This window comes from Pseudomonas sp. R4-15, from assembly GCF_055768815.1.
Genome location: NZ_CM147293.1, coordinates 3,413,969 through 4,312,332 on the forward strand (window position 1 = coordinate 3,413,969; position 898,364 = coordinate 4,312,332).

Below are 898,364 nucleotides of genomic sequence, written 5' to 3' on the forward strand. Positions count from 1 at the left end.
TCGATCAGAGCATCCAGCTGCGCGGCAGTGCCCTTGCACTGCTCGGCGTAGCGGACGTGATGGGCCAGGACTTCAGCGCGACCGATGCCTGGGGCGATGAGCTGGTCAGCGGCTCGGGTTTCGGCGCCTTGCGCAGCAGCTCCGCCGGGATCGCTGGGGGCAGGCACTGCGGCGCTGCTGGCTCCGGTGGCTTCGTTCCACACGCGGACAAAGCCAGCAGTAAAGCCGCAAGCAGGCAAAGGTTGCGGCTGCGCATCGAGCGCCGCGCGGTACAGGTCGTTGACACGGGCAATCTCCCCGGTGAGTCGGTCGGTGGTTTTGCGGTAGAGGCGTTGTTGCTCGGCCAGGTCGGCCGCCAACTGGTCGTTGCGCGCTTGCTCGTCTTGCAGTTTTTTAGCGGCGGCTTTGGCACTCGCCTCGGCGGCGCGAGCGCGCTGCAGCTCCAACGCCAGGTGCTCGCCCTTGAGCTTCTCCAGTGCCGTGTCGCCTTTGGACTGGGCCGCTTCGTAGCCCTGCGCGTAGGCGTCGGATTTCCAGTGCTCGATGAGCTGATACCAGCCCACCAGAACCAGGATCAGCGCGGCTGCGGGAATGAGCTTGCGCAGGGTTGAAAGCCAGGTCACAGGCCAACCTCGCATAGTTCGCGCTCTGCGGCCCGCCGCTTCACCAGACCCGCCAGCTTGCGGCCTCCGGCATAGACCCAGCGGCTCAGCTCCGCGCAGGCTCCACGCACATCGCCTGCGTTGAGCTTGCGCAGCAGCGTCGAGGTAGCGAACTGGCCAGCGCCGACGTTGTAGACGAATGACCCCAAGGCAGCGCGGCGCGTGTCGGGCTGGGGCTCAATAGCCAGTGAGTCAACGGTTTCAATGGCCGCGCCCAGCTCACCGGCCAACAGCGCCTGGCACTCGGCGTCGGTCTTCGTCTGCCCGAGGTGAACGCCGGCAGTGGAGCCGTAACAGATAGTCGGGATGCCGACAGGGTCCAGGTACGCAAACAGGCTGCGCCCCTCGTAGAGACCGACCATGGGCACCGCCAGGGCCAACGCCCCAGCCAGTGCGCGCGTCTTAACGCCCATTCACGGCTCCCACGATGGCCTCGCGCAGACGCTTCAGGTAGCCATTACCAACGTCGGGAGCGCTCTTCTTATGGCGGGGAGGCTTCGGGCAAGCCGAGCGACGGGGAGCGGCCGGCGGTTTCCGCTTTGCCTGCTCGATGCGCTCACGGGTATGGCGCCGATACGCGGCTACCCGCTCGAAGGCGGTGCGCACATGCTCTTCAACCAGCGCTCGCATGTGCTCCGGGCAGACTTCCAGCAGGTACTTGCGGCGCTCGCGCGAAGGCTCGGCGAGGATCGCGGCCGCGTAGTCACGGGGGGAAACACAACGGCGGGAGGACATGGCAGGCTCCGGCGGTAAGGGAGCACTGACAGTAAGGGGAGGTAAAAGGGAGTAGGGACTAAAGCCTTTTACTGTAAGGCCCGCCAATGCGGCGGGTTTCAGACGAGGCGACTATTCAACGCGGGGGGAGCCTACCTGTAAAGCAATAGCCGCCTAAAACAGCGACGGCTGCAGTCGGCGGCGATGCAGTGCGCGCTGTTCGGCCAGGATCGAATAGACCTTCACAACAGTCAGACCATGCTCTGCGGCCAGTTCGTCGACGTTGCCACCGGTATGGCGTTCCCATATCGACCGATCACGCAGCGCGCGCTCCAGCACTACCCCTTTTGGCATGTAGAGCTGACGCCCTCCGGCGTATGCAGCCATCGCCCGAACGGTGATGAACGCCCGGTGCCGTGCCGTGTCCTGGTCGTCGCCCGCTCGGATGTTCGCGGCCTCGATGACCTCGACCAGGTCAGTCAACGCTGCCGGCCACTTCGCACGCACTTCAGGGGACAGCATGTGCTCTAGGGCGTCAGCTGGCACCTCGTCGCCGAACAGATCAGGCTCGTTCATTCGATCCTCCCGTGACGCCGTGCGTCGTAAACAAGGGCCGCAACAAGGCGGCTCAGTTGATCGGTATCGCACCACTCGACGCGCTCGATCTTGAACATGCGAGCGGCCATCGCATCGGCATAGGCCCACGGCCGCCCGGCCTCGGCCAGTTGCGCCTCGATCTTGCCGACCAGTGCCTGGCGTGCGTCCGCCGCCTTCGGCTTGGCACGACCCGCGCGCTTGGCCGCAGTCGGTTTCCAGCCCAGGCGCTCGAACTCTCTCAGCACCGCGCCGACCTGACGGGGGCTCAGCTCTTTGGCAGAGCGCACGCCCGCCACGCGGCCCAGCAGTGCGCGATAGGTTTCGTCATCCAGGCCCAACTGGGCCTTGGCGATGTGGATCTTGGCCAGGCTGCTCATACGGGGTTCCTCGGGTCCATGGCGGCAATGAAGGCGGCCGGATCACGCCGGGCGAGGCCCGCCAGGTAGCGAACCCCCAGGGTCAGCACTTCGTCGCACTCATCGAATCCGCCGACCGCCTGCATGACGGCCAGATCCTCACGGGTGCCCCGGTAGGTGGTCCACGCCATGACCTCTGCGCCGACGCGCGCGGCATGCGCAGCGCGGCGGGCACGCAGGGCCTGCTGGCGCTTGGCGTCCTGCTGGCGGATGCGGTCTGTTCTTGGTTTCTTGCTCATCTGTGGCTGCTCATCAGTACCGGACCACCACGCCCGGCAGACCGCCCATGGGGCGGTTTCGCTCAGGTCAGGGCGAGGGGTTCGGTCCCGCCGACACCATGATTCAGGCGCACGCCCTCGGCAGCAGACTGCCCAGCCCGTCGGTCGTTGTGGCTGCGCTCGCTCGGTCCGGTACCCACGTTGCGGTTACGCAACTCGGCCTTTTCCAGTTCCGGGTAGTGATGCCGCATGTATGCCTCGACGGCGGTAGAGGGGGCGGCATTGGCGAAGTCCATGACCTGGCGATATACCGAGCCGACCCAGGCTTCACAGAACATGTCGGCACGCTTGGTCTTGGTTGCGGTTTTGCAACGCTTCAGCTTGTCCGCGATGTAGTCGCGGCGTGCCTGCCGCACCTGCCGCAGCAACACCGTCATCGTGTAGCTGGCGACTTCTGCCAGCTCACCAACGAAGCACCATTCCCCGACGCCGGCAGTGAACAACGAGCGGCAGGAATAGGCCCTGGCACACGTGATTGCCAACGCGCCTTCCCATCGGGGCGGGGTGATTTTTGAGCCGCTGCGGGTGCTGTGCTCTTCTATATCAGCCAGCTCAATGGCCGACTCGTCGAGCTGATGTTTTTCCATCAAGGCTCGGGCCTGGCGCATCGCTGCGGCGGCCTCGTGCGGGTTATCGCTGGCCGCTAGGCGCAACAATTTCTTTATCTTCTCCAGGGCTTTGCTGTGGTCCATTTCGTCCTCGGCTGCTCATCAGTACCCAGCCACCACGCTGGGCAGACCAGGCCCCGGCGGGGCCTGGTTTCGCTTAGGGGTTCAGGGCGTCATCCAGGACCTTGGCCACCTGCAGCTTCACGGTGCGCTTGGCCGGGATCTCGATGGCGGCGCCCGTGGCAGGGTTGCGGCCAGTGCGGGCGGCACGACTGCTCGCCTTGAGCTTGCCGATGCCCGGCAGCGGCACGTCCTCGCCGCTCTTGAGGCCCCGGAGTGCCACGGCGGCGAACTCGCTCAATACGGCCTCGACCTGGGTTTTGCTGATAGGCGTGCCGCACACGCCGAGGTCGTTGGTGATGGTGTCGATCAGCGATTGCTTGGTGATGGTCACGGGTGTTGCTCCTTGCTCAGTGCAGGGTGGGTTTGGATTGATTGGCTGCCGCCCGGCACTTGGGGCACGGGCAGTTGCCGGCCTTTGCCGCCGCGCGAGCGGCAGCGGGGACTACGTCGGGCACCAGGCGCATCAACGCCTGCGCGACGAAGCCGGCGGTGCTTGGGGACGGCGTATCGCCGCCCAGGGCGACGGAGACCGTGCCGTCATCGTCGCGGATGGTGATCGTGTATTCGGACATGGGCACTCCTAGCGCTGGCGGGTGAATGTGATGTGGTAGTCGCGAGCAATCTGTCGGGCCTGCTTCTCGCTCACGCCAACCGCTCGGGCCGCAACGGCGGGCGAAGCGCCGAGCGCGGCCTGGACCATCAGTCGTGCCGCGAGTTGGTCGGCGCACGGCGCAGGCTTGCGGGGTCGCACCGGCTTGGCCGGGGCCTCGACGGTGGCCAACACAACGGCTTCGGGCTCGACTGGGGCCGGCTTCTCCGGCTCGGCCGGCGCCGTGTACAGGTGCGAATAGACCGGCGTGCGTCGCGGGTCGATGACGAACGACTCGGGTCGGTCGAGCATCTGAGCGCCGATCTGCTGGACCTCTCCACCGCGAGCCAGGAAGGCTTCGGTTGCGGCGGCGATGCGCTGGCTCTGCGCCTCCAACTCGGCCGAGCGCGTGGGTAGCGCGGATACGGTGCGAGGCGGCATGTCAGCCTTCCTCCTTCACTGCGCTCTGGCGTGACTCAGTAAATCGAGACGGGTACCAGTCGCAGACCTCATCAGCCGGGATATGCCCGTAAATCAGAGTGCAGCGGCGGCAATGCACGCAGTCAGAACAGGTCTTGCCTTCTGGCAGGTCCATTCCATCCTCGGAGAAATCGCCTCGCAGGTACGGTTTGCGTTCTTCGGTTATGGCCATCTCACACCCCCGCGATATCAAGGCCGATGGGCTCGAAGCGGTCGCTGTCGCCGACGCGCTCATAGATCCGCAGGTAGTTCTTGCTGCCGACGACCTGACAGGCCTCCCCCAGTGCCTTCATCGCCCGCTGCCAACGTTCGTCGACGATCTCCAGGCGGCGCAGGGCGAGCACGCGAGCGGTGCGGATCTCGCCCTGGGTATCGGTGCGGAAGGCGTCGTTGACCAGCGTGACCACTTCGGGGCGCGCGCCCTCGGTCCAGTCGCGCAGGCATTCGTCGATCAGCGCACGGGCGGCCTGCAGACGCTCGTCCAGGACGATGCTTTCCTGGACGGCCATCTGGATCTTGTAGCGCCCGTCAAAAGACAGCAGCGAGACGTTGCCTTTCTTGCCGCCGATCCGCGCGCCGTATTCCTCGAAGGACATTTCGATAAACGCCCGGATATCGCCGAACGCACTTTCGCGAAACTCACGCAGCTCGCTCGACAGTTCACTGGCGCGGTCCACCAGGGCGCGGACGAGTTGGTCGCGTTCGCGGTCGATGGGTTTGATCATGCTTTCGTGGATCAGGCGCCCCTGAGCGTCTGCCCAGAAGCCCGCCGGAATCTCCGGCGCATGTTGGGTTGCTTGTTGCATTTCGGTGCTCCGGTGAGTCAGTGGGCAGTTGCGTATTCGGCGGGCCGGGCGTAGCTGATCGGCTCGCGCCAGCTCAGCGTCACGCCGCGAAACTCGGCCTTGTAATGGGTGCTGCCAGCAGTCGCAGTCCGGCGGAAGCCCAGCAGCACGTCCTGGTCGCACAGGCGACGACCGTCGCCGGGCAGGATTTCCAGCGTGTTGGTCAGCGGGTAGAACTGCTGGATGCGCACGCCCATGGATTGGAGTGCCCGCGCGGCGTCGTTGAAGTCGCGCAGGCTGCACGCCAGCGCAGGGGTCAGCACTTTCAAGGGGCGTTCAGTGGAGCCGTGCATTGCTGTTCTCCTTGCGCTGGGCGCAGTCGGGGTTGGCCGGGCAGTGTTGGCAGGCACGCCAGTGCTGCATCGCCATCGGGTTGTGGGTAGGCGCGGGGCGTGCGCGGTAGGTTTGGCACTGCTCGACCGTGATCACCTCGTCGGTGGCTGCGCACTCGATGCGGCCCAGGGCGTCCATAACGCGGCGCTCGATGCCGCCAGTGCTGGGCGATGGGTAGCGGTTCTGCAGCACCAGGGTTACCGCCGTCCGGCTCATGCCGATGCGGGCCCCGGCTAAGGTGCGGTTGGACTGCTCGACCTCGCGGGCCAGCAGCGTGACGAACAGCGGCGGCTGCTCGCCCCAGGCGGTCAAATCGACACGGGCGTTCATAGATCGACCTCCGGCTCAGGCTGGCGATACACGACAGCACTAAGGTTCGGATCGAACACCTGGCCGAGCTGCTGGATGATGGGTGGCAACGGCCCGGTATTGGCGCCAGGCGCCAGCCGATAGCGCGCGTAATCTCCCTTGACGCCTGGCTTTCCCTGGCGAACCTTGACCACGTACCCGGCCTGGCGCAGCCAGTCCAGGTAGCTCGCCGCCGCGCGCCAGGTCACCACCAGGTCTGCGGTGCTTGCCATCTGTGCCAAACCGCGCACATCCACTTCGCCCACGATGCGCAGCGTGCGCCATAGGGCCTCTGCCGCCATGCCTCGGCGGCACGGGGAGCCGTCACGCTTGAGGCGCGGGGCGTCTGCCCCCACGTCTCGCAGCAACGGATAAACCGCCTTGCTGGCGCTGGGGCCTTTGCGCTCGACGTAGCCTCCGGCTATCAGCGCACGCAGGTAGTTATGCACCGTCTCATCTTCGACGTTCGACGCACGGGCCAGCGCGTAGATCGTGGCGCCCTCACGACGGGCTCGGAGGGCTTCCCATACACGCTGGCGCGGGGGCTTACCGCCGATGCGCTCAAGGTGCGCAGGCTTGCGACCGGAAGTCATTACTTGCCCCTCCGAGGTGGTTCGCCTGTGGTCCAGCCGCTCTTCCAGTTCGGCAGATCGATCTCAGTCATGCCCTTGGCCGTGCATTCGCTGTTGACCTTGTGCAGGTTCACCGCCACGCGCCGCAGGCACCCCTTTACAGTGCGCAGCAGGTCGGCCAATAGGTCATCGGCGAATTTCAGGTTGGGGTAACTGGTCACCGCCAGACGCTTCACGTCGCTCAGGCTGGCCTCTTGTGCGGGCACCCAGTCGAGCACTCGGTTATGCAGCCGCTCCAGTCGCATCATGCTGGTGGAGACGCCTTCCTCGCCGATGAGCACCAGCGTTCCCTGGCTGGCGTTATAGATATCGGTCAGCACGTTGGCCGCCGCTTTCTCCAGCAGGTACTGCACGTCATCGACGATCAGCGGGCGCCCACTGCGGCTGAGCTGTTCGGCGACCTGGTCGACCATCTCCGACAGCGTGCGGGCCGGCGTGATGGCCATCTCGCGCAGGATGGCGAGAAGGAAAGCTTTCTTGGTCCAGGTGTCGCGGCACTCGATGTAATAGCCGCGATGCTGGTTTGCCATGCACGCCGCTGCCACGCTCTTGCCGAAGCCGCTGGGGCCGTACATGACGACCAGGCCAGGCAAGTCCAGCGGGCGCCGCATGGCGCGATCCACCGCGCTGGACAGCAAGCCGACGTTCGTCAGCGGGATGATGTTGGAAACGCTCATAGGTGGTACTCCCCAGGTCACGCGCGGGCCTCAGCGGCCGCAAAGTTGTCGTACATACGCTGAATGGATTGGAAGCTAGGGTGGTTGGGATAGGTGGCGTGCCACGCCGCCTCTTCGTCTCCCAGGGCCTCGCCACGCTGCTTGCGCGCCTCAAGCTCCTGCCAGAATTCGTAGCGGGTCATATCGTTGTCGGGCACGGTGAAGGTGGGCGCCTGCTGCTCAAGGCGGGCGACGTAATCCTCAGCCTCGATCAGGCGCTGCTGCAGGTCGTAGTCCCCTGGGTGCGGTGCATCGACCAGGCGGATTTCCACCTTCTTGCCGGTGATGGTTTCGCCCTTGGTGCCCAGCCGCGCCAGTTGCCCCTTGATGCGCGCGTCGTCGTCTTTCTCCACCTTGGTCTTGAAGACCTGGCGCTTATTGCCGCCCAGCTTGGCTTCGCCGATGTGCTCACCGTCCAGCGTGAAGACACCCACGCTCTGGGCATCCCGGTAGCTCCAGGCCACACGCACCTGCTCGTCGTGCAGGGCCACCAGCTCCTGCAGGAAGTACACGCCGCCATTGATGCGAACCTCGCCGCGCTGCGTGTAACGCACCTCTTGCGGCCGGGTCAGTGCGGAAACCAGGTCGAACGAGGCCGTCATCGGCTCGAAGCCCTCGCTTAACGCATACGTCCAGGCTTCGTTCGGCGTCTGGTGGCGCATACGCCCAGTCTCTGGATCGCGGGCTTTCGGCAGGCCGCGGTGAGGCTGATCGTTGTAGGCATCCAGGGCAGCCGCCAGGCGCCGCCAGAACTCGAACAGCGTCGGAATGTTCTTCGGCTGCTGGCCGGCCTTGAGTTCCTTGCGGCTGATGCGATGCACGCGGGTGCTGACGTGCTTGTCCATGTCCGCGCCAATGTAGCTGTCGAACTCTTTGGCCAGGCGTACCAGAATCGTCCGGTGCGAACGCTCGATCACCCCGCGCGCCTGCGAGTTGTAGGGCAGCGCGTTGGTCATCCTGCCGCCCAGCCGGTCGATTACTTCGCGCACTCGGGCATTGTCGAAGCCTGAGCCGTTGTCCACGTAGAACTCGCGGAACATCCCGCAACGGCTGATGCCGCTGGTCAGCATGTCCAGGGTGGCCAAGGCCGACTCCGCCAGGTTGATGGCATACCCAACGATGCGACGTGTACGCCAATCCAGGCAGGTCGTAACTTCCGGGCGGAAGGCCTTGCCAGTGCGCGGGTCGATAACCTCGGCATCGAACTTGTGGCCGTCCGCCACCCACACGTCATTCGGCAGCAGGTGGCTGCTGTCCAGGCGGTTGAACGCCTGCAGCGCTTTCAGCTCTTGCGGGCTGCGCCGGCCACGCTCGCGGGCCTCGGGGCTGAGCTTTGCCAGCCAACGCCGCACGGCGTGGATGCTCGGCGCGCCGGGATACTCGACCAGGAACGCGGCATAGGCGGCCTCGATGCTGGGCTTCTGCGGCCGCTGGTAGTGCGTGAGGAAGACCGGGGCCCAGGCGGGCACGCTCATGTCCGGCTTGCGCCGGGCCGGCGCCAGGGCGACTTCGCCGTGCTTGCGGAAGTCGGCCAGCCACCGTTTAAGGGTGCGCTCGCTCAAGGTGCGGTCGGCGTTCTTGCGGTCGTTGGCGCGCTCGACGCGCTCGGCCAGGTACGGGCTCAGCTTCCCGTCGCGTGCAAGGCCGACCAGCGTCAGGATGGCGCGCTGCTGGCTGACGATCTGGCTCATCCGCTCGATCTCGCGAATGATCGACACGCGGGCGCTCATCACGTCGCGCTGGTCATCGTTCAAGCGTGATGCGGAAACGCCGTCACGCTGCGGCGAAATAAGCGTGTGAGGTGCGGTCGGCTTCGGCGCCTCGACAGGCTGCTCGGCCTGCACCAGGCGAGCGACCAGGGCGGCCTGGGTTTCAGCGGGGAGGACGGCGAAGGAGTACTCGACGGCTTTGGAGCCAAGGCGGCGCTGGCCTTCCCAGCCATCACGCTCCGCGATTTTGCGAATGCCCCGCTCAGTACCTACAAGCCCCGGAAGACCGGCCAGCTCTTGGGCGGTGAACCACTTACGCATGGTCACCACCTCTATATAGGCGGGGGCTCAGTTCTCGGGTAGCGTGATCGGCGCCAACCAAACCAACACCAACCGAGGAACCCCCAGTGACAGATGATGAAAACCAACTGGAATACGCACGGCAACTGGCGACCCTGCCGCCGATGGTCGCCGGCATGATTGAGTCCATGCGTGAGCAGATGTACGAGATGGAAACCGTCATGGCTTGGGCGCTCGCTCAGCTAGATCACCTGCCGGGCGTGCAGCCGCATCACGCACTTCGTTTCCTGAGCAGTCGGGCGAATTACCTGGAGCGCTCGCCAGGTGAGGGTTTTGACCTTTCCCCTGAGGATGCCCAGGCTCGCCTGGACAATGTAGAGAGGGTTGCTCTACTTGATCACTTGCGCGGCCAGCTAGAGGAGTGGTCGCGTTTTCAGGCTCAGAAGTCATAGCCGAGGTACTGGATTGGGTCAGCAAACCAGCGCGCTCAGCCACACGCCGTAGCTGCGAACTGCGGCGGCGTTGATCGAGGGCTTGCATGACCTCGTAAGAAGGCGCCGCCAGCTCTTCACTCTCGCGCTCGACCTCCGCCTCATAGGCGACCACCAACCCAGCCAGCAGACTAGCGGTGCCAAACGTCTGGCCCGCTGCCTGCCAAGCTGCACGAACGGTCTCATCGAAATCGACAGCAGCGCCTTCGTAGCCCGTGGCGGCTGCATGGGCATAGGCACTGGCAGCAGCGAGAAACTGCGTCGCGTCCCACTTCGCCAACAGGGCGAAACACAGAATCGGGCGCAGTTGATCCGCCCCGCACGCTGAACGTGCAGCACTAGCGGCCTGCTTAAAGGCCTCGTCCACGTCAGCAGGTATAACCTGCCCATCCCGCACCAGGTCTGCGTCGGTCATAGGATGAATGCCGCTATCATCCGGGCCAAACAGGCCGACCCACTCGTCACACCACAGGTGGTTCAGTGCCTCGCAGACACCGTCTATGGCCGGGGTGCGGTATTCAAAGGTGCAACGCTGCACGCGCCCACTGAGTGGCCCACGCACCAACAGTTTGGTGCCTTGCTTGAGTTCTTCCGGTTTCATGCTTCACCTCCCAGCCGCCGCTTAAGCTCACGGGCGCGACGGGCGGCCTCGTCCCGCGTCCGCTCCAGTCGGCCCAGCTCACCCAGCAGTGCATCGCGGCCATACGCTACGCGCCCGCCGCGTACCTCGACGATCCAGTTCGTCAGCAACTGATTGGCGCAAACCTCTTCAAGCAGGGCAGCGCGATAGAACGGCAGGTTGTGGTCGGTGCGGGCCGGGCTCGACCAGGCATCGAGCATCGCCTTCGAGACGTCATCACCCGAAAGGCGAGACATGCGTGCGGCCACTTCGTAGCGGTCCAGGTCGCTGGCTTTGAGCACCGCGCCCACAAGCTCGCTGATCTGGATCGAGTAGTTGCCCTGCCCCGGCACGGTGGCGACAGGGTGCGGGATGGCGAAAAGGTCAAAGGTGCGGTCGTCTTTTCCGTGACGCATGTTCAGTTCCCCTCAGCGGTTTTACGGTGCGAAACAGGAACGTAACGGCTATCCTTGGCCGCATTGCGCGGGAAGGTTTCCGCCCGATTCGGGCGCTGCCGACGCGGCGATCCATCAGCGTTCCAGCGCTCGGGCCAGAGCTGGGCCGGCTCAACGCAAAGGCGCTCGGCAATGGCGCGCTCGATACGCGGATAGCGCCCGTGCTTCACCGCCCGCACAGCGCGGTCGGTGATATCCAGCTGGCGAGCCAGTTCGGCCGGGGGGCAGCCATGGACGCGCAACTGGTACTTGATCCACTCCCAGCGGTCTGAAGGGTCGCTGGGCATTTCGGCGATGTTCATCGGTAACAACCATCTTGGCGGGTGGTTTTTTTAGGCCGTCTAACTGCCTGTTACGGATAAACATAGCTAACTAGAAAAGGAACATCAAGCTAAATAGCTAGTTCCGATTCTCTTTTTTGGTTGGTTTGTTTTGCTAAAGAGAAATAATCAATGAATTCAGGTGTTTACGAGGAATCGGAACGTACCCCACAGGAAGGGGCCGCCGTTCCTTATAGCCCTGATGCAATCGGAACGAGGATTGAAGCCCTTGCGTTGAAGGTAGGAGGCAAGCGAGACCTAGCTAATAAGTCAGGCATCCATGAAACTCAGCTGTACAAATACATCAAAGGCACAAACGCACCGAGCATCGCTGTAGCGGTGGCGTTGGCCCAAGCTGGGCAGGTGAGTTTGGATTGGTTGCTGATTGGGGCCGGGGCAGCAACGGCTAGCTCTGGCACGGCCACCGAAGGGGCTGACGACACGTATGCCTATGTCCCTCTGTACGATGCCCGCTGCAGCGCCGGCCACGGCGCCTGGAACGAGCGCGCCCGCGTCCTGGTGAACCTCTCGTTCACCCGCTACAGCCTGCGCAAGAAAGGGCTTACCCCGTCGGACCTCGCATGCCTGCGCGTGGATGGCGATTCGATGGAAGGGCTGCTGGACGACGGGGATACGGTCATGATCGACCAGTCCCGCAATCAGCTTGAGGGAGAGGCTGTCTACGTGGTGATGCTCGATGACCACCTGTACGCCAAGCGACTGCAACGGCAGTTCGATGGATCGGTGCTCATCATCAGCCACAACAAGGAGTACCAGCCGATGACGGTCCCGAAAGACCGGCTCGGCGAACTGGCCATCATCGGCCGCGTGGTCTGGGCCGGCGGCTGGATGATCTGACGGCGCCTATTGCAGGCAGTGCCAAATACCCCTGTCAAATCTCGCGGATTCGAAACCCACGAGCTTTGGCACTGCCAACGGCTCCGGCACTCACCACACCCCGCCGAAACCCGCGCCAGCCCTGGCCATCCCGCTTTAACCCACTTCAACGCAGGTTAACCCGCTTCGTTCTCCCCCTGTGCCAATACTCCCACTAGCTCACAAGTCGCTGATCATTTCTGGCGACAACGCGGCTCGCGAATGAAACGGCAACAGGCCCTAATGAAAGTCCCGGCTGCCCGGTGTTAATCCACCGAGCAGCGGGTTGAGGTCCTCCAGGCGACGGGCGATCAGGTGGCGTACGCCTTCGGCGCACTCCAGTCGCCCGTCCACCTGCAGCAGGCGCGCGCCGAGCAGTTCGCGCCGCTGTCGTTCGGCCAGGTCGTGCCAGACGACCACGTTGATCATGCCGAACTCATCTTCCAGAGTGACGAAGATCACTCCGCTGGCCGTACCGGGACGCTGACGTCCCCGCACCAGGCCGGCCACCCGCACCCGACTGCCATGCTCCAGCTCCAGCAGCTCCCGCGAGCTGCGGCAGCGCCGTACGCGCAGGGCGCCGCGCAGCAGGCGCAGTGGATGCGCCCCGAGGGTCAGGCCCAGGCTGGCGTAGTCCGCCAGCAGTTCCTCCTCCCGTACCGGTAACGGCAGGCTCACCGGGATTTCCCGTTCGGCCTCGGCGAAAAGGGGCAATTGCGGCTCGACCCCGGCCACCGCCCAGCGTGCGCGGTGGCGATGCCCCGCCAGCCCCCGCAAGGCACCGGCATCGGCCAGTTGCTCGCGGGCACGCACATCGAGCGCGGCACGCCGGCAGAGCGCGTCGAGGTCGGCGAAGCCAGCCGCCCCGCGCGCGCCCTCGATCCGCCGCCCGGCGGCTTCCGCGAGCCCCTTGACCAAGCGCAATCCGAGGCGGATCGCCGGCTGCTCGCGGCCGATGTCTTCCAGGCTGCAGTCCCAGTCGCTGTAGCGCACGTCCACCGGACGTACCTCGATGCCATGCCGGCGCACGTCCTGCAGTATCTGGTCGGGGCTGTAGAAACCCATCGGCCAACTGTTCACCAGGGCGCAGGCGAAAGCCGCCGGCTCGTGACACTTGAGCCAACTGCTGGCGTAGGTCAGCAGGGCGAAGCTGGCAGCGTGGGACTCGGGGAAACCGTAGTCGCCGAAGCCCTTGATCTGCTCGAAAATGCGCGCGATGAACGCATCCGTATAGCCACGCGCACTCATCCGCTCGTGCAATTTCGCACGGTGCGGTTCCAACCCGCCGCGGCGCTTCCAGGCAGCCATCGAGCGGCGCAGTTCGTCGGCCTCGCCGGCGCTGTACTCGGCGGCGACCATGGCAAGCTTCATCACCTGCTCCTGGAACAGCGGCACGCCGAGGGTCCGCTCGAGCACCGGAATCAGTTCGTCATGGGGATAGTCGACCGCCTCCTGCTCGTTGCGCCGACGCAGGTAGGGATGAACCATGTCGCCCTGGATCGGCCCCGGACGCACGATGGCGACCTGGATCACCAGGTCGTAGAAGCGCCGGGGCTTGAGTCGGGGCAACATGGCCATCTGCGCACGGGATTCGATCTGGAACACGCCGACGGTGTCGGCGCGGGAGATCATCTCGTAGGTGGCGGCGTCCTCCTGCGGCAGGCTGGCCAGGGTCCAGCGCCGCCCCCGGTAGCCCGCCACCAGGTCGAAACAGCGGCGCAACGCGCTGAGCATGCCCAGGGCGAGCACGTCGACCTTGAGCAGGCCGACCGCATCCAGGTCGTCCTTGTCCCACTGGATCACCGTGCGCGCCTCCATGCTGGCGTTCTCCACCGGTACCAGTTCGGTCAGCGGTCGTTCGGAAATCACGAAACCACCCGGGTGCTGCGAGAGGTGCCGGGGGAAGCCGATCAGCGCCTCGGCCAGTACCAGCAGGCGTTGCATCAGCGGGCTCTGCGGATCGAAACCGGCCTCTCGCAGGCGCTCGGGCGACGGCAGGCCGTGATGCCAGCCGCCGCAGCACTCGGACAACGCGCCGAGCTGTTCGGCGGGCAGCCCGAAGACCCGCCCCAGGTCACGCAGCGCGCCGGCGGCATGGTAGCTGCTGACCACCGCCGCGAGCGCCGCGCGGCCGCGCCCGTAGCGTTCGAAGAGGTACTGGATGACCTCTTCGCGGCGCTCGTGCTCGAAGTCCACGTCGATGTCCGGCGGTTCGTTGCGCTCCTTGGAGAGAAAGCGCTCGAACAGCAAATCGCTGTGCGTCGGGTCCAGCTCGGTGACACCCAGGGCGAAGCACACTGCCGAGTTGGCCGCCGAGCCGCGTCCCTGGCAGAGGATGTGCCGCTCGCGGGCGAAGCGCACCAGGTCGTACACGGTGAGGAAATAGCTGTCGTAGCCCAGCTCGCCGATCAGCTTCAGCTCATGCTCGATCGCGTTTCGCGCCTTGGCAGGCGGGCCGTTCGGCCAACGCCGCCGGGCGCCCTCCTCGACCTTGGCGCGCAACCAGCTGGCCGGTGTCTGGCCCATAGGCACCAGCTCGTGGGGATACTCGTAGCGCAGTTCGCCGAGGTCGAAGCGGCAACGGGCGGCGATACGCAGGCTCTCCTCCAGTAACGCGGAGGGATAGAGCGCTGCCAGCTCCTCCAACCGACGCAGATGGCGCTCGCCATTGGGAAACAGCCGATAGCCCGCCTCGGCCAGGCTGCAGTGATGACGGATGGCAGTCATGCAGTCCTGCAAGGCGCGCCGGCCGCGGGCATGCATGTGTACGTCGCCACTGGCCACCAGCGGCAGGTCCAATTGCTCGCCGAGCCGTTGCAACTCGAGCAGGCGCGCCGCGTCGTCCGCCCCCCTGTGCAGCTCCACCGCCAGCCACAATCGCCCAGGAAACTGCGTCTGCAGCCAACGCGCATGCTCCAGCTCCGGCCGCTCCTCCGGCAACCACAACGCCAGCAGGCCCGCGTTGGCGACGAAATCCTCGCGCAGGAGCCGGTAACTGCCCTTTTCCGCCCGGCGCCGGGCCAGGGTGATCAACCGGCATAGCGCCTGGTAACCGGCAAGGTCCTCCACCAGCAGGACGAGCTTCGGCCCATCCGCGAGTTGCAGCTCGCTGCCGACGATCAACGCCACACCCTGCTCCTTAGCCGCCTGCCAGGCGCGCACGATGCCCGCCAGGCTGACCTCGTCGGTGATCGCCAGCGCCTTGTAGCCCAGGCGTGCAGCGCGGGCGAACAGCTCTTCGGCGCTGGAGGCGCCCCGCTGAAAGCTGAAGTTGGACAGGCAGTGCAGCTCGGCGTAGGCGCTCATGCGAACCAGCCATGCAGGAACCAGGCGTCCGAGCCCGGCTGGCGAAAGGCCCAGGCCTGGCGTCCATCGCGGGTGAGCACGCGGTAGTAGTCACGGCGTACGTCATGCTCCCACCAGCCGGACTCGATGCGCTCGGGGCCGGTTAACACGCGCTCGACGAGCAACCCCGCCTGGGGCTCTGCAAGCAGCCAGCCCGGGCGTGGCGCCGAAGGCGGCGCCTGGTCACCGCCGCTTTGCAGGCGCCAAGCACACTCGGGGCGATGATCGGCATGCGCAGCCAGTGGCTGCACTGCCGCATCGCCCAGGCGTGCCCGCAGGCGCTCACGCAACTGCTCCCAGGAACGTCCCTGCGTCGGACGTTCGTCGAACAGGCCTTGCCGTTCGGGCACGAAAGCAGGCAGGTCCTCGGCGATCAACCTGAGCGCCAACACCGGTTCGGGGACCTGCAACTGCTCCAAGCGCCCCCGCGCCAGTTCGAAGAGCGCCGCCGCCTCGCGCTCGGCGCTGAGCAACCCCACGTCGATGCGGCTGTGGTCGGCATGTCGATGCTCCAGGTGCAGCGCAAAACGCTGCACGCCACAGTCACATCCGGCGAGAAAAGCCGCCAGATCGGCAGTCAGGCGGCGCAAAGGGAACAGCAGCGCCTGGTGCGACTGCACGTCGAAGTTCAGTTCCAGGCGAGCGTCGAAACGCGGCTCCGGCTGGTAGAACTCCAGCGCTTGCGTGCCTAGTCCATACAGCCGATCCAGATGCGCCAGGAACTGCGCAGGAAAGCGCCGCGCCAGCGCCGCACGCGGCAGCGCACGCACCTGGGCCAACTGCCGCAACCCCATGCGCCGCAGCGCCCGGGCCTGCTCGCTCGGCAACCCCAGGCGCTCCACCGGCAGCGCACCGAGCGCATCCGCCAAGCCGGCGTCATCCACCGCCAGGCCATCGTGGCAATTGGCGAGAATGCGCGCCGCCAGCGGATTGGGCGCCAGCACGATGCGCCGCTGAAAACCCAGCGCATCGAGTTCTTCACGCAGTTGCGCCTGCAGCCTCGGCCAGGGGCCGAACAGCCCCAGGCTGCTGTGGACTTCCATCAGCAGCGCGCACGGAAAATCCCGGCTGACCTGACCACTGAAGCGATAGGCCCAGGCCGCCAGGAAATCCTGCGATCGCTGCGTCACCTGGGCGTCATGCAGGACGCAGATGAAGTCGCCCGCCAGCGCGCGGGCTGCGCTCAACGCCATGCCGGGGCGCAAGCCGAGCGCGCGCGCGGCAGGGTTGAGCGCGCGCAACACACGGCGCTGCTCCGGCCCTTCCAACAAGGCGAATGGCGCCCGCGGATCATCGCGACCGCGCAGCACACCGTCGAGCGCCAGTTGTGGCAGCAGGATGCAGGCCCAGCGCACGACTCACCCCGCCCAGGCGATCGCTGCGGATGGCGGCAGGCCGCCACGGCACTTGAGCACGCGCAGCTGGGGCAATGGACGGGTTTCCAGTTGCAGACGCAACGCCGCGGGGGACGGGTTGCTCGCCGCCTGCCGCGGGCGAAAGATGAACCCCAAACTGCGCCCGTTTTCAGCCGCGACCTGCAGCCGACGCAGGGCACGGTCGTCGGCATTACGCGGCCAACACAGGACCGCCGCGCAGACGCCGGAGCGCAGACACTGCTCGGCCGCCCAGAGCACCTCGGTCCCTTGCGCGGCAACCAGCAGCAAACCGTCCAGGTCGACGCCAGCAGCTTGCCAGGCGCGTGGGTAAGGCAACTGTGGTGGCGCCACCAGAACCACCCGCGCACCGCTACGCGTCAATCGCGCCAGGGTGGGCCAGAGCAGGCGCAACTCGCCGCTGCCTTCCTCGCCCAGGAGGATTTCACTCAGTGCGGACTCGGGCCAGCCGCCCGCAGGCAAGCCGGCATCCAGCGCGGCATGTCCGGTAGGCTGCTGCGCAACAGGCTCGCCTGCCTGGGAGCCACGCCAGAGACGTCGTTGGTCGATCAAGGAATCCAGGGCGATCACGCTCATGGATGAAAGCCTCCTGGCGGCGAATGCGACGCCCTGGTAACGAATATACTGTATGGATGAACAGTATATTGTTAGCGGCAGGACATCGCTATCCCTCCTTGTCGGAAGAGCCTCGTCAATTTCGTTAGCAGGCTTTCTTTATTCGCGAGCATGGAGGAAGATGTCGGACAACTGTCCGCCCTTCTGTCCTGATCTCCATGACCGCGCCTTCGCCAGTCCAGCCGCCTCTGCTGCAGATCTTCTCCATCGTCAGCTTCACGTTCGTTGCCTTTCTCTGCATAGGCATGCCCCTCGCCGTACTGCCCAGCTACGTTCACGACGATCTGGCCTACGGCTCGGTGATTGCAGGGCTGGTGATCAGTTCCCAGTACCTCTCCACGCTGTTGACTCGACCGCTCGCCGGCAGTCTCTCCGACCGCCTTGGCGGTAAGCAGTCGGTCCTGCGCGGATTGCTCGGTTGCAGCCTGAGCGGCGTGCTGACACTGGCCTCGATTCTCCTGCAGGCACTCCCCACGACGAGCCTGTTGTTGTTGCTCGCAGGACGCATCGTGCTGGGCGTCTCGCAAGGGCTGGTCGGCACCGGCGCGCTGAGCTGGGGCATCGGTCGTTTCGGCCCCGAAAGCACCGCCAAGGTCATTTCCTGGAACGGTATCGCCGCTTATGGCGCGGTCGCCGTTGGCGCCCCGGTAGGCATGGCGCTGGTCGGCTTCGCAGGAATCTGGAGCATGGCCGTCTTCATCATACTGATCGGCCTGTTGGCTTTTGCTGTGGCGCGCAAGCAAGAGGGCGCACCGCTCTTCGCTGGCAAGCGCATGCCTTTTCTCAGCGTGCTGTGGCAGGTGCTGCCCAATGGCACGGGCCTGGCCCTGGGCACGCTCGGTTTCGGCACCCTCGGCACCTTCGTCACCCTCTACTTCAATAGCCTTGGCTGGAGCGGCGCGGCGTGGTGCCTGAGCGCTTTCGGTGCCGCCTTCATCGTCGCACGCATGCTGTTCTCGGGCACCATCAAGCGCCTGGGCGGCTACCACGTGGCACTTGCCTGCCTCGTGGTGGAAACCATCGGCTTGCTGCTGATCTGGCTGGCCGGCGCCCCTTGGGTAGCCGTGCTTGGCGCCGCGCTCACCGGCTTCGGCCTGTCGCTGGTTTACCCTGCCTTGGGCGTCGAGGTAGTCGCCAACATCCAACCCAACAGCCGCGCCGCCGCCCTGGGGGCCTATTCGGTGTTCTTCGACCTGTCACTGGGCATCGCCGGCCCGCTGATGGGCGCCATCGCCAATGCCTTCGGCTTCTCCAGCATCTTCTTCTGCGCCGCCCTGGCCAGCTTCGCCGGCTTGCTGCTGGTGGTGTATCTGCAGCGCAGGCCAAGAAAGGTGGTTAGGGGGTGATTCGAAGACAGAAGCCATGAGAGCTTGGCAATGAGCTCATGCCAAGCGACGGAGTAGTCAGAGAAGATAGAAAAACTCAGCACCGCATAGAATCCAGAAAAAAGAATAGGCAAGGATTACGATTACCAAGTGCCATCGAAGGCATGGGCGAGGTAATGGTTATGCAGCATGCAATATACTATTGCCACTCCCCATCTCACTTCTTCGAGTTTGAAATGCCTAATTTGCGCAACCTAAAGCATTGTCTTTGTCGCATTTAAGAATTGAGGATAGCGGCGATAAGTCTCCAGACGCCTCTCTACTGCACTCAATATCTATTTCCTTGCTTGCGCCCTCCGCTGAAGAAACAATAACTCCAGAGCGCTCTACCGGAGTTTCTTCCATGTCGTAATCTTTGTAGATCTCATATCTATAACCGCCCCTGACAAAACTCACTCTAAAATAGTTAGCCCCGTACCGAAAGTAATGATTGAATCTAAAAGGCTCAAAGTAATTTTCTGACGAGGCAGTCTGAGTCAGCTCTGGATTATTTATACGCCCAAAAAAATAGGTAAGAGATGACGGACTGCCATTTACCTCCATAGCACAGAGGCTAATTAATTTAGATCTTTTTGTTTTGCAGGAGAAATAAATTTTCTCTCCGTCGGGGCAGGCTGCCTCAGTAGCCAAATGGCTTTCACCATAAGCAGAATGACTTATAATGATTGCAGCAAAACTAGCGGTGACCATTAAGTGATTCATAGCTTTCTCTCATTCTTATGTCGTAGCCTTCTTGTGCCGGCCCGTTGTAAGCTAGTGCAAATTGCAACCAGTCTCTTCCCCGAATAGCGGTTAAGAGGCGTCTATCAGACTTAATGAAATTTACGAATGCTTTAAGGTGATTTTTCTCCGAAAAATCGACAGGGTCAGTGTCATTGAATTCAGCTTGCGAGCTTCGCGCTCACTTACTCCGCAGACTTTCTGTTTTCCGCATGCCTGGAGTTTGAATCGCCCCTAGTTTCGTAGAGACCTCCAAGCCTCATAATGACGCCCATTAGGAGGTCCATGCGCTTGCCCTCCACCCTAGCATGGTGGCGCTAAAGCTCACCGGCTGAAAGCCGGTGGTTTTAACCTCTCGATGGAAAATAAATTTATTACACTTTATTTGCGATTTTTGTCTGCGGGCCTTACCTGTTGGCACATTCGAGAGTGTCCTTGCACTGAACCCACCCCTTAATGTCGCCCTTTTTCTTGTTGTGGAACGCAATTTCCAGCCAACCTGCTTTCTGGCCAAGTACTAGAACTTCGTCGTCAGCTATCAAATATTTTGAGGTTTTGTCGGCAACGTTGGCTTGATCATGTAAGTATGTTTTGCGTAGTACGCGGGTAGTGATACGACTCCGCTCGAACCAAGCTTTATATTGTGCAGAAGCTAGCCTGCCTTTGATGGCTGCCTCGAATTTGTAAGGATAGTCGTATATAAGTTTTCCGCTAGTAGGTGATGACAGAACGTCTCCTCCCTCACCGAAGTATGCGCTGATGCGCTCGTTCCGTTCATATCTCTGAGAGTCTAGGCGCTTGTATACCAGCGTTGTAAAGTAATCCGAACCGTAACTGATACCGGTATCGGAGTATAGTGTTACCCTGTGAATGACGAAGAGTTCTGCCTTACCGTCGAAATCCGAGTCTGCCAAGAAGGCGCTATCCACTCCCCCTGGATCTCCAAGATAAGGTAGTTCCGCGAACTGCGTTTCGATGCCAGTATCACATTCCTGCTCTACTATTATTATTGGGAAAATATTTCCACCCGGGTCAACTGGTGTTTCTGATTTTTTGAACCGTATTGCAGTACGATCACCCAGCAAAATCGGGTTGTATATATCTTCTGCGATTTTCTCAGCACACGACGAGCTGCCGGCGTAGGATGTATTAGTTGCAAAGGTAATAAAAAAAACGCACAGCAATCTATTGATTTCATTCATGCGGAGCAATCTCCGTACAATTCAATGAAGGCCTTGGTGATCTCGCGCTTAAACTGTTTCCTTTCGGCGAGCCCTTTTGTTCCTCCATTAATTATTCCTGTGATTTTTTCTACGGCATCTTCTTCGCTCAGACTAGCATCTTCTGCGTGAATTTTCAGATTGTTAGTTTTCCAAAACCAAAGCCCTGTTTCGACAATTACTGCTAAGTCACTTTCTACCAGTGCAGGCTCAGCAGCAATAGGCCTCCCTATTTCCAAGGCACACAAGCGATAATTTGAATAATGCGTAAGATGTAGCAAGCCGCGGCCTCGGTAATCATTTTCTGGATATTCTTTGTTGCCAAAGCAATGCTGACCATACCCTGCATCATTTTTCAGAAGATGATCTTCTATATATTTAAGTTTTTCCGCGTGCGTGGCGAAGGTTAGACCTTTACGGGTGAAGCCGTTGTTGATTGCCGTGGGCGCCATATTATATAGGCTTTGTGCCGTATAGCTAGAGTAATAGAGTGACTCACGGAATGCAGTAAATCGCTTTGTTTCGTGCTTGGCCTGTGCGAGCAGATGGGTTACTTGGGCGCAGGAAGTTATTTCGTATTTATTAAATAGCCTATGGGTGTGCAGGATAAAGCCTTGGATAAAATCATCTGCTGTACTGCCTGGGCATATCTTTTTCATCAGATCATAAGTTACGGAAATACTCTTATTGCATTTCGAGCATATATTTTTTTCTGCTTTCGCAAAGTTAACAGAAAACATAAGAGGGTGGACGTGCCAAGCTTCCCCATCCGAACTGCCCCCTTGCTTACCCGCCAAACCTCCCCACCAACTCAACTGCTCAATACGCGCCTTTTCGCTTTCCCAATTCTGGTTCGGGTCAACATACGGGATATGGCCCATCAGAGGATCAAGTTCATCCCATTTATCAGCCTTCCAGAACCACTCACTTTCATAGTGCGTAATCAGTTGCGCAATGGATTGGGCATGCCAGGGTTTGGCCAATGCCTTCGGTTTCTCCAGCATCTTCTTCTGCGCCGCCCTGGCCAGCTTCGCCGGCTTGTTGCTGGTGGTGTATCTGCAGCGCAGGCCGAGGAAGGTGGTTAAGGGGTGAGTGGAAAGCCGAAGCGATTCACTGTGGCTGCAACTGGAAGATGGGAAGACGTCGACCGTTTCGAGTGATCAAGCCTCAGTTCGGTTACACCAAGGTACGCTTCCGAGGGCGAAACCTTGCCGCCACGATCGGCCATGGCAAACCAGTATTTGATTTCACGTTGGTCGGACTTTTTTATTCGCGATAGAGGCTTTCATAAAAATAGCTGAGTGCGCCATATAATTATATAGATGCTGTTCTATCAGATATACATACGACGCCATATTCACTCCAAGTCAAGCAGGCTTCCCCGCACGGTATTCGGAATGCAGGCTATATAAGTCAAGTACTTAGATTTTTTTTTGACTAAGACGCCATGCCTTGGCTCCTGCACGACTGCCACTCTATTAATCGTTGACATAACCTCGTATGTATACTCACCGCTCGAGAAAGTTACGGAATTCGAGATCTCCCCCCCATGTATATTACCTATGGAAATATCTATGTAAGATATCGGCTGGACCAACTTAAGCTCTGGAGGGTAACCGCTCCTACCAAATGAATACGTCACCATATCTCCGTCCTTATACACCTCAATACTCTTATTGTTTTCTGTTTTGCACATGAAGACTGCGACATGACTTTCCGAAGCATTTGCCACTAACGAAAAGCACAAGACCAAGACAAAAAATATACGAGTCACTCTATAGCTCCAGAGTATAAAAAATTAACTGCCTTAGAGAGAATAAATAATTCTTAGGCGAGGAGGCATCAAAAAATAAGTCATTTCACTCGAAAACCTTTGCGTTCCACAACTTATCAAAATTAGCCCTTCTTTCTGGGTAGGTATTGGTGTCCCTGTTGACGATTTCAGTTATAGAGTCTATGACTTTTACCTCGGCACCCTTATCTGCAAGCTCATATAGTTTCTTTGACACCCAGAAGTTTGCCGCGGATCTAGTAGCATATTTCATCGTTAGTAATAATTCAGGGTTTTCTACAAAATTCACATTGTCGGCTGGCCAATTATCTATCAGGCGACTATGCCAGCTTGTTAAAACCTCATAATTATATCTTCCGGTTAGCTGCTTTAAGCCTCTCCCCCTGTATCGCCAACCATCTCCGGTGGCATAGTCACCATTGCCGAGATCAGCCCTTCCTCCATATGCTCCATTAGCAATAGCTTCAAAATCGCTACGGGTCATTCTGCTACCATCTGCTTTTATTCCGCGCAGAGTCTCATACCCATGCTGCCTAGCCATTTCAGGGTTCCTCCTAAAATACCTAAACATTTGAATTAGCGAGTCCGCCCTATAGACAAACCCCTCTTCAATACTTAGCTGAGGCCCAGTCTCCTGTAGTATTTGAGCAAAAAAATGGGCTCGCCTTAATGGAGTATCTAGTTTATAAAGAGAAACATGTTCATTTAGCTCATGTGCAATTTCAAGTAAATCACTGTTTCTGCCGGAGCGCAAATCCGGGTAGATCGACTTCATTATTTCAAATGTAAACCTAAAGCAACTTTCACCTTGAAATTTGCCAGCCAAGCCTACCCCCTGAAGATGCCACGCTTTTTCATCCCTGCTAATCCCGTGTTGTCCCGCCAGCTCACTCCACCAGCTCAGCTTTTCGATCCTCTGTTTCTCGACCTCCCAAACTAGATTCTTCTGCCCAGGCTCCTCCTCCAGCAACGGATCGAGTTCATCCCACTTGGCTTTATTCCAGAACCACTCGCTTTCGTAGCGAGTGATCAACTGGCCTAACGCCTGTGCCTGCCATGGCTTTTCCAGTGCGGTACGAATTTCATGGCTGGTCAGAACACCGTCGTTGTCGGTGTCGATCATGTCGTAGAGCTTCGCCACGGCCAGGATCGGGCCACCGTCGGTCTTGTCAATCTGTGCGCGGTAGTTCTGCTTTTCGGCATGACTCAGCATGCCCCTGGCATCGAAGGCGTAGGCGAGTTTCTCCAGAGGCGTGCCTGTGTCCTCGATGCACTGGAACCCCTCCCACTCCCAGGGGCTGTGGCGTGTGGTGATCGGTTCCTGTTCGAGCAGCCAGCCACTGATCGGCTTGCCGGCCTCGTCGGCAAGCAGCCCCTCCAGGTACCACCAACGCAGCGTCGTGGGCGTCGAATTACCTGCCACTACGCTTTCCACTGCGATCTTGCTCGTGGAAGGCAGGCTATCCAGTAGCGACTGGGGAATGATCAGGTCGACGCCGACGGTGATACCGGCATCTGCCGCCTTCGGCGGATTCTCGCTGGAGATATCCTCACGATGGGGGATCAGTCGGCTGGCGCCCTTGTAGACCTTGAGCAAGGTTTTCTGACTATCCGGCAAGCGGGCAGCCCAGGCGCGACTCCGCGCGAGAAAGGCCGGTACGTCGTCGCAGCTGAACAGCTCCAGATGAACCAGCGGATGCGGCGCTCCCGTGTGATTCTGGTAGGTGCCAGGATGGCCGATTAGGTCACCCGCCTTGATCGGAAATCCAGCACCCAGCACCACGACGCCATCTTTTTCCGGCGGCTCTGCTGAGCGTGCCTTCAGGTACTTGAACGCCACGTAGCCCGGCAGGTTGCCCTCGTCATCCGCCGTGAGCTCAGGACTGGCGGTGCCGCTGAGAATGCCGGTCAGCTTGCGAAAATCTCCCTCTCCGGGCGCCAGGGTCACTTCGGCCCCCTTGGAGAGTTCGGAGAGCTTTTCCGATGCCGCACTTGGCCCCGAACGAACGTTCAGCCCCTGAGTTCGGGTGTTGACGATATAGGTCCCGCGTCCCCAGAACGCTGGGCGCGGTAGATCGGCCTGGTCTTGATAGCCCTGCCAATCCTGCAGGTGCATGTACAGGCTGTAGAGCGTCAGGCTAGGCGGTGTCTGCCCCTCGTCCGGCGAGCCGTCGGCCTTGGTTAGCCAGGGTGCCTGGAGACGATGCTTGACCAGCACGAAGCCGGTGGAGAATGGCGCCCTGGTCAATCGGGGTGCCTCCGCGAGGTACTCACTGAGCGGATAGCGCTCGTCGATCCGATAGGCGATCACCTCGCCATCGGCAAGGCAACGCACACTCGTTTGATCGAACAGCGATGCGGTGCCCTCATCGAAGTGCAGGCCCCCATGCCACAAGCCATTTTCACCGACGGGATAGTAGCCACCCTTGGCCTTGGCCATTTGGGTAAGTAGCTGCAGAGCATTACTCGCGCCTTTCGCGGGAAACGGATAGGCCCAGTTGATCGGTTGATTGTCAGCCATGAAGGAAATCCTGTTCCTTGCCAGCCATCGATCCCAATGGCCAGACGTGTCTGGTATCAGCAGGAAAAATTGAGGGTGCGCCTGAGCTTGCCGAGATAACTCCGGTCCCCAGCCAGCGCGGCCGCCAGCAGGTCGCCCGCCAGGTCGCGGTCGGCCAGGCCTGGCGCCAGAGGCCTGAGGATGGCGATGCCAGTACCCTTGCCTGGGGAGCCGCCGGCATTGAGTTTGGCCAGGGGGCCGACCAGGGTGATGCCGCCCGGGTCGAGCTTGATGAAGCTGCCGCCGGCCTGCAGGGTCAGTTCGATGTCGGCTTCGATGACCATCTTCTGTCCGGCCTTGAGGTGGATCTCGCGACCGGCTCGGGTGAGTTGGGATCTGCCCAGCTTGATGTGCTGGGCATTGGCGATGGTCAGGTGATCGTCGGCGCGCAGCTCCACCTTGCGGTCGGCGTGGGTGATGCGGTGCTCCTCGGCTTCGAGTTCGGTGTAGCTGTTGGCTTCGACGCGGTCGTGACGCTGGTGGCCGACGCGGATCTTCTGGTCGTGCTCGATGTTCTCGTCCCAGTCGCGCTGGGCGTGCAGGTAGATCTGTTCGGCGCCCTTGCGATCCTCGATGCGCAGCTCGTTGTAGCCGCCTCCGCCGGGTGAGCTGAGGGTCTTGAACACGCTACGGGTGCGGTTGGCCGGCAGCTCGTAGGGCACCTGGTTCTCGGCATGGTAGAGGCAGCCGGTGACCAGCGGCTGGTCGGGGTCGCCTTCGAGGAAACTGACCAGCACTTCCATGCCGATGCGCGGGATGGCGATACCGCCGTAGCGATCGCCGGCCCAACTGCTGGAAACGCGCAGCCAGCAACTGGTGTTGTCGTCGGCCTGGCCCTCGCGGTCCCAGTGGAATTGCACCTTGATGCGGCCGTATTCGTCGCAGTGGATTTCCTCGCCTTCGGGGCCGGTGACGACGGCGCTTTGGGCGCCGAGCAGGCGCGGTTTGGGGTGGTTGGGTGTGGGGCGGTAGGGGAGGGTCCAGGGGAAAGCGGTGAAGTGGTTGCGGTAGCCCTGGGTGAAGTCTGTGGGTTGTCGATCCCCCTCTCCCGCGAGGGGCGAGGGAGAAAAGCTGATCGATTCTTCCAGTACCTGTGGTTGCTTGCCTTCGTGGTGGATTTTGCCGAGTAGCCAGAGGTCGTTGCAGTCCTGCCGTGGGTGTTCGGCGAGGGGCAGTAGGTGGCCGCTGCGCAGGCTGGGTTGGTCGCTGCGGCCCTGGGCCTGGAGGCGGTCGTGGCGGTGGCTTTCCAGGTGCAGGCGGGCGAGCTGGCGGCCGCGTTCGCGGTCGCTGAAGTGGCCGGGGAAGGCGTAGTCCTCCAGGCCCTGTTCATCCTCGCTGACGGTGGTTTCCAGGCGCAGGCGCGGTTTCTCGAAGTCGTAGTCGCGGCGGCTGACGCTGGCGGTGCGCACGGCGGCGCTCAGGGAGAAGCGCTCGATCACCGCCTCCTCGGCCTGCATGCCGCTGCCGGGGTGGTAGCGCGTTTGCCCGAGGCGCGGAAACACCGTCTGGTCGTCGCCGAACACCAGCAGGTGGCCGTCGGGTGAATGCCGGAAGTGATAGTGGATGCCTTCCTCCTCGCACAGGCGCTGGAGGAAGTGCAGGTCGCTCTCGGCGTACTGGGTGCAGTAGACGCGCGCGGGATGTTCGCCACCCAGCTCGAAGCGGTAGTCGCCAAGGCCATGCTCGTCGAGCAGTCGGGTGATGATCTGCGGCACGCTCAGGTGCTGGAAGATGCGCGCGTTGCGCCGCCAGCCCAGCCAGGCCAGTTGCGGGCGCAGTTGCAGGTGATAGCGGGTCAGGCGGCGGCCGGAGTCGCCCTGGGTGAAGGCGTGAACCCAGCCATGGATACCCTGTTCGGCGCCCAGTTGCAGGTAGGCCGGCTGCTGCAGGAAGTCTTCCAGGGGCAGTGCCGGGTTCTCGCTGACCAGTTGCAGATCGAAGGCGAAGGGCTCGGAAAGCGCCTCGTGGCCGCTGAAGGCGAGCACCTGCAGGTCATGGGCAAGGCCGGGCAGTTCGAGGGAGAAATGCGGCTGGTTGGCGGGGGCGAGCATCCGTTGCTCCTCGGCGATCTGCGGAAAACGCCGAGGGTGCCAGATGCCTCGCCGAGGAACCGTGAACGGCTACACCTCGGCGTCGATCCAATCAACGCGATCAGCGTTGCGCGGCGTCCTCCTGCAGCTCGGCGGCATCCCAGCCGCCACCTAGGGCAGCGATCAGTTGCACGCTGGCGGTCAGACGGCTGCCCAGCAGAGTCAGGTTGCTGCGTTCGTTGGACAGCGCCGTGGCCTGCAGATTGACCACATCGTTGTAGTCGATGATGCCGGCGCGGTACTGGTTCTCGATCATCCGCAGGGCATCGCGCGCCGATTCCAGCGCCTCCTGCTGGATGCCCGACTCCTGTTGCAACACGCGCAGTTGCACCAGGTAGTCCTCTACCTCACGGAAGCCATCCAGCACGGTCTGCCGGTAGCTCGCCACGGTCTGGTCGTAGGCGGCCTCGCTGCGCGCCCGTTCGGCGCTGCGCGCGCCGCCATCGAAGAGTGTCAGCGCCAGGGAAGGTCCGAGCGACCAAAAGCGGTTGGGCAGGTCGAACAGCTGCGAAAAACTGTCGTTGCGATAGCCGCCATTGGCGCTGATCGACAGGTCCGGATACCAGGCAGCCTCGGCGACCCCGATCTGCGCGTTCGCCGCGGCCACCTGGCGCTCGGCGGAGGCGATGTCCGGACGCCGCTCGAGCAATGCCGAGGGCAGGCTCGAAGGCACCTGCGGCAGCGTCGGCACACCGTCTCGCGGAGCGATGGAGAATTGCGCCGGCGGCACGCCGATGAGCACGGCGATGGCGTGCTCGAGTTGCGCACGCTGCCAATCCAGATCCACCGACTGCGCCTGGGTGCTGCGCAACTGAGTACGCGCCTGGGCGACGTCCGAACGCGGCACGATGCCGGCGCGGTACTGGTTTTCGGTCAGCTTGAGCGAGCGCTGGTAGGCCTGCACCGTGGCATCGAGCAGGCGCTTCTGCTCATCCATCACCCGCAGTTGCAGGTAGTTCTGCACCAGTTCGGACTGCAGGCTCAGGCGCACTGCGGCAAGATCGGCGAGGCTCGCCTCGGCCGTCGCGCGCTCGGATTCCAGTCCACGCCGCAAGCGCCCCCAGAGGTCGGGCTCCCAACTCACGCCGAGGGTCGCCTCGTAGCTTTCGGAAACACCACTACCGCCGCTGGAATTGAACACCGCACCGCTGCCATCGGTGAAGGTGCTGCTCTCCCCTCCGCGCCCCGAACGCGTCACCCCGACGCCCGTGGACAGCGTCGGCCAGAAGCTCGCACGGGCACTGCGTACCAGCGCCCGTGCCTGTCGGTATTGCGCCTCGGATGCGGCCAGGCTCTGGTTGGAAACCACCAGGCGCTCGACCAGTCCATCGAGTTGCGCATCGCCATAGAGCGTCCACCAGTCCTCGCGCAGACGCGTGTCGGCAGGCTCCGCATTCTTCCAGCCCTGCCCCTGCCGATAGGCGTCGGGTACCTGTAGATCCGGCCGCTGGTAGTCCGGGCCGAGGGTGCAGCCGGCCAGCGCCAGCGAGAGCAGCACGGCACCACCGCGGATCGGGAAACGGAAAGGTCGAGGCTTCATAGCGGAGTATCCAGGGCAGCATCGGTACGCACGCCACGCCAGCGATTGACGCGGTGGCGCAGGCGGTCGAGGGATAAATAGACCACCGGAGTGGTGTAGAGGGTCAGCAACTGGCTCAGCACCAGGCCACCGACGATCGCCAGGCCCAGCGGCTGGCGCATCTCGGCGCCTTCCGCGCTGCCGAGCATCAACGGCAGCGCGCCGAGGATCGCCGCCAGGGTGGTCATCAGGATCGGCCGGAAGCGCAGCAGGCAGGCCTCGCGGATCGCCCGTCGCGGTTCGACGCCGTCCTGCCGCTCGATCTGCAGGGCCAGGTCGATCATCAGGATGGCGTTCTTCTTCACCACGCCGATCAGCAGGAACAGCCCGAGCAGCGAGATCAGGCTGAACTGCCCGCCCGTGGCGATGATCGCCAACAAGGCGCCGACCCCGGCCGACGGCAGCGTGGAGAGGATCGTCAGCGGATGCACGTAGCTCTCGTAGAGAATGCCGAGAATGATGTACACCACCAGCAAGGCGCCGAGGATCATCAAGGGCTGCCCGGCCATCGCCTGCTGCAACTGCCCGCCGGTGCCGCCGAGCAGTCCCTGCACCTCGGTGGGCAGGTTGACCCGCGAGATGGCGCTCTGGATCGCCGCATTGGCCTCCGCGTCCGAATAGCCCTCGGCCACCGAGTAGCCGATGCTCTCGGCGGCGAACTGGCCCTGGTGGCTGACCCGGTCTTCCTCCAGGCTGCGCTCCCAATGGGCGATGGTCGACAGCGGCACGCGATTGCCGTCCTCGGTGATGACCTTGATCTGCTCCAGCGCCTCGGGGCTCTGCGCGTAGCGCGGGTCGATCTCCATCACCACCGAGTACTGGTTGAGGCGGTCGTAGATGGTGGAGATCTGCCGCTGACTGAAGGCATTGTTGAGCACGCTGGTGACCATCGACATGTCGATACCCAGGCGCTTGGCCGCATCGCGATCGAGCACCAGGCGGATCTGCTGGGCGCCCTCGCCTTCGCTGGCATCGATATCGGTCAGTTGCGGCAACGCGCGCAGAGCCTCGCGTACTGGCGGCAACCAGCGCCGCAGCAAATCGAGATCGTCCGACAGCAGCACGTATTCGTTGGCACTGCTGCGCCCCTGGCGGCCACCGAACTGCAAGTCCTGGTCAGGCATCAGGAACAATCGCCCGCCGGGGACCTTGGGCACCTCGTGACGCAGCCGCGCGACCACCGCCTCGGCGGAGATGCGCCGCTCGGCGATGGGTTTCAGGCGCACGATCATCATCGCGTTGTTGATACCACTGTTGCCGCCGATGAAACCGGCGACGCTCTCCACCGCCGGATCGGCGAGCAGCGCCTTGCGATAGATCTCCATCTTCGGCTGCATGACCTGGAAGGACAGACCGTCGTCGCCGCGGGCGAAGCCGATCAACTGGCCGGTGTCCTGCTGCGGCATGAAGGTCTTGGGCACCGCCACGTAGAGGTAGAGGTTCAGCCCGATGGTCGCCAGCAACGACAGCAGCATCAGCTTGGGATGTCCCAGCGCCCAGTCCAGACTGCGCCGATAGCCGGACAGCACACGCCCCTGCAGGCGCTCGCCCGCACGCCCGACGCGGCCCTGCTCGCGCGGCGACTCAGCCTTCAGCCAGCGCGCGCAGAGCATCGGCGTGAGCGTCAGCGAGACCAGCAGGGAAATCAGGATCGCCGCCGCCAGGGTGATCGAGAACTCGCGGAACAGCTTCTCGACGATGCCGCCCATGAACAGGATCGAGAGGAACACCGCGACCAGCGAGAGGTTCATCGACAACAACGTGAAGCCTACTTCCCGCGAGCCCTTGAGGGCCGCGGCCAACGGCTTCTCGCCGGCTTCGATATGCCGCGCGATGTTCTCCAGCACGACGATGGCATCGTCCACCACCAACCCGGTGGCGATGATCAGCGCCATCAGCGACAGGTTGTTCAACGAGAAGCCCCACAGGTACATCACCGCGAAGGTCCCGACCAGCGACACCGGCACCGCCAGTGCCGGAATCAGCGCCGCGCGCCAGCGCCCGAGGAACGCATAGACCACCAGGATCACCAGCGCCACGGCGATCAGCAGGGTGCGCTCGGCCTCGTGCAGGGTCGCGCGGATCACCGGCGTGCGGTCCATCGCCACCGCCAGGTCGACGCTCGCCGGGATGACCGCCTGCAACGCCGGCAACTGGGCACGAATATCGGCGATGGTCTCGATGATGTTGGCGCCGGCCTGGCGGTTGATCACCAGCAACACCGCCTGCTGATCGTTGTAGAAACCGGCGTTGTAGCGGTCTTCCACCCCGTCGCTGACCTGCGCCACGTCGGACAACCGCAGGGCCGCGCCGTCCTGGTAGCGGATGATAAGCGGGCGATAGTCCGCGGCCATCTCCAACTGGTCATTGGCGGCCACCTGCCAGCGACGCTGGGCATCCTCAACCGCCCCCTTGGGCCGTTTGACGTTAGCCTGGGCGATGCGCTGGCGAACGTCGTCCAAGGCCACGCCGTACTGGTCGAGCAGGCGCGGCTGCAGGGCGATGCGCACCGCCGGCAGCGAGCTGCCACCCACCTGCACCTCGCCGACTCCGGAGACCTGCGCGAGCTTCTGCGCCAGCACCGTGGAGGCCACGTCGTAGAGCTGCCCCTTGGACAACACCGGGCTGGTCAGGGAAAGCACCATGATCGGTGCCTGGGACGGATTCACCTTGCGGTAGGTGGGCATGCTGCGCATCCCCGACGGCAACAGGTTGCGCGCCTTGTTGATCGCCGCCTGCACCTCTCGGGCGGCGGCATCGATGTCCCGATCGATGTCGAAGAGGATGATGATCCGCGTGTTGCCCTGGCTGCTGCGGCTGGTCATCTCGCTGATCCCGGCGATGGTGCCGAGTGCGCGCTCCAGCGGCGTCGCCACGCTGGACGCCATCACCTGCGGGCTGGCGCCGGGCAGCGAAGCGGTGACGGTGATCGCCGGGAAATCCATCTTCGGCAGCGGCGCCACCGGTAGCAGGCCGAAGCTCAACCCGCCGAGCAGCAGGATCGCCACCGACAGCAGCAGCGTCGCCACGGGCCGCTTGATGAACGGTGCGGAGAGGTTCATCGACGCCCTCGCCCGCCGCTCACGCCTGGGCCTGCGCGTGCGTGCCCCGGCGCCGCAGACGCAACGCCAGGCGATCGAAGTACAGGTAGATGACCGGCGTGGTGAACAGCGTCAGTACCTGGCTGACCAGCAGGCCGCCGACCATCACCAGCCCCAGCGGCTGGCGCAGTTCGGCGCCGGAGCCGCTGGCGAGCATCAGCGGCACCGCGCCGAACAAGGCTGCCAGGGTGGTCATCAGGATCGGCCGGAAACGCAACAGCGCCGCCTGGTAGATCGCCTGCTCCGGAGACATGCCCTGATGCCGTTCGGCCTCCAGGGCGAAGTCGATCATCATGATCGCGTTCTTCTTGACGATGCCGATCAGCAGGATGATGCCGATGATCGCAATCAGCCCCAGGTCATTGCCGGACAGCAGCAGCGCCAGCAACGCACCGACGCCCGCCGAGGGCAGCGTGGAAAGAATCGTGATGGGATGGATATAGCTCTCGTAGAGCACGCCGAGCACGATGTACATGGTCACCACCGCGGCGAGGATCAGCCACAGCGTCGACGACAGCGAGGCCCGGAAGGCCGCCGCGGCGCCCTGGAACTCGCTGGTGATGGCCGGCGGAAGACCGATCTGCTGCTCCACCGACTCGATCACGTCCACCGCCTGGCCGAGGGACACCCCCGGCGCCAGGTTGAAGGACACCATGGCTGCCGGGAACTGCCCGATGTGGTTGACCAGCAACGCCGCGGCGCGTTGTTCCACCTTGGCCAGCGAGGACAGCGGCACCTGCGAGCCATCCGCGGCGGCGACATGGATGTCGCGCAGCGCCTGCGGCCCGACACGGTCGGCGTCGGCGCTTTCCAGCACCACCCGGTACTGGCTGGCCTGGGTGAAGATAGTCGATATCTGCCGCTGGCCGAAGGCGTCGTAGAGCGCGTCGTCGATCGCCGAGACACTGATGCCCAGCCGTCCGGCGAGATCGCGGTCGATATCCAGGTAGACCTGCAAGCCACGCTCCTGCAGGTCGCTGGTGACGTCCACCAGCTCCGGCCGTTGCGCCAGCGCCTGCACCAGGCGCGGCGTCCAGCTCTCCAACTGGTCGTAGTCGGGGGATTCCAGACTGAACTGGAACTGGGTGCGCGAGACCCGATCCTCGATGGTCAGGTCCTGCACCGGCTGCAGGTACAGCGAGATGCCGGGAACCTGCGCCAGCTTCGGTCGCAGCCGCTCGATCACCTCGCTGGCGGTGAGCGCGCGCTCGCCATGGGGCTTGAGGTTGATCAGCATGCGCCCGCTGTTGAGCGTGGCGTTGTCGCCATCCACGCCGATGTAGGACGACAGGCTGGCCACCGCCGGATCGGCCAGCACCACCTGCGCCAGGCGCTGCTGACGCTCGCTCATGGCGGCGAAGGAAATGCTCTGCGGCGCCTCGGAAATGCCCTGGATGATGCCGGTGTCCTGCACCGGGAAGAACCCCTTGGGCACCACCAGGTAAAGCAGCACCGTCAGGCCCAGGGTGGCGATGGCCACCAGCAGGGTGAGGAACTGATGGCGCAGCACCCACGACAGGCCCGTGGCGTAGCGCGCGATCATGCCGTCGATGAACGCACCTGCATCTCGGTAGAAACGCCCCTGCTCCTCTTCGGACTCACGGCGCAGCAGGCGCGCGCACATCATCGGCGTCAGCGTCAGCGAGATCACCAGCGAGATCAGGATCGCCACCGCCAGGGTGATGGCGAACTCGCGGAACAGCCGGCCCACCACATCGGCCATGAACAGCAGCGGGATCAGCACGGCGATCAGCGAGAAGGTCAGCGAAACCAGCGTGAAGCCGATCTGCCGCGCGCCCTTGAGCGCCGCGTTGAGCGGTGTCTCGCCCTCCTCCAGGTGCCGCGCGATGTTCTCCAGCATGACGATGGCATCGTCCACCACGAAGCCGGTGGCGATGGTCAGCGCCATCAGCGTCAGGTTGTTGATCGAGAAGCCGGCCAGGTACATCACGCCGAAGGTGCCGATCAACGACAGCGGTACGGCGATCGACGGAATGACCGTCGCCGCCAGCTTGCGCAGGAACAGGAAGGTCACCAGCACCACCAGGCAGATCGCCAGGAGCAGTTCGTGCTGCACGTCGGTGACGGCCGCGCGAATGGTCTGGGTACGGTCGCTAAGCACCTTCACGTCCACCGTCGCCGGCAGGCTGGCGGTGATCTGCGGCAGTAGCGCCTTGATCCGGTCGACCACCTCGATGACGTTGGCGCCGGGTTGGCGCTGGATGTTCAGCAGCACCGCCTGATTCTGGTCGGCCCAGGCGGCGAGGCGATCGTTCTCGGCACCGTCGAGCAATTGCGCGACGTCCTTCAGGCGCAGCGCCGCGCCGTTCTCGTAGGCGAGGATCAACTCGCCGTATTCCTGCGCCGAACGTAGCTGGTCGTTGGCGTCGAGCTGGGAAACCCGCGTCGGACCGTCGAAGTTGCCCTTGGGCTGGTTGACGTTGGACGCGCTGATCAGCGAGCGCACGTCGGACAGGTTCAGGCCATGCGCCGCCAACGCCTGCGGGTTGACGCGAATGCGCACCGCCGGGCGCTGCCCGCCCGCCAGGCTGACCAGACCGACGCCGCTGATCTGCGCGAGCTTCTGCGCCATGCGCGTGTCGACCAGGTCGTTGACCTGCGGCAGCGGCAGGCTCGGCGACGTGATCGCCAGGGTCATCACCGGGGTGTCCGCCGGGTTGACCTTGTTGTACACCGGCGGTGCCGGCAGATCGCTGGGCAGCAGGTTGTTCGCCGCGTTGATCGCCGCCTGCACTTCCTGCTCGGCGACGTCCAGGGAGATGTCCAGGCCGAAGCGCAGGGTGATCACCGAGGCGCCACCGGAGCTGGAGGAAGACATCTGCGTGAGCCCCGGCATCTGCCCGAACTGGCGCTCCAGCGGCGCGGTCACCGCGCTGGTCATCACCTCCGGGCTGGCGCCGGGATACAGCGTCATCACGCGGATGGTCGGATAGTCGACCTCCGGCAGCGCGGAGACCGGCAACAGGCGATAGGCGATGACCCCGGCCAGGAAGATCGCCACCATCAGCAAGGTGGTGGCGACCGGCCGCAGGATGAACGGCCTCGACAGGCTCATGCGCCTTCCGCGCCTTCCGCCTTCTCGCTACCGCGCACCGGCGCGGTAGCCGGCGCGGCACTGCCCGGCTCGCCCTCGATGACCTCGACCTTGGCCCCTTCGCGCAGGCGGTCGGTGCCTTCCACCACGACCCGATCACCAGGCTCCAGGCCGCTTTCGACCACGTTGCGCGCGCCATCGCCCGGCCCCACCTGGACGTTGCGCAGGGTCACCTTGTCGCGGCCCTGCAGCAGATAGACGAAGGTCCCGCGCGAACCGAACTGCAGCGCATCGGCCGACATGGTCGGCACCTGCGTCAGGGTATCGACACGCAGGCGCACGTTGACGAAAGCGTTCGGGAACAGCGTTTCATCGGCGTTGGCAAAGTCCGCCTTGAGTTTCAGGGTGCCGGTGGCGGTGTCGATCTGGTTGTCGATGCTGGCCAGCGTGCCGGTGGCCAGCAACTGGCTCTCGTCGCGGTTCCAAGCCTGCACCTGGAGCTTTTCACCGGCCCGGTAGCGCTGCAGCACGGCGCCCACATCGACCTCGGGCACGGTGAACACCACGGCGATCGGGCTGGTCTGGGTGATGCTCACCAGCGGCGTGGCATCGCCGCTGCCGACCAGGTTGCCGACGTCCACCTGGCGCAACCCCAGGCGCCCGCCAATGGGCGCACGCACTTCGCTGAACTGCAGGTCCAGGCGCGCCTGGTCCACCGCCGCCTGGCTGGCGGCGATGGTGCCACGGTACTGGTTGACCAGCGCCTGCTGGGTGTCGAGGGTTTGCTTGGCGATGGAGTCCTCGGCGTACAGTCCCTGGTAGCGTTTGAGGTCGATTTCCGCGTTGCGCAGTTGCGCGCGGTTCTGCTGCAGGTCGCCCTCGGCCTGTTGCAGCGCCACGCGGAACGGCCGCTGATCGAGCACGGCCAGCACCGCATCCTTCTTCACCCGCTGACCTTCGGCGAAGCGCACTTCGGCCAATTGCCCATCGACGCGCGGCACCACGTTGACCGTGTTGTAGGCGGTCACCGTGCCCAGCGCCTTGAGCTCCACGGGGAAATCGCCGCGCTCGACGGCCGCCACACGCACCGGTACCGCCTCGGCACCGAACATGCCCGCCGCGCCAGCGGGGTTCGTCGACTTCGAGGCGTGGGGCCAGAACCACCAGGCCAGGAGCACGATCAGGACGAGCAGCAACGGCACTACCCACCAGCGGCGGCGGGAAGATGGGGAAGGAGTGGCTTGGGGCATGACGGGACCGCTATTCGGAGGAGCCTGCAAGATAGAGGCTCGCAGCGCTCAAGCAAAGCCCCTTTACCGGACGTTTACGGCTCTAGGGGCTGCTGACCTTTCGTTCGCGAACCCTTCAGGCCGATGCCTGCTTTGCCGCGATACGGCGTTGCTCGTCTTGGACTTACCCCGGTAAGCCCTGCGACTCGCGCGATCTCCAGGGATGGAGTGAATGCCGCAAGCCCGTCGGCAACGGGCGCGGCCTTGTCTCGCGGCAAAACAGGCATCGGCGAAAGGTCAACAGCCCCTAGACAGACGCCGAAACAAATCAGCCCAGCAGCACGACGCATCCACGACACCCGGCCCACCGTTATCTACGGCGGGCCGGGTAGACCCTACTCGACGTGGTGCGCCAGGTCGCTGAGCTCGCGATCGGCTACCGCGTACATCGCATAGTCGGCCTGGCCGGCGCTGCGCAGCTCGCCGAGCATGTTGCGCCAGCGCTGGACCGGCACCTCGCAACGCTGCATCCAGTGCGCGATGCGCTCGCCCAGATCCACTCCCTCGCTGCGCAACACCGCAATGGTCAGTGCGCGCTGCTGGGCATCCAGGTCGTCGCGGAAGGCCTCGCGGGCCAGCGCCTCCCAGCCATTGCGCACCGGTAGCGCGCTGATCTGCTGCAGGTACCAGCCCAGCTCCAGCGCCTCGCCGACGGCGAACCAGGCGCGCGCCACCTCGGCGGCTTCGAAGCCGGTGAGGTCGGCGGCCTCGACGATCGGCAGCAGCGTGTACAGGTGCGAGGTGCCGGCGACCATCCGTGCCAGCAACTCCGGCACGCCGGCTTCGACATATTCGGCATGTCGCGCCTGCCAGGCATCGCGGGCCTCGCCCTCGATCAGCTCGTCGAGCCTCAATCCCAGCGCGGCGACCCGTGGGCCGAACTCGGTGACCTCGCGGGCGGCATCCAGCGCCTCGCGGCGACTACGCAGGAACCAGCGCGTGGAGCGCCGCCCCAGGCGCATCAGTTCCTCCATCAGTGCCAGCTGCAGCTCGGCCGGTACGGCGTGATCGAGCAGTTCGATCTGGCGGAACCAGTGCGGCAAGTGATAGAGGTCGCGCACCACCACGTACGCGGTGACCACCGCACCGGTGCTCACCCCGGCGGACTGGCGCAGGCGCTGCACGAAGGTGATGCCCATGTGGTTGACCAGGTCGTTGGCCAACTGGGTGGCGACGATCTCGCGACGCAGACGGTGCCCCGCCATGCGCTCGCCGAAACGCTCGCGCAGGGTCGGCGGGAAGGCGCGCTGCATGTCGCGCATCAGGTAATCGTCGTCCACCGCGGACGAGTCGATCAGCGCCTCGTTGAGGTCGATCTTGCTATAGGACACCAGCACCGCCAATTCCGGCCGCGTCAGGCTCTGGCCATGGGCATCGCGCTCGCCCAGGGACTCGTCGCTGGGCAGGAACTCCAGCGCACGATCGAGCTTGCCACGCGCCTCCAGTTCGCCGATCAGCCGACGGTATTCGCCAACGCGCTCGCGCGCACGGCGCTCGGCCAGGGACAGCGCCTGGGTCTGTTTGTAGTTGTTGGCCAGCACCAGCTCGCCGACCTCGTCGGTCATCTGCGCCAGCAACTGGTTGCGCTGCTTGCCGGTCATGTCGCCACCACTGACCAGGCCATCGAGGAGAATCTTGATGTTCACCTCATGGTCGGAGCAGTCCACGCCACCGGCGTTGTCGATGAAGTCGGTGTTGCAGGCGCCGCCAGCCAGGCAGTACTCGATACGCCCGCGCTGGGTCATGCCCAGGTTGCCGCCCTCGCCCACCACCTTGGCGCGCAAGTCGCGACCGTCCACCCGCAGGCCGTCGTTGGCCTTGTCGCCGACCTGCTCGTGCGCTTCGTCGCTGGCCTTGACGTAGGTGCCGATACCGCCGTTCCAGAGCAGGTCCACCGGCGCCTTGAGCAAGGCGTGGATCAGCTCGTTAGGCGCCATGCGCTCGGCGTCGATGGCGAAGCGCTCGCGCATCTGCGGCGTGATGGCGATGCTCTTCGCGCTGCGCGGGAACACCCCGCCGCCCGCGGAGATCAGGCTGGCGTCGTAATCTGCCCAGGACGAACGCGGCAAGGCGAACAGACGCTGGCGCTCGGCGAAGCTGGCCGCCGCATCGGGATTGGGGTCGATGAAGATGTGCTGGTGGTTGAAGGCGGCCACCATGCGCAGGCTCTGGGACATCAGCAGGCCGTTGCCGAAGACGTCGCCGGCCATGTCGCCGATGCCCAGCACCGTGACCGGGTCCTTCTGCACGTCGATGCCGCGCTCTCGGAAGTGCCGCTGCACCGAGACCCAGGCGCCCTTCGCGGTGATGCCCATGACCTTGTGGTCGTAGCCGGCCGAACCGCCGGAGGCGAAGGCATCGCCGAGCCAGAAGCGGTAGTCGGCGGCGATGCCGTTGGCGATGTCGGAGAAGGTCGCGGTGCCTTTGTCCGCGGCCACCACCAGGTAGGGGTCGTCACCGTCGTAGCGCACCACCGCTGGCGGCGGCGCGACTTCGCCGTCGACCAGGTTGTCGGTGATGTCGAGCAGGCCGCTGATGAAGATGCGGTAGCAGGCGATGGCCTCGGCCTGGACCTCGTCGCGCGAGCCATTGGGCAGGCGCCGCGGCACGAAGCCGCCCTTGGCGCCGACCGGCACGATCACCGCATTCTTCACCTGCTGCGCCTTGACCAGGCCGAGCACCTCGGTGCGGTAGTCCTCCTCGCGGTCGGACCAACGCAAACCGCCACGCGCCACGCGCCCGGCGCGCAGGTGCACGCCCTCCACGCGCGGCGAATAGACGAAGATCTCGAACAGCGGCACCGGCCGCGGCAGCTCGGGAATTGCCCGCGGGTCGAACTTGAAGCTGAAGTAACCTTTGGCCTGGCCGTCTTCCGCAGGCTGGTAGAAGTTGGTGCGCAGAGTGGCCTTGATCAGCGCCAGGTAGCGTCGCAGGATGCGGTCCTCGTTGAGCACCGCGACCTCGTCCAGAGCACCGAGGATCGCCTGTTCCAGGCGCGCCTGCTTGTCCGCCAGGTCTTCCGCGGAGAGCTTGCGCGCCAGGTAGAAGCGCGTACGGAACAGCCGCGCCAGCTCGCGGGCGATGTGCGGATGCGCGTTGAGGGTGGCGGCGATGTAGCCCAGGTCGAAGCCGATGCGAATCTGCTTGAGGTAGCGGGCGAAGGCACGCAGCAAGGCGGCGTCGCGCCAGGACAGTCCCGCATTGAGCACCAGGCGGTTGAAGGCGTCGTTCTCCGCCGCGCCGCCCATGATGTTCACGAAAGCATCCTGCAGCGTCTCGTTGAGCTGCTGGATGTCCACCTCCAGCCCTTCCGCATAGGTGAAGGCGAAATCGTGGATCCAGAATTGCCGGCCATCACGATGGCGTACGCGGTAGGGAAACTCACCGAGCACGCGCAGGCCCAGGTTTTCCAGGATCGGCAACACATCCGACAGCGGCAGCGGCTGGTCGGCATGGTAGAGCTTGCAATGCAGCAGCCGGCCTTCCTCGGCCAGCGGCTGGTAGAAGCGCATCACCAACGGCCGCTGCGCGGACAGCGACAGCAGGTGCTGCAGGTCGACCACCGCCGAGTGCGCGGCGAAACGCTCGCGATAGCCGGCGGGGAAGCCTTTCGGGAAGTCCGCCAGCAATTCGGTGCCCTGGGCCTCGCCGAAGCTTTCCAGCAACTGCGCGGCAAAGTCGTCCTGCCAGGAGCGGCAGGCCTGCACCACTTCCTGTTCGAGCTGCTGCAACGGCGGCAGCCCGTGTTCGCCCAGGTCCACCCGCAGGATGAACTGCACGCGGGTCAGCACCGACTCGGAGAAATAGGTCCAGAACTCGCAGTCCTCGGCCTGCAGACGCTCCATCAGCACCTGCTGGATGCGCAGGCGCACCTCGGTGGAATAGATGTCACGGGGCACGTAGGCCAGCGCATAGACGAAGCGCCGGTACGGATCGGTGCGCAGGAACAGCCGCACCACGTTGCGCTCCTGCAGCTGGACGATGGCCATGGCGGTGGCGAACAGCTCGTCCACCGGCGTCTGGAACAGATCATCGCGGGGCAGCACCTGGAGCACCTGACCCAGTTCCTTGCCCAGGTGCGCGCTGTGCTCGAAGCCCGCACGGCGACGGATTTCCGCGACCTTGCCGGCAACGAAGGGAATGCGGTCGACGCTCTGGTTGTAGACGTGGGCGGTGTACAGCCCGAGGAAGCGCATCTCGCGCAGCACCCGGCCGTTCTCATCCACCTCACGCAACGAGACGAGGTCCGGATAGGCCGGCCGATGCACCCGGCTGGGGGTCGCCGCCTTGGCGAAGGACAGCAGCAGCGGCTGGCGCAGGTAGTCCAGCGCCGCGCCGGAGACCTGCGGCCCCTGGCCATCGCCGAACTCCCCGCGCAGACGCCGCGAAAGCCCCAGCAGGCTATCGGCCACGTAGGCCATGTGCGCGCCCTCGGGGCCTTCCTCGACGCGGAATTCCTCGTAGCCGAGGAAGGTGAAATGGTCGTCCAGCAGCCAGTCGATGAAACGCGCCGCCGCCTGCGGTTCCGCCTGGTCGGCGCCGCCGGCCAGCGCCGGCCGACTACCCAGCCAGTCGCGCAACTCGAGGGCCTTGGCCTGCATGGCGTCGAACTCACCGACCGCCAGGCGCACCTCTTCCAGCACATCGTAGAGCGCGCCCTCGAGCGCCTTCAGTTCAGCGGCACTGGAGCAACGGTCGATCTCCAGGAAGATCAGCGATTCATTGCTCGCCTGGTCCTCGCACACGCCCTTGGGCAGCAATTCCTGACGACGCCCACTGGCATCGCGGCGCACGCACAGCACGCTGTTCTGCAGCGCGTGGATCGCGTGCCCCTGGCGCTTGAGCTCGACGCGCAGCGAGTCGACGAGGAACGGCAGGTCCGGGTGCAGCACCTGCACTGCGGTATGCGGCGACTGCCAGCCGTGCTTCTCGTAATCGGGGTTGAACACGCGCACTTTCGGCTGGCCATCGAACTCGGCGAGCAACCGCCAGCTGGACAGCGTGCAGCCCACCAGGTCGAGCAGGCGCCGCTGCTGCAGCTCCTCCACCGACACGATGGCGAAGAACTGCTCGGCGAAGCGCATCACCTGCGGCAGTTCGCCCTCAGGCAGCACCCCGGCCAACGCCCGCTGCAGTTGCTCGAAGAATTCGGCCTTGCTGGCCGCACTGAAAAACGCCATGCCTCTACTCCCGATTATCATCGCCGGATCGGCCCTCACCACGCGAACGCGGCCCTCAAGTGACAGACGCAGGCGCGCGGGGTTCGACAAACAGCTTAGCCATTGAGGCAGGATGCACGCCTATGGTGCAGCGACAATTTCGTTCAGGGAAAGCCGCGAGCGGCCAGCGGCCGCACGCGCTCGCCCGTCGAAATCAAGCGCCCTTCATAGCCTGGGGCAGCAGCAGCACGATCTGCGGGAAGAAGGTGAGCAGCACGGCGGCCAGCACCAGCAGCAGGAAAAAGGGGAACGCCGCCCGGGCCACCGCCGCCAGGTTGCGCCCGGTGAGGTTCTGAATGACGAACAGGTTGAAGCCCACCGGCGGGGTGATCTGCGCCATCTCCACCACCAGGATGACGAAGATGCCGAACCACAGCAGGTCGATCCCTGCCGCCCTCACCGCAGGCAGGATCACCGCGGTGGTCAGCAGGATGATCGAGATGCCATCGAGGAAGCAGCCCAGCAGGATGAAGAACAGCGTCAGCGCCAGCAGCAGCGCATAGGGTGAGAACTGCCGCGCGACGATCCAGTCGGCCAGGGCCGAGGGCAAGCCGGTGAAGCCCATCGCCGAGGTCAGGTAGGCCGCGCCGAGCAGGATGAAGAAGATCATGCACGAGGTGCATACCGCGCCCATCAGGCTGGCCATGAAGGTCTCGCGGTTGAGCGCGCCAGAGAACAGGGCGATCAACAACGCGCCGAGCACACCCACCGCCGCCGCCTCGGTGGCGGTGGCGATGCCGCCGTAGATCGAGCCGATCACCGCCGCGATCAAGCCCAGGACGGGGATCAGCAACCGAGCACGTGCGAGCTTCTCGCGCAACGGCAGCGCCTCCCCCTCCTCCGGCAACTGATCGCGATGCAGGCGCGCCCAGAGCATCAGGTAGCCGCAGAACAGTGCCAGCAGCAACAGCCCCGGCAGGACGCCGGCGATGAACAGCCGGGAGATGGACACCTGCGCCGCTACCCCGTAGACGATCATCATGATCGATGGCGGGATCAATAGGCCCAAGGTGCCTGCGCCGGCCAGCGAGCCCATCGCGATCTTCTCCGGATAGCCCCGTGCGCTGAGCTCCGGCAGGGAGATACGTCCGATGGTGGCGGTGGTCGCCGCCGACGAGCCGCTGACCGCGGCGAACAGCCCACAGCCGAACACGTTGACGTGCAGCAGGCGCCCGGGCAGACCGCGCATCCACGGCGAGAGCCCGTTGAACATGTCTTCCGAGAGGCGCGTGCGGTAGAGAATTTCGCCCATCCAGATGAACAGCGGCAACGCGGTCAGGGTCCAGCTGGCGCTGCTGGACCAACTGGTGGAGGCGAGGATCGAGCCCGCGGGCGCGCCGCCGAACACCTCCATGCCCAGGATACCGACGCCCAGCAGCGCCAGCGCCACCCAGACGCCAGCACCGAGCAAGGCGAAAAGCGCTATCAGCAGGGTCAGGGTAATGATCGAATAGTCCAAGGTTCAGTCTCGCAGCGGGACGGGCGCAGGAGCGCCGGAGGATGGATCGGGTACGCGGATCACTCGCTGAGCACGGTCTCGCCGTTCGAGCGCTCGCAGGGTCGTCCGAGGCATACCAGCAGCAGACGCTCGAACATCGCCACGGCGAAGATCGCGGTCCCCAGCACCATCGGCAACTGCGGCAGCCACATCGGGATGGGCAGCAAGCCGCTGGAGACGTCATGGAACTGGTAGGACTCGAGCACGAACCGCGCACTGTAGTAGGCCAAGTACACGGCGATGCCCAGGCCGATCAGGCAGGCCAGGATGTCCAGCGCACGCCGCACGGCCGGCGGCAACAGGCGCGCCACCAGCTCGACGCGAATATGCGCGCCACGCTGCAGCGCATAAGGCAGTGCGAGAAAGCCCGAGGCGGCCATGGCATAGGCGGCGAACTCGTCCGCCGCCGGCACCATGGCACCGAACTGCCGCGCGACGATCTGCGCCAGCACCAGCACGGCGATGGCGACCAGGCAAAGCCCGGCAAGCCACCCGGACAGGGTGTAAAGCTTGTTCAGAGGGGTCATCGCTGGCTCCGGAAAAAGGCAGTCCCCTGGCCCACGCCGGGGGACGGCGGATCAGTTGCGGTAGGTGTCGAGAATCTTCTGGCCGTCGGCACCGGCGCGGTCGAGCCATTCCTTGGTCATCGTCTCGCCGATTTCATCGAGGCCTTTCTCGACATCCGCCGGCGCATGATCGGCGACCTGCATACCGTGGTCGGCGAGCGTCTTGATCAACTCGCCGGTCTTTTCCTCGGCGACCTTCCAACCCTCGGCCTCGGCCTTCCCGGCGGCGGCCAGCAGTGCATCCTGGGTGGCCTGCGGCAAACGGGCGAAGGCTCGTGCGTTGACGATCACGAAGTTCTTCGGAATGAACGCCTTCACATCGTAGTAGTAGCTGGAAAAGTCCCAGGCCTGGGTATCGACGCCGGTGGTCGGCGACGTCAGCATCCCGGAGATCATCCCGGTGCTGAAGGCCTGCGGCACTTCGCCGGTCTGGATGACGGTGGGCACCGCGCCCATGAGTTCCACCATGCGCGAGGTGGCCGGGTTATAGGCACGGAATTTCATGCCCTTGAAGTCGGCCATCTGGCTGATCGGGGTCTTGGTGAAGATGCTCTGCGGAGACCACGGCACCGCGTAGAGCAGCTTGAGGCCCTGCTTGTCCAGGCGCTCCTCCACCGCCGGCCGGCTGGCTTCCCAGAGCGCCTTGGCCTGGGTGTAGTTACGTGCCAGGAAGGGCACGCTGTCGACCTCGAAGATCGGATCTTCGTTACCCAGCACAGACATCAGTACGTCACCCAGCTGGATTTGCCCGGTCTGCACCGCGCGCTTCACTTCCGGGCGCTTGAACAGCATCGAGTTGGTATGGACGCGAATCTGCAGTTCTCCGGCGGAAGCCTGTTCGACCTCCTGCGCGAAGGACTTGGCAACCTCGGTGATCGGGTTGCCGTCGGGCTGCTCTACGCTCATGTTCCAGCGCTCTGCAGCCTGTGCGGCGAGGCAACCCAGGCCCAGCACGCAGGCCAGTGCGGTACGGGCGAAACGCGAAGCGGTGACTGTCATCGAACTCTCTCCTGATCGTTGCGTTGCGGCAGATCGAGGCCGCCATGGGGGTGCCCTGGCGAGTCTCGGCGCAGGCCTCGGTGCTGTCCAACTAGAAAAATCAGGGGGCTGATGATCGAAAATCATTATGAGACAAAAGGAGGCGATAGCCTCCCGCACGCACCAAGCCAGCGCATTTTTCAGGCGATTTTCTGTATGCCGGTGCTGGGCTGACGCGCAAAAAGCTCCGCACCCACCTGCTCCGAGTAGGCCTCAAGCGCCTCGCAGGCCAGCCCGACGATCTCCTCGTTGAGCTCCAGACCCACGCCACTGCGCCAGGTCGCCACCACCGGCAACGCAGGCGGCTCGGGTACGTCCCTGAGGATGCTCAACGCCCCCTGGCGCAGTTCGTCGCCGACCAGCGCCGGGGGCATTGCGCCGATGCCGAAGCCATCGCGAACCAGGCGCGTCATCGCCGCGATGGAGTTCACGCAACTGACGCGCGGCGAGCACACGTTGCCGGCGTGTAGCAGGTTGAGGATGTCCTGATGGGGTCGCGAGTTCTTCGAGAAGGTGATCAGCCGCTCCCGTGCCATCTCCCCGATGGAGGCGTAGGGACGGTCGTAGATCGAGCCGGTGGAGACGATCCAGCTCACCGGGAAGGCGGCCAGTTCGACATTGCGCACGCTGTCGCCATTGACCATGTCGGTCTGGAAGATGACGTCCAGGTAACCCTTCTGCAGTTGCTCGGTGAGATTGCGCGCGGTGTCCGCGTTGAGCTCGATCTCCACGTTGGGGTAACGCTCCATGATGCGTGTCACGAAAGGACTCAGCCAGGTGTGGATCACCGTATCCATCGCCCCCACCCGAACCCGTCCATGCACGCTGCCGGTATCGCTGATGGACTGCTTCATCGCATGCATGGTTTCCATCATGCGCTCGGCGTATTCGAGAACCTTCTGGCCTTCCGGCGTCAGCGAAACGCCCTTGGAATCACGCAGGAACAGCCGTGTACCGAGTTCGTCCTCCAGCGCCGCGATGCGGCTGGAAATCGAGGCCTGGGTACTGAACAGCTTCTCCGCGGTGAGGCGAAAGCTCTTCAGCCGAGCCACCCAGACGAAGGTTTCGATAAATCTCAGGTTCATGCCGCCAGCCTCGTGCAAACCATAGGATCAATGGCGCAACACGCAGCGCCTCGAGGGGAGTCTGCAAAGCAAGTTCCAGACCGGGACTCCAGCGCACGGATATCGCGTTTTCCTATCGCACCTCGCAATTTTTTCTCGTTGGACGGTTTGCAGCAGCCCTCCAAAGAATGAATGAAGCTCTCTCGCCCCAGCCCTATGGGCGCCGGAGCCCACAACAAAAATCTCTCGAATCGCGCTCTGCCAAGCAGCCGCCGACCTGGCGCCTGCGCGCTCCCGACCTGGAGAACGACCCCATGATGTCCCCCAACCGCTTAGCGGCCCTGCTGATGTTCAGCGGCTCCCTGCCGACCCTTGCCCATGCCGACTTCATCGGCGACAGCAAGGCCAGCCTGGAGCTGCGCAATTTCTACTTCAACCGAGACTTCCGCCAGAGTGGCGCCCGCGACAAGGCCGAAGAGTGGGCGCAAGGCTTCCTGCTGCGCATGGAGTCCGGCTACACCGAAGGCACCGTCGGCTTCGGTCTCGACGCGATGGGCCTGGTCGGACTGAAACTGGATTCCGGTGACGGCACCGCCGGCAGCGGCTTGCTTCCGGCCGACGGCAGCGGAGGTTCGCAGGATGAGTACAGCAAGCTGGCGTTGACCGCCAAGGCGAAGGTGTCCAACAGCGTGCTGAAGGTCGGCGCCCTGCAATTCCGCAGTCCGATCGTCTCGGCGAACGACTCGCGCCTGCTACCGCAGCTGTTTCGCGGCGCGCTGCTCAACGTGCAGGAAATCGACAACCTGACCCTGCAGGGCGGGCGCATCGACCGCATCAAGGCGAACAGTTCCAGTGACTACGTCGACCTGTCCGGCAACCGCATCGGCGGCAGCAGCGACCAGTTCACCTTCGCTGGCGGTGACTACAAGTTCACCCCGCAGCTGAGTGCCGGTCTGCATTACGGCGAGCTGCAAGACATCTACCAGCAGTACTACGCGACCCTGGTACACACGCTGCCGTTGGCCGAGGGCCAGTCGCTGAAAACCGACCTGCGCTATGCCAGCAGCCGGGAGGACGGCAACTTCCGTGACCTCGACAACCGGGCCTTCGGCGCCATGCTCACCTACCGCATCGGCAGCCACGCCTTCGGCGCCGCCTACCAGCGCATGAGCGGCGACGATCCGTTCCCCTACATCGCCAACAGCGACCCGTACTTGGTGAACTTCGTGCAGATCCGTGACTTCGCCAACATCGACGAGCGCTCCTGGCAGGTCCGCTACGACTACGACTTCAGCACGCTGGGCATGCCCGGCCTGACCTTCATGACGCGCTATATCTCCGGTGACAACGTCGAGACCGGCGGCGCCAACGGCGGCACCGAATGGGAACGCGACATGGACATCGCCTACGTGTTCCAGGGCGGCCCGTTGAAGAACTTCGGCGTGAAATGGCGCAACGCCACGGTGCGCTCCAACTTCAGCGACGACCTCGACGAGAACCGCCTGATCCTCACCTACGCCCTGCCGCTCTGGTAGCGCGGCCACGCGTCTCCCGCCCACGGGAGGCGCGCATCGGTTTTTTCTATCTCCGCCCGCCGGTTTAATTAGTTGGACGCTGCACGAGCATGCGCACACCATGTGCCGCATGCTGCGCGGAGCCGATTCCGCCGTCCCGAAACAACGACTGCGGCCCGTCCGCAGGAGGCCTTGCGTGAACAGCCTGCTTCTCAACTGCGACATCGGCGAGAGCTTCGGCGCCTGGACCATGGGTCTGGATGCCGAGGTCATGCCCTACATCGACTGCGCCAACATCGCCTGCGGCTTCCACGCCTCGGACCCGTGCACCATGCGCAAGACGGTCACCCTGGCCGTCGAGCACGGCGTGCGAATCGGCGCGCACACCGCCTACCAGGACCTGGTCGGTTTCGGCCGGCGCTCGATGGATTGCACACCGCAGGAAGTCGAAGACCTGATGCTCTATCAGATCGGCGCACTGGAAGCGCTGTGCCGCAGCCAGGGCACCCGCGTCAGCTACGTCAAACCCCACGGCGCGCTGTACCAGGACATGATGCGCAAGCCAGCCATCCTGCGTGCGGTGATGAGCGCGGTTGCCAAGTACGACAGTGCCCTGCCGCTGATGTTGATGAGCACCCGCGACAACAGCCAGGCCCAGGCACTGGGTAACGAAGCCGGCCTCACGCTGTGGTTCGAAGCCTTCGCCGACCGCGCCTATGACGCCGCCGGCTTCCTCGTCGCGCGCAGCCAGACCGGCGCGGTGCACCACGACGCCACCACCATCGTCGCCCAAGCTGTCACCCTGGCCCGCGGCGAGGACCTGCGCGCCAGCGACGGCAGCGCCCTACCGCTGCGCGCCCAGACGCTCTGCGTGCACGGCGACAACGCAGGCTCCGTGGCCGCGGTGAAGCGCATCCGCGAGGCCTTCGACGCCTTGGCCAACGCATGAGGGCGCCCGTTCCACGGCTGGAAATCGCCGGTATCGACAGCCTGATCCTGAGGCTCTTCGAGGGTATCGACGAGGCCAACATGCCCTGGCTACTGGCCGCCGACCAGCGCCTGCGCGCGGTGTTCGGCGAAGCCCTGATCGACCTGGTGCCGTCCTACACCACACTGTTGCTGCACTATGACCTCGAACGCCTGGATGCCGCGCAAGTGCGCACACTGGTCGCCGAGGCCTTCAGCGACCTGCAACCGGCCGCCGCTGGCAGCGGTCGCCTGCATCGCCTGCCGACCTGGTACGACCCCAGCGTCGGCCCGGAGCTGGCCCTGCTGTCGCAGCGCAGCGGCTACTCGGTGGCCGAGGTCATCACGCGCCACGCCGGGCGCGAATACCAGGTGTTCGCCCTCGGCTTCGCTCCCGGCTTCGGCTTCATGGGGCTGGTCGAGGAAGCCCTCGCCGCGCCGCGCCTGAACACCCCTCGGCAACGCATCGCCACCGGTAGCGTCGGCATCGCCGAACGCCAGACCGCCATCTATCCGGCCGTGTCTCCGGGCGGCTGGAACCTGCTCGGACGCACCCCGGTGCGCCTGTTCGGCGCCGACATCGAGGGGTACAGCCTGCTGCAACCCGGCGACCGGGTTCGCTTCGAGCCCATCGACCATGCCGAATTCATCCGCCTCGGCGGCGACGACACGCCCCTGGAGCCCCTCGTATGAGTTCTCTGGCCGGACTGCGCGTGCTACGCAGTAGCCCCTTCGTTCAATTGCAGGACGGCGGCCGCTTCGGTGTACGCCACCTCGGCGTAACCCAGAGCGGCGCACTCGACTGGATCGCCCAGCGTTGGGCCAACTGGCTGCTGGGCAACCCATTGCAGGCGCCGGTCCTGGAAATTCTCCTGGGTGGCCTGCAACTCGAATGCGCCGGCGACAGCACCCTCGCCCTCGCCGGCGCGGACCTCGGTGCCACGCTCGATGGCGAGCCCCTGGCGCCGTGGAAATCCTTTCGGGTGCGCGCCGGGCAACGTCTGGCGTTCGTCCAGCCACGCCAGGGCGCCCGCGCCTACCTCGCAGTACCCGGCGGCTTCGCGGTAGCACAGGTGCTCGGCAGCTGCGCCGGCGTCGTCCGCGAGGGGCTAGGCGGCCTGCATGGCGACGGCAACGGCCTCGTCGAGGGCAACCTACTGCACTGGCACGGCGAGCCGCCAGCACCGCGCGAACTGCCGGCCAGCCGGATTCCGCAGTACACCGCCACGCCGCGCCTGGAACTGGTACTCGGTGCGCAACACGGCGAGTTCAGCGGGCAGAGCCTGTTCGACCTGTTCAACCGCGAGTGGACCCTGGACCAGCGCGCCGACCGCATGGGCGTACGCCTGCTCGGCGAGCCGCTGCATTACCTGGGGCAGCCACTGGTGTCCGAGGGCATTCCCCTGGGCGCCATGCAAGTGCCGCCGGACGGCCAACCGATCGTATTGCTCAACGACCGCCAGACCATCGGCGGCTATCCGCGCCTGGGTGCGCTGACGCCGGAAGCCGTCGCCCGACTCGGCCAATGCCTGCCCGGCGAAAAGCTGCGCCTGGCCCCGGTGCTGCAAGAGCGCGCACAGCGCCGACAACGGGAACTGCTAGGTCAGTGGTCGGGCTGATATCGTCATACAATTGCGAGGGCCTGCTGCCGTTTTATTCGCGAGCCACGTTGTCGCCACAAATGGCCTGCGGGCCGGTGCCTGTTTTGGCACGATACGGCGTTGCTCATCTTGGACTTCCCCCCGATAAGCCCCACGACTCGCGCCGTGTCGTGCCAAAACAGGTACCGGCGCGGCCGTGAATAAAACGGCAGCAGGCCCTAGAGCCCACGCAGCGTCTGGTTTACTCTGCGCTCCCGGACCGTTCGGGTCTGCCAATAACAACAAACGAAGGATCGATCATGCAGTTCTTTCTTTCCTGGAAACAGAAGTTCCTGCTGCTGGGCTGCATCGCGCTGCTCAGCCTGGCATTGATGACCGCTGCATCGATCTGGAGCAATGCGCAGATTGGCGGTGCCATGCAGGCCCAACAGGCCGCCACCAACTACCGCAACCTCTCGCTCAACCTGCTCAACGGCTGGCTGACCCTGGAGCAATCGCGCAACGGCCTGAACAGCGCCTCGCGCGAGGCGTTCAGCGAACGCCAGCAGCGTTTGCAGGCCTATCTCGAGCAACTGGTGCCGCGTGCCCAGGGGCTGGGAGACCCCGAGGTGCTCCGCTCCGCGCAGTCCATCACCGAGCAACTTCAGGTGGGCCTGGCCCTGCAGGAGCAGTGGCTGAAACTGCGCGAGCAGTTCGGCCTGGCGCCCGACCAGGGCCAGCGCAAGATCATTTCCGCCGCGGCGCAGAAGCTCGAACAGATCAACATCAGTTTGATCCAGCCCACCATCGCACAGGCGCTACGCGCCCAGCGCGATTACCTGGCGAACTTCGATCCGGAGCAGGCCAAGCAGGCCCGGGAAGCCATCAAGACGCTACAGGCGACCCTCGCGGGGCTGGAATGGGAAGAAACCGCCATCGGCAAGTCGGCCACCGAGTATTCCCGCGCCTTCGACGACATCGACGCGCTGGTGTTGCAGCTACGCGACGTCGAAACCCGTCTGAAGGAGGCCTCGCAGCAAGTACAGCAACAGATCGAAGCGCAGAACGAACTGCTCGGCAACGGCATCCTCGCACGCACCGCGCAGCAGGCCGATCAGGCACGGCAGTCGAGCCTGGTGCTGCTTGGCATCACCTTCGTCATCGTCTCGATAGTGCTGCTGAGCATGCTCTGGCGCGTCTCCCAGCAGTTGATGCTGCAACTGGGCCGGGTCGGCGAATTGCTCACCCAGGTGGCCGCCGGCAACCTCTCGCGTACCCTTGAGGAAGGGCGAAACCCGCGGGACGAATTCAACCAGTTGGGCCAGACCTCAAACCGCATGATCGAGGGCATTTCCACCGTGGTTGCCCAGGTTCTGCAGGGCAATCGCCATCTGGGCGAACTGCGCGACTACCTTAACGAAGCCATGCGCCGCCTGGAGCAGAACAGCGCCCAGGTGGAGTCGCAGACCGAGCAGGCGGCTTCCGCTTCCCGACAGATCTCACTGACGGTCAACGAGATCGCCCAGCGTACCTCCGAAGTCGGCGAAGCCACGCGCTCGGCGGTGGAGTCGGCGCGCCAGGGCTCGCGGGTGATCGATGCCAGCGTGACAAGCATGCGCAACCTCTCCGGCACCATCCAGGCGACCCACGAGCAGGTTTCCCTGCTGAGTCAGTCGAGCACGCGCGTCAGCGGCATCATCGATGTGATCAACAGCCTCGCCGACCAGACCAACCTGCTGGCGCTCAACGCCGCCATCGAGGCCGCGCGCGCCGGCGAAGCCGGACGCGGCTTCTCGGTGGTCGCCGACGAAGTGCGCTCGCTGGCGCAGAAGACCGTCGCCGCGACCACCGACATCGCCCACATCGTCGGCGAGTTCCAGCAACAAACGCGGCAGATGGACACGCTGATGGAGCGCGGCCTGAACCTCGCCGGGGACAGCGAGAACCATGCGGGACAGGTCGCCGAGGCCATCGGCGTCATCACCCAGTCCATGGAACAGCTCAACGACGAGATGAACCGCGTGGTGGTCGCCGTCGAGGAAATCTCCACCACCACCCTGGATATCGCCGGCAAGATGGACGACATCAACCATCACACCGAAGAGACCCGCCAACTGCGCCAGACGCTCGACGAGCACGCACGCAGTCTGTCGACCCAGGTCGCCGCGCTGGAAACCTCGACCAGCCAGTTCCGTCTGGCCTGAGACGCGACGCCCCCCGCGTCCGTCATCGGCGGCGCGGGGGGCGTTTCTTAGCACGCGCTACGCGCAAATTGGGCGAGTACGTCCGGCCTTGCCCGTCTCGCCCAGGCCGCCCCTTCGGCGGCGTCCTCCAGAGGCTGGATCGTTCAACCCAGGCTCCAGGGCGGCGATCGCCGCACCGGCTCGAGTCGGCCGGCCCACCGCCAAACATGGTCGAGACTTCGGCCTTCGATTAACATGGCCTGCCCGCGGCCGCGCCGCCCCAACGATGCCTAGTCCATGCCCCATCGCGAAGAACTGCTCAGCCTCAGGCAGTACCTGGGCAGCCACATCCTCGGCCAGGAACGCCTGCTGGACCGGCTGATGATCGCCCTGCTCGCCGACGGCCACCTGCTCGTCGAGGGTGCCCCGGGGCTGGCCAAGACCCGCGCCATCAAGGACCTCGCCGAAGGTCTGGAGGCGCAGTTCCATCGCATCCAGTTCACCCCCGACCTGTTGCCCGCAGACATCACCGGCACCGAGATCTACCGCCCGGAGACTGGCAGCTTCGTCTTCCAGCAAGGCCCGATCTTCCACAACCTGGTGCTCGCCGACGAGATCAACCGGGCGCCGGCCAAGGTGCAATCGGCACTGCTCGAGGCCATGGCCGAGCGCCAGGTCAGTGTCGGCCGCTCCACCTACGACCTGCCGCCCCTGTTCCTGGTGATGGCGACGCAGAACCCGATCGAGCAGGAAGGCACTTATCCATTGCCCGAAGCCCAGCTCGACCGTTTTCTGCTGCACGTGAAGATCGGCTTCCCCGAGGCCTCGGTGGAACGGCGCATCCTCCAGCAGGCGCGCGGCGAAGCGCTCAATGGCGAAGCGCATCCCGAACGACGCGTCAGCCAGCAGTCGATCTTCGCCGCGCGCAAGCAGGTGCTCGGCCAGCACATGGCCGACTCACTGGAGGAATACCTGGTGCAGTTGGTCATGGCCACGCGCTACCCGTCGCGCTTCGACGCCGAACTCGGCGAGTGGATCGCCTACGGTGCCAGCCCCCGCGGCAGCATCGGCCTCGATCGCTGCGCCCGCGCACATGCCTGGCTGGCGGGGCGCGACTTCGTCAGCCCCGAGGATATCCAGGCCGTGGTGTTCGACGTGCTGCGCCATCGCATCGTGCTGTCCTTCGAGGCGGAAGCCGCCGGTATAGACCAGGATCGGGTGATCCAGCGCATCCTCGACGTGGTGGCGGTGGGCTGATGGAGCGCCCCGGGCGGGACGTCGCCGGCGCCTACGTGGAACTGGCAGACCTGCTGGAGATGCGTCACCACGTGCACGAGGTGCCGTTGTTCAGCGCCGACCAGCGCCGTAGCCCACTGCTCGGCCTGCACCGTTCGCGGCTGCGCGGCCGCGGCATCGACTTCGACCAGGTGCGCATCTACCAGCCCGGTGACGACGTGCGCACCATCGACTGGCGCGTTACCGCGCGAACCCAAGAGCCCCACACCAAGCTCTTCCACGAAGAACGCGAGCGCCCGGTCTACCTGCTCGTCGAGCAGAGCCGCGGGCTGTTCCTCGGCAGCGGCGAATGCTTCAAGTCGGTGCTCGCCGCACGACTGGCTGCCCTGCTCGGCTGGGCTGCGCTGGCGCACAACGACCGCGTCGGCGGGCTGGTCTTCGGCAGCGGCGAGCATCATGAGGTCAAGCCCCGTCGCAGCAAGCAGAGCCTGCTGCAGTTGCTCGGTCGGCTGGTCCACTGCAATGCCCGCCTGGACGCCTTCACTCCGCCGTCGCCCCAGGCAACCAGCCTGGCCTTGCGTCGGGTCCGCGAGGTGTTGCGCCCGGGCAGCCTGCTGCTGGCGATCTGCGACGAACGCGGCCTGGACGACGAGGCCGAGCGGCATCTGGCGTTGCTCGCGCGTCATTGCGACCTGCTGCTGTTGCCGATCAGCGACCCGCTGGAACACGACCTGCCCAGTGCCGGCCTGCTGCGCCTGGGCGACGGCCTCCGGGTGCTGGAAATCGACAGCGACGATCCCGAACTGCGCCAGCGCTATCGCGAACAGGCTGCCGAGCGCCGCCAGCGCTGGGAGCGCCTGGCGCAACGCCTGGGGGTGGCGCTGCTGGCACTGAGCAGTGGTCGTGGATTGATCGAGCAATTGCGCGAACAACTGCAGGGCACGCCGTCGGGAGCCGCGCGATGAGTGCGCTGGAGGGCCTGCGTCCGCCCATCGAACCCGCGCCGCCAGGCGGGTGGCCACCGGCGCCGGGCTGGTGGTTGCTCGGTGTGCTCCTGCTGCTGCTCATCGCGCTGCTGGTATGGCGCTGGCGGGCGCGCACGCCCGCGACCAACGCGCCTGCCGAGGAAGACGGCCTGGAGCCGATGCGGCAGATCGCCCTGCTCGAACTGCAACGCCTGCCGCGGCCGCTCGAGGGCAACCAGGCCGGCCCCTGGCTGCAGCAACTCAACGCCCTGCTGCGCCGCCTGTGCCTGGCGCGCTATCCCCAGGACAACTGCCAGACGCTGAGCGGGCGCGCCTGGCTGGCCTACCTGGACAACCGCTGCCCGGCCGCCGGACTGACGCGCTGGATGGTGCTCGTCGAGGGCGTCTACCGCCCTGACTGCCGGCTCGACGACAAGGCCATCGACGGGCTGGCCCAGGCCGTAGCGACCTGGATTCGCAAGCATGCCTGAGTTCGCCTGGCCGTGGATCTGGCTGCTGTTGCCGCTGCCCTGGCTGCTGCGCGCAATATTGCCCGCCGCGAGCGACGGCAGCGCCGTGCTGCAGGTGGCCTTCCTCGATGAATTGCAAAGCCTCGCCGGACGCCGCGCGCGGCGCCTGAGCCTGGGTGACTGGCGGCGCCAGTGGCCCTACTTGCTGGTCTGGCTGCTGCTGCTCTGCGCGGCGGCGCGCCCGGAGCGTCTCGGCGAACCCTTGCCGTTGCCGGCCAGCGGACGCGACCTGCTGCTGGCAGTGGATGTCTCCGGTTCCATGGACAGCGAGGACATGCAGTGGGAGGGCCAGCCGATCAGCCGCATGGCGCTGGTCAAGCGCATCTTCGGCCCCTTCATCGAAGAGCGCCAAGGCGATCGCATCGGCCTGATCCTGTTCGGCAGCCAGGCCTACCTGCAATCGCCACTGACCTTCGACCTGCACACCGTCCGCACCTGGCTCGACGAGGCGCGTGTCGGCATCGCCGGACAGGACACCGCGATCGGCGACGCCATTGGCCTGGCGCTCAAGCGCCTGACCCAACAACCGGCGAAGAGCCTGGTGCTGGTGCTGATCACCGATGGCGCCAACACCGGTGGGCAACTCAGCCCCAGGGTCGCGGCACGGCTGGCCGCCGAGAGCGGCGTGACGCTGTACACCCTGGGCATCGGCGCCGATCCCGGTAACGCCGGCATCGGGGGGCTTTTCGGCTCCGCCAACCGGCTCGACGAGACCAGCCTGCGGCGCCTCGCCGAAACCACCGGCGGCGAGTACTTCCGTGCCCGCGACCAGGCCGATCTGGAAGTCATCGAGACCACCCTCGATCGCCTGCAGCCGGTACGCCGGCAAACCGGCCGAGCACGCGAAGCGCAGCCGCTCTACCCCTGGCCACTGGCGGCGGCCCTGCTGCTGCTCGGCGCACTGCGTCTGCGCCAGGAGCGGCGCCGATGACGACCCTCTGGCTGTTCCAGCGTCCCGCCTGGTTGCTGCTGCTGCCGCTGCTCGGCCTGCTGCTATGGCAATGGTCGCGACGCCGGCAACGCGGCGGACGTTGGGAAACGCTGCTGCCCGCGCGCTACCACGCCCTGCTGTTGCATGGCGGCGGCGACCCCGCCCGGCGCGGCGGCTTACTGGCCCTGGGCCTCGGTGGCCTGCTGGCGATACTCGCCCTGGCCGGCCCCGGCTGGCCGCAGACCCGACCGCTGGCCGCCGACAACGACCCGCCACTGGTGGCGATCCTCGAAGTCACTCCGCGCATGCTGGCCGGCGATGCAGCGCCCAATCGCCTGGAGCAGGCCAAGCGCAAGCTGCGCGACCTGCTGGAACGGCGCAGCGGCTACACGGCGGTGGTGGTGTATGCCGGCAGTGCCCACGTGCTGGTGCCGCTGTCCAACGACCTGGCCACCACGCTCAACCTGCTCGACGCCCTGCGCCCGTCGATCATGCCCCGTGCCGGACAGCGCGCTGACCTGGCCGTGAAGCGCGCGATCGCCCTGCTGCGCCAGGCCCAGCAAGGCGGCGGGCAAGTGCTGCTGATCACCGCCGGACTCGACGCCGAAGAGCGCGCTGGCATCGCCACCGTCCCGGACATCGAGCGCCTCGGCCTGCGCGTGCTCGGCGTAGGCAGCGAACAGGGCGCGCCGATCCCCCGCGAGGATGGCAGCTTCGTACGCGATGCCAATGGCGCCATCGAGCTGCCGCGCCTGGATTCGGGCAGCCTGCGCCGCTTCGCCCTGGAGATCGGCGGCCGCTACGCCCGCGCCGCGGTGGATGACGCCGACCTCGCCGCACTCAATCTCACCGGCGCGTCGCGCAGTGGCGGCGCCCACGAGGAGCAGCGCCGCGGCTGGGTCGATCAAGGTCATTGGCTGCTTCTGCCGCTCCTGCTGCTGGCCGCCTGCGCCGCGCGGCGCGGCTGGCTGTTCGCCTTGCTGCTGTGCGTCTGGCTGCCGCCGCCGGCACAGGCGATGAGCTTCGAGGACCTCTGGCTGCGCGCCGACCAGCAGGGCCTGAGATTGCTCCAGGAGCAGCGCCCGCAAGCCGCCGCGCAACGCTTCAGTGATCCGCGCTGGCGGGCCCTGGCGCTCTACCGCAGCGGGGACTATGCCGCCGCGGCGCAGCTCTACGCCCAGGGCGAAAGCGCCGTGGATCGCTACAACCAAGGTACCGCGCTGGCCCGCGCCGGAGACCTCGCGGCGGCCCGCCAGGCACTGCGCGAAGCCCTGCAGTTGGACCCCGAACTGGAGGACGCCCGGACCAACCTGGCGCTGGTGGAAGCGCAGCTTGCCCAGCAGGCCAGCGCCGCGCCACAGTCCCCCGATCCGTCGCAGGCCGACGATCAAGGCATCGCCGCCCCCGACAGCACGAACGCCACGCCTGCCGACGGCAGTGGCGATGCCCTTTCCCGCGAGCTCGACGCGGAAAATGAGCAGGCCCTGGAGCAGTGGCTGCGCCAGGTCCCCGACGATCCCGCCGAACTGCTGCGCCGCAAGTTCTGGTACGAAAGACAGCAGCAGGAGTCTGCACCATGATCCGCGCGTTATTCCTGGCCCTGTTGCTGTGTGCCGGCCAGGCCGGCGCCGCCAGCCTGGTCGCCAGTCTCGACCGTGACCGCCTCGACTGGGGCGACCCGTTCGAACTGACCCTGAGCAGCGACGACGCCACGCTGTTCGGCCGCCCGGACCTCAGTCCGCTGGATGCCGACTTCGAGGTACTCGCCACACGCCAGTTCAATCGTCTCGCCGAAGGCGCCCAGAACCCGGCGGGCAGCCGCTGGGTCGTGACCCTCAAACCGCGTCGCAGCGGGTTCCTGGTGATTCCCCCGGTGCAGTTGGGTGAGGCGCGCAGCCAGCCGCTGACCCTCCACGTCGCACAGGCGGGCAAGGAAGCCGGCGAGCGGCGCCTTGGGCCGGTATTCATCGACGCCACCCTGGATCGCGAACAGGTCTACGTTCAGGCCCAGGCGGTGCTCACCCTGCGCATCTACCACTCGGTGCCGCTCTACGACGACAGCAGCCTGGCCCCCCTGGAGGTCGAGGACGCGCGGGTGATCCCGCTGGGCAGCGCGCAGGTCTACGAGAAGGAAATCGCAGGCGTACGCCACGGCGTGATCGAACGCCACTACGCGATCTACCCGCAGCACAGCGGCGATCTGCTGATTCCGGGGCAGGTCTTCAGCGCCACCGCGGTGGACGACAGCAGCGCGGGCGAAGGCGGCCCGGCCAGCCGCGCCGAGCGCATGATTCGGGTGCGCTCGCCGGACATTCCGCTGCGCGTACAGCCGCGCCCTGCCAGCTATCCCGCCGATGCCACCTGGCTGCCTGCGCGCTCGCTGAGCCTGGAGGATAGCTGGACGCCGGACGCTGCCGAGGTACGCGTCGGCGACTCCCTCACGCGGACCCTCACGCTGCATGCCGCGGGCCTGCCCGGGGCCCAGTTGCAACTGCCCGAGGCCACGCCCAGTGGCGACCTGCGGCGCTACCCGGAACCGGCCAGGGTCACTGACAGCGTGCAGGAAGACGGTGTGGTCGGCAGCCTGGAGCAAAGCCAGGCACTGCTCGCCGCCGGTGCCGGACGCATCGAAGTGCCCGCGCAGCGCCTGGCCTGGTGGAACACCGAACTCGAGCGGGTGGAATATGCCGAGTTGCCGGCACGCAGCATCCAGGTGCAGGCCAACCCCGGCCTGGCGCCGGTCCCCGCGGCAAACTCCGGCGCGCCCACCGCGTCCACGCCAGCGCTGCGGGACCCGCGCCTGTGGCCGTGGCAACTGGCCTGCGCGCTGCTCGGCTGCACCACCCTGCTCGGCTTCGGCCTGTATTGCCGGGCGCGCCGCCGGGCGCCGACGGTCACCGTACGCAGCAGCGATCCACGCCTGCTCGACGAGGTCCAGCGTAGCTGCCAGGCCGGCGAGCCCCAGGCCACCCGCCAGGCACTGGACGCCTGGGCCCGCCAACAGCCGGAGACCCTGGCGCAGATGGCGGCCCGTCACGCGCCGCTGTCCCAGGCCCTGGATGAACTCAACGGCGCACTCTACGCCAGCGAAGCGGATCTCCGCTGGCAGGGCGAGGACCTCTGGAAGGCGCTGCGCAGCCTGCCGGACAACGACGCCGTGGAGCGTCACGAAGGCCCGCTGCCACCGCTGTACCCGGGCTGATCCGCAGGCTCGCGCGTGCAGGCGCCCGTCGAGGCCTGGCCCGACACCCATCGGGCCGAGCGGCGCTCAAAAAAAACCGCCCATGGCGGGCGGTCGAAGGAGTGTGACCGGTAGCAGTCAGCGGGCCTCTGGCAGCCCCTCGGAGAGCGGCTGCTCCTGCAGGGGGACGGGCTCACCGTCGAGTTCGGCATGCAGGGCTTTTTCGTCGAGTTGCTTGCACCACTTGGCCACGACCAGGGTGGCGACGCCGTTACCGACCAGGTTGGTCAACGCGCGCGCTTCGGACATGAAGCGGTCGATACCGAGGATCAGCGCCAGCCCCGCCACCGGCAGGTGGCCAACGGCGGAAAGCGTGGCGGCGAGCACGATGAAGCCGCTGCCGGTGACGCCGGCGGCGCCCTTGGACGCGATCAGCAGCACGATCAGCAAGGTGATCTGGTGGCTGATGTCCATCGGCGTGTCGGTGGCCTGGGCGATGAACACCGCGGCCATGGTCAGGTAGATGGACGTACCGTCGAGGTTGAACGAGTAGCCGGTGGGAATCACCAGGCCCACCACCGACTTGTCGGCACCCAGCTTCTCCATCTTGGTGATCATGCGCGGCAGGGCCGACTCGGACGACGAGGTGCCGAGCACGATGAGCAGTTCCTCGCGGATGTACTTGATGAACTTCACCACGCTGAAGCCGTGGGCGCGGGCGATGCTGCCCAGCACCACCAGCACGAACAGCACGCAGGTGATGTAGAAGCAGAGCATCAGTTGGCCCAATTGCACCAGGCTGCCGACGCCGTACTTGCCGATGGTGAAGGCCATGGCCCCGAAGGCACCGATGGGCGCGACCTTCATGATCACGTTGATGATGTTGAAGAAGATCTGCGCGGTGTGCTCGATGAACAGGAACACCGGACGGCCACGATCGCCCAGGCGCTGCAGGGCGTAGCCGAACAGCACGGAGAAGAACAGCACCTGCAGGATATCGCCGCTGGCGAAGGCGCCGATCACCGTGGCGGGAATCACGTTGAGCAGGAAGTCGACGGTACTCTGCTTGGCGCCAGCGGCGGCATAGGCGGCGATACCGGAGGTATCCAGCGAGTTGGGATCGACGTGCATGCCGGCGCCCGGCTGCATCAGGTTGACCACCGCCAGGCCGATGAGCAAGGCGATGCTGGAAACGATTTCGAAGTACAGCAGCGCGATGCCGCCGGTCTTGCCGACCGACTTCATGTTCTGCATACCGGCGATGCCGGTGACCACGGTGCAGAAGATGATCGGCGCGATGACCATCTTGATCAGTTTGACGAAACCGTCACCCAGCGGCTTCATCGCCGCGCCGGTGTCGGGGTAGAAATGGCCGAGGAAAATGCCCAGGGCGATGGCCACTAAAACTTGCAGGTAAAGGCTCTTGTAAAGCGTTCGACGGAACATGGCAGGGATTCATCCAGGACTGTGCGACAAGGAAACGCTTGTGCTTGTAGCCCGGCTCGACCGGGCGAGGGACGCATTTGCAGCCCCCATGCCAAGTCGTAACAATTCATGAAAACCCATTATTTACAGTAACTTGAAAATAAAAACGGCACCCTTTGGGGTGCCGTTCGGGCGAGAAACCGCCGCGTAGCTGGCGGGGTCTCGCCAACCTCACTCCGTAGCGGAACGCGGCGGCTTCACCAGGAAGCGCGCCAGCGCCGGCAACAGCCAGATGGCGCCGAACATGTTCCAGAGGAACATGAAGGTCAGCATCAGGCCCATGTCCGCCTGGAACTTGATTGCCGAGAAGATCCAGGTCGCGACGCCGATGGCCAGGCACACGCCGGTGAACAGCACCGCCTTGCCGGTGGAGCGCAGCGTTCGGTAGTAGGCCTCCTGCAGCGGCAGCCCTTCGCGCAGGTAGCTCTCCAGGCGGCTGTAGATGTAGATGCCGTAGTCCACGCCGATGCCCACGCCGAGGGCGATCACCGGCAGGGTCGCAACCTTCACGCCGATGCCGAGGAAGGCCATCAGCGCGTTGCCCAGCACCGAGGTCAGCACCAGCGGCAGGATCACGCAAAGCGTTGCCGCCAGCGAGCGGAAGGTCAGCAGGCACATGACGGTGACCGCCGCGTAGACGGCGATCAGCATGGTCGTCTCGGAGGCATCGATGACCTCGTTGGTCGCCGCCTCGATGCCGGCATTGCCCGCCGCCAGGCGAAACTCCAGGCCTTCCTCGTCATGCTCGGCGGCGAACGCCTTGGCCTCGGCGACGACGTGCTGCAGCGTTTCGGCCTTGTGGTCCTCGAGGAACACCAGCACCGGCGCCACGGAACAATCCGCGTTGTAGAGCCCCTCGGCGCGGGCGATGGAGTTGTTCAGCACGTCCTGGTTGCGCGACAGCGTCTCCCACTTCAAGCTGCCCTCGTTCATGCCCTTGATGACCTGCCGCGAGACGCTGACCATGGACACCGCCGACTGTACGCCGGGGGTGTTCTCCATGCGCCACATCAACGCGTCCATCGCCGCCAGGGCGCGGTGGCTGGAGCACTGCTCGGTGCCGCTGCGCACGATCACCACCAGCACGTCGGAGCTGGTCGAGTAGTGGTCGATGACGAAGTCGTTGTCCAGGTTGTAGCGCGAGTCCGGGCGTAGCTCCGGCGCGCCCTGGTCGAGGTCGCCGATCTTCAGGTTCTGCCCGTACCACAGCCCGCCGAGCAGCGCGAGCAGCGCGATGCCCAGCGACAGTGGCGCCACCCGCGGGCTGGCGAATGCGGCAATGGCGCGCCACAGCGGATGCTCTCGGGCCGCGGACTCCCGTGCCAGGCTCGCCGCGCGCGGACTGATGCCGATGTAGGAGATGGTCACCGGCAGCAGGATCAGGTTGGTGAGGATGATCACCGCCACCCCCAGCGATGCGCCGATCGCCAGTTCGCGGATCACGCCGATGTCGATCAGCAGCAAGGTGGTGAAGCCCACCGCATCGGAGAGCAAGGCCACCAGGCCGGGAATGAACAGTTGACGGAACGCCATGCGCGCGGCGCTCAGCGCATCCGGCGCCTCCCCCGAGGCCATGGCGATGCCGTTGATCTTCTGCACGCCGTGGGAGATGCCGATGGCGAACACCAGGAAGGGCACCAGCATCGAGTACGGGTCCAGCCCGTAGCCCAGGGTGTGCAATAGGCCAAGCTGCCAGACGACCGCCACCAGCGTGGTGCTCACCACCGCCACGGTGCTACGCAGACAACGGGTGAACCAGAACAGCAGGGCCAGCGTGATGATGATCGCCACGGCGAAGAACAGCGCAACGCCGAAGAGCCCATCGATCAGATCGCCGACCTTCTTGGCGAAGCCGACGATGTGTACCCGTACGTTGGGGTTCTGTGCCTGGTACTTGTCGCGGATCTTCTCTTCCAGCTGGTGGGAAAAGGCCTGGTAGTCGAGCCGTTGCAGACGCCCCGGGTCCTCGGGATCGGGATAGGCCTCGAGCAACGGTACCTCGACGATGCTGGAGCGAAAGTCGTTGGCGACCAGACGCCCGACCTGGCCGGACTTGAGTACGTTGCCGCGTAGCTCGGCGAGACTCTGCGCGGAGCCGTCGTAGGTCTGCGGGATCACCTCGCCACCGGCGAAGCCTTCCTCGGTGACCTCGGTCCAGCGCACGCTGGGGCTCCACAGTGACTTCAGCCCGGCACGATCCACGCCCGGCAGGTAGAACACCTCGTCATGGATCTGCCGCAGCGTCTCCATGTATTCGCGACTGAAGATGTCACCGTCCACCGCCGCTACCGCGATGCGTACGGTATTACCAAGGTTGGCCAGGTCGTCGCGATGCTCGAGCATCGTCTGGATGTAGGGGTGTTGCAACGGGATCATCTTCTCGAAACTGGTCTGCGGGCGGACCTGCAGCGCCTGGTAGAAGAGGAACAGGCTGATCAGCGCGCAAAGCAGGATCACCAGCGGACGGTGACCGAAGACCAGGCGTTCGAGCAGCGAGGCGGGGTTTTGCCGGTGCGAACTCATGGGGGCTTCCTTGTTCGAGTTATTGGCCCAGGTCGGCGCCGCTGTCGGTCGCCAGGTGAATGCCGCCCTGCCCGACGAGGATCAGGTCACCCTCGTCGTTGCCGACGGCGGCGGACAGCGACAGTCGGTCGGCGCGGCTGTAGAGGCTGAACTGGCGGCCGTCGCGGCTGCGCAGCACGCTGCCGGCATGGCCGACCACGACCATCGAACCATCGGCCAGACGCGCGCCGCCGGCCAGGCCGGACTCCAGTGCCTGGCCCTGGGCGTCCTGCAACGGCAGCCGCTGCCAGCTGGCGCCCGCATCGTCGGAACGGAATAGGTGGCCGCGCAGGCCGAACACCAGCACGCCCCCCTGGCCGTCGCCGAGCACGCCGAACAGCGAGCCCTCGTAGGGCGAGTCCAGACGCTGCCAGCTGTCGCCGCCATCCTCGGAGCGGAAGATCACGCCCATCTCGCCGACCACGAAGAGTCCGGCGCCCGGTGCCTCGGCGAGCGCGTTGAGGTGGTAGCCGTCCTCGTTGTCCAGTTCGCCGCCGATGTCCTCCCAGTGCGCGCCGCCATCGTCGCTGCGCAACAGCGCGCCATAGGCGCCCACCGCAAAGCCACGGTGGGCGTCGGCGAACCAGACGTCGAGCAGCGGCGCCTCGCGCTCGCGGTCCTCGAACTGCAGCGTCCAGCTGGCGCCGCCATCGTGGCTGACGAGGATCTGCGCATCGTGGCCGACCGCCCAGCCGGTCTGCGCATCGATGAAATAGACGGCGGTGAGCATCTGCCGCGTCGGTACCCGGGCCTGGGTCCAACTGGCGCCCTGGTCGTCCGAATAGAGCACGTGCCCGCGGTCACCCACCGCGACCAGGCGCGGACCGGCGCGGACGACGTCGAGCAACAGGCGGTGTTCGGCAAGTGGTGATGCGATGGCCTCGGCCGGCTGCGTGGCAGCGCCGACGGAGAAACTGGCGAGGGCGCCGCAGAGCGCCAGGGCGAGCGACCCGGCGCACAGGCGCAGGCGCTCGGCAAGAGTCCATGACATGGACCGTCCCCCTTGTTCTTGTTATGGGTAGGACGAATGTACGGGCGCCTGCGCCAGGCTGACAATCGGCGCCACGTTATCTTTTGTTAAGCGCCCTCGTGCGAGGCCTCCGCCCTCGCCGACGCCGCCCTGCCCCGCTGCGCCGCTTCGGCACGCGCGCGCCAGGCGCTGTCGTGGATCAGTTCGGGGGTCAGCTCGGCGAGGCTGGAGCATCCCAGCAGCCCGACGGTGCGATCCAGTTCACTGCGCAGGATGTCGATGGCATGGCTCGCTCCCGGCCCCTTGCCGGCGGCCAGGCCGTAGAGTCCGGCGCGGCCGATGAGGACACCGTCGGCGCCCAGCAGCAAGGCCTTGGCAATGTCGCTGCCACGGCGAAAACCGCCGTCGAGGAACAGTTGCAGACGCCCCCCGACGCGCTGGGCGATCTCCGGCAGGGTGTCCATCGCCGAGACGGCGCCGTCGAGCTGGCGACCGCCGTGATTGGACAGCACCAGCCCGTCCACGCCATAGCGCAGCGCCAGCTCGGCGTCGTGCGGGTGCAGCAGGCCCTTGACGATCAGCTTGCCGGGCCAAAGGTCACGCAGCCAGGCGATGTCCTCCCAGGCCAGGGTCGGATCGAGTTCGGCGGCCAGGGCACTGGCCGCACCCTTGACGCTGTCCTGCCCGGGCGCCAGCAGGTCGCCGAGGTTCTTGAAGCGCGGCACCCCATGGGGCACCAGCACGTCCCAGATCCAGCCCGGATGCAAGGCGGTGTCCAGACGGTTGCGCAGGTCCAGTTGCAATGGCCGCACGTAGTTGCGTCGGTCCCACTCGCGGTTGCCGAAAATGGCGCTGTCGGTGGTCACCATGATGGCTTCCAGGCCCAGCGCCAGGCAGCGCTGCACCAGCCGCGCGACGTGCTCGCGGGTACGGTAGAGATAGAGCTGCATCCAGGCGCGCACGCCGGGCACCGCGGCGATGTCCTCGATGGACACGGTGGAGGCGTTGCTCAGCACGAAGGGAATACCGGCACGCGCGGCGGCCTCGGCCAGGCGCAGGTCGCCCTGGTGGGTGAGCAGCCCGTTGAAGCCGGTGGGGCCGATCATGAACGGCAGCCGGGAGGGCACGCCGAAGAAGTCGCGCCGCAGGTCTCGCGCGCCCACCGCGCGCAAGGTGCGCGGCTGCAGGGTGATGGATTCGAACACGCTACGGTTGCGACGCAGGGTGACCTCGTCGTCCGCGCCACCCTCCACGTACTCGAAGGAAAAGTTCGGTAGCCGGCGGCGCGCCATCTGCCGCAGCTCGTCGATGTTCTGCGCGCGGCGATAGTCGCGGCCGGGGTACAAGCGTCTGCTGATCATCTGTAGCTCGATCTATGAGCGGCGGCCTGGGGGCATTTCGCTCATGGCCGCGCCGGTAGGCGTTTCAGCACGAGGGAGCATGGCTCGTCGCGTGCTGAAGCGCAGGGTCCCTCATCGCGCCCAGGCGACGACCTTCTGCCGCTGCTCGCCGAGGCCGGCGATGGACAGGCGCATCTCGTCGCCGGCGGCCAGGAAGCACGGCGGCTGCATGCCGGCACCGACGCCCGGCGGCGTGCCGGTGCAGATCAGGTCGCCCGGTTCCAGGGTCATGAACTGGCTGATGTAGGAGACGATCTCCTCGACGCCGAAGATCATGGTGCGGGTGCTGCCCTGCTGGCGTACCTCGCCATTCACCGACAACTGAAGATCGAGGTCGCGCAGGTCGCCGAGCTCTTCGGGGGTCACCAGCCAGGGACCGATCGGCGCGAAGGTGTCGCAGCCCTTGCCCTTGTCCCAGGTGCCGCCGCGCTCGAGCTGGTAGGCCCGCTCGGAGACGTCGTTGACGATGCAATAGCCGGCGACGTGCGCCAGCGCCTGGTCCTGCTCGACATAGCGGGCACGGGTACCGATGACGATGCCCAGTTCGACTTCCCAATCGGTCTTCTGCGAATCGCGCGGCAGCATCACGTCGTCGAAGGGACCGTTGATCGCCGACGTGGCCTTGGTGAACAGCACCGGCTCGCTGGGCACCGGCAGGCCGGACTCCTTGGCGTGGTCGGCATAGTTCAGGCCCACGCAGATGATCTTGCCGATGCCGCCCCAGGGCGTGCCCAGGCGCGGCTCGCCGGCGACCGCCGGCAGGCCGGCGGGGTCCAGCGCGGCGAGCTCGGCCAGACTAGCGGCGGAGAGGGTCGCGCCGGTGATGTCCGGCAGCACCGCGGAGAGGTCGCGCAGGGTGCCCTGGGCGTCCAGCAGCGCGGGTTTTTCCTGGCCGCGGGGGCCGTAGCGCAGCAGTTTCATGCGTCTTGCTCCTTGCAGGCGCGCACGCGCACGCCATTGATCTCACCCAGCACGTCGAACAGGTGCGGGACGTATTTCTCGCCGTGGCCCAGGCTCATGGCGAGCAGGAAGGTCTGGTACACCGACTCGGCAACGATACCCGTCGAAGGCGAGCTTTTCGCCAACTGGGTGTAGTAGCGCATGTCCTTCTCGCAGTTGGCGATGGCGAAGCGCTGGCCCGAGTCATCGCCCGAGAGGACGAATGGGATGATACGGTCGAAGGTGCGACTGTGGCCGCCGCTCAAACTGCAGATATCGGCGAACGCGCCCAGGTCGATGCCGTTCTTCGCCGCGGCGGTGAACGCCTCGGCAAGAATCGCCGCGTTGCCCTGGGCGATGAAGTTGTGGATCACCTTGGCCTTGTGCCCGGAACCCACCGGCCCCAGGTGGTGCAGGGTCTCGGAGAAGCGCTCGAGGATCGGCCGGACCTTGGCCAGGACCGCCGCATCGCCGCCGGCGAGCACGTTCAGGCGCCCTTCCGCCGCTTCTTTCGGCGTGCGGTTGACCGGCGTGTCCAGGTACGCGGCGCCGGTGGCCTCGACCGCGGCGGCAATGCCCGCGGTCAGGCCCGGGTCACCCGTGCTGCAGTCGACGACGATCTTCCCCGCACCCAGCCCGGCGAGCAGCCCCGCCTCGCCGGCGAGCACCTGCTGCACCTCTTTCGAGCCCGGCAGGCAGAGCAGCACGACATCCACCGCCCGCGCCAGCTCGGCGGCCGAGGTAGCCTCGCGAGCGCCCTCGGCGACCAGCGCCTCGACCGGCTGGCGATTGCGGTTGGCCAGGACCTGCAGCGGATAACCCGCGCGCAGGATGTGTCCGGCCATGGCCCGTCCCATGAGGCCCAGGCCAATGAAGCCGACGTTCAAATCAGACATGGAATGCTCCTGCTTTGCGCGGCGCGACCGGCAGCCGCCGGCCGCGCTCGCGGATCACTGTGCGTCGCGCACCTTCTGGATCTCGGCCATCACTTCGCCGACCAGTTCGGGGCCGTATTCCTGGGTGAAACGCTCGGTCACCGGCTTGAGGTGCTCACGCATGCGCGCGATTTCCTCGGGGGCGACGTCGTTGACCTGCATCCCGGCATCGGTCAGCGCCTTGCGCGAGGTCACGTCCATTTCGCGGGAGACCTTGCGCTCGTAGGCCTGGGCCTCCAGCGAGGCCTCACGCACGATCTTGCGCTCGCTGTCGTTGAGCTCGTCCCAGGTCTTCTTGCTGAACACCGCGACCAGCGGGTCGTAGAAGTGGCCGGTGAGCGACTCGTACTTCTGTACCTCGTAGAACTTCGAAGTCTCCACGGCTGCCAGCGGGTTTTCCTGGCCATCCACGGTGCCGGTCTCCAGCGCGGTATAGAGCTCGGTGAAGGACATCGGCACCGGGTTGGCACCGAGCGCCTTGAAGGTCTCGATGGCGGTGGGGATCTGCTGCACGCGGATCTTCAGGCCCTGCAGGTCCTCGAGCTTGGTGATCGGCCGCACGTTATTGGAAACGTGGCGGAAACCGTGGTCCCAGTAACCCAGGCCGATCAGCCCGTGGGGCGGCAGGCGGTCGAGCAGCTTCTGCCCGACGGGGCCGTCGAGCACGGCATCCACTTCCTGGGAGCTCTGGAACAGGAACGGCATGCCGTACAGACCGAAGCCCTTCTCGATGCCGGTCAGCAGGCCGGGGGTGACCAGGGTCATGTCCACGGTGCCGCCCTGCAGCGAGGAGATCACTTGGGTATCGCCGCCCAGGGTGCCGCTGGCGAAGACCATGACCTTCATCTTGCCGTCGCTCTTCTCCTTCACCAGGTCGGCGAACTTCTGCGCACCGAGCCCATGCGGGTGATTCTTGGCCTGCACGAAGGCGATCTTGAAGTTGTGACGGTTGATCTCTTCGGCATGGCTGGCAGCGGAGAACAGCAGCGTGGAGCAAAGTAGCGCGGTCAGGGCTTTTGGAATTATTTTCATGACGTTTCCTCTTGTCGTGTTTGCCTTTTCGGCATCTTTCGAAGGGCCTCGCGCCCCTCTATCTCGCGCCGTCCGCCACGGCGAACGGCAGAATCGGATCAGCCGCTGATCCAGGCGGCCGGAACCAGCAACAGGTCGGGGAAGGCCAACAGCAGGCCGATCACCACCAGCTCGGCGAGCAGGAACGGCAGCACGCCCTTGACCGTGGCGATGAAGTCGATGCGCGAGACCCCGGCCACCACGTTGAGCACCAGCCCCACGGGCGGCGTGATCAGGCCGACGGCACAGGTCATCACGAAGATCACGCCGAAGTAGATCGGGTCGATGCCCGCCTCTACCGCGACCGGCAACATCACCGGGGCGAGGATCAGGATGATCGGCGACATGTCCATCGCCATGCCGATCAGCACGATGATCACCACGATCAGCAGCATCAGCAGGCGCGGGCTGTCCATCAGCGGCTCCATCAGCGCGATGACTTCGCTGGGCAGGTCGGCGACGGTGATCACCCAGGCGGCGACCATCGCCGAGGCGACCAGGAACATCACCATCGAGGTGGTGGTGACGGCATTGAGCAGCACACCGTAGAGGTCGCGGATGCGCAGCTCGCGATAGACGAACAGCGACACGCAGAGGGCATAGACCGCGGCGATCACACCCGCCTCGGTGGGCGTGAAGACCCCGGCCTTCAGGCCGACCAGGATGATCACCGGGAGGATCAGCGCCCAGATGCCGTCGAGCAGCGCGTGCGCCACTTCACGGCGCGAGGCGCGCGGGGTCAGTTCGATGGTTTCCTTGCGCGACACCAGGTACCAGGAGAAGCACAGCGCCACGCCCATCATCACCCCCGGCGCGATGCCGGCGAGGAACAGCTTGGTGATCGACAGGTTGCCGGCCACACCGAAGAGGATCAGGCCGATCGACGGCGGAATCACCGGCGCGATGATCCCGGCCGAAGCCACCAGCCCCGCCGAGGTCGCACGATCGTGGCCAACCTTGACCATCATCGGCACCAGCAGCGCGGCCAGCGCCGCGGCATCCGCCGCCGCCGAGCCGGACAGGCTGGCGAGCAGGCAGGCGGCGAGAATGGTCACGTAGCCCAGGCCGCCACGGATGTGCCCCACCAGGGCCACGGCCAGGTTGACGATGCGCTTGGACAAACCGCCGGCGTTCATCAACTCACCGGCAAGCATGAAGAATGGCACGGCCATCAGCGGGAAGCTGTCGGCACCGTTGATCAGGTTCTGCGCGATGATCTGGGCGTCGAACAGATCGAGGTAGTACATCATCGCGATGCCGCAGAGGATCAGCGAGAAGGCGATCGGCACGCCAATGGCCATGGCGCCGATCAGCGAGCAGACGAATATGGCGATGATGACCATCGTTTCACTCCGGATTGTTCTTGTCGTTCGTGCGAGCGGATTCAGAGGTGCGTTTCGAAACGCCGCGAATGCTCGTGGATGTCGCGCTGGGTGAGCAGGCGGCCGATCTCGTAGAGATGGATGAGTGCGGCGGAGGCACCGAACACCACGCCCGAGCCGTAGAACCAACCCATCGAGAAGCCGGTGACCGGCGACGGGAAGCTCAGGTTGATCTGCATCTGCACCCAACTGCCCTTCAGGAACAGCAGCGAGCAGGCGAGCATCAGCCCCTGCGCGACAATCAGGCAGAAGCGCTCGCCCAGGCGTGGCAGGTGGCTGACCAGCAGGTCGACGCCCATGTGCCCCCGTTCACGCAGCACGACGATGCCGCCGAGGAAGGTCAGCCAGACGAAGGCCCAGCGCGAGAGCTCTTCGGACACCGTGATGCCCTGGTTGAAGCCGTAGCGCAGCACCACGTTGCCGAACACCAGCACGACCATGGTCACCAGGCAGAACACCGCGAGAATCTTGAGCAGGAGGAAGTAGCCATCGACGAGCCGGCGCATCAGAGAATCTCCCCAACGGACGGCCGCAGGAACGGCAGGGTGCAGCGGATGTAGCTGGGCATACGAGGTGACCTTCGCCTGTTGTTCTTGTGGACTGGCGGTCAGCGCCATTGGCAGCGACCTTAGCACCGACAAACATTGCGTGCAATGTTCATTTTTGCCAAGATCGTCGCACCACCCTCCGTAGAACAACAAAACCGGGAACAGCCTCCATGCAACTCATCACCAGCAATCAGTCAGTGGTCGTGCTCAGCGACGCCGACGCCGTCGCGGTGGCCCGCCGGGCCATCGCCGCGGGCAGCGAGATCGCCGAGATCGGCGTCAGCGCGCGCCAGGAAATTCCCAGCGGCCACAAGATCGCCCGCCGCGACATTCCCGCCGGCAGCGCCGTGCTCAAGTATGGCCAGGTCATCGGCGTCGCCACCCGCGACATTCAGGCCGGCGAGCACGTGCACGTGCATAACGTCGAGATGCCGGCCAGCCATGCCAGCGATGCCCTCCCCCCGCCGATCGCGCGGACGCCGGTATTACCGCCCGAACAACGCCGACGCTTCCTCGGCTACCGCCGCGCCGACGGTCGCGTGGGCACGCGCAACTACATCGCCATCCTCTCCACGGTGAACTGCTCGGCGACCGTCTCGCGTGCCGTGGCCGGGCACTTCAAGAACTCCGAGCTGCTGAGCTCGCTGAACATCGACGGCGTGGTGGCCCTCACCCACGGCGGTGGCTGTGCGATCAACACCGAGTCCGAGGGCTTCAAGTTCCTCGAACGCAGCATCTGGGGCTACGCGCGCAACCCGAACATCGCCGGCGCGCTGATCATCGGCCTGGGTTGCGAGACCAACCAGATTTCCTCGCTGCTGAAGAAACACGCCCTGGAAGAAACCGAGACGTTTCGCGTGTTCAACATCCAGAACGCCGGTGGCACGCGCAAGAGCATCGAGAAGGCCATCGAGCAGGTGGAATCCGTGGCGCGCGCCATTGGCCGCCTGGAGCGTACCGAGGAAAGCGTCGAGCACATCATGCTGGGCCTGGAATGCGGCGGATCCGACGGCTACTCGGGAATTACCGCCAACCCCGCGCTGGGCCACGCGGCCGACCTGCTGGTGCGTAACGGCGGAACCGCGATCCTCAGCGAAACGCCGGAAATCTATGGTGCCGAGCACCTGCTGATCCAGCGCGCGATCAGCCACGAGGTGGCCGAGAAGCTCCTCGAACGCCTGCGCTGGTGGGAGCACTACACCGCGATCAACGGCGCCGAACTGAACAACAACCCCTCACCGGGGAACAAGGCCGGCGGCCTCACCACCATCCTCGAGAAATCCCTGGGCGCCGCGGCCAAGGGGGGCTCGACCTCGCTCAATGCGGTCTACGAATACGGCGAGCCGATCGAGGAAAAGGGTTTCGTGTTCATGGACAGTCCTGGCTACGACCCGGTCTCGGTGACCGGTCAGATCGCCTCCGGGGCGACCCTGATTTGCTTCACCACCGGGCGCGGTTCGGTGTCCGGCTTCAAGCCGGCGCCGTGCATCAAGCTCGCCACCAACAGCGAGATGTACCAACGCCTGCAGGAAGACATGGATATCAACTGCGGGGGGATCGTCGACGGCCAGGAAACGGTCGCCCAGGCGGGCGAGCGGATTTTCGAGGCCATCATCGAGATCGCCTCCGGCTCTCCCTCGAAGAGCGAAGGCTACGACTATGGCGACAACGAGTTCGTCCCCTGGCCGGTGGGCGCGGTGACCTGAATCCAGTCCTCGGAAGGGTGGCGCCCCGAGTGGGGCGCCAAGCGTTATCGCCGGTCTTCAGCCGGCGCGCCTTTCGGCGTCGACCAGACGCGGGTAGGTGCGTTCCTCGGCCAGGGAGCCATCGACCTTATGGATCTTCACCGAGGCGGTCTTGTCTTCCATGAACTTGCTGACGATCTTCAGCAACTCGGCCTTGCTCCCCGACATCCGTGCCGGACGTTCGGCGCCTTCCTTGACGAGCACCCATCCCCTGGCGGCTTTCTTGACGTGGTAGTTGTCCATCGCTGGTCCTCCCGGCGGATCGGAATGGACATCGATACGAACTGCCAGAAACGACCTAGGGCAGCGCACCGATGGTTATCCGGTAGAACAACCAGGCGCGGCCAAGGTTTCAGCGACTCGACAAGGTGTCATCCCAGAGACGGGCTCAGGCTTTGCCACGAACGCAGTGCCGGGCGGGGGGCGAGGATTGGAAAGAGGGAGCCTTCCTTGGCTCAGTCGCTGATCTGCTGGATGTCGAGCAGCACCCAGGGCTCGTAGCCGGCCTTGCGCGCGGCTTTCTCGGCTTCCATCTGGGCAACCAGGCGAACGATCGAACTGGAACGATGGGTGAATCGCTCGGGCGCGCCACTACCGTTCTTGCGTACGCTGAGTTCGACCAGGGTGTAGGTAGCGGGATGTTTCTTGCGAGGCGTCGGCTCCGGCGCGACGGTACCCAGGCCCAGAGCCTGGCGCATTTCGGCCTCGAGTTGCGGATCTTCTTTCAACGGCGGTCCAGGTAGGAGGTATGAGGAGGGGGTATCCTAAGCCAAGCGACCCGACGCAGGAAGCGCATTGCAGCCACCCATAACGACGAAGGGCCGCGATGCGGCCCTTCGTTACTCGCGGTTCAGACTGTCACTTGAGCCAGCCGGCAACGCGATCGGGGTTGTCCTGCACCCACTTTTTCGCGGCATCGGCGGGCTTCGCGCCCTCTTCCACCGCGAGCATTACCGAACCGACTTCCTCCGGTCCCCAGGAGTAGTTCTTCAGGAACGCCCAGACTTCGGGTGCCTTGGCTTCCAGGCCAGGGTTGGCGATGTTGTCGACGTGCTCGGCTTCACCGTAGATACCTTTCGGATCTTCGAGGAAGCGCAGCTTCCACTTGGCAAACATCCAGTGCGGAATCCAACCGGTGACGGCAATGGCGCGGTTGCTGTTGATCGCACGGGCGAGCTCGGCGGTCATCGCACTGCCGGAGCTGGCCTGCAGTTTGTAGTCCAGACCGTATTCCTTGATCGCTTCTTCGGTCTTGAGCATCACACCGGCGCCGGCGTCGATGCCAACGATGCGGCCGCGGAAGGCGTCCTTCTCGCCAGCAAGGTCGGCGATGCTCTTGGCCTTGACGTACTCGGGCACGATCAGGCCGATCTTGGCATCGTTGTAGTTGGCGCCGAGGTCGACGACTTCGTCCTTCATCTTCTCGTAGTAGGCACCATGGGTGACAGGCAGCCAGGCGGAGAGCATCGCGTCGAGCTGCCCCTTCGCCACGCCCTGCCACATGATCCCGGTCGCCACCGGCATCAGCTCGACCGGATAGCCGAGTTTCTCGCGAATCACCTCGGCTGCCACGTGGGTGGTCGCCACGCTGTCCGCCCAGCCGTCCACGTAGCCGATCTTCAGTGTCGGCTTGTCCGCCGCCATCGCCGAGCCCATGCCGAAGGCAAGCAACAGCCCGGCGCCCATTCCCATCAAGCGTCGCATGTTCATCTTCATCGATCCCCCGAAACATTCGCCTGCCAGCGCCGGTTCGGCGCACTCTCCGCCCGTGGACGGTGCCAGCGTCTTGCCAGCCCCTTGATGATCCCTACTCGGGACAGGGGGAACCCCGCTGCATACGACCTCCAGGCAACGCTTTGCGACATCACCATGCCAGGGACGACAGCGGCCTTCGGCGACCTGATCGGGCCAATCAATCGAGCCGATGCAGGCGCTCGATTTCCCCGGGGCGCGGGATACCCCTACATTAAGCGCATGCGAATGATTCTCAGGAGAATCGACATGCTCAAGACCGTCACCTTCACCGTCATGCATTTCTGCATCGCCTTCACCGTGGCCTACCTGCTGACCGGAAGCGTCACCGTCGGCGGACTGGTGGCGATCGTCGAGCCGCTGTGCAATGCCTTCGGTTTCCACCTCCACGAGAAAATCTGGAAACGTGTGGAGCAACGCCGCGAACGCGAGCTCCTGCCTGCCTGAGGCGCCCGCGCCACGCCGCTGAAACACTGTGATGCGAAGCTCCTGCTTGTCCAGGCGCCCTCAGGAATGGCACTTTGCGCGAACCGCCGTTGTCTGAGTTTCCGGCTCCCCCGCCTTGCATGAAGGATCAAGCATGCTCCGCATTCCATTGATGACGCTGCTCTGCGGCCTGCTGCTGGGCGCCTCGGCGCAGGCCGCCGATCTCGCCCCGCAGGACTACGGCTTCCCCCTGCACGACCCGTTCGAAGCGACCATCGCGACCACACCGCCGCAGTTGCGTCCGGAACTCCCGGACGACGGCAGCATCACTCAGCGCGACTATGGTCTGCTACTGCGGCCCGAGCGCGAATACCGCCTGCCGGACAACTTCTGGGCGGTGAAGAAGCTGCACTACCGCCTGGCCTGGCAGGATCATGAAGCGCCGCTGGTGTTCATCATCGCCGGCACCGGGTCGAACTACCGCAACAGCACCATGGAGTATCTGAAGAAACTCTATTGGCAGGCCGGTTACCACGTCGTGCAGCTGTCCTCACCGACCAGCTACGACTTCATGGCCTCCGCCTCGCGCTGGGCGACGCCCGGCTTGACCAGCGAGGACGCGGACGATCTCTATCGAGTCATGCAGGCGGTGCGCGCCAACCATCCCGACCTGCCGGTTAGCGACTATTACCTGGTCGGCTACAGCCTGGGCGGACTGCACGCCGCGTTCGTCAGCAAGCTGGATGAGGAACGCCGCGCGTTCAACTTCAAGCGCGTGCTGATGCTCAACCCGCCCGTGAACCTGTACACCTCGATCACCAACCTCGACCGCCTGGTACAAACCCAGGTCAAGGGTGTGGACAGCACCACCACCTTCTATGAGCTGATGCTGCAGAAGCTCACCCGCTACTTCCAGGATCGCGGCTATCTCGATCTCAACGAGGCGATGCTCTATGACTTCCAGCGCTCCCCAGAGCGCCTGAGCGACGAGCAGATGGCCATGCTGATCGGCACATCCTTCCGCTTTTCCGCGGCGGATATCGCCTTCACTTCCGACCTGATCAACCGCCGCGGCCTGATCATCCCACCGGGCACGCCCATTGGCGAAGGCACCAGCCTGACGCCCTACTTCAAGCGAGCGATGCGTTGCGACTTCGACTGCTACATGAACCAGCAGTTGATCCCGCTATGGCATCGCCTGCATGGCGAGGGCAGCTTCTCGCAGATGGTCTACCAACTGAGCCTGACGTCGCTGCAGGAGTATCTGCACGACAGTCCGCGCATTCGCGTCATGCATAACGCCGACGATCTCATCCTCGGCCCCGGCGACCTGACCTTCCTGCGTCAGACCCTGGGCGATCGACTGACCGTCTACCCCTATGGCGGGCACTGTGGAAACCTGAACTATCGGGTCAACGCCCAGGCCATGCTCGACGCTCTGAAGGACTAGAACATGCGCATTCATTCTCCCCGCTCCGCCTTCCTTCGTCGGCCGGCCTCGCTGTTGTGCCTGGCCCTGGCCCTGGGCACGCCGCTGGCGCAGGCCCAGCAACCTGCCGAAACGCCGCTGGGCAACGACGAGGGCTTCACCCAGCCGCTGGAAAAGCTGCGCTTCAATCCAGGCCTGAACCAGCACGAGTTCGAACGCGCCACCTTCGAGGCCCTGGAGGTCTACGACCCCTGGGAAGGTTTCAACCGACGCATGTACCACTTCAACTATCGCCTCGACGAGTGGGTCATGCTGCCGGTGGTGCATGGCTACGAATACGTCACACCGCGCGTAGTGCGCACGGGGGTCAGCAACTTCTTCAGCAACCTTGGGGAAGTCTCCACCCTGGTCAACAGCCTGCTGCAGCTCAAGGGCAAGCGCGCCATGAACGCCACGGCGCGCATTCTCTTCAACACCACCTTCGGCGTGCTCGGCCTATGGGACCCGGCGACCCGCATGGGTCTGCCCAAGCAGAGCGAGGACTTCGGCCAGACTCTCGGCCACTACGGCCTGGGCGCCGGCCCCTACCTCATCCTGCCGGTACTCGGGCCCTCCAGCCTGCGCGATGCCGGTGGACGCCTCGCCGACTTCGGCCTGGAGCGGGAGATCAACTTCCTCAACTACACCGACCTCAGCGAAGACCACCCTGAGTTGATGGTGCTGCGCGCGGTCAACGCCCGCTACGTCACCAACTTCCGCTATGGTCAGCTCAATTCGCCGTTCGAGTACGAGAAGGTGCGCTACGTGTACCGCCGCGCGCGGCAGCTGCAGGTAGAGCAATAAACATCGATCAGACCGATAGGTTTGAGAGAAAATTAGCGCCCATCCATCGATTCAACCTCAATAGAATGAGGTCATTCCAGATGAGGAGAATCGACATGAGCGCACGCACCCTGCTCGACGTACAGACCGGACGCCCCACCTCCGACGGGGCCGGCGTCACCCTTACCCGGGTGTTCGGCGGCCCTGCCCCGGAGCGCTTCGATCCATTCCTGATGCTCGACGAGTTCGGCTCGGACGACCCGGACCAGTACATCGCCGGCTTCCCGCCACACCCGCACCGCGGCTTCGAGACCATCACCTACATGCTCGCCGGGCGCATGCGCCACGAAGACCACATGGGCAACGTCGGCCTTCTCGAAGATGGCGGCGTGCAGTGGATGACTGCCGCCCGTGGCGTGATCCACAGCGAGATGCCGCAGCAGAAGGAAGGTCTGATGCGTGGCTTCCAGCTGTGGTTGAACCTGCCAGCCAAGTCCAAGCTCGATGCCCCGGACTATCGCGACTATGCACCCGACGAAATACCGCGCCTGAGCACCGCTGGCGGGGTGCAGGTCAAGGTCATCGCCGGACGCTTCGAGGACGGCCAGGTGAGCCAGGACGGCGCCGTGCAGCGGCCGGTTACCGTCCCGCAACTCTATGACCTGCAATTGCCCGCCGGCAGCCAGGTCAGCCCACGGATCGCCGATGGACAACGCCTACTGCTGTACGTCTACGAAGGGGAAATCACCCTGGAGGATGGCAGCCACGGGCACAAAGGGCAGCTGTTGCGCTTCGGCGACCAGGGCTCGCTAAGCATCGCCAGTACGACGGGCGCCAGCGTATTGCTGGTCGCCGGTACACCGCTGCGCGAGCCCATCGTCCAGTACGGTCCGTTCGTCATGAACAGCCGCGAGGAAATCGAACAGGCGCTACGTGATTACCGTGATGGAACCCTAACGCCGGTATAGCGAAGGCTCGCCCGCCGGACGCGACTTGAAGCGCCGGTGGGCCCACAGGTATTGCTCGGGCAAGGCGCCAACCACCATTTCGACCCAGGCGTTGATGCGCCGGCAATCGGCCTCTTCGCTCTCGCCGGGGAAGTCTTCCAACGGCGGGTGCAGCACCATCCGGTAGCCGGAGCCATCCGCCAGGCGCTGCTGGGTGAAGGGCACGACACGCGCGCGCCCGAGCCGAGCGAACTTGCTGGTGGCGGTGACCGTCGCCGCGGGAATACCGAACAGCGGAACGAACAGGCTCTGCTTGGCACCGTAATCCTGGTCGGGTGCGTACCAGATGGCGCGCCCGGCGCGCAGCACCTTGAGCATGGCACGCACGTCCTCGCGTTCGATGGCCGTGGCATCCGCGTTGTGCCGCTCGCGTCCGCGCCGCTGCACGAAGTCGAAGACCGGGTTCTTGTGCTCGCGATACATGCCGTCGATGGTGCGTTGCTGCCCCAGCAGCGCCGCGCCGATCTCCAGGGTGGTGAAATGCAGGGACATGAGGATCACGCCCTGTCCTTCGGCCTGCACGGCATCCAGATGCTCCAGTCCCTCGATGTGCGCCAACTTGGCCAGGCGCGCGCGCGGCCACCACCAACTCATCGCCATTTCGAAGAAGGCGATACCGGTCGAAGCGAAGTTCTCCCTCAGCAGGCGTTCGCGCTCGTTGACCGACAGTTGCGGAAAACAGAGCTCGAGGTTGCGCCGAGCGATGCGGCGGCGCGAGCCGGCGGCGCGATACATCAGCGCACCCAGTGCGCGCCCCAGCCCCAGCAGCCAGGTGTACGGCAGTTGCACCAGCAACCAGAGCGCCCCCAGGCCCAGCCACAGAGGCCAGAAACGCGGATGCAGGAAGTAGCGGTGAAAACGCGGGCGGTCCATGAGCGGTCCATGAGGATCGGGGCCCGATAGTGTAAAGCAAGGCGTCGGCATCCGTCCGGCACGCTTGCCGCTGCCAGTCGATCCGTTTATAAGTCCACGCCATTCTCCGCAATGGGCCGATCCATGAGCCAAGCCGACCTCCTCGACCAGGACCCCGCCTTTCAGCTCAAAGGCAGCATGCTCGCCATTACCGTGATGGAACTGGCACACAATGACCTGGAGCGCCTGGAGCGCCAACTCGAAGCCAAGGTGGCGCAAGCCCCGGCTTTTTTCAGTAATACGCCACTGGTGCTGGCGCTGGACAAGCTGCGCGGCGGCGAGGGAACCCTCGACCTGGCGCAACTGATGCAGGTCTGCCGCCGGCACGGGCTGCGTACCCTGGCGGTCCGCGCCAGCCGCGCCGAAGACATCGCGGCCGCCGAAGCACTCGACCTTCCCGTCCTGCCGCCCTCCGGTGCCCGTGAACGCCCCATCGACCCTGCGCCGGCTCCGGCCGCCGCCGCCGCGCCGAAGGAAAGCGCAGCGCCCGCGCCGGCGGAACCGGTGGTGCAACCGACCCGCATCGTCACCACGCCGGTGCGCGGCGGCCAGCAGATCTATGCCGCTGGTGGCGACCTGGTGGTGTTGGCCGCCGTCAGTCCGGGTGCGGAACTTCTCGCCGATGGCAACATCCATGTCTACGCCCCGCTGCGCGGACGGGCACTGGCCGGCGTGAAGGGCGATGCCAAGGCGCGCATCTTCTGCCAGCAGATGGCTGCCGAAATGCTTTCGGTGGCGGGTCGCTACAAGGTCGCCGAGGACCTGCGACGCGATCCCGCATGGGGCTGCGCCGTGCAGGTTTCGCTGGCTGGCGACGTGTTGAACATCAAACGGCTTTAACGGATACTGCCGCGAATTTTCAAGGCCTGCAGGCCGCCGCGTACGGCTCTGGGCCGCTATCAAAACGCTATCTGAAGGCGTCCCGTCCGTGCTGTCGGATGCCGATCTTTATTTCTTTGGGGTGAATCATCTTGGCCAAGATCCTCGTAGTCACATCCGGCAAAGGCGGCGTCGGCAAGACCACCACCAGCGCCGCCCTCGGTACCGGCCTCGCCCTGCGCGGGCACAAGACCGTCATCGTCGACTTCGACGTCGGCCTGCGGAACCTCGACCTGATCATGGGCTGCGAACGCCGCGTGGTGTACGACTTCGTCAACGTCATCAACGGTGAGGCCAGCCTTGGCCAGGCACTGATCAAGGACAAGCGCCTGGAAAACCTCTACGTGCTTGCCGCGAGCCAGACCCGCGACAAGGACGCGCTGACCCTGGAAGGCGTGGGCAAGGTCATCGATGAACTCGCACAAACCTTCGAATACGTGATCTGCGACTCCCCTGCCGGCATCGAAAAAGGCGCGCACCTGGCCATGTACTTCGCCGACGAGGCGATCGTGGTCACCAACCCTGAAGTCTCCTCGGTGCGTGACTCGGACCGTATGCTCGGCCTGCTGGCCAGCAAGTCCCGACGCGCCGAGAACGGCCAGGACGCGATCAAGGAGCATCTGCTGCTCACCCGCTACAACCCTGAGCGCGTGTCCAAGGGCGAGATGCTCGGCGTCGAAGACGTCGAGGAAATCCTCTCCATCCGCCTGCTCGGCGTGATCCCCGAATCCCAGGCGGTGCTCAAGGCGTCCAACCAGGGTATCCCGGTGATCCTCGATGACCAGAGCGATGCGGGCCAAGCCTACAGCGATGCGGTCGACCGCCTGCTCGGCAAGGACGTCGCGCACCGCTTCCTCGACGTGAAAAAGCAGGGCTTCCTGCAACGCCTGTTCGGAGGTCGCGAATGAATATTTTTGAGTTCTTCCGCGAGCGCAAGAAGACCACGCCGGCTTCCATCGCGAAAGAGCGTCTACAGATCATCGTTGCCCACGAACGTGGCCAGCGCACCCAGCCCGACTACCTGCCCGCCCTGCAGAAGGAGCTGGTGGAAGTCATCCGCAAGTACGTGAACATCGAGCAGGACCAGGTCCAGGTCGCTCTCGAGGACCAGGGCGGATGCTCGATCCTCGAGCTCAACGTCACGCTGCCGGATCGCTGAGCGCCCTACCGAGCCCATGCGGCGGCCGATTGGCCGCCGTTGTTTTTTCCAGCCCCAGAACGCCCCATGCCGCTTTCGCAGATCGAATTCATCCACGTGGACGACGCCCTGTTGGTCCTCTCCAAGCCGACGCTGCTGCTCTCGGTACCCGGCCGCGCCGAGGACAACCGCGACTGCCTGGTGACCCGCCTGCAGGAGAATGGCTATCCCGAGGCGCGCATCGTCCATCGCCTGGACTGGGAGACCTCGGGGCTGATCGTCCTCGCGCGGGATGCCGACAGCCATCGCGAACTCTCCCGGCAATTCCACGATCGCGAGACGGAGAAGGCCTACACCGCCCTGTGCTGGGGAGAACCGGAAACCGACAGCGGACGTATCGAACTGCCGCTGCGCTACGATCCACCGACCAAACCGCGGCATGTGGTGGACCACGAGCAAGGCAAGCACGCGCTGACCTTCTGGCGCGTGCTGGAACGCCACGGCGATCACGCCCGGGTCGAGCTGACCCCGGTCACCGGCCGCTCGCACCAACTACGCGTACACATGCTCTCCATCGGCCATCCGCTGCTGGGCGACGGCCTGTACGCCAATCCCGAAGCGCTCGCCCTACGTCCACGCCTGTGCCTGCACGCCAGCATGCTCGCGCTCACCCACCCGCTCAGCGGCGAGCGTCTGCGCTTCACCAGCCCGGCGCCCTTCTGAGCGGCGATTGGAACTGCGGGCGATCCCCCGGGTGCGCTAGACTGGCGCCATTGCTGTAGTGGAGCCCCCCATGCGTGACGAGTTGAACCAGGGCCTGATCGATTTCCTCGGGTCCTCCCCCACCCCTTTCCACGCCACCCGCAGCCTGGCGCTGCGCCTGGAAGCGGCAGGTTACCAGCCGCTGGACGAACGCGAACCCTGGCGCCTGGACGCCGGCGGCCGCTACTACGTGACCCGTAACGACTCCTCGCTGATCGCCTTCCGTCTCGGCCGCCGCCCGCTCGCCGAGGCGGGTCTGCGGTTGGTCGGCGCGCATACCGACAGCCCCTGTCTGCGCGTCAAACCGCATCCCGAGATCCAGCGCCAGGGATTTCTGCAGCTAGGCGTGGAAGTCTACGGCGGCGCGCTGCTGGCGCCCTGGTTCGACCGCGACCTGTCGCTGGCCGGTCGTGTGACCTACCGCACCGCGGGCCGCGTAGAAAGCCAACTGATCGACTTCCGCGCGCCTATCGCGGTGATCCCCAATCTGGCCATCCACCTCAATCGCGAAGCCAATCAGGGCTGGGCGATCAACGCGCAGAACGAACTGCCTCCGATCCTCGCGCAGCTACCCGGCGATGAGCCCGTGGACTTCCGCGGCCTGCTCGCCGAGCAGTTGGCTGCGGAGCACGGCCTCGCCGCCGACAGCGTGCTGGACTTCGAGCTGTCGTTCTACGACACCCAGCCGGCGGCACGCATCGGCCTGCACGGCGACTTCATCGCCGGTGCCCGCCTGGATAATCTGCTCTCGTGCTATGCCGGCCTTAGCGCGCTGCTCGGTGGCGATGGCGAAGAGAGCTGCCTGCTGGTCTGCACTGACCACGAGGAAGTCGGTTCCGCCTCCTGCTGCGGCGCCGATGGTCCGCTGCTCGAGGATGTGCTGCAACGCCTGCTGCCCAACCCTGAGGATCGCGTGCGCTGCGTGCAACGCTCGTTGCTGGTTTCCGCCGACAACGCCCACGCCGTACACCCCAACTACGCGAGCAAGCACGACAGCAATCACGGCCCCAAGCTCAACGCCGGACCGGTGATCAAGATCAACAGCAACCAGCGCTACGCCACCAGCAGCGAGACGGCCGGATTCTTCCGCCATCTGTGCCTGGAGAACGAGGTGCCGGTGCAGAGTTTCGTGACCCGCAGCGACATGGGTTGCGGCTCGACCATCGGACCGATCACCGCCAGTCGTGTCGGTGTCCGCACCGTCGATATCGGCCTGCCGACCTTCGCCATGCATTCGATCCGCGAGCTGGCCGGCAGCCATGACCTGGCGCACCTGGTGAAGGTGCTGGCAGCGTTCTATGCCAGCCATGACCTGCCCTGATACGAGGAGCCGCTCTTGATCGAGCACATTCGCAACAGCCTCGAAGAGGCCCAGCGCGCGCTGGCCGCTTTTCTCGCCAACGAACGCAACCTGCGCGACATCGAGCAGGCCGGCGAGTTGCTGGTCGCCAGCTTCCGCCAGCGCGGCCGTGCGTTCTCCTGCGGCAACGGCGGCTCCATGTGCGATGCGATGCACTTCGCCGAGGAGCTCACCGGCCGCTACCGCAAGAATCGCCCCGGCATCGCCGCCGTCTCGATCAGCGATCCGAGCCACATCAGTTGCGTGGCCAACGACTTCGGCTACGAGTACATCTTCTCGCGCTACGTCGAGTCCCATGGCCGTGAAGGCGACGTACTGCTGGCCATCAGTACCAGCGGCAAGAGCCCCAATGTGATGCGCGCCGCCGAAGCGGCGCGAGCACTGGGCATGAAGGTCATCGCCCTCACCGGTAAAGCCGGCTCGCCGCTGCAGGCGCTGGCGGACGTGTGCATCAGCGCGCCGGGAGGCGATTTCGCCGACCGCACCCAGGAGTTGCACATCAAGGTCATCCATATCCTCATGGAGCTGGTCGAGCGGCAGCTGTCGCCGGAAAACTACGCCTGAGGCCCTAAGGCACCTCCACGCAGACGTGGATGGCGTCCTGGCGCCAGTACTCGATATCACAGTCGATGATCCGATCATGCTGGTCGCGATTGATCCGCACGATGCGTAGCGCCGGGCTACCGTTGGCGACATTGAGCGCCAGCGCGGCTTCTGCGGTAAGTACGCAGGGCAGCATGTCGAAGCGTACGCGGCCATAGCGGATGCCGTATTCGCTGGCGTACAACTCGGTCAGCGAGTGATTCAGGTCGAACTCCAGCAGCCCGGGAAAATACGCCGGGTTGAGGTAGTGCTCGACATACAGCACCAGTCGTTCGTCGACCCGCCGTGCGCGACGAATCTGCATCACCTGGGACAGGGCCGCCAGCTCCAGACGCTGGCAGATCTGCGCGCTGGCCGGCATCAACCTCGCTGACAGCACCTGAGTCTGCGGCCGCCTTCCTTGGGCCAGGACCATCGCATCGAAGTGACTGCGCACCAGCGGGTTGTAGTCGATTCGCTGCGGAGAGACGAACCAACCGCGCCGCTCCTCCCGGTAGATCAGCCCTTGGGCCTCCAGTTGCCCCAATGCCTCGCGCAGGGTGATGCGGGTGGTATCGAAGACCTCGCTCAGGCGCCGCTCGGCGGCGAGTCGGCTACCCGGCGCGAGCAGGCCGCAGGCGATCTGTTCCTGCAAGGCTTCGCAGATGGCAGTCACTGCGCGCATGGGCGTGTTTCGCATCAAGATGAACCCTCTGGTCTAGTCCAGCACCATTGCGGCGCAGAAAACAGCAAGAACTCGACGTCGCAGGCTAGCCATCGGAGATGACGCCTGGATGACACGCAGGACTGCATGCCCCGTGCCATGCGGCTTTTGCACGCTGCCACGAGGGCTTTTCCGTCCTGCTGGCGGAGATTGGACATCAAACTGTCACCTCGCCTCGCTAGCTTGGCCTGGGTCTTGCTGACCTAGACCAGATTTCCACGAGCACATGAGGAGCTTGGAATGAAACGCCTGCTACTGGCTTCATTGATGGGATCGGCCATTGCCCTGGGCAACACCGCACTGGCTCAGACGGATGTCGCAGCGCTGGAGAAATCTGCGCGCGCCGAAGGTGAGGTGAACAGCGTCGGTATGCCCGACAGCTGGGCCAACTGGAAGGACACCTGGAAGGACCTGGGGGAAAAATACGGTCTCAAGCACATGGACACCGACATGAGCTCGGCCCAGGAGATCGCCAAGTTCGCCGCGGAAAAGGACAACGCCAGCGCAGATATCGGCGACGTGGGCGCCGCCTTCGGACCGATTGCCGTGCAGCAGGGCGTGACCCAGCCCTACAAACCGTCGACCTGGGAACAGATTCCCGCCTGGGCGAAGGATGCCGACGGCCACTGGATGCTCGCCTACACCGGCTCCATTGCGTTCATCGTCAACAAGCAACTGGTCAAGGACGTTCCCACCTCCTGGGCCGACCTGCGCAAGGGCAGCTACAAGGTCGCCATTGGTGACGTCAGCGCGGCCGCCCAGGCGGTCAATGGGGTGCTCGCGGCGGCCATCGCCAATGGCGGCGACGAGAAGAACATCCAGCCCGGCCTGGACTTCTTCGCCGATATCGCCGAGCAGGGGCGCCTGTCGCTGTCCAACCCGACCATCCAGACGCTGGAGCGTGGGGAAGTCGAGGTCGGTATCGTCTGGGACTTCAACGGCCTGAACTATCGCCAGCAGATCGACCCTTCCCGCTTCGAGGTGTTGATCCCGTCCGACGGCTCGGTGATCTCCGGCTACACGACCATCATCAACAAGTACGCCAAGCATCCCAACGCCGCCAAGCTGGCACGCGAGTACATTCTCAGCGACGCGGGGCAGATCAACCTGGCCCGCGGCTTCGCCCGGCCGATTCGTGCCGAGCACCTGAGCCTGCCCGAGGACGTGAAGTCCATGCTGCTGCCCAACGAGCAGTACGCCAAGGTCAAGCCCATCGAGGACGCCAAGGCGTGGGAGGCGACCTCCAAGGCGCTTCCGCAACAATGGCAGGAAAACGTCATCATCAACATGTGACGCACCAGGCGGGAGTGCGCTGCACTCCCGCCGGTACGCTTTGGAGCGAGCATGTCCCGCAAAGTCGTACTGGTAGTGCTCGATGGGCTCGCCGCCCCGGTGGCGCAGCACGCAATGGGCCACCTGATCGCCTGGTGCGAAGCGGGCCGCGCAGCGCGTTATCAGTTGGAGTGCGCCCTGCCGGCGGTCTCCCGTCCGCTCTATGAATGCATCCTGAGCGGCGTCGAGCCCATCGATAGCGGCATCGTGCACAACGGCATTTCACGCCTGTCGCGGGAGCGCAGCCTGTTCCACCTGGCACGCGAAGCCGGCAAGACTACCGCCGCCGCGGCTTATCACTGGGTCAGCGAGTTGTACAACCGCAGTCCTTTCGAGGCGGTGCGCGACCGCCACACCCATGCCCCGGAACTGCCGATTCAGTACGGCCACTTCTACTACGAAGACCACTATCCGGACTCTCACCTGTTCGTCGATGCGGAGAGCTTGCGTCGACGCCACGCGCCAGACCTGCTGCTGGTGCATCCAATGAATATCGACGATGCCGGGCATCGCCATGGCATCGATTCCGCGCAGTACCGCAATGCCGCGCGACGTGCCGACCTGCTGCTGGCCGATCACCTGCAAGACTGGCTGGACGACGGCTACCAGGTACTGGTGACGGCCGACCACGGGATGAATGCGGACCGCTCGCATAACGGCATTCTGCCCGAGGAGCGGCAGGTGCCCCTGTTCGTCATCGGCGACGCCTTCAGCCTGGACGTCCAGGCGCGACCACGGCAACGGGAGCTGTGCGGCACCTGCTGCGAGCTCCTGGGCATTGCCCATGAGAAACCCTTCTGCCGGGAGTTGCTGGCATGAACGATAGCCACCGCCAATCACGGCCGAGGCAGTGGCCCGCCCTGCTCTGCCTGCTGCCTTTCCTGGTGTTCTTCGCCGCCTTCCAGGTCGCCCCACTGGTCTGGGTAGCCGTGCATAGCCTGGACGTCGGCGGGCAATGGAGCCTGGGTAACTTTACCAAGGTGTTCTCCTCACGTTTCTATCGCCAGGCCATCCAGCACAGCCTGGAGGTAGCCTGGTGGTCGAGCCTGCTGGGGCTGGCGATTGCCCTGGTCGGCAGCTATTCGCTGCGCCAGGTCGACTCCCGGCTACGCGACTTCGTCGCTGCCTTCGCCAACATGACGAGCAACTTCGCCGGTGTGCCCCTGGCCTTCGCCTTCGTCATCCTGCTCGGATTCAACGGTGCGCTGACGCTGCTGTTGCGCCAGGCCGGCCTGCTGGAGGACTTCAATCTCTACTCCAAGGGCGGACTGATCGTCATCTACACCTACTTCCAGATTCCACTCGGCGTCCTGCTGCTGTACCCGGCCTTCGATGCCCTGCGCGAAGACTGGCGGGAATCCGCAGCCCTGCTGGGTGCGGGTAACTGGCACTACTGGCGACACATTGGCCTGCCGGTGCTGATGCCGGCGATCATCGGGACCTTCGTGATCCTGCTGGCCAATGCGCTTGGCGCCTACGCAACGGTCTACGCATTGACCACCGGCAACTTCAACATCATGCCGATACGCATTGCCTCGCTGGTCTCGGGAGACATCAATCTGGATCCGAACCTTGGCGGCGCACTGGCCATGGTGCTGGTCGGCATGATGGTGGTCATCACCCTGGTCCACCAATGGATCCTGCGCAGGAGCTATCAACATGCGGCCCGCTGAGCGCCTCTATCACCGCTGCGTGGTATGGGTGCTGTTCCTCGTACTGCTCACCCCGCTGGCGGCCACCCTGCTCTACTCGCTGGCTACCAGTTGGTCGGCCAGCGTTCTGCCCGACGGCCTGACCCTCGACTGGTACCTGCAACTGTGGAGCGAGCCTCGCTTCCTGCAGGCCTTTGCCCAGTCATTGCTGGTGTGCTTTGCCGCACTGGCGCTTTCGTTGCTGCTCATCCTGCCGCTGATATTCGTGGTGCATTACTACTTCCCACGGCTCGACGCCGTGATGAACATTCTGATCCTGCTGCCGTTCGCCATCCCGCCCGTGGTGTCTTCGGTGGGACTGCTGCAGATCTATGGCTCGGGCCCGCTGGCGATGGTTGGAACGCCCTGGATCCTGATCGGCTGCTACTTCACCATCGCGTTGCCGTTCATGTACCGCGCCCTGGGTAACAATCTGCAAGCCATCAACCTGCGTGATCTGATGGATGCGGCGCAGATGCTCGGTGCCAGCGTTCCACGCGCAGCACTGTGCGTGCTGCTGCCGAACCTGCGCAAAGGATTGATGGTGTCGGTGTTTCTCTCCTTCAGCTTCCTCTTCGGGGAGTTCGTCTTCGCCAACCTGCTGGTCGGAACGCGCTACGAAACACTGCAGGTCTACCTCTTCACCTTGCGCAATGGCAGCGGCCATCTGAGCAGCGCGCTGGTGGTCTCCTACTTCTTCTTCGTGCTGGTTTTCACCTGGCTCGCCAATCGGCTCAACCGAGATCCGATCGCCGTCGTCATCCATGAGGATTCCCAATGAGTTACCTCAGCATCCAAGGGCTGCACAAGAGCTACGGCGCCACCCAGGTGTTCAGCGATATCGACTGCGAGATCGAGCGTGGTGAATTCATCACCCTGCTCGGGCCGTCCGGCTGCGGAAAATCCACTCTGCTGCGCTGCATTGCAGGACTAACCAGCGTCGACGGCGGCCAGATCCTTCTCGAGGGCGAACCCTTGCTTCCGTTGGCGCCGCAGAAACGCGGCATTGGCATGGTCTTCCAGAGCTATGCCCTTTTTCCCAACATGAGCGTGGCGCAAAACGTCGGCTTCGGCTTGCGGATGCAAAAGGTCGCCGCAGGCGAGCTGTCCAAGCGCGTCGATGAAGCCCTGCAACTGGTAGAACTGGAAGGCTACGCCAGTCGCTACCCTTCGCAACTCTCCGGCGGACAATGCCAGCGCGTTGCTCTCGCCCGCTCTCTGGTCACGCGGCCACGCCTGCTGCTGCTCGACGAGCCGCTCTCGGCTCTCGACGCCCGCATTCGCAAGCACCTGCGCGAACAGATCCGGCGTATCCAGCAGGAGCTGCAACTGACCACGCTCTTCGTGACCCACGACCAGGAGGAGGCACTGACGCTTTCCGACCGAATCTTCCTGATGAACGCGGGGCGGATCGTGCAGAGCGGTGACGCGGAAACCCTCTACACCGCTCCGGCGGACGCCTTCGCTGCAGGCTTCGTCGGCAATTACAACCTACTCGATGCCGAGAGCGCCGGGCGCTTGCTGCAACGCTTCTTCTCCGGCCAGGTCGCCATACGTCCAGAGGCCATACGCATCACCGAACAAGGCATTCCGGGTGAAATAAAGAGCCATAGCCTGCTCGGCAATGTCGTCCGCTATCGGGTTGAGGCACTGGGCATCGAGTTGCTGGTGGATGCGTTGAATCGCTCACCCGCTGAGCTTTTGCCACGCGGCCAGCGTGTGGCACTGGAGATCGATCCCGCAGCACTGTGCGAGGTAGCCTGATGGCATTGGCGCTGTTCGACCTGGACGACACGTTGATAGAAGGTGACTGCGCCGTCCTCTGGAGCCACGAGATGGCGGAACTGGGCTGGGTCGAGCCGGAGACCTTCCTGCGCAAGGACCGGGAACTGATGGCCGAGTACGCCTCAGGTCGCCTGGCGATGGAAGACTACATGGCCTTCAGCCTGGAACCCCTGGCCGGCCGGTCCCTGCAGCACGTGAAGGAGGCTGTCGCCTCCTTCGTCGAGCGGCGGATAGCCGGACGGATACGAAACAAAGCGCGCGAATGCGTCGACACCCATCGTCAACGGGGTGATCGGCTGCTCGCAATCTCCGCATCGGCTAACTTCCTGGTGGAGCCCATAGTGGCGTTGCTCGGCATCCACGAAGCGCTCGCGATAGAGGTGGAACTGGCGGATGGTCAACTCACGGGAAGGTCCAGCGGCGTATTGACCTACCGCGAAGGCAAGGTCACCCGCCTTCGGGAGTGGCTGCTACGGGAACATCTCGATCTGGAGGGCGCGCACTTCTACTCGGACTCACGCAATGACCTGCCCTTACTGAAGCAGGTGCCCCATCCTCACCCGGTGAATCCAGATCCTCACCTACGCGCTCATGCCGAGCAGCAACGCTGGGAGATTCTGGACTGGAGCTAGGCGAGGGCCACTGAAGCCCTAGCGCACGCTATAGCCACGCCCGCTTAGGCAGGCAGCCATTGCCCGCTGATAACGCTGTGGCCCTTCACCACCCGCAAAGCGTGATGCGGCGGGATCGTAACCAGACTGCTCCACGGCCCAGCGATGGCATTGATAGCGATCGAAGTCCTGTCTCGTCTGATCCTGACCTTGCATCGGATAGGCCATCAACTCGCCGGTATCAGCTACCGTCTCGTAAGGAGATGTCACGACCTCATATTGAGCCTCACGGGGACTCCACAGGTAATAAGTCCCGGCAGCCAAGTAGTAGGTGGTTCCAGCAATCCAGAGGCGCTCGGCATAGGGCGGCAAAACGCGGACACGCAATCCTGGCGGCACAGAGGTAACGGCATAACCGCCACCCCGCGGGACGTACCAATAACCGTCCGAGAAGTAGTAATAGCTGCCCCGATGGAAGATTCGCTGATAGCCAGGGGGAAGATGAGCCACGGGCCAATCAGGTCGATAACTCCCAGGCCGCTCATGGCTCAACGGGTAATGCTCGGGCTGCCAGTTGCGACTGGGTCTCGTGATCTGAGGGGCAGGAGGCCGAATGACAGAAGCTCCCCACCCGCTGCCTACGGCGCCCTGAGGTGCCCGCCCCGGCCCCGGATTATGCGATGGCCGGCCTTGGTAGTGCGATGCGCCCCTGTCAGGAGGGCTAGCTGGCCGGGCAGCAGACGCCGGAGGTGGAGAATGGATTGCCCCAGGGGATACCGAGTCCAAACCCCGAGCATATCCATTCCCCCCGTAGAGACAGAGAATCGACAGCGTGGCGTAAGCCACAGACTTCAACGAAGCGGGCATTGCAGTCACCAACCTTCAGGCACGACAGCGAACGTTCGCGCGAGTTCAGCTTGGACCACGATCAAGAAAGAATGTCGCACGAAGGATGCAAAATGAGAACGACCAAATTTTCTGCCGCCCAAAAAGACCAAACCCCAGCCTGATAGCTCAGGCTGGGGTTTGGCGGGATAGAAGCTTGACGATGACCTACTCTCACATGGAGAAGCTCCACACTACCATCGGCGATATGTCGTTTCACTACTGAGTTCGGGATGGGATCAGGTGGTTCCAACACTCTATGGTCGTCAAGCAATGGGGTTGGGGTATCGTGGTTTAGACGCGACCCCAAAACGGGTTTGTGATAGTGCTTTTTTGCGAATTCATGCGTGAACTTTCGGTTCACATCGACTTCACCACCACCCTCTGCAGCTAGGCCACAGATTGTTTGGGTGTTATATGGTCAAGCCTCACGGGCAATTAGTACAGGTTAGCTCAACGCCTCACAACGCTTACACACCCTGCCTATCAACGTCGTAGTCTCCGACGGCCCTTTAGGGAGCTCGAGGCTCCAGTGAGATCTCATCTTGAGGCAAGTTTCCCGCTTAGATGCTTTCAGCGGTTATCTCTTCCGAACATAGCTACCCGGCAATGCCACTGGCGTGACAACCGGAACACCAGAGGTTCGTCCAACCCGGTCCTCTCGTACTAAGGTCAGCCCCTCTCAAATCTCAAACGTCCACGGCAGATAGGGACCGAACTGTCTCACGACGTTCTAAACCCAGCTCGCGTACCACTTTAAATGGCGAACAGCCATACCCTTGGGACCGGCTTCAGCCCCAGGATGTGATGAGCCGACATCGAGGTGCCAAACACCGCCGTCGATATGAACTCTTGGGCGGTATCAGCCTGTTATCCCCGGAGTACCTTTTATCCGTTGAGCGATGGCCCTTCCATACAGAACCACCGGATCACTAAGACCTACTTTCGTACCTGCTCGACGTGTCTGTCTCGCAGTCAAGCGCGCTTTTGCCTTTATACTCTGCGACCGATTTCCGACCGGTCTGAGCGCACCTTCGTACTCCTCCGTTACTCTTTAGGAGGAGACCGCCCCAGTCAAACTGCCCACCATACACTGTCCTCGCTCCGGATAACGGAGCAGAGTTAGAACCTCAAGCATGCCAGGGTGGTATTTCAAGGATGGCTCCACGCAGACTAGCGTCCACGTTTCAAAGCCTCCCACCTATCCTACACAAGCAGGCTCAAAGTCCAGTGCAAAGCTACAGTAAAGGTTCACGGGGTCTTTCCGTCTAGCCGCGGATACACTGCATCTTCACAGCGATTTCAATTTCACTGAGTCTCGGGTGGAGACAGCGCCGCCATCGTTACGCCATTCGTGCAGGTCGGAACTTACCCGACAAGGAATTTCGCTACCTTAGGACCGTTATAGTTACGGCCGCCGTTTACCGGGGCTTCGATCAAGAGCTTCGCTTGCGCTAACCCCATCAATTAACCTTCCGGCACCGGGCAGGCGTCACACCCTATACGTCCACTTTCGTGTTTGCAGAGTGCTGTGTTTTTAATAAACAGTCGCAGCGGCCTGGTATCTTCGACCGGCATGAGCTTACGGGGTAAACCCTTCACCCTCACCGGCGCACCTTCTCCCGAAGTTACGGTGCCATTTTGCCTAGTTCCTTCACCCGAGTTCTCTCAAGCGCCTTGGTATTCTCTACCCGACCACCTGTGTCGGTTTGGGGTACGGTTCCTAGTTACCTGAAGCTTAGAGGCTTTTCCTGGAAGCAGGGCATCAACCACTTCGCGCTCTAAAGAGCACTCGTCATCAGTTCTCGGCCTTAAGATCCCGGATTTACCTAAGATCTCAGCCTACTACCTTAAACACGGACAACCAACGCCGTGCTGGCCTAGCCTTCTCCGTCCCCCCATCGCAGTAACTAGAAGTACGGGAATATTGACCCGTTTCCCATCGACTACGCATTTCTGCCTCGCCTTAGGGGCCGACTCACCCTGCGTCGATTAACGTTGCGCAGGAACCCTTGGTCTTTCGGCGTGGGTGTTTTTCACACCCATTGTCGTTACTCATGTCAGCATTCGCACTTCTGATACCTCCAGCAAGCTTCTCAACTCACCTTCACAGGCTTACAGAACGCTCCTCTACCGCTCATCCAGAGGATGAACCCGTAGCTTCGGTACCTGGTTTGAGCCCCGTTACATCTTCCGCGCAGGCCGACTCGACTAGTGAGCTATTACGCTTTCTTTAAAGGATGGCTGCTTCTAAGCCAACCTCCTAGCTGTCTGAGCCTTCCCACATCGTTTCCCACTTAACCAGGATTTTGGGACCTTAGCTGACGGTCTGGGTTGTTTCCCTTTTCACGACGGACGTTAGCACCCGCCGTGTGTCTCCCGTGCTCGCACTTGCCGGTATTCGGAGTTTGCATCGGTTTGGTAAGTCGGGATGACCCCCTAGCCGAAACAGTGCTCTACCCCCAGCAGTGATACACGAGGCGCTACCTAAATAGCTTTCGAGGAGAACCAGCTATCTCCGAGCTTGATTAGCCTTTCACTCCGATCCACAAGTCATCCGCTACCTTTTCAACGGGAGTCGGTTCGGTCCTCCAGTCAGTGTTACCTAACCTTCAACCTGCTCATGGATAGATCGCCCGGTTTCGGGTCTATACCCAGCGACTAAACGCCCTATTAAGACTCGCTTTCGCTACGCCTCCCCTATACGGTTAAGCTCGCCACTGAATATAAGTCGCTGACCCATTATACAAAAGGTACGCAGTCACCTAACAAAGTAGGCTCCCACTGCTTGTACGCATACGGTTTCAGGTTCTATTTCACTCCCCTCTCCGGGGTTCTTTTCGCCTTTCCCTCACGGTACTGGTTCACTATCGGTCAGTCAGTAGTATTTAGCCTTGGAGGATGGTCCCCCCATCTTCAGACAACGTTTCACGTGCGCCGTCCTACTCGTTTTCACTTCAAGGACCCTTTCGTCTACGGGGCTATCACCCACTATGGCCGCACTTTCCAGAGCGTTCGACTAAAATCCAAGAAGCTTAAGGGCTGGTCCCCGTTCGCTCGCCACTACTAAGGGAATCTCGGTTGATTTCTTTTCCTCAGGGTACTTAGATGTTTCAGTTCCCCTGGTTCGCCTCTTACACCTATGTATTCAGTGTAAGATACCGATCTTATGATCGGTGGGTTTCCCCATTCAGATATCTCCGGATCAAAGTCTGTTTGCCGACTCCCCGAAGCTTTTCGCAGGCTACCACGTCTTTCATCGCCTCTGACTGCCAAGGCATCCACCGTATGCGCTTCTTCACTTGACCATATAACCCCAAGCAATCTGCCTCTCGGCACGCTCGGTATGGCGGTGAAGACGACATTCGCCGAAAATTCGCGCTTGAACTCGCAAATTTTACCTTGAGCTGTTCGATTGCAGTGAAAACAATCAAACAGTCACTTCTATCACAAACCCGAATTTTTAAAGAACAGTTCTGGCGCAAAGTCCAGAACTCAACACCCTTCCCTCTTCAGGAAAAGCGCTCAGTTCTGAGCTTTCGAAGCAATCGTGGTAAATGGTGGAGCCAAGGAGGATCGAACTCCTGACCTCCTGCGTGCAAAGCAGGCGCTCTCCCAGCTGAGCTATGGCCCCATCGATTGGTGGGTCTGGGCAGATTCGAACTGCCGACCTCACCCTTATCAGGGGTGCGCTCTAACCAACTGAGCTACAGACCCAATCGTTTACCGCTCGGGTCTATCAACCCAATCGCTTCTTCGTCAGTGAATCAAGCAATTCGTGTGGGTGCTTATGGCAAGGGAGATCTGTCGATTAAGGAGGTGATCCAGCCGCAGGTTCCCCTACGGCTACCTTGTTACGACTTCACCCCAGTCATGAATCACTCCGTGGTAACCGTCCCCCCGAAGGTTAGACTAGCTACTTCTGGAGCAACCCACTCCCATGGTGTGACGGGCGGTGTGTACAAGGCCCGGGAACGTATTCACCGTGACATTCTGATTCACGATTACTAGCGATTCCGACTTCACGCAGTCGAGTTGCAGACTGCGATCCGGACTACGATCGGTTTTATGGGATTGGCTCCACCTCGCGGCTTGGCAACCCTTTGTACCGACCATTGTAGCACGTGTGTAGCCCTGGCCGTAAGGGCCATGATGACTTGACGTCATCCCCACCTTCCTCCGGTTTGTCACCGGCAGTCTCCTTAGAGTGCCCACCATAACGTGCTGGTAACTAAGGACAAGGGTTGCGCTCGTTACGGGACTTAACCCAACATCTCACGACACGAGCTGACGACAGCCATGCAGCACCTGTGTCTGAGCTCCCGAAGGCACCAATCCATCTCTGGAAAGTTCTCAGCATGTCAAGGCCAGGTAAGGTTCTTCGCGTTGCTTCGAATTAAACCACATGCTCCACCGCTTGTGCGGGCCCCCGTCAATTCATTTGAGTTTTAACCTTGCGGCCGTACTCCCCAGGCGGTCGACTTAATGCGTTAGCTGCGCCACTAAAGTCTCAAGGACCCCAACGGCTAGTCGACATCGTTTACGGCGTGGACTACCAGGGTATCTAATCCTGTTTGCTCCCCACGCTTTCGCACCTCAGCGTCAGTGTTGGTCCAGGTGGTCGCCTTCGCCACTGGTGTTCCTTCCTATATCTACGCATTTCACCGCTACACAGGAAATTCCACCACCCTCTACCACACTCTAGTCAGCCAGTTTTGGAGGCAGTTCCCAGGTTGAGCCCGGGGATTTCACCTTCAACTTAACAAACCGCCTACGCGCGCTTTACGCCCAGTAATTCCGATTAACGCTTGCACCCTTCGTATTACCGCGGCTGCTGGCACGAAGTTAGCCGGTGCTTATTCTGTTGGTAACGTCAAAATTGCAGAGTATTAATCTACAACCCTTCCTCCCAACTTAAAGTGCTTTACAATCCGAAGACCTTCTTCACACACGCGGCATGGCTGGATCAGGCTTTCGCCCATTGTCCAATATTCCCCACTGCTGCCTCCCGTAGGAGTCTGGACCGTGTCTCAGTTCCAGTGTGACTGATCATCCTCTCAGACCAGTTACGGATCGTCGCCTAGGTGAGCCATTACCTCACCTACTAGCTAATCCGACCTAGGCTCATCTGATAGCGTGAGGTCCGAAGATCCCCCACTTTCTCCCGTAGGACGTATGCAGTATTAGCGTTCCTTTCGGAACGTTATCCCCCACTACCAGGCAGATTCCTAGGCATTACTCACCCGTCCGCCGCTGAATCCAGGAGCAAGCTCCCTTCATCCGCTCGACTTGCATGTGTTAGGCCTGCCGCCAGCGTTCAATCTGAGCCATGATCAAACTCTTCAGTTCAATACTGATCGGGTTTTGAGAAAACCCTAAACTTGGCTCAGCAATCGCAAAAAACTCTCGAATTCACGAGTGTTGCTTGTGATGCTGATAATCTTGCGATCTCAGTCTTAATCCACAAGCACCCACACGAATTGCTTGATTCAACTTGTTAAAGAGCGTTTCGGTCAGGCTTTCGTCTCAACCGAGGCCGCGCATTCTACAGCAGCCTTTCAATCTGTCAAGCAACTTTTCGAAAATTTCTTTTCTACTCAACCGCTTGGCGCTTACCGTGTTCGGAGAACCTCGTTAAGCGGGAGGCGAATTTTACAGCGAGCAATCTCGCTGTCAACTCCTTTTTCCTCCTCCTTCCAGCGCTTCGAGCCTGACGGCAGCACCGCCATTCTCGCACCTTCTTCACCGCTAACCCCTTGATTCTCAAGGCCTTTTCGGTGACGACTGCGCCGGAAGTGGTGCGCATTCTATAGCCTTTCCAATTCCGGTCAAGCGCTTTTTGGAGTTTTTTTACTGACGCATGCCCCGACCACTGACCAACAGGCGGATGCACACCAGATAGAGCGCGATCGCGGCGACGATCATGAATACCAGCGCGGTGGCAATGTCGATGTCCGACACGCCCAGGATGCCGTATCGGAACGCATTGATCATGTGCAGGATCGGGTTGATCAACGAGACCTTCTGCCAGAACTCCGGCAGCAGATGGACCGAATAGAAGACGCCCCCCAGGTAGGTAAGCGGCGTCAGCACGAAGTTGGGGACGATGGAGATATCGTCGAAATTGCGCGCGAACACCGCGTTGACGAAGCCACCCAGCGCAAAGATCGTCGCAGCCAGCACCACCACCACCAGCGTCACGCCCATGTGGTGCATGCTCAGATCGGTGAAGAACAGCGCCAGCACGCTGACGATGGCCGCCACCGCCAGACCACGCAGTACGCCCCCCAGGACAAAGCCGACAAGAATGGTGTGCGGGGACACCGGCGAGACCAGCAGTTCCTCCACCGAACGATGGAACTTGGCACCGAAGAAACTCGATACCACGTTCCCATAGGCGTTGGTGATCACCGACATCATGATCAGACCAGGGACGATGTACTGCATGTAGCTGAAGCCATCCATCTCGCCGACTCTCGACCCGATCAACCGGCCGAAGATGACGAAGTACAGCACCATGGTGATGGCTGGCGGCAGCAACGTCTGCGGCCAGATACGCAGGAAGCGTCGGACTTCCCGATAGACGATGGTATTCAGCGCGACCAGGTTGTTGCGCAATTCGCCACTCATGCGAGGTCCTCGTGTTTCTGGACCAGGGACACGAAGAGCTCCTCCAGTCGGTTGGTCTTGTTGCGCAGGCTCGCCACCTCGATCTGCTGCTGCGCCAATTGCGCGAACAGATCGGTCACACCCTGGCTTTTCTCCACCTGCACTTCCAGCGTCTGGGCGTCGACCAGCCTCGCCGGATATCCCTCGAGATGTGGCGGCACCAACTGAGCGTCACGCAGATCCAGCAGGAAGGTTTCCACGTGCAATTGCTTGAGCAACTCACGCATGCTGGTGTTCTGGACGATGCGTCCCTGGTCGATGATGCCGATGTTGCGGCACAGCTGTTCGGCCTCCTCCAGGTAGTGGGTCGTGAGGATGATGGTGATCCCCTCGCGATTAAGCTCCTGCAGGAAAGTCCACATGGATCGCCGCAGCTCGATGTCCACGCCAGCGGTAGGCTCATCCAGGATCAGCAGCCGCGGCTGATGTACCAGGGCCCTGGCAATCATCAGCCGGCGCTTCATGCCGCCGGAAAGCATGCGCGAAGGCACGTTGCGCTTCTCCCACAAGCCCAGCTGTGTCAGGTAGCGCTCAGCGCGCTCCTTGGCGATGCGAGCGGGAATCCCATAGTAACCCGCCTGGGTGACGACGATGTCGAAGGTCTTCTCGAACTGATTGAAGTTGAATTCCTGGGGCACGACGCCAAGACAGCGCTTGAGCGCCGCAGGATTGCGATCCAGGTCATTGCCGAAGACTTGAACCTGTCCGCCGCTCTTGTTGACCAGGGTGGAAAGGATGCCAATGGTGGTGGATTTGCCGGCCCCGTTGGGGCCCAGCAGGGCAAAGAAGTCGCCTTCGGCAACGTCCAGGTCGATGCCCTTGAGGGCCTGGAAGCCGTTGCCGTAGGTCTTGGTTAGCTGCCGGATGGACAGTGCAGAGCTCATGGAATACGTCTCGAATCAATAGGCGCTGCAACGTCACGATGCACGAGGCGGGGACTGCAGCGAAGCGACCGGTGTCCGGTTCGAAGGAGAAGGCTTGCGCCCTGACCTGATCAGATGGGGACACCCGCCGCCGATTGCAAGCCTCAGGTCAAAGGGGTCGCCACGACCCGTGCATAACCCGGACGCGTCAGCAAACGCGCATACCAATCCTCGAGGCGCGGTAACGCGGGGCGCTCGATCGGCAAACCGAACCAACTGTGTAGAAAGCAGCCCAGCGGGATGTCGCCCATGCCGAAGGTCTCGCCGCTGAACCAGGGTTGGTTGGCCAGGGCGTCCTCGAGAATCGGCATCAATGCCTCGCAGGCGAACCGCGCAGACTCTATGGCCTGGAGATCACGTTCAGGCTCGGGCGTGCGCACCAATCCCCAGAACAGCGGCTTGAAGACGGGGAACAACGTCGAACTGCACCAATCCATCCAGCGATCAGCACTCGCCCTGACCTGAGGGTCGACAGGCCACAGCACCCCTGCCCCGTACTGCGCGGCCAGGTAGCGAACGATCGAATTGGACTCCCAGAGCACGAAATCGCCGTCTTCGAGCAAAGGCACCAAACCGTTGGGATTCAACCCACGATAGCGCGGCTCATTGACCACGCCAAAAGCCCCACCGGCGTCAACGCGACGATACTCAAGTCCCAGCTCTTCCGCGCACCAGAGCACTTTCTTGACGTTAGTGGAGTTGCTACGTCCCCAGATGGTCAGCATGACGCCCTTCCCGCTCAAGCCCATGAAGCCTTCTATTCTATTGATGAGTCCACTCTACCGCGAGCTACATACTCGACGAACTCCCTCAGGAGGGGGCGGTCACTATCCACGAAGCGGCGCGTTACGTAGGCGCTCTCGAATCTAGGTGCACCCGGACTACACGCGGGCACCATCACGGAGGATTTTGCATGTTACTTGCCTGGTTGATCGTCCTCGTCCTCGGCCTTGCCGTTCTCGCGCATCTGCGCGTCCCGGCCTGGCCGAGCATCGCTATCGTCGCGGTCTATTTGCTGGCCATGGGTGCCAGTGACGACGCCCCTGACTGGCTGATGGTGATCCTGTGGGTATTGTGGCTCGCCCCGGTAGTCGTACTGGCACTTCCCAGCCTACGCCGCCAGCGAGTCACCGGCCCACTGTTCGCCTGGTTCCGCAAGGTCTTGCCGCCCATGTCGAATACCGAGCGCGAAGCCATCGATGCCGGCACCGTTTGGTGGGACGGAGAACTCTTTTCCGGGAAGCCGGACTGGCAGCAACTGCTCGACTACCCCGCTCCGCGCCTGACCGAAGAAGAACAGGCCTTTATCGACGGGCCGACGGAAACGCTGTGCGCAATGGTCAGCGACTGGGACATCGGCCAACGCATGGACCTGCCTGCCGAGGCCTGGGACTACATAAAGGAGCAAGGCTTCTTCGCCTTGATCATCCCCAAGGAGTACGGAGGCAAGGGCTTCTCCGCCTACGCCCACTCCCAGGTTGTGATGAAGCTCGCGACACGCAGCGGTGACCTCGCCTCGACCGTGATGGTGCCCAACTCGCTCGGCCCCGCCGAACTACTGCTGCACTACGGCACCGACGAGCAGCGCCAGCAGTACCTGCCCAGCCTCGCCCGCGGCGAGGACATTCCCTGCTTCGCCCTCACCGGGCCTCACGCCGGCTCGGATGCCGGGGCGATGACCGACACCGGCATCATCTGCAAGGGCGAATGGGAAGGTCGCGAAGTGCTCGGCCTGCGCCTGACCTGGGAGAAGCGCTATATCACCCTGGGTCCGGTAGCCACCCTCCTCGGCCTCGCTTTCAAGACCTACGACCCGGAACACCTGCTCGGCGACGACGTCGACCTGGGTATCAGCCTGGCGCTGATTCCCACTCGTACTCCCGGCGTTGAGATCGGTCGGCGCCACGTTCCGCTCGGGGCAGCCTTCATGAACGGGCCGAACTCGGGCAAGGACGTCTTCGTGCCGCTCGAATTCATCATCGGCGGACAGGAAATGATCGGCAAAGGCTGGATGATGCTGATGAACTGCCTGTCCGTGGGCCGCTCCATCTCGTTGCCTGCGGTAGGCACCAGCGCCGCCAAGGCCACCAGCTACGTCTGCGGCCGTTATGCACAGGTGCGCGAGCAGTTCGGCGTACCGCTGACGGCCTTCGAGGGCATCCAGGAAGCCCTCGCGCAGATCGGCGGCAACGCCTGGCTGCTCGATGCCGGGCGTGTGCTGACGGCCAACGCAGTGGACCTGGGCGAAAAACCCTCGGTGCTCTCGGCAATCCTCAAGTATCACCTCACCGAGCGCGGACGTGCCTGTATTGCCCACGCCATGGACATCCACGGCGGCAAGGGCATCATCATGGGGCCCAATAACTATCTGGGACGCTCCTGGCAAGGTGCGCCGATCTTCATCACCGTCGAGGGGGCGAACATCCTCTCGCGCAACCTGATGATCTTCGGCCAGGGTGCCATCCGTTGCCATCCCTTCGTTCTCGAAGAGATGGCCCTCGCCCACGAGGAAGACCAGGACGCCGCACTGGCCAAGTTCGACAAGCTGCTGCTCAGCCATGTCGGCTTCGCCCTGGGCAACGCGGGCAGCACGCTGGTGCTCGGCCTCACCGGCGCACGCCTTGGCAAGGCGCCGGGGCGCGGCCTGGTGCGCAGCTACTTCCTTTCCCTGGACCGTCTGGCGGCTGCCTTCGCCATGCTCGCGGATCTTTCGATGATGCTGCTGGGAGGCGAACTGAAACGCCGTGAGCGACTTTCTGCTCGCCTCGGCGACGTGCTCAGCTACCTCTATCTCGGTTCGGCAGCACTCAAGCGCTACCACGATCTAGGCTACCCGGAAGACCAGGAAGTACTGCTGCGCTGGTCCCTGGAAGAATGCCTGGGCAAAGCGGAAGATGCCCTCCAGGAAATCCTGCGTAACTTCCCCAACCGCGTACTTGGCTGCCTGTTGCACCTCGTAGTATTCCCCCTCGGGCGCCGTCACAGCGGCCCGAGCGATGCACTGGATGCCGAGGTTGCGGCCCTGCTTTCACGTCCGCTGGAAGATCCGGCACTGCAGCAGTTGCTCGACGGCTGCTATCGCCCGAATGCCGAGGGCGACCCGGTTGCCGCACTGGAGACCGCCTATGCGCTCCTGGCCGGAACCAGCGACATCGCGAAGAAACTGCACAAGGCCATTCGCCACGGCCAATGCCAAGCGGCGCCCGGGCAGAATCCCATCGATGCCGGCCTCGCCTGCGGCGTATTGCAGGCGGACGAGGCCGAGCGCCTGCATGCTGCCGAGCGTGCCCGGCGCAAGGTGATCGACGTGGATGATTTCTCCAAGGAAGAGTTGCAGCTTGGAGAGGGCCGGATTCGCTAGCGGCGAGCAAACGACAACCCGGCGGCAGGTCTCTATACTGCCGCCCTCGCAACGAACGGACAGCTCATGAGCACGACCTATATCAACCACAACCTGGCACTCCTGGCTCATCTGCGCGGCATTCTCATCGCGCTTGGCGAGGCCGAGCAGGTTCCCGACGCCAGCCACGAAGCCTTTCTGGAGCGTTTTGACGAGCTTCTGAAGGCCATGCCCAACGTCCCCGAGGACCGCCACCTGGGACAGGAATTGATCTGCCAGGTCTTCCACCGCTATCCGCAGGTGGCCCACCTGGTGCCTCGCGACCTGCTGTGGTTTTTCGGCGGTGACTGCCTGCACTACATGCCCGATGATGAAATCGACATCTACCAGGCGCTGGACGAAAAGCGCCACGAAGCCGAAATCAGCGGCTCGGCCTTCGACTGGAACCTGGAGCGTCAATTGCTGACGCTTCCGGAAGAAGGCAGCAAGCACTGAAGACTGCGCGGGCCGGCACGTTCGGTCCGCTTAGAGAAAAATCGAACACAAACGAAAACGCCGCTCTTAGGAGCGGCGTTTTCGTTTAATTTGGAGCGGGAAACGAGACTCGAACTCGCGACCCCGACCTTGGCAAGGTCGTGCTCTACCAACTGAGCTATTCCCGCACGTCCTGGACGCCCGGCCTTTCGGCCTGACCGCGATCATCGGCGGACACTCGATGACGCGTGAAACTGGAGCGGGAAACGAGACTCGAACTCGCGACCCCGACCTTGGCAAGGTCGTGCTCTACCAACTGAGCTATTCCCGCAATGGCGTCCCCTAGGGGACTCGAACCCCTGTTACCGCCGTGAAAGGGCGGTGTCCTAGGCCACTAGACGAAGGGGACGCGGCCCGGAACTTACAACAGATTTTCCGGCTTCCGAGCATTTGGCAGCGGAAGTGGCGCGCATTCTAGGGAGCCCCGGGGAGGTCGTCAACCCTCCCGGAAAAAATATTTCAAATCAACGACTTCATTCCTTTATAGGTATCGCGCCGGACGGCGTGTGGAGACAGTCACACCGTCATGATGGTTTTTCCATTGCGCCTGGGGCACACTCGCATCTGCTCAGTACCCAGAAGACTCAGCGCCATGTCGCCAGTCGTGATCACAGTCCTAGTTGTCGGCGGAATCATCACCCTTCTGGTCATCGCCCTCTTCAACCAGATGTTGGAGAACGCGAAGATCGAGAAGGCGCGTTTGCGCGCCGAACTCAGCGACCGCATCAACAAGGTCGGAGACATCTCCGAGACCTTCCCGGGGCAGTACATGTCCCCTGAGCTGAAACTGCTGCTAGCGCACCTTGAACTCAAGCTGGTGCGGCAACTCATTCCGCTGGAAAAGCGCAATCAGGAACTGGTCGAGCGCAGCAAGCTGCTCGAACAGATGCTTGCCCAAGGCACGGAGCTGCCCGTCGCCAACCCACCGCTGCCGGTGACGAACGAAGCCCGTGCCAAGGACATGCGCGCCCATCTCGAAGGCCTCAACGCACAGTTGATTCGCGCGCGCGACGATGGGCAGTTGGCGCCGGCCGATGTCGTCCCCTGGCTGCAGATGCTGCGCCAATGGTTGGTACATGCACACCTGGACCTGTTCGACTATCTCGCACGCCAGCAACTGCAGCAAAAGCAGCCACGCCAGGCCAAGCTCGCCGTCGAGCGCGCCCTGCAGTACCTGCGCAAGCAGAAGGACGTAACACCCTACGCGGAGCGTCAACAACAATTCGCGCAGCGACTCGAGCAACTCGAGGAGCTGATACTCAACGAGCAGAACCAACCGCAGCCGGACGAAGCCAACGAACTGGCGGCGGGCCTCGAGGGCGAATCCGAGGAATGGAAGAAGCGCAGCCTTTACGACTGAGCCTCCCGGCCGCACCTACGCGACAACCTTGCCATTGATGGCGCGACTCCCAGCAGGTATGAAGTCCCTTCGCGCGAATGCCGCGACAGCGTCGTCCGGGCGAACCGAAAATAACAAAAGAGGACCAATCGATGAGCCTGACCGTCTACGGTGCCCCGCTCTCTCCCTTCGTACGCAAGCTGCGTGTCTGCCTTATAGAGAAGGGGCTCGAGCATGACCTCCAGATCGTCAACCCCGGCACCCACACCGAGGATTATCTGGAGTTGAGCCCGCTGGGCCGGATCCCAGCCCTGCGCGACGGCGATCTCACGCTGGCGGACTCCAGCGTCATCTGCCAATACCTCGAAGAGCAGTACGCCGAAACACCGGCCCTGTATGGCAGCACCGTGGAGCAGCGCGCGCGCATCCGCTGGCTGGAGAAGTACGCGGATTACGAACTGGCCCCGCTGTGCACCTTCACGGTCTTCCGCCAGCGCATCCTCTATCCGTTGATAGGTAAGCCCTGTGACGAAGAGGCCATCCAGCGCGCCCTGGAGGAGAAGCTTCCGCGGCATTTCGATTACCTGGAGAAGACCCTGGAGGGCTGCGGCTACTTCGTCGACTGTGCGCCGAGCATGGCCGACCTGGCCTTCGCGACCCAACTGGTGAACATGCGCCATGGCGGAGAATCCCTCGATGTACGCCGCTGGCCTGGGCTGTCCGCGCTGTTCGAACGCATCCTGGCCCGCGCCAGCCTGCAGAGCATCCTTCCGGACGAAGCACGCATGCTGGAAAAGCTGAAGGCAAAAGCCGCAGCAAACTGAGCAGAATTCATGCACACCGTTGCGACGGGCCGCGGGCGCCAGGCTTTGCTATCATCGCGCCCCGTTTTTCGTCCACGTCGCCCGGTACCCCCGCATGTCCGATCGAGCCAGCCGCCTCGCCGCCCTCCAGCACGCCCTCAAGGAACGCATCCTGATCCTCGATGGTGGCATGGGCACCATGATCCAGAGCTACAAGCTCCAGGAAGAGGACTACCGTGGCGAGCGCTTCGCCGACTGGCCGAGTGACGTCAAGGGCAACAACGACCTGCTGCTGCTGACCCAGCCGAAGATCATCGCCGAGATCGAGAAGGGCTACCTGGATGCCGGCGCCGACATCCTCGAGACCAACACCTTCAACGCCACCCAGGTGTCCCAGGCCGACTACGGCATGGAAGCGCTGGTCTATGAACTCAACGTCGCCGGCGCCCGCGTCGCCCGTGAAGTGGCCGATGCCAAGACCCTGGAAACCCCGGACCGCCCGCGCTTCGTCGCCGGCGTCCTCGGCCCGACCAGCCGCACCTGCTCGATCTCCCCGGACGTCAACGACCCCGGCTACCGCAACGTCACCTTCGACGAACTGGTGGAGAACTACACCGAGGCCACCCGTGGCCTGATCGAGGGCGGCGCCGACCTGATCCTGATCGAGACCATCTTCGACACCCTCAACGCCAAGGCGGCGATCTTCGCCGTGCAGCAGGTGTTCGAGGAAGACAGCGTCGAACTGCCGATCATGATCTCCGGCACCATCACCGACGCCTCCGGCCGCACCCTCTCCGGGCAGACCACCGAAGCCTTCTGGAACTCGGTGCGCCACGCCAAGCCGATTTCCGTCGGCCTGAACTGCGCCCTGGGCGCCAAGGAGCTGCGTCCGTACCTCGCGGAGCTGTCGGCCAAGGCCGACACCCAGGTGTCCGCGCACCCCAACGCCGGCCTGCCGAACGCCTTCGGCGAGTACGACGAAACGCCGGACCAGATGGCTGAAGTCATCGAAGAGTTCGCCGCCAGCGGCCTGCTCAACATCATCGGCGGCTGCTGCGGCACCACCCCGGCGCACATCCAGGCGATCGCCCAGGCCGTGGCCAAGTACGCGCCGCGCGTCGTCCCGGACATCCCCAAGGCCTGCCGCCTGTCGGGCCTGGAGCCGTTCACCATCGACCGCAGCTCGCTGTTCGTGAACGTCGGTGAACGCACCAACATCACCGGCTCGGCCAAGTTCGCCCGGCTGATCCGCGAAGAGAACTACACCGAAGCGCTGGAAGTCGCCCTGCAGCAGGTGGAAGCCGGCGCCCAGGTCATCGACATCAACATGGACGAAGGGATGCTCGACTCCCAGGCCGCCATGGTGAAGTTCCTCAACCTGATTGCCGGCGAGCCGGACATCTCCCGCGTCCCGATCATGATCGACTCCTCCAAGTGGGAAGTCATCGAAGCGGGCCTGAAATGCATTCAGGGCAAGGGCATCGTCAACTCGATCTCCATGAAGGAAGGCGTCGAGGCGTTCAAGCATCACGCCAACCTGTGCAAGCGCTACGGCGCCGCCGTGGTGGTGATGGCCTTCGACGAGGTCGGTCAGGCCGACACCGCCGCGCGGAAACGCGAGATCTGCCAGCGCAGCTACGACATTCTGGTGAATGAAGTCGGCTTCGCCCCCGAAGACATCATCTTCGACCCGAACATCTTCGCCGTCGCCACCGGCATCGAGGAACACAACAACTACGCGGTGGACTTCATCGAGGCCTGCGCCTACATCCGCGACCACCTGCCCTACGCACTGAGCTCGGGCGGCGTGTCCAACGTGTCCTTCTCGTTCCGCGGCAACAACCCGGTGCGCGAGGCGATCCACTCGGTCTTCCTCTACCACGCGATCAAGAACGGCCTGAGCATGGGCATCGTCAACGCCGGCCAGCTGGAGATCTACGACGAGATACCCGCCGAGCTGCGCGAGAAGGTCGAAGACGTGGTGCTCAACCGCAACCCGGACGCCACCGAAGCGTTGCTGGCCATCGCCGAAAACTACCGCGGCGGCGGCGCGGCCAAGGAAGTGGAAAACGAAGAATGGCGCGCGCTGCCGGTGGCCAAGCGCCTCGAACACGCGCTGGTGAAAGGCATCACCGCCTTCATCGTCGAAGACACCGAGGAATGCCGCCAGCAGTGCGCGCGGCCCATCGAAGTCATCGAAGGCCCGCTGATGAGCGGCATGAACATCGTTGGCGACCTGTTCGGCTCGGGCAAGATGTTCCTCCCGCAGGTGGTCAAGTCCGCCCGCGTGATGAAGCAGGCGGTCGCCCACCTGATCCCCTTCATCGAAGCGGAAAAAGGCGACAAGCCCGAAGCCAAGGGCAAGATCCTCATGGCCACGGTGAAAGGCGATGTCCACGACATCGGCAAGAACATCGTCGGCGTGGTGCTCGGCTGTAACGGCTACGACATCGTCGACCTCGGCGTGATGGTGCCGGCCGAGAAGATCCTGCAGACCGCCATCGCCGAGAAGTGCGACATCATCGGCCTGTCCGGGCTGATCACCCCATCGCTCGACGAAATGGTCCACCTCGCCAAGGAAATGCAGCGCCAGGACTTCCACCTGCCGCTGATGATCGGCGGCGCCACCACCTCCAAGGCGCACACCGCGGTGAAGATCGAGCCGCAGTACCGCAACGACGCCGTGGTCTACGTCACCGACGCCTCACGCGCCGTCGGCGTGGCCACCAGCCTGCTGTCCAAGGAGCTCAAGGCCGACTTCGTCGCCCGCACCCGCGAAGACTACGCGGTGGTCCGCGAGCGCACCGCCAACCGCAGTGCGCGCACCGAGCGCCTGCCCTACGCCCAGGCGGTGGCGAACAAGCCGTCCTTCGACTGGAGCGACTACCAGGCGCCCGCGCCCAGCTTCACCGGCGTGCGCGTGCTGGATGACATCGACCTTGCGACCCTCGCCGAATACATCGACTGGACGCCCTTCTTCATCTCCTGGGACCTGGCCGGCAAGTACCCGCGCATCCTCACCGACGAAGTGGTCGGCGAAGCCGCCACCGCGCTGTTCAACGACGCCCAGGCGATGCTCAAGAAGCTGATCGACGAGAAGCTGATCGGCGCCAAAGCCGTGGTCGGCTTCTGGCCGGCCAACCAGGTCAACGACGACGACCTGCAGGTCTACGGCGAAGACGGCCAGCCGCTGGCCACCCTGCACCACCTGCGCCAACAGACCATCAAGCCCGACGGCAAGCCGAACCTGTCCCTGGCCGACTTCGTCGCACCGAAGGACAGCGGCGTGCGCGACTACGTCGGCGGCTTCATCACCACCGCCGGCATCGGCGCCGAGGAGCTGGCCAAGGCCTACGAGGCCAAGGGCGACGACTACAACGCGATCATGGTCAAGGCCCTCGCCGACCGCCTCGCCGAAGCCTGCGCCGAGTGGCTGCACGAGCGCGTGCGCAAGGAACTGTGGGGTTACGCGGCGGACGAGACGCTGGACAACGAAGCGCTGATCCGCGAGCAGTACAAGGGCATCCGCCCGGCGCCGGGCTACCCGGCCTGCCCGGATCACACCGAGAAGGCCACCCTGTTCAAGCTGCTCGACCCCGAGGCCGAGTTCCACAAGCCCGGCCAGAGCGGCGTGTTCCTCACCGAGCACTACGCGATGTTCCCGGCCGCGGCGGTCTCCGGCTGGTACTTCGCCCACCCCGAAGCGCAGTACTTCGCCGTCGGCAAGATCGACCGCGACCAGGTGGAGAGCTACACCGCCCGCAAGGGCCAGGAACAGGCCGTCACCGAACGCTGGCTGGCACCCAACCTGGGCTACGACGCCTGACCCACGGGCGGGCGCCGCGCGCCCGCCCGCTCCCCCGGAGCTTCCATGACCCCGCTCGAAATCGTCGCCGCCGCGCTCGGCGTCGTCTCCGTCTGGCTTACCGTGCGCCAGAACCCGCTGTGCTGGCCGGTCGGGCTGGTCATGGTGCTGCTCTACGCCTGGTTCTTCGCTGGCGCCCACCTCTACTCGCTGGTGCTGCTGCACGCGGTGTTCGCCGCCATGCAGATCTACGGCTGGTGGCAATGGCGCCAGGGCCTGGATGAGAGCGGCCAGCGCCCGGTGAGCAGCACCAGCCTGCTTGAAGTCGGCCTCGGCCTCCCGCTAGCCGCCGTCATCGGCGTCGCACTCGGCGCCGCCATGGGCCACTTCACCGACGCCGCCTATCCCTGGATCGACGCGCAGCTCACCGCCTTCAGCCTGCTCGCGCAGTTGTGGATGGCCCTCAAGCGCTGGCAGTGCTGGCTGCTGTGGATCGTCATCGACGTGCTCTACACCGCGTTCTTCGCCTTCCAGGGCTTTGCCTTGACCGCCGCGCTCTACGCCGTGTTCACCGTGCTGGCAGTGCTCGGCCTGCGCGAATGGCGCGCCGCCCGCGCATGAAAGTGGTGGTGCTCACCGGCCCCGAATCCGCCGGCAAAACCTGGCTCGCCGAGCGTCTGCAACAGCGCTTTGGCGGCGTCATCGTCGGCGAATACGTGCGCCACTTCATCGACCAGGAGCAGCGTGACACCTGCTACGCCGACATTCCCGCCATCGCCCGCGGCCAACTCGCCTGGGAAGACGCCGCCCGCGCCACCCAACCCGAGCTGCTGATCCTCGACACCCACCTGCTCAGCAACATCCTCTGGAGCCGCACCCTGTTCGGCGACAGCCCCGCCTGGCTGGACGACGAACTGCGCGCCCGCCACTACGACCTGCAGTTGCTGCTCTCCCCCGAAGGCGTCGAATGGCAGGCCGACGGCCAACGCTGCCAACCCGACCTCGCCGACCGCCAGGTCTTCCACGCCGCCTGCCGCCAATGGCTGCAACACCACGCCACGCACTGGCAGAACATCGAAGGCGACTGGGACAACCGCGAACGCCAGGCCCTGGAAGCCGTCGCGCAGTTGCTCGAACAGCGCTGATCCACTGCGTCGAGATACCGCCTTGTCCTTCGAGGCTCGCGACAGGATGGAGCGGCACGCCTAGTCGACGCGCTCCTCATTCAACTTGCCGGCCGCATTTCCATTGATGTACGGCACCGCCCCTATCCCGCAGCGCAGTGGAAGATCGACCGCAATCTGGCTCGCCAATGAGGCGACAGCAAAAGTCCTGCATCACCGGGCTACGGAACATCGTCTTGGAGTAACGGATTCAGTGGCAAACGCTCCGCGCCATTCCCACTCGCAAAGAAGCGCCATGAAGCCAACGAAAATGGCCAGTTGCCTTCCCTTTATCCTGCCCGCTGGATTAATCTCCTTCGCAACAGGAAAGACAAAGGCGAACACGGACGTGCCTTCCCTCCTCTCCACCCCACCCGGTCGATCTGCGTCAGCGATCCAGCGGGCTGCGCACCGCGTAGCCACCGCGATTGAGTACATGCGTGTAAATCATCGTCGTCTTCACGTCGGCGTGGCCAAGCAGCTCTTGCACGGTGCGAATATCCTGGCCGCCTTCCAGCAGATGGGTCGCGAAGCAGTGCCTCAACGTATGCGGCGTGGCGGGCTTGTCGATCGAAGCCTCCGCTACCGCCCGCTTGAACGCCCGCTGCACTCGCTTTTCATCCAGATGATGGCGGCGACTGACCCCGGAACGGGGATCGATGGACAGCCCCGCCGCGGGAAACACGTACTGCCAGCCCCACTCCCGGGGCGCATTGGGATACTTGCGGGCCAACGCGAACGGCAGGTACACCTCCCCCAGGCCTTGAGCCAGATCCGCACGATGCCTCGCACGCACCTGCTCCAGATGCAACTGCAGGTGCGAAACCAGACTATCGGGCAGCAGGGTGACGCGGTCCTTCATACCCTTGCCGTCCCTGACCAGGATTTCCCTACGGGCAAAATCCACATCCTTGACCCGCAGGCGAACCGCTTCCATCAACCGCAACCCCGAGCCATAGAGCAGGTTCGCCACCAGTGCGATCTCGCCATCGAAACAACCCAGCAAGCGCCGAGTTTCCTCCACGGACAAAACGACCGGCAAGCGCTCCGGCCTTTTCGCCCGCACCACGTCGTCCAACCAAGGCAAAGGCATTCTCAGCACCTGCTTGTACAGGAACAACAGCCCTGCCAGCGCCTGGTTCTGTGTGGAAGCCGAAACGCTTTGCGACACAGCCAAATGGGAAAGAAACTGCTCGACCTCAGAGGCGCCCATCTCTTCGGGATGGCGCATCCGGTGAAAACGAATGAACGCCCGAACCCAATAGACGTAAGCGGCTTCGGTGCGAATGGAATAATGACGAATACGGATCTGCTCACGAAGCCGATCCAGCAATCTGGGCTTGCCGTCCATGGTGCATAACACTCCTTGTACCGGGGAGATAACCTCCCAAAGCCTAGCGGGGCGTGGGTTCGCATGGAATCGGCAAGGGAATGTTACACACCATTTGGTGCGTTTGTTCACACCAGATGGTGTCGAATAGTAGTTAGGCAATTCACTCCACAAGGAAAATCAATCATGAGTGACTGGGAAGATATGTGCGGCTGGCTGGGCATTTCCAACGACGAGTTTGCTGCCGACAAAGTTATCAACCTTAACTCACGCACCAATACCGAAGTTCTCGGTTGGAAACGTCATGTGCAGAAGAATACTTTTGACAACTTTCAAGATGCAATTGCCTGGGCAAAAGAAAACCCTGGCAAAGCAATAAAAAGAGCTCCCGCAGGAAACGGCTTTATTGAGACCTAGAAAGACAGAAAACACGCAAGCAGACTTATGATCCTAGTCCCACTTAGACAAGATCAAACTTATTACTAACAAAGACCCTAAAAAGCCAAGGAATCACACATGAGCAATGTTTATAATTTCCACCTAAGAATATACGCACTGAAATTAGAGGTGAACATATTTCCGAGGCTGCGCGTAATTTAATCCGCGAAATACTGGTAGATTTAAAAGAACACAACCCAAACTCTTGGGACAAGAATTTTTGCGAAGACATGTTGGTTCACAGAAGGAAAATCTCTAAAAAACAAAGCGAACACTTGGAAAGGGTACTTGACGATGCTCTGCTAAAAATCGAATACCTGGGAAAAAGGGGACAGATTTATTTTTGGGGCTGTGCTTGGCCTGAATAAATAAATCTGTCCCCTTTTCCCTAAGGAGCTGGAACAAAAGGAGTCATATTTATACCATCAACACTGGCGGGTCAGAGATAGAGATTTGGGATTTAATACAGATAAACCGAGTAAAGAAGATCCAGATATCAACGAGCTGAATTCGGGTATAGTTTATGAACGCCGGTATGGTATGAGTTGGGTGTCAGGTTTTGGTGAGTCATGGGACGATGTGCCAACAGACACATAACAATCGGCTGCACCGGACAAATTTCCGCTGGCACCTTTTCCGCACAGCTACGCTGGCAAAAAAGTTGCCAGCTCCAATTTGCTCGGTGAGCCGGGCGTTAGGTCTCACATTCTGCGAGCTTCCAAATGGACCACAAGATTCAGCCCGATCGCATAACAAAGCCAATTCAGTTGCTTGGAGCATGGCTGGCGGGTCTCCTTGCAATTGACTCCTGCTTTCTAATTGCGGCGGCAAGGTTGCCTGTCGCCTCATGGGAGGCCCAGGCGCTGACTGTCGCTGCAATCGCAAACGTTCCGCTATTTCTTCTCGCAGTTTTTCTACTGCAAACGAAGTTTCGTCCAGAGCTTCAAGAGGATCTTTACTACTCTTCGTATATAAGCCAGAAGACCAACTCCCCGGTTCCGGTTTCGAAAGAGGATGCAGCTACCATTGCACTTCAGCAACGCCTAGAGCGAATCGAGTCAAAAATCCCATCTGCCGCCGGCCAGCAGGTTAACGTTGATTCCGCAGACCTCCAGAACCTGAAGTTTGGAATCAATTTCCACCTGAAAGACAAAGACCTGATAGCCAAGCGGCTTGGGCAGTCTGGGATAGTGAGCTATTCCACATTTGGTGCAGATGAACCTCCAAGGGCACGCAATGTAGGTCTTTCGTACGGAATACCCGGTGACGTTCAGCGTAGTGTCTTACGACTAGCGGCTGAACTCGGGTTCAATTCCTTCAACTACATTGAACCGTTCGAAGAAATAAATGAAAACGTACTATTTGGTTCTTACGGAACGGGCGAATATGAACTCACTCCAGTTGAGACCTAACCTCTCATTCCACCGGACATGCGCGAAAAGCAGCGCAGGCCGGTGAATTCAAACGTTATACCTAAAGCAGGCAGCCTCATGAACGTCGAGTTTAACTTGCTATCCAATGCAGCTGACTCTATCGAGAGCGCAATTGAATTAATTGCCTGGGGTAACGAAAAGGTTGAAGCCAGCAGGCTTAAACAATCTGCCCAGTCAATAGCCCACGGCATTGAGTTGCTACTCAAAGAGCGCCTGCGGCGAGTACACCCAGCGCTTTTATGGGAAAATGTTGACAAGTATCCGAGCCTAAACGCTAGAACTGTCAATTCTGAAGGAGCTCTAACTCGTCTCATTAATATTGCAGGTCTGAGCTTCCCCAAAGAAGATATTGAGCTAATTCGCTCTCTTAGAGCGACCCGCAATGCTATAGAGCATTATTCATGGAAAACTACAAAAAATGAGGCAAACCGCATTGTAGGGCAGGCACTAGCTTTTGCCTTAGACTTCAGCAGCAAGCAACTGAAACACTCATTTTTTGGCTACCATAATCGCAAGGACGACACATTCGTGAACCGCCCCGGCTTTTGTGGAGGCCGTTTCGTTTAAGTCAGGCCGCCATGGCCTGACTTGCTTGTTGCTGGTGGAAGTTTGCCTCAGCCTCCGCGGGCGGGATATATCCGATTGAGCTCAGCAGGCGTTGGTGGTTGTACCAGTGCACCCATTTCAAAGTCGCCATCTCAACAGCTTCGCGGCTCTTCCATGATTGACGGTAAATCAGCTCGGCCTTGTACAGCCCGTTGATGGTTTCGGCCAAGGCGTTGTCGTAGCTATCGCCCTTGCTGCCAACTGAGGGCTCAATGCCGGCCTCTGCCAGCCGCTCGGTGTAGCGAATAGAGACGTACTGGCTGCCACGGTCGCTATGATGGATCAGGCTCCCCGTGCGATGTGGCTGGCGGGCATACAGGGCTTGCTCCAGGGCATCCAGTACGAAGTCGGTCTTCATGCTGGTACTGACTCGCCAGCCGACGATGCGCCGCGCAAAGACATCAATCACGAAGGCCACATACAGCCAGCCCTGCCAGGTCGAGACATACGTGAAGTCCGACACCCACAGCTGATTTGGGCGGTCGGCATGGAACTGGCGTTGCACACGATCCAGCGGGCAGAGCGACTTGTCGCCGGCCACCGTTGTGCGCAGGATCTGGCCGCGCCTTATGCCCTGTAATCCAGCCAGACGCATCAATCGCTCTACCGTGCATCTGGCAGCCTCGATGCCTTCTCGCCGCAGCTGCTTCCAGACCTTCACCACGCCATAGCACTGCATGTTGTCGTCCCATACGCGCTGGATTTCCAAGATCAATGCGTCATCGCGTCGAGCACGGCAGCAGCGCAGTGCCGGGTTGCGCTGCTGCGCCGCATGCTTGCGGTAACCGGACGGGGCGATCCGCAAGACACGGCAGATCGACTCGACCCCGAGACGGTCACGATGCTGATCGACAAAGGCCCTCAGGACTTGGTGCGGCGGTCGAGCTCCGCCTGGGCAAAATACGCACTGGCCAGGCGCAGAATCTCGTTGGCTTTTCGCAGCTCGCGATTTTCGCGCTCCAGGGCTTTGATGCGTTCACGCTCTTCAGTGGTCGGCCCAGGACGTTGGCCGGCGTCGGTCTGATGGCGACGAATCCAGCCATGCAGGGTTTGTGCGGCGCAGCCAATCTTCGGCGCTATGGCTTCAATGGCAGCCCACTCGGAGGGGTAGTCGTTCAGGTGCTCCAGAACCATGCGTACGGCACGTTCACGGACTTCAGGGGAGTAGGTCGTGGTCTTTCTCATGGCCTCATCTTCTCAAGAGTTGAGGCCTCCACGAAACCCAGGGCAGTTCATTCGACACATTACTTTCAAGCAATAGTGCCTTTGCCACGGCTATCAGAGAGCGTGAAGAATTTAACTTTTCCGAAAACGCACAAGTTACTAGCGCATGCAGTTTTTGTCGTTCAGTTGCACTCGACAAAACAGGAGCGTGCAGTATTTGCGGCCACTGGGAATACAGAAGCCCGATCGAAGAGTGGTCTGACGACGCACCATTCTAGTAGGTATAACAAATGGTTCAAATCGCTCGCTTCGCTCACTGGGACCGGCTAAAGCCGGCCCCTTAACCAAACGTTATACGCAAACAAGATCGGAGCACCGATGGGCCAGGTAAAAATTATCGGGGAGATTGAGGGCTTTGATCGCGTCCTCTATGACTCAACAGCCAAGTGGGAAGGCTTTTGCCTGTCAGTTATCGAAGACGGTAAAGCGGAGTTTCAAATATCAACTGACGGAATAGATACCATTGAACAAATATCCGACACAATTAAATCCGCACGCGAGCAGGTCGAGCGCTTCATACTAGCCGTTGAATGGGCATTTGGGCACGAACTGAGTTACAAGATCCACATTATTGAAACGCCACCCTTCAACTCTGAGGCAGGACTTTTTGAACTCAGAGATAGCTTGAGCATCTTGGACTATGCCGCGCTTGAAATAACACCCAAAGGCGCTCCAGCAGCTCTCCCGCAAATTCCTCTAGAAGCAAAACGATTGATCCAAATTTGGACTGAGTTGACGAAGCTTAGTGACTATGTCGAAGAACAGCTTCGGAGACAATACTTAATAATTGAAGAGCTATGGCAGGAGTACAATCAGGTTCTTGATGCACACCAAAGGGCAGAGAAAAGAAACATTAAATTAATTAGAGACTTTGTCTCTCACGCAAGCTGTTGCAATGTCGATGTGGTTTCTTTAGTTGAGCGTGACTTGCCTTCAGCAGTCGAGATAACATCCAACGCAAAGTGTGTTCGATTTAAGAGAACGATAGAGCATAGAAATTACATATCCAGATTTGAAGCAAGGTCAAGAGAGATTGCTAGAGCCTTGGCAGATGCCAAAATACGGCAACTTGGCGTCATTTCAGGCGTATAACAACTGGTTCAAACCGCTCGCTACGCTCACTCGGGACCGGCTAAAGCCGGCCCCTTAACCAAACGTTATGCACCAAGGAGTAGTCTGTGGCTTCCCGTCAAGACATAGAAAACTTTTTCTATGAAATTGCCCCAAAAGTCATGATGGGGTTAGATGACTCAGGCACACCAACAAGCGAAATACTAAAAATTCATCTAATGACTGAAGTAATCCTCGAGGAAATAATCAGAAAGGTTCTCGGCATTAATGCTGACGCGACTCTCGAAGAAGAGCTTCGCTATAAACAGAAGCTTGCAATATGCGCAAAACTCAAGCTTGAAGATCTATCACCAGCGTTGCATACAAACGCCGCTGGATCACTAAAAAAACTTAATAAAATACGTAACGATGCAGCCCACGATATAAATTTCGAGGTGTCTGCTGAAAATATTGAGAGGCTTTTTGTTGGCGATATCGGAAAAAACAGAAACGATAACGTCCGCAATGGTGGTGTCGACATAAAGCTCAGCAGTTACAAAGCTGCTATCTACATCCATATGCTCAACCATCAGGCTTGAGCGCATAACAATGAACAAAAAGGGGACAGACTTATTTTTGGGGCTGTGCTTGGCCTGAATAAATAAATCTGCCCCCTTTTCCCCGCGAAATCATACTAAAAGCGTTGCCTTGTACTGTGCGCAACAGAACTTGAAGGTTCGCTGTAATTCCATTCATCCTGCAGCAATTCTGACGCCCATGTGGGAACCGATGCTCGGCAGTGGGCCTGAGCGTGAGGCAAATATGGCCCTGTTCGTCAGAGATACACCGCTAAGGCGTTTCGGTTCGCCCGATGAAGTAGCCTGTGTTGCTGTCATGTTAGCTTCCGATGAAGCTGGCTATTTGACCGGAGCGGAGATAAATATTGACGGTGGCATTCTTGCGGGTTCAGCCGGAGTACCTGCGCAATGATGTCTAAGCAAACGCAGCACTCGCGTCCTTACTGTCGCCGGCACGCCAATCCGCTGTGCGACTCGTTATCCGAGTGCTTTGCGTTATGTGCCATGCTGTGTGAGTATCCGCTCTAAGCACCTTGAACTTGAGGTTGGAATATAGTGAGCAAAATCAAAGGTCATTGCCGTTGTGGGCGGGTCGCATTCGAGGTCACCGAAAAGCCCGTGATCACGATGGCTTGTCACTGCACAGGGTGCCAGCAAATGACGTCAAGCGCGTTTAGCCTGAGTTCGCTATTTTCAAGCGCTGCCTTTTCGGTCACGGCGGGAACGCCTGTCATCGGGGGACTGCATGGGAGTACGCGCCACTTCTTCTGCGGGCATTGCATGAGTTGGTTATTTACACGCCCGGAGGGAATGGATGACTTTGTAAATGTACGCTCAACGATGTTAGAGGACTCTCGAAGCTACAAGCCTTTCATCGAAACTTATACAGATGAAAAACTAGCATGGGCCACCACCAGTGCAAAGCATAGCTTCAGCAAGTTTCCGCCCGAGGAAAAACTCCCGGAATTACTCCGAGAATACGCTCAAGAGCGAGGATGAGCATAACGTCACAGAATACCACCATTCAGCACATAACAAATAACTGCAGCGGACGCTCTGGCAGCTATCGTAACCCAGCGAGGCACTTTCAAGAGCGAGGTATTCGCGTTGCTAGTGGTCTTCCACGTTTACTTTAATTTTGTCGACCTAGATTCTCATATCGTTAGCAACGCGGAAGCCTTTACGTGCTAAAGCTCGGCCTTTAGCCAGCCTCCATGGCTCACAAGGCAAGTGGCTTCAGAAATAAGCTTATTCATATTGAATTTACGCTATCATGCACGACCTTCCACCCCGTAGCCACCCATGCTTATACCTACAAAAACACTTCCCGCCTCCGATATATCTTGCTCAAACTGCAAAGCGTGCTGCTGCCGTCTTGAGGTCATGCTTATCTCGGATACTGGCGTACCGGAAGAATTCATCGCACGTGACCCGTATGGCGGTGAAACCATGAAGCGATTAGAGGATGGCTGGTGTGCGGCTGTAGATAGAGACACGTTCATGTGCCAAATCTATGAAAATCGCCCGTGGATATGCCGCGAATTCGAAATGGGCTCCGATGAGTGTCTGGACGAGCGGATCGAGTTTATATAAACAGTGCGCCGGCGTTGCTATTGTTCGACGACTCCCTTCCTTACCGAGATCAACGCCATGGACAACACCCCCAGCCCCGCCTTCCAAACCTTTCTGCAAGAGGCCCCAGCCCATGCCCACGCCTGGTTCGGCGCGGTACAGGGACTGGAGCAGGCCTGCGCGCTGGACGGCAAGACGCAGGCCCTGGCCTATCTGGCGGTTCTTTCGGTGCTGGGGCTCGACAGTGGCATTCCCTTTCATGTTGGACTGGCGAAGGAAGCGGGTGCGAGTCGGGAAGAAGTGATCAGCGCCGTGCTGCTCGGGCTGCCGGCGGCGGGTAACCGGGTGGTCGGTGCGTTGCCCGTCGCGCTGAAGGCCTTCGATGGCGCTTGATAGCGTGTGGGCAGGGCACGCATTACCCAACGGCAACTTCAGCACTCAGCCAGGACCTCCATGATCCGTCCAATCGTCGCAGCCCTCCTCCTCAGCGAGCTACTCATCGGCACGGCTCACGCCGGGTCGCCCCGGCAAGCAACCTGCGGCACGGCGAACACCGAGACCGAGATGTATCAGTGCTTCAACGATCAGTTGCAGACGACGCAGGCGCGCATGCAGGCGGCGTATAAGTCGCTCATCGAGCGATACAAGCAGAATGGGACGTCACCGGGGCGCGACATCGAATCCCAGGACCGCTATCTGGAGGCCTCCCAGGCCGCCTGGATCGAGTATCGCGACAAGAGCTGCGACTTCGAGACCTATGAGTCCATTACCGGCACGGGTTTCGGGACGATATACACGGCCTGTCTGCTGGAGAAGACCCAAGCACGGGCCGAGTATCTGCAGCAGCAGGTCGATCAGCCCTGAGCGGCTCGGTCCCTTCGCTACACTCAGCGCCAATCCTCGCAACGGCCGACGTCATCACGCCATGTCCCTGAAGCGCTTCATCGCCACCGTCGTCGTGTTCTGGCTACCCGCGGCTTGCTTCGCCGAGGCGGCGGATCTGGCACCTGTCGAAACGGCGATCCATGACGTGGAGAAACGACTCTCCGCCCAGGTCGGCGTGGCCATTCTGGATACGGGCTCGGACGCACTCTGGAGCTACCAGGGCGAGCGCCGCTTTGCCATGGCCAGCACCTTCAAGACGCTCGCCTGCGCGAGGCTGCTGAAGAACGCCGAGCACGACGCCGCCTTGCTGGACACTAAAGTGCCGGTGCGCCGCGAGGCGCTGGTGAGCTATTCCCCGGTGATCGAGCGCTATGTCGACCAGTCCGTCAGCCTGCGCCAGGCCTGCACGGCGACGATGCAACTGAGCGACAACACGGCCGCGAATCTGGTGCTGGCAGCCGTTGGCGGCCCCGCCGCGGTCACCGCCTTCCTGCGTGAGCAAGGCGATGCCGTGACCCGACTCGACCGCAACGAGCCCCAGGTGAACGAAGCGCACCCCGGCGATCCACGGGACACCACCACGCCCGAGGCCATGACCCGCACCCTGCAGCGCCTGCTGTTCGGCCCCGCGCTGTCGCTGGACAGCCGTCAGCAGTTGCTGCAGTGGATGCGCGACAACCAGGTCAGCGGCAGCCTGCTGCGTTCGGTGCTGCCCAGCGGCTGGCAGATCGCCGACCGCTCGGGCGCCGGCGGCTTCGGCGCGCGCGGGATCACCGCCGTGCTCTGGCAGGATTCGCGCGCACCGCTGATCGTCTGCCTCTACCTCGGCCAGACCGAGGCCACGCTCGCCGAGCGTGACCTGGCCATCGCCGAAATCGGCCGGGCGATCTTCGCCGCCTACGCGTCCACTGCGCCCTGAGCGAGCAGCCGTTCGCGGCTCGGCGCGAAGCGCGACACCGCCGCCAGCAGCGCCTGCAACGAGGCACGCAACAGGTTGCCATCGCTACCGGCGCCGAAGCGTGAACCGGGCTGCCCCGGCCAGCTGACTTCCACCAGCGCCAGCGCACTGGCCTCGCTGCCGCCGCCCAGGCTGTGCTCCTGGTAGTCATCGATACGCAGGGGTAGATCGAGCGCAGCCACGGCGGCGGCCAGCGGGCCGTTGCCCTCACCCCGCAGGCTCATGCGCCGGCCGGCGACTTCCACGTCCAGCTCGATCAGTTGCCGCTCGCCTTCGTCGTGCAGGCGATGGCTGCAGTAGACCAACTCGCCGCCCGCCCGTGCCGGCGCCAGGTAGGTCTGCTGGTAGAGCTGCCAGAGTTCGGCGCTGGACAGCTCGGTCTCGCTGCTGTCCGCCTGCTTCTGCACGAGGGCGCTGAATTCCACCTGCTGACGGCGCGGCATCTGCACGCCGTGGTCGCGCTGCAGCAGGTAGGCGATGCCGCCTTTGCCGGACTGGCTGTTGACCCGCACGATGCTGTCGTAGGTGCGACCCAGGTCCTGCGGATCGATCGGCAGGTACGGCACCTGCCACAGGCCGTTCGGGTCCTGCGCGGCGAAGCCCTTGGCGATGGCGTCCTGGTGCGAGCCGGAGAACGCGGTGAATACCAGGTCGCCGACGTAGGGATGGCGGGGATGGATCGGCAGGCCGGTGCAGGCCTCGGCCACCCGCGCCACGCCGGCGATATCGGAGAAGTCCAGGCCGGGGTAGATGCCCTGGGTGTAGAGGTTCAGCGCCAGGGTCACCAGATCCAGGTTGCCGCTGCGCTCGCCGTTGCCGAACAGGCAGCCCTCGACCCGCTGCGCACCGGCCAGCAGCGCCTGCTCGGCGCAGGCCACGCCGGTGCCACGGTCGTTGTGCGGATGCACCGACAGCACCACGTGCTCGCGCCGCGCCAGGCGCCGGTGCATCCACTCGATCTGGTCGGCGAAGACATTGGCGGTGCTGACCTCGACGGTGGTCGGCAGGTTGATGATGATCTCCCGTCCGGGTCCGGCGTCCCAGGCCGCGATGGCGGCGTTGCAGATGCGCAGTGACACCTCCAGCTCGGCCATGCAGAAGGTCTCCGGCGAGTATTGCAGCACCCACTCGGTCTGCGGGTGTGCGGCGGTCTGCGCCTTGAGTAAGTGGATATGCCGCACCACCAGCGCCTCGACCTCGTCCACCGAGAGCTTGAACACGACGTCGCGCCAGACCGGCGCGATGGCGTTGTACAGATGCACGATCACCCGCCGCGCGCCGGCCACGGCCTGCACGGTCTGCGCGATGAGGTCTTCACGCAGTTGGGTCATCACCATCGGCGTGACGTCGTCGGGGATGCCGCCCTCATCGATCAGTTGGCGGATGATGTCGAAGTCGGTGCGTGAGGCGGCGGGAAAGCCCACCTCGATTTCCTTGAAGCCCAGGCGCACCAGCTCGCCGAACAGGCGCAGCTTGCGCTCACGATTCATCGGCTCGAACAGCGCCTGGTTGCCGTCGCGCAGGTCGGTGGAAAGCCAGGTGGGCGCCTGTTGCAACCGCTGCTGCGGCCAGCGGCGGTCAGGCAGGTCGACGGAAGGAAACGCGCGGTACTTGGTGTGCGGATTGCTCAGCATGGGAACGCCTCGATGGGAACAGGTAAAACCTGATCTCCCCTGCCTGCGCGGCAGGCTGTTCGAGGCCGGGATCGGGGGGAGATCAGCGGCGCGTGGCGATCACGCACCGGATCGGACCCCGGCCTGGGCTCAGGGCTAGTAGCAGGTTGGCAAGGATGGACATGGCAGCGTCTCCCGAAATGAGAGGCCAGCTTAGCGGGACGAAATCCGACCACCTCACGCTAAATGGACGATCCCTGTCGCAAAATGGACAATCCGTGGGCACGTCGCTAGCCTGTCTCGCTTCCCCCTCCTCAGCCGCTCCCTATGGTCGATCACACCGCGTTGCCCTACGAATCCCTGGCCATGCCGGTCACCGGCGTGGCCATCGACTACCCCAGCGGCCACCAGATTGCCGCGCACAGCCACCCACGCGCGCAACTGATCTACGCCATCGAGGGCGTGCTGGTGGTGGATACCCCGGCCGGCCGCTGGGTGACGCCGCCCACGCGCGGCGTGTGGCTGCAGGCCGGCTGCGAGCACGCCTTGCACATGCGCGGCGTGACCCGCGTGCGCAGCCTGTTCGTCAACCCCGACGCGGCGCCGGGACTGCCCGCGGGCAACTGCGTGATCGACGTCAGTCCTCTGCTGCGCGAGCTGATCCAGGCCGCCACCCTGGTCCCGGCGCAGTACACCAGCGATAGCCGCGACGGTCGCCTGATGCGTCTTCTGCTGGATGAGCTGAGCAGCCTTGCGGTACTCCCGCTGCACCTGCCCTGGCCGGACGATCCGCGCATCGCCCGGGTCTGCCAGAGCCTGGCGGACAATCCGGCGCAGAGCGAGCCAGCCGAGCACTGGGCGGCGCAGTTGGCGATGAGCAGCAAGACCTTCCACCGCCACTTCCAAAGCAGCACCGGCATCACCTTCGGCCGCTGGCGCCAGCAGGCGCGTCTACTGCTTTCCCTGGAGGCCCTGGCGCAGGGCCTGTCGGTGCTGGAAGTCGCGCTACAACACGGCTACGACAGCCAGAGCGCCTTCGCCGCCGCCTTCCGCCGTCAGTTCGGTGTGACGCCTTCAATGTTCTATCGAGACAGCGGGATATCTACCGCACCGCCGGCCAACCGAACCTCGAATTAACGCAACGCTACCCTTTCCACCCGCGTCCAGATAAGCTCCCCGCGCCCGGCGCCGGGCAAGGAAAATCCCGGCCCGAGATCCCGCTCAACCCGCGTCCCTCGACAACCGGTATGAGCGCTCAAGCGCCAGGTGCTCAAGGGTCAAAAGGAGCGCACCTGCTCTCCTGCTCGGCCACATTCGCCCACGAAGGGTATTTCGACACCAGGAAGGTCGTTGCAATGAAATTCGCCGCAGTCTTCGCAGCCAGTGCTGCAATTCTCCTCACCGGTTGCGCATCGGTCGACATGGCTCCCCAGGCCGAATCCGTCAAAGCCAAGGAATTCGCCGCCCCGACCCAGGGGAATGCCGGTATCTACATCTACCGCAACAGCTTCGTGGGCAAAGCCCTCAAGAAGGACATCTGGGTAGATGGCAAATGCATCGGTGAGAGCGCGCCGGACGTGTTCTTCTACACCGAGGTGGAGGGAGAGAAGATCCATACCGTGGAAACAGAGTCGGAATTCTCGCCCAATAAACTGGAAATGATGTTCAAACCTGGCAATACCTACTTCATCCGTCAATTCATCAAGATGGGCGTACTCTCCGGTGGCGCAGACCTCGAGCAGGTCTCCCCCGAACAGGGCAAGGCAGACATCGCCGCACTGTCCCTGGCCAAGACCGGCAACTGCAGCTCCGCGCGCTAAACACGAAGCTGCCTGCTCCCGCGCCAGCCGCGGGAGCTTTGCCACGATCCAGTACGGCCGTGGCAGCAGAGAATGAGGGCCGGGTTTATTTATCAGCGCATGACGGCCTGAGAAACAGCTCTGCTGCGAACGCCTCAACCCGCCTCCCCGCCCACCCGGTGAATGTCCAACCCTGCCCGTCCCACCGCCAACTCCGGCCGCAAGGTCAATTGCGGAATCAGGTAGTCCCCGCCGTTCTGTCGGCGAAAGGCGATCGGGGCGTCCGTCCACAGACCATCGAGCCGTCGCTCCAGGTCACGACAGGCTGTCGTGAAACCGGCGGTGTCGACCTTGCTGGTGCGATAGATCGCGAACGGCGGCAGTACCTCGAAGCCGGGGTAGAAGAGGATGCCGTGCTGGATGGGGAAGAGGATGTCATCCAGCGCACCGTTGATGCCCCGCGCACTGTAATGCGAGGCCCAGCCACCCATGCTGACCATCAGCATCGCGCGCTTGCCGACCAGGCGTCCTTCGCCGTAGCGATCGCCCCAGTGCGTGTCGGAATGCTCGCCCACGCCATAGGCGAAGCCGCAGGCATAGACCCGGTCGACCCAGCCCTTGAGGATCGCCGGCAGGCCGAACCACCACAGCGGGAATTGCAGGATCAGCGCATCGGCCCAGAGCAGTTTGTCCTGCTCGGTGGCGATATCCGCAGCCTGGGTGCCGTTGGCCAGCGCCAGCCGCGAGGACTCGGAGGGATCGAAGCGCTCGGCCGACACCGCGCTGCTGTCAGCGGCATCGAGCACCGCCTTGAACCCCATCGCATAGAGGTCCGAGACCTGCACGCGGTGCCCCTGCTGCTCCAGGTGGCGGACCGCATGGTCCTTGAGTGCGCCGTTGAGCGAGCGTGGTTCGGGGTGGGCATAGACGATCAGGACATTCATGGCAGAGCTCCATTGGGAATGGGCCTCATGATGCTGCTAGGCTCTCTCATTGCAGAAATGAATATCTTGAATCCCAGGTATACCGATGCATGATTCCTTGCGACGCCTCGACCTGAACCTGCTGGTCACCCTCGATGCGCTGCTCGCCGAGCACAACGTGACCCGCGCGGCGCAGCGCCTGCATCTGGCGCAACCCACGGTGAGCGTGCAGCTGGCCCGCCTGCGTGATGCCTTGGGTGACCCACTGTTGCTGCCCGGCCCACGGGGCATGCGCCCCACCGCCCGTGCCGAAGCGCTGCGCGCGCCGTTGCGCCGGGCGTTAGAGGCACTGCACCAGGCGCTGGCCGAGGAGGAACGCTTCGAACCGGCGCAGGCGCAACACACCTGGCGCGTCGCCGCGACCGACTACACCGAGACGACGGTGCTGCTGCCCAGCGTTGCTCGCCTGCGCCGCGAGGCGCCCGCCACACGCCTGGCAGTGATCGACCTGACACCACCTGACCTGCTGCGCCAGGCCGAAGCCGGCGAGCTGGACCTGGCCTTCCACATCGCCAGCGACGCGCCACCCGGTCTGCGCCAGCGCAGCCTGTTCAGCGAACGCTACGTGCTGGCGGGACGCGCCGATCATCCGGCGCTGCAGCGGCCCCTCACCCTCGATGCGTTCTGCGCGCTGGAACACGTCATCGTCTCGCCCGACGGCGGCGGCTTCAGCGGGCCGACCGACGCCGCGCTGGAGCAGCGCGGCCTGAAGCGTCGCGTGGTGCTCTCCGTCCCGCGTTTCAGCAGTCTGCCGGCCCTACTGGCGGCCAGCGATCTGGTGGCGATGCTGCCGCAGCGCCCGGTGCTGGAAAACCCCTCATTGAAAACCGTCGAGCCGCCCCTGCCCGTCAAGGGCTTCGAGATGCTCATGCTGTGGCCCGAGCGCGTGCATCGCGATCCTGCTCACCGCTGGCTACGGGAGGTGATCGCCGCCAGTCTTGCGGCGCCCGACGTTTAAGCGGTCTCAGGTTCGCGCTACCCTTCCCGACGCGCCTTAGCATGGCGCGACCGCAGGCCTACAGGAGGACACCCCATGAAAGCCATGACCCTCACCGCTCCCGGCGGTTTCGAGCGCATCACCCTCAGCGAACTGCCCGACCCGGGCCAGCCCGGCCCCGGAGAAATCCGCGTGGAGATCCAGGCCAGCTCGCTGAACTACCACGACCTGCTGGTCGCCAGCGGCCTGGCGCCGAACGAGGACGGGCGCATCCTGATGTCCGACGGCGCCGGTGTAGTCGAGGCGGTGGGCGAAGGTGTCAGCGAATTCGCCGTGGGCGATGCGGTGGTCTCGGTGTTCTTCCCCAACTGGTCGGCCGGTCTGCCCTTCGACGGCGTCGGCCACTTCGGCCACACCCCCGGCGACGGCGTGCAGGGCATGGCCGCCGAGTACGTGGTACGTCCAACCGCGGCCTTCACCCTGGCGCCGAAAGGCTGGAGTCCCGCTGAAAGCGCGACCATCACCACCGCCGCGCTGACCGCCTGGCGCGCGCTGGTGGTGGATGGTCAGCTCAAGGCCGGTGAAACCGTGCTGACCCTGGGCACCGGTGGCGTATCCATCGCCGCCCTGCAGTTGGCCAAGGCCATGGGCGCGCGGGTGATCGTGACGTCGTCCTCGGACGAGAAGCTGGAACGCGTGAAGGCCCTGGGCGCCGACGCCGGCATCAACTACAAGACGCATCCCGATTGGGCGCAGCAGGTTCTGTCGCTGACCGACGGCCAGGGCGTCGACCACGTCGTCGAGCTGGGCGGCCCCGGCACCCTGGCGCAATCCATCGAGACGGTGAAAGTCGGCGGCCACATCGCTCTGATCGGCGTGCTCACCGGCTTCCAGGGTGACGTGCCGACTGCCACGCTGATGCGCAAGCAGGCACGCCTGCAGGGGCTGATCGTCGCCAGCCGCAGGGACCAGCAGGACTTCGTCGCGGCGCTCGAGCAGACCGGCATCCGTCCGGTGATCGATCGCACCTTCACCTTCGGCGAGCTGGCCGCCGCCTTCGAATACCAGAAGAACGCCCAACACTTCGGCAAGATCTGCCTGGCCTGGTAACAGCGGCATGGGGCGCTCAGCGAACCGACGCGCTACCGCGGGGCGGCGTCATGTTCGGGGGGCTGCTCAACGCACGCAATACGCCACGCCGCGCTCACTCCGCCAAGCGCGACCGGGCGCCCGTGCGGGCGCGGTACTGTCCGGGCGTTTCGCCGATCACCGCCTTGAAGTCGTGGATGCAATGCGCCTGGTCGGCGTACCCGGCCGCGAGCGCTACGTCCAGTAGCGAGGCGTTCTGCTGCAACTGCAGGCGTACCCAGGCGACGCGTTGAATGCGGGCGTACTGCTTCGGTGTGAGCCCCACCTGATGACGAAACTGCCGCTCCAGTTGGCGCTGCCCCAAGGGCACCTCGCGCAGCAGCTCGGCGATTCGCCCTCGCCCCTGACTCAGGCGGATTTCACCCAACAACTGCTGCACCGGCGAGCGTCCCGGGCTGCTCGCCGCCAACCGCCGCAGCAACACGGCTTCCAGCAGCGCCTGCTGCTCGACTTCGACAAGCGGCTCCAGAATCTCCGCCAGCGATGCGAACTCCGTCTGAGGCAGATCGACATTGAAGCCGCTGAGGGTATCCAGTCCTGTTCCCAGGAAGAACGCGCCGGCGCCCGCTTGAAAGCGCACCCCCATCAGTCGCGAGGAGCGATTCAACCGTAGCTGGCTGCTGCTCAACTGCGGCCCTGCGACCAGCAGCGACTGGCCGACCTGCAGGCCGTCGAGCCATAGCGGCTGAGCGAAATTGAACAACAACCCGCTGGCGCCATCCGGATGCAGCCGCTGCGCATCGAGCGAATCCGCCGCCACCTCCAGCCACCAGAAGTGCTGCACGTACGGACGCAACGCCGCGCAGGGCAAGCGACTTTTGAATCCGGACAAGTGGGGCTTATGCAGCGCTGCGCTGGCCACCGGGGCACCTCGCGAAAGATGTCGAATTTCTACAATAGCGCGTTCCGACGCCCCAGTAGGCTGGCTCCATCATTCACAGAGGAGTCACCGCAATGCGCATGAACTACCGTCAAGCTGCACCCAAGGCCTACGAGGCCATGCTCGCCTTGGAGAACTACCTGGTGCGCCAGGCCAGCCAGGAGGATGGCATCGACAAGCCGCTGATGGAGCTGGTGAAGATTCGCGTCTCGCAGCTCAACGGCTGCGCCTTCTGCCTGGACATGCACACCCAGGACGCTCGCGCCCTCGGCGAGACCGAGCAGCGCCTCTACACCCTCAGCGCCTGGCATGAAACGCCCTTCTTCAGCCCCCGTGAACGCGCCGCGCTGGCCTGGGCCGAGGCCAACACGCTGCTGACCCAGGGCGGCGTCAGCCAGGCGCTGTTCGAGCAGACCCGCGAGCACTTCAGCGAAGCGCAGTTGACCAATCTGACCCTGGCCGTCGCCGCGATCAACGCCTGGAACCGCTTCGGTGTGTCCTTCGCCCCCGTCCCCGGCAGCTACCAGCCGGCGTAGCTATCTTCCTGCGTGTCCATCTGTCAGGCTCCGCGAGTCCGAAAACAAGGAGAATGGCGGATGGACGAGACCCTCGATGGACTGCTGCAAGAGCTCGAGCGCTTCGGCGAAGAGAACGACGCGCAGATCAGCGAGCGCCCGCGGCGCATGCTCAACATCACCCGCGATACCGGCGAATTCCTCGCGGTACTGGTGCGTGCCAGCAGTGCCCGCCGGATTCTCGAGATCGGCACCTCCAACGGTTATTCCACGCTCTGGCTCGCCGCCGCCAGCCGCGCGCTGCAGGGCCAGGTCGTCACCCTGGAACGCTCGGCCTGGAAGCTGCAACTGGCGCGGGAGAACTTCGCCCGAGGCGGCCTGGCCGACGTCATCCAGGCCATCGAAGGCGATGCCGGCGATTACCTCGCCCAGGCAGCGGATGCTTCCTGCGACCTGATTTTCCTCGACTCCCAGCGCAGGGAGTACCTGGCCTGGTGGCCGCAGCTCAAGCGCCTGCTACCCCGCGGCGGGCTGCTGGTGGTGGACAATGCCCTCTCCCACGCCGAGGAGATGGCCGAGTTCACCGCCCAGGTGCGTGCGGACGCGGCCTTCGACTGCTGCCTGGTGCCCGTGGGCAAGGGCGAGTTTCTCGCCACCCGGCGATAGCCAGGCGCCGCCAGTCCGTGGACAATACGCGGCGGCGCGCAGCGCTGACTCTTTGCCCCTCACCGGAATGCACGAAACAGATGAGCGAACGCTACCTGCTGGACGACCTGGAAACCGCCGACATGCTGGAGATCGACGGCCTGCACGCCAGCGAATTCACCCTCGACGAGGCCCTGCTGGACGAAGCCGATGCCGCCGCGGAAGCGGGCGAACCCTTCGGCAGCACGACGATGGTACTGCACATCCAGGCCCTCGACGGCTCGCAGAAGCAGCAATGGGCCTTCAGCTACAACGCGCTGATGGAAGCCGAGTACCTCGGTGAGGAAAAAGGCTGGCGCGTGGACGACGAGCACAACATCCGCTGCTTCTCCGCTGTCGCTGCGGAAGGCGACGACGAGTGATGTGCGGCGGACGGCAGCCGCCGTCCGCCAGCACTCAGGCTCAGAGCACGGCCAGCGCTGCGGCGTAGTCCGGCTCGGAGCCGATTTCCGCGACCAGCTCACTGTGCAACACCTTGTCCTGGGCGTCGAGCACCACCACGGCACGCGCCGCCAGGCCGACCATCGGCCCGCTGGCGATCGCCACACCGTAGTTCTTGAGGAACTCGGCGCCGCGCAGGGTCGACAGGTTGACCACGTTCTCCAGCCCTTCCGCCCCGCAGAAGCGCGCCTGGGCGAACGGCAGGTCCGCGGAAATGCAGATCACCACGGTATCCACCAGATTGGCGGCTTCGGCATTGAAGCGGCGCACCGAGGTCGCGCAGGTCGGCGTATCGACGCTGGGGAAGATGTTCAGCACCTTGCGCTTGCCGGCGAAGTCGGCGAGCGTCTTGTCCGACAGGTCCGCCGCCACCAGACTGAACGCGGGCGCCTGCTGGCCCTTGGCGGGCAACTCGCCAGCCACGTCGATCGGGGTTCCACGCCGGGTCACTTGAGCCATGAGGATGAATCCTTCTTCTGTTGAAAGAGCGCGCAGTGTATGCCGGCCAGGCCGCCGTCGCATCAGTCGCGACGGCGGCGGGTTTCACCTCAGCCGGCTCAGCGCGCCTGGAAATAGTCGCGGGTGAGCTTGACCAGCACCGGGCTCAGCGCCAACAGCGCGATCAGGTTGGGGATCGCCATCAGCCCGTTGAGGGTGTCGGCGAGCAACCAGGCGAAGTCCAGTTGGGCGATGGCGCCGAAGGGCACCGCGAGCACGAACACCAGGCGGAACGGCAGGATCGCCCGGGTACCGACCAGGTATTCCCAGCAACGCTCGCCGTAGTAGCTCCAGCCCAGTACGGTGGTGAAGGCAAAGACCACCAGCGCCAGGGTCAGGATCGAACCGCCGATACCCGGCATCGCCGACTCGAAGGCCGCCGCCGAGAGGGCCGCGCCGCTCTCGCCACTGGTCCACACGCCCGAGCAGATGATCGCAAGGCCGGTCATGGTGCAGATCACCAGGGTGTCGATGAAGGTTCCGAGCATGCCGATCATCCCCGAGCGCACCGCGCTGTTGGTGGTCCCGGCTGCCTGGGCGATACCGGCAGTCCCTAGCCCGGCTTCGTTGGAGAAGATGCCGCGCGCCACGCCGAAGCGAATCGCCGCCATCACCGCCGCGCCGGCGAAGCCGCCGGTGGCCGCGATCGGGCTGAAGGCATGGTCGAAGATCAGGCCGAAAGCCGCGGGAATCTGGGCGGCGTTGACCACCAGCACCACGATGGCGGCGATGATGTAGGCCACGCACATGAACGGCACCAGCGCAGCGGCGACCACGCCGATGCGGCGAATGCCACCGAGGATCACCATCCCCACCAGAACCATCGAGAGCACGCCGGTCAACCACAGCGGCACGCCGAAGCTGGCCTGCAGTGCCTGCGCCATGCTGTTGACCTGCACCATGTTACCGATACCGAAACCCGCCAGACCGCCGAACAGTGCGAACAGCGTGGCCAGCCACATCCACTTGCCACCCAGGCCGTTCTTGATCGCGTACATCGGGCCGCCGACATGTTCGCCGCGCTCGTCCTTCTCACGGTAATGCACGGCGAGGGTCACCTCGGCGTACTTGGTGGCCATGCCCACCAGTGCGGTGCACCACATCCAGAACAGCGCACCGGGACCACCGAGGAAGATCGCTGTGGCGACGCCCGCGATATTGCCGGTACCGACGGTCGCGGCCAGGCAGGTCATCAGCGCCTGGAAAGGGCTGATTTCGCCGGACTCGTCGGAGTTCTTGCTGCGCCCGCCCCACATCAGCGCGAAGCCGGTGGGAATGCGGAGCAGAGGCATGAATTTGAGAGCAATCATGAGGAACAGGCCGGTGCCGAGGATCAACACCATGATCGGCGGGCCCCACACCAGACCATTGATCTGGTTGACCAGGTTGGTAACTGATTCCATCCGTAACTCCTTGTTTTATAGAGAACGCGAGCGTGTTCCAGAGCACCGCAAGGCGCCCGACGCATCGCAAGGCGGGCATCCTAGCACGCGCACGACGGCGTTCGGATGCGCGGAGTTTTGTTGCTGGACGAGGCAGCGCTGCGGGAGGAGCGTGGTTTCCGGGATGCCTGCTAAAGCCTGAAGGGATCCCCCTCTCCCCAACCCCTCTCCCACGAGGGGCGAGGGGCTATTGGGGTGGGGCTTGGCCTTTTCGCTCCCCTCGCCACCCGGGCGCTAACAGGCGCGGCTTGGCTTTTCGCTCCCCTCGCGCCTCGTGGGAGAGGGGCTGGGGGAGAGGGGGCGCCGCGCCGCCAGGCGTCAGAAATCGCGACGGTAGAACAGGTCCAGCGAGCTCGCCAACCCGCTCGCGGCCTCCAGGAACAGGCGCCGGGTCAGTTCATAGCGCAGGCCGATGGTCGTCGCGGGCTCGAAAACGCCAACGCCATAACGCAGGCTCAGTCGATCGGTGAGGCTTCCGCTGGCGACCACGCTGGTGCTGTTGCCCGAGCCTTCGGTATCCAGCTGGAAGTTCTCGATGCCGAGATTCTGCGCCAGCCCGGCGGTGATCCGCGAACTACCGGCCAGGCCAAGCCCCAGGGCGGCCTGCGCCAGCAGGTTGCTGTCGCCGCTGTCTCCGCCGAGTGGGCGCCCGAGGACGAGGTAGGACAGCGCTTGCTCCTGGCTCATCGCCGGTTCGGAGAACACTTCGGTACTCGGCGCCACCACGCTGCCGGACAGGCGCAGCCCCGCGGTCACGTCGTCGACCACGCGCACCGCCTCGACATCCAGGTACGGCTGCGAGATCAAGCCGGTGAACAATAGCCGCGCCCGGCGGATGGTCAGGCGCTGGCCGTAGGCTCGGTAGCGGCCCTTGTTCAGGTTCAGCTCGCCCTGTGTCTCCAGGTTGTCGCCGATGTGTACCTGACCGGCGATCTCCGCGGTCAGGCCGAAGCCGGAGAAGGTCAGTTTCTGCTCGCCGACGACCACGTCGATGTCCATCGCCATCGTCAACCCCGCCGGAGCATCGCCCTGCTCCTCGCCGACGATGACCGTGTCCTGGGAGACCTTCACGGTCGACGCCGGCAGTTGGCGCACGATGATGCTGCCGCGCGGCACACGAACCGTGCCCGCCACGGTGAGCGCTCCACCGCGCATGCTGACGCGCAAATCCGGCGCCACTTCGAGCTCGGCGTAGGGTTCGACGTCCACCGGCAACTGGTGCCCGGTGATGCTCAGGTCGACGTCCAGGCCATCGGCCCAGTCGATGGCGCCGCCCAGGCTGCCACGGCCCTGTTCACCACTCTTCCAGCCCCCCTCGAGCTGCACCCGCTGTCCGAGGATGTTGGCTTGCAACTGCAGGTCTTCGAAGCGCGTCGGCAGATCGCCGCCGGCAATCAGACCCTCGGAGAGGCGTACCTGCCCGCGGACCTGCGGCGCCTGTAGCGTGCCAGAAAGCGTGCCGTCGCCGTTCAGCGAGCCCTGCAGTTCCTCGACCATCGGCAGGAACGGACGCGCCGCCTGAAGTTGCAGACCACTGAGCTGGAAGCGTCCGTCGAGCGGCTTGTCGTCCTGGCGGGGGTCGATGTTGGCCTGCAGTTGCAATTGTCCCAGGCGATCGCCATCGAAGCGGGCATCGAGGGTCACGCGCTGCGGCCGCAGTTGCATGTCGAGGGCCAACGCGCGGTAGTCGAAGTCGACCCAGTCGGCGCCGTCGTGCATGCGCAACTGCCCGCTCCCCGCGTCCACCCGCACGCTGCCCGTGGGACCGGCCGCCGGCAGATCGAGCGACAGGTCGGCATTCAACTGGCCCTCCCAGCGCAGGTCATCCGGAAGCAACTGCGCCAGGCTCTGCAAGGGGAAGTCACGCAACCGGTAGCGCAGTCGAGGCTCGGGGGCAAGGATCTGGTCGTCCCCGCACAGACTGGCCTCGCCATTCACCCAGCAGTGCGCGGCGAACTCGATGCGGCCGTCGGCGCGCCGGGTGAGACGCGCCGCATTCTGCAGACGCCAATCCTGGCCGTAACCCGCCAGATGCGCCCGCTGCAGTTGGCCATTCCAGCGCCAACCGCCGGCATCGCTGGCGAGATCGCCGCCCAGCGCCAGTTCGGCGGTCGCGGTGGGGCCCTCCAGATTCAGGCTAGCCTGCTGACGATGCGCATCCCCCGAGCCCTGCACACGCAGGAGGCCCAGCGCCAGCTCGCCCTGGGCGAGCCCATCGCCCCGCAGGTCCAGCGTGCCTTGCTGCGCGGCGTCCAGGTTGGCGTCGAGGGACAGGCTCTGCACCCGGGTTTCGGCGAACGCCAGTGAGCTGCCCTTCAGCGCCAGGCGGCCCTGGGGCGCTTTCAGGTTGCCGGCCAGCGACAGGTCGCCGCTGATCGCGCCACGCAGGCCCGGCCAGAGCTGGTCGAGGCGCCGCAAGGCGATGTCGAGCTGTCCCGTCAGTGCATCATTCAGCCCCGCGCTGCCCTGCACGCGGTTGTCGCCCAACTGCACGTCGAGGCGCTGCAGGGTCCAGGCTTCCCCTGCCCCACTGGCGCTGATCGCCAGTTGCGCAGGCTGGCGGCGCAACTGGCCTTGCAGGCCGACCTCGGCAGTGGCTTGGAGCTGCCCGTCACGCAGACTGCCTTCGCTCTGCAAAGGGCCGCTCAGGCGTCCCGGCAACTCGGCGAGCCAGTAGGAAGGATCGAACTGGCTCACCTGCAGTTGCGTCTTCCAGTTCAGCGCATCGGCGAAGCCCAGGCCGAGCTGGCCCTCGACGCTACCCTGCCCCGCTACCAGTTTGAGCGACGGCAGATGCACTTCCGCCAGGTCGCCGCTGACCGGGCTGGAAAGCTGGAAGCGCCCTGCCGGGCCGTCCAGGGTCGAGGCGAAATTACCCAGATAGCGTCCGTCGCGGTACTGCAATTGGGCCTGCATCTGGCGTAACTGCACCGGTATCGAGTCCAGCGGATAGAGGCGCTGCCAGGGGAAATCCTGCCAGTCCAGTTGCAGGTCGGCGGAAAGCCCGTCGCTCCAGTCGGCGGTGCCTACCAGACCGACCCGATGCTCAGCGTCGGCACGCAACTCGAGTCCTTCGAGTCGCGCCCCACGGGTATCGGCGTGGCCGGAGAGATTCAGCGCGATCGGCCCCTCGGCGGCAGCCAGGGCGCCTTGGCCCGCCAGGGTGAACCCCTCGGCGAGATCGCCTTCGGCGCTCAGGCGCAGGCGCTGCACGGTGAGCGTGTCCGGCAGGCTGGCGGCGGCCTTGAACTCGCGGGTCTCGATCACCAGGCTCGCCGGCAGATCCTCGCTCAGGGGTTCCAACCAGCCACGCAGGGTGGCCTGCAGGTAGCCCGCGCTACCGGCGGCGAGGGTAACGCGGCGCTTCAATTCGCCCGCCACTTCAAGTTCCACCGCCCAGGGCTGGGCATCCGGCGCCGGCAACTCCACCTCGCCCGTCAGCGACAGTGGCCAGTCGCCTTGCGGCGACAACCGGCCGTGCAGGTTGGCGCGCAGGTCATCGCGCTGCACCTGCAAGGCATCGAGTTGCAGGCCTTGTGCATTCCAGTGGGCCACCAGGTTCAGCGCGGTCAGTTCCTCGGCGCCGTTGAAGAGGATGCGCCCCACGGAAACCTCGCCCAGCTCCAGGCCGAGCGGCAGGTCCAGGTCCGGCAGGCTGAAGGGCGCCGGGTCTTCGTCGGCGGGCGCTTCGCTGGGCGGCAGTTGCAGAAGCACCTCTCCAGCGCGCAGACGATCGATGCACAGCGTGCCGCGCAGCAGGCAGGCGGGACGCCAGGCGAACATCGGTGCGTCGACCTGCACCAGACGCTCGCCCGACTGCCATCGCAAGTGCTCGGCCTGCCAGGCGCCGCCGAGACGTCCGCTGAAGCCTTCCACTTCGAGTCCGGGCACCTGCTCCAACAACCAGCGGCTGCCCGCCTGGCTCGCCAGCAACCCCGTGACCAGCGCCCCCAACAGCAGGAGCAGCGCCAGCACGCCGAGCACGGTTCTCAACAGGACGCGCTTCATAGCTCCGGCCCCATGGAGAAGTGCAGGCGGATACCCCCTTCGCCGTCCAGCGGATGGGCCAGGTCGACACGCAGCGGCCCCACTGGCGAGACCCAGCGCAAGCCGAAACCGACGCCGGTTTTCAGCGAAGGCAGCTCCAGGTCGCTGAACGCGTTGCCCTGATCCACGAACGCCGCCACACGCCAGCGAGCGGCGAAGCTGTACTGGTATTCCAGGCTGCCAGCGACCATGTAGCGTCCGCCGATACGGTCGCCGTCGGAGTTGGTCGGCGACAGCGTCTGGTAGTCGTAGCCACGCACGCTCTGGTCACCGCCGGCGAAGAAGCGCAGCGAGGGCGGCACGGCCTTGTATTCGTTGGTGAAGTTCATCCCCAACTGCCCACGGGCCAGGAAGCGATGCCGCTCGGCAAGGGTGATCAGGCCCTTGGCCATGGCTTCGCTGTGCAAGAGATCGGCGTCCGAAAGCAGCCCGTCCTTGGCTACCTGACTCTGCACGCGCAGGCGATAGCCACGGCTGGGGTCCAGGCGGTTGTCGCTGTTGAGGTAGTTGAATTCGATGCCGGGCATGGTCAGCGTGGCCAGCCCCGAGTCGTCGCCCAGGCGGTATTCCTCGCGGAGCCATTTGACCGAATACACCCGCTGCCAGCCGTTCTCCAGGCGCCGATGCCACTCCGGCCCCACGGTGATCAGCTTGCTCAGGCTGTCGGTATCGGCCAGTTCCTCGTACTGGTAGCCGCCGGCGATGCGCAGCTTGTCGTTGAGCGGGTCCTCGCCCGGCATGTCGTACCACAGGCCGACGTTCTGCCGTGGCGCGGAAAGCTCCATCTCGGCACCGTAGCTGTGGCCCTGGGGGTTGACCCAATGGCGGGTCCATTCGGCGCGCCCACGCGGGCCGACGTCGGTCGAGTAACCCAGGCCCAGGCCCATGGTGCGCGGCTTGCGGGTAGTGAGGCGGACCTCCACCGGAATCGCCTGCTCCCTGGCACTGGCGGGCGCGGCATCGACCCGCACACCCTGGAAGTAGCCACTGCTCTGCAGGGCCTGGTAGAGGCGATTGATCAACTCGCTGTCGTAGGGCGCGCCCTCGGCGAACGGCACCATGCGCCGTAGCAGATCGTCGTCGAAGGGCGTATTGCCGCTGAAGTTGACGTGCCCCAGCCGATAGCGCGGGCCGCTCTGGTAGATCAGCGTGATATCGGCGGCATTCTCCTCGGGGTCCACCAACAACTGGCTCTGGGTGAAGTGTCCGGCGAAGAAGCCATAGCGCGCGGCCTGATTCTCGATCAGCGTCTTGGCATCCTCATAGACGCCATGGTTGAGCACCGTCCCCGGACGCAGCAGCCGTGCATCCGGCACGCGAAACGCCGCGAGCTGGTTCGCCGGACCGTCGATACGGATTTGTACCTTGCGCAAACGCACGGGCTCGCCTGACTCGACCTGCAACCGCAGGGTGGGCGGTTCGTCGTCGCTCAGATGCGCGTCGATCTGCGCGTGGTAGTACCCCAGCGCCTCGGCGGCCCGCCGAGCCTGCTCCCGAACGCCACGCAAGCGCCGTTCGAGGGTCTCGCGAGACAAACCCTCCAGTTCCCCCACATGCCCCTCGATGTTGTTCGAGAGGGCCGAATTCGACGGCTTTACCTGCACACGCAATTGATTGTCGGCCATGGCCGCCGCGCTGCAACACAGCGCAACCAGCGACCAGCCGATCTTGTAGGCTCGCTTCATAGGACCGGATGCTAACACGCCGAATGCGACATTCTGGAAGGGTCAGACCTCTCCGCATGACCGTTCGGTCATCCCGCCAGGCCGCTTTGCAGAGCCATCGGCGCATGGGCGTGGACGAACAGGCGCTCGCGCAAGGGCCCCAATGCGATCTCGGCGACCTCACGGTAACCCTGGCGCATATAGAAGTCCTCAAGGGCAAGGTTGGCGCTGTCGAGTACCACCCCGCGGGAACCACCCTCCTCCGCACACCAGCGGTGTACGGCCTGGAACAGTTGCTCGCCCAGGTGACGCCCCTGCTCCAGGGGATGTACCGCAAGCAGCGTGATGTGATGGTGCGGTCCCTCCGGCAGGCTGGCGAGAATCGCCTGCTGATAGGCGATGAAGCGCCGCGTGCCGCGCAGGCCGACCCGCGCCAGCATGCGCAGCCGCCAAGGCCAGCTTTCGGTGAATTCCAGCCGGCGCACCGGAGGCTGCAGCAGCGCGACGCCGACCAGACTGTCGTCGCGGAACAAGCCCAGCGTCGGCAGTTCGTCGGCGAGGTGCCGAGCCACGATTTCCCGCAGGGTGGCACGCACCCGCTGCTCGTAATCGGGGCGCTCTGCCTCGAGCACATAGACCCACGCCGGATCACGCCGATAGGCGTGGTAGAGCAACGAGCGAACCTCGCCGGCGAAGCCGCCGTCGAGCATGAGCACCTGGCAGTCATTGCACGGATCGCTGGCGGACATGCTGCACCCCCTAATTGGTGTTATTGGTCTTGGATGCGCCTGTACTGCAAGCTAGCAGCCCATCCGGCGGGCCGCCAGCCGAGGCGCGGCCCTTGCACAGGAGCCGCGCGCTGCCTAGCATCGCCCTCTTTGGTCTCGGACAGTTTTTTCCCGATGAAGATCGTCTCCTTCAACATCAACGGCCTGCGCGCTCGTCCACACCAGCTCGCGGCGCTGATCGAGCGTCACCAGCCCGACGTCATCGGCCTGCAGGAAACCAAGGTTGCCGACGAGCAATTCCCCTTCGAGGAGGTCCGTGCGCTGGGCTACGAGGTGCATTACCACGGGCAGAAAGGCCACTACGGCGTGGCGCTGCTCTCGCGCCGGGCACCTCTGGAAGTGATCAAGGGCTTTCCCTGGGATGGTGAAGACTCCCAACGCCGCTGGATCGGCGGGGTTTTCGAGGACGCCGACGGCCAGCCGCTGTACCTGTACAACGGCTATTTCCCCCAGGGCGAGAGCCGTGACCATCCCATCAAATTCCCCGCCAAGACGCGCTTCTACGCGGACCTGCAGCGCCTGCTGGAAGAGCGCCACACACCCGAACAGCGCGTGGTGGTGATGGGCGACTTCAACATCTCGCCCGAGGATTGCGATATCGGCATCGGCGCGGATAACGCCAAGCGCTGGCTGCGCACCGGCAAGTGCAGCTTCCTGCCCGAGGAGCGCGCCTGGTTCGCCAAGCTGCGCGAATGGGGCATGGTCGACAGTTTCCGCCGTCTGCATCCGGACGTGGCCGATCGTTTCAGCTGGTTCGACTACCGCAGCCGCGGCTTCGAGGATGATCCACGGCGCGGGCTGCGCATCGACCTGATCATGACGTCACCCGGGCTGATACCGCGCCTGAAAGCGGCGGACATCGACTACGACCTGCGCGGAATGGAAAAGCCTTCCGACCACGCGCCGATCTGGCTCGAACTCGACTGAGCGCGAGCGGCAAGGGCGCCTCGTGCAGGCGTCCCTTCTCGGCAGATTGGCAGACTTCAGCTGGCCAGACGGGTGCGTCCGCGACCTTTGCTGGCAGCCACGGCGCTGCTCTCCAGGGCGACGGCCAGTTCACGGCGCAGGGCACTGATCAGCCATTGCATGCTCACCGGAGCACTGAGTTGCGGGGACGGCACCAGCCGCTGCGCCTGCAGCCCGTCCTTCTCCAGTTGCACCAGCGTGCTGCCATCGGCGCGCGCGGTCAGCGACACTTCATGTTCGGGGAAAGCAGCGCGCAGGGCGGGAAGGGAAATGTCCATGTTAGGGCTCCTGGTTGGATAGTCGGGTCGCCGTGAGATAGCAATCGGCGTGCCAGCCCATCCATCCCGGATTGACCGCATCCTGCGGGGTGCCCCGTCCTGAAGCGGCTGGCAAGATGCATGAAAGCAGGCAATTGTTTCATGCATCTTGCAAACCACGGCCGCTCTGCGCAGACCGACCAGCGGTCATTCGCCGTCGAGCAATTCCCCGGCAGGACCGATCTCGGCGAGCTTGTTCAATGCCGCTTCCGCCGCGGCATCAGCCTCGGACGCCAGCGCGAAGCGCCGACCATAGGCGACGTGATGAAAAAGCGGACGCTCGCCCGAACCGCGCCGCTTCACCGCGATCACCGCCTCGAAGCCACCGGACACCGGCAATGCCGAGGAAATCGCTTCGTGGTTCAGGAAATGCCTCTGAGCCATGGCTAACACCTCTCTACGGGAATCTACTCTTGCGACAGCGCATCGCATCGCCGATTCCCGAGCCAGACACAAAGAAGCCCGCACTTGGGCGGGCTTCTTTGAACCTGGAGGGCCTTAGTCGTTGCTGGCGATGCCGAGCAACTGCAGCAGGCTGATGAACAGGTTGTAGATGGACACGTAGAGGCTGATGGTAGCCATGATGTAGTTGGTTTCACCGCCATGGATGATGGCGCTGGTCTGGTAGAGGATGCAGGCCGAGGCGAACAGCACGAAGCCGGCGCTGATGGCCAACTGCAGGCCGGTGATGTGGAAGAAGAAGCTCGCCAGCACCGCGCCGAGCAGCACGAAGCAGCCCACGGTGATGAAACCGGAGAGGAAGCTCATGTCCTTGCGAGTGGTCAGCACGTAGGCGGACAGGCCGAAGAACACCAGGGCGGTCATCGCGAAGGCGGAGGCGATCACCTCACCGCCGTTGGGCATGCCCAGGTACAGGTTGAGGATCGGCCCGAGGGTATAGCCCATGAAGCCGGTCAAGGCGAACGTGCTCAACAAACCCCAACCCGAGTTGCGCAGCTTCACGGTCAGGAAGAACAGGCCGTAGAAGCCGATCAGCACCACGAAGACATTCGGGTAGGCCACGCGCATCTGCTGCGAGACGTAGGCGACCAGCCCGCTGAAGGCGAGTGTCATGGCCAACAGCGTGTAGGTGTTGCGCAGGACCTTGCTGATCGCGACCTCGCCGAGCCCGGTCCGGTCCATCTGATATTGCTGTTCACGCATGGCGGCGTTCTCCTCTGAGGATGATGGCCAAGTATTTGGGGTCGAGCATAACAGAGGTCAAGCCCCTGCCCAGCCACAGAGTTTGACAGTGTATTGCGATCCGGTAGTATTGCCGCCCGCACTGCGGAGGTGTGGCCGAGAGGTTTAAGGCAGCGGTCTTGAAAACCGCCGAAGGGGAGACTCTTCCGTGAGTTCGAATCTCACCGCCTCCGCCATCTTTTGCGCTGTCGCCTCGCCGACAGCCCGCGCGTCCCCTTCTCCAGTACCGGCGACAACCGTTGTCGCTCAGGCGGCCATGCGACCTTTTCCCGCAGCACGACCATCGGCCAGCTAGGTTTCCGCCGCGGCTTTTTGCTATCGTGCCCAGGTTTCCGGAACGGTAGCCACGCGGTATGCGCCGTTGCAACGAGGTGTCGATTGATTAAGGTCCTGGTGGTAGACGACCACGATCTGGTGCGTACGGGCATTACCCGTATGCTCGAGGACGTTGAAGGTCTGAAGGTGGTTGGCCAGGCCGACTCCGGCGAACTCGCCCTGCGCAAGGCGCGCGAACTCAAGCCGGACGTAGTGCTGATGGACATCCGCATGCCCGGCATCGGTGGCCTCGAGGCCACCCGCAAGCTGCAGCGCAGCCAGCCGGACAGCCGCGTGATCGCGGTCACCGCCTGCGAGGACGATCCCTTCCCCACGCGCCTGATGCAGGCCGGCGCGGCCGGCTACCTGACCAAGGGCGCTGGACTGGAGGAAATGGTCAAGGCGATCCGCCAGGTGTTCGCCGGGCAACGCTACATCAGCCCGAACATCGCCCAGCAGATGGCGCTCAAGGCCGTGCAGCCGCAAAGCGATTCACCCTTCGACCTGCTTTCCGAACGGGAAATGCAGATCGCCCTGATGATCGCCGGCTGCGAAAAGGTCCAGAGCATCTCCGACAAGCTCTGCCTGTCGCCCAAGACGGTGAACACCTACCGTTACCGCATCTTCGAGAAACTGCAGATAGACAGTGACGTGGAGCTGGCCCTGCTGGCCGTGCGTCACCGCATGATCGATACCAACGCCTGATGTCCAGCTTCGACCCCAACGCCTTTCTCGCCGGCTGCAGCGGGCGCCCCGGTGTCTATCGGATGTTCGACGCCGAGGCCAAGCTGCTCTACGTGGGCAAGGCGAAGAACCTCAAGAAGCGCCTGGCGAGCTATTTCCGCAAGACCGGCCTGGCGCCGAAGACGGCCGCGCTGGTGGCACGCATCGCCCAGGTGGAAACCACCATCACGGCCAACGAGACCGAAGCCCTGCTGCTCGAGCAGACGCTGATCAAGCAGTGGCGGCCGCCTTACAACATCCTGCTGCGCGACGACAAATCCTACCCGTACGTCTACCTCTCCGATGATGAGTTCCCGCGTCTGGGCATCCATCGCGGCAGCAAGAAGGCCAAGGGCCGCTACTTCGGTCCCTACCCCAGCGCCGGGGCGATCCGCGAGAGCCTGGCACTGCTGCAGAAAGCCTTCCAGGTGCGCCAGTGCGAGGACAGCTACTACCGCAACCGCACCCGCCCCTGCCTGCAATACCAGATCAAGCGCTGCAAGGGCCCCTGCGTGAACCTGGTGGACGCCAGCGAGTACGCCCAGGACGTGCGCCACTCGACGATGTTCCTGGAAGGGCGCAGCAACGCCCTGGCCGAGGAACTCTCGGCCAGCATGGAGCAAGCCGCGCAGAACCTCGACTTCGAGCGGGCCGCGGAGTTGCGCGACCAGATGGCACTGCTGCGCCGCGTGCAGGACCAGCAGAGCATGGAAGGCGGTAACGGCGACGTCGACGTGGTGGCCGCGGTGACCAATCCCGGCGGCGCCTGCGTACAGCTGATCAGTGTGCGCGGTGGGCGTGTGCTGGGCAGCAAGAACTTCTTCCCGCAGACCGGTATCGAGGAAGACACCGCGGCCGTGCTCTACGCCTTCCTCGCTCAGCACTACCTGAGCGCAAGCGAGCGCGATCTGCCCGACGAGGTCATCGTCAACGTGCTGCACGAGGACTTCCCGACGCTGCTCGACGCCATCGCCGAGGTGCGCGGGCGGGCGCCGAGCATTTCCCAGCGCGTTCGCGGCACGCGGGCGCGCTGGCAGGCGCTGGCCGTGACCAACGCCGAGCAGGCGCTCGGCGCGCGCCTGGCCAACCGCCAGCACCTGCGCGCACGCTTCGAGGCCCTTGCCGAGGCGCTGGGCCTGGCCGAGGTGCCGCAGCGCCTGGAATGCTTCGACATCAGCCATTCCAGCGGCGAGGCCACCGTCGCCTCCTGCGTGGTGTTCGGCCCCGAAGGCCCGCTCAAGTCTGACTATCGCCGCTACAACATCGAAGGCGTTACCGCCGGAGACGACTACGCCGCCATGCACCAGGCCCTGACCCGGCGCCTGTCACGCGCCAAGGACGGCGAAGGCAAGGTCCCCGATGTGCTGCTGGTGGACGGCGGCAAGGGACAACTGGCGATGGCGCAGGACGTCATCCAGGAACTCGCGGTGCCGGGCATCACCCTGCTCGGCGTCGCCAAGGGCGTGACCCGCAAGCCCGGCTTCGAGACGCTCTACCTCAATGACGCCTCCCAGGAGTTCACCTTGCCGGGGCACGACCCGGGGCTGCACCTGATCCAGCAGATCCGCGACGAAGCCCACCGTTTCGCCATCACCGGGCACCGCGCACGGCGGGGCAAGGCGCGGCGCGTCTCGTCATTGGAGGACGTGGCCGGCGTAGGACCCAAGCGGCGCCGGGAACTGCTCAAGCACTTCGGCGGTCTGCAAGAACTGGCGCGCGCCAGTGCCGAGGAAATCGCCAAGGCTCCAGGCATCAGCAAAAAGCTCGCCGAGTCGATTTATGCCACTTTGCACAGTGAGTAGAATGAGCGCAGTGCCTGCTGAAATGATGTGCCAATGAACATCCCCAATCTGCTGACCGTGCTGCGCGTTGCGCTGATCCCGGTCTTCATCGCGCTTTTTTACCTGCCATTCGGATGGAGTTACTGGGCTGCCAGCGCGGTATTCGCGATTGCCGCGATCACCGACTGGTTCGACGGTTACCTCGCCCGCCGCCTGGAACAGAGCACCCCCTTCGGCGCCTTCCTCGACCCAGTGGCGGACAAGCTGATGGTCGCCGTAGCGCTGGTGCTGCTGGTGGAGGAACACCACAACCTGTGGTTGACCCTGCCGGCGATGATCATCATCGGCCGCGAGATCGTGATTTCAGCGCTACGCGAGTGGATGGCAGAGCTGGGCGCCCGTGCGCAAGTCGCCGTATCACGCTGGGGCAAGTGGAAGACCGCCGCGCAAATGCTGGCGTTGGTGATCCTGCTGGCCAACCCCCCGCAGTTCAGCGCGGCGGTGATCGTCGGCTATTTGCTGTTGATCCTGGCCGCCGTTCTGACGCTATGGTCGATGCTGCAGTACCTTCGCGCCGCCCTGCCCCATCTGTCGACCACTGCCGAGAAGAAATAAGGCTTTTTCAATCAAAGGCTTGACGGGACACGGGAAATCCATAGAATGGCGCCCGTCACCAAGCGGGAATAGCTCAGTTGGTAGAGCACGACCTTGCCAAGGTCGGGGTCGCGAGTTCGAGTCTCGTTTCCCGCTCCAGTTCGTAAAGACGCCGCAGATTGCGGCGTCTTTTTTGAGGCCGGGTGGCAGAGTGGTCATGCAGCGGATTGCAAATCCGTGTACGCCGGTTCGATTCCGACCTCGGCCTCCACTATTGAAAACCCCGAAGGCTCCGGCTTTCGGGGTTTTTTCTTGCCCGCAAGAAAGTGGCCGGTTTCCGCAACTATGGCGGCGGTTCCCGCAACACCTCCCTCCGAGGCGCTTCGCAACCCCGTCCATTTGAGCAGGTGACGAACGGTAATTCAGCCCATTGCATTAAATGCCTAGGCGTTTATACTGAGACCCATGGAAGGCAATCAAGCCGACCGCTACTCCCCGGATCACTGGGGACAGGAGACCAAAATGATCTTTTTCAAAGCAGCCATTTACAAACAGAACAAACTTCAGGAAATCATCGAATCAATCAGCATCGAAGATGCCGAAAAGCTGTTGATCGAGGGTCCTGCCAAGGGGCTGCAAATCAATGTTGGGGCATTCTTGCCCGACGGTCGCCACCTACAGGGATTTTACGAAGAGATGGGCGCTACGATCTATGCCCAGCCGTTTTGTGCCCGCACTGCGCCGAACAAGGATGAGGACGAAATCGCTGACGCGGTCTCTACGCTGCACAGCATCATTCCCCAGTACCGCGCAAACCAGGCGTACATCAGCGCGCCCCTTCCGTAACCCGCAACAGGAAGCCCCGGCCATCCGGGGCTGATCAGGAGGATCATCCATGGCCGATGTGATTTTCAGAGTGGCCTGCTATTCGCAAGTCATGTCCGCACACAGCGCGGCCAGTCTTGTGCAGGGGATTTTCTCGACCATCAATCGCGCCAGACTCCCGATGCAAATTGACATACAGATCGGCATCGTCACGAAGACAGGCCGCTTGGAATGGGGCGATCTCGCTCTAGTTCCTGGCCTTGGTCGCTGGCGCGGCCTGCCGGTCTCCAAAATCGTCAGGAGTCGAGATCAGTTGTGGAATGACATGCTCAAGGCCTCAAGGGCCTGGGCGGGCCAGGAGCAACTATGCGAGATGCTATCGGGATTTGTTGCGGAGCCCGGGCGACCGAAAATCGTAGGCTCTGCGCGGCCGCCAACAATCACGTCTTGGCGTTACACCAACGGCGAGTGGATCCGCGAGGAAAGCTTCGCCCTTAGCCATCAGCCACATGAGCCAGAGAAATCATAATGCCCACGTACCGCGTGCTACTTGACGGGCAGATCATCACAGAAACCACGCACGAGAGCGCGGCATGGGCAACCTACCGTGCCACGCTCCGGCGTGGCGATCTGCGCGAGCAGCGGCCTCTGGTAGAGATTGAGCGCGAGGGCGAGGAACTGCATAGCGCGCTGTGCGATGGCAGAGCCTCAGCAATCGATATCGGCCCTACCTCGACACCGAATACCGTGCTGAAAACGCTGATGGCAGGCGGGCTGCACGATTCTGACATTCGCCTGGCAGCTCAGGTCATGGGCTACCCAGTGTCCAACAGCCGCATCCAGGGATGGCTGGCCGGCCCCGGCAATCGCCGACACCAGGTCATGACCCTCGACGAGCTGGCAGTGATCGTCGCAGGGCTACAACAGAGGCACACCGAATGATGACACTCGAGCAATTCGACGCGCTCGCCAAACTGACCCGGATGCAGGACGGCCCGCGCTACCAGTGCGCTCGGCTCATGCTCGTTGAGGGCCTGAGCGGGACCGAGGCGGCGCGCCAGGTCGGCACGACGCCACAGAACGCGAGCCAGGCCCTGAAATCCTGCCGCGCAAACCTCGAACTCGCCCGCATCGCAGCGGGCCTAACCCCAGGGATGGACGAATGATCGAGATCAGGAACAACGGCCAGGATCTGGCCGGTACGAACTACTGGGATACCACGCATGCTGCAGCGGGCTACGCGTTCGCGAGTTGGAACGCCGGCGCACTGCGCCTACTGCTACCCCCTGCCCTGCTGCGAGATCTACCGGACATGCAGACGGGGCGTCTGGCGGTCGTCACGCGCGGACGGCTGCAGGGGCGTGACGCCCTCGAGATCATGTTCGACGACGACAGCGACGAGCCCTACACCCTGCACATCGTCGCCGAACAGTGCGACCGCCTCGTGCCGCCCGAACAACACGGCATGCCAATCGTCGTTACGGCCTGGGGCCCAGCAGGACTGCTACACACCTGGCGCGGGAAATACCGAGTCGGCCAGGCGCTACCGGACATGAGCCCATGGGTTGAGCACTGACCGACGAGCGGTATTTCTCGCTCTTGAATTAAACGCCTAGGCGTTTATAATTGAATCCATCGAGAGGCACAAAGCCTCTCACCACTCCCCGGATAGCTGGGGACAGGAGACCGAAATGAGCAAGTACACCGCATACAATCTGACCCACAACGAAGGCGGCGAAGGTTTCAACCCCTACGCAGCAGAAGATATCGCGCAGGCTGAAGCCAAGGTCGAAGCACGCATCCAGCACATCATCGCGAATATCGCCCGATACAAGGCTGCCTGGGCCGCTGCAGTAGCCAAACACAGCGTTAATGGCCAGCTCCCCACCAAATCGCTGGCGAAAGTCGAAGCCGAGGCAGGTGTTACTCACCTCGAAATCCAGCTCGTCAAGAGCCGCATGGCCTAAGAGGTGCCCATGAACACAGTCCAGAATGCCATCCGCGAACATGGTGCAGAAGTCGTCTACAAAGCAGCATGCGCCGCGATGGAGGGCGACTACGCCCGACTGTCAGAGCTCGGCATCAGCGCTAAATCTCTGGGCGAGGCGTTCGGTGTACAGACCTCAGCTTACAAAGCGATGGGCCCTGGGGCTCGTGCGCGCGAGCAGATGGCCGTGAATGCTGGCCTCATGAAGATAGAGCGGTGAGACGCCAACTTGTGCTAGCGACACACCTCATTCGCCGCCAGTAGCTCGCGCTCGTAGCCAATCCGCTGCCGGCGCTCGGCGAGCAGGGCACGAACTTTGACCTCGAGGCTGTCGCTCGCGCGCAGGCCGGCTGCGGCCCAGGGTGGGACGGGGACCGGGGCGGTTTTGCAGGGCACGGGCACCGGGACTTCGACGCGGACGGTGCGCACCTCGGGTTCGGGTGGCTGCCCGGCGCAGGCGGACAGGGCCAGGGCGGCGGCGAGAATCAGCGCGATGCGGATCATAGGCCCAGCTCCCGGTCGATGATGGCGTTTGCCGCGGCTGCCGGGTCGCCTCCGGTGCGCTCTTGCTGGAGGCGGTTGGCGGCCTGGTAGTCGGCTTGAGCGTCCGCGCGTGCCTGCTGCTGGGCCTGCTGGGCTTCGGCCTGGCGGCGCTGCTGCTCGGCGGCGAGTTGGGCGATGGCGGCATTCTGCTGTTCGGCCAGCTCGAGCAGGCTGTCGCGCGCCGCGGTGCATTGGCCTACACGCTCCAGCGCTGCGTCACGCTCTGCTGCCACGTCGGCGAGATCAGACTGAGCGGAACGGACGCGCAGCTCCTGGGCGCCGAGCAGCACCAGGGCGGCAATCACTGCCCAGGCCCAGACCGGCAGCAGTGCGGCGAAGCGGGTCAGTAGGGCGCTCATGCCAGCACCTCGACGGCCCTGGCCCGCAGGGCGAGGCGATCATCAAGGCCGTTCGTGCCGCCGTTGATACGCAGAGTGATTCCCTTGAAATCATCGCGGTCGGCCAGCTCGTTGAGGCCGCGGTGGTGCCAGTACCAGGCGGCAGCCATGGCGGCGTGCTCCGGCTGCTCGAGCAGCTCGGGTCGATCGAGCAACGGCAGGCCCAGCGCCTCGCCGGTGGCTGCGTAGTTGGCGCGGCCAGTGGTCTGGATCGCCCCGCGACCACGGAAGCGCCAGCCGTCGCCGCTCGACTCGGGACCGTTTCCGTTGCGGCCGGCGTATGCGTTGTTCGCGATCGCCTCAGGGCGCCGCGCCAGGCGCTGCGCCAGGGCATTGGGCGCGCCGTCCGATCCGCGATAGCGGCTCGGCCAGGTACGCGCCAGGCCCTCGGCGCTGTAGTTGAGGTTCTCGACCAGCCGCGTGAGCTGTGAAGACTCGTGCCCGATCTGCGCCAGGAACGCTGCTTGCCTGGCCCGGGTGTCGATGCGGTACCGGTCCATAGCTGCATTGAGCGCAGAAACAAAAACGCCCGCGACATGGCGGGCGTTCGGGAGTATCTGCAGCAGCTGCTGCTCGGTGATGGGCATGTGGGCTCCTGAAACGAAAAAGCCCGGCGCGGGGCCGGGCTGGTGGGTATTGATGAGGAATGATCTAGGCGATCAACGGATCGCCACCATCAGTTGGCACTTGGTCCAGTGGTTTCTCAGGATAGGATTACCCTCGTAGTAGCTGTCAGGGACATCCCGTGTCACGCTGCCGATCGTCAACTCGTTCCCCGCAGAATTGAACGAAACGCTCAGGCTGAAAAACCGTCGTAAGCTATTCGCTTGGATGCTCGAGAATCCGAAAAGCGGATTAAGCGCTACAAAGTACTTTCGACTTAGGGTTGGAGGCGGGAGAGATACCTGAATTGCCGGACCGTCTCGCACTACTGTTATCGGAATACACGCGATCAGCTGAAGTCCAAGATTAAGGCTGGAAAAAACGTTCCTCACCCTCAATCCAAATCCACCGGTATCAAGCACTAGACTAGAGTTTCTCACCGCTACGAAATACTCAAGGTCCTGCCCCGTCGTCTGGCCATCACTCAATACTGTTCGTGGATAGAAATAGTCACCTGCCGGGTAATACTGCGGCCCGAAGTTGCCGCCGGGGAATGCACCAGGATAGGGGAAGTCACGCGAAACAAACTGCCCCGCCACCGTAGGGCGGGCGAAGATAAGGTTCGTTTTATCCCCTGCACCGGTGAAGTTCACTTTCTCACCGCTGGCAGCTGTTCCCTCCTGGATGATCGAGTAGTTCGCGTACTGGCTATCGATCTGGATTTGGTTGTTGCCGTTGCGTGCCCTGAATCCTCTAGACATGTTTAGTACCGGAATATCGACAATGTGGCGGATTGAGCGGTTGGCCAGGTGTTGGTCAGCGCCAGGCCACCGCTGACCAGTTCTGCTGCTACCAGGTAGTTGTCCGAGTAGACGACCCAGGTGTCATCATCCTCGAGCCCGTCGACCACCACGCTCGCAGTTCCTGACGCTGGCACGGAAACCGTGACGATCGAATGCAGCCGGGTCAGGCGGGTGGTCAAATCGACAATCACCACACCCGCCCGCTTTACCCGCAATCCATAGGTCATGACAGGTCCCCCACCTCAACCTCTGCATCGCCGGTGGCGTCACGTACACGCAGCCCTTTACTGTCGAGGGTCACAGACCCATCGCCGGTAACCCCGCGCAGCGAGAACTCGCCAGTATTGAAGTCGAGCACGATCAACGGATCGCCATCAGGGTCGGTTGCCTCGGACTCCAGCCGCATCCCGACGATCAGCTCACGGATGAACGCCTGCCCGATCACCGCCGAGTTGATGAACACCTGCCCGCCCTCGACCACGAACGGATAGATCAGCTCGCCGCTCACTTCGTCGATGATCGCGAAGCGCTGGGCGAACGCGAGGATGGCGGACTCCTGTTCTTCGCCCTCCACGCCCACGGTCAACCCCGCCATGACGTTGCGGCCGCCCACCGTCGTCTGCGCCTTGATCGAAACTAGCGCCGAGAGCTGCCCGTCGAGGTCGGCTTTCGCCTGCTGCAGGACCTCGACAGCGGCCTGGGCGTCCTCAGTCGCTGCTTGCAGCTGCTGCAACAGTTCAGCCAGAGCGCCGGTTTCATCGGCGCGGACCTGCGCTTCCTGGTCGATGAGGGCCCGGTTCTCGCCCGACTCGACCACCAGCTGCTCGACGCGCCGGGCAGTACCCTGCCCGACCTGCCGCACTTCGGTGATCTGCGCTTCGGTACTGCCGTCGCGAGCGCGGAGGAACTGCGCTTCCAGGGCCTGCTCGGCTGACGTCTGCTGCAGGGTATTGATCTCTGTTTCCTGCTCGCCCGCGGTGGTCTCCAGCGTTTCCGCGCGCTGGGCCAGCTCGACCGTGGCCTGCTCGGTCGTTGCGATGCGACTGCCCTGCTGCGCGACCTCGTCGTCCAGGTCCTCTAGTTGCTGGCCCTGGGACTCGGTCACGTCCTCCAGCGACTGGGTGGTGACCTCCAGGGCGCTGGTCCGAGTGGCGATCCCGTCTGCCGTCTGCGCCAGATCGGTGATGGCGCTCTCGGTCTCGCCAATACGCGTTGCGAGTTGCTGAGATACGGTCGCCTGTTCGTCGGTCGTTTCCTGTAGTTGGCTGATGGCGCTTTCGTTGTCGCCAGCACGGGTCTCCACGGCGACCATACGGCTCGCCTGGTCGGCTTGTACCTCGCGGATCTCGGTGATGTTGGATTCCGCCTCAGCGCTACGCACTCGCAGTTGCTCGACCTCGCGAGCCGTGCCCTGCCCGACCTGCCGAACCTCGGTGATCTGCGACTCCGTATCGCCCTGTGTAGCGCGCAGCAGCAGCTGCTCAAGCGCCAGGTCGTCGGTGGTCTGCTGCAGTGCGCTGATCTGCGCGCCCTGCTGTTCGCCCAATTGCGCCCGTTCCTCCGCCTCGGCGATAAGATCGTCCGCTATCTGCTGGGCCTGGCTCGTGCGCTCCTGCACCTCCTGCGCCAACGCCTGCCCGAGTTGCTGCACGTCCTCGGTCAGTTCAGCCACTGCCTCGCCGGCACTGGCGCCCGCCTGGATCTGCTCGCGGAGCGTTTCCGTCAACGCCATGCTGCCGATGGTGCCGCCGAAGTACTCGTCGTACACGGCCTGGTCGGCGCTGCTCTGGCCGTCTACCCAGTCCGTCCACTCACCGACGTTGCCGGTGCGGTCGACGAGGCGTGCGCGGAACCAGCGGCGCCAGCCGGCGGCAACACCGGGCAGCACCAGGGTGCTGCCGGGGTACGCCACGTCGGCGAGGGTCTGCGCGTCGGCCTCGGCCTGGGTGGTGGAGAGCTGCAGTTCGGTGCGCAGCGTGTCCTCAGCGCCCTCCGGGAATGCCCAGTCGAGGGTGATCTGCAGCGGCCCCGGGGTGGCTGTCAGCGCCACCGGTACCGGCGGCGCGCTGGTCTTGCCGGCGAGCACGGTGGTGTCGCTGGTACGCCACTGGGACGCGACCTCGAACACCCCCACCGCGCGCACGCGGGCGACGTAGGTGCCGGCGTAGATGCCCTCCACGTCGACACCCAGGATCGAGCTGCGCGGCAGCCGTACCCAGTTGCCGGAGTCTTTGCGCCACTCGACGTCATAGCCGATGGCGCCGGCGACCGCCTCCCAGGTGATGGTCATTGTGGTGACGGCCAGGCCCTGGTCGGTGGCAACACTCTGCGCCAGCGTCACGCTCGACGGCCGCTCGATAAGGCCGGTCGGCAGCGTGCTGATCGGGCGCGTCTCCAGGCGCGCGCCGGAGTCGATCGCGTCGAACTTGCTCGGCTCGTATTGCAGCGCCGTGACCTCGAACACGCCCTTCTCCGGCCGCGTCACGTTCATCACGCGATACAGCGGCACGGCCAGGTCGTCAGCATCCAGGGCCCAGACCAGTTCCGGCTCGGGCGTTTCGCTATAGTCACTGGTCACGGTCACCGCTCGGCCCTCGACCGACAGCGCGGTGCGCCCCTCGGCCTGGCCACTGGGCAGGTTGAGGATCAGGCGATCGCCCGCCTTGGCCTGGGTGTCACGGTCCAGCGTCACGGTGCGTCCGTCGACGGCGCTGATGCGCCCGCCGATCTCGCGACCGGCCACCAGCGAGTTGGCGATCGGGATCACGTAGCCCGGCAGCGGCACCACGCCCTCGACGCTGGTACGGAACGTTACCGTGGCATCCTGGCTGTTGGTCAGCAGCACCCACTTGCCGCGGCGCTGAGCCTCGCTCGCGCGGGTGCAGCCGATCGCGCTGATCTCCACTGGCTTGTCGCCGTAGCGGCGCTGCAAGCGCTTGTCGGTCACGGGCACGACGTCGGTGTCGTAGTTGTTCGCCGGGTTGTCATAACTCACGAGGGCGCGGCTGTAGCGGCTGGCAACGCTGGCAGAGCCGCGGGTGAACTGGCCGTCGATGACGTTGGCGCGGGTGAACACGTAGTCGAAGTCCGCCTCGCGCGGGATGTCCGCCTGCACCTTGAGCTGGCCCTGGGCCCAGTAGGTCATGCCGCGGTAGATCGCCGAGATATCGCGCAGCAACTGCCAGGCGTCCGACCGGCTCTGCAGGTTCAGGTTGCAGGTATGGCGCGGCTCGGTGCCGCCCTGGCCATCGCTGACCATTCCGTCGCACCACTGGGCGATGCGGTACAGCTCCCACTTGTCGACCATCCAGGGCTTGATGCGCCTGCCCACGCCGAAACGGTCGTTAGTCGAAACGTCGTAGGTGTGCCAGGCCGGGTTATCGGTCCAGGCCTCTTTCATCGAGCCATCCCACACGCCGCTATAGGTGCGGGTGCGCGGGTCATAGTTGCTCGGCACCTGCACACGGCGCGCGTCACACTCCACCGTCACCGCTGGCACGTTGCTGAACTGCTCGGCGCTGAACTCGACGTAGAGCAGCGCAGTGTTGGGATAGGAGAGCTTGGCGTCGATCACCTCGGCCAGTCCGGCGATCAGCATCGTGTCCGCGTAGCGGGCGCTGTTCTGGTTTGCCGTCAGCCGGCGCACACGGATCTGCCAGCCGCTTTCGGCCGCCGGCAGGTCAATGCGGCGAGAGCGTTCGTAGCGGGTCGTGGTCTTGCCGTCGACGGACTCAGCGAGCACTTCCTGGTAGGGGCCGCCATCGGTCGACAGGTCCACGGCGTACTCGATGACGTAGCCCTTCACGTTGCCGCTGGTGTCCTGCTGCTGCAGTGCGGGCCAGGCCAGGCGCAGGCGCACCGCCGAGAGCTCGGTGTTGCTGATCGCGCGCACCCAGGGCGTGCCGCTGCGCAGTTCGAGGTTGAGCGAGATGTCGTTCTCGATGCTCGGCAGGCCGGGGATGTAGTCCTGATCGACACTGCCCGGCCGCCATTCCCAGTCCACGCCCTCGAACTGCAGGTTGCCGTCCGCATCGGCGAGCGGCGTGTTGTCCAGATAGATGTCCTGCGCCGTCGGCGTGCCATCGAACTCGCCCTCGCCCACGGCGATCAGCAGCTTGGTTTTCGCGATGCTCTGCAGGCTATCCGGCGCCTCGGTCGGCGCCTTGGCCTTGCTGCCACCGCCCTTCTCCCCGGCGATATCGATGTCGAGCACTGCGCCCATGTGTTTCTCCCAGGCAAAAAGAAGCCCGCTGAAGCGGGCTGTTGGTGTCGCGTGCCGGTCAGACCTTGTCCTCGGCATAGATCCCTGCGCTGATGATCGCGCCGCCCCAGCGACGGCGGCCGTAGCAGATCGGCACCGGGTTACCGCTGGCGGTGGTGTTCTTCGCCGAGCCGAAGGCGTAGCTCGGCAGGTTCTCCGGGGCTGCGGACTGCTTGAGGCCTGTGGTTTGCGGGCTGAGCATTTGCACGACGCCGCCGGCGGTCATGGCGATACCGGCGCTGACCATCATCGGCCCGGCCGCCGGAAAGATCGGGGTCAGCATGATGCCAGCGACGATGAGGGCGACACCGACGATGGTCTGGATGATGCCGCCGTTTTTCCGGCCACGCATAACCGGTGCGATGCGGATCTCTTCGCGTCCGCCCATCCCCAGCTCAGCTTCCGAGATGTTGCGTTTGCCCCGGAATACGGCGAACTCCATGCCGCGGAGGTGCGCGTTGGCCAGGAATCGCTCCAGGCCGGGGATCTGCACGCACAGCGCCTTGATCGCTTCGGCCGTGGAATTGACGAGCAGCCGATACTCGCGTCCGAACTGGCGCAGCGCGCCGTAGAGCCGGATGGTGGTCATCGGGGTGTACTCAAGAACTGATGCGGCCATGGTTTTCTCCGGGTATAAAAAAACCGCCCGAAGGCGGTCTGTTGTCTGTATGCGCCGGCATCAGCGGCAGGTTCGCACGGCCTCGATAACGCTGCCTCTGCCCCAGGTCATCCCCGGCATTCGCACGTAGAGGCTCGCATTCGAACCATTCGGGGTGGTCACGATGTCCAGAACCTCGTTGGTCTGCCCCATGCTGGGAACGGCCGAGATGATCCGGAAACCGCTCGGCGTCTCGTTCATGGTCGTGGCGACGTTGTGCTCCTGCCAGCGCGGCAGCACGCACAGCGCGAACTCCTTCGCGGGCTTCGAGCTATCCAACGTCAGTTGAGGGCTGCCCGCGAGCAGATCACCCGGAGTGCTGCAGCCCGAAATCAAGCCGCACAGCAGGACAATCGCGGCAGAGAATCGCCTGATGGCCATCACTTTTTGCCTCCCTGAAAAACCCCGAGCCTAGCAGAAGCCCTGGTGCCGTAGCACCAGTCGGGTGCGGGTCCACCAGGGGCCGCCGAACACGATGATCTCCGAGCGGCGGCTGTGCAGGTGGTGCAGCAGGAAGGGGCCGGCGCCCCAGACCTGGCTCGCTTCGCCGGGGAGCGAGGCGTCTGCGCCGAGGTAGATGCCCGCGTGGTTCGGGTGGGCGGTGCGGCCCACACTCATGACGATCAGGTCGCCGCGCTGGGGCTGCTGCACCTGCACGAAACCGGCCTCGGCGAACTGATCCTCGTAGAGGCTGGGGCCGGCGGCGTTTTCCCACCAGCCGTCCGTGCGCGCATAGCGCGGGAACTCCAGGCCCCGCTCGCGCTGGTACCAGTCGGCGCAAACCTGCCAGCAGTCCTGCACGCCGTGGACGAACGACCGGCCCAGCAGCGGCACCTGCGCCAGCGGCTCGACGCAGCGCCAGTCGTTTTCCGGCCAACTCAGGATGTACCAGGGCAGGCCGGAGGCGTTGCACATGGCCACGTCCGCCGCGCTCGGGCGGCAGGTTGCATCCGGGTGGCTGTGGACCACGGCGAGCACCGTGCCGGCGTCCTCGATCGCGGCGTACTCCTCCGGCGCGATGCGGAATTCCTCGCCGGGTTCGGCGGCGGTGTTGCTGCAGGGGCGGTATTCCTGGGTGCCGTCGATATCGACGATCAGCCCGCAACACTCGCGCGGGTATTCGGCCGCGGCGTGCTCACGCACGGCGGCAAGGATGTGCTCGAGCATGATCAACTCCGCGCGATGATGGAGACGGCGGGAAAGCCACCGAAGGGCAACTGGCTGGTGGCGCCGAAGCGCGGCTCGCACCCCGTGCCCAGGCAACCGTCACACTCGTCGAGCTCGGGGTCGTCAGTCGGGTTGCCGTCGATGTCGACGTAGGGGCCGGTGTAGCCGCAGTTCGGGCCGCGATAGCCGCCGGTCATGGCCCAGTGGCAGAGCGTGGTCATCTGCCGGCCCACCTGCTCGCCGCCCACATCGCCGGGGCTCGCCAGTTCCCAGGTGACGGTCTGGTCGTTGTCCCCGGTCTTCTGGTCGAGGTACCAGATCTCGATGATCTCCTGCGTCGGGTCCGCCTCGTCGTTGCCGCCTTCGAAATTGGCGGCGTCGAGGAAGCGCTTCATGGTGCAGTGGATGGTCAGTTGGAACTGCAGCATGTCCTCGAACGCGAGGCAGAGCGCGGTGATGCGCCCGGAGACGTTGCCGGCGGTGAATTTCGGCCGCACCTCGCGGCCCTCGCCGTTGGTCTCGATGCCCTCGATCTGCACCGGCCACGCGGCGTATTCCTGGCCCTGCCACCAGATGCTCTTCGGCGGCAACTGATCGGCATCGGCGCCAGCGGCGCGCAGTTCGTCTGCGGTGTACGGCACCTGGTAGCCATGGAAGCGCACCACATCGGCGCCCCACTCCGAGCCATCCAGCTCGAACAGAATCACCTCATCGCCTGGCTCAAGGCGCTGCAGGTCGCGGATCAACATGGAGTACTCCAGAAACGAAAAAGCCCGGCGCGGTGGCCGGGCTTCGGGATGTGGGTGATGGGTATCGCGTTGCTCAACCCATCCTACGGGGCGGGTTATCCGCCGCCGGTGGCAACGAGGGCGGCGCGGTAGCCGAGGCCTACGCCGAACAGCACGGCGAGGGAGAGCATTGCGGCAATCAGCAGGAACAGCGGCCAGTCGGGCTGGCGGGGTGCGGTGCGCGGTTGCATAGGGTGGCGTCCTTGCCCAGGGAATACAGGGGCACCCTACCCGGCCCGCGGGCGCAGTGCTGTGCGGCGGGTCACGCGGCCCACTTTACGGGGGCATCGGCGTAATCGAGGACGGTGACGGTCTCCGGCCAATCTACCTCCGCAGGCGTCGAGAGGATCGCGTGGTAACCCTCCTGCGGAGTGCGCGTGACTTCGACGTCGCCGTTCTCCAGCTGCGTCTGGACTTCGTCGTAGACGGTGCCGAACATGTTGATGCCCACGCCATCGGACGGATAACGCGCGGTGTTGCCGTAGTCATCTGGACTTGAGGGCTCGCCGAGCAGGCCTAGGTCGATTAGCGCGGCGCGCATGGTGGAGCGGGTGTCGGTGCGGATGTAGTAGTTCATGCTGCGAGTCCTCGTAAGACAGCGTTGAGCGGGCGCTTGGGGTAGTAGGCGATGGTGTCGATGTGGCTGTTCCAGTAACTGCCGGAGTTAAACCTACCGATGCTGATGCCCGTTACCACAGACGACTGTGATCTATTCGGGTCAGTGTTCAAGACGGCACCCAGGGTGGCGGAAAACTCGTTGGGAGTGACCCCTAGCGAATGTCGGAATGACGTCCCCCTGTTGAGGCCCTGCATAACGGAGCCGCTAGAGCCACGGCCATTTACACCGATCTGCTGTGCAGACGCGGCGAAAAACACCTGGTAGTCGGGGTAGACTTGGTAAATGGCTGGATAACTAGATGACTGAGCCGACGATATCCCCGACGCCACGATTGTGTAGGCATCCGGGGTGAACCAGGGGGTGATTACGGAAACTGCGCAATTGTCCGCCTGCCGGGTTGCCGCAGCGCTGGTCGTGACATCAGCGGCACGCACCGCCACTGCGCCCTCAATCGGCCAGATGAACGAGCTGGCCACCGTCACGTTGGGCTCTACGCAGACCGGCGAGACGTAGACCGTTTTCGCCAGGCTGTCGCCAGAATAAACAGTGAAAGCCTGCACTGTGCTGGGCACCGAATACTTCCGCCATCTCTGCGTCAGCGTAATCGGAGTGCTCGTCCCATCGCCTCCGATGCGCAATATTTCGCCGCCGACCTCCCCTCTGGCCCAGATCGACCCTACCCCACTCGTCGCGCCGCCCCAGGAGAACTGGGCCGTGGACAAATAGAAGCCTACGGTTGTCGCCTGCCCACCGGGGAATGTGAGTTTCGAGGAATTGTTGGCGCCATTAGGCCCTGCCTGACCTGTAGCCACGGTCACGGAGCCGGCGTTGTTCGAACTCCAACCCGCCCCTCCTGGCGAGGCCGCTCGCGTGCAGACATTGCTGCTTGCCGGCTCCACCAGCAACCCGATCTTCCGCAGCGTCCCGTCAGGATTGAACGCATACGCATCGCTGCGCGCGACGCCTGCGGCAGCGGTCTGCAGCGTGCCGGTCGAGTCGGTGTAGGTCGCGGCGGAGGTGCGGGACACGAAAGTCTGCGTCGAGCGGATGTCGGACAAGGCGAAAGCCGCCGCTTCGACCTGGACGTGATCAACGTCAACGCCGACAGCCGCGCCCGGCGTCCAAGAGGGTTCCCTACCGCTGGTCGCTGCTGGGATCAGGCCGATATTGACGGCGTTGTTTGTCGCGCTCGCAGTGGCTACGAAGGTGACTTCAATACGCACCCAGCCCGCACGTTCTTTCTTCACTTTCACGCTGGTGGCGCTACTGCCCGCTGAGCCGGCGACGGCGTTCGCGAGGTCAACGTTCGCCCAGGCATTGGAGCCGAACGCCCCGCCGCCGCCGTAAATCTGAGCGAAGTTCAGCCCAGCCGCTCTGATGCGGGCGGTGAAGGTGTACGACTGTCCCGCTACGAACGCCATTGCCGGGTGATACGCGTAGGTGGCTTGCGTCCCGGACGCTGGAGTGAGTACCCGGGTCGCCGTAGCTGCGCCGTCGTACCCCTCGACGTTGTAGGCCGGAGTCCCATTTACATAGGTCCACGAGCTGTTCGGGGTCGAGTGCTGCAGCAGATTGGTGCGCTGTTCCTCCACCAGCAGCCCCAGGGACCGGATGGCGTGCCAGCTCGCCGGCACCCCGCTCCCCTCAATCTGCACGATGCGCAGGCGGATGCTGAGCGTCGAGCGCACCCGCGTGACGCGGCCCCATACGCTGATGCCGTAGGCCGAGAGGCGAACGGCCTGGCGCACGGTGAATGCATGCGCCGTGGTCGTCGTGACGGTGATCGTGTTGCCGACGATCAGGGAGCCGGTGTGCGTTGCCTGCACCAGTGTCGCCGGGTCGTGATCGAACCGGGGTTCATTTGCTGCCGCCTGGACCTGGTAGCCGTAGGCATTCCGGTAAGTGCCGGCGCTCGCGCGGGTCAGGGTGAAGATGTTGCTGAACCCCTCCTTGTCAATCGCGCCAGTCTGCCAGTTGCGCGTGCGGAACAGTCGGCAGGCGAAGTCCGCGAGAAACGAAGGCTCGCCTTGCGCAGCGCCGAGGGTAGAAACAAGACCTAGCGCGCTCATGCGGAAACTCCCGTTGCGATCCAATCCATGGGCACATCCGACATGACCTGCAATTTCTCGCCTGTGGCAAGGACGATGCGGTCGGTCCAGCGGCGGGCGCCGGCATAGTCGGCGATGTCGTCGTTGCTCATCAGCGGGGCCTCGGTGGTACCGTCGTTGCGGAGAATGCGCAGGTTGGCCTCGGCGGGTAGGTAGGCGCTGGCGAGCACCAGGCGCACGGTGGCTGGGCCGGTTTTCAGGTCAGCCCAGGCGCCAGCGGCGCTGGAGGCCACGGCGCTGCTGTAGCCGGCGGTGGTGGAATGGGTGACGGTCCAGTTCGCGGACTGGTCGCTCATGGCCTGCAGCTTGTCCCCGGCGGCGAGCGAGAGCCCGCCGATGGCGGGGCGGTGCGGCGCCAGGGCTGGGAGCAGGTTGCCGGGCAGGATCATGGCGCTGGTGCCGTTGGCGAGCAGCAGGCGCAGCGCTACGCCGGCGTCGGACGCGCCACCGTTGAGCGCTACGGACATAACCATACCGGCGGCGGTGGCGAGGTCGGTCCATGCGCTGCCGCTGGTGGTGAAGGTGGTTGTCGTCTCGGTCATGGGGCGGGCGCCTGGGTGAATGTTGCCGTCAACGTGGCCACGCCGCCGGGCTGGCGGCTGTAGTTGAACGCTTTGCAGCGGTAGAGGCCGAGGTCACCGTCCGGGGGCGTCCAGAGGAATGCGCGCGCACCACCGTGGCGCTTGATGAAGTCGCGGATCTCCAGCACCTCGTCGACGGTGCCGCCGAACTTGAGCGACCAGGGCTCGAGACTGCCGTTCATGCCCTCGCCCACGGCTTGGATATAACCGTCGCCGAACTGGGACTCGCGCACGTTGAAGGTTGCGTCGATGCTCGCCTCGTCGTCGGAGGCCCAGGTGAAGGTCTCGATGGCCATCTCAGGCAATCCCCTTTGCATTGCGGTAGCTGATGCCGCCCGAACGCCAGCTCGCGGCGATGGCGCGGTCAGCGGCGGCTTGCATTTCTTTCTGCCAGTTGGCAGCGAGCGCGGCTTGGTCCAGCTCCATTCCCTCGTCGCTGCGGTCCTGCATCACGAACTGCGCCGGGGCGCTGATGCTGATGCTGCTGCCCGAGCTGCCCGAGCCCACGGCGCGAACGCCGAGGGAGCCATCAGCCGCGCGCGCGAGCGGCACGATGGCTTCCGGCCCGTCCTCACCCATCACCCCTGCCCCGCCGGCCATGCCGAAGGCGGTGGGCTGGCTGACGATGCTGTTGGTGAAGGCGCCGCCCTTGGCGAAGAACTGCACGCCGGAATCCCAGGCGCCGCCTTTGGCTTGCGTCGACAGCCAGTTGGAAAAATCTGAGCCGGTGTAGCCGGACTGAGTCGCGCCGGCGGAACTGCTGCCGCCAGTGAATGCGGAAATGCCCCAGCCAATGGCACTGCTGAGCAGCCCGCTGGCGGCCTGTGCCGCCTGGATGCGCGCCATGTCCGCAATCACGCTGGCGGCGAAGCTGCGGAAGTTGAGCTTGCCCGTGACGGTGAAATCGGCCAGGGCATCGCGAGCGGAGTTGAAACCGGTGGTCAGCGAGTCCTCTGTGGCGCTGGCCACATCGGCCGCGTCCGCTTTAATGTTCTGCCAGGCCCGTCGCGCGCCGTTGGTGTAGTCCTGCTGGGCGGCCAGCCGCGCGGCGTGGCCGTCCACTTCCATTTGGATCTCGCGGGCCTGGTACTCGGCCAGGTCCGCCAGGCGCTGCTCGTAGGCGTACTGACTGAGGCGCCGGCTGGCGTCCTCCTGCTGCTGCTCCAGCTCTCGGCGCTGCTGGGCGTAGCGCTGGCGAATCTCGTTGACCCGTTGCAGCTGCTCGCGCTGATCGTCGCCCAGGCCGATTCCGGTGACTTCGTTGTCTATCTCCTGCTGGCGGGTCTGCAGGATGACCTCCATCGCGGCGCGATAGGCCTCGGCGCTGTTGCGGCGGACCTGGGCGAGTTTCTGTTCCGCCTCGATCTGCTGCTGGACCTGGCTGTCGGCATAGGCCTGGTTGAGGTTGAGGATGCCCTGCTCCATCTCCGCAGCGGTGATCTTGCCGGCGGCCTGGGCCGCGCGCAGGCCCTTGATGCCCTCGGCGAGATCGGCCAGGCGCTTACGCTCCGGCAGGGCGCGATCGAGCAGCTTGTCGAGGGCTTTGATCTCGTCCTCGAGGGACTTGGTGTGGTCCTTCTGGTCGGCGGTCGCCTTCTTGTTCGCCGCGCGCTGGGCCTCGATGGCGTTCGCGGCGGAGATGATCGCAACCCGGTCGGCCTCGGTGAGGTCCTTGTTCTCGGCGATGTAGCGATTCGCCTCGGCGATCGCGCTGCCGTTGTCTTGCAGCTTGGCGAGCTGCTTGGTCAGGGTGTCGAGGTAGGTCTGTCCGGCCGAGGACATGCCCGCCTTGGCGGCGTTGTTGTCCTGGGTGGCCTGGGTGTTGGCGTCCAGCTCACTGGTGAGCAGGCGCAGGGTATCGGCGATCTGCGCGGAGCGGCGGTCGGCATCGCTGAAGGCGCCGGCCTGCTGCAGCCAGGACTGCAGGGTGCTGGCGGGCAGGTTCAGCCGCTCGGCGACTTCGCGCAGGATGGGCGAGAGGTCGGCACCGCTTTCGCGCGCCTCGTTGAGGCGGTCGATCAGCGACTGATAGGCCGTGAGCTGCTGGGTGTAGGCGCCGCCGGAATCACGCGCAGGCGCTGTGACCACCGCCGAGCGAATCGATTGGGCCAGGTCGTCATAGGCGCCCTGGACCTGTTCCGCGGCGGTGATTTGAGATTGCTGCCAGCGGACCAGCGAGGCCTCTTTCTGGTCGCGGGTCAGCCCCTGGAATTCGGCGCGCAGCTCTTCGGTCGAACGCTTGAGCTCGGCCAGGTCAACGCCCGCCTGATCGGCATTGCCGCCCATGAGCAGGAAACCCGCGGCGACGGTACCGGCGGCCAGAGCGAGGCCCATGGGGCCGCCGAGGGCGGACAGGATGCCTAGGCTGGCCGCACGCAGGCCCTGCTGAGCGGCGGCAACCGTTGCCGTTGCTGCCGCCTCGCGGGTGCGCGCCTGGGCTAGCTGAATGGACAGCTGCGTCTGCACCGCAGTACCGCGTGCAGCGGCCGCCTCGCGGGCTGCGAGAATGGTGGTGGTCTCGGCCTTGCGCTGATCGGCGATTGCCGCCTGCAGCACGGCATCCGCTTGGGCGATACGGGCGGCACGGTCTGCCCACGCGGCTTTCACCGCCAGCCCAGCGCGAGCCGTGTAGAGCGTCAGCGCCGCGATACCCGCGCCACCCAGCACACTCGCAACCACGCCGACGTTATCAGCGATCACGCCCAGCGCGGTCGCCAGGCCAGCGAATACGCCGGTCGTTTCCTCCGCGCCGCCGATGAAGGTCTGGATCGCGTTCTGGATGTTCACCATAGCGTCCTGGACGCTGGTGGACATTTCCTCGGCGGCCTTTCGGTTCACCTCAACGGTGCTGAGCAGGCCTGCGTTGATGTCGTCCAGCGCCAGCTTGCCCTGGGCACCCAGGTTGCGGATTTCCTCCGCGCTCTTGCCGGTGCCGGCGGCGATGGCGTTGACGATGGTCGGCATCGCGGTCTGGATGGCGACCCAGCCATCGGCCTCGACCTTTCCGGTCTGCAGGGCTTTGCTGTAGGCGTCGAGCGCGGACTGCGCGCGGTCGGCGCTGGCGGCGTTGGTCACCAACAGGAAGGAGAACGAGTCGGTGATGTCGAGCGTCTGCTGGGTGTTGTAACCCAGGGAGCGCATCACGTCCGCGGTGCGGATGTACAGTTCCTGCGCCTCGGCCAGCGGTCGATAGGTCTGCTGGGCCGTCTCCAGCAGGTGCGCCTGCACCTGCTGATATTCGGCAGTTCCGGAGGTGGCCATGCGCAGGCGGTCAGCCATCTGCCCGTAGGCATCGACCTGGCGGATGATGCCGCCCACCAGCCCGGCGCCAGCGAGCGCAGCGAAGGTGCCACGCATCAGGGTGCCAGCGCGCTGTGCCGCCTGGGCGCTGCGATCGAACGAGGCGTCGACGTTGGCCAGGTTGCGGTCGATGCTGCTGGTGGTGCGCGCGACCAGTTGATCCGAGGCGGCCAGCTCCCGACGCAGTTGCGCCGTTGTGGCCTCAATCTGGATCAGCATCCCCTGGACTTCTTGGTCTGCCATCGTTTTCTCCGGGTATAAAAAAACCGCCCGAAGGCGGCTTTAAAAATCGACAAATCTAATGAGAGTGCCTTTTAAAGGTCTGACCTAACACCTCATATGCCTGAACAAACCCAAATAAGGATACTTGGCTATCAATGTTTGATTGATATGGCCATTCCACATATCTAACCAATATATTCTTACCCGTCGACATTTGCTTGATTGCTTGATCGACCTGCGAAGCTGAAAACTGCCTCTTCTCACCAGCAGTCATCGGTGCATTCTTGTCAACTCTAATCATCACACTTGAACCAGGGTAATGATCCGTACCCACTCTCAAGAATGGCTTACCGTCCTTCCAAATCCCAACATTAAGAGACCCGCTACTGATAGAGCACCAACGCGTGTCATCCATAAGGTCAGCCTTACACATTAGCTCCCAGTTCTTAATACTCCTATCTTTCACATAGTCCAATGTTGAAGCTGGGTCACCCTGTATAACTCCACTCCCATCAGAGTAATATACGCGGTATTTCACGCCATCGAACTTACCAAATTCCGAGCGAGTCAGTTCGAAACCCGGCGCGGTGTACCTCTTGGATATATCGCAAAATACAGAGCCGCCAGGAAATAGAGGACTTTCCGATTTTATGCTTTCTGCATCGACCTTCAATGGCGAATCAGATGTATATCCAGCGGCCATCTTCACTTCATCGCATTTTTTACCGCCGATAACTTCAGCAAAGCTGATGCAAGGGATAGCGGCCAATGTCATTAGCACTGCGATTCCCAATAACCTGAATTTCCGCATCTCGCCACCTCCCTGTTGGAAAGGTACGAGAATACCAAAGCGCCAGCACAGAAACCCAGCACCGGACTGGGTTCTGCTTTCCTCTTTGGCCTCTAGGCCTGGCGTTTCATTTCGTTGATCGCCTTTGCCTGCCAGGCCGAGCGGGCTTGAAGATTGGCCAGCGCCGCCATGGCGAACTCGAACATTTCGTCCGTAGATACCAGGGTGTCCCCATAGGGTGCGGTCATAGCCTTGATCAGGTCGCGATGGTTCATGACGTAGGCATCCATCGGGACCAGCTTGTATTGCTCATTGCCGGCGTAATCGAGGGACACCAGCCAACGTTCCGCGGCGCCAACCTCGCGGCCGATCAACCCCGAGAACCCTTTGCCCTCCTCCTTCGGCAGCCACTCACCCTCCAGGGCGTAGGCGGCGATGAAGTTGCAGGCGGCCTCGAACTGGGCGGCGGGGATCAGCTCTACCCGCGGCACGTTGAAGCGGGTGTGCAGCCGGTTGTTCATCGCCAACTGGAAGCCTCGGCGGCGGTCGATGGGGATCACCTTGGCCTTGTCGCGAATCAGCCCCTTGATGACGTTCACCTCGGTCATGCCGATCAGCTCATCCATCAGGGTGGACATCTTGTTGCCGGCGTCTTCGTAGCGGCCGGTGCGACGGATCGCCGGAAGCACCTCGGCGGTTACCCACTTCTTGAAGCGCTTGGCTTCGGCCTTGCGACTGCGAAGAATCGCCGAGTACAAACCGGATTCGTTGATGACCAGCATTTCCTGATCGCCGCCAAGGGTACGCACAATCTGCGTACCCTTTTCATCGTCATCCAGGTTTCTGGTCATGTCTCCGGCAATTCGGTATTCCAGAGCGGTTGCTACATCTCCAGCTACAAACCACGGCTGGTCGTCGATCAGCAGGGTGCGGACTTCACGGGTATCAAACTTGAACGGGATGACTACGGCGGTTTTCATGGGCTGCGGCTCCTACGATCTGTCTGGAGTTCGCCACCGTCGTTACCACACGAAAATGGAGGCGAACCGTGCGCAGGGTGGTAAACCGGGGACGTAGGAACCCGGCAGCCCCGAAGGACTCCCACGCACGGCCCGCCATAAAGCGAGCACAAAAAAACGCCTTACGGCGCTGTGCGCCTACGATCACCACGGGTTACCACACCCGGCCGCTGATTTTGCAGCGACGCACGAAAGTTAACCGCTAATTGCTCCACCGTCAACGGTACAGAAATACTGTATCGGTCACTCCCTCCGCCCACGCAAGAACGCCTTGAGCCGGTCCGCGACACTGCCCTTTCGCTGCGCGGCGGGCACCGCATTGCCAGGCTTGTCGCGGTTCATCCAGTCGATGCGGGCATCGAGGGCGATCATCAGTTGCGGGATGGGGGTCTTCCAGGCGACGTCAGGCGGCCAGCCCAGCCATCCGGTGGCTATGCCGAACAGGTAGTCGACATAGCTGCCGTTCTTTACGGCGCTGTGGCCGCCGCCTCGGGCTTTCCCCGCGCGGCGATATCCGGCGGTACCGGGTTGATGAGCCCACTGATGTACGGGACCAGCGCGTTGGCCACGGTGCTGACGCCGGTGGCAAAGATGGCGGCGGCGATCTCGGCGTGTTGCTCGGGCTTGAGGCCGGCGCCGGCGACGATCAGGTCGGCACAGGCGCTAAGGCTGAGCAGGCGGGTCGCCTCCAGCGCGCCGCGTAGGCCGCCGAACTTGTGTTCGATGCGCAGCGCCGCCTCGAGGGTGGGCTGCAGGGTGTAGGTGCGCGCACCGACGACCAGGTCGACGGTACCGTGCAGGGCTTCACTCATGGATCACTCCAGCAGGTGGGGCATGCGCCCCACCGATCAGGCGGCGGGGCCGGCGATGACTTCGAGGATGTCGGTGTTGATGCCGAGGGTGATGTTGCGGCGCACGACGTTGTCGGCGCTGCCAGCGGCGACGGTGTTGTTCATCACCTTTACGCCGAAGTAGAACGTGGTGGGCAGCTCCACCGGATCGGCCGTCGGGTCGCCGTCATTGAGGGTGACCTTGATGTTGTAGTTGCCCTTGGTGCGGTCAGCGTGAGCGGTCTTGACGGCCTGTTGGCCGGCATCGCCGTTGTCGAGACCCACGGTCAGGGTCATGTCGCCGGCATCGGCGGTGCCTTTGTACTTGCGCACGCGACCATTGAGCAGGCTGGTGAAATTGACCGAGCTGAACGTGTCGCCGAATTCGCCGAGGTCTTCGATCTCGCCAACGTCGACGTAGGTGTCCGCCTCGTATTCGGCCTTCGTTTCTGCCGGGGTCTTGGTGCCAATCGCCAGCCGGCAGCCGGCGGCGGTGTTCAGGTTGTCTTCGGCCATGGGTAGTCCTCCAAGGGCGCGCGGGGTGATGCCGGGTGGCGTGGGGTGGATCAGTGAGTGGTGATGACGCGGACGACGACCGAACCCATGTAGGTGCGGCCGTCGGGCTCGCGGTTGCTGGCGGTGCTGACCAGGCGCACGGCGACAGCGCGGCCGTCGTCCAGCGCCAGGCGGCGTTCGACCAGCGCGGCGGCGATCTCGCCATTGATGCGCTTGACCTCGGCCTGCCCCTGGTAGTCGCTCCAGACGCTGAAATACAGCAGGCGCTCTTCGCGCTTGCGGCCCGATAGCGGGCTGGCGTTGGTGGCGCGCTCGCTGTCGATGGTGACGTAGGGATAGGGCGTGTCCGCCGGCACGGCGTCGTAAACCGGCACGCTCAGTTCGGCCTCCAGGCGCTGAAACACGGCGCGCTGCAGGGCGAGGGATGGATCAGGCATTGCTTGCCCCTTTGGCGGCGCGGCGCAGCGTGCTGTCGATGGCGCCGCGGATGATCACGCGGATGTCGTCGCGGTTGGTCTGAATGCTGGGGCGCAGCCAGGGGTGCGCCGGGCGCGCCGGGATGTCGGGGTTCTTGCCGAACCAGTGCTCGCCGTCCGTCTTGTTGGTGCTCCGACGGTTGCGATTGCCGGCGCGCTTTCCGCCGGTGTAGCCCTTGGTGCCGTACTCGATGAAACGCAGGTAGAAGAACTCGCGGTTGGCCTTCTTGCCGATGATGCCTACGCGGGCGTCCAGGCCGTTCTTGCTGATGCGCACCTGCAGTGCGGCAGCGGCGTCGCCGGTGTCCCTGGGGATGTCGGCCTGCTGCGTGGCCAACACCAGGTCAGCGGCCTGGGCCATTGCCCGGGGCAGATCGCTCTGATCCAGCTTGGCGATCTCCCGCAGCACACGGCGCAGCTTGAAGTCGCCTTTGATGCGGGAGCGCCTGGCCACGGTCAGGCGTCCTTGGCTGCCGCCTTGGCAGACTTCGGTGCAGCCTCTACACCGTCATCCTTGGCCAGGCCGCGGGCGATGAGTACTTCCTTGGTGGCGGCGGCGAGCTTGCTCAGGTCGTCGCCCTTCTTGGCGGTGACGGCACCGCTCAGGTTGCCAGTTGCGCGGAGGGTCATGGGGTAGTCCTCGGGGTTGGGGTGACGTTGGAGCACAGCAGCCGGAGCATGCTGTTCTCGTTGTCGGACAGCGCCGCTTCGATCAGGTAGGTGGTGGTGAGGCCCTGTCGGGTGTGTACCAGGCGCCGCCCGGCGACCAGCGCTGGCGACGGGCGAGCGCGGATCTCGGCGGTAACGACGTTCTGCAACTGGTCGGCGACGGTGGCCACGCGCCCAGTCGGCAGTGTGATCTCGACCCAGACCTTGCGCAGCTCGACCCAGGTTTCGGCGTAACCGCCCGCGCCATCGGGGACGCGCTGCTGCTCCTGCAGGGTGGCGCGGTGGCGGAGTGGGCCTGCTCTCATACACCCATCCCGACGCGGTACGGCATCAGCAGCGAGCGCGAGCTGCGCGGCAGTTCGGTGGCGATGGTGCCGGTGACCACGTCTTCGCGGTTGGCGTAGAGATGGCCGAGGATCAGCAGCGTGGCGGCGCGGATGGAGTCGTTGGCGACGATGGGCCGCTCGCCGGCGGTCTCTGCGGCTACGGCGGCAGCCAGGGCTGCATCGTCGGCGTAGACGTTGCGATCGAGGAACTGCACGGCCTGGTCCTCGGCTGCGGACAGCAGCAGCATCAGGTAGGTTTCGTCATCCTCGGGCTCGCGCAGATGCGCCTTGGCCACTGCTAGGTCCACGAATGCCATGGGTCAGCCCTTCGGGTTCTTGTCGGTGGCTAGGCCGGAGGCGATCAGTTGCAGGGCATGGCTCTTGCTGACGCCGTAGCCCTTGCCACCGCGGCGCTTGAGCTCGCCCTGGTCCTGGTAGGTGCGCAAAGGGTAGATGGTGACCTGCTGGGCGTTGGTGGGCTGGGTGCTCTCGGCGGCGCTCGCCTCGGCAGAGGACTGCGATTGATCGCCGGAATCGGCTTGCTCCGGCTGCTTGGTAGTGCGTGCCATGGTTGTTCTCCTTCACGAAAAAGGGCGCCGCTTGGGCGCCCTTCTCGATGTGGTGACGTGGTCGATTAGCCGCCGGCGACTTCGGTCAGCGAGCCGGTGACGAAGGCTTCGGGGCGATACACGGCGAAGGCCAGGCGCTCTTCAGCGCGGATGGTCACCATGTTCTTCTCGAAGTCGTCGGCGTTCTCGGTGCTGATCAGGATCTCGATGTCTTCGCGGTCGAAGATCTGCGCACCGAGCTGGAACGCACCGACCAGGAAGTCGTCCTGCGGCATGGCTTGGGTCGCCACCACCGGACGGCGCCACAGCGTGGCCGGCATGTTGCCCTGGGGCATGCCGATCAGATAGCGGCCCTCGCCGTCCTTGAGCAGCTCGATCAGTGCCCAGTCGATGGGGTTGATGACGATGCCATCGGACGGGTATTCGGCCAATTCGGCCTGCAGCAGCGCCAGGCGCAGACGGTCGATGCGCTGTTCACCGGTGACGGTGACGCCACCCGGCGCGGCGTAGTCCTGCGCCAGCGGCACCAGGCCTGCGAGGTTTGCGCCGGTGCCGTTACCGAAGAGCAGCTGCGCTTCCTCGGCCAGGCGCAGGCCGTAGCGGCCTCGGGCATCGATGATGCTTTGCAGGGCGGGCGCGTCGTCGAGGATCTGTTTCGAGGCCTTGAAAAGGTGCGCAATGGTTCGAACCGGAGCGTTTTCCAGCGCGAAGGTCAGGTCGGAGTACGGCTTGGCCGTGTTCTCCGCGACCGGCGCGGCGTTGTTCGTGAAACCGGTTTCGCGCACGTACTCGTACGAGTTGCTGCTGGTCTGGCCGGGGGCGATCAGGTCGCGGATGGTGAGCTGACGCTCAGGCAGTGCGAGGATGCCGCCACGGCGCTCTGCCGGTACCAGGGTGCCGCCGGAGCCGGAGGTCGAGGTGATGGCGGCGCGCGGCACCGCAATCCGGCGGGAGCCACGGAACGAGCTCTTCATGTCCTGCATGGCTTCGCTCTGCACGACCAGCTCGCCGGCCGACTTCGGACGTTCGGTGTCTTCGTTGCGCTTGCCGGCGTTGATCAGCTTCTGCTCGGCCTCCTGCAGGCGGGCCTGCATCTCGCCCTGCTTGGTGAGCAGTTCGTCGACCTTGGCGCGGGTTTCGGCCTGCATCTCACCGGTCTTGGTGAGTTCCTTCTGGGCGTTTTCAGCCTGGGCTTTGATCTGGTCGCCGATCTGTTTCAGGCTGGCGTTCAGTTCGTTGTACTGCTTTTCGAAGTCGCTCATCGCGATTCTCCTTTGAGGGAATTGAGGATTGCGGACGCCTCTGACAGGGAGGCGGAAAGGTCAGGGGCGATAGCGCTTCGCTTATCGGTCGGGGCAGCGTTCTGCGTGCCCCCGCCGGCAGCGCGAGGCGTGCCGGGCTTGAAATTGGCGAACAGTTCGCGCCGCTGGGCGCGGGTCATGCCGCTCTTGGCGAGGGCGATGTCCATGGCCTTCATGGCGCTGGTCTGGCGGGTTTCGGCGTCGTCGCGCTCGGTGATCTCGTCGGACGACAGCAGGCTGGTGGCCAGGGAGAGCTCGACGGCGAGCTTTCCGCGGATGAAGGTCTCGTCATCCATCAGCTCGGCCATGTCCTCGGAGGGTTGGCCGCTGACCTCGGCGTAGAGGTCGGCCATGGCAGCGTCGAATTCCTCCATGACGTCGGCGGCTTCGCGCAGGCCGTGCCGGTTGGCGGCGAGCCAGGTCCAGCAGTTGTGGATCATCAGGAAGCCGGCGCTTGCGACCTGGCGTTCATGTCCGGCCATGGCGATCAGAGAGCCGGCGCTGGCGGCCAGGCCTAGCACCTTGGTGGTGATCTGCTGGCTGTGCTCGCGCAGGCGGTTGTAGATGGCGAGGCCTTCGAACATGTCGCCGCCGGGCGAGTTGACGTAGACGGTCACCGGCTTGTCGCCGATGGCGCGCAGGGCGGCGTCGATGCGCTGGACGGTGACGCCCTGGCCCCAGTAGTCCTCGCCGATCACGCCGTAGATGGTGATGGTGTCGCCGGTGTTCTCGACGGCGGCCTGAATGGCCGGGTTCCAACGCTCGAGCGCGCGGGGGCTGACCTCGCAGCTGATGCCGGAGGCCTTGAGTTTGCTGAGGTCCATGGTTACTCCTGGGTGGGGCCGTTGAGCCATGCCTGAAGGGCGGCTTGCGCGGCCTTGCCGGCGTCGGTTTGCCCGAGGGCGTCGAGCGGGGTGAGGTTGCTCTGGACGGTAAGCACGTCGGCGTTGCCGCCCTTGCGGGGCAGGTTCTCGCGGACGCGGCAGTCGTCACGGGTGTAGATGCCGTTCTGGGTCATCGCCGAGTAGAAGGCGTGGCGGGCGGCGCTGTCGGCGCGCATCAGGCCTTCGATGGAGTACTCGGCGTAGTGCTTGAGGCGCTCGACCGGGGTCAACAATTGACGGGTGATGGCCTTCTCGACTCGGCGCAGCCAGGGGTTGAGGCAGAACGTCAGGAAGCCGATCACCTGCTGCTCGAGGCCGGTGCCCCAGCTGGTGCTTTTTTCGGTGTGGCCGACCATGTGCGGCGGCGTGCGGTAGAAGCGGCAGACTTCCTCCACACTCCACCCTCGCGTTTCGAGCAACTGGGCGTCAGTCGGGTTGATGCCAATCGACTCTGGCGTGATGCCCTCCTCCAGCACCGGAGACTTGCCGGCGTTCAGCGCGCCGGAAACCGACTCGATGTAGCCTCGGAAATCCTCGCGCTGGGCCTTCTTGAGCGTGCGATCGACCTTGAACGCCACAGTGGGCATGAGCCCTTTCTTGAAGGTGCTGTTCGCCGCTTCATCCGCGGCGATGGCAGAGCCGATGACGTTGGCGCCGTAGGTGATCGGCGACAGGCCGATGCGCCCATCCAGCGAAAACCCTGGGATGTGCAGCAGATCGGCCGTTTCAATCTCGCGCTCACCTTCGCCGGGGAAGCTGTAGAAGTAGCGCAGCACGCCGTTACGGCAATCCAGGCGCATGCGGTTCGGCAGCAGAAAGTCGAGCGCAATCACGCGGCCGCCGGCCCGATGCACAAGGGCGTAGGCATTCCCCTGCAGCAGCAGGCTGGCCAACATGGCCTCCCAGAACTGCACCGGCCCCATGTCGGCGTTCGGCGAAAGCGCCAGGACGGTGTAGAGCGGGTGGTCCTGGTTGGCCTCGCGCCCCCCATCGGGAAGGCGGGTGTAGAGGCCGAGCGGCAGGGTGGCGATGGTCTCGGCAATCAACCGAACGCAGGCCCAGACGGTAGAGACCCGCATGGCGGTGGTGACGTTGACGGCGACGCCGGCGCTGGACTGCCCACCGGAGAAGGCCGACCAGAATCCGCCATCCGTGAGCCGGATGGTTTTTCCGAACCAACTGGTGATGTCGGCCGAAGGGCGCACGACGCTGGTGGCGAGGGCCTGGCGCAAGGTTTTACTCATCGCGCAGGCCTCGGCGGATGAAGCCGGCGATGGCGAACATGCACCAACCTCCGGCGATCAGCGCCCAGCCGGTACCGGCGAGCATCCAGACGCCGGCGCACAGGAGGCCGAAGCCGACCAGGCTTGCCAGCAGGAATGCGAGGAATGCGCTCATACGATGATGGGGTTCCGTATACCGGCGAGCCAGTCGTCGTCGGCGGTTTCTGTGGGCGCCAGGGCGAGTACTCGGCCCACGGCGATGATCAGCGCCACGGCGCCGTCGATCTTGTTGTCGTCACCCTGCTTGATGGGGCGGACGACGTCGTCGTTGCCCGGGATGTTCTTGCCGATGACGTTGCCCATGCACCAGGTGAGGATCGGGTGGCCGTCGTGGTGGAAGCGCCCCGACTCGATGGCCGCTTCCAGCTCCTTCATGGGCGTGGACAGGTTGGTGTAGTTCTGGGTGATGACGACGGGTGTCAGGCCCTCGTCGTCCATGTCGTGCATCAGGCCGGTGGCTCCGTGCGGGTCGATGCCGCTCTGGCGGACGTCAAAGCGGCGGCCGTCGCCCTTGAGCTCCGAGAGGATCTCGCGGTAGTCGACCTCGGCGCCGGGGGTTTCCAACAGGTGGCCGCTGTTGACCCAGCCCTGGTACCGCTCGGCCATGCGGCGGTTTTCCTGGGAGTGGACGGTGTCCTCGGGCACCCAGAACTGCGGCACCAGGCAGTAGTAGTGGATGCGGCCGTCGATCATTCGCCAGAAGAGGCGGATCTTCGCGTTCATGTCGAGCTTGCGGGCCAGGTCGAGCCCCAGGGCCAGGTCCTGCCCCTCGAACTGCTCGAGGCTCAGCGTGGTGTCCTCGCAACTGCGCCAGGACTCCATGTTGAAGAAGCCGGTCTTCGCGCTCACCCAGACGTTGAGGTGCTTGGTCTTGAAGGTGTTGGTGAACCGCGCTGTGCGAATCGCGCGCTGCTGCTGGCTCTCCAGGTATTCCTTGAAGACGGACACGCCGAAGTTGGGGTTGGCCTTGGCCAGCACCTTCGGGTCGGTCCAGTCGTCGCCCTCGTCGATGGTCCAGACCCAGCCGAACAACTCGTCGTCCGGCACGGTGCCGTCGAGCATTTCGAGGACCTGGCGACGCTTGTCGTAGCAGGGCCCGGCGATGTTGGCGCCGGCGGTGGTGATGATGAACATCAGCGGCTGCCTACGGGCACCCATGCCGGTGAGCATGGTTTCGTAGAGCGCCGCGGTGTCGTGCTCGTGGTACTCGTCGACGATGGAACAGCTCGGCGACGAGCCGTCGCCGGGGTCGCCGATGATCGGCTCGAAGCGGCTGGAGTCATCCGGCCGGTTCATGTTCGAGGCGTTGACCTCGATGCCGGCGGCCTCCATCAGCATCGGCGATCGCTTCACCATCAGCCGCGCTGGGCGAAACACCTCCCAGGCCTGTTTCTCGGTGGTGGCGCCGGCGTAGACCTCGGCTCCGAACTCGCCGTCGGCGCAGAACATCGCGATGCCAACGCCGGCGGCGATCACCGACTTCCCGTTCTTGCGGGGCACTTCCCAGTAGCTTTCGCGGAAGCGGCGGAAGCCGCTGTTCTTCCGCACCCAGCCGAATGTGCAGGCCATGCCGAACGCTTGCCAGGGCTCCAGGGTGATGAGTTGGCGCTTGAACGCCCACTCGCCCTTGGTGTGCGGCAGCAGCTGAATGAGCCGCAGCTTCTTCTCGGCCTTGGCCGCGTCGAACTTGTAGCGGAACTTGGCGGTGCGGCTGGCTTCGATGTCGTCGAAGTGGCGCTCGATCGCCAAGCGCACGTAGCGGCAGCACGGCAACTTGCCGGCCAGGACCTTGCGCGCCCACCGCATCGCTCCGTCGACGATGGGGTGCTTGCTCGCCATGCTCAGCCGTTGCCGAGCAACTCGGCGAATGGGTTTCCGACAGGTTTCTTGCGGCCGGTGATCAGCCGCTGGCGGCTCGACGGATCAAGGCCGAGCATGGAGCCGAAGGTGACCATCTGCGCCATCGCCTCTTTCGCGGCGGTGAGCGCGGGGTTTTTCATCGGGCCGCCCGTTGCGCCCTCCACCACTGGGCCGTGCGCGGTGACGTGATCCTGGGCGATGCGCCAGTTGGAGTACGCAACGCAAAACGCCTCGACGTTGTGCAGGTCGGTGATCTGCAACACCTGCTCGCCGAGCAGTTGCGGCACGACCGTTTCCCACATCGTGACCGCCAGCTCTGGCAGCCACTCGGGCGGATCGACCGCGGTCAGCTCTGCGAACGTCGGCTCGCTTTTGTTCAGTGCGCGCTTGCCGGGGTTGCCCGCCAGCGCCTTCTGGGCGGTTGGTTTCGGGCGCCGCCCGGAGCGCCCTTTGGCCCCGGGCATCGGCGCGACTCCTGGAATTCATTTTTCGCGGGCGTATGAACAAGCTTCAGGGGGCGGTCTCATCTCGAAAGGCCTCAGACTTTCGACCCACCCTCCCCCTGTCGCACCATCGTGGTGCGGCGGGCAGGCTCAGGCCGGAGGGGCCGCGCGCCGCTCCCGGGCGGTCTTCGCCCGGTGGCAGGGCGTGCAGATCGCCTCAAGGTTGTCCGGATCGTCGGTGCCGCCGCTGGCCTTGTTCAGCCGGTGGTCGACCTCGGTCGCCTCGGTGATACGACCGGCGCGAAGGCACGCCTGGCAGAGGTAGTCATCACGCTTGAGAATCTGCAGGCGCAGCTTTCGCCAACGGCTGTCATACCCGCGCGACGCCGCGCTGCCCTTCCAGGCTGGGCGCTTGTTCCAGTTCGAGGCCTCGCTGCGGTGCTCGTCACAGTACCCGCTCGGGTCCCGCGTAAGCGTCTGGCAGAGGCGGCTCCGGCAGGGCTTGAGTGGACGAGAGGGCATTCCTAGCGCCCCTCATTGCGCCGCTCTTGGCCGTCCCAGGGTGAATCCACCCTGGACACAACCCTGGCAATGTTCCCCTTCGCGCGGAACACGAGCCACGCCAGTACGGCCAACACGATCAGCAGCAGTGGCGGCATCGGCTCAACGGGGCGAATGAACAGCACAGACAGCGCCACCGACAACGCGTAACAGCCAGTGCCAACGGCGAGTAGCCATGCACACAGCGAAACACCGGGGCGGTAGCGTGCCTCAACATCCCGCCACGAGATGATCCTGCCGCAGATCGCGCTGCTCAATGCGGCCCCGATGAGAGTCCAGAGATCAGCCATTTCGGCCTCCAAAGCGACCCGCTACCCAGCGGAGCCACCCTGGCACTTTCCCTCCCTGGCCCCACTCGAGCAGGCTCACACACAGAACGACGCACAATAGACCGCCAAGGAATGCAGCAAGCCCAGAGGTCGCCGTCCACTTCCTCCCGAGCAGCTCTACTGCGATGTAGTAGCCGAACACCCAAGACGCTATTAGGTAGCCGAGGCGGCCCCAGATCGATAGGCCCTGCTTGAACACGATGAAGAACAGTGCGCCGCCGAAAGCGCCAACTACGGCGTTTATGTCCACGGCGGGAAACATGCTCGCGGCAGTCGCACCCAGCACCCCGGTTACTGCGGCGGCGGCTCCGGTGCTCAGGTCTGCCATTGCTTTCTCCAGAAACGAAAAAGCCCGGCGCAACGGCCGGGCTTCAGATTTAATTACAAGCGGCGACTAAGCAGCTCGACGGTGATAGACGTACAGCCACAGCAGCCCAACAGGCGCCACAAAGATCGCCATGCACCAGCACAGAACCATCGTGAAGATTTTCGCGGCCAGGAAAATGATGGCGTTCCCGAAGATGACATTATCCCCGAGCAAGAAACCAACGACCTTCTCGTAAACGAAGCGAGAGTATGGGTAAAGCAGAGTGTTGACCGCCAGGAACACGATCGAGCCGACCGTGACTGGTCGTTCACCTTGCGCGAGAACCCAGATCATCACAGCCGTAATGACAAAGCCGAAGAACAGCTGACGGAAGAAATATTGCTTCGAGAGTCCGCCGAAAGTCATACGCAGGAAGTCACGCACGAAAATCTCCTTGGATAGATGGGTCGTCCATGTGAAGCGACCCGATCCGGGTCGCCCGTAGCGGCGCCAAGGATACACGACGCATTCCAAACTTTCCGAGCAAGGCTCAGAAGAGTGGCACAAAAAAGCCCGGCGTAATGGCCGGGCTCTTGGGTGTCATCACCAGCACGCGCAGGAATGACAAGATGGAGAAATCTTCGGCCAGCCGGCCAGTCACTGTCAACCCCTACGCTGCTACATCCAGCAGCACGCCTTCGGCCTTCAGTATTTCGCCAGCCGCCACCAGCGCCTCGCCGCACATCTCGTCTAGGACCGCGAACACCCCGGCGCGCCACCGACGACGGGTGCGCTCCGGGTTCGCCTCCAGATCCCAGGCGTTCATATCGTAGAACTCGCGAGGCAGCACGAGCACGTCGCTGGAGCGCTTCCCGTCTACCCCCTTCATCTGCGGGATAGCCCAAGCCGTCACAGCCTTGGCCACGAACAGACGCGGCGCCGGCGACGCCACCAGCGGTACCAGCCGGCCGATGGCGTCGACCTTCCGGCCGCGGTGTGTCGAGAACCGGGCGAGCAGCGCGTGCCAGTGCCGAGGAATCAGCCCGCTGTGCAGCCGAGCGTGCACCCAGCAGTTCACCTCTCCGCGGTTGAGCCGCTCGCCACCGGAGCGCATCAGCACTGCCAGGTCCAATCCATCCTGGTGCCCCGCTCGGTAGAGCTTCTGCCAGGCCTGCGTGCTCGTGTTGTCGATCGCCTCGGCTGCCAGGGCCGCCACCACCGCGCTCAGCACATTCGTGTAAATCATCGCCCTTCCCCCTCAATCCAACGTCCGGTGACCTGGGCCGCCCCGCCCGTCACCGTGGTAATCCCCGCTCGGCCCCATCAACCCGTGGCGCCGTACCACCTCGCTCATCCTCGCCAGTGCCGCCTGCGACTCGTTCAGCCGCAGGCGCAGCTGCTGCACCAGCACCTCGGCGGAAAGAGCCGCTCCGCTATCCGCAGCGACCAGCCCTGATCCATTGCAGGCAACGCAATCCATCTGATGGAACACGCCCTGCACAAATCCACGTCCATCGCAGTTGCTGCAGCTCGCCAGCGGCAACCGCTCAATGCGTAACGCCGGCCCGTGCTGGCGCCGGCTCACGGGCGCACCACCTGGGTGGGCGGCAGGGCCAGGTAGTCGTCGAGCGCCTGGATCGCCTCATCCAGCCCCTTGCACACCAGGGCCAGATAACCCTGCTGCTCGACGGCAACCTGCCAGGCCAACTGGCTGGCGCTGACCACGGCGTCGTGCGGCGGCGTTGCCTTGAACTCCAAGTAGAGCCCGTGAAACCCGCCGCGAGCCATCGCCACCACCAGATCGCTTACGCCGGCCTTCACTCCCTGGGCCTTGAGTTGCGCCGCAACCGCCTTCACCCGGTGCCCACCGTTCGGCACGTGGTAGGTCATCTTGGCCGCGAGCGGATGCCGGACCTGCAGCCAGTTCATCAGAGCCTTCTGCTCGTTGCCCTCGTAGTCCACTGGCGGCGCGCGGCGCACCTTGGTGCGCCCCTTCCAGGGCTTGATCGGGGCCTGTGCCGCCATCACTTCAAGCCCCCAAAGATGAGGACATTGCCGCCCAGGCTGCGATGCCCTCTCCGCACCTCCATGTTCTGTAGCTCAAGCCGGTGGATGATTTCTTTCACCACCCACACCAAATGCTCCTGCGCCAGTCGGCTGCCGTGGTGATCGACCAGAGCCACTTCTGCCCGAGGATTGGCAATAGCAACCGCGAGATAGCCCAGCGCCTGGGCGGTGGTGCGCCCTTGGCGACGGCCATGCAGCGAACGGAGGAACTCCAGTGCCGGCTGTTCGATGCTCTCCTGAACCTTCATTCCATCTACCTCTATGAGAAATGGGAAAAATCGCTGAACGCCGCGCAGCACTAGGCCGCAACGCCATTCGTGGAAAATGTGGTTTCGTCGGTTTTTAGGCAGTGCGCGGCGGTGAATCCGCGCTCGTCGAGCCACCCGTGCCAGCGCTCCAGCGCGTCGCGGCGCAGGTCCACCACCGCTGTGTGGATGTACGTGCTGGCCAGCTTGCCCATCGAGTGGTTCAGCAGCATCTCGCCCACCAGGTAGTCGATGCCGATCTCCGCCCACACAGTGCGCGCCAGCTTGCGCAGGTCATGGCTGCGCCACTGCCGGCCGCTGACCTTGCGGATCAGTGCGCTGGCCTGCTCCTTCGACAGGCCCTCGCCGCCCTGCCCTGCGAACACCCACGGGCTGCCCGAGCGCGCCGGGTGCTGGAGTTGCCGGTAGCGATCGAGCAGCGCGCAGGCTTGGGCCGTCAGCGGCACCGTCAGCTCCGCGCCGGTCTTGGTGTTCTGCGCCGGGATGATCCAGACACGCTCGCTCAGGCTGATGTGCTGCCAGCGCGCCAGCGCCGTCTCGCTGATGCGGGTGCCGTGGGCGAGCATCATCAGCGCCAGCATCCCGCCGAGTGGCTCCTGCTCGAGCGCCTGGCACAGCGCAGGCACCAGGGTCGGTACATCGACCGGCAACAGCCCGGCGGCGCGCGGCGCCAGCTGCCCCGTCCAGAAATCCTTCCAGCTCACCGAGGCCAGCGGGTTGGTGTCGATGCGCTTCTGCCGTTCGGCCAGCGCCAGCGCCTGCTGCAGCCCCTGCACCGCTTTGTGCACCGTGTGCGGCGAGCAGACCTGCTGCATCGGCCACACTAGCCGATCGTCCACCGCCGAGCGGGACAACTTCTTCAGCGTCACCGTACCGAGCGACGGCATCACGTGGCGCCGCATCAGGCTGCCCATCGTCCGCCGGTAGCTAGCGGACACCGCCCGGTTGGTCTCCAGGCGGCCGAGCCACCAGGTCAGCACCTGTCCGGTGGTGCGGAAACCGTCACGCGCGGCCATGACGCCCCCTCAGCCCGCGATAGAGCAGCACGGCCCAGAACTGAGGCCACAGCAGCACCGCCCGCACGTGCTTCACGCGGCACGGCATGCTGATGGTGATCGCCAGGGTGTAGAGGCCAGCGCACCCGTAGTAGATCAACGCCAGGGTCATGCGCGGAACCCCACGAAGTTCAGCGCTCGGACGGCCTGCTCGCGCGTCTCGCCGTACCGCTGCATGCGCAGCCAGGTATGCACATTGGGGTACTGCTTCGTGGAGTGGTGGTGCCAGAAATTGTCGGGAATCTCTCGCCGAAAGTCGGCAAGGTCGACGTCGTAGTACGTCTCCAGCGCGCGGGCGGGGCCGAAGCTGTTGTTCCAGGTCTGCACCGGGTATCCCACCCCGTCCCATGGCAGCACTGCATGCACCAACTGGCCGCCAATGAAGCCACCCGGACAGTGGCCGAGGTAGTCAGCAATATCGCCAACTCGCACGTATGGATCTCGGGGATATTCCAGCGCCGGAATAACGATGCCGGCTGCAGGCGCCAGCGCAATTAGTTTCAGCAATTCTCGACGAGTGATCATGCGTCCGAGTCCTCATCCGCCCGGCGCGCCATGTCCTCGGCGATTGCGGCGACCACCCGGTCGCGGTCCCCCTCGTAGGCGAAAGGCTGGGCGCCGCCGGGCCGGCTGATCGCGTAGCGGATCTCGGGGATTCGGCACTCGGCTACGGTGTAGCCGCTGTCGGTCAACCAGCAGCGCGGGATCACCCGGCCGTCGGCGTTGCGCTTCTCGCGCCAGGCGATGTCAGCCATTCCCGTTCTCCGGCAGAGATCCGTTGTCGCTCAGCGGCACACTGAACCCCGCCGCCGTCGCATGCCCGCCTCCGCCGAACCGCTTGGCGATCGCTCCCACATCCACCGCGCCGCGGCTGCTGCGCAGGCTGAAAACCCGCTCGGTTGCCCCGTCGTAATAGGTCGCTGAGAAGGGCTCGCCCACGCACATCAGGTTTCCGGCATCACTGGCCATCGTGAACGGCAGGTTCGCCACCGGCACGTCGTAGCCAGCGATCACCATCCGGCGGGTGGTCGCCGGCAGCAGCCTCTCCAAGTCCTGCGCCTGTTTGCGCAGCAGCGCAGCACCCTCGTTGAGCAGTTCGCCGACGCCGCCCTCGACGAAGCGCTCCCAGCGTTCGAACTCCTGGGGGTAGCTGAACAGCGCGGCCGTGACGGCAGCGGTATCGGGAAGGCGCCAGCGCCACAGGTCCCGGTCCTCGATGTGGTCGATCAGCGCCGGGCGCGGCGCACCCGGGAAGAACACGTCCCAGGTCAGCCCTGCACCGCTACGGTCCATGTCGAAGATCGACGCCAACGGCACGCCCGAGGCTCGCCACAGGTCGTAACGTTCCGGCGCGCGGGGCACGCCCGCCAGATCGGCCTCAGCTGTCTTGTGATGGTCGATCACCAGCACCGCCACTGCCTGCTCGGCCATGGCCTGCAGCACGGCGAGCGGATAGGAAAAGTCCACCACCAGCACCACCTTCCCGGTCACGTCCGGCGGGGCCGAGCCATACTGGGCGGCATGAAACTCCACCTGTCGCTGGAAGGCCAGGCGCACCACGTAGGCCGCCCCGAATCCGTCAGCGCATCCGCCGTGGTAGATACACAGCACCTGGTCACCCATTCAAGTTCTCCCGCTTGATCCCCAATTTCCCCAGCAGCAGCGCTCGCGCGCCCTGCCCCGTTCCGGCCAGGCCCTGGTCGTGCAGGCGCTGCTGCAGGGCCTGCTCGGCGTGCTCCTCGTGCACCTCGGCCGCGGTGCGCTGCCCGTCGTGGGCCAGCGCCAGGCGCGGAGGGGTCAGTTTCTCGCCGCAGGCAACCTGGCGCACCAGTTGCTCGTAGTGCCGCTCGAACGCACCACGGATCTGCTCAGCACGGCGCCCGTCGGCGGTGCGCAACTCGTGGCAGCCAGTGGCCACGGCAGCGATGCGCACGGCGGGATGACTCCAGCGGTGACGCGCGTTCATCGCATGGCTCACGGCCTCGCGGTACGCCGCCTCAGGCGACGGCAAACCCAGGGCCTCGGCCTTGGGCCGGCACAGCGCCAGGAAGTCGCCGACGCTCGGCAAGGACTTGCGCTCCCGCCCAGCCTGGTAGTCCACCCCCAGTCGACGCAGCGCCAGGTCGAACAACGGCGGCGGTACCTGGGCCAATTCGATGCGCATCCACGCTCGTTTGGCCGCGCGAAGTTTTTCTGGGTCGTCTCCCGGAAACTCCCAGCGGAACGCCGAGGCCAACGCCAGGTCGGTCTGCAGCGTCGCGAACACCACGTTCACGCGGTCAGCCAGCTGCTGCCGGTCACAGAACGGGGGCATCGTCTGCCCAGGTGTCGTCTGCGATGTTGTCGACGAGCGAGACGCCAGCAGCGCGCCCACGGGTTGCGGTTGAGTCACGGGAACCTCCGGCGGCCACCTGGGCGCGCACTCGAATGGCCTGTTGTACGAGCCGACGGCACCAGCCGGCGTGGGTGTCTGCGTCAGGACGGGTCAGCCAGTAGCCGACGAACTCGGCCACCAGGGGCGGTTGCAGGTCGGCCAGGGCCAGGCCAGCGGTGCGCATGTGAACGCGCAGCGTCACCTCGTCCGGCTCCCAGCCCTCGAACATCTCGAACCGCCGGCGCCGCGCGTCAGCGGCTTCTGAAGTAGCGTTAGCTACTGAAGAAGAAGATGAAGATGAAGAAGAAGTAGAAGAGCCGTCACCCAGCCCTTCACCCTTCCGCCGGCTGGGTGAAGGGCTGGGTGACGCGTCGGGTTGCCGGAAGGGTGATTCCCAGTCCTCGGGAAGGGTGTCTGCTTTATCCCGGTTGCACCGGACGCAAGACGGAACCAGGTTTTCCAGCTTTTCGCTGCCGCCCTTGCTTCTAGGCACGAGGTGGTCGATCTGCCAGTCCGCAGCCAGCGGAGTATTGCAGTGCGTGCAATGCCCCTCCGTCTTGCTGAATACCAGGTCCCTTAGCTTCTGTCGGTCCGTCGGCTGCTCGGATTTCTTAGCTCCAGGCGGCAACGGATCGTCCTTCGGCTTGAACCTTGTAGACCCGCCCGTCCGCCCCCGCACGTGCTCATCGCGCACCATGCGCGGGGAATACCAGATGGGGCCAACCTGCTCAGCGACCAGCACCACCGGCTCACCAGGCCGGCGCCCGCTCATGGGCGTGTAAATCATCGCCTCGCACACGCCCTTCTCGCAGCCATACAGCACGCCGCAATCGACCAACTCGCGCAGCAGCTTCATAGGCGCGCCCAGGGCCTGCGCGATCTCTTTCAGCGACCAGCGCAGCACGCCGTATTCGTCGCTGTCGTGCATCAGCCCCATCAGCTCGATCCACACCCCGCGCGCGCCCCAGGAGCAGCGGCGCAGCTTCGCGTTGTTCCGCCAGTCAGCGGGGTAGAACTGGAATGCCGGCCGCTTCACGACGCCATCTCCAGCCGCTCGGCGAGCAGCGCCAGCCCGCGAGGTGTGACGCGCACCTGTGACGCGATGCGATCAGCGCCGTCATCGTCACGCCCCACCACCGAGGTCCTGTGCACCAGCAGGCCGGCAGCCAGTCGCGGCTGGTAGGCGATCCAGCGGGCCGAATTGGTCCGGCGGTAAATCCAGCGATTCGCCTGCAGGTAGGCCAGCAAGTCCTGGCGCCGCGCGCCCAGGTGCTTCGCCGCATCGGTCAGGCACATCGTGCCCTCGGCGACGCTCAGGCGTTCCAGCGCCGCCACTTTCGGTGCCTGGGCCTCCACTTGAGCCGCGAGGTCGGCAGCCAGGCGCAGTGCCTCGGGCAGCGAGCGTGGCACCGCCGGCGTCAGCGCCAACTCGAGTTCGTGCAGACGGTCGATCACCCGTGCGCGCAGCGGCACGCTGTAACCGGTCAGCAGAATCTCAACTTCCCGGCGCGGCAGCCGGAACACGGTGTAGGGCTGGTTGTTCTGGGGGTTGCGCTGGGTGTGCTCAAACCTGAGCACACCCCCTTCGCCGTGCAACTGCACCAGCATCCCGCGGATATCTCGGGTCACGTTGCGGTGCGCCTTGCCGGTCAGCACCGCGATCTCCTGGGACGTCATCGTCACAGGGTTGGCCATGGCCATCGGTTCGTTCATAATCACCTCGCACTCTGAAAAGCCCCGGTGGCGCGTCAACGCCTATACCGGGGCTTTTTTTATTTCACTGCCCGAAGGCTGTTCAGCTGGCCTTGCTCGTCCAGCACCGCCTGGAACGCACGCTGGATTTCGTAGGCACGAGCCCGCAGGCTCGACAGCGCGTGAATCGCATCTGGCAACAGCGGCAGGTCCTGCTCGTTCACTGTTCCATCGGCCAGCACCGCGCCAGCGTGGGAGACCGACGCGCCCAGGCGCTTCACCATCTCCCCGAACGCACTAACGGCACAGGCATCGGTGCCCAGGGCGCGAGCGCCGATCAGGCCGTAGCGCCCAGCCAACTCGTTGATGCAGCGCTCGCGGTACTCCGGCGCCAGCGCCTGCACCCACCCTTCCTCGATCCACGACGGCAGGTCGTTCTCGCCCGCGAGGTAGCGGCTCACACGGCGCAGCCAGCTGCCGGCCGCTTTCAGGTAGCCCTCGGCATTCCCCTCCTGTTGCAGGCGTTCAAAATCCGGCACGCGCTCGGCCGTGGCTTTCTCGGGGATCTGCGCGTGCAGCTCCGCGGCCAGCGCCTGGGCAAAACGGTCCTGGCTGAACGACGTGCGCGCGATCATCTCGACGGCATGCGCCACCAGCACCTGGTCGCGGCTGTTCGTTCGGGGTCTGGAACTGGACGTGGTCATGAGTGAGGGGCTTCCGTAGTCTGGATTCGTTGGCAGAGGGACGGGCTATGCGGCGGATTCGGTAGCCGGCTCGCCGGGGTAGAGATCAGGGCGCAGTTCGTGACGAGTCACGGCCTTTTGGGTGGCCTCTTCGATCTGCAGCACTCGTTCTGCGGGCACTCGGCCGGTGGAGCACATCCGCTGCACTGCCTGAGGCGTGCAACCCAGCGCGCGCGCCAGGGCGGACTGACCGCCAACAGCCGAGGCCGCGCGGGTCGCGGCGTTCTCTTTCATGGGGCATCTCAGATAGCTGATTACAACTCAAAGTTACAATCGACAGGGAAGAATTACAAGTGAGAATTGCAGTGCCGCTTACAACCGCAGCTTGTATCGTTCCGCGCATGAAGACGATCGGCAGCAGAATCGCGGCGGCGAGAGAACAGAAGGGGCTCAATCAGTCCGAACTGGGGCGGCTATTGGGCGTAACCCCACAGTCAGTCCAGGCGTGGGAGTCGGACAAGAACATTCCCAGGCCGAAGCGTCTCAGCGAGATCGCTGATGCAATCGGCGTTACGGTTTCATCTCTGGTCGGCGAGGCACGCCTCGAGGATCAGATGGAAAACGACATAGGCGATGCGCAGACCGCGGCCGATATCCTGCAGGGCATGCTTGCGACCAAAGCCGGCAAGGCTCTATCTCCTGAGGCTCGTGAGCGGCTGATGGCCGCCGCACAGGAAGAGACCTCTGGAGACTCATCGACTCGCAGCAATGTGCTGACCGGAGACTTCACGCGCCGCCCGCCAGCCGGGGATGAGATCCGCATCGCCCACTACGATGTCCAGGGCGCGATGGGCGGCGGCAAAGTGGTGCACGACTACCCCGAGATGTTCCGCGACGTGACCGTCAGCCAGGCTCACCTCAAGGAACTGGGCGTCACCTACAGCGACCCGCGGCACCTCAAGCTGATCACCGGCGTCGGCCAATCGATGGCACCGACTATCCAGGACAGGGATCCGCTGATCGTCGACGCCAGCATCCGCGAATTCGTGGGCGACGGCATCTACGCCTTCGCCTGGCAGGGTCACTTCTACATCAAGACCCTGCAGATGCTGGATGCGGAGACCTTCCGCATGCTCTCCAGCAACCCGGCCTACCCGCCCCAGGAGATCCCGGTCAGCGAGACCTACATCCAGGCGAAGGTATTGCTTGTGTGGAATGCAAAGCGGGTCTGATCAGACCTTTCGTAAATGCAGGCAGTAGCAAGCAACGGGAAGAAGATGTAAGAGCGGTTAGGCAAGCGCGCGACAGGCGTAGCATATTGCCTCGCCGAGGCACGGACGATAATTGGTAAAGGGAGCAACCACATGCGGAAAAAACTGATGATCGCGGGCCTTCTCCAACTCGCAGCCACGAGCGCGATGGCAGCCGTAGGTGATAAGGAAGTGGCGCTTTGCGCGTCAATGAAGGGTACCGTTGAAAGGCTCGCCTGCTTTGATCAGCTAGCCGAGAAGCACGACCTGGCGCCGAAGACAGTTGCGACCCCTATAGCGGGCAAGGGGAAGTGGGATACCACCACAGACACCGACCCCCTCACAGACAAATCCGTCTACTTCGCATCCCTGTACGCAGACCAAGGGCGCGGCAAGTATGGCGATCAGATTGGGCTTTTTGTCCGTTGCAAGAACAACACCACCGAGCTCTTCATCGACTGGGCATCCTACCTGGGTATGGGCACTGCGCGGATCACCTACCGGGTCGACAAGAATAAAGCTGTGACCTCATCGTGGGACATCTCTACCGATCATAAGGCGGCCTTCATACGCGGCCCTATCCCGGTGCTGAAACAGCTGCTCAACAGCGAGACCTTTGTGGCCAACGTCACGCCGTACGGCGAAAATCCAGTGACGGCAGTGTTCAAGACCCAGGGCGCCGATGCGGCACTCCAAGACATCCGCAAGGGGTGCGGTTGGTAGCTACTGGGCTCAGTGATCGACTATAAGCTGCCGCCTGGGGTGCTTTAGATAGAAAAGCAAGGCGGCCAGAAAGGCGGTGACAGCAATGACGGAGGATCATTGACCTGTGATTACGGATGAAGAAATCGCCATGCTGCTCGCGCAGGCAAAGGTCGTCACCACGCCAAAGGCTAAGAGGCGAGAACAGCGAAAGTCTGTTCACGCGAGCTATATGGTCGAGTCAGCAGCCGGCTCGGACAAGTTTGAGCTGTATACCCGTCAGAATTTGATCGATGCCGAACATTACTCATGCGGCCTGATCTACAAGCATCCCAGCGGCAGCGACATTACGCTGACCCGCTACAACGGGAGCAATCATGAGCATCGAAACCCGCTTGAGGGCGGGGAATTGATCCGCTTCAAGTGCCACATCCATAAAGCCACACAGCGCTACATCGAGATGGGTGACAAGGCGGAGAAATACGCCGAAACCACCGACCGCTACGCGGATCTTGGTGGCGCTCTTCGATGCCTGCTTCTGGACTGGAACATCACTGGCTTACATACTCCCGACGAAGAAGACGGCGATCACGGGACGCAGTTACCACTTTTATGATTGAGCTGGATGAGCTGAAGAAAACGCTATGCAGCGCGTTCTGCGGGAACGTGGGCATTCGCTCGTCCGGGGATCTGGTGGCAGTCTCCTTGCCTATGTCTGCCCGGGACGGAGATTCATTCTGCGTCTATTTATCGCGAACAAAAGCTGGATGGCGCCTTTCTGACGCGGCAACCACGATGATGCGTCTGAGCTATGAAAACGATTTGAATCGTCTGTTCTCAGGGCCAAGAGCGCGCCTTTACAGCACGATCCTCGCCGAAAGCGGGCTGCAGGAAGATGACGGCGAGCTATTCATGGATGTCCCCGCAGATCAGTTGATCTCTGGCATTTTCCGGGTAGGCCAGGGTCTCAGCAGGATCGAAGATATTGCGCTCTGGACGCGAAGCCGGGTTGAGTCGACCTTTTACAGCGATCTGCGCGCGGCAATCATGGCGATTGTTCCAGCGGGGGATGTGACGGAAAATTACATCCCTGAAGTTGAAGGAGGTGAGGATTACCAGGTCGACTACCGAGTGGAGACCCCTTCGCGTCCGCTGTTCATCTTCGGGGTAAATGGCAAAGACAAGGCACGCCTGACGACTATTACCTTGCTGAAACTGAAGGCTGCTGGAACTCGCTTTGATTCGATGATCGTTTGCAACGACATCGCCGAGCTACCAAGGGCGGACGAATCCAGGCTGCTTGCTGCCGCAAACGATGTGGTTCCGAGCATTTCCAACGTCGTTGCTATCCGCGAGAAAATAGAACATCGCCGGGCATAATCAAAAAGCGCGCCCGAGAAGCCCCGCACCCGCGGGGCTTTTTCATTCCAGCCTCAGAACAGGAACGCCTCCCCCTCCTCTACCGGCTCCAGCGCCTCATCCCCTACACCAAGCCATCAACGCCGTGCTCTTGCCTGCCGAATCCGCCCTATGGGACCTAGCAGATAGCTCGATTCATCTCGGCCGTCTACCTCACCACCAACAACTCCCCAAGCCGCGTCGTGTAGCTCTGGCTCATCAGCTCTCGCCGCATGCCCCAGTCCGGCGCTGCCGGTACTCCACCCGGACGGATCGTCCCCCTGCCCCAGCGCGCGTTGATCGCATCCAGCACCCCCATCACCTGGGTGCAGGCGGCCGGCTGGACCGGTGCGAACAGGTCATCGGTGAACTCGCCGCGCTGCCGCAGATCCAGCAGCAGCACCTCGGCCTTGCTGAACGCGAAGCCTTCCCGGTACAGCTGCTCCAGGCCATCCACCGCGGCCTTGGTCACCAGCCGCGTGTCGTCGGTCGGGAATGGCAGCTCCACCACCAGGCCACGGGCAAACTTGGGCTCGTCTGGGTTGAACATCCCGGTGCGGATGCTCACCCGCACTCGCTTGCACACCGAGCCTTGGCCGCGCAGCTTCTCGCAGGCCCGCGCCGCGTAGGTGGCCACCGCCTCGCGGATCGGCGCCAGCTCGCGCAGGCGCTTGCCGAACATGCGGCTGCAGCAGATCTCCTGCTTCGGCGCCGCCGCCTCTTCCAAGGCCAGGCAGGAGGTGCCACGTAACTCGCGCGCGGTCTTCTCCACCACCACGGAGAACTTCTGCCGAAGCGTCCAGGCGTCCGCCTGGGCAAGATCCCAGGCAGTCTTGATGCCCATCCCCTGCAGGTGCTCGGTCATCCGCCGGCCGATACCCCAAACCTCGCTCACCTCGATGGCCCGCAGCAGCTTGTCGCGCCGATCCGGGTCGAGAATATCCACCACCCCACCCGTCTGCCGCTGCCAGCGCTTGGCGGCGTGGTTGGCCAGCTTGGCCAGGGTCTTGGTGCTGGCGATGCCGACGCCGGTGGGGATGCCGGTTAACTTCAGCACCCGGGCACGGATCGTCCGTCCCAGCGACTCGACGCTGCCCCGGGCAATACCGGTCAGTTCGGCGAACGCCTCGTCGATGCTGTACACCTCAAGCTCCGGCACCAGGCCCTCGATCACCGTCATCACCCGCTGGCTCATATCACCGTACAGCGCGTAGTTGCTGGAGAACGCCACGATGCCGTTCTGCCGCAGGGTGTGTTTGATCTGGAAGAAGGGCGCGCCCATTTTTACGAATGGCTTCGCGTCGGCCGAGCGGGCGATAACGCAGCCATCGTTGTTGCTCAGCACCACGATAGGCGTGCGTTTCAGGTCGGGCCGGAACACCCGTTCGCAGCTGGCGTAGAAGCTGTTGCAGTCCACCAGGGCGAACACCCGGTCAGCCATTGTCGTGGCACCGGACGCTGAAGCGCACCACGCCCCAGACGTCCAACTCGTCACCATCCAGGATGTAGCGCGGCGAGTAGGCCGGGTTCTCCGAGCGCAACACCACTTGCCCGCCCTCGCGGCAGAAGCGCTTGGCGATCGGCTCCCCGTTGAGTGCCGCAATCACAATGTCGCCGTGGCGCGCATCCAGCGAGCGGTCCACCACCAGCAGGTCGCCATCGAATATCCCGACGCCCAGCAGGCTCTCGCCGCACACGCGCACCAGGTAAGTGTGCGGCGCACGCAGCTGGAACAACTCGTCGAGCGAGATTTCCTGCTCGAGGTGATCCTGCGCAGGACTGGGGAACCCCGCCGGCACCCGGAACGCATACAGCGGCAACGGCGCGCCGGGAACTACCGTGCCAACGATCAACCTCAGGTCTTCGTGCAGTTTCATCTCTCACCTGTAGTGCGCCGTCAGGACGGCGCCTCTTCCTCTTCCAGTTCCACCTCTTCCCTGCCCTGCTCTTCCGCATCCGCACCGACCTCCCACGCCAGGCTGACCGACCCATCGTCATTGAAGGTCAGCGCCAGCTCGTCGACCTCGGCCAGTTGCTCTAGCACTGCCTCCCATGCCTGATCACTGTCGGTATCCAGCCGATGGATGGTTACCCGCCGCTCCAGTTGCGACCGCGGCGCGTTGATCATCGCCGACACACGCAGCGCCAGGCGTTCCACGTCCGAAATCCCGCCGCTCTTCTTCTCCGCTTGCTTCTTCTGCTTGGCCACGCGCCTCTCCTTTTGCTGTATGTGCATACAGTATTTCCGGCAGCACGGCCGTTGCAAGGCACAAAACTACAATTTTCAGTTGAAGAAAATTACAACTACCCCTTGCAGACTACAATTTTGGGTTGTAGATTTACCCCATCGCCGGCCACAACCGGCAGGCCGAAAGGCCGCGCTCTTTAACAACCCACGCCATGAACGACTACCCGGCACACGCCGGCTAGGTCAGCCCGAGCCACCTCCTGGCGGGCGTCAGAAATCCAGGGGAAATAGACCGCTGTGCCTCTACCGGCGACCGGCGAGCAGACAGGCCCGAACGCCTGCCCACGTGGCGAGAACGTCACGGCTGCCGAGGTGTTGACCGAACCGAGCGAATGACCCGGCACGCACAGCGCACCGCCTCGATCCCCAGGGCGGCTGGTCAGGGGAAGGTTTCCTCGATGCGCCTGGCAGCAGGCGCATCCGGGAAGTCGACATGAGGACAGATGATGAAAACGCTCGATCAAGGCAACAACGAAACCCTGTCTCGCGGCGTGATCCCCGAGCGCGACGGCACCTTCACTGCAATGACCTTCACCGCATCCAAGAACTTCAAGACCCGAGCGGGCGCAGAGCGCTGGCTGGCTCGCCGGGCCGGATAACGAATCCCCCGCCCCTTCCCGCGGGTCGCCGGCCAGCCCGGCACACGGGAGGCCCGTGGAGCACGCTGCGGGTTAGAGAGATTCCGGTGTCCAGCCTGCTGCTGCAGGTTCCAGCCAGATATCAAGCGCGCCAGCCTGGGGAGATACGGCCCCTTTCACCGGTACCCGCGCCGGCGGCGACAGAGCGGGCCGAGACGTTCCGACAGGGCGTATCGGGAAGGGATGAATGCGCAGGCTGATGCGCGAACCTAAGCCTCGTTGGCGAGCTACTGAGGCCACATAGAGTTAGGCCGCCAAGCCGGAGATCAGCACCGGCCATCCCTTCCCGATGCTCCCTGGCATCACCGCCGAGCCCTCCGGCGGACACCCCACGCATAGCCTGGGGCTGCGAACCTGGCGCGGCAGGGTGAAGGGCACCGCGCACACCTCATACCCCCGGCGAGCGCCCGCCAATTTCAACGGCGCGATCAACTGGAGGGCTCGCCCATGAAATAGCCGACTCACCCACGACGCCGAGCGGATTACCCACGTCCGCGCCCGCTCGGCTGGTCCCCATGTGCGCGGTTTCGGTCCGGTTGGCGCCCGGTTCAGGACTCAGTAGCCCAACGCTCCCTGGTCCCTGGGCATGGACGCAAAAGGCCCTCCCTCATCAGGCATTTCCCGGCTCCGGCCGGGCTTTTTTTGCACCCACCCGAGGACACCCCATGACGATGCTCGCCCACGGACGCGCCGGCAAATCACTGCTCGGCGCGCTGCTCCTGCGTACCGCCACCGCTCGCGCCAGCGCCTATGCCCGGACTCGCCAACAGCCCCTGACCTGCCAGATCCGCATCGTCGGCAACATGGTGCACGTCGTCGACGCTGAGACCGGCAAGGCCCTCGCCTTTCGCGCCAGCTACGTCGAGGCGACCGCCGAAGCCCGGCGCCTCGAACGCATCTCGCGCGGGGACAACTGACATGCAGATGCGCCCCATCCATCCCATCGAAGAGAACCGCGCCCGGCTGGCCGCTGCCACCGCCCAGTTCCTCGCCGCTGGCGGGTCGATCCAGGAGATTGCCCAGGGCTGCTCCGGCGGCGGATCGATCCGCGGGCGCCGCGACATCGTGCTGAACTACGAAGACGACGAGGCTGCCGCTCGCCGCGACACCGCGCTGATCGGTCCGCTGCGCGAACTGGTCGCCCAGGGTTTCGGCATCACTGAGCTCTCCCGTCAGCTCAACACGCCCCGGGCACGCGTGCGCCGCATCGCAGCGCGCAACGGTATCGAGATTCCCGAACGCCAGGCCGCCGCCCCGCTCGCGGACGCAAACAAGGCCCGCCGCGCACAGCAGAAGCTCAGCCGCATGCGCCTGGCCGACATCCTCCGCCCGCTCGCTGCCGCGGGCTTCACCATCGCCCGTATGGCGGACGCGACCGGCGCCTGCAAACGCACGGTAATGAACGTCATCGAGGAATTCAGCATCCCCCGCGGGCGCCCCCGGAAAGACCAATGACCGCCAAGACCTCCACCGAACGCATGCGCGAAAAGCGCGAGCGCGACAAGCAGACCGAAGAGGAACGCCTGGCCAGACTGCTCGCCCGGCGCCTGCTGCTGGACCTCTTCAAGAGCACCGACCTGGCCCTGGTCCGCGGCATGGCCCGTGCCGGCATTGAAGAGCCGCAGGACTACATCACCCGCCTGATCCACGGCGCCGACCGCCTGGCCGAGCCCGCGCCAGCGGTGTTCGCCGAACTGATCCGCCTGCCGTAGCGCAGCGCGTCACACCACGCCGTCACATTGCAGAGGCCGCCATGAGCTGCACCATCACCCTTCCCGACCTCGGCCCGGACGGCAGAGGCCGCGCCATGGTCACCGGCTCCGCACCGAAGAAGCCGACCGACTGGCGGGTCGAGGCCTGGTTCATCTCCAAAGGTGAGAAGAACACCCACAGCGCCATGCTGCACGGCCAGACCCTCGCCACCGTCATCCCATGCATCGGCGCCCTCATCGACAGCCTGATCGCCGACCACGGCAACCAGGTCGAGCGCGCCGGCTGGACTGCAACCACTCACGGCGCCAGCAAGCGGCGCTGACACCGGCGCGCCTGCGCCGCGGAGCATCCCATGACCGCCTACGAAGACTTCCTCCGGCGCAAGGTCTGCGTCGCGCCGACGCTCGGCTTCACTGTGGACCCGGCGCAGGTCAATCCGCGCATGAAGCCCCATTGCCGTGCCATCGTGCCCTGGCTGCTGGAGGGTGGCCGCCGGGCGCTGTTCGCCAGCTTCGGCCTGCACAAGACCGTCATCCAGTTGGAGGCGATGCGCTTGGCCAGCGAGCACGTGAACGGGCGGGCGCTGATCGTCGCGCCGCTGGGCGTGCGCCAGGAATTCCGCCGCGACGCGGTGGAGCGCCTAGGCTGGGCGGAAGCCCCGCGCTTCATCCGCCGAATCGAAGAGGCGGATGCCACCGGCGTCTACCTCACCAACTACGAGACGGTGCGCGACGGTAAGCTAGACCCGCGCCACTTCGACGCCACCAGCCTGGACGAAGCCGACTGCCTGCGCGGGTTCGGCAGCAGCAAGACCTTCCGCGAGTTCATGCGCCTGTTCGCCGGTGACGATCGCCAGGCCGGTATCAAGACCGAGGGCATCCGGTACCGGATCGTGGCCACGGCCACCCCGAGTCCGAACGACTACATCGAGTTGCTGGCCTACGCCGCCTACCTGGGCGTCATGGACGTGGGCGCCGCGAAGACGCGCTTCTTCAAGCGCAACAGCGAGAAGGCCGACCACCTGACGCTCCACCCACACAAGGAGGAAGAGTTCTGGCTGTGGGTCGCCAGCTGGGCGCTGTTCGTGCAGAAGCCTTCCGACCTAGGGTTCTCAGATGACGGCTACACGCTGCCCTACCTGGATGTGCACTGGCACGAGCTGCCCAGCGACCACTCCGCCGCCGGTACCGAAAAGGATGGCCAGGGCCGGCTGTTCAGCAACGCCGCCATCGGCGTGCAGGACGCAGCGCGCGAGAAGCGCAACAGCCTGCCGGCACGCATCGAGAAGCTGCAGCAGATCCGCGCAGCGAACCCCGGCAAGCATCGCCTGATCTGGCATGACCTCGAGGCCGAGCGCCATGCGATCGAGGCGGCGGTACCGGAGGTGGTCAGCGTCTACGGCACCCAGGATCTGGACGAGCGCGAGCAGGCCATCATCGATTTCAGCGATGGCAAATTCGCCGAGCTCGCCGCAAAGCCGGTGATCGCCGGCGCCGGCTGCAACTTCCAGCGCCATTGCCACCAGGCCGTGTTCCTCGGCATCGGCTTCAAGTTCCGCGACTTCATCCAGGCCGTGCACCGCATCCAGCGCTTCGGCCAACAGCGCCGCGTGTGCCTCGACCTGATCTACACCGAGGCCGAGCGCGACATCCGGCGCCAGCTCGAACGCAAGTGGCGCCAGCACGACGAACAGGCAGAGAAAATGTCCCAGATCATTCGCGAATTCGGCCTGGCGCACGCTGCCATGGCCAGCCAACTGGCGCGAGCGCTCGGCGTTGAGCGCGTCGAGGCCTCCGGCACGCACTACACCGTCGTGAACAACGACTGCGTGCCGGAAACGGCATCGATGGAGAGCGACAGCGTGCACCTGGTGCTGACCAGCATCCCTTTCGGCAACCAGTACGAATACTCGCCCAGCTACAACGATTTCGGGCACACCGACGACACCGAGCACTTCTGGGCGCAGATGGATTTCCTGATCCCGGAGCTGTACCGGGTACTGCAGCCGGGCCGGCTCGCTGCCATCCACGTGAAGGATCGCATCACGCCCAGCGGAATCTCCGGCATGGGGTTCCAGGTCGTCGAGCCGTTCAGCGATCAGTGCGTCGCCGCCTTCCGCAAGCACGGGTTCGGCTTCCTCGCGCGCAAGACCATCGTCACCGACGTGGTGCGCGAGAACAACCAGACCTATCGCCTGGGCTGGACCGAGCAGTGCAAAGACGGCTCACGCCAGGGCGCCGGCATGCCCGAGTACCTGCTGGTGTTCCGCAAGCCGCCGACTGATCGCAGCAACGGCTACGCCGACGTGCCGGTCACCAAGGACAAGGCCACCTTCACCCGCCCCCGCTGGCAGTTCGACGCCCACGGCTTCATGCGCTCGAGCGGCAATCGGCCGCTGACGCCCGAAGATCTGGATGGCCTGGACCAGGCCGCCATCTTCAAGCTCTTCCGCCGGCACAGCCTCGAGCAGGTCTACGACTTCCGCCACGACGTGAAAATCGCCGAGCACGTCGACCGCTCCGGCTGGCTGCCCAGCAAGTTCATGCTGCTGCAGCCGCAGAGCTGGCACCCGGACGTGTGGACCGACATCACCCGCATGGTGACGCTCAACAGCACCCAGGCGGCCAAGGGGCGCGAGCAGCACATCTGCCCGCTTCAGTTCGACATCGTCGACCGTTGCATCGAGCAGTACACCATGCCCGGCGAGGTGGTCTACGACCCCTTCGGTGGCATCGGTACAACCCCGTACCGCGCCGTGAAGCTGGGCCGCCACGGCCGCGCCTGCGAACTATCGCCGCCCTACTTCCTGGACATGGCCGCCTACTGCCGCGGCGCCGAGCGTGACATGGCCATGCCGGATCTGTTCAGCGCTCTGGAAATCCAGCAGGAGGCGGGAGCTGCGTAGAAGCCCTAGTGAGAGCTAGATGAGGTGATTCGGTGTGAGCTTTTTCCCGCAGGAGGCACAACGAAGCTCCATCGCTGTGAAAACCTCTTCCCACTTCACGAACCTGGAAAAAGAAACCGATTGCCCGCGCAGGCCAACCGGAGAGTAGCTCTCATCCGGCATGGAATAGGGCTGGTCGTTTTCACGAAGCGTGATGCTCCCCGTTCTGCCACAAGGGCAGCGCACGGGATAGCTGGTTCTGGTCGCCATAAGTACACGCCCTCACGCATCAATCTCCAAGAACTCTGTAATACCCCACCTCCCCCACATTCGCCAGCCGCCGCATCACGCGAGCGGTAAGGACACCCCATGCTCAAACGAACCCTTCGCCACTTCCACTTCTGCTGCGGCCTGGGCGGCGGCGCCGCTGGCTTCAACCGTGCCCGGCCCCGGGTCGGCAACGTCGAGGCGCAGTGGGAATGCCTCGGCGGCATCGACGTAGATCCGGCAGGCCTGCGCGACTTCGAGCGCCTGGCCGGCGTGCCGGGCACGCTGATGGACCTCTTCACCCGAGACCAGTACATCCGCTTTCACGGCGCTGAGCCGCCGGCAGGCTGGAAAGAGGCGAGCCCCGACGACATTCGCCGCGCCGCCCAGGGCAAGCGTCCCGACGCGGTGTTCATCAGCTCGCCGTGCAAGGGCGCCTCCGGCCTGCTGTCCGAGGCCACCAGCAAGACGCCGAAATATCAGGCCCTCAACGAGCTGACGCTGCGCTGCATCTGGCTGATGGGCGAGGCCTGGGCCGATGACCCGGTGCCGCTGATCGTGTTCGAGAACGTGCCGCGCCTCGCCACGCGCGGCCGACACCTGCTGGACCAGATCAACGCCCTGCTTGGCCAGTTCGGCTACGCCGTGGCCGAGACGACCCACGACTGCGGCGAACTCGGGGGCCTGGCGCAGTCCCGCAAGCGCTTCCTGCTGGTCGCCCGCCACGTCGAGAAAGTGCCGCCGTTCCTGTACGAGCCGGAAAAGCGCAGCCTGCGCCCGGTCGGCGACATCCTCGGCCGTATGCCACTGCCCGGCGACATGACGGCGGGCGGCCCGATGCACCGTATCCCATCGCTGCAGTGGAAGACTTGGGTGCGTCTCGCCCTGGTGCGCGCCGGCAGCGACTGGCGCAGTCTAAACGACCTAGCGATCGAGGATGGCTATCTGCGCGACCTGGTCATCGTTCCGGAGTACCGCAGCGGCTACATGGGCGTGCGCAACTGGGACGAGCACACCGGCACCGTGGCCGGCCAGTCGCTGCCCACGAACGGCGCGTTCTCGGTGGCTGATCCCCGCTTCCAGCAATCAGCGAAATGGAATCACGGCCAGCAGTTCGGCGTGGTCCGCTGGGAAGAGTCGATGGGTACCGTCACTGGGCAGAAATCACCAGGGCAAGGGACGTTCTCGGTCGCTGATCCACGCCGGCAGGGCGAGACCTACGGCAAGTACCCTGTCACGGAGTGGGATGACCACGCCGGTACAGTAATCGCGGCTAGCACCACCGGCCAAGGTGCCTTCGCCGTCGCAGACCCTCGCCCTGGCGGCGTACGCCACAATAACGTGTATCGAGTGGTGCGGATGGATCAGTCGGCAGGCACCGTAACCGGTGGCCAGTCGCCGAGCTCTGGCGGCCAGTGCATCGCTGATCCCCGCGCGCTCGATCGCGTGAAAGGCGATGCATACCTGACCGGCGGGCACTATGGCGTCGTCGGCTTCGAGCAGAGCACCGGTGCAGTGTCCGCCAGCGCCAAGCACGACAACGGGAGGTGGAGTGTCGCCGACCCGCGCATGCCGGCGGCGAATGACCGCCTGACCTGCGTCATCCGCGCGCTCGACGGCACTTGGCACCGCCCGTTCACCACCCTGGAGCTGGCCGCCCTGCAGAGCCTGGTCGACCCCGAGGAACAGCTGGTGCTGGACGGCCTGAGCGACAGCGACTGGCGCGAACGCATCGGCAACGCCGTGCCACCAGCAGCGGCCGAAGCGATCGCCACGGTCATGGGCACCACCCTGCTGCTGGCCGAGGCCGGCGAAACGTTCCTGCTCAGCAGCACGCCGATCTGGGTGCGGCCAGTGGCAGTTGGCCTGAGCGTGTCATCCCAGCCGGAATTGTGAGAGAAGGAAAGGCCTGGGGGCGTCTCTACCCCCAAGCACGACATCACAGAACCAGCAGTAGGGCTTTGAGCACTACGATCAGCGCTGTCAGGTCTACCCTGATAACGATCTCGATTTGCATAGAGAACCTCCATGTAATGGGACCAAAGTATGGGCAGAGAAATGGCAGCGCCACGTCAAAGCCCTCCGCGTTGAGCCGAAGCCCAGCGGTCCTACGGCAGATACGACCTGCTTTCAGACTTTCGCCATTAACAGAGGGAGCGTCAGGGGTCGGAAAACTTTACCTTGGTGGCTGGAAACAAGCCACCCTATCCGGCCGCCATGCTTAGTCGATGCGCGGCCGGCGGGTGAAGCATTACTCAGGCTCGATCGTAAACAACAGGCTACCTTGCGGCGATCTAGCCGTACCGCCGTCGATGAAGCCAAGGTATTTGCCGTCCATGGAGTAAACCTCGTCGCCGTCAATTCGGCAGATAAGACTGGTCCCATTACGGACAAACTCATCCTCATCGATACGACCTATCTGCTTGTTGTCGGGGCCGAAGACGTTGTACCGCCCCTTGCTGTAGTCCGTAAGCATCAAAACACCTCCTTTACTGCCGGCCCCGTGCCGGCCATCCAGTAGTAGCCCAACTACCCCACATTCACCAGCCGCCCGCCCTGGGCGGCGAGGAACAGTCATGCCTGCAGCACTGCCGGCGGCAAGGCCCGCCAGCCCCCACCACATGCACCTGGCCAAGCTCGCCAACGTGCTCGGCAACTACCGCTACCGCTACGGCAGCGAGGTGCAACTGCACGAGGCCATGGCCGGAGTGCTCGAGCAGGCCGGGTTCGCATTCACGCGCGAGCACATCCTCGACGCCAAGAACCGAGCCGATTTCTGGCTGGATGGAATCGTGATCGAGGTGAAGGTCGACGGGCCTCTCGCCGCGGCGCTGCGCCAGTGCGATCGCTACATCAACCTGCCCCAGGTGAAAGGCGTGCTGCTCGCCAGCACCCAGCGCTGGGCAGATTCACCCCTGGTCAGCCGCCCCGAATGGGGTGGCAAACCCTTCATGATGGTCAGGCTCGGACGGCAATCCCTATGACGAACTGCTACGGATCGGTCGCCTACAACGGCCGCTACTGGCGCGTGACCTGCGAGCCGCAGGTGCGGGCACGGCTCAAGCGAGTATTTCCGCGCGCCCCCCAGGGCGCTGCCAATCACATCGACCTGCTGGGCAGCCCGGAGAACAGCCGCGAGCTACTGTGGTTCCTGCAGCGATATCCCATGGAGATGGATGCAGAGACCAGCGCCAGCCTGCAGCACCTGGCGGAACAGCACCATGAGATGGAGCGCAGCCTGGCCGAACTGGTTGCTGGCCGCCTCCCCATTCCTGCATTCGAGTTGGCCAAGCCGCCGCGGGAGTACCAGCGATATGCCGGCGCCCAGGTCGAGATCCGTGGCGGCCTGCTGCTGGCCGACGATCTCGGTCTGGGTAAAACCGTGACGGGCATCTGCCCCATGGCCGTGCCTGCCAATCTGCCGGCGGTCGTGGTCTACCCGGCTGCGCTGCCCAACCACTGGCCGGAGAAACTCGCCGAGTTCGCGCCGAACCTGCGCGTGCACCACATCCGCAAGGGCCAGCCCTACCCGCTCACCAAACAGCCCCGTCAGCGCATCCAGGACCTCTGGGACACGCTGCCGGACGTGATCCTCGTCAGCTACCACAAGCTCCGCGGTTGGGCTGAAACGCTCGGCGAGATCGTCCAGTACGCGGTGTTCGAGGAATGCCAGCAGCTGCGCAACCCTGGAAGCGACATCTACCAGGCCTGCTGCTACCTCGCCGGCCAGGCTCGGCTGCGGATGGGACTCACCGCCACGCCCATCTACAACTACGGGTCGGAGTTCTACCACGTGGTCAACCCGCTGATCCCCGAGTGCCTGGGCGGCTACGACGAGTTCCTGCGCGAGTGGTGCATCGGCTCGATGGGCGAGAAACCGAAGCTCAAAGACGCCGAGCAGTTCGGCACCTACCTCCGGCGCGAGGGCATCATGCTGCGCCGCACCCGTGCCGAAGTGGGCCGCGAGTTGCCGGCGATGGCCAAGATTCCTCACGAGATCGAATCGGACAGCTCTGCCCTCGCCCGCATCAGCGGCGACGCGGCCGCCCTGGCCCAGACGATCCTCGCGAACAACGAGCGGTACCGCGGCGAGAAGATGAAGGCCGCCGGCGAGTTCGACCAGCTTGTGCGCCAAGCCACAGGCGTGGCCAAGGCACCCTACGTCGCCGAGTTCGTGCGCCTGCTGGTGGAGAGCGGACAGCAGGTGCTGCTGTTCGGATGGCACCGCGAGGTCTACGGCATCTGGCAGGAGAAACTCGCCGAGTTCAACCCGGTGATGTACACCGGCAGCGAGTCACCGAAGGAGAAGCAGGCGGCGAAGGATGCGTTTATCGCGGGGCACAGTCGCGTGATGCTCATCAGCCTCCGCTCCGGCGCCGGCATCGACGGCCTACAGCATGCATGCAGCACCGTGGTGTTCGGCGAACTCGACTGGTCGCCCGGTGTGCACGAGCAGTGCATCGGCCGCGTTCACCGCGACGGCCAGACCGAACCGGTCCAGGCCTTCTTCCTGATCTCCGATGAGGGCAGCGACCCCATCGTCTCCGACGTGCTCGGCGTGAAGCGCGAACAAATCGAGGGCGTCCGAAACCCGGGCGAGCACCTGGTGGAGCGGCGCGACATCGGCGAAAACCAACTGCGCCAGCTCGCCCAGCGCTTCCTCAAGGAGCAAGGCATTACCCTCCCCGCCGCTCCAGCGCCTACTCAGCTGCACCCTCAGGCGCAGTTCGAACTCACCTGATCCCTCCTACCGACAGCTGCGCCAGCAAGGCGCAGCGAGGAACAGTCATGCCCGAACGCATCTATATTTCCGGGCCGATGAGCGGCCTGCCCGACCTGAATTTCCCTGCATTCGCCGCCGAGGCCGCCCGCCTGCGCGCCGCCGGCTGGGAGGTGGTTAACCCTGCAGAGATCGCCCAGGCCAGCCAGGCCGACTGGCACGCCTGCATGCGCAACGACATTGCCGAGTTGGTGCGCTGCGACAGCATCGCCCTACTGCCGGGCTGGATGAACTCGCAGGGCGCAATGCTGGAACTGCAGATCGCCCACCGCCTGGGGCTCAAGGTGGTGATGGCCGCCGAACTGGGCGCGTGCCCGGAGGCCGCATGACCCTCTGTCGAACCTCCCGTCGCCCTCCACGCGACTGCGGCTGCCTGCGCTGCGCCAGCGACTACCCGCCTCTGCGCCAGCTCACCGCCGAGTTGCATACCGATCGCCAGGGCCAGCCCTACGCAATCGTCCGGGGATTCCCAGGGCTCGGCACCGATCTCACCCCGGACCAACTCGGTGAGCTCGCGCGCCAGCTCAACCAGATCCGCATCGACACGCAGCGCCACGGCGCAGAGTGCCGCGGCGAGATCGACTGACCCCAGCAGGACACCCCATGACCGACCACGACGAAGCGCCGGCGGCACTGATCGCCCAGCGCCGACCACTGCTGCACGTCCCCACCGGCAAGCACTACGTCGCCGTGTTTGAGGCCGGCGGCACGGTTGAGCTGCACCCCATCAACGGCCCCGCGCGGTACGCCCGTGCTGCGGACCTGAAAAATCCTGAGATTTGGAGAAAGGCATGACCAAGAAATCGAAGTCGCTGGCCGAAGAAGTGGCAGAAATTGTCCGCATGCTCAATGAGCGTGAGTGGGCTGAGCACGTCGGGGTTTCACCGATTGGCCAGCACCTGGAGGCGGCGATCACCGACCTCATCAACGAGAACGGGGAACTACGCGCGCAGATCACCGAACGCGACGCCGCAATTGAGGAATGGTCTGGTACAGCAGTCCAGAACGGCATGGAAGTTGACCGCCTGCGAGCCGCCCTTTCCGCCAACCATCCCGAGCAACCCCTCGCAATGGTTGCAGCCGACGCCGTGAGCGTTCCGCGCGAGTTGCTGGAGCGAGCAATCCCGTACCTGAGCGACACGCCAGATCTCGTACAGTACGGCGCAGAGCAACTGGCTGGCGAAATTCGCGCCCTGCTCGCCAGCCAGCCGGCGCCGGCAATGACCGTGCTCGAGAGCCAGAGTGTTCCGGTGGGCGAACTGCGGAGGATTGTCAGGGAGTACGACGAGTGCGACGAGTACAACGCGGAGGGCCGAGCGGTTGAGCTGATTGAGGAACTCCGCTCCCTGCTACACGGCGCAAGCGAAGCGGGGGCAGACGAAGAATGGAGTGTCCTTCAGTCGATCATGGAGTGGACGGCGGCAGCGAACGTTCCGGATGACCGCAAGCTTTGCTTGATCCGCAATGCTGCGCGCGCAGGCCTGGAGCGCGTCGGTAGCCCGTCGGCAATGATCGCAGCGCAATGGGTTTCTACGGCAATCCCGAGAGCAAGCCATCACGCCCGCGCGGCGCAGGAGAGTGAAGAGTGAGCTTGGATGGCTATTCCGACCAGCAGTTGCTCGACGAATTGCTGGAGCGGCGTGATGAGCGTGAGCATATCGCGAGGGGTGAGCCGCTGCTGCCGTGCGAGGACTGCCAACATTTCACTCCATGGCACCGAAAAAACTATCGGGAGCGCGAAATGCCCGACGACTACAACCCGTGCAGCAAGCGGCACGTCATGAGATTCCACATGCCAGAACCTTGGGAGGCGCCTGAGGCTGGTTGCTTCTACCGCCGACACTGTGGCGATCGCATTGAGCATCTACCGCCTCCGAAAGCCCCAGTGCCAGAACGCGAAATGCCGACAGATGGGCATGCCGATTGGCATTTGCGAAATGATCCAGACTGATGCCTGAGCCCTGTCCTCACCCCTGGGAGTTAACGTCGCCCCTGCACATCCGCTGCCCGCTCTGCGGCGCGATAGGCCAGCGCTGGCCGACCAGCCGTGAGCGTGACGAGTATCGCGCCGGCACCTGGATCTATCTCCGGCATCGCAGCGCCAGCACGCAACACCACGCATAAGCCCTCTCGGGCAACACCACATCACAAACACGCTGCCGGCGGCGCCGGCGGAGAGGTATCGCTATGTCCGACGTTTCGGAGTTCCTCAGCGAGGAAGAGCTCGCGACGATGATCGGCGCCAAGTCGCCGCGCCGCCAGGCAAGCTGGCTCGACGAAAAAGGGTGGCGCTACGAGCTGAACGCTGCCAAGCGCCCAGTTGTTGGGCGAATCTATGCGCGGCTGAAGCTGGCGGGTGTGAAGCCCTCAGCATCCAGCGCAGTGGACGAGCCGTGGAATCTGGATTTGTCGAAGGTGAGTTGAGATGCGCCCGAAGGGACCGAAGAACAGGGAACTGCCGCAACGCCTGCTCAAACGAACCCGTCTGCTGAAATCGGGGAAGACCTGGGTGGGCTACTACTACAACGGGCGGGATGAGTTCGGGAATCGGAAGGAAATTCCGCTGGGGAGCGACCTGCAGGACGCCAAGGTCGAATGGGCGAGACTGGAGCGCAAAGCCGTGCCGAAGGCCTCGCATCTGATGGGGGCGATCTTCGATCGCTACGAGCGCGACATCATCCCCGGAAAGGCGGCGCGAACCCGCAGGGACAACGCAGCAGAGCTCAAGCAGCTGCGCGCGGCGTTCGAGACCGCACCTATCGACGCGATCACCCCGCAGGTTGTGGCGCAGTACCGCGACGCCAGGTCGGCGAAGACCCGAGGTAATCGTGAGATCGCCCTGCTGTCGCACGTGTTCAACGTAGCGCGCGAGTGGGGACTGACCGAGAAGGAGAACCCCTGCGCCAGGGTTCGCCGCAACAAAGAGCGCCCTCGCGACTACTACGCCGCCGAGGACGTATGGGCGGCCGTCTACCAGGTTGCGGTACCCGAGTTGAAAGACGCCATGGACCTGGCCTACCTGACCGGCCAGCGCCCTGCTGACACCATCAAGGCTTCCACGGGCGACATCGCCGGCGAGTTCCTGCTGGTGCGCCAGGGCAAGACCGACAAGCGCCTGCGCATCAGGCTGCAGCAAGATGGCCAGCCGACAGGCCTGGGCGTGTTCGTCGAGGCTCTGCTGGAGCGCCGAAGCCTGGCCGGCATCCGCACCTCGCAGCTCATCACCAACGCCGGCGGCCTGCGGATGAGCCATGCGATGTTGCGCAACCGGTGGGACGAGGCGCGAGAGCGCGCGGCGGCCGCGGCGCTGCAAGCGGGCGACCAGGCGCTGGCCGAGCGCATCCGCCAGTTCCAGTTCCGCGATATCCGCCCGAAGGCTGCCAGCGAGATCGAGGACCTGACCCGCGCCAGCCGATTACTCGGACACAGCGAGCAGGAAATCACCCGCCAGGTGTACCGCCGCGTCGGCGAGATCGTCAGCCCGACGAAGTGAAAACAGCCCTGAAATCGTTTCCGCAATAAAAGGAAGGCCCCGCGCCCTTATTGGCCTTCAAGGCGATTCTATATAGATAGTTGCGGAGACGATTTCGTTATAAGGCGTTGATCTAATTCAGTTTGGATACCGGATTGCAAATCCGTGTACGCCGGTTCGATTCCGACCTCGGCCTCCACTATTGAAAACCCCGAAAGCTCCGGCTTTCGGGGTTTTTTCTTGCCTGTTCGAAAACAGCGCTCCTCGGCTCGACGCCATGGGCGCTATTCGTCACCTTGCAGATCGGTAAAGCGCGCCACGGCACTCACTACCTGCTGCGCGTCTTCCTGAATCTCGCTGATGACGGTCTGCGCCTGGCTCGCCAGGTCCAGCCCCTGCTCGACCTGCGAGGTACTGCTGCGCATGCTTTCGACCGCCGCCTGCGCCAGCTCCTGGTTACGCTGGACCACCTCGAAGATTTCCTCGGTTGCAGCGCTCGTGCGGCTGGCCAACTGGCGCACCTCGTCGGCCACCACGGCAAAACCGCGTCCCAGCTCCCCCGCCCGGGCCGCCTCGATGGCCGCATTCAGCGCCAGCAGGTTGGTCTGCTGGGCGATCCCCCCGATGGTCTGCACGATGGCGTTGATCTTCAACGACTGTCCACCCAGATCCTCTATCCCGCGGGAAGCGGCTTGTGCCTGATCGGAAATACGCCGCATCACCGCCACCGTCTCCTCGGTGACCTGCGCACCACGGCGGGTGCTCTGGTCAGTGCGCAGCGAAACGCTGTGGGCGACGGCCGCCGCTTGCGCCACCTCCTCCTCGCGCACGACCTGGTCGGTGACGTCCACCGCGAACTTCACCACCTTGTAGATGCGGTCACGGGTATCGAGCACCGGGTTGTAGGAGGCCTCCAGCCAGATCACCCGTCCGGCGCTGTCCAGACGCTTGAAGCGCCCTGAGACGTACTCCCCTCGACGCAGGCGCTCCCAGAACAACTGATAGTCAGGGGACTCCGCTTCCTCGGGCTCGCAGAACATGCGGTGATGGCGCCCCTGGATCTGCTCCAGGCGGTAACCCATGGCCTCGAGAAAGCGCTCGTTGGCCGACAGCACCTGGCCCTGCAGGTCGAACTGGATAACCGCGGTGGAACGCAGCAAGGCACGAATGAAGCCCTCGTTCTCCTTGTTGCGCTCGACGTTTTCGGTCTCGTCGTGGGCAAAGCAGACGGTCCTGACCACGCGACCCTGAGCGTCCTTGAGCGGCTGGCAGACGGTGTGCAGCCACATCTCGTGGCCGTCCTTGCGCAGGAAGCGATAATGGTCACGTACATGGCGCCCTTCGCGAATGGACGCCTTGAAGCGCTTGAAGCAATTCAACTCACGTACGTAGTCGGGAATGATGTCCCCCAGCGAACGCCCGATGAATTCCTCCTCGCTGTAGCCCAGCACCTCGGTGAAACGCCGGTTGATGTGCAGCACCCGCTCCTGCGCATCGATACTGAAGGTGATCATCTCCTGATTCAGCGCCTCGTCCACCTGCCTCGAAGCCAAAAGCTCGGCCTCCAAGTGGGCAATCCTTTCCTTTAACTTGCGATTGAACATCCCTCTGCCCCCCCGATCATGACCACTGATTCCAAGGCTAGCGGCAAATCCGCAGATTGCCCGGCAAGCGGTCGGACAGGCGCATGCCTTGCCTGGGCGGGCCTCGCTGTATATAGTCGCGGCCCTTCAAGCAGCTACCGCCCGAATGGCGAAATCGGTAGACGCAGGAGACTTAAAATCTCTCGCCAGCAATGGCATGCCGGTTCGAGTCCGGCTTCGGGCACCACTTCTGCATCCACTCAACGCCACGCCCGGTCCGCTACGGATCGCTGCTCTGTGGACGAGTCGCCTGGCGTGGCTTTATCGTGATGAACCGCCAGGCATCCGCAGCAGCCACATGCCGGGCACAGGCCCACGTAACGCGCTGTTGCGCACGAGTCGCGCCGTATGGACTTCGCCGTCGCCCTCTTCAGCCCTCCGCACTCGCCCGCCTCGCGGCGCGCGCTGCGCTTCTGTGAGGCCGCGCTGGCCTCAGGCCACCGGATCGTGCGGCTGTTCTTCTATGCCGACGGCGTGCTCAATGCGTCCTCCAGCATCGTCAGCGCTCAGGACGAGGCCGACCTCCCGGCCCAGTGGCGCGCCCTGATCGAACGCGAATCCCTCGACGCGGTGGTGTGCATCGCCGCCGCCCTGCGACGTGGCGTGCTGGATGACGGCGAGGCCACCCGCTATGGGCGCCCCGGCGCCAGCGTCCAGCCGCCCTGGACGCTTTCCGGACTGGGTCAGTTGCACGAGGCCAACCAGCTCTGCGAACGCCTGCTGTGCTTTGGAGGCGATGCATGAGCCGCTCGCTGCTGCTGATCTGCCGTCGCGCGCCCTGGAGCGGCCCGGGCGCCCGCGAGGCCTTGGACATCGCACTGGCCGGCGGCGCCTTCGACCTGCCCATCGCCTTGCTGTTTCTCGACGACGGTGTCCTGCAACTCGCGCCCGGGCAACGCCCGACAGCGCTCGAACAAAAGGACCTGGCGGCCAATCTACGCGCACTGCCGATGTTCGGCGTGGACGAGCTCTACGCCTGCGCCGATAGCCTGGCTGCGCGCGGGATCGCCGCCGCCGATACGCAGCCATCGGCGCAATGCCTGGATTCGGCGGAACTGCGCGCCCTGCTGGCACGCTTCGATCAGGTGATCACGCTCTGATGAGTACCTTGCATATCCTCAGTCACTCGCCACATGCCAGCGATCGCCTGGACAGTTGCCTGCGCCTACTGGCCGAGGACGATGGCCTGCTGCTGTGCGGCGATGCGGTCTATGCCCTCGTCCCCGGCAGCCGCCTGCACGCGCGTTTGCAGGCGCTGGCGCCCACGCACCTCTATGCGCTGGCCGAAGACCTGGAGGCACGCGGACTGCAGGCGACACCGGCGCAGGCCCTGGACTACCCCGGGTTCGTCGAGCGCTGCACGGCCTACGACAAGGTCAACGGCTGGCTATGAGCACTCTGCAACTTGGATCGCGGCATATCGCGCTGGATCAGGACGATTGTCTGGTCGACCTCAACGACTGGGATGAGGACGTTGCCCAGGCACTGGCCGCACGGGAAGGCATCGAACTCTCGGCGGCACATTGGGAAATACTGCACCTGTTGCGCGCGTTCTACGCGGAATTCCAGCTCTCCCCCGCGACCCGCCCGCTGGTCAAGTACGTCGCACAGCAGCTGGGGCCCGACAAGGGCAACGGCCAGCATCTCAACCGCCTCTTCAACGGACGCGCGGCGAAGCTGGGCGCACGCCTGGCTGGCCTGCCCAAACCGAGTAATTGCCTGTGAACACTCCCGCCGAACATCCTTTCGCCCAGTACGTCCGCATTCTCGGCAAGGGTAAGCGCGGGGCCCGCGGACTGACGCGGGAAGAGGCCCGCGAGGCCATGGGCATGCTGCTCGACGGCAGCGTCGAGGAGGTCCAGCTGGGCGCCTTCCTGATGCTGCTGCGGCACAAGGAGGAAAGTGCGGAAGAGCTCGCCGGCTTCGTCGAAGCGGTACGCGCACGCCTGCATGTGCCCGCTCTGCGCCTGGATATCGACTGGCCCAGCTACGCCGGCAAGAAGCGGCATCTGCCCTGGTACCTGCTCGCCGCCAAGGCCCTGGCCAACGGCGGCCTGCGCATTCTGATGCACGGTGGCGATGCGCACACCGCGGGGCGGCTGTACAGCGAACAGTTGCTGGAGGGGCTGGACATTCCCCGCTGCAGCGACTGGCAGGAGGTGTCCCAGGCGCTGGATGCCGGGCAGTTGGCGTTTCTCCCGCTGGCCAATTGGATGCCGCCGCTGCAGCGCATGATCGAGATGCGCAACCTGCTCGGTCTGCGCTCCCCGGTGCATTCACTGGTGCGACTGGTCAATCCCGGCGCCGCCCAGTGCGGCCTGCAAAGCATCTTTCATCCCGGCTATGCGCCGATCCATCGTGAGGCCAGCCGCCTGCTCGGCGACCGCGCCATCGTCATCAAGGGCGAAGGCGGTGAGATCGAGGTCAACCCCGACGTCGATTGCCAATTGTTCGCCTGCGCCGATGGCGAAGCCCGTGACGAGCGCTGGCCGGCGCTTTCGGAACAACGCCAAGTGAAGCCCGAGCGCCTCGATCCCGACCACCTGTTGGCGGTGTGGCATGGGGACGCCGAAGACAACTACGGCATGCAGGCCTGCCTGGCGAGCATGGCGCTGGCGCTGCACGGCCTGGGTCGCCCCCGGGACGAAGCCTTCAGCGAAGCACAGCGCCTCTGGAACCAGCGCCACGAATCGATCCGCTCGATAGGTTAGAGTGGCTTTTTGAGCCTTTCCATCGAACAGCTACCGTTAGACTCGGTCATTCAAGAGAGAACCAGTCCGGAAAGAGGTAGCTAACGATGGGATTGCTCGTCGATGGACAGTGGCGTGACCAGTGGTACGAAAACGATGAGGACGGCAATTTCCGCCGCGAACAGGCTCAACGCCGTCATTGGGTAACCGCCGATGGTCGCCCAGGCCCCAGTGGCGAAGGCGGCTTCGCCGCGGAACCCGGCCGCTATCACCTCTATGTCTCCCTCGCCTGCCCCTGGGCCCACCGCACGCTGATCTACCGCCAGCTCAAGGGCTTGCAGACAATGATCGACGTCTCCGTAGTGAGCTGGCTGATGGGTGAGAACGGCTGGACCTTCGACCCCGCCCACGGCTCCAGCGGCGACGCCCTCGACGGCCTGCAGATGCTGCACCAGCGCTATACCAGCGACGATCCGCACTACACCGGCCGGGTCACGGTGCCGGTACTCTGGGACAAGCAGCAGCAACGCATCGTCAGCAACGAATCGGCGGAGATCATCCGCATGTTCAACGAGGCCTTCGACGACCTCAGCGGCTCGCGCCTGGACCTCTATCCGCAGCCCTTGCGGGAAGCGATCGATGCTTGGAACGAGCGCATCTACCCGCGCGTGAATAACGGGGTCTATCGCGCCGGCTTCGCCACCCGCCAGGAGGCCTACGAAGAAGCCTACACGGCGCTTTTCGAAGAGCTCGATGCGCTGGAGAAGCACCTGTCCAAGCAACGCTACCTGGCCGGTGAATTCCTCACCGAAGCCGATATCCGCCTGTTTACCACGCTCATACGCTTCGACGCGGTCTACCACGGTCACTTCAAGTGCAACCGCCAGAAGCTTGCCGAATTCCCCCAGCTTTCCGGGTGGCTACGGGAGCTCTACCAGTGGCCGGGAATCGCCGAGACGGTGGACTTCACCCATATCAAGCACCATTACTACGCCAGTCATCGCACCATCAATCCGACCGGCATCGTACCCGCCGGCCCGGCCCTGGATCTCGCCGCAGCGCACGAACGGCAACACCTGCCGGGACAGGGGATCTGGCAGCGCAGCTGAGCCGCTACAATCCAGGCGCGGCGGCGCCACCGACACGACCTCCCGAAGCGCCGTTGGCCGAGTTGCCCGTGGCGGGCTGTCCCGGCGTGGGGGTGTTGGTCGGTGAGCCAGGCGTGACGGTCGAGCGCCCCTGCCCTGTGGTCGGGGAGCCCGGCGTTACCGTGGAACGGCCTTCCGCCGCCGTACCGTTCGGCGAGGAGTCCCGGCGAATCGCATTGACGTCTTCGCCCGTCTGCTGCCGTTCGCTCTCCATCTGATCGCCGATCGCTTGCCGTTGTTGTTCCAGTGTCTGCGCCTGCACTCCCGACGCCAAAAGCGCCGCCGACACGAGAAATCCACCGAGGATGTGCCTCTTCATCTCCGCTCTCCAGTGAGGGTTCACGGCGTTGGACAACAGCGCGCCGGTGGCGACTCACACGCGCCTCCCTACGCCTAAAGTCGAAGAAATCGGCCTCAGATAGCGTATTGACAGGCAAAAAATTAACTTCAAACGACATTAAATTATTAATTTGGGACTTGACGTGACTTTGAACTTGCGACGGTCATCAATATCCAAGACCGAGCGGCAATTACTGCCGATCACCATTCCCCGGCACCTTGAGAGAGCACTCCATGAACGCGCAGCTCCGTGTCAACGAAGCCCTGCTGATCGCCGACCACGCCTTCAAACCCTTCAAATGCATCGCCTGGGCGCCGCTGGACGGCACCGGTGAGCTGAGCCTGTCGGTTCTCGATGGCAACTGGACCCGCGTGCTCGGACGCCGTGGCATTACCAGCGCTGTCTACCGCGATCCGTCGCAATTGGCCGAGGTCCTCGAACAGGCCCGCCAAGAGTTGACCAGCGGCGGTTTCGCCCTGCAGCCCTGGACCATGCCCGCCTGACAAGTCCTGCGTTCAGCGTCCGCCACTGCCGCCTCCGGGCGGCAGTTTCGTTTCTGCAGGTCTCGCCGTCTTGGCGCCCGAAGCCAGCGAGGGACGACGGGTGGCACGAACGCGCCCTATCACGCAGAGGTCAATGGGTGTACAGCCCCAGGATTCCTCAGCATGTCCGCCGACCACTGCGCAATCACTCCGCTCCAGCCCCACGATCAACCGGGCCTATTCGGCTTGGGCGTGTAACTCATGCCGCCGATGGATGCTGAAGAAGCCGGCCTGCATTATGTCGAGGACAGCGCCGCCGGCTATCGGCGGCGGCGTCAGGGCAAGCGCTTCATTTATCTGGACAGCGACGGCGAACGCCTCCGCGACCCGCGGGAAATCGCCAGGATCGACGCTCTGGCCATACCGCCGGCCTATCGCCGCGTGTGGATTTGCGCGGATCCCCTGGGACACCTGCAAGCCACGGGCTTCGATGCCCGCGGTCGCAAGCAGTATCGCTATCATCCCCGCTGGCGCGAACTGCGCGATACGCACAAGTACCACCGCATGCTGGCGTTCGCTGAAGCCCTGCCACGCTTGCGCGCACGCGTCGAAGCGGACCTCGCGCGCCCGGGGCTGGGCCGGGAAAAGGTGATGGCGACTGTCGTCGCCCTGCTCGATCAGACGCTGATACGCGTCGGCAATGACCGCTACGCCCGGGACAATCGCTCCTTCGGACTGACCACGCTACGCACCCGGCACGTGGAGCTTGAGGGCAGTTCGATTCGTTTCCACTTCCGCGGCAAGAGTGGCGTCGAGCAACGCGTCAGCCTGCGCCATCGTCGCCTGGCGAGCACCCTGCGCCGATGCCTGGAGCTACCGGGGCAGCAACTGTTCCAATACCTGGACGATGACGGCAAGCGGCACTCGATCGACTCCAGCGATGTGAACGCCTACCTGCAGACGCATGGCGGCGACTTCACGGCGAAGGACTATCGCACCTGGGGGGGTAGCGTACTGGCGCTGCAACGCCTGGTGGAGTGCACCTGGCAGCCTCAGACTCAGGCACGAAGAGAGGTCGCGGACACGTTGAAGGCGGTGGCAAGGCAGCTAGGCAATACACCGGCCGTGTGCCGCAAGTGCTACGTCCACCCGCGAATATTCGAGTGCTTCGCCTGTGGCGCCCTCGCCCAATTGCCCAAGGCACGCGCACGCAAATGGCTGGATCGCGAAGAGGTGGCGCTGCTGCGCTTCCTGCAGGAGGCGGAAAGCCAACTGCAGGACGAACTCAGAGAAAGCGCGTGACGCGGTTGCGCCCAGCCTGCTTGGAGCGATATAGCGCCTGATCGGCCCGCTCCACCAAGGCACTGGATTGCAGATCACCGACGTCGAATTCCGCCACACCCAGGCTGATGGTGAAGACGATCGACTGCCCCAGATGCTCTACGGAAAGTCGTTCAGCGGCTTGACGCAGACGCTCTGCGAAGTCCAGGGCGCCCTGACTGTCGGTATCCGGCAGCAGTACCGCGAACTCTTCGCCGCCGTAGCGCGCGACCAGGTCGCACTCGCGAACCTCCTCGCGAATCAGCGCGGCGAGACGGCGAATCACCTCGTCACCGCTGGGGTGCCCGTAGCTATCGTTGATCCGCTTGAAATGATCGATATCCAGCAGGACCAGCGAGCTGGTACCGCCATAGCGGTGGTGACGCAGACACGTCTGGCGCAGGGATTCCTCCCAGTAGCCACGGTTGTACAGGCCCGATAGCGCATCGGTGCGCGAGAGCTCGCGCAACTGTGCGTTGGCGGCCTGCAACTGCCGGCGATTGATCGCCACATCGGTGACGTCGTAGATCACCAGGCAGATCTGCCGCACCACGCCATCGATGCCGCGCAACGGCAACAGGGTGGTGTTCTGGTACATGAACGCCTCCTGCCCGGTGATCGGCTGATAGTTCTCGAAGCGCAGCAGGAAGGGCCGCTGCTCCCAGTTGGTGAAGCCCGGCACGCCCAACGTGGCGACGCTCTCCACCTTACGGCGAAACCAGGCCTCATCCACTTCGGGAAAGAGGGTGAAGAAATTCTGCTGGCAGGCGGCGGAATACTCCACGCCCGAGCGGTTCTCCATGAAACTGTTCCAGACCTCGACACGGAAGTCGCGATCGAGCACCACTACACCGACATCGATACTCTGGATGATCGTCAGCAACCAGTGGAAATCGTTGGCATCGGCTCCGGACATGATCAGTCGGCCATGAAAGAGAGACGCGTGCGCAGTCGTTCCACCGAGTCCTCGGTGAACAACAGCAGCAGGTCGAAGTGGATGTCGTGCCCCTCGAGGCTGTAGCTGAGCTCGACGGCAAGGGTCTTGCGCCAGCGCGTGCGGTTGAGGCGGATGAGTTCGTCGATGCTGCCGTGGGCACCAAGGATCTGTGGATGGCTATGGGAGAACGGCAATTCGATCTGATCGGAGATTCCCGACAAGCAGGCGCCGATCAAGACGGCACCCAGATCCAGGTACATCTCCATGCCCTGCTCGGCCTCGGCGCTGACGTCCATCAGCCGCGCCATGTCGAGCGACTCGGAATCGTGGAAGATCAGCAGCGCCTCGCCGGCGATGCCGCCACCGATGAAGCCCTGGCAGACCACGGTGACGCTTTCGTCACGCTGCGCCTCGGCCAACGCCATCTGCAACTCGCCGACTTCGAGGATGTTGACGTTCGGCAGTGGCAAGCGGACGAAGACGCCCAGCACCTTCGCCAACAGAGCGCCAGCACGTCCCATGGCGACGTTGACCGTCTCGCGGAAGGCGTCACGGAAACCCACGTTGGGGGCTTCGCGTTGCGAGGTCATCTCGCTCACGGAAGGCACATCGAGCAGACCGTGCTTGCTCAGCGTAGCCTGCAGCACCTGCGGGTCCACCGGCTTGCGCAGAAAGTCCAGCGCCCCCAGGGCGAGCACCCGGCGCACGGCCTCATCCTGTACGTCCCCGGAAATCACGATGACCTGGCAATCCAGCCGCTCCTCGCGTATCGCCGCGAGCACCTGGTAGCCGTCCATCTCTGGCATGGTGAGATCCAGCAGGACCAGTTCGGCCAACCCTTGGCGAATGGCATCGAGCCCACACCGACCGTTCTCGGCCTGGGCCACGTTCACGTCCCAGCCGGCGGGCAGTGCGCGAAGCAGTTGCTTGCGGGCCATCGCGGAGTCATCGCAGATCAGCAGGGGCAGCACGGCATCGCCACTCTCATAGGGGGAGATGAAGCCCGAAAGGCCGGTAAGCGCGCTAGGTTAGCATCAGAAAGCCACTAGTAGTAGGCATTCTCTTTGTTGCTATGGTCGGTCGCATCCCGCACCGCCTTGAGCTCGGGGATACGCTCCATCAGGGTCTTTTCGACGCCCTCCTTGAGGGTCACGTCGACCATGCCGCAGCCCTGGCAACCACCGCCGAACTGCAGGATGGCAACGCCCTCCTCGACCACGTCGATCAGCGTCACCTGCCCGCCATGGCTGGCCAGGCCGGGGTTGATTTCGGTCTGCAGGTAGTAGTTGATGCGCTCATTGAGCGGGCTTTCGTCGTTGATCATCGGCACCTTGGCATTCGGCGCCTTGATGGTCAGTTGGCCGCCCATGCGATCGGTGGCGTAGTCCACCAAGGCATCCTCGAGGAAAGGCTCGCTGACCGCGTCGATCCAGGCAGTGAAGCTCTTGAGCGCCAGCGCGCTGTCCTCGGGCTTCTGCTCGCCGGGCTTGCAGTAGGCGATGCAGGTCTCGGCATAGGGGGTGCCGGGTTGGGTGATGAACACGCGAATGCCGATACCGGCGGTGTCTTGCTTTTCCAGGAGGCCGGCCAGGTATTGCTCGGCGGCTTCGGTGATAACGATGGCGCTCATGAAAGGCTCCTCACGAATTACGCATCAGTGTACGCAATCATCGCCCGCCGATAAAGTCCTAGCATTTTTGTCAAGTTAACCCTGAAGTGCCGCCGGCTGCGCAACCAGCCGGCCACGCAGCAACCGGGTCAGGCGCCGCTCGATCAGTTCGTAGCTGGCCCAGGCCAGCGCACCTATCAGTGGAACGCAGAAGGCCAGTATCAGGTAAGGCGAAAGCCCCCAGCGTTGACTGCCATACCAGCCCAGCGACAGTACCAGGATGTGCAGGAGGTACACCGAATAGGAGCAGTCGCCGAGGCGAGCGAGCCCGCCTACCCCCGCGAAGCGACTTTCCAGGCAAAGACAGGCCGCCACCAGCACCGCGCTGGGCACGCCCCAGTGCAGCAGACGCTGGGAGTCGTCGAAGCGCGCGATGACCAGCAATGAACCCAGCACCATCGCCAGCGGTACCCAGAAGCCCTCGCGCAACCAGCCGCGCCGGTAGGCCCAGCCGATGCCCACACCGAACAGGAACTCATAGACGATGGTGTTGCGGTAGAAATCGCTCACCCAGGGCAACCGCGAGAGCCCGGCGCTGACCACGAACAGCGCAGCCCCCAGGAGCAAAGGCCGGTAGCGCTGCGGCCCTATTAGCACGAGAGCGAATATCAGGTAGAAGAGCATCTCGAAATTCAGCGTCCAGCCCACGTACAGGGTCGGATAAGGCCCGTAGCCCGCTGGGTTCTGCGCCGGAATGAAGAACAGCGAGAGCAGGAAATGCTCCAACTCGAAGCGCTGGGTAGGCATCACCGGCGCGGCGAAGACCATCAATGCCGCGGCCGCGGCGCTGCACAACCAGTAGGCGGGAACGATGCGGACGACGCGAAGCGCGAGAAAACGTCGCCAGGGCATCTCTCGCCCATCGGTGGTGAGGAATATCACCACCCCGCTGACCACGAAGAATATGTCCACGCCGACCGCCCCCCGAGTAGCGAACAATTCGCCCACCGGACCCTCGGCGTGAAAGTTGAAGAAAATCTGCATGAAGTGATGAAACACCACCACCCAGGCGGCCAACGCCCTGAGCGCTTGCAACGACATCAACATCGAACCACGTGCCCTTCTACTCCGGCGGCGCCCGCGGCGCCCACGCACGTGTGACACGATACGGCCGCAGGCTATCCGTCAGCGTGGGCATCCATGGACCGAACGGTCGATGGCCAGCGGCCATCGACCTGCCTCAAGCGAGCATCTGCAGACCGACCCACTGGCGGGCAAACTGGTAGGCGCAACGCCCATTGCGATTGCCACGACCCAGGGCGAAGCGCAGGGCGTCCTTCTCCAGGGTTTCCTCCCATGTCCAGGGCAGACCGGCGCGCGTTGCCAGCACCTCGACCCAATGGCGCACGACCTGCAGGTAGTGCTCCTGGGTGAACGGGTAGAAGGACAACCAGAGCCCGAAGCGGTCGGACAAGGCGATCTTGTCTTCCACCGCCTCGGTGGGGTGCAACTCGCCGTCGACCATCTGCCAGTTCTCGTTGTCGCTCTGCTTCTCCGGTACCAGGTGTCGCCGGTTCGAGGTCGCATAGAGCAGCACGTTGTCCGGTGCGCGCTCCAGGGAGCCATCGAGGACACTCTTGAGCACGCGGTAGTCACCCTCGCCAGCCTCGAAGGAAAGATCGTCGCAGAACACCACGAAACGCTGCGATTGGCCGGCCAGGGCCTCGACCACCCGAGGCAGGTCGGCCAGGTGGTCACGCTCGATCTCGATCAGGCGCAAGCCGGCGGCGGCGTGCTCCGCGAGCAAGGCGCGCACCAGCGAGGACTTGCCGGTACCACGGGCGCCCCAGAGCAAGGCGTGGTTAGCTGGCAGACCGGCGAGGAACTGCTCGGTATTACGCGCCAGTTGCTCACGCTGGCGATCCACGCCGAGGAGGTCCGCCAGCCGCAGGTCCAGGTCCACCTGGAGCGGCAGCAACTGCCCGCCCTGCCCTTCGCGCAGCCAGCGTGCCGCCAGGCACTGGCGCCAGTCGATCACACGCCGGGGAGGCGGTAACAGGGGATCGAGGCGCTCGAGCAGGGCCTCGGCGCGCTCGAGGAAGGCGATCAGGCGTGAATCCATGGGTACTCCGATATGCGGTGACAGGCGATCGGGTATATTAGGGCCTGTTGCCGCCCCGTTCACCGTCACACCGAAAAATCCGCTGGTACGGGCATCCAGGCGCACCAGATGACTGCATAGAGGCTGCTCGTTTCGCTCGATGGACATCTCGCTGACCAACCGTCTGTCCTTCAAGCAGGCCGCCGCCACGGTCCTGGCAGCGTTCATCATCGGAACCCTGCTAGCGATGGTGCAGGTCGCGGCCGATTACGCCAACGAGGACGCGGCCATCGATCGGCAGATCCAGGCCCTGCTGCAAATCAGCCACAGCCCAGCCTCACGCATCGCCTACAACCTCGACGAGGAACTCGCCCAGGAGTTGCTCAACGGCCTGCTCGCCTCGCCGACCGTGGTCAACGCCCGCCTGGTGGACAACGCTGGCAACGAGCTGGCTCGTGCCAGCCGAATGCTCGCAGAAGGCAGCACCCGGCTGATCAGCGATCTGCTGTTCGGCGCCCGGCGCAACTTCGAGTCGCGCCTGTACATGGCGTATCAACCCGACGAAACCCTCGGTCAACTCGAGCTCGAGGTGGACACCTACGCCTTCGGCGACATTTTCCTGCGCCGCGCGGGCATGACGCTGCTCGCCGGCTTCGCGCGCAGCCTGCTGCTCTCCCTGGTGCTGCTGGTGCTGTTCTACGGGATGCTCACCAAGCCGTTGTCCAGCCTGGCGCGGGATCTCAGCAGTCGCGACCCGCGCAGCGGTCCTAAACCGCTGCCCTGCCCGGAGGGGCATGAAAAGGACGAGATCGGCGTACTGGTGGAAGCCGTCAACCAGCAATTGGCACGCACCAGCGTAGAGATCGACCAGCGACGCGAAGCCGAGGACCGGCTGACCCGCTACCTTTCCGAGCTCGAGAGCATCGTCTCGGCCCGCACCGGCGAGCTGGAAACCGCCAACGCGCGCCTCACCCGCTCGAACCAGGAGCTGCAACAGGCCCGGCAGATCGCCCTGGACATGGCACAGGCCCGTTCGTCGTTCCTCGCCACCATGAGCCATGAGATCCGCACGCCGCTCAATGGCCTGCTCGGCCTGCTTTCGCTGTCGCTGGATGGCGCACTGAGCGCGGAGCAACGTCAGCAGTTGTCGGTAGCCCACGACTCGGGCAAGGTTCTGGTGCAACTGCTCAACGATATCCTCGACCTGTCCAAGTTCGACGCCGGCGCCCTGGAGCTCGAGCAGTTGCCCTTCGACCCCGGCGTGCTGGTCGAGGACACCGCCAGCCTGCTGTCGCAGAGCGCCTCCCCCGGTGTAGAACTGACCTGCCTGATCGATCCCGCACTGCCCAGCCAGGTGCTCGGCGACCAGAAACGTGTACGCCAGGTGCTCGGCAACCTGCTCTCCAATGCGCTCAAGTTCACCCGCTATGGACGGGTCGACGTACGCGCCGAGTACCGCGACGGAAACCTGCAGCTCTCGGTCGTCGACACCGGCATCGGCATGAGCGAGGAAACCCAGGAGAGGATCTTCCAGCCCTTCACCCAGGCCGATGCCTCGATCGCTCGCGAGTATGGCGGAACCGGCCTGGGCCTGACCCTGACCCGGCGCCTGTGCGAGGCCATGGGTGGGCGCTTGGCGCTGCAGTCCCGCGAGGGTTTCGGCACACGCTTCGACGTCTGCCTGCCACTCCCCTGCCAGACGATGCGCGATGCAGATGCGGTGCTCCAGGGCAAGGTCGTTCTGCTCAGCGAGGGCCTCAGCGGGCTGCACGAGCTGTTAGGTATCTGGTTGCCGCAGTGGGGGCTGGACCTGGAACGCAGGGATGTCGACGCCGGCCTCGCTGGCGTGACCTGCGACATTCTCATGACGGACTGCGCCGATTGCCTCTATGAGCTGCGACCGCACCTGGAGCAACCGATGCTGTTGGTCACCGCCTATGGGAGCTTCCTCAGCCAGCAGCAGGCGCAAACCCTGCAGCCCTTGGAGCAGTTGCCTCGGCCGCTGTCGCGACAGGCGCTCTACCTGGCCCTGCAACGCGCCTTGCAGACACCGCAGACCGCGGTCACCGAAGCGCCGCGCATGGATCTCGCCGGGCGTAATGGCAGGGTGTTGCTGGTGGAGGACAACCCGGTCAACCAGATGGTCGCCCGCGGCATGCTGGCGCGCTCGGGTTGCGAAGTGCTGGTGGCCAACGACGGCCGCCAGGCGCTGGAACTGCTCAGCGCCGGAGAGGCCATCGACCTGGTGCTGATGGACTGCAACATGCCGGTGATGAACGGCTACGAAGCCAGCCGCCGGATTCGTATGGACGGCCGCTGGAATCGCCTGCCGATCATCGCGCTGACCGCCAACGCCATGCCCGACGAACGCGACCGCTGCCGCAGCGCCGGCATGAGTGACTATCTGGCCAAGCCGTTCCGCCGCGAGGAGCTGGTCGCCATGCTCGACACCTGGCTACCAGCGGCCAGCGCCTAGAACGGCCTCGATCTCCTTCTGCAAGGTTTGCGGTTTGCGCATCGGCGCAAACCGCCGGATGCGCGCTCCATCAGCGGAAACGAGGAACTTGGTGAAGTTCCACTTGATCCGCGTACTGCCCAGCAAGCCCGGTGCCTGCCGCCGCAGTGCGACGAACAGCGGATGCGCCTGAGGCCCGTTGACCTCCAGTTTGGCAAACAGCGGAAAGCTCACCCCGTAGTTGAGCGTGCAGAAGCGACCGATCTGCGCATCGCCCTCCGGCTCCTGGCCACCGAACTGGTTGCAGGGAAAGCCCAGCACGTACAGCCCCGCATCCCGGTAGCGCTGCCAGAGCGCTTCAAGGCCGGCGTACTGGGGCGTGAAACCGCAGCGGCTGGCGGTGTTCACCACCAACAGGGCGCGCGCCCCGAAGTCTCGCAGGCAGATATGCTCACCCTGTGCGGTGAGCAGCGGGATATCCAGCAGGTTGTCGCCCATGGGCTGACCTCCGTCTCAGCGCGGATGCAACTGCAGGGCAACCGAGTTGATGCAGTAGCGCAAGCCGGTTGGCGGCGGACCATCGGGGAAAACGTGACCCAGGTGCGCGTCACAGCCGGTGCAACGCACCTCGATGCGATGCATGCCGTGGGTGAAATCCTCCAGCTCGCGCAACGCCTCCGGAGCCACCGGCTGGTAGTAGCTCGGCCAGCCGCAGCCCGCGTCGAACTGAGTGTCGCTATCGAACAGCGGCGCATCACAACAGACGCAGTGATAGGTGCCGGGAGTCGTGTTGCGGTAGTAGGCGCCGGTGAACGGACGCTCGGTGCCACCGGTGCGGCAGACCCGGAATTGCTCGTCGGTGAGTTGCTCTCGCCATTGCTCGGGGGTCTTCTCGACGTCGGCCATGGGGCCTCCTTTGGCAGGGTGATTCTTTTCCGACAACGTGGCCGGACGTATGATGCGTCGCTCATCATAGCCCGTCCGGTGTCGCCGCCGAACGGCTGCCACGCGCTCTTCCGCCCCAGGACACTCGCATCATGCAGTTCAGTAAATCCAACAAGCTCGCCAACGTCTGCTACGACATCCGCGGACCGGTGCTCAAGCATGCCAAGCGCCTGGAGGAGGAAGGCCAACGCATCCTCAAGCTGAACATCGGCAACCCCGCGCCCTTCGGTTTCGAGGCGCCCGAGGAAATCCTCCAGGACGTCATTCGCAACCTGCCCACCGCACAGGGCTACAGCGATTCCAAGGGCCTGTTCAGCGCACGCAAGGCGGTCATGCAGTACTGCCAGCAGAAACGCATCGAAGGCGTCGGCATCGAGGACATCTACCTGGGTAACGGCGTCTCCGAGCTCATCGTGATGTCCATGCAGGCACTGCTGAACAACGGCGACGAAGTGCTCATCCCGGCCCCGGACTACCCGCTGTGGACCGCCGCCGTGTCGCTGTCCGGCGGGCGCCCGGTGCATTACCTGTGCGACGAGCAGGCCGGCTGGTTCCCGGACCTCGCCGATATCGAGGCGAAGATCACCAGCAACACCAAAGCCCTGGTTCTGATCAACCCGAACAACCCCACTGGCGCGGTCTACTCCAAGGAACTGCTCGAAGGCATCGTCGAACTCGCGCGGCGCCACGACCTGGTGCTGTTCTCCGACGAGATCTACGACAAGATCCTCTACGACGAGGCCCAGCACATCTCCACCGCCTCCCTGGCGCCGGACGTGCTCTGCCTGACCTTCAATGGCCTGTCCAAGTCCTATCGGGTCGCGGGCTTCCGTTCCGGCTGGCTGATCATCTCCGGGCCCAAGCATCGCGCGGCGAGCTACATCGAAGGCATCGACATGCTCGCCAACATGCGCCTGTGTGCCAACGTCCCGGCGCAACATGCGATCCAGACGGCGCTCGGCGGCTACCAGAGCATCAACGACCTGGTGCTGCCGCCGGGACGCCTGCTGGAGCAGCGCAATCGCGCCTGGGAGCTGCTCAACGACATCCCCGGCGTCAGTTGCGTCAAGCCGATGGGCGCGCTCTATGCCTTCCCGCGCATCGACCCGAAGGTCTGCCCGATCACCAACGACGAGAAATTCGTCCTCGACCTGCTGCTTTCGGAAAAGCTCCTGGTCGTCCAGGGTACGGCCTTCAACTGGCCCTGGCCGGACCATTTCCGGGTGGTCACCCTGCCCCGCGTCGACGATCTGGAGCTGGCCATCGGGCGTATCGGGAATTTCGTCAAAGGCTACCGCCAGTAAACCGGAGGCCCCGTGGACCTGCAGATCGATGATTTCTACAAGGACGCTGCCGGTGCGCTGCTACTGCTGCACCAGGCCTTCCCACGCAAGGTCGCGCTCTATGTCGAAGATCTGATTGGCCGCGAGGAGCCCGACGAGTTCGGCCTGCCCAGCCCGCGCCACCAGGCGTGCCTGGGCGCCCTGATCTGGCTGGCGGAGGAAGGCTACCTACGCTACGAGTCGCTGATCCGCCAGGAGGCGCTGGACCAGGCGGTGCTCAGTCGGAAGGCCTTTCTGCGGCTCACCCTGCCCCTGGGGCACGCTCACACCGGTCTCGGCGAGCACCCCTTCTCCGTGCAACGCAGCCAGGGCAGCCTGGCCAACCAGTTACGCCATGCGCTGGCGGGCGGCGACGGTGAGCGCGTGGCGCGTCTGGCGCGCCTGCTGTTCGTCGATGCGCAGGACATAGTTTGAAACCACCGCTCGGTTGAATCCCCCTGGGGCGACCCTTATATAGCCGACTTACCGACTCTGTTATCTCTGAGGATCGTCCCGATCATGATGCGCATCCTGTTGTTCCTGGCCACCAACCTGGCGGTGTTGATTATCGCCAGCATCACCCTGCGCCTGCTCGGGGTGGACCGCTACACCGGTCAGAACTATGGCAGCCTGCTGGTCTTCTGCGCGGTATTCGGCTTCGCCGGTTCGCTGATCTCGCTGTTCATCTCCAAGTGGATGGCGAAGATGAGCACTGGCACGCAGATCATCACCCAACCGCGCACCCGTCATGAGCAGTGGCTGGTGCAAACGGTCGAACAACTCGCTCGCGAAGCCGGCATTCGTACCCCCGAAGTCGGCATCTTCCCCGCTTACGAGGCGAATGCCTTCGCCACCGGCTGGAACAAGAACGATGCCCTGGTGGCCGTCAGCCAGGGCCTGCTGGAGCGCTTTTCGCCGGACGAAGTGCGCGCCGTGCTGGCCCACGAGATCGGCCATGTGGCCAACGGCGACATGGTCACCCTTGCCCTGATCCAGGGTGTGGTGAACACCTTCGTGATGTTCTTCGCACGGATCTTCGGCAACTTCGTCGACAAGGCCATCCTGAAAAACGAGGAAGGCCATGGCATCGGCTACTTCGTGGCGACCATCTTCGCCGAACTGGTGCTGGGCATTCTCGCCTCGATCATCGTCATGTGGTTCTCGCGCCGCCGCGAATACCGTGCCGACGAGGCTGGCGCCCAACTGGCCGGGACCAACGCGATGATCGGCGCCCTGCAACGCCTGCGCGCCGAACAGGGTGTGCCGGTGCAGATGCCCGACAGCCTTACCGCGTTCGGCATCAATGGCGGCCTGAAGAACGGCCTCGCCGGCCTCTTGATGAGCCACCCGCCGCTGGAAGATCGCATCGAGGCCCTGCGTCGCCGCGGCTAAGCACGATGCGTACAGGACAAGGGCGCCCCAGGGCGCCCTTTTTCATTCGCCGCGCTGCAGACACCATACCGACTCGTGCAGTGCGCTGACGCCCTTGGCGGCGAAATGCGGCTCGGCGGCCAGCACGTCCTCGCGCAGCAGGCGCTGCCTGCGCCAGCCGGCGAAGTACGCCTCGACCTCCGCGTCGGACACCGCGAACGGTGGCCCCTGCCGCTGCGCCTGGGGGTAGTCCAGAGTGACCAGCAGGCCACCGCACGTCTCCGGCAAAACCTCATTCAGTCGCGCGACGTAACGCTCGCGCATCGATTCGGGCAAGGCAATCAGGGCCGCACGATCGTAGAAGGCCTGGCACTGGGCGAACAGCGCCGCCGGCATGCCGAAGAAGTCTCCGCAGAGGATCTCGATGCCGTCGGCGCGATAGCCCTTCACACCCTCGCAGGTGAAGACTTCCGCCGCTACGCCCTGCTCGGCGAAGAACGCCTGGGCAGCCGACGCCACCAGTTCCACACCGAGCACCCGATGACCCCGGCTACGCAGCCAGGCCATGTCCAGGCTCTTGCCGCACAGCGGCACGAGCACCGTGGCGCCCGCGTCGGCGGCCACCTGCGCCCAGTATTGCGCGAGATAGGTGTTGGGCTGCGCCTGATGAAAACCGATCTGCCCGCTGGCCCAGCGCGCCTGCCAGAATGCGTGCTCCATCGTCCGCTCCTGTCCAAGTCCAGACGCGAAGCATGGCGGCCCGCCCAGACACAGGGCAAGTCGATCAGTGAGCGGCGGTCTCTTCCGCCCAGCGCTCCTTGACTTCCAGCACCTGTGGCAGGCACTCCAGAAACCGCTCGACCAGCGTCGGATCGAAGTGCCGACCGCTCTCGCTGCGCAGCAGATCGAGGGCCTTTTCCACCGGCCAGGCCTGCTTGTAGGGGCGCTCGGAGGTCAAGGCGTCGAAGACATCGGCGATCGCCACGATACGTGCCGCCAGGGGAATGTCCTCGCCCGCCAGGCCATGCGGATACCCGCTCCCGTCCCACTTCTCGTGGTGATGCAAGGCGATGCTACGCGCCAGGCGCAGCAACGAAGAACGATGCTCGCCGATGATCCGTGCGCCAATCGCCGGATGCTCCCGCATCACGGCCCATTCTGCCTCGTCGAGCTTGCCGGGCTTGCGCATGATGTGATCGGGAATGCCGATCTTGCCGACGTCGTGCATCGGCGCCGCATGCAGCAGCTCGTCAGCCTGGTGTGGCGTATAGCCGACGGCCAGGGCAAGGATGCGCGAGTAATGGCTCATGCGGATGACATGCAGGCCCGTCTCGTTGTCCTTGTACTCGGCGGCCAGGCCCAGGCACTGGACGATCTGCAGGCGTGTCTCGGTGAGCTCGGCGGCGGCGACCAGCGACAGGTGCGTCTTCACCCGCGCCCGCACGATCGGCGCACTGACCGGCTTGGTGATGTAATCCACCGCACCGACCTCGAAACCCAGCGCTTCGTCGTGGGTCTCGGCCAAGGCCGTCACGAAGATCACCGGAATGTGGCAGGTCTGCGCATTCGCCTTGAGTTGGCGGCAGACCTCGTAGCCGGTCATGCCGGGCATCATCACGTCGAGGAGGATCAGGTCCGGCAACTCGCGGCAGGCCATTTCCAGTACGCGCTCGGGTTCCTTGAGGAACAGCAGGCGATAAGTGTCTTGCAGTACGTGCCGCAACACCTGCAAGTTGGTCGGCTCGTCATCCACCAGCAACAGCTTGGCGCGCGTGTCCTCAAACATCCTGAGCCTCCCGCAGGCGCTGGCTGTCGAGCTGGACGAAATATTCATCGAGCAACACGGCCGCTTGGTCTAGATCGAAATTCTGCAACGCCTGGTTGAAGTGTGCAAACGCATCGTGCCACGGGCCTCCGCGCAGAATCGCCTCCATCTCACCCAGCACCGCCTCGTCCAACTCGCCGCGCCGCAGGCTGGCGGCCAACTGCTCGGCCATGCCCTGAACCTGCTGCGGAACCAGGTCGACGTTGCCGAGTTCGGGCGCAGCAGGCAGATGCTCGGCAAGGCTGCCCGGCAGCGCCGCCAATGCCGCCTCGAGCGCTTCCAGTTGCAGCTCGACGGCGCTGTCGTCACCCTGACGTCCACTGAACTCTAGCTCACTGGCGGCCTGGTAGACCTGGGTCAGCGAAAGGTTTCCAGCAGCCCCACGCACGCGATGCGCGCGCGCAGCGGCTTGCTCGCGCGAGCCATCGCGCCAGAGCAGCCGCAACTCGGCGACACAACCCGCCTGCTCGTCGAGGAAGCGGCGAATGGCCTCGGCCAGGGCATGCTCGCTACCCCAGAGGGCGATTCCTCCCACCCAGTCGATGACCGCCTCGGAGGTTTCCGCGGCGGCCTGCGGCGAGGTGACAGCCACCGGCTTGCCAAGCAACCGCGCGATCTCCCGCATCAGGCGCGGCAGTTCCAGCGGCTTGGTGGCGAAGCCGTCCATCCCTGCCTCCAACGCCAGGCGCCGGTCCTCGTCCAGGACGCTGGCACTCACCGCGACCACGGGGGTCGGTGGCTGACCCCGTTCGCGCTCCAGGCAGCGAATCCTGCGGGTAGCCTCCAGGCCGTCGACCTTGGGCATCTGCACGTCCATCAGCACGATGTCGAAAGACTCGGCGGCGAATGCCTGCAAAGCCTGTTCGCCATCCACAGCGACCACCACCTGGTGCCCTTGGGCGAGCAAGATCATCTGCAGCAACTCGAGGTTCTGCGGCACGTCGTCAACGGCCAGCACGCGTAGTGGCGGCAAGGTGATCACATCGCTGCTCGAGGCCGCTTCGCGCGGAGCCGCCTGGCCGACGTCCAGGGGCAGCATGACGTGGAACACACTACCCACATCCAGCTCGCTCTCGACCCAGATGCGTCCGCCCATCAGCTCGACCAGTTGGCGAGCGATACTGGTTCCCAACCCGGTACCACCAAAACGACGACTCATGGTGGCATCGGCCTGGGCGAAAGGATCGAAGATCCGCTCCAGGCGGTCGGCCGGGATGCCAATGCCGGTGTCGCGTACCAGCAGGTGGACATTGCCGTGATCGGGGTAAGCGATCACCCGGACATAACCACGCTCGGTGAACTTGACCGCGTTGCCCACCAGGTTGGTGACGATCTGCCGGACCCGCAGGGCATCCCCACGGAAATGCTCGGCCAGCGCCGGATGGTAGTCCAACTCCAGGTTCAGCCCCTTGTTGCTGGCAGCCAGACTCAACGAATCCACGACCTGGCGTAGCACCTGGCGCAGCGGGAAATCGTTGCGCTCCAGTTCGAACGCGCCCCTCTCGAGCTTGGCGGTATCGAGAATGTCGTTGAGTAGCCCGAGCAACGACCGCGCGGACTGGCGAACGGTATCCAGGTGATGACGCTGCTGATCGCTCAACGGCGAGCTCATCAGCAGGTCGGCGAAGCCGATGATGGCGTTCATCGGCGTCCGGATCTCGTGGCTCATGTTGGCCAGGAAGGTCGTCTTGCTCGCCGCCGCCTGCTCGGCGCGGGTCTTGGCCTCGCGCAGGTCGCGTTCCATCTCGCGCCGGACGCTGATGTCGGTGGCGAACTTGACGACCTTGAAGGGCTTGCCATCGGCATTGAAGATCGGGTTATAGGAGGCCTGAATCCAGAAGTAGTCGCCGTCGCGGCGCAGTCGACAGTATTCCCCGCTGTCGTATTCGCCCTGGCGCAATCGAGCCCAGAATTGCGCGTACGCTTCACTGTCGACGTACTGCGCCTCGCAGAGAACCGCGTGATGGCGACCGATCAGCTCGTTGCGCTGGTAACCGCTGAGCGCCAGCAGGTTGTCGTTGACTTCGATGATGTTGCCATCCATATCGAACTCAATCACCGCCATCACGCGGTTGATGGCGTTCACGGTCCCCTCGAACTCGGCGTTGCGCAGCTTGGTCTCGGTCACGTCCAGCAACACGCCGTCGATCCACTTGACCTCGCCATGCTCGTCGCGCACGCCACAGCCACTTTCCCAGAGCCAGTGTTCGCGCCCTTCGCGGTCGAGGATGCGGTACTCGACCACGTAGTTGCGCCCATGCTCTATGGCAGCGGTCACCTCGTCGGCGACCATCTGCAAGTCATCGGGATGATAAAGCGCGGCGAAGGACACACGGCGCGCCAGGAAGTCTTCGGGACGCCAACCCGTCAGCGCCTCGACGGCTTCGCTGATGAACAGCATCGACCAGTCCGCATCGAGCAGACAGCGGAAGGACACGCCGGGAATGTTGCGAATCAACGAGGCGTATTGCTGCTCGCTGTCACGCAATGCACGCTCCATTTCCTTGCGCTGACCGATATCGGCGACGAAGGCCACGAACAGCGGCTGCCCGCCGGCATCCTTCATCAGACCCAGGCTGACGCGTACCGGCACCTGCTCACCACTGCGCAACAGACCGACCACCTCCATCTCTCGGCCAATCAGCTCGCTCTCTCCCGTCGCCAAGTACTGTTCCAGATAACCGGAGAAGCGCTGCGCATATCCCTCAGGCATGACCCGCGCCAGGGACTGGCCGACCAACTCCTCGGCGGTCCAGCCGAACAGTCGCTCCACGGCCGGATTCACCGAGCGCAGGATGCCGTGGCGATCCACGGTGATGATGCCGTCTACGGCGGTCTGCACCATCGAACGCAGGTGCTGTTCGCTGGTCTGCAGGCGGCTGTTGAGTTCGCGGTAGCGCAGCAAACCGTTGAAGCCGGCGACCAGCAGGGTGACCAGGACCGTACTGATGCCCACCAGAACGGCGATGAACATCGCATGGCTGCTCATGCTCTCGCCGATCGCAGGCTCGCCCACGAAGCGCTCGGCGAACATCCCCAGGTAGTGCATGCCGCTGATGGCGCAGCCCAGCACCAGGCCACCGATCAGGTTGGCGCGCAGGGGCGACAGCGTGCTCTTGGCCAGGCTGAAACGTACCCACAATGCGGTGATCGCCAGTATGACCGCCACCACGATAGACACGGCGAACCAGTAGGGGTCGTAGCGCAGCCAGGTCCCCATGTGCATGGCCGCCATGCCGCTGTAGTGCATCGCGCCGATCCCCGCCCCAACCAGCACGCCGCTACTGATCAGTTGCCGCCAACTGACGCTGTCACGCGTAAGCACCTGCAGTGCCACCCAGGATGCCAAAAGACTGGGCAGGATCGACAGCAAGGTCACGGACAACGAATAGGTGGCGTCGGCGCAAATGCTAAAGGCCAGCATGCCGATGAAATGCATCGCCCAGATGCCGCCCCCCAGGGTGAGGCTCCCACTGAGCACGGCGATCTGCCGGTAACGTCGGTGCTGGGCCTGCCGCGCGGCGAAGACCACCTGCAGCGCCATGGTGGAGGTCAGCACTGCAACCAGCAGCGAAACCACGATCAGCCCCGAATCGAAATCGGCGAACAGCAGCAAGGAGGGCTGATCGGAGCTAACGAACAACGACGAGAGGGAAGGCATCATCACCGGGGTACCGAAATCGCGTGAACGGTACGGCACTGTGCGACACCATGGAACTCGAACGCCATGGCGGTCGGTTCCTGTGCCGCAGAGCCGGCATGAGCGATGCCGGGTGAGTCAAAGCATCGGGTAAATAATGGCGAAGTGCAATCGTCGTTTGACGACGCCTCCATGAGTTCTCTCTATGAAGATCATGCAGCTTGCCCCATAACGAACGACGGCGCCCGAAGGCGCCGTCGTTTCATCAAGCGGAGAGCTCTACGAGTAGGCGATTCAGTCGCCGGACATAGTCTGCCGGGTCCTTCAGACTGTCGCCGGCGGCCAGGGCCGCCTGATCGAAGAGGATGTGCGTCAGATCGCCGAAACGCTCTTCGTCAGCCTCCGCATCGAGCTTCTCGATCAGCGGGTGAGCCGGGTTGAACTCGAAGATCGGCTTGGAATCCGGCACCTTCTGCCCGCTGGCTTCGAGAATCTGGCGCATCTGCAGACCCAGGTCCTGCTCGCCAATGGCGAGGATCGCTGGGGAGTCGGTCAGGCGATGGGACACACGCACCTCGGCAACCTCGTCGCCCAGCGCAGCCTTCAGCCGCTCGGCCAAGCCTTCCTTCGCCTTGGCCACCTCTTCCTGGGCCTTCTTGTCCTCCTCCGAGTCCAACGCGCCCAGGTCCAGGTCGCCTCGCGCGACGTCGACGAAGTGCTTGCCATCGAATTCGGTCAGGTAGCTCATCAGCCACTCGTCGATACGATCGGTGAGCAGCAGGACCTCGATGCCCTTCTTGCGGAAGACCTCCAGATGCGGGCTGTTCTTCACCTGGGCGAAGGACTCGCCGGTGAGGTAGTAGATCTTGTCCTGGCCTTCCTTCATGCGGCCGATGTAGTCGGCCAGGGACACGCTCTGCTCGCCGGCATCGCCCTGGGTGGAGGCGAAACGCAGCAGACCGGCGATCTTCTCCTTGTTGGCGAAGTCTTCCGCCGGACCTTCCTTGAGCACCTGGCCGAAGGCCTTCCAGAAGGTCGCGTAGTCTTCGGGCTTGTCCTTGCCGAGCTTATCCAGCATGTCCAGCACGCGCTTGGTCAGCGCCGACTTCATGGACTCGACCACCGGGCCGTTCTGCAGGATCTCGCGGGAAACGTTCAGCGACAGGTCATTGGAGTCCACCACGCCCTTGATGAAGCGCAGGTAGAGCGGCAGGAACTGCTCGGCCTGGTCCATGATGAACACGCGCTGCACGTAGAGCTTCAGCCCACGCGGCGCTTCGCGCTGGTAGAGGTCGAACGGCGCACGACCCGGCACGTAGAGCAGCGAGGTGTACTCCAGCTTGCCCTCGACCTTGTTGTGGCTCCAGGCCAACGGATTCTCGAAATCGTGCGCGATGTGCTTGTAGAACTCCTGGTACTCCTCGTCCTTCACCTCGCTGCGCGGGCGGGTCCAGAGTGCGCTGGCACGGTTGACCACTTCCCACTCGACGTCGCTGGCAGCCTCGGCCTCTTCGCCGTGCTGCTCCTTGGGCATCTCGATCGGCAGTGCGATGTGATCGGAGTACTTCTTGACGATGTTGCGCAGGCGCCAGCCGTCGGCGAACTCATCCTCTCCGTCCTTGAGATGCAGGACGATACGGGTGCCACGGGATGCCTTCTCGACGGTGGCGACTTCGAACTCACCCTCGCCTTCGCTGACCCAGTGCACGCCCTCCGTGGCCGGCAATCCGGCGCGGCGGGTGAAGACCTCGACCTTGTCGGCGACGATGAAGGCGGAGTAGAAGCCCACGCCGAACTGGCCGATCAAGTGCGAATCCTTCTTCTGGTCGCCGGTGAGGTTCTTCAGGAAGTCCGCGGTGCCCGACTTGGCAATGGTGCCCAGGTGCGCGATCACATCGTCACGGCTCATGCCAATGCCGTTGTCCTCGAGGGTGACGGTCTTGGCGTCCTTGTCGAAGGACAGGCGGATCTTCAGCTCACCGTCATTTTCGTAGAGCTCCGGCTTGGCCAGCGCCTCGAAACGCAGCTTGTCGGACGCATCGGACGCGTTCGAGATCAGCTCACGCAGGAAGATCTCCTTGTTGGAGTACAAGGAATGGATCATCAGGTGCAGCAGTTGCTTCACCTCGGTCTGGAAGCCCAGGGTTTCTTTGCGAGTTTCCACACTCATGCTCAGACTCCGTTTGCATTCACACGGGCCGCGACGCGGCGATAGCCGGGATATGGGGGCTTTGTCTGGCGATTCAAGTGCTTGCACTGCCATCCAGCTTGAAATGCACCCGTGCGGTAGCGATGGGCTCGTCCTCGGTGGCCTGCCAGGCATTGACCGCGACATTCGCCACGCGGCGCCCCTGGCGCCAGACGCGACAGCGCGCATAGCTGTCGCGCAACTGCCCGGCACGCAGGTAGTCCACGGAGAAATCGATGACCTGGGGAAACTGCCGCAGCGGCATCGCCAGCAGCAGGTGCACCAGCGCAGCATGTTCCATGAAGCCGGCGATCACCCCACCATGCAGTGCCGGCAGCAGCGGGTTACCGATGCAGTCCGGATTGGCCGGCAGGTGGAACAGTCGCTCCTCGCCCAGGCGCAGATAACGCATCCCCAGCAGCGCCGCATAGGGAACCTCGCGGATCAACGCTTCGCCGTCGCCCTCCTGGCGGGCGCGTTCGAGCAACGCCGAGTTCATGCCAGCACCTGCGTAGCCTGCGACTCACGGGGCCCCATGCGCATGAAGGCACCGACCACCTGTACCAACGGGTCCTGGGGGTCGTCCTGGTAGGCATAGCCGCGGGTAAAGATCACCTGGGGCGTCACCCGATAGCATTCGGCGAAGGCGTAGATGTCCTGCCCGGCACGCGCCGGACGCATAGAGTCGATGCGCAGATCCAGCGTCGGGCAGACCTCGAAGCGCGGCAAGGCGCAGACCGTGGAGATACCGCAGGTGGTGTCCATCAAGGTGGTCAATGCACCGCCATGCACCAGGCCCCGTTCGGGGTCGCCGACGATCATCGGCGTGTACGGCAGGCAGAGCGTCAGCCCTGCAGCATCCGCCTGTTCGACACGCATGCCGAGCACCTGACAATGGCGCAGCATGGCGATGAAACGCTCGGCGCGAGCGCGGATATCGGAGTCGCTCATTGGGGCATCCGGAAACGGCAGAGAAAAAGAGCATAGCGTCAACCGGCAGCGCAGGCAGCGGGAACTTCAAGGCCCGCCGCCCCCTCCAAGCGGCGTGTGCACCCACAATTCACGGAGATCATCATGCACAAACCTCTTGCCTACGCCCTCCTGTTCACTGCCACCCTGGGACTCGCCGCCTGCGGCGACAGCGCCGATGACAAGCGCGAAGCAGCCCAGGAGCATGCCGAGCAGGCACAGGAACACATGGACGAGGCGATGCACGAGCAACAGAAAGCCGCCGAGGCGGCCAGCGAAGCTGCCGAGCAACAGCAGGAAGAAACCATGCAGAACCAGCAGGACGCCATGGACAGCCAGGAGCCGGCGCCGGAGACCACTCCCCCGGCCACTCCGCAGAGCGACACTGGCACCGCGCCCGCTCAGCAGCAGTAACTCACCTGCAGCCTCTAGAGAAAGCCCGGCCATTTGGCCGGGCTTTGTCGTTTCAAAGCAATGGGCTGAGCATCAGCGCGAAGCAACAGAGCAGACCGATACCCCATACCAGGCTGCGCTGCCAGGCGAGGTCCGCCAGGTAGAGCAACACATAGAGCACCCGGCTGAGCACGAAGATCACTGCCAGGCTATCGATCAGCCAACCGCGAGTGTGCGTCACATAGGCGATCAGTACGCCGGCGAGAAACAGCGGGAAGATCTCGAAGCCGTTCTGGTGCGCCGCCAGGGCTCGCGCGCCAACCCCGGTCAGCGCCGCCTGCTGGGCGCGTGGATGGTGATTATCGTAGCCACCGGCCTGGGCACCCATCGCCCGGGCGACCGGCAGCTTGCTCAGGTAGATCAGCAACGCACTGAGGAATACGCACCAGAACGGAATGCTCATTCGGCTTTCTCCTTGATCGTCTCGTCGACGGTGGGGGTATAGACCATCACGGCCAATACGTCGGAGTGGAATTCGCGGCGATAGAGCACCACCACCACTCCCGTGCTGACCAGCATGAAGAACCATGGATTGATGAACCAGGCGAGCATCGCCACGCCGAAGTAGTAGGCACGCAAGCCATAGTTGAACTGGTTCGCCGCCATCGAGATCACTCGTGCCGCGCGGCTGGCGAATGCCCTGCGCTCCTGTTCGCTGACATGCCGCTCGCCGACCATCGGCGCCGACCCGATCAACACCGCAGCGAAGTTGTACTGGCGCATGCACCAGCTGAAGGTGAAAAAGGCATAGACGAAGACCATCGCCAGGGCCAACAGCTTGAGTTCGGAAAGCCCGCGACTGGCCGCCTGCACCCAGGGCAGTTCGGCGAGCAACAATACCGCCCGTTCGGACGCACCGAGCACGGTGAGCACACCTGCGAGAATGATCAGCGTGCTGGAGGCGAAGAAGGACGCGTTGCGCTCGAGGTTGCCGATCACGTTGGCATCGGCGATGCGGTTCTCGCGCAGCAACATGCGCCGCATCCAGTCCTCCCGATACAGATGCAGGACGCTGGCCAGGCAGGCCGTGTCCTCGCCCTTGCGACTCGCGTAGCGGGCGTAGCCCGCCCAGCAGACGAAAAACCAGAGGAACGCCAGCACATGCGGCAGGTAGAGTTGCAACGGTGCCATGTTCGCTCCTTGATAGACGTCGATTATAGCGAGGGCCGCTCAACCAGGGGCAGCAGCCGATCGCAGAGGGCGGCGAGTGCCAACACCAGCAGTGCCGGAGTCAGCCAACCGAGGCTGTAGCTCGCCAGAGGCAGATGGGTGAGAAACCCGGGCAACCCGTCCTGCCAGCCCGCTGCCGCGATACCGTCGGCGAGACCGAACAACAAGGTGATGCCCATCACCGGCACGAAGACCCGCGGCGCTGAGCGCCAACAACCGCGGCACAGGCTCAACGCCACCAGCACGATGGCCAGCGGGTAGAGGCCAACCAACACCGGCACGGAGACGGCGATCAACTGGGTCAGGCCCTGGTTCGCCGCCAGCAGACTGAAAAGCGCGAACGCCAACACCACGCGACGATGGGAGATACCCAGCAACTCGCCGAAGAATTCGCCACAGGCGGTGATCAGCCCGACCGCGGTGGTCAGGCAAGCCAGGGTGATGACCAGCGCCAACAGCAGGCTACCCGGCGTGCCGAAGGTATGTTGCACGTAGGCGGCGAGGATCTGTCCGCCATTGCTGGCATCACCGGCGATGGCGCCGCTGCCCGCGCCCAGGTGGAACAGGGTCAGGTAGACCAGCGACAGACCGACGGCGGCGATCGCACCGGCGATCACCGAGTAGCGGGTCAACAGGTGTGCGTCCGTGACGCCACGGGCGCGAATGGCCCCCGCGATGACGATGCCGAACACCAGTGCGCCCAGGGTATCCATGGTCAGGTAGCCTTGCAGAAAACCCTGCACCAAGGGCGCTTGACGGTAGGCCTCGCGAGGCTCACCCGGCAAGCCGGCGGGGACCAGCAGCGCCGCCGCCCCCAGCACCAGCAGCGCGCAAAGCAGCACCGGGGTGATGAACTTGCCGATGCGATCGACGAGACGCCCTGGATTCAGCGCCAGGCCGGTCACCGCGATGAAGTAACCCAGGCTGTAGATCGCCAGCGCGCCCGGCGCATCACCCGTAAAGGGCGCCACGCCCATCTCGAAGGAGACCACGGCCGTACGCGGGGTAGCGAACAGCGGACCGATGGCCAGGTAGACGGCAACGGCGAAGGCAGTACCCGCCACCCGGCCGAGCGGTGCGGTGAGCCGCTCCATGCCACCGCCCACGCGCGCCAACGCGACCACGGTGAGCAACGGCAGGCCGACGCCGGTAAGCAGGAACCCCACGGCGGCCGGAATCATGGCCTCACCGGCGGCAAGGCCGGCGCTGGGGGGGAAGATGATGTTGCCCGCGCCGAGGAACAGCGCGAAGGTCATGAAGCCGAGGGCAAGTAGGTCGAGGGGTTTGAGGCGGGTCATGCAAGAAATCCAGGGATTAGCCTTCTTCGTTCGAAGAGTCGAAAGGCAAAACGGTGGCCGGACCAATGAAGCGCGCGACCTTACTACAACTCGGCCAGAAACGAAAAAGGCCACCCGAAGGTGGCCTTTTCGTCAGTCAGGACAAGCCGATCAGGCTTTCTTGACTTCCCAGCCGGTCAGCTCGGCCAGGGCCTTGCCGATGTCGGCCAGCGAACGCACGGTTTTCACACCGGCGTCCTGCAGGGCGGCGAACTTCTCGTCCGCAGTGCCCTTGCCGCCGGAGATGATGGCACCGGCGTGGCCCATGCGCTTGCCGGGCGGTGCGGTGACACCCGCGATGTAGGACACCACCGGCTTGGTCACGTTGGCCTTGATGTAGGCAGCCGCTTCTTCTTCGGCCGAACCACCGATTTCACCGATCATCACGATGGCTTCGGTTTTCGGGTCTTCCTGGAACAGCTTCAGGATATCGATGAAGTTCGAACCCGGAATCGGGTCGCCGCCGATGCCCACGCAGGTGGACTGGCCGAAGCCGGCGTCGGTGGTCTGCTTCACGGCTTCGTAGGTCAGGGTGCCGGAACGCGACACGATACCGACCTTGCCCGGCAGGTGAATGTGACCGGGCATGATGCCGATCTTGCATTCGCCAGGGGTGATCACGCCCGGGCAGTTCGGGCCGATCAGGCGTACGCCCAGCTCGTCGCACTTGACCTTGGCGTCGAGCATGTCGAGGGTGGGGATGCCCTCGGTGATGCAGACGATCAGCTTGATGCCACCGAAGGCCGCTTCCAGGATCGAGTCCTTGCAGAACGGAGCCGGAACATAGATCACCGAAGCGTCAGCGCCGGTCGCTTCCACGGCTTCCTTGACGGTGTTGAACACCGGCAGGCCGAGGTGGGTGGTACCGCCCTTGCCGGGGGTCACGCCGCCCACCATCTGGGTGCCGTAGGCGATGGCCTGTTCGCTGTGGAAAGTACCCTGGCTACCGGTGAAACCCTGGCAGATGACTTTGGTGTCTTTGTTGATCAGGACGCTCATTACTTACCCTCCGCGGCCTTGACGACCTGCTGGGCAGCGTCGGTCAGGCTGGTAGCCGCGATGATGTTCAGGCCGCTTTCGGCCAGGACCTTGGCACCCAGTTCGGCGTTGTTGCCTTCCAGACGCACCACGACCGGCACTTTCACGCCGACTTCTTTGACGGCACCGATGATGCCTTCAGCGATCATGTCGCAACGCACGATGCCACCGAAGATGTTCACCAGTACGGCAGCGACGTTGCTGTCGGACAGGATGATCTTGAAGGCTTCGGTCACGCGTTCCTTGGTGGCGCCACCGCCGACGTCGAGGAAGTTGGCCGGCTTGCCGCCGTGCAGGTTGACGATGTCCATGGTACCCATGGCCAGACCGGCACCGTTGACCATGCAGCCGATGTTGCCTTCGAGGGCAACGTAGTTCAGTTCGAACTTGGCAGCGTGGGCTTCGCGGGCGTCGTCCTGGGACGGGTCATGCATCGCGCGCAGCTTGGGCTGGCGATACATGGCGTTGCCGTCGATGTTGATCTTGGCGTCCAGGCAGTGCAGGTTGCCGTCTTTCTTGATCACCAGCGGGTTGATCTCGAGCAGAGCCAGATCGTAGTCGGCGAACAGCTTGGCCAGGCCGACGAAGATGTGGGTGAACTGCTTGATCTGATCGCCCTTCAGGCCCAGCTGGAAGGCCAGCTCGCGGCCCTGGAACGGCTGTGCGCCGACCAGCGGGTCGATGGTGGCCTTGAGAATCTTCTCGGGGGTCTCGTGAGCGACCTTCTCGATCTCCACGCCACCTTCGGTGGACGCCATGAAGACGATACGGCGGCTGGAGCGGTCGACGACGGCGCCCAGGTAGAGCTCTTTGTCGATGTCGGTGCAGGATTCGACGAGAATCTTGCTGACCGGCTGGCCATTGGCGTCGGTCTGGTAGGTCACCAGTCGCTTGCCGAGCCAGTTGGCGGCGAATTCCTTGGCTTCTTCCTTGCTCTTGACCAGCTTGACGCCGCCGGCCTTGCCGCGGCCACCGGCATGCACCTGGGCCTTGACCACCCACATGTCGCCGCCAATCTTGTCGCAGGCTTCTGCGGCTTCTTCCGGAGTGTCAACGGCAAAGCCCTTGGACACGGGCAGGCCGTATTCGGCGAACAGCTGCTTACCCTGATATTCGTGAAGATTCATGCTTTTCTACCGTTTCGTTTTGGTATTGCGCATTTCGGCGCTGCGTATGACCGCCGCGCCACCTGTGACTGTTCCCTCAAACAGTCTCGCCGGACGTTCCGCGTGAGTACGAGACCCCGCACGGGCGGTCCGACGCGGTTCGGTGCCGAGGCAACCGGCCACCCCGCTGGGCGGCCGGCACCCGGTCAGCGTTTCTTGCGGTTGGCGATATGAATGGCATGGCCATTCACTGCCAGAGCGGCCTCATGCAACTGCTCGGACAGGGTCGGGTGCGAGAACACCATCATGCCCAGGTCTTCGGCGCTGGTGCCGAATTCCATGGCGATGGCGCCCTGCTGTACCAGCTCGGCGGCGCTAGGGCCGATCACATGCACACCCAGCACGCGGTCGGTCTTGGCGTCGGCGATGATCTTGACGAAGCCCGCGGTGTCGTTGGCAGCCATGGCACGGCCACTGGCGGCGAACGGCGCGACACCCACGTTGACTTCGACACCTTCAGCCTTGAGCGCCTGCTCGCTCTTGCCAACCCATGCGATTTCCGGGTGGGTGTAGATCACGCCCGGGATCAGGTCGTAGTTCATTTGTGCCTTGTGTCCGGCAATACGCTCGGCCACTACCACGCCCTCTTCCATCGCCTTGTGCGCGAGCATCAGGCCGCGGACCACGTCGCCCACGGCATAGACGCCAGGAACGCTGGTGGCACAGAAATCATCGACGAAGATGTAGCCACGCTCGTCGAGGTCCACGCCGCTGTCCGATGCCAGCAGGCCGGTGGTGACCGGACGACGGCCGACGGCGACGATCAGCTTGTCATAGGTTTCCTTCTGCTCGCCATTGGCGTCGGTGAAGGTCACGGTGACTTCGCTGCCATTGACCTCGGTGGCGGTCACGCGCGCGCCCAGACGAATCTTCAGGCCCTGCTTGGTGAGGATCTTCAGCGCTTCCTTGGCAACCTGGTCATCGGCGGCTGGGAGGAACTTGTCCAGCGCCTCGAGAACCGTGACTTCGGCGCCCAGGCGACCCCAGACGGAACCCAATTCGAGACCGATGACGCCGGCACCGATCACGCCCAGGCGCTTGGGTACGGACTGGAATTCCAGCGCGCCGGTGGAGTCGACGATGACGTTCTGATCGATCGGTGCCGGCGGGATTTCCACCGGGCGCGAACCCGAGGCGATGATCACGTTGGTGGCTTCGAGAATCTCGGTGCTGCCGTCACCAGCGGTGATTTCGACCTGCTTGTTCGCCAGCAGCTTGCCGTGGCCTTCGAAGGAGGTCACGCCGTTGGCCTTGAACAGCGCAGCAACGCCGCCAGTGAGGTTGCGGACGATCTGGTCCTTGCGGGCGATCATGGTAGGCACGTCGATGGTGACGCCGCTGGCCTCGATGCCGTGGACTTTGAAGCCTTCATGGGCTTCGTGGTATTTCCAGGTGCTGTCCAGCAGCGCCTTGGACGGGATGCAGCCAACGTTCAGGCAGGTACCGCCCAGGGCGATCTTGCCTTCCTTGCCTACATACTTCTCGATGCAGGCGGTCTTCAGACCGAGTTGCGCGGCGCGAATGGCAGCCACGTAGCCGCCAGGGCCGGCACCGATGACTACCACGTCGAATTTCTGGCTCATAACAATCTCCATCAACTTTGAGCTTCAAGCGGCGAACCGCCAGCGGAGCCTGTGCAGGCTCGGCTGGCGGACAGAGGCCGTGGGTTAGATGTCCAGCAGCAGACGCGCCGGATCTTCCAGCAGGTTCTTGATGGTGACCAGGAAGGTGACCGCTTCCTTACCGTCGATCAGGCGGTGGTCGTAGGACAGCGCCAGGTACATCATCGGGCGGATCACGACCTGGCCATTGATGGCCATCGGGCGCTGGATGATGTTGTGCATGCCGAGGATCGCCGCCTGCGGCGGGTTGACGATCGGGGTCGACATCATCGAGCCGAAGGTACCGCCGTTGGTGATGGTGAAGGTGCCGCCGGTCATCTCGTCGATGGACAGCTTGCCCTCACGGGCCTTCTTGCCGAAGGTGGCGATGCCGTTCTCGACTTCGGCCAGGCTCATCAGCTCGGCGTTGCGCAGCACCGGAACGACCAGGCCACGGTCGCTGGAAACGGCTACGCCGATGTCCTGGTAGCCGTGGTAGACGATGTCGGAACCGTCGATCGAGGCGTTGACCGCGGGGAAGCGCTTGAGCGCTTCGACGGATGCCTTGACGAAGAAGGACATGAAGCCCAGGCGCACGCCGTTATGGGTCTTCTCGAAGAGATCCTTGTACTTCGAACGCAGGGCCATGACTTCCGTCATGTCGACTTCGTTGAAGGTGGTGAGCATCGCCATGTTCGACTGGGCTTCGACCAGGCGCTCGGCGACCTTGGCACGCAGGCGGGTCATCGGCACGCGCTTCTCGGTGCGATCACCCGCGCTGGTGACCACCGGCGCCGCAGCGGCAGCGGCGGGCTTGGCAGCCGGCGCGCTCTTCTTCGCTTCGACAGCGGCGACCATGTCTTCCTTGGTCACGCGGCCACCCTTGCCGGTGCCCTTGACGGAGGCAGGATCAATGCCGTTTTCTTCGGCCAGCTTGCGCGCAGCGGGAGCGAGCATCGGCTCGTCGCCGGCGGCTTCCTCGGCGGCGGCCGGCGCAGCGGCCGGTGCAGCAGCAGCCGGCGCGGCAGCCGGAGCGGCGGCAGTGGCGCCTTCTTCGAGGCTGCCCAGGACTTCCCCACTGAGCACGGTATCGCCTTCGTTCTTGACGATCGCGCCCAGCACGCCGTCAGCTTCGGCGAGGACTTCCATCACGACCTTGTCGGTCTCGATGTCTACGATCAGCTCGTCACGCTTGACGGCTTCGCCCGGCTGCTTGTGCCAGGTAGCGACGGTGCCGTCGGCAACCGATTCGGGGAAAGTCGGGGCTTTGATCTCGATAGCCATTATCTATAGGTTCCTGTTGATTCGTGTTCCTTGGCGTGGGGCGCCCAGCGCCCCACGCCAAGGTGTTAGACAGTGAAGGCGTCCTGGAGCAGTTTTTCCTGCTGTTCGGCGTGCAGCGAAGCGTAGCCCACGGCCGGAGCGGCGGAACCTTCGCGACCCGCATACTGCAGGACCAGCGAGCTATCGTGCGCGGCGGCGACGCGGCGCATGTGATGCTGGCTGCAGTACCAGGCGCCCTGGTTCATCGGCTCTTCCTGGCACCAGACGACATGCTTGAGGTTGCCATAACGGGCGAACACTTCGTTCAGGTCGTCCTCGGGGAACGGATAGAGCTGCTCGATGCGCACGATGGCGATGTCTTCGCGACCTTCGTTGCGACGCTTCTCCAGCAGGTCGTAATAGACCTTGCCGCTGCAGAGTACCAAGCGCTCGACCTTGGCCGGATCGTGTTGATCGATCTCGCCAATGACGGTCTGGAACGAACCTGCGGCCAGTTCCTCGAGACTGGAGATCGCCAGCTTGTGACGCAGCAGCGACTTCGGCGTGAGGGCCACCAGCGGTTTGCGCAGCGGGCGGATAACCTGGCGGCGCAACATGTGGTAGACCTGAGCCGGGGTGGTCGGCACGCACACCTGGATGTTGTGCTCGGCGCACAACTGCAAGTAGCGCTCCAGACGCGCGGAGCTGTGCTCCGGCCCCTGCCCTTCGTAGCCGTGCGGCAGCAACATGGTGAGACCGCAGAGACGCCCCCATTTGTGCTCGCCGCTGGTGATGAACTGGTCGATCACCACCTGGGCACCGTTGGCGAAGTCACCGAACTGAGCTTCCCAGATCACCAGCGCATTGGGCGTGGTGGTGGCGTAGCCGTATTCGAACGCCAGCGCGGCCTCTTCCGAGAGGAAGGAGTCGTACAGCTGGAAGCTCGGCTGCCCTTCATAGAGGTGCTGCAGCGGAATGTGCAGACCGGCGTCCTTCTGATTGTGCAGCACCGCGTGACGATGCGAGAAGGTGCCGCGGCCGATGTCCTGGCCGGTCATGCGCACCGGATGACCTTCGAACAGCAGGGTCGCATAGGCCATGGTCTCGGCGAAGCCCCAATTGATGGGCATGCCACCGGCGCTCATCTTCTGGCGATCTTCGAGAATCTTCGCTACCTGACGCTGTACGACGAAGCCTTCCGGGAGCTGCAGCATCTTGCCAGCGAGGTCCTGAAGGGTCTTCAGATCGAAGCCGGTGTCATGACGTGCGGTCCAGGTATGGCCCAGGTAGGGGCGCCAGTCGACGAAGAGCTCCTTGTTGGGCTCCTTGACCAGGCTCTTGACCACGTGCAGGCCGTTGTCCAGCGCGTCACGGTACTCGTCGATGAAGCTCTGCACCGCTTCGGCGGAGAGCACGCCGCCCTGGGTCAGGGCATCGGCGTACTGCTCACGCGTGGTGCGCTGCTTGGCGATCGCCTGGTACATCAGCGGCTGGGTGCCGGACGGTTCGTCGGCCTCGTTGTGGCCGCGACGGCGGTAGCAGACCAGGTCGATGACCACATCGCGCTTGAACTGCATGCGGTAGTCGAGGGCCAACTGGGTGACGAAGAGCACCGCTTCGGGATCGTCGCCGTTCACGTGCAGGATCGGCGCCTGGATCATCTTGGCCACGTCGGTGGCGTACTCGGTGGAACGAGCGTCGTCCTGGCGGCTGGTGGTGAAGCCAACTTGGTTGTTGACCACGATGTGGATGGTACCGCCCGTCTTGAAGCCGCGGGTCTGCGACATCTGGAAGGTTTCCATCACCACGCCCTGGCCGGCGAAGGCCGCGTCGCCGTGGATCGACACCGGCAGAACCTTGTCGCCCTGCTCATCGCTGCGACGGTCCTGGCGGGCACGCACGGAACCCTCGACCACCGGAGAGACGATCTCCAGGTGGGACGGGTTGAAGGCCAGCGCCAGGTGCAGTTCGCCACCGGTGGTCATGACGTTCGAGGAGAAGCCCTGGTGGTACTTCACGTCGCCCGAGGTCAGGCCCTCGACCTTCTTGCCTTCGAACTCATCGAAGAGATCGCGCGGGTTTTTCCCCAGGGTGTTGACCAGCACGTTCAGACGGCCGCGGTGGGCCATGCCGATGACGACTTCCTTGAGGCCGTAGGAACCACCACGCTGGATCAGTTCGTCGAGCAGCGCGATCAACGACTCGCCGCCTTCCAGACCGAAACGCTTGGTGCCCGGATACTTGGTGCCCAGGTACTTTTCGAGACCTTCGGCAGCCGTCAGGCGCTCAAGCAGATGGGTGCAGACTTCCGGCGAATAGCTGGGGCGACCGCGCACGCTTTCCAGGCGATGGGCGAACCAGTTGCGCTGCTGGGAATCGACGATGTGGGTGAATTCCGCGCCGATGGTGCGGCAATATGTCTCTTTGAGCGCCTGGTGAATTTCGCGCAGAGTGGCTTCTTCTTTGCCGATGAACAGTTCACCGGTACGGAAGGTGGTATCCAGGTCGGCGTCGGTCAACCCGTAGTGGTTGACGTTGAGATCGTCCGGCACGGAGCGAATCCAGAGCCCCAACGGGTCGAGCGCGGCGGCCTGATGCCCGCGCATGCGGAACGCCTGGATCAACCGCAGGACTTCGACCTGCTTCTTCTCGTGCTCGCTACTGACCGCACCGGCAGACACCGGCTGCGCCCGACGCTGATTCTTCGCCAGCAGGACGAAATGATCGCGAATGGTGGAGTGCGAGACGTCGGTGGTGGAACTGCCGTCAGCGGGCAGTTTCTGGAAATAGGTGCGCCATTCTTCCGGCACAGCGTTCGGATCGTGCAGGTAGAGCTCGTAGAGCTCTTCAACATAGGCAGCGTTACCACCGGAGAGGTGGGCACTGTTCCACATGCGCTGCATTACGCTTTCTTGCATGCTTGGTCACCCTCGATAAGGGGACGCCACCGGCGTGAAACCGCGACAGGGCCTGAATGAAACGCCGGGGGGCGAGCCAGGCAAGCCTGCTACGGATCCCGCAGATAGTCCGGGTACCAGCCCGGAGCCCCTGCTGGTCAATCAGCTTCTCGTAATCACGGGCATCGCTTCGTGGACGACACCCCGTTCTCTTGCTGCTACGCCGACATGACGTCGGCGCAGCAGGTCTTGCAACAACGCTATCAGGTGCCGCTTTGCAGCAGCATGTTACGTACGTGTCCAATTGCCTTGGTGGGGTTCAATCCCTTCGGACAAACGTTCACGCAGTTCATGATGCCGCGGCAGCGGAAGACGCTGAACGGGTCATCCATCGCAGCCAGACGCTCTTCCGTCTTGGTGTCGCGACTGTCGGCCAGGAAACGATAGGCCTGCAGCAGCGCAGCGGGACCGAGGAACTTGTCCGGGTTCCACCAGAACGAAGGGCAACTGGTCGAACAGCAAGCACAGAGAATGCACTCATAGAGACCGTCGAGCTTCTCACGCTCTTCCGGCGTCTGCAGACGCTCGATGGCCGGAGGCGGCGTGGTGTTCTGCAGATACGGCTGCACCTTCTCGTACTGCTTGTAGAAGATGCTCATATCCACGACCAAGTCACGAATCACCGGCAGACCGGGCAGCGGGCGGATCACCAGCTTGCCACCCTTGAGCCCCGCAGCGGACAGCGGAGTGATGCACGCCAGGCCGTTCTTGCCGTTGATGTTCATACCGTCGGAGCCGCAAACGCCTTCGCGGCAGGAACGACGGTAAGAGAAGGTGACGTCCTGCTCCTTGATCAGCGCCAGCACGTCCAGGACCATGATGTCCTTGCCCTGGGTGTCGACCTGGAAGTCCTGCATGAAGGGGACTTCGTCCTGATCGGGGTTGTAGCGATAAACACTGACTTGCAACATTTCAGGCACCCTTAGTAAGTCCGAACCTTGGGTTCGAATGCCGGAACGGTTTTCGGCGCGAAGTTGACGCCACGCTTGGTCACGCGCTTGTCACCCGGGAAGTACAGGGTGTGGCACAGCCAATTCTCGTCGTCACGCTCTTCGAAGTCTTCGCGAGCGTGAGCGCCACGCGATTCCTTGCGATGCTCGGCCGCGATCGCGGTAGCCTCGGCGACTTCCAGCAGGTTCTGCAACTCCAGCGCCTCGATGCGCGCAGTATTGAAGGACTGGCTCTTGTCGTCGATCTTCACCTGACCGATGCGCTCGCGCAGCTCGGCCAGTTGAGCGATACCCTTCTGCATGTATTCGCCGGTACGGAACACACCGAAGTAGTTCTGCATGCAGCTCTGCAGCTCGCGACGCAGCGGGGCGACGTCTTCGCCACTGCTGCGCTCGTTGACGCCCGCCAGGCGCGCCAGCGACGTCTCGATATCGGTATCGGAGGCATTGCGGTAGTCGATGCCTTCCTTGAGCGCTTTTTCCAGGTGCAGACCTGCAGCGCGGCCGAAGACCACCAGATCGAGCAGCGAGTTGCCGCCCAGGCGGTTGGCGCCATGGACCGATACGCAAGCCACTTCACCGACCGCGAACAGGCCTTCGACGACCTGGTCGTTGCCGTTCGCGTCCTGGGTGATCGCCTGACCATGGATGTTGGTGGCGATGCCGCCCATCATGTAGTGGCAGGTCGGGATGACCGGGATCGGCGCGGTAACCGGGTCGACGTGAGCGAAGGTCTTGGACAGCTCGCAGATACCGGGCAGGCGGCTATGCAGCACTTCCTCGCCCAGGTGATCCAGCTTGAGCAGCACGTGATCCTTGTTCGGACCCACGCCGTTGCCAGCCAGCACTTCCTTGACCATCGAGCGGGCCACGACGTCGCGACCGGCGAGGTCCTTGGCGTTGGGCGCATAGCGCTCCATGAAGCGCTCGCCGTGGGCGTTGATCAGGTAACCACCCTCGCCACGGCAACCTTCGGTCACCAGCACGCCGGCGCCGGCGATGCCGGTGGGGTGGAACTGCCACATTTCGATGTCCTGCACCGGCACGCCGGCACGCAGTGCCATGCCGACGCCGTCACCGGTGTTGATCAGGGCGTTGGTGGTCGACGCGTAGATGCGACCTGCACCGCCGGTGGCCAGCACGGTGGCCTTGGAGCGGATATAGACGGTTTCGCCCGTCTCGATGCAGATGGCGATGACCCCCACCACTGCGCCGTCCTGGTTCTTCACCAGATCGACTGCGTACCACTCGTTGAGGAAGGTGGTGTTGTTCTTCAGGTTGCCCTGATAAAGGGTGTGCAGCAGCGCGTGGCCGGTACGGTCGGCAGCCGCGCACGTACGCGCAGCCTGGCCGCCCTTGCCGAAATCCTTGGACTGACCACCGAACGGACGCTGGTAGATGCGGCCCGTCTCGGTACGGGAGAACGGCAGGCCCATGTGCTCGAGTTCGAACACAGCCTCGGGACCGACGGAACACATGTACTCGATAGCGTCCTGGTCACCGATGTAGTCGGAACCCTTGACGGTATCGTACATGTGCCAGCGCCAGTCATCGTTCGGGTCGGACGACGCGATGGCGCAGGTGATGCCGCCCTGGGCGGATACGGTGTGCGAACGGGTCGGGAAGACCTTGGTGACCACCGCGGTCTTGTGACCGGACTGGGCCAACTGCAGCGCGGCGCGCATACCGGCACCGCCGCCACCGACGATGATGGCGTCGAAGGAAAGCGTACGAATAGTAGACATGGATCACATACCCCAGAGAATCTGCACACCCCAGACGAAGAACGTGAACATCGCAATGCCACATACCGCCTGGAACAGGAAACGCACCACGGTGGCCAGCTTGCCCAGCGCCATGGGGGTCAGGTAGTCAGTGGAGATGGTCCACATGCCGACCCAGGCGTGCACGCTGACGGCCACCAGGGCCAGCAGACTGAAGATGCGCATCCAGTTGTGGGAGAACAGACCATGCCAGTCGGCATAGGTCAGACCGGGGTGGCAAACCACGAAACCCAGCAGGAAGATGAAATAAGCCGCGAGCACGACCGCCGAGACACGCTGAGCCATCCAGTCATAGAGGCCCGAGCGCGAGAAATTGGTGACGTTGGTTACCATACCCAAACCCCCGCAAGCACGATCAGCACGACAGACACGGCGATGACGATTTTCGAACCGAGCTTGCCGCCTTCGAGCGTCTCACCGACGCCGGTATCCATGATCAGGTGACGAACACCTGCCACGAGGTGGTATAGCAGAGCGGACAGCAAGCCCCAGATCACCAGCTTGGCCAGGGGATGGGCAAGGAAGGTCTTGACCTCCTCGAATCCGTCCTCCGAGCTCAGCGAAACATCCAGCGCCAGCAGCATGATGGCCAGACCGACGAAGAGAATGACGCCGGAAATACGGTGCAGGATGGACGTGTAAGCAGTGACGGGGAGCTTTATTGTCCTAAGGTCTAGGTTTACTGGTCGTTGTTGGCTTTTCACGGCTTTTTTCACACTGAGAGCCCTGCAGGGGCGCAAGGCGAGTTGTCGGGAAGTGTTAGGCAGGCATCACCACCCCTAGGAGTGCAACCCCCAGCTTAGCGGGCGCGAGCCCCTGGCGGTCGGTCGCCGATTATAGACAGTTAGGGTACTAATGACAACGCAAAGCCCCTCCCCCCAAGGGCGATTGCAGGCCGTCCGGGAAAGGCGTAAAGAGAACCTTCCAGCCGTGCAAAAGCTCCACGCAGAGGCCTTCGAAGGTCCACTTTTGGCTAAATTGACTTTCGACGTCATGGCTCTATAGTGGTGCGGGCCCTGCGTGGGGGGGCTTATTCCAAGTAATAAGAGAGGAGGCCATAAATGGCTGACCAAAAAGCGCAGTTGTGCATCGAGGGCAGGTCCCCCGTCGAGCTGCCCGTGATATCTGGCAGCATGGGGCCCGATGTCGTTGATGTGCGCAGTCTGACTTCTACCGGCTGTTTCACCTTCGACCCCGGATTCATGTCGACCGCGTCCTGCGAATCGAAGATCACTTTCATCGATGGCGAAAAAGGCGTGCTGCTGCATCGCGGCTATCCCATCGAACAGTTGGCCGAAAACTCCAACTACCTCGAGACCTGCTACCTGCTGCTCAATGGTGAGCTGCCCACCGCCGAACAGAAGGCCAAGTTCCTCAGCACCGTGAAGAACCACACCATGGTGCACGAGCAACTGAAGACCTTCTTCAATGGCTTCCGCCGCGATGCGCACCCGATGGCCATCATGTGCGGTGTGGTTGGAGCCCTCTCCGCTTTCTACCACGACTCGCTGGACATCAATAATCCGCAGCACCGCGAAATCTCGGCCGTGCGCCTGGTCGCGAAGATGCCGACCATCGCGGCGATGGTTTACAAGTACTCCATGGGCCAACCCATGATGTACCCGCGTAACGACCTGACCTACGCGGAAAACTTCCTGCACATGATGTTCAACACACCGTGCGAGATCAAACCGATCAGCCCGGTGCTGGCCAAGGCAATGGATCGGATCTTCATCCTCCACGCCGACCACGAACAGAACGCCTCCACCTCCACCGTACGCCTGGCAGGCTCCTCCGGGGCCAATCCGTTCGCCTGCATCGCCGCGGGTATCGCTGCACTCTGGGGCCCGGCACACGGCGGCGCCAACGAGGCCGTGCTGACCATGCTCGATGAAATCGGCGATGTCTCGAACATCGACAAGTTCATCGCCAAGGCCAAGGACAAGGACGACCCGTTCAAGCTGATGGGCTTCGGCCATCGCGTGTACAAGAACTTCGATCCTCGCGCCAAGGTGATGAAGCAGACCTGCGACGAAGTGCTCGCGGAGCTGGGCATCGACGACCCGCAGCTCGAACTGGCCATGCGCCTGGACGAGATCGCGCGCAACGACCCCTACTTCGTCGAGCGCAACCTCTACCCGAACGTGGACTTCTACTCGGGCATCATCCTCAAGGCGATCGGCATTCCGACCAGCATGTTCACGGTGATCTTCGCCCTGGCGCGCACCGTCGGCTGGATCTCCCACTGGAAGGAGATGCTCTCCGGTCCCTACAAGATCGGTCGTCCGCGCCAGCTTTACACCGGCTCCACGCCGCGTGATTACACCCCGCTGGACAAACGCGCCTGAGCAACCCGCCGGTGCAATACAAAAAGGCCGCCCCCAGGGGCGGCCTTTTTGCGTTGTGAGGCACGCGCCTCAGGGCTTCTCGGCGCGCTCGCGCAATGCCTTGAGGGTATTCAACGGCGCTTCCACGACGAATTTATTGGCCAGCCAGGAAGGCACGCTGCCGCCGGGGTCGGTATGCACCTGGTAGGTGATTTCCACGTCATCGCCCTTGGGCACCATTCGCCAGAAGCCATCGACCTTGGCCACACGGACATAGCCTTTCTCTTCGGGAAGCTCCTGCGGAACGCCCTGCAAATGGCGAGTCACGCTGCCATCGGCACCCTTCTCGGTCGTCACGTGAATGACCGAATCACGCGGCGTTACCGGCCAAGGGGTATTGAAGTAGGTGTGCGTCCAGGCTTCATCACCTTCACGCTTGAGCAACTTCTGCTCCTTGCACTCGTGAATCCAGGCACAGGAACCCTCCACGTCGGACTGCATCGAGAGCAGCTTGTCCAGTCCCGCATGTACCGTGACGACACCTCGATAGGCCTTGAACTGGGAGCCCGGCACCTCGGCGAGGTAGACGCTCACGCCATCTTCCTGCTTGGCCAGCTTCCAGTCCTCGGCCAACGCCAGAGAGGGCAACAGCGCCACTCCACAAACCAGCCACCAACGATTGCAACGTTTCATTATTGTTCTCCTCCTACAAAGGGGTCGCACGACCAAACGCGCCATCAGGCCGTCGCGGATTCGAGCCAGCCAAGCAGTCGAATGGCTTCCTCACGCCCCGAGCCACACAGGGCAATGTCGGCCGAGAACGCCGAGCAGACCGCCGGACGCTCGGGGCGACCGAACAGCTGGCACAGATTATCGACAGACAGATGCAGGCAGCGTTCGCCGGCTGGCTTGCCCTGCGGCGCACCCGGCATGGGCGAGGAAATGGAAGGGGCGATGCAACAGGCACCGCAGCCGGCACGGCATTCGAACACGATCTAAGGAATTCCCGATGACTTCTCGGCGATCTTAGCCAGAGCCCGATGCCCACGCCAGCGGCAGACCGGGACTTGGCCGAAGCCGCCTCCGTTTCGGTCATTTCGGCCTGTACTGCAGATCGACGGCGCCCTGCGGCTTGGGCATACTTGCGCCTTCAAGAACCCTTCAGGAGCCTGCATGTTCAAGGTCAACGAGTATTTCGATGGCACCGTCAAATCCATCGCCTTCGAAATGGCGGCGGGTCCGGCCACCCTCGGCGTCATGGCCCCCGGCGAATACGAATTCGGCACCAGCAAGGAAGAAATCATGCACGTGGTAGCCGGCGCCCTGACCGTCAAGCTGCCCGGCAGCGAGAACTGGGAAACCTTCGAAAGCGGTAGCCAGTTTCGCGTCCCTGCCAACAGCGCCTTCCAGTTGAAGGTCGCCAGCGACACCGCCTACCTCTGCGAATACCGCTGAGCCGGCCCAGGCGCCGCCGCACGGGCGGCGACTTCTAGGAACGGATGCCAAGCGCCGCCAGCATCCCGCGCAGTTGCGCATCCTCCCCGATGACGTCCACTGCCAGGCCATCGATTTCACGACGCACCGGGTAGCCCTTGCGCAATGCATCGAACGCCTTTCCTCGATCAGCTTCGTCACCTTGCAACGCCCGCCTGAAGTTCGCATCATCACGGCGCGGGTCGTAGACCGCGCGACAGAGCATGGCCAGCACCTCCTGCGGGGCCGCCCCGGCATTCAGGCTCAGGCCATTGAGTGCCGGTCGAGGCAACCACTGCTGCAGGTCCAACCCGGCCTCTATTCCCAGATGCGTGCAGAAGGCGCGATGGATCATCGCAGTGCCACGCACCTTGCCGTCCAGGCTGTAGCCCGCGATATGCGGTGTCGCGATGCGGCAACCGGCGGCCAATTGCGGATCGACCTGGGGCTCACCTTCCCAGACATCCAGCGCGACTTCCAGATCCTGGCGCTGGTCGAGGACCCGACGCAGGGCCTCGTTATCGACCACCTCGCCGCGAGCCGCATTGATCAGCCAACAGCCTGCTTGCAAGCGCGTCAACTCGGCCTCACCGAACAGGTGCCAGGTAGGCCACGGGCCGTCGCGCAGTAATGGCGTGTGAATACTGATCACGTCGCACTCATCGATGATGCGCTTCAGCGGCACGAAATCGCCGCCCTCATCGGCCTGGCGGGGAGGATCGCAGACCCGTACCGACCAACCGAGTCCACGCAGCACCTGCAACAGACGACCGCCCACCTGCCCCGCCCCGACGATCCCGTAGCGCTTCGTGGCCGGATCCTCACCACGCGCCTCGGCCATCGCCAGTACGCAGCCGAGCACGTAATCCACCACGCCCCGCGCGTTGCACCCCGGCGCGCTGGCCCAGGTGATGCCGGCCTCTTCCAGATAGCGCAGGTCCAGATGATCGGTGCCAATGGTGCAGGTACCGACGAAGCGCACCTGGGTACCGGCCAGCAGGGTACGGTCGACGCGCGTCACCGAGCGCACCAGCAACGCCTCGGCCTCTCCAAGATCGGCCCGTGACAACGTCCGTCCGGGAAGCCGGCGAACCTCGCCGAACGCGGAAAAGAAAGCATCGGCCAAGGGAATGTTTTCGTCGGCGACGATCTGCATGACGCGCTCCAGCACACAAGAGGCGCCAGTTTGGCGCCGCAACGAGCGCGTAGCAATCCCGCCCCCCACACTCAACGCACTGGCGACTCAACGGACACAGGCACCGAGGTGACAACGACGCTAGACTAGCGCGTTTGCCTGCCACGACCCTGCCATGCCCACTCACACCTTGCTCTCCCGCGCCCTCGATGAATGGCGCCAGCTACTGCATCTCGCCGCGCCCATCGTGGTCGCCCAGGTCGCGCAAACCGCGATGGGATTCGTCGACACCCTGATGGCCGGCCATGTTGGCCCGGCGGACCTGGCGGCCGTGGCCCTGGGCAATTCGTTGAGGATGCCCTTGCTGCTGTTGATGATCGGCGTCCTGCTGGCCATCACCCCCAAGGTCGCGCAGCTATCGGGGGCCGAACGCCAGGCGCAGATCGGCCCGCTGCTGCGCCAGGGACTCTGGCTGGCACTGGCGCTGGGCTGCCTGACAGGCATTGCCCTGACGTTCGCCGAACCCCTACTCCTGCGGATGGAGGTGCCGCCGCAGCTCGCCGCGTCGGCGACCGCCTACCTGCTACCCATCGCGCTGAGCATACCGGCACTGGCGCTTTACCAGGTGTTGCGCTGCTACAGCGATGGCATGGGGTACACGCGCCCGGCCATGTTCTTCGGCATAGCGGCATTGGTGCTGAACGTACCGGCCAACTACGTATTCATCTACGGTGAGTTCGGCCTCCCTGCCCTCGGCGGTGTCGGTTGCGGCTGGGCAACCGGCGTGCTGACGCTGCTGATGTCGCTGGGCATGCTGGCCTGGGTCGCGCTGACCCCGGCCTACCGCAGCTCACTGCCGTTCGTCCGTCTGGACTGGCCACGCTGGCAGGTACAACGCGACCTGCTGCGCGTAGGCCTGCCGATAGGCATCGCCGTCTTCGTGGAGGTGAGCATCTTTTCGGTGATCGCCCTGCTCATTGGCGAATTAGGTGCGACCGTCGTCGCAGGCCACCAGATCGCCCTGAACTTCACCTCGATGGTGTTCATGGTGCCCCTGGCGCTGGGCATGGCGATCACCATCCGCGTCGGCCAGGCCCTGGGTAAACCCGATGCGCGCGCAGCACGCTTTCGCGCGTACTGCGGAATCGCCGCCGGAGCACTCTACGCACTGCTCTCAGCGAGTCTCATTCTGCTGCTGCGCCTGCCCATCGCAAGGATCTACAGCAGCGACCCGGCGGTGCTCGAACTGGCCGCCGCGCTGCTGACGATGGCCGCGCTGTTCCAGTTTTCCGACGCCATTCAGATCACCGCCACCGGCGCGCTGCGCGGTTACCAGGACACCCGCGCGATCATGCTGGTCACGCTGCTCGCTTACTGGGGCATCGGCCTGCCGGTGGGATATGCACTGGGCTTGAGCGATCGCCTCGGCGAACCCAGCGGCCCCGCCGGCCTTTGGCAAGGGCTGGTGCTAGGCCTCAGCTGCGCCGCCGTGCTGCTGGGCCTGCGTCTGCGTTATCGGACCGAGCGGGAGATTCGCCGGCAGCGTTGAAAGGGGACTGCTAGTCGGCCTTCTTGCGGATCCAGTAGAGGAAGCGCCCGCCCTCCTCGGCCTGGTCGAGCAACTGATGACCGAGGAAGGTGCAGAACTTGGGGATGTCGCGGGTCGTCGAGGGATCGGTGGCGATGACCTGGAGCACGCCGGCCGCCGGCAAGTCGCGCACGCGGTTGTGAAGCATCATCACGGGCTCGGGGCAATTCAGGCCAGTGGCATCGAGAATGGCCGAAACCTCTGCGCTATCGGGACGGGACATGGCACCTCCGCAACTCTGTAGCCGCGCATTGTCGCGCAAAAAAGACCGGGCGCAAGGGCGAGCTACAACCGGCGCAGGTGGCAGGTGACCTCCTCGCGGTCGTGGTAGAGCTGCTTGCAGGCCAGCGCCGCACGCACGCCGCGGGCCGCCAGCCCCTCCTCGATGCGCGCCAGTAGCCGGCGCACTTCGGCATACCGCTGCTTCATCGGCAGCTTGAGGTTGACCACCGCCTCGCGACAAACGCCCTCGCCGATCCACGCCTCGATCAGCGCAGCGGTGCGAGCGGGCTTCTCGACGATGTCGCAGACCATCCAGTCCACCGGCCGCGGCGGCCGGTACAGGTAGCCATCCGCACGCTGGTGCACCACCAGCCCCGAATACATCAATGCCTCGGCCATCGGTCCATTGTCCACGGCGAAGGTCTTGATCCCGCGATTGACCAGTTGCCAGGTCCAGCCGCCGGGCGCGGCGCCCAGATCGACGGCAGTCATGCCGGTCGCCAGGCGGCGATCCCATTGCTCGCGAGGAATGAACTGGTGCCAGGCCTCTTCCAGCTTCAGGGTCGAACGACTGGGCGCCTCGCGGGGAAACTTCAGGCGCGGCACCCCCATCGGCCAGAGTGCGGCGTTGCTCGCCTCGGCCACGCCGACGAAGACCTCACGGCCACTGCGAAAGGCCAGTTGGAGACGCGGCCCACGAGCGCCGTCGCGGAGCTTGCCGGCCTTTTCCAGCGCCGAGCGCAGCGGCCGCTCGAAGCGCCGGCAGAAGGTCGAGAGCTCCTTGCCTTCGTTACTGTCGAACACTTCCAGCCAGAGCCCGGAACAGGTCGGCGCACCGACCAGGTGTTCGAGAATGACCTCGATACGCTCGCTCTCCGGCAGCGCCAGCCACTGGCCCCTTGCCCACTGGCGCGGAAACACCAGGGAGGAGAAGGCCTGGCCACGCATCATGCGCTGCGCGCCGTCCTCCTCGAGACAGACGAACTCGGCGTAGGCCGTTCCGGGCTTGCCCTTGGCGTAACCCGCGACACCCAGGCGCTCGGCGACTTCCGCCAGTTCGGCGCAGACTTCACCCTCGAAGCCGGGTCGGCAGTGCAACAGCAGGATATCCAAGGTCAGAGGCTCTCGGCGGTTGGGACGGGGCACGCATGATAGCCGAGCGGGGAACCCGGCGTGAGTCGATGGGTCCAGAACAGATGAAGCCAAACGGGTTGCCGGGCATTCGAGTCATACGTCGCTCCACGGCGATGCACCGGCATCCCAGGCCACAGAAATCCGGGCGGAGCCCGTGCTTCGCCCAACGAGCCCTTACCGTGGGGACTAGGAGAGACACATGCCATCGTTGGATAGCCTGAATTGTCGCCGCACGCTGGAGGTCGACGGCAAGACCTATCACTACTACAGCCTGCCGGACGCAGCCGGCAGCCTCGGCGACATCGATCGCCTACCGCGCTCGCTGAAGGTGCTGCTGGAGAACCTGCTGCGCTGGGAGGATGACCTGAGCGTCCGCGGCGAAGATATCCGTGGCCTGGTCGAGTGGCTGCGTGAACGCCGCTCGGATCGGGAGATCCAGTACCGCCCCGCGCGCGTGCTGATGCAGGATTTCACCGGCGTTCCCGCTGTGGTCGACCTCGCGGCAATGCGCGACGCGGTCGCCCGCGCCGGCGTCGACCCACAGCGCATCAACCCGCTGTCTCCCGTGGACCTGGTCATCGACCACTCGGTGATGGTGGATCGTTTCGCCGACGCCCAGGCCTTCGCCGACAACGTGAAGATCGAGATGCAGCGCAACGGCGAGCGCTACGCCTTCCTGCGCTGGGGCCAGCAGGCCTTCGACAACTTCAGCGTGGTACCGCCCGGCACCGGCATCTGCCATCAGGTCAACCTGGAATACCTGGCCCAGGTGGCCTGGACCCGCGAGGAAGAGGGCGAGACCTTCGTCTTCCCCGATACCCTGGTCGGCACCGACTCGCACACCACCATGGTCAACGGCCTGGGCGTGCTCGGCTGGGGCGTGGGCGGTATCGAAGCCGAAGCAGCGATGCTCGGCCAACCGGTATCGATGCTGGTACCGGAAGTGATCGGTTTTCGCCTGCATGGGCAACTGCGCGAAGGCGTGACCGCCACCGACCTGGTGCTCACCGTCACGCAGATGCTGCGTAAGCAGGGCGTGGTGGGCAAGTTCGTCGAGTTCTACGGCCCCGGCCTGGATAACCTGCCGCTGGCGGACCGCGCCACCATCGGCAACATGGCGCCCGAATACGGTGCCACCTGCGGTTTCTTCCCGGTAGACCAGGTGACACTCGACTACCTGACGCTCACCGGACGCGACCCGCACCGGGTGAAGTTGGTCGAGGCCTACTGCAAGGCCCAAGGCCTGTGGCGCGATTCGAGCGCCGCCGAGCCGCTGTTCACCGAGACCCTGGAACTCGACCTGGATGCGGTGCAACCCTCGCTGGCCGGCCCCAAACGCCCCCAGGACCGGGTCGACCTGCCCGGCATCGGCGCCAACTTCGACCTGCTGCTGGAAACCTCCGGGCGCATGAGCGAAGCCGACAAGGCCTTTCCGGTCGAGGGCGAGGACTTCGCGTTACGCCACGGCGCCGTGGTGATCGCGGCGATCACCTCCTGCACGAACACGTCCAACCCCAACGTACTGATGGCGGCCGGCCTGGTGGCGAAGAAGGCTGTCGAACGCGGCCTGACCCGCAAGCCCTGGGTGAAAACCTCGCTGGCGCCAGGCTCCCAGGTGGTGACCGACTACCTGGCCAAGGCCGGACTGGATCGCTACCTCGACCAAATCGGCTTCAACCTGGTCGGCTACGGCTGCACCACCTGCATCGGCAACTCCGGCCCGCTGCCGGACGCCATCGGCCAGTGCGTCACCGACAACGACCTGGTGGTCTCCTCGGTACTTTCCGGCAACCGCAACTTCGAAGGCCGCGTGCATCCGCTGGTAAAAGCCAACTGGCTGGCCTCGCCGCCGCTGGTGGTGGCCTTTGCCCTCGCCGGTACCACGCGCATCGACCTCGCGCGCGAAGCGCTGGGCGAGGACGCCAACGGCCAGCCGGTCTACCTCAAGGATCTGTGGCCCAGCAGCGAAGAAATCCAGCAAGCGGTCGCGGCCATCGACGGGCAGATGTATCGCAGCCGCTACGCCGACGTATTCAGCGGCGATGAACACTGGCGCGCGATCGAGACCAGCGACGGCGATACCTACCAGTGGGATGCCCAGTCGAGCTACGTGCAGAACCCACCGTTCTTCACCGACATCGCCCAGCCGCCGAAGCCCCCGGCAGACATCGAGGGCGCGCGTGTCCTGGCGTTGTTCGGCGACTCGATCACCACGGACCACATCTCACCGGCCGGCAACATCAAACCCAGCTCTCCGGCCGGGCTTTACCTGCAGAGTCTCGGCGTGCCGCCGGACCAGTTCAACTCCTACGGATCGCGACGGGGCAACCATGAGGTGATGATGCGCGGCACTTTCGCCAACATCCGTATCCGTAACGAGATGCTCGGCGGCGAGGAAGGTGGCGAGACGCTCTTTCAACCCGACGGCGAGCGCATGCCGATTTATGATGCGGCGATGCGCTACCAGGCCGCCGGTACGCCGCTGGTGGTCATCGCCGGCAAGGAGTACGGCACCGGCTCGAGCCGCGACTGGGCCGCGAAGGGCACCACGCTGTTAGGCGTGAAGGCGGTGATCGCCGAGAGTTTCGAGCGCATCCATCGCTCCAACCTGATCGGCATGGGCGTACTGGCGCTGCAGTTCGTCGACGGCCAGGATCGTAACAGCCTTGGCCTGGACGGCAGCGAAACGCTGAGCATCCGCGGCCTGGACGAGGACATCGCCCCCCGTCAGATGCTGCAGGTCGAAGCCACGCGCGCCGATGGCAGCACCTTTACCTTCCCCGTACTGTGCCGCATAGACACGCTCAACGAAGTGAAGTACTTCAAGGCCGGCGGCATCCTGCACTACGTGCTGCGTGAACTGATCGCGGCCTGACCAGGCGGCGTGGCGAGTTTTCGCTCGAGAAAGCTCGCCACGGCCTCCACCGCCCGCTGCAGGTGCCCGGAGTGATCGAACCCGGAGCGCTTCAGCGGACGGAGGTCATGGTCCGCGGCCTCCAGCCAACACAACTCGATGGTTGGCGCCAGTTGATAACCCGCGACCTCCTGATGATTACCCAGCGCATCGCGCTCCCCCTGAACGATCAGCGTAGGCGTACGTAGTTCCGCCAAGTGCTCCACACGGGTCTTCTCCGGCCGCCCGGCCGGATGGAAGGGGTAGCCCAGACAAACCAGTGCCGCGACCCCCAACTCGTCGGCCAACAGACTGGCCATGCGTCCGCCCATGGACTTGCCGCCGATGACCAAAGGCCCCGTGACTTGCTGTCGCAGCACGGCATACCTCTGCCGCCAGCAATCCAGCAATTTACCTTGCGAATCAGGGGGCCGGCGCCCTCCGCCAGCACGCCTCGAGGCCATATAGGGGAACTCGAAGCGAACCACCCTCACCCCGTGGCGACTGAGCCCGCGGGCGATCTCGTCCATGAACGCACTGTCCATCGGCGCTCCGGCGCCATGCGCGAAAACGAAGGTCGCCCAGGCACCCTCGGCTGGCCCATCGCACAAGAGTAGCGGCACATGGACGCTTCCCCCCTGTTGATCCCCGTCAATACCGCCCACGGGCCCTTTCACCATTCTTGCCTCGCTAGAAAACAGCAATATCTGCCCAATACCGTGGATGGAAGCCCATACATGAACACAGCAACCAGTACCGCCTATGAATACAAGGTGGTCCGCCAATTCGCCATCATGACGGTGGTGTGGGGTATCGTCGGGATGCTGGTAGGCGTCCTGATCGCCGCCCAGTTGGCATGGCCTGCCCTGAACTTCGATCTCCCCTGGACCAGCTTCGGCCGACTAAGGCCGCTGCACACCAACGCGGTGATCTTCGCCTTTGGCGGTTGCGCCCTGTTCGCCACCTCCTACTACTCCGTACAACGCACCTGTCAGACCCGTCTGTTCCTGCCCAAACTCGCCGCCTTCACCTTCTGGGGTTGGCAGCTGGTGATCCTGCTGGCCGCAGTGACCCTGCCGCTGGGTATCACCGGTGGCAAGGAGTACGCCGAACTGGAATGGCCGATCGACATCCTGATCACCATCGTCTGGGTCTGCTACGCGATCGTCTTCTTCGGCACCCTGGCCACCCGCAAGACCAAGCACATCTATGTTGGCAACTGGTTCTTCGGTGCCTTCATCCTCACCGTGGCGCTGTTGCACCTGGTGAACAACATGGAGCTGCCGGTCACCCTGACCAAGTCCTACTCGGTCTACTCGGGCGCCACCGACGCCATGATCCAGTGGTGGTACGGCCACAACGCCGTGGGCTTCTTCCTCACCGCAGGCTTCCTCGGCATGATGTACTACTTCGTGCCCAAGCAAGCCGAGCGCCCGGTCTACTCTTATCGCCTGTCGATCGTGCACTTCTGGGCACTGATCGCGGTATACATCTGGGCGGGTCCGCACCACCTGCACTACACCGCGCTGCCCGATTGGGCTCAGAGCCTGGGCATGGTGATGTCGCTGGTACTGCTGGCACCCTCCTGGGGCGGCATGATCAACGGCATGATGACCCTCTCCGGCGCCTGGCACAAACTGCGCACCGACCCGATCCTGCGCTTCCTGGTGGTATCCCTTGCCTTCTACGGCATGTCCACCTTCGAAGGCCCGATGATGTCGATCAAGACCGTCAACGCGCTGTCCCACTACACCGACTGGACCATCGGTCACGTTCACGCCGGCGCTCTCGGCTGGGTGGCGATGATCTCCATCGGCGCGCTGTATCACCTCATCCCGCGCGTCTTCGGGCGTCCGCAGATGCATAGCGTCGGCCTGATCAACACGCACTTCTGGCTCGCCACCATCGGCACCGTGCTCTACATCGCCTCGATGTGGGTCAACGGCATCGCCCAGGGCCTGATGTGGCGTGCGGTCAACGAGGACGGCACCCTGACCTACTCCTTCGCGGAAACCCTGGTCGCCAGCCATCCCGGCTTCGTAGTGCGCACCATCGGTGGTGCGGTGTTCTTCAGCGGCATGCTGATCATGGCCTACAACACCTGGCGTACCGTGCGCGCTTCCACCCGCCAGGAAGCCGAAGCCGCAGCGCAGATGGCCTGAGGATTGATTGATGAACAAACACGAGATTCTTGAAAAGAACGTCGGCCTGCTGGCGCTGTTCATGGTCCTGGCCGTGAGTATCGGCGGTCTGACTCAGATCGTTCCGCTGTTCTTCCAGGACGTCACCACGACGCCGGTGGAAGGCATGAAGCCCTATACCGCCCTGCAACTCGAAGGCCGCGACATCTATCTGCGTGAAGGCTGCGTCGGCTGCCACTCGCAGATGGTACGTCCGTTCCGCGCCGAAACCGAACGCTACGGCCACTACTCCGTTGCCGGTGAAAGCGTCTGGGATCACCCCTTCCTGTGGGGCTCCAAGCGTACCGGTCCGGATCTGGCCCGGGTCGGCGGTCGCTACTCCGATGACTGGCACCGTGCGCACCTGTACAACCCGCGCAACGTCGTGCCCGAGTCGAAGATGCCCTCCTACCCCTGGCTGGTCGAAAACCGCCTGGATGGGGCGCACACCGGCGCCAAGCTCAAGGCCATGCAGATCCTCGGTGTGCCCTACAGCGACGAAGACATCGCGTCTGCCAGCGACAGCGTGAAGGGCAAGACCGAGATGGACGCATTGGTTGCCTATCTGCAGGTGCTGGGCACCTCGCTGAAGAACAAACGGTAAGTCGCAATGGATATCGGAACGCTTCGCGGGCTCGGGACCGTCCTGGTGATGGTTGCCTTCGTCGGACTGCTGCTGTGGGCCTACAGCAGCAGGCGCAAGGCGAGCTTCGACGAGGCAGCCAACCTGCCGTTTGCCGACGAGCTGCGGCACAAGCGCAGCCAGCAAGATTCTAGGAGCAACGAAGAATGACTTCATTTTGGAGTTGGTATATCACCGTCCTCACCCTCGGCACCCTGGTGGCGCTGTTATGGCTGATATTCGCAACCCGCAAGGGTGAGCCGAAGGGCACCGTCGAGCAGACCCTGGGTCACGCCTTCGACGGTATCGAGGAATACGACAACCCGCTGCCCAAGTGGTGGTTTCTGCTGTTCATCGGCACCATCATCTTCGCCGTCGGCTACCTGGCCCTGTATCCGGGCCTGGGTAACTGGAAAGGCGTGCTACCGGGTTACGGCTATCTGAACAGCGAGACCCAGACAACCTTCGCCAACGGCGAGCCGGGTTGGACCGGCGTACACCAGTGGGAGAAGGAGATGGCTCGCGCCGAGGCGCAGTACGGTCCGATCTTCGCCAAGTACGCCGCCATGCCGATCGAGGAAGTCGCCAAGGACGAGCAGGCTCTGAAAATGGGTTCTCGCATGTTCGCCACCTACTGCTCGGTCTGCCACGGCTCCGATGCCAAGGGTGCCGTCGGCTTCCCCAACCTGACCGACGCCGACTGGCGCTGGGGCGGCGACCCGCAGACCATCCAGACCACCATCCTCAACGGCCGCATGGCCGCGATGCCGGCCTGGGGCGAGATTCTCGGCGAAACCGGCGTGCGCAACGTCGCGGCCTATGTGCGTCACGAGCTTGCCGGCCTGCCGCTGCCTGAAGGCAGCGACGCGGATATCGCCGCAGGGCAACAGACGTTCAACACCAACTGCGCCGCCTGCCATGGCCCGACCGGCCAAGGCATGGCCATGCTGGGTGCGCCGAACCTGACTCACCCGGCTGGTTGGATCTACGGCAGCAGTCTCGCGCAGCTGCAGCAGACCATCCGTTATGGCCGCAACGGCCAGATGCCGGCACAGGAGCCTTACCTCGGCAGCGACAAGGTTCACCTGCTCGCCGCCTACGTGTACAGCCTGTCTCAGCGTGACGCAGAAGTCGCTGGTAAATGATGTGAACTGGGTGGCGGCACTCGCCGCCACCCTTGCGACAGATGGTCGCACTTTCGTCGCATATCCCTCCCCGCAAATCCCCAGGGTCTAAGCTGTCGGCATAAGGTCGCACCCATGAAGAAGGTGCCGAACCACTGCGACACGATGAGGCCTTGCGATCCTCCCCCGTTTACGTCTAGTTCAGCGAACCAACGCGAATACACGCGTAAATACCGTGGAATTAGCAGCGTAAGCTCGTTCCCTGGGGACTCGATTTTCCTCTTCGCACAATGCCACGACGGCCTGGTTCGACAGGGCGACGGTTGCTACGCATTGGTTTCAACTTGCTTCACGAAAGCGGCCTAAGCCAGAAATTACGGGCTCTCCATGCGAGAGGGCGGTTTGCATCCGCTGGCTGCTTTTCTCATACTGCCGCCCGTTTTTTTGCCCAGAAAACCACCGCAAACAACCGTGGAAGCAAGCATGAGCACAGCCATCAGCCAGACTGCTTATAACTACAAGGTGGTCCGCCAGTTCGCCGTCATGACGGTAGTCTGGGGGGTCATTGGAATGGGGCTTGGTGTCCTGATCGCCGCACAACTCGTGTGGCCGGCACTGAACCTGGACCTACCCTGGACCAGCTTCGGTCGCTTGAGACCGCTGCACACCAACGCAGTCATCTTCGCCTTTGGCGGCTGTGCACTGTTCGCCACCTCCTACTACGTGGTGCAACGTACCTCTCAGGCCCGACTGATCTCCGACACCCTCGCCGCCTTCACGTTCTGGGGTTGGCAAGCCGTGATCATTCTGGCGGTGATCACCCTGCCGATGGGCTACACCTCCTCCAAGGAATATGCCGAGCTGGAGTGGCCGATCGACATCCTGATCACGCTCGTCTGGGTCACCTATGCGGTGGTCTTCTTCGGCACCATCGTCAAGCGCAAGACCAAGCACATTTACGTCGGCAACTGGTTCTACGGGGCGTTCATCCTCACCGTGGCCATGTTGCATGTCGTCAACAACCTGGAAATCCCGGTCACCCTGACCAAGTCCTACTCGCTGTATTCGGGCGCCACCGACGCCATGATCCAGTGGTGGTACGGTCACAACGCCGTGGGCTTCTTCCTCACCGCAGGCTTCCTCGGCATGATGTATTACTTCGTGCCCAAGCAGGCCGAGCGCCCGATCTACTCTTATCGCCTGTCGATCGTGCACTTCTGGGCGCTGATCAGCGTGTATATCTGGGCCGGTCCGCACCACCTTCATTACACGGCCCTGCCCGACTGGGCGCAGAGCCTGGGCATGGTGATGTCGCTGATTCTGCTCGCACCCTCCTGGGGCGGCATGATCAACGGCATGATGACCCTCTCCGGCGCCTGGCATAAGCTGCGCACCGACCCCATCCTGCGCTTCCTGGTGGTTTCCCTGGCCTTCTACGGCATGTCGACCTTCGAAGGTCCGATGATGGCCATCAAGACCGTCAATGCCCTCTCCCACTACACCGACTGGACGATCGGCCACGTTCACGCTGGCGCTCTCGGCTGGGTGGCGATGATCTCCATCGGCTCGCTCTACCACCTGATCCCGCGCGTCTACGGTCGCACCCAGATGCACAGCGTCGGGCTGATCAACGCGCACTTCTGGCTGGCCACCGTCGGTACCGTGCTCTACATCGCTTCGATGTGGGTCAACGGCATCACCCAGGGCCTGATGTGGCGCGCGGTCAACGAAGACGGCACCCTGACCTACTCCTTCGTGGAAGCACTGCAGGCCAGCCACCCCGGCTTCCTGGTACGCATGATCGGCGGCGCCTTCTTCCTCAGCGGCATGCTGCTCATGGCCTACAACACCTGGCGCACCGTACGCGCCGCTAAACCGGCGGAATACGATGCCGCCGCGCAGATCCCCGCTGGAGTCGCCCACTGATGAATCGCCACGAAGTAGTCGAGAAGAACGTCGGCCTGCTGGCGCTGTTCATGGTCCTCGCCGTGAGCATCGGCGGCCTGACGCAGATCGTTCCGCTGTTCTTCCAGGACGTCACCAACAAGCCGGTCGAAGGCATGCAGCCCTACACCGCCCTGCAACTCGAAGGTCGCGACATCTATATCCGCGAAGGCTGCGTGGGTTGCCATTCGCAGATGGTGCGTCCTTTCCGCGCCGAGACCGAACGCTACGGTCACTACTCCGTCGCCGGTGAGAGCGTCTGGGACCATCCCTTCCTGTGGGGCTCCAAGCGCACCGGCCCGGATCTGGCCCGCGTTGGCGGCCGCTACTCCGACGACTGGCACCGCGCGCACCTGTACAACCCGCGCAACGTGGTCCCCGAGTCGAAGATGCCCGCCTATCCCTGGCTGGTGGAGAACCGTCTGGACGGCAAGCACACCGCCGCCAAGCTCCAGGCCATGCAGACGCTCGGCGTACCCTACAGCGACGAAGACATCGCTGGCGCACGTGATGCGGTGAAGGGCAAAACCGAGATGGATGCCCTGGTGGCCTACCTGCAGGTGCTGGGCACCTCGATCAAGAACAAGAGGTAACGCGGATGGACATCGGCACTCTTCGCGGCCTGGGCACCGTATTGGTGATGGTGGCCTTCGTCGGACTGCTGCTGTGGGCCTACAGCAGCAAACGCAAGAAAAGCTTCGACGAGGCAGCCAACCTGCCCTTCGCTGATGAAGAGAACCCCGTCGTTTCGCGTGACGAGAACGCTTCTAGGAGTAAAAGCGAATGACCGCTTTCTGGAGTTGGTACATCACCTTCCTCACCCTCGGCACCCTGGTCGCACTGACCTGGCTGATCTTCGCGACCCGTCGTGGTCAGCGCCGTGATACCACCGAGGAAACCCTGGGCCATTCCTTCGACGGCATCGAGGAATACGACAACCCGCTGCCCAAATGGTGGTTCATGCTGTTCGTCGGCACCTTGCTGTTCGCCGTCGGGTACCTCGCGCTGTATCCCGGCCTGGGCAACTGGAAGGGTGTGCTGCCGGGTTACGGCTACCTGGACAACGAGAGCAAGACCGCTTTCGCCAACGGTGAAGCGGGCTGGACCGGCGTACACCAGTGGGAAAAGGAAATGGCCCGCGCCGATGCCGAATACGGCCCGCTGTTCGCCAAGTATGCCGCCATGCCGATCGAGGACGTTGCCAAGGACGAGCGCGCGCTGAAGATGGGTTCGCGGCTGTTCGCCTCCAACTGCTCGGTTTGCCACGGCTCCGATGCCAAGGGCGCCTATGGTTTCCCCAACCTGACCGACAACGACTGGCTGTGGGGCGGCGAAGCGGACACCATCAAGACCACCATCATGCAGGGTCGCCAGGCGGCTATGCCCGCGTGGCGCGAAGTGATCGGCGAGGACGGCATCCGCAACGTCGCCGGCTATGTGCGTAGTTTGTCCGGTCTGCAGAACCCTGAAGGTGTCGATCTTGCCGCAGGTCAACAGATCTTCCAGACCACTTGCGTAGCCTGTCACGGTCCGGATGCGAAGGGTAATCACGCCCTGGGCGCCCCCAACCTGACCGACCGTATCTGGTTGTATGGTTCGAGCTTCGCCCAGGTGCAGCAGACTCTTCGCTACGGTCGAAACGGCCGCATGCCCGCGCAGGCCGACCACCTCGGCAACGACAAGGTCCATCTGCTCGCGGCGTACGTCTACAGCCTGTCGCACCAGGAGGCTGACGCGCAATAAGCTGACGCGACTTAGTGTCGCTGCGGCTCGCGAGTCGCCAGGCGTACCATACGCGGCAGTCAGACCGACCCCGGTCGGCACGTATCGACCGGGGCACTTCTCCAGCCGTGGTACCTAGCGATGAATGAACAGATCCCCGTCCAAGATGTAACCGCTCCAGCGAAGGTAGTGGCAAACACAGACCTCTACGCCCGGCGGGAAAAAATCTACACCCGTGCCTTCACCGGCCTCTTCCGCAACCTGCGCCGCATCGGCGGCGCGGTGCTCTTCCTGCTCTACTTCGGCACGGCCTGGCTCACCTGGAACGGCAGGCAAGCCGTCTGGTGGGACCTGCCCGAGCGCAAGTTCTATATCTTCGGCGCTACCTTCTGGCCCCAGGACTTCGTGCTGCTTTCCTGGCTCCTGATCATCTGCGCCTTTGGCCTCTTCTTCATTACCGTATTCGCCGGACGCGTCTGGTGCGGCTATACCTGTCCGCAGAGCGTCTGGACCTGGATCTTCATGTGGTGCGAGAAGGTCACAGAAGGTGATCGCAACCAGCGCATGAAGCTGGACAAGGCTCCGATGTCCGGCAACAAACTCGCCCGCAAGAGTGCCAAGCACAGCCTCTGGGTGCTGATTGGCCTGCTCACCGGGCTGACCTTCGTCGGCTATTTCACCCCGATTCGCGACCTGATTCCGGACCTCGTGACCGGACAGGCCAGTGGCTGGGCGTATTTCTGGGTCGGCTTCTTCACCCTCGCCACCTACGGCAACGCTGGCTACCTGCGCGAACAGGTCTGCGTCTACATGTGTCCCTACGCACGCTTCCAGAGCGTGATGTTCGACAAGGACACCTTGATCGTCTCCTACGATCCCACCCGTGGCGAAAAGCGTGGCCCGCGCAAGAAAGGCGTCGACTATCGTGCCCAGGGTCTTGGCGACTGCATCGACTGCACCATGTGCGTCCAGGTCTGCCCCACTGGCATCGACATTCGCGATGGCCTGCAGATCGAATGCATCGGCTGCGCCGCCTGCGTGGATGCCTGCGACGCGATCATGGACAAGATGAACTATCCCCGGGGCCTGGTGAGCTATACCACCGAGCACAACCTGTCCGGACAGAAGACCCACCTGCTGCGCCCGCGCCTCATCGGTTACGCTGTGGCGCTGGTGGTGATGATCAGCCTGTTCGCCTGGGCCATCAGCGCACGGCCGCTGGTACAGGTGGATGTCATCAAGGACCGCGTGCTCTATCGCGAGAACGAGTTGGGGCTCATCGAGAACGTCTACTCGGTCAAGGTCATGAACAAGGCACAACGTGACATGACCTTCCTGATCGAAGCCGATGGCCTGGACGGCTTGCGCTTCCAGGGACGCAGCGAAGTCAAAGTGGCCGCCGGCGAAGTCCTGGCGGTACCGGTGGAACTCTCCATCGCGGCCGAAGCGCTGCCGTCGAGCACCAATAACATTAGCTTCCGGGTCCGCTCCGTGGACGATCCGGACATCAGCAACGATGCCGATAGCCGCTTCATCGGTCCGGCGATCCGATAGGGCGATGCCAATGTCGTACAGCAGTAATCAGAGCAGTCGCTGGTACACCCAGTTCTGGGCATGGTTCGTGATCCTCATCCTGATTTCCTCGGTGGTGCAGGGGATATCCATGCTCACCGTGGCGATCAGCAATGCCGACAGTCTGGTGGTCGACAACTACTACGACGCAGGCAAGGGCATCAACACCTCACTCGAGCGGGAGCAGCTCGCCAAGCAGTTGGGCATGCAGGCGAGCCTCACCCTCGATAACGACACCGGTGTGGCGACGCTGCAGTTGCACGGCGCCAGCGGCCCCCGCCAATTGGTGCTCAACCTGATCTCGCCGACCCAGCCCGAGCGCGATCGCCGCGTCATCCTCCAGCCCCAGGGCGAAGGGGTGTACACCGGGCAGATGCTCGACGCCATCGAGGGACGGCGCTTCGTAGAACTGCTCGGCAGCGAGGGTGGGCATGATTGGCGCCTGTTCGAGGAAGAGAACCTGGAGAATCGGCAACCCATAGCCCTGGGTGAATGACCGTCTCGATGAATCCCCCCGTCTCCTGCTACCACTGTGGCTTGCCGGTCCCTCCCGGCAGCCACTTTTCCACACGAATCCTCGACGCCGACCGCGCACTTTGCTGCCCAGGCTGCAAAGCGGTGGCCGAAGCCATCGTCGCGGGCGGCCTGGAAAGCTACTACCACCATCGCAGCGAAACCTCGGCCAACCCCGAGAGCCTGCCACGGGTGCTCGCCGATGAACTGGCACTCTACGATCGCGAGGAAGTGCAGCGCCCGTTCGTCCAGCATAAGGGTGATCTATCGAGCACCTGTCTGCTCATCGAAGGCATCAGTTGTGCGGCCTGTGGCTGGTTGATCGAGAAACACCTGCGAGCCATGCCCGCGGTTGCCGAAGCCCAGCTCAATCTGTCCAACGCACGACTGCAATTGAGCTGGGACGCCGCTCGCCTCCCCCTCAGCCAACTGCTCGCCGAGCTACGCCGTATCGGCTACGCCGCTCACCCGTACCAGCCAGACCAGGCGGCCGCGCAGCTCGCCAAAGAGAACCGCCGCTCCCTGCGCCAGCTCGGCGTAGCCGGCTTGCTCTGGGTCCAGGTAATGATGGCGACCATGGCCACCTGGCCCGAATTCAACCTGGATCTCTCCGCCGAGATGGACCTGATCCTGCGCTGGATCAGCCTGTTCCTGACCACACCCATCGTCTTCTACTGCTGCGGCCAGTTCTTCCGGGGCGCCCTGCGCGATCTGCGCACACGCCACCTGTCGATGGACTTTTCCGTATCCCTCGCCATTGCCGGCGCCTATGGCGCCGGTATCTGGTCTGCGATCAATGCGACCGGCGAGCTGTATTTCGATGCCGTGGGCATGTTCGCCCTGTTCCTGCTCGCCGGTCGCTACCTGGAGCGCCGCGCCCGCGAGCGGACCGCCGCCGCCACCGCGCAGCTCGTCAATCTGCTACCGGCCTCCTGCCTGCGAATGGACGCGAACGGCGGCAACGAGCGCATCCTGCTCAGCGAACTGCGTGAAGGCGACCTCGTACTCGTGCCCCCGGGGTCCTTACTGCCGGCGGACGGCCAGGTGCGCTCGGGCCACTCCAGCATCGACGAGTCCCTGCTCACCGGCGAGTACTTGCCGCAACCCCGCGGACCCGGCGACAGCGTCACCGCCGGCACCCTCAATGTCGAGGGACCGCTGCAGGTGGAAGTCCTGGCACTGGGCGAACAAACGCGCCTGTCGGCGATCGTACGACTGCTCGAACGCGCCCAGGCCGACAAGCCTCGACTGGCCGAACTCGCCGACCGCGTCTCGCAGTGGTTCCTCGCCGTCGTCCTGGTGATCGCTGCCGTGGTGGGCCTGGCATGGTGGCAGCTCGATGCTCAGCGCGCCTTCTGGATCGTTCTAGCCCTGCTCGTGGCGACCTGCCCGTGTGCGCTCTCGCTAGCGACCCCAACGGCCCTGACCACGGCCACCGGCACCCTGCACAAGCTCGGCCTGCTGCTCACCCGCGGACACGTGATCGAAGGCCTGAATCAGATCGACACGGTGATCTTCGACAAGACCGGCACCCTCACCGAAGGGCGCATGACGCTCACTGCGGTACAACCGCTGGGGGCCGCCTCCAGCGAGCGATGCCTGGAATGGGCCACGGCGCTGGAGAGCGGCTCGGAACACCCGATCGCAAGGGCTTTCGGTCGGGCGCCGCACGCCGCCGCGGACGTCGTCAGCGCGCCTGGCCGTGGCCTGCAAGGCCGCTACGATGGAAAACGGCTGCGCATCGGCCAACCCGACTACGTCGCCGAGGGCTGGTCTGGCACGGCACCGCCGATTCCCGGCGAACAGGGGCAATGGTTGCTACTGGGCGACGAGCAGGGACCGCTGGCCTGGATGATCCTGGATGATCGGCTGCGCGATGATGCCCCCGACCTGCTGCAGGCGTGCCGGGCACGCGGCTGGCGCACGCTGTTGCTCTCAGGGGACAGCTCGCCGATGGTTGCACAGGTCGCGGAACAACTGGGCATCGACGACGCCCGCGGCGGCCTGACGCCCGACCAGAAATTGCAGGTGCTGGCGGAGCTGCGCCAGGCCGGACATCACGTAATGATGCTCGGCGACGGCGTCAACGACGTCCCCGTGCTGGCCGCCGCCGACATCAGCATCGCCATGGGCTCGGCTACCGACCTGGCCAAGACCAGCGCCGACGCGGTGTTGCTCTCCAACCGACTGCACAGCCTGGTCCTGGCATTCGAGATGGCCCGGCGCACGCGCCGGGTGATCCTCGAGAACCTCGCCTGGGCAAGCCTGTACAATGGTCTGGTCATTCCGTTCGCGGCGATCGGCTGGGTCACACCACTCTGGGCCGCGCTGGGCATGTCCTTCAGCTCGCTGCTGGTGGTTCTCAACGCCCTGCGCCTGACCCGCCACCCAGCGCTTGCCGTATCGCCCCGAGCCAGCTGACCTCGGCGCTCACCGTCTCCCAAGGAGAAGTTGCCATGCCCGCGCTCTACGTGATGATCCCGGTTGCCGTGATCATCGTCGCTCTCGCCATCTGGCTGTTTTTCTGGGCCGTCGACAGCGGCCAGTACGACGACATGGAAGGCCCCGCCCACAGCATCCTCTTCGACGACGATCAGCCGCCGACGCAGAACGCCGACGACGCCCCGCAAGCCCCTGCCTCGGGAGCGCGGCGCGGTGACTGAACTGCTGCCGCAACTGGCTTCGGCGCTGGTTCTCGGCCTGCTGGGCGGCGGTCACTGCCTAGGCATGTGCGGTGGCCTGATGGGTGCCCTGACCCTGGCTATTCCCGCCGAGCAGAAAGGCAAACGCCTGCGCTTGTTGCTGGCCTACAACCTGGGCCGCGTTCTCAGCTACGCCTGTGCCGGGCTTTTGCTGGGGCTGGCCGGCGTAGCCCTGGCGCAGGGGCCCTTCGCGCTGGCCTTGCGCGTACTGGCAGGCCTGCTGCTGATCACCATGGGGCTTTACCTCGCGGGCTGGTGGAGCGGGCTGACTCGCGTGGAGGCACTCGGCAAGCATCTCTGGCGTCACCTGCAACCCCTCGCCACCCGCCTGCTGCCGGTCAGCAGCCTGCCACGGGCGATGCTGCTTGGCGCCATCTGGGGCTGGTTGCCCTGCGGACTGGTCTACAGCACGCTGCTGTGGGCGGCCAGCCAGGGCGATGCGCCGCGCAGTGCAGCGCTGATGCTCGCCTTCGGCCTCGGCACCTGGCCGGTGCTGCTCGCCACCGGGCTGGCCGCGCAACGCATGATGGCTCTACTGCGGCGGCGTGGCGTGAGGCTGGCCGGTGGCGTGGCGGTGATCCTGTTCGGCCTGTGGACCCTGCCCGGCCCCCATCAACACTGGCTGATGGGCCACTGAAGTGCACCATTCGAGCTGAGCGAAATAGTCGCACCGAGCGCGCTTGATTCAGGTCAACGAGCCTGTTCCGGGGTACCCCTAGACTGCCCCCCACATGCTCGCTTTACGGTACCGCTCGCCATGCTCGACGCCATTCGCTGGGACACCAACCTGATCCGCCGCTACGACCTGGCCGGCCCACGCTATACCTCCTACCCGACCGCCGTGCAATTCCACGACGGTGTAGGCTCGTTCGACCTGCTCCACGCACTGCGTGAAAGTCGCAAGGCAGTGCGGCCCCTGTCGCTTTACGTGCATGTGCCGTTCTGCGCCAACATCTGCTACTACTGCGCCTGCAACAAGGTGATCACCAAGGACCGTGGTCGCGCCCTGCCCTACCTCGAGCGCCTGGAAAAGGAAATCGAGTTGATCGCCTGCCATCTCGACCCTCAGCAGAAGGTCGAACAACTGCATTTCGGTGGCGGCACCCCGACCTTTCTCAGTCACGATGAACTGCGCCGGCTGATGGGCCATCTGCGTACGCATCTCAACCTGCTGGATGATGACTCCGGTGATTACGGTATCGAGATTGATCCGCGCGAAGCCGACTGGTCGACCATGGGCCTGCTCCGTGAGCTGGGCTTCAACCGTGTCAGCCTAGGCGTTCAGGACCTGGACCCCGAGGTGCAGCGCGCCGTCAACCGCCTGCAGAGCCTGGAAGAAACCCGCGCCATCGTCGAAGCAGCGCACGCGCTGCAATACCGCTCGGTGAACATCGACCTGATCTATGGCCTGCCGCGGCAGAATCCGGACCGCTTCGCCCGCAGCGTCGAGGAGATCATCGCCTTGCAGCCCGATCGGCTCTCGGTGTTCAACTACGCGCACCTGCCCGAGCGCTTCATGCCGCAGCGGCGAATCAACGCCGCGGAGCTGCCCAGCCCGGCAGAAAAGCTGGAAATGCTGCAGACCAGCATCGAACTGCTCACCCGCGCCGGTTATCGCTACATCGGCATGGATCACTTCGCCCTGCCCGATGACGAACTTGCCAGCGCCCAGGAAGACGGAACCCTGCAACGCAACTTCCAGGGCTATACGACCCATGGCCATTGCGACCTGATCGGCCTCGGCGTTTCCGCGATCAGCCAGATCGGCGACCTCTATAGCCAGAACAGCAGCGACATCCATGCCTACCAGCAAAGCCTGGACAACGAGCAGTTGCCCACGGTGCGCGGACTGGTCTGCAATGGCGACGACCGTCTGCGCCGGGAAGTGATCAAGCAATTGATCTGCCACTTCCGCCTGGAATTCGCGGACATCGAAAGAGCCTTCGCTATCGATTTCCGCCAATACTTCGGTGAAGTCTGGCCGCAACTGCAACAGATGGCTCGCGATGGACTGATCGATCTGAGCGAGAAAGGCATCGATATTCGTCCTGCCGGCCGCCTGCTGGTGCGCACCGTGTGCATGCTCTTCGACCGTTACTTGTCGCAACAGAATGCCCAGCGTTTCTCCCGGGTCATCTGAAGTGATGGACGATTCCCCGGCACGGCCAGACGCCAAGACTGGCCCTGCGGAGGGAGCTGCGGTAACCTTGCGCCATCGCGTGAGTACCGAAGCAGGGAAATTTTCTATGTCCGAGCCCATCAAGGCCCGAGCGCAGCATCAAGCGCATTGCAAGGATTGCAGCCTGGCGCCGCTGTGCCTGCCACTTTCATTGAATATGGAGGACATGGACGCGCTGGACCAGATCGTCAAGCGCGGCCGGCCACTGAAGAAAAACGAGTTCCTGTTCCGTCAGGGAGACGACTTCGGCTCGGTGTTCGCCGTACGCTCCGGCGCGCTGAAGACCTTCAGCGTCACCGACACCGGAGAGGAGCAGATCACCGGTTTCCACCTGCCCAGCGAGCTGGTCGGCCTGTCGGGCATGGATACCGATCTCTACCCCGTCTCGGCACAGGCGCTGGAAACCACCTCCGTCTGCGAGATTCCCTTCGAGCGCCTCGACGAACTCGCCCTGCAACTGCCGCAACTGCGCCGTCAGCTGATGCGCGTCATGAGCCGCGAGATTCGCGACGACCAGCAGATGATGTTGCTGCTGTCGAAGAAGACCGCCGATGAGCGCATCGCCACTTATCTGGTCAACCTCTCCGCGCGCTTCCGGGCTCGCGGCTTCTCGGCCAACCAGTTCCGCCTGTCGATGTCGCGCAACGAGATCGGCAACTACCTGGGGCTCGCCGTGGAGACCGTTTCGCGCGTCTTCACTCGCTTCCAGCAGAACGGCCTGATCGAAGCCGAAGGCAAGGAAATCCACATCGTGGACCCCATCGCCCTCTGCGCCCTGGCCGGCGGCAACATGGACGGCTGAGCCCTCCACAACGCCTTTCGCCCCTCCTCAACCGCCGTCGTCAGACGGCGGTTCTGCGTCAATGGAACACTGCCATGATCTTCGACGATTTCACCATCAAGTCACTGATTCGCCCGGTAGCCGACTTTCCCAAGCCCGGCGTGGTCTTCCGTGACATTACCCCGCTGTTCCAATCTCCGCGGGCTCTGCGCATGGTCATAGACAGCTTCATCCAGCGCTATGTCGAGGGCGACTTCACCCATATCGGCGCCCTCGACGCCCGCGGCTTCCTGCTCGGTCCGGTGCTTGCCTATGAGCTCAACAAGCCGCTGATCCTGTTTCGCAAGAAGGGCAAGCTGCCCGCCGAACTGCTGCAGGAGACCTACACCACCGAGTACGGCGATGCCGTCATCGAGGTCCAGCGCGACAGCCTCTGCGAAGGCGACAAGGTGCTGCTGGTCGACGACCTGATCGCCACCGGCGGCACGTTGATCGCGGCGGCCAACCTGGTGCAGCGCATGGGTGCCCGGGTCCACGAGGCGGCGGCGATCGTCGACCTCCCCGAGCTGGGTGGCTCGCGCCGCCTGCAGGACATCGGCATCGCTACCTTCTCTCTCACCGCATTCGCCCTCGACGAACGTTGAGACCGACCCACCCAACCAAGGTTGGCGGCGAGCACCCCGGATCCGGCCGATAATTGCAGGGGCCTCCACACGAGGCCCTTCGATCAGCCGCCGAGGTGCCACCATGTCCGCCCATACTCGCCCCGACGCCAGCTTTCCCGTCCGTCGAATGGACTTTTCCTTCGCCGAGACTCCCCGTTACTGGTGGAGTGGCGACCCGTTCATGACCCTTTTCATGAACAATCTCTCGTCCATGTTTCCCGACGGGGAACAATTTTTCGTCGACAGCGTGCGCGACGTACGCAACCAAGTCGCAGACCCGCAACTGCGCCGTGACATCAGCGCCTTCGTTGGCCAGGAAGTGATGCACTCGCGCGAGCATGCGGCCTACAACGACCACAGCAGTACCCAGGGGTTGGACCTGCAAGACCTGCAGCGCAGGGTCAAACGTCTGCTCGGGCTGACCTGGCGGCTAGGTAGCCGTCGTCGACGACTGGCCGTCACCTGTGCGCTGGAGCACTTCACGGCGATCATGGCGGAGGGGCTTTTACGCCGCGAAGACCTTGCGCGACAGATCGAGGACCCTCAGCTCTATCGCCTGTGGATGTGGCACGCCATTGAAGAAAACGAGCACAAGGCCATCGCGTTCGATACCTATCGCGCCGTCGGGGGCGGCTATCCGATGCGTGTCGCGATCATGCTGAGCACCTCGCTGGTGTTCTTCGCGATGCTGACCAGCTTCCAATTCCGCTTGCTTTACCGCGACGGCCAACTGCTCAACCTGCGTAGTTGGGGCTATGGTCTGAAAACGTTGTTCGGGCCTCGCCGAGGCTATATCACAGGACTGTTGCGCCCGTACCTGCACTACTACAGACGCGATTTTCACCCGCATCAACACGACACCCGTGATCTGGAACGCCGATGGCGCGAGCATCTGGCCCTCTGAGGCCGATCAGCTCAGCCAAGAAAGGCCCGCTCCGCGAGCCGCTGCACGAGCAGCTCGCGGTTTCCCTCAGACCTCTTGGGTCACACCCCAGCCGTCGAGTTCGCCGCCCAGTGGCTCGACTACCGCCCCCAGGTCCTGCTCGAAGTCCTCGATACCATGGTGAGTGGCGAACATCACCTTACTGACCTGAAGGTGCCAGGCCCCGTCCTCCAATGGCATGACCTGGGCGTTTAGCGATTCTCCGCCACGAAATCGGCCAGCCGCCTTGCGCGCACTGATTTCCTCGGCGAATACCGCATAAAACTCGATGGGATGGACGCGGCCAAAGTCGAAGCCACCTTCCTTCATCCGACGCAGGACCAGACCGCTGACATCTTCGTGGGAAGTCATGCTCATGGCTGAACTCCTCTGGCAGGGATGGACTCACTGCAAGCGCTACCCATGCATGAAAGGCGCGCCCACTGGCAAAACGATAGCAAAGGCTGCGACCTGCCGCCGCGCGCGCGTTTCGAATTTCTTTCCTGCTCCCAGCGACTTACGTAACCAAACGAGACACTTCAGTGGCGCGCCGCAGAGGCCGCGCGCGGCCCCATGACGAGCCAGTTGACGACGCCCAGCAGCGGGAACAGCAGTAGCAAGAAACTCCAGGCCAACTTGCTGCCGGCGCTCGCAGCGCTGCGCCATACCTGCGACAGCGCCCATAGGTGAGCCAGCAAAACTGCCAGCCCCCCGATGAACAAGGCGTCGATCGTGTCCATGGCTTAGAGGCGGGTGCTGGCTCCGCGCGGCCCCATCAAGGCCCAGAGGATCAGACCAAGGACCGGCAGGATGACGATCAACAGCACCCAGAGCACCTTCTTGCCGGCGTCCGCGCCACTCTTGATGACATTGATGATCGCCCAAATATCGAGCGCGAAGATGATCAAACCGATGAGGCCGCCAAATGCATCCATGGGTATTCTCCTAACGAAGGGACTCATCCGTTAAGAGCGCCAACGACTGCCGGAGGTTCAGCGGCGTCGGCAAGCGGCAGACAGGGGGAGGCTCAGTCGTCCAGCCCGAGGAATGCCGCGGCAAGATCGCTCCCCGTCGCCAGTGGAAGGGTATCGCTCTCGAAGAGACGGATCAGCGCCAGGTGCGGTGTGTGTCCGATATCCAGCCAGTGAGGGATCGATGCCGGCAGGTGCAACAGGTCACCGCGCTCGCAACCCAGCAGCAGGACCTGTTCACCCAGGTGCAGGCCGAGCGTCGCCGAGCCGGCCACGAAGAAGCAGGCCTGGCGGCCATCCGCTCGGGCCTCCACGCACAACGCCGCACGCTGCTCGGCGGCGTCCTGCAGATGGCGATCGACGCTGAGAAACGCCACACCGGCCAGACCCTGCGCCTCTTGCAGCACCGCGATCTCCTCGCGATAGGCCTGGCTCAGTTCGGCTTCGTCGGCCCCGGCAGCGAGCGTCGAGCGCGTCTCGCGCTGTTCGAAGCCCACCTCGAACGCCGCGAGCGTGCGGGCGATATCCTCGGCATGGGTCAGTAGCTTGCTCGGCTGGTCAGGACTGCCGAAGGGATAGACGGTGAGGCTGCTCATGAACGAGGGCTCCGGATCCAATGAGAGAAGGGTTGCGGTGAGCTCAGAATGGCGTATGCGCGCGCTGCTGGCGCCACATAAGTGCGGCGGCCAGAAGCGCTGTCAGGCTGGCCAAGGCGAACGTCCAGTCCGCGCCCAGCGCATGCCAGGTATACCCCGAATACAGCGCCCCTAGCGCGCCACCGATGCCGGCCAGCGCCGCATACAACGCCTGGCCCTGCCCTTGCTGGCGAGCGCCGAAACTGCGCTGAATGAAATGGATCGCCGCCGCATGGAACGCGCCGAAGGTCGCCGCATGCAACAGCTGCGCGAACAGCAATATGCCCAGGTACTGCGCCAGGCTGCCGAGCAACAGCCAACGCACGGCGGCGATCAGGAAACAGGCGATGAGTACCTGCGACAGGGAAAAGCGCGCGAGGATTCGCGCCATCCCGAGGAACAACAGAATCTCGGCGATGACCCCCAGCGCCCACAACTGACCGATCAGCGCCCGCGAATAGCCCAGTGCCTCGAGGTGGATGCTGAGGAAGGTGTAATAGGGTCCGTGGGACAGCTGCATCAACCCCACGCAGGCGAAGAATGCCGGCACCCCCGGCTGACGCAACTGGGCCAGGAAACCGCCAGCGAAACGCTCTCCCACGGCCAGCGGCTGGGCATCCGGTACCAGGAAAGCGGCCACGGCGATGCCGGCCATCACCCCCAGCAAGACGAACGGATAGGCATCCAGACCGAACCCCTGGAAAGCCCATCCCAGCACCACCACGCTGGCGATGAAGCCGATGCTGCCCCACAGGCGCACCTGGCTGTAGCGCGCGCTGCGCTCGCGCAAGTGGGCCAGGGTAAGCACCTCGAACTGCGGCAGCACCGCGTGCCAGAAGAACGCATGCAGCGCCATCACCAGCGCCAGCCAGGCATAGGACTTGTCCAGCAGGATCAGCGCGAAGCTGACCAGCGTGCAGCAGGCTCCCAGGCGCACGATCGCCAGGCGCCGGCCACTGGCATCGCCCAGCCAACCCCACAGGTTCGGGGCGATGCAACGCATCAGCATGGGAATGGCGACCAGCTCGCCAATCCGCGCCGGGGAAAAGCCCAGGTGCGCGAAATACAGGCCCAGGAAGGGCGCTATCGCCCCCAGCAGGGCGAAATAGAAGAAATAGAAACCCGACAGTCGCCAGTAGGGCACGCCAGCGCCCTCAGCGCTGCCCGAGCACCGGCGTCTGCACCCGCACGTCGGCATTCTGCGCCCGCTGGCGCAGCAGGTGGTCGACCAGCACCAGCGCCATCATCGCCTCGGCAATGGGCGTGGCGCGAATCCCCACGCAGGGATCGTGACGACCCTTGGTAATCACCTCCGCGGAGTTACCGTGGACGTCGATCGAACGGCCCGGCGTGGTGATGCTGGAGGTCGGCTTGAGCGCCAGGTGAGCGATGATCGGCTGACCGCTGGAGATGCCGCCCAGCACGCCGCCGGCGTGGTTGGACAGGAATCCCTCAGGCGTCATCTCGTCGCGATGCTCGGTGCCCCGCTGGGCGACACAGGCAAAACCGGCACCGATCTCCACGCCCTTGACCGCATTGATGCTCATCAGCGCATGGGCCAGCTCCGCGTCGAGACGATCGAAGATCGGCTCACCCAGCCCCGGCGGCACGCCTTCGGCGACGACGCTGATCTTCGCACCCACCGAATCCTGGTCGCGACGCAACTGGTCCATGTAGGCCTCCAGCTCGGCGACCTTGCCGGGGTCGGCTGAGAAAAAGGCATTCTGCTCGACCGATTCCCAGCTCTTGAACGGAATCTCGATCGGCCCGAGCTGGCTCATGTAGCCACGCACCTGAATGCCCTGGCTGGCCAGCCACTTCTTGGCGATGGCGCCGGCCGCGACACGCATCGCCGTCTCGCGCGCCGAGCTGCGGCCACCGCCACGGTAGTCGCGGATGCCGTACTTGTGGTGGTAGGCGTAGTCGGCGTGGGCCGGGCGGAACAGGTCCTTGATCGCCGAGTAATCCTTGGACTTCTGGTCGGTGTTGCGAATCAGCAGACCGATCGGTGTACCGGTGGTCAGCCCTTCGAAGACGCCAGAGAGGATCTCGACCTCGTCGGCCTCCTGGCGCTGGGTCGTGTGGCGGCTGGTACCGGGCTTGCGACGGTCGAGATCGCGTTGCAGATCATCGACGCAAAGCGGCAGACCGGGCGGGCAGCCGTCGACGATGGCGACCAGCGCCGCGCCATGGCTTTCGCCGGCGGTGGTGACGGTGAACAACTTGCCAAAGGTATTGCCGGACATGCCTTGCGCTCCGCGATCGACCAGGAGGACGGTCGCCACCGTCCCAAAAAATCCAGGGCCGAGCAGTATACCCGAGCGCGAGCCGTTTTCAGCCGCCACCGCGCGTGTGCATACTGGCTTCCCCTTGCATCGCCCCGTACAGAAGGAACCCGATCAAGCGATGAAAGCCCTGCTCGCCCTGCTTGGCGGATTACTGCTGAGCGCAACCGCCACGGCAGCCAGCCTGCGCCAGGAACCCATGCGCCTGGACACCGGCACTGGCGTACTGCACGGCACCCTGCTGCTACCCGGCACCCAGCGCGTGCCGGTGGCCCTGATCATCGCGGGCTCCGGCCCCACGGACCGCGACGGCAACTCGCCGATGAGTCGCAACGACACCCTCAAGAAACTCGCCGAAGGCCTCGCCCGACAGGGCATCGCCAGCCTGCGCTACGACAAGCGTGGCGTCGCTGCCAGCCTGCAGGCCGCCCCCGACGAACGAAGCCTGAGCGTCGAACGCTACGTCGAGGATGCACAAGCCTGGGTACGGCGACTCAGCCAAGATCCGCGTTTTTCCGAAGTCGTGCTGATAGGCCATAGCGAAGGCGCGCTGATCGCCAGCCTGGCGGCCGCGCAAGGCAAGGTCGCCGCGCTGGTGAGCCTGGCCGGTAGCGGTCGGCCTATCGACCAGGTGTTGCGTGAGCAGTTGCAAACCAAGCTGCCGCCCCCCTTGATGGCCACCAGCAACTGGCTGCTCGACGAGTTGCAGGCCGGACGCACACACGACGAGATTCCCCCGGCGTTGATGGCGCTGTTCCGCCCCAGCGTGCAGCCGTATCTCATCTCGCTGCTGCGCCAGGACCCGGCGCGCGCCTTCGCCGCGATCCGGGTACCGGCGTTGATCGTACAGGGCGGGCGCGACATCCAGGTCGATGTGGCGGATGCCCAGGATCTGGCCAGGGCCCGACCGCAAGCTCGCCTGCTGGTGATCCCGAACATGAATCATCTGCTGCGCCTGCAATCTGCCGACGAAGACCCGCTGGCCAGCTACAGCCAACCCCTGCGCCCCCTGGCGCCCGCCGTGTTCGAGGCGATAGACGGATTGCTGGAAAGCACATCACGGCCTTCAGGGGCGCAGGATCGCGCCGATAAACCAGCAGATGCCTGAACAATCGCAACCGGACGCGCCGATGAACGCCGAGACGCCCAGCCAGGAAGAGTCCACCGCCGCGGAGCCGCCACGCGCCTCGCCGTGGGATGGGCTGCCGCCCGAACGCTTCGAGCTGCTGCGTCTGGCACCGCTGCCGACCGACCGCGACAGTGGCGCCCGGCCCTTACGTTTCGCCCAACTCGGGCGCGTGGAACGACACGCCAAGGAACAGAGCCTGCTGCGCCTGACCGTGCAATTGCCCGGGCAACTGGCCCGCGCCCACGTCAACGAACTGGAAGTCTGGGTCGACCATAAACGCCAGGAGCTGCGCTTCGGCGATCATCCGCTGCTGACCGAACCGGGCAACCGGGGACTGGGGCGCTTCCTGCTCGCCCAGGGCATCGCCTGGGCACGCCAGCGCTGGTCTCATTACCAGGTCGAGGACGGCATTCTCTCGCTCAAGGACGCGCCTTCCGACGCCCTGCGCGAGCGTCGGGACCATGCCCTGCGCGCCCAGGGTCTGAAGATCGACTATCTGGACGGGCCGCAGATCAAGGCGCGCTACAGCGCCGCGCGGGTGAGCGAGCTACATGCGGACTGGAACCTCGACAAGGTTCAGCGCCTCGGCGTGCTGGACACGGCTGCGATGCTCGAGCAGGCCGACCGCACCCTGGGCGAGCAGGACGTCGCCCTACGCAAACTGCAGGAACGTGTCGGCCTGCTGCAGCGCGAGGACGGCGGCCTGCGCTTCACCATCGTCTGCCTGGTGGCCTTCGCGGTATTCCAGGCCGGCTTGCTGATCTGGATCGCCAGCCACTAAGGCCCATCGCCGCTCCCTCCAAGCCACCCCGGTGCGGCCTCAGCGAACCCGCGAGGCGAACAACGCCTGGTGCTCACGGCACTGGGCCGCCGCCAGCAAGAACACGCCGTGGCCGCCTTGTTCGAACTCCAACCAGGTGAAGTCCACCTCCGGGTAGGCCGCCTCCACGTGCACCTGGCTATTGCCGACCTCGACCACCAGCGTCCCGCGTTCGCTCAGGTGGTCTGCCGCCTGCGCCAGCAGACGTCGCACCAGATCCAATCCGTCGTCGCCACAGGCCAGCGCCATGGCGGGCTCGTGACCGTATTCGGCGGGCATGTCGGCGAAGTCCTCGGCATCCACATAGGGCGGGTTGCAGACGATCAGGTCGAAACGCTGACCCGGAAGCCCGTCGAATCCGTCGCCTTGAACGGTGAACACACGTTCATCCAGCCCATGCCGCTCGATGTTGACGTTGGCCACTTCCAGCGCCTCGAAGGAAAGATCCGCCAGCACCACCTCGGCGTCTTCGAAGGCGTAGGCACAGGCGATACCGATGCACCCCGAACCGCAACAGAGATCGAGGATGCGCGCTGGCTCCTGGGGCAGCCACGGTGCAAAACACTGGCCGATCAGTTCGCCGATCGGCGAGCGCGGCACCAACACACGCTCGTCGACCACGAATGGCAACCCGCAGAACCAGGCCTCGCCAATCAGGTAGGCGGTGGGCACGCGCTCCTCGGCCCGGCGTCGGATGAGCTCGCAGAGCAGTTCGCGCTCATCGTCCTGCAGACGGCAATCGAGCCACGTGTCCGCCATCTCGTAGGGCAGTTGCAACGCGCCAAGGACCAGTTGTCGCGCATCGTCCCAGGCGTTATCTGTGCCATGTCCGTAAAACAGCCCCGCACTCTGGAAGCGCGTGACCGCCCAGCGGATGTGGTCGCGCAGGCTGAGCAGGCGGGACTCGGATAAGGGCATGGTGGCGCTCCTATGGCAAATCGGCAATTCTATCCCACTGCCGCCGGCCGGTGGTCGCCGCGGCGGCCTCACAGCAGAGGGTCGATGAAGGTTCACAAAACCGTCTTCGACAGGCGACAATCGACCGATAGTCATCGAAGGATCCGTATCCATGTCTCAGCCGCAAACAATGTTCCAGCTCAGCGGCCGTGGCTACGCGCCCGCTACGCTGGGCAACGCCACCCTGCTGATCATCGATGCCCAGGAAGAATATCGTAGCGGCGCGCTGCCTCTGCCCGGTCTGGACGCCGCCAGCGCCGAGATCGCCCAGTTGCTCGACGCCGCCCGAGTCCAGGGCCGGGCCATCGTTCACGTGCGTCACCTGGGCATTCCCGGTGGCCTGTTCGACCCCCAGGGGCCGCGCGGCGACTTTCTCGCGGGCCTGGCGCCGCAAGCGGGCGAGTGCGTGGTCGACAAGCGCCTGCCGAACGCCTTCGCCGGCACCGACCTACACGAGAAGCTGCTGTCCTTCGGTCATCTGGACCTGATCGTCTGCGGCTTCATGACCCACTCCAGCGTCAGTACCACGGTGCGTGCCGCCAAGGATTACGGCTTCCGCTGCACCCTGGTGGAAGCCGCCTGCGCCACCCGTGACATTCCCATGGGAGATGGCGTGCTCGCTGCCGCCGAACTGCAGCGCATCGAAGTCGCCGCGCTGGCCGACAACTTCGCCATGTGCGTCGCCGACGCACAGGCCCTGCTGTGATCCTGCGCCCATGAAGCTCAGCGCCTCGCGCAGCCTGCGCCCTACCCGACCAGCACGCTGGCCTTGGCGCCTACTCGCCCTTTTGGGCGCGCTGGTAATGCTCTGCGGCCTGGGCATCCTGCTCGCGGGCGCAGCCGCCCTGGCCGGCCTGCCACTGGTTGAACTGGACGACGCGCTACTCGTCCCGTCGAATACCCTGGCGGGCGGCGTGGCGCTGCTCGCCGGCCTGCTGCTGTTGAGCTTCGCGCGCCGGCGACTGCGCACCCAGCGTGGCCTGGCCCTGGCGCCTCACCTGCTGCGTCGGCGCGGCTAGTCCCGACGGAACCTCAAGCATGCAAGACGACGATCTCGACCTTTTCGCCCAGCAGATGCGGGGCGTGCGCCGCATCCAGGTGGATCGCGCCGATACCGGAAAACCACGCAGCGACCGCGCACAGATCACCCAGCTTCGGCAGAACGCCCAGCAGGAAAGCAACGTAACGCGGATCGACGGGCTCTCCGACCAGTTCGTCATCGACGTCGGCGCGGAAGACGAACTCTACTGGGCCCGCGATGGCGTGCAGGACGGCCAGATGCGCAAGCTCAAAGCCGGCCAGGTGTCCTTCGAGGGTAGCCTCGACCTGCATGGCATGACCGTGGAACACGCCCGCCAGACCCTCTGGGACTTCCTCGCCGAAGCCACGCGGCTGGAGGTGCGCTGCGTTCGCGTCACCCATGGCAAGGCTGCGCGCCTGGATGGCAAGCGCCCGTTGATCAAGAGTCACGTCAACACCTGGCTACGCCAGCATCCGCAGGTGCTCGGCTTCACTTCCTGCCTGCCACGTCACGGCGGAACCGGCGCACTCTACGTGCTACTACGCCGCAACATGCTCGAAGGCCGCGACTAGCGCAGATAACAGCGAAGCGGCGCGTATGCGCGTCACGAGGTCGCGGCAAGAGTTGCCAGACGCGCCGCGCGCCCCTACCCTTCACGCCTTACGCACTCCAGTCACCAAGGTGGATCATGTCCCTGGAACAGCAGTACACCGCGATTCTTGGCGCGCTCGGCGAGGATGTCGACCGCGAAGGCCTGCGCGATACCCCCAAGCGCGCCGCCAAGGCCATGCAGTACCTGTGTCGCGGTTACCAGCAGACCCTCGAGGAAGTCACCAACGGCGCGCTGTTCAGCTCGGACAACAGCGAAATGGTGCTGGTGAAGAACATCGAACTGTATTCGATGTGCGAACACCACATGCTGCCCTTCATCGGCAAGGCGCACGTTGCCTACATGCCCAACGGGAAAGTCCTCGGCCTGTCGAAAGTCGCGCGCATCGTGGACATGTACGCGCGCCGCCTGCAGATCCAGGAAAACCTCACCCGGCAGATCGCCGAGGCCGTCGAACAGGTCACCGGCGCACTCGGCGTAGCGGTGGTCATCGAGGCACAGCACATGTGCATGATGATGCGTGGGGTGGAAAAGCAGAACTCGTCGATGGTCACCTCGGTGATGCTCGGCCAGTTCCGCGAGAACGCCGCGACCCGCAGCGAGTTTCTCGGCCTGGTTCGCTGACAACCCAAGACATCGGACCGCGGTGCCAGACTTTCGCGGTCCGCTGCGGGCCCGAGCGCCCAACCGGGCGCTTGCTCCCCTAGATCAATCCAGCATCCCGACATGCCGTGGGTGGCTGGCCACGCGCGCCATCCAGGCACGGATCGCGGGATAGTCGCTCAGATCGAAGCCGCCCTCGTCGGCCACGTGGGTGTAGGCATACAGCGCGATGTCGGCGATGGTGTAGCGATCCCCCACCAGGTACGGCGTGCGTGCCAGTTGCCCCTCCATCACATCGAAGGCGTGATAGCCGTCGACCAGCTTGTCCGCATACTCCTTGCGGCGCGCTTCGGGCATGCCTTCGAGCCACTTGATGCGCCGAGCCACCGCCACGAAGGGCTCATGGCTGTACTGCTCGAAGAACTGCCATTGCAGCACCTGGGTGCGCAGGCGCGGTTCGCTGGGTAGCAAGTCACTGCCGTCGGCGAGGAAGTTCAGGATCGCGTTGGACTCCCACAGCGTGCTGCCGTCGGGCAGTTCCAGCACGGGGATGCGGCCGTTGGGGTTCTTCGCCAGAAACCACTCGGCGCGGGTCTCGCCCTTGAAGATGTCGACGGGCACCCACTCGTAGGGCAGATCGAGCAGATGCAGGATCAGCTTGATCTTGTAGCAGTTACCCGACCGGTAGTCGCCATACACCTTGTACATTGCCGTGCTCCTTATGCCAGTGCCTCACGAACGACTTCCGCCAGTCGACGGATACCCTCGTCCAGGCGCTCGGGCTGGACATGACTGAAGTTCAATCGCAGGTAACCCGGATTCGCCTGCGGATCGATGAAGAACGGCTCGCCCGGCATGAACGCCACGTCCCTGGCCAGGGCTTGCGCCAGCAAGCCTCGAGTATCCAACGGCGTACGCAGCGTCAACCAGAAGAACAGCCCGCCCTGGGGCACCTGCCAATCGGCAAGATCGCCGAAATGGCTTAGCAACGCCTGCTGCATAGCGTCGCGGCGATCCCGGTAGAAATCACGCAACTGCGCCAGATGCTGAGCGTAGGCGGGACTGGCCAGCCAACGAGCCGCCTGCCACTGACCGGGACGGTTGCTGTGCAGGTCGGCCGATTGCTTGAGTCGAACCAGATAGGGGAACAGGTCCTCCGAGGCGATCAGGTAACCCACCCGCAGACCCGGCAGCAGGGTCTTGGACATCGTGCCCGTGTAGATCCAGCTACTGCGGCGCAGGCGTGCCACCAACGGGCGTGCCTGCTCTTCGTCGTAGACCAGGTCGCGGTAGGGCTCGTCCTCCAGCAGTGGCACGCCGAACTCGTCGAGCAGCTCGGCCACGGCCTGGCGCTTGGCCTCCGAGTAGCGCACGCCGGACGGATTCTGGAAGGTGGGAATCAAGTACGCCAAGGCGGGTGCGCCCTGCGCCTGCAGCCCTGCACGCAATGACGCCAGACAGGGGCCGTCGGCTTCCTGGCGAACACCGCGGCATTCGGCACCGAACAGTTGAAACGCCTGCAGTGCCGCCAGATAGGTGGGCGACTCGAGCAACACCTGGGTACCGGGGTCGATGAACAGCTTGGCCACCAGATCCATGGTCTGCTGCGAGCCGCTGGTCACCAGTACCTGCGAAGCCTGGCAGTCGATGCCCAGAGCGCGGGCACGGGCGGCGATGAGTTCACGCAGTGCCGGCTCGCCCTCGCTCATGCCGTATTGACCGACGTCGGCCGGCAGTTCGTCCCAATCCATGACCGGCATCATCGCTGCGGCCGGTAGGCCACCGGCGAAGGACATGACCTCCGGGCGCTGCGCCGCAGCCAGAATTTCTCGGATGAGGTTGCTCTTCAAGCGCGAGATTCGTTCGGAAAAGGCCATGTCGATCACCGGATGCAGACGCACGCAAATTAGGTCAAAATTCTTGACTGAAACTACGCCGACTCCGACAGATACGTCAATATGACTGACCTAAAAAAAATCACTGCCCCTGCGGCACTGATGGAATCCTTCTTCTTCGCCTACCAGGCATTCACCGCCCGTCCGGACGAAATGCTCGCCCGCCGTGGGCTATCCCGCGTACACCACCGCATCCTGTTCTTCATCGCCCGCGATCCGGGGCTCAGCGTGACCCAGTTGCTCGGCTACCTGGGCGTGAGCAAGCAGGCGCTGAACATCCCGCTGCGCCAATTGCTGGAGATGCAGATGGTGCAGAGCATCGCCTCACCAGACGACAAGCGTAAGCGCCTGCTCGGGCTCAGCGCCGAGGGCGCCCGCCTGGAACAAGCGCTGCGCCGCGAACAGGAGCGCCTGCTCGGCCGGGTTCTGGAGGCCTCCGGCGAAGAAGCGTTGCGCGGCTGGCTGGCCGTCAATCGCGCCCTGGCCGGAGAACGCAGCCAGCCGCCACGGGATGACGACTGAACGTCTTTACGCCGCCCGCCCCGTGCGATACAGCGCAACGGCCAGCAGCACCGGGGCAAGCCATCGACCCGCCAGCGCCAGCCATTGCAGCGCCTCTCCGGGCATCTGCAACGAGGCCAATTGGGCCAACCCACCCAGCACTAGCAACAGCCCCAGCGCACGCCAGAGCGGTGCCGCGCGCCACAGCGCGGCGCCCAGGAGTATCGCGACGCAAGCCGTCAACGCAGCGCTCAGCGTCACCCCGCCAAGCCCCAACCCTGCGCACAGCGCCGTCAACAACAGGCTGGCCGCCATCCCCTGCGCCAGGCCGGGCAGCAGGGGGCCGGGCACGGCCAGCGCGCGCCGCAAGCGAAGAGCCAGATAGGCGGCGAGCAGCAACAGCGTCACCGCCAGCCAGCGTTGATAGCTCGATAGCCCGGGCGCACGCCTCAGCAGGTCATCGGCCTGCAACAGTTGCAGGACCAGTTGCCCCACCAGCAGCGCCAAGGCCAGCGCCGCATACAAGCGCCCCGACGGCCCAGCGGGTGCCTCGGGCTCCGCAGGCCCCCGTCCCAACGGAGCCCGTGGCGGGGCATAGGGATTGGCAGACATAGTGGATCTCCAACTCGGGAGACTGTTACGGCGAACGCACCGATGGCTGTACGGAGACAGTCCGACGGGCGCCGCTTAGGGTTGGCTGCCTTGCGCCGTGCGCAGGGCGCCTATCCGCTTTACCCAGAAGGAAACCACTCCATGGAGCACGACCACAAGCTCCCGTTGCGCCCTTTGGCCGATAGCACGCCCTCAGCGATCACCGCGGGCTTCGTCGCCATGCTGGTTGGCTACACCAGCTCGCTGGTACTGATGTTCCAGGCCGGGCAGAACGCCGGTCTTTCCGAAGGACAGATCGCCTCGTGGATCTGGGCGCTGTCGCTGGGCATGGCGGTGTGCAACATCGGCCTGTCGCTCTACTACCGCACGCCCGTGACCGTCGCCTGGTCGACTCCCGGCGCCGCGCTGCTGGTCACCAGTCTGGCAGGCGTCCCCTACTCCGATGCGATTGGCGCCTACCTGTTCAGCGCCACGCTGGTCCTGCTGTGCGGGCTCACCGGCAGTTTCGAAAAGATCATGCGCCGCCTGCCCGGTTCGTTGTGCGCCGCCCTGCTGGCAGGCGTGCTGTTCCGCATCGGTAGTGAAATCTTCGTCGCGGCCCAACACCAGACGGGATTGGTGCTCGGCATGTTCTTCAGCTACCTGCTGGCCAAGCGCCTGGCGCCGCGCTATGCGGTGCTGGTCGCCCTGCTGGTCGGCTGCGGGCTCGCGGCGGTGTTCGGACTGCTCGACTTCAGCGCCTTCGAACTGCGCCTGGCGCATCCGGTATGGACCACCCCGAGCTTTTCCCTGACCGCGCTGATCAGCCTCGGGATTCCGCTGTTCGTGGTGATGATGGCGACGCAGAACCTGCCCGGGGTGGCCGTCCTGCGCGTGGACGGCTACGACACCCCGGCCTCGCCGCTGGTCAGCGTCACCGGGATCATCTCGTTGCTCACCGCGCCCTTCGGCGCCCACGGCATCGGTCTCGCGGCGATCAGCGCCGCCATCTGCACCGGCCCCCATGCCCATGAAGACAAGCGCAAGCGCTACACCGCGGCCTTCTGGTGCGGCATTTTCTACGCGATCGCCGGCACCTTCGCCGCGGCGCTCGCCGCACTGTTCGCCGCGTTCCCCAAGGCGCTGGTGATCTCCATCGCCGCGCTGGCCCTGCTCGGTTCGATCGTCAATGGCCTGAGCAGCGCGATGACCCATCCGCGCGAGCGCGAGGCCGCGCTGGTGACCTTCATGATCACCGCGTCGGGCATGACCTTGCTCTCGGTGGGCTCGGCGTTCTGGGGCATCGTCGGTGGTCTGCTGACGCTGGCGATCCTCGAGGGCGGCCGCAAGGCTTAGGGTCTGTTGCCCCGTAGGCGCTTCCGGGCGATACGGGGCGGCAACAGGAACTAGACGCGAAAACGCCCGGCCAGCTCCTGCAGCTCGCGGCTCACGGCCGCCAGTGACTGGCTCGCCGCGCTGGTGCTGCGGGTAGCCTCGGCGGCGCCTTCGGCGCCTCCGCGAATGCCCTCCAGGTTGCGATTGACCTCTTCGGCCACCGCGCCCTGCTGCTCCGCTGCGGCGGCGATCTGCTGGTTCATCTGGTGGCTCAGCGCGACCGCCTGGATGATCTCGCCGAGCGCCTGCTGGTTGCGCGCGGCATCGGCCACCGCCTGCTCGACCAGTTCGCGACTGGCGTGGATCTGCGCCACGCTGGTCTGCGCGCCCTGGCGCAACGCCAGGATCAGGCGCTCGATCTGCGCGGTGCTCTGCTGGGTACGCTGTGCCAAGGCGCGCACCTCATCGGCGACTACCGCAAAGCCGCGCCCCTGCTCACCGGCACGCGCCGCCTCGATGGCGGCATTGAGCGCCAGCAGGTTGGTCTGCTCGGCGACGGTCTTGATCACCACCAGCACTTCGCCGATGTTGCCCACGTCCTCGCTCAAGCGGGTAATGCTGTCACTCGCCGCGCCCGCCGCGTCGGCCAGGGCACGGGTATGTTCGCGGCCCTCGCTGAGGGCCTGCTGGCATTCATCGCTGCGCGCCTCCGCGGCACGCGCGGCCTCGGCGGCCTGCTCGGCATTGCGCGCCACTTCGTGCACGCTGGCGGCCATCTGGTTCATCGCGGTGGCCACCATGTCGGCCTCTTCGCGCAGGCGCCCGGCACTGCCCTCGCTGTCACGCGCGGTGCGCTGCAGATCATCCGAGGATCGCGCGATGCGCTGCACGCCCTGCTGCAGGCCGCCCAGCATCTGCGCCAGGGAGCTGGACATGTCGCGAATGGCGCCAAGCAGTTGGCCGACCTCGTCGCGCCGCTCGACCTCGATGCGTTCGCCCAGGTCACCCGCCGCAATGCGCCGGGCGACGGCGATGGCCCGCTGCAGCGGACCCACCACCAGTCGGGTAATCAGCCAGGCGGCCAGCAAGCCGACGAGCACCGCCAGCGCGGCGACCCCGATCAGCAACCCGGTACGCACGCGCCGCTCGGCAACGGCGCGCTGATGTTCCTCGGCAGTACCGCGCTCGACGCGCTCGACCACCTGCATGGCGCTGTCCTGCAGGCGCTGGCGCAAGGCTTGCGCCCGTGACTGCAAGCCCGCGTACTCATCCAGTTGGGTGCCGAAGGCATCGATGTGCTTGACCACCTCGTCGAGCACGCCGCGGTAACCCGCGTCCTGGATTTCGTCATACAACTTGCGCACGTTCTGCCGCGCCTGCTCGGCCTCCGCGATGGGGGCCTGCTCGACCTCGCCGCCACGCTGCCCCTGCAGCATTCGTTCACGGGCCACGCCCAGGCCTTGCAGCATCAGCCGGCCGATTTCCGCCAGGCGCCCGGCCTGGCCGATCAGTGCGCTGCCATCGCGTCCCTGACTTTGCTCGAGCGCGTAGAGACCGTCATCGACCAGGCCGGAATAGAGCAGATCCAGGTTGTTGGCGACGCTCTGCGCGGACCAGGCCGCCATGTCCAGCGCCATTTGCCGCGACAAGGTCAGCTCGACATAGGCATCGAAGGCTTCACGATAGCCCTGCAAGGCACCCTGCATGGCAGCCAGCGCCTCGGGATCGTCGAAGGCTTCGGCGAGATTCTCCGCCAGCGCGTCGAGCTCGGTACGCAGCGCCTTGGCCTGAGCCTCGTCGCCGCTGGCGGCGAAGCTCGCCTCCTGCTGGCGCAACCGGTCAACGCCCTGGGCGATGCCGTGCATCCGCGAAACCGCGTCGAAGCGGCCGGCCAGTTGCTGCATGGACTGCAACCCGACCAACGCCACCATCACGGTAAGCGAAAGGACCAGGCCGAAGCCGATGGCCAATTTCCTGGCCATTCCCAGGTTTGCGAAACTACCGCGCCAGACTGCCGCCATCTGCACTTCCCTCCCCCATCGCGCCACTCTTGCAAAGCGTCAACTTGCTAGCAATGGGCCAGCGCGCCCGCAGATACGCCGAAGTCGCCCATAGACAAGGAACTATCGACGCGGGGAAGGCAGGACTTGAGAAAAACCTATGGCCGCTCGCCAGACCACCGGGAAACGAAGCTCGACGCCTCTACCACCGGAGCCTGCCTGGGGTTGCCTTCGGGCTGTCCGAGATACAGGAAACCAACGATTCGCTCGTTCTCGGCCAGCCCAAGGCCTTGTGCCACGCGCGCATCGAACGCCAGCGCACCGGTGCGCCAGATAGCGCCCAGGCCCTGGGCATGCGCCGCCAGCAGGATGCCATGGGCAGCACAACCGGCAGTGAGCAGTTGCTCGACCTCCGGGACTTTCGGGTGTTCACGCAGACAGGCCACCACAACCAGCAGCAATGGCGCACGCAGGGGCATGCGACGCGCCTTGTCGAGGGCTTCTTGGCGGGCCTGCGGGTCGCTCGCCAGGGTCACCTCGGCGAACAGCTCACCCAAGTGCGCACGCGCATCGCCCTCGACCTCCAGCAACCGCCAGGGCCGCAACAGGCCGTGATCCGGCGCACGCGCCGCGGCGGCATAGAGCACCTCGCGCTGATCGGCGCTCGGCGCGGGATCGGTGAGGCGCGCTACGGAAACCCGCTGCCGCAATAATTCCAAAGCCTGCATCGGTTACCTCCCAGGGTGATTCGAAGGCACAGTCTAGGGCCTGTTCCCGTTTCGTTCACGGCCGCGCCGAACGAAACGGGAACAGGCGCTGGCAGGCTCAACGGCTTCAGGCCGCGCGCTCGGGGGACAGATCGGGCTGCAGGGGCGGTGTCAGCGGAGGCAATCCATGGGCAGCGCGCGCCGCGTCGCAGTCGGGATTGTGCTGGCCGCCCACCCAGGACGCATCGAACTCCCGGCAGGTGCTCGAACGCTGTTCGTACATCGAGCAGCGCACGCCTTCGCCGACATTACCCAGCAGGCCGACGCAACGCGCCGGGCGCTGATCGGTACCCTGCATGGCGACCAGGTGCGGGCTGATCTGCACGACACGCTCATCGGGCACGACGCCGCCACAGGACGAGCATTCGCCCTGGTAGAAAGAAACACGGAAATAGGCGCAGCAGGCGCCACAGGTAAGGCAGGGATTGTCGGACATGGCCGCAAACTCGGGCATACCGGCAAGGGCCGGCACCGGCGGCTATTCTATGGATCGGCAAACGCCTGTGAAGAGGGCTGCGAAAATATTTCTGACGGCCGCCAAAATCGTCCACAGGCACCGTCAGCAACGGTTTACAGGCCCGAGCGCACGGGTAGAATGGCCGCCAGCCTCTTCCAGCCAGAGCCCCTTCCTACATGGCCTTGCCGACCCTGCGCATCATCGGATTCATCCTCGGCATCTTTCTCATCACTCTGGCGGCCGGCATGGTCCTGCCGATGGCGTCGATCTTCTACTTCGAGCGTACCGAGGAGCTGTCGGCGTTTCTCTGGTCGGCCGCGGCGAGCCTGATCGCCGGGGTGGCGCTGGTCCTTCCCGGGCGCCCCGAGCACACCCAGCTACGCCCCCGCGACATGTACCTGCTGACGACCTGCAGTTGGCTGGTGGTCTGCGTGTTCGCCGCGCTGCCGCTGGCCCTGCTGCAACACATCAGCTACACGGATGCCTTCTTCGAAACCATGTCCGGCATCACCACGACCGGCTCCACGGTGATCTCCGGGCTGGATTCGGCCTCGCCCGGGCTCTTGATGTGGCGTTCGATGCTGCAATGGCTCGGGGGTATCGGCTTCATCGGTATGGCCGTGGCCATCCTGCCGCTGCTGCGCGTCGGTGGCATGCGTCTGTTCCAGACCGAGTCCTCCGACTGGTCGGAAAAGGTCATGCCGCGCTCGCACATGGTGGCCAAGTTCATCGTCGCCATCTACGTGACCTTCACCCTCGCCGGTACGCTCGGTTTCAAGGCCGCCGGAATGAACTGGTTCGAGGCACTGAACCATGCGATGACCTCCGTTTCCACCGGTGGCTACTCGACCTCCGATGCCTCCCTGGCGCACTTCCCTCCAGCGACCCACTGGGTCGCGATCGTGCTGATGCTGCTGGGCAGCCTGCCCTTCACCCTGTACGTGTCCACCCTGCGCGGCGATCGCCGGGCGCTGCTGCGCGACCAGCAGGTACGGGGCTTCCTGTTGATGCTGCTGGTGGTCTGCGTGCTGTTCAGCCTGTGGCTTTGGCAGCACTCGGACTTCGCGTATCTGGACGCCTTGCGCATCGTCAGCGTCAACGTGGTCTCGGTGGTCTCCACCACGGGCTATGCGGTCGGCGACTACAGCCAGTGGGGCGGCTTCGCCTTCATGGCCTTCTTCTACCTGACCTTCGTCGGCGGCTGCTCGGGTTCCACCGCCGGTGGCCTGAAGATCTTCCGCTTCCAGGTGGCGTATGCCCTGCTGCGTGCCAACCTGATGCAGCTGGTACACCCGCGCGCGGTGATCCGCCAGCAGTACAACGGGCACAACCTCGACGAGGAAATCGTCCGCTCGATCCTGACTTTCTCGTTCTTCTTCACCGTGACCATCGGCGCCATCGCGCTGTTCCTCGCCCTGCTCGGACTGGATCCGATCACTGCGCTGACCGGCGCTGCCACGGCGGTCTGCAACGTCGGTCCCGGACTCGGCCCGCTGATCGGCCCGGCCGGCAACTTCGCCACCCTGCCGGACGCCGCCAAATGGGTGCTGTCGCTGGGCATGCTGCTCGGGCGACTGGAAATCATCACCCTGCTGGTGCTGATGACTCCGGCCTTCTGGCGTCATTGATGTCCCACGGGCTGCCACCGCTCATTCGCGAACCGCGGATGAACGCCCGGCGCGCTCTCGGTAATAGCCCCGGACTTGACCCAGATCATGCATAGCGGGCCTTGCGCCCGCTATGCGTTGGTCCAGCTGAATGTGCTGGCTATGATGCGCCGTCGCCGCCTGCCGAGGGTGGCTCTGCGGATGGCTCGTCGAAGGATCTACGTCCATGCCTGCTTCCCCACTTCCCGCGCCGCGCTGCTGGGCCTATCTGAGTGGCGCCGCGGCTGCCGCAGTCGGCTGCCTGCTCGACTTTCAGCCTGCACCGGCATTGCTGGTGATCTACGCCCTGCTCTACCCGCAACTGACGGCACAACTCTCGGACCAGCAGGCGCGTCGCCATGAGGCGATACTGATCGGCGTGGATGCGCTGCATACCGGCATCGCCGCCGTGATCATGGCCTATTCCAGCGTGCCCAGCCTGGTGAACCTGCTGATCCTCTGCTTCGCCGCGCAACTGAGTGGAGGGCTTCGGCGCCTGACGTTGGCATTGGGTCTGGCGCTCGCCGCGCTGTTGCTCGGCGCGGCGCTACTGCAACCACAGCCCCACCTGGCCACGCCGGCTCCGGTCGCATTGGCCGCGCTACTGGGTGCGCTGCCCTGCCTGCTGTTGTTCGCCGCGCGCCTGCGTCAGCGCATGCAGCGCCTGGCGCAGACCCACCAGGCGCTGCAGCGCGAGCAACATAAAAGCACGCAACTCGAAGCCAATCTGGCGCGCTACCTGTCACCGCAACTGTGGGACAGCCTGTTCCAGGGACGCCCCAGCGTGCTGGTGCCGCAACGCAAGAAGCTCACCGTGTTCTTCTCGGACATCAAGGGCTTCACCGAACTGTCCGAGGAACTCGAGGCCGAGTCGCTCACCGAACTGCTCAATCGCTACCTGGAGGACATGTCGGAGATCGCCCTGCAGCACGGTGGGACCATCGACAAGTTCGTCGGCGACAGCGTCATGGTGTTCTTCGGCGACCCCGGCAGCCAAGGCGTCAAGCGTGACGCTCTGGCTGCCGCAAGCATGGCCATCGCGATGCGCAAGCACATGAAGTCCTTGCGCCAACAATGGCGCTCGCGGGGCATCCTGCAGCCACTGGAAATCCGCATGGGCCTCAATACCGGTTACTGCACGGTCGGCAGCTTCGGTGCCAGTGCGCGGATGGACTACACGGTGATCGGCCGCGAGGTGAACCTCGCCAGTCGTCTGGAGCAGGCGGCCTCCCCCGGGGAGATACTGATCTCCCACGAGACCTACTCGCAGATCAAGGACACCATCCTGTGCAGCGACAAGGGCAAAGTCATGGTCAAGGGTAGCGCTCGCCCGGTACAGGTCTACCAGATCGTGGACTTTCGCCGTGCCCTGGGGCGCGAGAACGGTTTCATCGAGCACGAGTTTCCGGGTTTCTCGCTCTATCTGGATACCGAGCGCGTGGCCGACGAGGACCAGGCGCGGGTGATTGAGGCGCTGCAGCAGGCGGCCCAGAGCCTGAGCGACCGGGTCAGCTAGGACGCCGTCACCTCCCCAGCCACTGCTGCTAGACTGCGCATCCGGAGGTCCCATGCATCGACTGCTCTCCCTGCGCGACTACCACAGTGAACAGATTCTCCATGCCCATGATCACGAACAACTGGTGTTCGGTGTCCAGGGGTGCCTGGAGTTCGAGATCGACGGCGCGGGTGGCGCGCTCGACGAACAGCGCCTTGCGATCATCCCCGCTGGAGCGGCGCATGCCTGCTACAGCGCCAACGGCAGTCGCTGCCTGGTCCTGGACCCGCCCTCGCGGGACTGGCTGCGTGTCCACAGCGGCGTCCATGCCGAGCGCGGGCTGAAGCTGCTGGAGCGCAGTGCGATGCCGGGACTGAGGGCGTCCCAGCAGGCATTGGTGGCAGCACTCGCCGCCGGGCCTCTCGACGATCCGCTGTTCAATGAACAGGCTGCCGCACTCCTGCTCTGCAGCCTGCTTGCGCCGCCCACGCCGGCAATGGGCAGCCTGCAACGGTTGCGCGCCTACATCGATACCCATCTGGCCTACCCATTGATGGTGGAGGACCTGGCGGCCCAGGTCGGCCTGTCCAACGCCCGTCTTCATGCTCGCTGCCTGGATGAACTGGGTTGTACACCCATGACCTTCGTGCGGCACCGTCGGCTGCTGGCAGCGCGCCGTTTGCTGGCGGAGAGTGACCTGGCGATTGGCGAGATCGCCGCGCGAGTCGGCTACGCCTCACAAAGCGCCTTCACTGCGGCAATGGTCCGCGAGCACGGACATACGCCCCGCCAATATCGCCGCGAGCTGCGCGACAATTCCCGCTAGACCGGCGACAGACGCCGGCCAAGCCAGGCGCTAAAGTGCGCGCTCGACTCCAGAGGGATGAGTGCTATGCAACAGATCGAATGGGCGGATTTCGAACGGGTGGAATTACGCGTCGGCACCATACGTGCGGCCCAGCCCAACGCCAAGGCGCGCAAGCCGGCTTACGTGCTGCAGGTGGACCTGGGAGAACTCGGCATCAAGTGCTCGAGCGCGCAGATTACCCATCATTACCCCGTCGAAACACTCGTCGGGCGCCAGGTCCTGTGCGTGTGCAACTTCCCGCCCAAACGCATTGCCGGGGTCGTCTCCGAAATCCTGGTCACCGGCGTACATGACGCCGAGGGCAAGGTCGTGCTCGCCGGTTTCGAGCATCCCGTGGAGAACGGGGCACGGCTGGCATGACGCCACGCCAGGCCTTGATCGGGCTGCATCTGGGGGCGTTGGCCTTCGGCCTGAGTGGCGTACTGGGCAAGCTGGCGCTGGTCGCACCCGCGATGATCGTTTTCGCCCGCAGTCTTTTTGCCGTACTCAGCCTGCTGCCGTTCAGCCGTAGGCGGCAGACCGAACAGCCCATCGATGCGCACCGCGGGCTGCAACTGATCGGTGCCGGCCTGCTACTTTGCGGACACTGGTTCACGTTCTTCCAGGCCGTGAAGATCGGCGGCGTGGCCGTGGCCACGCTGGGCTTCGCGAGTTTCCCGGCGTTTACCGTACTGCTGGAAAGCGCGGTGTTTCGCGAACGCATTCGAGGCATCGAATGGACCCTGGTGGGCATGGTCAGTCTGGGTCTGATCCTCATCACGCCGAACTTCGATCTGGGCAGTGGCGCAACCCTGGGACTGCTCTGGGGCGTTGCCTCAGGCCTGTTGTTCGCCTTGCTATCGCTAGCCAACCGGGTGAGCGTGCGTGGCATCAGCCCGATACAGGCCGCGCTCGGGCAGAACATGACCATCATCATCTGCCTGCTGCCTCTGGTATGGAGCAGCCTGCCGCAAGTGCGCCTGCAGGACTGGCTGTGGTTGATGCTGCTGGGCGTGATCTGTACCGGCATCGCCCACAGCCTGTTCGTCGCCAGCCTGCGAGTGCTCAAGGCGCGCACCGCAGCGGTGGTGTTCGCTCTGGAGCCGGTCTACGGCATTGTCCTGGCCTGGTGGCTGTTCGCCGAGCAACCCACCGCGAGGATGATTGCCGGCGGCGCGTTGATCCTGGCGGCCATCTTCGTTTCCTCACGCCAGCACCATTAGGGCCGGTCGACGCTTCGTTCACAGCCGAGCGATGCCCGTTCTGGCGCGAGTCGCGAGGCTTACCGGGGTAAGTCCGGGAAGAGCAACGCCGCCTCGCGCCAGCAGGCACGGCGCGAAAGGCGTCGCCAACGAAACGTCAACGGGCGCTAGTTGACGCTATAGCCGCGTCCGCTCAAGCAGGCGCCCAACGCGCGTCGATAGATATCGGCGACACCCGCGCTCGGCGCGCTCTGTGCGCTGGCGGGATCGAATCCACTCTGACTGACCGCCCAGGTGTGGCACTCATAGCGATCACGCCCCTGCTGCTCGATGCTCTGTCCGGCAGCCGGATAGGCGATCACATCGTAGCTGGCGGGTGCCGAGCGGGCGGCAGGCGGCGCATCGACAATCACGTACTCGCGACGATCGGCATTCCACAGGTAGTAGCTCCCGGCGGCGACGAAGTAAAGGAGACTACCGACCCACAGCTCCCGGGCACCGGGAGGCAGGCCGTGGCCATGTCGAGGCCCCGGCTCGAAACCTCGGGGGCCACCCGGGCCGCCCCAGGGTCGAGGCGGGCCGGCGAAAGCGGGAGTGGCCAACATCAATGACAACAGGACGCAGACGGCAGCACGGGAAAACGAGAGGGACATGAGAAGGCACCTCGGGCACGGAAGCCCTGAAACGACGTTGCCCGCGCATTATCGCCGTTCACCCGCCACGCCTGCGTCAGCACTACGTAAAACCCGTGTAAATGAGCGGATACAGAAGCCCCGCTGCACTCAGCGGACGCTATCGCTATGCCCCAGTGATCGCGTCGGATCGATGAGATCGCGGACGCGTTGCTTGAGCACCTTGGCCTCGGGAAAACCGCCGTCGGCTTTGCGCTCCCACAGCTGCTGGCCATCGCAGCGGATCACGAATACACCGCCATGCCCCGGTTCCAGCGCAACGCGGCCGATATCCTCGGCAAACGTGGACAGCAGCTCCTGGGCCAGCCAGGCCGCGCGCAGCAGCCATTGGCACTGGGTGCAATAGGTAATGACGATTTCGGGCTTCTGCGACATGACGAGTCTCCTCCATGGGTCCCTATAATAACGCCCGCCTGTCCATCGTTCGGTTCGCATCATGCGTCGTCTGCTCTGCTGTCTTCTGCTGCTTCCCTTGCTCTGCTGCGCCGAAGAAGCGCGTCCCAAGGTCGGTCTCGTGCTCTCCGGTGGCGCTGCCCGCGGCCTTGCGCACATCGGCGTGCTACGCGCCCTGGAAGAACAGGGCATACAGATCGACGCCATCGCCGGCACCAGCATGGGGGCGGTGATCGGTGGTCTCTACGCGGCGGGATACAGCGTCGATGAACTACAGCGCATCGCCATGGAGATGGATTGGGGCCAGGTACTCTCAGACTCACCGCCGCGCCGCGATGTACCCTTCCGGCGCAAACAGGACGATCGAGACTTCCTGGTTCACCAGCAACTGAGCTTTCGCGACGACGGCAGCCTGGGCCTGCCACTGGGCGTGATCCAGGGACAGAACCTGGCCCTGCAGTTGGAGCGCCTGCTGGCACACACCAGCGATACCCGCGACTTCGATCGGTTGGCGATTCCCTTCCGGGCGGTGGCCACCGATATCGCCAACGGTGAGAAGGTCGTGTTCCGCCGTGGGCACCTGCCCCAGGTCATCCGCGCCAGCATGTCCATACCGGCGGTCTTCGCCCCGGTGGAGATCGAGGGACGACTGCTGGTGGACGGCGGCATGGTCGACAACATCCCGGTGGACGTCGCCCGGGAGATGGGCGTGGACCGTGTCATCGTGGTGGACATCGGCACCCCGCTGCTGGCACGCAAGCAGTTGCTCACGGTGGTCGACGTGCTCAACCAGTCGATCACCATGATGACGCGACGCAACTCCGAGGAGCAGTTGGCCACGCTCGGCCCGGACGATGTTCTTATCCAGCCGCCCCTGGCCGGCATTGCCTCCACCGACTTCGGCCGGGTGGATGCACTGATCGATGCCGGCTACCGCGCTACCCACATACTCGAACAGCGCCTAGCCAGCCTGCGCCGGCCAGACAACGGCGAAGAGGCAGCGCTGAGCCTGGCGCGCTCGCCGGGCCAGCGCCAGCCGTTGATCGCACACATCCGCATCGAGAATGACTCCAAGGTCGCCGACGAACTGATCCGCCGGCACATCAGCCAGACCCTCGGCCAGCGCCTGAATCAAGCGGACCTGGAGCGCGACATGGGCACGCTCTACGGCCTGGATTACTTCGAGCAACTGCAGTACCGCGTGGTCCATGAGCAGGACGGCAATACCCTGGTGATCCACGCCCAGGGCAAACGCACCGGCACCGACTACCTGCGCCTGGGCCTCAACCTGTCCGACGACATGCGCGGCGGCGCTGTCTACAACCTCGGCGCCAGCTACCGGGTCAACGGCATCAACCGCCTCGGCGCGGAGTGGCTAAACCGCATACAGGTCGGCGACCAGCAGGAGCTCTACAGCGAGTTCTACCAACCGCTGGACTATGGCTCGCGCTATTTCATCGCGCCCTATATCAGCGCCGAGGCACAGAACGTCGAACAGATCGAAGACGACGACCCGATCTCCGAATACCGCCTGGAACGCTATGGCTACGGCATCAACGTCGGTCGGCAGATCTCCACCTTCGGCGAGGTGCGCCTGGGCATGGGACAGAGCTGGGGCGAAGCCAACGTCCGCATCGGCTCGCGGGAGCTGCCCAGTTTCAGCTTCACCGAGGGCTTCTATGAGATGAAGTGGTCCTACGACACCCTGGACAACGTCGACTTCCCCCACGAAGGCGAGCAGGCCGGCGTCAGCCTGCGCTTCTACGACGAAAGCCTGTCCTCCGACGAGCGCTACCGGCAATGGGAGATGTACCTGGACAAGGCCTGGAGCGTCGGACCGAACACCTGGGTGCTCGGTGGCCGCTACGGACGCACCCTGGACGATGCCGAAGTGGTGACATCGAGCTTCCTGCTCGGCGGCGCCCGACAACTCTCCGGCTATCGCCAGGATTCCCTCAGCGGGCAGAACATGAGCCTCGCCCGGCTGGTGTACTACCGCCGACTCAGCGAACGCTCGTTCCTGCCCCTGGACTTCCCGGTGTACCTGGGCGTCTCGCTGGAACAGGGCCGGGCATGGAACAACGACAACGAGTTCGACAGCGGCTACGTCAACGCCGGCAGCCTATTCCTCGGCTACGAGACCCCGCTGGGGCCGCTGAATTTCAGCTATGGACTCAACGACGAGGGCATGCGCGCCCTGTACCTGAACCTCGGCGGGACCTTCTAGGGCCTGTTCCCGTTTCATTCACGGCCGCGCCGGCGCCTGTTTTTCCGCGAGACAAGGCCGCGCCCGTTCCCGACGGGCTTGCGGCATTCACTCCATCCCTGGAGATCGCGCGAGTCGCAGGGCTTACCGGGGTAAGTCCAAGACGAGTAACGCCGTATCGCGGCAAAACAGGCACCGGCCCTGAGGGTTGTGCCAGAAATGGCCTGCGCTGTCGTTGCAGGACTTGCCAAGGGAATAACCATTGGCTGCGTCCTGCGCCTAACCGCAGGCCATTTCTGGCGAGAACGCGGGGCGGCCATCCGCGGTTCGCGAATGAAACGGGAACAGGCCCTAGGGCTCCGGAAAGAACAAGGCCTGCGGCGGGGCGCAGGCCTTCCTTGCTAAGCGTCCGGGCGAGCGATCAGGCGATCCGCGCGAGCAGCTCGCGAGCCTCCTGCCGCTCACGCTCGTCACCCTCGCTGATCACCTCGTTGAGGATGTCGCAGGCCCGCTCCCTCTCACCGGCCTCGATATAGGCCAGCGCCTGGTTGAGCAGCCCCAGGTGCTCGCCACCCTCGTCGTCCAGACCGGAAATCAACTCCACGCCTTCATCCGGCAGGTCGAAGCGGTCGAAGAGCAATTCTTCCTCGTCGACTTGCGCCAAGGCGCCTTGGTCGAGTTCCTGTACTTCGGGCAGGTGCTTGAGATCGCTCTCGAAGTCATTGTCGACCGGCGTTTCTTCAGGGTCCTCGGCTTGCGGCTTGCCACGCTGCTGCGGCTGCTGGAAGGGATCGATCAGGTCCCAATCCGCGTCCAGCGACAGATCGTCGAGATTCAGCCGGAAATCGTCATCATCCGCCGCCGAAGCCATACCGCCCGACGTCGCCAGCTCGTCACTCGCCGAGGCGTCCTTGATCTCCGGCAGATCCAGATGCGGGAACTGCGCCCGGCGACTCTCGAGTAGCGCTTCGTCACAGCCGTTTTCACGCAACTTCTGCTCGGTAGCCACGTAGTTGCCCACATCCCCGCGATGGCCATGCACCTCCAGCAATTTCAGGCGCAACGCCTGGTTGGAAGGGTCATCCTGCAGGGCCTTCTCCAGGGTGGTACGTGCCTCTCCGGAGCGACCGTAGGCCATGTACATCACGGCGGCTTCGAGAGGATCGGGAGTGACGGAACGCGCCTCTCGCGGCGTTGCGTTGGCCACGACCGGAGCGGCCTTGACTACCAGGGGCTGCGGCGCAGGCTGAGGCGCTACGGGGCTGGGAACCGGCTCGACTGGAGCCTCTGCCGCAGGGGCGGAATCCACCGCCACCACTGCGGAGGGACGGCGGCGGCGACGCAGCAACAACAGGGCGAGCAGCGCCCCGAGCAACGCAACCAGCGCCAGCCACAACCAGGAGAACATCCCCGCCGGCTCTTCCTTGGCGACCGGCGCCGCAGCGGGAGCCGGCGTCTGGCCAAGCTGGGCGCTGGCGAGTTGTTCGCGCAGCGCGGCAATCTCCTGGTCACGCTCGCTCAACTGACTCTGCAGTTGCGCGAACTGGCTTTGCATCTGCCGCAGCGACTCTTCCAGGCGCTGATAGCCTTCATCGCGCTCGCTGAGCTCTTCCTCCAGACGTGCAACGCGCTGACGTAAGGCGCCCTGCTCATCGCCATCACCCGGCGTCGGAGCGGGCACTGCGGCGCCCACCTCATTGGCTACCGGGGCCTGGGGTGCGGCGGCCGTGCTTGCGCCCTCCTCCGGATTCACGGCCTCGGCCGGCGCAGATGCCGGCTCGGGCGCCACCTGCGGATTACTGGCCGGCGCATCGGAGCCCAAAGCCGCGGCGCTGCTCGGCGGGTTCACTGCGGCCGCTGCCGGGGGCGCACTCGGGTCCGGCTCGACGTCCGGCGTCACGCGCTCGCTGGGTTGCGGCTGGGTATCTATTTCCAACGGCGCGGAGGCGGAAAAGTCCGCTGGCGCCGCGCTATCCGGCAGCAACAGCGAGGCCCCCACGCGCAGGCGGCTACGATCACCGCCAGGGAAAGCGCTGGGGTTGAGGGCGACGATGTCACGCATCAACGCCTGGGGCGACGCCTGGCTGCCCGCACTTCGCAGCGCCTGAGCAATCAGCCAGAGGCTGTCACCGCTGCGCACCTCATAGCGGTGCCCGGCCGTCGCCGCCGGCAATTCGGCGGGGCGCGCGGGCGGACGCGAGGCGGCAGTGGAAGCGCCCGTTTCAACGGCGCTCGGGGGAATGCTCGCCGCGCTGCGATAGCTACTGTCCGGCGGATCGAGCAATACCGTGTACTCACGGCGCAGGTTGCCATTGGGACGCGCGAGTTCGACGAGGAAAGTCAGATAGGGCTCGCGGGCGGGCAGTCGGGATTGCACCCTGACCATCGGCCGCCCGCCCTGCAGCAGTGGCGTGAAGCGCAGGTCCGCCGCCAACGGCGTCCAGTCCACACCCGAACGCGAGAAGGCCTCCGTGGAAGCCAGGCCAAGCTTGATGTCCTGGGCGGTCAGACCTTCGGCATCGATCAGTTGGATCTGCGCATCGAACGGCTGGTTGAGCGAGGAACGCACCGTGATATCACCCAGGCCCAGGGCCAGGGCGCTGCCCGAATGCAACATCGGTCCAGATGCCAGGCAGATTAACAGGTGTCGTACTCGAGCCATGGTGTCCTCCTGGCTGATCAGGCTCGAACGGCGCCATTCACGGCGACGCTGCGCAGGGGCCTGAGCGAAGATCCCTCTGTCCGCCGGCCAGGCCGCGCGGCAGTGCCCTCCGACGGGGCATCGCATTAGCTTGCCATAATACGCAATGAGGTCACGGTCCAGTCAATAAGCTGGCGTATTTCCAAGGAATTATGTCCGGAGTGTCAAGGAACGGTTAGTTCAGTTCACACGTCATTGGACGAAGCCTTCTCACAGAGATTAGCGAGAATCTGCGCATGGACCTGCTGGCAATTGCGCAACGCTTCAGGATCGATGCCGCGAAAGAGATCTTTACGCAGCGAAGTGGAGATCGACTCGATGACCTCGATCAGTGGGCGGGCCTCATCGAGCAGCAGCACACGCTTGGCACGCCGGTCCTCGGCCACGGCCTGACGGCAGACCAGCGCCTGGCCCTCCAGGCTGTCCAGCAAGCGAGCCAGGGTCGGCCCTTCGATGCCGACGCTTTGCGCCAGTTCGCGCTGGGTCGGCGGCTCGGCGAAACGGGCAAGGTGCAACAACACCTGCCAGCGCGCCTGGGACAAGCCCAGATGCGCCAGGCGGCGGTCGAGTTCAGCGCGCCAGGCGCGGGAAAGATGCATCAGTTGCATGCCGAAGCGATGCTGGTCTGTATGGCTCATGGCTCGTAGCCGAGTAGAAGGATTCGTTAGGATGCTATCCATCAACCCTGGATGGGGCAAGCCTCAGGCCTGGAACTCGAGCTGCAGGGCCGCACGCACGCAGTGCAACACACCGTCGTCCAGGCGCCCCTGGAACTGCTCGCGGACCTCGGAAACGGGCGGCAACTCACCGTCCCCATCGAGGAAAGCATCCTGCAATTCACCGAGCAATTCCTCGGGCAGTTCCAGCGCCTGCTCCAGAGACAACTGCCCGGCGGCAATCGCCTCCGCCAGCAAGGCGTAGACATTTCGCTCGCTGCAGGACAGTTGCTGGGCGATCTGCGCAGGCGTCATGCCGGCGCGCGCGAGGCTGACGAGCTGATGCTGCAGGTCCACGGCCGGGACCGCGGCGGGCGTCGCGCCCTGTCCGTCCAGCACGGCCAGGAATGCCTCACCGTAGCGTTCGAGCTTACGTGCTCCCACGCCACTGATGCGTGACATATCGTCCATGCTCGCCGGCATCGCTCGCAGCATTTCCAGCAGGGTGGCGTCGGGGAAGATCACATAGGGCGGCACACTGTGCTCTTCGGCGAGCTTGCGCCGCAGGCTGCGCAACGCCTCCCAGGTCTCGCGCTCCTCGGCCCGCACCAGACTGCTGGCCGGGCTGGCAGCGGCCCGCGGCGCCTTGCTCACCGGGACCTCGTGACGCAGTTGCAGCGTCACCTCGCCGCGCAGCAGCGGTCGGCAAGCCTCGGTCAGGCGCAGACCGCCGTACCCTTCGAGGTCCACATCGGCCAGCCCGCGGGCGACCAGTTGGCGAAACAGCGTGCGCCATTCGCCTTCACTGCGCCCCTTGCCGACACCGAACACCGACAGGTGCTGATGCCCGGACGTGCGAATCTTCTCGTTGTCGCGGCCCAGCAGGATGTCCACCAGGTGACCCACGCCGTAGCGTTGCCCGCTGCGATAAATGCAGGACAGTGCCTGGCGAGCGGCCTCGGTAGCATCCCAGGTCTGCACGCCGTCCACGCAGATGTCGCAATGGCCGCAGGGCTGGGGCAATACTTCATCGAAGTACGCCAACAGCGCCTGGCGCCGACAACGGGTCTCCTCGCATAGGGCAAGCATCGCATCGAGCTTGTGCAACTCCACGCGCTTGTGGCGCTCGTCGCCTTCGGAGCCGGCGAGCATCTGTTTGAGGAAGATCACGTCCTGCAGGCCGTAGGCCATCCAGGCATCGGCGGGCAGGCCGTCGCGACCGGCACGCCCGGTTTCCTGGTAATAGGCCTCCAGCGACTTGGGCAGGTCGAGGTGGGCGACGAAACGCACGTTGGATTTGTCGATCCCCATGCCGAAGGCGATGGTCGCCACCATGATCAGCCCTTCCTCATTGAGGAAGCGCCTCTGGTGGTGGGCCCGCAGGTCGTTGGACAGCCCGGCGTGGTACGGCAGCGCCGGGAAGCCCTGGGCGTCGAGAAACGCGGCGGTCTCCTCGACCTTCTTGCGCGACAGGCAGTAGACGATACCGGCGTCGCCACGGCGCTCGCCGAGGAAGGCCAGCAGTTGCTTGCGTGGACTGTCCTTGGCGACGATGCGATAGAAGATGTTCGGCCGGTCGAAGCTGGAAAGGAAACGTTCGGCGTTCTCCAGGTGCAGGCGTTGAATGATTTCCTCGCGGGTTCGCTTGTCCGCAGTGGCGGTCAGCGCAATGCGCGGCACCTGCGGGAACAGCTCCGCGAGTTGCCCCAACTGCAAGTATTCAGGACGAAAGTCATGTCCCCACTGTGACACGCAATGCGCCTCGTCGATGGCGAACAAGGCGACCGGCAGGCGCTGCAGGAAGGCCAGCATGCGCGGCTGCACCAGACGCTCGGGGGCCAGGTAGAGCAATTTGATCTCGCCGCGCCGCAGGCGTTCGGCGATGTCGCGCTGGGCTTCGGCATCCAGGCTGGAGTTGAGCGCAACGGCGGGAACGCCCAGTTCGTCGAGGGTGGCGACCTGGTCCTCCATCAGCGCGATCAGTGGCGACACCACGACCGTCAGGCCGTCACGCAGCAGCGCCGGGACCTGATAGCACAGCGACTTTCCGCCGCCGGTCGGCATCAGCACCAGAGCATCCCCGCCTGCCGCCACACGCTCGATGATCGCGCCCTGGTGACCACGGAACGCATCGTAGCCAAAGACGTCTTTGAGGATGTGGAGCGCTTTCTCGAGCATGGCCGCGTGTCGTTGGGAAAGCGCCACAGTATACGAAAAAATCCGCCGACTGCCGGGGCGGCCGACCACTGTCGCCCGGGTTTGCTGGAGAAACGCTCAAAGCGGCGGCTTTCGTCGACCGCCTACGCTAGAATCCCTTTCTGTTTCCGTCTCGAGTAGTGCACCGCCATGTCTTTCGCCGAACAGCTGTCCCGTCTGCAAGCTTTCCTGGATGCCGACGACCTCCACGAGGAAGCGCTGGACTACATCGCGACCCATGGCTATCTGACTGCGCTGTCGATCTGCGCGGAGTCGATTCCCGAACGCGAGTGGATCGATGCACTCTTCGCCGAACCGCCGCACTATGCCGATGACGCCCAGCGCGACGACATCGAGGATGCCCTGCTCAAGCTCAAGGCCCTGATCGCGCGCCAGCTCGCTAGCGACGAGGACATGGAGCTGCCCTGCGATCTCGATCTGGGTGACGAACCCGACGACTCTGAACTGCGCGGCTGGTGCATCGGTTTCATGGAAGGCGTCTTTCTCCGCGAGACGGCCTGGTTCGAGCATGCCGAGGACGAAGTCAGCGAACTGCTGCTGCCGATCATGGTGGCTTCCGGACTGTTCGACGAACAGGCCGAGTTCGCCGAGATCGCCGCCGATGCCGACCTGGTCGACAGCATGGTCGAACAGATTCCCGAGCTACTCACGGCGCTTTACCTGCTGAGCAATGCGCCCGAGGAGAAGCCCGCGCTGCTCAAGCCTCGCCACTGACGCGATGCGCGACCGACAGGCCACGCGACACCCCTTGCTGCGCTACGCGCTGCTCGCGATAGGTTGGCTTTCGGTGGCTCTGGGCGTGATCGGCATCTTTCTTCCGGTACTGCCGACCACGCCGTTCCTGCTGCTTGCCGCGGCATGCTTCGCGCGCAGTTCGCAGCGCTTCTACGACTGGCTGGTGGGCCATCCACGGCTCGGCCCATGGATCGTCGACTACCTCGAAGGGCGCGGCATCCCGCTCAAGGGCAAGCTCTACGCCATTGGCCTGATGTGGGCGAGCATCGCCCTCTCCTGCTACCTGGTGCCGCTGTTCTGGGCGCGTACCTTCATGCTGACCAGCGCGGTACTGGTGAGCGTGTACATCGCGACGCGACCGACCCGCTAAACACCGTGGTTGCGCTGGTAGGTCGCTGCCCCCATCGCGCTGATCTGCCCCTCGATCAACTGTTCGAACGGTGCCAGAAGCGCATCGAAACGCGCCGGGGCTTCCAGCGTATCCAGCGCGGCGGCGATCGCCTCCAGGGTCGATAGCGCATCCGCCGAAGGCGCTTTGCGCAGTCGATATCGCGACGCCGGTGGCGATGCCAGACAGACACGCGGCAGGCGCTCCAGGCACGGATTGAGGTAAAGCAGCTTGCGCGCCTTACGCCAAGTACCATCGGGCACCACCAGTAGCGGGCCCGGCGTCTCTGACCCCAGCCTTTGCAGGGGTTGGGCCTGCTCACCGGGAAACAGCAGCAAGGCATCAGGCTCGCTAGCCAGACGCGCCGGCAACTCGGGAAACTGCTCGCCCACCCACAACTCAGCGGACCGCAGGCCGAGCGCAGCCAGGCGGGCGGTATTCAGCGCATGACGGCTTTCCTCGGGATGCTGCAGGATCAGCACCCGACTGCGACTGGCCAGCGAGGGAATACTCGCGCACAGGCAGTGCGACACGGGGCGCTGGCAGCGCGGGCAACGGTTTCGGCGCGACATGGGGCTCCCGGCTCATTGGCACGCAGCACCACGAGCCATGCTTCGAAAGCGCAGGAGTCTGCCACAGCCGCACTCAGCGGTTGAAGCGCTCCGCCAGCGCGTGGAGATAATCGGCCGAGCGTTGCAGTTCATCGCTGAGGGTGGCCCCCCGCTGCGCCTGTCGCTCGCTGCCCTCGGAGAGTTCGGCGATACGCGTGATCTGCCGGTTTATATCCTCGGCCACATGGGTCTGTTGCTCGGTAGCACTCGCCATCTGCATGCTCATGTCGCGAATGCGCGTCACCGCCTGACTGATGCCATCGAGCGCGCCGCGCAGCGACTCGACGCTGCGCATGCCCTGGGCCGAGACCTCCTCGCCGCGGCTGGCGGTGGAAACCGCAACGTCGGCGCCGCTGCGCAGGTCGCTGATGATCTGATGGATCTGCGCGGTGGACTCACGGGTACGCGAGGCCAGGGCACGCACTTCATCGGCAACCACCGCGAAGCCGCGCCCCTGCTCCCCGGCACGCGCCGCCTCGATGGCGGCGTTGAGCGCCAGCAGGTTGGTCTGCTCGGCGATGGCATTGATGACGTCGGCCACGCTACCGATGGCGTGCGCGGAGTTGGCCAGTTCGTCCACCGCACGTCCGATCTCGCTGACCGCTTGCACGGTATCGCCAATCGCCGTGAGGCAGCCCGCAGCGAGCTGTGCGCCCTGCTCGGCAAGCCTGTCGGCATCGCCAGTAGCCTGGGCGGTGTTATTGAGGTTCTAGCTGACCTCCTGAATGGAGGCGGTCATCTGTTCGATCGCGGCGGCGGCCTGGTCGGTCTCGCTGCGTTGCTGTTCGAGCATCTGCGCGCTGGACGCGGAAAGCTGCGTGGACTCCGCCGCCCGCCGATGCACCTGGCCGGAAATATCCTCCAGACGTGTCAGCGCGGTCTGCAGGCGCGCCTGCTCGCTGAACAGGGCCATGTCGATCAACGAACGTTCGTCCGCGCGCGGGCTGTAGGTCAGGGCCACCAGGGGGTCGGCGAACACCTGCGAGTGGCTGCTTAGCAGCCGTTGTATCTCGCGGCGGAAGACCACCTGCATGCCACAGACGACGACCAGCAGCAGGGCCAGGTCAGCCAACGCCTGCTCCCAGCCATCGAGCAGCCAGTCGGACAGCGCGATGAACGGCAACGCCAGCAGCGCCGGCGCACAGCGACGCATCTGCGTCGCCAGCCGCCGCCCCAGGGGCACCGCCGAACGATTGGCGCGCAAGCGCGCATAGAGCGCCTCGGCGCGGGAGACTTGATCGCGACTAGGCCGGCTGCGCACCGACTCGAAGCCGACCAGCTTGCCGCCCTCCTGGATGGGCGTCACGTAGGCGCTGACCCAGTAGTGATCGCCATTCTTCGAGCGGTTCTTGACCAGGCCCATCCAGGCCCGACCGCTACGCAGTGTGCGCCACATCTCGGCGAATACGGCAGGCGGCATATCGGGATGCCGGACGATGTTATGGGGCTGGCCGAGCAGCTCTTCGCGGGAAAAGCCGCTGATGGCGACGAAGGCATCGTTGCAGTAGGTAATCCGACTCTCGAGGTCCGTCGTGGTGATCAGTCGTTCGTGTTCCGGAAATTCGCGTTCTTTTAGTGTAACCGGCAAGTTTTCACGCATAGGGGGTACACCGTTTCCATACAGTCGCGTCTCAGCAGTATTGCAAAGCCATCACGAAACGCCAGCAGCTCGCGCAGCATTCTCCAGCGCTACCGATGGGCGTCATTGCGCAGGACGTCGGTAGGGGAAGACATCGATGACCTTTCCGGAGTGAATGGCGGCCTGTAGCCCTTGCCAGTAACTGGCGTCGAAGAGCTCGCCATGCAAGCGGGCGAACAACCGGCGCTGCTCGAGATCGACGAACAGGAAGCGGGGAAACTCTTCGGGAAAAACGTCCTGGGGCCCCACCGAATACCAGGGCTCCGCGGCCAGTTCGTCCTCGGGATAACGCGGCGGCGGAATGTGCCGGAAGTTCACTTCGGTGAGCAGGCTGATCTCGTCGTAGTCGTAGAACACCACACGGCCGTGGCGGGTCACGCCGAAGTTCTTCAGCAGCATGTCGCCGGGAAAGATGTTCGCCGCTGCCAGTTGCTTGATCGCCAGGCCATAGTCGTCCAGCGCTTCCTGCACCTGTGCCGGCCCGGCACTCTCGAGATAGAGGTTGAGCGGCGTCATGCGCCGCTCGGTCCAGCAATGACGCACCCGTACTTCGTCGCCCTGGACCTCGATGGTCGAGGGCGCCACGGCGAGCAGCTCCTCCAGGCACGCCGGCTCGAATTTCGCCAGCGGAAAGCGGAAGTCGGCGAACTCCTGGGTATCGGCCATGCGCCCGACGCGATCGACGTGCTTCACCAAACGGTACTTCTCGATGACCGTGGCACGATCGACCATCTTCGCCGGTGAGAAGCGATCCTTGATGACCTTGAACACCGTGTTGAAGCCCGGCAGGGTGAAAACGCTCATGACCATGCCGCGCACGCCGGGCGCCATGCTGAAGCGGTCGTCACTGTCACGCAGATGACGTGCGAGCGCGCGGTAGAACTCGCTCTTGCCGTGCTTGTAGAAACCGATCGAGGTGTAAAGCTCGGCCACGTGCTTGGCTGGCAGGATACTTTGCAGGAAGGCGATGAAATCCGCGGGCACATCCACTTCGACCATGAAGTAGGAACGGGTGAAGGAAAACACGATGGACACCTGCGCTTCGTCGGTGATGGCCGCGTCCAGGCGAATGCCTCCGCTATCCGGGTGGATCAGCGGCAGCACCAGCGGCCACTGATCGTCACTGGCGACGATGCGCCCGACGAGGTACGCGCCCTTGTTGCGATAGAGCACGTGACGAAACAGCTCCAGACGCAACCCCGGATCCTTGCAAACCCAATCCGGCAGCGCCGCACGCAACTGAGCCCCGAGGCGGGCGAGATCCGTTTCCAGACGGGCGAAGGGCACGGCGAAGCGGTAATCAGCGAAGAGCGCGGCCAGCGCACGTGCGAGGTCGCCACGGGGCTCGTAGACGCGGGTCTGTGCTCTCCGGGGAGAAGCGCGCGGCACCCGCGTGCTGGTCACGAAGAGGGTCTCGTCGCTGATCCAGTCGTGGCTGTAGAGGCCGCAGAACACCGAGTTGAACCAGGTCTCGGCGAGCTCATCGTCGAGCCGGGGCTCGATCAGATCGATGTAGGCGGACTTCACCACCGGCCAGCCCTCGGGGGCCGGCAACGCCTGCTCGTCACCGCGTTCACGTAGACGGGCGCAGGTGGCATGGACACATTCCTCGTACAGCTCGATGCGCGCCGTCGAGGCCCGCTGCGCCTCTTGCCAGAGCGCCCCTTCGAAACGCGCTTGGGCGCCTTCGGTAATCGTGCGAAAGCGCTCGCGGTAATCATCGAACCCACGCAAGACCTCGCGGGCGAGGTCGACGGCCCATCCCGTCATGGAAAACTCCTAGGGGCACTATCGCCCGTTAGTGAAGCTGACGAAATATCGAAGAAAACGCCGATATCCAAGTTCCAGGCGGCCTCGTATCTTAGGCGCACTATCACCTGCGGCTACGAGGTACCCATGCAGTCCGGCGCCAAATTTGCCTGCGCGCAAGCGCGAATCCCCCTGAAGCTTAGTGCGCTTCGCCCATGAGGCCGGTGGACCTTGGGCGCCTTCTGGCGCTGGCCGCGATCTGGGGCGCGAGCTTTCTGTTCCTACGGATAGTGGTGCCGGTGCTGGGCCCCTTGCCGAGCGCCTTTTTCCGCGTGTTCTTCGGCTTGCTCGGCCTGCTGGCGATTCTCCTCGTCGCGCGGCTGCGCCCCAGCTTCCAGGGCAAACTGGGCGCCTGCATGGTGCTGGGGTTGATCAACTCCGCCCTGCCCTTTTGCCTCTACGCCATCGCTGCACAGTGGCTACCGGCCGGTTACTCGGCGGTGTTCAACGCCATGACACCACTGATGGTGGTCCTGGTCGGCTCGCTGGCCTTCGCGGAAACACTCACCGTAGGCAAGGGGCTGGGGGTGCTGTGTGGGCTGCTGGGCGTGTCGGCACTGACCGTGACGGGCCCGCTCGGGCTGAATGGGCAAAGCCTGGCTGGCGCCCTGGCCTGCCTGCTGGCGACGCTCTGCTATGCACTGTCGGGTTATCTGGCACGTCGCTGGGTAACGGATCGCGGCGGCCTGGATAGCCGCCTGGTGGCTTTCGGCAGCATGCTCGGCGCTACGCTCGGCATGCTTCCGGTGTTCGGCGCATCGTTGCTCTGGCAGGCGCCCACGAGTTGGGGCGCCGTGACGACCTGGCTGAGCCTGGCGGCGCTCGGGCTGGTCTGCACGGCCTTTGCCTACACCCTCTACTTCCGCCTTCTGGCGGACATCGGCCCGTTGAAGGTGACCACGGTGACCTTCCTCATCCCGCCGTTCGGCATCCTCTGGGGAGCCTTGCTACTGGGCGAGCCGGTCGGTTTGGCCTACCTGTATGGCGGCGCGTTGATCGCTCTGGCACTTTGGCTGGTGCTGGCACCGGCGCGCCGCTGAGGCGCGCCGGCAAGCGTCTTATTGCACGGTTTCCTGCTCACCGAACAGGTCGTCGAAGAGCATGCTCGACAGGTAGCGCTCGGCGGAATCCGGCAGGATCACCACGATGTTCTTGCCCTGCATGTCCGGGTGCTCGGCCAGACGCACCGCGGCGGCCATCGCCGCGCCGCAGGAAATACCGCAGAGGATGCCCTCCTCGCGCATCAGCCGCAGCGCCATGGCCTTGGCCTCGGCGTCGTCGACCAGCTCGACGCGATCGACCAGCGACAGGTCGAGGTTCTTCGGCACGAAACCGGCACCGATGCCCTGGATCTTGTGCGGCGCCGGCTTGACCTCTTCGCCCGCCAGCGTCTGGCTGATGACCGGCGAGGACGACGGCTCCACCGCCACCGAGAGAATCTGCTTGCCCTGGGTCTGCTTCAGGTAGCGGGTGATGCCGGTGATGGTGCCGCCGGTCCCGACCCCTGCGACCAGTACATCGACATTGCCCTCGGTGTCGTTCCAGATCTCCGGACCGGTGGTCTTCTCGTGGATCGCCGGGTTGGCCGGGTTATCGAACTGTTGCGGCATGTAGTAAAGCTGCGGATCGGAGGCCGCGATCTCGGCGGCTTTCTCGATCGCCCCCTTCATGCCCTTGGCCGGTTCGGTGAGTACCAGTTCGGCACCGAGTGCCTTGACCACCTTGCGCCGCTCCAGGCTCATCGAGGCGGGCATCGTCAGCATCAGCTTGTAGCCACGTGCAGCGGCAACGAAGGCCAGGCCGATGCCGGTGTTGCCGGAGGTCGGCTCGACCAGGGTCATGCCCGGCTTCAGGCGGCCGGACTGCTCGGCGTCCCAGATCATGTTGGCGGCGATGCGGCACTTCACCGAATAGGCGGGGTTGCGCCCTTCGATCTTGGCCATCAGGGTCACGCCCTTGGGCGCCAGGCGGTTGATCATCACCAGCGGCGTATTGCCGATGGCCTGGGTGTTATCAGCAAAGATGCGACTCATGGGGCAGGTTCCTGGTCGGTTCAGCGATCCGCACAGCCTATGCCCGCCCCCGCCTCTGCGTCCAGTCGAACCCCGGCACCCGCCGCGCGGTCAATCACTACGACTCCTTTTCCGTTGCTCGTGACCGAGGCACCCGCATGTCCACTCGCACACGCGCCCTCCTATTCAGCGTACTGGGTCTGGCCGCACTCGTGCTGTTCGTGCATCTGGCCGTTCCTCCGCTGTTGCGCAGCTATCTGAATGACAAGCTCGCCGACATGGGCGACTACCACGGCCGGCTCGAACGCATCGAGCTGTCCTGGTGGCTGGGTGCTTACCGTATCGAGGGCCTGCGCATCGAGAAGAAGAACCAGAGCGTGCCGGTGCCTCTGCTAGACGCGCCCAGCATCGACCTCTCGGTGAACTGGCGTGCGCTGCTCGAGCGCCAGGAGCTGGTCGGCCGCGCCAGTTTCGAGCGCCCCGAGGTCAACTTCGTCGACGGCGGCAAGGACGGCGAAGACCAGGCGGGTACCGGCGTCGACTGGCGTGACCAATTGCAGAAACTGCTACCCATTACCCTGGACGAGGTCCGCTGGCACGATGGCAAGGCGAGCTTCCGCAACTTCAACTCCAAGCCGCCGGTGAATCTCTCGGCCACTCACATCGACGCCACGGTGCACCATCTGACCAACCGGCCGAATGCCGGGAACGAGCGCGAGGCGAGCATCGAAGCGACGGCGCAGTTGTTCGACCAGGCCCCGCTGGAGCTCGAAGCCACCTTCGATCCGTTGCTGGAGTGGGAGAACTTCGAGGTACGCCTGCGGGTGAGTGGCGCTGAACTCACCCGTCTGAACGACTTCGCCCAGGCCTACGGGCGCTTCGACTTCGCCGGCGGCACGGGCGACCTGGTCATCGAAGCCAAGGCGCGGGACAGCGAGGTGACGGGCTACATAAAACCCCTGCTGCATGACGTGCAGGTCTTCGACTGGAAACAGGACGTCGAACAGAAGGGATTCCTCGACGGTCTCTGGGAAGCCCTGGTCGGTGGTGGCGAGAACTTACTGAAGAACCAGCGCAAGGACCAGTTCGCCACCCGCGTGGATCTCTCCGGAAATCTCAAGCAGGACGCGGGCGTGAATCCCTTCCAGGCCCTGCTCGGCATCCTGCGCAATGCCTTCGTCGAGGCCTTCAGCGCACGCTTCGAAAACCCACGGCCCACGTGATCATTCACTGAAGATTGCCTCGATAGGCAACTCGAACAGACGGGCGATGCGGAAGGCCAGCGGCAGGCTGGGGTCGTACTTGCCGGTCTCGATGGCGTTCACGCTTTGCCGCGAGACCTCCAGACGCTGCGCCAGGTCTGCCTGGCTCCAGCCACGCTCGGCGCGCAGCTCGCGAAGTCGATTCTCCATGCTCGCCTCAACGATAGCGCCGGCACATCAGTACCGATGTCAGGGAATAAGCCGCCCAGAACGCCGGAAAGGCCATCACCAATGGGAAGCGGGGCCAACCTGCGTACTGCTCGAGAAATCCCCAGGCACTGAGCACACCCACCACAAGCCCACCAGCAAGCAATGCGGCACGGGACATCAGAAAGCGCAGGAATTCGTCTGGCAGTTCGCGCAGGTAGCGATCGAACACCCAGAGCACTCCGAGCAAGGGTAGACCCGGCGATACCGCGGCGACCACGCGCACTGGATAAGGCAACGCGGACAGGTCGATCACCCAACTGATCGACACGACCAGCAAGACATACAGCGCCATCAGCAGGGAACAGTGGAGAACGTAGCGATTGCGGGCGTAGCTCATGATGGAGTTCCATTGGAGATGTAAAGCAAACTTAACATCGACGATCGAGCGATGTAAAGCAAGCTTGTCACTGATAACCTAAGGTCGAACCCACGCCGATTCGGCCAGGGAATGACCGAACCCAGCCACCGCGTTCACAGTCGACTGTCCCACGGGCTATAGTCCCCAGCCATAACGAGCGCCGAATCCCACGAGGACATCTGGATGAAATTCGAAGGCACCGCCTCCTACGTCGCCACCGACGACCTGAAGCTCGCGGTGAACGCCGCCATCACCCTGCAGCGCCCGTTGCTGATCAAGGGCGAACCCGGCACCGGCAAGACCATGCTCGCCGAGCAATTGGCCGAGGCCTTCGGTGCCAGGCTCATCACTTGGCACATCAAGTCCACCACCAAGGCGCACCAGGGCCTCTACGAATACGACGCGGTGAGCCGCCTGCGCGACTCCCAGCTGGGCACGGAGCGCGTTCACGACGTGCGCAACTACATCAAGAAAGGCAAGCTCTGGGAGGCTTTCGAGTCCGAAGAGCGCGCCGTGCTGCTGATCGACGAGATCGACAAGGCGGACATCGAGTTCCCTAACGATCTGTTGCAGGAACTCGACAAGATGGAGTTCTACGTCTACGAGACCGACGAGACCATCAAGGCCCGCCAGCGCCCCATCGTGATCATCACCTCGAACAACGAGAAGGAGCTGCCGGACGCCTTCCTGCGCCGCTGCTTCTTCCACTACATCGCCTTCCCTGACCGCGAGACCCTGCAGCGCATCGTCGACGTGCACTTCCCCGGCGTACGCAATGAACTGGTCGCCGAGGCGCTGGATGTGTTCTTCGACGTGCGCAAGGTCCCGGGCCTGAAGAAGAAGCCCTCCACCAGCGAGCTGGTGGACTGGCTCAAGCTGCTGATGGCTGACGAGATCAACGCCGCCACCCTGCGTGAACGCGACCCGACCAAGGCCATCCCGCCGCTGGCCGGCGCCCTGGTGAAGAACGAACAGGACGTGCAACTGCTCGAGCGCCTGGCCTTCATGGCCCGTCGCGCCTCGCGTTGATCATCGGGCTGCTGCGCGTCGGCCGGTGCCTTTGTAGGGTGGGTTAGCTGTAGGGTGGGTTAGCGAAGCGTAACCCACCGACCACCGACCAGCGGGCAAGCACGAGGCCGGCAGCATCAACGGTGGATTACGCCGCTGCGCGGCGAACCCACCCTACGGATTACCCCGAGGGCGCTCATATGTTGCTCAACCTGTTCAACGAAATGCGCGCGGCCAAGGTGCCGGTGTCGCTGCGAGAGCTGCTCGACCTGATCGATGCGCTCGAACACAAGGTCGTGTTCGCAGACATGGACGAGTTCTATTACCTGTCCCGCGCCATCCTGGTGAAAGACGAGCGCCATTTCGACAAGTTCGACCGCGCCTTCGCTGCCTACTTCGAGGGCCTGCAGGACCTCGACGGCACGCTGGAGGCGCTGATTCCCGAGGAATGGCTACGCAAGGAGTTCGAGCGCTCGCTGAGCGACGAGGAACGCGCGCAGATCCAGTCCCTCGGCGGGCTGGACAAACTCATCGAGCAGTTCAAGCAGCGCCTGCAGGAGCAGAAGGAGCGCCACGCCGGCGGCAACAAATGGATCGGTACCGGTGGCACCAGCCCATTCGGTTCGGGTGGTTACAACCCCGAGGGCATTCGCGTCGGCGATGCCGGCAAGCGCCAGGGCAAGGCCGTGAAGGTCTGGGAGCAACGCGAGTTCAAGAACCTCGACGACAACGTCGAGCTGGGCACGCGCAACATCAAGGTCGCCCTGCGCCGGCTGCGCAAGTTCGCCCGCCAGGGTGCCGCGGAAGAGTTGGACATCGACGGCACCATCGACCACACCGCACGCGATGCCGGGCTGCTCAACATCCAGATGCGCCCGGAACGGCGCAATACGGTGAAGCTGCTGCTGTTGCTGGATATCGGCGGCTCGATGGATGCTCACGTGAAGGTCTGCGAGGAGCTGTTCTCCGCCTGCCGCACGGAGTTCAAGCACCTGGAGTACTTCTACTTCCACAACTTCATCTACGAGAGCGTCTGGAAGAACAACTTCCGCCGTACCCACGAGCGCACCAGCACCCTCGACCTGCTGCACAAGTACGGTCCGGACTACAAGGTGGTGTTCGTCGGCGACGCCGCGATGGCGCCCTACGAAATCACCCAGCCCGGCGGCAGCGTCGAGCACTGGAACGAGGAAGCCGGCTTTCGCTGGATGCAGCGCTTCACCGAGCATTTCCACAAGCTGGTATGGATCAACCCCTACCCACGCCCCGCCTGGGAATACACCAGCTCGACCCAGATCATCCGCGAGCTGGTCCACGAGCGCATGTACCCGCTGACCCTGCAAGGCCTGGAAGAAGCGATGCGCGAGCTGTCGCGCTAGGGCCTGTTGACGTCTCGTTCGCGGCCTAACTCAGCACCCGCGCCAACACCTGGCGTACCCGGCCGATGCCCTCGGCCAGGGCCGCCTCGATGTCGGTCATGTGGATTTCCCCGGCGAAGGTGCCCGCTGCCGGGTTTACCACCAATGCCAGGCAGGCGTAGGGCAGCTCCAGTTCACGGGCCAGCGCCGCCTCCGGCATCCCGGTCATACCGACCAGATCACAGCCATCACGTCCCATGCGGGCGATCTCCGCCGCCGTTTCCAGGCGTGGCCCCTGGGTGCAGCCGTAAATGCCACGCTTGCTGTGGGCGTAGCCGCACGCCCCCAACGCTTCCAGTAACCGCTGGCGCAACGCCGGATCGTAAGGCTGACTGAAGTCGACGTGGGTAACCGGCTTGCCGTCCTCGAAGAAGGTGTGTTCCCGGCCCCAGGTGTAATCGATCAACTGGTGCGGCACGCACAGGTGCCCTGCCCCCATCGAGGGATGGATACCCCCCACGGCATTGATCGCGATGACCGAGGTGGCACCGGCGGCCTTCAAGGCCCAGAGGTTCGCGCGATAGTTGATCCGGTGCGGCGGTAGCGCGTGGGGGTGGCCATGACGCGCCAGGAACAACACTTCACGACCGGCGAAGTTGCCTCGCAGTAGTGCTGCCGAAGGCAGCCCATAGGGTGTCTGCGGTTGCTCTTCGCCACGGATTTCCAGGCCTTCGAGCTGGGTCAGCCCGCTGCCGCCGATGATCGCGACGCAGCTCATCGGGCAGCCTCCAGCAAACCGGCCCCACGCAACGCGGCGATGGCCTGCTGCCAGCGGGGATGCTGGCTCGGTTCATCGATCACCCGGCGCGCGCGCATGCGCTGCAGCCCCTCAGGCGGGCGCACGCCCAACTGCTGCAAGCGTACCAGCGCCTGCTCCGCCGCCGCTCGGTCATTGCACACCAAGCCCATGTCGCAGCCGGCGGCCAGCGCGGCCTCGATGCGCGCACCGGCATCCCCGGCCACGTGCGCACCGGCCATGGAAAGGTCGTCGGAGAACAACACGCCACGGTAGCCCAGCTCGCCGCGCAGGATGTCCTGCAACCAGCGCCGGGAGAAGCCTGCCGGCTGCTCGTCGACCTGCGGGAAGATCACGTGGGCCGGCATCAGCGCATCCAGCCTGTCGGCCAGCGCCGCGAACGGGCGCATGTCGTCGCGCAGGGCCTGCAGCGCTCGGGAGTCGACCGGCACGGCGACATGGGAATCGGCATCGGCCCAGCCGTGCCCCGGGAAATGCTTGCCGGTCGCCGGCATGCCGGCGCCGTGCATACCGTCGATGAAGGCGCCGGCCAGGCGAATGACCGCATCCGGCTGGCTGCCAAAGGCGCGCGCACCGATTACCGTGTTGCGTCCCAGGTCCAGGTCGAGCACCGGCGCGAAGCTGATATCCAGGCCCATCGCGAGTACTTCGGCGGCCATCAGCCAGCCACAATCGGCCGCCAACGCCTCCGCGTTCGGCGACTCAGCCAGTCGCCCCATCGCCGGTAGGCGCACGAAGCCGCGGCGCAGGCGCTGCACCCGCCCACCCTCCTGGTCCACGGCAAGGATCAGATCGGGGCGAATCCGGCGAATCGCCCGGCAAAGCTCGCGCACCTGGCGCGGATGTTCGACGTTGCGAGCGAAGAGGATCAGGCCACCGACCTCGGGCTGGCGCAGCAGGGCGCGGTCCTCGGCGGTCAGGCAAGTGCCATGCACGTCGAGCATCAGGGAGCCGTGAAGCATCGGAGAGTTCCTTGGCAGAAGGTTACGAAGGTTTAAAGCAGGATCGACTGCCACTGCGGGCATGGCGCTTCCTCGATACGCACGCTGCAGTGCGCCGGGACCTGCTCGAACAGCGCCACGATATCGGTGTTGCGCATGCGGATGCAGCCATGGGAGGCGGCGACGCCCATCGGTTCACTGTCCGGCGTGCCATGCAGGTAGATGTAGCGGCGAAAGGTATCCACATCGCCCAGCCGATTGCGGCCGGGCTCGCAACCCGACAGCCAGAGGATTCGCGAGAGGATCCAGTCACGTCCTGGAAAGGCCTCGTGCAGCGCAGCGGACCAGACTTCCCCGGTCCAGCGTCGCCCGCGCAAGACGGCGGCGAGGGGTAGACCCGCACCGATCTTGGCACGGACCTGATGCAGGCCCCTTGGGGTGCAGCCGGAGCCGTTACGCTCGCCAACCCCGTTGTGGGCAGTGGAGACGGGCAAGCGGATAAGCAACTGCCCGGCAACGAAGCCGTACAGTTGTTGGTCGGCGATGGAGATGTGCAGGTGATCGAGCATGGCGCCAAGCTTAGCAGGCAAGTGCTCGTTTCCGGAGCCCCTGGCGGATGGCCTGCATGCCTCAGGCGGCGCCGAGGGGCTTGCGTGGAATCAGCTTCGCCTCACGCTGCGCAGGATCGCGGATACCGCTCTCCGCGCGCATACCGGCCGCCAGAAACGGCACCATCAGGTGCATCACCTGGGCGGTGGACGTGTCCACCCCGAAATCGGACTCGGACATCGCGCGCAACGCCTTGATGCCCGACATGCTGAAGGCCGCAGCCCCGAGCATGAAGTGCACGCGCCAGAACAACTCCAGCGGCGGAAGCCCCGGCGCGCTTTCGCTGACCAGCAGCATGTAACGGCGGAAAACCTTGCCGTAGGCCTCTTCCAGATACTTGCGCAGGTGTCCCTGGCTCTGGCTGAAGGCCAACCCCAGAAGGCGCATGAACACCGCCAGGTCGTCACCGCTGCGCGGGTCCACGGCAAGCACCTGGTCCACCAGGAGATCCAGCAGCGTTTCCAGGTCCGGATGCGCCGAGGATTCTTCGCTCTGCAGACGATCCAGCTCCTTCTCCAGGCGCGCGCAGAACGGCCCCAGGAAGCGCGAGAACACCGCCTGGATCAGCGACTTCTTGGAACCGAAGTGATAGTTGACTGCCGCCAGGTTGACTCCGGCCTTGCTGGTGATCAGACGCAAGGAAGTCTCGGCGAAACCCTTTTCGGCGAAAAGCTGTTCGGCGGCATCGAGAATACGTTCGACGGTTTCTGACTGAGCCATGGGACCCTTGCTGATAAACAAACGTTTGAAACATATGTTTCAAACACCAGGACTGTCAAGTCGCTATTTGGCCCGGCGCTCGCCGGCATTGCAAGCGCATCGAAATGAAGAGGCTGTTGCCAACGGCAATCCACTGTATATAATCCCAGTCACTGTACAAAAAGACAGAGCCCGACATGCTGAAACTCACCCCTCGCCAGACCCAGGTGCTCGATTTCATCCGCCAGTGCCTGGATGCCAATGGTTACCCGCCGACCCGGGCGGAAATCGCCCAGCAGTTCGGTTTTCGCTCGCCCAACGCCGCCGAGGAACACCTCAAGGCACTCTGCGCCAAGGGCGCCATCGAGATGACGCCGGGTGCCTCGCGCGGCATCCGTATTCCCAATTACGAACCCGCGGGGCAGGAAGACGAAGGGCTGCCGGTAATCGGCCGGGTAGCCGCCGGCGCGCCCATCCTCGCCCAGCAAAACGTCGAAGACGCCTGCCGCATCCCCCCCGAATTCTTCCATCCGCGTGCCGACTACCTGCTGCGCGTACACGGCATGAGCATGAAGGATGTGGGCATTCTCGACGGCGACCTGCTCGCCGTACATGCCACCCGCGAGGCGCGCAACGGCCAGATCGTCGTCGCACGCATTGATGACGAAGTCACGGTCAAGCGCTTCAAGCGCGAAGGCCGCAAGGTCTGGCTGATTGCCGAAAACCCCGAGTTCGCCCCCATCGAGGTGGACCTGGAACAACAGAACCTGGAAATCGAAGGCTTGAGTGTCGGCGTCATTCGCCGCTAAAGGAGTAGTTATGCAGTTCCCGCTTTCGCTAGAACGCTCGCAGTTACCCCTGTTCGAGGCTTTTCTCTCGCCCCTGCTGGAGCGCCCCACTCCACCACCGGCGGAAACCTCCGAACGTTGCAGCGAGTTGACCTTGCAAGGTCGTGCGGGACATTGCCTGAGCCTGCTGGCACCCATCCTGCGGGAACTCTCCGAAGAACACAGCGATCGCTGGCTGACGCTGATCGCCCCGCCTGAAAGCCTCACGCAAAGCTGGCTGCGTGACGCAGGCCTGAATCGCGAGCGCATTCTGCTGCTGCAACCCGGCGGCACACGCAACGCGCTGCAACTGGCCTGCGAGGCATTGCGCCTGGGGCACAGTCACACCGTTGTCAGCTGGCTGGAGCTCGACGCCGGAGAGCGTCGTCAGGTGGCGCATGCCGCGCGCCTGGGTGACGCGCAGAGCCTGAACGTGCGTATGGTCTGAACCCCGCGGCTCTAGCCGAATGGGCTACGAGGCCGTGGAGTCAGTGAAGGACGCGAGGCTCGCCGTCGTCCTGCTCGAAGTCACCCTCGGCGAGTTTGCCCGCCATCTGGACGCCGATGTTCAGCATCGCCTTGGCGACTTCCACATGGTGGCCCTGCAGGAAATTCTTGGCATCCTCGGAAAAATCCAGCGTCACCAGGGTTTCCTCGTCCTCGGCGCGACGCAGGACGATGCGTCCGTCTGGCAGCTCGACGATCTCGAGAAAGGAAGTAGGCATGGTCTGGTCGCTCCCGCAAATGGCCGGATAGTCTACCAGCGTTCCGCCATCACCCCTAGTGTCGCGACACCGAGAGCCGCTCCCAAGCCCCTATCTGGGAATGGTCTAACCTTGCGCCATCAGCACTCGGTAAGGCCTTCGCGAAAGCGCAGAGCCAGCGCTTTGAGGTTCTTGCGCCAGCTCTCCAGAACCTCCGAACCGAGCTCCTCGCCCCCTTGAGTCTGTTCGTCGAGGCTCACCGCGTGGATCAGCGGTACAGCGGGATCGACCTTGGCACGCGCAGGCTCCTGCGGCGGCATGAAGAGCGTCGCGTAGGCACTCAGCAACTGCCCCAACCAGGTATCAGGCACGCTGGCCAACTCGATCAGTTCGCCCAGTTCGGGACTGGGCGCCTCGGCGAGCAGCGCTGGCTTGAGCAGGTTTTCCGCGCGCGGGGTGCGCGCATCCGGCAAACGATAGAAAATCGCGATTTCGTGGCACAACCCCAGGAGGGCGCCATAAAGGTGGAACAGCGCTGCCTCGCGCTCGGCCTGAACGGCGCCGGGCACGGAGCCCCGTTCAGCGCGGCGCAGTGCTTCCAGGGCGAGCCCTGCGAAGTAGATTTTCTGGTTAGTGCGGGTATAGGGCTCATGGGCCATGGCGAAGCCTCCGGAATACAGGCTACGGGGACTTACTATAGCGCCGCGGCTGAACGCCGCGAGCCCCCCTCGAAAGAACGCGCCGGACGGAATAGGCCGCCCGGCCTGCGACTCAGCGCTTGTCTTCGACCTTCCACTTGCCGCCGTCATAGAAGGCCCGCCAGCCGGTCGGCTTGCCGTCGACCTCGCTCTGCACGTACTGCTCCTTGGTCTTGCGCGAGAAGCGGATCACCGCTGGGCGGCCGTCCGGGTCCTTCTGCGGCGCACTGAGCAGGAAGTGGTACTTGGGATCGAGCTCATCCTTGTGCGGGACGATCTCCGCGACCAGCGGCGCGCGCGTCTCGCGGTTTTTCGGGAACTGGCTGGCCGCCAGGAACAACCCCGATGCGCCGTCTCGCAACACGTAGATGTCGTCGACCTTCTCGCACTTGAGCTCCGGCATCCGGATCGGATCCGCCTTCGGCGGCGCCGGCTCACCGTTCTTCAACAGCTTGCGAGTGTTCTTGCAGGCCGGATTGGTGCAACCGAAGAACTTACCGAAACGGCCGGTCTTCAGTTGCATCTGGCTACCGCACTTATCGCACTCCAGGCTCGGTCCTTCGTAACCCTTGATGCGGAACTGGCCCTGCTCGATCTCGTAGCCGGCGCAATCGGGATTATTGCCGCAGATGTGTAGCTTGCGCTGCTCGTCGAGCAGGTAGGCATCCATTGCCGTCGAGCAGATCGGGCAACGCCTCTTGCCGCGCAACACCAGCGACTCGGACTCGCCCTCGTCGTCGGCGGCGATTTCGTCGCCCGGCACCAGGTTGATGGTCGCCTTGCAACGCTCCTTCGGCGGCAAGGCATAGCCGGAGCAGCCGAGGAACACGCCCGTGGACGCGGTGCGGATCATCATCGGCCGGCCGCATTCACGGCAGGGAATGTCGGTCAGCGTCGGCTGGTTGGCACGCATGCCCTTGTCACTGGCCTCGGCCAGTTCCAGCTTGCCACGGAAGTCACCATAGAACTCGTCGAGCAGGTTCTTCCAGTCGCGCTCGCCCTGGGCCACGTCGTCGAGGTTTTCCTCCATGCCCGCGGTAAAACCGTAGTCCATGAGGTTGGAAAAGCTCTCGGTGAGCCGGTCCGTGACGATGTCCCCCATCTTCTCGGCATAGAAACGGCGGTTGTGCACGGTGACGTAGCCGCGATCCTGGATGGTCGAGATGATCGCCGCATAGGTCGACGGACGACCGATGCCACGCTTCTCCAGCTCCTTGACCAGGCTCGCTTCAGAATAGCGCGCCGGCGGCTTGGTGAAGTGCTGCGACGGGTCGAGCTTGAGCAGCCCCATCGCCTCGCCTTGGTTCATCTCCGGCAGCACGTCGTCTTCACCGGCCTTGCCCTGCTGCGGCTGCACACGGGTAAAGCCGTCGAACTTGAGGATGCGGCCACGGGCACGCAGCTCGAAGTCACCGGCCTGCACGGTCACGGTGGTGGACAGGTACTGCGCCGGCGGCATCTGGCACGCCACGAACTGGCGCCAGATCAGCTCGTAGAGACGCTCGGCGTCACGCTCCATGCCTGAAAGCATGCCGGGGCGCAGATTGACGTCGGACGGGCGAATCGCCTCGTGCGCCTCCTGGGCGCCTTCCTTGCTCGAATACAGGTTCGGCTTGTCCGGCAGGTACTGCTCACCGAACTCCAGGCCGATGAAACCGCGCACCATCTCGATGGCATCGGCCGACAGGTTGGTCGAGTCGGTACGCATGTAGGTGATGTAGCCGGCTTCGTAGAGACGCTGGGCCATCATCATGGTCTTCTTCACGCCGAAGCCCAGCCGCGTACTGGCTGCCTGCTGCAGGGTGGAGGTAATGAACGGTGCGGACGGCCGGCTGCTGGTCGGCTTGTCCTCGCGCTTGGCTACCTGGTAGCTGGCCGCTTCCAGCTTGGCCAATGCGGCCTTGGCCTGGGCCTCGTTGAGCGGCTTGAAGGTTTCACCCTTCTCCTTGACCACCTCGAAGCGCGCCTTGGCCTTGCGCGGATTGGCGAGGTCGGCATGGACCTCCCAGTATTCCTCGGGGACGAAGGCGCGAATCTCGCGCTCTCGGTCCACCACCAGGCGCACCGCGACCGATTGCACACGTCCGGCGGAGAGGCCGCGGGCGATCTTCTGCCACAGCAGCGGCGAGACCATATAGCCGACCACGCGGTCGAGGAAGCGCCGCGCTTGCTGTGCGTTGACCCGGTTGATATCCAGCTCGCCCGGTTTGGAGAAGGCCTCCTGGATGGCCTTCTTGGTGATCTCGTTGAACACCACGCGCTTGTAGCGCTCGTCGCTGCCGCCGATGGATTCGCGCAGGTGCCAGGCGATGGCCTCCCCTTCACGGTCCAAGTCGGTCGCGAGATAGATGGTGTCGGCATCCTTGGCCAGTCGACGTAATTCGTCGACGACCTTTTCCTTGCCCGGAAGGATTTCGTACTGCGCCTTCCAGCCATGCTCCGGGTCCACGCCCATGCGTGAGAACAGCTGGCGCTTGGCCTTTTCCTTGGGCGACAGGGCCGGCGCCTCGGCCGCGCTCTTGCCGCGCTTGGCCGGTTCCTTGTCCTTGCTCGCGCCGCTGGTGGGCAGGTCGCGGATATGGCCGATGCTCGACTTCACCACGTACCCGCTACCCAGGTACTTGTTGATGGTCTTGGCCTTGGCCGGGGACTCCACGATGACCAGCGATTTACCCATGGATCGGCAGCTTCCTGATGGATGGGAATTGAAGAAAGGCGCCGTTGCGGCGATGAACCCGCCGCTTAGTCGGTCGAACCGTTTCAATGAGGGCGGGCCGGTTGACGGCACCGCTATATATAGTGGCGATCGGCGCAAGGTCAAGCGCCGCGCCCTTGCCGCCTTAGTCGCGACTGACCTGGGTCAGCCCCTCTTCGGCGCGAATCAGCGCAAAGCGCGGTACCTGCTCGCCATCCACTTCGACGCTTTCCACGAACATCTCGAGGGGTCGCACCCAAAGCCCGAACTCACCGTACAAGGCCTGGTAGACGACCACCTCTTCCTCGTTTTCCGAGTGGCGGGCGACCCCCAGGACGCGATAGTCGAGCCCCTTGTAGTGACGGTAGAGGCCAGGCTTGAGCTGCATCGACGCAATTCCTCGGATACCTGAAAAGAAAAGCCGGGGCACCAGGCCCCGGCTCGTCACCCCCGATGACGCGTCAGACGCGTTCGAAGATGGTGGTGATGCCCTGACCGAGGCCGACGCACATGGTCGCCACGCCCAGGGTACCGCCGTTCTGCTTCATGACGTTGAGCAGGGTACCGGAGATGCGCGCCCCCGAGCAACCGAAGGGGTGGCCCAGGGCAATCGCGCCACCATGCAGGTTGACCTTGGCGTCCATCTTGTCGAGCAGCTTGAGGTCCTTGAGCACCGGCAGCGCCTGGGCAGCGAAGGCTTCGTTGAGTTCGACGAAATCGATGTCGTCGATGGTCAGTCCCTCCCGCTTGAGCGCCTTGTGCGTCGAGGGCACCGGGCCGTAGCCCATGATCGCCGGATCGACCCCGGCCACCGCCATCGCGCGCACCACCGCCATCGGCTGGATGCCCAGGTCCTGGGCGCGCTGCGCACTCATGACGATCATGCAGGATGCGCCGTCGGTGATCTGCGAGGAGGTCCCCGCAGTGACGGTACCGCCCTTGGGATTGAACGCCGGCTTGAGTTCGGCCAACCCTTCAACCGTGGTTTCCGGGCGAATGGTTTCGTCCTGGTCGAAGACCTTGAGGAAACCGTTCTCGTCATACCCCTGCATGGGAATGATCTCGTCCTTGAACTTGCCTTCCTGCGTGGCCTTCCAGGCCAACCGGTGGGAGCGCGCGCCGAACTGGTCCTGCGCCTCGCGGGTGATGCCATGCATCTTGCCGAGCATCTCGGCGGTCAGCCCCATCATCCCGGAAGCCTTGGCGGCATACAGCGACAGGTGCGGGTTTGGATCGACGCCGTGCATCATGCCGACATGACCCATGTGCTCGACGCCACCGACCACGAAGACGTCGCCGTTTCCGGTCTGTATCGCCTGCACGGCGGTGTGCAATGCGCTCATCGACGAACCGCACAGGCGGCTGACGGTCTGCCCGGCACTGGTGTGCGGGATCTGCGTCAGCAGCGAGGCCATGCGGGCAATGTTCCAGCCCTGTTCGAGGGTCTGGTTCACACAGCCCCAGATCACATCCTCGACCTCGGCCGGATTGACCTTGTCGTTGCGCTCGAGCAGTTTGCTGATCAGGTGCGCCGACATGTTCTCGGCGCGGGTATTGCGGTGCATGCCGCCCTTGGAGCGGCCCATCGGAGTGCGGCCGAAGTCGACGATGACCGCGTCACGGGGATTCAGGCTCATAACGTCTCTTCCTCAATTAACCGAAGAACTTCTGGCCGTTCTTGGCCATTTCGCGGAGTTTTTCGGTCGGGTGATAGAGCGGACCGAGGTCGGCGTACTGGTCGGCCAGCGCCACGAACTCGGCAACGCCGATGGCATCGATGTAGCGCAGCGCACCACCCCGGAAGGGCGGGAAGCCGACGCCATAGATCAGGCCCATGTCAGCCTCGGCGGCGCTCTCGACGATGCCGTCCTCCAGGCAACGCACGGTTTCCAGGCACAGCGGGATCATCATCCAGTTGAGGATGTCGTCATCGCTCAGTTCACGGCGTTCGTAGACGATCGGCTCGAGCACCGGCAGCACGCTCTCGTCGAAGACCTTCTTCGGCTTGCCGCGCTTGTCGGTCTCGTAGACGTAGAAGCCCTTGCCGTTCTTCTGGCCCAGGCGATTGGTCTCGTAGAGCACGTCGATGGCGGACTTGCGGTCGTCCTTCATGCGGTCGGGGAAGCCCTCGGCCATCACGTCACGGCCATGATGGCCGGTGTCGATGCCAACCACGTCCATCAGGTAGGCGGGGCCCATGGGCCAGCCGAACTTCTCCATCACCTTGTCGATACGCACGAAATCGACACCGGCGCTGACCAGCTTGGCGAAGCCGCCGAAGTACGGGAACAGTACGCGGTTCACCAGGAAGCCGGGGCAATCGTTGACCACGATCGGCGTCTTGCCCATCTTCTTGGCGTAGGCGACGGTGGTGGCGATGGCTTTCTCGCTGGTTTTCTCGCCACGGATCACTTCCACCAGCGGCATCATGTGCACCGGGTTGAAGAAGTGCATGCCGCAGAAGTTCTCGGGACGCTTGAGCGCCTGCGCCAGCAGGCTGATGGAGATGGTCGAGGTATTCGACGCGATGATCGCGTCGTCCTTGACCTGCCCTTCCACCTCGGCGAGCACCGACTGCTTGATCTTCGGGTTCTCGACCACCGCCTCGACCACCACGTCGACATGGCCGAAGTCGCCATAGGACAGGGTCGGACGAATGGCATTGAGCGCCTCGGCCATCTTCGCCGGGGTCAGCCGGCCTTTCTCGACACGCTTGCCGAGCAGCTTGGACGCTTCGGACAGACCGAGCTGGATGGCGTCCTCGCGAATGTCCTTCATCAGGATCGGCGTGCCCTTGAGCGCGGACTGATAGGCAATGCCGCCGCCCATGATGCCAGCGCCAAGCACGGCCGCCTGCTGCACGTCGCCCGCCTGCTTGTCGTAGGCCTTGGCTTTTTTCTTCAGCGCCTGGTCGTTGAGGAACAGGCCGATCAGGCTCTCGGCGACCGAGGTCTTGGCCAGCTTGGTGAAGCCGGCGGCTTCGACTTCCAGCGCCTTGTCACGACCGAAGTTGGCGGCTTTCTGGATGGTCTTGATCGCTTCTACCGGTGCCGGGTAGTTCGGTCCGGCCTGGCCGGCGACGAAGCCCTTGGCCGTCTCGAAGGCCATCATCTGTTCGATGGTGTTGAGCTTGAGCTTTTCCAGCTTGGGCTGGCGCTTGGCCTTGAAGTCCAACTCGCCGGCAATGGCGCGCTTGAGCAGGTCCAGCGCGGCCGCCTGAAGCAGTTCCGGCTTGACCACCGCGTCCACGGCGCCGACCTTCAATGCATCGTCAGCGCGGTTTTCCTTGCCGGAGGCAATCCACTCCACGGCGTTGTCACAACCGATAAGGCGCGGCAGGCGTACGGTGCCACCGAAGCCCGGGTAGATGCCCAGCTTGACTTCGGGCAGGCCGATCTTCGCGGTCTCGCTCATCACGCGGTAGTCGGCGGACAGGCACATCTCCAGGCCGCCGCCCAGGGCAATGCCGTTGATGGCGACAACGGTGGGTACGGGCAGGTCTTCGAAATCGCAGAAGATCTTGTTGGCCTCGAGGTTGCCGGCGGTAAGCTCGGCATCGGGCAGCTTGAAGTTTTCGACGAATTCGGTGATGTCGGCGCCGACGATGAACACGTCCTTGCCGCTGCTCACCAGCACGCCCTTGAGCGAAGCGTCGGCCTTAAGGGCATCGACCGCCTGCCGCAGTTCGTCGAGCGTCAAGCGATTGAACTTGTTGACGGATTCCTGAGCGAGGTCGAACTTCAGCTCGGCGATACCATCCTCAAGCACCTTTACCGTGATGGCTTTACCTTCGTAAATCATCAACTGATCTCCAGGTAGGGAAGCTTTGATTGTCACGCGTCACGGGTGGCTTCATACCGCGGGGTCGTCGCTGCCTGGCTAGGACCCGATTGACGCGATGTGTATTTCTTCGAGTCGTTGCGCCAGGCAAACGATCAATTCATACGCCCGTTTGATTCGGGTTCGCTACCTTCCCGCAAAGCTCCAGACTTGTCAATCGACCGCACCCGGCACGGCGCAGATCAACAATCGAGGTCGCTAGAAGACTAGACTGTCGCTAGAAAGCCAGGCAGGGCGACAAACCCTGCACTGCCGGGATAATCTCTTTGCAGTCCATCAGGAGCGACAACCATGACCTACAAACACATCCTGGTCGCCATCGATCTCACCGAGGATTGCCATCCGGTGATTCAGCGGGCCCAGGCCTTGGCCCAAGGCATTGGCGCTCAGCTGTCGCTGGTGCATATCGTCGAACCCATGGCCATGGCCTTTGGCGGTGACGTACCGATGGACCTGTCGATGCTGCAACAGCAGCAGTTCGACCAGGCCCGCGAACGCCTCGAAGGCTTCGCCTCCCGCTACCCGCAACTCACTGCCGAACATCGTCACCTGGCCTATGGCCAGCCGCGCCAGGAAATCCACCGTCTCGCCGAGGAAAAAGGCTGCGACCTGCTGGTAGTCGGTAGCCATGGCCGCCATGGGCTGGCACTGCTGCTCGGCTCCACGGCCAACGACGTGTTGCACGGCGCACCCTGCGATGTGCTCGCCGTACGCCTGAAAGCGCCGCGTAAATCCGACGCGGAATAATCCCGAGGAGAGCCGGCGAGGCTCTCGCCTCGCCGGTTCTTGATCTCAAATGCGAACCCATCGACCGCCGGCCCCCGCCGGATCGGGCACCCTCGGCGTTTTCCGCAGATCGCCGAGGAGCAACGGATGCTCGCCCCCGCCAACCAGCCGCATTTCTCCCTCGAACTGCCCGGCCTTGCCCATAACCTGCAGGTGCTCGCCTTCAGCGGCCACGAGGCGCTTTCCGAGCCCTTCGCCTTCGATCTGGAGCTGGTCAGCGAGAACCCGGCACTGCCCCTGGAAGACTTCCTGCAGCAGCCGGCCTACCTGCAACTGGGCGCCGAACAGGGTATCCATGGCTGGGTTCACGCCTTCACCCAGGGCGACTCCGGCCGCCGCCTGACCCGCTATCACCTGCAACTGCGCCCGCAACTGGCCTGGCTGGGCTGGCGGCGCAACGCGCGCATCTTCCAGCACCTGAGCGTGCCGCAGATCATCACCCGACTGCTCGACGAGCATGGTCTTGGCGACTACCGCTTCGAGCTGGGCGGCGAGCATCCCGCGCGCGTCTACTGCACCCAGTACGCCGAGAGCGACCTGCACTTCCTCCAGCGCCTGTGCGAAGAGGAAGGCATCCACTATCACTTCCGGCATTCCCCCGACGGCCACCTGCTAGTGTTCGGTGACGATCAGACGGTGTTCCCACGCCTCGGGCAGACGCGCTACCACCCCGGCAGCGGCATGCAGGCCGATGAGGCGGTGATCGAGCGCTTCTCCCTGAGCGCCGCCGTGCGCACCGCCAGCGTCAGCCGCCGCGACTACGATTTCGAGAAACCGCGCCTGCGCCTGGAGGCCAACGTCAGCGATGACGAGCAGGGCCTGGAGGACTATGCCTTTCCCGGTCACTTCAGCGACCGCGAACGCGGCCGTCAGCTCGCCCGCCTGCACCTGGAAAGCCACCGCCACGACCGCCTTCAGGCCCAGGGCCGCAGCGACCAGCCCAGCCTGCGCAGCGGCCACCTGCTGCCCCTCACCGAACACCCACGGCAGGACTGCAACGACCTCTGGCTACTCGGCAAAATCCACCACGAAGGCAAGCAACCACAGGTACTGGAAGAATCGATCAGCTTTTCTCCCTCGCCCCTCGCGGGAGAGGGGGATCGACAACCCACAGACTTCACCCAGGGCTACCGCAACCACTTCACCGCTTTCCCCTGGACCCTCCCCTACCGCCCCACACCCAACCACCCCAAACCGCGCCTGCTCGGCGCTCAAAGCGCCGTCGTCACCGGCCCCGAAGGCGAGGAAATCCACTGCGACGAATACGGCCGCATCAAGGTGCAATTCCACTGGGACCGCGAGGGCCAGGCCGACGACAACACCAGTTGCTGGCTGCGCGTTTCCAGCAGTTGGGCGGGTGATCGCTACGGCGGCATCGCCATCCCGCGCATCGGAATGGAAGTGCTGGTCAGTTTCCTCGAAGGCGACCCCGACCAGCCGCTGGTCACCGGCTGCCTCTACCACGCCGAGAACCAGGTGCCCTACGAGCTGCCGGCCAATCGCACGCGCAGTGTGTTCAAGACCCTCAGCTCACCCGGCGGAGGCGGCTACAACGAACTGCGCATCGAAGACCGCAAGGGCGCCGAGCAGATCTACCTGCACGCCCAGCGCGACTGGGACGAGAACATCGAGCACGACCAGAAGATCCGCGTCGGCCACCAGCGCCACGACCGCGTCGAAGCCAACAGCTACACCGAACTCGAAGCCGAGGAACACCGCATCACCCACGCCGACCGCAAGGTGGAGCTGCGCGCCGACGATCACCTGACGGTGACCAACGACCAGCACGTGAAACTGGGAAGCGGACAATTCATAGAGGCGGGCAACGAAATCCACTACCACGCCGGCAACAAGCTGGTGATAGAGGCAGGACTCGAACTGACGGCCAAGGCCGGAGGCAGCTTCATTAAGCTCGATGCGGGTGGCATTACCCTGAACGGCCCGGCCATCAAGCTCAACTCGGGCGGGGCGGCCAGCACGGGCGCTGGGCTCAAGCTGCTCTCTCCATCGCTCCCCTGGAGAGCGGACAGTGATGAATCCGGCCAGATAGCCGCCCCAGCGCTGGCCAATGCACAGTTGCAGATTGCCCGCCTGGCGCGCCAGTTGGCCGCCAGTTTCTGCCCGATTTGCGAAGCCTGCCGGGAGGGTTCATGCGACCTGTAGCGGCCCGTCCTGCCACGGACGGCGAAATACAGCGCCTTGTCGAAGCCTGGCTGGAATCACAACGCCAACGGCAGTGGGTGCTCATCCTCGATCCGCTGGCCGAACCCGACCCCGTCACGGCTCTGTATGCAGCGGGAATCGCTGAGGACTGCGCGAACCTCTACGTCGGTACGGAGTTCATCGACCTGGCACCCGCCGCCCCCTGGATCGCCACCCTCCCCGCCACCCCCACGCCATTCCTCGACGACCTGCTGAGCCACCCACAACGCCAATGGGGCTGGCTGGCCAGCAGCGACGTCGACATGAGCGGGCTCGTTCGGCACTGGCAGGAGCGCATGCTGGTCGATAGCGGCGGTCAGCGCTCGTTGTATCGACTACAGGACAGCCGAGTGATCAGCCGTCATCTGGACAGCCTGCCCAACGAACAGCGCCCTCTCTTGCTCGGTCCCTTGCACAGCGCCCTATGCTGGAACGGGCAGTCCTGGCGACAGTTCGACAACCCCGCCCCCGCACACTACCCCGCGCCTTTCGCACGCCCCTGGCTGGCCCTGCCGGAGCCTTTGGAAATTGCCGAGGCGATCCGCCAGCACAACCTGCAGCAATGGCTTTGGCAGTCCTACCCGGCCGAAACGGCTCGACTGGCGGAAACGACCGCCCTCGAAGCATGGCTGCGCGAACAACTGACCAAGGCGAAGCACTGGCGCTGGAATACACCGGAGCAAGTGCAGTTCCTGCTCGCCCGACAATTGATTCCGGAACTGGCAGTACACCCCGCCTGGCAAGCCGAAGAAGGCGAGTCGCCCGTAAGACACTTCAACCGCTGCCAACTACAGATCGCCGCTACGGAACCCCGGACATGACGAACGCACCCTGGCTAGCGCCCGCCTTCCCAGCCGTCCTCGCCTTGTCGCTCAGCGCCTGCACATCACTGGGCGCAGACACCTTCGTCTTCGAAGGCGACCTACCGGCGAATTTTGGCATTGAGGCCCAAGCGCACTACTCACCGCTCAACGAATGCAGCACACGCACCCTGCCAAAGTCATTCAAAACAGATATCCGCGATAGTGCTCAGCACTATCGCTTTCAAATCCCTACGCGCTATAGCAAAGGCACTTGCACACTCCAGCTGGAGCACATCGGACTCTATATCAGAGGGCGTTATGGGGATAAGGATTGGCAGCGATCATACGATAACGGTGGACTCGTGGTCGTGGACTCCTTACCCAAAGGCGCACCGGATTTCGATGCATCAGGTGAATTAAAGAAAGAAGCCGAGTGCATATGGCTATTCCAAATAAGCCAATTATATCTTGAGCTATCAAAACTACTTATCTGCAAGAATGCTGGAGCACATCTTCCAAAGGGCAATTTGGCAGGAAAAACGGTGCGACTGGACTTTGAGTTAGCACCAGAAGAAAAACCAGCCATTCGCCAGACCTGGATAAAGCTTAATACAGGTTGGAAGCCATGCGCTGAAGAAAACACTCCACAAGGCAAATGGATCTGGTGCCGCACCCCTCCCACATTCAGAACCTTTCAAATGAATGATCGAGAATGCACTGTTTACCCCAACTGCACGGAGTGAATCACGGATGACTCATTCAATCGAGACGAACACTCTGACCACACTGGAGTGTCCGCTTAAAAAGCACTGGATTAGCGTTAGGCTTGTTGATGAGTATGGCAGAGGGTCAACCTTTTCCGGGTTGCATTATCTGGTAAAGGACAGCCAGGGGCAGGAATATCGAGGCACATTAGATAGCGAAGGGCTCTGTAGAATCAACACGATTTACTGTGGGCCTGCGGTTCTCGATCTTTCCCAGCCGGCCGACGGTTTTGCTAATCCCTGGTACCACTGGCTACTTACTAGAGAAAACTTTCCAATTCCGGTCACCCCCCTCCAGTTTTCCGCAGAAGAATCTCACTCCGGCCCACGCAACGCTCTGGGCCAAACCTACCTCGCGGAACAACGCGCCATAAAGGAAAACGCCCGCTTCTATCGAGTAGAGGTCAGCGACTTCGTAGAGGCCAAAGCCCACCTCCCGGACACCGATAGCGAGTGGGGGCCACGCCCCTCGGCAACACGTAGGCAACCTGCTTGGTCACCACAAACAGTGAACAGACCTAAACAACATTTCATCCGCTGCCACCATCAGATCACGTCCATGGAAACCTTGGCATGACGCCGTTTCGCTGGTGCATTCGTCTACTCACAGGCGCACTCTCTTTGAACCTCTTTGCCTGCATGTCAATTAGCTCTGAAAAATTCACCTTCGAAGGCGATCTGCCGGCGAACTTCGGTATCGAGGCCCAGGCGCACTACTCACCGCTCAACGAATGCAGCACACGCACCCTGCGAAAGTCATTCAAAACAGATATTCGCGATAGTGCTCAGCACTATCGCTTTCAAATCCCTACGCGCTATAGCAAAGGCACTTGCACACTCCAGCTGGAGCGCATCGGACTCTATATCAGAGGGCGCTATGGGGATACGGATTGGCAGCGATCATACGATAATGGCGGACTCGTGGTCGTAGACTCTTTACCCAAAGGCGCACCGGATTTCGATGCATCAGGCGAGTTGAGAAAAGTAGCCAACTGCACATGGCTCTTTCAGCTAAGCAAGGCTAGAGCACGCCTTGGTCAAATAAGCAAATTACTTATCTGCGAGAATGCTGGAGCACATCTTCCCAAGGAAACTTTGGCAGGAAAAACGGCGCGACTAGATTTCACCGTGACGGCAGAGGAAGAACCCTACTATGACAACACATGGGTTAAATTCGAAAACGGCTGGAAACCCTGCATCCCCAAAGAGGGGGGCTGGATAAGTTGCCAAAATCCACCCGTATTCAAGAAATTCAAAATGAACGGACAGGAGTGCACGGTCTATCCAAACTGCACAGAGTGACTAATTGATGAAAAACACAATGGATATGAAACTAAACACCTTGCAGTGCCCACTCCGCAGCCACTGGGTTAGCTTTCGCTTAGTAGACGAACATGGCGATGGCAGGCCCTACGCTGGGTTTCCTTACATACTGCATGACGGTCAGGCTCAGAGTTACTCGGGAACATTAGACAGCGAAGGCTGCGCGCGAATTGAGCGGATCTATTGCGGTCCGAGCGTGTTAGACGTTTCAATGCTTAGCGATGGGAGTCATGAGCCCTGGCATGAAAAAATCATGTTTCGGAAGGCATTCAAAATCCCATTAACGAACGTTCAGGTTGCCTCCGAAAAATCCCCCTCCGGCCCACGCAATACCGCCGGAAAAACCTACCTCGCGGAACAACGCGCCATAAAGGAAAACGCCCGTTTCTATCGAGTAGAGGTCAGCGACTTCGTAGAGGCCAAAGCCCACCTCCCGGACACTGATAGCGAGTGGGGACCACGCCCCTCGGCGACACTCAAGCAGAACGCCGGTGCGGCCGCAGGACAAACTGGGATAGCGCTGGCGCCTAACCAACATTATGTTCTGGAAGTAAAAGCCTGGGCCGCACAGACAGAGGAAAACCCCGAGCAGCATTTCATCCGCTGCCACCATCAGATCACGTCCATGGAGACCCTGGCATGACGCCGTTTCGCTGGTGCATTCGTCTACTCATAGGCGCACTCTCTTTGAGCCTCTGTGCCTGCATGACAATTGGCTCTGAAAAATTCACCTTCGAAGGCGATCTGCCGGCGAACTTCGGTATCGAGACCCAGGCGCACTACTCGCCGCTCAACGAATGCAGCACACGCACCCTGCGAAAGTCATTCAAAACAGATATTCTCGATAGTGCTCAGCACTATCGCTTTCAAATCCCTACGCGCTATAGCAAAGGCACTTGCACACTCCAGCTGGAGCGCATCGGACTCTATATCAGAGGGCGCTATGGGGATAAGGATTGGCAGCGATCATACGATAATGGCGGACTCGTGGTCGTGGACTCCTTACCCAAAGGCGCACCGGATTTCGATGCATCAGGTGAATTAAAGAAAGAAGCCGAGTGCATGTGGCTATTCCAAATAAGCCCATTATATCTTGAGCTATCAAAACTACTTATCTGCAAGAATGCTGGAGCACATCTTCCCAAAGACACTTTGGCAGGAAAAACGGTGCGACTAGATTTCACAGTGACGGCAGAGGAAGAACCCTACTATGACAACACATGGGTTAAATTCGAAAACGGCTGGAAACCCTGCATCCCCAAAGAAGGGGGCTGGATAAGTTGCCAAAAGCCACCCGTATTCAAGAAATTCAAAATGAACGGACAGGAGTGCACGATCTATCCAAACTGCACAGAGTGACTAATGGATGAAAAACACAATGGACATGAAACTAAACACCTTGCAGTGCCCACTCCGCAGTCATTGGGTTAGCTTTCGCTTAGTAGACGAACATGGCAATGGCAGGCCCTACGCTGGGATTCCTTACATACTGCATGACGGTCAGGCTCAGAGTTACTCGGGAACATTAGACAGCGAAGGTTGCGCGCGAATTGAGCGGATCTATTGCGGTCCGAGCGTGTTAGACATTTCAATGCTTAGCGATGGGAGTCATGAGCCCTGGCATGAAAAAATCATGTTTCGGAAGGCATTCAAAATCCCATTAACGAACGTTCAGGTTGCCGCCGAAAAATCTCCCTCCGGCCCACACAATACCGCCGGAAAAACCTACCTCGCGGAACAACGCGCCATAAAGGAAAACGCCCGCCTCTATCGAGTAGAGGTCAGTGACTTCGTAGAAGCCAAAGCCCACCTCCCGGACACCGATAGCGAGTGGGGACCACGCCCCTCGGCGACACTCAAGCAGAACGCCGGTGCGGCCGCAGGACAACCTGGGATAGCGCTGGCGCCTAACCAACATTATGTTCTGGAAGTAAAAGCCTTACGGGCTTACAGCCCGTTGCTATCGAGGGATAAAGCCTTCTGCGCCATAAATGCCTATCACCTGGCGGTGATGAGCAGCTTCGCCTATGCGCCATTCAGCAAAATCACTGAGTCCGACGCTTACAAATCCGCACCACCGCCCTATGGCGTGCCAGGAAGTATTGGCAATGTCCTACGCGAACAACTCGCCTACCTGTTCAAGTCGACAGCGTTCGACAGAGCTCATTACAACCTGCTTTACGAGGAAGTACCGTACTCCAAGCGCCTGGAAATCATGCCTTATGACGAAACGCGTTACAGCGCAGAGGTTCAGAGTGGCTGGCGCTACCCGGAAGACGTGCATTTTCTTTACGACGAGGACACCGGCACCCAGGCCTTCATCACCCATAACGACAAGGTGATACTGATTTCAGTGCGTGGCACGGAGCCCGACAAACTTCAAGACCTGCTACGTGACGCGGACGCTAACCAAGTTCCCTACGCCGAAGGCGCAGGCCAGGCTCACCGTGGTTTCTATGGTGCCTTCCAGGCGGTCAAAGAAAAAGCCGGGCGTTACCTGGATGCGTTTTATACAGGCGGACAAACTTTGATGGTCTGTGGCCACAGCCTTGGCGGTGCCATTGCACTCCTACTCGCTGAATGGCTACGCCGTCTACCTTCAAAGCCAGACATCCAGCTCTACACCTTTGGCGCCCCCCGCGCAGCAGACCACGCCTTCGTCCAGGGCGCCCAGGCCCTGACGCACCACCGGCTGGTCAACCACGATGATCCAGTACCCGGCGTACCATTCAGTTGGACAGACACCAAATGGTCCGTAGTGGCTGCGGGCACCGTAGTTTCAATCAGTTCATTAGGGGCAGGAATTCCCCTGATACTCGGTGGCCTGCTCAATCTCAAGGACGATCCCTACGAGCATCATGGCCAACAGCGCCATTTCATTTCACGCAAACCCAACGGTGGCAGTGAATCCGCCGTGCTTTGGCAGCCAGGTTGCGCGCTGATCGATGAGCAAGCCTGCGCCCGCTATGCCGGCGCCATCGACCTGGAAAGAGACATGCCCGCGCGTAATAATTTCATTCGGCAGCTCTTCTCGTTCTCCCAACACGCCAGGGACGCCGGTTATGCCCGCTCCATGCTGACCACCTTGTTGCGTTGGAACGCTGGTGTGCAGGACCGAGGCGGAGAGCTATTCACCGCTCAGGAGACCCGCGACCTGCATAACCTGATAAAGACAGCGCAAGAAGAGCTCGCCAATTGGCGACCCCGTACCTTTGGCCAATTCGTCCAGGCAGCCAGAGCCAGCGATGACCCCCGCTTCCGGCACAAGACCGACATGGAGCTCAGGCGCATGTACAACCAAGGGATAACCCTGGCCAAAGATCTGAGTTACCAACAGCAACAGGAACTGGAACGCGCCCAGAAGCGCCTGCTCAATGAAGCAGCCCGTCCGCTGATACTAAAGGATGTCTACGGCGACCTGAGCGACATGCCGCAGTTGCAAGAGTTGGTTGCCGAATGGCGAGCCCTGGCTGACAACCAGAAGGCGGAAAAGCTGGCCAACATACCTAAAGCGGCACAGAGCAGTTACGCCTGACGCAAAAAGGGCCCGGCTGCACCGCAGTCGGACCCTCATTCAACGATCGCGAGCCCCCTGTCGCGCTTCGGCCGGACGCGTTACTCCTCCAACTCCGCCCAACGCTCGATCAGCACATCCAGTTCCTGCTGCAGGGTTCCCATGCGTGCGAGGGTCTCGCGGGTCTGCTCCAGCGGGCGCTGGTAGAACGCCGGGTCGGAGGTTTCCGCCTGCAGCGCTTCGAGCTGGCCTTCGAGTTCGTCGATGCGTCCGGGGATGGCATCGAGTTCGCGCTGTTCCTTGTAGCTGAGCTTGCGCTTGGCGGCGGCCGGTGCAGTCGCCGGGGCGGGTTCTGCGGCTTTCGCTGCCTCGCTCTTGGCCGGTTTTTCCTCGGCAACCCCGAGCAGACGCGGTGAGCCGCCCTGGCGCAGCCAGTCCTGATAGCCGCCGACGTATTCACGTACGCGTCCTTCACCCTCGAACACCAGGGTGCTGGTGACCACGTTGTCGAGGAAGGCACGGTCGTGGCTGACCATCAGTACGGTGCCGGTGAAACCCAGCAGCACCTCCTCGAGCAGCTCGAGGGTTTCCACATCGAGGTCGTTGGTCGGTTCGTCGAGCACCAGCAGGTTGGCCGGCTTGCTGAACAACTTGGCCAGCAGCAGGCGCGCGCGCTCGCCACCGGAGAGCGCCTTGACCGGCGTCCGCGCACGCTGCGGGGTGAACAGGAAGTCGCCCAGGTAGCTCAGCACATGGCGGCTCTGGCCATCGATGACGATGAAGTCGCGGCCTTCGGCGAGGTTGTCGATCACCGTTTTCTCCGTGTCCAGTTGCAGACGCAACTGGTCGAAGTAGGCGACCTCCAGCTTGGTGCCGGTCTCGATGCTGCCCTGGGTGGGCTGCAGTTCGCCGAGCAGCAGCTTGAGCAGCGTGGTCTTGCCGGTGCCGTTGGCGCCGAGCAGACCGATGCGATCGCCACGCTGCAGCACCATGGAAAAGTCCCGCACCAGGGGCTCGCCGTTGCCGTAGGCGAAGCCGACGTGCTCGGCGACGATCACCTGCTTGCCGGACTTCTCCGCGGTGTCGAGCTGAATGTTCGCCGCCCCGGTACGCTCCCGCCGCGACTGGCGCTCGACGCGCATCTCCTTCAATGCGCGGACGCGCCCCTCGTTACGGGTACGCCGCGCCTTGATCCCCTGGCGAATCCAGACCTCTTCCTGGGCGAGGCGCTTGTCGAACAGCGCGTTGGCGGCCTCCTCGGCGGCCAGTTGCTGCTCCTTGTGCACCAGGAAGCTGGCGTAGTCGCCGCGCCAGTCGATCAGGTGGCCGCGATCCAACTCCAGAATGCGCGTGGCCAGGTTCTGCAGGAAGGCGCGGTCGTGGGTGATGAACAGCACGGCACCGGGGAAATTCAGCAGCGCCTCTTCCAGCCAGGCGATGGCGCCGATGTCCAGGTGGTTGGTGGGCTCGTCGAGCAGCAACAGGTCCGGCTCGGCGACCAGCGCCTGGGCCAGCAGCACGCGCCGGCGCCAGCCGCCGGAAAGCTCGGCCAGGGTCTTGTCGGCCGGCAGTTGCAGGCGGCTCAGGGTGCTGTCCACCAATTGCTGCAGGCGCCAGCCATCCTTCGCTTCGAGTTCGCCCTGCACGCGGGTCAGTTCGGCCAGGTCGTCGTCACCTTCGATGTGCTGGCTCAGGTGGTGAAAGCGCGCGAGCAACTCGCCAACGCCATCGAGCCCTTCGGCGACCACGTCGAACACCGTGCGCTCGTCGGCGCGCGGCAGTTCCTGCGGCAGCTCGCCGATCTTCAGCGCCGGGGCGCGCCAGATCTCGCCGTCGTCCGGCAACTGCGTGCCCTTGACCAGCGAGAGCATGCTCGACTTGCCGGTGCCGTTGCGGCCGATGATGCAGACCCGCTCGCCGCGTTCGATCTGCCAGGACACGCCATCGAGCAGCGGCGTGGCGCCATAGGCGAGGGAGACGTCGGTGAGTTTCAACAGGGTCATGGCCATCCTCCGAATTCGGCCGCACAGTTTATGCGTCCGGTCCCTGAAATGAACGGTTTTATTTTCCACCTAGCCAATCCGCAGACGGCTGCTGCCTCGCTAACCGGAACGACGAATGGTCCCTCGCGGCGCAATTGACTGGCCACCGCTTCGGGATAAGCTAGATGTCATCGCGGCCGCCCGCCGGCGACCCGCTTCTCTCACGCCTGGAATGCTCATGCGCGCGCCCCTGCTTTGCCTCGTCGTCCTGTTCTGCTCCGCCACTCTGGCGCAAGCCGCCACCCTCTCCCAGCAGCGACAGATCTACGACGAGGCCGAACGGGCCCTGGACAAGGGCGACAGCGGCCCTTACCTGCGCAATAAGTCCCTCCTGGCCGGCTACCCGCTGGAGCCCTATCTCGCCTACGACGAACTGACCGCCCGCCTCAAGACCGCCAGCAACGCGGAAGTGGCAGGCTTTCTTCAGCGCCACGGCGACCTGCCGCAGATCAACTGGATGAAACTGCGCTGGCTGCGCCTGCTGGCCCAGCGCGGCGACTGGCAGCCCTTCGTCGCGCACTACAGCGAGAAACTCAACTTCACCGAGCTCGACTGCCTCTATGGGCAATACCTGCTGGGCAGCGGCAAGACCGCCGAAGGCAACGCGCTGACCGAACGCCTGTGGCTGGTCGGCAAATCCCAGCCGGACGCCTGCGACCCGCTGTTCGAACGCTGGGCCGCCGCCGGCCAACTCACCGAGCAGCGCCGCTGGGATCGCCTCAAGCTCGCCGCCGAGGCCGGTAACTACGGCCTCGCCAGCTACCTGGTGAAGACCCTCAACGCCCTTCAGTCGCGCGGGCAACTGCTGATCGACACCGCGCGCAACCCCGCCCTGCTCACCAATCAGGCACGCTATGCCGGTCGCGACGAAGCCATGGGCGACGTCGTCGGGCTCGGCCTTCGCCGTCTCGCCCGCAAGGACCCCGAACAGGCCCTGGCGCTGCTCGACGGCTATGCCAGCCGCATGGACTTCTCCGCCAGCGAGCGCCTGGCCATCGCACGCACCATTGGCCTGACGCTGGCCCGGCGCTTCGATCCCCGCGCCCTCACGGTAATGGAGCGCTACGACCCGCAACTGCACGACGACACCGTCAGCGAGTGGCGCGCACGCCTGCTGCTGCGCCTGGGGCGCTGGAACGAGGCCTACCAGCTTACCCAGCGCATGCCCGAGGAATTGGCGCAGAGCAATCGTTGGCGCTACTGGAGCGCACGCGCCCTGCAGATGGCGCAACCGCAGAACGCCAAGGCCGCCCAACTGCTGCAACCGGTGTCCAGCGAGCGCGATTTCTACGGTTTCCTCGCTGCCGATCAGTTGAAAGTCCCCTACGCGCTGAACAATCGCCCGGTCGACGTTTCCCGCACCACCCTGAACAAGGTGCGCAACACGCCGGCGATCCAACGCGCCATGGAGTTCCATGCCCGCGGCCAGATCGTCGACGCCCGTCGCGAGTGGTACCACGTCGCGCGTCACTTCGATAACGACGAACTGCTTGCCCAGGCGCGCATCGCCTACGAGATGCAGTGGTACTTCCCGGCCATCCGCAGCATCAGCCAGGCCAAGTACTGGGACGACCTGGACATCCGCTTCCCCATGGCCTACCGCGATGACCTGGTGCGCCAGGCGCAATTGCGCGGCCTGCATTCGAGCTGGGTGTTCGCCATCACCCGCCAGGAAAGCGCCTTCATGGCCGACGCCCGCTCCCACGCCGGCGCCATGGGCCTGATGCAGCTGATGCCGGCCACCGCCAAGGAAACCGCCAAACGCTTCGGCATTCCCCTGAGCAACCCCAACAACGTGCTGCTGCCGAGCACCAACATCCAGCTTGGCGCCGCCTACCTGTCCCAGGTACACGCGCAGTTCAACGGCAACCGGGTGCTCGCCTCCGCCGCCTACAACGCCGGCGCCGGCCGTGTGCGCCAATGGCTGCGCGATGCCCGCCACCTGCCGTTCGACGTCTGGGTGGAAAGCATTCCCTTCGACGAAACCCGCCAGTACGTGCAGAACGTGCTCTCCTACGCCGTGATCTACGGGCAGAAGCTGGGCAATCCGCAACCCATCGTCGACTGGCACGAGCGCTTCTTCGACGGCCTCATGCCGACCCAGGCGTCCACGCCCTGAGCCGGCGTTAGCCCCTATACTGCGGCCTCGCCCCCCCGCCTTCGAGGCCGCATGGACAAACTCGCCGCGCTCAAGCTCTTCGTCGAAACGGTGAATGCCGGTGGCTTCTCCGCCGCTGCCCGGCGCCTGGGTATCGCCACCTCGTCGGTGACCCGTGCGGTGGAAGCGCTGGAGACCGAGCTAGGTGTCGCGCTGGTCAACCGCTCGACACGCAGGATCAGCGTCACCCTCGCCGGCGAGGCCTATCACGCCCGCGCCCTGGAAATCCTCGACGCCGTCGCCGAGGCCGATGCGCTGGTCGGCGATCGGGGAGAAAGCGCCCGTGGGCCCCTGCACGTCAGCTTGCCGGTGGAGTTCGGGCGCCGCCTGATCGTCCCGCACATCGGCGCATTTCTCGCGCGTCATCCCGAGCTGCAACTGAACCTGACGCTGACCGACAAGATCGTCGACCTGCTCACAGAGCGCGTCGACCTATCCATCCGCCTCGGCGACCTGGTACTCAACGACGATGTCGTGCTGCGACGAATAGGCGAATTCCAGCGCTGGATGGTGGCCAGCCCCCTCTACCTGCAACGGCACCCGCGCCCACGGATGCCCGCTGATCTCGCGCAGCACGCCTGCCTGACCTTCGACTACGCCAACCACAGCCAGCAATGGATCCTGCGCAAGGACGATCAGGAACACAGCATTCACGTGCGTGGCCCTCTGTGCAGCAACAACGCCGAAGTGTTGCGGCAAGCGGCGCTGGATGGTCTCGGTATCGCCCTGCTGGGCGACTGGCTGATTCGCGAGGACGTCGCCAACGGTAGGCTGTGCCGGCTGCTCGACGACCATCAGGTCAGCCCCGGGCGGCATACGAGCCCGATCAATGCGTTCTATCTACCGGGACAGCGCGCGTCGGCGCGCATCGGCGCCTTCATCGACTTCGTCGTGGAGTGCCTGCAGGATAAACACTAGGGCCTGTTCGACGCCGCGCAAAACTCCGTTGCACCGTCAGCGGATTTTCACAACCCTCTCGGCCTCCTACCCTGGCCACCTTCCTGGCGGCACGGCCGTCTTCCGCAGGTTTCTGGAGAGCCCTGATGAGCACTTCGACACTGGACGGCCGCGCGTCGTCCGCCACCCTACCGACTTCACTGGTCTGGCTGTTCGCCTTCTGTTGCGGCGCCATCGTCGCCAACCTCTACTACGCCCAGCCGATCATCGAGCTGATCGCCCCGGACGTCGGCCTCTCCGCCGAACGTGCCGGGCTGATCGTCTCGCTGACGCAAGTCGGCTACGCCATCGGCCTGCTGCTGCTGGTGCCGCTCGCCGACCTGCTGGAAAACCGCCGGCTGATGTTGGTAACCCTGGGCGCGTCGCTGTTGTGCCTGGTGCTTGCCGCCAGCAGTGCCTCCTCCTGGGGCTTCTTGCTGCTCTCGCTGCTGATCGGCCTGAGCTCGGTCTCCGTGCAGATGCTCATCCCGCTGGCCGCACACCTGGCGCCGGAAGCGACCCGGGGGCGGGTGGTCGGTAACGTCATGGGCGGTCTGCTGCTGGGCATCCTGCTGGCACGGCCGGTGGCCAGCCTGATCGCCGATCACTTCGGCTGGCGCGCGGTGTTCTTCGCGGCCGCCGCCCTGATGGCCTTGATCGCGGTGACCGTCAGCCTCGCCGTGCCGCAGCGTCAGCCCGAGCACCGCGCCAGCTACGCGCAACTGATGGCTTCGCTCTGGGCGCTGCTGCGCCGCTACCGCACGTTGCGCCAGCGGGCCCTCTACCAGGGCCTGATGTTCGCCGCCTTCAGCCTGTTCTGGACCCTGGCGCCCGTGGAGTTGGCGCGCCACTTCGGCCTGAGCCAGACGCAGATCGCACTGTTCGCCCTGGCCGGTGCCATGGGCGCCATCGCCGCACCGATTGCCGGGCGCCTGGCCGATGCCGGCCACACCATCGCCGCAACCCGCCTGGCGCTAGCGCTGGCACCGCTGGCGTTCCTGCTCAGCCTGTTGCCTGGCCAGGGCTGGCTCGGCCTGCTGGTGCTGGGGATCGTCCTGGACTTCGCCGTGCAGATGAACATGGTGCTCGGCCAGCGCGCCATCTACGCGCTGGAACCGGCCAGCCGGGCACGCCTGAATGCGCTGTACATGACTGCCATCTTCATCGGCGGCGCGCTGGGCTCAGCGCTAGGCAGCCCACTCTACGAGGCGACCGGCTGGAGCGGCGTGGCCCTGCTCGGCGCCGCGTTCGGGCTGATCGCATTGCTGCTGCAGCTGTTCGCGCGGCGCTGAACGGCGCTCAGGGAATCAACCGCTGCTCGCGCAGGCGGGCGAAGACGTCGAAGAAGGCGTCATCGCTCGCCTGGTAGTCGAGGAAGCCCAGCTTGCGGCTCTTCGACATATCGGTGACTACCTCGATGGGGCGTCCCAGGTCCGCATCGGTGTGCCAGGGCGAAACCAGGCTCTGGATGTCCGCCTCGGCCAGCCCGAGACGCTGGGCCATCTCCTCCCAGATCGCCGCATCGCCGGCCATTTGCTGTTCCAGCGGACGCACTTCGCCATCGAAGGGTGCGGCTTCGAGGCCGAACCAATCGGCGATCCGCGACCACATCCACTTCCAGCGGAACACATCGCCATTGACGATGTTCAGCGCCTGACTGGCCGCCGCCGGATCGGTCGATGCCCATAACAGGTGCCGCGCCAGCTGGCGGGCGTCGGTCATGTCGGTGAGGCTTTCCCACTGCACCGCCGAGCCGGGAAAGCGGAACGGACGGTCCGTGAACTTGCAGATCGAGGCATACACCGCCAGGGTCGTCGCCATGTTCATCGCATTGCCCACGGCGACACCGGTAATGGTATGCGGGCGGTGCACGCTCCAGCTGAAACCGTCACGCGCGGCGGCGGCGAAGACTTCGTCTTCCTGGGCGTAGTAGAAATTCTCCACGTCCAGACGACCCTGTTCCTCGCGGAACGGCGTCTGCGGCAGGCTGCCCTTGCCGTAGGCCTCGAACGGCCCGAGGTAATGCTTGAGGCCGGTGACCAGCGCCACGTGGCGCACCGAACCGGCGGCGCCGACGACCTCCAGCAGGTTGCGCACCATCTGTGCGTTGACGCGGACGTTCTCGGCCTCACTGGCCTGACGCGACCAGGTACTGAGGAACACGTGGGTCGGCGTGCTGCCCTGCAAGGCCTGGCGCAAGGCTGACGGATCGAGCAGGTCTGCGCTAACCTGCGCCACCCCGGGCACCGACAGCGGCCGCCGGGCAATGCCCTGCACCGCCCAGCCCTGCTCGACCAGCAGCCGAGAAAGGGCGCTGCCGACGATGCCACTGGCGCCGACCACCAAAGCCTGTTGAGTCATGTTCACGGACCTCCATCACTTGCGAAGGCCCGCACCTTAACTACGTAGGAACGCCGATCCAAGTCGGCACCAAATGGTGACCATCCCATGCAACCCGGCTCCGAAGACGCCGAATGGCGCGAGGATTGCGCGCCCCGGCGGGTGCTCGAACTCTTCGCCACCAAGTGGACCAGCATGGTCCTCCACGCCCTGCACGTACGCCACGCCGGCTGCGCCCGCAGCGGCGCATTGCACCGCAGCCTGCCGGGCATTTCCAAGAAGATGCTGGTGCAGACCCTGCGCGAACTGGAGCACAGTGGCCTGCTGTTGCGCGAAGTACACGACAGCGTGCCTCCAGCGGTGGAGTACCGCCTGACGCCCCTGGGCCAGTTGATGATCGAACCGATCGAACTGGTCTACGGCTGGGCCCGGGACAACGCCCCGGCCCTCGACCAGTTGCAGCCACGCGCCACCTCGAGGCGGCGCTGAGGGCTCACATCGCCTGTTCCAACTTCGAAAGGACCTAGAACAGATCGCCCACCAGGCCGTAGTCGGCTACCTGGAAGATCTGCGCCTCCTCGTCCTTGCTGATCGCCACGATCACCTTGGAGTCCTTCATCCCCGACAGGTGCTGCCAATGGGTGGCGGGACGCTGCCTGTCCGAGGGTTAGACCGAGGCGATGAGCATTGATGAGTACCGCTCATAAGATCATGTCGTCACCCTGGGGAACCCTTCTCCCCGATCCGGGGCCGTATCTTCATGGCCCGACAGTCTGCCGGTAGCGACGACGCCAGAAGATCGCTCCGCATGACCCGCGTCCACCCAGGTCGCCGGGCGTTGCCCTTGCCGTGATTACCCTTGAGGACATGACCGATGATCGAGCCCTGCGAGCCCAACGCCGAATCCCGGCGCGAGACGCTCTCACGCAGCCCGGTGAGTTTTACCGTGAACGGCGAGCGCCGGCAGTTGCTGCTGGATAACCGTACCACCCTGCTCGATGCGCTGCGCGAGCACCTGCACCTGACGGGCAGCAAGAAGGGCTGCGATCACGGTCAGTGCGGCGCCTGCACCCTGATCGTGGATGGACGCCGGATCAATGGCTGCCTGAGCCTCGCGGTGATGCACGAAGGCGCCGAGATCACCACCATCGAAGGGCTGGGCACGCCGGACGACCTGCATCCGATGCAGGCCGCCTTCGTCAAACACGATGGTTATCAGTGCGGCTACTGCACGCCCGGGCAGATCTGCTCGGCAGTGGCGACGCTGGAGGAAATCCGCCAGGGCATCCCCAGCCACGCCAGTGACGATCTGAACGCCGCGCCGCGCCCCAGTGAGGCCGAGTTGCGCGAGCGCATGAGCGGCAATATCTGCCGTTGCGGGGCCTACTCCAACATCGTCGCGGCCATCGGTGAAGTCGCCGCGGAGGACCCGGCATGAAGTCCTTCAGCTACGAACGCGCCCAATCCCCCGCGGATGCCGCCGCACGCGCGGCCGCCACGCCCGGCGCCAAGTTCATCGCCGGGGGTACCAACCTGCTCGACCTGATGAAGCTGGAGATCGAGACGCCGATGCACCTGATCGACGTCAACGGCCTGGCCCTCGATCGCATCGAGGCCACCGCCGAGGGCGGCCTGCGCATCGGCGCGCTGGTGCGCAATACCGACCTCGCCGCCGATCCACGCGTACGCCGCGACTACGGGGTACTGTCCCGCGCCCTGCTGGCTGGCGCATCCGGACAACTGCGCAACAAGGCGACCACTGCCGGCAACCTGCTGCAGCGCACGCGCTGCCCGTACTTCTACGACACCAACCTGCCGTGCAACAAACGCCAGCCCGGCAGTGGCTGCGCGGCCTTGCAGGGCTTCAGCCGCCAGCTCGGGGTGATCGGTGTCAGCCAGGCCTGCATCGCCACCCACCCCAGCGACATGGCGGTGGCGATGCGCGTGCTCGACGCGACGGTGGAAACCGTGCGCCCCGATGGCCGTGAGCGGCGCATCCCGATCGCCGAACTGCATCGCCTGCCCGGCGACACGCCGCACATCGAACACACGCTGGCCGAGGGCGAGCTGATCAGCGCCGTGACCCTGCCCGCCCCACTGGGTGGCCGGCACCTCTACCACAAGGTCCGCGACCGCGCCTCCTACGCCTTCGCCCTGGTTTCCGTCGCCGCGGTGCTGCAGCCCGACGGCAGCGGGCGAGTGGCGGTCGGTGGCATTGCCCCCAAACCCTGGCGCATCGAAGAGGCCGAGGCCGCGCTGCCCCAGGGCGCGAAGGCGACGGCCGAGCGCCTGCTGCAAGGTGCACGGGCGACGTCCGGGAACGCGTTCAAGCTCGATCTGGTGCAACGCACCCTGGGCGCGGTATTGGCAGAAGCGAGGGCCTGAAGCATGAAATTCGAAACTGCAGCCGACAGCAATCCCATCGATAACGCCCGCCTGGTCGGCCAGCCCACGCCACGCATCGACGGTCCATTGAAGACCACGGGCAGCGCCCGCTATGCCTACGAATGGCACGATACGGTAGAAAATCTGGCCTATGGGCAGGTGGTCGGCGCCGCCATCGCCAAGGGGCGGATCCTTTCCATCGACCTGGACGCTGCGCGTAAGGCGCCCGGGGTACTCGCCATCGTCACCGCGCAGGAAGCCGGCGAGTTGGGCAAAGGCAAGCGCAACAACGCCAAGCTGCTGGCCGGACCGGAGGTGCAGCATTACCACCAGGCCGTCGCCCTGGTGGTGGCGGAAAGCTTCGAACAGGCGCGCGCCGCCGCACAACAGGTGCAGGTTCACTACGCCCGCGAAGCCGGGCATTACGACCTGGCGGCCGAGAAGGACGGCGCGCCCGCCATGGAAAAGATCGTCAGCGGCCCCGGGGCGACCCGCCAAGGGGATTTCGAGCGAGCCTTCGCCGATGCCCCGTTGCAATGGGATGCGCACTACAGCACCCCGGACCAGGCCCACGCGATGATGGAGCCGCATGCGTCGATGGCCGCCTGGGACGGCGATCAACTGACCTTGTGGACCTCCAACCAGATGATCGAATGGGGCAAGCAGGACATCGCCCAGACGCTCGGTATTTCGCCGGAGCAGGTACGCCTGATCTCCCCCTATATCGGCGGCGGTTTCGGCGGCAAGCTGTTCATTCGCGCCGACGCGTTGCTCGCGGCGCTCGGCGCGAAACTCACCGGTCGGCCGGTGAAGGTGGCGCTGACACGTCCGCAGATGTTCAACAACACCACCCATCGCGCAGCCACCCTGCAACGCATCCGCATCGGCGCCGAACGCGATGGGCGCATCGTCGCCATTGGCCACGAGAACTGGTCCGGCGACATCGACCGCGCCAATGCCGAATCCGGGGTCAGCTACAGCCGCCCGCTGTATGCCGGCGACAACCGTATGAGCGCAACCTACGTCGCCGCTATCGACCTGCCCGAAGCCAACGCCATGCGCGCGCCCAGTGACATGCCCGGCTCCATGACCTTCGAAGTGGCAATGGATGAGGTCGCCGAGAAACTCGGCATGGACCCGGTCGAGTTTCGCTGGGTCAACGATACCCTTCAGGTGCCCGAGGAAACCTCGAAGTCCTTCACCCAGCGCAACCTCCGACAATGCCTCAGCGAGGGCGCACGGCGCTTCGGCTGGGCGCGGCGCAGCGCCGTACCGGGTAGCCGCCGTGAAGGCGCGTGGCTGATCGGCATGGGCGTCGCCGGCGCGTTCCGCGACAGCCCGGTGACCACCTCTGCCGCGCGCGTGCGCCTGGACACGCGTGGTGTGCTGACCGTCGAGACCGACATGACCGACATCGGCACCGGCAGCTACACGATCATCGCCCAGACCGCGGCCGAGATGCTCGGGCTGCCACTGGAGCGCGTGGATGTGCGACTGGGCGACTCCCGCTTTCCGGTCTCATCCGGTTCCGGTGGCCAATGGGGCGCCAACAGCGCCACCTCGGGGGTGTATGCGGCCTGCGTGAAACTGCGCGAACGCATCGCCCGGCAACTCGACCTGGACCCGCACAAGGCGATCTTCGAAAACGCCGAGGTACGCGTCGGCGAACGCCGTGCCGCGTTGCTCGACGCACTGGTGGACGGCAACCTGGAAGCCGACGACGCCATCGAGTTCGGCGATGTCACCGAGCGCTATCGCGCGGCCTCCTTCGGCGCACACTTCGTCGAGGTCGCGGTACACGCGGCCACTGGCGAGATTCGCATGCGCCGCATGCTCGCCGTCTGCTCGGCCGGGCGCATCCTCAACCCCATCACCGCACGCAGCCAGATCATCGGCGCCATGACCATGGGCGCGGGCGCCGCGTTGATGGAGGAGCTCGCGGTAGATTCCCACTTCGGCTACTTCGTCAACCATGACCTGGCCGGCTACGAGGTGCCAGTACACGCGGACATTCCCCACCAGGAGGTGGTATTCCTCGACGAGACGGACCCGTTGTCCTCGCCGATGAAAGCCCGCGGGGTCGGTGAACTGGGCATCTGCGGCATCTCGGCGGCAGTCGCCAATGCGGTCTACAACGCGACCGGCGTGCGCGTGCGCGACTATCCGATCACCCTCGACAAACTGCTGCCCGGGCTGCCGGAGGTCGTTTGATGAATGCCGTGCACTACGGCATTGAGTCCGCTGCGTGGCAACTCAGGCTAATCTCTCGATCGGGGCGGGGCTCTCCTCCGCCCGTCGCTTGAACTCAGGAATTCCATGCGCCATCTCGATCTGACCGTCCTCGAACAGGCCGAACGCTGGGCTCGCGAGGGCGAGGTGCTGTGGCTGTGCAGCGTGCTGTCCACCTATGGCTCGGCGCCACGTGCGCCCGGCGCGATGCTCGTGGCGCGCGCCGACGGGCAGTTCGTCGGCTCGCTGTCCGGCGGCTGCGTGGAGGAAGCCTTCATCGCCAGCCTGCGCGCTGGCGAATTTTCCGCGACCACCCAGATCATCCGCTACGGCGAGGCTGACGATGAACGTCGACGCCTGCAGTTGCCCTGCGGCGGTATTCTCCAGGTGCTAGTGGAGCGGCGCGAGGCGGATGCCGGCTGGATCGCGCACCTGGCCGACCTGCACGCGGCGCTGCGCGGCCAACGGCGGCTACTGCGCAAGGTCACCCTGAGCAGCGGCGAACTGGCGCTGCTCGACGATGATCGCGGGGGCGAACGCGTGGAGATGGGCGATGAAGTCGTCTGGCTACGCATTGGCCCCGCGCTGCGCCTGATCCTCGCTGGGCTTTCCCCGGTCGCCGAAGCCTGCGCCGCCTTCGCCCGCGCGGTGGGTTGCGAGGTGATCGCCTGCGATCCACGCGAGGAGACCCTGCACATCGAACTCGAAGGCGTGGAAATGCGCCGCGAACTGCCCTCACTGTTCATTGCCGCCGGTGGCTGCCACGAGGCCACCGCGGTGGTCGCCCTCACCCACGATCCGAAGATCGATGACCTGGCGATGATCGAGGCGGTGCGTACGCCGGCGTTCTACCTCGGTGTGATGGGCTCGCAACAGACCTCGGCGCGGCGTGCCGAGCGCCTGGCGCGCATCGGCGGGCTGAGCGACGAGGAGATCGCGCGCATCCACATGCCCATCGGCCTGAATCTCGGTAGCCGTGCGCCCGGAGAAATCGCCCTGGCGGTGGTCGCGGACGTGCTGCGCATCTATCACGGCAAGCGCCGCGATGAACTCTGACGACGCGCCGCTGGAGGCGGTCGTCGGCCTCTTACTGGCCGCCGGCCGCAGCCGCCGCTTCGGTAGCGACAAGCGTCTGGCACGCCTGGAGAATGGCCAGACCCTGCTCGCCCACAGCCTGGCTCAGGCGCGCCTCGCCTTCGCCCGTGTATTGGTGGTGCTGCGTCCCGGTGAAGGTGCCCGCGACCTCGGCCTGCCGGCCGGCACCTGGGTCGCCCCTGCGCCGCGCTCGCACCAGGGCATGGGCGCCAGCCTGGCCGATGGCGTGGCCGCGCTGCACGACACACCCTGCGAGGCGTTGGCGGTGCTGCTGGGCGACATGCCCTGGATCGAGCCCGCCGTGATGCGCGAGCTCGGCCGCCAGGCCAGTGCGACACGCATCGTTCAGCCCGTGCATGGCGCCAGTCCTGGGCATCCAGTGTTCTTCGGCCACCGCTATTTCGCCGAACTGCAACGCCTGGACGGCGATTCCGGCGCCCGCGAGCTGCTCGTGCGGCATTCGGCGCAGTGCCTGCGCATTGCCGTGGACACGCCGGCGATCCACCAGGACGTAGACCTGGCGGATCAGCTCTAGGCGCTGCCGACGTCGCGCTGCGGGGCAAAGTGGTAGCCGGGAGAGACTGGGCCGCGGTTGCAGAATCGGTTCCTGGTCGACCACGTCCGGCGCTACCTGACCAGGACGTCCACGCCGCCCCGCTCTAGATCGAGGCGTAGGCCGGCGTGGTCTGGCTGATGAACTTCAGACGGGGTACGCGGCGTCCATGCCCGTGCGCTCACGAAGCGGAGGCAACGCCCCAGCTTCAGTGATGCGGCCGCGTGACAGCTGGCCCCTGCAACCGGCTGAACCCGCGATCCGTTGAACGACGCGCCGATCGTCATCCGGGCCGGCAAATCTCCGCTTCAGGCCATGCGGGCGGCGCGCGCCTGATGACGACGCGCACGGCAGACGCGCCAGAATGGCAGCACGACCATCACGGCGACCAGGCCCCACACCACCCAGGTGATCGGGCTGGCGAAAAGGATACCGATCTCGCCGCTGGACAGAGACAGCGCACGGCGCAGGTTCTGTTCCATCATGCCGCCCAGAATGAAGCCCAGCAGAATCGCGGACAACGGGAAATCCAGCTTGCGCAGTACGTAACCGAACAGGCCAATGGCAATCATCAGATAGAGATCGAAGGTGGTCGCGTGCACCGCGTACACCCCAATGGCCGTGATGATCGCCACCGCCGGCACCAGCGCCCAGTAAGGCACGGCCAACACCTTGGTGAAGACCTTGATCATCGGCACGTTCATCACGATCAGCATGATGTTGGCGACGAACAGCGAGGCAATCAGACCCCAGACGATATCCGGCTGGGTCTGGAACAGCAGCGGCCCCGGGGTGATGTTGTACAGGGTCAGGGCACCCAGCATCACGGCGGTGGTGCCCGAGCCCGGCACGCCGAGGGTCAGCATCGGCACCATGGAACCGCAGGCCGCAGCGCTGTTGGCGGTCTCCGGTGCGGCCAGGCCGCGCAGGTCGCCGTTGCCGAATTTGTTGTCCTTGACCGCCATGCGCTTCTCGCTCATGTACGACACCGCACTGGCCAGGGTCGCGCCAGCACCCGGCAGCACGCCGAGGACGAAGCCAACCACGCCGCTGCGCAGGTTGGTGGCGAGTACGAAGCCGCCCTCCTTCAGGCTGAACAGCATGCGCCCGCTGGCCTTGACCGCCTTCTGCCCATGATGGGTACGTTCGAGCAGCACCAGCAGTTCACTGATCGAGAACAGGCCCAGCACCAGCACCACGAACTGGATGCCATCGGCCAGCCCGAGGCTGCCGAAGGTGAAACGGTAAACGCCACTGTTGGCATCGATGCCCACACACGACAGCAGCAGCCCGATGAGTGCCGCCACGGCGGTCTTCAACGGTTTGCTACCGGCCATGCCGGCCAGGCAGGTAATGGCGAAGACCATCAGCACGAAGTATTCGGCCGGGCCGAAGGCCACCGCCCATTTCGCCAGCAGAGGCGCGAACAGCACCACGCCGATGGTGGCGATCACGCCGCCGATGAACGAGCTCCAGGCCGACAGCGACAGGGCTACACCGGCCTGACCCTGACGCGCCAGGGGATAACCGTCCAGGGTGGTCATCACGGCGGACGCCTCACCCGGGATATTGAGCAGGATGGAGGAGATCCGACCGCCGTACTCGCAACCCAGATAGACCGCCGCAAGCAGGATCAGCGCCGTCTCCGGCGGCAGGCCGAGGGCGAAGGCAACAGGAATCAGCAACGCCACGCCGTTGATCGGTCCCAGGCCCGGCAGCAGGCCGACCACCGTACCGATCAGGGTTCCGCACAGTGCGGTGAGCAGGTTGTAAGGACTCAGCGCCACGCCGAAGCCATGGCTGAGATAACCGAGCGTTTCCATGGGTCAGCTCTCCAGATGGGCGAGGATGCCGAGCGGTAGCGGTACCGCCAGGGCCTTGTCGAACAGCAGGTACAGGCCGACGGCCAGCACCACGCCACTGATCAGGCTGTGTCGCCAACTGCCGCCGTACAGACGCGCCATGCCGATGCCGAACAGCACGCTGGCGGGGATGAAGCCAAGGGACTCGAAGAGCACGGCATAGCCGATCATCAGGCCGAGAAAGACCAGCGCCTTGGTTAGCACCTCGCGGCTCAGGGGCGGCTCTTCGCCCTGCTCGTCAGTGGCCGGCTTGAGCAGCAGTTGCACGCAGCCGAACGCGATCAGCAACAGCAGCAGCAAGGGGAAGGCTCTCGGCCCGACGGGCTCGTAGGAAAAAGGCGCGCTATAGCCCCAGGCCAGAACGGCCAGCGCACAGCAAAGCAGCAGGGTGATCCCTGCAAAGAGACGATCATGCATGGCGTTGCTCCGCAGCGATTCGCCGCCCAAAGGCGGCGCATGGGACTATCACTCAACCAGGCCGAATTCTTCGCCCAGCTTGCGGTACTCCTGCACCTGCGCCTTGACCAGCTTCTCCAGGTCCGCGCCGGTCACGTAGTCGGGCAACACGTCACGATCGGCGAGGTAGGCCTGGAAGTCCTTGGAGGCATGCAGCTTGTCGAACTGCGCAAGCCACCAGGCGACGTCTTCGTCCTTCACGTCCGGGCCCACGAAGTAGCCACGGATCAGCGGCCACTGGATGTCGTAGCCCTGCTCACGCGCCGTGGGAATCGAGGCCAGATCGCCGTCCAGGCGCTTCTCGCTGAAGACCGCCAAGGTACGGATCTTGTTACCCTGCTGCGCACGGATCTCGCTGGCACTGCCGGTGACCAGGTCCACATGCTTGCCCATCAGCGCCATGTAGTGCTCGGCGCCGCCTTCGAATGCGGCATAACGCAGCTCACGCGGGTCCACACCCGCAGCACGAGCCAGCAGCGCGATCTTCATCCAGCCCTGTCCACCGATACTGCCGCCGCCACCTACGACGATGCTTTTCGGGTCCTTCTTCAGAGCCTGGACCACGTCATCCAGGTTCTTGTAAGGCGAGTCGTCGCGCACGGCCAGCGTGCCGTAGTCATTGCCGATCACGGCCAGCCACTTCACCGCGTTCTCATCGAAACGACCGTACTTGCCCAGTGCCAGGTTGAGCAGCGAGGCGCCGGAGAAAGCCACCAGAGTGCCCGGTTCGGCACGACGGTTGGCTGCGATGGCGTTGTAGGCCACGGCGCCGATGCCGCCCGGCATGTAGGTCACGCGCATGGGGGAATCGAGCAGCTTTTCATTCTTCAAACCAGCCTGCGCCAGCTTGCAGGTCAGGTCGAAGCCACCACCCGGCTTGCTCGGGGCAATGCACTCCGGACGCGAAGGCTCAGTGGCCAACACGGAGGCGCTGGCCAGCAGAGCAGCCATGGAAAGCGGCAGAATGCGGCGAATGGAGCGGATGTTCATGGTGAGTTCCTCTTATTAGATTTGTAAGGGCAGTGGGTTACCAGAGTGGAACGATGTAACTCAGGATGAGGCGATTCTCGTCCAGATCACGGACGAAGCTCGACCGGTAGGTGGCATTTCTCCAAGTCACCTTGAGGTTCTTCAGGGGACCGTTGCTGAAGGCGTAGGCGATATCGGTATCGCGTTCCCACTCACGCCCCTCTCCGCTCGCCAGATCGACTTGGTCTCCGCGCACATAGCGGGTCATGAAGGTCAGGCCAGGGAGGCCGACTTGGGCGAAGTTGAAGTCGTAGCGCAGTTGCCAGGAGCGCTGCTCAGGGCCGGCGAAGTCGTTGATTTGCAGGAAGTTGGTCAGATAGGGCGTGGCTCCGTTGACGTAGGTGAAACCTTCGTCACCCAACATCTTCTGGTACGCCAGTCCGAGGGAGTGGCCTGCAACGCTGTAGGTGAACATGGCGTTGATGGCGCGGTTATCGATATCGCCGGCCAGCTCCCGTCCGGTCTCACTGTTGCTGAAGTAACGCAGATCGCTTTTCAGCTTGCCGGCGCCCAACGTCAGACTGTGCTGCACGCCGAAGAAATGCTGGCGATAGACGTCGCTCAGCTCTGCGTAGTAGTAGCTGGCAAGCAACTGCGGATTGATCGCATAGTCCACACCGCCGAAGCGCAATTCATCACTTTCCGGGCTGCCGCCAAAACGGCCATTCTTGTTGTTCAGCGTCAACTTGTCAGAGCCGGAGACATTGCGCTGCACCACACGGTCGATCTCGCCCAGCGTGAAGGTGGCGCGCTCGAGATCCTTGCTTTGCAGTTGCCAACCCTCGAACACCTGGGGCAGCAGCCGCGAATTGCTGTACTGCAGATAGGGCATCTTCGGGAGCAAGGTGCCCACGCGCAGTTGGCTCTCGGCGAAACGCACCTTGCCGGTCACGCCCAGCTTGCTGTAGTCGTCCTCGGCGCGGTTGCGACTGTCACGCGGCAGCAGATCGGTGCCGCTTCGGTCGGGCGAGGAGTCGAGCTTGACGCCCAGCATACCCAGCGCATCGATGCCGAACCCCACCGTACCCTGGGTGTATCCGGACTCCAGATTGAGAATGAACCCTTGGGCCCATTCTTCACGCTTGTTCTGCCCGGCGTTCTCGCGAAAGTCGCGGTTGAGGTAGAAGTTGCGCAGCTCCAGGCTGGCCTTGCTGTCCTCGATGAAACCCGCGGCGCTGGCGCCGGCTGCAGGCAGTGCCGCGACCGTCAGACCGACGATGGAGCAATTGAGGGATTTTGTTCTTGTCATTGTATTTAGCCCTAGGGGGTTGTTGTGATGGAGCGATGTCAGCTACCCGTGCGCCTCAGGTGGGGGATGTACACCTCGCCCGAGAACAGGCGACGGGCCGTGCGCACCAGAGAAGCGCGCAGTTGCTCCGGGTTGCCATCCGCGGCAGGTTGCAGGGAAACCTCGATCTGTCCGCCCGGATGCTCCAGGCGTACCAGCGCCTCGCCTTCGATGGGTGCGACGTCCTGGGCAACGCTGCCGGGCAGCGCGCAGGCGGTGGCCAGGCCAATAGCTCCGGTGGCGGCGACCGAGCGGTGACAGTTGTGCGGCATGAAATAGCGCACGCTCAGCGTGCCGCCATGGCGCGCCGGAGCCAGCAGCACCGGTTTGGGAATGACCATCTGCGACACGTCGCCCAGCCCCATCGCCAGGCCGGCCTGCAAACGAATACGTTCCAGCCGCTGGAGAAACGCGCTGTCGGCATCCAGTTCGGCAGGCGACTCGTAGCCGGTCTTGCCTAGCGCCTCCGCGTGCATCAGTACCATCGGCATGGCCATGTCGATGCAGGTCGTCACGACACCGTCGAACTCGTCGCGCACACGACCGGTGGGCAGCAAACGGCCGGTCTTGCTGCCAGCGGCGTTGAGGAAGGTCAACTTGATCGGCGCGGCGGTGCCGGGCACGCCATCGATGGCGGTATCGCCGTCGTAGCGTACGCGGCCGCCCGGGGTCATCACGTCGGAATCAACGAAGGTATGAGTATTGAGGTTGCGAATGCGCACCCGGGTCATCGGCGAGCTGGCGTTGACCAAGCCATGCTCAATCGCGAAAGGGCCAATGGCGCAGAGCATGTTGCCGCAGTTGGGGGCAGTGTCTACGCGGCGCTGGGTGACCATGACCTGCACGAACAGGTAGTCCACATCGGCGTCGGGATGCGGCGAGCGGCTGACGATCGCTACCTTGCTGGTCTGCGGGCTACCACCCCCGATACCGTCGATTTCCAGCTCATGGCCCGAGCCCATCAGGCTGAGCAATACCTCGTCGCGCTGCTGCGGGTCCGTAGGCAGGTGATTCGCCAGAAAGACGGGACCTTTTGAAGTACCGCCTCGCATGAGTACACAAGGTACCGTCCGCATGATGCCTCCGACGCAATAAATCTAGTGATTGTTGTCTTGCGTCGATTATGGATAGCGAAGTTTTATTCTGTAAAATGCATTTATTGGCATATTTATTAATAAATACGCATTAATGCGTGCGTTAATTTCCTCACTTGCCAGCCTCGGGCCGAAAGACTAGGGTTCTCTAGCAGCTATCAGACAAAAATACGCCCTATTGATAAGTACCGCGCATGAATTACGAGCTTCAAGACATTCGAGCCTTCGTGAAAATCGCCGAGTTCGGCAACTTTCACGAGGCCGCCAACGCGATCCATCTCTCCCAACCCGCGCTGACCCGACGTATGCAGAAGCTTGAGGAAAGCCTCGGCATCCAGTTGCTAGACCGCACCACGCGCCGAGTCAGCCTCACAGCGATAGGCCGGGATTTTCTGCCCAAAGCACAGCGGCTACTGGACGACTTCGAACGCTCGATCCTCGGTATCCGCGAGCTGGCCGAGCGTCAGTCCGGCCAGGTCACCCTCGCCTGCATACCGACGGCTGCCTTCTATTTCCTACCGACGGTGATCCGCGCCTTCAACCTGCAATATCCGAAGATCCGCATCCGGATCCTCGATCTCAGCGCCCATGAAGGACTGGAAGCGGTGATCCGTGGCGAGGCGGACTTCGGTATCAACATGCAGAGCGGGCAGAGTGCGGAGATCGACTTCACCCCGCTGGTCAACGAACCCTTCGTGCTCGCCTGCCGGCGCGATCATCCCCTGGCCAAACAGTCGGAAGTGGCCTGGCGCGAGCTCAGCGACTACCGCCTGATCGGCGTCGGCCGCCTGAGCGGAAATCGGGTGCTGCTCGATCACGGCCTGGCCCATCTCGACTGGCGCCCCAGTTGGTTCTATGAGGTGCAGCACCTGTCGACCTCGCTCGGCATGGTCGAGGCGGGCCTGGGCATTGCCGCCCTCCCCAGCCTGGCCATGCCGGCGGAGGACCATCCCATCCTGGTGAGACGCCCCCTGGTGGACCCGGTGATCAGCCGCACCCTGGGCCTGGTGCGTCGTCGCGGCTCATCGCTGTCGCCCGCGGCCGAGCAGTTCGTGGAAACGCTGCTGCGACAATGGCCCAACTACACCTCCCTGGGCATTGGCAGCGAATCCAGTTGAGCGCGGGGCTGATCAAAGCCGCATCGGCTGGCTAGATCCAAGTGCAACGGGGTCTATCCCGTTAACACGGACACTTTCGAGTAAGCTCACTCCGAGCTGAAAGAGCGTTCATGTCCCAGTGACCTACCCAGCCCGAAGCTGCCAATCACCATCTGACCTGCTGGTTTATTCCTGAAGGGCATGAGTCATATGCCCTCCTGCTACGTTCCGCGCCCCCCCCGGCGAGAACAGCAAGATAGCCCCCAGCACTCTTGCTAACTCCCCTGAGGATACCGCGATGACCACCACCTTCACTCGCCATACCATCGAAACCGCTCCCGCTACCTCCAGGCCCGTTCTGGAGGCTGTGCAGAACGCCTTCAGCTTCGTGCCCAACCTGCAGGGTTTCATGGCCGAATCGCCGGAACTGCTGGCCGGCTACAGCCAACTCTGGGACCTGTTCGCAAAGAGCACGCTGACGCCTCACGAACAGCAAGTCGTTTACCTGACGGCCAACTTCGAAAATGACTGCCACTACTGCATGGCCGGCCATACCACATTGGCCAAGATGATCGAGATGCCGGCCGCTGCCATCGATGCTCTGCGCTCGGGCGCTGTGATCCCCGATGCCCGCCTGCAAGCGCTACATGTATTCGTCACCGCAGTAGTACGTGACCGCGGATTCGTCAGCGATGCGGGAGTCGAAGCCTTTCTGGCTGCCGGATTCACCCGCCGCAACGTTCTCGAAGTGGTGCTGGGTGTCGCCACAAAGGTGATGAGCAACTACACCAACCATCTGGTGCACACCCCACTGGATCCGTTCATGAAAGGCAATGAATGGACCAAGCCCGCATAACGCCCAACGGCACATCCCATTCCACCGGCCCGCACACGGGCCGGCCTCAAGGAGCACTCATGAGCAAGCATACTTTTTTGATCACCGGTGCCAGCAAGGGCATTGGACGCGCGCTGTCCCAAGCGCTGGCAGACGCAGGCCACTGCGTCGTCGGTATCGCACGCCAGGTTGAAGGCATCGATTTCCCCGGGGTTCTGGTGCCGGTAGACCTTGGTAATCGCGAGGAAACCGAACAGGCATTGAGCGCACTGGTTCAGCAATACGACTTCGATGGCGTGGTCAATAACGTGGGTCTGGTTCGCCCGCAACTGCTGGGTGATGTCGACCTGGACGATTTCGATGCAGTCATGCGGGTGAATGTGCACTCCGCTATTCAGGCCACCCAAGCACTGCTCCCCGGTATGCGCGAGCGCGGCTGGGGACGAATTGTCAATATTTCCAGCCTGACCGTACTAGGCATTACTCATCGCACTGCCTATGCCGCCGCCAAGGCTGCAATGATCAGCTTTACCCGATCCTGGGCGCTGGAGCTGGCGACAACCGGGATTACCGTCAACGCCGTTGCCCCGGGCCCGACCGAGACGGAGTTGTTCCGCGCGAACAACCCTCCCGGCAGTGAGGGCGAAAGTCGGTACCTGTCAGGCATGCCTATGGGCCGCTTCGGCCAGCCTGAAGAAATCGCTGCGGCTATTGGCTTTCTGCTATCGGAAAGTAGTGGTTTCATCACGGGCCAGACCTTGTTCGTCGATGGCGGTGCCTCTATCGGCAAGGCTGCTTTCTAGAAGCTGTTGATTTGTACACGCTCGGTTGAGATAAACCACCCCGCCACGAGCGAAGCCACAGGCTTCGCTCTTTTTTTGCTGTGCTCATTTCTCCCAGTTCAGTTGGAGTCACGATGGATCGATTGTCGGCAATGGAGGCGTTCGTGAGCGTGCTCGAAGCGGGTTCCTTTTCGGCGGCGGCGCGGCGCCTCAAGCTGGGTCAGCCCGCGGTGTCGAAAACCATTGCGCAACTGGAGGAACGCCTCGGCGTACGTCTGTTACTGCGTTCGACGCGCGGCCTGACGCCTACTGAAGCCGGCACGGCGTTCTACGAGCGCGCCAAGCGTGCCATCGAAGAAGCCCACGAAGCGGAGCTCGCGGCGCGAGGTGCGGGAAGCAACCTGCAAGGTACCTTGCGCGTGTGCGCGGCGGTCACCTTCGCGCGCCTGCATGTGCTGCCCCATCTGGGCAAGTTTCTTGAGGCTCATCCGGGCCTGAGCATCGACATCGTGCTGGACGACCGCACCGTCAACCTGGTGGAAGAAGGCATTGATGTTGCCCTGCGTATGGGCGCACTGGCCGACTCCAACCTGACTGCCCGCAAGATCGGCGAATGCCAGCGCTTGATCCTGGCAACGCCGCTCTATATCGAGGCTCACGGCAGGCCTTCGACCCCAGGCGAGCTGGCGCAGCATCAAGCGGTGATCTTTGCGCAGGCAGGAGGCGGCGAGCACTGGGCCTTCAAACAAGGCAGTAGCGTGCAATCGGTAACCGTCAGTGGTCGTGTGCGGGTCAGCGCGGCTGAGGGAATGCGTGCAGCGGTGCTGGCGCATCTGGGCATCGCCATGACATCTCGATGGATGTTCGCCCCCGAACTGGCCAGCGGTGAAGTGCTGCCGTTACTGGAGCAGTGGCAATTACCGCCGGTGGATCTGTGGGCCGTGTTCCCCACTGGCCGACTGGCCAGCGCCAAGGCACGGGCGTTCGTCGATTTCGTCGAAGAACTGATCAAGCAAGAAAACCGCCAATGAAAGGCCGCCCGAAGGCGGCCTCGAAGGATCGGCTATCACGCACGTAGCGCGGGCAACAAATCGGAAGGCTCGGGACGCTGGGTGTAATCCGGATTGACCTCGGCATAACGGATGACACCGTCCTGACCAATAACGAAGCGGCCCGGCATTGGCAAGGTCCAGCTTTGGTCGCCATTGATGGCCGGCAGGTTGTTACCCAAGCTCAGGTAGAGCTCGACCAGATAGTCCGGCAACATGAAGCGCAAGCCGAATGCAGCAGCGACCTCGTTTCCGCTGTCGCTGAGGATGGGGAAATCCAAGGCGTTCTCGCGTTGCGATTTGCGGCTGTTGGCCTGGCTCTGCGGTGAGATCGCCACCAGATTGGCCCCATGCGCCTTGAAGGCAGGCAGCGCCTGCATCAGTGCTTGCAACTCCATATTGCAATACGGACACCAGACACCCCGGTAGAAGCTGACCACCAGCGGGCCTTGCGCCAACAGCTCCGTCGACGAATGCAGGTTGCCCTGAGCATCTGGCAGGCTGAACACAGGCGCCATATCTCCGGCTTTCAGCGCCCGCTCGGCCTGCCCGCTGGCAATCAGCTCGGCCGTTGCGCGATGCATGACGGCGTGTACCGAAGCCGGGGCGTGGTAGGGAGGCTTGCCGGCAACGAAGTCGGCCTTGAAAGCGTCCAGTCTGGCTTGAAGGGTCATGAATGTTTCCTCGATCGGTTGAAGTGTCGAGGCTCATGATCACTAGCGGACGGTTGCACCAGTAGAAAGCTGTCCGGCATAGCAAATATGCCCACAGGGAATGTCTCTAAGCCCTCCTCCAGCGAGGCATGATCCCAGGATTGGAGAACGCTCTCAGACACGAAGCAGATTGCCCCTGCGCCCTCGCGCACGCAGAATCCAAGTCCTACCTGCACTCATCGATGGCAACTGGCAGTTACATCCGGTGAATGACATTCGGCGACTTCATCGCCCAGCGTGCCAACCAGACGCGCGGCGTATAAGGCGGGACCGCCCCGTCCGGGTCAGTCCGGCGTCGACGGCGAAACCTTCGCCCTTGACCAGACAGACCACCATGCAGCGCCACAGCACCTCATTGGACAACCAGCGGAACAGATCTAAGTGATGAGTCCCCAATGTGTCCCATGCCCAAAACGAAAAAGGCCAGCTCATTTCTGAACTGGCCTAGATCGTGGAGTTATTTGGTCGGGACGGAGTGATTCGAACACTCGACCCCTTGCACCCCATGCAAGTGCGCTACCAGGCTGCGCTACGCCCCGACGATGTTTGGCTTTGTCTGCCGAACGGGGCGCATCATACATTAAGCACCTGATTAGTGGAAGTTTTTTTCGCCTATTTGCGCAGCAGATGGAGGACGTCTTCGAGCTCGACGATCATCTGGCGGATGAGCTGGCGATACTGGCTGGCGTCGTCCTTGGCTTCGTCGCCGGAGAGGCGTTGGCGGGCGCCGCCGATGGTGAAGCCCTGCTCGTAGAGCAGCGCTCGGATCTGGCGGATCATCAGGACGTCCTGGCGCTGGTAATAGCGGCGGTTGCCGCGGCGCTTGACGGGGCTGAGCTGGGGAAACTCCTGTTCCCAGTAGCGCAGCACGTGTGGCTTGACCGCGCACAGCTCGCTGACTTCACCAATGGAGAAGTAGCGCTTGCCGGGAATCGGCGGGAGTTCGTCGTTATGACTTGGTTCCAGCATAGGACTCGACCCTAGCCTTGAGCTTCTGCCCCGGCCGGAAAGTCACGACCCTACGGGCCGTGATGGGTATCTCTTCGCCGGTCTTGGGATTGCGCCCGGGGCGCTGACGCTTGTCCCGCAAGTCGAAGTTGCCGAATCCCGACAACTTCACCTGCTCGTTGTGCTCGAGTGCCTGGCGGATTTCCTCGAAGAACAATTCGACCAGTTCCTTGGCTTCCCGCTTGTTCAGGCCCAGCTCTTCAAAGAGACGCTCGGCCATCTCGGCCTTCGTCAGAGCCCCCATACGCTACTTCCTTAACGTGGCGTTGAACCTTTCTTCCAGCGAGGTGAGGATGTTCTGGGTCGCGGCGTTCACCTCATCGTCGTTAAGAGTGCGCGATGGATGTTGCCAGGTCAAGCCAACGGCCAGACTTTTTCTAAGCGGATCAATACCTTTGCCCTGATAGACGTCGAACAGCCTGAGGTCGGAGAGAAACTCTCCAGCCGCCGAGCGGATGCAGTCGAGCACAGCCGCGGCCGGCGTCTCCCGATCGACCAGCAAGGCCAGGTCACGACGCACTTCAGGGAAGCGCGAAAGCTCACGGAAGGCCGGCAGGCGCCCGGCTACCAACTCGCCGAGCGCCAGCTCGAACAGGTAGACCGGTTGTTCGATACCCAGGGCACGCGCCAACTCCGGATGCAGTGCACCCAGATAACCAACCAGTTGCCCATGGCGCTCGACGCGTGCGGTCTGCCCCGGGTGCAGCGCAGGGTGTTCGCCGGGTACGAAGGCAAAGGCGTCTGCCGCACCGGCAGCCCCCAGCAGCGCTTCCACATCCCCCTTGAGGTCGTAGAAGTCCACCGCTTCGCGGCCCTGGGCCCAGCCCTCGGCAAGCCGAGTACCGCAGATCAAGCCGGCAAGCATCGGCTCCTGGCGTAGATCGCCGAGCTGACCGACGAAGCGCAGGCCGCTCTCGAACAGTCGCACACGGCTCTGCTGACGATTCAGGTTGTGCTGCAGCGCCTTGACCAGACCCGGCCACAGCGAAGCACGCATCGCCGCCATGTCGGCAGAGATCGGATTGGCCAGTTGCAGCGGTTCGATGCCGGGACTGAACAGCTCGAATAGCTTGGGATCGATGAAGCTGTAGGTGATCGCTTCCTGGTAGCCGCGGGCGACCAGCAGACGGCGCAGGGCCGGCAGCTCGGCACGGTCCTCGGCGCGCGGACGCGGCGACAGGCGGGCCTGGGGGTAGCGCACCGGCAGGCGGTTGTAACCGTACAGACGCGCCAGCTCTTCGATCAGGTCGACTTCCAGAGTCACGTCGAAACGGTGGCTGGGAATGGCCACGGACCAGGCTCCCTCGCCCTGCCCTTGCAGCTCGAAACCCAGGCCGCCGAGCAGGCGCTCGATTTCCGCATTGTCCAGCGTCACCCCGAGCATGCGCGAGACACGCTCGGCGCGCAGGGTAACCGGTGCGGGATGCGGCAGGTGCTCGGCACTGCTGGCCTCGACCACCGGACCCGGCTCGCCGCCGACGATCTCCAGCAGCAGTGCCGTGGCGCGCTGCATGGCGCGCGCTGGCAGTTCGGCATCCACGCCACGCTCGTAGCGGTGCGAGGCATCGGTATGCAGGCCGTAGGAACGCGCCTTGCCGGCCAGGGCCACGGGCTCGAAGAACGCGCTTTCGAGGAACAGATCGCGAGTCGTGGCGCTGACACCACTGTGCTCGCCCCCCATGACCCCGGCGATAGCCAGCGGACGTTCGTGATCGGCGATGACCAACGTATCGCTGCGCAGGGCGACTTCCTGACCGTCCAGCAGCACGAGCTTCTCGCCTTCGTCCGCCAGACGCACGCGGACGCCGCCGCGGATCTGCGCGAGGTCGAAGGCGTGCATCGGCTGGCCAAGCTCGATCATCACGTAGTTGGTAACGTCCACCACGGCATCGATGCTGCGGACATCCGAGCGACGCAGGCGCTCGACCATCCAGCTCGGCGTCGGACGCGACAGGTCGACATTGCGGATCACCCGCCCCAGATAACGAGGGCACGCCTGGGCGGCCAGCACTTCGACCGGCCGGGTTTCATCATTTACTGCGGCCACCTCGGGGCAGGCCTCGGCCTGCACGGCAACACCGTAGACGGCGCCCACTTCTCGGGCCAAGCCCGCGAGCGACAGGCAGTCACCACGGTTGGGGGTCAGCCCCAGCTCGATACTGGCATCGTCGAGCATCAGGTACGCGCGGATGTCCTCGCCTACCGGCGCGTCGCTCGGCAGCTCCAGCAGGCCATCGTGATCTTCGCTGATCTGCAGCTCAGAGGCCGAGCAGAGCATGCCGAAGGACTCGACGCCACGCAGCTTGGCCTTCTTGATCTTGAAGTCGCCTGGTAGTTGGGCGCCGATCATGGCGAAGGGAATCTTGATGCCGGGACGGGCATTGGGCGCGCCGCAGACGACCTGGAAGGTCTCGGCACCGCCGCTCACTTGGCAGACGCGCAGCTTGTCGGCATCGGGATGCTGCTCGGTGGACAGGATCTCGCCGACCACCACACCGCTGAAGGCGCCAGCCACCGGAGTGACGGCGTCCACTTCCAGGCCGACCATGGACAGACGGGCAACCAGCTCATCGCGCGAGGCCGCCGGGTTGGCCAGGCTGCGCAGCCATTGTTCACTGAATTTCATGCTGTTCTTCTCCTGATAGGTTCGAGGCGGACGGGATCACTCGCGCTAGCGAAATTGCGCGAGGAACCTCAGGTCGTTGTCGAAGAACAGACGCAAGTCGTTGACGCCATAACGCAGCATGGCGAGGCGCTCGGCGCCCATGCCGAAGGCGAAGCCCTGGTATTTCTCCGGGTCGATGCCGGACATGCGCAGGACGTTCGGGTGCACCATGCCGCACCCCATCACCTCAAGCCAGCCGGTCTGCTTACAAACGCGGCAGCCCTTGCCGGAGCACATCACGCACTCCATGTCGACCTCGGCCGAGGGCTCGGTGAAGGGGAAGAAGGACGGCCGGAAACGTACCCCCAGGGGCTTCTCGAAGAACACCCGGAGAAACTCCTCGATGGTGCCTTTGAGGTCGGCAAAGCTGACGTTCTCGTCGATCAGCAGTCCTTCGACCTGGTGGAACATCGGCGAGTGGGTGATATCCGAGTCGCAGCGATAGACACGCCCAGGGCAGACGATGCGAATCGGCGGCTGCTGGCTTTCCATGGTGCGCACCTGCACTGGCGAGGTGTGCGTGCGCAGCAGCATGCGTGCATCGAAATAGAAGGTGTCGTGCATCGCCCGGGCCGGGTGGTGGCCGGGAATATTGAGCGCTTCGAAGTTGTGGTAGTCGTCTTCCACCTCGGGGCCTTCGGCGACGTCGAAGCCGATGCGGGTGAAGAACTGTTCGACGCGTTCGAGCGTGCGGGTAACCGGATGCAGGCCGCCGGAGGTCTGGCCTCGGCCCGGCAGGGTGACGTCGATGCGCTCGGCTGCCAGGCGCGCACCGAGCGCGGCGGCCTCGAGGGCAGTCTTGCGGGCGTTGAGCGCATCCTGAACGCGCTCCTTGGCCGCATTGATCAGTGCGCCGACTTTCGGGCGCTCCTCGGCCGGCAGATTGCCCAGGGTCTTCATCACCTGGGTCAGGTCGCCCTTCTTGCCGAGATACTGAACCCGGATCTGCTCCAGGGCATTGACGTCTTCGCTTTGTTGCACGGCCTCGAGAGCTTGGGAGACCAGCGCATCCAGGTTTTCCATTAGGGGCTCCAGATACGAAATAGGGGAAGGGCACAAGGCCCTTCCCCTATCGATGACGTTCGTTACCGGGCGCAAACCCGGCGACTGTCGGGGCTTAAGCCAGGGTGGCCTTGGCTTTCTCGACAATCGCGGCGAACGCCGCTTTTTCGTTCACCGCCAGATCGGCCAGCACTTTGCGGTCGATCTCGATGGACGCTTTTTTCAGGCCAGCGATCAGACGGCTGTAGGACAGACCGTTCTGACGAGCACCAGCGTTGATACGGGCGATCCACAGGGCGCGGAACTGACGCTTCCGCTGACGACGGTCACGGTAGGCGTACTGGCCTGCCTTGATCACCGCCTGCTTGGCAACGCGGAACACGCGCGAGCGCGCACCGTAGTAGCCCTTGGCGAGCTTCAGAATCTTCTTGTGACGAGCACGGGCAATTACGCCACGCTTAACACGAGCCATTTATCTTCTCCTCGAATTAACGCAGACGCAGCGAGCGTTCAGCACGCGCGACGTCGGACGGATGCATCAGCGACGTACCGCGCAGTTGGCGCTTACGCTTGGTGCTCATCTTGGTGAGGATGTGGCTCTTGAAGGCGTGCTTGTGCTTGAGGCCACCAGCCGTCTTCTTGAAGCGCTTCGCAGCGCCACTTTTGGTCTTCATCTTTGGCATGTTTGGTACTCCGCATTCATTGAAAAACCATAACCATCAGGCCTGCCAGTGCCCGGGAGGTTATTTACGCTTCTTGGGAGCGATGACCATCATCAGCTGGCGTCCTTCCAGCTTAGGATGCTGTTCGACGGTGCCGAGCTCGATCAGGTCTTGTTCGACCCGCTTGAGCAGCTCCATCCCCAGCTCCTGGTGGGCCATCTCACGGCCGCGGAATCGCAGGGATACCTTGGCCTTGTCCCCTTCCTGTAGGAAACGAATCAGGTTGCGTAGTTTTACCTGATAGTCCCCATCTTCCGTCCCTGGACGAAACTTGATTTCCTTGATCTGCTGCTGATGCTGATTCTTCTTCGCAGCGGCAGCCTGTTTCTTCTTCTCGAAGAGGTGCTTGCCGTAGTCCATGATCCGGCAGACCGGAGGCAGGGCATCCGCAGAAATTTCCACCAAGTCGAGCTTGGCCTCATCAGCAGCGCTTAGCGCTTCTTCGATAGAGACGATGCCGATCTGCTGCCCGTCAGCCCCGATCAGACGCACTTCGCGTGCGGTGATGTTCTCGTTGATCGGAGCCTTGGGAGCTGCCCGCCTGTCTTGTCTCATTTCACGCTTGATAGTGATTACTCCGTTGTTTGGCGACCACGCCGGGATACCGCCTGCGTCAGCAACTCGCGGAATGCTTCGACCGGCATGGAGCCCAGGTCTACACCCTCGCGCGTGCGCACAGCCACGGAACGCGTCTCAACTTCCCGATCGCCGATCACCAGGAGATAGGGAACCTTGAGCAAAGTATGCTCGCGGATTTTAAAGCCGATCTTCTCGTTTCTCAAGTCACACTTGGCACGAAAACCGCTTCCATTGAGTTCGCGCTCGACTTCACGGGCGAAATCGGCCTGATTGTCGGTGATATTCATGATCACCGCCTGGGTCGGTGTCAGCCAAGCCGGGAAAAGACCCGCATAGTGCTCGATGAGCATGCCGATGAAACGCTCAAAGGAACCGAGGATGGCGCGGTGCAGCATCACCGGGCGCTGACGGCTGTTGTCCTCGCCGATGTAGCTGGCATCCAGGCGCTCGGGCAGGTTCGGGTCGTACTGCAGCGTCCCGCACTGCCAGTTCCGCCCCAGGCAGTCCTTGAGGGTGAATTCGATCTTCGGCCCATAGAAGGCGCCCTCGCCCGGCTGATATTCCCACTCCAGCCCCGAGGCATCCAGCGCATCGGCCAGCGCTTTCTCGGCGCGATCCCACATTTCCTCGGAACCCACGCGCTTCGCCGGGCGGGTCGACAGCTTCATGATCACGTCACCGAAGCCGAAGTCCGAATATACCTGCAGGGTCAGCTTGATGAAATCCGCCGCTTCCTGCTTGACCTGCGCCTCGGTGCAGAAGATGTGCGCATCGTCCTGCGTGAAACCCCGCACGCGCATGATCCCGTGCAACGCACCGGACGGCTCGTTGCGGTGGCAGGCACCGAACTCGGCAAGACGCAGTGGCAGGTCGCGATAGGACTTCAGGCCCTGATTGAACACCTGCACGTGGCACGGGCAGTTCATCGGCTTCACCGCGAAGTCGCGGTTCTCCGAAGCGGTGGTGAACATGTTTTCGGCGTAATTGGACCAGTGCCCCGAACGCTCCCAGAGGATGCGATCGACCACCTGGGGCGTCTTCACCTCCTGGTAGCCATGCTCACGCTGGACCTGGCGCATGTACTGCTCGAGCACCTGATAGACGGTCCAGCCATTGGGGTGCCAGAACACCATGCCCGGCGCTTCTTCCTGCAGGTGGAACAGGTCGAGCTGCTTGCCGATGCGGCGATGATCGCGTTTCTCGGCTTCCTCGATGCGCTGGACATAGGCCGCCAGTTGCTTCTTGTCGGCCCAGGCGGTGCCATAGATGCGCTGCAACTGCTCGTTCTTGGCATCCCCACGCCAGTAGGCGCCGGAGATCTTGGTCAGCTTGAACGCCTTGAGGAAGCGCGTATTGGGCACGTGCGGGCCGCGGCACATGTCTACGTATTCTTCGTGATGGTAGAGGCCCATCGCCTGCTCGTCGGGCATGTCCTCGACCAGGCGCAGCTTATAGTCCTCGCCACGCGCCTTGAAGGTCTCGATCACCTGGGCTCGCGGGGTCACTTCCTTGATGACGTCGTAGTCCTTGTCGATCAGCGCCTTCATGCGCTGCTCGATGGCCGCCATGTCTTCGGGCGTAAAGGGACGCTCGTAGGCGATGTCGTAATAGAAGCCATCTTCAATGACCGGACCGATGACCATCTTGGCCGTCGGATACAGCTGCTTGACCGCATGCCCCACCAGGTGAGCACAGGAATGGCGGATGATCTCGACGCCTTCCTGATCCTTGGGGGTGATGATCTGCAGGGTCGCATCCCGCTCGATCAGGTCGCAGGCATCCACCAGCTTGCCGTCGACCTTGCCGGCGACGGTCGCCTTGGCCAGACCGGCGCCAATGGACTGAGCCACTTCGAGCACGGATACGGGACGTTCGAATTCACGCTGACTGCCATCGGGCAGGGTAATGACGGGCATGGCGCCTCCTCTCCTAGTGGTGACCCGTACCAAGGGCCACATGGGTTGGGATGAGCCAGTAGGAGTTCGTCGGCGTCCCGCCTCACGATGGCGGCAGCAGAGCCGGCCGGGTCGAACCCCAGGTACTGGTAGATTGCTGCATCCGGAGATGCCGGATACTGAAAAGGCCGTGGAACTTTTCGTGCAGGACGCGGATGGTAGCACGAAAGAACGGCGTGCCAGAGCGCCACTGGCGATGAGTACCATCCCCCAGGCACCGCTCGGACAGGCCTCCCGAAAAAGCCGGAAAAACAAAAAGGGCGACCCTTTCGGATCGCCCTTCAGCCCCGCGTGACGCGGGTTCGATTTGGTAGGCACAATTGGATTCGAACCAACGACCCCCACCATGTCAAGGTGGTGCTCTAACCAACTGAGCTATGTGCCTGTCGATGGCCGCGCATTCTACGCGGTGGATTTCGGCTGTCAACACTAAGCTTCTGAAAAATGAAAATTTTCTTGTTTATCCGTAGCTAGCGCGACTGCACGGCCTGCCGTAGCATCGATGCCATGTAAAAAATCGACAACACAGGTGCAAGATGACGAACACCGCCTACCCGCCCTCCTATTACGCCGCGTCCGCCAACCCGGTGCCCGAGCGCCCCGCACTAGAGGGCGAAGTCGAAGCTGACGTCTGCGTCATTGGCGCCGGTTATACGGGCTTGTCCACGGCACTCCATCTATTGGAGAACGGCTTCAGCGTTCGCGTACTGGAGGCCGCACGAGCGGGCTTCGGCGCCTCCGGGCGCAACGGCGGGCAGATCGTCAACAGCTACAGTCGCGACCTCGATGTGATCGAGCGCAGCACCAGCGCGCCTCAGGCACGCCTGATCGGCGACATGGCGTTCGAGGGCGCGAAGATCATTCGCGAACGCGTGCAGCGCTACGGCATCGACTGCGACCTGAAGGACGGCGGCGTATTCGCTGCGCTCAGCGAGCGACAGATGGGCCACCTGCGCGCGCAGAAAGCCCTGTGGGAGCGCTACGGCTACAACCAACTGGAAATGCTCGACGCCCGCGAGATCCGCGACGTGGTCGCCAGCGAGCGCTACGTGGGCGGCATGCTCGACCGCCAGGGCGGACATATCCACCCCTTGAACCTGGCGCTTGGCGAGGCGGCGGCCATCGAATCGCTCGGCGGCGTCATCCACGAGCTGACCCCGGCCCTGCGCATTGAGCGCGGCGCCAATCCGGTGGTGCACGGCCCCCAGGGACGTGTACGTGCGCGCTTCGTGGTGGTCGCCGGCAATGCCTATCTGGACGGGCTGCTGCCGGAGCTCGCCGCCAAGTCGATGCCCTGCGGAACCCAGGTGATCGCCACCGAGCCCCTGCCGGAGGAACTCGCACGCAGCCTTCTGCCACAGGACTATTGCGTGGAGGACTGCAACTACCTGCTCGACTACTACCGACTGTCCGCGGATCGCCGGCTGATCTACGGCGGCGGAGTGATCTACGGCGCTCGCGACCCGGCCGACATCGAAGCGATCATCCGCCCTAAGATGCTCGCCACCTTCCCGCAACTGTCCAAAGTGAAGATCGATTACACCTGGACCGGTAACTTCCTGTTGACCCTGTCGCGTCTGCCGCAGGTCGGCCGCCTGGGCGACAACATCTACTATTCGCAAGGCTGCAGCGGCCATGGCGTGACCTACACGCACCTGGCCGGGCGCATCCTCGCCGAGGCCCTGCGTGGGCAAGCCGAACGCTTCGACGCCTTCGCCAGCCTGCCGCACTACCCCTTCCCCGGCGGTCGTCTGCTGCGCGTACCGTTCACCGCGCTGGGCGCCTGGTACTACAGCCTGCGCGACAAATTCGGCCTGTAGCGTCGCGGCGCCCTATTTCAGGGCGCCGGACAAGCCGGTAGCGCGGCGCATTGCGCCCTGCCGACCGGGCTGGATAACGGCACCTGCACACGCGCGTCCTCAGGTGCCAGGGCGGCAGCGCAGGCGCGCGCCTGCTGGGCAGCGGCGCAGCCCTGCTCGCTCATTACCTCGGAGAGGTTGAACCAACCGGCCGCGAAATCCGGCGCCAGCGTCACACTGCGCCGCAGCGCGTCGGCGCTTTCATCGCGCTCATTCGTGGCATACAGCGCATTGCCAAGCGCGAACCAGGCCATGGACTCGTGCGGCCAATGTCGCGTCGCGCTGCGATAGGCCTGCAGGGCAGCCTCTTTTTGCCCGGTCTGCTCAAGGTCACTGGCCGCCGCCAACCAGGTATGCGCTTGCGCAGTGGCCGGGATGCGCTGAGGTGGCAACGTCAGCACTGCCCAACGCTTGCCTCGCGCCCAGGTCGCATCGAACGCCGCGAACTTGGTCAGCCAACGCCGTGTCGTGCCCGAACGCAACACCAGCGTCTGCGCCTCCAGGTCATAACCGACCACCACGGCGAAGTGCCATTGCGGATACCAGTCCAGGCCGAGATTCTGCAACACCAACACCGGGTTGCCAGCCGCCACTTCAGTGAGAATGGAATCCAGCTTCGGCGCCAGCGGATAGACCAGCATGCCGTGGGTTCGCGCTGCGGCGACCATTTCCACCTGCAGGCTACCTTCGCGCTCAGGGATGAACACCTGAGGCTTCAGGCGAACGGCATCGGTATCCACACCGCGCTGTACCAGCACCGTCGCGAGGGCCGCCGGACCGCACTGGTATTCGTCCTGGGGAAAGAACGGGGTCTGCGCCAACTCGACCTGAGGCGGCAGGCGCGAGGTTTCCGGCGCCAGCACCGGAGACCTCGCGCAGGCTGCGAGCAGCAGGCAAAGCAGCACCCCAATGAGGTGCGCCGGCCTCAATTGATGCAATGCACGAAGTTGAAGATGTTGGTCGCGCACAGCATGTCGGTGATGATGAAGATCACCAGGAACAGCACGATGATGCCGACGACACCGCTACCTGCGGGCGCCTGGTCCAACTGCTGGTTGAATTGCGCCAGCTCCGCCGGAGTCAGGCTATTGATGCGCTGCTCTACCTGGGCCCGATCGACGCCCATGGATTCGAGCTTGTTCTTCACGTCCTGGTTATCCAGCATGCCGAGCAGTTGGGCGCGATCGACCTGCTGCTGATGCTGCTGGATGACCTCCGGCGTACCGATCATCGCCGCGTTGGCCACCGGCACCTGGGCCACCAGCAACAGATGAGAAGCAGCCAGCGCGACTGCCGTGCGACGCATGAACGAGTGCTTTTGCATTGTATTTTTCTCCCTGGATGGAATGCGTGCCCGCAAGGGCATCGGCACATAGACCACGACGACGCGCGGCGGTTTCCAAGGTGGTCGCGTAGAGAATCCCATCACCACGAAAAAGCGCGGCCTTAGCCGCGCCTCATCGTTCAACTCTCGAACTACATGGCTTCGCGGAAGATGCCCTCGATCTCATCCTGGTTGGCAGGCCGCGGATTGGTCAGGCCGCAGGCGTCCTTCAGTGCGTTGGTCGCCAGGGTCGGAATGTCCTCGGCCTTGGCGCCGAGTTCGGCCAGGCCCGAGGGAATGCCGATGTCCGAGGACAGTCGGCGGATCGCCGCGATGCAGCACGCCGCGCCTTCCTCGGCCGACAACCCGGCGACCTGCTCGCCCATTGCCGCCGCGACATCCCCCAGGCGCTTGGCGCTGACCGACGCGTTGAAGGTCTGCACGTGCGGCAGGAGCACGGCGTTGCATACACCGTGGGGCAGATCGTAGAACCCACCGAGTTGGTGCGCCATGGCATGCACGTACCCCAGCGAGGCGTTGTTGAACGCCATGCCGGCGAGGAACTGGGCATAGGCCATCGCTTCGCGGGCGGGCATGTCCTGGCCATTGGCCACGGCCGTGCGCAGGTTCTCGGCAATCAGGGTCACGGCCTTGAGCGCGCAGGCATCGGTGATCGGCGTAGCCGCGGTGGAGACATAGGCCTCGACGGCGTGGGTCAGCGCGTCCATCCCGGTGGCCGCGGTCAGCCCGGCGGGCATGCCGACCATCAGCGTCGGATCGTTGACCGAGAGGATCGGCGTGACGTTGCGATCGACGATCGCCATTTTCACGTGACGCGACTCGTCGGTGATGATGCAGAAGCGCGTCATCTCGCTGGCGGTACCCGCGGTGGTGTTGATCGCCACCAGCGGCAGTTGCGGCTTGGCCGATTGGTCGACACCCTCGTAGTCGGCGATGCCGCCGCCATTGCTGGCGCACAGGGCGATGCCCTTGGCGCAGTCATGGGGCGAGCCGCCCCCCAGGGAGATCACGAAGTCGCAAGCTTTCTGCCGCAGGACAGCCAATCCCGCCTCGACGTTGCCCACCGTGGGGTTGGGTTGCGCGCCGTCGAACAGACTGGCCTGGATATCCTCGGCGGCCAGCAGGCCGATCACTTTGTCGGCGACGCCGGCCTTCGCCAGCCCCTTGTCGGTGACGATCAACGCGTGGCGAAAACCGTGGCTGCGGATAGCCTGTACGGCCTCCTCGAGGCTACCGGCGCCCATCATATTCACGGCAGGAATGAAAAAGGTGCTGCTCATCGTGGCCTATCCTCTTGTAGTGGGTCCTGGAGGGGCCTTCGACGCTACTCCGCAGCACTGCGTGAAATACTGACACCGGACAAGAAACTGCGACTATTGGCCGCTAACCCAGAACACCGCCGTAGCGACGACCAACAGGATGAGCGCGAAGATAGCCCAGGCATCGACCCGGCTATCGCTCGAATCGGGATCGGACATGTCAGTGGTCTCCGTGGTTACCGATACCTGTCAGCAGTTAAGTTCAGCGCTTGCGCCACAGCAAGCCAAGACGACATGAAAGCCCCGGGATTTAGGCCATTTGGTTCTTTCCATATGTCCAAACTTCACTTTTGCGCATATCCCTGAGCTGGTATCTTGCTCACCCCTTCGCAGGGTGCGCGACCGTGCGCGCATGCACTGCCGATAGCCTGAGAACACAGGACCCTTCATGTACGTTTACGACGACTACGATCAACGCATCGTCGAGGACCGCGTCAAGCAGTTCCGCGATCAGACCCGCCGCTATCTGGCCGGCGAGCTGGCGGAGGAAGAATTCCGTCCGCTGCGCCTGCAGAACGGTCTGTACATTCAGCGTTATGCGCCGATGCTGCGCATCGCCGTGCCCTACGGCCTGCTCAACTCCCGTCAGGTGCGCATGCTGGCGAAGATCGCCCGCGACTACGACAAGGGCTACGCACACATCAGCACCCGGCAGAACGTTCAGTTCAACTGGCCGGAGCTGGAAGAAGTGCCGGACATCCTTGCCGAGCTGGCCACCGTGCAGATGCACGCCATCCAGACCAGCGGCAACTGCATCCGCAACACCACCACCGACCAGTTCGCCGGCGTTGCCAAGGACGAACTGATCGATCCGCGCCCCTGGTGCGAGATCATCCGCCAGTGGTCGACCTTCCACCCCGAGTTCAGCCACCTGCCGCGCAAGTTCAAGATCGCGGTGAATGGCTCGCGCAGCGACCGCGCCGCCATCGAGGTGCATGACATCGGCCTGGAAGCCGTACAGAACGACGCCGGCGAGCTGGGCTTCCGCGTCTCCGTCGGTGGCGGCCTGGGCCGCACCCCGATCGTCGGCAGCTTCATCAACGAATTCCTGCCCTGGCAGCACCTGCTGAGCTACCTGGACGCCATCCTGCGTGTCTACAACCGCTACGGCCGCCGGGACAACAAGTACAAGGCGCGCATCAAGATCCTGGTCAAGGCACTGGGTCCGGACGTCTTCGCCGAGCGCGTGGCCGCCGAATGGGCGCACCTCAAGGATGGCCCGACCACCCTCACCGAAGCCGAGCTCGCCCGCGTCGCCGCCCACTTCGTCGACCCGGCCTACCAGGCACTGGACGATGAGGACGCCGCCCTCGCCGCGCTGGATGCCGAGCATCCGGGTTTCGCCCGCTGGCGCGTGCGCAACACCTTCGCCCATAAGAAGCCCGGCTACGTTGCCGTGACCCTGTCGCTCAAGCCCACCGGCGTGGCGCCAGGCGACGTCACCGACAAGCAGCTCGACGTCATCGCCCAGTTGGCCGACGACTACAGCTTCGGTGAAGTGCGCAACAGCCATAACCAGAACATCATCCTCGCGGACGTCGAGCAACGCCGCCTGTTCGAGCTCTGGGGCCTGCTGCGCGAGAACGGTTTCGCCACTCCCAACGTGGGCCTGCTGACCGACATCATTTGCTGCCCGGGCGGTGACTTCTGCTCGCTGGCCAATGCCAAGTCGATTCCGGTGGCCGAAGCCATCCAGCGCCGCTTCGACGACCTGGACTACCTGTTCGACATCGGCGAGCTGGACCTGAACATCTCCGGCTGCATGAACGCCTGTGGTCACCACCACGTCGGCAACATCGGCATCCTCGGCGTCGACAAGAAAGGCCAGGAGTTCTATCAGGTCTCCCTCGGCGGCAGCGCCGGCCGCGACGCCAGCCTGGCGCAGATCCTCGGCCCGTCGTTCGCCCAGGACGACATGCCGGACGTGATCGACAAGCTGATCAAGGTCTACGTCGAGCAGCGCACCGAGGACGAGCAGTTCCTCGACACCTTCCGCCGGATCGGCATCGACCCCTTCAAGGAGCGCGTCTATGCAGCGCATCATTAAGAACGGCGAGGTGCTCGACGAGCGCTGGACGCTGGTCAAGGAGAACAGCCTGGACGGGCTGTCGAACAGCGCCGACATCATCGTACCGATGGCGCTCTGGCTGGAGCACGGTCATGCGCTGAAGGCCCGCGACGGCGGACTTGGCGTGTGGCTCGAAGCCGGTGAAGAAATCGAGGAAATCGCCGACGACCTCGCGCACTTCCAGGTCATCGCGCTGAACTTCCCCGCCTTCACCGACGGCCGGCACTCATCCACCGCCTACCTGCTGCGTACCCGCTACGGCTACAAGGGTGAAGTGCGCGCCATTGGCGACGTACTGCGCGACCAGCTGTTCGCCTTGCGCCGGGTCGGCTTCGACGCCTTCGCCCTGCGCGAGGACAAGGACCCGTACGATGCGGTGAAGGCCTTCGAGGACTTCTCCGAGGTCTACCAGGCCTCCGCCGACCAGCCGCTGCCGCTGTTCCGCCGCCGCGCCTGAGCGAACGCGGCCCAAAGAGGCCCCGCCCTGGCGGGGCCTTTTGCGTTTGGCCGCTAGCCGATTCGCTCGCTGAGTTTCCAGGCCTCGATCGCCGGCGTTTCATAGGGATGCGCAGCGCGCAGGGCCGCCAGCGCGGCGTCGATCAGTTCGTCGGCCACCACCAGTTCGACCTTCCATTCCGCGACCCGCTCAGTCTCACCCGCGCGCCCGAGAAACGGATCGCTACCGGCCAGTGGCCTGAACTGCCCCTCGCCCAGGGTCTGCCAGCAGCAACGATCGTAAGCGCCGATACGCCCGGCGCCCGCCTCGAACAGCGCCTCCTTGCACGGCTCCAGGTGCGAGGCGGGGACGAAGAAGCACAACTTGTACATAAGCTAGTGTCTCGACAGGTATCGGATGTCGAAGCGCGCACGCCGCCATCGGCAGGCAGCGCAAGGCGCTTCGCGCCGCCAATACTGGAGGATTGGCAAGCGGAGCAACGCAGTGATGCCTGTCGAGGGCCAGTGCGGGCCGGCATTTGATGCGTGTCGCGACACTCTAGCTACGCACCCGCCGCACGGCGTCCAGCCAGCCGGCGTAGAGACGCTTGCGCAGCTCGGCATCCATGTGCGGCTCGAAGCGACGCTGACGTCGCCAGAGCGTGGCGATGGTCGCGAGATCGGCGAACACGCCGCTTTGCAGGCCCGCCAGGTAGGCCGCCCCCAACGCGGTGGTCTCGGTGATCTCAGGGCGCTCTACGGGCACGCCGAGGATGTCGGCGAGGAACTGCATGACCCAGTCGTTGACCACCATGCCGCCATCCACGCGCAAGGCGCTGGGCGGCTCTGCGCCGTCTTCGCCCATCGCGTCGAGCAGGTCACGGGTCTGGTAGCACACCGACTGCAGGCCCGCGGTGACGATTTCCTTGATGCCGGTATCGCGGGTCAGGCCGAAGATCGCTCCACGCGCCTTGGGGTCCCAGTACGGCGCGCCCAGCCCGGTGAACGCCGGTACCAGATAAACGCCACAGGCCTCGCCGGTCTGCTCCGCCAGGGCTTCGCTCTGGTGCGCGTGATCGATCAGGCGAACGCCGTCGCGCAGCCACTGCACAGCGGCGCCCGCGACGAAGATGCTGCCTTCCACCGCATAGGTCACCTGCCCGCCCAGACGATAGGCCACCGTGGTCAACAGGCGATTGGCCGAACGGACCGGTGTCTCGCCGGTGTTCTGCACCATGAAGCAGCCGGTGCCGTAGGTACTCTTCACCATCCCCGGTGAGAAGCAGGCCTGGCCGATCAACGCTGCCTGCTGGTCGCCGGCCATGCCGCGGATCGGGATGGGCGCGCCGAACAACGCGGGGTCGCACGTACCGAACTCGGCGGCGCAGTCGAGCACCTCGGGCAGCAGACTGCGCGGGATGTCGAACAGCGCCAACAGATCGTCGTCCCAGCACTGCCGATGGATGTCGAACAGCAGCGTGCGTGCCGCATTACTGGCATCAGTGCGATGCACCTTGCCGCCGGTCAGGCGCCAGAGCAGGAAGCTGTCCACGGTGCCGAAGCGTAGTTCGCCACGTTCGGCGCGTTCACGTACGCCAGGCAGCTCGTCGAGCATCCAGCGCAGCTTGGTCGCCGAGAAATAGGGGTCGATGAGCAATCCGCTGCGCTCGCTGACCAAGGCCTCATGCCCTTCGGCCTGCATGCGTGCGCAGGTATCGGCGGTGCGCCGGTCCTGCCAGACGATCGCCGGATGGACCGCCGCGCCGCTACTGGCCTCCCACAGCACCGCGGTCTCGCGCTGATTGGTGATGCCGATGGCAGTGATCGCCTCGGCGCCGAGTCCGGCGCTCTGTAGCGCCTCGCGCACCACGGCCAGCACGCTGCGCCAGATGTCTTCGGGATCGTGCTCGACCCAGCCGTCGGCGGGAAAGTGCTGGGGAAATTCCTGCTGGGCCTGGGCCACGGCGCGGCCACTGGCATCGAAGACGATGGCGCGGCTGCTGGTGGTGCCCTGGTCGATGGCGAGCAGGTGGGCAGTCATGGCGATGTCCTTGTTGTTTTCGTGTGAGTCAGTGGCGAGCGATGCTCGCGAAACAGCCATTGCAGTGCTGGACCAGCACCTCGGCGGCCAGTTCCAGTTCCAGCCCGCGGCGCCCGGCGCTGACGTGAATCGCCGGTACCGTGCGCGCGCTCTCGTCTATGAAGGTACGCAGGCGCTTCTTCTGCCCCAGCGGACTGATGCCGCCCACTAGGTAACCGGTGGCTCGCTGCGCCGCCAGCGGATCGGCCATGTCCACCTTCTTCACCCCGGCGGCGTGGGCCAGCGCCTTGAGATCCAGGCTGCCCGCCACCGGCACCACGGCCACCAGCAGTTCGCCCTTCTCGCTCACCGCGAGCAACGTCTTGAACACCCGCGCGGGGTCCAGACCAAGTTTCTCCGCGGCCTCCAGACCATAGGACGGCGCCTTGGGGTCGTGTTCGTAGGCATGCACTCGGTGCTCGGCACGGGCTTTCTTCAATAGATCGATCGCAGGGGTCATAGGGGAACGCACGGAAGCAATGAACGTTCTACCTTACTGCAAAACCCAGGGCCGCGCCGACCATCGCGAGCGCTGCTAACCTGAGGCTGTCGGCCATCGCACACGCAGCGATCCGACACAGCCCACTTGTTGTCGGAGGTCTTCCATGAGCGAGCCGCGCGACTGCCTCGACCTGATCGTCATCGGCGGCGGCATCAACGGTACCGGCATCGCCGCCGACGCCGCCGGCCGCGGCCTGCAGGTGCTGCTCTGCGAGCAGCACGACCTGGCATCGCACACCTCCTCGGCCAGCAGCAAGCTGATCCATGGCGGCCTGCGCTACCTGGAGCACGGCGAACTGCGCCTCGTCCGCGAGGCGCTGGCCGAGCGGGAAGTACTGATGGCCAAGGCCCCGCACCTGATTCGCCCCCTGCGTTTCGTACTCCCGCACCGGCCTCACCTGCGCCCGGCGTGGATGATCCGCACCGGACTGTTCCTCTACGACCACCTGGGCCGACGGCGCAAACTGCCCGCCTCGCGCAGCATCAGCCTGGCCAACGACCCGCTGCTACAGGACGACATAAAACGCGGCTTCGAATACTCCGACTGCTGGGCCGACGACGCCCGCCTGGTGGTCGCCAATGCGCTGTCCGCCGCCGAAAACGGCGCGCAGATCGCCACCCGTTGCCGCTGCATCGGCGCACGTCGGCAAGGCTCGCTGTGGCAGGTGGACCTGGAAGACGCCAACGGCCGGCGCAGCGTCATGGCCCGCGCGCTGGTGAACGCCGCGGGACCCTGGGTCGCGCGGGTACTGGGGGACGCGCTGGAACAACCGTCGCCCTACGCGATTCGCCTGGTGCAGGGCAGTCACCTGGTGCTGCCGCGGCTGCACCCCGGTGAACACGCCTACATCCTGCAGAACGAGGACGGTCGCATCGTTTTCGTGATTCCCTACCTAGACCGTTTCAGCCTGGTCGGCACGACAGACCGCGAATACCGCGGCGACCCGGCGCGGGTGAGCATCCTCGACGAGGAGGTCGACTACCTGCTCGGCGTACTCAACGGACATTTCCGCCAAACACTGCAGCGCGAGGACATCGTTCACTGCTTCTCCGGCGTGCGCCCGCTGCGCGATGACGAGGCCAGCAACCCCTCGGCGATCACCCGCGACTACAGTCTGGCCCTGCAGAGCGAAGCCGAGCAGGCACCGCTGCTCTCGGTATTCGGCGGCAAGCTGACTACCTACCGGCGCCTGGCCGAAGCGGTCATGGCTCGGCTGGCGCCCTGGTTCCCGAACATGCGTCCGGCCTGGACCGCGCAGGTCGCACTTCCGGGTGGCGAAGGCATCGATGATCCACGCCTGCACCAGACGCAGCTGTCGCAACGCTATCCCTGGCTGCCGGAAACCCTCGTGCGGCGCTGGAGCGCCAGCTACGGCAGCCGCTGCGAACGCCTGCTCGAAGGCGCCAGCGGCCTGGCCGATCTCGGCGTGCTGCTCGGCGGCGATCTCTACACCCGCGAAGTGGACTACCTGTGCGCCCACGAGTGGGCACAAGGCAGCGAGGACATCCTCTGGCGCCGCAGCAAGCTCGGCCTGTTCCTTGACGAACAGGCGCGCCAGCGCCTGGCCTGCTACCTGGGCGAGACCGCGCGGCGCGCACCGCTACCGTCGCGCTGAGCCCGCCCTCGCGGGCGGGCCATTGCCCTACCTTCAAGATCGCTGCGCTCGACAGCCACACGGTGTTCGGCGAAAATTCCGCGTTGCGCCCGGCCCTGCCCGCGTCGCGTCGCCCTTCGGAGTCACCCGTGCTGGAAATCCGCCACCTCAAGACACTGCACGCATTGCGCGAGACCGATAGCCTGGTCGAAGCCGCCGAACGCCTGCATCTTACCCAGTCCGCGCTATCCCACCAGTTCAAGGAACTGGAGGAGCGTCTGGGCATGCCCCTGTTCGTGCGCAAGACCAAGCCCGTGCGCTTCACCAGCGCCGGCTTGCGCCTGCTGCAACTGGCCGACAGCGTGCTGCCGCAACTGCGCGCCAGCGAGCGCGACCTGGCGCGCCTGGTCGGCGGCACGGCGGGGCGCCTGCACATGGCCATCGAGTGCCACAGCTGCTTCCAGTGGCTGATGCCGACCATCGACCAGTTCCGCGACGCCTGGCCGGAAGTGGAACTGGACATGGCCTCGGGCTTCGCCTTCGCGCCGCTGCCGGCCCTGGCGCGCGGCGACCTGGACCTGGTGGTGACCGCCGATCCGGTCGAGCTCGCCGGCATCACCTACGTTCCCCTGTTCACCTACGAAGCGCTACTGGCGGTCGCCAACCAGCATCCCCTGGCCCACCAGCCCTATGTGCGCGCCGAACAGCTGGAGAGCGAAACGCTGATCACCTACCCGGTGGAGCGCGACCGTCTGGACATCTTCAAGCATTTCCTCGAACCCGCCGACATCGAGCCGGCGCAGGTGCGCACCGCGGAAATGACGGTCATGATGATGCAACTGGTGGCTAGCGGTCGCGGCGTCTGCTGCCTGCCGAACTGGGCGCTTCACGAATACAGCGCGCGCGGCTACGTCAGCGCTAAGCGCCTGGGCGAACGCGGCCTGTTCTGCACACTGCATGCGGCTATCCGCAGCGACATGCTCGACGCCCCCTTCATGCGAGATTTCCTACTCACCGCCAAGGACACCTCGTTCGCCACGCTCGAAGGCGTCGCCGCGCCCCGCCAGCGCTGAGAAGGGAACCCCGCACGCCGGGGCGACGTCAACCAATCAGCGTCATCCCGGAGCCCTTCAATGCCCTCGCCCCCATCCCGTCGTTTCGGCCGCCAAGCAGCCTTCGCCTGCCAGTGCGGTCAGCCTATCTACTTCCCGAATACCGCCTGCCTGACCTGCGGCGCGGCGCTCGGCTACTCGCCCGAGGATGGTCAGCTGCATACGCTCGAAAGTGCCAGCGACAGCACCTGGCTGATCGCTGGGCACGCCGAGGCATCCCACTGGAAACGCTGCGCCAACCTGGAAACCGCGGCGGCCTGCAACTGGCTGGAGCCAGCCGACAGCCCCCACGAGCTCTGCCTTTCCTGCAGGCTGACACGCACCCTTCCGGACCTTTCGCTAGCCGACAACGCAGAGCGATGGCGGAGTATCGAGCTGGCCAAGCGGCGACTGGTTGCTCAGTTGCTCGACCTGGGTCTACCGGTACAAGGCAAGGACGAGGATGAGCAGCGGGGTCTGGCGTTCGACCTGCTCGGTCCTGACGCCGGGGGCAATGCGCCGCTGACCGGCCACGCCAACGGCCTTATTACGCTCAACGTGCTGGAAGCAGACGACGACTACCGCGAGCGCATGCGCGATCAGATGAAGGAACCCTACCGCACCCTGCTCGGGCATTTTCGCCATGAGATCGGGCACTACTACTGGGACCGCCTGGTCGCCAGCGGTCATTGGTTGCAACCCTTCCGCGAATTGTTCGGCGACGAACGCTTGGACTATGCCGAGGCGATGGACCGGCATTACCGTGAAGGCGCCCCACTCGACTGGCCACAACGCTTCGTCAGCGCCTATGCCAGCATGCACCCCTGGGAAGACTGGGCGGAGACCTGGGCACATTACCTGCACATGATGGATACCCTGGACACCGCCATGGGCTTCGGCATGGCGGTGGGCAAGACAGGGCTGGAGTTCCTACCCTTCGGCCTCGATGCGCTCTACCGCGCCGACGACCCGCAAGCCGAGGACTTCCTGGCGTTCGTCAATGCCTGGATCGAGATGGCCGCGATGCTCAACGAACTGGCGCGCAGCATGGGCCAACCGGACACCTATCCGTTCGCCTTGCCGGCCGCCGCCGTGACCCGCCTGCACTTCATTCATCTCGTGGTTCGCGAACACGGCGACCCGCCGCGGCTGGACACGATTACCGAAGCCGCCGAGAACGGCTGAGGCTCAGACCATCTGCAGCGGCTGCGCACGCCTGGGCGGCGGGAAAGCCGCATCGAGCAACGCCAGGTCCTCGGCGTCCAGAGACAGGTCACCGGCAGCCGCGTTGGCACGCAGGTGCGCGGCATCCACCGCCTTGGGAATCACCATCACCCCCGGCTGACGCAGCGCCCAGGCGAGCGCCACCTGCGCCGGAGTGGCGGCATGCCGACGCGCCACCTCGGACAACGTGGGATGCGCCAGCATCTGGCCGCCCTGCCCCAGCGGACAGTACGCCATCAGCGGCATGCCGCGCGCCTGGCAGTCGGGTAGCAGGTCGAACTCGATACCGCGCTCCCCGGGGTTGTAGAGCACCTGATTGGCAGCGCATGCCGCATCGTAGGGTGCCAGCTCGCGCAGATCGTCGCAGTCGAAGTTTGACACACCCCAGCGCAGGATCTTGCCGGCCTTGCGCAGACGCTCGAAGCCCTCGACGGTGTCCTGCAGCGGATACTGGCCGCGCCAGTGCAGCAGATACAGGTCCAGCCGATCAGTGCCCAAACGCCGCAAACTGCGCTCGCAGGCGGCGACCACGCCATCGCGGCTGGCGTTGTGCGGATAGACCTTGCTGACCAGGAAGAGACCTTCACGGCGTCCGCCGATGGCCTCGCCGACCACCTCTTCGGCGCCGCCCTCACCGTACATTTCCGCGCTGTCGATCAGCGTCATGCCTAGCTCAATCCCTAACTGCAGCGCCGCCACCTCGGCGCGGCGCGCCTCGCGACGTTCGCCCATGCGCCAGGTGCCCTGGCCGATTACCGGGGTGCGCTGGCCGTCGGGCCATGACAGGTCTCGCATGCTGAGTCTCCTCTTCAAGGGCTGTCGCTGCGCGTCGGCGTCGCCACGGCATCGTAGCCCTGTGCATTGAACTGGATCAGGCAGAAGCCATGGCCGAAGGGATCGGCGAGGCTCGCCAGGCGCCCGTAAGGTTGCTCATGGATGCGTCCTTCCAGCCGCGCGCCGTTGGCTTCGGCCCGCGCCAGGGCGTCTTCCAGATCGTCGACCACCAGATCGAGGTGGACCGGCGTCCAGTGCCGCCCGTAGTCACGGGCACGCGCGGGAACCGGGGAGTGCGCATCGGCCGCCCGTTCCAGCAGATAGATGTGCAGCGCGCCGGCCTGCATCTCGGCGACCTGGCCGTCGAACAGGCGCCGACACAGCCGCCAGCCCAGGGCACGCTCGTAGAAGCGAATCGCGCTGCCCAGATCTGGCACGTCGATGTTGACCAGCACATCCCGCGCTTGGCTCATGCTTGCCTCCTGCAGTCATCCTCTCATCTTAGGGCCTACCGTCCATCCGCCGAACATATCCCGCAACGATCCGCGAGGCTGCAATGGCCGTCATAGGCGGGTTAGATTGCATTGTTTGCGGAGATGGGCGCATGCCGATGATCCTACTGCAACGCTGGAAATCCCTGGGCGGCCTGATACTCGTCGTTGCCCTGCTGGGCGTCGGCTGCAGCCAGTTACGGGAGAAGGAACGCGAGCTGGTGTTCCGCATCGAGCCCGGCGTCGCCCAGTGGTACTCCGGACGGCCCGCGGCTGTCCAGGTACTGGACCTGACTCCCGGTGACTTCGATCCCGAGCAAAGCCTGCAGGCCTGGTGGTGGCCGGCACAACGCCGTGACGCTCCGACCCTGCTGTACCTGCACGGCTCACGCTGGAACCTCACCGGCCAGCTGTTTCGCATCCAGCAATGGCATGCCCTGGGCTACGCGGTGCTCGCCGTGGATTATCGCGGCTTCGGTGAAAGCCGTGGGCCATTGCCCTCGGAGGGCAGCGTCTACCAAGATGCGCTGATCGCCTGGGAGCGCCTTCAGCAGCTGCAACCCGACCCTGCCAAGCGCTTCATCTATGGCCATTCGCTGGGCGGCGCGATAGCCGTGGACCTGGCCCGCAAGCTGTCCACCCAGGGCCGACCACCGGCCGGGCTGATCATCGAGTCCACCTTCACCAACCTGGGCGACGTCGCCGAGGCGGTAACGGACACCCGTCTGCCGCTGCGCTGGCTGCTGTCGCAGCGCTTCGACTCCCTGGACAAGATCGACGAGGTCGGCGTGCCGCTGCTGATCGTGCATGGCAGCAATGATCGCTACGTACCGCCGCGCTTTTCCGAACAGCTCTACGAGCGTGCGCAGGAGCCCAAGCGGCTACTTCTGGTGCCCGGAGGCACGCACAACAATGCACTGCGCCTAGGCCAGGAAAACTATCGGCGGGCACTGCGCGATCTCTTCGGCGAAGGCTGAGGATGGAAAACGCAACAGGCCGCCCTAAGGCGGCCTGTGCGATAAAGCGTCGGGGCGACATCAGTTGCCGATGTGCGCCTCGCGGTACTCCTGCTCGGCGGCGTCGAAGCGCTGCTGGATGGCCTCGGAAGGCGCCTTGTCCAGCTTGCTGAAGACGTAGATCGCCAGGCTGGCGAGGATGAAGCCGGGGATGATCTCGTAGAGCCCCAGGCCGATCCAGTTCTTCCACACGATCACGGTGACGGCGCCGACCAGCATGCCGGCGAGCGCGCCGTTACGAGTCATGCGCTTCCACAACAGGGAGATCAGCACCACCGGACCGAAGGCCGCGCCGAAACCGGCCCAGGCATAGGAAACCAGGCCGAGCACTTTGCTCTCCGGGTTGTAGGCGATGGTGATGGCGATGGCGGCGATCGCCAGCACCATACCGCGACCGACCCAGACCAGCTCAGTCTGCGAGGCATTCTTGCGCAGCAGTGCCTTGTAGAAGTCCTGGGTCAAGGCGCTGGAACTCACCAGCAACTGCGCGCTGAGGGTGCTCATCACAGCGGCGAGCACGCCGGAGAGGATGATCCCGGCGACCCACGGGTTGAGCAGCAGCTTGGTCAGTTCCATGAACACGCGCTCGCCGTTCTCGCTCACCGGCCCTGCCTGGTCCGGATGACCGGCGAAATAGGCGATGCCGAAGAAGCCGACAGCCACGGCGCCGATCAGGGTCAGCAGCATCCAGATCATGCCGATGCGGCGCGCCGCGGGGATCGACTTCACCGAATCGGCGGCCATGAAGCGCACCAGGATGTGCGGCTGGCCGAAGTAACCCAGCCCCCAGGCCAGCAGAGAAACGATGGCGACGAAGGACAGGCCGCTGAACATGTCGAAGGCGGCGGGGTTCTGCGCCTCGATGGTCGCCATCGCAGCGTCCATGTCACCCAGTGCGAGGATCACGAACAGCGGCGTGATCAGCAGAGCGAAGATCATCAGCGTGGCCTGCACGGTGTCGGTCCAGCTGACCGCCAGGAAGCCACCGACGAACACGTAGAGGATGGTGGCCGCAGCGCCCAGCCACAGCGCCGTGTCATAGCTCATGCCGAAGGTGGTCTCGAACAGGCGCGCACCAGCGACCACGCCGGAAGCGCAGTAGATGGTAAAGAACACCAGGATCACCAGCGCCGAGAGAATGCGCAGGAGGCGACTTTTGTCCTCGAAGCGATGGGTGAAGTAGTCGGGCAGGGTCAGGGCGTTGTGGTTGTGCTCGGTATGCACACGCAGGCGCCCTGCAACGAACAGCCAGTTCAGCCAGGCCCCGACGAGCAGGCCGATGGCGATCCAGCTTTCCGACAGGCCGGCGGCGAAGATCGCGCCAGGCAGGCCCATCAGCAGCCAGCCGCTCATGTCCGAGGCACCGGCGGAAAGCGCGGTGACGAAGCTGCCGAGACTGCGTCCGCCTAGGATGTAGTCGTCGAAGTTCTTGGTGGCACGGTAGGCGGTGAAACCGATCAGAATCATCGCCGCGATGTAGATCACAAAGGTGATCAGAGTGGGATTGTTGAGGCTCATGGGCTTGCGCTTCTCATTGTAGTGGTGGGACGCGAGTGACCGTAGACGGCAGGTGCCACCCATACGACACGACGATCAAGCGCCGGTCACGCGCACGGAAGGCGAATTGTGCCACCAGGTGCAACCGTACGCCATCAATAGGTTGCAACCGACTACCGAACGTGTCGAATTCAGCGCCTGAGGAGGAGTTCTCGCATCGGTGCGAGGCGCGCCAGCAAGCGCTTCTGAGTGGTCGCCGGCAAACCCTGGGCATCCATCGCCTTCTGCAGATCCTCGACCAACGCATCGAACTCGGCGGCGCTGAGTTCCAGCCGCTGGCGGGTTTCCTGCCGGCTATCGCCGCTGGGCTCGCAGGGCCCGCCACTCTCCACGCAGATCTGCTCGATCAATTTGTCGCGCAAAGGCACGATGTCGATGTTCACGAAGCGCCGGAAGATACGCGGGTCTGCCGCCGCATTGAGCAGCATGCCCTCGACCACCTTCTGAATGCCCGGTTTCTGGCCCAGCTCCTGGTAAAGGCTATCGTCGACAGGAGGACGTTGGGCGCAGCCGACCATCAGCGACAGCAGCAACGCGAATAGAGGCAGACGCATCATCAGTAGCTCCCTTGCAGCGACAGGTAGAAACCGTTCTGGTCGTCCCGGGTGACGATCTCGCCCCGCCGGGCGCAGACCGCGACGACGCTGAAGCGCTTGTTCGCGAACCCGACGAGGAATCCGTCCACCCAATCGCCTTCACCGGCGAAGGCGAGGTTCGCCGGGTTTCTCGTGATAGGCCAAATCTCCCGCCGGCCAGAATTGGGCGTCACCATAACGGAGCCTTCCTTGAGCCAGGAACGACCTTCGCCGACGACACCCACAAAGCCTAGCAGCCCCCGCGCGTTAGCGCGGCGGTGGTGCGGGCCGGCACTGACCAGCCACGCCTGAGGCGATGGCCAGGCGCCTGAGGGTCCCTTCATTACCGCCCCTCCCCCACAGGCGCGGGAAGTCCCCGACAAAGACGTCAGCCCAGGTTCAGATCGCCCCTCGGCACGGATGACTTCATCCCGCATCCTGCATTCGGCTTTTATCGGACGACCCAGCCCAGAGCCCTCCATACACGGGACATGCGCGCCATTGAAATCGTCGGCGCGACCACCCATCTAAGCAGGCATGTCATGCCAACAGGTGCCCCATGAGCGACCAGGACCATCCTTCCGATATCGTCGAGCAGGCCGGCCAGGGCAGTCACAGCCTTGTACTGCCGAACCAGACGTTCCCCGAACGCGTCTACGTCATCCCGGTGCACAACCGGCCCTTCTTTCCCGCCCAAGTGTTGCCGATCATCGTCCCCGAGGAACCCTGGGCGGAGACCCTGGAGCTGGTTGCCAAGACCGAGCACCATTGCCTCGCGCTGTTCTACATGGACCAGCCCGAAGACCCGCGCCACCTCGACACCAGCCACCTGCCGGAACACGGCACCCTGGTGCGCGTACACCGTGCCAGCCGCGAGAACGGCCAGTTGCAATTCGTCGCCCAGGGCCTTTCCCGGGTGCGGGTGAAGGGGTGGCTGAAACGCCATCGGCCGCCGTTCCTCGTCGAAGTGGACTACCCACGCCCCGATGAGGACCCACGCGACGAGGTGAAGGCCTACGGCATGGCTCTGATCAACGCGATCAAGGAGCTGCTCCCGCTCAATCCGCTGTACAGCGAAGAGCTGAAGAACTACCTCAACCGTTTCAGCCCCAACGATCCCTCCCCGCTCACCGACTTCGCCGCGGCCCTGACCACCGCGCCCGGCCATGAGCTGCAGGACGTGCTGGACTGCGTCCCCGTGCTCAAGCGCATGGAGAAGGTGTTGCCGCTGCTGCGCAAGGAGGTGGAGGTCGGCCGCTTGCAGAACGAGCTGTCGGCCGAGGTCAACCGCAAGATCGGCGAACGCCAGCGTGAGTTCTTCCTCAAGGAACAGTTGAAGATCATCCAGCAGGAGCTGGGCATCACCAAGGATGACAAGAGTGCCGATGCGGACACCTTCCGCGAGCGGCTCGAAGGCCGCGCACTACCCGAGGCGGCGCGCAAGCGCATCGACGAGGAGCTGCAGAAGCTGTCGATCCTCGAGAGTGGCTCGCCCGAATACGCCGTCACCCGCAACTACCTCGACTGGGCGACCAGCGTGCCCTGGGGCGTGCACGGGCAGGACAAGCTCGACCTCGGCCACGCGCGCAAGGTGCTCGACAAGCACCATGCCGGCCTCGACGACATCAAGAACCGCATTCTCGAATTCCTCGCGGTGGGCGCGTTCAAGGGCGAGATCGCCGGTTCCATCGTGCTACTGATAGGCCCGCCCGGGGTCGGCAAGACCAGCATCGGCAAGTCCATCGCCGAATCCCTCGGCCGGCCGTTCTACCGTTTCTCGGTGGGTGGCATGCGCGATGAGGCGGAGATCAAGGGTCATCGGCGCACCTACATCGGCGCCATGCCCGGCAAGCTGGTGCAGGCGCTCAAGGACGTCGAGGTGATGAACCCGGTGATCATGCTCGACGAGATCGACAAGATGGGCGCCAGCTTCCAGGGCGACCCGGCCTCGGCCCTGCTGGAAACCCTCGACCCGGAGCAGAACGTCGAATTCCTCGATCACTACCTGGATCTGCGCCTGGACCTGTCCAAGGTGCTCTTCGTCTGCACCGCCAATACCCTGGATTCGATCCCCGGACCGCTGCTCGACCGCATGGAAGTGATCCGCCTCTCCGGCTACATCGCCGAGGAGAAACTGGCCATCGCCAAGCGGCATCTGTGGCCCAAGCAACTCGAGCGCGCTGGCGTGCCCAAGGGGCGACTGGCGATCAGCGACGCCGCGCTCAAGGCGCTGATCGAGGGCTATGCCCGCGAAGCCGGCGTGCGTCACCTGGAGAAGCTGCTCGGCAAGATCGTGCGCAAGAGCGTCGTACGCTTGCTGGAAGACCCTGAGCTGAAATTGCGCGTCGGGCCGAAGGACCTGGAAGACCTGCTCGGCATGCCGACCTTCCGCAAGGAACAAGTGCTCGCCGGCACCGGCGTGGTCACGGGGCTGGCGTGGACCAGCATGGGCGGCGCGACGCTGCCCATAGAAGCCACGCGGATTCACACGCTCAACCGCGGCTTCAAGCTGACCGGACAGCTCGGCGAGGTGATGAAGGAGTCGGCCGAGATCGCCTACAGCTACGTGGGCGCCAACCTCAAAGCGCTCAAGGGCGATGCGGGCTTCTTCGACCAGGCCTTCGTGCACCTGCACGTCCCCGAGGGCGCCACGCCCAAGGACGGCCCCAGCGCCGGCATCACCATGGCCAGCGCCCTGCTGTCACTGGCGCGCGACCAGGCCCCCAAGAAAGGCGTAGCCATGACCGGCGAGCTGACCCTCACCGGCCAAGTACTGCCCATCGGCGGGGTGCGTGAGAAGGTCATCGCCGCACGCCGGCAGAAGCTTTACGAGCTCATCCTGCCGGAGGCCAACCGGGGCGACTTCGACGAGCTGCCCGAGTACCTCAAGGAAGGCGTGACGGTGCATTTCGCCCGCCGCTTCACGGATGTGGCCAAGGTGCTGTTCGGCGAGTGACGCCCGACACTGAAGGGCCGGGACTTGGGCGTGCGCGGTCCAGCCGCTATGCTGGACCGCTGAACCCCCTCAAGGAGAGACCGATGACCCGCACGCCCCTGCTCGCCGCCGTACTGCTGCTGACAGCCTGCGCCAGCGGCCCGGACGCCACGCAGCGATTGCAGGACGCCGCCGACTGCCCGCTGGCGCTGCACACCGGGCAAACGCTGGTGCTGGCGCTGCCGAGCAATCCCACCAGCGGTTTTCGCTGGCAGATTCGCGATGCCGCGCCCAAGGTGCTGGAAGCCCGTGGCGAAGAGGTCTACCGCCAGCCAGAGGGCGCGGCAGTGGGTGGCGAGGGAAGCTCCGAGTGGCGCTTCGACGTGACCGGCATCGGCGAAGGCCTGCTGCAGCTGGACTATCGTCGGCCCTGGGAGTCCAGCGAACAGCCCGCCGAACGCACCTTTCTCTGCGCGATCACCGTGGCGGACTAGGACTTCACGTCAGGCATCTGGTCGAACGCCCGGCAGACCCGGTTACGGCCCTCACGCTTGGCGGCGTAGAGCGCTTGGTCGGCAGCCTGCAGGATGCCGTCGGACGTGCTGCCGTCACGCGGATACATCGCCAGCCCCAGGGAGATCGTCACGGCCCCCAGCGCGTGTCCGCCATAGCGCAGTTGCAGTTTGCTGACCGCCAGGCGCAGCGATTCGCAGCGAGCGATGGCGTCCTGCTCGGAAATCTCCGGCAGGACCAGGGCAAACTCCTCACCACCGAAACGACAAGCGAGGTCACTGGCGCGTACCTGCTTGCGCAACTCGCCCGCCAACTCGCGCAACACCAGATCACCGGCCTCGTGGCCGAAGCTGTCGTTGAAGCGCTTGAAGTGATCCGCATCGAGCATCACCACCGCCACCTCGACCTGCTTGCGCCCGGCACGCAACAGCTCCAGGCGCAGGGTTTCATCCAGGAACCGGCGGTTGTACAGGCCGGTCAGCGCATCGCGTACCGACTGTTGCCGCAGGCTGTCACGCAAACTGAGATTGGAAACGCCCAGGGACACCTGCTCGGCGAAGGCTTCGGCCAGCTCCTGCAGGCGGTCGTGCCCGCCGATCAGCGTAAGCACGCCCAGTGGCTCGCCCTGCGCCATGAGCGGCACGCACAGGTAGCCCTCGGGGCGTAGAGGTCCGCTCTCCATGTGCGCGCACACCAGATCGCGCGAGGGGTCGCCCACCGCGTGGCTCTGCCCGCGGCGCAGCGCCCAGCAGGCATCGCGCTCCATCAGATCGCTCCCGGTATTCCAGTCGCCCCAATGGCTGGCGCACTCGAGAACATCGTGGGACGGATGGTAGAGGTACATGCAGCCATCCGAATCGGGGAACAGTTGCAGTGCGAAACGTCGAATGATCTCGTGGCATTCGTCGAAACGATGGCTGGAGTGCAGCGCACCGGCCATCTGGCTGAGCAGGGAAATCTCTCGGTTACGCCGCTCGAGTTGCGTCATACCGCTGGAGAGGCGATCGCCGAGCAACTGCTGCTCCTGCTTAGCGGCGACACTCGCGCGAATGATCCGGAAGCTGAGCACGAAGAGCAGCACCATCAGCGCCAGGTCGATGATCGCGATCACGACCAGGCCAGCGTAGGAAACGCGCTCGCGCCAGAGAATGTCCTGCTTGATCGCCGTGAGGCGCCCCGCCACTTGCGCGATGAGGTCGCCCATCTGGCGCCGCAGACCATCCATGATGACCTTGCCACGACCACTGCCGACGATGGCCACAGCTTCTGCCAGGCCGCGCTCGCGGCGCACGCTGATGACTTCCTGGAAGTAATCGCGCTGTTCTTCGACTTCTCGCGTGATCGCCTTCAAAGCATCGATGAGAACATCGTCATGGGCGTTTTCCACACGTAGGTCGCGACTCAGCCGGTCGACCTCGGCATAGCCCTGGTAGAGCGGCGCAAGAAAGTCGTCACGACCACTGATGACGAAGCCGCGCTGGCCGGTCTCACCGTCCTTGAGGGCGGAAAAAAGCTGCTCGAGCTGAGCCAGCAGGGTTTCCTGTCGAGCGCGCGAGCCCTCGGCTTGCCCGGTCCAGTGCACGCCTAGCGGCGCAGCAAGCAAGTTCAACAGCAGAACCAGAATGGAAAGGAAGAAGATGCTTCTCAGGCGAGACAGGCCATCGATCACGCGCAGGGTCTCTGTGGCGGGTTTGCGCCCGAGTGTAACGGCATGCGCGGATGAATGCCCGGCTCCAGCGATTCCGATCGCCGCGCTCTGCGGTTAACATGGCGCCCCGCTCCTCTATGCAACGATCCATCGCCGTGAAAAGCGCCCCTGACCAACTCTTCGCCCAGCCCCTGGACGCCGTGCCCGACTTCACCTTCAACGAGGACGTCGCTCGGGTGTTCCCGGACATGATCAAGCGCTCGGTACCCGGCTACCCGACCATCGTCGAAAACATCGGCGTACTCGCCGCACGCTTCGTCGGCGCCCATGGGCTGCTCTACGACCTGGGCTGCTCCCTCGGTGCGGTGACCCAGGCCCTGCGCCGCCACGTGCGCGCCGAGGGCTGCCGCATCATCGCCGTGGACAACTCCCCGGCCATGCTGCAGCGCTGCGACGAATACCTGCGCGCGCAGGACGCGATGTTCCAGGAGCTGCTGCCGGTGCAACTCTGCGAGGCGGACATCCTGCAGTTGCAGCTCGAGCCCTGCGACTTGGTGGCGCTGAACTTCACCCTGCAGTTCATCGCCCCCGAGCAACGCCTGGAGCTGCTGCAGCGCATTCGCCAGGCGCTCAAGCCGGGTGCGGCACTGATCCTCTCGGAGAAGCTGCGTTTCGACGATCCCGCAGAACAGGCGCTGCTCACCGAGCTGCACCTGGACTTCAAGCGGGCCAACGGCTACAGCGAACTGGAAATCGCGCAGAAACGCAGCGCCATCGAGCACGTGATGATTCCCGACAGCCTGGACGAACACCGCCAGCGGTTGCTGCAGGCAGGCTTCTCCCGCGTGCAGCCCTGGTTCCAGTGCCTGAACTTCGCCTCACTGATCGCCCTGCCATGATCGAACTCGAACCGCTAATCTCGCACTGCGCCAACACGCCCTTGCAGGATTGGGCAGCCCAGCTCCCCGCGCAACTGGCCGCGCGGCTGGATAAGGGCCATGGCGACCTGGCACGCTGGCAGGCCGCACTCGCCGCGCTGCCGACGCTGGAGGTGCAGCAGGTCGATCTGAGCGAACGCCTGGCACTCGCCGGGGCCTGTGACGCCACCCAACGCACGCAGCTTGAGCACGCACTGGAAGGCCTGATGCCCTGGCGCAAGGGGCCTTTCGAGCTGTTCGGCGTGGACCTGGACACCGAATGGCGTTCGGACTGGAAGTGGGCACGGGTAGCACCGCACCTGGACCTGCACGGCAAGCGCGTGCTCGACGTCGGTTGCGGCAATGGCTATTACGGCTGGCGCATGCTCGGCGCCGGCGCAGCCAGCGTGATCGGCATCGACCCGAACCTGTTGTTCCTCTGCCAGTTCCTGGCCATCGCGCACTACCTGCCCGGTCAACCCATCTGGCAACTGCCTTTCACCCTGGAAGACCTCCCCGAGCGCCTGGAAGGCTTCGACAGCGTGTTCTCCATGGGCGTGCTCTATCACCGCCGCTCCCCCATCGACCACCTGCTGCAACTCAAGGATTGCCTGTTGCGTGGCGGCGAGCTGGTGCTCGAGACCCTGGTGGTCGACGGCGACGTCAACCAGGTCCTGGTCCCCGAGGACCGCTACGCGCAGATGCGCAACGTCTGGTTCCTGCCCTCGGTGGAGGCGCTGGCGCTCTGGCTGCGCCGCGCCGGTTTCTGTGACGTGCGCTGCGTGGACGTCAGTACGACGAGCACCGACGAGCAACGCAGTACGCGTTGGATGCGCTTCCAGTCGCTTGGCGACTTCCTCGATCCTGGCGATCCCGCCCGCACCGTCGAAGGCCTGCCGGCGCCGCGCCGCGCAGTGATGCTCGCGCGCAAGCCTTAAGCCCCGTCATGGCGTTTACGGCGGCGCGCCACCAGCCGCCGTAGCGAGACCTGGGCGCCCTCCACGACCACGCCACGTTCGCTGCCAAAGCGCAGGCGTCCCGCACGCTCGGCCTCCAGCAGTTCACGCATGCGACGCCGCCAGCGCCAGGCGCGCAGGTATTCCCGTGCCAGGCGCAACGGCACCACGGGCCACATCGCCGGCAGATAGGGTTCCAGGGGTTTTCTCTCGAATAGACGCTGCCACATGTCACGGCCTCCGGATGACGAGGGGTTGACCCTCGGATTCAGGTTGCCCTCAGGCTGCGACAGGACTATCGTTCAATCAAACCAATAAATATCAAACACGAATTTAGATTTTCTAAACGAGAGATCATCATGGGCGCTCCCCTGCTGGAAAGCGATCTGCTACGTACCTTCGTCGCCATCGCCGAAAGCGGCAGTTTCAGCCGCACCGCGCAAATCGTGCACCGCAGCACCGGCGCGGTGAGCATGCAGGTCCGGCGGCTGGAAGAATTGCTCGGCTGCCAGTTGTTCCTGCGCGAGCCTCGGCAGACCCGCCTCACCGGCGAGGGCGAACGCCTGCTCGGCTACGCCAGACGCCTGCTGGCGCTGAACGCCGAGGCGGTCGCGCAATTCGCCGAGCCCAAACTGAGCGGCACGCTGCGCTTCGGCACGCCGTTCGATGTCGGCACCGGCATCCTGCCGGAGGTCCTGAGCAGCTTCGCCCGGGACTTTCCGCTGGTCGAGGTCGAGGTTTGCACCGGCCGCAGCCTGGACTTGGTCGCCCGCCTGGACGCCGGCGAACTGGATCTCACACTGATCAACAGCGGCAATGATGGCGTGGAGGACACCCGCGGAGAGCTGATTCACAGCGAGCAATTGGTCTGGGCCGGGCTGGACGGCGGCAACGCGATCCAGCGCACGCCGATGCCGCTGGCACTGGCCTCCACCGGCTGCGCCTGGCGCCGCGCCGGGTTGGCAGCGCTCGACCGCCTGGGCAAACCCTATCGGATCGCTTACTCGTCCGAGCAGAGCACGGGCCAGGAAGCCGCGGTGAAAGCCGATCTGGCGATCGCCGTGCTGCCACGTAATCTGGTGAAGCCGCCCTTGCGCGCCCTCGGCGAGGCGCAAGGGCTACCGGAGCTCGGACAGTTCCAGGTGCGCATGCTATGCGCCAACCCGATGTCCGCCGCCGCCAGCACGCTCGCCGAGCAGCTACGCGTGGCCTGCGCCAGCTAGGCCTCAGCGCTTGCGCCACTCCAGCAAACGATTGTTGGCAGGCATCTCGTGGTCGGCGCTTAGCGCAAGGCCAGCCTCCGTCGCCAAGCGGTCGACCGCCTCGAAGTCACGCACCCCGCTCGCCGGATCGCGCTGACGCAGCAATGCATCGAAGCGCTCGTTGCTTTCACTGGTGAAGGCGCCGTCGTAGTTGAACGGCCCGTAGAGGCAGAACACGCCACCGGCGGGCAGCAGCTCGCCGATCCGATTGATGCAGCGCTGCACCTGCGGCCAACCCATGATGTGGCTGGTGTTGGCAGAGAACACCGCATCGAACGGCCCGGCGGGCCATTGCGCCTGTTCCACGTCCAGCTCGACGGGCAACAGCAGGTTGCCGGGGAGCTCCGGCTCCGCCATCCAGGCGCGAATACCGGGCAGGTGCTCGATACGGTCGCTCGGCTGCCAGCTCAACCAGGGCATGTGGGCCGCGAAATGCAGCGCATGCTGTCCGGTGCCACTGCCGATTTCCAACACGCGTCGCTGCTGGGCGAACGCCCGCTGCAACACCGCGAGGATCGGCGCCTTGTTGTTCTCGCAAGCCTGGGAAAACGGCTTGTCGATCATTTCCCGGCGGCCGCCGCGATCAGTTGCTTCATCTCACGCACCGCGTCCTTGAAGCCGACGAACAGCGCATGGGCGACGATGGCGTGGCCGATGTTCAGCTCGTTCATCCCCGGGATCGCCGCCACTGGCTCGACGTTGTGGTAATGCAGGCCGTGCCCGGCATTGACGATCAGCCCCAGAGAGCGGCCCAGGGCGACGCCTTCACGGATACGCGCCAGTTCGTCGGCCTGCACCTGATCGTTCTCGGCATCCGCATAGCGCCCGGTATGCAGCTCGATGGCCGGGGCGCCGAGGCGCGCGGCCGCTTCGATCTGTGCAGGCTCGGGGTCGATGAACAGCGACACTTCGCTGCCTACCGCCGCCAGGCGCTGTACCGCAGCGCCAATCCGCTCCAGTTGCCCGGCGACGTCCAGGCCACCCTCGGTGGTCAATTCCTGCCGGGTCTCCGGAACCAGGCAGACATGCTCGGCACGCAGGCTCTCGGCGAAATCGAGCATGAACGGCGTGACACCCATCTCGAAGTTCATGCGCGTCTGCAGGCACTCCTTGAGCAGGCGCACGTCACGCTCCTGGATGTGCCGGCGGTCTTCGCGCAGATGCACGGTGATGCCATCCGCGCCGGCCTCCTCGGCGTCCAGCGCGGCCTTCACCGGATCGGGATAACGTGTACCGCGTGCCTGACGCAGGGTGGCGACGTGGTCGATGTTGACGCCCAGCAGGACGCGCGTGAGCTCGCTCATTTGAGAGATTCCTTGGGATTCATGAACAACTCGCGGCTGACCAACGGTCGACCGCCCAGATGGGGCGCCAGGGCTTGGCGCATGAGGCGCTTGGCCGCGCCAAGAGCGCCAGGGACATCCCAGTCGGCCTGCGCCATCGCCTGCAGTTCGGTGCCATGGAAACAGCCCGGCTGCAGTTGCCCGATCGGCTGCAAGCCGGCCTCGGGGAGCAACTGATAGAGGCCACCGCCAGCGATCGGCTGCCCGGTCACGTCCTGATCCAGGGCGAAACCATAGCCCAGCTCATCGAGCAGGCGCCACTCGAAGGCACGCAACAACGGTTCCAGCGGCCGGCCGGCGGCGAGCGCCGTGAGGGTCGCGGCGTAATGTTCGAAGAAGGCAGGATGCGGGTCGTCGAGCGGTAGCAGGCGCATCACCAGCTCGTTGAGATACATGCCGCTGTAGAGCGCTTGCCCCACCAACCAGTGGGCGGCGCCGGCAGGCTCCAGCCGTGCGATGCTTTTCAGCTCGCTACGCCCGCGAACCTCTACCTCGAGTCCGACGAAGGGCCTGGCCAGACTGCCGGCCTTGCCTCGGGCATGCCGCAGCACACCGCGAAAACGCCCGCGCCCTGCGTCGAAGAAATCGACCAGGGCGCTGGTTTCCTTGTAGGGACGGCTATGCAGCACGTAGGCGGGCATGCCCGGCGCCGCCTTAGAGGTCTAGGTAACCCAGCGAGCGCAAGGCGCGCTCGTCGTCGGACCAGCCGCCTTTCACCTTGACCCAGAGGTTGAGCATGATCTTGGCATCGAAGAGCTTCTCCATGTCCATTCGCGCCTCCTGGCCGATGCGTTTGATACGCTCGCCCTTGTCGCCGATGATGATCTTCTTCTGCCCATCGCGCTCGACCAGAATCAGCGCATGGATATGCAGCACGTGGCCTTCCTGCTTGAAGTCCTCGATCTCTACGGTGATCTGGTAAGGCAGCTCCGCCCCCAGCTGGCGCATGATCTTCTCGCGTACCAGCTCGGCAGCGAGGAAGCGGCTGGAACGGTCGGTGAGCTGGTCTTCGGGGAAGAAATGCTCGTTCTCCGGCAGGCGCTCGGCGACCAGTTGCTCGAACAGCTCCAGGTTCTGGCCCTGTTGCGCGGACAGGGGCACGATTTCGGCATCCGGCAACTGCTGCGCCAGCCACTCGAGATGCGGCAGCAACTCGGCCTTGTCCTCCAGGCGATCGGTCTTGTTCACCGCGAGGATCACCGGGCATCTGACCAGGCGCACGCGCTCGAGGACCATCTCGTCCTCTTCGGTCCAGCGCGTGCGGTCGACCACGAAGACCACCACGTCGACGTCGCGCAGTGCGGATTGGGCACTGCGGTTCATGTAGCGGTTGAGCGCTTTCTCGCTGTTCTTGTGCAGCCCCGGGGTATCCACGTAGAGCGCCTGGATCGGACCTTCGGTCTTGATCCCGAGCAGCGTGTGACGGGTGGTCTGCGGCTTGCGCGAGGTGATTGCGAGCTTTTGCCCGAGGATGTGGTTGAGCAGCGTCGACTTGCCGACGTTGGGCCGGCCGACGATGGCCACGTATCCACAGCGGCTGACTTCACTCATGAGCGTTCTCCACGCCCAGCGCGCTCAGCGCGGCGGCGGCAGACACCTGCTCGGCGATCCGCCGGCTGGCACCCTGGCCCTGGGTCTTGTCGTTGAGCAGGCTGACCTGGCATTCGACGAAAAAGGTTCGGCAATGCGGCTCACCCTGGATGTCCACCACCTCGTAGCGCGGCAGTTCGCAGCCACGCGACTGCAAGAACTCCTGCAGGCGGGTCTTGGGGTCCTTGTTGGTGTCGACCAGGGTCAGCCCTTCGAGTTCGTTGGCTAGCCAGGCGAGTACGCGTTCACGTGCGGTCTGCATACCGGCGTCGAGGTAGATGGCGCCGATCAGCGCTTCGAGGGCATCGGCGAGGATCGACTCGCGGCGAAAACCGCCGCTTTTGAGCTCGCCCGAGCCCAGACGCAGGTATTCGCCCAGCTCGAAGCCGCGCGCGAGCACCGCGAGAGTCTCGCCCTTCACCAGGCGGGCACGCAGGCGCGATAGCTGGCCTTCACGCGCCTGCGGAAAGCGCTCGAAGAGCGCTTCGCCGGCAACGAAGTTGAGGATGGCATCGCCGAGGAACTCCAGCCGCTCGTTGTTGCGTCCGGCGAAGCTGCGATGGGTAAGCGCCAGCTGCATCAGCTCGCGGTTCTGGAAACTATGGCCGAGCTGACGCTCGAGACGATCGAGGGAAACAGTCACTGGAAGCGTACGCGGTATTCGTCATCGAAATGGACCACCAGATCGATGTTCTTGAGGATGGGCTCGCGCTGTTCATAGGCGAGGTGGACGATGAAGTAGTTGCGGTCCACTGTCACCTTCATCACGTCGTTGAGCTTGAGGTTGCGGATTCCGTTGATCTGCATGCCTTTGCCGACATGAGTATAGAAGCCGCCAACGGTATCGACCTTCACGCTCGGGTCTTCGTCCACCGAGCGAATGATCTCCACCAGCGCGCGATGGTCGAGATAGTGCGGCACCAGCTTGAACAGCACGCTGGCGGCGAAGGCGATCAGCGTCAGCCCCAGCAGCAGGTTGAGCAGGGAGAATCCACGTTGCGCGCGGGGTACGTTCATGGGCGACCTCTATGTCATAGAGGCGGGCATCCGCCCGCCTCGCTCCAGCATCAGTGAATCAGCCCGACGCGACTGAAGGTCGGCAGGTGGCTGAACTTCGGGTCGGGCCAGCTCATCCAGACCGCGAAGGCCTTGCCGACGATGTTGCGATCCGGAACCATGCCGTGCAATTCCTGGGGAATAGCCGGGTCATTCCAGTAGCGACTGTCGTTGGAGTTGTCCCGGTTGTCGCCCATCATGAAGTAGTGCCCGGCAGGCACTACCCACTCCCCGCCGGGATCCATACGGTAGCGGCTCATTTCCTTGCGGATCAGGTGCTCGTACTCGCCGAGCTTCTCCTTGTAGAGCACTGCACTGCCAAGGCTGCCGGGCTCTTCGCCAATCAACTGTTCGGCGACCAGTTGGTCGTTGATGTACAGCCGCTTGTTGCTGGTGTAGCGGATATGGTCGCCGGGCAGGCCGACCACACGCTTGATGTAGTTGATGCTCGGGTCGCTAGGATAGCGGAACACCATGACCTCGCCGCGCTGCGGATCGCCCACCTCGATCACCTTGGTATCGAGTACCGGCAGGCGGATGCCGTAGGCGAATTTGTTGACGAGGATGAAGTCGCCAACCTCCAGGGTGGGCTTCATCGAACCGGACGGAATCTGGAACGGCTCCACCAGGAACGAACGCAGCACCAACACGATGGCCAGTACAGGAAAGAACGACTTGCCATATTCGACCAGGGTGGGCTCACGCCCCAACTTCTGGATCACCTCGTCGTCAGGCGCATTGACCGAGTCCACGTAGTTGGCGATGCGCGTCTTGCGGCGCGGCGCCAGGACCAGCAAATCGAAAAGCGCGAGCAGACCCGAGACGGCCACCGCCACCACCAGCAACAACGGGAAATTGATCGACATCTAGCTATCCACTTTGAGTACGGCGAGGAAGGCTTCTTGGGGAATTTCCACGCTTCCGACCTGTTTCATGCGTTTCTTACCGGCCTTCTGCTTTTCCAGCAACTTGCGCTTGCGCGAAACGTCGCCACCATAGCACTTCGCCAGAACGTTCTTGCGCAACGCCTTGACCGTGGTACGGGCAATGATCTGCCCACCGATGGCGGCCTGGATCGCGACGTCGAACATCTGCCGCGGAATCAGTTCTTTCATCTTCTCGGTCAGCGCGCGGCCCTTCTGGGCGGCACGATCACGATGCACGATGAGCGCCAGCGCATCGACGCGCTCGCCATTGATCATCACATCGAGACGTACCAGATTGGCGGCCTGGAAGCGATCGAAGCTGTAGTCCAGCGACGCATAGCCGCGGCTGACGGACTTGAGACGGTCGAAGAAGTCCATCACCACCTCGTTCATCGGCAGGTCGTAGCAAACCTGTACCTGACTGCTGAGGAACTGCATGTCGCGCTGCACGCCCCGCTTCTCGATGCACAGGGTGATGACGTTGCCCAGGTGCTCCTGCGGTACCAGGATGTTGGCGCGCACGATGGGCTCGCGCATTTCCTGGATCGAGGCGAGGTCCGGCAGCTTGGAGGGGTTGTCGACGTAGAGGGTCTCGCCGTTCTTGAGGATGACCTCGAAGACCACGGTGGGCGCGGTGGTGATCAGGTCCAGGTCGTACTCGCGCTCCAGGCGCTCCTGGATGATCTCCATGTGCAGCATGCCGAGGAAGCCGATGCGGAAGCCGAAGCCCAGGGCTTCGGAGCTTTCCGGCTCGTACTGCAGCGCGGCGTCGTTGAGGGTCAGCTTCTGCAACGCTTCGCGGAAGTCCTCGAAGTCGTCGGAGCTGATCGGGAACAGCCCCGCGTATACCTGCGGTTTGATCCGCTGGAAGCCCGGCAGCATGTCCACTTCCGGGGTGCTGGAGAGGGTCAGGGTATCGCCTACCGGCGCCCCCTGGATGTCCTTGATACCGGCGATGATGAAGCCCACTTCACCGGCTTTGAGGTCAGCGGTCTCGGTGTGCTTGGGCGAGAAGACGCCGACGCTGTCGACTTGGTGCACCTTGCCGGTGGACTTCACCAGAACCTTGTCGCCCTTCTTGATGCGCCCGTGGCGCACGCGCACCAGGGAGACCACGCCCAGGTAGTTGTCGAACCAGGAGTCGATGATCAGCGCCTGCAGCGGCGCTTCGATCTCGCCGGTGGGCGCCGGAATCACCTTGACCAGGCGTTCCAGTACGTCGATCACGCCCATGCCGCTCTTGGCGCTGCAGGGCACGGCATCGGTGGCATCGATACCGATGATGTGTTCGATCTCTTCCTTCACCCGCTCAGGCTCGGCCTGGGGCAGGTCCATCTTGTTCAGCACGGGCATCACTTCCAGCCCCTGCTCGATGGCGGTGTAGCAGTTGGCGACGGACTGCGCCTCGACGCCCTGGCCCGCATCCACCACCAGCAACGCGCCTTCGCAGGCGGCCAGCGAGCGGCTCACCTCGTAGGTGAAGTCGACGTGCCCGGGGGTGTCGATGAAGTTGAGCTGGTAGGTCTTACCGTCCTGCGCCTTGTAGTACAGGGTGACGCTGTGCGCCTTGATGGTGATCCCGCGCTCACGCTCCAGGTCCATGGAATCGAGGACCTGCGCCTCCATTTCACGGTCGGAAAGCCCGCCGCAGATCTGGATGAAACGATCCGCCAGGGTCGATTTGCCGTGGTCGATGTGGGCGATGATGGAGAAGTTGCGGATATGGCTCAGGTCGGTCACGAAGGCAACACTCGAATAATAATGCGGCATGCACCGCCGAAAAATAGCCGTGCATTCTAGCCGATACCCGGCCACGACGTCATCCGCGGCGGGTTTGGCAAGATAGGGCCTGCTCTCGATTCACTCGCGAACCGTGTTGTCGTGAATGAAACGGGAACAGGCCCTAAGGAAAAAGGGCGACTTTCGCCGCCCTTGTTCTCTTGCCCCGGTATTACTCGGTCAGCCTGAAGGTGATGAAGCTCGCTCGCCCCTGACGCAGGACGCGCATGGATACCGAGCGGTTCTTCGGCAGTTTCTGTACCTGCTGGGTGAATTCCTTGGCGCTGTTCACCACCTGGTTGTTCAGGTGCGTGATCACGTCGCCCGGGCGCAGCCCGACCATCACCGCCGGTCCGTCCTGCACTTCGCGGATCACCACGCCGCCATCGACGTCGAGGCTCTTCTTCTGCTCCGCCGTGAGATCGGCCACGCTGACACCCAGACGATTGCTGCTGCGCTCGGTAGAACCGTCGGCGGCACTGATACTCGCCTGGTCGTCATCCGCCGGCATGTTGCCGATGGTCACATCGAGCGACATGCGCTTGCCGTCGCGCATCAGTTCTATGCGTGCCTTGTCCCCAGGCTTGATGCCGCCCACCAGGTGGGGCAGATCCGCCGACATGTCGATCGCTTTACCGTTGAGGCTGAGGATCACGTCACCGACCTTCAGGCCAGCCTTGGCGGCCGGACCGTCATCGAGCACCTGGGCCACCAACGCGCCCGCCGGGCGATCCAGGCCGAAGGACTCGGCGAGGTCACGGTTGACCTCCTGAATCACGACGCCCAGCCATCCGCGACTGACCTTGCCGGTGTCGCGCAACTGATCGGCCACGTCCATCGCGACATCGATCGGGATCGCGAAGGACACCCCCATGAAGCCACCGGACTTGGTGAAGATCTGCGAGTTGATGCCGACCACCTCGCCCTTGAGGTTGAACAACGGGCCACCGGAGTTACCTGGGTTGATCGCCACGTCAGTCTGGATGAACGGCACGTAGCTCTCGTTGGGAAGGTTACGCCCCGTCGCGGAAACGATGCCCGCGGTGACCGAGTGATCAAAACCGAACGGAGAGCCGATGGCGACCACCCATTCACCCGCCTTGAGCGCGTTGGAGTCACCCAGCTTCAAGGTCGGCAACCCCTTGGCATCGATCTTCAGCAGGGCCACATCAGTACGCGGGTCAGCGCCGACCAGTTTGGCTTTCATCTCGCTACGGTCGGGCATGCGCACGACGATCTCGTCGGCATCGGCCACCACGTGGTTGTTGGTGAGGATGTAGCCATCATCGGAAATGATGAAGCCCGATCCCAGCGACTGCGCTTCGCGCTGAGCGCCGCCCCGTGGCGCCTGTGGAATACTGCGCTCGAAGAACTCGCGCAGCATCGGCGGCAGCCCTTCCAGGTCGGGCATCTGCATGGACGCATCGCGCTGCGGCAGCTTCTGCCGCGTACTGATATTGACGACCGCCGGCGAAGCCTCATCGACCAATCCGGTAAAGTCCGGCAACTCGGCAGCACTGGCCATCAAAGCCTGGGTCGCCATGAACAGCGCCAGGACTCCCGTCAGGCAGGATTTCAGATCTATTTTCAACATGGGCTCCCCCACTTGAGGACTGCAGAACCCGGCGCAAGCCCCCCTTGCCCCGAGTACCCTGCCGGGCCATCGGACCCGACGTACGGACTCCGGCAAAACGCCAGAGTGACAAGAAAGTGCCGCGAACGGCACCTCTACTGAGCGGCGACCCCGTCCCCGGTGCCGCGCATGGAGAGCGCGATGCGTTCGGCGGTGCCGAGAGGAATCTCACCAACCACCGTAGCCATTACTCCGCCCTCTCCCATGTCCAAACGCCGCGATACCGCGACCGTAGGCCCGAGCTGACTACGCGCGTCTTGACCCGGCGCGCCATCGAGAGGCTCGAGAAATACCGAGAAACGTGCCAACCCGTCGCCATAGACCAGCCAGGCGCCACCTTTGCGCCCTTCCCGTGGCGGCTGCTGAAATGCCTGCAGCAGCTCGAAGCCTGGCGGAAGCCACTCGGCCTTCCACGGCTGACCAGACAAAGGTTCGCTAGGCAGCGAAACCAAGGGCTGGCAGTCACCCCGAGGACGCATCTGGCGTTCATCGGGGACGCTATCGAGTTCGAGATTGGTAAACTGGAAACGCTCCAGCAGATGCCCTTTGTCATCCAGCATCAACGTGCGCAAGGGCAAACCGCTCTCACGATCGAGGTGCAGCTCGAAGCCGAACCGATGCTGATCACGCGGCACCAGAACCACCACCACCGCTTTACGATCGGCCACGCGGGATTCCCCGGTTACGCGAATGTCGTACCACTGGGAAAGTTGATCGGGCTTGAATTGCCGGCCAATGAACTGGCCGTGGGTCACCTGCTGCGTCAACCCGCCTGAAACGCAGCGGGTAGTGCCGTCGACACGCAACATCTCTTGAGGCTGGCCGTCGAGCTGCAGCAGGCGTTCATGGATCTTTCCACTGCCATCTACACGATGCCAGATGGCGTGACTGGAAAAGCTGCCGTTACGCTCGTAAACGAAGGTGCCTTGGAAACTGTGCTGTTGCTCGGCCTTTGGCATGCGGAGAAGCCATTGCGTGGCTTCATCCGCATGAACCGGCGAGGACAGCGCGCTACCTAGCAGCAGCGCCACTCCAATCCTGCGCATGTGACTCCTTACTTACTCTGCAGCACCTTCCACACTGGCAGCGCGCGCATAGGGCAGAGCACCCTCGACGCCGTTGAGCGAAGACTGCTCGGCATGCTGGCGCAGGTACTCCGGCAGGCGCTTGTCATGCCAGCCTTCGACTTCCTGAGCCTGCTGAGCCGATGCCGGCTCGGACGAGGTGGTGTAGCCAGCAAGGATGGCCGGAGACTGCGCCTGATTCTGCGGAATGCTAATCGGCGCTTGAGTACCCTGAGCCAACTCGGCCGGAGCCACACCATCGGCATTGTAGAAACGCACGCCAGCGAGGACCGCGACTGCGACAGTTGCCGCAACAGCAACCCGCCCCAAGCCACGCACCATGCCTGCGCTCCGCACCGGAGCCTTTTCGTCTGCCAGCGCGGCAGAGACTGCGGAAGCGATGTCCAGATGCGGATCGATCACCTCGCGATGCATGACGGCACGAGCCATCTGGTAGCGTGACCAGGCGCCGCGAACCTCGGCGTCGTCACTGGCACCGAGCACTCGGCGCAATTCGAGTTCGTCCGCTTCGTTATCCATTACCGCGGACAGCGATTCCTGCAGGGATTCACGATTCATGGCAGCTCCTCTCGCTGTCTCAGGTTTGCTCGCGCAACAGGGGTTGCAACGCTTTGTCGATAACTTCGCGCGCCCTGAAGATGCGCGACCTTACGGTTCCAACCGGACACTGCATCACGTTGGCAATGTCCTCGTAGCTAAGACCATCGAACTCGCGAAGAGTTAACGCCGTTCGTAAGTCTTCAGGCAGTTGCTGGATGGTTCGATGCACCGTGGCCTCGATCTCGTCCCGCAACATCGCGCGCTCGGGGGACTCAATGTCCTTGAGCGCATGATCGCCATCGTAGAATTCAGCGTCTTCCGTGCTAACGTCGTTGTCTGGTGGTCGCCGTCCCCTTGCGACCAGATGGTTTTTTGCGGTGTTGATGGCAATCCGGTACAGCCACGTATAGAACGCACTGTCACCGCGAAAGTTCCCTAGCGCCCGATAGGCCTTGATGAAGGCTTCCTGAGCCACGTCCTGCGCTTCATGACTGTCGTGCACGAAACGCACGATGAGTCCTAAAATCTTGTGCTGATACTTGAGCACCAGCAGATCGAATGCCCTCCTGTCGCCGCGCTGCACGCGCTCGACCAATTGCTGATCCTGCTCCTGGGTTACCATGAACACTCCTCATCCCAAGAGAAGAACATCGACGCTCGCTTGCCAGCCAACTTGCTCACATAGACTGGCGAATCGAGCAAAAGTTCTCCCCTTTCGTAAGCTCCCGGACCATCGGCAGACGGCGCGACCCGGGAAACCAGTGGATGCGTCACGCACGCATCGCATAAAAGGCATAGCCTGCCTGCCGGCCGGTCTTAACGGACCGCTGCCCACACAGCGGTCGCCGGCTTTCATTACGGCAACCGACCTTTGAGTTGGCGCCGTAAATAAAAGTTCCTACTAATGACCTGGCAAGCACTCGCTATTTTGCCGGGGCCCCCGTCGATATACTAGGCGGCACAACACCGGGACAGGTTTTTCATGAGCCAGCACTTCCAGCACGACGTCTTGGTCATCGGCAGCGGTGCTGCTGGCCTGACGCTCGCCCTCACACTGCCCGACCACCTGCGTATCGCCGTGTTGAGCAAGGGAAACCTGAGCAACGGCTCGACCTACTGGGCGCAAGGTGGCGTAGCCGCAGTGCTCGACGACACCGACACCGTGGACTCTCACGTGGCGGACACCCTGGTCGCCGGTGCCGGGCTTTGCGATGAAGACGCCGTGCGCTTCACCGTCGAGCACAGTCGCGAAGCGATCGAATGGCTGATCGAACAGGGCGTGCCTTTCACTCCTGACGATGGCAGCGAAGAACAAGCGTATGCCTTCCACCTCACCCGCGAGGGCGGCCACAGTCACCGGCGCATCATCCACGCCGCCGACGCGACCGGCGCGGCCATTTTCAACACGCTGCTGGAGCAGGCCCGGCAGCGGCCGAATATCACCCTGATGGAGCAACAGGTCGCTGTCGACCTGATCACCGATGCCAAGCTCGGCACCGAAGGCGGACGCTGCCGTGGCGCGTACGTGCTCGACCGCCATCGCGGCGAGGTCGACACCCACGCGGCGCGCTTCGTCGTTCTCGCCTGCGGCGGAGCCGCCAAGGTCTATCTCTATACGAGCAACCAGGACAGCGCCAGCGGTGACGGCATCGCCATGGCCTGGCGTGCGGGTTGCCGCGTCGGCAACCTGGAGTTCAACCAATTCCACCCGACCTGCCTGTACCACCCCCAGGCCAAGAGCTTCCTCATCACCGAAGCACTGCGCGGCGAAGGAGCTCAGCTCAAGCTTCCCAACGGCGAGCGCTTCATGACGCGCTTCGACGACCGCGAGGAACTGGCGCCACGGGACATCGTCGCCAGAGCGATCGATCATGAGATGAAACGCCTGGGCATCGATTGCGTACACCTGGACATCAGCCACAAGCCAGCCGAGTTCGTCCGCGCGCACTTCCCCACCGTCTACGAGCGCTGCCTGGAGTTCGGCATCGATATCACCCGTGAGGCGATCCCCGTCGTACCCGCCGCCCACTACACCTGCGGTGGCGTCGTCGTGGACAGCCGCGGGCGCAGCGACGTGGATGGCTTGTACGCAATCGGCGAGACCAGTTTCACTGGCCTGCACGGCGCCAATCGGATGGCAAGCAACTCCCTGCTTGAGTGCTTCGTCTACGCACGCTCGGCCGCCACGGACATCGTTTCCCAACTCGAGCAGGTGCGGATGCCCGGCGAACTGCCAACCTGGGACGCCAGTCAGGTCACCGACTCGGACGAGGACGTGATCATCGCGCACAACTGGGATGAACTACGGCGCTTCATGTGGGACTACGTGGGCATCGTGCGCACCGACAAACGCCTGCAGCGCGCCCAGCATCGGGTGCGCCTGCTGCTCGACGAAATCGATGAGTTCTACAGCAACTACCGGGTGAGTCGCGACCTGATCGAGCTCCGCAATCTGGCACTGGTGGCGGACCTGATCATCAAGTCCGCCATGCGACGCAAAGAGTCGCGCGGCCTGCACTACACCCTCGACTACCCAGAGTCGTCGGCGCAAGCCGTAGACACTATTCTGGCGCCTTCCAGCGCTGCCGACTGAAGCGCAACCGTACTCGCAAGCGCCGGTGAGCCTCCACCGGCAGGGCGTCCGCCATGACGCAGACGCTCTCGGCCCAAAGCCGGCCAGGCAAACGAAAGCGCATGACCACCGCCCACGGCAATACCACGCTCTGCGGCAGGAGCTGCACGGCTTGCCAGCCGTCTCGGCGATTCCACACCTGCCAGCCACGCGCATCGTGGCGCACGCCGCACCAGGCGCGCGGCGCCCTGAGCGACACGCCCAGCGGCAAGCACCAGGCCGCATAAGAGAGGCAGGCGAGGTCGATCAGTAGCGCGACGCTCAACGGAACGTCGGCCATCCAGGGCGCAAGCAACGCCAGAAGCAGCGCCCCTAGAGACGAAAACCGCAGGCGCCGCGAAGGCGTCCAGCGGCATTCGAACGCCTCAATTTGGCTGGACACGATCCAGGATCATGCGCACGATGCGCCGCAGGTCCGCATCTTCGGGCTCCTCGCGCTCCATGAACCAGCCGAACATATCCTGATCCTCGCAAGTGAGCAGCTTGCGGTAGCGTGCCTGATCGTCCGGATCCAGTTGCGTGTAAGCCTCTTCGAGAAAGGGCACCAGCAATACGTCCAGCTCCAGCATGCCGCGACGGCTATGCCAGTAGAGACGTTTGAGTTCGATATCGTCGGCCATGCTCGGGCTCCTGCGAAGGGGGCGCCATTATAGCGGCGCCATGCGCAACCGGCACCCGCTGACAAGCGCCCCCATGCGACTTATGATGCCTCTCTTCAAGCCGCCGCACGATAGATACCACGCATGGTAGACACAGCGCTTTTCTGCCCCCTGGATCACGAGGGCCTGCTGGCCGTCAGAGGCCCCGACGCCGCCAAGTTTCTCCAGGGCCAACTCACCTGCAACCTCGACTATCTCAAGCAGAGCAGCAGCCTGGGCGCACGCTGTACGCCCAAGGGGCGCATGCTGTCGAGCTTCCGCATCCTCCCCGAAGGGGATGGATACCTGCTGGCGATGGCCAAGGAGCTACTCGAGGCACAGCGTGCGGATCTGCAGAAGTACGCGGTATTTTCCAAGGTCCAGCTGAGCGACGAGAGCGGCCTGTGGCAACGCTACGGCATTCTTGGCGAAGCAACGCTGCAAGCCCTCGGAATGCCGGAAGCCCCTGGCGCACTGAGTATCGACGAACAGGCACTCCTCGTGCGCTGCGATGTCGCTCGCGGACAGCTATGGGTGCCGAGCGGCGCCGCCGCAGCCTGGCACGAACGCCTGTCGCAGCGTGCGACGCCGGCCTCCCTGGATGACTGGTTGCTAGCCCAGGTTCGCGCCGGCGAAGGCCAGGTTTTCGGCGCCACCCGCGAGCTGTTCATCCCTCAAATGATCAACCTGCAGGCCATCGGCGGCGTCAGCTTCCGCAAAGGCTGCTATACCGGACAGGAAATCGTCGCCCGCATGCAGTACCTGGGCAAGCTCAAGCGACGCATGTACCGCCTCGTTCTGGACGCGCAAAACACGCCCGCCGTGGGCACCGAGCTGTTCTCCCCCGTGCACGGCAGCAGTGTCGGCGAGGTGGTCCTCGCGGCACCGGCAGATGCAGGCTGCGAAATGCTGGCGGTGCTTCAGGAGGACGCTGCCGGCGACGGACGTATCCATCTCGGCGAGCCGAACGGGGCGCCCCTGCGCCTGCTGGACCTCCCCTATCGGCTGGATTCCGCCGAAGAAATCAAACGTTGACGCGCGTGCGCGCAGCCGTAGACAGGAAGCATCGATGAGCAAACTTGCCGAAAAGGTCCAGGAAGACCTGCTAAGAGCCCTCGAGCAGGACGAACTGGTACTGCCGACCCTGCCCGAGATCGCACTGCGCGTGCGCGAAGCCGCCGAAGACCCCAAGGTCAGTATCGCGGACCTGAGCCGTGTGATCGGCCAGGACGTGGCGTTGAGCGCACGTATCATCAAGGTGGTGAACAACCCGCTGCTACGCACCTCGCAGGAAATCACCGATCTGCAGATGGCCATCGCGCGGCTGGGGATTCTGTATACCAGCAACCTCGCCACAGGCCTTGCGATGGAGCAGATGTTCCAGGCCACCTCGGACGTCATCGACCGCAAGATGCGTGAGCTCTGGGCATCCAGCACCGAAATCGCAGGCGTTTGCCAAGTGCTTTGCCGCAGCCATACCCGCCTGATGCCGGACCAGGCAATGCTCGCCGGACTGGTTCATCAGATCGGTGCCCTGCCGATCCTCACCTACGCCGAAGAGCATGGCAGCCTCCTGGCTGACTCGATCAGTCTCAACCACGTCATCGAGCGCATCCATCCCCGCGTCGGGGAGCGCATCCTGCATGCCTGGGATTTCCCGGAGCCGCTGGCGATCGTTCCCGAACAGCACCTGGATTTCACCCGGGACTCGCCTCGCGCCGATTACGTCGACATCGTCCAGGTCGCACTGCTCCAGCATCATCACGGCAGCGAGCATCCACTGGCGCAGCTCGACTGGAAGAGCGTTCCCGCCTTCACCAAGCTGGGCCTGGAAGCGACCCCCGAGGCGCTGCAGAAAGTCGTCGCCGAGGCGTCGAAACTACTGCATTGACGGGCCGCCCGCTCAGGCTTCCGGCGAGCGGAACAGCACCCGTACGCGCAGACCGCCCTGGGCACCGTCGAGCAATTCGATGCGTGCCTGGTGAGCCCGACAGATCTCTCCCACGATCGCCAGGCCAAGGCCGGCACCCATCCCCCCTGGGCGCCGATAAAAGCGCTCGAAGACCCGCTCGCGCTGTTCGAGAGGAATCCCCGGACCATCGTCCTCCACCTCCAGTACACCCGGATTGCTGACGCGCAACACCAGATTGCCCCCGGGCGCATGGGTCATCGCATTGTCGATCAGGTTGTAGACCAGTTCGTTGAGCAAGGTCGGCTCGCCTCGCAACCAGACCGCTTCCGGCGCCTCCAGGGCGAGTTCCACACCCCGCTGATGGGCCAGCGGAGCGAGTGTCATCGCCAGTTCGCGGACCAGTCGAGCCAGATCGAGGGGCTCGACACCGCCCTCGGCGATGGCGCGCGCGCCCCCCTCGATGCGCGCCAGGGAGAGCAGTTGATTGGCCAGCTGAGTCACCCGGTCGATGTTGCGCAACGACTCGCGCAGGCTATTGCGCCACGCCTGGGGGTCGGTTTCGCGCAAGCCGAGTTCGGCGCGGGCGCGGATCGCGGCCAGGGGCGTGCGCAATTCATGCGCGGCCTCACCAATGAACTGCTCCTGGCGTTGGAAATGTTCACGAAGCCTGAAGTTGTACTGATTCAACGCCTGCAAAAGCGGCGTCAATTCACGGGGCACCTTCTGTTCGAAGGGCCGCAAATCATCCGCGCGGCGCTGCTCGACCTCGCTTCCCAGGCGCCGTAACGGCCGCAGCGCCCGCTCGATCCCCACCCACACCAGCAACAGCGCCGCGGCGGAGAGCAGCCCCATGCGCCAAAGCGTGTCGCCCAGCAGCTCACGGGTCATGCGTTCGCGCGCGCTGCGCGTCTCCGCCACGCGGACCTCCGCCACGCCCTCCAGCCCCGGATCGCTGATCGGCTGCAGCAGACTGACCACGCGCACGGTCTGGCCACGATAGACGCCATCGTAGAAACGCGCGAGCGCCGGGTAATCGTCCGTACGCGGTGTACCGGGCGGCGCTGCGGGAATATTTTCATAGCCCGCCAGCACGCTCCCGGAGGGTGAACGCACCTCGTAATAGACCCGCCCCGCGATGTCATAGGCAAAGGCATCCAGCGCCACGTAGGGGACACTGACCTGCAGCTTGCCGTCGACCACCTGTACGCGACCGGCAACCTCCCTGGCCGATGCCAGCAAGCTGCGATCATAGGCCGTATCTGCCGCGCTACGGCCGTTCCAATAGGCACTCAAGGCACTGACGATGAGTAGCAGGGCAAGCAGCAGGGCTAGCCAGAACAGCAATCGACGGCGCAGACTGACGCTCTCCTCAGCGCTCCTCATCGACGCCTTCCAGCAGGTAGCCCAAGCCACGGAAGGTGACGATGCGTACCTCGCTACCTTCGAGCTTCTTGCGCAGGCGATGGATGTAAATCTCGATCGCCTCGTTGCTCGCCTCCTGGTCCAGACCGAACACTGCGGCGGCCAGCTGATCCTTGCTCATCACCCGCCCCGGTCGCGAAATCAGCGCCTCGAGCACGCTCTGCTCGCGGGAAGTCAGCGACAGCGCCTGCTCACCGAGGCGGAAGCGTCGGCCAACCATGTCGTAGCTGAGCGAACCGCAACGTTGCACCTGATCGCCTCCCGCGAGGCTGCGGCGCAGCAACGCGTTGACCCGGGCTTCGAGCTCGCTCACCTCGAACGGCTTTGCCAGGTAATCGTCGGCACCCAGGTTGAGCCCGTGGACGCGATCTTTAACCTCACCGCGCGCGGTGAGCATCAGCACAGGGACGCGCGCGCCGCGGTCACGCAAGCGTGAAAGCACGCGGAAGCCATCCATACGTGGCAGGCCAACGTCGAGAATGACCAACGAATATTCTTCGCTGGTCAGCGCCAGGTCGGCGGCAACGCCGTCGCTCAGTACGTCGAGCGTCCAGCCACTACCGCGCAGCGCCTGGGCGATGCTCAGCGACAGTTCCTGATGATCTTCAACCAGCAGGATGCGCATACAAGCTCCTCTGTATTGGAAAAATCGGAGTGTACCTGTGCGACGCCTTTCACGCTGAAAGCCTCGCGAAAGCTTGCCCTCCTAGGATTTGTAACGGGCTATGAACCCACCGGGTGCATTGTCAATGCATTGCCCGGAGAAATAAGAGGACGCGCAGGGGTGCGCGCTCGACAAGAACAATGCAGATATTCCCAGCTGCCATGCGGCTTCGCCGCAGCTTGTCCAGCAGAACTCCTGTGTCCATCCATCTCATCCGCGTATTGCCCCAATGGCCGCGGCGAGACATGACAAGACTCCACAGGAGAAGCACCGCATGAAACCCCTCCAGCGCCTCGCCCTGCTCACCGCAGGCCTGCTCGTCGCCGGCCATCTGATGGCTGAACCCAAGCGTCCCGAATGTATCGCTCCGGCCAAACCCGGCGGCGGCTTCGACCTGACCTGCAAGCTCGCACAGAGCGGCTTCAAGGACACCGGTCTGCTGGAAGCGCCGATGCGCGTGACCTACATGCCCGGCGGCGTCGGTGCCGTGGCCTACAACGCGGTGGTCGCCCAGCGCGCTGACGAGCCCGGCACCATCACCGCATTCTCCAGTGGCTCGCTGCTCAATCTGGCGCAGGGCAAGTTCGGTCGCTACGACGAGAACGCCGTACGCTGGCTGGCCGCGGTAGGCACCGACTATGGTGCGATCAGCGTGCGGGCTGACGCGCCCTGGAAAAACCTGCAGGAGCTGCTCGACGCGGTGAAAGCCGATCCGTCCAAGGTCGTTTTCGGCGCCGGCGCTACCATCGGCGGCCAGGACTGGATGCAAACCGCGCTGATCGCCCGCGCCGCCGGCGTGGACCCGCGCAAGATGCGCTACGTCGCCTTCGAAGGCGGTGGCGAAACGCTGACCGCCATGCTTGGCAACCACGTACAGGTGACCAGCAGCGGCCTCGGCGAAGTGGCTCCCCAAGCCAAGGCGGGCAAGGTACGCATCCTCGCGGTGCTGTCCGACGAGCGCCTGGAAGGCCTGGAAGATATACCGACCGCCAAGGAGCAGGGCTTCGACATTACCTGGCCGGTGATTCGTGGTTTCTACATGGGCCCGAAGGTCAGCGACGAAGACTTCAACTGGTGGAAGGATCGCTTCGAGAAGATGATGGCCGATCCCGAGTTCGCCGAGCTGCGCAAGCAGCGTGAGCTCTATCCGCTGAACATGACCGGTGATGAACTCACCGCCTTCGTCAAGAAGCAGACTAACGACTACAAGGCACTGGCTTCCGAATTCGGCCTGATCCAGCAGTAAACCACGAGGCCCGCCGCCCGCGCGGGCCTCTTTCCGCCACCTGGCGGTTCACACCCGAGGGCATCGTCCATGTATCTTCGCGTCTTCGCCGCAGCGTTGCTGCTGGCGTGCGCCGGCCTCGCCGTGCGCGCCTGGGGCTACGAGCCACCGTTTTCCTACGATCCGGTCGGCCCGCGCGCCTATCCGCTGCTGCTGTTGGCCCTGATGGCCTGCGGTTCGTTCTACCTGTTGGTCAAACCGCACGGCGACCCTACTCCCCCCGTGCAGTGGCCGCTGGTGAGACGACTTCTTTCGTGCATCGTGGCGATGTTCGCCTATGCCCTGCTGTTCGAGCCACTGGGCTTCGTGGTCAGCACCGCGCTGGGCGCCTTCGTGCTCGGCCTGGTATTCAACGGACGCCTGTGGCCGAGCGTGCTCAGCGGCGTGCTGATGGGCGTGCTGTTCTACGTGCTGTTCGACAAACTGCTGGATGTGCCGCTGCCGCTGGGCATCCTCGAAGGACTGGAGAGCTGAGATGGAAACCCTGAACTACCTGATGCAGGGCTTTGACGTCGCTCTGCAGCCGAACAACCTGCTGCTGGCGCTGTTCGGCGCCTTCGTCGGCACCGTGGTCGGCCTGCTCCCGGGCCTGGGTCCGATCAATGGCGTGGCGCTGCTGCTGCCGCTGGCCTTCGCCTTCGGCCTGCCGCCGGAGTCCGCGCTGATCCTTCTCGCCGCCGTGTACCTGGGCTGCGAATACGGCGGCCGCATCTCGGCGATCCTGCTCAACGTGCCCGGTGATGCCGCGGCCATCATGACCACCCTCGATGGCTACCCGTTGGCCCGCCAGGGTAAGGCAGGCATCGCACTGTCGCTGTCGGCAGTGAGCTCGTTCACCGGCTCCATCGTGGCGACCTGCGGCGTGGTCGCGTTCGCCCCGATCCTCGCCGACTGGGCCGTGGCCTTCGGCCCGGCCGAATACTTCGTGCTGATGATCTTCGCCATCGCCTGCCTCGGCGGCATGGTCGGCGACAAGCCGGTGAAAACCCTGATGTCGGCGCTGATCGGCCTGGGCCTGGCGACCGTGGGCGTGGACGCCACCACCGGCGTGTACCGTTTCACCTTCGACAGCGTGAACCTCTCCGACGGTATCCAGTTCGTCATCGTGGTGATCGGCTTCTTCAGCGTCAGCGAGATCCTGGTGATGCTGGAGAACACCCACGCCGGCCAGCAGGCAGTGAAAGCCAGCGGGCGCATGCTGTTCAACTTCAAGGAATACACCCAGACGGTCGCCACCATGCTGCGCAGCAGCGTCGCTGGTTTCGTCATTGGCACCCTGCCGGGCGCCGGTGCAACCATCGCCAGTGCCATGACCTACATGACCGAAAAGCGTATGGCCGGTGCCAACGGCAAGTTCGGTGAGGGCGATCTGCGTGGTGTCGCAGCTCCGGAAGCGGCGAACAACGCCTCGGCCTGCGGCTCGCTGATCCCCATGCTGACCCTCGGCGTACCGGGTTCGGGCACCACCGCGGTGATGATCGGTGCATTGACCCTTTACAACATCACTCCCGGCCCGATGCTGTTCCAGGAGCAGCCGGACGTCGTCTGGGGCCTGATCGCCTCGCTGTTCATCGGCAACGTGATTCTGCTGGTGATGAACATCCCGCTGGTAGGTCTGTTCGCTCGCATGCTGTCGATCCCGAACTGGATTCTGGTCCCGGCAATCACCGTGATCAGCCTGGTCGGCGTCTATGCCGTGCACAGCACCACGTTCGACCTGGTGCTGATGATCAGCCTCGGCATCTTCGGCTACATCCTGCGCAAGCTGGACTTCCCGCTCTCCTCGCTGATCCTCGGCTTCGTCCTCGGCGAGATGATGGAAGACAACCTGCGCCGTGCGCTGTCGATCTCCAACGGTGACCTGAACATCCTCTGGAGCAGCCCGATCTGCCTGGTGCTCTGGGCCTTGGCACTCCTCATGCTGGCCCTGCCGGCGATTCGCACCTGGCGCAGGTTGGCACGTCGCAGCGCTATTCACTCGCAGCCTTGATGCGTAGCTCCGAGAGCCTATCCCGCTGGTGGCCAACGCCACTGGTGGGCTTGCTCGGCGGGGCTCTGGCCAGCCTCGCTCACTGGCCACTCCCCTGGATGATCGGCCCACTGCTAGCGGTGATCGCGCTTCGTTGCTGTGGTTTTCTGGTCGGTGAGATTCCCAGGGGGCGGCAGACCGGACAGTGGATCGTTGCCACGTCTTTGGGGCTGCACTTCACTGCCGAAGTCTGGCAACAGGTCCTCGCGCACTTCCCCGTCATCTTTCTCGGCGCCGCAGCCACGTTATTGCTGGGCCTGATAGGCATCGCTGTTCTATTGCGCTCGGGTGTGGATCGTCCGACCGCTTACTTCGCCAGCATGCCAGGCGGCGCTTCGGAGATGGTCAACCTGGCGCTGCGGCACGGCGCCGATCCAGCCCGCGTCGCCGCCGCGCACAGCCTTCGCCTGCTGGCGGTGGTACTGATCGTACCCGCGCTCTTCACCTGGAGCCTGCCCGCACAGGCGCCTGGAGTTCCCGCCGAGGTCAATTGGGCCTGGTTGGCCTTACTGATGCCCGGCGGTGCCTTGACGGCGTTGCTGTGGAGACGTCTGGGCCAACCCAATCCCTGGATGCTCGGCCCGCTGAGTTTCGCGGCTGTGGTCAGTGTGAACTTCGACCTGCATATCGGCCTGCCCCACGGGGCCGGTCAAATCGGCCAGTTCCTCATCGGCACGTCATTGGCCTGCCACTTCGACGGCCCCTTCTTTCGCAACGCCCCAGCATTCCTGCTGCGAGTCTTGCTCGCCACGCTGCTAGCGATGCTTTTCGCTGCCGGGCTGGGTTGGCTTCTCGGTAGCATTTCGAGTCTCCCGTCGCAGCCATTGATGCTGGGCATGATGCCAGGGGGAATTACCGAATTGAGCCTGGTGGCCGAAGCCCTGCATCTGGCCGTCGCCCTGGTGATCGCCCTGCAGGTGCTGCGCCTGTTCCTGGTGCTGTTCCTCTCCGAGCCGGTCTATCGCCTCTGGAACAGGCACTTCGACCGCTCCCGCTGAAACGCCTTTGGCAGGACCAGGCGACCACTCGACATTCCGCAGCAACCGGCCTGCCCCCTAGTCGACCAGACGAGGCATCCGCCACAGCCCTTCATCACGCTACCGGCGTGAAGCGCCGGCCCACGGCAGAGGAAAACAAAAGGCTCGCCTACCAGAAGAGGCTAACGTCCGCCGCCATCACCGTCCTACCGGGTTTCTCTACCCGCCTCGCCATAGCCGACGACGCCTAGGTAACACTCAGGGGCCGTGAGGGCTAAGCGAGGCACAGCAGAGCGACGAGCACGACACGTCCAGCCCTGGTCAGCCGATGGACGCTGATAACGGCACTACCGTCTGCGCCAGGCTCAGACCCGCTCGGGCAAGCGCCAGTCGATAGGCGCTTGCCCTTGCTGCTCGAGAAACTTATTGCATCGGCTGAAGTGACCATTGCCGATGAAGCCACGATGCGCCGAAAGGGGTGAGGGGTGCGGGGAGCGCAGTACCAGGTGTCGAGTCGCATCGATGAGCTTCTGCTTGCTCTGCGCATGCGCCCCCCAGAGCAGGAAAACCAGATGCGAACAGCGCTCGTTGACCACTTCGATGACACGATCCGTGAAACGCTGCCATCCCGCATTGGCATGAGAACCCGCTCTACCCTGCTCCACCGTCAGTGAGGTATTGAGCAGCAGCACGCCCTGGTCGGCCCAGGACTGCAAGTAGCCGTGGGTGGGAATGTCCAGGTTCAGGTCGCGCTTGAGCTCCTTATAGATGTTCTGCAGGGAGGGCGGCGTAGGCACGCCAGGCTGGACGGAGAAACACAATCCATGGGCTTGCCCAGGGCCGTGGTAGGGGTCCTGCCCGATGATGACCACCTTCACCGCGTCCAACGGGGTGGAATTGAGCGCATTGAAGATCAGTGGTCCAGGTGGAAAGACAACCTTGCCTGCGGCTTTCTCGCTGCGCAGGAATTCGCGCAGCGCGTGCATGTAGGGCTGCTCGAACTCCTCGCGCAGGGCGTCCTTCCAACTGGGATCGAGCTTGATGCGGTCTTCGGTCATGATCTGCTGCCTCCTGAAGGCCGCAGACCCTAGGAGAGCGCCGCCGACCTGTCAACGGCCAGCGGCGCCATGCAGCACTCAACGTTCGCGCAGCGCTTCCGCGCGAGCACGCAGGATCGGCTTGAGCAGATAGCTCAGCACGCTCTTGTGGCCCGTGATGATGTCGACGCTGGCGACCATACCGGGAATGATCAGCAGCGGGTTCTCGTCGGTACCCAGGTGACTCTTTTGGGTACGCAGGCGGATCAGATAGAAGCTGTTGCCCTCCTCATCCGTGATGGTGTCCGCACCGATCTGCTCCAGTTCAGCCGGCAGACCGCCGTAGATCGTGTAGTCATAGGCGGTGAACTTGACCATGGCCTGCTGGCCGGGATGCAGGAAAGCGATGTCCTGCGGTCGGATACGCGCCTCCACCAGCAGGGTATCGTCCAGCGGGACGATTTCCACCAGGTCGCTACCCGGCTGGATAACCCCGCCAATGGTGTTGACCAGCAGTTGCTTGACGATCCCACGCACGGGCGAGGTCACCATGGTCCGCGCCACCCGATCCTCCAGCGCCCGTCCGGTGGCCTGAATCTTGTTCAGGTCGGTACGCGCCTGGTTGAGATCGGCCAGGGCCTCGCTACGGAAGCGTCCGCGAGTCTCGGCGATCTTGTTCTTCACCTCCTTCACGGCCGACTCGGCGCGAGGGATGGCCAAATTGGTGGCGTCCAGTTCGCCACGCAGCTCGACCTCCGAGCGACGCAGACGCAAGACCTCCACCTGTGAGAAAGCGCCCTGCGCGACCAGCGGCTCGGACATTTCGATCTCTTGGCGCAGCAGGCCCAGGCTGCGGGTGTACTGGCCACGCTTGGAGATGAACTCACGCAACTCCTGCTGGCGCTGCACCAGTTGCTCTTCCAGTCCAGCGACCTCTGCATCCAACTGGCGGCGGCGACTTTCGAACAACGCACGCTCATCGGCGGCCAGGGCAGGCGCAGCGGCGGCCATGTCCGCCGGCAGGTCCAGCTCCTTGCCATCGACCTCGGCCGAGAGGCGCGCCACGCGCAAGGCCAGAGACTGGCGATCAGCCTCGGTTTCACCGACATTGGACGCGAAGCGAGTGTCATCCAGCCGCAACAGCGGATCGCCGGCCTCGACGATCTGCCCTTCACGCACGAAAATTTCGCTGACGATGCCACCTTCGAGGTTTTGCACTTTCTGCAAGCGTGAAGAAGGGATTGCCTTGCCCTCGCCACGCGTCACTTCATCGACGATCGCGAAATGCGCCCAGAGCACCGCGAAGATGAAGAATCCGAGGACTGCCCAGATGGTCAGGCGAATCATCCGCGGCGTGTCTTCCACCAGCGCTTTACGGACTTCCGGTAACGGCTCCTCCCCGATCTCGACCTGCTTACCGAAGTACCGACGCAGCGCCCCGCCGATGCCGCCCCCGTGCTTAAGCTGCATTGATCTGCCCTCGCTTCAAGGCTTCCATGACCGCCTGCTTGGGTCCGTCAGCAATGATCTGCCCGCGATCAATGATGATCAGGCGCTCGACCAAGGACAGCATCGAAGCGCGGTGGGTTACCAGTAACAAGGTCTTGTCCTTGATCGATCCAGCCAGGCGCTGCTTGAGGCGCTCCTCGCTGGTGTTGTCCATGGCGCTAGTTGGCTCGTCAAGCAGCAGGATCGGCGGGTCCAGCAACAAAGCGCGCGCCAGAGCAACGTGCTGACGCTGTCCACCGGAGAGATTCAGGCCGCGTTCGCCCACCGGCATTTCATAGCCTTGCGGATGTAGCCGTGCAAAGTCCTGCACGCCGGCCAACTCGGCCGCATGCAGCACCAGCCGGTCATCCACGTAACGGGCGCCGCTCACCAGGTTGTCACGCAGCGTTCCAGCGAAAAGCTGGATGTCCTGTGGCACGTAACCGATGTTATGGCGCAATTCGGCGATATCCATCTGCCGCACATCCACGCCATCCACCAGCAGACTGCCCTCATCGGGTTGATACAGGCCGACCAACAGCTTGGCCAAAGAGCTTTTGCCAGAGCCACTCCGGCCGATGATGCCGATCTTCTCTCCCGGACGAACGCTCAGATTTATACCGCGCAGGGCCTGGGTCTGTTGATTCGGATAATTGAAACTCAAGCCACGACATTCGATGGCCCCCTGCACCCGCTGGCGACGCAACGGGCGATCCTCCATATGGTGTTCCTGGGGCAGCTCCATCATCTGGTCGATGTTGCCCATGGTCAGGCGAGCCTGCTGATAGCGCGTCAGCAAACCGGAAAGCTGCCCGAGTGGCGCAAGTGCGCGACTGGTGAGCATGTAGCAGGCGATCAAGCCACCCATGCTCAAATTTCCGCCGATGATCTGATACACGCCGCAGATGATCATGATCACCCCGGCGACCTGCTGGATAAGCTGGGTGCTGTTGAGGGCGAGGCTCGAGAGCATACGCACGCGCAATTCCAGGCGCCCGAGCGTACCTATGGTCTGCTCCCACTGATACTGACGCTCGCTCTGGGCATTGTTCACTTTCAACGCATCCAGCCCCGCGAGGGACTCGATGAGGCTCGATTGCCGCTCGGCGGAAAGTGCCATGGTGCGATCGATGGTTTCCACCAAGGGCTTCTGCAGCAAATAACCGATGCCGAGGGCCAGCGGGAACGCAATCAGCGGAATAGCCACCAACCAGCCACCGAGAAAGCCGATCACCAGCAGAATGAGCAACGTGAAGGGCAGGTCGATCAAGCTGGTAAGCGTCAGCGACGCAAGAAAATCACGCAGCGACTGAAACTCATGAATGTTCTGCGCATAGCTACCGACACGAGCCGGACGCATATGCATGGACATGCCGACGATGCGCTCGAACAGCGTGGAGGAAATGATGAGATCGGTCTTCTTCCCCGCCATGTCAAGGCAGAGCCCCCGCAGCGTACGCAGAATGAGGTCGAAGACGTATGCACCGCCGATACCGATGGCCAGCACCCAGAGCGTCGAGGTGGCTTGATTGGGGACCACGCGGTCGTAAACGTTCATGACGAATAGCGGCGCGAACAGGGCGATCAGGTTGATCAGCAAGCTCGCTGCGATGGCATCTGTGTACATGCGGCGCGAAAGCTTGAGCGTGTCACGGAACCATCGCTTGGCGCGAGGCACCCCCTCAGTGCCATGGACATCGTATTTATGCTGGGGCTGCGCGAAAAATACCTCGCCGCTGTAATCCTCCGTCAGCACCTCTGCGCTGACACTCACCTCGCCGCCTTCGCTCTCGCTGAGCAGTAGGCGATAGTTGCCCTCCTCATCTCGCCCGACGAGCACCGCGCAACGCTCATCTCGCAGAAGCAACAGCGCCGGCAAGGCCATCTGTGGGATGCGTTCCAATGACCGATGCAGCCAGCGACCTTGCAGACCTGCCCTCGCCGCCGCGCGAGGCATCAGTGCAGGGCTGAGTTTCTGTGCAGGCAGGGGCAGACCGTTGGTGAGAAGGGCCCTGCTGACAGGCCGCTGGTGGAGTTCGCAGAGGCACATCAGGCCATCGAGCAAGGGATCGTCGAAATGACTGCGAGGATCCTCTGGAACCGGCATTTGACGGGTTTCGGAAAGCACGGTGACTAACCCCTTCTATATAAAGAACGGCGCCCCACGCCATGGATGGCCGTGGGGCGCGAGATAAGCCAGCGCGGCCCGTGGTTCCGGGCCGCCAAGAACATCAATTCAGGCCTGGCAGCTTCACCTTGGTTTCGACCGGCATAAGGGCGGTGGCCGCCATCGGGGGCACCACATTCTCGCTACGCAGCAATTGCCCCAACGTCGCTTTGATACGGTACTGGTTATACAGATCCGCGAAGCGAACCTCCGACAGCCGACGACGTGCGGTGAAGAGTTCGTTCTCACTGTCCAGCAAGTCGAGCAGGGTACGATCACCCAGGCCGAACTGCTGCTGGTAGGCCTCACGCACCCGAGTGCTGTAGCTCACGTAGTCTTCAGCAATAGGCAATTGCACTCGGGCGTTTTCCAGGGCGTTCCACGCCAGCCCCAATTCCTCGTTGAGAGTACGCAGGGCGTTGTTGCGCACGTCCAGCGCTTCATCCACCTGGAACGCTCGCGCCTTGAGCGTCGCCTGGTCAGAGCCGCCGTTGAACAGGTTGTAACGCATGCGCACCATCGCCTGCCATTCATTCTGGTGGCCTTCGACACCATCGATGTTGTTATCGGCCGAACGCGACAGCTCTGCATCGAAACGCGGGTAGAAGGTCGAGCGCGCAGCTTCGTATTGGCGCTCAGTCGCCATGATGTCGGACTCTGCCGAACGCAGATCGGGACTGTTCGCCAACATCTGAGCGCGCGCCTCGTCGAGGCTGGAAGGCATCAGGTTGGTAGTGGTGGGCATCTCCAGGTCAGTCGGGGCAACACCGATCGCCGAGAGGAAGTTGACCCGGGCATCGGCCAGGTTGGTCTCCTCGGTGGTCAGGTTGTTGCGAGCCTGGGCCAAGCGCGCTTCGGCCTGGTCGCTATCGGCAGCACTGCCTACACCGCGCTGACTGCGCAGGGTGATCTGATCGTAGATCCGCTGGTGGTTCTGCAGGTTCTCGGATGCCAGGGACACCAGTTCCTGGCGACGCAGGACCTCCAAGTAGACCTCGACGGCCTGCAGAGCCGTCCGCTCGGTGGTCGCCAGCAGCGAATAGGCCCGCGAGTTGACGATCGCCTTGCGGCGCCCAACTTCACTGCCCGTAGCGCCACCATCGAAGACCATCTGGCTCAGTCGAATAGTGGACTCCCCCCGGGTCAGGGTCCTCCAGTCATTGGAACCCGTGGCGGCACGCGTCGTGGGACTGTCCGTCCCTTCGCGTCCGTAACCTGCCAGCAAGTCGACGCTCGGCAGGTATCCGCCCTTCGCCGCTCGCAATTCGTAATCTGCCGCTCGTCGGCTATTCATCCCGGCTTGGACCTCGGGATGAACCTCAAGAGCCTGACGAATGGCCTGCGCAAGGTCCTGTGCATTGACCATGCTGCTGGCGAGAACCAGCGGCAAAAAACTAAGTCTCTGAAAACGCATGGGTTTGGTTTCCTTTCTCCGTGGAGGGTGTTCCCTCTGGCCGAGTGATCCACGCTACAAACTAGACGGGACTAAATTGACAGCACGTTGTCTGTAAAAATCCGCCCGTAACATCAGAGTGACATGAGTTTGGGGATTGTTTAGGATGCCGGAAGCGAGGTCAAGCGATTGACTCACAGTCAACACACCTCCGGCTGAAAAATGTTTTTTTGACGTAGTGGTTTTTAGAAATCGTCCTTTACTTGGACGATAGTTGTTCCAAGTCAATTTTTCAGTATTTCTCGCGACATGCGTGCGGCGCCCCGCCCAAGGAGAGTTACATGACCGCCATCGTCAAGACAGTCATAGGCCAAGTCATGGCCGTTTCGGCGGAAGGATTTCGCCGCATTCTGGTCGAAGGGGACCGAGTCCTCGACAGCGAAACCGTAGTCACAGGCCCCGAGGGCGCTGTAACCCTTCAACTCGATGATGGCCGCACGCTCGACCTGGGGCGAGACACCCAATGGAGCGAAGCAGCCGGCACCAGCGATACCACCACGGCCAGTGATCAGGCTGCGTCTGTCGAGGATCTGCAGCAAGCCATCGCTGCGGGGCTCGACCCGACCCAGGCCCTGGAGGCCACCGCTGCGGGCCCGGCAGCCCCGGGAGCGGGTGGAACGCCGGGAGCAGCAGGCGGTGGGCATACGTTTGTCGTGCTTGACGAAACCGCCAATAGTGTCGATCCGACGATCGGCTACCCGACTGACACCTTCGAGTCGGCCGCCGTCGCAGCCGGGGAAATCGAAGAACCCACACAGATCCTGACCACCGAACCCGACCCGATCACCGTCGCGGGCGTCACCGCCGGCGAAGTGACCGAGGGCAGTTCGCTGGTCTATGAGGTTCAGCTCAGCGGGGCGACCACGGAGAGTACTACCTACGCCTTCTCTTTCGGTGGCGGCACCGCGTCCAGCGCGGACTACTCGAGCGATCAGCTGAGCTTTACCAACGGCGTCACGTATGACGCGATCAGCGGTACCCTGACTGTCCCGGCCGGCGTGAGCAGCTTCACCATCACCCTGCCCACTGTCGATGATGCGCTTTACGAATCTAGCGAGACGGTTCCGCTCAGCGTAGGCGGGCAGACCGCTACGGGCTCCATTCTGGATAACGAAAGCCTGGGCATCAGCGTTTCCGACCCTGGCCGTATCAGCGAGGGCGGTACCGCGTCGTTCGCTATTGCTGTCGATAGTCCCATCGATGCCCCAACCACCGTCACCTTCACCCTCGGTGGTGAAATCGAAACGGATGATATTGGCGAGGTCACCGTCACCATCGACGGCACCACCACGACACTGACGGCCAATGCGGATGGCAGCTACAGCTTCGAACTGCCGGCAGGTGTCCAGAGCGTATCGGTCGACGTTGCAACGACCAACGACACCGTGTTCGAGGGCAATGAATCCCTGGTACTCACTGCCACTCTCAGCGGTAGCACCGCCAGCGGCGTGGAGCTTCCCGACGGCATCACCGACAGTGGCACCGCCACCATCGTCGACGACGGCACCGACGTCCCCGATCCGGAAGACCCCAACGGTCCCGACATCCCAGGCGACGACGACACCCCGACCCTCACCGTGGGTGATGCCGGGCGCATCAGCGAAGGTGGCGTCGCCTCCTTCGCCGTGTCGCTGGACCATGCCGTCGATGCACCGACTACCGTCACCTTCACTCTGGGTGGTCAGGTCGAGGCCGATGACATCGGCACTGTCACCGTCACCATCGGGGGTGTGACTACCACGCTGACGGCTGCAGCTGATGGCAGCTATAGCTTCGAACTGCCGGCCGGCGTTACCGATGGCGTGACCATCGATGTCACCACCGTCAACGACAGCGTCTTCGAAGGCAACGAGCAGCTGGTGCTCGACGCCACGCTGACCGGTACCACCGACAACGGCACTGCGCTGAACCTCAGCGATTCCGGTACGGCCACCATCGTTGACGACGGCACCGACGTACCGGATCCGGAAGACCCCAACGGTCCCGACATCCCGGGCGACGACGACACCCCGACCCTCACCGTGGGTGATGCTGGGCGTATCAGTGAAGGGGGTGTGGCCTCCTTCGCCGTCTCCCTGGACCATGCCGTCGATGCCCCGACTACTGTCACCTTCACTCTGGGTGGCCAGGTCGAGGCCGATGACATCGGCACCGTGACCGTCACCATCGGTGGTGTGACCACCACCCTTACCGCCAATGCGCAGGGTGAGTACAGCTTCGAACTGCCGGCCGGCGTCACCGATGGTGTGACCATCGACGTCACCACCGTCAACGACAGCGTCTTCGAAGGTAACGAGCAACTGGTGCTGGATGCCACGCTGACCGGCACCACCGATAACGGCACCGCCCTCAATCTGTCCGACAGTGGCACCGCCACCATCGTCGACGACGGCACCGACGTGCCGGATCCGGAAGATCCCAACGGCCCGGACATCCCGGGCGACGACGACACTCCGACCCTCACCGTCGGCGATGCCGGGCGTATCAGTGAAGGTGGCGTCGCCTCCTTCGCCGTGTCCCTGGATCACGCGGTCGATGCCCCGACCACTGTCACCTTTACCTTGGGTGGCCAAGTCGAGGCCGATGATATCGGCACCGTGACTGTCACCATCGGTGGCGTGACCACCACGCTGACGGCTGCAGCTGATGGCAGCTACAGCTTCGAACTGCCGGCCGGCGTCACCGATGGCGTGACCATCGATGTCACCACCGTCAACGACAGCGTCTTCGAAGGCAACGAGCAGCTGGTGCTGGATGCCACGCTCACCGGTACCACCGATAACGGCACCGCGCTGAACCTCAGCGATTCCGGCACCGCCACCATCGTCGACGACGGCACCGACGTGCCGGATCCGGAAGACCCCAACGGCCCGGACATTCCGGGTGACAACGACACCCCGACCCTCACCGTGGGTGATGCCGGGCGCATCAGCGAAGGTGGCGTCGCCTCCTTCGCCGTGTCGCTGGACCATGCGGTCGATGCCCCGACCACCGTCACCTTTACCCTGGGTGGCCAGGTCGAGGCCGATGATATCGGCACCGTGACCGTCACCATCGGTGGCGTGACCACCACGCTGACTGCGGCGGCTGATGGCAGCTATAGCTTCGAGCTGCCGGCCGGCGTCACCGATGGCGTGACCATCGACGTCACTACCGTCAACGACAGCGTCTTCGAAGGCAACGAGCAGCTGGTGCTGGATGCCACGCTGACCGGTACCACCGATAACGGCACCGCGCTGAACCTCAGCGATTCCGGCACCGCCACCATCGTCGACGACGGCACCGACGTGCCGGATCCGGAAGACCCCAACGGTCCGGACATTCCGGGTGACAACGACACCCCGACCCTCACCGTGGGTGATGCCGGGCGTATCAGCGAAGGTGGCGTCGCTTCCTTCGCCGTGTCCCTGGATCATGCCGTCGATGCACCGACTACCGTCACCTTCACTCTGGGTGGCCAGGTCGAGGCTGATGACATCGGTACTGTCACCGTCACCATTGGTGGCGTGACCACCACGCTGACGGCTGCAGCTGATGGCACCTATAGCTTCGAGCTGCCGGCGGGCGTCACCGATGGTGTGACCATCGATGTCACCACCGTCAACGACAGCGTCTTCGAAGGCAACGAGCAGCTGGTGCTGGATGCCACGCTCACCGGTACCACCGATAACGGCACCGCGCTGAACCTCAGCGATTCCGGTACGGCCACCATCGTCGACGACGGCACCGACGTACCGGATCCGGAAGATCCCAACGGTCCGGACATTCCGGGTGACAACGACACCCCGACCCTCACCGTGGGTGATGCCGGACGCATCAGCGAAGGTGGCGTCGCCTCCTTCGCCGTGTCCCTGGACCATGCCGTCGATGCCCCGACCACTGTCACCTTCACTCTGGGTGGCCAGGTCGAGGCTGATGACATCGGTACTGTCACCGTCACCATTGGTGGCGTGACCACCACGCTGACGGCTGCAGCTGATGGCACCTATAGCTTCGAGCTGCCGGCGGGCGTCACCGATGGTGTGACCATCGATGTCACCACCGTCAACGACAGCGTCTTCGAAGGCAACGAGCAGCTGGTGCTGGATGCCACGCTCACCGGTACCACCGATAACGGCACCGCGCTGAACCTCAGCGATTCCGGTACGGCCACCATCGTCGACGACGGCACCGACGTACCGGATCCGGAAGATCCCAACGGTCCGGACATTCCGGGTGACAACGACACCCCGACCCTCACCGTGGGTGATGCCGGACGCATCAGCGAAGGTGGCGTCGCTTCCTTCGCCGTGTCCCTGGATCATGCCGTCGATGCACCGACTACCGTCACCTTCACTCTGGGTGGCCAGGTCGAGGCTGATGACATCGGTACTGTCACCGTCACCATTGGTGGCGTGACCACCACGCTGACGGCTGCAGCTGATGGCACCTATAGCTTCGAGCTGCCGGCGGGCGTCACCGATGGTGTGACCATCGATGTCACCACCGTCAACGACAGCGTCTTCGAAGGCAACGAGCAGCTGGTGCTGGATGCCACGCTCACCGGTACCACCGATAACGGCACCGCGCTGAACCTCAGCGATTCCGGTACGGCCACCATCGTCGACGACGGCACCGACGTACCGGATCCGGAAGATCCCAACGGTCCGGACATTCCGGGTGACAACGACACCCCGACCCTCACCGTGGGTGATGCCGGACGCATCAGCGAAGGTGGCGTCGCCTCCTTCGCCGTGTCCCTGGACCATGCCGTCGATGCCCCGACCACTGTCACCTTCACTCTGGGTGGCCAGGTCGAGGCTGATGACATCGGTACTGTCACCGTCACCATTGGTGGCGTGACCACCACGCTGACGGCTGCAGCTGATGGCACCTATAGCTTCGAGCTGCCGGCGGGCGTCACCGATGGTGTGACCATCGATGTCACCACCGTCAACGACAGCGTCTTCGAAGGCAACGAGCAGCTGGTGCTGGATGCCACGCTCACCGGTACCACCGATAACGGCACCGCGCTGAACCTCAGCGATTCCGGTACGGCCACCATCGTCGACGACGGCACCGACGTACCGGATCCGGAAGATCCCAACGGTCCGGACATTCCGGGTGACAACGACACCCCGACCCTCACCGTGGGTGATGCCGGACGCATCAGCGAAGGTGGCGTCGCCTCCTTCGCCGTGTCCCTGGACCATGCCGTCGATGCCCCGACCACTGTCACCTTTACCCTGGGTGGCCAGGTCGAAGCCGATGACATCGGTACTGTAACCGTCACCATCGGTGGTGTGACCACCACGCTGACTGCGGCGGCTGATGGCAGCTATAGCTTCGAGCTGCCGGCCGGCGTCACCGATGGCGTGACCATCGACGTCACTACCGTCAACGACAGCGTCTTCGAAGGCAACGAGCAGCTGGTGCTGGATGCCACGCTGACCGGTACCACCGATAACGGCACCGCGCTGAACCTCAGCGATTCCGGCACCGCCACCATCGTCGACGACGGCACCGACGTGCCGGATCCGGAAGACCCCAACGGTCCGGACATTCCGGGTGACAACGACACCCCGACCCTCACCGTGGGTGATGCCGGGCGTATCAGCGAAGGTGGCGTCGCTTCCTTCGCCGTGTCCCTGGATCATGCCGTCGATGCACCGACTACCGTCACCTTCACTCTGGGTGGCCAGGTCGAGGCTGATGACATCGGTACTGTCACCGTCACCATTGGTGGCGTGACCACCACGCTGACGGCTGCAGCTGATGGCACCTATAGCTTCGAGCTGCCGGCGGGCGTCACCGATGGTGTGACCATCGATGTCACCACCGTCAACGACAGCGTCTTCGAAGGCAACGAGCAGCTGGTGCTGGATGCCACGCTCACCGGTACCACCGATAACGGCACCGCGCTGAACCTCAGCGATTCCGGCACCGCCACCATCGTCGACGACGGCACCGACGTACCGGATCCGGAAGATCCCAACGGTCCCGACATCCCGGGCGACAACGACACCCCGACCCTCACCGTGGGTGATGCCGGACGCATCAGCGAAGGTGGCGTCGCCTCCTTCGCCGTGTCCCTGGACCATGCCGTCGATGCCCCGACCACTGTCACCTTTACCCTGGGTGGCCAGGTCGAAGCCGATGACATCGGTACTGTAACCGTCACCATCGGTGGTGTGACCACCACGCTGACTGCGGCGGCTGATGGCAGCTACAGCTTCGAACTGCCGGCCGGCGTCACCGATGGCGTGACCATCGATGTCACCACCGTCAACGACAGCGTCTTCGAAGGCAACGAGCAGCTGGTGCTGGATGCCACGCTCACCGGTACCACCGATAACGGCACCGCGCTGAACCTCAGCGATTCCGGCACCGCCACCATCGTCGACGACGGCACCGACGTGCCGGATCCGGAAGACCCCAACGGTCCGGACATTCCGGGTGACAACGACACCCCGACCCTCACCGTGGGTGATGCCGGGCGCATCAGCGAAGGTGGCGTCGCCTCCTTCGCCGTGTCGCTGGACCATGCGGTCGATGCCCCGACCACCGTCACCTTTACCCTGGGTGGCCAGGTCGAGGCCGATGATATCGGCACCGTGACCGTCACCATCGGTGGCGTGACCACCACGCTGACTGCGGCGGCTGATGGCAGCTATAGCTTCGAGCTGCCGGCCGGCGTCACCGATGGCGTGACCATCGACGTCACTACCGTCAACGACAGCGTCTTCGAAGGTAACGAGCAACTGGTGCTGGATGCCACGCTGACCGGCACCACCGATAACGGCACCGCCCTCAATCTGTCCGACAGTGGCACCGCCACCATCGTCGACGACGGCACCGACGTGCCGGATCCGGAAGATCCCAACGGCCCGGACATCCCGGGCGACGACGACACTCCGACCCTCACCGTCGGCGATGCCGGGCGTATCAGTGAAGGTGGCGTCGCCTCCTTCGCCGTGTCCCTGGATCACGCGGTCGATGCCCCGACCACTGTCACCTTTACCTTGGGTGGCCAAGTCGAGGCCGATGATATCGGCACCGTGACTGTCACCATCGGTGGCGTGACCACCACGCTGACGGCTGCAGCTGATGGCAGCTACAGCTTCGAACTGCCGGCCGGCGTCACCGATGGCGTGACCATCGATGTCACCACCGTCAACGACAGCGTCTTCGAAGGCAACGAGCAGCTGGTGCTGGATGCCACGCTCACCGGTACCACCGATAACGGCACCGCGCTGAACCTCAGCGATTCCGGCACCGCCACCATCGTCGACGACGGCACCGACGTGCCGGATCCGGAAGACCCCAACGGCCCGGACATTCCGGGTGACAACGACACCCCGACCCTCACCGTGGGTGATGCCGGGCGCATCAGCGAAGGTGGCGTCGCCTCCTTCGCCGTGTCGCTGGACCATGCGGTCGATGCCCCGACCACCGTCACCTTTACCCTGGGTGGCCAGGTCGAGGCCGATGATATCGGCACCGTGACCGTCACCATCGGTGGCGTGACCACCACGCTGACTGCGGCGGCTGATGGCAGCTATAGCTTCGAGCTGCCGGCCGGCGTCACCGATGGCGTGACCATCGACGTCACTACCGTCAACGACAGCGTCTTCGAAGGCAACGAGCAGCTGGTGCTGGATGCCACGCTGACCGGTACCACCGATAACGGCACCGCGCTGAACCTCAGCGATTCCGGCACCGCCACCATCGTCGACGACGGCACCGACGTGCCGGATCCGGAAGACCCCAACGGTCCGGACATTCCGGGTGACAACGACACCCCGACCCTCACCGTGGGTGATGCCGGGCGTATCAGCGAAGGTGGCGTCGCTTCCTTCGCCGTGTCCCTGGATCATGCCGTCGATGCACCGACTACCGTCACCTTCACTCTGGGTGGCCAGGTCGAGGCTGATGACATCGGTACTGTCACCGTCACCATTGGTGGCGTGACCACCACGCTGACGGCTGCAGCTGATGGCACCTATAGCTTCGAGCTGCCGGCGGGCGTCACCGATGGTGTGACCATCGATGTCACCACCGTCAACGACAGCGTCTTCGAAGGCAACGAGCAGCTGGTGCTGGATGCCACGCTCACCGGTACCACCGATAACGGCACCGCGCTGAACCTCAGCGATTCCGGTACGGCCACCATCGTCGACGACGGCACCGACGTACCGGATCCGGAAGATCCCAATGGTCCGGACATTCCGGGTGACAACGACACCCCGACCCTCACCGTGGGTGATGCCGGACGCATCAGCGAAGGTGGCGTCGCCTCCTTCGCCGTGTCCCTGGACCATGCCGTCGATGCCCCGACCACTGTCACCTTTACCCTGGGTGGCCAGGTCGAAGCCGATGACATCGGTACTGTAACCGTCACCATCGGTGGTGTGACCACCACCCTCACCGCCAATGCGCAGGGTGAGTACAGCTTCGAATTGCCGGCGGGCGTCACGACGGGTATCAGCATCGACGTCGCGACCGTCAAGGATGGCGTCTTCGAGGGCGACGAACTGCTTACTCTGCAGGCAACCCTTTCGGGCGCCTCGGATAATGGCACCTTGCTCTCCAGCACTGACTCTGGCGAGGGTGTGATCTTCGATAAGAGCGCTCCGATCTTCGTCGATGGCGATGCGACTGTCGCCGTCTCCGAAGAGGGCTTAATCGGCGGCGTGGCAGATAGCGAAGGTACGTCCGATACCACCGATGCCACGGTCATCACCGGACAGATGAAGGTTAGTGACGCGGATGGAGATGCACTGACCGTAAGCCTTGGTCTGCCAGCGGCATCCCTTTCCTCCAACGGCACCACCATTACCTGGTCACTGTCTGCAGACGGACACACGCTCACTGGTTCTGCCGGCCAAGATACCGTGATGACGGTCACCATCGATGATGCCGGCAACTATCAAGTCACGCTGCTGGCCCCCGTCGATCACCCGGACATCACCGTCGAGGACGTCGTCAGCGTCGGCATTCCGGTCACCGTCAGCGACGGCACCAGCAGTGCCACGGCACAGTTGTCGGTCAATGTCGAAGACGACTCCCCGAGCGCATCCGTCAGCGATGCCGTGAGCACCACCAGCGTAGACATTCCTGACGTCTACACCGGCAAGGTCAGCTTCACGGGGAACGGCGGCACCTCTGGCACATCGGGCATGACATTCGCCGGCGGCGCAGTTCTCGCAACAGGCCAGGGTTTCACCAGCGCGACGGATCTTTCCCTTGTTGCAGCAGGCATCAACCAGAGCAACACGGGTATTGGGGTTGCCAGCAACGCTAACCCCTACCACACGCTGCCTAATGAAGTGGACTATCGCGTGTTGGCCGATGGTACTGCTGCGTCGGAGCAGCTCACGCTGAGCCTGACCGATGGCAAGGTGGCCTACGGCCTGCAACTCGAGTTTGCGCAGATGTACGGCGGTGAGCTCGAAACCGGTATCGCCTACTTCTACCGCGACGGTGTATTGGTCGCGACCCAGGAGTTCAGCTCGGATGCCAATAGCGGCAACTACGCGGCCAACTTCGAAGTCGTAGAAGGCGGCTTCGATACAGTCGTGCTTGAAGCCACCAGCAACGGCAACGGGTTCAACACCAAAGATAACAGCGACTTCACAGTGACCAGTGCCACGTTCCTGGGCACCGACACGCCGCAGGCGGTCGCTTATGCCCAAGGTCAATTGGCCTTTGAGTACGGCGCCGATGGTGCTGGCGACGTCGTGTTAACCGGCACCACCGACAGCCTCACGACGGCGGCGGGCAAAGCGGTTACCGTTACCGTCTCCGAGAACGGTAACACCGTGACGGGCGTGGACGCCGATGGAGCGCTGGTCTTCACCGTCCAGCTCACTCCAGCCACAGGTCATTGGGAGTTCTACCAGTACCAGCAACTGGAAGACGGTCACGACAACATCATCGACCTCGGCTTTACCGTCACAGATGCTGATGGTGACTCCACCAACGGTAGCTTCCACGTCGAGGTCAACTCCGCACCGGATATCGAAATCGATGGTACCGCGACGGTCTCCGAAGAGGGGCTGAGTGGTGGCATTGCAGATACCTCCGGCACCAGCGATACGACGGACAGCACGACGTATACCGGGCAAGTGAAGGTCAGCGATGTGAACGGAGATACCCTCGCCGTCACCCTGTCCAAGCCGACGGCCACGCTAACCTCTGGCGGCGTTCCCATCACCTGGGCGCTGTCTGCGGACGGACACACGCTGACCGGCAGCGCAGGAAAGACGACGGTGCTCACCATCAGCATCGATGACGAGGGCCATTACCGGGTCGATCTGCAGGCGGCTCTGGACCATCCGGACGCCACTGTCGAGGATGTCCTGTCGATCAGCGTACCGGTCACCGTCAGCGATGGCAGCACAAGCTCTACTGCGAACCTGACGGTTGCCATCGAGGACGATAGTCCGGCGGCCAGTGACATCGTGCAAGAGGTCAAGATCACCAGCGATACGCTGGTGATCAGCAACCTGCAGGCGGGCTTCGTCAATCCGAAGTACGAAGCCAAAGGCAGCACTTCGGGCAGCAAGACCTACAACACCGACAGCGACAATTATGCCGACAAGGTGGAGTGGGGCGTGGATGGCAGCCACAAAGGCTCCAGCTATACGCTGGTCGATAACTCGCTTTACAGCAGCAACTCGGGTACCTCGGTAGAAGTCGGCACCCTCATCAAGCTCGGTGAGTTCACCCACGACAACCAGAGCATCTCTGGTGATGTAGCCTCGCTCGACAAGGTGACGCTGACGATGTCCCTGGACATCCTGGTCAACGGTCAGAAGACCACCGTTACCTTCGACGTTCTGCTCGACCATACCGAAACGCCCAATGGCAGCGACCCTGCCGCATCGGCCGATATCATCAGCCTGCCGGCGCAGGACGTTACGGTTTCGATTTCCGGAACCGATTACACCTTCCATCTGCAAGGCTTCATGGATGCCGGCGGCAATATCGTAAACACCATCAACACGACCGAAAACGCCAGTAACACCTACAGTATCTACGGTTCGATCGACTACACCGGGTCGTCCAGCGTTGTCTCCGGCAGCGTTGCCAGCGAGGCCGGTGCCGATGGTCTGGATCATGTCGAGTGGTCCAGCGGCACCGGCACCGTGACCCACGGCACCATCACCAATGACTATGGCACGCTCACTGTCGCATCCGATGGCAGCTACAGCTTCACCCTCAGTGATGCGGGACGTGCATTGCTCGCCGAATCAGGAAGCGCCACATCGAGCTTCAGCTATACGTTGGTGGACAAGGATGGCGATACCTCTAGCGCCACCCTGACCCTGCAACTCACCAGCGAGCGCTACGAGGTCACCACGGGGACCGGCGGCGACGATAACCTTGCCGGCGACAGTGCCAACGACATCATCATCGGAGACGTTAGTAGCCTGCAGATGGTGCCCGGCGAGAACTACAACATCGCCTTCATCGTGGATTCCTCGGGCAGTATCGGAGACAAGTCGCTGGCGAAAATGGTCGATCAGCTCACCCAGGTGTTCGAAACGCTGCAATCGAGCGCAAGCACGGCCAACGCAGGCACGGTCAACGTCTACCTCTCCGACTTCGACAGCCAGGTGCAGTCGAGCGTCAGTGTCGATCTGTCTTCAGCCAATGCATTGAGCACGCTGGTCAGTGAGCTCAAGAGTATGACGTCGGGCGGCTATACGAACTACGAGGATGCGTTCAAGGCGGCTGCCAACTGGTTCAATAGCGCAACGGTGGCCTCGAACAGCGGCACTAACTTGGCTTACTTCATCACAGACGGCGAGCCGACTGCCTATCAGAGTAACGAGTCGGAAACCGTCGTGGTTGCGAGCAATAGATTTGGCGCCACCACCAGCATCACTGTAGACAATGCCTATGTAGCTGGGCAAAACACGACGGTCAATATTGATGGCAGGGCACGTACCGTCATCGATAAGGACGGCGTGGTCTACAAATGGTCTGAAGGCTGGAACGGCTGGACCAGCAAAGCCATAGGCCTGATCCGCGCCCAAGGTGACGGTACCTACGAGTTCTCAACCATCAACGGGAACGGCCGCGCTAGCGGTGACAACCTCACCACCAGCATGGCTCAGGCTCTTGCAGCCTTTGGCCTGCTGTCCTCGGTCGATGTGCATGCCATCGGTATCGGCGACTCGCTCGATAGTTCGCAACTGGCCAAGTTCGACTCCGACGGAGTCGTCCAGGCGAATATCGATCCCAGCAACCTCGCCGCAACCATCCTGGGTGGTACCACGACAGCTGCCCACGGCGACGACACCCTCAACGGCGATAGCGGTAGCGACATCCTGTTCGGCGACAGCATCAGCTTCGACGGCATTGACGGAGAAGGCTTCCAGGCGCTTCAGGCCTTCGTCGCCCAGCAAACCGGTACCGAGGCCAACAGCGTTTCCACTCAGGATGTGCATGCCTACATCACGGCTAATAGCGCCGTATTTGATGTATCCAGCGCCAATGATGGCGATGACGTTCTAACCGGCGGAGATGGCAACGACATCCTCTACGGCCAGGGCGGCAACGACACCCTGATCGGCGGCGCGGGTAATGACCTGCTCTATGGCGGTGACGGCAATGACATCCTGATCGGTGGTCCCGGCGACGACATTCTCACCGGCGGCGCCGGCGCGGATGTCTTCAAGTGGGAAGCAGGAGATCTGGGCAACGATGTGATCACCGACTTCAATGCGAGTGAAGGCGATCAGATCGATCTATCCGGACTGCTGCACTCGATGCAGGATGGAGACAACCTCGACCAGTTCCTGAGGTTGATCAACGTCAACGGCACCGAGACGCTGCAGGTCAGCACTGCCGGGGAGTTCACCAGCGATCCGTCCACCAGCGGCAGCGCGGATGTAACCATCACCCTGCAAGGCAATTCCATGCCTTCGGGCATGACCTCCTCCGACGCCATCAACAGTCTGATCGAAAGTCACGCACTGAAGGTCGACTAAGGCCTCTGGCCGGGCGATGATGATGCCCTGCTCTCTTACGGGAGCAGGGCATTTTTTATGATGACTGCGCTGGAAGCCTCCAATGCCCTACATTCAACGCGACACCCAGAATCGAATCATCCGCGTCGAGCAGGAGCCCTTCACGGATATGACCGAGGAGCTCGATGCGAGCGATGACGAGCTGGTGGCCTGGCACGAACAGCGCAGCCTGCTGCAGTTGAAGCAAAGCGACCTGGACATGATCCGGGTACTGGAAGACTTAATTGACGTGCTAATGCGCAAAGGCGTACTGCGGATTACCGACCTACCACCGGCCGCCCAGCAAAAGCTCTCTAGCCGTCACCAGGCACGCGAGAGCCTGGGAGGCCTAACGCGCCTGATCAACGAGGATGAACAGGGACTGATTTAAAGGTTGCTCAGCGCCAGATATCGGGCTCACCGAAACCACGTCCCTGCACGCCCTGTACTCCCATCTCACGCAACACCCTGAGCTCGCCTTCGCTTTCTACACTCTCGGCAATAAGCGGTAGGTCGATGCTCGAAGCGGCTCGCTGCATCGCCTCGATGAACAGACGCTTGTCGTTTTCCTTGTCGATGTCGCGAATGTAGCTGGCGTCGATCTTCAACCAGGCCAGCCCCAGGCGCGCGAGGTTACCGATCAGACTGAAACGCCCGCCAAAGTGCTGCAGGCTGAGGGCATAGCCCAGCTCGCGTAGACGCACGTTGATCGATTCCAGAACAGCCTGGGCCGGCAAGCCGCCCTCCTGAATCTCGATGGTGAGCCGACCGGCGCAACTCCGGTGACGGCGCAGGAGCTCGTATACCCGCTCCAGCATCGTCGGCTCCGATAGCGTCGCCGCAGAAAGGCTCAAGGCGACCTTCTGCCCAGCTCGCGCATCCAGATGTAGCAGCGTCTGCTCGAGCATTACCAAGTCCAGCCGGGAAGACCAGCCAAAACGCTCTATCCAGGGCAGGAACTGCCCCGCAGCAATAGTCTGGCCGTCACCCCGCTCCAAACGCGAAAGCACTTTGAGGTGTAGCACGCGGGCAGTATCCGCCGCAGCCACGACAGGCTGCACATAGAGCTTGAAGCGCCTCTCACTGAGCGCCTCATCGAGTAACTCATGCCAGACGTTCGATTCGTCGGGAACCCCCGCCGTCGCCTGCTCGATACAGCCCCAGCCTTCGCTAGTATTGCTCTCCGCCAGCACCAGCGCCTCGTCGGCCTGGCGCAGCAGCGCCATGGGCTCGCCGCCGGAGGTAAAGGGTGCCAGTCCAACGAAGGCCACGGGCTCGACGTCACTCGCACCGGTGGCATAGAGAGTCGCCAGACTCTGACGTAGCGATTGAACCATTTGCGATGCTTCATCTCGCGTCAAACCCGGCAAGAGCAGAGCAAACTCACCCCCGCGAGAGCGCGAGGCCAACGCGTCGTTCTGACCAAACGCGTGCGCCTGCTGCTGCAGGGTCTTGGCCAGCGAGCGCAACAGGGCATCGGCGTGCTGCCCCCCACAACGCTGGTTCAAACCGGCTAGATCGTTGACCCTTAGCAGCAGCAAGTAGCCGTGACTGGCCTGCTCCTCGGCCGCTAGACGGCTAGCCAGCTGCATTTCGAACGCCCGCCGGTTGGCCAGACCCGTGAGTGAATCCTGATAAGCCTCCGCACGTAACTGTTCGCTGCGAGCAGCCTGTTCCTCGAACAGCGCCTTGAGCTTCTCCACCATCAGGTTCATCGCCAATACCACACGCCGCAATTCAGGCGTACGTGGCAGATCACGCAGGCTGAGGAACTCGCGGCGCGCGATCGCTTGAGCCTGCCCTACCAGGTAATCCAGGGGGCGCAACTGCCTACGCAGGAGCAAGGCTCCGACCACAGCGCTGAACAATCCACAGAGCAACAGCCACGCCAGGCTACCCAACGCCTCGTTCCACAAGCGTTTCACGGCGAACAATGGATGGCTCACCACCTCGACGCGCGCCGCTTGCTCCCAACCACGGCTGACGATGGCCTCCCCCGCCTCGGGCCGCAGATCGATCAGCGAGACGAACCATCCCGGTACGTCAACATCTACAGGGACGCCGCTACGATCGACCAATATTTCCCCACTGGCGATATCCACCACGCGGATGCTCGCATAGTAGCCACTGTCGAAGATGGAGCTGACCATCAGTTCCATCATCGCCGGGTCGTCCACGTGCGGTGTCAGTGACAAGCCCAACGCTGTCGCCGCGTCCTGGGCATGGGCTCGCAACTGATTGGCATATTGACCACGGGAGGCCTCCAGCCCAACCAGGAAACTGCCTCCGAACGCCACCACCAGAAACAGGCAGATGGCGAGCAACAGCTGTTTGAACAGGGACATTGCTTCTCCTATGGGGCCGCATTGGCCGGGAACCCCTCGGCGGCCATTTTCTTCAATACATCCTGCCAGCGGGAAAGACGCTTGCTGTCCCCCACGGGCTGATTCCCTTTTCCTGAAAGCCAGAGACCTTCGCCGTTGAAGGCATAAACGGGCAACAGATCCTGACGCTGGCTGGCTGGACGAATCTCGCTGATCAAATTGTCCAGAACCAGCGGAACCGAATTCGGCGTTTCGTAGTAGGTAAGCACCATGTGCGCCTGATTGAGGCGCAGTGCCTTGACATAGGTAATTCGCAGGCGGCTAGAGGGAACGCCGAGTTGGCGCAAACTGAAATACTTGGCTAACGCATAGTCTTCGCAGTCACCGGCGCCCTTCATAAGGGACTCCACCGGCGTGGCCCAGTAGTCCTCCTGACGCCAGATGCGGCGATCATCCTCGAAGCGCAACTGCGCATTGAAGAAGGCATTGACCTTGTCCAGCTTCTGCCGCTCGTTCATGGCGCTGCTGTCAGCCAGCATGCGCTGCCAACCGCCTATGCGCTCACGGCCAGCGCCGAGTGGGCCATAGAGCTGCTCGGCACGCTGCAGGATTCGCGAAAAATCCCAACTCTGCGAATACACCGATAGCGCACCGCCGAGCAGCAGAGCCGCCAGCGCTACACGCCAGATGCCGCGCAGGGGGAGAAGTCCAGCCATGGGCTCGTCGTCGTGTCTGGGAGTGGTGATGTTGCGGGGTCATACCAGGAAAGACAATAGCTCATTGCCTGCATGGGCTCCATTCCAGCACTCGAACCTCGTGCCCCCAATTGGGTATGTCGCGAAATACCGCCAGCGATTCAGGCGCCGAGCTGATCGCTCTAGTCGCACCGATCTGGGCCAAGAATGTCGGTTCGAACCTGCCACCCCTGCCTCCTGGTTCGCTCCTCGAACCGTTTCAGACGTGACCAGCATAGAGTCCGGCATTAGCATGTAGCTCTCACCGCTTAGAGCCTGATCATGACTAAAAAGGACGTGAGTCACTGCCCGCTCTGCGGCGCTGCCAATCACTGTACGCTGGCCTCCCCGGAGACAGCGGATCGACCTTGCTGGTGTTTTACGGCGCAAATAGAGGCTCGCGTTCTGGAGCGGATTCCGGAGGCCGAACGCAGGCAATCATGCATTTGCCCTAAGTGTGCCTCCCCGCTGAGGAGCAGCGATCATGCGCCTTGATCGGCTGGTGGGCCACCTGGGCATGCTGGGACGCCCGGATGTACGCATACGACTGCAGACAGGGAGGGTTCGTGTGGACGGACTGGTCCAGAGGGACGGCACCCGGCAGATCAGCCGCTTTGAACAGGTTCAAGTAGACGAGCGGACTTTGCAGATAGGCCTGCCCCGCTGTTATCTGATGCTCAACAAACCTGCGGGCTATGTCAGTGCCAATCAGCACGACGAGCATCGGTGCGTCTTCGAGTTGATCCCTCGCAAGCTTCAGCAGGACCTGCACTTGGCAGGGCGCCTGGACCTGAACACCACAGGGCTACTGCTGATGACCAATGACGGAGAGTGGTCCAGAAGACTAACCCTGCCGGCCAGCAAGCAGCCGAAGGTCTATCTGGTCGAGGTCGAGCAGCCGCTTGATCACCGCTATGTCGAGCGCTTCGCGCAAGGGCTGTACTTCGCCTATGAAGACTTAACGACTTTACCGGCCCAATTGGAACTGCTCGGTAGTCACCAGGCCCGCCTGACTCTGCATGAGGGGCGTTACCATCAGGTCAAGCGGATGTTCGGGCACTTTCGCAATCGTGTACTCAGCCTACACCGTGAGCGCATTGGATCCCTTGCCCTGGAGGATCTTCCCGAAGGGAGCTACCGAGCTCTCACGGACGAAGAGATAGCTAGTTTCTGATCAATCGACACTTCAAATCATGGCGTTATTCTGGTACAAAGACGGCCTGCTGAGCGGGCGTCGTATAATGGCATTACCTGAGCTTCCCAAGCTCATGACGAGGGTTCGATTCCCTTCGCCCGCTCCAGTGTTTACAAGGCCCCGCTCTGCGGGGCTTTTTTATTGGTGACAGTTTCGGTCGCAGTTTCCCTATTGCCGCTGTCACCAACTATCACCCGTCGCCCGACGCTTGGCGGCCACGTCCCAAAGGCTGCATGCTGTATATAAATACAGCAAAGGTAGCCCGATGGGCCGCATCAACCCCCTCCCCGATCCTACCGTGCCGAGCCTGCCGAACTGGCAGCGACTGCTTGCTGACGATCGCGAGCGGCTGAACTGGCCGGAGTACTACTACGAGATCCTCGCCCGGATGGCAGACCAGCTGCTGCAGCTGGGCCTGGTCGATGCGCTCGAGCATCACGACTTGGTCGAGCTGGCCGCGGCCGGGCGGGATCACGCGATCGAGCATCGAGAGACCGTGTGCAGGATCTACCAGCGGAACGGCACCTACGGCGTGGTGCGGGTGGGCGGCGATCGCGTGGGGAGGCTGATGGCGGCGCACTACTACCCAGCCGCTGGCGTCGACCAGGGCTCGCTGCAGCAGGACGCCAGCGTAGAGATCACATGCGATGGACTAGCGCTGCTCAACCGGAGCACGCCAGAGCCGATTGCGTGCATCGTTGATCAGCGAATGACGGGGAGTGACGGGCGGGAATATGCGCTGGTACCGGAGACGGTGCGCATCGAAGGGCGGGAGGTGCCGGTGATCGACGACCTGGACGAGTTCCTCGCAGCGGTCGCGTTGCTGGAAGCGGTGCGGGAGGCGGGGGATATCGAGCGGGCGAAATGGCTTGAGCGGCGGGTGCGGTTTGCTCAGTGGGTGACATGCACGTGCGTCGACGTCTATAACTGCCCATGCGAGGGGACTGGTGCACTGGCAAAAGCGATCAAGGCATCGACGGATCAATCATGCCGTTCGTCGGCAAACTCGCGCGCCTCTTGAGGTGCACCATGGGTGCACCTATAATAACTATCAACGGGAAGCGCAAAGCGACCCACTCACTGCCGAGTAGGCAGCCCAGAGACCAGGAGAACCATCATGAAAGCACTCGTTATCAACGCCCAGAACGACATCCTTTTCACCGTTGACGCTGACGCTGACGTTCGTGAAATCGAGATCGCCGGCGATGTCACCACCGACGGCGCCCCGGTCAACCGTCGGACCTACAAACTCACTCGCAGCCAGGCCAACTTCAAGCGCGCAGAGCGCATGGAGCTTGACTCGCTGATCCGTCGCGAGCATAACGGGTTCACCTTCTACACCGCTTGAATCTCCCGCGGGGCGAAAGCCCCGCTACTGCCGAACAGGCAGCGCCACGCCGGTGGCATACGTTCACTGCCGAGCAGGCAGCCCAGAACTCAGGAGACTCACCATGGCTGACCACGCCTATCTGAACGAAGTAGAAGCGCGCCTGCTGTCTTTCATCGAAACCCGCGCCGACCCGCAAACAGGCCGCTGGAGCGTCGATTTTGTTGAGGAAATGCTGGGCTCAAACGATCACGGCCCGCGGCCCGATACCGACGATGAATATGCCGTTGTCGGTGTCAACTATCGCCAAGGCGTGCCGGTCATAGACCCTCGATTCCCGAAATTCCAATTTCGCGGGGGCCGTATACTCAAACTGGTGCGCAAATCCTGGGCCGGCGTGTACTGCTTTAGAACCGAACAGCAGGCCATCGACAAAATGCGGGGCTGGATCTACAGCAATCGGCCAGACATCGTGAGCGCGTGCCACACTGAAACGCGGGACGCTATCGCCTACCGCCGTCGCCTGAGCGCCTCCGATGAATAAGCCTCTTTACCGCGTCCTGCTCAACGGCGAACTGATCTGCGAAACAGACTGGCCGCCGCGCGCCCAGGCAGCCTGGGCACGCGCGACGACTGATCGCGATTCGGCACACCATGGCGGCAGTGCGGTCCTCGAAAAAGATGGCCGCCACCTGCAGACCGTTCGCCCAGCAACGGGCCGGCGCACACCCTGGCCTGATCCCGAGGTGCCCGAATGCAACGGCAGCGACGTGGCGCGCGCGATCGGCCTGCTGCTGCGCCATGACGGCTGGGACTATCGCGAGATCGCGGATGCAATGACCGCCAGCGGGCTGCCCACCACCCGCTCCCGCATCGACGGGATCTGCGCCACCAGCAAGGGCAAGCGCACCGAGCCGACACCGGCGGAGCTGGTCACGCTGATCTATGCCGTCCTGAGCGAATACAAACATTCAGAAGGGTGACTGACCGTTCGTCGGGTACAGGGTAAACCCCTTGAAGGTGCACCAATGGTGCACCTATAGTTAACTCAACGGGAAGCGCAAAGCACCCGCCACTGAAGAAGCCGGCAATTCCGCACGGCATGCACAGAGGGAAACACCATGAACGCCACCAGCCTGAAAGACCTGCTCGCCAACCTCCGCGCCCTGAGCGCTGACGAACTCGAATCCATCGACCTGACCTCCCTGCCTACTTTTGGCGGCGAAGAACCGCTGAACACCGACTGCATCTGGTCCTGGGATGAAACCTCCCTGCTCGTCGGCACCCAGGTCGGCACGGGCGAATTCATGGGCGATTTCCAGATCGTTGCTCGCGACGCTGAATAACCCGTAACGGCCAAGTGAGGAGATCGACATGAAAATTGCTATTTACTCCCGCACCGAATCCGGGCTCGTCAGCTACCACGGCGTAGAGGACTGGGACAGCGAGCAGCAGATGCTGGAATATCACTTCCGGGACGATGAGCAGCCAGAACCGGCGGCGCTGCTGGGATGGCCGAATACCAGCGTGGTCTGGTACGGCGACCTGGGCATCGGCCAATAAACCCAACTGCCCCGGCCCAGCGCCGGGGCTCTCAATTGGAGCACCTACATGGCCAAGAAAGCCGGCATCCACATCGGCCCGCAGCTCGAAGCAATCATCGGCGTGACCGGCGATGAATCGGGTATCACAACGAGCAAGCGGGTGAACGTCATCGGCGATCGCTTCGCCGAGATCCTGCGCCGCGAGCGCGTCGAGAAGCTGTTCAGCGAGGCCGAGTGGAATGCCCTGCGCGACATGCTCAACGGCACCCTGAGCGAGCCCGCCAGCGTGATCCGCGGAAGCCTGCAGATGGGCTGGGAAGATTCGCTCGAGGACGGCATTGCCGAGAAGTGGGACGTTGACCCGAAAGCGATGCACGGCAAGCTCGCAGGGCTGACATACGTGCAGGAAGTGGCGGCGATCGAGGCCGTCGAACAGTGGTGGCGGGAACAGCGCGAGAGTCGGTGACTCCCGCAGCTGAAAACAGGCCTACCGATCGTCGGCCTGGCGGGGGTTATGCCCCTCGCCAAGCCTTCTCGGCCCCCTCAAAACCAACCCACCGCCCTTCCCGGTCCAGCCCACGCCCGGCGATGAGCTGGGCGGCCAGCGCCTGGGCGTCGACCTCCCCGCGCGCAATGGCCAGCAGAATTTCAGTCGGGAGGGGTTGCAGGTGCTCTATCGCGTTCATGGTGATCTCCTTTTCGGTAGGACCATTGACGCTCTGTTGCCGGCCCATAGCAAGCGAATCAGAGGCCATCGAACAGCCCGCCGAGCGAGGCCGGTTCCCAGTTCATGATGATCAACTCGCCGGTGGTTTCGGCCTTGGCCTGGCGCTGGTTGGTGCAGCTGTAGCGGATGTCCATCCGCTCGATGTGGAAACCCTCGAAGGCGCGGCGGATCTCGGGGTGGTCGTTGATGCTGACCATCACGCGGCCCTGGCATGAGCGCATGAACTCGGCCATGGCCAGGTACTGGTCGAAGGGGAAATCGACGCCGTAGCCCTCGGTCTGCCAGTACGGCGGGTCCATGTAGTGGAACGTGTGGGGGCGGTCGTAGCGCTGCGCGCATTCCAGCCAGGGCAGGTGCTCGACGTAGACGCCGGAAAGCCGCTGCCAGGCGGCCGAGAGGTTCTCTTCGATGCGCATGATGTTCGGGGCCGGGCCGGTGGTCGCCGTGCCGAAGGTCTGCCCCGAGACCTTGCCGCCGAACGCGTGGTGCTGCAGGTAGAAGAACCTGGCGGCGCGCTGGATATCGGTCAGGGTTTCCGGGCGGGTGACCTTCTGCCAGTCGAAATGCTGCCGGCTGGAGAGCACCCACTTGAACTGCCGGACGAACTCTTCGGGGTGGTTTTGAATGACGCGGTAGAGCGCCACCAGGTCGCCGTTGATGTCGTTCAACACCTCGACGCGGGCGGGCTGAGGGCGCAGGAAGAACAGTGCGGCGCCGCCGGCGAAGGCCTCGACGTAGCACTCGTGGGAGGGGAACAGCGGGATGAGGCGGTCGGCCAGGCGGCGTTTGCCGCCCTGCCAGGGGATAACGGGCTGGGTCATTTGCAAGCCTTTACTGTATGAATAAACAGGTGTTAGGCTCCCCGCGCTTCGTGCACGAGGCAGGGGCCTGGGCTGGGCTTGCAGGTATGGTCTGCGGGTCTGGCGTCGGGTTTAGGTGTTGGCGCACCTGGGCCCGTCGCCCCTTCTATTGCTGCTCGCGCTGCACGTTGATGCAGCGGAGCGTCTGCAGGGCGCACTGCTGAAGCGCGCCCTCGGTGTCGTCGAGGGCCTGGCGCCAGTCGTCATTTGTTTGAAGTGCCGGCCGCGCTGGCAGCAGGCACGGCACCAGGCTGCACTGCATCCGGGGTGCGGTAGGCGGCGGGGTCTGTGGTTTCGGGTCGCGCGTACAGCCGGCCGAGAGCAGGAGGCACAGCGCCGCGCAGGTAATCAGCGACAGTTTGGTCATTGCGTTTCAGCTCCTGAAAGGCCCGAGCCTGGGCAGATTGATTGCTGCTGATCTGCTGGCCGAGCTGCTGGATGGCGCGGTCGACGTCGGCCAGCCGGCCCAGCGTTCGTTGCTGCTCAGCGAGCACGCCGGCCTGTAGCTCGATCATCGCCTGGGCGTCTGCCCTGCCCTGCTCTGCCGTGTCCGCTCGCTGGGCCTGGAGGTCGATGCGCGGGGCGAGGCCCCACCAGGTGAGGCCGGCGCCGACGGCGAGCAGCAGGACGCCGGCGCCGGCCAGGGCGGCGAGGCGGTACTGCGCGGGGATGAGCGTCGCGAGGCTCATGCCAGCACCTCGACGGCCCGGGTGCGCAGTGCGAGCCGGTCATCCAGCCCGACCGTGCCCCCGTTGATGCGCAGGGTGATTCCCTTGAAATCATCCCGGTCGGCCAGCTCGTTGAGACCGTGCGCCTGCCAGTACCAGGCGGCGGCCATCGCAGCGTGCTCCGGCTGCTCGAGCAGCTCGGGGTGATTGAGCAGCGGCAGGCCAAGGGCGTCGGCCGTGGCGGCGTAGTTGGCGCGCCCCGTGGTCTGGATCGCGCCGCGACCACGGAAACGCCAGCCGTCGCCGCTGGACTCGGGGCCGTTGCCGTTTCGGCTCGCGTAGGCGTTGTTTGCGATCGCTTCGGGCTGCCGCGCGAGGCGCCGCGCCACAGCATTAGGCGCACCGTCCGATCCTCGATAGCGATGCGGCCAGGTGCGCGCCAGGCCCTCGGCGCTGTAGTTGAGGTTCTCAACCAGTCGCGTGAGCTGGGCGGACTCGTGGCCGATCTGCGCCAGGAACGCGGCCTGTCGGGCCCGGGTGTCAATGCGGTACCGAGCCATCGCCGCGTTGAGTGCAGGAACAAAAACGCCCGCGACATGGCGGGCGCTGGGAAGGATGCGCAGCAGTTGCTGCTCTGTGAGAGCCATGCTTTCTCCGGGCATAAAAAAGCCCGGCGGATAGCCGGGCTGTTTAAGGTATGAGATCAGGACGACAACGCGTCCTTGCACTCTTCAGCTAGTCGGTAGCATTTGCACGCTCGCTCATATTCAGTGACCCCGCCATCCGGCCCATAAAACAGAATCGGCGTTAGTGCCTGTTGAGCCTGCAACAAATGTTGGATGGCTTGATTCACCTCGATCTGTACCTCTCGAAAGGCATCGCTTTGGGTCATGTGTTTGCTCTCATATAAGAACCGAAATCGGCAAAACACATCATGCCACATGCGAATTTCATCAAATTTGAGCAGAATCCCCTAAAAGTCCAACAATAATTGGAATTTAAGTTAAAAACAGCAAAGCAAAATTCTTTTGTAACGAATTACTACCGACTTCAAACATCCACGTCGTAATGCGGCAACTCAGGTGCCACGCCGGTGATAGTGCCGTCGGCGATGTAGGCCCGGCTGCCCACCGGCACGTCGGTACCGCGGACCGCAACCCGGGTGCCGGTGCGCAGTTCCACCTGGCTGAGGCCCGTCAGTGGGTCGATGCTGCGGACGGTGGCGACGGTGCGCACGCCGCCGGGTAGCAGGCCGATGAAGCGCTTCCAGGGGTTCACTGTTGCCATTGGTGGTGTCGCTCCAGTTTGATCTGCTGCTGCACGCGGCTCGCGCCGGTACCGTCCGCGGTGATCTCAACCGAGAGGCACAGCCCGACCCAGCTTTCGCCGCCCTCCTCCGGCACCCGTAGCAGCGTGGCGGTGGAGAGCAGGCCCACACCCTTGTCGTCGCTGGCGTGGAACAGCGGCAGCGTGAGCGTGACGATCTCGATGTTCCCGCCCTTGCTCAGCTCGTGGGTGCCGCGCGCCTGGTTGGCCTCCTGGCCGGTGATCCAGTCGTCGAACACGTCCGGCGCCGCTTCGTCGCCGGCGGTACCGGCACGGCGCACCAGCATGCTCACGCCGTGGCTGGTGCCGCTGACGTAGCAGGCGTTCCAGTCCGGCTGCGGCGTCCACTCGCCGCCGAGCTGGGTGTAGATCTCCGGCGGGATGATGTGGGCGATCGGCGCTTCCTCGGTTTCCCACTGCCAGGGCGGGAGCGGATAGCGCGGCACCACCTCCAGCCGATCCTCGGTGCGCGCCGGCCGCAGCACGGCGCCAACGGTCTCGGCCAGCCGGGCGATGACCTGCATCGCCGTCTGGCTCTGGTAGCTGGCGGCGCCGGCCGGGAAGGTCCAGTCCGCGGCGGTCCAGGTCTCGATCACGAACCCGGTGTTCAGCAACTGCTGCTCGGCGACTTGCCGGGCATTGATCGCAGCGGCGTTGAGGCCCGTGCGCTGGGGCGCGTAGGGCTCGGCGAGCAGTTGGGTGCGGGTCGCGCCGCTGATGCTGTAGGCCTCGCGGGCGAACTGCCGTTGCCGGCTGTAGCGCTCGACCATGAGCACCCAGGTCCAGCCGTTGATGGTCACCTCCAAGTCGGTGGCGCCATCCGCCGTTGGGCGCACCAGGTCCAGCGCGGCGCGGGTGAAGATGTCGGCCGAGAACGACCAGGAGAACGAGTCAGCGTCCAGGCTGATGCGCAGGTTGCGCACCTCCAGCGGCGTGCGCACGGGCAGCACGACGACGGTCACGGTGTTGGCGATCATGTAGGTGTCCAGCCGTTCGGGATCGGGGGGCGGATCGGGTAGCACGACCACGGGCCCTGGATAGTCGGGGTAGCTGATGCCGGTCAGCGCGCCATCGAGCACGCGGGCGCGGCCCCAGGGCAGACGCAGCAACTGGCCGAGGCGGCGGGCGGAAGACCACCGCGCCCCCACCCAGCGGCTGTCCGTTGGCTCGATCGCCGGTGTCGCCACCGGGTGACGGAAATCGAAGAAGACCTCCGGCGCAGCGCTGGGCTGGTAGAGGCCCGCATTGAACGAAAAGGCCAGCGGGCTGGAGCCGGGCACATAGAGCGAGCGCTGCAGCGCTCGGGCGATGTCGAAGCGCTCGCCATGCTCATTAGATCGGCGCGCGCGCAGCCGCCAACAGCCATCGCGCGCCGGCGGCGCAGGGTTGTAGAGCAGCCTCAAGCGCAGCTCACGCGGGCGGATGCTACGATCCCACGCCACGCCACACGCCTGATCGCAGGCGGGCACGGCGGCCCAGGGCGCAGCGGCGGAATGCCCATCCTGACGCTGTCCGCTGCCCCATAGCGGCCTGCGCTCGACGTCCACCAGGCTCAGCCCATCCCATTGCAGCTCAGCGCGCAGATCCGCCGACGTTGCCGGTCCCCAGGCGACGTCAGCACTGCGTCCGACGGGTACCGTGCCGGACCACGGCGCACGCGCCTGGTGGGCGCGCAGGGGGCGCGTCTTGCGCCAACTGCTGCGCACGGTATGTGCGAGCAGCACCGCGCCGCTATCGGCGCTACTGATGAACTCGAACCCGACCGGCTCAGCCGGTGGCAGGTATGCGGCACCCTGCAGCGCAAACGCCGGCCGGCTGGGCGGGATGTAGGTCATTCCGTAGTTACCTCGGGGCGAATCGGGCCGTGTGCCAGCGGGCGGAAATAGCGCCGCGCGCGGAACAGCGCGGTACCGATGTAGCCGTTGTTCGCCGCCTGCGAGTACGGCCACCAGTCAGGCTCCACTGCCACCCCCTCACCGGCCGAGATGCACTCGTAGACCACGCCGGAGAACACCGACGGGCGTCGCAGGTCGCCGACCAGGTAGGTCTCGTTTGGGGCCCAGGGCTCAGGCCAGTCATCCAGGGCGAGCAGAAACACCTCATCGACCGCGGCCGTCAGCTCGAGTGACAGCTCGCCGGCGTCGTTGGTCGAGCCCGCCCCCACCACCACCGGCTGTACGGCCTGCCCCTGCGGGGTGGTCACCAGCTGATCAGCGCGGCTGATGGCCACCACCCGCCGGCGCGCGGGTAGCGCATCGACATTGACCGTCACCGCCACCGAGCGGCCGTCGGCGCCGGGAAGGTCGAAGCCGAAAGGCAGCTCCACCCGCCGGGTCTGAACTACACGCTGCGGATGGGCCCCGTCCCACTCCCAATCACGGGCGAAATCCCATGTGATGGGGTAGGCGCTCACCGACGCACTAGCCAGAGGCATGACCCCGGTCTCGGCGGCGGAGAGCCCGCCTCCTACGCCTGCCCCCTGGCCTGATTCGCTGACACGGAACACGTTACCCACCAGTGCCCAAGTAGCGTAGAGGTAGCCAAATACTGCCCCCCGGTTGCCGCTGCCAGCACCACGCATGTCAACGAACGCGGCGCACTCCTCCACGACCCCCAGCAGCCCATTGGTCTGTTGCAGTCGGCCAATCAGGCCGCCTGAACGCTGCGGCCCTGTAATACGCCCGTACGCCACGCAGCGCCGGATACAGCAGGGCGCCACCGCGTTGCCTGAAAGCACCCCCACATAGCCGCTGCCATCGTTGGAAATGCCCGCGGGGCTGGTGCGCACGACCAGGTCTTGAACCAGGCCGCCAGTGATTACCGCGAACAGCCCGCAATAACTGACTGCATTGGAGAATTGCAGGCCCCGGATCTCGTGTCCGTTACCGTACAGCCCTCCGGTGAAGTTCGGGATCGGCACCCACTCGCCGGTCAGCTCGATGTCGCTGACGACCTCATACCAGGCGCCGGGCTCGGCGCGGATGTCATTGAGATCCACTGCATCCGTCACCCGATACGGATCATCACGCGTGCCGCTACCGAGCATCGCCATCAGTCTGCGTCCCCTCGAATCTGCAACTTGAATTGATCATCGTCGACCGAGCCCTGGCCGCTGATGATCGTCCTGATCACCCACAGCGGGCCCAGCGCCGAATCCGTGTTGAAGCGCACCGCGTTGCCCGAAGCCCAGCCGCTGCCCCAGCCGGCCGCGCGGATCGTGAAATACGGCTCGCCCGTCAGGGCATTGATCGGCATGCAGTCGGCGTTGGTCGCGCCCATCGCGATCACCCCCAGCGACTCCTCCACCACCTGGAACGACGTGCTGCTGGTGAACACCAGCGCCCAGCGTCCGTCGATGCCGCCCGCGTTGGTGATCACCGGCGGATAGCTGAGGCTGTTGTACTGCGCCGTGGTGGTGTTGCCGGTGGGCACGTCGCTCCAGTTCGGCGCGCCCTGGCTCCAGGTCTGCTGGGTGAACCAGGTGTGGATGCGCGACTGCAGGTCGCTCCAGGCCACCGCGCTGGAGACGCGCGTCTCGTCCGCCGGCAGATCCCACGGCAGCGGCGAGCTGAGCGCCACTTCCCCGGTGATCTGCACCTCGCTGCACATCGCCATGTGCTCAACGCGATCACGCACGTGCAGCGGCAACGAGAGCGGCGTGCCCTCCTCGTCCTGCAGCACCAGTGGGTTGCCCCAGGTGAGCGAACCGGCCTCGAGATCGACGCTGTAGCTGCTCTCGCGTAGCTCCAGGCCGTCGGCGTCTTCCACCCAGATCTCCGCTTGCCGCTGGCGGCCGAGGGTGACGGTGCCGCCGGCACTGGGCGAGGCCACCGGCGTAGTCGCCGTGTGATGCACCACCAGCACCTCGCCCTCGCGGTAGATCGGCACACGACCGTCCGCCGGCAGGCGTACCGGGTCGAGGCCCAGCAGGCCGGCATCGAGCGGCAACTGCGTCTGCACCACGCCGTTGTAGCGGGTGAGGATCGGGATCACCGGCACATCCGACTCGCCCGACTCATCGTCCGGGTCGGTGGTGAACTCGGCGCGCACGATGCCGGTGGCCACGTCCACGCTGCCGTGGATGACCGCGTGCACGAACTCGCCGTTCGCGTTGGCCGTGGCGGTGATGACCTCGGCGGTGTCCGCTCGCACGGCCGTCACCTGCAGGCTGCCCGGTCGCAACGGCGCACCAGGCGTGCGCCAGGTGGCGGCGGTCACGCTGAAGCCGACGGCAGCGGTTAGGCACGCCAGGAGCGTGACGGCGCCCGAGGCGTTGCCGGTGTAGCTGGTGAGGGTCGCCCGGCCGCTGACGTAGTCGATGCTGCCGACCGCCGTACCGCCGTTGGTGTTGCTCGCTACATCGCGATACAGCACGCCCGAGCGATCGCAGTAGACCGACCCGGCCCAGCTGAACAGCAGGCTGCCCGGCACGATGGCTTCGCCTACGCCCGGCAACAGGTTGAGGGTGATCGCCGGGGCGGCCTGGGCGGTCGATTGCTCGGCGACATCGGCACCGGCCTGCAGCGCACGGATGCTGAGCAACCCGGCAAAGCCCTCGCGCTGCTGCACGGTCGTGCTGACCAGCACCGGCTCGGTGCCGCGTCCGCTGAAGTCGTTGTTCCGCGCGCGGTTGGTGTAGACGTACTCCTGGTACCCGTAGAGCTGGGCCACCTGCAGGGTGACCACCCCGGTGTTGTAGTCGATGCTGCCGATGCGGCCGTTACGCCAGCTGCCCTGCCCGTCATCCTGGGCAGACTGCGCGACGTCCTGGACCGAGTCGTAGACCGGCAGCGCGTTGCCGCTCTCCATCACCGAGCGGTTGATCGCCGGGGCTGCCTGGCGACGACTGACCATCCAGCTGAGGTTGACACTGCCCGGCTGCAGCGGCGCGCCGGGCAACGTGAAGGAGGCCATGCCGGAGCTGTCGCTCGAGGCCGTGGCGCTGCTGCTGACCAGCGTCCCGGAACGGTAGCCGTACTGGATGCCCGCCGACGGCGTGGCGCTGAGCACCATGACGATCTCACGCGTGCTGTAGGCCACGGTGCCGCTGCCCCCGGAACCGGAGAGCACGCCGTAGCCGTTGTCGGTCAGCGTCAGCGTCTGGCTGCCGGCCTGGTAGGTGACGGTCAACGAGCCCGGCAGCAGCGCCTGGTCATCGCCAGGGAGGGTGTAGCGCACCTCCAGCGTCGGCGTGATGCTGCCGCCGGTACGCTGGGTGATCGCACTGTCGGCGCTGCTGATGTAGCTGTAGATCAACGAGCTGCCCACGTCCGGCAGCGCGTTGAGGGTGATCGAGACACTGCCGGTGGCCAGGTTCAGGGTGCCGGCGCCCTCCCCGGTCAGCGTCGCGTCGCCCAGGTCGCGCAGCTCGTACCACTTGCCCAGCGCCATGTAGCTCACCGACAGGGTGCCGGCGCGCGGTACCGCCTGCGCGAGATTGAGCGTGTAGACGTAGCCGCGGTTACCGAGCGTGACCTCCTGCTCGCCGGTGATGGTGTCGCCGGTGGCGGCCGCACCGGGCCGGTAGTTGGCCGAGGCACTGCCGGTCCACGAGGTGCCGGTGCGGGCCAGGGTGATCTCGCCGGTCTGGTAGTCCACGGTACCGCTGGTGATCCAGTTGCTGCCCGAGACGTAGCGCAGGCCGCCCTTGCGGTCATCGGCATACACGCCGCCACTGATGGTCAGCTGCAGCGTGCCGGGCGCACAGCCGGTGCCCAGGAAGGTGCGCGAGGTGCCACCGACTGCCGCGGCCGCTACGGTGAGCGCGACGGTGCGGGCAGGCCCGGCCGGCAGGTAGACCAGCCGCTGGTAGCCGGCGAGCAGGTCGACCAGCGCGCTCTCGCGGGTGGTGCTGGGCACCAGCTGGCTGTAGACGCTACGCACCCGCAGCGACAGCGCGCCTTCGGCCACGGCCTCGGCCAGTGCGCTGATGCCGTAGTAGCGGGCGGCGTCGGCGACCTGGGTGGTGAGCACCTGGGATTTCACTTCGCCGGTCAGCGCGGTGGCGCTGGTACCGGCCGGAGTCGGCTGGCCGCCCGGGAACAGGTGCAGCAGCGGCGCGGAAACCGCGAGATCGAGCGTTCGCCGCGTGAAGTTCATGAAAGCGCCATTGCCGCTGCTGCCGTATTCGTAGGTGAACTGCTCGATGCGCTGCTCGACGCCGGTCAGGCGCACATACTGGGCGCCGTTGACGCCGCTGAGCTGGAACACCTCGCCGATCTCCGGCACGCGCTGCTCTTCACGCTGCACGCACATGATCGCGCGCTGCCCGGCCAGCTGGTTGCCCAGCAGCTCGAACGGCGCGGCGCTGGCCGCGGCCATGTAGCTCTCGATGCTGTCGCGGGCGTCAGCGCGCTCATCGGTCTGCGAGCCAGTGTTGAACAGCAGCACGGACACGCGCGGATCGGCCGGCGCTTGGGTGACGATGGCATGGGCACCGAGGTAGGTGTCGTCGTTGTTCGTCACCACGCCGGCGAACACCTTGCGCAGGTTGATGCGGCCGGTGGTGCGGTCGAGACGGCTGATGTCGGGGAACAGGTTGTTCACTTCCCCGTCCACCACGGCGTCGCCAGTGGCGCGGCCGCCGCCGTCGTTCTCGTCGGTGAGGCGCTGCGACTTGAGGAGTTTGACGTCGGTGCGGGCGATGGTCATCGCGTGTTAGCTCCAGCTACGAAAAAGAAAACCCCGCCGGGTGGCGGGGTCAGTCATCGGGGTCGGCCGGGGGCGGCGGCGGAGGCGCCACGGTCAACAGGCGCAGGGTCAGGTCATAGGGATGGCCGGGGCCAGGCTCCACCTCGCGCCACGCCTGGCGCGCTTCAAGCGGCGTCGCGGTGTGATCCCAGATCACGTAATGCTCACGCCCATCGCCGAGGGTGAGGTGCATGACGCGCCCACGCTCGTCGCGCAGTGCCTCCAGCTGCCGCACCACGGCCAACGGCGTCCAGGCACCGCCGTTGGCGGCCAGGGTGACCGGGCGCCCGTACCGCTTGACGCCCTCCTGCACATGCAGCGCACCGGAGCAGCTGCGCTCCTGGTTCTGCTCCACCGGGGACCAGGTGAATTCGTCAGTCCACTCGAACTGGTCGTCCAGCTCGATGCCGTCCAGCTGTATTGCCGTCATCAAAGTGCCCTCAGCCCTGCTTCCTCGAGGATGCTCAGCAACCTCGTCTCGTCCGCGTCATTACTTACCCCCACATCCACGGCCTGCCCGCCACTGGTTTCCAGGCGGATGACCCGCGACGCGGGCTGCGAAGCCTGGCGCCCGGCAGGCGCTGGCGACGGCGCCGGTGCGTCTGCCTCCGCCTGTTGCTGCGCCTCCATGCGCTGTTTCTGCTGTTCGGCCTGCCGCTGCTGCTCGGTTTCGGCCTGGATCTCGCGCAGGGTGGACATCGCCCGGGTGATGTTCGCCACGGTCTGAGCATCGCCGTCGCGGTTGGCCTCGGCCAGCTGCGACTGCAGGTCGTTCATGCGCGAGCGGAAGCGGCTACGATCGAGCGCATCGGTCTCGCCGCGCAGTCCCAGCAACTCCTCGCGCAGGCTCTGTAACGTCGAGGCACTGCTTTCCTGCAGCTGATCCATGCGGTCCTTCGCGGCCTTGATCGCCGACTCCAGCTGACGCATGTCCGAATCGTTGAGCAGCCCCAGGGTGCTGCGGGCCTGGCCGGCCCGGGCGATGAACTGACGCATGCCCATCGAGCCGTTTTCGTAGCTTTCCATCAGCGACTGCAGTTGCGCTTTCTGGCCGAGGAACTCGACCTGCAGTTCCTGGCTCTGCACCTGCGTGCGGAGCATCCATTGCCCCAAGCTCGACATATTCACCGTGCGGGCCTCGGCCGCGCGCATCTCGTCCAGCGCCGCCGCGGCGCGCTGCAACGAGGTGCGGGTGGCGTCAAGGCTGCTGGTATCCAGCTGGACGTTGGCCGTGCTGATGTTGTTGAGGTTGTCGAAGACCGCGAGCGCCTCCTGGCTCATCGCTGCCAGCGGCTCGCGGGCGGCGGTCATCACACCGCCGAAGAAGTCCGACATCGCGCCCATGTCGCGCTCGGCGTCCGCCGACTCTTTACGCCGCTGCTGCATGGCCGCGTCACCGGCCCGGCGCTCTTCTTCCATCCGCCGCCCCGAGGCACGACGCAGGTCTTCCGAGGTGGTGATGGCGTCTTCCATCGCCTCGTTCTGATCGCGCTGCCCCTTGGTAGTGGTGTCCTGACTGGCCTTGAGCTTCTGCTGCTGTGCGGAGAGTTTGGTCAGCTCTTCGTTGTACTGCCGAGCAGTGATCGCACTGTCCCCGTAGAGCTTGCGTAGCGCGGTGCGAATCTTGTTGATGTCGACATCGGTCTGGGCGCTGGAAATGGCGGACTGCACGTCGGCGAGGCTGCCCAGCGCATCATCGAGGTCCGAAACCAGCCCGGCGGAACCACTGGCAGCGGTGCCCATCGACTTGATTCGGCCTTCCAGCACACCCGTAGCCTGCTGGTACTGCTCGACGCTCAACGCGCCGTCCTGATAGGCGCGCAGCAGCGCCCCGCGCAGGCCCTGGAGTTGCTGCACAGTACGGGCGGTGTCGATGAGCTGAAGGGCCTGGGCCATGCTCTCGAAGCCCTGCCGCCCCGCAGCAAGTGCGGCCAGCGTCTCATCCCGAATACGCTGCTGGTTGGCTACCAGTTCATCGGCATAAGCCTGATCCAGCTGGCGTTGCGATTCACGGGCCTCGCGATGCGCATCGGTCTCCTCGCTGAGCTTAGCCTTGCGATCGTCGCTGAGGAAATCCCAGGCATCGCCGATCTGCGCGAGGTCGGTCTTGGCCTGTACGGCGTAGTCGGTGCTCAGATCACCGAGGAACCGGTAGAGGTTCTCGGCCTTTTGCTGCAGCCCGCTGTTGCCGAAGAAGCCGGCGACTTGCCCGGCCCCCAGCACCAGCGACCCGACGGTGAGCTGGACCGCTTTGGTCAGGGTTGCCGCGGTGGCGGTGACGGTGGCCGAAAAGGCATTCCATACCGTACCCAGTGTCGCCGTGACGTACTGAGCACTCTGGACAGAGGTCTCGATCGCCGGCCCTATTTGAGCAGCGGCGGCTTTGGCGCGCTCGGCGAGGCCGTCGAAATCGACCTCACGGAGTTTCTGCACGTAGCCGGCAATAGACTCGCCGCCGCGCACGAACGCATCCGAGAGACTCTGCGCCAGAGCGTCCAGGCGGCCATCGCGATCCATCTCGTCGATGGTATCCGCCAATTCCTGCAACTTGCCCTTGGCGAATTCCAGCGCGCCGCTCTTGGCGATGCGATCAAGGAAATTCGTCCAGGTGTCCTGTAGGTTGCTGACCAGGCCCGACAGGCGACTCATGTTCGCCGCCGCAGCGCCTTTGGCGCTCTTTCCCATTTCGTCGATCAGCGCGCGGATGACATCGCGGCCCAGGCGGCCCTTGGTCGCCAGGTCCTGCAACTGGGCGGCATTCTTGCCGGTGACGTTGGCCAGCAGCTCCCAGACGGGCACGCCGCGCTCGACCAGTTGCAGGATCTCCTCGGTCTGCAGCTTCTGCTTCGCCCAGGCCTGGCCCAGGGCGGTGCTGATACCGGTGAGGCGCTCCATGCCGCCACCGAGCTGCTCGGCCTTGTCGGTGATGGCCTGCATGCTGCCATCCATGGGGTCGAGCCCGTAGGAACGCATCAGCGCGAAGGCCTCCGACACCTCCTGCAATTGCAGGGGCGTGTCCTTGGCGAACTGCTTGATCCAGTCAGTCGCCTGCTGGCCGGCCTCGACCGAGCCCATCAGCGACGTGAAGCGGGTTTGCAGGCCCTCGAACTCATCGCCGGTGGAGAGCATCGCGTAGATGCCGTCGCGCACGGTGCGCAGCCCGCGGGCGATGAGGTTGGCGGCGGCGTTGAGCGACACATACGCCGCGGCAAAGGCCAGTACCTGGCGGGCGCCACGGGACATCGAGCCACGCAGCGTCTCGACGCGGGACTGATGCTCGGCCGCGCCACGGGCCGCACGAGCCTCCTCACGCTGCAACTCGCGCAGGCGACCATTGTGCTCACGCATCTCGGCCTGGGTGCGATCGACTTCGGTCGCCAGGCGCTTCTCTTCGCGGGCGAGGTTGGCCGTGTCGATACCAGCGGCCTTTGCCGCAGACTCCTGCTCGGCATGGGTCGCGCGCAAGCGGTCCAGTTCGCGGGCTGCGCGGTTCGATTCCCGTTGGGCATCCTTCAACGAGGCCTGTAGGCCGGCACTGCCTGGGTTCTTATCCAGAGCATCACGCAGGGACTGTACCGACGCTTGCGTGCGCTCCACGGTGCGCTCGGCGCGCTGCAGGTCACGCTCGGTCTGCCCCAGTTGCGCGGCCAAGCCGCGCGCATCCTTGGCCTGGTCGAACGCCTTGTTCAGCTCTTCGGTCTTGGCGGTCAGCTCTTGCAGCGCTTTCGAGCTCTTGCCCGCAGGCTGCGACAACTCGTCCTTGCCGCGCAGGACGAACTGAATCAGGCGGTCCTTGATGGCCATGGGGTTTTCTCCACGCAATAAAAAACCCCGCCGAGGCGGGGCCAACAATAGTGAGCTGTGAGACTTGCCAGAAGTGGCGTTAGCTCGCCGGCTTGACCGTTACATCTACGAGTTGCGTCCCCTCGAACCGGCACTGGATGAAATACTCTCTCTCCTGGGCAAACGCATTCTCGACCGTGAATCGCGTGCTATAGGTCGCATTGCCGTTAGGGCGCGCGATGAAATTGGAATGCAGGATGACCGAGAAATCCAAGGAACCAGGATTAGCGGCGCGATCCCTGGCAGCTGCCCTGCACTTCTTCATTGCTTCCGACTGTTCTATCGCCTGCGCTGCCGCCGGCACTACACCCGCTTGCGCTTCCTTGAGCGTAAACCGTACGACCTCGGGAGTGGGGCCACCCCCACACTGAACGAAAAACACCGGGTTATCAGAGGTACCGCTGACCGATGATCGACCGGCAGTCATGGGGTCCAGCTTCTGCCTGCACCTGAAGTGTTCTCGTGAGAGACGATCAAGCATTGCGGAGACATCTGCGCGAAAACGCGGTTCGATTAGAGGCAACCCACCGCTGTCTACACGCCCCTCATCTCCCTGAGCAAGGGTTCCTTCGCAAGGGCGATCATAGAAGCCGATTCGACCCTGCCCATCAGTGCATTTGTATATCGGAGCGCTATAGAGCGGTGTGCTGCAGACGAGCAATCCGAACATGATCGTACGCATTGGGACTCCCTCCCCGTTCACCAAGGAGGGAGCCTATCATCACCATGCTGCTCAAGCCGCCTTATCGAGCACTTCCATCTCGCAGAACTGGGAGATGTCGTTGGCCGTCACCAGCGGGTCGGCGAGCAGCTCGGCGGGGCCTTCGAGGCGGGCGTATTCCTGGCCGAGCACGGCCAGCTCGCTGAGCATGCCGAACTTCACGCGGCGCGGGCGCAGGGCGAAGGGTTCGCCGCTCTGGGCGTCGTTGAGGCCGGCGATGTACAGCTCCAGCTCCTGGGCGGTGCCGTTGAGCATCTGGATCGCCGACTGTTTCAGCCGGGTGTAGTCGACCTCCACGCCGGCGGCGGTGATCGCGCTGGAGCCGGTGCGGATGATGCCGTGCGGGGTCAGCAGGTAGTCGGTGCCCGGCTGCAACGGGTCGGTGCCGCCCGCCGCGCGCACGACCACCGGCTGGGTGATGTCCGGCAGGTAGCGGAACGGGATCAGCTCACCTTCGACGCCGCCGGCGATGCAGGCCTCGGCGGTCACCGTGCCTTCGTCGATGGCGCTGATGGTCGAGCGCGTGACGCGCGCGATGTTGGTGGCAGTGAGGTCGTACATGCCGATGGTCGAGGTCACGTCAGTGACGCGCTCGTGCACGTTGCGGTTACCGCCGCCGCCGCGGTAGTTCGGTAGGGTCTGGCGATCGCTCTCGAAAGAGATGTTGAAGACGTCACAGTTGCCGATATCGATCAGCGCGTCCTGCGACTGGTAGAGGCGAGCGTAGATGATGCCCTCGCCGATGAAGCTGCGGTCAACCTGGGCCATGTCGGGCTCCTAGAGGTTCAGGGGTTGAGGATGGGGGATCAGGCCTTGGCGGCGCTGTCCTTCTCGACAGTGGAGGCCTTGGCCGCCGTCTCGGCCTTGGGCTTCTCGGCGTAGCCACGGGCCCAGGCATGCTCGGCCACCGCCTGGGTGACCTGGCGCTTGCCCTTGGGATAGGCCACGACCATGCCGCCGGCCTGGTAGTTGAACGGGGTGTTGATGGTGATCTCGGGCATGGGAGCCTCCGCTATTTGAGGGGTTGGGCATAGGTGACCTGGAACGGCATGACGTGGCAGGCCCAGCGGCGCCCGTCGCCGGGTGGCATGGGCGTTTCGTTCTGGAACCCGACCTGGGTGACACCGGCAACGGTGAGCCCGCCCTTGACGCCTGACAGCGCGCACTTGATGCCCAGCCGGGCTGTACGCAGCGCGGGGGCGAACGCGCGCCGCTTGGTGATGGCCACCAGGGACAACGTCAGCCGCTCGCGCACCTGACCGGGACCAACGCGCTCGAGCTCCTCGGTGGGGCCGGGCTGCACGATGATGAAATCGTCGGGCAGCCCATCGTCCTCGTCGTCGAGCAGGCGCAGGACGCTGTCTTCCTGCACCAGCGCGCCGAACGATTCCAAGGCAGCCAGGCGCGCGAGCACCTCCGCGACGATGGCGGATTGCATGTCGATGGGCATGGTCAGGGCACCACGTAGAGGGTGATCAAGTCGCCGTCATCGGCGGCGATGCCGTCGATGTGCCAGACACGGCCGTCGAAGAAGAAAGAACCCTGCCGGTCGAAGGGCTGCAGCAGGGACTTTTGCACCTGGTGCGTGCGCACCCGGTCGATGCCTCCCGACACGGCATCGAGGCGCTCGGCCTCGACATCCACGAAGGTGGGCAACGCCTCGACCAGCACCTCGCCGCTGCGGGAGAGGTGCTGCGCCATGCCGTCGGCCAAGCCGTCGAACAGGAGGTCGTCCATCTCGGCGACCTGGTCGGCGAAGCTGGCCATCGTCAGATCGTCAGCTCGCGCACCGCCAGCGGACGGGTGCACAGGTGCAGCGGGTTGGACTGCGCCTCTCCGGCGATGCCCTTGTCGAACGGCATGCGTTCGAGCTTGCTGTAGTACGGAAGGCCCTCGGTGTTCACCGTTTCCATATAGTCCGCCGGGGCGAACGCGGTGATGAACAGCCCCGGCACGCCCTCGGGCACCACGAAGGCGCTGTTCGACGCAACGAAGGGTTTACCGGCGAGCTGGCCGCGATAGCGCTCCCAGGTGATACCGCCGAACTCGAAGGACTGCCGACGATCACCCCGCAGCGACGCCGCCTGCTGGGTGTTGAGATAGGTCTCGCGCACTCGATCATGGCCGATGAACTTGGCCCAGAAGTCCTTGCCGACATAGGCGCGCGCGCCGGTGCTGGTCACGCTGCCCAGTGCGTCTTCCTGCTGGTCGAGCACCTCCAGCAGCAGCGCATCGATGTCCGACGCGCCGTTGCCCAACGCCAGGGACAGCGGCTTGGGCTTGGCGAGGCCGAAGCGCTGGTAGATGTCCACCAGCACCGTCTTGCCGTCGGCGTCGATCACCTGGCCCTTGATGGCGCCGATGCGCTGGTGCTCGTGGGTGGCGTCCAGTTGGCGCACGCACTTCTCGACACGCCGTGCGACCACGGCTTGGGCGCTTTGCAGTTCGGTCTGCGAGCCGACTGCGCGGATGCCCTGAATCTCGTCGGCGAGGATGCTGAAGGTCTGCGGCAGGTGCACGGTGTTGAACGGCACCAGGCCGCGTTTGTCGGCGATCACGATGTTGCCGGTGCTGCCGCGCGGCTTGGCTTCGACCAGCTGCAGGGTGGTGCCGTCCTTCTCGATCTGCACGACAAGGGTCGAGACGCCCTGCTCCTCGAACAGGTTGGCGGCGGCGATCTGACCGGGTACCACGTGGTCTTCGTTGACCACGCCGAGCAGGGACGAAACGCTGAACGCCTCGTCCTCGAATATGGTGATTTCGGCCATGTTGGGCTCCTAGAAATGCGAAACCCCGCGGCGGCGGGGTCTTGGGGTTAACGTGAGGGGTTACGGGTCAGTCGCGAACGACAATGCCCAGGGCGGCGAGGTCGGCTTCGCCTTCGGCGTCGAGGCCGGTGAGCAGGCGGGCAATCACCTCGGCGTCACGCACCACCGCAGCGGCGCGCACGTCCACCTCGGTGGCATCCACCGGGGCCCAGAGAATCGCGCTGGCGGTGCGGCGACCATCGTCGGTGCCGCTGTTGTCGTAGGCCACGTACTCGCCCAGGTTGGCCAGTACCGAGAGCACGAAGCTGTCGCCCTCAGCGAAGGCCGTACTGCCGGCCGCCAGGGTGAAGCTCAGGCCACCGGCCTCGAACGGCTCGCCGACGACGCCGGTACCGATCTGGCGCTCGTCCGCCGACAGCACGGTGAATGCGGCGGCGCCCTCCTCGACCTCGTCGATGGTCACCACGTAGTCGCCGCTGCTGGCAGCGCTGGTGGCCGTCAGGCCGGTGACGGTACCGTCGCCGGTGTTGCCGGCCGCGGGGGTGGCAGTAGCCGCGTTGGCGGCGGTGATCAGGGCGAGCAGCGTACCGGCGGCCAGGCGCCCGGCGCCCGCGCTGATCACTACGTCCGCCCGGGAGCGGGTGCCGTTCGCCTCGGAGTGCAGGAACTCCCCGGCGTGGACGCCTTCGGTCTTGATGGTCATGCGTTGCTTCCTCCTTTCGAGGCTTGTTTGCGGCGCGCAGCGTAGACATTGCCAGGCGTCGGGGGGGTGTAAGCGGTGTTCTGCGGGCCATCGTCCACCGGGTTGCGGTTGTCGATGTGCACCTGGTCGCTGTTGGCCACCAGCTTGTCGAACAGCGCGGCACGGGCGCCGGCGGCGTCCAGGCCCTTCTCGATCAGTGCGTCGGCCTCCTTCGGCAGGCGCGCGGCGACACACACGGCCTTCACCTCCTTGGCACGCTCGAGTGCGGCCTGCACGGCGGCGGCGCTCTTGAGCCCGCTCGCGCGGATCAGCGCGGACACGCTGTTGGCCAGGCCTGCCGCTGCGCAGTCGCGCGCCAGTTGCTCGGCGAGCTGGGCGGTGTCAACCGGCTCTGGATCGGGGGCCGGCTCCGGCGCGGGATCGTCTTCCGGTTCCGGAGCTGGAGGTTCGTCCGCCTGGGCGACAAAGCGCTGCGCCTCGGGCGGCGCGTTGCGGTAACGGTTGAGGATCTTGCCGACGGCGGCGTTGCGGGCCAGCGGCTCGCCAGCGCCCAACACGGCATCGACGAAGCCATGCGCCAACGCCTCGGCGGGCGTGAGCCAGGTTTCCTCGTCGATAAGGCGGCCCAGCTCGGCGTCGTCGATGGTCAGCGCCCGGTGCTGGTAGCTGGCGATGATCCCCTCGCGGGCCTTGTCCATCATGTCGGCCATCTTGCGCAGCTCTTCGCTACCGCCGGCCATCCAGGTCCAGGGGTTGTGGATCATCATCAGCGCGTTGTCGGCCATCTCGACGCGGTGCGCGCCGCAGGCGGCAACGCTTCCAGCGCTGAAACAGGCGCCGTCGATGCGAGCCGTGCAGCGCTCGCCGAGGGCGCGCAGGGTGTTGTGGATGGCGATGCCATCGAAGAGGTCGCCGCCGATGGTGTCGAAGTGCACCAACACCGGAGAGACGCCATCGTCCTGGGCCTGCAGGTCACGGATGAAGTCGCCGGAGGTGAGCCCCCAGAAACCAATCTCGCCGTAGATGAAGACCTCGATGCTGCGGGCATCTTCCTCGCCCAGGGCGCGGATGCTGTACCAGTGCTCGGCCTGCACCTCCGGCAGACCGGCGACCTTGTTGAGAATCCGCGGCTGGTCACCCCAGCCGCTGCCTGGCGTGGCAAAGGCGATGGAGAGCGCCAGCGCCAGGTGCTTGTGCTTGATCATCGGGTTTCCTCTCGGTTCTCCGGCGCATCGGTGGCGATGGCCGTGTCGGTGGTGTAATCGAGCCCCAGGCGCGCAGCCCGGGCGTTGTCGTCGGCGTTTTCCTGGTCGATCTGCTCGGCGTCGTAGCCGGTGCGCAGCACGTGCTCGCTGCGGCTGGCGAGCCCGCCGCCGATTTCCAGCAATTTGCCTTGCACGTCCTGCACGGGGTGGATGTAGGCCCAGCCCTGCGGTACCCAACGGGTGCGCTGGTATTCGCGGCGGTTCTGCTCGTAGCCGGGCAGTGCGATCGCGCCGCTGAGCCAGGCCACCTCCACCCAGGCATTGCGCACCGGGCGACAGAGCTGGTGGACGTAGACGCTGAATTGCAGCTGCTCGATGCGGCGGCGGAACTCGTTGAGCAGCACACGCAACACGCGGTCGCTGATGTCGCCCATATCGCCGGTGAGCAGTTCGTAGGGCAGCTCGACACCCGCAGCAGCGGCACGCAGCTGCTGCCGCATGAAGTCGACATAGGTGTTACCGGCGTCCGGCGGGTCCGAGAACTCCACCTCTTCGCCCTCGAGCAGTTCCTGCATAGTGCCGGGCTCGAGGCCCACCATCGGCGCGCCGTCGCTGTCCGTCTCGAAGGGCTTGCCCGTGGCGGGGTCGACCGCGCCAATGCCTTCCACCGCTGGTTTCTTGATGAAGCCGGCGAACAGGTTGGCCACCTCCTGGCGGAACAGCACGGCGTCGTCGTAGCTGTCCAGCGAGCGCAGCCGCAGCAGCACCGGCGCCAGGCGCGGAACGCCGCGCAGTTGGCCGCCCTCCAGCGGCTCGAAAATGTGCAGCACCTGCTCGGCGGGGATGCGGTGGAGTTCGTTGTAGGTCGCGCCAGCGGCGCGCGGGTCGCCGGGGTGGGTGCGGTACATCCAGTACGCCACCCGCTGGCCGACCGCGTTGAACTCGATGCCGGCCCGCACGGTGTTGCCGCGCCGGGTGACGAAGTTGCGGTCGAGCGGGACGAACTCGGCGGCCAGCACCTGGAGTTGCAAAGGCACCGACAGGCCGTCCTCGGCGCGGCGATAACGCAGCCGCACGAAGCACTCGCCGCTCTCCTCCACCATGCGCGCGATCAGCGCCTGCTGGCCGTAGAAATCGGTGAGATTTTCGGCGTCGGACTCGTCGGTCCAGTCTTCCCAGAGCTGCGTCAATGCCGCCCGAATCGCCGGGTCTGCAACGCGTGGGCGTGGCGTAATGCCGGTCCCAATGATGCTGCTGACCCGCCGCGAGATGGCGCTGGCCGCGTAGGGGTCGTTACGCACGGCGGCGCGGGAACGCTTGCGCAAGGTCGGCAACGCCGGGATGGCCACGGCATTGAGTGCCGCTTCCGGCGCATCCCAGCCCTTGAGCCGGCGGCCCTGGCCGGCGCCGTCGTAGCTGTTGCGCAGCCGCGCGGGAATGCCCCGTGTCGTTCGGCTCATCGCGCGCCCTTCCCTTTGCTGTAGTAGCGGACCAGATTGGTACGCGTGGCCTTGGCCTCCACCGCTGCCTGGGCGGCGTATTGATCCTCCAGCATGCGCAGGCTCGCCAGCTCGGCGCGGTCCAGTTGCCGGTCGCCCTTGCGGATGCGCTGGCCCTTTTCGAGGATGACCTTGATCGCCGCCCGGACCTCGTCCAGGCGTTGCTGTGCAGTTGCCATGGGGTGGCCTCTATCGGCGTTTCAGGTAGCCACTGCGCGAGACCCGGCGAGGGGCCGCGGCGCCAGTGGCGGCGGGTGTGGGGGCTGCACCGGGCGAGGCGTCGGCCGCTTCCTCCGACTTGGCCGGGGCCGTTCTGGGGGCGGGCTGTTCGGCAAACAAACTGCCCTGGCTGACGCTCGCCCGCAGCTTGCTCCACTCCGCGTCGTGGTAGCGGTGCAACTGCAGGAACTGGGCGGCCGCGAGGTTGTACACCAGCAAGTCGGTGACCTCGTTTCGCTCGGCCTTGCCCTTGACCCACTCGACGCGGCGGTGGCCTTTGACGTAGCGCGTGACCTTGCGCTCGACGACGGCCTGGTCGTAGAACTCGTCCGGCAGGTCGCTGGAGAAATGCAGCGCCCCCGGCCCTTCGGGGAACGGGTAGCGGTTGTAGATCCAGTCCTTTGCCGTGTCGGTGCCGACGATCCACAGCTCGGCGCCGTGCTTCTCGGTCTGTCCCTTGCGCGTCACGTCGACCTTCGACGGGCGCTGGGCGAGCACCGGACGGCCCGGCTTGCTCGCGCCCTTGACCGCGAACACCCCGCGCCAGCGGCGCAGGCGGGTGAACTGGTAGACCTCGTCGGTGTGGTGGCCGCCAGAGTCGATCGCTGCCGCGCAGATGGCCAGCTCGACACCCGAGGCATGCCGGTAGCGGTGCTTGAGGTGCTCATCGAGTAGCAGCCAGGTGCGTTCGTCCGCCGGGTCGCCGACCAGGATCTGGTAATCGACGACCCAGCGCTCCAGGCCGTCGCCCCAGCCAATCACCAGCAGCTCCAGGCGGTTGCCCTGGACGTCCACGGCCGCGGTTAGGATCAACGCGCCAGCAGGCACGTCGCCCAGGCGGTAGTCCTCGGCGCGGGCCTTGAGCTCGCTGGCCTTGGTCATCTCCTGGGCCACGTCCCAGACCAGCGCCAGGCGGGTGTTGTAGAACACCTGCATGGGCTCGCTGTCGCCGCGGTCCAGGGCGCGCTTGGCCTTGTCGTACTGCTTGGCCAAGCTGGCCCAGCTCAGCCAGCCCAGCGGCGAGTAGAGCGCGTTGAGGTGGAAACCCACCGTCTCGCCGTCACCGGGCGCGGTGGCGCGCCACTCGCCGGCCTGGAGCATTTCGGTCTTGTGGTGCTCCTCGATCTGCGCGTTGCACTGCGGGTTGCTGCAGCGGTAGTCGACCATGCTGTAGTCGGGCAGCCATTCGAGGTTTTCCCACTCCAGCACCTGGAACTCGCCGCAGTGCGGACAGGGCACGTAGAAGCGGCGCTGGTCGCTGGCCTCGTAGAGGTCGGCAATGCGCGAGGCGCCCTTGAGCGTCGGCGAGCTGGAGAAGTAGAACTTCGCCTTGCGGCCAAACGTCGAGCCGCGCGCCTCTGCCAGTTCGATGGGATCGCCCTCGCTGTTGACGTCCACATCCCAGCGGTCAACCTCGTCACCGTAGATGTAACGCGCCGCCAGTTCGGCCAAGTTGGCGGCCGAGCCGGCGGTGGTGCAGTAGAGCGTCCCGCCTTCGAATTCCTTGGTGTCCATCGTGTTGCGGGCGTCGCGCGAGCGGGGCTTGGCCACCCGCTGGCGTAGTTCGGGCACCGCTTCGATGTTCTTGCCGATGCGGCTGGAGACGCGCTTGGCCAGGCCCAGGCTCGGCAGCAGCGCCAGCACGTTGGCCGGCGCCATGTGGATGCAGCCGCCGATCCAGTTCAGCGCGATCTGCGTCTTCATCAGCTGCGAAGCGACCATGGTGACCACGCGCTTGCAGGGGTGCAGCGGCGACAAGCAGCGCTGCGGCTCGCGGGCGTACGGCGTGCGGTCGGTGTGGTACTTGCCGGGCTCGGCGGCGCCGCTGTCACGCGGGATGCGCTGGTACTGGTCGGCCCACTGGTCGATCCACAGCTCGGGGTCGGGCTCCAAGCCCCGGAGGTATGCCGCGCGGTACGCAGCGGCACCGTCGGCATACTCGTGCATGGCTAGTTCGGTTCCTGGTCGTCAGGGCTCAGCGCGGCGTCGAGCTGGATCAGCCCAGCGGCATCAGCCAGCGCGCGGCGCAGCAGTTCGGTCAGTCGGTTTTCCATCTGCCAGGGGTCGCTGATCGCCACCAGCTCACCGGAAACCTGGGCAGGCAGGCCCAGCAGGATGTCGCGCAGGGTGCGGGCGGTGGTGAACGCCGCGGCATCCACCGCTTCGCGCTCCACCAGCTCGCCGCGCCCCTTGCGGAATTCGTCCTCGGCCAGCAGCGCCAGGTAGTGTTCACGGTGCGCCCGTGCGTTCTGGTAGCGCGCCCCACCGGAGGTGTCTGGCGGCGCTCCGGCAGTTGGAGCCGTCGGCAGGGTCAGCGCGTGCACGCCCTTCTCGGCTCGCTCGCGCTGGTGGCGATCGGCGACGCCGGCCTTGCTCGGGTCTGCGGTCTCCGCCAGCAGCCGGTCGGTGGCCTCAACATCGATGCGGTCGTCCGCGGTGAGCACCACCCGGCCCAGCCTGACCAGCTTCGAGACGTACGGGCGGGACCAGCCACGGCTATCCGCGTACTCGGATTTGCTCATGTCGGTCATGACTTCACCCTGTTAACCACTGTTCTCGCCCGGGTTAACCCGGTTCACCCTGTTAACTAACCTCCAGCCCCAGCCACTAACACGAAAGCGCGGCTCGAATTACCCGTGCCGCTCCCTTGCCATAGGGGCCCCCGGCCGTCTGGTGTGGCACGTCACTAGCCCCTAGCGGGTGCGACGGCGGAAGCTGGTCGGGGTGCGGCCGGCCAGCGCTTCGGCGGCGGCCTTGTCGATGTTCGTTTCGAGCTGCTCGTCGTTCTCCGCGATGCGGCGGACGATGTCGTAGAACGGCAGGCGCTGTCGGTATTGCGGCTGGCGAACGAACGCCAACACCATGCGCACTTGCTTGCCTCGTCGCTCGGCGATGCCGATAGGCGTCTTGCCTCGACGCACGACGAAGAACGCCTTCGCATGGCCCTTCTTCTCCGAGCGCTTGCTGCTCGACGCATTCATCGAATACCCGGACATATTGAACACGCCCAGGCCCGAAAGGATCTGCACGATCAACCCGCGACTGATGTTCCCGTAGCGGTCCAACTGAGCATCCCTCGCCGGCACGATGAAACGACCGGCGGGCAGAATGCTCCTGGCCCGGAACAACACCTCGGAACGTTTCAACGGCCGTTCGCCGCTAAATACCTGCGGCGCCACCCACTGCTCGGGGGCTTGGCCTGCGCTCGCTCCGTCCTTCTCATCCTTCACCCACACCGCTGCCTCCAAGCGGTTCGGCTTGGCGTTGAGGATGCGGATTGCATTCAGGGTGAACGGCGTGGGCCGGTCGAACACGCTGGGCATTTCGCCCCGTAGTGCATGGCGCGCTTGGTTTGCCGTGTGGTTCAGGGCATCAGCCAGCACCCGGTTGGCCAAGCCGTTGCCGAAGCGCTCAAGGCTGGCGACCGCGTCTTCAAGATTGCTCGCATCGATACGCGCCCGCATCGCTAGCGCTCCCGCCTATCGACCCCATCCCAGCCCGGTGGCGGCTCCTGGCGCATGACGCCTGCCAGGTTGCCGCCGGAGCGGATCAATCCGCCGGCGAACACCGCCAACAGCACCACCAGGGGCCAGGCCTTAACGGGCAACAGCAGCGAGCCCTGCAGGATGTAGATGATCCCAGCCCCGGCACAGCCCATCGTCAGGGCGGCTAGGCAGGACATCGTCCGCTTGAAGCGCAGTCCGCCACGCTGGAACGTGAACAGCCGGACGAACACCGCAACGCAGATCCAGAACACGACCTGAGTAAGCACCAGGCTACCCATCCTGACCTCCTGCCGAATTGGCATTGGCCGGCGGTCCTCGCCGTTTGATTGCTGCGAGTGAAACCCCTACCACCAGGCAGGCCGAAGCGAACGCAGCCGGGCCGGGGTACGCGAACGGTCGGAAGCCCCAGAACTCCGCCTCAACAATGGCCGGGGCGAACAGGTAGCCCATGAAGAACGACACCATGAAGAACAGCGCCCGCTGCCAGCGCGGCAGCTCATGCGTCGTCGTGAAGTAGACCAGGGCGCCGAATAGCGCACCCGTGGCTGCCTCGCCGTTGATACCGGCGAGGAACCCGGTCAGGGTCACCCCCGCCGCTCCCGCAACGACCAGGCCGCTGGGCTCGCTCATGAGTACCTCCCTCGCGGCAGAAACGAAAGAGCCCGCCGGTTGGCGGGCTCGCAATGGGTAGGCCGGTCCATGGCCTGGGCCGCTTCGGCTGGGGAGCCCCGGCGGCCATAAAAAAACCGGCGCGGTGGCCGGTTTCGTGTGCTGCCCCCTGTGGCGCAGCAATTTCAAATTAGTGACTTTGTACCACCCGATTCTCACGGCAGCGAACGCTTTTTACTGCCACCCCTCAATATCCCCCCTTTCGTCCCGCGAACGTCCGGACAATACCCCTTACCCGGCATATCGGCGCCTCCGGCGCCTGTCCAGCCCGCCCCACGACGACCATCATAGGCGGGACAAAACACCCCGCGTCGTTACTGCCTCCGTCCCACTGTCCCACCTGTCCTACCCTTTCTCTACGCATGTAAGAGGAATAAAAGAAGAACGCGCGAAAGCGCGCGTGCGCGCACGCGCGTACACGTGGGCGGGCGTCGAACGGGTGGGACAGTGGGACAACCCCAACAACGACGCGGCCCGCGCTCGGTTTCCCGAGGCGGGCCAGATTGGGACGCTGGGACCGCTGCGCGCGCATCACGCCGCCCTGCGCCGTGGCCGTTGCTTCAACAGCTCGAACACCGACGCATGCAGCAAATTCAGCCGCCGATAGTACGTCGCCCGCCCTCCAAAGCCGCAGCGCTGCCACTTCATCGAGTCGGGGCTGTCGTAGTCGGTGTAATGCACCTGGGCCAGGTACGCGAGATCCGCCGGCAGGCGCTTGTTGACGATCAGCTCGATCTCAGCCGACATCGACCACAGCCCCGTATCGTTGCCCGTGCCCGGAATCAGCACGCCCTTACTGTCCATCAGCACCGCGACCGCGCTGCGCCCCCTCGCGGCCTCGACGCCATGCGGCGGGTGCAGCTCAGCGGCCCAGCGATGGAACAGCTCGTCGATAGCCCGGATCAAAACGCCGGCTCCTTCTGCTGCGCGGGCTCGACGGGCGCTCGCCAACTGTCCGGCCGGGCGTACCCCCACGGACGCAGTCCGCTCTTCTTCGCCGCCGGCAGACGACGCCGACGCCACCCAAGGCGGTTCATGATGTGACCGACCCGGCCCTGCTCCGGTTTGCCCCAATGGCCGAAATCGAGCTTGAGTGCCTGGGAGAGGATGATATCGGTGGTCACCGTCTCGCCCACGTAGTCCTCGAGGAACGGCAGGATCTGCAATTCCCAGGCGTCCACCGCATAGCGCGCGTCCTGCTCGACCTCGAACCAATCCTGCTCTTGCGGCTGCACCCACCAGGGCTCGCCGGCGCGGTAGCAGAACAGCGCCTCGGCCCACAGTTGGTCGCGCATCTCGCGCAGGGCGTCCATGTTGATCTTCCCGCAGCGCACCGGCCAATAGCGCCGGTTGCCGGTCGTATCCTTGAGGTACTCTTCCTGATTGGTCGTACCCGCGAAAACACACTGGCGTGGCACGTCCGCCGTCCTGCGCCCGTAGGATTCGCGGAAGGTGTCCACCGCGGCGGAGAAAAACTGCTTGGCCTTGGTCGACTCCGCCTTGTTGAACGCATCCAGCTCGCCCAGCTCGATGATCCACTTGCCCCGGATCATCTGGTACGCCTCTTTGTCCCCCAGCGTGAAGGGCGTATCCATAAACCACTCGCCACCGAGCACGCTCAGCGCCGTGGACTTACCCGCGCCCTGCAGGCCTTCGAGGATCAGCACGTTGTCGACCTTCGCACCCGGCTGCATCACCCGCGCCACCGCGCCGATCAGCCAGCGCTTGGACACCGTGCGCGCGTAGGCCGAGGGCGGCACGCCCAGGCACAGCGGTAGCCAGTCGGCGAGCCGATGCTGCCCATCCCATTGCAGCGACTCCAGATAGCGTCGCACCGGGTGGAACGCGTTCTTCTTCGCCGTGACGCTCACGCCCTCCAGTACCACGCTGCTCTTGGCCAGCAGCCCGAACTGCTGCGCGAGCCATTCCGTGGTCAGCAGGTCGTCGATATCGGTCCACTCCCCAGCCTCGCCGCCATACGGCGGGGTGCGCAATTTGAGTGTTTTGCCGGAGAACTGGTCGAACGCCAGCACACCGGCCCAGCGCTCATCGCAGCCGAGGATCAGCGACACGTTGATCATGTGTGCGACGAGCGCTCCGTTACTGGTGCGATAGAGCCGCTCGCGCCAAGTGCCGTCCGCCGGCGGCGCAACAACCGCCAGCACCTGGCGGCGCACCGCGTCTAGCCCCTCCGCACAGTGCAGGTCGTTGAAATCGGTCCAGCCGTCCTCGCGCTCGCCGTAGAACACCGGCTGCACGACCTGGCCGCCAGTGATCGTCGCCGCATTGCTGGCCTTCTCCACGCCTGGGTTCCAGGGCGTACCGTCTTGGCGCGTTGTTTTCCAGTCATCGTCCGCGCAAAAGATCAGCGGCCGAGCCGGAAACAACACACGCATGGCCTTGGCAACCGGCAGCAGGTTGCCGGCGTCGAACGCAACGACCACCGTCAGGCTCGTCGCCATATGCACGCTGACGCCGGTCGCGTACCCCTCGACCACCAGGATAGGCTCGCCCGGCTCCGGGTCTTGGCCGATCAGGCAATAGGCGCCCTCTTTGCTCATCCCGTAAGGCCAGTAGGCCTTATCCCGCCCGGTGTCCGCCTGTTTCTCGGGGTAGATGATCTGCAGGCCGACGATGCCCTTCGGCGTGCGCATCGGCACCGCGATTGCCCCGCTGCGCGTCGCGTAGCGCACCGAGGCCCCGACGATCTGCTTGCGGTCCAGGTATGCGCTGCGGCCCCGCTCCGCCATGCGCTCCCAAGTCCTCCGCGCACGATTGGCCGCCGTCCGCGCAGCGTGTTCCGCGCGCTCGGCCGCCTTGCGCTTGGCCTCTTCCTGCCGGGCGCGCATCACCTCGCGTTCCTCGGCGGTCATCTTCACGCCGGCCAGCTTGAGCTTGTGCGTCTCGCCCGAGCGCCAGTCGCCGTAGGCGCCGAAATACAGCGTGTCGCCCTTCTCAGTGCGGTACTCGTGCAGCACGTACCAGCCCGTCGCCTCGCCCTTGCGATCCTGCTCAGTGCGGCAGCGGGTCAGCTTGCCGAACACCCATGTCGGGTTGCGCTTGCCGAAGGGCTGGAGGCCATAGGCCTGGAGTTGTTCCAGGACGTCGTCCAGGGAGTGGTCAGCCATCACTCACCCCCCTTGGCTCGGTAGCCGCTCAGGGCTGCGTCGATCTTCTTGATGGTGTGGTGCCCGGAGACTTTTTCGTCAGTGTCAAACCAGTCAGGTGCACTAGTCTGCAAGGCACTGACGATGACCTGGCGAGCTTGCTCCAATGCCCTGACCAACACCCCAACCTCGTTGCGGACCCGCCCCATGACCGCCAGATGATCCAGCTCGCGGACCATCGGCAGGCTGATCGTCTCGTCGCCATCGAAGTTGGGATATACCGCATCCTCGCAAACGCAGTCCTCGTCGAACACCAGCTCCCCATCCGCTGTCGCGCGCATATAGCAAGCCACGGCAGCGTTGCCAGTGGCCTTGTCGATCCACACCGGCATTTCGTTGTGCTCTGCCATCGCCCTACCTCCCCTGCCGCAGATCGGCGAGTTTGCGGGTCAGGTCCATGCTCGAGCGCAGCGCGGCCGAATGGGCGGCGACCTCCGAATAGACGTCATCCTCGAACCGTCCGCCAGCCTTACGCACGAGACGTAGGTGCTTTGCGGCCTTGAGAAAACGGGCCGCCTCGATGATGGCCTGGTCCAGCGTGTGCGTGTTGATCATCGCCGCGCCCTCCCTTCATCCAGCGTCTGGCAGTCGATGCACAGGCAGCAACCCGGTACCGCCAAGCGCCGGGCCTCGGGGATGGCCGCGCCGCAGTGCTCGCATTCAAGTGCAGAGGGCAGCACCGGCGCTTGGCGCCGACCGGCGAGCAGGTAATCCAGCCGCTCCTGGGCCACGTCGTTGGCGATGTCGATGCTATCGGCCATTGGCGAGTTCCTCCGCGTCGTGCTCTAGCGCGTACTCGAGGGCCAGCAGCGCACCCAGCGCCTGGGCGACGTGCAGCTTGCACTCGGCCAGCTCGCCAGCGTCGATGCGACCGTCATCAGCCAAGTGGCGCGCGATGGTATCGGTCAGGCCCGACTGCTTGCGCAGGGTCGTGCCGACGCACGCGAGGATGCCCGCCAGGCTTTGCCCCTGGGCGCCGTACTGCTCGCGCACCGGGCGCAGATCCACCCAGGCGGCATCACCAAATGCCTCGATGAGGCTGTCGAGGATGCGGGGGTCGCGGGTTGCGATGGTGATCTCTTCCAGCTCGGCCGGGCTGACCTGGTGACTGGGCATGGTCGGGCTGACCTTGTGCTGCAGCGTGGTGGGATTACGCCCGTAGAGAGCGGCGATGGCGGCGGCTCCGCCGGGGTAGTCCCGGCAGGCGTGGTACAGCGAAAGGCCCAGCGGCAAAATCTCCCGCGCGGCGCGTTCAAGGCAACTCAGAGCACGACGGCTCATGGCATTACTCCCCAGAGTCTGCCAGTGCCCTCGGCACACTCCGGTGATAGAGTTGTGCCGTGGTCACTCGCGTGGTCACGAGGTAGCCGGCGGCTCTGTGGTGGAAATGCCGACTACCGATCCAGTGGCGAGGCCCTGCTCCGCAGGAACCCCGCCGCAACAGCCCGCCCAATCTGTGGTGGAGACGGCGGGCAACCCTGGGCTTCCGGGCCCAGGTGGATGTGGCAGGCGGGGGTGGTACGTGGTGTGCTCCCCCCGCCCTGCTACATCACCCCAGGCGGCCTAGGCCGCCTGGTTTCTACTCAGGCAGCAGCGGGCAGTTGCTCCGGGCGCGGGAAGAGGCCCGGCAGATCCGGCCGCAGCTCATAGCCCTGGACTGCGCCGGCACACGCCAAGACAACATCCGGCACTCGCTCAGCAGGCACGCCTCGGCGTCTCCAGTTGAAGACGACCTGCGGGCTGGTCTTGAGAAGGGTCGCGAACTTGGTGGGCGAGCCCGCGGTCGCGATGGCTCGGTCGAGCGCCTCGGGCGAGATCCTCGGCGTAGCGCGGGGAACAGTCATGGTGCAGTCCTCAGAGTTGGGAAATACCAAACACGAGGCACACGATACGTTTGTTATCAATCAAGCGCAAGGGCTGTAACATCCTGTTTATGGAAAACCAAACATCCCAGGCGCCACATCCCTCCGGAGCACGCCTCTCCCACGCTCTAAAAGTGCTCAACGTCTCCGGCGTTGAACTGACTGCGCGCCTAGGCCTCACGAACGAGCAGAACATCACGAACTGGCGCAAACGGGGCGTTCCGGCCCGCATGATGCAGAACGTCGCGGATGCGCTCGGCATCCGCAGAGAATGGCTGGAGCGAGAAAGCGGCCCGATGAGACACGGGCTGCGAATATCGGACGGTACCGCCCCGTACCAACTCGAGCCGCTCACCCCGTGGGACGACTCGACGCCATTGGATGACGACGAAGTGGAGTTGCCATTGTTCAAGGAAGTCGAACTGGCATCCGGCATCGGCCGGACAACTGTCGAAGAAACAACCGACCGCAAACTGCGGTTCTCGCTCTCTACTATCCGATCCTGCGGTGTGGACCCCGCAAACGCAGCGTTCGCGACCAACACAGGCAACAGCAACCACCCGTTAATCCTGCACAAAGCCACGATTGGCGTGGACAAAGGGTACACCCGCATCGTCGACGGCGAGCTCTACGCAATCGACCACGATGGGCTGCTGCGTGTGAAGTTCCTGTACCGGCTGCCTGGCGGCGGGCTTCGGCTGCACAGCTATAACGAAGCCGAGTATCCCGATGAGAATCTCGATTTCGATACGCTCATCGCTCAACAGGTGCGGGTGCTCGGTCGCGTTTTCTGGTGGTCTACTATCCGGGCCGCCAACGCGCCTCCCCTGATCTAACCAAACAACAACCAAACAAAACGTATTGACCGCCAATCAAACATGGTGTTTTATTGCCTCGTCTCTCCACCACAGAGCCGAGGTTCACCACCATGTCCACCGCCTCCCTGCACGTCCTCCCGTCGTGCCCGCCCGAGCGCATCTTCGAGCTGCGCCGTAACGCGGCCCGCACCGGGGCCCAGCTGATCCGCTACACCCTCTCGCGCATCACCAAACCCGCGCCGGCCCCGGCCGACCGCGGCCCGTTCGGAGGTGACGCCGCATGATCACCCTCGACACAAACACCACGCTGCGTCTCAACGCCCAGATCAACCTCACCGGCACTTTCGGCCACCAGGTACGCCTCGGGGCCGGCCAGGTCGTGCAGTTCCAGCTGACCACCGAGCGAGGCGAGGCCGAGACTCGCATTGCGCTCGAAATCCACGGCCAGCGCCATAGCCTCACCCTGGCCACAGACGACCGCCGCAACACCGGGCAGCTGATCAACTGGATCGAGGGCATTCTCAACGGCACCGCCGACACGGCAGCCCCCGAGCCGATCCGCGCGCACACGCTGCCAGAGCAGGAACCGCTACTCAGCGACGACCAGCTCGCCGAGCTGCGACAGCTCATCCAGCGCGGTGGCCACGTGGCCATCGAAACCGGGCTGCCCCTGCCGATCCACGTCGCCGCCTGCCGGCAGGTTCGCCAGAACGCGTCATGGCTGGCGGTCATCCTCTGCATCGGCAACCGCCACCCGCGCACGCTGCATGTGACGTACCGGGGAACGGACGTAGGCGAAATCGCCCTGGGGTCAGTAGCCGAGCTGATCAGCCAACTGCACGAGCTGGCCACCCCATCCGCGGCCGCAGCGTGAGGGCCATGCCATGCGAGATCTCACCCTGCAACAGGCGGCCAAACGCCTTGGCGTCACCCGCCCGGCGCTGATCGAGCGCATGCGCGTGGCCGGCCTACTCACCGAGCAGAACCTGCCCACTCACCCGCTGCGCGACCAGCTCTACCTGCGCATCAAGGAAAGCCAGTGGTTTCACCCGGAGCTGGGCCAGCAGTACAGCCACAGCACCCGCGTGCGCCCGGCTGGCCTGAACTGGCTGGCGGACAAGCTCGGCATCGAGCGCCCCATGCCACCCACCGATCCGGAGCGCCGCTATGCAGCCTGAACGCCCTGCGCTTGAGCACCGCACCTGGCCGCGCCAGTACGCCCGCCAGATCCTCGCGCTGAAAACCCGCGAGGAACGCTCGGCCGCGCTGCAGAACGTGCCGGACGACTGGCGCGACCTGGTGGCCACCCACGTCCAGATCGCCTGGAACCACCCCAACGGAGGGAAGACGGCATGAGCACCAAAGCGGAACGAGAGGCCCACCAGATCCAGCGCCGCGCGCGGCTGATCGAACGAGTATTGCAGCTGATCACGCGCGCTCGCTACGCCACCTGCCACCTCAGTATGGATAGCAACAGCTGCGAGGCAGCAGGGTTGATGCATGGGGCACTCATCCTCGACGCCCTCACGGGCGACGAATTCGAGCGGCTGAGCCGCGTGAACATAGAGGCGCGCTACTACCGTGCCATAGAGCTAAACCACGGCGAGCCACCCCACAGCCGCGCGGTAGTAAAGCACTACATTGCGGCGCCGATCAGCACGCCGGAGGCCGCATGAACGCCTCCTTCAAGCCGGGCGACCTGGCGCTGACGACCAAGGATTTCGGCGACTTTCTTCTGGCCTACCAGCAAGTAGAGCTTCTAGAACGGATCCCTGTGGGCTCTTGGTTTGAATACGACCAGACAACCTACGAGGCCGGCTGCGACGCATGGTGGGTCACGGATGATGGCGTGACGCCAATCTACGTTCCGGAGCGCTATCTCATGCCCCTGCGCGGCACCCCCGAGCAGGAACAGCAATGGCGCCGGGAGTCGCAACCCGCATGAGCAGCCAGCCCCAACTGCGCCTGCAGCCCGCCCCCATGCGCGAAACCGTCGAGCTGCTACACCGCACCCACGACAACGTGCTGGTGCCGCTCGAAGAGGTGCGCACCAGGTACTTCCGCAACCTCAACCCGGAGACGTTCGACGAGCGCCTGCGCGACGGCAGCGTTGCTCTGCCAATCACCACCCTGCACGAGAGCCGCAAGGCGTTGAAATTCGTGCACATCCACCACCTGGCCGCCCTCATCGACGCCCGCGCATTCCGCGCCGACGAGACGCTCGCCGCCGCGCAGGAGACCAACGCATGAGCCGCGCAAAGAGTGAAATCGCCGCATTCTGTCCGATCCCCACACCGCTGGTGCTGCAGATCGGCCTCGGAAACGGCCGTTACCTGATTACGGGCCTGGGCCTGGAGCGCCGGTGCTCGATGTGCGGGGAGTACTGGCCCGCAGACAGCGAGTTCTTTTTCACCAACCCCAGCACTTCGACCGGTCTGCACACCTGGTGCAAGGCCTGCTACCTGATGAACAAAAAGGCCCGACATCAGGCCCAGCAGGAGGCCGCGTGATGGAGCTGACCCTCTCCACCGTCGCCACCCTGGAACACGTCAACGTGCGCCAGGAAGGCCCCAAAGAAGCCAAGGCCCTCGCGCTGGACCTCAAGCTGTCCGCCGTCGTCTCCGCCGATATCGTCGATACCCTGCTGTGCATCGACAACGAGGGCCAGTGCATCGAGGCGTTCTGGTTGGCTAACGAGGACGGCGCCCCGCGCTTCCCCAAGCTCGCCGGCACGAAAATCGAGACCAAGGTACCCGAGGTCGAGCTGACCACGCTCGGCCTGCACCTGCCGCACTGTGCCTTGGGCGGATTTCGCTTCTCGCCCATGAGCGGGCGGTTGGCCGCGCTGACATTCAGCTGCAGCATCCACCACCCGCCCGCAAACGCTTTACCGATCCTCGCCGACTTCCTCACCCAGGACATCGAGATCGAACTGGCCACCGCCCAGCTCGGCCTGCTCGAGCAGCAGGACAGCGCCCGCCCGGTACTGCGCCGGGACAAATTCGACCAAGCCCTGGAAGACCTTATCGCCAGCCGCGTGCAGCAGCTCGCCAGCATCATCGCCGAGCCAAACGGCGACGAACCCGACGGCCTGCTCGACGCGGCCCGCGAGTTCGTCATCGAAACCCGCCGAGCCAGCATCAGCGCGATCCAGCGCCTATTGAAGATCGGCTACAACCGCGCGGCCCGACTGATTGAGGCGCTGGAGGCCGAGGGCGTCGTCACTCCGATGAATTCCAACGGCGGGCGCGAGGTGATCGCGCCTATGGGAGCCCAGGCATGACCTACACCCGCTGTCGCGAATGCGGCAAAGCCCTGAGCTCCGAAGACAACCTGGAGCGCGGCCTATGCGCGACCCACTCCGCCTTCGGCGGTGCGGCGGACTGGGCCTATTACGACGACCTGCGAGAAGAAGGCTACGGCGCCTATCAGGCGAAGCTGATGGCAGGACTGGCCGACCCGCCAGACCCGGACGACGAGTAACTCAACCCCCGCTGCCACCACCAGCGGCCAACACCACCCCAGGAGCACACCACCATGCACCCCCTCATGCCGCTCTATCTCATCCTCGCCGCCCTCGCGCTGGCAGGCCTCGGCTACCTCGCAGCCACGTTGCACGCTCGACACCAAGTCAACGACCTGCGCGCCAAACTCAGGGCCCGCGAATTCACCGAGCACAACGTAGTGGACATGCTCGGCCGCGTCCGCGAGTCCCTAACTCAATCGGAGAACGCCCGCCGCACTGCCGAGGCGCTGCTGCTGATGACCCGCCGCGAGCTGGCGGCCGACGAAGAGGCGCTCGGCAAACTGCAGACCTGCGCCTTCAACCAGCGCGACTTGGTAGCCCTGCTCGCGACCGCCAAAACCCTCGGCCGGGCCAGCGCCGAGTTCGCAAAGCGGGGCAGCAGCAAGGGCGATGCCTACCAGTTAGCTGCCACCCAACTGCGCGCGATCGCCGAGCGCGTCGAGCAGCATTTGAAGGGCGCCGGCGACACGCTCAGCGACACCACCCTGATCGAGTGGCTGAACCAAGAAGCCACTTGCGAACAAACCGGCGCCATGTGCGCGGCCATCGAATTCCAGGGCGCCTGGCCCACCGCCGAATTCCACCACCTGCGCGACGCCCTCCGCGACATCGTGCGCCGGCATCAGGCCGCTCAGGCCGAGCGCGGGAGTGTTGCAGCATGAGCGACTTCCTCACCACCCACGAACTGCACGCCAAGCGCCGGCAGCACATCGCCAACTGCGAAAAGCTCCGCGCGGCCATCCCGAACATGGACGTCGACGCGCGCCTGCGCGTGGAAACCACTCTCTCCAACCTCATGCAGCAGGTGTACGACATCGACGCCGAGCTGCAAATGGCCACCAGCCGCTCGGGAGCCACCGCATGAGCCTCGAACTCACCGCCACCGGCCGCACGCTCGACCTCACTGCCCTGCAGCCCAGCGACATCACCACCCAGGACCTGGCCTATGGCCTGGCCGGGATCTGCCGTTTCAACGGCCACAGCAAGCGCCATTACTCAGTCGCGCAGCACTCCCTGCTCGTCGCCCAACTCGTCCCGCCCGAGGACCGCCTGCACGCCCTGCTACACGACGCCCCGGAGTACCTGCTCGGCGACCTGGTCCAGCCGGTGAAGCTGCTGCTGGATGACTACCACCGCGCCCTGCTCGACGCCGTCCTGATCGTTGCCGAGTCGCTGCACGTGTCACCGGAGCTGTTCCGCCAAATCCTCGAAAATCGACGATGGCGCCGGCAGAAACCCCACGGCATTGAGATGGACACGATCACCTCGCCCTATCGCCAACTCGAGGCCTACGTCTGGGGCGTGATCTGCCAGCGCTTCGACCTGGAACCGGAAATGCCGGCGAGCGTCCATCAGGCCGACATGATCGCCCTCGCCACCGAGCGCCGCGACGTGATGCCGGACTCGCCCGAGCCCTGGCCCTGCCTCGAGGACGTCGCCCCCATCGCCGAACGCTGCGTGCCCTGGACCCGCGAAGAAGCGGCACAGCACTACCACCAGGCGCTGCTGGAGGAACTGGGGACGAGCCATCGGCGGAGGGTTATGGCATGAAAGAGCGTCCGATCCTACTCGCCGGCCCGATGGTCCGCGCGGTCCTCGAGGGCCGGAAGACGGTGACGCGACGAGCGATCAAGCCGCAGCCGGATTTCCTCGGCTCGATGTCCGACCCGACCACCCCGTTCAAGACCCTGGGCGCGGGTCTGCATGCGCAGATTGTTTGCCCCTACGGCCAGCCGGGTGACCGGCTGTGGGTGCGCGAGACCTGGTCAGACGTGAACATGTGCGGCGCGCCGTCGCTGGCTTACCGCGCTGACGATGATATCCGCGACCTGATGCAGGAAGACCTGTTCCTCGATGAGGACGGCGCCTTCAACTACCAGGATCAGCGCTGGAAGAAGTACCACTTCTCCTGCTGGTATGCCGAACTGCACTTGGCGCGCTGGCGCCCTAGCATCCACATGCCTCGCTGGGCTTCACGCATCCTGCTGGAAGTCACCGACGTACGCGTCGAGCGCCTGCAGGACATTACCTACGAGCAATCCGTGGCGGAAGGTGTTTACCGCGACTGCAGCCGCGCGTGGACAGCGACCGATGAGGGTGGAAACTGCCACAAGTATCCCCAACCCGCATTCCGCGACCTGTGGCTTGCTACGGGCGGCAACTGGGACGCCAACCCCTGGGTATGGGTCGTCGAATTTGCTCGCATCCCTACCGGCATTCCCGTCAGCGAGGCCACGCCATGAGCCTCGCCACCCTGACCACCAAGGCACCGGGCGCGCTGCTGCGCGCCGGCGGCCGCGCACCGCTGTGCCGCCGTACATCGCTGCGCGACGGCCGCCTCACCAGGCTGGACGGTGGCGATATAGAGAGCCTCTGCTGCGTAGCAGCAGGCCTATTTCGCTCCGCTCTGCCCGCCCCCGCAGGTGCGTATACCCCACCCGCAGGCGTGCGCCCCGCACCCCCAGTTGCGACCCCGCTGCGCTATGCAATTCGCCCGCACGCGCAGCTTGCCAAGGGGTATAAGACCCCCAGGACCACCACCATGAATGCCGATTGGGAAGCCCGCGCGCGCCTGCGCGCCCTCACCACCAGCCCCTCCCCGCGCGATCGCGCCCTCGCCCTGTTCCTCTCCGAAGTGGCCGAGCGCGTACACCACCCCATCCAGCCCCTGCCGGGCGCCCCTACGCGCACCCAGGCCGTCCAGATCGCCGCCGAGGCTGCGCTGCTCGTCCTGGGCCCGGTGCCGGAGGTGTCAGCGTGACCGCCTACAACAAGGTCAGCCCGATCGCTGGCGCTGTGCGTCGCCAGCTATCCCTTAACCTGCACGGGTACATCAAGGTCGACATATTCGCCGGCGGCGGGGGCGCCTCGGTGGCCATCGAAGAAGCCACCGGCGAGCCTGTGGACGTTGCCCTGAACCACGATGCCCAGGCCATCAGCCTGCACGAGCGCAACCACCCTCATGCTGCGCACTACCGCGAGGACGTGCGCAAGCAATGCCCGCTCCAGGCCACCGGCGGACGCCCCGTCGGGCACCTGCACGGGAGCCCGGAATGTACCGACCACAGCCAGGCCAAGGGCGGCCAACCGCGGGACGTGCAGAGCCGCTCGCTGTCATGGGAGATGCTGCGCTGGACGGGCAAGACCAAGCCTCTGCTGGTCACCATGGAGAACGTCGTCCAGATCCTCCAGTGGGGCAACCTGATCGCCAAGCGCTGCCCCACCACGGGCCGCGTCGTCACGCTCGACCTGGTCCCCTGCCCGCGCACGGGCAAGATGGTCAATCGCATCGCCGAACCCGGCGAGCGCGTGCCGGTGCAGAACCAGTACCTGGTGCCCAACCCGAAGAAGCGCGGCCGCTACTGGCGGCGGCTGGTGGCCGAGTTCAAGGCCCAGGGATACGAGGTGCTCTGCGGCAAGTTGAACGCGGCGGACTACGGCGCCCACACCACGCGCGAGCGGCTCTTCTTCATCGCTCGTCGTGACGGCAAGCCGCTGCACTGGCCCGAACCCACCCACGCAAAGGTACCCAAGCCGGGCCAACTGCCGTGGCGGCCGGTTGCCGAATGCATCGACTGGTCGATCCCGTGCCCGAGCATTTTCCTCACTACCGAGGAAGCCCGCCGGTTCAAGGTCAAGCGCCCGCTGGTGCCCAAAACGATGGAGCGCATCCGAAAAGGCATCCGCCGGTTCGTACTCGAGCATCCTGATCCGTTTATCGTCAGCGTGAACCACGGCGGCGCGCAGTTCCGTGGCCAGCCGGTACGAAACCCAGCCGCGACCATCACGACTGGGCAAGGCTTCGCAGTCGTGCAACCCACCATAGCCCCCTTCATCACCGAGCACTCCAATGGGAGCCGGCAGCGCAATGTCCCGACTGATGATCCGATCCCAACCCTATGCGCCGGCGTGAAGGGCGGACACTTCGCCGTTGTCAGCCCGGTACTGGTCGGCGCCGGGGGCCCTGGCTACGCCGGCAAACCCACCTCGCCGAAAGGCCCGGTCGGCACGATCCTCACCGATAACCATCGCGCCCTGGCCGTCGCGTACCTGGCTCAGCACAACGGCGGCTTCTGCACAACGCCAGGCCACCACCCGACGCGGCCAGCAACGGCGATCACCACGACCGGCAGCCAGCAGAACGTCGTGACGGCCAGCCTGGTGACCCTGCGAAACGGCTGCGTAGGCCGGGATGCACGGGACTGCGCCCCGACGCTCTGCGCCGGCGGCGATGATCTGGCGCTGATGGAATGCACCCTGGCACCCGAACACGAGGCCGGCGCGCTGCGCGTGGCGGCGTTCCTGATGGGCTACTACGGCTCCGATAACACCTACGACCCTCGCGACCCGGCAGCAACCATCACCACCCGCGATCGCATCGCGCTGGTCACGGTAACCATCCAGGGCGCGCCGTACGTGATCGTCGACATCGGCATGCGCATGCTGACCCCGGTCGAGCTGTTCCTGGCCCAGGGATTCCCGCCCAGCTACGTGATCGACCGCGGCCACGATGGCCGCACCATCCGCGCCCGCGACCAGGTCCGCATGGTCGGCAATTCCGTCTCACCGCCTCCGCTGGTCGCGCTGCTACGCGCGAACCCGCTGTTCGATGAGCAAGACATTCCGGAGGCAGCATGAGCAATATCCTGATCGTATCGACTGAGCAGCTGGCTCCAAGCGTCTGGCAGGGTTGCCTGCGCGACCCGAGCTTCAAAATCCTCTGGCGCTGCCCACACAAGCACACCTGCACAAAGGACGCCATTGCCTGCGCCACTGAAGAACGAGAGCGCCGGCAACCCACCCCTGTCTATACGGGGCCGGCCCCTGCAGGCGCCACGCACATCACTAGGGACGGCGGGACGTTCTGTCGGCCTGATGACGAGAACTATCTGATCCAAGTCTATCGCCGGGGTCGGTGGGTGGCAGACACGATGCACGCTTCCAACCTGGACGTCAGTCGCGCGTACATCGCCGTAAAGGGCGCGCCGGCGCGAGAAACGCCGGAAGAACGAGCGCTCATAGCTCCACGGGAAACCGGCAGCGGGCACGAACAGCAGGCGTTCGACTTCGGATTGACGGGCGAGGTGGCAGTATGACCCGAATCGAACGCTACATGCGCGAGGCCGAGGTGTTGGCGGTCACGACGCTGTCGCACGCCACCCTGTACCGCGAGATCAAGGCCGGGCGATTCCCTGGCCCGGTACGACTCTCCCCCGGCCGCGTGGGGTGGCGGGCCAGCGAGGTCGAGGCCTGGCTGGAAAACCCCGCTGGATGGAGCGAGACCCAGGCAGCAGCCTAGGGTCTCACCCCCGCCACCCTGACCAACCAGCTCGACCAGATCCGCAATCCCTCCCGCTTCTCTTTCAGATAGTCGTACCGGTCATAGTGCTTCGAGGACACGTCGCTGAACGCGTGGCCCTGGATGCGGTCGCGGAGCTCTTTGCTGATGCCGGCCACACCCATCAGGGTTTTGCAGGTCCGCCGTAGATCCCGCAGCGTGAATGGTCCAGCAAACCTATCGGCATGGCGCTGGTAGAGTTTCGTCACTGCGCGCGACAGCGACTGCGCATTGATCGACGAGTTATCGTAACGCCCCACGAAGGGGTACCTGGCGCCCTCGCCACTGATCGCCCGGACGCGCTCGAGGGCGGCCTTGCTCAGCGCGTTGAACGGCACAACGTGCAACTGCCGCTCCCCGTCTACGCCCTTCTCGCTGCGGATGACGTAGTGGTCGGTGTGATACATGCGGCTGTCCGACTCGGTGACCTGCTCGGGGCGCTGGCCACCGCTGGCGATCAGGAACTTGAGCAGCTCTGCTGTGACCAGGCTCAGATGCTCGGGCAGCAGGTTCCAGAGGGTGGCCAGCTCGTCCTTCGATAGCACGCGCTCGCCAGCGCGCTCCCAGTCCCGCTGCACCGGCACGCTAGCGACCGGGTTGTACCGCAGCCCGAAACGCACCACGAGCCCACCATAGCTGCGCGGGTTGAACTCGGCCGCCAGGCCATGCTGGTACGCAGCGTGGAGCATCGAGCGCAGCCGGTTGCAGTACGTCGTCACGCCCTCCCCGATCATCCGGGCCAGCACATCGCGCACATCCGCCGGCTCGATCGCAGCGGCCGGCCCGCGCGACAGGTGCGGGAAGGGCTCCGAGATGTATCGCTTGAATGCCCACCGCACGTTTCCTGCACTGGCTGCACCCTCGGCATCGAGCTTGGCGACGTACGAATCGAGCAGATCCTGCAGGGTGCCGTCCGCCTCGGCATCAGGCTGCGCGGACCTGCACTTCTCCCGCGCCTCAGCGAGCGACAAGGACGGCCAGACGCCGAGCTTGCGCTGCTTCTTCTTGCCCTGGGCGTGCCATTGAAAGTAAAACTCTTTCGTCCCGCTGCGCCGGACCTTCAGCAACAGCACCCCCGTACCGCGCGGGCCACGTCCGTCGGACATGACGTAGTCCCGCCCCTCTTCCGGCTTGAGCGATCGAACCTGCTTTTCGGTCAACATCCGTGACAGTTTCCGGTGACAGTAGTCCTGAACTAACAGGGTTTCCGATGAGACTGCCTGATACGACCAACGCAGCTCGCAACCCTAGTGCCACACGGATTGTAGCGAATTATTGGAACGCCACGCGATACCCTGATATTTGGGGCTATATAGATTCCCAAGCTCATGACGAGGGTTCGATTCCCTTCGCCCGCTCCAGAATCTACAAGGCCCCGCTCTGCGGGGCCTTGTCATTTGTGCAGCTAATCAATGCGAAAGACATGGCGCAGATAAGCTACGAAGCTCTCGTCGTAGCCTCCCCCCTTGCCGGGTGCATCAGACACCTTCGCAACCGGCTGGCCATTGCAGCTGACCATTTTCATCACGATATTCATCGGCTTCACGCCAGGAAGATCACAGGTCAGGCTTGTCCCAATCCCAAAGCTGGTCCCAACCCTCCCACGCAGTTCTCGATGTAACTCCAGCGCCTTCTGCAGACTGAGACTGTCCGAAAAAACCAGAGTACGACTGCGCGGATCTATGCCAAGCCCTTCATAATGCGCGATGGCCTTCTCCGCCCATGCACGTGGGTCACCTGAGTCGTGTCGCAGCCCATCGAAAAGCTTGGCGAAAAAAAGATCGAAATCGGTCAGGAAGGCATCCATGGTAAGGCAATCCGTCAAGGCGATTCCCAACCTTCCCCGATACTCACGAACCCAGCAATCTAGCGCAGCGATCTGACTGTCGATCAACCTCGGACCAAGCTGTTGATGAGCCATTATCCATTCATGGGCCATCGTACCTAAAGGCCTGACACCATGAATCCGCGCAAGATGAACGTTACTCGTACCTACGAACGTTCCTGGGAAGTCACTGGCGAGCAATTGCACAACGCGCGCATGCACGTCCCTTGAGAATCTTCTCCGAGTGCCATAATCCGCCACCTTGAAAGAGCAAAGCTCGTCTTCGTTGGCCGCCTGACGGAGCCACTCGAACTTTTCCAGTAACTGCCCCTCAGCGTCAGCCACACTGGCCTCGGGATAACGCCGACGGTTGCGGACCTCACTGATGATTGCCAACAACGGCACCTCAAAAAGGATGCAGTGAAGCCAAGGTCCCTTTACGCGGATGTCCAGTTGATGACCGTACTGGCGCACATGCAGGTAGTTCCGATCAAAGCGGAACAAGCTCAGGAAACGAATGAAGTCGCCTTTCAGGAAAGGAAAGGTTTCGAGAAAAGCCTGTCCTTCATCGCCCAGAGAGCACTCGGACAAGCGCTCCAGCTCTTCCTCTATCTCCATTCGATACATGGAGAGATCTTCGCCATCGCGGCAACGGAAGCTGTACTCAACCTCGGCTTCCGGATAGTGATGCAGGACTGCCTGCATCATCGTCAACTTGTAGAAGTCGGTATCGAGCAAATCCGCCAGGATTCGCGGCTGCGTCTGCATGCTTTACTCCATGATTTTTACAGATTGGATCACGCCTAGCGACGATTGTCCTCCCCTCAAAACCCATGGGCTTATCGAGGCATACCGGAAGCCATGACGTGTCCGAGAGAACGGGCGAGCCCAGCCCCCCTCTGCTTGACTACGAGTATGCAACCACTACCACTTAATGGATGGCCAGTATTCATCGTTGCCGGTACGCCCCATCCACTGAAAGAGCGCCATGCATCCGGATAGCCCACATAGTCGGGAGATTTATAAGAAAGTACCAAAGACTTTTCTGCCGCCGAAAAGACCAAACCCCAGCCTGATTGCTCAGGCTGGGGTTTGGCGAAATAGAAGCTTGACGATGACCTACTCTCACATGGAGAAGCTCCACACTACCATCGGCGATATGTCGTTTCACTACTGAGTTCGGGATGGGATCAGGTGGTTCCAACACTCTATGGTCGTCAAGCAATGGGGTTGGGGTATCGTGGTTTAGACGCGACCCCAAAACGGGTTTGTGATAGTGCTTTTTTGCGAATTCATGCGTGAACTTTCGGTTCACATCGACTTCACCATCACCCTCTGCAGCTAGGCCACAGATTGTTTGGGTGTTATATGGTCAAGCCTCACGGGCAATTAGTACAGGTTAGCTCAACGCCTCACAACGCTTACACACCCTGCCTATCAACGTCGTAGTCTCCGACGGCCCTTTAGGGAGCTCAAGGCTCCAGTGAGATCTCATCTTGAGGCAAGTTTCCCGCTTAGATGCTTTCAGCGGTTATCTCTTCCGAACATAGCTACCCGGCAATGCCACTGGCGTGACAACCGGAACACCAGAGGTTCGTCCAACCCGGTCCTCTCGTACTAAGGTCAGCCCCTCTCAAATCTCAAACGTCCACGGCAGATAGGGACCGAACTGTCTCACGACGTTCTAAACCCAGCTCGCGTACCACTTTAAATGGCGAACAGCCATACCCTTGGGACCGGCTTCAGCCCCAGGATGTGATGAGCCGACATCGAGGTGCCAAACACCGCCGTCGATATGAACTCTTGGGCGGTATCAGCCTGTTATCCCCGGAGTACCTTTTATCCGTTGAGCGATGGCCCTTCCATACAGAACCACCGGATCACTAAGACCTACTTTCGTACCTGCTCGACGTGTCTGTCTCGCAGTCAAGCGCGCTTTTGCCTTTATACTCTGCGACCGATTTCCGACCGGTCTGAGCGCACCTTCGTACTCCTCCGTTACTCTTTAGGAGGAGACCGCCCCAGTCAAACTGCCCACCATACACTGTCCTCGCTCCGGATAACGGAGCAGAGTTAGAACCTCAAGCATGCCAGGGTGGTATTTCAAGGATGGCTCCACGCAGACTAGCGTCCACGCTTCAAAGCCTCCCACCTATCCTACACAAGCAGGCTCAAAGTCCAGTGCAAAGCTACAGTAAAGGTTCACGGGGTCTTTCCGTCTAGCCGCGGATACACTGCATCTTCACAGCGATTTCAATTTCACTGAGTCTCGGGTGGAGACAGCGCCGCCATCGTTACGCCATTCGTGCAGGTCGGAACTTACCCGACAAGGAATTTCGCTACCTTAGGACCGTTATAGTTACGGCCGCCGTTTACCGGGGCTTCGATCAAGAGCTTCGCTTGCGCTAACCCCATCAATTAACCTTCCGGCACCGGGCAGGCGTCACACCCTATACGTCCACTTTCGTGTTTGCAGAGTGCTGTGTTTTTAATAAACAGTCGCAGCGGCCTGGTATCTTCGACCGGCATGAGCTTACGGGGTAAACCCTTCACCCTCACCGGCGCACCTTCTCCCGAAGTTACGGTGCCATTTTGCCTAGTTCCTTCACCCGAGTTCTCTCAAGCGCCTTGGTATTCTCTACCCGACCACCTGTGTCGGTTTGGGGTACGGTTCCTAGTTACCTGAAGCTTAGAGGCTTTTCCTGGAAGCAGGGCATCAACCACTTCGCGCTCTAAAGAGCACTCGTCATCAGTTCTCGGCCTTAAGATCCCGGATTTACCTAAGATCTCAGCCTACTACCTTAAACACGGACAACCAACGCCGTGCTGGCCTAGCCTTCTCCGTCCCCCCATCGCAGTAACTAGAAGTACGGGAATATTGACCCGTTTCCCATCGACTACGCATTTCTGCCTCGCCTTAGGGGCCGACTCACCCTGCGTCGATTAACGTTGCGCAGGAACCCTTGGTCTTTCGGCGTGGGTGTTTTTCACACCCATTGTCGTTACTCATGTCAGCATTCGCACTTCTGATACCTCCAGCAAGCTTCTCAACTCACCTTCACAGGCTTACAGAACGCTCCTCTACCGCTCATCCAGAGGATGAACCCGTAGCTTCGGTACCTGGTTTGAGCCCCGTTACATCTTCCGCGCAGGCCGACTCGACTAGTGAGCTATTACGCTTTCTTTAAAGGATGGCTGCTTCTAAGCCAACCTCCTAGCTGTCTGAGCCTTCCCACATCGTTTCCCACTTAACCAGGATTTTGGGACCTTAGCTGACGGTCTGGGTTGTTTCCCTTTTCACGACGGACGTTAGCACCCGCCGTGTGTCTCCCGTGCTCGCACTTGCCGGTATTCGGAGTTTGCATCGGTTTGGTAAGTCGGGATGACCCCCTAGCCGAAACAGTGCTCTACCCCCAGCAGTGATACACGAGGCGCTACCTAAATAGCTTTCGAGGAGAACCAGCTATCTCCGAGCTTGATTAGCCTTTCACTCCGATCCACAAGTCATCCGCTACCTTTTCAACGGGAGTCGGTTCGGTCCTCCAGTCAGTGTTACCTAACCTTCAACCTGCTCATGGATAGATCGCCCGGTTTCGGGTCTATACCCAGCGACTAAACGCCCTATTAAGACTCGCTTTCGCTACGCCTCCCCTATACGGTTAAGCTCGCCACTGAATATAAGTCGCTGACCCATTATACAAAAGGTACGCAGTCACCTAACAAAGTAGGCTCCCACTGCTTGTACGCATACGGTTTCAGGTTCTATTTCACTCCCCTCTCCGGGGTTCTTTTCGCCTTTCCCTCACGGTACTGGTTCACTATCGGTCAGTCAGTAGTATTTAGCCTTGGAGGATGGTCCCCCCATCTTCAGACAACGTTTCACGTGCGCCGTCCTACTCGTTTTCACTTCAAGGACCCTTTCGTCTACGGGGCTATCACCCACTATGGCCGCACTTTCCAGAGCGTTCGACTAAAATCCAAGAAGCTTAAGGGCTGGTCCCCGTTCGCTCGCCACTACTAAGGGAATCTCGGTTGATTTCTTTTCCTCAGGGTACTTAGATGTTTCAGTTCCCCTGGTTCGCCTCTTACACCTATGTATTCAGTGTAAGATACCGATCTTATGATCGGTGGGTTTCCCCATTCAGATATCTCCGGATCAAAGTCTGTTTGCCGACTCCCCGAAGCTTTTCGCAGGCTACCACGTCTTTCATCGCCTCTGACTGCCAAGGCATCCACCGTATGCGCTTCTTCACTTGACCATATAACCCCAAGCAATCTGCCTCTCGGCACGCTCGGTATGGCGGTGAAGACGACATTCGCCGAAAATTCGCGCTTGAACTCGCAAATTTTACCTTGAGCTGTTCGATTGCAGTGAAAACAATCAAACAGTCACTTCTATCACAAACCCGAATTTTTAAAGAACAGTTCTGGCGCAAAGTCCAGAACTCAACACCCTTCCCTCTTCAGGAAAAGCGCTCAGTTCTGAGCTTTCGAAGCAATCGTGGTAAATGGTGGAGCCAAGGAGGATCGAACTCCTGACCTCCTGCGTGCAAAGCAGGCGCTCTCCCAGCTGAGCTATGGCCCCATCGATTGGTGGGTCTGGGCAGATTCGAACTGCCGACCTCACCCTTATCAGGGGTGCGCTCTAACCAACTGAGCTACAGACCCAATCGTTTACCGCTCGGGTCTATCAACCCAATCGCTTCTTCGTCAGTGAATCAAGCAATTCGTGTGGGTGCTTATGGCAAGGGAGATCTGTCGATTAAGGAGGTGATCCAGCCGCAGGTTCCCCTACGGCTACCTTGTTACGACTTCACCCCAGTCATGAATCACTCCGTGGTAACCGTCCCCCCGAAGGTTAGACTAGCTACTTCTGGAGCAACCCACTCCCATGGTGTGACGGGCGGTGTGTACAAGGCCCGGGAACGTATTCACCGTGACATTCTGATTCACGATTACTAGCGATTCCGACTTCACGCAGTCGAGTTGCAGACTGCGATCCGGACTACGATCGGTTTTATGGGATTGGCTCCACCTCGCGGCTTGGCAACCCTTTGTACCGACCATTGTAGCACGTGTGTAGCCCTGGCCGTAAGGGCCATGATGACTTGACGTCATCCCCACCTTCCTCCGGTTTGTCACCGGCAGTCTCCTTAGAGTGCCCACCATAACGTGCTGGTAACTAAGGACAAGGGTTGCGCTCGTTACGGGACTTAACCCAACATCTCACGACACGAGCTGACGACAGCCATGCAGCACCTGTGTCTGAGCTCCCGAAGGCACCAATCCATCTCTGGAAAGTTCTCAGCATGTCAAGGCCAGGTAAGGTTCTTCGCGTTGCTTCGAATTAAACCACATGCTCCACCGCTTGTGCGGGCCCCCGTCAATTCATTTGAGTTTTAACCTTGCGGCCGTACTCCCCAGGCGGTCGACTTAATGCGTTAGCTGCGCCACTAAAGTCTCAAGGACCCCAACGGCTAGTCGACATCGTTTACGGCGTGGACTACCAGGGTATCTAATCCTGTTTGCTCCCCACGCTTTCGCACCTCAGCGTCAGTGTTGGTCCAGGTGGTCGCCTTCGCCACTGGTGTTCCTTCCTATATCTACGCATTTCACCGCTACACAGGAAATTCCACCACCCTCTACCACACTCTAGTCAGCCAGTTTTGGAGGCAGTTCCCAGGTTGAGCCCGGGGATTTCACCTTCAACTTAACAAACCGCCTACGCGCGCTTTACGCCCAGTAATTCCGATTAACGCTTGCACCCTTCGTATTACCGCGGCTGCTGGCACGAAGTTAGCCGGTGCTTATTCTGTTGGTAACGTCAAAATTGCAGAGTATTAATCTACAACCCTTCCTCCCAACTTAAAGTGCTTTACAATCCGAAGACCTTCTTCACACACGCGGCATGGCTGGATCAGGCTTTCGCCCATTGTCCAATATTCCCCACTGCTGCCTCCCGTAGGAGTCTGGACCGTGTCTCAGTTCCAGTGTGACTGATCATCCTCTCAGACCAGTTACGGATCGTCGCCTAGGTGAGCCATTACCTCACCTACTAGCTAATCCGACCTAGGCTCATCTGATAGCGTGAGGTCCGAAGATCCCCCACTTTCTCCCGTAGGACGTATGCGGTATTAGCGTTCCTTTCGGAACGTTATCCCCCACTACCAGGCAGATTCCTAGGCATTACTCACCCGTCCGCCGCTGAATCCAGGAGCAAGCTCCCTTCATCCGCTCGACTTGCATGTGTTAGGCCTGCCGCCAGCGTTCAATCTGAGCCATGATCAAACTCTTCAGTTCAATACTGATCGGGTTTTGAGAAAACCCTAAACTTGGCTCAGCAATCGCAAAAAACTCTCGAATTCACGAGTGTTGCTTGTGATGCTGATAATCTTGCGATCTCAGTCTTAATCCACAAGCACCCACACGAATTGCTTGATTCAACTTGTTAAAGAGCGTTTCGGTCAGGCTTTCGTCTCAACCGAGGCCGCGCATTCTACAGCAGCCTTTCAATCTGTCAAGCAACTTTTCGAAAATTTCTTTTCTACTCAACCGCTTGGCGCTTACCGTGTTCGGAGAACCTCGTTAAGCGGGAGGCGAATTCTACAGCGAGCAATCTCGCTGTCAACTCCTTTTTCCTCCTCCTTCCAGCGCTTCGAGCCTGACGGCAGCACCGCCATTCTCGCACCTTCTTAACCGCTAACCCCTTGATTCTCAAGGCCTTTTCGGTGACGACTGCGCCGGAAGTGGTGCGCATTCTATAGGAGTCTGGAGGGGCGTCAAGCATTAGTTTCAACTTTTTCATCCGGTTCGTCCCGGGCCACGGCGCCGGCCTCATCCATGGCCGGCGCAGCCCCCGCATCAACACGCCCGCGAGAGAGCTCCAGCAACTGAGTGGCGGCGGAGAAGTCTGCCCCGGCATCGGGAGCGAGCTCCTCGACGCGGTAGCGCAAAGTGCAGACGCCGCCTTCGACAGGAACAGGTCTCGCAGCAGCACGCTCCAAGGGATTGGTCATTGCCGGTACCTGCAGATGAAGGGCGGACTATTAGTTGAACACCACCGTCTTGTTGCCATGCACCAGTACGCGATCTTCCAAGTGATAGCGCAAGCCGCGCGCCAGCACCATCTTCTCCACATCCTTGCCGAGCCGCACCATGTCGTCAGTGGTATTTCGATGACTGATCCGCACAACGTCCTGCTCGATGATAGGACCGGCATCCAGCTCCTCGGTGACGTAATGGCAGGTCGCACCAATCAGCTTCACGCCACGCAGTGCAGCCTGATGGTAAGGCTTCGCGCCAACGAACGAGGGCAGGAAGCTATGGTGGATGTTGATCACCTGGCCGGCATACTGGCTGCATAGCTGCGGAGGCAATATCTGCATGTAGCGGGCGAGCACCACAGTGTCGGTGCGTGCCTCTTCGATCAGCCGCGATACCTCATCAAAAGCAGACTGCTTATCCGCAGGGTCCACCGGTACATGGTAGTAAGGAATGCCATGCCACTCGACCATGCTGCGCAAATCATCATGATTGGCGATGACGCAGGGAATCTCGCAATCCAGCTCGCCGGCATGCCAACGATGCAACAGGTCCGCCAAGCAATGCGACTCGCGACTGGCCATGAGCACTACGCGCTTCTTGCAATCGGAATCGGAAATCCGCCACTGCATACCGAACTGCTGGGCGATGGGGGCGAACGCCTGACGAAACCCATCCAGCTCGAAGGGTAACGAGTCGGCACGGATCTCATGACGCATGAAGAACCAGCCACTCTCGCTGTCGGAATGATGACTGGCCTCGGTGATCCAACCGTTGTAGGTCGCGAGGAAATTACTGACCTTGGCTACGATGCCGACGCCATCGGGACATGCGATAACCAGCCGAAAAGTGCGCATCTATTTGAAGCTCCGGACTTGCGAAGGCCGTTATTCTAGCTCCTGACGCGGCAAGTTTCAGCATCCTAGCGAGGCGTCGCGCGCCAAGCTAAGCAGCGCTACACAAGCGGGAATTTGCAAAATATCGATAAAAACCAAACTCAGGCCAATCGGAACATTTACTTGTTTCCAATGCCTGACTATTATCCAGCCACCTGCATTCAAACACATAGGTATAGCAATGTCGCTGATCAACGAGTATCGCGCCACGGAAGAGGCCATCCGTGAACTTCAGGAACGCCTGAAAAATCTCTCTCAGGACGACAAACTGCAAAAAGAACTGGAGTTCGAAAAGAAGCTCCGTGAATTGATGGGCGAGTACCAGAAGTCGCTTCGCGACATCGTAGCGCTGCTCGACCCCGATGCCCGTCAAAGCAAGACGGTACGTACCGCCAAACCCAGCGCCGCCCCCAAGCGTGCTCGCAAAGTGAAGCAGTACAAAAACCCACACAATGGCGAAGTCATCGAAACCAAGGGCGGCAACCACAAGACGCTCAAGGAATGGAAGAACAAGTGGGGCGCCGAGGAAGTCGAAGGCTGGGCTACCCTGCTCGACTAAGCACCTCGATCGCCACCTAAAACGCCAGCCTTCGCTGGCGTTTTTTATTGGTCATTCAAACCGACACGCTGACGAAGTTCTCCCGCATAACTCTGCCAGCGCTGGAGAAGTTCCCGCTGGTCGGCGTCGCCACTTGCCAGCGCCATGTGCATCGCTTGTTCGAAAGCTTCCAGTGTCAACGGAGCACCTGCGGCGGAATCCACAAGACGTCGACGGCAAAACGTCAACCAACGCTGACGTTCTTCAGCCGACAAACTCTCGGGATAGTTGCGAGCCCGATAGCGGAACAGTAACTCCGGCAAGCGAGCATCTTCGAAGGCCCACGTGCGAGCCGCCAATTCATCCGGAGCGCAGCGCAGCACAGCCTGACACAGGCGACGATCCGCATCACCGATGAAGCCCTGATAAAGCGCCTGTTCTGGATCCCCAGCCTCGCCGAAGTCATCCGCCGCGTAGATATGCTCGAGCTTTTCCTGCCATAGGCCTGCTTGTTCCCGCAGCAGTTGAGCCTGCTCCAGGCAAGCCTGGCGATCGATACCCAAGCGCTCCCGGTCCACGTCACGCAATACAGCAAGTGGCGCCACCACCGGACACTTGTTGATGTGCAGCAGCTTCAATGGAACCGGCAATACGCCTTCGGGAAGTTCGTCGCGACGCGTGTACAGACGAGCGCGCAGATCCTCCGCGGCGATACGGCATAGGCCCTCGCAGTCACCCTGCAGGTCGCAAACGATCAGCGCATTGCGATTCTTCGGATGCCAAGCCAACGGTAATACCAGAGCCAGATAGCCCCGCTGCGCACCATAACGGCCAGACACATGCACGATGGGCTCGAGCAAGCGAACCTGATCGCTGACCCGTCGCTTACTGCGCAACTCGAACAGGTAGTTGTAGAGCTTGGGTTGGCGCTCCTTTAGCAACCGCGCCAGAGCGATGGTCGCGCGCACGTCAGCCAACGCATCGTGAGCCTTGCCATGGGCAATGCCGTTGGCCTCTGTCAGGCGCTCCAGACGCAGCGTCACGCGCCCCTCTTCCATAGGCCACTCGATGCCTTCGGGGCGCAAGGCGTAGGCCGTACGCACCGCATCGATCAGGTCCCAACGACTGTTGCCGCCCTGCCATTCGCGGGCATAGGGGTCATGGAAGTTACGATACAGCGCGTGCCGGGTAACCTCGTCATCGAAGCGCAGACTGTTGTAACCGACCACGCATGTCTGCGGCCGAATCAACTCGGCGTGAAGTCGCTCGACGAACTCCGCCTCCCGTAACCCCCTCTCGGCAAGGATCTCCGGGCCAATACCCGTGATCAGACACGCCTGAGGATGAGGAAGGATATCGTCGCCAGGCTGGCAGAACAGCTCCAGCGCTGCCTCTATTTCCCGCAGCGATTCGTCGGTGCGCACACCGGCGACCTGCAAGGGTCGATCCCTGCGAGGATCGGCACCCGTGGTTTCGAAGTCGTACCAGAACAGGCTGCCACTCACGAAAATACCTCTATCTGGAATCGGATGAAGCCGCAGTCTAACAGGGCAATAACGGCTGGCTGGCGATGCGTGACACAGACGCGCGTATCCCAAGCAAGGTTCGCGCGGCATCGAGACAACGCCTAGAATCGAGCTTTTGCCGGCAGCCCGGTCGATGCACGAGTCTCGTCATACTCCCCTGGACAACCGCTTGGACGTGCCGGCGCCCGAAGGCCCGGCACTGCAACTGCACCCTGCGAGTCTCTATCCGCGGGCCTTGGCCTTCGTCATCGACCTGGGCATACGTGCACTCCTGCTGGGATTCTGCGCGCTGCCGCTCTTGCGCCTGGGGCGTTTTGGTCTGGGGTTGGGCCTCTTCCTGCTATTCACCGTGACCTGGGGCTACATGCTGCTTTTCGAATGGCTTAATCAGGGCCGCTCCCCCGGCAAGCAACTCCTCGGCCTGCGGGTCGTCGATGACCAGGGCCTGCCACCCGACCTCACAGCGTGCCTGGTGCGCAACCTGCTTCGCGTCGTGGACATGCTGCCTGTCGGCTATGCTCTGGGACTGCTCGCCAGCCTCTGTCATCCCGCGTTCAAACGCTTCGGCGATCTGGCTGCCGGCACCCTGGTCATCCATGATCCACGCGCTGCGCCACAGGCTTCGCCATCGAGCGCGGCCATCCGAATCGCACTGCCTCCCGCGCTGACACGCGAACAGCGTGAACTGATTCTGGAGTTCGCCGAGCGCGCAAGCGGACTATCAGCGGCGCGCCGTCAGGAGCTGCTAGCCCCCCTCGCGCAAGCCCTGCAACGCTCGCCCCGGCAAATCGAAGCACAACTGCTTGGCCTGGCACGGGAGCTACGCGAGCCGTGAGACAGGACGCCTTCATCAAGGAAGCAGCGCCGCGCTGGCGACGCCTGGGGAAGGCGACCTCGCGCGAGCCCGAAGCCTTCCTGCGCGACTACCGGCACCTCTGTCGAGATCTCGACCTGGTCCAGCAGCGCGGTTATGCACCTTCGCTGCAGGCGCGCCTACGGCGCTTGCAAGGACGCCTTTATCGTCAACTGTATCGGCGCAGGCCCGGCACCTCGGAGCTCATGGCCTATCTTTTCGCCGGGCTGCCTCGCCTGGTACGCCGGGAGTGGCGCTGGCTGATGATTGCTGGCAGCACGTTCTATCTGTCTCTGCTACTAATGGCGCTTCTTTGCTATCTGCAACCCGGCTTCATTCACGTGTTGCTGGAGCCGGATCAGGTGCGCCGTATGGAGGCCATGTACGACCCGGACCTCAGCCGCCTCGGACGCTTCGGCGAGCGCGACGCAGGCGATGACTGGATGATGTTCGGCTATTACGTGATGAACAACGTCGGCATCGCCTTCCAGACCTTCGCCAGCGGCCTCCTGCTCGGCCTGGGCAGCCTCTTCTTCCTGATATTCAATGGCCTCAGCATCGGTGCGGTGGCCGGCCATCTGACCCAAGTGGGATACGTCGACACGTTCTGGAGCTTCGTCGCCGGCCATAGTGCCTTCGAACTCAACGCCATCGTCTTCGCCGGAGCGGCGGGTTTACGCCTGGGCGCGGCGCTGCTTGCGCCGGGACGCATGACGCGAGGACGAGCTCTGCAGGAGGCCGCGCGCGCGGGAGCGGGACTGATCGGCGGGGCCTTCCTGTTACTCCTGCTCGCCGCTTTCGTCGAAGCCTACTGGTCGTCCACCACGGGCGCGCCAGCCTGGTTGAAATACCTGGTCGGGGCGGGCTGCTGGTGCGCCCTGCTCGGCTATCTCGGGGTCGTCGGAAGAAACCATGGGCACGCCTGAACCGCGCCTGGGCCTCCACCCCCGCCCCCACTGGGAAGCCGTCGACCTGGGCGTCGCACTGTTCCGTCGCCACGCCGGCTTGCTGATGGGTAGTTGGGCCTTGCTCAGTCTGCCGCTGCTGGGCCTGCTCAGCCTGGTGTTCCGCGATGATCCGGGCTACGCGCTGCTGTCGTTCTGGCTGGCCAAGCCCCTGCTGGAGCGGCTACCGCTTCTGATCCTCTCGAAAGCACTTTTCGCTGACCCGCCTACTCCATGGCAAGCACTGCGCGCCTGGCCACGGGCCGCACGCGGGGAGTGGCTCGCCAGCCTGACCTGGCGCCGCCTGCAACCCACCCGGGCATTCGACCTGCCGGTGCTGCAACTGGAGGCGTTGCGCGGCGCTGCCCGGCGAGCGCGCCTGACCCAGCTCCGTCCTGGCCAGCGAGCCATGGCCTGCTGGTTGACGGTGCTCGGCGCAAGTCTGGAAAGCCTGCTCTGGCTGGCTATCCTCGGCGGGATCTATCTGCTGCTGCCGGATACTGACAAATGGAGCCTGGCCTGGCTCCAGCAGCTCGCCTTTGAAGGCATCGACGCAGACTGGATGGATCACCTGGCCAACCTGGGCTATGCCTTGCTGCTCTGCCTGCTCGAACCTCTTTACGTTGCCTGCAGCTTCAGCTTGTATCTCAACCGGCGGTGCCAGTTGGAGGCCTGGGACCTGCAATGGCGGCTGCCCGGATTGCTTCCCCCATTACGCCAACTGACGGCCTGCCTGCTGCTGGCCCCCTTGCTCGGGGGATTGCTGTTGCTGTCCAGGCCGGCGCTAGCCGACGCCGCCAGCCCGGCCCAACCGCGCCTGCAGCAACAGGCATTGAGCAGCCAGGCGGCGCAGCGGGCCATCGGTACACTGCTCGGCCAACCGCCCTTCGGCGGCAAGGAGACTCGGATCAACTGGCACTTCACGCCGCCGACGCAGGCCAGGCTCGCCCCATCGGCTTATGCGGATACCGGACTGGAGGCTCTCGAAGTTCTGCTATGGAGCGCGCTGTGCCTCGCGCTGTTGTGGCTGGTACGCCGCCACCAGCAGTGGCGCGGCCTGTTACCTGGACGCAGTAAGACCGAGCAGGTGCCCGCGAAGACCGCACTACACCCGTATCGAAACGCGCCTACGACGCTGCCAGCGGACCTCGCAGGCGCCGCGCGCACGTACTGGCCACACGCGCCGCGCCAGGCCCTCGGCCTGCTCTACCGCGGCCTGCTACAACGAAGCGGCGCCCACGCCGCGCAGACCGAGCTCGAATTACTGCGGCAACTGGCGGGCGAAACGGAGCTCGCTGACTTCGCTGCGCAAATCACTACCCACTATTGCGACCAGGCCTACGGCGCGCGAACGCTCAGCGATGCACAGTTCGAACATCTGCTGCTGCAATGGCACCGACTCGACCAGGAGCCACGGCCGTGAAGCGCCTGCGCTGGGTGGGCCTTCTGCTGCCGCTGGCGGCGCTGCTGTGGGTCGCCCTGCAGCTCCGTCCTTACAGCGAAACGGTCATTCTCGGCGCCCAGGACGAAGCCCTACGTAACCCCTATCTGGCCGCCGAGCGCTTCCTGCAAGGCCAGGGCCGCGCCGTACAGTCGCTGGGCGGCCCCCTGCGGCTCGACGAACTACCCGCCCAGGGGCAAGCGCTATTGCTGCTCGGAGACCGCTCGCGGATGACGGCACGACAAGCCGACCAACTCCTTGCCTGGGCCGACCAGGGTGGCCACCTGCTGTTCGTCGCCGAGCAACTCTACGATCCGCAGCGCCAGGCCAGCGGCGACCTGTTGCTCGACCGTCTGGGCGTGCGCCAGTACCTCACCCAGGACCTGTCCCGACTGCCGGAAGACGATGAACCCTTCCCACGGCTGACCAAGCTCTACCTGGAGAACGAAGACGCACCGGCATATATCGGCTTCGACCCCAGCTTCCACCTGGAAGATACGCAGCAACTCGCCCACGCCTGGGCCAACAGTGCCCAGGCGACGCACATGCTGCAGATGCGCCAAGGCGAAGGCCTGATCACCGTACTCAGCGATGCCTGGATCTGGCAGAACGCGCACCTCGGCGAGTACGACAACGCCTGGCTCCTCTGGTACTTGACCCAAGATCGCGGCGTCCTGCTGCTTCGCGACAGCGACGCGCCGAGCCTGGCGAGCCTGCTCTGGCGTCATTTCCCCGAAGCACTGCTGGCATTCACCGTTCTGCTCGTTCTGCTCGCCTGGCGGCTGACCCGCCGCCACGGTCCGCTGCTCCCCGCCACCGCAACTCAAGGCCTATCGCGCCGGGAGCAGCTACGCGCCCACGCCGCCTGGCATCGTCGACAGGAGGGCGCTTCTGCCCTGCTGGCGCGCTTGCAGAAAGATATCGAACAGCGTGCCGCACGACGCCACCTGGGCTTTGCCCAACTGCCGGTCGCCGAGCGCTGGCGTCTGCTGGGTCAGCGCTGCGGACTGCCCATCGAACGCATCAGCCGCGCCATGCGCCCTCACCCGCCTGGCCCTCTGCCGGGGCCGGAGATGGTGCGGCACATCCAGGAATTGCAGATCATCAGGAACGCCCTATGAATGAGAACGCCAGCGACCGTCCGGAACAGGGCAGCCCTCAGCAACGCGCCAGTCACGCCGTACAGGTGCTGCGCCAGGAGCTGCAGCGTGCCGTGGTCGGCCAGGCCAGCATCCTCGACGAAGTGATCATCGCCTGCATTGCCGGCGGCCACGTGCTCATCGAGGGTCTTCCCGGGCTGGGCAAGACCTTGATCGCCCGCGCCTTGGCGAAGTGCTTCGGCGGCGACTTCGCACGCATCCAGTTCACCCCGGACCTGATGCCTTCCGACATCACCGGACACAGCGTCTACGCCGCGCAGGGTGGCAGCTTCGAACTACGCAAGGGGCCGGTGTTCAACCACCTACTGCTTGCCGACGAAATCAACCGTGCTCCCGCCAAGACCCAGGCGGCGCTGCTGGAAGTCATGCAGGAGCGCCAGGTCACCCTGGACGGACAGAGCCTCGCCGTGCCGCAGCCGTTCATGGTCATCGCCACGCAGAACCCCATCGAACAGGACGGCACCTATCCGCTGCCCGAGGCCGAACTGGATCGCTTCCTCTTCAAGCTGCAGATGAGCTATCCGCAGGCTGACGAGGAAGCCGCACTGGTTCGCCAGGTGAGCCGTTCGCCACGCACCGACATGCTGGAAGTCGCACCGCTGCGGACCCTGTTGCAGCCACGTGACCTACAGGCCCTGCAGCGCATCGCCAGCGAGTTGCTGCTGGACGAGCAAGTGCTGGACTATGCCGTGCGCCTGGTCCGCACGACGCGGGAGTGGCCTGGCCTGGTCCAGGGCGCCGGGCCGCGTGCCTCCATCGCCCTGGTGCGCGCCGCCCGCGCCAGCGCCCTGCTGCGCGGTGGCGAGTTCGTGCTACCGGACGACGTCAAACGCTGCGCCCTCGCCGTACTTCGCCATCGCGTGCGCCTCGCCCTGGAGCTTGAGCTCGACGGCCAGAACGTGGACCAGGTGCTGCTGCACATGCTCGAACAGGTCGCGGCGCCGCGTCCATGAGCCCCTCCTCGCGCCTGCTCGGCTGGCTCACGGCACTCTGCCTGGCCGCACTGCTGCTGGGATTGGCGCGTCTGTTCGGCTGGCCAGCGCCTGCCAGCGCGCTGCTGGGCGCCGGCCTGGCGCTGGCCGGTCTCGCACTGGGCGACGCCATCGCACTGAAGCGCAGCCCCTCACCCGAACTGAACAGACGCCCCGCGAGCACACTGCAACTGCAACGTGACAGCCAGATGACGCTGCGCCTGTACAACCCCGGTCCACGCGAACTACGGGGAAGTCTCTTCGACCACCTGCCCGAAGCGCTCGGTGCCCATGGCCTGCCACTGGGCTGCAGGCTGCCTGGTGGTGACTGCCTGGAGGTCAGCTACCCGGTGCGGCCCAGGCGGCGCGGTGAATACCACCTCGAGCGCTGCGAATGGCTGCAGCGCAGCCCATTGGGCCTCTGGCGTCAACGGCGCATGCTGGCGGCCGCGGGCCGGCTGCAGGTCTTTCCCGACTTCACCCGGCTGGCCTGCCGCCCACCGTCAGGTCAGGCACAGCCACTGATGGCCGGTCTGCGCGGACGTCCTCGAGCCGGCGATGGCCTGGAGTTCCTGCAGTTGCGCGAGGCGCATGACGAAGACAATGCGCAGCGCATCGACTGGAAGAGCAGCGCCCGCTTGGGCCGCCCCATGCTTCGCGAGTATCACCAGGAGGGTGGCCAGCAGGTTCTGCTGCTGCTCGAACGCGGTCGCGGCATGGCCCAGCAGGACGGGGCGCTGAGCCTGTTCGACAACGCGCTGCAAATAGCTATGCAACTGGCCGCCACGGCGCTGGCTGCCGGAGACGCCGTCGGTCTGCAGTGTTTTCCCGATGATCGCTGGAAGCTGCCCATGGCACGCGGCCCTCGTCAGTTGCAGCGGCTGCTGCACGGCCTGCGTGATCTCCAGCCGGCCAGAGACGCCAGCGACTACGCGGAGCTCGCCCGGATTCTCGCCGCACACCGGCGCCCTTGTCTGGTGGTGGTCATCGGCTTCCCCGACGAATTCGACCTGGAAAGTCTTCGACAACTGTCCCGCGGCCTGGCTGGACACCATCGCCTGCGCCTGGTCTGCCTGCGCGAACGGGAAATGGCGAAGCTGCGCCGCTTGCCCGTGACAAGCGAAGATGAAGCGCTCGTCTACGCGGGTGCGGTGCTGCACGAGCACGCCCGCCAGCGAAACCTAGGCGCCCTGCGTGCAGCGGGCCTGCTGGTGATCGAGGGAAGCGACGGCCTGCACGCGACGAGCGTGCAGCGACTGCTTGCTAAGCCGACGTGACCGGATGGATGAAGGTGAAGTAACGACGCAAGGAGTCGCCCAACGCCTGCCAGGCGATCGGCGGTGCCAGCAAGAGGAACCCCGAGTCATGGGTACCGGGCGTCACATCCTCGCGGCTCCAGCGGCATAGCGCGGTGAAGTCCAGAGGCTGCACGCCGCCCTCGCGCCCGGGTAGCTTCAAGCGCAGCTCGAAACACCCGCCGACGAGCATTGGCCAGGCACTGATGATCATCAGTCCCTCGGCGGAGACATTCCCCAGGTGGCCGATCGGCTGATCGTTGTGGCGGTTGTAGACACGCAGGTAGTAGCCCAGTTGCTGACGCTGGATCTGGCGTTTCTCGAACATGATGGCCATTCGCTTCTGCTGTGCGCCGAGTATGCGACCAAGCGACACACTTTGCCCAGCGCTCCAGGGTGCTACTTATCGGGTGCCACGGGTTTGCTCGGCGTACCGGGCATCAACGGCTGTGGCGTTGCCGGCGCGCCCAGGTAGCCCAAGCGCTCCAGCGTATCCAGACGCGCCTGGGCTCGATAAGCGTACTCGCTGGTCGGATAGCGCGACAGGATGAAGTGATAGGTCTGTGCCGCGTCCACGTAGAGTTGCTGGCGCTCCAGGCACTGGCCGCGCAGCAGGGAGATCTCCGGCTGCATGTAGCTGCGCGAACGGCTGGCGCGCTCGGCCTGGGAGAGCTCCAGCATCACCTGAGCGCAATCACCCTCGTCATAGGCCTCGTAGGCATTGTTCAGATGAGTGTCCAGGGTCACCCGTGAACAACCCGCAACACCTAAGATGAGGCAAAGGACTAGGGGGGCTCTCATACTGTCTCCTGAAATTGTGCTTCGGCTGCGCCGTGCTCCGCTTGCCAGTCTATCGGCAGCTGATCCGGCAACTTCAATGTCGCTTGCAGACATCAGCGTGAGGCGAACGGCAAAGACCTCAAGACACGGAGGCAACGATGGAACTCTCCAGACTGCTGGTAGTGATCGAACCCGACCAGGAACAGCAACCGGCCCTGCAGCGCGCCCTGTGGCTGGCGAGCAGGCAGCGGGTGGCCTTGCACCTGCTGCTCGTCGACTACCACGGAGCGCTGGCCAACAATCCCTTCTTCGACGGCGAACGCCAGCAGCGCGTCCGCAAGGATCTGCTCGAGCAGCGACGTCAGTGGATCGAGGCGCTGGTCGCGGAGGCCCGCGAGAGCGGCATCGAGATCAGCGTCGAAGTCCGCTGGGGCAAGGCGCAGCAGCGCATCGTACTGCAATGCGTGAACGACCAGAGTCCGGACCTGCTGCTCAAGTCCGAGCAGGACCACGGTCTGTTCGGCCGCGCCTGGCTGAGCAATGCCAGTTGGCAATTGATTCGCCACTCTCCGGTACCGACCTGGATGTGCCGCAACAACGAGTGGCGCGGCCAGCGGCTCTGCGCGGCGCTGGACCCGCTGCACGACTTCGCGGAATCGGCGCAACTCGAACATACCCTGATCGACACCGCCCTGGGCCTGGGCGACGCGCTGCAGATGCGACCGCTGTTCATCCACTGCCACGCGCCGTTACCCCGCAGTCTGGTGTTCGACGAGGAACTGCTGCTCGACTACCAGCACTACGTGGAACGCAGCAATACCCGCCATCGCCAGGCTTTCGCCGACGTACTGGCGCCCTACCCCATCGACCCCGATCAGGCACATCTGCTCGAAGGCGCCGCCGAGGAAGCCATTCCGCGCTTCGTGCGCGAGGAGCAGATCGACCTCCTGCTGATGGGCGCCGTCGCCCGCGGTCATCTGGAAGACGCACTGATCGGCCACACTGCCGAGCGCATGCTCGACGCGGTGCATTGCGATCTGCTGGTGCTCAAGCCGTCGCAGCACACGTAGTGCAGGTGAACAATGACTACAGCCAACGTGCGTAGTAGCCTCGCCGGCATCGATAGAAGGAGTCACTGAATGACCTCGCGCCGTACCAAGATCGTCGCCACCCTCGGCCCTGCCAGCAACTCGCCCGAAGTGCTGGAGCAACTGATTCTCGCCGGGATCGACGTGGCCCGACTGAACTTCTCCCACGGCACTCCCGACGAGCATCGTGAGCGCGCCCGCCTGGTGCGTGAGCTGGCGGCCAAGCACGGCCGCTTCGTCGCCCTGCTCGGCGACCTGCAAGGCCCCAAGATCCGTATCGCCAAGTTCCAGAACAAGCGCATCGAACTCAAGGAAGGCGATATCTTCCGCTTCTCGGTGACCCATCCGCGCGACGCCGGCACCCAGGAGGTGGTAGGCATCGACTATCCCGACCTGATCAACGACTGCGGCGTCGGCGACGAACTGCTACTCGACGATGGCCGAGTGGTCATGCGCGTGCAGGAGAAAACCGCGGACGAACTGATCTGCGAGGTGCTGATCGGCGGACCGCTGTCCGACAACAAGGGCATCAACCGTCGCGGTGGCGGTCTCACCGCCCCGGCCCTGACGTCCAAGGACAAGGCCGACATCAAGATCGCCGCGGAACTGGAACTGGATTACCTCGCCGTGTCCTTCCCGCGGGATGCCGCGGACATGGAGCTGGCCCGTCGCCTACGCGATGAGGCCGGTGGTAGCGCCTGGCTGGTGGCGAAGATCGAACGCGCCGAAGCCGTCGCCGACGACGAGGCCCTCGACGGGCTGATTCGCGCCAGCGACGCGGTGATGGTCGCCCGTGGCGACCTCGGCGTGGAAATCGGCGACGCCGAGCTGGTCGGCATCCAGAAGAAAATCATCCTGCACGCGCGCCGCTACAACAAAGCGGTGATCACCGCGACGCAGATGATGGAATCGATGATCAGCAATCCGATGCCGACCCGCGCGGAGGTCTCCGACGTCGCCAACGCCGCACTGGACTACACCGACGCGGTGATGCTCTCCGCCGAAAGCGCCGCCGGCGCCTACCCGGTGGAAGCCGTGAAGGCCATGGCCCGCGTCTGCCTCGGCGCCGAGAAGCACCCGACCAGCCAGAAGTCCAGCCACCGCATGGGGCACACCTTCAGCCGTTGCGACGAAAGCATCGCGCTGGCGGCGATGTACACCGCCAACCACTTCCCCAACGTGAAGGCGATCATCGCGCTGACCGAGAGTGGTTTCACCCCGCTGATCATGTCGCGCATCCGCTCCTCGGTGCCGATCTACGCCTTCTGCCCGAGTCGCGAGACCCAGGCGCGCGTAGCACTGTTCCGCGGCGTCTACACCATCCCCTTCGATCCGGCCGCGGAGCGCAAGGACAGCGTCAGCCAGGCTGCGGTCAACGAACTGCTGCAACGCGGCCTGGTGGAACCGGGTGACTGGGTGATCCTCACCAAGGGCGACAGCTACCACAACATCGGTGGCACCAACAGCATGAAGCTGCTGCACGTCGGCGAAGCACTCATCTGAGCCCTCTCTCGGCGCTCGCCCCACGAGCGCCGGGTTCTCCTCGCGACTGGCGCATCGGCATGCGGTCGATGGTGGCGAAGATCTCCGCGACCTGCAGTTGGCCTCGTTGGCGAATCTTGGTAGCGCCGTCCTTGCCCACCAGATAGATCATCGCCGGCCCTCTCGCATCTGCGCTCAGGGCCTGCAGCAGCGCCTGGCTCTGGGCCGCAGAGAGCGCCTGCTCGTTACGCGCCGCCTGACCATCGATGACCGTGTAGAGCACCATCTCGCGCTCGACGAACGCCTCGCGATTGGCGGGTTCCTGCAGTGCACTGTCGAGCTGTTGCAATACCGGATCGTCCGCCTGGGGCGCTACCACCACCAGCGGGCGGGTCTTCCAGCGCTCGGCCTGCAGCGGATTTTCCCCGGCGAAGGACGGTGCCACGACGGCAGCGAATAACGCGAGCGATGGGGATAGCAGACGGGTCATGACAGGGCTCCGATACGGGTGGGGCGTCTTGCAAAGTGACCCTCCCGCTCGTGCCCGGTTCATCGCACGCGCGGTGTCAGTCGCTCACTGCGTAACCCAACGTAAGGGACGCCCCTAGAGGCTTTTCACTGCTTGCGCCGAGCGCGGAAGAAGGTGCGCAGCAACTCGCCGCTCTGCTCGGCGAGTACCCCACCCTCGACCAGCGTGCGATGGTTGAGAAAGTCCGAGTCGAAGAAACGACCACGACTCACCGCCACCCCGGCGCGCGGCTCGGCAGCGGCATAGACCACCCGTGCGACCCGTGCATGCACGATGAGCCCGGCGCACATGCTGCAGGGTTCGAGGGTGACGTAGAGCGTGCTGCCCGGCAGGCGGTAGTTGCCCAGCGTTCGCGCCGCCTCGCGGATGGCCACCATCTCGGCGTGGGCAGAAGGATCGTGGCTGGAGATCGGCTGGTTGAAACCGCGCCCGAGCACCTCGCCATCGCTTACCAGCAAGGCGCCGACCGGCACCTCGCCCAGCGCGGCGCCTTGTTCGGCAAGGGCCAGCGCTTCGCGCATGAAGCGTTCGTCATGGCTGCGATCGATGATGGCGATGGGTTTCATGGAGTGAGGCACAGGGGCGGCAGCTGCCGCCATGGCTGAGAGTCAGGCGATGGCGATAGCCGCCATCAGGCCGGTTTCCATGTGGTCGATCACATGGCAGTGGAACATCCAGGTGCCGGGATTATCCGCCACCAGCGCGACCCGCGCGACCTCGTTCTTGCCCAGCAGGTAGGTGTCGGTGAAATACGGAATGACCTTGTGCCGGTTCGAAGAGATGACCTTGAATGCCAGCCCATGCAGATGGATCGGGTGCTGGTATTGCGACAGGTTGCGCAGCTCGAGGATGTAGTGGCCATCCTTTTTCAGGGTCACGATCGGGCGATCGACGCAAGTCTTGTCGGAGATGTCCCAGGCCTGGCCGTTGATCTGCCAATACTTGGCCGGGCCCTTGTCGTCCTCCGCAGCGAGCGTGGCGGACCACTCGAAGTTGAAACGCAGGGTCTCCGCCTTCTCCAGGTCGGGCTCGGCCACCGGGTTGCGCGGCAGCGGCGCGGGCCAGTCGCCCGCCGGCGCCTCACTGGTAGCAACGCTACGCAGGGTTGCCAAGCGCATCGGACCGTTGCGCATGGACAACTCGGCCCCTTCCGCAGGCACGCGCAGCGCCAGGTCGATACGCATGCCCGGGCCGAGCAGATAGGATTTGCCCAGGGCGCGCGGACGCTCCAGCGGCTGCCCGTCGAGGGCATAGATGCGCACGTCGGCGCCCGGCATGTTCAGCCGATAGGTGACTGTATTGTCGAGGTTGAGCAGACGCAGGCGCACGATCTGCCCGGCGGGCAGCTCCAGGTCCGGGTGCGGCACGGCGTTGATCGTGGTCAGGCGTCCACGAGTACCCTCACGGGCGGCCTGGCGCGGCACGCTGAAGGCGGTGAACTGGCCCTGCTCGTCGACCGCCCAGGTCTTCAGGCTCAACGTACGCTCGTGCAGGAAGCCGCTGGGCTCGCGCTCTTCGACGATCAGCGGCCCCACCAGGCCACGCCCGAGCTGCTCGCTGCTGGTGGTGTGCGGGTGGTACCAGAAGCTGCCGGCATCCTCGACGAGGAAGCGGTAATCGAAGTACTCGCCCGGCTTGACCGGCAACTGCGAGAGGTACGGCACGCCATCCATCTCCAGCGGCAGGCGGATACCGTGCCAGTGGATGGTGGTCTCTTGCTCCAGCTTGTTGATGAAGCGCACGCGCAGCCAGTCGCCCTGGCGCACGCGCACTTCCATGCCCGGTGCCAGGCCGTTGTAACCCCAGGCCGGGGTGACGTGTCCGGGTACCAGTTCCAGATCGAGCGGCGCGGCGATCAGTTCGTAGTCGTGGGTCTCGGCGTTCAGCGGCCGCCCCAACCAATAGCGCACGCCGGCGGCACCGACCACGCCGGCGACACCGAGGCCGCCCAGGCCGGCGAGAATCTGTCTGCGGGTGAAGCTCATGTCTCGGGACTCCGTTGCAGGGTCGTCGCATAACGCAAGGATCGAGGCACCACGCCCGTGGTGCCCTCGCTCGCCCTCGTCACGGGGCGTCTCTGCCGAATCTCACGCCTCACGGCGAAAGGCACGGGTGGTCATCAAGTACACCGGCAAGCCGGAGCAAAGCACGATCAGCGCCGCATAGGGCGCCGCTGCCGCGTACTCCAGGTTGCCGGTATGCGACCACACGGCGGTGGCCAGGGTATCCAGCCCGGTCGGACCGAGCACCAGGGTGGCGGTCAGCTCCTTCATGGTGTCGAGGAACACCAGCACGAAGCCGGCCGCGATCGCCGGGAAGATGATCGGCAGGGTGACCCGCAGGAACGCCAGCACCGGCGGATGGCCAAGGGTACGCGCGGCCTCCTCCAGTTGCGGCGACGCCTTTTCCAGGGCGACGCGGATCGGCGACTGGGCCATCGGCATGAAGAGCAACGCGTACGCCAGCAACAGCAGGCTGGTGGTCTGGTACAGCGCCGGTACGTAGCGCAGCGCGAAGAACACCAGCGCCAGGGCGATCACCAGGCCCGGCAAGGCGTGCAGCAGATACGGCAGACGATCGGCGATGCGCGCCAGGCGTCCCTGGTAGCGCACCACCACTAGACCGACCGGCAGCGCCAGCAGGCAGCTGAGCAGCGCGCCGCCGAAGCCCAGCGACAGCGACGAGCCGAGCGCGCCGAGAATACGTCCAAAGGGGAACGCGGCGGAGCTGCCTTCATGAATCCAGAAGCCGAGCATCGCCAGCGGAGTGCCGCAGCCCACCGCCAGCAACGCCACCAACAGCCCCTGCAACGGCCACTGCCAGCGTCCCAGGCGCACTGGAGCCAGGCGGCGCGCCACGCCTTGGCCGGTGCGCGCGTAACCCCGCCCGCGCAGGCGAAACTCGCCCCACAAGAGCAGCAGGCAGAGCGTTAGCAACAGCGCCGAGAGCATCGCCGCGTTGCTGTTGGAGAACGCCAATTCGAACTCCTGGTAGATCGCGGTCGTGAAGGTCTGGTAGCGCATGATCGAGGGCGCGCCGAACTCCACCAGCATGTGCAACGCCACCAGCAGGCTGGTGCCCAGCAGAGTCGGTCGCAGCAGCGGCAGGGTCACCTGCCAGAAGGTCCGCAGCCGGCTGTAACCGAGCATGCGCGCGGATTCCTCCAGCGCCGGGTCGAGTCCGCGCAGGGTAGCCGCCACCGGCAGGTACACCAGCGGGTACTTGGACAGCACCATCACCAGCACGGTACCGCCCAACCCTTCGAACAGCGGGCTGATGGATATCCAGGTGAAGCCGCTGACGAACGCCGGAATGGCGAACGGCAGGCACAACAGCACATGCCAGCGGCGTGCGCCGCGCAGGTCCGAGCGCTCCACCAGCCAGGCCAACCCCATGCCGATGAGCGCACTGCCCAGGGTCACCAGCAGCATCAGCTTCAGGCTGTTGGCCAGCAAACCGAACACGAACGGCCGCCAGAGCAGGTGCCAGGCTTCCTGCCAGCCGGCCTCCCAACTGCGCACCAGGACATAGAACAGCGGCAATGCAGCGACCAGCAACAGCGCCAACACGGGCAACTGCAGCCACAGTGGCGGCACTCGGCGTCGCCACTTCACCGGCACGGTGGGCGAGTCCAGAGGAACGGTATCGAGGGTGTCGGCGTGCATGGCGGTGGCTAGTCAGGGGCTCCGCCAGGCGGAGCCGGGTTTTGCGGGTCAGTTCAGGCCGACATCGCGTTCCAGGGCGAGGGCATCCTCGGCGAGGCCGATTTCCGCCGAGGTGAGCTTGGGCGGCTGCAACTGGTCATAGGGCTTGAGCAGCGGATCGGCCGCCACCGATCTGTTCATCGGATATTCGGCGGACTTGGAGAGAATCGCCTGCTGGCCTTCCTCGCTGAGCATGAAGGCGATGAACTGCTGCGCTTCCTTGGGGTGCTTGCTGGTTTTCACCACCGCCGCACCGGAGACACTGACCAGACTGCCCGGGTCGCCATTGTCGAAATAATGCAGCTTCGAGTTGAGCTGACCCTTCTCCTTGTGCAGCGCGGCCCAGTAGTAACTGTTGATCAGCGCGGCATCCACTTCACCGTTCTCCACCGCCTTCATCGCCACCACGTTGTTGGTGTAGGTCGAGCCGAAGGCCTTGAGTCCGGTCAGCCAGTCCTCGGCCGCCTCGCGACCGTCGAGCTTGATGATCGCCGCGACCTGGCCGAGGAATTCGCCACTACTGGGGACGAAGCCGATGCGCCCGCTCCAGTCGGGGCTGGCGACGTCCAGCACGCTTTGCGGCAATTCGTCTTCCGAGACCTTGTCGGGGTTGTACGCCAGCACCCGCACGCGCGCGGTGATGCCGAGCCATTGGCCCTCCGGATCCTTGAACTGCGGATCGACCTGCGCAAGGGTCGTATCGTCGATTTTCGCCAGCAGGCCCTCACGCCCGAGCTTGACCAGCGGCGGCGCCTCTTCGGTGTAGATGATGTCGGCGGGAGAACGCTGGCCCTCTTCGGCGATCTGGTTGGCCAACTGGCCACCGCCGCCCTTGCGGATCAGTACGCGAATACCCGTTTTTTCCTCGAAGGCCTTGGCAACCGCGACACCGGTAGCTTCGTGCTGGCCGTTGTAGAGAGTCAGGGTCACTTCATCAGCGCGCGCGGCGGCACAGGACAACCCCAGGGCCAGGGCGCCGGCACTCCACAGAAAGCCGAACGCCTTGCCAAGCCGTACCGTCATCTGAATGCACTCCGTAAAGACATGAAACACAGGCGCGAGTATACCGGCGCACCCTGCGCAGATGCACATCATTCGCAACTTTGAACATTGATCGGCGGCAAATCCAAGGCAATTCGTAGCGACGAGGGCACTCCGAATACACCGGCCGGTCACAGTCTGCAAGCCCGAAAATGGCGCGAAGGCTCGTCCTTGAGCACTCGCCACGGGTTCCCGAAGCCTCAGGCAACGGGAATAATCTCCTGTTCACCCCTCATTACAGCGAGCGTGCACATGACTGGAGCGACCAAAGTCGCCCCCGGGACGGCCCTTCTCATTGAACTGGCTTTGGCGGTCGGGGCTTTCGCCATCGGCATCGGAGAGTTTTCCATCATGGGCCTGATGCCCAACGTCGCAGGCGACCTGGGTGTCAGCGAGCCCCAGGTCGGCCACGTGATCAGCGCCTATGCACTGGGCGTGGTGATCGGCGCCCCGCTGCTGGCGATCCTCGGCGCACGCCTGTCGCGGCGCAGCCTGTTACTGCTGTTGATGGGCCTTTTCTCCGTTGGCAACCTCGCCAGCGCCCTGGCGCCTGGCTACCTGTCCCTGATGCTGTTGCGCTTCGTCGCCGGCCTGCCCCATGGGGCCTACTTCGGCGTTGCGGCACTGGTGGTGGCGTCGATGGTGCCGCCGAACAGGCGGGCCAACGCCGTGAGTCGGATGATGGTCGGGCTGACCGTTGCAGTGCTGGTCGGCAACCCCCTGGCAACGCTGCTCGGTCAATGGGGCAATTGGCGCTACGCGTTCGCCCTGGTCGCCGCGCTGGCGCTGCTTTGCGTGATGCTGGTCGCGATCTTCCTGCCGGCGCAAAGCGGCTCCCAGCAAAGCGACCCGCTGCGCGAACTGCGCGCCTTCAATCGCGCACCGGTATGGCTGGCACTGGGCATCGGCTCCGTGGGCTTCGCCGGCATGTTCTGCGTATTCAGCTACCTGGCCCCCACCCTGCTGGAAGTCACGCACGTTTCTGCCGGCTGGATCGCTCTCGCCCTCTCCGCCTTCGGCCTGGGCACCCTGCTCGGCAACTTCGTCGGCGGCTGGCTGTTCGACCGCCTGGGTTTCAAGGCCGTCGGCCTGCTGCTGGTCTGGAGTGCGCTGGTGCTGCTGGTTTATCCCTTCACCGTGCATTCGCTGTGGAGCATCCTGCCGGCGGTCGTCGCGGTGGGCAGCATGGTCTCGCTGGCCCCGGCCTTGCAGACCCACCTGATGGATGTCGCCGCCGATGCGCAGACCCTAGCCGCCGCCTCCAACCATGCGGCGTTCAACGTCGCCAATGCGCTCGGCCCGTGGCTCGGCGGCCTGGCGATCAGCGCGGGCATGGGTTGGGCGGTGACCGGCTACGTCGGCATGGCGACGGCCATCGCCGGATTGCTGGTGTTTGCCGTCGCCTGGAACCTGGAGCGCCGCCAGGACACGGAATGCGCGAGCCCCGCCTGAACCTGAACGGCTCAGGTCCAGGTGCCGAGGCGCCCGGACCTGGACAACACTACGCGCGGCCGACACCCGTCGGGGCTGTTATGCTCACCCGACATAGAAACCTGCGGAGCCACCGATGCCTTCATCCAGCCCTCTGCGCAGAGCCTTGCCCGCCGGGCTGATCGGCCTGGTGCTGCTGGCGTTGCTGATATGGACGCTGTACACCGGACGAACGCCGGATTTCTCCTACCTCGAGCACTTCCTGCACGACATGCCACAGCGCGATACCGCGCCGGCCGAGTACTGGTTGAACGTGACCCTGCTCGCCAGCGCCACGGCGGCCAGCGGCTGGATCGCCTGGGATCGCTTCCACGAGTTCAAGTGAACACGCAGCGACCGCTTCCCACCACAAAGTTCCCGTCCTTCGAGCCTTCCATAAAAAAATCCGACCAGCGGCATTTCAACGGTTGAATGCATCCGCCAAGGACGGAACACTGTGCATAGCGCGGGCGCAGACGCTCGGCTGAGGTCGGCTGCCTCTCTCCGGGCAGGAACAACGCACCTCATCGTCGAAATCGGCCCCGCCACCCGACTGGTCTACACCATCGGGCATGGATAATCTCCAGCCGGTGGCGCGTGGGAGGCGCCACTTCACGAACTTGGCAGAGCCTGCCGTACAGGGAGCCCCCGATGCATCGACCAGGTCATGACGAGACCGCCCCGCTACGCTGCCACGCTCACTGCCGTGGCACACAGCGCTTATGAGGCAGAAAGCGACTGGCAGCCGCGCACTGACCCGCGGCAAGAACCACATAACCCTCGACCAGCGAATCCGCCCCTGGCTGTTCGCCAGCTCGCTGTGCGCGGGCCTGGCGCTGTTCGCTGGCGGCTTCTGGCTCGGCCGCGAGCAGGCTGCGCCCCAGGAGCGGCTCGATCGTCCGATGCTGACGAGTGTCTTGCACTCCGTCCCGGAGCACCGGGTCACCCTGGAAAGCCTGGGCGAACTCGCCGCGCGCCTGCAGTCGCTGGAGAGTGATACCCAGGCGTTGCGCCAACTGCTCGACGATAACAACCACTTGCGCGCGGAAGTCTCGGCCGTCGATGCCACCCTGCTACCGGCGCTGTTACCGGGCAATGTGCTGGCCGACGGCAGCGGCGGCATGCTGCTCCCGGCCATCGACTGCGATAGCGCAGGCGTACTCGGCCAGGCCACCAGCCTCTCTCGCTTGCACGACGGTCAGCGCAGCGCCCGCTGCCTGCGCAACACCCTCGACGCCCTGATGATCGAGGTGGCCAACCGCAATGCCGCGCTGATGGCCGTGCCCTCCCGCCGGCCCGTCGAAGGCGGCCGTCTGGGTTCGCTGTTCGGTAACCGTGTCGACCCGTTCAACCGCCGCCTCGCCTTTCATTCCGGCGTCGATTTCGCCCTGCCGCGCGGCGCGCCGGTGCAGGCGGCCGCTGGCGGCACGGTCAGTGCGGTGGGCTGGCTCGGCGGCTATGGCCGACGCATCGAGATCGACCACGGCAACGGCTTGACCACCCGCTACGCCCACCTCTCGTCCACCCAGGTGAGCAAGGGTGAGGTGGTAACCCCCGGCCAACGCATCGGCCTGGTCGGTTCCAGTGGACGCTCCACAGGCCCCCACCTGCACTTCGAAGTGATCCGGGATGGGCAGTTCCTGGACCCGCAGCGCTTCCTCGCGCTGGGCAACCTGGAACGCGACGAACACGGCGACGCCCATGACTAGGCATCGCAGCACCCGCGCGCTACTGCGCGGGGAGCACCGCCCCTATGCACAACCCTCACGCCGCTGGCGCCTTTGGCTACTGAGCCTTGCGCTGCTGGCGAGCGTAGCCCTGGCGAGCCTGCCCACCTGGCAAGCACAGCGCGAGCTGGCCCGCCAGGCCGCGCACAACGATAGTCTGCAGGCGAGCAACCGTGACCTGAGCACACGGCTGGAGGAAGCCGAGTCGCGCCTGCGCATCTCCCAGGCTGCGGAGCAGCAACTGAGCCGCCGCAATGCCGAGCTCTCGGCGCAAATAGAACAACTGACCACCGAGCTGGCGTTCTTCCGCCAGCACCAGGCCAAACCCTGACGGAGCGACTCCGAACCATGTTCAGCAGCAAGAAATCGGCACCCCGCCCGGCGGTGAACAGCTTTTCCAGTCTGATCGCCGAGAACCTCTCGGTGAACGGCGACATCGAGTTCTCCGAAGGCCTGAAGATCAATGGTCGGGTGCGCGGCAACGTCCGCTGCAAGTCCGGCACCACCAATTTGCTGGCACTCAGCGCAGGCGGCTGCATCGAGGGCAACGTCGCCAGCCACGACGCGCTGATCGACGGCACCATCGTGGGCGATCTGCACGTCGAGCACCTGCTCGAACTGCATTCCAACGCCCGGGTGACCGGCAATATCAGCTACCGCCAGTTGAGCATGGAGAACGGCGCCGTGGTGGAAGGCACGCTACGTCGCCTGGACGACGAGCGCGCGCTGCTCGAACTGCCCCACGCCGAAGCGTGCGCCGAGCAGGCCTAGTCTTCTCGTTGCCGCCGCGTGCACCCACTGGTGAACGCGACGGCCGCTCAGTTCACTCGTAGCGCAGCGCCTCTGCCGGCTCAGTGCGCGATGCTCGCCAGGCCGGGTACAGCGTGGCGAGGAACGACAGCACCAGCCCGGCACAGCAGATCATCGCCACGTCGCTGACTTCCAGTTCCGAAGGCAGGCTGCTGATGAAATAGACGTCGGAGCTGAAGATATGGTGGCCGGCGAGCTTCTCGATCCAGGCCACGATGGCGCTGACGTTGAGCGCCGCGAGCACGCCCAGCACGCCGCCGAGCAGGGTGCCGGCGATGCCGATCAGCGAACCCTGCACCATGAACACCGCCATGATTTCCCCTGGCGTCGCGCCCAGGGTACGCAGGATCGCAATGTCCGAGCGCTTGTCGGAAACCACCATGATCAGGGTCGCGACGATATTGAACGCCGCCACCGCGATGATCAGCATCAGCAGCAGGCCGATCATGGTCTTCTCCATGCGCATCGCGGCGAACAGGCTGCCCTGGGTCTGCGTCCAGTCGCTGGCATGGAAGTCCGCACCCAGTTCGTCGACCAGCTCGCCGGCAATGCGCGGCGCCTGGTAGAGGTCGCTGGTCGCCAGGCGCAGGCTCTGCACATGCCCTTCCGGCAGGCGCAGGATCTGCGAGGCATCGGCAACGTGGATCAGCGCCAGCGAGCCGTCCAACTCCGCGCCGACACGGAAGGTACCGACCAGCGTCAGACGCTGCATGCGCGGAGTGATGCCCCCCGGCGCGCTGCTCGGCTCGGGCACGATCAGCGTCAGGCGATCACCGAGCTTGAGGCCGAAACGCCGCGCGACGATCTCGCCCAGCACCACGCCGAACTCACCGGGCTTGAGGTCGGCCAGGGCGCCTTCACGCATCTGCGAGGCGATGATCGAGACCTTGGGTTCTTCGGCCGGATCGACGCCCTCGATCTGCACCGGCTGCATCGAACCCTTGTAGGAAAGCATGCCCTCCAGTTCGGCGAACGGCGCCACCCCGGTGACCTGCGGATGCGCCAGCGCACGCTGGCCGACAGCACGCCAATCGGCCAGGCCATCGGCCTGGGAGAGGGTCGCGTGGGGCACCATGCCGAGGATGCGCCGGCTCATTTCCTGCTGGAAGCCGTTCATCACCGAGAGCACCACGATCATTGCCAGCACCCCGAGGGTCAGGCCGATCATTGACGTCAGCGAGATGAACGAGACGAACTGACTGCGCTGCCTGGCCCGCATGTAGCGGGCGCCGATAAAGAACGCCAGGGGTCTGAACATGGGTGCCTAGGCCTCCACCAACTGACCGCCTTCCAGGCGCAGCACGCGGTCCATCTGCGAGGCCAACTGCGGGTCGTGGGTGACGACCAGGAAGGAGGTACGCGAGTCGCGGGAAAGTTCGAGCATCAGTTCCTGAATGCCCTGAGCGGTGTGCTGGTCGAGGTTGCCGGTGGGCTCATCGAGCAGCACCAGCGCCGGCTGGTTGATCAGCGCCCGGGCGATGGCCACGCGCTGGCGTTCGCCGCCGGAAAGCTCCGAGGGCTTGTGCTCCAGGCGATGCCCGAGGCCCACCCGTTCGAGCAGCGCCTCGGCACGGCTGCGCGCCTCGGGGATCGGCGTCTTGCCGATCAGCAACGGCATGCAGACGTTCTCCAGCGCGGTGAACTCCGGCAACAGGTGGTGGAACTGGTAGACGAAGCCCAGCGCCCGGTTGCGCAGCAGCCCGCGGGCCTTCTCGTTGAGCGCGGAGAGCTGTTCGCCGGCCAGCCAGACGCTGCCACGGCTGGGCGTATCCAGTCCGCCGAGCAGGTTGAGCAACGTGCTCTTGCCCGAACCGGACGTGCCGACGATGGCTACCCGCTCGCCGGGCAGCAGTTCCAGTTGCACGTTGGCCAGCACATCCACCGACTGGGGACCCTGTTCGTAGGACTTGCCCAGGTCACGGCAACTCAGGACCGCGGAATCATTCATAACGCAAAGCCTCCGCCGGCTGCGTGCGCGCTGCACGCCAGGCCGGATACAGGGTCGCCAGGAAGGACAGCAACAGCGCCGCGCCGCACACCTGCAGCACATCGCCGCTCATCACCTCGGACGGCAAGTAATCGATGAAGTAGACGTCGGCGCTGAGGAACTTGTGCCCCAGCAGCGTCTCCAGCCCGGCGATCGCCGCGCTGACGTTGAGTGCGGCGAGGATGCCCAGGACGCAACCGATGGCGGTGCCGATCACCCCGATCAACGAGCCCTGGACCATGAACACGCGCATGATCTGCCCCGGCGTGGCGCCCATGGTGCGCAGGATGGCGATGTCGGACTTCTTGTCGTTCACCACCATCACCAGGGTGGAAATGATGTTGAACGCCGCCACCGCGACGATCAGCAGCAGCAGCAGGCCGATCATCGCCTTTTCCATGCGGATCGCCTGGTAGAGGTTGCCGTGGCTACGCGTCCAGTCCCGCGCGTAGTAGTCCTGGCCCAGCTCGGCAGCCAGTTGCCAGGCCACTTTGGGCGCCTGGAACAGGTCGTGCAGCTTGAGCCGCAAGCCCTGCGCCTGGCCCGGCGTCCAGCGCTTGAGCAGCGCTGCGTCGTTCATGTGGATCATGCCGAGGTAGCCGTCGATCTCGCCGGCGCCGACATGGAAGATGCCGACCACGGTGAAGCGCTTGAGTCGCGGGAACATCCCGGCGGGCGTCACCGAGACCTCCGGCAGCACGAAGGTCACCTTGTCGCCCATGCCCACGCCCAGCTTCTGCGCGGCACGATCACCGATGACGATGCCGAACTCGCCGGGGGCCAGCGCATCCAGCGAGCCTTCCTTGAAGAAGCGCTCGATGATCGACACCTGGCGCTCGGCCCGCGGCTCGATGGCCTCGACCATGAACTTCTGCACCTGGCCCTGGTTGGTCAGCAGGCCCTGCAACTGGATGTAGGGCGCCACCGCGGCGACCTGAGGATTGGCCGACAGGCGCTTGGCGAGTGCCGGCCAGTCGGCGAACGGCTGGATGGATTCGACGGTGGCGTGCGGCACCATGCCGAGCACGCGCTGGCGCATCTCACGATCGAAGCCATTCATCACCGACAGCACCACGATCATCACCACCACGCCCAGGGCGAGGCCGACGATAGAGGTCAGGGAGATGAAGGAGACGAAGTGACTGCGCCGCTTGGCCCGCGTGTAGCGGGTACCGAGAAACAGGGACAGGGGTCTGAACATGCGCGAGGTGAGGCACCTAGGTGAGTGATCCGCGAAAGGCGCCGGCCGACAATCGCAAACGCCGGTGGCGAGGGCCAAGGAAGCGGCCTTACACTCGGACCACCGAAAGGACGAATGGATCGCCATGTCGACGAGTGATGCGGAAGATCGCCGCGAATACTATCGCATCGAGGATAGGATCGCACTGGAATTCCACCCTCTGGACGCCGCCGAAGCAGCGGCCGGAGAGCCCCTGCGCGATCCGTCCGCGCTGTTCAATCTGCTCGCCGAACTGCACCTGGCCGAGCTCGAATCGCAGCAGCAACTGCGGGTGATCGGCGAGCGCGATCGTCTGCTGGCGAGCTACCTGAAACTGCAGAATCGGCGCATTGATCTGCTCGGCCAGGCGATGGCGCAAAGCCTTTTGCAACACATTGGCCCGGCGCGCAAGGTGACCCTCTCCGAGGGCGGTATCAGTTTTCCCAGTGAGCAGCCCCAGGCGCCCGGCACCCATCTGGCCCTGCGCATGGTGCTGATGCCGCCGGGTATCGGCCTGCTGCTGCACGCCCGCGTGGCGCACTGCAGCGAACGTGCCGAAGGCGGCTACGAGATCGGCACTGAATTCGTCGCCCTTGGCGAACCGCAACGCCAACTGCTCGCCCGTTACATCCTGCAAACCCAGGCCCGCGAGCGCCGTGAGGCGCTCCGTACGGACGCCGAGGACACGCCATGAGAGCGGTTGTCCTGGCGGCCGCACTACTCGCCCTGGCGACGCTGACGCAGGCACAGACCGTACGTATTCCGCTCGGCCAGCAGGGCGATCCCGGCATCCAGCTGCCCCGCCGGGGCGACACCCAGCGCCAGGTCCTGGAGCGTTTCGGCCTCGCCGACGAAGAACATCCGGCGGTTGGTCAGCCGCCCATCACCCGCTGGGATTACCGCAGCTTCTCGGTGTACTTCGAGGGCGACCGGGTCATCAACAGCGTGCGCGATTTCACCCCACAGCGTTAGGAGCCCTGAACGTGACCCACATCTACGGCCACCGCGGCGCCCGCGGCGAAGCCCCGGAAAACACCCTGGCCAGCTTCCAGCAGTGCCTAGAACATGGCGTGACCCGCTGCGAGCTGGACCTGCACCTGTCACGCGATGGCCAGTTGATGGTCATCCACGATCCGACGCTCAAGCGCACCACCGGCCGCCGCGGCAAGGTGGCCGAGCACGACGCGGCTGAACTGAGCGGCTTCGATGCCCGCAGCGGCGGGCCGGACTGGCCGCGGCCGACGCCGATCCCGACCCTGGAGCAGCTCTTCGAGCAGTGCCCATTCGAGCATTGGCAACTGGAGGTCAAGAGCGCCTCGCGGGTCCGCGCCGCGCGCACCGTGCAGGCCATCGACGCGCTCTGCGAGCGCTTCGGTCTGCAGCAGAAGGTCACGGTGACCTCCAGCTCGCGCGCGGTGCTGCGCGCACTGCAGCGCGATACCCCGCGACTGGCCCGCGGGCTGGTCGCCGAATATGCCTGGCTCGATCCACTGAAGGTCGCCCGCCAGTATGGCTGTCACCTGCTCGCGCTGAACTGGACGCTGTGCACTCCGGAGCGCCTGCTCAAGGCGCAGAAGCAGGGCCTGCATGTATCGGTGTGGACGGTCAACGAGGCCTCGCTGATGCGGCGTCTGGCGGACTTCGGGGTCGACAGCCTGATTACCGACTATCCGGGACTTGCCGTGCGTACCCTGGCTGGGCGCTAGGGCCTGTTCCGTCTTGCTGACGATAGGGCAGCGCCGCGCGCGCCTGCTCGGCGTAGGCGCGCACGCCGGCGCGCTCCCGCTCGAGGAACTCGGCCACCGCCGCGCGCAAGCCGGGGTGTACCAGGTAGTGCCAGGAGCGCGTGAGCACCGGCTCGAAGCCGCGAATCAGCTTGTGCTCGCCCTGGGCGCCGGCATCGAAGCGACGCTTGCCGGCGGCGATGGCCCAGTCGATGCCCTGGTAGAAGCAGGTCTCGAAATGCAGCCGGTCGAACTCCGCCAGGCAACCCCAGTAGCGACCGTAGAGCGTATCCCCGTCGACCAGGCTCAGCGCCATGGCGACGATGCGCCCGGATTGGCGCACCAGCACCACGCGCACCGCTTCGGGCACCCGTTCGGCGAGCAACGAGAAGAACGCGCGGGTCAGGTAGGGATCACGCCCACGCACTTGGTAGGTACTGGCGTAGCAGGCATACACCGCATCCCACTGCGCCTCGCTCAGCTCATGACCTTCGCACCAGTCGAAGCTCACCCCCAGACCCGCGACCGACTCACGCTCCTTGCGCAATTGCTTGCGCTTGCGCGACGCCAGCGCGTCGAGGAAATCCTGGAAGTCACGGTAGTCGTGGTTGAACCAGTGGTACTGGCACCCCAGGCGCTCCAGCCATCCCTCGCGTCCGGCCAGCAGGGCGTCATCCTGGACATCGGTGAAGTTGATGTGCAACCCGCTCAGGCGCTGGGCAGGCAAGGACCGGGTGAGCACCTCCAGCGTTTCCCCGAGCAGGGCAGCATCGCCTAGCAGGCGCCGACCGCCGACCGGAGAAAAGGGCACCGCACACAGCAGCTTGGGGTAGTAGCGCAGGCCGGCGCGCTCACTGGCGTCGGCCCAGGCCCAATCGAACACGTACTCACCATAGGAATCGCCCTTGAGGTACAGCGGCAGCGCTGCACGCAAGACGCCCCTGGCATCGCGCAGCAGGCCATGCTGCGGATGCCAGCCGCTGCCCTCGCCGAGGCTGCCGCTGTCTTCCAGCGCGGACAGGAAGCCGTGCCGGAGAAACGGCTGGTCGTTGCTCAGCAGGGCATCCCACTCGACGGCGGGAACCTGGGCCAGGGTTGCGAAGGAAAGTTCCATGGGGCCAGTCTGCCGCGCCCTTCTCGGGAAGGAAAGCGTCATTGCGGCGAGCGCCACTCGCTCAGTGGGTCGACACCGCAGTATCCAGCCGTCCCTCTCGCCCGGACGCAGAATGCCGTCCAAAAAAGTTCTCGCGTCAAGCCTTTCGTGTAAATCACGCAAGGCTTGAAACCGCATATTGGACAGCAGGTTAGCTCTTTTTGAGGGCGCGCTGCGAGGCTGCGGCGTTGTGGGCTAGGTGCCACATAAGAGCGTCGGGAGAGAAAGCCGGATCGCACTTGGTCGTGCTGGATTGCCAAGGGATGGCGAGCTTGTCCAGCAATCATGGTCCATCCGTTCCCGTCCTAGCCAGAAAGAAGAACGCGCAGCCTTGAGCTGCGCGTTCAAGGGGCCTGCTACTTACTTCAGGCAGAACCGCAGGATGGCATCGGTAACAGCCTGCGTCGCTTCCCGCTGCGGGAAATGCCCCACGCCATCGAGCGCCTGCCGCTCGTAGCGGCCCGTGAAGAACGCTTCCCGTCCCTTGGAACTGTCGGGGTGGTTGCAGGTATCGGCCCCGCCGTGCAGCACCAGGGTCGGCACCGCCAGGACGGGCGCCGGGTTCAGGCGCGCCTCGTCCTCCGCGTAGGCCGGGTCGCCCTCGGCGAAGCCCCAGCGGTGGCGGTAAGAATGCAGCACGATCTCGGCCCAGTCCTCGCCCTGGAACGCCCGTGCCGCTTCGTCGAAATCCGCCGGTTCATACCAGCCGGCCGGCGCCCAGGTGTCCCACATCTGCCGGGCGAACGCCTCGCGTTCCTCCCGTACCACGCGCTCGCCGCGCGACGTGGCCATGTACCAGTGATACCAGTAGTTGCGCGCCTGCGCCAAGGACAGCGGCTGGTTCGGGTCGTTGGTGCCGTAGCCGACCGACAACATCACCAGGTGCGAGGCCACGCCTTCGCGCAGGCCGCAGGCATTGGCGGCGGCCCGCGCGCCCCAGTCGTGGCCGACCAGGGCGGGCTGTTGCAGCTCCAGCACGTCGATAAAGTCCAGCAGGTCGCGCCCCAGCGCGGACAACTGGCCGCTGCGCGGCGTGGCGGCATCGCGGAACCGGGTCGGCGCGAAACCGCGCAGCGCCGGCGCCAGCACCCGGTAGCCGGAATCGGCGAGGATGGGCGCTACGGCCTTCCAGCACTCGGCGCCGTCCGGCCAGCCGTGCAGCAGGATGGCCGTTCGTTCGCCCCGTGGATTCCATTCGAGATAGGCAATGTCCAGCCGGTCGGTCGAGGCTTGCTGGTAGGCGCTCATGGTGTTGTCCCGTGTCATGAAAGATGACCCCAGCGTAGCTGGACGACACAGCTCGATTAGCGAATAATCATCGAATATTGATGATTTTTTGCGTTTAATGGTCGAATGGATATTGCTTCGCCTGCCACCGACGGCCCGCCGCTGGATACCGTGCTGCTGCGCACCTTCCTCGAAATCGTGGATAGCGGCAGCTTCGCCGCCGCCGCCGAGCGTCTGGCGCTGACGCCCTCGGCTGTCAGCGGGCACATGCGGCGGCTGGAACAAATCGCCGGCGCCAGCCTGCTGGCGCGCACCACGCGCCGCCTGGAGCTGACCCAGGCAGGCGACACCCTGTACGCCTACGGCCGCAACATCCTCGATCTGGAGCGCGAGGCCCGCGCCAAGCTGCGGGGCACACCGCTACGCGGAAAGCTGCGCATCGGTGCGTCGGAAGACTTTGCCGGCGCCTGGCTACCCCAGGTGCTGCAACGCTTTCGCCAGTGGCATCCCGACGCAACGATCGAACTGAAGGTCGGCATCACCGCTGACCTGCTGCGCCAGCAGGAGCGCGGCCGCCTGGATCTTGTGTTTGGTAAGCAATGCAGCCGGGTCGAGGGTGGCGGCACGTTGTTGTGGGAAGAACCGCTGGTCTGGGCCTATGCGGCGGATCAGCCATTGCCGGTGGGCCAGCCGCTGCCGTTGGCGGTCTTCCCCGAGCCATGCGTCTATCGTGAGTCCGCCGTCACTGCACTGGGCAAAGCAGATCAGGCTTGGCGCATCGTCTTCGAGAGCAGCAGCATGGCCGGTTGCCTGTCGGCGGCGCGTTCGGGCTTTGCCATTACCGTCATCGCCGACAGCCAGCGCAGCGACGCTTTGCGCGTGCTGGGCCGCGAAGACGGGCTGCCCGAACTGCCGACGGCGCGCTTCTACGCCTTCGCCCGCGAGGACAGCGGCGCCAGTGCGGCGCTGGTCGAAGCAGCCCGGCGCGCAGGCCAAGGCCGTTTCATGGGGCGCGGCCTTCGGGACTGACAATGGCCGAGCCGGTCTTCGCGCGGCGCTGCTGCGTTGCCGCCCCACGGCGGCCCCCTCTATCGGCGGCCATGAAGGCTTCCAGCATGTGCGGGATCAGCGTCGCCACATCGACCGCTTCACCGTAGGTCTGCGCGTGCAGCGCGGCTTAACGGTTGAGGTCAGCTTTCACGCTGGCCGGGCACACGAAGGTGAGCTTTGTGGATTCCGTCTTCGGTAGCGACCCCAGCCGCAGCTTACGCGTCGTCATCGTGAAGTCCCCCGGTTGAAGAAAAGTGGCTGGTACGGCCGCAGCACCAAGTCGCGGTTGACGATGATGCGAACCGGTAAGCCGGGGGCTGGGTCAGGGAGGGCTGGATGTTGAGGTTGCGTCGGGTCATCTCCTGGCCGACCTGATTGATGCTGTCCTGCGTGCTGTCGCGCCCGGCGATGATGATGCGATCACCGTCCTGCCGGTTCTCCGGTGCAGCCAGCTCGGCACCGATGCCCAGCAGCGTGGTCAGCGCCGCGCCGGCAAAGATGCGACCCCAATGCCAATCCACATCATCTTCCAGCCCGGCATAACCAGCCGGGTCGAAGGCCGCATTGGCGGCGAAGCCCGGCGCGGCGGCCACCTGCGTCTGTGCCACCGGCGCGGCCTGCGACCCTGAGCGGAAGAACACCGACGATGCCGACGCTTCGGCTTCCTTGCGCAGCGCATCGCTGGGGTCGTGGCCGGGGGCCGCGTAGGCGGCCGTCACCGGCTGTGCGACTTCACGATGGCCGGACCAAGATCGCCCGGCAGCGGCGGCCCCAGCTCCGGCACGTATGCCGGCAACGGGGGCGGCAGTTTGGAGTAGTCCGCTGACAGCGCGTCCAGCCCTTCGGACTTCGAGACGCGATCGTCGTTGTAAAGGTCGGTCTGCTCGCCTGCGCCGCGCCGCTGCGGTTGCAGCGACCACATCAGCGCACCGCGCACGGCGACCGACAGGGTGCCTGCGCGGATGGTCAGCGTGCTCTGGCTCTGGCTCTGGCTCTGGCTCTGGCGCGGCTGGGCGCGCAGCGCCACCGCCTCGGGTGCTACCTTGCCCGCCTAAGGCGTGGCGAGGCCGGGAGTGTCGTCCTGGCTCATGGTTAGTTCCTACCACTCCTTGATACGACGCCATCCGTGCGTTCGATACGCACCACGTCGCCGCCATCACCGCCCAGGCGCAGTTCGGCAGCGCCGAACAGCCGATCCACGATGTAGTACGGCGAGCGGAAACGGTAGTTCACCAGTTGCCCGTCGCCCTAGGCGCCGATGACGAACAGCGGCGGAAGCTCGCCTTGCGCGATGCCCGGCGGGAAGTGGATATAGACCTTCTCGCCGACATCGAAGGCGCGCAACGGATTGCTGCCGCTGACCGAGTAGCGGAAGCGGATCTTCTCCAGCGACAGGCCGGTATCGACCGGCGCGGCGGCGCTGGCGGCCTGCGCCTGGCGCTGCAAGGCCAGCATCCGGTCTTTCGGGTAGTCCCAGGACACCGACGCCATCCATGCCTTTTCCGTCGAGGTCAGTTCCAGCAGGTATGTCCTGCGGCTGGTGGTGATGACCAAGTTCGTATTGAGGCCCGAACGGATGGACTTGACCAGCACGTTCACGCGCAGATCAGCACCGCCGCCGCTGGACGTGTCGCCCACGATCCAGCGCACCGTGTCGCCCGCAGCGACCGTCACCAGTTCTTTGCCCGGCTGGAGCGAAACCACGGTCACGCGCCCCGGTGCGGCATAGATCTGATAGAGCGCGCCATCGGTCGAGCTTTGGCGTAGTCCAGCGAATTACGGTACTGGAGTCATCGTGAAACAAAAAAGCCCCGCGGTGAACGCGGGGCGCGAAAGGAGCCTTGCTAAGAAGCGCTTAGAACACGTACTGGGCGCGGACGACCATGCCGTCGCCATCGTCGTCGCCGTTGGCGTTGGTGGCGTTGTCCACCGACGTCTTGACGTAGGCAGCGGTCAGCTTGACGTTGTCGTTGGCGTACCAGTTGACGCCCAGGTTGTGCACCTTGGCTTCGATGTCGCCGATGGCGGCGAAGGCGCCGTTGTCGTCGTCGACGCTGAGGCTGTCGTAGCGGTAGAAGATTTCCCAGGCACCGGTAGCGCGGTTGGCCGGCTTGACCGCGTCGAACTTGCCGAGCTTATAGCCGCGCGCTTCGCCGGTCAGGGTGTAGGCGACCTGAGCGTAGTAGCCGTCGGCCTTGATATCTTCGAAGGCGGCGTCATCAGCCTTCAGGTCACGCTTGATGTATTCGCCCTGGACCGATAACGGACCGGCAGCGAAGGCGGCTTCCAGGCCCATTGCGGTGTCGGTGTCATAGGAACCGGAGGGCGCGGCGCTGACGCCACCCAGGGTCAGGCGGTTGCCGTTGGCGCCCGCGTCGTTGCCACCGTTGGTGGAAACACCGCGCATGCCCAGGCGGCTGCGGATGCGGCTGTCGAAGGCGGTGTCGGAGAGATCGCGGCGGGCCAGGTTGACGCCCAGGTGCAGCACGTTGCCGGCTTCGTGCATCGGCGCGAAGACGCCGCGCAGGTTGACCTGCTTGACCGATTCGCCGTCATCGTTGTCGGCGTCCTTGGCGAAACCGCCGATGGAGCCGTAGAGCGAGTCGGTAGCGGCCGAAGCCTGGATACCCATGCCGTTCTGCGAGCTGTTGGTCCAGTCGACCAGGTCGTAGGCGGCGTTACGCTCGGGAGCGGTCACCCACTTGGAGCTGGTGGCTTTTTCCAGACCGAACTCGGGGTCGAAGCGACCGACCTTGATCGACACCGGCTTGAAGCCGTTGTAGGAGATCGAAGCCTCGTCGAAGTAGCCGTTGTCGGCGTTGCCGGCGTTATGGGCGAAGTCATAGTTCATCACCCAGGCCCAGTCGCCGAACGCCACACCGGACAGTTCGAGGAAGGCGCGACGGAAGTAGGCGGCGTCGGCTTCGTTGCCGTTGGCGGTATAGAAGCCATCGAAGCGGCTGTAGTCCGCCTGCAGACGGCCGCCGACCTTGAAGCCGAACTGCTTGTCGGCAGTGGCGACTTCAAGGCCGCCCTTGGTCTTGATGACGATGTCTGCACCGTCGGTGGTGACGGTGCCGGCCATGGCCTGTGCGGACACGATCAGAGCCAGGGCGCTGGCGGCGAAGCCGGCGAATTGCTTGCGGATCATCGGTGATTCCCCTTGAGGTTGGCTTGCTTACCCGCGGGGTACAAGGCCCAGCGGTGTTGGGGGGAATCTTGGAGCGGGCGTATTTCAGCCCCGTTGCTAGAACATAAAGGTTTTATTACAGCGGCGCGTCAGATCGACTCGCTATAAGTGAAAACCGGCTGCCCCGTCGAGGAGACCGTTCTAGAGAGCGCGCAGGGACTTTGGCTGCCCCGGGAGGAGGATGTGGAGCGGAGGCGACTCCGCTCCACGCCGGATCAGCGCTTGCGCAGGATCAGGCTGCCGATCGAGTAGCCGGCGCCGAAGGAGCTGAGCACACCCAGCGAACCGGCGGGCAAGTCGTCCTGGTACTTGTGGAAGGCGATCACCGAGCCGGCCGAGCTGGTGTTCGCGTAGGTGTCCAGGATCACCGGCGCCTCGTGGGGCTCGGCATCGCGACCCAGGAGTTTCCTGATGATCAACAGGTTCATGTTGAGGTTGGCCTGGTGCAGCCAGAAGCGCTTCACCGAACTCACCGGGAGGTCGAGCTCCTGCAGGTGAGCCGCGATCAGTTCGGCGACCATCGGGCAGACTTCGCGGAACACCTTGCGACCTTCCTGCACGAACAGCTTGTCGGGGCTGCCCACACCCTCCTCGGCCGCACGGTTGAGGAAGCCGAAGTTGTTGCGGATGTTGTTGGAGAACTGCGTCAGCAGCTTGCTGCCGAGGATGTCCCACTGGTGCGCGGACGTCGCCAGGTCGGCGCGCTCGACCAGGGTCGCGGTGGCCGCGTCACCGAAGATGAAGTGGCTGTCGCGGTCGCGGAAATTCAGGTGACCGGTGCAGATTTCCGGATCGACCACCAGCACCGCGCGCGCCTGGCCCAGTTGCACGGCGTTGGCCGCCGCCTGCAGACCGAAGGTCGCGGAGGAACAGGCCACGTTCATGTCGTAGCCAAAACCCTCGATGCCCAGTGCCGCCTGAATCTCGATGGCCACCGCCGGATAGGCGCGCTGCAGGTTGGAACAGGCGACGATCACCCCGTCCACATCCGCCGCGGTACGCCCGGCGCGTTGCAGCGCCTCGCGAGCCGCCGCCACGCCCATTTCGCAGAGGATCGACCAATCCTCGTTGCTGCGCTCGGGAATGCGCGGCACCATGCGCTGCGGATCGAGGATGCCCTGTTTGTCCACCACGTAACGGCTCTTGATGCCCGACGCCTTTTCGATGAAGGCCACGCTGGACTCGCCCAAGGGTTCGCACTCGCCCCGTTCGATGGCCTCGGCATGCTCTGCGTTGTACTGCTGGACGTAGGCGTTGAACGAGGCCACCAATTCCTCGTTGGAAATGCTCTGGGCGGGGGTATACAGGCCGGTACCGCTGATGACGACGTTGTGCACGGTCGTTCCTCTTGCTCTTATTGAACGGGCTACATGACGGTATTGTGCCCGAAACTGCAGGTTTTGCCCCAGCCGTGAAAGACACTCCGCCCACGCGCGGACCGATGACGAGGAGTAGTACCCATGGGATCGCACATCCAGATAGACGCCGCCGACGACAGCGGCCAGTTCCAGGCCTACCTGGCGCTGCCCGAGAGCGGCCATGGGCCGCTGGTGGTGCTGGGCCAGGAGATTTTCGGGGTCAACGCGGCGATGCGTCAGCTCGCCGACCTTTATGCCGAGGAAGGCTACGTAGCGCTGGTGCCCGATCTGTTCTGGCGGCAACAACCGGGTATCGAACTGGGCTACAGCCAAGCCGAATTCGAGCGCGCCTACGACCTGCTCAACGGATTGGACCTGGACAAGGCCCTGGAAGACATCGCCAGCACGATCGCCGCCGCGGCCTCGTTGCCCTACGTGGACAAGGTCGGCGGTGTCGGTTTCATCGGTTTCTGCCTGGGCGGCAAGCTCGCCTATCTGGTCGCCGCGCGCAGCGAAGTCGCCGTCTCGGTGGGCTATTACGGCGTCGGCCTGGAAGAATGGCTGAATGAAGCCGATGCCATCCGCGGCAAGTTGGTGCTGCACATCGCCGAGCAGGACCAGCTGTGCCCGCCCGAAGCCCGCGAAGCGATCCTCGCCGCGCTGCGGGGACGGCCGAATGTCGATCTGCACGTCTACCCGGGCGTCGACCACGCCTTCGCGCGCCCCGCTGGAATGCACTACGACAAGCGCGCCAGCGAACTGGCCCATGCCCGCAGCATCGCCGCGCTGCGCGCCAAGCTCGGCCCGCACTATGACCTGGAGGCGCTGTGGGACGAGCACACCCGCCAGGAGTTCGCCGAGCGCAACGTGCCGGCGACCATGGCGACGATGGTCGCCGAACCCTACGTCAACCACATCCCGACCATGACCGGCGGCGTCGGCCAGCAGCAGTTGGCGCGTTTCTACCAGCACCATTTCGTCCACGGCAATCCGCCGGACATGGAGCTGCTACCCGTCTCGCGGACCCTTGGCGCGACCCAACTGGTGGACGAATTCATCCTGCGCTTCACCCACACCACCGAGATCGACTGGCTACTGCCTGGCGTGGCGCCCACCGGTCGCCGCGTGGAAGTACCGATGCTCGGGGTGATCCGCTTCCGCGGGCCCAAGCTATGCCACGAGCACATCTATTGGGATCAGGCCAGCGTGCTGGTACAGGTCGGTCTGCTCGATCCCAAGCTGCTGCCGGTGGCCGGCGCCGAGACCGCACACAAGCTGCTCGACGAGACGCTGCCATCGAATACGCTGATGAAGCGCTGGGCGGAAAGCGAGGGGCGTTAAGGCTGAGCTAACACCGCGCTGCTATTGCTAAGGGCTGTTCCCGCAACGAGGGTCGCATGAACGTCCCCACCCCGCTGCCGCCGGTCCTTACCGGCCCTTTGCTGCGCCGCCTGGAGCCCCGCCGGCTGGTACTCTGGCTGGTCACTCGCGAGGCGCCGCGCGGCGAACTCCTGCTGGTCTGGCCTGGCCACGAGAAACGCCTGTCACTGGACGCCTGTGCCCAGGCGTTGCCCATCGGCCGCCACGCCTGGGTGGTGCTGGTGGACGCCGATCCGGGCCTCGAACTGCCGGCGGACATCCCCGTCGAGTACGATCTGCGGCTCGAGGTGGACGGCGCCGAGCAGGGTATCGCCGACTGGGCGCCACACCTGCTCTACCCCGGCCAGGCACGGCCCTGTTTCGTGCGCCGCGCGCAGTTGGACGATGTGCTCCACGGCTCCTGCCGCAAGCCGCATTTCGACGGTCCCGACGGACTCCTGCAGGTCGACGCACTGCTCGCCGAGCGTCAGGACGCGCCCGCACGGCGACCGGCGCTGCTGATGCTCAGTGGCGACCAGGTCTACGCCGACGACGTCGCCGGCCCGATGCTGGCGGCGATCCATCGGTTGATCGAGCGCCTCGGACTGTTCGACGAAACGCTCGAAGGTGCCTGCGTGGCGGACAGCCAGGCACTCTACGCCAGCGCTGACAGCTACTACCGGCGCGAGGCGCTGCTACCGGCGATCCGCAGCAACGAGGCGCTACGCGAACGCTTCTTCGGCGGCGTGGAAAAGCCGGTGTTCACCAGCAGCAGCGCACACAACCATCTGGTGTCCCTGGCCGAGGTACTGGCCATGTACCTGCTGGTCTGGTCGCCGCTGCCCTGGCGCCTGGTCGATCTGCAGGCTCCGCCACTGCCCGTCGACTTCGGCGCACGCTACGCCACCGAACGGCCGCGCATCGAGGCTTTCGCCGCAGGTCTGCCCGGCGTTGCGCGCGCCCTCGCGCAGTTGCCGACGCTGATGATCTTCGACGACCACGACGTCACCGACGACTGGAACCTCAGCGCCAACTGGGAAAGCAGCGCCTATGGCCACCCCTTTTCCCGGCGCATCGTCGGCAACGCGCTGCTCGGTTATGCGCTCTGCCAAGGCTGGGGCAACGATCCGCATGCCTGCGCGCCGGCCATCCAAGCCTGCGCCGAACTGCTCGGCGCCAGCGAAGACGGGGGGCTGCCCAGCACGCACCACGACCGCTGCATCGATGCGCTGCTGGCCTTCCAGCACTGGCACTACCAACTGCCCGGCACGCCGACGCTGATCGTGCTCGACACCCGCACGCGCCGTTGGCGCAGCGAGCGACATCCGTCGCGCCCCTCCGGACTGATGGACTGGGAAGCGCTGTGCGAACTGCAACAGGCGCTGCTCGACCAGCGCGCAGCGATCATCGTCTCACCGGCGCCGATCTTCGGCGTCAAGCTGATCGAAACGGTGCAGCGGGTGTTCAGTTGGGCCGGCCATGCCCTGCTGGTGGATGCGGAGAACTGGATGGCCCATCGCGGTGCCGCGCGGGTGATCCTCAACATCTTTCGCCACTCGCGCACGCCGGGGAACTACGTGATCCTCTCCGGCGACGTGCACTACAGCTTCGCCTACGAGGTGCGCATTCGGCAGCGGCGCGACGGGCCGCAGCTCTGGCAGGTGACCAGCAGCGGCATCAAGAACGAGTTCCCCCGCCGCCTGCTGGACGGATTCGATCGCTTGAACCGCTGGCTCTACGCGCCCCTGTCGCCGCTCAACCTGTTCACCAAGCGCCGGCGCATGCAGGTGAAACCGCGCCTTCCCAGCCGCGCCCAGCGTGGCGAACGGCTATGGAACGGCGCTGGGATCGGCGAGGTACGCCTGGACGACGAAGGCCGTCCGACGCAGATCCTCCAGCACAACGCCGACGGCAGCGGCGCCACCGACTTCGATCATTGCGAGCGGGAGCGGTGGCATTAACCAACGCGTAATGGGGCTGCCCAGCCAGCGGACGCAAGAGAAAGCGACTCGTCGTGCAGGGTGAAACCTGTAGTTCCAGCCGAGGAAAGCGTGGCGCTTCTACGCCCGAGTACAAGACCGTAGACACCAGTGCCGGCAGTGGCAGTGGCAGTGGCAGTGGCTCAGGATCAGAGCAGGTGCTCCGGACTTCGGTGCCAAAGGACGGTTGTCGGCGTTCCTCAGACACCGCCAGGTTTCGCCCTCCTGGGCGAGCTACTTTTGGCGGCAAAAGTAGCCAAAACCCCTGCCCCTATGATCCGGCCCCGCCCGCTGCGCGGGCGGGGTTCGTTCACCCGGACCAACGGGGCGCTTCGGTGCCGTCCGCACGATTGAGTAGGATGGGTTGAGCGCAGCGATACCCATCACAGTCATCACGATGGGTATCGTCGCTGCGCTCCTCAACCTACGCGGCCCGCCCCATCCTACCGGGCCGGGGCCGGGGCCGGGGCCGAGCCAGAGCAAAGCGACCACCGATGACGCGGCTTGCACCCGGGGCCCCTTCAGTAGGCCGAGTGCAGGCGTTGCGCAGGAGAGTGAGCCGCCAGGACGGCGGCGAGAGGCCTGTGCGGTCCAGGGAGGGACCGTACGGGCCGGCCCCCGGAGCGGCGCCGGAGCGAGGGCACCCCAGCCGCGCAGCGGTTGGGGCCGGATGGTGGGGTGGTCTTCTTCTTGCCTACTTCTTCTTGACCGGGGCGGCCATCCGCACGCAAGAAGAAGTAGGTCGCCGTGCAGGGCGAAATCTGTAGTCCCAACCGAGGAAAGCGCCAAGCTCCCACCCCCAAGCCCAAAACCGCAAACAACGGCTGCGGCTGTGGCTGCGGCTGCGGCTGCGGCTGCGGCTGCGGCTGCGGCTGCGGCTGCGGCTGCGGCTGCGGCTGCGGCTCAGGATTAGAGCAGGAGCACCGGGCCTCCCATGTCAAAAGACGAGTGTCGGCGACTCCCGAACCGTAGCATGGGCTCGCCACAAAACGCCTACGCCAGGAAGTAGAAACACCCGGCGATCACCACCCCCGAATACAGCAGCATCATCAGGCAGTACCCCATGATCTCGCGGGCGCCGAGGCCCACGATGCCGAGGATCGGCAGCGCCCAGAAGGGCTGGATCATGTTGGTCCAGGCGTCGCCCCAGGCAATCGCCATGGCGGTCACCGCCGGCGATACGCCCAGCGCGGCGCCAGCCGGCAGCATGATGGGGCCCTGCACCGCCCACTGGCCGCCACCGGAGGGCACGAAGACGTTGACCAGCCCGGCGCTGAGGAAGGCCAGCAGCGGGAAGGTATCGGCCGTAGACCAACTGACGAAGGTCTGCGTGACCTGCTGACCGAGGGACACGCCCTCGGCATTGGCGCCCACCATCATGCCCATGATCCCGGCGTAGAACGGGAACTGCAGGACGATGCCGGCGATCCCCGCCACGCCCTCCTGCACCGCGCGCATGTAGCGTTCCGGCGAGCCGTGCAGCGCCAGGCCGATGAACAGGAACAGGCCGATGACGATGTTCAGGCTCAGGGCAAAGCCGTTGCGCCAGAAGTACTGGACGAAGAACACGGCGGCCAGGGCGACGATGATCAGATTGAGGATGCGACTGTCATCCAGGCGCTGGGCCAGGGTGGCGCGCGGCAGCGGTTCGCGCTCGACGTCGGCGAGCAGCGCCGGATCGGCGACCTGCGGCTGGGCCGGGTGCATCGCACGGTTGAGCAGCGGCAGGCCGATCACCAGCAGCGCGATGATCGCCAGGTTGAAGGGGGTGAACAGCGTGTCGCCGACGCCGATGGCGCCCTCCACCGCGCCGCCGGTCATGCGCGCCAGGTCCGCGCCGCCCGAGGCCAGCGACAGCGGGATCGAGCCGGACAGCCCACCGTGCCAGATCAGGAAGCCCGAGTACGCCGAAGCCACCAGCAGCGGGTAGTCGACGCCGCGCACCTCGCGGGCCAGGGTGCGGGCGAAGACCGCGCCGATCACCAGGCCGAAGCCCCAGTTCAGCCAGGAGCCGGCCAGCGCCACCAGGGTGACCAGCACGATGGCCTGCCCCGGCGTGCGCGCCAGGCGCGCCAGCTTGCCAAGCAGGCGCGGAATCACCGGCGCGCTGGCCAGGGCATGGCCGGTCACCAGGATCAACGACATCTGCATGGCGAAGCCGAGCAGGCTCCACAGGCCGTTGCCCCAGTGTCCGGCCATGGCCACCAGGCCCTGCCCGGTGGAGAGCATGCCGGCGATCAGCACGATCAGGCTGAGCAACAGGGCGAAGACGAAGGGCGACGGGAGATAACGCTGGACGAGCCTCACGCTCATCGAAGTGAGAAAACCGAACATGGCACGCATTCCTCTGTTGTTGTTCTTTTATGGCCTGCCGGGCGGCCCGGCGATCCGGGCCACCCGCGGGTTTACTGCGCCAGCCAGCCGCCGTCCATGTTCCACGCGGCGCCGCGCACCTGGGCGGCCGCGTCACTGCAGAGGAACAGGGTCAGCTCGCCGAGCTGCTCGGGGGTGACGAACTCCAGCGACGGCTGCTTCTCCGCCAGCAGCTCGTCACGCGCCTGCTGGGCATTGCCGCTGGCGGCGGCGCGGGCATCGATCTGCTGCTGCACCAGCGGGGTGAGTACCCAGCCGGGGCAGATGGCGTTGCAGGTCACGCCGCTGCGGGCGGTTTCCAGGGCGATCACCTTGGTCAGCCCGACCACGCCGTGCTTGGCCGCCACGTAAGCGGCCTTCTCCTTCGACGCCACCAGCCCATGTACCGAGGCCACGTTGACGATGCGGCCCCAATTGCGCTGCTTCATCCCCGGCAGCGCCAGGTGCGCGGTGTGGAACACCGAGGACAGGTTGATCGCCAGCACCGCGTCCCATTTCGCGCGCGGGAAGTCCTCCACCGGCGCCACATGCTGGATGCCGGCATTGTTCACCAGGATGTCGACGCCGCCGAAGTCACGCTCGGCGTAGGCCATCATGTCCTCGATCTGCGCAGGATCGCTCAGGTCGGCGCCGTGGTAGCCCGCCACCTCGCCGTGGCGGGCTACTTGCTCACGGGCCGCATCGACGTCGCCGAAGCCGTTGAGAATCACCCGCGCACCGGCACCGGCCAGGGCGTCGGCCAGACCGAGGCCGATGCCGCTGGTGGAGCCGGTGACGAGTGCAGTCTTGCCGTGCAGGTTCATGCATGCCTCCTCAGACAATGCCGGTCAGGTAGTACAGGGCGATGACGAAGAACACCGCCAGGGTCTTGATGCAGGTAATGGCGAAAATCCCACCATAGGCCTGGCGATGGGTCAGCCCGGTGACCGCCAGCAGGGTGATCACCGCACCGTTGTGCGGCAGGGTGTCCATGCCGCCGCTGGCCATCGACGCCACCCGGTGCAGCACTTCCAGGGGAATCCCAGCGGCGTTGGCCGCCTGCACGAAGCTGTCCCCCATCGCCGCCAGGGCGATGCTCATGCCGCCGGAGGCGGAGCCGGTGATGCCGGCCAGCAGGGTCACGCTGATGGCCTCGTTGACCAGCGGATTGGGGATCGTCTGCAGCGCCTGGGAGAACAGCAGAAAACCCGGCAGCGCGGCGATCACCGCACCGAAACCATACTCCGAGGCGGTGTTCATTGCCGCCAGCATGGCGCCGCCCACGGCGGTCTTGCTGCCCTCGGCGAGCTTGCCCTTGATCGCCCGGAAACCGAGGATGCCAACCAGCAGGATGCCCGACAGCAGCGCTGCCTCCACCGCCCAGATGCCGGTGATCTTGGCGATCTCGGTCTGGATCGGCGCGCTCATGCCCGGCAGCGCCAGGCTGTGGCTGGGGCCGTACCACTGGGGAATCCAGCGGGTGAAGAAGAAGTTCAGCACACCCACCAGTACCAACGGAGAGAGCGCCAGCAGCGGATGCACCAGGGCCACGTCCTCGGGCGTTTCCGGCTCGTTGCGCAGGTCAGTGCCGTAACCTTCGCCGGCGCGCTGGGCGCGGCGGCGCCAGGTCTCGAGGAAGAACAGGCCCATCGCGATGACGAACAGCGAACCGGCGATGCCCAACCCCGGCGCGGCCCAGGCGGTGGTCTTGAAGAAGCTGGTGGGGATGATGTTCTGGATCTGTGGGGTGCCGGGCAACGCGTCCATGGTGAAAGAGAATGCACCCAGGGCAATGGTCGCCGGCATCAGCCGCTTGGGAATACCGATCTGGCGGAACATCTCGGCGGCGAACGGATAGACCGCGAAGACCACCACGAACAGCGACACGCCGCCGTAGGTGAGCAGCGCGCAGACCGCGACGATCACCGGGATCGCCTGCTTGCGACCGAGCACGCGGATGGCCGCGGCGACGATCGAGCGGGAAAAGCCGGACAGCTCGATCAGCTTGCCGAACACCGCGCCCAGCAGGAACACCGGGAAGTAGAGTTTGACGAAGCCGACCATCTTCTCCATGAACAACCCGGTGAACGCCGGTGCCACGGCGCTGGGGTCGGTCAGCAGCACCGCGCCGAGCGCGGCGATGGGGGCGAACAGAATCACGCTGTAGCCGCGGTAGGCGGCCAGCATCAACAGTCCAAGCGCCGCGAGGGCGATCAGGATACTCATGGTTACTCCTAGCGCCGGCGGTGACCGGCCTGTTGTTTTTGTAAAACGCCTGGATTAACTGCCTGGGGGTATTTCGGCGCCGCTCCCGGGCGCGCCTTCATTCCTTCTCAAGGTACTCAGGGGCGTCAGGGCTTCAGTGCATGGCGCAATTGGTGTTCCCGGCGACGGGCGATGCGCGCGCGGCGCTCGTCGTCCCATACGTAGAAACCTTCACCGCTGCGCAGCCCGGTCTTGCCCGCTCGCGCCATTTTCTCGAGCAGTGCCAGGCCATCGCTGCCCTGTGCCAAGCGCGGCAGCAGGTGCCGGGAAATGTCGGCGAAGGTATCCAGGCCGCCCATATCGGCGCCCTCCAACGGGCCGACCATGCCGTAGCGGCGGCCCAGCGAGGCGCGCATCACCCGATCCACGGTGGCCGCATCGGCGATGCCGCTCTCGACGATATGCAGGGCCTCGCGCAACAGAGCGAACTGCAGGCGATTGCCGATGAAACCCGGCGCCGCCTTCTCCAGCACCACCGCTTCGAGTTCAATGGCATCGAAGGCCTCGGCCAACCGCTGCAGATGACGGCGCTCGGTGGCCGAGCCCGGCACCAGCTCCACCAGCGGGATGAAGTGCGGCGGGTTCCAGAAATGCGCGATCAGCAGCCGCTCGGGATGGCGCATGCCCTCGGCCAGCTCGTCCGGCGGCAGGCCGCTGGTGTTGCTGGCGATGATCGCGTCGTCGGCGATCAGCGCTTCCAACTCGGCATACAGCGCACGCTTGAGCGGCAGACGCTCGGGCACCGCTTCGATCAGCAGGCCGGCATCAGCCAGCTCGGCCAGTTGCGCTACGCCGCTCAGGCGTTGCAGCACGGCCTCGCGCTGCGCGGCCTCGAAACGCCCGGCGTCGCTCAGCTCGTCGAGGATGCTCCCGGCCACCGCAGGAATCTGCGCCAGGCGCGCGGGGTCCGGGTCATACAGGCGCACCGCGTGGCCGAAGCGAGCCAGGTGTACCGCGATACCGACCCCCATGAGGCCGGCGCCGAGCACCGCAGTGGCTGGAAGACTCATCGTCTGCGCCCCTCAGTCGCGGGCCAGCGCCAGGGCCACGCCCTGACCGCCGCCAATGCACAGGGTCGCCAGGCCTTTCTTGGCGTCACGGCGGATCATCTCGTGCAGCAGGGTCACCAGCACCCGGCAGCCGGAGGCGCCGATCGGGTGGCCGAGGGCGATGGCGCCGCCATTGACGTTGACCTTGGCCAGATCCCAGCCCAGGTCCTTGGCCACCGCCAGGGACTGCGCAGCGAAGGCCTCGTTGGCCTCCACCAGGTCCAGCTCGTCGACGCTCCAGCCAGCCTTGTCCAGGCAGCGACGGGTGGCCGGCACCGGGCCGATGCCCATGGTCGCCGGATCGACCCCGGCGCTGGCGTAGGACTGGATGCGCGCGAGGATCGGCAGGCCCAGTTCGCGGGCGGTCTCGGCATCGGCCAGCAGCACCGCGGCGGCGCCGTCATTGAGGCTGGAGGCGTTGCCGGCGGTCACCGTGCCGTTCTTGTCGAAGGCCGGACGCAGCTTGGCCAGGCTCTCGGCGGTGGTGCCGGCGCGCGGCTGCTCGTCGCGGGCGAAGACCACGGGATCGCCCTTGCGCTGAGGAATCTCCACCGGGGTGATCTCGGCGTCGAAGCGTCCGGCCTCGATGGCCGCCACGGCTTTTTGCTGGGAGGCGGCGGCGAAGGCATCCTGAGCCTCGCGGCTGAGCTCGTAGTCGCGCGCCAGGTTCTCCGCGGTGATGCCCATGTGGTAGTCGTTGAAGGCATCCCAGAGGCCGTCGACGATCATGCTGTCGAGCAGTTGCGCATGCCCCATGCGCAGACCGGTGCGCGCCTTGGGCAGTACGTAGGGCGCCAGGCTCATGTTCTCCTGGCCGCCGGCGATGACCAGCTTGGCGTCGCCGCAGCGGATCGCCTGGGCGCCCAGGTGCAGTGCCTTGAGCCCGGAGCCGCAGACCTTGTTCAACGTCAGTGCCGGCACCGCATGCGGCAGCCCGGCGGCCAGCGCGGCCTGGCGCGCGGGATTCTGCCCGCTGCCGGCGGTGAGCACCTGGCCGAGGATGACCTCGTCGATGCGTTCGGCAGGCACGCCACTGCTGGCGAGCAATTGGCGGATCACCACGGCGCCCAGTTCATGGGCGGGAATTTCGGCCAGGGCACCCTGGAAGCTGCCGATGGCGGTACGGGTGGCGGCGACGATGACGACGTCGTGCATGGACGACCTCCTTAAACGACGGCGGCCCCGTCGCAACGGGGCCTGATGGAAAGGGATGGTGGAATCAGTCGAAGCGCATTTCCGGGACCGTCTCCGGCACCCGCAATTCACCGGCGGTGAGCGCGACGATCTCTTCGACACTGACGCCCGGCGCGCGCTCGCGCAAGACGAAGGCGCCGTCCTCGATCTCCAGGTAGGCAAGGTCGGTGAGCACCCGGCGAATGCAGCCGGCGCCGGTCAACGGCAGGCTGCAGCTGGGCAGCAGCTTGGACTCGCCGTTCTTCGAGGCGTGGGTCATCACCACGATGATGTTCTCCGCGCCAGCGACCAGATCCATCGCCCCGCCCATGCCCTTGACCAGCTTGCCGGGGATCATCCAGGAGGCGATGTTGCCCTGCACGTCGACCTCGAAGGCGCCGAGCACGGTGAGGTCGATATGCCCGCCGCGAATCATCGCGAAGGACTGCGCGGAGTCGAAGATCGAGGCGCCGACGCGGGCGGTGACCGTCTGCTTGCCGGCGTTGATCATGTCCGCATCGAGTTCCTCCTCGGTGGGGAACGGGCCCATGCCGAGCAGGCCGTTCTCCGACTGCAGCATCACCTCCATGCCCTCGGGCACGTAGTTGGCGACCAGGGTGGGGATGCCGATGCCGAGGTTCACGTAGTAGCCGTCACGCAGTTCGCGGGCGACACGCTGGGCCATCTGTTCACGAGTCAGTGCCATGGTGCTTGCCTCTCAACCGCGCAGGGTGCGCTTTTCGATACGTTTTTCGAAGGTGCTCTGGATGATCCGGTCGACGTAGATCCCGGGGGTATGGATCTGCGACGGTTCCAGCTCGCCCGGCTCTACGATCTCTTCGACCTCGACCACGGTGACCCGCGCTGCGGCGGCGGCCAGCGGGTTGAAGTTCTGCGCGGTGTGGCGATAGATCACGTTGCCGTAGCGATCGGCCTTCCAGCCACGGACGATGGCGAAGTCACCGGTGATGGCGTGTTCGAGAATGTAGGGACGCCCGTCGAATTCGCGCACGTCCTTGCCTTCGGCGACCGGGGTGCCGTAGCCGGTGGCGGTGTAGAACGCGGGAATACCGGCGCCGCCGGCGCGCAGCTTCTCGGCGAGGGTGCCCTGGGGGGTGAGTTCGACTTCCAGTTCGCCGTCGAGCAGTTGGCGCTCGAACAGGGCGTTCTCGCCGACGTAGGAGGCGATCATCTTGCGGATCTGCCGGTCTTCCAGCAGCACGCCGAGGCCGAAGCCATCGATTCCGCAGTTGTTGGAGACCACCGTCAGATCGCGGGTGCCGTGGCGGCGAATCTCGGCGATCAGGTTCTCGGGGATGCCGCACAGGCCGAAGCCCCCCGCCAACACCGTCATGCCATCGTTGAGCCCTTCCAGCGCCTCGGCGTAGGAGTGCACTCGCTTGTCGAAACCGGCCATCGCCCGATCCTTATCGTTGTTATGTGCAACCGAGTGTCGAACCGGGCAAATGCTTTGTTAAGTTTATTTTTAATCACTATTCTTTAACTTCTCAAAAGAATGGTGACATCGCCATGACCGTCAAGCAGTTACGCGCCTTTCTCGCTGTGGCGCAGACGCTGAGCTTCGCCCAGGCCTGCGAGCGCCTGCACCTGTCACCCCCGGCGCTGAGCCTGACCATCAAGTCACTGGAGGACAGCCTCGGCGGCCGCCTGCTCAACCGCACCACCCGTTCCGTCAGCCTTACTCCCGAGGGCGAAACGCTGCTGTCGCTGGCGCGGCGTCTGCTGGCCTCCTGGGACGATGCCGAGGACGAGCTGCGCCAGCGTTTCAGCCTGCAGCACGGTCGGGTCGCCCTGGCCGCCATGCCCTCCTTCGCCGGCAACCTGCTGCCCGTCGCGCTACGTCGCTTCCGCGAGCGCTATCCGGGCATTGGCGTCAGCGTCCACGACGTGGTCAACGAGCAGGTGATGGACATGGTGCAGAGCGGCGCCGTGGAGCTGGGTATCGCCTTTGCCCCGGAGCCCTCTTCGCTGCTGGATTTCCAGATGCTCTACCTCGACCGCTTCGTCGCCGTGGTGCCCGCCGATTCGCCGCTGGCCACGCGCCACGCGCTACGCTGGCGCGATCTGCTCGACCAGCCCTTCGTCACCCTGCAGCGCCCATCCACCGTGCGCGTGATGCTCGAGGAACACCTGCGGCGCAGTGGCTGGCGCCTGCCGGTGGCGTTCGAGAGCCACCAACTGTCCACCGTCGGGCGGATGGTCGCCGAGGGTCTGGGGGTCAGTGCCGTGCCCGCGCTGTGTCGCGAGCAGATGCATGAACTGGGCGCACGTTGCCTGACCTTGCAGGACCCGGTGATCGAACGTCCGGTCGGGCTGATCACGCGACGCGGCCACCAGTTGTCGGTGGCCGCCCAGGCGATTGCCGAGCTGTTCCAGGAAGTTCCCATCTACCCCGTCTAGCGCGGCACTTTCCCTCACGGCGCGCAGGGTAAAAGTCCTGTAAAGAATGTTATTCTCCCCGGTTATTGATAATGGTTCCGAATACAATCGCGACGTCGCGTGGGCTCGTTTGCCGGGCCCGACAGGAACCGGCGCCGCCTACGGCGCCTGCCGTACGAGGAGTTGCTCCGATGCTCAAGCGCCTTTGCAGGCCTTCCCGCCACTGGCTGGCCGTCCCGGCCCTGGCCTTCGCCACCCTGTTCACCACGCTCGCCCAGGCACGCACGCTGGAAACCGCCTATGGGCCGGTGGAATTGCAGGGTGCGCCGCAGCGCGTCGTCGCATTGGGCGACAACGCACTGGATGCGGTGGTCTCGCTGGGTGTCGAGCCGGTGGGTTCGCTGGCCAGCCGTGGCGGCACCGACATCCCGGCCTACCTCAAGGCGCACACCGGCAAGGTCGCCGTGGTCGGTACTACCCGCGAGCCCAACCTGGAGGCGATCCTGGCCCTGCAACCGGATCTGATCGTCGCTTCGACGCAGCTCGATAAAGCCCTCTACGACAAACTGAGCATGATGGCCCCGACCCTGGTGCCCGCGGGTAACAGCTTCGACGACTGGCGCGAGACCTTCGCCTTCTACGCCCAGGCACTGGACAAGACAGACCAGGGCAAGGCGCGCATCGCGGAGATCGATACCCGTATCGCCGCCCTCAAGCCGCGCCTGCCGCAGGCTGCCAGCGTTTCCGTGGTGCGCTGGAACCCACAGGGGCCTGGCATCATGTCCAGCCACCTGTTCGTCGGCCAACTGCTCGGCCAGCTCGGTTTCAAGCAGGTCGAACTGGCCGAGTCGCTGACCGATCGTCCGCACTCCGACATTCTCTCACTGGAGAACCTCTCCAAGGTCGACGCGGATTGGCTGTTCCTCGCCACCCTCAACCCCGAGGGTGAGCAGGCGCTGGCACAGGCACGCCAACAACCCGCCTTCACCCGTCTGAAGGCAGTAGGCAATGGACAGGTGGTGAGCGTGGACGGGCAGATCTGGAGCAGCAGCGCTGGCTATCTGGCCGCCAGCCAGATCCTCGACGACGTCGAGAGGGCCATGGCCCAGTGAGTCACCGCGTGCCTGCGCAGAACCTGTCGCCCGCCCGTGCAGTGACGGGCTGCGCCCTGCTGCTGCTCGCCCTGGGGCTGGCCAGCCTGCTGTTCGGCGCCGGTGACGTCGGCCCCTGGCAGAGCCTGCAGGCGCTGACCGGAGGCGCCGGCGAGGAGGCACGCTTCGTCATCTTCCAACTGCGCTGGGTGCGTACCGAACTGGCCCTGCTGGTGGGCCTCGCGCTCGGCGCCGCCGGCGTGCTGCTGCAGGCGGTGACGCGCAACCCGCTGGCCGAACCCGGCCTGCTCGGCGTCAGCGCTGGCGCCTCCTTCGCCGTGGTACTGGCGATCAATCTCGGCGCCGCGGCGGCCAGCGTACACCTGGGCGTGGCCATGGGCGGCGCCATGGCGGGCTGTCTGCTGGTGCTGCTGGTCAGCCAATGGCGCGGCGTCGGCGATGACCCGGTGCGCCTGGTGCTGGCCGGCGCGGCCTTTACCGGCATCCTCAACGCGCTTACCAGCCTGCTCTTGCTCTGGGACCAGCGCACCGCCGACGAGATGCGCTTCTGGGTGGTCGGAGCGCTCGCCGGGCGGCCTCCTGAGACGCTGCTGTGGAGCCTGCCGGGACTGCTGCTGGGGCTCGCCCTGGTGCTGCCGCTGGTGCGTCCGCTGGCGGCCCTGGCGCTGGGCGAGCGGGTCGCCAGCGGGCTCGGTCACCACCCGCAACTCACTCGCCTGGGGACGCTGCTGGCGGTGGCGGTACTGGTGGGCACGGCCACCGCGGCGGCCGGCCCGATCGCCTTCGTCGGACTCATCGTGCCCTTCGTGGCACGCCGCCTGGTCGGCCCGGACATCCGCCGCACCCTGGGCCTGTGCCTGCTGCTGGGGCCCTGCGTGGTGCTGTTCGCCGACATTCTCTCGCGTCTGCTGGTGCGTCCCTACGAGATGCCGGTCGGGGTGATCACCGCCTTCGTCGGCGCACCGATCCTCATCGCCGTGGTGCGCGGCCATCGACTACCCAGCCTGTGACATGAACGCACCTTTACCGACCCGCCCTCGCCTACCGCTGCACGCACCCAGCGGCTACTGGCTGCTGCGCCTGGGCCAGGCGCGCCTGCTGGTCGACCAGCGCGGTGCCGGTGTCGCGCTGGGGCTGGGCCTGGCCCTGCTGGCCGCGAGCCTGTCGATCCTGGCCGCGGGTAGCCAGGTCCTGACGCCGAGCAGTGCGCTGGCCGCGCTGTTCGGCAAGGGTGAACCGATGCCGGTGTTCCTGGTGCGTGAACTGCGCCTGCCACGCCTGCTCGCCGGCCTCTACAGCGGTGCGGCGCTGGGCGCCGCGGGCTGCCTGCTGCAGACCCTGGCACGCAACCGCCTGGCAACCCCCGGGGTGATCGGCATCGATGACGGCGCCACCGCCTTCGCCGTGGCCTCGATCGTCGCCGTGTCCACCAGTCTCGCGCCGTCGGCGCTGGCCCTCACCGGTGCCGCCACGGCCGCGGCGCTGACTTTCGGCCTGGCCTCGGGCAGCGGCGCGCGCGGCTACCGCTTCATCGTCGTCGGCATCGGTGTCGGCGCACTGTTCGGCGCGCTTTCCAACCTGATGCTGGCACGCGCGGCCATCGACGCGGCCAACGCCGCCTATCCCTGGACGGTGGGTACGCTCAACGCGCGCCCGGCGCTGTCGGTGCAGTTGCTCGGCTTCGGCCTACTGCTCGGCCTGCCTCTGGCCAAGCTGCTGGTGCGACCGCTGATGCTGCTGCGCTTCTCCGACAGCGTCGCCTTGGGCCTGGGCGTCGGACTGGCCCGTACACGCCTGGCGACACTCGCGCTGACGGTGTGGCTCACCGCCCTGGCGGTCGCGGTGGTCGGGCCTGTCGGCCTGGTGGCGCTGGTGGCTCCAGAGATGGCCCGCTACCTGTCCGGTCATCGCGGCGTGCCGGTATTCAACGCCGCACTCTGCGGCGCGCTGCTGATGATCGTCGCCGACTGGGTGGGCCGTACCCTGCTCGCCCCCGTCGAAGTGCCGGTGGGTGTGATCATGGCCCTCGTCGGCGGCCCCTACCTGTTATGGATCCTGTTGCGCCAGCCGGCGCGGAGACTCTCATGAGCATCCTCTCGCCCCTGCTCGTCACACCGGCACAGCGTCCCGCCAGCCTGGAGGCGAAGGCCCTGCGCATGGGCTACGGTGCCAGCCTGATCATCGACGGTCTGGACCTGCAGATACCCCGCGGCCAGGTCACCGCCATCGTCGGCCCCAACGGCTGCGGCAAGTCCACGCTGCTCGCCGGCCTCTGTCGCCTGCACAAGCCCAGCGGCGGCGCGGTACTGCTCGACGGCAAGGCGATTGACGGCCTGCCGTCGAAAGAGGTGGCGCGACGCCTGGCGCTGCTACCCCAGGATGCCAGCGCGCCGGAGGGTCTGACCGTCGCCGAATTGATTCGCTTCGGCCGCCAGCCTCACCAGGGACTGCTGCGCCAATGGAGCGAGGAGGACCAGGCAATCGTCGACGCCGCGCTGCGTGCCGCCGATCTCGAAGCGTTGGCCGAGCGACCGCTGGAGTCCATGTCCGGTGGCCAGCGTCAGCGCGCCTGGATCGCCATGGCGATCGCCCAGTCGACCCCCTTGTTGCTGCTCGACGAACCCACTTCGGCACTTGACCTGGGTCACCAGATCGAGGTCTTCGAGCTGATTCGCGCCCTGGCCGAGTCCGGCAAGACGGTGGTCATGGTGGTCCACGACCTGTCCTGCGCCTGCCGCTACGCCGATCACCTGGTGGCGATGCATGGCGGCCGCGTCGTGGCCCAGGGCGCACCCTCGCAGATCGTCACCTCGGAGCTGGTGGAGACCCTCTACGGCGTGCATTGCGTGCTCCTGCAGGACCCCCACAGCGGCACGCCGATCATCGCCGGAGTGACGCGTTAGCACCCCCCGAGGACCCTCCGCGACTGCACCGACGCGCGCTCCCGTGGTCAGACGATCACTACCGGACACACACAGGAGCCCGCGATGAATCCGTCCAGCCAAAGCCGTCTGATGAGCGCCGAGGAATCCCAGGAATTCGCCCGCCAGGTGCTCGATGTGGCGCGCCAGGGCGACGCCGAGATGCTCGGGCGCCTGCTCGAGGCCGGCCTGCCGGCCAACCTGCGCGACGCCAAGGGCGACAGCCTGCTGATGCTCGCCAGCTACCACGGCCACCTGCAGGCCTGCCGCGTCCTGCTCGAACACGGCGCCGATCCCGACCTCGCCAACGACCGTGGGCAGACACCGCTGGCCGGCTGCGCATTCAAGGACGAACGGGAGATCGCCCGCCTGCTGCTCGAAGGGGGGGCGTCGGTCGACGCGGCCGGCGCCGATGGCAAGACGGCGCTGATGATGGCGGCGATGTTCGACCGCGTGGAGATCGTCGAACTGCTGCTGGCACACGGCGCCGACCCGGCGGCCCGCGATGCTCAGGGAGCCACGCCCCTGGACGCCACCCGGGTGATGGGCGCGCAGCGGACGCCCGCGCTTCTGCGCAAGGCGGCGGGTCACTGAACACTGCGGCAACTGACCCAGGTCCCGCTTTTGCGTAGACTCGCGCCTATCGAGCGTAGGGGGCGTGGACCGGTGATGTGGATAGCAGCGATCTTCTTCGCTTTGCTGGGATGGAGCAGCCTGGGGATGGCGGCGCAGAAGCCGGTGCTGCATTTCTCGATTAACGAGAGCTGGACGATGCCGCTGGTCGACTTCTCCGGAAAGGACGAGACCCACGCCGGCATCCTCCCCGACCTCTACCACGCGCTGGCCAAACGTATCGATCGCCCGGCAAGCCTGATCAGCCTGCCCAGGCGCCGCGTGCAGCAGGGCGTCGAAAACGGTCTCATCGACGTACGCTGCTACGTCACTCCGGACTGGGTGCGCGAGTCCCATTACCGGTACATCTGGAGCCTGCCGTTCATGGTGCAGCGTGACCTGCTGGTGGGGCGGCAGGGCCAGCCAAGCAGCGCGCCGGAAAGCCTCCCGCACGGCACCCGGATCGGCACCGTACTCGGCTACCAGTACCCGCGTCTGGACCCGCTGTTCGCCTCGGGGCAACTGCTGCGCGAGGACGTACGTACCCAGGAACAATTACTGGCCATGCTGCAGAGCGACCGCTTCGATTACGCGATGTCCAGCGAACAGAGCCTGGCCTGGTTCAATCGCCAGCACCCTACCCAACACAAGCTGATCGAAGTCGCCGAAATCTCCCTCGACGAGGTCTCCTGTCTGGTCCGCGACACGCCGGATATCCCGACCATGGCGCTGCTGCGCGCCCTGGTGCGCATGCGTCTGGACGGTACTTTCGAGAAGATCCTCGCGCGCTATCGCTAGGGGCCGCGCGGGCCCTAGCGCAAGGTGTATTCGAAGGTGCTGACCACCCGCAAGCGCTTGCCGAGGGTTCGCCCGCTATCCATGTCGCTACCGTCGTCGTCGAGCACGCGGATCACGCCCTGGTTGGCGTTCTTCAACTCGCCCAGACTGGCACCGGCGTCTCCGGCGAACTGGCGCGCCTGATCCCGCGCATTGCCGGTGGCCGCCTCCAGCAGCTTGGGCTTGAGGTCGTTGAAGCCACGCAGCTGATAGCGCGGCCCCTCGCTGGTATCCAGTTGCACACCGGCCTGGATCAGCGGATCGATGGCGTTGGCGGTCTTCGCCACCACATCCACCCTCGGCGTCTTGACCAGCACCTGGCCCTGTCCGGTGAAGCGCAGCGGCACGTTGCCGTTGGACCACTCCCGGGCGAGCAGGTCCTGCACCTGCAACGGCCGCACCTCGAGCTCGTCGTCGCGGAAACCCTGCTCGCGCAGGTACGCCACGACACGCTGGCGATCTTCGCTGAGCTGGCGCTGCACGTCGCCAAAACGGTCGCCGCCGCGGCGGAACGCCAGGCTCCAGATGGCGAAGTCGCTATTCACCTCCATCTCCGCCAGGCCCTTCACCGTAATGCTTCGATCAGCCATTCGAAAACGCTCGAAGCCCTGCCCCATGGACCACCCGGCGAAGGCCACGGCGATCGCGATGAGCAAGGCAGGCAACAGGCCGATACGGGCAACGGGCATGGACAGCACTCCAGGGGAACCTCAGCTCACCTTAGCAGTTCCTGGCGCGCGCGGTCTGCCGCCGATGCGCCTGGAAGCCGTCGAGCATGCCGTCGAGCGCGTGCAGCAAGGCGTTGCTCTGCTCCTCCGCCTCGCGCATGGCCGCGACGATCTGTTGTTGGTAGTGACGCTCGTGCATCCAGTCCGTTTCGCGCAGCGCAACGGCGCGCTGCAGCGCGTCGTGTACCGCCCGGTGCGGTTTTTCCAGCGTGCGATAGCCGCTGCTCTGGCCGAAGCGCGCCAGCCCCTCTCCGTGGAACCACTGCCCCAGCCGACAGCCATGGTGGTCCTCGGCGATCGCATGCAACGCTTCGGGCTGGCAGGTCGAGGCGTCCAGCGCGATGTAGCCGTTCTGCTTGAGGATGACGTGATCGACCTTGTTGAGCACGTTGAGCGCCTGATCCTTGGCCACGGAGAGCGCGTCGATGGTCGCCAGCGAGCTGTCGGAGAACGCATCGAAACGCCGGCGTAGATCGCCCAGGGTCTCGTTGACCTGGTGCGACAGGACCTCGGTGACCTCGGCCTTCTGCAGCATCTCGTAAACCCGCGAGGAAAAACCCTCGATGGTCGAGGTGACCTCGCCGGCAGCCTCCTTGGTGCGCCGCGAAAGCGCCTTGACCTCATCGGCGACCACCGCGAAGCCACGCCCTTGCTCCCCGGCCCGAGAAGCCTCGATGGCGGCGTTGAGCGCCAGCAGGTTGGTCTGGTCAGCGATCTCGGTGATCATCGACAGGGACGCCTGCACCCGCTCGCTGTCCTCGCCCAGGCGCTGCACCACCGCGGTCACCGCAGCCACGGTGGCGGCAATGTCGTGCAATGCGTCGTCCATGCGCCGCACCGAATGCTGGCTGTCGAGTGCCGCCTCGTTGTTCCGCAGGGCGATGGACTCGACCTCGACCATGCGTCCGCTGATGTCCTGCAGGTTGCGCTGGGTATCGCGCAGGTTGAGGATGAGATTCGGCACGTTCAAGGCATGCAGCGTGGATTGCAGCTCGTTGGCAGCGACCAGTTCGGTGTTGCGCTGCATGGCCGCCAGCGAGCGATTGATGTTCTGCAGCGACAGCTTGAGCATGCCTGGCTGACCGTCCTCCAGGGCGGGACGATCGAACTTGCCCCGCGAGGCATTGGAGAAGCAGGTATCGACTTCCTTGAAGTAGGCCTCCACCTTGTCCAGAAAGTCGTTCACCTCCCAGGCTACCTTGCCCACCTCACCGAGGCGCGCGGTGCGCGTGATGCGCAGGTGGAACGCCCCGGCGTTGGCCTGGCGCATGGTCTGCTGGATGCTCTGCAAGGTCATCAGCACACGGCCGACGCGATGCAGCAAACGCGCGCAGAGCAGTCCCACCAGCAGAGGCTGCAGCAGCCACCACAGGCTGCCGTCGTAGACGACGATCGCCACCGACGCGGCCACCAGCGAGACCAGCGAAAGGCAGGCGCATAGCAGGCGAAACTGACCACCAAGGAACAACGCCCCACTGCTAACGCCACGGGGCTGCGCGGTTGCAGCGGAAGCTTTCATGCGGCGTCCTCACGATTAAGGGCGATCACCAACCCCGCATAGTCCAGCCCTCTAGCGCGCGCCTGCTCCTGCAGGTAGTCCAGCGCCGGCTCCATGCCGGACTGCTGCTCCAACTCGCGCATGCGCCGGTAGAGGCGCTCGGCCTGGGCGATGGCGGATGCCCTCGGCTTGCGGCGTACGGAGTAGTAACCCCGCAGTTGACCGCTGGCGTCGCGGTCTGGGGTGATGTTGGCCAGCACCCAGTAGTAGCGTCCGTCCTTGCAGCGATTCTTCACGTAGCCGAAGAACTCGTCACCGCCGCGCAAGGTTTCCCAGAGCAGCCGGAAGACGGAGCGCGGCATGTCCGGATGGCGTACCAGATTGTGTGGATGGCCGAGCAACTCCGGCTCGCTGAAACCGGAAATACGCATGAAAGTACGATTGGCATAAAGGATATTGCCGCGCGTGTCGGTCTTGGTGACGATGAACTCGTCGTCGCCCAGGATCACTTCCTCTTCGCGCAGGCCGACTGCTTGGCTCATACGGAGATCCGGATGCTGGGGAGTGCCCATGGCGCTCCCCGAACGAGTCTGCGCCAGCCCTCCTGGCCACATGCCGACCCACCTGCCACGTTGGTGAAACGAGGCGCCCTCTCGGCACTCTGCCGGGTCGGCGCATGGTCTTATGATGGCATCGAGCCTTCATTGCTGCCGATCAATGAAAGCGCGCAGGAAGACTTACTCCCGTCGCCTCAGCAGCTCCAGACGCGGGGCGAGAACCTGAGCCAGAGCAGGCCGTCCTCCTGCCACAGGGTCGCTGCGGCAGATCGCGCAGGCGCTTCAGTGCCCGTCCTTGACCTCCATGTCGAAGCCTTTGCGGTTGTCCGCATAAATGCGCACCTCGGCGGGCTTGCCGTCCTCGGCGACCTCGACCCAGGCCTCTCGATTGAGCCGCGCATGGGCGCAGAGGGTGTCGTCCTCGGTATCCGCACCGATGCCGACGATGTGCCGCCCCGGCATCAGCTGGAAGCTGGCCTGCTCGCCGACGCCGATACGTGCCGCCGGCTGGCGGTCGATCGAGAACATCACGTAGCAGCCGCCGCCCATGAAGCCCACCTCGCGATGCAACTCTAGCGTTCCGGTGCCATCACTGGCCTGCTGGTAGCCGAGCAGGCGTTCGCTGGGAATCGCCTCGAAGCGTTCGGGACGATAGGACGAACAGCCGGCCACAGCCACCAAAGTGAGCGCCAGCAGCGCCTGGATCGATCGCATGGGTTCCCTCCACGGGTCAGTCTGGAAATATAAGATCGTGTCTGTGACAACGCAGCGGCGACCAGGGTGCCGCTGCTTACATCACGCAGCGGCGATACGCGCCTTGAGGCGCTCGGCGAGCGCTTCGAGCTCCGCCGGATCGGCCTTGCCCTGGCCATGTGCGGCGGGTGCCTGGCCGCTCCAGCGCGGCACGATGTGCATGTGCAGGTGGAAGACGCTCTGCCCGGCAGGCGCGCCGTTGAACTGGGCGACCTGGATACCGTCCGGCTGCAGTTCCTCGGCGATCACCCGCGCCAGCTTCTGCACCGCGGGCAGCAACTTCGCCAGCGTCTGCGGGTTGGCTTCCAGCAAGTTGCGCGCGGGATCGTTCTTCGGGATCACCAGGGTGTGCCCGCGCGACTGCGGGAACAGGTCGAGAAAGGCGAGCACGTCGTCGTCCTCGTAGATCTTGAAGCAGGGTGCCTCACCGCGAATGATGCAGGCGAAGATGTTCTGGGGATCGTAATCGCCGTACAGGCTCATGCCGGGCTCCGGGGCAGTGGATGTCAGCGCAAGGCTACCGCATGCCATCGCCCACGTCGCGCCATCCGCCCTACGCGGATACCGCCGCAAGGCGGCCGAGAACGCTAGAATGGCGCCGCGGCAGAACCGCTGCCGCCCCAACACCTACAAGGATAATCATGAAGATGTTGCTCAGCGCCGGCCTGCTGCTGGCCACTGCCTCCCTCGCCCACGCCGATCCGGGCTCGCGACTGGACCAGGTCATCGACCGTGGCACCCTGCGTGTCTGCACCACCGGCGACTACAAGCCCTACAGCTTCCTGCGCCAGGACGGCGAGTACGAGGGCATGGACATCGAACTGGTACGTTCGCTGGCCAAGAGCCTCGGCGCCAAGCCCGAGTGGGTGCCGACCACCTGGAAGACCCTCACCCCGGACTTCCTCGCCAAGTGCGACATCGCCGTGGGTGGCGTGTCGGTCTCCCTCGAGCGGCAGAAGGTGGCGTTCTTCAGCGCGCCGACCAATATCGACGGCAAGATCCCCTTCGTTCGCTGCGACGATGTGCAGCGCTACCAGAGCGTGGCGCAGATGAACCGTCCCGAAGTCCGCCTGATCGAACCGCCGGGCGGCACCAACGAGGCTTTCGTGCGCCGTGAACTGCCGCAGGCGAAGCTGGAACTGTTCCACGACAACACGGTGATCTTCGCAGCGGTCGCCGAGGGCCGCGCCGACGTGATGATCACCGACGCCTCCGAGGCGCAGTACCAGAAGCGCAACTACCCGACGTTGTGCCCGGTGAACCCCGCGCAGCCGCTGCAGTACATCGAGAAGTCCTTCATGCTGCCGCGCGACGACATCGCCTGGAAGGCGTACGTCGACCAGTGGCTGCATCTGGCACGCCACAATGGCGAGTACGCACGCATCGTCGGCGACTGGCTCGGCGCCGGCCAGTAAGCCGCAGAGCAACGCCGGTGCCCCGCACCGGCGCATCGATAACCCCAATCACGAGACCCCATGAGCCTCACTATCCGCCCCGCACAACCCGAAGACGCCCCGCTGATCCACGCCTTCATCGTCGAACTGGCCGAGTACGAGCGCGCCGCCCACGAAGTGGTGGCCAGCGTCGAGGACATCCGTCACAGTCTGTTCGGCGAAGGCGCACGGGCCCAGGCGCTGATCTGCGAACGCGACGGCGAAGCGCTCGGCTACGCCGTGTACTTCTTCAGCTACTCGACCTGGCTGGGCCGCAACGGCATCTACCTCGAAGATCTCTACATCACGCCCCGGCAGCGCGGCAGCGGCGCCGGCAAGGCGCTGCTCCGGCACCTGGCGCGCGAAGCCGTGGCGCATGACTGCGGGCGTCTGGAATGGAGCGTGCTGGACTGGAACCAGCCGGCAATCGACTTCTACCGCTCGCTGGGCGCGCTGCCCCAGGACGAATGGATTCGCTACCGCCTGGATGGCGAGGCGTTGCAACGTTTCGCCGAGTGACCCTTTCGCCCTGGCCGCGCATGAACCATGATGAAGTTCGGGCGTCGAACGCCCGACCTCTCAATGGACATGGACGCACCTCAATGCGCATCGCAGCTCTCCCAACCCTTTCCTGGCGACTGCTCGCCACGGCGCTGCTCGCCACCCTGCTCAGCGGCTGCGGGATCAACAACATTCCCACCCTCGACGAACAGGTGAAATCAGCCTGGGCCCAGGTCGAGAACCAGTACCAGCGCCGCGCCGACCTGATTCCCAACCTGGTGGAAACGGTGAAGGGCTACGCCGCGCAGGAGCGCGAGACGCTCACCCAGGTCGTCGAAGCGCGGGCCAAGGCGACCTCGGTCCAGGTCGACGCCAGCACCCTGCAGGATCCGCAGCAACTGCAACGCTACGACCAGGCTCAGCGCCAGCTCTCCGGCGCCCTGGGGCGGCTGATGGTCGTCGCTGAGCGCTACCCGGACCTCAAGTCGAACCAGAACTTCCTCGCCCTGCAGTCCCAGCTCGAAGGCACCGAGAATCGCATCGCCGTGGCGCGCCGCGACTTCATCGCCGCCGTCGAGCGCTACAACACCGAAATCCGCACCTTCCCCGGCAAACTGTGGCAGATGACCCTCTACCGCGACATGCAGGTACGCCCCACCTTCGAGGCGAGCGCGCCGAATGCCGACCAGGCGCCGAGCGTGAACTTCCAGTGAGGAGATTGCCCCTCCTAGGCCTGGTGCTGGCGCTGCTCCTGGCGCCGCTGGCCCAGGCCGCGATCGACTTCCCGGCGCTGAGCGGCCGGGTGGTCGACAGTGCGGGCATGCTCGATGGCGCCACCCGCCAGCGCCTCACGGGGATGCTCCAGGCCCACGAACAGCGTACCGGCGAACAGTTGGTGGTGGTCACCCTGCCCGACCTGCAGGGCCAGAGCATCGAAGATTATGGCTATCAACTGGGTCGCCACTGGGGCATCGGCCAGAAGGGCGAGGACAACGGCGCACTGCTGATCGTCGCCCAGGCCGAGCGGCGCGTGCGCATCGAGGTCGGCTACGGCCTGGAAGGACGCCTGACCGACGCGCAGTCCTCGATCATCATCAACAGCGTGATCTTGCCTGCCTTCCGGGCGGGCGACTTCACCCGCGGCATCGTCGATGGCACCGCCGCGATACTCCAGGTACTCGGCGGCGATCCCCTCGCGCAACCGAGCACTTCCGCTCAGCCGCAGGGCAACGCCGTGCCGGCGTGGATACACCTGTTGGTGCTGGTGGTGGTGCTCGGCCTGGTGATCGGCGGAGGCGGCGGTGGCCCGGGCGGACGCCGACGGCGCAATGCCCTGCTCGGCGGCATGCTCGCCGGCAGCGTGCTGGGTGGCGGACGCGGCGGAGGCGGTTTCGGTGGCGGCGGCGGTTTCTCCGGAGGCGGCGGCGGCTTCGGTGGCGGCGGCGCGTCCGGTGGTTGGTGAAGAAGGATGACGACATGACCCTACTCGACGAGCAGGCCTGCAAACAGGTGGCCGAGGCCATTCGCCGAATCGAGGCAAGCACCGACGCGGAACTGGTGACGGTGCTCGCCGACCGGGCCGATGACTACACCTACATCCCGCTGCTCTGGGCCGCCCTGGCGGCCCTCCTGCTGCCGGGCGCGCTGGCGTTCCTGCCCGGCTGGCTGGAGCCGGGCTACCTGCTCCTGGCGCAATGGGCGTGCTTCATCGTCCTCGCCCTGCTGTTTCGCCTGCCGGCCATCGCGCCACGCCTGATACCCCGCCGCGTGGGGCACTGGCGCGCGGCCAACCTCGCCCGCCGTCAATTCCTCGAGCAAGGGCTGCACCACACCCGCGAGGCGACCGGCCTGCTGATCTTCGTCAGCGAGGCCGAGCGTTACGTGGAGATACTCGCCGACCACGGCATATCGTCAAAAATAGAGAATGCCGAGTGGGCGCGAATAGTCCAGCAGTTCACCGCCGAGGTGCGCGAAGGGCGAACCCTCGCAGGCTTCCTCGGCTGCATCGAGGCCTGCGGCGAACATCTGGCCCGGGCCTTGCCCGCCACGCATGATAGCAATGAGTTACCAGACAGGCTGGTCCTGATATACCATTGACGCCAATTTCTAGACGCGCCACGACTTTCCAGGAACAGCACTCCGCTGGTATTCCGGTCGTAGCCCTCTGGACCGACAAGAACAATCCCCGGTCCGCGTCTCGCTTGATATTTCACTCATGAACCGATGAAGGAAAATCAAGCCGTCTTAAGGAGCGATAACGGTAATGTTCGGATGGTTCGCAGACCTCAAGGTCAGCCACAAATTAGCCCTGGGATTCGGCATGTTGCTGGCGCTGAGCCTGATACAGGCGGCCATTGGCTGGCAGGGACTCTCCAGCGTGTCCAGCCGCGCCGAAAAGGTTCGCCTGATCTCCGAACTCAATACCTCGCTCGGAAACTTGCAGGTGGCTCGTCTGCGGTACATCGACTCCAACGGCGCAGCCGAGCAACAGGCCACTCTGCAGCAGCGCTACGACGCGTTCTTCGGACGACTGGACAGCTTGCGGGGTAGCTTCCGCCTGGCGGAGAACAACGCACGCATCGAGCGCCAGTATCAGGTGATGCAGGCCTACGGCAATACCTTGAAGGAAGTCTTCGCTGCCTATTCCGCCGACAAGTCCGCCCAGCAGCAGATGGGCAACCTGGCCAAGGAGTACCTGCAACTGATCGAAGGGATCCGCAACCAGGTACGCAGCATGCCCGACGCGGAACAGCGCTTCGCACGCATCGAAGCGATCAACCAGATCTACGACAACCTGTTCATGATGCGCTACCAGGTGCGCGGCTATACCGGCAACGTCAACCCCGACACCGAAAAGGTGATGATGGCGCAACTGTCGAAGACGCGAAACGAGCTTCCCGACCTCGCCTCGCGCTTCGCGGGCGACTTCAGCCAGGAGTTCCAGCGCCTGTCCACCCTCAATGGCGAGTACGCCAAAGCCGTGGAGGACTTCCGCGCGCAGAGCAGCACGCTGGCCAATCTCCGTCAAACCACGGCCCAGGACATGCTTGTCGTCGATGACCTGAACGCGCAGATGCTTGCCTCGCAACTGACCGCTTCGGCGCAGGACAGCAAGATGGCCACCTCGCTGCAGTTGGCGGCGGCGCTCGCCGCACTGCTGCTCGGCATCCTGGCCGCGGTGGTCATTTCCCGGCAGATCACCGGGCCGCTCGCGCATACCCTGGAAACCCTCGAGCGCGTAGCCGCCGGTGATCTCAGCGAGAAACAGCAGCATGCGAAACGCAAGGACGAACTCGGCGCGCTGCAAAACGCGGTGCAGCGCATGAGTAACAGCCTGCGCGAGCTGATCGGCGGCGTGCGCGACAGCGTCACGCAGATCGCCAGCTCCGCCGAGGAGCTCTCGGCGATCACCGAGCAGACCAGCGCGGGCGCCAACGCGCAGAAGGAAGAGACCGACCAGGTCGCCACCGCCATGCAGGAAATGGCGGCCACCGTGCATGAAGTGGCACGCAACGCCGGCGACGCCTCCGGCGCCGCCAGTACCGCCGAGGACGAAGCGCGCCAAGGCGAGCAGGTCGTCTCCCGCGCCGTTGCGCAGATCGACCGCCTGGCCCAGCAGGTCGGCCAGACCAGCGAGGCAATGGACCGCCTGCGCAGCGAAAGCCAGCGCATCGGCAGCGTCATGGACGTGATCAAGGCCGTCGCCGAACAAACCAACCTGCTGGCGCTCAATGCCGCCATCGAGGCGGCCCGCGCCGGTGAAGCCGGGCGCGGCTTCGCGGTGGTCGCCGACGAGGTGCGTAGCCTGGCGCAGCGCACGCAGAAGTCCACCGAGGAAATCGAGAACGCCATCGGCGCGCTCAACCAGGGCACCCGTACCGCCAGCGAGATGATGGAGGAAAGCCGCCAGCTCACCGACAGCAGCGTGGAGCTGGTCCGCGAGGCCGGTACTGCGCTGACCGCGATCAGCGAGCGCATCTCCAGCATCCAGTCGATGAACCAGCAGATCGCGGCGGCCTCCGAGCAGCAGAGCGCGGTGGCCGAGGAAATCAGCCGCAGCGTGGTCAACGTCCGCGACATTTCCGAGCAGACCGCCACCGCCAGCCAGCAGACCTCGAGCTCCAGCACCGAGCTGGCGCGCCTGGGCGGCCAGCTTCAGGAAATGGTTGGCCGCTTCCGCGTCTGACCCGACCTTTGCCCCGGGGCGGGCGTCGGTGAGATAAAGGGCGTTCTGTTCATCACGGAGAAGCCCCTTGTCCACCGCCGCTGCCCATCCGGCCGTCGGCCCGCGCCGTCTCGCGGGCCTGCTGCTGCTCGCCGCCGCCGGACTCTTCGTCCTCGGTCATATCCTGCAGGCCAGGAATCCGGCCTGGAGCTATCTCACCGCCTTCGCCGAAGCGGCAATGGTCGGCGCCATCGCCGACTGGTTCGCGGTCACCGCCCTGTTTCGCCGCCCGTTCGGGCTGCCGATCCCGCACACCGCGATCATCCCGCGCAATCAGGCGCGCATCGGCCGGCGCCTCGCCGAATTCATCGTCCGCCACTTTCTCTCCAACGCCCAGGTGATGGCGCGCCTGCGCGGCACCACCCTCGCCGCGCGCCTCGCCCGCTGGCTGCGCCAGACGGAGAATGCCGAAGCACTGGCGCAGCGCCTCGGCGGCCTGGCGCGCTTTGCCCTGCAGGCCCTGGGCGACGCCCGCGTCCAGGCCTTCGTCGAAGTCCGCGGCGTGCGTCGCCTGCGCGAGCTGGACCTGGCCCCGCTACTGGGTCGACTGCTGCAACTGCTGATCCGCCAGGGCCGCCATCAGTTGCTGCTCGACGAGGTCCTGGTGCGCCTCGATACCCTGCTGCGCGAACCGGAGGCGCGCCAGTGGGTCGCCCGCGCGGTCGCTTCGCAATTGCGCACACTGAGTCGCCTGGGCTTGCAGGAGCAGGTCGGCGGCTGGTCCGCGAACAAGATCGTCAAGGGCATGGTGGCGCTACTCGAGGAGGTCTCCCGCGACCCGGAGCACCCACTGCGGCAACATCTGGAAGCACAACTGGAAGAGTACGCGCGTCGGCTGCAGGCGGACCCCGCCTGGGGACTCAAGGTACGCCGCCTGCTGGACCAGATGCTGCGCCATCCCGCCAGCCGCGCTTACCTGCGCGAGCTGTGGGGCGAAGCCTTGGAGAACCTCGACGCAGACCTGCTGCGCGACGACTCACGGATCCGCTCGCGCATGGCGGGACTGGTGATTCGCCTGGGTCAGGCACTGGAGGCCGACCCTGCCATGCGTGCCTGGTTCGATGAGCGCGTGCTGGAACTCGCCCCACGCCTGCTGGAAGGCTACAGTCAACGCATCGGCGACTACATAGCCGAACGCGTCGCCGGTTGGGAAACCCGTGATCTGCTGGAGCAGATGGAACGTGGCGTAGGCCGCGATCTGCAGTTCATACGGATCAACGGCACTCTGGTCGGTGGCCTCGTCGGCCTCCTCCTGCATGGCTTGAGTCAATGGACTGACACCTTCTGATCGGCACAATAAAGGCCGGCGGCAATCTGCCGTTACCCTCATAACGAAGCTGAGCGAAGAGGTGCAGTAATGACAACAAGACTCTCGAGCCTGGGATTGCGCTACAAGATTGGCCTGCCCCTGTTGCTCATGCTGCTTCTGCTGCTGGCCATGGGGGGCATCGGCATACTCGGCCTGCGCGATCTGGCCAGCACCGAACGGCTGCTCACCGAGCGTGCCCTACCCGCCACCGAATTGCTGCTCAACGCCGACCGTGATCTCTATCAAGCAATGCTCGCCGAGCGCAGCCTGCTCGACGAGGCTGTCGGTGCCAAGGCCGATGCATTACGCAAGTTCCATGCGGAAAATCTGCAGCAATCGGCGGACCGTGTAGGCAAGTATCTGGCGATGAATCCCGGCTCGCAGGCCGACTCCCTGGGGCGGACTTTCCAGGAGAATTTCGCAAAATGGCGCACGCTCTCGGAACGCATCGTCGCCGCCCCGGATAGCAGCGAGGCCAGCGCAGCCAGCTTCGGCGAGGGTGAGCGTCTTTTCGAAGCCACGCGCAATGCCATCGACCAACTGGTCGAACTTGAAACCCGCAATGCTGAATCCGCCTCGAAGGCCGCTGACGAACAGGCCAGCTCAGCACAGCGTAACCAACTGGTCCTGCTGGCTGTCGGCCTGCTCGCCGCGCTGGCCATGACGGTCCTGGTGCCCCCTCTCCTCACGCGCCCCTTGCGCCTGCTGCTACAACGTCTGGAGCAGATCGCCAGCGGTGATGGCGACCTCTCGCAGCGCCTGGAGGTCGCCTCGTCCGACGAAATCGGCCGAGTCGGCCAAGCCTTCAATCGCTTCCTCGACAAGCTGCAACCGGCGATCGCCGAAGTGGGACGCCTGACCCAGAGCGTCGAGCAGGCCAGCCACGAACTCACCGACAAGTCCGCACAGACCGAGCGCATCATCCAGGACGAACACAGCGCGGTGGACCAGGTCAGCACCGCCGCCGCGCAGATGAGCGCGGCCGTCAACGAAGTTTCGCAGAACGCCCAGCTCACCGCGGATGCGGCCAGTAGCGCCGAGCAACTTTCCCGCGAAGGCGCCGAGGTGGTGGCCGCGACCATCGAGACGATGCGCGAGTTGGCCAAGGAAGTGGAGCGCGCCTCGACCACCATTCTCGCCCTGGAGGAAGAGTCCGCGAGCATCGGCACGGTGCTCGCGGTGATCGGCGGCATCGCCGAGCAGACCAACCTGCTGGCGCTCAACGCCGCCATCGAGGCGGCCCGCGCCGGTGAGCAGGGCCGCGGCTTCGCGGTGGTCGCCGACGAGGTGCGCGCCCTGGCAGCCCGTACCCAGGAATCCACCAAGGACATCAACCAGCGCATTGGTCGCCTGACCAGCGGCGTACAGAGTGCCGTGCAGGTCATGGGTTCGAGCAGCGAGCATGCGCGGCAGAGCGTCGAACAGGCCGCACAAGTCGACCGCGCCCTCTCGGGCGCAGGCGAGGCGGTCTCACGGATCAACGAGATGGCCGCGCAGATCGCCACCGCCTGTGAGGAACAGAGCAGCGTCACCGATGAGATCACTCGCAACATCACCGAGATTCGCGACCGCTCCGCCGATGCTCTGAACAACTCCCGCGTCAGCGCCGAGGCCAGCCGAGGGCTGTCCTCGCGTGCGGCCGAACTGGCGAATGTGGTGGGTCACTTCCGCGTATGAGGACACTGCCGCTGGCAGCGCTGCTGCTCTGCGCCTGGCAGGTCCAGGCCGAGACGCTGCGTTGCGGCAGCGGCCTGATCAGTACCGGAGACGACAGCCTGCGCGTGCAGCGAATCTGCGGTGAGCCAGCGCAGCGCCGGCAACTGCCGCCGGCCAGGCTCGCCAATGGGCAACTGGCGGAAGGTGCGGTGACAGAGGATATCTGGGAATACGGCCCGCGTGGCGGCGCCTTCTACACCCTGCGCTTCATCGACGGGCGCCTGGTGGAAATCCGTATGTCGCGCTAGGGTCTGTTCCCGTTTCATTCACGGCCGCGCCGGTACCTGTTTTGTCGCAAGACAAGGCGCGAGTCGCAACCTTTACCGGGGTAAAGGTAAGAGGAGCAACGCCGTATTGCGACAAAACAGGTACCGGCCCTGCGGGTGGGGCCGCCGAGGTTGTGCCAGAAATGGTCTGCGCTGTCGTTGCAGGACTTGCCAAGGGAGTGACCATTGGCGGCGTCCTGCGCCTAATCGCAGGCCATTTCTGGCGACAACGCGGTTCGCGAATGAAACGGGAACAGACCCTAGGGCAACAGCGCGTTGATCTCGTCGATCAGCGCGAACAGGTTGAATGGCTTGATCACCACCCGCTGGAACAGCCCGTCGCTTTCCTGGGCGACGTGGCCGTGAGCGCCGGTGATCAGGATCACCGGCAACTCCGCCAACTCGGCACGCATCCTCAGCCGTCGCGTCAGTTCCAGGCCATCCATCCCCGGCATCATGAAATCGGTGACCATCAGATCAGGCGTGTGCTGCTGCACCAATTCCAGAGCAGCACGACCATCTCCGGCGCGGAGCACCTCGAAGCCGAAGTCCTCCAGGCCCATGGCCAGGACTTCGACGATCTGGTACTCGTCATCAACCAGGAGAATCGTGCTCATGCGCGGTCTCGTTCAGCCCCGGGGGGCGTCTGTCGGGTCCGCTTCCGCTACTTTCCTGGGGAGGCTCACTCCACCCGCACCAATCTCCACGCGCAGCGGTGACGGATTGAAATGGCTGTTGCGGACCTTCAGTACGGTAAGGGTTCGGACAAACTCGCCACGCGGTTCCGCGTAACGCAGTAGCAGCAGGTTGTCGAACACGCTGCACAACGGGGAGGAAATCGAAGCGCCAAACAGGTCGCTCAATTCCCAGGTCGCTTGTACGCAGACGCCCAAGGCGCGCAATTCGTTCGTCAGCGCGCAGAAGTATTCGATGAGCCGTTGCTGTTCCACGGCGGCACGGGCCATCGCCCCGAGGCTATCGATTGCCACGCGCTTGGCGCCATGCTCGCGTACCGCAGCCAGCAACTGCGCACCTACGCCATCGAGTTGTAACTCGGTGGACGGCATCCAGAGAATCTTCACCACTCCCTCATCGCAGAGCTTGCGCAACGGCAAACCAAAGGCGTCGGCCTTGCAACAGAGCTCCTCCGCCGTCTCGTAAAAACTCAACACCAATCCCGGCTCACCCGCTTGGCAGGCCGAGATGAAATTCATCGCCAGTGAGGTCTTGCCGCACCCGGACGGCCCCATCACCAGGGTGATGGAGGAATCCGGCAAGCCGCCGCCAAGCACCTCGTCGAAGTCCGTTACACCGGTGCGGATACGCCCACTGCAGGGGCGTTGATAATGCGCACCGCGCGTATGCAGCGCTTCGAGGCGAGGATGCACGACGATGCCATCGTCGCCGATGTGGAACTCATGCAAGCCGCCGATGCTGCCCGAACCTCGCGACTTTCGCACACCGATACGGCGGATCGAGCGCACGCCGAGCAACTGCTCGTCTAGGCTCAGCACGCCATCCACCATGGTTAGTTCCGGGCTGCCCTCGTCCACCCGCGCACTGGTGAGAAACAGCACGGTGCAACCACTGAAGGCCGCATGCGCCTGCAGTTCGGCGATGAATTTCTTGGTGTCCAGCGGGGTTTCCGCGCGGCCCCGCGCATTGAGCAGGCCATCGACCACCAGCAAGCTGGCCTTGTGCCGCAGGATCTCCTGGCGCAATAACTTGATCACCGCATCCAGACCGGATTGCTCCAGGGTATCGAAGGCACTGATGTACTGGATGTCCTTGCCGACCCGTTCGCGCTTGAAGAAGCTCAACGAGGAGAAGAAGCCGAACATCCGGTCATGGGACTCGGAGAGCAGCGTGGAAAAGATCGCCTTGCCGCCGGCCGCCAGGTGATTGAAGGCGATCTGCGTGGCGAGAATCGTCTTTCCCGAGCCTGGGCGCCCCTGGATGAGGTAGCAGGCTCCGCGGATGAAACCGCCCTTGAGCAGGGCATCGAGGCCAGCGATGCCAGTTTCCATGCGTTCGAGTTGGTTCAAAAGTTTTTCCCTCTGAGAGGTACCGGAGTTCCGTTGCGCGAGAGGTACTCGTCCAGCTCCCGCGAAGGTAGCACAGCGCCAGGGTCTATCGGTCAGCCTACAAGCGTACCAAAGCAGGCGGTTGCCGGTCTCGCTGCGGTTGAGCAAACTGGCGCCCTTCACCCCTTCGAGACATGGCCATGCCCCGCCCCTCACGCGACCAACTGCTGCAGCATCCTGACGCGCTCGATTGTACGCTCTACCGCGCCGCCCGCGATCCCAACGCCGAAGAGGACGATCTCGGCGATGGTCGGATCCTGCTGCTGGGCAGCGTCGAGCCGATCGCGCCCGACGACGAGGAGCACGCGCTGTTTTCGGCCTGGATCGAACCCCTCGCCGAGGCCTCGGCGCGCGCGCGCTTCAGCGTGCGCGAGGATGATTTCCTGGCGGTCACCGAGGCCGATGGCCGGGTGCAGATGTACTACGTGCAGACGGCAGAGCCCGGTGAGCCCTGCGTCCTGTTGCGCGAGGACGACGAGCTGGAGTGAGCCCGCCACCCGGCGTCAGAACAGCCCCATCACCCAGCCCGCGCCGAACAGCACCAGCGAGAAGCCCCACATCCACCACAGCGCGTAGCGGATGTGCCGGCCCAGGTCGAGCCCGGCTAGGCCGAGGCCCAGCCACAGGGCGGGTGAGAAGGGGCTGATGAAGGTGCCGATGATGTTGCCAATCATCAGCGCATAGACCACCGAGGCCGGCTGCACGCCGTAATGGCCCACCACTTCCAGGGTCACGGGCAGAAGGCCGAAGTAGTAGGCGTCGGTGTTCAGCAACAGCTCCATCGGCAGACCGAACAGGCCGAGGATGATGTGCAGCACCGGCACCATCGGGGTCGGTAGCACGCCGACGAGATCCTTGGCGATGGAGGTGAGCATGCCGCTGCCCGAGAGCACGCCAAGCATGGAACCGGCTGCCAGGATGATCATGCCCATGTTCAGCGCCGCCGGCGCATGCGCGGCGATGCGCTCGCCCTGCTGCTTGGCGCCCGGGTAGTTGACCAACAACGCCAGGGTCAAGCCGATCATGAAAATGTAGGCCGCCGGCAACACGCCACTGAACAGCGCCACCAGCACCAGCACGAAGAGCACGGCGTTGAACCAGAGCAGCTTCGGCCGCTCCAGTGCATGCTCGGCCTCTGACAGGCGCTCGGCATGTTGTTCGGCCTCCAGGCTCGGCGCGTCGTTACCCGTCCCCTGCCCTGCCGCGATGCGTCGTGACTCGCGCAGGCCGAGAAACGCCGCCAGGGCGATCAGCAGCACCACACCCACCCCCTGCACCGGGATCAGGCCGCGCCATAGCTCGGTGACGTCGATACCGGTCACTGCCGCCGCACGGCCCAGCGGGCCGGCCCAGGGCACCATGTTGAGGATGCCGGCGCCCAGGGCAATGAGCAGCAGCATCAGATACGGACTCATGCGCAGGCGTCGGTACAGCGGCAACAGCGCCGGAATGGTCAGCAGGAAGGTGGTGGCACCGGCCCCATCGAGGTGAGCGAGCATGCCGATCACCGCGGTGGCCACGGCGACTGCGATCACGTTGCCACGGGTGATGCGCACCAGCCCGCCGATCAGCGGACGGAACAATCCGGTGTCCTGCAGAACGCCGAAGAAGGTGATGGCGAAAATGAACATCGCCGAAATGGGCGCCACCTTCTGCAGGCCCTGGCCAAAGAACTCGCTCAGCTCAGTGGGTCCGAAACCTGCGAGCAAAGCCCCCAGCAGGGGGACCGCGATCAAGGGCAACGCGGGCGACATGCGCCCGACCAGCAACAGGGTCACCAACCCCAGAATGGTCAACAGTCCGACAAGTGTCAGCAAACCGGCTTCTCCTCAACTTTTTCTTGTTCACCCGCCTTGGGCGAGCAATGCGTCGGCGAACCCTAGAGAGGAAACCTTTCAGCAACCTTTTTAGGGCGGAGGGACCAGGGACTCATGGTGTTTCACTCACGGCCCCAGGACATTTGGAAATACTTTCGCCCTGTGCAGCGCACGAACCAGACGCCACCCTGCGAGCTCAGAGCAAGCGCCCCATGCCGGCCTTGCCCCAGCAGACAGGAGATTCGACATGGCCTCGCGTATTCGCAGGCTGGCCCTGAGCCTACTGGCCGGCTGCGCCAGCCTCAGCGCCTGCGCCGCCGAAGAGGGCATCGCAAAAGCCGACTGGCCATTCATGGCCCATGCCCGGGCGAGCTTCGAGGAACCCTGGGCGATGAGCTTCCTGCCCGATGGCACCCTGCTGGTGACGCAGAAGCGCGGCAGCCTGATTCACCTCGATCCGCGCAGCGGTCAGCGTGCCGAGATTGGCGGCGTGCCAACGGTGGACTACGGCGGCCAGGGCGGCCTGGGCGACGTGATCCTGCACCCCGCCTTCGCGGAAAACGGCATCGTCTACCTCAGCTATGCCGAAGCGGGCGAAGACGACACCCGCGGCGCCGCCGTGGCGCGCGCGCGTCTGCGTCTGGACGAGCGCGGCGGCGGCTCGCTGCAGGACGTACAGGTGATCTGGCGCCAGCAACCCAAGGTCAGCGGCCGTGGGCACTATGGCCACCGGCTCGCCTTCGATGCCCACGGCAAGCTGTGGATCAGCTCCAGCGAGCGGCAGAAGTTCGACCCCGCCCAGGACATGAGCAGCAACCTCGGCAAGTTGCTGCGCCTGGAGGACGACGGCAGCCCCGCAGCGGACAACCCCTTCGTCGAGCAGGGCGGGATCGCCGCGCAGGTCTGGTCACTCGGCCATCGCAACATCCTCGGCCTGGCGTTCGATGAAAGCGGCCGACTCTGGGCCCACGAGATGGGACCGCGCGGAGGCGACGAGCTCAACCTGATCGAGCGCGGCGCCAACTACGGCTACCCCGAAGTCTCCAATGGCAGTCACTACAGCGGCCTGCCGATACCGGATCACGACACCCGCCCGGAATTCGTCGCCCCCCTGATCAGTTGGACGCCGGTGATCTCGCCGGCGGGCTTCGTCATCTACAGCGGCGAGCGCTTCGCCGAGTGGCAGGGTGACGGCTTCATCGGCGGGCTCTCCTCCCAGGCACTGATCCGCGTGGCGCTGGCTGACGGCTCGGCCCACGAGGTCGAGCGCTACGCCATGGGTGCGCGTATCCGCGAGGTCGAGCAAGGCCCCGAGGGCAATCTATGGGTACTCGAAGACGGCAGCAACGGTCGCCTGCTGGAACTCACGCCGCGCTAGGGCCTGTTCCCCTTTCATTCACGGCCGCGCCGGTGCCTGCGGGTTGTGCCAGAAATGACCTGCGCTGTCGTTGCAGGACTTGCCAAGGGAATAACCATTGACTGCGTCCTGCGCCTAACCGCAGGTCATTTCCGGCGACAACGCGGCTCGTGAATGAAACGGGAACAGGCCCTAGTATTCGCGTAGCTGGGAGGGACTGACGCCGAGGTAGCGGCGACAACTGGCGCTCAGGTGCGCATGGCTGGAGAAGCCGCACGCCAAGGCCACCTGCACCAGCTCGGCCCCCGGCCGGCGCAGCAAGCCACGCGCCCGGGCCAGGCGCCGTTCGATCAGGTAGCGGTGCGGCCCCATGCCCACCGCCGCGCGGAAGGCGCGGGCGAAGAAGCCTTCGGACAGGCTCAGCGCCCGCGCCAGTTGCAGCACGCTGAGCTCCGAGTCCATTTGGGCCTCGATCAACTCGTCGAGGCGACGCATTCGCGCCGCCGTCAACCAGCCGGCCTCACGCACGCGGGACTGCCCCTCCGTTTGCCGCACGCATTCACCCAGCGCCCAGGCGCAGGCGGCGATTTCCAGGGCATCGCCCTCAGCCAGCAATAGCCGCCGTAGCCCGTGCGCCAGGGGAATCGCCTGGGCATTGGGCAAATCACTGAAGGGCCGCTGCGGCCATTGCTCCTCATCGGCCAGCGGACTGACCTGCAGGTACTCGCCGCCTTGCGCCGACAGCGAGTACACCGGGCAGCCCCGCGGCACGAAGGCCAGGCGGTTGGGCATCGCCAGGAAGGGCTGGATGCGGTCGCTGGCGATGGCGTGCTCGCCGTGCTGGGTCTCGAAGGCGAAGCCCACGCCCGGCGCGGCCGCGACATAGTCGGCGCGATAGCCGGCGCGCGGCAGCAAGGCCACGCGCCAACCGCCGACCTCGCGCAGACGCGGGGCGACGGCCCGCGGAGATTCGCCCATCGCATGACTCATGTGGGTTTCCTGAAAGCCGCCATCGGCAGGACGGGGCACGCTGGCGCCCATTCCTACTCTCGTTCACCGGAGATTCGCAGTATGCCCTATTCCCTGCAGCAGCTTCGCGAGGCCGCCGAACGGGTCTACCGACACATGCCACCCACGCCCCAATACCGTTGGCCGCTGCTCTGCGAGCGCAGCGGTGCGCAGGTCTGGGTCAAGCACGAGAACCACACCCCCACCGGCGCCTTCAAGGTACGCGGCGGCATCCTCTATCTGGAACGTCTGATGAGCGGCCAGCGGCCACGCGGCCTGGTCAGCGCGACCCGCGGCAATCACGGCCAGAGCCTGGCGCGCGCGGCGGCGGCGCACGCCGTGCCGCTGAGCATCGTCGTGCCACGAGGCAACTCCCGGGAGAAAAACGCCGCCATGCGCGCCCTCGGCGCACGACTGATCGAGCACGGCGAGGACTTCGACGAGGCCCGCGCCGAGGCGGCGCGCCTGGCCGAAGCCGAAGGCCTGCTGCGGGTTCCGGCCTATCATCCCGACCTGGTGCTCGGCGTGGCCAGCTACGCGCTGGAATTCTTCACCGCCGTGCCCGACCTGCATACCGTCTACGTACCGGTCGGATGCGGTTCCGGCCTCTGCGCGGTGATCGCCGTACGCGATGCCCTGGGCCTGAAGACCCGCGTGGTCGGCGTGGTGGCGGCATCCGCCGATGCGGCCAAGCGTTCGTTCGACAGTGGGCGGCTGCAAAGCACCGCGACGGCGGCCACCCTGGCCGATGGCCTGGCGGTGCGCGAACCGGTGGCGGAAGCCTTCGAGCATTACCGGCTAGGCACCGAGCGCATGCTGGCGGTCAGCGAGGACGCCATCCGCCACGCCATGCGCGCCTACCACCAGGACACCCACAACCTCGCCGAAGGCGCCGGCGCCGCGCCGCTGGCGGCACTGCTGGGCGAAGCCGAGGCGATGCGCGGGCAACGCGTCGGGCTGATTCTCAGCGGTGGCAACGTGGACCTGCAGCAGTATCGCGAGCTGACCGCGACCGCCCTTCACTCGTGAAGCGACGCCCCGGCGAAGGCCAGGCGGTCACGTCCGGCGCTCTTGGCCTGGTACAGTGCGCTGTCCGCCGCCTCGATCCACGCCTCCAGGGAGGTGGTGCCAGGTTCCAGCGGGGCGACGCCGATGCTCAGCGCAATGGCGCCGTCCTCGCCCTTGGCCACTCGCGCACGCAACCACTCCAGCACAGTCGCCGCCCCGGCCTTATCGGTTCCCGGCAACAGTACGCAGAACTCGTCTCCTCCATAGCGACCGGCCTCATCGGTCTGCCGCAGGTCCTCGCGCAAGGCACGCCCCAAGCGCTCGAGCAAGGCGTCCCCGGCGAGGTGCCCCCGGCTGTCGTTGATGTGCTTGAAATGGTCCACGTCGATCAGGGCCAGGCAGGCCTTGTCGCCACTGCGCCGGCAATTCTGCAGATGCCGCTCCGCGAGCTCCATCCAGTAGCGGCGGTTGTGCACACCAGTGAGCGGATCGGTCCGGCTCAGTTCGCGCAACGCGCGACGGTTGTGCGCCAGGCTCAGCGCCAGGCCATACAGCGTCGATCCGATCACCAACGGATGGATGAACAACATCGGCGCGCACACCAGTAGGTGCATGAGGGTGAGGTTCGCATTGAACTCGAAGCCGAACGCCAGCAGCCCGACGGCCACCCCGAGCATCTGCGAAAGCAGCCCCAGGCCGACGAAACGAAAGCCTCCGGCCGCAACGTTGTTGGTCTGCAGCATGGCAAAGGCCACCGCCGTGGCGATCGGGCTGAAACCCGCGGCGACGATGAAGAACGCCGAAACGAAGCCATCGAAGAGGATGTGCCAACGCTCGTAACGCAACGGCTCGCTATAGCGCAGGCTGATGACCAGCGATAGCCAGGGCCAGACGAAGGCGAAAAAGCCCAGGCCCAGCCACAGCGCCAGCGAACGCTGCAACTCCCAGAGCGGAACCGTCAGGCAGAGGGCACCGACAGGCAGGCCAACGGCGCGCGGCAGCATGGCGCGCCAAGCGATACGACGGCTGGAACCCACGTTCTTCAAACGAGACCTCAATCCGCGCGACGGTCGGAACGGCAGCCACCACGGCAAATGGCCATCTTCGCGCCCGAGTGTAGCCTGCCCACGGTAAAGGCTCCATGACATCCGCAGCGACGCCCGCCTGCGTCATACTTCACGCCCCGACCGCTCCCCGTGCAGAGGCTTTCGCGTGGAACTGCTTTTTCTCGGAACCTCCTCCGGCACCCCGACCTCTGATCGCAACGTCAGCGCCCTGGCCGTACGGGAAGAAGGGCGCGGCTGGCACCTGGTCGATTGCGGTGAAGGCACCCAGCATCGCCTGCTGCGCACGCCGCTGTCGTTGAACGAGCTGCGCGCGATCCACATCACCCATGTCCACGGTGACCATTGCTTCGGCTTGCCCGGACTGCTCGCCAGCGCCGCCCTGCAGGGCCGCCAGCGGCCGCTGGACCTGGTGCTACCCCCGCAGCTCGGCGAATGGCTGCTGGCCAGCCTGCGCGTGAGCCACAGCCACCTCGGCTACGAGCTGCGCCTGCACGCCAGCGAGGACGAGAGCCCCCGGCTGCTGGGCGGGCTGCAGGTACGCAGCGTGCCCCTGGCCCACCGGGTGCCCTGCTGGGGTTATCGCTTCGAGGAACACTGCCCCTCACCGCGCCTGGACGTTGAGCGCCTGCGCCAGGAAGGCATTGCGGCGGGCGAAAGCTGGGGCCAGTTGGCGCGCGGCCAGGACGTGATGGTCGCCGGCCGACCGTTGCGTGCCGCCGACTATCGACGACCCGGGCGGTCGCCGCGCTGCCTGGTGGTCGCGGGCGATAACGCCGATCCCGCTCGGCTAGGCGAAGCCTGCCGAGGCGCCAGCGTCCTGGTGCATGAAGCCACCTATCTGCAGGCACTCGCCGACGCGCGTCCCGAACTGGGTCACAGCGGCGCGCGAGCGGTAGCGGAATTCGCCGAGCGCAGCGGCCTGCCCAACCTGGTGCTCAGCCACTTCAGCCCGCGCTATGGCCCACCAGGCTCGGCGCGGGAGAATCTCGACGACCTGCGAGCCGAGGCAGCGGCCGTCTATTCCGGGCAGTTGTTCCTCGCCGAGGACCTGCTACGCCTGCGTTTGGACCGCGAGGGACAGCTACACGCGCTGCCGACGTAGCGCCAGGCGCGCATCGGTTTCCTCGCGCAGCGGCAGGCTGCCCTGGCTGCCCTGCCGCGTGCAGGCCAGCGAAGCAGCGACGCAACCACGCTCCAGCGCTGCGCCGAAGGGCTCGCCACGCGCCAGCGCAGCAGCCAGCACGCCGACGAAGCAGTCACCCGCCGCGGTACTGTCGAGCGCATCGATCGGTTCGGCGGCGACCCGCCATTCGCCCTCGGCGGTGCAGGCCTCGACGCCCTGGGCACCGAGGGTGCGAATCACCGCGATGCCCAGTTCGTGGCTGAGCTGGACGGCGCCCTCGCCACAACCCAGACGCTCGGCGAGGCTCTGCGCCTCGTCCTCGTTGACCACCAGGCACCACAGTCGCTCGAGGGTCTGCCGGGGGATCTCCAGCGCCGGCGCCAGGTTCAGCACGCTGCGCACGCCCAGCGCGCTGGCACGTTCGACCAGGGCGCAGACCTGCGCCACATCGACTTCCATCTGCAATAGCAACAGCGAGGCCTGGGCCAGCAGTGCGTCGTCCACCTGTTCGGCGCGCGCAGCAAGATTGGCGCCGGCGGCCACGCTGATCTGGTTGCGACCCTCGCGGTCGGTCTGGATCGCGGCGCAGCCGGTGGTCTGCGCGCAAGCGAGCACCCGGGTCACATCCACGCCACCCGCGCGCAGGCCGCGCAAGGCAACGTCCGCCATCTCATCCTGGCCCACGGCGCCGACCATGCTCACCGACGCGCCGTCCCGGGCCGCCGCCAGTGCCTGGTTGGCGCCCTTGCCGCCAGACTCGATGCGCAATGCATCGCACAGCAACGTCTGTCCGGCGACGGGCAGCGCCGGCATCTGGAAAATCAGATCGGCATTGAGGGAACCAAAGACCACGAGCATGGAGGACGCCTCGGAAAACAGGATCCGCGAACACTAGGGCCTGTTGCCGCTCCCCACCAAGCGTTTTCTCCACGCGGCCTTCACGCCCCGAACGTCGCCCTACGACAACCGGCCGTCTTTCATTCAACCTCCGGTGGCTCCCTTCGCTACGCCGGGCGACGGGACCCGCGAAATCTTCGTCGCCCAGCGATGACGACCGAAGCTAGGGTCTGGAAGCTCCTGGACGACAAGCTGCGCAAGCACGGCCTGCACTTCGGCGAAGGCAGCGAGGAACCTGACTGAACGGTCAGCCGCATAGCGTTTCGCCACCTTGATCGGTGGTGCGCCATTTACTGTCCATGCTGCGACGCCTCGCCACGGCGCCGCTCGTCGGCTTGACCGAGATCACCCTGCGCCAGAATGGTGCGCGCCCAATGGAATCGTACAACCGATTCCGGAGGGCATCATGGAACGACAAACGACGCGCAAGCTTCGCCTGGGCGCGCTCACCGCACTGGTCATCGGCTCGATGGTCGGCGGCGGCATCTTCTCACTGCCACAGAACATGGCGGCCAGCGCCGGCGCCGGCGCGGTGCTGATCGGCTGGGCGATCACCGCGGTCGGCATGCTGACCCTGGCGCTGGTGTTCCAGAACCTGGCGGTACGCAAGCCGGACCTGGATACCGGGGTCTACGCCTATGCCAAGGCCGGTTTCGGCGACTACATGGGTTTCTCGTCCGCCTGGGGCTACTGGATCAGTGCCTGGATCGGCAACGTCAGCTACTTCGTGCTGCTGTTCGCCACGCTCGGTTACTTCTTCCCGGCCTTCGGCGAAGGCAACACGCCGGCCTCGATCATCGGTGCCTCGCTGCTGCTCTGGGGCGTGCACTTCCTGGTACTGCGCGGGATTCACGAGGCGGCGCTGGTCAACCTGATCACCACCGTGGCGAAGATCGTCCCGCTGCTGATCTTCATCGTCATCACCGCCCTGGCCTTCAACGTCGACCTGTTCACCGCGGATTTCTGGGGTAAAGGCACTCCGGAGCTGGGCAGCGTGCTGAACCAGGTGCGCGGAATGATGCTGGTCACCGTCTGGGTGTTCATCGGCATCGAGGGCGCCAGCATCTATTCGGCGCGCGCCGAACACCGCAGCGAGGTGGCCAAGGCCACCGCGATCGGTTTCTACAGCGTGCTCCTGCTGCTGGTGCTGGTGAATGTCCTGTCCATGGGTGTGCTCGGTCAGGCCGAGCTGGCGGCGCTGAAGAATCCGTCGATGGCGGGCGTGCTGGAACATGTGGTCGGCCACTGGGGCGCGCTGCTGATCAGCGTCGGGCTGGTGGTCTCGCTGACCGGTGCGCTGCTGTCCTGGACGCTGCTCTGCGCGGAGATTCTCTTCGCCGGCGCACGCGACCACACCATGCCGAACTTCCTCAAGAAGGAGAACGCCAACGGCGTCCCGGCGAATGCGCTGTGGCTGTCCAACGGGCTGATCCAGCTGTTCCTGATCATCACCCTGTTCAACTCGGCGACCTACCTGAACCTGCTCTACCTCGCCACCTCGATGATCCTGGTGCCGTACTTCTGGTCGGCCGCCTACGCCGCGCTGCTCGCAGTGCGCGGGGAAACCTACGAGCAGGCCGCCGGCGCGCGCCGGCGCGACCTGGCGATCGGCGCGGTGGCGGTGCTCTACGCGGTCTGGCTGCTCTATGCCGGCGGCCTCAAGTACGTGCTGCTGTCGGCCCTGCTCTACGCACCCGGCGCGCTGTTCTTCGCCAAAGCCAAGCGCGAACAGGGCCAGCCAGTTTTCACCGGCGTGGAGAAAATCATCCTCGCGGCGGTGCTGGTCGGCGCGGCCATCGCCGCCTACGGCCTCTACGACGGCTTCCTCAGCCTCTGATCCAGCGGGTTCAAGGAGAACCACCATGTCCACCCCCACAGAAAAACTCGGCGTGCACTCCGAAGCCGGAAAACTGCGCAAAGTGATGGTCTGCGCCCCCGGCCTCGCGCACCTGAGGCTCACGCCGGACAACGCCGACGAGCTGCTCTTCGACGACGTCATCTGGGTCAGCCAGGCCAAGCGCGACCACTTCGACTTCATCACCAAGATGCGCGAACGCGACGTCGAGGTGCTGGAGATGCACAACCTGCTCGCCGAGACGGTGAAGAACCCTCAGGCGCTGAAATGGATTCTCGACCACAAGCTCTCCGTCGACCTGGTCGGCGTCGGCCTGCAGGACGAACTGCGCAGTTGGCTCGAAGGCCTGGAGCCGCGCACGCTGGCCGAATTCCTCATCGGCGGGGTATCCGCCGCCGACCTGCAGGGTAGCCACGGCGGCGAGATGATCCGTCTGTTCCGCGACTACCTCGGCCACAGCAGCTTCCTTCTGCCGCCGCTGCCCAACACCGTATTCACCCGCGACACCACCTGCTGGATCTACGGCGGCGTCACCCTCAACCCGATGTACTGGCCGGCGCGCCGCCAGGAAACCCTGCTCGCCGCGGCGATCTATCGCTTCCATCCGGAATTCGCCGGCGCCGACTTCCAGGTCTGGTATGGCGACCCCGAAGTCGACCACGGCCAGGCCACTCTGGAAGGCGGCGACGTGATGCCGATCGGCAATGGCGTGGTACTGATAGGCATGGGCGAACGCAGCTCGCGCCAGGCCATCGGCCAGCTCGCGCAGTCGCTGTTCCGCAAGGGCGCCGCCGAGCGGGTGATCGTCGCCGGGCTGCCGAAGTCGCGCGCCTCGATGCACCTGGACACGGTGTTCAGCTTCTGCGACCGCGACCTGGTCACCGTCTTCCCCGCCGCGGTGAACGCCATCGTGCCGTTCAGCCTACGCCCCGACGAAAGCAAGCCCGGCGGCATCGACATCCGTCGCGAGGAGAAAGGCTTCGTCGAGGTGGTGGCCGGGGCCCTCGGCCTGCCGCAGCTGCGCACCATCGAAACCGGCGGCGACAGCTTCGAGGCCGAACGCGAACAGTGGGACGACGGCAACAACGTGGTCGCCCTGGAGCCCGGCGTGGTCATCGCCTACGACCGCAACACCTTCACAAACACCCGCCTGCGCAAGGCCGGGGTGGAAGTCATCACCATCGACGCCAGCGAGCTGGGTCGGGGCCGTGGCGGCGGCCACTGCATGACCTGCCCGATCGTCCGCGACCCCATCGACTACTGACACGACAGCGCGCGGCCCCGGCCGCGCGGCGGTCAAGACAAGGAACAACGACCATGGCCTTCAACACCCACAACCGCAACCTGCTCAGCCTGATGCACCACAGCGAGCGCGAACTCTGCTACCTGCTCGACCTGTCACGCGACCTCAAGCGCGCCAAGTACACCGGCACCGAACGCCAGCACCTCAAGGGCAAGAACATCGCGCTGATCTTCGAGAAGACCTCCACGCGCACCCGCTGCGCCTTCGAGGTGGCGGCCTACGACCAGGGCGCCAACGTCACCTACATCGACCCGAACTCCTCGCAGATCGGCCACAAGGAAAGCATGAAGGACACCGCCCGCGTGCTCGGGCGGATGTACGACGCCATCGAGTACCGCGGCTTCAAGCAGGCCATCGTCGAAGAACTGGCGAAGTATGCCGGCGTGCCGGTGTTCAACGGCCTGACCGACGAATACCACCCGACGCAGATGATCGCCGACGTGATGACCATGCGCGAACACAGCGACAAACCGATGCATTCGATCAGCTATGCCTATCTGGGCGACGCACGCTTCAACATGGGCAAGTCGCTGCTGCTGATCGGCGCCAAGCTTGGCATGGACGTGCGCATCGGCGCGCCCAAGGCGCTGTGGCCGAGCCAGGAACACATCGACGCCTGCCAGGCCTTCGCCGACGCCAGCGGCGCCACCCTGACGCTCACCGAGGACCCGCGCGCGGCAGTGAAAGGCGTCGACTTCATCCACACCGACGTCTGGGTCTCCATGGGCGAGCCGGTGGAAGCCTGGGCCGAGCGCATCGGCCAGTTGCTGCCGTATCAGGTCAACGCTGAGCTGATGAAAGCGGCGGGCAACCCGCGGGTGAGATTCATGCACTGCCTGCCGGCGTTCCACAATGCGGAAACCAAGGTCGGCCAGCAGATCGCCGCGCAGTATCCGCACCTTGCCAACGGCATCGAGGTGACCGAGGACGTCTTCGAGTCACCGGCCAACATCGCCTTCGAGCAGGCGGAAAACCGCATGCACACGATCAAGGCGATCCTGGTCTCGACCCTCGCCGAAATCTGACTACGAGCGCGGCGCCCGAACGGCCTGCCGCAGCGCCTGACAAGGAGTAACCCATGCGCATCGCCATCGCCCTGGGCGGCAACGCCCTGCTTCGTCGCGGCGAACCCCTGAGCGCGGAAAACCAGCGCGGCAACGTCCGCCTCGCCTGCACGCAGATCGCCAAGGTAGCGGCCGAAAACCAGTTGGTCATCGCCCACGGCAACGGCCCGCAGGTCGGCCTGCTGGCCCTGCAGGGCGCCGCCTACACAGGCGTCGCCAGCTACCCGCTGGACGTTCTCGGTGCCGAGACCGAGGGCATGATCGGCTACATGATCGAACAGGAGCTGGGCAACCTGCTGCCTCTGGAGGTGCCCTTCGCCACCCTGCTCACCCAGGTCGAGGTGGACGCCGCCGACCCGGCATTCGCCGCGCCGAGCAAGCCGATCGGACCGGTCTATTCGCGCGCGGAAGCCGAACGCCTGGCCGCCGAGAAAGGCTGGAGCATCGCCGCCGACGGCGAGCACTTCCGCCGCGTGGTCGCCAGCCCCAGACCCAAGCGGATCTTCGAGCTGCGCCCGCTGAGCTGGCTGCTGGAGAAAGGCTGCGTGGTGATCTGCGCCGGGGGCGGTGGCATCCCGGTGCGCTACGACGCCGAGGGCAAGCTCGAAGGGGTCGAGGCGGTGATCGACAAGGACCTCTGCTCGGCGCTGCTGGCCCGCCAGTTGGAGTGCGATCTGCTGGTGATCGCCACCGACGTCGACGGCGTCTACCTGAACTGGGGCACGCCCAACCAGCGCGCCATTGCCAGCGCACGCCCGGACGACCTCGACGCCCTGGACTTCGCCGCCGGCTCCATGGGGCCGAAGGTGCAGGCCGCCTGCGAGTTCGCCCGGCAGACCGGCAAGCCGGCGGTGATCGGCTCGCTGGCCGACATCGAAGCCATCGTCGCCGCAAGCGCGGGGACCCGCGTCGACCTTGGCGCAACCGCTCTCACCTACCGCTGACCTCCGTCACGGCGCGAAGGTAGACACTGACCGGCCTGGCCATGGTGAAAGTCGCCCTACGACAAACGGCCGTCTTTCATTCAACCTCAGGTGGCTCCCTTCGCTACGCCGGGCGACGGGACCCGCGAAATCTTCGTCGCCCAGCGAGGACGACCGAAGCCTCTCCCCGCGCAGTTGCGAGCGCGGGGAAGAACTGACGTCAGGCCGCCAGGGTCCCGGCAATCGCCTCGTTGAACGCCGGCAGATCGTCCGGAGTGCGCGAGGTGATCAACGTCCAGCCGTTGGCCGGGCAGCGCTTCACCGTCTCGTCCACCCACTTGGCCGCCTTCGCGTTGACCAGATCGGTACGCACGCTGGGATACGAGGTCAGCGTCTTGCCCTCGACCACACCGGCATCCACCAGTACCCAGGGACCATGGCAGATGGCGGCGACCGTCTTGCCCGCCGCGGCGAACTCGCGCACCAGGCGCTGGGCCTCCTGGTCCTGGCGCAGGGTGTCGGCATTGACCGTACCGCCGGGGATGACCAGGGCGTCGTAGTCGTCGGCCGAGAGTCCGGCCAGGCGAGTGTCGGAATGCACGATACGATCCTTGTCGGTATCGTGCAGCATGGTCTGCGCGTCACCGCCCTTGCAGGTCGCATAGGTCATGCTGGCGCCCAAGTCGCCCAGCACCTCAAGCGGTTTGAGCAATTCATCGCGCTCGATGCCGGTGTTGGCGGTGATGATCAGAATCTTCTTGCCTTGCAGTCGTTCGCTCATGATGGCTCCTGTGGTTAGCACCCGGAAACTGGGCTCTACGGATACCGAAACTCGCCCAAGGGGCGAAGTTCGCTCACCCCGACGGGCGTAGAAGGCCCACCGTCAAGGGGTCGCGGACGTTGGCGTAGAACACCTGGAGCAACGCCGCGAAAACCGGCTGGGCGGGGTCGGCAAGCTCGAACAGTGTCAGGCACGAACGCAGCTTGAGGTCATCGGGAGAACCGAGGATGTCGTCGATGGCTCGATCGGCGTGTGCCAGCAATGCCTCGCAGCAGGCCAGCAGACGTGGCCCGAGCAGCGGGTGGGCCAGATAGGCTCGGGCCTCGTCGAGATCGTTCAAGGCATAGCGCCGCGCCATTTCGCTGTGCCCGAGCCCGGCCAACTGGGGAAAGACGAACCACATCCAGTGGCTGCGCTTGCGTCCCGCCTGGAGTTCTGCGAGGGCCTGTGGATAGCTGGCGCGCTGCGCCTCGACGAAGCGCTCCAGCCCCTGTGGATCACTCACGCACCGCGCCCTTCGTGGCCCATCGGCGTGCTGTCGGGCAGCGCCTGGACATTGCTGAAGTCGGCGCTGTGAACCTCGGAATCGAGCGGCATGTGCGCATAACGTGCGCGCTGCTGGACCGCTTGCGGACGCGCCGGCTGCTCCTTGCTCAGCACCCGCTTGAGTTCGCAGCGACCGCTGCCGCCACGCGCCAGCAGCAGGCCGCCGAGCAAGGCGCCGGCCGCGCCAAGCAAGCCGCCATGGCGCAGGCCACTGCCGAGCAGCGCCAGTCCGCCGGCGAGCGAGGCGCCGCGTTCCCAACCCTGGACATTGCGTTTGGAAGGATCGAGCAAGGGTTTCATCATGCATCTCCTGTTCGGGGGTTCATGGCTGCTGACAGGCGTTGAGGTCGTGTCGTTCCGATCCGCCGAGCGGCGGTCGCCACCTGTAGAGGAGGCCCGACGATCTACTCTCACGCCCACTGAGCCGGGCCGCGAAGGTGTGCAGGGTGCGCTGTTCGCCGAATCGATGGGCATGCAGCACCGATAGCGTTCGCCAGACGCGCAAGTTCCCCGTTGTACCTGTGACCCGCACAGCCCTACGGGACGTCGACAAGAGACGCCAGTTGCCGCGCACATCGGCAAGCACACTCCCAGGACCAGACATGTTCGAGCACATTCAACCCTACGCCGGCGACCCCATCCTTTCACTGATGGAGACGTTCAAGGGCGACCCCCGCGCCGACAAGGTCAACCTCAGCATCGGCCTTTACTACGATGCCGAGGGACGTATCCCGACCCTCGCTTCGGTGGCCGAAGCCAAGCAGCGCCTGCTCGCACGCGGCACGCAGCCCTCGCTGTACCTGCCGATGGAAGGCCTGGCCAGCTACCGCACGCAGGTGCAGCGGCTGTTGTTCGGGGATGAGGCGGCGGTACTCGGCGAGGGCCGGGTGGCGACCATCCAGACCCTCGGCGGCTCCGGCGCGCTGAAGGTCGGCGCGGACTTCCTGCGCCGCTGGTTCCCCGAGGCGCAGGTGTGGGTCAGCAATCCGACCTGGGAGAACCACCACGCGCTGTTCGGCGGCGCCGGCTTCGAGGTCAACACCTATCCCTATTTCGACGCGGCCAGCGGCGGTGTCGACTTCGCCGGCCTGTGCCAGACACTGCGGGAGCTGCCGGCAGGCAGCGTGGTGCTGCTGCATCCCTGCTGCCACAACCCGACAGGTGCCGACCTCACCCCGGCGCAGTGGGACCAGGTCATCGCCGTGCTCGCCGAACGCCAGGCGATCCCCTTTTTGGACATCGCCTACCAGGGCTTCGGTGACGGCGTGCAGGAAGATGCCTACGCCATCCGCGCCATGGCCTCGGCCGGCCTCACCTTCCTGGTCAGCAACTCGTTCTCGAAGATCTTCTCGCTGTACGGCGAGCGCGTCGGCGGGCTGTCGGTGGTCTGTGAGGACGCACGAGCGGCCGAGCGGGTCCTCGGTCAGCTCAAGGCCACGGTGCGGCGCAACTACTCCAGCCCGCCGCAATATGGCGCGCTGCTGGTCAACGAAGTGCTTGGCGACGAAACACTGCGTAGCACCTGGCTGGACGAGGTGGAAAGCATGCGCCAGCGCATCCTGGCGATGCGTGGCCAACTGGCGGCACGACTGCGCGACGCCTACCCGGATGGTCGCCACGACTACCTGACGCAGCAGAAAGGCATGTTCAGCTATACCGGACTCAGCCGTGAGCAGGTCATCCAGTTGCGCGAGCAGAGCGGTATCTATCTGGTGGAAAGCGGGCGCATCTGCCTGGCCGGGCTCAACGAGGGTAACCTCGGGTTGGTCGCCAACGCCCTGTCACGCCTCGCCTGAGGCAACCCGTGCGGCCCGCTGACGGGCCGCACGGCTCTCACGACTCAGGGCTTGATCGCAGAGACGATCTTGCGGGTGTTGTACTTCATCAATGCCACGTAGCTGGGCACCGGTCCGTTGGCATCGGACAGCGACTCGGGGTACAGCTCTCCGCCCGGCTGAGCGCCGGTGGCGTCGGCGATCTGCTTGATCAGACGACCGTCGTTGGAGTTTTCCAGGAAATAGACCTTGATACCCTCGTGCTTGATCTCGTCGATCAGTTTGGCGACGTCGGCCGCCGAGGCCTCGGTTTCCGTGGACACCCCCAGCGGCGAGAGGAAGTCCACGCCGTACGCTTCACCGAAGTAGCCGAAGGCGTCATGGCTGGTGAGTACCTTACGTTGCGCGCGAGGCACCTCGGCGAGTTGCGTGCGAATGTCGGCATCCAGCGCCTTGAGCTGTGCAGCGTAGTTCGCCGCGTTCGCCGCAAAGGCCTTGGCATCGGCCGGATCGGCCTTGGCCAGGGCGGCCTCGATGTTCTTCACCCAGATCAGTACGTTGGGCACGCTGTTCCACACGTGCGGATCGACGACCGTCTTGCCATCTTCATCCATCGTATGGGTCGTGATGCCGGCGGAAACCATCACCGGCGCCTGCGTGCTGCCGGCCGCGCGCGCCAGGCGCTCGAACCAGTTTTCCAGGCCTTCGCCACTGATGAAGGTCACGGCAGCGCCCTGCACCGCGCGCACGTTGTCCGGGGAGGGTTCGAACTCGTGGGGATCGCCGTTGGGCGGCACCAGGTTGGTGACGTTCACATGCTCGCCACCGACATTCTTCACCACATCGCCCAGGACGCTGAAGCTGGTGACCACATTGATCGTCTGCGCCGCCGCCGGCCCGGAGACCGCGACACCCCAGGCCAAACCCGCCATTGCAAACAATGCACGCCAATTCTTCATGAAACGAGGCTCCCCTTGGTCAGCCAGTGAGATGGGCACGCCGATAGACGCGCCGCCATAAACCCTGCGGCCCCAACAACAGCGAGAGTCCGTAGAACGCGCTAGCCGTGAGGATGATGGTGGGCCCCGAGGCGAAGCCCAGATGGTAGGAAATCAACAGCCCGATGAGGCCCGACAGCGCCGCCGAGATCGCAGCCACGGCGAACATCCGCGGCAGGCTGCGCGCCCACAGCTGGGCGATGGCGGCGGGCAGCATCATCAGCCCCACGGCCATCAGGGTGCCTAGCGTCTGGAATCCAGCGACCAGATTGAGGACCACCAGCAACAGGAACAGCAGGTGGTAAAGCGGTCCACGCCCCCCCACCGCGCGCAGGAAGCCCGGATCGAAGCACTCCACCACCAACGGCCGATAGACCAGGGCAAGGGCCAGCAACGTCAGGCTGGTGATCCCGCCGATCAAGTACAGCGATGCGGCGTCGATCGCCAGGATGGTGCCGAACAGCACGTGCAGCAGATCGATGTTGGATCCACGCAGCGAGACGATGAGCACGCCGAGCGCCAGCGAAGTCAGGTAGAAGCTGGCAAAGCTCGCATCTTCGCGCAGCGACGTGCTGCGACTCACCAACCCGGCCAGCGCCGCTACGCTGATACCGGCGACCAGCCCGCCCAGCCCCATCGCCGGCAAGGACAGCCCGCCGGCGATCAGAAAGCCCACCGCAGCGCCGGGCAATACCGCATGGCTCAAGGCGTCGCCGACCAGACTCATGCGCCGCAGCATCAGCAGCACGCCGACCGGCCCGGCTCCCAACCCCAGCGCCAACGAAGCCACCAGGGCACGACGCATGAAGCCGTAATCCACGAACGGCGCGATCAGCAAGGCATACAGGCTCATGCTCGGCGACGCTCCGGATTGCAGACGCTCGCCTGCTCGTCCCAGTGCTCGGCCATCGCCCGCGCCCGCCGCAGGTTGTCGGCGCAAAGGACCTCGGCTGTCTCGCCCCAGGCGATGAGTTCGTGAGCCATCAGGAGGGTCGTGGGAAAATGTGCGCGCACCTGTTCGAAGTCGTGCAAAACGGCGATCACCGTCCGGCCGTCCGCATGCCAGCGCAGGATCACCTGCAGCAGATCGTGCATCGTGCGCGCATCGATGGCGGTGAACGGCTCGTCGAGCACGATGACCTTGGCGTCCTGCAACAACAGTCGGGCGAACAGCACGCGTTGGAACTGTCCCGCTGACAGCGCGCTGATGTGGCGCCGTTCGAAGCCCTCCAAGCCCACCTGACGCAAGGCTTCGTGGGCGCGCGCGACCTGTTGGCGACTGGCGCCGCCGAATGCGCCGATCTGGCGCCAGGCGCCCAGCAGCACCGTATCCGCCACACTGAGCGGGAACTGCCGTTCGATCTGCGCGGCCTGGGGTAGATAGCCGATATCCCGGCGAGACAGGCCACCCAGATCGATGCGCCCCTCCATGTCCGGGAACTCACCCATCAACCCGCGCAGCAGCGTCGACTTGCCGGCCCCGTTGGGCCCGGTGACCGCCGTCAGGCTGCCGCCGGCGAAGGTACCGCTCACATGGTGGACCGCCGGATGGCGGTCGTAGGCGATGGTCACGTCCTGTAGCTGGATGTCAGGCAGGCTCATGGCAGTGCCACCGCCCAGGCGATGGCTAACCAGAGCAGCGCCAGCACGGCCACGGCCAGCAGCAGACGCTGGGTGGCCGCGCGCGCCAACAGCGAGGGCGAGAAGTCTTCTACGCGTTTCATGGAACCGCTCGTGAAAATACAATATGTTACCTTATAACATATTGATAAGCCTCACGGCTCCTGCTTTCTACTCCACGCCCCCTTTGTGCCCTGCCCTGCCTCAGCGGCTAGGCCTTGAATCGTCCCACCAGCGCATGCAGCGTTTCGGAGAGTTGCGACAGTTCCTGCGAGTCCCGGTGCGCCGACTGCGATAGCTGCTCGACCAGCAACGCATCGTTGTGAATTTGCGCAATGTGCCGGTTGATGTCCTCAGCCACCTGGTGCTGTTCTTCCGCCGCGGTGGCGATCTGGGTGTTCTGGTCGCGAATGTTGTCCACGGACCCGCGGATACGCTCGAAGCTGCGACTGGCCATGGCAATGCGCTCCACGCTGCCGCGGGACATTTCCAGACTGCTCTGCATCTGCCGGGCGACCTCCTGGGTCCGTCGCGCCAACCCGCCCAGCAGGTTGTCAATCTCGCCGGTGGAATCCGCAGTGCGCCGGGCCAGCGCGCGCACCTCATCGGCGACCACGGCGAAGCCGCGCCCCTGATCTCCCGCCCGCGCCGCCTCGATGGCGGCGTTGAGCGCCAGCAGGTTGGTCTGCTCGGCGATCGAGCGAATGGTGTCGAGGATCGCGTTGATGTTCTGACTATCCTGCTCGAGGACCTGCAGCGCCTCTGCTGACTGCTGCAGGTTCTCGCTCAGGCGTGCAACGGCGCCGGTGGCGTCCTCGATCTGCACTTGGCCGGCATGCACTTCGCGCTGACCGTCGTCGGCGGAGCTCGCCGCTTCGCTGCAGGAGCGCGCCACCTCGTTGGCCGTGGCGACCATCTCGTTGAACGCGGTGGACACCAGCTCCACCGCACCCCGCTGGCGCTCCGCAACGTCAGTCATTTGCTGGGCTACGCCCGTGGCGCTTTCCGACGCGTGCCGCAGCGCCGTGGACGACTCGACGATGCGCTGCACCAGTTCCCGAATGCTGCCGAGGAACTGGTTGAACCAGCGTGCCAGCATGGCGGTCTCGTCATGCCCGTGCACCACCAGGCTGCGGGTGAGGTCGGCCTCGCCCTGGGCGATGCCTTCCAGCCCATCGGCCACACTCCGGATCGGATTGACGATGAGGCGTGCGAAGACCGCGCCAAGCAGGGCGAAGAGCACCGCCGCCACCAGCACGATCACCGCGACCTGCCAGGCCAACGCATTGGCGGCGGCCATCACTTCACTGCGCTCGATCAGACCGATGAAACGCCAACCCAGTGCGGGCGACGTCCAGACGTTGGCCATGTAGTCCTTGCCGTCGATCTGCACCTGCACCAAGCCCTGGGCATTGGCGAGCTTGGCGTAGTCTCCGCCCAGGTCGTTCAGCGACTTGAAGTTATGCTCGGCATCGCTCGGGTCGACCAACACGTTGCCACCGGCCTCCGCCAGCATCAGGTAACCGCTGTCGCCGAGCTTGATCCGTTTCACCAGATCGGTCAGTTGCTTGAGGGAAACGTCCAGCCCGACCACACCGGCCAGCTTGCCCTGGGCATCCTCGACCGTGCGCACGGTACCGATCAGCACCGCATCGTCGGGCGCCCAGTAATAGGCGGCCGTATGCACGACCTTGCCAGGATTGGCCAGCGCGGTCTTGTACCAGGGCCGCACGCGCGGATCGTAGCTCTTGAGCCCCGGATCACTGGGCCAAATCGCATAACCGCCGTCGACGCGGCCATAGGAGAGATAGGCCGTGGTCGGGTGAGCCTTGGCGAAGCGATCGAAGATCGCTTCCAACTCCTGGTTCGTCGCCGGCAGCGGCATGCTCGGCGCATCCGCCGCGCTGTAGTTCTTCAGGGTCGGAGCGGCAACCACCTGGGGCAGACTTCCCAGATACTCGACGTTCTCGCGAATTGCGCTGAAGAAGGTCGCCATGGCGTTGTCGATCTGACGAATCTCCCGTCCGCTGCCGTCGAGAAAGTCCGCCTCCGCCTGGACTCGCAGGTTGTAGATGACCAATGCCGCGACCAGCAATATCGGCACGCAGGCGATGGCGGCAAAGGCCCAGGTCAGCTTCTGCTTGATATTCATGGGATGCACTCTCGAGGATGAGACTTCACAGCGCCCGACAGGGCGCCCGAGGGGGGATTACGCAAGCTATCGACCGAACTCGAGCGTGCTTTAGCACCGGTCGTCATCCTCTTCGTCGAGCCGGTTATTCAGGCCCAGCGCTGCCCCCGCTGGCACCTGCAGCCGGGCCGGGCCCCGCTGACCTTCGAGCGAGGCAACGGCGCTCGCTCAGTGCGCCGCACTCCGCTCGACGGGGGTGGCGCAGACACGCTTGACCAGGCGGCCGATGGTCAGCCCCTGAACCAGGATCGAGAACAGCACCACCAGATAGGTCAGGTTGAGGATCAGGTTGCGCTCCTCGCCCCCCGGCAGGGACAGCGCCAGGGCCACCGAAATGCCTCCACGCAGACCACCCCAGGTGAGGATCGGCACCGTGCCGCGTGGCAGTTCGCGCCGCCAGAAACCCACCAGCAACATCGGCGGGCCGACGGTGATCAGGCGCGTGGCAAGGATCAGCAACGACAGGCACAGGGCGATCGCCGCATACAGCCAGTCGAACGGCAACAGCACCAGCTCCAGGCCGATCAGCACGAACAGCAGGGCATTGAGGATTTCGTCGATCAGTTCCCAAAAGGCATCGACGTTCTGCCGGGTCTTGTTCGACATCCCGAAGGCGCGACCGTGGTTGCCCATGATCAGGCCCGCCACCACCATCGCGATGGGACCGGAGACGTGCAGATGAGTAGCCAGGGTGTAGCCACCGATCACCAAGGCAAGGGTGATCAGGACCTCGATCTGGTACTGGTCGATGCTCTTCACCAGGCGGTAGGCGATCCAGCCCAGCACCAGGCCAAAGAGAATGCCGCCGCCGGCCTCTTCGACGAACAGCCAGAGTGCCTCGCCGACACTCGGCACCTCGCCCGCCTGGACCACGCTGAGCAGCACGCTGAACACCACCACCGCCACACCGTCGTTGAACAGTGACTCGCCGACGATGGTGGTCTCCAGCGCTTTGGGCGCACCGGCGGAACGCATGATGCCGAGCACCGCAATGGGATCGGTCGGCGAGATCAGCGCACCGAACACCAGGCAGTAGATCAGGTCGATCTGCAACCCGAACAGACGCAGCAACGCCCAGCTACCGAAGCCGATCAGCACGGTCGCGACCAAGACACCGCCCGTAGCCAACAGGCCGATGGCCCAGCGCCGCTCACGCAAATCCGCGAGATTGATGTGCAGTGCCCCCGCGAACAACAGGAAGGACAGCATCCCGTCCATCAGCAACTTGGAGAAGTCGATCTGCCCGAGCATCGACTCCACCCGCTGCTCCCAGCCAGGCAGCCCGGCCAACGTCAGCACGTGCAGCACCACCGAGCCACTCAGGGCGATGGCCATCACCCCGATGGTCGGTGGCAAATTCACGAAGCGGTAGTTGAGGTAGGCCAGCAGGGCCGTGAGGGTGATGAACAGGGCGGCCAGATCGAGCATGGGGTGTCCTAGTAGCGGAAGCTGTAACAGATCCTAACAGCCGTTACGCTACGGAGTTCCCATTTGCCACCTCGGCCTGCTTCATCCACCGCTGCCCAGCGGTCATGAGCCTGGCCGACGTCATCGTTCTGCCGCTGCCAGCGCCGCACGCCTTCGACGCCGCGAGACACTGGGGAGCCAGCATTGCAACCCGCGCATCCCCCGGCAGACCTACTGCGACATTTTAACGCGCGGCGTTAAGTGCTAGGATGCCGCCCCCCCGCGACGAGGCCTCGAACCCCAGGTTTCGACGTCTCAGCCAGGTGCCGTACCACTCTGCTCCTCGATCGGCGCTCGCCCCGCGATGCACCGATCGCCCACTCCAATAAAAAGCCCAGCGCGAAACAGCTCATCGGCCATGCACAGCATCGGCCCAGCTCCGCCTTGCCCGGCTTCCGGGCAACGACTTCGTGTGCCGGGTAAGCGCCAAACCCCATGGAGACAACGCCTGGCACCGGGGACGCTCGCTTTTTATTGGATGAAACGACTTGAAGAAAACGACCCAAACGCTAATCGCGATGATGATCTCGGCCGGTGCCTTGCAAACCGTCCAGGCCGAGGAAAGCAAGAAAGTCGATGTGCTGCTGATCGGCGGCGGCATCATGAGTGCCACCCTCGGCGTCTGGCTCAACGAGCTCGAACCCGACTGGAACCTGCAGATGGTCGAGCGTCTGGACGGCGTCGCCGAGGAGAGTTCCAACGGCTGGAACAACGCCGGCACCGGCCACTCCGCGCTGGCCGAGCTGAACTACACCCCGGAAGATGCCGACGGCAACGTCAACATCTCCAAGGCCATCGCCATCAACGAAGCCTTCCAGATCTCCCGTCAGTTCTGGGCCTGGCAGGTACGCCAGGGCGTGCTGAAGAACCCGCACAGCTTCATCAACTCCACCCCGCACATGAGCTTCGTCTGGGGTGACGACAACATCGAGTTCCTCAAGAAGCGCTACGCCGCACTGCAGAAGAGCCCGCTGTTCGCCGCCATGGAGTTCTCCGAGGACCACGCGCAGATCGCCCAGTGGGCCCCGCTGATGATGGAAGGCCGCGACCCCAGCCAGAAGCTGGCCGTGACCTGGTCTCCGCTGGGCACCGACGTGAACTTCGGCGAGATCACCCGCCAGTTCGTCGCCCACCTGCAGAGCCAGCCGAACTTCGACCTCAAGCTCTCCAGTGAGGTCGAGGACATCAGCCGCAACGCCGACGGTAGCTGGCACGTCAGCTACACCCACCTGAAGGACGACAGCAAGCACGCCACCGATGCCAAGTTCGTCTTCATCGGGGCCGGCGGTGGCGCCCTCAAGCTGCTGCAGAAATCGGGCATCCCCGAAGGCAACGAGTACGCCGGCTTCCCGGTGGGCGGTTCGTTCCTGGTGACCGAGAACGAGGACGTCGCCAAGCAGCACATGGCCAAGGCCTACGGTATCGCCGCCACCGGCGCGCCGCCGATGTCCGTGCCGCACCTGGACACCCGCGTAATCGACGGCAAGCGCCTGATCCTCTTCGGGCCCTTCGCCACCTTCTCCACCAAGTTCCTGAAGAACGGCTCCTACCTGGACCTGTTCAGCAGCATGACCACCCACAACGTCTGGCCGATGACCCGCGTGGGCATCGATCAGTACCCGCTGGTGGAATACCTCGCCGGCCAGCTGATGCAGTCCGACGACGACCGCTTCGCCGCCCTGCAGCAGTACTTCCCCCAGGCCAAGAAGGAAGACTGGCGTCTGTGGCAGGCCGGCCAGCGAGTTCAGATCATCAAGCGTGACGACGAAAAGGGTGGCGTGCTGAAGCTCGGCACCGAGGTCGTGGCCTCCGAAGATCGCAGCATCGCCGCGCTGCTCGGCGCCTCGCCGGGTGCCTCCACCGCCGCCCCGATCATGCTCAGCGTGCTGGAGAAGGTCTTCCAGGAGAAACTCGCCACGCCACAATGGCAGGCCAAGGTCCACGAGATCGTGCCCAGCTACGGCACCCAGCTCAACGACTCCGCCGCCGCCGTGCAGAAAGAGTGGAACTACACCGCCGACGTGCTGCAGCTACGCACCCCGCCGGTGCTGGACCCGAGCCAGTACGGCGAGCAGGCACCGGCCGCCGCGCCACTGCCGGGCAAGCCGGCGAACGACATGGCGCTCTAAGCACCCGTCGCCCGGCGTCTGAGCTGCGCCTGCACGCCGGGTACCAGAGAAGCCACGGGAGCGCCCCGTGGCTTTTCCAGGCTGGGCGATTGCCATGCCTTCGCCTGGCCCATGGCAGAGGGTTTTTGTACCATCCCTGCCTTCATCGAGCGGCGCTCCATCCCGCCGAACCGAACAATCCAGGAATCCCCATGACAGCCATCCGCTTGCGCGCCGAAATCCTGGCGGGCCTGACCACGTCCTTCGCCCTGGTCCCCGAATGCATCGCCTTCGCCCTGGTCGCCCAGCTCAATCCACTGATGGGCCTCTATGGCGCGTTCATCATCTGCACGCTGACCGCCCTGTTCGGTGGTCGTCCGGGGATGATCTCCGGTGCCGCCGGTTCCATGGCAGTGGTCATCGTCGCCCTGGTGGTGCAGCACGGCGCGCAGTATCTGCTCGCCACCGTACTGCTCAGCGGACTGATGATGATCGCCTTTGGCGTACTGCGCCTGGGCAAGCTGATCCGCATGGTGCCGCACTCGGTGATGCTCGGCTTCGTCAACGGCCTGGCCATCGTCATCGCCATCGCCCAGCTGGAGCATTTCCAGGATGACGGCCAATGGCTGAGCGGTAACGCCCTGTACATCATGATCGGCCTGGTGGCTCTGACCATGGCGATTACCTACGGCCTGCCGCGCCTGACCCGCGCAGCGCCCCCGGCGCTGGTGGCCATCCTCGGCGTCGGCCTGCTGACCTGGGGCCTGGGCATACCCACGCGTACCCTCTCCGACCTCTCCAGCATCGCCGGCGCCCTGCCAACCCTGGCCCTGCCGGAGATTCCCTGGAACCTGGAAACCCTGCAGGTCATCTTCCCCTACGCGCTGGTCATGGCGATGGTCGGCCTGCTGGAAACCCTGCTAACGCTGAACCTCACCGACGAGATCACCGAAACCCGCGGGCAGACCAACCGCGAGTGCGTGGCGCTGGGCGCGGCGAACATGGTCTCCGGCCTGTTCGGCGGCATGGGCGGTTGCGCGATGATCGGCCAGACGGTGATCAACCTCAGTTCCGGTGGCCGCGGCCGCCTCTCCGGGGTGGTCGCCGGGGGGATGATCCTCGCCTACATCCTCTACCTCTCGCCGCTGATCGAGCAGATCCCGCTGGCGGCACTGGTCGGCGTGATGTTCGTGGTCGCCCAGCAGACCTTCGCCTGGGCGTCGCTACGGGTGCTGCACAAGGTGCCGCGCAACGACATGCTGATGATCGTCGCGGTGACCCTGATCACCGTGTTCACCGATCTCGCCGTGGCCGTGGCCTCCGGCATCGTCATCGCCGCCCTGAACTTCGCCTGGCAGCACGCGCGCGACCTCTATGCCGACAGCCACCAGGAGGCCGACGGCAGCAAGCTCTACCGCGTCCACGGCACGCTGTTCTTCGCCTCCAGCACGGTGTTCCTGAACCAGTTCGATATCGCCGGCGATCCCGAGCACGTCACCCTCGACTGCCAGCATCTGAGCTTCATGGACTACTCGGCCATCGCCGCCCTGAAGACCCTGCGTGAGCGCTACGAGAAAGCCGACAAGCACCTGCGCGTGGTGCACCTGTCCGAGCGTTGCCGCCAACTCCTGCGCCGCGCCGGCGAGCACGGTTAAGCCCCTGTGCCGGGCCGACGTACCCACCCAAGGGTGCGTCGATGCCACGCGAACCGAGGCGATCGACCGCCTTGCGCGACACCGCCGGCGTTGGCTAACGTGCGTGCCAATCCCGTCTCGCACGGTCGAATGGAATCGCACGCTCTCCAGCCCTCGCTGGAGCTGCAAGGAGCCCCGGATGGCGCGCCGCAAGGACAACCTCCTAGAAGATCTCTTCCTCATCGCCAGTCGTCTGCCCTGGTGGCTGTCGCTCTTGATCGCCGTGGCCAGCGGGTACGCCCTGCATGGCTACGCCAGCAGCCCGCTGCCCGTGGTCAGCACCTTGCAGCAGGCCAACGATCAGCTTCTGCGTACGCTCCTGCATGGCCTGGCCAGCGTCGCGCAGTACGCCGTACCGGCGATCTTCGCCTTTGGCGCTGTCGCCTCGCTCCGTGGCCGGGCCAGGCGCAAGCGCCTGCACCGCGACGTCGCCCACGCCCGCCAGAGCGGACGCACCCTGCAGAACATCTCCTGGCGGGAGTTCGAGGCGCTGGTGGGCGAGCACTTCCGTCGCCAGGGCTTCAGCGTCAGCGAAAGCGGCGGCAACGGCCCCGACGGAGGCGTCGACCTGCGCCTGCGCAGGAACGCCGAAACCTACCTGGTGCAGTGCAAGCAATGGCGCGCCTTCAAGGTCGGCGTCCCGGTCATTCGCGAATTCCTCGGCACCCTGGTCGCCGAAGGCGCCAGCGGTGGCTACGTGGTCTGCGCGGGAAGCTTCACCGCCGACGCCAAGCGCTTCGCCGCCGGCCGCAACATCCAACTGATCGAAGGCCCCGAGTTGCAACGCTGGATCGTCGCCAACGGACGCCGCCCGAGCACGCCGATCGAACCCGAGCCGAAGAGACCTGACGTCACGCCCGCCTCCGAGCCGAGCTGCCCACTCTGCCAATCGCCCATGCTGCGCCGCATCGCCAAGCGCGGACCGAACGCGGGCCAGGCGTTCTGGGGCTGCTCGAGCTGGCCGGAGTGCAAGGGGACGCGGTGAACGGCGAACATCGATTCGGACAGCCCTCTAGGACCTGACTCGCCCCTGCTCCGCCCATAGCGTTTCCCTGATGAGACTGGCCAGCAAACTCACCTGCTCGCTGGGCTGTGCCTCGGTCTGATGCAGCGCCAGGTCGATGTTCGGCAACGTCGGCAGACCGAACTGTTCCGGCACGAACGCCTCGATACCCGGAGGTAGGCTCAACGCCGTGCGCACGGTGATGCCGATCCGAGCGCGGGCAGCCGCCCACAAACCACCCAGATTGCTGCTGGAATACGCGATACGCCAGGAGATGCCCATCCGATCCAGCGCCGCACAGGGTTCGGCACGGAAGCGACAGGGGGCTTCGAAACACAGCAACGGCAACGGTGTGCCCTCGCTCTCACGCCACTGGATCAACGTCTCACGCGTGCCGATCCAGCGCATCGGCACGCTAGCCAGATGCTGACGCCCCGGCGTATCCGGCTCACCGCCCCAAACCAGCGCAAGATCCAGGCTACCGTTGGCGATCCCCTCGAGCAGTTCACGGTTGCGCGCGACACGGGTCTCGATACGCACCTGCGGGTGAGCACGGGCGAAACGGCCCAGCACCTCGGGCAGGAGGATCTCGCCGAACTCCTCCTGCAATCCCAGGCGCACCCCGCCACTGAGCAAACCACCGCGCAGGGCACTGGAGGCTTCGTCGTTCAGCGCCAGCAGACGCCGGGCATAGGCCAACAGGATTTCACCGCTTTCGGTCAACGCCAGGCCGCGACCGACCCGCCGGACCAAGGCCGTCTCGGCCTGGGCCTCCAGCTTGCGCAACTGCGCGCTCGTCGCCGACGTCGAGCGCCCCAAACGCTCCGCGGCACGGGTGAAGCTGCCCAGCTCGACCCCGGCGACGAAGGTGCGCAGTGCATCCATGTCGAAATTGATCAATCGCATGACGTTCCCGATATATGGAAAAATTGCTTTTGAATTATCCAATATTCGGGAAGGATTCTCCCTCGCATACTCGCCGCCATCAAGCCAGAGGCGCACCGCCTCGGCCCATGACGCGAGCATGACCATGGAAAGCCTCTGCAACACCCCCCTCCCGAGGAGTGACCAGCGCTGCCTGGCGCACCGCTGGAAAGTCCTGAGCGCCGGCTTCGTCGCCAACGCGTCGCTGCTCGCCGCCAGTGCCGGTCTTCCCGCCACGGCGTCGACGATGGCTGGCGACTATGGATTCGCGCATACCGAACTGGCTTGGGTCTTCGGTAGCATCGGCCTGGGCCTGGCCATCAGCGAGCTGCCCTGGGGCCTGCTGACCGATCGCTGGGGCGATCGCTCGGTACTGCTGGTCGGCCTGACCTGTACCTGCCTGGCGCTCTTCGGCCTCGCACTCGCGGGCATGCCGGGAGAACAGGCACTACCGCGCCTGTGTGCCGGACTGGTGATCGCGGGCCTGGCAGGAGGCAGTGTGAACGCCGCCAGCGGCCGCGCGGTGATGGGCTGGTTCGCCCCCGAGGAACGCGGATTGGCCATGAGCATCCGGCAGACTGCCGTGCCATTCGGCGGCTTGCTGGGCGCCCTGATCCTGCCCACCCTGGCCGAGCATCTGGGTTTTCGTGCGGTGTTCAGCACCCTCGCCGGCTTTTGCAGTATCGCCGGCTACCTGACGTGGCGCTGGCTGCACCAGCCACCCGCCCAGACAGCGGCCGCAACCCGGCAGCAGGCGCAGAAACCGGCCTGGCGCGAGCCGCAGCTCTGGCGTTTGGCCTTCGGCATCGGTTTGCTTTGCATGCCCCAGTTCATCATCCTGACCTTCGGCGCGATCTTCATCATCGAGCAGCTCGGCGGCAGTCTGCTCGCCGTGAGCCTGGGGCTCGCCACCCTGCAACTCGGCGCCGCTGCAGCGCGCATCTTCAGCGGTCACTGGACCGACCGCCGCGGCAATCGCCAACAGTACCTGCGAGGTTGCATCGCCGCCGCCGCGTGCGCCTACCTGCTCCTGGGCCTGACGACTTACCTGCTTCAGCATGGCCAGTTGGGCACGCCACTCGTATTCGGCCTACTGCTCGCCTGCGGCGTGCTGATCAGCGCCTGGCATGGCGTCGCCTATACCGAACTGGCCAGTCGGGCCGGCGTGACACGCACGGGAACCGTGCTGGGCATGGCCAATACTTTGGTGTTCCTGGGCATGTTCGCGACACCCGCGCTGGTGGCTTACGGTCTGGAGTTAGGGGACTGGCCGCTGCTCTGGGCGGCAGCGGCCCTGGTCAGCCTGGCGGCCTGGCCGCTCCTGCGGATCAGGAGCGCGTGAGAAGCACTCGGAGGCCGCGGTCGCCGAAGCAGCCACTGACCATGGATACCTGCTGAGCGCGCCAATGAGTCAGGCGTCCACCGTGCTCCAATGCTTGCTCAGGCGCTTGTCCGAAACCGGCATTCGGGTGCCCAGTTGCTGGGCCCAGAGCGAGACGCGGTACTCCTCCAGCATCCAGCGATAGAGCACCAGGTTCGGGTCGCGCTTGCCTTCCTGGGCATGCTTGGCGGCACGCGCTTCGTACTGTTCCCAGTAGCCGGCCAGTTCGCCGGACCAGACGCGGTCGCGCTGCAGTTGCGCACCGATCTTCTCGAAGCGCTGCTCCACCGCCTTGAGGTAGCGCGGGTATTCGCGCAGCCATTCGCCGGGGGTCTCGCGGACGAAGCCGGGGTAGACCAGCCGCCCCAGTTGCGCCTTGATGTCGTTCAGCGCCACCGCCTGGGCGAGGTCGATCTTGCCCTTGAAGCGCTTCTGCAGGCCGTGCCAGTGCTTGAGGATTTCCAGCACCAGGCGCGCCAGGCGCTCGGCGGCGGGCGTCCATTCGGCCTTCTTGCGCTCGGCCAGCGAGGCCAGCGCGGCGCCGTCGCGGGGCAGCGGGTCTTCACCGTCGAGAATCGCCTGGTCGAGGCTGGCCAGGAGGATATCCTCGACCAGCGCGTCCGGCTTGCCCAGGTCGCGGTAGAGCAAACTCATCTCGGTGAAGCCCGGCAGCTTGCCGCGCAGGAACTTGGCCTGTTCGGCGAGTTGCTGCAACAGCAGCCGCCGCAGGGCGCGTCGATGCTGGAAGGCGGCTTCGGCCAGGGTCGGGAAGCGCCCTTCCTTGACCACCCCGCCTTCTTCCACCAGTGCTGGGTAGACGGTCATCGACAGTCCGGCGATCTTCTGCTGGGCGCTTTCGGCGACGCTGGCGAAGGCCTTGGCCTCCACCGGTTTCTGCTCGGCCTTCTGTTGCGGCGCGGCAAGCGCCGCCTGGCTGGCCTCGGCGAAGCGCGCGGTGAGTTCGGCCAGATCACGGCCTTCGCCGAGGAACTTGCCGCGAGCGTCGACCACTTCGATGTTCATCTTCAGGTGCGCTTCGATCTGCATCGCCGCGTCGTCCCAGGCCTCATCCGGTACCCGGGCGCCGGTCATGCGTTGCAGCTCGCGGCCCAGCGCCAAGGGCAAGGCACCCTCGCCGAAGGTGAGCTTGGAAAGCGCCGCCTTGACGAAGTCCGGCACCGGCACGAAGTTCTTGCGGATGGCCTTGGGCAGGTTGCGCACCAGGGCGATGGCCTTGGCCTCCAAGAGGCCCGGCACCAACCAGTCGAGCCGCTCGTTGCGCAATTGCGGCAGCAGCGGCGCCGGCACGCGCAGGGTCACACCGTCGCGCGGATGGTTGGGCTCGAAGTGGTATTCCAGCGGCAGTTGCAGTTCGCCGATGCGCAGGCTGTCCGGGTACTGCCCGGCGGTGACTTCGCTGGCCTCGCGGGCGAGCACGTCTTCCTCGCGCATGATCAGCAGCTGCGGGTTCTTCTGGCTTTCGCGCTTGTACCAGTTGTCGAAGCTGGCGGCCTGGTAAATGTCCGCCGGAACATGGGCGTCGTAGTAGCCGAACAGGGTTTCCTCGTCGGCGAGGATGTCGCGACGGCGTGCCTTGGCCTCCAGTTCGTCGAGGCGTTCGAGCAGCTCGCGGTTGGCGGCCAGGCACTTGGCGCGGCTGTTGATCTCGCCGCGCACCAGGCCCTCGCGGATGAACAGTTCGCGGGAGGCGACCGGGTCCACCGGGCCGTAATGCACCGGCCGGCGGCCGACGATGATCAGCCCGTACAGGGTGATCTGCTCGTAGGCCACCACCTGGCCGCGCTTCTTCTCCCAATGCGGCTCGAAGTGGTTGGTCTTGACCAGGTGAGCGGCCAGCGGCTCGATCCATTCCGGCTCGATCTTGGCGACCATGCGGGCGAACAGCTTGGTGGTCTCCACCAGTTCGGCGGCCATGATCCAGTTGGGCTTCTTGCGCCCGATGACGCTCGACGGATGCACCCAGAAGCGCCGCTGGCGGGCGCCCTGGAAGTCGCCCTCCTCGGTCTTCTGGCCGATCTGGCTGAGCAACCCGGCGAGGATCGCCTTGTGTACCGCGGCGTAGCTCTTGGCCTGGATCGCCGCGTCGGACTGCTCGGCCTGTTGGCGGGCGATGGCATTGACGCGGGTGTCGGTGGTCGGCGCTGGGGCGCTGGCCGGGGCGGACTTGCCGCGGCGGCGGTTGCGCGAGCCTGAGGCCGGCGCGCTGGATGCGCCTTCGCCCTCGTCCAGCTTGCGGCTCGTCTCCAGTTTGAGATCGCGCAGGGTCAGCGACAGCTGGCGGTGCGCATCACGCCATTCGCGCAGGCGCATGTAGTTGAGGAAGTTCTTCTTGCACCAGTTGCGCAGCGGGTTGCTGCCCAGCGCCTGGCGCTGTTCCTCGAAGCCGCGCCAGAGGTTGATCAGCGCGGCGAAGTCCGAATCCGTGTCCTTCCACTGGGCGTGCGCCTGGTCGGCGGCCTGCTGGCGCTCCAGCGGGCGCTCGCGCGGGTCCTGCACGGACAGCGCGCTGACCACGATGAGCACCTCGGCCAGCGAGCCCTGGGTCGCCGCCTCCAACAGCATGCGGCCGAGGCGCGGGTCGATCGGCAGGCGCGCCAGTTGGCGGCCGATGGCGGTGATCTGGTTGTCGCGACCGACCGCGGAAAGCTCCTGCAGCAGGTTGAAGCCGTCGCTCACCGCCTTGCCGTCCGGCGGCTCGATGAACGGGAAGTCCTCGATGCTGCCCAGGCGCAGGTGCAACATCTGCAGGATCACCGCGGCGAGGTTGGTGCGCAGGATTTCCGGATCGGTGAATTCCGGCCGGCCGAGGAAGTCCTCCTCGCTGTACAGACGGATGCAGATGCCCGGCTCGACGCGCCCGCAGCGGCCCTTGCGCTGGTTGGCGCTGGCCTGGGAGACCGCCTCGATGGGCAGTCGCTGGACCTTGGCGCGGTAGCTGTAGCGGCTGATGCGCGCGGTGCCGGGGTCGATCACATAGCGGATGCCCGGAACGGTGAGGGAGGTTTCCGCGACGTTGGTGGCCAGCACGATCTTGCGCGCCGGGCGCGGCTGGAAGATCTTCTGCTGCTCGCCCGGGGTCAGCCGCGCATACAGCGGCAGCACCTCGACGAAGCGCAGGTTGGCCTTGCGCAGCGCCTCGGCGGCGTCGCGAATCTCCCGCTCGCCGGGGAGGAACACCAGCACGTCGCCCGGGCGCTTGGCCTCGGCGCGCTCGTGGGCCTCGATCTCCTCCAGCGCGGCGAGAATGCCCTGGTCGACCGAAAGGTCGTCCATCAGCGGCTCGCCCTCCTCGTCCACCTCGGCGGCCAGCGGCCGGTACCAGACGTCCACCGGATAGGTGCGCCCGGAGACTTCGACGATCGGCGCATCGTTGAAATGCTTGCTGAAGCGCTCCAGGTCGATGGTCGCCGAGGTGATGATCACCTTCAGGTCCGGGCGCCGCGGCAGCAGGGTCTTCAGGTAGCCGAGCAGGAAGTCGATGTTCAGCGAACGCTCGTGGGCCTCGTCGACGATGATCGTGTCGTACTTGTTGAGGAAGCGGTCGTGCTGGGTCTCGGCGAGCAGGATGCCGTCGGTCATCAGCTTGACCAGCGTGCCCTCGGCGCTGTGATCCTCGAAGCGCACCTGATAACCGACCAGCTCGCCCAGCGGCGTGCCGATTTCCTCGGCGACGCGGGTGGCGACGCTGCGCGCGGCAAGCCGGCGCGGCTGGGTGTGGCCGATCAGTCCGCGCGTACCGCGCCCCAGTTCCAGGCAGATCTTCGGCAACTGGGTGGTCTTGCCCGAACCGGTTTCACCGGCGATCACCAGCACCTGGTGCTTCTCCAGTGCGGCCTTGATCTCGTCGCGCCGGGCGGCGATCGGCAGCGCTTCGTCGTAACGGATCAGCGGAATGCTCGCGCGGCGCGCCTCGACCTTGGCGCAGGACGCGGCGAAACGCTCCAGCCACTGCGCCAGCCTGGCCTCGTCGGGCTGCTTGTCCAGCTCCAGCAGTTGCCGGCGCAGGCGGTGACGGTCGGCGGCCAGCGCCTGGTCGAGGTTGTTCAGCAAGGTCTTGAGGGAGGGAACTTGGCTCATGCGCGACTGCAGATACGGCAAAACGCCGATTGTCGCAGATTAACGCCCCTCGGCGCAGGCCAGCGCACCCTGCTCCTGTGCCCGCCAGGTGCGCCGGCGCAGACCGAACCACACCGACAGCGCAATGACGCCCAACAGGACACCGAACGAGCAGACGCCATTCCAGCCAAAATGCTGGTAGAGCGAGGCCGAGGCCAGCGAACCGCAGGAGCCGCCGATGAAGTAGCCGGTCATGTAGCCGGCGTTGAGGCGGCTGCGCGCTTCCGGGCGCAGTCGGTAGACGACGTTCTGGTTGCTCACGTGGGACAGCTGCACGGCCATGTCCAGTACCAGGATGCCGACCAGCAACGCCACCAGCGACGACTGCGCGAAGTTCAGCGGCAGCCAGGACAGGGTCAGCGCGAGCAGCGCGATGCTGCTGGCCAGCGCGCCCTTGCCACGGTCCGCCATGCGCCCGGCGACGTTGGCCGCCAGGGCGCCAGCCGCGCCGGCCAGGCCGAACAACCCGATGGTCGCATCGCCGAAGCGATAGGCCGGGCCGGATAGCATGAACGCCAGCGGCGTCCAGAAGGTCGCGAAGGTGGCGAAGCCCAGCGCGCCGAGCAGCGTGTGCAGGCGATGCAGGGGTTCCTCGCGGAACAGCACGAACACCGAGGCGATCAGTTGCGGATAGCGCAGGCCGACATGCTGCCGGTAGCGCGGCAGCGCCCGGTACAGGGCGAAGGCCATCAGCACCATCACGCCCGAGGCCACCCCGTAGACCGTGCGCCAGTCACCCAGCCCGGACAGCGCCCCGGCCACCGTGCGCGCCAACAGGATGCCCAGCAGCAGACCGCTCATCACCGTGCCGACGATCTTGCCGCGGGACTCCGCCGGCGCCAGCGTCGCCGCGAACGGCACCAGCACCTGCGCGACCACCGAGAACAAGCCGGTGATCGCGGTGCCCAGCAGCAGCCAGTTCACGCTCGGCGCGCAGGCGCTGAGCGCCAGGCCGGCAGCGGCCAGCAGGGTCATGCAGACGATCATCCGCCGCCGCTCCAGCAGGTCGCCCAGCGGCACCAGCAGCAACAGGCCGCAGGCATAACTGAGCTGGGCGGTGGTGACGATGATCCCGGCCTGGGCAAAGGAGAGCCCGAACTGCGCGGCGATCGAATGCAGCAGCGGCTGGTTGTAGTAGTTGGCACCGGCGGCGAGCCCTGTGGCGAAGGCCATCAACAGGACCAGCCAGCGGCTGAGGGGGGCATGTTCCGAGGACATGAAAGCGCTCCAGGCAAGGCAGGCGTCGAGTATGGAGAGGCCTGATCAATCCATGAAATGAATTGTTAAGATCACCTCCATCTTGAAAAGAGATCGAACAATGAACCTCAAGCAACTGGAGTTCGCCGTGGCGCTGGCGGAGGAACGTCACTTCACCCGCGCCGCAGAACGCTGCCACGTAGTGCAATCGGCTCTCAGTCACCAGATCGCGCGGTTGGAGGAGGAACTCGGCGCGGTGCTGTTCGAACGCCGGCCGCGCAAGGTTCTGATCACCCCAGCGGGTGAAGCCTTCCTGCTACATGCGCGCGAAGCCCTGGATGCGGCACAGCGCATCCGCCAGGAGGTCTCGGCGGTGGGCGGCGAGGTTCGCGGGCGACTGCACCTGGGGATGATCTCGTCGCTGGACATGTTCGACGTGGTGGCGCTGCTGGCGCGCTTCCACCAGCGCTTTCCCGCCGTCGACATTCGTCTCGATCACGCCAACAGCGAGGCGCTGATCGAAGCCGTTGCCAGCCGCCGGCTGGACCTGGCGTTCATCGGCGTATCGCCGGCCACCCCGGTGGAGGGCGTCGACAAACGCCTGATCTGCGAGGAAATGCTGGTCGCGGCGCTACCCGCGACGCATCCGCTGGCCGGACGCAGCGAGCTGCGCCTGGAGGAATTGCTGGACGTGGCGCTGGTGGATCTGCCGTTGGGCAGCGGCTCGCGGCGCCAGGCCGCCGATGCATTCGCCGCCGCCGGCCTCACGCACCGGGTGCGCTTCGAGGTCAGTCACATGCCGTTGATCGAGCGCTTCGTGCGCCAAGGACTGGCCGCCGCGCTGGTGCCGCAAAGCACCGCACGGGGTTTTCGCGAGGTCGCCATCATCCCGCTGCGCGAGGCGCCACAGCGGCGGGTATGGGTGATCTGGTCGGCCACGCCGTCGCCGGCGACGCGCGAGCTGCTCGCCGAACTGGAACGCAACAGGCCCTAGCGTGCAGCCTGGGTCAGCGTCGGGCTGCGCAGGGCCACATCCATCGCCTGCAGGCTGTCCCAGGCATCGAGTTGCAGCCGTCCGGCATCGTCACCCAGCAGCAGTCCGGTCTGGTCGGCGGAAGGTGCTGGTGGCTGGGTGCCATAGAGCAGCGCGTAGAACACCGACGCGGTGAGGTAGGAGCCGGCAAAGGTCGGGTGGCTGCCATCGGCGATGTACAGGTCCGGCTTGGGCGTGTCCGCCAGCGCCGCCTTCCAGGCTTCGCCGACCGGCGCCAGCAGGCCGCCGGTCTCGCGCGCCAGGCCGGTGTAGACGGCATCCAGCTGCGGCTGCATCTCGGGTGCGTACTCCCGCGCCCAGGTCAGATAGAAGATCGGCTTGGCGCCGACCTTGCGGGCCTCGGCGGCGAACAACCGGGCGTACTTGCGGGTCATCTCCGGATTGTCCACCGGCATGGTGGAGAAGTCCTGGATCACCACGTAGTCCCAGTGACCGTCGGCCAGGGCCTGGTGCGCGTCCTTGCCCTCCCAGTGGCGCTGCAGGCTGGCGCCGCCGATGGTCACGTCGCGTACCTCCAGCGGTTGGCGCTGCCCGGCACGCACGGACATGTCGCGCAGCATCCGCGGCATGTCGTTGTAGAAGGTGTAGCTGTTGCCGATGAACAACACCCGCAAGGGCTCGGCGCTGGCCAGCGTGGCGCTGGAAAACAGGATGCAGCACAACAGGACGCGCAGGATCGCAGGCATGGACTCTCCCCCGGGAGGCGAATGCGTGGCAGCGCGATGATGCGTAAAGCCGGTTACGAACGACAGTACGCTTCGTCGGCAGTTCATCCTAACCGACGAGCGGCAATCTGTCGCACTCAAGCTACCACTGAGCGGCCATCCGAGCGCTCTTCGCATGCTCGTAGAAACTTTGCTCCGAGGCTCAGGTCGGTTCTAGGGTCTGCCTCGATTTGTGCTGCACTCGTGCCTGTTCGTCATGTGCGATGTGGAGCATCTGGGGTGATCGACGCGCCACGCCCGGAGGGATGCCATGCGCGAAGCCGTTCACCGCAACACCCGCAGCGCTCCCTTCGAGGAACTGCTGCAACGCTACCTTCGGGTACGCGCCACCAGCGAGGCCATCTGCGCGCCACTCACCGTCGAGGATCACATGCTGCAGAGCATGCCCGACGTGAGCCCGCCGAAATGGCATCTGGCGCATGTCAGTTGGTTCTTCGAAGCCTTCCTGCTGCGTCCTTTCCTGGCTGGCTATCGCAGCCCGGACGACGCCTACGATCACCTGTTCAATTCCTACTACGAAACCCACGGCAGGCCCTTCCCGCGGGCGTTGCGCGGGCAGATTTCGCGGCCCACGCTAGCCCAGGTGATGCATTTTCGCCGGGTCGTCGATGAAGCCATGGAGCGTTTGCTGCAGGCGCCGCCGAGCGCGCATGCCGAGCAGATCGCCCAGCGCGTGGAACTGGGATTGCAGCATGAGCAGCAGCACCAGGAACTGCTGCTGATGGACATCAAGTACAACCTGGCGCAGAACCCGCTCGACCCGGTCTACCGCGACGACCTGGCGCCGATCGCGGCGGTGCCTTCCGCCGCCGAGGCCGGCTGGGTGGAGTTCCCCGCCGGGCTGGTGCGCGTGGGTTTCGAGGGCGAGGGCTTCGCCTTCGACAACGAGCGGCCACGTCATCGCCAGTTCATCGAGGCCTTCAGCCTGGCGCGGCGCCCAGTGAATAACGCCGAATACCTGGCATTCATCCTCGACGGCGGCTACAGCCGCTCCGACCTCTGGCTGTCGGACGGCTGGGCGCTGCTGCGCCAGGCCGGCTGGCAGGCGCCGCTGTACTGGCGTCACGCCGAGGGCGGCTGGCAGGAGATGACCCTCGGCGGCCTGCGCCCGCTGGACCTGCAGGCGCCGGTCTGCCATCTCAGTTACTACGAAGCCGATGCCTATGCCCGCTGGGCCGGCGCGCGCCTACCCAGCGAAGCGGAATGGGAAGTCGCCGCCACGGCGCACGCACCCTGCGGCAACCTGCTGGAAAGCGATCACCTGCAGCCCTGTGCCGCTCCCGGCGAAGGCTTGCGCCAGCTGTTCGGCGACGTCTGGGAGTGGACCAGCAGCGCCTACCTGCCCTACCCCGGCTTCCGCCCGCTGCCCGGCAGCCTGGGCGAATACAACGGCAAGTTCATGTCCGGCCAGATGGTGCTGCGCGGCGGTTGCTGCGCCACCCCGGTCGACCACGTGCGCGCCACCTATCGCAACTTCTTCTACCCGCACATGCGCTGGCAGTTCGCTGGCGTGCGCCTGGCCAAGGAGTCTTGAACATGCTCGCTATCCGCTTCCACGACCAGCGCCAGACGCTGACCGGCGCCAGTCTGCGCGACGAAGCACTGGCAGGCTTCGCCGCCAGCCCCAAACGCCTGCCGCCGAAGTTCTTCTACGATGAGCGGGGCTCGCAACTGTTCGAACGCATCACCGAGCAGCCCGAGTACTACCCCACTCGCACCGAGGAAGGCATATTGCGCCGCGCCGCCGATGAGATCGCGCAGCTGGCAGGCCCTCAGGCGAACCTGGTGGAACTGGGCAGCGGCGCCAGCCGCAAGGTGCGCCTGCTGCTCGAAGCGCTGCGCCCGGCGAGCTACCTGGGGATCGACATCAGCGAGGACTTCCTGGTCAGCAGCACGCGGCGCCTGGCGGCGGATTACCCATGGCTGGAAGTACATGCCGCCTGCGCCGATTTCACCCGACCGATGCAACTGCCGCGCGGCTTCGACGGCCAGCGTCCGCTGGCCTTCTTCCCCGGTTCGAGCATCGGCAACTTCGATCCCATCGATGCGCTGGCCTTCCTGCGCAATCTGCACGGGCTGCTGCCGGTCGGCGGCGGCTTGCTGATCGGCGTGGACCTGGTGAAATCCCGCGAACGTCTGGAGGCGGCCTACAACGATGAGGCGGGCGTCACCGCGGCGTTCAACCTCAATGTGCTGGAGCGCATCCGCGAGGAGCTGGACAGCGATATCGATCCCGACCGCTTCATGCACCATGCGTTTTTCAATGAACAGGCCTCGCGCATCGAGATGCACCTGATCAGCACCTGCGAGCAGCAGGTGCATATCGGCGGGCGGCGCTTTGCCTTCGCCCGCGGCGAGAGCATCCACACCGAAAACTCCTACAAGTACACCCCCGAAGGCTTCCGCGCGATGGCCACGCGTGCCGGCTTCGCCCCGCGGCGTCTGTGGACCGACCCGCAGCGCCTGTTCAGCGTGCATTACCTGGAACGCGCGGCCCGCGAGTGAGCGGTGCTCGACCGTCCTCTCTCCCGAGAGGACGGCGGCGTCAGCCTCTGCCCTGCGCTGCCGTCACCTCCACCAACGCGCGACAGCCTTCCTCGATCCACAGCAGCGGCGTACTGAAGCGGTAGCCGCCCGCGGCCGCATGACCGTCGGGAATCAGCAGTTCACTGACCAGCAAGGCGCTACCGCCAACCTGGCAGACCTGGTTCTTCGCCGCTGGACGAAAACCTCGCGACAGGACGCTCCCCGGCAGTAGGTGATGCCGCAACGGCAGCGCCTTGCCGCGTGGCTCGACCTGCTCCAGCAGGCCTTGCAGTTGAGGTCCGGGGCGTAGCTTGCCGAGCAGTTCCAGATGCGCCTCGCGCACCTGCTCCAGGCGTTCACGCTGCGCGGCACTGCCCTGCTGCAGGAGCAGGCTGCGCGAAACCTCCACGCGGTAGCCCGCCAGGTCGACGCAACAGGCAAGGTCGAGCAGATCGCCCGGCTCGATCCAGCGCGCGCCCGGTGGATTGCCGCGACCGTCGGTGAACGGTCCGCAAAGCAGTCGCAGATCGCTGCGCGAACTGTCCAGGTGGTGGTAGCGCCGTTGCGCTTCCTGCACCAGCGCGAGCCGCGCTTGCGCCGACCACTCGGCCTCGCTGAGCCCCGCCTGTAGCGCGTCGTAACCGAGGGCCATGCCCCGTTCGGCCAACCCCGCCGCCTGGTGCAACAGCGCCAGCTCCTCCTCGCCCAGCACCTCGCGCAACGTCCACAACTCACTATCCAATGCGCGCAAGCCGCGTAGCTGTGGCATCGCCGCCTTGAGGCGCCCGCCCAGCGCCGCCGGCAGATGCCAGGCTTCCACGCCGAGGGTCCGCGCCTCCGGCAGCAGCTGACGCAGCCCCTCCGCCAGATGGTCCACATCACGATAGGCGAGACTCTCGCCGAAGCTGTGGCGATAGGCATAGCCGCCTTCGTCGAGCGCCGTCAGGGTGATCGAGCGCTCCTGGGTCAGTAACAGCAGCACCGGCTGGCTGGCGTCCTGCGGTACCAGGTTGGCGTAATAGGCGATGCTCGCCGGTTCGCTCAACAGCAAGGCATCGAGACCCTGCCGCTCGATGAGCTGACGCACACGACGCAGGCGCCGGAACATTTCTTCGCTGGAAAACAGCGGCCGTGATTTCACGCCGCTGCGGATGTCGATCAGATCGATGCTCACCACCGCCTCCTTGTTCCGGCATGCTGGTGGTGCGACGGGTAGCGCGGCAAACGGTGATTGCTAATTCGTGGATTACCAGCGCTTATGCCAGCCCTAATCGAGCAGCGCGTCGTCGAGCACCTCGGGCATCTGCAGCAAGCGCTGCACCGCCAGTTCATTCTCGAACTGGCGCGCCTGCTCCTGGATCCAGGAGAAGAACGCTGCGACCTGCGGCCGCTGCGCGAGCTTCTTCAGGCAGACGACATAGACCCCATCGTCGCGCTCGCAGTCATGGAACAGCGGCACCAGCCGGCCCCGCTGGATTTCGCTGGCGACCAGCACGTGCCGGCCGAGCGCCACGCCACGCCCGTCGATGGCGGCGCGCACGATCAGGTCCGCCTGGTTGAAGCGATAGCCGCTGCTGGTGTCCACGTCGCGCACACCGCGAACCCCGAGCCAACGCTGCCAGGAGGTGGATAGCTTGGCTTGGGGCAGTGAGTCGTGGATGAGCACGCTGCCGGCCAGATCGCTCGGTGAGGCCAACGGCCGCTGGCGCAACAGCTCGGGACTGGCCACCGGATAGACGTAGTCCCAGAACAGCAGGCGCTGCTCCATCGACGGCTGGTCGCCGATACCGTGGCAGATGCCGATATCGACGATCTCATTGTGAAAGTTGGGCTCGGCCAGCTCGGCAATCAGGTGCAGATCGATGCCCGGATAACGGGTATGGAAGTCGTGCAGACGTGGCATCAGCCAGCGACTGGCGAAGGACGGCATGCAATACACGGTGAGTTTGCTCAGCCCGTCGCTCGTGGCGATGTCACTGAGCGCATCGCGCATGTCGATCAGCGCCCCGTGTACCACCGGGTACAACGCCGCGCCCTGGGCGGTGAGCAGCAACTGCCGGGTGCGACGCTCGAACAGCTTCAGGCCCAGGCGCTCTTCCAGCTGGATCACCTTCTGGCTCACCGCGCTCTGCGAGACGCACAGCTCCTGGGCGGCCTGGGTGAAGCTCAGGTGCCGGGCGGCGGCTTCGAAATAGCGCAGGGATTCCAGCGGGGGCAAACGGATGGACATGGAAACTCCGGAGTGGGCGGAGCATCGGTTGAAGCAGGCGCCGTGCCAACCACATGCCAGGAGGCATCGCTGGCGCCGAGTCTTGGGCTGGTCCATTTCGAGTGCAGATTCGCTCGGGGGACACCGGGTAGGATTAGCGGACCTTCGGTGCCAAAGACGGTTGTCGGCGTTCCTCCGGAACTCCCGGTTTCGCCCTCCTGGGCGCCCTACTTTTGTCTAGGCAAAAGTAGGCAAAACCGTTGCCCCGACGATCCGGCCCCGCCCGCTGACGCGGACGGGGTTCGTTCACTCCATCGCCACTCCACAGGCCCGGCGTATACGGGCCATCCATGGCCCGATACGCCTTTCGCCGCCGTCCAGGCGGCTCAACCTGCTACGCGACGATTCCGTTCACCCGGACCAACGGGGCGCTTCGGCGCCGTCTGCGAGTCCGCATGGTTGATCCGGTAGGATGGGTTGAGCGCAGCGATACCCATCAGGCGCGCCACGATGGGTATCGTCGCTACGCTCCTCCACCTACGCGGCCCGACCCATCCTACGGGGCCGGGGCCGAGCAACGCGACCACCGATGACGCGGCACGCACCCGAGGTCCCTTCAGGAGGCCGAGTGGAGGTGTTGCGCAGGGGGATGCGAGGCAGGACGCCGAGCAAGGCGCGAAGGGGCAGGACGCCCCTTCGCGGCGTGCCCCCGGAGCAGCGCCGGAGCGAGGGAAGTCCGTTCGCACCGCGAACGGACCCGGATGGTGGGGTCGCCTTCTCTTTGGTTACTTTCTCTTGGCGAGACAAGAGAAAGTGACTCGCCGTGCAAGGCGAAATCGGTAGCCCCACCCGAGGAAAGCGCCACGCTCCCACCCCTAAGCACAAAACCGTAAACACAAGTGCCGGCGGCTCAGAATTAGCGCAGGTGCCCCGGACCTTCGCCGCCAAAGGCAGGATTCAGCGTCCTTCCACTCAAAAAAGCCCCGCGATGATGCATTAGCAATGCTGATGCATCCCAAAAAAGTGCATTAGACAGACTTATCCAAGACGATAAGTAAATACCGTTTGTGGGGGCATTAGCCGCTTCCGATGATAGTGGCCACTTCCCTTCCAGCCATGAGAGGCCACCCCCATGAAGTGCAAGGCGCGTTTGAAGAACCTGCTGGGCATCGCCACCCTGACCCTGGTCGCGGCCAATGCCGCACACGCCGATCTGCTGGCCGACATCAAGGCCCGCGGCAAGATCGTGGTGGCCACCGAAGCGCGCTACGAGCCCTTCGAGATGCTCGAGAACGGCAAGATCGTCGGCTACGGCAAGGACGTGCTCGACGCCATTCTCGAAGACCTGCCGGGCGTGGAGCTGGACCAGCTCGACCTGCCCTTTCAGGGCATCCTCGCCGGCCTGAGCGCCGAGCGTTACGACTTCGTCGCCACCTCGCTGATGATCACCCAGAAGCGCCTGGACAGTTACGCCTTCACCAACCCCATCGCCGACGCCTCGGTGGCGATCTTGAAGCGTAAGGGTGACGACAGCATCAAGTCCCCCGAAGACATGGCCGACAAGGTGATCGGCGTGCAGGCCGGCTCCGCCCAGTTGGCGGCGGTGAAGGACTACGAGAAGACCGTCCTCGAACCCCAAGGCAAGCACGTCAAGGCGATCAAGGAATTCACCGACTACAACGAGGCCTATGCCGCCCTCGCCTCGCGCCGCGTGGACATCGTGCCGCAAGCGATCCCCAATCTGGCGCCCGTGGTGAAGAAGCGTCCCGACATGTTCGAACTGGTGCAGCCGCCCTTCGGTCCGCAGACCTACTACGGCTGGGCCGCGCGCAAGGACGAGAACTCCGCGAGCCTGGTGGCCTTCTTCAACGATGGCCTGCTCAAGCTGCAGAAGAGCGGTCGCCTGGCCGAACTGCAGCAGAAATGGTTCGGCTTCACCATGAACGTCCCCGAGGGCGAACTGCCCACCCCGCTGCAGTAACTCCTTCTCCCCCCAGCGGGTCGCGACAGCGGCCCGCTCGCACTTCGACGATTGCCTGCCATGACCCAGAATTCCTACGAAACCGGACGCCTCAACCTGCCCTTCGTCGGGCACACCACCTTCGCCAAGAGCCGCGTGGTGGATGACTGGAACGCCATCGACGCCGACTTCGCCGTGCTCGGCGTGCCCTACGACATGGGCTGCCAGTACCGCTCCGGCGCGCGCTTCGGACCGCGCGGCATCCGCGCCGCCTCGACGCTGTTCAGCTTCGGCCACGGCGGCGCCTACGACTACGAGAGCGATACCCTCTACCTGCAGCGCGACAAGGTACGCATCGTCGACCTGGGCGACGTGGACATGATCCACACCGACACCGAGAAATGCCTGGCCAACACCGAGGCGGCGGTGCGCGCCATCCTGCGTAGTGGCGCGATTCCGGTGATCCTCGGTGGCGACCACGCCATCACCGCCGCCAACGTCGCCGCCTACGACGACCAGGAGCCGATCCACGTGGTGCAGTTCGATGCCCACCTGGACTTCGTCGACGAGCGCCACGGCGTACGCTTCGGCCACGGCAACTGCATGCGCCGCGTTTCCGAGATGGACCACGTCACCGGCATGACCCAGCTGGGCATCCGCAACGTTTCCTCCTCCAACCAGGCCGACCACCAGGCCGCCCGCGACGCTGGCTCGACCATTCTCTCGGTGCGCCAGGTACGCCAACTGGGCGTGCAGGCAGTGCTGGACAAGATTCCGGCTGGCAAACGCTACTACCTGACCATCGACATCGACGGCTTCGATCCCTCCATCGCCCCCGGCACCGGCACCCCGAGCCACGGCGGCTTCGTCTACTACGACGTGCTCGAACTGATCCAGGGCCTGGCCCAGCGCGGCGACATCGTCGGCGTCGACCTCTGCGAAGTGGCGCCGCCCTACGATCCGACCGAAGTCACCTCGATCCTCGCCGCGCAGTTGCTGATGAACGTCATCGGCTACATCGCGCACTTCCGCGAGCAGAAACAGAACGGAGCCCAGGCATGAGCCAGGACCCGAAACTACAGCCGCGCTACACCGGCATCCCGACCTTCATGCGCACCCCCATCGCCGAGGACCTCTCCGAGGTGGACATCGCGCTGATCGGCGTGCCCTTCGACGGCGGCGTGACCAACCGCGCCGGCGCCCGCCACGGCCCGCGCGAGGTGCGCAACCAGTCGAGCCTGATGCGCACCATCAACCAGGCCACCGGCGTTGCGCCGTTCGAGCTGGCGCGCGTGGCGGATGCTGGCGATGCGGTGCCGGAAAGTCCCTTCGAACTGCTCGCCGCGCATGATTCGATCCAGCAGTTCTTCGAGACCATCACGGCCTCCGGCGCCCTGCCGCTGTCGGTCGGTGGCGACCACTCGGTGACCTTGCCGATCCTGCGCGCCGTGGCCAAGGACGGTCCGGTCGCGCTGGTGCATTTCGACGCCCACTGCGATACCGGCGACTTCTACCTGGGCTCGCGCTTCCACCACGGTTCGCCGTTCAAGGTGGCCGCCGAGGAAGGTCTGATCGACCCGACGAAAACCATCCAGATCGGCATTCGCGGCGGCGTCACCAACCGCGATATCTGGCGCTTCAGCTACGAAAGCGGGATGCGCGTGATCCCCATCGAGGAGTTCTACGCACTCGGCCTGGACGCGGTGATCGCCGAGATCAAGCGCGTGGTGGGTGACGCGAAGGTCTACGTGACCTTCGACGTGGATGCCCTCGATCCGGTATTCGCGCCCGGCACCGGTACCCCGGAAGTCGGCGGTTTCACCACCTTCGAGGCGCAACGCATGATCCGCTCGCTGGCGGACCTGGACATTATCGGCGCCGACGTGGTGGAAGTCGCACCGCCGTTCGACCACAGTGGCGTGACCGCCCTGGTCGGCGCCACCGTAATGTTCGAACTGCTCTGCGTCTGCGCCCAGGCGGTGCAGCGACGCCGCAGCGGAGGCTAAGCATGCTGTTCGACCCGAGCGTCGTCTGGGATTACCGCTGGGACCTGCTGGCCGGCCTCTGGGTCACCTGCTGGGTCTCGGCGGTATCCATCCTCGCCGGCTTCGTCATCGGCGCCGGCACCTGTCTGGCGCGGATGTCGGGCAATCCGCTGCTGCGCGTGCCGGCCCGGGTCTATATCAGCGCGGTTCGCGGCACGCCGATCCTCATCCAGCTGGCGATCATTTTCTTCTTCCTGCCGCTGGCGGGGATCGAGATTCCTTCGCTGGCCGCGGCGGTGATCGCCCTGGCGCTGAACAGCGGCGCGTTCCAGGCGGAAATCCTCCGCGGGGGTTTCCAGGCCCTGCCGCGCGGCCAACTGGAGGCGGCCTGGGACTTCGGTTTCAGTCGCTGGCAGAGCCTGATCCACGTCGAGCTGCCGCAGGTGCTGCGCACCGTACTGCCAGCGCTGGTGAACGACACCATCGACATCATCAAGAACTCCTCGCTGATCTCCACCATCGCCGTTACCGAGCTGATGCGCGTGGCCCAGCAGTACTCCGCCACCACCTACCGTCCGCTGGAGTTCTTCACTGCCGCCGGCCTGCTCTACCTGCTGCTGACCCTCGTGGTGGGTCGCGCCGGACGCTGGCTGGAGCGCCGCCTGACGCCCCGCCAGGAGGTCGCATGAATCTCTCGCTGTTCGTCGATTACGGGCCGATGCTGCTGCAAGGCCTGCTCTACACCGTCTACGTATGTGCCGGCGCGCTGCTCATCGGCATTGTCCTGGGCCTGACGCTGTGCCTGCTGGGCAGTCGCAACTGGCTGCCGGGGCAGGTGTTCTATCGCGCCTATGTCGGCCTGTTCCGTGGTACGCCGCTGTTGGTACAGCTGTTCCTGGTGTTCTACGGCGGCCCGCTGGTGGGCATCGAGCTGAGCGAATTGCAGGTCGGCATCGGCGGGCTGGGCCTGTACACCGCCGCCTATTTCGCGGAAATCTTCCGCGCCGGCTTCGCCGGGGTGCCGCCTGGTCAGGTGGAAGCGGCCCTCGACCTGGGCTTATCGCCCGCCCAGGTACTGGTCCACGTACGCCTACCGCAGATGTTCGCGCGGGTGCTGCCGGCGCTGGTCAACCAGACCATCCTGCTGGTCAAGGAGTCCTCGGTGCTCTCGGTGATCACCGTGCCGGAGATGACCAACTCGGCGATCCGCCTGTCCACCGAGACCTTCACCGTCATCGAACCCTATCTGTTCCTCGGCGTGACCTACTGGCTGCTCACCTTCGCCCTGTCCCTGGCGGCGGCGAGGCTAGAGCGCTGGCTCACGCCCACCCACCGTTGAGAGAGAGCCATGTCCAGCGACGGCAAGAAACCCATCATCCAGCTGCGCGGCATGCGCAAGCGCTTCGGCGAGGTGGAGGTGCTCAAGGGCATCGACCTCGACGTGCGCGAGCGCGAGGTGGTGTGCATCATCGGCGGCTCCGGCTCGGGCAAGAGCACGTTGCTGCGCTGCATCGACTTCCTGGAAACCTACGAGGGCGGTGAAGTCCTCGTCGAAGGCCGACTGATCGGCTACGGCTCGGACAACGCCGGCAACCTCAAGGCTCTGCCCAGGCACCTCGCCCAGCGCGACTTGAAGAACGTCTGCATGGTGTTCCAGCAGTTCAACCTCTGGCCGCACAAGCGCGTGCTGGAGAACGTCATGGCGCCGCTGCGATTGGTCGAGGGGCTGTCCCGCGGCGAGGCGCAGGAACGCGCCCTGCAGGCGCTGGAAAAGGTCGGCATGGGGCACAAGGCGGACGCCTATCCGCAGACGCTGTCCGGCGGCCAGCAACAGCGCGTGGCGATTGCCCGCGCGCTGGCCAAACGCCCGCGGATCATGCTCTTCGACGAACCCACATCGGCGCTCGATCCGGAGCTGGTCGGCGAGGTGCTCAAGGTCATGCGCGACCTGGCCGCTGAAGGCATGACCATGCTGGTGGTAACCCACGAGATGGGCTTCGCCGCGCAGGTGGCCGATCGCGTGATTTTCCTCGCCGACGGGCGCATCGAGGAACAGGGCCCGCCCGCCGAGCTGTTCGCCGCGCCGAAGTCCGAGCGTCTGCGCGCCTTCCTAGCGACCTGGTCGGAGCGCAACGGTAGCCTGAGCTAGAGCGGTGTCTCGGCGCTCAGGGCGGATTCACCCAACGCATCCAGGCGCATGCGCTGTTCGGCGCTGTCGGGGCGACTGCCGTCAATCAGTCCGAGCAGGCGGCGGCCGCGGTCGGTGAGTACGAAGTTTTCCCCATTGCCACCCTCTTCCTCGGGACGCGGCGCAATGAAGTCGCCATGCAGCAGGGCTGCCTCGTAGTCCGCGGCACATTGCTTCAAATGATCGAGGCTGCCCACCGGCTCACCCGCCGCGTTGCGCTCGGCCGTGAGATCCTCGGCGTACACGCGCGGCGTGAAGTGCTGGTCAGCAGAGGCGTTGGCCTCGTGCAGAAGGCGTTCGATCAGGTCCCAGTCGTGGTTCATCGTTGCGGTCTCCTATGGATACGGCCTGTACCGCTGTGACTGCACGCGCGCTGGCCAGGTTCGCCTGGGGCGCCGGCCTGTGGCATTTAGCCACCGCCCGCCGCAGCGCCTGAACTTCCCCCGCCGTAGCCGCTCAACCAGAAACAGTCCCTAACGGAGTGCATGCCATGAATTCGCTTGCCACCCTCGGTTGCGTCACCGCCCTGACCCTGTCCAGCTTCTCCGCATACGCCATGTGCACCCCGGAGGAGGCCCGCGCAAAGGCCGCGGAACTTGCGGAAAAGGTCCAACAGGTCGGGGAGAACGATCCGCAGCGTGCAGCTCGGATCAACGCCGAACTCGAAGACATGAAAGTCAAGCGCAGTGCCCAGGACGTGCCCGACGAATGCGCCATGTACGACCAGCGCTTGCGCGAGTTCGACGCGGCCGACAAGAAAGCCGGCTGAGAGGACGAAGGCTAGTGCCGCCGGTAGCGCTGCAGAATCCGCGCATACTCGCCGCTCTGGCGGATTTTCATCAGGCCTTCGTTGAAGCTATCGCGCGCGGAGGCCTCCAGAAAGGCGACGCAGTAGGGCGTTGGCGGGAAGAGCGCATACACCCGTAGCGGCTGACTGGCATCCAGCGGAGGCTCGGGGTGCTGGGAGAAATAGTCGATGATCCGTCGATCACCGATGATCACGTCAATGCGCCGGGCATAGAGCAGGTTGTTCCGCGTGACCTGGCGCGCCTCCTCCCGATAGCGGGGGTTATGCCGAGCGATTTCGCCGAACTCCTCACCCAAAATGCTATGGGCTCGCTGGAAGGCGCTGATCGAAAGCCCCGCAAGATCACCGACGTTTTCGATACGCAGATTGCGCGAGGCCAGGGCGACTGCGACGTTGTGGTAATGCAGGTAGGGATCCGAGAAATACGCTGGCAGATCGGTCGACGGAAGACTCGCCGCCACCGCGTCCAGTTCACCCCGGCGCATCATGAGATCCAGCCGCTCCAAGGGCGCGTAGTAGGGCGTCACCTCCAGCCCACTCTGACGCATCGCCGCACGTACGATGTCTACTTCCAATCCGCGGTCTTCGAATTCGAAGACGTAGGGCGGCTTGCTCACCCCGAAGCCGACCTTCAGGCTCTCGGCCAGCGCGTCGCCTCGGGGCATGCCAGAGAGCAGCAGGGCGCAAGTCCAGGCGCCAAGGAACGGTCTCCCCATGCGAACCACGTCGTCAGGTCTGCAGCCGTAGAAGGCGGGGACGTTTCACGCTATTCGCCAGGCGGGCTGGGCCGCCGCCGCTTCAGCGGCGCGCTGCCGTCACCCGTCACCAGCGGCGCGGCATTCGGCTTGGCGCGACGCTTGGCCGGGGCGGCGGCCTTGCCGTCGCGTTTCTTCTTCTTGGTACCGACAGCCTTGCCCGAGGCCTTGACCTTCTTCGGCCCCTGGTAGCTGCCCTTGAGGTCCTTGATCACGCGCCGCTCGAAGTGTTGCTTGAGGTAGCGCTCGACGCTGGACATGCGGTTCCACTCGGTGTGGTCGATCAGCGACACCGCCAGCCCCTCGCCTCCGGCCCGGCCGGTACGGCCGATGCGGTGCAGGTAGTCGTCGCCGGAGTGCGGCATGTCGAAGTTGACCACCAGGTCCAGACCTTCGAGATCGAGGCCGCGGGCCGCCACGTCGGTGGCGACCAGTACCCGGGCACCGCCCTGGCGGATGCGCTCGATGGCCAGCTTGCGTTCCTTCTGGTCCTTCTCGCCGTGCAGCACGAAGACCTTCTGCCCCGCCGCCACCAGGCGGCCGTAGAGGCGGTCGGCGGCGACGCGGGTGTTGGTGAAGACGATGGCCTTGGCGTAGGTCTCGTTCTCCAGCAACCAGCCGAGCAGGCGCTCCTTGTGCGCCCAATCGTCGGCGGTGATGATCTGCTGGGCAATGCCCTCGCTGATATCGGAGACGCCGTCGATACGCAGTACCAGGGGCTCACGTAGTACCCGCTGGACCATCTCGTGCAACGCCGAACCCCCACCGGTAGCGGAGAACAGCAGGGTCTGCTGACGCTCGCCGCAGGTTTCCGCCAGGCGCAGCACGGCGTCGGCGAAGCCCATGTCGAGCATGCGGTCGGCTTCGTCGAGGACCAGCACCTGTACGTGCTCCAGAGCCAGGTTGCCGGCCTCCAGATGTTCGAGGAAGCGGCCCGGGGTCCCGACCAGGATGTCCGGGTCCTTGCGCATGGCCGCGGCCTGCACCTTGAAGTCCTCACCGCCGGTGATCAGCCCCGCACGCAGGAAGGTGTAGCGCGCAAAGCGCTCGATCTGCTTGACGGTCTGCTGGGCCAGCTCACGGGTCGGCAGCAGGATCAGCGCACGGGTACCGACCGGGCGACCTTCTTCGCTGAGCAGGCGGTGCAACAGCGGCAATACGAAGGCCGCCGTCTTGCCACTGCCGGTACGGGCGGTCACGCGCAGGTCCTTCCCCTCCAGTGCCGGAGGAATGGCCGCCGCCTGCACCGGCGTCGGCTCGACGAAATCCAGCTCAGCCAGTGCCTTGAGCAGGCGTTCGTGAAGGGGAAGTTGGTTGAACACGTGACGCGAACCTCGGATGAATGGGAAACAGCGCATAGCCTACCGGGAGGACCGCCCACGGCATAGGCCCGTTGGTGACAACGGAACGGCGAGTCTGTAATGAGATCGAACGACTATTGAATTTCCGGAGTCCCGCCATGCACCGTCAATCCCTCGCCGCCCTCCTCGCCCTGCTGCTGGCCAGCCCGGCAATGGCGGCGCCACCCGACCACGCCGGCAACCCTGGCAAAGGCAATGGACATGGCAAGGGCGCAGCGTCCTTCGACGACAAGGGCAACAGCCACTCCGGCGGAGGGCACGGCGCGCCGGACTTCGACTCGGGGAACATCCTTCGCCTGCTGCAGGACAATCGCAGCTACTACACCCCCGGCGCCTCGCTGCCGCCCGGTGTGGCAAAGAACCTGGCGCGCGGCAAGCCCCTGCCGCCGGGCATCGCCAAGCGCCTGGACAGCCGCCTGCTCAGCCGTCTACCGCACTACGACGGCTACGAATGGATGCAGGCCGGCAGCGACCTGCTACTGGTGACGGTAGCCACCGGGGTTATCTACGAAGTGCTGCGCAACGCCCTCGACTGACGGCGCAGCACCCAGGCGCTGTCACCGGCCACCAGCAGCACCGCCAGCCAGATCGGCAGATAGGTCGCCAGCCGGTCCACGTCGAACGGCTCGCCAAGTACGCTCACCGCGACCAGGAACAGCAACACGGGCTCCAGGTAGCTGAGGATGCCGAACAGCCCCATCGGCAGCAGTCGACTGGCGCCAATGTAGGCCATGAACGCCAGACTGCCCACCAGCGCAAAGGCCGGCAACCACCACCAGAGCTGTGGGTTTACGACGAACGGCGATGGGCTGTCGTCGGCCAGGATCACCCACAGCGCCAGCGGTGAAAGCACCAGCATCTCCAGCAGGAACCCGGGCAACGCCTCGATGCGCATCCAGCGACGCAACACGAAATACGGTGGGTAGCCCAGCGCGGTAACCAGGCAGACCCAGGAAAACGCCCCCGTCAGCCACAACTCGTGAAGCACGCCCAGCGCCGCGCAGCCCACCGCCAGGCGCAGCAACGGCCGCAGGCGCTCGCCGTAGGCCAGGCGCCCGACAAGCACCATGCTCAGCGGCAACAGGAAATAGCCGAGAGACACCTCGACCATGCGCCCGGCCAGCGGCGCCCAGAGGAACAACCACCACTGCACGCCGATCAGCAACGCGGTGACCGGCAGCGCGGCGAGCAGCAGAGGCTCGCGCCGCAGTCGCAGAAGGGTTTCGCGCAGGCTGCCCCACTGCCGCGCCACGCCGATCAGCAGCATGACCATCGGCAGCGACCAGAGCACCCGCCAGGCTGCGACCTGTTCGCCATCGAGTGGCTGCAGCAGTTTCACGAAGCCGGGCATCGCGGCGAACAGGAAGGGAGCGAGCAGCGCCAGCCACACGCCACGGGCAGATAGGTTCAAGTTGACGACTCGGCAAGCGCCCGGCAGGAAGCCGGGCGAGGTAGGCAATCAATCCTGGCGCTGGGGCGACAGCAGTTCGATCTTGTAGCCGTCCGGGTCTTCGACGAAGGCCAGGATGCTGGTGCCGTGCTTCATCGGGCCCGGCTCGCGGGTGATCTTGCCGCCACGGGCGCGAATGTCTTCGCAGGCCTTGTAGACGTCCTCGACTTCCAGGGCAATGTGGCCATAGCCATTGCCCAGGTCGTAGCTGGGCGTATCCCAGTTATGGGTCAGCTCGATCACGCTGTTGTGCGCCTCGTCGCCATAGCCGACGAAGGCCAGGGTGAAACGCCCCTCGGGGTAGTCGTTGCGACGCAGCAGGGTCATCCCCAGTACTTCGGTGTAGAAGGCGATGGATTTGTCCAGGTCGCCGACGCGCAGCATGGTATGCAGTAATCGCATGATGGCTTTCTCCTCATCGTTCGGCCCATTCGGGCGCACAAATACGAACCCCGGCGCGTGGCCGGGGCTCGTCAGGGTTCGCAGGGATCACCTGCCCCACCCTGGGGTCAGAGCATTTCGCGGCCCTTGCCGGCAGCGATGCGCATACGCAGGGCATTGAGCTTGATGAAGCCCGCCGCGTCCTGCTGGTTGTAGGCGCCGCCGTCTTCCTCGAAGGTCGCGATGTTGGCGTCGAACAGCGAATCGTCGGACTTGCGACCGGTGACGATGACATTGCCCTTGTACAGCTTCAGGCGCACGACACCGTTCACACGGGCCTGGGAGGCGTCGATCATCTGCTGCAGCATCAGACGCTCGGGGCTCCACCAGAAGCCGTTGTAGATCAAGCTGGCGTACTTGGGCATCAGCTCGTCTTTGAGATGAGCGACTTCGCGGTCCAGGGTGATCGACTCGATGGCACGGTGGCCCTTGAGCATGATGGTGCCGCCGGGGGTCTCGTAGCAGCCGCGCGACTTCATGCCGACGTAGCGGTTCTCGACGATGTCCAGGCGACCGATGCCGTTCTCGCCGCCGATGCGGTTGAGCTCGGTCAGCACCTGGGCCGGGGTCATGTCCTTGCCATCGATGGCGACGATGTCACCGGCCTTGTAGGTCAGTTCGATGTAGGTCGGGGAGTCCGGAGCCGCCTCGGGCGACTTGGTCCAACGCCACATGTCCTCTTCGTGCTCGGTCCAGGTGTCTTCCAGCACGCCGCCTTCATAGGAGATGTGCAGCAGGTTGGCATCCATGGAGTACGGCGACTTCTTCTTGCCGTGGCGCTCGATCGGGATGGCGTGCTTCTCGGCGTAATCCATCAGCTTCTCGCGCGAGAGCAGGTCCCATTCGCGCCAGGGCGCGATGACCTTGACGCCCGGCTTCAGCGCATAGGCACCCAGCTCGAAACGCACCTGGTCGTTGCCCTTGCCGGTGGCGCCGTGGGAGATGGCATCAGCGCCGGTCTCGTTGGCGATTTCCACCAGGCGCTTGGCGATCAGCGGACGGGCGATGGAGGTACCCAGCAGGTACTCGCCTTCGTACACGGCATTGGCGCGGAACATCGGGAAGACGAAGTCGCGGACGAACTCTTCGCGCAGGTCGTCGATGTAGATTTCCTTGACGCCCAGGGCCTGAGCCTTGGTGCGGGCCGGCTCGACCTCCTCGCCCTGCCCCAGGTCGGCGGTGAAGGTCACCACCTCGCAGTTATAGGTGTCTTGCAGCCACTTGAGGATTACCGAGGTATCCAGGCCACCGGAATAGGCCAGGACCACCTTCTTAACGTCCGCCATGCCATCGCTCCACGCGGTTGTACTTAAAGGCGGGCATTCTACTGCCGTCGGCAGGTGATTGACAGGCCCGTGTCAGGCCTAGGCCGGCTTGGCGGCTTCCGCCTGCACGCCCGCTGCCGGTGCTGCCGGCGGGGGTTCTGCTGGGGGCGTCGCGGGCGGTGCCGGCGCCGCTTCGGGCTCGGCCTGCTGCTGTGGGCTGTTGCGTTCGAGTTGCAGGGTCACGCGGCGATTCTTCGCGCGATTGGCGGCGCTGCTGTTGGGCACCAGCGGATAGCGCTCGCCATGGAAACGCACCACCACCTCGGACTCTGGTACCCCGGCGGCGATCAGGTAGTCGCGTACCGACATCGCCCGCCGCCGCGACAGCTCGCGGTTGTCCAGGCGGTTGCCGGTATTGTCGGAATGACCATCGAGGCTGATGTGGTTGATGCTCGGGTCGGCCTTGAGCAGTTGCAGGATGATGTCCAGCTTGGCGCGCGCCATCGGGTCCAGGGCATCGCCACCGTCGGGGAAGCCGATCTGCGCCAGTCGCACCTGATCGAAGTTCACCGGCAGCAATTTGGCCGAGCAGGCCTGGTAGTCGTCGTAGGCCTTGGCGAAGTGAGCCGGCAGCAGGCGGACCTCCATGGGTTCGCGGCCGCCGGCGGTGCGCAGGCGCACCAGTGGACTGCGCCCCTCCAGCAGACCGACCAGTAAACGTTCCGCCTGCAGGTTGTTGCTGCTGAAGGGGGTCTGCCCTTCGCTCACCGTCACCAGGCCCAGGTTGACATCGCCCTGGGTCGGCCGCCAGGGCGCGGCCGCGGCCAGCAGCAACGCACTGCCACGTTCCATCGGCTGGCCGTTGGACTCCAGCCGGAAAACCACCCGTTCACCGGCGCGACGGACGAATACGCCGCTGCCGAAACCGGTCACGGCCTGGCTCAGGCGGCACTCGAACTGATCCCCGGCGATCGCCCACTCCGCCTTCTCCAGCCGCGGCTGGAAGGTGATGGCCATGGCCGAGGAGGCGGCGCACAGCAACAGGGAGAGGATCAGCAAAGGGCGCACGGCGACTCCGAGCAGCACAACAGAGGTAACGCTTGGGGTATCGGTCCGCCCTGGGAAAACTTGAACGCCTCGATCCCGGAGCCGACCGACGTACCCGGCCAGGGCCTTTTCCGGTAGCATGCCGACAGAAAGCGCCCACCTGGAACACCCCATGCCCGATCGCCTTACCCTGCTGCGTCCCGACGACTGGCACATCCACCTGCGCGATGGCGCCGCCCTCGCCCAGACCGTCAAGGACGTGGCCCGCACCTTCGCCCGCGCCATCGTCATGCCCAATCTGGTGCCGCCGATACGCGACGCCATCGAGGCCGGCGAGTACCGCGAGCGCATCCTCGCCGCCCGCCCGGCAGGCAGCCGCTTCGAGCCGCTGATGGTGCTCTACCTCACCGACGGCACGACGCCCGAGATGGTCCGCCAGGCCAAGGCCAGTGGCATCGTCTTCGCCGCCAAGCTCTACCCGGCCGGCGCCACCACCAACTCGGCGTCGGGCGTCACCGCCATCGCCAACATCCATCCGGCACTGGAAGCCATGGCCGAGGTCGGCCTGCCGCTGCTGGTTCACGGCGAGGTGACCCGCGGCGAAGTGGATATCTTCGATCGCGAGAAAGTCTTCATCGACGAGCAGATGATCCCGCTGTTGCAGCGCTTCCCGACCCTGCGCGTGGTGTTCGAGCACATCACCACCGCCGACGCCGCGCAGTTCGTCGCCGAGGCTCCGGCGCACATCGGCGCCACCATTACCGCCCATCACCTGCTCTACAACCGCAACCACATGCTGGTCGGCGGTATTCGCCCGCACTATTTCTGCCTGCCGGTACTCAAGCGCAACACGCACCAAGCGGCACTGCTCGATGCAGCTACCAGCGGCAGCCCGAAGTTCTTCCTCGGCACCGACTCGGCACCGCACCCGCGACACGCCAAGGAATCGCCCTGTGGCTGCGCCGGCTGCTACACCGCCCACGCGGCGCTGGAGCTGTATGCCGAGGCCTTCGAGTCGCGCAACGCACTGGATCGCCTGGAGGGTTTCGCCAGCCTGCATGGCGCCGATTTCTATGGTCTGCCCCGCAATACCGAGCAGGTGACCCTGATCCGTGAAGAATGGACGCTGCCAGCCAGCCTGCCCTTCGGTGATCACGAAGTGACGCCGCTGCGTGGCGGCGAAAAACTGGCCTGGCGACTGCTGGAGGAACAGGCGTGAGCGAAGAACATCTCGATCCGCAAGACGAGCAACCGGTCGCCGACCTGCGCAAGCCCATGGCCCGCCGCTTCCGCGGCTACCTGCCGGTCGTCGTGGACGTGGAGACCGGCGGCTTCAATTCGGCCACCGACGCCCTGCTGGAAATCGCCGCCGTGACCATCGGCATGGACGAGAACGGCTACCTGTTCCCCGAGCACACCCACTTCTTCCGGGTCGAGCCCTTCGAAGGCGCCAACATCGAGGCCGCCGCGCTGGAGTTCACCGGCATCAAGCTCGACCACCCGCTGCGCCAGGCGGTGAGCGAGGAAACCGCGCTGACCGATATTTTCCGTGGCGTGCGCAAGGCGGTGAAGGCGCATGGCTGCAAGCGCGCCATCCTCGTCGGCCACAACGCCAGCTTCGATCTGGGTTTCCTCAACGCCGCCGTCGCCCGCTGCGAGCTCAAGCGCAATCCCTTCCACCCGTTCTCCTGCTTCGACACCGCCACCCTGGCGGGCCTCGCCTACGGGCAGACGGTACTGGCCAAGGCCTGCCAGAGCGCCGGCGTGGACTTCGACGGCAAGGAAGCGCATTCCGCGCGCTACGACACCGAGAAGACCGCCGAACTCTTCTGCGGCATCGTCAACCGCTGGAAAGAGATGGGCGGTTGGGAAGACTTCGACGACTGACGCGCGTTGTAGCAAAGCCTACATCCGTCCTTTCGTCGCCCTGCTTAGAGAAACACTCTACTTTCAAAGACCTATATCGACACCGTGCCCGCTCACCCGCGGGCACGGTGCTTGCTGGTACCCGTAAGAGAATAGACAGCCGACGAGCGGCAGTGCGTTAAAAGTTGTCAATCATTCTCATTAAGATTAGTATCGCATCCAACGATTTCTCGACGGGTTCCTCGCTATGTATGTCTGCCTCTGCCAGGGTGTCACCGACGGACAGATCCGCGATTCGATCAACGAAGGGTGCTGCAGCTACCGCGAGGTACGCCAGAGCCTCGGCGTAGGCACCCAATGCGGCAAGTGCGCCTGCGTCGCCAAGCAGGTCGTGCGCGAAGCCTTGAGCGAAGCCCAACTGGCCCAGGCCGGCACTGCCTGCGCAGCCATCTGCGCCGCCTGACCTCTCGCGCCCGGCTCTACGCGCGGGCCATCGCGAAGCCCTCCCCCTCCCGCGAACCCTCTCCGACGCCTCTCGCCACCCTCTCCAAACCAATGCGCCGTGATTTTCTTCCGCAGAAGAAATCTCGCGCTCCGTCCTGCTCGCCCACAAATCCCCCAGAAATTCAACGGGTTAGCCCAACGCGGAATCAAAACATTCGCATTGGCATTCAATTTCCATTGCAGATCAATGACTTACGTTTGACAGAACGCCGCAGGCGGGATCAGACTTGGCCTCGAATCCACCGCCAGGCAGACGGAGCGCACCCCCATGAAAGGCGACAAGCAGGTCATCCAGCATCTCAACAAGATCCTTGGCAACGAACTGGTCGCCATCAACCAGTACTTCCTGCACGCGCGCATGTACGAGGACTGGGGTCTCGAAAAGCTCAACAAGCACGAGTACCACGAGTCCATCGACGAGATGAAGCATGCGGACAAGCTGATCAAGCGCATCCTCTTTCTCGAGGGCCTGCCCAACCTCCAGGAACTGGGCAAGCTGCTGATTGGCGAAAACACCCAGGAAATGCTCGAGTGCGATCTCAAACTGGAGCTGTCCGGCCTGGCCGACCTGCGCGCCGCCATCGCCTTCTGCGAAAGCGTCGGCGACTACGTCAGCCGTGACCTGCTCGAAGACATCCTCGAATCCGAGGAAGAACACGTGGACTGGCTCGAGACCCAACTCGGCCTGATCGACAAGGTCGGCCTGGAGAACTACCTGCAGTCGCAGATGGAAGAAGACTGAGCGCCCGTCCACAGGACGCCAGAAACGAAAAAGCCCCGCCTAGGCGGGGCTTTTCATTGGCGGAAGCATCAGGCCTAGGCTTGCTCGCCAGCGGCCTTGATCATCTTCTGCAGCTCGCCGCTCTCGAACAGCTCGGCCATGATGTCGCTGCCGCCGACCAGCTCACCACCCACCCACAACTGCGGGAAGGTTGGCCAGTTGGCGTACTGCGGCAGCGTCGCGCGGATTTCCGGGTTCTGCAGGATGTCCACGTAGGCGAACTTCTCGCCGCACGCCATCACCACCTGCGCGGCGCGTGCCGAAAAACCGCACTGCGGTGCGTTCGGCGAACCCTTCATATAAAGCAGGATGGGATTCTTGGCGATCTGGTCTTTGATGGTATCGATGATTTCCATGGGCACCTCCGGCTAATCGTCAGACGGCCTGTGGGCCGCTCGTTTGACGCGCATTGTAGCGAAAAAAGCGTCAGCCAGGCAGGTCGGCGACGGTACGCGGCGGATGGATTGCGCCTGTGCGCCACTTCCTTATACCATCCGGCCTTTCCCCTTTTCGCCCAACACACGGCCAACAGGCCGTGAGAGTGCGTTGTTCCCAGCGGAGGCAGCCTAGAAGCCGCCGCGCAATACAGGTAGTAGCTTATGAGCGCCAGACACTTTCTCTCGATGATGGATTGCACGCCGGATGAACTACACGGCCTGATCCGTCGAGCCAGCGAGCTGAAAGATCTGCGCCAACGCGGCGTACTCTTCGAGCCGCTGAAGAATCGCGTACTAGGGATGATCTTCGAGAAGGCCTCTACCCGTACCCGGGTGTCCTTCGAAGCCGGCATGATCCAGCTGGGCGGCCAGGCGCTGTTCCTCTCCCCGCGCGACACCCAGCTAGGCCGTGGTGAACCCATCAGCGACAGCGCCATCGTCATGTCGAGCATGCTCGACGCGGTGATGATCCGGACCTTCGAGCACGCGCTGCTGGTCGAATTCGCCGCCCACTCGCGGGTGCCGGTGATCAACGGCCTGTCGGACGACCTGCACCCCTGTCAGTTGCTCGCCGACATGCAGACCTTCCACGAGCATCGTGGCAACATCGCCGGCAAGACGGCGGTCTGGGTGGGCGACGGCAACAATATGTGCAACAGCTACATCGAAGCCTCCGCGCAATTCGACTTCCAACTGCGCGTAGCCTGCCCCGAAGGCTACGAACCGGATGCCGCACTGCTGGAACGCCATGCCGACCGCGTGACCCTGCTGCGCGACCCACGCGAAGCCGTGGAAGGTGCGCACCTGGTGAGCACCGACGTCTGGGCCTCGATGGGCCAGGAAGAAGAGGCGCAGAAGCGTATCGACAGCTTCCGCGGCTACCAGGTCAATGCCGAACTGCTCGACCGTGCGGCCCCCGACGTCCTGTTCATGCACTGCCTGCCGGCCCACCGCGGCGAGGAGATCAGCGTCGAGCTGCTCGACGATCCCCGCTCGGTCGCCTGGGATCAGGCCGAAAACCGCCTACACGCACAGAAGGCGCTACTCGAATTCCTCGTCGAACCGGCCTACAAGCACGCATGAAAGACACCCCGCTGCTGCAGATCAGCGACCTCGCCTGCGGCTACGCCGGGCAAACGGTCGTCAGTGGCCTCAACCTGCACCTGGAGGCCGGCCACATCGGCGGCCTGCTCGGCCCCTCGGGTTGCGGCAAGACCACGACCCTGCGCGCCATTGCCGGCTTTGAGCCGCTGCTCGGCGGGGAAATCCGCCTCGGCGGCGAAACGCTCTCCCGCGCCGGCTTCACCCTGGCGCCGGAGAAGCGCCGCATCGGCATGGTGTTCCAGGACTACGCGCTGTTCCCGCACCTGACGGTGGCGCAGAACGTCGCCTTTGGTATCCGCAAGCACCCGCAGCGCGACCAGGTGGTGCGCGAACTGCTCGAACTGGTCAAGCTCGACGGACTCGCCGCGCGCTTCCCCAACGAGCTCTCCGGCGGCCAGCAGCAGCGTGTCGCCCTGGCCCGTGCATTGGCCCCCGATCCCGCCCTGCTGCTGCTCGACGAGCCGTTCTCCAACCTGGATGTCGAACTGCGTCGCAGCCTAGCCGCCGAAGTCCGCGAGATTCTCAAGGCACGCGGCATCAGCGGCATGCTGGTGACCCACGATCAGGAAGAAGCCTTCGCCGTGTGCGACCAGGTCGGTGTCTTCGACCGCGGCCGCCTGCAGCAGTGGGACACACCCTTCAACCTCTACCATGAACCGGCCACGCCCTTCGTCGCGGGCTTCGTCGGCAAGGGCTTCTTCGTTCCCGGACGCCTGCAGAGCCCGGAGACGGTCATGACCGAGCTCGGCCTGATTCCCGGCAACCGGGCCTACGGCTGGGGCGAAGGCGCGGCCGTCGAAGTGCTGCTGCGCCCCGACGACATCGTTCACGACAGCGACAGCGAACTGCGCGCACGCATCGTCGGACGCACCTTCCAGGGCGCCACCAGCCTGTATCGCCTGGCCCTGGCCAGCGGCTGCCAACTCGAAGCGCTGTTCCCCAGTCACGTCGACCTCGCGCCCGGCGAAAGCACCGGTATCCGCGTGGTTGCAGACCACCTGGTACTGTTCCAGGCCCGCGAACACGCCGCCTGAACCCGTCCACGCCGTAGGATGGCGTTGAGGGCACAGCCCGATACCCGTCGACAGATAACGATGGGCTTCCAATGCCCACAAAAAACCCGCCGGAAGGCGGGTTTCTCGTTGTGGCGTCAGGCGATCAGTTCACCCAAGCGCGTGCGTTGCGGAACATGCGCATCCAGCCGCCATCCTCGTTCCACTCGTCCGGCTTCCAGGAGTTCTGCACCGCGCGGAACACGCGCTCCGGGTGCGGCATCATGATGGTCACGCGGCCATCGGCGCTGGTCAGGCCGGTGATACCGCGGGGCGAACCGTTGGGGTTGGCCGGGTAGCGCTCGGTCACCTTGCCATGGTTGTCGATGAAGCGCAGCGCGATGCTGCCCGACAGGTCCGCGGCGAGCAGCGCCTCGGGACTGGCGAACTCCGCGTGACCTTCACCGTGAGCGATGGCGATCGGCAGGCGCGAGCCGGCCATCCCCTGCAGGAACACCGACTTCGACTCCTGTACCTGGACCATCGCCACGCGTGCCTCGAACTGCTCCGAGCGGTTACGCACGAAGTGCGGCCAGTTTTCAGTGCCAGGAATCAACTCGTGCAGGTTGCTCATCATCTGGCAGCCGTTGCAGACACCCAGCGCGAAGCTGTCGGCACGCTCGAAGAACGCCAGGAAGGCGTCCCGCGCACGGGCGTTGAAGAGGATCGACTTGGCCCAGCCCTCTCCGGCACCGAGCACGTCGCCGTAGGAGAAGCCGCCGCAGGCGACCACGCCCTTGAAGGTTTCCAGATCCACGCGACCGGCGAGCACATCGCTCATGTGCACGTCGATGGCGGCGAAGCCGGCGCGGTCGAAGGCCGCGGCCATTTCCACCTGGCCGTTGACGCCCTGCTCGCGAAGGATCGCCACCTGCGGACGCAGGCCCTTCTTGATGTAGGGAGCGGCGATGTCCTGATCCGGATCGAAGGACAGCTTCACCGACAGCCCCGGGTTTTCCTCGTCGAGCAGTGCTTCGAACTCCTGCTCGGCGCATTCGGCGTTGTCACGCAGGCGCTGGATGCGATAGCTGGTCTCGGCCCACTGGCGCTGCAGCAGGCGACGCTCGCCGGCGAACACCACCTGCTCGGCGAAACGCAGGGTCACTTCGCTGCCATTGACCGGCTGGCCGATCACCGCAACGCACTCGCCCAGGCCGGCGGCACTGAACTGCGCCAGCACTTCGGCGGTGTCGTCCTGGCGTACCTGCAACAGAGCACCCAGTTCCTCGGCGAACAGCAGCGCGGCCAGGCCATCGCGGTCGTCGGCCAGACCATCGAGGCGCAGATCCAGGCCACAGTGGCCGGCGAAGGCCATTTCCAGCGCGGTGGTCAGCAGGCCACCGTCGGAGCGGTCGTGGTAGGCCAGCAGCAGACCGTCGGCATTCAGCCCCTGGACCACGGCGAAGAACGCCTTGAGGTCTTCGGCATCGTCGACGTCCGGCACGCTCTGGCCGATCTTGGCGTAGGTCTGCGCGAGGATCGAGCCGCCCAGGCGGTTCTGCCCGCGGCCCAGGTCGATCAGGATCAGGTCGGTCTCGCCCTTGTCCATGCGCAGTTCGGGAGTCAGCGTGGCGCGCACGTCCTGCACCGGCGCGAAACCGCTGATGACCAGCGACAGCGGCGCGGTGACGCTCTTCTCGGCGCCCTCGTCCTGCCAGCGGGTCTTCATGGACATGGAGTCCTTGCCCACCGGGATGGTCAGGCCCAGCGCCGGGCACAGTTCCATACCCACGGCCTTGACGGTGTCATACAGGCGCGCGTCTTCGCCCGGATGGCCGGCGGCGGCCATCCAGTTGGCGGACAGCTTGATGTCCGACAGCTTGTCGATGCGTGCGGCGGCGAGGTTGGTCAGCGTCTCGCCGACGGCCATGCGCCCGGACGCCGGGGCGTCGAGCAACGCTACCGGGGTGCGCTCGCCCATCGCCATGGCTTCGCCGGTGTAGACGTCGAAGCTGGTGGCGGTCACCGCGCAGTCGGCCACCGGCACCTGCCAGGGACCGACCATCTGATCACGGGCCACCAGGCCGGTGATGGTGCGGTCGCCGATGGTGATCAGGAAGCTCTTGCTCGCCACCGCCGGGTGCGCCAGCACCCGCGAGGTGGCCTCGGCGATGTCCAGGCCACGGCCGTCGAAGTCATCGCCGATGGCGGCTTCGCGGTTCACGCTGCGGTGCATGCGCGGCGGCTTGCCGAGCAGCACTTCCAGCGGCATGTCCACCGGGGTGTTGCCGAAATGGCTGTCGGTCACGGTCAGTTGCGGCTCGGCGGTGGCTTCGCCAACCACCGCGAAGGGGCAGCGCTCGCGTTCGCAGATGGCCTTGAAGCGCTCGAAGTCGGCGGCGTCCACGCTCATCACGTAACGTTCCTGGGACTCGTTGCACCAGATTTCGTGCGGGGCCATGCCCGGCTCGTCGTTAGGCACGTTGCGCAGCTCGAAGCGACCGCCACGCCCGCCGTCGTTGATCAGCTCCGGCAGGGCGTTGGAGATGCCACCGGCGCCCACGTCATGGATGAACTTGATCGGGTTCTGCTCGCCCAGTTGCCAGCAGCGGTCGATGACCTCCTGGCAGCGGCGTTCCATTTCCGGGTTCTCGCGCTGCACCGAGGCGAAGTCCAGGTCCGCCGAGCTGGCGCCGGTGGCCATCGACGAGGCCGCACCGCCGCCCAGACCGATCAGCATCGCCGGGCCGCCGAGCACGATCAGCTTGGCGCCGACCGAGATCTCGCCCTTCTGCACGTGGTTCTCGCGGATGTTGCCCAGACCGCCGGCGAGCATGATCGGCTTGTGATAGCCGCGCACCTCGGCGCCACGCGGGCTGTCCACGGCCTGCTCGAAGGTACGGAAGTAACCGTTGAGCGCCGGACGGCCGAATTCGTTGTTGAAGGCGGCGCCGCCCAGCGGGCCTTCGATCATGATGTCCAGCGCGTCGACGATGCGCTCGGGCTTGCCGTAGGGCTTCTCCCAGGGCTGCACGAAGCCGGGGATGTTCAGGTTGGATACCGAGAAACCGGTCAGGCCGGCCTTGGGCTTGGCGCCGCGACCGGTGGCGCCCTCGTCGCGGATCTCGCCGCCGGAGCCGGTGGAGGCGCCGGGGAACGGGGCGATGGCGGTCGGGTGGTTGTGCGTTTCCACCTTCATCAGGATGTGCACCGGCTCCTGCACCGCGCCGTACTGGCGGCTTTCCGGGTTCGGGAAGAAGCGCCCGGCGGTGAAGCCTTCGATGACCGAGGCGTTGTCCTTGTAGGCGGACAGCACGCCTTCGCTGTGCATCTGGTAGGTGTTCTTGATCATGCCGAACAGCGACTTGTCCTGGCTCTCGCCATCGATGTCCCAGCTGGCATTGAAGATCTTGTGCCGGCAGTGCTCAGAGTTGGCCTGGGCGAACATCATCAGTTCGATGTCGTGGGGGTTGCGCCCCAGCTCGCCGAAGCTCTTCACCAGGTAGTCGATCTCGTCGTCGGCCAGTGCCAGGCCGAGGCTGAGGTTGGCCTGCTCCAGCGCCGGACGACCGCCGCCAAGTACGTCGATGGCGGTCAACGGACGGGGTTCGGCATGGCTGAACAGCCCCGCGGCATCGTCCATGCGACCCAGCACCAGTTGGGTCATGCGGTCGTGCAGCAGCGCCGCGACCTGCTCGACCTGCTCGGTGGACAGCTCGCCACCGACGTAGTAGGCCACGCCGCGCTCCAGGCGCTGGACGTTGCCCAGGCCGCAGTTGCGCGCGATATCGGTGGCCTTGCTCGACCAGGGCGAGATGGTGCCGAAGCGCGGCACCACCAGGAACAAGCGCCCGGCAGGCTCCTGCACCGGCACGCTGGGGCCGTACTTGAGCAGGCGTGCAAGGACCTGTTCCTGGTCGCCTGAGAGGCTCCCCGACACTTCGGCGAAGTGCGTGAATTCGGCGTAGAGCCCGGTTACCGCGGGCACTCGCGCGGTCAATTGCTCGAGCAGTTTGCCGTGGCGGAAAGCGGAAAGAGCGGGGGCGCCGCGCAGGATCAGCATGGTGAGGACAGCCTCTGGGCAGGGGGTGTTCAGGGGCCGCATATTCTAGCCTAAACACCGCCGCGCGGCACCCGTGGCAATGCCCATCCAGCGCCCCCCGGCTCTAGCAGAGCGGCGCCCGACTGTCCAGATATGGTAGGCCCGATCCTTCGCGTATAATGCGCCGATGTTTGCCCGTCCCCTGTTCCGCCTCCGCTGCGCCGCCTGGCTGCTGGCGACCGGAATCTTCCTGTTGCTCGCCGGCTGCAACGCAGAAGACGATGCCCCCAAGGCATCCCCTTCCCGCCCGATGCCCGTGCTCGAGCGTGTACAGGAGGAGGGCGTCCTGCGCGTCGTCACCCGCAACAGCCCGGCCACCTATTTCCAGGATCGCAACGGTGAAACCGGCTTCGAATACGAGCTGGTCAGCCGTTTTGCCGAGGAGTTGGGCGTCAAGCTCGAGATCGAGACCGCCGACAACCTCGACGACCTGCATACCCGCCTGCAACAGTCCGATGGCCCGGTGATCGCCGCCGCCGGCCTGACCCCGTCGAGCACCGAACATCCTGGCGTGCTCTATTCGCGAGGCTACCTGGAGGTCACGCCGCAGGTCGTCTATCGCAACGGCCAGACGCGCCCCACGCAACCCGAAGACCTGGTCGGCAAGCGCATCGTCGTGCTGGCCGGCAGCAGCCACGCGGCGCAACTGGCCGAGCTGAAGAAGAGCCTTCCCGGCCTGGAATACGAAGAGACCGACCAGGCCGAAGTGGTCGATCTGCTGCGCATGGTCGATGAAGGACAGATCGATGCCACCCTGCTCGACTCCAACGAGCTGGCGATGAACCAGGTGTATTTCTCCAACGTACGAGTCGCCTTCGACCTGGGCGACACCCGCAGCCTGGCCTGGGCGGTGAAGGGCAGCGCCAAGGACCGCAGCCTGCTGCAGAAGGTCGACGCCTTCCTCGCCGAGGCGCAGAGCAGCGGTCTGCTCAAGCAACTGACAGAGCGCTACTACGGGCATGTCGACGTACTCGGCTACGTCGGCGCCTACACCTTCGCCAAGCACCTGCAGCAGCGCCTGCCGCGCTACGAGGATGTCTTCCGCAAGGCCGGCGGCGAATACAAGGTCGACTGGCGCCTGCTCGCCGCGATCGGCTACCAGGAATCGCTCTGGCAACCCGACGCCACCTCCAAGACCGGCGTGCGCGGCCTGATGATGCTGACCCTCAACACCGCCAAGGCCATGGGCGTTTCCGACCGCCTGGATGCCGACCAGAGCATCGACGGCGGCGCCAAGTACTTCATGCAGGTCTATCAGGGGCTGCCCGACGGCATCGAGGACCCCGACCGCATCTGGTTCGCCCTGGCGGCCTACAACATCGGCAGCGGCCACCTGGAAGATGCGCGCAAGCTGGCGCAGGCCGACGGCCTGGACCCCAACCGCTGGCTCGACGTGAAGCGCGTGCTACCGCGCCTGGCGGAAAAGAAGTGGTATTCGAAGACCCGCTACGGCTATGCCCGCGGTGGCGAGCCCGTGCATTTCGTCGCCAACATCCGCCGCTACTACGACATCCTCACCTGGGTGACCAGACCGCAGATGGAGTCCGGCGCCCTGGCCGAAAGCGGCATCCACGTTCCGGGCGTCTCCAGCGAGCACTCCGACAACGACGCGAAGGAAGCGCTCTAGGGCCAGTTGCCGCTTCACTCACGGCCGCACCGAGCTGTCTTGGCGCGCGGATCTGCGTCAGGAATGAACCTGCGGTTCGCCAATCAAACGGCAACTGGCCCTAGCCGAGCGGCTGCTCGCTGCGCGCCAGCCACTGCAACACCAGTTGTTCCTTCGCCGCCTTGCTCAAGGCCTTGATCGCCCGCTCGCGGCGCAGCGCCGCCGACTTGTCCGCACAGCCTTCGATGTAGACCAGCGCCTGGGCCGGGCTGGAGCGAAAGAAGCGCGCACCCTTGCCGCTACAGTGCTTTTCGAAGCGCCGCTGCGGATCGTCGCTGATCCCGCAATAGAGCGCGCCATTGGCGGCGCGCACCAAATAGACCGACCAGGCCGCCTGGCTCATGCGCCGGCCGACGCACCGACCAGCCGCGCACGCCCGGCGCCCAGGCCGAAAACGGTGGCGATCAACGCAATGACGATGAAGATCAGGCCCACCGGCCCCCAGCCGTACTGGTCATGCACCACGCCCACGGCAAGCGGCCCGAATGCCGCCAAGGTATAGCCGACACCCTGCGCCATGCCGGAGAGGCTGGCGGCGGTCTGCGGGTCAGGCGTGCGCAGCACGATCAACGCCAGCGCCAGGCTGAAGGTGCCGCCCTGCCCCAACCCCAGCAGCACCGCCCACAACCAGAGGCTGCCCAATGGCGCATACAGGCAACCGAGCAGGCCACCCAGGGTGAGCCCCATCACCACGAGGATGCCCAGGCGCTGATCGCGTCCGCGGGTCGCCAGCCAGGGCGCCGACAGCGCACTGATCAGTTGCACCAGGATGCTCACCGACAGCACCAGTCCCGCCTGCACGTCGCCCAGCCCACGTCCGGCGAGCATCGCCGGCAGCCAACCGAACACGATGTAGGCCAGCGAAGACTGACTGCCCATGTACAGGGTGACCTGCCAGGCCAGCGGATCGCGCCACAGCGCCGTCACCCGTCGCGCCGCATGGGTCGCGTGCCGCGCACGCAACTGCGGCAGCCAGGCCAGCGCAGCGAGCAGCGCCGGCAGGCACCAGAATGCCAGCGCCGGGCGCCAACCATCGAAGGCCCGCGCCAGCGGCACCGAGGCGCCGGCGGCCAGCGCGGCGCCCAGGCACAGCACCATGGTGTAGACGCCGGTCAGCGCCCCCGCGTGCTGCGGGAATTCGCGCTTGACGATGCCAGGCAGCAACACGCCGATGATGCCGATGGCGGCGCCCGCGCACAGGCTGCCGAGGAACAGTCCGGCGACGCCGAACAGGCTGCGAAGGACGATGCCACCGGCCAGCAGCAGGAGGATCGCGAGAATCGTCCGCTCACTGCCCAGACGCCGTGCCAGGCGCGGCGCCAGCGGCGCGAACAGGCCGAGGCAGAGGACCGGCAAGGTGGTCACCAGGCCGGACTGCCAGCCCGACAGGCCCAGGTCGGTGGAGAGCATTGCCAACAGTGGCGAGAGGCTCGACAACGCCGGCCGCAGGTTCAGAGCAACCAGAAGCAGACCGAGCAACAGCAGCGCGGAGTGCCGCAGAAAGCTCTGCGGATACGCACCCTCCTCCGGCTCGGCGTCGATCATCAGTTCGTCGGCAAGACGGGGGGATGGGCGCTCGTCGTGGCGGGACATGGGCAAGCTCGGTCGAGGGTAAACGGGCAGGCGAGCGGAACGCTCGCCCTGGAAGGCACCGCGCCGGCAGTGCCGGCGCGGCAGCAGAGCGTCAGGCCTGCGGACGCATGTGCGGGAAGAGGATCACGTCGCGGATCGACGGCGAGTTGGTCAGCAACATCACCAGACGGTCGATACCGATGCCCTCGCCCGCGGTCGGCGGCATGCCGTATTCCAGCGCGTTGATGAAGTCGGCGTCGTAGTGCATCGCCTCGTCATCGCCCGCATCCTTCTCTTTCACCTGCAGCATGAAGCGCTCAGCCTGGTCCTCGGCATCGTTGAGCTCGGAGTAGGCGTTGGCGATCTCGCGGCCCCCGATGAACAGCTCGAAACGGTCCGTGACGCTGGGGTTCTCGTCGTTGCGACGGGCCAGCGGGGAAACCTCGAACGGGTACTCGGTGATGAAGTGCGGCTGCTCCAGCTTGCTCTCCACCAACTCCTCGAAAATCATCACCTGCAGCTTGCCCAGGCCTTCATGGCCGAGCACCTTGGCGCCGGCCCGCTTGGCGATGGCGCGCGCCTTCTCGACGTCGTTGAGATCCTCGGCGGTGATGTCGGGGTTGTACTTGAGGATCGAGTCGTACACCGAAAGGCGCACGAACGGCTCACCGAAGTGGAACACCTTGTCACCGTAGGGCACGTCGGTGCTGCCCAGCACCGCCTGCGCCAGCTCGCGGAACAGTTCCTCGGTCAGGTCCATGTTGTCGCGGTAGTCGGCGTAGGCCTGGTAGAACTCGAGCATGGTGAACTCGGGGTTGTGCCGGGTCGAAACGCCTTCGTTACGGAAGTTGCGGTTGATCTCGAAGACCTTCTCGAAGCCACCGACCACCAGGCGCTTGAGGTACAGCTCCGGGGCGATACGCAGGAACATGGCCATGTCCAGCGCATTGTGATGGGTCTCGAACGGCTTGGCCGCGGCGCCACCGGGGATGGTCTGCAGCATCGGGGTTTCCACTTCGAGGAAACCGCGCTCGGCGAGGAAGCGACGGATGTGCGCGATCACTTGGGAACGCACACGGAAGGTATCGCGCACCTCGTCGTTGACGATCAAATCGACGTAGCGCTGGCGATATCGCTGCTCGGTGTCGGTGAGGCCATGGAACTTGTCCGGCAGCGGACGCAGCGACTTGGTCAGCAGGCGCACCTGCTCCATGTGCACGTAGAGGTCGCCCTTGCCGGAGCGTGCCAGGCTACCCTCGACGGCAATGATGTCGCCCAGGTCCCAGCTCTTGATGGCTTCGAGGGTCTCGGCCGGCAGGCCCTTGCGGTCGACATAGGCCTGGATGCGCCCGCTGGTGTCCTGCAGCACCATGAAGGCGCCGCGGTTGAGCATGATGCGCCCGGCGACCTTGACCTTGATGCCCGCGCCTTCCAGTTCTTCCTTGCTCTTCTCGGCGTACTGCTTCTGCAGCTCGCCCGCCAGGCTGTCGCGGCGGAAGTCGTTGGGGAAGACGACGCCCTGCTTCTCACGCAGCGCGGAAAGCTTTTCCTTGCGCTGGGCGATCAGCTTGTTTTCTTCGTCGTGCTGGGCGGTCGGGTTCAGCGGTTGTTCGCTCATGGTCGTGTCGTGTGCCTGGCGGATGTGACTCTAGGGTTGAGCGGGCACGGGTGCCCGCCATTTCGAGGAGCTTAGAGCCCCTTCTTGAGGCTGGCTTCGAGGAACTCGTCGAGGTCCCCGTCCAGCACGCGATCGCAGTCGCTGCGCTCGATTTCGGTACGCAGATCCTTGATGCGGGACTGGTCCAGCACGTAGGAACGAATCTGGTGACCCCAGCCGATGTCGGACTTGGTGTCTTCCAGCGCCTGCGCGGCGGCGTTGCGTTTCATCATTTCCAGCTCGAACAACTTGGCGCGCAGCATCTTCATGGCGCGGTCCTTGTTCGCATGCTGGGAACGTTCGTTCTGGCAACTCACCACCGTGTTGGTCGGCAAGTGCGTGATACGCACCGCGGAGTCGGTGGTGTTGACGTGCTGACCACCGGCACCGGAGGAACGGTAGGTATCGATGCGCAGGTCCGCCGGATTGATCTCGATCTCCACGTTATCGTCCACCTCGGGGGCGGCGAACACCGCACAGAACGAGGTGTGGCGACGGTTGCCGGAGTCGAATGGGCTCTTGCGCACCAGGCGGTGTACACCGATCTCGGTACGCAGCCAGCCGAAGGCATACTCGCCACGCACGTGCACGGTGGCACTTTTGATGCCCGCGACCTCGCCCTCGGAGAGTTCGACGATCTCGGCATCGAAGCCGTGCTTGTCGGCCCAGCGCAGGTACATGCGCAGTAGCATGTTGGCCCAGTCCTGGGCCTCGGTGCCGCCGGAACCGGCCTGGATGTCGAGGTAGGCGTTGCTGGCGTCCATCTCGCCACTGAACATGCGGCGGAACTCGAGCTTCTCGAGGGTCTCGCGCAGGCGCGCGACCTCCGCGGCGACGTCGTTCACCGCGCCTTCGTCGTTTTCCTCGACCGCCATGTCGAGCAGGTCGCGGGAGTCGGACAGACCGCCGGTGAGCTCATCCAGGGTTTCAACCACCTGCGCCAGCTGGGCGCGCTCGCGGCCCAGATTCTGGGCGTATTCGGGGTTGTTCCAGACGTTGGGATCTTCCAGTTCGCGGTTGACTTCGGTCAGCCGATCAGCCTTCTGATCGTAGTCAAAGATACCCCCTGATCACCTGGGTACGCTCGGACAGGTCCTTGATGGCATTGACGATCGGGTTGATTTCCATGGCTCGGGCACTCTCGGGCGGGGGAAGTCGGTCGACGTGACGCAGGCTGCGGCACGTGGCGTCTTCGCCGGTTGCAGAAAAGCCCAGTAGTATACCCCAGACACGTAGGCCGGTCAGCGCAGGTGGCAACGGCCATTCCATCTCAGGTGACAAGATTCCGCACCATCCCGGTGTGTATCGCCTATTTTTAATCAGCCCCTCGGGCTTTCCTCTGAATCTTCGCGGAGCAGCAAGATGCATTTGCCGCGCAGCCTACGCAGTCGTTTCGCCCTCTTCGTGGCGTTACTGGTAGGCCTTCTGAGCCTGGCACTGGCGAGTCTGATCGGCGATAACTCCAGCCGAAGGCTACGCGAGGACATTGGCGCCAACCTGCATGAGCAGGCGCTGCTGATGGTCGAGCAGCTCGACCGTGACATGGCTACGCGCGCAGGATTCATGACCGTCCTGTCTTCCCTGCGCGCGCTGCGCGAACAGAACGTGCACGAGATACGCAACCTGCTCAATCGCCTGCAGACGCAGATCCCGAGCATGGCGTGGCTCGGCTTCACCGACCCCACGGGCAAGGTCATGGCCTCGGCCGACGGCCTTCTCGAAGGCGTGGACATTTCCCAGCGCCCGGTCTACCAGGAAGGTCGCAAGGGCCTGTTCATCGGCGACGTTCACGACGCCTTGCTGCTCGCAAAACTGCTCCCCAACCCCAGCGGCGAACCCATGAAGTTCGTCGACATCAGCCTGCCGGTATACGACCGTGAAGGCCTGCTCGCTGGCGTACTGGCCTGCCATCTGTCCTGGTCCTGGGCCGAGCAGGTTCGCCAGTCATTGCTGGCGCCGGCTCAAGACCGCCGGCACGTGGAATTTTTCGTCCTCGGTCACGACGACACCGTGCTGCTCGGCCCGAAGACGATGCAGGGGCAGACCCTGCAGCTGCCGTTGCTCGAGCAGAACGAAGGCTGGGGCGTGCAAAAATGGCCCGGCGGGCAGTTCTACCTCACCGGCGTAGCCTCTAGCCACGGCTATCAGGACTACCCGGGCCTGGGCTGGCGCGTGGTTGCCCGCCAGAGCCTCGATGAAGCCTACGCGCCCGCCCATGAACTGATGCGCCAGACGCTGCTCTGGGGCGCCGTACTGGCGCTGATCTTCGCCTTCCTCGGCTGGCTCGGCAGCGCGTATGTGACGCGCCCGCTGCGGCGCCTGGCGCGTGCGGCGGAGCACCTGGCGGATGGCCGCGCCACGGTGATACCGGAGCTGCAGAGTCCCCGGGAGATCGCACGCCTGAGCCGTGCCATCCGACATCTGGTCGAAACGCTGACGCATCAACACAACGTCCTCGGCGCCATGGAAATCCAGGCTCACCAGGACCCCCTCACCGGCTTGCCGAATCGCGCCGCACTGACCCGTTACCTGCAGCACGCCAGCCAGGAATGCCGCGTACAGGAACAGTGCCTGGCGTTTCTCTATCTCGACCTGGACGGTTTCAAGCCGGTCAACGACCAGCATGGACATGCGGCAGGCGACGAACTGCTGAAAGTCGTCTCCCGCCGCCTGCGCGACTGCCTGCGCGAGCACGACCTGATCGCGCGCCTGGGCGGCGACGAGTTCCTCATGGTGCTACGGGTATCCTGTGCCGAACCCACCGGCCAGGCCAGGCAGGTCGCAGAACGCGCACTGGCAGCGATCGGCCTACCGATCGAGCTGAGCGTGGGCGAGGTGCAGGTCGGCTGCAGTATCGGCGTTTCGCTGTGGCCCGAGGACGCGGAGCAACTGGAGCAGGCCATGAAGAAGGCCGACCAGGCGTTGTACCGCGCCAAGCAGGCGGGACGGCGGCGTATCGAGTTCCATGCCGAGGCGGCCGTCTAGGCCACCGCAGCGCGGACCTGGCGTTCCAGCTCGGCCTTGAGCGCAGGCTCAAGCCCGAGGCGACGCGCCAGTTCGTCCAAATAGACGCGCTCCATGAACTGTTCCTCGTCGACCATCATCACGCTGGCCAGGTACATCTCGCTGGCCATTTCCGGACTGCGCGCGACGCTCGCCACCTCCCGCGGATCGAGTGGGCGGTCGATCTCGTCATTCAGCCAACGCTGCAACTGCGGGTCGGCGGACAGCTCGCCGAGCTGCTGCTGGAGCAGCTGTTTCTCCCGTGTATCGATGTGTCCATCCGCCTTGGCCGCGGCCACCAGCGCCTTGAGTACGGCCTGACCGTGTTCCTCGGCCTCCTCCGGCGGCACCCGGTCGAGGGTGCGCGGCTCGAACACCGGCACGCCACGTTGCGCCTGCCAGTTGCCATAGGCCTTGTAAGCCAGCACACCGAGCGCCGCCAAACCACCGTAGGTGAGCACCTTGCCTCCAAGCTTGCGCGCGCTCTTGTTTCCCAGCAGCAAGCCCAGGGCGCTCGCGCCAAGGGCACCGCCACCGACGCCCTTGAGCAGGCTGCCCATATCCCCCGTCGAGGAAACTGAGGCCTCTTTGCCGGTGCGCTGGGCGAGCAACTCCTGACCGGAGCGAAGCAACTGGTCGAGCAATCCACGACTGTTCATGGGGCAGGTCTCCACAGGCAAGTTACCCGTGGGACTCTACCTGCAGCCCCGGCAAGCCGGGGCCTGGCATTGCTTCGGGATATTGCGATGCCGCTCAGGACAATGGTTTGCGCGCTGGCGTATCACGGTGGGCGGCGCGCAAGTACTGGGCCGGCCAGGAAACTTCCGGCTCGTGCAATGCCTCGCCCGCGTGCAACGCCCAGTACGGCTCGCGCAACAACTCGCGGGCGAGCAGGATCAGGTCGGCCTGCCCGGTGCGCAGGACGTGCTCGGCCTGCACCGGCTCGGTGATCATCCCCACCGCGCCACTGGCGATGCCAGCGTCCTGGCGCACACGCTCGGCGAAACGCGTCTGATAGCCGGGGCCGACCGGTATTTCCGCCTGCGCCGAGCTGCCGCCGGACGACACGTCGATCAGATCCACCCCGAGCGCTGCCAGGCGGCGCGCCAGCTCGACGGTCTCCTCCAGGTGCCAGCCATCGTCCACCCAGTCGGTCGCGGAGAGACGCACCAGCAACGGCAACTGCGCGGGCCAGACACCCCGCACCGCCTCGCAGACCTCCAGCAACAGGCGGATGCGGTGGTCGAAACTGCCGCCATAGGCGTCGTCACGACGATTGGAGAGCGGCGAGAGGAACTGATGCAGCAGGTAACCATGCGCGGCATGCACCTCGGCGACCTTGAAACCCGCCGCCAGCGCGCGCTCGGCAGCGGCCACGAAGGCCGCGCGCACGTCGGCCAGGCCAGCGTCGTCGAGCGCCGCCGGTACCGCATGCTGCGGGTCGAACGCCACTGCGGAAGGTGCCACCGGCGTCCAACCGCCCTCGTCGATCGGCACGCTACCGTGTCGTCCCGACCAGGGCCGCCAGGTGCTGGCCTTGCGTCCGGCATGCGCCAGCTGGATACCGGGCACTGCGCCCTGGCTCTCGATGAAGCGGGTGATGCGTGCCAGCGGTTCGACCTGCGCATCGTTCCACAAGCCCAGGTCCTGCGCGGTGATGCGCCCCTCGGGCAATACCGCGCAGGCCTCGGTGAGAATCAACCCCGCGCCACCGACCGCGCGACTGCCCAGGTGTACCAGATGCCAGTCGTTGGCCAGCCCATCCTCGGCCGAGTACTGGCACATTGGCGAAACGGCGATACGATTGGGCAAGGTCAGCTGGCGCAACGTCAAAGGTTCGAAAAGAAGGCTCATGGTGCACTCCAGGCAGGTGACTTCCTCTATAGCTTAGGCTGCCTACGGCGGCAGGGAGCGCAGATCGTCGTGCATAGGGAACGCTGCATTGCCGAAAACGCCAACAGTGCAGGCACGAGCATCCGCTAGAATTCCGCCGCTCTCCCTCCGCTGTGCTGCACGAGTCCTGTCATGACCCCCGATCAACGCTTCGCCCGTGGCGTGAGCCTGGCGATCGCCCTGTTCGTCGTCCTCTTCCTTTATTTCCTGATCGCCGACCTGTGGATGCCCTTGACGCCCCAGGCGCAATTGACCCGCCCCGTGGTACGCCTGGCGCCTCGGGTCTCCGGCCAGGTACTGGAGGTGGCGGTGCAGAACAACGCCCACGTCAGCGCCGGAGAGCTGATCTTTCGCCTCGATCCGGAACCCTTCCGCCTGGCCGTACGCCAGGCCGAGCTGGCCGTGGAGGAAGCGCAACGCACCAACCTGGAACTGGACGCCTCCATCGCCTCCGCCCAGGCCGGACGGCAGGCGGCGCAAACCACCGCGGATGAGGCCGATCGCGAAGCCCAGCGGGTGCGGGTGCTGATTTCCCAGTCCAATGTCTCGCGCCAGTTGCATGACCAAACCCTGGCCCGCGCGCGCACCGCCCACGCTGAGCTGGCCGCCAGCGAAGCGCGCCTGCGCGAACTCCAATCGCGCCGTGGCGAAACCGGCGAGGACAACCTGCGCATTCGCCAAGCACGCAATGCCCTGGCCCAGGCACGTCTGCAATTGAGCTACAGCGAGGTCCACGCAGACCGCACCGGCACCCTGAGCAACCTGCAACTCACCCCGGGCGCCTATGTCGCCGCGGGCCAGCCGGTGGCTGCGCTGGTCGACGACCGCATCGACGTGATCGCCGACTTCCGCGAGAAAGCACTGCGGCACGTCGCGCCCGGCGATCGCGCCAGCGTGGTGTTCGACGCCCGCCCTGGCGAGCGTTTCCCCGGTAGCGTGGCCAGCATCGATGCCGGCGTCCGCAATGGCCAGCTCGATGCCAACGGCGACCTCGCCGCTCCCGTCGACTCCGACCGCTGGGTGCGCGATGCCCAACGCCAGCGGCTTCACATCGTGCTCGACCAGCCGCCGCAACCGATGCTGCCCACAGGGGCCAAGGCCACCGTCCAGTTGTATCCGGGCGGCACACTGAGCCAGCTGTTCGGCGGGCTGCAGATCTTCGCCATCAGCCTGCTGCACTACGTCTACTGATGGGCAACAGGCGCCTGAGCCGCAACGACCTGCGTCAATGCCTTCGCCTCGCAGGTGGCGGCACCCTGGGCTTTACCCTGTGCAAACTGATGGGCTGGGATTACGGGGCCTTCTTCGGTGTGTTCCCGGTGTTGCTACTGGGGCTCACGCCTACCATCAATCCCCATGTGCTTCGCCAGTTCCTCGCCAGCACCTCGCTGCCGTGCCTGGAAGTACTGGTGATCCAGGGACTGTTCGGCGACAACCCGGGTCTGATGATCCCGCTGGTGTTCGGCCTGTTCCTGTTCCGCTTCTGGCTGATGGCGATGGGGCCGATGTTCATGTTCGGCGCCCTGAGCACGGTTTTCCTCTCCATGCTGCTGCATTTCGCCAGCTATCCGCAGGTGAACGTCTACGACATGGTCGCCAGCAATCTGGTGGCGAGCTGGGTGACGGTGCTGATCGCCGGACTGATGTTCCTGTTGTTTCCCGACGTGGAGCCGCGCCCGCCACGCAAACCATCACCCAAGGATGCCGCCACCCGGCGCCACGAGACGCTGCTCGGCGCCACGGTGGCGACCCTGTCGTTCATCGTCTTCCAGTGCTTCGACCTGCGCGATTCGCTGTCGGCACAGATCGCCTCGATCCTGGTGCTGTTCCCCATGCATTGGAAAGGCGTGCACTTCGCCGGCCGGGTGCGGGCGCAGGGCACACTGCTCGGCTGTGCTTTTGCCGTCGGCCTGCAGGTACTGCTCTACGACTACTACGACATGCTGCCGCTGGTGGCCATCCTGCTGTGGGTCGCGAGCATGTACTGCGCGCGCCAGCACATGTACGAAAAGGGCATGCCGGGCATCGGCTTCGGTGCGCTGACCACCTTGGCGATCGTCTTCGGCCAATACCTCAGCCACGACCACGACATGATGTACAGCGCGCTCTACCGCCTGAGCTCCGTGTGCTTCGCGGTACTCGCGACACTGGTGGTGGTGTTCGTCCTGCATCGCCTGCTGGACTGCTTCGAGGCGACACGCCACGTCAGCGCGCGCGGTTAGGGTCTGTTGAGGTTTCGTTCGCGAGCCGCGGATGGCCGCCCCGCGTTCTCGCCAAAAATGACCTGCGGTTAGGCGCAGGACGCCGCCAATGACCAGACTGGCCGTGTCATCCCTTGGCAAGTCCTGCAACGACAGCGCAGGCCATTTCTGGCACAACCCGCAGGGCCGTGAACGAAACGTCAACAGACCCTAGCGCGGCGCCAGGTGCGAGACCATCAACTGCACGCTTTCGCGTCCCATGTATTCGTTGACGTCCAGGCGATAGGCCAGCTCCACCCAGCGCAGCGTCGGGTTGGGCCATAGCTCGCGGTCGACGTTGAAGGCGATCGCATCGAGTTCGCGGGTACCGCACTCCGTGCGCACGGTGAGCTTGAGGTGACGCTCCTTGAGCAGACGCTGCTGGACGATCTGGAAGGTGCCATGGAACAGCGGCTCCGGAAAATGCTGACCCCAGGGGCCGGCATGGCGCAGCGCTAGGGCCAGTTGCAGATCGAACTCCTCCGCTGTGAGCTGGCCATCGGAAAGCAGTCGACCCGTGAGATCGTCCGCACTCAGCTGGCGTCGCACTTCCGCATCGAAAGCCTCGGAGAATGAGTCAAGCGCGCCCTGCGCCAAAGACAAACCGGCAGCCATCGCATGCCCGCCGAACTTGGCGATCAACCCGGGATGACGGGCCGCCACGGCATCCAGCGCATCGCGTATATGGAAGCCTGGCACCGAGCGTGCGGAGCCCTTGAGCATGCCCTCCCCCGCGTCGGCGAAGGCGATCACCGGGCGGTGGTAGCGCTCCTTCAGGCGTGAGGCAAGGATGCCGATCACGCCCTGGTGCCAATCCGCCTCGAAGACGCACAGGCCGAACGGCAACTCGCCCTCGGGCAGATCCTTGAGCTTGGCCAGCGCCTCGCGCTGCATGCCCTGCTCGATGGCTTTGCGATCCTGGTTGAGCTCGTCCAGTTGTACCGCCATCTCACGCGCCAGGTCGGCATCCTCGCAGAGCAACAGTTCGATACCGATGCTCATGTCGTCCAGACGCCCGGCGGCGTTCAATCGCGGGCCCAGGATGAAGCCCAGGTCGCTGGAGGCGATCCGTCGATGGTCACGTCGGGCCACCTCCAGCAACGCCAGCAGGCCGGGCCGTGCCAGGCCCTTGCGAATCCGCGCCAGGCCCTGGTGGACCAGGATGCGGTTGTTGGCATCCAGTGGCACCACGTCGGCGACACTGCCCAGCGACACCAGGTCGAGCAGCTCGGCGAGGTTCGGCTCGGCGCGTTCGGCGAACCAGCCTGTCGTGCGCAGACGTGCACGCAGTGCCAGGAGCACGTAGAAGATCACGCCGACACCGGCCACGCACTTGCTGGGGAAGGCACAGCCGGGCTGGTTGGGATTGACGATGGAGTCCGCCGCTGGCAGCTCCGCTCCCGGCAGGTGGTGGTCAGTGACCAGTACCGAAAGTCCGGCCGCCTTTGCAGCGGCAACGCCCTCCACGCTGGAGATGCCGTTGTCCACCGTCACCAGCAGTTGTGGCTCGCGTTGCAAAGCGACGGCGACGATCTCCGGCGTCAGGCCATAGCCGTACTCGAAACGGTTCGGTACCAGATAGTCGACATGCGCCGCGCCCAGCGCGCGCAGGCCGAGCACCCCGACCGCGCTGGCGGTGGCGCCATCGGCGTCGAAGTCGCCGACGAAGAGGATGCGCTGGCGCGTCTGCAGAGCGTGCTCCAGCAGATCCACCGCCGCCTCGATGCCCTTGAGCTGGGCGTAGGGAATCAGCCGCGCCAGGCCCTTGTCGAGTTCCTCGGGATGGCGCACACCACGCGCCGCGTAGAGGCGCTGCAGCAAGGCAGGCAGGTCACCCAGGTCGGGCAACTGCGCCGGCAGTGGACGTAGATCGATATGCATGGGTATCAGACCGTTCCGCTCAACGCTCGCCCTGCAACCACGCCAGGGGAATGGCGTGCTGGCCGTGCGCGTCGGAGACGAACAGCTCGCCGTCGCTGATCATCAGGCTCCAGGAAATCGAGCGCGGCAGATCCGTGGACAATTCCGCCAGCGCCTCCTGGCCCAGCGCGGCGACATTGACGTTCTTCAGGTTGCGGACACCCGGCAGGATCTTCTCCTGCCAGACCCGCAGATTGCCGTAGGCCAGCAGGCTGAAGCGCTCGCAGCGACGCGAGCACCAAGTGATGCGCTCGGCATCCGGCTGACCGACTTCGATCCAGTGCAGCACGCGATCGTCCAGGCTCTTCTCCCACAGGGCCGGCTCGTCGACGTCCGACAGTCCACGGCCGAAACCCAGCCCCTCGGCGTACCAGAGCCCGTAGGCGATCAGCCGTACCGCCAGGCGCTCCTCGGTCTCCGAGGGATGGCGAGCGACGGTGAAACGCAGGTCCTGGTAGACGCCGCGGTCGATGTCGGTAATGTTCAGGTCGACCTTGTAGGGGGTCGCTTGCAGGGCCATTGGGGAATATCCGCGAAAGGTGAGCCGGTCAGTCTACCGGCAGCGGCGGTGGGCAGGAAGCGAACCGGCTTAGCACCGGCAAAAAGAAACCCCGAGCCGTGGGGGAGCGGTCTCGGGGCTCAAGCTTCCGGCCGCGTGGGGGGAGTTGGCCGGACGACGTCACGGATCTGGGAGCGATAGATCATGCCGTCTTGCAATCTATGACCGGACCGTACAGCCACCGTTCAGCCAATCCGATGGACGGTGCTGCAGCGGCCCCAGGCGGGCGGACTCAGCGCAGCGTGCCGTAGCTGCGCACACGATCACTGCCCCGGAGGCTGGCGATGACATCCGGCGCCAGTCGCCCCTGGTGGACCAGCAGATCACGCAGGACGCTGTCCACGACGTCGGTCAGCAAGCGGCGATCCTGCCATTGGGCGCGCTGGATGACCCGGGTCAGGATCACCTCGCCGCTCTCGTCCAACAGGCTCAGCGGCTTACCACCATCCGGGCGATCAGCGCCCAACACCACTCTGTAAGGCGCCAGCGCCTCCACCAAGAGCTCCGTAGTCTGTTCCATGGCGAATCTCCAAGCGATTGATGGCAAAGGTAAAGCTTGGACACGTGCCGCTTCGCTTGGTTCTTTTAGGCACTACCGTGCCGACCTGCAGAAGTCGGCCAGAATGCGCTTGAGCGGAGCGAAACCCATCAGTCTCCGTCGATGGGTTTCGGGCTACGCCCTCAACGCCATTCCACGAGGTGGCGCGCATGAAAAAGCCCCGGCCACAAGGGCCGGGGCTTTCGCTGGCTGTGCCGGCAAAACCGGCACCGCAAGGGTCGGCCGGCGAACCGGCCAGGCAGGGCTGCCTTACATCATGCCGCCCATGCCACCCATGCCACCCATGTCAGGCATGGCCGGGGCCGCCTTGTCTTCCGGGATGTCGGCAACCATCGCTTCGGTGGTGACCATCAGGCCACCGATGGAAGCGGCCGCCTGCAGCGCGGAACGGGTGACCTTGGCCGGGTCGAGGATGCCCATTTCGATCATGTCGCCATAGGTGTCGTTGGCCGCGTTGAAGCCGAAGTTGCCCGAACCCTGCTTGACTTTGTCGACCACTACGCTCGGCTCGCCACCAGCGTTGGCAACGATCTGACGCAGGGGTGCTTCGACAGCGCGACGCAGCAGAGCGATACCGACGTTCTGGTCTTCGTTCTCACCGGTCAGCGCGTCGATGGCCTGCAGGGCGCGCACCAGGGCAACACCACCGCCAGGCACCACGCCCTCTTCCACTGCAGCGCGGGTCGCGTGCAGGGCGTCTTCGACGCGGGCTTTCTTCTCTTTCATCTCGACTTCGGTGGCAGCACCAACCTTGATCACGGCAACACCGCCAGCCAGTTTGGCCAGACGTTCCTGCAGCTTCTCACGGTCGTAGTCGGAAGTGGTTTCCTCGATCTGGGCGCGAATCTGCTTGATGCGCGCTTCGATGTCGGCCTGCACGCCGGCGCCGTCGATGATGGTGGTGTTTTCCTTGTTCAGGACCACACGCTTGGCGTTACCCAGGTGCTCCAGGGTGGCGCCTTCCAGGGACAGACCGACTTCCTCGGAGATGACGGTACCGCCGGTGAGGATGGCGATGTCCTGCAGCATGGCCTTGCGGCGATCGCCGAAGCCCGGTGCCTTGACCGCAGCGACCTTGACGATGCCGCGCATGTTGTTGACCACCAGGGTGGCCAGGGCTTCGCCTTCGACGTCTTCGGCGACGATCAGCAGCGGGCGACCCGCCTTGGCGACGGATTCCAGCACCGGCAGCAGTTCGCGGATGTTGGAGATCTTCTTGTCGACCAGCAGCAGCAGCGGGCTGTCCAGCTCGGCGACCATGGTGTCGGGCTTGTTGATGAAGTAGGGCGACAGGTAGCCACGGTCGAACTGCATGCCTTCCACGACCGACAGTTCGTTTTCCAGGCCCGAGCCTTCTTCGACGGTGATGACGCCTTCTTTACCGACCTTCTCCATGGCCTCGGCGATGATCGCGCCGATGGACTCGTCGGAGTTGGCGGAGATGGTGCCTACCTGGGCGATGGCCTTGAAGTCGGCGCACGGCTTGGACAGGTTCTTCAGCTCGGCGACGATGGCGGTGGTGGCCTTGTCGATGCCGCGCTTGAGGTCCATCGGGTTCATGCCGGCGGCGACGGACTTCAGGCCTTCGTTGACGATGGCCTGGGCCAGCACGGTGGCGGTGGTGGTGCCGTCACCGGCGGCGTCGTTGGCCTTGGAGGCCACGTCTTTCACCAACTGGGCGCCCATGTTCTCGAACTTGTCTTTGAGTTCGATTTCCTTGGCGACGGAGACGCCGTCCTTGGTGATGGTCGGCGCGCCGAAGGACTTGTCCAGCACCACGTTGCGGCCTTTCGGGCCGAGGGTGGCTTTGACGGCATCGGCCAGCACGTTGACGCCAACGAGCATTTTCTTGCGGGCGGAATCGCCGAATTTGACTTCTTTAGCAGCCATGTTGATGGATCCTCAATTCTTCGAATGTTGAACGCTGGATAGACGCGAAATAGATCAGGCTTCGACGACGGCGAGAATTTCGCTCTCGTTCATCACCAGCAACTCTTCGCCGTCGACTTTGACGGTGTTGCTGCCGGAGTACGGGCCGAAGACCACTTTGTCACCCACTTTCACGGCTACCGGGCGAACTTCGCCGTTGTCCAGAACGCGACCGGTGCCTACGGCGACCACTTCGCCACGGTTCGGCTTCTCGGCAGCGGAGCCCGGCAGCACGATGCCGCCAGCGCTCTTGGTCTCTTCTTCGCTGCGACGAATCACGACGCGGTCATGCAGAGGACGAAGCTTCATTGTCGATCTCTCCCAACTGTGTTTTTCCAGGCCGGCATCTTTGCCAGCGGGTTAGCGTTTCCGGCTTGGGCCGGGGGCGAGCCGCTCGAGCGACTCGCCAGAACTGTCCCATCACGCGACAGGAACCTTGCGGTGTCCGCTACATAAGGTCGGGCGGGAGCATTTCAAGGGGCTGAGTGAGAAATTTTCCACCCAGCGGCCGAATCAGTCGTCGCGACGCTCGTACTCGCCCTCGATGACGTCCGGTCGATGCGGGCCCTGACGGGGGGCATCGGGCTGGTCAGCGAACGCCGCGCGTCGACGGTTCTGTTCCTCGATACGGCGGCGCAACTGGCCGAGGAAGAGGTTGCGGGTGAACGGCAGCAGGCACAGCAGGCCGATGACGTCGCTGATGAAGCCCGGCAGGATCAGCAGAACGCCGCCCAACGCCATGAACAGGCCGTCGAGCACTTCGCGATCGGGCAGCTCGCCGCGCGCCAGGCGCTCGCGCGCGCGCAACGCAGTGGCGAGCCCCGCCAGACGCAGGATCAGCGAGCCGAACAATACGCCGGCGACGATCAGCAGCAACGTGGCGAGCACGCCAATGGCGCTGCCGACCTTGATCAGCACCGCCAGCTCGAGCAGGGGGAAGAGGATGAACAGCAGCAATAAAGGCATCAGGGGACTTCCACGGGTCTGTAGGGCTGTCACGTGCTGATTAGTTGGCGCCGGCAAGGGCCGAATTCAAGTCCCCCGGACGTGCAGCTGTTTCGTCATGCTTCGGCAGGCTCTGGCCAGCGCTCGGCACGCGCCAGCGTCACCAGCGCCTGACGCACCTCCTGCGCAGTAGCGCAAGGCGCGGGGAAACGCAGCCAGTACAGGCGCTCACCGATACGCAGGTGGAAGCCTTCGCGGTCGACGCCGACCATCTGCGCCGGCACTTGCGCCGGCAGGTCGGCCAATGCCACGTAGTGGGCGATGGCCTCGGCGTGATCGGCGTTCATGTGCTCGACCATGCCGATCTCCACGGCGCCCGCAAACGGGTTGTCGAGCTGCACGCGGTCCAGCCAGTGGATGTCGCCGAAGCCGGCAATGAAACGCCAGCGCTCGGGCTGCAGCACCCAGAAGTCGAAATCGTGGACGCGATGGTAGTCCCGCGACTGAGGAAAATAACGGTAGTAACGCGTCGCCGCGAGCTCGATCTGCTCCGGGTCCTGCAACGGACGCGCACGCGCCATGAGCGTCAGGCGACCGGCCGCCTGGATATCGTCAGCATCGCGTTGCCCGACCAGCAGCGAGCATTTCTCGTCCGCCTCCAGGTTGCGCGTGTGCTGGGCGATGCGGCTGATGAGGATCAGCGGGCGGCCTTCGCCATCCAGGCAATAGGGCACTACCGAGCCAAACGGGAAACCGGGCATTTTTTTCGACAGCGTACTGAGCACGCCCTGGTATTCCCCGAGCAGCATCTCTCGGGCATTCTGGATCGCTTCCACGCCATACTCCTCTAAGGCCTGTGCACCACGACGGGCATTCAGCATAGCAGTCCGTACGGGACAAAAAAGAAAGGAACCTGCATGCAGCTTCGAGACAAAGTAATCCTCATCACCGGTGCGGGCCAGGGCCTCGGTCGCTCCATGGGCGAAGCCCTGGCGGCCAAGGGCGCTCGCCTGGCGCTGGTAGACCTCAACAGCGAGCGCCTGGAGGAATCGGTGCGTGCCTGCCAGGCCGCCGGAGGCGAGGCGCGTGCCTATGCCTGCAACGTCGCCGACGAGGGCCAGGTGCAAATGATGGTGGCCAAGGTCGCCAGCGACTTCGGCGCCCTGCACGGCTTGGTTAACAATGCGGGCGTACTGCGCGACGGGCTGACGGTGAAGGTCCGCGACGGTGAGATTTCCAAGATGAGCCTGGCGCAATGGCAGGCGGTGATCGACGTGAATCTCACCGGGGTGTTTCTCTGCACCCGTGAAGTGGCGGCGAAGATGATCGAGCTGCAATGCCAGGGGGCGATCATCAACATCTCTTCGATCTCCCGCGCAGGCAATCCCGGACAGGCCAACTACTCCGCGGCCAAGGCCGGGGTGGCGGCCGACACCGTGGTGTGGGCCCGGGAACTGGCGCGCCACGGCATCCGTGTCGCCGGCGTAGCGCCGGGCTTCATCGAGACGCAGATGACCGCGGGCATGAAGCCCGAAGCGCTGCAGAAGATCACCGCGGGCATTCCCCTGGGGCGCATGGGGCTGCCGCAGGAAATCGCCCACTCGGTGATCTATCTGTTCGAGAACGACTACTTCACCGGGCGCATCCTGGAACTGGACGGCGGTCTGCGTCTGTAACGAAGAAAAAGGCCCGCTCGGATGAGCGGGCCCTGGCGTACGTGAAGACGACAGTCCGTGGCTTACCAGCCGACCCCGAAGCCCAGCATGTAGCGGGTTTCGTCCAGCTCACCATCGTCCGCGCCGGAAACGATGTCACGCTCGGCACGCATGTTCAGTGAGGCCCAGTCGGTCACCTTGTAGCGCAGGCCCGCCTCGGCATCGAGCGCGTAGTCGGCCGCGGCGCCGCCTATGGGTCGCCCTACCTCGCCGGTGGTGAACAATTCCACCGTCTTGCCGACCAGATAGCGGTTGTAGTCCCATTTCACCGCCAGGGAATAGAAACGGTCCTTCTCGCCGTTGGCATACTCGTAGTCACTGCGGTTGAGCAGACCGGCGACCGAGAAGGCGCCCAGCTCGTTGTCCCAGAACTGATGACCCGGGCCGGTACCGACGGTCACCTGCTTGCGCAGGTCTTCGACATTGTCGTGATCGTAGGAAAGACGCCCCTGCCAGAACCACTTTTCGGTGAGGAAACGGTCCAGGGCGTACTCCACCTGGTAGTTGTCGGTGACCTCGACGTCGTCGGTGGTTTCGCGGTTGTATTCCGCCTTGGCGTTGTGCCGCCAGAAGCCATGCCGGGCCTTGGTGTTGAAGGCCACGTTGTAGTCGTCGGTATCGCTGTCGGCGCGCTTGTAGTCCAGCGCAACGTCGACGTTGCCGGTCCAGGTCAGGTCGGTGACCACAGGTTTGGGCCGGATCAACTGCTGAATGGACGCCAGCTCGACGGTCTGCGGCCCCGCGCCGTTATCCAGCACCACCTTCCCTGCATCCTCGGAGCGCCCGATCGACTTGGCCACTTCGCCGCCGTATTCGCCCTGGCGCACGAGCAGCGGCTGGTCGGTTTCAAGCGTGGTCACCTGGTCCCAGGCCACGGGAATCGAACCCCCGTAGCTGGTATCGACCAGGAGCTTGCCGCCGTCGAGCAGCCGCACGGTACCGGTCAGACGATCGCCGTTCTTCAACCAGACGGTATCGGCGAAACTGGCGGAGCACGCTCCGCACAGCGCGAGGGAAACGAGGGAGCGGGATAGCAGTAAATTCATCGTCAGTAAGGCACTCGCTGAGTAAAAGACTCTGGCATTATCCGCACGAGCTCCCTGCGGACAAGGCTGCGACCCGTCCAGGCGGGGAAAAGTTCGCCAACGGAGGCACTGATGCCCGATTTTTCCCTCCTTTCGGACGAGGCCTCTCAGACGCGTCGAGAGGCGCTCTACCTGACCCTGCAGCAGGTCCCGGCCGGGCACGTCGTGGCCTATGGGGAACTCGCCCGCCTCGCCGGACTGGGGCGCGCTGCCCGCTGGGTCGGACGCACCCTGTCCCAGTTGCCCGATGGCAGCCGCCTGCCCTGGCACCGTGTGATCGCAGCCGACGGCCGGTTGAGCCTGCCGGCAGGCAGCCCCTCCGGGGCCGAACAGCGCGCACGCCTGCGCGCCGAAGGCATTGTGCTACTGAACGATCGTGTGGATATGCGCCGCTACGGCTGGCGTCCGACGGAGTCCTGCGGTTAGAGTGCGCCCTTTGCCGTACGCACGTTTGAATCAATGAGTCGAAGAAGCTGGCGCGAAGCCCTGCAAGCCTATGCTAGTCCGGCGACCCTGGCGCTGTTACTGCTCGGCTTCGCAGCCGGCCTGCCTTATATGCTGGTGTTTTCCACCCTCTCCGTGTGGTTGCGCGAGGCCGGGGTGTCGCTGGAAGCCATCGGTTACGCCAGCCTGATCGGCCTGGCCTATGCCTTCAAGTGGATGTGGGCTCCGATGCTCGACCAGTGGCGCCTGCCGCTGCTGCACCGCCTGGGCCGTCGGCGCTCCTGGCTGGTGCTCTCGCAAACCGCCGTGATCCTCGGCTTGCTGGCCATGAGTCAGTGCGACCCGCAGCAACAGCTTCCGGCGCTGATCGCCATCGCGGTCGTGGTGGCCTTCGCCTCGGCCACCCAGGACATCGCGGTGGATGCCTATCGCCTGGAGATCGCCGAGGACACGCGCCAGGCCGCGCTGGCCGCCAGCTACATGGCCGGCTATCGCGTCGCCGCGCTGCTCGCCACCGCCGGCGCACTGTATTTCGCCGGCTGGTTCGGCTCCACCAGCGGCGCCTACCTGGCCAAGGCCTGGAGCAACACCTACCTGGTGTTCGGCCTGCTGATGCTGCCCGGACTGCTCACCAGCCTGTGGATGCGCGAACCACGGCTCCCCGAGCAGAGCGAGCGCCAGGTCGTGAGCTACCGGCTGAGCCACCAGATGGTCTCGGTCCTGGTACTGACCGTACTGATCGTCTCGGTCCCGGCCTTCGTCACCCAGTTGTACAAGACCGACTTCTACGAGGCGTTCTTCGAGAACCACAGCCCCTTCAGCCTGATCACCGAGGACCGTGCCTTCCTCCGCGCGCTGATGTACGGCATCTTCCTGCTGCTGTGCCTGTCCTCTCTCGGCCGCCGCGGCCTGGCTCCGGTGCTTACTCCGGTCAACGACTTCATCCAACGCTATCGCTGGCAAGCGTTGCTGATGCTCGGGCTGATCGCCACCTACCGCATGTCGGACACGGTGATGGGCGTCATGGCGAACGTCTTCTATATCGACATGGGTTTCACCAAGGAGCAGATCGCCAGCGTCAGCAAGCTCTTCGGGCTGATCATGACCCTGCTCGGCGCCGGCGCCGGCGGCCTGCTGATCGTGCGCTTCGGCATCCTGCCGATCCTCTTCATCGGCGGCCTGGCTTCGGCGGCGACCAACCTGATGTTCGCCCTGCTCTCGGGCATGGGCGCCAACCTGGACATGCTGGTACTGACCATCAGTGGCGACAACTTCAGCTCCGGCCTGGCCACCGCCGCGTTCGTCGCCTACCTGTCGAGCCTCACCAACCTGAAGTTCTCGGCCACCCAGTACGCGCTGCTCAGCTCCATCATGCTGCTCCTGCCACGCCTGATCGGCGGCTACTCCGGCGCCATGGTGGAGAAGATGGGCTACGCGCACTTCTTCGTCCTCACCGCGCTGCTGGGCGTCCCGACCCTGATATTGATCGCCCTGCAGTGGGGACGTGAACGCGGGCGCGACGGCAAGCCGGCGTCCACTCGGACCGAGGGCGAATAGCCCGTTCCGTTCAGGGCGTGCCCTGAACGAAAGGTCGACTAGTCCAGCCGCCCCAGCAGCTCGCGACTGAACGGCAGGATTTCCGCCTCGCGGCCCTCGCGGACCTTGTTCGCCCATTCGGCGTCGGCGATCAGGGCTCGGCCCACCGCCACCAGGTCGAATTCTCCCGCCTCCAGGCGTTGCAGCAGGTCGCGGATGTCCGCCGGGCGGTTGACTTCGTTGCTGCCGGCGAATGCCTGCATGAAGTCACCTCCTTCCAGGGCTACGCTGCCGACGCTGATCGTCGGCTTGCCGGCCAGGCGCCGCGTCCAGCCTGCCAGGTTGAGGGAAGACCCTGCGAACTCCGGCTCCCAGAAGCGCCGCGTCGAGCAATGGAAGATGTCCACCCCGGCATCGCTCAGCGGCGCGAGGAAGTCCGCCAGTTCCTCGGGGCTCTGCACCAGACGCGCGGAATAGTCCTGCTGCTTCCATTGCGAAAAGCGGAAGATGATCGGGAAATCAGGCCCGACGGCCGCCCGCACGGCACGCAGGATCTCCACGGCAAAGCGTGAGCGGTTCTCCAGACTCCCACCATAGCCGTCCTCACGCTGGTTGCTGCCCGCCCAGAAGAATTGGTCGATCAGGTAGCCATGCGCGCCGTGAATCTCCACGCCATCCATGCCGATCTCCCGGGCGGCCAGCGCGGCATCGGCGAACGCCTGCACCACGGCATCGATATCGGCCTGGTCCATGCCGCGCACCAGCAACTGCCCGTCCTTGCGCTTCTCCATCGGCCCATAACCGGGCACCGTCGGGTCCGGGTCGGCGCCCAGGCGCCGCACGTTGCCCACGTGCCAGAGCTGCGGGACGATCCGCCCGCCTTCCGCATGCACCGCCTCCACCACGCGGCGCCAGGCTGCCAGCGCGTCCTCGCCGTGGAAGCGCGGAACCCGTGGATAACCGTTGGCCGCCAGATGGTCGACCGTGGTGCCCTCGGTGACGATCAGACCGACACCGCCGGCGGCACGTCGCCGGTAATACTCAACGACATCCGCGCCCGGCACGCCACCTGGCGAGAAGTTGCGCGTCATCGGCGCCATCACCACACGGTTGGGCAATTCCAGCGAACCGAGCCGAAAAGGCTCGAAGAGGGCCTGGATAGGGGCGGACATGGCAACTCCTGCAGCAAGGGGAAAGCCTCCAGCCTAGGCTTTCCAAGCAGGCGCGGGCCAGCATCATTGATCAACCTGATCGCACGTCAGAAGCCATGAGCGGCACCAACCGGACGCCAGGAACGAGGAAGGCGCCCGTAGGCGCCTTCCCGATGACCGCTGATCGCCAGAGCGACTCAGTGGTGATGTCCGCCTTCGCCATGCACGTGGCCGTGGGCGACTTCTTCAGCGCTGGCTTCGCGCACGTCGACCACGGTGACGTCGAAGTTCAGGCGCTGGCCGGCCAGGGGGTGATTGCCGTCGACGATCACGTCGTCGCCGTCCAGTTCGCGGATGGTGACGATCTGCATGCCGCCGTCCGGAGCAGACGCGTGGAACTGCATGCCCACGGCCAGTTCGTCGACGCCTTCGAACATCGAACGATTGAGGGTGGCGACCAGCTCGGCGCTGTATTCGCCGTAGGCCTGCTCGGGCTCGACGGCGACCTTGACGTTGTCACCGGCCTGCTTGCCTTCCAGCGCCTTTTCCAGGCCGACGATAATGTTGCCAGCACCGTGCAGGTAGACCAGCGGGGCATGACCGGCGGAGCTGTCGATCACCTCACCGGCGTCATTGGTCAGGGTGTAATCGATGGAGACGGCCTTGTTGGCTGCGATCTGCATAGGGCAGGAACCTTTCTCGAGAGTATTTGAAGGGGAATTGTAAACGTCCCCCCGGACGATTGCGAACCCGACAGGGCGTCACCGGTCTGTGCAGTAGCGACCTTTACGCAGCAGGGCTACCCTGCTACCTCAGCGCCGCCCTGCCCCACCAGGGGTCCTTGATTTCCGTCAGGATCGCCCACGGCGCCAACTGGCAGTCTTGCGCCGCACGCGTCCGGACCCTAGGAGTACCGATGCCCTCTCGCAACATCTTGGTGATCAACTGCGGTAGTTCGTCGATCAAGTTCGCCCTGGTCAACGAGGGCCGACCCCAATTCGCCATCAGCGGCCTGGCCGAGCGCCTGGGTGGCGCCGAGGCGATGCTGCACTGGCAACGCAACGGCGAGAAGCAAAGCCTGCAGATCCCCGACGGCGACCATCGCGCCGCCCTCGCGCAATTGCTACCGATGGTGCAGCAGGCGGCGGATGGCGCGCTGCACGGCATCGGCCATCGCGTGGTGCATGGTGGCGAGCACTTCACTGCCGCCTGCCGCCTGGACGAGAGCGCGATCGCCGCGATTTCCGCCACCGCGCCGCTGGCGCCGCTGCACAACCCCGGCCACCTGCAGGGCATCGAGGCGGCGATGAAGCTGTTCCCCGAACTGCCCCAGGTCGCGGTGTTCGACACCGCCTTTCACCAGAGCATGCCGCCCCATGCCTATCGCTACGCAGTCCCCGAGGCGCTCTACCGCGAGCACAGCGTGCGTCGCTACGGCTTCCACGGCACCAGCCACCGCTATGTCGCGCACCGAGCCGCGGAACTGAGCGGCCTGTCCAGTGGCGACAGTTGCTGGCTGTCCGCGCACCTGGGCAACGGCAGCTCGACCTGCGCCATCGTCGACGGCCAGAGCCGCGATACCAGCATGGGCCTGACCCCGCTCGAGGGCCTAGTAATGGGCACCCGCAGCGGTGACGTCGACCCCAATTTGCACAGCCATCTGGCGCGCACCCTGGGCTGGAGCCTGGAGCGCATCGACCGCATGCTCAACAACGAAAGCGGCCTGCTCGGTCTGTCCGGTCTGTCCAACGACATGCGCACCCTGGAACAGGCGCGCGAGAACAACCACCCCGGCGCGACCCTGGCGATCGAGGTGTTCTGCTATCGCCTGGCCAAATCCCTGGCGGCGATGAGCTGCGCGCTACCGCGCCTGGACGGGCTGATCTTCACCGGCGGCATCGGCGAAAACTCGCCGCTGGTGCGCTCGCGCACCTGCGGCCACCTGCGCCTGCTGGGCCTGGCGCTGGACCAGCAGGCCAACGCGACCTGCGTACGCGGGGTTGCCGGACCGATCCATGCGGCGGGTTCGCCGCGGGTACTGGTCGTACCCACCAACGAAGAACGACAGATCGCGCTGGACACCCTCGCGCTGCTCGACGAATAACCCGTACCGAGGCGGCCGGCCTGCCCCGGCGGCCCCTCGGCCCTGACGGAACCCGCCTTCCATGCATACTTTCTTCATCGCACCGACCGGCTTCGGCGTGGGTCTCACCTCCATCAGCCTGGGCCTCGTGCGCGCGCTGCAGCGCGCCGGCCTGAAGGTCGGTTTCCTCAAGCCGATCGCCCAGCCCCACCCGGGCGACGAAGGTCCGGAGCGCTCCAGCGAACTGGTAGCCCGCACCCACGGCCTGAAGTCGCCACGCCCCCTGGACCTGTCCCACGTCGAGCACCTGCTCGGCGACGGGCATCTGGATGACCTGCTCGAGGAAATCGTCAGCCTCTACCAGCAGGCGGCCGAGGGCTACGACGCCGTGATCGTCGAAGGCATGGTGCCGACCCAGCAGGCCAGCTACGCGGCACGGGTGAACCAACACCTGGCGCGCAGCCTGGATGCCGATGTGATCCTGGTCTCGGCACCGGAGGAGGAAAGCCTGACCGAGATGGTCGACCGCCTGGAAATCCAGGCCCAGCAGTTCGGCGGCCCCAAGGACCCGAAACTGATCGGCGTGATCCTCAACAAGGTGCGCGCCGACGATGGCGTCGACGCCTTCATCGAGCGTCTGCGCGGCGAAGGCTCGCTGTTGCACGGCGAGAACTTCCGCCTGCTCGGCTGCATCCCCTGGAGCGACGAGCTCAACGCGCCGCGCACCCGTGACGTCGCCGACCTGCTCGGCGCCCGCGTGCTCAATGCCGGAGACTACGAGCAGCGGCGCGTCGGCAAGATCGTGCTCTGCGCCCGCGCCGTGCCCAACACCGTGCAATTGCTCAAGCCCGGTGTACTGGTGGTCACCCCCGGCGACCGCGACGACATCATTCTCGCCGCCAGCCTAGCGGCGATGAACGGCGTGCCCTTGGCCGGACTTCTGCTATGCAGCGACTTCTCGCCCGATCCACGCATCATGGAGCTGTGCCATGGCGCCCTGCAAAGCGGACTGCCGGTGCTCACCGTCCCCACCGGTTCCTATGACACGGCGACCAACCTCAACCGCATGAATCGCGAGATCCCGGTGGACGATCGCGAGCGCGCCGAGAAGGTCACCGAGTTCGTCGCCGGCCACATCCAGCACGACTGCCTGGTGCAGCGCTGTGGTGACCTGCGCGAGGTACGCCTGTCACCACCGGCGTTTCGCTATCAACTGGTGCGCCGGGCGCAGCAAGCGGCGCGGCGCATCGTCCTGCCAGAGGGCGCGGAACCGCGCACCGTGCAGGCTGCGGCGATCTGCCAGGCCCGCGGCATCGCTCGCTGCGTGCTGCTGGCCAAGCCGGAGGACGTGCACAAGGTCGCCGCCGCCCAGGGCATCGAACTGCCCGAAGGGCTGGAGATTCTCGATCCGGACCTGATTCGCCCGCGCTACATCGAGCCCATGGTCGAGCTGCGCAAAGGCAAGGGACTGAACGCGCCGATGGCCGAGCAGCAACTGGAGGACAGCGTGGTGCTCGGGACCATGATGCTCGCCCTCGACGAAGTGGACGGCCTGGTCTCCGGCGCGGTACACACCACCGCCAACACCATCCGTCCGGCGCTGCAACTGATCAAGACGGCGCCCGGCTATCAACTGGTGTCCTCGGTGTTCTTCATGCTGCTGCCCGACCAGGTGGTGGTCTACGGCGACTGTGCGGTGAACCCGGATCCGGATGCCGCGGCACTGGCGGAAATCGCCATCCAGAGCGCCGACTCGGCCGCCGCCTTCGGTATCGAGCCTCGGGTGGCGATGATCAGCTACTCCACCGGCGACTCCGGGAGCGGTGCGGAGGTGGAGAAAGTGCGCGAGGCCACCCGTCTGGCTCGCGAGCAGCGTCCCGATCTATTGCTCGACGGCCCGCTGCAATACGACGCGGCAGCGATCGAGAGCGTGGGTCGGCAGAAGGCCCCGAACAGTGCGGTGGCCGGTCGCGCTACGGTGTTCGTCTTCCCCGACCTGAATACCGGCAATACCACCTACAAGGCGGTGCAGCGCAGCGCCCGGGTGGTGAGCGTCGGGCCGATGCTACAAGGCCTGCGCAAGCCGGTGAACGACCTTTCCCGCGGCGCACTGGTCGAAGACATCGTCTATACCATCGCCCTGACGGCGGTACAGGCAGTCGGTCGGGAGTAGGCGTCGCTCCTCTGGCGATAGCGACTTTTCGCTGGAGGATGCTTGCAGTTAGCCGCCCAATCGTTAACCTTGGCGCCGCCCTATCCTAGCGAGGCTTCCGCCCCGATGCTCATACACTTCCCCGCGCCGCTGCGTGGTACGTTCGCCGCACTGGTACTCGCGCTCAACACCCTGTTCTGGTGTTGGCCGCTGTTCGCGGTGACCCTGGTCAAGCTATTGCTACCGTTCCGCGCAGTGCGCGAAGGCCTCAACCCGCTGGTCAGCTTCATCCAGGAGTCCTGGATAGCCATCAACAACGCCTGGATACGCCTGGTCGGGCGCACGCGCTGGCAGGTATCCGGCGGCGAGCAACTGGATTACCAGCATTCCTACCTGGTCACCAGCAACCACCAGAGCTGGGTGGATATCCTGGTGTTGCAGTTCATCTTCAACCGGCGCATCCGCCCACTGAAGTTCTTCCTCAAACAGCAACTGATCTGGGTTCCGGTGATCGGCGCATGCTGGTGGGCGCTGGATTTCCCATTCATGCAGCGTTATTCCAAAGCCTACCTCGCCCGCCACCCGGAGAAACAAGGCAAGGATCTGGAGACCACCCGCCGCGCCTGCGAGAAGTTCCGCCACCACCCCACCGGCATCTTCAACTTCCTCGAAGGCACGCGCTTCACCCAGGCCAAGCATGACGAACAGGCCTCGCCCTATCGCCACCTGCTCAAGCCCCGGGCCGGCGGTATCGCCTTCGTCCTCGATGCGATGGGCGAGCAGTTGCAGTCGCTGGTGGACGTCACCATCCACTACCCGGACGGCGCACCGAGCTTCTGGTCGCTGATGTGCGGCCGCGTGCGCCAGGTGGTGGTGAAACTGCACGAGCGGAACATTCCTGGACAGTTCATCGGTCGTCGCTACGACAGCGACGAAGGCTACCGGCAGGCCTTTCAGGAATGGGTCAACGCCCTCTGGCGGGAGAAGGACGACGAGCTGCAACGCCTGAAAGCCCTCTAGGGCCTGTTCCTTCCTTCAGGCGCCAGGTTCCAGGATCTGTTGCGGCGCACTCCAGTCGATCTGCATCGGAAAGCGCCGCGCCCGCTCCAGCGGCAATGCCGGGGAGACCAGGAAGCCCTGCATTACCTGGCAGCCGTGGTCGACCAGCCACTGCCGCTGGGCCTCGGTTTCCACGCCCTCGGCAATGACCTCCAGGCCAAGCTCCGCGGCGAGCTTGATGATGGTATTGACCACGGCCGCATCCTTCGGCGAGTCGAGCATGTTGGCGATGAACAAGCGATCGATCTTCAGGGTGTCCAGCTCGAAGTGTCGCAGGTAAGCCAGTGACGAATAACCGGTACCGAAGTCGTCGATGGCGATCTTTACCCCAAGCCGGCGCAATTGACGCAGTTGTTCGCGGGTTACGTCCACGTCCTGGACCAGCGCCGATTCGGTGACCTCGACCTCCAGCTGGCAGGCGCGCAGGCCACTGTGTTCGAGGGCTCGGCGCAAGGCGTCGACGAGCATCGGCTGGGCGAACTGCACCGGACTGACGTTGATGCTCACCATCAGCTCGCTGCCGAACGACGGCCACTGGCTGCAATGCAGGGTGCCGGTCTCGAAGACCCATTCGCCGAGGCGATTGATCAGTCGAGTCTCCTCCAGCAGCGGGATGAACACCGAGGGCTCGACGGCCCCCGCGAGACGGTGGTTCCAGCGCAGCAAGGCTTCGAAGCCGCGCACACGGCCGTCGAGCAGGTGGATCTGCGGCTGGTACACCAGGGAGAACTCTTCACGTTCGATGGCGGTGCGCAGGCTTTCCTCGAGCATCAGTCGCGAGCGTGCGCGTCCGTTCATTTCCGCCGAGAAGAACCGGTATTGCTGACGTCCGGCACGCTTGGCCTCGTACATGGCCATGTCGGCGGCGCGCAGCAAGGCCTCGCCCTCTTCCTCTCCCCCGGGATAACAGGCGATGCCGATGCTCGCGCCGAGCGTCACCTCCACGCCATCGATGGTGTAGCGTCCGGCGATCGCCTCGATGAGCTTCTCCGCCACCTTCGCGGCATCCTCGGGATGGCCGAGGGAATCGAGCAGTGCGGTGAACTCGTCCCCGCCCATCCTCGCCAGCAGGTCGTAGGGCCGCAGACAACGCTGCAGTTGCCCGGCGACGTTGCGCAGGATCTGGTCGCCAGCGGTGTGACCGAGGGAGTCGTTGATACGTTTGAAACCGTCCAGATCGATGTAGAGCACCGCCAGGTAGTCACCGGGACGGCGGTCGTGGCGTAGCAACGCCTGCTCCAGGCCCTGGTTGAAACCGCGGCGGTTGGCCAGACCGGTCAGTGCATCGGTGACAGCCTGGGACGCTAGCTGCGCGTGCAGGTTGCGCACCATCGACATGTCCAGGGCAATCACCACCATGGCGTTCTGTGGCCGAGCCAATGGCGAGCAGGACAGCGTCACCGGTACCGCCGTGCCACTCTTCGAACGCAGGCTGGCATCGTGCAGACGCAGGACCTCGCCCCGTTGCCAGGCATGAAGGAAATCCGATTCGTCCCATTCCTCGCCCATCACCGGGAGCAGCACATGGCTGAGCAGCGGGCTGCCGCGCAGACTCTGCGCCGGGCAGCGCAGCATCTCGGCGATGGCCGCGTTGGCATAGCTGATGACGCCCGCCTCGTCGACCACCATGATGCCTTCGGAAGCGTTCTCCAGCACCGAGGTACTGAACGCACGCTCGCGCTCGAGCTGCTGGCTGAGCAACTGCAACTCGCGGCGGCTGCGCTCGTGATCGAGCAGCGACTCCACCTTGTGCCGCAGGACCTGAGGATCGAAGGGCTTGAGAATGAAGTCCATGGCGCCGGTCGCATAGCCACGCAGCACGGCTTCGCTGTTGTGGTCGACGGCGGAGACGAAGATGATCGGTGTGAAGCGTGTGCGCGAGTTGCCGCGCATCAGCTTCGCCACCTCGAAGCCATCCATGCCCGGCATCTGCACATCCAGCAGGACCAGCCCGACATCCTCGTCGAGCAGACATTGCAAGGCCTGTTCGCCGCCATTGGCGGTACGCACGACCCAATCACCACTACCCAACAACGCACGCATGGCGAGGAGATTCTCCTCGCGATCATCGACCACCAGCAGCGTCTGGGCTGGGGGCCTGGAGCGCACGGACTCATCCATCGAGTGCGACAGCATTCTCACGTCCCTCCAATGGACGGCTCGACCCGGATCATCCCTGCCTTGGAACACAATCAAGCACGAAAAAGCTGATCGTCGATCCCTGCAGGAGCGAGGGCCGCGTACCGTCCTCGTTCCACCGGGCAACCACTCCGAAGGAGTATGGCACAGCGCCAGCCAACCGGCGTTGAGCGGTGCTAACCGGCGGTCGATTCAACCGATTTCAGCGAACCTGCTGCTGCTCGGGCAGGCCACGCAGATTGATTTCGACCCGACGGTTCTGCGCACGGCCTTCTGCGGTGGCGTTACTGGCGATCGGCTGATCCGGGCCGGCACCCCGCGGACTGACGCGGCTGGGGTCCACCCCCTGAGCGGCCAGGTAGCTGGCAACGCTCTGCGCGCGGCGCTCGGAAAGACCGAGGTTGTACTGCCGCGTGCCGGTGCTATCGGTATACCCGACCACCTCGATGGTGTTCTGGTCGAACTGTTTGAACGAGCTGGCCAGGTTGTTCAGCGGTGCGTAGAAGCTCGGCGCGATGTCCGCCGAATCGGTGGCGAAGGTGATATTGCCGGGCATGATCAGCTTGATGTCATCGCCCTGGCGCTGCACCTCGACCCCGGTGCCTTCCATGCTGCGGCGCAATTCGGCTTCCTGGCGGTCGGCGTAGTAGCCATAGCCGGCGGCGGCGGCGCCGGCGAGCACGGCGCCAATGGCGGCGCCCTTGCCACGGTCGTCATGGTTGATGGCGGCGCCCGCCACTGCGCCCGCCAGCGCACCGAGGCCGCCGTAGGTCGCGGTCCGGTTGCCACCGGTGGTGGTGCCGCCACTGTTGGCGTAAGGATTCTGCGAAGCGCAGCCTGCCGTGAGGGCCAGCAGGACGGAACCGATGAGCAGTCGGGAAGGCGTCAGCATCGGGAAAACTCCTTGTCTCGGGAAAGAATGGCAGCGTCGCCAGATGCGCAGGATACGACGGCACTGATGGCGTTGGACTCTAGCCCGTGGCCGAAATTCATTCCACGACCCGCATGACAAGCTCGCCGCGCACGCGCTCAAGGCGCGTGCGCGGTCACACTCAACGTACCCCGGACTGACGCAATGCGGCGGGAGTGAAGTCGCTTTCGGTGGCGCTGTAGCCGAACTCGTAGGCGCGCTTCTCTTCGTTCTTCATGCCCAGCGCCAGGTAACGGCCGGACTGCAGATCGTAGAGCGCCTCGAGGGTGCTCCAGGGCACCTGCTTGTCGTAGTAGTACTGGCTGTGCGCCTCTGCGACGCGCCACAGGTTGTCGCGTCCGTCGTAGTGGTCGATGACCGCGGCCTGCCAGGTGTCCTCGTCGATGAAGAAGTCACGCTTGGCGTAGATGTGCCGCTCGCCGGGTTTCAGCGTGGCGGTGACATGCCAGACGCGGTGCAACTCGTAGCGCGCCAGATCCTGGTTGATGTGCCCGGCCTTGAGGATGTCGTCGTACTTCAACGTCGGCGAATCGAGGCGGTAGCTGTTGTAGGGGATGTACAGCTCCTGCTTGCCGATCAGCTTCCAGTCGTAGCGGTCGGGGGCGCCGTTGTACATGTCGAGGTTGTCCGAGGTGCGCAGGCCGTCGGCAGCGGTGCCCGGACCGTCGTAGGCCACCTGGGGCGCACGCCGCACGCGGCGCTGGCCGGCGTTGTAGAGCCAGGCCAGGCGCGGCTCCTTGACCTGATCGAGGGTCTCGTGGACCAGCAGCACGTTGCCCGCCAGACGCGACGGCGCGGTGACGCGCTGCTTGAAGTAGAACAGCACGTTGCTCGGCTTGTTGGGATCGTAGTCCTTGAGCTGGTCGCGGAAGACGAATTCGTCCTCGAAATACACCAGGCTGTAGGAGCCATTGGCCTGTGGCGTGGCCTGGGTGACGAGCCGACGCACGCTGCCACCCCGGTAGCGGGTGATGTGGTTCCAGATCACCTCGAGGCCGTCCTTGGGAATCGGGAAAGGAATCGCCGTGCGGAAGTCTTCCAAGCCATTGCCACCCTGTACCAGCTTGCTGTGGGTAGCGTTGTAGCGGATCGCCTCGAATACCGAAGCAGGCAAGGTGGCGCTGCGGTGACTGGGATAGACCGGCATCCGGTAGCTGTCCGGGTAGCGCTTGAACATCGCCAGTTGGCCGGGGCTGAGCTTGTCGCGGTATTGCTCGACGTTCTGCGCGGTAATGGTGAACAGCGGCTTCTCGGCAGCAAAAGGATCGGCGAGGAAGCCACGCGCATCGACCGCGCCGGCGTTGGTCGGCAGTCCACCGTCCCAGGCCGGGATGGTGCCCTCGGCGTTGCCGGCCTTTTCCGCGCCGATGGGGGTCAGACTGGTCCCTAGCTTGGCCGCCTCGGCCTCGCTGACCGCGGCCAACGCCCCGCGGCTCAGCAGCAAGGCCAGCCCGAGGGTACTCAATTGCAATAGCGTCTTGCAGGTCTTCATGGCGGTCTAATCCTTGTTGTTATGGGCTCAGAAGTTCATGCCGAAGCTCAGGGAGACGAAGTCCCGGTCGCGCAGAGTGTTGTACTTGCCCCCGAAGAAGTTGGTGTAGGAAAGGCTGGCGGTGTAGGTGTTCTGGTACTCCGCGTCCAAGCCCAGGCTGACGGCCTTGCGGCCCTCTTCGAAGTTCGCACCCGGGCCCGGCGAATAACCGCGCACGTCGTGCGACCAGGCGACATTGGGCTTGAGGTTGACCCCGGCGACCATGTCCGGGTATTCCCAGATGGCGCGAGCACGGTAGCCCCAGGAGTTGCTGGTGGTGAAACCGTCGTTCTCGCAGTAGCGGCTGACGTTCTCCGCCGTCGGATCGCCCAGGGTACCGGCGTTGAGAGTCTGGCAGGTGCCGGCAGGCAGTGGCCCGGGACCGAAGATCGGGTCGCGGCCGTAGCGCGCCTCGGAGCGGCTCTCCAGCCCCCCGACATGCACGAAGCCGATCTCGCCAACCAGGGTCAGGCGGCTAGCGCCCATCACCTGGTCGAGGAAGTGCGTGAAGGTGGTCTGCAACTGGGTGATTTCCTTGCGCCGGTAGCCATTCAGATCGGCGCCCGGCGTGCCCTGCAACACCGAATAGTTTGCATCAATGGGGGTGATGCCGGCGTAGAGGATGTCGGTGGTATTGAGTTGCACCGGCGCGTTCGGTCGGTAGCTGATCTCGCCACTCCAGGCGGTGCCGGTAGGCAGCGTGGTGGAGAAGCTCAGGCCGTAGAGGCGGATGTCCTCGGGATACTCGACGAAGTACTGGCTGTTACCGGCCACGGTGGCGGCCGCGAGACCGGTGAGGGTCTGCGTGATACAGGTGACGTCGCCACCGCAGATCGTGCTGACGGTCCCGTTGGCGGCCGTGATGATGCCCGGTACCGCGTCGTAGACGCCCGGCGCGGCGGAGCTGCCGCTGAAGATGGGCAGCCGACTGTGGTAGTTCATGAAATAGGCACCGAACTCGGTGTCCAGCGGCGTGGAATACCAGCGCAGCGCAGCCCCGAACTGGCCACCATCACGGGCATCGCGGTCGGGCCCGCGGGGTACGGTGACACCTTCGCTGGTGCTGCCGTAGGCATAAGGCCCGGCAAACGGCGCCAAGCCGGCGAGTGCCGGACTGAGCACCTGCAGGTTGCCGTCGCAACCATCGGCGATGACGTCAGGCTGGGAGAAGAAGGTGCCGCAGTTGTCGACCACCGTCTGGTCCCACTCCAGCTGGTAGAAGAACTCCGCGGAGAGACTGTCCGTGAGACTCTGCGACACATAGAACGCATTCACCGGGATCAGCCCTTCCTTGATCTCCGAGCCGGGCCGGCGGAAGGCCGAGACGTCCACCGGGTTGAAGGCGTTGATACCGTTCTGCAGGAAGGTGCTTTCCCCCCAGTTGATGACCTGCTTGCCCAGGCGGACGGAGCCCGGCAGGTCGCCAATGGCGTAGTTGTGGTAGATGAAGGCATCGAGCAGTTCGGCCCCGGAAGACTTCGCGGCGGTCTTGCGATTGGAATCGCTGATGTCCTTGAACTCACGGCCCTCGTCCTTGAGCTCGAAGTCGTACCAGTACTTGCCCCGCAGGAACACACCGGTGTCGCCGTAGCGCAGCTCGAGGTCATGCACGCCCTTGAAGATCTTCGAGAAGGTCTCGCCGCGCTTGAAGTTCAGATGGCCATCGTCGGAGGTCTGCGATAAACCGCGACCGCCGTTGTTGACGCCGATGAGATCGCTGTCCGGTTTGGCGGTGGACCAGCTGGCACCGATCGACAGGGACGAATCGAACTGCCCCTCGATCTCCCCGATATTGAAGGTCACCGCGAGGGCTGGCGTGGCCAGGGTCGACGCGATACTGACCGCCAGAGGCAGCCGCGCAGGCCGCCAGATCTTTTGAATGGTGCTCATCGACGCTCTCCATCTGTTGTTGTTATTTCTGAAGCGACTATAGCCAAGCGTGTCGGGGCAACCGTCGCAAAATGTGACAAGTCACTACAGTAGGCCTCCCAACCACGCCGGGAGAGCGAGCAATTAATACGCCAAATGCAAAAGAGACCCATGGGTCACATTTTGCCCCAGGCCAGACAAGGGTCGCGGAGAGCGGAAACCCGCGGGTCGGATAAGGACCCATCGGTCGACGGAAGAGACCCCGGCGAGCCCCCAACGTTCGCTACATCACCCCTGGGAAGTTAGGTAACAGCGCAGGGGCAAAGCGGACTCAGTGGGACTGCACGAAGGCCAAGCGGACACCCAGGGCGATCAGAACGCCGCCCATGGCGCGGTCGAACCAGTGCCCCATACGCGCGAAGCCCGCACGCACCCGGGCATGGCTGAACAGCATCGCCACCAGGCAGAACCAGGCTGCGGTGGCACAGGCCAGATAGACCCCGTAGGCAGCCTGGATGGCTAGCGGCGTGTGCGGATCGATGACCACGGTGAACAGCGAGAGGAAGAACAGCGTCGCCTTGGGATTCAGGCCGTTGGTGACGAATCCCCTAACGAAAGCACTGCGCGCGCTGCCCACTACGGCAGGTTCGATGTCGGCCACCGCCGGCGCCGGCCGCGCACGCAACGCGCGGATGCCGATATACAGCAGGTAGGCGGCGGCCGCCCATTTGAGCATGTTGAACAGCAGGATCGACTGCGATACCACCAGGCCGATACCCAGCAGCGAATAGCCGACATGCACGAAAATGCCCAGGCCAACGCCCAGCGCCGTGAAGAGGCCGGCGCGACGTCCCTGAGCGACGCTCTCGCGCACCACCACGGCGAAATCCGGGCCGGGGCTGGCGACGGCAAGCAGGTGGATCAGGGCGACAGTGGCGAACTCCATCAGGTACATGCGCGGCATCCAGCGGGTGGCTCTGTTAGGCTGCACACCTTAATTCCAGAGTCTCCGATTAAAAAGGTACAGCTGATGAGCAACAGTCTGCGCGCCGTCTTCCTCGATCACCCCTCGCTCGATCTCGGCGACCTCGACCTGGGCCCGCTGCGTGCCCGCCTCGAGGAACTGGTGCTGCACGAGCGCAGCGCTCCCGATGAGGTCTCGCAACGTCTGCAGGGCGCGCAGGTCGCGATCAGCAACAAGGTGCCGCTAAGTGCCGCGACGCTCGAAGCCAATCCACAGTTGAAACTGATCCTGGTGGCCGCCACCGGCACCAACAACGTCGACCTGGAGGCCGCGCGTCGCCTGGGCATCACGGTCTGCAATTGCCAGGGCTATGGCACCGCCTCGGTAGCCCAGCACACCCTGATGCTGTTGCTTGCGCTGGCCACGCGTCTGCCGGACTACCAGGCAGAGATCCGCAACGGACGCTGGCAGCGCGCCGAGCAATTCTGCTTCCTCGACTTCCCGATCGTCGAACTGGCCGGCAAGACCCTGGGCATCCTCGGTTATGGCGAACTCGGCCAGGCCGTGGCGCGCCTCGCCGAGGCCTTCGGCATGCGCGTGCTGATCGGACAGATTCCCGGACGCCCGCTGCGCGAAGGCTACCTACCGCTGGAAGAACTGCTGCCACAGGTGGATGCACTGTCGCTGCACTGTCCGCTCAGCGAGCAGACCCGCAACCTGATCGGTGCCGAGCAACTGGCAGCCATGAAGCCTGGTGCCTTCCTGATCAATGCCGGGCGCGGCGGCCTGGTCGAGGAGAACGCCCTGGCCGAGGCGCTGCGCAGCGGCCATCTCGGCGGTGCCGGTTGCGACGTGCTCAGCCAGGAACCCCCGCGTGACGGCAATCCGCTGCTCGCCGCGGACATCCCGCGCCTCATTCTCACGCCCCATAGCGCCTGGGGCAGCCGCGAAGCGCGCCAGCGCATCGTCGCGCAACTGGCCGAGAACCTCGAGGCCTTCCAAGCCGGAAAATCCCTGCGCGTGGTGGTTTGAGCCATGGATCCGCGCTGTGAGGTTCTGCTGCGCCAGGCCGAGCTGTTCGAAGGTCAGTTGCTGCTGGCCGGCGCGCCAGCCGACGACGTACTCGGTCATTTGCCCCAGGCCCACGCCTGGAGCTGGCACGCTGGCGAGCACGCGCTGCTCGCCAGCCGCTTCGCCGGGCGTAGCCATTTTGGCGTCGAGCCTCCGGCCGGTGACTGGCGCAGCGCGGTGCTGTTCCTGCCCAAGTCCCGCGAGCTCACCGAGTACCTGCTGCAGGCATTGGCCGCCCCGCTGGCCGGTCGCGAGCTGTACCTGGTCGGCGAAAAGCGCGCGGGGATCGAACGTGCCGCCAAGCAACTGGCGAGTTTCGGCCAACCGCGCAAGCTCGACAGCGCCCGCCACTGCCAGCTCTGGCAGGTCACCGTCGAGCAGGCGCCAGCGGCGCCACAGCTGGAGGCGCTCGCCCAGCGCTACACGCTCGACGCGCCCGGCGGTGCCCTCGAGGTCGTCAGCCTGCCCGGGGTGTTCGCCCACGGGCGCCTGGATCGAGGCAGCGCCCTGCTGCTGGAACACCTGGACGCGCTCCCCGAAGGCGACCTGCTGGACTTCGGCTGCGGTGCCGGCGTGCTCGGCGCCAGCCTGGCGCGGCGCTATCCCGACAGTCGCGTGCATATGCTCGACGTCGATGCCTTCGCCCTCGCCGCCTCCCGCCTGACCCTGGCCGCCAACGGGCTGCAGGCGGAGTTGATCGCCGGCGATGGCATCGCGGCAGCGCCCACCGGGCTCGCCGCGATCATCAGCAACCCGCCCTTCCACCTCGGCGTACACACCGACTACCGAGCCAGCGAGGCCATGCTGATCCACGCCGCTCGACACCTGCGCCCCGGCGGGGAGCTGCGTCTGGTCGCCAACGACTTCCTCAAGTACGCGCCCCTGCTACAGGCCAGCCTGGGCAACTGCAGCGCCCTGGCCGCTGCCGAAGGCTTCCGCATCTACCGGGCGCAGAACAGCGCCCGGTAACGCGAGATTCACAGCCCGGCGACTTGCCTACGCCGTTCGGCTTCGGCAGAATGCCGGCGTCCCTGGGGGAGTAGTCTCCGGCAGCTAGTCCGCTAGCCTGCCGGGCCGGCGTCAACATACTTGGTCCACAGACCATGGCGCCCGCATCCTTGGCCATCACGGCCGCGGCCTGACAAGACCCATGACATCCACACCTGAGCCCGGGGCGGGCAGGTCGTGTATGTCATGGCGTGACGAGGCCCGCCCCTTGAGGAAATACCCCACCGTGATGGAATCCCTGTTCGTCCCCACTCTGGTCGTAGCGCTGGCAGAGATCGGCGACAAGACCCAACTGCTCGCTCTCGTACTGGCCGCGCGCTTTCGCAGACCCTGGCCGATCATCGGCGGCATGGTCGCCGCCACCCTGGCCAACCACTTCGCCGCTGGCGCCGTCGGCGCCTGGGTCGCTTCGCTGATGGCGCCCTCCGTCCTGGCCTGGCTGCTCGCCGCCTCGTTCCTTGCGGTCTCCGTCTGGACCCTGATTCCCGACAAGCTCGATGACGACGAAACCGGCAGGTTGCGCCGCTACGGCCCCTTCGTCACCACGCTGGTCGCCTTCTTCCTGGCCGAGATGGGCGACAAGACCCAGGTCGCCACGGTGATGCTCGCTGCGCAGTACCCGCACTTCCTGCTGGTGGTGATGGGCACCACGCTTGGCATGCTGCTGGCCAACGTCCCCGTGGTGCTGGCCGGCAACTTCGCCGCCGAGCGCCTGCCGCTCAAGCTCATTCGCAGCATCGCCGCTGCGCTCTTCGCCATCCTCGCACTGGTCGCGGCCTACCAGGCCGCACAGCTTTCCGGCTGGCTGTGACGTTCCGGCTGGCCCTTCGGGGCCAGCCACCTCATGGGGTCTGGGCGCCGCGCACACCGACGAAGATCGCGTACAGCGAAGTGTTCGCCGTGATGAACAAGCGATTGCCCCTCGCCCCGCCGAAGGTCAGATTGGCAACCGGCTCAGGCAGCAGGATTTTCCCCAGCAAGCGGCCATCCTCGGCGAAGCACTGGACGCCATCCCCGGCGCTGGTCCAGACGTTGCCCTCGACATCAACGCGCAAACCATCGGGAATGCCCGGCTCGATCTCGGCGAATACCTTCGACTCACCCAGCCCTCCCCCGGCGTCGACCGGGAACACGCGGATGTGGTGGGCGCCCTGGGGGTCATGGGTGCGCGCCGAATCGGCGACGTACAGCCGCGAGAAATCCGCGGAGAACGCCAGGCCATTGGGTTGCTGGAAGTCATCGGCCATGCACGCCACCTCGCCGCTGTGCGGATCGATGCGGTACAGGTGCGAGCCCTTCTGCTCGGGCTCGGCGCGGTAGCCTTCGTAATCGCTGAGGATGCCGTAGGTGGGATCCGTGAACCAGATCGAACCATCGGCATGCACCACGACGTCATTCGGCGAGTTCAGGCGTTTTCCCGCGAAGCGCTCGGCCAGTACCGTAATGCGCCCGTCGGGTTCGGTGCGGGTCACGCAACGCCCACCGTGCTGGCAACTCACCAGGCGTCCCTGACGGTCCCGGGTATTGCCGTTGCTGTAGTCCGCGGCGGCGCGGAACACCGACACATCGCCATTGGGCAGCCAACGCAGCATGCGGTCGTTGGGGATATCGCTCCACACCAGGTAACCGCCGTCGTTGAACCAGACCGGGCCTTCCGCCCAGCGACAATTGTCGTAGAGCTGCTCCATCTGGGTATTGGGTATCACCAGCCGGCGAAAGCGCTCGTCGGCCACTTCGTATCGAGGTTCGGACAGGGTTGGCCTCATGTGCTTATCGTCTCGCTGCGCCACTGACCGCCGTGATCACGGCGATGATGATGAGGCCGGTCAGGACCATGCGTACCCCTGCGCCCAGGCCGAAGGTGTTGAGCATGCTGACCAGCAGATAGAGAAACAGCGAGGCGCCCCAGATGCCGGCGACGTTGGAATAGCCACCGCCCACCGAGGTGCCGCCGATCACCACCACGGCGATGGATGCCAGCAGGTATTCCTCGCCCATGGCCAGCGATGCGCCACCGGAGAACCCGGCCAGCAGCAGCCCGCAGAGGGCCGCGAAGACACCGCTGATCAGGTAGGTCGCAAAGCGCAAGCGCTCGACCCCGATACCCGCCAGGGCAGCCGCACGGGGATTCTGGCCAATCGCGATGACGCCCCGCCCATACAGGGTGCGTCTGAGCACCACGGCCATCAGCAGCGCCAGCACGGCGACGAACAGCGCCATCAGCGGCACGCCCAGCAGCCGTCCGGTGGCGAAGCCGTAGAACAGCTCCGGCGGCTGGATGCGTACGCTGCGACCGTAGGCGATGGCCGTCGACAGTACGAGGAAGCTCGACGACAGGGTGGCGATGATCGGCGGGATACGCAGCAGGCGGATCAAGGCGTAGTTGCAGGCTCCGACAGCGGCGCCGCAAGCCAGGCCACCGAGCACGCCGAGCCAGATCAGGCCGTCCTGGTGGTACATCAGCTTCATCGCCACCGCACCACTGAGTGCGATGTTGGCGGGGATCGACAGGTCGATGTTCCCCGGCCCCGTGGTGATCACGAACATCTGGCCGATGCCGGCCACCGCGAAGAATGCGGAAAAGCTCAGCGCACCGGTCAGCAGCGCCGCTGTCCCGGTGCCGCCGGTGAAACCCACGGTAGCCAGCAGCACCAGCGCCGCCGCTACGTAGGACCAGATCCACGGCCGCTGCGTGGCGAGCGAAGGCAGAGCAAGCGGAGCATTCATCGGCGCACCTCCCCGATACGATTGGCCAGGGTCCGCAGCGCCAGCACGATGATCAGGATCGCCCCCTGGGCACCGATCTGCCAGTCCGAGGACACGTGAATGAACGACAACAGCGAACCGGCCAGGACCAGCGTCAGGGCGCCCAGCACCGCACCGATCGGTGCGATCCGCCCGCCGACGAACTCCCCGCCGCCCAGGATCACAGCGGCGATCGACAGCAGCGTGTAGCGCATGGCGACACCGGCGTCCGCCGAGGTGGTCAGGCCGACCAGGAACAGTCCGGCGAGCACGCCGAAGCCGCCGGCCAGGGCATACAGGGTGACCCGTGCGCGCAACAGGGACCAACCCGCCTTGGCGACCGCGGAGGGGTTGCCGCCTGCCCCGCGCAGGGTCACGCCGAAGGTCGAGCGGATCATCAGCTGATGCACCAGCAAGCCCAGCGCCAGACACACGAGGATCGCCAAGGGAACCCCGGGCGTACGCCAGGAAACCAGCGTGTGCAACCACCCCGGCGCCGAACCACCTGGCTCCGGCAACAGCAATACGGCGGCGCCCGACCAGACGAAGGACATGCCCAGCGTCACCACGATGGATGGCAACTGGCGCAGGTGGATCAGCGCGCCCAGTAGCGCATAGATCGCCACGCAGCCACACAGCACCAGGACGCCGAGCCACGGATGCTGATCGAGCAGGGTCGCCGATACGCAGGCGACGAAGCTGATGAAGGCACCCAGCGAGAGGTCGAGGTCATTGCTGGCGATGATCATCATCTGCGCGATGGTCGCCAGCGCGATCGGCACCGCCAGGTTGAGCATCAGGTTGAGTCCCAGGTAGCTCATCGCCCGTGGCTGCATGGCGAAGATGACCAGCAACAGCAACGTCAGGGAAAAGGCCGGCAGGGCGCTGCGGATCAACCGCGGCAGATGCGAACGCCACTGCGGCGGGGTGTACTGCAGACTCAGCATACGGCTTCCTCTTCGAAGGAGCTGCGCAGCACCTGCTGCTCGGTCAGTTCGCTGCGCGGAAAGTCGACCACCGCCTCGCCATCGCGAAACACATAGATGTGGTCGCAGTAGTAGAGCTCTTCCATTTCCGTGGTGTACCAGATGAAGGTCCGGCCGGCGGCGGCTTCGCGCTGGATGCGAGCGTAGACTTCGCGCTTGGTACCCACGTCCACGCCGCGCATCGGGTCGTCCATCAGGATCAGCGACGCCGGCGAGGCCAGCGCACGGGCGAACAGCGCCTTCTGTTGGTTGCCGCCGGACAGCGAGAGGATCGGCAAGCCCAGGTCCGGCGTGCGGATGCCCATTTCGCGCTGCCAGCGCTCGGCCAGATCCTGCGCGCGGCGGGCATCCAGCAGGCCGCCACGGCGCAGGTTCTGTAGCGAGCTGACGACGATGTTCTCGGCAATCGACCAGAGCGGGAACACGCCCTCGGTCTGGCGATCTCCCGCCACGAAGGCGCTGGCTGCCGCGTGCCGGCGTGCGCGGAACACCGCATGCAGAAAGGCGCTCTGGCCATGCCCCGCAAGACCGGCCAGGCCGATGATCTGTCCCTCGCCCGCGCGCACCAGGCGCGCACCGGGCCGCCGGCCACTGGCCTGCTCGACGCGAAGCACGCTGCCCGTCGCGCGCTGACGGTGCTGGACGCGGGTTTCGTCGACGTCGCTGGCCAGGGCGTGGCCCATCGCGGCGACCAGCGTGTCATGGGTATAGCTGCGAGCCTCGCCCACTTCGACGATGCAGCCATCCTGCATCACCGCGATGCGGTCGCAGGTCGTCAACATCTCGTCGAGGATGTGGCTGATGAACACCACGCTGCCGCCGTCGGCGACGAAGCGTCGCACGAAAGCGAGCAACTGCCTGGCGACACGCGTATCCAAGGAAGACGTCGGCTCATCGAGGATCACCATCTTCAGCGGCGCGGCGCCCTCGGCGATGAAGGCCCGGGCGATCTCCACCATCTGCCGCTCGCCGATGGAAAGGTCGGCGACGACCGCTCCCGGACGGATCCGATGGCCGGGAAAGATGCGCTCCAGCATCTCGCCGATGACCTGCGCCGCACGCTTGCGCCAACCGAAGCCACGGAGCTGCGGACAACTGATGAAGGTGTTCTCGATCACGCTGAGGTTGGGACACAGCGACAGCTCCTGGAACACGCAACGCACCCCCCGGGCTTGGGCCCGGGCGACATCGTAGCCGGCCGCCTCGCGCTCGCCGTCGAAACTCAGTTGCCCGTCGTCGCAGGTCAACGTCCCGGCGAGGACGTTCATCAGGGTGGATTTGCCCGCACCGTTGTGGCCGATCAGGCCCAGGCATTCGCCGCGGCGAATCTGCAAATCGACATCCGATAGCGCCCGCACGGCGCCGAACGACTTGCTGACGCCGCGCAGCGCGACGCCGCTCCGCTCCCACTCGCTCATAGCTCTCTCCCGTTTTCCGCCGGTGGCGGCTGCGTCAGTGGGCTGCCTTGAGCGCCAGCGCGTCATCGACGGTGTAGGGCTCGGTCACGATCGAGCCGGGCGCCAACCCGTCGAGCGCGGACTCCAGGGTTTGCGCCGTCACGGTCGTCGGCGGCGAGCGCAGGTCCTTGGGAAACTCATGGCCGTCGAGAATCTGCTGGGCCACCCAGAAGGCGAGCGAGGAAATGCTCGGCGAACTGGAGATGGAGAAGGTCTCGTAGCCGCTGGCGTCCTTCTGGTGCTTCCACCAGGACAGCTCTTCCTCGCGGTTACCCATGACGATGACCGGCAGCGGGCGCCCGGAATTCTCGAAGGCCTGGGCGACGCCGAAGCCATCGTCACCCTGGGTGACGACCGCATCCACCTTCGGCAGGCTGGGCAACACCCCGGCGACGGCCTTCTGCGAGGCGGTCTGTGACCAGTTGCCGTTCACCGAGCCGACGATCTTCAGGTTGCCGTGCTTCTTCGCACCGGCCTCGATGCCCTGGTGGATCAGCTCGTCCACGGACACCCCTGCCAGGCCGCGGACCTCCAGCACGTTGGCACCGTCGGGAAAACGCTGGGCCAGGTAATCCATCTCGGCGACACCGCTGGCGGGGAAGTCCATCGACACACGCCAGGCGCAGGGTTCGGAAACCACGCCATCGAAGGAAACCACCACGATGCCGGCATCGCAGGCCTGGCGCACCGCGCCATTGAGCGCGGTCGGCGAAGCAGCATCGATGACGATGGCGTCATAGCCCTGGAGGATCAGGTTCTGAATCTGCGCGGCCTGCTCGGTGGCCTGGTTCTGCGCGGTGGTGAAGGAATCCGCCCCAGCGATCAGGCCATCGGCCACCGCCTTGTCGGTGGTGGCCTTCCAGCTCTCGAGCATCCCCTGGCGCCAGGAGTTGCCCGCATAGTTGTTGGAAAGCGCGATACGTTTTTCGGAGGTATCGGCCTGCGCGGCAGTCGCCAGGCCCAACGCAAGAGCGGCAGCGAGCAGAGTCGCGGGTACGGGACGCGTCATCATCGTGGAACCCCTTGTTGTTTTTTTCGGGTATTGCGAACCGGCCACTCGGGCAGCCTGGTTGCTTTTTGAACGCGAACTCAGTCTATAGTCAGACAATTTTGCCCGTCAGGGTCGCTTGTCGCAGGATTTGCGCACGCTCCCGCAGCCGGCCTGCGGGTTCCCGCAGAAGAAAAGCAGATCATTGCACCCACCCAACCGCCCAACGCGATAGCGTTGCAAGCGAGTCGACAACAACAATAAGCAGGACCCAACCCATGGCCATACGTCCTCAGGTCAGCGCCGAGGCGGTGTTGCGGCACTTTCTCGGCATCTCGCGGGCACTCGCCGGACAGCTCGAATTCCAGTCGATGATCGATGCCGTTTCCGCGGAGATACGCCCGATCCTGCCGCACGATCACCTCGATGTGACCCTGCTGCTGCTCGATGGCGAGAATCACATCGCGGCCTACGAGACCGGTGTCCATACGGCCTGGAGCGAGTTCGCGAAGAACCCGGTCCCCATCGTGCGCAGTCCCATTCGCAACCTCTTGCTGGGGCAAGAGGCCTACATCCTCACCGATGACGCCACCCGCGATCCGCGTTTCACCTTTCCCGGCGCGATGAACCACCCCATCTTCGAAGCTCAGTTGCGTTCGCGGCTGCATGTGCCCCTGCGCGCACGCGGCGAGATCATCGGCGCGCTGTCGTGCTCGACCCATGCCCCGTCCTTCTATACCCGTGAAGATGTGCAGCACACCCAGCACGTGGCGGACCTGCTGGCCTCCTACCTGTATGCGCTGCGCCAGGCGGAGCGTGCCAGGCAGTTGGCCATCGCCGAGACCGAGACCCGCGCCCGCGGCGAGGGACTACGCCTGGGCGCCCTCGGCCTGACAGAACAGTTGGAGAACGAGCGTCAGCGCATCGGCATGGACCTGCATGACCAGACCCTCGCCGACCTGACGCGCCTGCACCGGCGCATCGCGCGCCTGCTCAACGTCCCTGGCGAGGTCAGCGAGGAGTTGATGGCGATCAGCGCCTCGCTGCAGGACAGCATGCGCGAGCTACGCCGCATCATCGATGCGGTGAAACCCACCGTACTGCAGCTCTTCGGTTTCGAGGAAGGCGTCGAAGACCTGCTGATCGGCACGGTCAAGAACAGTGGTCTGCCGATCGAAACCACCCTCGTGGACGAAACCCACGGGCTCGGCAACAGCCTCGACGAGCCGATCAAGACCGGACTTTTCCGCATCGTCCAGGAGGCGATCAACAACGCCATCAAGCACGCCGACGCCCGCCATATCGAAGTCCGCATCGACACCCGCGAGGACTGCCTGCGCCTGCGCATCAGCGACGACGGCCAGGGCATTCGCAATGCCCGTTCATTCGATAGCCGCGGTCTGCGCAACATGCAGACGCGGGCCCAGCTGATGACCGCCCACCTGGCGATAACCCCACGCCAGTCCGGCCCCGGCACCGTGGTGCAGGTGGAGCTTCCCCTTCCGCAAACCGCCAGGAGCGAGATCGATGGATATTCTGCTGATCGAGGATGATCCGGTGCATCGCGCCTTCCTCAAGGAGGTCGTCGAGAGCGCCATGCCCGAATGCGAAACCCTGCTCGAAGCCAGCAATGGCGCTGAAGGCGAGGCCTTGGCGACCCAGCACGGCGTCGCGGCCGTGGTCATGGACCTGCAGATGCCGCAGCGAACCGGTATCGAGGCGGCCAAGAGCATCTGGGGGCAACGCCCGGACACCTCCATCCTGTTCTGGTCGAACTACGCCGACGAGGCCTATGTCCGCGGCATCTCACGCATCGTCCCGCCGGATGCGGCCTATGGCTACATCCTCAAGACGGCCTCCGAGGAGCGTCTGCAGCTGGCGCTGCGCAGTCTGTTCATCGAGCAGCAATGCGTGATCGACCGGGAGGTTCGCGGCGTCCAGCAACAGGCCCAGGATCGTCACTTCGGCCTCAGTGACAGTGAGTACGAAGTACTCCAGGACATCGCGCTGGGGCTCACCGACAAGGTCATCGCCCAGCGCCGCAACCTCTCGCTGCGCAGCGTGCAGAACCGGCTGCAACAACTCTACGAAAAACTGCACGTCCACGATCCAGGCCCGGAAGGCAGCCAGACCTTCAACCTGAGGGCACGCGCAGTGAACGTGGCGATACTGCGCAAGCTGCTGAACCGCACGGCCCTGGAGCAGGCCGAGGCGGAGCTGCAGGCATGGATCAACCGACGGGCATGAGCATCAGCCGCTCAGAAGTACCCCTGCTCGCGAAACCAGCCGATGCTGCGTTCGAGGATGCCGTCCACGTCGCGGGTGGCTTCGAAGCCGAGTTCTTCCCGCGCCTTCCTGCCGTCGAGGAACTGTCCGCCGGCCATCAGCGCGAGGTCGGTGCGGCTGAGTTGCGGACGGCGGCCACCGAACGGACGCAGTACGTGCTGGGCGGCGTTGAGCAGACGCGCCTGGGCCAGCGAGACCGGGCGCGGCGCGTCCACGCCCAGTCGGCTGGCGATACGCGTGACCAGGTCGTCCATCTCGATGTTCCAGCCGCACAGCAGGTAACGCTCGCCCAGGCGCCCGCGCAACAGAGCGGTAAGCAGTCCACGGCCCGCATCCCCGGCGTCCAGCAGGTTGCGTCGACCGGGCACGTAGCGCGTCAGCTCGCCGTGGGCAATGCGGGTGATCAGGCTTCCCGTGGAAGGGGCGAAATCGTACTCGCCTAGACATAGGCCGGGCACGCCGATCACCACCGGCAATCCGCTGCGGGCCTGGTCGCGGGCCTGGCGTTCCAGCGCCCACTTGCACATCAGGTAGGGGTTGCGCGAACGCGGCGGTTCCTCGTAGAAGAGCCCTTCATGCCCGGGCCTTCCCTGCGGATGCAGGGGCAGGCCGATGGCCGAGCCGGTATAGAGAATGCGCGGCACGCCGGTGATCCGGCAGGCGGCATAGAAATGCGCGGTCTGGTCCATGGCGCTGACCACCACGTCCTGCCAGTGCGCGCCACGCCGAGGCATGCTCCCGGCGCAATGGATGACCCCATCGAGCCCCTCCAGCGCGCGGCACATCGCGGTCTGATCGAGCAACTCGGCACAGCGCAATTCGGGCTTCAGGTAAGCCAGGCGTTCGACTCGGGAGGCATTGCGATGAATGGCGACCAGCTCGTGGCCGGCCGCACGGACGGCGCGTGCGCAGTGGTGCCCGAGCAGGCCCGTGGCACCCAGTACGCCGATCTTCACCCCTGGCGACTCCGCCGCAGCCCGGTCAACCCTTCTTGGCCTGCTGGTAGAGCGGCATGACCTTGGGGATCGCGGCCTGCAGCGAGGCGATGCGGCTGCTCGAAGACGGGTGAGTGCTCATGAACTCCGGCGGCGCGCCTTCGCTGGCGGCGGCCATCTTGTTCCACAGGCTGATGGCGGCGTTCGGGTCGTAGCCTGCTCGCGCGGCCAGTTCCAGGCCGATCAGGTCAGCCTCGTTCTCGTTGCTGCGGCTGTTGGGCAGGGTCATCAGGTACTGCACGCCGGTATTGGCCAGTTGCAGGCCGCCCTGGCCAACGCCCAGCGCGGCGGCGATCTGTGAGCCCATCTGCACGCCGTAGGCCTTGGACATCGCCTCGCGGCCGTGCTCACGCAGGGCGTGGGCGATCTCATGCCCCATGACCGCCGCGAGCTCGTCGTCGCTGAGCTTGAGCTGATCGATCAGACCGCTGTAGACGATGATCTTGCCGCCGGGACCGCAGTTGGCGTTGAGTTCGTCGCTCTTGATCAGGTTGACCTGCCAGTCCCACTGCGCCGCATCGGCGCGAAACACCGGGGCCTGGGCGATCAGACGCTTGGCGATGCGGTCCACCTGCTTGGCCTGTGCGCTGCTGCTGTCGAGGGCCTTCTCCGTGGTGGCCTTCTGCAGCGTCTCCTGGTAGGACTGCGCGTACATCTCGTTGACCTGTTCGGCCGAGAGCATGCTGAACATGTACTGCTTGCGCTCCACGCCTACCGCACCACCGCTGGTGGTGTTGACGGCCTGGCAACCGGCGACGCCCAGGGCCGCGACGAGCCCGGTGAGGATGAGTTTTCTGGCCATTGCGGGTCTCCCTATCGAACCGGCACGTATGCTAGGCCGCGACACGGCCGGCGGCAACTGCGCGGATATCAGGCCGGCGTCAGGCAGGCGTCAGGCAGGAGGGATCGTCCAGCCGTGGATCATTCACCAGCGTCGCCAATGGCCGCTCGCGCAGGGGGGCCGAGGGTTTCAGCAACAACAGGCGCAAACGCTCGGCGGGCGCGTCCGCGGCCAACCAGAGCGCTTGCCCCGCCTCGTCCAGCGCCACAGGGCGGCGCAGGTTGGCGGCGGCGCGGGTCACCAGCGCCAGGCTGAGCCAGGTCTGCCCCTCCACCGGGTAGGCTTCCCAGAGCCCGGCAAGATGCAGCAGCCCCTGCTCGGCGGCCAGCCAGAACGGGCGTTTGCGCACCCCGCGCCACTCGTAGAAACCATTGACCGGCACCAGACAGCGGCGCTGGGCGAAGGCCTCGCGGAACATCGGCTGTTCCGCCAGCGTTTCGCTGCGCGCATGCGCCGGGGTGCGCGAGAGATCCTTGAGCCACGCCGGCGTCAGCCCCCAGCGTGCGAGGTCGGCTCGTAACTCGCCATTCACCTGGCGCAACATCAGCAGGCGGTTGCCGGGCGACTGGTTCCAGTGCGGCGCAAGGTCGCCGGGAAAACCGGGCAGGTCGCTGAGCGTGCGATTCCAGCGAAACAGGGCGAGGCGTCCGGACATGCGCGATGCCTTCAGAAAAACGAGGCCGGCATGCTAGCAGATCAGGTCGCCGGAGAAGTCTTCCGGCTCCTCGCCGGGCAGGGGCGCCGCGTGGTTGTACTCCGCGATCAATTGTCGCGCGCGCTCGGCTTCGGGATTCTCCACCGTCAGCGCCAGCAAGCCGCCGATCGGCAATTCGCCCAACGCACCGAGCAGATGCCCGCCGAGCAGGTGTGCCTCGATACCCTCGCTGGCGAGCATGTCGATCAGCATCTGCGCCTCGATCAGGTCGCGGGGCTCGTAGATCCGCTGCATCAGTCGTCCTCCCGCCGCACGTCCAGGGTCCACTGCTCGCCATCGCTGCGCAGATCGAAGAGAATCGGTCGGCAGCACACCGGGCAATCCTCGATATACTGCTGGTCGCCTGCGGAAAGATCGAGCACGGCCTGGACCGGCTCGCCGCAATAGGGGCAGTCGTAGTCCTCGATTTCCAGCATCTAGAAGCCCTCCACGCCAATACGGGTATAATCGCCGGCCCGAAGCCAGGGTGCGAGTCCGCTGGCCCGCCGCTGCATGCCGGTGATCGACTGCCTGATCGCCGCCACAGCTTTCAACCCCACTGTCGTAGCCGCACCGCGGCCACCGCAAGAGATACCGATGGACGCTTTCGAAGCCATCCGACCTTATAACGATGCCGAAGTCCCCGCTGTCGTGGAACGTCTCTCCCGAGACCGCGAACTCCTCGACATCCTGTTGCGTTACCGCTTTCCCCGTCTGCAGGGGCCGCTGGGCTGGCTGCTGCGCCCCCTGGTGAGCCATCGCCTGCGCGCCGAGTTCGCCGGAATCGACTCCGTGCAGCGGCTGCAGGATCGCGTCGAGACCTACGTCGACCATGCCATCGAGCAAGCCACCGACGGCGTCAGCTACGGCGGCGTGAAGCGTCTCGAAAAAGGGGGGGCCTACCTGTTGCTGGCCAACCACCGGGACATCGTCATGGACCCGGCGTTCGTCAACTATGCGGTCTACCACGCCGGCCTGCCGACCCCGCGCATCGCCATTGGCGACAACCTGCTGCAGCGGCCCTTCGTCGGCGACCTGATGCGCCTGAACAAGAGTTTCATCGTGCACCGCTCGCTCAGCGGCCGCCGCGAGAAGCTCACCGCGTACCAGACGCTTTCCGCCTACATCAACCACTCGATCCGCAACGACCGCGAGTCGGTGTGGATCGCCCAGGCCGAGGGACGCGCCAAGGACGGTGACGACCGTACCGATTCGGCGATCCTCAAGATGTTCCACATGGCGCGCAAGGACGAGCCGTTCGACGAGGTGATCGCCAGCCTGCATCTGGTGCCGGTGTCGATCAGCTACGAGTACGACCCCTGCGACCAGGCCAAGGCCCGCGAGCTGTATACCCGCGCCACCACCGGTGGCTACACCAAGGCCCCCGGCGAGGATGACCAGAGCATCGCCCTGGGCATCACCGGCTACAAGGGTCGCGTACACATCGAGTTCAACGCCCCCATCGAGGAGCGTTACCCGGACGCCAAGCAACTGGCCCAGGCCATCGACCGACGTATCCTGCAGGGCTACCGGCTGTTCCCGGTGCATCACCTGGCCTACGCCATGTGGGACGGGCGCGACGAGGCGCTGCAGGTACCGGCCATCGAGACGTTGTTCGACGCCGAGGACATCGCCGGCGCGCGTCAACAGTGGCAGCAGCGCCTGGAGGCCTGCCCACCCGAACATCGTCCGTACCTGGTGCTGCAGTACGCCAACCCAGTGCGCAACCGCTACCGTAGTCAGGCCGGCCTGCCGCTGTAAGGGTCATTTCGCGGAGAACGAAAAAGCCCCGCCTCGGCTTGCTGCCGAAGCGGGGCTTTTTGCTGCGCGAGGCGCTTACTTCTCGACGAAGGCGCGCTCGATCAGGTAGTCGCCGGCGTCGCCCATGCGCGGGGAGATCTTCAGGCCGAAGCTGTCGAGCACCTGGCTGGTCTCGTCGAGCATGCTCGGGCTGCCACAGATCATCGCGCGGTCGTCCTGCGGATTGATCGGCGGCAGGCCGATGTCCTCGAACAGCTTGCCGCTGCGCATCAGGTCGGTCAGGCGGCCCTGGTTGTAGTAGGGCTCACGGGTGACGGTGGGGTAGTAGATGAGCTTTTCCTTCACCGCGTCGCCGAAGAACTCGTTCTGCGGCAGCGTCTGGGTGATGAACTCGTGGTAGGCCACTTCGCTGACGTAGCGTACGCCATGGATCAGCACGACCTTCTCGAAACGCTCGTAGGTCTCGGGGTCCTGGATCACGCTCATGAAGGGCGCAAGACCGGTGCCGGTGGAGAGCAGGTAGAGGTGCTTGCCAGGCAGCAGGTCGGAGAGGATCAGCGTGCCGGTGGGCTTGCGGCTGACCATGATCTCGTCGCCTTCCTTGAGATGCTGCAGGCGCGAGGTCAGCGGACCGTCCGGAACCTTGATGCTGAAGAACTCCAGGTGCTCTTCCCAGTTCGGGCTGGCAATGGAGTAGGCACGCATCAGCGGGCGGCCACCTTCGGTTTCCAGGCCGATCATGACGAACTGGCCGTTCTCGAAACGCAACCCCGGGTTGCGGGTGGTCTTGAAGCTGAACAGCGTATCGTTCCAGTGGTGAACACTGAGAACGCGCTCGACGTTCAGGTTGCTCATCGTTTTCCTCTCGAAGGTATGACTGCCGCCGGGGCGTGATTGCGCGCCATTCTAGTCGCGGCCACAATATTAGTTAAACGAATTATCAAGATATGACATATCGGTTATATAGATATGCGATTTACCCTCAGACAACTCGAAGTCTTCGTCGCCGTGGCCACCCACGGCAACGTCTCGCGCGCGGCGCAGTCGCTCAACCTGTCGCAATCCGCGGCCAGTACTGCGCTGGCGGAATTGGAGCGGCAGAGCGGCTGCGTGCTTTTCGACCGAGCCGGCAAGCGTCTTTCGCTCAATGCACTCGGCCGACAACTGCTTCCCCAAAGTGCCGCGCTGCTGGTGCAGGCCGGGGCCATCGAGGACCTGCTGCAGGGCCGTAGCGGCTTCGGCTCCCTGGAGGTCGGCGCCACGCTGACCGTCGGCAACTACCTGGCGACCTTGTTGATCGGCCAGTTCATGCAGCGTCATCCGGAGTGCCAGGTGCGCCTGCAGGTGAACAACACGGCCGCTATCGTGCAACGAATCGCCCGCTATGAACTTGATCTGGGTCTGATCGAAGGCGACTGCCAGCACCCCAATGTAGCGGTGCAACCCTGGGTGGAGGATGAACTGGCGGTGTTCTGCGCGCCCAGCCACCCACTCGCCCGCAAGGGGGAAGCGGACCTCGCGGCATTGGCGCGGGAGGCGTGGATTCTCCGTGAACAGGGCTCGGGCACCCGACAGACCTTCGACCAGGCGATGCGTCACCATGTCCGCCCGTTGAACATCCGCCTGGAACTGGAACACACCGAAGCGATCAAGCGCGCCGTGGAATCGGGGCTCGGGATCGGCTGCATCTCGCGCTTGGCGCTTCGCGATGCGTTGCGCCGCGGCAGCCTGGTGGAGATCCGCACGCCGGAGCTGGATCTGCGCCGGCAGTTCTATTTCATCTGGCACCGGCAGAAGTACCAGTCGCCGGCGGCGCGGGAGTTTCTCATCCATTGCCGGGCATTGACCGCCGGCGCCCGGCGTAGCGACGAGATCGAGCTGCCACCGGTGGCGTGAAGTGAGTCGATGGGTATCGCTGCGCTATACCTACGCGGCCCGACCCATCCTACGGCCCCGTAAGACGCGGTTGGGCCACGCAGAGCCGTAGGATGGGTTGAGCGTAGCGATACCCATCAGAGACCTCAGGAAGGAATCGATTCCATCTGCTGCAGCAGCAGCGCCGCCTGGGTGCGGGTGCGCACGCCGAGCTTGCGGAAGATGGCGGTGACGTGGGCCTTCACCGTGGCCTCGGACACACTCAGCTCATAGGCGATCTGCTTGTTCAGCAGGCCTTCGCAGACCATCGTCAGCACCCGGAACTGTTGCGGCGTCAGGCTCGCCAGGCCTTCGCCGGCGGCACGCGCCTCGGCGGGCAACGGCGGGGCGCTGGCGGTTTCGCCAGGCCACCAGTTTTCCCCTTCGAGCACCGCGCGTACGGCTTGCTGGATCACTTCCAGCGGGCTCGACTTGGGAATGAAGCCGCTGGCGCCGAAGTCCCGTGCCCGAGCCATCACGCTGGGCTCTTCCTGGGCCGAGATCATCACCACCGGAACCTGCGGATACTGCCCGCGCAACAGCACCAGGCCGGAGAAGCCGTAGGCGCCCGGCATGTTCAGGTCGAGCAGGACCAGATCCCAGTCGTTCTTCTCCGCCAGGCGGCTCTCCAGCTCAGCAATGCTGGCCGCCTCGAACAGGCGTACATCGCCGCCCAAGCCCAAGGTCAGCGCCTGTTGCAGAGCACTGCGAAACAACGGGTGATCGTCGGCGATGAGGATTTCGTATGCGGCCATCGAGATATTGTCCATTCTTCTTATGGGCCTTCCAGCGGCGCAAAGCATGCCCAGCGTCGTCAGGGTGGTCAAGCGCAGCGATATACGGCAAAGTCTGCGCCTTTTCGCCGCTGGAGTCTCCATGCACCGCTCTGCCTTGCGCGCCGACCTGCTGATGTTGCTGGTCGCGGCCATCTGGGGATCGACCTTCGTGGCCCAGACCCTGGGCATGGATCACGTCGGCCCCTTCCTCTATTCCGGCCTGCGCTTCGCCCTCGGCGCGCTGACCCTGCTGCCGCTGGTGTTGCTGCGTCGTCGTGCGAAGCCCGTGAGACTGGAGCGCCCCATCCTCCTCGGCGGCTGCGCGCTGGGCGTGGTGCTTTCGCTGGGCATCAACCTGCAGCAGGTCGGCCTGCTGTTCACCAGCGTCACCAATTCCGGCTTCATCACCGGTCTCTACGTGATCATCGTGCCGCTGCTGGGCATGCTGTTCGGCCAGCGCACTGGCGGCGGCACCTGGCTGGGTGCCTGGCTGGCGGTGATTGGCATGGCGCTGCTCAGTATCGGAGAGAACTTCCAGGTCGCCTCCGGCGACTGGTTGCAGCTGGCCGGCGCCTTCGCCTGGGGTGGCCACGTGCTGCTGGTGGGCCTGCTCGCCAGCCGTCACGACGCGCTGCTGCTATCGCTGCTGCAGTTCGCGGTCTGCTCGGTGATCAGCCTGATCCTGGCGCTGGCCTTCGAGCCCATCCAATGGTCCGCGATCCTGCAGGCCGCGCCCGCATTGCTTTACGGCGGCGTGTTCTCCGTCGGTTTCGCCTACACCCTGCAGGTCGTTGCGCAACGCGATGCCATCGCCTCCCACGCGGCGGTGATCTTTTCCCTGGAAGCCGTGTTCGCCGCACTGTTCGGCGCTCTGCTGCTGGGTGAGAGCCTGCATGCCCGCGGCTACCTGGGTTGCGCGCTGATGCTCGCCGGCATGCTGGTAGCGCAGCTCTGGCCGCGCCGACCGCCGCCGCTGGAAACCGCGCCGCACTGAGGTCACGACGCACGGGCTCCGGTGTCAGTCGCGAACCGCGTCATCGCCGCGGGTGGCGCGCAGACGCTGGTGCAGCTCATCCAGCAGATCCAGCGGAATGCGCCGTTTGGCACACAGGTAATGCTGGGTGAAGGCGTCCAGCCAGTCGTCTAGCAGCAACGACGCCTGGCTCTCGCCCGCCAGTTCCAGACACAGCGCCGCCACCTCGGCGGTGCACAGGTGGTCATCGCGCTTGGAGCGCCGCAGGCGATAGCGCGAGAGCTGCTCCGGACGCAGGCTGAGCACCGGCAGATGATCCAGGTAGGGACTCTTGCGGAACATCTTGCGCGCTTCGGTCCAGGTCGCATCGAGCAGCACGAACAGCGGCTCGCGACCGGGCTCGCAGTTCACCTGCTCGACCACCTGGCGCCCGGGCGCCGCATACTCGCCAGGGAAGACCAGAAACGGCTGCCGCGACGGCTCGGCGAGCAACGCCGGAAGCGCCGGATCGACGGCGGTCCGCGACCAGCCGAAGGCATGGCTGTCCTGCACCAGATCGGCGATCAGCCAACCGGTATTGGTCGGTTTGAGCGGTTCCACGTCGTGCATCAGCAGGCACATGCCGGCGCGGGTCTGCACCGTCGGCAACCAGGGGCACAGGCAGTGGCTTTCCGGTATCCGGCAACGCGGGCAGCGCACGGCGCGCGAGCCGCGTGCGACGAACGGTTTGAGGCTGCGCGCCAGGCGCGCTTCACGCAGATGGGCGACGGCGTGGGGCATGGCGCGCTCGCGGAAAAATGGGGCGCCACTCTAGCAGACCTCAGGGGTGTTGACGCTTCGCTCACGGCTGCGAACGAAACGTCAACCGCCCCTAGGGCCTGGTCCCGTTTCAACGGGACCAGGCCCTGATCTCAGAAGCGGTGGTTGAGCGACAGGCCCAGGAAATGGATGCGCGTCTGGTATTCGCCCTTGTAGGTGCCGCCGTTGCCGGTGCAGCGCACGCCGCTATCCACGTAAGGCCCGCCGCTGCCCGGCACCCAGCCAGCGGGCGAGCAGCTATCGCTGTACTCCATCTTCCCGGAGTCGAACTTGACGAAACTGTAGGCCAGGTCCACCGAGGTCTGCGGCGTCAGCTGATAGTTGGCGCCAAACGACAGCCAGTAGCGGTCGGCATCGGGAAACGCCGGGTGGCGCAGTGAGGTACTGGCGACCGGCGACTTGTCGTAAGCGACCCCGGTGCGCAACAGCAGATCCTTGCTGTAGCGGTAGTTCATGCCCAGGGAAAGCTTGTAGGTGTCCTTCCAGTCCTGGGCGACGTTGACGTCCCCCTCGTTGACATCGTTGAAGTACGGGTAGCCGTTCACTGGATCGATCTTGATGCGCACTTCGTCCAGCCGCGAGTGACCGGTGAAGGTGAGATCGGCCATCAGCGCAATGCGTTCGTTGAGTTGATGGAACGCGCTGAACGACAGGGACTCCGGCGTATCGATGGAAGTACTCGCATCCGCGTGGCGCGGGTGCAAGCGGTCGTACGCGAACTGTCCGGGGTTGACCCAGTTGTCCGGATCGAACAGCTGGTCGATGGCATCGCCATCGGGGAGCGGGCCGCTGCCCAGGTCGATGTCAGGACTCGGCACCGTGCCCTGCACGTCATCGAAGCTCCACTTGGTTTCGCCTTTCATGGTGTGCTTGATGTGCGAACGATAGGACACACCGAAGCGGGTGTTTTCGGTCGGTTCCCACATGTAGGCGATGTTCCAGCCGAATCCCCAGTCGTCCCCCTTCACCCGGAAATAGCCGTCGCCCTCGACGTTGTCGGCGAAGTTTTCCGCCACGCAGTCGACGAAGCCATCGCGGTCGGCGACCCCACCGCAATCGGTGATCTGCTCGGGCACCGGCACACCGTAGATCAACTCCACCAGCCCCGGAGCGGTGGCTGCCAGGCGCGTATTGTCGTAGTTCTGGTCGACGAACTGTCCGGCCAACTGCCGCGAGGCGCCCTTCACATCCGCCGCGCTGCGCTGGATCGACTTGATGTACTGCGCCGAGACGCCGAACGCGACGCTGTGGTGCTCGTTGATCTTCCAGGCGATGTTCGGGTTGATGTTGATCGTCTCGAGGTTCGCCGACTGGATGCCGTAACGCCCGGCCCAGTCGTTCTTGTAGTTCAGCTTGGCGCCGAAGGGCACGAAGATCCCCAGGCCGAAGGTCAACTGGTCGTTGATCTGGTGCGAGAGATACAGGCTCGGCGCCGCCGCGGCATCCGGCAGGAAGGAGCCGGCATCACCGGACACCGGGTTGCCGAAGACGTCCACGCTGCCCTGGTCGTGGTACTCGCCATCGGGGATGACCACGGTCAGACCGCTGCTCAACTGGGTGCCCGGCAAGCGTGTGAGGCCCGCAGGGTTGGAGAAGATGGTCGATGGATCGGCGGCTTCGATACCGTTGGCATGGGCGGTGCCTTGCGCGGAAACGGATTGCGAGCCGAAGTGGTAGCCGGACGCCTGTGCCAGTGAAACGGGCAGGCAGACGCCGAGCGCGAGCACGGCCAGGGGCCGGCGAGGGGGCATTGTTGTCATTGTTATCGCTCCAGGCGGTTCCTTGTGCGGCATGCGAGCCTCGCTTCGCGAGTTCCTCGCCGCCGACGGCCGGTACGACCGGTCCTGGAGATGAGACCATCTCTGCGCGCGTTATTTCCCCCAACTTTCGTGCTGGCGTGAGGCCACCCCACCGCTGCCGCCCGCCCGCACCGTGGTCTAAGGTAACAATTCTGGTTTAGCGAACGCGCTGCCCCAGACCCGGTCCAACAGCCACCCATCCAGACTTCCGGAGCCCATCTGCATGTCCCGTCGCATTCTGCTAGCCCTCTGCCTGAGCCTGCCCCTCGCCTCCCAGGCCGCCTCCTTGAAGGCTCACGAACTGGAGCAGAGGCTCACCGAGGTCGCGCGACAGAGCAGCATCGGCACGCCACGGGCGATCAACGAAGACATCCTCGACGAGGGTTACACCAGCGACGGCGCCGTGCTCACCAATCACCTGAGCGTGCGCCCGCAGCATGCCGCGCAGATGCGCGCGAACCCGGACCAGATGCGCCAGCAACTGGGCGCCAGCGTCTGTCACAACGCCGGCTATCGCCAGTTACTCGCGGCCGGGGCGCAACTGCGCTACGAATTCCGCGAGTACCAGACCAAGCGCCCGATCACCTCCGAGCGTTTCACTGCGGCCGACTGCGGGCTCTGAGGCTCAGGACTCGCTGCATAGCAGCGGTTCACGCAAGACCTGAGGATCGCCACGCCCGGCCACCGCAGCAGCTTCGGCGGGGGTCAGCAAGGCGGTCCGCGGAATCTCCAACAGCCGCGAACAGGCCGCCAGCACGTTGGCCCAGGTAGCGCGGTTGGCAAACTGCATCCCCGCTTCGTCGAAGGTGCCGCCACGGTTGCGATAGCCGAGCACCGAGCTCTGCCGGGCATCGGGCAGCAGCGGCCATAGGTGCCCACGCAGCACCTCGGGGCGCATATGGGTCAGCAGCACTCGCCGCTCGTGGCTGTCCGGGAACAGGTGCTGGCGCAATGCCTGGTCGGCCACTACCGCGACTTCCCAGTTGTCCCTCGGCGCACGGAAGCGACCGGGCTCCTGCAGGTAGACGAGCCGATACGGATAGCCCGCCTCACGCAAGCGCTGACCGGCGAGCAGCATTTCAGCGAGCTGATAGCTGCCGTTGGCGATCAGCAGCAGCGGGTCGTGCCCCGGGTGCTCCTCGACCACCAAGGCGCCCTCCTCGGCCAGCCGGCGTGCCTGCTCGGCGTCGAAGTGGCAGGGCCGCTCGCGCTTGGGCACCACTAGGCAGGCGATCTGCCCACGCGCGGAATAGATCGAAGGCAGCAGCGCCAGCAGGCTGTTGTGATCGGCGGGGAACAGCACCCGACTGACGTCGCTCATCTCGCCGAGCAGTGCCTCACAGAAGGTGGTGTCCTGGTGCGACTGCTGGTTCTTGCCGTTCTCCCAGGTGTGCGAGGTCGCCACCAGCGGCCAGCCGAGCCAGCCGGCGGGCCGACCCACCTCCTTCTGCTGGCGCGCGAAGATCAATGCCTGACGCACCGCGCCGAGCATCTTCGGACAGAAGGCTTCGTAGCTGGCGACCAGGTTGAGACCCGCCTGGTTACCCAGGCACGCGGAAACCACCGTCTCCTCGTTGAGCGCCGTGATGACCGCGCCCTGCTGCGATTCGCGTTCGCCCTCCGGCTCCAGCACCCGATGACGCAACGCGCCAAGCACGCCGCCCAGGTGATTGGAGGCCAGCTCGTCGGGGTTGCCGACCCGCGGACGCAATCCGGGGTTGGCCTTCACCAGTTCGACGAAGAAGCGATCCAGCGCGACCATCGGCGAGCACGCTTCCTCCTGATAGTCGAGCCTCGGCATCTGCGGAGCCGGCGGGCACCGCACGGCCAGGGGATTGTCCCGCTCAAGAGGCCGCCCCGCCTGGCTGGCGATGAACAGTTCGCGTGCCTCGGCAAGCACCTCGGGCGCCACGAACAGCGGCGCCACCTCGGCATTGAACAGCTCCCGCGCCGCGGCATCTTCATGGGGATTACCGGGCAGCGGCAGGTTGTGCGCCGCATTGCTGCCGGCGCCGTAGAAGCCGTAGCCCTTCTGCGTCTCGGCGATGCCATAGGGCATCGGCAAGGGGTAGTCGAGCAAGCCGCTGGCCTTCTCCCGACGGCGATGCTCCAGGCGCTGCTCCATCTCCCACAGGGCGCAGACGAACGCCGCCGGGTCGCGGCCATCGAAGCGCAACGGATCGAAACCGCAATGGCGCAAGTGCTGACAGAAGCCATCGAGCCCGGCCAGGGTTCCCAGCTCGGTGCGTTGCTCGATGCGCCGGCCGTTGGCGATCATCAGCGGCAGGGCGGTGCCGCAGTCCTCGTCGCGCCACCAGCGCGGCACCCAGTCGCTGCCACGCTGTTCCTCGGCGGCGCCGTCGGAAAGAAACGCCACCAGCGTCTCGCCGGGCAGCGGCAGGTGCGCGTACTGCAGCTCGGCGAAGCCCAGGTAGCCACCTTCGGCCAGACCGCCCGCGGTGTGCGGGTTGACGTGACTACCCAGCGGCACACCGGGACGCCCGTCCGGCGCCTGGGCGTAGCTGTAGAAATCGGAGACCAGGCGGTTCATCCCGGCCTCGTCGAAGGTGTAGCGCTCGGCCTGCTCCGGATGCTGGTTGCCCACCAGCAGGTTGAGCGCCTCGATGGCCGCCACGCAATGTCCCTGGCCCATCAACCAGCCGCGGGTACGCCCGGTCAGGGCATTGAGTCCAAGGTAGCCGGCATAGCCCGGCACCATGTTCAACGCACCACCGGTATGGCCCTCGGGATGCGCCTTGAAGTCGTCGGCGGCGAGTGGGGCGCCATCGCTGGCAAGGCGCCTGGCGTAGGTCATGTGAACCACCAGGCGCAGCGCCGCGACGCTCAGGCGGTCGAGGGCGGCGAACAGCCGGTAGACGTTCGCCAGGTCCGGCTGCAGGCCGGCCTGGACCAGTTGCTGAGCCATGCGGTAGACCGCGGCGCTGGTCTGCTCGCCATGCCGCACGGGACCGAGTCCTGCGCGCCAGTGCGCGAACTCGGGTTCGCGGCGGGCGTGTTCGGCGAGTTCGTCCTGGCTCGGCAGGGTCTGCATATTCATCAGGGAGGGCTCCTCGGCAGGGTGCGACAATTCTAGTCGGCGCCCCTTTCGATGGCCTGATATGCATCAAGTCGCACGGGCAGCGCCGTACAGCACCGACGCGCAAAATGCCTGCGCGACAGCGATCGCGGTAGCATGAACCTCCCACCGCACAGGAGCAAACGATGCCTTACGACGCGCAGCCGGACCCCGCAGCCTCGGAACTCGAAGACCTGGAGACACTGGCGACACGCATGCTGCCGGCGCACAGTCCGAACCGGGAGCTCTATCGCGAGATGCTGACGACGTTGCTGCGCCTGGCCCGCGCCGACCGCAGTCGCTGGGAAGCGAAGATCGTGCTGCAGACGCTACGCGAGATGGGGAACGCCTTCGCGCGCCTGCAGCGCTTCGCCGGACGGCACAAGGTGACGGTGTTCGGCTCGGCGCGTACGCCGGTGGAAGACCCGCTCTACGAAATGGCGCGGCAGCTCGGCGAATGCCTGGCCGACAACGACCTGATGGTGATCACCGGCGCCGGTGGCGGCATCATGTCGGCGGCGCACCTGGGGGCCGGCCGCGAGCACAGCCTGGGTTTCAATATCACCCTGCCCTTCGAGCAGCACGCCAACGCCACGGTCGACGGCAGTGATCACCTGTTGTCGTTCCACTTCTTCTTCGTGCGCAAGCTGTTCTTCGTCAAGGAGGCTGCCGCCCTGGTGCTCTTCCCCGGCGGCTTCGGCACCCTCGACGAAACCCTCGAAGTCCTGACATTGATCCAGACCGGCAAGAGTCCGCTGGTGCCGGTGGTACTGATCGACGCGCCCGGCGGCACCTACTGGAGCGATCTACTGGGGTTCCTCGAACGTCAGCTACGCGACAATCGCTATATCCTGCCCGCTGATCTACGCCTGATGCGCCAGGTCACCAGCCCGCAGGCGGCGCTGGCGGAAATCACCGGCTTCTACGCCAACTACCACTCCAGTCGCTGGCAGCAGGGGCGCTTTGTGATCCGCTTGCGCCACCGCCTCAACGAAACGGCGCTGGCCACGCTCCACCGCGAGTTCGCCAGCCTGTGCCTGAGGGGTGGCTTCGAACAGCACCCTAGCGAGGAAAGCGGCGAGCTTTCAGGCCTGACGCACCTGGCGTTCGCCTTCAACGGCCGTGACCAGGGCCGCCTGCGCGAACTACTGGATGTGGTCAACGCGTCACACCACTGGGCTTAATCCCCTCTCCCCCAGCCCCTCTCCCGCGAGGAGAGAGGGGAGCCAAGCAGACGTGTTCGGGTACGGCGCCGGACAAGCCCCTAGCCCCTCGCGGGAGAGAGGTTGGGGAGAGGGGGCCAGCCGGGCCTCCTCTGGCCGGGCTGAATAACCTATCCGCCCGGCGCCAACAGCAGGTTCGGCGCGTTGCGAGCGAAGCCTTCGGCGTCCATGCTCATGTCCAGCACCAGGCTGGCGAGGTCCGCCGAGAGCGCTTCGGCATCGGGGTCCGACTCCAGGTACACGAGCTTCAGATAGGACTCGCAGGCCGGGCAGGCCTCTGCGCGGATCGGCGCCTTCTCCGCGGTATAGGCGTCGTTTTCCAGGCTGTGATACGTGAGGTCCTTGCTGTTCTCGCAGTACACGCATTTCACCCGCACCGCATGCCACTCGCAGGCACACAACGAGCAGACCAGATAGCGCAGGCCGTTATACTTGCCGCGATGGCGCACCACCCCGGCCATCGCCGGCGAACCGCAGCACGGGCAGCGGCTACCGCTGCCGATGTCTTCCAGCGCGCCTTCCGGCAACTGCAGCAGCCAATGGCTCCAGGCCAACTGCAGGCCGGCGCCGAGGAACGGCACCAGCGCCGCCGGCACGCCATCGTACTGCCCGGAAAGCAACAGTACGGCCCACGCCCGACGCTGACCGGCATCCGCCGCGCGCAGCGCACGCAACGCGTCCCCCACGGCGGGATTGGCGGGCTCGGGAAAGGCCGCGAGCAAAGCATCGAGCATCGTTTGCCAGGCGTCCTCGCGCACCAGAGTGTCGGCAGCCAGGGGTGGCATACGATGCGTCTTGCTCTGCTCGAGACGTTTGCCATCGATGGCCGGCAACGGCGGCGGTGCATCGAGGACCTGCTGCTGGGTACGGCAAAGACTGGCGACCAGCCGCAGGTAGTCCCCCAACGGGTGATCTTCGGCGAGGCTTTCCAGGCGCTCGGCGCGGAGCGCGAATAGGCGCCCTGGCGGCATGTGGATATAAGGCAGGCTGGTCGCCGAGGTGGCGATCTGCTCGGGTTCCAGGTATTTGACGGCCATTCGGCCCTCCTCGAGCGGGCATGCGGATGCCCCGACGAGCGCAGTCGCCGTAACGCGAATGCGCAAAAAAGAACGCCCGCGCAGGATAGCCCAGACGGGCTTCTTCCGGCGCGAGCGGTGTACTCGCCCGTGAGGGCGAGTGAGCGGCACTAGCTACTTGTCGTCGCGCGAAGCGACGTCACGGTACCAGAGCGCGTGATGCTTCTTCGCCCAGGCCCGGCTGACCCAGCCGGACATCATGGCGGTGAACGAGCCCTTGATCCAGATCGCCGCGTAGATGTGCACGATGATCGAGATGACCAGCACGAAGGCCGCCGCCGCATGGGCCAGCGCCGCGAGGCGGATCACATCGATGCCGAACAGGTGGCTGAAGTAGGCACGCCAGATCACCACGCCGGACAACAGCAGCACCAGCATGGTCGCCAGCAGCACCCAGAACAGCAACTTCTGCCCCGGGTTGTACTTGCCGATCGGCGGAACACCCTCTTCCTCGTTGCGCATGACCTTGCCAACGTTGCGCATCCAGGCGCCATCGTTGCCGCGGAACAGGTTGGCACGCCAGAAGCGCACCACCAGCGCGGCGAAGAACACGAACATCGCCAACCCCAGGAACGGGTGCAGGATGCGCGTCCAAGGGCCGCCGCCGAACAGGTTGCTCAGCCAGAACAGCGCGGGATGGAACAGCGCCAGCCCGGAGAGCCCGGCAAGGATGAAGAGGATCGCGGTCAACCAGTGGTTGCTGCGCTCATTGGCGTTGTAACGCTGGATTTCTTTTTTCATCTCGGCCTCCAACGCCTCAGGGCTGCTTCGGATCGAAGGTGTGCACCGACGGATCCTGCTGGTGAACCACCGGCTCGACCGCCTCGGGCGCTTCCTCGTCCTCCTCCACCCGTTGCGGGCCGACCCGCACGTAGTGGAAGAAGCCGGCGAGCACCGCGGCGCCCATGGCGAGCAGCGCGAACGGCTTGGTCACGCCCTTCCACAAGCTGACCATCGGACTCACCGCCGGCGCATCAGGCAGGTTGGCGTAGAGCGACGGCTGGTCGTTGTGATGCAGCACGTACATCACATGCGTGCCGCCCACACCGGCCGGGTCGTAGAGACCGGCATTCTCGAACCCACGCGACTTGAGGTCGACGATGCGCTCGGCGGCGTGCTGCTGCATGTCCTCCTTGGTACCGAAGACGATGGCGCCGGTCGGGCAAGTCTTCACGCAGGCCGGCTCCAGCCCCACGCTGACGCGGTCGGAACACAGGGTGCACTTGTACGCCTTGTGGTCCTTCTGCGAGATGCGCGGGATGTCGAACGGACAGCCGGTGATGCAGTAGCCGCAGCCGATGCAGTGGTCCTGGTTGAAATCGACGATGCCGTTGGCGTGCTTGATGATCGCCCCCGGGCTCGGGCAAGCCTTGAGGCAGCCCGGCTCGGCGCAATGCATGCAGCCGTCCTTGCGGATCAGCCACTCCAGGTCCCCGGCGGCGTTCTCGTGCTCGGTGAAACGCATCAGCGTCCAGGAGTCGGCCGTCAGGTCCATGGGGTTTTCGTACACGCCATGGTTGTGACCCACCTCGTCACGCAGCTCGTTCCACTCCGAGCAGGCGACCTGGCAGGCCTTGCAACCGATGCACTTGGACACGTCGATCAGCTTGGCCACCTCGTCGACCTGGCGGATCGACGGCGGCGGCGTGGTCGTTGCGGAGCGGGCGATGATGTCTTGACTGGCCATTTACACCTTCTCCAGCTTGACCAGGAACGACTTCGACTCGGGCGTTTGCGTGTTGCCATCGCCGAGGAAGGGCACCAGGGTGTTGGTCAGGTAGCCATGCCGCGCCACGCCGGTGAATCCCCAGTGCAGCGGGATGCCCACGTGATGCACGGTCTGGCCGTTCACCTGCAGCGGACGGATACGCTTGGTCACTACCGCGACGGCTTCGATGTAGCCGCGCTTGGAGCTCACGCGCACCCGGTCGCCGGCCTTGATGCCCTTCTCGCTGGCCAGGGCCTCGCCAATCTCGACGAATTGCTCGGGCTGGACGATGGCGTTCAGGCGACAGTGCTTGGTCCAGAAGTGGAAGTGCTCGGTCAGACGGTAAGTGGTCGCCGCGTACGGGAACTCGTCGGCCTTGCCCAGCGTCGGCCACACCGACTCGAACACGCGCCCGGCCGGGTTGCTGGTGGCCTTCTTGTTGTTCGGGTGCAGCGGGTTGACGCCGATCGGCGTTTCGAACGGCTCGTAGTGCTCGGGGAATGGACCCTCGGCCATCTTGTCGACGGCGAAGAAACGCGCCACGCCCTCGGGGTTCATGATGAACGGATTCATCCCCGCTTCCGGTGGCACGGTGGCGCCGTAGTCGGGCACATCGGTACCGACCCAGGCACTGCCGTTCCACCATACCGCGCGCTTCTCCATCGACCACGGCTGGCCCTGCGGGTCCGCCGAGGCGCGGTTGTAGAGGATGCGCCGGTTCATCGGCCAGGCCCAGGCCCAGCCCAGGTGCTGCTTCATGTGGTACGGGTCGCTGTTGTCGCGCCGCGCCATCAGGTTGCCCTGCTCGGTCCAGCTACCGCAGAAGATCCAGCAGCCCGAGGCGGTGCTGCCGTCGTCCTTGAGCTGGGCGAAGCCGGAGAGCTGCTGGCCCTTGCGCATCGCCGTCCCGGCACCGTCGGTGAAGTCGCTCACCGCATAACCGTTGTACTCCTTGGCGAGTTCCTCGGAGGACGGCTCGTGGGGCACCTTGTAGGGCCAGTTGAGGTTGACGATCGGATCGGGGAAGGCCCCGCCCTCCTCGCGGTAGGCCTGGCGCAGACGCAGGTACAGCTCGGAGATGATCGACACGTCCGGACGCGCTTCGCCGGGGGCATCGGCCGCCTTCCAGTGCCACTGCAGCCAGCGCGCGCTGTTCACCAGCGAGCCGTCTTCCTCGGCGAAGCAGGTGGTCGGCAGGTTGAACACCTCGGTCTGGATGCTCGCGGTATCGACGTCGTTGAAGGCCCCGGCGTTCTTCCAGAAGTTCGCCGTTTCGGTCTCCAGCGGGTCCATCACCACCAGCCACTTGAGCTTGGCCAGTGCCTTGACCACGCGGTTCTTGTCCGGCAGCGAGGCGATCGGGTTGAAGCCCTGGCAGAAATAGCCGTGGACTTCGCCGCGTCCCATCATGTCGAACATGCGCAGCACGTCGTAGCCGGCGCCGCCGAAGTCGAGCTTGGGCAGGTACTCGTAGCACCAGTCGTTGTCGACCGTGGCGTTGCCGCCGTACCAGGCCTTCATCAGGCTGACGTGGAACTTGCGGTAGTTCTGCCAGTAGGACATCTGCCCCGGGCGCAGCGGCGACAACGCACGCTTGCCGATGTAGGCATCGAAGTCCTGCTCGGCATCCCCCGGCAGGCTCATGTAGCCCGGCAGCAGGTTGGACAGCAGGCCGAGGTCGGTCAGACCCTGGATGTTGGAGTGGCCGCGCAGGGCGTTGACGCCGCCGCCGGGCATGCCGATGTTGCCGAGCAGCAACTGCACCATGGCCGCGGAACGGATGATCTGCGCACCGATGGAATGCTGCGTCCAGCCCAACGCGTAGAGGATCGTCATGGTCTTGCCCGGGACCGAGCAAGTGGCGATCTCTTCCCAGATCTTCAGCATCCGGTCTTGCGGCATGCCGCAGGTCTGGCTGGCGATTTCCGGGGTGTAGCGGCTGTAGTGCTGCTTGAGCAACTGGAACACGCAACGCGGATGGCTCAAGGTCTTGTCGACCTTGGCATAGCCGTTCTCATCCAGCTCGTAGCCCCAACCGCTCTTGTCCGAGTAGGTGCGCTTCTCGGCGTCGTAGCCGCTGAAGATACCGTCCTCGAAGCCGTAGCCCTCCTTCACGATGAAGGACACGTCGGTGTAGTTGCGCACGTACTCGTGCTGGTACTTCTCGTTGCTGATCAGGTAATTGATCAGGCCGCCCATGAAGGCGATGTCGGTACCGGTACGGATCGGCGCGTAGTAGTCCGCCACCGAGGCGGTACGCGTGAAACGTGGGTCGACCACGATCAGCCGGGCCTTGTTGTGAGCCTTGGCTTCGGTCACCCATTTGAATCCGCAGGGGTGGGCTTCGGCTGCGTTGCCGCCCATCACCAGGACCAGGTTCGCGTTGGCGATGTCAGACCAGGTATTGGTCATGGCGCCACGGCCAAACGTCGGGGCAAGACTTGCCACCGTCGGGCCGTGTCAGACACGCGCTTGGTTATCGAACCCCAGCATTCCCAGGTTGCGGATGACTTTCTGCGTCAGGTAGCCGGCCTCGTTGGAGGAGGCGGAAGCGGCGAGAAAGCCTACCGAGGTCCAGCGGTTGACCGTCTGGCCCTGTGCATTCTGTGCGATGAAGTTGGCGTCGCGGTCTTCCTTCATCAGGCGCGCGATGCGGTCGAGCGCGTCGTCCCAGCTCATGCGCACCCACTCGTTGGAGCCGGGCTTGCGCACATGGGGGTATTTCAGGCGGCTCGGGCTGTGCACGAAGTCGAGCAGGCCGGCGCCTTTCGGGCAGAGGGTGCCGCGGTTGACCGGATGGTCGGCGTCACCTTCGATGTGGATGATGTTCTGGGCAACGTTCTTGCCCTCGTCACCCATGCTGTAGAGGATCAGACCGCAACCGACCGAGCAGTATGGGCAGGTGTTGCGGGTTTCCTTGGTGTGCGTCAGCTTGAAATGACGCACCTCATCGGCAAAGGCAGGCGTCGGCGCCATGCCCAGTGCCGCGAGGCTCGATCCCCCAAGGCCGACGGCGGCGACCTTGAAGAACTGTCTGCGGTTCATGTCCATCAGAGGACTCCTGATCAGGTGGCGGACCCCCGATGCTTCGCCAGGGATCTCGTGAATCTCGAGCCGTCCGCAGCACACGCGAACGGTTCTTTGAGCTCACAAAAGATGCGGTTTAGCCGCAGCTCGCGCGAGTCTACCAAAGTCTAGCCGGAATGCGGCAGTTGGCCACAGGTGAGACCCCCGGTTCCGGTCCCTGTTCCTGCCCCGTTCCAGCGGCGTTCAAGTCGCGAAGAGCGAGGGACTACGAAGCCGATCCAGAGCGTGTTCGCGGCGCGCGTCAGTCAGGTCCGCCCTGACGGGTGGCGACGAAGAACAACCGCGGGAACGGCAGCAGCAGGGTGCCGTCTTCGAGCTCGGGATAGGCACCCTGCAGGCGCTCGCGATAGGCCTCGAGAAAGTCTTCCCGGGCCTGTCCTGACAGTCGTTGCAGATAAGGCTGCAGCGATGAGCCGGAAAACCAGTCGACCACCCCCTGGGTGCCACCGGCCAATGGGTGCAGGTAGACGGTGCGCCAGACTTCCACACGCGCTCCGGCCTCGCTCAGGCAGCGGTAGTACCAGCAGCCATCGTGCAGGCTGTCGTTCTGGCGCCCGACGCCAGCCAAGCGGTCCTTCCAGGCGGGGCTGGCGGCGACCTCGCGCATAAGCCGATGCGCCGGCTCTTCGAGGTTGTCCGGCATCTGCACCGCCAACTGGCCGCCTGGCGTCAGCTGTTCGAACAGGGTAGGCAGTAGCCGCGCGTGGTCGGGCAGCCACTGCAGCGAGGCATTGGCCAGCAGCACGTCGTAGCGCTGGTCGCTGCGCCAGTGTCCCAGGTCGGCCTGCTCGAAGCGCAGCGACGGCAGGCGCGCACGGGCTGCGTCGAGCATTTCCGCAGACTGATCAATGCCTACCACCTCCGCCGCCGGATAGCGCTGCGCCAGCAACTCGGTGGAATTGCCCGGACCGCAACCCAGGTCGGCGGCGCGCTCCACGCCACCGGCGGGCAACCTGGCGAGCAGGTCGAGCACCGGCTGGTTGCGCTCGCGCTCGAAGCGCGTGTATTGAACGGCGGACCACTGCATGACTCATACTCCGAGCGAATCAGGTCGTTGATTATAGCGAGTCGTCCCCTGCTTTCCCGCCGCCCGGCGGCCCCGTATCATCCCTGCATGCTCAACGATCCTTTCCAGCGTCTGGGGCTCGACCGCGAAGTCCTCAGCGTCAGCCAGCTCAACAACCGCGCCCGTCTGCTCCTCGAGGACGTGTTCGCCCAGGTCTGGGTGGAGGGCGAGATTTCCAACCTCGCCCGCCCCGCCTCCGGGCACATCTACTTCAGCCTCAAGGACGGCAAGGCCCAGGTACGTTGCGCGTTGTTCCGGCAGAACGCCCAGCGCGTGCGCCAGGCGCTGCGCGACGGGCTGCAGGTGCGCGTGCGCGGCAAGGTCTCGCTGTTCGAGGGCCGCGGCGACTACCAACTGATTCTCGACAACGTCGAGCCGGCCGGTGACGGCGCCCTGCGCCTGGCCTTCGAGGCGCTCAAGCAGAAGCTCTCCGACGAAGGCCTGTTCGCCGCCGAGCACAAGCTGCCGCTGCCCACCCACCCGCGCCGTATCGGCATCGTCAGCTCACCGACCGGCGCGGTGATCCGTGACATCGTCAGCGTGTTTCGCCGCCGCGCGCCGCAGGTGGAGCTGACCCTGATCCCCACCGCCGTACAGGGCCGCGAGGCCACCGCGCAGATCGTCCGCGCGCTGGCACTGGCCGACGCACAGGGCTTCGACGCGCTGATCCTGGCCCGTGGCGGCGGCTCGCTGGAGGACCTCTGGTGCTTCAACGAGGAAGCCGTAGCGCGCGCCGTCCACGCCTGCGTGACGCCGATCGTCAGCGCCGTGGGCCACGAAACCGACGTGTCCATCGCCGACTTCGTCGCCGACCTGCGGGCCCCCACCCCCTCCGCCGCCGCCGAACTGCTGGCGCCGCACAGCGACGAACTGATGCAGCGCCTGGAAAGCCTGCGGCGGCGCCTGCTGCACTGCACGCGCGAGCGTCTGCGCCGGGAAAACCTGCGTCTGGACGGCCTCACCCGCCGCCTGCGCCACCCACGCGAACGCCTGCAGCAGCAGGCTCAGCGGGTGGACGACCTGGAGCGGCGTCTGCGCCAAGCCACCGAGCGGCGCCTGGGTAGCGCTGGCGAGCGCCTGGCACGTCTGGACACGCGCCTCGCGGCGCAGCACCCGGGGCGCAACCTGGCGCACCTGCGGCAACGCCTCGACACCCTCGCCGAGCGCCTGCCGCGCGCCATCCGCGAGCAATTGCGCCAACGCACGCAACACCTACAGGCCAGCGCCCAGCAACTGCAGATCGTCAGCCCGCTGGCGACGCTCGGACGCGGCTACGCGATCCTCCTCGACGAACGCGGTCGCGCCGTGCGCAGCGCCGCGCAGACTCAGCCTGGCCAGCGCCTGCACGCACGCCTGGGCGAGGGTGAGATCGAGGTGCGTGTCGAAGACAATCACCTGGAGCCGGTGACACTGCCGTTACTCTGACTTTCTCCGGCGACGCGCCCCTGAGGCCCGTCGTCAGCAAGGACTCCCATGCAAGCCACTTACGCTGCCTTCATCGACTGGCTCGAACTCCACCCGGAACTGCATGCGCTGCTCGGCGCCTCGACACTGCTGGTCGGCGCCTGGCTGGCCAACTGGATCGTCAAGCACATCCTCGTGCGCGGGCTGATGCGTGCCCTGCGCTCCACCTCCCTGGGCCAGGACAAGGCGCTGCACGACGTCAAGGTGGTACGCCGCCTGGCCAACATCGTACCGGCGCTGATCCTCTCCGCTGGCGTGGTGCTGATACCGGGTCTTCCCGAAGCGCTGGTCACGGTGGTGCGCAATGTCTGTACCGCCTTCGTGATCCTCACCATCGCGCTGGCCATCGGCAGTGCGCTGACCCTGGTGAATATCCTCTACGAGCGCCGCCCGGACGCCCACCTCAAGCCGGTCAAGGGCTATATCCAGGTGGTCAAGATCGTGCTCTACGCGCTGGCGACCATCCTCATGATCGCTGCGCTGATCGACCGCTCGCCGCTGATCCTGCTCTCAGGCCTGGGCGCGATGGCGGCGGTGCTGATGTTGATCTTCCAGGACACCCTGCTCTCGCTGGTGGCCAGCGTGCAGATCACCTCGGGAGACATCATCCGGGTCGGCGATTGGGTGGAAATGCCCAACCTGAATGCCGACGGCGACGTCATCGACATCGCCCTGCATACGGTGAAGGTGCAGAACTGGGACAAGACCATCACCACCATCCCCACCCGGCGCTTCATCACCGACCCGTTCAAGAACTGGCGCGGCATGCAGGAGTGCGGGGGCCGCCGGATCAAGCGCAGCCTGTGGCTCGACCAGCAAAGCGTGCATTTTCTCAACGAGCAGGAATGCCATCACCTGCACCGTTTCAGCCTGCTCGACGAGTACCTGAACTACAAGCAGCAGGAGCTCGACGAGTGGAACCTCAAGCTGGAGAGCAAGGGCAAGGAACCGGTGAACACCCGCCGCGTGACCAACCTCGGCACCTTCCGCGCCTATGTCGAGCGCTACCTGCGCAGCCATCCGGGCATCCGCCAGGACATGACCCTGCTGGTGCGCCAACTGTCGCCCGGCGCCCAAGGCCTGCCGCTGGAGATCTACTGTTTTACCAACACCACCGCCTGGAATGCCTACGAGAGCATCCAGTCGGACATCTTCGACCACCTGCTGGCGATCCTTCCGGAATTCGGCCTGAGCGTGTTCCAGGCGCCCAGTGGCCGCGACCTGCGCGAAAGCGCCAGGCCGCTACCGGTTTAGCCTCTCGGGCGGAACATCAGACTCCGACGGCGCCCGGTCCGTCCAGCCGATACAGCGACGCAACGCTGCAGTGCGCCTGGCCGCCATCGCTGGTGGCGACCAGGAAGTCGTTGCCCGGCGCCAGGCCGTCCATGTTGCTCAGATAGGCCAACCGCGCATTCGGCTGCAGATGCCCGCAACTGCCGGCGAACTCCACCAAGTACACCCGCGCGGCACTGCGCAGGACGATGTGGCGGTCATCCAGCGGATGCCAGGTACGCAAGACGAAGTGAGGAATGTTGTCGACCGGCTCGATGACCTGCAGACCGCGCTCGGAGAGAGGCGCGGAGACATCCGCAGCAGGTGCCGTGGAGTGGGCGCACCCCGCCAGGGCAGCAGTGAACGACGCAGCGGCGAAAAACGATAGAAGTGAACGCATGGCAAGTCTTCCTTGGTTGTTGGCGACCTGCGCCAGCGTCCGCACCGCATGCTTCCCGGCGGCTAACGTCAGGTCAGTTGAGTTGTTCCAGACGAGTGATCTCCCGGATCGGACAGTCGCGCGGCATCCCCGGTTCCGGTGTCAGAATTCGGTCCAGGTCCGTCAGTGCGCCCCCCGTTGTGGTGTAGCCGATGCGGTTGCGACTGTCGAGACCGTAACAAGGATAAGCCAGCGTGATGAGGTAATCGCGTCCAGGGCCGGCATCGAGAATCAGGTGGTTGTCGTCGAGCGAGCGCCAGCCCGCGATGCTGAAGGCGCTGATACGGCGCACCGCCTCGCCCTGGCGCAGACCCAGCGTCTGCAGGCGCTCGCTCAGCGGCGCGGGAGGCTGCAACGGGGCCTGGCTGCAAGCGGCCAGCATGACGAAGGCGAGCGACGTGGCGAGTAGGCGAAACATGGCTTTGCTCCAGCAATTGGCGGGAATGGCACTGGCGTGGACCACGACGGTCTGAGAGTCTGACCCATTGACCAACCCCTGCGGGAGTTCGCCGTGATCACCGTTCATCATCTGAACAACTCGCGCTCCCAGCGCGTGCTCTGGATGCTCGAGGAAATTGGCCTCGATTACCAGATTCAGCGCTACGAGCGCGATCCACAAACCCTGCTGGCACCGCCCGAGTTGCGCAAGGTGCATCCGCTGGGCAAGTCGCCGGTGATCACCGATGGCGAGCTGACCCTGGCGGAGTCGGGGGCGATCATCGAATACCTCGCCGAACGCTACGGCGACTGGTTGCTGCCCCCCGCCGGCAGCCCCGAGCGACTGCGCTGCCGCTACTGGCTGCATTACGCCGAGGGCTCGGCGATGCCGCCGCTGCTGCTCAAGCTGGTGTTCGACAAGCTGCGCACCTCGCCGATGCCCTTCTTCATCAAGCCGATCGCCCGCGGGATCGCCGACAAGGTCGGCGCGGCCTTCATCAATCCTCAGTTGAAGCTGCACTTCGGCTACCTGGAGAGCCAGCTGGCCGAGCACGACTGGTTCGCCGGGGACAACTTCAGCGCCGCGGACATCCAGCTCAGCTTCCCGCTGGAGGCCGCGGCGTCACGCGGGGTCCTGCAGGGGCGCCCACGGATCGCCGATTTCCTCGCGCGCATCCATGCGCGACCGGCCTATCGCCGCGCACTGGAGAAAGGCGGCGCCTACAGCTACGCGGACTGACGCAAGAGTCGCCCGCGCATTGCAAAAACGCGAGCCGGACATGACAATGCGAGGCATTATCAACGGCGAATTCTATTCATCATGTCGGCCTTCGATGCCCGCCAGGCTCAGCGACTGTACAGCGACCATCACGGCTGGCTGCACGCCTGGCTGCGCCAGCGCCTGGGCAACGCCGCCGATGCCGCGGACTTCGCCCATGACACCTTTCTACGTGTGTTCCAGCGCTGCGACCTCGGCGCCATCGAAACCCCTCGTGCATTCCTGCGCACCGTAGCCCGCGGCCTGCTGGTGGACCACTGGCGACGCGAGGAAATCCGCCGCGCCTGGCTGGAAAGCATCGCCCACCTGCCCGAGGAACTGGCGCCTTCACCGGAAACCCGACAGGTCGTCCTGGAGTTGCTCGAACGCATCGCGCAGATGCTCGACGGCCTCAAGCCGCGCGTGCGCAGCGCCTTCCTGCTGGCCCAGTGCGAGGGCCTGAGCCACGCCCAGATCGCCGAGCGCCTGGGGGTTTCGGTACGCTCGGTGGAGCGTTACGTGGCCGATGCGCTCTACCACTGCTACCTGATGCGTCAGGCGGAAAACGAGCAGTCATGACGGCCGATGCCGACGACGCCCAGCGTATGCGCCAGGCTTTCGACTGGCTGGTGCGCCTGCGTCACAACGAAGCCCCCGAGTTGCGCCAGCAGTTCGAGCACTGGCGGCGCCAGGATGCGCGCCACGAACGCGCCTGGCTGCAGGCCAGCGGCCTGCAGGCCGAGCTCGCCCAGGAGTTCGGCGGTCTGCCGCGTGGCACCGTCGATGCACTGGAGCATTCGGCGGTTCGCCTGCAACGACGCCGCGCCCTGAAGACGCTGACGCTTGGTCTGGCGCTGGGCGGCAGCGCCTGGCTGGCCCGTGACCTGTCGCTGGTGCAACCGCTGCTGGCGGATCAGGCGACCGGGATCGGTGAGCGCCGACGCCTGGCGCTGGCCGACGGCAGCGCGTTGCACCTCAACACCGATTCGGCGGTGGACCTGCCCAGCGGCGCCAGCCAGGGCATTGAGCTGCGCCGTGGCGAGCTGTTCGTCGAGCGCCGCGAGGACGCGCCTCTAGCGCTGCAAGTGCGCACGCCCCAGGGCCGCTTCATCCTGTACCCCGGCGCCCGCTGCGACCTGCGCCTGGGGCCTGGCAGCACCTGCCTGAGCGTCGAGCAGGGCCAGGTCGACTGGCTCCACGCGCCTACGGAGCGCATCGGCGCTGGCGAGCGTCGGCGCTTCGATGCAAAGGGCAGCCATCCCCTGGGCGACGACGGCCTGGACCCGGGCGCCTGGCGAGACGGGGTGATCGTCAGTCGCGACACGCGGCTGGACGTGTTCCTCGCCGAGCTCGCGCGCTACCGCTCGGGGCACCTGGGCTGCAGCGATGAGGTGGCGGGGCTGAGCCTGTCCGGGGTGTTCCGCCTGAGCGACACCGACGCGCTGCTCGCCGTGGTCGCCGATACGCTGCCGGTGCGCCTGCGCTACCTGACGCGCTGGTGGGTCAACGTCGAGGCAGCGACCTGATTCCGGCCTCCTGCGTTTTTTTCAACAATCGCTGTCGGCTTTTCCCTGTTGGACCGGCAAGGGAATAACAACCATTCCCATTCAAACACCGTCCACAGTGAGCCCTATGCCGTCCTCCATCACCCCATCGCGACTCGCCCCGTTGTCCCGTGCACTGCGCGCCGCCGCCCTCGGCGCCGGTGTCGCACTGGCCGGCGTGCCCGCCCTCGCCCACGCCCAGCCATCCAGCGACCAGGCCCTGCGCCACTACAGCATCGCCGCCGGCCCACTGGCGCAGGTACTCAACCAGTTCGCGCGCAGCGCCGGCATCACCCTCTCCAGCACGCCGCAGCAGACCCAGGGGCTGCAAAGCCCGGGGCTGAAGGGTGAATACGACGTTCCCCAGGGCCTCGCCCGGCTGCTGCAGGGCAGCGGCCTGCGCGCCGAGCACCGCGGTAATGGCAACTACGTACTGGGCAAGGAAGCCGTCGAGCTGCAGTCGATGAACATCAGCGCCACCGCCCTGGGCCCGGTCACCGAGAACAGCGGTTCCTACACCACGGGCAGCGTGGCCATCGGCAAGACCCCGCAATCGTTGCGCCGCACGCCGCAGTCGGTGAGCGTGCTCACCAGCCAACGCCTGCAAGACCAGCAACTCAATACCTTGACCGACATGCTCTACCAGGTCCCCGGCGTGGTGGTCGACTACACCGACAGCGAGCGCGTGACCTACTACGCCCGGGGCTACCAGATCGACGCCATCCAGTTCGATGGCGCACGCATCAACCAGAACGCCGGCAGCGGCAACTTCATCCAGCCGGACGCGGCGACCATCGACCACGTGGAGATCCTCCGCGGCGCCAGCGGCATGCTGCGCGGCTCGGGCAATCCCTCGGGCACGGTGAACATCGTGCGCAAGCGCCCGACCCGCGAGTTCCAGGGTTCCGCCAGCTACACGCTCGGTTCCTGGGAGGCGAATCGCTACGTGGCGGATCTCTCCGGCCCGCTGGTCGAAGGCGGCGCCCTGCGTGGACGCGTGATCGCCGTGCACGACGACAGCGACTCCTTCCAGGACGCGAAAATGGAGCGCAAGAGCCTGCTCTACGGCGTGATCGCGGCGGACCTGAATGACGCCACCACGCTGACCACCGGCATCGAGTACGTCGACCTGGAGGCCACCGGGACCTGGGGCAACCTGCCCGCCGACTTCGACGGCTCACCGTTGAAGTTCTCCCGGGATACCTTCCTGGGCGCCAACTGGGGTCGCTGGGATCGCACCAACCTGCACCTCTTCGGCGAGCTCGAACATCACCTGCAGAACGACTGGAACCTCAGGCTGAGCGCCAGCCGCAGCCGCTTCGCCTTCAAGGACCACGGCTTCCAGCAGACCTACATCTACAACACCGCGGGCAGTACCGACCCTTACGAGTTCGACGTCTCGGCGACGGTCAGCGACGGCGGCGGCGAAACGCTCTACGACAACCTCGGCGCAGTGCTCGACGGCCCCTTCCAGCTACTTGGGCGAGAGCACCACGCGACCCTCGGCCTGGAACGCAACCAGGTCGATCAGACCGGCATCCAGAGCGCCTTCGCGGTGATCGCCAGCGGCGTGGACATCCGCCACTGGAATCCCTCGGCAATCCCCCGGCCAAGCCTGGACATCCCCGACACCGCGGCGCAGACGCTGACCACCGAGAAAGCCGTGTTCGGCACCGTCAGCCTGTCGCTCGCCGACCCGCTGACCGCGCAGATCGGCGCAAGGTTGAACTGGTACGACTTCGAGAACCGCAGCAACGCCAGCGGCGACTACAGCGTCGATCAGGAAATCGTGCCGTATGCGGCGCTGATCTACGACCTCGACGAGCATCTGAGCGCTTACGCCAGCTACACCGAGATCTTCACACCGCAGAGCAGCTACGACGTCTCCGGCGCGCTGCTGGATCCGATGACCGGCGAATCCTACGAGCTGGGCCTCAAGGGCGAGTATTTCGCGGGTCGGCTGAACGCCTCCGCCGCCGTATTTCGCACCAACCTAACGGGCAAGGCCCTGCAGGATGCAGACGCCATCAACGTCCCCTGCCAGCCCAACGGCATCGTCGGCAGTTGCATGATCGCCGGCGGCAAGAGCCGCAGCGAGGGCGTCGAACTGGAGGTGGCGGGCGAGGTGTTGCCCGGCTGGCAGGTCTTCGCCGGCTACACCTACACCACCACCGAATATCTCAAGGACACCGCCGCCAACCAGGGCAACGTGCTGCGCAGTACGGACCCGAAACACCAGCTCCGCCTGTTCACCAGCTATCGCTTCCAGGGCGCCCTGAACGGCCTGACCGTGGGCGGCGGTATGCAGGCACAGAGCGATACCTACGCCACCAGCGGCACCCGCCGCGCTGAACAAGGCGGCTACGCCATCTACAACGCCATGCTTGGCTACCGCTTCAACGAGCACTATTCGCTGCAGTTCAACGCCTACAACCTTTTCGACAAGTACTACTACAAGAAGATTGGCGCCGCCGGCGTGAACTACTACTACGGCGACCCACGCCATTTCAGCCTGACCCTGCGCGGCGATTTCTGACGCGTAATGCATGGGGCGCCCATGGCGCCCCATGGAAACCACGAATCGCCAAAACACCCCACCTAAAAGCAATTAAATCCCCGCAAAAGCCCTATTAAGCAATAAATCGGCGTTTTTCGAGCAAGTGTTGCCATTCCACGCCCCGATGGATAGGGTTCCCCCATGAAAAACGCCAACGTCCTCTTCCTGATCCGCCAGCTCGCCTGCCTGCGACTGGTCAGCCCGCGACTGCGAAGCCTCGCCTGAAACCCCGCTTTCACGGCCTTCGCGGCCTCGCTCCGACTCTCGATATCGCAGGATTGCAACCCATGAGCATGCTCAAAGACCCGTCCAAGAAATACCGTGCCTTCACTCAGGTCACGCTCCCCGACCGTACCTGGCCGGACCAGATCATCGACAAGGCGCCGATCTGGCTGTCGACCGACCTGCGCGACGGTAACCAGTCGCTGATCGAACCGATGGACGCCGAGAAGAAGATGCGCTTCTTCAAATGCCTGGTCGCCGTGGGCCTGAAGGAAATCGAAGTGGGCTTCCCGTCCGCCTCGCAGACCGATTTCGACTTCGTCCGCGAGCTGATCGAAGGCGGCCACATCCCCGACGACGTGACCATCCAGGTGCTCACACAGGCCCGTGACGACCTCATCGAGCGCACCTTCGAGTCGCTCAAGGGCGCCAAGAAGGCCATCGTCCACTACTACAACGCCTGCGCGCCGAGCTTCCGCAAGATCGTCTTCAACCAGGACAAGGCTGGCGTGAAAGCCATCGCCGTGGCTGCGGGCAGCACCATCAAGCGTCTGGCCGAGGCTGCGCCGGAAACCCAGTGGGGTTTCGAGTACTCGCCGGAAGTGTTCAGCTCCACCGAGACCGACTTCGCCGTCGAGGTATGCAACGCGGTGATCGAGGTGTTCCAGCCGACCCCGGCGAACAAGCTGATCCTCAACCTGCCGGCGACCATCGAGTGCGCCACGCCGAACAACTACGCCGACCAGATCGAATGGTTCGGCCGCCACATCGACAAGCGTGACAGCGTGCTGATCAGCGTGCACACCCACAACGACCGCGGCACTGGCGTGGCCGCCTCCGAACTGGCGGTGATGGCCGGCGCCGATCGCGTCGAAGGCTGCCTGTTCGGCAACGGCGAGCGCACCGGCAACGTCTGCCTGGTGACCCTGGCGCTGAACCTCTACACCCAGGGCGTGAACCCAGAACTGGACTTCTCCGACATCGATGCGGTGCGCAAGGTGGTCGAGGAATGCAACCAGTTGCCGGTACATCCTCGCCATCCGTACGTCGGCGACCTGGTACACACCGCCTTCTCCGGCTCTCACCAGGACGCGATCCGCAAGGGCTTCGCCCAGCAGAAGGAAGACGCGCTCTGGGAAGTGCCCTACCTGCCGATCGACCCGGCCGACATCGGCCGCGACTACGAGGCGGTGATCCGCGTCAACAGCCAGTCCGGCAAGGGCGGCATCACCTTCCTGCTCGAGCAGGAATACGGCATCAACCTGCCGCGTCGCATGCAGATCGAATTCAGCCAGGTGGTACAGCGGGAAACCGATCGCCTCGGCCTGGAGATGAGCGCCGCACAGATCCATGAGCTGCTGGTGCGCGAGTACCTGGAAGCCACCAGCCCCTACGTGCTCAAGGGTCATCGGCTGCAGGAAGAGAACGGCACCAGCGCGGTCGACCTGGAAGTCCACCACAACGGTGAAATCCAGCACTGGCGCGGTGTCGGCAAGGGCCCGCTGGAAGCGCTGGTCAGCGCCCTGCCGGTGAAAGCCGAGATCATGGACTATAGCGAGCACGCCATCGGTTCCGGCGCCAACGCCAAGGCCGCCTCCTACATCGAGTTCCGCCTCGAAGGCGAGCGTCCGTTGCACGGCATCGGCATCGACGAGAACATCACCACCGCGAGCTTCCGCGCGCTGTTCTCGGCGCTCAACCGCGCCACCGGCCAGGCTGCCGCCAAGGCCGCCTGAGTCCGCGCGTGACACAAGGGCCTGCCACGCACCCGCGTGGCAGGCCTTTTGCGTTCGGATCTGCGGGCCGCCCCGCACACTGGTAAACTGGCCCGCCGCATCGCCAGGCCGACCATCGTGACCGACACCGCCTTCGCCCAGCTACCGCTGGCGCCCGCCCTGCTCGCCAACCTGGAAAGCCTCGGCTACCAGCAGATGACGCCGATCCAGGCCGCTTCCCTGCCTCATTTGCTGGCGGGCCGCGATCTGATCGGCCGAGCCAAGACCGGCAGCGGCAAGACCGCCGCCTTCGGCCTGGCGTTGCTGCAAGCGCTGAACCCGCGCTGGTTCGGCTGCCAGGCGCTGGTACTCTGCCCCACCCGCGAGCTGGCCGACCAGGTCGCCCGGCAGATTCGCCAACTGGCCCGCACCACCGACAACATCAAGGTGCTGACGCTCTGCGGCGGCACACCCTTCGGGCCGCAGTTGGGTTCGCTGGAGCACGGCGCGCAGATCGTCGTCGGCACCCCCGGACGCATCCTCGAACACCTGAACAAGGGCAGCCTGAAGCTCGACGGCCTGCGCACCCTGGTGCTCGACGAAGCCGACCGCATGCTCGACATGGGCTTCATCGAAGACATCGAGACGATCATCGAGGCGACTCCCCGCAAGCGCCAGACCGCGCTGTTCTCCGCCACCTACCCGGACGGCATCGCTCAACTCGCCGCGCGCTTCCTGCGTGATCCGGCCAACGTGGAAGTCGCCGCCCTGCACGACGACGAGCAGATCGAGCAGCGCTTCTACGAGATCAGTCCGCAGCAGCGTTTCGAGGCCGTCGAGCGCCTGCTGTTCAACGCCCGTCCGCAGTCGTGCATCGCCTTTTGCCAGACCCGCCAGCAGTGCCAGGAGCTGGCCGACCAGCTCAACGCCCGGCGCATCGCCACCGCCGCGCTGCATGGCGAGATGGAGCAGCGCGAGCGCGAGCAAACCCTGGCGATGTTCGCCAACCGCAGCCTCAACGTGCTGGTGGCCACCGACGTCGCCGCCCGTGGCCTGGACATCGCCGGGCTGGAGCTGGTGATCAACGTCGAGCTGTCGCGCGATGCGCAGGTCCACGTACACCGCGTCGGCCGCTCCGGACGCGCCGGCGAGAAAGGCCTGGCGCTGTCCCTGGTGGCGCCGGCGGAAGCCCCCCGCGCCGCTGCCATCGAGGCCCTGCAGGGTGCCCCGCTGAACTGGCGTGAACTCTCGGTGGTGAACGCCCGGGACGACTCGCCGCTGCTGCCGGCCATGGCCACCCTGGCGATCGCCGCCGGACGCAAGGACAAGCTGCGTCCCGGCGACATCCTCGGCGCGCTCACCGGCGACGCCGGGCTGCCGGGCGACGCGGTCGGCAAGATCACCCTGTTCGATCATCAGGCGCTGGTCGCGGTGCAGCGCGAGCGCGCCCGCGAAGCCCTGCAACGTCTCTCCGAAGGGCGCATCAAGGGCCGTTCGCTGAAAGTCCGCCGCCTGTGAACGAACTGCGTTACCTGGGCGGCTACCCACCCGCCCTGCTCGACCAGGTGCGCCGGCTGATCGACGCCGGCAGCCTCGGCGAGCACCTCGCCCGACGTTATCCCGAGCCGCACGCGGTACAGAACGACCGCGCGCTCTACGACTACGTGCAGGCGCTCAAGCAGCGCCGCCTGAAGAGCGCGCCGGGCATCGACAAGGTGCTCTACGACAACCGCCTGGACCTCACCCACAAGGCCCTCGGCCTGCACACCGCGGTGTCCCGGGTGCAAGGCGGGCGGCTCAAGGCGAAGAAGGAAATCCGCATCGCCGCGCTGTTCCGCGAGGCACCGGCGGCCTTCCTCGGCATGATCGTCGCCCACGAACTGGCGCACCTGCGCGAGGCCGAGCACAACAAGGCCTTCTACCAGCTCTGCGAACACCTGCAGCCAGGCTATGCGCAACTGGAGTTCGACACCCGCCTGTACCTGACCTGGCGCGAGTTGGGTAGCTGATACGCCATCCCCATCAGCACCTGCGACCTGGCGTCGCGCGGACCCATGGCTACTGGGCTCGCGCCATCTGATATGCAATTCAACGCAAAATCTGAGTCTGTTATGTAGCCCTCTCGAGGTCGACCATGGGCGGGCATGAAGAAACGCCCACGAGGCCCCCAATGACCGACCGCATACCCGCCAGGCTCGTCGAAGACATCGATGCCAGCCAGCCCCTTCGCCTGACGCCGGCCCAGGCCGGCGGCGCCATTCATACCCGCCGCTTCACCGGGCTGTATCGCAACCTGCGGCGCTACGGCGCGGGCCTGCTCTTCGTGCTGTTCTTCGGCACTGCCTGGCTCGACTGGAACGGCCGCCAGGCGGTGCTCTGGGACCTGCCGGAACGCCGCTTCTACATCTTCGGCGCGACCTTCTGGCCGCAGGACCTGGCACTGCTCTCGGCGATCCTGATCATCGCCGCCTTCGGCCTGTTCGCCATCACCGTGTTCGCCGGTCGCGTCTGGTGCGGCTACACCTGCCCACAGAGCGTATGGACCTGGGTGTTCATGTGGGTCGAGCAACTCACCGAAGGCGATCGCGGCAAACGCATCAAGCTCGACGCCGCGCCCTGGAGCCCGACCAAGCTGCTGCGCCGTGGCGCCAAGCACGGCCTCTGGCTGGCGATCAGCCTGGCCACCGCACTGGCCTTCGTCGGCTACTTCACGCCGATCCGCGCACTGGTCACGGACCTCTTCAGCCTGCGCATGGACCCGACCACCGCGTTCTGGGTGGCCAGCTTCACCCTCGCCACCTACCTCAACGCCGGCTGGCTGCGCGAGCAGGTGTGCCTGCACATGTGCCCCTATTCACGCTTCCAGAGCGTGATGTTCGATGCCGACACGCTGGTCGTCAGCTACGACGCCGTACGCGGCGAATCCCGCGGGCCACGGCGCCGCGATGGAGCGCGCGACGCCACGCTGGGCGATTGCATCGATTGCACCCTGTGCGTGCAGGTCTGCCCGACCGGCATCGATATCCGCGACGGCCTGCAACTGGCCTGCCTTAGCTGCGGCGCCTGCATCGACGCCTGCGATTCGGTGATGGACAAGATGGGCTACGCCCGCGGCCTGGTGCGCTACAGCTCGGAGCGGGCGATGCAGGGCGGCCGCACCCATCTGGCACGTCCGCGCCTGCTCGGCTACGCCGCCGCCCTGCTGCTGATGTTCGGCGCGCTCGGCTGGGCCTTGCAGGCACGTCCGCTCGCATCGCTGGACGTCACCCGGGATCGTGGCCTGTATCGGGAGAACGGCGATGGTCGCATCGAGAACGTCTACAGCCTCAAGCTGATCAACAAGACCCAGCAGCCACAGCGCTACGCCCTGGCCCTCGACGAGACGCCGGGCTACGCCTACCAGGGGCCGAGCGAAGTGAGCCTGGCGGCGGGCGAGATCCGCGACCTGCCGGTGAGCGTCAGTCTGCTGGGCCAATCGCCCCGCGCCGGCACCTCGCCACTGGGGTTCGTCGTGCAGGGTCTCGACGACCCCGAGACCCATCTGGAGGTGGCCAGCACCTTTGTCGCACCGCGCCAGTGATGTCGTAAAGTGACGCCTCCGATGTCCACAGGCTACGCCATGAAACGCTACGAGGCCTTCGCCGAGCAGATCGCCGAGATGATTCGCCAGCAGTTGCTCGCCCCTGGCGGGCGTCTGCCCTCGGTGCGCCACGCCAGCCGGACCTATGGCGTCAGCCCCTCCACGGTGTTCCAGGCCTATTATCTGCTGGAGGACCGTGGCCTGATCCAGGCCCGTGCGCGCTCGGGTTACTTCGTCCGCGAGCATGCCCAGCGCGCGCTACCCGAGCCCGAAGCGCTGCAACTGGGCATACAGACCAGCGAAGTGGACGTCAGCGAGCTGGTGTTCTCCGTGCTCGGCTCGCTCAAGGACCCACAGACCGTGCCCTTTGGCTCGGCGTTTCCCGACCCGCAGCTGTTCCCCCTGGCGCGTCTGGCGCGCTGCATGAGCCACGCGCTGCGCGACATGCAACCCCACGCGGTGATCGCCGACATGACCGCCGGCAACCCGGACCTGCGCCGGCAGATCGCCCTGCGCTACATGCTCGCCGGCGTGCACCTGGGCCAGGACGAACTGGTGATCTGCAACGGCGCCATGGAAGCGCTCAACCTGTGCCTGCAGAGTGTCACCCAGCCCGGGGACCTGGTGGCGGTGGAATCCCCGACTTTCTACGCCTGCCTGCAGGTGCTCGAACGCCTCAAGCTGCGCGCCGTGGAGATTCCCAGCCATCCGCGCAGCGGCATCGACCTGGACGCCCTGGAGGAGGCCCTGCAGCGCTTGCCGATTCGTGCCTGCTGGGTCATGAGCAGCCTGCAGAATCCGCGCGGCGCGAGCATGAACGACGCCGCCAAGGCGCGCCTGCAAGGACTCATCGAGCAGCACCAGGTGCCGCTGATCGAGGACGACGTCTACGCCGAGCTGTACTACGGCAGCCAACCGCCACGGCCGGTGAAGAGCCATGATCGCTCGGGCCTGGTGATGCATTGCGGGTCATTTTCCAAGAGCCTGGCACCCGGCTACCGGGTCGGCTGGGTGACCGGCGGACGCTTCGCCGAGCGTATCGCCCGGCTCAAGCTGATGACCACCATCTCGCCTTCCGTGCCGGCGCAGGCCGCCATCGCCGACTACCTCCAGCACGGCGGCTACGACCGCCACCTGCGCCGCCTGCGTCACGCCCTGGAAATGCAGCAGGACGCCATGCTCGCCGCCGCGGCGCGCTATTTCCCCGCCGACACCCACGTCAGCCGCCCCCGCGGCGGCTACTTCCTGTGGTTCGAATTCCCCGAGCGGGTCGACGCCCTGCAACTGTTCCAGGCCGCCCTCGCCCAGGGCATCAGCCTCGCCCCCGGACCGATCTTCTCCGCCACCCGCAGCTTTCGCCACTGCGCCCGCCTGAACCACGGCCACCCCTGGGACGAACGCAGCGAAAAAGCCATGGCGACGCTGGGCAGGCTGCTGGCGAGCTTTTGAAGTCCTGCACCAATACCTGTCACAGAAGACAGGTATTGGTTCCGTCTTGATGCAGCCTTAAATCAGCACGTCTAGAAAATCCGGCGCTCTTCCCAGAGGCTTGATTCTTGCTTGCTGACACCTGCGTCAACTCGAAAGGACTCGAAGGATACTGTCATGCCGCGCGTTTTCCTGTTGTTCCTGCTGACCCTCCCCTGGCTCGCCCATGCCGCCGACACGGCATTGATCCAAAGCCCCAACGACCCCCAGCACTACCGCAGCCTGCAACTGGCCAACGGCCTGCAGGTGCTACTGGTGCAACGCCCGGACGGCCCGTCGGCCGCCATGGCACTGAACGTGGAGACCGGCTACGCCCAGGACCCGGAGGATCTGCCGGGGCTGGCGCACCTGGTCGAGCACCTGCTGTTTCTCGGTAGCGAGCGCTATCCGGAGGTGGACGGCTACCAGCAGTTCGTCAAACGCAGTGCGGGCAGTTACAACGCCCAGACCCGCCCACTGACCACCCGCTACCACCTGACCATCCCCAGCAGCGCCCTGGACGAAGGCGTATCGCGCTTCGCCCAGTTGCTGGCCGCCCCGCGTTTCGATCCACGCTATGTCGAGCGAGAGCGTCACGCGGTGGATGCCGAATACCAGAAAGATCTCGACCTTCCTTTCGTGCGCAGTTGGGATGCCTTCAGTCAGGCCCTCAACCCGGCACACCCATTGGCAGCGCCCGCGATCGGCAACCTGCAAACCCTGGGTCTGCCGCCGGATCAGTTGCGCGAGCGTGCCAAGGCCTTCTTCGAGCAGCACTACAGCGCCGAGCGCATGAAGCTCGTGCTGCTCGCTCCGCAGTCGCTGGACGAGTTGCAGGCGATGGTCGAACGGCACTTCAGCGCAGTGCCACGACGCGCGCCCTCGGCAGCGCCCGAAGAACCCGATATCGCCCTGCCGGGGCAACTGCCGGCGCACATGAGCGTGCGCGTGCGGCAGAACGACGAGACGTTGAGCTTCTACTTCCCGATCGCCTACCTCGTCGCCGACGATGCCGATCAGTCCCTCGATTATGTGCTGCAGACGCTCAACGACGGCCTCGGCGACTACCTCAAGCAGGGCAACCTGGCGCTTTCCGCCGGGGCCGGCCTGGCCTACCGGGGCGAGCGGCAGAGTCTGCTGGGCATCAACGTGCAGCTTTCCGAGCAGGGCCTCGGACGTCTCGACGATGTCCAGGCCAGCGTCTTTGCCTACCTGAAGATGCTCCGTGAGCGGGGTGTCGATGCACAGCGTTACGCGCGTATCGCCGAGCGCGTGCACCAGCGCTTCGAGCAATGGCAGACGCCCAATGCGCTGGCGATGGTACTGATGCTGGTCGACCGCATGGAGCACGAACCCCAGGCGCAATGGCTGCAGGCGTCCTATCGCTGGGAGCGCTTCGACGCTGCGAAGATCGATGCACTGCTCGCCTCACTGACACCGGACAAGCTGCTGCGCATCCACTACTCGCCCAAGGCGCAGACGGACCGCATCGCCCCCAACTTCCAGACGCCCTACGCCTTGCAACGAGTAAGCCAATGGCCCGCCGGCCAGGCGCTGGCCAACCCACAGCTGCCGGTCATGGCCAACGCGCCGGCCAGCGACAGCGGCGAAGCACCCGCGGCCAGTGACAGCGATAGCCTGCCGACGCTGTTGGTCGACGAACCGGGCATGCGCCTCTGGTACGAAGACAACGGTCCTTTCCGCACCCTGCAGACGTTCTGGCGGATCAACCTGCAAAGTGGCTCGCCGCGCCGTCAGCCCGTCGACTATGTGGCACAGCGACTGTGGGTGAATGTCATCAACGACCAGTTCCTGAACATTCGCCGCCAGGCGCGCGATGCCCGGATGAACATCGGCCTGAGCGTGAATGACGAAGGCCTGGCTCTGCATCTGAGTGGCCAGCGTACCGCGCAGCGCCAGATGCTCGGCCGTATGCTCGAGGCGCTGACGCAGACTCCGCTGGATGCGACAGCCTTCGAGCGTCAGCAGCAACGCCTGATCCGCGCCTGGACGGCCAGTAACCAGCAAGAGCTGCTAGGCCTGATGGACACCGCCCTCAACATGGCTCTGCGCAATGACTACTTCGATGAGCAGGCCAAGCTCGCCGCACTACGCAGTCTCGACCTGGACAGCCTGGAACGCTTCCGTCAGCACTGGCTGAGTCAACTGCATGTACAAGCGATGGTCGTCGGCAGCCTGAGCCAGGACGACGCCCGGGCCATGCTCGAACCACTGCGCACGGCACTACACCCCACGCTCGCCGCCGAGGCCGTCGCCCGCCCCAGCAACCGTCGCCTGGCGCCCGGACTGCCCACCCTGCAGGTCCAGGCCGCCAGCCGGGACCGCATGGTATTGATGTATCTACCGCTAGCCGAGGACGGCTACGCCGCCGAGGCGCGCATTCGCTTGCTGGGGCAAGTGCTTGGCGGTGACTTCTTCGCCCAACTGCGCACCCAGCAGCAGTTGGGTTACGCGGTGAATCTGGTCGGCATGAGCAACCGCGTCTCGCGTTACCTGATGATGGCCGTGCAATCCCACGATTACGACGCCGCGACCATCAAACAGCGCATCGACACCTTTCTGACCTATGCCGATTGGCGTCTGGCCACACTCGACGAGGCGCAACTGGCGCCTTATCGACAGGCCCTGCTGCAGGCTTCGAAACGCCCGGAGAGCAACCTCGGGGAACGCGCCAAACGCCGCTTCGGCGAGCTGGATCGCGAGGACTTCGCCTGGCGCGGGCACTACGCCCAGGCGCTGCGCGAAACCACCGTCGAGGCCCTGCGCGCCAGCTGGAAAGCCCTGCGCCAGAGCCCGTCGCTCACCCTGGAGCACAGCCCCGACGTAGCCTCGAACCTGGCCGACTTCCAGCGCAGCGATACGCTGTTGCAAGCCAAGGACGTCTCCAGCGCCGGGCGTTGAGGTAGAGCCGGGATCAGAGAATCCCGGCGTAGTCCGCCTCGATGCGTTCCAGGCTCAGGTGGTTGAGGAAGTTGGAGAAGCACATCCACGCCGACAGCGCGTTGAGGTCGGCGAACTGCGGCGGCAGGTAGCGTGGCGGCGTGACCAGGCCTTCGTCGACCAGTTGGCGCAGGGTGCGCATGTCTTCGAGGGTGGTCTTGCCGCAGAACAGCAGCGGGATCTGCTCCAGCTTGCCCTGGCGTACGGCGAGCTGGATGTAGTTGTAGATGAGGATGAAGCCCTTCAGGTACGACAGGTCCTTGGTGAACGGCAGCCCCGTGGGCGTCGAGCCACGGAACACCCGGGCGGTGTTCGAGTAGCAGGCATCGGCGTCGTAGCCCTGCTCGCGGAAGAACGCATGGATGTCCATGAAGTTCGCGCCGTCCTGGGCCATGTGGATGGCGCGGGTACGGTTGGTCAGCTTGCGCAGGCGGCTCGGGTAGGAGGTGAAGGAAATCACCTCCATGAGGATCGCCAGGCCCTCCTGGGTCACCGTGGAAGACGGCGGGCCCTTGGCCAGGAAGGTGCAGATCGGCTGGTTCATGCCGTTGAGCGTGGTGCCCACGTGCACCAATCCCTCGTGGACCTCCAGCGCGCGCACGTCGCGCTGGCTGAAGCGCGCATCGGCGCGAATCTTGATGTAGTCGGCGCCGGCGGCAGCATCGGCGACGATGCCGTCGGAGACGATCACCCGCACCGGCCCCTCGCTAGCGCCCTCGCAGAACACCTTGTCCAGGCGCTCCTGCAGCAGCGCCACCGCAGCCTCGGCATCGAGCGCCTTGGGCTCGGCTTCCAGCTCGCCACGGTCGTCGATGTTGTTCAAGTAGTCCGAGAGCATCAGCCCCAGGTCGGCCAGCGTCGGATCGCCGGCGTGAAAGGCGTCGGTGGCCGAGCCGTAGAGGTCCTGGGAGATCAGGCCGAAGTCCTCGCTGCCGCGCGCTTCGAGCATGCGCACGACCATGCGGTACTCCTTGCACATGCGCCGCATGATCTGTCCGACCGGGTTGAACTGGCCGAGCTGGCGGGTGATGTCACGCTCGATGGCCTGGAACTCCTGCTTCTTCGCCGACGCATCGAACGGCAGCGGGCGTGCCAGGTAGTAGTCGCGGTCGATGGCTGGCGGCTGCTTGCCCTGGGCGGCGAGGAAATCCAGGCGGATCTGTTCGTCCCACTTCAGGGCATCGAGGATACGGATCGGTGCCTGTGCCTCGACGATGCGGTCGGAGAGGCTGCGCACCAGGCGCTGGTAATCGTCGAGCGGAGGGGTGGTCATCGGTGGCTTCGCAGAACGGCGGCGGATGGACACATGATGCCGCCATCCGCGGCAAAGCTACAGGCCCTTGGATAACCGACCACTTCACTCGACAATAGCGCCAGTCCTTTCAACTCGGGAATATGAGCGAATGTCTCATCGTGTGGTGATCGTCGGCGGTGGCGCCGGCGGATTGGAATTGGCGACCCGCCTCGGGCGTACCCTGGGCAAACGCGGCAAGGCGCATATCACGCTGCTGGACATGCGCATGACGCACCTGTGGAAGCCGTTGTTGCACGAAGTCGCGGTAGGCGCGCTGAACGCCGCCGAGGATGAGCTCAACTACCTGGCGCAGGCGTCCTGGAACCACTTCGAATTCCAGCTCGGCAAACTCTGCGGCGTGGACCGCGAGAACAAGCGCATCGAGATCGCCCCGCTGCACGGTCAGGACGGCGAACTGCTGACCGAGGCGCGTACCCTCCCCTACGACACCCTGGTACTCGCCGTCGGCAGCCGCACCAACGACTTCGGCACGCCCGGCGCCCAGGAGCACTGCATCTTCCTCGACTCGCCGGAAGAGGCGATCCGTTTCCAGCAGCGTCTGCTCGGCCGCTACATGGCAGAAAAGACCCACAACGGCGCGGGCAGCCTGGACATCGCCATCGTCGGCGCCGGCGCCACCGGCGTGGAACTGGCCGCCGAGCTGCGCCACGCCTCGGCGCAACTCTCCGCCTACGGCCTGGACGGCATCGCCCCGGAAAACCTGCGCGTGAGCGTGATCGAGGCCGGCCCCCGGGTGCTGCCGGCGCTGCCGGATCGCGTCGGCGTGCCGGTGCATCGCATGCTCGAACGCCTGGGCGTGCGCGTGCTCTGCGGCTCCCCGGTGAAGCGCATCGACGCCGAGGCATTGGAGCTGGCCGATGGCAGCCGCATCAATGCGCAACTGAAAGTTTGGGCGGCGGGCGTCAAGGCGCCGGATTTCCTCGCCGGCATCGGCGGACTGGAGACCAACCGGCTGAACCAGCTGGTGGTGCGCAAGACCCTGCAGACCAGCCTCGACGACGACATCTTCGCCCTCGGCGACTGCGCCGCCTGCGCCATCGACGCCGAAGGCAAGCGCATGGTCCCGCCGCGCGCCCAGGCGGCCCACCAGCAAGCCGAGCTACTGGTGCGTTCGATCAAGGCGCGTATACGGGGCGAGACGCTGCCCGAATACCAGTACCGCGACTACGGCTCGCTGGTGTCGCTGTCGCGCTCCGGCGCGGTCGGCACGCTGATGGGCAACCTGATGGGCACCTTCAAGGTGGAAGGCATCCTCGCGCGGATGTTCTACATCTCGCTCTACCGCATGCACCAGCGCTCGCTCTACGGCACCTTCCGCACCCTGCTGCGGATGATCTCCGGCCGCCTGGGACGCAGTACCCAGCCGCGACTTAAGCTGCACTGAGGCAGACGCTGAACGGCGGCGCAGGTCGACGGTGGTGATAACCATCGCGGCGGGTTGATGGGTATCGGGCTATGCCCTCAACCCATCCTACGGGGCTGGAAAATCGCTTGAGCGGAATAACGGTATCTACCGTTTGCCTGATGCCACCGGCGTGGGACTGGCGTAGGGTGGATCACGCTTCATCGATCCACCATTCGGCGCTGCGGCGGGCGAAAAAACGCCCGCCCCGAAAATAAAAAAGGCGGCTCACGCCGCCTTCTTCATCAAGCTACCTCAGTGCAGGATCTGCCCGAGGAACAGCTTGGTGCGCTCGTTCTGCGGGTTGTCGAAGAACGTGTTGGGTTCGTTCTGTTCGACCACTTCACCCTTGTCCATGAAGATCACGCGGTTCGCCACGGTACGGGCGAAGCCCATCTCGTGGGTCACGCAGAGCATGGTCATGCCGTCTTCGGCGAGGCCGATCATGGTGTCGAGCACTTCCTTGACCATCTCCGGGTCGAGCGCCGAGGTCGGCTCGTCGAACAGCATGATCTTGGGCTTCATGCACAGCGCACGCGCGATCGCCACGCGCTGCTGCTGACCGCCGGAGAGCTGGCCGGGGTACTTGTTGGCCTGCTCGGGAATGCGCACGCGCTCGAGGTAGTGCATGGCGATCTCTTCCGCCTGCTTCTTCGGCATCTTGCGCACCCACATCGGCGCCAGCGTGCAGTTCTGCAGGATGGTCAGGTGCGGGAACAGGTTGAAGTGCTGGAACACCATGCCAACTTCGCGGCGGATGTTCTCGATCTGCTTGAGGTCGTTGGTCAGCTCGATGCCGTCCACCACGATGCGGCCCTGCTGGTGTTCCTCCAGCCGGTTGATGCAGCGGATGGTGGTCGACTTGCCGGAGCCGGACGGGCCGCAGAGGACGATGCGCTCGCCCTGCTGCACGTCGAGGTTGATGTCCTTGAGCACGTGGAACTGGCCGTACCACTTGTTGACGCCTTCCAGGCGAATGATCGGTTCGGCGGCGGCTTGGGGTTGAGCTTGGGTCATGGGGTACTCCAATTAACGCTTGTGGCCGGTATCCAGCTTGCGCTCGAGGCGCATGGAATAGCGGGACATGCCGAAGCAGAAGAGCCAGTAGACGAAGGCGGCGAACACGTAGCCCTCGGTGGACATACCGAGCCAGGCCGGGTCGGCGGTGGCGCGCTTGATGCTGTTGAGGAAGTCGAACAGGCCGATGATGATCACCAGACTGGTGTCCTTGAACAGCGCGATGAAGGTGTTCACCAGACCCGGGATCACCAGCTTGAGCGCCTGCGGCAGGATCACCAGGCCCATGGTCCGCCAGTACCCCAGGCCCATGCCGGCAGCGGCCTCATACTGGCCCTTGGGGATCGCCTGCATGCCACCACGCACCACTTCGGCGACGTAGGCGGCCTCGAAGAACACCACCATCAGCATCGCACGCAGCAGCTTGTCGAGGTTCATGCCTTCGGGCAGGAACAGCGGCAGCATCACCGAGGACATGAACAGGACGGTGATCAGCGGAACGCCGCGCCAGAACTCGATGAAGGTCACGCAGATGACCTTGATCGCCGGCATGTTCGAACGGCGGCCGAGGGCCAGCAGGATGCCCAGTGGCAGCGCGCCGGAAATGCCCACCGCGGCGATGACCACGGTCAACATCAGGCCACCCCACTGGCTGGTGGCGACGTTCTCCAGGCCGAAGAACCCGCCGTGCAACAGCCAGTAGGCGAGCAGCGGATAGACCACCAGATAGCCGATGCCGTACTTCACCTTCGGCCCGAAGGCCTTGATGAACAGGGGGGCGGCGCCCGCGATGGCGAGAATCGCCGTGAGGTCCACCCGCCAGCGCAGTTGCTCGGGGTAGAAGCCGTACATGAACTGTGCGAAGCGTTCCTCGATGAACACCCAGCAGGCGCCTTCGGCGGTGCAGTCCGCGCGGGTGCTGCCCTGCCAGTTGGCATGCAGGAAGGCCCAGTTGATCACCGGCGGCACGATCAGCCACAGCACGTAGATACCGACCAGGGTCAACAGGGTGTTGAACCAGCCGGAGAACAGGTTGGCACGCAGCCAGCCGAGCAGACCCACGCTCGCGGACGGCGGCGGCAGGTCGGGTTTGAAAGTATGCGAAATCATGCGCGTCTCCTTACCGCTCGATCAGCGCGATGCGCTTGTTGTACCAGTTCATCAGGATCGAGATGCTGATGCTGATGGCCAGGTAAACGCTCATGGTGATGGCCATGGTCTCGATGGCCTGGCCGGTCTGGTTGAGCACGGTGCCGGCGAACAGCGCCACCATGTCCGGGTAACCGATGGCGGCGGCCAGCGAGGAGTTCTTCGCCAGGTTCAGGTACTGGCTGGTCAGTGGCGGGATGATCACGCGCAGGGCCTGCGGGATGATCACCAGGCGCAGCGTCAACCCGGAGCGCAAGCCCAGCGAGCTGGCGGCCTCGGTCTGCCCGTGGCTCACCGACTGGATACCGGCACGCACCGTTTCACCGATGAAGGCCGCGGTGTAGATCGACAGCGCCAGGGTGATGGACACCAGCTCCGGAATCACCGTCCAGCCGCCACGGATGTTGAAGCGCTGCAACTCGGGGATCTCGAAGGTGAAAGGCGCACCGGCGATCAGCGTCGCCAAGCCGGGTACCACCACCAGCAGCACGATGGCGCTCAGTAGCACCGGGAAGGTCTTGCCGGTCGCATGCCGACGCGCCTTGGCCCAGCGCCAGAGCATGACGATGGCGACCACGACCAGCGCCACCGCGACGAGGAAGCCCCAGAGCCCATCGGCGGGACTCGGACGGGGCATCTGCAGGCCACGGTTGTTGACGAAGAACATGTCCCACAGGGCAAAGCTGTCACGCGGTCCCGGCAGCGGGCCGAGCACGGCGAAATAGAAGAAGAAGATCGTCAGCAGCGGCGGGATGTTGCGGAACACCTCGATGTAGACGGTGGCCAGCTTGCGGATCAGCCAGTTGGGCGAGAGCCGCGCCACACCGAGGATGAAGCCGAGGATGGTCGCCAGGATGATGCCGATCACGCTGACCAGCAGGGTGTTCAGCAGGCCGACGAAGAACACCCGACCGTAGCTGTCGCTCTCGGTGTAGGAGATCAGGTGCTGCGGGATGCCGAAGCCCGCCGAATTGTTCAGGAAGCCGAAGCCGGAGGTGATACCGCGGCTGGCGAGGTTCTGCTGCGTATTGTGGAACAGGTACCAACCGATGCCGACGACGACGACGACGGCGACGATCTGGAACAGCCAGGCGCGGGCCTTGGGATCGCTGAGGAGCGAACCACTGCGAGCGGTGGCGGAGGTGGGTTTTTGCATTGGAGACCCTCAATGCGACGTTGCCGAGCCCGGCTAGGGCGTCGGCAACGAGGCTGTTGCATTTCATGCGACCGCCCCGACAGGGGCGGCCACGGGCGACGGCGGGCGCCGCCCTGACGGATCAGCGCACCGGCGGTGCGTACTGGATGCCGCCGTTGTTCCACAGGGCGTTCAGGCCGCGGGCGATCTTCAGATCGCTGCCCTTGCCAACGTTGCGCTCGAACATCTCGCCGTAGTTACCGACCTGCTTGACGATCTGCACGGCCCAGTCCTTCGGCAGCTTGAGGTCCTTGCCGTACTCGCCTTCCTTGCCCAGCAGACGAGCGACGTCCGGGGTGGTGGTCTCGGCAGCCATCTTCTCGACGTTGGCCGAGGTGATGCCGAGTTCTTCGGCGTTGAGCTGCGCGAACAGCGCCCAGCGCACGATGTCGAACCACTCGTCGTCACCCTGGCGGACTGACGGGCCGAGGGGCTCCTTGGAGATGACCTCCGGCAGCACCACGTAGTCGTCCGGCTTGGCCAGCTTGATGCGCTGTGCGTAGAGCTGCGACTGGTCGGAGGTCAGCACGTCGCAACGGCCGGATTCCAGCGACTTGGCCGATTCGTCGGAGGTGTCGTAGGTGATCGGGGTGTAGGCCATGCCCTTGGCACGGAAGTAGTCGGAGAGGTTCAGCTCGGTGGTGGTACCGGCCTGGATGCACACGGTGGCGCCGTCCAGTTCCTTGGCGCTGGAGACGCCGAGGTTCTTGTTCACCAGGAAGCCCTGGCCGTCGTAGTAGGTCACACCGGTGAAGCTCAGGCCCATCGCGGCATCGCGGGAGCTGGTCCAGGTGGTGTTGCGCGACAGCACGTCGACTTCGCCGGACTGCAGCGCGGTAAAGCGCTCCTTGGCGGTCAGCGGGCTGAACTTGACCTTGCTGGCGTCACCAAACACGGCTGCAGCCACAGCGCGGCAGACGTCCACATCGATCCCTTTGTACTGGCCCTTGGAGTCGGTGTAGGAGAAGCCCGGCAGGCCATCGCTGACGCCGCATTGCACGAAGCCCTTCTGCTTAACGGCATCCAGGGTAGCGCCGGCCTGAACCAGGCCACTCACGCCCAGGGCGGCAGCGGCGGTGAGAACGGCCAGGGTGGATTTCACCATCTTCATCAAGAACCTCCAGTTGTGTTGTGTTGGTCTCCCTGCGCTGGCGCCGTACTCTTGTGGAGCGGCGTTACCAGCGATGATCGCCATGCACGGTACAGGCGATCGGAGCAGAACCTGGAACCGGTACAGTTGTTACCGATACAGTCTCTGGGGAAGGCTTGAGCAAGGAGCGTACCAACCCGCAAAAAGCCACTGGCCAGCATGACGTCAAGAGGGAAAAATGTTGGCCATGCGACATAGATTTCAGGCTTGCGCCACAAGCGCGCGCAGGCAACGCACAAACCAAGTGCATTCGCACTAATACGGAGCACTCATGATCGAACCGTTGATTCTCAACCCCACACAACCGGCCGATGCCTGTGTCATCTGGCTGCATGGCCTGGGCGCAGACCGCTACGATTTCCAGCCTGTGGCGCAGATGCTCCAGCGTCGGCTGAATCATGTGCGCTTCGTGTTACCCCAGGCACCGACCCAGCCCGTCACCATCAATGGCGGCTATGCGATGCCCAGTTGGTACGACATCCTGGCGCTGAGCGCCGAGTCCCGCGCAATCGACCGCACCCAAATGGAGCAGTCCGCCCAGCATCTACTGGACCTCGCGCAGGCCCAACGCGACGCAGGCATCGCCCCCTCGCGACTGTTCTTCGCGGGCTTCTCCCAGGGTGGCGCAGTGGCCCTGCATGCGGCCTACCTGCGCTGGCAGGGCCCGCTCGGCGGTGTCATGGCACTCTCCACCTACGGGCCGACCCTGCAGGCGGAGGTGCAGCTCGACGACAACGCGCGGCGCATTCCCGCCCTCTTCTGCCATGGCGACCAGGACGGTGTGGTGGCCAAACCCATGGGTCGCCAAGCCCACGACTTCCTGGAGGCGCAGGGCGTTAGCGTGCAGTGGCACAGCTATCCGATGGCACACGAGGTCGTGGTCGAGGAAATCGAAGACATCGCCGCCTGGCTGGAACAGCGCCTGGCCTGACGAACGGAGAGCACCGGGGCTGACACTTTCCTGAACGAAACGGTCTACAGGACCTGTTTCTCATACAGGACGATCGTTCAGCCATGAGCACCATCGCTCCCGAGGCTCCCCAGGCCCTCGACAGCCTTGCCGACACGCACCTGCTGCGGGACGTAGAGCCCGCACTGGTGCAGCGACTGCAAGCGGCCTGCCGGCCCCTGACGCTGGAGGGCGGACGCATCCTGCTGTCGCCGCTGACCGACAATCGCAACCTCTATTTCCTCATGTCGGGCCGCCTGCATCTTTACCTGAGCTCGCTGGACGGCACACCCCACCTGCTGGTCGAGCCCGGCGAGTGCATCGGCGAAGTCAGTCTGCTGGACGGCCAGCGGCCGACGGCCTATGTCATCTGCGAAGGCGACTGCCAGTTGCTGGAGTTGCCCGGCCAGGTCGTCGACGAAGCCCTGCGTGACTCACCGACCCTCATGCACAATCTGCTGCGCACGCTCTGTACGCGGGTTCGCCACGGTAACCGCATCGTCGTCGACAGTGAGCGCAACGCCAATATCGACAGCCTCACCGGTCTGTACAACCGACGCTGGCTGGAGCAAGTGTTCGCCCGCGAGAGCACCCGCTGTCGCTTCGACGGCACCAGCCTCGGGCTGCTGGTGCTCGACGTCGATCACTTCAAGGCCTACAACGACCGCCATGGCCACCTGGCCGGCGACCACGCGCTATGCCTGGTGGCGCATACCTTGCGCCAGTTGCTCAGGCCCAGCGACAGCATGTTCCGCTACGGCGGCGAGGAGTTCGTCATCGTGCTGCCGGAGCTTACCCGCGACGAGGCGCGCAGCATCGCCGACCGCCTGCGCGAGTGTCTGGCGCAGATCTCCTCCTTCTATTCCCCGGAAGGCCTCTTGCCCGGCGTGACCCTGTCCATCGGACTCGCCATGCTGGAAGCCGGAGATAGCCTGGAACGCCTGATCGGCCGGGCCGACGAAGCGCTCTACCGCGCCAAGCAGGAGGGTCGCAACCGCGTCTGCGGTTGAGAGGGCCTGCTGGCATTTCGCGGATGAGCCGCGTGCTGCCAGAAAGGCCCTCGGTCCTTTGCGTGTTCCACCGCCCAGCGCTCTTGCTTTACACTGGCGCGTTATTCACGCATACAACGAAGAGACCACCGTGCTCAAGGGATTCAAGCAGATGTTCGGCAAGGGCGAGGAATCGGAGCAACCGACCGCCATCCCGCCGAGTACCCCGGCGCCCGCCATGGCCAGCGCAGCGGTGCAAGACTCGCCCCAGGACAAGCCGCGCAACGGCTCGCGCCCGCCCAGGCAGCGTCGCGAACGTCAACCCGCCGCGCCAGCCACCCCCTGGAAGCCCGAGGACTTCGTGGTAGAGCCCGCCGAGGGCAAGACCCGCTTCCACGACTTCAAGCTCGATGAGCGGCTGATGCATGCCATTCACGACCTCGGCTTCACCTATTGCACGCCGATCCAGGCTCAGGTGCTGGGTCACACCCTGCGTGGCCGGGACGCCATCGGCCGGGCCCAGACCGGTACCGGCAAGACGGCCGCCTTCCTCATCTCCACCATCACCCAACTGCTGACCACGCCGCCGCCCAAGGAACGCTACATGGGCGAACCGCGCGCGCTGATCATCGCGCCGACCCGCGAGCTGGTGGTGCAGATTGCCAATGACGCACTGGCGCTGACCAAGCACGTGCCGCTCAACGTCATGAGCTTCGTCGGCGGCATGGACTTCGACAAGCAGCTCAAGGCGCTGGAAAACCGTTACTGCGACATCCTGGTGGCCACTCCCGGCCGGCTGCTGGACTTCAACCAGCGCGGCGAAGTGCACCTGGACATGGTCGAGGTGATGGTCCTGGACGAAGCCGACCGCATGCTCGACATGGGCTTCATCCCGCAGGTCCGGCAGATCATCCGGCAGACGCCGTACAAGAACGAGCGCCAGACGCTGCTGTTCTCGGCGACCTTCACCGAAGACGTGATGAACCTCGCCAAGCAGTGGACCACCGAGCCCGCCATCGTCGAGATCGAGCCCGAGCACGTCGCCAGCGACACCGTCGAGCAGCACGTCTACGCCGTCGCCAGTCGCGACAAGTACCGCCTGCTCTACAACCTGGTGACGCAGAACGCCTGGGAACGGGTGATGGTCTTCGCCAACCGCAAGGACGAAGTACGGCGCATCGAGGAAAAGCTCACCAAGGACGGCGTGAGCGCCGCGCAGATGTCCGGCGACGTGCCGCAACAGAAGCGCATCAAGGTGCTCGAAGGCTTCCGCGAGGGACGTATCCGCGTACTGGTGGCGACCGACGTCGCCGGTCGTGGCATCCACGTCGACGGCGTGTCGCACGTGATCAACTACACCCTGCCGGAAGACCCGGACGACTACGTGCATCGCATCGGGCGTACCGGCCGTGCCGGCGCCAGCGGCACCTCGATCAGTTTCGCCGGCGAGGACGACGCCTTCGCCCTGCCGCCGATCGAAGAGCTGATCGGTCGCAAGATCCAGTGCGAGATGCCGCCGGCCGAACTGCTCAAGCCCTCCCCGCGCCGCTGAGGCGCACCACCCTCGATTCCACCGATGCTCACCGGGAACTGACCGAGATCAGCTCCCGATGAGGCAGCGGGCGTATGGTCCAGACAAGGACCGGGAATGGAGGTATTCCATGTACTTCGACCTGCACTGCATACTGGCGTTGGCACTTTCGGGCTTTCTGCTGCTAGGCGTCGGCTTCACCCTGCGAAAAAGCGAATGGGGCATCGCGCTGATCGCCATCGGTGCATTGCTGTGCTTCTCGCCGCTCTACTACCGGATCTACATGACCTTCGCCTAAGTCATGCCGTACTACCCCAACGACCGTTGAAGAGCGCAGACGGACAACGCAAGCGGCCTGCTAGCGCTCCCAGCGCTGCGCCGCAGCCCGGTCACTGTCGCGCCCATCGACCCAGCGCTCGCCCGCATCGCCGGTTTCCTTCTTCCAGAAGGGCGCGCGAGTCTTCAGGTAGTCCATGACGAACTGGCAGGCCTCGAAGGCCGCGCCACGATGGGCGCTGGCCACGCCGACGAAGACGATCGGCTCGCCCGGCCCCAGCTCCCCCACCCGATGCAGCACCTCGATGCGCCGCAACGGCCAGCGTGCCTCCGCTTCGGCGACGATCTTCGCCAGAGCCTTCTCGGTCATCCCCGGTGCATGTTCGAGGAACATCCGTGAAACCCCGGCGCCGTCGTTGAAGTCACGCATATAACCCACGAAGCTGGCGACCGCGCCCGTGCCGGCATCGGCGGCCTGCAGGGCATTGAGTTCGGCGCCGGGATCGAAGGCGGCCTGCTGCACGCGAATGCCCATCAGCCCCCCGTGACCGGCGGAAAGAAGGCGACCTGGTCGCCGTCTACCAGCGACTCGGTCAACGGGCACAGCTCGTCGTTGCGTGCGCACATCAGCGAATCCTCGGCGAGTACCGACCAGGCCTCGCCACGCGCCAGCAACTGCTTGCGCAGCGCGTCCAGAGAGCCCAGCGAGGCGTCCCAGGGCAGGCTGAGTTCGTCCTGCCCGAGCGCCTCGCGATAGCGGGCGAAGAACTGCACACGGATCATGCGCCCGGCTCCGCGCGGAAATCGCCACTCTTGCCGCCAGACTTCTCCAGCAGGCGTACCTGCTCGATGGTCATGCCGCGATCCACCGCCTTGCACATGTCGTAGATCGTCAGTGCGGCGACACTGGCGGCGGTCAGCGCCTCCATCTCCACACCGGTCTGCCCGGAAAGTTTGCAACGCGCAAGGATGCGCACGCGATCCTCGCCCTCGGCCTGGAGCTCGACCTTCACGCCGGTGAGCATCAGCGGGTGGCACAGCGGAATGAGCTCGGAGGTCTTTTTCGCCGCCTGGATGCCGGCGATGCGCGCCACGGCGAACACGTCGCCCTTGGGATGGCCGCCCTCGACGATCATCTTCAGGGTCGCCGGCAGCATGCGTACCCGCGCCTCGGCGAGCGCCTCGCGAAAGGTCACCGACTTGTCGGTGACGTCGACCATGTTGGCATGGCCCTGGGCATCGAGATGGGTGAGCAAGGAAACCTCCGGGGGAAAAGCGGAGGTGAAGTCTACCGCAGCTACGCCCCGCAAGCGCGGCTCCGGCGAGGGGCGGTCCCCCTCGCCGGGTGCGCACTACATGTGAGCTTCGGCGTACTCGGCGAGCACCGAGCGCGGAACGCCCTGCAGGGTGATGTGCACGCCGTGCTCGAAGTCCTTGAAACGCTCGGTGAGGTAGGTCAGGCCCGAACTGGTGGCGGACAGGTAGGGGGTGTCGATCTGCGCCAGGTTGCCCAGGCAGATCACCTTCGAGCCGCTACCGGCACGAGTGATGATGGTCTTCATCTGGTGCGGTGTGAGGTTCTGGCATTCGTCGATGAGGATCAGGCTCTGCTGGAAGCTGCGCCCACGGATGTAGTTCAGCGATTTGAACTGCAGGGGCACCTTTTGCAGGATGTAGTCGACGCTGCCGTGGGTATTCTCGTCGTCCATGTGCAGGGCTTCGAGGTTATCGGTGATCGCGCCCAGCCAGGGCTCCATCTTCTCCGCCTCGGTGCCGGGCAGGAAGCCGATGTCCTCGTCCAACCCCTGTACGCTGCGGGTGGCGATGATGCGTCGATAGCGCTTGCTGACCATGGTCTGCTCGATGGCCGCGGCCAGCGCCAGGATGGTCTTGCCGGAGCCCGCGGCACCGGTCAGGTTGACCAGGTGGATATCCGGATCGAGCAGCGCGAACAGCGCCAGCGCCTGGTGGATGTCGCGCGGCTGCAGGCCCCAGGCTTCCTGGTGCAGCAGCGGCTCCTGGTGCAGGTCGAGGATCACCAGCTCGTCGCCCTTGATCGCCTTGACCCAGCCGACGAAGCCCTGCTCGTCGATGATGAACTCGTTGACGTGCACCGCCGGCAGGTTGTCGGTGAGCTGCACCCGATGCCAGGTGCGCCCTTCCTGCCCCTGGCGGGTATCGACCTTGGCCACGCGATCCCAGAAGGACCCCAGCATACTGTGGTAGCCGCGAGAAAGCAGGCTGACGTCGTCGACCAACTGGTCGGTCTGGTAGTCCTCCGCTGCCAGGCCGCAGGCACGCGCCTTCAGGCGCATGTTGATGTCCTTGGTGACCAGGATCACCTCCAGCCCGGGACGCCGCGCACGCAGGTCCATCAGCTGGTTGATGATCTTGTTGTCGGCAATGTGTTCGGGCAGCAGCGCAACCGGTTCGGCGCGCTTGCTCATGAGGATGGAGAGGCTGCCGCACGGGCCGCTCTTGCCACGCTGGATCGGTACACCCTCTTCTACCTGCTGGGGCGTGGCTTCGCCCAGGACCTTGTCGATCAGACGTATAGCCTGGCGGCATTCGGCAGCTACGCTGTGCTTGCCGGTCTTGAGTTTGTCGAGCTCCTCCAGGACGGTCATCGGAATGGCCACCTGGTGTTCCTGGAAGTTGAGCAGAGCGTTGGGGTCGTGAATCAGGACGTTGGTGTCGAGGACGTAGAGGATGGGGTCGCTGGGGGAGAAACTTCCGTGGTCATCCATACGCAGGCACCTTCTCTTGGCCAGAGGGGCCGTCGAACGCAACCGGTAGGGTCAGGGGACGCCACCTGGCTGCAGGTTTCGGCGGTCTTCTTTTTTGATATCGCATAAATGCGTCACATCAAAGACATTTCTGCCCCGCGGCGCATTTTATTTTTCTCTCGACGAACACCCCTTGGCGAGGCCGGCTCGCACCCGCTAAAGTCCGAAGTCATCCCGCCGGTTTCAGCCAACGAAATCGCTAGGGAGCCTCGCCAACATCCCCCTTTATTCACCGCCCTCGGCCCCACACGGCTGACCGGCGAACCCCCTCAGACCTGTACCCTGTGACCGCCTGGGCAGCCACGCTCGCGGCCTGGGGCGAAGCGTCCCGCGAAATCCCCTAGAATCGCCTGTCCGCAACAGGAGACACGCGCATGCTGATGGTGATTTCCCCAGCCAAGACGCTGGACTACGACACACCGCCCACCACCGACCGCTACACCCTCCCCGAACACCTGGAGCATTCGCAGGTGCTGATCGAGCAATTGCGCGAGCTCGCGCCCGCGCAGATCGCCGAGCTGATGCACCTGTCCGACAAGCTCGCCGGTCTCAATGCCGCACGCTTCGGCAGCTGGGGCCTGCCCTTCACGCCAGAGAACGCCAAGCAGGCGCTGCTGGCGTTCAAGGGCGACGTTTATACCGGTATGGCCGCCGAGGATTTCGACGCCGACGACCTGGACTTCGCCCAGCGCCACCTGCGCATGCTCTCCGGGCTTTATGGCCTGCTGCGCCCCCTCGACCTGATGCAGCCCTACCGCCTGGAAATGGGCACCAAGCTGGCCAACGCGCGCGGCAAGGATCTCTACGCTTTCTGGGGCGAACGCATCAGTGGCTGGCTGAACCAGGCACTCGCCGAGCAAGGCGACGACGTGCTGCTCAACCTGGCGTCCAACGAGTATTTCTCCGCGGTACAGCGCAAGGCACTGAACGCACGGGTGATCGACGTCGAATTCCGCGACCTGAAGAACGGCCAGTACAAGATCATCAGTTTCCACGCCAAGAAAGCGCGCGGAATGATGGCACGCTTCGTCATCCGCGAGCGCCTGCGCGATCCGGCGGATCTGCGGGGTTTCGACAGCCGTGGCTATCGCTACGACGCCGCGAACTCCAGTTCCGAGCGCCTGATCTTCCTCCGCGACCAACCAGAAGACTAGCCCGCAGGCGAGTTGCCCACCCTAAGTTAGGGGGCGGCTCGCCATACTCACACTGTTTATACCGTCAATTATCCTTCGACATTAAACCGCCGCGCACTTCCATATAAGGAAGAAACTTCCCTCGCGCCCCCGCGTGCAATCAAAAAGCCTTCACCAACTTTCGATTGGTGCATTCAGCCTCCGTTCAAGGTCGACGAACGGTAGGAACTTCGCTAAATCCGCCCCGCTCCTACTGCTCGCATACAGGTGACGGCTCATCCCGTCCTGCAAGTGCCGCTGCGCTTGAAGCCAGACCTGTTGCCGCAATGCAACTTCGCAACACCCCAGAATAATAACGATCGACCCATCCATTGATATGCCGACCGCGAAAGTTATGCCGACCTGGCAAACCCGCGGCCCAGGGAGTCTTGCGCTCCTGTTTTGTAAAAGTATCGAAGGAGAGTTTCGATACCTAATCAATCGCCCATTGCCCGGCACCACGGAAGTTGCCGGCAAAGATGAAAAAACTTCGCCCCGCGGCGAACTTCATCGGGCTCGATATACAGAGGTGATACCGATGCGAATCAGCATCTTCGGTCTTGGCTATGTGGGCGCCGTGTGTGCCGGTTGCCTGTCGTCGCGTGGCCATCATGTGGTGGGTGTGGACATTTCCGCGAACAAGATCGACCTGATCAACCAGGGCAAGTCGCCGATCGTCGAGCCGGGCCTGGAAGAACTGCTCGCCAAGGGCATCGAGACGGGACTGTTGCGCGGCACCACCGACGTCATGGCTGCCGTCAACGAAACCCAGGTGTCCTTCCTCTGCGTCGGCACGCCGAGCAAGCGCAACGGCGACCTGGAACTGCACTACATCGAGTCGGTTTGCCAGCAGATGGGCGAGGCCATTCGCAACAAGGCCGAGCGTCACACCGTAGTGGTACGCAGCACGGTTCTGCCGGGCACCGTGAACAACGTGGTCATTCCGATCCTCGAAAAAGCCTCCGGGAAAAAGGCCGGCGTGGACTTCGGCGTGGCGGTCAACCCCGAGTTCCTCCGCGAGAGCACCGCGATCCGCGACTACAACTTCCCGCCCATGACCGTCATCGGCGAACTGGACCGCGCCTCCGGCGACCTGCTGCAGGAGATCTACCAGGAGCTGGACGCGCCGATCATCCGCAAGGCCATCGAAGTGGCCGAGATGATCAAGTACACCTGCAACGTCTGGCACGCCACCAAGGTCACCTTCGCCAACGAGATCGGCAAGATCGCCAAGGCCTGTGGCGTCGATGGCCGCGAGGTGATGGAAGTGGTCTGCCAGGACAACAAGCTAAACCTCTCCAAGTACTACATGCGTCCGGGCTTCGCCTTCGGCGGCTCCTGCCTGCCCAAGGACGTGCGTGCCCTGTCCTACCGCGCCGGCTCGCTGGACGTGGAGACCCCGCTGATCTCCTCGCTGATGCGCTCCAACGAGTCCCAGGTGCGCAACGCCTACGAAATCATCTCCGCCCAGGACAAGCGCAAGGTCGCCCTGCTCGGCCTGTCGTTCAAGGCCGGCACCGACGACCTGCGCGAGTCGCCCCTGGTGGAACTGGCGGAGATGCTCATCGGCAAGGGATTCGATCTGTCGATCTACGACAAGAACGTCGAGTACGCCCGTGTCCACGGTGCCAACAAGGACTACATCGAGTCGCGCATCCCCCACGTCTCCTCGCTGCTCAAGGCTGACCTGGATGCAGTGGTCCAGGATGCCGACGTGATCGTCCTCGGCAATGGCGACGCCGCCTTCGCGCCGCTGGCCAAGCAGCCGCCGGCCGGCAAGCAGGTGGTCGACCTGGTCGGCTTCATGCCCAAAGGCAGCAACGGTGTCGCCCAAGGCATCTGCTGGTAAGCCGAGAGGCCCCGGCGCAAGCCGGGGCATTGCCTGAGAACCGCACACGGAACCGCGCCATGCAAAAGCTCCAACACGCCCTGCTCGAAAGCGCTGGCTGGCTGTTCTACCTGGCAGCGCTGATGGGTCTCGCCCTGGCCCTGCCCGCCGATGTCTTCGACCCGCAATCGCGGCAGTTCCTGCTGCTGATCGGTGCCGTCGGCATCTGGCGCTACAGCATGGGCGGCGTCCATTTCGTCCGCGGCATGCTGTTCCTCTACTTCGTATTCCCCTGGTATCGGCGCAAGGCCCGCAAACTGGGCGAAGCGGCCGATCCGTCACACGTCTTCCTGATGGTCACCAGCTTCCGCATCGATGCCGGCACCACCGCGCAGGTGTATCGCTCGGTGATCCAGGAAGCCATCGACTGCGGCTACCCGGCCACCGTCGTCTGCTCCATCGTCGAGATGTCCGACGAAGTGCTGATCAAGCAACAGTGGGCACGCCTGGCGCCGCCCGAGCACGTCAGTCTGGACTTCGTGCGCATTGCCGGCACCGGCAAGCGCGATGGCCTGGCCAACGGCTTCCGCGCCATCTCCCGGCATCTGCCCGATGAACGCGCGGTGGTCGCGGTGATCGACGGCGACACCGTGCTCAACGCCGGTGTGGTGCGGAAGACCGTGCCCTACTTCGCCCTCTTCCCGCGCGTCGGTGGCCTCACCACCAACGAGTTCTGCGAAGTGCGCGGCAGCTACATCATGAGCGAGTGGCACAAGCTGCGCTTCGCCCAGCGCCACCTGAACATGTGCTCGATGGCGCTCTCCAAGCGCGTACTGACCCTCACCGGACGCATGTCGATGTTCCGCGCCGAGGTGGTCACCGATCCGGGCTTCATCGCCGACGTGGAAAACGACGCCCTGGAACACTGGCGCCTGGGTCGCTTCAAGTTCCTCACCGGCGACGACAAGTCCAGCTGGTACAGCCTGATGCGTCTGGGCTACGACACCTTCTACGTCCCCGACGCGCACATCCAGACCGTCGAGCACCCGCCGGAGAAGAGCTTCATCAAGGCCAGCCGCAAGCTGATGTTCCGCTGGTACGGCAACAACCTGCGGCAGAACTCCCGCGCCCTGGCCCTTGGCCCGCGCCGCCTCGGTTGGTTCACCAGCCTGGTACTGGCCGACCAGCGCGTATCCATGTGGACCTGCCTGCTCGGCCTGCTGGTCGCGATCCTCGCGAGCATCAAGTACGACATCGCCTACCTGCTCATCTACCTGATGTGGATCGGCTCGACGCGCCTGGTGCTGACCCTGCTGCTGTCGGCCACCGGCCACCGCATCGGTCCGGCCTACCCGACGCTGCTCTATTACAACCAGATCCTCGGCGCACTGGTGAAGATCTACGTGTTCTTCCACCTCGACCAGCAGTCGTGGACCCGCCAGAAAACCAAGCTCGACCGCAACCTCGCCAGCTTCCAGCGCTGGCTCAACGGGTGGTCCTCCCCCGCCATGACCTTTTCCGCCGCCAGCGTGTTCATCGCCGTCGTACTGGCGATGGTGTGACCGGCCTCCAAGCCCCCAACAGGAAACTACGCCATGAATACAGCCGTGAACGTCAATGTGGTGCATGAGTCCGAAGCCCAGCGCCAGTTCGCTCGGGTCAAGATGCCGGCCAAGATCCGTTACACCGGAGCCAACCGGGAAACCATCGACCAACGCGTAACCGACCTCTCCGCCGGCGGCTTCAGCTTCGCCCCCAACGAGCGCGTGCCCGCCAAGATCGGCGACTACCACAAAGGCAAGTTGCTGTTCCTGATCGACAACCTGAGCCTGGGCCTGGACATCGAATTCCAGGTCGTCAGCGTGGAGAAGGACAGCGGCCGCGTCGGCTGCCAGTTCCACAACCTGCGCCCGCAGGAAACCGCCGCCCTACGCCACCTGATTACCGCCCACCTGTCCGGTGAACTGGTCAACGTCGGCGACCTGCTCGCCACCCTGCAGCGCGACAACTTCACCAAAGCGCGCAAGGGCGGCGGCGATTCCGGCATGGGCGCCCTCGGCCGACTGCGCGCGGTGACCCTCAGCGCGGTGGTTCTGGCGGTCGGCGTCGGCGCCTGCGCGTATATCTTCTCGCACCTCTACGACCACTACTTCGTGACCCACGCCGAAGCCGGCCAGGTCGCCGTGCCTCATCTGCAGGTGACCATGCCCCGCGAAGGCACCGTGACCAGCCTGGTGCCGCCCAGCGGCCTGGTCGAGAAAGGCGCCCCGGTCGCCACCTTCTCCACCACCATGCTGGAGATGCTGCGCAACAGCCTGTCCGACGAGCAGCTCACCCCGGAGAACGTCGAAACGCTCTTCAGCCGCCAGTTGCAGGGCACCCTGACCAGCCCCTGCGATTGCCGCGTGGTGCAGCAGTTGGTCGCCGACGGCCAGTTCGCCACCAAGGGCGCGCCGATCTTCGAACTGGCGCCGGCCGATGCCGAAGCCACCGTCGAAGCGCGTTTCCGCTACACCAGCATCGACAAGGTCCAGCCCGGCACCGCGGTGAGCATGCGCGTCTCCGGCGAAAGCGAAGAGCGTACCGGCCGCATCGTCAGCGCCGCCCTGCAGGATGGCGGACTGTCCTCTGACATCCGCGTGATGATCCAGCCGGACGCCAAGCTCTCCAGCGACCTCGCCGGCCGTCCGGTGGACGTGGTGATCGGTGGTTCCACCCTTACCGGTCTGGCCGACAAGGCCGTGGCCGCGGGCTTCTGAGGAGGTCGCCGTGAAAGCGCCCTTCGCGCCCCTGTTGCTGGCCGCCGCCCTGGCCGCCTGCGCCAACCTGCCGGACGAACGCCTCGCCCGCGAGGCCTACGAGCGCGGCGACACCGCCACCGCCGAGCAGAACTACCGCCAACTGGCGGAGCTCGGTTACGCCGACGCCAGCGTCGGCCTGGCCGACATCCAGGTCGACAGTGGCGATCCGGCGCAGATGGCGGAGGCCGAGCGCATCTATCGCTCCGCCGCCGACCGCTCGCCGCGCGCCCAATCGCGCCTGGGCCGGTTGCTGGCGCGCAAGCCCGGCGCCAGCCAGGCCGAGCGCAAGGAGGCCGAGCAGTTGCTGCAGTCCGCCTTCGATGCTGGCGAGAGCGGCGCGCTGCTGCCGCTGACCCTGCTCTACCTGGAGTACCCGCAGAGCTTTCCCGAGGTCAACGTGAGCCAGCGCATCAGCCAGTGGCGTGCCGCCGGCTACCCGCAGGCGGGCCTCGCGCAGATCATGCTGTACCGCGCCGAGGGGAGCTACGCCCGTCACCTGGACGAGGTCGAAGCGATCTGTGCCGGCCAGGAACGGCAGATGGACGTCTGCTACGTGGAGCTGGTCAGCATCTACCAGATGCGCGGGCAGGGCGACAAACGCGACGCGCTGGTCGAGCAGCTGCGCGGCGACTACCGCGTCGGTGCGGTCTCCTCCGCCCGCGTCGAGAGCGTGGCCAACGTGCTCTCCGACGCCAGCCTGGGACGCAGCGACGAGCAGCTCGCCCAGCAGTTGCTCGAAGAGATCGCGCCGAACGACCCCGCTGCCTGGGTCAGCCTCGCGCGGCTGCTCTACGACTACCCCGCGCTGGGCGACGAGAAGCAGATGTTCGACTACCTCGAGCGTGGCCAGGCGGCCTCCCAGCCGCGCGCCGACCTGCTGCTCGGACGCCTCTACTACGAGGGCAAGTGGGTACCGCAGGACCCGCAGAAGGCCGAACGCTACCTGAAGGACGCCGTCGCAGCCGGCGAAGTGCAGGGGCACTACTTCCTCGGCCAGATGTATCGCCGCGGCTACCTCGGCGAGGCGGAACCGCAGAAGGCCGTCGACCATCTGATCATCGCCGCCCGCGCCGGCCAGGGCGGTGCGGACTTCGCCCTGGCGCAGCTCTTCTCACAGGGTCGCGGGGTGCGTCCGGACCTGGTCAACGCCTGGATGTTCGCGCAACTCGCCGGACAACGAGGCGCCACCCATGCAACCGATCTGCTGGCAGAACTAGAGCCGCAGATGACTGCCGCACAACGCAGCGAGGCGCAACAACGCCTGCAGGTCGAGGAACAGGCGCGCGGCGCCGCCTGGCAGGCCGCGGTGGAACAGGCCATGGCCGATGCCTCGGCCGCCTCGAATGCAAAAGCACAGGAATCGCTATGAATATGAAGAAAAAGGCGTGGTTAGGACAGGGACTGCTGTTGGGCATCGGCCTCAGCGCCGTGACGCCGCTGTGGGCGCAGCAGGTGCCCGACCGGCCCTACGGGCTGGAGCTGAAGATCACCGGCCAGGACGAGGACGATCGCGACCTCGGCACCCGCGACGGCGGTGACGTGCAAGGCATCGGCATCGACGTACGTCCCTGGGTGTTCGCCCAGCGTGGCGACTGGAGCGCCTTCGCCATGGGCCAGGCGGTAGCGGCCACCGACATCATCGAATCGGACACCATCGACAACACCGAGGCCACCGAAGGCACCGCGCTGGGCAACGACGACGATCCCCGCGAACCGGACAAGAGCTACCTCGCGCTGCGTGAATTCTGGATCAACTATGCCGGCCTCACGCCCTACCCCGGCGAGTTCGTGCGCTTCGGTCGCCAGCGCCTGCGCAGCGACGACGGCTTCTGGATGGACAGCAACATCGAAGCGCTGCGCTGGCGCCTGGATACCACCCTGCTGCGTACCGACGTGGGGATCGCCCAGCGTTTCTCCGAATACCGCACCGACCTCGACGAACTCGATCCGGAAGACAAGGATCGCCTGCAGGTCTTCGCCGACGCGGCCTACCAATGGACGCCGGGGCACTGGATCGGCGCCCACCTGCAGCATGCCGACGACGACGGCGAGCTGCCCTCGGTCGGCGACACCTACGACGAGCTGGACAAGACCTACAGCGGCAAGCTGACCTGGCTCGCGCTGCGCGCCGACGGCAACTTCTTCGACCGCCACAGCAACAACCCGCTGGCCTACTGGGCGCAGTTGAGCTGGATGACCGGCGATATCGATACCCCCGACACCACCACCGTCGGCGACACGGTCACTGCGCACCAGAGCCACGACGCCAACGCCTGGGCCGTCGACCTCGGCCTGCGCTGGCGCCTCGACCCCAACTGGAGCGTCGGCGGTGGCTACGCCCGCGGCAGCGGCGGTGACGATGGCGACCAGTTCCTGCAGACCGGCCTGGAGAGCAACCGCTCCAACTTCACCGGCACCCGCTCCCGCGTACACCGCTTCGGCGAGGCCTTCCGCGGCGAGCTGAGCAACCTGCAGGTGGCCACCCTGTTCGCCTCCTGGAACCTCGAGGACGAGTGGGACGCGAGCCTGATCTACCACCGCTTCTGGCGCGTGGACAACGACCAGACCCAGGTCGGCGACGGCGGCATCCGCGCCGCCATCGCGGCCGACGAAAGCAGCAACGACCTCGGCCAGGAAGTCGACCTGGTGGTCAGCAAGTACTTCCGCACCGGCTTCGTGCCGGAGAGCTGGGGCTGGGACGAGCCGTCCACCCTGGTGCGCTTCCGTGGCGGTCTGTTCAAGCCCGGCGATGCCTATGGCAGTGGCGTCGATTCCTACATGCACCGCGCCTTCGTCGACGTCGTCTGGCGCTTCTGAGACCTGGGCAGGAGAGCACCATGAATGTCATCGCACACGCGTCCTTCTCGCTCCTGTTGCTGACCGCGGCGCTCTCCGGCGCCGCGCGGGCCAACAGCGAGACGCCCGAGTCGCCGGCGGTTCCCAACGGCTCCACCCAGGAGCTGCGCAGCACCGACAACTACACCGTGACCAGCGCGCCGACCGCGCCGCTGGAAATGCAGGCCCCGGACCTGCCGGACCTCACGCCCTACACCCCCGAGGCGGTGCAGGCGAAGATCCAGCGCAAGCCCGCTGGCCACGCGGTGGTCGAGCGCATGCTGCAGCAGGACACCCTGAAGGAATTCACCGGCGGCGACGGCCGCCTGGCCGAATGGGTCGCGCGCCAGGGCGAAATGCCCAAGGCGATCTTCGTCGAGGGTGGCTACGTCACCCTCGAGGACCTCGCGCGCAAATTGCCCAAGGGCTACCTGGAGCAGACCGAGCCAGGCGTCTACGTCCTGCGCCGGCCGCTGGTGGTCGGCCATGACTCCACCCTGCACGTGGGCAAGCAGGTCAAGGAACTGCGCATGTCCCAGGAGCGCGGCGCCTTCATCATCAACGACGGCAAGCTGTTCATCACCGATACCCGCGTGACCGGCTGGAACGAAGCCAAGGCCCAGCCCGCCTGGTTCAAGAAGAAGGGCGACTTCCGCCCCTTCATCAACGCCTGGGGCGGCACCGAGACCTACATCGTCGACAGCGTGGTCACTTCGCTGGGCTACACGGCGAGCAAGTCGTACGGCATCTCCATCTCCCAGTACAGCCCGAGCATGTCCGAGAAGATGGGCCGCGATCATCCCACCGGCTGGCTGCTCAACTCGACCTTCGACGACATGTGGTACGGCTTCTACTGCTACGAGGCCTACGACGTGGTCATCCGCGGCAACGTCTACAAGGACAACATCGTCTACGGCATCGACCCGCACGACCGCTCGCGGCGGCTGATCATCGCCGAGAACGAAGCCTTCGGCACCCACAAGAAGCACGGCATCATCGTTTCCCGCGAGGTCAACGACAGCTGGATCTTCAACAACAAGAGCCATGACAACCACCTCTCCGGGATCGTCATCGACCGCTCCAGCGTGAACAACATCGTGGCCAACAACGAGTCGTTCAACAACGGCTCCGATGGCATCACCGTCTACGAGAGCGGCAACAACCTGCTGTGGGGCAACCAGGTGCTGGGCAACCAGCGGCATGGCATCCGCGTGCGCAACAGCGTCGACCTGCGCATGTACGAGAACCTGGTCGCCGGCAACGGCAAGCTCGGCATCTACGGCCACATCAAGGACCTCACCAACACCGACCGCGACATCGCCCTCGACCCGTTCGATACCGAGGTCTCGCTGCTGGTGGTCGGCGGCAAGCTGATCGGCAACGCCTCCGGCCCCCTGGGGGTGGACTCGCCGCTCTCGGTGGAACTCTACAAGGTGCAGATGCTGGCCCCCACCAAGGCTTCGGGGGTCACCCTTCCCGGCGTCCTCGGACGCCACCAGGACAAGATCCTCGACCTGCTGGTACGCCGCGAACAGGCAGTACTGATCGACCCGGTTGAAACCCAGAGCGAGCTGATGCAATGAATCCGATGAAGCGCCGAATCCTGGGCCACTGGCCCCTATTGTCCCTGCTGGCCACCGGCATCGCGCTGGCCAGCACCGCTGCCCGCGCCGACGACACCGGCCTGCCGCACTACACCGCGCAGCCCTGCTGCCAGTTGTGCCCGCAAGCAGCCAATCCGGCCAACTACCCGAATGGCTTCATGAGCAACTTCCGCGAACTGGTGCAGGGCCAGGACGACTGGCTGTTCCGCAGCGAGCTGGACCTGATGACCCAGTTCATGCCCACGCCCGAGGGCCTGGCGCAGCTCAAGCGGCTCAATGCCGCCCTCGCCGCCAAGGGCACCCAGCTGGTGATGGTGTTCCAGCCGACCCGCGGGCTGGTCCACCCCGACCGGCTGACCGCTGCCGAGCGCCAGCGCTACGACTGGCAGGCGGCGCGTGACAGCTATCTGCGCGCCACCGCCAGCTTCCGCAAGCTGGGCATCGTGGTGCCGGACCTGTCGCCGTTGTTCAACGAACCCAGCAGCGAAGCCCAACCGTTCTTCTTCAAGGGCGATCACCACTGGACGCCGAGCGGCGCCGAGCGCACCGCCGCGCTGGTCGCCGCCGAGGTGGCCAAGCTACCCAAGGTGAAGGCCCTGCCGGAAACCCGTTTCGTCACCCATACCGACGGCCTGCTGGCCAAGCGCGGCACCCTGCAGCGCGCCGCCCAGCAGATCTGCGGCTACAGCTCGGCCGACCAGTACGTACCGCGCTTCGTCACCGAGCCGGCGGAGAGCGCCGGCAGCGATGCGCTGTTCGGCGACGAGAGCCAGCCGCGCATCGTTCTCGTCGGTACCTCCAACAGCAGCGAAGCACTGAACTTCAACGGCTTCCTCGAACAGAAGCTCGAACGCGACATCCTCAACGTGTCGCTGATCGGCGGCGGCCTGGATAGCGCCATGGTGCAGTACCTGGGCAGCGAGGCCTTCCGCGAGCATCCGCCGGAAGTACTGATCTGGGAGTTCGGTGCCTACCACAACCTGGCCCAGCAGAATTTCTACCGCGAGGCGCTGCCGCTGGCCAACGGCGGTTGCGGCAAGCCTGCGCTCAGCCGCGAGGGCGTCGCCCTGCACCGCGGCTCGACGCCGGTGCTGGTGAACGCCTCAGCCCGCGACCTGCCCGGCGAGCGCTACGCGCTGGACGTGCGTTTCTCCGACCCGAGCGTGGACACCCTGCGCGGCACCATCTGGTACATGACCGGCAAGAAGGAAAGCATCAAGTTCGAGCGCGCCTCGAACATGGACGGCCAGGGCCACTTCCTCTTCGCGCTGCGTGACGACCCCGAATACCGCAACCAATCGGTACTCGGCGTCGACATCGAACTGCCCGAAGGCGCCGAACCGGGCCTGAAGGTCGATGCCCAACTGTGCCAACGCCCCAGCGTCGGCAACCAGGTCGCAGGTAATTGAACATGCGCCGCCTCGCGGGCCTGAGCCTCGCCCTGCTGCTGAGCACGCCGGCGCTGGCCGCGTTGCAGCCGCCGGAAGGCTTCCGCGCGGCCGCGCCGCAGCCCAAGGGCACGGCTTCGGCCTGCCCGGCGGCGCCGACGCCCTATACCGGCGCGCTGGATTTCCCGAGCAAGTACGAAGGCGCAGGCCCCGCCCGTGACCAGTTCAACAGCGAGGCCTACGACCGCTACCGCAACCTCACCGCGGACATCGGCGCGCTGGAAAAAGGCCTCTACGGCCAGGTGCGCGACTACCTGCGCTATGGCCGCCCCGGCTACGTCGACTGCGCGCTGTCCTGGCTCGACACCTGGGCCAGCGCCAATGCGCTGCTCAGCGAGCAGTACACCCACACCGGCAAGTCGCGGCGCAAATGGGTGCTGGCGAGCCTCACCTCCAACTGGCTGCGCCTGCAGTTCTCCGCCTCGCAACCGCTGGCCGGTCACGACGAGCAGGTGGCACGCATCGAGGCCTGGTTCGGCCGCCTCGCCGATCAGGTGCGCCGCGACTGGCAGGACCAGCCCCTGGCGCGCATCAACAATCACCAGTACTGGGCGGCCTGGAGCCTGATGGCCAGCGCCGTGGTGCTCGACCGCCGCGACCTCTACGACTGGGCGCTGGACCAGTACCGCATCGCCAGCCACCAGGTGGATGCCCAGGGCTACCTGCCCAACGAACTGCGCCGCCGCTCCAAGGCGCTGGCCTACCACAGCTATGCCCTCGGTCCGTTGCTGATGATCGAGGCCTTCGCCCGCGCCAACGGCGACCGTGTCGACGGTGACGCCCTGCAGCGCCTGGGCGACAACGTCATCGCCGGGCGCCAGCAGCCGCAGCGATTCGCCCGCACCGCCGGGGCCGAGCAATCCCGCAGCGAGCTGCAAAAAGCCAACAACTTCGCCTGGCTGGAACCGTTCTGCGCACTGCATCGCTGCGACACGACGACCCAGACCTGGCTCCAGCGTCATCGTCCGCTGGGGAGTTACCGCCTGGGCGGTGACCTCAGCAGCCTGTTCTCCACGCGTTCATGAAGGAGACCGCCATGCGCAAGACGACTCTCATCCTGCTCCTGCCGCTGCTCGCCAGCAGCGCCGCCTGGGCCCAACTGCAACCGCCGCAGGGCTACCGCGCGGCGGTCGAGCGCAGCGGCGACGATCCACAGCGCTGCGAAGCGGCACCGGCGCCCTACACCGGCAGCCTGTACTTCTCCAGCAAATACGAGGGCTCGGGCAAGGCACGCGCCACCCTGAACAAGGACGCCGAGCGCCTCTACCGGGAAAAGACCCGAGACATCACCGCGCTGGAAAAAGGCGTCAACCAATACGTCTACCGCTACATGCGCCACGGCAACCCCGCGGAACTGGACTGCGCGCTGAGCTGGCTGGACGGCTGGGCCAGCGCCGATGCACTGCTCTCGAAGGACTACAACCACACCGGCAAGTCCATGCGCAAATGGGCGCTGGGCAGCCTCGCCGGTGCCTACCTGCGGCTGAAGTTCTCCAGCTCCCAGCCGCTGGCCGACCAGGGCGAACGCGCCCAGCGCATCGAACAGTGGTTCGCCCGCGTCGCCGAGCAGGTCGAGCGCGACTGGGACGGCCTGCCCCGGGAGAAGGTCAACAACCACACCTATTGGGCTGCCTGGAGCGTGATGGCCGCCGCCGTGGTCACCGACCGCCAGGACCTCTTCGACTGGTCGGTGGAGCGCTTCCGCTACGCCGCCGGGCAGGTCGACGCCGACGGCTTCCTGCCCAACGAGCTGCGCCGCAAGCCGCGCGCGCTCTCCTACCACAACTACAGTCTGCCGCCGCTGGCGATGATCGCCTCCTTCGCCCTGGCCAACGGCGTGGACCTGCGCCAGGAGAACGACGCCGCCCTGCAGCGCCTGGCCGAGCGGGTGCTCGAAGGCCGCGAGCACCCCGAAGCCTTCGCCAAGCGCACCGGCGCCAAGCAGGAGATGAAGGACATGGGCGAGGGCTACAAGTACGCCTGGCTGGAACCCTACTGCGAGCTGTACCGCTGCGGCCCGGAGCTGGCGCGCTGGAAGCAGGAGATGGAGCCGCTGAAGAACACCCGCCTGGGTGGCGACATGACGGCGCTGTATTCACCCGAGCACGAAGACGGCTCGGACGGCTGATGCACCACCACAAGCAACCGGCCCCACGGCCCTGACCTGACCCTGAGCGAGTGATCCGGCAATGGTGTTCTCATCCAACGTGTTCCTGTTCCTGTTCTTGCCGTTGTTCCTGGCGATCTACTACCTGAGCCCGGCAAAGCTGCGCAACCTGGTGATCCTCATCGGCAGCTACGTGTTCTACGCCTGGTGGCGGGTGGACTTCCTCGGGCTGTTCGTCGCCGTCACCCTGTGGAACTACGTGTTCGCCCTGCGCATCCACGCCCACGGCGTGCGCAGCAAGGCGGCGCAGCGTTGGGTGCTGTGGGGCGTGGCCGGCAACCTGGCGACGCTGGGCTACTTCAAGTACGCCAACTTCGGCATGCAGAACCTCAACCGGGCCATGGAGGCCGCCGGGCTGGACCCGTTCCTGGTCACCCACGTGATCCTGCCGATCGGCATTTCCTTCTACATCTTCCAGTCGATCAGCTACCTGATCGACGTGTATCGCGGCGACACCGAACCGACCCGCAACCTGATCGACTTCGCCGCCTTCATCGCCCTCTTCCCGCAACTGATCGCCGGCCCGGTGCTGCGCTACAAGGACCTCGCCGACCAGTTCACCGGGCGCACCCACAGCCTCGACAAGTTCTCCGAAGGCGCCACGCGCTTCATGCAGGGCTTCGTCAAGAAGGTCTTCATCGCCGACACCCTGGCGCCGCTGGTGGACCATCTGTTCGCCCTGCAGGACCCGAGCACCGGTGACGCCTGGCTGGCCATGCTCGCCTACACCGCGCAGCTCTACTTCGACTTCTCCGGCTACAGCGACATGGCCATCGGCCTGGGCCTGATGATGGGTTTTCGCTTCATGGAGAACTTCAACCAGCCCTACATCAGCCAGTCGATCACCGAGTTCTGGCGGCGCTGGCACATCAGCCTCTCCACCTGGCTGCGCGACTACCTGTACATCCCGCTGGGCGGCAACCGCAACGGCACCTTCGCCACCTACCGCAACCTGTTCCTGACCATGCTGCTGGGCGGTTTCTGGCACGGCGCCAACTGGACCTTCCTGCTCTGGGGCGCCTGGCACGGCACCTGGCTGGCGATCGAGCGCGCCCTGGGCATCGACCCCGCGCCGCGCCGCTTCAACCCGCTGCGCTGGGCCCCGACCTTCCTGCTGGTGATGCTCGGTTGGGTGATCTTCCGCGCGGAGAACCTGACGGTGGCCGGGCGCATCTATGCGGCGCTGTTCGGCTTCGACGGCTGGCAGCTCTCGGAGCTCGGCCGCGCCGGCGTCAACGACCTGCAGATCGCCACCCTGCTGCTGGCCTACGCCACCCTGGCGTTCTTCGGCCTGCGCCAGTTCTACCGCAACCCGCTGCGTCCGCGCGGCACCGCCGATGGCCCGGCCAGCGCCCAGCCGCGCATGCTCAAGGCGGTACCGGGGGACTCCGGCGAGGTCCAGGTCACCGCCTCCGGAATGCTAGTGCAGCGCCCGGCCTGGACGGCCCAGGCCAGCCGCACGCTGGTACGCGCGCTGGTCCTGGGACTGTTCCTCGCGTCGATCCTCAAGCTCTCGGCGCAGAGCTATTCCCCTTTCCTCTACTTCCAGTTCTGAGGCTTCGCCATGACCCACTCCTTGCGCAAGGTCTACGTCGGGTTGTTCCTCGCCATCCTGGTGACGGCGGGCGGCGCCGCCCTGCTCGCGGCGCGTGACTACCAGCGCCCGGCCGGGCCCGAGTTGCTCGACGGCGGCATGGCGCATGCCTTCGAGACCTACTACGACGAGCACTTCCCGCTCAAGCGCGTCGGCACCAACCTCTGGGCCGCCGCCCAGTACCTGCTGTTCGGCGAGGGTCGTGACGGCGTGATCGTCGGTCGCGACGGCTGGCTGTACAGCGACGAGGAATTCGAGCCGGTGGCCGGCGCCCGGCAGAACCTGCAAGCCAACTGGGAGCTGGTCCAGGGCGTAGCGCGCGAGATGGACGCGCGTGGCATCGAACTGGTGCTGGCCCTGGTCCCGGCGAAGGTTCGCCTGTATCCCGAACACGCCGGCCGGGCACAGCCCAGCGCATTGCGCAGCGACCTCTACGGCGAGCTGCTGGCGCGGGCGCAGCAATCCGGCATCGAGGCACCCGACCTGCTGACGCCGCTGCGCCAGGCCAAGGCCGACGAGCAGGTGTTCCTGCGTACCGACACCCACTGGACGCCCCAGGGCGCCGCCGTGGCTGCGCAGACACTGGCCGACAGCGTTGCCCAGCGCGGCCGCTTCCAGGGCGACCAGGCCTACGTCACCCAGCGCGGCGAGACCCGCGAGCACCGTGGCGACCTGCTCAACTTCCTGCCGCTGGACCCGCTGTTCGGCAGCCTGCTGCCGGCCCCGGACGACCTTCAGCAGCGCAAGACCACACCGCGCGAAGACGTCGCCGCCGGTGCCGATGCGCTGTTCGCCGACAGCAGTCTGCCGGTTGTCCTGGTGGGCACCAGCTACAGCGCCAACCCGTCCTGGAACTTCGCGGGCGCGCTGCGCCAGGACCTTTCCAGCGACCTGGCCAACTACGCCGAGGACGGCAAGGGCCCGATCCTGCCGATGCTCGAATACCTTTCCAGCGACGGCTTCAAGCAGAACCCGCCGCGCCTGGTGATCTGGGAAATCCCCGAACGCTATCTCCCCTTTGCCAACGATCTGAGCGGCTTCGACCCGCAATGGATCGCCCGCCTGCGCGCAGGTGGCGACGATCGCCAATTCGCCAGCAGCGACGAGCACACCACGCGTGCCGCGCCTGTGGCACGTCCCTGAATAACAACCGGAGGTCATCACGATGAAACGTTCGCAAACCCTTACCTGCGCCCTGCTGATGGGTCTGGCCAGCGCCACCGCCAGCGCCGACGAGGCCGCGCTCTATGGCCCCAGCGCACCCAAGGGCTCGGCCTTCGTACGGCTGTTCAATGCGGGCAGCCAGGAGGCCACCGGCACCCTGGGCAACACCGAGCTGGGCGATGTGCGCCCGCTCGCCAGCAGCGACTTCAGCTTCCTGCCGCCGGGCAGCTACACCGCCCAGGTGGACAGCGCCAGCCTGCCGGTGAAGCTGGATGCCGACAGTTACTACACGCTGGTCGCACAACCCGGCGGCCAGTTGGAACTGGTCGAGGAAGAGGCCTTCAAAAACCGCCAGAAAGCCCTGGTGCGGGTACACAACCTGTCCGACGAGAAACTGGCACTGAAGACCGCCGACGGTAAGACCGAAGTGGTTCCCGCAGTCGCCCCCGACGGCGCCGGCGACCGCGAAATCAACCCCGTGAAGGTCGACCTGGCGCTGTTCAACGGCAGCAAGAAAGTCGCCGACCTCGAACCTGTGGTGCTGCAGCGCGGAGAAGTGACCGCACTCTACGTGCTGGGTAGCGGCAGTTCGCTGTCCCCCACCTGGGTGGTCCGCCCCGCACGCACCGAATGAGCCGACGGCGACCCGCTGCGGCGGGTCGCACAACAACAAGAAACCACCCCAATTACCTATCTACGTTCTACGGAGAGCACACATGATTCCAGTAATCCTCTCGGGTGGCAGCGGTTCGCGTCTATGGCCGCTTTCGCGCAAACAGTTCCCCAAGCAGTTCCTGGCGCTCACCGGTGAGCGCACGCTGTTCCAGCAAACCCTGCAACGGCTGAACTTCGAGGGCATGCAGGCACCGCTGGTGGTGTGCAACACCGAGCACCGCTTCATCGTCCGCGAGCAGTTGGCCGCCATCGACCACACCATCCAGGGCCTGCTGCTCGAGCCCTTCGGGCGCAACACCGCGCCGGCCGTGGCGCTAGCGGCGATGCAACTCACCGCCGACGGTCGCGACGAGCTGCTGCTGGTGCTGCCCGCCGACCACGTGATCGCCGACCAGCGCGCCTTCCAGCAAGCCCTGGCGCTGGCCACCAACGCCGCCGAAGCCGGCGAAATGGTGCTCTTCGGCATCCCCGCGAAGAGCCCGGAAACCGGCTACGGCTACGTCAAGTGCGGCGCCGACGCCACCCTGCCCGACGGCAGCGCCCGCGTCGAACGCTTCGTCGAGAAGCCCGACGAGGAGCGCGCCAAGGAGTTCGTCGCATCCGGCGACTACTACTGGAACAGCGGCATGTTCCTGTTCCGCGCCAGCCGCTTCCTCGAAGAACTCAAGGAGCACGACCCGGACATCTACGACACCTGCCTGCTGGCCCTCGAACGTAGCGAAAGCAAGGACGAGGAAGTGCAGATCGACAACGCCACCTTCGCCTGCTGCCCGGACAACTCCATCGACTACGCGGTGATGGAGAAGACCCGCCATGCCGCCCTGGTGCCGCTGTCCGCCGGCTGGAACGACGTCGGCTGCTGGTCGTCGATCTGGGAAGTCCACGACAAGGACGAAAACGGCAACGTGATCCACGGCGACGTGGTCATGGAAGATGCCCACAACTGCCTGGTACATGGCAACGGCAAGCTGGTCACCGTGGTCGGCCTGGACGACGTGGTGGTGGTGGAGACCAAGGACGCCACCATGGTCACCCACAAGGACCGCGTGCAGGACGTGAAGAAGCTGGTGAACAAGCTCGAGCGCTCCGCCCGCAGCGAAACCAAGAACCACTGCGAGGTGTTCCGTCCCTGGGGCTCCTATGACTCGGTGGACATGGGCGGTCGCTTCCAGGTCAAGCACATCACCGTCAAACCCGGCGCCAGCCTGTCGCTGCAGATGCACCACCATCGCGCCGAACACTGGATCGTGGTGTCCGGCACCGCCGAGGTGACCTGCAACGACCGCGTGTTCCTTCTCACCGAGAACCAGTCGACCTACATCCCGATGACCTCCGTGCACCGTCTGGCCAACCCCGGCAAGATCCCGCTGGAGATCATCGAGGTGCAGTCCGGCGGCTACCTCGGCGAAGACGACATCGAGCGTCTGGAAGACGTCTACGGTCGTACCGAAGCCGGCGCCGTGCAGAGCGAAGCGATACCGGTGCGCCGTGAGCGCAACGCCTCGCGCCAGCGTGCCGTGCCCGACATGCCCTTCCCCAACCGCCGCGCCAGCCTCTGACGTGACACCCGAGCGGCAAGGACGCCGCTCTTCCCCCCTGCCCCTTGAAGCCTGACGCCAGGGCCTGCAAGCTGTCCTACCGGCTTGCTGGAGAATCCCATGTCCCTGCTGTTCGGCGCCCTGCTGATCCTCACCTGGCTGGTCCTGCTGATCCGCTTCCCGCTGCGCGCGCTGCCGCTCTCGGTCGCCGCCCTGCTCGGCCTGTTGCTGATCGCCGCCGGCGTGCTCTGGCAGGAACACCGTGAAGAAACGCGCTTGCAGCGTCTGCAACTGAGCCTGGACTGGAACCTCGACGCCTGCCCGGCCGAACGCCCGCTACAGGTGCAACTGCTCAACGACAGCGACAAACCCCTGCTGAACCTGGAATGGCAGATCGCCGCGCGCCTGCCCGGCGAAGGCGTGGACCTGGTACAGGAAGGCTACCGCGACGCCCGCTACCAGGCCGCCGAATCCCTGCCGCCTGGGCAACGCTGGCAAACCTGCCTGGCCCTCCCCGCCCTGCGCCCAGGCTACCGGCCGCAGAGCCTGCAGTTCAGCGCCGAACGGGTGCAGGGCACCTTCGGCGACTAAATCCCAGCCACACCCAGGCAGCCCCAGAGGCGTTCGCACGCGCGAGCGCGGGAACGATCAACACGCGCCGGCGCGGCACCCACTAGCCCCTCACTCCTCGCGGGAGAGGGGGTGGGGAGAGCAACCGTGTTCCCGGTCAAGCCTGACGACTGTCCCAGGCCGGATTCCAGGGCGTTCCTGTACGCAGGATCGCATTGAGGATCACGAGCAGTTTGCGCATGCAGGCTACGATGACGACCTTGGGTGGCTTGCCGACCGCCACCAGGCGGTCGCTCATGGCTTTGATCTGGGGGTTGTACCGACGAGCGCTTTGGGTCGCCATGTACAGCGCATGGCGAACGGCTGCACGTCCACCCCAGATCCTGCGCTTGCCGCGCATCTGGCCGCTGTCGTGGGCGAAGGGAGCCACACCGACCAGCGCGGCGATCTGTTTGCGCGTGAGCTGACCCAGTTCCGGCAGATCGGCGATCAGCGTCGACGCATTGATATCTCCAATGCCTTTGACGCTTTGCAGCAAGTCATCCTTGGCTTTCCAGGCGGGACTGTCCTTGATCCGCTGACGCATCTCGTCATCGAAATCACTGACGGCCTTCTCCAGCCAGCGGATGTGTTGCTTGAGATGCTTGGAGACCCGAGGGTCGCGCGCTTGAGCCAAGCGCTGGCGCTCCATGACCAGCATCTCGACGGTCTGCCGCCGCCGTGTCAGTACCTCATCGAGTGCTCGCAGCGATTCGTCCTTGAGGGCTCTGGGTTCAACGCCGGTCATCGCGCCGAAACGCGCCAGGACACCGGCATCGACCTGATCGGTCTTGGCCAAGATACCCAGCGCCTGGGCGAAACGATGCGTCTGCCGCGGATTGACCACGGCCACCGGGACACCCGCACGCGCCAACTCTGCGGCAAGCTCGGCCTCCAGGCCACCCGTGGCCTCGAGCACAACCAGCTTGAAGCGCTGTTCGAGGGCTTTGGCCACCAGCGCGTCAATGCCTTCCACCGTATTCTCATGCGCCCACGCGGTAGACGCCGGCCAGGTCGCACAGTCCAACCGAGCCTTAGAAACGTCTACACCCAATACCACTTCTGCGTCTTGCTGTTTCATGACGTTGACTCCCTGCCTTGCAATGCGAGCTTCGAGCTCAGGCAACCGTTCGGGTTCTCTAATCAAAACCGCCATAGCGACCCTCGCTCTCCCACGGTCTTGTAACCAGAGGGCTTACGGTCTGCTGCGGCGGGAACAGCCAAAACAACATACAAGGGGCCAAGCCACCTCGACAGCAGCGTGGCGATCGTACGTTCGGGACGCGGTGTATCCCTGGAGGCGTTCCCACGCTGGAGCCTGGGCACGATCAGTGCCGGAGTTTGGGAACGACGAATACCCGCCAGGATGGCACCCGCTAGCCCCTCGCCCCTTGCGGGAGAGGGGTTGGGGAGAGCGGGCAAGTCACCTCTACGGCAACCTGGCGATCACCTTGATCTCGAAGTCGAAGCCGGACAGCCAGGTCACGCCGATGGCGGTGGCCGTCGGGTAAGGCGCCTCGCCCCAGAACTCGGCGGCAACCTCCCAGACCCGCTCGAATTTCGCTGCGGGATCGACCATGAAGATGGTCACGTCGACCACGTCCTCGAAGCGGCTGCCCGCCTCCGTGAGGATCGCGTTGAGGTTGGCGAAAGCCAGGCGCACCTGCTCGTCGAGGTCCGGCTCCGGCGAACCGTCCTTGCGGCTGCCCACCTGGCCGGAGACGAACAGAAAGCCGTTGGAACGGATCGCCGGCGAATAGCGATGCAGGTCATAGAGCGCATGGCGCTCCGCCGGGAAAACCACATCACGTTTGTTGCTCATGGCATACCTCCACTGGGGCCAGCACGGCCCGCCGATGACGAGGTGTCCACTCTAGGAAGGCGGCCGCCGACGATAAACGTGCAACCTTGTCCATGACTGTTTGTAGAATCCAAACAATCCCAGAGCAGCGAGACGCAAAATGGACCGCTTCGATGCCATGCAGGCCTTCGCCCGTGTGGTGGAAACCGGCAGCTTCACCAAGGCCGCCAGCACCCTGCACATGAGCAAGACCAGCGTCACCCAGCTGGTGCAGCAGCTCGAAGCGCGCCTGCGCGTGCGCCTGCTCAACCGCACCACGCGCAAGGTCAACGTCACCGCCGACGGCGCCGCCTATTACGAACGCGTCGTCCGCCTGCTGGCCGATATGGACGACGCCGAAACCAGCCTCTCCAGCGCCGCCCAGGCCCCACGCGGGCGCCTGCGGGTGGACGTGCCGAGCCCGCTGGCGCGCATGCTGCTGATCCCCGCCCTACCCGGCTTCTACGCCCGCTACCCGGAAATCCAGCTGACCCTGGGCGTCAGCGACCGCATCGTCGACCTGATCGGGGAAAACATCGACTGCGTGGTGCGCGGCGGCGAAATCACCGACCAGTCGCTGGTCGCCCGCCATGTCGGCGACCTGCAACTGGGGCTCTACGCCGCCCCCAGCTACCTGCAACGCGTCGGCACGCCGGCCCACCCGCGCGAACTGGAAGAAGGCCCGCACACCACCGTCGGCTATCTCTGGTTCCGCACCGGCCGAACCCTGCCCCTGAGCCTGCAACGCGACGACGAACAACTGGAAATCCACGGCCGGCCGCAACTGACCGTCGACGACGGCAACGCCTACCTCACCGCCGGCCTCACCGGCCTGGGCGTGCTATGGCTCCCCGAATACATGGCCAAACCCCACCTCGCCCGCGGCGAGCTGCGCCCGCTGTTCGAAGACTGGCAAATGGCTCCGATGCCCATGTACCTCGCCTTCCCACCCAACCGCCACGTCAGCGCCAAGCTGCGGGTGTTTATCGACTGGGTGATCGAACTGATGGCAGAGCATGCGCCGGTGCTGGGACGGTAGACGAAGCGGGCCTCTCCAACCCTCAGCGGCCGCGCCAGGCGCTAAGCTGTGGAACCCACCCATTTGGCTGATTGGCGGTGAATTTGGATAGGTTCCAGGAAATGAAGGTGCTGCTAGCGGTCGTGGAGGCGGAAAGTTTTGCCGGCGGAGCCAAACTGCTGGGCATGTCGCCACCCAGCGTGTCGCGGGTGATCGCCGGCCTGGAAAGCCGCCTGGGCACCCTGCTGCTGGCCAGAAGCACGCGCAGCGTGCGCCTGACCGAGGCAGGCCGTCGTTATGTCGATGACTGCAAACGCATCCTCCAAGACGTGGAAGAGGCCGATGAATTGGCCGCGGGCAGCAGCAGCCGTGCGCGCGGCAACCTGACGGTGACCGCGCCAGTGATGTTCGGCGAGCTGTTTCTCATCCCGCTGATCACCGAATACCTGAACGAACACCCCGAGGTTTCCATCAACGCCCTGTTGGTGGACCGTCTGGTGAGCATGATCGATGAAGGACTGGACGTGGCGATCCGCATTGGCCGATTACCCGATTCTGACCTGCAAGCCGTCAGGGTCGGCCAGATCCGTCCGGTCATCTGCGCCGCGCCAGCCTATCTCGAACGGGCCGGGCGACCGAGCGTGCCCAAGGACGTGATGAAGGCGCCTATCGTCATGTCATCGGCCAGCCGGCTGCTCACCGATTGGCAATTCAAGGGTCCACAAGGCGCACTGACCCTGCACCCCAAGCCGCGCCTGATGGTCAGCTCCAATCAGGCCGCCATAACCGCCGCCCGCATGGGCTGGGGTTTGACGCGGGTGCTGTCCTACCAGGTGGCCGAACTGGTCAGCCGGGGCGAACTGGAGATCGTCCTGGAAGACTACGAAACCGAGGCTCTGCCCGTGCACGTGCTGTATCAGCGCAACAAGAGAATGCCAGCCAAAGTGCGCACCTTCGTGGACTTCTGCGTCCGCCGTTTTCAGCAGGACCGGTCATTGCAAACGCCACCGGTGGTTTGAAACATGAGCCTCTACCGGCAGATGCAAGTGTTCGACGCCGTGGCGCAAAGCGGCAGCCTGGCCGCCGCAGCGCGCCAGCTGGGGCTTTCCGAAGCGACCGTCACGCGCACCCTCAGCGCCCTGGAAGCCCACCTGAACACCGCACTGCTGAGCCGCGGCCCCCGTGGCATCGACCTGAGCCCTGCCGGTGAGCGCTTTGCCCTGAGCTGCCAGCAGATCCTCGAACAGACCGCCGAGGCCGAGCGCTCGGCGGCGGGCGTGCATGCCTGCCCGGCTGGGCGACTGAGCCTGGCGCTGCCTCTGTTGATGGACCACCAGGTGCTCACGCCCATCGCCCTCGATTACCTCGCGGCATTCCCCGACGTTCAGTTGGTCACCCACGCCATTACCGGTACGCCCAAGCTGCTCGAAGACGGTCTCGATGTGGCGCTGGTGCTGGGCCAACTGGCCAATTCATCGGATTTCGCGGCGAGACTGGGCACGGTCCGGCCGATCGTCTGCGCGGCGCCAAGCTACCTGGCCCAGTGGGGACGACCGCAGATCCCGGAAGATCTCAAGGCGCACCGCGCAGTGATTACCTCATCGCCCGGTTACGAGACCGCCTGGAAATTCCACGTTGAGCACCACGTGCGCTCGATAACGCCGCTCCCGGCACTGACGTGCACCACCCAAAACGCCGCCATTCATGCGGCCGTGCTGGGACTGGGGCTGATCCGCTGCCTGAGCTACGAAGCCCATGCCGAACTGCAAAGCGGGTTGCTCGAACCCGTACTGCAGCCCTACGCCAGCCCCGGCATTCCGGCGCAGTTGATCTACCGCCACGGCCGCCGCGCCGAGGCGCGGGTACGCAGCTTCATCGACTTCGCCACGCCGCGGTTGCGCGCCCACCCCGCCTTCTACGACTGACCGCCAGCGGTACTCTTTCGGAAAACGGAATTATGGATTGCCCAGGGTGGTGATTCTGCTCATTCGTGTATCGGCGCAGCATGGCTCCAACAGCGCAATACCCCACAGCGCGCTGGCCACTCACACACGCTACGGAGCCACGACATGACCAAAGCCATCAAACTCTATCGCCACCCGCTGTCCGGCCACGCCCATCGCGTCGAACTGATGCTCTCGCTGCTCAAGCTGCCCACCGAGCTGGTGTCCGTCGACCTGGCCAACGGTGAGCACAAGAAGGCCGAATACCTGGCGATCAACGCCTTCGGCCAGGTGCCGGTGATCGACGACAACGGCACCCTGATCAGCGACTCCAACGCGATCCTGGTCTACCTGGCGAAGCAATACGGCAGCGGCCACTGGCAGTTGAACGATCCGCTGCAGGAAGCGCGCGTACAGCGCTGGCTGTCGGTCGCCGCCGGTCAGGTCGCCTATGGCCCGGCCGCTGCACGCCTGATCACGGTGTTCGGTGCGTCGTTCAATGCCGACGAGGTCATCGCCCGCGCCCATACCCTGCTCACGGTGATGGAAAGCGAACTGGCCGCCAGACCCTTCCTCGCAGGCGGCGAACCGAGCATTGCCGACGTTTCCAACTACAGCTACATCGCCCATGCGCCGGAGGGCAACGTTTCGCTGGAGCCCTACCCCAACGTGCGCGCCTGGCTGCAACGCATCGAAGCGCTGCCCGGCTTCGTGCCCATGCCACGTACCGCCGCAGGCCTGCACGCCAACTGAGTGTCGACCAGGCTGCCAGGTTTCCTGGCAGCCTGTCCGAGGAGCGACGCCATGGACCACCTCCCCAAGCACCGCAAATCGCCCTGGCATGCCGGTGAACGCCAGTTGCAGGAAAGCGCGCACGTCGCCGAGCGCATGGACGTGATCGGGCAGAAGGCCATCCGCGATTACATGCCCGATCAGCACCGCGAGTTTTACCAGCAAGTACCGTTCATGGTGGTCGGCGCGGTAGACGACGAGGGCCGTCCCTGGGCAACCCTGCTCGTAGGGCCCGAAGGCTTCGTCACCTCGGCCGATCCGCAGCACCTGTTCCTCGCCACTCAGCCCGACCCGCAAGACCCGGCCGCCAGCGGCCTGCAAAGCGGCAGCGCCATCGGCATGCTCGGCATCGAACTGCATACGCGTCGGCGCAACCGCATCAACGGCAAGATCACTCAAGCCTCGGCCGAAGGCTTCGCGGTGGAGGTCGAGCACTCCTATGGCAACTGCCCCAAATACATCCAGGAGCGCTCCTACACCCGCCTCAGCGCGCAGGCAGACAAGGCGCCGCGCCAGGACTTCACCGGCCTGGACGACTACAGCCGAACGCTGATCCGGGCAGCCGACACCTTCTTCATCGCCAGCTACTTCGAGCATGACACCCACAGCCGCTCGGTGGACGTCTCCCATCGCGGCGGGCGTGCCGGCTTCGTCAAAGTCGACGGCAACCGCCTGACGATTCCCGACTATGCCGGCAACCTGTTTTTCAACACCCTCGGCAACCTGCAGGCCAACCCGATCGCCGGTTTGCTGTTCGTCGACTTCGCCAGCGGCGACATGCTGCAACTCAGCGGGCGCACCGAGCTGTTGCTCGACAGTCCGCTGATCAAGACCTTCGAAGGCGCCGAGCGACTGTGGACCCTCGAGGTGGAGCAGGTCGTGCTGCGCCCGGCTGCGGTCGGTATTCGCTGGCAATTCCACGACTACGCCCCCACCAGCCTGGCCACTGGCACCTGGGCGGAAGCCGACGAGCGCCTGCGCCAGTACCAGCAGCGTCGAGAGTGGCAGCAATGGCGAGTGACGCAGGTACAGCAGGAGAGCCGCGATATCCGCTCCCTGTTCCTCGCACCGCAGGACGGTGCCGCCGTGCCTTTCGTGGCGGGGCAGCACCTGCCGCTGCGTATCCTGACGCAGGACGACGAGGCCCTGGTGAGAACCTACAGCCTGTCCAGCGCGCCTTCCGACGGCCACATCCGTATCAGTGTGAAATTGCAGGGCAAGGCCTCGCGGCACCTGCACGAACACGTCCAGGTCGGCGACCTGCTGCACCTCCGCACGCCGCTGGGCAGCTTCACCTTGGTCGACGACGTCGAAAGGCCGGTCGTACTGATCGGCGCCGGCGTCGGTATCACGCCGATGATCTCCATGGCCCGCGAACTGGTCGCGCAGAACAGGCAACTCCAGCGCGAGCGGCACGTCCACCTGTTCCACAGCGCCCGCAGCCTGGCCGACCTGCCCTTCCGAGAGGAACTGACGGCGCTGCAACAGCAGTCGGACGGGCTGCTGCATATCTACCGCGCCCTGAGCAGTCCCGACGCCGAGGCGCAACTCGAACGCGACTACCAACTCGCTGGCCGACTGAGTTTCGCCCAGCTCAAGGCGCGCCTGCCGCTGGACGACTACGACTTCTACCTGTGCGGTCCCAGCGGCTTTCTGCAGGACATCTACGACGGTCTGCGCCGCCTCAACATTCCCGACCCGCGTATCCACGCCGAGGCCTTCGGCCCCTCTGCCCTTCGCCGCACGCAGAGCGAACAGCCCGCGAGCCAGGCGCAGCCACCGGCTGCCAGCAGACCGGTGCCGGTGTACTTCTCCGCCTCGGCCACCGAAGCGCGCTGGAAGCCCGACAGCGGCAGCCTGCTGGAACTGGCCGAGAGCCGTGGCCTGAACCCCGAGTTCAGCTGCCGTGGCGGCTCGTGCGGCACCTGCGCTGCGCGACTGGTCAGCGGCGCCGTGCACTACCCCAACCCACCGGCGCAACGGCCGGACGGCGACAAGGTGCTGATCTGCTGCGCCGTACCGGCACAGACCGAAGACAGCGCACAACCCCTGGTGCTGGATCTCTGAAGAGGGAGCCGCGTGATGAACGGAAGTGCTCTACGTCGTTGGGACATGCCGCCGTCCGTGCACTGGCACGACGCACCCACGTCCACCTCGGCAAAGCGCGACGTCATGGAGCGGGAGGCGACCCTGCTGCTGCCGCCGATGAGCGCGGCACGGGAACATCCCTGCACCACCGCACCGGCCAGCCGTCTGCTCGGCCTGTGGCGTGCGCTGCGCAAGCGCATTCGTCAGCCACTTCCGGAAACCACGCGCCAGTGAGCGCATCCGCCCCATCACCCTCGTCCACAGGAGCAAGCCAATGTCCACGCCTGAAATCCGCCAACCGGTGCCGCCGTTCACCCGTGAAACCGCCATCCTCAAGGTGCGCCTCGCCGAGGACGGCTGGAACAGTCGCGACGCCGCCAAGGTCGCGCTCGCCTATACCCCCGACACGCGCTGGCGCAACCGCGCGGAATTTGCCAACAGCCGCGCCGAGGCCGAAGCCTTTCTGCGGCGCAAATGGAACAAGGAACTGGAGTACCGCCTGATCAAGGAACTCTGGGCCTTCACCGAGAACCGCATCGCCGTGCGCTATGCCTACGAATGGCACGACGACTCCGGTAACTGGTTCCGCTCCTACGGCAACGAAAACTGGGAATTCGCCGACAACGGCCTGATGGCCCATCGCTTCGCCTGCATCAACGACCTGCCCATCAGCGAGAAGGAACGCAAGTTCCGCTGGCCTCTGGGGCGACGTCCGGACGACCATCCGGGGCTGTCGGAACTGGGCCTGTAAAAGCCGCCGCAAGGGCACGCGCTTACAACGTACCACCGGGACGTAGAGCGTCCCCGGTGCCGTTACCGCGTGGGAGCGTGGGGACGAACATCAAACCCCAGCTCGTCAGCGGCAAACTGCAAACCCTGTTCGAAGACGGCCTGCCACCATACCCATATACCTCGCCTTCCCATCCAACCGCCTCGTCAGCGCCAAACTGCGGGGAGCTTATCGACTGGGTGATCGAACTGATGGCGGAGCATGCGCCGGTGGTGGGGAAATAAGAGGGTGCTTTAGGCCAAAAGCGGCCAGCCGCGCCGGGCAGGAAAAACCTGAGGTGGACGGTGATCCCAATTAATAAATCTATCCCCTCTCGCGTTGAGAACACCATCCGGCCCTTCGTCATCGGTAGCAAGAACTGGCTGTTCAGCGGCACCCGAAAGGCGCCACAGCCAGCGCGCGCAGATCTACAGCCTGATCGAAACCGCCAAAGCCAACGACCAGAAGCCCTGCGCCAAGTGCGGGAACGACTGCCCATTGCGCGCAGTGTCGAGGCCTAAGAAGCGCAGCTGCCGTCGGGCTCGGCGTTCTGAAGAACACCTTCCGGGCGAGAGGGGTTTATGGAGCGCTTACCTTCAGACTTCTGTGAACGCTCCGTGGCCGTTATATTTGCCTCACCGCGCAACCGCGTATGCCAGCGATCACAAGGAAGCAGATGTGCAAATTTCTATAATTGCCCAACCATTTACACAGCTTGGCAACGAAATTACGAACTTACTGGAGTCCAACGTATTTCAAGAGATCAGATTTGTATCGGCCTTTGTGGGCTTGCGTTCAGTTCTCAGATTCAAACAGCATCTAGCTTTTCAGAGCCAAAATTACGCTGAATTAAAATTTGTGATCGGCATCGATCTGGGTGGCACCAGTCAAGACGTATTAAGCGAACTAATACAATGGAATGCTCAAACTTACATAGTCCACAATCCATTCCCTAGATCGACTTTCCACCCTAAATTTTATTATTTCAAGACGCATCACAGAGCTGTGTTGTTTGTTGGCTCAAATAATTGGACAGAAGGTGGGCTTTATACCAATTATGAAGTATGTACACGATATGACTTCGATTTGCCAAATGACAATCAATACCTAGCTGATTTAATGAGGCCACTGCAACCATATTTTGACCCTGCCGGGTCAGACGTTGCACAGCTAACACCAGAGCTAATACAGACGTTAAGTGCCAGAGGCATGGTCGTCAATGAGGCGGAAGCACGTCGACGGAGAAATCAATCCGCAGCTACTTCCAATGAACTTGGTGTGCCGCCAAATCCATTCACCCCCGCCCCAATAGTAATGCCGCCAAATCTGCCATCCTCAATTCTCAATGCCGAACAGCTAATTGCGCCGTTCGCTCAACAGGTGACGCATAAAAACAACCAATTAACATTATCGCCCGTACCTGGCGGAGCTTTGGTTTGGCGGAAAGTTCTTTCCGCTAGTGAGGCTCTCCAAATTTCGAATGAAAGAACAAATCCAGTGGGCGGCATTAGGCTTACCCAGGCACGTTTTGAAGATGCGAGCGGACGGATCGACCAAACGAGGTACTTTCGAAACCTTTTTGCCGATTACTATTGGCAACCCGAAGTGGGCAGGAACAGAAACTCGACGCAAGAATTTGCATATGTCCCCATGCGCGTGATCATCCGGGGAATCGATTATGGAGTGCAAACGTTCGAAGTTAGCCACAAGCCAGATGGTGAAGCCGACCAGAACAACTACACAACAATCATTCGCTGGGGGCGCTATTTTATGGAGCTGATTCCCGGTCTACACCTTGCAGGTGCAACCCTTTCACTTTATGCGACATCCAGTCTGGAAGTAGGCTTCTTGATGGAAATCGCATAAAGTTCAGAGTCGAATGCTATGGGGCTTCCACTACTGGCTCGCTGGAAGCCCTATGCCTTCTGTCACGCAGCATTCGCCACCCATCCAAAATCCTGATTTGGTCATTGGCAGAAACACCCAGTGCACCCAAGATTTTTTCTCCCTGTCGTGCTAGCACGTCATGGGTTGGAAGAAGACGAATATCTTGGTCTAGCGCATTAATATCAATGCACACGTCGGGGGTCGGAATTACTAGTTTATTTATTTCAGATGGAATTAGCTCCAGCACACCACCACCATAATGGCGGCTTTCTAACTCCGCGCTTAGTGCAGTCAGTGGATTTACAAAGCATGAAACCAGATGTTCGGCTGCTATCCCATACGATTTAATACGATAGGCAGTATCGGTTGTATAGGCACGTAGCTTGTTCAGTATCAACCTGGGCGTATTATGCGAGCGCTTTAACATGCCAATTTCAGTGGCATGTACAGATGGCACTGTGAACCATGGAGACCGAATCCGACACTTGTAACGGGTATGCAACTCATCCGATTCACCCTTGGCGATATATGCCCGAGCATTGAAATTCAAGTCGCTATTACCGTCTTTGAACCATATAAAATTTGTGGGTGAACCTTTTTCAGAATTGAATTTATGCTGCTGTTCGTCATAAATAATTCCCGGACAATGTTCGCTCCGGCCAAACATTGGGTGCGCCCATTTATGAAGGCCGTAGGTATCTACAGTTTCGTCAGGAACCAGAAAGAACTTATTTGCACCTGTAACGATGCCGACTTCAACTTTTGCTATATCTCTAAACCTGTGAACGTCGTGATGACCGCATATTTCACTAAACAGCGACCCGGTTTCAGAGTCTAGTAACGCTCTCGTCCACTTGCCTACCACTGTCTCCCCGTTGATAGCCTTGGGACCATCGAAGACTGTGTGGGGGTCAAGTTTTGCGAAGTTTCTCCCTTTAACCGGATAGATACCAAGGCCTTCCGCAACATCATCAGTATGAGCTTTTTTTTCAGCCATTATTATGACGGCACCTTGTAAAGTCCCTTCAAACCACAATTCTTCTGGGTCTACGATTACGATACGTCGGCATTGCTGCCCTAGATATGACCGAAGGGACTGCGCGTGAGTGACGTGAATAATTTCGGCTGGCACAACCATTGCCAAACGGCCACCTGGGCGTAGCATGCTGAAAGTAGCCAAAATAAACGGTACCCACGCGTTAGTATGCTTGGTAAATGGCAAATTTAACGCTTTGAAAATATGTTCAGCATTGTCTTGGAACGGTTCTGGGAGATATTGATAACGAATGAAGGGGGGGTTCCCTAGAACCGCATCAAAGGTTTCAACATTTCGCCCAATGCGTGGCACTGCCCACCCTAAAAAATCTTCATTGTGTACGCGAAAGGACCTCAGTTTCGCCGCACGGCCTCTCTGGGCTGCCTTAGCAGCTTCTACTGGTTCCAACTCAAACGCCGTCAGAGTCGCATCTTGAACGGCCTCAACACTCGAAACCGCTTGGAGAAATACACCATCGCCACAGCTGGGTTCCAAAATTCGAGCGGGCTTAATTTCAGCCACCCAACGTGCCAAAAACAAAGCAAGGTCATATGGTGTGTAGTAACCACCGCGTAGTTTTTGGGCGGTTTCATTTTCTATAAAGTTCATTAACTATGCCCTTGATGGTCATCTGTAGCTAGTGACCCGAGGTTTCGATTCAAACTGGCTGCGTTCTTCGCTTTCAATCCGCGTGACTTACTGGCGTTATAATCAATGCGGTTCAGCACCGCCGAATAATCGACTCCATGCTCAGCTAGCTCAGCGAGTAGTGCCGAAATGATTGCAATGTGCGCAGGGACCTCACCAGTAACAGCGTGATTGGTAATGGAATTGGGATTCTGCTTAAGCAAATGCGCAAATCCCTTTACTGTGATACCAGCCTTCCCAAGCTGCCTTCGGAATTCTTCGTAGGTCATTCCCAACACCTCGCTTATTCACAGTCGAATCATCTCACACATGATTAAGTGTGTTCAATAAACCTATTGGTGTGTAGAGCACATATTTTGATGTGCTTCCGCCAGCATTTTTAGGGATGCGGCCCGCCATACACCGGCATGACCAAGCCAACGACAGGGTCAAATTGAATAGTGGCGCGCTCTTCGACGCTGAGCTTGGAATAAGACATAAGCGAAAAGGGGACAGATTTATTTATTGGGACCACCGTCCGCTTCTGGCCGAAAGCCACCCCGCCCTACTCCCCCAGCCCCCCTTCACGCTACCATCCCCGTCCTCTCACACCGGATAAGGAACGCCCCGTGTCGGTATCCAACATTGTCATTCTGCTGATCCTCGCGGTCGTGGCTTTTGGGCTGATCAGTATCTACAACCGCCTGGTGGCGCTGCGTAATCGCTACCAGAACGCTTTTGCGCAGATCGAGGTGCAGTTGAAGCGCCGTTACGACCTGATCCCCAATCTGGTGGAGACCGCCAAGGCCTACATGAGCCATGAGCGCGAGACGTTGGAGGCGGTAATCGCGGCGCGCAACAACGCGGCGGCTGGGCTCAAGGCGGCCTCTGCGGAGCCGGGCAATGCGCAGCGCATGGCGAGCCTGGGGGCGGCCGAGGGGCAGTTGGGCAGTGCGCTCGGGCGCTTCAACATGACCCTGGAGGCCTACCCGGACCTCAAGGCCTCGCAGAACATCCAGCAGTTGAGCGAGGAGCTGTCGAGCACCGAGAACAAGGTGTCCTTCGCGCGGCAGGCGTTCAACGATGCGGTGACGGCGTACAACACCTACAAGCAGAGCTTTCCGCCCGTGGTGTTCGCCAATTTCTTCGGCCATCGCCAGGACGCGGCGCTGTTGGAATTCGAGGACAGCCCGGCGATCCAGGCGGCGCCGAAAGTCTCGTTCTGACGGCCGTTGGACTCATTGCCAATGCCTGCGGGCCCGCTTCGCCCCTGTCGCGAAGCCGGCTCACTGACGGTGCTTGGCGTCACCGGATGACCCCATGAATTTCTTCGAACATCAGGATCGGGCGCGGCGCTATACCGGCCGCCTGGTGCTGCTGATGACCCTGGCGGTGGCCAGCCTGATCGCGCTGACCACGGGCGTGCTGATCCTCGCCCTGGAATACGGCAACCTGCACATCCGCCCGAGCCGCGAGCTGGTGTTCTACGTGGCAGCGGTGGTGATAGGCGTCGTACTGCTCGGCGGGCTCTACAAGCAGTCGCAGTTGGCCGGCGGCGGCGCGGCGGTGGCCGAGCGGCTGGGCGGTCGGCTGCTCAACCTGGGGGCGAGCAGCTTCGAGGAGCAGCGTCTGCTCAATGTGGTGGAGGAAATGGCCATCGCCTCGGGCATGCCGGTGCCGGCGGTGTACCTGCTGGAAGAGCCCGGCATCAACGCTTTCGCCGCCGGGACCACGCCGGAGAACGCGGTGATCGGCATCACCCGCGGCGCCGTGCAAGCGCTAAATCGCGAAGAATTGCAGGGTGTCATCGCCCATGAGTTCAGCCATATCTTCAACGGCGACATGCGCCTGAACATCCGCCTGGTGGCGGTGCTGCACGGCATCCTTATGATCGGCCTGATCGGCCATACGCTGCTGCGCGGCCTCGGTGACCTGTCCTCGCGGCGCACCAGCCGCTCGTCCAGCAGCAGTAGCAGTGGTGGCGGCGTTGCGCTGGCACTGCTGGTGGGCGCCGCGCTGGTGGTGCTGGGTTATCTCGGCACCCTATTCGGCAATCTGATCAAGGCGGCAGTCAGCCGCCAGCGCGAGTTTCTCGCGGACGCCTCGGCGGTGCAGTTCACCCGCAACCCGAGCGGCATCGCCGGTGCGTTGAAGAAGATCGGCGCCAAGGCCGAGGGCTCGGAGCTACGGACCGCCTACGCCAGCGAGTTCAGCCACCTGTTCTTCGCCAGCGGGATCTACCGCCCGCTCAGCGGCCTGATGAGTACCCATCCTTCGCTGGAGGCGCGCATCCGCCGTATCGAGCCCGGCTGGGACGGCGTGTTCCCCTCCTTCAGCCCGGCTTACTTGATCTCCGGTAGCGACGCAGTCTACCCGCGCATGGCGCAGGCCGCGGCGGCGGTCTACGCGCCCGCTGCGCTCAGTCAGTCGATCGGTGCCATCGGCGATCCCGGTGCGGCGCATTTGCAGGCGGCGCATTACAGGCTCGACAGCCTGCCGCGCGCCCTGAAGCGCGCCGCGCACAGCACCCTCGGCGCCCAGGCGCTGCTCTATGGTCTGTTGCTGCAGCGTGAACCGCAGGTGCTGGCGATGCAGCTCGCGCACCTGCGTTCGGCGGCGGAGCCGGCATTGCTTGGGGTGTTGGGCACGTTGCAGGAGGACCTGCAGAGCCTGGCGCCCGACCTGCGCCTGCCGCTGCTGGACCTGGCACTTCCAGCGCTCAAGCAACTGACGCCTGGAGAGGCCCGCCTGCTCAAGGCCAATCTGCTGCAACTGATCAAGGCGGATGACAAGGTCGAACTGCTGGAGTGGACGCTGCTGCGTATCGTCGAGCGCAATATCGAGCCGCCTCGCCGGCCGCATGGCAAGCGTCATCTACCGGACATGTCCGGCGACGTGGCCCTGTTGCTGTCGGCGCTGGCGCAGGTCGGGCACAGGGACCTGCAGCAGCGCCAGGATGCCTTTGCCGCCGCCTGCGCGCAGTTGCCGTTCGCCCATCTGACGCTGCGCCCGGGCCGGGAAACCCGCAGCCTTGACCTGGCACTCAAGCGACTCGCCGAGCTGCGCCCGCTGGACAAACCCAAGCTGCTGCACGCCATGGCCACTTGCGTGATCCATGACGGGGTGGTCGCCACTGCCGAAGCGGAACTGGTGCGCGCCGTGGCCGATACGCTGGGTTGCCCGATGCCGCTGTTGCTTGGGCAGCGTTAGCCAGGCCGCGGAGGGCTGGTGTTGGCCGGCCCCCTCTCCCTGTGCAACCGGAGCATAGGTAACAAATTAAACCGGCAGCATGGGTTACACCTTTCCCCTCGCATGCCATTGGGATGCGGGCTCCAATCGTGAAGTCTGCAGGTTGATGTAACCCAGCAGGTGAAAGCTATAACGCACCTCCAGGCGTCCATCATCGACTTCACGTAACCCCACACGATGCTGGGCTAGCAGCTCGCTGATGTAAACGAGGCGGCCTTTGCACTTGATCTCACCGTTTTGTCGAACGTTGCGTACCTGCTGGTCCTCGTTGTACTCGACAGGCCTCTGCACTGGCGAATACCGGCGCAGCGAGGCTTGATATAGGCTCGCTGGCGTATATCTGTCCAAGCCTTCATGGCTACGGTGCTCATTGAACTCCTTGCGAAATGCGGCTAATGCTGCCTGTTGAGCGAGCGCCGACGTTCCACGCAGCTGATCACCGATAGCCCGATTGAGTGATCCATGCATGCGCTCATGACGAGCATTTTGCGTCGGCGTGCCCGGCTGGGTGCGATGCACTCGGATGCCTAGTTCAACCCACCACTTCGACAAGCGCGTCAGGCCTCCCGCGCCTCGACTGGCAAAGGGGGAGCCGTTGTCGGTCAAGAGCCCCTCGGGCAAGCCATACTCATGGAAAACCCATTCGAAGATTGGCTTGGCCTGCGCGTAATCAGGGGCCTGCACGGCATGGCAGCCAAGCAGGAAACGGCTGGCGTTGTCCGTCACCGTCAAGGGATAGCACCAGTGCCCGCCCTGCGTAACGTACTGACCTTTGTAGTCCGCGCTCCACAACGCATTGTTGCTGCGGCCTAGCTCGAAGGGCTCGGGCGCCGCTGGATAGGGCCTACGATAGCGCCGCTGTTTGACCAGCCCAGCAGACTTGAGCACCTCACCGGCGGTACTGTCCGCCGGCCAATCGTGGCCAGGCCGCTCGCGGCGCAACAGGTCCATCACCTTCTTGGGACCAAAGCTGGGATGCTCTTTCTTGACGGCTACGATCTGCTCAGCCACCTGCGGATTTACCGCATGCGGGCAGCTGTGAGGGGCTTTAGAGCGCTCCACCAAACCCTCGGCTCCCGCCCGCTGATAGCGCTCGATCCATTTATAGACGGTCTTGCGGCTCAGCCCATAGCCCACGGCAAGCTCACTAATCGAGTACCGGGCGCTTAGCCAGTCGGCAATCAGCTTTACCTTCAAATCCATTACACAAGTCTCTTTCCAGGGCATGGGCAGCACCTCCTGCTCACACCGTAACTTGTGTAACCCATCCTCCCGGTCTCGTTTGTTACCCATGTTGCCGGTTTGGACACCCCCGCCCCCTCTCCCGCGAGGGGCGAGGGGTGCACAGCGGTGCAGTGCCTGGGGACGGAGATGCTGGCGCTTTCGAGCAGTGCAGTTGCGTAAAGCAGCTCTTCGAGCCACTGCACGGTGAAGCCGCTCACGACGAGATCGGCGCGGCACGGGATAGCCCCTCGCCCCTCGTGGGAGAGGGGTTGGGGAGAAAGGGAAACCCGCACGCTTCTACAGCGCTACGCCCCTTCTCGAACAACTGCAGCTGAGCCGCTCACGACCAGGTCGGCTAGCCCCTCGCCCCTCGTGGGAGAGGGGTTGGGGAGAGGGGGCCGCACGCAGCTACGGTGTTACAGGCCCTCTTCGAGCAACTGCGGGGTGAAGTAGCTCATGATCAGGTCGGCGCCGGCGCGGCGGATCGAGCCGAGGGTTTCGCGGATCACCGCTTCTTCGTTGATCACCCCCGCCTGGGCGGCGAAGCGGATCATCGAGTACTCGCCACTGACCTGGTAGGCCGCCAGCGGCAGCAGGCTTTCGCGGCGAATGTCGGCGATCATGTCGAGATAAGCCAGGGCCGGCTTGACCATCAGCATGTCGGCGCCTTCGGCTTCGTCGGCGAGGGACTCGCGCAGCGCTTCGCGGCGGTTCATCGGGTCCATCTGGTAGGTCTTGCGGTCGCCCTTGAGCTCGGTGCCGGCGGCTTCGCGGAACGGGCCGTAGAGCGAGGAGGCCATCTTGGTCGAGTAGCTCATCACCGGGATGTGCTCGAAGCCGTTGGCGTCCAGCGCGGCGCGGATGGCACGGATCTGGCCATCCATGGCGGCGGACGGGGCGATCACGTCGGCACCGGCGGCGGCGGCCACCACGGCCTGCTTGCCGAGGTTCTCGATGGTCGGGTCGTTGAGCACCACGCCGTCTTCGAGGATGCCGCAGTGGCCGTGGCTGGTGTATTCGCAGAAGCAGATGTCGGGGATGGCGATCATCTCCGGGGCCGCGTCCTTGATGATGCGCACCATGCGCGAGACCAGGCCGTCCGGGTTCATCGCATCGGAGCCGCAGGCGTCCTTATGGTGGGAGATGCCGAACGGCATGATGCTGGTCAGGCCGAGCTTGGCCAGGCGCTCGACTTCGCGGGCAAAGGCCTTCTCCGGGATACGAAACTGCCCCGGCATGCCGTTGATCGGCGCCGGCTCGTCGAGGCCTTCCTCGACGAAGATGGGGTACACCAACTGGTCGAGACGCAGTTGGGTTTCGCGCAGCATCCCGCGCAGTTGCGGGGTGCGTCTTAGCCGCCGCAGGCGTGCCTGCGGAAAGGAAGCGGACATGGGATCTCCTGGCACTGGGCGGGCCCTGGCCCGCGAAAATCGGCCATAGTGTGAACCTCTCGGCGTGCCGGTGCCAGCGACGCGGATCAATGCGCGGTATTCGCCGCGTACGCCGGACGGCACGATGAAGTCCCCCGCCGCTGGGCTATAGTGAGGCGAAAACCGTCAGAGGTATCGCCGATGAGCGAAACAGATGCCGACCGCCGCCGCTTCCAGCGAATCCCGTTCGAAGCCGTCGCCGAACTACGCCAGGGCGATCGCCGCTGGCGCGCCCTGGTCCATGACCTTTCCCTGCACGGCTTGCTGGTCGAGCGCCCGGTGGACTGGGATGCCGAGCCCGAACAGCCGTTCCTGGCCCATGTGGAGCTGGGCGGCGGCGTGGCCCTGCACATGGAGATGCAACTGGTCCGTGCGGATCAGGACAGCCTCGCCCTAGCCTGCCAGCACATCGACCTGGATTCGATCAGCCATCTGCGCCGGCTCTTGGAACTCAACAGCGGCGATCCCACCCTGCTCGAGCGCGAGCTGCCGATGCTGGTGAGAATGCAGCCGTAAGCGGGTTGGGGCGGGGAGGGAGTAGCGTGTTTTCTGATGGATGGTGGGCTCCCCCTCTCCCCCGGCCCCTCTCCCGCGAGGGGAATGGCATCGTGCCAGCTAGTTAGGCAGGTGTTCCATTCAAAAGCACCGATAGGCACAGCGCCTCGACAGATCAAATGCTCTCCAATCCTTCGGGCTTCCCCGAAAAGCCCCTCGCCCCTTGCAGGAAAGGGCTATCGGCGCTACCAAACAGCACTGAGACAAACAGCCACACCCCCGACTTGAGAGCCCCATCACATTTCCTGCAACACAGAGACCACGGGGGTTGCAGCGACAATCTGTCTCTGCTCCTGGCCGATGTGCGGCCGTGCGTCGCATTTGAGCAAGTGGGACATCCACACTAGTCTTAATGGCATAGGAATTGCCCAAGAAGACGCCCTCAAGGCGCATACAATTCCTCGACGTCGACCGCGAATGGCTTCCCCCCGCATTGCGCATCGACAGCGTGCTCACGAATCAAGTCGTGCCTTGCCATGAGAGCCGAACGCCGTAATCGTGTCGTGCATTCCCCCTGTCCGCGTGTAACACGGGCCGTCCGAATCACCTCGCTGAAGCCGTCATCTCCTACCGGAGGGCCGAGCCCATGCTAGGTCATCGCCCCTCTCCACTGGGGGCCTCGCTGCAAACCCTCGCTGCGCTGCTGTGGCTGCCGCAGGCCGCCGCCATCGCCTGGTCGGTCCAGGGCCTGCTCGATGGCCGTGGCATGCCGGTGGTCTGGCCGGCGGCGCTGATCGTGTTGGCCGTGGGCGTGCTACGCAGCCTGGCCGATGCCTGGGGCGCACGCCTGCTCTATCGCGATGCCCGTGCACAGATTTCCCATCTGCGCCACGGAGCGCTGCAGAGTCTCGCCAGCCGTTCGCCGCTGGACAGCCAGCGCACGCCCTCCGGCGAGGCGGCAAGCATTCTTGCCGAGCAGGCCGAGGCGCTCCTGCCCTACCTGCTGCGCTACTTGCCGGTGCGCCAGCGAGTGACCCTGGTGCCGCTGGTGATCGCCGTGGTCACCGCCTGGTTTTCCTGGACTGCCGCGCTGGTGCTGCTGTTCGCCGCGCCGCTGATTCCGCTGTTCATGGCGCTGGTCGGCTGGAGCGCCAAGGCCGCGGCGCAGGCGCAATGGGTGGAAATGGGCTCGATGAACGGGTTTCTCCTCGATCGCCTGCGCGGCCTGACCACCCTGCGCGCGCTGGATGCGGTGGAGCAAACCGCCGAGCGCGTGCAGGCGTCGGCGCAGTCGCTGCGCCAGCGCACGATGCGCGTGCTGCGCATCGCCTTCCTCTCTTCGGCGGTGCTGGAGCTGTTCTCCGCCCTCGGCGTGGCACTGGTCGCGGTCTACGTCGGTTTCCACCTGCTCGGCTACCTGAACTTCGGCGCCTGGGGCGCACGCCTGAGCCTCGGCGAAGGGCTGTTCATCCTGCTGCTGGCACCGGCGTTTTTCGAACCACTGCGCGAGCTCTCCGGCGTCTGGCATGACCGCGCCGCCGGGGTGTCGGCCAGCGAGGCGATGGCGCGCCTGAGCGAGCGCGGCGTGCCCCTCCCGGCGCCCGCCCCGGCGCCACAGGACGGCGTCCTGCTGTGCCTGGAGCAGCTCGCCGTGCAGCACGCCGGGCGCGAGCAACCGGCCTTCAGCGGTCTATCGCTGAGCCTGCGCGAGGGCGAACAACTGGCGATCACCGGGCCCAGCGGCTGCGGCAAGTCCACCCTGCTGGCGGCCATCGCCGGGTTGCTGCCGGTGAGCCATGGCGAGATCGCCAGCGCGCTGGGCGCCGGGCAGATCGGCTGGGTCGGCCAGCAGCCGCACATCTTCGCCGGCAGCGTACGGGCCAACGTCGCCCTGGGGCGCCCCTCGGTGGACAAGGCCGCCGTACAGCGGGCGCTGGCCACGGCCCACTTGCAAAGCGTGGAACAGGCCCATGCCGGCCAGCAACTCGGCGAAGGTGGCCTCGGCCTCTCCGGCGGCGAGGCGCTGCGCCTGGCGATTGCACGTATCGCGGCCGACCCGGCGATTCGCCTGATCCTTGCCGACGAACCCACCGCGCACCTGGATCGCCAGACCGCCCGCGAAGTCACCGAGGCGCTGCTGCAACTGAGCCAGGGCCGCACCCTGCTGGTGGCCACCCACGATCCGCTGCTGGCCGCCGCCGTACAGCGTCAGGTGAGCCTGGCGGCGCTGTGCCAGGCCCGCCCCGTCAGCCCGTCGGCCAAGGAGTTGCAGCCGTGAAGCACGCCCGTCTCTCCACCGCTCTGGCCAGCCTGCGTCCGCTGCTGCCGCTGTTCTACCGAGGCCATCGCACCCTGCTGCTCGCCGGCGCATTGCTGGCCTGCCTGACGGTACTCGCCGGGATGGCGCTGCTCGGGCTCTCCGGCTGGTTCCTCAGCGCTACCGCGATTGCCGGTGCCAGCGCGGCCAGCGCATTGGCCTTCGACGTGTTCATGCCTTCCTCGGGCATCCGCCTGTTCACCCTCGTGCGCACCTTCGCCCGCTACGGCGAGCGCCTGCTGACCCACGATGCCACCCTGGCGGTGCTCGCCGACCTGCGCGTACGCCTGTTCCGCAGTTGGGCCGCGCCGCGTGCGGCCGGCGAGCTGGCACGCCGTCCGGCGCGCCTGCTGTTCCGCCTGACCGGCGACATCGACGCGCTGGACTCGCTCTACCTGCGCCTGCTGATTCCCGCCGGTGCCGCACTGGCGGCAACCCTCGCCGCGGCCATTACGCTCGGCCTGGTACACCCGGGGCTGGGCTTGGCGGTATTGCTGGCGATGGGCCTGGGCAGCCTGCTGATTCTACGTCGCACCTGGAGCGGCGCGCTGCGTCCGGCGCGCCTGCGCGCCCATGCGGTGGAAGCGCTGCGCGGACGCACCGCCGACCTGGTCGCCGGGCAGAGCGAACTGCTGCTGGCCGACCGCCTGCAGGCCCAGTGCGCACAGATCGAGCGCATCGACGCACGCCTGGCCGCCTGCGATGACCAGTTGCATCGCCTGGACACCCGCGCGGCCGCCGGCTTCGCCCTGCTCGGCCATGGACTGCTGGCGCTGACGCTGCTGGTCGCCGGCTGGCTGGTCAGCCTCGAAGTGATCGGCGTGCCGGTGGCGGTGCTGCTGGTACTGGTAACCCTGGGCATGACCGAGCCGCTGGCCGCCCTGCGCCGTGGCGCGCTGGAGATGGGCCGCACCACGCTGGCGGCGCAACGCCTGACGCCGCGCCTGCACACGACAGACAACGAACCCGTGATGCCGACGCCCGCCACGGATGCCGTCCTCGCGCTGCGCGGCGTCAGCGCGCGACATGCCGGCGCCAGCCGCGACTGCCTGATCGACATCGACCTGCAACTGCGCCCCGGCGAGCGCGTGGCGCTGGTTGGCGCCAGCGGTGCGGGCAAGTCCTCGTTGATGGCGCTGCTCACTGGCGAGCTGCAGGCCCAGCGCGGCGAGCTCGCCATCGGCCGCCACGGCTGGCTGACCCAGCGCACCGAGCTCTTCCAGGACAGTCTGCGCGACAACTTGCGCTTGGCCCGCGCCAGCGCCAGCGATGCCGAACTGTGGCAGGCGCTGGACACAGCCGGCCTGGGCAAGACCCTACGCGCCTGGCCCGAGGGCCTGGACACCCCCCTGGGCGAAGGTGGCCAAGGCCTTTCCGGCGGTCAGGCCCGGCGCCTGGCGCTGGCCCGCCTGCTGCTGCGCGACGCGCCGCTGTGGCTACTCGACGAACCCACCGACGGCCTGGACGGCGCCACCGCTAGTGATGTGCTGACGCGCCTGGACCGTCATGACACCCCAAACGCCTGGCTGCTGGCCACGCACCTGCGCCGCGAGGCGCAGTTGGCCGACCGCCTGATCCTGATCCGCCAGGGCCGCATCGAGGCCGAGCACTGCCGCGGCAGTCCCGGCTTCGATGCGCTGCTCGACGACCTGCGTAACGACTAACACCTTCACCCCTTCAGTACATCAAAGGAAACAGCCATGGACTTCGACATAGTCAGTCTGTCGCGATTACAGTTCGCGCTGACCGCGCTCTATCACTTTCTCTTCGTCCCCCTGACCCTGGGGCTGTCGATCCTGCTCGCCATCATGGAGACCATCTACGTGATGAGCGGACGGGTGATCTGGCGACAGATGACCAAGTTCTGGGGCACCCTGTTCGGCATCAACTTCGTCATGGGCGTGGCCACCGGCATCGTCATGGAGTTCCAGTTCGGTATGAACTGGAGCTACTACAGCCATTACGTCGGCGACATCTTCGGCGCGCCGCTGGCCATCGAGGGCCTGATGGCGTTCTTCCTCGAAGCGACCTTCGTCGGCCTGTTCTTCTTCGGCTGGGACAAGGTCTCGCGGGTCAAGCACCTGGCGGTGACCTGGCTGATGGCACTGGGCACCAACCTCTCGGCGCTGTGGATCCTCATCGCCAACGGCTGGATGCAGAATCCGGTGGGTTCGGCGTTCAACCCGCAGACCATGCGCATGGAGGTGACCGACTTCTTCGCCGTGCTGACCAACCCGGTGGCCCAGGCGAAGTTCGTCCACACCGTGTCCGCCGGCTACGTCTGCGGCTCGATCTTCGTGCTCGGCATCTCCGCCTGGTACCTGCTCAAGGGACGCCACATCGAGTTGGCCAAGCGCTCGATGGCGATCGCCGCATCCTTCGGCCTGGCCGGTTCGCTGTCGGTGGTGGTGCTCGGTGACGAGAGCGGATACCTCTCCGGCGAACACCAGAAGATGAAGCTCGCCGCCATCGAGGCCATGTGGGAAACCCAGCCGGCACCGGCCTCCTTCACCGCCTTCGGCTTTCCTGACCAGGAAGCCCGCGAGACCCACTACGCGCTGCACATCCCGATCGTCATGGGCTTGATCGGCACCCGCTCGCTGGACACCGAGATCCCCGGCATCAACGACCTGGTGCTCAGTGCCGAGCGGCGCATCCGCCGTGGCATCGAGGCCTACGACGCGCTGGAGCAGATCCGCGCCGAGGGCTCGACCACCAACATCTCGCCGGAACTCAAGGAGCGTTTCGAAAGCAACGGCGAAGACCTCGGCTATGCCCTGCTGCTCAAGCGCTACGTGGATGACCCGCGCCAGGCGACCGACGCGCAGATCAACCAGGCCGCCTGGGACACTGTGCCCGACGTGCCACCGCTGTTCTGGACCTTCCGCGTGATGGTTGCCCTGGGCATGTTCTTCATCGCGCTGACCGCCACCTTCTTCTACCTCTCCACCCGTCACCAGATGGAGCGCTACCGCTGGCTGCTGAAGGTCGCGGTGTACGCCATTCCGCTGCCGTGGATCGCCATCGAGTGCGGCTGGCTGGTCGCCGAATACGGCCGTCAGCCGTGGGTCATCGAGGGCGTGCTACCCACCGCCATGGCAGTTTCGCACCTGGGTGTGAAGACCCTGCTGCTGACCATCGCCGGCTTCGTCGCCATCTACACGGTACTGCTGATCATCGAAATGAAGCTGATGCTCAAGTCGATCAAGCACGGCCCGGAAGATGAACCCGAACAGCGCGCCGGCGCCGGCCTGCCGCCGAACCTGGCTTCGGTCGCTACTCGCCAACCCCTCTATTCGCCTGCGGAGTGATCCCATGATCCTGCATGAACTGCTCGACTACGACACTTTGCGTGTCATCTGGTGGGTGCTACTGGGCGTCCTGCTGATCGGCTTCGCCGTGATGGACGGTTTCGACCTGGGCACTGGCATCCTGCTGCCCTTCATCGCCAAGACCGACCTGGAGCGCCGCGTGGTGATCAACGCCGTCGGCCCCACCTGGGAAGGCAACCAGGTCTGGCTGATCCTTGGCGGTGGCGCCATCTTCGCCGCCTGGCCGCAGCTCTACGCGGTGTCCTTCTCCGGCTTCTACCTGGCGATGTTCGCCATCCTGGTGGCGCTGATCATCCGTCCGGTGGCCTTCAAGTACCGCAGCAAGCGCGAATCCAAGACCTGGCGCAGCGGCTGGGACTGGGCCCTGTTCGTCGGCGGCTTCGTCCCCGCGCTGATCTGCGGCGTAGCCATCGGCAACGTGCTGCAGGGCGTCCCCTTCCGCCTGAGCCCGGAGATGTTCATCTACTACGACGGCAGCTTCTTCGGCCTGCTCAACCCCTTCGCCGTACTCTGCGGTCTGGTGTCGGTGAGCATGCTGGTCGCACATGGTGCCGCCTGGCTGCGGATCAAGACCGAGGGCGCACTGGCAGAACGCGCGCGCACCGTCGGCAGCCTGGCGTTCCTGCTGACCATCGTGCTCTACGCACTGGCCGGCTTCGCCCTGTGGCAGTGGGTGGACGGCTACAGCATCACCTCGCCGATCAACCCGGTCGGCCCGTCCAACCCGCTGTTCAAGACCGCCGAAGTCAGCCAGGGCGCCTGGTTCGTCAACTACGCCGCGCACCCCCTGATGCTCGCCGCACCGGCACTGGGCTTCGCCGGCAGCCTGCTGGCCTGCCTGCTGATGCGCGCGCGCCGCGACAACCTGGCGATGCTCGCCAGCGGCCTGGGCATCTTCGGCATCATCGCCTCGGTGGGCATGTCGATGTTCCCGTTCATCCTGCCCTCGTCGGTCGATCCGCGCTTCAGCCTGACCGTGTGGGATTCCTCGTCCAGCCACATGACGCTGTTCATCATGCTGGTGAGCACGGTGATCTTCCTGCCGCTGATCCTCGCCTACACCAGTTGGGTCTACAAAGTGCTGTGGGGCAAGGTCGACGCCAAGGGCATCGAGGGTGGCAAGGGCCACGCTTACTGATCTTCCGCCAACGACTGAATTAGAGAGGTTTTCACCATGTGGTACTTCGCCTGGTTGCTCGGTCTGCCGCTGGCGGCCGCCTTTGCCGTCCTCAACGGCATGTGGTTCGAGATGACCGAAGACAACGCGGTCCGCCGCGCCCTGATGTCCGACCTGCCCCGCGACGAGACCGCGTCGAACGAAGACGCGAGCTGAAATCGCTGCAGCGCAATACGAGAAGGGGACGCCACGGCGTCCCCTTTTTCATTCCCGGACCGTTTCCACGCAGCCGGCTGGTAACGCCCCCCCTCTCCCCCGTCCCCTCTCCCGCAAGGGGCGAGGGGTGCAAAGCAGAGCGGCGCCTGTGCACGAACACGCCCTCTGCCCGGCCCTCCCGCAAGCGGCGAGGGGGCAAAGCAGCGCGGCGCCTGTCATCGAGGTTGCCGGCCTGCACGAACACGCTCTCTCCCCCGTCCCCTCTCCCGCAAGGGGCGAGATGCAAAGCAGCGCCGTGCCTGTGCACGAACACGCCCTCTGCCCCGGCCCTCCCACGAGCGGCAAGGGGGCAAAGCAGCGCCACGCCTGTCATCGAGGCTGCCGGCCTGCACGAACGCTCCCTCTCCCCTCGTGGGAGAGGGCTGGGGAGAGGGGGTTACCTGGGGCGGGAACGTCCTCCCACCTTGCTGGCTAGCGGACGCGGAGCGTCCGAGGCTGCATTTCCATGCAGAGTTTGGAAACTATCATCCGTCAGGACTCAGTCTTCCTCGAAGAGGACGTCGAGCGCCTGTTCGAGGCGGGTCACGGGGACCACGCGCAGGCCGGCCGGGGCCTCCTTGGGAGCGTTGCCCTTGGGCACGATGGCGCGCTTGAAGCCGTGCTTGGCGGCTTCCTTCAGGCGCTCCTGGCCGGACGGCACCGGGCGAATCTCGCCGGACAGGCCGATCTCGCCGAACACCAGCAGGTCGTGGGGCAGCGGCCGGTTGCGCAGGCTGGAGATGACCGCGGCCATCAGCGCCAGGTCCGAGGCGGTTTCCAGTACCTTGACCCCGCCGACCACGTTGAGGAACACGTCCTGGTCGTAGGTGGGAATCCCGCCATGGCGGTGCAGCACCGCGAGCAGCATCGCCAGGCGGTTCTGGTCCAGGCCCAGGGTGACGCGGCGCGGGTTGGCCAGGTGGCTGGTGTCGACCAGCGCCTGCACCTCCACCAGCATCGGCCGCGAGCCCTCCCAGGTCGCCATCACCACGCTGCCCGGCACCGCCTCCTGGGCGCGGGTGAGGAAGATCGCCGAGGGGTTGGAGACTTCCTTGAGGCCCTTGTCGGTCATGCCGAACACGCCCAGTTCGTTGACCGCGCCGAAGCGATTCTTCACCGCGCGCAAGAGGCGCAGGCGCCCGTCGGATTCGCCCTCGAAATACAGCACGGTGTCGACCATGTGTTCGAGCACGCGCGGGCCGGCCAGCGCCCCTTCCTTGGTGACGTGGCCGACCAGGAAGATTGCCGTGCCGCTCTGCTTGGCGAAGCGCACCAGCAAGGCGGCGCTCTCGCGCACCTGGGCGACGCCGCCGGGGGCGGACTGCAGTTGCTCGGTGAAGATGGTCTGGATAGAGTCCACCACCATCACCCGGGGTTTCTCCCGGCGGGCGGTGTCGATGATCGCCTCGATGCTGGTCTCGGTCATGACCTTGAGCTGGTCCAGCGGCAGCTCCAGGCGCCGCGCACGCATCGCCACCTGCTGCTGGGATTCTTCGCCGGTGACGTACAGCGCCGGCTGGTTACGGGCGATGTTGCACAGCGTCTGCAATAGGATGGTGGACTTGCCGATCCCCGGATCGCCGCCGATCAGCACCACCGAGCCGTCCACAAGGCCGCCGCCAAGCACGCGGTCCAGCTCCTTGGAATCGGTGGGGAAACGCGGCACTTCCTCCACCGAGACTTCGGCGAGGGTCTTCAACTGCGCCTGGGCACCGGCCCAGCCGCCGCGTCCGCTGGACGGCGGTGCGCTTTCCACCATCGTCTCGACCAGGGTATTCCACGCATTGCATTCGGGGCACTGGCCGGCCCATTTGGGGAAGGTGGCGCCGCACTCGGTGCAGCCGTACATGCGCTTGGCCTTGGCCATCGGAAGGATCCCCGGCAAAAGCCGCCAGTTTAAACGACGACGGCCCGCAAGCGGGCCGTCATGCAGAAGCGGGTCAACTCAACCGCGGCAGTTGCCCCCGCAGTTGCAGCATTCGCCACCGGCCTTGTGCAGCAGGCGGTCGATATCCTGGCGCAGACCCAGGCGCTGCATCTTCAGGGCCGACAGCTGGCTGTCTTCGAGGCGTTCCACGCCCAGTTCGATGCGCCCGATGCGCTTGTCCAGATCCTCGTAGTGATCGGCCATGCGCGCGAAGCGCGGATCGTGGCGGCGCAGCCTGACGATGCTGTCCTGGCGGCTGGCTTGCGGTTCGGCAGAGGCATACTCGATATGCATGATGAAGGCTCCGGGGGGATTTGCTTGTGGCGCACCCTAAGGCATGCCCCCCTGGACAATCTTGATGCGGATCAAGACGCCCCGCTCTACCCGCAGCCGCCCCGCGCGCTATGCTGTCGCAGGGAACGCCAAGGCGCTGCGCACAGTCGCAATAGGACTTCCCGGCGCGTCTCGACGACCCATGACCGTCGCGGCACTGTAGCGCTTGGCAGGACGCATCACCCTCAACCAGATCGAAAGGAAACCCCATGAGCTTTTTGCAGGAATTCAAAGCCTTCGCCGTACGGGGCAATGTCGTCGACATGGCCGTCGGCATCATCGTCGGTGCAGCCTTCGGCAAGATCGTGTCGTCCTTCGTCGGCGACGTGGTGATGCCGCCACTGGGCATGCTGATCGGTGGCGTGGACTTCAGCGACCTGGCCATCGTGCTCAAGGAGGCGGTCGGCGACACCCCGGCGGTGACCATTTCCTACGGCAAGTTCATCCAGACGGTGATCGATTTCGTCATCATCGCCTTCGCGGTGTTCGTCGGCGTCCGGGCGATCAACCATCTCAAGCGCAAGGAAGCAGTGCAACCCTCCGCCCCGCCGGCACCGAGCAAGGAAGAAACCCTGCTCAGCGAGATTCGCGACCTGCTCAAGGCGCAGAACGACCGTCAGGGTTGAGTCACCAGTAGGTTTCCACCGCGACCTGCCCCGGCCTGCGACTGAGCGACAGTTGCAGGTCGCGGGCCTTGAGCAGCGCCCGGGTGTCCTCGATCATCTGCGGATTGCCACAGAGCATGATGCGCGAATGCTCGGGCTCCAGCGCCAGTCCCGCCGCGGCCTGCAACTCGCCGCTCTCGATCAGCGTGGTGATGCGCCCGTGCAGCATGCCCGGCAGCGTCTCCCGCGTGACCAGCGGGATGAACTGCAGCTTTTCTCCCGCCCCTTCCAGATAATCACGCTGCGGCAACTCGGCGAGCAGCTCGCGGTAGGCCAGCTCGCGCGCCTCGCGCACGCTGTAGACCAGCTTGATGCGCTCGAAGCGTTGCCACACTTCCAGGTCCTGGAGGATCGACAGGAACGGCGCCACCCCGGTGCCAGTGGCCAGCAGCCAGAGGTCACGGCCGTCGACGAAGCGATCGAGGGTCAGGTAACCGAACGCCTGCTTGTCCACCAGTAGCTCGTCGCCCTCGCGCAGGCGTGACAGCTCGCTGGTGAATTCACCGCCCGGAACCACGATGGAGAAGAACTCCAGGTAGTCGTCGTGGGGCGCCGACACCATCGAGTAGGCGCGCCATACGATGCTGCCGTCGGCCTTGGTCACGCCCAGGCGAGCGAACTGCCCGGCGCGGAAGCGGTAGCCCGGATCACGGCTGCAACGCAGGGTGAACAGGCTGGAGGTCAGCGGGCGGACCTCCAGCAGGGTCTGACGGGTGAACTTGTCTTCGCTCATGCGACACGGCTCGGCAACGGATACCTCGCTAGTGTCGCCCATTCAAGGCTCGGCAAACACCGGCACGGGGCAGGTGTATTGCCGACCGCGTCAGGGTGTGGCGACACGGACGCCGGTGGTGTTCTCCAGCAGGCTGCGGGTGGCCGTCTGCAGGAAGGCGTCCAGCCGCTCGCCCATGCCGTGCAACGCCAGTGGATCTTCGACCTTGCGCGCGTCGGCCTGGCCGCCGAGGTGGTAGTCGTAGAGCATCGGCGCCAACTCCGGGCTCTTCACCAGGATCCGCCCACCCTCGACGATGGCCACGCTCTGACCACCGCCGGACGGTTTGATGATCGCTCGTCCCGGGTCACCTGCCGGCAGGTCGAGCAGGTCGCGGCCCCAGCATTGCTGGCGCGTCTGCCCTCCCAGACGCGCCATGATCGTCGGCACCACGTCGACCTGGCTGCCGACGGTTTCGTCGCGCTCGCCGAAGCGCTGCTGGATACCCGGCGCGATCAGCAGCAGCGGCACGTTGAAGCGGAACAGGTCCATCTCGGTGAGCTGGCGCTCGGCACCGAAGCCATGGTCGCCGAGGACCACGAACAGGGTGTCTCTATACCAGGGCTGCTTGCGCGCCTCGTCGAAGAAACGCCCCAGTGCCCAGTCGGCATAGCGCATCGCCGTGAGGTGCTCGTCGAGCGAGCCGTGGCCGGTCACCGGCTGCACCGGCAGAGGGGACGGCAAGGCATAGGGAGTGTGGTTGGAGAGCGTCTGCAAGAGCGCATAGAACGGCTTTCCTTGGGCCTGCAACTGGTTCAGCTCGGTGACGCCACGGTCGAACATGTCCTGATCGGAAACGCCCCAGGTCGGGTCCATGAACACCGGGTTGACGAAGTCTTCGCGGCCAACGAAATGGCGCATGCCCTGGTTGCTGAAGAACCCGGACTGGTTGTCCCATTGGAAATTGCCGTTGTACACGTAGACGTCATCGTAACCGCGCGCCGAAAGCTGCTGCGGCAAACCGGAGAACTGATGTGAGCCCTCCGGCGTGCGCATCAGGTACTCGAAGCCGGGCAGGTTGGGAAAGCACGCCATGGTGGCGAACATGCCCTGGTGGGTATGCGTGCCATTGGAGAAGAAGCGCGTGAACAGCAGTCCGTCGCGGGACAGGCGGTCGAAGTTCGGGGTGATGCCGGCATCGCTGCCCAGGGCGCCGGTGTAGTGACCGGAGAAACTCTCCATGAGGATCACCACCACGTTGCGCACGCCGAGGGTCTTGTCCTGCGGTGGCGTACTGTCGCGGCGAATCGCCGCCTGATCGGCGTCCACCAGTTGGTCACGCGGACCGACCAGCATCTGGCGAACCTGCTGCAGCGCTTTTTCCGGCGCCAGGGAGCCCTTCCACTGGTTGTCGCGATGGGCGGAGAAGGTATGCCGCGCGGCATCGACCAACGACAGCGTGGCGTTCAGGCCCAGGTGGTTCACGAACATCGAGTCGGTGGTGTAGGCATCGCCCCAGCGCAGCGGTGGGCCCTGGCGCAGGTTGCCGCGCGCAGCGATCACCGAGACCAGCAGACAGAGCGCGAAGACCGCCAGGCTTGCCAGCAGAGGTGGACGTTGCGAGGTCGCTCCCGGCGCCGGGCGGGTGCGCCGGTCCAGGCGAGCCAGCAGCCAACCGAACAGCAGCAGCGTGAGCCCCCAGGCCAGCAGGTAGCGCGCCACCGGGAAGCCGTTCCAGATCATGCTGGCGACGGTATCGGAGTCCTCCTGCAGGTACTGGAATACCAGCGCATTGAGGCGCTGGTGGAATTCCCGGTAGAAATCCAGCTCCAGAATCCCCAGCAATGCGGCGATGGCCGCGCACAGCACCAGCCAGGCGCGCAACGTTCTCCGCAAGGCGAACGACGGTGGCCAGAGCAACGCCAGCAGCAGCGGGATGCAGGCATAGACGGTCAGCCGCAGGTCGAAGCGCAGACCGTTAGCGAAGCCCTCCAGCAACACCGAGAGCGGCGTATCGCCGAGCTGGTCATGGTTGTGCAGGAATAACGCCACGCGCAGCAGCGACAGCATCAGCATGAACAATGCGGCAGCGCCAAGCGTGAAAGCGAGGTGGTGACGCAGGCCAAACGGGGAACGACCGGAGGATCGGGACATCGGAAATCTCGGCAAACCAGCGGGAGGACGACCGCCTGTCAGCGGTGCGCGCGCAAGTTAGCCAAGCAGTCGTTCAGTTCCCGTCATCCCAATGTGAACGAATTGTCAAAGCCATGGGCTAAAATGCGCGCCCATTCGCTTGCCGTCACCGCCCATGCCCCAGCTCGAATCGCCCTTTGCCCAGCTCGACCTGATCCGCCAGCCGGAGCAACGCAACGAACCGCTGCAAGCCTTCGACGCCGCCGACGAGTACCTGCTTGCCGCGCTGCACGAACAGGGCCTGGAACAGGGGACACGGACGCTGGTGCTCAACGACGCCTTCGGTGCGCTGGCCTGCTCGCTGGCCGCGCATACGCAGGTGACCAGCAGCGGCGACTCGCACCTCGCGCACCTGGCGCTGCGGAAGAACTTGGCACGCAATGGCCTGGCAGCGGATGCCGTGCGCTTCGTGCCGGCCAGCGAGACGGCCGAGGGACCGTTCGACGTCGTGCTGATCCGGGTGCCGAAGACCCTGGCGTTGCTGGAGGAACAGCTGATCCGGCTGCACGAACAGTTGGCACCCGGCGCACGGGTGATCGCCGCGGGCATGGTCAAGCATCTGCCGCGCGCGGCGGGCGATCTGCTGGAGAAATACCTGGGCGAGGTCCAGGCGTCGCTGGCGCTGAAGAAGGCACGCCTGCTGCACGTCACGCCGACACAGCGTCCCGCGCCGCACTCGCCCTACCCGACCCGCTACCGCGTCGACAGCCCCGCGCTGGAGCTGCTCAACCACGCCAACCTGTTCTGCCGCGAAGGGCTGGACATCGGCACCCGCGCCTTTCTCCCGCACCTGCCCAAACACACCGATGCACGCCGCGTGGCGGACCTGGGCTGCGGCAACGGCATCCTCGGCATCGCCTACGCGCTAGCCAACCCGGCGGCCGAACTGACCCTGGTCGACGAGTCCTACATGGCCGTGCAGTCCGCCGCGCAGAACTGGCGCGCGGCGTTGGGCGAGCGCGCGGCGAGCATCCGCGCCGATGACGGCCTGGCCGGCCAGGCGGCGGAATCGCTCGATCTGGTGCTGTGCAACCCGCCCTTCCACCAGCAGCAGGCAGTGGGTGACTTCCTCGCCTGGCGGATGTTCCAGCAGGCCCACCGGGCGTTGGTGACCGGCGGCGAGCTGTGGATCGTCGGCAATCGCCACCTGGGTTACCACGCCAAGCTCAGGCGCCTGTTCCGGGGCGTCGAGCAGGTCGCGGCGAATCCCAAGTTCGTGGTACTAAGGGCGCGCAAGTAACATCTGTTTACAGGCGTGTTACGCTGCCGCCCTCTCAGTTCCGCGCCCTCTTAAATGACAACGCCCAAACTGCGCCAGCAGCGCCCCTTCCTTGCGTTCTGGTTCGCCCGTGTCTGCACCGCCAGCGCCTTTCAGATGATCACCGTGGCCTTCGGCTGGCATATCTACGAACTCACCGGCGACGTGCTCGACCTCGGCCTGGTTGGCCTGGTCGAGTTCCTCCCGCGCATTCTCTTCATGCTGCACACCGGCCACGTCGCGGATCGCTACGAGCGCCGCCGGGTCGCCGCCGCCTGCCAGACCCTGCAAGGGCTGACCGCGTTGACGCTGCTGCTGACCAGCTTGAGCGGTGACATCAGCCGCGAGTTGATCTTCGCCATGGCCTTCGTCTTCGGCACCGCACGGGCCTTCGAGATGCCCACCACCCAGGCGCTGCTACCCAACCTGGTGCCCGCCTCGCTGTTCCCTTCGGCAGTGGCAGCCTCGGCCTCGGCGATGCAGGCCGCGACCATCGTCGCGCCGGCCTTGGGCGGCTTGCTGTTCGCCTTCGGTCCGTCATGGGTCTACGGCCCAAGCACCGCGCTATACGCCTGCGCGGTGGCTCTGAGCCTGAGCCTGCCGCGCTTGCCGCGCAGCACCAACAAGGAGAAACCGACGCTCGCCTCACTGCTGGCCGGGCTTCATTTCATCCGCAGCCGCCCGGACATTCTCGGCGCCATCTCCCTGGACCTGTTCGCCGTGCTGCTCGGCGGCACCACCGCGCTGCTACCGGTATTCGCCAAGGACATCCTGCTCACCGGTCCCTGGGGACTGGGCCTGTTGCGCTCGGCGCCGGCGGTAGGCGCGCTGACGATGTCGGTATGGTTGGCGCGCTTCCCCATGGAGCGCAACGTCGGCCGGGTGATGTTCGTCTCGGTCGCCCTGTTCGGCGTAGCCACCATCGTCTTCGGCCTGTCCACCTGGTTCCCGCTGTCCCTGGCGGCGCTGGCATTGCTCGGCGCAGCCGACATGGTGAGCATGGTGATCCGCGGCGCCTTCGTGCAGCTGGAAACGCCCGACGCCATGCGCGGCCGCGTCAGCGCGGTCAATGGACTGTTCATCGGCGCGTCCAACCAGCTGGGCGAATTTCGCTCGGGGCTCACGGCGTCCTGGCTTGGCACCGTGCCAGCGGTGGTCGCCGGCGGCGTGGCCGCGATCCTCGTCACCGCGCTGTGGATGCGCCTGTTCCCGAGCCTCGCACAGCGTGACCGGATGACCGGGGAAGTGCCGCGCTAGGGTCTGTTCCCGTTTCATTCGCGAGCCGCGTTGTCGCCAGAAATGGCCTGCGACTAGGCGCAGACTGAATCCAATGGTTATTCCCTTGGCAAAGCCTGCAACGACAGCGCAGGCCATTTCTGACACAACCCGGAGGGCCGGTGCCTGTTTTGGTGCGATACGGCGTTGCTCGTCTTGAGCTTACCCCGGTAAGCCCTGCGACTCGCGCCTTGTCTCGCGCCAAAACAGGCGCCGGCGCTGCCGCGAATGAAACGGGAACAGACCCTAGGACGCGCGGGAAGCTTTCCCGGGCGTCTGAGCCGCGACGGCAGGCAGATTAGGCGTCGAGCAACCCGACGGGCGCGGCCAGGCTGGCGGCCTCGAGCATCTGCCGGACCGGCGAGAAGGAGCGGCGGTGGATCGGCGAAGGACCGAGCTTCTCCAGCGCGGCGAGGTGTACCGCGGTGGCGTAGCCCTTGTGCCCGGCGAAGCCATAGCCGGGGTAACGCGCATCCCAGTCGGCCATCTCGCGGTCGCGGCTGACCTTGGCGAGAATCGACGCGGCGGCGATCGCCGGAACCTTGCCGTCGCCCTGCACCACCGCGGCACTGGGCACCGCCAGTTTCGGACAGCGGTTACCGTCGATCAGCGCCATGCGCGGGGTGACCGACAGGCCCTCGACCGCGCGCTGCATCGCCAGCATGGTCGCGTGAAGAATATTGAGGCGATCGATCTCCTCTACCTCGGCACGGGCCACGCACCAGGCCAGGGCCTTCTCACGAATTTCGTCGAAGAGGCGCTCACGGCGCGCCAGGCTGAGCTTCTTGGAGTCGTTCAGGCCCTGGATCGGGCGAGCCGGGTCCAGGATCACCGCAGCGGTGACCACCGGTCCGCAGAGCGGCCCCCGACCGACTTCGTCGACTCCGGCTACGCCGTCTTCGACCAGGGAGAAGTCCAGACCCAGTTGCATCAGCGTGTCTCCAGCAATTCGTCGAGCGCCTGCGCCGCCCGCTGCGAGGCATCGCCACGCAGCGTCTCGTGGATCGCCGCGAAGGTGGCGGTCTGCTCGGCGCCGCCGTCGATCAACGGCAGCAGGCTCGCGGCCAGCGCCTGCGGGGTGGCGGCATCCTGGATCAATTCGGGCACCAGCGCGCGCTGGGCAAGCAAATTGGGCAGGGAAATGTAGGGGCTCCTCACCAGGCGCCGCAAAATCCGGTAGGTCAGCGGCGCGACACGGTAGGCGACCACCATCGGGCGCTTGAACAGCAGGGCTTCCAGCGTCGCGGTGCCGGAGGCGATGAGCACCGCATCACAGGCCGCCAGCGCCAGGTGCGACTGGCCGTCGAGCAGGGTCAGCGGCAAGGCGCGGCCGACCAGCAGTGCCTCGATCTGCGCACGTCGTTCGGCGCTTGCGCAGGGCAATACGAAACGCACCCCGGGACGCTGCCGAAGCATCTGCTCGGCGGCATCGAGGAAGGTCTGCCCGAGGCGCGCGACCTCTCCCCCGCGACTGCCCGGCATCAACGCCACCAACGGCGTGTCGTCCGCGATCTGCAGTTGCGCACGGGCTGCGGCGCGATCGGCGTGCAGCGGGATGTCGTCCGCCAGGGTGTGGCCGACGAAACGTACCGGAACCTGATGTTCCTCGTAGAAGCGCGCCTCGAACGGGAACAGCGTCAGCATCAGGTCGCAGGCCTCGCGGATCTTCAGCACCCGCTTCTGCCGCCAGGCCCAGACCGACGGGCTGACGTAGTGCGCGGTGCGGATACCGGCACGGCGCAGGGCCAGCTCCAGGCCCAGGTTGAAGTCCGGCGCGTCGATACCGACGAAGACATCGGGCTTGCGGGCGATCAGGCTGTCACGCAGATCACGCCGGCGACGCAGCAGCTCGGGCAGACGGCCGAGCACTTCGACCAGGCCCATCACCGACAGGCGTTCCATGGGAAAGGCGCTGTCGAGCCCTTCCGCGATCATCCGCGGTCCACCCACGCCCACGAATTCGACCTGCGGATGACGGGCTTTCAACGCGCGCATGAGACCCGCGCCGAGAATGTCTCCAGACGCCTCGCCGGCGACCAGGGCAATGCACAAGGGAGCGTTCATGGGACTCAGCGGGTGATACCGCGGGTGGAGCTGGAGACCGAGTCGCGGAACTGGGCGACCTCGGGGAAACGCGCGGCGCTGTCGGCCAACTGCTCCAGCGCCTGCTCGACGGTCAGCCCCTGGCGATAGACGATCTTGTAGGCGCGACGCAGCTCGGCGATCGCCTCGCTGGAGAAGCCACGCCGGCGCATGCCCTCGAAATTCATGCTGCGGGCCTCGGCGGGGTTGCCGAAGACGGTGACGAAGGCCGGGACGTCCTTGCCGATGGCGGTACCCATGCCGGAAAAGCTGTGCGCGCCGATGCGGCAGAACTGGTGCACCAGGGTGTAGCCGGAAAGGATTGCCCAGTCCTCCACATGCACATGGCCAGCCAGCGCGGTGTTGTTGACCAGGATGCAGTGGTTGCCGATCACGCTGTCATGGCCGATGTGCGCATAGGCCATGATCAGGTTGTGGTCGCCCAGGGTCGTCTCGCTACGGTCCTGCACGGTGCCGCGGTGAATGGTGACGCCTTCACGGATCACATTGTGATCACCGATCACCAGCCGGGTGGGTTCACCCTTGTACTTCAGGTCGGGGGTATCCTCGCCGATCGAAGAGAACTGGTAGATGCGGTTGTGGCGACCGATGCGCGTGGGGCCCTTGAGCACCACGTGCGGTCCGATCACCGTACCCTCGCCGATCTCGACGTCCGCGCCGACGATCGACCAAGGCCCGACGACAACGTCGTCAGCCAGTCGCGCCGCGGGATCGATGATCGCCCGAGGGTCGATTGAACTCATAGTTTGCGTTCCGCGCAGATGATTTCGGCCGAGCACACGGCCTTGCCATCGACGCTGGCCTGGCACTCGAACTTCCAGATTCCGCGCTTGACGCTGAGGAACTTGGCTTCGAGGATCAGTTGGTCGCCCGGCAGCACCGGCTGACGAAAGCGTAGCTTGTCGGAGCCAACGAAGTAGTAAAGCGTGCCGTCGGCCGGCTTAACGTCGAGCATCTTGAAGCCGAGAATGCCGGCGGCCTGGGCCATCGCTTCGATGATCAGCACGCCCGGCATGATCGGGTGCTGCGGGAAGTGGCCATTGAAGAACGGTTCGTTGATGCTGACGTTCTTGTAGGCGCGGATGCGCCTGCCCTCGGTGTCCAGTTCCGCCACGCGGTCTACCAGCAGGAACGGGTAGCGGTGCGGGAGGTATTCGCGAATCTCGTTGATGTCCATCATGTCCGGAGGGGGCCTGTTAGGTATGAAAAGGGGCGCAACCCAGAAGCGCTAGGTTTCTGATGAAGCATCCCCGTCAGAGGTCACGGCCGCCAGACGCTTTTCCAGCTGTTGCAGGCGTCGCGCCATGTCGTCCAGTTGACGGATTCGCGCCGCGCTCTTCTTCCATTCGCCGGCCGGCTGCATGGCCGTCCCCGAGGAATAGGCGCCCGGCTCGCTGATTGAGCGGGTGACCATGGTCATGCCGGTGACGAACACGTTGTCGCACACCTCGATGTGCCCGACCATGCCGACGCCGCCAGCGATCATGCAGTGCTTGCCGATCTTGGTACTGCCGGAAATGCCGACGCAGGCCGCCATCGCCGTATGCTCGCCGACCTGCACGTTGTGCGCGATCATGATCTGATTATCGAGCTTGACCCCATCAGCGATGCGCGTGTCGGACAGCGCGCCGCGATCGATGGTGGTATTGGCGCCGATTTCAACGTCGTCGCCGATGCTCACGCCGCCGACCTGGGCGATCTTCTCCCAACGCCCCTTGTCGTTGGCAAAGCCGAAGCCCTCGCCACCGATGACCGCGCCGGACTGGATCACCACGCGCTTGCCGATGTGCACGTCATGGTAGAGCGTCACACGCGGGGCCAGCCAGCCACCCTCGCCGATCTCGCTGCGCGCACCGACCACGCAATGGGCGCCGATACGCGTGCCTGCGCCAATGCGCGCGCCGCTCTCGATGACCACGTAGGGGCCGATGCCGACATCCTCACCCAGTTGCGCATCCTCGGCGACCACCGCGGTGGGATGGATTTCAGCGGGACGTACGGGCTTGGGATCGAACAGGTGAGACAGGCGTGCGTAGGCGAGGTAGGGGTCCTCGACCAGCAAGGCGGCGCCGGGGTAGTCCTTGGCATCGCTCTCGCGCAGCAGAACCGCCCCGGCCTGGGTCTGCGTCAGCTGCTTGCGATAGGCGGCGCTGGCAAGAAAGGCGAGTTGCGAAGAAGTGGCGTCCTGCAAGGTCGCGACCCCGTGGATCAGAAGATCCGCGGGGCCGCGCAATTCGGCACCGAGCCGGTTCGCCAGCTCGGCCAGACTGTAGCTGTTGGCGCTCATCTCAACGCAGCTGATTCATGCGCTCGATCACCTGGCGGGTGATGTCGAACTGACTCTTCACGTCGACCACGGCGCCGCGCTCGAGCACCAGATCGAAGTCACCCTTCTTGATGACGTCCTCGACGGCCTGGTCGAGCTTGGGCTTGAGCTGCTTGAGCATGTCGCGGTCGGCGGCGGCCTTGGCTTCGTTGAGTTCCTTGGACTGGAATTGGAAGTCACGGGCCTTCTGCTTGAATTCGAGTTCCAGGCGCTCGCGGTCGCCCTGCTGCATCTTCTCGCCGTCCTTGACCAAACGGTCCTGGATCTTCTTCGCGTCGGCCTCCAGGGCCTGCAGCTTGGTCAGTTGCGGACCATATTTCTTTTCAGCGTCGGTGGCGTATTTCTTCGCGGCATCGGACTCGAGCAGAGCCATCTGGTAGTTCAGCACCGCGATCTTCATGTCGGCCAGTGCGGGACCGGCGGCCAGGACGCCGACGAGAAACAGTAGAGAAGTCAACTTACGCACGATGTACTCCGGATAACACTTTCGGTTGTGGGGCTCAGAAGGTCTGGCCCAGGGAGAACTGGAATACCTGGGTATCGGCATTGTCGGGTTTCTTCACCGGCATGCCCAGGCTGAAGCTCAGCGGGCCGAGCGCGGTCACCCAAGTCAGGCCGACGCCCACGGAACTCGCCATGTTGCTGAAGTCGATGTCGCAGGCGGTATCGCCGCGCGCCTTTTGATTGGCGCTGCAGTTGGTGTCGAACACGTTACCGACGTCCCAGAACAGCACGGTACGCAGGGAGCGCTGATCCTTGACGAACGGCAGCGGGAAGAGCATTTCGGCACCACCGGTGATCATCACGTTACCACCGAACGGTTCCGGCTCTTGGTCCGGGTCCGCGATGGTGCCGGGGCGCGAGCCGTCGCTGGGCGTACTGCGCGGGCCCAGGCTGCTGTCTTCGAAACCACGCACCGAGTTAAAACCACCGGCGTAGTAGTGCTCGTAGAACGGCAGATCGCTGGTCGAGCCGTAGCTGTCGCCATAACCCAGCTCGGCGTGGAAACGCATGGTCAGGTTACGCGTCAGCGGCTTGAACAACTGGCCACGGTAATCGAGTTTGTAGAAGGACAGGTCGCTGCCGGGGATGGTGGTCTCGGCGACGAAGCTCTGCGAACTGCCACGGGTCGGCAGCATGCCACGGTTGAGCGAGGAGTCCGACCAGCCAGCCGACGCCTTGAAGTTGAGGAACTTGTCGCCCTCCTGATCCATGAAGTCGAAGATCTCGTCGACCGTGTAGCGACCGGAGTTGATCTCGTCCTGCTGGGCGCTCAGACCGAAGGTCAGTCGCGAGGTCTCACTGATCGGGTAGCCGATGGTCAGGCCACCGCCGAGGCTGTCCACCGAGTAACTGGAGATATCCACGTCCAGCTCGTCGTAGTCGGTGGTGCGGTAGAAGGCGTTCCATCCCAGGCTGACGCCATCGGGCGTCCAGTAGGGATCGGTGAAGCCGAAGTTGTAACGCGTCTGGTACTCGGAGCGCGTCAGCCCGAGGCTGACGCGGTTACCGCTACCCAGGAAGTTGTTCTGGCTGATCGAGCCGCCGAGAATCAGACCGGCATTCTGCGCGAAGCCCACGCTCGCGGTGATCGAACCGGAAGCCTGCTCTTCGACCGCGTAGTTCACGTCGATCTGATCGTCAGTACCGGGCACCGGGGGGGTCTCGACGTTGACTTCTTTGAAGTAGCCCAGACGCTCGAGACGGGTCTTGGACTGGTCGATCAGGTAGGTCGAAGCCCAGCCGCCTTCCATCTGGCGCATCTCGCGACGCAGCACCTCGTCTTCGGTCTTGGTGTTGCCGCGGAAGTTGATGCGGTTGACGTAGGCACGCTTGCCCGGATCGACGACGAAGGTCACCGAGACGCTGTTGTCCTCGTCGTGGGTTTCCGGCACGCCGTTGACGTTGGCGAAGGTGTAGCCCTCGTTACCCAGGCGGCGGGAGATCAGCTCCGAGGTGGTGGTCATGATCTTGCGCGAGAACACCTGGCCCTGCTTCACCAGCAGCAGCGCGCGCACGTCTTCCTCGGGGACCTTGAGGTCGCCGGAAAGCTTGACGTCGCGGATGTGGTACTTCTGGCCTTCGTCGATGTTGACGGTGATGTAGACGTGCTTCTTGTCTGGCGTGATGGACACCTGGGTGGAGGAGATGTCCATGTTGATGTAGCCGCGGTCCAGGTAGTAGGAACGCAGGCGCTCCAGGTCACCGGAGAGCTTCTCGCGGGCGTACTTGTCGTCGTTCTTGAAGAACGACAGCCAGTTGGTGGTCTTGAGCTGGAACAGGTCGATCAGGTCTTCCTGGGGGAACACCGTATTACCGACCACGTTGATGTGCTGGATCGCCGCGACCGTGCCTTCGTTGATCTTGATCTTCAACGCCACGCGGTTGCGCGGCTGCGGAACGATCTCGGTCTCGATCTCGGCGGAGTAGCGGCCCTGGGCCACGTACTGGCGCTGCAATTCGTTGCGCACCCCTTCCAGGGTCGCCTGCTGGAAGATCTCGCCTTCGGCCAGGCCGGACTGCTTGAGGCCGTTGAGCAGGTCTTCGCTGCTGATCGCCTTGTTGCCTTCGATATCGATGCTGGCGATCGACGGGCGCTCGACCACGGTCACTACCAGAGCGTTGCCGTCACGGCCAAGCTGGATGTCCTGGAAGAAACCGGTACGGAACAGCGAACGGGTCGCGTCCGCCAGACTCTGATCATCCACCTGCTCCCCGACGTTCAACGGCAGAGCGCCGAACACGCTGCCCGCGGAAACCCGCTGCAAGCCGTTGACGCGAATATCGGAGATGGTGAAGGACTCGGCGTGTGCCTCGCCGATCATGAGTGCGGTCAGCACCGCGGCGGGAAGGAGCAGGCGTTTCATGAAGTCCTTGGTTTCCAACTGGTAATAAAGAATCTGCCGCTCGCGCGGCAGATCCGGAATTCAGCGACGCGTCACAGCCGACCCAGATCGTTGATCAGCGCAAGCAGCATGACTCCCACGACCAGACTGATGCCGATCTGCAGGCCCCAGCCTTGAACCCGTTCCGAAAGGGGACGCCCGCGGGCCCACTCGATGAGGTAGAACAGCAGGTGTCCTCCATCGAGGACCGGGATCGGCAGGAGATTGAGAACCCCCAGGCTTATGCTCAGATAGGCAAGAAAATTCAGGAAATCCCCGAAACCTGACTGGGCCGAAGCGCCCGCCACTTTAGCAATGGTTATCGGCCCGCTCAAGTTTTTTACCGAGAGCTCCCCGACGAGCATTTTCTTCAGGGATTCCAGCGTCAGCAGGCTCATCGTCCAGGTGCGATGCACGCTCTGGACCACGGCATCGAGCGGTCCGTAGCTGACTTCGCGGAGCATCTCCGGCGGCCACTGCCCCCCTTCGACGCCCGCCCCGAGGTAGCCGCTGCGGGCTTCGCCTTCGCCCCGCGCGGCCAGGGTGACCGGCAGTTCGAGAGACCGGCCGTCGCGCTGCAGCGCCAGTACCACGGTGCTGCCCGGATGCGCACGCACGGTGTCGACCACCTGCTGCCAGTCGTCCACCGCAGTCCCATCGATGCCACGAATCAGGTCACCACTGCGTAGGCCTGCAGCGAACGCAGGCCCCTGCTCGTCGAGCTGGGCGATGCGCGGAGCCAATGCCGGGCGCCAGGGATGCAAGCCGAGCTCGGCGATCGGATCGGGCTCGTCCTTGTCGTGCAACCAGGACTGCAGCGCGATCTCATGCCGCACCTCGGCGCTGCTACCGTCGTCCCGGGTAACCACGCTGAGCTTGCCGGTCTCGCCCAGGCGGCGAACCAGTTGCAGATTGACGGCTGCCCAGCCGGTAGTCGCTTCGCCGTCGATGGAGACGATTTCCTGCCCGGTCTGCAGACCCGCCTCGGCCGCCAGGCTGCCGGCATCGATGCTGCCGATCACCGGACGCACCTGCTGCGAGCCAAGCATCGCCAGAATCCAGAAGAACAGCAGCGCCAGAAGGAAGTTGGCGATCGGTCCTGCGCTGACGATAGCGATGCGCTGGCCGACCGGCTTGCGGTTGAAGGCCTGTTCGACGAGCGCCTGGGGGACATCGCCCTCGCGCTCGTCGAGCATCTTCACGTAGCCCCCCAGGGGAATCGCAGCCACCACGAACTCGGTGCCCTGGCGGTCGTGCCAGCGCAGCAACGGCTTGCCGAAGCCCACCGAGAAACGCAACACCTTGACACCGCAGCGACGCGCCACCCAGAAGTGGCCGTACTCGTGGAACGTCACCAGCACGCCCAGGGCTACCAGGGTGCCCAGGACCATGTACATCGCACTCATCGAAACCTCCGCCAGGACCCTGGACGGGTCATGCCAGGCGCTGCAACCAATGGTGAGCCTCGCGCCGCGCCGCGGCGTCAGCCTCCAATATCTCGTCCAGACCGCTTGCCGGTGTCACCGGCAGGGCTTGGAGCACAGCCTCGATCATAACCGCGATCCGGTCGAAAGACAGTCGCCGTTCGAGAAACGCCGCCACCGCCACCTCGTTGGCCGCATTGAGCACCGCGGCGGCGCAGCCACCGGCTTCGGCAGCCTCACGCGCCAGGCGCAGGCAGGGAAAACGCCGTTCGTCCGGCGCCTGGAAGTCCAGGCGGGCGATGGCGAACAGGTCCAGCGGGGCGACGCCCGATTCGAAGCGCTCGGGCCAGGCCAGCGCGTGAGCGATGGGCGTGCGCATATCCGGATTGCCGAGCTGCGCAAGCACCGAGCCATCGACGTAGTCGACCAGCGAATGGATCACGCTCTGCGGATGGACCACGACCTCGACCTGCGCCGGTCGCGCATCGAACAGCCAGCAGGCCTCGATCAGCTCCAGGCCCTTGTTCATCATGCTCGCCGAATCGACGGAGATCTTCCGCCCCATCGACCAGTTGGGGTGGTGGCAGGCCTGCTCGGGCGTGGCCGCGGCGATCGCCTCCTGGCTCCACTCACGGAATGGGCCTCCGGAAGCGGTCAGCAGGATTCGCCGCACACCGACTTCGGCCAACCCGCGGGCATGCGCGGGCGGCAGGCACTGGAAGATCGCATTGTGTTCGCTGTCGATCGGCAACAGGGTCGCGCCATGCTCGCGCAAGGCCTGCATGAACAAGGCGCCGGACATCACCAGCGCTTCCTTGTTGGCGAGCAGGATGCGTTTGCCGGCACGCACGGCAGCCAAGGTCGGCGCCAGACCAGCCGCCCCGACGATGGCCGCCATCACGCTGTCGACCTCGGGATCGGCGGCAACCTGGCAGAGCGCCTGCTCGCCTTCCAGCACCTCGGTGGCGCTGCCCGCCTGTGCCAGACGCTGGCGCAGATCGCGCGCCGCAGCGGCATCCGGCAGTACCGCGAAGCGCGGACGGTGACGCAGGCACAGCTGCTCCAACTCGGCCACGCGACTGTGCCCGGTCAGGGCGAAGACTTCGTAGCGCTCCGGGTGCCGGGCGACCACGTCGAGGGTGCTCAGGCCGATGGAACCGGTAGCGCCAAGAACGGTGATGCGCCGCGCTCGCGTCACGACAGGCTCCAGCCAGAGAGCAGGAGCAGCACGGTGAACAGCGGAATGGCGGCGGTCAGGCTGTCGATGCGATCGAGCACCCCACCATGCCCCGGCAGCAGGTTGCTGCTGTCCTTGAGCCCGGCCTGGCGCTTGAACATGCTCTCGGAGAGGTCACCGAGCACCGACAGCGCCACCACGGGCGCGGCGATCAGCAGCGCACCGAGCAGCATGCCGAACGGCCAGCCACGCAGCAGACCGACCACGAGCGTCAGCAGCAGGCTGGCGGCGAGGCCGCCGTAGAAGCCTTCCCAGCTCTTGCCAGGGCTGACCTTGGGCGCCAGCTTGCGCTTGCCGAAGCGCCGGCCGGAGAAATAGGCACCGATATCGGCGAACCACACCAGCAGCATCACCGCGAGGATCAGCCAGTTGCCCAACGGCATGCCCTTGAGCAACACCAGCCCCTGCCAGGCAGGCAGCAATACCGGCAAGCCTGCCAGCAGCTTGCGCGGCCCATCCCAGCGCGCCAGGCTTTCGGGAAAGCCAAGCACCAGGCGTAGCGCCAGCAGCCACCAGGCCAGGCCCAGCAGCAGCACCGGCCAGGCCAGCGTCGGCAATGCATGCAGCAGGAACAAGCCGAGCGCCACCAGGGCGGCATAGCCGATACGCGGCGCGGCACCGGTGTAGCCGGACAGACGCGCCCACTCCCAGGCGCCCAGGGTGACCACCAGGCCGATGAACAGGGCGAAGGCGCCGCCCTGGAGCAGGAAGAAGCCGCACAGGGCGACCGGCAGGAGGATCAGCGCAGTGATGATGCGTTGTTTCAGCATGAGGTCGACACCTCGGCTTCGATCTGCTCGCAGGTCTTGCCGAAGCGCCGCTGACGGGTGGAATAGTCGGCCAGGGCCGCGCGCATCGCCTCGTGCTTGAAGTCCGGCCAGTACAGATCGGTGAAGTAAAGTTCGGCGTAAGCCAACTGCCAGAGCAGGAAGTTGCTGATGCGCCGCTCGCCACCCGTGCGAATGCACAGATCCGGCATCGGCAGATCGCCCGTGCTCAGGCATCCCTGTAGTAGACCCGGGGTGATGTCCTCGGGTTTCAGATGCCCGGCCTGGACCTCGCGGGAAAGCCGTTGCGCCGCCTGGGCGATGTCCCACTGGCCGCCGTAGTTGGCGGCAACCTGCAGCAGCAACCCACGATTACCCGCAGTGAGCTGCTCGGCCTCGCGCATGGCGGCTTGCAACTCGGGATGGAAGCGCGAGCGGTCGCCGATGATGCGCAGGCAGATGTCGTTGGCGTTGAGCTTGCGCACCTCACGTCGCAAAGCGACGAGGAACAACTCCATCAGCCCGCTGACTTCCTCGGCGGGGCGCTGCCAGTTCTCGCTGGAGAAGGCGAACAGGGTGAGCACCTCGACCGAGGACTGCGCACAGACCTCGACCACGGCGCGTACCGCATCGACGCCCGCCTTGTGCCCCGCCAGCCCTGGCAGGAGGCGGCGGCGCGCCCAGCGATTGTTGCCATCCATGATGATTGCTACATGGCGGGGCCCGGCCAGGGGGCACTGCGTGTTCACCGTGTTCATAAGATACCCATGGCCTTAGACGGCCATCAGGTCCTGCTCCTTGGCCTCCAGGGCCTTGTCGATCTGCGCCACGAACTTGTCGGTGATTTTCTGCACCTCATCGGCGGCACGACGCTCGTCGTCTTCGCTGATTTCCTTTTCCTTGACCAGGTCCTTGAGCTGCGCCAGGGCATCGCGACGAATGTTGCGCACGGCGACACGGGCGTTCTCCGCCTCGGCACGCGCCTGACGAGTGTAGCCCTTGCGGGTCTCCTCGGTGAGCGCCGGCATCGGTACGCGGATGGTGGTGCCGGCGGTCGCCGGGTTCAGACCCAGGTCGGAGGTCAGGATAGCCTTCTCCACGGCCTGGATCATGCTCCGGTCGAATACGGTCAGGGCCAGCGTACGAGCGTCTTCGGCGACCACGTTGGCGACCTGACGCAACGGGGTATCGGCACCGTAGTAGGAGACCTGAACGCTGTCGAGGATGCTCGGATGGGCACGCCCGGTACGAATCTTGGCGAACGCGTGCTCCAGCGACTCCAGGCTCTTGCCCATGCGCGACTGGGCTTCACTCTTGATTTCGTTGATCATGCTTTCAACTCCTCGATCAGGGTTCCTTCGGCGCCACCGACGACGATGTTCAGCAAGGCACCGGGCTTGTTCATATTGAAGACACGCAGCGGCATGCCGTGGTCACGGCACAGGCAGATGGCGGTCAGGTCCATCACGCCGAGCTTGCGGTCGAGCACTTCGTCGTAGGTCAGGCGCTCGAATTTCTCGGCATCCGGATCCTTGAAGGGATCGGCAGTGTACACGCCATCGACCTTGGTGGCCTTGAGCACTACGTCCGCCTCGATCTCGATGGCGCGCAGGCAGGCCGCCGAGTCGGTGGTGAAGAAGGGGTTGCCGGTACCGGCGGAGAAGATCACCACCTCGCCGGTCTTCAGGTGGCGCATGGCCTTGCGACGGTCATAGTGGTCGGTGACGCCTACCATCGAAATGGCCGACATGACCAGCGCGGGGATGTTCGAGCGCTCCAGCGCGTCGCGCATGGCCAGGGCGTTCATCACCGTGGCGAGCATGCCCATGTGGTCGCCGGTGACCCGGTCCATGCCTGCCGCGGACAGGGCCGCGCCACGGAACAGGTTGCCGCCGCCGATGACCAGACCGACCTGCACGCCGATGCCGACCAACTGGCCGACTTCCAGCGCCATACGATCGAGCACCTTGGGATCGATGCCGAACTCTTCGGAGCCCATCAAGGCCTCGCCGCTGAGCTTGAGCAGAATCCGTTTGTAGCGAGGTTGGCGACCCGAAACCTGCTGAGCCATCGTGTTTCTCTCCTGGCGGCGAAGGTAAAGAGTGTGACAGACCCACGGCCTGCCACCTGACGATTTCGCGGGACCCGTGAGACAGTCCCCATTCGACGAAGAGGCCGCCCGCGCGAACGGGCAGCCTCTTCGGGTGTTACATCGGCACGCGAAGCATGCTTACTGCTTGGAGGCAGCCACCTGAGCGGCCACTTCGGCAGCGAAGTCGACTTCGGCCTTCTCGATGCCCTCGCCCACTTCGTAACGCACGAAGGAGACGATTTCGGCACCGGCTTTCTTGGCCAGTTCACCGACCTTGACTTCCGGATCCTTGACGAACGGCTGCTCGACCAGGCTGGCTTCAGCGAGGAACTTGCTGATACGGCCCTTGACCATGTTCTCGACGATGTTTTCCGGCTTGCCGGCGATCTTCTCGGCGTTGAGCTGCAGGAAGATTTCTTTCTCCTTGGCAATCAGCTCATCGGAGACTTCGGCCGGGCTCAGGACCGCCGGGTTGGACGCAGCCACGTGCATGGCGATGTCTTTGGCCAGCTCCGGGGTACCGCCGTTCAGGACGACCAGCACGCCGATGCGGTGACCGTGCAGGTAGGCACCGACGACGTCACCTTCGACGCGGGTCAGGCGACGGATGTTGACGTTTTCACCGGTCTTGGAGACCAGCGCCAGACGGGCTTCTTCCTGGGCTTCGATCAGCGGAGCGGCGTCGCTCAGCTTCTGCTCGAAGGCTTTGTTCAGCGAATCGGCGACGAAGCCTTTGAAGTCGTCCTGCAGGGCCAGGAAGTCGGTCTGCGAGTTGACTTCGATGATCAGCGCGGCCTTGTTGTCGTCGGCGACCTTGACAGCGATGGAGCCTTCGGCAGCGATGTTGCCGGACTTCTTGGCGGCCTTGATGGCGCCCGCGGCACGCATGTCGTCGATGGCCTTCTCGATGTCGCCGCCAGCGGCGGTCAGGGCCTTCTTGCAATCCATCATGCCCAGGCCGGTACGCTCGCGCAGTTCCTTGACCAGTGCTGCAGTGATCTCTGCCATGTCGTTAATCCTCGTAAGCTCTTCAATCGGCACCCGTCGGGGACGGATGCTGGAATCTGGAGTGACAAAAAGGGGGCTTAGCCCCCTTTCTTGTCGCCAAGGCGCGAAAGGCTATTAGCCCTCGGCACCCTCGGCAGCGGCTTCTTCGACGAACTCGTCGGCGCCGCCCTGGGCGTTCTGCTTGCCAGCCAGCACAGCGTCGGCCATGGCAACCAGGTACAGCTGAACGGCGCGGATGGCGTCGTCGTTACCGGGGATGACGTAGTCCACGCCTTCCGGGCTGCTGTTGGTATCGACGATACCGATGACCGGGATGCCCAGCTTGTTGGCTTCGGTGATGGCAATGCGCTCGTGGTCGACGTCGATCACGAACAGCGCATCGGGCAGACCGCCCATGTCCTTGATGCCGCCCAGGCTGCGATCCAGTTTTTCCAGGTCGCGCGAGCGCATCAGCGCTTCTTTCTTGGTCAGCTTGTCGAAGGTGCCGTCCTGAGCCTGGGTTTCCAGGTCACGCAGGCGCTTGATGGAAGCGCGGATGGTCTTGTAGTTGGTCAGCATGCCGCCGAGCCAGCGGTGGTCGACGTAGGGCATGCCGCAACGGGAAGCTTCTTCGCGAACCAGTTTGCCAGCCGAACGCTTGGTACCGACGAACAGGATCTTGTTCTTGCCGGAAGCCAGTTTCTCAACGAAGGACAGGGCCTCGTTGAACATCGGCAGGGTTTTTTCCAGGTTGACGATGTGGATCTTGTTGCGAGCGCCGAAGATGTATTTGCCCATCTTCGGGTTCCAGTAACGGGTCTGGTGGCCGAAGTGCACACCGGCCTTCAGCATGTCGCGCATAGTGACTTGAGACATCGAATATTCCTCGATCAGTCGGGTTAGGCCTCCACGCGTCCCGATCTCCAACCCAGGGGGCACCCAGGAAACCGTGTCGACGCGTGTGCGGATTTAAGCCTTCGCGGCCCATGCCGTCGAAAGCGGCGCGCTTTATACCATAGGCGCGTGCCTTTTCGCCAGCGCCATGCCGACGACAGGTGGCCGCCTGCAGGCCGCGGTTGCCATCTGTTAGACTGCCGACCTTTGTTTAGTGCCTGCGCAATGCGCCCGAGAATCCATGACCGTCACCATCAAGACGCCTGAAGAAATCGAGAAAATGCGCGTGGCCGGCCGCCTGGCGGCCGACGTGCTGGAGATGATCGCCGAGCACGTACGCCCCGGCGTGACCACCGAGGAACTCGACCGTATCTGCCACGACTACATCGTCGACGTGCAGCAGGCGGTCCCGGCCCCACTCAACTACAAGGGCTTCCCCAAGTCCATCTGCACCTCGATCAACCACGTGGTGTGCCATGGCATCCCCAACGAGAAGCCACTGAAGAATGGCGACATCCTGAACATCGACATCACCGTGATCAAGGATGGCTACCACGGCGACACCAGCCGTATGTTCCTGGTCGGCAACACGCCGGAGTGGGCCCAACGACTGTGCCAGATCACCCAGGAATGCCTGTACAAGGGCATCGAGGTGGTGCGCCCCGGCGCACGCCTGGGCGACATCGGCGAGGTGATCCAGAAGCACGCCGAGAAGAACGGCTTTTCGGTGGTCCGCGAATATTGCGGCCACGGTATCGGCGCGGTGTTCCACGAGGAACCGCAAGTGGTGCATTACGGCAAGGCCGGCACCGGAATGGAACTGCTGGAAGGCATGACCTTCACCATCGAACCGATGATCAACCAGGGCCGCGCGGAAACCCGCCTGCTCGGCGACGGCTGGACGGCGATCACCAAGGATCGCAAGCTGTCCGCCCAGTGGGAACACACGCTGCTGGTCACTGCCGAGGGTTGCGAGATCCTCACCCTGCGCAGCGATGAAAGCATCCCCCGTATCCGCCCCTGATTTTCGGAGTCCGCATGCCCCAGGTAGATCCCGAGCTGTTCGACCGCGGGCAGTTCCAGGCCGACCTGGCCCTCAAGGCCAGCCCGATCCCCGCCTTCAAGAAGGCCCTGCGCAACGCGCGTGAAGTGCTCGACGCGCGCTACAGCGCCGGGCGCGACATCCGTCGCCTGGTCGAAGACCGCGCCTGGTTCGTCGACCAGATCCTGCAGGAGGCCTGGAATCGCTTCGACTGGAGCGAGGACGCCGACATCGCGCTGCTCGCCGTCGGCGGCTTCGGCCGTGGCGAGCTGCACCCCTACTCCGACATCGACCTGCTGATCCTGCTCGACGATGACGACCATGAGGTGTTCCGCGACCCCATCGAGGGCTTCCTCACCCTGCTCTGGGACATCGGCCTGGAAGTCGGACAGAGCGTGCGTTCGGTCGCCGAATGCGCCGAGGAAGCGCGCGCCGACCTGACGGTAATCACCAACCTCATGGAAAGCCGGACCATCGCCGGCCCCGAGGCGCTGCGCCTGCGCATGCAGGAGGTGACCAGCGTCGAGCGCATGTGGCCCAGTCGAGAGTTCTTCCTCGCCAAGCGCGAGGAGCAGGCACGCCGCCACGCCAAGTACAACGACACCGAATACAACCTCGAGCCCAACGTGAAGGGCTCGCCCGGTGGCCTGCGCGACATCCAGACCATCCTCTGGATCGCCCGGCGCCAGTTCGGCACCCTTAATCTGCACGCGATGGTCGGCCACGGTTTCCTCACCGAAGTCGAGTACGCGCTGCTCGCGGCCAGCCAGGAATTCCTCTGGAAAGTGCGCTACGCCCTGCACATGCTCGCCGGGCGCGCCGAAGACCGCCTGCTGTTCGACCACCAGCGCAGCATTGCCGGCATGCTCGGCTTCGAGGATAACGACGCCAAGCTGGCGGTCGAGCGCTTCATGCAGAAGTACTACCGCACGGTGATGGCCATCGCCGAGCTCAACGACCTGATCGGCCAGCACTTCGAGGAGGTCATCCTCGCCGAAGCCACGCCGGTGCCGCCGCAGCCGCTCAACAGCCGTTTCCAGATCCGCGAGGGCTACATCGAGGCGACCTCGCCGACGGTGTTCCGACGCACTCCGTTCGCCATCCTCGAAATCTTCGTGCTGATGGCCCAACACCCGGAGATCAAGGGCGTACGCGCGGACACCATCCGCTTGCTGCGCGACCATCGCGGACTGATCGACGACGAGTTCCGCCGCGACATCCGCAATACCAGCCTGTTCATCGAGCTGTTCAAGTGCCGCCAGGGCATCCACCGCAACCTGCGACGGATGAACCGCTACGGCATTCTCGGACGCTACCTGCCGGAGTTCGGCCAGGTGATCGGGCAGATGCAGCACGACCTCTTCCACATCTACACGGTGGATGCGCATACGCTCAACCTGATCAAGCACCTGCGCAAGCTCGGCCGCCCGGAAATGACCGAGAAATTCCCCCTGGCCGCGCGCCTGGTCGAGCGCCTGCCCAAGCCTGAGCTGATCTACCTCGCCGGCCTTTATCACGACATCGGCAAGGGACGCGGCGGCGATCACTCGGAACTCGGCGCGGTGGATGCCGAAGCCTTCTGCCGCCGCCATCACTTGCCCGAGTGGGACAGCGCGCTGATCGTCTGGCTGGTGAAGAACCATCTGGTGATGTCCACCACCGCCCAGCGCAAGGACCTCTCCGACCCGCAAGTGATCTTCGACTTCGCCCAGACGGTCGGCGACCAGACGCACCTGGATTACCTCTACGTGCTCACGGTGGCGGACATCAACGCGACCAACCCGACGCTGTGGAACTCCTGGCGCGCGAGCCTGCTACGCCAGCTCTACACCGAGACCAAGCGCGTGCTGCGCCGCGGCCTGGACCAGCCGATGGAGCGCGAAGAGCAGATTCGCCAGACGCAGAGCGCCGCCCTCGACATCCTGGTGCGCGGCGGCACCGATCCGGACGACGCCGAGCAGCTCTGGAGCGGCCTGGGCGACGACTACTTCCTGCGTCACACCGCCGCCGACATCGCCTGGCACACCGAGGCGATCCTGCAGCACGGCGACACCGCCAGCCCCCTGGTGCTGATCAAGGAAACCACCGCGCGCGAGTTCGAGGGTGCCACGCAGATCTTCATCTACGCCCGCGACCAGCACGACTTCTTCGCGGTGACCGTGGCGGCGATGAGCCAGCTCAACCTGGACATCCAGGATGCGCGGATCATCACCTCCACCAGCCAGTTCACCCTGGATACCTACATCGTGCTGGATGCCGACGGCGGCTCGATCGGCGAGAACCCCCAGCGCATCGCGGAAATCCGCGAAGGCCTGGTCGACACGCTGAAGAGCCCGGACGACTACCCGACCATCATCCAGCGGCGCATCCCGCGGCAGCTCAAGCACTTCGCCTTCGCACCGCAGGTGACCATCCACAACGACGCCCAGCGCCCGGTCACCGTGGTCCAGCTGATCGCCCCGGACCGCCCCGGACTGCTGGCGCGCGTCGGCCGCATCTTCCTCGACTATGACCTGTCGCTGCAGAACGCCAAGATCACCACCCTCGGCGAACGCGTGGAGGACGTGTTCTTCGTCACCGACGCCAAGGGCGCGCCGCTCTCCGACCCACAACTGTGCCAGCGCTTGCAGCAGACCATCATCGAACGTCTTTCCGCCAACCAGGGCAGCCCCAGTCCCAGCCGCATCGACATCTGAAGCTTCCGGCAGGACAAGGGACACCGATGTGGCTCACACCGGCCCAGGCCCGCATGAATAGCCCCTCGCACTTCGCCCCTCGCGGGAGAGGGGTTGGGGAGAGGGGGAGCCGAAGCGCGATCAACTCCTGCCCCGGCGCAAGCCCGAACAACCTCTAGCCCGTAACGCCGTCACCCCGTATCGTTGCGCCCTTTCGTCACACTTTTAGCGAGCCGTACATCGATGAACGCCGACCTGGATCGCCTGCAACCCTATCCCTTCGAGAAGCTGCGGGCGCTGCTCGCCGACCTGCAGCCGGCCGCCAAGCGCAGCATTTCGCTGTCCATCGGCGAACCCAAGCACGCCTCGCCGGCGTTCGTCCGCCAGACCCTGGCGGACAACCTCGACCAGCTTTCGGTGTACCCCACCACCGCCGGCATCCCGGCCCTGCGCGAAGCCATCGCACGCTGGTGCGAGCGGCGTTTCGGCGTGACCGCCGGCGCGCTGGACGCCAGCCGCCACGTCCTGCCGGTGAACGGCACCCGCGAAGCGCTGTTCGCCTTCACCCAGGCGGTGGTCGAGCGCGCGGCGAACGGCCTGGTGCTCAGTCCCAACCCGTTCTACCAGATCTACGAGGGTGCGGCGCTGCTCGCCGGAGCCACCCCGCACTACCTGCCGTGCCTCGCCGAGAATGGCTTCAATCCGGACTTCGACGCCGTGCCGAGCGAAATCTGGCAGCGCACGCAGATCCTCTTCCTCTGCTCGCCAGGCAACCCCACCGGCGCCCTGGTGCCACTGGAAACCCTGAAGAAACTGATCGCCCTGGCCGACGAGCACGACTTCGTGATCGCCGCCGACGAGTGCTACAGCGAGCTGTACTTCGACGAGGAAAACCCGCCGCCCGGCCTGCTCAGTGCCTGCGCCGCCCTGGGTCGGGGCGATTTCGCCCGCTGCGTGGTGTTCCACAGCCTGTCCAAGCGCTCCAACCTGCCGGGGCTGCGTTCCGGCTTCGTCGCCGGCGATGCCGAGATCCTGAAGAAATTCCTGCTCTACCGCACCTACCACGGCTGTGCGATGCCGGTGCAGACGCAACTGGCGAGCATCGCCGCGTGGAACGACGAAGCCCACGTGCGTGAGAACCGCGACCTGTACCGCGCCAAGTTCGACGCGGTGCTGGAGATCCTCTCACCGTGCATGGACGTGCAGCGCCCGGACGGGGGCTTCTACCTCTGGCCGCGCACACCGGGCAGCGACAGCGAGTTCACCCGCGCGCTGTTCGCCGAGGAACACGTCCACGTGGTGCCCGGCAGCTACCTGTCGCGCGAGGTCGATGGCTTCAATCCCGGCGCTGGCCGCGTGCGCATGGCGCTGGTCGCGCCGCTGGCCGACTGCGTCGAAGCCGCCCAACGCATCGCCGCGCTGATCGGCCGCTAGCACGCCAGCAGACGTTAGCCGCGCTGCAGCATCGACTCGGCGACGTCCAGCTCATGCAGCAGCTCACCGACCAGTTCGTCGTCCAGCACCTCGTGCTTGCGCAGCCGATAGAGCTCCAGGCGCTGGGCGCGTAGCGCCGCGAGGCGCAGGCGACGCTCCAGTGCCTGCTGCTGGGCACGCCGCACCTGGGCCTGTGCATCGCCTTCGTGGCTGGCCAGTTGGCTGCGGTACTCGGCCATCACCCGCGCCTTGGCCTCGGTGGCCAGGGCGGCGTTTTCCGCATCCTCGCCCGGCGCCTGGGCTTCGCTTTCCAGCTGGCGAATCGCCGCCTCCACGGTCAGCTCGCGCAAGCGCCGGCGCTCCTGCTCGCGCGGCGCCTCGTCATCCGCCGGCATCCCGCGCAACAATCGCGGCAGGCTCAGGCTGGCGACCAGCAGCGAGAGCAGGATCACCCCTGCAGCGATGAAGATCAGCACCTCGCGCAAGGCGAAGGGCGTACCGTCCGCCAGCGCCAAGGGCAAGGACAGCACACCGGCCAGGGTCACCGCGCCGCGCACGCCCGCCAACGACAGCAGCGCCGCCAGACGACCGTGGGACTGCCCGGCGAAGGTCTCCGTGCGTCCTCGCCAACGGCGTACCCGTGCGGACAACCACCAGTAGCCGTACATCCAGGCGAAGCGCAGCGCCAGCAGCATGCCGAACACCAGCAGCACGTACAGGCTCAGCAGCCCCAGCTTCCAGAAACTGCCACCCTCCTGCGCCAGCGCGGCGCGCACGATGTCCGGCAGTTGCAAGCCGAGCAGCAGGAACACCAGGCCGTTGAAGCTGTATTCGAGCATCGCCCAGACGCTGCGGTTGAGCAGCCGCGTGGTGGTCTGCCGGGGCAACAAGTCCAGGCGACTCTGCATCATGCCCGCGGCCACCGCCGAGAGGATGCCGGAAACCTCCAGGCGCTCGGCGATCACGTAGGCGGCGAACGGCAGCAGGAACAGGAACACCACGTGGGTGGCCGGATCGTCCCAGCCACGACCGATCATCCACTGCCGCAGATAACCCAACAGCACCGCCAGCAACACCCCCGTGGCCAGGCCACCCAGTGCTACCAGTAGGAAGTTCAGGCTCGAATCGGCCAGGGAGAAATAGCCCGTCAGGGTCGCCGCGACGGCGAAGCGGAAGGCCACCAGGCCGGAGGCGTCGTTCATCAGTGCCTCACCCTGCAGCACGTGGTCCAACGCCCGCGGCAGACGCCCATGGGTGATCGCCGAGACGGCCACCGCATCGGTCGGCGACAGCACCGCGGCGAGGGCGAAGGCGGCGGCCCAGGGCAGCTCGGGCAACAACAGATGGATGAAGGCGCCCGCACAGACCACGGTGAACAACACCAGACCGAAGGCCAGGGTGAGGATCGGCGTGCGCAACCGCCAGAACTCGCGCTTGGGCATGCGCCAGCCGTCGGCGAACAGCAGCGGCGGAATGAACAGCAGCATGAACAGCTCGGGGTCCAGGCGTACGTGCAGGCCGAACGCCGGCAGGGCCAGCAGCGCGCCGGCGCCGATCTGCAGCAAGGGCAACGGCAACGGCAGGAACTGGGCGCTCAGGCGTGTGGCACCCACGACCAGCAGCATGATCAGGATGGTGTGCAGCAACTGCATGACGAACGGCACTCCGCTTGGACGCCAAGGGCAAAGCAGCCATAGGACGCTCGCCGGGCGGAAAAAGATTCATCGGACGGGCGCATTCATCTCCCGTCAATGAAGCCGATGCATGCTGTCAGGCACAAAATACGCGGCATGCCCGCGCAAGGCGCAGGTCGTGGCATAATTCACCGGACTGACAGAAGACGACTCGCGCAAGACACGAAGACGGTAACGATGACCCACACCCTCTACGGCATCAAGGCCTGCGACACCATGAAGAAGGCCCGCACCTGGCTCGACGAGCATGGCGTGGCCTACGCCTTCCATGACTACAAGAGCCAGGGCATCGACCGTGCTCACCTGCAGCGTTGGTGCGACGAACACGGCTGGCAGGTCGTGCTCAACCGCGCCGGCACCACTTTCCGCAAGCTGGACGACGCACAGAAGGCCGACCTGGACCAGAACAAGGCCATCGACCTGATGCTCGCCCAACCGTCGATGATCAAGCGCCCGGTGCTGGAGCTGGGCGAGCGCAGCCTGGTCGGCTTCAAGCCGGACCAGTACGCGGCCGCCCTGGCCTGACGGCAAGGCGCATGCAGCGTAGCGAAGTGATCCAGATTTCCGTCCGAGCGCTCGCCAGCCGCCGCGACGGTGCAACGTCCAACCGTGGTCTTGCCGTGCTGCTGGGCAGCGCGGGGCCGGGCCAGTCGCCCTGCCGCCGTCCGGCCTGACCGAACCTATTCGATTCGAGGTAGCGTACATGTCCCAATCCCTGTTCAGCCTAGCCTTCGGCGTCGGCAGCCAGAACCGCAAAGGCGCCTGGCTGGAAGTCTTCTATGCACAACCGCTGACCACTCCGGCCAGCGAGCTGGTCGAGGCCGTGGCCCCCATCCTGGAATACCAGGGCGGCAACCAGACCATCCCGTTCACTCCGGCCCAGGCTCGCGAGCTGGCCAACGCGATGCGCACCATCGACACCGCGCAGAGCGCACTGCTGACCCGCCTGGCGGAAAGCTCCAACCCGCTGGTCGCCACCGTGCTCGCCGAAGACGCCGCGCCGTCCACTACTCCCGAGGCCTACCTCAAGCTGCACCTGCTCTCGCATCGCCTGGTCAAGCCCCATGGCGTGAACCTCTCCGGCATCTTCGCCCTGCTGCCCAACGTCGCCTGGACCAACCAGGGCGCGGTGGACCTCGACGAACTCGCCGAGCGCCAGCTCGAGCGCCGCCTGATCGGCAAGACCCTCGACGTGCAGTCCATCGACAAGTTTCCCAAGATGACCGACTACGTGGTGCCGAGCGGCGTGCGCATCGCCGACAGCGCCCGCGTACGCCTGGGCGCCTACATCGGCGAAGGCACCACGGTGATGCACGAGGGCTTCGTCAACTTCAACGCCGGCACCGAAGGTCCGGGGATGATCGAAGGCCGCGTCTCCGCCGGCGTGTTCGTCGGCAAAGGCTCCGACCTCGGTGGCGGCTGCTCGACCATGGGAACCCTTTCCGGTGGCGGCAACATCGTCATCTCGGTGGGCGAAGGCTGCCTGATCGGCGCCAACGCCGGCATCGGCATCCCGCTGGGCGATCGCAACATCGTCGAGGCCGGCCTGTACATCACTGCCGGCACCAAGGTCGCCCTGCTCGACGAGGCCAACCAACTGGTGAACGTGGTCAAGGCGCGTGACCTGGCCGGCCAGCCCGACCTGCTGTTCCGCCGCAACTCGCAGACCGGCGCGGTCGAGTGCAAGACCAACAAGACCGCGGTCGAGCTGAACGAGTCGCTGCACGCGCACAACTAACCTGCGATGGCCCGGGCGCCCGCTCCAGGGCGCCCGCGAACCCGGGACCTAGCATGCTGCAATCTCCCTGGCGCCAGGACTTCCCGGCGATCTCCGCGCTCGAGGCGCAGGGCCAGGTCTACCTGGACAGCGCCGCCACCGCGCAGAAGCCGCAGGCGCTGCTCGACCGCGTCTACGGTTATTTCACCAGCGGCGCCGCCAACGTGCACCGCGCCCAGCACGCGCCGGCCGAGCGCGCCACCCGCGCCTTCGAGGGCACCCGCGAGCAACTCGCCGTCTGGCTCAACGTCGACGTCGACGAGATCGTCTTCACCCATGGCGCCACCGAAGCCTTCAACCTGCTGGCCTACGGTCTGGAGGCAGACCTGCGCGCCGGTGACGAGATCGTCATCAGTGCCGCCGAGCACCACGCCAACCTGCTGCCCTGGCAGCAGCTCGCCGCTCGCCGCGAGGCACGCCTGCTGGTGCTGCCGCTGGATGCCCAAGGCGTCGTCGACCTGCAGGCCGCCGCCGAACTGATCGGCCCGCGCACCCGCCTGCTCGCGGTCACCCAGCTGTCCAACGTGCTCGGCACCTGGCAACCCCTGCGCGAACTCATCGCCCTGGCCCGCCAACACGGTGCGCTGAGCGTGGTGGATGGCGCCCAGGGCATCGTCCATGGACGCCATGACTTACGCGCACTGGATTGTGACTTCTACGTGTTCTCCAGCCACAAGCTCTACGGACCGGAAGGCCTCGGCGTGCTCTATGGCCGTCGCGAGGCCCTCGCCCGGCTGCGCCACTGGCAATTCGGCGGCGAGATGGTGGAGCACTGCGACTTCACCCAGGCGCGCTTCCACGCCGCGCCGATGGGCTTCGAGGCCGGCACCCCGGCGATCGCCTCGGTGATCGGCCTGGGCGCCACCCTCGCCTATCTGCACCGCCTCGACGCCCAGCAGGTGGCCGCCCATGAAGCCGCCCTGCTGCAGTTGCTGCGCCAGGGTCTGGCGCGCATCGACGGCGCGCGCCTGCTCGGCGAGCCCGGCGCCTGCCTGGCCAGCCTGCACGTCGACGGCGTGCACCACGACGACCTGGCGCAATTGCTTGGCGAGCAGGGCATTGCCGTGCGCGCCGGCCGGCATTGCGCGATGCCGCTCTACGCACGCCTCGGCCTACCGGGCGCGCTGCGCGTGTCCCTCGCGCTGTACAACGACGAGACGGACCTGGCGCGTTTCTTCGAGGCCCTGGAAGGCGCCCTGGAGATTCTCCGTTGAACCTGCCCAGTGCCGCCCAGGAAGCCCTGGAACGTTTCACCCAGGCCGCCGGCTGGGAGGCTCGCGCACGCCTGCTAATGCAGTGGGGGGAACGCCTGGAAGCCTTTCCCGAGGCACTGCGCGACGAGCAGCACCGGGTACAGGGCTGCGCCAGCGCGGTCTGGCTGGCCGGGCGCCGTGATGGCGAGCACTGGCACTTCTTCGCCGATAGCGACGCGCGTCTGCTGAGAGGCTTGCTGGCGCTCCTGCTGGCACGCGTCAACGGCGTGTCGGCGGCGCAACTGGAAGCGCTGGATCTGCCGGCCTGGTTCTCCGAGCTGGGACTTTCCCGCCAGCTCAGTCCTTCGCGCAGCAACGGCCTGAATGCCGTGCTCGCGCGCATGCGCGAGCTCAGCGAGCAGGCATAGCGGCTACTTGATGGGAATCTTCGGCGCCCACTGCAGCCATTCCTCGTTGGCCTCGTCGAACAGCGCGAAGGTCTGCCCGGCCAGCGCCTGACGCCCCATCGCCTCCCCGTCCGGCGTGGCAAAGGCGACACCGCCCTCGAGCAGCGCCTCCATGGATTCGGTGCGCACCGAGGCACCGCTGATCAGACCGAAGTCGAACCCGAAACCACTGGCGTTCCAGAAGCGGCTGCCGGTGTGTACCAGCACGGCGTAGCGCGGCTCGATCAGTACGTCGATCAACACCCGGTCGGCCGTCGGGCCGAGGCGCGTCCCGAGGACCTTGCCGACCTTCACCTCGCGATAGGACACCGGCACGCCGGCCTTCAGCGATCCCAGGCGCGCGGCGCTGAGGGTCAGGCGCAGGCCCGCTTCGCTCTGCTCCGCGCCCGGTGCCTCGTCGAGGGCATTGAAAGACGTACGACGCGGCGCATTCTCCTGGCCGGGGCGCACCGCCAGGTAGCGGCCGCTGACCAGCGTCTGCAGGTTCTCGGTACGCACCAGTCCAAGCTCCGGCTTGACCACCCAGAACTGCGTGCCCTCCCGCGCCAGTCGCTGCTCGGCGACGTCGAGATGACCACGGGCGATCACCGTGGACAGGTCGTCGGCCAGGGCAAGACTGTCGATCTGACCGACCTCCATGCCCTTGTAGCGTATCGCCGTGCCAGGCTGCAGGCCCTCGCCGTCGACCAGGCGAATCTCGATGGGGGTGCCGCTGCGCAAGGCCGCATCGCGATCGCTGTACAGGTCGTAGCTGGGAATGCGCTTCTCACGTGGTGCCTGCAGGTCCGGGGTATCGAAGGCCACACCGCCGGAAAGCAGGCTCTGCAGCGACTCGCTCTGCACGTCCAGCCCGGAGAGGCCGCCAGTCACACGAATGCCGCTGGCATTCCAGAAGCGCGACGAACTGTTCACCAAATGCGCGTAGTTGGGTTCGATATGCACGCCGATCAACACCCGTCGGTTGTCACGGGCGAACTGGTAGCTCTGCACGCTACCGACCTTGACCTGGCGGTAGAGTACCGGGCTGCCGATATCCAGCGAGCCGAGACCGTCGGCGACCAGCACCATGTGCAGCCCAGGCGCACCCAGGTCGAGCGGCGGCGCCTTGATACGCGCGATGAAATCGCGACTGCTCTCGGAGCCTTTCTCGCCGGGGCGCACGGCGATGTAGTTACCCTTGACCAGGGCTTCCAGGCCGGTGATGCCGGCCAGCGAGATCGACGGGCGTACCACCCAGAAGTCGGTCCCCTTGACCAGGTACTCCTCCATCAGCGGGTCGATGGTCAACTCCGCACGGGCGCCACGCAGGTCCTCGTCCACCTTCAGCTTCTGCAGCGTGCCCACCTGCAGCCCCTTGTACATCACCGGCGTGCGGCCCGGCTGCAAGCCGTCGAAATCGCTGAGCGCCAGGTTGATCCGTAGTCCGGCCTGGGCGGCATCGTAGTCTTCGTAGAGGCGGTACTCCTGGCCGGCGTCCGGTGGCGGACTGTCCTCGCGGTTCTCCGGCGTGGCGAAGGCGATACCGCCCGCGACCAGGGAGGACAGCGATTCGCTGCGAATCTTCACCCCCGACAGGCTGGCATCGATCGACACGCCGCTGGCGTTCCAGAAGCGCGTGTGCTTGCGCACCAGATCGGCGTAGGCCGGCTGGATGTAGATCTTGATATCGATGGTGTGCTGGTCTTCGGCCAGCGCGTAGCTTTTCACTCGCCCGACCTGGATCTGCCGGTAGAACACCGGGCTGTCGCGATCCAGCGAGCCAAGCCGCTCGGCATGCAGGGTCAGGTGCAGGCCCGGCACGCTGTCGGGCAGCGGCGGCGGTTCGGACAGCGCGGTGAACTGCGTCTGCGCCTCACCGTGCCCCGGAAAAGCCCCGATGTAGTTGCCCGAGACCAGGGTCTCCAGGCCACTGATGCCGGCCAGACTGACGTTCGGCTTCACCAACCAGAAGCGCGTGCCCTTGCGGCGGAAGGCCTCGGCGTCCTTGTTCATTTCCAGGGTCACCAGCACGCCACCGCGCTGGTCGGTGTCCTCGAGGGCCATGTCCACGACCTTGCCGATCGTCATGCCCTTGAACATCACCTCGGTTCTACCGACCTCGATGCCATCGCCACTCTCGAAACGGACCTGGATCTCGACGCCGGCGCCCTCGTAGGCGCGCCAGGCCAGCCAGCCGCCGATGAGCAACGCGATCAGCGGCAGGACCCACACTGCGGACCAATTTGACGCCGGACGCACGCGGGCTTCGGGCACTTCATCTGTCATTGGGTTGTTCTTCCGTGCTGTCCCAGATCAGCCTGGGATCGAAGGTAATGGCTGCCAGCATGGTGAGAATCACGACGCTGGCGAACGCCACAGCGCCCCACCCGGCTTCGACCCGGGAAAGGCTGCCAAAGTTGACCACCGCCACGAGGATGGCGATGACGAAGATATCGAGCATCGACCAGCGCCCGATCCATTCGATGAAACGGTACATCAGCACCCGCTGGCGGGTGGAGAGACGCTGACGCCGCTGCACCGAGATCAGCAGCCAGGCGATGCCGACGAGTTTCAGGCTGGGCACCACGATACTGGCGACGAACACCAGCAGGGCGATCGGTAGCATGCCATGCACGGCCAGCTCGACGACGCCCGACATGATGGTCGATGGCGTGCCCTGCCCCAACTGGCTGACCGTCATGATCGGCAGCAGGTTGGCCGGCAGGTAGAGAATCGCCGCCGTCAGCAGCAGCGCCCAGGTTCGCACCAGGCTGTTCGGTCGCCGCAGGTGCACACGTGCGCCGCAGCGCAGGCAATGCTGCTTCACCTCACCCTGCCAGGGCTGCAATTGATGGCACTCGTGACAGAGCACCAGCCCCGCTTCAGTGGCGCGCATGTTCGTCCTCCCCGGACAGCGCCGCCCAGACCTGATGCTCGGACATCACCACTTCCAGCCAGACCTGCACCAGCAACAATGAGACGAAGCAGAGCAAACCCATGCCTAGGCTCAGCTCGGCGATGTCACCCAGCTTGGTGATCGCCACCAGAATGCCGAGCATGTACACCTCGAGCATCCCCCAGTCCCGCAGTTGGTGATAGATGCGATACAGCAGCAGGCCATAGCTGCGCCCCCGGCGCAGGCCGATGGACAACAGCACCAGCAGTTGGCAGAGCAGCTTAAGGAACGGTATGCCCATGCTGCAGAGAAACACCACCACCGCGACTTCGGGCATGCCGGCCCGATACAGGCCCAGCACGCTCGACCAAAGGGTGTCGTCGCTGGTCAGACCGAGCAGCGACAGGCGCATGATCGGCAGAAAGTTGGCCGGAAAGAACAGCACCAGCGCGGTCAGCACCAGCGCCAGGCTGTGCACGTACCAGCGCCGGCGCAGACGATAGAGGACATAGCCGCAACGCGGACAGCGAGCACTTTCGCCGAATTTCAGCCGCGGCTTGCGCATCAGCAGATCGCACTCGTGGCATGCGATGAGTTCGTCGATGTCCGCCGGCGGCTGCCTGCGTTGCGTCCCGACCTTGGGCGCCGTGTCCTGCATGTCGTCACTCCCCGAGGGGCGTCTTCCAAACCACGAATGATGGCGAAAAGATCCGCCTCCGGCAAAGGCTTGCATCCACAACGGAGGCTTCCTAAGGGCAATCCAGCTCCATGCCCGGCACTTTTCCCACGGCAGAACGAACGAACCCCGCCATCAGGCGGGGTTCGCGGAAGGTCTTCAATGCACGAAGATCACTCGGTGGACTTCAGGCCGTCCGCCGCAACGTCACGCACACCTTTGATCTCGCGAGCCTTGGAGACCGCCAGGTCACGCTCGGCATCGCTGGGCACCACACCGCTGAGGCTAACCACGCCCTCGTTGGTTTCAACCTTGATGTCCAGGCCGCTGATGGCGTCGTCGGCCAGGAAGCTGGCCTTGACCTTGCTGGTGATCCAGGTGTCGGAAACGGCGTCCTTGGCGTCTTCGACCGTTTCGTTGGCCGCCAGCATCATCGACTGGCCCGGAGCGGCGTGCACATCGGCGAAGGCGGTGCCGGCCAGCGGCAGGCTCAGTGCAGAGGCGGTGATGGCAGCAAGGGTCCACTTGGCAAAGGTCGGTTTCATGAGGTCTCTCCTGTTTTGTTGACCACGGAAGCTTTGATCCAGTCTGCAGCTTCAAAGTTCTCCGTTGCAGTGACCATGCCAGCTTGAGATAAATAAAATATCCAATAAAAACAATGGCTTAAAAATTCAAACGAAAGATTGGTAATTGCAGATTGCAAAAGACCGCGAAACGGCACCTTGCAATTTGCATACGTTGGGAACGAAAAAAGGGCCCCGAAGGGCCCTTTCTCCTGACACAGGCGGGATCAGGCGCCGCTGGCTTCCGCCGCAGCGACGTCCTTGATCGACAGCTTGATACGACCGCGGTTGTCCACGTCCAATACCAGCACCTTCACTTCCTCGCCTTCCTTGAGGACGTCGGTGACTTTCTCGATGCGCTGGTCGCTGATCTGCGAGATGTGCACCAGACCGTCCTTGCCCGGCAGGATGTTGACGAAGGCACCGAAGTCGACGATGCGCTCGACCTTGCCAACGTAGATCTTGCCGATCTCGGCTTCGGCGGTGATCGCCAGCACGCGCTGCTTGGCAGCCTCGGCCGCATCCTTGGTCTCGCCGAAGATCTTCACGCTGCCATCGTCTTCGATGTCGATGGAGGCCTTGGTCTCTTCGCAGATCGAACGGATGGTGGCGCCACCCTTGCCGATGACGTCGCGGATCTTGTCCGAGTCGATCTTCATGGCAATCATGGTCGGTGCGTTCTCGGAGAGCTCGCTGCGCGACTGGGCGATGACCTGGTTCATCTGGCCGAGGATGTTCAGACGCGCTTCCAGAGCCTGGTTCAGCGCGATCTCCATGATCTCTTCGGTGATGCCGTTGATCTTGATGTCCATCTGCAGCGCGGTGACGCCCTTGGCGGTACCGGCCACTTTGAAGTCCATGTCGCCCAGGTGGTCTTCGTCACCGAGAATGTCGGTCAGGACGGCGAACTTCTCGCCTTCCTTGACCAGACCCATGGCGATACCGGCCACCGGCGCCTTCATCGGCACACCGGCGTCCATCAGCGCCAGCGAGGCACCGCAGACCGAAGCCATCGAGGAGGAACCGTTGGACTCGGTGATCTCCGACACCACACGAATGGTGTAGGGGAACTCGTCGCCCTTCGGCAGCATGGCGGAGACACCACGACGGGCCAGGCGGCCGTGACCGATTTCGCGGCGACCGGCGCTGCCCATGCGACCGCACTCACCCACCGAGTAGGGCGGGAAGTTGTAGTGCAGCATGAACGGATCTTTCTTCTCGCCCTCGAGGGTGTCGAGCAGCTGAGCGTCACGCGCGGTGCCGAGGGTGGCCACGACCAGGGCCTGGGTTTCGCCACGGGTGAACAGCGCCGAACCGTGGGTTTTCGGCAGTACGCCGACTTCCACTTTCAGCGGACGCACGGTGCGGGTGTCGCGACCGTCGATGCGCGGCTTGCCGTCGACGATGTTCTGGCGAACGGTGCGGTATTCCAGCTCGCCGAAGAGGTCCTTGACCTCACCGACCGAGGGCTGGCCTTCTTCTTCACCGGCGAAGCGGGCGACGATCTGCTCACGCAGCTCGTCCAGGCGCGCGTAGCGATCCTGCTTGATGGTGATGGTGTAGGCCTCGGACACGGCAGCGCCGAACTCGGCCTTGATGGCCGACAGCAGCGCGGTGTTTTCCGCCGGAGCCTGCCAGTTCCAGGCCGGCTTGCCCGCTTCTGCGGCGAATTCCTTAACAGCGGCGATGACCGACTGGAATTCTTCGTGGGCGTAAAGCACGGCGCCCAGCATCTGGTCTTCGGTCAGCTCCTGGGCTTCCGATTCGACCATCAGCACGGCGTCTTCGGTACCGGCGACGACCATGTCCAGGCGCGAGGCCTTGAGCTGTTCGTAGGTCGGGTTGAGCAGGTAGCCGGTTTCTTCGTGGTAACCGACGCGGGCAGCGCCGATCGGGCCACTGAACGGCACGCCGGAGACGGCCAGAGCGGCGGAAGTACCGATCATCGCAGCGATGTCCGGATCGGTCTTCTTGTCGGTCGACAGCACGGTGCAGATGACCTGCACTTCGTTGAGGAAGCCTTCGGCGAACAGCGGACGGATCGGACGGTCGATCAGACGCGAGGTCAGGGTTTCCTTCTCGGAGGGGCGGCCCTCACGCTTGAAGAAGCCACCCGGGATCTTGCCGGCAGCGTAGGTCTTCTCCTGGTAGTGCACGGAGAGCGGGAAGAAGCCCTTGCTCGGGTCTGCGGATTTGGCGGCGACGACGGTGACCAGTACGGTCACGTTGTCCATGCTGACCAGCACGGCGCCGGAGGCCTGGCGGGCGATGCGCCCGGTTTCCAGGGTCACGGTCGATTGACCGAACTGGAATTGCTTGGTTACCGGATTCACGGTGTTTTCCTTCTCTTTGTTGCCTTGGGGAAATCGGCGGCGGCGCCGGGAGTCGGACCCGTTTCACCTCCGCGAGAAAGGCAAAAGCCGAAAGCCCGAAGCGGAAAGCGCGGCATTCGAACCGCTCTCTCCACTTCGGGCTTCCAGCTTCTGGCTTCCAGCTTGGCAGCGTCTTAGCGACGCAGGCCCAGACGACCGATCAGCGCGCTGTAGCGAGTGGTGTCCTTACCCTTCAGGTAATCCAGCAGCTTGCGGCGCTGGTTGACCATGCGGATCAGACCGCGACGGCTGTGGTGGTCCTTGCCGTTGGCCTTGAAGTGATCCTGCAGCTTGTTGATGTTGAAGGTCAGCAGGGCAACCTGCACTTCCGGAGAACCGGTGTCACCTTCAGCCTGCTTGTAGTCGTTTACGATCTGGGCTTTTTCTTCAACGCTCAGTGCCATGATTAGGGCTCCTAAGTGGAACAGGCCGGGAATCGCTTCCCGTGTCATGAAAAGAGGCGTGACCGTGCCTGTCGACAGCCACCCTCGCTTCGCCGCTTCACGCGACGAAATCGTTGTCCGCCCCTACTGGGCCGAACGAATCAATCGTTTGGGCGCTATGCGCCCATCTTCGCTCACTTCACCGATGCCGATGAAGCGTCCTGCCGCATCCTGCACCCGCACCAGGCCGAAATGCGGCGCATCGGGTGCACGAACCGGCTGACCATGCAGCCAATAATAGGCGCTGTGCTCGGACAACTGCAGCAGTGGCCAGTGCTCCAACGCACTGTCCACCGGCAACAGGAAGGCATCCAACGCCTGCGCGCCGCCTTCGGCGTGCGCTGCTTCGAGTGCTTCCAGGCTTACCACCTGCTCCAGCCGGTAGGGACCCGCCTGGGTGCGTCGCAATTCAGCGACGTGCGCCCCGCAGCCCAGCGCACGACCGAAGTCCTCGACCAGGGTGCGTACGTAGGTTCCCTTACTGCAAGCGACGGCCAGGCGTACCCGGTCGTCCATCCGCTCGAGCAACTCGAGGCGCGTAATAGTAACAGAACGCGGCTGGCGCTCCACCACTTCTCCGGCGCGAGCCAGCTTGTACAGCGGCTGGCCGTCCTTCTTCAGCGCCGAATACATCGGCGGCACCTGCTCGATGGCGCCCCGCAGCGGCACCAGGGCCGCCTCGATGGCGACCTCGTCGCAACTCACCGGACGCCGTTCGAGCACTTCGCCCTCGGCATCGGCGGTGCTGGTGGTAACCCCCAACTGGGCGACGGTCTCATAGCCCTTGTCGGCATCCAGCAAGTACTGGGAGAACTTGGTCGACTCGCCGAAGCACAACGGCAACACACCGGTGGCCAAAGGATCGAGACTGCCAGTGTGCCCCGCTTTCTCTGCATTGAGCAGCCAGCGCACCTTCTGCAAGGCCGCGTTGGAACTCATGCCATAAGGCTTGTCCAGCACCAGGACGCCGTCGACAGCGCGGCGCACGCGTTTCACCTGAGCCAACCCGTCACTCCTCGTGGTGCTTGCGATCTTCCGCCACGGCGCGCTCGATCAGTGCCGAGAGTTCGGCGCCGCGGCGCACGCTGGCGTCGTAGCAGAAACCGAGGGCCGGCACGGTACGCAACTTCATCGCGCGCCCCAGTTGCTGGCGCAGGAAACCGGCGGAGTCCTTGAGGATTTCCAGGTTCAGTGCCAGGTCATCGGCGTTGTCTTCCTTGCCCAGCACGGTGAAGAACACCTTGGCATGGGACAGATCGCGGCTGACATCCACCGCGGTGATGGTCACCATGCCCAGGCGCGGGTCCTTGATCTCGCGCTGAACCAGCAACGCCAGTTCACGCTGCATCTGGTCGCCAATACGTTGGGTCCGACTGTAGTCTTTGGCCATTTCGATTGCCTCACGCTGCGCTTCGCAGCGTCGAAAAAAGAGCGTTGCACAAAGTCAAACGGCAAGCCTCACGGGGAACCCGTGAAGCTTGCCGCTCGAGGCTTGCCGCTGTCAGGTTACAGCGAGCGCGCCACTTCGACCTTCTCGAAGACTTCGATCTTGTCGCCGACCTTGACGTCGTTGTAGCTCTTCACGCCGATACCGCACTCCATGCCGGAGCGAACTTCGGCGACGTCGTCCTTGAAGCGACGCAGGGATTCCAGTTCGCCTTCGAAGATCACCACGTCGTCGCGCAGTACGCGGATCGGGCGGTTGCGGTGAACGATACCCTCGACCACCATGCAGCCCGCGACCGCGCCGAACTTCGGCGAACGGAACACGTCACGCACTTCGGCGATGCCCAGGATGTTCTCGCGAACGTCGCTGCCGAGCATACCGGTGAGCGCCTTCTTGACGTCCTCGATGATGTCGTAGATGACGTTGTAGTAGCGCAGGTCCAGACCTTCCTGCTCGACGATCTTGCGCGCACCGGCATCGGCACGCACGTTGAAGCCGAACAGCACGGCGTTGGAAGCCAGCGCCAGGTTGGCGTCGCTCTCGGTGATACCACCGACACCGCCACCGACCACGCGCACCTGCACTTCGTCGTTGCCCAGATCGGACAGCGCACCCTGCAGGGCTTCCAGCGAGCCACGAACATCGGACTTGAGCACGATGTTGAGGGTCTTCTTCTCGTCCTGCCCCATGTTCTCGAAGATATTTTCGAGCTTGGCGGACTGCTGGCGAGCCAGCTTGACCTCGCGGAACTTGCCCTGGCGGAACAGCGCGATCTCGCGCGCCTTCTTCTCGTCGGCGACCACGGTCAGCTCGTCGCCGGCTTCCGGGGTACCGTCCAGGCCAAGGATCTCGACCGGGATCGACGGGCCGGCTTCTTTAACCGGTTTGCCGTTCTCATCGAGCATCGCCCGCACGCGGCCGAAGTTGACGCCGGCCAGGACCATGTCGCCCTGACGCAGGGTACCGTTCTGCACCAGCACGGTAGCCACCGGGCCACGGCCCTTGTCCAGCCGCGACTCGATGACCACGCCACGGCCGGGAGCATCCGGAGTCGCGGTGAGTTCGAGCACTTCTGCCTGCAGCAGCACCGCTTCGAGCAATTCGTCGATACCGGTGCCGGCCTTGGCCGAAACGTGGACGAACTGGGTGTCGCCACCCCAGTCCTCGGGGATCACGTCACGCTGTGCCAGCTCGTTCTTCACCCGATCCGGATCGGCATCGGGCTTGTCGATCTTGTTCACCGCGACGACGATCGGTACACCGGCCGCCTTGGCGTGCTGCACGGCTTCCTCGGTCTGCGGCATGACGCCGTCGTCCGCCGCCACCACGAGGATGACGATGTCGGTCGCCTGGGCACCACGGGCACGCATCTGTGTGAATGCGGCGTGACCGGGGGTATCCAGGAAGGTGACCATGCCACGGTCGGTTTCGACGTGGTAGGCACCGATGTGCTGGGTGATACCGCCGGCCTCGCCCGCTGCGACCTTGGCGCGACGGATGTAGTCGAGCAACGAGGTCTTGCCGTGGTCGACGTGGCCCATGACGGTCACCACCGGCGCACGGGAGCTCGCCACGCCCTCGAACTTGAGGGATTCGGCCAGTTGGTCTTCCAGGCTGTTCTCGTTGATCAGCTTGACCTTGTGGCCGAGCTCTTCAGCGATCAGCTGAGCGGTTTCGCGGTCGAGCACCTGGTTGATGGTCACCGGCGTGCCCATCTTGAACATGAACTTGACCACTTCGGCGCCTTTGACCGACATCTGCGCGGCCAGCTCGGCCACGGTGATGGTCTCGCCGATGTTCACTTCGCGCACCACCGGGCCGCTCGGGCTCTGGAAGCCGTGCTGGTTACTGCGCTTCCTGTTGAGGCGGGTCTTGCCACGACCACCACGGCGGGAGAAACCTTCGCTGTCGTCGTCCGAGCTACGCGGACCGACACGCACCGAGGGCGCCTTGTCCTTGAGCGTGGGACGATGCTGCGCGTTCTTGCGCTCGCGGCGTTCGTCGTCGTCGCTGCGGGCTTTCTCCACGCGACGCGGCTCTTCCTTCTTGCGCACTTCCACGACAGGCGCCCCCGGAGTGGGCTCCGCAGCCGGCGCGCTCACCGCGGCAGCCAGGGCTGCATCTTCGGCGGCCTTGCGCGCCTGAGCCTCGCGACGAGCCTCTTCCTCGGCACGCTGACGGGATTCTTCCTCGGCCTTGGCGCGCGCGGCTTCCTCGGCGGCACGGGCCGCTTCCTGCTCGCGCTGCTGCTCGGCTTCGATCTCCGCCGGGCTACGCTTGACGTAGGTCTTCTTCTTGCGCACTTCGACGCTGATGGTCTTGCTGCCCGCCACGCGCAGGGTCGTGGTGGTCTTGCGCTGCAGGGTAATCTTGCGCGGTTCTTCCACCACCTTGTCGCCGTGGCTGCGCTTGAGATGACCCAGCAGGGTCTGCTTCTCAGTATCGGTCACTACTTGTTCGGCGCTGGTGTGCGACAGGCCTGCTTCACGCATCTGCTGAAGCAGGCGCTCGACCGGTGTGTCGACCACTTGGGCCAGTTCTTTCACCGTGACTTGCGTCATGCATCTCTCTCCTCAGGCCGCAATGCTTATTCGAACCAGTGGGCTCGGGCGGCCATGATCAGCTTGCCGGCACGCTCTTCATCCATGCCGTCGATGTCGAGCAGATCGTCGATGGACTGCTCTGCCAAATCTTCGCGGGTGACGACACCGCGGCGTGCCAGCTCGAGAGCCAGCTCTTCCTGCATGCCGTCGAGCGACAGCAGGTCTTCGGCCGGCTGTATTTCGGCCAGCTTTTCTTCGTTGGCGATCGCCCGGGTCAACAGGCGATCCTTGGCGCGCGAGCGCAGTTCGTTGACGATGTCCTCGTCGAATCCGTCGATGCCGAGCATCTCCTCCATGGGCACGTAGGCGATTTCCTCGAGGGTGGTGAAGCCCTCTTCGACCAGCACCTGAGCCAGTTCCTCGTCGACATCGAGTTCATCGACGAAGGACTGCAGGATGTCTCCAGTCTCGGCCTGCTGCTTGGCCTGGATATCGGCCTCGGTCATCACGTTCAGCGTCCAGCCAGTCAGTTGACTGGCCAGGCGGACGTTCTGGCCGCCGCGGCCAATGGCCTGCGCAAGGTTGTCCTCAGCGACCGCGATATCCATGGCGTGGGCGTCTTCGTCGACGATGATCGCCGCGACCTCAGCCGGTGCCATGGCATTGATGACGAACTGCGCCGGGTTGTCGTCCCACAGGACGATGTCGACGCGCTCGCCACCCAGCTCACCGGAAACCGCCTGCACGCGCGAACCGCGCATGCCGATGCAGGCACCCTGCGGGTCGATGCGCTTGTCCTTGGAGCGCACGCCGATCTTGGCGCGCGAACCCGGATCGCGAGCAGCCGCCTTGATCTCGATGAGACCTTCGGCGATCTCCGGCACCTCGATACGGAACAATTCGATGATCATTTCCGGCGCGGTGCGCGAAAGGATCAACTGCGGACCGCGGTTCTCGGTGCGAATTTCCTTGAGCAGCGCACGTACACGGGCGCCGACGCGGAAGGTTTCGCGGGGAATGATGTCCTCGCGAGCCAACAGGGCCTCGGCATTGTTGCCCAGGTCGACGATGACGCTGTCGCGGGAGACCTTTTTCACGGTGCCGGAGATGATGTCGCCCAGGCGCTCGCGGTAGGCATCCACCACCTGCGCACGCTCCGCTTCGCGGACCTTCTGCACGATGACCTGCTTGGCGGTCTGCGCAGCGATACGACCGAACTCGATGGATTCGATCTTTTCCTCGATGACATCACCGACCTGCGCTTCCAGGCCACGCTCCTCGATGTCCTCGGGAGTCAGCTCCGCAGAGGGGTTCTGGAAATCCTCGTCGGCCACCACGGTCCAGCGGCGGAAACTCTCGTAGTTGCCGCTGTGACGATCGATCGATACGCGCAGATCGACTTCGTCCTCATAACGCTTCTTGGTAGCCGTAGCCAGCGCTACTTCCAACGCTTCAAAAATTACTTCGGCCGGCACGCCTTTCTCGTTGGATACCGACTCAACAACCAGCAGTACTTCTTTGCTCATCGTACGCCTCGCCTTTCGCAATCCATTGGATCCGCGTCTTTAATCAAAACGGGGGATGATGTTGGCCTTTTCGATCGCGTCGATCGGCAACAGAAACTCGTGCTCATCGGCGAGCACCACCACATCCTGTTCTTCTACCCCGCGCAGCAGACCTTGGAAATTGCGCCGCCCTTCGAAGGGCGTGCGCAACCGGATCTTCACCTGCTCACCAGTGTGTGCGGCGAACTGCTCGAGGGTAAACAGCGGCCGATCCATGCCTGGCGAAGAAACCTCCAGCGTGTATTCGCTGGTGATCGGATCCTCGACGTCCAGCACCGCACTGACCTGGCGGCTGACCTTCTCGCAATCGTCGATCAGGATGCCGTTGGCATGATCGATGTAGACCCGCAGCAGCGAATGACGCCCCTGGGAAATGAATTCGACCCCCCAGCACTGGTAGCCGAGAGATTCGACGACCGGGGCCAACATGGCCTGCAACTGTTCTAGCTTGCTCGACACCTGGAGCCCCTTCTTATGTCGCTGCAAATAAAAAATGGGCGAAACGCCCATCCCTAGAGTCCGCCTGGTCGGCGGCAAGTCCGGCTCAAATGGTCACGCTCCGTGCCTGTGGAGCGACTACGCAACGCACGTAGCCATTCGAACCCTCGGGACCGCGTCGCCGGACTGAGAAACCGGAACAATCGGACCCTAATAAAAAGCCCCTGAACAGGGGCTCCTCTACAACTGGTTGCGGGGGCTGGATTTGAACCAACGACCTTCGGGTTATGAGCCCGACGAGCTACCAGACTGCTCCACCCCGCGTCAAAACTGGCCAAAAATTATAAGGCCTGGGTCTCTTCCGGTCAACCGAAGCGGCAGAGCCGGAAAAAACAAGCCCGCTATTCAGCGGGCCTTTGAAAAATGGTACCGAGGAGGGGACTCGAACCCCTACAGCCTATGGCCACTACCACCTCAAGGTAGCGTGTCTACCAATTCCACCACCTCGGCACAACTCTTTACTGCCCCGTCGGCGCCGCGGGCACATCGCCCTGGCTCGCCGGAGCCTTTTGCTCTTCGAGCACCGGAACGTCATCGGACGCTGCCGGAGCCTGCTGGGTTTCTACGGCTGCCGGAGCCGGCAGACCTACCCCACTCAACTGATCAGCTTTTTCTTTAGCAAAGAACGCTAAACCCAAGCTGCTCAAGAAAAAAACCGTGGCGAGTATAGCAGTAAACCGACTCAGAAAGGTAGAGGAACCTTGGCTTCCGAAGACGGTTGCCGAAGCACCCGAACCAAACGAAGCGCCGGCATCGGCGCCCTTGCCCTGCTGCAACAGAACCAGGCCAACCAGGCCCAGCGCCACCAGCAGATGCACAACGATCACGACAGTTTCCAGCATCTCAATCTTTTCCTGCGGCACGACAGATCGCACCGAACTCGTCCGCATTCAGGGAGGCACCACCAATCAGCCCCCCATCGATATCCTGCATTTCGAACAACTCGGCGGCATTCCCCGCCTTCACGCTACCACCGTAGAGCAGGCGAATACCTGCAGCCACCTGGGCGTTTTCCGACGCCAGCTGCGCGCGAATCTCCGCATGCACCGCTTGCGCCTGGGCCGGCGTTGCCGTCAACCCGGTGCCGATTGCCCAAACCGGCTCGTAGGCGATGACCGCCTGGGCGAAGGCACCGATCCCCAACTCATGGATCACGTTGCCCAACTGTTCCGACACCACGTCCAGTGTCTTGCCAGCCTGCCGCTGCTCCAGCGACTCACCAACGCAAAGAATCGGCACGAGACCGCAGGACTGAGCGGCGATGAACTTGCGACTGATCAGTGCATCCGTTTCGCCGAACAACTGGCGACGTTCGGAGTGCCCGACCAACACCATACGACAGCCCACATCAGCCAACTGTGCCGCGGAGACCTCACCGGTCAACGCACCCTGCCAGGCCTCATGGGCGCAATTCTGCCCACCTACCGCAACCTTGGAACCGCCCAATACCGAAACCACACGTTCCAGGTACAGAGACGGCGGCAGAACCGCAACATCGATAGCCGGGGCGACTTCCATCGCAGCCAACTGGGCAACCAGGGCATCCACCGCAGAGCGGGTGCCGTGCATCTTCCAGTTACCGGCTACCAGGGGACGACGCATGCCTGACCTCGTCGATCAAAGTGGGCGCAGATGTTACCCAAAGGTTTCGAGACTCGCAAGCGAATCAAGCACATACCTTCTTAACGAGCTCGGCGAGGTCGTCGGCATGGCGACGCACCTGGGCTTCGTCCTCGCCTTCGACCATCACACGAACCAACGGCTCGGTACCGGACTTGCGCAATAACACGCGCCCGCGCCCCGCCATCAGCTCGGTCACGCGCTCGCAAGCGGCGACGATCTGCGGATCGGCCACCGGGTCGCTGGCCCCGGAGAAACGCACATTGACCAGCACCTGCGGCAACTTACGCAGCCCGCGCCGCGCCTCGGCCAAGGTCTGTCCGCGACGGCGCAGGGCCAGAAGCACTTGCAACGCGGCGACGATCGCGTCGCCCGTGGTGACGAACTGGCCGCAGACGATATGCCCGGAGTTCTCCCCACCGAGCTGCCAACCGCGCTCGAGCAGCTCGGCGATCACGTAGCGATCGCCGACCTTGGCGCGCACGAAGGGCACGCCCAGATCCTTGAGCGCCAGCTCCAGGCCGAGGTTGCTCATCAGCGTACCGACGACCCCACCCTGCAGCTTGCCCCGCTCGTGCAAATCACGGGCGATGATGAACAACAGTTCGTCACCGTCCACCACCGCGCCCGTATGGTCGACCATCAAGACACGATCACCGTCGCCATCGAAGGCGATCCCCAGGTCCGCATGCTGGGCGATCACCGCAGCCCGCAGGGATTCGACGTGGGTCGAACCGCAACGGTCGTTGATGTTCAACCCATCCGGATGCACCGCCAGCGAAGTGACCTCGGCGCCCAGCTCGCGGAACACGTTCGGCGCCACCTTATAGGTCGCGCCATGCGCGCAGTCGATTACCAGGCGTAGATTCTCGAACTCGGTGCCATTCGGCACACAACTCTTGCAGAACTCGATGTAGCGACCGGCGGCATCGTTGACGCGCGATGCCTTGCCGATACGCTCGGACTCCACCACCGCCATGGGCGAGTCGATCAATTCCTCGATCATCAATTCGATCTCGTCCGGCAGCTTGGTGCCCTGGCCGGAGAAGAACTTGATGCCGTTGTCATGATGAGGGTTATGCGACGCACTGATGACGATGCCCGCCTCAGCATGGAAGGTGCGCGTCAGATAGGCGATCCCCGGGGTAGGCATAGGGCCTAGCAGCATTACATCGGCACCGGCGGAGGCGAGACCCGCCTCCAGCGCAGATTCGAACATATAGCCGGAGATGCGCGTGTCCTTGCCGACCAGAATGCGGCAGCGGCCCTGCTTGCGGAATGCCATGCCCGCCGCCCACCCCAGGCGCAACATGAACTCGGGCGTGATCGGGAACTGTCCCACGCGACCCCGAATGCCATCGGTGCCGAAATACTTTCTCTGCATGCGACGCTCCTCGGTCAGCAGCCCGCCGTCTCCACGGCGGTAATCATCTTCACCACGTCGACGGTCTCCGCGACGTCATGCACGCGAAGGATACTCGCGCCCTTTTCCAGCGCAAGGGCCGCCAGCGCGAGACTGCCAGCCAGGCGCTGATCGACCGAGCGACCGAGCGTGTGACCGATCATGCTCTTGCGCGAGACGCCGACCAGCAAGGGACGTCCCAGGGCGAACAGTTCGGGCATGCGACGGAACAACACGAGATTGTGCTCGAGCGTCTTGGCGAAGCCGAATCCCGGATCGAGCAGAATACGCGCGCGGTCGATACCGGCAGCCTCGCAGGCGTCCATGCGCCCCCGCAGGAACGCGCCAACCTCAGCCGTCACGTCGGCATAGCGCGGGTCATCCTGCATGTCGCCAGGCTCGCCCAGCATGTGCATCAGACAGACCGCGAGACCACTCTCGGACGCTGCGGCGAGCGCGCCGGGACGCTGCAGCGAACGTACGTCGTTGATCAGCCCCGCCCCCGCGCGCGCGCCTTCGAGCATCACCTCGGGCGTCGAGGTATCCAGCGAAATGATCACGTCGAGTTCGGCGGCAATCGCCTCGACCATCGGCACCACGCGATCGAGCTCTTCAGCGACGCTGACGCTCGCGGCACCGGGCCGCGTGGACTCACCACCGATATCGATCAAGCTGGCGCCGGCAGCGACCATCTCCGCCGCATGGCGAAGCGCTTGATCACGGTCGACGAAGCGACCGCCATCGGAAAAGGAGTCGGGCGTGACGTTCAGGATCCCCATCACCTGGGGCCTGTCCAAAACGAGAATCCGGCTGCCACAAGGCAGCCGGATCGGGTGTAGCGGATCGTTCATGTCGAATCAGTGTTCGCCTGCCGGGCCACCAATGGGCGGGGTCTGCGGACGCTCACCTTCCGCCGAAGTCGGCGCAGCGGGCGGTGTGCTGGAGCCGGCACCACCTTCCCAGTCACGGGGTTCACGCGGGACCTTGCCGGCCATGATGTCGTCGATTTGATCGGCATCGATCGTTTCGTACTTCATCAAAGCCTCGGCCATCATGTCGAGCTTCTCACGATTCTCGGTCAGCAGGCGCTTCGCAGTGGAGTAGCACTGATCGATGATCGAGCGAACTTCTTCGTCGATGACCTTCGCCGTCTCACCCGAGATGTTGGCGTTCTGCCCACCCGAGCCACGACCAAGGAATACCTCACCTTCCTCCTCCGCATACATCAGCGGACCGAGCTTCTCGGAAAGGCCCCATTTGGTCACCATGTTCCGGGCGATCTGCGTGGCCCGCATGATGTCGTTGGAGGCACCGGTGGTCACGCCCTCGAAGCCCAAGGTCATCTCTTCGGCGATACGGCCGCCGAACAGGGAGCAGATCTGGCTGATCAGCGCGCGCTTGGACAGGCTGTAACGATCTTCTTCCGGGAGGAACATGGTCACACCCAGCGCACGACCGCGGGGAATGATCGAGACCTTGTAGACCGGGTCGTGCTCAGGCACCAGGCGACCCACGATGGCGTGACCCGCCTCGTGATAGGCCGTGTTGAGCTTCTCTTTCTCGGACATGACCATGGTCTTGCGCTCGGCGCCCATCATGATCTTGTCCTTGGCCAGTTCGAACTCGCGCATTTCGACCAGTCGACGTCCTGCGCGCGCAGCGAACAGAGAGGCCTCGTTGACCAGGTTGGCGAGATCGGCACCGGAGAACCCGGGCGTGCCACGGGCGATGACGGCCGCATCGACGTTATCGCCCACCGGCACCTTGCGCATGTGCACTTTGAGAATCTGCTCGCGACCACGGATGTCCGGCAGACCCACCACGACCTGGCGATCGAAGCGACCGGGGCGCAGCAACGCCGGGTCGAGTACGTCGGGACGGTTGGTCGCGGCGATGACGATGATGCCATCGTTCATCTCGAAACCGTCCATCTCGACCAGCAACTGGTTGAGGGTCTGCTCGCGTTCGTCATGACCGCCGCCCATGCCGGCGCCACGGTGGCGACCAACGGCGTCGATCTCGTCGATGAAGATGATGCACGGAGCGTGCTTCTTCGCCTGGTCGAACATGTCACGCACACGGGATGCACCGACACCGACGAACATCTCGACGAAGTCCGAGCCGGAAATGGTGAAGAACGGCACCTTGGCCTCACCCGCAACGGCTTTGGCCAGCAGCGTCTTACCGGTACCCGGGGAGCCGACCATCAACACGCCACGGGGAATACGTCCGCCCAGGCGCTGGAACTTGCCCGGATCGCGCAGGAACTCGACCAGCTCGCTGACCTCTTCCTTGGCCTCGTCGCAACCGGCAACGTCGGCGAAGGTGGTCTTGACCTGGTCTTCGGAGAGCAGCCTGGCCTTGGACTTGCCGAAACTCATTGGCCCGCCGCGCCCACCGGCGCCGCCCTGCATCTGGCGCATGAAGAACATGAACACCGCGATGATCACCAGGATCGGGAAGCTGGCGACCAGCAATTGCGTCCAGATGCTCTGCTGTTCGGGCTGCTTGCCCTCGATCACCACTTTGTTATCGATCAGATCACCGATCAGGCCGCTGTCCTGAATCGCCGGACGGATGGTCTTGAAGGGTTCACCATCGGTGCGCCGGCCGGTGATCACGTAACCGTCCACGGTCACCCGCTCGACCCTGCCGTCCTTCACCTGCGAGATGAATTCGGAGTAATTGAGGGTCTGGGGTTCGCTGGGACTGGAGAAGTTGTTCATCACGGTAACCAGTACCGCTGCGATGATCAGCCACAGGATCAGATTCTTCGCCATATCGTTCAATTCGCTATCCTCTGGGGCCGCCCGTCGCCGGAGCAAAGACCCGCGTGACGGCTGTAACGCAGCCTAAGTTACTACACACGCCCCTGACCCGCAGGCACCGTCTGTAACCCTTTGTGAGGTTGGACCGCCTCCAACGGCAGTCTATCCTCTAAATCCCCTGGCCAGCAGATATTGCTCCCGCGAGCGATCCCGGGAGGACAGCGGCTTGCGCATCTGCACCTTCTCGAACATCTCCCGCACCTGCTTGTGATAGGCGTCGAAGCCCTCACCCTGGAAAATCTTGATCAGGAAATCGCCTCCCGGACGCAATACCCGCCCGGAAAGATCCAGCGCCAGCTCACACAGATACATCGCGCGCGCCTGATCGGCTGTCCTGACTCCACTCATATTGGGGGCCATATCGGAAATCACAAGGTCCACCGGATTTTCTCCAATGGCGTCGAGGATCTGCTGGAACACCGCGTCCTCGGTGAAATCGCCCTGAATGAAGGTGACATCGGCAATGGAATCCATCTCCAGAATGTCGGAGGCAATCAGGCGACCCCGATCTCCAATCACTCGGCTGGTGACCTGCGACCAGCCCCCGGGGGCTGCCCCCAGGTCGACCACGGTCATGCCGGGGCGCAGGATGCGATCCTTCTCCTGAATCTCGAGCAACTTGTAGCTGGCCCGCGAGCGATAGCCGTCTTTCTGGGCCATCTTCACATAGGGGTCGTCGAAGTGCTCTTTCAGCCAGCGCTTGCTGGTCTTGGAACGTGCCACTCTCACCTCTCGAATCGGCTGGCGCTCCCGCATGGCTCGGGTAAACTACGCCGTTTTTCCAACATTGCAGGGCATCGGCACGATTATGGCGCTTACCCAGGAACAGAAGAAACAGTACAAATCTATCGGCCACCACCTGAAGCCTGTATTGACGGTGGCGGAAAACGGCCTGAGCGAAGGCGTGCTGGCCGAGTTGGAGCGTGCATTGAACGATCACGAACTGATCAAGGTCCAGCTGCGCATCGCCGAGCGTGAGGATCGCAAGGCAATCATCGAAGCCCTCTGTGAAGCCGGCAGCTGCGAATTGGTTCAGTCGATCGGCAAGGTCGCCCTGGTCTACCGCAAGAATCCCAAGCCCAACCGCAACCTCTCCAACATCCACCGCGCCCAGGGCTGAGTCTCAGCGCCCGCCCACAGGTGCCGGCGCAATCACCAGCAACGCCGCGCAGAACGCCATCGCCAGATAGGCGAACAAGCGCGCATAGGCGCCCAGCGAGCCCAGCAACGGCGCCAGCGCATAGCCGGCGCCGAGCAGCAGGGCCAACAGCAGCAGGCGTCCACGGCCGTCAGCCAGCGCGGCCGAGCCACGCACGGCCGCCAGCAGCAACAGCTGCAGCGCCGCACAGAACGCCGCGAAACAGACCATCAGCGGCTGCAACAGCCCCTGCGCCTCTTCTACCAGCAAGGGTGCCAGGCCGCTGCGCAGAAGCCCCGGCAGCACCAGGAAGTGCAGCAACCACAAGCCGCCCGCGGAAAGCGCGCCGGCCAGACGCCAGCTCGCATCGATCCACGAGCGGCGCGCTGGCGCGACCTCAGAGGTGGCTGACTTTGACAATCTCGTACTCGACCACACCGGCAGGGGTCTTCACCGCGACGACGTCGCCTTCTTCCTTGCCTACCAGGGCGCGGGCGATGGGCGAGTTGACGGAGATCTTGCCGCCCTTGATGTCCGCTTCGTCGTCGCCGACGATCTGATAGCTGACGCTCTCGTCGGTCTCGACGTTGGCGATCTCCACGGTGGTACCGAAGATCACCTTGCCGGTCGGCGTGATGGTGGTCACGTCGATGACCACCGAGTTCTGCAGACGGCCCTCGATATCGCGGATGCGCGCTTCTACCATGCCCTGCTGTTCGCGGGCGGCATGGTATTCGGCGTTTTCCTTGAGGTCGCCCAGTTCGCGTGCTTCACCGATGTCCTGGCTGAGCTTGGGCCGGACCACCTTGGTCAGGTGGGCCAGCTCTTCTTCCAGGGCGCGAGCGCCCTGAACGGTCATAGGGTACTTGGTCATGCCTTGATTCCTGCGTGGAGATCCTGCAGCCGGCGCACCGTCTTCTCGGGACCGAACTTGAGCGCTTCACAGACCGCCTGCCCCGCCGCAATGGTGGTGGTGCAATAGATCTTGTGCTGCAGGGCGTTACGACGGATCGAGTAGGAGTCAGCGATGGACTGACGACCTTCGGTGGTATTGATGATCAGCGTGACTTCGTCGTTCTTGATCATGTCGACCACATGCGGACGACCTTCGGTCACCTTGTTCACCCGACGCACCGGCAGACCGGCCGCCTCGATGACCTTGGCGGTACCGGCGGTGGCAACCACTTCGAAGCCCAGGCTGACCAAGTCACGGGCGACCTGCACCGCCTCCGGCTTGTCATCCTCGCGCACGCTGATGAAGGCGCAACCGGCGGTCGGCAGTATCTCGTTGGCGCCCAGCTGGGCTTTGGCGAAGGCCTCACCGAAGCTGTCACCGACCCCCATCACCTCGCCGGTGGACTTCATCTCCGGGCCAAGGATAGGGTCGACGCCCGGGAACTTGTTGAACGGGAACACCGCTTCCTTGACGCTGAAGAACGGCGGGATGATTTCCGCGGTGAAGCCGATTTCAGCCAGGCTCTTGCCGGCCATGACGCGCGCAGCGACCTTGGCCAGCGACTCGCCGATGCACTTGGACACGAACGGCACGGTACGCGAGGCACGCGGGTTCACTTCGATGACGTAGATGTCTTCGCCCTGGACGGCCATCTGCACGTTCATCAGGCCGATCACGCCGAGCTCCAGGGCCATCTTCTTGACCTGTTCGCGGATCTCGTCCTGGATGTGTTTGGGCAGCGAATACGGCGGCAGCGAGCAGGCGGAGTCACCGGAGTGCACGCCAGCCTGTTCGATGTGCTGCATGATCGCACCGATCACCACGGTCTCGCCGTCGCACACCGCATCCACGTCCACCTCGATGGCGCAGTTGAGGAAGTGGTCGAGCAGCACCGGGCTGTCGTTGGACACTTTCACCGCTTCGCGCATGTAGCGCTTGAGCTCTTCTTCCTGGTAGACGATTTCCATCGCCCGACCGCCCAGTACGTAGGACGGACGCACCACCATCGGGTAGCCGATGTTCTTCGACAGGGCCAGGGCCTCATCTTCGCTACGGGCGGTGGCGTTGGCCGGCTGACGCAGGTTCAGGCGCTGGACCATCTGCTGGAAGCGCTCGCGGTCTTCGGCGCGGTCGATGGCGTCGGGGCTGGTGCCGATGATCGGTACGCCGGCTTCCTCCAGGGCGCGGCACAGCTTGAGCGGCGTCTGGCCGCCGTACTGCACGATGACGCCCTTGGGCTGCTCGACGCGGACGATCTCCAGCACGTCCTCCAGGGTGACCGGCTCGAAGTACAGGCGGTCGGAGGTGTCGTAGTCGGTGGAAACGGTTTCCGGGTTGCAGTTGACCATGATGGTCTCGTAACCGTCTTCACGCATGGCCAGCGCGGCATGCACGCAACAGTAGTCGAACTCGATGCCCTGGCCGATGCGGTTGGGACCACCGCCGAGGATCATGATCTTGTCGCGACCGCTGGCGTTGGCCTCGCACTCTTCCTCGTAGGTCGAGTACAGGTAGGCGGTATCGGTGGCGAACTCGGCGGCGCAGGTGTCCACGCGTTTGTACACCGGCAGTACCTTGAGCTTCTGGCGATGAGCCCGCAGGTTCTTCTCGGTGACGCCGAGCAGGGTCGCCAGGCGTGCATCGGAGAAGCCCTTGCGCTTGAGGCGACGCATCGTCGCGTAGTCGATGGACGACAGGCCGAGGGTCTTGAGTTGTTCCTCTTCCTTGACCAGGTCCTCGATCTGCACCAGGAACCAGTGGTCGATCTTGGTCAGGGCGAAGACTTCGTCGAGGCTCTTGCCCATGCGGAAGGCGTCGGCCACGTACCACACGCGCTCGGCGCTGGGCACGGTGAGCTCGCGCTTGATCGTGCTCTCGGCTTCCGGGTCGGCCAGGTCCAGCTTGGGATCGAAACCGGTGGCGCCGACTTCCAGGCCACGCAGGGCTTTCTGCATGGACTCCTGGAAGGTACGACCGATCGCCATCACTTCGCCCACGGACTTCATCTGGGTGGTCAGACGGGCATCGGCCTTGGGGAATTTCTCGAAGGCGAAGCGCGGGATCTTGGTGACCACGTAATCGATCGCCGGCTCGAAGGAAGCCGGGGTGCGGCCGCCGGTGATGTCGTTGGACAGCTCGTCGAGGGTGTAGCCCACCGCCAGCTTGGCGGCGATCTTGGCGATCGGGAAACCGGTGGCCTTGGAAGCCAGCGCCGAGGAACGCGATACGCGCGGGTTCATCTCGATCACCACCATGCGGCCGTCGTCCGGGTTGATGCCGAACTGCACGTTGGAGCCGCCGGTTTCCACGCCGATCTCGCGCAGCACCGCAAGCGATGCGTTACGCATGATCTGGTATTCCTTGTCGGTGAGCGTCTGCGCCGGCGCGACGGTGATCGAGTCGCCGGTGTGTACGCCCATCGGGTCGAAGTTCTCGATGGAGCAGACGATGATGCAGTTGTCCTTCTTGTCGCGGACCACCTCCATCTCGTATTCCTTCCAGCCGATCAGCGACTCGTCGATGAGCAGCTCGTTGGTCGGCGACAGGTCCAGGCCACGCGCGCAGATCTCTTCGAACTCTTCGCGGTTGTAGGCGATGCCACCACCGGTGCCGCCCATGGTGAAGGACGGACGGATGATGCAGGGGAAGCCGACCTTGTCGAGCACGCCGTAGGCTTCCTGCATGCTGTGGGCGATGCCGGAACGCGGGCATTCCAGGCCGATGGCGCGCATGGCCTTGTCGAAGCGCGAACGGTCTTCGGCCTTGTCGATGGTATCGGCGTTGGCACCGATCATCTCGACGCCGAACTTCTCCAGCACGCCATGGCGCTCGAGCTCGAGGGCGCAGTTCAGCGCGGTCTGACCACCCATGGTCGGCAACAGCGCGTCGGGACGCTCTTTCTCGATGATCTTGGCCACCGTCGCCCACTTGATGGGCTCGATGTAGGTGGCATCGGCCATCGCCGGGTCGGTCATGATGGTCGCGGGGTTGGAGTTGACGAGGATGACGCGGAAGCCTTCCTCACGCAGCGCCTTGCATGCCTGCGCGCCGGAATAGTCGAACTCGCAGGCCTGGCCGATGACGATGGGACCGGCGCCGAGGATCAGGATGCTTTTGAGGTCTGTACGCTTGGGCATGGAATTCTCGTGCTTAACAAATCAAGTCAGGGACGCGCCGGCGAGCTTCAGGCCGAAGCCGACGAACATCGCGCCGACACCGGAGGTGGCGCCGGCGGACAGGCGCTTGCGCTGGCGAAACCACTGCGCCAGGCGTACGCCACAGAAAATCAGGAAACTCAGGTAGAGGAAGCTGATGACCTCGAGGATCACCCCCAGCACCAGGAACGACAGGCCGGGATAGGCGAAAGCCGGGTCGACGAACTGGATGAAGAAGGAGATGAAGAAGAGGATCGCCTTGGGGTTCGACAGGCTGAGGAACAGCGCCCGACCGAACGGGTTTCTCACCTGCGCATGCTGCTCGACGGCCTCGACCGCCTTCTCCGGCGCGCGCCACTGGCGCCAGGCGCCGCGCAGCATGCCTAACCCCAGGTAGCACAGGTAGGCGGCCCCCAGGTATTTGAGCAGCATGAACAGCATCGGCAAGGCCTGCAGCAGCGAGGCGATACCCAGGGCGGAGAGCAGCATCAGGATCGCATCGCCGAGGAACACCGCGCTGGCCGCCCGATAACCGCAGGCGACGCCGCGCTGCGCCGAAGTGGCGAGCACGAACAGCGAATTGGGCCCCGGCAACAGGACGATGAACAGCGTCCCCAGCACGTAGGTCCAGAGGTCGGTGATTCCCAGGCTCGGCAACATGCTCTACCTCAACGCCGCGCCGCCATGGCGGCGACGAAACGGTCGAACAGCGGTGCCACGTCGTGGGGACCGGGGCTCGCTTCCGGGTGACCCTGGAAGCTGAAGGCGACCTTGTCGGTGCGCTCGATGCCCTGCAGGGTGCCGTCGAACAGCGACTTGTGGGTCGCGCGCAGGTTGCCCGGCAGGCTCGCCTCGTCCACCGCGAAACCGTGGTTCTGACTGGTGATCATCACCACGCCCGAATCCAGGTCCTGCACCGGATGGTTGGCGCCATGGTGGCCGTTGGCCATCTTCACGGTCTGCGCACCGGACGCCAGCGCCAGCAGTTGATGACCCAGGCAGATGCCGAACACCGGAATCTCGGTCTCGAGGATTTCCTGGATCGCCTGGATCGCATAGTCGCACGGCTCCGGATCGCCAGGTCCGTTGGACAGGAAGATGCCATCAGGATTGAGTGCCAGCACTTCGCTCGCCGGCGCCTGAGCCGGCAGCACGGTGACGCGGCAACCGCGCGCGACCAGCATACGCAGGATGTTGGTCTTCACCCCGTAGTCATAGGCGACCACATGGTGCGGCAGCTGTTCGACGGGGATTTCAGGATGGCTGTCGCTCTCCAGAGTCCAGACGCTGGAACGCCACTCGTAGCTTTCCTTGACCGTCACTTCCTTGGCCAGGTCCATGCCCTTGAGCCCCGGGAACGCCCGCGCCAGTTCCAGCGCACGCTCTTCGGTGGCGTCTGCCCCGGCGAGGATGCAGCCGTTCTGCGCACCTTTCTCGCGCAGGATGCGAGTCAGGCGACGGGTATCGATGCCGGCGATCGCCACGGTGCCGTTGGCAACGAGGTAATCGGGTAGCGACTGTTTGTTGCGCCAGCTGCTGGCGAGCAGCGGCAGGTCGCGGATTACCAGGCCGGCGGCCCAGACACGTGCCGCCTCGGCATCCTCCGGCGTAGTGCCGGTGTTACCGATGTGCGGATAGGTCAGGGTGACGATCTGCTGGGCATAGGAAGGATCGGTGAGGATTTCCTGATAGCCGGTCATGGCGGTGTTGAATACCACTTCGCCAACGGTCTGGCCGTCGGCGCCGATGGATTCGCCATGGAAGATGCTGCCATCGGCAAGTGCGAGAATGGCTGGCTTGGACAAGAAGACCTCCGATGATCGATCGACGCGAGCACAAAAACCAGGCTGAAAAAAACGGGATGACGTCGTAGTTACGTCACCCCGCTTGTTTATTCTTCAGCCATCTGCCGCTTACTTTTCAGTGAATACACTAAAGCAGGAATCATACAGAAGCCTCGAGAGAATAACCAGTCACAAGCCCTAGGGCCTGTTGACGTTTCGTTCACGGCCGCGCCGGTTCCTATTTTGGCGCGAGACAAGGCGCGAGTCGCAGGGCTTACCGGGGTAAGTCCAAGATGAGCAACGCCGTATCGCGCCAAAATAGGAACCGGCCCTCCGGGTTGTGCCAGAAATGGCCTGCGCTGTCGTTGCAGGACTTGCCAAGGGAATAACACGGCCAGTCTGGTCATTGCCTGCGTCCTGCGCCTAACCGCAGGCCATTTCTGGCGAGAACGCGGGGCGGCCATCCGCGGCTCGCGAACGAAACGTCAACAGGCCCTAAGCAAATCTTCCTCAGCGAGGCAGCTCGACCTCGACTCGCAAACCGCCCTGGGGGGCCTGCAATAGGCGCAGCTCGCCACTCCAGGCTTCGACGATATCGCGCACGATGCCCAAGCCGAGGCCATGCCCCTCGCTCTGCTCGTCCAGCCGCACGCCACGCGCCAGCACCTCCTGACGACGCTGTGCGTCGATTCCCGGACCGTCGTCGTCCACCCGCAAGAGCAAGCGCTCATCCTGCGCCAGCAGGCTCACCTGAACCTCGCTGCGCGCCCACTTGCAGGCGTTGTCGAGCAGATTGCCGAGCAGTTCCAGCAGGTCCTCGCGATCGCGCCGCACACGCAGGCCGGGCTCGGCCTCCCAGCTCAGCCGCAACTGCGAGCCGTGCACCATGCGCAGCGTATCGAGCAGCGCCGGCACTTCCTGGTCACAGTCGAAATGCGCCGAGGGCAATACGTCCCCTGCCAGCCTCGCGCGCCCCAACTCCCTCGCCAGGCGCGCGCGCATGAGCTCGACCTGTTCATCCAGGACGGCGCGCAGTGCCGGCAGCGCGTCCAGCTCCGGCCGCCGGGCAAGACTGGCGAGCACGGCCAGGGGCGTCTTCAGCGCGTGCCCCAGGTTGCCCAGGGAGGTGCGCGAGCGATGCAGATGCTGTTCGGTATGCGCCAACAGACGGTTGATCTGCGAAACCAGCGGCTCCAGCTCTTCCGGCACCTGGCTCTCCAGACTGGCGCGCCGTCCCTCCTGCAACTGCGCCAGCTCGCGGCGGGCCTGCTCCAAGGGACGCAACGCCCTGCGCACGGTGAGGCGCTGCAGCAGGAGAATCAACGCCAGCCCGAACACACCCAGCGCCAAACCCACCAGGCGCACCTGACGGAAGCCATCGAGGATCGGCGAATAATCCTCGGCGACCAGGATCGACAGCGCCTCCCCGGCGCGCTGATAGTCCTCGCGATAAAGCAACAGCCGCTGCCCTTGAGGACCATCGACCAGTCCCGGCTGCAAACCGCGCCGCGGACTGCTCAACGCCTCATCCCACAGCGAACGCGAACGCCAGCGCCGGCCATCCTCGAAATCAATGCGGAAGTAACGCCCCGAATAGGGGCGCTGATAGGCCGGCGCCAGGCGCAGCTCGTTGAGCCGCGGCCCCTCGGCACCACGCTCGACCGCCAGCAGCAGGCTATCCGCCTCTTCCTGCAGGCTGGCTTCGCGATAACGACGCAGCCCCAGGTCGAGCAACCACAGGCTGGTCTGCGCCATGGCCACCCCGACCACCAGCAGTGCCGCCCCCAGGCCAAGAGTCAGCCGGCGCTGAATGGAGTTCACTGAGCGACGCCGTCGAAACGATAGCCCTGCCCCCTGCGCGTCTCGATGACGCTGCGTCCCAGCTTGCCGCGCAGGCGGTTGACCTGCACTTCCAGGACGTTCGAATCCCGCTCGCTTTCGCCATCGTAGAGGTGCTCGGCCAAGCGACCCTTGGACAGGATCTGCCCCGGATGCAGCATGAAGTAGCGCAACAGACGGAACTCGCCGGCGGTCAGCTCGACCCGCTCATCGCCACGCATGACGCACTGGCGCGCCTCGTCCAGACTCAACCCTCCCGCTTCGATGCACGCCTGGTTAGGCAGGCCATGAGCGCGCCGCAACAGCCCCTGCACCCGCAGCAACAACTCCTCGGCATGGAAGGGCTTGGTGAGGTAGTCATCGGCACCCGCCTTGAGACCCGCCACCCGCTCGCTCCACGAGTCGCGCGCGGTGAGCACCAACACCGGCGTCGCCAGTCCCGCCGCGCGCCAATCTGCAAGCACTTCGAGCCCGGGGAGACCGGGCAAGCCCAGGTCCAGAACGACGAGATCATAGGGCTCTTCGAGCCCCTGACGCTGCGCATCACGCCCATCCGCCAACCAGTCCACGGCGTATCCCTGGGCCTTGAACGCCGCGCACAACTCATCAGCCAGCGCGACATGGTCCTCTACCAACAGCAGGCGCATCAGTCGTCCACCTCATCCTCGAGCAATCGCCCATCGCGGGCATCGACTTCCAGTTCGCGCGCCACCCCATCGCGGGTGAGCAACTCGATCTCGTAGATCAGCACGCCGTCCTCTTCCTCCAACTCGACCTCAAGCAGGCGTGATCCGGGATAACGCTGCAAGGTCTGCCGTAACAGATGCTCCAGCGGCATGATGGCGCCCTCCTCGCGCAGGCGCAGCGCCTCGTCCTGACCGAGGTCCCGCGCCAGCGAAGGTGCCGCCGATATCGAGGCAAGCAGTGCCAGGCTCGCGAACAAAGGGCGCATGCCCCGCGGCGAGAAGGTCATGGCGGTTCTCCAGCGATACAGCGAGAACCCGGATACTAAGAGACCGGCGTTAAACCAAGCTGAACCGCCCGCAAAACGAAAGAAGCCCCGGCCAGGGCCGAGGCTTCGACGAGGCTCGCGTACGGAAACAGCCTCAGCTGCGTTTGCGCACGTACAGCACCAGGTTGTGGTCGACCAGGTCGTAACCATGCTCCTTGACGATCTGATGCTGGCGTTTCTCGATCTCCGAGTCCATGAACTCGATGACCTCGCCGGTATCGACGCAGACCATGTGATCATGGTGCCCGCTATCGGCCAGCTCGAACACGGCATGACCTCCATCGAAGTTGTGCCGCACCACGAGACCGGCGGCCTCGAACTGGGTCAGCACGCGGTAGACGGTCGCAAGACCGACGTCTTCACCCGCCTCCATCAGGGCCTTGTAAACATCCTCGGCACTCATGTGGCGTTGCTCGGCGGAGTCGAGCATCTGCAGGATTTTCACCCGGGGCAGGGTTACCTTGAGGCCCGCTTTGCGTAGTTCGTTGTTTTCAACCATGGTCTGCTTTCTCGTGACTGCGGCTTCGCAGCTCCCTCTAATGCGGGTATCATCCGGGTCTTTATAAGTTGCCCAGCCAAGATAGTGGAAGTCACTACCCGATGCAAAATCCCAAGCTCCTGCTCTCGAGTCTAGGCCTGGCAGTCACGCTGCTCGCCGGCTGTTCCTTCCCTGGCGTCTACAAGATCGACATCCAGCAAGGCAACGTGATTACGCAGGACATGATAGACCAGTTGCGCCCCGGAATGACCCGTAGCCAAGTGCGGTTTATCATGGGTAACCCTTTGATTGTCGATACTTTTCACGCAAATCGCTGGGATTACCTGTACAGCATTCAGCCTGGTGGCGGTCAACGTCGCCAGGAGCGCATCAGCCTGTTCTTCAACGACCAGGATCAACTGGCCAGCCTCTCCGGGGATTTCCGCCCCGGTGTGAGCCGCGACCAGGAGATTCTCGGCAACCAGGCCAGCAGCCCCGAGACCCAGAGTTCACCGGCTGCCCCGCAGCCCGAGGGCCAATCCGGCGACCTGCGCGAGGAACTGCAGCGCGAAGTGGACCAGACCCGCAGCGTGCCGGTCCCCACGCCAGAGCCGATCGACGTGCAATAAAGGCTCGGCGCCCAGCGCCGTCCTGCATGAAAGAAACAGCCCGGCGCGCCTTTCGGCGGCCGGGCTGTTTCGTATCCGGATCTCAGGCGCCGTGCTGCTGGCGTACCGCCTCGACATAGGGCTCGGCATGGCGCTGATCGGCGATCAGGGCGATGAAATCGCGCCCCTGCGCATCGCGGGTGGACAGGTCATAGCCGGCCTCGACGAAGAAGCCGAGAAAGCGCTCGAAATCGTCGATGCGTAGGCCACGATAGGCCTTGACCAGCTTGTGCAGCGCAGCGGGCGTTTCGTCCGCGGGCTCGACGTCCAGGAACAGACGAATCTGCTCGTCGCTGGCCTCGTCGCCGATCACCTGTTTCTTGTCTTTGCGCATGCCACTCTCCAACGCATCTGTTCACGGGGCGCGCAGTTTACTCCCCGCGCCACATCGCGCTCAACGAGAGGCAATCCCGCACCACCGCCAGGGGTATACTCGCAACCCCGCCGTATTGGAGGTCGTATGCGCCAGCCCCTTCCCCTGTTCAGTGCCTTTCGCCACGTCCTGCGCGAGGGCTACGGTTGGCGCGGGCTGCGCGCCGATCTCGTGGCCGGCGTCACCGTCGGGGTGATCGCCATCCCGCTGGCCATGGCACTGGCCATCGCCGTCGGCGTCGCGCCGCAGCACGGACTCTATACCGTCCTGGTGGCAGCGCCGCTGATTGCCCTGTTTGGCGGCTCGCGCTTCAACGTCAGCGGCCCGACCGCCGCCTTCGTCGTGATCCTGCTGCCGATCACCCAGACCTACGGCCTCGGCGGCCTGTTGCTGAGCGGCATGCTCGCAGGGATGATCCTCATCGCTCTGGGCCTGCTGCGCGCCGGACGCCTGATCGAGTTCGTCCCCTACCCCGTCACGCTGGGCTTCACTGCCGGCATCGGCGTGGTCATCGCCACCCTGCAGCTCAAGGATTTTTTCGGCCTTACCCTGAGCAGCCATCCGCAGCACTACCTGCAGCAATGGAGCGCGCTGTACCAGGCACTGCCCAGCTTGCAAGCGGGAGACGCCCTGGTTGGCTGCGCCTGCCTTGCACTACTGATGCTCTGGCCGCGCTGGGTGCGCCGAGTCCCCGGACATCTGGCCGCGCTGCTGCTCGGCGCCGGCCTTGGGCTGCTGCTGGAAAGGCTCGGCCTGCCCGTCGCCACTCTGGGCGAACGTTTCAGCTACATCCAGGACGGGCAACTGCTACCCGGCATCCCGGCGATGCTGCCGGAATTCGCCTGGCCATGGCAGCTTCCAGGGCCTGACGGCAAGCCCTTGGTACTGAGCTTCGAACTGCTGCGCCAGTTGCTCGCTCCGGCGTTCGCGATCGCCATGTTGGGCGCGATCGAGTCGCTGCTCTGCGCGGTGGTCACCGACGGCATGGGCGGCAGTCGTCACGACCCCAACGGCGAATTGCTCGGCCAGGGCGTCGGTAACCTGGTGGCCCCGCTCTTCGGTGGCATCACCGCCACCGCGGCGATCGCCCGCAGCGCGGCCAACGTGCGCGCGGGCGCCGTGTCGCCGATCGCGGCGGTGATTCATGCGCTGGTGGTACTGGTGACCATGCTCCTGCTGGCGCCGCTGTTCAGCTACCTGCCCATGTCCGCGCTGGCCGCCCTGTTGCTGATGGTGGCGTGGAACATGAGTGAGCCACCGCACCTGCTGCACGCGCTGCGCAGCGCGCCCCGCCAGGACCTGCTGGTCCTGTTGACCTGCCTGGTGTTGACGGTCTTGTTCGACATGGTCCTGGCCGTCGGCGTCGGCCTGCTGCTGGCGGCGGCGCTGTTCATCAAGCGCATGAGCGAGCTGACCGAGACGGCCGAACTGCCCGATGCCTTCGGCAGCGTTCGCCAGCAGCTCCCGGAACAGGTGGCGCTGTATGCGATCCGCGGCCCGTTGTTCTTCGGTGCGGCGGAAAAGGCCCTGGCCGCGTTGCGCCGGTTCGGCCCGCAAGTCAGGGTGGTGATCGTCGACATGAGCGCGGTGCCGCTGCTGGACCTGACCGCGCTGGCCGCCCTCGAGGCGATGCTGGCCGACTACCGTCAACGCGGCATCGGCCTGATCCTGGTCGGTACGTCAGCACGCCTACGCCTGAAGCTGCGGCGTGCCGGCATCCACCGCCACGAAGGTCGCCTGGCTTACCTGCGCAACCTCGAACAGGCGCAGGGAAAAGCCGAGCAGTGGCTTGCCTAGGGTCTGTTGCCGTTTCGTTCGCGAGCCGCGTTGTCGCCAGAAATGGCCTGCGGTTAGGCGCAGGACGCCGCCAATGGTCACTCCCTTGGCAAGTCCTGCAACGACAGCGCAGGCCATTTCTGGCACAACCCTACGGGCCGGTGCCTGTTTTGCCGCGATACGGCGTTGCTCGTCTTGGACTTACCCCGGTAAGCCCTGCGGCTCGCGCCTTGTCTCGCGGCAAAACAGGCACCGGCGCGGCCGTGAACGAAACGGCAACAGACCCTAGAGCCCCTTGACCGCGAAGATGCCCGCGGCGTTGCGCCAGTAGCCCTTGTAGTCCATGCCATAGCCGAAGATGTAGCGATCTTCGCAGGGCAACCCCACGAAGTCGGCCTTCAGGTCAGGGCGGGCCTTGCGATCGTGGGTCTTGTCGATCAGCACTGCGGTGTGCACCGCCCGCGCGCCGGCGTGCTTGCAGAAGTCGATGATCGCCGCCAGCGTGTGCCCCTCGTCGAGGATGTCGTCGATGATCAGCACGTCGCGGTCGATGAAGGACACCTCCGGCTTGGCTTTCCAGAACAGCTCGCCGCCGCTGGTCTCGTTGCGATAGCGCGTGGCGTGCAGGTACGAGAGCTCCAGCGGGAAGTTCAGCTCGGTGAGCAGCTTGCCGGCGAAGATCAGCCCGCCGTTCATCACGCAGAACACCACGGGGTTGGTTTCGGCCAGCTCGGCATTGATGGCTGCGCCGACCTGACGGATCGCCGTCTCGACCTGTTCGTTGCTATAGAGGCAATCGGCTTCGGCCATCACCTGGCGAATGTGCTCGAGGGCGGACATGGGGCTCTCCGGATAGGGCGCAAGGGGCGCCAGCGAAAATGAAGGGGCGCAAAGGTACTCATCCATCCCCGACGAGGCAAGCGCATGCGACATGGCGACGCCGATGGTCGCAAAGCCGCCCACCGGCGGCCGGGGGACACAGCAGCCCCTGCACGGCGCGGGCGTGGATGCATTATCCTAGCGCGATTTTTTTTGCCAGCCGCTGGAGAACCCCATGTCCATTCGAGAGATCCGCCATCCGCTGATCCGCCACAAGCTCGGCCTGATGCGTCGCGCCGGCATCAGCACCAAGAACTTCCGCGAACTGGCCCAGGAAGTCGGCGCCCTGCTGACCTACGAAGCGACCCAGGACCTGCCGCTGGAACCCACCACCATCGACGGCTGGTGCGGTGAAGTGAAGATCGAGAAGATCGCCGGCAAGAAGATCACCGTGGTGCCGATCCTGCGCGCCGGCATCGGCATGCTCGACGGCGTGCTCAGCCTGATCCCCAGCGCCAAGGTCAGCGTGGTCGGCCTGGCGCGCAACGAGGAAACCCTCGCGGCGCATACCTACCTGGAAAAGCTGGTCGGCGACCTGCACCAGCGCCTGGCCCTGATCGTCGACCCGATGCTGGCCACCGGCGGTTCGATGATCGCCACCATCGAGATGCTCAAGAAAGCCGGCGCCAAGGAAATCCGCGCCCTGGTTCTGGTCGCCGCGCCCGAAGGCATCAAGGCCGTCGGCGACGCCCATCCGGACGTGCAGATCTTCACCGCCTCGATCGACGAGCGGCTCAACGAGAACGGCTACATCATCCCGGGCCTGGGCGATGCCGGCGACAAGATCTTCGGCACCAAGCAGAAGGATAACTAGAGGTCATGAGCTCCCACCTCAAGGATCCGCTCTGGCGCCAGGCGCTGTCCGGCGCACAGATGCTCTTCGTGGCCTTCGGCGCACTGGTGCTGATGCCACTGATCACCGGCATGGACCCGAACGTCGCGCTGTTCACCGCCGGCATCGGCACGCTGCTGTTCCAACTGGTGACAAGACGCCAGGTACCGGTGTTCCTGGCCTCCAGCTTCGCCTTCATCGCCCCGATCCTCGCCGCCAAGGCCAACTTCGGCCTGCCGGCGGTACTCGGCGGCATCGTCGCCGCGGGCCTGGTGTACATCGTTCTGAGCCTGGTGGTGAGCGTGCGCGGCGCCGGTTTCATCGACCGCCTGCTACCGCCGGTGGTGATCGCCCCGGTGATCATCTCCATCGGCCTGGCGCTGTCGCCGGTGGCGGTGCAGATGGCGATGGGGCGTACCGGCGACGGCAGCGCCGAACTGGTGCCGTACGGCACCGCGCTGATCGTCTCGATGGCGGCGCTGGTCACCACCGTGCTGGTCGCCGTGCTCGGTCGCGGGCTGTTCCGCCTGGTGCCGATCCTCGCCGGCATCGCTGTGGGCTGCACGCTGTCGGCGCTGTTCGGGCTGATCGACTACTCGCGCATCGCGGCCGCTCCCTGGCTCGCCGTGCCGGCCTTCGTCGCACCGCAACTGCACTGGGGCGCGATTCTGTTCCTGGTGCCGGTGGCCCTGGCACCGGCGATCGAGCACATCGGCGGCGTGGTCGCCATCGGCAGCGTCACGGGCAACAATTACATCCAGAAGCCGGGGCTGCACCGCACGCTGCTTGGCGATGGCCTCGCCACCTCCGCCGCGGGGCTGTTCGGCGGTCCGCCGAACACCACCTACGCCGAAGTCACCGGGGCGGTAATGTTGACCAAGAACTACAACCCCAAGGTGATGACCTGGGCCGCCGTGTTCGCCATTGCCCTGGCCTTCATCGGTAAATTCGGTGTGGCCCTGCAGTCGATCCCGGTGCCCGTGATGGGCGGCATCCTCTGCCTGCTGTTCGGCTCCATCGCCGTGGTCGGCCTGAATACCCTGATCCGCCATCAGGTAGACCTTTCCGAGGCGCGCAACCTGATCATCGTCTCGGTGACCCTGGTCTTCGGCATCGGCGGGATGAGCATCGGCGGCAGCGAGTTCGCCCTTTCCGGGATATCCCTGTGCGCCATCGCGGCGCTCGCGCTCAACCTGCTACTGCCAGGGCGCAATGCCTGGCAGCGCGGCGACGGCGCCGTCGACTAGCGATGACTCGAGAGCCCCGTCCTGCGCCGGGGCTTCTCTCTCGACGCTTAGCGCAAGAGCAGATGGCCGATGCCGTACTGCGAGCCCATCGTCCAGATCACCACCGTCAGCGCCAGCAGCACTTCCAGCACCAGTACGCCGATGCCCAGCGTACCCGTGGAGAGCAGGAAGCCCTCACGCCGCGGGATATTGAGAAACGCCGGAATACCGATGTACAGCAGGTAGCCGCTGTGCAGCAGCGCGAAAACCCCGACCAACAGGCATAGCCAGATCAGCGGATACAACAGCACCACGCTGGCGAGCATCAGCGGCGTGGCTACATAGCCCGCGAAGACCACGCAACGGCGCATGTCCGGGCGATCCGGGTAACGTTCGGCGAGCGCGTGGATCACGGCCCCCATCAACCACACCGCGGCAAGGATGAGGGCATAGAACAGCAAGCCCAGGCCCAGCGCGGAGCCCATGCTGACGAACTCGATATGCCGATCGCCCAATTGCCAACCGAATACCGTGGTGCCGATGAAGGCACTGACCACCGGCACCAGCGCCATCAGCAGCACGTGGTGGGCATAAAGGTGACCGATGGTTTCGCCTTCGCGGCTGATGTCGCGCCACTCGCTGGTCGGCTTGATCAGCAATCCCCAGACATGATTGATCATGGCAATGCCTCCTCGTAGCAGGCCGGACCGGATGCGACACATTGACGCATCCGCAGACTACTGCATCAGAGTAGCTCTTATTCGCCAGGTTCGCCGCCGGGGCCGGCGGGCTGCTCGACAGTACGCCGCAGCGGCGGCGGTGCATCCTCGCTCCAGTCCGGCCCAGGAGCCGAATCGGCAACCGGCGCGGGCAGGGAACGCAGCGCCCAGAGCGAGAGCAGTGCGGCCAGGGCCTTGTAGATCAGCGAGGTCACATCCAGGCCCTGCAATGCGCTGCCGTCCTGCCAGTAAGCGCCCAGACGCGCCACCAGCAGCGCCGCCTGCATCAGCAGGACCAGCACCAGGCCGCTGCGCAGACGCTCTGGCCTGCGCATGGACCAGAGCAGGAACAACGCCAGTCCCAGTTGCAGGCCGCCATAGTAGACGCGCAAATGACTCACCGAAGCGGCCTCCATCAACAACATGCCATTGAGATTGGCCATCTCGTACGGACGTAGCCAGTAGGCGGCCCCGAGGCCGGCCATGATGGCCGCCTGCAGGCCGAGCAGCAGTCGGGCGAGTCGCATCGAAGGAAGGCTCCTGCAACGGAAGTTAATCGAGCAGAGACCCGCAAATGCCACCAGGGTTCTGCGCTCTGTGCCACAGACCCTCTCGGCGCGGCTATCGAGGCGGACCCGCCGGGGAGTATGCTGGCCCTCTGCTACGCAGTTTTCGAGGAAGCCTCTCATGCGCAAACCCCTACTGTTGCTCGGACTGTTCTTCTGCTCCTTGGGCCAGGCCGCCGAACGTCCGCTGATCGATGTGCATCGCGATGCCTACTGCGGTTGCTGCAAGGACTGGATCGCCCACCTCGAAGCCAATGGCTTCGAAGTCCGCGACCATGTGGAAAAGGACATGAGCGCAGTCAAGCTGCGTCTGGGAGTGCCTTACGCGCTGGGGGCTTGTCATACAGCCGTCATAAACGGCAAATTCGTCGAGGGCCACGTACCGGCTCGTGACATCCTCCCCCTGCGCCAGCGTCCGGATCTGCGGGGGCTGGCGGTGCCGGGAATGCCAATGGGCTCGCCGGGGATGCAAATGGGCGGCGCCAAGGATGCTTTCGAAGTGATCGCTGTAGACGACAAGGGCAACCAAAGCGTATTGCGCGACTATCCTGCCAATTAGCGAGGGGAACTCCCGGCCCATGCATGATCACGACGGTCGCCAGCGCGAGTGGGTCGCGCTACTGCAACGCCAGCCTCCGGGCCTCCTGGACGAGGTCGAAAAACTGGTGACCCGCCATCGGCAGACGCTGACCGAGCACTTCTACGCACAGATGGAGGGAGATGAGCAGGGCGCAATGTATCTCTCCCACCAGCGCGTCGAACAGCAACTCAAACCCTCGATGCAGCGCTGGCTGCAGGCCCTGTTCAGTGCACGCAATGCCAGCGACGTGGACGCGCTGATGGCGCAGCAGCAATACGTCGGCGAGGTGCATGCACGGGTGGATATCCCGGTGAGCCTGGTGATGCGTGGCGCCCGCCTGCTCAAGCTGCGCATATTCACCTTGCTTGGCGAGCGCTTCGACATCGAAGAGCGCCTGGCCGCCTGTGAACTGGTCGGCGACAGCATCGATATCGCGCTGACGCTCATGAGCCAGGCCTACTCCCAGGCGCAGGACCGCAACGCCAGGGCCGAGGAGGCGTACCGGCTGTTCTCGGTCTCCCAGGACCTCGGCGCGGAGCGCGCACGCCAGCGCGCAGCGTTGCTGCAATGGGAAAACCAACTGCTGTTCGAGCTCTCGGCCAACGGCAATGCCCTGCCACGCCTGCTGCATTCCGAGTTCGGCATCTGGCTGATGCACAAGGCCGCACACGCCTTCGCCGGCGCGCCGGAAATGCGCGACATCCTCGAACAGACACGTCTGATCGACGGCAAGTTGCTCGAGCGGCTACGCCCGCAGGACGAAGTCCTGCGCGAGCCCCTCGAGGAAATTCGCCATGCCTGCCGGACCATCGTCTACCTGCTCGATTATCTGTTTGACCGTGCCGAGGATCTCGAGTCCGGCCGAGACGCCCTCACGCGCCTGCTCAACCGCAAGTTCCTACCGGTCGTGCTCAGTCGCGAGATCGAGATGGCCCGCGCCCACAAGCGCGGTTTCGCCCTGTTGATGCTCGATGTCGATCACTTCAAGCAGATCAACGATCGCTTTGGCCACGAGGCCGGCGATCTGGTCCTGCAGCAGTTCGCCAGCCTGCTCACCAATAGCATCCGCGGCGGCGACTACGCCTTTCGCCAGGGTGGCGAGGAGTTCCTCCTGATCCTGGTGCAAACCACTGCCGACGAAGCCTACATGCTCGCCGAGCGTATCCGCCGTCGCATCGAGGCGGAGACCTTCCTGCTGCTACAGCACCAGTCGCTGCGCCTGACCACCAGCATCGGCGTCGCGCTGTTCGACGGCCACCCGGACTACCAACGTCCGTTGCGCAACGCCGACCAGGCGCTCTATGCGGCCAAGAACGGTGGCCGCAACAATGTGGTGGTGTGGCGTGAATGAAGCGCCGCACGCTTTGCTTTAAGATGGCCGCCCCTTGCCTGTCGAAAGAACCATAAACGTCATGCCTGCGCTCTCCCCCACCCTCGAGCTCGCCTGCGAGTTGATCCGCCGTCGCTCGGTAACTCCCGATGACGCCGGCTGCCAGGCGCTGATGATGCAGCGTCTGCAGGCTGCCGGCTTCGCGCTGGAGCCGATGGACATCGAGAACGTACAGAACTTCTGGGCGCACCGTGGCGGCGAAGGCCCGGTGCTCTGCTTTGCCGGACATACCGACGTGGTACCCAGTGGCCCAGAGCAGGCCTGGCAGCAGCCGCCCTTCGAGCCGCGTATCGACGAGCAAGGGATGCTGCTGGGACGCGGCGCTGCGGACATGAAAGGCAGCCTGGCGGCGATGATCGTCGCGGTGGAGCGTTTCGCCGTCGATCACCCGGCGCACAAGGGCGCTATCGCCTTCCTCATCACCAGTGACGAGGAAGGCCCGGCACAGCATGGTACCCGTGCCGTGGTCGAGCGCCTGCGCCAGCGCGGCGAGCGCCTGGACTGGTGCATCGTCGGCGAGCCCTCCAGCACCAGCAGCCTGGGTGACGTGGTGAAGAACGGCCGTCGCGGCTCTCTGGGTGGCGAGCTGCGCATTCGCGGCAAGCAGGGCCACGTGGCCTATCCACACCTGGCGAAGAATCCGATCCATCTCGCCGCGCCGGCACTCGCCGAACTGGCCGCCGCGCACTGGGACGATGGCAATGCGTTCTTCCCACCGACCAGCTTCCAGGTCTCCAACATTCAGTCCGGCACTGGGGCGACCAACGTGATCCCGGGCGAACTGCACGCCAGCTTCAACTTCCGCTTCTCCACCGAGTCGACGCCCGAGACACTGAAGGCCCGGGTCAAGGAGATCCTCGACCGGCACGGACTGGAGTGGGACGTCGATTGGGCGCTGTCCGGCCTGCCGTTCCTCACCGAACCGGGTGCGCTGCTCGACGCCGTCAGCCGCTCGATCGCCGCGGTAACCGGCAACCAGACCACGCCCTCGACGAGTGGCGGCACCTCCGACGGACGCTTCATCGCCACCCTCGGCACCCAGGTGGTCGAGCTCGGCCCGGTGAACGCGACTATCCACCAGGTCGACGAACGCGTGCTGGCCAGCGACCTGGAACTGCTCACCGAGGTCTACTACCGCACCCTGGTCGAGTTGCTCGCCTGACATGCTGATCTGCCCGCTTTGCCAGGCCCCCCTGGCCACTACCGACGGCGGTGTGGCCTGCAGTGCCGGACACCGTTTCGACCGCGCCCGCCAGGGCTACCTGAACCTGCTGCCGGTGCAGCACAAGAAGAGCCGCGATCCGGGCGACAACGCCGCGATGGTCGAGGCTCGTCGTCGCTTTCTCGCCGCCGGTTACTACGCCCCTGCGGCCGAGCACCTGGCCGAGCTGGCAGGACGCTGCCAGCCCCACCGCTGGCTGGACATCGGCTGCGGCGAGGGTTACTACAGCGCCCGCGTCGCGACGGCCCTGCCGGATGCCGAGGGCTATGCTCTGGATATCTCGCGCGAGGCAGTGCGGCGCGCCTGCCGACTCGCCCCGCAACTGACCTGGATGGTCGCCAGCATGGCACGCATTCCCCTCGCGGATGCCAGCTGCGACCTGGCACTCTCGGTCTTCAGCCCGCTGGACTGGCAGGAAACCCTGCGCCTGCTCGCACCCGCCGGGCATCTGCTGCGCCTCGGGCCGACTCGCGACCACCTGATCGAATTGCGCGAACGCCTCTACGACGAGGTGCGCCCTTACGACGACGAGAAACATCTGGCGCATATCCCCAGCGGGATGCGCCTGGCCGACAGTGGCCGGGTGGAATTCCTCCTCGACCTGCAACAGCCCGAAGCGCGCGCCGACCTGCTGGCGATGACGCCCCATGGCTGGCGCGCCAACGCCGAACGCCGCAACGCCGTCATCGACAGTCCGTTAGTGGTCCGTGTATCGATGCGCTACGATCTGATCGAACGACTCTGAGGCCCCACCCCATGCGCCAACCGGATATCGAAATCTACCTCAAGGACGCTGAGCTACCGGCCGTCAGCGCCTGGCTGGAGGCGCAGCTCGGCCCCTGCGGCGAATGGCGCGCCAAGGGGCGGACGTTCAAGAACGAAGCGGACGGTATTGCCCTGACCTGGCTGCCACACGCCGTGGGCAAATGGCACAGTCTCTACCTGGACAGCGACGCCACGCCCTGGGCGGACGACATCGCCTGCGCACGGTCGGCCTATGCGGCACTGGGGGTAGAGATTCGCTGCGCACCGGGTGGCTGGCAGGAAGAAGAAGGCGAACAGGACGCGGACCGCTGGATCAGGGTCGATGCCCAGGGAGAGACGGAAATCGTCTGGAGAACGGAGACCTGAGAAGAAAGCCTTAGCGGCTTTCTGCCTCAGGCTTCCGCTGGACCGCTCTAGAGGCGGGAGACGTCTTCGGCTTGCAGGCCCTTCTGGCCCTGGATCACCGAGAACTCGACCTTCTGGCCTTCGATCAGGGACCGATGCCCTTCACCGCGGATGGCGCGGTAGTGAACGAAAACGTCCGGACCGCTATCACGTTGAATGAACCCATAGCCCTTGGCGTCATTGAACCACTTCACGGTTCCGAACTCACGTTCAGCCATTACCACACTCTCCAGCTTGCTAAATTGTTAGAACGTCCCATTCTTCCAGCGGGACCTGACGACACAAGCAAGAAACGTACTTCTCTGCCCCAATGCTGCGAAAAAGCGTGAAACAGCGGGGAAAGCAGCGCCTCAAGAAGGGTCGTTTTCGGAGTATAAAGGAACGTCCGGAGCTGCAAAGCAATTTTTTGTGACACCGCCAGAGCCGCGCCAGCCGTGGCTTCCAGCCCTTTCGAAGGGGTATTTGGGGAACACTTTCAGGCCTTGGCGTTACCGCCGTTACGCTGCCAGTCCTGACCTGCGCAGGACTATCCCACGTGCACCATATCTGAACCCGCCTCCGCCCTGACGCCCCTCTGGCAAGCGCCGCCCGTGTTTTGCCGGAGCCCCGACGATACGGCACACTAGGGCCTCCTTCTTGTAGCGCTCCAGCCATCCATGACCCGCTCTCCGCTTCGCCGCCTGCTGTTCGGTGCCGTACGCCGCCTGCTCTATCTCTGGGTCCGCTCGGAAACCATCAATCAGTCCTCGGTCGATCTGAAGCTCGACCGCGGCCGTCCCGTCTTCTACGTACTCCAGAAGCCAGCCTGGTCGGACCTGGCGGTGCTCGACCGCGAATGCAGCAAGGTCGGCCTGCCGCGCCCGGTACTGCCGGTCGCCCTGGGCGAGCGCCTGGAAGCTGCAGCCTACTTCTACCTGGCTCCGGCAGCCGCGTGGAACGGACGTCGCCTGCGCAGCGCGCCCTCGCCGGTGCTGACGCGCCTGATCAGCGACATCGAGCAGCAGGGCGTGGACGACGTGCAGATCGTTCCGGTGAGCGTTTTCTGGGGGCAGTCGCCGGATCGCGAGACCAGCGCCTGGAAGCTGCTGTTCGCCGACAGTTGGGCCGTCACCGGACGACTACGGCGACTGGTGACCATCCTCACCCTGGGCCGCAAGACCCGCGTACAGTTCGCCTCCCCCATCCACCTGAGGGAGATGGTCGACCAGGGCAAGGGGCACGAGCGCACCCTGCGCATGGCGCAACGGGTATTGCGCGTGCACTTCCGCAACCAGAAAAGCGCCGTCATCGGCCCGGACGTGTCGCACCGACGCAACCTGGTCAAGGGCCTGGTGGTGGCGCCCCAGGTACGCGAGGCGATCGCCGCCCACGCGGCGCAGGAGAAGGTCTCCCTCGAACGCGCGGAAGCCCAGGCGCTGCGCTACGGCAACGAGATCGCCTCGGACTATACCTATACGGTGATCCGCTTCCTCGAGCTGGTGCTGTCCTGGTTCTGGAACAAGATCTACGACGGCATCAAGGTCAACCACCTGGAGCAGGTCCAGGAGGTCGCCCAGGGCCACGAAGTGATCTACGTGCCCTGCCATCGCAGCCACATCGACTACCTGTTGCTGTCCTACCTGCTGTTCCGCAACGGACTGACTCCGCCGCACATCGCCGCCGGCATCAACCTCAACATGCCGGTGATCGGCGGCCTGCTGCGGCGCGGCGGCGCCTTTTTCATGCGCCGCACCTTCAAGGGCAACCCGTTGTACACCGCCGTGTTCAACGAGTACCTGCACAGCCTGTTCAGCAAGGGCTTTCCGGTCGAGTACTTCGTCGAGGGAGGACGTTCGCGCACCGGCCGCACCCTGCGCCCACGCACGGGCATGCTCGCTATCACCCTGCGCAGCTACCTGCGCTCGCAACGTCTGCCGATCGTTTTCGTGCCGGTCTACGTCGGCTACGAGCGCGTACTCGAAGGACGCACCTACCTGGGCGAACTGCGTGGCGCGGAGAAGAAGAAGGAATCCATCTTCGACGTGTTCAAGGTCATCGGCGCGCTGAAACAGCGCTTCGGTACGGTGGCGGTCAACTTCGGGGAGCCGATCCAGCTCTCTGCGTTCCTCGACGGCCAGCATCCCGGTTGGCGCCAGGACAACGACGCCCCCGACTTCCGCCCGCCATGGCTGGCCGACGCCACCAACCGCCTGGCCGAACGCATCGCCCAGCACATCAACGAGGCAGCGGCGATCAACCCGATCAACCTGGTCGCACTGGCGATGCTCTCCACACCGCGCCTGGCGCTGGACGAGCGCGCCCTGGCGCGCATCCTCGACATGTACCTGGCGCTGCTGCGCCAGGTGCCCTACTCGCCACACACCACGCTGCCCGAGGGTGACGGTCAGGCACTGATCGAGCACGCCCGGCACATGCAGCTGATCGCCGAGCAGAAGGATGCCCTGGGCCGCATCCTCTACCTCGACGAACAGAACGCGGTGTTGATGACCTACTATCGCAACAACGTACTGCACGTGTTCGCCCTGCCCGCCTTGCTGGCGAGCTTCTTCCAGAGCGGCTCGCGCAACAGCCGCGAGCAGATCCTGCGCTACACCAAGGCGCTCTATCCGTACCTGCGCGCGGAGCTGTTCATTCGCTATGCGCCGGACGAACTGGAGCCGGTGATCGACGCCTGGCTGGCGGCCTTCGTCGAGCAGGGTCTGCTGCGCCAGGACGGCGACAGCTTCGTGCGCTCCGCGCCCAGCTCGCGGCAGTTCGTCCTGCTGACCCTGCTGTCGCGCGCCATCGGGCAGACCCTGCAGCGCTTCTACATGGCGATCGGCCTGATCCTCGACCATCCGCAGAACGCGCTGACCGCCGAATCGCTGGAAAACCTCTGCACGGTCATGGCCCAGCGTCTGTCGATCCTGCATGGGCTCAATGCCCCGGAGTTCTTCGACAAGACACTGTTCCGCCACTTCATCCAGACCTTGCTCGACGAAGGTGTGCTGCGCCGCGCAGAAGACGCTACGCTCAGCCATCATCCGTTGCTCGGCGAGCTGGCCGAGGGTGCCGCTAAGCGCGTGCTGCCCGCCGAGATCCGTCTGTCGATCCGCCAGGTGACGCTCGACCGTCCCGACGAAGAAACCGCCGCCCCCAAGGGCAATGAGGAAACCCCATGATTCGCCAACTCCTGCTCGGCGCCACCCTCCTGCTGACCCTGCCGCTCGCGCAGGCCGCCAGCCTCGCCCAACTGAGCAATGCCGATGCCGGCAGTGCGCTGAAGGACGCCCTCGCCCAGGGCGCGCGCGTCGCCGTGCAGCAACTCGGTACCCAGGGCGGCTTCGCCAACGACCCGCAACTGCGCATCGAGCTGCCAGGCAACCTGGGCAAGGCCGCCAAGCTGCTCAAGAGCTTCGGCATGGGCAGCCAGGTTCAGGCACTGGAAGACGGTATGAACCGCGCCGCGGAAGCGGCCGTGCCTCAAGCCCAGGAGCTGCTGGTGGACGCGGTGAAACAGATGACCGTGAGTGACGCCAAGGGCCTGCTCACGGGCGGCGAGGACGCCGGCACGCGTTATCTGGAGAAGACCAGCCGCGAGAAGATCCGCGCGCGCTTCCTACCGATCGTCAAACAAGCCACCGACCAGGTTGGCCTGGCCCAGCAATACAACGCCTTCGCCAGCAAGGCCGCCAGCTTTGGCGCCCTCGACGCGAAGAACACCAGCATCGAAAGCTATGTGACCGAGCAGGCCATGGATGGGCTGTTCGAGGTCATTGCCGAGCAGGAAAAGACAATCCGCGAGAACCCGGCGGCGGCGGCCAGCAGCCTGGCCAAGCGGATTTTCGGGCTGCTCTAGAACGTCGTTAGTCCAGGCATACGGTTGCAAGCGGTAGATTCCGTTCACCCGGACCAACGGGGCGCTTCGGCGCCGTCTACCAGCTCCGGTAGTAGGATGGGTCGGGCCGCGTAGGTTGAGCGCAGCGATACCCATCACTCCGCCACGATGGGTATCGCTGCGCTCAACCCATCCTACGGAGCCTCACCGGCAGTACGGTGCTTATCCGTGGCCCATTTTTGATCGTGCCCACGCGCCTGCGTGGGCACGCCTCCCGAGATGCTCCGCGACCCCAGTGCACCAGGCCTTCGGTGCCAAAGGACGGTTCTCCGGAACTCCCTGTTTCGCCCTCCTGGGTGTAGTGGTCAACAATTCCCGGACACAGAATTGAGTTGTTCCTCTGCAACCGCAGGCGGCACAAAGCCGTTGTGTTGATGCGGTCTGATCCAGTTGTAGCGCGTGAGGTAACGGCCAATATCCTGCTCAGCCATGGCCTGGTTCAGGTACCCCGTTGCAGGTACCCACTCGGTTTTCAAGCTGCGAAACAGTCGCTCCATCGGTGCGTTGTCGTGGCAGTTTCCGCGGCGACTCATGCTCTGTGTCATGCGATAGCGCCATAGGCGCTGGCGGAAGCTGCGGCTAGCGTATTGGCTACCTTGGTCGCTATGAAACAGCACGCCACTTGGCCGTCCACGCACGGCATAGGCCTTGTCGAGTGCCTTGATCACCAGTTCGGCGTCTGGCTTCTCCGAAAGTGCCCAACCCACGGCTCGGCGGCTGTACAAATCCATCACGACCGCTAGGTAATGCCATCGTCCCTGTGTCCAGATGTAGGTGATATCGCCGCACCAGACGCGGTTGGGCGCTTCAACGGTGAATTGGCGTGCAAGACGATTGGGAATGTCGGGGCGCTCAACGTTGGCGCGATTATAGACGTGAACACCGGGCTGCTTGCTGATCAATCCCAGCGCTTTCATCACGCCTCGAACCTTGAAACGGCCCACTTCCGTGCCTTCGTCCTTCAACATGGCCACGATGCTGCGGCTACCCGCCGAACGACGGCTTTGGCTGAACAGTTCATGGATGCGACTACGCAAACCTACCTGCCGGACATCGATGTGACGGCGACGGGCCTGGTGGGCGTAATAGCAGGATCGAGGGAGCTCAAACACCGAGCACAGCAGATGTACCGGATAGCGTGCGGCCAGCCGCCGAATCGAACTCAACGTCTGCGCCCGTGTTCCTCGGCCATCAAGAGCGCAGTAGCCTCCTTTAAGATTTTCTTCTCAAGCTCCAGCCGGTTAATACGCGCCTGGAGCTGCTGAATGGTTTGCTGCTCAGCCGTGAGAGCCTTGGCTGTCGGGGTAATACCGCCACGCTCCTGTTGCAACTGACTCACCCAGCGCCTGAGTGCCGTTTCGCCCACATCAAGCGATCGGGCTGCCTCGGCACAGCTGTAGCCCTGATCGAGTACTAGGCAGGCTGCCTCATGTTTGAACTCGGGGGTGAAGGTACGTCTTGGTCTGCTCATCAAACACCTCTGTCTGGCGATCATCTTCGCCTAAAAAGGTGTCCGGGGTTAGTAGACCACTACAGGGAGTGAGCCGCCAGGACGGCGGCGAGAGGCCTGTGCGGTCCAGGGAGGGACCGTACGGGCCGGCCCCCGGAGCAGCGCCGGAGCGAGGGAACCCCAGCCGCGCAGCGGCTGGGGCCGGATGGTGGGGTGCCCTTCTCTTTGGTTACTTTCTCTTGGGCACGCAAGAGAAAGTGACTCGCCGTGCAAGGCGAAATCTGTAATCCCAACCGTGGAAAGCGCGACGCTCCTACTCCCAAGCCCAAAACCGCAAACACCAGCGGCAGCGGCAGCGGCAGCGGCAGCGGCAGCGGCAGCGGCAGCGGCAGCGGCTCAGGATTAGCGCAGGTGCTCCGGGCCTTCGGTGCCAAAGGACGGTTGCCGGCCTTCTCCCGGAACGCCCTATTTCGCCCTCCTGGGCGAGCTACTTTTGATGTCTAGCCGGCCGCCACAAAAGTAGCCAAAACTCCTGCCCCTATGATCCGGCCCCGCCCGCTACGCAGTCGGGGTTCGTTCACTCCATCGCCGCTCCGGGGGTCGCCGCCAAGGGGCGTCCTGCCCCTTCGCGGCTTTCGCGGCCGTCCTGGCCGCTCAACCCCCTACGCGACGATTCCGTTCACCCGGACCAACGGGGCGCTTCGGCGTCGTCTGGAAGTCGGAGTAGCTAAGCCGCCACCATGGGTATCGTCGCTACGCTGCTCTACCTACGCGGCCCGTCCTAGTCCGGTTTTCTCACCCGGAACCAGGCCGCGTAGAGCGCCGGCAGGAACAGCAGGGTCAACGCCGTGGCGACGATCAGGCCGCCCATGATCGCCACCGCCATCGGCCCGAAGAACAGGCTGCGCGACAGCGGAATCATCGCCAGCACCGCCGTCAGCGCGGTCAGCACGATGGGCCGGAAACGTCGTACGCAGGACTCGATGATCGCGTTCCAGCGATCCAACCCGGAGGCCACGTCCTGCTCGATCTGGTCCACCAGGATCACCGAGTTACGCATGATCATCCCCGCCAGGGCGATGGTACCCAGCATCGCCACGAAGCCGAACGGCTGGTGGAACAGCAACAGGAACAGGGTCACGCCGATCAGCCCCAGGGGCGCGGTGAGGAACACCATCAGCGAGCGCGACAGGCTGCGCAGCTGCATCATCAGCAGGCTCAGCACCACCACCACGAACAGCGGCAGTCCGGCATTCACCGACTTCTGTCCCCGCGCGGAATCCTCCACCGTGCCACCGACCTTGAGCAGGTAGCCCGGCGGTAGCTCGGCGCGGATGTCGTTCAGGCTCGGGTCGATCTGCGCCACCAGGGTCGCCGGCTGCAGGTCATCGTAGATGTCGCCGCGCACGGTGACCGTGGGCAGACGCTCGCGATGCCAGATCACCCCTTCCTCGAAGCCGTACTCCAGGGTCGCCACCTGGGCCACCGAGACACGCCCGCCGTTACTGCTGGGCAAGGTCAACTGCGGCAAGGCACCCAGCTCGCTGCGTTCGCGCTCACCGCTGCGCAGGAGAATTTCGATCAGCTCGTCATCCTCGCGATAGAAACTCACCGTGGAACCGGTAAGGGTATTGCGCAGGAAGTTGGCGAGATCCGCCGAGCTCACGCCCAGTGCCCGGGCGCGCTCCTGATCGACGTTCAGCCGCACGACCTTGCTCGGTTCCTCCCAGTCCAGGTGCACGTTGACCAGGTGCGGGTTATCACGCACCTTCTCCGCCACCTTTCGCGCCAGCGCACGCACCGTGGGAATGTCTTCGCCGGAGATGCGGTACTGGATCGGATAGCCCACCGGTGGCCCGTTCTCCAGCCGCGAAACCCGCGTACGCACGGTCGGGAACTGGGTGTGCAGCGTCTCGATCAGCCACTTGCGCAAGCGCTCACGGTCCTCGACGTCACGCGTCAACACCACGAGCTGGGCAAAACTGGTCGCGGCCAACTGCTGGTCCAGCGGCAGGTAGAAGCGCGGGGAACCGGTGCCCACGTAGGCTACGTAGTTGACCACGTCGTCGCGCTCGGCGAGCAATTTCTCCAGGCGCTCCGCCTGGGCCTGGGTCGCCTCCAGCGAGGCCCCCTCGGCAAGTTTGAGGTCCACCATCAACTCCAGGCGTCCGGACGCCGGGAAGAACTGCTGCGGAACGAAGCGAAACAGTACCAGCGCCCCGACGAAGAGCAGCAGGGTCGCCAGGATCACCGTCTTGCGCCAGCGCAGGCAGCGGTCGAGCACACGTCGCAGGCGCTGGTAGAAGGCGCTGCCGTAGGGATCGTGGGGGGCGTGGCTCGCGCTCGGCTTCGGATCAGGCAGCAGACGCGCGCCCAGGTAGGGTACGAAGGTCACCGCCGCGACCCAGGACAGCAGCAAGGCCAGGGTGACCACCTCGAACAGCGAGCGGGTGTACTCGCCGGTACTCGATTGCGCAGTAGCGATCGGCAGGAAGCCCGCGGCGGTGATCAGGGTACCTGTGAGCATCGGGAAAGCCGTGCTGGTCCAGGCGAAGCTGGCCGCCTTGAAGCGGTCCAGGCCCTGCTCCATCTTGATCGCCATCATCTCCACCGCAATGATCGCGTCGTCCACCAGCAGCCCCAGCGCCAGCACCAGCGCACCGAGGGAAATCTTGTGCAGGCCGATGTCCAGGTAGTACATGGCGGTGAAGGTCATCGCCAGCACCAGCGGGATCGACAGCGCCACCACCAACCCGGTGCGCACGCCCAGCGAGAAGAAGCTCACCAGCAACACGATGATCACCGCCTCGGCGAGTACTTGGACGAACTCGCCGACGCCATCGCGCACCGCCGCAGGCTGATCGGAAACCTTGTCCAGGTACATGCCCGCCGGCAGCTCCTGCTGCATGCGGGTGAATTCGCGCTCCAGCGCCTTGCCGAGGCGCAGGATGTCGCCGCCAGGCTTCATCGAGACGGCGATGCCCAACGCATCGTGCCCCATGAAGCGCATACGCGGCTGCGCGGGATCGGCGAAGCCACGATGGACCTCGGCCACATCGCCCAGACGGAAGCTGCGGCCGTTGGCCCGTATCGGGAAGTCACGGATGTCCTGTACCGACGTGAAGCGCCCGCTGACACGCAGCCGCACACGCTCGTCCGGTGTTTCGAAGAACCCGGTATCGGCCACCGCGTTCTGCGCCTGCAACGCCTGCTGCACGGCCTCCAGCGGGACCCCCAGGGTCGCCAGCTTGAGGTTGGAAAGCTCGACCCAGATCTTCTCGTCCTGCAGGCCGATCAACTCCACCTTGCCTACGTCCGGTACCCGCTGCAATTGCAGCTGCAGGCGATCGGCGTAGTCCTTGAGCAGCGCGTAGTCGAAGTCCTCGCCGTGCAGCGCGTAGATGTTGCCGAAGGTGGTGCCGAACTCGTCGTTGAAGAACGGCCCCTGGATGTCCTGCGGCAGGGTTTGCCGGATATCGCCGATCTTCTTGCGAATCTGGTACCACAGCTGCGGAATCTCCGAGCTGTGCATCGAGTCCCGCGCCATGAAGATGGTCTGCGACTCGCCAGGGCGTGCGAAAGACACGATGCGTTCGTAGTCGCCGGTCTCCATCAGCTTCTTCTCGATGCGCTCGGTCACCTGTCGCGAGACCTCCTCGGCGCTCGCGCCGGGCCAGCGCACGGCAATGACCATCGCCTTGAACGTGAAGGGCGGATCCTCGCTCTGGCCCAGGCGGGTGTACGACAGGGTGCCCACCACGGCCAACAGCAACATGAGATAGAGGACGATCTGGCGGTTGCGCAGCGCCCAGGCGGAGAGGTTGAAGCCCATGCCGGCTACTCCCGCTCGACCGGACGATTCTGGCGATCCACCGCGCGCACCGCCTGGCCATCACGCAGCAATTGCAATCCGGCCGCAACCACCCAGTCGTCCTCGTCGAGGCCGTCGAGGATCGCCACCTGTTCGCGCCCGTAGGCGCCCGCGCGTACCGCGCGGCGCTGTAGATGGCCATCGGAACCCAGGAGCATCACGTAGGGCTCGCCTTCCTCGGCGCTCAACGCGGCCAGCGGCACCCCGAGAGCCTGTCCCTGATGGGCGATCAGTACCCGCGCGCTTTGTCCGAGCTGCGCCGGCGCGGCCTCATCGAACGCCACCAGGGCCCGATAGGTACGCGTCGCGGGATCGGCGGAAGGCGACAACTCACGGATGTGCCCGGCGAAACGCTGGTCGGGCTGTGACCACAGCTCGATCTGCACCTGCTGGTCTACGGCGAAACGGCCGAAAGCCTGCTCGGGGATATCGAAGGCCACTTCGCGCTCACCATCGACCGCCAGGGTAAAGACGCTCTGCCCCGCCGCCACCACCTGCCCGACCTCCACCTGGCGAGCGGCGATGATGCCGGGCTGCGGTGCGCGCAGCTCGGCGTAGTCGGCCTGGTTGCTCGCCACGTCCAGCTGCGCGCGCAGTTGCTTCAACTGGGATTGCGCGGCGCGGTAACGGGTGTCCGCGGAATCGAACTGCGACTGGCTGACCATCTGCCGCTCACGCAGTTTGGCGTAACGCTCACGTTCGGCGCGCGCCAGCTCCATGTCCGCCTGCGCGGCGTTGACCTGGGCCTGCGCGGCGTCGAGTTGCAGGCGCACGTCCTGTGGATCGAGCTGCGCCAGCAACTGGCTGCGCTCGACACGGGCACCGACCTCCACTTCCCGTCGAGTGACCTTGCCCGCGATGCGAAACGCCAGATCGACCTCTACCCGTGCCCGCACCTCGCCCGGATAGCTCTGCTCGCGCTCCGCCAACGGCTGCGGATGCACCACCATGACCGGCTGCGTTTGGGGCGTGGACTGGGGAGCTTCGTCGCAGCCCACCAGCAGAAGACTGGCGAGCAGCAGAGACAACGGGCAGGAGCTTCTGGACATCGTCGGAAACCTTCGCGCGGAGAGCCGGACTTCTTATACTGATCGGCATAGTAAAAATAGCGAACCAGTGAGTCCAGCAATTCCCGTGAGCACCCACCGAGAAAACGCCACCCCAAGGCCGGGTCGCCCCAAGGATCCTGCCAAGCGCCAGGCCATCCTCGATGCCGCCAAGGCGCTGTTCATCCAGCACGGCTACGACGGCTGCAGCATGGAGCGCCTGGCGCACAGCGCCGGCGTCTCCAAATTGACCCTCTACAGCCACTTCACCGACAAGGAAACGCTGTTCGCCGCCGCCATCGAGGCCCGTTGCGAAGAACTGCTGCCACCCCCGCTGTTCGAGTTACCGGCCGGCGTTCCCATCGGCCAGGCGTTGCTCGCCGTGGCTCGCGCCTTCGACACACTGATCGCCAGCCCCGAGTCGCTGGCGTTGCACCGTCTGATGATAGCGTGCGCGACGCAGGAGCCATGCCTGAGCCAACGCTTCTTCGAGGCCGGGCCACGACGCCTGCTACAGGTCATGGCCCGCCTGCTGGAGCGGGCGCAGGCGAATGGCGCGCTACGGGTGGAGGAACCTGCGCGCGCTGCGGGACATTTCTTTTGCCTAATCGAGGGCGTCGCGCATTTCCGACGGCTGATCGGCTGTGCGGACGAAGACGACGAAACTGCGCGCGAGGCTCATCTGCAGGACGTTGTGCAGCTGTTCCTGCGCGCCTATGCACGCTGAGTTCAACTGCTCTTGAGACTGCGCAACGGGTAGATATCGTAGCGGCTGGACTTGCCCTCGAGGGCATAGCCGGGCGTGCGGCCGGCGATCGGCGGCGCTTTGCGCGGACGCTTGACCACGACGCGATGACTGGCCAGCGCAAGCGCCGCCTCCAGGAGCGCCGGCGCGTCGTCATCGTCGCCCACCAGCGGGCGGAACAGGCGCATCTCTTTTTTCACCAAGGCGCTCTTGTCACGGTGCGGGAACATCGGGTCCAGGTGCACGACCTGAGGCGCCGGCAGCCCCCAGGTGCTCATCAGGGCAATCGCATCGCCCCGCAGCAGGCGCATCCGCGCCGCGATAGCGGCGACCTCGAGCTCCTGCGCCGCCCGCTCCAGGCCATCGGCGAGCAACGCCGCCACCAGTGGCTGCCGCTCGATCAGGGTCACTTCGCAACCCAGGCTGGCCAGCACGAAGGCATCGCGCCCCAAACCCGCCGTGGCGTCCAGCACCGACGGCCGCACGCTCGGCGCGATACCGACCGCCTTGGCGATCATCTGTCCGCTACCGCCGCCATAGAGGCGTCGATGCGCCTGCGCGCCCTCGACGAAGTCGACCCGTATCGGTCCCGGCGCGCCGGGCCCCAGCTCACGCAACGAGAGGCCATCGGTGGCCAGTTGCAGCGCCAGTTCCGCTTCGCCGTCATCCGCAAGATCCAGCGCCGCCGCCAACGCGCGAGCGCGCTCGCTCAGCGACGGATCCAGACAGTCGAGCCTCACCTTGATAGGTGCCACGTGCATTCGCCTCGTCAAAAGAGCGGCATTCTGCCAGACGACGGACCCGGGCCGCTGGCGGAATCGGTCCGATACACCGCCACCGTTCGTCAATTGGCACCCAGTGGATAAGTCACCGCTCGCTTCGCTGAAGCTCGCGCAGGACGCTGGCTACCGAGGGAAAAGGCTGAACGAACGCTGAACTATCGCCTGACGATGCGCTGGAAACACCGACCTAGAGCAGTTTCAAATAGAAGGTGAACTCTGCTAGAGAAGGCCCCAGACATGATTGATCTCTCAACCTGGAACCTCACCGTGCCGGAGGGCAGCCCCGCCACGGTCGTCGAGACCAGTCGTCTCGCCGCGTCCTATAGCACACCCTACTTCAAGGCCACCGATACGGGCGTTACCTTCTGGGCACCCGTTACCGGTGGTACGACGAAGAACAGCAAGTACCCACGCAGCGAACTGCGCGAGACCTTCAGTGACGGAACGCTGCGCAACTGGCGCTACACGGAGACCGACAACTACCTGCGTGCCGCACTGACGGTGCAGCAGGTGCCCTCGACCGGCAAGGTGGTGATCGGCCAGATCCATACCTACGGGGATGAAAACCCGATGATCAAGCTGCAGTACCGGCTCAAGGACAACGTCGGGCGCATCGAAGCATTGGTGCGCCAGCACCCGGATCACGACGCAGTCGCGAGCGTGGTCGCGGAGAACGTGCCGCTGGGTCAGCGCTTCACCTACAGCATTCACCTCACGCCCAGCGGCACCCTGAGCGTGAATGCCGGCGGCAGCCAGTGGAGCACGCGCATCGATCCGGCCTGGAAGGAGGACAGCATGTACTTCAAGGCTGGCGTCTACGTGCAGGACAACACCGGCTATACCAGCGAGGGCGGCAAGGCGACCTTCTACAAGTTGCAGGCGGAACACCGCAAGCTCTAGTCCGGCTAGCGACAGGTGCGCGCGAGCCCCATATCTACATGGAAGTGGTCGTGATGCGCAGCGTTGTAGTCGGGTCCGAGGGTGACATGGAAGAAGCGGCAGGCGGCGTCATGCACCTCGCGTAGGAAGCGCGCGTCCGGGTCGCTGCCGGACCAATCCGCAGCGACCGTGATGCGTCGACCGCCCTCGAGCCTGAAGGCGGCCAGGTCCAGCGCGTTGGCGCTGGCGTGCTGGCTACGCCGGGAGCTACCGGCAATATTGCGGCAGGCGAAGCTGCCGAAGTGCTCGACACGCTCCACAGAGCGGCCAAACACCGCGTGCGCCGCCGGCTGCAAACCGTGGTGTTCGAACAGCGCATAGGCAAGCGCCAGCGGACAGCTCATGCCCAGCGGGGTAACCAGTCCCGCGGGCGTACGCTGTATCCGCACCTGATCGTAAAGTGGGCAGCTCCCCGTCGGCCGGTCCGCCAGGGTGATGTAGCTCAGTTGCGCCGTATCCAGCGCCTGGCGGCAGAGCGCCGGGTCCTGCTGGGCACGCAGCAGCTTGAGCGGAGTGACCCAGTTCGGCGTCTCACGCACATCCAGTGGAGCCCAGGGATTCCACGACGATGGGGGGCGCAACCACTGACGCTGCACGCTCAGCACCAGCAGCGCGATCAGTAGAAAAAACAGTAACAGACTGCGCACATGGTGCTCCGCGGATCAGGCCCCTACAGCAGTCTGATCTGCTCCTGGGTCTGCGGTTCCGGCCAATGCAGTTCGCCCAGGCCCGGCAGGCGCAACTGCAAGGCCTGGTGAAACTCACGAGCCAGACGCGCCGCCAAGTGATTGTCCGGCGTATGCAGAAACGCATAAGGCCGCAGCCCCGCCTCGATCCAGTCCGCGAACTTGTCCAACCAGGGCGCCAGGAACGGCAGGTTGGCGGCAAGCTCGGGATGCCCGATGAAACGCAGTTGGGGCGAACCGCTGAACGCCGTGGGGCGCGGCGGCAAGCGTGGCTTCTTGGACTGGGCGTGGAGTACCGCAGGGGTCGTTTCGCGACAACTGAAGAGCGCTCGCGAGTCCAGACAGATACGCTCGATACCCCGCGCCTGCAGCAGCCGATTGAGCGCTCGCTCCTCGTCGCCACGGGCGAAGAACGCCGGATGCCGCACCTCGATCGCCAAAGGTGCTCCGTAACCGTCGATGAACGCCGCCAACTCGGCCAGCCGCGCCGGTGAAAAACTCGCCGGAAGCTGCAGCCAGGCCGGCGTCACCCGCTCGCCCAGGGGCGCCAGGTGCTGGCGAAAACGCTCGGCGAGCTCGAGTTGCTCGCGCAGATCACCGCCATGGCTGACCTCTCGCGGCAACTTGGCGCAGAAACGAAACTCGGCGGGCATCACCTGGGCCCAGCGCTGCACCGTGGCCGGGCTCGGCCAGGCGTAGAAAGTGGTATTGCCCTCGACCGCATTGAAGGTCTCGACGTAGGCGCCCAGGGTCTGGCTCGGCGCAAGGTCGCTCGGGTAGAGATCGGACCGCCAGGCGGGCTCGTTCCAGGAGGGGCAACCGAGAAAATAAGGTAGCAAACGAGGAATCAGGCGTAGAAGTCCAGACCGAGGATCTGCTCTGCGCTCTGAGAGCGGGCCATGTCTGCAGTCGTGCCATAGCTGGCCAGCGCCTGGGCGGCGCGCGAGTTCATTGGCTGCTGGTAGCTCTGCGCCATGTAGGCGGCCTGCGGCAGGTTAGCCTCATCGTACACCCGCAGGCTGTTGCCATCGGCAACCTGACGGGTCTGCGCCCCGCGCTCCAGCCCCTGGCTGGTGGCGATGCCATCCGCACCCTCGCTCAGCTCGTCCTCGCGTTGAACCTCGCGATAGGGCGTGACAGCCGTACTGGGTCGGCTGGGCCGATCCTGGGTGTAGATGTTGAATCCGTCAATGCGCATACGGGTTCCTCGGTGACCGCGCCACTTTAATCAAGCCCGTCATCCCGTGCAATTGCCGATCGGCAGCTTGCGGGGCTAGGCGCCGTTCAGGCGACGGACAGTAGTGGCGCTAAGCCACAGCTTCGTTCAACGCGCTTTCGGCGTGGCGACGTTATCCCGCAGATAGACCGGCTGCGCCTGCTCGGCATCCACCGCCTCGCCTCGACGCCAGGCGCCCTGCGCCAGGCTCAGCAGGTCCTCGGCATGCGGCAGCAGGCCGGCGTCGCAGGCCGCCAAGCGAACCGCCAGGCGCTCGCCATAGCCCCAGCCAGTGCCGGCACCGAACCACTCGCCGCTGGCGCCTGCAGGCAGACCGACGGCCTCCGGCGGCAGCACCGCCTCCGCCCCCAGGGCACCCATCTCACCGTCCTGCCAGGCGAAGCAACCCCAATAGACCTCATCCATGCGCGCGTCGATGGCGGCGGCGACCTGTGTCACGCCCTGCTCCCGATGGGCACGCTGGGCAAGCACCGCCAGATCCGAGATCGGCAGTACCGGACGCTGCAGGGAAAACGCCAGCCCCTGCACCACGCCGATGGCGATCCGCACACCGGTGAACGCCCCAGGGCCACGTCCGAAGGCGATGGCGTCCAGGGACGAGGCCGCGATGCCCGCCTCGTCCAGCAGTTGCTGGATCATCGGCAACAGGCGCTGCGCATGCAGACGCGGAATCACCTCGTAGTGGCTGAGCACCCGACCGTCGTGCAACAGCGCAACGGAACAGGCTTCGGTGGCGGTATCGAGGGCCAGCAGGGTTGTCATGGGAGCGTGTGCGAAAGCAATCAGAGGGCCGGCATTAAACCGGGTTGCGGGTCATTATGCCAGCCGCGCAGGGGTTACACCGATGCCCGAAAACAACGAAGGCCCGCCGAGGCGGGCCTTCGCAGCCGAGCGAGACACGTTCAACTCAACGCGGCGAGCACCTTCGCGGTGATCTCGTCGACCGAGCCAATGCCTTCGACGCGGGAATATTTCGGCGTGCCCTCGACGGCGGCCAGCTTGCCGTAGAAATCGACCAGCGGCTTGGTCTGCGAATGATAGACGGCCAGGCGGTGACGCACGGTCTCCTCCTTGTCGTCCTCGCGCTGGATCAGTTCCTCGCCGGTCAGATCATCGACACCGGCGACCTTGGGCGGATTGTGCTCGACGTGATAGACGCGACCCGATGCCGGATGCACGCGACGGCCAGCGATGCGACTGACGATTTCCTCGTCGTCGACGGCGATCTCCACCACGTGGTCGATCGGCACACCGGCCTCCTTCAGCGCTTCGGCCTGGGGAATGGTGCGCGGGAAGCCATCGAACAGGAAACCGTTGGCGCAGTCGGGCTGAGCGATGCGCTCCTTGACCAGGTTGATGATCAGGTCATCGGAGACCAAGCCACCGCTTTCCATCACGCTCTTGGCCTGCAGGCCAAGCTCGCTGCCGGCCTTGACCGCTGCGCGCAGCATGTCGCCGGTGGAAATCTGCGGGATACCGAACTTCTCGGTGATGAAGCGAGCCTGGGTGCCTTTGCCGGCACCGGGTGCCCCCAGCAGGATCACGCGCATCGTTAATACCTCGAATTTTATAGGTAGTACGTGGACAGACCACAGCGGGCCGGCCGCGAATCGCTTCGCTGCCCCCCGAGCACCGGCCAAGGGTCGATCAACGCAAAAGGCTGCCCAAGATACACAGCGCACCGGGGCGGCACAAGCCGGCGAAAGTCGCATCCACGCGCCGCTCAACCGGTATTGCGCAACCCCGCCGCGATGCCCGCCACGCTCACCAATAGCGCTTGTTCGAGCTCGGCGTTGACCTCCGATCCGGCATCGCGGGTGCGCGCCAACAGCTCTATCTGCAGCAGGTGCAACGGGTCCAGATAGGTATTGCGCACGCTGATCGACTCCAGGGTCTCCGGGCTGTCGGCGAGCAACCGAGCGTGCCCGGTGAGGTCCAGCACCGCCTGCTCGGCCCGCGACAATCGGTCACGCAGCGCCTCCCCCAATGGTGCTAGCGCGGGCTCGACCAGCCGCTCGTCGTAGGCCTTGGCGATCTCCACGTCCGCCTTGCTCAGAACCATTTCGAGCATGTCGATACGCGTGCGGAAGAATGGCCAGTGCTCGCGCATGTGCTTGAGCAGCTCCCCTTCCTGGCGCGCCAGCGCGCCCTCCAGCGCCCGCTCCCAGCCGAGCCAGGCGGGCAGCATCAGGCGCGTCTGCGTCCAGGCGAAGATCCATGGGATAGCCCGCAGGCTCTCCACTCCACCGGCCCGACGCTTCGCCGGACGACTGCCCAGTGGCAGGCGTCCCAGTTCACCCTCCGGCGTCGCCTGGGCGAAGTAGTCGACGAACTGTGGATGCTCGCGCACCACCTCGCGATAGCCAGCCACGCCATCCTCGGCGAGTCGCTGCATCACCTCGCGCCAGGCGGGCTCGGGCGCCGGCGGTGGCGATAGCGTCGCCTCCAGCACCGCGGCCAGGTACAGCTCGAGGTTCTGCACGGCGATGTCCGGCAGGCCGAACTTGAAGCGGATCATCTCGCCCTGCTCGGTAATACGGAAGCGACCGGCCACCGAGCCCGGCGGCTGCGACAGAATCGCCGCATGCGCCGGTCCGCCGCCGCGTCCCACGGTACCGCCACGGCCGTGGAACAGCAGCAACTCGACGCCGTGTGCGCGACACACGTCGACCAGCGATTCCTGGGCCCGGTACTGGGCCCAAGCCGCCGCGGTGGTACCCGCGTCCTTGGCCGAGTCGGAATAACCGATCATCACTTCCTGCAAGCCCGGCAGGCGCGCGCGGTAGCCCGGCAGTGCGAGCAACGCGTCGATCACCGGGCCGGCACGCTGCAGATCGTCGAGAGTCTCGAACAGCGGTACCACGCGCAGCGGCGTGCGGCGCCCCGCTTCCTTGAGCAGCAACTGGACCGCGAGCACATCGGAGGCGGCGCCGGCCATGGAGATCACGTAGGAACCCAGCGACGCCTGCGGCGCCTGGGCGGCGACCTCGCAGGTGGCGAGGACCTCGGCGGTATCCGCCGAAGGACGGTAGTCGCGGGGCAACAGCGGCCGGCGGCCGTCCAGCTCGCGCTGGAGGAATTCGCAACGCTGCGCTTCATCCCAGTCCGCATAGCGACCCAGGCCGAGATAGTCGGTGATCTCGCTCAGGGCAGCCGTGTGGCGCGCGGCATCCTGGCGCAGATCGAGGCGGACGAGAAACAGGCCGAAGACGGTCGCCCGGCGCAACAGGTCGAGCAACGGCCCATCGGCGATCACCCCCATGCCGCAGGCATGTAGCGAGTGATAGCAGAGCAGCAGCGGCTCGCGAAGGTCGCGGTTATCGCAGAGTACTGCCGCGGGCGCGGCCTCGGTCGATCCCTGCAGCGCCTGTTCGCTCCACTCGCGGGTCTTCCGCAGGCGCTCGCGCAGACCCTTGAGCAGGGCGCGGTAGGGCTCGGCGCTATCGCCCACCCGCGCCCGCAGTTCGTCGCTGGCGGCCTGCATCGACAGGTCCGCGGCCAGTTGGTCCACCTCGCGCAGGTACAGGTCCGCCGCCATCCAGCGCGCCAGCAGCAGCACCTCACGGGAAATCGCCGCGGTGACATTGGGATTGCCGTCACGGTCACCGCCCATCCAGGAGGCGAAGCGAATCGGCGCGGCGTCCAGCGGCAAGTGCAGCCCACAGGCCTGCTGCAGGGCTCCGTCGACACTGCGCATGAAGCGCGGCACGGCGTGCCACAGCGAGTGCTCGATGACCGCGAAGCCCCATTTGGCCTCGTCCACCGGTGTTGGTCGGCTGCGACGGATCTCTTCGGTGTACCAGGCTTCGGCGATCAATCGGCGCAGGCGCGTGGTGATCTGCTCGCGCTCGGCGAGGCTGAGGTCATCGTGGTCCTGTGCGGCCAGTTGCGCGGCGATGCCGTCGTACTTCTGGATCAGCGTGCGCCGTGCCACCTCGGTGGGATGCGCCGTGAGCACCAGCTCGATCTCCAGCCGGGCGACCTGGCGTGCCAGCGCCTCGCGGGACTGTCCGCCAGCGAGCAGGCGCGGCAGCAGCTCGGCCAGCGAGACCTCGCTGCCCGGCGCCACCTCGTCAGGCCCACGCCGGCGTACCCGGTGGTACTGCTCGGCGATGTTGGCGAGGTTGAGAAACTGGTTGAAGGCGCGGGTTACCGGCAGCAGTTCGTGCTCGGCGAGACCATCGAGGGTTTCGCGCAGCTGTCGCGCGCCCTGCTCGGCGCCGCGGCGGCCGTCCTTCGCACCGGTACGGATACGTTCGATGGTGTCGAGGAAGGTCTCGCCCAGATGCTCGCGGATGGTTTCGCCGAGCAGCTCGCCCAGGCGATGCACGTCCTCGCGCAGGCGCGGATCGATTTCAGCCATGTTGCAATCCCCTTTTTGGCGACAACGCGGTTCTCGAATGAAACGGGAACAGACCCTAGAGCCTGAGATCGAAAGTTTCGGACAGAGTGCCCAGCCACCCCCGGCCTTTCAAGCACTCCACCGCATCAGAAGGAGATCCGAGCATGAAGATTCGCGAGCTGGTCGAGCAATGGGAAAGCCAGAGCGCGCCCCTCGGCAAACGCTACGCCTACCCCCTCGAACTGGATGTGGATGCCGCAGCGCGCCTGGCTGCGCTGGCTGACATGTATCCACAGCGCGGCACCGCGGTGCTGCTCGCCGAACTGGTGGCGGCGGCGCTCGAGGAGTTCGAGCAGAACCTGCCTTACGTCCCCGGCGCGCAGGTTGGCGTGGATGAGCTCGGCGACCCGATCTACGAGGATGCCGGCCCCACGCCCCATTACCTTGCGCTGGCCCGTGCGCATCGCGAGCGACTGGACGCCGAAACCCTCGCCGAACGCTCCCCGGAGAATTCGTTGGAACAATCGGCGAACCCCGCCAGTCGGAAATTATGACATCGCCATCATCGACCCTTGAGGAGAAGAGACTATGGAGGCACAGATGAAGTCATCCCCTACCCGCCTGGCTACCGCGCGCCGACCGCTGCTGGCCGCACTCGGCCTATCCGGCGCACTGCTGCTCGCCGGCTGCGCGGGGACTCCGCCCACCGAGCAGTTCGCGGTGGCCAACGCGGTAGTCACCAGCGCCGAGTCCGCCGGTGCCCAGCAGTACGCGCCGACCGAGCTGCAGATGGCCCGCGACAAATTGCAGCGCGCGCAGATGCTGCTCGATGACGAGAAGTATGACGAGGCTCGTCGCCTGGCCGAGCAGGCCCAGTGGGACGCCCGCGTAGCCGAGCGCAAGGCCCAGGCCGCGAAGGCCGAAAAGGCCGCCGAGGACTCGCGCCGAGCCATCGAGGACATCCGCAACGAAGGCAAGCGCAGCCTGATCGTGCAGTAAGGCCGCCCCCTAGCGAACCGGACAAGGAACCAGAAAATGCGTAAATCGATCATGACCCCGGCGCTCTGTGCGCTGAGCCTGGCGCTGGCAGCTTGCGCCACCCAACCCAACCCGAACCTCGACCAGGCACGCGCCGACGTCCAGCAGTTGCAGGCCAATCCGCAGGCCACCTCGATGGCTCAGAAGGAAACCCGCGACGCGGTGGATGCGCTTTCCCGCGCGGAGAAAGCCTACGACGGCGATGCCGATCGCGTCGAAGTCGACCAGCTCGCCTACCTGGCCAGCCAGCGCGCGGCCGTGGCCGAACAGACCATCCGCATGCGCACGGCCGAGGAAACCCTGAAGGGCGCCGAACTGGAGCGCACCCGTGCGCAACTGGAGGCCCGCGAATCGCAGATCAGCGGACTGCTCGAGCAGCTCAAGCCGAAGCAGACCGAGCGCGGCACGGTGATCACCCTGGGTGACGTGTTGTTCGCCTTCGACAGCGCCTCGCTGACCTCCACCGGCATGCAGAACGTGCAGCAGTTGGCCAACGCCCTGCAGCAGGAGCCCGAGCGCAAGGTGCTGGTGGAAGGCTTCACTGACTCGGTCGGTTCGGACAGCTACAACATGCAGCTCTCCCAGCGCCGCGCCGACGCCGTGAAGGCAGCGCTGGTGCGCATGGGCGTAGACCCGCAGCGCATCACCGCGCTCGGCCAGGGCGAAGGTTATCCGGTGGCGAGCAACAGCAACCCGTCGGACCGTGCCCTGAACCGCCGCGTCGAGGTCACCATCTCCAACGACGCTAAACCCGTGCAGCCGCGTCGAGTGATCAGCAACGGCTGATCCCCGCCGCAGAAGCACGAAGGCCCCCGCCGGATCGCCCGGCGGGGGCCTTTTGCATGGCGGTCGTGGCTTACAGAGGCTTGCCGCGATTGCCCCGTGCGGCCACGAAGTCCTGGACCACGCGCAGGTCGTTGGGCAGCACGCTGCAACGCTCCTCGCGCTCGAACAGGTCCGCCAGGTGCGCCGGCAGGCTCAGTTCGCGACCGACACCCGCCTGACGCACCGCCTCCGGGAACTTCACCGGATGTGCGGTGCCCAGGGTGACCATCGGCGTGGCCAGGCTGCGGCGGCAATCGCGGGCGGCGCGCACGCCGATGGCGGTGTGCGGATCGAGCAGTTCGCCGGTCTGCGCGAAGACCTCGGCGATGGTTGCGCAGGTGGCTTCGTCGTCGACCGCCAGGGAGTCGAACAGCTTGCGCGCCTCGGCCCAACGGTCCTCCTCGACGGAAAGCTTGCCGCTGGCCTTGAAATCGGCCATCAGCGCAGCGACCGCGGCGCCGTTACGGCCATGCAGGTCGAACAGCAGGCGCTCGAAGTTGGACGACACCATGATGTCCATCGACGGCGACAGCGACGCGTGCAGGGTGTCCTTGTCGTAGCGGTTGCCGGACATGAAGCGGTGCAGGATGTCGTTGCGGTTGGTGGCGACGATCAGCTGACTGATCGGTAGGCCCATGTTGCGCGCCAGGTAGCCGGCGAAGATGTCGCCGAAGTTGCCGGTGGGCACCGAGAAGGCCACTGAACGGGCCGGCGCGCCGAGCTGCAACGCGGCATGGAAGTAGTAGACGATCTGGGCCATGATCCGCGCCCAGTTGATCGAGTTTACGGCCACCAGGCGGGTGCCCTTGAGGAAGCCCTGATCGGCGAAGCTGGCCTTGACCATCTCCTGGCAGTCGTCGAAGTTGCCTTCGATGGCGATGTTGTGGATGTTCTCACCGCGAATGGTGGTCATCTGCCGGCGCTGCACCTCGGACACACGGTTGTGCGGGTGCATGATGAAGATGTCGACGTTATCGCAGGCCTTGCAGCCTTCGATGGCCGCCGAGCCGGTGTCGCCGGAAGTGGCGCCCATGATCACCACGCGCTCGCCGCGCTTGGCCAGTACGTGATCGAGCAGGCGACCGAGCAATTGCAGAGCGAAGTCCTTGAACGCCAGGGTCGGGCCGTGGAACAGCTCCAGTACCCACTCGTTGCCGTTCAGTTGGCGCAGCGGCGCTACGGCGCTATGAGCGAATACGCCGTAGGTTTCTTCGAGGATTTTCTTGAAATCGGCGTCGGCGATGGAGCCGGCAACGAACGGGCGCATCACCCGGAAGGCCAGCTCGTGGTACGGCAGGTCGGCCCAGGAGGCAATTTCCTCGACGCTGAAGCGCGGCAGGTTTTCCGGCACGTAGAGGCCACCGTCGCTGGCAAGCCCGGCGAGCAGGACGTCTTCGAAGTTGAGGGCCGGTGCCTGGCCCCGGGTGCTGATGTAACGCATGTGATCGAACCTTTGCAGGGGCCGGGCGCCGCTGGGCACGCGCCTGACGGCGGAAATTAGTTGAGCTGCTCGACGCGGATGCGCACGACCTGGCCAGAAATGTCGGCCAACGACTCGATGGCGGCGATGGCATCGTCCATGTCGGACTCCACGACCCGGTGGGTCAGCAGAATCATCGGCACCAGCCCGTCCTGTTCCTCGGCTTCCATCTGCATGATGGACTCGATGTTGATGCCACGCTGGGAGAGCACCGAAGCCACCTGAGCCAGCACGCCGGGACGATCCTTGGCCTGGATACGCAGATAGTAAGCACTCTCGCAGGCGCCGATCGGCAGGATCGGCAGATCGGACAGGGCATCCGGCTGGAAGGCCAGGTGCGGCACGCGGTTATGCGGATCGGTGGTCAGGGCGCGAACCAGGTCGACCACGTCCGCCACCACCGCCGAAGCGGTCGGCTCCATGCCGGCGCCGGCACCGTAATAAAGAGTGCTGCCCACGGCATCACCATGCACCATCACCGCGTTCATCACGCCATTGACGTTAGCGATCAGGCGATCCTCCGGGATCAGCGTCGGATGCACGCGCAGTTCGATACCGGCGTCGGTGGCCCGCGCCACGCCCAGGTGCTTGATGCGGTAACCCAACGCCTCGGCGTAGTTCACGTCCGCGGTGGTCAGCCGGGTGATGCCCTCGGTGTAGGCCTGTTCGAACTGCAGTGGGATGCCGAAGGCGATCGAGGCGAGGATGGTCAGCTTGTGCGCGGCGTCGATGCCTTCCACGTCGAAGGTCGGGTCGGCCTCGGCGTAGCCCAGCGCCTGGGCTTCCTTGAGCACGTCGTCGAAGGCGCGGCCCTTCTCGCGCATCTCGGAGAGGATGAAGTTGCCGGTTCCGTTGATGATCCCGGCCAGCCACTCGATACGGTTACCCGCCAGGCCTTCGCGGATCGCCTTGATCACCGGAATGCCACCGGCCACCGCCGCCTCGAAGGCGACGATCACGCCCTTCTCCTGGGCGCGCGCGAAGATTTCGTTACCGTGCACAGCGATCAGCGCCTTGTTCGCGGTGACGACATGCTTGCCGTTATCGATAGCCTTGAGCACCAACTCGCGCGCGAGGGTGTAGCCGCCGATCAGCTCGATGACGATGTCGATTTCCGGGTTGTTCGCCACCTCGAAGATGTCCGCGGTAATGGGGGTATCCGCGGTCTGGCACTTCGGGTTGGGACGACGAGCGGCAATCTGCGCGACCTCGATACCACGCCCGGCACGACGGGCGATTTCCTCGGCATTGCGCTTGAGTACGTTGAAGGTACCGCCACCGACGGTTCCCAGCCCACAGATGCCCACTTTCACCGGTTTCACGCTCGACTCCCCATCGCCAGCGAAACGCCCGGCATCGGCCGGGCGTAAGGAAAAGAGTCGCACATTACGAATCGGGGGTGCTTTAGTCAATCGACCCGCGGCGAGCCCGGCCCGACGGCGCCTCGGGCTTCGTGCAAGACGGCTCGCCGCGCGATGAGCAGAGCCCGGCGCTAACGCTGGGCGATGCCGGTGAGTGTCACGCCGTAGCGCTGCAGCAGGAGCATCGCCGGCTCGTCACTGTCCTCGCGGGTGTCGCCGTATTCACCGGGCTCGAACTCCGCCTCGGCCAGGCGTAACAGGTGCTGAACCGCTTCCTCGGGGGTCGGTTTGTGGTCCGCCTGGATCTCCAGGCGCCCGGTATTGTTGTCCTTGTTGTAGGTGATGTCCCAGTCAGTCATAGGGGCGTTCTCCTAGGTAGGGTCTGTTGACGTTTCGTTCACGCGACTCGCGAACGGAACGTCAACAGGCTCCAGTTCAGGCCACCGGCGTCGGAGGCGGCTGATCGGGCTGCGTGGGCTCGCCGGGTTCGCTGGGCGTGGGAGGCACCCCGGGTTCGTCAGGGTCACCTGGTACGCCGCCCGCGTGCCAGAGCGGATCGCGTTGCTCGATGGTCATGGCGAGAATCCTCCAAGATGGGATGGGTACCTGCATTCGAACCCGGGACGACCGACGAATTCCCGCAGTTCGTCAGACACCCATGTATCCTTGGGCTCCATCGCGAATCGCCACCGGACCTGCCCATGCCCGTCACTCGTTCGATTGCCCTGCTCCTTGCGCTGGCCGCAGGAGTGGCGCTGGCCGACCAGGCGCCCTGGTTCGCATGGAAGAGCCGCCAGGATGTCGACGCGCCGCTCGTCTGCGCTCAGACCAGCCCCGGGCCCGGCTGGGAGAAGGTTGCCGGCCCCTTCCGCAACGCCGCCTGCCGGTAGTGAGAGACAAGATGCAGTACCCAGTCTCCCCCATCGGCTTCGTACGCTCGTGCTTTGCCGAAAAATTCGCCATCCCCCGCCAGCCGGCGTTGGTCCCGGCGGCCCGCGGCGTGCTCGAACTGGTGCCGCCGTTTGACCGCGCCGAGGCGGTGCAGGGCCTGGAGCAGGTCAGCCACGTCTGGTTGCTGTTCGTCTTCCACCAGGCGCTGGAAGACAAACCGCGACTGAAGGTGCGCCCACCGCGCCTGGGCGGCAACCGCTCGCTGGGCGTCTTCGCCAGCCGCGCACCCCACCGTCCCAACGGCCTGGGGCAATCGGTGGTACGCCTGGAGCGCGTGGAGCCTGGGTGTCTATGGCTGTCCGGCATCGACCTACTCGATGGTACGCCGGTGCTCGACATCAAGCCCTACGTGCCCTACGCGGACGCGCCCATCGGCGCCCATAACGCGATTGCCGATGCCCCTCCGGCGCTGCTGCCGGTGGCCTGGAGCCCAGCCGCGCTGTCGGACGCGCAAGCGCAGGCGCGGCGCCTCGGCGAGCCTGTGGTCGAACTGATCGAGCAATGCCTGGCTCAGGACCCCCGTCCGGCCTACCAACAGACCGATCCGCAGCGGATCTACGGCGTGCGCCTGTGGGATCTGGAAGTTCGCTGGCGTTACCCGCGCGAGGACGCCATCGAAGTGCTGCAGGTGCAGGCGGCCGGCTGACCACCGGCGCCCGATGGCGCCGCAGACGCGGCGCCGGGAGGACTCAGTGGCCGGAGAGCACTTGGCCGATGGTCGGGTCCTTGAACACCCGGGAAAGCGCGTTGCTGAGCACATCGCTGACCAGGCGGGTATTGGTTTCCTGGTTCGGCGCCATGCCGAAGCGCTGATTCAACGACGCACCATAGCGGCCGGTATAGCGGCGCTGGGGGTTCTGCACATCGGTACGGAATGTCGCCGAGATGTCAGCCTCGGTGACGTAGATGCCCTCTTTGGGCGACTGGTACTTCAGTTCAGCCAGGGTCAGCGTCAACTGCGGCGCGTTGTAGGCGTTCGGCGAAGGTGTGAAACCCAGGAGGCGTACCGCCGCTTCGGCCTGGGCCTGCAACTTGGGCAGCACCTTGTCCGCCGGGACGCTGATCTCGCTGGTTTCGGCGTAGAGCCCGCCGCGGGTCCCCAGATTCGGCGAGGAGCGCCCATCGACCACACGCACGACCACCGGCTGGCCCTGGCCGACCGCGCTGAGCTGTACATTGAGTTTGGGATCGGGATCGAGCTGCTGCGGGCTGAGCGCACAACCACCCAGCACCAGGGTGACCGACAGCAGACTCAGCAACAGGGACTTACGCATCGTTAGTTTCTCCGCATGAGAAGGGCAATGCCGCACGGCATCACCGGAAATCAATCGTGCTTGGTGATCTTGTCCAGATAGCCCATGGCGAAGGCCGAACCGACGAAGGTGAGGTGGATGATCACGTACCACATCAACTTGTTGTCGGGGAGGTTACGTACCTCCATGAACACCTTGAGCAGGTGGATGGAGGAGATCGCCACGATGGAGGCGGCAACCTTCACCTTCAGCGAACCGGAATCCATCTTGCCCAGCCAGGACAGTTTCTCCTTGCTCTCGTCGATGTCCAACTGGGAAACGAAGTTTTCGTAGCCGGACATCATCACCATCACCAGCAGGCCACCCACCAGCGAGAGGTCGATCAGCGATAGCACGACGAGGATCAAGTCCGGCTCGGCGATATCGAAGATCGCCGGCAGGATATGCCAGACCTCCTGGAAGAATTTCAAGGTCAGCGCCAATAGCGCCAGGGAGAGACCGAAATAGATAGGCGCCAGCAACCAGCGGGCGGAGTACATCGCATTTTCCAGAAAGCGTTCCATAGCCTGTTCGCAGCTGAATAAATCGCCAGCGAGTATATCCGCGAAGCGGTCCGGAGCAATGCGTCAGTACGTAACCAAAACCCGTCGGAAACCCCGCCGGGCAGTCAGGGAAACGGCTGCCTGCGCACGGGACTGGGCGCCGCCCCCCGCAACCGGCGCTGGCGACGCAACTCGCCCTGGACGTGCAGGGCCCAGATGGGCAGCTCCCCGCTGAGGCTGTAACCCATCTGCATCAAGTTCTGCACCACCGTGTCCAGCACCTGTCCAGCTTCGCGGGCACCCCGTAGCGGTCCCTGGGCCCTTACCTCACTGGGCTGTCCGCCATCCAGGCCGGCGGCACAAATCAGGCTCCACAATCCATCGCAAGCCAGCGGGTGCAGCGCTAGCTCGATACGGGTGTTGATACCCAGACATTGCCGGGTCAGGCACAGGCGTTGCGACATGGGACGTCCTCCGCAGGGTGCGCTCGCTGTAGCGTAGCGCATGGCATCGCGAAAGCACGTCGACGACCGGCCCGGTCGTCGACGCCATGCCCATCTGACCCTCAGGGGGAGAGAATCATTCCGACCGTTCGGCCGGAACGGCCTTGCCGGCCTCGGCCTCTTCCTCGCCCATTTCGGCGATTTCCCGCAGGCGCGCCACGACGCGTGCATTCACGCTACCCTCGGGGAAACGTCCACGCTCGTCCGGCGTACCCGCCGGCTCGCCGAGCAGCAGGCTCAGCGCCTCATCGACGTGACGCACCGCATAGACATGGAAGCGTCCCTCGCGCACCGCCTCGAGCACCGACTCATCGAGCATCAGGTTGGCGATGTTGGCGTAGGGCACGATCACCCCCTGCTCACCGCTCAACCCACGTGCCTGGCAGAGGCGGAAGAAGCCCTCGATCTTCTCGTTGACGCCGCCAACCGCCTGCACCTCGCCAAACTGGTTGATCGAACCGGTGATGGCGAAACACTGCCTGAGCGGCGTGCGCGACAGCGCCGAGATCAGCGTGCAGACCTCACCGAGCGACGCCGAGTCGCCGTCGACATAGCCGTAGGACTGCTCCAGCGCGATGCTCGCGGAAATTTCCAGGGGAAATTCCTGGGCGTAGCGACTGCCCAGGTAGCCGGTGAGGATCATCACGCCCTTGGAGTGGATCGGCTGGCCGAGGTTGACCTCGCGCTCGATGTCGACGATACCGCTGCCGCCGGGATAGACCGTCGCGGAGATGCGCGCCGGAACGCCGAAGGCCGAATCACCGACCTCGAGCACGGTCAGGCCATTGCATTTGCCGATGGCGGCGCCGTCGGTGTCGATGAGGATGATGCCCGCCAGCATGTCGTCGAGGATGCGTGCCGAGACGCGCCCCGTCCGGGTTTCCTTGGCCTTCAGGGCGCGTTCGATGTGTCCCGCGTCGGTCGCCTGATCTCCGGCGAGCTGACGGATGAAATCAGCCTCGGAGAGCATCTGGAACAGATCGCCGATGCGCGCGGAGAGCCGACCCTGATGCTCGGCCAAGCGCGCGCTGTAGGTCGCCAGGCGGGCCACGGCGGCCGCGGTCAACGGCGCCATACCCTCTTCCGAGGTGCGCGTCTTGAGCAACTGGGCGAATTGCTCGAGGCTGTCTTCGGCGAGCGGGATGTCCTCGTCGAAGTCCACCAGCACACGGAACATTTCCTGGAAGTCCGGATCGGCGTCCTGCAATGCGTAGTACAGCTGCCGCGAGCCGATGATCACCACCTTGACCTTCAGCGGAATCACTTGCGGACTCAAGCTCACGGTCGCCAGCCGGCCCAGTTCGGCCAGCGGCGACTCGGTCTTCAACTGATGCGAATGCAGGCTGCGCTTGAGTGCGTCCCAGACGAACGGCTCGCTGAGCAGCTTCTCCGCCTCCAGCACCAGGAAGCCGCCGTTGGCGCGGTGCAGCGCACCCGGGCGCAGTTGCCGGTAACTGGTGTAAAGCGCACCCTGGTCACTGCTGTACTCGATGCGACCGAACAGGTTGTCGTAGGTCGGGTGGGACTCGAACACCACCGGCGCACCCGCACCGGCCGGACGGCCAACCACCAGGCTGGGCGCATACTGTTCTTCCAGCGCCTGGCGCTTCTGCCGGTCATTCGGACCGTCATCGGCGAGCTGCTCGACCGCCACGCGCAGCAGGTCCACCTGCATCGCCTGCAAGTAGGCGCAGATGCCGGCATTCTCTTCGTATTTCTCGGAGAGCGGCGCCAGCAGCGGCTGCAGAGCCAGGGTGATGGTTTCCTCATTGAGCTGACGCTGCTGGTTGCTCGACTCACGCTTCCATTGCGGCAGGCTGGCGAGTTCCTCGTTCAGGCGTTCTTCCAGTGCAGAGATATCGCTATGGAAGCGCTCGCGCTCGGCCTCCTCCAGTTGGGCAAAATCGGCCTCGTCGAGGGCCTTGCCCTCCTTCATCGGGGTAAAGGCGATGTTGCTGGCATCCCGATAGAGGGCGATATCCTTCTCCAGCGCCAGGCGCTCGATGACATCCAGGGCCCGGTCATAACGCTGGTTGAAGGCGCGATCGATGGCGCTCTTCTTCTGCTGGTAGGAGGGGTGTTCGAAAACGGCGGGAAAGGTCGCCAGCAGTGCATCGATCAGTTGTTCGATGTCGGCGATGAAAGCATCCGCGCTGCCGGACGGCAGCTCCAGCACGCGCGGCTCGCGCGGCTCGTCGAAGTTATTGACGTAGACCCAGTCGGGCGGCGTCGCCAGACGCTTGGCCTCGGCTTTTAGATAACGCTGCACGAAGGAGAAGCGGCCGGTACCCGGCTCGCCCATGACGTAGATGTTGTAGCCGGGGCGTGGCATCGCCACGCCGAATTGCAGCGCCTCTACGGCGCGCTCCTGACCGAGCACGCCACGGAACGGGTCGAGCTCATCGGTGGTGGTAAAGCAGAATTGCTGGGAGTCGAAGGGGCGGGTCAACGCCTCGGGAGACAGGCGCAATACGGAAGCGAAAGCATCGGACATCGGGAATCCTTGCGGCGGGCGACAACGCAAGCATTCTGCGGCCGCCCTCGCGAAGGGCGCAAGGGCTAGTCCTGGCTGGCCAACACGATTCGGTCGCGGCCATTACGCTTGGCCTCGAACAGCGCCTTGTCCGCACGATTGACGGTGTTCGAATAATTTTCCCCGGGCAGATACTGCGCCACACCGATGCTCACGCTCATCACGATCTGTTCGGTGTCCACCCGCACGACCAGTTCGCGCACGCTCTGGCGAATGCGTTCGACCACGGCACTGGCCTCGGCCAGCCCCGTCTCGGGCAGCAGCACGAGGAACTCCTCGCCGCCCCAGCGTCCGCACAGGTCCTGCTCACGCAGCTCGGCGTCCATGGTCCTGGCCATCTCGCCAAGGGCCCGGTCACCGATTTCATGACCATAACGATCGTTGATCACCTTGAAGTGGTCGACGTCGATCATCACGATGCTGAATGTCCGCTCGTAGCGCCGGCAACGCTCGGTCTCCTCCTTGAGACGCTCGACCAGCAGTCGGCGGTTGGCCAGGCCGGTCAGGGCGTCGTGGGTGGAGGCCTCGCGCAGGGCGATGTTCAGGTCGCGCATCATCTGTTGGTAACGGTCGGAGATGCGTGCGACCTTTTCCAACTGACGCAACTGCTTGTCGAGACGCTCGTTGAGCGTCACCTCGCGCTTGAGCGCGATGCTCTGGTAGGCATCGGAAACCTTGGCGATACGATCGATGCGCCGCATCAGGTCCAGATGCTGCAACCAAAGTAGCGAAAGCGTCTCGCGCAGAGGCTCTCCGGTGTGTGCCGGCTCCTCCAGCAGCGCCTTGATGCGCGCTTCGAGATCGACCTTGCTCGCCATGCCCGTGCTCACTCGTTGCTGCGAATATTGAAGGGGAAGGTACAGTCTTCCTTGAACTCCTCGGCCAGCTCGACCACGCGCTCGTTGAGGCGGTCGTAGCGCCAATCGACGGCGACGCTGCGGCCCTCCTGATGCGCGGCCTCCAGAAGGTCGAAGATGTCCATCATCGCCTTGATGCTGCTGGTGTTCAGGTACAGCAGATGCAGCTCGAGCGTCAGCGGTCGCTCGGCGTCACGCAGATAGAGTTCCAGCCACTCGAAGACCTGGTTGAACAGCTCGTAGGAGTTCTCCGGGTAGGAGTCCCCGCGCATGGTCAGCACCCCAGTCTCCCAGAGACCCTCGATGGCAGGCGTGGACTGGGTTCCTTCGATGAAAATATCACTCATGGTTTCTTGCTCTTGGAATTCTCAGATGATCGCGCGCAGGCTGAAAAAGGCCTGACCGTTGGCCAGGCGCCGCAGCGAGGCCTCCAGGGGCGCGCTGGATTTGCGGGCGATGTCGATCAGACCCAGACCGGCGCCACTGACCGCGTGCTCATCACGCGGTCTGCGCAACTGTTCCTTGTACGCGGCCTTGAGCTGCGCCTTGTCCAGTGCCGCGAGCGATTCGACGGTGCGCATCAGTTGCTCGCCGTCCTCATTTTCGACGAGGTTGCCGGCGGTGACCACATAGTGCTCCGCGTCGTTGCGCGCAACGACCACGGTGGCACCGGCCTCCAGGTCGGTCCACTCCTTGATCCGGGCGTAATGGCGAATATTCTGGGTCATCTCGATGTAGACGGCGAACACGTCCATCGCGGCGGACGGATGCGCCTGCTCCGCCGAGAGGTAATTGCGCAGGGCGTTGCCGATCTCTTCGATCAGACTGCGCGAGATCGGGCCGTTGAAGCAGAGCATGATCTGCTGACGGTTGAAGCTCTCGCGCATGCTGAATAAGTCAATGGTGTCCATCTTCACTCCCTAACCAAAGCGAAAACACAGCATGGTGATGTCGTCCCGCTGCGGGTAGCTGCCCTGATACTCGGCGAGCGTGGCGCTGAACACCTCGCCCTGCTCGTGCATCGGCCGGCGCGCGTGCTCCAGCAGCATCTGCGCGAAGCGCGCATTGCCGAAACCAAAGCCACGGTCGCCACCGGCCTGATCGAGGAAGCCGTCGGTACTCATGTAGAAGCTACGCTCGGGCGCCAGCTCCACCTGCTGATTGAAGTATTCGCCGACACGCTTGTCGCCAATCGCACGACGCGCGCCAGGCAACTGCTCGATGCTGTTGCCGTCACTATAGTAGAGCGCGATTTTGGCACCGGCGAAGGTAACCTGGCGCCGCTCGAGATCAACGTAAGCGAGGCCGACGTCCATATTGGTGGCGACCATGCGCCGCTCGTCCTCGTCGAGCAGCATGCCCCGCAGGATGCGGTCGGCACGGGCCAGGATGCCAGCGGGATCGGACAGCCCGCAGTCGCTGATCGCCTGGTCGATCACCGCGCGCCCCAGCATGGTCATCAGGGCCCCGGGGACGCCATGCCCCGCACAGTCGACCACGCCGAACAGGCAGGCCTGATCGGCACCACGGAAGACGTAGAAGTCGCCACCGACCACATCGCGGGGACGCCAAAGCACGCAGTGGTGTTCCCCGAGATGGTTGACCATGTGTCGGTCCGGCAGGATGGCGCGCTGGATCAGGCTGGCATAGTCGATCGAGTCGTCGATCTTCTTGTGCGCCAGGGCCATCTCGCGGTTCGCCTTCTCCAGCTCGTGGGTACGCTCGGCGACACGCTTTTCCAGCTCGCCGGTGTGGCTGCGAACCTTGCTGGCCATCGCAGCGAAAGCGGCCGATAGCTCGCCGATTTCGTCGTCGCGACCGCCGGGCAGTGGCGTGTCGTAGCGCCCGCCGGCAATGGCCTGTGCGCTGCGGCGCAACTGGCGCAGCGGCCCCAGCACGCGCTTTTCCACCAGCCACAGGGTTCCGCCGATCAGCGCCAGGAGCAATAACAGCAGCGAGGCCAGCGCCGGTAACAGCGGACGCACTTCGATCACCTGGGCGACTTGCAGATCGATGCTTGCGGCGACATACCAGTTCAGCTCGGGAATCCACCCCAGCGCCAGCAGTCGCGGCCTGCCATCGATGTGCACCGCCAGGGTTTCGACGTCCCCGGACTTGTCGGCGGCGCGTTTCAGCGCCTCGCGCACCGCCTCCGCATCGCCCTTACCGGTGACCTGGCCGAGGATGTGCGTGGCCAGGCTTCGCCCGGAAGCGCCCTCGGCGTTGTAGGTCACCAGCTCGGAACGCGGATGGGCGATGATCGAGCCGTATCGATCGAGCACCATGGACTCCACGCCGGCCAGGTCCAGATTGACGAACTGCTTGAGGAAGTCGGTCAGGGTGATCGCCGAACCCACCACCCCGAGGATCCGCTCGTCGTCACGCACCAGGACGTTGAAGAACACCTTCACGTCGCGGCTCGTGGTGTTGTAATCGACGTTGATCTCGTAGGGACGCCCGTCCTCCATCGTCCGGTAGAACCAGGCGTCGGTGTCACGATCAGGTCGCATGGTGAAGCGTGGCGCTTCGCTAGGCTGTTCGCCGCTGCCGTTGAAGTAGTAGTTGCCGGAGATCGCCGATGCGACGAAGTAGGCGTGATCGTTCAGCGCCCCCTGATAACCCTCGGCTTCGCGGAAGAACAGCGACTTCTTCTGCGGATCGCTCTCGTCGAGCAGCCAGCGTCGGGTCAACTGCGACTCGGCCAGGCGCTGAGCCAGAGCCAGTTCACGGGTAATGGGCCCGAACAGCCGCTCGCGGTTGAGCTGCACCACGTTACGCGCGTAACCGTCCGCATAGCGCTGCTGGACGCCTTCGAGGGCGTTCCAGCCGATGACGCCGGCCAGGACGAACGTCAGCGCGCACCCGAGCAGCAGCAAGATAAGGGACTTTCCCCGCAACCCCAAAGCGGCCATGGCATTCCTTTGATTCAGACCCGCGCGGGTCGAGAAGAGAGCAGCCCCACGCCCCCGCGCTGGGACGTGGGGACGGGATCACTGCGCCAGTTTCTTGTACTTCACCCGATGCGGCTGGGCAGCGGCATCGCCCAGGCGTTTCTTGCGATCGGCTTCGTACTCGGTGTAGTTGCCCTCGAAGAACAGTACACCCTCATCCTCGTAGGAGAGGATGTGCGTGGCGATACGATCGAGGAACCAGCGATCGTGGGAAATCACGATCGCCGAGCCGGGGAAGTCCAGCAGCGCCTCTTCCAGGGCGCGCAGGGTTTCCACGTCGAGGTCGTTGGAGGGTTCGTCGAGCAGCAGCACGTTGCCACCCTGCTTGAGGGTCAGCGCCATGTGCAGACGGCCGCGTTCACCGCCGGAGAGGTCCTTGACGAATTTCTGCTGGTCGGCCCCCTTGAAGTTGAAACGTCCCACGTAGCCCCGCGAAGGCACTTCGTAGCTGCCGACCTTGATCATGTCGAGGCCATCGGACACCTGCTCCCACACGGTCTTGTTGCCTTCGAGCATATCGCGGCTCTGCTCGACGCTGGCGATCTGCACGGTCTCGCCCAACTCGATGCTGCCGCTGTCGGGCTGTTCCTTGCCGGTGATCATGCGCAGCAGAGTCGACTTGCCCGCGCCGTTGCCGCCGATCACGCCGACGATGGCGCCCTTGGGCACGCTGAAGGAGAGGTTCTCGATCAGCGCACGGTCGCCGAAGCCTTTGCTGACGTTGTTGAACTCGATGACCTTGTCGCCCAGCCGCGGACCGGCCGGAATGTAGATCTCGTTGGTCTCGCTGCGCTTCTGGAATTCCTGCGACTGCATTTCCTCGAAGCGGGCCAGACGTGCCTTGGACTTGGACTGACGCGCCTTGGCGCCCTGGCGTACCCACTCCAGCTCGGACTTCATCGCCTTGGCATGCGCGGCCTCCGCCTTGGCTTCCTGCTCCAGGCGATTGGCCTTGGATTCGAGCCACTGGGAGTAGTTGCCCTCGAAAGGGATGCCGTGGCCGCGGTCCAGTTCGAGAATCCAGCCGGCGACGTTGTCGAGGAAGTAACGATCGTGGGTGATCGCCACCACGGTGCCGGGGAAATCGTGCAGGAAGCGCTCCAGCCAGGCCACCGAGTCGGCGTCCAGGTGGTTGGTCGGTTCGTCCAGCAGCAGCATGTCCGGAGCCGACAGCAGCAGGCGGCAGAGCGCCACACGGCGCTTCTCGCCACCGGAAAGGTGTTCCACCTTGGCGTCCCAGGCGGGCAGGCGCAGCGCGTCGGCGGCGACTTCCAGCTGGCGCTCCAGGTTGTGCCCGTCGGAGGCCTGCAGGATCGCCTCGAGCTTGGCCTGTTCGGAAGCCAGTGCGTCGAAGTCGGCGTCCGGCTCGGCATAGGCGGCATAGACTTCGTCCAGTCGCGCCTGGGCTTGCTTGATCTCGCCCACCGCCTCCTCGACCACGTCACGCACGGTTTTCTGCGGATCCAGCTGCGGCTCCTGCGGCAGGTAGCCGACCTTGATGCCGGGCATCGGGCGTGCTTCGCCATCGATCTCGGTATCCACCCCGGCCATGATGCGCAGCAGCGTGGACTTGCCCGCGCCGTTGAGACCGAGCACGCCGATCTTGGCACCCGGGAAAAAGGACAGGGAAATATTCTTGAGAATTTCACGCTTGGGCGGCACGATCTTGCTCACCCGGTGCATGCTGTATACGTACTGAGCCATGAGAAACCTGAAGTGGCCTGAAGCGCTCTCCGAGCTACGGAGCACGCCAACAAGAAAAGAAAGCGCGTTGCACGCGTGAGGAGAAAACTACCGGATTGCGCCTTCGGGGGCAATTAGCGGTCGGAAGGTACTGGCACTTCGCCTTGATTGCGGGCATGGTAGTGCGTTTTCTTCGGCGACGGCGCGAAACGCCCTGCGCGACGTGCCGCCAAAGACCTCTCAGATACTTACAGCTCAGGATCGCCCTTGGCCCCGCAGTTTCCCGATGCCTTGCCCGAGCCTCCCGCTCCCCAGAGCCGGCTCAAGCGTGTCCGCAAGGTACTGCTGATCTCGCTGATGCTGATGCTGCTAGGCGTGCTGGTCTGGCAGCTGCAGGACCAGTACGAGCAGTTGATCGACAATGCCCGTCAACGCAGCATCGACGTCACGGCCCAACAGGCCGCCCGCCTGCAGAGCAACCTGGACTTCCAGGCACGTAGCGCACAGCTCTATCTCTTTCGCCGCGAACAGGCGACGACCGAGCAACTCGCCGCCGACCTGAGCGACCTGATCACCGGCCTGCGCAGCCTCACGCCACTGGATGCCCAGGGGCGCCGGGAGGGGCGCAACATGCCCGGCGGCCGTGCCCTCGCCGCCCTGCCCTCGGACGACGAGGCCTATCGCTATTCGCTCGACAGTCACCCCGCCGGTGACCTCCTGCTGGTCATCCCGCGGGGCGATGATCGAAGCCAGGGTTACTGGCTGCTGAGCTTTGACCGCGGCGTACTGGATCGCTGGCTGCCGCCCATCGAGGGCGAGACGGCCTGGAGCCTCGCCGAGAAAGGCAGCGGGCGCCCCCTGGCGAGCATCGCCGACGCGCCACGCGCGCTGTCCACGACGCCCCTGCGGGAATTCGAGCTGCACAATACGACGCTGGTCCTGCGGGCGCATTTCGACGAACTGGCGGCGCTACGCCAACTGTTACCCGCCCTGGGTGGCAAGCTGGCGCTGCTCGGCGCCTGTGTGCTGCTGGTCATGCTCGGCCTGTTCGAAATGCTCGGAGAGATGCGCCGCCTTCGCGAGAACCAGGCGCAGTCGCGACGCTCCCTGCGCCTGGCGGCCAACGCGCTAGCCGCCATCGACGAGCAGGTCCTGCTTACCGACGAACAGCGCCGCATCACCTACCTGAGCCCGCAGGCCGAAGCCCTGCTGGGCATCGACAACGCCAGTGCCGAGGGCCGCGACCTCGGCGACCTGCTGCCCGGCCTACCGCAGGCCCTGCTCGACGGTGAATTGCACAGCATCCTGCTGCCGATGCCGAAACTCGGCAAGGAAACACTGTTCCTGCTCACCCGCAGCCACGTCGATCACCAGCCCAACACCAGTTGGGTCTGGGTGCTACGCGATGTCGAGGAGGAACAGCGTTCTCTGCGCAACCTGCAGTACGCCCGGCGTCGCTACCAGGACATTTTCGAAAGCGCCGGCATCGCCTTGTGCCTGCTCGACCTCTCCGAACTACCGGGGTACTTCGAACACGAAGACGTCAAGGACACCCTCGGCCTGCGCCGCTGGCTGCAACGCAACCCGCAACGACATGCCGAGCTGCTCGCACACATCCGCGTGCGTGAAGCCAATCGATTGGCCCAGTCCCTGATCGGCCAGGGCGACGGCGAGCGTGATTGGCGCACCCTCCTCGACCGTGAGCCGCTGCACGCGGACGGCCTGCGCTTCCGCTTGCTCGCGGCGCTGTTCGAGCCCCTGCGCCGCGTCGAGGTCGAGGGTGAACTGAGCACCCCATCCGGGCGCCGCCACCTGCGCCTGATCCTCAACCTTCCACAACGCCCGGAAGACCTGCACGCAGTCGTCCTGAGCCTGGAGGACGTCACCGAGCGCAAGTTGGCGCAGCAGGCGATTGCCGAACGCGAGCAGTTCTGGTCGCGCGTCGTGGGCACGGTGCCGGAAGTGCTCTACGTCATCGACGTCACCACGGGCCGGGAGATATTCACCAACCACAGCCTCGGCCGCATGCTGGGTTACGAGGACCACCAACTGGCGCAACTGGGCGACGACGCCATCGAGCGCCTGCGGCACCCGGACGACGTGGAATACATCGCCTATGCCGAGCGCCAGCGCAGGGTCGTCGCCGACGGCACCCTGATCGAGTTCCAGGAACGTCTGCGCCACGCCGATGGCAGTTGGCGCTGGTTCGACAGCCGCGAGCAGGTGCTCTCCCGCGATGCCAAAGGGCACGTCACCCAGGTGCTCGGACTGACCAAGGACATCACCTACCAGACCCGCGCCACGGACATCCTGCGGCAGAGCGAACGGCGCTACCGGCGCCTGACGGAAACGCTCTCCGACGCCCTGTTCACCACCGACGAAGAACTCCGCCCCAGCTATATATCGCCCTCCATCACCCGCCTGCTGGGGTATGACCCGGAGCTGCTGCTGAATGAAGGCGTGAGCACCCCGGATCTCGCCATCAACCCGGTGCAACTGGCACCGGTACGCTCGCTGCTGGCACGCCTGCGCAATGCCCGCGGCGACCCCCAGCGCATGGCCGCACTGGCCGAAGAACAGGACATGCGTCCCTTCGCCATCGATTGCCGCCACGCCTCCGGGCATCGCGTCACGCTGCAGATCCGCATGCTGATGATGTGGGGCAGTCAGGGCCGCTTCGAGGGGCTGCTTGGGGTCGCCGAGGACATCACCCAGCAGCGCCGTGCCGAACGGGAACTGCGCATGGCCGCGACGGTGTTCGAGCACTCCACTGCGGCGATCCTGGTGACCGATCCGGCCGGCTACATCGTGCAGGTGAACAAGACCTTCACACGTATCAGCGGCTTTGCCGAGGACGAGGTCATCGACCAGTTGCCGACCCTGCTCACGGCACGCGAGCAGATCGGCCAGGACCACAAATACATCGTCCGGCAGATCGGCGAGCAAGGCAGTTGGGAGGGCGAGCTCTGGCTCGAACGTCGCTCCGGCGAACGCTATCCGGCCTGGGTCGGCATCACCGCGGTGCACGACGAAGAAGGCGACCTGTCGAGCTACGTCTGCTTCTTCAATGACATGAGTGAGCGCAAGGCCAGCGAGCAGCGCATCCACCGCCTGGCCTATTACGACGGCCTCACCCACCTGCCCAACCGCACGCTGTTCCAGGACCGCTTGCACTCGGCGCTGCAGGCGGCGCAGCGGCGCAACGCCTGGGTGGTGCTGATGTTCCTCGACCTCGACCGCTTCAAGCCGATCAACGACTCCCTCGGCCACGCCGCCGGCGACCTGATGCTCAAGGAAGTGGCACAGCGGCTCTCCGGTTGCGTCGCCGACGACGATACCGTGGCGCGCATGGGCGGCGACGAATTCACCCTGCTGCTCAATCCGCAGACCGGACGCGCACAGGCCCTGCATCGTGCCATTCACATTGCCGAACAGATCCTCGCGGCACTGGCCGTACCCTTCATGCTCGAAGGCCGCGAATTCTTCGTCACCGCCAGCATCGGTATCGCCCTGAGCCCGCAGGACGGCAACGAGCCCAGCGGCCTGATGAAGAACGCCGATACCGCGATGTACCACGCCAAGGAGCGCGGCAAGAACAACTTCCAGTTCTACCAGGCCGAGATGAACGCCAGCGCCCTGGAGCGCCTGGAACTGGAAAGCGACCTGCGCCACGCGTTGCAGGACGGCCAGTTCGAACTGCACTACCAGCCGCAGTTCTCCAGCGACGGCAAGCGCCTCACGGGCACCGAGGCGCTGCTACGCTGGCAGCACCCCACCCGGGGCCTGGTCTCCCCGTCGGAGTTCGTGCCGGTGCTGGAGGAAATCGGCCTGGTGGTCCAGGTCGGCGACTGGGCACTGGAGGAGGCCTGCCGGCAGATGCTCGCCTGGCGCGCGCACGGCGTGCAGGTGCCCAAGGTCTCGGTGAACATCTCTGCCCGCCAGTTCGCCGACGGCCAGCTCGGCGCACGCATTGCCAGCATCCTCGCCAGCAGCGGCCTGGAATCGCACTGCCTGGAGCTGGAGCTCACCGAAAGCATCCTGATGCGCGACGTGGACGAAGCCATGCAGATCCTCGCCGGCCTCAAGCGCCTGGGCATCAGCATCGCGGTGGACGATTTCGGCACCGGCTACTCGTCGCTCAACTACCTCAAGCGCTTCCCCATCGACGTGCTGAAGATCGACCGCAGTTTCGTCGATGGCCTGCCCGAGGGCGAACGCGACGCGCAGATCGCCCGCGCCATCGTCGCCATGTCCCACAGTCTCAACCTGTCGGTGATCGCCGAGGGCGTGGAGACGCTGGCCCAGCTGGAGTTCCTGCGCAACCACGGCTGTGACGAAGTGCAAGGTTTCCTCTTCGGCCGACCGATGCCTGCGCGGCAGATCGAAGCCCACTTCAGCAACGGCGCGCTGTTCGTCTTGGAATAGGACGCGCAGAGCGCGTCCAGGCGAGCGTGAATGGTTCCTGCGCAGTACATGATCGGCGCTCATGTGCCAGGGCGGCGGGCTTGAGGTAGAATCCGCCCCCCTTGTTCATCACCGCCAGACGATCCAGAGGATTGCCATGTTCAGCCGAGACTTGACCATTGCCCGCTTCGATGCCGAGCTTTTCGCCGCCATGGAGCAGGAAGCCCAGCGCCAGGAAGATCACATCGAGCTGATCGCCTCTGAAAACTACACCAGCCCGGCAGTGATGGAAGCGCAGGGCAGCGTGCTCACCAACAAGTACGCCGAAGGCTATCCGGGCAAGCGCTACTACGGCGGTTGCGAGCACGTCGACGTGGTCGAGCAACTGGCCATCGAGCGCGCCAAGCAACTGTTCGGCGCCGACTACGCCAACGTCCAGCCGCACGCCGGCTCCCAGGCCAATGCCGCCGTCTACCTGGCGCTGCTCAGCGCCGGCGACACCATTCTTGGCATGAGCCTGGCTCACGGGGGTCACCTGACCCACGGTGCCAGCGTCTCGTCCTCCGGGAAGCTGTACAACGCCGTGCAGTACGGCATCAACGACCAGGGCCTGATCGACTACGACGAAGTCGAGCGCCTGGCCGTCGAGCACAAACCGAAAATCATCGTCGCCGGTTTCTCCGCCTACTCGCAAAAGCTGGACTTTGCCCGTTTCCGTGAGATCGCCGACAAGGTCGGTGCCTATCTGTTCGTCGACATGGCTCACGTGGCAGGTCTGGTCGCCGCTGGCGTCTACCCGAACCCGGTGCCCTTCGCCGACGTCGTCACCACCACCACCCACAAGACCCTGCGCGGCCCGCGCGGCGGCCTGATCCTGGCCAAGGCCAACCCGGAGATCGAGAAGAAGCTCAACTCCGCGGTCTTCCCCGGCGCCCAGGGTGGCCCGCTGGAGCATGTCATCGCCGCCAAGGCGGTGTGCTTCAAGGAAGCCCTGCAGCCCGAGTTCAAGGCCTACCAGCAGCAAGTGGTGAAGAACGCCCAGGCCATGGCCGAAGTGTTCGTCGCACGCGGCTTCGACGTAGTGTCCGGCGGCACCCAGAACCACCTGTTCCTGCTCAGCCTGATCAAGCAGGGCATCACCGGCAAGGACGCCGACGCCGCCCTCGGCCGGGCCCACATCACGGTGAACAAGAACGCCGTGCCGAACGACCCGCAGTCGCCCTTCGTCACCTCCGGCCTGCGCATCGGTACCCCGGCGGTCACCACCCGTGGCTTCGTCGAGAACGATTGCCGTGAGCTGGCTGGCTGGATCTGCGACCTGCTGGACAACCTCGGCGACGAGAGCATCGAAGCCAGTGTGCGCACCAAGGTGGAAGCCATCTGCAAACGCCTGCCGGTGTACGGCCACTGAGTCCAGTGTCCCGCACTCGCTCGAGATGAAAAACGCCCCGGTCTCCGGGGCGTTTTTCATTGGGCGCTGGAAAACCCCCACGGGCGTGGGATAATCGACGGTTCTGCAATCCTTCAGGCGTGCCATGAGCGAGTCGTACACCGCCCTCTCCCAACCGTTGCGGCCATTGCCGTGATGGATGCTCCTGATCTGCGCCAACTGACGCCCGACGCCTGGCAGGCTCTGTTCGGCGAGCAGACCCTTGCACTGGGTCGGCAGTACGCCGAAGAAGACCGCACGCGCCTGCTGGAAGTGGAGGCACAACTGATCCGCGGTGAATGCCGCGATGCCAGCGGCAGCCTCTATCGACAGACCATTCGTCCCTATCGTGAGGGCGATGCCTGGCAGGTACATGGCGCCTGCACCTGCGCTACCGGCCTGGACTGCGAACACATCGTCGCCACCCTGCTCACCCTGCAAGGGCGGCAACGCGAAGGCCTGCCATTGCCCAGCAATGCCGCCGACGTACAGACGCCTCGCCCCGAGGCGGTACTGACCCTCGGCAGTCACGTGCGCGTGCACTACGATGCGCGCAAGGGTCGCATGAGCGAACAGACGCAACACCGCGCAGCCCTGGCCTTCCGCTATGCCGGACATCTCACCCATGGACGTCCGCCGCGCGATCTGCTGATCAACCAGCCCGACGGCAGTCAGTTGCGTATCCAGCGCGATGCCGCCAGCGAAGCCGCGCTGCGCCAGCGCCTGGTAGAACTGGGCTTCGCCATCGCCCTGAGGGTCAGCGAGGCACTGCCCGAAACCACCGGCGAAGCCTTCGAACTGCCGAGCGAAGAAGCCTGGCTGGGCTTCGCCCGGGAAGGGCTGAGCACGCTGCGCGAACAGGGCTGGGACATACGGCTGCGCCCGGACTTCCACTTCGATCTGCTCGAAGCGGACGACTGGTACGTCGAACTCGAGGCCAGCGAGGGCCCAGGCGCCGAACTGCACTGGGGCATCATCGCCGCCGGGCAGCGCATCAACCTGCTGCCGCTGCTTTATACCTGCCTGCGCAATACGCCTTGGAAATTGTCCCCGGAAGCCCTGGCGCGGCGCCGAGACGATGAGGTTCTCCTGCTGGCACTCTCGGGCAATGGCCATGGCCAACGTGTTGCGTTGCCTTTCGCGCGCCTTCGCGCCCTGTTCAGCGCCTTTGGCGACCTGCTGTTGCGCGAGTACCCCATGGACCAGCAGGGATTGCCACTGACCCGCGCGGACGCCGCACGCCTCACCGAACTGAGCGAAGGCCCGACGCTGCAGTGGCGGGGCGGAGAAGACTTGCGCCGGCTGTCCCGCCAGTTGCGCAACGCCGCCCCCGAAACGACGCAGATCCCGGGACTCAACGCTCGACTGCGCAGCTATCAGGCCCAGGGCGTTGCCTGGATGCGGACCCTCCGTGAATTCGCCTTGGGTGGCGTGCTCGCCGATGACATGGGCCTGGGCAAGACGCTACAAACCCTGGCGCACCTGGTGCAGGAAAAGCAGGCCGGCCGCCTGACGCATCCGGCGCTGGTGGTGGTCCCGACCAGCCTGATTCCCAACTGGCTCGACGAGGCCGCACGCTTCGCCCCCGGATTGCGCACGCTGGCGCTGCAGGGGCCGCGTCGGCGGCGCCTGTTCGAGCGCATCGGCGAGTGCGATCTGCTACTGACCAGCTACGCCCTGCTGCCTCGCGACCTGCGCGTACTCGCCGAATACGACTGGTCGCTGTTGGTGCTGGACGAAGCGCAACACATCAAGAACGTACGCAGCAAGGCGGCCCAGGCCGCACGCCAACTGCGCGTGAACCAGCGCCTGTGCCTGAGCGGCACGCCTCTGGAGAACCACCTGGGAGAGCTTTGGGCACTGTTCGATTTCCTGATGCCCGGCTGGCTCGGCGACGAGCAGCGCTTCAATGCCGAATACCGCTGGCCCATCGAGCGCCAGGACGACAAGGCGCGGCTGGCAGCACTGGCCTCGCGGGTCAGGCCGTTCATGCTGCGCCGTAGCAAGGAGCAGGTCGCCCCCGAACTGCCTCCGAAGACCGAGATCGTGCAATGGGTCGAACTGTCCTCGGCACAACGCGAGCGCTATGAAGCCCTGCGCCAAACGATGGATCGCAAGGTTCGCGAGGAAATCGACCGCCAGGGCCTCGCACGCAGCCAGATCGTCATCCTCGAGGCGCTGTTGCGCCTGCGCCAGGCCTGCTGCGACCTGCGCCTACTCGATGAGCAGGAAGATCCGCGGGCCTTCCACGCCGAGCTGTCGGGCAAGCTGGCAACGCTGTTGGAAATGCTCGAAGCGCTCTTCGCCGAAGGGCGCAAGGTGCTGCTGTTCTCGCAGTTTGCGCAAATGCTGCGGCTGGTGGAGGTTGAACTACAACGACGGCGCATTCCCTATGCACTGCTCACCGGCTCGACCCGCGATCGCGCCACCCCCGTGCGGCGTTTCCAGGCCGGGGAACTGCCGATCTTCCTGATCAGCCTTAAAGCCGGTGGCACCGGCCTCAACCTCACGGCAGCGGATACCGTCATCCACTTCGACCCCTGGTGGAACCCGGCCGCCGAGGCGCAGGCCAGTGATCGTGCGCACCGCATTGGGCAAGACAAGCCCGTCTTCGTCTACAAACTGATCACCCGCGGCAGCGTCGAAGAACGCATCCAGCAGATGCAGCGGCGTAAGGCAGGGCTCGCCCAGGACATCCTGGACAGCGATCGGCAACTAGCGCTCGACGAACGAGACCTCAACCATCTGCTCGCGCCGCTGGGTAACGCCTGAGTCAGGCGCTGCCAACGGCACCGCGCAGTGTCGACGCGCTGCTCGCCTGTCCGGCACTGATCGCCTGCAGGCAGGAAACGCCGTAGCCGCTGTCGATGGCCAGACCGAAGCGGATGCTCTGCACGATCTGCTGCATACGGGTCTCGTCGGCCAACTGCTCGGCGCTCAACGCGCGCCGGGCGACGATCGTGCCCTCCTCGTTGCTCAGTGACAGGATCACCCCCCCATCCATGCGCTCGATGGCGAAGCGCACCTGATATTCGTGTCTGAACGCGTCACTGACGAATCTGAATGGATTGAACATGCTGATCACCTGCCTGGGGCCACTTGCAACAACTGACCAGCAAGTCAGAGGCCAAGTTCTCTTCTGCCGGTCGAATTAGTCGTCTGCGCCTATTTCAGAGACGCATGGGCAGTTCTAGCTGCTCGGCCCCGAGCCCGACGACTCCCTGCTCGCCGACGAAGGGAAGCGCGAAGACGCGAAACGCACCACCAACACCGCGAAGGCGAGCACCAAAATGCCGCCGGTGACGTAGAGAATGCTTTCGTCCGGGCGATTATGGTGTGACACGTCGGAGATCAGCAGGCGCGTCAGTGCGGTGATCGCCACATAGATGAGAAAGCGCACGGGCATGTGGTTGGTCTTGAAGTAAATGCCCACCATCGCCCCAAGTTCGAGGTAAATGAACAGCAGCAGGATGTCGTCGATGCTGATATGCCCTTTGTCCAGCATCTCGCAGAAGGCCAGCACCGCCGCCCAGGCGGTCACCGCGCCGATGGCGAACAGGGCCAGGTAATGGAACGCCTCGACCAGCAGGTTACCCAGCGATTCCAGTACTTCGTGCATACGGCGGCGCAGGCGCTCGGCCCAGTCCAGCTTGTTCATCGTCGTTCTCCTAGGGTCTGTTCCCGTTTCATTCGCGAACCGCGTTGTCGCCAGAAATGGCCTGCGGTTAGGCGCAGGACGCCGCCAATGGTCACTCCCTTGGCAAGTCCTGCAACGACAGCGCAGGTCATTTCTGGCACAACCCGCAGGGCCGGTACCTGTTCTGCCGGCGCGGCCGTGAATGAAACGGGAACAGACCCTAGGGCAGGCCAGCGTCACACCGGCATGTGACGGTTGATGCAGCTTTCGGGCTGGGAGATAACGGGGACGCCGGGACAATTCGTCGCATCAAGTTACGAGCCAGGCCATGCAGAATGGCCGCTGGCCAGATGACGGCAGGTGTCGTATCCTCTCGACACTGTATATACAGACAGTTATCGACGGGAAAAGGCATAGAGGTGATGAATGGCAGTCGAAGTGGTGTACCGCAGCAGTCGAGATCCGGAGCGCCTGTTCATGGATAAGAGCGAGGCCGACCGTCACGACCGCATGCTGGAACTGGCCGAAGCACTGGCAGCGATTCTGCAACGGCAGTCCCCTGAACTGGGCGAGCAACAAGCCGAGGACCTGGGCATCTATCTGGCCCGCCACCGCGAAGTGTTCGCCAAGGCCTTCAAGGGGCAGATCGCCGCGCTCGACGAGTTGAATGAAGCATCCTGAGGTCTGCAAAAGCTACCCGTTTTTGTGCAAGGCCTTGATTTAAGGACCTAATTGGTGCGCGGCAGCGACCATCCGTCGGTCTCTCGCCCTGGTGGGCGGCACGCCAGGCTGACGACGAAACTTTGCCGCCACCGGCCAAGTCCATCCGAGGCATACAAGCGAGGTAGCCCCATGGAAAGTCCATTCCAGACCATCACCGAGGCCTTCAAGGCGAACTACTGCGTCAACTTCAGCGTCGAGCGCCCGGACGGCAGCGTACTGCTGACCCTTTCGGCGGGAGAGGAAGTCGCGGTGAAGCGTTTCATCAGTGCCGAGCAGTGGCTGAACCCGGAGCGCCTGCAGCGTTTTATCGCCAGCGTCCAACTGGGCCTGGCCATCGAGAATGGCGAACTACCCGCACACCTGCAGGACATGCTCCCCGCCACCGCCACCCTGGCAGAATAAGTCGCTGGACTCAGCCCACCGTGCCGGCTAAGAATTAGCCAATGCGCCGGAGGGTTTCCCATGGATCCTCGATCCGCCCTGCATGAATGCCTGAGCCGTGACCCGCCCGCTACCTTCGAGGCGGCGCTTTGGCTCGCCGTCGAGCACGATCCCCAGCTGAATCCGTGTGACGCACTGAATGAGCTGGCCAACCTGGCCCAGCGCATCGACGTTGCCTTACCACGCCTCCCCGCCATCGAATTGGCACAACCCTTGTTGCGCCAGCTCGCAGCGCTGGGCTTCGCCGAGGACGAGGCACCCGGCGTGGACGCAGCCTTACCGCAGCGAGTCCTCGCCCGTCGTCGCGGGCAACCGCTCAGCCTGGCACTGATCGCCCTGGATATCGCCCGACGTCTGGAGATTCCCCTGCAGGGAGTGGATTTCCCCGGGCACTTCCTGCTGCGTGCCCCCGGCGCCGACCACGTGCTTGACCCTGCGACCGGACGGCGTCTGTACAGCCCTGAATGTCGCGAGTTGCTGCGCCGTATCCAGGGTCCGCAAGCCTGTCTCGAAGGCTATCACCTGCGTAGCGCGGATGCCCGGGCGATGCTCGTACGGCTGTCACGCAACCTGCGGCGCCTACATGGGGAGGCCGGCGACCCGCTGTCGGCCCTGAAGGACGCCGAGCGCGTGCTCGAACTGGTCGGCCCCAGTTGCGCCGACCACATAGCTCGCGCCGATCTCTATCGACAGCTGGAATGCCCTCAGGGCGAGCGCTTCGACCTGCAGCATGCACTGCTGCTCAGCGAAGAGGGGCCATTGCGGCTACGCCTGAGCGAGCGCCTGCGGCGCCTGCAGGATGCCCCCGCGACACACTAGGACCTCAGAGACAAAGCGCCAGCAGCGGCGCCAACGCCAGGTTGAGCAGTCCGGTCAGCACCATCACCAGCCCCGCGACGCTGCCTTCCTCCTTACCGACTTCCTGGGCTCGGCTGACGCCGGCGCCGTGGGCGCCGACACCAAACAGGGCGCCGCGCGCCAAGGGCGTGCGCAGCGGCAACCAGCGCAACAGAACGCCGCCCAGGGTGGCGCCGAACACGCCGGTGATCATCACGAAGATCGCCGCGAGCTCGGGCACGCCGCCCAGGTCTCGGGCCAACGGCATGGCAAACGGCGTGGTCACCGAGCGCGGAACCAGCGACAAACCGACCTGGGGCTCCAGCGACAGCAGGCTCGCCAGCCACCAGGAGGAGAAGATCGCCACCACGCTGCCGGCCAGCATGCCCAGCAACAAGGCCAACCAGTAGCGTGCCAGCAGCGCACGCTGCTGCCAGATCGGCACTGCGAAGGCGACGGTCGCCGGGCCAAGCATGGCCAGCAGCAGGTGGGTATTGCGCGAGTACTCGGCGTAGCTGACATGCAGCGGAATCGCCACCAACAACAGCAGGGTCGGCACCAGGATCAGCGGCGAGAGCAGGTAGCGGCCGCTGCGCCGATAGAGCCAGCGGCTGAGCAGGTAGCAGCCCAGGGTCAGGAACAGCCACAGCAGCGGGCGGAACTCAAGACTCACGACGGGTCCTCCAGCGACATACCCAGTCCACCGTGAAGGCGGTACTGAGCATCACCAGCACGGTACTGCAGCCGATCACCAGGACGATGCGCCCGCCTTCCTGGCGTAACAGAGCGCCGTAATCGAGCAGACTCATCAAGGCGGGAATGAAGAACAGCAGCATTTCGGCCATCAACAAGCCGGCCCCCAACTGCAATGTCGCGGGTTGTACGAGACCGCTGGCGAACGCCAACAGCAACAGGGCAAGCCCGATCACCCCGCCAGGCACGGGCCAACCCGCCCAGTGGGCGACTGCCGCGCCGATGAAATAGAGAACCAAAAGCACTGCGAGCTCGCAGCACAGACGCAGGAAACGCTGCACGCTGGACATGGAAGACACCTCAAGACAGACGCAGCATAGGCAGTCGGCTACTATCGCAAAAGCGAATTATCTGACTAGATACCATTCCATTAGAGAATCCAACGAGAGCCCAGCATGGAGTTCAAGCTGCTACGCAGTTTCGCCGAAGTGGTACGCCATGGTGGCTTCACCCAGGCCGCCCACCACCTGCATGCCACCCAGTCCACCGTCAGCAAGCAGGTCGCCCAACTGGAGCAGCAACTGGGCGTGCAACTGCTCGAGCGCAACGGCCCGCACCTGCGCCTGACCGATGCAGGCAGCCTGGTGCTCAAACGCGCGGAACAGATGCTGCGCTTGCAACATGAGTTGCAGACCGAGCTGGATGATCTCGACCAGTTGCTGCGCGGCGAATTGCGCCTGGGACTGCCGGTACTCGGCGGTGAAGCCTTTTTCGCGGCGCCGCTGAGCGAATACCGGCGCCGCTACCCCGGGGTGAACCTGCAATTGGCAGAGGGCGGCAGCAAGCTCATGGAGCGCGCCGTGCTCAACGGCGAGCTGGACCTGGCCGGCAGCCTGACGCCCAGCGACCCGGCTTTCGCCTATCAGCCATTCTGCGACGAGCCGCTCGACGTGTTACTGCCCGCCAACCACCCACTGGCGACACAGCCCAGCGTGGCGCTGGCGCAATTGGCCGACACGCCCTTTCTGCTTTACCAGCAGAGTTTCACCCTCAACGATCGCCTGCTGCAGGCCTGTCGCGAAGAGGGCTTCACTCCGCGTGAGGCCGGGCGCAGTGGCCAGGGCGATCTGCTCGCCGCGTTGGTGGCAGCCGGCCAGGGCGTGGTGCTGCTGCCTCGCCTGGTCGCCCAGCGATTGCAGCGGCCCGGCACCCTCAGCCTGCCGCTGAGTGGCTCGCCGCTGCACTGGGATCTGTGCTTCATCTGGCGCCAGGGCGCCTATCTGTCGCGCGCAGCACGTGCCTGGCTGGCGCTGATCGACGAGTCCGGCCCGCTCAGCCGCGCAACGCCGCGCTGAAGGCATCCAGCCAGGGCTCGGCGTCGGTCTCGGGGGTCACGCTCTCGCTGGCGTCCAGGCGCAGCATGGGTTGCACGTCCCGCACGCCGAGTTCGACGAACAATTCGTGCAACTGCTCGCCGCCGGCACAGAAGGTATCGCCATAGGCCGAATCGCCCAGGCCGATGACGCCGCCGGGCAGGCCACGCAACGCCGCGGGCAAGCCATCGCGCAGCGCCTGGTAGAGCGGCATCAGGTTGTCCGGCAGCTCGCCCATGCCGGTCGTCGAGGTGATGCCCAGCAACGCCTGCGGCGGCGTCGCCAGCAGGCTGTCCAGGTCCATCCGCGGCAGCAGGCGTGCGTCCAGGCCCGCGCTCGTCAGGCGTTGTGCGGCATGTCGGGCGACATCCTCGGCATTGCCGAATACCGACCCGCAAAGAATGGCGACATACACGGCGAGAACTCCTGCTCGAAGGGCGTGCCAGTATGCCGCAGGCAGCCCCTGCTGGCGACGTTGCGCACCCTTACGGATCAGCATCCGTACCGATCGCACCAACCACGTGCGCCGCAAGGGCGTTCTTTCCGCCGAAATGACCGCCCGGCGGGGCTGACGCCTGCACAGGGATCGGGAATAATCCTTGCCTGTCAAAACATCGCGTCCCAACACCCCGGGGCGCGACCGTTGCGATCGGCCTACCCGGCCTGCTCGCCGTTGCCTGGAGATATACCCATGTCTGCCGAACCCGTCACCCTGATGGTGGCGCGCCGCGTTGCCCGTGGCCGCTACAACGATTTCACCCGTTGGCTGCATGAAGGCGAGCGTCTTGCCGTCGACTTCCCCGGCTATCTCGGCTCAGGGGTACTCGCACCGCCGCCTGGCGGCGACGAATTCCAGATCGTCTTCCGCTTCTCCGACGAAGCCACCCTCGCCTGCTGGGAGCACTCCGCGTCGCGCCGCGAATGGCTGCGCCGTGGCAGCGGCCTGTTTCAGGCGCCTCACGAACACCGCGTGCGAGGCATCGGCTGCTGGTTCGGCAACGGCCCGCGCCCGCCACCACGCTGGAAGCAGAGCGTGGCCGTCTGGCTGGCGTTCTTCCCGGTATCGCTGGCGTTCAATGCGCTGTTCGGCGACTTGCTCGGCCAGTTGCCGCTGCTGCAGCGGGTGCTGCTGAGCACACTGATCCTCACGCCGATCATGGTCTGCGGTTTCATTCCCCTGATGAGCCGCTTGCTGGCGCCCTGGCTACAGGCCGAACCCCGCCGCGAGGCCGCGCAGCGCCTGAGCCATCCGGCGACGGAGTAGAACCAGTCCCCGGCGGCGTCTGGCCGCCGCCGGGGCTTTCTGTAAAGATAGGCGTCGAAGTCCCATCGAATTCTCTCGCCATGACCTCCCCCATCCTGATCACCGGCACCAGCAAGCGGGTCGGCCTGGAGCTGGCCATGCGGCTCGCCGAGCACGGCCATGACGTGCTCGCGGTGAGCCGGGCCGAGCAAGCACCGGCTCACCCGCGTATCCAGCACTTCCAGGCAGACCTGCAGGTGCGCCAGCAGCGCGAGGCACTGATCGCCCACGTGCAGGCCCACTACGATTCGCTGCGCGCCATCGTGCACAACGCCTCGCAATGGCTGGACGACGACCTCGACAACCTGGAAGCGATGTTCCGCCTGCACGTCGAGGCACCCTTCCATCTCAACCAGTCGCTGGGGCAGTGGCTGATCCGTGCCGGCCGCGCCGACATCATCCACGTCTGCGACGAGAGCGCCTCGCGCGGCAGCAAGAATCACGTGGCGTACGCAGCCACCAAGGCCGCCCTGCAGAACATGACGCTGTCCTTCGCCGAGATGTATGCACCCCAGGTGCGCGTCAACAGCATCTCGCCCGGCCTGCTGATCCTCAAGGAGGACGCCACTAGCGAGTACGTCGAGCGCACCTTCCGCAAGGCCCTGCTGGAATTCGAGCCCGGCGCCGAACCGCTGATCGACGCGGTGCTGTTCCTGCTCGGCACCAGCTACGCCACCGGGAGCAACATCGTGGTCAACGGCGGCCGTCACCTGAAGAAAGGCGCCCGTCTCGACTAGAAGAGCCACGGGCGTTACTCCACGCCCCACGAGAGCGATGCCGACAGTTCGCTGTCCAAACGCCAATAGCCATTCCTGAGAGCCAACGACATGACCGAGCAACAACGCCTCGAACTCGAGGCTGCCGCCTTCCGCGCCCTGGTCGCACACCTGCGCATGCGGACCGACGTGCAGAACATCGATCTGATGAACCTTTCCGGCTTTTGCCGCAATTGCCTGTCCAAGTGGTACAAGGCCGCCGCCGACGAACACGGCGTGGAACTGGACATGGAACAGGCCAAGGAAGCCGTCTACGGCATGCCCTATGCCCAGTGGAAAGCCCAATACCAGAAAGAGGCCAGCGCCGAGCAGCAGGCGGCCTTCGACAAGGTGAACAAACCGTGATGACCCTCGAACAACTGCGTGACAGCCTGACCAGCGGCGAGCACCGTTTCGCGGATACCCTGGCCTTCATCGAGGCGCGCTACGCCTATACCCCCAGCGCCTTCGTCAACGGTGGCGTGGCGAATGCCGCGGGACAGAACGAAGGCTCCTGCAAGACCCTGGCGATGGCCTGCCTGGAGGGGCTGAGCAACGAGCAGGCATTGCTCGCCTTCGGCGAACATTACCGCGCCGTACTGGACCATCCCGAGGGCGACGATCACGGCAATATCCGTGCGCTGATGCAGCATGGCCTGGCCGGCGTCAGCTTCTCCAGCCAGCCCCTGCGTCTGCGCGGTTGAAAAAAAGACGCCGCGCCCAGCAATGGGCGCAGCGTCGAAGGGAGAAAAGGGAACCACCGCAGCAAGGCACTCAGGGGTCGAGGCAAACGGTGGTTCCGCAAAGGGTCGAAACGATCGATGGCGCTATGCTCGCTTACCGCCGCGCCCATCGGAAATCGATGCTTTCAATCCCGCCGATAGCTTCGATGCATCGGCAAGTCGCTGGAGAGTCTTATGTCAGTCCCGCTACTGCGCGGCCCCGACTATCTGCGCGAGGGCCTGCAACTGGTCCTCAGTCCCGGCCTGCGCGCCTTCGCCATCCTGCCGATTCTGGTCAACCTGCTGCTGTTCGGCGCGCTGATCGGCTACGGCTGGCACCGCTTCGGCCTGTGGGTCGATGCCCTGATGCCGAGCCTGCCCGACTGGCTGGCCTTCCTGCAGTACCTGCTCTGGCCATTGTTCGTGCTGCTGGTGCTGCTGATGGTGTTCTTCAGCTTCACCCTGCTCGCCAACCTGATCGCCGCCCCCTTCAACGGATTTCTCGCCGAGAAGGTGGAAGCCGTCGAGCGCGGCGTCGACCTGGCGCCTCCCTTCGCGTGGAAGGAACTGATCGCCATGGTCCCACGCACCCTGGGCCGCGAGATGCGCAAGCTGGGCTATTACCTACCCAGGGTCGCCGGCCTCCTGGTGCTGTCCTTCATCCCCGGGCTCAACCTGCTGGCGACACCGCTGTGGCTGGCGTTCGGCATCTGGATGATGGCGGTGCAGTACGTCGACTACCCCGCTGACAATCACAAGATGAGCTGGCAGGACATGCTCGCCTGGCTGCGCGCCCGGCGCTGGCAGACCCTGGGCTTCGGCGGCGTGACCTACCTGGCGCTGCTGGTGCCCGTCGTCAATCTACTGGTGATGCCGGCAGCGGTGGCCGGCGCCACATTGTTCTGGGTGCGCGAGGGCGGGCTACCGAGCGGCGATGGCAAAGCCTGAGTCGACTCGAGCCAGCGCTCAGATCGAGCGCTGGTTGACCCGCTGCGAGAGCGCCTCAGCCGACTCCTTGCGCTCGGAGTAGCGGTCCACCAGCTCCGGGTGATCACGCAGCAGATGGGTGAAACGCACCAGTTCCTCCATCACGTCCACCAGGCGGTCGTAGTAGGACGACGGCTTCATGCGGTCGTGCTCGTCGAACTCGAGGAACGCCTTGGGCACCGAAGACTGGTTGGGGATAGTGAACATGCGCATCCAGCGTCCCAGCACGCGCAACTGGTTGACCACGTTGAACGACTGCGAGCCGCCGCATACCTGCAGCAGCGCCAGGGTCTTGCCCTGGGTCGGGCGCACCGCGCCGAGCGCCAGCGGCACCCAGTCGATCTGCGCCTTGAACACCGCCGACATCGCCCCGTGGCGCTCCGGCGAACACCACACCTGGCCTTCGGACCACTGCATCAGCTCGCGCAGCTCGACCACCTTGGGGTGATCGGCCGGCGCGTCATCGGGTAACGGCAAGCCGGCGGGATCGAAGATCCGCGTCTGCGCGCCAAAGCGCTGCAACAGCCGTGCGGCCTCCTGCACCAGCAACCGGCTGAACGAGCGCGGCCGGTTGGAGCCGTACAGCAGCAGGATGCGCGGCGCCGGCGCGTCGGCCTGCGGCTCGCGCAGCAGGCTTTCATCGAGGTTCGGTAGTTCGTGGGACACAAGAAACTCCTGGATCAGAGCGTCGCGATGCGTTGCAGCTCGCGCGCCAGTTCGTCACGCGTCAGGCGCTCGAAGGGCAATCCGAAGAACGCCCGACAGCGACGTTCTATGCGTGCCAGGGTGGCTTCGAAAGCCGCGCGAAGCTCAGCTTCCGAGCCCTCGACCGCCGAAGGGTCGCGCAGCCCCCAGTGCGCCTTGAGCGCCGGACCGAAGTAGACCGGGCAGGGTTCGCCAGCAGCCTGGTCGCAGACAGTGATGACGATGTCCGGCGGGCTTTCGGCGAAGGCGTCGTTGCCCTTGCTGGACAAACCTTCGGTGGAGATGCCAGCCGCCTGCAGGGTCTGCAAGGTACGCGGTAGCACCCGCCCACCGGGGAAGGCACCGGAACTGACAGCCTGGAAACCCGGCGGCGCCAGGTGGTTGAACGATGCCTCGCAGAGGATGCTGCGGCAGCTATTGGCAGTACACATGAAGAGAATTTTCACAGTCGCCTCCGCGGCGTCTCAGAGGCTCAGGCGCAAGGCCAATGCCGACAGGGTCAACAGCAGCACCGGCAGCGTGAGAACGATGCCGACGCGGAAGTAATAGCCCCAGCCGATGACGATGCCCTTGCGTGCCAGCACGTGCAGCCAGAGCAGGGTCGCCAGACTGCCGATGGGGGTGATCTTCGGACCCAGGTCGCAGCCGATGACGTTGGCGTAGACCATCGCCTCGCGGACCACGCCGCTGGCTTCGCTGGCGTGGATCGACAGCGCACCGATGAGCACGCTGGGCATGTTGTTCATCACCGAGGAGAGCAACGCGCTGAGCAGCCCGGTGCCCAGCGCCGCGGCCCACAGACCGTGCCCGGCCAGGCCATCGAGCAGCACGGTGAGTCGATCGGTTAGCCCGGCATTGCGCAACCCGTAGACCACCAGGTACATACCCAGGGAAAACACCACCACCTGCCAGGGTGCGCCACGCAAGATTCGCCCGGTGGAAATCGTCTTGCCACGCGCAGCGATCACCAGCAGCACCGCCGCACAGAGGGCCGCCACTACGCTGATCGGCACGCCCAGCGGCTCCAGGGCGAACAGTCCGAGCAGCAGCGCCAGCAGCACGCAGCCACCGCCGAGGAAGGTCGCGCGGTCACGGATGGCCTCTTGCGGCGCCTTCAGCGAGGCCAGCTCGTAGTTCGCCGGGATGTCATGCCGGAACAGCCACCAGAGCATGCCCAGGCTGGCCGCCACGCTGACCAGGTTGACCGGCAGCATCACCGCCGCATACTCGCCGAAGCCCAGCTCGAAGTAGTCCGCCGAGACGATGTTCACCAGGTTCGAGACCACCAGCGGCAGGCTCGCGGTATCGGCGATGAAGCCCGCCGCCATGACGAAGGCCAGGGTGGCCGCTGGCGAGAAGCGCAGCGCCACCAGCATCGATACCACAATCGGTGTGAGGATCAGCGCGGCGCCGTCGTTGGCGAACACCGCTGCCACCGCCGCCCCCAGCAGCACGCTGAAACCGAACAGCCGCGCACCGCTGCCGCCGGCCCAACGCGCCACGTGGAGCGCCGCCCACTCGAAGAAACCGGCCTCGTCGAGCAACAGGCTGATGATGATGATGGCGATGAAGGTCGCCGTGGCGTTCCACACGATGCCCCAGACCACCGGAATGTCGGCCAGGCCGACGACGCCGGCAAGCAGTGCCAGCGTCGCACCCAGTGCGGCGCTCCAGCCGACGCCCAGGCCGCGCGGCTGCCAGATGACCAGTACCAGGGTGAAGACGAAAATGGCCAGTGCGACGAGCATGCGACCTCCGTCTCAGCAGCAGGCGGCCACGCGCAACGGGCGTTCACCCATCAGCGCGAGGCGTTCGCGATCGGCGCCAAGCCAGTCCCCATGGGCAGCCAGTGTGGCCTGCAGCACCTCCCGCGCCCAATCCGGCAGATCCGGGTTGATCCGATAGTGGACCCATTGCCCCTGCCGTCGATCCAGCAGCAGGCCACTCGCTCGCAACTGCGCCAGATGACGGGAGATCTTCGGTTGGCTCTGCCGCAGAGCGCAGACCAGTTCACACACGCAGAGCTCGCCTTCGCCAGCCAGCATCAGCGCGATGCGCACGCGGGTCTCGTCGGCCAGGCACTTGAACAGTTCGTGAGGATTCATAGCGAGCACACGAATATACGGAAATCCGAATATACGGAAATCCATATGAAGAGGCAAAGTCCGCAGCGAACATCCCCTCCCCGATACGTGCGGGCGTCAGGCAAGCGCGCTCTGCGCGGGCGCGTGTCCAAGGCGAATCGGAATGAAAAAGCCCGTCATCGACGGGCTTTCTCTGGCGCAGAACCGCGGGCGTCGCAGCGCCTCGCACTCAGTCGCGGAAGTTGTTGAACTGCAGCGGCATGCCCAGTTCCGCGCCGCGCAGCAGCGCGATGACCTCCTGCAGGTCGTCGCGCTTCTTGCCGGTGACGCGCACCTGCTCGCCCTGGATCGCGGCCTGCACCTTGCACTTGGAGTCCTTGATCAGCGCGACGATCTTCTTCGCCAGGTCCTTGTCGATGCCTTCACGCATGACGACCTCCTGCTTGACCACCTTGCCCGAGGCGTAGTGATCCTTCACTTCCAGGCACTGGATGTCGATCTTGCGCTTGACCATCGCCAGCTTGAGGATTTCCAGCGTCTGCTCGAGCTGGAATTCCGCCTCGGCGGTCATGGTCACGGTCTTGTCGTTGAACTCGAAGCTGCATTTGCCGCGCAGGTCGTAGCGACGATCGAGCTCCTTCATCGCGTTGTCCACGGCGTTGGTCATCTCGTGCTTGTCGAGTTCGGAAACCACGTCGAATGACGGCATTGAACATCTCCCATTGGCGCCGGACAGGCAGCCGGCTTGACGATTGCGAAAGCCGATCATTATAACCGCTGTTCCCCCGCATCGAGCTGCCACCATCATGTCCTCCCCCTCCGTCACCTGGCACGTCCTCGGCGCCGGCAGCCTGGGCACCCTCTGGGCCACGCGCCTGGCCCGTGCCGGACTACCGGTACGCCTGCTGCTACGCGATGCGCGCCTGGCCGAATATCGCGCCTGCGGTGGCCTGACGCTGATCGAGGACGGCATCGCCAGCCAGGTACCGCTGATCGCCGAGAGCGCTAGCCGCGCCGGCCCGCCCATTCGTCGGCTGCTGCTCGCCTGCAAGGCCTATGATGCCGGCGAGGCGGCGCAAGCTCTGGCCGCACGCCTGGCGCCGGAAGCCGAGGTGCTGTTGCTGCAGAATGGCGTGGGCAGCGCCGAAGAGGTCCAGGCGGCATTACCGCGGGTGAACTGCGTGCGCCTCGTTTCCACCGAGGGCGCCTATCGCGATGCACCCTGGCGCTACGTGTTCGCCGGTCGTGGCGAGAACTGGCTGGGCAGCCTGCCGGACACCCCACCCCCGGCCTGGCTCAAGGAGTTGCAGCTCGCCGGCATTCCTGCCGCCTGGTGCAACGACATCGAACGGCGCCAGTGGCGCAAGCTGGCCTTGAACTGCGCGATCAACCCGCTCACGGTCCTGCTGGACCGCCGCAACGGCGCGCTGCGCGAGTACCCCCAGGCACTGCGCCCGCTGATCGCCGAACTGGGTGCGCTGCTCGCCGCCCGCTTCGACGCCAGCGCTGCGGACGACCTCGAGGAACGCGTGTTCCAGGTCCTCGAAGGCACCGCGCTGAACTACTCCTCCATGCATCAGGACGTCACCGCCGGGCGTCGCACGGAGATCGCCTACCTGCTCGATCGCGCCCTCGCCGAAGCCGACCGCCTGGCCCTGCGCGCGCCCGCCCTGCGAACCCTGCAGCGGCGCCTGCGGCAGCATCTGGCCGCCCTCGGTCTGCCCGGCGTTTGATCCGGCAAGCGGAACTGGCCCCGCGAGCGAGGCCTCGCTACCCTGAAGCACTGTAACGAATAGCCCAACGAGCCCTCGCATGCCCCTTCGCCAGCGCCTGGAGAACCTGCCCGTCGGCCGCAAGCTGCTCGCCGCGCTACTGGTCGTGCTGGCCACGTTGCTGGTGGTGGCCAACCTGGCCTTCGTCAGCGCGGCCTACTGGATTTCCCAGCAGAGCATGGCGCCCCAGGCGCTACAGACACTGGCCTCACTGATCGCTTCACCCTCACTGAGCGACGACGCGCTCGCCTCCCCCGCCGCTGCCAACCAGTTGCTGCGCCGCCTGGAGCACTATGCGCCGCTGCGCGCGGCAGCGATCTACGCGGCAGACGGGCGCCGCCTCGGCCAACTCACCCAGGGTCCGCAGATCGAACTGCCGAACACCGCCGCGGATCTCGAAAGCTGGCGCAACAGCGAATTCCGCGTGAACCTGATCGCCGAGTTGCCACGCCCGGACGGTCCCCCCGGGACCTTGCTGCTGGTCGCCTCCAGCGAGCTACCGGGGGCGTTCTATACCGGCACCCTGACCGCCAGTCTGGTGATCCTGACGTTCTCCCTGCTGATCTGGGTCGCAGTCGCACGGCAAATCCGTCGCCTGGTGACCAAACCCATCCGGCGCCTGGAAGAGCTTTCGCGCCAGGTGACCCGCGAAGAGAACTACGCGCTGCGCGCGCGTCCCGGCAACCAGGACGAGATCGGCAGCCTGGCCGAGGCCTTCAACACCATGCTCTCGCGTATCGAGGCCCGCGAGCAGCAGCTCAAGCGCGCCCGTGACGATGCCGAGGCCGCCTCCGAGCAAGCGCGCGGGCTCGCCGAGGAAACCCGCCTGTCGAACCGCAAGCTGGCCCTGGAAGTCCAGGTGCGCAGCAAGATCGAGCAGAAGCTCACCGGCTTCCAGAAGTACCTCAACAACATCATCGACTCGATGCCCTCGGCGCTGATCGCCGTGGACGAGCAGTTCTACGTGGCCCAATGGAACCAGGCCGCCACCGAACTCTCCGGCACCTCACTGGAGGATGCGCTCAACCAGCCGGTGTTCCTCGCCCTCCCCGCGCTCAAGCCCTATCTCGAGCAACTGCGCGATACCCTCTCGCGTCAGCGCGTGGAGACCATCGAACGGGTCGCCTGGCCCGGCGACGAGCCGCGCTTCTTCGCCCTCACCTTCTACCCGCTCACCGGCAGCGCCGGGCGCGGCGCGGTGATTCGCCTGGACGACATCACCCAGCGCCTGGGGCTGGAGGAAATGATGGTGCAGTCGGAGAAGATGCTTTCGGTCGGTGGCCTCGCGGCCGGCATGGCCCACGAGATCAACAACCCCCTTGGCGCGATCCTGCACAACACCCAGAACATTCGCCGACGCCTGTCGGCGGAGTTGCCGAAGAACCAGGAAGTGGCCGAGCAACTGGAGGTCTCGCTGGAGCAGGTGAATCGCTACCTGGAGGCTCGCGAGCTGCCGCAACTGCTCGACGGCATCCACCAGGCCGGCAGCCGCGCGGCGAAGATCGTCAGTCACATGCTCGCCTTCAGCCGGCGCAGCAACCGCGAGCTGCAGGCCTGTCCGCTGCCGGCGGTGATCGACCAGGCGGTGGAGATCGCCGGCAACGACTTCGACCTCTCCGACGGTTTCGACTTCCGCGGCATAGACCTGGTCCGTGAATTCGACCCGCAACTGGCGGAGGTCCCCTGCATCG

At 64.7% G+C, this 898,364-nt stretch carries 863 protein-coding genes, 16 tRNA genes, 6 rRNA genes, 2 other RNA genes, 19 pseudogenes, 1 riboswitch and 1 other annotated feature (2 of these 908 running past the window's edge); of the genes and pseudogenes, 399 read left to right on the top strand and 507 right to left on the bottom strand.

Features of this window, described 5'->3' with window-relative positions:
• From ACYRGX_RS16270 to ACYRGX_RS16370, 21 genes are all read right to left on the bottom strand, one after another.
• A protein-coding gene (locus ACYRGX_RS16270; RefSeq protein WP_473053499.1) for a DNA-packaging protein crosses the window boundary here: on the bottom strand, positions 1-623 show its 5' portion. It extends 22 nt beyond the left edge of the window; only the first 623 of its 645 coding nucleotides appear in the window; its start codon is at positions 621-623; its stop codon lies beyond the left edge, outside the window.
• A complete protein-coding gene (locus ACYRGX_RS16275; protein ID WP_473053500.1) occupies positions 620-1,075 on the bottom strand; it encodes a lysozyme in 456 nt (151 codons plus the stop codon). Before ACYRGX_RS16275 ends, ACYRGX_RS16270 begins: the two co-directional genes overlap by 4 nt.
• Positions 1,065-1,397, bottom strand: a complete 333-nt coding sequence (locus ACYRGX_RS16280) for a hypothetical protein (protein WP_473053501.1) — start codon at positions 1,395-1,397, stop codon at positions 1,065-1,067. Before ACYRGX_RS16280 ends, ACYRGX_RS16275 begins: the two co-directional genes overlap by 11 nt.
• Positions 1,398-1,550: 153 nt before the next feature.
• A complete protein-coding gene (locus ACYRGX_RS16285; protein ID WP_473053502.1) occupies positions 1,551-1,952 on the bottom strand; it encodes a Mor transcription activator family protein in 402 nt (133 codons plus the stop codon).
• Complete coding sequence (locus ACYRGX_RS16290) at positions 1,949-2,350, bottom strand: gp16 family protein (protein WP_473053503.1); 402 nt, start codon at positions 2,348-2,350, stop codon at positions 1,949-1,951. The genes ACYRGX_RS16285 and ACYRGX_RS16290 overlap by 4 nt, the downstream gene beginning before the upstream one ends.
• A complete protein-coding gene (locus tag ACYRGX_RS16295) occupies positions 2,347-2,628 on the bottom strand; it encodes a hypothetical protein (protein ID WP_473053504.1) in 282 nt (93 codons plus the stop codon). The genes ACYRGX_RS16290 and ACYRGX_RS16295 overlap by 4 nt, the downstream gene beginning before the upstream one ends.
• An RNA gene (locus ACYRGX_RS16300) (hammerhead ribozyme type II) lies at positions 2,629-2,692 on the bottom strand.
• Positions 2,691-3,359 carry a DUF2786 domain-containing protein gene (locus ACYRGX_RS16305; protein WP_473053505.1) on the bottom strand — a complete coding sequence of 223 codons (669 nt, stop codon included), beginning with the start codon at positions 3,357-3,359 and terminating at the stop codon, positions 2,691-2,693. The genes ACYRGX_RS16300 and ACYRGX_RS16305 overlap by 2 nt, the downstream gene beginning before the upstream one ends.
• 5 nt (positions 3,360-3,364) lie before the next feature.
• An RNA gene (locus ACYRGX_RS16310) (hammerhead ribozyme type II) lies at positions 3,365-3,434 on the bottom strand.
• Positions 3,433-3,729 (bottom strand): HU family DNA-binding protein, encoded by a 297-nt coding sequence (locus ACYRGX_RS16315; protein ID WP_473053506.1) that lies wholly within the window; start codon positions 3,727-3,729, stop codon positions 3,433-3,435. The genes ACYRGX_RS16310 and ACYRGX_RS16315 overlap by 2 nt, the downstream gene beginning before the upstream one ends.
• Before the next feature lie 16 nt (positions 3,730-3,745).
• A complete protein-coding gene (locus tag ACYRGX_RS16320) occupies positions 3,746-3,970 on the bottom strand; it encodes a hypothetical protein (protein WP_473053507.1) in 225 nt (74 codons plus the stop codon).
• Between the two features lie 8 nt (positions 3,971-3,978).
• Complete coding sequence (locus ACYRGX_RS16325) at positions 3,979-4,428, bottom strand: hypothetical protein (RefSeq protein WP_473053508.1); 450 nt, start codon at positions 4,426-4,428, stop codon at positions 3,979-3,981.
• Between the two features lie 212 nt (positions 4,429-4,640).
• The gene (locus ACYRGX_RS16330) at positions 4,641-5,273 is read right to left on the bottom strand and encodes a DUF3164 family protein (protein WP_473053509.1); all 633 of its coding nucleotides are present in this window, start codon (positions 5,271-5,273) and stop codon (positions 4,641-4,643) included.
• A gap of 17 nt (positions 5,274-5,290) precedes the next feature.
• Positions 5,291-5,605, bottom strand: a complete 315-nt coding sequence (locus ACYRGX_RS16335; protein ID WP_473053510.1) for a hypothetical protein — start codon at positions 5,603-5,605, stop codon at positions 5,291-5,293.
• Positions 5,589-5,975 carry a hypothetical protein gene (locus tag ACYRGX_RS16340; protein ID WP_473053511.1) on the bottom strand — a complete coding sequence of 129 codons (387 nt, stop codon included), beginning with the start codon at positions 5,973-5,975 and terminating at the stop codon, positions 5,589-5,591. The genes ACYRGX_RS16335 and ACYRGX_RS16340 overlap by 17 nt, the downstream gene beginning before the upstream one ends.
• Positions 5,972-6,586, bottom strand: a complete 615-nt coding sequence (locus ACYRGX_RS16345) for a helix-turn-helix domain-containing protein (protein ID WP_473053512.1) — start codon at positions 6,584-6,586, stop codon at positions 5,972-5,974. Before ACYRGX_RS16345 ends, ACYRGX_RS16340 begins: the two co-directional genes overlap by 4 nt.
• Positions 6,586-7,302, bottom strand: coding sequence for an AAA family ATPase (locus ACYRGX_RS16350; protein ID WP_473053513.1), 717 nt, complete (start codon positions 7,300-7,302; stop codon positions 6,586-6,588). Before ACYRGX_RS16350 ends, ACYRGX_RS16345 begins: the two co-directional genes overlap by 1 nt.
• Before the next feature lie 17 nt (positions 7,303-7,319).
• Positions 7,320-9,371: a DNA-binding protein gene (locus ACYRGX_RS16355; RefSeq protein WP_473053514.1), complete on the bottom strand. Its 2,052-nt coding sequence runs from the start codon at positions 9,369-9,371 to the stop codon at positions 7,320-7,322.
• Between the two features lie 198 nt (positions 9,372-9,569).
• A complete protein-coding gene (locus ACYRGX_RS16360; RefSeq protein WP_473053515.1) occupies positions 9,570-10,442 on the bottom strand; it encodes a hypothetical protein in 873 nt (290 codons plus the stop codon).
• Entirely contained in the window at positions 10,439-10,876 is a 438-nt protein-coding gene (locus ACYRGX_RS16365) for a hypothetical protein (protein WP_473053516.1), read from the bottom strand. The genes ACYRGX_RS16360 and ACYRGX_RS16365 overlap by 4 nt, the downstream gene beginning before the upstream one ends.
• 2 nt (positions 10,877-10,878) lie before the next feature.
• Positions 10,879-11,217, bottom strand: a complete 339-nt coding sequence (locus tag ACYRGX_RS16370) for a helix-turn-helix domain-containing protein (protein ID WP_473053517.1) — start codon at positions 11,215-11,217, stop codon at positions 10,879-10,881.
• Between the two features lie 150 nt (positions 11,218-11,367).
• On the opposite strand from ACYRGX_RS16370, the gene ACYRGX_RS16375 reads away from it, so the two are divergent.
• Entirely contained in the window at positions 11,368-12,093 is a 726-nt protein-coding gene (locus tag ACYRGX_RS16375; protein ID WP_473053518.1) for an XRE family transcriptional regulator, read from the top strand.
• Between the two features lie 258 nt (positions 12,094-12,351).
• On the opposite strand, the gene ACYRGX_RS16380 is transcribed toward ACYRGX_RS16375, so the two are convergent.
• The 3 genes from ACYRGX_RS16380 to imuA are packed head-to-tail and all read right to left on the bottom strand — an operon-like array spanning position 12,352 to position 17,426.
• The gene (locus ACYRGX_RS16380; RefSeq protein WP_473053519.1) at positions 12,352-15,417 is read right to left on the bottom strand and encodes an error-prone DNA polymerase; all 3,066 of its coding nucleotides are present in this window, start codon (positions 15,415-15,417) and stop codon (positions 12,352-12,354) included.
• Positions 15,414-16,811: a Y-family DNA polymerase gene (locus ACYRGX_RS16385; RefSeq protein ID WP_473053520.1), complete on the bottom strand. Its 1,398-nt coding sequence runs from the start codon at positions 16,809-16,811 to the stop codon at positions 15,414-15,416. Before ACYRGX_RS16385 ends, ACYRGX_RS16380 begins: the two co-directional genes overlap by 4 nt.
• Positions 16,812-16,814: 3 nt before the next feature.
• Positions 16,815-17,426, bottom strand: a complete 612-nt coding sequence (gene imuA / locus ACYRGX_RS16390; RefSeq protein WP_473053521.1) for a translesion DNA synthesis-associated protein ImuA — start codon at positions 17,424-17,426, stop codon at positions 16,815-16,817.
• Between the two features lie 197 nt (positions 17,427-17,623).
• Between imuA and ACYRGX_RS16395 the strand changes: the two genes are divergently transcribed.
• A complete protein-coding gene (locus tag ACYRGX_RS16395) occupies positions 17,624-18,811 on the top strand; it encodes an MFS transporter (RefSeq protein ID WP_473053522.1) in 1,188 nt (395 codons plus the stop codon).
• A gap of 219 nt (positions 18,812-19,030) precedes the next feature.
• Here ACYRGX_RS16395 and ACYRGX_RS16400 read toward each other — a convergent pair whose 3' ends face one another.
• The 16 genes and pseudogenes from ACYRGX_RS16400 to ACYRGX_RS16475 all read right to left on the bottom strand — a co-directional run bounded on the left by ACYRGX_RS16400 (position 19,031) and on the right by ACYRGX_RS16475 (position 45,662).
• Positions 19,031-19,552 carry a hypothetical protein gene (locus ACYRGX_RS16400; RefSeq protein WP_473053523.1) on the bottom strand — a complete coding sequence of 174 codons (522 nt, stop codon included), beginning with the start codon at positions 19,550-19,552 and terminating at the stop codon, positions 19,031-19,033.
• Positions 19,527-19,667 (bottom strand): N-acetylmuramidase domain-containing protein, encoded by a 141-nt coding sequence (locus ACYRGX_RS16405; RefSeq protein WP_473056712.1) that lies wholly within the window; start codon positions 19,665-19,667, stop codon positions 19,527-19,529. The genes ACYRGX_RS16400 and ACYRGX_RS16405 overlap by 26 nt, the downstream gene beginning before the upstream one ends.
• Positions 19,668-19,977: 310 nt before the next feature.
• Positions 19,978-20,772: a hypothetical protein gene (locus ACYRGX_RS16410; protein WP_473053524.1), complete on the bottom strand. Its 795-nt coding sequence runs from the start codon at positions 20,770-20,772 to the stop codon at positions 19,978-19,980.
• Positions 20,769-21,794: a glycoside hydrolase family 19 protein gene (locus ACYRGX_RS16415; RefSeq protein WP_473053525.1), complete on the bottom strand. Its 1,026-nt coding sequence runs from the start codon at positions 21,792-21,794 to the stop codon at positions 20,769-20,771. The genes ACYRGX_RS16410 and ACYRGX_RS16415 overlap by 4 nt, the downstream gene beginning before the upstream one ends.
• Before the next feature lie 855 nt (positions 21,795-22,649).
• The gene (locus ACYRGX_RS16420) at positions 22,650-25,103 is read right to left on the bottom strand and encodes a hypothetical protein (protein WP_473053526.1); all 2,454 of its coding nucleotides are present in this window, start codon (positions 25,101-25,103) and stop codon (positions 22,650-22,652) included.
• Positions 25,104-25,159: 56 nt separating this feature from the next.
• Positions 25,160-27,193 (bottom strand): type VI secretion system Vgr family protein, encoded by a 2,034-nt coding sequence (locus ACYRGX_RS16425; RefSeq protein ID WP_473053527.1) that lies wholly within the window; start codon positions 27,191-27,193, stop codon positions 25,160-25,162.
• Between the two features lie 100 nt (positions 27,194-27,293).
• The gene (locus tag ACYRGX_RS16430) at positions 27,294-28,772 is read right to left on the bottom strand and encodes an efflux transporter outer membrane subunit (RefSeq protein ID WP_473053528.1); all 1,479 of its coding nucleotides are present in this window, start codon (positions 28,770-28,772) and stop codon (positions 27,294-27,296) included.
• Positions 28,769-31,873: an efflux RND transporter permease subunit gene (locus tag ACYRGX_RS16435; protein ID WP_473053529.1), complete on the bottom strand. Its 3,105-nt coding sequence runs from the start codon at positions 31,871-31,873 to the stop codon at positions 28,769-28,771. The genes ACYRGX_RS16430 and ACYRGX_RS16435 overlap by 4 nt, the downstream gene beginning before the upstream one ends.
• 19 nt (positions 31,874-31,892) lie before the next feature.
• Complete coding sequence (locus ACYRGX_RS16440; RefSeq protein ID WP_473053530.1) at positions 31,893-34,988, bottom strand: MdtB/MuxB family multidrug efflux RND transporter permease subunit; 3,096 nt, start codon at positions 34,986-34,988, stop codon at positions 31,893-31,895.
• Entirely contained in the window at positions 34,985-36,217 is a 1,233-nt protein-coding gene (locus tag ACYRGX_RS16445; protein WP_473053531.1) for an MdtA/MuxA family multidrug efflux RND transporter periplasmic adaptor subunit, read from the bottom strand. Before ACYRGX_RS16445 ends, ACYRGX_RS16440 begins: the two co-directional genes overlap by 4 nt.
• Before the next feature lie 374 nt (positions 36,218-36,591).
• Positions 36,592-40,587, bottom strand: a pseudogene (locus tag ACYRGX_RS16450) (NAD-glutamate dehydrogenase); the annotation flags it as partial.
• 381 nt (positions 40,588-40,968) lie between these two features.
• Positions 40,969-41,457, bottom strand: a pseudogene (locus tag ACYRGX_RS16455) (hypothetical protein); the annotation flags it as partial.
• 172 nt (positions 41,458-41,629) lie between these two features.
• Complete coding sequence (locus tag ACYRGX_RS16460; RefSeq protein ID WP_473053532.1) at positions 41,630-42,934, bottom strand: TRAP transporter large permease; 1,305 nt, start codon at positions 42,932-42,934, stop codon at positions 41,630-41,632.
• A 59-nt stretch (positions 42,935-42,993) separates the two neighbouring features.
• Positions 42,994-43,500, bottom strand: a complete 507-nt coding sequence (locus tag ACYRGX_RS16465) for a TRAP transporter small permease (RefSeq protein WP_473053533.1) — start codon at positions 43,498-43,500, stop codon at positions 42,994-42,996.
• Positions 43,501-43,551: 51 nt separating this feature from the next.
• Entirely contained in the window at positions 43,552-44,538 is a 987-nt protein-coding gene (locus tag ACYRGX_RS16470) for a TRAP transporter substrate-binding protein (protein WP_473053534.1), read from the bottom strand.
• Between the two features lie 179 nt (positions 44,539-44,717).
• Positions 44,718-45,662 (bottom strand): LysR family transcriptional regulator, encoded by a 945-nt coding sequence (locus tag ACYRGX_RS16475; RefSeq protein WP_473053535.1) that lies wholly within the window; start codon positions 45,660-45,662, stop codon positions 44,718-44,720.
• 296 nt (positions 45,663-45,958) lie between these two features.
• Here ACYRGX_RS16475 and ACYRGX_RS16480 point away from each other — a divergent pair, with 296 nt between their 5' ends.
• The 11 genes from ACYRGX_RS16480 (at position 45,959) to ACYRGX_RS16530 (ending at position 58,748) form a co-directional block, all read left to right on the top strand.
• Positions 45,959-47,176: an OprD family porin gene (locus ACYRGX_RS16480; RefSeq protein ID WP_473056713.1), complete on the top strand. Its 1,218-nt coding sequence runs from the start codon at positions 45,959-45,961 to the stop codon at positions 47,174-47,176.
• A gap of 175 nt (positions 47,177-47,351) precedes the next feature.
• On the top strand, positions 47,352-48,104 hold the full coding sequence (locus ACYRGX_RS16485) for a 5-oxoprolinase subunit PxpA (protein WP_473053536.1): 753 nt from the start codon (positions 47,352-47,354) through the stop codon (positions 48,102-48,104).
• Entirely contained in the window at positions 48,101-48,814 is a 714-nt protein-coding gene (locus tag ACYRGX_RS16490; protein ID WP_473053537.1) for a 5-oxoprolinase subunit B family protein, read from the top strand. The genes ACYRGX_RS16485 and ACYRGX_RS16490 overlap by 4 nt, the downstream gene beginning before the upstream one ends.
• The gene (locus ACYRGX_RS16495) at positions 48,811-49,740 is read left to right on the top strand and encodes a 5-oxoprolinase subunit C family protein (protein WP_473053538.1); all 930 of its coding nucleotides are present in this window, start codon (positions 48,811-48,813) and stop codon (positions 49,738-49,740) included. Before ACYRGX_RS16490 ends, ACYRGX_RS16495 begins: the two co-directional genes overlap by 4 nt.
• Positions 49,741-50,021: 281 nt before the next feature.
• Positions 50,022-51,905 (top strand): methyl-accepting chemotaxis protein, encoded by a 1,884-nt coding sequence (locus tag ACYRGX_RS16500; RefSeq protein ID WP_473053539.1) that lies wholly within the window; start codon positions 50,022-50,024, stop codon positions 51,903-51,905.
• A gap of 276 nt (positions 51,906-52,181) precedes the next feature.
• A complete protein-coding gene (locus ACYRGX_RS16505; protein ID WP_473053540.1) occupies positions 52,182-53,141 on the top strand; it encodes an AAA family ATPase in 960 nt (319 codons plus the stop codon).
• Entirely contained in the window at positions 53,141-54,085 is a 945-nt protein-coding gene (locus ACYRGX_RS16510; protein WP_473053541.1) for a DUF58 domain-containing protein, read from the top strand. Before ACYRGX_RS16505 ends, ACYRGX_RS16510 begins: the two co-directional genes overlap by 1 nt.
• A complete protein-coding gene (locus tag ACYRGX_RS16515) occupies positions 54,082-54,576 on the top strand; it encodes a DUF4381 domain-containing protein (RefSeq protein WP_473053542.1) in 495 nt (164 codons plus the stop codon). Before ACYRGX_RS16510 ends, ACYRGX_RS16515 begins: the two co-directional genes overlap by 4 nt.
• Positions 54,569-55,546 (top strand): VWA domain-containing protein, encoded by a 978-nt coding sequence (locus ACYRGX_RS16520; RefSeq protein WP_473053543.1) that lies wholly within the window; start codon positions 54,569-54,571, stop codon positions 55,544-55,546. The genes ACYRGX_RS16515 and ACYRGX_RS16520 overlap by 8 nt, the downstream gene beginning before the upstream one ends.
• Positions 55,543-57,126 carry a VWA domain-containing protein gene (locus ACYRGX_RS16525; protein WP_473053544.1) on the top strand — a complete coding sequence of 528 codons (1,584 nt, stop codon included), beginning with the start codon at positions 55,543-55,545 and terminating at the stop codon, positions 57,124-57,126. Before ACYRGX_RS16520 ends, ACYRGX_RS16525 begins: the two co-directional genes overlap by 4 nt.
• A complete protein-coding gene (locus ACYRGX_RS16530; protein ID WP_473053545.1) occupies positions 57,123-58,748 on the top strand; it encodes a BatD family protein in 1,626 nt (541 codons plus the stop codon). Before ACYRGX_RS16525 ends, ACYRGX_RS16530 begins: the two co-directional genes overlap by 4 nt.
• Positions 58,749-58,865: 117 nt before the next feature.
• Here the strand turns inward: ACYRGX_RS16530 and ACYRGX_RS16535 are convergent, their stop codons facing one another.
• The 10 genes and pseudogenes from ACYRGX_RS16535 to ACYRGX_RS16580 all read right to left on the bottom strand — a co-directional run bounded on the left by ACYRGX_RS16535 (position 58,866) and on the right by ACYRGX_RS16580 (position 69,977).
• On the bottom strand, positions 58,866-60,173 hold the full coding sequence (locus ACYRGX_RS16535) for a dicarboxylate/amino acid:cation symporter (protein WP_473053546.1): 1,308 nt from the start codon (positions 60,171-60,173) through the stop codon (positions 58,866-58,868).
• Positions 60,174-60,383: 210 nt separating this feature from the next.
• Positions 60,384-62,735, bottom strand: coding sequence for an efflux RND transporter permease subunit (locus ACYRGX_RS16540; RefSeq protein ID WP_473053547.1), 2,352 nt, complete (start codon positions 62,733-62,735; stop codon positions 60,384-60,386).
• 19 nt (positions 62,736-62,754) lie between these two features.
• Positions 62,755-63,765, bottom strand: coding sequence for a WD40/YVTN/BNR-like repeat-containing protein (locus ACYRGX_RS16545; RefSeq protein WP_473053548.1), 1,011 nt, complete (start codon positions 63,763-63,765; stop codon positions 62,755-62,757).
• 86 nt (positions 63,766-63,851) lie between these two features.
• Entirely contained in the window at positions 63,852-65,105 is a 1,254-nt protein-coding gene (locus ACYRGX_RS16550; protein WP_473053549.1) for an alpha-hydroxy acid oxidase, read from the bottom strand.
• A 111-nt stretch (positions 65,106-65,216) separates the two neighbouring features.
• Complete coding sequence (locus tag ACYRGX_RS16555) at positions 65,217-66,065, bottom strand: fumarylacetoacetate hydrolase family protein (RefSeq protein WP_473053550.1); 849 nt, start codon at positions 66,063-66,065, stop codon at positions 65,217-65,219.
• Positions 66,062-66,481: an NAD-binding protein gene (locus ACYRGX_RS16560; RefSeq protein ID WP_473056714.1), complete on the bottom strand. Its 420-nt coding sequence runs from the start codon at positions 66,479-66,481 to the stop codon at positions 66,062-66,064. The genes ACYRGX_RS16555 and ACYRGX_RS16560 overlap by 4 nt, the downstream gene beginning before the upstream one ends.
• A gap of 15 nt (positions 66,482-66,496) precedes the next feature.
• Positions 66,497-66,997 (bottom strand): annotated as a pseudogene (locus ACYRGX_RS16565) (NAD(P)-dependent oxidoreductase); the annotation flags it as partial.
• 36 nt (positions 66,998-67,033) lie between these two features.
• Entirely contained in the window at positions 67,034-68,050 is a 1,017-nt protein-coding gene (locus ACYRGX_RS16570; protein WP_473053551.1) for a TRAP transporter substrate-binding protein, read from the bottom strand.
• Between the two features lie 98 nt (positions 68,051-68,148).
• Positions 68,149-69,432, bottom strand: a complete 1,284-nt coding sequence (locus tag ACYRGX_RS16575; protein WP_473053552.1) for a TRAP transporter large permease subunit — start codon at positions 69,430-69,432, stop codon at positions 68,149-68,151.
• A gap of 41 nt (positions 69,433-69,473) precedes the next feature.
• Positions 69,474-69,977 (bottom strand): TRAP transporter small permease, encoded by a 504-nt coding sequence (locus ACYRGX_RS16580; RefSeq protein ID WP_473053553.1) that lies wholly within the window; start codon positions 69,975-69,977, stop codon positions 69,474-69,476.
• A gap of 212 nt (positions 69,978-70,189) precedes the next feature.
• Between ACYRGX_RS16580 and ACYRGX_RS16585 the strand changes: the two genes are divergently transcribed.
• Entirely contained in the window at positions 70,190-71,725 is a 1,536-nt protein-coding gene (locus ACYRGX_RS16585; protein WP_473053554.1) for a UxaA family hydrolase, read from the top strand.
• Between the two features lie 57 nt (positions 71,726-71,782).
• Here the strand turns inward: ACYRGX_RS16585 and ACYRGX_RS16590 are convergent, their stop codons facing one another.
• From ACYRGX_RS16590 to ACYRGX_RS16600, 3 genes are all read right to left on the bottom strand, one after another.
• Entirely contained in the window at positions 71,783-72,007 is a 225-nt protein-coding gene (locus tag ACYRGX_RS16590) for a DUF2188 domain-containing protein (RefSeq protein WP_473053555.1), read from the bottom strand.
• Between the two features lie 212 nt (positions 72,008-72,219).
• Positions 72,220-72,492, bottom strand: a complete 273-nt coding sequence (locus ACYRGX_RS16595) for a hypothetical protein (RefSeq protein WP_473053556.1) — start codon at positions 72,490-72,492, stop codon at positions 72,220-72,222.
• 130 nt (positions 72,493-72,622) lie between these two features.
• Positions 72,623-73,480: a glycine betaine ABC transporter substrate-binding protein gene (locus ACYRGX_RS16600; protein ID WP_473053557.1), complete on the bottom strand. Its 858-nt coding sequence runs from the start codon at positions 73,478-73,480 to the stop codon at positions 72,623-72,625.
• Positions 73,481-73,765: 285 nt separating this feature from the next.
• On the opposite strand from ACYRGX_RS16600, the gene ACYRGX_RS16605 reads away from it, so the two are divergent.
• The 4 genes from ACYRGX_RS16605 (at position 73,766) to ACYRGX_RS16620 (ending at position 77,161) form a co-directional block, all read left to right on the top strand.
• Complete coding sequence (locus tag ACYRGX_RS16605; RefSeq protein WP_473053558.1) at positions 73,766-73,963, top strand: DUF2061 domain-containing protein; 198 nt, start codon at positions 73,766-73,768, stop codon at positions 73,961-73,963.
• A 133-nt stretch (positions 73,964-74,096) separates the two neighbouring features.
• The gene (locus ACYRGX_RS16610; RefSeq protein WP_473053559.1) at positions 74,097-75,392 is read left to right on the top strand and encodes an alpha/beta fold hydrolase family protein; all 1,296 of its coding nucleotides are present in this window, start codon (positions 74,097-74,099) and stop codon (positions 75,390-75,392) included.
• A 3-nt stretch (positions 75,393-75,395) separates the two neighbouring features.
• Positions 75,396-76,214 carry an MlaA family lipoprotein gene (locus tag ACYRGX_RS16615; RefSeq protein WP_473053560.1) on the top strand — a complete coding sequence of 273 codons (819 nt, stop codon included), beginning with the start codon at positions 75,396-75,398 and terminating at the stop codon, positions 76,212-76,214.
• Between the two features lie 95 nt (positions 76,215-76,309).
• On the top strand, positions 76,310-77,161 hold the full coding sequence (locus ACYRGX_RS16620) for a pirin family protein (protein ID WP_473053561.1): 852 nt from the start codon (positions 76,310-76,312) through the stop codon (positions 77,159-77,161).
• On the opposite strand, the gene ACYRGX_RS16625 is transcribed toward ACYRGX_RS16620, so the two are convergent.
• Complete coding sequence (locus ACYRGX_RS16625; protein ID WP_473053562.1) at positions 77,147-78,073, bottom strand: lipid A biosynthesis lauroyl acyltransferase; 927 nt, start codon at positions 78,071-78,073, stop codon at positions 77,147-77,149. The genes ACYRGX_RS16620 and ACYRGX_RS16625 overlap by 15 nt on opposite strands.
• Before the next feature lie 123 nt (positions 78,074-78,196).
• On the opposite strand from ACYRGX_RS16625, the gene minC reads away from it, so the two are divergent.
• The 6 genes from minC to lpcA all read left to right on the top strand — a co-directional run bounded on the left by minC (position 78,197) and on the right by lpcA (position 82,815).
• Positions 78,197-78,952: a septum site-determining protein MinC gene (minC, locus tag ACYRGX_RS16630; protein WP_473053563.1), complete on the top strand. Its 756-nt coding sequence runs from the start codon at positions 78,197-78,199 to the stop codon at positions 78,950-78,952.
• Between the two features lie 131 nt (positions 78,953-79,083).
• Complete coding sequence (minD, locus tag ACYRGX_RS16635; protein WP_473053564.1) at positions 79,084-79,899, top strand: septum site-determining protein MinD; 816 nt, start codon at positions 79,084-79,086, stop codon at positions 79,897-79,899.
• Positions 79,896-80,150 (top strand): cell division topological specificity factor MinE, encoded by a 255-nt coding sequence (gene minE / locus ACYRGX_RS16640; RefSeq protein ID WP_473053565.1) that lies wholly within the window; start codon positions 79,896-79,898, stop codon positions 80,148-80,150. Before minD ends, minE begins: the two co-directional genes overlap by 4 nt.
• 66 nt (positions 80,151-80,216) lie before the next feature.
• Entirely contained in the window at positions 80,217-80,852 is a 636-nt protein-coding gene (locus ACYRGX_RS16645) for an RluA family pseudouridine synthase (protein WP_473053566.1), read from the top strand.
• A 70-nt stretch (positions 80,853-80,922) separates the two neighbouring features.
• Positions 80,923-82,212 carry a M18 family aminopeptidase gene (locus tag ACYRGX_RS16650; protein WP_473053567.1) on the top strand — a complete coding sequence of 430 codons (1,290 nt, stop codon included), beginning with the start codon at positions 80,923-80,925 and terminating at the stop codon, positions 82,210-82,212.
• Between the two features lie 15 nt (positions 82,213-82,227).
• Positions 82,228-82,815, top strand: coding sequence for a D-sedoheptulose 7-phosphate isomerase (gene lpcA, locus ACYRGX_RS16655; protein ID WP_473053568.1), 588 nt, complete (start codon positions 82,228-82,230; stop codon positions 82,813-82,815).
• A 4-nt stretch (positions 82,816-82,819) separates the two neighbouring features.
• Here the strand turns inward: lpcA and ACYRGX_RS16660 are convergent, their stop codons facing one another.
• Positions 82,820-83,533, bottom strand: coding sequence for a UTRA domain-containing protein (locus ACYRGX_RS16660; protein WP_473053569.1), 714 nt, complete (start codon positions 83,531-83,533; stop codon positions 82,820-82,822).
• A gap of 264 nt (positions 83,534-83,797) precedes the next feature.
• Between ACYRGX_RS16660 and ACYRGX_RS16665 the strand changes: the two genes are divergently transcribed.
• The 6 genes from ACYRGX_RS16665 to ACYRGX_RS16690 are packed head-to-tail and all read left to right on the top strand — an operon-like array spanning position 83,798 to position 88,997.
• Positions 83,798-84,850: an ABC transporter substrate-binding protein gene (locus ACYRGX_RS16665; RefSeq protein ID WP_473053570.1), complete on the top strand. Its 1,053-nt coding sequence runs from the start codon at positions 83,798-83,800 to the stop codon at positions 84,848-84,850.
• A 51-nt stretch (positions 84,851-84,901) separates the two neighbouring features.
• A complete protein-coding gene (locus ACYRGX_RS16670; protein ID WP_473053571.1) occupies positions 84,902-85,708 on the top strand; it encodes an alkaline phosphatase family protein in 807 nt (268 codons plus the stop codon).
• Entirely contained in the window at positions 85,705-86,562 is an 858-nt protein-coding gene (locus ACYRGX_RS16675; RefSeq protein ID WP_473053572.1) for an ABC transporter permease, read from the top strand. The genes ACYRGX_RS16670 and ACYRGX_RS16675 overlap by 4 nt, the downstream gene beginning before the upstream one ends.
• Positions 86,549-87,361: an ABC transporter permease gene (locus ACYRGX_RS16680; RefSeq protein ID WP_473053573.1), complete on the top strand. Its 813-nt coding sequence runs from the start codon at positions 86,549-86,551 to the stop codon at positions 87,359-87,361. Before ACYRGX_RS16675 ends, ACYRGX_RS16680 begins: the two co-directional genes overlap by 14 nt.
• Entirely contained in the window at positions 87,358-88,344 is a 987-nt protein-coding gene (locus ACYRGX_RS16685; protein ID WP_473053574.1) for an ABC transporter ATP-binding protein, read from the top strand. Before ACYRGX_RS16680 ends, ACYRGX_RS16685 begins: the two co-directional genes overlap by 4 nt.
• Positions 88,344-88,997, top strand: a complete 654-nt coding sequence (locus tag ACYRGX_RS16690; RefSeq protein ID WP_473053575.1) for an HAD family hydrolase — start codon at positions 88,344-88,346, stop codon at positions 88,995-88,997. The genes ACYRGX_RS16685 and ACYRGX_RS16690 overlap by 1 nt, the downstream gene beginning before the upstream one ends.
• Positions 88,998-89,015: 18 nt before the next feature.
• Here the strand turns inward: ACYRGX_RS16690 and ACYRGX_RS16695 are convergent, their stop codons facing one another.
• The 9 genes from ACYRGX_RS16695 to ACYRGX_RS16735 all read right to left on the bottom strand — a co-directional run bounded on the left by ACYRGX_RS16695 (position 89,016) and on the right by ACYRGX_RS16735 (position 98,178).
• Entirely contained in the window at positions 89,016-89,486 is a 471-nt protein-coding gene (locus ACYRGX_RS16695) for a DUF6515 family protein (protein ID WP_473053576.1), read from the bottom strand.
• 530 nt (positions 89,487-90,016) lie between these two features.
• Positions 90,017-90,132, bottom strand: a 5S ribosomal RNA gene (gene rrf / locus ACYRGX_RS16700).
• Positions 90,133-90,278: 146 nt separating this feature from the next.
• Positions 90,279-93,169: ribosomal RNA gene (locus tag ACYRGX_RS16705) — 23S ribosomal RNA — on the bottom strand.
• 250 nt (positions 93,170-93,419) lie between these two features.
• A tRNA-Ala gene (locus ACYRGX_RS16710) sits at positions 93,420-93,495 on the bottom strand.
• 6 nt (positions 93,496-93,501) lie between these two features.
• A tRNA-Ile gene (locus ACYRGX_RS16715) sits at positions 93,502-93,578 on the bottom strand.
• Positions 93,579-93,673: 95 nt separating this feature from the next.
• Positions 93,674-95,210: ribosomal RNA gene (locus ACYRGX_RS16720) — 16S ribosomal RNA — on the bottom strand.
• Together the 16S, 23S and 5S rRNA genes with 2 tRNA genes alongside form the textbook arrangement of a ribosomal RNA operon.
• A gap of 501 nt (positions 95,211-95,711) precedes the next feature.
• Complete coding sequence (locus ACYRGX_RS16725) at positions 95,712-96,491, bottom strand: ABC transporter permease (RefSeq protein ID WP_473053577.1); 780 nt, start codon at positions 96,489-96,491, stop codon at positions 95,712-95,714.
• Entirely contained in the window at positions 96,488-97,414 is a 927-nt protein-coding gene (locus ACYRGX_RS16730) for an ABC transporter ATP-binding protein (protein WP_473053578.1), read from the bottom strand. The genes ACYRGX_RS16725 and ACYRGX_RS16730 overlap by 4 nt, the downstream gene beginning before the upstream one ends.
• 143 nt (positions 97,415-97,557) lie before the next feature.
• Complete coding sequence (locus ACYRGX_RS16735; protein ID WP_473053579.1) at positions 97,558-98,178, bottom strand: glutathione S-transferase family protein; 621 nt, start codon at positions 98,176-98,178, stop codon at positions 97,558-97,560.
• Positions 98,179-98,366: 188 nt separating this feature from the next.
• Between ACYRGX_RS16735 and ACYRGX_RS16740 the strand changes: the two genes are divergently transcribed.
• Both ACYRGX_RS16740 and ACYRGX_RS16745 read left to right on the top strand, forming a co-directional pair.
• On the top strand, positions 98,367-100,814 hold the full coding sequence (locus ACYRGX_RS16740; RefSeq protein WP_473053580.1) for an acyl-CoA dehydrogenase: 2,448 nt from the start codon (positions 98,367-98,369) through the stop codon (positions 100,812-100,814).
• Positions 100,815-100,880: 66 nt separating this feature from the next.
• Positions 100,881-101,288, top strand: coding sequence for a PA2817 family protein (locus tag ACYRGX_RS16745; RefSeq protein WP_473053581.1), 408 nt, complete (start codon positions 100,881-100,883; stop codon positions 101,286-101,288).
• Between the two features lie 91 nt (positions 101,289-101,379).
• On the opposite strand, the gene ACYRGX_RS16750 is transcribed toward ACYRGX_RS16745, so the two are convergent.
• The 3 genes from ACYRGX_RS16750 to ACYRGX_RS16760 all read right to left on the bottom strand — a co-directional run bounded on the left by ACYRGX_RS16750 (position 101,380) and on the right by ACYRGX_RS16760 (position 101,676).
• A tRNA-Gly gene (locus ACYRGX_RS16750) sits at positions 101,380-101,455 on the bottom strand.
• A 67-nt stretch (positions 101,456-101,522) separates the two neighbouring features.
• Positions 101,523-101,598 (bottom strand) — tRNA-Gly (locus ACYRGX_RS16755).
• 2 nt (positions 101,599-101,600) lie between these two features.
• Positions 101,601-101,676, bottom strand: a tRNA-Glu gene (locus ACYRGX_RS16760).
• A gap of 243 nt (positions 101,677-101,919) precedes the next feature.
• Between ACYRGX_RS16760 and ACYRGX_RS16765 the strand changes: the two genes are divergently transcribed.
• From ACYRGX_RS16765 to ACYRGX_RS16785, 5 genes are all read left to right on the top strand, one after another.
• Entirely contained in the window at positions 101,920-102,687 is a 768-nt protein-coding gene (locus tag ACYRGX_RS16765; protein WP_473053582.1) for a hypothetical protein, read from the top strand.
• 131 nt (positions 102,688-102,818) lie between these two features.
• The gene (locus tag ACYRGX_RS16770; protein WP_473053583.1) at positions 102,819-103,490 is read left to right on the top strand and encodes a glutathione S-transferase family protein; all 672 of its coding nucleotides are present in this window, start codon (positions 102,819-102,821) and stop codon (positions 103,488-103,490) included.
• 94 nt (positions 103,491-103,584) lie between these two features.
• Complete coding sequence (gene metH, locus ACYRGX_RS16775) at positions 103,585-107,295, top strand: methionine synthase (protein WP_473053584.1); 3,711 nt, start codon at positions 103,585-103,587, stop codon at positions 107,293-107,295.
• A 45-nt stretch (positions 107,296-107,340) separates the two neighbouring features.
• Positions 107,341-107,895: a nicotinamide riboside transporter PnuC gene (gene pnuC / locus ACYRGX_RS16780; RefSeq protein WP_473053585.1), complete on the top strand. Its 555-nt coding sequence runs from the start codon at positions 107,341-107,343 to the stop codon at positions 107,893-107,895.
• Positions 107,892-108,419, top strand: a complete 528-nt coding sequence (locus ACYRGX_RS16785) for an AAA family ATPase (RefSeq protein WP_473053586.1) — start codon at positions 107,892-107,894, stop codon at positions 108,417-108,419. The genes pnuC and ACYRGX_RS16785 overlap by 4 nt, the downstream gene beginning before the upstream one ends.
• A 406-nt stretch (positions 108,420-108,825) precedes the next feature.
• On the opposite strand, the gene ACYRGX_RS16790 is transcribed toward ACYRGX_RS16785, so the two are convergent.
• On the bottom strand, positions 108,826-109,788 hold the full coding sequence (locus ACYRGX_RS16790) for an integron integrase (RefSeq protein ID WP_473053587.1): 963 nt from the start codon (positions 109,786-109,788) through the stop codon (positions 108,826-108,828).
• A gap of 165 nt (positions 109,789-109,953) precedes the next feature.
• Here ACYRGX_RS16790 and ACYRGX_RS16795 point away from each other — a divergent pair, with 165 nt between their 5' ends.
• The 3 genes from ACYRGX_RS16795 (at position 109,954) to ACYRGX_RS16805 (ending at position 112,205) form a co-directional block, all read left to right on the top strand.
• The gene (locus ACYRGX_RS16795) at positions 109,954-110,184 is read left to right on the top strand and encodes a hypothetical protein (RefSeq protein ID WP_473053588.1); all 231 of its coding nucleotides are present in this window, start codon (positions 109,954-109,956) and stop codon (positions 110,182-110,184) included.
• Between the two features lie 743 nt (positions 110,185-110,927).
• Positions 110,928-111,617 carry a hypothetical protein gene (locus ACYRGX_RS16800; RefSeq protein WP_473053589.1) on the top strand — a complete coding sequence of 230 codons (690 nt, stop codon included), beginning with the start codon at positions 110,928-110,930 and terminating at the stop codon, positions 111,615-111,617.
• Positions 111,618-111,695: 78 nt separating this feature from the next.
• Positions 111,696-112,205: a hypothetical protein gene (locus ACYRGX_RS16805; RefSeq protein WP_473053590.1), complete on the top strand. Its 510-nt coding sequence runs from the start codon at positions 111,696-111,698 to the stop codon at positions 112,203-112,205.
• A gap of 1 nt (position 112,206) precedes the next feature.
• Here the strand turns inward: ACYRGX_RS16805 and ACYRGX_RS16810 are convergent.
• Positions 112,207-113,429, bottom strand: a protein-coding gene (locus ACYRGX_RS16810; RefSeq protein ID WP_473053591.1) for an IS3 family transposase whose coding sequence is annotated in 2 segments (ribosomal slippage) — positions 112,207-113,144 and positions 113,144-113,429 — 1,224 coding nt in all. Because the reading frame shifts where the segments join, the coding sequence is not laid out codon by codon here.
• Positions 113,035-113,151 (bottom strand) — a sequence feature (AL1L pseudoknot). Its footprint overlaps the gene before it by 117 nt.
• A 357-nt stretch (positions 113,430-113,786) precedes the next feature.
• Between ACYRGX_RS16810 and ACYRGX_RS16815 the strand changes: the two genes are divergently transcribed.
• The 8 genes and pseudogenes from ACYRGX_RS16815 (at position 113,787) to bla (ending at position 118,472) form a co-directional block, all read left to right on the top strand.
• Positions 113,787-114,560, top strand: coding sequence for a hypothetical protein (locus ACYRGX_RS16815; RefSeq protein ID WP_473053592.1), 774 nt, complete (start codon positions 113,787-113,789; stop codon positions 114,558-114,560).
• 86 nt (positions 114,561-114,646) lie between these two features.
• Positions 114,647-115,117, top strand: coding sequence for a hypothetical protein (locus ACYRGX_RS16820; protein WP_473053593.1), 471 nt, complete (start codon positions 114,647-114,649; stop codon positions 115,115-115,117).
• Between the two features lie 82 nt (positions 115,118-115,199).
• Positions 115,200-115,508: pseudogene (locus ACYRGX_RS16825) on the top strand (SDR family oxidoreductase); the annotation flags it as partial.
• Between the two features lie 140 nt (positions 115,509-115,648).
• Positions 115,649-116,095 (top strand): GFA family protein, encoded by a 447-nt coding sequence (locus tag ACYRGX_RS16830; protein ID WP_473056715.1) that lies wholly within the window; start codon positions 115,649-115,651, stop codon positions 116,093-116,095.
• 303 nt (positions 116,096-116,398) lie between these two features.
• Positions 116,399-116,689: a YkgJ family cysteine cluster protein gene (locus ACYRGX_RS16835; RefSeq protein WP_473053594.1), complete on the top strand. Its 291-nt coding sequence runs from the start codon at positions 116,399-116,401 to the stop codon at positions 116,687-116,689.
• Positions 116,690-116,746: 57 nt separating this feature from the next.
• The gene (locus ACYRGX_RS16840; protein WP_473053595.1) at positions 116,747-117,061 is read left to right on the top strand and encodes a carboxymuconolactone decarboxylase family protein; all 315 of its coding nucleotides are present in this window, start codon (positions 116,747-116,749) and stop codon (positions 117,059-117,061) included.
• Positions 117,062-117,121: 60 nt separating this feature from the next.
• Positions 117,122-117,532, top strand: a complete 411-nt coding sequence (locus tag ACYRGX_RS16845) for a lysozyme inhibitor LprI family protein (protein WP_473053596.1) — start codon at positions 117,122-117,124, stop codon at positions 117,530-117,532.
• Positions 117,533-117,593: 61 nt separating this feature from the next.
• Positions 117,594-118,472, top strand: a complete 879-nt coding sequence (gene bla / locus ACYRGX_RS16850; protein WP_473053597.1) for a class A beta-lactamase — start codon at positions 117,594-117,596, stop codon at positions 118,470-118,472.
• On the opposite strand, the gene ACYRGX_RS16855 is transcribed toward bla, so the two are convergent.
• Positions 118,451-120,145: a 2-isopropylmalate synthase gene (locus tag ACYRGX_RS16855; protein ID WP_473053598.1), complete on the bottom strand. Its 1,695-nt coding sequence runs from the start codon at positions 120,143-120,145 to the stop codon at positions 118,451-118,453. The genes bla and ACYRGX_RS16855 overlap by 22 nt on opposite strands.
• 306 nt (positions 120,146-120,451) lie before the next feature.
• Here ACYRGX_RS16855 and ACYRGX_RS16860 point away from each other — a divergent pair, with 306 nt between their 5' ends.
• Complete coding sequence (locus tag ACYRGX_RS16860; RefSeq protein WP_473053599.1) at positions 120,452-121,261, top strand: AraC family transcriptional regulator; 810 nt, start codon at positions 120,452-120,454, stop codon at positions 121,259-121,261.
• 218 nt (positions 121,262-121,479) lie between these two features.
• Positions 121,480-121,944, top strand: coding sequence for a DUF2846 domain-containing protein (locus ACYRGX_RS16865; protein WP_473053600.1), 465 nt, complete (start codon positions 121,480-121,482; stop codon positions 121,942-121,944).
• A 134-nt stretch (positions 121,945-122,078) separates the two neighbouring features.
• On the opposite strand, the gene ACYRGX_RS16870 is transcribed toward ACYRGX_RS16865, so the two are convergent.
• On the bottom strand, positions 122,079-122,867 hold the full coding sequence (locus ACYRGX_RS16870; protein ID WP_473053601.1) for an NAD(P)H-dependent oxidoreductase: 789 nt from the start codon (positions 122,865-122,867) through the stop codon (positions 122,079-122,081).
• Between the two features lie 85 nt (positions 122,868-122,952).
• Between ACYRGX_RS16870 and ACYRGX_RS16875 the strand changes: the two genes are divergently transcribed.
• Together ACYRGX_RS16875 and ACYRGX_RS16880 are read left to right on the top strand one after the other, a co-directional pair.
• On the top strand, positions 122,953-123,864 hold the full coding sequence (locus tag ACYRGX_RS16875; RefSeq protein WP_473053602.1) for a LysR family transcriptional regulator: 912 nt from the start codon (positions 122,953-122,955) through the stop codon (positions 123,862-123,864).
• Between the two features lie 75 nt (positions 123,865-123,939).
• Complete coding sequence (locus ACYRGX_RS16880; protein ID WP_473053603.1) at positions 123,940-124,953, top strand: zinc-dependent alcohol dehydrogenase family protein; 1,014 nt, start codon at positions 123,940-123,942, stop codon at positions 124,951-124,953.
• A 94-nt stretch (positions 124,954-125,047) separates the two neighbouring features.
• Here ACYRGX_RS16880 and ACYRGX_RS16885 read toward each other — a convergent pair whose 3' ends face one another.
• Entirely contained in the window at positions 125,048-125,824 is a 777-nt protein-coding gene (locus tag ACYRGX_RS16885) for an AraC family transcriptional regulator (RefSeq protein WP_473053604.1), read from the bottom strand.
• A 122-nt stretch (positions 125,825-125,946) separates the two neighbouring features.
• Here ACYRGX_RS16885 and ACYRGX_RS16890 point away from each other — a divergent pair, with 122 nt between their 5' ends.
• From ACYRGX_RS16890 to ACYRGX_RS16900, 3 genes are all read left to right on the top strand, one after another.
• Complete coding sequence (locus tag ACYRGX_RS16890; protein WP_473053605.1) at positions 125,947-126,408, top strand: carboxymuconolactone decarboxylase family protein; 462 nt, start codon at positions 125,947-125,949, stop codon at positions 126,406-126,408.
• Between the two features lie 60 nt (positions 126,409-126,468).
• Complete coding sequence (locus tag ACYRGX_RS16895) at positions 126,469-127,053, top strand: O-methyltransferase (RefSeq protein WP_473053606.1); 585 nt, start codon at positions 126,469-126,471, stop codon at positions 127,051-127,053.
• Positions 127,054-127,133: 80 nt separating this feature from the next.
• Positions 127,134-127,454, top strand: a complete 321-nt coding sequence (locus ACYRGX_RS16900; protein WP_473053607.1) for a DUF5629 family protein — start codon at positions 127,134-127,136, stop codon at positions 127,452-127,454.
• A 40-nt stretch (positions 127,455-127,494) separates the two neighbouring features.
• On the opposite strand, the gene tpx is transcribed toward ACYRGX_RS16900, so the two are convergent.
• The 5 genes from tpx to ACYRGX_RS16925 all read right to left on the bottom strand — a co-directional run bounded on the left by tpx (position 127,495) and on the right by ACYRGX_RS16925 (position 135,933).
• Positions 127,495-127,992: a thiol peroxidase gene (gene tpx / locus ACYRGX_RS16905; RefSeq protein WP_473053608.1), complete on the bottom strand. Its 498-nt coding sequence runs from the start codon at positions 127,990-127,992 to the stop codon at positions 127,495-127,497.
• A 98-nt stretch (positions 127,993-128,090) separates the two neighbouring features.
• Complete coding sequence (locus tag ACYRGX_RS16910) at positions 128,091-129,434, bottom strand: alanine/glycine:cation symporter family protein (protein ID WP_473053609.1); 1,344 nt, start codon at positions 129,432-129,434, stop codon at positions 128,091-128,093.
• A gap of 357 nt (positions 129,435-129,791) precedes the next feature.
• Entirely contained in the window at positions 129,792-133,481 is a 3,690-nt protein-coding gene (locus tag ACYRGX_RS16915; protein ID WP_473053610.1) for a translocation/assembly module TamB domain-containing protein, read from the bottom strand.
• Positions 133,478-135,205, bottom strand: a complete 1,728-nt coding sequence (locus ACYRGX_RS16920; protein WP_473053611.1) for an autotransporter assembly complex protein TamA — start codon at positions 135,203-135,205, stop codon at positions 133,478-133,480. Before ACYRGX_RS16920 ends, ACYRGX_RS16915 begins: the two co-directional genes overlap by 4 nt.
• Positions 135,206-135,273: 68 nt before the next feature.
• A complete protein-coding gene (locus ACYRGX_RS16925) occupies positions 135,274-135,933 on the bottom strand; it encodes a GNAT family N-acetyltransferase (RefSeq protein WP_473053612.1) in 660 nt (219 codons plus the stop codon).
• A 153-nt stretch (positions 135,934-136,086) separates the two neighbouring features.
• Between ACYRGX_RS16925 and xthA the strand changes: the two genes are divergently transcribed.
• Positions 136,087-136,899, top strand: a complete 813-nt coding sequence (xthA, locus tag ACYRGX_RS16930; RefSeq protein ID WP_473053613.1) for an exodeoxyribonuclease III — start codon at positions 136,087-136,089, stop codon at positions 136,897-136,899.
• 56 nt (positions 136,900-136,955) lie between these two features.
• On the opposite strand, the gene ACYRGX_RS16935 is transcribed toward xthA, so the two are convergent.
• The 3 genes from ACYRGX_RS16935 to ACYRGX_RS16945 form a co-directional block, all read right to left on the bottom strand.
• A complete protein-coding gene (locus tag ACYRGX_RS16935; protein ID WP_473053614.1) occupies positions 136,956-137,216 on the bottom strand; it encodes a DUF3509 domain-containing protein in 261 nt (86 codons plus the stop codon).
• 186 nt (positions 137,217-137,402) lie between these two features.
• Positions 137,403-137,639: a hypothetical protein gene (locus tag ACYRGX_RS16940; protein WP_473053615.1), complete on the bottom strand. Its 237-nt coding sequence runs from the start codon at positions 137,637-137,639 to the stop codon at positions 137,403-137,405.
• Between the two features lie 114 nt (positions 137,640-137,753).
• Entirely contained in the window at positions 137,754-138,419 is a 666-nt protein-coding gene (locus ACYRGX_RS16945) for a Bax inhibitor-1/YccA family protein (protein ID WP_473053616.1), read from the bottom strand.
• A gap of 125 nt (positions 138,420-138,544) precedes the next feature.
• Here ACYRGX_RS16945 and ACYRGX_RS16950 point away from each other — a divergent pair.
• From ACYRGX_RS16950 to ACYRGX_RS17010, 13 genes are all read left to right on the top strand, one after another.
• Positions 138,545-138,634: transfer RNA gene (locus ACYRGX_RS16950), tRNA-Ser, on the top strand.
• 202 nt (positions 138,635-138,836) lie between these two features.
• A complete protein-coding gene (gacA, locus tag ACYRGX_RS16955; protein WP_473053617.1) occupies positions 138,837-139,478 on the top strand; it encodes a response regulator transcription factor GacA in 642 nt (213 codons plus the stop codon).
• On the top strand, positions 139,478-141,298 hold the full coding sequence (gene uvrC / locus ACYRGX_RS16960) for an excinuclease ABC subunit UvrC (protein ID WP_473053618.1): 1,821 nt from the start codon (positions 139,478-139,480) through the stop codon (positions 141,296-141,298). The genes gacA and uvrC overlap by 1 nt, the downstream gene beginning before the upstream one ends.
• Before the next feature lie 33 nt (positions 141,299-141,331).
• Positions 141,332-141,892 (top strand): CDP-diacylglycerol--glycerol-3-phosphate 3-phosphatidyltransferase, encoded by a 561-nt coding sequence (gene pgsA, locus ACYRGX_RS16965; RefSeq protein WP_473053619.1) that lies wholly within the window; start codon positions 141,332-141,334, stop codon positions 141,890-141,892.
• A 62-nt stretch (positions 141,893-141,954) separates the two neighbouring features.
• Positions 141,955-142,030, top strand: a tRNA-Gly gene (locus ACYRGX_RS16970).
• Positions 142,031-142,068: 38 nt separating this feature from the next.
• A tRNA-Cys gene (locus ACYRGX_RS16975) sits at positions 142,069-142,142 on the top strand.
• Between the two features lie 251 nt (positions 142,143-142,393).
• The gene (locus ACYRGX_RS16980) at positions 142,394-142,717 is read left to right on the top strand and encodes a hypothetical protein (RefSeq protein ID WP_473053620.1); all 324 of its coding nucleotides are present in this window, start codon (positions 142,394-142,396) and stop codon (positions 142,715-142,717) included.
• 49 nt (positions 142,718-142,766) lie between these two features.
• Positions 142,767-143,225 carry a hypothetical protein gene (locus tag ACYRGX_RS16985; protein ID WP_473053621.1) on the top strand — a complete coding sequence of 153 codons (459 nt, stop codon included), beginning with the start codon at positions 142,767-142,769 and terminating at the stop codon, positions 143,223-143,225.
• On the top strand, positions 143,225-143,638 hold the full coding sequence (locus tag ACYRGX_RS16990; RefSeq protein WP_473053622.1) for a hypothetical protein: 414 nt from the start codon (positions 143,225-143,227) through the stop codon (positions 143,636-143,638). Before ACYRGX_RS16985 ends, ACYRGX_RS16990 begins: the two co-directional genes overlap by 1 nt.
• Positions 143,635-143,862: a hypothetical protein gene (locus tag ACYRGX_RS16995; RefSeq protein ID WP_473053623.1), complete on the top strand. Its 228-nt coding sequence runs from the start codon at positions 143,635-143,637 to the stop codon at positions 143,860-143,862. Before ACYRGX_RS16990 ends, ACYRGX_RS16995 begins: the two co-directional genes overlap by 4 nt.
• Positions 143,859-144,272, top strand: coding sequence for a hypothetical protein (locus tag ACYRGX_RS17000; protein WP_473053624.1), 414 nt, complete (start codon positions 143,859-143,861; stop codon positions 144,270-144,272). Before ACYRGX_RS16995 ends, ACYRGX_RS17000 begins: the two co-directional genes overlap by 4 nt.
• Positions 144,273-144,387: 115 nt before the next feature.
• Complete coding sequence (locus tag ACYRGX_RS17005; RefSeq protein ID WP_473053625.1) at positions 144,388-144,663, top strand: hypothetical protein; 276 nt, start codon at positions 144,388-144,390, stop codon at positions 144,661-144,663.
• Between the two features lie 9 nt (positions 144,664-144,672).
• Complete coding sequence (locus ACYRGX_RS17010) at positions 144,673-144,903, top strand: hypothetical protein (RefSeq protein ID WP_473053626.1); 231 nt, start codon at positions 144,673-144,675, stop codon at positions 144,901-144,903.
• Positions 144,904-144,917: 14 nt separating this feature from the next.
• Here the strand turns inward: ACYRGX_RS17010 and ACYRGX_RS17015 are convergent, their stop codons facing one another.
• The 51 genes from ACYRGX_RS17015 to ACYRGX_RS17265 all read right to left on the bottom strand — a co-directional run bounded on the left by ACYRGX_RS17015 (position 144,918) and on the right by ACYRGX_RS17265 (position 181,328).
• Positions 144,918-145,187: a hypothetical protein gene (locus ACYRGX_RS17015; RefSeq protein ID WP_473053627.1), complete on the bottom strand. Its 270-nt coding sequence runs from the start codon at positions 145,185-145,187 to the stop codon at positions 144,918-144,920.
• Positions 145,184-145,585: a hypothetical protein gene (locus ACYRGX_RS17020; RefSeq protein ID WP_473053628.1), complete on the bottom strand. Its 402-nt coding sequence runs from the start codon at positions 145,583-145,585 to the stop codon at positions 145,184-145,186. Before ACYRGX_RS17020 ends, ACYRGX_RS17015 begins: the two co-directional genes overlap by 4 nt.
• Positions 145,582-146,211 carry a glycoside hydrolase family 19 protein gene (locus ACYRGX_RS17025; protein ID WP_473053629.1) on the bottom strand — a complete coding sequence of 210 codons (630 nt, stop codon included), beginning with the start codon at positions 146,209-146,211 and terminating at the stop codon, positions 145,582-145,584. Before ACYRGX_RS17025 ends, ACYRGX_RS17020 begins: the two co-directional genes overlap by 4 nt.
• Positions 146,212-146,283: 72 nt before the next feature.
• A complete protein-coding gene (locus ACYRGX_RS17030) occupies positions 146,284-146,988 on the bottom strand; it encodes a hypothetical protein (protein WP_473053630.1) in 705 nt (234 codons plus the stop codon).
• A gap of 2 nt (positions 146,989-146,990) precedes the next feature.
• Positions 146,991-147,257: a hypothetical protein gene (locus ACYRGX_RS17035; protein ID WP_473053631.1), complete on the bottom strand. Its 267-nt coding sequence runs from the start codon at positions 147,255-147,257 to the stop codon at positions 146,991-146,993.
• Complete coding sequence (locus ACYRGX_RS17040; RefSeq protein ID WP_473053632.1) at positions 147,254-151,252, bottom strand: TipJ family phage tail tip protein; 3,999 nt, start codon at positions 151,250-151,252, stop codon at positions 147,254-147,256. Before ACYRGX_RS17040 ends, ACYRGX_RS17035 begins: the two co-directional genes overlap by 4 nt.
• 58 nt (positions 151,253-151,310) lie before the next feature.
• Positions 151,311-151,910, bottom strand: a complete 600-nt coding sequence (locus tag ACYRGX_RS17045) for a tail assembly protein (RefSeq protein ID WP_473053633.1) — start codon at positions 151,908-151,910, stop codon at positions 151,311-151,313.
• A gap of 60 nt (positions 151,911-151,970) precedes the next feature.
• Positions 151,971-152,330, bottom strand: coding sequence for a hypothetical protein (locus ACYRGX_RS17050; RefSeq protein ID WP_473053634.1), 360 nt, complete (start codon positions 152,328-152,330; stop codon positions 151,971-151,973).
• 30 nt (positions 152,331-152,360) lie between these two features.
• A complete protein-coding gene (locus ACYRGX_RS17055; RefSeq protein WP_473053635.1) occupies positions 152,361-153,116 on the bottom strand; it encodes a C40 family peptidase in 756 nt (251 codons plus the stop codon).
• A 2-nt stretch (positions 153,117-153,118) separates the two neighbouring features.
• Complete coding sequence (locus ACYRGX_RS17060) at positions 153,119-153,865, bottom strand: phage minor tail protein L (protein ID WP_473053636.1); 747 nt, start codon at positions 153,863-153,865, stop codon at positions 153,119-153,121.
• A gap of 95 nt (positions 153,866-153,960) precedes the next feature.
• Positions 153,961-154,095: a hypothetical protein gene (locus tag ACYRGX_RS17065; RefSeq protein ID WP_473053637.1), complete on the bottom strand. Its 135-nt coding sequence runs from the start codon at positions 154,093-154,095 to the stop codon at positions 153,961-153,963.
• 71 nt (positions 154,096-154,166) lie between these two features.
• Positions 154,167-154,481: a hypothetical protein gene (locus ACYRGX_RS17070; protein ID WP_473053638.1), complete on the bottom strand. Its 315-nt coding sequence runs from the start codon at positions 154,479-154,481 to the stop codon at positions 154,167-154,169.
• Positions 154,478-156,592 carry a phage head spike fiber domain-containing protein gene (locus ACYRGX_RS17075; RefSeq protein WP_473053639.1) on the bottom strand — a complete coding sequence of 705 codons (2,115 nt, stop codon included), beginning with the start codon at positions 156,590-156,592 and terminating at the stop codon, positions 154,478-154,480. The genes ACYRGX_RS17070 and ACYRGX_RS17075 overlap by 4 nt, the downstream gene beginning before the upstream one ends.
• Positions 156,589-157,173, bottom strand: a complete 585-nt coding sequence (locus ACYRGX_RS17080; protein WP_473053640.1) for a hypothetical protein — start codon at positions 157,171-157,173, stop codon at positions 156,589-156,591. The genes ACYRGX_RS17075 and ACYRGX_RS17080 overlap by 4 nt, the downstream gene beginning before the upstream one ends.
• Positions 157,170-157,508 (bottom strand): phage tail protein, encoded by a 339-nt coding sequence (locus ACYRGX_RS17085; protein WP_473053641.1) that lies wholly within the window; start codon positions 157,506-157,508, stop codon positions 157,170-157,172. Before ACYRGX_RS17085 ends, ACYRGX_RS17080 begins: the two co-directional genes overlap by 4 nt.
• Before the next feature lies 1 nt (position 157,509).
• Positions 157,510-160,755 carry a phage tail tape measure protein gene (locus tag ACYRGX_RS17090; RefSeq protein ID WP_473053642.1) on the bottom strand — a complete coding sequence of 1,082 codons (3,246 nt, stop codon included), beginning with the start codon at positions 160,753-160,755 and terminating at the stop codon, positions 157,510-157,512.
• 55 nt (positions 160,756-160,810) lie between these two features.
• The gene (locus ACYRGX_RS17095) at positions 160,811-161,545 is read right to left on the bottom strand and encodes a hypothetical protein (protein ID WP_473053643.1); all 735 of its coding nucleotides are present in this window, start codon (positions 161,543-161,545) and stop codon (positions 160,811-160,813) included.
• Positions 161,546-161,637: 92 nt separating this feature from the next.
• Positions 161,638-162,504 carry a BRO-N domain-containing protein gene (locus tag ACYRGX_RS17100; RefSeq protein WP_473053644.1) on the bottom strand — a complete coding sequence of 289 codons (867 nt, stop codon included), beginning with the start codon at positions 162,502-162,504 and terminating at the stop codon, positions 161,638-161,640.
• A gap of 282 nt (positions 162,505-162,786) precedes the next feature.
• On the bottom strand, positions 162,787-162,978 hold the full coding sequence (locus tag ACYRGX_RS17105; protein WP_473056716.1) for a hypothetical protein: 192 nt from the start codon (positions 162,976-162,978) through the stop codon (positions 162,787-162,789).
• A 32-nt stretch (positions 162,979-163,010) separates the two neighbouring features.
• Positions 163,011-163,355, bottom strand: coding sequence for a hypothetical protein (locus ACYRGX_RS17110; RefSeq protein WP_473053645.1), 345 nt, complete (start codon positions 163,353-163,355; stop codon positions 163,011-163,013).
• A 36-nt stretch (positions 163,356-163,391) separates the two neighbouring features.
• A complete protein-coding gene (locus ACYRGX_RS17115) occupies positions 163,392-163,889 on the bottom strand; it encodes a hypothetical protein (RefSeq protein WP_473053646.1) in 498 nt (165 codons plus the stop codon).
• Positions 163,890-163,939: 50 nt separating this feature from the next.
• Entirely contained in the window at positions 163,940-164,326 is a 387-nt protein-coding gene (locus tag ACYRGX_RS17120) for a DUF3168 domain-containing protein (protein ID WP_473053647.1), read from the bottom strand.
• On the bottom strand, positions 164,319-164,819 hold the full coding sequence (locus ACYRGX_RS17125; RefSeq protein ID WP_473053648.1) for an HK97-gp10 family putative phage morphogenesis protein: 501 nt from the start codon (positions 164,817-164,819) through the stop codon (positions 164,319-164,321). The genes ACYRGX_RS17120 and ACYRGX_RS17125 overlap by 8 nt, the downstream gene beginning before the upstream one ends.
• Positions 164,820-164,821: 2 nt before the next feature.
• Positions 164,822-164,995, bottom strand: a complete 174-nt coding sequence (locus tag ACYRGX_RS17130; protein WP_473053649.1) for a hypothetical protein — start codon at positions 164,993-164,995, stop codon at positions 164,822-164,824.
• Positions 164,992-165,339: a head-tail adaptor protein gene (locus tag ACYRGX_RS17135; protein ID WP_473053650.1), complete on the bottom strand. Its 348-nt coding sequence runs from the start codon at positions 165,337-165,339 to the stop codon at positions 164,992-164,994. The genes ACYRGX_RS17130 and ACYRGX_RS17135 overlap by 4 nt, the downstream gene beginning before the upstream one ends.
• Positions 165,336-165,677, bottom strand: a complete 342-nt coding sequence (locus ACYRGX_RS17140; protein ID WP_473053651.1) for a head-tail connector protein — start codon at positions 165,675-165,677, stop codon at positions 165,336-165,338. Before ACYRGX_RS17140 ends, ACYRGX_RS17135 begins: the two co-directional genes overlap by 4 nt.
• Positions 165,678-165,680: 3 nt before the next feature.
• Positions 165,681-165,929 carry a hypothetical protein gene (locus ACYRGX_RS17145; RefSeq protein ID WP_473053652.1) on the bottom strand — a complete coding sequence of 83 codons (249 nt, stop codon included), beginning with the start codon at positions 165,927-165,929 and terminating at the stop codon, positions 165,681-165,683.
• A gap of 65 nt (positions 165,930-165,994) precedes the next feature.
• Positions 165,995-167,191: a phage major capsid protein gene (locus tag ACYRGX_RS17150; RefSeq protein WP_473053653.1), complete on the bottom strand. Its 1,197-nt coding sequence runs from the start codon at positions 167,189-167,191 to the stop codon at positions 165,995-165,997.
• The gene (locus tag ACYRGX_RS17155) at positions 167,188-168,054 is read right to left on the bottom strand and encodes a head maturation protease, ClpP-related (RefSeq protein ID WP_473053654.1); all 867 of its coding nucleotides are present in this window, start codon (positions 168,052-168,054) and stop codon (positions 167,188-167,190) included. The genes ACYRGX_RS17150 and ACYRGX_RS17155 overlap by 4 nt, the downstream gene beginning before the upstream one ends.
• Positions 168,055-168,056: 2 nt before the next feature.
• Positions 168,057-169,346, bottom strand: coding sequence for a phage portal protein (locus ACYRGX_RS17160; RefSeq protein WP_473053655.1), 1,290 nt, complete (start codon positions 169,344-169,346; stop codon positions 168,057-168,059).
• 4 nt (positions 169,347-169,350) lie between these two features.
• Positions 169,351-169,512, bottom strand: coding sequence for a hypothetical protein (locus tag ACYRGX_RS17165; RefSeq protein WP_473053656.1), 162 nt, complete (start codon positions 169,510-169,512; stop codon positions 169,351-169,353).
• Positions 169,509-171,236 (bottom strand): terminase large subunit, encoded by a 1,728-nt coding sequence (locus tag ACYRGX_RS17170; RefSeq protein ID WP_473053657.1) that lies wholly within the window; start codon positions 171,234-171,236, stop codon positions 169,509-169,511. Before ACYRGX_RS17170 ends, ACYRGX_RS17165 begins: the two co-directional genes overlap by 4 nt.
• Before the next feature lie 2 nt (positions 171,237-171,238).
• A complete protein-coding gene (locus ACYRGX_RS17175) occupies positions 171,239-171,721 on the bottom strand; it encodes a phage terminase small subunit P27 family (RefSeq protein WP_473053658.1) in 483 nt (160 codons plus the stop codon).
• Between the two features lie 129 nt (positions 171,722-171,850).
• The gene (locus ACYRGX_RS17180) at positions 171,851-172,222 is read right to left on the bottom strand and encodes an HNH endonuclease (RefSeq protein WP_473053659.1); all 372 of its coding nucleotides are present in this window, start codon (positions 172,220-172,222) and stop codon (positions 171,851-171,853) included.
• 2 nt (positions 172,223-172,224) lie between these two features.
• On the bottom strand, positions 172,225-172,551 hold the full coding sequence (locus tag ACYRGX_RS17185) for a phage holin family protein (RefSeq protein ID WP_473053660.1): 327 nt from the start codon (positions 172,549-172,551) through the stop codon (positions 172,225-172,227).
• On the bottom strand, positions 172,544-172,918 hold the full coding sequence (locus ACYRGX_RS17190) for a putative holin (protein ID WP_473053661.1): 375 nt from the start codon (positions 172,916-172,918) through the stop codon (positions 172,544-172,546). The genes ACYRGX_RS17185 and ACYRGX_RS17190 overlap by 8 nt, the downstream gene beginning before the upstream one ends.
• Before the next feature lie 66 nt (positions 172,919-172,984).
• Positions 172,985-173,341, bottom strand: a complete 357-nt coding sequence (locus ACYRGX_RS17195) for a hypothetical protein (protein ID WP_473053662.1) — start codon at positions 173,339-173,341, stop codon at positions 172,985-172,987.
• A gap of 226 nt (positions 173,342-173,567) precedes the next feature.
• Entirely contained in the window at positions 173,568-174,143 is a 576-nt protein-coding gene (locus tag ACYRGX_RS17200; protein ID WP_473053663.1) for a hypothetical protein, read from the bottom strand.
• A 12-nt stretch (positions 174,144-174,155) separates the two neighbouring features.
• On the bottom strand, positions 174,156-174,482 hold the full coding sequence (locus tag ACYRGX_RS17205) for a hypothetical protein (protein ID WP_473053664.1): 327 nt from the start codon (positions 174,480-174,482) through the stop codon (positions 174,156-174,158).
• Positions 174,479-174,922, bottom strand: coding sequence for a VRR-NUC domain-containing protein (locus ACYRGX_RS17210; RefSeq protein WP_473053665.1), 444 nt, complete (start codon positions 174,920-174,922; stop codon positions 174,479-174,481). The genes ACYRGX_RS17205 and ACYRGX_RS17210 overlap by 4 nt, the downstream gene beginning before the upstream one ends.
• Entirely contained in the window at positions 174,922-175,212 is a 291-nt protein-coding gene (locus tag ACYRGX_RS17215) for a hypothetical protein (RefSeq protein ID WP_473053666.1), read from the bottom strand. The genes ACYRGX_RS17210 and ACYRGX_RS17215 overlap by 1 nt, the downstream gene beginning before the upstream one ends.
• A gap of 50 nt (positions 175,213-175,262) precedes the next feature.
• A complete protein-coding gene (locus ACYRGX_RS17220; protein WP_473053667.1) occupies positions 175,263-176,246 on the bottom strand; it encodes a tyrosine-type recombinase/integrase in 984 nt (327 codons plus the stop codon).
• Positions 176,233-176,397 (bottom strand): hypothetical protein, encoded by a 165-nt coding sequence (locus ACYRGX_RS17225; RefSeq protein ID WP_473053668.1) that lies wholly within the window; start codon positions 176,395-176,397, stop codon positions 176,233-176,235. The genes ACYRGX_RS17220 and ACYRGX_RS17225 overlap by 14 nt, the downstream gene beginning before the upstream one ends.
• Positions 176,394-176,810 carry a hypothetical protein gene (locus ACYRGX_RS17230; protein ID WP_473053669.1) on the bottom strand — a complete coding sequence of 139 codons (417 nt, stop codon included), beginning with the start codon at positions 176,808-176,810 and terminating at the stop codon, positions 176,394-176,396. Before ACYRGX_RS17230 ends, ACYRGX_RS17225 begins: the two co-directional genes overlap by 4 nt.
• Positions 176,807-177,040 carry a hypothetical protein gene (locus ACYRGX_RS17235; RefSeq protein WP_473053670.1) on the bottom strand — a complete coding sequence of 78 codons (234 nt, stop codon included), beginning with the start codon at positions 177,038-177,040 and terminating at the stop codon, positions 176,807-176,809. The genes ACYRGX_RS17230 and ACYRGX_RS17235 overlap by 4 nt, the downstream gene beginning before the upstream one ends.
• On the bottom strand, positions 177,033-177,908 hold the full coding sequence (locus tag ACYRGX_RS17240) for a DHHA1 domain-containing protein (RefSeq protein WP_473053671.1): 876 nt from the start codon (positions 177,906-177,908) through the stop codon (positions 177,033-177,035). Before ACYRGX_RS17240 ends, ACYRGX_RS17235 begins: the two co-directional genes overlap by 8 nt.
• Positions 177,901-178,599, bottom strand: coding sequence for a replication protein P (locus ACYRGX_RS17245; protein WP_473053672.1), 699 nt, complete (start codon positions 178,597-178,599; stop codon positions 177,901-177,903). Before ACYRGX_RS17245 ends, ACYRGX_RS17240 begins: the two co-directional genes overlap by 8 nt.
• Entirely contained in the window at positions 178,583-179,695 is a 1,113-nt protein-coding gene (locus ACYRGX_RS17250; RefSeq protein WP_473053673.1) for a DnaT-like ssDNA-binding domain-containing protein, read from the bottom strand. The genes ACYRGX_RS17245 and ACYRGX_RS17250 overlap by 17 nt, the downstream gene beginning before the upstream one ends.
• Positions 179,692-180,372, bottom strand: coding sequence for a phage antirepressor KilAC domain-containing protein (locus ACYRGX_RS17255; protein ID WP_473053674.1), 681 nt, complete (start codon positions 180,370-180,372; stop codon positions 179,692-179,694). The genes ACYRGX_RS17250 and ACYRGX_RS17255 overlap by 4 nt, the downstream gene beginning before the upstream one ends.
• 59 nt (positions 180,373-180,431) lie before the next feature.
• Positions 180,432-181,055, bottom strand: a complete 624-nt coding sequence (locus ACYRGX_RS17260) for a hypothetical protein (protein WP_473053675.1) — start codon at positions 181,053-181,055, stop codon at positions 180,432-180,434.
• Positions 181,056-181,100: 45 nt separating this feature from the next.
• Positions 181,101-181,328, bottom strand: a complete 228-nt coding sequence (locus tag ACYRGX_RS17265) for a Cro/CI family transcriptional regulator (RefSeq protein ID WP_473053676.1) — start codon at positions 181,326-181,328, stop codon at positions 181,101-181,103.
• Positions 181,329-181,435: 107 nt separating this feature from the next.
• On the opposite strand from ACYRGX_RS17265, the gene ACYRGX_RS17270 reads away from it, so the two are divergent.
• The 4 genes from ACYRGX_RS17270 to ACYRGX_RS17285 all read left to right on the top strand — a co-directional run bounded on the left by ACYRGX_RS17270 (position 181,436) and on the right by ACYRGX_RS17285 (position 184,366).
• A complete protein-coding gene (locus tag ACYRGX_RS17270; RefSeq protein ID WP_473053677.1) occupies positions 181,436-182,266 on the top strand; it encodes an XRE family transcriptional regulator in 831 nt (276 codons plus the stop codon).
• Positions 182,267-182,398: 132 nt separating this feature from the next.
• On the top strand, positions 182,399-183,007 hold the full coding sequence (locus ACYRGX_RS17275) for a type VI secretion system-associated protein TagO (protein WP_473053678.1): 609 nt from the start codon (positions 182,399-182,401) through the stop codon (positions 183,005-183,007).
• Positions 183,008-183,113: 106 nt separating this feature from the next.
• Positions 183,114-183,602: a hypothetical protein gene (locus ACYRGX_RS17280; protein WP_473053679.1), complete on the top strand. Its 489-nt coding sequence runs from the start codon at positions 183,114-183,116 to the stop codon at positions 183,600-183,602.
• Positions 183,599-184,366: a DUF1828 domain-containing protein gene (locus tag ACYRGX_RS17285; protein ID WP_473053680.1), complete on the top strand. Its 768-nt coding sequence runs from the start codon at positions 183,599-183,601 to the stop codon at positions 184,364-184,366. The genes ACYRGX_RS17280 and ACYRGX_RS17285 overlap by 4 nt, the downstream gene beginning before the upstream one ends.
• A 187-nt stretch (positions 184,367-184,553) precedes the next feature.
• Here ACYRGX_RS17285 and umuC read toward each other — a convergent pair whose 3' ends face one another.
• The 3 genes from umuC to ACYRGX_RS17300 are packed head-to-tail and all read right to left on the bottom strand — an operon-like array spanning position 184,554 to position 186,593.
• Entirely contained in the window at positions 184,554-185,825 is a 1,272-nt protein-coding gene (gene umuC / locus ACYRGX_RS17290) for a translesion error-prone DNA polymerase V subunit UmuC (RefSeq protein ID WP_473053681.1), read from the bottom strand.
• A complete protein-coding gene (locus tag ACYRGX_RS17295) occupies positions 185,818-186,261 on the bottom strand; it encodes a LexA family protein (RefSeq protein WP_473053682.1) in 444 nt (147 codons plus the stop codon). The genes umuC and ACYRGX_RS17295 overlap by 8 nt, the downstream gene beginning before the upstream one ends.
• A 20-nt stretch (positions 186,262-186,281) precedes the next feature.
• Positions 186,282-186,593 (bottom strand): DUF1654 domain-containing protein, encoded by a 312-nt coding sequence (locus tag ACYRGX_RS17300; RefSeq protein WP_473053683.1) that lies wholly within the window; start codon positions 186,591-186,593, stop codon positions 186,282-186,284.
• A gap of 482 nt (positions 186,594-187,075) precedes the next feature.
• Here ACYRGX_RS17300 and ACYRGX_RS17305 point away from each other — a divergent pair, with 482 nt between their 5' ends.
• The 7 genes from ACYRGX_RS17305 to ACYRGX_RS17335 all read left to right on the top strand — a co-directional run bounded on the left by ACYRGX_RS17305 (position 187,076) and on the right by ACYRGX_RS17335 (position 194,030).
• Positions 187,076-187,231: a DUF1391 family protein gene (locus tag ACYRGX_RS17305; RefSeq protein ID WP_473053684.1), complete on the top strand. Its 156-nt coding sequence runs from the start codon at positions 187,076-187,078 to the stop codon at positions 187,229-187,231.
• A 704-nt stretch (positions 187,232-187,935) separates the two neighbouring features.
• The gene (locus ACYRGX_RS17310) at positions 187,936-188,187 is read left to right on the top strand and encodes a hypothetical protein (RefSeq protein WP_473053685.1); all 252 of its coding nucleotides are present in this window, start codon (positions 187,936-187,938) and stop codon (positions 188,185-188,187) included.
• A gap of 1 nt (position 188,188) precedes the next feature.
• Positions 188,189-188,725: a hypothetical protein gene (locus tag ACYRGX_RS17315; RefSeq protein WP_473053686.1), complete on the top strand. Its 537-nt coding sequence runs from the start codon at positions 188,189-188,191 to the stop codon at positions 188,723-188,725.
• Positions 188,722-188,982, top strand: a complete 261-nt coding sequence (locus ACYRGX_RS17320) for a hypothetical protein (protein ID WP_473053687.1) — start codon at positions 188,722-188,724, stop codon at positions 188,980-188,982. The genes ACYRGX_RS17315 and ACYRGX_RS17320 overlap by 4 nt, the downstream gene beginning before the upstream one ends.
• 41 nt (positions 188,983-189,023) lie before the next feature.
• Complete coding sequence (locus ACYRGX_RS17325; RefSeq protein ID WP_473053688.1) at positions 189,024-189,305, top strand: hypothetical protein; 282 nt, start codon at positions 189,024-189,026, stop codon at positions 189,303-189,305.
• Between the two features lie 30 nt (positions 189,306-189,335).
• Positions 189,336-191,888: a DNA methyltransferase gene (locus ACYRGX_RS17330; RefSeq protein ID WP_473053689.1), complete on the top strand. Its 2,553-nt coding sequence runs from the start codon at positions 189,336-189,338 to the stop codon at positions 191,886-191,888.
• 348 nt (positions 191,889-192,236) lie between these two features.
• On the top strand, positions 192,237-194,030 hold the full coding sequence (locus ACYRGX_RS17335; protein WP_473053690.1) for a DNA cytosine methyltransferase: 1,794 nt from the start codon (positions 192,237-192,239) through the stop codon (positions 194,028-194,030).
• A 355-nt stretch (positions 194,031-194,385) separates the two neighbouring features.
• On the opposite strand, the gene ACYRGX_RS17340 is transcribed toward ACYRGX_RS17335, so the two are convergent.
• Positions 194,386-194,610, bottom strand: coding sequence for a hypothetical protein (locus ACYRGX_RS17340; RefSeq protein ID WP_473053691.1), 225 nt, complete (start codon positions 194,608-194,610; stop codon positions 194,386-194,388).
• Between the two features lie 100 nt (positions 194,611-194,710).
• Here ACYRGX_RS17340 and ACYRGX_RS17345 point away from each other — a divergent pair, with 100 nt between their 5' ends.
• The 6 genes from ACYRGX_RS17345 to ACYRGX_RS17370 are packed head-to-tail and all read left to right on the top strand — an operon-like array spanning position 194,711 to position 198,503.
• A complete protein-coding gene (locus ACYRGX_RS17345; RefSeq protein ID WP_473053692.1) occupies positions 194,711-195,118 on the top strand; it encodes a hypothetical protein in 408 nt (135 codons plus the stop codon).
• The gene (locus tag ACYRGX_RS17350; RefSeq protein WP_473053693.1) at positions 195,115-196,875 is read left to right on the top strand and encodes an SNF2-related protein; all 1,761 of its coding nucleotides are present in this window, start codon (positions 195,115-195,117) and stop codon (positions 196,873-196,875) included. The genes ACYRGX_RS17345 and ACYRGX_RS17350 overlap by 4 nt, the downstream gene beginning before the upstream one ends.
• Before the next feature lie 47 nt (positions 196,876-196,922).
• Positions 196,923-197,243: a DUF4406 domain-containing protein gene (locus ACYRGX_RS17355; protein WP_473053694.1), complete on the top strand. Its 321-nt coding sequence runs from the start codon at positions 196,923-196,925 to the stop codon at positions 197,241-197,243.
• The gene (locus ACYRGX_RS17360; RefSeq protein WP_473053695.1) at positions 197,240-197,500 is read left to right on the top strand and encodes a hypothetical protein; all 261 of its coding nucleotides are present in this window, start codon (positions 197,240-197,242) and stop codon (positions 197,498-197,500) included. The genes ACYRGX_RS17355 and ACYRGX_RS17360 overlap by 4 nt, the downstream gene beginning before the upstream one ends.
• 17 nt (positions 197,501-197,517) lie before the next feature.
• Entirely contained in the window at positions 197,518-197,709 is a 192-nt protein-coding gene (locus ACYRGX_RS17365; RefSeq protein WP_473053696.1) for a hypothetical protein, read from the top strand.
• Positions 197,706-198,503 carry a hypothetical protein gene (locus ACYRGX_RS17370; protein WP_473053697.1) on the top strand — a complete coding sequence of 266 codons (798 nt, stop codon included), beginning with the start codon at positions 197,706-197,708 and terminating at the stop codon, positions 198,501-198,503. The genes ACYRGX_RS17365 and ACYRGX_RS17370 overlap by 4 nt, the downstream gene beginning before the upstream one ends.
• Here the strand turns inward: ACYRGX_RS17370 and ACYRGX_RS17375 are convergent.
• Positions 198,470-198,778 carry a hypothetical protein gene (locus ACYRGX_RS17375; RefSeq protein WP_473053698.1) on the bottom strand — a complete coding sequence of 103 codons (309 nt, stop codon included), beginning with the start codon at positions 198,776-198,778 and terminating at the stop codon, positions 198,470-198,472. The genes ACYRGX_RS17370 and ACYRGX_RS17375 overlap by 34 nt on opposite strands.
• A 323-nt stretch (positions 198,779-199,101) precedes the next feature.
• Between ACYRGX_RS17375 and ACYRGX_RS17380 the strand changes: the two genes are divergently transcribed.
• Both ACYRGX_RS17380 and ACYRGX_RS17385 read left to right on the top strand, forming a co-directional pair.
• Positions 199,102-199,338: a DUF4224 domain-containing protein gene (locus ACYRGX_RS17380; protein ID WP_473053699.1), complete on the top strand. Its 237-nt coding sequence runs from the start codon at positions 199,102-199,104 to the stop codon at positions 199,336-199,338.
• Position 199,339: 1 nt separating this feature from the next.
• Positions 199,340-200,407 carry a phage integrase gene (locus tag ACYRGX_RS17385; protein WP_473053700.1) on the top strand — a complete coding sequence of 356 codons (1,068 nt, stop codon included), beginning with the start codon at positions 199,340-199,342 and terminating at the stop codon, positions 200,405-200,407.
• 263 nt (positions 200,408-200,670) lie between these two features.
• Here ACYRGX_RS17385 and ACYRGX_RS17390 read toward each other — a convergent pair whose 3' ends face one another.
• Positions 200,671-201,105, bottom strand: coding sequence for a methyl-accepting chemotaxis protein (locus tag ACYRGX_RS17390; RefSeq protein ID WP_473056717.1), 435 nt, complete (start codon positions 201,103-201,105; stop codon positions 200,671-200,673).
• 108 nt (positions 201,106-201,213) lie between these two features.
• Positions 201,214-201,990, bottom strand: a pseudogene (locus tag ACYRGX_RS17395) (PAS domain-containing protein); the annotation flags it as partial.
• A 139-nt stretch (positions 201,991-202,129) separates the two neighbouring features.
• Here ACYRGX_RS17395 and ACYRGX_RS17400 point away from each other — a divergent pair.
• The 7 genes from ACYRGX_RS17400 to ACYRGX_RS17430 all read left to right on the top strand — a co-directional run bounded on the left by ACYRGX_RS17400 (position 202,130) and on the right by ACYRGX_RS17430 (position 205,828).
• Positions 202,130-202,216 (top strand) — tRNA-Leu (locus ACYRGX_RS17400).
• A 161-nt stretch (positions 202,217-202,377) separates the two neighbouring features.
• Positions 202,378-202,773, top strand: coding sequence for a sulfurtransferase complex subunit TusD (gene tusD, locus ACYRGX_RS17405; RefSeq protein ID WP_473053701.1), 396 nt, complete (start codon positions 202,378-202,380; stop codon positions 202,771-202,773).
• On the top strand, positions 202,770-203,129 hold the full coding sequence (gene tusC / locus ACYRGX_RS17410; protein WP_473053702.1) for a sulfurtransferase complex subunit TusC: 360 nt from the start codon (positions 202,770-202,772) through the stop codon (positions 203,127-203,129). The genes tusD and tusC overlap by 4 nt, the downstream gene beginning before the upstream one ends.
• A complete protein-coding gene (gene tusB / locus ACYRGX_RS17415) occupies positions 203,129-203,422 on the top strand; it encodes a sulfurtransferase complex subunit TusB (protein ID WP_473053703.1) in 294 nt (97 codons plus the stop codon). Before tusC ends, tusB begins: the two co-directional genes overlap by 1 nt.
• Positions 203,419-203,754, top strand: coding sequence for a TusE/DsrC/DsvC family sulfur relay protein (locus ACYRGX_RS17420; protein ID WP_473053704.1), 336 nt, complete (start codon positions 203,419-203,421; stop codon positions 203,752-203,754). The genes tusB and ACYRGX_RS17420 overlap by 4 nt, the downstream gene beginning before the upstream one ends.
• Positions 203,745-204,740 (top strand): glycosyl transferase family protein, encoded by a 996-nt coding sequence (locus ACYRGX_RS17425; RefSeq protein ID WP_473053705.1) that lies wholly within the window; start codon positions 203,745-203,747, stop codon positions 204,738-204,740. Before ACYRGX_RS17420 ends, ACYRGX_RS17425 begins: the two co-directional genes overlap by 10 nt.
• Before the next feature lie 86 nt (positions 204,741-204,826).
• Complete coding sequence (locus ACYRGX_RS17430; RefSeq protein WP_473053706.1) at positions 204,827-205,828, top strand: glutathione S-transferase family protein; 1,002 nt, start codon at positions 204,827-204,829, stop codon at positions 205,826-205,828.
• 4 nt (positions 205,829-205,832) lie between these two features.
• Here the strand turns inward: ACYRGX_RS17430 and ACYRGX_RS17435 are convergent, their stop codons facing one another.
• Entirely contained in the window at positions 205,833-206,186 is a 354-nt protein-coding gene (locus tag ACYRGX_RS17435; protein ID WP_473053707.1) for a hypothetical protein, read from the bottom strand.
• Between the two features lie 254 nt (positions 206,187-206,440).
• On the opposite strand from ACYRGX_RS17435, the gene ACYRGX_RS17440 reads away from it, so the two are divergent.
• Entirely contained in the window at positions 206,441-206,710 is a 270-nt protein-coding gene (locus tag ACYRGX_RS17440) for a hypothetical protein (protein WP_473053708.1), read from the top strand.
• A 249-nt stretch (positions 206,711-206,959) separates the two neighbouring features.
• Positions 206,960-207,991, top strand: a complete 1,032-nt coding sequence (locus ACYRGX_RS17445; RefSeq protein ID WP_473053709.1) for a DNA topoisomerase IB — start codon at positions 206,960-206,962, stop codon at positions 207,989-207,991.
• Here the strand turns inward: ACYRGX_RS17445 and ACYRGX_RS17450 are convergent.
• The 5 genes from ACYRGX_RS17450 to ACYRGX_RS17470 form a co-directional block, all read right to left on the bottom strand.
• A complete protein-coding gene (locus ACYRGX_RS17450) occupies positions 207,975-208,928 on the bottom strand; it encodes a sensor domain-containing diguanylate cyclase (RefSeq protein WP_473056718.1) in 954 nt (317 codons plus the stop codon). The genes ACYRGX_RS17445 and ACYRGX_RS17450 overlap by 17 nt on opposite strands.
• A complete protein-coding gene (locus ACYRGX_RS17455; protein ID WP_473053710.1) occupies positions 208,928-209,917 on the bottom strand; it encodes a response regulator in 990 nt (329 codons plus the stop codon). The genes ACYRGX_RS17450 and ACYRGX_RS17455 overlap by 1 nt, the downstream gene beginning before the upstream one ends.
• Before the next feature lie 74 nt (positions 209,918-209,991).
• On the bottom strand, positions 209,992-210,576 hold the full coding sequence (gene nfuA / locus ACYRGX_RS17460; RefSeq protein ID WP_473053711.1) for a Fe-S biogenesis protein NfuA: 585 nt from the start codon (positions 210,574-210,576) through the stop codon (positions 209,992-209,994).
• A 75-nt stretch (positions 210,577-210,651) separates the two neighbouring features.
• Entirely contained in the window at positions 210,652-211,662 is a 1,011-nt protein-coding gene (locus ACYRGX_RS17465; RefSeq protein ID WP_473053712.1) for an acyltransferase family protein, read from the bottom strand.
• 133 nt (positions 211,663-211,795) lie between these two features.
• A complete protein-coding gene (locus ACYRGX_RS17470) occupies positions 211,796-212,677 on the bottom strand; it encodes an ATP-binding protein (RefSeq protein WP_473053713.1) in 882 nt (293 codons plus the stop codon).
• A gap of 139 nt (positions 212,678-212,816) precedes the next feature.
• On the opposite strand from ACYRGX_RS17470, the gene ACYRGX_RS17475 reads away from it, so the two are divergent.
• Positions 212,817-215,132 carry a hybrid sensor histidine kinase/response regulator gene (locus ACYRGX_RS17475; RefSeq protein ID WP_473053714.1) on the top strand — a complete coding sequence of 772 codons (2,316 nt, stop codon included), beginning with the start codon at positions 212,817-212,819 and terminating at the stop codon, positions 215,130-215,132.
• Here the strand turns inward: ACYRGX_RS17475 and ACYRGX_RS17480 are convergent.
• Positions 215,112-215,609, bottom strand: a complete 498-nt coding sequence (locus ACYRGX_RS17480; RefSeq protein ID WP_473053715.1) for a glutathione peroxidase — start codon at positions 215,607-215,609, stop codon at positions 215,112-215,114. The two genes, ACYRGX_RS17475 and ACYRGX_RS17480, sit on opposite strands and share 21 nt — an antisense overlap.
• Before the next feature lie 15 nt (positions 215,610-215,624).
• Positions 215,625-216,017, bottom strand: coding sequence for a peptide-methionine (R)-S-oxide reductase MsrB (gene msrB, locus ACYRGX_RS17485; RefSeq protein ID WP_473053716.1), 393 nt, complete (start codon positions 216,015-216,017; stop codon positions 215,625-215,627).
• Positions 216,018-216,148: 131 nt separating this feature from the next.
• Here msrB and ACYRGX_RS17490 point away from each other — a divergent pair, with 131 nt between their 5' ends.
• From ACYRGX_RS17490 to htpX, 3 genes are all read left to right on the top strand, one after another.
• Positions 216,149-217,360, top strand: a complete 1,212-nt coding sequence (locus ACYRGX_RS17490) for a pyridoxal phosphate-dependent aminotransferase (protein WP_473053717.1) — start codon at positions 216,149-216,151, stop codon at positions 217,358-217,360.
• Between the two features lie 12 nt (positions 217,361-217,372).
• Complete coding sequence (locus tag ACYRGX_RS17495; protein ID WP_473053718.1) at positions 217,373-217,813, top strand: hypothetical protein; 441 nt, start codon at positions 217,373-217,375, stop codon at positions 217,811-217,813.
• 84 nt (positions 217,814-217,897) lie between these two features.
• Positions 217,898-218,770: a protease HtpX gene (gene htpX / locus ACYRGX_RS17500; protein WP_473053719.1), complete on the top strand. Its 873-nt coding sequence runs from the start codon at positions 217,898-217,900 to the stop codon at positions 218,768-218,770.
• A 42-nt stretch (positions 218,771-218,812) separates the two neighbouring features.
• Here the strand turns inward: htpX and ACYRGX_RS17505 are convergent, their stop codons facing one another.
• The 6 genes from ACYRGX_RS17505 to ACYRGX_RS17530 all read right to left on the bottom strand — a co-directional run bounded on the left by ACYRGX_RS17505 (position 218,813) and on the right by ACYRGX_RS17530 (position 227,353).
• Positions 218,813-219,469 carry a thiopurine S-methyltransferase gene (locus ACYRGX_RS17505; RefSeq protein ID WP_473053720.1) on the bottom strand — a complete coding sequence of 219 codons (657 nt, stop codon included), beginning with the start codon at positions 219,467-219,469 and terminating at the stop codon, positions 218,813-218,815.
• A 64-nt stretch (positions 219,470-219,533) separates the two neighbouring features.
• The gene (locus ACYRGX_RS17510) at positions 219,534-220,535 is read right to left on the bottom strand and encodes an HD domain-containing phosphohydrolase (RefSeq protein ID WP_473053721.1); all 1,002 of its coding nucleotides are present in this window, start codon (positions 220,533-220,535) and stop codon (positions 219,534-219,536) included.
• Complete coding sequence (locus tag ACYRGX_RS17515; protein WP_473053722.1) at positions 220,528-224,238, bottom strand: PAS domain S-box protein; 3,711 nt, start codon at positions 224,236-224,238, stop codon at positions 220,528-220,530. Before ACYRGX_RS17515 ends, ACYRGX_RS17510 begins: the two co-directional genes overlap by 8 nt.
• 241 nt (positions 224,239-224,479) lie before the next feature.
• The gene (gene htpG, locus ACYRGX_RS17520; RefSeq protein ID WP_473053723.1) at positions 224,480-226,384 is read right to left on the bottom strand and encodes a molecular chaperone HtpG; all 1,905 of its coding nucleotides are present in this window, start codon (positions 226,382-226,384) and stop codon (positions 224,480-224,482) included.
• Between the two features lie 73 nt (positions 226,385-226,457).
• Entirely contained in the window at positions 226,458-226,901 is a 444-nt protein-coding gene (locus tag ACYRGX_RS17525) for a PaaI family thioesterase (protein WP_473053724.1), read from the bottom strand.
• Positions 226,898-227,353: a PaaI family thioesterase gene (locus tag ACYRGX_RS17530; RefSeq protein ID WP_473053725.1), complete on the bottom strand. Its 456-nt coding sequence runs from the start codon at positions 227,351-227,353 to the stop codon at positions 226,898-226,900. The genes ACYRGX_RS17525 and ACYRGX_RS17530 overlap by 4 nt, the downstream gene beginning before the upstream one ends.
• Positions 227,354-227,476: 123 nt before the next feature.
• On the opposite strand from ACYRGX_RS17530, the gene ACYRGX_RS17535 reads away from it, so the two are divergent.
• The gene (locus ACYRGX_RS17535; RefSeq protein WP_473053726.1) at positions 227,477-227,785 is read left to right on the top strand and encodes a hypothetical protein; all 309 of its coding nucleotides are present in this window, start codon (positions 227,477-227,479) and stop codon (positions 227,783-227,785) included.
• Positions 227,786-227,837: 52 nt separating this feature from the next.
• Here the strand turns inward: ACYRGX_RS17535 and ACYRGX_RS17540 are convergent, their stop codons facing one another.
• The 12 genes from ACYRGX_RS17540 to sdhC all read right to left on the bottom strand — a co-directional run bounded on the left by ACYRGX_RS17540 (position 227,838) and on the right by sdhC (position 241,806).
• Positions 227,838-228,227 carry an MAPEG family protein gene (locus tag ACYRGX_RS17540; RefSeq protein ID WP_473053727.1) on the bottom strand — a complete coding sequence of 130 codons (390 nt, stop codon included), beginning with the start codon at positions 228,225-228,227 and terminating at the stop codon, positions 227,838-227,840.
• Positions 228,224-228,955, bottom strand: a complete 732-nt coding sequence (locus ACYRGX_RS17545) for a DUF599 domain-containing protein (protein WP_473053728.1) — start codon at positions 228,953-228,955, stop codon at positions 228,224-228,226. Before ACYRGX_RS17545 ends, ACYRGX_RS17540 begins: the two co-directional genes overlap by 4 nt.
• Before the next feature lie 23 nt (positions 228,956-228,978).
• Positions 228,979-230,292, bottom strand: a complete 1,314-nt coding sequence (gene brnQ, locus ACYRGX_RS17550; protein ID WP_473053729.1) for a branched-chain amino acid transport system II carrier protein — start codon at positions 230,290-230,292, stop codon at positions 228,979-228,981.
• Between the two features lie 150 nt (positions 230,293-230,442).
• A complete protein-coding gene (sucD, locus tag ACYRGX_RS17555) occupies positions 230,443-231,330 on the bottom strand; it encodes a succinate--CoA ligase subunit alpha (protein WP_070887729.1) in 888 nt (295 codons plus the stop codon).
• The gene (gene sucC / locus ACYRGX_RS17560; RefSeq protein WP_473053730.1) at positions 231,330-232,496 is read right to left on the bottom strand and encodes an ADP-forming succinate--CoA ligase subunit beta; all 1,167 of its coding nucleotides are present in this window, start codon (positions 232,494-232,496) and stop codon (positions 231,330-231,332) included. The genes sucD and sucC overlap by 1 nt, the downstream gene beginning before the upstream one ends.
• A 185-nt stretch (positions 232,497-232,681) precedes the next feature.
• Entirely contained in the window at positions 232,682-234,118 is a 1,437-nt protein-coding gene (gene lpdA / locus ACYRGX_RS17565; RefSeq protein ID WP_473053731.1) for a dihydrolipoyl dehydrogenase, read from the bottom strand.
• 84 nt (positions 234,119-234,202) lie between these two features.
• Positions 234,203-235,420 (bottom strand): 2-oxoglutarate dehydrogenase complex dihydrolipoyllysine-residue succinyltransferase, encoded by a 1,218-nt coding sequence (gene odhB / locus ACYRGX_RS17570; protein WP_473053732.1) that lies wholly within the window; start codon positions 235,418-235,420, stop codon positions 234,203-234,205.
• Positions 235,421-235,485: 65 nt separating this feature from the next.
• Positions 235,486-238,317 (bottom strand): 2-oxoglutarate dehydrogenase E1 component, encoded by a 2,832-nt coding sequence (locus tag ACYRGX_RS17575; RefSeq protein WP_473053733.1) that lies wholly within the window; start codon positions 238,315-238,317, stop codon positions 235,486-235,488.
• Between the two features lie 242 nt (positions 238,318-238,559).
• Entirely contained in the window at positions 238,560-239,267 is a 708-nt protein-coding gene (locus tag ACYRGX_RS17580; RefSeq protein ID WP_473053734.1) for a succinate dehydrogenase iron-sulfur subunit, read from the bottom strand.
• A gap of 11 nt (positions 239,268-239,278) precedes the next feature.
• The gene (gene sdhA / locus ACYRGX_RS17585; RefSeq protein WP_473053735.1) at positions 239,279-241,051 is read right to left on the bottom strand and encodes a succinate dehydrogenase flavoprotein subunit; all 1,773 of its coding nucleotides are present in this window, start codon (positions 241,049-241,051) and stop codon (positions 239,279-239,281) included.
• Positions 241,052-241,054: 3 nt separating this feature from the next.
• Entirely contained in the window at positions 241,055-241,423 is a 369-nt protein-coding gene (sdhD, locus tag ACYRGX_RS17590) for a succinate dehydrogenase, hydrophobic membrane anchor protein (RefSeq protein ID WP_473053736.1), read from the bottom strand.
• Positions 241,417-241,806: a succinate dehydrogenase, cytochrome b556 subunit gene (gene sdhC, locus ACYRGX_RS17595; protein ID WP_473053737.1), complete on the bottom strand. Its 390-nt coding sequence runs from the start codon at positions 241,804-241,806 to the stop codon at positions 241,417-241,419. Before sdhC ends, sdhD begins: the two co-directional genes overlap by 7 nt.
• Before the next feature lie 345 nt (positions 241,807-242,151).
• Here sdhC and gltA point away from each other — a divergent pair, with 345 nt between their 5' ends.
• Positions 242,152-243,438: a citrate synthase gene (gene gltA / locus ACYRGX_RS17600; RefSeq protein ID WP_473053738.1), complete on the top strand. Its 1,287-nt coding sequence runs from the start codon at positions 242,152-242,154 to the stop codon at positions 243,436-243,438.
• Between the two features lie 69 nt (positions 243,439-243,507).
• Here gltA and ACYRGX_RS17605 read toward each other — a convergent pair whose 3' ends face one another.
• Together ACYRGX_RS17605 and ACYRGX_RS17610 are read right to left on the bottom strand one after the other, a co-directional pair.
• Entirely contained in the window at positions 243,508-244,110 is a 603-nt protein-coding gene (locus ACYRGX_RS17605) for an START domain-containing protein (RefSeq protein WP_473053739.1), read from the bottom strand.
• A 44-nt stretch (positions 244,111-244,154) separates the two neighbouring features.
• The gene (locus tag ACYRGX_RS17610) at positions 244,155-244,409 is read right to left on the bottom strand and encodes a YkgJ family cysteine cluster protein (protein WP_473053740.1); all 255 of its coding nucleotides are present in this window, start codon (positions 244,407-244,409) and stop codon (positions 244,155-244,157) included.
• A gap of 181 nt (positions 244,410-244,590) precedes the next feature.
• On the opposite strand from ACYRGX_RS17610, the gene ppnP reads away from it, so the two are divergent.
• Positions 244,591-244,872, top strand: coding sequence for a pyrimidine/purine nucleoside phosphorylase (gene ppnP, locus ACYRGX_RS17615; RefSeq protein ID WP_473053741.1), 282 nt, complete (start codon positions 244,591-244,593; stop codon positions 244,870-244,872).
• 34 nt (positions 244,873-244,906) lie between these two features.
• Here ppnP and pdxB read toward each other — a convergent pair whose 3' ends face one another.
• Entirely contained in the window at positions 244,907-246,046 is a 1,140-nt protein-coding gene (gene pdxB / locus ACYRGX_RS17620; protein ID WP_473053742.1) for a 4-phosphoerythronate dehydrogenase PdxB, read from the bottom strand.
• 154 nt (positions 246,047-246,200) lie between these two features.
• Between pdxB and ACYRGX_RS17625 the strand changes: the two genes are divergently transcribed.
• Positions 246,201-247,574, top strand: a complete 1,374-nt coding sequence (locus tag ACYRGX_RS17625; protein ID WP_473053743.1) for an MATE family efflux transporter — start codon at positions 246,201-246,203, stop codon at positions 247,572-247,574.
• A gap of 10 nt (positions 247,575-247,584) precedes the next feature.
• On the opposite strand, the gene tusA is transcribed toward ACYRGX_RS17625, so the two are convergent.
• Both tusA and rlmM read right to left on the bottom strand, forming a co-directional pair.
• On the bottom strand, positions 247,585-247,836 hold the full coding sequence (tusA, locus tag ACYRGX_RS17630) for a sulfurtransferase TusA (RefSeq protein ID WP_473053744.1): 252 nt from the start codon (positions 247,834-247,836) through the stop codon (positions 247,585-247,587).
• Between the two features lie 62 nt (positions 247,837-247,898).
• Entirely contained in the window at positions 247,899-248,948 is a 1,050-nt protein-coding gene (gene rlmM / locus ACYRGX_RS17635; protein WP_473053745.1) for a 23S rRNA (cytidine(2498)-2'-O)-methyltransferase RlmM, read from the bottom strand.
• 220 nt (positions 248,949-249,168) lie between these two features.
• Between rlmM and acnA the strand changes: the two genes are divergently transcribed.
• Positions 249,169-251,844, top strand: coding sequence for an aconitate hydratase AcnA (gene acnA / locus ACYRGX_RS17640; RefSeq protein ID WP_473053746.1), 2,676 nt, complete (start codon positions 249,169-249,171; stop codon positions 251,842-251,844).
• Here acnA and ACYRGX_RS17645 read toward each other — a convergent pair.
• The gene (locus tag ACYRGX_RS17645) at positions 251,814-252,542 is read right to left on the bottom strand and encodes an alpha/beta family hydrolase (RefSeq protein ID WP_473053747.1); all 729 of its coding nucleotides are present in this window, start codon (positions 252,540-252,542) and stop codon (positions 251,814-251,816) included. The two genes, acnA and ACYRGX_RS17645, sit on opposite strands and share 31 nt — an antisense overlap.
• Positions 252,543-252,599: 57 nt before the next feature.
• Between ACYRGX_RS17645 and ccoN (ACYRGX_RS17650) the strand changes: the two genes are divergently transcribed.
• From ccoN (ACYRGX_RS17650) to ACYRGX_RS17730, 17 genes are all read left to right on the top strand, one after another.
• The gene (gene ccoN, locus ACYRGX_RS17650; RefSeq protein WP_473053748.1) at positions 252,600-254,024 is read left to right on the top strand and encodes a cytochrome-c oxidase, cbb3-type subunit I; all 1,425 of its coding nucleotides are present in this window, start codon (positions 252,600-252,602) and stop codon (positions 254,022-254,024) included.
• A 10-nt stretch (positions 254,025-254,034) separates the two neighbouring features.
• On the top strand, positions 254,035-254,646 hold the full coding sequence (gene ccoO / locus ACYRGX_RS17655; RefSeq protein WP_473053749.1) for a cytochrome-c oxidase, cbb3-type subunit II: 612 nt from the start codon (positions 254,035-254,037) through the stop codon (positions 254,644-254,646).
• 6 nt (positions 254,647-254,652) lie between these two features.
• Complete coding sequence (locus ACYRGX_RS17660; protein WP_473053750.1) at positions 254,653-254,835, top strand: cbb3-type cytochrome oxidase subunit 3; 183 nt, start codon at positions 254,653-254,655, stop codon at positions 254,833-254,835.
• Positions 254,832-255,809: a cytochrome-c oxidase, cbb3-type subunit III gene (ccoP, locus tag ACYRGX_RS17665; protein WP_473053751.1), complete on the top strand. Its 978-nt coding sequence runs from the start codon at positions 254,832-254,834 to the stop codon at positions 255,807-255,809. The genes ACYRGX_RS17660 and ccoP (ACYRGX_RS17665) overlap by 4 nt, the downstream gene beginning before the upstream one ends.
• 462 nt (positions 255,810-256,271) lie before the next feature.
• Complete coding sequence (gene ccoN, locus ACYRGX_RS17670; protein WP_473053752.1) at positions 256,272-257,714, top strand: cytochrome-c oxidase, cbb3-type subunit I; 1,443 nt, start codon at positions 256,272-256,274, stop codon at positions 257,712-257,714.
• Entirely contained in the window at positions 257,714-258,325 is a 612-nt protein-coding gene (gene ccoO, locus ACYRGX_RS17675; protein ID WP_473053753.1) for a cytochrome-c oxidase, cbb3-type subunit II, read from the top strand. Before ccoN (ACYRGX_RS17670) ends, ccoO (ACYRGX_RS17675) begins: the two co-directional genes overlap by 1 nt.
• 5 nt (positions 258,326-258,330) lie before the next feature.
• Entirely contained in the window at positions 258,331-258,519 is a 189-nt protein-coding gene (locus ACYRGX_RS17680) for a cbb3-type cytochrome oxidase subunit 3 (RefSeq protein ID WP_473053754.1), read from the top strand.
• Entirely contained in the window at positions 258,516-259,475 is a 960-nt protein-coding gene (gene ccoP / locus ACYRGX_RS17685) for a cytochrome-c oxidase, cbb3-type subunit III (RefSeq protein WP_473053755.1), read from the top strand. Before ACYRGX_RS17680 ends, ccoP (ACYRGX_RS17685) begins: the two co-directional genes overlap by 4 nt.
• A 120-nt stretch (positions 259,476-259,595) precedes the next feature.
• Entirely contained in the window at positions 259,596-261,008 is a 1,413-nt protein-coding gene (gene ccoG, locus ACYRGX_RS17690) for a cytochrome c oxidase accessory protein CcoG (protein WP_473053756.1), read from the top strand.
• Between the two features lie 10 nt (positions 261,009-261,018).
• A complete protein-coding gene (locus tag ACYRGX_RS17695) occupies positions 261,019-261,522 on the top strand; it encodes a FixH family protein (RefSeq protein WP_473053757.1) in 504 nt (167 codons plus the stop codon).
• Positions 261,523-261,530: 8 nt separating this feature from the next.
• Positions 261,531-263,960 carry a heavy metal translocating P-type ATPase gene (locus tag ACYRGX_RS17700; RefSeq protein ID WP_473053758.1) on the top strand — a complete coding sequence of 810 codons (2,430 nt, stop codon included), beginning with the start codon at positions 261,531-261,533 and terminating at the stop codon, positions 263,958-263,960.
• Between the two features lie 35 nt (positions 263,961-263,995).
• The gene (ccoS, locus tag ACYRGX_RS17705; RefSeq protein ID WP_473053759.1) at positions 263,996-264,202 is read left to right on the top strand and encodes a cbb3-type cytochrome oxidase assembly protein CcoS; all 207 of its coding nucleotides are present in this window, start codon (positions 263,996-263,998) and stop codon (positions 264,200-264,202) included.
• Positions 264,195-264,878 (top strand): sulfite exporter TauE/SafE family protein, encoded by a 684-nt coding sequence (locus tag ACYRGX_RS17710; RefSeq protein WP_473053760.1) that lies wholly within the window; start codon positions 264,195-264,197, stop codon positions 264,876-264,878. Before ccoS ends, ACYRGX_RS17710 begins: the two co-directional genes overlap by 8 nt.
• Positions 264,879-264,998: 120 nt before the next feature.
• A complete protein-coding gene (gene hemN, locus ACYRGX_RS17715) occupies positions 264,999-266,381 on the top strand; it encodes an oxygen-independent coproporphyrinogen III oxidase (protein WP_473053761.1) in 1,383 nt (460 codons plus the stop codon).
• 106 nt (positions 266,382-266,487) lie between these two features.
• A complete protein-coding gene (gene fnr, locus ACYRGX_RS17720; RefSeq protein ID WP_473053762.1) occupies positions 266,488-267,222 on the top strand; it encodes a fumarate/nitrate reduction transcriptional regulator Fnr in 735 nt (244 codons plus the stop codon).
• Between the two features lie 74 nt (positions 267,223-267,296).
• Positions 267,297-267,845, top strand: coding sequence for an adenine phosphoribosyltransferase (locus tag ACYRGX_RS17725; RefSeq protein ID WP_473053763.1), 549 nt, complete (start codon positions 267,297-267,299; stop codon positions 267,843-267,845).
• A 103-nt stretch (positions 267,846-267,948) separates the two neighbouring features.
• Positions 267,949-268,770: a metal-dependent hydrolase gene (locus ACYRGX_RS17730; RefSeq protein WP_473053764.1), complete on the top strand. Its 822-nt coding sequence runs from the start codon at positions 267,949-267,951 to the stop codon at positions 268,768-268,770.
• A 66-nt stretch (positions 268,771-268,836) separates the two neighbouring features.
• Here ACYRGX_RS17730 and ACYRGX_RS17735 read toward each other — a convergent pair whose 3' ends face one another.
• The 6 genes from ACYRGX_RS17735 to aroC form a co-directional block, all read right to left on the bottom strand.
• Positions 268,837-269,166, bottom strand: coding sequence for a ribonuclease E inhibitor RraB (locus tag ACYRGX_RS17735; protein ID WP_473053765.1), 330 nt, complete (start codon positions 269,164-269,166; stop codon positions 268,837-268,839).
• 161 nt (positions 269,167-269,327) lie between these two features.
• Positions 269,328-269,528: a PLDc N-terminal domain-containing protein gene (locus tag ACYRGX_RS17740; protein ID WP_473053766.1), complete on the bottom strand. Its 201-nt coding sequence runs from the start codon at positions 269,526-269,528 to the stop codon at positions 269,328-269,330.
• Positions 269,529-269,531: 3 nt separating this feature from the next.
• The gene (locus ACYRGX_RS17745; RefSeq protein ID WP_473053767.1) at positions 269,532-269,723 is read right to left on the bottom strand and encodes a PLDc N-terminal domain-containing protein; all 192 of its coding nucleotides are present in this window, start codon (positions 269,721-269,723) and stop codon (positions 269,532-269,534) included.
• Positions 269,724-269,815: 92 nt separating this feature from the next.
• Positions 269,816-270,355 (bottom strand): acireductone dioxygenase, encoded by a 540-nt coding sequence (locus tag ACYRGX_RS17750; RefSeq protein ID WP_473053768.1) that lies wholly within the window; start codon positions 270,353-270,355, stop codon positions 269,816-269,818.
• 43 nt (positions 270,356-270,398) lie between these two features.
• A complete protein-coding gene (locus tag ACYRGX_RS17755; RefSeq protein WP_473053769.1) occupies positions 270,399-271,592 on the bottom strand; it encodes an MFS transporter in 1,194 nt (397 codons plus the stop codon).
• The gene (gene aroC / locus ACYRGX_RS17760) at positions 271,549-272,640 is read right to left on the bottom strand and encodes a chorismate synthase (RefSeq protein WP_473053770.1); all 1,092 of its coding nucleotides are present in this window, start codon (positions 272,638-272,640) and stop codon (positions 271,549-271,551) included. The genes ACYRGX_RS17755 and aroC overlap by 44 nt, the downstream gene beginning before the upstream one ends.
• 160 nt (positions 272,641-272,800) lie before the next feature.
• Between aroC and ACYRGX_RS17765 the strand changes: the two genes are divergently transcribed.
• Both ACYRGX_RS17765 and ACYRGX_RS17770 read left to right on the top strand, forming a co-directional pair.
• The gene (locus ACYRGX_RS17765; protein WP_473053771.1) at positions 272,801-273,787 is read left to right on the top strand and encodes an alpha/beta hydrolase; all 987 of its coding nucleotides are present in this window, start codon (positions 272,801-272,803) and stop codon (positions 273,785-273,787) included.
• Positions 273,780-274,589: a hypothetical protein gene (locus ACYRGX_RS17770; protein ID WP_473053772.1), complete on the top strand. Its 810-nt coding sequence runs from the start codon at positions 273,780-273,782 to the stop codon at positions 274,587-274,589. The genes ACYRGX_RS17765 and ACYRGX_RS17770 overlap by 8 nt, the downstream gene beginning before the upstream one ends.
• 39 nt (positions 274,590-274,628) lie before the next feature.
• Here ACYRGX_RS17770 and prmB read toward each other — a convergent pair whose 3' ends face one another.
• A complete protein-coding gene (prmB, locus tag ACYRGX_RS17775; RefSeq protein ID WP_473053773.1) occupies positions 274,629-275,546 on the bottom strand; it encodes a 50S ribosomal protein L3 N(5)-glutamine methyltransferase in 918 nt (305 codons plus the stop codon).
• Positions 275,547-275,697: 151 nt separating this feature from the next.
• Between prmB and ACYRGX_RS17780 the strand changes: the two genes are divergently transcribed.
• From ACYRGX_RS17780 to folE, 4 genes are all read left to right on the top strand, one after another.
• On the top strand, positions 275,698-276,291 hold the full coding sequence (locus ACYRGX_RS17780) for a cysteine hydrolase family protein (RefSeq protein WP_473053774.1): 594 nt from the start codon (positions 275,698-275,700) through the stop codon (positions 276,289-276,291).
• A gap of 10 nt (positions 276,292-276,301) precedes the next feature.
• A complete protein-coding gene (locus ACYRGX_RS17785) occupies positions 276,302-276,604 on the top strand; it encodes a hypothetical protein (RefSeq protein WP_473053775.1) in 303 nt (100 codons plus the stop codon).
• Between the two features lie 19 nt (positions 276,605-276,623).
• Positions 276,624-277,178: a Smr/MutS family protein gene (locus ACYRGX_RS17790; protein ID WP_473053776.1), complete on the top strand. Its 555-nt coding sequence runs from the start codon at positions 276,624-276,626 to the stop codon at positions 277,176-277,178.
• A 116-nt stretch (positions 277,179-277,294) separates the two neighbouring features.
• The gene (folE, locus tag ACYRGX_RS17795; protein ID WP_473053777.1) at positions 277,295-277,840 is read left to right on the top strand and encodes a GTP cyclohydrolase I FolE; all 546 of its coding nucleotides are present in this window, start codon (positions 277,295-277,297) and stop codon (positions 277,838-277,840) included.
• 84 nt (positions 277,841-277,924) lie between these two features.
• Here folE and ACYRGX_RS17800 read toward each other — a convergent pair whose 3' ends face one another.
• Both ACYRGX_RS17800 and ACYRGX_RS17805 read right to left on the bottom strand, forming a co-directional pair.
• Positions 277,925-278,527, bottom strand: a complete 603-nt coding sequence (locus tag ACYRGX_RS17800) for a glutathione S-transferase family protein (protein ID WP_473053778.1) — start codon at positions 278,525-278,527, stop codon at positions 277,925-277,927.
• Positions 278,528-278,538: 11 nt separating this feature from the next.
• A complete protein-coding gene (locus tag ACYRGX_RS17805) occupies positions 278,539-279,696 on the bottom strand; it encodes an aminotransferase-like domain-containing protein (protein WP_473053779.1) in 1,158 nt (385 codons plus the stop codon).
• An 81-nt stretch (positions 279,697-279,777) separates the two neighbouring features.
• Here ACYRGX_RS17805 and ACYRGX_RS17810 point away from each other — a divergent pair, with 81 nt between their 5' ends.
• Complete coding sequence (locus tag ACYRGX_RS17810) at positions 279,778-280,236, top strand: MarR family winged helix-turn-helix transcriptional regulator (protein WP_473053780.1); 459 nt, start codon at positions 279,778-279,780, stop codon at positions 280,234-280,236.
• A gap of 6 nt (positions 280,237-280,242) precedes the next feature.
• Here the strand turns inward: ACYRGX_RS17810 and ACYRGX_RS17815 are convergent, their stop codons facing one another.
• Entirely contained in the window at positions 280,243-280,827 is a 585-nt protein-coding gene (locus tag ACYRGX_RS17815; RefSeq protein ID WP_473053781.1) for a hypothetical protein, read from the bottom strand.
• A 141-nt stretch (positions 280,828-280,968) separates the two neighbouring features.
• On the opposite strand from ACYRGX_RS17815, the gene ACYRGX_RS17820 reads away from it, so the two are divergent.
• Positions 280,969-282,162, top strand: coding sequence for a benzoate/H(+) symporter BenE family transporter (locus ACYRGX_RS17820; protein WP_473053782.1), 1,194 nt, complete (start codon positions 280,969-280,971; stop codon positions 282,160-282,162).
• Between the two features lie 50 nt (positions 282,163-282,212).
• On the opposite strand, the gene ACYRGX_RS17825 is transcribed toward ACYRGX_RS17820, so the two are convergent.
• The 4 genes and pseudogenes from ACYRGX_RS17825 to ACYRGX_RS17840 all read right to left on the bottom strand — a co-directional run bounded on the left by ACYRGX_RS17825 (position 282,213) and on the right by ACYRGX_RS17840 (position 285,344).
• Positions 282,213-283,076, bottom strand: coding sequence for a methyl-accepting chemotaxis protein (locus ACYRGX_RS17825; protein WP_473056719.1), 864 nt, complete (start codon positions 283,074-283,076; stop codon positions 282,213-282,215).
• Positions 283,071-284,162 (bottom strand): annotated as a pseudogene (locus ACYRGX_RS17830) (HAMP domain-containing protein); the annotation flags it as partial. The gene ACYRGX_RS17825 and the pseudogene ACYRGX_RS17830, both read right to left, overlap by 6 nt.
• A gap of 137 nt (positions 284,163-284,299) precedes the next feature.
• Positions 284,300-284,869, bottom strand: a complete 570-nt coding sequence (locus ACYRGX_RS17835; protein WP_473053783.1) for a nitroreductase family protein — start codon at positions 284,867-284,869, stop codon at positions 284,300-284,302.
• 106 nt (positions 284,870-284,975) lie between these two features.
• A complete protein-coding gene (locus tag ACYRGX_RS17840; RefSeq protein ID WP_473053784.1) occupies positions 284,976-285,344 on the bottom strand; it encodes a YkgJ family cysteine cluster protein in 369 nt (122 codons plus the stop codon).
• A 197-nt stretch (positions 285,345-285,541) separates the two neighbouring features.
• Between ACYRGX_RS17840 and ACYRGX_RS17845 the strand changes: the two genes are divergently transcribed.
• From ACYRGX_RS17845 to ACYRGX_RS17865, 5 genes are all read left to right on the top strand, one after another.
• Positions 285,542-286,993, top strand: coding sequence for a TrkH family potassium uptake protein (locus tag ACYRGX_RS17845; RefSeq protein WP_473053785.1), 1,452 nt, complete (start codon positions 285,542-285,544; stop codon positions 286,991-286,993).
• Positions 286,994-287,198: 205 nt separating this feature from the next.
• A complete protein-coding gene (locus tag ACYRGX_RS17850) occupies positions 287,199-288,527 on the top strand; it encodes an adenylate/guanylate cyclase domain-containing protein (protein ID WP_473053786.1) in 1,329 nt (442 codons plus the stop codon).
• A 52-nt stretch (positions 288,528-288,579) separates the two neighbouring features.
• Positions 288,580-289,332, top strand: coding sequence for an AraC family transcriptional regulator (locus ACYRGX_RS17855; RefSeq protein ID WP_473053787.1), 753 nt, complete (start codon positions 288,580-288,582; stop codon positions 289,330-289,332).
• A gap of 66 nt (positions 289,333-289,398) precedes the next feature.
• On the top strand, positions 289,399-289,734 hold the full coding sequence (locus ACYRGX_RS17860) for a tRNA-binding protein (RefSeq protein WP_473053788.1): 336 nt from the start codon (positions 289,399-289,401) through the stop codon (positions 289,732-289,734).
• A complete protein-coding gene (locus ACYRGX_RS17865) occupies positions 289,731-290,576 on the top strand; it encodes a DMT family transporter (protein ID WP_473053789.1) in 846 nt (281 codons plus the stop codon). The genes ACYRGX_RS17860 and ACYRGX_RS17865 overlap by 4 nt, the downstream gene beginning before the upstream one ends.
• A 146-nt stretch (positions 290,577-290,722) precedes the next feature.
• On the opposite strand, the gene ACYRGX_RS17870 is transcribed toward ACYRGX_RS17865, so the two are convergent.
• Together ACYRGX_RS17870 and ACYRGX_RS17875 are read right to left on the bottom strand one after the other, a co-directional pair.
• A complete protein-coding gene (locus ACYRGX_RS17870) occupies positions 290,723-291,208 on the bottom strand; it encodes a hypothetical protein (RefSeq protein WP_473053790.1) in 486 nt (161 codons plus the stop codon).
• A 129-nt stretch (positions 291,209-291,337) separates the two neighbouring features.
• The gene (locus ACYRGX_RS17875; RefSeq protein WP_473053791.1) at positions 291,338-291,622 is read right to left on the bottom strand and encodes an Rdx family protein; all 285 of its coding nucleotides are present in this window, start codon (positions 291,620-291,622) and stop codon (positions 291,338-291,340) included.
• Between the two features lie 61 nt (positions 291,623-291,683).
• On the opposite strand from ACYRGX_RS17875, the gene ACYRGX_RS17880 reads away from it, so the two are divergent.
• On the top strand, positions 291,684-293,867 hold the full coding sequence (locus tag ACYRGX_RS17880) for a patatin-like phospholipase family protein (RefSeq protein WP_473053792.1): 2,184 nt from the start codon (positions 291,684-291,686) through the stop codon (positions 293,865-293,867).
• Between the two features lie 400 nt (positions 293,868-294,267).
• Here ACYRGX_RS17880 and ACYRGX_RS17885 read toward each other — a convergent pair whose 3' ends face one another.
• The 3 genes from ACYRGX_RS17885 to recQ all read right to left on the bottom strand — a co-directional run bounded on the left by ACYRGX_RS17885 (position 294,268) and on the right by recQ (position 299,381).
• Positions 294,268-296,508, bottom strand: a complete 2,241-nt coding sequence (locus ACYRGX_RS17885) for a motility hub landmark protein FimV (RefSeq protein ID WP_473053793.1) — start codon at positions 296,506-296,508, stop codon at positions 294,268-294,270.
• A 224-nt stretch (positions 296,509-296,732) separates the two neighbouring features.
• Positions 296,733-297,185 (bottom strand): MarR family transcriptional regulator, encoded by a 453-nt coding sequence (locus tag ACYRGX_RS17890; protein ID WP_473053794.1) that lies wholly within the window; start codon positions 297,183-297,185, stop codon positions 296,733-296,735.
• Positions 297,186-297,248: 63 nt separating this feature from the next.
• Positions 297,249-299,381: a DNA helicase RecQ gene (gene recQ / locus ACYRGX_RS17895; RefSeq protein WP_473053795.1), complete on the bottom strand. Its 2,133-nt coding sequence runs from the start codon at positions 299,379-299,381 to the stop codon at positions 297,249-297,251.
• 168 nt (positions 299,382-299,549) lie between these two features.
• Here recQ and ACYRGX_RS17900 point away from each other — a divergent pair, with 168 nt between their 5' ends.
• On the top strand, positions 299,550-300,134 hold the full coding sequence (locus ACYRGX_RS17900) for a UPF0149 family protein (protein WP_473053796.1): 585 nt from the start codon (positions 299,550-299,552) through the stop codon (positions 300,132-300,134).
• Between the two features lie 4 nt (positions 300,135-300,138).
• Entirely contained in the window at positions 300,139-300,525 is a 387-nt protein-coding gene (locus ACYRGX_RS17905) for a YbaN family protein (protein ID WP_473053797.1), read from the top strand.
• On the opposite strand, the gene ACYRGX_RS17910 is transcribed toward ACYRGX_RS17905, so the two are convergent.
• The 4 genes from ACYRGX_RS17910 to aceK form a co-directional block, all read right to left on the bottom strand.
• A complete protein-coding gene (locus tag ACYRGX_RS17910; protein ID WP_473053798.1) occupies positions 300,522-301,115 on the bottom strand; it encodes a tRNA-uridine aminocarboxypropyltransferase in 594 nt (197 codons plus the stop codon). The two genes, ACYRGX_RS17905 and ACYRGX_RS17910, sit on opposite strands and share 4 nt — an antisense overlap.
• A 73-nt stretch (positions 301,116-301,188) precedes the next feature.
• Positions 301,189-301,764: a methyl-accepting chemotaxis protein gene (locus tag ACYRGX_RS17915; RefSeq protein WP_473053799.1), complete on the bottom strand. Its 576-nt coding sequence runs from the start codon at positions 301,762-301,764 to the stop codon at positions 301,189-301,191.
• A gap of 99 nt (positions 301,765-301,863) precedes the next feature.
• Complete coding sequence (locus ACYRGX_RS17920; RefSeq protein ID WP_473053800.1) at positions 301,864-302,754, bottom strand: PAS domain-containing protein; 891 nt, start codon at positions 302,752-302,754, stop codon at positions 301,864-301,866.
• A gap of 102 nt (positions 302,755-302,856) precedes the next feature.
• Positions 302,857-304,563, bottom strand: a complete 1,707-nt coding sequence (gene aceK, locus ACYRGX_RS17925) for a bifunctional isocitrate dehydrogenase kinase/phosphatase (RefSeq protein ID WP_473053801.1) — start codon at positions 304,561-304,563, stop codon at positions 302,857-302,859.
• A gap of 194 nt (positions 304,564-304,757) precedes the next feature.
• On the opposite strand from aceK, the gene ACYRGX_RS17930 reads away from it, so the two are divergent.
• On the top strand, positions 304,758-305,642 hold the full coding sequence (locus tag ACYRGX_RS17930; RefSeq protein WP_473053802.1) for a DMT family transporter: 885 nt from the start codon (positions 304,758-304,760) through the stop codon (positions 305,640-305,642).
• Between the two features lie 18 nt (positions 305,643-305,660).
• Here ACYRGX_RS17930 and cysK read toward each other — a convergent pair whose 3' ends face one another.
• The gene (cysK, locus tag ACYRGX_RS17935) at positions 305,661-306,635 is read right to left on the bottom strand and encodes a cysteine synthase A (protein WP_473053803.1); all 975 of its coding nucleotides are present in this window, start codon (positions 306,633-306,635) and stop codon (positions 305,661-305,663) included.
• Between the two features lie 137 nt (positions 306,636-306,772).
• On the opposite strand from cysK, the gene ACYRGX_RS17940 reads away from it, so the two are divergent.
• On the top strand, positions 306,773-307,837 hold the full coding sequence (locus ACYRGX_RS17940; RefSeq protein ID WP_473053804.1) for an AsmA family protein: 1,065 nt from the start codon (positions 306,773-306,775) through the stop codon (positions 307,835-307,837).
• Here ACYRGX_RS17940 and ACYRGX_RS17945 read toward each other — a convergent pair whose 3' ends face one another.
• Both ACYRGX_RS17945 and ACYRGX_RS17950 read right to left on the bottom strand, forming a co-directional pair.
• A complete protein-coding gene (locus ACYRGX_RS17945; protein WP_473053805.1) occupies positions 307,838-308,026 on the bottom strand; it encodes a helix-turn-helix transcriptional regulator in 189 nt (62 codons plus the stop codon).
• 7 nt (positions 308,027-308,033) lie between these two features.
• On the bottom strand, positions 308,034-308,423 hold the full coding sequence (locus tag ACYRGX_RS17950) for a hypothetical protein (RefSeq protein ID WP_473053806.1): 390 nt from the start codon (positions 308,421-308,423) through the stop codon (positions 308,034-308,036).
• A 204-nt stretch (positions 308,424-308,627) separates the two neighbouring features.
• Here ACYRGX_RS17950 and ACYRGX_RS17955 point away from each other — a divergent pair, with 204 nt between their 5' ends.
• Complete coding sequence (locus tag ACYRGX_RS17955; protein WP_473053807.1) at positions 308,628-309,473, top strand: AAA family ATPase; 846 nt, start codon at positions 308,628-308,630, stop codon at positions 309,471-309,473.
• A gap of 179 nt (positions 309,474-309,652) precedes the next feature.
• Positions 309,653-310,831 carry a vWA domain-containing protein gene (locus ACYRGX_RS17960; RefSeq protein ID WP_473053808.1) on the top strand — a complete coding sequence of 393 codons (1,179 nt, stop codon included), beginning with the start codon at positions 309,653-309,655 and terminating at the stop codon, positions 310,829-310,831.
• Positions 310,832-310,856: 25 nt separating this feature from the next.
• Here ACYRGX_RS17960 and ACYRGX_RS17965 read toward each other — a convergent pair whose 3' ends face one another.
• From ACYRGX_RS17965 to ACYRGX_RS17980, 4 genes are all read right to left on the bottom strand, one after another.
• The gene (locus ACYRGX_RS17965; protein ID WP_473053809.1) at positions 310,857-311,588 is read right to left on the bottom strand and encodes an S-methyl-5'-thioinosine phosphorylase; all 732 of its coding nucleotides are present in this window, start codon (positions 311,586-311,588) and stop codon (positions 310,857-310,859) included.
• Complete coding sequence (gene nagZ / locus ACYRGX_RS17970) at positions 311,585-312,589, bottom strand: beta-N-acetylhexosaminidase (protein WP_473053810.1); 1,005 nt, start codon at positions 312,587-312,589, stop codon at positions 311,585-311,587. Before nagZ ends, ACYRGX_RS17965 begins: the two co-directional genes overlap by 4 nt.
• A gap of 32 nt (positions 312,590-312,621) precedes the next feature.
• Positions 312,622-313,137, bottom strand: a complete 516-nt coding sequence (locus ACYRGX_RS17975) for a L,D-transpeptidase family protein (RefSeq protein ID WP_473056720.1) — start codon at positions 313,135-313,137, stop codon at positions 312,622-312,624.
• 61 nt (positions 313,138-313,198) lie between these two features.
• Positions 313,199-313,897 (bottom strand): TetR/AcrR family transcriptional regulator, encoded by a 699-nt coding sequence (locus ACYRGX_RS17980; protein WP_473053811.1) that lies wholly within the window; start codon positions 313,895-313,897, stop codon positions 313,199-313,201.
• A gap of 176 nt (positions 313,898-314,073) precedes the next feature.
• Between ACYRGX_RS17980 and lexA the strand changes: the two genes are divergently transcribed.
• Together lexA and sulA are read left to right on the top strand one after the other, a co-directional pair.
• Positions 314,074-314,685, top strand: a complete 612-nt coding sequence (gene lexA, locus ACYRGX_RS17985; RefSeq protein ID WP_473053812.1) for a transcriptional repressor LexA — start codon at positions 314,074-314,076, stop codon at positions 314,683-314,685.
• A gap of 10 nt (positions 314,686-314,695) precedes the next feature.
• Positions 314,696-315,151, top strand: coding sequence for an SOS-induced cell division inhibitor SulA (gene sulA / locus ACYRGX_RS17990; protein ID WP_473053813.1), 456 nt, complete (start codon positions 314,696-314,698; stop codon positions 315,149-315,151).
• A 40-nt stretch (positions 315,152-315,191) separates the two neighbouring features.
• Here the strand turns inward: sulA and ACYRGX_RS17995 are convergent, their stop codons facing one another.
• The 6 genes from ACYRGX_RS17995 to fadB all read right to left on the bottom strand — a co-directional run bounded on the left by ACYRGX_RS17995 (position 315,192) and on the right by fadB (position 322,601).
• The gene (locus tag ACYRGX_RS17995) at positions 315,192-315,428 is read right to left on the bottom strand and encodes a hypothetical protein (RefSeq protein WP_473053814.1); all 237 of its coding nucleotides are present in this window, start codon (positions 315,426-315,428) and stop codon (positions 315,192-315,194) included.
• A 119-nt stretch (positions 315,429-315,547) separates the two neighbouring features.
• A complete protein-coding gene (locus ACYRGX_RS18000; RefSeq protein WP_473053815.1) occupies positions 315,548-316,066 on the bottom strand; it encodes a DUF6586 family protein in 519 nt (172 codons plus the stop codon).
• Positions 316,067-316,178: 112 nt separating this feature from the next.
• On the bottom strand, positions 316,179-318,782 hold the full coding sequence (gene topA / locus ACYRGX_RS18005) for a type I DNA topoisomerase (RefSeq protein ID WP_473053816.1): 2,604 nt from the start codon (positions 318,780-318,782) through the stop codon (positions 316,179-316,181).
• 163 nt (positions 318,783-318,945) lie between these two features.
• A complete protein-coding gene (locus ACYRGX_RS18010) occupies positions 318,946-319,188 on the bottom strand; it encodes a DUF1653 domain-containing protein (protein WP_473053817.1) in 243 nt (80 codons plus the stop codon).
• A gap of 73 nt (positions 319,189-319,261) precedes the next feature.
• Complete coding sequence (gene fadA / locus ACYRGX_RS18015) at positions 319,262-320,437, bottom strand: acetyl-CoA C-acyltransferase FadA (protein ID WP_473053818.1); 1,176 nt, start codon at positions 320,435-320,437, stop codon at positions 319,262-319,264.
• Positions 320,438-320,453: 16 nt separating this feature from the next.
• A complete protein-coding gene (gene fadB / locus ACYRGX_RS18020; protein ID WP_473053819.1) occupies positions 320,454-322,601 on the bottom strand; it encodes a fatty acid oxidation complex subunit alpha FadB in 2,148 nt (715 codons plus the stop codon).
• 330 nt (positions 322,602-322,931) lie between these two features.
• On the opposite strand from fadB, the gene ACYRGX_RS18025 reads away from it, so the two are divergent.
• From ACYRGX_RS18025 to ACYRGX_RS18065, 9 genes are all read left to right on the top strand, one after another.
• On the top strand, positions 322,932-323,387 hold the full coding sequence (locus ACYRGX_RS18025; RefSeq protein ID WP_473053820.1) for a universal stress protein: 456 nt from the start codon (positions 322,932-322,934) through the stop codon (positions 323,385-323,387).
• Between the two features lie 126 nt (positions 323,388-323,513).
• The gene (locus ACYRGX_RS18030; protein ID WP_473053821.1) at positions 323,514-325,589 is read left to right on the top strand and encodes a type VI secretion system Vgr family protein; all 2,076 of its coding nucleotides are present in this window, start codon (positions 323,514-323,516) and stop codon (positions 325,587-325,589) included.
• On the top strand, positions 325,577-326,449 hold the full coding sequence (locus tag ACYRGX_RS18035) for a DUF4123 domain-containing protein (protein WP_473053822.1): 873 nt from the start codon (positions 325,577-325,579) through the stop codon (positions 326,447-326,449). Before ACYRGX_RS18030 ends, ACYRGX_RS18035 begins: the two co-directional genes overlap by 13 nt.
• Positions 326,446-327,174: a hypothetical protein gene (locus tag ACYRGX_RS18040; protein WP_473053823.1), complete on the top strand. Its 729-nt coding sequence runs from the start codon at positions 326,446-326,448 to the stop codon at positions 327,172-327,174. Before ACYRGX_RS18035 ends, ACYRGX_RS18040 begins: the two co-directional genes overlap by 4 nt.
• A gap of 7 nt (positions 327,175-327,181) precedes the next feature.
• Positions 327,182-327,772, top strand: a complete 591-nt coding sequence (locus ACYRGX_RS18045; protein ID WP_473053824.1) for a hypothetical protein — start codon at positions 327,182-327,184, stop codon at positions 327,770-327,772.
• Entirely contained in the window at positions 327,769-328,497 is a 729-nt protein-coding gene (locus tag ACYRGX_RS18050) for a hypothetical protein (RefSeq protein ID WP_473053825.1), read from the top strand. Before ACYRGX_RS18045 ends, ACYRGX_RS18050 begins: the two co-directional genes overlap by 4 nt.
• A gap of 7 nt (positions 328,498-328,504) precedes the next feature.
• The gene (locus ACYRGX_RS18055; protein ID WP_473053826.1) at positions 328,505-329,161 is read left to right on the top strand and encodes a hypothetical protein; all 657 of its coding nucleotides are present in this window, start codon (positions 328,505-328,507) and stop codon (positions 329,159-329,161) included.
• A complete protein-coding gene (locus ACYRGX_RS18060) occupies positions 329,158-329,877 on the top strand; it encodes a hypothetical protein (RefSeq protein WP_473053827.1) in 720 nt (239 codons plus the stop codon). Before ACYRGX_RS18055 ends, ACYRGX_RS18060 begins: the two co-directional genes overlap by 4 nt.
• A gap of 19 nt (positions 329,878-329,896) precedes the next feature.
• Positions 329,897-332,053 (top strand): lipase family protein, encoded by a 2,157-nt coding sequence (locus ACYRGX_RS18065; RefSeq protein ID WP_473053828.1) that lies wholly within the window; start codon positions 329,897-329,899, stop codon positions 332,051-332,053.
• 80 nt (positions 332,054-332,133) lie between these two features.
• On the opposite strand, the gene ACYRGX_RS18070 is transcribed toward ACYRGX_RS18065, so the two are convergent.
• On the bottom strand, positions 332,134-334,035 hold the full coding sequence (locus tag ACYRGX_RS18070; RefSeq protein WP_473053829.1) for an ATP-binding cassette domain-containing protein: 1,902 nt from the start codon (positions 334,033-334,035) through the stop codon (positions 332,134-332,136).
• A 217-nt stretch (positions 334,036-334,252) separates the two neighbouring features.
• Here ACYRGX_RS18070 and ACYRGX_RS18075 point away from each other — a divergent pair, with 217 nt between their 5' ends.
• From ACYRGX_RS18075 to ACYRGX_RS18085, 3 genes are all read left to right on the top strand, one after another.
• Positions 334,253-336,193: a transglycosylase SLT domain-containing protein gene (locus tag ACYRGX_RS18075; protein ID WP_473053830.1), complete on the top strand. Its 1,941-nt coding sequence runs from the start codon at positions 334,253-334,255 to the stop codon at positions 336,191-336,193.
• Positions 336,194-336,244: 51 nt separating this feature from the next.
• Positions 336,245-337,150 carry a LysR family transcriptional regulator gene (locus ACYRGX_RS18080; RefSeq protein WP_473053831.1) on the top strand — a complete coding sequence of 302 codons (906 nt, stop codon included), beginning with the start codon at positions 336,245-336,247 and terminating at the stop codon, positions 337,148-337,150.
• A gap of 125 nt (positions 337,151-337,275) precedes the next feature.
• Entirely contained in the window at positions 337,276-338,460 is a 1,185-nt protein-coding gene (locus ACYRGX_RS18085) for an MFS transporter (protein ID WP_473053832.1), read from the top strand.
• Between the two features lie 7 nt (positions 338,461-338,467).
• On the opposite strand, the gene ACYRGX_RS18090 is transcribed toward ACYRGX_RS18085, so the two are convergent.
• On the bottom strand, positions 338,468-339,529 hold the full coding sequence (locus ACYRGX_RS18090) for an SDR family oxidoreductase (RefSeq protein ID WP_473053833.1): 1,062 nt from the start codon (positions 339,527-339,529) through the stop codon (positions 338,468-338,470).
• A gap of 87 nt (positions 339,530-339,616) precedes the next feature.
• Between ACYRGX_RS18090 and ACYRGX_RS18095 the strand changes: the two genes are divergently transcribed.
• Entirely contained in the window at positions 339,617-339,997 is a 381-nt protein-coding gene (locus ACYRGX_RS18095) for a winged helix-turn-helix transcriptional regulator (protein ID WP_473053834.1), read from the top strand.
• 34 nt (positions 339,998-340,031) lie between these two features.
• Here ACYRGX_RS18095 and ACYRGX_RS18100 read toward each other — a convergent pair.
• Positions 340,032-340,142 (bottom strand): annotated as a pseudogene (locus tag ACYRGX_RS18100) (electron transfer flavoprotein subunit alpha/FixB family protein); the annotation flags it as partial.
• A gap of 240 nt (positions 340,143-340,382) precedes the next feature.
• Here ACYRGX_RS18100 and paoA point away from each other — a divergent pair.
• From paoA to ACYRGX_RS18125, 5 genes are all read left to right on the top strand, one after another.
• Positions 340,383-340,946 (top strand): aldehyde dehydrogenase iron-sulfur subunit PaoA, encoded by a 564-nt coding sequence (paoA, locus tag ACYRGX_RS18105; protein WP_473053835.1) that lies wholly within the window; start codon positions 340,383-340,385, stop codon positions 340,944-340,946.
• Positions 340,943-341,893, top strand: a complete 951-nt coding sequence (locus tag ACYRGX_RS18110; RefSeq protein ID WP_473053836.1) for an FAD binding domain-containing protein — start codon at positions 340,943-340,945, stop codon at positions 341,891-341,893. The genes paoA and ACYRGX_RS18110 overlap by 4 nt, the downstream gene beginning before the upstream one ends.
• Positions 341,894-341,896: 3 nt before the next feature.
• Positions 341,897-344,104 (top strand): aldehyde oxidoreductase molybdenum-binding subunit PaoC, encoded by a 2,208-nt coding sequence (gene paoC / locus ACYRGX_RS18115; RefSeq protein WP_473053837.1) that lies wholly within the window; start codon positions 341,897-341,899, stop codon positions 344,102-344,104.
• Between the two features lie 105 nt (positions 344,105-344,209).
• Positions 344,210-345,178 (top strand): XdhC family protein, encoded by a 969-nt coding sequence (locus tag ACYRGX_RS18120; protein ID WP_473053838.1) that lies wholly within the window; start codon positions 344,210-344,212, stop codon positions 345,176-345,178.
• Complete coding sequence (locus tag ACYRGX_RS18125) at positions 345,168-345,752, top strand: nucleotidyltransferase family protein (RefSeq protein WP_473053839.1); 585 nt, start codon at positions 345,168-345,170, stop codon at positions 345,750-345,752. The genes ACYRGX_RS18120 and ACYRGX_RS18125 overlap by 11 nt, the downstream gene beginning before the upstream one ends.
• A 326-nt stretch (positions 345,753-346,078) precedes the next feature.
• Here ACYRGX_RS18125 and ACYRGX_RS18130 read toward each other — a convergent pair whose 3' ends face one another.
• From ACYRGX_RS18130 to ACYRGX_RS18150, 5 genes are read right to left on the bottom strand one after another with little or no spacing between them, the layout of a single operon-like run.
• Complete coding sequence (locus tag ACYRGX_RS18130) at positions 346,079-347,593, bottom strand: tripartite tricarboxylate transporter permease (protein ID WP_473053840.1); 1,515 nt, start codon at positions 347,591-347,593, stop codon at positions 346,079-346,081.
• A gap of 3 nt (positions 347,594-347,596) precedes the next feature.
• Entirely contained in the window at positions 347,597-348,049 is a 453-nt protein-coding gene (locus ACYRGX_RS18135; RefSeq protein WP_473053841.1) for a tripartite tricarboxylate transporter TctB family protein, read from the bottom strand.
• 48 nt (positions 348,050-348,097) lie between these two features.
• Positions 348,098-349,078: a Bug family tripartite tricarboxylate transporter substrate binding protein gene (locus ACYRGX_RS18140; RefSeq protein WP_473053842.1), complete on the bottom strand. Its 981-nt coding sequence runs from the start codon at positions 349,076-349,078 to the stop codon at positions 348,098-348,100.
• A 37-nt stretch (positions 349,079-349,115) separates the two neighbouring features.
• On the bottom strand, positions 349,116-350,366 hold the full coding sequence (locus tag ACYRGX_RS18145) for an OprD family porin (protein WP_473053843.1): 1,251 nt from the start codon (positions 350,364-350,366) through the stop codon (positions 349,116-349,118).
• Between the two features lie 38 nt (positions 350,367-350,404).
• Positions 350,405-351,481, bottom strand: coding sequence for a 4-oxalomesaconate tautomerase (locus tag ACYRGX_RS18150; protein WP_473053844.1), 1,077 nt, complete (start codon positions 351,479-351,481; stop codon positions 350,405-350,407).
• 212 nt (positions 351,482-351,693) lie between these two features.
• Between ACYRGX_RS18150 and ACYRGX_RS18155 the strand changes: the two genes are divergently transcribed.
• The 4 genes from ACYRGX_RS18155 (at position 351,694) to ACYRGX_RS18170 (ending at position 355,244) form a co-directional block, all read left to right on the top strand.
• Positions 351,694-352,617, top strand: a complete 924-nt coding sequence (locus ACYRGX_RS18155) for a LysR family transcriptional regulator (RefSeq protein ID WP_473053845.1) — start codon at positions 351,694-351,696, stop codon at positions 352,615-352,617.
• Positions 352,618-352,894: 277 nt separating this feature from the next.
• A complete protein-coding gene (locus ACYRGX_RS18160) occupies positions 352,895-353,452 on the top strand; it encodes a carboxymuconolactone decarboxylase family protein (RefSeq protein WP_473053846.1) in 558 nt (185 codons plus the stop codon).
• A 59-nt stretch (positions 353,453-353,511) separates the two neighbouring features.
• Positions 353,512-354,234 (top strand): SDR family oxidoreductase, encoded by a 723-nt coding sequence (locus ACYRGX_RS18165; protein ID WP_473053847.1) that lies wholly within the window; start codon positions 353,512-353,514, stop codon positions 354,232-354,234.
• A 113-nt stretch (positions 354,235-354,347) separates the two neighbouring features.
• Positions 354,348-355,244, top strand: coding sequence for a LysR family transcriptional regulator (locus ACYRGX_RS18170; protein ID WP_473053848.1), 897 nt, complete (start codon positions 354,348-354,350; stop codon positions 355,242-355,244).
• 35 nt (positions 355,245-355,279) lie between these two features.
• On the opposite strand, the gene ACYRGX_RS18175 is transcribed toward ACYRGX_RS18170, so the two are convergent.
• The 11 genes from ACYRGX_RS18175 to ACYRGX_RS18225 form a co-directional block, all read right to left on the bottom strand.
• Entirely contained in the window at positions 355,280-355,936 is a 657-nt protein-coding gene (locus tag ACYRGX_RS18175; RefSeq protein WP_473053849.1) for a peroxiredoxin-like family protein, read from the bottom strand.
• Between the two features lie 501 nt (positions 355,937-356,437).
• Positions 356,438-356,514 (bottom strand) — tRNA-Pro (locus ACYRGX_RS18180).
• A 73-nt stretch (positions 356,515-356,587) separates the two neighbouring features.
• On the bottom strand, positions 356,588-356,944 hold the full coding sequence (locus ACYRGX_RS18185; protein ID WP_473053850.1) for a MerR family transcriptional regulator: 357 nt from the start codon (positions 356,942-356,944) through the stop codon (positions 356,588-356,590).
• Positions 356,925-357,227, bottom strand: a complete 303-nt coding sequence (ihfA, locus tag ACYRGX_RS18190) for an integration host factor subunit alpha (protein WP_473053851.1) — start codon at positions 357,225-357,227, stop codon at positions 356,925-356,927. The genes ACYRGX_RS18185 and ihfA overlap by 20 nt, the downstream gene beginning before the upstream one ends.
• Positions 357,228-357,230: 3 nt before the next feature.
• Positions 357,231-359,609 carry a phenylalanine--tRNA ligase subunit beta gene (gene pheT, locus ACYRGX_RS18195; protein WP_473053852.1) on the bottom strand — a complete coding sequence of 793 codons (2,379 nt, stop codon included), beginning with the start codon at positions 359,607-359,609 and terminating at the stop codon, positions 357,231-357,233.
• Positions 359,610-359,654: 45 nt separating this feature from the next.
• Positions 359,655-360,671, bottom strand: coding sequence for a phenylalanine--tRNA ligase subunit alpha (pheS, locus tag ACYRGX_RS18200; RefSeq protein ID WP_473053853.1), 1,017 nt, complete (start codon positions 360,669-360,671; stop codon positions 359,655-359,657).
• 94 nt (positions 360,672-360,765) lie between these two features.
• Positions 360,766-361,122 (bottom strand): 50S ribosomal protein L20, encoded by a 357-nt coding sequence (gene rplT / locus ACYRGX_RS18205; RefSeq protein ID WP_241582611.1) that lies wholly within the window; start codon positions 361,120-361,122, stop codon positions 360,766-360,768.
• Positions 361,123-361,138: 16 nt separating this feature from the next.
• Positions 361,139-361,333, bottom strand: a complete 195-nt coding sequence (gene rpmI, locus ACYRGX_RS18210) for a 50S ribosomal protein L35 (RefSeq protein WP_028237975.1) — start codon at positions 361,331-361,333, stop codon at positions 361,139-361,141.
• A gap of 60 nt (positions 361,334-361,393) precedes the next feature.
• Positions 361,394-361,945 (bottom strand): translation initiation factor IF-3, encoded by a 552-nt coding sequence (infC, locus tag ACYRGX_RS18215; RefSeq protein WP_473056721.1) that lies wholly within the window; start codon positions 361,943-361,945, stop codon positions 361,394-361,396.
• On the bottom strand, positions 361,945-363,867 hold the full coding sequence (gene thrS / locus ACYRGX_RS18220; RefSeq protein WP_473053854.1) for a threonine--tRNA ligase: 1,923 nt from the start codon (positions 363,865-363,867) through the stop codon (positions 361,945-361,947). The genes infC and thrS overlap by 1 nt, the downstream gene beginning before the upstream one ends.
• A 347-nt stretch (positions 363,868-364,214) precedes the next feature.
• Positions 364,215-364,291: transfer RNA gene (locus ACYRGX_RS18225), tRNA-Val, on the bottom strand.
• Positions 364,292-364,442: 151 nt separating this feature from the next.
• On the opposite strand from ACYRGX_RS18225, the gene ACYRGX_RS18230 reads away from it, so the two are divergent.
• Positions 364,443-365,726, top strand: coding sequence for an NAD(P)/FAD-dependent oxidoreductase (locus ACYRGX_RS18230; protein WP_473053855.1), 1,284 nt, complete (start codon positions 364,443-364,445; stop codon positions 365,724-365,726).
• 17 nt (positions 365,727-365,743) lie between these two features.
• Here the strand turns inward: ACYRGX_RS18230 and ACYRGX_RS18235 are convergent, their stop codons facing one another.
• The 3 genes from ACYRGX_RS18235 to yiaY all read right to left on the bottom strand — a co-directional run bounded on the left by ACYRGX_RS18235 (position 365,744) and on the right by yiaY (position 368,390).
• The gene (locus tag ACYRGX_RS18235; protein WP_473053856.1) at positions 365,744-366,628 is read right to left on the bottom strand and encodes a PA2778 family cysteine peptidase; all 885 of its coding nucleotides are present in this window, start codon (positions 366,626-366,628) and stop codon (positions 365,744-365,746) included.
• Positions 366,629-366,690: 62 nt separating this feature from the next.
• Positions 366,691-367,089 carry a PA2779 family protein gene (locus ACYRGX_RS18240; RefSeq protein ID WP_473053857.1) on the bottom strand — a complete coding sequence of 133 codons (399 nt, stop codon included), beginning with the start codon at positions 367,087-367,089 and terminating at the stop codon, positions 366,691-366,693.
• 152 nt (positions 367,090-367,241) lie between these two features.
• Complete coding sequence (gene yiaY, locus ACYRGX_RS18245) at positions 367,242-368,390, bottom strand: L-threonine dehydrogenase (protein WP_473053858.1); 1,149 nt, start codon at positions 368,388-368,390, stop codon at positions 367,242-367,244.
• A 427-nt stretch (positions 368,391-368,817) separates the two neighbouring features.
• Between yiaY and ACYRGX_RS18250 the strand changes: the two genes are divergently transcribed.
• Both ACYRGX_RS18250 and ACYRGX_RS18255 read left to right on the top strand, forming a co-directional pair.
• Positions 368,818-370,476: a nitrite/sulfite reductase gene (locus ACYRGX_RS18250; protein WP_473053859.1), complete on the top strand. Its 1,659-nt coding sequence runs from the start codon at positions 368,818-368,820 to the stop codon at positions 370,474-370,476.
• A complete protein-coding gene (locus ACYRGX_RS18255; RefSeq protein ID WP_473053860.1) occupies positions 370,460-370,954 on the top strand; it encodes a DUF934 domain-containing protein in 495 nt (164 codons plus the stop codon). Before ACYRGX_RS18250 ends, ACYRGX_RS18255 begins: the two co-directional genes overlap by 17 nt.
• A 53-nt stretch (positions 370,955-371,007) precedes the next feature.
• On the opposite strand, the gene ACYRGX_RS18260 is transcribed toward ACYRGX_RS18255, so the two are convergent.
• The 3 genes from ACYRGX_RS18260 to ybaK all read right to left on the bottom strand — a co-directional run bounded on the left by ACYRGX_RS18260 (position 371,008) and on the right by ybaK (position 373,472).
• The gene (locus ACYRGX_RS18260) at positions 371,008-371,325 is read right to left on the bottom strand and encodes an NGG1p interacting factor NIF3 (RefSeq protein ID WP_473053861.1); all 318 of its coding nucleotides are present in this window, start codon (positions 371,323-371,325) and stop codon (positions 371,008-371,010) included.
• 166 nt (positions 371,326-371,491) lie between these two features.
• Complete coding sequence (gene glpK, locus ACYRGX_RS18265; RefSeq protein ID WP_473053862.1) at positions 371,492-372,973, bottom strand: glycerol kinase GlpK; 1,482 nt, start codon at positions 372,971-372,973, stop codon at positions 371,492-371,494.
• A 28-nt stretch (positions 372,974-373,001) separates the two neighbouring features.
• Complete coding sequence (gene ybaK, locus ACYRGX_RS18270; protein ID WP_473053863.1) at positions 373,002-373,472, bottom strand: Cys-tRNA(Pro) deacylase; 471 nt, start codon at positions 373,470-373,472, stop codon at positions 373,002-373,004.
• Positions 373,473-373,617: 145 nt separating this feature from the next.
• Here ybaK and glpD point away from each other — a divergent pair, with 145 nt between their 5' ends.
• The 3 genes from glpD to ACYRGX_RS18285 all read left to right on the top strand — a co-directional run bounded on the left by glpD (position 373,618) and on the right by ACYRGX_RS18285 (position 377,384).
• Entirely contained in the window at positions 373,618-375,129 is a 1,512-nt protein-coding gene (glpD, locus tag ACYRGX_RS18275; protein WP_473053864.1) for a glycerol-3-phosphate dehydrogenase, read from the top strand.
• Positions 375,130-375,257: 128 nt separating this feature from the next.
• Positions 375,258-376,181, top strand: coding sequence for a transcriptional regulator MetR (gene metR, locus ACYRGX_RS18280; RefSeq protein ID WP_473053865.1), 924 nt, complete (start codon positions 375,258-375,260; stop codon positions 376,179-376,181).
• A gap of 60 nt (positions 376,182-376,241) precedes the next feature.
• Entirely contained in the window at positions 376,242-377,384 is a 1,143-nt protein-coding gene (locus tag ACYRGX_RS18285) for a zinc-binding metallopeptidase family protein (protein ID WP_473053866.1), read from the top strand.
• A gap of 3 nt (positions 377,385-377,387) precedes the next feature.
• On the opposite strand, the gene ACYRGX_RS18290 is transcribed toward ACYRGX_RS18285, so the two are convergent.
• Together ACYRGX_RS18290 and ACYRGX_RS18295 are read right to left on the bottom strand one after the other, a co-directional pair.
• On the bottom strand, positions 377,388-378,218 hold the full coding sequence (locus tag ACYRGX_RS18290) for an aldo/keto reductase (protein ID WP_473053867.1): 831 nt from the start codon (positions 378,216-378,218) through the stop codon (positions 377,388-377,390).
• 14 nt (positions 378,219-378,232) lie between these two features.
• The gene (locus ACYRGX_RS18295) at positions 378,233-378,670 is read right to left on the bottom strand and encodes a VOC family protein (RefSeq protein WP_473053868.1); all 438 of its coding nucleotides are present in this window, start codon (positions 378,668-378,670) and stop codon (positions 378,233-378,235) included.
• 131 nt (positions 378,671-378,801) lie between these two features.
• Between ACYRGX_RS18295 and ACYRGX_RS18300 the strand changes: the two genes are divergently transcribed.
• Positions 378,802-379,665: an alpha/beta hydrolase gene (locus ACYRGX_RS18300; RefSeq protein WP_473053869.1), complete on the top strand. Its 864-nt coding sequence runs from the start codon at positions 378,802-378,804 to the stop codon at positions 379,663-379,665.
• 60 nt (positions 379,666-379,725) lie between these two features.
• On the opposite strand, the gene putP is transcribed toward ACYRGX_RS18300, so the two are convergent.
• From putP to ACYRGX_RS18315, 3 genes are all read right to left on the bottom strand, one after another.
• Entirely contained in the window at positions 379,726-381,222 is a 1,497-nt protein-coding gene (putP, locus tag ACYRGX_RS18305) for a sodium/proline symporter PutP (protein ID WP_473053870.1), read from the bottom strand.
• A 170-nt stretch (positions 381,223-381,392) separates the two neighbouring features.
• Entirely contained in the window at positions 381,393-381,815 is a 423-nt protein-coding gene (locus tag ACYRGX_RS18310; protein ID WP_473056722.1) for a group I truncated hemoglobin, read from the bottom strand.
• A 2-nt stretch (positions 381,816-381,817) separates the two neighbouring features.
• The gene (locus tag ACYRGX_RS18315; RefSeq protein WP_473053871.1) at positions 381,818-382,363 is read right to left on the bottom strand and encodes a DUF3034 family protein; all 546 of its coding nucleotides are present in this window, start codon (positions 382,361-382,363) and stop codon (positions 381,818-381,820) included.
• 32 nt (positions 382,364-382,395) lie between these two features.
• Between ACYRGX_RS18315 and lon the strand changes: the two genes are divergently transcribed.
• Positions 382,396-384,792, top strand: a complete 2,397-nt coding sequence (gene lon / locus ACYRGX_RS18320; protein WP_473053872.1) for an endopeptidase La — start codon at positions 382,396-382,398, stop codon at positions 384,790-384,792.
• 83 nt (positions 384,793-384,875) lie between these two features.
• Entirely contained in the window at positions 384,876-385,265 is a 390-nt protein-coding gene (locus tag ACYRGX_RS18325) for a protease inhibitor I42 family protein (protein WP_473053873.1), read from the top strand.
• Here the strand turns inward: ACYRGX_RS18325 and ACYRGX_RS18330 are convergent.
• On the bottom strand, positions 385,262-386,893 hold the full coding sequence (locus ACYRGX_RS18330) for a diguanylate cyclase (RefSeq protein WP_473053874.1): 1,632 nt from the start codon (positions 386,891-386,893) through the stop codon (positions 385,262-385,264). The two genes, ACYRGX_RS18325 and ACYRGX_RS18330, sit on opposite strands and share 4 nt — an antisense overlap.
• Before the next feature lie 176 nt (positions 386,894-387,069).
• On the opposite strand from ACYRGX_RS18330, the gene cmoA reads away from it, so the two are divergent.
• Together cmoA and cmoB are read left to right on the top strand one after the other, a co-directional pair.
• Positions 387,070-387,831 (top strand): carboxy-S-adenosyl-L-methionine synthase CmoA, encoded by a 762-nt coding sequence (gene cmoA / locus ACYRGX_RS18335; RefSeq protein ID WP_473053875.1) that lies wholly within the window; start codon positions 387,070-387,072, stop codon positions 387,829-387,831.
• Entirely contained in the window at positions 387,828-388,787 is a 960-nt protein-coding gene (gene cmoB / locus ACYRGX_RS18340; protein ID WP_473053876.1) for a tRNA 5-methoxyuridine(34)/uridine 5-oxyacetic acid(34) synthase CmoB, read from the top strand. Before cmoA ends, cmoB begins: the two co-directional genes overlap by 4 nt.
• On the opposite strand, the gene ACYRGX_RS18345 is transcribed toward cmoB, so the two are convergent.
• On the bottom strand, positions 388,784-389,035 hold the full coding sequence (locus ACYRGX_RS18345; RefSeq protein ID WP_473053877.1) for a hypothetical protein: 252 nt from the start codon (positions 389,033-389,035) through the stop codon (positions 388,784-388,786). The genes cmoB and ACYRGX_RS18345 overlap by 4 nt on opposite strands.
• Before the next feature lie 129 nt (positions 389,036-389,164).
• Here ACYRGX_RS18345 and ACYRGX_RS18350 point away from each other — a divergent pair, with 129 nt between their 5' ends.
• The gene (locus ACYRGX_RS18350; protein WP_473053878.1) at positions 389,165-390,028 is read left to right on the top strand and encodes a LysR substrate-binding domain-containing protein; all 864 of its coding nucleotides are present in this window, start codon (positions 389,165-389,167) and stop codon (positions 390,026-390,028) included.
• Between the two features lie 3 nt (positions 390,029-390,031).
• Here the strand turns inward: ACYRGX_RS18350 and ACYRGX_RS18355 are convergent, their stop codons facing one another.
• The 12 genes from ACYRGX_RS18355 to rpoE all read right to left on the bottom strand — a co-directional run bounded on the left by ACYRGX_RS18355 (position 390,032) and on the right by rpoE (position 400,641).
• Positions 390,032-390,631, bottom strand: a complete 600-nt coding sequence (locus tag ACYRGX_RS18355) for a DUF938 domain-containing protein (protein WP_473053879.1) — start codon at positions 390,629-390,631, stop codon at positions 390,032-390,034.
• On the bottom strand, positions 390,628-391,371 hold the full coding sequence (gene pdxJ / locus ACYRGX_RS18360) for a pyridoxine 5'-phosphate synthase (protein ID WP_473053880.1): 744 nt from the start codon (positions 391,369-391,371) through the stop codon (positions 390,628-390,630). Before pdxJ ends, ACYRGX_RS18355 begins: the two co-directional genes overlap by 4 nt.
• Entirely contained in the window at positions 391,368-392,051 is a 684-nt protein-coding gene (recO, locus tag ACYRGX_RS18365) for a DNA repair protein RecO (RefSeq protein WP_473053881.1), read from the bottom strand. The genes pdxJ and recO overlap by 4 nt, the downstream gene beginning before the upstream one ends.
• Before the next feature lie 13 nt (positions 392,052-392,064).
• Entirely contained in the window at positions 392,065-392,961 is an 897-nt protein-coding gene (era, locus tag ACYRGX_RS18370; RefSeq protein WP_473053882.1) for a GTPase Era, read from the bottom strand.
• Positions 392,954-393,643: a ribonuclease III gene (gene rnc / locus ACYRGX_RS18375; RefSeq protein WP_473053883.1), complete on the bottom strand. Its 690-nt coding sequence runs from the start codon at positions 393,641-393,643 to the stop codon at positions 392,954-392,956. Before rnc ends, era begins: the two co-directional genes overlap by 8 nt.
• Positions 393,640-394,017 carry a DUF4845 domain-containing protein gene (locus ACYRGX_RS18380; protein ID WP_473053884.1) on the bottom strand — a complete coding sequence of 126 codons (378 nt, stop codon included), beginning with the start codon at positions 394,015-394,017 and terminating at the stop codon, positions 393,640-393,642. Before ACYRGX_RS18380 ends, rnc begins: the two co-directional genes overlap by 4 nt.
• Before the next feature lie 50 nt (positions 394,018-394,067).
• Positions 394,068-394,922, bottom strand: a complete 855-nt coding sequence (gene lepB / locus ACYRGX_RS18385; RefSeq protein ID WP_473053885.1) for a signal peptidase I — start codon at positions 394,920-394,922, stop codon at positions 394,068-394,070.
• Positions 394,923-396,722: a translation elongation factor 4 gene (gene lepA, locus ACYRGX_RS18390; protein WP_473053886.1), complete on the bottom strand. Its 1,800-nt coding sequence runs from the start codon at positions 396,720-396,722 to the stop codon at positions 394,923-394,925.
• Positions 396,723-396,933: 211 nt separating this feature from the next.
• Positions 396,934-398,355 (bottom strand): DegQ family serine endoprotease, encoded by a 1,422-nt coding sequence (locus tag ACYRGX_RS18395; RefSeq protein ID WP_473053887.1) that lies wholly within the window; start codon positions 398,353-398,355, stop codon positions 396,934-396,936.
• A gap of 134 nt (positions 398,356-398,489) precedes the next feature.
• Positions 398,490-399,440: a MucB/RseB C-terminal domain-containing protein gene (locus ACYRGX_RS18400; protein WP_473053888.1), complete on the bottom strand. Its 951-nt coding sequence runs from the start codon at positions 399,438-399,440 to the stop codon at positions 398,490-398,492.
• 12 nt (positions 399,441-399,452) lie between these two features.
• Positions 399,453-400,037, bottom strand: coding sequence for a sigma-E factor negative regulatory protein (locus tag ACYRGX_RS18405; RefSeq protein ID WP_473053889.1), 585 nt, complete (start codon positions 400,035-400,037; stop codon positions 399,453-399,455).
• 19 nt (positions 400,038-400,056) lie between these two features.
• On the bottom strand, positions 400,057-400,641 hold the full coding sequence (rpoE, locus tag ACYRGX_RS18410) for an RNA polymerase sigma factor RpoE/AlgU (protein ID WP_473053890.1): 585 nt from the start codon (positions 400,639-400,641) through the stop codon (positions 400,057-400,059).
• A gap of 360 nt (positions 400,642-401,001) precedes the next feature.
• Here rpoE and nadB point away from each other — a divergent pair, with 360 nt between their 5' ends.
• Positions 401,002-402,612: an L-aspartate oxidase gene (gene nadB, locus ACYRGX_RS18415; protein WP_473053891.1), complete on the top strand. Its 1,611-nt coding sequence runs from the start codon at positions 401,002-401,004 to the stop codon at positions 402,610-402,612.
• Here nadB and ACYRGX_RS18420 read toward each other — a convergent pair.
• Together ACYRGX_RS18420 and ACYRGX_RS18425 are read right to left on the bottom strand one after the other, a co-directional pair.
• Entirely contained in the window at positions 402,581-403,033 is a 453-nt protein-coding gene (locus tag ACYRGX_RS18420) for a protein YgfX (RefSeq protein WP_473053892.1), read from the bottom strand. The two genes, nadB and ACYRGX_RS18420, sit on opposite strands and share 32 nt — an antisense overlap.
• Positions 403,017-403,271 carry an FAD assembly factor SdhE gene (locus tag ACYRGX_RS18425; RefSeq protein WP_473053893.1) on the bottom strand — a complete coding sequence of 85 codons (255 nt, stop codon included), beginning with the start codon at positions 403,269-403,271 and terminating at the stop codon, positions 403,017-403,019. The genes ACYRGX_RS18420 and ACYRGX_RS18425 overlap by 17 nt, the downstream gene beginning before the upstream one ends.
• Before the next feature lie 123 nt (positions 403,272-403,394).
• Here ACYRGX_RS18425 and ygfZ point away from each other — a divergent pair, with 123 nt between their 5' ends.
• Both ygfZ and ACYRGX_RS18435 read left to right on the top strand, forming a co-directional pair.
• Positions 403,395-404,324, top strand: a complete 930-nt coding sequence (ygfZ, locus tag ACYRGX_RS18430; protein WP_473053894.1) for a CAF17-like 4Fe-4S cluster assembly/insertion protein YgfZ — start codon at positions 403,395-403,397, stop codon at positions 404,322-404,324.
• A gap of 34 nt (positions 404,325-404,358) precedes the next feature.
• Positions 404,359-405,129 (top strand): annotated as a pseudogene (locus ACYRGX_RS18435) (HDOD domain-containing protein); the annotation flags it as partial.
• A gap of 63 nt (positions 405,130-405,192) precedes the next feature.
• Here ACYRGX_RS18435 and ACYRGX_RS18440 read toward each other — a convergent pair.
• Positions 405,193-406,584: a sensor histidine kinase N-terminal domain-containing protein gene (locus tag ACYRGX_RS18440; protein ID WP_473053895.1), complete on the bottom strand. Its 1,392-nt coding sequence runs from the start codon at positions 406,582-406,584 to the stop codon at positions 405,193-405,195.
• Positions 406,571-407,248, bottom strand: a complete 678-nt coding sequence (locus tag ACYRGX_RS18445; RefSeq protein WP_473053896.1) for a response regulator — start codon at positions 407,246-407,248, stop codon at positions 406,571-406,573. The genes ACYRGX_RS18440 and ACYRGX_RS18445 overlap by 14 nt, the downstream gene beginning before the upstream one ends.
• Before the next feature lie 313 nt (positions 407,249-407,561).
• Between ACYRGX_RS18445 and ACYRGX_RS18450 the strand changes: the two genes are divergently transcribed.
• The 4 genes from ACYRGX_RS18450 to ACYRGX_RS18465 all read left to right on the top strand — a co-directional run bounded on the left by ACYRGX_RS18450 (position 407,562) and on the right by ACYRGX_RS18465 (position 411,599).
• The gene (locus ACYRGX_RS18450; protein WP_473053897.1) at positions 407,562-408,533 is read left to right on the top strand and encodes a Bug family tripartite tricarboxylate transporter substrate binding protein; all 972 of its coding nucleotides are present in this window, start codon (positions 407,562-407,564) and stop codon (positions 408,531-408,533) included.
• Positions 408,534-408,602: 69 nt separating this feature from the next.
• On the top strand, positions 408,603-409,046 hold the full coding sequence (locus ACYRGX_RS18455; RefSeq protein WP_473053898.1) for a tripartite tricarboxylate transporter TctB family protein: 444 nt from the start codon (positions 408,603-408,605) through the stop codon (positions 409,044-409,046).
• Between the two features lies 1 nt (position 409,047).
• Positions 409,048-410,562, top strand: coding sequence for a tripartite tricarboxylate transporter permease (locus ACYRGX_RS18460; RefSeq protein WP_473053899.1), 1,515 nt, complete (start codon positions 409,048-409,050; stop codon positions 410,560-410,562).
• The gene (locus tag ACYRGX_RS18465) at positions 410,562-411,599 is read left to right on the top strand and encodes an AbrB family transcriptional regulator (protein WP_473053900.1); all 1,038 of its coding nucleotides are present in this window, start codon (positions 410,562-410,564) and stop codon (positions 411,597-411,599) included. Before ACYRGX_RS18460 ends, ACYRGX_RS18465 begins: the two co-directional genes overlap by 1 nt.
• A gap of 344 nt (positions 411,600-411,943) precedes the next feature.
• Here the strand turns inward: ACYRGX_RS18465 and ung are convergent, their stop codons facing one another.
• The 4 genes from ung to ACYRGX_RS18485 form a co-directional block, all read right to left on the bottom strand.
• Positions 411,944-412,636 (bottom strand): uracil-DNA glycosylase, encoded by a 693-nt coding sequence (gene ung, locus ACYRGX_RS18470; RefSeq protein WP_473053901.1) that lies wholly within the window; start codon positions 412,634-412,636, stop codon positions 411,944-411,946.
• Positions 412,637-412,714: 78 nt separating this feature from the next.
• Positions 412,715-414,085, bottom strand: a complete 1,371-nt coding sequence (locus ACYRGX_RS18475) for an HlyD family type I secretion periplasmic adaptor subunit (RefSeq protein ID WP_473053902.1) — start codon at positions 414,083-414,085, stop codon at positions 412,715-412,717.
• Positions 414,075-416,210: a type I secretion system permease/ATPase gene (locus tag ACYRGX_RS18480; RefSeq protein ID WP_473056723.1), complete on the bottom strand. Its 2,136-nt coding sequence runs from the start codon at positions 416,208-416,210 to the stop codon at positions 414,075-414,077. Before ACYRGX_RS18480 ends, ACYRGX_RS18475 begins: the two co-directional genes overlap by 11 nt.
• A gap of 124 nt (positions 416,211-416,334) precedes the next feature.
• Complete coding sequence (locus tag ACYRGX_RS18485) at positions 416,335-417,636, bottom strand: TolC family outer membrane protein (RefSeq protein ID WP_473056724.1); 1,302 nt, start codon at positions 417,634-417,636, stop codon at positions 416,335-416,337.
• On the opposite strand from ACYRGX_RS18485, the gene ACYRGX_RS18490 reads away from it, so the two are divergent.
• The 3 genes from ACYRGX_RS18490 (at position 417,583) to ACYRGX_RS18500 (ending at position 431,112) form a co-directional block, all read left to right on the top strand.
• Positions 417,583-417,732, top strand: a complete 150-nt coding sequence (locus ACYRGX_RS18490) for a hypothetical protein (protein WP_473056760.1) — start codon at positions 417,583-417,585, stop codon at positions 417,730-417,732. The two genes, ACYRGX_RS18485 and ACYRGX_RS18490, sit on opposite strands and share 54 nt — an antisense overlap.
• Before the next feature lie 272 nt (positions 417,733-418,004).
• Positions 418,005-430,703 carry a retention module-containing protein gene (locus tag ACYRGX_RS18495; protein ID WP_473053903.1) on the top strand — a complete coding sequence of 4,233 codons (12,699 nt, stop codon included), beginning with the start codon at positions 418,005-418,007 and terminating at the stop codon, positions 430,701-430,703.
• Positions 430,704-430,785: 82 nt separating this feature from the next.
• Complete coding sequence (locus ACYRGX_RS18500) at positions 430,786-431,112, top strand: tryptophan synthase subunit beta (RefSeq protein WP_473053904.1); 327 nt, start codon at positions 430,786-430,788, stop codon at positions 431,110-431,112.
• Positions 431,113-431,119: 7 nt separating this feature from the next.
• Here the strand turns inward: ACYRGX_RS18500 and lapD are convergent, their stop codons facing one another.
• Both lapD and lapG read right to left on the bottom strand, forming a co-directional pair.
• Entirely contained in the window at positions 431,120-433,066 is a 1,947-nt protein-coding gene (lapD, locus tag ACYRGX_RS18505; protein ID WP_473053905.1) for a cyclic di-GMP receptor LapD, read from the bottom strand.
• Positions 433,067-433,074: 8 nt separating this feature from the next.
• The gene (gene lapG, locus ACYRGX_RS18510; protein WP_473053906.1) at positions 433,075-433,761 is read right to left on the bottom strand and encodes a cysteine protease LapG; all 687 of its coding nucleotides are present in this window, start codon (positions 433,759-433,761) and stop codon (positions 433,075-433,077) included.
• A gap of 300 nt (positions 433,762-434,061) precedes the next feature.
• Here lapG and ACYRGX_RS18515 point away from each other — a divergent pair, with 300 nt between their 5' ends.
• The 10 genes from ACYRGX_RS18515 (at position 434,062) to ACYRGX_RS18560 (ending at position 438,311) form a co-directional block, all read left to right on the top strand.
• Positions 434,062-434,274, top strand: coding sequence for a cysteine-rich CWC family protein (locus tag ACYRGX_RS18515; RefSeq protein ID WP_473053907.1), 213 nt, complete (start codon positions 434,062-434,064; stop codon positions 434,272-434,274).
• Positions 434,264-434,953 (top strand): pseudouridine synthase, encoded by a 690-nt coding sequence (locus ACYRGX_RS18520; protein ID WP_473053908.1) that lies wholly within the window; start codon positions 434,264-434,266, stop codon positions 434,951-434,953. The genes ACYRGX_RS18515 and ACYRGX_RS18520 overlap by 11 nt, the downstream gene beginning before the upstream one ends.
• Positions 434,954-435,006: 53 nt before the next feature.
• Positions 435,007-435,080: transfer RNA gene (locus ACYRGX_RS18525), tRNA-Gly, on the top strand.
• A gap of 159 nt (positions 435,081-435,239) precedes the next feature.
• Positions 435,240-435,995, top strand: a complete 756-nt coding sequence (locus ACYRGX_RS18530) for a hypothetical protein (protein ID WP_473053909.1) — start codon at positions 435,240-435,242, stop codon at positions 435,993-435,995.
• A gap of 96 nt (positions 435,996-436,091) precedes the next feature.
• Entirely contained in the window at positions 436,092-436,322 is a 231-nt protein-coding gene (locus tag ACYRGX_RS18535; protein ID WP_473053910.1) for a hypothetical protein, read from the top strand.
• A 103-nt stretch (positions 436,323-436,425) separates the two neighbouring features.
• A complete protein-coding gene (locus ACYRGX_RS18540) occupies positions 436,426-436,845 on the top strand; it encodes a hypothetical protein (protein WP_473053911.1) in 420 nt (139 codons plus the stop codon).
• The gene (locus ACYRGX_RS18545; RefSeq protein ID WP_473053912.1) at positions 436,838-437,284 is read left to right on the top strand and encodes a hypothetical protein; all 447 of its coding nucleotides are present in this window, start codon (positions 436,838-436,840) and stop codon (positions 437,282-437,284) included. The genes ACYRGX_RS18540 and ACYRGX_RS18545 overlap by 8 nt, the downstream gene beginning before the upstream one ends.
• 138 nt (positions 437,285-437,422) lie before the next feature.
• Positions 437,423-437,647, top strand: coding sequence for a hypothetical protein (locus ACYRGX_RS18550; protein ID WP_473053913.1), 225 nt, complete (start codon positions 437,423-437,425; stop codon positions 437,645-437,647).
• 28 nt (positions 437,648-437,675) lie between these two features.
• Positions 437,676-437,864: a hypothetical protein gene (locus ACYRGX_RS18555; RefSeq protein ID WP_473053914.1), complete on the top strand. Its 189-nt coding sequence runs from the start codon at positions 437,676-437,678 to the stop codon at positions 437,862-437,864.
• Between the two features lie 48 nt (positions 437,865-437,912).
• Positions 437,913-438,311 carry a hypothetical protein gene (locus ACYRGX_RS18560; protein WP_473053915.1) on the top strand — a complete coding sequence of 133 codons (399 nt, stop codon included), beginning with the start codon at positions 437,913-437,915 and terminating at the stop codon, positions 438,309-438,311.
• A 46-nt stretch (positions 438,312-438,357) separates the two neighbouring features.
• On the opposite strand, the gene ACYRGX_RS18565 is transcribed toward ACYRGX_RS18560, so the two are convergent.
• The 33 genes and pseudogenes from ACYRGX_RS18565 to ACYRGX_RS18725 form a co-directional block, all read right to left on the bottom strand.
• Positions 438,358-438,531 (bottom strand): hypothetical protein, encoded by a 174-nt coding sequence (locus ACYRGX_RS18565; RefSeq protein WP_473053916.1) that lies wholly within the window; start codon positions 438,529-438,531, stop codon positions 438,358-438,360.
• Between the two features lie 58 nt (positions 438,532-438,589).
• The gene (locus ACYRGX_RS18570; RefSeq protein ID WP_473053917.1) at positions 438,590-439,393 is read right to left on the bottom strand and encodes a DNA adenine methylase; all 804 of its coding nucleotides are present in this window, start codon (positions 439,391-439,393) and stop codon (positions 438,590-438,592) included.
• Positions 439,394-439,538: 145 nt separating this feature from the next.
• Positions 439,539-439,715: pseudogene (locus ACYRGX_RS18575) on the bottom strand (hypothetical protein); the annotation flags it as partial.
• Complete coding sequence (locus ACYRGX_RS18580) at positions 439,636-440,121, bottom strand: hypothetical protein (RefSeq protein ID WP_473053918.1); 486 nt, start codon at positions 440,119-440,121, stop codon at positions 439,636-439,638. The gene ACYRGX_RS18580 and the pseudogene ACYRGX_RS18575, both read right to left, overlap by 80 nt.
• Complete coding sequence (locus ACYRGX_RS18585) at positions 440,118-440,747, bottom strand: glycoside hydrolase family 19 protein (protein ID WP_473053919.1); 630 nt, start codon at positions 440,745-440,747, stop codon at positions 440,118-440,120. The genes ACYRGX_RS18580 and ACYRGX_RS18585 overlap by 4 nt, the downstream gene beginning before the upstream one ends.
• A 403-nt stretch (positions 440,748-441,150) precedes the next feature.
• The gene (locus tag ACYRGX_RS18590; protein WP_473053920.1) at positions 441,151-441,387 is read right to left on the bottom strand and encodes a hypothetical protein; all 237 of its coding nucleotides are present in this window, start codon (positions 441,385-441,387) and stop codon (positions 441,151-441,153) included.
• Entirely contained in the window at positions 441,375-443,261 is a 1,887-nt protein-coding gene (locus tag ACYRGX_RS18595; RefSeq protein WP_473053921.1) for a hypothetical protein, read from the bottom strand. The genes ACYRGX_RS18590 and ACYRGX_RS18595 overlap by 13 nt, the downstream gene beginning before the upstream one ends.
• Positions 443,258-444,478, bottom strand: a complete 1,221-nt coding sequence (locus ACYRGX_RS18600; RefSeq protein WP_473053922.1) for a hypothetical protein — start codon at positions 444,476-444,478, stop codon at positions 443,258-443,260. The genes ACYRGX_RS18595 and ACYRGX_RS18600 overlap by 4 nt, the downstream gene beginning before the upstream one ends.
• Positions 444,478-448,077, bottom strand: coding sequence for a hypothetical protein (locus ACYRGX_RS18605; RefSeq protein ID WP_473053923.1), 3,600 nt, complete (start codon positions 448,075-448,077; stop codon positions 444,478-444,480). The genes ACYRGX_RS18600 and ACYRGX_RS18605 overlap by 1 nt, the downstream gene beginning before the upstream one ends.
• A 49-nt stretch (positions 448,078-448,126) precedes the next feature.
• Positions 448,127-448,546, bottom strand: a complete 420-nt coding sequence (locus tag ACYRGX_RS18610; protein WP_473053924.1) for a hypothetical protein — start codon at positions 448,544-448,546, stop codon at positions 448,127-448,129.
• The gene (locus tag ACYRGX_RS18615) at positions 448,546-451,920 is read right to left on the bottom strand and encodes a tape measure protein (protein WP_473053925.1); all 3,375 of its coding nucleotides are present in this window, start codon (positions 451,918-451,920) and stop codon (positions 448,546-448,548) included. The genes ACYRGX_RS18610 and ACYRGX_RS18615 overlap by 1 nt, the downstream gene beginning before the upstream one ends.
• A 79-nt stretch (positions 451,921-451,999) precedes the next feature.
• A complete protein-coding gene (locus ACYRGX_RS18620) occupies positions 452,000-452,386 on the bottom strand; it encodes a hypothetical protein (RefSeq protein ID WP_473053926.1) in 387 nt (128 codons plus the stop codon).
• Positions 452,387-452,692: 306 nt separating this feature from the next.
• Positions 452,693-453,448 (bottom strand): phage tail tube protein, encoded by a 756-nt coding sequence (locus ACYRGX_RS18625; RefSeq protein ID WP_473053927.1) that lies wholly within the window; start codon positions 453,446-453,448, stop codon positions 452,693-452,695.
• Positions 453,449-453,486: 38 nt separating this feature from the next.
• Entirely contained in the window at positions 453,487-453,681 is a 195-nt protein-coding gene (locus ACYRGX_RS18630; protein ID WP_473053928.1) for a hypothetical protein, read from the bottom strand.
• Between the two features lie 11 nt (positions 453,682-453,692).
• Complete coding sequence (locus ACYRGX_RS18635) at positions 453,693-454,130, bottom strand: hypothetical protein (protein WP_473053929.1); 438 nt, start codon at positions 454,128-454,130, stop codon at positions 453,693-453,695.
• Between the two features lie 2 nt (positions 454,131-454,132).
• Positions 454,133-454,447, bottom strand: a complete 315-nt coding sequence (locus ACYRGX_RS18640; RefSeq protein WP_473053930.1) for a hypothetical protein — start codon at positions 454,445-454,447, stop codon at positions 454,133-454,135.
• A gap of 2 nt (positions 454,448-454,449) precedes the next feature.
• Positions 454,450-455,448, bottom strand: a complete 999-nt coding sequence (locus tag ACYRGX_RS18645; protein WP_473053931.1) for a major capsid protein — start codon at positions 455,446-455,448, stop codon at positions 454,450-454,452.
• Between the two features lie 67 nt (positions 455,449-455,515).
• Positions 455,516-456,151, bottom strand: coding sequence for a head decoration protein (locus ACYRGX_RS18650; RefSeq protein ID WP_473053932.1), 636 nt, complete (start codon positions 456,149-456,151; stop codon positions 455,516-455,518).
• Entirely contained in the window at positions 456,148-457,356 is a 1,209-nt protein-coding gene (locus ACYRGX_RS18655) for a head maturation protease, ClpP-related (protein ID WP_473053933.1), read from the bottom strand. The genes ACYRGX_RS18650 and ACYRGX_RS18655 overlap by 4 nt, the downstream gene beginning before the upstream one ends.
• A complete protein-coding gene (locus tag ACYRGX_RS18660) occupies positions 457,353-458,816 on the bottom strand; it encodes a phage portal protein (RefSeq protein ID WP_473053934.1) in 1,464 nt (487 codons plus the stop codon). Before ACYRGX_RS18660 ends, ACYRGX_RS18655 begins: the two co-directional genes overlap by 4 nt.
• Positions 458,813-459,034 (bottom strand): hypothetical protein, encoded by a 222-nt coding sequence (locus ACYRGX_RS18665; protein ID WP_473052878.1) that lies wholly within the window; start codon positions 459,032-459,034, stop codon positions 458,813-458,815. Before ACYRGX_RS18665 ends, ACYRGX_RS18660 begins: the two co-directional genes overlap by 4 nt.
• Positions 459,035-459,044: 10 nt before the next feature.
• Positions 459,045-461,021, bottom strand: coding sequence for a phage terminase large subunit family protein (locus tag ACYRGX_RS18670; RefSeq protein WP_473053935.1), 1,977 nt, complete (start codon positions 461,019-461,021; stop codon positions 459,045-459,047).
• 2 nt (positions 461,022-461,023) lie between these two features.
• Positions 461,024-461,605, bottom strand: coding sequence for a terminase small subunit (locus ACYRGX_RS18675; RefSeq protein ID WP_473053936.1), 582 nt, complete (start codon positions 461,603-461,605; stop codon positions 461,024-461,026).
• 162 nt (positions 461,606-461,767) lie between these two features.
• The gene (locus ACYRGX_RS18680) at positions 461,768-462,538 is read right to left on the bottom strand and encodes a hypothetical protein (protein ID WP_473053937.1); all 771 of its coding nucleotides are present in this window, start codon (positions 462,536-462,538) and stop codon (positions 461,768-461,770) included.
• 2 nt (positions 462,539-462,540) lie between these two features.
• Positions 462,541-462,858 carry a phage holin family protein gene (locus ACYRGX_RS18685; protein WP_473053938.1) on the bottom strand — a complete coding sequence of 106 codons (318 nt, stop codon included), beginning with the start codon at positions 462,856-462,858 and terminating at the stop codon, positions 462,541-462,543.
• Positions 462,851-463,210: a putative holin gene (locus ACYRGX_RS18690; RefSeq protein ID WP_473053939.1), complete on the bottom strand. Its 360-nt coding sequence runs from the start codon at positions 463,208-463,210 to the stop codon at positions 462,851-462,853. The genes ACYRGX_RS18685 and ACYRGX_RS18690 overlap by 8 nt, the downstream gene beginning before the upstream one ends.
• 570 nt (positions 463,211-463,780) lie before the next feature.
• Positions 463,781-464,155, bottom strand: coding sequence for a PA0613 family protein (locus ACYRGX_RS18695; RefSeq protein WP_473053940.1), 375 nt, complete (start codon positions 464,153-464,155; stop codon positions 463,781-463,783).
• A complete protein-coding gene (locus ACYRGX_RS18700) occupies positions 464,152-466,377 on the bottom strand; it encodes a virulence-associated E family protein (protein ID WP_473053941.1) in 2,226 nt (741 codons plus the stop codon). The genes ACYRGX_RS18695 and ACYRGX_RS18700 overlap by 4 nt, the downstream gene beginning before the upstream one ends.
• Positions 466,377-466,766 carry a hypothetical protein gene (locus tag ACYRGX_RS18705; RefSeq protein WP_473053942.1) on the bottom strand — a complete coding sequence of 130 codons (390 nt, stop codon included), beginning with the start codon at positions 466,764-466,766 and terminating at the stop codon, positions 466,377-466,379. The genes ACYRGX_RS18700 and ACYRGX_RS18705 overlap by 1 nt, the downstream gene beginning before the upstream one ends.
• A 4-nt stretch (positions 466,767-466,770) precedes the next feature.
• Positions 466,771-466,971 (bottom strand): hypothetical protein, encoded by a 201-nt coding sequence (locus ACYRGX_RS18710; RefSeq protein WP_473053943.1) that lies wholly within the window; start codon positions 466,969-466,971, stop codon positions 466,771-466,773.
• Entirely contained in the window at positions 466,968-467,177 is a 210-nt protein-coding gene (locus ACYRGX_RS18715) for a TraR/DksA C4-type zinc finger protein (RefSeq protein WP_473053944.1), read from the bottom strand. Before ACYRGX_RS18715 ends, ACYRGX_RS18710 begins: the two co-directional genes overlap by 4 nt.
• Positions 467,167-467,697 (bottom strand): phage regulatory CII family protein, encoded by a 531-nt coding sequence (locus ACYRGX_RS18720; protein ID WP_473053945.1) that lies wholly within the window; start codon positions 467,695-467,697, stop codon positions 467,167-467,169. The genes ACYRGX_RS18715 and ACYRGX_RS18720 overlap by 11 nt, the downstream gene beginning before the upstream one ends.
• Positions 467,698-467,999: 302 nt before the next feature.
• Positions 468,000-468,260, bottom strand: a complete 261-nt coding sequence (locus tag ACYRGX_RS18725; RefSeq protein ID WP_473053946.1) for a YdaS family helix-turn-helix protein — start codon at positions 468,258-468,260, stop codon at positions 468,000-468,002.
• Between the two features lie 152 nt (positions 468,261-468,412).
• Between ACYRGX_RS18725 and ACYRGX_RS18730 the strand changes: the two genes are divergently transcribed.
• The 19 genes and pseudogenes from ACYRGX_RS18730 to ACYRGX_RS18820 all read left to right on the top strand — a co-directional run bounded on the left by ACYRGX_RS18730 (position 468,413) and on the right by ACYRGX_RS18820 (position 477,921).
• Complete coding sequence (locus tag ACYRGX_RS18730; RefSeq protein ID WP_473053947.1) at positions 468,413-469,114, top strand: S24 family peptidase; 702 nt, start codon at positions 468,413-468,415, stop codon at positions 469,112-469,114.
• Between the two features lie 92 nt (positions 469,115-469,206).
• On the top strand, positions 469,207-469,380 hold the full coding sequence (locus tag ACYRGX_RS18735; RefSeq protein ID WP_473053948.1) for a hypothetical protein: 174 nt from the start codon (positions 469,207-469,209) through the stop codon (positions 469,378-469,380).
• Positions 469,377-469,970 (top strand): hypothetical protein, encoded by a 594-nt coding sequence (locus ACYRGX_RS18740; RefSeq protein WP_473053949.1) that lies wholly within the window; start codon positions 469,377-469,379, stop codon positions 469,968-469,970. The genes ACYRGX_RS18735 and ACYRGX_RS18740 overlap by 4 nt, the downstream gene beginning before the upstream one ends.
• A gap of 10 nt (positions 469,971-469,980) precedes the next feature.
• Complete coding sequence (locus ACYRGX_RS18745) at positions 469,981-470,274, top strand: phage antirepressor KilAC domain-containing protein (protein WP_473053950.1); 294 nt, start codon at positions 469,981-469,983, stop codon at positions 470,272-470,274.
• Positions 470,264-470,452 carry a hypothetical protein gene (locus tag ACYRGX_RS18750; protein ID WP_473053951.1) on the top strand — a complete coding sequence of 63 codons (189 nt, stop codon included), beginning with the start codon at positions 470,264-470,266 and terminating at the stop codon, positions 470,450-470,452. The genes ACYRGX_RS18745 and ACYRGX_RS18750 overlap by 11 nt, the downstream gene beginning before the upstream one ends.
• Complete coding sequence (locus ACYRGX_RS18755; protein WP_473053952.1) at positions 470,449-470,772, top strand: hypothetical protein; 324 nt, start codon at positions 470,449-470,451, stop codon at positions 470,770-470,772. Before ACYRGX_RS18750 ends, ACYRGX_RS18755 begins: the two co-directional genes overlap by 4 nt.
• The gene (locus tag ACYRGX_RS18760; RefSeq protein ID WP_473053953.1) at positions 470,769-471,041 is read left to right on the top strand and encodes a hypothetical protein; all 273 of its coding nucleotides are present in this window, start codon (positions 470,769-470,771) and stop codon (positions 471,039-471,041) included. Before ACYRGX_RS18755 ends, ACYRGX_RS18760 begins: the two co-directional genes overlap by 4 nt.
• Positions 471,038-471,346, top strand: coding sequence for a pyocin activator PrtN family protein (locus ACYRGX_RS18765; RefSeq protein ID WP_473053954.1), 309 nt, complete (start codon positions 471,038-471,040; stop codon positions 471,344-471,346). The genes ACYRGX_RS18760 and ACYRGX_RS18765 overlap by 4 nt, the downstream gene beginning before the upstream one ends.
• On the top strand, positions 471,343-471,606 hold the full coding sequence (locus ACYRGX_RS18770; RefSeq protein WP_473053955.1) for a hypothetical protein: 264 nt from the start codon (positions 471,343-471,345) through the stop codon (positions 471,604-471,606). The genes ACYRGX_RS18765 and ACYRGX_RS18770 overlap by 4 nt, the downstream gene beginning before the upstream one ends.
• 563 nt (positions 471,607-472,169) lie before the next feature.
• Positions 472,170-472,379 (top strand): annotated as a pseudogene (locus ACYRGX_RS18775) (DNA translocase FtsK); the annotation flags it as partial.
• Entirely contained in the window at positions 472,376-472,579 is a 204-nt protein-coding gene (locus ACYRGX_RS18780; RefSeq protein ID WP_473053956.1) for a hypothetical protein, read from the top strand. The pseudogene ACYRGX_RS18775 and the gene ACYRGX_RS18780, both read left to right, overlap by 4 nt.
• 54 nt (positions 472,580-472,633) lie before the next feature.
• A complete protein-coding gene (locus ACYRGX_RS18785; protein WP_473053957.1) occupies positions 472,634-473,284 on the top strand; it encodes a hypothetical protein in 651 nt (216 codons plus the stop codon).
• Complete coding sequence (locus tag ACYRGX_RS18790; RefSeq protein ID WP_473053958.1) at positions 473,281-473,487, top strand: hypothetical protein; 207 nt, start codon at positions 473,281-473,283, stop codon at positions 473,485-473,487. Before ACYRGX_RS18785 ends, ACYRGX_RS18790 begins: the two co-directional genes overlap by 4 nt.
• The gene (locus ACYRGX_RS18795) at positions 473,484-474,173 is read left to right on the top strand and encodes an HD domain-containing protein (RefSeq protein WP_473053959.1); all 690 of its coding nucleotides are present in this window, start codon (positions 473,484-473,486) and stop codon (positions 474,171-474,173) included. Before ACYRGX_RS18790 ends, ACYRGX_RS18795 begins: the two co-directional genes overlap by 4 nt.
• Complete coding sequence (locus ACYRGX_RS18800) at positions 474,170-474,865, top strand: hypothetical protein (protein ID WP_473053960.1); 696 nt, start codon at positions 474,170-474,172, stop codon at positions 474,863-474,865. The genes ACYRGX_RS18795 and ACYRGX_RS18800 overlap by 4 nt, the downstream gene beginning before the upstream one ends.
• Positions 474,866-475,164: 299 nt before the next feature.
• A complete protein-coding gene (locus ACYRGX_RS18805) occupies positions 475,165-475,383 on the top strand; it encodes a hypothetical protein (RefSeq protein ID WP_473053961.1) in 219 nt (72 codons plus the stop codon).
• On the top strand, positions 475,380-477,260 hold the full coding sequence (locus ACYRGX_RS18810; RefSeq protein WP_473053962.1) for a DNA cytosine methyltransferase: 1,881 nt from the start codon (positions 475,380-475,382) through the stop codon (positions 477,258-477,260). The genes ACYRGX_RS18805 and ACYRGX_RS18810 overlap by 4 nt, the downstream gene beginning before the upstream one ends.
• Positions 477,257-477,718 carry a hypothetical protein gene (locus tag ACYRGX_RS18815; RefSeq protein ID WP_473053963.1) on the top strand — a complete coding sequence of 154 codons (462 nt, stop codon included), beginning with the start codon at positions 477,257-477,259 and terminating at the stop codon, positions 477,716-477,718. The genes ACYRGX_RS18810 and ACYRGX_RS18815 overlap by 4 nt, the downstream gene beginning before the upstream one ends.
• Positions 477,715-477,921 carry a helix-turn-helix transcriptional regulator gene (locus ACYRGX_RS18820; RefSeq protein ID WP_473053964.1) on the top strand — a complete coding sequence of 69 codons (207 nt, stop codon included), beginning with the start codon at positions 477,715-477,717 and terminating at the stop codon, positions 477,919-477,921. Before ACYRGX_RS18815 ends, ACYRGX_RS18820 begins: the two co-directional genes overlap by 4 nt.
• Here ACYRGX_RS18820 and ACYRGX_RS18825 read toward each other — a convergent pair.
• The 9 genes from ACYRGX_RS18825 to purU all read right to left on the bottom strand — a co-directional run bounded on the left by ACYRGX_RS18825 (position 477,918) and on the right by purU (position 487,683).
• Positions 477,918-479,123, bottom strand: coding sequence for a tyrosine-type recombinase/integrase (locus tag ACYRGX_RS18825; protein WP_473053965.1), 1,206 nt, complete (start codon positions 479,121-479,123; stop codon positions 477,918-477,920). The genes ACYRGX_RS18820 and ACYRGX_RS18825 overlap by 4 nt on opposite strands.
• Positions 479,124-479,365: 242 nt before the next feature.
• Complete coding sequence (gene pncB / locus ACYRGX_RS18830) at positions 479,366-480,553, bottom strand: nicotinate phosphoribosyltransferase (RefSeq protein ID WP_473053966.1); 1,188 nt, start codon at positions 480,551-480,553, stop codon at positions 479,366-479,368.
• A 338-nt stretch (positions 480,554-480,891) separates the two neighbouring features.
• Positions 480,892-481,007: ribosomal RNA gene (rrf, locus tag ACYRGX_RS18835) — 5S ribosomal RNA — on the bottom strand.
• A gap of 146 nt (positions 481,008-481,153) precedes the next feature.
• Positions 481,154-484,044: ribosomal RNA gene (locus ACYRGX_RS18840) — 23S ribosomal RNA — on the bottom strand.
• 250 nt (positions 484,045-484,294) lie between these two features.
• Positions 484,295-484,370 (bottom strand) — tRNA-Ala (locus ACYRGX_RS18845).
• A 6-nt stretch (positions 484,371-484,376) separates the two neighbouring features.
• Positions 484,377-484,453: transfer RNA gene (locus ACYRGX_RS18850), tRNA-Ile, on the bottom strand.
• 95 nt (positions 484,454-484,548) lie between these two features.
• A 16S ribosomal RNA gene (locus tag ACYRGX_RS18855) occupies positions 484,549-486,085 on the bottom strand.
• Between the two features lie 479 nt (positions 486,086-486,564).
• The gene (locus tag ACYRGX_RS18860; RefSeq protein WP_473053967.1) at positions 486,565-486,801 is read right to left on the bottom strand and encodes a hypothetical protein; all 237 of its coding nucleotides are present in this window, start codon (positions 486,799-486,801) and stop codon (positions 486,565-486,567) included.
• Between the two features lie 30 nt (positions 486,802-486,831).
• Complete coding sequence (gene purU / locus ACYRGX_RS18865; RefSeq protein ID WP_473053968.1) at positions 486,832-487,683, bottom strand: formyltetrahydrofolate deformylase; 852 nt, start codon at positions 487,681-487,683, stop codon at positions 486,832-486,834.
• A gap of 220 nt (positions 487,684-487,903) precedes the next feature.
• On the opposite strand from purU, the gene mvaT reads away from it, so the two are divergent.
• Positions 487,904-488,281 carry a histone-like nucleoid-structuring protein MvaT gene (gene mvaT / locus ACYRGX_RS18870; protein ID WP_473053969.1) on the top strand — a complete coding sequence of 126 codons (378 nt, stop codon included), beginning with the start codon at positions 487,904-487,906 and terminating at the stop codon, positions 488,279-488,281.
• 44 nt (positions 488,282-488,325) lie between these two features.
• Here mvaT and sbcB read toward each other — a convergent pair whose 3' ends face one another.
• Positions 488,326-489,765, bottom strand: coding sequence for an exodeoxyribonuclease I (gene sbcB / locus ACYRGX_RS18875; protein WP_473053970.1), 1,440 nt, complete (start codon positions 489,763-489,765; stop codon positions 488,326-488,328).
• 154 nt (positions 489,766-489,919) lie between these two features.
• Here sbcB and ACYRGX_RS18880 point away from each other — a divergent pair, with 154 nt between their 5' ends.
• The 6 genes from ACYRGX_RS18880 to ACYRGX_RS18905 are packed head-to-tail and all read left to right on the top strand — an operon-like array spanning position 489,920 to position 496,432.
• Entirely contained in the window at positions 489,920-490,621 is a 702-nt protein-coding gene (locus tag ACYRGX_RS18880) for an RDD family protein (protein ID WP_473053971.1), read from the top strand.
• A complete protein-coding gene (locus ACYRGX_RS18885) occupies positions 490,618-491,565 on the top strand; it encodes a stage II sporulation protein M (protein ID WP_473053972.1) in 948 nt (315 codons plus the stop codon). Before ACYRGX_RS18880 ends, ACYRGX_RS18885 begins: the two co-directional genes overlap by 4 nt.
• A complete protein-coding gene (locus ACYRGX_RS18890) occupies positions 491,552-493,006 on the top strand; it encodes a DUF4129 domain-containing protein (protein ID WP_473053973.1) in 1,455 nt (484 codons plus the stop codon). Before ACYRGX_RS18885 ends, ACYRGX_RS18890 begins: the two co-directional genes overlap by 14 nt.
• Complete coding sequence (locus ACYRGX_RS18895; protein ID WP_473053974.1) at positions 493,003-494,145, top strand: DUF4350 domain-containing protein; 1,143 nt, start codon at positions 493,003-493,005, stop codon at positions 494,143-494,145. Before ACYRGX_RS18890 ends, ACYRGX_RS18895 begins: the two co-directional genes overlap by 4 nt.
• A complete protein-coding gene (locus ACYRGX_RS18900) occupies positions 494,142-495,137 on the top strand; it encodes an AAA family ATPase (RefSeq protein WP_473053975.1) in 996 nt (331 codons plus the stop codon). Before ACYRGX_RS18895 ends, ACYRGX_RS18900 begins: the two co-directional genes overlap by 4 nt.
• Positions 495,134-496,432 (top strand): DUF58 domain-containing protein, encoded by a 1,299-nt coding sequence (locus tag ACYRGX_RS18905; RefSeq protein ID WP_473053976.1) that lies wholly within the window; start codon positions 495,134-495,136, stop codon positions 496,430-496,432. The genes ACYRGX_RS18900 and ACYRGX_RS18905 overlap by 4 nt, the downstream gene beginning before the upstream one ends.
• Here the strand turns inward: ACYRGX_RS18905 and ACYRGX_RS18910 are convergent.
• Together ACYRGX_RS18910 and ACYRGX_RS18915 are read right to left on the bottom strand one after the other, a co-directional pair.
• On the bottom strand, positions 496,419-496,778 hold the full coding sequence (locus tag ACYRGX_RS18910) for a PilZ domain-containing protein (RefSeq protein ID WP_473056725.1): 360 nt from the start codon (positions 496,776-496,778) through the stop codon (positions 496,419-496,421). The genes ACYRGX_RS18905 and ACYRGX_RS18910 overlap by 14 nt on opposite strands.
• Before the next feature lie 71 nt (positions 496,779-496,849).
• Positions 496,850-497,251 carry a tetratricopeptide repeat protein gene (locus tag ACYRGX_RS18915; RefSeq protein ID WP_473053977.1) on the bottom strand — a complete coding sequence of 134 codons (402 nt, stop codon included), beginning with the start codon at positions 497,249-497,251 and terminating at the stop codon, positions 496,850-496,852.
• A gap of 137 nt (positions 497,252-497,388) precedes the next feature.
• Between ACYRGX_RS18915 and ACYRGX_RS18920 the strand changes: the two genes are divergently transcribed.
• Together ACYRGX_RS18920 and pyk are read left to right on the top strand one after the other, a co-directional pair.
• Positions 497,389-498,300, top strand: a complete 912-nt coding sequence (locus ACYRGX_RS18920; protein ID WP_473053978.1) for a universal stress protein — start codon at positions 497,389-497,391, stop codon at positions 498,298-498,300.
• Between the two features lie 69 nt (positions 498,301-498,369).
• The gene (gene pyk, locus ACYRGX_RS18925) at positions 498,370-499,821 is read left to right on the top strand and encodes a pyruvate kinase (protein ID WP_473053979.1); all 1,452 of its coding nucleotides are present in this window, start codon (positions 498,370-498,372) and stop codon (positions 499,819-499,821) included.
• On the opposite strand, the gene ACYRGX_RS18930 is transcribed toward pyk, so the two are convergent.
• From ACYRGX_RS18930 to ACYRGX_RS18950, 5 genes are all read right to left on the bottom strand, one after another.
• The gene (locus ACYRGX_RS18930; RefSeq protein WP_473053980.1) at positions 499,814-500,290 is read right to left on the bottom strand and encodes a DUF4174 domain-containing protein; all 477 of its coding nucleotides are present in this window, start codon (positions 500,288-500,290) and stop codon (positions 499,814-499,816) included. The genes pyk and ACYRGX_RS18930 overlap by 8 nt on opposite strands.
• A 125-nt stretch (positions 500,291-500,415) precedes the next feature.
• Entirely contained in the window at positions 500,416-500,895 is a 480-nt protein-coding gene (gene tadA / locus ACYRGX_RS18935; RefSeq protein ID WP_473053981.1) for a tRNA adenosine(34) deaminase TadA, read from the bottom strand.
• A 42-nt stretch (positions 500,896-500,937) separates the two neighbouring features.
• A complete protein-coding gene (locus tag ACYRGX_RS18940; protein WP_473053982.1) occupies positions 500,938-502,314 on the bottom strand; it encodes a multicopper oxidase family protein in 1,377 nt (458 codons plus the stop codon).
• 102 nt (positions 502,315-502,416) lie between these two features.
• Positions 502,417-503,994: an ABC transporter permease gene (locus tag ACYRGX_RS18945; protein ID WP_473053983.1), complete on the bottom strand. Its 1,578-nt coding sequence runs from the start codon at positions 503,992-503,994 to the stop codon at positions 502,417-502,419.
• Between the two features lie 48 nt (positions 503,995-504,042).
• On the bottom strand, positions 504,043-505,056 hold the full coding sequence (locus ACYRGX_RS18950) for an iron ABC transporter substrate-binding protein (protein ID WP_473053984.1): 1,014 nt from the start codon (positions 505,054-505,056) through the stop codon (positions 504,043-504,045).
• A gap of 270 nt (positions 505,057-505,326) precedes the next feature.
• On the opposite strand from ACYRGX_RS18950, the gene ACYRGX_RS18955 reads away from it, so the two are divergent.
• The 5 genes from ACYRGX_RS18955 (at position 505,327) to ACYRGX_RS18975 (ending at position 509,042) form a co-directional block, all read left to right on the top strand.
• Positions 505,327-506,526, top strand: coding sequence for an MFS transporter (locus ACYRGX_RS18955; protein ID WP_473053985.1), 1,200 nt, complete (start codon positions 505,327-505,329; stop codon positions 506,524-506,526).
• A gap of 115 nt (positions 506,527-506,641) precedes the next feature.
• The gene (locus tag ACYRGX_RS18960) at positions 506,642-506,890 is read left to right on the top strand and encodes a hypothetical protein (protein WP_473053986.1); all 249 of its coding nucleotides are present in this window, start codon (positions 506,642-506,644) and stop codon (positions 506,888-506,890) included.
• 376 nt (positions 506,891-507,266) lie between these two features.
• Positions 507,267-508,253, top strand: coding sequence for a M23 family metallopeptidase (locus ACYRGX_RS18965; RefSeq protein ID WP_473053987.1), 987 nt, complete (start codon positions 507,267-507,269; stop codon positions 508,251-508,253).
• Positions 508,246-508,602 carry a hypothetical protein gene (locus tag ACYRGX_RS18970; RefSeq protein ID WP_473053988.1) on the top strand — a complete coding sequence of 119 codons (357 nt, stop codon included), beginning with the start codon at positions 508,246-508,248 and terminating at the stop codon, positions 508,600-508,602. Before ACYRGX_RS18965 ends, ACYRGX_RS18970 begins: the two co-directional genes overlap by 8 nt.
• 17 nt (positions 508,603-508,619) lie before the next feature.
• Positions 508,620-509,042, top strand: a complete 423-nt coding sequence (locus ACYRGX_RS18975; RefSeq protein ID WP_473053989.1) for a bactofilin family protein — start codon at positions 508,620-508,622, stop codon at positions 509,040-509,042.
• A gap of 52 nt (positions 509,043-509,094) precedes the next feature.
• Here ACYRGX_RS18975 and ACYRGX_RS18980 read toward each other — a convergent pair whose 3' ends face one another.
• The 3 genes from ACYRGX_RS18980 to ACYRGX_RS18990 are packed head-to-tail and all read right to left on the bottom strand — an operon-like array spanning position 509,095 to position 512,269.
• Complete coding sequence (locus tag ACYRGX_RS18980; protein WP_473053990.1) at positions 509,095-510,339, bottom strand: lipoprotein-releasing ABC transporter permease subunit; 1,245 nt, start codon at positions 510,337-510,339, stop codon at positions 509,095-509,097.
• Between the two features lie 6 nt (positions 510,340-510,345).
• Positions 510,346-511,029 carry a lipoprotein-releasing ABC transporter ATP-binding protein LolD gene (lolD, locus tag ACYRGX_RS18985; RefSeq protein WP_473053991.1) on the bottom strand — a complete coding sequence of 228 codons (684 nt, stop codon included), beginning with the start codon at positions 511,027-511,029 and terminating at the stop codon, positions 510,346-510,348.
• Positions 511,022-512,269, bottom strand: coding sequence for a lipoprotein-releasing ABC transporter permease subunit (locus ACYRGX_RS18990; protein WP_473053992.1), 1,248 nt, complete (start codon positions 512,267-512,269; stop codon positions 511,022-511,024). The genes lolD and ACYRGX_RS18990 overlap by 8 nt, the downstream gene beginning before the upstream one ends.
• A gap of 124 nt (positions 512,270-512,393) precedes the next feature.
• Between ACYRGX_RS18990 and ACYRGX_RS18995 the strand changes: the two genes are divergently transcribed.
• Genes ACYRGX_RS18995 through ACYRGX_RS19005 form a run of 3 tightly spaced genes read left to right on the top strand, consistent with a single transcriptional unit; the run spans position 512,394 to position 513,993 of the window.
• The gene (locus ACYRGX_RS18995; RefSeq protein ID WP_473053993.1) at positions 512,394-512,981 is read left to right on the top strand and encodes a PilZ domain-containing protein; all 588 of its coding nucleotides are present in this window, start codon (positions 512,394-512,396) and stop codon (positions 512,979-512,981) included.
• Entirely contained in the window at positions 512,978-513,259 is a 282-nt protein-coding gene (locus ACYRGX_RS19000; protein WP_473053994.1) for a phosphodiesterase, read from the top strand. The genes ACYRGX_RS18995 and ACYRGX_RS19000 overlap by 4 nt, the downstream gene beginning before the upstream one ends.
• Positions 513,260-513,270: 11 nt before the next feature.
• Entirely contained in the window at positions 513,271-513,993 is a 723-nt protein-coding gene (locus ACYRGX_RS19005) for a glycerophosphodiester phosphodiesterase (protein WP_473053995.1), read from the top strand.
• On the opposite strand, the gene ACYRGX_RS19010 is transcribed toward ACYRGX_RS19005, so the two are convergent.
• Positions 513,947-515,125 (bottom strand): GNAT family N-acetyltransferase, encoded by a 1,179-nt coding sequence (locus tag ACYRGX_RS19010; protein WP_473053996.1) that lies wholly within the window; start codon positions 515,123-515,125, stop codon positions 513,947-513,949. The genes ACYRGX_RS19005 and ACYRGX_RS19010 overlap by 47 nt on opposite strands.
• A 399-nt stretch (positions 515,126-515,524) precedes the next feature.
• Entirely contained in the window at positions 515,525-516,412 is an 888-nt protein-coding gene (locus ACYRGX_RS19015) for an alpha/beta fold hydrolase (protein ID WP_473053997.1), read from the bottom strand.
• Positions 516,413-516,517: 105 nt separating this feature from the next.
• Here ACYRGX_RS19015 and ACYRGX_RS19020 point away from each other — a divergent pair, with 105 nt between their 5' ends.
• On the top strand, positions 516,518-517,420 hold the full coding sequence (locus ACYRGX_RS19020) for a LysR substrate-binding domain-containing protein (RefSeq protein ID WP_473053998.1): 903 nt from the start codon (positions 516,518-516,520) through the stop codon (positions 517,418-517,420).
• Here ACYRGX_RS19020 and ACYRGX_RS19025 read toward each other — a convergent pair.
• The 5 genes and pseudogenes from ACYRGX_RS19025 to ACYRGX_RS19045 all read right to left on the bottom strand — a co-directional run bounded on the left by ACYRGX_RS19025 (position 517,395) and on the right by ACYRGX_RS19045 (position 521,968).
• Positions 517,395-517,670, bottom strand: a pseudogene (locus ACYRGX_RS19025) (DUF2274 domain-containing protein). The gene ACYRGX_RS19020 and the pseudogene ACYRGX_RS19025 sit on opposite strands and share 26 nt — an antisense overlap.
• Positions 517,667-518,492 (bottom strand): annotated as a pseudogene (locus tag ACYRGX_RS19030) (TraB/TrbI/VirB10 family type IV secretion system protein); the annotation flags it as partial. The pseudogenes ACYRGX_RS19025 and ACYRGX_RS19030, both read right to left, overlap by 4 nt.
• 41 nt (positions 518,493-518,533) lie before the next feature.
• Positions 518,534-519,193: pseudogene (trbG, locus tag ACYRGX_RS19035) on the bottom strand (P-type conjugative transfer protein TrbG); the annotation flags it as partial.
• Between the two features lie 103 nt (positions 519,194-519,296).
• Positions 519,297-520,592: an OprO/OprP family phosphate-selective porin gene (locus ACYRGX_RS19040; protein ID WP_473053999.1), complete on the bottom strand. Its 1,296-nt coding sequence runs from the start codon at positions 520,590-520,592 to the stop codon at positions 519,297-519,299.
• Between the two features lie 254 nt (positions 520,593-520,846).
• Positions 520,847-521,968: a beta-ketoacyl-ACP synthase III gene (locus ACYRGX_RS19045; RefSeq protein WP_473054000.1), complete on the bottom strand. Its 1,122-nt coding sequence runs from the start codon at positions 521,966-521,968 to the stop codon at positions 520,847-520,849.
• Positions 521,969-522,091: 123 nt separating this feature from the next.
• Here ACYRGX_RS19045 and ACYRGX_RS19050 point away from each other — a divergent pair, with 123 nt between their 5' ends.
• Positions 522,092-523,330 carry a dienelactone hydrolase family protein gene (locus tag ACYRGX_RS19050; RefSeq protein WP_473054001.1) on the top strand — a complete coding sequence of 413 codons (1,239 nt, stop codon included), beginning with the start codon at positions 522,092-522,094 and terminating at the stop codon, positions 523,328-523,330.
• Between the two features lie 56 nt (positions 523,331-523,386).
• On the top strand, positions 523,387-525,309 hold the full coding sequence (locus ACYRGX_RS19055; protein WP_473054002.1) for an alkaline phosphatase D family protein: 1,923 nt from the start codon (positions 523,387-523,389) through the stop codon (positions 525,307-525,309).
• Positions 525,310-526,320: 1,011 nt separating this feature from the next.
• On the opposite strand, the gene ACYRGX_RS19060 is transcribed toward ACYRGX_RS19055, so the two are convergent.
• The 7 genes from ACYRGX_RS19060 to ACYRGX_RS19090 form a co-directional block, all read right to left on the bottom strand.
• Positions 526,321-527,661 carry a short-chain fatty acid transporter gene (locus ACYRGX_RS19060; RefSeq protein WP_473054003.1) on the bottom strand — a complete coding sequence of 447 codons (1,341 nt, stop codon included), beginning with the start codon at positions 527,659-527,661 and terminating at the stop codon, positions 526,321-526,323.
• Positions 527,662-527,732: 71 nt separating this feature from the next.
• Positions 527,733-528,503, bottom strand: coding sequence for a 3-hydroxybutyrate dehydrogenase (locus ACYRGX_RS19065; RefSeq protein WP_473054004.1), 771 nt, complete (start codon positions 528,501-528,503; stop codon positions 527,733-527,735).
• Positions 528,504-528,513: 10 nt separating this feature from the next.
• Positions 528,514-529,905, bottom strand: coding sequence for a GntP family permease (locus ACYRGX_RS19070; protein WP_473054005.1), 1,392 nt, complete (start codon positions 529,903-529,905; stop codon positions 528,514-528,516).
• A gap of 125 nt (positions 529,906-530,030) precedes the next feature.
• Positions 530,031-530,954, bottom strand: a complete 924-nt coding sequence (locus tag ACYRGX_RS19075) for a 3-hydroxyacyl-CoA dehydrogenase family protein (protein WP_473054006.1) — start codon at positions 530,952-530,954, stop codon at positions 530,031-530,033.
• A 12-nt stretch (positions 530,955-530,966) separates the two neighbouring features.
• Positions 530,967-532,148 (bottom strand): acetyl-CoA C-acetyltransferase, encoded by a 1,182-nt coding sequence (locus ACYRGX_RS19080; RefSeq protein ID WP_473054007.1) that lies wholly within the window; start codon positions 532,146-532,148, stop codon positions 530,967-530,969.
• 64 nt (positions 532,149-532,212) lie between these two features.
• Positions 532,213-532,872 (bottom strand): CoA transferase subunit B, encoded by a 660-nt coding sequence (locus ACYRGX_RS19085; protein WP_473054008.1) that lies wholly within the window; start codon positions 532,870-532,872, stop codon positions 532,213-532,215.
• A 12-nt stretch (positions 532,873-532,884) separates the two neighbouring features.
• A complete protein-coding gene (locus ACYRGX_RS19090) occupies positions 532,885-533,583 on the bottom strand; it encodes a CoA transferase subunit A (RefSeq protein WP_473054009.1) in 699 nt (232 codons plus the stop codon).
• 113 nt (positions 533,584-533,696) lie between these two features.
• Between ACYRGX_RS19090 and ACYRGX_RS19095 the strand changes: the two genes are divergently transcribed.
• The 7 genes from ACYRGX_RS19095 (at position 533,697) to ACYRGX_RS19125 (ending at position 540,009) form a co-directional block, all read left to right on the top strand.
• Positions 533,697-534,587: a LysR family transcriptional regulator gene (locus ACYRGX_RS19095; RefSeq protein ID WP_473054010.1), complete on the top strand. Its 891-nt coding sequence runs from the start codon at positions 533,697-533,699 to the stop codon at positions 534,585-534,587.
• Between the two features lie 170 nt (positions 534,588-534,757).
• A complete protein-coding gene (locus ACYRGX_RS19100; RefSeq protein WP_473054011.1) occupies positions 534,758-535,678 on the top strand; it encodes an ABC transporter substrate-binding protein in 921 nt (306 codons plus the stop codon).
• A gap of 8 nt (positions 535,679-535,686) precedes the next feature.
• Positions 535,687-536,688: a FecCD family ABC transporter permease gene (locus tag ACYRGX_RS19105; protein WP_473054012.1), complete on the top strand. Its 1,002-nt coding sequence runs from the start codon at positions 535,687-535,689 to the stop codon at positions 536,686-536,688.
• Position 536,689: 1 nt separating this feature from the next.
• Positions 536,690-537,766 carry a FecCD family ABC transporter permease gene (locus ACYRGX_RS19110; protein WP_473054013.1) on the top strand — a complete coding sequence of 359 codons (1,077 nt, stop codon included), beginning with the start codon at positions 536,690-536,692 and terminating at the stop codon, positions 537,764-537,766.
• A complete protein-coding gene (locus tag ACYRGX_RS19115; RefSeq protein ID WP_473054014.1) occupies positions 537,763-538,581 on the top strand; it encodes an ABC transporter ATP-binding protein in 819 nt (272 codons plus the stop codon). Before ACYRGX_RS19110 ends, ACYRGX_RS19115 begins: the two co-directional genes overlap by 4 nt.
• An 84-nt stretch (positions 538,582-538,665) precedes the next feature.
• Positions 538,666-539,193, top strand: coding sequence for an ankyrin repeat domain-containing protein (locus ACYRGX_RS19120; protein WP_473054015.1), 528 nt, complete (start codon positions 538,666-538,668; stop codon positions 539,191-539,193).
• 75 nt (positions 539,194-539,268) lie between these two features.
• Complete coding sequence (locus ACYRGX_RS19125; RefSeq protein ID WP_473054016.1) at positions 539,269-540,009, top strand: substrate-binding periplasmic protein; 741 nt, start codon at positions 539,269-539,271, stop codon at positions 540,007-540,009.
• Between the two features lie 14 nt (positions 540,010-540,023).
• Here the strand turns inward: ACYRGX_RS19125 and ACYRGX_RS19130 are convergent, their stop codons facing one another.
• The 6 genes and pseudogenes from ACYRGX_RS19130 to ACYRGX_RS19155 all read right to left on the bottom strand — a co-directional run bounded on the left by ACYRGX_RS19130 (position 540,024) and on the right by ACYRGX_RS19155 (position 544,067).
• A complete protein-coding gene (locus ACYRGX_RS19130; protein WP_473054017.1) occupies positions 540,024-540,737 on the bottom strand; it encodes an SIMPL domain-containing protein in 714 nt (237 codons plus the stop codon).
• 31 nt (positions 540,738-540,768) lie between these two features.
• The gene (locus tag ACYRGX_RS19135; RefSeq protein ID WP_473056726.1) at positions 540,769-541,188 is read right to left on the bottom strand and encodes a CZB domain-containing protein; all 420 of its coding nucleotides are present in this window, start codon (positions 541,186-541,188) and stop codon (positions 540,769-540,771) included.
• Between the two features lie 18 nt (positions 541,189-541,206).
• Positions 541,207-542,295 (bottom strand): annotated as a pseudogene (locus ACYRGX_RS19140) (methyl-accepting chemotaxis protein); the annotation flags it as partial.
• Positions 542,292-542,816 (bottom strand): PAS domain-containing protein, encoded by a 525-nt coding sequence (locus ACYRGX_RS19145; protein WP_473054018.1) that lies wholly within the window; start codon positions 542,814-542,816, stop codon positions 542,292-542,294. The gene ACYRGX_RS19145 and the pseudogene ACYRGX_RS19140, both read right to left, overlap by 4 nt.
• 297 nt (positions 542,817-543,113) lie before the next feature.
• Entirely contained in the window at positions 543,114-543,545 is a 432-nt protein-coding gene (locus ACYRGX_RS19150; protein ID WP_473054019.1) for a 3-isopropylmalate dehydratase, read from the bottom strand.
• 81 nt (positions 543,546-543,626) lie between these two features.
• The gene (locus tag ACYRGX_RS19155; RefSeq protein WP_473054020.1) at positions 543,627-544,067 is read right to left on the bottom strand and encodes an HIT family protein; all 441 of its coding nucleotides are present in this window, start codon (positions 544,065-544,067) and stop codon (positions 543,627-543,629) included.
• 158 nt (positions 544,068-544,225) lie between these two features.
• Here ACYRGX_RS19155 and ACYRGX_RS19160 point away from each other — a divergent pair, with 158 nt between their 5' ends.
• The 11 genes and pseudogenes from ACYRGX_RS19160 to ACYRGX_RS19210 all read left to right on the top strand — a co-directional run bounded on the left by ACYRGX_RS19160 (position 544,226) and on the right by ACYRGX_RS19210 (position 553,016).
• Positions 544,226-544,999: a transporter substrate-binding domain-containing protein gene (locus tag ACYRGX_RS19160; RefSeq protein WP_473054021.1), complete on the top strand. Its 774-nt coding sequence runs from the start codon at positions 544,226-544,228 to the stop codon at positions 544,997-544,999.
• 60 nt (positions 545,000-545,059) lie between these two features.
• A complete protein-coding gene (locus ACYRGX_RS19165) occupies positions 545,060-545,536 on the top strand; it encodes a GNAT family N-acetyltransferase (protein ID WP_473054022.1) in 477 nt (158 codons plus the stop codon).
• 83 nt (positions 545,537-545,619) lie between these two features.
• On the top strand, positions 545,620-546,231 hold the full coding sequence (locus tag ACYRGX_RS19170) for a LemA family protein (RefSeq protein WP_473054023.1): 612 nt from the start codon (positions 545,620-545,622) through the stop codon (positions 546,229-546,231).
• Positions 546,228-546,980, top strand: a complete 753-nt coding sequence (locus ACYRGX_RS19175) for a TPM domain-containing protein (RefSeq protein ID WP_473054024.1) — start codon at positions 546,228-546,230, stop codon at positions 546,978-546,980. The genes ACYRGX_RS19170 and ACYRGX_RS19175 overlap by 4 nt, the downstream gene beginning before the upstream one ends.
• A 14-nt stretch (positions 546,981-546,994) precedes the next feature.
• A complete protein-coding gene (locus ACYRGX_RS19180) occupies positions 546,995-547,615 on the top strand; it encodes a TPM domain-containing protein (protein WP_473054025.1) in 621 nt (206 codons plus the stop codon).
• A gap of 223 nt (positions 547,616-547,838) precedes the next feature.
• A pseudogene (locus tag ACYRGX_RS19185) lies at positions 547,839-548,801 on the top strand (methyl-accepting chemotaxis protein); the annotation flags it as partial.
• Positions 548,802-548,999: 198 nt separating this feature from the next.
• Positions 549,000-549,704, top strand: coding sequence for a methyl-accepting chemotaxis protein (locus ACYRGX_RS19190; RefSeq protein WP_473056727.1), 705 nt, complete (start codon positions 549,000-549,002; stop codon positions 549,702-549,704).
• Between the two features lie 67 nt (positions 549,705-549,771).
• On the top strand, positions 549,772-551,031 hold the full coding sequence (locus tag ACYRGX_RS19195) for a DUF445 domain-containing protein (protein ID WP_473054026.1): 1,260 nt from the start codon (positions 549,772-549,774) through the stop codon (positions 551,029-551,031).
• Positions 551,032-551,100: 69 nt separating this feature from the next.
• A pseudogene (locus ACYRGX_RS19200) lies at positions 551,101-551,871 on the top strand (MCP four helix bundle domain-containing protein); the annotation flags it as partial.
• Positions 551,872-551,994: 123 nt separating this feature from the next.
• The gene (locus ACYRGX_RS19205) at positions 551,995-552,729 is read left to right on the top strand and encodes a methyl-accepting chemotaxis protein (RefSeq protein WP_473056728.1); all 735 of its coding nucleotides are present in this window, start codon (positions 551,995-551,997) and stop codon (positions 552,727-552,729) included.
• On the top strand, positions 552,726-553,016 hold the full coding sequence (locus ACYRGX_RS19210; RefSeq protein WP_473054027.1) for a DUF2845 domain-containing protein: 291 nt from the start codon (positions 552,726-552,728) through the stop codon (positions 553,014-553,016). Before ACYRGX_RS19205 ends, ACYRGX_RS19210 begins: the two co-directional genes overlap by 4 nt.
• A gap of 278 nt (positions 553,017-553,294) precedes the next feature.
• Here the strand turns inward: ACYRGX_RS19210 and ACYRGX_RS19215 are convergent, their stop codons facing one another.
• Together ACYRGX_RS19215 and ACYRGX_RS19220 are read right to left on the bottom strand one after the other, a co-directional pair.
• Positions 553,295-553,651: a response regulator gene (locus ACYRGX_RS19215; RefSeq protein ID WP_473054028.1), complete on the bottom strand. Its 357-nt coding sequence runs from the start codon at positions 553,649-553,651 to the stop codon at positions 553,295-553,297.
• Between the two features lie 12 nt (positions 553,652-553,663).
• Positions 553,664-555,079 carry an ATPase domain-containing protein gene (locus tag ACYRGX_RS19220; RefSeq protein WP_473054029.1) on the bottom strand — a complete coding sequence of 472 codons (1,416 nt, stop codon included), beginning with the start codon at positions 555,077-555,079 and terminating at the stop codon, positions 553,664-553,666.
• 179 nt (positions 555,080-555,258) lie between these two features.
• On the opposite strand from ACYRGX_RS19220, the gene ACYRGX_RS19225 reads away from it, so the two are divergent.
• On the top strand, positions 555,259-555,606 hold the full coding sequence (locus tag ACYRGX_RS19225; RefSeq protein WP_473054030.1) for a hypothetical protein: 348 nt from the start codon (positions 555,259-555,261) through the stop codon (positions 555,604-555,606).
• 15 nt (positions 555,607-555,621) lie between these two features.
• Here ACYRGX_RS19225 and ACYRGX_RS19230 read toward each other — a convergent pair whose 3' ends face one another.
• On the bottom strand, positions 555,622-556,935 hold the full coding sequence (locus ACYRGX_RS19230; RefSeq protein WP_473054031.1) for a CitMHS family transporter: 1,314 nt from the start codon (positions 556,933-556,935) through the stop codon (positions 555,622-555,624).
• 247 nt (positions 556,936-557,182) lie between these two features.
• On the opposite strand from ACYRGX_RS19230, the gene ACYRGX_RS19235 reads away from it, so the two are divergent.
• The gene (locus tag ACYRGX_RS19235) at positions 557,183-558,313 is read left to right on the top strand and encodes a PQQ-dependent sugar dehydrogenase (protein WP_473054032.1); all 1,131 of its coding nucleotides are present in this window, start codon (positions 557,183-557,185) and stop codon (positions 558,311-558,313) included.
• Between the two features lie 171 nt (positions 558,314-558,484).
• On the opposite strand, the gene ACYRGX_RS19240 is transcribed toward ACYRGX_RS19235, so the two are convergent.
• Positions 558,485-559,282 carry a helix-turn-helix transcriptional regulator gene (locus tag ACYRGX_RS19240; RefSeq protein ID WP_473054033.1) on the bottom strand — a complete coding sequence of 266 codons (798 nt, stop codon included), beginning with the start codon at positions 559,280-559,282 and terminating at the stop codon, positions 558,485-558,487.
• 81 nt (positions 559,283-559,363) lie between these two features.
• Here ACYRGX_RS19240 and ACYRGX_RS19245 point away from each other — a divergent pair, with 81 nt between their 5' ends.
• Entirely contained in the window at positions 559,364-560,329 is a 966-nt protein-coding gene (locus tag ACYRGX_RS19245) for a threonine dehydratase (protein ID WP_473054034.1), read from the top strand.
• Here the strand turns inward: ACYRGX_RS19245 and ACYRGX_RS19250 are convergent.
• Complete coding sequence (locus ACYRGX_RS19250; RefSeq protein ID WP_473056729.1) at positions 560,320-561,345, bottom strand: sensor domain-containing diguanylate cyclase; 1,026 nt, start codon at positions 561,343-561,345, stop codon at positions 560,320-560,322. The genes ACYRGX_RS19245 and ACYRGX_RS19250 overlap by 10 nt on opposite strands.
• Positions 561,346-561,520: 175 nt before the next feature.
• On the opposite strand from ACYRGX_RS19250, the gene ACYRGX_RS19255 reads away from it, so the two are divergent.
• Positions 561,521-562,477 (top strand): ribonuclease Z, encoded by a 957-nt coding sequence (locus ACYRGX_RS19255; protein WP_473054035.1) that lies wholly within the window; start codon positions 561,521-561,523, stop codon positions 562,475-562,477.
• Here ACYRGX_RS19255 and ACYRGX_RS19260 read toward each other — a convergent pair.
• A complete protein-coding gene (locus ACYRGX_RS19260; protein ID WP_473054036.1) occupies positions 562,457-563,356 on the bottom strand; it encodes a ribokinase in 900 nt (299 codons plus the stop codon). The genes ACYRGX_RS19255 and ACYRGX_RS19260 overlap by 21 nt on opposite strands.
• A 445-nt stretch (positions 563,357-563,801) precedes the next feature.
• Here ACYRGX_RS19260 and arcD point away from each other — a divergent pair, with 445 nt between their 5' ends.
• Genes arcD through arcC form a run of 4 tightly spaced genes read left to right on the top strand, consistent with a single transcriptional unit; the run spans position 563,802 to position 568,561 of the window.
• Positions 563,802-565,232 (top strand): arginine-ornithine antiporter, encoded by a 1,431-nt coding sequence (gene arcD / locus ACYRGX_RS19265; RefSeq protein WP_473054037.1) that lies wholly within the window; start codon positions 563,802-563,804, stop codon positions 565,230-565,232.
• Positions 565,233-565,257: 25 nt separating this feature from the next.
• Complete coding sequence (arcA, locus tag ACYRGX_RS19270) at positions 565,258-566,514, top strand: arginine deiminase (RefSeq protein WP_473054038.1); 1,257 nt, start codon at positions 565,258-565,260, stop codon at positions 566,512-566,514.
• 53 nt (positions 566,515-566,567) lie between these two features.
• Positions 566,568-567,578 (top strand): ornithine carbamoyltransferase, encoded by a 1,011-nt coding sequence (locus ACYRGX_RS19275; RefSeq protein ID WP_473054039.1) that lies wholly within the window; start codon positions 566,568-566,570, stop codon positions 567,576-567,578.
• Positions 567,579-567,631: 53 nt separating this feature from the next.
• Positions 567,632-568,561, top strand: coding sequence for a carbamate kinase (gene arcC / locus ACYRGX_RS19280; RefSeq protein ID WP_473054040.1), 930 nt, complete (start codon positions 567,632-567,634; stop codon positions 568,559-568,561).
• A 199-nt stretch (positions 568,562-568,760) separates the two neighbouring features.
• Here arcC and ACYRGX_RS19285 read toward each other — a convergent pair whose 3' ends face one another.
• The 3 genes from ACYRGX_RS19285 to ACYRGX_RS19295 all read right to left on the bottom strand — a co-directional run bounded on the left by ACYRGX_RS19285 (position 568,761) and on the right by ACYRGX_RS19295 (position 570,170).
• Positions 568,761-569,321, bottom strand: coding sequence for a type 1 glutamine amidotransferase domain-containing protein (locus tag ACYRGX_RS19285; RefSeq protein ID WP_473054041.1), 561 nt, complete (start codon positions 569,319-569,321; stop codon positions 568,761-568,763).
• A 73-nt stretch (positions 569,322-569,394) separates the two neighbouring features.
• On the bottom strand, positions 569,395-569,826 hold the full coding sequence (locus ACYRGX_RS19290; RefSeq protein WP_473054042.1) for a DUF1810 domain-containing protein: 432 nt from the start codon (positions 569,824-569,826) through the stop codon (positions 569,395-569,397).
• Entirely contained in the window at positions 569,823-570,170 is a 348-nt protein-coding gene (locus tag ACYRGX_RS19295) for a hypothetical protein (protein ID WP_473054043.1), read from the bottom strand. Before ACYRGX_RS19295 ends, ACYRGX_RS19290 begins: the two co-directional genes overlap by 4 nt.
• A 299-nt stretch (positions 570,171-570,469) precedes the next feature.
• Between ACYRGX_RS19295 and ACYRGX_RS19300 the strand changes: the two genes are divergently transcribed.
• On the top strand, positions 570,470-571,663 hold the full coding sequence (locus ACYRGX_RS19300) for an amino acid aminotransferase (RefSeq protein ID WP_473054044.1): 1,194 nt from the start codon (positions 570,470-570,472) through the stop codon (positions 571,661-571,663).
• A 44-nt stretch (positions 571,664-571,707) separates the two neighbouring features.
• Here ACYRGX_RS19300 and ACYRGX_RS19305 read toward each other — a convergent pair whose 3' ends face one another.
• The 7 genes and pseudogenes from ACYRGX_RS19305 to ACYRGX_RS19335 all read right to left on the bottom strand — a co-directional run bounded on the left by ACYRGX_RS19305 (position 571,708) and on the right by ACYRGX_RS19335 (position 577,879).
• Complete coding sequence (locus ACYRGX_RS19305) at positions 571,708-572,601, bottom strand: metal ABC transporter solute-binding protein, Zn/Mn family (RefSeq protein ID WP_473054045.1); 894 nt, start codon at positions 572,599-572,601, stop codon at positions 571,708-571,710.
• 19 nt (positions 572,602-572,620) lie between these two features.
• A complete protein-coding gene (locus ACYRGX_RS19310; RefSeq protein ID WP_473054046.1) occupies positions 572,621-573,493 on the bottom strand; it encodes a metal ABC transporter permease in 873 nt (290 codons plus the stop codon).
• On the bottom strand, positions 573,490-574,242 hold the full coding sequence (locus ACYRGX_RS19315; protein ID WP_473054047.1) for a metal ABC transporter ATP-binding protein: 753 nt from the start codon (positions 574,240-574,242) through the stop codon (positions 573,490-573,492). Before ACYRGX_RS19315 ends, ACYRGX_RS19310 begins: the two co-directional genes overlap by 4 nt.
• Positions 574,239-574,364: a hypothetical protein gene (locus ACYRGX_RS19320; RefSeq protein ID WP_473054048.1), complete on the bottom strand. Its 126-nt coding sequence runs from the start codon at positions 574,362-574,364 to the stop codon at positions 574,239-574,241. Before ACYRGX_RS19320 ends, ACYRGX_RS19315 begins: the two co-directional genes overlap by 4 nt.
• A 107-nt stretch (positions 574,365-574,471) precedes the next feature.
• Entirely contained in the window at positions 574,472-575,359 is an 888-nt protein-coding gene (locus ACYRGX_RS19325) for a methyl-accepting chemotaxis protein (RefSeq protein WP_473056730.1), read from the bottom strand.
• Between the two features lie 15 nt (positions 575,360-575,374).
• Positions 575,375-576,412, bottom strand: a pseudogene (locus ACYRGX_RS19330) (cache domain-containing protein); the annotation flags it as partial.
• Positions 576,413-576,619: 207 nt separating this feature from the next.
• The gene (locus ACYRGX_RS19335) at positions 576,620-577,879 is read right to left on the bottom strand and encodes a cation:proton antiporter (protein WP_473054049.1); all 1,260 of its coding nucleotides are present in this window, start codon (positions 577,877-577,879) and stop codon (positions 576,620-576,622) included.
• A 527-nt stretch (positions 577,880-578,406) separates the two neighbouring features.
• On the opposite strand from ACYRGX_RS19335, the gene mqo reads away from it, so the two are divergent.
• The 3 genes from mqo (at position 578,407) to ACYRGX_RS19350 (ending at position 582,705) form a co-directional block, all read left to right on the top strand.
• Positions 578,407-580,047 (top strand): malate dehydrogenase (quinone), encoded by a 1,641-nt coding sequence (gene mqo, locus ACYRGX_RS19340; RefSeq protein ID WP_473054050.1) that lies wholly within the window; start codon positions 578,407-578,409, stop codon positions 580,045-580,047.
• A gap of 191 nt (positions 580,048-580,238) precedes the next feature.
• A complete protein-coding gene (locus ACYRGX_RS19345; protein WP_473054051.1) occupies positions 580,239-581,681 on the top strand; it encodes a SulP family inorganic anion transporter in 1,443 nt (480 codons plus the stop codon).
• Positions 581,682-581,859: 178 nt separating this feature from the next.
• On the top strand, positions 581,860-582,705 hold the full coding sequence (locus ACYRGX_RS19350) for a restriction endonuclease (protein ID WP_473054052.1): 846 nt from the start codon (positions 581,860-581,862) through the stop codon (positions 582,703-582,705).
• A gap of 27 nt (positions 582,706-582,732) precedes the next feature.
• Here the strand turns inward: ACYRGX_RS19350 and ACYRGX_RS19355 are convergent, their stop codons facing one another.
• A complete protein-coding gene (locus ACYRGX_RS19355) occupies positions 582,733-583,629 on the bottom strand; it encodes a LysR substrate-binding domain-containing protein (protein WP_473054053.1) in 897 nt (298 codons plus the stop codon).
• 118 nt (positions 583,630-583,747) lie between these two features.
• Here ACYRGX_RS19355 and ACYRGX_RS19360 point away from each other — a divergent pair, with 118 nt between their 5' ends.
• Positions 583,748-584,989, top strand: coding sequence for an MFS transporter (locus ACYRGX_RS19360; RefSeq protein ID WP_473054054.1), 1,242 nt, complete (start codon positions 583,748-583,750; stop codon positions 584,987-584,989).
• 69 nt (positions 584,990-585,058) lie between these two features.
• Here ACYRGX_RS19360 and hrpA read toward each other — a convergent pair whose 3' ends face one another.
• Entirely contained in the window at positions 585,059-589,126 is a 4,068-nt protein-coding gene (hrpA, locus tag ACYRGX_RS19365) for an ATP-dependent RNA helicase HrpA (protein WP_473054055.1), read from the bottom strand.
• A gap of 39 nt (positions 589,127-589,165) precedes the next feature.
• Positions 589,166-590,383, bottom strand: a complete 1,218-nt coding sequence (locus ACYRGX_RS19370; RefSeq protein ID WP_473054056.1) for an MFS transporter — start codon at positions 590,381-590,383, stop codon at positions 589,166-589,168.
• Positions 590,384-590,483: 100 nt separating this feature from the next.
• Here ACYRGX_RS19370 and ACYRGX_RS19375 point away from each other — a divergent pair, with 100 nt between their 5' ends.
• Positions 590,484-591,356 (top strand): LysR substrate-binding domain-containing protein, encoded by an 873-nt coding sequence (locus tag ACYRGX_RS19375; protein WP_473054057.1) that lies wholly within the window; start codon positions 590,484-590,486, stop codon positions 591,354-591,356.
• Here ACYRGX_RS19375 and ACYRGX_RS19380 read toward each other — a convergent pair.
• A complete protein-coding gene (locus tag ACYRGX_RS19380; protein WP_473054058.1) occupies positions 591,353-592,102 on the bottom strand; it encodes an SGNH/GDSL hydrolase family protein in 750 nt (249 codons plus the stop codon). The genes ACYRGX_RS19375 and ACYRGX_RS19380 overlap by 4 nt on opposite strands.
• A 289-nt stretch (positions 592,103-592,391) precedes the next feature.
• Between ACYRGX_RS19380 and egtB the strand changes: the two genes are divergently transcribed.
• The gene (gene egtB, locus ACYRGX_RS19385) at positions 592,392-593,675 is read left to right on the top strand and encodes an ergothioneine biosynthesis protein EgtB (protein ID WP_473054059.1); all 1,284 of its coding nucleotides are present in this window, start codon (positions 592,392-592,394) and stop codon (positions 593,673-593,675) included.
• Between the two features lie 2 nt (positions 593,676-593,677).
• Positions 593,678-594,646, top strand: coding sequence for an L-histidine N(alpha)-methyltransferase (gene egtD / locus ACYRGX_RS19390; RefSeq protein WP_473054060.1), 969 nt, complete (start codon positions 593,678-593,680; stop codon positions 594,644-594,646).
• Between the two features lie 40 nt (positions 594,647-594,686).
• On the opposite strand, the gene ACYRGX_RS19395 is transcribed toward egtD, so the two are convergent.
• Positions 594,687-595,841, bottom strand: coding sequence for a M24 family metallopeptidase (locus ACYRGX_RS19395; RefSeq protein WP_473054061.1), 1,155 nt, complete (start codon positions 595,839-595,841; stop codon positions 594,687-594,689).
• 93 nt (positions 595,842-595,934) lie between these two features.
• The gene (gcvA, locus tag ACYRGX_RS19400) at positions 595,935-596,897 is read right to left on the bottom strand and encodes a transcriptional regulator GcvA (protein ID WP_473054062.1); all 963 of its coding nucleotides are present in this window, start codon (positions 596,895-596,897) and stop codon (positions 595,935-595,937) included.
• Positions 596,898-598,008: 1,111 nt separating this feature from the next.
• Here gcvA and ACYRGX_RS19405 point away from each other — a divergent pair.
• From ACYRGX_RS19405 to ACYRGX_RS19430, 6 genes are read left to right on the top strand one after another with little or no spacing between them, the layout of a single operon-like run.
• A complete protein-coding gene (locus ACYRGX_RS19405) occupies positions 598,009-598,857 on the top strand; it encodes a transporter substrate-binding domain-containing protein (RefSeq protein ID WP_473054063.1) in 849 nt (282 codons plus the stop codon).
• 60 nt (positions 598,858-598,917) lie between these two features.
• On the top strand, positions 598,918-599,898 hold the full coding sequence (speB, locus tag ACYRGX_RS19410; RefSeq protein WP_473054064.1) for an agmatinase: 981 nt from the start codon (positions 598,918-598,920) through the stop codon (positions 599,896-599,898).
• Complete coding sequence (speB, locus tag ACYRGX_RS19415) at positions 599,895-600,842, top strand: agmatinase (protein ID WP_473054065.1); 948 nt, start codon at positions 599,895-599,897, stop codon at positions 600,840-600,842. The genes speB (ACYRGX_RS19410) and speB (ACYRGX_RS19415) overlap by 4 nt, the downstream gene beginning before the upstream one ends.
• Positions 600,843-600,844: 2 nt before the next feature.
• Positions 600,845-601,510, top strand: a complete 666-nt coding sequence (locus ACYRGX_RS19420) for an amino acid ABC transporter permease (RefSeq protein ID WP_473054066.1) — start codon at positions 600,845-600,847, stop codon at positions 601,508-601,510.
• Positions 601,507-602,160: an amino acid ABC transporter permease gene (locus tag ACYRGX_RS19425; protein WP_473054067.1), complete on the top strand. Its 654-nt coding sequence runs from the start codon at positions 601,507-601,509 to the stop codon at positions 602,158-602,160. Before ACYRGX_RS19420 ends, ACYRGX_RS19425 begins: the two co-directional genes overlap by 4 nt.
• A gap of 9 nt (positions 602,161-602,169) precedes the next feature.
• A complete protein-coding gene (locus ACYRGX_RS19430) occupies positions 602,170-602,970 on the top strand; it encodes an amino acid ABC transporter ATP-binding protein (RefSeq protein WP_473054068.1) in 801 nt (266 codons plus the stop codon).
• Here ACYRGX_RS19430 and ACYRGX_RS19435 read toward each other — a convergent pair.
• Positions 602,967-603,332: a transcriptional regulator gene (locus tag ACYRGX_RS19435; RefSeq protein WP_473054069.1), complete on the bottom strand. Its 366-nt coding sequence runs from the start codon at positions 603,330-603,332 to the stop codon at positions 602,967-602,969. The two genes, ACYRGX_RS19430 and ACYRGX_RS19435, sit on opposite strands and share 4 nt — an antisense overlap.
• 167 nt (positions 603,333-603,499) lie before the next feature.
• Between ACYRGX_RS19435 and ACYRGX_RS19440 the strand changes: the two genes are divergently transcribed.
• Positions 603,500-603,778: a hypothetical protein gene (locus ACYRGX_RS19440; protein WP_473054070.1), complete on the top strand. Its 279-nt coding sequence runs from the start codon at positions 603,500-603,502 to the stop codon at positions 603,776-603,778.
• Positions 603,779-603,789: 11 nt separating this feature from the next.
• Here the strand turns inward: ACYRGX_RS19440 and ACYRGX_RS19445 are convergent, their stop codons facing one another.
• Both ACYRGX_RS19445 and ACYRGX_RS19450 read right to left on the bottom strand, forming a co-directional pair.
• Positions 603,790-604,533, bottom strand: coding sequence for a substrate-binding periplasmic protein (locus ACYRGX_RS19445; protein WP_473054071.1), 744 nt, complete (start codon positions 604,531-604,533; stop codon positions 603,790-603,792).
• Positions 604,534-604,583: 50 nt separating this feature from the next.
• Positions 604,584-605,894: a DEAD/DEAH box helicase gene (locus ACYRGX_RS19450; protein WP_473054072.1), complete on the bottom strand. Its 1,311-nt coding sequence runs from the start codon at positions 605,892-605,894 to the stop codon at positions 604,584-604,586.
• Between the two features lie 137 nt (positions 605,895-606,031).
• Between ACYRGX_RS19450 and ACYRGX_RS19455 the strand changes: the two genes are divergently transcribed.
• Positions 606,032-606,469: an anti-virulence regulator CigR family protein gene (locus tag ACYRGX_RS19455; RefSeq protein WP_473054073.1), complete on the top strand. Its 438-nt coding sequence runs from the start codon at positions 606,032-606,034 to the stop codon at positions 606,467-606,469.
• Here the strand turns inward: ACYRGX_RS19455 and rarD are convergent.
• The 4 genes from rarD to ACYRGX_RS19475 form a co-directional block, all read right to left on the bottom strand.
• Positions 606,439-607,344, bottom strand: coding sequence for an EamA family transporter RarD (gene rarD, locus ACYRGX_RS19460; protein WP_473054074.1), 906 nt, complete (start codon positions 607,342-607,344; stop codon positions 606,439-606,441). The genes ACYRGX_RS19455 and rarD overlap by 31 nt on opposite strands.
• Positions 607,345-607,392: 48 nt before the next feature.
• Positions 607,393-607,785, bottom strand: coding sequence for a lactoylglutathione lyase (gene gloA, locus ACYRGX_RS19465; protein WP_473054075.1), 393 nt, complete (start codon positions 607,783-607,785; stop codon positions 607,393-607,395).
• A 107-nt stretch (positions 607,786-607,892) separates the two neighbouring features.
• Complete coding sequence (locus ACYRGX_RS19470; protein ID WP_473054076.1) at positions 607,893-609,110, bottom strand: argininosuccinate synthase; 1,218 nt, start codon at positions 609,108-609,110, stop codon at positions 607,893-607,895.
• A 78-nt stretch (positions 609,111-609,188) separates the two neighbouring features.
• Positions 609,189-610,157: a flagellar protein MotY gene (locus tag ACYRGX_RS19475; RefSeq protein WP_473054077.1), complete on the bottom strand. Its 969-nt coding sequence runs from the start codon at positions 610,155-610,157 to the stop codon at positions 609,189-609,191.
• Positions 610,158-610,308: 151 nt separating this feature from the next.
• Here ACYRGX_RS19475 and pyrC point away from each other — a divergent pair, with 151 nt between their 5' ends.
• The 4 genes from pyrC to bfr all read left to right on the top strand — a co-directional run bounded on the left by pyrC (position 610,309) and on the right by bfr (position 613,248).
• Complete coding sequence (gene pyrC / locus ACYRGX_RS19480) at positions 610,309-611,355, top strand: dihydroorotase (RefSeq protein ID WP_473054078.1); 1,047 nt, start codon at positions 610,309-610,311, stop codon at positions 611,353-611,355.
• Between the two features lie 56 nt (positions 611,356-611,411).
• Positions 611,412-612,023, top strand: coding sequence for a ribonuclease T (gene rnt, locus ACYRGX_RS19485; RefSeq protein WP_473056731.1), 612 nt, complete (start codon positions 611,412-611,414; stop codon positions 612,021-612,023).
• Positions 612,024-612,249: 226 nt separating this feature from the next.
• A complete protein-coding gene (locus ACYRGX_RS19490) occupies positions 612,250-612,465 on the top strand; it encodes a bacterioferritin-associated ferredoxin (RefSeq protein WP_473054079.1) in 216 nt (71 codons plus the stop codon).
• Between the two features lie 309 nt (positions 612,466-612,774).
• Complete coding sequence (gene bfr / locus ACYRGX_RS19495) at positions 612,775-613,248, top strand: bacterioferritin (RefSeq protein WP_473054080.1); 474 nt, start codon at positions 612,775-612,777, stop codon at positions 613,246-613,248.
• Positions 613,249-613,322: 74 nt separating this feature from the next.
• Here bfr and grxD read toward each other — a convergent pair whose 3' ends face one another.
• Entirely contained in the window at positions 613,323-613,643 is a 321-nt protein-coding gene (gene grxD, locus ACYRGX_RS19500) for a Grx4 family monothiol glutaredoxin (protein ID WP_473054081.1), read from the bottom strand.
• Between the two features lie 243 nt (positions 613,644-613,886).
• On the opposite strand from grxD, the gene argF reads away from it, so the two are divergent.
• Both argF and ACYRGX_RS19510 read left to right on the top strand, forming a co-directional pair.
• Entirely contained in the window at positions 613,887-614,807 is a 921-nt protein-coding gene (gene argF, locus ACYRGX_RS19505; RefSeq protein ID WP_473054082.1) for an ornithine carbamoyltransferase, read from the top strand.
• A complete protein-coding gene (locus ACYRGX_RS19510) occupies positions 614,804-615,862 on the top strand; it encodes an ABC transporter ATP-binding protein (RefSeq protein ID WP_473054083.1) in 1,059 nt (352 codons plus the stop codon). The genes argF and ACYRGX_RS19510 overlap by 4 nt, the downstream gene beginning before the upstream one ends.
• Before the next feature lie 124 nt (positions 615,863-615,986).
• On the opposite strand, the gene purL is transcribed toward ACYRGX_RS19510, so the two are convergent.
• Complete coding sequence (gene purL / locus ACYRGX_RS19515) at positions 615,987-619,883, bottom strand: phosphoribosylformylglycinamidine synthase (protein WP_473054084.1); 3,897 nt, start codon at positions 619,881-619,883, stop codon at positions 615,987-615,989.
• Positions 619,884-620,049: 166 nt separating this feature from the next.
• Here purL and mltF point away from each other — a divergent pair, with 166 nt between their 5' ends.
• Complete coding sequence (gene mltF, locus ACYRGX_RS19520) at positions 620,050-621,549, top strand: membrane-bound lytic murein transglycosylase MltF (protein ID WP_473054085.1); 1,500 nt, start codon at positions 620,050-620,052, stop codon at positions 621,547-621,549.
• A gap of 100 nt (positions 621,550-621,649) precedes the next feature.
• Here mltF and ACYRGX_RS19525 read toward each other — a convergent pair whose 3' ends face one another.
• From ACYRGX_RS19525 to prfB, 4 genes are all read right to left on the bottom strand, one after another.
• The gene (locus tag ACYRGX_RS19525; RefSeq protein ID WP_473054086.1) at positions 621,650-621,931 is read right to left on the bottom strand and encodes a GIY-YIG nuclease family protein; all 282 of its coding nucleotides are present in this window, start codon (positions 621,929-621,931) and stop codon (positions 621,650-621,652) included.
• Positions 621,928-623,181, bottom strand: coding sequence for a CynX/NimT family MFS transporter (locus tag ACYRGX_RS19530; RefSeq protein WP_473054087.1), 1,254 nt, complete (start codon positions 623,179-623,181; stop codon positions 621,928-621,930). The genes ACYRGX_RS19525 and ACYRGX_RS19530 overlap by 4 nt, the downstream gene beginning before the upstream one ends.
• A 91-nt stretch (positions 623,182-623,272) precedes the next feature.
• Complete coding sequence (lysS, locus tag ACYRGX_RS19535; RefSeq protein ID WP_473054088.1) at positions 623,273-624,778, bottom strand: lysine--tRNA ligase; 1,506 nt, start codon at positions 624,776-624,778, stop codon at positions 623,273-623,275.
• Between the two features lie 71 nt (positions 624,779-624,849).
• A protein-coding gene (gene prfB / locus ACYRGX_RS19540) for a peptide chain release factor 2 (protein WP_473054089.1) occupies positions 624,850-625,945 on the bottom strand; the annotation gives its coding sequence in 2 pieces (ribosomal slippage) (positions 624,850-625,872 and positions 625,874-625,945; 1,095 coding nt in all).
• 234 nt (positions 625,946-626,179) lie between these two features.
• On the opposite strand from prfB, the gene ACYRGX_RS19545 reads away from it, so the two are divergent.
• Positions 626,180-627,802, top strand: a complete 1,623-nt coding sequence (locus ACYRGX_RS19545; RefSeq protein WP_473054090.1) for a diguanylate cyclase domain-containing protein — start codon at positions 626,180-626,182, stop codon at positions 627,800-627,802.
• Here ACYRGX_RS19545 and ACYRGX_RS19550 read toward each other — a convergent pair.
• Together ACYRGX_RS19550 and ACYRGX_RS19555 are read right to left on the bottom strand one after the other, a co-directional pair.
• Positions 627,799-628,479 carry a tellurite resistance TerB family protein gene (locus tag ACYRGX_RS19550; RefSeq protein ID WP_473054091.1) on the bottom strand — a complete coding sequence of 227 codons (681 nt, stop codon included), beginning with the start codon at positions 628,477-628,479 and terminating at the stop codon, positions 627,799-627,801. The genes ACYRGX_RS19545 and ACYRGX_RS19550 overlap by 4 nt on opposite strands.
• A 94-nt stretch (positions 628,480-628,573) precedes the next feature.
• Entirely contained in the window at positions 628,574-629,674 is a 1,101-nt protein-coding gene (locus tag ACYRGX_RS19555) for an NADH:flavin oxidoreductase/NADH oxidase (RefSeq protein WP_473054092.1), read from the bottom strand.
• 171 nt (positions 629,675-629,845) lie between these two features.
• On the opposite strand from ACYRGX_RS19555, the gene ACYRGX_RS19560 reads away from it, so the two are divergent.
• Together ACYRGX_RS19560 and ACYRGX_RS19565 are read left to right on the top strand one after the other, a co-directional pair.
• Positions 629,846-630,904, top strand: a complete 1,059-nt coding sequence (locus ACYRGX_RS19560; protein WP_473054093.1) for an HlyD family secretion protein — start codon at positions 629,846-629,848, stop codon at positions 630,902-630,904.
• A complete protein-coding gene (locus ACYRGX_RS19565) occupies positions 630,904-631,935 on the top strand; it encodes a DUF2955 domain-containing protein (RefSeq protein ID WP_473054094.1) in 1,032 nt (343 codons plus the stop codon). Before ACYRGX_RS19560 ends, ACYRGX_RS19565 begins: the two co-directional genes overlap by 1 nt.
• A 189-nt stretch (positions 631,936-632,124) precedes the next feature.
• Here the strand turns inward: ACYRGX_RS19565 and recJ are convergent, their stop codons facing one another.
• From recJ to ACYRGX_RS19600, 7 genes are all read right to left on the bottom strand, one after another.
• Positions 632,125-633,834 carry a single-stranded-DNA-specific exonuclease RecJ gene (recJ, locus tag ACYRGX_RS19570; RefSeq protein WP_473054095.1) on the bottom strand — a complete coding sequence of 570 codons (1,710 nt, stop codon included), beginning with the start codon at positions 633,832-633,834 and terminating at the stop codon, positions 632,125-632,127.
• A 19-nt stretch (positions 633,835-633,853) separates the two neighbouring features.
• On the bottom strand, positions 633,854-634,393 hold the full coding sequence (locus ACYRGX_RS19575; protein WP_473054096.1) for a YaeQ family protein: 540 nt from the start codon (positions 634,391-634,393) through the stop codon (positions 633,854-633,856).
• A gap of 271 nt (positions 634,394-634,664) precedes the next feature.
• Complete coding sequence (locus tag ACYRGX_RS19580; protein WP_473054097.1) at positions 634,665-634,952, bottom strand: DUF3509 domain-containing protein; 288 nt, start codon at positions 634,950-634,952, stop codon at positions 634,665-634,667.
• A gap of 288 nt (positions 634,953-635,240) precedes the next feature.
• A complete protein-coding gene (gene groL / locus ACYRGX_RS19585) occupies positions 635,241-636,881 on the bottom strand; it encodes a chaperonin GroEL (protein WP_473054098.1) in 1,641 nt (546 codons plus the stop codon).
• A 54-nt stretch (positions 636,882-636,935) separates the two neighbouring features.
• Positions 636,936-637,229 carry a co-chaperone GroES gene (locus ACYRGX_RS19590; protein ID WP_473054099.1) on the bottom strand — a complete coding sequence of 98 codons (294 nt, stop codon included), beginning with the start codon at positions 637,227-637,229 and terminating at the stop codon, positions 636,936-636,938.
• A gap of 204 nt (positions 637,230-637,433) precedes the next feature.
• Entirely contained in the window at positions 637,434-637,886 is a 453-nt protein-coding gene (locus ACYRGX_RS19595) for an FxsA family protein (RefSeq protein ID WP_473054100.1), read from the bottom strand.
• A gap of 95 nt (positions 637,887-637,981) precedes the next feature.
• Entirely contained in the window at positions 637,982-638,746 is a 765-nt protein-coding gene (locus ACYRGX_RS19600) for a HugZ family pyridoxamine 5'-phosphate oxidase (protein WP_473054101.1), read from the bottom strand.
• 36 nt (positions 638,747-638,782) lie between these two features.
• Between ACYRGX_RS19600 and ACYRGX_RS19605 the strand changes: the two genes are divergently transcribed.
• Entirely contained in the window at positions 638,783-639,541 is a 759-nt protein-coding gene (locus ACYRGX_RS19605; protein WP_473054102.1) for an SDR family oxidoreductase, read from the top strand.
• Positions 639,542-639,603: 62 nt separating this feature from the next.
• Here ACYRGX_RS19605 and ACYRGX_RS19610 read toward each other — a convergent pair whose 3' ends face one another.
• Entirely contained in the window at positions 639,604-640,617 is a 1,014-nt protein-coding gene (locus ACYRGX_RS19610) for a DUF481 domain-containing protein (protein WP_473056732.1), read from the bottom strand.
• Positions 640,618-640,737: 120 nt separating this feature from the next.
• On the opposite strand from ACYRGX_RS19610, the gene ACYRGX_RS19615 reads away from it, so the two are divergent.
• Together ACYRGX_RS19615 and ACYRGX_RS19620 are read left to right on the top strand one after the other, a co-directional pair.
• Positions 640,738-641,091, top strand: coding sequence for an MGMT family protein (locus ACYRGX_RS19615; protein ID WP_473054103.1), 354 nt, complete (start codon positions 640,738-640,740; stop codon positions 641,089-641,091).
• Between the two features lie 33 nt (positions 641,092-641,124).
• On the top strand, positions 641,125-642,666 hold the full coding sequence (locus tag ACYRGX_RS19620; RefSeq protein ID WP_473054104.1) for an AmpG family muropeptide MFS transporter: 1,542 nt from the start codon (positions 641,125-641,127) through the stop codon (positions 642,664-642,666).
• Positions 642,667-642,704: 38 nt separating this feature from the next.
• On the opposite strand, the gene ACYRGX_RS19625 is transcribed toward ACYRGX_RS19620, so the two are convergent.
• Together ACYRGX_RS19625 and ACYRGX_RS19630 are read right to left on the bottom strand one after the other, a co-directional pair.
• Positions 642,705-643,817 (bottom strand): NADH:flavin oxidoreductase, encoded by a 1,113-nt coding sequence (locus tag ACYRGX_RS19625; protein WP_473054105.1) that lies wholly within the window; start codon positions 643,815-643,817, stop codon positions 642,705-642,707.
• Between the two features lie 176 nt (positions 643,818-643,993).
• The gene (locus tag ACYRGX_RS19630) at positions 643,994-644,479 is read right to left on the bottom strand and encodes an FKBP-type peptidyl-prolyl cis-trans isomerase (protein ID WP_473054106.1); all 486 of its coding nucleotides are present in this window, start codon (positions 644,477-644,479) and stop codon (positions 643,994-643,996) included.
• A gap of 233 nt (positions 644,480-644,712) precedes the next feature.
• Between ACYRGX_RS19630 and ACYRGX_RS19635 the strand changes: the two genes are divergently transcribed.
• From ACYRGX_RS19635 to ACYRGX_RS19645, 3 genes are all read left to right on the top strand, one after another.
• Entirely contained in the window at positions 644,713-645,900 is a 1,188-nt protein-coding gene (locus ACYRGX_RS19635; RefSeq protein WP_473054107.1) for an acetate kinase, read from the top strand.
• Positions 645,901-645,961: 61 nt separating this feature from the next.
• On the top strand, positions 645,962-648,052 hold the full coding sequence (gene pta, locus ACYRGX_RS19640; protein ID WP_473054108.1) for a phosphate acetyltransferase: 2,091 nt from the start codon (positions 645,962-645,964) through the stop codon (positions 648,050-648,052).
• Between the two features lie 105 nt (positions 648,053-648,157).
• A complete protein-coding gene (locus ACYRGX_RS19645) occupies positions 648,158-649,051 on the top strand; it encodes an acyltransferase (RefSeq protein ID WP_473054109.1) in 894 nt (297 codons plus the stop codon).
• Positions 649,052-649,066: 15 nt separating this feature from the next.
• Here ACYRGX_RS19645 and ACYRGX_RS19650 read toward each other — a convergent pair whose 3' ends face one another.
• From ACYRGX_RS19650 to ACYRGX_RS19670, 5 genes are all read right to left on the bottom strand, one after another.
• The gene (locus ACYRGX_RS19650) at positions 649,067-651,211 is read right to left on the bottom strand and encodes a putative bifunctional diguanylate cyclase/phosphodiesterase (RefSeq protein WP_473056733.1); all 2,145 of its coding nucleotides are present in this window, start codon (positions 651,209-651,211) and stop codon (positions 649,067-649,069) included.
• Positions 651,212-651,431: 220 nt separating this feature from the next.
• Positions 651,432-652,121, bottom strand: coding sequence for a YiaD family glycine zipper/OmpA-like lipoprotein (locus ACYRGX_RS19655; RefSeq protein WP_473054110.1), 690 nt, complete (start codon positions 652,119-652,121; stop codon positions 651,432-651,434).
• Positions 652,122-652,281: 160 nt separating this feature from the next.
• Positions 652,282-653,652 (bottom strand): DUF1329 domain-containing protein, encoded by a 1,371-nt coding sequence (locus tag ACYRGX_RS19660; RefSeq protein ID WP_473054111.1) that lies wholly within the window; start codon positions 653,650-653,652, stop codon positions 652,282-652,284.
• Positions 653,653-653,679: 27 nt separating this feature from the next.
• On the bottom strand, positions 653,680-655,581 hold the full coding sequence (locus tag ACYRGX_RS19665) for a DUF1302 domain-containing protein (RefSeq protein WP_473054112.1): 1,902 nt from the start codon (positions 655,579-655,581) through the stop codon (positions 653,680-653,682).
• Positions 655,582-655,891: 310 nt separating this feature from the next.
• The gene (locus ACYRGX_RS19670; protein WP_473056734.1) at positions 655,892-656,515 is read right to left on the bottom strand and encodes a LysE family translocator; all 624 of its coding nucleotides are present in this window, start codon (positions 656,513-656,515) and stop codon (positions 655,892-655,894) included.
• Positions 656,516-656,590: 75 nt separating this feature from the next.
• Between ACYRGX_RS19670 and ACYRGX_RS19675 the strand changes: the two genes are divergently transcribed.
• The 3 genes from ACYRGX_RS19675 (at position 656,591) to ACYRGX_RS19685 (ending at position 659,414) form a co-directional block, all read left to right on the top strand.
• Positions 656,591-657,556: a 2-hydroxyacid dehydrogenase gene (locus ACYRGX_RS19675; RefSeq protein ID WP_473054113.1), complete on the top strand. Its 966-nt coding sequence runs from the start codon at positions 656,591-656,593 to the stop codon at positions 657,554-657,556.
• Positions 657,557-657,559: 3 nt separating this feature from the next.
• Positions 657,560-658,564, top strand: a complete 1,005-nt coding sequence (locus ACYRGX_RS19680; RefSeq protein ID WP_473054114.1) for a methyltransferase — start codon at positions 657,560-657,562, stop codon at positions 658,562-658,564.
• Between the two features lie 60 nt (positions 658,565-658,624).
• Positions 658,625-658,809: riboswitch (yybP-ykoY riboswitch) on the top strand.
• 23 nt (positions 658,810-658,832) lie between these two features.
• Positions 658,833-659,414: a TMEM165/GDT1 family protein gene (locus tag ACYRGX_RS19685; protein WP_473056735.1), complete on the top strand. Its 582-nt coding sequence runs from the start codon at positions 658,833-658,835 to the stop codon at positions 659,412-659,414.
• A 31-nt stretch (positions 659,415-659,445) separates the two neighbouring features.
• Here ACYRGX_RS19685 and ACYRGX_RS19690 read toward each other — a convergent pair whose 3' ends face one another.
• The 5 genes from ACYRGX_RS19690 to ACYRGX_RS19710 are packed head-to-tail and all read right to left on the bottom strand — an operon-like array spanning position 659,446 to position 664,803.
• Positions 659,446-660,369 carry an SMP-30/gluconolactonase/LRE family protein gene (locus ACYRGX_RS19690; protein WP_473054115.1) on the bottom strand — a complete coding sequence of 308 codons (924 nt, stop codon included), beginning with the start codon at positions 660,367-660,369 and terminating at the stop codon, positions 659,446-659,448.
• Positions 660,370-660,373: 4 nt separating this feature from the next.
• A complete protein-coding gene (locus ACYRGX_RS19695) occupies positions 660,374-661,330 on the bottom strand; it encodes an ABC transporter permease (protein WP_473054116.1) in 957 nt (318 codons plus the stop codon).
• Positions 661,327-662,295 (bottom strand): ABC transporter permease, encoded by a 969-nt coding sequence (locus tag ACYRGX_RS19700; RefSeq protein ID WP_473054117.1) that lies wholly within the window; start codon positions 662,293-662,295, stop codon positions 661,327-661,329. The genes ACYRGX_RS19695 and ACYRGX_RS19700 overlap by 4 nt, the downstream gene beginning before the upstream one ends.
• Positions 662,289-663,752, bottom strand: a complete 1,464-nt coding sequence (locus tag ACYRGX_RS19705) for a sugar ABC transporter ATP-binding protein (RefSeq protein WP_473054118.1) — start codon at positions 663,750-663,752, stop codon at positions 662,289-662,291. Before ACYRGX_RS19705 ends, ACYRGX_RS19700 begins: the two co-directional genes overlap by 7 nt.
• A gap of 34 nt (positions 663,753-663,786) precedes the next feature.
• On the bottom strand, positions 663,787-664,803 hold the full coding sequence (locus ACYRGX_RS19710; RefSeq protein WP_473054119.1) for a substrate-binding domain-containing protein: 1,017 nt from the start codon (positions 664,801-664,803) through the stop codon (positions 663,787-663,789).
• A gap of 254 nt (positions 664,804-665,057) precedes the next feature.
• Between ACYRGX_RS19710 and ACYRGX_RS19715 the strand changes: the two genes are divergently transcribed.
• A complete protein-coding gene (locus ACYRGX_RS19715; RefSeq protein ID WP_473054120.1) occupies positions 665,058-666,332 on the top strand; it encodes a GAF domain-containing sensor histidine kinase in 1,275 nt (424 codons plus the stop codon).
• A complete protein-coding gene (locus tag ACYRGX_RS19720; protein ID WP_473054121.1) occupies positions 666,307-667,026 on the top strand; it encodes a response regulator transcription factor in 720 nt (239 codons plus the stop codon). The genes ACYRGX_RS19715 and ACYRGX_RS19720 overlap by 26 nt, the downstream gene beginning before the upstream one ends.
• A gap of 11 nt (positions 667,027-667,037) precedes the next feature.
• Here ACYRGX_RS19720 and ACYRGX_RS19725 read toward each other — a convergent pair whose 3' ends face one another.
• From ACYRGX_RS19725 to ACYRGX_RS19745, 5 genes are all read right to left on the bottom strand, one after another.
• Entirely contained in the window at positions 667,038-668,021 is a 984-nt protein-coding gene (locus ACYRGX_RS19725) for an NAD-dependent epimerase/dehydratase family protein (RefSeq protein ID WP_473054122.1), read from the bottom strand.
• Between the two features lie 25 nt (positions 668,022-668,046).
• Positions 668,047-668,862 (bottom strand): M48 family metallopeptidase, encoded by an 816-nt coding sequence (locus ACYRGX_RS19730; RefSeq protein ID WP_473054123.1) that lies wholly within the window; start codon positions 668,860-668,862, stop codon positions 668,047-668,049.
• Between the two features lie 79 nt (positions 668,863-668,941).
• The gene (locus ACYRGX_RS19735; RefSeq protein ID WP_473054124.1) at positions 668,942-669,556 is read right to left on the bottom strand and encodes an SOS response-associated peptidase; all 615 of its coding nucleotides are present in this window, start codon (positions 669,554-669,556) and stop codon (positions 668,942-668,944) included.
• Between the two features lie 33 nt (positions 669,557-669,589).
• Positions 669,590-669,850, bottom strand: a complete 261-nt coding sequence (locus tag ACYRGX_RS19740; RefSeq protein ID WP_473054125.1) for a putative signal transducing protein — start codon at positions 669,848-669,850, stop codon at positions 669,590-669,592.
• Positions 669,850-670,032, bottom strand: coding sequence for a CPXCG motif-containing cysteine-rich protein (locus ACYRGX_RS19745; protein WP_473054126.1), 183 nt, complete (start codon positions 670,030-670,032; stop codon positions 669,850-669,852). Before ACYRGX_RS19745 ends, ACYRGX_RS19740 begins: the two co-directional genes overlap by 1 nt.
• Positions 670,033-670,192: 160 nt before the next feature.
• On the opposite strand from ACYRGX_RS19745, the gene ACYRGX_RS19750 reads away from it, so the two are divergent.
• Entirely contained in the window at positions 670,193-671,356 is a 1,164-nt protein-coding gene (locus ACYRGX_RS19750) for a 1-acyl-sn-glycerol-3-phosphate acyltransferase (protein WP_473054127.1), read from the top strand.
• 75 nt (positions 671,357-671,431) lie between these two features.
• Here the strand turns inward: ACYRGX_RS19750 and fpr are convergent, their stop codons facing one another.
• On the bottom strand, positions 671,432-672,211 hold the full coding sequence (gene fpr, locus ACYRGX_RS19755) for a ferredoxin-NADP reductase (RefSeq protein ID WP_473054128.1): 780 nt from the start codon (positions 672,209-672,211) through the stop codon (positions 671,432-671,434).
• 114 nt (positions 672,212-672,325) lie between these two features.
• On the opposite strand from fpr, the gene ACYRGX_RS19760 reads away from it, so the two are divergent.
• Positions 672,326-673,252: a LysR family transcriptional regulator gene (locus tag ACYRGX_RS19760; RefSeq protein ID WP_473054129.1), complete on the top strand. Its 927-nt coding sequence runs from the start codon at positions 672,326-672,328 to the stop codon at positions 673,250-673,252.
• Between the two features lie 125 nt (positions 673,253-673,377).
• Here the strand turns inward: ACYRGX_RS19760 and erdR are convergent, their stop codons facing one another.
• The gene (erdR, locus tag ACYRGX_RS19765) at positions 673,378-674,025 is read right to left on the bottom strand and encodes a response regulator transcription factor ErdR (RefSeq protein ID WP_473054130.1); all 648 of its coding nucleotides are present in this window, start codon (positions 674,023-674,025) and stop codon (positions 673,378-673,380) included.
• Between the two features lie 121 nt (positions 674,026-674,146).
• Between erdR and ACYRGX_RS19770 the strand changes: the two genes are divergently transcribed.
• The gene (locus tag ACYRGX_RS19770; protein WP_473054131.1) at positions 674,147-675,040 is read left to right on the top strand and encodes a DMT family transporter; all 894 of its coding nucleotides are present in this window, start codon (positions 674,147-674,149) and stop codon (positions 675,038-675,040) included.
• A gap of 24 nt (positions 675,041-675,064) precedes the next feature.
• On the opposite strand, the gene ACYRGX_RS19775 is transcribed toward ACYRGX_RS19770, so the two are convergent.
• Both ACYRGX_RS19775 and ACYRGX_RS19780 read right to left on the bottom strand, forming a co-directional pair.
• Positions 675,065-675,799 (bottom strand): tRNA-uridine aminocarboxypropyltransferase, encoded by a 735-nt coding sequence (locus ACYRGX_RS19775; RefSeq protein WP_473054132.1) that lies wholly within the window; start codon positions 675,797-675,799, stop codon positions 675,065-675,067.
• A 131-nt stretch (positions 675,800-675,930) separates the two neighbouring features.
• Positions 675,931-677,598, bottom strand: coding sequence for an OmpP1/FadL family transporter (locus tag ACYRGX_RS19780; RefSeq protein WP_473054133.1), 1,668 nt, complete (start codon positions 677,596-677,598; stop codon positions 675,931-675,933).
• A 262-nt stretch (positions 677,599-677,860) separates the two neighbouring features.
• On the opposite strand from ACYRGX_RS19780, the gene ACYRGX_RS19785 reads away from it, so the two are divergent.
• Positions 677,861-678,259 (top strand): PA3611 family quorum-sensing-regulated virulence factor, encoded by a 399-nt coding sequence (locus ACYRGX_RS19785; RefSeq protein ID WP_473054134.1) that lies wholly within the window; start codon positions 677,861-677,863, stop codon positions 678,257-678,259.
• A gap of 3 nt (positions 678,260-678,262) precedes the next feature.
• Here ACYRGX_RS19785 and ACYRGX_RS19790 read toward each other — a convergent pair whose 3' ends face one another.
• A complete protein-coding gene (locus tag ACYRGX_RS19790; RefSeq protein WP_473056736.1) occupies positions 678,263-680,689 on the bottom strand; it encodes a phosphoketolase family protein in 2,427 nt (808 codons plus the stop codon).
• A gap of 170 nt (positions 680,690-680,859) precedes the next feature.
• On the opposite strand from ACYRGX_RS19790, the gene ACYRGX_RS19795 reads away from it, so the two are divergent.
• Positions 680,860-681,897 (top strand): LOG family protein, encoded by a 1,038-nt coding sequence (locus tag ACYRGX_RS19795; protein WP_473054135.1) that lies wholly within the window; start codon positions 680,860-680,862, stop codon positions 681,895-681,897.
• Positions 681,898-682,046: 149 nt separating this feature from the next.
• On the opposite strand, the gene fdhE is transcribed toward ACYRGX_RS19795, so the two are convergent.
• The 5 genes from fdhE to tam form a co-directional block, all read right to left on the bottom strand.
• Positions 682,047-682,973, bottom strand: a complete 927-nt coding sequence (gene fdhE / locus ACYRGX_RS19800) for a formate dehydrogenase accessory protein FdhE (RefSeq protein ID WP_473054136.1) — start codon at positions 682,971-682,973, stop codon at positions 682,047-682,049.
• Between the two features lie 153 nt (positions 682,974-683,126).
• Entirely contained in the window at positions 683,127-683,753 is a 627-nt protein-coding gene (locus ACYRGX_RS19805) for a formate dehydrogenase subunit gamma (protein WP_473054137.1), read from the bottom strand.
• A gap of 16 nt (positions 683,754-683,769) precedes the next feature.
• A complete protein-coding gene (gene fdxH / locus ACYRGX_RS19810) occupies positions 683,770-684,699 on the bottom strand; it encodes a formate dehydrogenase subunit beta (RefSeq protein ID WP_473054138.1) in 930 nt (309 codons plus the stop codon).
• On the bottom strand, positions 684,700-687,771 hold the full coding sequence (gene fdnG / locus ACYRGX_RS19815) for a formate dehydrogenase-N subunit alpha (protein WP_473054139.1): 3,072 nt from the start codon (positions 687,769-687,771) through the stop codon (positions 684,700-684,702).
• A 277-nt stretch (positions 687,772-688,048) separates the two neighbouring features.
• Positions 688,049-688,834 carry a trans-aconitate 2-methyltransferase gene (gene tam, locus ACYRGX_RS19820; protein WP_473054140.1) on the bottom strand — a complete coding sequence of 262 codons (786 nt, stop codon included), beginning with the start codon at positions 688,832-688,834 and terminating at the stop codon, positions 688,049-688,051.
• 87 nt (positions 688,835-688,921) lie between these two features.
• Between tam and xseA the strand changes: the two genes are divergently transcribed.
• The gene (gene xseA, locus ACYRGX_RS19825; RefSeq protein ID WP_473054141.1) at positions 688,922-690,298 is read left to right on the top strand and encodes an exodeoxyribonuclease VII large subunit; all 1,377 of its coding nucleotides are present in this window, start codon (positions 688,922-688,924) and stop codon (positions 690,296-690,298) included.
• 48 nt (positions 690,299-690,346) lie between these two features.
• Positions 690,347-691,591: a mechanosensitive ion channel family protein gene (locus tag ACYRGX_RS19830; protein WP_473054142.1), complete on the top strand. Its 1,245-nt coding sequence runs from the start codon at positions 690,347-690,349 to the stop codon at positions 691,589-691,591.
• Between the two features lie 16 nt (positions 691,592-691,607).
• Here ACYRGX_RS19830 and ACYRGX_RS19835 read toward each other — a convergent pair whose 3' ends face one another.
• Positions 691,608-692,009, bottom strand: a complete 402-nt coding sequence (locus ACYRGX_RS19835; RefSeq protein WP_473054143.1) for a DUF6491 family protein — start codon at positions 692,007-692,009, stop codon at positions 691,608-691,610.
• A gap of 73 nt (positions 692,010-692,082) precedes the next feature.
• Positions 692,083-692,466, bottom strand: coding sequence for a DUF6491 family protein (locus ACYRGX_RS19840; protein WP_473054144.1), 384 nt, complete (start codon positions 692,464-692,466; stop codon positions 692,083-692,085).
• 93 nt (positions 692,467-692,559) lie between these two features.
• Here ACYRGX_RS19840 and ACYRGX_RS19845 point away from each other — a divergent pair, with 93 nt between their 5' ends.
• The 10 genes from ACYRGX_RS19845 (at position 692,560) to ACYRGX_RS19890 (ending at position 707,250) form a co-directional block, all read left to right on the top strand.
• Positions 692,560-693,225, top strand: coding sequence for a glutathione S-transferase family protein (locus tag ACYRGX_RS19845; RefSeq protein ID WP_473054145.1), 666 nt, complete (start codon positions 692,560-692,562; stop codon positions 693,223-693,225).
• An 81-nt stretch (positions 693,226-693,306) separates the two neighbouring features.
• A complete protein-coding gene (locus ACYRGX_RS19850; RefSeq protein WP_473054146.1) occupies positions 693,307-693,822 on the top strand; it encodes a sigma-70 family RNA polymerase sigma factor in 516 nt (171 codons plus the stop codon).
• Positions 693,819-694,769 carry a FecR domain-containing protein gene (locus ACYRGX_RS19855; RefSeq protein WP_473054147.1) on the top strand — a complete coding sequence of 317 codons (951 nt, stop codon included), beginning with the start codon at positions 693,819-693,821 and terminating at the stop codon, positions 694,767-694,769. Before ACYRGX_RS19850 ends, ACYRGX_RS19855 begins: the two co-directional genes overlap by 4 nt.
• A gap of 142 nt (positions 694,770-694,911) precedes the next feature.
• Entirely contained in the window at positions 694,912-697,323 is a 2,412-nt protein-coding gene (locus tag ACYRGX_RS19860) for a TonB-dependent siderophore receptor (protein WP_473054148.1), read from the top strand.
• A gap of 308 nt (positions 697,324-697,631) precedes the next feature.
• Positions 697,632-699,302, top strand: coding sequence for a 2-isopropylmalate synthase (gene leuA, locus ACYRGX_RS19865; protein WP_473054149.1), 1,671 nt, complete (start codon positions 697,632-697,634; stop codon positions 699,300-699,302).
• Positions 699,303-699,419: 117 nt separating this feature from the next.
• Positions 699,420-700,799, top strand: a complete 1,380-nt coding sequence (gene dbpA / locus ACYRGX_RS19870; RefSeq protein WP_473054150.1) for an ATP-dependent RNA helicase DbpA — start codon at positions 699,420-699,422, stop codon at positions 700,797-700,799.
• Complete coding sequence (locus ACYRGX_RS19875) at positions 700,796-701,290, top strand: YgjP-like metallopeptidase domain-containing protein (protein ID WP_473054151.1); 495 nt, start codon at positions 700,796-700,798, stop codon at positions 701,288-701,290. Before dbpA ends, ACYRGX_RS19875 begins: the two co-directional genes overlap by 4 nt.
• Before the next feature lie 161 nt (positions 701,291-701,451).
• On the top strand, positions 701,452-702,861 hold the full coding sequence (ccoG, locus tag ACYRGX_RS19880; RefSeq protein ID WP_473054152.1) for a cytochrome c oxidase accessory protein CcoG: 1,410 nt from the start codon (positions 701,452-701,454) through the stop codon (positions 702,859-702,861).
• 39 nt (positions 702,862-702,900) lie between these two features.
• Complete coding sequence (gene mapR, locus ACYRGX_RS19885; protein ID WP_473054153.1) at positions 702,901-704,310, top strand: GntR family transcriptional regulator MpaR; 1,410 nt, start codon at positions 702,901-702,903, stop codon at positions 704,308-704,310.
• Between the two features lie 156 nt (positions 704,311-704,466).
• The gene (locus ACYRGX_RS19890) at positions 704,467-707,250 is read left to right on the top strand and encodes an insulinase family protein (protein WP_473054154.1); all 2,784 of its coding nucleotides are present in this window, start codon (positions 704,467-704,469) and stop codon (positions 707,248-707,250) included.
• A gap of 13 nt (positions 707,251-707,263) precedes the next feature.
• Here the strand turns inward: ACYRGX_RS19890 and ACYRGX_RS19895 are convergent, their stop codons facing one another.
• Positions 707,264-708,562, bottom strand: coding sequence for a flavohemoglobin expression-modulating QEGLA motif protein (locus tag ACYRGX_RS19895; protein ID WP_473054155.1), 1,299 nt, complete (start codon positions 708,560-708,562; stop codon positions 707,264-707,266).
• A gap of 130 nt (positions 708,563-708,692) precedes the next feature.
• Here ACYRGX_RS19895 and ACYRGX_RS19900 point away from each other — a divergent pair, with 130 nt between their 5' ends.
• Positions 708,693-709,988, top strand: a complete 1,296-nt coding sequence (locus ACYRGX_RS19900) for an NAD(P)/FAD-dependent oxidoreductase (RefSeq protein ID WP_473054156.1) — start codon at positions 708,693-708,695, stop codon at positions 709,986-709,988.
• Positions 709,989-710,261: 273 nt separating this feature from the next.
• Here the strand turns inward: ACYRGX_RS19900 and ACYRGX_RS19905 are convergent, their stop codons facing one another.
• The 4 genes from ACYRGX_RS19905 to ACYRGX_RS19920 form a co-directional block, all read right to left on the bottom strand.
• Positions 710,262-711,023: an amino acid ABC transporter ATP-binding protein gene (locus ACYRGX_RS19905; protein WP_473054157.1), complete on the bottom strand. Its 762-nt coding sequence runs from the start codon at positions 711,021-711,023 to the stop codon at positions 710,262-710,264.
• 12 nt (positions 711,024-711,035) lie between these two features.
• Positions 711,036-712,133: an amino acid ABC transporter permease gene (locus ACYRGX_RS19910; RefSeq protein WP_473054158.1), complete on the bottom strand. Its 1,098-nt coding sequence runs from the start codon at positions 712,131-712,133 to the stop codon at positions 711,036-711,038.
• 10 nt (positions 712,134-712,143) lie between these two features.
• On the bottom strand, positions 712,144-713,328 hold the full coding sequence (locus ACYRGX_RS19915; protein ID WP_473054159.1) for an amino acid ABC transporter permease: 1,185 nt from the start codon (positions 713,326-713,328) through the stop codon (positions 712,144-712,146).
• Between the two features lie 121 nt (positions 713,329-713,449).
• Positions 713,450-714,478, bottom strand: a complete 1,029-nt coding sequence (locus ACYRGX_RS19920; protein WP_473054160.1) for an amino acid ABC transporter substrate-binding protein — start codon at positions 714,476-714,478, stop codon at positions 713,450-713,452.
• Positions 714,479-714,788: 310 nt separating this feature from the next.
• Here ACYRGX_RS19920 and ACYRGX_RS19925 point away from each other — a divergent pair, with 310 nt between their 5' ends.
• The 4 genes from ACYRGX_RS19925 (at position 714,789) to ACYRGX_RS19940 (ending at position 718,284) form a co-directional block, all read left to right on the top strand.
• Positions 714,789-715,448: an alpha/beta hydrolase gene (locus ACYRGX_RS19925; RefSeq protein WP_473054161.1), complete on the top strand. Its 660-nt coding sequence runs from the start codon at positions 714,789-714,791 to the stop codon at positions 715,446-715,448.
• A gap of 83 nt (positions 715,449-715,531) precedes the next feature.
• On the top strand, positions 715,532-716,476 hold the full coding sequence (locus ACYRGX_RS19930; protein WP_473054162.1) for a GGDEF domain-containing protein: 945 nt from the start codon (positions 715,532-715,534) through the stop codon (positions 716,474-716,476).
• 130 nt (positions 716,477-716,606) lie between these two features.
• The gene (rhlB, locus tag ACYRGX_RS19935) at positions 716,607-718,007 is read left to right on the top strand and encodes an ATP-dependent RNA helicase RhlB (RefSeq protein WP_473054163.1); all 1,401 of its coding nucleotides are present in this window, start codon (positions 716,607-716,609) and stop codon (positions 718,005-718,007) included.
• A 109-nt stretch (positions 718,008-718,116) separates the two neighbouring features.
• Positions 718,117-718,284: a hypothetical protein gene (locus tag ACYRGX_RS19940; RefSeq protein WP_473054164.1), complete on the top strand. Its 168-nt coding sequence runs from the start codon at positions 718,117-718,119 to the stop codon at positions 718,282-718,284.
• Between the two features lie 60 nt (positions 718,285-718,344).
• Here ACYRGX_RS19940 and moaE read toward each other — a convergent pair whose 3' ends face one another.
• From moaE to ACYRGX_RS19960, 4 genes are all read right to left on the bottom strand, one after another.
• A complete protein-coding gene (moaE, locus tag ACYRGX_RS19945; RefSeq protein ID WP_473054165.1) occupies positions 718,345-718,797 on the bottom strand; it encodes a molybdopterin synthase catalytic subunit MoaE in 453 nt (150 codons plus the stop codon).
• Positions 718,797-719,045, bottom strand: coding sequence for a MoaD/ThiS family protein (locus ACYRGX_RS19950; RefSeq protein ID WP_473054166.1), 249 nt, complete (start codon positions 719,043-719,045; stop codon positions 718,797-718,799). The genes moaE and ACYRGX_RS19950 overlap by 1 nt, the downstream gene beginning before the upstream one ends.
• Positions 719,042-719,518, bottom strand: a complete 477-nt coding sequence (moaC, locus tag ACYRGX_RS19955; RefSeq protein WP_473054167.1) for a cyclic pyranopterin monophosphate synthase MoaC — start codon at positions 719,516-719,518, stop codon at positions 719,042-719,044. The genes ACYRGX_RS19950 and moaC overlap by 4 nt, the downstream gene beginning before the upstream one ends.
• 96 nt (positions 719,519-719,614) lie before the next feature.
• Entirely contained in the window at positions 719,615-721,009 is a 1,395-nt protein-coding gene (locus ACYRGX_RS19960) for a PhoH family protein (protein WP_473054168.1), read from the bottom strand.
• Positions 721,010-721,422: 413 nt separating this feature from the next.
• Between ACYRGX_RS19960 and yaaA the strand changes: the two genes are divergently transcribed.
• The 15 genes and pseudogenes from yaaA (at position 721,423) to ACYRGX_RS20035 (ending at position 740,465) form a co-directional block, all read left to right on the top strand.
• Positions 721,423-722,202: a peroxide stress protein YaaA gene (yaaA, locus tag ACYRGX_RS19965; RefSeq protein WP_473054169.1), complete on the top strand. Its 780-nt coding sequence runs from the start codon at positions 721,423-721,425 to the stop codon at positions 722,200-722,202.
• A gap of 556 nt (positions 722,203-722,758) precedes the next feature.
• Positions 722,759-724,069, top strand: a complete 1,311-nt coding sequence (locus ACYRGX_RS19970) for a nucleotide sugar dehydrogenase (RefSeq protein ID WP_473054170.1) — start codon at positions 722,759-722,761, stop codon at positions 724,067-724,069.
• 59 nt (positions 724,070-724,128) lie between these two features.
• The gene (locus ACYRGX_RS19975) at positions 724,129-725,610 is read left to right on the top strand and encodes a glycosyltransferase family 2 protein (RefSeq protein WP_473054171.1); all 1,482 of its coding nucleotides are present in this window, start codon (positions 724,129-724,131) and stop codon (positions 725,608-725,610) included.
• A 33-nt stretch (positions 725,611-725,643) separates the two neighbouring features.
• The gene (locus ACYRGX_RS19980) at positions 725,644-726,807 is read left to right on the top strand and encodes a PilZ domain-containing protein (RefSeq protein WP_473054172.1); all 1,164 of its coding nucleotides are present in this window, start codon (positions 725,644-725,646) and stop codon (positions 726,805-726,807) included.
• A gap of 10 nt (positions 726,808-726,817) precedes the next feature.
• Positions 726,818-728,218 (top strand): alginate biosynthesis protein AlgK, encoded by a 1,401-nt coding sequence (locus ACYRGX_RS19985; protein WP_473054173.1) that lies wholly within the window; start codon positions 726,818-726,820, stop codon positions 728,216-728,218.
• 2 nt (positions 728,219-728,220) lie between these two features.
• Positions 728,221-729,666: an alginate export family protein gene (locus ACYRGX_RS19990; RefSeq protein WP_473056737.1), complete on the top strand. Its 1,446-nt coding sequence runs from the start codon at positions 728,221-728,223 to the stop codon at positions 729,664-729,666.
• Positions 729,667-729,686: 20 nt separating this feature from the next.
• On the top strand, positions 729,687-731,267 hold the full coding sequence (gene algG, locus ACYRGX_RS19995; RefSeq protein WP_473054174.1) for a mannuronan 5-epimerase AlgG: 1,581 nt from the start codon (positions 729,687-729,689) through the stop codon (positions 731,265-731,267).
• A 5-nt stretch (positions 731,268-731,272) separates the two neighbouring features.
• Positions 731,273-732,697, top strand: coding sequence for an alginate O-acetyltransferase (locus ACYRGX_RS20000; protein WP_473054175.1), 1,425 nt, complete (start codon positions 731,273-731,275; stop codon positions 732,695-732,697).
• A 2-nt stretch (positions 732,698-732,699) separates the two neighbouring features.
• On the top strand, positions 732,700-733,761 hold the full coding sequence (locus ACYRGX_RS20005) for a mannuronate-specific alginate lyase (RefSeq protein WP_473054176.1): 1,062 nt from the start codon (positions 732,700-732,702) through the stop codon (positions 733,759-733,761).
• The gene (locus ACYRGX_RS20010; protein WP_473054177.1) at positions 733,758-734,864 is read left to right on the top strand and encodes a mannuronate-specific alginate lyase; all 1,107 of its coding nucleotides are present in this window, start codon (positions 733,758-733,760) and stop codon (positions 734,862-734,864) included. Before ACYRGX_RS20005 ends, ACYRGX_RS20010 begins: the two co-directional genes overlap by 4 nt.
• 61 nt (positions 734,865-734,925) lie before the next feature.
• Positions 734,926-736,458: an MBOAT family O-acyltransferase gene (locus tag ACYRGX_RS20015; protein WP_473054178.1), complete on the top strand. Its 1,533-nt coding sequence runs from the start codon at positions 734,926-734,928 to the stop codon at positions 736,456-736,458.
• A gap of 9 nt (positions 736,459-736,467) precedes the next feature.
• Positions 736,468-737,640: an alginate O-acetyltransferase gene (locus tag ACYRGX_RS20020; protein ID WP_473054179.1), complete on the top strand. Its 1,173-nt coding sequence runs from the start codon at positions 736,468-736,470 to the stop codon at positions 737,638-737,640.
• A 22-nt stretch (positions 737,641-737,662) separates the two neighbouring features.
• Positions 737,663-738,295 (top strand): alginate O-acetyltransferase AlgF, encoded by a 633-nt coding sequence (locus tag ACYRGX_RS20025; protein ID WP_473054180.1) that lies wholly within the window; start codon positions 737,663-737,665, stop codon positions 738,293-738,295.
• An 82-nt stretch (positions 738,296-738,377) separates the two neighbouring features.
• Positions 738,378-739,802 (top strand): annotated as a pseudogene (locus tag ACYRGX_RS20030) (mannose-1-phosphate guanylyltransferase/mannose-6-phosphate isomerase); the annotation flags it as partial.
• 198 nt (positions 739,803-740,000) lie between these two features.
• Entirely contained in the window at positions 740,001-740,465 is a 465-nt protein-coding gene (locus tag ACYRGX_RS20035; RefSeq protein ID WP_473056738.1) for a multidrug transporter, read from the top strand.
• A gap of 136 nt (positions 740,466-740,601) precedes the next feature.
• Here the strand turns inward: ACYRGX_RS20035 and ACYRGX_RS20040 are convergent, their stop codons facing one another.
• Positions 740,602-741,564, bottom strand: a complete 963-nt coding sequence (locus ACYRGX_RS20040) for an IS110 family RNA-guided transposase (RefSeq protein WP_473054181.1) — start codon at positions 741,562-741,564, stop codon at positions 740,602-740,604.
• Positions 741,565-741,912: 348 nt separating this feature from the next.
• Positions 741,913-742,305 (bottom strand): RidA family protein, encoded by a 393-nt coding sequence (locus tag ACYRGX_RS20045; RefSeq protein WP_473054182.1) that lies wholly within the window; start codon positions 742,303-742,305, stop codon positions 741,913-741,915.
• A 139-nt stretch (positions 742,306-742,444) separates the two neighbouring features.
• Between ACYRGX_RS20045 and ACYRGX_RS20050 the strand changes: the two genes are divergently transcribed.
• The 9 genes and pseudogenes from ACYRGX_RS20050 (at position 742,445) to ACYRGX_RS20090 (ending at position 750,799) form a co-directional block, all read left to right on the top strand.
• Positions 742,445-743,362: a LysR family transcriptional regulator gene (locus tag ACYRGX_RS20050; RefSeq protein ID WP_473054183.1), complete on the top strand. Its 918-nt coding sequence runs from the start codon at positions 742,445-742,447 to the stop codon at positions 743,360-743,362.
• A 101-nt stretch (positions 743,363-743,463) separates the two neighbouring features.
• The gene (locus tag ACYRGX_RS20055; protein ID WP_473054184.1) at positions 743,464-744,360 is read left to right on the top strand and encodes a LysR family transcriptional regulator; all 897 of its coding nucleotides are present in this window, start codon (positions 743,464-743,466) and stop codon (positions 744,358-744,360) included.
• A 3-nt stretch (positions 744,361-744,363) separates the two neighbouring features.
• Positions 744,364-745,266 carry a LysR family transcriptional regulator gene (locus tag ACYRGX_RS20060; RefSeq protein WP_473054185.1) on the top strand — a complete coding sequence of 301 codons (903 nt, stop codon included), beginning with the start codon at positions 744,364-744,366 and terminating at the stop codon, positions 745,264-745,266.
• A 144-nt stretch (positions 745,267-745,410) separates the two neighbouring features.
• A complete protein-coding gene (locus ACYRGX_RS20065; protein ID WP_473054186.1) occupies positions 745,411-746,037 on the top strand; it encodes a glutathione S-transferase family protein in 627 nt (208 codons plus the stop codon).
• A 51-nt stretch (positions 746,038-746,088) separates the two neighbouring features.
• On the top strand, positions 746,089-748,143 hold the full coding sequence (locus ACYRGX_RS20070) for a pyridoxamine 5'-phosphate oxidase family protein (RefSeq protein WP_473054187.1): 2,055 nt from the start codon (positions 746,089-746,091) through the stop codon (positions 748,141-748,143).
• A gap of 15 nt (positions 748,144-748,158) precedes the next feature.
• On the top strand, positions 748,159-748,398 hold the full coding sequence (locus ACYRGX_RS20075; RefSeq protein WP_473054188.1) for a hypothetical protein: 240 nt from the start codon (positions 748,159-748,161) through the stop codon (positions 748,396-748,398).
• Positions 748,399-748,438: 40 nt separating this feature from the next.
• The gene (locus tag ACYRGX_RS20080) at positions 748,439-748,915 is read left to right on the top strand and encodes a nuclear transport factor 2 family protein (RefSeq protein WP_473054189.1); all 477 of its coding nucleotides are present in this window, start codon (positions 748,439-748,441) and stop codon (positions 748,913-748,915) included.
• Positions 748,916-749,274: 359 nt separating this feature from the next.
• Positions 749,275-749,454, top strand: a pseudogene (locus tag ACYRGX_RS20085) (IS66 family transposase); the annotation flags it as partial.
• Positions 749,455-749,611: 157 nt separating this feature from the next.
• A complete protein-coding gene (locus tag ACYRGX_RS20090; protein WP_473054190.1) occupies positions 749,612-750,799 on the top strand; it encodes a phospholipase D family protein in 1,188 nt (395 codons plus the stop codon).
• A gap of 16 nt (positions 750,800-750,815) precedes the next feature.
• Here the strand turns inward: ACYRGX_RS20090 and ACYRGX_RS20095 are convergent, their stop codons facing one another.
• Together ACYRGX_RS20095 and ACYRGX_RS20100 are read right to left on the bottom strand one after the other, a co-directional pair.
• The gene (locus ACYRGX_RS20095; protein ID WP_473054191.1) at positions 750,816-752,465 is read right to left on the bottom strand and encodes an N-6 DNA methylase; all 1,650 of its coding nucleotides are present in this window, start codon (positions 752,463-752,465) and stop codon (positions 750,816-750,818) included.
• The gene (locus ACYRGX_RS20100; protein WP_473054192.1) at positions 752,465-752,773 is read right to left on the bottom strand and encodes a hypothetical protein; all 309 of its coding nucleotides are present in this window, start codon (positions 752,771-752,773) and stop codon (positions 752,465-752,467) included. Before ACYRGX_RS20100 ends, ACYRGX_RS20095 begins: the two co-directional genes overlap by 1 nt.
• A 339-nt stretch (positions 752,774-753,112) precedes the next feature.
• Here ACYRGX_RS20100 and ACYRGX_RS20105 point away from each other — a divergent pair, with 339 nt between their 5' ends.
• A complete protein-coding gene (locus ACYRGX_RS20105) occupies positions 753,113-753,709 on the top strand; it encodes a LemA family protein (RefSeq protein WP_473054193.1) in 597 nt (198 codons plus the stop codon).
• A gap of 94 nt (positions 753,710-753,803) precedes the next feature.
• Positions 753,804-755,693: a M48 family metallopeptidase gene (locus tag ACYRGX_RS20110; RefSeq protein ID WP_473054194.1), complete on the top strand. Its 1,890-nt coding sequence runs from the start codon at positions 753,804-753,806 to the stop codon at positions 755,691-755,693.
• A gap of 84 nt (positions 755,694-755,777) precedes the next feature.
• Here the strand turns inward: ACYRGX_RS20110 and ACYRGX_RS20115 are convergent, their stop codons facing one another.
• Both ACYRGX_RS20115 and hemB read right to left on the bottom strand, forming a co-directional pair.
• Positions 755,778-756,935 (bottom strand): integrase core domain-containing protein, encoded by a 1,158-nt coding sequence (locus ACYRGX_RS20115; RefSeq protein ID WP_473054195.1) that lies wholly within the window; start codon positions 756,933-756,935, stop codon positions 755,778-755,780.
• A 437-nt stretch (positions 756,936-757,372) separates the two neighbouring features.
• Positions 757,373-758,347: a porphobilinogen synthase gene (gene hemB / locus ACYRGX_RS20120; protein WP_473054196.1), complete on the bottom strand. Its 975-nt coding sequence runs from the start codon at positions 758,345-758,347 to the stop codon at positions 757,373-757,375.
• A 180-nt stretch (positions 758,348-758,527) separates the two neighbouring features.
• On the opposite strand from hemB, the gene ACYRGX_RS20125 reads away from it, so the two are divergent.
• The 6 genes from ACYRGX_RS20125 (at position 758,528) to cydX (ending at position 765,863) form a co-directional block, all read left to right on the top strand.
• Complete coding sequence (locus tag ACYRGX_RS20125; RefSeq protein ID WP_473054197.1) at positions 758,528-758,902, top strand: PilZ domain-containing protein; 375 nt, start codon at positions 758,528-758,530, stop codon at positions 758,900-758,902.
• A gap of 625 nt (positions 758,903-759,527) precedes the next feature.
• Complete coding sequence (gene cydD, locus ACYRGX_RS20130; RefSeq protein ID WP_473054198.1) at positions 759,528-761,159, top strand: thiol reductant ABC exporter subunit CydD; 1,632 nt, start codon at positions 759,528-759,530, stop codon at positions 761,157-761,159.
• Positions 761,156-762,862, top strand: coding sequence for an amino acid ABC transporter ATP-binding/permease protein (locus ACYRGX_RS20135; RefSeq protein WP_473054199.1), 1,707 nt, complete (start codon positions 761,156-761,158; stop codon positions 762,860-762,862). The genes cydD and ACYRGX_RS20135 overlap by 4 nt, the downstream gene beginning before the upstream one ends.
• 36 nt (positions 762,863-762,898) lie before the next feature.
• Entirely contained in the window at positions 762,899-764,509 is a 1,611-nt protein-coding gene (locus ACYRGX_RS20140) for a cytochrome ubiquinol oxidase subunit I (RefSeq protein WP_473054200.1), read from the top strand.
• 19 nt (positions 764,510-764,528) lie between these two features.
• Entirely contained in the window at positions 764,529-765,668 is a 1,140-nt protein-coding gene (gene cydB / locus ACYRGX_RS20145; protein WP_473056739.1) for a cytochrome d ubiquinol oxidase subunit II, read from the top strand.
• A gap of 36 nt (positions 765,669-765,704) precedes the next feature.
• Positions 765,705-765,863: a cytochrome bd-I oxidase subunit CydX gene (gene cydX / locus ACYRGX_RS20150; RefSeq protein WP_473054201.1), complete on the top strand. Its 159-nt coding sequence runs from the start codon at positions 765,705-765,707 to the stop codon at positions 765,861-765,863.
• Positions 765,864-766,401: 538 nt separating this feature from the next.
• Here cydX and radA read toward each other — a convergent pair.
• Together radA and ACYRGX_RS20160 are read right to left on the bottom strand one after the other, a co-directional pair.
• Positions 766,402-767,769, bottom strand: coding sequence for a DNA repair protein RadA (gene radA, locus ACYRGX_RS20155; protein WP_473054202.1), 1,368 nt, complete (start codon positions 767,767-767,769; stop codon positions 766,402-766,404).
• 78 nt (positions 767,770-767,847) lie between these two features.
• A complete protein-coding gene (locus ACYRGX_RS20160; protein WP_473054203.1) occupies positions 767,848-768,123 on the bottom strand; it encodes a YdcH family protein in 276 nt (91 codons plus the stop codon).
• Between the two features lie 248 nt (positions 768,124-768,371).
• Between ACYRGX_RS20160 and mscL the strand changes: the two genes are divergently transcribed.
• Positions 768,372-768,788, top strand: coding sequence for a large-conductance mechanosensitive channel protein MscL (mscL, locus tag ACYRGX_RS20165; RefSeq protein WP_473054204.1), 417 nt, complete (start codon positions 768,372-768,374; stop codon positions 768,786-768,788).
• 1 nt (position 768,789) lies between these two features.
• On the opposite strand, the gene ACYRGX_RS20170 is transcribed toward mscL, so the two are convergent.
• Together ACYRGX_RS20170 and ACYRGX_RS20175 are read right to left on the bottom strand one after the other, a co-directional pair.
• Entirely contained in the window at positions 768,790-769,560 is a 771-nt protein-coding gene (locus ACYRGX_RS20170; RefSeq protein WP_473054205.1) for a ferredoxin--NADP reductase, read from the bottom strand.
• A 90-nt stretch (positions 769,561-769,650) separates the two neighbouring features.
• Complete coding sequence (locus ACYRGX_RS20175; protein ID WP_473054206.1) at positions 769,651-771,693, bottom strand: LTA synthase family protein; 2,043 nt, start codon at positions 771,691-771,693, stop codon at positions 769,651-769,653.
• Between the two features lie 154 nt (positions 771,694-771,847).
• Here ACYRGX_RS20175 and ACYRGX_RS20180 point away from each other — a divergent pair, with 154 nt between their 5' ends.
• Together ACYRGX_RS20180 and ACYRGX_RS20185 are read left to right on the top strand one after the other, a co-directional pair.
• Complete coding sequence (locus ACYRGX_RS20180; RefSeq protein ID WP_473054207.1) at positions 771,848-772,972, top strand: methyltransferase; 1,125 nt, start codon at positions 771,848-771,850, stop codon at positions 772,970-772,972.
• A 54-nt stretch (positions 772,973-773,026) separates the two neighbouring features.
• Entirely contained in the window at positions 773,027-774,247 is a 1,221-nt protein-coding gene (locus ACYRGX_RS20185) for an MFS transporter (RefSeq protein WP_473054208.1), read from the top strand.
• Between the two features lie 316 nt (positions 774,248-774,563).
• Here the strand turns inward: ACYRGX_RS20185 and rnhB are convergent, their stop codons facing one another.
• From rnhB to rpsB, 15 genes are all read right to left on the bottom strand, one after another.
• Positions 774,564-775,196 carry a ribonuclease HII gene (gene rnhB, locus ACYRGX_RS20190; RefSeq protein WP_473054209.1) on the bottom strand — a complete coding sequence of 211 codons (633 nt, stop codon included), beginning with the start codon at positions 775,194-775,196 and terminating at the stop codon, positions 774,564-774,566.
• A complete protein-coding gene (gene lpxB, locus ACYRGX_RS20195; RefSeq protein ID WP_473054210.1) occupies positions 775,196-776,329 on the bottom strand; it encodes a lipid-A-disaccharide synthase in 1,134 nt (377 codons plus the stop codon). Before lpxB ends, rnhB begins: the two co-directional genes overlap by 1 nt.
• 5 nt (positions 776,330-776,334) lie before the next feature.
• Positions 776,335-777,111: an acyl-ACP--UDP-N-acetylglucosamine O-acyltransferase gene (gene lpxA, locus ACYRGX_RS20200; RefSeq protein ID WP_473054211.1), complete on the bottom strand. Its 777-nt coding sequence runs from the start codon at positions 777,109-777,111 to the stop codon at positions 776,335-776,337.
• A complete protein-coding gene (gene fabZ / locus ACYRGX_RS20205; RefSeq protein WP_473054212.1) occupies positions 777,108-777,548 on the bottom strand; it encodes a 3-hydroxyacyl-ACP dehydratase FabZ in 441 nt (146 codons plus the stop codon). Before fabZ ends, lpxA begins: the two co-directional genes overlap by 4 nt.
• 48 nt (positions 777,549-777,596) lie before the next feature.
• Positions 777,597-778,655 (bottom strand): UDP-3-O-(3-hydroxymyristoyl)glucosamine N-acyltransferase, encoded by a 1,059-nt coding sequence (lpxD, locus tag ACYRGX_RS20210; protein ID WP_473054213.1) that lies wholly within the window; start codon positions 778,653-778,655, stop codon positions 777,597-777,599.
• 1 nt (position 778,656) lies between these two features.
• Positions 778,657-779,160, bottom strand: coding sequence for an OmpH/Skp family outer membrane protein (locus ACYRGX_RS20215; protein WP_473054214.1), 504 nt, complete (start codon positions 779,158-779,160; stop codon positions 778,657-778,659).
• Positions 779,161-779,194: 34 nt separating this feature from the next.
• Positions 779,195-781,561 carry an outer membrane protein assembly factor BamA gene (gene bamA, locus ACYRGX_RS20220; RefSeq protein ID WP_473054215.1) on the bottom strand — a complete coding sequence of 789 codons (2,367 nt, stop codon included), beginning with the start codon at positions 781,559-781,561 and terminating at the stop codon, positions 779,195-779,197.
• A 71-nt stretch (positions 781,562-781,632) separates the two neighbouring features.
• On the bottom strand, positions 781,633-782,985 hold the full coding sequence (gene rseP, locus ACYRGX_RS20225) for an RIP metalloprotease RseP (RefSeq protein WP_473054216.1): 1,353 nt from the start codon (positions 782,983-782,985) through the stop codon (positions 781,633-781,635).
• Between the two features lie 28 nt (positions 782,986-783,013).
• Positions 783,014-784,201: a 1-deoxy-D-xylulose-5-phosphate reductoisomerase gene (gene ispC, locus ACYRGX_RS20230; protein WP_473054217.1), complete on the bottom strand. Its 1,188-nt coding sequence runs from the start codon at positions 784,199-784,201 to the stop codon at positions 783,014-783,016.
• Positions 784,198-785,010: a phosphatidate cytidylyltransferase gene (locus ACYRGX_RS20235; protein ID WP_473054218.1), complete on the bottom strand. Its 813-nt coding sequence runs from the start codon at positions 785,008-785,010 to the stop codon at positions 784,198-784,200. Before ACYRGX_RS20235 ends, ispC begins: the two co-directional genes overlap by 4 nt.
• Positions 785,004-785,765 (bottom strand): polyprenyl diphosphate synthase, encoded by a 762-nt coding sequence (gene uppS / locus ACYRGX_RS20240; protein WP_473054219.1) that lies wholly within the window; start codon positions 785,763-785,765, stop codon positions 785,004-785,006. The genes ACYRGX_RS20235 and uppS overlap by 7 nt, the downstream gene beginning before the upstream one ends.
• Before the next feature lie 15 nt (positions 785,766-785,780).
• Positions 785,781-786,338 carry a ribosome recycling factor gene (gene frr, locus ACYRGX_RS20245; RefSeq protein WP_473054220.1) on the bottom strand — a complete coding sequence of 186 codons (558 nt, stop codon included), beginning with the start codon at positions 786,336-786,338 and terminating at the stop codon, positions 785,781-785,783.
• Positions 786,335-787,078, bottom strand: coding sequence for a UMP kinase (gene pyrH / locus ACYRGX_RS20250; protein ID WP_473054221.1), 744 nt, complete (start codon positions 787,076-787,078; stop codon positions 786,335-786,337). The genes frr and pyrH overlap by 4 nt, the downstream gene beginning before the upstream one ends.
• A 159-nt stretch (positions 787,079-787,237) precedes the next feature.
• Positions 787,238-788,107 (bottom strand): translation elongation factor Ts, encoded by an 870-nt coding sequence (gene tsf / locus ACYRGX_RS20255; protein ID WP_473054222.1) that lies wholly within the window; start codon positions 788,105-788,107, stop codon positions 787,238-787,240.
• A gap of 114 nt (positions 788,108-788,221) precedes the next feature.
• On the bottom strand, positions 788,222-788,962 hold the full coding sequence (gene rpsB, locus ACYRGX_RS20260; RefSeq protein WP_473054223.1) for a 30S ribosomal protein S2: 741 nt from the start codon (positions 788,960-788,962) through the stop codon (positions 788,222-788,224).
• Between the two features lie 259 nt (positions 788,963-789,221).
• Between rpsB and map the strand changes: the two genes are divergently transcribed.
• From map to dapC, 3 genes are all read left to right on the top strand, one after another.
• The gene (gene map, locus ACYRGX_RS20265; RefSeq protein WP_473054224.1) at positions 789,222-790,004 is read left to right on the top strand and encodes a type I methionyl aminopeptidase; all 783 of its coding nucleotides are present in this window, start codon (positions 789,222-789,224) and stop codon (positions 790,002-790,004) included.
• Positions 790,005-790,018: 14 nt separating this feature from the next.
• Positions 790,019-792,718, top strand: coding sequence for a [protein-PII] uridylyltransferase (locus ACYRGX_RS20270; protein WP_473054225.1), 2,700 nt, complete (start codon positions 790,019-790,021; stop codon positions 792,716-792,718).
• A gap of 222 nt (positions 792,719-792,940) precedes the next feature.
• Positions 792,941-794,131, top strand: a complete 1,191-nt coding sequence (dapC, locus tag ACYRGX_RS20275; RefSeq protein ID WP_473054226.1) for a succinyldiaminopimelate transaminase — start codon at positions 792,941-792,943, stop codon at positions 794,129-794,131.
• Positions 794,132-794,145: 14 nt separating this feature from the next.
• On the opposite strand, the gene ACYRGX_RS20280 is transcribed toward dapC, so the two are convergent.
• Positions 794,146-795,783: a Na+/H+ antiporter gene (locus ACYRGX_RS20280; protein ID WP_473054227.1), complete on the bottom strand. Its 1,638-nt coding sequence runs from the start codon at positions 795,781-795,783 to the stop codon at positions 794,146-794,148.
• A gap of 219 nt (positions 795,784-796,002) precedes the next feature.
• Here ACYRGX_RS20280 and ACYRGX_RS20285 point away from each other — a divergent pair, with 219 nt between their 5' ends.
• From ACYRGX_RS20285 to ACYRGX_RS20305, 5 genes are read left to right on the top strand one after another with little or no spacing between them, the layout of a single operon-like run.
• On the top strand, positions 796,003-796,350 hold the full coding sequence (locus ACYRGX_RS20285) for an ArsC family reductase (protein ID WP_473054228.1): 348 nt from the start codon (positions 796,003-796,005) through the stop codon (positions 796,348-796,350).
• A gap of 11 nt (positions 796,351-796,361) precedes the next feature.
• A complete protein-coding gene (locus ACYRGX_RS20290) occupies positions 796,362-796,499 on the top strand; it encodes a hypothetical protein (RefSeq protein WP_473054229.1) in 138 nt (45 codons plus the stop codon).
• 29 nt (positions 796,500-796,528) lie between these two features.
• Entirely contained in the window at positions 796,529-797,563 is a 1,035-nt protein-coding gene (dapD, locus tag ACYRGX_RS20295) for a 2,3,4,5-tetrahydropyridine-2,6-dicarboxylate N-succinyltransferase (RefSeq protein ID WP_473054230.1), read from the top strand.
• Between the two features lie 53 nt (positions 797,564-797,616).
• Entirely contained in the window at positions 797,617-798,816 is a 1,200-nt protein-coding gene (locus tag ACYRGX_RS20300; protein ID WP_473054231.1) for an aminotransferase class V-fold PLP-dependent enzyme, read from the top strand.
• Complete coding sequence (locus ACYRGX_RS20305; protein WP_473054232.1) at positions 798,813-799,223, top strand: SufE family protein; 411 nt, start codon at positions 798,813-798,815, stop codon at positions 799,221-799,223. The genes ACYRGX_RS20300 and ACYRGX_RS20305 overlap by 4 nt, the downstream gene beginning before the upstream one ends.
• A gap of 3 nt (positions 799,224-799,226) precedes the next feature.
• On the opposite strand, the gene ACYRGX_RS20310 is transcribed toward ACYRGX_RS20305, so the two are convergent.
• The 19 genes from ACYRGX_RS20310 to rlmE form a co-directional block, all read right to left on the bottom strand.
• Positions 799,227-801,527, bottom strand: coding sequence for a PqiB family protein (locus ACYRGX_RS20310; RefSeq protein ID WP_473054233.1), 2,301 nt, complete (start codon positions 801,525-801,527; stop codon positions 799,227-799,229).
• Entirely contained in the window at positions 801,517-802,137 is a 621-nt protein-coding gene (locus ACYRGX_RS20315) for a paraquat-inducible protein A (protein WP_473054234.1), read from the bottom strand. The genes ACYRGX_RS20310 and ACYRGX_RS20315 overlap by 11 nt, the downstream gene beginning before the upstream one ends.
• The gene (locus tag ACYRGX_RS20320) at positions 802,124-802,795 is read right to left on the bottom strand and encodes a paraquat-inducible protein A (protein WP_473054235.1); all 672 of its coding nucleotides are present in this window, start codon (positions 802,793-802,795) and stop codon (positions 802,124-802,126) included. The genes ACYRGX_RS20315 and ACYRGX_RS20320 overlap by 14 nt, the downstream gene beginning before the upstream one ends.
• Before the next feature lie 191 nt (positions 802,796-802,986).
• Positions 802,987-803,358 (bottom strand): BON domain-containing protein, encoded by a 372-nt coding sequence (locus tag ACYRGX_RS20325; RefSeq protein ID WP_473054236.1) that lies wholly within the window; start codon positions 803,356-803,358, stop codon positions 802,987-802,989.
• 245 nt (positions 803,359-803,603) lie between these two features.
• Positions 803,604-805,709 (bottom strand): polyribonucleotide nucleotidyltransferase, encoded by a 2,106-nt coding sequence (gene pnp / locus ACYRGX_RS20330; RefSeq protein WP_473054237.1) that lies wholly within the window; start codon positions 805,707-805,709, stop codon positions 803,604-803,606.
• Between the two features lie 173 nt (positions 805,710-805,882).
• Positions 805,883-806,152, bottom strand: a complete 270-nt coding sequence (gene rpsO / locus ACYRGX_RS20335; protein WP_473054238.1) for a 30S ribosomal protein S15 — start codon at positions 806,150-806,152, stop codon at positions 805,883-805,885.
• 123 nt (positions 806,153-806,275) lie between these two features.
• Complete coding sequence (truB, locus tag ACYRGX_RS20340) at positions 806,276-807,196, bottom strand: tRNA pseudouridine(55) synthase TruB (RefSeq protein WP_473054239.1); 921 nt, start codon at positions 807,194-807,196, stop codon at positions 806,276-806,278.
• A gap of 4 nt (positions 807,197-807,200) precedes the next feature.
• A complete protein-coding gene (gene rbfA, locus ACYRGX_RS20345; protein WP_473054240.1) occupies positions 807,201-807,581 on the bottom strand; it encodes a 30S ribosome-binding factor RbfA in 381 nt (126 codons plus the stop codon).
• Positions 807,582-807,697: 116 nt separating this feature from the next.
• Complete coding sequence (gene infB / locus ACYRGX_RS20350; RefSeq protein ID WP_473054241.1) at positions 807,698-810,199, bottom strand: translation initiation factor IF-2; 2,502 nt, start codon at positions 810,197-810,199, stop codon at positions 807,698-807,700.
• A 26-nt stretch (positions 810,200-810,225) separates the two neighbouring features.
• The gene (gene nusA / locus ACYRGX_RS20355; protein WP_473054242.1) at positions 810,226-811,707 is read right to left on the bottom strand and encodes a transcription termination factor NusA; all 1,482 of its coding nucleotides are present in this window, start codon (positions 811,705-811,707) and stop codon (positions 810,226-810,228) included.
• A 39-nt stretch (positions 811,708-811,746) separates the two neighbouring features.
• Positions 811,747-812,205: a ribosome maturation factor RimP gene (rimP, locus tag ACYRGX_RS20360; RefSeq protein WP_473056740.1), complete on the bottom strand. Its 459-nt coding sequence runs from the start codon at positions 812,203-812,205 to the stop codon at positions 811,747-811,749.
• 226 nt (positions 812,206-812,431) lie between these two features.
• Positions 812,432-812,508 (bottom strand) — tRNA-Met (locus ACYRGX_RS20365).
• Positions 812,509-812,608: 100 nt separating this feature from the next.
• A tRNA-Leu gene (locus ACYRGX_RS20370) sits at positions 812,609-812,694 on the bottom strand.
• 8 nt (positions 812,695-812,702) lie between these two features.
• The gene (gene secG, locus ACYRGX_RS20375) at positions 812,703-813,086 is read right to left on the bottom strand and encodes a preprotein translocase subunit SecG (protein ID WP_473054243.1); all 384 of its coding nucleotides are present in this window, start codon (positions 813,084-813,086) and stop codon (positions 812,703-812,705) included.
• Between the two features lies 1 nt (position 813,087).
• The gene (gene tpiA / locus ACYRGX_RS20380; protein WP_473054244.1) at positions 813,088-813,846 is read right to left on the bottom strand and encodes a triose-phosphate isomerase; all 759 of its coding nucleotides are present in this window, start codon (positions 813,844-813,846) and stop codon (positions 813,088-813,090) included.
• 64 nt (positions 813,847-813,910) lie between these two features.
• Positions 813,911-815,248, bottom strand: coding sequence for a phosphoglucosamine mutase (gene glmM, locus ACYRGX_RS20385; protein WP_473054245.1), 1,338 nt, complete (start codon positions 815,246-815,248; stop codon positions 813,911-813,913).
• A 14-nt stretch (positions 815,249-815,262) separates the two neighbouring features.
• Positions 815,263-816,117, bottom strand: coding sequence for a dihydropteroate synthase (gene folP, locus ACYRGX_RS20390; RefSeq protein WP_473054246.1), 855 nt, complete (start codon positions 816,115-816,117; stop codon positions 815,263-815,265).
• A gap of 6 nt (positions 816,118-816,123) precedes the next feature.
• A complete protein-coding gene (ftsH, locus tag ACYRGX_RS20395; protein WP_473056741.1) occupies positions 816,124-818,046 on the bottom strand; it encodes an ATP-dependent zinc metalloprotease FtsH in 1,923 nt (640 codons plus the stop codon).
• A 150-nt stretch (positions 818,047-818,196) separates the two neighbouring features.
• The gene (rlmE, locus tag ACYRGX_RS20400) at positions 818,197-818,817 is read right to left on the bottom strand and encodes a 23S rRNA (uridine(2552)-2'-O)-methyltransferase RlmE (RefSeq protein ID WP_473054247.1); all 621 of its coding nucleotides are present in this window, start codon (positions 818,815-818,817) and stop codon (positions 818,197-818,199) included.
• A gap of 85 nt (positions 818,818-818,902) precedes the next feature.
• Here rlmE and yhbY point away from each other — a divergent pair, with 85 nt between their 5' ends.
• Positions 818,903-819,214 carry a ribosome assembly RNA-binding protein YhbY gene (yhbY, locus tag ACYRGX_RS20405; RefSeq protein ID WP_473056742.1) on the top strand — a complete coding sequence of 104 codons (312 nt, stop codon included), beginning with the start codon at positions 818,903-818,905 and terminating at the stop codon, positions 819,212-819,214.
• Between the two features lie 3 nt (positions 819,215-819,217).
• On the opposite strand, the gene ACYRGX_RS20410 is transcribed toward yhbY, so the two are convergent.
• The 9 genes from ACYRGX_RS20410 to fur all read right to left on the bottom strand — a co-directional run bounded on the left by ACYRGX_RS20410 (position 819,218) and on the right by fur (position 828,476).
• Positions 819,218-819,652: a DUF4149 domain-containing protein gene (locus ACYRGX_RS20410; RefSeq protein ID WP_473054248.1), complete on the bottom strand. Its 435-nt coding sequence runs from the start codon at positions 819,650-819,652 to the stop codon at positions 819,218-819,220.
• Positions 819,630-820,106: a transcription elongation factor GreA gene (greA, locus tag ACYRGX_RS20415; RefSeq protein ID WP_473054249.1), complete on the bottom strand. Its 477-nt coding sequence runs from the start codon at positions 820,104-820,106 to the stop codon at positions 819,630-819,632. Before greA ends, ACYRGX_RS20410 begins: the two co-directional genes overlap by 23 nt.
• Entirely contained in the window at positions 820,103-823,324 is a 3,222-nt protein-coding gene (gene carB / locus ACYRGX_RS20420; protein ID WP_473054250.1) for a carbamoyl-phosphate synthase large subunit, read from the bottom strand. Before carB ends, greA begins: the two co-directional genes overlap by 4 nt.
• Before the next feature lie 21 nt (positions 823,325-823,345).
• On the bottom strand, positions 823,346-823,999 hold the full coding sequence (gene leuE / locus ACYRGX_RS20425) for a leucine efflux protein LeuE (protein ID WP_473056743.1): 654 nt from the start codon (positions 823,997-823,999) through the stop codon (positions 823,346-823,348).
• 11 nt (positions 824,000-824,010) lie between these two features.
• Positions 824,011-825,147 carry a glutamine-hydrolyzing carbamoyl-phosphate synthase small subunit gene (gene carA, locus ACYRGX_RS20430; RefSeq protein ID WP_473054251.1) on the bottom strand — a complete coding sequence of 379 codons (1,137 nt, stop codon included), beginning with the start codon at positions 825,145-825,147 and terminating at the stop codon, positions 824,011-824,013.
• A gap of 489 nt (positions 825,148-825,636) precedes the next feature.
• Positions 825,637-826,947: a sensor histidine kinase gene (locus tag ACYRGX_RS20435; RefSeq protein WP_473054252.1), complete on the bottom strand. Its 1,311-nt coding sequence runs from the start codon at positions 826,945-826,947 to the stop codon at positions 825,637-825,639.
• Positions 826,944-827,612, bottom strand: a complete 669-nt coding sequence (locus ACYRGX_RS20440; protein WP_473054253.1) for a response regulator transcription factor — start codon at positions 827,610-827,612, stop codon at positions 826,944-826,946. Before ACYRGX_RS20440 ends, ACYRGX_RS20435 begins: the two co-directional genes overlap by 4 nt.
• Positions 827,612-827,917, bottom strand: a complete 306-nt coding sequence (locus ACYRGX_RS20445) for a PepSY domain-containing protein (RefSeq protein ID WP_473056744.1) — start codon at positions 827,915-827,917, stop codon at positions 827,612-827,614. The genes ACYRGX_RS20440 and ACYRGX_RS20445 overlap by 1 nt, the downstream gene beginning before the upstream one ends.
• 154 nt (positions 827,918-828,071) lie before the next feature.
• On the bottom strand, positions 828,072-828,476 hold the full coding sequence (gene fur, locus ACYRGX_RS20450) for a ferric iron uptake transcriptional regulator (protein ID WP_473054254.1): 405 nt from the start codon (positions 828,474-828,476) through the stop codon (positions 828,072-828,074).
• A 101-nt stretch (positions 828,477-828,577) separates the two neighbouring features.
• On the opposite strand from fur, the gene ACYRGX_RS20455 reads away from it, so the two are divergent.
• The gene (locus tag ACYRGX_RS20455; RefSeq protein ID WP_473054255.1) at positions 828,578-829,084 is read left to right on the top strand and encodes an outer membrane protein assembly factor BamE; all 507 of its coding nucleotides are present in this window, start codon (positions 828,578-828,580) and stop codon (positions 829,082-829,084) included.
• Positions 829,085-829,166: 82 nt separating this feature from the next.
• Here the strand turns inward: ACYRGX_RS20455 and ACYRGX_RS20460 are convergent, their stop codons facing one another.
• The gene (locus tag ACYRGX_RS20460) at positions 829,167-829,457 is read right to left on the bottom strand and encodes a PA4642 family protein (RefSeq protein ID WP_473054256.1); all 291 of its coding nucleotides are present in this window, start codon (positions 829,455-829,457) and stop codon (positions 829,167-829,169) included.
• A 126-nt stretch (positions 829,458-829,583) separates the two neighbouring features.
• Between ACYRGX_RS20460 and dauA the strand changes: the two genes are divergently transcribed.
• Positions 829,584-831,293 (top strand): C4-dicarboxylic acid transporter DauA, encoded by a 1,710-nt coding sequence (gene dauA / locus ACYRGX_RS20465; protein ID WP_473054257.1) that lies wholly within the window; start codon positions 829,584-829,586, stop codon positions 831,291-831,293.
• Positions 831,294-831,557: 264 nt separating this feature from the next.
• Here the strand turns inward: dauA and ACYRGX_RS20470 are convergent, their stop codons facing one another.
• Positions 831,558-832,112 (bottom strand): hypoxanthine-guanine phosphoribosyltransferase, encoded by a 555-nt coding sequence (locus tag ACYRGX_RS20470; protein ID WP_473054258.1) that lies wholly within the window; start codon positions 832,110-832,112, stop codon positions 831,558-831,560.
• 214 nt (positions 832,113-832,326) lie between these two features.
• Between ACYRGX_RS20470 and upp the strand changes: the two genes are divergently transcribed.
• Together upp and ACYRGX_RS20480 are read left to right on the top strand one after the other, a co-directional pair.
• Positions 832,327-832,965 (top strand): uracil phosphoribosyltransferase, encoded by a 639-nt coding sequence (gene upp / locus ACYRGX_RS20475; RefSeq protein WP_473054259.1) that lies wholly within the window; start codon positions 832,327-832,329, stop codon positions 832,963-832,965.
• Between the two features lie 5 nt (positions 832,966-832,970).
• A complete protein-coding gene (locus ACYRGX_RS20480) occupies positions 832,971-834,230 on the top strand; it encodes a uracil-xanthine permease family protein (RefSeq protein ID WP_473054260.1) in 1,260 nt (419 codons plus the stop codon).
• A gap of 47 nt (positions 834,231-834,277) precedes the next feature.
• On the opposite strand, the gene ACYRGX_RS20485 is transcribed toward ACYRGX_RS20480, so the two are convergent.
• Positions 834,278-834,889, bottom strand: coding sequence for a Yip1 family protein (locus ACYRGX_RS20485; protein ID WP_473054261.1), 612 nt, complete (start codon positions 834,887-834,889; stop codon positions 834,278-834,280).
• 77 nt (positions 834,890-834,966) lie between these two features.
• Complete coding sequence (locus tag ACYRGX_RS20490; RefSeq protein ID WP_473054262.1) at positions 834,967-835,455, bottom strand: DUF4345 family protein; 489 nt, start codon at positions 835,453-835,455, stop codon at positions 834,967-834,969.
• 160 nt (positions 835,456-835,615) lie between these two features.
• Between ACYRGX_RS20490 and ACYRGX_RS20495 the strand changes: the two genes are divergently transcribed.
• From ACYRGX_RS20495 to ACYRGX_RS20515, 5 genes are all read left to right on the top strand, one after another.
• The gene (locus ACYRGX_RS20495) at positions 835,616-836,053 is read left to right on the top strand and encodes a DUF411 domain-containing protein (RefSeq protein WP_473054263.1); all 438 of its coding nucleotides are present in this window, start codon (positions 835,616-835,618) and stop codon (positions 836,051-836,053) included.
• Positions 836,054-836,072: 19 nt separating this feature from the next.
• Positions 836,073-837,425, top strand: coding sequence for a GGDEF domain-containing protein (locus tag ACYRGX_RS20500; protein ID WP_473054264.1), 1,353 nt, complete (start codon positions 836,073-836,075; stop codon positions 837,423-837,425).
• 61 nt (positions 837,426-837,486) lie between these two features.
• Entirely contained in the window at positions 837,487-838,626 is a 1,140-nt protein-coding gene (gene dapE, locus ACYRGX_RS20505) for a succinyl-diaminopimelate desuccinylase (RefSeq protein WP_473054265.1), read from the top strand.
• Between the two features lies 1 nt (position 838,627).
• A complete protein-coding gene (locus ACYRGX_RS20510) occupies positions 838,628-839,431 on the top strand; it encodes a putative RNA methyltransferase (RefSeq protein ID WP_473054266.1) in 804 nt (267 codons plus the stop codon).
• A gap of 11 nt (positions 839,432-839,442) precedes the next feature.
• On the top strand, positions 839,443-839,817 hold the full coding sequence (locus ACYRGX_RS20515) for a hypothetical protein (protein ID WP_473054267.1): 375 nt from the start codon (positions 839,443-839,445) through the stop codon (positions 839,815-839,817).
• A gap of 47 nt (positions 839,818-839,864) precedes the next feature.
• Here the strand turns inward: ACYRGX_RS20515 and ACYRGX_RS20520 are convergent, their stop codons facing one another.
• The gene (locus tag ACYRGX_RS20520) at positions 839,865-840,074 is read right to left on the bottom strand and encodes a cold-shock protein (RefSeq protein WP_473054268.1); all 210 of its coding nucleotides are present in this window, start codon (positions 840,072-840,074) and stop codon (positions 839,865-839,867) included.
• A 438-nt stretch (positions 840,075-840,512) separates the two neighbouring features.
• On the opposite strand from ACYRGX_RS20520, the gene plsB reads away from it, so the two are divergent.
• Positions 840,513-843,017: a glycerol-3-phosphate 1-O-acyltransferase PlsB gene (gene plsB / locus ACYRGX_RS20525; RefSeq protein WP_473054269.1), complete on the top strand. Its 2,505-nt coding sequence runs from the start codon at positions 840,513-840,515 to the stop codon at positions 843,015-843,017.
• On the top strand, positions 843,014-843,694 hold the full coding sequence (locus ACYRGX_RS20530) for a DUF4197 domain-containing protein (protein ID WP_473054270.1): 681 nt from the start codon (positions 843,014-843,016) through the stop codon (positions 843,692-843,694). Before plsB ends, ACYRGX_RS20530 begins: the two co-directional genes overlap by 4 nt.
• A gap of 344 nt (positions 843,695-844,038) precedes the next feature.
• Here ACYRGX_RS20530 and ACYRGX_RS20535 read toward each other — a convergent pair.
• The 3 genes from ACYRGX_RS20535 to ACYRGX_RS20545 form a co-directional block, all read right to left on the bottom strand.
• Positions 844,039-845,204, bottom strand: a protein-coding gene (locus tag ACYRGX_RS20535; protein WP_473053467.1) for an IS3 family transposase whose coding sequence is annotated in 2 segments (ribosomal slippage) — positions 844,039-844,943 and positions 844,943-845,204 — 1,167 coding nt in all. Because the reading frame shifts where the segments join, the coding sequence is not laid out codon by codon here.
• 760 nt (positions 845,205-845,964) lie between these two features.
• Positions 845,965-849,015 (bottom strand): efflux RND transporter permease subunit, encoded by a 3,051-nt coding sequence (locus ACYRGX_RS20540; RefSeq protein WP_473054271.1) that lies wholly within the window; start codon positions 849,013-849,015, stop codon positions 845,965-845,967.
• 5 nt (positions 849,016-849,020) lie between these two features.
• Positions 849,021-850,103, bottom strand: a complete 1,083-nt coding sequence (locus ACYRGX_RS20545) for an efflux RND transporter periplasmic adaptor subunit (protein ID WP_473054272.1) — start codon at positions 850,101-850,103, stop codon at positions 849,021-849,023.
• An 85-nt stretch (positions 850,104-850,188) separates the two neighbouring features.
• On the opposite strand from ACYRGX_RS20545, the gene ACYRGX_RS20550 reads away from it, so the two are divergent.
• Entirely contained in the window at positions 850,189-850,827 is a 639-nt protein-coding gene (locus tag ACYRGX_RS20550) for a TetR/AcrR family transcriptional regulator (RefSeq protein ID WP_473054273.1), read from the top strand.
• A 2-nt stretch (positions 850,828-850,829) separates the two neighbouring features.
• On the opposite strand, the gene ACYRGX_RS20555 is transcribed toward ACYRGX_RS20550, so the two are convergent.
• Complete coding sequence (locus tag ACYRGX_RS20555) at positions 850,830-851,606, bottom strand: class I SAM-dependent methyltransferase (RefSeq protein ID WP_473054274.1); 777 nt, start codon at positions 851,604-851,606, stop codon at positions 850,830-850,832.
• Positions 851,607-851,864: 258 nt separating this feature from the next.
• Between ACYRGX_RS20555 and ACYRGX_RS20560 the strand changes: the two genes are divergently transcribed.
• Positions 851,865-852,527 carry a polysaccharide lyase family 7 protein gene (locus ACYRGX_RS20560; protein WP_473054275.1) on the top strand — a complete coding sequence of 221 codons (663 nt, stop codon included), beginning with the start codon at positions 851,865-851,867 and terminating at the stop codon, positions 852,525-852,527.
• A 5-nt stretch (positions 852,528-852,532) separates the two neighbouring features.
• On the opposite strand, the gene ACYRGX_RS20565 is transcribed toward ACYRGX_RS20560, so the two are convergent.
• The 6 genes from ACYRGX_RS20565 to ppc form a co-directional block, all read right to left on the bottom strand.
• Positions 852,533-853,213, bottom strand: a complete 681-nt coding sequence (locus ACYRGX_RS20565) for an extensin-like domain-containing protein (protein WP_473054276.1) — start codon at positions 853,211-853,213, stop codon at positions 852,533-852,535.
• Between the two features lie 23 nt (positions 853,214-853,236).
• The gene (locus ACYRGX_RS20570) at positions 853,237-854,091 is read right to left on the bottom strand and encodes a DUF72 domain-containing protein (protein WP_473054277.1); all 855 of its coding nucleotides are present in this window, start codon (positions 854,089-854,091) and stop codon (positions 853,237-853,239) included.
• Positions 854,092-854,099: 8 nt separating this feature from the next.
• Positions 854,100-854,450: a hypothetical protein gene (locus tag ACYRGX_RS20575; protein WP_473054278.1), complete on the bottom strand. Its 351-nt coding sequence runs from the start codon at positions 854,448-854,450 to the stop codon at positions 854,100-854,102.
• Between the two features lie 126 nt (positions 854,451-854,576).
• Positions 854,577-855,251: a tRNA (adenosine(37)-N6)-threonylcarbamoyltransferase complex dimerization subunit type 1 TsaB gene (gene tsaB, locus ACYRGX_RS20580; protein ID WP_473054279.1), complete on the bottom strand. Its 675-nt coding sequence runs from the start codon at positions 855,249-855,251 to the stop codon at positions 854,577-854,579.
• Positions 855,252-855,391: 140 nt separating this feature from the next.
• Complete coding sequence (adk, locus tag ACYRGX_RS20585) at positions 855,392-856,039, bottom strand: adenylate kinase (RefSeq protein ID WP_473054280.1); 648 nt, start codon at positions 856,037-856,039, stop codon at positions 855,392-855,394.
• A gap of 173 nt (positions 856,040-856,212) precedes the next feature.
• The gene (ppc, locus tag ACYRGX_RS20590) at positions 856,213-858,852 is read right to left on the bottom strand and encodes a phosphoenolpyruvate carboxylase (protein WP_473054281.1); all 2,640 of its coding nucleotides are present in this window, start codon (positions 858,850-858,852) and stop codon (positions 856,213-856,215) included.
• Between the two features lie 143 nt (positions 858,853-858,995).
• On the opposite strand from ppc, the gene ACYRGX_RS20595 reads away from it, so the two are divergent.
• The 3 genes from ACYRGX_RS20595 to ACYRGX_RS20605 are packed head-to-tail and all read left to right on the top strand — an operon-like array spanning position 858,996 to position 860,655.
• Positions 858,996-859,385: a pilin assembly protein gene (locus ACYRGX_RS20595; protein ID WP_473054282.1), complete on the top strand. Its 390-nt coding sequence runs from the start codon at positions 858,996-858,998 to the stop codon at positions 859,383-859,385.
• 46 nt (positions 859,386-859,431) lie between these two features.
• Positions 859,432-859,830, top strand: coding sequence for a DUF4398 domain-containing protein (locus tag ACYRGX_RS20600; protein ID WP_473054283.1), 399 nt, complete (start codon positions 859,432-859,434; stop codon positions 859,828-859,830).
• Positions 859,831-859,866: 36 nt separating this feature from the next.
• The gene (locus ACYRGX_RS20605) at positions 859,867-860,655 is read left to right on the top strand and encodes an OmpA family protein (protein WP_473054284.1); all 789 of its coding nucleotides are present in this window, start codon (positions 859,867-859,869) and stop codon (positions 860,653-860,655) included.
• Positions 860,656-860,725: 70 nt separating this feature from the next.
• Here ACYRGX_RS20605 and thrC read toward each other — a convergent pair whose 3' ends face one another.
• The 3 genes from thrC to ACYRGX_RS20620 all read right to left on the bottom strand — a co-directional run bounded on the left by thrC (position 860,726) and on the right by ACYRGX_RS20620 (position 863,894).
• Positions 860,726-862,135: a threonine synthase gene (gene thrC, locus ACYRGX_RS20610; protein WP_473054285.1), complete on the bottom strand. Its 1,410-nt coding sequence runs from the start codon at positions 862,133-862,135 to the stop codon at positions 860,726-860,728.
• A 56-nt stretch (positions 862,136-862,191) separates the two neighbouring features.
• Positions 862,192-863,496, bottom strand: coding sequence for a homoserine dehydrogenase (locus ACYRGX_RS20615; RefSeq protein WP_473054286.1), 1,305 nt, complete (start codon positions 863,494-863,496; stop codon positions 862,192-862,194).
• Positions 863,497-863,666: 170 nt separating this feature from the next.
• Positions 863,667-863,894 carry a hypothetical protein gene (locus ACYRGX_RS20620; RefSeq protein WP_473054287.1) on the bottom strand — a complete coding sequence of 76 codons (228 nt, stop codon included), beginning with the start codon at positions 863,892-863,894 and terminating at the stop codon, positions 863,667-863,669.
• 342 nt (positions 863,895-864,236) lie between these two features.
• Between ACYRGX_RS20620 and ACYRGX_RS20625 the strand changes: the two genes are divergently transcribed.
• Positions 864,237-864,425: a hypothetical protein gene (locus ACYRGX_RS20625; RefSeq protein WP_473054288.1), complete on the top strand. Its 189-nt coding sequence runs from the start codon at positions 864,237-864,239 to the stop codon at positions 864,423-864,425.
• Between the two features lie 11 nt (positions 864,426-864,436).
• Positions 864,437-865,132, top strand: coding sequence for a tRNA (N6-threonylcarbamoyladenosine(37)-N6)-methyltransferase TrmO (gene tsaA / locus ACYRGX_RS20630; protein ID WP_473054289.1), 696 nt, complete (start codon positions 864,437-864,439; stop codon positions 865,130-865,132).
• Between the two features lie 43 nt (positions 865,133-865,175).
• On the opposite strand, the gene ACYRGX_RS20635 is transcribed toward tsaA, so the two are convergent.
• The 9 genes from ACYRGX_RS20635 to ettA form a co-directional block, all read right to left on the bottom strand.
• On the bottom strand, positions 865,176-865,760 hold the full coding sequence (locus tag ACYRGX_RS20635) for a YajG family lipoprotein (RefSeq protein ID WP_473054290.1): 585 nt from the start codon (positions 865,758-865,760) through the stop codon (positions 865,176-865,178).
• Positions 865,761-865,810: 50 nt separating this feature from the next.
• A complete protein-coding gene (locus ACYRGX_RS20640) occupies positions 865,811-866,302 on the bottom strand; it encodes a TIGR00645 family protein (RefSeq protein ID WP_473054291.1) in 492 nt (163 codons plus the stop codon).
• A 104-nt stretch (positions 866,303-866,406) separates the two neighbouring features.
• Positions 866,407-866,745: a PA4575 family protein gene (locus ACYRGX_RS20645; protein WP_473054292.1), complete on the bottom strand. Its 339-nt coding sequence runs from the start codon at positions 866,743-866,745 to the stop codon at positions 866,407-866,409.
• 115 nt (positions 866,746-866,860) lie between these two features.
• Positions 866,861-869,278 (bottom strand): Lon protease family protein, encoded by a 2,418-nt coding sequence (locus ACYRGX_RS20650; RefSeq protein ID WP_473054293.1) that lies wholly within the window; start codon positions 869,276-869,278, stop codon positions 866,861-866,863.
• Between the two features lie 65 nt (positions 869,279-869,343).
• Positions 869,344-870,135 carry a biofilm regulation diguanylate cyclase SiaD gene (gene siaD / locus ACYRGX_RS20655; RefSeq protein ID WP_473054294.1) on the bottom strand — a complete coding sequence of 264 codons (792 nt, stop codon included), beginning with the start codon at positions 870,133-870,135 and terminating at the stop codon, positions 869,344-869,346.
• Between the two features lie 8 nt (positions 870,136-870,143).
• Entirely contained in the window at positions 870,144-870,521 is a 378-nt protein-coding gene (gene siaC, locus ACYRGX_RS20660; RefSeq protein WP_473054295.1) for a biofilm regulation phosphoprotein SiaC, read from the bottom strand.
• Positions 870,522-870,542: 21 nt separating this feature from the next.
• A complete protein-coding gene (gene siaB, locus ACYRGX_RS20665) occupies positions 870,543-871,085 on the bottom strand; it encodes a biofilm regulation protein kinase SiaB (RefSeq protein WP_473054296.1) in 543 nt (180 codons plus the stop codon).
• Positions 871,086-871,094: 9 nt separating this feature from the next.
• Entirely contained in the window at positions 871,095-873,086 is a 1,992-nt protein-coding gene (siaA, locus tag ACYRGX_RS20670) for a biofilm regulation protein phosphatase SiaA (protein WP_473054297.1), read from the bottom strand.
• Positions 873,087-873,164: 78 nt separating this feature from the next.
• Positions 873,165-874,829 carry an energy-dependent translational throttle protein EttA gene (ettA, locus tag ACYRGX_RS20675; RefSeq protein WP_473054298.1) on the bottom strand — a complete coding sequence of 555 codons (1,665 nt, stop codon included), beginning with the start codon at positions 874,827-874,829 and terminating at the stop codon, positions 873,165-873,167.
• 246 nt (positions 874,830-875,075) lie between these two features.
• Between ettA and ACYRGX_RS20680 the strand changes: the two genes are divergently transcribed.
• The 3 genes from ACYRGX_RS20680 (at position 875,076) to ACYRGX_RS20690 (ending at position 883,413) form a co-directional block, all read left to right on the top strand.
• Entirely contained in the window at positions 875,076-879,233 is a 4,158-nt protein-coding gene (locus tag ACYRGX_RS20680) for an EAL domain-containing protein (RefSeq protein WP_473054299.1), read from the top strand.
• A gap of 136 nt (positions 879,234-879,369) precedes the next feature.
• Positions 879,370-880,623: a serine hydroxymethyltransferase gene (gene glyA / locus ACYRGX_RS20685; protein WP_473054300.1), complete on the top strand. Its 1,254-nt coding sequence runs from the start codon at positions 879,370-879,372 to the stop codon at positions 880,621-880,623.
• 174 nt (positions 880,624-880,797) lie between these two features.
• Complete coding sequence (locus ACYRGX_RS20690) at positions 880,798-883,413, top strand: DEAD/DEAH box helicase (protein ID WP_473054301.1); 2,616 nt, start codon at positions 880,798-880,800, stop codon at positions 883,411-883,413.
• Position 883,414: 1 nt separating this feature from the next.
• On the opposite strand, the gene ACYRGX_RS20695 is transcribed toward ACYRGX_RS20690, so the two are convergent.
• Positions 883,415-883,717, bottom strand: coding sequence for a DUF3509 domain-containing protein (locus ACYRGX_RS20695; protein WP_473054302.1), 303 nt, complete (start codon positions 883,715-883,717; stop codon positions 883,415-883,417).
• A gap of 114 nt (positions 883,718-883,831) precedes the next feature.
• A complete protein-coding gene (locus ACYRGX_RS20700; RefSeq protein WP_473054303.1) occupies positions 883,832-884,299 on the bottom strand; it encodes a phosphate-starvation-inducible protein PsiE in 468 nt (155 codons plus the stop codon).
• A 405-nt stretch (positions 884,300-884,704) separates the two neighbouring features.
• On the opposite strand from ACYRGX_RS20700, the gene ACYRGX_RS20705 reads away from it, so the two are divergent.
• From ACYRGX_RS20705 to ACYRGX_RS20715, 3 genes are all read left to right on the top strand, one after another.
• Positions 884,705-884,959, top strand: coding sequence for a YebG family protein (locus tag ACYRGX_RS20705; protein WP_473054304.1), 255 nt, complete (start codon positions 884,705-884,707; stop codon positions 884,957-884,959).
• 171 nt (positions 884,960-885,130) lie between these two features.
• Positions 885,131-885,403, top strand: coding sequence for a DUF3509 domain-containing protein (locus ACYRGX_RS20710; protein WP_473054305.1), 273 nt, complete (start codon positions 885,131-885,133; stop codon positions 885,401-885,403).
• Between the two features lie 60 nt (positions 885,404-885,463).
• Positions 885,464-886,261 carry a SirB1 family protein gene (locus tag ACYRGX_RS20715; protein WP_473054306.1) on the top strand — a complete coding sequence of 266 codons (798 nt, stop codon included), beginning with the start codon at positions 885,464-885,466 and terminating at the stop codon, positions 886,259-886,261.
• Between the two features lie 4 nt (positions 886,262-886,265).
• Here the strand turns inward: ACYRGX_RS20715 and ACYRGX_RS20720 are convergent, their stop codons facing one another.
• Positions 886,266-886,952: an LrgB family protein gene (locus ACYRGX_RS20720; RefSeq protein ID WP_473054307.1), complete on the bottom strand. Its 687-nt coding sequence runs from the start codon at positions 886,950-886,952 to the stop codon at positions 886,266-886,268.
• Positions 886,942-887,322, bottom strand: a complete 381-nt coding sequence (locus ACYRGX_RS20725; RefSeq protein WP_473054308.1) for a CidA/LrgA family protein — start codon at positions 887,320-887,322, stop codon at positions 886,942-886,944. Before ACYRGX_RS20725 ends, ACYRGX_RS20720 begins: the two co-directional genes overlap by 11 nt.
• A gap of 105 nt (positions 887,323-887,427) precedes the next feature.
• On the opposite strand from ACYRGX_RS20725, the gene ACYRGX_RS20730 reads away from it, so the two are divergent.
• Entirely contained in the window at positions 887,428-888,327 is a 900-nt protein-coding gene (locus ACYRGX_RS20730) for a LysR substrate-binding domain-containing protein (RefSeq protein ID WP_473054309.1), read from the top strand.
• Here the strand turns inward: ACYRGX_RS20730 and ACYRGX_RS20735 are convergent.
• On the bottom strand, positions 888,305-888,760 hold the full coding sequence (locus ACYRGX_RS20735) for a flavodoxin (RefSeq protein WP_473054310.1): 456 nt from the start codon (positions 888,758-888,760) through the stop codon (positions 888,305-888,307). The two genes, ACYRGX_RS20730 and ACYRGX_RS20735, sit on opposite strands and share 23 nt — an antisense overlap.
• Positions 888,761-889,036: 276 nt before the next feature.
• Here ACYRGX_RS20735 and ACYRGX_RS20740 point away from each other — a divergent pair, with 276 nt between their 5' ends.
• From ACYRGX_RS20740 to cysZ, 5 genes are all read left to right on the top strand, one after another.
• Complete coding sequence (locus ACYRGX_RS20740) at positions 889,037-889,609, top strand: antibiotic biosynthesis monooxygenase (protein ID WP_473054311.1); 573 nt, start codon at positions 889,037-889,039, stop codon at positions 889,607-889,609.
• A gap of 80 nt (positions 889,610-889,689) precedes the next feature.
• On the top strand, positions 889,690-890,385 hold the full coding sequence (folM, locus tag ACYRGX_RS20745; RefSeq protein ID WP_473054312.1) for a dihydromonapterin reductase: 696 nt from the start codon (positions 889,690-889,692) through the stop codon (positions 890,383-890,385).
• A gap of 90 nt (positions 890,386-890,475) precedes the next feature.
• Positions 890,476-890,769, top strand: coding sequence for a DUF1244 domain-containing protein (locus tag ACYRGX_RS20750; RefSeq protein ID WP_473054313.1), 294 nt, complete (start codon positions 890,476-890,478; stop codon positions 890,767-890,769).
• Positions 890,769-891,107 (top strand): HopJ type III effector protein, encoded by a 339-nt coding sequence (locus ACYRGX_RS20755; protein ID WP_473056745.1) that lies wholly within the window; start codon positions 890,769-890,771, stop codon positions 891,105-891,107. Before ACYRGX_RS20750 ends, ACYRGX_RS20755 begins: the two co-directional genes overlap by 1 nt.
• Positions 891,108-891,320: 213 nt before the next feature.
• Complete coding sequence (gene cysZ / locus ACYRGX_RS20760; protein ID WP_473054314.1) at positions 891,321-892,073, top strand: sulfate transporter CysZ; 753 nt, start codon at positions 891,321-891,323, stop codon at positions 892,071-892,073.
• 18 nt (positions 892,074-892,091) lie between these two features.
• Here the strand turns inward: cysZ and arsH are convergent, their stop codons facing one another.
• The 5 genes from arsH to ACYRGX_RS20785 all read right to left on the bottom strand — a co-directional run bounded on the left by arsH (position 892,092) and on the right by ACYRGX_RS20785 (position 895,610).
• Positions 892,092-892,778 (bottom strand): arsenical resistance protein ArsH, encoded by a 687-nt coding sequence (gene arsH / locus ACYRGX_RS20765; protein ID WP_473054315.1) that lies wholly within the window; start codon positions 892,776-892,778, stop codon positions 892,092-892,094.
• A 14-nt stretch (positions 892,779-892,792) separates the two neighbouring features.
• Complete coding sequence (locus ACYRGX_RS20770) at positions 892,793-893,263, bottom strand: arsenate reductase ArsC (RefSeq protein WP_473054316.1); 471 nt, start codon at positions 893,261-893,263, stop codon at positions 892,793-892,795.
• Between the two features lie 18 nt (positions 893,264-893,281).
• Positions 893,282-894,565 carry an arsenic transporter gene (locus tag ACYRGX_RS20775; RefSeq protein ID WP_473054317.1) on the bottom strand — a complete coding sequence of 428 codons (1,284 nt, stop codon included), beginning with the start codon at positions 894,563-894,565 and terminating at the stop codon, positions 893,282-893,284.
• A gap of 12 nt (positions 894,566-894,577) precedes the next feature.
• Positions 894,578-894,922: a metalloregulator ArsR/SmtB family transcription factor gene (locus ACYRGX_RS20780; protein ID WP_473054318.1), complete on the bottom strand. Its 345-nt coding sequence runs from the start codon at positions 894,920-894,922 to the stop codon at positions 894,578-894,580.
• A 208-nt stretch (positions 894,923-895,130) separates the two neighbouring features.
• On the bottom strand, positions 895,131-895,610 hold the full coding sequence (locus tag ACYRGX_RS20785) for a YajQ family cyclic di-GMP-binding protein (protein ID WP_473054319.1): 480 nt from the start codon (positions 895,608-895,610) through the stop codon (positions 895,131-895,133).
• 97 nt (positions 895,611-895,707) lie between these two features.
• Here ACYRGX_RS20785 and ACYRGX_RS20790 point away from each other — a divergent pair, with 97 nt between their 5' ends.
• Both ACYRGX_RS20790 and ACYRGX_RS20795 read left to right on the top strand, forming a co-directional pair.
• A complete protein-coding gene (locus ACYRGX_RS20790; RefSeq protein WP_473054320.1) occupies positions 895,708-896,634 on the top strand; it encodes a putative 2-dehydropantoate 2-reductase in 927 nt (308 codons plus the stop codon).
• Positions 896,635-896,713: 79 nt separating this feature from the next.
• Positions 896,714-898,364: the 5' portion of a sensor histidine kinase gene (locus ACYRGX_RS20795; protein ID WP_473054321.1), read on the top strand. It continues 347 nt past the right edge of the window; only the first 1,651 of its 1,998 coding nucleotides appear in the window; the start codon lies at positions 896,714-896,716; its stop codon lies beyond the right edge, outside the window.

Bases quoted from the DNA above. Each gene is read 5' to 3' on its own strand.
- ACYRGX_RS17115 (WP_473053646.1), bottom strand. From the start codon at position 163,889: ATGGCCGAAGACAACCTGAACACCGCCGCCGGCTGCCGGCTGGCGATT.
- ACYRGX_RS18590 (WP_473053920.1), bottom strand. From the start codon at position 441,387: ATGGCAACAGTGAACCCCTGGAAGCGCTTCATCGGCCTGCTACCCGGC.
- ACYRGX_RS16870 (WP_473053601.1), bottom strand. From the start codon at position 122,867: ATGAATGTCCTGATCGTCTATGCCCACCCCGAACCACGCTCGCTCAAC.
- ACYRGX_RS20695 (WP_473054302.1), bottom strand. From the start codon at position 883,717: ATGTTCAATCCATTCAGATTCGTCAGTGACGCGTTCAGACACGAATAT.
- ACYRGX_RS18040 (WP_473053823.1), top strand. From the start codon at position 326,446: ATGACGAACGCACCCTGGCTAGCGCCCGCCTTCCCAGCCGTCCTCGCC.
- ACYRGX_RS19760 (WP_473054129.1), top strand. From the start codon at position 672,326: ATGCGATTTACCCTCAGACAACTCGAAGTCTTCGTCGCCGTGGCCACC.
- ACYRGX_RS20690 (WP_473054301.1), top strand. From the start codon at position 880,798: ATGGATGCTCCTGATCTGCGCCAACTGACGCCCGACGCCTGGCAGGCT.
- uvrC (WP_473053618.1), top strand. From the start codon at position 139,478: ATGTCCAGCTTCGACCCCAACGCCTTTCTCGCCGGCTGCAGCGGGCGC.
- ACYRGX_RS16580 (WP_473053553.1), bottom strand. From the start codon at position 69,977: ATGCGCCGGCTCGTCGATGGCTACTTCCTCCTGCTCAAGATTCTCGCG.
- ACYRGX_RS16530 (WP_473053545.1), top strand. From the start codon at position 57,123: ATGATCCGCGCGTTATTCCTGGCCCTGTTGCTGTGTGCCGGCCAGGCC.
- rnhB (WP_473054209.1), bottom strand. From the start codon at position 775,196: ATGCAACTGGGTCTGGACTTCTCCCTGGTCGAAGACGGCGTAGCCGGA.
- ACYRGX_RS17230 (WP_473053669.1), bottom strand. From the start codon at position 176,810: ATGATCACTCGTCGAGAATTGCTGAAACTAATTGCGCTGGCGCCTGCA.
- lepB (WP_473053885.1), bottom strand. From the start codon at position 394,922: ATGTCGATCAATTTCCCGTTGTTGCTGGTGGTGGCGGTGGCCGTCTCG.
- ACYRGX_RS18500 (WP_473053904.1), top strand. From the start codon at position 430,786: ATGCCCTACATTCAACGCGACACCCAGAATCGAATCATCCGCGTCGAG.
- radA (WP_473054202.1), bottom strand. From the start codon at position 767,769: ATGGCCAAGGCCAAGCGCATGTACGGCTGCACCGAGTGCGGCGCCACC.
- ACYRGX_RS19930 (WP_473054162.1), top strand. From the start codon at position 715,532: ATGAGCACCATCGCTCCCGAGGCTCCCCAGGCCCTCGACAGCCTTGCC.
- ACYRGX_RS16980 (WP_473053620.1), top strand. From the start codon at position 142,394: ATGATCTTTTTCAAAGCAGCCATTTACAAACAGAACAAACTTCAGGAA.
- ACYRGX_RS20710 (WP_473054305.1), top strand. From the start codon at position 885,131: ATGGAAAGTCCATTCCAGACCATCACCGAGGCCTTCAAGGCGAACTAC.
- ACYRGX_RS19375 (WP_473054057.1), top strand. From the start codon at position 590,484: ATGAACCTCAAGCAACTGGAGTTCGCCGTGGCGCTGGCGGAGGAACGT.
- ACYRGX_RS19090 (WP_473054009.1), bottom strand. From the start codon at position 533,583: ATGGCCGGTTTCGACAAGCGAGTGCACTCCTACGCCGAGGCGCTGGAA.
- lon (WP_473053872.1), top strand. From the start codon at position 382,396: ATGAGCGACCAGGACCATCCTTCCGATATCGTCGAGCAGGCCGGCCAG.
- ACYRGX_RS16335 (WP_473053510.1), bottom strand. From the start codon at position 5,605: ATGCACGGCTCCACTGAACGCCCCTTGAAAGTGCTGACCCCTGCGCTG.
- ACYRGX_RS19445 (WP_473054071.1), bottom strand. From the start codon at position 604,533: ATGGGGAGACCGTTCCTTGGCGCCTGGACTTGCGCCCTGCTGCTCTCT.
- htpX (WP_473053719.1), top strand. From the start codon at position 217,898: ATGATGCGCATCCTGTTGTTCCTGGCCACCAACCTGGCGGTGTTGATT.
- ACYRGX_RS17965 (WP_473053809.1), bottom strand. From the start codon at position 311,588: ATGAGCTGCGTCGCGATCATCGGCGGCAGCGGGCTGACCCAGCTCGAA.
- ACYRGX_RS20180 (WP_473054207.1), top strand. From the start codon at position 771,848: ATGCCCCAGCTCGAATCGCCCTTTGCCCAGCTCGACCTGATCCGCCAG.
- ACYRGX_RS18185 (WP_473053850.1), bottom strand. From the start codon at position 356,944: ATGCTGGAACCAAGTCATAACGACGAACTCCCGCCGATTCCCGGCAAG.
- ACYRGX_RS16925 (WP_473053612.1), bottom strand. From the start codon at position 135,933: ATGTCCGCCAGCGATCCGTGCAATGACTGCCAGGTGCTCATGCTCGAC.
- ACYRGX_RS20115 (WP_473054195.1), bottom strand. From the start codon at position 756,935: ATGGATTTGAAGGTAAAGCTGATTGCCGACTGGCTAAGCGCCCGGTAC.
- minC (WP_473053563.1), top strand. From the start codon at position 78,197: ATGAGCCAAGCCGACCTCCTCGACCAGGACCCCGCCTTTCAGCTCAAA.
- ACYRGX_RS17390 (WP_473056717.1), bottom strand. From the start codon at position 201,105: ATGCGGCGTATTTCCGATCAGGCACAAGCCGCTTCCCGCGGGATAGAG.
- ACYRGX_RS18090 (WP_473053833.1), bottom strand. From the start codon at position 339,529: ATGACTCAACAGGCTTTGGTGGTCGGCGCCAGTGGCATCGTCGGCAGC.
- gcvA (WP_473054062.1), bottom strand. From the start codon at position 596,897: ATGTCCATCCGTTTGCCCCCGCTGGAATCCCTGCGCTATTTCGAAGCC.
- tusB (WP_473053703.1), top strand. From the start codon at position 203,129: ATGAGTACCTTGCATATCCTCAGTCACTCGCCACATGCCAGCGATCGC.
- cysK (WP_473053803.1), bottom strand. From the start codon at position 306,635: ATGAGTCGCATCTTTGCTGATAACACCCAGGCCATCGGCAATACGCCG.
- ACYRGX_RS19370 (WP_473054056.1), bottom strand. From the start codon at position 590,383: ATGTCCTCGGAACATGCCCCCCTCAGCCGCTGGCTGGTCCTGTTGATG.
- ACYRGX_RS18530 (WP_473053909.1), top strand. From the start codon at position 435,240: ATGGGCCGCATCAACCCCCTCCCCGATCCTACCGTGCCGAGCCTGCCG.
- ACYRGX_RS18455 (WP_473053898.1), top strand. From the start codon at position 408,603: ATGTATCTTCGCGTCTTCGCCGCAGCGTTGCTGCTGGCGTGCGCCGGC.
- ACYRGX_RS18495 (WP_473053903.1), top strand. From the start codon at position 418,005: ATGACCGCCATCGTCAAGACAGTCATAGGCCAAGTCATGGCCGTTTCG.
- ACYRGX_RS18380 (WP_473053884.1), bottom strand. From the start codon at position 394,017: ATGAACGTACCCCGCGCGCAACGTGGATTCTCCCTGCTCAACCTGCTG.
- erdR (WP_473054130.1), bottom strand. From the start codon at position 674,025: ATGGCCGCATACGAAATCCTCATCGCCGACGATCACCCGTTGTTTCGC.
- ACYRGX_RS16835 (WP_473053594.1), top strand. From the start codon at position 116,399: ATGCTTATACCTACAAAAACACTTCCCGCCTCCGATATATCTTGCTCA.
- ACYRGX_RS19895 (WP_473054155.1), bottom strand. From the start codon at position 708,562: ATGACCACCCCTCCGCTCGACGATTACCAGCGCCTGGTGCGCAGCCTC.
- acnA (WP_473053746.1), top strand. From the start codon at position 249,169: ATGCCATCGTTGGATAGCCTGAATTGTCGCCGCACGCTGGAGGTCGAC.
- ACYRGX_RS19435 (WP_473054069.1), bottom strand. From the start codon at position 603,332: ATGAACCACGACTGGGACCTGATCGAACGCCTTCTGCACGAGGCCAAC.
- ACYRGX_RS17045 (WP_473053633.1), bottom strand. From the start codon at position 151,910: ATGGCCGCATCAGTTCTTGAGTACACCCCGATGACCACCATCCGGCTC.
- ACYRGX_RS19670 (WP_473056734.1), bottom strand. From the start codon at position 656,515: ATGTACCTGATGGAGTTCGCCACTGTCGCCCTGATCCACCTGCTTGCC.
- ACYRGX_RS17360 (WP_473053695.1), top strand. From the start codon at position 197,240: ATGACCCTCTGTCGAACCTCCCGTCGCCCTCCACGCGACTGCGGCTGC.
- ACYRGX_RS18735 (WP_473053948.1), top strand. From the start codon at position 469,207: ATGTCCACCGCCTCCCTGCACGTCCTCCCGTCGTGCCCGCCCGAGCGC.
- nagZ (WP_473053810.1), bottom strand. From the start codon at position 312,589: ATGCTTCACGGCTCCCTGATGCTCGACGTGCATGGCACTTGCCTGACC.
- ACYRGX_RS16575 (WP_473053552.1), bottom strand. From the start codon at position 69,432: ATGGTCATCATCGCCATATTCGTCTGCTCGCTGATCGGCGCCATGGCC.
- ACYRGX_RS17510 (WP_473053721.1), bottom strand. From the start codon at position 220,535: ATGTTTGAGGACACGCGCGCCAAGCTGTTGCTGGTGGATGACGAGCCG.
- ACYRGX_RS18035 (WP_473053822.1), top strand. From the start codon at position 325,577: ATGCGACCTGTAGCGGCCCGTCCTGCCACGGACGGCGAAATACAGCGC.
- ACYRGX_RS20185 (WP_473054208.1), top strand. From the start codon at position 773,027: ATGACAACGCCCAAACTGCGCCAGCAGCGCCCCTTCCTTGCGTTCTGG.
- ACYRGX_RS17215 (WP_473053666.1), bottom strand. From the start codon at position 175,212: ATGAAGGTTCAGGAGAGCATCGAACAGCCGGCACTGGAGTTCCTCCGT.
- ACYRGX_RS17545 (WP_473053728.1), bottom strand. From the start codon at position 228,955: ATGGCACCGTTGCAACTCTACCTGCCGCATGTGCTGGCGTTCCTCTGG.
- ACYRGX_RS18750 (WP_473053951.1), top strand. From the start codon at position 470,264: ATGCAGCCTGAACGCCCTGCGCTTGAGCACCGCACCTGGCCGCGCCAG.
- ACYRGX_RS16330 (WP_473053509.1), bottom strand. From the start codon at position 5,273: ATGCAACAAGCAACCCAACATGCGCCGGAGATTCCGGCGGGCTTCTGG.
- gltA (WP_473053738.1), top strand. From the start codon at position 242,152: ATGGCTGACCAAAAAGCGCAGTTGTGCATCGAGGGCAGGTCCCCCGTC.
- ACYRGX_RS20315 (WP_473054234.1), bottom strand. From the start codon at position 802,137: ATGCGCGCCACTGAAGCGGGGCTGGTGCTCTGTCACGAGTGCCATCAA.
- ung (WP_473053901.1), bottom strand. From the start codon at position 412,636: ATGACCGAAGACCGCATCAAGCTCGATCCCAGTTGGAAGGACGCCCTG.
- ACYRGX_RS16785 (WP_473053586.1), top strand. From the start codon at position 107,892: ATGAAAGTGGTGGTGCTCACCGGCCCCGAATCCGCCGGCAAAACCTGG.
- ACYRGX_RS19130 (WP_473054017.1), bottom strand. From the start codon at position 540,737: ATGCCCGTTGCCCGTATCGGCCTGTTGCCTGCCTTGCTCATCGCGATC.
- rpoE (WP_473053890.1), bottom strand. From the start codon at position 400,641: ATGGTAACCCAGGAGCAGGATCAGCAATTGGTCGAGCGCGTGCAGCGC.
- ACYRGX_RS19950 (WP_473054166.1), bottom strand. From the start codon at position 719,045: ATGATCCGTGTGCAGTTCTTCGCCCGCTATCGCGAGGCGCTCGGGCAG.
- ACYRGX_RS20780 (WP_473054318.1), bottom strand. From the start codon at position 894,922: ATGAATCCTCACGAACTGTTCAAGTGCCTGGCCGACGAGACCCGCGTG.
- ACYRGX_RS17010 (WP_473053626.1), top strand. From the start codon at position 144,673: ATGAACACAGTCCAGAATGCCATCCGCGAACATGGTGCAGAAGTCGTC.
- ACYRGX_RS18545 (WP_473053912.1), top strand. From the start codon at position 436,838: ATGAATAAGCCTCTTTACCGCGTCCTGCTCAACGGCGAACTGATCTGC.
- ACYRGX_RS17980 (WP_473053811.1), bottom strand. From the start codon at position 313,897: ATGGCTCAGTCAGAAACCGTCGAACGTATTCTCGATGCCGCCGAACAG.
- fadA (WP_473053818.1), bottom strand. From the start codon at position 320,437: ATGAGCCTGAATCCCCGTGACGCGGTCATCGTCGACTTCGGCCGCACT.
- ACYRGX_RS19620 (WP_473054104.1), top strand. From the start codon at position 641,125: ATGAGTCGAAGAAGCTGGCGCGAAGCCCTGCAAGCCTATGCTAGTCCG.
- dauA (WP_473054257.1), top strand. From the start codon at position 829,584: ATGCGCCAGCCCCTTCCCCTGTTCAGTGCCTTTCGCCACGTCCTGCGC.
- pyrH (WP_473054221.1), bottom strand. From the start codon at position 787,078: ATGGCTCAGCAGGTTTCGGGTCGCCAACCTCGCTACAAACGGATTCTG.
- ACYRGX_RS16425 (WP_473053527.1), bottom strand. From the start codon at position 27,193: ATGCTCGCCCCCGCCAACCAGCCGCATTTCTCCCTCGAACTGCCCGGC.
- ACYRGX_RS17870 (WP_473053790.1), bottom strand. From the start codon at position 291,208: ATGTCCCTCTCGTTTTCCCGTGCTGCCGTCTGCGTCCTGTTGTCATTG.
- ACYRGX_RS16665 (WP_473053570.1), top strand. From the start codon at position 83,798: ATGAAACGCCTGCTACTGGCTTCATTGATGGGATCGGCCATTGCCCTG.
- ACYRGX_RS17945 (WP_473053805.1), bottom strand. From the start codon at position 308,026: ATGGAGAATCGACTTCGCGAGCTGCGCGCCGAGCGTGGCTGGAGCCAG.
- ACYRGX_RS17880 (WP_473053792.1), top strand. From the start codon at position 291,684: ATGCGTCGTCTGCTCTGCTGTCTTCTGCTGCTTCCCTTGCTCTGCTGC.
- htpG (WP_473053723.1), bottom strand. From the start codon at position 226,384: ATGAGTGTGGAAACTCGCAAAGAAACCCTGGGCTTCCAGACCGAGGTG.
- ACYRGX_RS16395 (WP_473053522.1), top strand. From the start codon at position 17,624: ATGACCGCGCCTTCGCCAGTCCAGCCGCCTCTGCTGCAGATCTTCTCC.
- ACYRGX_RS18700 (WP_473053941.1), bottom strand. From the start codon at position 466,377: ATGGCTGACCACTCCCTGGACGACGTCCTGGAACAACTCCAGGCCTAT.
- mscL (WP_473054204.1), top strand. From the start codon at position 768,372: ATGAGCTTTTTGCAGGAATTCAAAGCCTTCGCCGTACGGGGCAATGTC.
- ACYRGX_RS16520 (WP_473053543.1), top strand. From the start codon at position 54,569: ATGCCTGAGTTCGCCTGGCCGTGGATCTGGCTGCTGTTGCCGCTGCCC.
- ACYRGX_RS19095 (WP_473054010.1), top strand. From the start codon at position 533,697: ATGACCGTCAAGCAGTTACGCGCCTTTCTCGCTGTGGCGCAGACGCTG.
- ACYRGX_RS19360 (WP_473054054.1), top strand. From the start codon at position 583,748: ATGACCATGGAAAGCCTCTGCAACACCCCCCTCCCGAGGAGTGACCAG.
- ACYRGX_RS19660 (WP_473054111.1), bottom strand. From the start codon at position 653,652: ATGAAGACCTGCAAGACGCTATTGCAATTGAGTACCCTCGGGCTGGCC.
- tadA (WP_473053981.1), bottom strand. From the start codon at position 500,895: ATGAAACCCATCGCCATCATCGATCGCAGCCATGACGAACGCTTCATG.
- folM (WP_473054312.1), top strand. From the start codon at position 889,690: ATGACCTCCCCCATCCTGATCACCGGCACCAGCAAGCGGGTCGGCCTG.
- ACYRGX_RS20530 (WP_473054270.1), top strand. From the start codon at position 843,014: ATGATTCGCCAACTCCTGCTCGGCGCCACCCTCCTGCTGACCCTGCCG.
- ACYRGX_RS20020 (WP_473054179.1), top strand. From the start codon at position 736,468: ATGACCCACTCCTTGCGCAAGGTCTACGTCGGGTTGTTCCTCGCCATC.
- lapG (WP_473053906.1), bottom strand. From the start codon at position 433,761: ATGGCTGGACTTCTCCCCCTGCGCGGCATCTGGCGTGTAGCGCTGGCG.
- ACYRGX_RS18165 (WP_473053847.1), top strand. From the start codon at position 353,512: ATGAGCAAGCATACTTTTTTGATCACCGGTGCCAGCAAGGGCATTGGA.
- ACYRGX_RS20325 (WP_473054236.1), bottom strand. From the start codon at position 803,358: ATGAAACCGACCTTTGCCAAGTGGACCCTTGCTGCCATCACCGCCTCT.
- ACYRGX_RS19440 (WP_473054070.1), top strand. From the start codon at position 603,500: ATGAATTCGCTTGCCACCCTCGGTTGCGTCACCGCCCTGACCCTGTCC.
- ACYRGX_RS17255 (WP_473053674.1), bottom strand. From the start codon at position 180,372: ATGAACGAACCGATGGCCATGGCCAACCCTGTGACGATGACGTCCCAG.
- ACYRGX_RS19100 (WP_473054011.1), top strand. From the start codon at position 534,758: ATGCTCAAGCGCCTTTGCAGGCCTTCCCGCCACTGGCTGGCCGTCCCG.
- ACYRGX_RS17320 (WP_473053687.1), top strand. From the start codon at position 188,722: ATGACCGCCAAGACCTCCACCGAACGCATGCGCGAAAAGCGCGAGCGC.
- egtD (WP_473054060.1), top strand. From the start codon at position 593,678: ATGCTCGCTATCCGCTTCCACGACCAGCGCCAGACGCTGACCGGCGCC.
- ccoO (WP_473053749.1), top strand. From the start codon at position 254,035: ATGAACAAACACGAGATTCTTGAAAAGAACGTCGGCCTGCTGGCGCTG.
- minE (WP_473053565.1), top strand. From the start codon at position 79,896: ATGAATATTTTTGAGTTCTTCCGCGAGCGCAAGAAGACCACGCCGGCT.
- ACYRGX_RS20485 (WP_473054261.1), bottom strand. From the start codon at position 834,889: ATGATCAATCATGTCTGGGGATTGCTGATCAAGCCGACCAGCGAGTGG.
- ACYRGX_RS20515 (WP_473054267.1), top strand. From the start codon at position 839,443: ATGCGCCAACCGGATATCGAAATCTACCTCAAGGACGCTGAGCTACCG.
- ACYRGX_RS18535 (WP_473053910.1), top strand. From the start codon at position 436,092: ATGAAAGCACTCGTTATCAACGCCCAGAACGACATCCTTTTCACCGTT.
- ACYRGX_RS17380 (WP_473053699.1), top strand. From the start codon at position 199,102: ATGTCCGACGTTTCGGAGTTCCTCAGCGAGGAAGAGCTCGCGACGATG.
- ACYRGX_RS16945 (WP_473053616.1), bottom strand. From the start codon at position 138,419: ATGCGTGAACAGCAATATCAGATGGACCGGACCGGGCTCGGCGAGGTC.
- ACYRGX_RS20445 (WP_473056744.1), bottom strand. From the start codon at position 827,917: ATGCGCCCTTTGTTCGCGAGCCTGGCACTGCTTGCCTCGATATCGGCG.
- ACYRGX_RS16605 (WP_473053558.1), top strand. From the start codon at position 73,766: ATGCTCAAGACCGTCACCTTCACCGTCATGCATTTCTGCATCGCCTTC.
- ACYRGX_RS16510 (WP_473053541.1), top strand. From the start codon at position 53,141: ATGGAGCGCCCCGGGCGGGACGTCGCCGGCGCCTACGTGGAACTGGCA.
- ACYRGX_RS19430 (WP_473054068.1), top strand. From the start codon at position 602,170: ATGTCCAGCGACGGCAAGAAACCCATCATCCAGCTGCGCGGCATGCGC.
- ACYRGX_RS16795 (WP_473053588.1), top strand. From the start codon at position 109,954: ATGAGTGACTGGGAAGATATGTGCGGCTGGCTGGGCATTTCCAACGAC.
- ACYRGX_RS17140 (WP_473053651.1), bottom strand. From the start codon at position 165,677: ATGGCATTCGTGGACCTAGCAGTGGCCAAGGCGCATCTGCGCGAGCCC.
- ACYRGX_RS20605 (WP_473054284.1), top strand. From the start codon at position 859,867: ATGCGTAAATCGATCATGACCCCGGCGCTCTGTGCGCTGAGCCTGGCG.
- ACYRGX_RS18355 (WP_473053879.1), bottom strand. From the start codon at position 390,631: ATGATCGACAAGCCGTTTTCCCAGGCTTGCGAGAACAACAAGGCGCCG.
- rpsB (WP_473054223.1), bottom strand. From the start codon at position 788,962: ATGTCTCAAGTCACTATGCGCGACATGCTGAAGGCCGGTGTGCACTTC.
- era (WP_473053882.1), bottom strand. From the start codon at position 392,961: ATGAGTGAAGTCAGCCGCTGTGGATACGTGGCCATCGTCGGCCGGCCC.
- ACYRGX_RS16430 (WP_473053528.1), bottom strand. From the start codon at position 28,772: ATGAAGCCTCGACCTTTCCGTTTCCCGATCCGCGGTGGTGCCGTGCTG.
- ACYRGX_RS17885 (WP_473053793.1), bottom strand. From the start codon at position 296,508: ATGGCTCGAGTACGACACCTGTTAATCTGCCTGGCATCTGGACCGATG.
- ACYRGX_RS19980 (WP_473054172.1), top strand. From the start codon at position 725,644: ATGAATACAGCCGTGAACGTCAATGTGGTGCATGAGTCCGAAGCCCAG.
- ACYRGX_RS19735 (WP_473054124.1), bottom strand. From the start codon at position 669,556: ATGTCCGGACGCCTCGCCCTGTTTCGCTGGAATCGCACGCTCAGCGAC.
- ACYRGX_RS19905 (WP_473054157.1), bottom strand. From the start codon at position 711,023: ATGACCCAAGCTCAACCCCAAGCCGCCGCCGAACCGATCATTCGCCTG.
- ACYRGX_RS17050 (WP_473053634.1), bottom strand. From the start codon at position 152,330: ATGGCCATCAGGCGATTCTCTGCCGCGATTGTCCTGCTGTGCGGCTTG.
- ACYRGX_RS17515 (WP_473053722.1), bottom strand. From the start codon at position 224,238: ATGATGCCTTCCCTCTCGTCGTTGTTCGTTAGCTCCGATCAGCCCTCC.
- ACYRGX_RS19615 (WP_473054103.1), top strand. From the start codon at position 640,738: ATGCCCGATTTTTCCCTCCTTTCGGACGAGGCCTCTCAGACGCGTCGA.
- ACYRGX_RS17790 (WP_473053776.1), top strand. From the start codon at position 276,624: ATGCAAGACGACGATCTCGACCTTTTCGCCCAGCAGATGCGGGGCGTG.
- ACYRGX_RS17075 (WP_473053639.1), bottom strand. From the start codon at position 156,592: ATGAGCGCGCTAGGTCTTGTTTCTACCCTCGGCGCTGCGCAAGGCGAG.
- ACYRGX_RS18915 (WP_473053977.1), bottom strand. From the start codon at position 497,251: ATGAGAGCCCCCCTAGTCCTTTGCCTCATCTTAGGTGTTGCGGGTTGT.
- ACYRGX_RS19070 (WP_473054005.1), bottom strand. From the start codon at position 529,905: ATGAGTATCCTGATCGCCCTCGCGGCGCTTGGACTGTTGATGCTGGCC.
- fadB (WP_473053819.1), bottom strand. From the start codon at position 322,601: ATGATTTACGAAGGTAAAGCCATCACGGTAAAGGTGCTTGAGGATGGT.
- ACYRGX_RS17040 (WP_473053632.1), bottom strand. From the start codon at position 151,252: ATGGGCGCAGTGCTCGACATCGATATCGCCGGGGAGAAGGGCGGTGGC.
- ACYRGX_RS18325 (WP_473053873.1), top strand. From the start codon at position 384,876: ATGACCCGCACGCCCCTGCTCGCCGCCGTACTGCTGCTGACAGCCTGC.
- ACYRGX_RS17770 (WP_473053772.1), top strand. From the start codon at position 273,780: ATGCCTGAACAATCGCAACCGGACGCGCCGATGAACGCCGAGACGCCC.
- ACYRGX_RS19300 (WP_473054044.1), top strand. From the start codon at position 570,470: ATGTTCGAGCACATTCAACCCTACGCCGGCGACCCCATCCTTTCACTG.
- ACYRGX_RS18405 (WP_473053889.1), bottom strand. From the start codon at position 400,037: ATGAATCGTGAATCCCTGCAGGAATCGCTGTCCGCGGTAATGGATAAC.
- ACYRGX_RS17525 (WP_473053724.1), bottom strand. From the start codon at position 226,901: ATGAACTCGGCGTTGCTCGAACGCGCCCGCCAGGAGGGCGACGGCGAA.
- ACYRGX_RS20300 (WP_473054231.1), top strand. From the start codon at position 797,617: ATGCTGCAATCTCCCTGGCGCCAGGACTTCCCGGCGATCTCCGCGCTC.
- ACYRGX_RS16690 (WP_473053575.1), top strand. From the start codon at position 88,344: ATGGCATTGGCGCTGTTCGACCTGGACGACACGTTGATAGAAGGTGAC.
- ACYRGX_RS18790 (WP_473053958.1), top strand. From the start codon at position 473,281: ATGAGCGACTTCCTCACCACCCACGAACTGCACGCCAAGCGCCGGCAG.
- ACYRGX_RS18075 (WP_473053830.1), top strand. From the start codon at position 334,253: ATGCGCGCGCCCCTGCTTTGCCTCGTCGTCCTGTTCTGCTCCGCCACT.
- ACYRGX_RS18255 (WP_473053860.1), top strand. From the start codon at position 370,460: ATGCAGCGCATCATTAAGAACGGCGAGGTGCTCGACGAGCGCTGGACG.
- ACYRGX_RS16615 (WP_473053560.1), top strand. From the start codon at position 75,396: ATGCGCATTCATTCTCCCCGCTCCGCCTTCCTTCGTCGGCCGGCCTCG.
- ACYRGX_RS18250 (WP_473053859.1), top strand. From the start codon at position 368,818: ATGTACGTTTACGACGACTACGATCAACGCATCGTCGAGGACCGCGTC.
- ACYRGX_RS18910 (WP_473056725.1), bottom strand. From the start codon at position 496,778: ATGTTCGAGAAACGCCAGATCCAGCGTCAGCAACTGGGCTACTACCTG.
- ACYRGX_RS16770 (WP_473053583.1), top strand. From the start codon at position 102,819: ATGAGCCTGACCGTCTACGGTGCCCCGCTCTCTCCCTTCGTACGCAAG.
- fpr (WP_473054128.1), bottom strand. From the start codon at position 672,211: ATGAGCAACCTGAACGTCGAGCGCGTTCTCAGTGTTCACCACTGGAAC.
- ACYRGX_RS18345 (WP_473053877.1), bottom strand. From the start codon at position 389,035: ATGTGGCAGCGTCTATTCGAGAGAAAACCCCTGGAACCCTATCTGCCG.
- ACYRGX_RS19145 (WP_473054018.1), bottom strand. From the start codon at position 542,816: ATGAGCCAAGCAGTCGGCCTGCGCGAAGAGGAAGTGATCCTGGGCGAC.
- ACYRGX_RS20775 (WP_473054317.1), bottom strand. From the start codon at position 894,565: ATGCTCGTCGCACTGGCCATTTTCGTCTTCACCCTGGTACTGGTCATC.
- ACYRGX_RS19040 (WP_473053999.1), bottom strand. From the start codon at position 520,592: ATGATCCGCAAGCAATTCGCCGGCTTCGCCGCCAGCGCCCTGGCTCTG.
- pheS (WP_473053853.1), bottom strand. From the start codon at position 360,671: ATGGAAAACCTGGATGCGCTGGTCTCCCAAGCTCTCGAGGCCGTGCAA.
- glmM (WP_473054245.1), bottom strand. From the start codon at position 815,248: ATGCAGAGAAAGTATTTCGGCACCGATGGCATTCGGGGTCGCGTGGGA.
- ACYRGX_RS19830 (WP_473054142.1), top strand. From the start codon at position 690,347: ATGCAAGCCACTTACGCTGCCTTCATCGACTGGCTCGAACTCCACCCG.
- ACYRGX_RS17680 (WP_473053754.1), top strand. From the start codon at position 258,331: ATGGACATCGGCACTCTTCGCGGCCTGGGCACCGTATTGGTGATGGTG.
- ACYRGX_RS18980 (WP_473053990.1), bottom strand. From the start codon at position 510,339: ATGTTCAGACCCCTGGCGTTCTTTATCGGCGCCCGCTACATGCGGGCC.
- ACYRGX_RS20040 (WP_473054181.1), bottom strand. From the start codon at position 741,564: ATGAAACAGCAAGACGCAGAAGTGGTATTGGGTGTAGACGTTTCTAAG.
- ACYRGX_RS19420 (WP_473054066.1), top strand. From the start codon at position 600,845: ATGCTGTTCGACCCGAGCGTCGTCTGGGATTACCGCTGGGACCTGCTG.
- ACYRGX_RS19795 (WP_473054135.1), top strand. From the start codon at position 680,860: ATGCCTTACGACGCGCAGCCGGACCCCGCAGCCTCGGAACTCGAAGAC.
- ACYRGX_RS20575 (WP_473054278.1), bottom strand. From the start codon at position 854,450: ATGCGCATTGACGGATTCAACATCTACACCCAGGATCGGCCCAGCCGA.
- ACYRGX_RS19160 (WP_473054021.1), top strand. From the start codon at position 544,226: ATGAAGATGTTGCTCAGCGCCGGCCTGCTGCTGGCCACTGCCTCCCTC.
- ACYRGX_RS18605 (WP_473053923.1), bottom strand. From the start codon at position 448,077: ATGACCATCGCCCGCACCGACGTCAAACTCCTCAAGTCGCAGCGCCTC.
- ACYRGX_RS18580 (WP_473053918.1), bottom strand. From the start codon at position 440,121: ATGAGCCTCGCGACGCTCATCCCCGCGCAGTACCGCCTCGCCGCCCTG.
- ACYRGX_RS19835 (WP_473054143.1), bottom strand. From the start codon at position 692,009: ATGCGTTCACTTCTATCGTTTTTCGCCGCTGCGTCGTTCACTGCTGCC.
- ACYRGX_RS17930 (WP_473053802.1), top strand. From the start codon at position 304,758: ATGAGGCCGGTGGACCTTGGGCGCCTTCTGGCGCTGGCCGCGATCTGG.
- ACYRGX_RS20790 (WP_473054320.1), top strand. From the start codon at position 895,708: ATGTCCTCCCCCTCCGTCACCTGGCACGTCCTCGGCGCCGGCAGCCTG.
- ACYRGX_RS18660 (WP_473053934.1), bottom strand. From the start codon at position 458,816: ATGAGCCGAACGACACGGGGCATTCCCGCGCGGCTGCGCAACAGCTAC.
- ACYRGX_RS19345 (WP_473054051.1), top strand. From the start codon at position 580,239: ATGACAGCCATCCGCTTGCGCGCCGAAATCCTGGCGGGCCTGACCACG.
- ACYRGX_RS19490 (WP_473054079.1), top strand. From the start codon at position 612,250: ATGTATGTCTGCCTCTGCCAGGGTGTCACCGACGGACAGATCCGCGAT.
- ACYRGX_RS18315 (WP_473053871.1), bottom strand. From the start codon at position 382,363: ATGGGTGGTCGCGCCGACGATTTCAATGGCGCGCATGTCCCGTGTATG.
- cydD (WP_473054198.1), top strand. From the start codon at position 759,528: ATGCTAGGTCATCGCCCCTCTCCACTGGGGGCCTCGCTGCAAACCCTC.
- tusC (WP_473053702.1), top strand. From the start codon at position 202,770: ATGAGCCGCTCGCTGCTGCTGATCTGCCGTCGCGCGCCCTGGAGCGGC.
- ACYRGX_RS20125 (WP_473054197.1), top strand. From the start codon at position 758,528: ATGAGCGAAACAGATGCCGACCGCCGCCGCTTCCAGCGAATCCCGTTC.
- ACYRGX_RS17780 (WP_473053774.1), top strand. From the start codon at position 275,698: ATGTCTCAGCCGCAAACAATGTTCCAGCTCAGCGGCCGTGGCTACGCG.
- ACYRGX_RS17225 (WP_473053668.1), bottom strand. From the start codon at position 176,397: ATGACCCTGGCGTTGATCTACTACGGGTGCGCTGGCCTCTACACCCTG.
- ACYRGX_RS17220 (WP_473053667.1), bottom strand. From the start codon at position 176,246: ATGGCCGCGCGTGACGGTTTCCGCACCACCGGACAGGTGCTGACCTGG.
- arcD (WP_473054037.1), top strand. From the start codon at position 563,802: ATGGAACGACAAACGACGCGCAAGCTTCGCCTGGGCGCGCTCACCGCA.
- ACYRGX_RS17575 (WP_473053733.1), bottom strand. From the start codon at position 238,317: ATGCAAGAAAGCGTAATGCAGCGCATGTGGAACAGTGCCCACCTCTCC.
- ACYRGX_RS18630 (WP_473053928.1), bottom strand. From the start codon at position 453,681: ATGCCCGAGATCACCATCAACACCCCGTTCAACTACCAGGCCGGCGGC.
- ccoN (WP_473053748.1), top strand. From the start codon at position 252,600: ATGAACACAGCAACCAGTACCGCCTATGAATACAAGGTGGTCCGCCAA.
- recJ (WP_473054095.1), bottom strand. From the start codon at position 633,834: ATGCATATCGATCTACGTCCACTGCCGGCGCAGTTGCCCGACCTGGGT.
- hrpA (WP_473054055.1), bottom strand. From the start codon at position 589,126: ATGAGCCAAGTTCCCTCCCTCAAGACCTTGCTGAACAACCTCGACCAG.
- bamA (WP_473054215.1), bottom strand. From the start codon at position 781,561: ATGAAACGCCTGCTCCTTCCCGCCGCGGTGCTGACCGCACTCATGATC.
- algG (WP_473054174.1), top strand. From the start codon at position 729,687: ATGAATGTCATCGCACACGCGTCCTTCTCGCTCCTGTTGCTGACCGCG.
- ACYRGX_RS18890 (WP_473053973.1), top strand. From the start codon at position 491,552: ATGGGCACGCCTGAACCGCGCCTGGGCCTCCACCCCCGCCCCCACTGG.
- ccoP (WP_473053751.1), top strand. From the start codon at position 254,832: ATGACTTCATTTTGGAGTTGGTATATCACCGTCCTCACCCTCGGCACC.
- ACYRGX_RS17730 (WP_473053764.1), top strand. From the start codon at position 267,949: ATGTCCGCCCATACTCGCCCCGACGCCAGCTTTCCCGTCCGTCGAATG.
- ACYRGX_RS19975 (WP_473054171.1), top strand. From the start codon at position 724,129: ATGCAAAAGCTCCAACACGCCCTGCTCGAAAGCGCTGGCTGGCTGTTC.
- ACYRGX_RS17180 (WP_473053659.1), bottom strand. From the start codon at position 172,222: ATGCCCTCTCGTCCACTCAAGCCCTGCCGGAGCCGCCTCTGCCAGACG.
- ACYRGX_RS18715 (WP_473053944.1), bottom strand. From the start codon at position 467,177: ATGGCCGATAGCATCGACATCGCCAACGACGTGGCCCAGGAGCGGCTG.
- ACYRGX_RS17955 (WP_473053807.1), top strand. From the start codon at position 308,628: ATGAAATTCGAAGGCACCGCCTCCTACGTCGCCACCGACGACCTGAAG.
- folP (WP_473054246.1), bottom strand. From the start codon at position 816,117: ATGAACGATCCGCTACACCCGATCCGGCTGCCTTGTGGCAGCCGGATT.
- ACYRGX_RS18425 (WP_473053893.1), bottom strand. From the start codon at position 403,271: ATGGCCGACGATATCGAACTCAAACGTCTCTACTGGCATAGCCGTCGC.
- ACYRGX_RS18490 (WP_473056760.1), top strand. From the start codon at position 417,583: ATGAACCTCAAGAGCCTGACGAATGGCCTGCGCAAGGTCCTGTGCATT.
- ACYRGX_RS19335 (WP_473054049.1), bottom strand. From the start codon at position 577,879: ATGCTCGATCTGGCCGCCCTGTTCATCACCCTCACGGCCCTGCTGGCC.
- ACYRGX_RS19790 (WP_473056736.1), bottom strand. From the start codon at position 680,689: ATGCAGACCCTGCCGAGCCAGGACGAACTCGCCGAACACGCCCGCCGC.
- ACYRGX_RS19710 (WP_473054119.1), bottom strand. From the start codon at position 664,803: ATGATGACGCGTCCCGTACCCGCGACTCTGCTCGCTGCCGCTCTTGCG.
- ACYRGX_RS17060 (WP_473053636.1), bottom strand. From the start codon at position 153,865: ATGTTGATCCGCGACCTGCAGCGCCTTGAGCCAGGCGATGAGGTGATT.
- ACYRGX_RS18680 (WP_473053937.1), bottom strand. From the start codon at position 462,538: ATGCGGGCGCGTATCGATGCGAGCAATCTTGAAGACGCGGTCGCCAGC.
- glpK (WP_473053862.1), bottom strand. From the start codon at position 372,973: ATGACTGCCCACCTGCTCGCCATCGACCAGGGCACCACCAGCAGCCGC.
- arcC (WP_473054040.1), top strand. From the start codon at position 567,632: ATGCGCATCGCCATCGCCCTGGGCGGCAACGCCCTGCTTCGTCGCGGC.
- ACYRGX_RS19010 (WP_473053996.1), bottom strand. From the start codon at position 515,125: ATGGAACTTTCCTTCGCAACCCTGGCCCAGGTTCCCGCCGTCGAGTGG.
- ACYRGX_RS18120 (WP_473053838.1), top strand. From the start codon at position 344,210: ATGCGCCATCTCGATCTGACCGTCCTCGAACAGGCCGAACGCTGGGCT.
- ACYRGX_RS19055 (WP_473054002.1), top strand. From the start codon at position 523,387: ATGAACGTCCCCACCCCGCTGCCGCCGGTCCTTACCGGCCCTTTGCTG.
- ACYRGX_RS19065 (WP_473054004.1), bottom strand. From the start codon at position 528,503: ATGAACCTGCACGGCAAGACTGCACTCGTCACCGGCTCCACCAGCGGC.
- yaaA (WP_473054169.1), top strand. From the start codon at position 721,423: ATGCTGATGGTGATTTCCCCAGCCAAGACGCTGGACTACGACACACCG.
- ACYRGX_RS16865 (WP_473053600.1), top strand. From the start codon at position 121,480: ATGAAATTCGCCGCAGTCTTCGCAGCCAGTGCTGCAATTCTCCTCACC.
- ACYRGX_RS17580 (WP_473053734.1), bottom strand. From the start codon at position 239,267: ATGTTGCAAGTCAGTGTTTATCGCTACAACCCCGATCAGGACGAAGTC.
- fdxH (WP_473054138.1), bottom strand. From the start codon at position 684,699: ATGGCCAGTCAAGACATCATCGCCCGCTCCGCAACGACCACGCCGCCG.
- ACYRGX_RS17090 (WP_473053642.1), bottom strand. From the start codon at position 160,755: ATGGCAGACCAAGAAGTCCAGGGGATGCTGATCCAGATTGAGGCCACA.
- rplT (WP_241582611.1), bottom strand. From the start codon at position 361,122: ATGGCTCGTGTTAAGCGTGGCGTAATTGCCCGTGCTCGTCACAAGAAG.
- ACYRGX_RS16350 (WP_473053513.1), bottom strand. From the start codon at position 7,302: ATGAGCGTTTCCAACATCATCCCGCTGACGAACGTCGGCTTGCTGTCC.
- ACYRGX_RS19305 (WP_473054045.1), bottom strand. From the start codon at position 572,601: ATGAAGAATTGGCGTGCATTGTTTGCAATGGCGGGTTTGGCCTGGGGT.
- ACYRGX_RS19560 (WP_473054093.1), top strand. From the start codon at position 629,846: ATGACCCCCGATCAACGCTTCGCCCGTGGCGTGAGCCTGGCGATCGCC.
- ACYRGX_RS16445 (WP_473053531.1), bottom strand. From the start codon at position 36,217: ATGCCCCAAGCCACTCCTTCCCCATCTTCCCGCCGCCGCTGGTGGGTA.
- ACYRGX_RS17875 (WP_473053791.1), bottom strand. From the start codon at position 291,622: ATGTCGCAGAAGCCCGAAATCGTCATTACCTATTGCACCCAGTGCCAA.
- ACYRGX_RS16985 (WP_473053621.1), top strand. From the start codon at position 142,767: ATGGCCGATGTGATTTTCAGAGTGGCCTGCTATTCGCAAGTCATGTCC.
- tusD (WP_473053701.1), top strand. From the start codon at position 202,378: ATGGACTTCGCCGTCGCCCTCTTCAGCCCTCCGCACTCGCCCGCCTCG.
- ettA (WP_473054298.1), bottom strand. From the start codon at position 874,829: ATGGCTCAGTACGTATACAGCATGCACCGGGTGAGCAAGATCGTGCCG.
- ACYRGX_RS20715 (WP_473054306.1), top strand. From the start codon at position 885,464: ATGGATCCTCGATCCGCCCTGCATGAATGCCTGAGCCGTGACCCGCCC.
- ACYRGX_RS20070 (WP_473054187.1), top strand. From the start codon at position 746,089: ATGGACCACCTCCCCAAGCACCGCAAATCGCCCTGGCATGCCGGTGAA.
- ACYRGX_RS17950 (WP_473053806.1), bottom strand. From the start codon at position 308,423: ATGAGCTACGCCCGCAATCGCTACGTTCTCCACTGTTCCCTGCTGATG.
- ACYRGX_RS19605 (WP_473054102.1), top strand. From the start codon at position 638,783: ATGCAGCTTCGAGACAAAGTAATCCTCATCACCGGTGCGGGCCAGGGC.
- ACYRGX_RS20285 (WP_473054228.1), top strand. From the start codon at position 796,003: ATGACCCACACCCTCTACGGCATCAAGGCCTGCGACACCATGAAGAAG.
- ACYRGX_RS20160 (WP_473054203.1), bottom strand. From the start codon at position 768,123: ATGCATATCGAGTATGCCTCTGCCGAACCGCAAGCCAGCCGCCAGGAC.
- pyrC (WP_473054078.1), top strand. From the start codon at position 610,309: ATGCCCGATCGCCTTACCCTGCTGCGTCCCGACGACTGGCACATCCAC.
- ccoG (WP_473053756.1), top strand. From the start codon at position 259,596: ATGAATGAACAGATCCCCGTCCAAGATGTAACCGCTCCAGCGAAGGTA.
- ACYRGX_RS19015 (WP_473053997.1), bottom strand. From the start codon at position 516,412: ATGAGCGCCTACCAGCAAGCCTCGACCGACCGGCTGGACATTGCCTAT.
- ybaK (WP_473053863.1), bottom strand. From the start codon at position 373,472: ATGACCCCTGCGATCGATCTATTGAAGAAAGCCCGTGCCGAGCACCGA.
- ACYRGX_RS17865 (WP_473053789.1), top strand. From the start codon at position 289,731: ATGACGCCACGCCAGGCCTTGATCGGGCTGCATCTGGGGGCGTTGGCC.
- siaA (WP_473054297.1), bottom strand. From the start codon at position 873,086: ATGGCCGCTTTGGGGTTGCGGGGAAAGTCCCTTATCTTGCTGCTGCTC.
- purU (WP_473053968.1), bottom strand. From the start codon at position 487,683: ATGCGCACTTTTCGGCTGGTTATCGCATGTCCCGATGGCGTCGGCATC.
- ACYRGX_RS16440 (WP_473053530.1), bottom strand. From the start codon at position 34,988: ATGAGCCTGTCGAGGCCGTTCATCCTGCGGCCGGTCGCCACCACCTTG.
- ACYRGX_RS18130 (WP_473053840.1), bottom strand. From the start codon at position 347,593: ATGGAAACGCTCGGTTATCTCAGCCATGGCTTCGGCGTGGCGCTGAGT.
- ACYRGX_RS19170 (WP_473054023.1), top strand. From the start codon at position 545,620: ATGCGCATCGCAGCTCTCCCAACCCTTTCCTGGCGACTGCTCGCCACG.
- speB (WP_473054064.1), top strand. From the start codon at position 598,918: ATGACCCAGAATTCCTACGAAACCGGACGCCTCAACCTGCCCTTCGTC.
- siaD (WP_473054294.1), bottom strand. From the start codon at position 870,135: ATGGCGAGCAAGGTCGATCTCGAAGCGCGCATCAAGGCGCTGCTGGAG.
- ACYRGX_RS17285 (WP_473053680.1), top strand. From the start codon at position 183,599: ATGATTGAGCTGGATGAGCTGAAGAAAACGCTATGCAGCGCGTTCTGC.
- ACYRGX_RS17315 (WP_473053686.1), top strand. From the start codon at position 188,189: ATGCAGATGCGCCCCATCCATCCCATCGAAGAGAACCGCGCCCGGCTG.
- ACYRGX_RS16505 (WP_473053540.1), top strand. From the start codon at position 52,182: ATGCCCCATCGCGAAGAACTGCTCAGCCTCAGGCAGTACCTGGGCAGC.
- ACYRGX_RS19990 (WP_473056737.1), top strand. From the start codon at position 728,221: ATGAAGAAAAAGGCGTGGTTAGGACAGGGACTGCTGTTGGGCATCGGC.
- ACYRGX_RS20060 (WP_473054185.1), top strand. From the start codon at position 744,364: ATGAGCCTCTACCGGCAGATGCAAGTGTTCGACGCCGTGGCGCAAAGC.
- ACYRGX_RS18135 (WP_473053841.1), bottom strand. From the start codon at position 348,049: ATGCATGATCGTCTCTTTGCAGGGATCACCCTGCTGCTTTGCTGTGCG.
- ACYRGX_RS17260 (WP_473053675.1), bottom strand. From the start codon at position 181,055: ATGACCACGTCCAGTTCCAGACCCCGAACGAACAGCCGCGACCAGGTG.
- ACYRGX_RS17355 (WP_473053694.1), top strand. From the start codon at position 196,923: ATGCCCGAACGCATCTATATTTCCGGGCCGATGAGCGGCCTGCCCGAC.
- ACYRGX_RS19705 (WP_473054118.1), bottom strand. From the start codon at position 663,752: ATGAGCGAGTGGGAGCGGAGCGGCGTCGCGCTGCGCGGCGTCAGCAAG.
- ACYRGX_RS17745 (WP_473053767.1), bottom strand. From the start codon at position 269,723: ATGGATGCATTTGGCGGCCTCATCGGTTTGATCATCTTCGCGCTCGAT.
- ACYRGX_RS18055 (WP_473053826.1), top strand. From the start codon at position 328,505: ATGAAAAACACAATGGATATGAAACTAAACACCTTGCAGTGCCCACTC.
- ACYRGX_RS17340 (WP_473053691.1), bottom strand. From the start codon at position 194,610: ATGCTTACGGACTACAGCAAGGGGCGGTACAACGTCTTCGGCCCCGAC.
- ACYRGX_RS19285 (WP_473054041.1), bottom strand. From the start codon at position 569,321: ATGAGCGAACGACTGCAAGGCAAGAAGATTCTGATCATCACCGCCAAC.
- mapR (WP_473054153.1), top strand. From the start codon at position 702,901: ATGAAACGCTACGAGGCCTTCGCCGAGCAGATCGCCGAGATGATTCGC.
- ACYRGX_RS17890 (WP_473053794.1), bottom strand. From the start codon at position 297,185: ATGAGCCATACAGACCAGCATCGCTTCGGCATGCAACTGATGCATCTT.
- ACYRGX_RS16660 (WP_473053569.1), bottom strand. From the start codon at position 83,533: ATGCGAAACACGCCCATGCGCGCAGTGACTGCCATCTGCGAAGCCTTG.
- ACYRGX_RS16670 (WP_473053571.1), top strand. From the start codon at position 84,902: ATGTCCCGCAAAGTCGTACTGGTAGTGCTCGATGGGCTCGCCGCCCCG.
- ACYRGX_RS16570 (WP_473053551.1), bottom strand. From the start codon at position 68,050: ATGAAAATAATTCCAAAAGCCCTGACCGCGCTACTTTGCTCCACGCTG.
- aceK (WP_473053801.1), bottom strand. From the start codon at position 304,563: ATGACGGGATGGGCCGTCGACCTCGCCCGCGAGGTCTTGCGTGGGTTC.
- ACYRGX_RS17465 (WP_473053712.1), bottom strand. From the start codon at position 211,662: ATGTTGATGTCGTTGCAAGCGCTCAGGGCGTTGGCCGCCTGGGTGGTG.
- ACYRGX_RS16435 (WP_473053529.1), bottom strand. From the start codon at position 31,873: ATGAACCTCTCCGCACCGTTCATCAAGCGGCCCGTGGCGACGCTGCTG.
- ACYRGX_RS18175 (WP_473053849.1), bottom strand. From the start codon at position 355,936: ATGACCCTTCAAGCCAGACTGGACGCTTTCAAGGCCGACTTCGTTGCC.
- nadB (WP_473053891.1), top strand. From the start codon at position 401,002: ATGAGCCAGCACTTCCAGCACGACGTCTTGGTCATCGGCAGCGGTGCT.
- ACYRGX_RS18640 (WP_473053930.1), bottom strand. From the start codon at position 454,447: ATGGCCAGCTTCGCCGACCAGGTCGCCGAGATGGACGACCTCCTGTTC.
- ACYRGX_RS16915 (WP_473053610.1), bottom strand. From the start codon at position 133,481: ATGAAGCGCGTCCTGTTGAGAACCGTGCTCGGCGTGCTGGCGCTGCTC.
- ACYRGX_RS19240 (WP_473054033.1), bottom strand. From the start codon at position 559,282: ATGAGTCATGCGATGGGCGAATCTCCGCGGGCCGTCGCCCCGCGTCTG.
- ACYRGX_RS16515 (WP_473053542.1), top strand. From the start codon at position 54,082: ATGAGTGCGCTGGAGGGCCTGCGTCCGCCCATCGAACCCGCGCCGCCA.
- fdhE (WP_473054136.1), bottom strand. From the start codon at position 682,973: ATGGCCGTCAAATACCTGGAACCCGAGCAGATCGCCACCTCGGCGACC.
- ACYRGX_RS18445 (WP_473053896.1), bottom strand. From the start codon at position 407,248: ATGCGCATCCTGCTGGTTGAAGATCATCAGGAACTGTCGCTGAGCATC.
- plsB (WP_473054269.1), top strand. From the start codon at position 840,513: ATGACCCGCTCTCCGCTTCGCCGCCTGCTGTTCGGTGCCGTACGCCGC.
- purL (WP_473054084.1), bottom strand. From the start codon at position 619,883: ATGCTGATCCTGCGCGGCGCCCCCGCTCTTTCCGCTTTCCGCCACGGC.
- ACYRGX_RS17900 (WP_473053796.1), top strand. From the start codon at position 299,550: ATGTCTTTCGCCGAACAGCTGTCCCGTCTGCAAGCTTTCCTGGATGCC.
- ACYRGX_RS20740 (WP_473054311.1), top strand. From the start codon at position 889,037: ATGTCTGCCGAACCCGTCACCCTGATGGTGGCGCGCCGCGTTGCCCGT.
- pheT (WP_473053852.1), bottom strand. From the start codon at position 359,609: ATGAAATTCAGTGAACAATGGCTGCGCAGCCTGGCCAACCCGGCGGCC.
- ACYRGX_RS17855 (WP_473053787.1), top strand. From the start codon at position 288,580: ATGCATCGACTGCTCTCCCTGCGCGACTACCACAGTGAACAGATTCTC.
- ACYRGX_RS16290 (WP_473053503.1), bottom strand. From the start codon at position 2,350: ATGAGCAGCCTGGCCAAGATCCACATCGCCAAGGCCCAGTTGGGCCTG.
- ACYRGX_RS20495 (WP_473054263.1), top strand. From the start codon at position 835,616: ATGCGCAAACCCCTACTGTTGCTCGGACTGTTCTTCTGCTCCTTGGGC.
- ppc (WP_473054281.1), bottom strand. From the start codon at position 858,852: ATGGCTGAAATCGATCCGCGCCTGCGCGAGGACGTGCATCGCCTGGGC.
- hemB (WP_473054196.1), bottom strand. From the start codon at position 758,347: ATGTCCGCTTCCTTTCCGCAGGCACGCCTGCGGCGGCTAAGACGCACC.
- ACYRGX_RS18050 (WP_473053825.1), top strand. From the start codon at position 327,769: ATGACGCCGTTTCGCTGGTGCATTCGTCTACTCACAGGCGCACTCTCT.
- ACYRGX_RS20280 (WP_473054227.1), bottom strand. From the start codon at position 795,783: ATGCAGTTGCTGCACACCATCCTGATCATGCTGCTGGTCGTGGGTGCC.
- ACYRGX_RS18485 (WP_473056724.1), bottom strand. From the start codon at position 417,636: ATGGTCAATGCACAGGACCTTGCGCAGGCCATTCGTCAGGCTCTTGAG.
- ACYRGX_RS20730 (WP_473054309.1), top strand. From the start codon at position 887,428: ATGGAGTTCAAGCTGCTACGCAGTTTCGCCGAAGTGGTACGCCATGGT.
- ACYRGX_RS17605 (WP_473053739.1), bottom strand. From the start codon at position 244,110: ATGAAACGTTGCAATCGTTGGTGGCTGGTTTGTGGAGTGGCGCTGTTG.
- ACYRGX_RS17420 (WP_473053704.1), top strand. From the start codon at position 203,419: ATGAGCACTCTGCAACTTGGATCGCGGCATATCGCGCTGGATCAGGAC.
- ACYRGX_RS19780 (WP_473054133.1), bottom strand. From the start codon at position 677,598: ATGACAACAATGCCCCCTCGCCGGCCCCTGGCCGTGCTCGCGCTCGGC.
- ACYRGX_RS18815 (WP_473053963.1), top strand. From the start codon at position 477,257: ATGAGCAATATCCTGATCGTATCGACTGAGCAGCTGGCTCCAAGCGTC.
- ACYRGX_RS19545 (WP_473054090.1), top strand. From the start codon at position 626,180: ATGCATTTGCCGCGCAGCCTACGCAGTCGTTTCGCCCTCTTCGTGGCG.
- rseP (WP_473054216.1), bottom strand. From the start codon at position 782,985: ATGAGTGCGATGTACATGGTCCTGGGCACCCTGGTAGCCCTGGGCGTG.
- ACYRGX_RS19120 (WP_473054015.1), top strand. From the start codon at position 538,666: ATGAATCCGTCCAGCCAAAGCCGTCTGATGAGCGCCGAGGAATCCCAG.
- lysS (WP_473054088.1), bottom strand. From the start codon at position 624,778: ATGAGCGAACAACCGCTGAACCCGACCGCCCAGCACGACGAAGAAAAC.
- ACYRGX_RS18030 (WP_473053821.1), top strand. From the start codon at position 323,514: ATGCTCGCCCCCGCCAACCAGCCGCATTTCTCCCTCGAACTGCCCGGC.
- thrC (WP_473054285.1), bottom strand. From the start codon at position 862,135: ATGCGTTACATCAGCACCCGGGGCCAGGCACCGGCCCTCAACTTCGAA.
- ACYRGX_RS18725 (WP_473053946.1), bottom strand. From the start codon at position 468,260: ATGACTGTTCCCCGCGCTACGCCGAGGATCTCGCCCGAGGCGCTCGAC.
- ACYRGX_RS20270 (WP_473054225.1), top strand. From the start codon at position 790,019: ATGCCCCAGGTAGATCCCGAGCTGTTCGACCGCGGGCAGTTCCAGGCC.
- ACYRGX_RS17820 (WP_473053782.1), top strand. From the start codon at position 280,969: ATGGAGCACGACCACAAGCTCCCGTTGCGCCCTTTGGCCGATAGCACG.
- ACYRGX_RS18820 (WP_473053964.1), top strand. From the start codon at position 477,715: ATGACCCGAATCGAACGCTACATGCGCGAGGCCGAGGTGTTGGCGGTC.
- ACYRGX_RS18710 (WP_473053943.1), bottom strand. From the start codon at position 466,971: ATGATCAACACGCACACGCTGGACCAGGCCATCATCGAGGCGGCCCGT.
- ACYRGX_RS17815 (WP_473053781.1), bottom strand. From the start codon at position 280,827: ATGTCTGCCAATCCCTATGCCCCGCCACGGGCTCCGTTGGGACGGGGG.
- ACYRGX_RS17185 (WP_473053660.1), bottom strand. From the start codon at position 172,551: ATGGCTGATCTCTGGACTCTCATCGGGGCCGCATTGAGCAGCGCGATC.
- ACYRGX_RS19325 (WP_473056730.1), bottom strand. From the start codon at position 575,359: ATGCTGGCACGCTGGTTCAACCAGTTCCTCGGCAGCATTCGGGAACTG.
- ACYRGX_RS16730 (WP_473053578.1), bottom strand. From the start codon at position 97,414: ATGAGCTCTGCACTGTCCATCCGGCAGCTAACCAAGACCTACGGCAAC.
- odhB (WP_473053732.1), bottom strand. From the start codon at position 235,420: ATGGCTATCGAGATCAAAGCCCCGACTTTCCCCGAATCGGTTGCCGAC.
- ACYRGX_RS18955 (WP_473053985.1), top strand. From the start codon at position 505,327: ATGACTGGAGCGACCAAAGTCGCCCCCGGGACGGCCCTTCTCATTGAA.
- ACYRGX_RS19315 (WP_473054047.1), bottom strand. From the start codon at position 574,242: ATGAGCCTGCCTGACATCCAGCTACAGGACGTGACCATCGCCTACGAC.
- ACYRGX_RS18860 (WP_473053967.1), bottom strand. From the start codon at position 486,801: ATGACCAATCCCTTGGAGCGTGCTGCTGCGAGACCTGTTCCTGTCGAA.
- ACYRGX_RS17265 (WP_473053676.1), bottom strand. From the start codon at position 181,328: ATGAAAGAGAACGCCGCGACCCGCGCGGCCTCGGCTGTTGGCGGTCAG.
- ACYRGX_RS16550 (WP_473053549.1), bottom strand. From the start codon at position 65,105: ATGATCAGCAGACGCTTGTACCCCGGCCGCGACTATCGCCGCGCGCAG.
- ACYRGX_RS16815 (WP_473053592.1), top strand. From the start codon at position 113,787: ATGGGCCAGGTAAAAATTATCGGGGAGATTGAGGGCTTTGATCGCGTC.
- ACYRGX_RS19695 (WP_473054116.1), bottom strand. From the start codon at position 661,330: ATGAATGCTCCGCTTGCTCTGCCTTCGCTCGCCACGCAGCGGCCGTGG.
- ACYRGX_RS20065 (WP_473054186.1), top strand. From the start codon at position 745,411: ATGACCAAAGCCATCAAACTCTATCGCCACCCGCTGTCCGGCCACGCC.
- ACYRGX_RS19405 (WP_473054063.1), top strand. From the start codon at position 598,009: ATGAAGTGCAAGGCGCGTTTGAAGAACCTGCTGGGCATCGCCACCCTG.
- ACYRGX_RS17170 (WP_473053657.1), bottom strand. From the start codon at position 171,236: ATGGCGAGCAAGCACCCCATCGTCGACGGAGCGATGCGGTGGGCGCGC.
- ACYRGX_RS19020 (WP_473053998.1), top strand. From the start codon at position 516,518: ATGGATATTGCTTCGCCTGCCACCGACGGCCCGCCGCTGGATACCGTG.
- ACYRGX_RS20540 (WP_473054271.1), bottom strand. From the start codon at position 849,015: ATGGGCTTCAACCTCTCCGCCTGGGCGCTGCGCAACCGCCAGATCGTC.
- ACYRGX_RS20625 (WP_473054288.1), top strand. From the start codon at position 864,237: ATGCCCGTCACTCGTTCGATTGCCCTGCTCCTTGCGCTGGCCGCAGGA.
- ACYRGX_RS17210 (WP_473053665.1), bottom strand. From the start codon at position 174,922: ATGGCGGCACAGGCCCCGATCAAGCCCTGGAAGGGGCGCACCAAGGTG.
- ACYRGX_RS17295 (WP_473053682.1), bottom strand. From the start codon at position 186,261: ATGAAACTGCACGAAGACCTGAGGTTGATCGTTGGCACGGTAGTTCCC.
- ACYRGX_RS20785 (WP_473054319.1), bottom strand. From the start codon at position 895,610: ATGCCGTCATTCGACGTGGTTTCCGAACTCGACAAGCACGAGATGACC.
- ACYRGX_RS17785 (WP_473053775.1), top strand. From the start codon at position 276,302: ATGAAGCTCAGCGCCTCGCGCAGCCTGCGCCCTACCCGACCAGCACGC.
- rnt (WP_473056731.1), top strand. From the start codon at position 611,412: ATGGCCCGCCGCTTCCGCGGCTACCTGCCGGTCGTCGTGGACGTGGAG.
- ACYRGX_RS20520 (WP_473054268.1), bottom strand. From the start codon at position 840,074: ATGGCTGAACGTGAGTTCGGAACCGTGAAGTGGTTCAATGACGCCAAG.
- ACYRGX_RS18995 (WP_473053993.1), top strand. From the start codon at position 512,394: ATGTCGACGAGTGATGCGGAAGATCGCCGCGAATACTATCGCATCGAG.
- ACYRGX_RS18085 (WP_473053832.1), top strand. From the start codon at position 337,276: ATGAGCACTTCGACACTGGACGGCCGCGCGTCGTCCGCCACCCTACCG.
- ACYRGX_RS16320 (WP_473053507.1), bottom strand. From the start codon at position 3,970: ATGTCCGAATACACGATCACCATCCGCGACGATGACGGCACGGTCTCC.
- ACYRGX_RS17000 (WP_473053624.1), top strand. From the start codon at position 143,859: ATGATCGAGATCAGGAACAACGGCCAGGATCTGGCCGGTACGAACTAC.
- ACYRGX_RS16740 (WP_473053580.1), top strand. From the start codon at position 98,367: ATGTTACTTGCCTGGTTGATCGTCCTCGTCCTCGGCCTTGCCGTTCTC.
- ACYRGX_RS18025 (WP_473053820.1), top strand. From the start codon at position 322,932: ATGACCTACAAACACATCCTGGTCGCCATCGATCTCACCGAGGATTGC.
- ACYRGX_RS18625 (WP_473053927.1), bottom strand. From the start codon at position 453,448: ATGGCCCAGGTTGACCGCAGCTTCATCGGCGAGGGCATCATCTACGCT.
- ACYRGX_RS18290 (WP_473053867.1), bottom strand. From the start codon at position 378,218: ATGCGAGACCTGTCATGGCCCGACGGCCAGCGCACCCCGGTAATCGGC.
- ACYRGX_RS20650 (WP_473054293.1), bottom strand. From the start codon at position 869,278: ATGTCCGATGCTTTCGCTTCCGTATTGCGCCTGTCTCCCGAGGCGTTG.
- ACYRGX_RS18160 (WP_473053846.1), top strand. From the start codon at position 352,895: ATGACCACCACCTTCACTCGCCATACCATCGAAACCGCTCCCGCTACC.
- greA (WP_473054249.1), bottom strand. From the start codon at position 820,106: ATGACCAAGTACCCTATGACCGTTCAGGGCGCTCGCGCCCTGGAAGAA.
- ACYRGX_RS18170 (WP_473053848.1), top strand. From the start codon at position 354,348: ATGGATCGATTGTCGGCAATGGAGGCGTTCGTGAGCGTGCTCGAAGCG.
- ACYRGX_RS19295 (WP_473054043.1), bottom strand. From the start codon at position 570,170: ATGATGAAACCCTTGCTCGATCCTTCCAAACGCAATGTCCAGGGTTGG.
- ACYRGX_RS17480 (WP_473053715.1), bottom strand. From the start codon at position 215,609: ATGGGCGACAACCTGCTGGATATCCCGCTGCTCACCGCACAGGGTGAG.
- ACYRGX_RS17470 (WP_473053713.1), bottom strand. From the start codon at position 212,677: ATGGATTCACGCCTGATCGCCTTCCTCGAGCGCGCCGAGGCCCTGCTC.
- ACYRGX_RS16525 (WP_473053544.1), top strand. From the start codon at position 55,543: ATGACGACCCTCTGGCTGTTCCAGCGTCCCGCCTGGTTGCTGCTGCTG.
- ACYRGX_RS18965 (WP_473053987.1), top strand. From the start codon at position 507,267: ATGAGGCAGAAAGCGACTGGCAGCCGCGCACTGACCCGCGGCAAGAAC.
- ACYRGX_RS17175 (WP_473053658.1), bottom strand. From the start codon at position 171,721: ATGCCCGGGGCCAAAGGGCGCTCCGGGCGGCGCCCGAAACCAACCGCC.
- ACYRGX_RS16805 (WP_473053590.1), top strand. From the start codon at position 111,696: ATGAACGTCGAGTTTAACTTGCTATCCAATGCAGCTGACTCTATCGAG.
- ACYRGX_RS16285 (WP_473053502.1), bottom strand. From the start codon at position 1,952: ATGAACGAGCCTGATCTGTTCGGCGACGAGGTGCCAGCTGACGCCCTA.
- ACYRGX_RS16340 (WP_473053511.1), bottom strand. From the start codon at position 5,975: ATGAACGCCCGTGTCGATTTGACCGCCTGGGGCGAGCAGCCGCCGCTG.
- ACYRGX_RS20480 (WP_473054260.1), top strand. From the start codon at position 832,971: ATGAGCTCCCACCTCAAGGATCCGCTCTGGCGCCAGGCGCTGTCCGGC.
- ACYRGX_RS17245 (WP_473053672.1), bottom strand. From the start codon at position 178,599: ATGCCCCCGTTCTGTGACCGGCAGCAGCTGGCTGACCGCGTGAACGTG.
- ACYRGX_RS17330 (WP_473053689.1), top strand. From the start codon at position 189,336: ATGACCGCCTACGAAGACTTCCTCCGGCGCAAGGTCTGCGTCGCGCCG.
- thrS (WP_473053854.1), bottom strand. From the start codon at position 363,867: ATGCCCGTCATTACCCTGCCCGATGGCAGTCAGCGTGAATTCGAACGT.
- ACYRGX_RS17530 (WP_473053725.1), bottom strand. From the start codon at position 227,353: ATGAGCGACTCCGATATCCGCGCTCGCGCCGAGCGTTTCATCGCCATG.
- ACYRGX_RS19750 (WP_473054127.1), top strand. From the start codon at position 670,193: ATGGACGCTTTCGAAGCCATCCGACCTTATAACGATGCCGAAGTCCCC.
- ccoS (WP_473053759.1), top strand. From the start codon at position 263,996: ATGCCCGCGCTCTACGTGATGATCCCGGTTGCCGTGATCATCGTCGCT.
- ACYRGX_RS18690 (WP_473053939.1), bottom strand. From the start codon at position 463,210: ATGAGCGAGCCCAGCGGCCTGGTCGTTGCGGGAGCGGCGGGGGTGACC.
- ACYRGX_RS19805 (WP_473054137.1), bottom strand. From the start codon at position 683,753: ATGAAAAAAGAAATCCAGCGTTACAACGCCAATGAGCGCAGCAACCAC.
- uppS (WP_473054219.1), bottom strand. From the start codon at position 785,765: ATGAACACGGTGAACACGCAGTGCCCCCTGGCCGGGCCCCGCCATGTA.
- ACYRGX_RS17750 (WP_473053768.1), bottom strand. From the start codon at position 270,355: ATGAGCAGCCTCACCGTCTATCCCTTCGGCAGTCCTGACCAGCCGAGC.
- ACYRGX_RS19530 (WP_473054087.1), bottom strand. From the start codon at position 623,181: ATGTCCCGCCACGACGAGCGCCCATCCCCCCGTCTTGCCGACGAACTG.
- ACYRGX_RS16940 (WP_473053615.1), bottom strand. From the start codon at position 137,639: ATGGCTCAGAGGCATTTCCTGAACCACGAAGCGATTTCCTCGGCATTG.
- ACYRGX_RS19275 (WP_473054039.1), top strand. From the start codon at position 566,568: ATGGCCTTCAACACCCACAACCGCAACCTGCTCAGCCTGATGCACCAC.
- ACYRGX_RS17445 (WP_473053709.1), top strand. From the start codon at position 206,960: ATGGATGCTGAAGAAGCCGGCCTGCATTATGTCGAGGACAGCGCCGCC.
- ACYRGX_RS19260 (WP_473054036.1), bottom strand. From the start codon at position 563,356: ATGCTCGTGGTCTTTGGTTCCCTCAATGCCGATCTGATTTTCCAGATG.
- fabZ (WP_473054212.1), bottom strand. From the start codon at position 777,548: ATGATGGACATCAACGAGATTCGCGAATACCTCCCGCACCGCTACCCG.
- sucD (WP_070887729.1), bottom strand. From the start codon at position 231,330: ATGAGCGTCCTGATCAACAAAGACACCAAAGTCATCTGCCAGGGTTTC.
- ACYRGX_RS19235 (WP_473054032.1), top strand. From the start codon at position 557,183: ATGGCCTCGCGTATTCGCAGGCTGGCCCTGAGCCTACTGGCCGGCTGC.
- ACYRGX_RS18740 (WP_473053949.1), top strand. From the start codon at position 469,377: ATGATCACCCTCGACACAAACACCACGCTGCGTCTCAACGCCCAGATC.
- ACYRGX_RS16900 (WP_473053607.1), top strand. From the start codon at position 127,134: ATGAGCGAACGCTACCTGCTGGACGACCTGGAAACCGCCGACATGCTG.
- sulA (WP_473053813.1), top strand. From the start codon at position 314,696: ATGCAGTTCCCGCTTTCGCTAGAACGCTCGCAGTTACCCCTGTTCGAG.
- ACYRGX_RS19645 (WP_473054109.1), top strand. From the start codon at position 648,158: ATGCTCATACACTTCCCCGCGCCGCTGCGTGGTACGTTCGCCGCACTG.
- yhbY (WP_473056742.1), top strand. From the start codon at position 818,903: ATGGCGCTTACCCAGGAACAGAAGAAACAGTACAAATCTATCGGCCAC.
- ACYRGX_RS16480 (WP_473056713.1), top strand. From the start codon at position 45,959: ATGTCCCCCAACCGCTTAGCGGCCCTGCTGATGTTCAGCGGCTCCCTG.
- ACYRGX_RS17995 (WP_473053814.1), bottom strand. From the start codon at position 315,428: ATGCCTACTTCCTTTCTCGAGATCGTCGAGCTGCCAGACGGACGCATC.
- ACYRGX_RS18905 (WP_473053976.1), top strand. From the start codon at position 495,134: ATGAGCCCCTCCTCGCGCCTGCTCGGCTGGCTCACGGCACTCTGCCTG.
- tpx (WP_473053608.1), bottom strand. From the start codon at position 127,992: ATGGCTCAAGTGACCCGGCGTGGAACCCCGATCGACGTGGCTGGCGAG.
- ACYRGX_RS16735 (WP_473053579.1), bottom strand. From the start codon at position 98,178: ATGCTGACCATCTGGGGACGTAGCAACTCCACTAACGTCAAGAAAGTG.
- ACYRGX_RS18685 (WP_473053938.1), bottom strand. From the start codon at position 462,858: ATGGGTAGCCTGGTGCTTACTCAGGTCGTGTTCTGGATCTGCGTTGCG.
- msrB (WP_473053716.1), bottom strand. From the start codon at position 216,017: ATGGCCGACGTCGAGAAGACCCCCGAGCAATGGCGAGAGCAACTCACC.
- ACYRGX_RS18760 (WP_473053953.1), top strand. From the start codon at position 470,769: ATGAACGCCTCCTTCAAGCCGGGCGACCTGGCGCTGACGACCAAGGAT.
- ACYRGX_RS19940 (WP_473054164.1), top strand. From the start codon at position 718,117: ATGTACTTCGACCTGCACTGCATACTGGCGTTGGCACTTTCGGGCTTT.
- ACYRGX_RS20320 (WP_473054235.1), bottom strand. From the start codon at position 802,795: ATGCAGGACACGGCGCCCAAGGTCGGGACGCAACGCAGGCAGCCGCCG.
- infB (WP_473054241.1), bottom strand. From the start codon at position 810,199: ATGACGCAAGTCACGGTGAAAGAACTGGCCCAAGTGGTCGACACACCG.
- ACYRGX_RS16625 (WP_473053562.1), bottom strand. From the start codon at position 78,073: ATGGACCGCCCGCGTTTTCACCGCTACTTCCTGCATCCGCGTTTCTGG.
- ACYRGX_RS16535 (WP_473053546.1), bottom strand. From the start codon at position 60,173: ATGTTCCGTCGAACGCTTTACAAGAGCCTTTACCTGCAAGTTTTAGTG.
- ACYRGX_RS16995 (WP_473053623.1), top strand. From the start codon at position 143,635: ATGATGACACTCGAGCAATTCGACGCGCTCGCCAAACTGACCCGGATG.
- ACYRGX_RS16845 (WP_473053596.1), top strand. From the start codon at position 117,122: ATGATCCGTCCAATCGTCGCAGCCCTCCTCCTCAGCGAGCTACTCATC.
- ACYRGX_RS20170 (WP_473054205.1), bottom strand. From the start codon at position 769,560: ATGAGCGAAGACAAGTTCACCCGTCAGACCCTGCTGGAGGTCCGCCCG.
- ACYRGX_RS18610 (WP_473053924.1), bottom strand. From the start codon at position 448,546: ATGACGGCAATACAGCTGGACGGCATCGAGCTGGACGACCAGTTCGAG.
- ACYRGX_RS17835 (WP_473053783.1), bottom strand. From the start codon at position 284,869: ATGCAGGCTTTGGAATTATTGCGGCAGCGGGTTTCCGTAGCGCGCCTC.
- ACYRGX_RS18930 (WP_473053980.1), bottom strand. From the start codon at position 500,290: ATGACCCGTCTGCTATCCCCATCGCTCGCGTTATTCGCTGCCGTCGTG.
- ACYRGX_RS18675 (WP_473053936.1), bottom strand. From the start codon at position 461,605: ATGACCGACATGAGCAAATCCGAGTACGCGGATAGCCGTGGCTGGTCC.
- fur (WP_473054254.1), bottom strand. From the start codon at position 828,476: ATGGTTGAAAACAACGAACTACGCAAAGCGGGCCTCAAGGTAACCCTG.
- ACYRGX_RS18650 (WP_473053932.1), bottom strand. From the start codon at position 456,151: ATGACCATCAAGACCGAAGGCGTCCACGCCGGGGAGTTCCTGCACTCC.
- ACYRGX_RS16910 (WP_473053609.1), bottom strand. From the start codon at position 129,434: ATGGAATCAGTTACCAACCTGGTCAACCAGATCAATGGTCTGGTGTGG.
- sucC (WP_473053730.1), bottom strand. From the start codon at position 232,496: ATGAATCTTCACGAATATCAGGGTAAGCAGCTGTTCGCCGAATACGGC.
- ACYRGX_RS19925 (WP_473054161.1), top strand. From the start codon at position 714,789: ATGATCGAACCGTTGATTCTCAACCCCACACAACCGGCCGATGCCTGT.
- ACYRGX_RS19050 (WP_473054001.1), top strand. From the start codon at position 522,092: ATGGGATCGCACATCCAGATAGACGCCGCCGACGACAGCGGCCAGTTC.
- tusA (WP_473053744.1), bottom strand. From the start codon at position 247,836: ATGTCCCGTCCCGATAGCGCAGAGGTTTCGGCCATTCTCGATGCCACT.
- putP (WP_473053870.1), bottom strand. From the start codon at position 381,222: ATGAGCCTCAACAATCCCACTCTGATCACCTTTGTGATCTACATCGCG.
- ACYRGX_RS20050 (WP_473054183.1), top strand. From the start codon at position 742,445: ATGGACCGCTTCGATGCCATGCAGGCCTTCGCCCGTGTGGTGGAAACC.
- ACYRGX_RS20010 (WP_473054177.1), top strand. From the start codon at position 733,758: ATGAAGGAGACCGCCATGCGCAAGACGACTCTCATCCTGCTCCTGCCG.
- ACYRGX_RS19920 (WP_473054160.1), bottom strand. From the start codon at position 714,478: ATGAAGATGGTGAAATCCACCCTGGCCGTTCTCACCGCCGCTGCCGCC.
- ACYRGX_RS19600 (WP_473054101.1), bottom strand. From the start codon at position 638,746: ATGCTGAATGCCCGTCGTGGTGCACAGGCCTTAGAGGAGTATGGCGTG.
- ACYRGX_RS17325 (WP_473053688.1), top strand. From the start codon at position 189,024: ATGAGCTGCACCATCACCCTTCCCGACCTCGGCCCGGACGGCAGAGGC.
- ACYRGX_RS19915 (WP_473054159.1), bottom strand. From the start codon at position 713,328: ATGCAAAAACCCACCTCCGCCACCGCTCGCAGTGGTTCGCTCCTCAGC.
- ACYRGX_RS19060 (WP_473054003.1), bottom strand. From the start codon at position 527,661: ATGTTCGGTTTTCTCACTTCGATGAGCGTGAGGCTCGTCCAGCGTTAT.
- ACYRGX_RS20310 (WP_473054233.1), bottom strand. From the start codon at position 801,527: ATGACAGATGAAGTGCCCGAAGCCCGCGTGCGTCCGGCGTCAAATTGG.
- ACYRGX_RS18450 (WP_473053897.1), top strand. From the start codon at position 407,562: ATGAAACCCCTCCAGCGCCTCGCCCTGCTCACCGCAGGCCTGCTCGTC.
- ACYRGX_RS20075 (WP_473054188.1), top strand. From the start codon at position 748,159: ATGAACGGAAGTGCTCTACGTCGTTGGGACATGCCGCCGTCCGTGCAC.
- tpiA (WP_473054244.1), bottom strand. From the start codon at position 813,846: ATGCGTCGTCCCCTGGTAGCCGGTAACTGGAAGATGCACGGCACCCGC.
- ACYRGX_RS17645 (WP_473053747.1), bottom strand. From the start codon at position 252,542: ATGGTGAAAGGGCCCGTGGGCGGTATTGACGGGGATCAACAGGGGGGA.
- groL (WP_473054098.1), bottom strand. From the start codon at position 636,881: ATGGCTGCTAAAGAAGTCAAATTCGGCGATTCCGCCCGCAAGAAAATG.
- lpxB (WP_473054210.1), bottom strand. From the start codon at position 776,329: ATGAACGCTCCCTTGTGCATTGCCCTGGTCGCCGGCGAGGCGTCTGGA.
- recO (WP_473053881.1), bottom strand. From the start codon at position 392,051: ATGCCCGCCTACGTGCTGCATAGCCGTCCCTACAAGGAAACCAGCGCC.
- ACYRGX_RS16600 (WP_473053557.1), bottom strand. From the start codon at position 73,480: ATGAAGATGAACATGCGACGCTTGATGGGAATGGGCGCCGGGCTGTTG.
- ACYRGX_RS20045 (WP_473054182.1), bottom strand. From the start codon at position 742,305: ATGAGCAACAAACGTGATGTGGTTTTCCCGGCGGAGCGCCATGCGCTC.
- ACYRGX_RS18110 (WP_473053836.1), top strand. From the start codon at position 340,943: ATGAAGTCCTTCAGCTACGAACGCGCCCAATCCCCCGCGGATGCCGCC.
- ACYRGX_RS19715 (WP_473054120.1), top strand. From the start codon at position 665,058: ATGGCCATACGTCCTCAGGTCAGCGCCGAGGCGGTGTTGCGGCACTTT.
- ACYRGX_RS18350 (WP_473053878.1), top strand. From the start codon at position 389,165: ATGGGCGCTCCCCTGCTGGAAAGCGATCTGCTACGTACCTTCGTCGCC.
- ACYRGX_RS17235 (WP_473053670.1), bottom strand. From the start codon at position 177,040: ATGGCTGACATCGCCTGGCGCGAGAAGCGCAACGCCGACGGCCGGGTG.
- ACYRGX_RS18145 (WP_473053843.1), bottom strand. From the start codon at position 350,366: ATGACAAGAACAAAATCCCTCAATTGCTCCATCGTCGGTCTGACGGTC.
- ACYRGX_RS17700 (WP_473053758.1), top strand. From the start codon at position 261,531: ATGAATCCCCCCGTCTCCTGCTACCACTGTGGCTTGCCGGTCCCTCCC.
- ACYRGX_RS18620 (WP_473053926.1), bottom strand. From the start codon at position 452,386: ATGACTGCCGGTCGATCATCGGTCAGCGGTACCTCTGATAACCCGGTG.
- ACYRGX_RS18060 (WP_473053827.1), top strand. From the start codon at position 329,158: ATGACGCCGTTTCGCTGGTGCATTCGTCTACTCATAGGCGCACTCTCT.
- ACYRGX_RS18155 (WP_473053845.1), top strand. From the start codon at position 351,694: ATGAATTACGAGCTTCAAGACATTCGAGCCTTCGTGAAAATCGCCGAG.
- arcA (WP_473054038.1), top strand. From the start codon at position 565,258: ATGTCCACCCCCACAGAAAAACTCGGCGTGCACTCCGAAGCCGGAAAA.
- egtB (WP_473054059.1), top strand. From the start codon at position 592,392: ATGCGCGAAGCCGTTCACCGCAACACCCGCAGCGCTCCCTTCGAGGAA.
- ACYRGX_RS18785 (WP_473053957.1), top strand. From the start codon at position 472,634: ATGCACCCCCTCATGCCGCTCTATCTCATCCTCGCCGCCCTCGCGCTG.
- ACYRGX_RS17005 (WP_473053625.1), top strand. From the start codon at position 144,388: ATGAGCAAGTACACCGCATACAATCTGACCCACAACGAAGGCGGCGAA.
- ACYRGX_RS17850 (WP_473053786.1), top strand. From the start codon at position 287,199: ATGCCTGCTTCCCCACTTCCCGCGCCGCGCTGCTGGGCCTATCTGAGT.
- ACYRGX_RS17365 (WP_473053696.1), top strand. From the start codon at position 197,518: ATGACCGACCACGACGAAGCGCCGGCGGCACTGATCGCCCAGCGCCGA.
- upp (WP_473054259.1), top strand. From the start codon at position 832,327: ATGTCCATTCGAGAGATCCGCCATCCGCTGATCCGCCACAAGCTCGGC.
- ACYRGX_RS18880 (WP_473053971.1), top strand. From the start codon at position 489,920: ATGCACGAGTCTCGTCATACTCCCCTGGACAACCGCTTGGACGTGCCG.
- pncB (WP_473053966.1), bottom strand. From the start codon at position 480,553: ATGCAGACGCAGCCGCGAATCCTGGCGGATTTGCTCGATACCGACTTC.
- ACYRGX_RS20500 (WP_473054264.1), top strand. From the start codon at position 836,073: ATGCATGATCACGACGGTCGCCAGCGCGAGTGGGTCGCGCTACTGCAA.
- ACYRGX_RS18900 (WP_473053975.1), top strand. From the start codon at position 494,142: ATGAATGAGAACGCCAGCGACCGTCCGGAACAGGGCAGCCCTCAGCAA.
- ACYRGX_RS18765 (WP_473053954.1), top strand. From the start codon at position 471,038: ATGAGCAGCCAGCCCCAACTGCGCCTGCAGCCCGCCCCCATGCGCGAA.
- ACYRGX_RS17275 (WP_473053678.1), top strand. From the start codon at position 182,399: ATGCGGAAAAAACTGATGATCGCGGGCCTTCTCCAACTCGCAGCCACG.
- ACYRGX_RS16490 (WP_473053537.1), top strand. From the start codon at position 48,101: ATGAGGGCGCCCGTTCCACGGCTGGAAATCGCCGGTATCGACAGCCTG.
- ACYRGX_RS17335 (WP_473053690.1), top strand. From the start codon at position 192,237: ATGCTCAAACGAACCCTTCGCCACTTCCACTTCTGCTGCGGCCTGGGC.
- ACYRGX_RS20055 (WP_473054184.1), top strand. From the start codon at position 743,464: ATGAAGGTGCTGCTAGCGGTCGTGGAGGCGGAAAGTTTTGCCGGCGGA.
- ACYRGX_RS17020 (WP_473053628.1), bottom strand. From the start codon at position 145,585: ATGAGCGCCCTACTGACCCGCTTCGCCGCACTGCTGCCGGTCTGGGCC.
- adk (WP_473054280.1), bottom strand. From the start codon at position 856,039: ATGCGCGTGATCCTGCTGGGGGCACCCGGTGCCGGCAAAGGCACCCAG.
- ACYRGX_RS17810 (WP_473053780.1), top strand. From the start codon at position 279,778: ATGACTGACCTAAAAAAAATCACTGCCCCTGCGGCACTGATGGAATCC.
- ACYRGX_RS17800 (WP_473053778.1), bottom strand. From the start codon at position 278,527: ATGTACAAGGTGTATGGCGACTACCGGTCGGGTAACTGCTACAAGATC.
- ACYRGX_RS18645 (WP_473053931.1), bottom strand. From the start codon at position 455,448: ATGGCCGAAATCACCATATTCGAGGACGAGGCGTTCAGCGTTTCGTCC.
- ACYRGX_RS17055 (WP_473053635.1), bottom strand. From the start codon at position 153,116: ATGCTCGAGCACATCCTTGCCGCCGTGCGTGAGCACGCCGCGGCCGAA.
- rpmI (WP_028237975.1), bottom strand. From the start codon at position 361,333: ATGCCAAAGATGAAGACCAAAAGTGGCGCTGCGAAGCGCTTCAAGAAG.
- lpdA (WP_473053731.1), bottom strand. From the start codon at position 234,118: ATGAGCCAGAAATTCGACGTGGTAGTCATCGGTGCCGGCCCTGGCGGC.
- ACYRGX_RS19775 (WP_473054132.1), bottom strand. From the start codon at position 675,799: ATGCCCCACGCCGTCGCCCATCTGCGTGAAGCGCGCCTGGCGCGCAGC.
- ACYRGX_RS19595 (WP_473054100.1), bottom strand. From the start codon at position 637,886: ATGCCTTTATTGCTGCTGTTCATCCTCTTCCCCCTGCTCGAGCTGGCG.
- ACYRGX_RS18745 (WP_473053950.1), top strand. From the start codon at position 469,981: ATGCGAGATCTCACCCTGCAACAGGCGGCCAAACGCCTTGGCGTCACC.
- ACYRGX_RS19575 (WP_473054096.1), bottom strand. From the start codon at position 634,393: ATGGCCCTGCAAGCGACCCCCTACAAGGTCGACCTGAACATTACCGAC.
- ACYRGX_RS19085 (WP_473054008.1), bottom strand. From the start codon at position 532,872: ATGGCACTGACTCGTGAACAGATGGCCCAGCGTGTCGCCCGCGAACTG.
- ACYRGX_RS19635 (WP_473054107.1), top strand. From the start codon at position 644,713: ATGCCCTCTCGCAACATCTTGGTGATCAACTGCGGTAGTTCGTCGATC.
- ACYRGX_RS19745 (WP_473054126.1), bottom strand. From the start codon at position 670,032: ATGCTGGAAATCGAGGACTACGACTGCCCCTATTGCGGCGAGCCGGTC.
- ACYRGX_RS18010 (WP_473053817.1), bottom strand. From the start codon at position 319,188: ATGCAGCTCAAGCCTGGCCTCTACCGTCACTACAAGGGGCTCGACTAT.
- ACYRGX_RS18940 (WP_473053982.1), bottom strand. From the start codon at position 502,314: ATGAGCTTCACCCGCAGACAGATTCTCGCCGGCCTGGGCGGCCTCGGT.
- topA (WP_473053816.1), bottom strand. From the start codon at position 318,782: ATGGGTAAATCGCTGGTCATCGTGGAGTCCCCGGCCAAGGCCAAGACC.
- ACYRGX_RS17100 (WP_473053644.1), bottom strand. From the start codon at position 162,504: ATGAAAACCGCCGTAGTCATCCCGTTCAAGTTTGATACCCGTGAAGTC.
- ACYRGX_RS17660 (WP_473053750.1), top strand. From the start codon at position 254,653: ATGGATATCGGAACGCTTCGCGGGCTCGGGACCGTCCTGGTGATGGTT.
- ACYRGX_RS17155 (WP_473053654.1), bottom strand. From the start codon at position 168,054: ATGGACCTCAGCAAACTCAAGGCCTCCGGCATCAGCTGCGAGGTCAGC.
- ACYRGX_RS19510 (WP_473054083.1), top strand. From the start codon at position 614,804: ATGAAAGACACCCCGCTGCTGCAGATCAGCGACCTCGCCTGCGGCTAC.
- ACYRGX_RS19970 (WP_473054170.1), top strand. From the start codon at position 722,759: ATGCGAATCAGCATCTTCGGTCTTGGCTATGTGGGCGCCGTGTGTGCC.
- ACYRGX_RS16420 (WP_473053526.1), bottom strand. From the start codon at position 25,103: ATGGCTGACAATCAACCGATCAACTGGGCCTATCCGTTTCCCGCGAAA.
- ACYRGX_RS20140 (WP_473054200.1), top strand. From the start codon at position 762,899: ATGGACTTCGACATAGTCAGTCTGTCGCGATTACAGTTCGCGCTGACC.
- ACYRGX_RS17540 (WP_473053727.1), bottom strand. From the start codon at position 228,227: ATGAGCATTCCGTTCTGGTGCGTATTCCTCAGTGCGTTGCTGATCTAC.
- ACYRGX_RS19890 (WP_473054154.1), top strand. From the start codon at position 704,467: ATGCCGCGCGTTTTCCTGTTGTTCCTGCTGACCCTCCCCTGGCTCGCC.
- ACYRGX_RS17310 (WP_473053685.1), top strand. From the start codon at position 187,936: ATGACGATGCTCGCCCACGGACGCGCCGGCAAATCACTGCTCGGCGCG.
- ACYRGX_RS16610 (WP_473053559.1), top strand. From the start codon at position 74,097: ATGCTCCGCATTCCATTGATGACGCTGCTCTGCGGCCTGCTGCTGGGC.
- ACYRGX_RS19565 (WP_473054094.1), top strand. From the start codon at position 630,904: ATGGGCAACAGGCGCCTGAGCCGCAACGACCTGCGTCAATGCCTTCGC.
- ACYRGX_RS19675 (WP_473054113.1), top strand. From the start codon at position 656,591: ATGAGCAACAGTCTGCGCGCCGTCTTCCTCGATCACCCCTCGCTCGAT.
- ACYRGX_RS17190 (WP_473053661.1), bottom strand. From the start codon at position 172,918: ATGGCAGACCTGAGCACCGGAGCCGCCGCCGCAGTAACCGGGGTGCTG.
- ACYRGX_RS17385 (WP_473053700.1), top strand. From the start codon at position 199,340: ATGCGCCCGAAGGGACCGAAGAACAGGGAACTGCCGCAACGCCTGCTC.
- ACYRGX_RS18800 (WP_473053960.1), top strand. From the start codon at position 474,170: ATGAAAGAGCGTCCGATCCTACTCGCCGGCCCGATGGTCCGCGCGGTC.
- ACYRGX_RS16295 (WP_473053504.1), bottom strand. From the start codon at position 2,628: ATGAGCAAGAAACCAAGAACAGACCGCATCCGCCAGCAGGACGCCAAG.
- ACYRGX_RS18395 (WP_473053887.1), bottom strand. From the start codon at position 398,355: ATGTTGAAAATAGATCTGAAATCCTGCCTGACGGGAGTCCTGGCGCTG.
- ACYRGX_RS20025 (WP_473054180.1), top strand. From the start codon at position 737,663: ATGAAACGTTCGCAAACCCTTACCTGCGCCCTGCTGATGGGTCTGGCC.
- ACYRGX_RS16475 (WP_473053535.1), bottom strand. From the start codon at position 45,662: ATGAACCTGAGATTTATCGAAACCTTCGTCTGGGTGGCTCGGCTGAAG.
- ACYRGX_RS18705 (WP_473053942.1), bottom strand. From the start codon at position 466,766: ATGGCAGAGCACAACGAAATGCCGGTGTGGATCGACAAGGCCACTGGC.
- ACYRGX_RS19665 (WP_473054112.1), bottom strand. From the start codon at position 655,581: ATGAGCACCATTCAAAAGATCTGGCGGCCTGCGCGGCTGCCTCTGGCG.
- dapD (WP_473054230.1), top strand. From the start codon at position 796,529: ATGTCCCAATCCCTGTTCAGCCTAGCCTTCGGCGTCGGCAGCCAGAAC.
- ACYRGX_RS20005 (WP_473054176.1), top strand. From the start codon at position 732,700: ATGCGCCGCCTCGCGGGCCTGAGCCTCGCCCTGCTGCTGAGCACGCCG.
- ACYRGX_RS20755 (WP_473056745.1), top strand. From the start codon at position 890,769: ATGACCCTCGAACAACTGCGTGACAGCCTGACCAGCGGCGAGCACCGT.
- ACYRGX_RS19470 (WP_473054076.1), bottom strand. From the start codon at position 609,110: ATGGCGGACGTTAAGAAGGTGGTCCTGGCCTATTCCGGTGGCCTGGAT.
- ACYRGX_RS19840 (WP_473054144.1), bottom strand. From the start codon at position 692,466: ATGTTTCGCCTACTCGCCACGTCGCTCGCCTTCGTCATGCTGGCCGCT.
- ACYRGX_RS18515 (WP_473053907.1), top strand. From the start codon at position 434,062: ATGACTAAAAAGGACGTGAGTCACTGCCCGCTCTGCGGCGCTGCCAAT.
- ACYRGX_RS16280 (WP_473053501.1), bottom strand. From the start codon at position 1,397: ATGTCCTCCCGCCGTTGTGTTTCCCCCCGTGACTACGCGGCCGCGATC.
- ACYRGX_RS17625 (WP_473053743.1), top strand. From the start codon at position 246,201: ATGCCCACTCACACCTTGCTCTCCCGCGCCCTCGATGAATGGCGCCAG.
- ACYRGX_RS19730 (WP_473054123.1), bottom strand. From the start codon at position 668,862: ATGGCCAGAAAACTCATCCTCACCGGGCTCGTCGCGGCCCTGGGCGTC.
- ACYRGX_RS20595 (WP_473054282.1), top strand. From the start codon at position 858,996: ATGAAGATTCGCGAGCTGGTCGAGCAATGGGAAAGCCAGAGCGCGCCC.
- sdhA (WP_473053735.1), bottom strand. From the start codon at position 241,051: ATGTCTACTATTCGTACGCTTTCCTTCGACGCCATCATCGTCGGTGGC.
- ACYRGX_RS17130 (WP_473053649.1), bottom strand. From the start codon at position 164,995: ATGACCCTCCGCGCAACTGGCAACCTGAGCGGTGCCGTCACCGCCAAG.
- ACYRGX_RS17805 (WP_473053779.1), bottom strand. From the start codon at position 279,696: ATGGCCTTTTCCGAACGAATCTCGCGCTTGAAGAGCAACCTCATCCGA.
- ACYRGX_RS19000 (WP_473053994.1), top strand. From the start codon at position 512,978: ATGAGAGCGGTTGTCCTGGCGGCCGCACTACTCGCCCTGGCGACGCTG.
- leuA (WP_473054149.1), top strand. From the start codon at position 697,632: ATGAGCATGCTCAAAGACCCGTCCAAGAAATACCGTGCCTTCACTCAG.
- ACYRGX_RS16725 (WP_473053577.1), bottom strand. From the start codon at position 96,491: ATGAGTGGCGAATTGCGCAACAACCTGGTCGCGCTGAATACCATCGTC.
- ACYRGX_RS17845 (WP_473053785.1), top strand. From the start codon at position 285,542: ATGGCCTTGCCGACCCTGCGCATCATCGGATTCATCCTCGGCATCTTT.
- metH (WP_473053584.1), top strand. From the start codon at position 103,585: ATGTCCGATCGAGCCAGCCGCCTCGCCGCCCTCCAGCACGCCCTCAAG.
- ACYRGX_RS17305 (WP_473053684.1), top strand. From the start codon at position 187,076: ATGATGAAAACGCTCGATCAAGGCAACAACGAAACCCTGTCTCGCGGC.
- ppnP (WP_473053741.1), top strand. From the start codon at position 244,591: ATGTTCAAGGTCAACGAGTATTTCGATGGCACCGTCAAATCCATCGCC.
- ACYRGX_RS20015 (WP_473054178.1), top strand. From the start codon at position 734,926: ATGGTGTTCTCATCCAACGTGTTCCTGTTCCTGTTCTTGCCGTTGTTC.
- ACYRGX_RS19150 (WP_473054019.1), bottom strand. From the start codon at position 543,545: ATGCGATCGATCCAGGCGCTGCTGGCGCTCACTTTGGTGGCTGTGGCC.
- tam (WP_473054140.1), bottom strand. From the start codon at position 688,834: ATGCAGTGGTCCGCCGTTCAATACACGCGCTTCGAGCGCGAGCGCAAC.
- ACYRGX_RS18465 (WP_473053900.1), top strand. From the start codon at position 410,562: ATGCGTAGCTCCGAGAGCCTATCCCGCTGGTGGCCAACGCCACTGGTG.
- ACYRGX_RS18540 (WP_473053911.1), top strand. From the start codon at position 436,426: ATGGCTGACCACGCCTATCTGAACGAAGTAGAAGCGCGCCTGCTGTCT.
- cmoA (WP_473053875.1), top strand. From the start codon at position 387,070: ATGCAACGATCCATCGCCGTGAAAAGCGCCCCTGACCAACTCTTCGCC.
- ACYRGX_RS19350 (WP_473054052.1), top strand. From the start codon at position 581,860: ATGGCGCGCCGCAAGGACAACCTCCTAGAAGATCTCTTCCTCATCGCC.
- gloA (WP_473054075.1), bottom strand. From the start codon at position 607,785: ATGCGATTACTGCATACCATGCTGCGCGTCGGCGACCTGGACAAATCC.
- ACYRGX_RS20455 (WP_473054255.1), top strand. From the start codon at position 828,578: ATGCAAAATCCCAAGCTCCTGCTCTCGAGTCTAGGCCTGGCAGTCACG.
- fnr (WP_473053762.1), top strand. From the start codon at position 266,488: ATGTCCGAGCCCATCAAGGCCCGAGCGCAGCATCAAGCGCATTGCAAG.
- carB (WP_473054250.1), bottom strand. From the start codon at position 823,324: ATGCCCAAGCGTACAGACCTCAAAAGCATCCTGATCCTCGGCGCCGGT.
- dapE (WP_473054265.1), top strand. From the start codon at position 837,487: ATGCCTGCGCTCTCCCCCACCCTCGAGCTCGCCTGCGAGTTGATCCGC.
- ACYRGX_RS17940 (WP_473053804.1), top strand. From the start codon at position 306,773: ATGTCCACTCGCACACGCGCCCTCCTATTCAGCGTACTGGGTCTGGCC.
- ACYRGX_RS16345 (WP_473053512.1), bottom strand. From the start codon at position 6,586: ATGACTTCCGGTCGCAAGCCTGCGCACCTTGAGCGCATCGGCGGTAAG.
- tsaA (WP_473054289.1), top strand. From the start codon at position 864,437: ATGCAGTACCCAGTCTCCCCCATCGGCTTCGTACGCTCGTGCTTTGCC.
- ACYRGX_RS20750 (WP_473054313.1), top strand. From the start codon at position 890,476: ATGACCGAGCAACAACGCCTCGAACTCGAGGCTGCCGCCTTCCGCGCC.
- glpD (WP_473053864.1), top strand. From the start codon at position 373,618: ATGAGCGAGCCGCGCGACTGCCTCGACCTGATCGTCATCGGCGGCGGC.
- ACYRGX_RS18975 (WP_473053989.1), top strand. From the start codon at position 508,620: ATGTTCAGCAGCAAGAAATCGGCACCCCGCCCGGCGGTGAACAGCTTT.
- ACYRGX_RS20640 (WP_473054291.1), bottom strand. From the start codon at position 866,302: ATGGAACGCTTTCTGGAAAATGCGATGTACTCCGCCCGCTGGTTGCTG.
- ACYRGX_RS20235 (WP_473054218.1), bottom strand. From the start codon at position 785,010: ATGCTGAAACAACGCATCATCACTGCGCTGATCCTCCTGCCGGTCGCC.
- ACYRGX_RS19855 (WP_473054147.1), top strand. From the start codon at position 693,819: ATGACGGCCGATGCCGACGACGCCCAGCGTATGCGCCAGGCTTTCGAC.
- pdxJ (WP_473053880.1), bottom strand. From the start codon at position 391,371: ATGAGCGAGCTCACGCGCGTCCTGCTGGGCGTCAACATCGACCACGTC.
- ACYRGX_RS18655 (WP_473053933.1), bottom strand. From the start codon at position 457,356: ATGATCAAGCACAAGCACCTGGCGCTGGCGCTCTCCATCGCCTTTGCC.
- ACYRGX_RS19630 (WP_473054106.1), bottom strand. From the start codon at position 644,479: ATGCAGATCGCAGCCAACAAGGCCGTCTCCATCGATTACACCCTGACC.
- ACYRGX_RS16685 (WP_473053574.1), top strand. From the start codon at position 87,358: ATGAGTTACCTCAGCATCCAAGGGCTGCACAAGAGCTACGGCGCCACC.
- ACYRGX_RS19245 (WP_473054034.1), top strand. From the start codon at position 559,364: ATGCCCTATTCCCTGCAGCAGCTTCGCGAGGCCGCCGAACGGGTCTAC.
- ACYRGX_RS19685 (WP_473056735.1), top strand. From the start codon at position 658,833: ATGGAATCCCTGTTCGTCCCCACTCTGGTCGTAGCGCTGGCAGAGATC.
- ACYRGX_RS17110 (WP_473053645.1), bottom strand. From the start codon at position 163,355: ATGAGTGAAGCCCTGCACGGTACCGTCGACCTGGTCGTCGGTGCGCGC.
- ACYRGX_RS17725 (WP_473053763.1), top strand. From the start codon at position 267,297: ATGATCTTCGACGATTTCACCATCAAGTCACTGATTCGCCCGGTAGCC.
- moaE (WP_473054165.1), bottom strand. From the start codon at position 718,797: ATGGGCATTCGCGTGCAGCAGGCCGCCTTCGATCCCGGCGCCGAACTC.
- ACYRGX_RS16495 (WP_473053538.1), top strand. From the start codon at position 48,811: ATGAGTTCTCTGGCCGGACTGCGCGTGCTACGCAGTAGCCCCTTCGTT.
- mltF (WP_473054085.1), top strand. From the start codon at position 620,050: ATGTTTGCCCGTCCCCTGTTCCGCCTCCGCTGCGCCGCCTGGCTGCTG.
- ACYRGX_RS16860 (WP_473053599.1), top strand. From the start codon at position 120,452: ATGGTCGATCACACCGCGTTGCCCTACGAATCCCTGGCCATGCCGGTC.
- ACYRGX_RS18585 (WP_473053919.1), bottom strand. From the start codon at position 440,747: ATGGCTCTCACAGAGCAGCAACTGCTGCGCATCCTTCCCAGCGCCCGC.
- ACYRGX_RS17025 (WP_473053629.1), bottom strand. From the start codon at position 146,211: ATGCCCATCACCGAGCAGCAGCTGCTGCAGATACTCCCGAACGCCCGC.
- ACYRGX_RS18570 (WP_473053917.1), bottom strand. From the start codon at position 439,393: ATGACCCAGCCCGTTATCCCCTGGCAGGGCGGCAAACGCCGCCTGGCC.
- ACYRGX_RS16305 (WP_473053505.1), bottom strand. From the start codon at position 3,359: ATGGACCACAGCAAAGCCCTGGAGAAGATAAAGAAATTGTTGCGCCTA.
- ihfA (WP_473053851.1), bottom strand. From the start codon at position 357,227: ATGGGGGCTCTGACGAAGGCCGAGATGGCCGAGCGTCTCTTTGAAGAG.
- glyA (WP_473054300.1), top strand. From the start codon at position 879,370: ATGTTCAGCCGAGACTTGACCATTGCCCGCTTCGATGCCGAGCTTTTC.
- ACYRGX_RS18475 (WP_473053902.1), bottom strand. From the start codon at position 414,085: ATGCAGCTTAAGCACGGGGGCGGCATCGGCGGGGCGCTGCGTCGGTAC.
- yiaY (WP_473053858.1), bottom strand. From the start codon at position 368,390: ATGAGCAGCACCTTTTTCATTCCTGCCGTGAATATGATGGGCGCCGGT.
- ACYRGX_RS16415 (WP_473053525.1), bottom strand. From the start codon at position 21,794: ATGCTGGAGAAACCGAAGGCATTGGCCAAACCCTGGCATGCCCAATCC.
- ACYRGX_RS17015 (WP_473053627.1), bottom strand. From the start codon at position 145,187: ATGATCCGCATCGCGCTGATTCTCGCCGCCGCCCTGGCCCTGTCCGCC.
- ACYRGX_RS16895 (WP_473053606.1), top strand. From the start codon at position 126,469: ATGGACGAGACCCTCGATGGACTGCTGCAAGAGCTCGAGCGCTTCGGC.
- ACYRGX_RS16890 (WP_473053605.1), top strand. From the start codon at position 125,947: ATGCGCATGAACTACCGTCAAGCTGCACCCAAGGCCTACGAGGCCATG.
- ACYRGX_RS20645 (WP_473054292.1), bottom strand. From the start codon at position 866,745: ATGTCGCAACGCCTGTGCCTGACCCGGCAATGTCTGGGTATCAACACC.
- ACYRGX_RS18555 (WP_473053914.1), top strand. From the start codon at position 437,676: ATGAAAATTGCTATTTACTCCCGCACCGAATCCGGGCTCGTCAGCTAC.
- lapD (WP_473053905.1), bottom strand. From the start codon at position 433,066: ATGTCCCTGTTCAAACAGCTGTTGCTCGCCATCTGCCTGTTTCTGGTG.
- ACYRGX_RS20635 (WP_473054290.1), bottom strand. From the start codon at position 865,760: ATGCGTAAGTCCCTGTTGCTGAGTCTGCTGTCGGTCACCCTGGTGCTG.
- ACYRGX_RS17920 (WP_473053800.1), bottom strand. From the start codon at position 302,754: ATGCGTGAAAACTTGCCGGTTACACTAAAAGAACGCGAATTTCCGGAA.
- ACYRGX_RS19625 (WP_473054105.1), bottom strand. From the start codon at position 643,817: ATGTCCGCCCCTATCCAGGCCCTCTTCGAGCCTTTTCGGCTCGGTTCG.
- ACYRGX_RS18000 (WP_473053815.1), bottom strand. From the start codon at position 316,066: ATGGCCCATGAGCCCTATACCCGCACTAACCAGAAAATCTACTTCGCA.
- ACYRGX_RS17840 (WP_473053784.1), bottom strand. From the start codon at position 285,344: ATGTCCGACAATCCCTGCCTTACCTGTGGCGCCTGCTGCGCCTATTTC.
- ACYRGX_RS19110 (WP_473054013.1), top strand. From the start codon at position 536,690: ATGAACGCACCTTTACCGACCCGCCCTCGCCTACCGCTGCACGCACCC.
- ccoN (WP_473053752.1), top strand. From the start codon at position 256,272: ATGAGCACAGCCATCAGCCAGACTGCTTATAACTACAAGGTGGTCCGC.
- ACYRGX_RS16990 (WP_473053622.1), top strand. From the start codon at position 143,225: ATGCCCACGTACCGCGTGCTACTTGACGGGCAGATCATCACAGAAACC.
- ACYRGX_RS18080 (WP_473053831.1), top strand. From the start codon at position 336,245: ATGGACAAACTCGCCGCGCTCAAGCTCTTCGTCGAAACGGTGAATGCC.
- imuA (WP_473053521.1), bottom strand. From the start codon at position 17,426: ATGAGCGTGATCGCCCTGGATTCCTTGATCGACCAACGACGTCTCTGG.
- pdxB (WP_473053742.1), bottom strand. From the start codon at position 246,046: ATGCAGATCGTCGCCGACGAAAACATTCCCTTGGCCGATGCTTTCTTT.
- ACYRGX_RS19190 (WP_473056727.1), top strand. From the start codon at position 549,000: ATGGCGGCCACCGTGCATGAAGTGGCACGCAACGCCGGCGACGCCTCC.
- ACYRGX_RS16880 (WP_473053603.1), top strand. From the start codon at position 123,940: ATGAAAGCCATGACCCTCACCGCTCCCGGCGGTTTCGAGCGCATCACC.
- ACYRGX_RS16800 (WP_473053589.1), top strand. From the start codon at position 110,928: ATGGACCACAAGATTCAGCCCGATCGCATAACAAAGCCAATTCAGTTG.
- ACYRGX_RS17270 (WP_473053677.1), top strand. From the start codon at position 181,436: ATGAAGACGATCGGCAGCAGAATCGCGGCGGCGAGAGAACAGAAGGGG.
- ACYRGX_RS20470 (WP_473054258.1), bottom strand. From the start codon at position 832,112: ATGTCCGCCCTCGAGCACATTCGCCAGGTGATGGCCGAAGCCGATTGC.
- ACYRGX_RS16585 (WP_473053554.1), top strand. From the start codon at position 70,190: ATGCAACTCATCACCAGCAATCAGTCAGTGGTCGTGCTCAGCGACGCC.
- folE (WP_473053777.1), top strand. From the start codon at position 277,295: ATGTCCCTGGAACAGCAGTACACCGCGATTCTTGGCGCGCTCGGCGAG.
- ACYRGX_RS16355 (WP_473053514.1), bottom strand. From the start codon at position 9,371: ATGCGTAAGTGGTTCACCGCCCAAGAGCTGGCCGGTCTTCCGGGGCTT.
- ccoP (WP_473053755.1), top strand. From the start codon at position 258,516: ATGACCGCTTTCTGGAGTTGGTACATCACCTTCCTCACCCTCGGCACC.
- ACYRGX_RS19165 (WP_473054022.1), top strand. From the start codon at position 545,060: ATGAGCCTCACTATCCGCCCCGCACAACCCGAAGACGCCCCGCTGATC.
- ACYRGX_RS18095 (WP_473053834.1), top strand. From the start codon at position 339,617: ATGCAACCCGGCTCCGAAGACGCCGAATGGCGCGAGGATTGCGCGCCC.
- ACYRGX_RS19215 (WP_473054028.1), bottom strand. From the start codon at position 553,651: ATGAGCACGATTCTCCTGGTTGATGACGAGTACCAGATCGTCGAAGTC.
- ACYRGX_RS18460 (WP_473053899.1), top strand. From the start codon at position 409,048: ATGGAAACCCTGAACTACCTGATGCAGGGCTTTGACGTCGCTCTGCAG.
- ACYRGX_RS17370 (WP_473053697.1), top strand. From the start codon at position 197,706: ATGACCAAGAAATCGAAGTCGCTGGCCGAAGAAGTGGCAGAAATTGTC.
- pta (WP_473054108.1), top strand. From the start codon at position 645,962: ATGCATACTTTCTTCATCGCACCGACCGGCTTCGGCGTGGGTCTCACC.
- ACYRGX_RS19425 (WP_473054067.1), top strand. From the start codon at position 601,507: ATGAATCTCTCGCTGTTCGTCGATTACGGGCCGATGCTGCTGCAAGGC.
- ftsH (WP_473056741.1), bottom strand. From the start codon at position 818,046: ATGGCGAAGAATCTGATCCTGTGGCTGATCATCGCAGCGGTACTGGTT.
- ACYRGX_RS18150 (WP_473053844.1), bottom strand. From the start codon at position 351,481: ATGCGGACGGTACCTTGTGTACTCATGCGAGGCGGTACTTCAAAAGGT.
- ACYRGX_RS18440 (WP_473053895.1), bottom strand. From the start codon at position 406,584: ATGAGGAGCGCTGAGGAGAGCGTCAGTCTGCGCCGTCGATTGCTGTTC.
- ACYRGX_RS17765 (WP_473053771.1), top strand. From the start codon at position 272,801: ATGAAAGCCCTGCTCGCCCTGCTTGGCGGATTACTGCTGAGCGCAACC.
- ACYRGX_RS16875 (WP_473053602.1), top strand. From the start codon at position 122,953: ATGCATGATTCCTTGCGACGCCTCGACCTGAACCTGCTGGTCACCCTC.
- ACYRGX_RS18770 (WP_473053955.1), top strand. From the start codon at position 471,343: ATGAGCCGCGCAAAGAGTGAAATCGCCGCATTCTGTCCGATCCCCACA.
- pnuC (WP_473053585.1), top strand. From the start codon at position 107,341: ATGACCCCGCTCGAAATCGTCGCCGCCGCGCTCGGCGTCGTCTCCGTC.
- ACYRGX_RS16590 (WP_473053555.1), bottom strand. From the start codon at position 72,007: ATGGACAACTACCACGTCAAGAAAGCCGCCAGGGGATGGGTGCTCGTC.
- ygfZ (WP_473053894.1), top strand. From the start codon at position 403,395: ATGGTAGACACAGCGCTTTTCTGCCCCCTGGATCACGAGGGCCTGCTG.
- ACYRGX_RS20560 (WP_473054275.1), top strand. From the start codon at position 851,865: ATGATTGATCTCTCAACCTGGAACCTCACCGTGCCGGAGGGCAGCCCC.
- ACYRGX_RS17095 (WP_473053643.1), bottom strand. From the start codon at position 161,545: ATGCGGAAATTCAGGTTATTGGGAATCGCAGTGCTAATGACATTGGCC.
- ACYRGX_RS19740 (WP_473054125.1), bottom strand. From the start codon at position 669,850: ATGCAGCGGATCTACGAGCCCCGCGACCTGATCGAGGCGCAGATGCTG.
- ACYRGX_RS19590 (WP_473054099.1), bottom strand. From the start codon at position 637,229: ATGAAGCTTCGTCCTCTGCATGACCGCGTCGTGATTCGTCGCAGCGAA.
- ACYRGX_RS18990 (WP_473053992.1), bottom strand. From the start codon at position 512,269: ATGTTCAGACCCCTGTCCCTGTTTCTCGGTACCCGCTACACGCGGGCC.
- brnQ (WP_473053729.1), bottom strand. From the start codon at position 230,292: ATGACCCGCCTCAAACCCCTCGACCTACTTGCCCTCGGCTTCATGACC.
- ACYRGX_RS19650 (WP_473056733.1), bottom strand. From the start codon at position 651,211: ATGGATGAGTCCGTGCGCTCCAGGCCCCCAGCCCAGACGCTGCTGGTG.
- ACYRGX_RS16370 (WP_473053517.1), bottom strand. From the start codon at position 11,217: ATGAACATCGCCGAAATGCCCAGCGACCCTTCAGACCGCTGGGAGTGG.
- ACYRGX_RS18070 (WP_473053829.1), bottom strand. From the start codon at position 334,035: ATGACCCTGTTGAAACTCACCGACGTCTCCCTCGCCTATGGCGCCACG.
- ACYRGX_RS19225 (WP_473054030.1), top strand. From the start codon at position 555,259: ATGCCCCGCCCCTCACGCGACCAACTGCTGCAGCATCCTGACGCGCTC.
- ACYRGX_RS17375 (WP_473053698.1), bottom strand. From the start codon at position 198,778: ATGCTCAATGCGATCGCCACAGTGTCGGCGGTAGAAGCAACCAGCCTC.
- ACYRGX_RS18565 (WP_473053916.1), bottom strand. From the start codon at position 438,531: ATGAACGCGATAGAGCACCTGCAACCCCTCCCGACTGAAATTCTGCTG.
- ACYRGX_RS19900 (WP_473054156.1), top strand. From the start codon at position 708,693: ATGTCTCATCGTGTGGTGATCGTCGGCGGTGGCGCCGGCGGATTGGAA.
- grxD (WP_473054081.1), bottom strand. From the start codon at position 613,643: ATGGAAATCATCGATACCATCAAAGACCAGATCGCCAAGAATCCCATC.
- ACYRGX_RS19115 (WP_473054014.1), top strand. From the start codon at position 537,763: ATGAGCATCCTCTCGCCCCTGCTCGTCACACCGGCACAGCGTCCCGCC.
- ACYRGX_RS20460 (WP_473054256.1), bottom strand. From the start codon at position 829,457: ATGCGCAAAGACAAGAAACAGGTGATCGGCGACGAGGCCAGCGACGAG.
- ACYRGX_RS18240 (WP_473053857.1), bottom strand. From the start codon at position 367,089: ATGCAAAAGCACTCGTTCATGCGTCGCACGGCAGTCGCGCTGGCTGCT.
- paoC (WP_473053837.1), top strand. From the start codon at position 341,897: ATGAAATTCGAAACTGCAGCCGACAGCAATCCCATCGATAACGCCCGC.
- ACYRGX_RS17150 (WP_473053653.1), bottom strand. From the start codon at position 167,191: ATGAGCGACTTCGAAAAGCAGTACAACGAACTGAACGCCAGCCTGAAA.
- ACYRGX_RS17860 (WP_473053788.1), top strand. From the start codon at position 289,399: ATGCAACAGATCGAATGGGCGGATTTCGAACGGGTGGAATTACGCGTC.
- ACYRGX_RS19310 (WP_473054046.1), bottom strand. From the start codon at position 573,493: ATGAGCCTGTATGCCTTGCTGATCGCGCCGTTCGTGGATTACGGCTTC.
- xthA (WP_473053613.1), top strand. From the start codon at position 136,087: ATGAAGATCGTCTCCTTCAACATCAACGGCCTGCGCGCTCGTCCACAC.
- ACYRGX_RS18560 (WP_473053915.1), top strand. From the start codon at position 437,913: ATGGCCAAGAAAGCCGGCATCCACATCGGCCCGCAGCTCGAAGCAATC.
- lolD (WP_473053991.1), bottom strand. From the start codon at position 511,029: ATGAATGATTCCGCGGTCCTGAGTTGCCGTGACCTGGGCAAGTCCTAC.
- map (WP_473054224.1), top strand. From the start codon at position 789,222: ATGACCGTCACCATCAAGACGCCTGAAGAAATCGAGAAAATGCGCGTG.
- ACYRGX_RS16470 (WP_473053534.1), bottom strand. From the start codon at position 44,538: ATGACAGTCACCGCTTCGCGTTTCGCCCGTACCGCACTGGCCTGCGTG.
- ACYRGX_RS17145 (WP_473053652.1), bottom strand. From the start codon at position 165,929: ATGGCACGCACTACCAAGCAGCCGGAGCAAGCCGATTCCGGCGATCAA.
- ACYRGX_RS17435 (WP_473053707.1), bottom strand. From the start codon at position 206,186: ATGAAGAGGCACATCCTCGGTGGATTTCTCGTGTCGGCGGCGCTTTTG.
- ACYRGX_RS17535 (WP_473053726.1), top strand. From the start codon at position 227,477: ATGCACAAACCTCTTGCCTACGCCCTCCTGTTCACTGCCACCCTGGGA.
- ACYRGX_RS16375 (WP_473053518.1), top strand. From the start codon at position 11,368: ATGAATTCAGGTGTTTACGAGGAATCGGAACGTACCCCACAGGAAGGG.
- ACYRGX_RS18720 (WP_473053945.1), bottom strand. From the start codon at position 467,697: ATGAGCCGTCGTGCTCTGAGTTGCCTTGAACGCGCCGCGCGGGAGATT.
- cysZ (WP_473054314.1), top strand. From the start codon at position 891,321: ATGTCAGTCCCGCTACTGCGCGGCCCCGACTATCTGCGCGAGGGCCTG.
- ACYRGX_RS16920 (WP_473053611.1), bottom strand. From the start codon at position 135,205: ATGAAGCGAGCCTACAAGATCGGCTGGTCGCTGGTTGCGCTGTGTTGC.
- umuC (WP_473053681.1), bottom strand. From the start codon at position 185,825: ATGGCTGACCGGGTGTTCGCCCTGGTGGACTGCAACAGCTTCTACGCC.
- ACYRGX_RS20490 (WP_473054262.1), bottom strand. From the start codon at position 835,455: ATGCGACTCGCCCGACTGCTGCTCGGCCTGCAGGCGGCCATCATGGCC.
- ACYRGX_RS18045 (WP_473053824.1), top strand. From the start codon at position 327,182: ATGACTCATTCAATCGAGACGAACACTCTGACCACACTGGAGTGTCCG.
- ACYRGX_RS16790 (WP_473053587.1), bottom strand. From the start codon at position 109,788: ATGGACGGCAAGCCCAGATTGCTGGATCGGCTTCGTGAGCAGATCCGT.
- ACYRGX_RS18595 (WP_473053921.1), bottom strand. From the start codon at position 443,261: ATGACCTACATCCCGCCCAGCCGGCCGGCGTTTGCGCTGCAGGGTGCC.
- ACYRGX_RS16675 (WP_473053572.1), top strand. From the start codon at position 85,705: ATGAACGATAGCCACCGCCAATCACGGCCGAGGCAGTGGCCCGCCCTG.
- ACYRGX_RS17740 (WP_473053766.1), bottom strand. From the start codon at position 269,528: ATGGACACGATCGACGCCTTGTTCATCGGGGGGCTGGCAGTTTTGCTG.
- ACYRGX_RS19080 (WP_473054007.1), bottom strand. From the start codon at position 532,148: ATGCACGACGTCGTCATCGTCGCCGCCACCCGTACCGCCATCGGCAGC.
- ACYRGX_RS16410 (WP_473053524.1), bottom strand. From the start codon at position 20,772: ATGAATGAAATCAATAGATTGCTGTGCGTTTTTTTTATTACCTTTGCA.
- ACYRGX_RS16275 (WP_473053500.1), bottom strand. From the start codon at position 1,075: ATGGGCGTTAAGACGCGCGCACTGGCTGGGGCGTTGGCCCTGGCGGTG.
- ACYRGX_RS19550 (WP_473054091.1), bottom strand. From the start codon at position 628,479: ATGAACAGTCGTGGATTGCTCGACCAGTTGCTTCGCTCCGGTCAGGAG.
- ACYRGX_RS20700 (WP_473054303.1), bottom strand. From the start codon at position 884,299: ATGAACAAGCTGGACTGGGCCGAGCGCCTGCGCCGCCGTATGCACGAA.
- ACYRGX_RS18285 (WP_473053866.1), top strand. From the start codon at position 376,242: ATGCCCTCGCCCCCATCCCGTCGTTTCGGCCGCCAAGCAGCCTTCGCC.
- ACYRGX_RS18480 (WP_473056723.1), bottom strand. From the start codon at position 416,210: ATGCCGGTTCCAGAGGATCCTCGCAGTCATTTCGACGATCCCTTGCTC.
- ACYRGX_RS18065 (WP_473053828.1), top strand. From the start codon at position 329,897: ATGGACATGAAACTAAACACCTTGCAGTGCCCACTCCGCAGTCATTGG.
- ACYRGX_RS17085 (WP_473053641.1), bottom strand. From the start codon at position 157,508: ATGGCCATCGAGACCTTCACCTGGGCCTCCGACGACGAGGCGAGCATC.
- ACYRGX_RS19770 (WP_473054131.1), top strand. From the start codon at position 674,147: ATGCACCGCTCTGCCTTGCGCGCCGACCTGCTGATGTTGCTGGTCGCG.
- cydX (WP_473054201.1), top strand. From the start codon at position 765,705: ATGTGGTACTTCGCCTGGTTGCTCGGTCTGCCGCTGGCGGCCGCCTTT.
- ACYRGX_RS18260 (WP_473053861.1), bottom strand. From the start codon at position 371,325: ATGTACAAGTTGTGCTTCTTCGTCCCCGCCTCGCACCTGGAGCCGTGC.
- ACYRGX_RS19180 (WP_473054025.1), top strand. From the start codon at position 546,995: ATGACCCTACTCGACGAGCAGGCCTGCAAACAGGTGGCCGAGGCCATT.
- ACYRGX_RS19785 (WP_473054134.1), top strand. From the start codon at position 677,861: ATGTCCCGTCGCATTCTGCTAGCCCTCTGCCTGAGCCTGCCCCTCGCC.
- ACYRGX_RS18615 (WP_473053925.1), bottom strand. From the start codon at position 451,920: ATGGCCATCAAGGACCGCCTGATTCAGTTCGTCCTGCGCGGCAAGGAC.
- pgsA (WP_473053619.1), top strand. From the start codon at position 141,332: ATGAACATCCCCAATCTGCTGACCGTGCTGCGCGTTGCGCTGATCCCG.
- ACYRGX_RS18295 (WP_473053868.1), bottom strand. From the start codon at position 378,670: ATGAGCCAAGCGCGGGATGTGCTGGTCAACATCGACGTGCCAGATCTG.
- ACYRGX_RS19355 (WP_473054053.1), bottom strand. From the start codon at position 583,629: ATGCGATTGATCAATTTCGACATGGATGCACTGCGCACCTTCGTCGCC.
- ccoO (WP_473053753.1), top strand. From the start codon at position 257,714: ATGAATCGCCACGAAGTAGTCGAGAAGAACGTCGGCCTGCTGGCGCTG.
- ACYRGX_RS20620 (WP_473054287.1), bottom strand. From the start codon at position 863,894: ATGACTGACTGGGACATCACCTACAACAAGGACAACAATACCGGGCGC.
- frr (WP_473054220.1), bottom strand. From the start codon at position 786,338: ATGATCAACGAAATCAAGAGTGAAGCCCAGTCGCGCATGGGCAAGAGC.
- ACYRGX_RS17910 (WP_473053798.1), bottom strand. From the start codon at position 301,115: ATGTCGCGCCGAAACCGTTGCCCGCGCTGCCAGCGCCCCGTGTCGCAC.
- ACYRGX_RS20705 (WP_473054304.1), top strand. From the start codon at position 884,705: ATGGCAGTCGAAGTGGTGTACCGCAGCAGTCGAGATCCGGAGCGCCTG.
- ACYRGX_RS17905 (WP_473053797.1), top strand. From the start codon at position 300,139: ATGCGCGACCGACAGGCCACGCGACACCCCTTGCTGCGCTACGCGCTG.
- ACYRGX_RS16400 (WP_473053523.1), bottom strand. From the start codon at position 19,552: ATGAATCACTTAATGGTCACCGCTAGTTTTGCTGCAATCATTATAAGT.
- ACYRGX_RS16935 (WP_473053614.1), bottom strand. From the start codon at position 137,216: ATGGACATTTCCCTTCCCGCCCTGCGCGCTGCTTTCCCCGAACATGAA.
- ACYRGX_RS16855 (WP_473053598.1), bottom strand. From the start codon at position 120,145: ATGCTGAGCAATCCGCACACCAAGTACCGCGCGTTTCCTTCCGTCGAC.
- ACYRGX_RS16360 (WP_473053515.1), bottom strand. From the start codon at position 10,442: ATGAAACCGGAAGAACTCAAGCAAGGCACCAAACTGTTGGTGCGTGGG.
- ACYRGX_RS17490 (WP_473053717.1), top strand. From the start codon at position 216,149: ATGCAGTTCAGTAAATCCAACAAGCTCGCCAACGTCTGCTACGACATC.
- ACYRGX_RS20725 (WP_473054308.1), bottom strand. From the start codon at position 887,322: ATGTCCAGCGTGCAGCGTTTCCTGCGTCTGTGCTGCGAGCTCGCAGTG.
- ACYRGX_RS19555 (WP_473054092.1), bottom strand. From the start codon at position 629,674: ATGAGCCTTCTTTTCGAACCTTTGACGTTGCGCCAGCTGACCTTGCCC.
- ACYRGX_RS17505 (WP_473053720.1), bottom strand. From the start codon at position 219,469: ATGGAGCACGCATTCTGGCAGGCGCGCTGGGCCAGCGGGCAGATCGGT.
- ACYRGX_RS16620 (WP_473053561.1), top strand. From the start codon at position 76,310: ATGAGCGCACGCACCCTGCTCGACGTACAGACCGGACGCCCCACCTCC.
- ACYRGX_RS16555 (WP_473053550.1), bottom strand. From the start codon at position 66,065: ATGAAACTGCTGCGCTACGGCCCCCGCGGCCAGGAAAAACCCGCGCTG.
- lpxA (WP_473054211.1), bottom strand. From the start codon at position 777,111: ATGAGTTCAATCGACCCTCGGGCGATCATCGATCCCGCGGCGCGACTG.
- ACYRGX_RS20555 (WP_473054274.1), bottom strand. From the start codon at position 851,606: ATGCACGTGGCACCTATCAAGGTGAGGCTCGACTGTCTGGATCCGTCG.
- ACYRGX_RS18300 (WP_473053869.1), top strand. From the start codon at position 378,802: ATGCCGATGATCCTACTGCAACGCTGGAAATCCCTGGGCGGCCTGATA.
- siaB (WP_473054296.1), bottom strand. From the start codon at position 871,085: ATGGACACCATTGACTTATTCAGCATGCGCGAGAGCTTCAACCGTCAG.
- ACYRGX_RS16650 (WP_473053567.1), top strand. From the start codon at position 80,923: ATGCGTGACGAGTTGAACCAGGGCCTGATCGATTTCCTCGGGTCCTCC.
- mvaT (WP_473053969.1), top strand. From the start codon at position 487,904: ATGTCGCTGATCAACGAGTATCGCGCCACGGAAGAGGCCATCCGTGAA.
- secG (WP_473054243.1), bottom strand. From the start codon at position 813,086: ATGCTGGAAACTGTCGTGATCGTTGTGCATCTGCTGGTGGCGCTGGGC.
- ACYRGX_RS20000 (WP_473054175.1), top strand. From the start codon at position 731,273: ATGAAGCGCCGAATCCTGGGCCACTGGCCCCTATTGTCCCTGCTGGCC.
- ACYRGX_RS18950 (WP_473053984.1), bottom strand. From the start codon at position 505,056: ATGACGGTACGGCTTGGCAAGGCGTTCGGCTTTCTGTGGAGTGCCGGC.
- hemN (WP_473053761.1), top strand. From the start codon at position 264,999: ATGCTCGACGCCATTCGCTGGGACACCAACCTGATCCGCCGCTACGAC.
- ACYRGX_RS17240 (WP_473053671.1), bottom strand. From the start codon at position 177,908: ATGGGTGACCAGGTGCTGTGTATCTACCACGGCGGATGCGCTGACGGA.
- ACYRGX_RS17070 (WP_473053638.1), bottom strand. From the start codon at position 154,481: ATGAACTACTACATCCGCACCGACACCCGCTCCACCATGCGCGCCGCG.
- ACYRGX_RS18970 (WP_473053988.1), top strand. From the start codon at position 508,246: ATGACTAGGCATCGCAGCACCCGCGCGCTACTGCGCGGGGAGCACCGC.
- ACYRGX_RS17030 (WP_473053630.1), bottom strand. From the start codon at position 146,988: ATGTCTAGAGGATTCAGGGCACGCAACGGCAACAACCAAATCCAGATC.
- ACYRGX_RS19720 (WP_473054121.1), top strand. From the start codon at position 666,307: ATGGATATTCTGCTGATCGAGGATGATCCGGTGCATCGCGCCTTCCTC.
- ACYRGX_RS16840 (WP_473053595.1), top strand. From the start codon at position 116,747: ATGGACAACACCCCCAGCCCCGCCTTCCAAACCTTTCTGCAAGAGGCC.
- recQ (WP_473053795.1), bottom strand. From the start codon at position 299,381: ATGCTCGAGAAAGCGCTCCACATCCTCAAAGACGTCTTTGGCTACGAT.
- ACYRGX_RS20175 (WP_473054206.1), bottom strand. From the start codon at position 771,693: ATGTCCCGATCCTCCGGTCGTTCCCCGTTTGGCCTGCGTCACCACCTC.
- ACYRGX_RS17440 (WP_473053708.1), top strand. From the start codon at position 206,441: ATGAACGCGCAGCTCCGTGTCAACGAAGCCCTGCTGATCGCCGACCAC.
- ACYRGX_RS17475 (WP_473053714.1), top strand. From the start codon at position 212,817: ATGGACATCTCGCTGACCAACCGTCTGTCCTTCAAGCAGGCCGCCGCC.
- bfr (WP_473054080.1), top strand. From the start codon at position 612,775: ATGAAAGGCGACAAGCAGGTCATCCAGCATCTCAACAAGATCCTTGGC.
- ACYRGX_RS18780 (WP_473053956.1), top strand. From the start codon at position 472,376: ATGACCTACACCCGCTGTCGCGAATGCGGCAAAGCCCTGAGCTCCGAA.
- ACYRGX_RS20290 (WP_473054229.1), top strand. From the start codon at position 796,362: ATGCAGCGTAGCGAAGTGATCCAGATTTCCGTCCGAGCGCTCGCCAGC.
- ACYRGX_RS20545 (WP_473054272.1), bottom strand. From the start codon at position 850,103: ATGTCCAGAAGCTCCTGCCCGTTGTCTCTGCTGCTCGCCAGTCTTCTG.
- ACYRGX_RS19850 (WP_473054146.1), top strand. From the start codon at position 693,307: ATGTCGGCCTTCGATGCCCGCCAGGCTCAGCGACTGTACAGCGACCAT.
- ACYRGX_RS16380 (WP_473053519.1), bottom strand. From the start codon at position 15,417: ATGAGCGCCTACGCCGAGCTGCACTGCCTGTCCAACTTCAGCTTTCAG.
- ACYRGX_RS17960 (WP_473053808.1), top strand. From the start codon at position 309,653: ATGTTGCTCAACCTGTTCAACGAAATGCGCGCGGCCAAGGTGCCGGTG.
- nfuA (WP_473053711.1), bottom strand. From the start codon at position 210,576: ATGAGCGCCATCGTTATCACCGAAGCCGCCGAGCAATACCTGGCCGGC.
- ACYRGX_RS19655 (WP_473054110.1), bottom strand. From the start codon at position 652,121: ATGCTGACGCCTTCCCGACTGCTCATCGGTTCCGTCCTGCTGGCCCTC.
- speB (WP_473054065.1), top strand. From the start codon at position 599,895: ATGAGCCAGGACCCGAAACTACAGCCGCGCTACACCGGCATCCCGACC.
- ACYRGX_RS19210 (WP_473054027.1), top strand. From the start codon at position 552,726: ATGAGGACACTGCCGCTGGCAGCGCTGCTGCTCTGCGCCTGGCAGGTC.
- ACYRGX_RS17430 (WP_473053706.1), top strand. From the start codon at position 204,827: ATGGGATTGCTCGTCGATGGACAGTGGCGTGACCAGTGGTACGAAAAC.
- ccoG (WP_473054152.1), top strand. From the start codon at position 701,452: ATGACCGACCGCATACCCGCCAGGCTCGTCGAAGACATCGATGCCAGC.
- ACYRGX_RS18795 (WP_473053959.1), top strand. From the start codon at position 473,484: ATGAGCCTCGAACTCACCGCCACCGGCCGCACGCTCGACCTCACTGCC.
- ACYRGX_RS20600 (WP_473054283.1), top strand. From the start codon at position 859,432: ATGAAGTCATCCCCTACCCGCCTGGCTACCGCGCGCCGACCGCTGCTG.
- ACYRGX_RS18400 (WP_473053888.1), bottom strand. From the start codon at position 399,440: ATGCGCAGGATTGGAGTGGCGCTGCTGCTAGGTAGCGCGCTGTCCTCG.
- siaC (WP_473054295.1), bottom strand. From the start codon at position 870,521: ATGAGTGATATTTTCATCGAAGGAACCCAGTCCACGCCTGCCATCGAG.
- ACYRGX_RS16680 (WP_473053573.1), top strand. From the start codon at position 86,549: ATGCGGCCCGCTGAGCGCCTCTATCACCGCTGCGTGGTATGGGTGCTG.
- ACYRGX_RS18125 (WP_473053839.1), top strand. From the start codon at position 345,168: ATGAACTCTGACGACGCGCCGCTGGAGGCGGTCGTCGGCCTCTTACTG.
- ACYRGX_RS18805 (WP_473053961.1), top strand. From the start codon at position 475,165: ATGAATGCCGATTGGGAAGCCCGCGCGCGCCTGCGCGCCCTCACCACC.
- ACYRGX_RS16540 (WP_473053547.1), bottom strand. From the start codon at position 62,735: ATGAGTTCGCACCGGCAAAACCCCGCCTCGCTGCTCGAACGCCTGGTC.
- ACYRGX_RS18520 (WP_473053908.1), top strand. From the start codon at position 434,264: ATGCGCCTTGATCGGCTGGTGGGCCACCTGGGCATGCTGGGACGCCCG.
- rpsO (WP_473054238.1), bottom strand. From the start codon at position 806,152: ATGGCACTGAGCGTTGAAGAAAAAGCCCAGATCGTAAACGACTACAAG.
- ACYRGX_RS18825 (WP_473053965.1), bottom strand. From the start codon at position 479,123: ATGTTGACCGAAAAGCAGGTTCGATCGCTCAAGCCGGAAGAGGGGCGG.
- lpxD (WP_473054213.1), bottom strand. From the start codon at position 778,655: ATGAGCGCCAACAGCTACAGTCTGGCCGAGCTGGCGAACCGGCTCGGT.
- pyk (WP_473053979.1), top strand. From the start codon at position 498,370: ATGACCTCGCGCCGTACCAAGATCGTCGCCACCCTCGGCCCTGCCAGC.
- ACYRGX_RS18310 (WP_473056722.1), bottom strand. From the start codon at position 381,815: ATGCGTCTGCCTCTATTCGCGTTGCTGCTGTCGCTGATGGTCGGCTGC.
- ACYRGX_RS19125 (WP_473054016.1), top strand. From the start codon at position 539,269: ATGTGGATAGCAGCGATCTTCTTCGCTTTGCTGGGATGGAGCAGCCTG.
- ACYRGX_RS19690 (WP_473054115.1), bottom strand. From the start codon at position 660,369: ATGAGGCCAACCCTGTCCGAACCTCGATACGAAGTGGCCGACGAGCGC.
- ACYRGX_RS19700 (WP_473054117.1), bottom strand. From the start codon at position 662,295: ATGCTGAGTCTGCAGTACACCCCGCCGCAGTGGCGTTCGCATCTGCCG.
- ACYRGX_RS18945 (WP_473053983.1), bottom strand. From the start codon at position 503,994: ATGCACGCCGACACCCTCGATACCGTTCCTCTGGACTCGCCCACCGTG.
- ACYRGX_RS19525 (WP_473054086.1), bottom strand. From the start codon at position 621,931: ATGAGCCAGGCGGCCTGGTCGGTCTATTTGGTGCGCGCCGCCAATGGC.
- nusA (WP_473054242.1), bottom strand. From the start codon at position 811,707: ATGAGCAAAGAAGTACTGCTGGTTGTTGAGTCGGTATCCAACGAGAAA.
- ACYRGX_RS20110 (WP_473054194.1), top strand. From the start codon at position 753,804: ATGAATTTCTTCGAACATCAGGATCGGGCGCGGCGCTATACCGGCCGC.
- ACYRGX_RS19580 (WP_473054097.1), bottom strand. From the start codon at position 634,952: ATGGAACAGACTACGGAGCTCTTGGTGGAGGCGCTGGCGCCTTACAGA.
- ACYRGX_RS17035 (WP_473053631.1), bottom strand. From the start codon at position 147,257: ATGACCTATGGATTGCGGGTAAAGCGGGCGGGTGTGGTGATTGTCGAT.
- ACYRGX_RS17695 (WP_473053757.1), top strand. From the start codon at position 261,019: ATGTCGTACAGCAGTAATCAGAGCAGTCGCTGGTACACCCAGTTCTGG.
- ACYRGX_RS19320 (WP_473054048.1), bottom strand. From the start codon at position 574,364: ATGAAACGCGTAGAAGACTTCTCGCCCTCGCTGTTGGCGCGCGCGGCC.
- ACYRGX_RS16545 (WP_473053548.1), bottom strand. From the start codon at position 63,765: ATGTCATGGACTCTTGCCGAGCGCCTGCGCCTGTGCGCCGGGTCGCTC.
- ACYRGX_RS20100 (WP_473054192.1), bottom strand. From the start codon at position 752,773: ATGACCTACGAAGAATTCCGAAGGCAGCTTGGGAAGGCTGGTATCACA.
- ACYRGX_RS19910 (WP_473054158.1), bottom strand. From the start codon at position 712,133: ATGATTTCGCATACTTTCAAACCCGACCTGCCGCCGCCGTCCGCGAGC.
- argF (WP_473054082.1), top strand. From the start codon at position 613,887: ATGAGCGCCAGACACTTTCTCTCGATGATGGATTGCACGCCGGATGAA.
- ACYRGX_RS17735 (WP_473053765.1), bottom strand. From the start codon at position 269,166: ATGAGCATGACTTCCCACGAAGATGTCAGCGGTCTGGTCCTGCGTCGG.
- cmoB (WP_473053876.1), top strand. From the start codon at position 387,828: ATGATCGAACTCGAACCGCTAATCTCGCACTGCGCCAACACGCCCTTG.
- ACYRGX_RS16765 (WP_473053582.1), top strand. From the start codon at position 101,920: ATGTCGCCAGTCGTGATCACAGTCCTAGTTGTCGGCGGAATCATCACC.
- ACYRGX_RS18960 (WP_473053986.1), top strand. From the start codon at position 506,642: ATGCCTTCATCCAGCCCTCTGCGCAGAGCCTTGCCCGCCGGGCTGATC.
- ACYRGX_RS19155 (WP_473054020.1), bottom strand. From the start codon at position 544,067: ATGAGCCTGTACGGCGATTACGATCCCCAGAACATCTTCGCCTGCATC.
- ACYRGX_RS20095 (WP_473054191.1), bottom strand. From the start codon at position 752,465: ATGAACTTTATAGAAAATGAAACCGCCCAAAAACTACGCGGTGGTTAC.
- ACYRGX_RS19380 (WP_473054058.1), bottom strand. From the start codon at position 592,102: ATGCCTGCGATCCTGCGCGTCCTGTTGTGCTGCATCCTGTTTTCCAGC.
- sdhD (WP_473053736.1), bottom strand. From the start codon at position 241,423: ATGGTAACCAACGTCACCAATTTCTCGCGCTCGGGCCTCTATGACTGG.
- ACYRGX_RS16325 (WP_473053508.1), bottom strand. From the start codon at position 4,428: ATGCCGCCTCGCACCGTATCCGCGCTACCCACGCGCTCGGCCGAGTTG.
- bla (WP_473053597.1), top strand. From the start codon at position 117,594: ATGTCCCTGAAGCGCTTCATCGCCACCGTCGTCGTGTTCTGGCTACCC.
- ACYRGX_RS17065 (WP_473053637.1), bottom strand. From the start codon at position 154,095: ATGCAACCGCGCACCGCACCCCGCCAGCCCGACTGGCCGCTGTTCCTG.
- dapC (WP_473054226.1), top strand. From the start codon at position 792,941: ATGAACGCCGACCTGGATCGCCTGCAACCCTATCCCTTCGAGAAGCTG.
- ACYRGX_RS17350 (WP_473053693.1), top strand. From the start codon at position 195,115: ATGACGAACTGCTACGGATCGGTCGCCTACAACGGCCGCTACTGGCGC.
- ACYRGX_RS17825 (WP_473056719.1), bottom strand. From the start codon at position 283,076: ATGTCCAGCTCCCTGGCGCAGATGCTGGGCGGCCTGCAGCAGGGCGTG.
- tsaB (WP_473054279.1), bottom strand. From the start codon at position 855,251: ATGACAACCCTGCTGGCCCTCGATACCGCCACCGAAGCCTGTTCCGTT.
- xseA (WP_473054141.1), top strand. From the start codon at position 688,922: ATGCTCAACGATCCTTTCCAGCGTCTGGGGCTCGACCGCGAAGTCCTC.
- ACYRGX_RS18230 (WP_473053855.1), top strand. From the start codon at position 364,443: ATGACGAACACCGCCTACCCGCCCTCCTATTACGCCGCGTCCGCCAAC.
- ACYRGX_RS17345 (WP_473053692.1), top strand. From the start codon at position 194,711: ATGCCTGCAGCACTGCCGGCGGCAAGGCCCGCCAGCCCCCACCACATG.
- ACYRGX_RS17120 (WP_473053647.1), bottom strand. From the start codon at position 164,326: ATGCCTGATCCATCCCTCGCCCTGCAGCGCGCCGTGTTTCAGCGCCTG.
- paoA (WP_473053835.1), top strand. From the start codon at position 340,383: ATGATCGAGCCCTGCGAGCCCAACGCCGAATCCCGGCGCGAGACGCTC.
- ACYRGX_RS18665 (WP_473052878.1), bottom strand. From the start codon at position 459,034: ATGGCAACTGCACAGCAACGCCTGGACGAGGTCCGGGCGGCGATCAAG.
- ACYRGX_RS18670 (WP_473053935.1), bottom strand. From the start codon at position 461,021: ATGCACGAGTATGCCGACGGTGCCGCTGCGTACCGCGCGGCATACCTC.
- ACYRGX_RS20080 (WP_473054189.1), top strand. From the start codon at position 748,439: ATGTCCACGCCTGAAATCCGCCAACCGGTGCCGCCGTTCACCCGTGAA.
- ACYRGX_RS16500 (WP_473053539.1), top strand. From the start codon at position 50,022: ATGCAGTTCTTTCTTTCCTGGAAACAGAAGTTCCTGCTGCTGGGCTGC.
- tsf (WP_473054222.1), bottom strand. From the start codon at position 788,107: ATGGCAGAGATCACTGCAGCACTGGTCAAGGAACTGCGCGAGCGTACC.
- ACYRGX_RS18635 (WP_473053929.1), bottom strand. From the start codon at position 454,130: ATGCCCATCGACATGCAATCCGCCATCGTCGCGGAGGTGCTCGCGCGC.
- ACYRGX_RS17080 (WP_473053640.1), bottom strand. From the start codon at position 157,173: ATGACCGAGACGACAACCACCTTCACCACCAGCGGCAGCGCATGGACC.
- ACYRGX_RS16745 (WP_473053581.1), top strand. From the start codon at position 100,881: ATGAGCACGACCTATATCAACCACAACCTGGCACTCCTGGCTCATCTG.
- ACYRGX_RS17135 (WP_473053650.1), bottom strand. From the start codon at position 165,339: ATGAGAGCAGGCCCACTCCGCCACCGCGCCACCCTGCAGGAGCAGCAG.
- ACYRGX_RS18140 (WP_473053842.1), bottom strand. From the start codon at position 349,078: ATGAACATCCGCTCCATTCGCCGCATTCTGCCGCTTTCCATGGCTGCT.
- ACYRGX_RS17755 (WP_473053769.1), bottom strand. From the start codon at position 271,592: ATGCCGACGTGCGGGTGCAGACGCCGGTGCTCGGGCAGCGCTGAGGGC.
- ACYRGX_RS20440 (WP_473054253.1), bottom strand. From the start codon at position 827,612: ATGCGCCTGCTGTTGGTAGAGGACCATGTCGCGCTGGCTGATGAGTTG.
- ACYRGX_RS20510 (WP_473054266.1), top strand. From the start codon at position 838,628: ATGCTGATCTGCCCGCTTTGCCAGGCCCCCCTGGCCACTACCGACGGC.
- ACYRGX_RS18920 (WP_473053978.1), top strand. From the start codon at position 497,389: ATGGAACTCTCCAGACTGCTGGTAGTGATCGAACCCGACCAGGAACAG.
- rbfA (WP_473054240.1), bottom strand. From the start codon at position 807,581: ATGGCCAAAGACTACAGTCGGACCCAACGTATTGGCGACCAGATGCAG.
- ACYRGX_RS18550 (WP_473053913.1), top strand. From the start codon at position 437,423: ATGAACGCCACCAGCCTGAAAGACCTGCTCGCCAACCTCCGCGCCCTG.
- ACYRGX_RS19680 (WP_473054114.1), top strand. From the start codon at position 657,560: ATGGATCCGCGCTGTGAGGTTCTGCTGCGCCAGGCCGAGCTGTTCGAA.
- ACYRGX_RS16465 (WP_473053533.1), bottom strand. From the start codon at position 43,500: ATGACCCCTCTGAACAAGCTTTACACCCTGTCCGGGTGGCTTGCCGGG.
- ACYRGX_RS16365 (WP_473053516.1), bottom strand. From the start codon at position 10,876: ATGCGTCACGGAAAAGACGACCGCACCTTTGACCTTTTCGCCATCCCG.
- lexA (WP_473053812.1), top strand. From the start codon at position 314,074: ATGCTGAAACTCACCCCTCGCCAGACCCAGGTGCTCGATTTCATCCGC.
- ACYRGX_RS17975 (WP_473056720.1), bottom strand. From the start codon at position 313,137: ATGCTCGATCACCTGCACATCTCCATCGCCGACCAACAACTGTACGGC.
- ACYRGX_RS19075 (WP_473054006.1), bottom strand. From the start codon at position 530,954: ATGAGTCTTCCAGCCACTGCGGTGCTCGGCGCCGGCCTCATGGGGGTC.
- aroC (WP_473053770.1), bottom strand. From the start codon at position 272,640: ATGTCCGGCAATACCTTTGGCAAGTTGTTCACCGTCACCACCGCCGGC.
- ACYRGX_RS16645 (WP_473053566.1), top strand. From the start codon at position 80,217: ATGCCGCTTTCGCAGATCGAATTCATCCACGTGGACGACGCCCTGTTG.
- ACYRGX_RS19455 (WP_473054073.1), top strand. From the start codon at position 606,032: ATGCACCGTCAATCCCTCGCCGCCCTCCTCGCCCTGCTGCTGGCCAGC.
- ACYRGX_RS17200 (WP_473053663.1), bottom strand. From the start codon at position 174,143: ATGATTTACACGAATGTGCTGAGCGCGGTGGTGGCGGCCCTGGCAGCC.
- ACYRGX_RS18600 (WP_473053922.1), bottom strand. From the start codon at position 444,478: ATGGCGATGCTCGGTAGCGGCACGCGTGATGATCCGTATCGGGTGACG.
- prmB (WP_473053773.1), bottom strand. From the start codon at position 275,546: ATGCCCTTATCCGAGTCCCGCCTGCTCAGCCTGCGCGACCACATCCGC.
- ACYRGX_RS18755 (WP_473053952.1), top strand. From the start codon at position 470,449: ATGAGCACCAAAGCGGAACGAGAGGCCCACCAGATCCAGCGCCGCGCG.
- ACYRGX_RS19960 (WP_473054168.1), bottom strand. From the start codon at position 721,009: ATGGATGACCACGGAAGTTTCTCCCCCAGCGACCCCATCCTCTACGTC.
- ACYRGX_RS17165 (WP_473053656.1), bottom strand. From the start codon at position 169,512: ATGAGCGCATTCCTCGCATTCCTGCTGGCAAGCCTGGTCGGCTTCGGC.